Below are 911656 nucleotides of genomic sequence, written 5' to 3'. Positions count from 1 at the left end.
AGCCGGTGAGGCAAAAACAGCCGCCATTGTAGCGACCAGCCGCCCACTTATCCACATGTAGGTTGCTCACAGGGCACCCAAAATCAATGTGTTAACCGCAGAAAAGGCGACCAATGGTCTGTGCATAAGCTCTGTGGATAAGCCACCCTGAGCTCGTTGCACAAGTGGGGGCAAAAGTCTGTGGGTAACTGGCCTGTGGATAACAACCCATTCCACGCACAGCTTATCCGATAGCGCAGCACAGGCAGAGCACTGCTTCTCCCCGGTGTTGTCATTCTCTGTACAGCACGCAGAATAAGGGCTAAAGGCAGTTATCCACAGATGATCGCCTGGCTAGCTTTTATAAGCTTTACAGAAAAGCTTTAAATAACTTCCTTCTTTATTTTTATATCTATGGCATGGCGGATGAAAGCAGAACGGCTCGGAAGGCAACAAAGATCTAATTGAAGGAAAAGCTGGTTGGAAATTGACCTAGAGGCTTGCTTTCTCTAGAATCGCCGGTCTCTTAAAACGGGGGCCATTCCGGCCCGTTGTGGACGAACCAGGTAACAACGCCATGAAACGTACTTTCCAACCAAGCACCATCAAACGCGCCCGTACTCACGGCTTCCGTGCTCGCATGGCTACCAAGAACGGCCGTGCTGTCCTGTCGCGTCGCCGCGCCAAAGGTCGTGCGCGTCTGGCAGTTTGATAATCCGGTACTGGTGGTGAGTCAGGACTTCAGTCGGGAAAAGCGTCTGCTTACTCCCCGGCATTTCAAGGCAGTCTTTGACTCCCCCACCGGCAAGGTTCCGGGGAAAAATCTCCTGCTCCTAGCGCGTAACAACGATCTTGATCACCCCCGTCTCGGGCTGGTGATTGGCAAGAAGAGCGTCAAGCTCTCCGTTGAGCGCAATCGCCTCAAGCGTCTGATGCGCGAATCGTTTCGCCTCCACCAGGACACTCTGGTTGGTTGGGATATTGTTATCGTCGCGCGCAAAGGCTTGGGTGATGTAGAAAACCCCGAATTGATTCAGCATTTCGGCAAGCTCTGGAAACGTTTGGCTCGTACCCACAAGCCAGCACCAGCAGTCAGCACCGAAACTGTAGGGGTAGACAGCCTTGATGCGTAAACTGGCAATCGTTCCGATCCAGTTTTATCGCTATGCCATTAGTCCTCTGATGGCCAGCCACTGTCGTTTCTACCCCAGTTGTTCCTGCTACGCGTTAGAGGCCATAGAAAATCATGGTCTTCTGCGCGGTGGCTGGCTGACCTTTCGTCGTTTAGGTCGCTGTCATCCGTGGAATCCCGGTGGTTATGACCCGGTTCCACCTATCCCTACCTCCCGTTCTTCTTCGATGGCCGAGTAATCATGGATATTAAACGCACAATCCTGATCGTCGCCCTGGCAATCGTGTCCTATGTCATGGTCCTTAAATGGAACCAGGACTACGGCCAGGCTGCCCTGCCGACTCAGAATGTTGCTACCAATCAGGCTGCGCCGGCTATTCCGGACACCCCGCTGGGTAACAATGCGTCCGCGAGTGCCGATGTTCCCAGCGCGAATGGCGAGACAAGTGCCCCGTTAGAAACGCCAGTGGTCACCAACAAAGACCTCATCCACGTGAAAACGGATGTGCTCGACCTGGCTATCGACCCACAAGGTGGTGATATCGCACAGCTGAAGCTGCCGCTTTATCCACGTCGCCAGGATCATCCGGATGTTCCGTTCCAGCTGTTCGATAACGGCGGTGAACGTACTTATCTGGCGCAAAGCGGCCTGACCGGCACCAATGGTCCGGATGCACGTGCTACCGGTCGTCCGGTTTATTCGACCGAGCAAAAGACTTATCAACTGGCAGACGGCCAGAACCAGTTGAACGTCGACCTGAAATTCAGCCTCGACGGCGTCAACTACATCAAGCGTTTCAGCTTTACCCGTGGTTTGTACGATTTGAAGGTCACTTACCTGATCGACAACACCAGCGACAAAGCCTGGAGCGGCAACCTGTTTGCCCAGCTCAAGCGTGACGCCAGCTCCGATCCGTCTTCCAGCACCGCCACCGGCACCGCGACTTACCTGGGCGCCGCCCTGTGGACAAGTAACGAGCCGTACAAAAAAGTGTCGATGAAAGATATCGACAAGGGCACGCTGAAAGAAACCGTCCAGGGTGGCTGGGTAGCGTGGCTGCAGCACTACTTCGTAACCGCCTGGATTCCGAACAAGGGCGACGCGAACCTGGTTCAAACCCGCAAGGACAGCCAGGGCAACTACATCATTGGCTTCACTGGCCCGGCGTTGACCGTCGCTCCAGGTGCCAAGGCTGAAACCAGCGCTACGCTGTACGCCGGCCCTAAAAGCCAGGCCGTATTGAAAGAGTTGTCCCCAGGTCTGGAACTGACTGTGGATTACGGCTTCCTGTGGTTCATTGCCCAGCCGATCTTCTGGCTGTTGCAACATATCCACAGCATCGTCGGTAACTGGGGCTGGTCGATCATCTTCCTGACCATGCTGATCAAGGGGATCTTCTTCCCACTGTCGGCAGCCAGCTACAAGTCGATGGCGCGTATGCGTGCTGTTGCCCCGAAACTGGCGGCACTGAAAGAACAACATGGCGATGACCGGCAGAAAATGTCGCAGGCCATGATGGAGCTGTACAAGAAAGAGAAGATCAACCCGCTGGGTGGATGCTTGCCTATTCTGGTACAGATGCCGGTGTTCCTGTCGCTGTACTGGGTACTGCTGGAAAGCGTGGAAATGCGCCAAGCGCCGTTCATGCTGTGGATAACTGACCTGTCGATCAAGGACCCGTTCTTTATCCTGCCGATCATCATGGGCGCGACCATGTTTATCCAGCAGCGTCTGAACCCAACCCCGCCGGATCCGATGCAGGCCAAGGTAATGAAAATGATGCCAATCATCTTCACCTTCTTCTTCCTGTGGTTCCCTGCTGGCTTGGTACTGTACTGGGTGGTCAACAACGTGTTGTCGATCTCTCAACAGTGGTACATCACACGTAAGATCGAAGCGGCTACCAAAAAAGCCGAGGCGTAATTTACTCTGTGGATAACCACTCAAGACGCCCCCTAGTGGGGCGTTTTGCTTTCCGTCACTTTTGTTCTGGAACCTGCTGATGAGCGCTCCTCGTGAAACCATCGCTGCTGTCGCCACCGCTCAGGGCCGAGGCGGAGTCGGTATCGTTCGAATTTCCGGGCCCTTGGCGGGCGTTGCGGCCAAGGCAATCAGTGGCCGAGAGCTGAAACCCCGTTATGCCCATTACGGCCAGTTTCTGGATGCCGACCAAAGCGTATTGGACGAGGGTTTGGCGATCTATTTTCCGGGACCAAACTCTTTCACCGGTGAAGATGTCCTGGAATTACAGGGGCACGGTGGTCCTGTGGTCCTGGATATGCTCCTGCAGCGTTGTTTGCAACTGGGTTGCCGCCTGGCACGGCCAGGGGAATTCAGTGAACGGGCATTTCTGAACGACAAGCTAGATTTGGCTCAAGCCGAAGCGATTGCGGATTTGATCGAAGCCAGTTCTGCACAGGCTGCGCGTAACGCTTTGCGCTCATTGCAGGGGGCTTTTTCCCTGCGTGTGCATAACTTGACCGAGCAATTGATCAGCCTGCGTATCTACGTTGAAGCGGCGATCGATTTTCCCGAAGAAGAAATCGACTTCCTCGCGGATGGCCATGTGCTGGCGATGTTGGATAAGGTCCGTGAGGAATTATCCACAGTCCTGCGTGAAGCCGGGCAGGGCGCGTTGCTACGCGATGGCATGACCGTAGTGATTGCCGGCCGGCCCAATGCCGGAAAATCCAGCCTGCTCAACGCCCTGGCAGGGCGCGAGGCGGCGATCGTCACCGAGATTGCCGGCACTACCCGGGATATCTTGCGCGAACATATCCACATCGACGGCATGCCGCTTCACGTCGTCGACACCGCCGGGCTGCGCGACACCGACGACCAGGTGGAAAAAATTGGTGTGGAACGCGCGCTCAAGGCTATCGGGGAAGCCGATCGTGTGTTGTTGGTTGTCGATGCCACGGCACCGGAAGCTGTGGATCCTTTTGCGCTGTGGCCAGAATTCCTTGAGCAACGGCCTGACCCGGCCAAAGTCACCTTGATTCGTAACAAGGCCGACCTGACGGGTGAAGCGATTGCCCTGCAAACCAGTGAGGATGGCCATGTCACTATCAGCCTGAGCGCCAAAGCGGCAGGTGACGGCCTGGAATTGCTGCGTGAGCATCTCAAGGCCTGCATGGGCTATGAACAGACCTCGGAAAGCAGCTTCAGTGCACGTCGCAGGCATCTTGAGGCACTGCGCCATGCCAGTGCCGCCTTGGAGCACGGCCGGGCGCAGCTGACCTTGGCGGGTGCTGGGGAGCTGCTGGCTGAAGATTTACGTCAAGCACAGCAACTGCTGGGAGAAATTACCGGCGCGTTCAGCTCGGACGATTTGCTGGGCAGGATCTTCTCCAGCTTCTGCATCGGTAAATAGACCTTCGTTGTCCACAGACAGGCCATTCGCGCCTGTCTGTTCAGCCCGTTTCAGGGCAACCCAATCATTTTTTGACTGACTCGCCGAGCAATCGGTGTTTTTCCGTGCGCGCTATTCGCCTCGGCTGGTACTTTTCTGTGGATTAAACCCTGTGAGTAACCGCGCCTGTGCCCAGTTGATAACAGGGCTTGAAACCTGAGTAAAAACCCGTCTGTGGATAACCATCACTTTAATCCACAGGCTTAAAGCACTTATCCAAGGGCCTCATTGGCACATGACCACAGACTTTTGAATCGCTGTACACATTGAATATAAAGGGCTGTAGAGATATATCCACAGAAACGTTGCTCAGTAGAAATAAACATAAAAACAAAGATTTAATAAATTTCTCTCTTTTAATTTCTATTGTCTGTGATTCATCCACAGCTGGTTAAATTTTGTGCAAAGGGTTCTTTAGGAAGGGCGAAGTCCCTATACTTGCCGCCATAGCTCCAAAACTCTTTCAACAGACAATTCCTGATTACCTACATAAGCAGGCACGAGGTGCGTGGTGGATTTCCCTTCCCGTTTTGAAGTGATCGTCATCGGCGGCGGTCATGCCGGTACCGAGGCAGCACTGGCGTCAGCACGCATGGGCGTAAAAACCCTGTTGCTTACGCACAACGTGGAAACCCTCGGTGCCATGAGTTGCAACCCCGCTATTGGCGGGATTGGCAAAAGCCATCTGGTCAAGGAAATCGATGCCCTTGGCGGTGTAATGGCGATGGCCACCGACAAAGGTGGTATTCAATTTCGCGTGCTAAACAGCCGTAAAGGCCCGGCCGTAAGGGCTACCCGAGCCCAGGCCGACCGCATCCTGTACAAGGCAGCGGTGCGCGAAACCCTGGAAAACCAGCCGAACCTGTGGATATTTCAGCAGGCTGCCGATGACCTGATCGTCGAGCAAGACCAGGTACGCGGCGTCGTTACGCAAATGGGTCTGCGTTTTCACGCAGACTCGGTAGTACTGACCACAGGGACGTTCCTCGGCGGACTTATCCACATTGGTATGCAAAATTATTCCGGTGGTCGCGCCGGTGATCCGCCGTCGATTGCCCTGGCAAAACGTCTGCGTGAACTGCCGCTGCGCGTCGGCCGCTTGAAAACCGGTACCCCGCCACGCATTGACGGGCGCTCTGTGGATTTCTCGGTGATGACCGAGCAAGCCGGCGATACGCCGATCCCGGTGATGTCGTTCATGGGTTCCAAAGAGCAGCACCCCAAACAGGTCAGTTGCTGGATTACCCACACCAACGCCCGTACCCACGAAATCATTGCCGCGAACCTTGATCGTTCGCCGATGTATTCCGGGGTAATCGAAGGCATTGGCCCGCGGTATTGCCCGTCGATCGAAGACAAGATCCACCGCTTTGCCGACAAGGAAAGCCACCAGGTCTTTATCGAACCCGAAGGCTTGACCACTCACGAGCTGTATCCCAACGGGATTTCCACCTCGCTGCCGTTCGACGTGCAGATCCAGATCGTGCAATCGATTCGTGGTATGGAAAATGCGCACATCGTGCGTCCCGGCTACGCCATCGAGTACGACTACTTCGACCCGCGTGATCTGAAATACAGCCTGGAAACCAAGGTAATCGGCGGTTTGTTCTTTGCTGGCCAAATCAACGGGACCACCGGTTACGAAGAAGCCGGCGCCCAAGGTTTGCTGGCCGGAACCAACGCGGCATTGCGTGCACAAGGCAAAGACAGCTGGTGCCCGCGTCGTGATGAAGCGTACATCGGCGTATTGGTCGATGACCTGATCACCCTGGGCACCCAGGAACCGTACCGCATGTTCACTTCCCGCGCGGAATACCGTCTGATCCTGCGCGAAGACAACGCCGATCTACGCCTGACTGAAAAAGGTCGCGAGCTGGGCCTGGTCGATGACGCGCGCTGGGCTGCCTTCTGCAAAAAACGTGAAAGCATTGCGCTTGAAGAGCAACGCCTGAAAAGTACCTGGGTTCGCCCGGGCACCGAACAAGGCGACGCGATCGCGGAAAAATTCGGCACGCCGTTGACCCATGAGTACAACTTGCTCAACCTGCTTTCCCGTCCGGAAATCGACTACGCTGGTCTGGTTGAAGTGACCGGCCAGGGCGCAGAAGACCCACAAGTTGCCGAACAGGTGGAGATCAAGACCAAGTACGCCGGTTACATTGATCGCCAGCAGGATGAAATCGCTCGCCTGCGCGCCAGTGAAGATACCAAGTTGCCTGTGGATATCGACTACACCGGGATTTCCGGGCTGTCGAAAGAAATTCAAAGCAAACTGGGGATAACTCGACCTGAAACACTCGGGCAGGCTTCACGTATCCCTGGCGTCACTCCAGCAGCCATTTCGCTGTTGATGATTCATTTGAAAAAACGCGGCGCGGGCCGTCAGTTGGAGCAAAGCGCTTGAGTTCGTTGGTCACCTCGCAACACGCCGAAGAGTTATCCACAGGAGCGCGCCAGTTGGGTGTGGCCCTCACCGAAGCCCAGCAAGAGTTATTGCTGAGCTATCTGGCCCTGTTGATCAAATGGAACAAGGCTTACAACCTCACCGCTGTGCGTGATCCAGATGAGATGGTGTCACGGCATCTGCTCGACAGCCTCAGCGTGATGCCGTTCATCGAAAACGGCCGCTGGCTCGACGTCGGCAGTGGCGGCGGGATGCCTGGCATTCCATTGGCGATCCTGTTTCCCGAGTCTCAAGTGACCTGCCTGGACAGCAACGGCAAGAAAACCCGCTTCCTGACCCAGGTCAAACTCGAACTCAAGCTGGATAACCTGCAGGTTATCCACAGCCGCGTGGAGGCCTTCACGCCTGAACAGCCTTTCAACGGCATTGTGTCCCGGGCGTTCAGCAGCATGGAGAATTTCAGCAACTGGACCCGCCATCTCGGCGACCGTGACACCCGCTGGCTGGCAATGAAGGGCGTCCATCCAAGCGACGAGCTGTTAGCATTGCCGGCAGACTTCCACCTCGATAGCGAACACGCCTTGGCCGTACCCGGTTGCCAAGGCCAACGCCATCTGCTGATACTGCGCCGCACGGCATGATTGGGAACACAAGCAAGAATGGCTAAGGTATTCGCGATTGCGAACCAGAAAGGTGGCGTGGGTAAGACCACCACCTGTATCAACCTCGCAGCATCCCTGGTCGCCACCAAGCGTCGGGTGCTGTTGATCGATCTCGATCCACAGGGCAACGCCACCATGGGTAGCGGTGTGGATAAACACGGCCTGGAAAACTCGGTCTATGATTTGCTGATTGGCGAATGCGACCTGGCGCAGGCCATGCACTATTCCGAGCATGGTGGTTACCAACTGCTGCCAGCCAACCGCGATTTGACCGCGGCGGAAGTGGTGCTGCTGGAAATGCAGATGAAAGAAAGCCGTCTGCGTAGCGCCCTGGCGCCCATTCGAGAGAATTACGACTACATTCTGATCGACTGCCCACCGTCGCTGTCGATGCTCACGCTCAACGCCCTGGTGGCCGCTGATGGGGTGATTATCCCAATGCAGTGCGAGTACTTCGCCCTCGAAGGCTTGAGCGACCTTGTGGATAACATCAAGCGTATCGCCGAGTTGCTCAACCCGAACCTGAAAGTCGAAGGCCTGCTGCGGACCATGTACGATCCGCGTCTGAGCCTGATGAACGATGTGTCGGCGCAGCTCAAGGAACATTTTGGCGACCAGTTGTACGACACCGTCATCCCACGCAACATCCGCCTGGCTGAAGCGCCAAGCTATGGCATGCCTGCGCTGGCGTACGACAAGTCCTCGCGTGGTGCCATTGCCTACCTGGCGCTCGCCGGCGAGATGGTTCGCCGTCAACGCCGCAATTCACGCACCGCTGCCGCCCAGCCAACTTAAGGAATCCCCATGGCCGTCAAGAAACGAGGTCTCGGACGTGGACTGGATGCACTGCTGAGTGGTCCGACCGTCACATCGCTTGAAGAGCAAGCGGTGCAGGCCGACGAGCGCGAGCTGCAGCACCTGCCCCTGGACCTGATCCAACGCGGCAAATACCAGCCACGGCGGGACATGGATCCCCAGGCGCTGGAAGAACTGGCTAACTCGATCAAGGCCCAGGGCGTGATGCAACCGATTGTGGTGCGCCCGATTGGCGCTGGCCGCTTTGAGATCATCGCCGGTGAACGTCGCTGGCGCGCCAGCCAACAGGCCGGCAAGGACACCATCCCGGCGATGGTGCGCGATGTGCCGGATGAAACCGCCATCGCCATGGCCTTGATCGAAAACATTCAGCGCGAAGACCTCAACCCGATCGAAGAAGCGATCGCATTGCAGCGTTTGCAGCAGGAATTTCAGCTTACCCAGCAACAAGTGGCCGAGGCGGTGGGAAAATCCCGTGTCACGGTTTCCAACTTGCTGCGTCTGATCGCCTTGCCGGAAGTCATCAAGACCATGTTGTCCCATGGCGACCTGGAAATGGGCCACGCTCGTGCTTTGCTGGGTTTGCCGGAAAATCAACAGGTTGAAGGGGCGCGACACGTTGTCGCACGAGGGCTCACCGTTCGTCAGACCGAGGCCCTGGTTCGCCAGTGGCTCAGCGGTAAACCTGCACCGGTTGAAACCGCCAAACCTGATCCGGATATCGCGCGCCTCGAGCAGCGCCTGGCCGAGCGGCTAGGCTCTGCGGTGCAAATTCGCCACGGCAAGAAGGGCAAAGGGCAACTGGTCATCGGATATAACTCCCTCGATGAGCTTCAGGGCGTCCTTGCCCACATCCGCTGAAACATTTGCTTATGTAGCGCGTGATCGGAAATCACTACCCGACAGTTGAATAGGGGCAGAACCGCCCCTATACTCTGCGCGCATTTTGTCGGCACAAATTATGCCAAGTTATTGATTTCCGGCAGCCGACCATTGAGGAGCAAGAGTGATGGAAACCCGCACGCCAAACACGTTGCCGTTCCATCGCTTGGCTGTTTTTCCGGTTTTGTTGGCTCAATTTGTCATTTTGCTGATCGCCGCTTTGGCGCTTTGGTACTGGCATGGAGTCGTAGCCGGATATTCAGGACTCTGCGGAGGCCTGATAGCCTTGCTGCCCAATATGTATTTTGCTCACAGGGCTTTTCGGTTTTCCGGCGCCCGAGCAGCCCAGGCTATCGTGCGGTCTTTTTATGCCGGCGAAGCAGGGAAACTGATTTTGACGGCAGTGCTGTTTGCACTGACCTTTGCAGGTGTGAAGCCATTGGCGCCGCTGGCTGTATTCGGCGTCTTCGTGTTGACCCAACTGGTCAGCTGGTTCGCTCCCCTGCTAATGAAAACAAGACTTTCGAAACCTTAGGGCGTTTGAGGCAACCATGGCAGAAACAACCGCTTCGGGCTATATCCAGCACCACTTGCAGAACCTGACCTTCGGTCAGCTTCCTAATGGCGGCTGGGGCTTTGCCCACACCGCAGCAGAAGCCAAAGAAATGGGTTTCTGGGCTTTCCACCTGGATACTCTGGGTTGGTCGGTCGCATTGGGTCTGATCTTCGTCCTGATTTTCCGCATGGCGGCAAAGAAGGCGACTTCCGGTCAGCCAGGTGCTTTGCAGAACTTCGTTGAAGTATTGGTCGAATTCGTCGATGGCAGCGTGAAAGACAGCTTCCATGGCCGTAGCCCGGTGATTGCACCGTTGGCACTGACCATCTTCGTCTGGGTGTTCCTGATGAACGCCGTCGACCTGATCCCGGTGGACTGGATTCCTCAGTTGGCCATGGCGATCTCCGGCGATCCGCACATCCCATTCCGTGCCGTATCCACCACTGACCCGAACGCTACCCTGGGCATGGCCCTGTCGGTGTTCGCGTTGATCATTTTCTACAGCATCAAGGTCAAGGGCATCGGTGGCTTCATCGGCGAACTGACCCTGCACCCGTTCGGCAGCAAGAACATCTTCGTTCAAGCCCTGCTGATCCCGGTGAACTTCCTGCTGGAATTCGTGACCCTGATCGCCAAGCCGATTTCCCTGGCTCTGCGACTGTTCGGCAACATGTATGCCGGCGAGCTGGTGTTCATTCTGATCGCTGTGATGTTCGGCAGCGGTCTGCTCTGGCTTAGCGGCCTGGGCGTAGTACTGCAGTGGGCGTGGGCTGTGTTCCACATCCTGATCATTACCCTGCAGGCCTTCATCTTCATGATGCTGACCATCGTCTATCTGTCGATGGCGCACGAAGAGAACCATTAAGACCAGTCTCGACTAGTCTGATGTCCTTCCCGGTCAAACGGGAAGGTGGCCCAACAGGGCTATGAAACGATTTGTTTTACCGCTTTAAAATCTAAAAAACCTAAACCATACGACGTAAAAGTCGGGAGGAAAGATGGAAACTGTAGTTGGTCTAACCGCTATCGCTGTTGCACTGTTGATCGGCCTGGGCGCCCTGGGTACTGCCATTGGTTTCGGCCTGCTGGGCGGCAAATTCCTGGAAGGCGCAGCGCGTCAGCCAGAAATGGTCCCAATGCTGCAAGTTAAAATGTTCATCGTCGCCGGCCTGCTCGACGCCGTGACCATGATCGGCGTTGGTATCGCACTGTTCTTCACCTTCGCGAACCCCTTCGTTGGTCAACTCGCTGGCTAATCACTCGAATTTTCGAGTGATTGGGGTGATGGACAACGAATGAGCGAGGTGTTGGCGTGAACATTAATGCAACCCTGATTGGCCAATCCGTTGCGTTCTTCATTTTTGTAGTGTTTTGCATGAAGTTCGTGTGGCCTCCGGTCATCGCGGCTTTGCACGAACGTCAGAAGAAGATCGCGGATGGTTTGGACGCTGCCAGCCGTGCAGCTCGCGACCTGGAGTTGGCCCACGAGAAAGTGGGTCAGCAACTGCGCGAAGCTAAAGCAAAGGCAGCCGAGATCATTGAGCAAGCCAAGAAACGCGGTAACCAGATCGTCGAAGAGGCTGTTGAAAAAGCCCGCGTCGAAGCTGACCGTGTGAAGGCTTCGGCTCATGCCGAGATCGAACAGGAACTGAACGGCGTCAAAGACGCGCTGCGTGCCCAACTGGGTGCTCTGGCGGTCGGCGGTGCTGAGAAGATCCTCGGTGCCACAATCGATCAAAACGCGCACGCGGAGCTGGTTAACAAACTGGCTGCTGAAATTTAAGCGAGGGCGATCATGGCAGAACTGACCACGTTGGCCCGACCTTACGCTAAGGCAGCCTTCGAGCACGCCCAGGCCCACCAGCAGCTGGCCTCTTGGTCAGCCATGCTCGGCCTGGCTGCAGCAGTGTCGCAAGACGACACCATGCAGCGCGTGCTCAAGGCCCCGCGCCTGACGAGCGCAGACAAGGCCGCCACTTTTATTGAAGTGTGCGGCGACAAGTTTGATGTGAAGGTGCAGAACTTCATCCACGTCATTGCCGAAAACGACCGTCTCCCGCTATTGCCGGAGATCGCCGCTCTGTTCGACCTGTACAAGGCCGAAGCAGAGAAATCGGTAGACGTTGAAGTGACCAGTGCTTTCGCATTGAACCAAGAACAGCAAGACAAACTCGCCAAGGTTCTCAGTGCACGACTCAATCGGGAAGTGCGCCTGCAAGCTTCGGAGGACGCATCCCTGATTGGTGGTGTTGTTATCCGTGCCGGCGACCTGGTTATCGATGGCTCGATTCGCGGCAAAATCGCGAAACTTGCCGAAGCATTGAAATCTTGAGTTTGAAGGGGCAGCAGAGCAATGCAGCAACTCAATCCTTCCGAAATAAGTGAAATTATCAAGGGCCGCATCGACAAGCTCGATGTGACCTCCCAAGCCCGTAACGAAGGCACTGTCGTCAGCGTATCTGACGGCATCGTGCGGATTCACGGTCTGGCCGACGTAATGTACGGCGAGATGATCGAGTTTCCGGGCGGCGTCTACGGTATGGCCCTCAACCTGGAGCAAGACTCCGTAGGTGCCGTTGTATTGGGCGCGTACACCAGTCTGGCTGAAGGCATGAGCGCCAAGTGCACAGGCCGCATCCTGGAAGTTCCGGTTGGTAAGGAACTGCTGGGTCGCGTAGTCGACGCACTGGGTAACCCTGTTGACGGTAAAGGTCCACTGGGCAACACCGAGACCGACGCGGTCGAGAAAGTTGCTCCAGGCGTGATCTGGCGTAAGTCGGTAGACCAGCCTGTACAGACTGGCTACAAGGCTGTCGATGCCATGATCCCGGTCGGCCGTGGCCAGCGTGAGCTGATCATCGGTGACCGTCAGATCGGTAAAACCGCTCTGGCGATCGACGCGATCATCAACCAGAAAGACAGCGGCATTTTCTGCGTCTACGTAGCCATCGGTCAGAAGCAATCGACCATCGCCAACGTGGTTCGCAAGCTGGAAGAAAACGGCGCCCTGGCCAACACGATCATCGTGGCTGCCAGTGCTTCGGAATCTCCTGCGCTGCAATTCCTGGCACCGTACTCCGGTTGCACCATGGGTGAATTCTTCCGCGACCGCGGTGAAGACGCGCTGATCGTTTATGACGATCTGTCCAAGCAAGCAGTGGCTTACCGCCAGATTTCCCTGCTGCTGCGCCGTCCACCAGGCCGTGAAGCCTACCCAGGCGACGTGTTCTATCTCCACTCCCGTCTGCTGGAGCGCGCTTCCCGCGTTTCGGAAGAATACGTAGAGAAGTTCACCAACGGCGCAGTGACCGGCAAAACCGGTTCCCTGACCGCACTGCCGATCATCGAAACCCAGGCTGGCGACGTTTCCGCGTTCGTTCCGACCAACGTGATTTCCATCACTGACGGTCAGATCTTCCTGGAATCGGCCATGTTCAACTCCGGGATCCGTCCTGCTGTGAACGCCGGTGTTTCGGTATCCCGTGTGGGTGGTGCCGCTCAGACCAAGATCATCAAGAAGCTTTCCGGTGGTATCCGTACCGCTCTGGCTCAGTACCGTGAACTGGCGGCATTCGCCCAGTTCGCTTCTGACCTGGACGAAGCGACCCGTAAGCAACTTGAGCATGGTCAGCGCGTTACCGAGCTGATGAAGCAGAAGCAATACGCCCCAATGTCGATCGCTGACATGGCGTTGTCGCTGTATGCCGCTGAGCGTGGGTTCCTGACCGACGTTGAAATCGCCAAGGTCGGCAGCTTTGAACAAGCGCTGATTGCTTACTTCAACCGCGATCACGCCGAATTGATGGCGAAGATCAACGTGAAGGGTGACTTCAATGACGATATCGACGCTGGCATGAAAGCCGGTATCGAGAAGTTCAAGGCCACCCAAACCTGGTAAGCCGCAGCGGGAGCCGCAAGGCTCCCGCTTGCTAACCTGATAGGTGTTACATGGCAGGCGCAAAAGAGATTCGCAGTAAGATTGCGAGCATCAAAAGCACGCAAAAAATTACCAGCGCCATGGAAAAAGTGGCGGTCAGCAAAATGCGCAAGGCACAAATGCGCATGGCTGCTAGCCGTCCTTATGCGGAGCGTATCCGCCAGGTAATTGGGCATCTGGCCAACGCCAACCCGGAATACCGCCACCCGTTCATGATCGAGCGCGCCGTCAAGCGTGCAGGTTATGTGGTAGTGAGCAGTGACCGTGGTTTGTGCGGTGGTCTGAATACCAACCTGTTCAAGGCCCTGGTCAAGGACATGGCGGTAAACCGCGAAAACGGCGTCGAGATCGATCTGTGTGTGGTGGGTAGCAAGGGTGCGGCCTTTTTCCGCAACTTCGGCGGTAACGTCGTTGCAGCTATCAGCCATCTGGGTGAAGAGCCGTCGATCAATGATTTGATCGGCAGTGTGAAGGTGATGCTGGATGCGTACCTGGAAGGCCGTATTGACCGCCTTTCCGTGGTATCCAACAAGTTCATCAACACCATGACCCAGCAGCCAACCGTGGAGCAATTGATTCCACTGGTGGCGACTCCGGATCAGGAACTCAAGCACCACTGGGACTACCTCTACGAACCAGACGCCAAAGAGCTGCTTGACGGCTTGATGGTGCGCTACGTGGAGTCGCAGGTGTACCAGGCGGTGGTCGAGAACAACGCAGCTGAACAAGCGGCGCGGATGATCGCGATGAAAAACGCTACCGATAACGCCGGTGATCTGATCAGCGATTTGCAGCTGATCTACAACAAGGCGCGTCAGGCTGCGATCACCCAAGAGATCTCGGAAATCGTCGGCGGCGCTGCCGCGGTTTAACGGTTCAAATATTCAGAGGATCCAGCTATGAGTAGCGGACGTATCGTTCAAATCATCGGCGCCGTTATCGACGTGGAATTTCCACGCGACAGCGTACCGAGCATCTACAACGCGCTGAAAGTACAAGGCGCGGAAACTACCCTGGAAGTTCAGCAGCAGCTGGGCGACGGCGTAGTTCGTACCATTGCGATGGGTTCCACCGAAGGCTTGAAGCGCGGTCTGGACGTTGTCGACACTGGCGCTGCCATCTCCGTACCGGTCGGTAAAGCGACCCTGGGCCGGATCATGGACGTACTGGGCAACCCGATCGACGAAGCTGGCCCGATTGCCACCGAAGAGCGCTGGGGCATTCACCGCGCAGCACCTTCGTTCGCAGAACAAGCGGGCGGCAACGACCTGCTGGAAACCGGCATCAAGGTTATCGACCTGGTTTGCCCGTTCGCCAAAGGCGGTAAAGTCGGTCTGTTCGGTGGTGCCGGTGTAGGCAAGACCGTAAACATGATGGAACTGATCCGTAACATCGCCATCGAGCACAGCGGTTATTCCGTGTTCGCAGGTGTGGGTGAGCGTACTCGTGAGGGTAACGACTTCTACCACGAGATGAAGGACTCCAACGTTCTGGACAAAGTGGCACTGGTTTACGGTCAGATGAACGAGCCGCCGGGAAACCGTCTGCGCGTAGCACTGACTGGCCTGACCATGGCCGAGAAGTTCCGTGACGAAGGTAACGACGTTCTGTTGTTCGTCGACAACATCTACCGTTACACCCTGGCCGGTACTGAAGTATCCGCACTGCTGGGCCGTATGCCTTCTGCAGTAGGTTACCAGCCGACCCTGGCTGAAGAGATGGGCGTTCTGCAAGAACGTATCACTTCGACCAAGGAAGGTTCGATCACCTCGATCCAAGCGGTATACGTACCTGCGGATGACTTGACCGACCCGTCGCCAGCCACCACCTTCGCCCACTTGGACGCCACCGTCGTTCTGTCCCGTGACATCGCTTCCCTGGGTATCTACCCAGCGGTCGATCCACTCGACTCGACTTCGCGCCAGCTGGATCCGAACGTGATCGGCCAGGAGCACTACGACACCGCTCGCGGCGTTCAGTACGTGCTGCAGCGTTACAAAGAACTGAAGGACATCATTGCGATCCTGGGTATGGACGAGCTGTCGGAAGCCGACAAGCAGTTGGTAAACCGTGCTCGTAAGATCCAGCGTTTCTTGTCGCAGCCGTTCTTCGTGGCTGAAGTCTTCACCGGTGCCTCGGGTAAATACGTTTCCCTGAAAGACACCATTGCTGGCTTCAAAGGCATCCTCAACGGTGACTACGACCACCTGCCAGAACAAGCGTTCTACATGGTCGGCGGCATCGAAGAAGCGATCGAGAAAGCCAAGAAACTGTAATCCAGGCGCCCGGCAACGGGCGCTCATCAGGTTGAGGCAATCAGATGGCTATGACAGTCCATTGCGATATCGTCAGCGCGGAAGGGGAAATTTTCTCCGGTCTGGTCGAGTTTGTAACAGCGCACGGCGACTTGGGTGATCTTGGTATCGCCATGGGTCACGCTCCGCTGATCACAAGCTTGAAGCCAGGTCCGATCACTCTGACCAAGCAAGGCGGGGAAAAAGAGGTGTTCTACATCTCTGGTGGTTTCCTCGAGGTTCAGCCGAACATGGTCAAGGTACTTGCCGACACCGTGCAACGTGCTGGCGACCTGGATGAAGCCTCCGCTCAGGAAGCCGTCAAGGCTGCCGAGAAGGCCCTGAACGAAAAAGGCGCAGACTTCGACTACAGCGCTGCTGCAGTTCGTCTGGCCGAGGCTGCAGCTCAGCTGCGTACGCTCCAGCAGATCCGCAAGAAGTAAGCGGCCTTGCCGTTACACTTCATGCGTGATTGATTAAAAAGGGTGGCCTCGGCTACCCTTTTTCTTTTTTTGCAAAACACTTCTTTGGTCTGAACCCGGACCGCCCAGGATTGGTAGCCATTCATGTCTCTTGAAATCGTCATTCTCGCCGCAGGCCAGGGCACCCGTATGCGTTCAGCCCTGCCCAAGGTGCTGCACCCGGTCGCGGGTAACTCCATGCTGGGTCATGTTATCCACAGCGCCCGGCAATTGGACCCGCAGCGTATTCATGTGGTGATCGGCCACGGTGCCGATGTGGTCCGCGAGCGCTTGGCAGCGGACGACTTGAATTTCGTATTGCAAGACAAGCAACTGGGCACCGGCCACGCTACCGCGCAAGCCGTACCCTTCATTGCCGCCGACACGGTGCTGATCCTCTATGGCGATGTACCGCTGATTGAAGTAGAAACCCTGCAACGTCTGCTCAAGCACGTTGTGCCTGGCCAGATGGGCTTGCTGACTGTTGAGTTGGACGACCCTACCGGCTATGGCCGCATCGTGCGCAATGCCGACGGCAAGGTTGCCGCGATCGTCGAGCACAAGGACGCCAGCGAAGCCCAGCGCGCCATTACTGAAGGCAACACCGGCATTCTTGCCGTACCTGCCGATAAGCTGGGCGACTGGATGAGCCGTCTGTCCAACAACAATGCCCAGGGCGAGTACTACCTCACCGACGTCATTGAGATGGCCGTCAGTGATGGCCTGGTGGTCGCCACTGAGCAGCCCCACGACCCGATGGAAGTGCAGGGCGCCAACGACCGCAAGCAGCTTGCAGAGCTGGAGCGTCACTACCAGTTGCGTGAAGGCCTGCGTCTGATGGCCCAGGGCGTGACCCTGCGTGACCCGGCGCGTTTCGATGTGCGTGGCGACGTAACAGTAGGCCGCGACGTGCTGATCGATATCAACGTGATCCTCGAAGGCCGCGTGATCATTGAAGACAACGTGGTCATCGGCCCGAACTGCGTGATCAAGGACAGCACCTTGCGCAAAGGCGTGGTCGTCAAGGCCAACAGCCATGTCGACGGTGCCGTGATGGGCGAGGGCAGCGATGCGGGCCCGTTTGCACGGTTGCGTCCGGGGAGCGAGCTGGGGGCCAAGGCCCATGTGGGTAACTTTGTCGAACTGAAAAACGCTCACCTTGGCGAAGGTGCAAAAGTCGGTCACCTGACTTACCTGGGCGATGCCGTCATCGGCGCCCGCACCAATATTGGTGCCGGCACCATCACCTGCAACTACGACGGCGCCAACAAGTACCAGACGACGATTGGTGAAGATGTATTCATTGGCTCCAATAACTCGCTGATTGCACCCGTCACCATTGGCGATGGTTCAAATACAGCGGCAGGCTCGACCATCAACCAGGATGTGGATAAGTCCCAGCTGGCTGTAGCCCGCGCCCGTCAACGCAACATCGACGGTTGGAAACGCCCGGTCAAAATCAAGAAGACCTGAGTTATCCACACCGTTGGCAGTTTCAAAACTCCAATGTGGGAGGGTGCTTGCTCCCGATAGCGGTGGACCAGTCAACTCATCAGGTGACTGACACAGCGCCATCGGGGGAAAGCCCCCTCCCACATTTGTCGGTGTTGTTTAAAAAAATAGTTATCGCCCCGCTTGACGATCTTTCGCCAATAGGTTTTGATTGCCTTCGTTATCTTTCGAAACGAAACTTATCATCGCCATGTCGAAACGAAATACTCCCCAGCGGCGCCACAATATCCTGACCTTGCTCAATGAACAGGGCGAAGTCAGCGTGGACGAATTGGCCAAGCGTTTCGAAACTTCGGAAGTCACCATCCGCAAGGACTTGGCCGCCCTCGAAAGTAACGGCCTGCTCCTGCGTCGCTACGGTGGCGCAATCACCATGCCCCAAGAGCTGGTGGGTGACGCCGCCCAGCCCATCTCGGCCTACAAGCGCGCTATTGCCCGTGCCGCCGTGGTGCGCTTGCGTGAACATGCGCGCATCATCATCGACAGCGGCAGCACCACCGCCGCCATGATTCCGGAACTCGGTCATCAACCCGGGCTGGTGGTTATGACCAATTCCTTGAATGTGGCCCGCGCCCTGAGCGAACTGGAACATGAACCGGTGCTGTTAATGACCGGCGGTACCTGGGACCCGCATTCGGACTCGTTCCAGGGGCAGGTCGCCGAGCAGGTGCTGCGTTCCTACGATTTCGATCAGTTGTTCATCGGCGCCGACGGCATCGACTTGCAGCGCGGCACCACCACCTTCAACGAACTGCTGGGCCTGAGCCGTGTGATGGCTGAGGTCGCCCGTGAAGTGGTGGTGATGGTCGAGTCCGACAAGATTGGCCGCAAGATTCCCAACCTGGAACTGCCCTGGAGCAGCGTCCATACCCTTATTACCGATGATCGCCTGCCACTTGAGGCCCGCGACCAGATCCAAGCCCGCGGCATTACGCTGATATGCGCGGCAGTCATCTAGGAGAAACACCATGTGTGGAATTGTTGGCGCAGTCGCCGAACGTAACGTAACTGCCATCCTGATCGAAGGCCTCAAGCGCCTGGAATACCGCGGCTATGACAGCGCAGGCGTGGCCGTCTTCACCAACGCCGGCAAGCTGGAGCGTATGCGCCGCCCGGGCAAGGTCAGCGAGTTGGACCAGGCTCTGGCCGGCGAGCCTCTGGCGGGTCGCCTGGGTATCGCCCACACCCGTTGGGCCACCCACGGCGCGCCGTGCGAACGCAACGCCCACCCGCATTTTTCCGGTGACCTGGCGGTGGTGCACAACGGCATCATCGAAAACCACGAAGTGCTGCGTGAGCAACTCAAGGGCCTGGGCTACGTGTTCACCTCGGACACCGACACCGAAGTGATCGCCCACCTGCTCAACCACAAGCTCAAAGACCACAGTGACCTGACCACAGCCCTCAAGGCCACAGTCAAAGAGCTGCACGGCGCCTACGGCCTGGCCGTGATCAGTGCCAGCCAACCTGACCGCTTGGTTGCCGCGCGCAGTGGCAGCCCATTGGTAATCGGCCTGGGCCTGGGCGAGAACTTCCTTGCCTCCGACCAACTGGCCCTGCGCCAGGTGACCGACCGTTTCATGTACCTGGAAGAAGGCGATATTGCCGACATCCGCCGTGAAAGCGTACAGATCTGGGACGTTGACGGTCAGTCGGTCGAGCGTGAAGCCGTGCAATACCGCGACGGGGCCGAAGCCGCCGACAAAGGCGAGTTCCGCCACTTCATGCTCAAGGAAATCCACGAGCAGCCATCCGTGGTGCAACGCACCCTGGAAGGTCGGCTGAGCCAGAACCAGGTGCTGGTCAACGCCTTCGGCCCGCAAGCCGCCGAACTGTTCGCCAAAGTGCGCAATGTACAAATCGTCGCCTGCGGCACCAGCTACCACGCCGGTATGGTCGCGCGTTATTGGCTGGAAGAATTGGCCGGCATCCCGTGCCAAGTCGAAGTTGCCAGCGAGTTCCGCTATCGCAAAGTGGTAGTGCAGCCAGACACCCTGTTCGTGACCATCTCCCAGTCCGGCGAAACCGCCGACACCCTGGCGGCCCTGCGCAATGCCAAGGAGCTGGGCTTCCTCGGCAGCCTGGCCATCTGCAACGTCAGCATCAGCTCCCTGGTGCGTGAATCCGACCTGACCCTGCTGACCCAGGCTGGTCGCGAAATCGGCGTGGCCTCCACCAAGGCCTTCACTACCCAATTGGTAGGCCTGTTGTTGCTGACCCTGTCCCTGGGTCAAGTACGCGGCACCCTCGCCGAGGGCGTCGAAGCCACTCTGGTGGAAGAACTGCGTCGTCTGCCGACCCGCCTGGGTGAAGCCCTGGCCATGGACAGCACCGTGGAAAAAGTCGCCGAGCTGTTCGCCGACAAGAACCACACCCTGTTCCTCGGCCGTGGCGCGCAATACCCGGTGGCAATGGAAGGCTCGCTGAAACTCAAGGAAATCTCGTACATCCACGCCGAAGCCTACCCGGCCGGCGAGCTGAAGCACGGCCCACTGGCCTTGGTGGATGACGACATGCCGGTGGTCACCGTCGCGCCGAACAACGAACTGCTGGAGAAGCTCAAGTCCAACCTGCAGGAAGTACGCGCCCGTGGTGGCCAACTGATCGTCTTCGCAGACGAGAAGGCGGGCATGACCAATGGCGAAGGCACTCACGTGATCAACATGCCGCACATCCACGACACGCTGTCGCCGATCCTCTACACCATCCCGCTGCAATTGCTGTCGTACTACGTCGCCGTGCTCAAGGGCACCGACGTTGACCAGCCGCGTAACCTGGCGAAGTCGGTGACGGTGGAGTAAGGCTTACTGACGTACCCAAAAGGGGCTGTTTTCAACAGCCCCTTTTTTACGTTTTGGATTCGCTTAATTCAAGGATGCGTACTGATGCAAAACTCTCCTGCTACTGTCCACGCACGTTTGCACGATCGTCGGTTTGCGGTCGCGAACAACGTCCAAGGGGTGTCCGGCACCGGCACTGTGTTTCATTACCAAATCGAAGATGGCGTGATTTCGAGCACTTACCAGGGTGGCCGGATTCGCATGGGCACGCAGGTCGGGCGGGTGACCGGTGCAGAGACCATCGAGCTGCTATTTCAGTGCGTGACCCTGGAAGGTGAACTGCTCGCGGGGTGGTCACGTGGCACGGTAGGCGTGGATCACGCCGGGCGCACGACGCTGAGTTTTGTTTGGGGCTGGCTAATGGGTGCGACGGGAGGCGGGGGAGTCTCGCTACGTCGAGATTACTGCCTGATGGTCTTGAAAGCACACAGGAGCCAAGGTGGGAGGGGGCTTGCTCCCGATATAGGTGGACCAGTCAAGGTATCTGATGACTGTCACACCGCTATCGGGAGCAAGCCCCCTCCCACAGTTTGTTCTTTGTCAGTATCGAGGGCTGGTGCTCAGGTCCACCAGTAGCGCACGAGGTGAAAGAAGATCGGCGCCGCAAAGCACACCGAATCCAGCCGATCCAACATCCCGCCGTGCCCTTCGATCATGTGCCCCCAGTCTTTTACGCCGCGGTCACGCTTGATCGCTGACATCACAATCCCGCCGGCAAAGCCCAGCAAGTTGATCAGCAGCGCGATCAGGAACGACTGCCAAGGATTGAACGGCGTGGTCCACCACAGCGCTGCACCGATCAGTGAAGACAACAGGATCCCGCCGACAAAACCTTCCACGGTCTTGGACGGCGATAGATTGGGCGCGATCTTGTGTTTGCCGAACAGTTTGCCGCATACGTATTGCAGCACGTCCGAAAGCTGCACCACGATCACCAGGTAAGCGATCAACAACAGGTTGCGGCCTTCGTAGCCGGGGATGTCCAACGTCAGCAGGGCGGGGACGAAGGACACGCAGAACACTGCGATCATCAACCCCCACTGCACTTTCGAGGCGCGTTCCAGAAAGTGCGTACTGTCGCCGCCCAGGGAGGCGAGGATCGGCAGCAGCAAAAACACGTACACCGGGATGAAGATCGAGAATAGCCCGTACCAGTCGGCGTAGATCAGCACGTATTGCAGCGGCAGGGCCAGGTAGAACGCGGCCACCAGAGCGGGGTAATCGCTGCGGCGGGTCGGGGTGAGGGTGAGGAATTCGCGCAGGGCGTAGAACGATACCGCGTAGAACAGCAGGATCACCGCGCCGGTGCCGAGCCAGAAGGCGACGCCGATCACTACCACCATGACCCACCACGCGTTGATGCGGGCGTTGAGGTTGTCGATGACTGCGTTGGGGCTGCCACGGGTGCGCAGTTTGAGGATCAGGCCGATCAGCGAGGCGATGACCAGAATCGCGCCGATGCCGCCGAACAACATCAGGGTTTGGCTATCCATTTCAGGAGTGCTCCGGGGCGAGGGCGAGCAGGGCGTCGCGGGTGCGGGCGAGGAATGCGGCTTTGTCTTCGCCTTCTGCCAATTGCAGGGGGGCACCGAAGCTGGTTGTGCATAACAACGGCAGTGGCAGCACACGCCCTTTGGGCATGACCCGGTTGAGGTTGGCTATCCACACGGGAACCAACTCGGCCTGTGGGTAACTCTTTGCCAGGTGATACAAGCCGCTTTTGAACGGCAGCAAACCCTCCTCCAGATTGCGCGTGCCTTCTGGAAAGATGATCAGCGAGTCACCGCCTTCCAGGGCCGCGAGCATGGGCAGCAATGGGTTATCCACAGGCTCTTTGCGCTCGCGGTCGATCAGCACGCCATTGAACACCCGGTTGATGATGTAGCGGCGCAGCGCGCTCTTGTTCCAGTAATCGCTGCCGGCCACTGGGCGCGTGAACTTGCGCAGGTTCTGCGGCAGCGACGCCCACACCAGCACGAAGTCACCGTGGCTGCTGTGGTTGGCGAAATAGATGCGTTGCACCGGTACTGGCGCGCACCCCAGCCACAGGCTGCGAGCGCCGGTGACGGTGCGGGCCATGGAGGTAATCAGCGTGGCGACCACGGGTTCGAACATGGGAATTCCTTATCCGGCGAAAGGTAGCCAAGGGCTGGCGAGGATGACGCCCATGGTCAGCAGCGCTTGCGCGCCCAGCAACCAGGCTTGTTTACGCAACAGTTTGAGGGCACCACGGCGGCGTTCGGTCCACGGCCGGCCGGCTCGCTTGGACGATTGCAGGCCGAGGGTTTGCAGGGCCTGGTCAAGGTCTGGGGTGCGGGTAACGTCGCGGGCCAGCAAGGCGAACAGGTCGGCGTCGAAGGCCACTCGCAGCGCCCAGTACTTTTGCAGCAGGCCCAGCACGATCATCCACAGGGCCAGCAGCAGGCAGATCGTCGAGATACTGGCCAACAACAATTGGGCGAGGCCGAACAGTACGCCGAGCAACGTCAGGCCTGTGGATAACTGATCCAGGGAACGGCCACGGCGTAGCAGGCTGGCGACTACCTGGAGTTCCATATCAGCGGGCATGGTGCAAACCCTCCAACGCTTTACGGTGTGCGGGGTGCAGGACCACATTGGCCCGTGCTGTACGAATAATAGCCAGTGCTTCATCAACTGTGGCGGCTCGGCCAGTATTCAGCAGCCAGGCAGCGACAGCGGTGGCGCTACGGGAGTAACCGAGAGCACAGCACACCAGCAAGGGGCCGCTCGTTCGCAGGCGTTCAATGGCGTGTGCGGCTTCCAGGCATTCGTCGGGTGTCGGGGTGATGAGGTCCAGTACCGGCACGCAGGCATAAGCGCGGCCCAGTGGATTAATCGGCAGTTCGGCGCACAGATCGACAATGGCCTTGAATGAACCCTGCTCGCTGGCCGTAGGAATGCGCCCCAGCCAGACGTTATCCACAATCAGGTCCGGCTGTGGATGTTTGCGTGTCCACAGCCGCGAATTGACCCACGCACCCGCTAAATAAGGCGCATACAACCAGCGGGCTGCAGGCGTAAGGCGGCCATCCGCACGTTTTTGAAAGCCCGACGCGCCGATCACAAGGTAGTTGGCTGTGATCAAACCCAGGGAAACCGCTGGCCACAGCAGCCACAGCCAGCCGCCGCCCAGTACCAGGGCAAGTGCCAGCAGTAATAGCGTACCCAGCCCGTAGCGCACGGCCAAGCGCCAGCGTTGGGTATCCCGCGTCAACCGCGCACTCAACAATGGGCTCGGGTGCTCCACTGGCCATAACCACACGCACAGCCACCCCGCGAGGGCGCCTGTGGGTAAGTCGATAAAGTGATGTTGATAAGTGGTCAGCACCGAGATGCCGATCAGCGCAAACCAGCCATGCACCACCCAGCGCCAGACTCCCTGGGTGTGCCGCTGATACATGACCCACAGGATCACCAGCAGCGCGATATGCAGCGAAGGTGCCTGGTTGAACGGTTTGTCGAAACCGGCCAGCACCGCGAATAGCCAGCCAAACACCCCGTCCAGCTCTGGCCGCTCAAAGGTGAAGCGCAGCGGCCAGATCAGGAAGCAGCTGACGGCAATCACCTGCGCACTCAGCAGGCGCAGTGCATGTTGTTTCAGCTCATGCCGTGTATTGGGTAGCAGCAGAGAGAAGCCGTAGAGCAGGTCGATGGACCAATAGGGCACGATGGTCCAGGCCCAGAACGGCATATGGCTTTCCCAGCCGAACACCAGCGTGCCGACGTCGCTGCGCTGGCTGGTGACCCAGGTGGCGAAGCCGTAGGTGCTGAAAAACAGCGGCGCCAATAGCAGCAGCCAGAGCACCGCGGGTTTCAATAAACCGGGTTCGCGCATGTTCAGATCTTCTGTGCCAGGGACACAGTGAAAATGCCCCACTCATCCACGCGCTGGGTGATCTTGCGAAAGCCCGCGGCTTCAACCAACTGGTCCATTTCCGCCTGGCTGCGCCGACGCATCACCCAGGCCTGGCCCTGGCGGTGGCTGGTGAGCGCGCGGGCAATCAGCTCCAACTGCGGGTGCCACGGCTGCCCGGTGTAGACCAGGTAACCGCCAGGTTCCACAGCTTCGGCCAGCCCCGCCAGTGAACCACCGACCATGGCGTTATCGGCGAACAACTCATACAGGCCCGACACCACGGCCAGGGTCGGCCTGGGGTCCAGGGCGGCCAGGTCAGTGCGGTCGAACGCATCGCCTTTGACGAACTGGGCGATGTCCCCCAAGCCCTTCTCGCGAATCAGCGCGCCACCGTCGCGCACGTTGATGTCGCTGTAGTCGCGCAGCAGGATCGACTCCGGCAACGGCGATACGCCCTGCAAGGCTTCAAGGATGTAACGGCCGTGGCCGGCGGCGATATCGACGATACGGACCTCGCGGTGCTCGTCACGCAGCTTGGTCATGGCCAGGCGCAGCAGTTCCTCGACGTTCAGCTTGCGCTGGCGAATACCGCGCCAGCCAATGGAGTTGAGGTAGTTGGTGTCGATCATCCGCCCCAGCCCGCCCTTGCCGGTAGGCTTATTGCGATACACGTAGTCCAGCGTGCTGCCGGAGTCGAAACCGGTGTCGAAGCCCAGTTTCACGCCGTCCGACAGGTTCTTGCCCAGGCCCATGCTGGCGCGGGTCATGCGCCAGTAGAGGTCGCGCAGCGAATTGCGTGGCAGCGGCGCGGCAAGGGATTCGGATTCGGCGCAGGTGGCGCCAAGTTTGTCGGCGTCCAGTAGAGAGGCGCGGTCCAGCGGGTGTGCGAAGTTCTGCAAGATAAAGCGTTTGGCGCTGCTCACGGCCACGGCTCGATCACGTTCACCGAGGGTGTCGTGGAAAAACCCAGGGAGGATATGCAGCTCTTTTTTCAGGCTGCCGAGGCGGTCGAAAAATTGTTGCTGGGGTTTACGGTGCACCACAAAATCGGAGCCGGAGATAAGCAACTGGGTAGGCACCTGGATCGCCTGGGCGTCGGCTACAACCCGGTCGGCCGCTTCGTACAGGCCCAGCAGCACATTCACCGAGATGGCCTTGGTGATCAGCGGATCGCTGTCGTAGGACGCTACCCGTTCCGGGTCATGGCTGAGGAACTTGGCCTTGACGTAGCTGTTGACGAAAAAGTTGCCGCGAAACCTGCGCATCAAGGCCAGGCCCGGGCGGGCGAAGGGCACGTACAGCTTGACCTTGAAAGCGGGCGAGGCGAGCACCAGGGCGCGGATTTTTGGCGCGTAGTCGTGAACCCAGGTGGCCGCGATCACTGCGCCGACGCTTTGGGCGATCACGGCCAGGTTTTGCTCTTCGATGCCGTAGGTGGCGCCGATATGGTCGCAGAAGGTCTGCACATCACGGGCACTGGTGGCAAAGCTGGGGCTGTCGCCGCGCTCGCCGGGCGATTGGCCGTGGCCGCGGGCGTCCCAGGCGAAGAAATCAAACCCCGGCAAGTCCAGTTCATCCACCAGGTGGGCAATACGTCCGGAGTGCTCATGGCCACGATGGAACAACAGGATTGCCTTGCGCGGCCCGGCGTCTGCCGTGGCCGGCCAGTGCCGGTAGAAAAGCTCGACGCCATCATGGGTACTGAAGGTGTGCTCTTGCTGTTCGCGCATCGCAAAATCCTTATGCAGAAGGGGGAGTTTGTTGCTGTTCTTTGAGACCCTGACGCACCCGGTTGACCAAGGTATAGGCGAGCAGGGCGGCGATCAGCCACATCACTGCCTCGACCCAACCGGCGCCGAGCCAGCCCAGCGCCACGCCGGTGGCCAGTACACCCAGTACAAAAGCCCGATCACTCTTGCCCATCGGCCCGTCATAGCGACGCGATGCGCCCACCATCGGCCCCAACACACCGGCGTACTCGCTGAAGACCGCAAGCAGTGTCACCAGCACCACCGGCACCGGGCTCACGCCGGGGATCAGGGCAAAGGGCAGGATCAGCGCGCTGTCGGCGATCACATCGCACAGTTCATTGAGGTAAGCGCCGAGGCGTGACTGCTGGCCGAATTCTCGAGCGAGCATGCCGTCGATGGCGTTGAGGGCCATGCGCACGATCATCCATAAAGGGATCAACGCAAACAGCCAGAGGTGTTGGGCGAAGCCTGCGATCAACAACCCCACCAGCAGCGAAACAACTCCGGCCAGCACGGTGATCTGGTTGGCGGTGGTGCCGTTGTCGTAGAGGCGCTGCACAAGCGGGCGCAGCAGGTTTTGAAACCGCGGTTTGAGTTGGTAGATGGAAATCATGGGGTGGCGCTTCCTTGTCCGTGAACCCGCGAAAAGCTGTTTCGGAGTGTGCCGATTAATCGCAGCCGACACCAGTGATGGCTCGTGTTTATAGGGGGTTAGTCACAATCCAGAGAGCACAGCAAAACAAATGTGGGAGGGGGCTTGCCCCCGATTGCGGTGTACCAGTAACTAATCAGTCGACTGACACACTGCTATCGGGGGCAAGCCCCCTCCCACAAGGGATTCAGAGTGGATGCAAAAGCGAACAAAAATTTCACGCTTCGTGTTATATCGTAACGAATTGTGTACAGGTGGGCATTGAGCGGATGCAGGTGGATTTAGAAGCTGATGGCGCTTCGGTAGAAGGCCTGGCGCGTTTTCAGCAAGGGCTGTTCCATGCCCGTCGGTTACGCCAAGCGGGTATCAGCCTGACGACCCTGGCGATCAGCGGATGGGTGTTGGCGCTGTTCGTGGCGTTGTTTGCGCCACTGTCGATCTGGCCGGTGGTGTTGATCAACTGCGCTTCGGCCCTGCTGCTGTTGGTGGCCGGGTTGCAGTCGGCCTGGTGGGTGGCTGATTGGCGTGCCCAGGCGCTGGAGGTGCCGAGCGCTGAGTTGATTGAGCAACCCATTGAGCCCACTGCCTGGCACAAGGGGCTGATCAACCGTTTCGGCAACGGCCTGCTGGCGCAAGTTGGCGCACCGGTGCTGTGGTTGGCTGGCTGGTCGTTGCTGGCGTTGGTCAGCGTTATCCAGTTCTGGGACCTGGCCTTGCCTGCTGCGGCCATCGGTCAGTCCGCCAGCATCGGTGCGGCGCTGGCATTGGGGCTGGCTTTTGGCTTGCTGGTGTTCGAGCGTCGCCTGGCCCAGGAAACCGCCGCCCAGTGGCCGGAAGCTTCACAGCTGGCGCAGTTGAGTCGGGTGGCGATTATCTGCCTGGTGCTGAGTGCCATCTGCCTGTTGTTTGCCAATGCCGAGTCGGTGTGGCCGCTGCGTCTGGCGACACTCGTCGGCCTGTTGCCGGCGCTGGTGGCGCTGGAGTTCCTGCTGCGGGGCGTGCTGTCGCTGTTCAGCCCGCGCCAGCCGCGCCTTGAGCCGCGCTTGATGGCGCAGAGTTTTATCGCCGGCCTGCTGCGTTGGCCGCCACAACCGTTGCTGGCGTTGCAGCATGAATTGCACAACCGTTTTGGCATCGACCTGCGCCAGATCTGGGCCTTCACCTACATGCGCCGGGCTTTCCTGCCGGTGTTGCTGGTGGTGCTGGCGGTAGGCTGGGCGCTGACCGGCGTGCATGAAGTGCCCCTGCAAGGGCGTGGGATTTATGAGCGCTTCGGCAAACCGGTCGAGGTGTTCGGCCCCGGTCTGCATACGGGTTTGCCGTGGCCGCTGGGCCGCGTACTCAACGTGGAGAACGGCGTGGTGCATGAACTGGCGACCAGCGTCAGCGAAGCCGCCACACCGGAGTTGGCCGCTGCCGAAGGCCCGGCGCCGTTGATTGCCAACCGCCTGTGGGACGCCAGCCATGTGAATGACAAATCCCAGGTCATCGCCAGCAGCAGCGGCGATAAGCAGGGCTTCCAGATCGTCAACATGGACGTGCGATTTGTCTACCGCATCGGCCTCACCGACCAGGCTGCGCTTGCCGCCACATACAACAGCGCGGACATACCCACCCTGATCCGCAGCACCGCCAGCCGCATCCTGGTGCATGACTTTGCCTCGCGCACCCTCGACGCATTGCTCGGGGAACAACGCACCAGCCTCGCCGACGAGATTGGCCGCACGGTGCAAGCAGACCTGCACACCCTCGACAGCGGGGTGGAGATCCTCGCCACGGTGGTTGAAGCGATCCACCCACCGGCCGGCGCCGCCAATGCTTACCACGGTGTGCAAGCTGCCCAGATCGGCGCCCAGGCACTGATTGCCCGTGAACGTGGCGCGGCCAGCGAGCAGACCAACCAGGCGCTGCTGCAAGCCAGCACCGTCCGTGATCAGGCCCAGGCCAGCGCCCGCGAAGTGAATGCTGGCGCCCAAGCGGCGAACCTGCGCTTTGCCGCCGAACAAAAAGCCTATGCCGCGGCGGGCCAGGCTTTCGTACTGGAACAGTACCTGAGCCAACTGAGCCTGGGCCTGGCCCACGCCAAGCTGCTTATTCTGGATCATCGTTTGGGCGCCGACAGTGCGCCGACGATCGATCTGCGTTCTTTTACTTTGCCCGCCGATCCACTGGCGCCGCGCAAAGCCGTTCAATAAGGAGTCTGTCTGTTGAGCGCTCATTCCCACGATCACGGTCATCATCATCACGGCCACCACCATCACCACCATGGTGATGAGCAAGCGGCCGGGCCTTTCCCTTGGCGGCGCATGGCCTGGGCGGCGTTACTGGTGCTGTTTGCCGTGGCAGCGGCGAGCCTGGTGCAGGTGCGCTCCGGCGAGGCCACGGTGATTACCCGCTTCGGCAACCCCGCGCGAGTGTTGTTGGAACCGGGCCTGGGCTGGCGCTGGCCGGCGCCATTCGAAGCGGCAATCCCGGTGGACCTGCGCCTGCGCACCACGTCCAGTGGCTTGCAGGACGTGGGCACCCGCGATGGCCTGCGGATTATCGTGCAGGCCTATGTGGCGTGGCAGGTGCAGGGCGATGCCGACAATGTGCAGCGCTTCATGCGCGCAGTGCAGAACCAGCCGGACGAAGCGGCGCGGCAGATCCGCGCCTTCGTCGGCTCGGCGCTGGAAACCACGGCGGCCAGCTTTGACCTGTCCAGTTTGATCAACACCGACGCCAGCCAAGTGCGCATCGCCGATTTTGAAGCGCAGTTGCGCCAGCAGATTGATCAACAATTGCTCGCCACCTACGGCGTGCGCGTGGCGCAGGTCGGCATCGAGCGCCTGACATTGCCTTCGGTGACACTCACCGCCACGGTTGATCGTATGCGCGCCGAGCGGGAAACCATCGCCACTGAACGTACCGCCGTGGGCAAGCGCGAAGCGGCGCAAATCCGCTCCGCCGCCGAGCGTGATGCGCGCATCGTGCAGGCCGATGCCACGGTGAAAGCCGCCGATATCGAAGCGCAATCGCGGGTAGAAGCCGCGCAGATTTATGGCCGTGCCTACGCGGGTAATCCGCAGTTGTACAACCTGCTGCGCTCGCTGGATACCTTGGGCACGGTGGTCACGCCGGGTACCAAAATCATCCTGCGCACCGACGCCGCGCCGTTCCGCGCCCTGGTGGATGGGCCGAAGGACATCCAGCCATGAGCGAACGCGACAGTCCCGACAGCCCCTGGATTCAGGCCGGGCGCCTGACCTTCCTGGCGCTGTACGCGGTCACTGTGTTGGCGGCGTTGGCCTGGGCCTTTTCCAATGTGCGCCAGATCGACCCGCAGAATCGCGCGGTGGTCCTGCACTTCGGCGCCCTTGATCGCATTCAGAACGCCGGGCTGTTGCTGGCCTGGCCGCAGCCGTTCGAGCAGGTGGTGTTGTTGCCGGCGGCGGACCGGGTGATCGAGCGCCGAGTGGAGAACCTGCTGCGTTCCGATGCGGCGTTGCAGGCCGATCGCGTGGCCAGTTTCGCTACGCCGTTGAGCGATGCCCTGGCCGGTTCCGGCTACCTGCTGACCGGCGATGCCGGGGTGGTGCAGTTGGATGTGCGGGTGTTCTACAAGGTGACCGAGCCCTATGCCTTCGTGTTGCAGGGCGACCACGTGTTGCCTGCGCTGGATCGGTTGGTGACGCGCAGCGCCGTAGCCCTGACGGCAGCGCGGGATCTGGACACCATTCTGGTAGCACGCCCTGAACTGATCGGCAGCGACAATGGCGCCGCCGAACGCCGCGAGCGACTGCGCGGCGACTTGGTGCAAGGCATCAATAAACGCCTGGCCGAGTTGGCTGCCAGCGGCTTGGGCCTGGGCATCGAAGTCACCCGCGTCGATGTGCAATCGAGCCTGCCGGGCCCGGCGGTGAATGCCTTCAACGCAGTGCTGACCGCCAGCCAGCAAGCGGATAAAGCGGTGGCCAACGCCCGCACCGAAGCGGAAAAACTCACCCAGACCGCGAATCAGGAGGCTGACCGCCAGGTGCAAGTCGCCCACGCCCAGGCCAGCGAACGCTTGGCCAATGCCCAGGCGCAAACCGCTACCGTCGCCAGCCTCGCCCAGGTCAAAGACCCCGGCTTGCTGTTGCGCCTGTACCGCGAACGCCTGCCGAAGATTCTCGGCCAGGCGGGTTCCGTGACCACCGTCGATCCCAAAGACGACTCCCGCTTGATCATCCAGGGAGCCGAACAATGAGCGCACCCATGCTGACCTCGGCCGAACAGCGCAGCGCTGCCCGGCAATTGACCCTGGCCATGCTCGCCCTTGGGTTGCTCGTGCTGGGCCTGGTGTGGCGCTGGCTGGCGCCGGATCAGAACGGTGTGAGCCAATTGCTGCTGGGGGTGGCATCGCTGTTGGTGGCGGTGCCGGTGATGCGTTCGGCCTGGTACAGCCTGCGCTTTCCCAGCTTGCACGGCATCACCGACCAACTGATTGCCCTGGCCATGCTTGGCGCCTGGGCCACCGGCGATCTGCTCACCGCCGCGTTGTTGCCGATCATCATGATCTTCGGCCATGTGCTGGAAGAGCGCAGCGTGATCGGCTCCCAGGAGGCGATCCATGCCCTGGGCAAACTCACCCGCAGCCACGCGCGTTTGGTACAGGCTGACGGATCCATTACCGAAGTGGATAACGCCACGCTGAAGCCCGGCGATATCGTCGAAGTGCGCGCCGGCGACCGCGTGCCGGCCGATGGCGTGGTGCTGTCCGGCCAGGCGAGCCTGGACACGGCGCCGATCACCGGTGAGTCAGTGCCGCTGGAAGCCGGCGTTGGCGTGCAGGTGTTTGGTGGCGCGATCAACCTTGATGGTCTGTTGCGCCTTGAAGTGACGCGCACTGGCAACGAATCGACCTTGGGCAAAGTCATCGCACTGATGCAGAACGCCGAGCGCTCCAAGCCGCCGATCACTCGGCTGCTGGAGCGTTATGCCGGTAGCTATATGGTGTTGGTGCTGTTGCTGGCGGCGGTCACCTGGTTCGTCACCAACGATGCGCAGGCGATGCTGGCGGTGCTGGTGGCGGCGTGCCCGTGTGCCTTGGTGCTGTCGGCGCCGGCCACGGCGATTGCCGGGATCGCCGTGGCGGCGCGTCATGGGATTCTGATTCGCAGCTCGGCGTTTCTCGAAGAATTGGCTGACCTGACCTCGTTGGTGGTCGACAAGACCGGCACCCTGACCTTTGGCACCCTGCGTTTGCAGTCCATCGAGACCACCGCACCGGATCGCCAGGAGCTGCTGAACCTGGCGGCCAGCCTCGGCTCGGCGAGCAGTCACCCGGTCAGCCGAGCGTTGGCGGGGTTGGCGACTCAGGAGCAGTTACTGGCGCTCACCGACATTCGCGAGCGTCAGGGCCTGGGCGTGGTCGCACAGACCGAACAGGGCGAAGCGGCGCTGGGGCGGCCGGAGTTGTTCGAACAATTGGGCATCGTCACCAGCGGCGTTCCCAGCCATGACGGCCCAATTGCCGGGTTGGCGTTGAACGGCGATTTCCTGGCCTGGCTGTTGCTGGCCGACAGCGTCAAGCCGGAGGCGCGCCAGGCCCTGCAAGAGTTGCGTGATTTGGGCCTGGGCCGCCAGTTGCTGCTGACCGGCGACCGCCAAAGCGTGGCCGACAGCCTGGCGCTGGAGGTGGGCATCAGTGATGTCGAAGCCCAAGCCTTGCCGGAAGACAAGCTCAACCGCGTGCTGGGTGAAATCAGCAGCGGCTTCCGGCCGATGGTGGTGGGCGATGGCATCAATGATTCGTTGGCGCTCAAGGCCGGTGTGGTTGGTGTGGCGATGGGGGCGGGCGGTGCCGATATCGCCCTGGCATCGGCGGACGTGGTGTTGATCGGCAGCGACTTGCGCCGCCTGGGTACCTGCGTGCGCTTGAGCCGCCAGTGCCGGCAGACGTTGCAGGTGAACGTGATCATCGGCCTGGGCTGGACGTTGGCCATCGTGGTGTTCGCGGCCTTTGGCTGGTTGGGCGCGGCGGGTGCCATGATTGCGGCGGTGCTGCATAACCTCAGTACCTTGCTGGTGCTGGGTAACGCTGGGCGGTTATTACGCTTCCAGGAGCCTCTGTTGAAGCTTGATGAATAATTTCAGAAATATTTGCACACGGCTGTAACGCCGATGGGGGGCCTCACTCTAGTGGTGTGTCGAGACTGAACAATCCGTTCGGACCGGCTCCACTACTGATCATGAGGAATACAACAATGAGCATTAAATCCGCTGCTGCTGGTGCCGCCCTCGCGATGGCCGCTGCTTCTCTGTTCGCGGGTGTGGCCACTCAGGTACAAGCCGCAGACGCCACCGTTCACTGCTACGGCGTGACCTCCTGCAAAGGCATGAACGACTGCAAAACCAAGGACCACGCGTGCAAGGGCCAGGGCGAGTGCAAAGGGATGGGCTTCAAGGCCATGACTAAATCGGCCTGCGACGCCGCTGGCGGTAAAGTCGGCGAGTAACCGGCAAACGAGTGCAACCGCGGCGGCTGCCTGCCACCGCTGCGGACACTTTGCCCTGGAGTGAGTCATGTCCGCGTCCCTTCCAAGTCTGGGTTACGGCCTGGGTTTACGCAGTGAGTACTACCAGCAGATCCTCGAACAGTCGCCGGCCGTGGATTGGTTCGAAGTGATCTCCGAGAATTATCTGGTGCAGGGCGGCAAAGCCTTGTACTACCTGGATGCGATAGCCGAGCGTTACCCCGTGGTAATGCACGGTGTGTCCTTGTCCATCGGTGGGCCCCATGCCCTCGATACCGATTACCTTGCGCAAATCAAACAGCTCGCCGAGCGCATCCAGCCGGCGTGGATTTCCGATCACCTGTGCTGGAGCCGCGGCAGCGCGCACCAGTTGCATGACCTGCTGCCGCTGCCCTACACCGAAGAAAGCCTCTATCACGTGGCCGGTCGTGTGCGTCAGGTGCAGGACGTGTTGCAGCGCCCGCTGGTGCTGGAAAACGTCTCCAGCTATGTGCGCTCCAAGGCTGATGAGTTCACCGAGTGGGAGTTCCTCAACGCTTTGGCCCACCTGAGCGGGTGCCAGTTGCTGCTGGATGTGAACAATGTGTATGTGAGTGCGCGTAACCATGGCTTTGATGCCTGGACGTTTATCCGCAACCTGCCGCCCGAGAGCATCCGCCAACTGCACCTGGCCGGGCATATGGACTACGGCGACTATGTGGTCGACACCCACGACCATCCTGTGTGCGACCCGGTGTGGGCGCTTTACCAACAGACCCTAGAGCATTTGGGGCCGGTGTCGACGCTGTTGGAGCGCGATGATCATTTCCCGCCGTTCGAAGAGTTGCTCACTGAGTTGAGCAAGGCCCGCGAGCTGGCTGCCAGCGCCCTGGCCAGGAGATCGCTATGCGCCTGATCGACTGGCAATTGGCTTTTGAAGAGCACCTGTTATCTGAACCTTGCGCTGCCAACAGCAGCTTTGCCGCCACCTTGCTGGGGGGGCCGACCCTGGATGTGGACACCGGCCTGGCGATTTACCACAACGCCTATCTGTCGCGATTGAAGGAAGTGCTGTGCCATGACTTCAGCGCTATCCGATATTGGCTGGGTGATGATGAATTTGCCGCGCTGAGCGAAGCCTACGTTCGCCGTTACCCCTCGGCCCACTACAGCCTGCGTTGGCTCGGTGAGCGCTTTTCGATGTTTATCCTTGAGCACTTGGTCGCAGAACAAAGTGCACCGCTGGCTGAATTGGCGCGCCTGGAGTGGGCGTTTACCCTGGCGTTCGATGCACCCCAGGGTACGCCGCTGACCGTGAATGACATGGCGCAATTGGCACCCGGGGACTGGCCGACGCTGCAGGTAAGCCTGGCGCCTTCAGTGCAGCATTTGCTGTGCCGTTTCAACACGGTGGCGATCTGGCGAGCCAGCAAGGATGCATCGGGTTTTCCCGGCAGCCAGGCGCTGGACCCGATGCAAATCTGCCTGGTATGGCGTCATCAGAATGTGTGTCACTACCGCAGCCTGGGGCCTGACGAAGCCTGTGCACTGGCAGGGATGGTGACTACCGGCTGGAATTTTTCAGAACTGTGCGCAGAGTTGGCAGTCACTTATTCAGAGGGTGCGTCGCTGCAAGCGGCCACGTGGCTGAAACAGTGGATCCAGGACGGTTTGCTCGAATTCCGAGCCCCATAGAGACGTGCTATTAAATCGATAGCCTCCTACTTTGTCTTCGGATGGTCTACCCTCACTCCAGACGTCTGAAACAAGGGGGGATTACTCATGCTCGCGCAACTTCCACCGGCCTTACAGAATCTTCAGCTACCGTTGCGTCTTCGACTCTGGGACGGCCATGAATTCAACTTGGGACCTGAGCCCAGTGTGACGATTGTGGTCAAGGACCCCACGATGGTGTCCAAGCTGACCCACCCAACGCTCGATTCACTGGGCGAAGCCTTCGTCGAAGGCAAACTGGAGCTGGAAGGCTCCATCACCGAGGTGATCAGGGTATGTGACGAGTTGAGCCACGCCTTGATCGATGACGACGAAGGCAGCCGTCCGGTGCGCTCGATCCACGACAAGGCCACCGACGCGGCAGCCATTTCCTACCATTACGACCTGTCCAACGAGTTCTACCAGCTATGGCTGGATCAGGACATGGCGTACTCCTGCGGTTATTTTGAAACCGGCAGCGAATCCATCGACCAGGCCCAGCAAGACAAATTCCGTCACCTGTGCCGCAAACTGCGGCTGCAGCCGGGCGAGTACCTGCTCGACGTGGGGTGTGGTTGGGGCGGGCTTGCGCGGTTTGCGGCGCGGGAATTCGGAGTCAAGGTGTTTGGTATCACCTTGAGCAAGGAACAGCTGGCGCTGGCCAGGGAGCGTGTGAAAGCCGAGGGCCTGGAGGATCAGGTCGACCTGCAACTGCTCGACTACCGCGACCTGCCCCAGGATGGCCGCTTCGACAAAGTGGTGAGCGTGGGTATGTTCGAACACGTCGGCCACGCCAACCTGGCGCAGTACTGTCAGACGCTGTTCGGTGCCGTGCGTGAAGGCGGCCTGGTGATGAACCATGGCATTACCGCCAAACACACCGATGGTCGCCCAGTGGGCCGAGGCGCTGGGGAGTTTATCGAGCGCTACGTATTTCCCAACGGCGAACTGCCTCACCTGGCGATGATGACTGCCGAGATCAGCGAGGTCGGGTTGGAAGTGGTGGATGTCGAAAGTTTGCGCTTGCACTACGCCCGCACGTTGGACCATTGGAGCGAGCGCCTGGAAGACAATCTGGAAGCGGCGGCGAAGATGGTGCCGGAGCAGGCGCTGCGCATCTGGCGGCTTTACCTGGCCGGTTGCGCTTATGCGTTTGCTCGGGGCTGGATCAATTTGCATCAGATCCTGGCGGTGAAACCCCACGCCGATGGTGGTCATGAATTGCCGTGGACGCGGGAAGATCTCTACCGCTGAGCCGATTTTCCAGAACACTGAAGATCCAAATGTGGGAGGGGACTTGCCCCCTCCCACATTTTCCCTGCGTTGTCTGTTAGAGAATCGGTGAGATCAAGCGCGCCACCCGCATCCCCAACTGTTGCAGGCGTCGCGTCTCGCGGCTTTCTTCCTGACTGACTTCATGGGACAGGGCAAAATCGTCCAGGAGCATGTGTTCAACCTGGCTGGCGAAAGCCTCATCCACCGTCAGCAGCATCACTTCGAAATTCAGTCGGAACGAACGGTTGTCCATGTTGGCGCTGCCAATGGCGCTGATTTCGCTGTCTACCAACACCACCTTCTGATGCAGAAACCCGGGCTTGTAGCGGAACACCCGCACACCTGCGCGCACGGCTTCTATGGCGTACAGGCTGGACGCCGCATACACGATGCGGTGGTCGGGCCGTGACGGCAGCAGCAGACGCACATCCACCCCGCGCAATACCGCCAGGCGCAGTGCGGCGAATACGGCTTCGTCGGGGACGAAGTACGGGCTGGTAATCCATACCCGCTCCGTCGCGGCGTGGATGGCCTCGACGAAAAACAGCGAGCAGGTTTCATAGGGGTCTGCCGGGCCACTGGCGAGCAGTTGGCAAAGCACGCCGTCTTCGGGGTAGGCGTCCGGCAGGATCAGCGGCGGCAGTTGCCGTGCCGCCCAGAACCAGTCTTCGGCAAACGACTCCTGAAGGCAGGCCACCACCGGGCCTGTGACCTGTACATGGGTATCGCGCCATGGCGCCAGCGGCGGCTTTTTGCCCAAGTACTCATCGCCCACATTGTGCCCGCCGACAAAGCCGGTGATGCCGTCCACCACCACGATCTTGCGATGGTTACGGAAGTTGACCTGGAAACGATTGAGCCAGCCGCTGCGGGTGGCGAACGCCTTGACCTGCACCCCGGCGTCGCGTAGCGATTGTACGTAGCGATGGGGCAGGGCGTGGCTGCCGATGCGGTCGTACAGCACGTAAATGTCTACGCCCTGGGCGGCCTTTTCCTTCAATAGCACCTGCAATTGGCGGCCAAGCTCATCGTCATGGATGATGAAAAACTGGAACAGCACGGCGGTCCTGGCATTGCGAATCGCCTCGAAAATCGCGCCGAAAGTAGCCTCGCCATTGATCAACAGGCGCACTTCATTATTAGCCAGACACGGCATGCGCCCGAGCTTGGGCATGGCTCGCAGGGAGGCATAGGCACTGGAGTTGCGCGCCGCGAGCGCTTCCTCTACCCACGGGCGCCAATTCAGTTCGGCGATCGCCGTGTGCATTTCCTGGTTGGCCTGGCGACGGGCCTGGATGTACGCGTCGAAGGTGCTGCGGCCGAAGATCAGGTAAGGGATCAGCGTCAGGTAAGGCATGAACATCAGCGACAAGGCCCAGGCGATCGAGCCTTGGGCGGTGCGGACAGTCAGTACCGCGTGAATTGCGGCGAGGCTCCCGAGAACGTGCAGCGTGGCAATGAAGTAGGCGAGCAGGTGCGGGCCAAAGAAATCCATGAACGACATTACTCCAGGCAGTCCAGTGCGTAACAGACCATGAACCGCTGCGAATGTCGCTATTTTATTTGCCGTGCAACACTGGCCGCATTGCGACGTCTAACACGCACAATTACCCAGGAGTTACCCGATGAATGCTCGTCTGCTTGGTTTGGCCATGGTTGTTGGTTTGTCGCTGCCGGTGGCGGCGCAGGCGCAGATGCTGGCGCCGGGCTTGTGGGAGTTGACCACCAGCAATATGAAAGTCGATAACCAGGACCTGCCGGACCTGTCGCTGATCCTCGGTCAGCTCAAGCAACAAATGACTCCTGAACAGCGCGCCATGCTCGAAAAGCAAGGCATCAACATGGCCGGTAAGGGTGTGCAGGTGTGCCTGACCCCAGCCCAGGTTGCCACCGATTCCATCCCGCTGACCGACCCGCAATCGGGCTGCAAGCAGGAAGTGACTGACAAGACCGGCAACCAATGGAAGTTCCGTTTCAGCTGCCCCAAAGCCCAGGGCACGGGTGTAGCGACCTTCCAAAGCCAGAAGGAATTCACCACCACCGTCAATGGTACGTTCAATGCCACGGGCATCCAGCAGAAGGGCAGCCTGGACAGCCACGCTCAGTGGCTGGGCAACGATTGCGGTACGGTCAAACCCCGCGCTTAACGCAGAAAGTGCAGGGGCAAGCCCTGGCAACTGTCGACCACCTGGCCGTTGTGCCAGGCCAGGTGGCCGGACACCAGCGTGGTGCTCACGCTGTGACGAAAGCTGCGCTCTGCAAAGGGTGTCCAGCCGCAACGGGCGAGAATCGGTTGGCTGCTGACCGGTTTGCCCTGAGGCTCAGGTTTGATCAACACCAGATCGGCCCAATAGCCTTCACGCAGGTAACCGCGATCAGGAATGGCAAACAGGTCGGCCACCCGATGACTGGTTTTCGCCACCAGTGTGGTCAGAGGCAAATGCCCGTCGGCCACCAACTCCAATAGTGCCGGCAGGGCGTGCTGCACCAGGGGTAAACCCGAGGGTGCTTCACGATAGCCCAATTGTTTTTGCGCCCAGGTATGCGGCGCATGGTCAGTGCCAATCACATCCAGGCGATCACTTAATAACGCCAGGCGCAGCGCGTCGCGGTCGGCGCGTGTCTTGATGGCCGGGTTGCATTTGATCTGGTGGCCGAGGCGGTGATAGTCGCGGTCGTCGAACAGCAGATGATGCAGGCAGACCTCGGCGGTGATGTGTTTTTCGGCCAGGGGCTTGTCTTCGAACAGCGCGAGTTCGCGGGCGCTGGTCAGGTGCAGCACGTGCAGTCGCGTGCCGTGGCGCTGGGCCAGTTCCACGGCAAACGATGACGAGCGATAACATGCTTCGGCGTCGCGGATCAGTGGATGAGCGACAGCGGGAATGCGCTCGCCAAAACGCTCGCGCAAGCGTTGCTCGTTGGCCAGGATGCTCGGGGTGTGTTCGCAGTGCGCGAGCAGAATGGTCGACACTTCGGCAAACAAACGGTCCAGAATACGTGGGTCGTCCACCAGCATGTTGCCGGTGGAGGCGCCCATGAACACTTTGACTCCAGCCACTTCACAGGGGTCGAGGCCGGCGACGGTACAATGCTGGCGGCAATCTTCTCGATACGGCCATTGGCGACCAGCACGTCGGCGTCGAATACCTGGCCCTCGTTGACCAGGCGGGCGTTGCGTATCAGCAGGCGACTCATGGCTCAGAACTCGTTTTGCAAGGCTTTGTAGCCGCGCACCAGGTCGACGTTGGTGCGTGCCACGTCTTCGGAAAACTCCGAGGCGCTGACACTCACCGGCGGGAATTGCGACAGGTCGGTGTTAGGCCCGATGCGGGTGGTGGAGGGCACGTAGAAGGCCGCGGGCAGGTCGCGGCCATCGACCACCGAGTTGTGGCGCACCACGCAACCATCGCCGACGGCGCAATTGAACAGCACGCTGTTGAAGCCGATGAACACGCGGTCGCCGACTGTGCAGGGGCCATGGACGATGGAACGGTGGGCGATGGAGGTGAACTCGCCAATGGTCACCGCCGCGCCGGACTTGGAGTGGATCACCACGCCGTCCTGGATGTTGGAGTTCGCGCCGATCGTGATCGGGTCCATGGCGCCGCTGGCATCGACTTCGTCGGCGCGGATCACGGCGTAGGGGCCGACGAAGACGTTCTCGCCGATGATGACCTTGCCGCAGATGATCGCAGTCTTGTCGACGTAGGCTGATTCAGCAATTACCGGCAGGTCACCTGAAGGGTTTTTGCGGATCATGGTTTGCTCAACGCCGCGCACAGGGTGTTCAGGTTGTATTCGAACAGCCCGATAAAGGTGCTGGCCGGGCCTTGAGCGGCGAGGGCGTCGGAGTACAGCGTGCCGCCTATCTGCGCGCCGCTTTCATCGGCAATCTGCTTGAGCAGGCGCGAGTCCTTGATGTTTTCGATAAACACGGCTTTGACCTTGTCTTTACGGATCTGGGTGATCAGCGCGGCGACTTCGGCGGCCGACGGGTCACGCTCGGTAGACAAGCCCTGGGGCGCGAGGAATTGGATGCCATACGCCTGGCCCAAATAGCCGAAGGCGTCATGGGAGGTGACGATGCGGCGGTTGCCCGACGGCAGTGCAGCGAACTTGGCCTTGGCCTCGGCCAGCAGGCTGTGGATTTGTTTAAGGTAAGCCTGGCTGTTGCGCAGGTAGTCGCTTTTATTGGCAGGGTCGGCGGCCACCAATGCCTTGGTGATGTTGCTCACATAAATTTCGGCGTTGGCCAGGTTGTGCCAGGCGTGTGGGTCGGGAATGGTCTCGCCGTCTTCGTCCATGGTGTGCGAGATCACGCCTTTGCTGGCGGTGACGACCGTAGCGGTGGTTTCAGTGCTGGTGACCAGGCGATCCAGCCACGGCTCGAAACCTAGACCGTTCTTGATGATGACCTTGGCCTTGAGCAGCGCTTTGGCGTCATCCGGTGTGGGTTCATAAGTATGAGCATCGGCGTCCGGGCCGACCATGTTGCTGATCTGAATATGGTCGCCACCGATCTGATGGGTGATGTCATCGAGAATACTGAAGCTGGTGACTACCTGGAGTTTGTCTGCGGCGTGAGCCATCGACAGCGGCAGCAACAGGCTGAACAACACAAGAAGAGCGCGCATCGGGAAACACCTCATGAGGATGTAGGCAAAGGCGGGCGGCGCAATAAGCCATGCACCGGACCGAATACCACGGACAACACATATCCGGCGCCCGCCACTAGCACGATCGCCGGGCCGCTGGGCAGTGAGTAGTAGAACGAAAGCAGCAAACCCAGCCACACGGAGAGGCATCCCAGCACCGCCGATACTGCGATCAACACCGGCAGGCGCCGGCTCCAGAAGCGTGAAGCGATGGCCGGCAGCATCATCAAGCCCACCACCATCAGTGCGCCGATGGCTTGAAAACCGATCACCAGGTTCAGCACCACCAGGGTCAGGAACAGGCCGTGGGCCAGTGGGCCAAGGCGGCTGACGGTTTGCAGGAACAGCGGGTCAAGGGTGTCGAGCAGCAGGGGTTTGTAGATCAGTGCCATGGCGATCAGGCTGAAGCTGGACACCCAGAGCATTCCGGTCAGTGTGGTTTCGTCCACGGCCAGGGCGGAGCCGAATAACAGGTGCAGCAGGTCCAAGCGTTTGCCGGCAATGCCCAGGATCAATACACCGGCCGCGAGCGAAATGGGGTAGATGGCGGCGAGGCTGGCGTCTTCGCGCAGGCCGGTGCGGCGGGTGATCCACGCCGCCAGGCCGGCCATGCTCAGGCCGGCGCCGAGGCCGCCGAGGGTCAGCGCGGGCAGGCTTAGCCCTGCGAACCAGAAGCCCAGTGCGGCGCCCGGCAGAATGCCGTGAGCCACGGCGTCACCGATCAGGCTCATGCGTCGCAGGATCAGGAACACGCCCAAGGGGGCGGTGCTGCAAGCAAGCACCAACCCGCCGATCAGTGCGCGGCGCATAAACACGAAATCCTGGAATGGCATCCACAGGTGAGCGGTGAGGTGCATCAGGCCACCTGCATCTGTGGTTGCGGGCGGATCAGCTCTTTGCTGGGGCCGAACACGCAGCCGGTGTTTTTAAGCAGCAGCACGTGCTGGGTGTGGTGACGCACGGACGCCAAGTCATGACAGACGACCACCAGCGTGCGGCCTTGGTTGTGCCAGGTATGGATGTGTTTCCAGCACAGTGCCTGGCCGTCTTCGTCGAGGGCGGCGTGGGGTTCGTCGAGCAGCAGGATGGGGGAGTCGGCCAGGCTCATACGGGCGAGCAGGGCGCGTTGCAGTTCGCCACCGGATAACGCCATCAGCGGGCGCTGTTCCAAACCGCTGAGACACCAGTCGTCCAATACGGCGTGCAGGCGCTCGTTGCGTTCATGTGAATTCAGCTGGGTGCCCCAGAAGCCGGCAGCGACCAACTCTTGCAAACTGATCGGAAACTGACGATCCAGGTGCTGTTGCTGGGGCAAGAACGACAAGCCGCCGCGACGTGGAACATCGACATGCACCTTGCCCGTCAGCGGCTTTTGCACCCCGGCGATTACTTTGAGCAGGCTGCTCTTGCCGGTGCCATTGGCGCCGATAATCCCCGTGAGGCTACCTTTTTCCAGCGTCAGGTTCAGCGCCGGCGTCAGTGGTTGGCCGGGGGCGCCCCAGCGCAAAGCGTGGCAGGTAATCATGCAAAGTCTCTCGTCCAACGGCTTTCAGCCACCGCATCGTGGGCGTGCAGGCTTTCGGCGTGGATCACTTTGAGGTGGAAGGCTTTGACGGCATTCGAGCGCTTCAACGCGAGGTTCAAGCGGCGTGCGGCGTCTTCGCAGAACATGAGGTTCTGTCCGTTAACCAGGGCGAACGCTTGTTCATCCGCACGTTTCACCGCGGTTTGTACGGCAGTGCCCAAAGCTGCTTCGGCAGCGTTGATCAAGTCGACTATCGCCAGATCGTCACCCTGCAGCTGAACGTTTAACTGCGCGGTACTGCGTTGGCTATGGGGCGTGGCCACAATACCGTTGGCGCTGCCCAGCCAGCTCAACACGTCCTCATGCTGCAGAGGTGTGTGGGCAAAATCTTCGAGAAACTGCTGCTGAATCAGCTGTCTGGCCAGGGCAGCGGAGCAAGGGCACGTTGAGGAATAAGTAACGTCAATTTTTAGTTCCACGTGGAACATCTGATTTTCCAGGCGCGCTTCGATGCTGACCGGATAGCTTTTCCACCCCTCCAAAGGGCTGACCAACGCGGGGCGTTTTAACAACAGATTTGTGTGAATACGCAGGTAGGCGTTCTTAGATAAATCTTCATGTGTGTCGAGAAAACGCTGCAGTACATTACGCAAAAGTGCAGGTGTCAGGGGTTGCTGTTCGAGCATTTCCAACGCCAGGTAGAGGCGTGACATATGAATGCCACGGGCCGTGCCGTCGTTCAGGCTTACGCCCGCATCGGCGGTAGCGGCCAGGTGTTGGCCGTCGAGCAACACAGGCAGGGCAATGCCGCACATGCCCACCCAGTCAAGTGGCAAGGCTTGGCGTGAAGCCTGCGCGGCGATATCCGGCAGAGTCAGCGCATTCATGAGCAGGTCCATCGTTGGAAATGATTGGTCATGTTATAGTATAACAATAGTCGTCACGATGAAATTTCTGTCCCAGCCTTTGTTCAGTCCTGTCGAGTAGGGATGCTCCTTTATCTGCGGTATATGTCATGCACAGACGTCAGCTCCTTAACCTGCTGCTGGTCAGCCCCTTGTTCACGTTGCCTTTGGGGGCCTACGCCACGCAGATCCGCAATGCGCGGCTGTGGCGCTCTGACGATAAGCTGCGGCTGGTGTTCGACCTTAGCGGCCCGGTGCAATACAAAATGTTCTCCCTGACGTCGCCGGACCGCCTGATCATCGACTTGAGTGGCGCCGGCCTCAGCGGCGACTTTTCCCAACTGGCGCTGAAGAACAGTGGGATTACCTCGATCCGCTCCGGGCATTTCGGCAAGAGCGATACGCGTATCGTCCTGGATTTGGTCGCGCCGATGCAGCTCAACAGTTTTGTGCTGCCGCCCCAGGATGGCCAAGGCCATCGCCTGGTGCTGGACCTGACCAACGCCACGCACGCGCCCCGTCAAATCGCTGCTGAACCGGCGCCCTTGGTGGTGCCGGCGGACAAGGCGCATCCCAAACGCGACATCATTGTGGTGGTTGACCCCGGCCATGGCGGCAAAGACCCGGGCGCTGTCGGCTCCAAGGGCCAGCGCGAAAAAGATGTGGTGCTGTCGATCGCCCAGTTGCTGGCGAAACGTTTGAAACGTGAAAAAGGTTTTGCCGTAAAGCTGGTGCGCAACGACGACTTCTTCGTACCGCTGCGCAAGCGCGTGGACATCGCCCGCAAGCACAAGGCCGATATGTTCATCTCGGTGCACGCCGACGCCGCGCCACGGCTTACTGCATCGGGCGCTTCGGTGTATGCGTTGTCGGAAGGCGGTGCCACCTCTGCCACGGCGCGGTTCATGGCCCAGCGCGAGAACGGCGCAGACCTCTTGGGCGCCACGACGTTACTCAATCTGAAGGACAAGGATCCGATGCTGGCCGGGGTGATCCTCGACATGTCCATGAACGCCACCATCGCCTCCAGCCTGCAATTGGGCAGCGCGGTATTGGGCAGCTTGCAAAGCATCACCAGCCTGCATCAGAAGCGGGTGGAACAGGCAGGGTTCGCGGTGCTCAAGTCACCGGACGTGCCTTCGATTCTGGTGGAGACCGGGTTTATCTCCAACGCGCGAGACGCCCAGAGGCTGGTGACGGCGCGTCATCAACAAGCGGTGGCGGATCGGCTTTTTGAAGGTTTGAAACAGTACTTCCAGAAGAACCCGCCCATCAACAGCTACATGGCTTGGGTGCAGGAACAGCACAAAACCCAGGCTTAACAGCCGGTCATTCGGTTACAGGTGAACTTGGCGCTGGCGCCGCCTGAACTGGAAAACCGGTTGATGGTGGTCCAGCCCACGCGACGCGTGTAGCCAACCCACGCCTCGCCATCCGATGCCAACCCGGTGAAGAACGTCAGTTGCCCATAGCGGCTATTGGTCTGCGCCCAATAGCGTTTGCCGATCACTTCGAAACCGCGCAGGTAAGTGATGTTGCCCGCAGTCGCCACGCTGTAGGCATTGCCCAGCGGGTCCACGCAAGCCAGCAAGGTGGCGCTGCGGGTGCAGTTGGCCAACGGGCTTGGGACTTGGGCGCAGGCAGGTCCTGCGGTTGCCAATAGCAGGGCGCACAGCACGTATCTCATCGTGTTTCTCGGGGGGCGAAAGTGATCAAGCATTGCGCCCTTCGTCGTGAGGAGCAAGGGAGGTTGGCTTATTTGTATTGTTATACTATAACATAAAAGCACAGCCCCACCCGTGAACCGTTTCCCATGACCGAACAAGAACTGCTGGCCCAACCGGCTACTGACTACATGAATGAAGCCCAACAGCGCTTCTTCCGCGAACTGCTGCTGGCTCAGCGCGATGAACTGCAAGCGCGTATCGACGCTGAGTTCCAGGCGCTGCGCGAGCAGGAAACCAACAGCGACCTGGCGGATATCGGCAGCGCCGAAGAACAACGCCAATGGCAACTGCGCTTGCTCGAGCGGGAAAAAAAGCTGTTGGACAAGATCGACGACGCCATGGAGCTGCTGGCCCGCGGTGAATACGGCTGGTGCCGTGAAACCGGCGAGCCCATCGGCCTGCAACGCCTGCTGCTGCGCCCCACCGCAACCCTGTGTATCGAAGCCAAAGAACGTGAAGAGCTGCGCGAACGCCATAAACGGGCAGTTTGACCGGCCAACCCTGATGAGGAATACCTGATGCCCAATCGTCTCCCCGTGACCGTGTTGTCCGGCTTTCTCGGCGCCGGTAAAAGCACACTGCTCAACTATGTCCTGCGCAACCGCGACAACCTGCGGGTGGCGGTGATCGTCAACGACATGAGTGAAATCAACATCGACGGCAGCGAGGTGCAGCGCGACGTCACGCTCAATCGTGCCGAAGAAAAACTGGTGGAGATGAGCAACGGCTGCATCTGCTGCACCTTGCGTGAAGACTTGCTGGAAGAAGTCGCCAAGCTCGCCAAGGAAGGGCGTTTCGATTATCTGCTGATCGAATCAACCGGTATCTCCGAGCCGCTGCCCGTGGCCGAAACCTTCACCTTTCGCGATGAAAACGAGCAAAGCCTGGCCGACATTGCACGCCTGGACACCATGGTCACCGTGGTCGATGGTATGAACTTTCTGCTCGACTACCAGGCCGCCGAAAGCCTGGCTTCCCGCGGCGAAACCCTAGGTGAAGAAGATGAGCGCTCCATCACTGACCTGTTGATCGAACAGATCGAATTCGCCGACGTCATCTTGATCAGCAAAATCGACCTGATCAGCAGCCGCGAGCGTGAAGAATTGATGGCCATCCTTGAGCGCCTCAACGCCCAGGCGGAAATTATCCCGATGGTCATGGGCGAGGTGGCGCTGCACAAGATCCTCAACACCGGCCGTTTCGACTTCGAACGCGCTGCCCAGGCGCCGGGTTGGTTGCAGGAGCTGCGCGGTGAGCATGTGCCGGAAACCGAAGAATACGGTATTGCCTCCACCGCTTACCGTGCGCGCCGCCCCTTCCATCCACAGCGTTTTTTCGACTTTATCGATCGCCCTTGGGTGAACGGCAAACTGTTGCGCTCCAAGGGCTTCTTCTGGTTGGCCAGCAAACATCAGGACGCCGGCAGTTGGTCCCAGGCCGGTGGCTTGATGCGCCATGGCTTTGCCGGACGCTGGTGGCGCTTTGTGCCAAAAAGCCAATGGCCACAGGACGAGGAAAGCGTGGCCGCGATCATGGGCAACTGGCAACTGAGCACAGGGGACTGCCGCCAGGAGCTGGTGTTTATCGGGCAAAACATCGACTTCAACCTGATGCGTGCGGAGCTGGATGCCTGCCTGCTCAATGATGAAGAAATGGCCCTGGGTGTCGAAGGTTGGCGCCAGCTGCCTGATCCTTTCGGCCCTTGGTATGAGCAGGTCGCCTGATGCTGGCCCCGGTTATCCCCCTGCGCCCCGTGATCCGCCAGACGTGTGGGCAAACTCCGTTGGCACTGTCCGATATCCTCGAAGATGGCGTCAACCTGGCGCTGTGGCAACGTCAGCTGCCCCTGCATATCGCCGAGTTCGGCGCTTTGCTGGTGGCGCTCAATGAGCCGCTCGCCGAATCCCTGGTGATTGAGCTCGAAAACGAGGACGCCGTGCCGAACTTGCAGGGTCTGGCATCCAGTTGCCGCGATCTTGAGGGTTACGAAGGTTTTATCGCCGATGTGTCATGGCTGGTCAGTGCATTTGCCTGCCTGCTCGGCGCCAAGCGTATTGGCGTACGTTTGCGGCTGTTGGACAAGGCCATGTGCCCGCGTTTTCACGTTGATCATGTGCCGGTTCGGCTGATCACCACCTATGCCGGTATCGGCAGCCAATGGTTGCGCGAAGGTGTGATGGATCGCCGCAAACTGAGCCAGGCGGATGCTGAACCTACCGGGCGTATCGAGCAGATCCACTGCGGTGAGGTGGCGCTGCTCAAGGGCACCAAATGGCACGGCAACGAAGGGCATGGCCTGATCCATCGTTCGCCAGCGCTCAAGGCCGATGAGCGCCGGTTGATCCTGACGCTGGATTGGCTGGCATAACCGCGTAGGATCAAACGCTCTACACGGCCAGAATGATGTTTCCAATGTTGCAGAACATACCCACCCATGTGATTGCCGGCCCATTGGGCGCCGGCAAGACCAGCCTGATCAAGCACCTGCTCGCTCAGCGCCCGGCCAACGAGCGTTGGGCGGTGCTGATCAACGAATTTGGCCAGATCGGCCTGGACGCTGCCTTGCTGACTCAAGACGCTGACGGCGTCGCCTTGGGCGAGGTAGCGGGTGGCTGCCTGTGCTGTGTGAATGGTGCACCGTTCCAGGTAGGCCTGGGCCGTTTGCTGCGTAAGGCCAAACCGGATCGGCTGTTTATAGAACCTTCAGGTTTGGGTCATCCTGCGCAGTTGCTCAAACAACTGCGGGAAGCTCCATGGCAAGACGTGCTGGCCGTGCAGCCCAGCGTGCTGGTGCTGGATGCCCAGGCGTTGGCAGCAGGCAAGCCCTTGCCGCAGGCACAGCAAGCGGCGCTGGCAAGTGCTGGCCTGCTGGTGTTGAACAAGGATGAGGCCCTGAATGCCGCACAGCGTCAGGCGATTGAACGGCAGCTACCCGATTGCGCGCTTTACTGGACACGCCAGGCTCAGCTGCCAATCGACCAATTGCCGGGCTTGAATGCGCAGGCCCAAGCGGCTGTGGATAACTTCGCGGCGCCTGAAGGCCTTGCGCAAATGCCGGCCATCTGGAGCGATCCTGCCTTGCCCATCTGTTTGAGTCAGGGCCAGGAGGGGGGGTGGAGTATCGGCTGGCGATGGCACCCCAGCCAGCAATTCGATGTCAGCCGTCTGCATCGCTGGCTATCAGGCCTCGACTGGCATCGTGCCAAACTGGTTATCCACAGCGGCGAAGACTGGGTTTCGGCCAATGCTGTGGATAACAGCGTCCTAACCTGGCAACCCAGCGAATGGCGACGCGATTCGCGTATCGAATTGATCTTCAGCGAACCACGGGACGTGGCCGCATTGCAGGCTGCGCTGGCAGCCTGCCGCTACTGACGGTTCTTGGTGGCGTGGTCCTGGCGCCATTGGCTCAATTCGATCACTTCGGCGCTAGGCAGTGGTTCCTTGGCTTCGAACGGGTAGGGTGCCAGTTCGATCTGCGCACTGTGGGCGCCGAATTGGGTGATCGTCCCGGCATGGCGGGTTTCCCCGGTCACGGTGAATTCGAAATTATAGACGCGTGCCAGGCGCCGCCGGCCATTGGCATCCTTCACAAAACCGATGCGTTTCAACGCAACCGCACCATCGAGCAATTCGATATCAAGCTTGGCGCAATGCTGCTTGACCCGCTCCAGCGCCCGCTCACGCAGGCCGTGGTTGTGCCAAACCCAGGCGGCGCCAGTCGCCAGCAGCATCAGCACGAAGATGTTTCCCAGGGTCAGCATTCCATGAACTCCAACAAAGTGAGAGCAGCTTAACTGCGTCGCCGGTCTGTCGTACAGGCTGCGTTTAGTCGCATACTGCGCGGCCAGAATTTCAACGGCTTTACGGAAATCTCCCGCATGAAACGCACACCTCATCTGCTTGCGATCCAGTCTCATGTGGTCTTTGGCCACGCCGGAAACAGCGCCGCCGTGTTCCCCATGCAGCGTGTGGGAGTGAATGTCTGGCCGCTCAATACGGTGCAGTTCTCCAACCACACTCAGTATGGACAGTGGGCGGGCGAAGTGTTGGCGCCGCAGCAAATTCCGGCCTTGGTAGAAGGCATTGCCGCGATTGGTGAGCTGGGCAACTGTGACGCGGTGCTGTCCGGCTACCTGGGCAGCGCCGATCAGGGCCGTGCAATCCTTAGCGGCGTGGCCCGTATCAAAGCGATCAATCCGAAGGCGCTGTACCTGTGCGACCCGGTGATGGGCCACCCGGAAAAGGGTTGCATCGTGCCACAGGAGGTCAGCGATTTCCTGCTTGATGAGGCTGCGGCCATGGCAGATTTCCTGTGCCCCAACCAACTGGAACTGGACAGCTTTGCCGGGCGCAAGCCGCAATCGCTGTTTGATTGCCTGGTCATGGCCAAGGCGTTGCTGGCCCGCGGGCCCAAAGCGGTGCTGGTCAAGCACCTGGATTACCCAGGCAAACTGCCGGAAGGTTTTGAAATGCTGTTGGTGACGGCTGAGGGCAGTTGGCACTTGCGTCGGCCGCTGTTGGCGTTCCCGCGTCAGCCGGTGGGTGTGGGTGACCTGACGTCGGGCCTGTTCCTGGCGCGGGTGCTGTTGGGCGATAGCCTGGTGGCAGCCTTTGAATTCACCGCCGCAGCGGTGCATGAAGTGCTACTGGAGACCCAGGCCTGCGCCAGTTATGAACTGGAACTGGTGCGGGCTCAGGACCGTATTGCCCACCCTCGTGTGCGCTTCGAAGCCACACCGATCAGTTTGTAAGCACAGGGAGCCCGTGGGTTTACAAATTACGGCGCGTCGGCTTTGATCTCCCGGTAACGCTTTTCCAGCTCCTGACGAATCTGCCGACGCTGCTGGGCCTGCACAAAGCGGCGCTTGTCTTCGCTGTTCTGCGGCTGCAGCGGCGGCACGGCGGCAGGTTTGCGCTGGTCGTCCACGGCCACCATGGTAAAGAAACAGCTGTTGGTATGGCGCACCGAGCGTTCACGGATGTTCTCGGTCACCACCTTGATGCCCACTTCCATCGACGTATTGCCGGTGTAGTTGACCGACGCGAGGAAAGTCACCAGTTCACCGACATGGATCGGTTCGCGAAAAATCACCTGGTCCACCGACAGCGTGACCACATAACGACCGGCATAACGGCTGGCGCAGGCGTAGGCCACTTCGTCGAGGTACTTGAGCAGCGTGCCGCCGTGGACATTGCCTGAGAAGTTGGCCATGTCAGGGGTCATCAGTACCGTCATCGACAGCTGGGCGTTTCCGGGTTCCATAGCACACTCACGGGTTGTAGGCATTGGTTGGGGGGAGGGCACCTCTGCGGGTGCTGGAGTCTTTGCAGCGCCATCCCTAACGGGACGCTGGTGGGCAGCTTGCCGTCACGCGTGCATCGATCTGTTTCCATATATTGCACCGGCTTTTCAGCAGAAGTCGCGGTGTTAACCTTCAAAAGCCCATCTCAGGGCATTTCTTACGATCAAGGCAGACTTTTCCTTCCGCTCTTTGCGACCGTACAAAGGCGGCCGGAAGTGGGAAAAGCGCTGGTACCTCAAGGAGTCCCTCGCCATGCACGCCATCAGCTTTATCCAGGACCTGGCCGTGATCATGCTGGTGGCAGGGGTTGTGACCATCCTGTTTCACCGCCTCAAGCAGCCGGTGGTGCTGGGCTACATCGTCGCGGGTTTTATTATCGGGCCGCATACCCCGCCGTTTGGCCTGATCCATGATGAAGACACGATCAAGACCCTGGCTGAGCTTGGGGTGATTTTCCTGATGTTCTGCCTGGGCCTGGAGTTCAGCCTGCGCAAGCTGTTCAAGGTGGGCGCCACGGCGTTTATCGCGGCCTTCCTGGAAATCGTCCTGATGATCTGGATCGGCTATGAGATTGGCCGCTGGTTCGACTGGAGCACCATGGACTCGCTGTTCCTCGGCGCGATCCTGGCGATTTCCTCGACCACCATCATCGTCAAGGCCCTCAATGACCTGAAGATGAAAGACCAGCGTTTCGCCCAGCTGATTTTCGGGGTATTGATCGTCGAGGACATCCTGGGCATCGGCATCATTGCCCTGCTGTCTAGCATCGCCGTCAGTGGCACGGTCAGCTCAGGCGAAGTGTTCTCCACGGTCGGCAAACTCTCACTGTTCATGATCGTCGCGCTGGTGATCGGCATTTTGCTGGTGCCGCGCCTGCTGGCTTACGTGGCCAAGTTTGAAAGCAACGAAATGCTGCTGATCACCGTGTTGGGCCTGTGTTTCGGCTTCTGCCTGCTGGTGGTGAAGCTGGAGTACAGCATGGTGCTCGGCGCCTTCCTGATTGGCGCGATCATGGCTGAATCCCGTCAGTTGATTAAGATTGAGCGCTTGATCGAACCCGTTCGCGACATGTTCAGCGCGATCTTCTTTGTCGCGATTGGCTTGATGATCGACCCGCAGATCTTGCTGCAATACGCGTGGCCGATCGCCGTGATCACCGTGGCTGTGGTGCTGGGCAAAATGCTCTCCTGTGGCCTGGGCGCTTTTATCGCGGGCAATGATGGTCGTACTTCGTTGCGGGTCGGTATGGGGCTGTCACAGATTGGCGAATTTTCTTTCATCATCGCAGCGCTGGGGATGACTTTGCAGGTGACCAGCGACTTCCTGTACCCGGTGGCCGTGGCTGTTTCGGCGATTACGACCTTGCTCACCCCCTACCTGATTCGCGGGGCTGACCCGCTGTCGTTGAAGATCGCAGCGGTAATGCCCAAGCGCATGAGCCGGGTATTCGGACTGTATGGCGAATGGCTGCGCAGCATCCAGCCCCAGGGCGAGGGTGCAATGCTGGCCTCGATGATCCGCAAGATCATCCTGCAAGTCGGGGTGAATCTGGCACTGGTGATCGCGATCTTCTTCGCTGGCAGTTTTTTCGCGGCGCGCATCGGCGGGTATCTGGAAGGCTGGATCAGTGATCAGAGCTGGCAGAAGGCGTTGATCTGGGGCGGGGCGCTGCTGTTGTCGCTGCCGTTCCTGATTGCGGCGTATCGCAAGCTCAAGGCGCTGTCGATGTTGCTGGCCGAGATGAGTGTGAAGCCGGAGATGGCCGGGCGGCATACCCAGCGTGTGCGAAGGGTGATCGCGGAGCTGATTCCGCTGCTCTCACTGCTGGTGATCTTCCTGTTACTGGCAGCCTTGTCGGCCAGCATTCTGCCGACCAACAAGTTGCTGGTGCTGATCGCCGTGGTCACGGCTGCAGTGGCTGCGGTGCTCTGGCGCTGGTTTATCCGGGTGCATACGCGGATGCAGGTGGCCTTGTTGGAAACATTAGATAACCACAAGGATACGCCGGAGCACTAAAGGTTGGGTGTGGGACTCAGCTTTCCAGCCAGACGTCCCGCGCCCAGTGCCACACCGACTCCCAGGTTTCTTCGGTAACGAGTTCTTCTTCACCGGACCACAGCACCACGGTGCCGTCTTCTTCGACGCAGTAGTAGTCATCGCCGTCCTGGCAGATCGGGATCATGCTGCGGTCGACGCCGGCGTCCCAGGCGTTGGCGGCAACGTCCGGCAGGTAGGTATGGGATTGTGGGTCGGTGACGGTCACCGGCTCCAGGCTGCCGTACACCACGTCGCTGACAGTCAGCAGGAATTCGCGGAAGACAAAGGGGATGTCGATGAACAGTTGTTCCTCGATCTCCACCAGCAGGTCTTCGTCAGGCAGCTCCAAAGGAACCGGGACCGGTTCGTTGGCTTCACGCAATTGTTCGATGATTTCTTCCACGGCCGGGATCCTCTTGCTAGATGGCGCGGTTTATAGGGGCGTTTTATACAGTAGCTCGCTATAAGTGCAACCGTGAAATAGAAAACCCCGGACATGTCCGGGGTTTTTGTTACCGCTTGCTCAAACGCGTGAGTATCAGCCGTTCTGGCGGATACCGGCGACCAGCCATGGCTGGTTCTCGCCCTGGGCACGTTCCATGTTCCAGCTTTCGCTGAACACTTCGCCCTGGTCGAAACGCGACGACTTCGACACGCCGCTGAAGGTCAGGGTGGCGATAGTCTTGTCGGCACGATCATCCACACCTTCAAGCTGTACGCGCAGGTCGTCGATGTAGGTCGACTGGAACGCATCGCCGATCTCGGCGCGTTCGCGCTTGAGGAACTCCAGCAGTTGCGGGGTCACGAACTCGGCAATCTTGTCCATTTCGTTAGCGTCCCAGTGCTGTTGCAGGGACTGGAAGTGGCTGCGGGCCGCTTCTACGAAACGCTCTTCGTTGAACCAGGCCGGAGCATTGATCACCGGACGGGCGGCGGCAGGTGCTGCCGAACCACCGAAGATCGAACCCATGGCTGGCTTCTGCTCGAACACTTCACGCTGCATCGGCGCGCCGGCTGGAGCAAGGTGCTCCTGCTGCTTGCGGCGACGGGCAGCGATAAAGCGGAAGATCACGAAGGCGATGACGGCCAGGATCAGGATGTCGAAGATCTGCATGCCCTGGAAGCCGCCGCCCATGAACATGGACGCGAGCAGGCCACCGGCGGCGATACCGGCCAGAGGGCCCAACCAGCGCGAAGCACCGCCGGCCTTGGCAGCAGCGCCAGCCGCACCGGCTGCACCCGCAGTTGCGGCAGCACCGCCGGCACCGGCGGATGGAGCCATTTGACTGGTTTGGTGAGTCGGCGCTGCGCCAGAGCTTTTGCCGCCACCGAAGCGTTTGGCGTTGGCGTCCAGGCTCATCGTCAAGCCGATGCACAACGCCATGGCGATGCTAAGAAAACGTTTCATAAAGGGAATTCCCATTTGTGGATTGCACGCGCGCCATGTTGCACAGGTGTCGTGGCAGTGGCTAGCGGCATAATGTTTCGGGCTTTTGCGTAAGACCAAATCCGAAGGGTCTGTAGGACTAACTACAGATATTGGCCCGTGCTCTTCTAAAACAAGGGCGGGCCAATAATCTTCATGTTACGCAGTGTTTCTTGTGGCGAGGGAGCAAGCTGCCTCGCCACAAACAGCTCGCTTCAGACCGCTTCGAGCTTCGCGTAACCCATCATCAGCCACTTGCTGCCTTCGGCGAAGTTCACCTGCACCCGGGCCTGGGCACCGGCGCCTTCGAAATTGAGGATCACACCTTCGCCGAAGATCGCATGTTTGACCTGCTGGCCAAGGCTGAACGGGGTTTCAGGAATCTCGGAACCGGCAAACATAGTGCTGGAGTTCTGCTGCTGGCCGCCCCCGAACGGGCGACTGACGCTGTTGGACAGGCGCACTTCCTGGATCAAGCCCTTCGGCACTTCACGTACGAAACGCGACACCTTGTTGTAGGTCTCGCTGCCATACAGGCGTCGGGTCTCCGCGTAGGTCATCACCAGGTTCTGCATCGCCCGGGTAATGCCCACGTAGGCCAGGCGGCGTTCTTCTTCAAGGCGGCCGGGCTCTTCCAGGCTCATCTTGTGGGGGAACAGGCCTTCTTCCATGCCCACCAGGAACACATAGGGGAATTCCAGGCCCTTGGCGCTGTGCAACGTCATCAACTGGATGCTGTCTTCATGCTCATCGGCCTGGGTATCGCCGGCTTCCAGTGATGCATGACCCAGGAAGGCGGCGAGCGGCGTCAGCTCTTCATCTTCCTCGGTGTTTTCAAAGGCGCGGGCAGCGCTGACCAGTTCCTCAAGGTTTTCGACCCGGGCCTGGCCTTTCTCGCCTTTTTCCGCCTCGTGGTAGGCGATCAGGCCGGACTGCTCGATCACGGTCTGGGTCATCAAGTGCAGGGGCATTTCTGCGCACTTGGCGGCCAGGTTCTCGATCAGCTCGACAAACACCCCCAAGGCCCCGGCGGCGCGGCCGGTCAAGCCTTTGTTGGCGATCAGCAAACGCATGGCTTCCCACATCGACACATCGGCATGGCGCGCATGGTCGCGGATCGCTTCAACGGTTTTCTCGCCAATGCCGCGGGCCGGGATATTGATCACCCGCTCCAGCGCCGCATCGTTACCACGGCCTTCGAGCAAGCGCAGGTAGGCCATGGCGTTCTTGATTTCGGCACGCTCGAAGAAACGCTGGCCGCCGTAGATGCGGTACGGGATACGTTCGCGCAGCAAGGCTTCTTCCAGTACCCGCGATTGGGCGTTGGAGCGGTACAGAATCGCGATATCGCTACGGGCCAGCCCGGTTTTCAGCGCGCTTTCGATGGTTTCCACCACGTAGCGTGCTTCATCGTGTTCGTTGAACGCGGCATACAGGTTGATCGCTTCGCCTTCGCCGCCGTCGGTCCACAGCTCTTTGCCCAGGCGCCCGGTGTTGTTGGCGATCAAGGCGTTGGCGGCCTTGAGAATCCCGGCGGTGGAGCGGTAGTTCTGCTCCAGACGAATGGTCACCGCGTCCGGGAAGTCCTCGGAATACTGATAGATATTCTCGATTTTCGCGCCGCGCCAGCCGTAGATCGACTGGTCGTCATCACCCACCACCATGAGGCTGTCGCCGCCCTTGGCCAGCAGGCGCAACCAGGCGTACTGCACGGCGTTGGTGTCCTGGAACTCGTCGACCAGGATGTGGCGGAAGCGCTTCTGGTAATGGGCCAGCAAACCGGGGTTGTCACGCCACAGGTCCAGAGCGCGCAGCAACAGTTCGGAGAAGTCGATCACGCCGGCGCGTGCGCAGGCCGCCTCGTAGGCTTCATAAATGCTGCGCATGGTGGCCAGGAACAAGTCGCCGCTGGCCTGGATATGTTGCGGGCGCAGGCCCTCGTCTTTCTGGCCGTTGATAAACCACTGGGCCTGACGCGCCGGCCAGCGTTGTTCATCCAGGCCCAGTTCGCGGATCACCCGTTTGACCAGGCGTTGCTGGTCATCGCTGTCGAGGATCTGGAAGGTCTGGCTCAGCCCCGCTTCCTGCCAATGGGCCCGCAACAGGCGGTGCGCCAGGCCGTGGAAGGTACCCACCCACATGCCGGCCGGGCTGATGCCCATCAACTGCTCGATGCGATGGCGCATCTCGGCAGCGGCCTTGTTGGTGAAGGTCACCGACAGGATGGAATGCGGGGACGCGTTTTCGACCTGGATCAACCAGGCGATACGGTGCACCAGCACTCGGGTTTTACCGGAGCCAGCACCGGCCAGGACCAACTGACGGCCAACGGGGGCCGCTACGGCCTGGCGTTGGGCATCGTTGAGGGAGTTCAGCAAAAGAGAGAGATCATCGCGCATCGACGCATTCTATGGGCCTAAAGGGGCTCGGGCAAATCCCAATGCCCGGTGGTCGACGCAAAACACTTCGCACACCACCCAGCGGGCAAAGATTCTGTCGCGAGGGATGACCGGTCGGTCATGGGCCGCAGCCCGCGCCGCGTCTTGCTCAAGCTGTCTGGGCCAAAGGTTTGCGGCCCATTGCAGGCGGTTTTTTATGACGTGGGGCAGTTTGGCCCAGGCGCTTGCTTGTGTATGCTCCGTCGACGTTTCGGGTTCACCATTATAAGAACATCGCCTATGACCCTTAGCACTGACCTGTTTGGCCCCTCGGTGGCGCCCGCGCAGGTCATCCGCAAACACTATGCAACCCAAATGGCGGTCGAGCGCACACGCCTGCTGTATCAGGGCTCGTTGCTGCCGACGCTGCTGATGCTGGTCAATGGCCTGGTCTGCGCCTGGTTGCTGTGGAATCCCGAGCACTACCTGCTCGACAGTCTCTGGTTGCTCTGGTTACTCGCTCTGGTGGCGATGCGCGTGATCCAGGTGGCGGCTTTTGATTCGGCCATGCCCAGCCGCCAGGCCCAACCGGTGTGGCGGCGTATGTTCATGCTCGGCTCAGCGGTCAGCGGCCTGACCCTGTCCATTGCCGCCATTGCCCTGGTACCCACCGACAGTTTCATGCATCAGGCCTGGGTGTTCGGCCTGATCGGCGCCGCTACCTTGTCGGCCAGCGTGGCCTATGCCGTGAGCCTTTGGGCCTTCCTGTCATTTGCCTTGCCCTGCCTGTTGCCGGCCATTACTTATCTTTTCTGCAATGGTACCCCACAGCAGCAGGGCTGGGGCGTGCTTGGCCTGATCCTGCTGGCGTCCCTGAGCCTGGTGGCGTGGCAGGTCAACCGCTTGATCCAGCGCGGGCTGTTGCGTCGCTTCCAGAACCAGGCCCTGATCGAGCACCTGCAGCAGGCCCGGCAGCGCAGCGAGCAGCTGAACCTGGAGCTGGTGCGTGAAGTCGAGCAGCGCCGCCAGGTCGAGCAGGACCTGCGCGAAGCCCAAATCGGCCTGCAAGACCGCGTGGCGCAACGCAGCCAGGAACTGGATGCCGCCAGCCTCGCCCTCAATACCAGCGAAGCGCGCCTGGCCATGGCCCTGCAAGCCAGTGAACTGGGCCTGTGGGACTGGAACCTGCAAACCGACGAAGTCCATCACACTCAGCTCAAGGAGCTGTTCGGCCTGGAGCCTGAATACGTCAAGGCGATGCTCAGCCACCTCAAGCCGCGCCTGCACCCCGACGACCTGCCATTGCTCAAGCACGCGCTGGTGGAGCACTTGAAAGGTCGCAGTGAGGATTATCAGGTGGAATACCGGATACGTCATGGCGATGGGCATTGGATGTGGATCCAGGACCGTGGGCGCGCAGTAGAACGTGCGCCTAACGGCCGCGTCGTGCGGATGCTCGGCACGCGCCGCGACATCAGTGCCAGCAAGGCGCTGGAAGAACAGCAACGGCTCGCCTCGACGGTGTTCGAGGCGGCCAGCGAGGGGATCGTGATCCTTGATCCCGAGTACGCGCTGATTGCGGTGAACCAAGCGTTCAGCCGTGTCACCGGTTTTGACATCCACGACATGCTTGGTCGCAATGTCGTGGAGCTGCCCAGCAGTCGCGATGCGCGACGCCACTTCCCGATGATCCGCCAGGCCCTGCTCAGCCATGGCACCTGGCAGGGCGAGTTGATAGAAACGCGTAAAAACGGCGAGCTCTACCCGCAGTGGTTGCAACTGAATGTGGTGCGCGATGTTCGGGGAAACGTCAGCCATATTGTAGGCTTTTTCGCCGATCTTTCGGCACGGCGCGAATCCGAAGAACGTATGCGCTACCTTACTCACTATGACGAGCTGACCGGCCTGGCCAACCGTTCGCTGTTTCGCGAACGGCTGCACGAAGCCCATCAACGCGTGCGCCAGGGCGGGCGCAGCCTGGCGCTGCTGCATATCAACCTGGACCGCTTCAAGCTGCTCAATGACAGCCTGGGCCATGAAGTGGCCGACCAGTTGTTACAGAAAATGGCCCGGCGTTTGATCAATGCGCTGCCCGAAGCCGACACCATTGCGCGCTTGTCCGGCGATGAGTTCGCGGTGCTGTTCGATGCCTACGGCAATTTGTCGAGCCTGGCGCGCGTGGCGACGCGGCTGTTGGCGAAACTGCGGGTACCGGTAACGGTGGAGGGGCACGAACTGGTGGTCAGTGCTTCTATGGGTGTCAGCTTGCTGCCAGATAATGCGCGGGAAATCTCTGCGTTGGTCAGCCAATCGAATATGGCCATGCAGCACGCCAAGCATCTGGGCGGCAATAATTTCCAGTTTTACACCGACAGTTTGCAAGCCAGCACCCTGGAGCGTCTGCAGCTGGAAAACCACCTGCGCAAAGCGATCGAGGAGCGCCATCTGAGCGTGTTCTACCAGCCGAAGTTGTGCCTGGCGACCGGCAAGCTGAATGCCGCCGAGGCGCTGATTCGCTGGGAGCATCCGCAGTGGGGCATGGTGCCGCCGGGGGACTTTATCGGCCTGGCTGAAGAAACCGGCTTGATCGTGCCGTTGGGAGAGTTCGTGCTGCGCCAGGCGTGCTGGCAAGCTTGCGAGTGGCAGCGCCAGGGGCTGGCGCCGATTCGCGTGTCGGTGAACCTGTCGGTGCATCAGCTGCGTCAGGGCAAGCTGGTCAGCCTGGTACGCCAGGTCCTGGAAGAGACCGGACTGGACCCGCAATACCTTGAGTTGGAACTCACCGAAAGCCAGTTGCTCGATAGCGTTGAGCACATCATCGCCACTTTCCAGCAGTTGCGTGACCTGGGGGTGAAGCTGGCCATCGACGACTTTGGTACCGGTTATTCGTCCCTCAGTTACCTCAAGCGTATTCCTGTGGATTACGTGAAGATCGACCAGGCCTTTATCCGTGGTCTCGGTCAGGCGCGTGAGGATGCCGCTATCACGCGGGCTATCATTGCCATGGCCCATGGGCTGGCGCTCAAGGTGGTGGCCGAGGGCGTGGAGGATCAGCAGCAGCTGGATTTTCTGCGCGGTGAACAGTGCGATGAGGTGCAGGGTTATCTGATCAGCCCGCCAATGCACGCCGAAGGGCTGGCGGATTTGTTACGCAAAAATGCAGATTTTTCTTAACGCCGCGTTGGCTGCCTTTATGGCTACATGGCGTCTGCCCGCTGAAACCAGAGGGGAGCAGGGCGATTTAGTGATGCATCGAACGGGCAAAACGACAATTCTTGTAGTATAACTACAAGCTTGCTACATCCCTGGCACCTGCCAATAACAAGAGTCCTGCCCTTTGAACCTGTTGCAACATATCGCCCAGTCGCGCCACCTGTTACGCAAATCGGAACTCAAGGTTGCCGATCATGTGCTGCTTGACCCTGCGGCCGTGATGCACAGTTCCATGGCCGATCTGGCTCACAGCGTGGGTATCAGCGAGCCGACCATCGTGCGCTTCTGCCGCGCCATTGGTTGCTCCGGGTTTCAGGATTTGAAACTCAAGCTGGCGCAAAGCCTGGCGGCCGGCGCGAGCTTTGGCCAGTTTGCCATCCATGAAGACGACTCCGTCGCCGACTACAGCCTGAAAATCTTCGACACCACCCTGCACACCCTGATGGAAGTGCGCGAGAAGCTCGACCCGGTGGAGCTGCAAAAGGCTGTGACCGCGATGTCCCAGGCCCAGCGCGTCGAGTTCTATGGCTTTGGCGCTTCCGGCGCGGTGGCTGCTGATGCCCAGCACAAATTCTTCCGTCTGCTGCTGACGGCCGCGGCCTACAGCGACCCGCACATGCAGGCGATGTCGGCAGTGACGTTGAAGCCCACTGACGTGGCCATCTGTATTTCCCAGTCCGGTCGCTCCAAAGACCTGCTGATCACCGCCAACCTGGTGCGTGAAAGCGGCGCTTCGCTGATCACCCTGTGCCCGAGCCAGACGCCATTGGCGGAGCTGTCCACGGTTAACCTGGCGATCGACGTGCATGAAGACACCGAAATCTACACACCGCTGACCTCGCGTATTGCCCACCTGGTGGTGATCGACGTGTTGGCGATGGGCGTGGCCATGGCTCGCGGCCCGAGCCTGGTCAACCACCTCAAGAGCGTTAAACGCAGCTTGCGTAGCCTGCGTCTGTCACCCAAGTCCGTCAAAGCCCTCGACGACTAAATACCTGCACACAGAGCTCAATGTGGGAGGGGGCTTGCTCCCACATTAGATTCTCCATGCATCCAGAATCTTCATGAGGCTGTCATCCCCCCGTCATCCGTCGCGCCCATCCTGTACTCCCCCGTACTCGCATTGGGAGACTCCACATGACTCGGCACTACGAAGACAGCAACAGCACCGTCAAGACCCGTCGTCAGCAGGAAGACCAGCGCCGCATGGCGTTCCGTCGCGCCATCGAAGACCGTTGCGAAGAGCGCCAGTTGCTCCAGAGCATCAGTGACTACCCGGAACTCCATTGGCAGGCACCCGTGGCTGCCCAGCGAAACGCTCAGCCAGCGCGCTGATCTGCACCCGTTCGCTGCGGATAAAGCCCAGGAACGCATGGGCCACCGGTGACAGGCGTTTGGCCTTGGCCTGCACCAGGCACCAACTGCGGTACAGCGGCAGTTCTTCCACCGGCAGCTCTTTGAGCCCGCCGGTGGCCAGTTCCAGGTTCAAGGCGTGGCGCGTCAGCAGCGCCACACCCAAACCTGCGACCACGCACTCTCGTTGCGCCTCGGCCGAGGCCACTTCCACGGTCTGTGTGAAGTGCACGCGTTTTTCCTTGAAGTACTCTTCGCACGCCAGCCGCGTGCCGGAACCTGGTTCGCGGACAAGCAGCGTGTAAGGCTCCAGGTCTTGCAGGCGCAGCGGCCCTTGCAGGCTCAACGGATGATCCGGCAGCGCCACCGCGACAATCGGATTATTGAGAAACGGCAGGAATTCCAGGCCCATGTCCTGGGGCACCATGGACATGATCACCAGATCATCGCGGTTATCCGAAAGCCTGCGGATTACCTGGGCACGATTGACCACGGTCAGGTGCAGTTGCACTTCCGGGTGCTGGCGCTTGAAAGCTGCAAACAGGTGCGGCACGAAGTACTTGGCGCTCGATTCCACCGCCAGCTTCAGTTGGCCCTGCAGTGAGCCCTGCATGTCCGATAGCTGCATATCGAGGTTTTCCAGGCGTCCGAAAATATCGCGACTGGCCCGTTGCAGGGCTTCGGCGGCCTCGGTCATGTAGAGCTTCTTGCCGACGTAGTCGAACAACGGTTGGCCGATCAGTTCTTCCAGCTGGCGGATTTGCAGGCTGACGGCCGGTTGCGTGAGGGACATTTCCTCGGCGGCACGGCTGTAAGAGCGCAAATCGCACACCTCATGAAAGATCTGAAGTTGCCTTAATGTCAGCCTCATCAATGACTTACGCATTATTTATCCCCTCTCAGCCCCGGCCATACCGGCAACTATAAGTCTTTGCTTATGCATGACCCAATAATTATTGATTTTTGTTAATCCCTTGGCGGGCTTAGTGTGTGTCTCGCGACTGTCATGAAACATTTGGTCACGCGCCGACCCACCTCAAGCGGGTCGAAAAACGCAGCAATCGGCTCAAGGGAATTTCCAAGTGATAAAAAAGATCCTGATCGCCAACCGTGGTGAAATTGCCGTACGAATCGTGCGTGCCTGCGCCGAGATGGGCATTCGCTCGGTCGCGGTTTACTCGGACGCCGACCGCCACGCGTTGCACGTCAAACGTGCCGACGAAGCCCACAGCATCGGTGCCGAGCCCCTGGCCGGCTACCTCAACCCGCGCAAGCTGGTGAACCTGGCGGTGGAAACCGGTTGCGACGCGCTGCATCCCGGCTACGGCTTCTTGTCGGAAAATGCCGAACTGGCGGATATCTGTGCCGAGCGCGGCATCAAGTTCATTGGCCCTTCGGCCGAAGTGATTCGCCGCATGGGCGACAAGACCGAAGCGCGCCGCAGCATGATCAAGGCCGGTGTGCCGGTCACTCCCGGCACCGAGGGCAACGTCGCGGATATCCACGAAGCGCTGACCGAAGGCGACCGCATTGGTTACCCGGTGATGCTCAAGGCCACTTCCGGTGGTGGCGGGCGCGGTATCCGTCGTTGCAACAGTCGCGAAGAACTTGAACAAGCCTTCCCCCGCGTCATTTCCGAGGCCACCAAGGCGTTCGGCTCGGCGGAAGTGTTTCTGGAAAAATGCATCGTCAATCCCAAGCACATCGAAGCGCAGATCCTCGGTGACAGCTTTGGCAACGTGGTGCACCTGTTCGAACGCGATTGCTCGATCCAGCGTCGCAACCAGAAGCTGATCGAAATTGCCCCCAGCCCGCAATTGACGCCTGAACAGCGCGCCTACATCGGCGACCTGTCGGTGCGTGCGGCCAAGGCCGTGGGCTACGAGAACGCCGGTACCGTGGAGTTCCTGCTCGCCGAGGGCGAGGTGTACTTCATGGAGATGAACACCCGGGTGCAGGTGGAACACACCATCACCGAAGAAATCACCGGCATCGACATCGTCCGCGAACAGATCCGCATTGCCTCGGGCCTGCCGCTGTCGGTGAAGCAGGAAGACATTCAGCACCGTGGTTTCGCGTTGCAGTTTCGCATCAACGCCGAAGACCCGAAAAACAACTTCCTGCCCAGCTTCGGCAAGATCACCCGTTACTACGCCCCCGGCGGCCCCGGTGTGCGTACCGATACAGCGATCTACACCGGCTACACCATCCCACCGTTCTACGACTCCATGTGCTTGAAACTGGTGGTGTGGGCGTTGACCTGGGAAGAAGCCATGGACCGCGGCCTGCGTGCCCTGGACGATATGCGCCTGCAAGGCGTGAAGACCACCGCCGCCTACTACCAGGAAATCCTGCGCAACCCGGAATTCCGCAGCGGCCAGTTCAACACCAGTTTCGTGGAAAGCCACCCTGAGCTGACCAACTACTCGATCAAGCGCAAACCCGAAGAGCTGGCCCTGGCCATCGCCGCCGCCATCGCCGCCCACGCAGGCCTGTGAGGAATATAAGAATGAGCAAGAAGATTTTCGTAACCGACACTATCCTGCGCGACGCCCATCAATCGTTGCTGGCCACTCGTATGCGCACCGACGACATGCTGCCGATCTGCGACAAGCTCGACAAAGTCGGCTACTGGTCCCTGGAAGTCTGGGGTGGCGCAACGTTCGACGCCTGCGTGCGCTTTTTGAAAGAAGACCCGTGGGAGCGCCTGCGCAAACTGCGCGCTGCGTTGCCCAACACGCGCCTGCAAATGCTGCTGCGTGGCCAGAACCTGCTGGGCTACCGCCATTACAGCGACGATGTGGTCAAGGCCTTCGTGGCCAAGGCTGCCGTCAACGGTATCGATGTGTTCCGCATCTTTGACGCCATGAACGACGTGCGTAACCTGCGTGTGGCCATCGAAGCGGTCAAGGCTGCCGGCAAACATGCCCAGGGCACCATCGCCTACACCACCAGCCCGGTGCACACCGTCGATGCATTCGTGGCCCAGGCCAAACAATTGGAATCCATGGGTTGCGACTCTATCGCGATCAAGGACATGGCCGGCCTGCTGACTCCTTATGCCACTGGCGAACTGGTCAAGGCGCTCAAGGCCGAGCAGAACCTGCCGATCTTTATCCACTCCCACGACACCGCGGGCCTGGCTGCGATGTGCCAACTCAAGGCTATCGAAAACGGCGCCGACCATATCGACACCGCCATCTCCAGCTTCGCGTGGGGCACCAGCCACCCGGGCACCGAGTCGATGGTCGCCGCCCTTAAAGGCAGCGAGTTCGACACCGGCCTGGACCTGGAGCTGCTGCAGGAAATTGGCCTGTACTTCTACGCGGTACGTAAAAAGTACCACCAGTTTGAAAGCGAGTTCACGGCAGTCGACACCCGTGTGCAGGTCAACCAGGTACCGGGCGGGATGATTTCCAACCTGGCCAACCAGTTGAAAGAGCAGGGCGCCCTCAATCGCATGAGTGAAGTGCTGGCCGAAATCCCACGTGTACGTGAAGACCTCGGCTTCCCGCCGCTGGTCACTCCAACCTCGCAGATCGTCGGCACCCAGGCGTTCTTCAACGTGCTGGCCGGTGAGCGCTACAAGACCATCACCAACGAAGTGAAGCTCTACCTGCAAGGCGGCTACGGCAAGGCCCCGGGCACTGTGAACGAAAAGCTGCGCCGTCAGGCCATCGGCAGCGAAGAGGTCATCGACGTTCGTCCGGCTGATTTGCTCAAGCCGGAAATGACCAAGCTGCGCGGTGAAATCGGCACGTTGGCCAAGTCCGAAGAAGACGTGCTGACCTACGCCATGTTCCCGGATATCGGGCGCAAATTCCTTGAAGAACGCGACGCAGGCACTCTGGCCCCTGAAGTCCTGCTGCCGATTCCGGAGGCAGGCGGTGTGGCACGTGCCGGTGGCGAAGGCGTGCCGACTGAATTCGTCATCGACGTGCACGGTGAAAGCTACCGTGTGGACATCACCGGTGTCGGCGTGAAAGCTGAAGGCAAGCGCCACTTCTACCTGTCCATCGACGGTATGCCAGAAGAGGTGGTGTTCGAGCCGCTCAACGAGTTCGTCAGCAGTGGCGGCAGCAAGCGCAAGCACGCCACCGAACCCGGCCATGTCAGCACGGCGATGCCGGGCAATATCGTTGATGTGCTGGTCAAGGAAGGCGACGTGGTCAAGGCCGGCCAGGCTGTATTGATTACCGAAGCCATGAAGATGGAAACCGAAGTGCAGGCCGCGATTGCCGGCAAGGTGACCGCTGTTCATGTGGCCAAGGGCGACCGGGTCAACCCGGGTGAGATCCTGATTGAGATCGAAGGCTGATAACAGCCTTCGACACTACCGCTTAATCCTCGGGGGGGCAGGTGCCCTCCTTTTTTTTGCCTGGAATTCAGGCCTCTGTAGAGGGTTGGCGCCTGAAACTGACAAAGACCCCGCTGGGTGTGTAGATCAGCCTCGGCGTCAAGGTTTTAAGGTTGCTGGTGATCCTGTTGAAGCGTCCCTCAATCTGAGCAGCGTCGATAACACGTAACTGGCGGGTAAGCAGTTCGTCGTTTTCGTGTTCGACCTGGATATTCAGTGTTGTGCCCTTGAGGCGGGCGCTGTTGCCGACTTTCAAGGTGCTGTGCGCTTCTTCCATGCCGAGGATGAAGGCCAGGGTCGACCCGTTTGCCAGGTCAAGGTCGTGCTTGATTCGCGTCTGGCTTTTCAGCGCAGGGTCCAGCAGCAGCGTGCCGGCAACGTCAAGATTGGTTACCGTGCCTGCGGTGTAAGTTGCGCCTGCATCAATCGTCATTGAGCCACCGATGTGACTCTGGTTGATCAGCGTTGCCCCGCGAGAGACTCGGCCGTGCTGATTGGCGTCCAGCGCACCGTCGAGGGTCCAGGAACCGCTGCCTATCCACAGGTGCTGGATACGGCGGGCGCCGTTGAAAGTGCCACCTTGGACATCGTCCAGCACGACGTGATTGGTGCCACTGCCACCGTCTACTTTGCCGTTGAATTGAGCGTTACCGCGCACAGTCAACACATCATCGCCACCCCCCATATCCAGGGCGATGCCTTTGGTGCCGCTTATCAGCCCATCGTTGGTGACTTGGTCATTGTGTTCTCCGATCAGCCTGACGCCGTAGCCGTTGCGACCGGTGATGATGCCCTCGTTGATCAACGAGGTGCTCCCATAGGCCGGCCCCAAGTCCCCATTGTCTACCAGCACCCCATGATGTGCGCCGCGAATAACTCCACGGTTATAGATTTCGCCGCCGCCCATGGCGATGCCTTCGCTGGTGTTGGGGGCTCCGTTCTTGTCCGCGCCATTGGCCCCGGTGCCTTCAATGAGCCCGTAGTTGTGCACGCGTGCACGTTTGTCGATGTCCAGGCCATCACCGTCGCCATCATTCTCTTTGGATCGCTGGGCATCCGCGCCCCTGATGATGCGGTAGTTGACGACGTCTGCATTGCCCTTGGATTTCAGACCGGCCCCTTTATGGCCGATGATTACGCCGTGATTGATCAGCGTCACATCGTCGGTGGCTTTGATGCCGTTGCTGCCACCCGCTACCGCTCCGTGGTTGACGATTATGCTTTCTGCGCTGTTCGCGCTTATGCCGCTATACGACTCCTTGAAGCGCGTGGAAGGCCCGGTGGATATGTGCCCGTAGTTGGTAAAATGACCACCGGTGGCGAGTTCGATAGCGTTACTTTTTTCAGCATAAACAGGGGCTGTTGCCGGACAGCCAGGCAGGGGGATATAGGCCGCAAGCTGGTGGGGTACTCGTAACATTGGGTTTCGACCTCAAGTGTGCTTGAGGTCGAAAACTAACGCAGGTAACAGCCGACAGATGTCGGCTGGCAGAGCAGATGATTGTAAGAAGGCTCGCTGTCGGGATGTCGTCTGACGATGCTCGGTTAAAAGCTCATCGTCCATTGCCCCTTCAAACCCTGGTTGCGGCTATGGGTGCCAGCTTGGCCGCTGTAAGCCAGGCCCAGGGTGTGTTGCTTGGATAACGCAAGATCAAGGCCCAGGTTTACGTCGAGGCTATTGCGGTCCAGGGACGTGCCGGTAATGGTGAAGCCATCAAGCGCAACGGGTGCATTGCGATAGGTTTGGTGCACCTGGCTGTCAACCGCGCCGTAGAGGTGTTTCCAGCCGGCGCTGAGGTGAGGCGTGAGGCTGACCTGATCATCGAGCCTGTAAACCGTCGCCAGGCGCAGGCCAACGGTGCTGTTAAGGTTCTGCTGGGTCTGCGCGCCGACGTTCAGCGCGGTCAGGCCGCCACTTTCCTTGAAACCGTCGCGGTGATGACGCTGGTAGCCGAGGCCAGCGAAAGGCTCGATGTGGAGGTCCTGGCTGCCCAATTGATAGCCCAGCTCAGAGAACAGCGTTTGGCTTTGGGCATCGTAACGAGACTTGAGCGAGTCCTTGTAATCGAGCAGGTTGACGTCGCGCCGATTGGTCCCGGCATGGCTGCTGTAAATCGCCCCCAGGCGAAGGGCCAGCGGGCCGTCCTGACGCACCGCGTATGCGCCCAGGTGCAAGCTGTCCAGTTCGGTGGAGAAGCGGTGCGCCTTCAGGTCACTGGCGGATTTTGCCCCCATAACACCCACACGCCAGGCGTTATCCACTGCCCAGTCGGCGCCCAGCATCAGACCCTTGCTATCGTGCTTCAGTCCGGCGCTGCCGCTTCGTGGGTCGAGGTGGCCGCCGTTACTCAACCCTTGTACCCAGAAACGACCGTTGTCGTCGTCGGGCAGGTTGCGCAGGGACGAGAGCAATTGGCTGCTGATGTGGCTGGTGACGGCGTATGTGGCGCTGAGCAGGTTCGCGTTCTGGCTACCGGCCAATTGCTCCAGGGCTGCGCCGATCCCGCCGGGCTGTGCGGCGAGTGCGTCATTTACCTTTTGCAGCTCCTTGAGCTCCTCCGAGGTCAATTCGCCGGACTTGAGCAGTTCAAGCAGCGCCGGCTCCAGCACCTTGGCCACTTGCACGCCATTGTAGGTGGAGGCTTGGCCAATGAAGTAGCCGGGGTAGGGCCCAGGGATTGGCGGCGTACCGACTTCAGGTTCGAAGGCCCACTCAGTGTCGAGCGAATCATAGGGTTGGTAAGAAAATGATGTGTATTCGATGTCACCCCGCGCTTGTGCAGGTTGCACACTGACGGCAATAACAAGGCTGATGAACGCTGCGATTCTTTGGGATGTAAAGGGCATGAATTCCCGACCTCTGATGAATGAGGTCGGGAATGTAGCGGGAGCGTGGGGCGATAACTGTCAGGCCATTGACCGCTGGTTTGCGGGAGTTGTCTTTAGTCAGGTGCGATTAAAAACTTATCTGCCAGTGGCCAAACTGTGGTGCTTGTTTCGCTACCGCGCCTATTGGTTCTACGCATTTTAATGCAGATTAAAAGCTGGGTTTGCGCTAAAGTATGCACTATATTGCATATTTAACGTCTGATATGCGTAGATAAACGCATTAACTTGCAGGTGCGAACCATGCTCCGTCTGACCTTACAAACCTACGTCGAAGGCCATTGGCGGGATGCTATGTTTCTGACTTTTGATACACCGCAGCAAGGTTTTGAAAGCCGATGCAGTTTTGGCTATGACCAGCACTACTTGGTGGAACATCTTGAGGACATGAGCCGCCTCTTCGACAAGGCTGTTAGCGCCAGATTTCCTCTGGAATGGGGAGGTAATAGAGCCTCATGTGCTCCCGCTTTTGTGCATGACCTCGCCCCTGCGGGGGCGGCTAAGCGTTTTCTTATGGCGCGTGTGGGTCGGGAAAAAACGGATGACATAAGCGCAGATCTATTTCTGCTGATGCGCAGCACGCCCGCTCCCATCGGTCACATGCGCATCAAGGAGTCGATTGAAGCCTTGGACATGCGACCCCCCATGGGATTTGAGCGCCATGACGTGGTCCAGCGCGACAGCCGCTTTCTTGAATACGCCTATGAGCAAGGAGCGGCCATCGGTGGTGCGACAGGTGCGGGCGGTGAGGCGCCCAAACTGCTGCTGACAGAAAACCAACAAGGTTTGCTGTACCCGGATGCCGTGCTGGATGATCAACAGGTTAAACAACATTGGTTTGTGAAGTTTGCGCGCAATAAAGGCACGCAGACGGATCAGGATATCCTGCGTAGTGAATACCACTATTACAAAGCTCTGCAGACCTTGGGCATGGATACCGTAGCTGCCTCAGGGCTGGCTCTGGAAGAAGCGAGCAAGCCGAGTGTGTGGATGCACCGCTTTGATCGACAGGTCACTGCCCAAGGCGTTCAGCGTTACGCGGTGGAATCAATTTACTCATTGGCGGGTGTCACCGTTCCCGGCAGTGCCATGGCACATCGTGAAGTACTTGAGTTGTTGATTGGCTTGTGGCGAGAGGCGGGTCAGTCGCACGAGGTGCCAGCCCTGGTCGCTGAATACCTTAAGCGCGACCTGTTGAATAAAATCCTCGGTAACTCGGACAATCACGGCCGTAATACATCGATTATCCGCGAAGCGAACACCCTGCGCCTCGCACCTATATACGACATGGCACCCATGGTAATGGACGACGAAGGGGTTACGCGCAGTACCAAGTGGCCTAAAGAGCTGGAGCGAGCAGGGGAGGTGGATTGGCGAGGGGTTTGTGACAGTCTGGGTGACCTTGTCGACAGCCAGAAGCTATTCGAAGATCTCAGGGTGATAGCGCAACAGCTATCGGCGTTGCCGGACATTCTGAGCACCAGTGGCTTGCCGGCAGTCACCATGAATCACCCTGCGATCGCCTTGAAGAATTTGCCGCGACGTCTTAAAGAATGGGGGCTGACATGAGCCGCAGCGTTGAAGAGCGAACCCTGCTGATCGAAAGCATTCAGACCTCCCTCGCCGATGGGACATTGGAACTCGCCGAGGCTGTACGTCGCCTGCGCACCGAAGTTACGGGTTTGCACCAGAGTCAGTTTGCCAGAATGTGCAAAATCTCTGTGCGCACCCTCGTTCACATCGAACACGGCGAGGGCAATCAGACCGTGAAATCGCTTAACGCGGTCTTGCGACCTTTCGGTATGCAGATGGGCGTGGTCAAGTTGCGACGCAACAGATCTTGAGCTTCAGCCGCGCCGCACATACCCCTTGCCGAAATGCCGCTCCATGCGCGCCTGGATCAGCTCCAGTCCGAGTGAAAGCACCCAGTAAATGATTGCCGCCGTGGTGAGCATCTCGATGTAGCGGTAGCTGGAGCGGCCATAGGACTGTGCCAGGAACATCACTTCCCATACTCCCATCACCGAGACCAGCGACGAGTCCTTGAGCATCGAGATGAACTGGTTGGTGGCCGGGGGGATGATGGTGCGCATGGCCTGGGGCAGGGTGACGTGCCAGAAAATTTCCCGGTCACGCATACCCAGGGCCAGCGCGGCCTCGCGTTGACCATGGGGCACGCCGAGGATGCCGGCGCGGAAAATCTCGCTCAGGTAGGCACCATAGTTCAGCGACAACGCGATGATCCCGGCGACGATGGCGCCCGGCACCAGGCCCAGTTGCGGCAGGCCCAGGTAAATCAGCAGGATCTGGATCAGCAGCGGCGTGCCACGAAAGAACGAGGCGTAGAAACTGGCAATGCCAAACGCCACCGCGCTTTTCGACAGGCGCCCCAGCGCAGTGATAAAGCCCAGCACCGATGACGCAAGCATGGCGCACAGGCACAGGAACAGCGTCAGCGCCGCACCTTGCAGAAAACCGTTGGGCGCCAGGTGCAGGCCGACCAGGTTGGGCAGCTTGTCGAGAATGATCGAGAACTTCAGGTCAAAGCTCAGGAAGAAACTGGCAAACAGGGCGAACAGCGCCGCCCAGGTCAGGTAAAGCCGTATGCGAAAACTCATTGGCTGATGTCGGCGCCGATCCATTTTTGCGACAGCTTGCTCAAGGTGCCGTCCTGTTTGAGCTGGGCGAAGACCTCACGCACTTTGCTGTCCCACTGCGCGTCGCCTTTCTCGATGGCCACCGAGTTGGGCTCCGAATACAGCGGTGCGCCGGCCAGCTTGAAGCGCTTGTCCTGGGTCAAGCGCGGCTGCGCGGTAACCAGGTTGGTGAGGATTGCGTCCAGGCGCACGCCGGCGCCCAGGCCGAGGTCCTGGAAGGCCACGTTGTCGGTATCGTACGGGGCGATCTGCACGTCTTCGAACGGGTACTGCAGCTGCGTGTCTTCGGCGCCTTCGATGACCAGGCTCTTGTTCAGGTAACTCTCGTAGCTGGAGGCGCTGGTGAGCCCGACTTTCTTGCCGCTCAGGTCCTTGGCTTCGTGGATGCGATCATCCTTGGCGTTGACCACGATCACCGCGGGCGAGGCGTAATACTCAACCGGGAAGTCGAACACCTCGGCGCGTGCCTTACTCGGGGTCATGGAGCAGATGCAAATGTCATAGCGCCCGCTCCAGCGGCCAGCGGCAATGACGTCCCATGAAGGGGTTTCCAGGCGCAGCTTCACGCCAAGCTTTTGCGCCACGGCCTTGGCCACATCCACATCGAAACCGTCGAGCTGGTTCTGCTCGTTGAGAAATGAAAACGGCGGGTAGCTTTCCATCAGCACGCCGACCAGTTCCTTCTTCTGCTCGATACGATCCAGCGTGGCACCGCCAAAGGCTTGGGTGGAAGCAGCCAACATCGTCAGGCCCAGGGCCAACAGCGGTCTGAATTTCAAAATCGAACACCTGAATAAAAAAGAGGTTGTTATTAACCGAACGGTACGCATTAAATAGTTATAAGAACGACTCTCATAGTGAGTTATTTTCATAAGCATATGAGTAAAAAGCATATGGGCGCAGCACGCACAGTAATTCTCGATGGTGGCATGGGCCGTGAACTGCAACGCCGTGGCGCGCCGTTCCGCCAGCCGGAGTGGTCGGCATTGGCCTTGAGCGAAGCGCCGCAAGCGGTGGAGGCGGTACACGCGGCCTATATCGACAGCGGTGCCGACGTGATTACCAGCAACAGCTACGCGGTGGTGCCCTTTCATATTGGTGAGGCGCGCTTCGCCGCCGAAGGCCAGGCGCTGGCCGCATTGGCCGGTGAGTTGGCGCGACGGGCGGTGCAGGCGTCCGGCAAGGCGGTGCGTGTCGCTGGCTCCTTGCCGCCGCTGTTTGGCTCCTACCGGCCCGACTTGTTCCTGCCGGAGCGGGTCAGCGAGTTGCTGACACCGCTGGTGCAGGGCCTGGCACCTCACGTCGACCTGTGGCTGGCGGAAACCCAGAGCTCAATCGTTGAAGCGCGAGCGATTCATGCCGGGCTGCCGCAGGACGGTAAACCGTTCTGGCTGTCGTTCACCTTGAAAGACGAAGACACCGACGACGTACCGCGCCTGCGCTCCGGCGAACCGGTAGCGGAAGCGGCCGAGGCGGCGGCGCAGTTGGGTGTGCAGGTGTTGTTGTTCAACTGCAGCCAGCCGGAAGTGATCGGCGCGGCGATCGATGCCGCGCGGGAGACCTTCGAGCGATTGGGCGTAGCGATTCAGATCGGTGCCTACGCCAACGCCTTCCCGCCGCAACCCAAGGAAGCCACGGCCAACGATGGCCTGGACCCGTTGCGCGACGACCTCGACCCACCGGGTTACCTGCATTGGGCTGCTGATTGGCAGGCGCGTGGCGCCAACCATTTGGGTGGGTGCTGTGGCATCGGGCCGGAGCATATTGCGGTGCTGGCGCAGCGCCTGACCAACTGATCCACCGCAGATTAAAGTGTGGGAGGGGCGGTGCGAGTGAGATCTAGATCCGGCAGTCGGCCAGCGTTTTCAGCTGGCCCGAACCACTCTGGTTCGCCTCAGACAACCAGGCCTCAAATCCCGCGCCCACTTTGGGCCATTCCGAATCCAGGATCGAATACCACGCCGTATCCCGGTTCTGCCCCTTGACCACCATATGCTGGCGGAACACCCCCTCAAAACTGAACCCCAATCGCTCGGCCGCATACCTGGAGCGCGCATTGCTGTTGTTGCACTTCCACTCCAGGCGGCGGTAGCCCTGTTCGAACGCGTACTTGGCCAGCAGGTAAACCGCTTCGGTACTTTTTGGCGAGCGCTGCATCGGCGCGCCGAAGGTGACGTGGCCGATTTCAACGCGGCCTTGGGCTGGGACGATGGACATCAGGCTGAGGATGCCCTGGACCTGACCGCTCGCGCGGTCGATCACGCTGAAAAAATACGGGTCGCTATGGGCCGCATGGTTGTTCAGCCAGGTATCAAAGGCGCCGCGCTCGGGAAACGGGCCGTAGGGCAAATAGTCCCATAGCTTCGGGTCAGCACCGGGCCCTTGTAGGGCTTGCCACAGTTGATCGCCGTGGCGCGCCGGGTCGAGTTTTTCCAGGCGGATAAAGTGTCCTTCAAGCAGTTGAACCGTGGGTGACGGGACGCCTTTCCAGTCGGCGAGGGAAGTGGACATGCTGGGCTCCTTAAAGACCTTGGCGAAATTGGATGAAACCAGGGCGTTCGGCGATGCGTTCGTAGAGTTGGATCGCGGTGGCGTTGGTCTCGTGGGTCAACCAGTGCACTTTGCAGCAGCCATCGGCCTTGGCGGTGGCGTAGACGAACTCGATCAGCTTACGACCCACGCCGGTGCCGCGTTGGGATGGATCCACTAAAAGATCCTGCAGGTAGCACGAGTTCTCGATGCTCCAGTTGGAGCGATGATAGATGAAGTTAACCATGCCCACCGCCTTGCCGTCCTGCCAGGCGAGCGCCGAGTGGGTCGGCTCGCGAGCGTCTATCAGGCGTTGCCAGGTGCTTTGGCTGATGGCGTCCGGTAGTTCGGTGTTGTAGAACTTCAAGTAGGCCAGCCACAACGGTAGCCAGGCGGCGTGGTCCGCGGCGGTGACTTGGCGGATGTCGATCGGGGTCATTCTGCAACTCCTTGGGGAATGAAACGGGCGAGATTCTGGTCGCGCAGATCAGCGCTGCCGGCCAGGGCTTCACGTACGCCGGCCATATCGGCTGCGCTGCGGTTCTGGCTGAGCTTGCGTTTGCCGACCAGGCGGTCGATAGGCAGGGCAAAGCCAACGATGGCCTTGAGCATCGCGTCGATGTAGTCGTCCGGCGCGTCGCCGACGGCCCAAGGTTGGGCGCGGCCGCGTTCGTGGTGATCAGTGAGGGCGCCGACGACCTTGAGTAATCGCTCGCCGTCGCTGAACACCTCGGCCTTGCCGTAAGCGTGCACGGCGAGGTAATTCCAGGTGGGCACCACTTTGCCGTGCTCAGCCTTGGAGGGGTAAAACGCCGGGCTGACATACGCCTCGGCGCCAGCAAAGATGACCAGTGCTTCACTGCCGTTTTGCAGGTCGCGCCACTGCGGATTGGCTTTGGCCAGATGCCCATAAAGCGTACCGTTGGGTCCTTCGTCGGGATTGAGCAGCAACGGCAGGTGGCTGGCCTGCAGGCCGTTTTCACCCACGGTCACCAACTGCGCAAGGCGCGTGTGCTGGATCAGTTGCTGGATTTGGGGCAAATCATCGAGGGCGAAGGCGCGAGGTGTGTACATGGAAATTTTCCTTGGCGAATGCCTGCATCCTAGGCAGGCTAATGGCTCGTTGTAAGAGCCATCTAGCCCTCATTTCATAGGTCCAATATGCCGCCCCTCATCCCCTCGATGTCGTTCGACCCTGCTGGCATCGAGTTGGATCGCCGCCAGGGCCTGACACGCCAGCTGTACGATGCGCTGCGCCAGCGCGTGCTGGATGGGCGACTGGTCAGTGGCACGCGCTTGCCTGCCACCCGTGATATGGCGGCGGCGTTGTCGATCTCGCGCAACAGTGTGGTACGCGCCTACGATCAGTTGTATGCCGAGGGGTTTATTGAAAGCCGGGTGGGAGACGGCACCTACGTCTCGCAGCTGCCCACAGCAAAAAAACTATCCACAAAACTATCCACAGGGTTTTCAACAGGCTTACCCACAGCCTTATCCACAAATCGTCTGGATAATGCGCGCACTCAGGCCAGTGAAGTTATCCACAGTGTTGGCCTGGACAGGGTCAAACATAATCATTTGGTTCAGCCTCCTTGTGGTCCGCCGCGGGCTTTTCGGGTGGGGGTACCGGCCTTCGATCTATTCCCTTTTGAGGTGTGGGCCAAGCTCAACGGGGCGTTCTGGCGCAAGCCGGACCTGGCGCAGTTGTGCTACGGCGACCCGGCCGGTGACCAACGTCTACGTGGCTTGATCGCCGCTTACCTGCGCACTGCGCGAGGTCTGCAGTGCACGACTGAGCAAATAGTGATCACCAGTGGCGCACAACAGGCAATCAGCCTTTGTGCACAGTTGCTGGTGGAGCCTGGGGATGGCGTGGCAGTGGAAAATCCGGGTTATCGCGCGGCAGGCCATGCCTTTGCGTTGGCAGGTGGCCGATTGCATGGCGTGCCGGTGGATGGCGATGGTATTGACTGCGAGGTCTTGAACCGCCTGAAGGATTGCCGGGTGACCTATGTCACGCCGTCCCATCAGTACCCGTTGGGCGTGGTGATGAGCCTGGCGCGGCGCCTGGAGTTGCTGGCCTGGGCCGAGCGTACTGGCGGCTGGATCGTCGAGGATGATTATGACGGTGAGTACCGTTACACCGGTGCGCCCCTGTCGCCACTGGCAGCGCTGGATCGCAATGGTCGAGTGCTGTACGTCGGCACCTTCGGCAAGGTGGCATTCCCGGCTTTGCGCCTGGGTTACCTGGTATTGCCGCCGGGTCTGGTAGAGGCCTTTACTCGGCGCCGCGCCGTGGACATGCGTCATTCCGAAGTCAGCACTCAGGCCGTAATGGCCGAATTCATGGCGGCGGGGCATTTCCAGCGCCACGTCCGGCGTATGCGCCGTGCGGCCCTGAGCCGCCGCAACGCTTTGTTGGTCGGCTGGCCCAGCGAACTGCCAGGCGTCGGCGCCTTGCCTAGCGTTGCGGCAGGCTTACACCTGACGGTGCGCGTGGACAGTCTGGCCCGTGAGCAAGCGCTGCTTGCCCAAGCCCGCGCGGTGGATGTCGAGATCAACGGCTTGAGCGGCTACTGGCTGGCAGATACCGGCCCACCATCGGACCAGCGTGCCGGACTGGTGCTGGGGTTCGCTGCCGTGCCTGAGGCGGCCATCGCACAGGCGCTGGCCCGCTTGCGTCGGGTGTGGCTGGCTTGAATACGATCCGGCACTGAGGTTACTTCACTTTGAAAAACAACCGCTGGGCCTGGTCCCGGTTTATTTCGCTGAGGTAGAACGCGGTTTTTTGCTGTTCGTTGAGGCCGTCAAGACTGTCGGCATCTACTCCCCGGGCGTGCTCTTGCGGGGTTTTCAGGCGCCCCCTGAGAAAAGCCCTGGCGGGCACCCATTCGGCCGAATAATGGAAGTGTGCATACCACAGCACAGTTTTATCACTGCGGTTACTCAGGGTGTACTCATCCAGGTAGACCTTGACAGGCCCTTTGAGCCGGCGGCGCTTGACGGTTCTCTTGATTACGATCTCGTTGTTTTGCTTAAGCCATTCCACGCTACTGATGGTGGGTGGGCGTTTCTTGATCATTTGCAGTTTCTGGCGAGCCGCCTCTTGATAGAGTGCCTGCGCCGCTTCGCCCAGTTGTTTGTTGACCAGAGCCGCAGAGCCCCCGTTGCTCTCGGTGGAGTTGCTTTGGGTCAGGGCCTGCTCAATGTTTGCAGAGGCCTGTTCCAGTTTTAACGCGTGCTCGTGGTACAGCCATTCGATGCCAGTAGCGCTGCGCTCCGGTTTGATCGCCTGTTGGCCAGTGCGCTGCTTGAAGGCCCCCAACCCGTCCAGAAGCTTCTGGGCCAGGCTGATACTGGTGGCGACGTCCAGAATAGTGGTGGTAGTGGTGGTCTCGACGGGATTGACGTGCTGCACCCACACACCTGGGGTTTTTTCGTGGAAGGTCGCCATGATCTGCTGGTTGAGAGGAGAGATGACATCCACCATGCCGGTTTCATCACCGGCCTCTGTCAGTCGTGGTACTCCCACCAATACCCCGTTGTAGCGCGTGTGAATGATTTTTTGCTTTGCTCTTGGCGGTGTTAAAGGCGGCGTCGGGCGGCTTCTGAGCGTGTCCCTATCCGCGTGCAGCAGTTCCAGGCTACCTAGGGTTTCGCGGTAGAAATCGCGGATTTTTTCGCGCAGGGTCGTGATACGTGCAGGCAGCGCTGCGTCAGGAAACTCGTCGGGGAAATCCTGCAGGCGTTCGTCGATGATCTTGAACTGTTCGACCAGGCTGCCAAGGGTTTCGATGCGTTCATCCAAGCGCGCCTGGCTACGCTCCATCGACGTTTCATGCAAGGCCTGAATCGACAGGTTGGCGGTGTCGACGATGGTGTCAATGGCACTCCAGGCTGACGAGGCTGTGGCGATGCTGTCGCCGTCCAGGCATAAGTTGCGCGCCAAAGACACTTGCAAGGCCCTGAGGTCGCGGGCGGTGTAGCTTGGCAATTGACTCCGGTAGTTGCGAATTTGCTCGAATCCCAGCTCACCCAGCGCTTTGAGTTGGGTAAGCCGCGATTGGCTGTAGTTCAGGCGCTGGATCATGTCCTGGCTCAATTCGCTCATGATGCGGGCATCGTCGATATGACGTTCCTCTGGATGGCTGATTTGATGTTCGACCTGGTCCAGCACGGTTTTGAGTTTAGGTGTGAAGGCGACTTGCGCTTCGGTGATACCGGTCCGGGTCAGCTCCAGTTGGGCGTTCACGTAGCGGATTGCGTGTTGCTGATAGTCCGCGCTGGGCGAGAACGTATTCAATATCTTGAGCTGTTGCAGTGCCTTCTCGTAGTCGCTGCTCTGGCTCTTGAGTTTTTGCAGGTAGGTTTGGCGGCTGACTTCGGATGAAGTGGATGACGCGGTGTCCGACATCGCCAGATGGGCCTGCTGCAACTCCAATTGCGCAGTGGGTTTGTTTTGTTCAAATAGCGTCAGGCGTCTTTTGGCTTCTATCGCGTTGATCTCAGCTTTGGATTTTGACTGTTCCTGCAGCTGCTTGGAACCGGCGCCGCGCAGGCGCAGACGAGTGTCGATGAACCATTGGCCCTGAGCGTTGTGAATCAACGCAGGTCCTGTTCGACCGGGCTGCTTCGGGTCGATGATGACTACCGCTTCATCTTCACCGGCACTGACCTCAAACCAGCGTTCCCCCACAGGGGCGTAGTACTTTTGTGCCTGATGAAAGAGATGCTGGTACTGGTTTTTTGCGGTTTGCGCCGCGCCGAGGCCTTGCGGTTTGCTGACCTTGAAGCTGTCGAGCACGGTTGCGAGTTCGCTGGGTATGCGCTTGATTGCGCCGCTGGTGTGCAGGTGCGGTAAATGTGTGGCCGGCAACTCCTTGGTCAGGGTCACCTCTTGTTTGATCGTGACCTGCTTTGTGCTGGTCGCTTTGGTCAGCTTTGGCGTGGTCTTGCGTGGGTAGCCGGTACGGTGGCTGCGGCTGGCGGCGTGCAACGTGATCGCCATGCCGAGGTTCAACAGGACATCGGTGAGTGCCGACCACTCGGCTTGTTTTTCGTCGTGGTCATGCGCTTGCACAAAGGTTTGCAGCTGATCGACCACCTGCCAGATCCAGGCGCCCGTGCCGATGGTGCGCCCCAGAAACGGCAGCACCCCATTGAAGATCACCCAGCCTGCGTGTTTAAAGGTCGCCCAACGGCTTTCGGCGTTGGACACCGATTGGCGGTCGGCCAGTTCTATCAGGGCCTGGGCATTGGCCTTGAACATTGTGGTGAATCGATCACCATTGAGTACTTCGGTGCCCAGGGTCATTGGCCCGCTCATGGTCCATAGCTTGTCGGGCTCCACCAGGTACTCGGCGACCGCCCAAGGTGAAGGCAGCGAGCCGGGAAATACATAGTTGGTATAGTCGCTGCGGACCGCATCCGGCAGCCAGGCCAAGACCGACTCGCACAAGCTGCTCGATTGCGCGATCGTATAGATGAGGTTGGCCGGCGACGGGAACTGCATCAGGGCCGGCGTGAACAGCGGCCGGTACAAAAGGCATGGCCCGGCCGCCGGGTCTTCGGGGCCTATCACGTACATGTTGGCGACCGTGTCCACAGAGGTATCCGTGCGCCGGGTGGGCACGAAGGCCAAGGGCCTGAGTACGATGGTTTGCCCGTCCACTTTGCTGTCAGTGGCCTTTTCTTGCATCACGGCGGTCACATAACGGTAGCCACGCTCGTCAATGTTGTCTTCCTGGCGGATCTTGGCCTGCAAGGCCTGCATCGGCAGTTGGATACGCAGGTGTTGGCTATATAGCGTATTACGGCGTGCAGATTCCCGAGTGTCATCCAGCAGCTTTTCCTTGATCAGCGCAGGGTAGGTACGGCCAATATCGGCATCGGTGGCCAGCGATTCAAAATAGGCAGGGGTCATCCACTCAGGCAGGTTTGAACCATTGCTGGTCTTGACGACTTTGTTACCGACGGGCACTGCAATCAGGTTTTGCAGGGCCAGTTCAACCAGGCTGAACCTGTTGCTCTCAACCTGGCCCGGGACGACGAAAGTGCCCCACACGACCGGGCTCTCTATTTGCAGGAAGATCTTCTCCAAGGGCAGGTTAGTGCTATCCGGGTGGTCCTTGATCACCTTTGCCTTGATGACCTTCAACGCGTACGCCTCGATAGTAGGGACGTCGTCCAGGAACGACCGACCGGCATTCTGGTTATGCAGCGCGGCGAGGTCTTTGAGGTGCCGAGCATAGAAATTCGAGTCGCTGGGTGAAGCATTTGTCAGCCAGTCGGGCATCTGCTCGCGGTACCAGGCCAGATCCGGGCTGCTTTGCGCAGGCGGCGGGGCAGCAGCAGGTGGCGTGCCCAGTGCCATATCGACGTTGTTGGTTTTGCGCAGGTCGGAGAAGTCGATTTCAGCGATGGTATCGATCTGCAATGACACCAATGCACAGGCTTGGTGATCAAAGAAATTGCCATCCGGTTCAAACAGACGCCATTGGATTTGCGGGTCCGTGACAGAGCCCGACAGGTGCGCGGGCAAGGATTGGCCCAGGAGCTCCAGCGAAGGAAACTTTTCATAACCCTTGAGCAGCGAATGCGTGAGGACTGTGGTTTTGCCTTCGTGTTCGCCGATCAATACCGCGATGATCACATCATTGACGTGCTTGACCTGCCCTTCATCGTCGACTCGGTCGATATCAACCAGGCAAGCCCTGAGCTTGTAGAGGTCGTTGCCCTTTCTGTCGGCTTTGTCGGGGTGAGTGAACAGGGCGCGAGCCATGGCACACTCGGTGGCGGTCCAGTCATCGGCGGCCTCGACATTCCACACCGTGCGCAGCAGGTTCGACAGCTCGTGCCAATGTGGGCCGCTGCCGTTGGTTTGATTCCAATAGTTGATCGTTTGTTGCTGATAGGCCCGCAGCATCGAGGGCGCCAGTTGGTTGATGGTCTTGGCGATTTCATTCACGCGCACGGGCAGGTGTACTGCCGGCTCGATGATCGGTTGCTGCGTGAGAAAGTGCTCGCCCTGAAGGTACAAGATCGGCACCGCCAGCACTGCCTGCCTGGCAAGGATGTCACTCAGAGCCTGGTACTCGGTGGGGCCGGCGCTGACCCGGTCGTCATCCAGGTTCCAGGTGGGCGTTGCGAGCATGACGGTGTCCGGGTCGATATCCAGCGTCGGGTACTGCTCCTGTAGCGCCTCGCGCAGCAGCAGGGTTGCAGTCTCCCTGAACGAAGGACCTGTAGAGAATTGGGTGAGCAGCGCTATGCGTGCATCCTGACGTGATGTGTTCGAGGGCGTGGTCGTTGAAGCGGGGGCGTTCATGGTGAGGCTTCCCTGTCTGGCCGTTTGGTGGAACCAGCCCTGAGGTCAAGGCTAGAAATTTCCATGCTAGGGCGCGGCCACACAGAGAGGCGGTGCTTAGATAGGCCACCTTCACAAGCGCATTCGAAGGTACACGTCAAACCAAGGTGCTTCAGGTGCCGGATTTGATCCTGGTCCAAGCCCTTGTCCTGGCGCGTTCGGCTTTGCTGTCCAGGGGGATGAGGGTGTAGAGCGTGGCCATGGCGGTGTCGGTCGGGTACAGGTTGGGGTTGTGGCGAATGGCCGGGTCGACCCTCTCGGTAGCGTCCTTGTTTGGGTTGGGGTACCCGACGAAGTCACTGATGGGTGCGATCACTGTGGGTTGCAGCAGGTAGTTGATGAAGGTGTAGGCGTCGTCCGGGTTTTTGGCGCCTTTGGGAATGGCGAGCATGTCGAACCAGATCGGCGCGCCTTCCTTGGGCAGGCGCATGTCCACGGTCACGCCATTCTTGGCGTCTTTGGCACGGTTGGCGGCTTGGGAAAAACTGCCGGAATAGCCCACCGCCACGCAAATATCCCCGTTGGCGATGTCGGCCATGTATTTGGAGGAGTGAAAGTAAGTGATATACGGGCGGATCTTTATCATCAGCGCTTCGGCCTTGTCGTAGTCCTTGGGATTGTCGCTGTTGGGGTCCAGGCCAAGGTGTTGTAACGCCAGGGGCAGGATTTCCGAGGGCGAGTCCAGCAGTGCGACGCCGCATTGCTTGAGCTTGCTGAGGTTTTCCTCCTTGAAGATCAGGTCCCAGCTGTCCACGGCGGCGTTGTCGCCCAGGGCTGCCTTGACCTTGGCTGGGTTGAAGCCGATCAGGATGGTGCCGTACATGTAGGGCACGGCGTATTGATTGCCGGGGTCGTTGGCTTCGATCAGCTTCATCAGCTTGGGGTCCAGGTGTTTCCAGTTGGGCAACTGGCTTCGATCCAGGGGCTGGAACACACCGGCTTCGATCTGCTTGGCCAGGAACACATTGGACGGCACCACCACGTCATAGCCGGAGTTGCCGGTGAGCAACTTGGCTTCCAGGGCTTCGTTGGTGTCGAAGATGTCATACACCAACTTGATCGACGGGTGCTGGGCCTTGAAGTCTTCCAGCGCCTTGGGCGTGATGTAGTCGAACCAGTTGTAGACCTTCAGGGTTTTTTCTTCGGCCTGGGCTGCGCCACTGACAACCACGGCGCACAGGGCGAGCGACTTGAGTATGTTCATTGGGCTGCTTCCTCGAAACCTTCCAGCACGTTGACGGCGTTGATTCCGATTTCCTCCACTGCGTAGCCGCCTTCCATCACGAACAGCGTGGGCTTGCCCAGGCGGGCAATGCGCGCGCCCATGGCCAGGTAGTCCGGGCTGTCGAGCTTGAACTGCGAGATAGGGTCGTCCTTGAAGGTGTCCACGCCCAGGGACACCACGATGATGTCGGCGGCGTAGCGCTCGATCTCTGTGCAGGCTTGTTCAAGCGCTGCGCTCCAAGCCTCCCAGCCTGCACCTGCGGGTAGCGGGTAATTGAAGTTGAAACCTTCTCCGATGCCTTCTCCCTGCTCATCTGCATACCCGAGGAAGAACGGAAACTCTGCCTCCGGATGGCCGTGGATCGAGGTGAACAGCACGTCGTTGCGTGGGTAGAAAATCGACTGCGTGCCGTTGCCGTGGTGGTAATCCACGTCGAGGATCGCGACCTTTTTGCAGCCCTGATCAAGGAACGCCTGGGTCGCGATGGCTGCGTTGTTTAGGTAGCAATAACCGCCCATCAAATCGCTGGCGGCATGATGCCCGGGCGGGCGGCACAGCGCGAAGGCACTGTGGGCGCCCTGCGCGATGGCGGCCTGGGCTGTGAGGGCGACTTGCGCGGCGCTGTAGGCCGCTTGCCAGGTGCCGGCGGTGATCGGCGCGCCACCGTCGAAACTGTAATAACCCAATTGGCCGTGCAGGCTGGTGGGCATCACGCGGCGCAAGGTGCGGGCGGGCCAGGTGTAGGGCAACAGGTCACCGTCCTGGCCGTATTCGGTCCAGCGTTGCCAGGCGCCCTTGAAGAAGTCCAGATAGTCGCGGCTATGAACGCGTTGCAGCGGCGCCAAGCCGAAATCCTGCGGTGCCTGCACCGGTCCCAGTTCCCGCGCCTTGACCCGTTGCAGCACGTGGTCGGCACGCGAGGGCATTTCAAAGCAGGGCATCAGTTGCCCGTCCATCAGTTCACAACGGCCGTGGTGCAGGTGGTGATCGTCCGAGTAGATCGTCAGCATTTTTTGTTCTCCGCAGGCTGTATCGGTGCATGCAGTCTTGCGGCGAGCGCGGTTTATGAGAACGTCAGGAGAGGCCAAAAGGGGATCAATGTGGCCAATTTGTGTGTCCGTAATTCGCCCCGCATTGGGGCGTCATGCGCGAAATTGGCTCGGCGTCACGCCGCTCCAGCGCACGAAGGCATGCCTGAAACTCGCCGTTTCGCTGAACCCCAGCGTCTCGGCAATTCGGTGGATCGGCCACAGGTTCTCAGCCAACAACTGTTTGGCGCGTTCAAAGCGCAACTCATCGAGCAGTTCCTGATAGCTGCAGCCCAGGTCATGCAGGTGCCGGCGCAGGGTGCGCGCCGAACAGTTCATCTGCTGCGCCAGGCCATCGAGCCCAGGGGCGGCGTGCAGTTGTGCGGCCAGCAACTGGCGGATTCGCCCCAGCCAGGCCTCGCGCCCGGTGAATTCGGTATTTTGTTTGCGGCAACGTTCGACCATGGCCTGGTGGGTGACCGTGTCGGCCAGGGGCAACGGTTGGGCAAGCCAGCGTTTATCAAAGGCGAACGCGTTGGCGATAGCCTGAAACTGTAGCGGGCAGTCGAAGCTCTCGGCGTAGCGCGCCTGATAATCCGGCGCGTCGTGCTCAAAACGGGCGCCCAGCAAGGGCAGGGGATGGCCGAGCAGGTCGTCACAGATGACCTTCAGTGATCCCAGACACAACTCGACATTGAAGGCGGTCAGGGCCGGGTTTTCGCGGTAGTCGCCGGCCGTGAACCAGATACGTTCGCCGTCTTCCTCCAGGCTCAGTTCGAAGAGTGTTCCCAACAGCGCCGGATACCGCAGGGCCAGGTGCAAAGCGTCACCGAAAGTGGCACTGGTGAGCAGGGCATAGCCCAGTATGCCGTAGGAAGAAACATGCATACGCCGGCCAACGATCAGGCCGATATCGCGCTGACGGGCCACGGCATTGGCGCACACTTGCATCTCTTGGTGCGTAGCGATGCGCGTGTCGGCGCGGCTCAAGTCCGCCGCGCAGATGCCGCTGCCGGCCAGCAACGCTTCGTGGGGCAAGCCTTCGGCCTCGAAGGTACTGAGTACCAAGGACACGGCATTGAGGGTGGTGAGGTGGGAGTGCAGCATGGGAACTTCCAGCCAGGAGAGGCTGGAAGTAGAGCAAGTTACATGCCGGTCAGCTCAGTTCGCCGCACAGGTCCAATTCCACCAGGCGACGGATTTCGCTGGTCTCCAGCCCGGCACCGAGCAGGGCGTTGAGCTTGCCGAACGCTGCCTCGCGGGTCATGCCGCCACCGGACAGTACGCCCACATCGCGCAGGCGGCTGCCGGCCTCGTAGACGTCCAGCTCTACACCGCCTTCATGGCATTGGGTGATAGCAACCACCACCACATCCTGGTCCTGCGCACGTTGAAGGCTGGCCAGGAAGGCTGGGTTGTCACTTGGCCCGGTGCCGCTGCCGAAGCACTCCAGTACCAACGCCTGAATGCCGCTGCCGATTACGGCGTCCAGTTGCGCGGCATCAATACCCGGCACCAACGGCAGCACGGCGACATTCGCCAAGGCTTTGGGCTGACGGTAATCCAGCGCGGCCGGCAGGGACTCGGCGCGGGCAATGCCACCCTGGCGTTGCAAGGTCGCAAACGGATTGCGCCCGAAACTGCGAATTTTTGCGCAACGGGTCGGCGCCATCAGCGCGCCGTGGAAGTACAGGTGTACACCCGCTGCCAGGCCTTCGCCCAATGCGGCCAAAGCACCGCTGACATTTTCCCAGGCATCGCTGTCCGGCACGCCGGCCGGCAACATCGAGCCGGTGAACACCACCGGTGCGGGCAAGCCCAGCAATTGGAAACTCATGGCCGCCGCGCTGTACGCCAGGGTGTCGGTGCCGTGCAGGATCAGCACCGCGTCGCAGCCGTCGTCCACGGCTTCAACCACGGCGGTACGCAGGCGCTGCCAGTAGGCAGGGGTCATGTTGGCGCTGTCGATCAGTGGCGACATTTCCTGGAAGCGCCACGCGGGCACTGGCGCGTCGGCAAGCTGTTCGCGCATACGCGCCTCAAAACCTGAAGCGGGCGCCAGGCCATTGGCGCTGGCCTGCATGCCGATGGTGCCGCCGGTGTAGAGCACCATCACGTTGTTAGCTGGTTGCATGAGAAATCTCCTGAACGAAAAACGCCGCCGGGCCCAGAGCATGCCCAAGGCCGGGCGGCGTGTCATCTAGCGGTGATCAACGTTGCGCTTGAGCGCTCAGTTCAGCCGAGGGTGCTGCTTCAGGCTTCACCGGATTGGCCGGCCAGGCTTTGCGGTCCAGGTCCAGGTCAGGGAACTGGCTGGAGTCGAACACCGGGGTCTTGATGCCCGCTGCACGCTGGTTGTCGTAGTCGTTGAGGATGCGCATGGCGATCTTGAACAGGAACGCCAGGGCGAACAGGTTGACGAAGGCCAGCATGGTCATGGTGATGTCGGCGAAGGCGAACACGGTGCTCAGGTTCTCGATCGAACCCCAGAAAATCAGCACCAGCACCAATGCGCGATAGCCCATCAGCACCTTGCGGTTATTGCCGACCAGAAAGCGCAGGTTGCTCTCGCCCAGGTAGTAGTTGTACATGATCGAGGTGAACACGAACAACGCCAAGGCCACCGAGATGAACATGCGGCCCCAGTCACCGACCACCGCCGCCAGGGAGTTCTGGGTCAGGGCAATGCCGTCGCCTTCAAAGCCTGGGGTGTAGAAACCCGACAGCAGGATCAGCAATGCGGTGCAGGTGCAGATCACGAAGGTGTCGAGGAACACGCTGAACGCTTGCACCACGCCCTGGGCGATCGGATGCTCTACCGAAGCCACCGCGGCTACGTTAGGCGCACTGCCCAGACCTGCTTCGTTGGCGAACACGCCACGTTTGACACCCATGATGATCGCGCTGCCCACCAGGCCACCGAAGGCTTGGTCGAGGCCGAACGCGCTCTTGACGATGGTCGCGAGCATGGCCGGCACGTGGTCGAATTGCAGCACGATCACGTACAGGGTCACGGCGATGTACACCAGGGTTTTGACCGGTACCAGCAGGTCGGCAATCGACGCAATACGCTTGATCCCGCCAATGAACACCAGGCCCAGCAACACCGCCAGCGCGAGGCCGGTGTAGGTGGTGTCGAGGCCAAAGGCGTTATTGAGCGAGTGGGTCACGGCGTGGGCTTGCAGGCCGTTGAAGGCAAAACCGAAGGTCACCAGCAGCAGGAACGCCATGACCATCCCCAGCCAACGCTTCTGCAGGCCGTGCTGGATGTAATAGGCCGGGCCGCCGCGATAGGTGCCTTCAGCGTCGGTGCGCTTGTACAACTGGCCGAGGGAGCACTCGATAAAGCTCGAAGACATGCCCACCAGCGCGGTGACCCACATCCAGAACACCGCCCCCGGACCACCCAGGGTCACAGCAATACCGACACCCGCGATGTTACCGGCACCCACGCGGCCGGCCAGGCTGAGCATCAGCGCCTGGAACGAGCTGAGTTGACCGGCGCTGCTCTTGAGGCTGTCTTTAAACACCGAGAACATGTGGAAAAAGTGACGCAATTGAACGAAACGCGAGCGGATCGTGAAATAACCGCCGAGCCCGACTATGAGCACGATCAGTACTTTCCCTGAGAGGAAGTCGTTGATGACTTCGAGCATGGAGTGTTCCTCGCTGATTTTTCTGATGGCAAACGCAGGACGGTCCGACGCATCGCTCAGCACCAGGCAGTGCACGACGCTTCGATCCCCATCCTTTTGCGGGTGTTGTTATTCATGCGGTTTCGCGTGGTACCCGGGCCTCGTTACCGATGGCCGCAGACGCGAGAGGGGCGGCACTATACCTAGGCGAGACTGATCCGTCTGCACGGGCTGATTAAAGGTTTCAGCCACGCGGTGGCAAGCAAGGTGGGTTTGCAGGGCGATATTGGAGTTTTTATGGGCTTCATTTCACAACCTTGAGGCAAAAAAAAGGGCCTGAAGAACGAGCCTTCAGGCCCTCAAAAGGTGAGAGGTGTCTAGTCCCTCAGCCTGGTGAGCGGTGCAACAAACGCTTAGGCCTTCAGCGGGACCAAGCGTGGAGCGATCATGTTTTCCGGGCGCAGGATGTCGTCGAGCATGGCGTCGTCGAGCAAGCCTTCTTCACGCACCAGTTCCAGCACGCCGCGGCCGCTTTCAAGAGCGATACGCGCGATGCGGGTGGCGTTTTCATAGCCGATGTAGGGGTTCAGCGCGGTGACCAGGCCGATGGAGTGCTCCACCAGTTCGCGGCAGCGTGCTTCGTTGGCGGTGATGCCGACGATGCAATGCTCGCGCAGCATGTCCATGGCGCGTTGCAGCAGGCGGATCGAGTCGAAGATCTTGAAGGCGATCAGCGGCTCCATCACGTTCAGTTGCAGTTGGCCGCCTTCGGCTGCCATGGTCAGGGCCAGGTCGTTGCCGATGACCTGGAATGCCACCTGGTTGACCGCTTCCGGGATCACCGGGTTGACCTTGCCGGGCATGATCGAGCTGCCTGGCTGGCGCGCCGGCAGGTTGATCTCATTGATGCCGGTGCGTGGGCCGCTGGACAGCAAGCGCAAGTCGTTGCAGATCTTCGACAGCTTCACCGCGGTACGCTTGAGCATGCCGGAGAACAGCACGAAGGCGCCCATGTCGGAGGTGGCTTCGATCAGGTCAGCCGCCGGTACCAGCGGCTGGCCGCTGATGGTGGCCAGGCGTTGGACGGCCAGGGCCTGGTAGCGTGGGTCGGCGTTGATGCCGGTGCCGATGGCGGTGCCGCCCAGGTTCACTTCGGTGAGCAGCTCCGGCGCCAGGGTCTTCAGGCGCGCCAGGTCTTCACCCAAGGTGGTGGCGAAGGCGCGGAATTCCTGGCCGAGGGTCATCGGCACGGCGTCTTGCAATTGGGTGCGGCCCATTTTCAGTACATGGCTGAACTCGGCGCCTTTGGCGGCGAACGCCTGGATCAGGCTGTCGAGGCTGGCCAGCAGCGCGTCATGGCCCAGCAGCAGACCCAAGCGGATCGCGGTCGGGTAGGCGTCGTTGGTCGACTGCGCCATGTTCACGTCGTTGTTGGGGTGCAGGTATTGGTATTCGCCTTTCTGATGGCCCATGGCCTCCAGCGCGATGTTGGCGATGACTTCGTTGGCATTCATGTTGGTTGAAGTGCCAGCGCCGCCTTGAATCATGTCCACCACGAACTCTTCGTGGAAATCGCCGCGGATCAGGCGGGCACAGGCTTCGCTGATGGCAGCGTGCTTGGCTTCGCTGAGCTGGCCCAACTCGCGGTTGGCGTCAGCTGCTGCTTGCTTGACCATTGCCAGGCCGACCACCAATTTCGGGTAATGCGAAATCGGAACGCCCGAGAGGCGGAAGTTGTTCACCGCTCGCAGGGTCTGGATGCCGTAATACGCTTGAGCAGGTACTTCGAGTACGCCAAGCAGGTCTTTTTCTGTACGGAAAGATGCAGCAGAGGACATGACGGAAATCATCTCGATATGGACCCGGAACTGGCCGGAACGCTGCGAATGCTAGGCTTGTAGAAGTTTTTGGGCCAATGCTGTTAAACACTGGGCTATGCACAAACGGCATAATGTGGATGTGACCCAGCCATGATGGCGGGCGTGTGTGCCAAAATGGTGCATTCGGCGTGGGAGGCAATGATGAACCTTGAAAGCAAATGGCTGGAAGACTTCAGCGCCCTGGCGGCGACCCGCAGCTTTTCCCAGGCTGCGGAACGGCGCTTTGTGACCCAGCCGGCGTTCAGCCGGCGTATCCGCAGCCTGGAAGCCGCGTTGGGCCTGACCCTGGTCAACCGCTCGCGCACGCCCGTGGAGCTGACAGCGGCGGGGCAGTTGTTCCTGGTGACGGCGCGCACCGTGGTCGAACAGCTCGGTGAAGTACTGCGGCATTTGCATCACCTGGAAGGCGGGCAGGGTGAAGTCATGCAAGTGGCTGCCGCCCACTCCCTGGCACTGGGCTTCTTCCCGCGCTGGATCGCGCAACTGCGCAACGAGGGTTTGAACATCGCCACCCGACTGGTCGCCACCAACGTCGGCGATGCGGTGCACGCCCTGCGTGAAGGCGGCTGTGACCTGATGCTGGCGTTCTACGACCCGGACGCGGCGATGCAGATGGACGCGGAAATCTTCCCGTCGCTGCATCTGGGCAACACCGAGATGCTCCCGGTGTGCGCCGCCGATGCCGATGGCAAACCGCTGTTCGATCTGGAAGGTGAGGGCAGTGTGCCGTTGCTGGCCTACAGTGCTGGTGCGTTCCTGGGGCGTTCGGTGAACCTGTTGCTCCGCCAACGCGCCCTGCGTTTTACCACCGTGTACGAAACCGCCATGGCTGACAGCCTCAAAAGCATGGCGCTGGAAGGCTTGGGGATTGCCTGGGTGCCGCAGTTGAGTGTGCGTGCCGAACTGGCGCGTGGCGAACTGGTGGTGTGCGGCGGCCCGCAATGGCATGTGCCGCTGGAGATTCGTCTGTATCGCTGCGCGTTGGTGCGCAAGGCGAACGTGCGGTTGCTGTGGCGCAAGTTGGAGGGTGGGGCGGCGAGTCCTGGAGGTTGAAAAAGATGAAGGCCGCGGGGTTGGACCTTCACCTTTATTTGGATGGGCAGCGGCGATCAATCAATCGAACTGGCCAAGGTAGGTTTTGATGGTTTCTCTGTTTCTGTCGCTAAATCGATAGGCATTGAGGCGCAAAACTGAGAATTCGTCATTTACGTGCATGGTTGTTTCGTTCCACCAGCCATTGTAGATGATCTCTCCTGCGTCATGCTCCGCACCCAGCATGTGCCCTACTTCATGTGCGGCCGTTCGGTAGTTTTGGAGCGTCGCGATTGCAAATTGACCTCCAATTTCATTGACGAACCCCCGTGCCGCACTTGGGACCGGGATATGGCGAGTGAGCAGGATGAACTTGTCAAGGGGGGACGTGGTTTGCGATGTTTTATTTAAATATTCAGTCACCGCATTCACCCATCGGGTGCTGGCGTCGAGAGTGGTGTCCGAGTGGTATTTGAACTTATACAGTTCGGGTGCGGACTCTTTTTTTATTTCTATGAGTTCAACAGTGCGACCTGATAATTGTTCAATTTCATCAATCACCCAAGAAAAATAATATTCTTTTATTGAGGCAAAGGTGTATGTTTTGAGTGACCATTTAAAATAAAGGTCCGATAAAAATTGCCAGGTGTTAAATTCAAGATCTTGATGAAGAATGATGTGAAGTTTTATCGGTCGTAATGGCTTTTTCTCGTTTTCTGCGATTGCGCTAGGAGGCGTCTCCGGTACGTTAGCGGGTTGATTATTCTCTGGTGCTCCTGCGGTTATTTGGTTTTTTTTCCAGGCCTCCAATGCAGGAAGCGCATGGTTCTTCAGACACTCGCCGAAAAAATCGAAATCTCGGTGATTTATCCAATAACGACGAAGGGTGTTCTGCAAGTGTTCGGGCGGGATGGGCGGGTGATCCGCCACTGACCACATATGGATGAGATTCTGTTTTTGTTGGTCGATCAGCCCCTGGATGTAGTCACTGAAGAATAATTGATCCGTTGAAAAGCTGGCCAGGCGAATGTTCTGCTCATCCAATTTCCTTTGAGTGATCAAGCGATGAGTGGCAGCGCGTTGACTGAAGGCGATGCACGGGAATAGTGGGTTTTTTTCTATCTGCGGATTGATAAGATAAATAGCCAGATAGGCCTTTACCATGGCAACAGAATCAAATTGCTGTATTTTCATTCGGGGCATATACAGCACGCAGGGATTCTTGTCACCGATGTGGTTTTCAGGTTTCAGTGTGATCAAAAAGGCGCCGGTGAGCGGAATGTCAGGCTGGGATTCTGACGCTGGTAGTGTAAGCGATATCTTATAGAAGCACACCGCGGGTACGATGTTTAAATCTGCAAGGCGTAAAAGTAAAGAAGCACTTTCCAGGTTAAGAGAGCTATCCGCTGTTCTCACGCTTCTGGCGCACTGTAATTGGACGGCCATGGCGTTGGCGACATAGTCTTTGTTGGTGAGTGGCAATGCTTTATGAGGGGCGGTCCAGAAGTTATCGACCAGATCCAGGTAATAGTTGATGCCCTTGAGTTTAAACAGGACTGCGTGGATTACAGTTTGATAGTCGATTGATAGCAGATGTGGCCTGGGGCCTCCTGTGCTGAGAAAAACGCAGTCACTGTTGTAGCTTGTCGGTGCCGAATCGAAGAATAGTATTGAATGGATAATAGCGATCAGTTTATTTTCGCTCGGTATTGGCGCGTTGTCTGAGAGCGCTTGCGAGGTGAGGAAGACAATCTCATCGAGCGTGGCCTCATGCAAGAATGGTTCGAGGGCTTGGTTCAGTAATGCGAATGCACTCGTTATGAAGTCGGGGAAATCAGCCAGTGTGTGTCTTACGTGTTCGTTAAACCTGCGCAATATAAATGCCGGCAAGGGCATTTCCATCGTTATGATGCTTTCAGCCGATGGCTGGTCAGGGGTAGGGAGCGTCATACTTGTTATCCTTAACATTCTATTTAAAGGGTTTTATAAAACTGTTAATAGAATAAAGTTCTCGTTATAAGGTGTCTTGACGATTAAGCATCAGAGGTTGTCGTAACCGTCTACCGTTTACCGAATAAAAATCAAAAAGGAGGCGAAGATGTTTTGCTTGTAGAGGGGGCTCGGTTTGTTGACCCGCAAGACAAGACGGTGTGTTTTAACCGTGTAAGACAGATGGTCATCTCAGGGGCTGTTTATCTGGATTATTACGGTATACTGCGCGGCCTTCGGCCGGTCCAACCGGCCTTAATTCGTACACCAAGCCACGCCGGATTTCCCGCGTGGCTTGTTGTTTTTTGACGCGCCTGCGGGCGCCCAGAGAGAAGAGGCACGACGATGAGTGCATTGGTTGGCGTGATCATGGGCTCCAAGTCCGATTGGTCCACCCTTAGCCACACCGCCGATATGCTGGAAAAACTCGGCATTCCGTATGAAGTGAAGGTGGTCTCTGCCCACCGCACCCCGGATTTGCTGTTCCAGTATGCCGATGAAGCAGAATCCCGTGGCATCGAGGTGATCATCGCCGGTGCCGGCGGTGCGGCGCACCTGCCAGGCATGTGTGCGGCCAAGACCCACCTGCCTGTCCTGGGCGTGCCGGTGCAGTCGTCAATGCTCTCGGGCGTGGATTCGCTGTTGTCCATCGTGCAGATGCCGGCTGGCATTCCGGTGGCAACCCTGGCGATCGGCAAGGCCGGTGCGATCAACGCAGCCTTGCTGTCGGCCAGCATCCTGGGCGCCAAGCACCCGCAGTTTCATGCGGTGCTGAAAAAATTCCGTGCTGAGCAGACAGACAGCGTGCTGGACAATCCAGACCCACGCATCGCCTGAGGTTGTTATTGATGAAAATCGGAGTAATCGGTGGCGGCCAATTGGGCCGTATGCTGGCCCTGGCGGGTACGCCGCTGGGCATGAACTTCGCCTTCCTGGACCCTGCGCCGGACGCCTGCGCCGCAGCCCTGGGTGAACACCTGCGTGCTGACTACAGCGACCCGGACCACCTGCGCCAACTGGCCGATGAAGTCGACCTGGTGACCTTCGAATTCGAAAGCGTCCCGGCCGAAACCGTGGCCTTCCTGTCCCAGTTCGTGCCTGTGTACCCGAGCGCCGAAGCCCTGCGCATCGCTCGCGACCGCTGGTTCGAAAAAAGCATGTTCAAGGACCTGGGCATCCCGACGCCGGCCTTCGCCGATATCCAGTCCCAGGCAGATCTGGATGCGGCCGTCGCCAGCATCGGCCTGCCTGCGGTGTTGAAAACCCGCACCCTGGGTTACGACGGCAAGGGTCAGAAAGTCCTGCGCACCGCGGCCGATGTGGTCGGTACCTTTGCCGAGCTGGGAAGCGTTGCCTGTCTGCTGGAAGGCTTCGTGCCGTTCACCGGCGAAGTCTCGCTGATCGCCGTACGCGCCCGTGATGGCGAAACCCGCTTCTATCCGTTGGTGCACAACACCCACGTCAACGGCATCTTGAAAGTGTCGGTAGCCAGTACTGACCACCCGCTGCAGGTCCTGGCCGAAGATTATTCCAGCCGTGTGCTCAAGCAGTTGGATTACGTTGGCGTGATGGCGTTCGAGTTCTTTGAAGTCGACGGTGGCCTCAAGGCCAACGAAATCGCCCCGCGTGTGCACAACTCCGGGCACTGGACCACTGAAGGCGCCGAATGCAGCCAGTTCGAAAACCACCTGCGGGCCGTGGCGGGCTTGCCGTTGGGCTCCACGGCCAAGGTCGGCGAGAGCGCCATGCTCAACTTCATCGGCGTGGTACCGCCGGTTGAGCGGGTGATTGCCATCGATGATTGCCACCTGCATCACTACGGCAAGGCGTTCAAGGCCGGACGCAAAGTCGGCCACGCCAACCTGCGCTGCAAGGATCGTGCGACGCTGCGAGCGCAGATTCTCAAGGTTGAGGCGTTGATCGCCGAACAATAAGCCTGGCCACGGCGGGAACCATTGGGGCTCGCCGTCTCTCTGATTGCAGGATGCCAAAGCCTGACTAGGCTTTGGCATGACTCATACCAATCAGAGGGAAATTCCATGGGTATCATCGGAACCATTTTTATCGGCTTGATCGTCGGCCTGCTGGCGCGCTTCCTCAAGCCTGGCGACGACAGCATGGGCTGGATCATGACCATCCTGCTGGGTATCGCAGGTTCGCTGGCGGCCACCTACGGCGGTCAGGCCCTGGGGATCTACCAGGCAGGCCAGGGCGCGGGCTTCATCGGCGCGCTGGTAGGTGCCATCGTGTTGCTGGTGATCTACGGCCTGATCAAAAAGAAGTAATCAGCCGACAAAGTCCTCTGCGCTGCGCAGGCGCAGAGGGCTAGAATGCTCGGCACTTGTATTTGCAGAGCCTCTCCATGCGCCGTCTATTCTTGACTCTCCTCCTGCTGGGCTCTGGCCTGGCGCACGCTGGCGAACTGCCGGAAACCGACTGGCTCGACCTGATGCCGCTTTCGGACCAGAAAGCCCTCGAAGCCATGCCCGAGATCGACCATAACTCCCCCGAAGCCCAAGGCACGTTCACCGAAAAGGGTGGCTTGAAGCAGAGCAAGGGCCTGCCCGCGGTGATGTATTCCACCAAGACCGTGGCGGCCATGAACGGCAAGAATATCCGCATTGGTGGGTATCCGGTGCCATTGGAGACCGATGCCAAAGGCCGCAGCACGCTGTTCTTCCTGGTGCCGTATCCGGGCGCCTGCATCCATGTGCCGCCACCGCCGCCTAACCAACTGGTGCTGGTGCGGTATCCCAAGGGGTTGAAGCTGGATGATATCTACACGCCGCTATGGGTCACGGGCACGTTGAAGGTGGAGAAGGTCAATAACGACTTGGCGGATGCAGCGTATGCGCTGGAGGCGGGGAAGGTGCGGGTGGTGAAGGAGTCCGATCTCTAAAGCCCAACACATAACCAATGTGGGAGGGGGCTTGCTCCCTCCCACATTTGATTGGGTTTACAAGGTGATACTGGTGATGCTCACGCCCAGAGTGTGGCTTTCACCGGCCGCCAGGCTTACCACATCATCCAGCACATTCGCCGTCTCGATGCACAACATGCCCTGCCAGCCATCGTCAGCCATGTCATCAAGTGCCTTGGCCCGTTCGGTCCAGGGGTTCCAGATCACAGTGGACTTCGAGCCTTCGCTGGTGAGTTGGACGCGGCGCTGCCAGTCTTTATCGACAATGCTCAACTGCGCCGGTGTATCCAGGTAGATGCGATCGGTTTCGCCAGTGAAGTGCAGCAGCCCGGCTTGCTGCTTCTCGGTCCACCCATCAGCAGTATCGATATAGGCCAAGCCATCCACCCCCTCGACCTGCACGTTGCGCACGTCGCTCACAGCGAAGTAGGTGTGCAGTGCCTGGCTGAAGGTCACGGTGTCGGTGCCGCGGTTGTGGCTGGTGAGGCGGATATGCAGTTGGTCGTCCAGCAGCAGGCTCAACTTCAAGTCGACCTTATGGGGCCAGCCGGGGAAGCCGTTCGCAGGAGTCGGCAGCACCAGCTCGATACGCAGGGCTTCACCTTCGATTGCCGTCCCGGCCAACTCCCAGAGCGCGGTGCGCACAAAGCCGTGGGCGCCGGCAGGCTGATCGCTTTGGCGCATGGCTTTTACACTCTGCGGGTTACGGTCGAAAACACCAAACCACGGCCAGCACACCGGCACGCCGGTACGGATGCCTTTGCCCCGCTTGAACACCGCCGCAGGGTTCGGCCAGATCAGTGGCTGTTCGCCCTCGCGCTGGTAACTGAAGATATGCGCACCCTGTTGGGCCACCATCAGCTCGGCGCCGTTGTGGCGGATGCGCCAGCAGTCCAGCTCGTCGATTTTCATCGTCTCAACGTGGGGCGTAGGCATAACAAAGCTCTCTCAAGTGGCAGGCAATGGGGCAATTGACCGTTAAAACCCGGCGAGGTTTAACGCGCCCGTGACGGTACCGAACGGGTGCGACCGCTGCCGTCGATGGCGACGAACACAAATACCGCCTCGGTGACCTTGCGCCATTCGCTGGACAGCGGGTCATCGCTCCACACTTCGACCATCATCTGGATCGAGCTGCGACCAATTTCCAGAGCCTGGGTATAGAAGGAAAGCTGTGCACCCACGGCTACCGGTACCAGGAAGGCCATGCGATCAATGGCGACGGTGGCTACGCGCCCGCCGGCGACCTTGCTGGCCATTGCCGTGCCTGCCAGGTCCATCTGCGCGACCAGCCAGCCGCCGAAGATATCGCCAAAACCATTGGTTTCACGCGGCAGTGCAGTGATTTGCAGGGCGAGATCGCCTTGCGGGATAGGATCTTCTTGTTCGAGTTCGATCATGCCGAGGGTGCCTCTGACCCGTGACGCTTCATGGGTATTTGAAGTGGATAGCCGTCTTCTGGAAAAACGTTTCAGCACCAACATACACCGCTCGATGCGTTTCTCGTAAGGCGAACTAAAGGGAAACTCTGCCAAATCGGCTGGATGGTACCCAACAACGTTTTGGCACAGCAGCCCCTCAAGACAGCGGGTCTGGCGCTTGCACTGGCGAGTATATCGAGACCCTGGCGCCACGACGACCTCCGGACGCTCATTTGGTCGGTAAATAGACGCTGTATCGGGGCTTTTGCGCGCAACTGTGTTCCTGGCGCTGTGCTTTTTCAGGCGATTTGCTATCTTGCCAAACCCGCCGCAAGTCACGGGCGTGCAGTCCTTTACGATGATTACTATAAGAGAAGCCTTGCCATGTCCTCCGTGCCCGCAAGCAGTGCGCAGCCCTCGCGCCCGCTGACCCGCAACGACTACAAAACCCTGTCGCTGTCTGCCTTGGGCGGGGCGCTGGAGTTCTACGACTTCATCATCTTTGTGTTTTTCGCCACCGTGGTCGGGAAACTGTTCTTCCCCGTCGACATGCCCGAATGGCTGCGCATGATGCAGACCTTCGGCATCTTCGCCGCCGGCTACCTGGCCCGCCCCTTGGGCGGCATCATCATGGCGCACTTCGGCGACCTGCTGGGGCGCAAGAAGATGTTCACCCTGAGCATCTTCATGATGGCCGTGCCGACCCTGATCATGGGCTTGCTGCCGACTTACGCGCAGATTGGCCTGTGGGCGCCGCTCTTGCTGCTGCTGATGCGCGTCATCCAGGGGGCGGCGATTGGCGGCGAAGTACCGGGCGCCTGGGTGTTCGTCTCCGAGCACGTTCCGCCGCGCCACATCGGCTACGCCTGCGGCACCCTGACCAGCGGCCTCACCGCCGGTATTCTGCTCGGCTCGCTGGTAGCTACTGCGATCAATACGGCCTATACCCCGGAGCAGGTCTCCGATTACGCCTGGCGGATCCCATTCCTGCTTGGTGGTGTATTCGGTCTGTTGTCGGTGTATCTGCGCCGCTGGCTGCATGAAACACCGATCTTCGCTGAGATGCAGCAACGCAAGACCCTGGCTGCCGAGCTGCCGTTGCGCGCAGTGCTGCGTGACCACCGTGGCGCCATTGTGTTGTCGATGTTGCTCACCTGGCTGCTGTCCGCCGGCGTCGTGGTGGTTATCCTGATGACGCCGACCGTGCTGCAAACCGTCTACCACTTCAGCCCCACGGTGGCACTGCAAGCCAACAGCCTGGCCATCGTGACCCTGAGCCTGGGTTGCATCGCCTCGGGTGCCCTGGCCGACCGTTTTGGCGCCGGTCGCGTGCTGGTCACCGGTTGCGCACTGCTGCTGGCGACCTCCTGGACGCTGTATCACAGCCTGATGGCCCACCCGGACTGGCTGTTTCCGTTGTACGCATTGACCGGTTTGTTCGTGGGCACCATCGGTGTAGTGCCCTACGTGATGGTCAAGGCGTTCCCGCCGGTGGTGCGTTTCAGCGGCCTGTCGTTCTCCTACAACGTTGCTTATGCCGTGTTCGGCGGGTTGACGCCATTGGCGGTGTCGCTGCTGATGAAGGAGAGCCCGATGGGCCCGGCTTACTATGTGGCCGTCCTGTGTGTGATGGGGATGTTGGTGGGTGGGTATCTGTGGAAACGCGGCCGCTGACGCCAGCCTGATCTACTGTGGTGAGGGAGCAGGCTCCCTCGCCACAAGGAGAGTGTGTGTTCCGTTTTTGACTTCGCATACCTTTGCTTCCCGATAGTGGCCTTTCATCTAATTGTCACATTGCAGACATAGAGTGTTCACACGGCCTCTCGATACTTGGCCCCGATCCAATTATCCCTATCTGCTAGGAGCAAGGCATGAAACTGAAACGTTTGATGGCGGCAATGACTTTTGTCGCTGCTGGCGTTGCGACCGCCAACGCGGTGGCCGCTGGTGTTGATCCGGCAATCCCGGCGTACGTCAAGACCACTGGTGTGTCGGGCAACCTGTCCAGCGTCGGCTCCGACACCCTGGCTAACCTGATGACTTTGTGGGCTGAGGGTTACAAAAAGGAATACCCGAACGTCAACATCCAGATTCAAGCTGCCGGTTCCGCCACCGCGCCACCTGCGCTGACTGAAGGCACCTCCAACCTGGGCCCGATGAGCCGCAAGATGAAGGACACCGAACTGGCGGCCTTCGAGCAGAAGTACGGTTACAAGCCAACCGCTATCCCGGTTGCCGTGGACGCCCTGGCGGTGTTCGTGCACAAGGACAACCCGATCCAGCACCTGACCATGGAGCAAGTCGACGCGATCTTCTCCTCGACTCGCCTGTGCGGCGCCAAAGCTGACGTTAAAACCTGGGGCGACCTGGGTGTGACCGGCGACCTGGCCAACAAGCCAGTGCAATTGTTCGGGCGTAACTCGGTATCCGGCACCTACGGCTACTTCAAGGAAGAAGCCCTGTGCAAAGGCGACTACAAGCCAAACGTGAACGAACAACCTGGCTCGGCTTCGGTCGTGCAGTCGATCAGCTCCTCGCTGAACGGCATCGGTTACTCGGGCATCGGCTACAAGACCGCCAGCGTGAAGACCGTGGCCCTGGCCAAGAAAGGCAGCACTGACTTCATCGAAGACAGCGAAGAAAACGCCCTGAACGGCAAATACCCGCTGTCGCGCTTCCTCTACGTGTATGTCAACAAAGCCCCGAACAAGCCGCTGGCCCCGCTGGAAGCCGAGTTTGTGAAACTGGTGCTGTCCAAGCAGGGCCAGGAAGTTGTCGTCAAGGACGGCTACATCCCACTGCCTGCCAAAGTGGCCGCCAAGGCCTTGGCTGAGCTGGGTCTGAAAGAAGGCAACTAAGCCTGCGATACCCGGTGTAATACCGGGCCCGTGTGGGAGCCCGCTCCCACACAAAGCCCGGTTACATCCCTAATTTTAAGTCCGCTGCCAGCTTTGCTTCGCGGCGGATTTGTTGCGTCACTGCACTGTCATCTTTCTGTCATACAGGATCGCTAGGGTGTGCGCATGAATGATCTGGCCAATTCCACCATGACGACAACTTCTCCCCCCAAGCGCATTGATTTCAATACGCCTGAGCTGCAACGCAAGCGCCGCATTCGCGCGCTCAAGGATCGCCTGACTCGCTGGTACGTGCTGGTCGGTGGCCTCGCCGTCCTCGGCGCCATCACCCTGATCTTCTTCTTCCTCGCCTACGTCGTTGCACCTCTGTTCCAGGGCGCCTCGTTGACCAGGGAAGACGCGCTGACACCCGCCTGGATGCAGGACGCCGGCAAGCCGTTGATGATCTCCCTTGAAGAACAGAACCAGGTTGCCATGCGGGTTTCCGACAAGGGCCAGGCGCTGTTTTTTGAAGTGGACTCCGGCGCTGAGCTCAAGCGTGTCGACTTGCCGCTTCCGGCCGGTGCCAGCGTTGCTTCTATTGGTGAAGACCAGCCGGGAAGCCCGCTGGTTATCCTTGGTTTGTCCAATGGCCAGTCCCTGGTGTTCCGCCACACCTACAAGGTGTCGTACCCGGATGGCAAGAAGACCATCACCCCGGCGATCGAATACCCCTACGGCGAAACGCCGATTGTGTTGGATGACGCCGGACGACCACTGGAACACGTCGCCCTCAACGCCACCGACTCCACCCTGGTGGTGGCCGGCTCGGCCGGTTCGCACCTGAACGTGCTGTCGTTGAGCCGCGAGGAAAACATGATGACCGGTGAAGTCACCAGCGAGCAGAAGCGCATCGAGCTGCCGCAGATGACCGAGCCTGTGAAAGCCATCTTTGTCGACCCACGCCAGCAATGGCTTTACGTGATCAACGGTCGCGCCCTGGCCGACGTGTTCAGCCTGCGCGACAACAGCCTCAACGGTCGCTACAAACTCCTGGAAGACGGCGCAGCCGAAGTCACCGCCAGCACTCAGCTGGTGGGCGGTATCTCGCTGATCGTCGGCAACTCCAAGGGCGGCCTGGCCCAGTGGTTCATGGCCCGTGACCCGGATGGCGAGCAACGCCTGAAACAGATCCGCACCTTCCAGATGGGCACTGCGCCCATTGTCGAAATCAGTGCTGAAGAGCGCCGCAAAGGTTTCACCGCGCTCGACGCCTCGGGTAAGTTCGGCGTGTTCCACAGCACCGCCCACCGTACCCTGCTGGTGGACCCGGTGGTCGACGGCCAGGGCCTATTCGGCATGTCGCCACGGGCCAACCGTGTGATCGTCGAGGCCGGCGGCAAGCTGCAACCGTTGCTGCTCGACAACCCGCACCCGGAAGTCTCGTGGAGCGCGTTGTGGAGCAAGGTCTGGTACGAGAACTACGACGAGCCTAAATACGTCTGGCAGTCCACCGCCGCCAACACCGACTTCGAACCCAAGATGAGCCTGGCCCCGCTGACCTTCGGCACGTTGAAGGCTGCGTTCTACGCCATGCTGCTGGCCGCGCCACTGGCGGTTGCCGCCGCGATCTACACCGCGTACTTCATGGCCCCGAGCCTGCGCCGCAAGGTCAAGCCAGTGATCGAGCTGATGGAAGCCATGCCGACCGTGATCCTCGGCTTCTTCGCCGGCCTGTTCCTGGCGCCGTACGTGGAAGGGCATCTACCGGGGATTTTCAGCCTGCTGATGCTGTTGCCGATTGGCATCCTGGTCGCCGGTTTTGTGTTCAGCCGCTTGCCCGAATCGATTCGCCTGCGGGTGCCGGACGGCTGGGAAAGCGCGATCCTGATCCCGGTGATCCTGTTCGTGGGCTGGCTCTCGCTGTACATGAGCCCGTACCTGGAAACCTGGTTCTTTGGCGGCGACATGCGCATGTGGATCTCCCATGACCTGGGGATCACCTACGACCAGCGCAACGCCCTGGTGGTTGGCCTGGCCATGGGTTTTGCGGTGATCCCGAACATCTACTCGATCGCCGAAGACGCCGTGTTCAGCGTACCCCGCGGCCTGACCCTGGGCTCCCTGGCCCTGGGCGCCACGCCCTGGCAGACCATGACCCGTGTGGTGATCCTGACCGCCAGCCCGGGGATTTTCTCGGCGCTGATGATCGGCATGGGCCGTGCCGTGGGTGAAACCATGATCGTGCTGATGGCCACCGGTAACACCCCGGTGATGGAGATGAACCTGTTCGAGGGCCTGCGCACCCTGGCGGCCAACGTCGCGGTGGAAATGCCCGAGTCGGAAGTCGGTGGCAGCCACTACCGCGTGCTGTTCCTCTCGGCGCTGGTGCTGCTGTTGTTCACGTTCATCATGAACACCCTCGCCGAGCTGATTCGTCAGCGTCTGCGCAAGAAATACTCGTCGCTTTAAGAAAGGTAGAAGTCTGTGAAACAGAACTCCCTGAATGGATGGTTCAAGAGCGGCGCCCCAGGCGTCTGGATCAGCGGTGGCGCGGTGTCCATCGCGGTCATCATGACCATTGGTTTGCTGGCTGTGATTGCCGTGCGTGGTCTGGGCCACTTCTGGCCGGCCGACCTGATCCAGGCCAACTACAACGTGCCGGGCCAGGCCAACCATATCGTCATCGGCGAAGTGGTACAGAAAGAAGAAGTGCCGCGTGAGCGCCTCAAGAGCGCGGGCCTGCCGGTGCCGGACCAGGGCCCGGAATTCATGACCCGCGAGCTGATCAAGGTCGGCAACCGCGACTTGAACGGCAACGACTTCACCTGGATCGTCGGCGAATGGTTGAAGGACCAGACCAAGCCGGCCAACCTGATGACCATTGAGCGTCGTGAGTGGGGCAACTTCTACGGCACCCTGGTCAACGTCAAGCAGGACGGCAAGGTCATCGCTGAAGGCGAGGCCGCATGGCCAGAGCTGCAAGCTCGCGTGGACCGTGTCAACAAGCTCGCCGCCCAGCTCAAGACCCTGGAAAAAACCGATATCGGTGCGATCAACGCCGGCCTGGAACGCATCCGCCTGCACGGGCGCAAACTGGAACTGGAAGGTAAGCTCGATGCCGCCGCCCAGGCCGATATGGACGCCGACCGCGCCGAACTCAACGCCCGCTATCAAGATATCGAAGCGCGCCTGGCCGACCTGCACGCCCAGTTCAACCGCGATGCCCTGACCGCCCGCGACGGCAACGGCAAGGAAGTGGAAATCGGCATCGGCAAAGTGGTGCACGCCTACCAGCCGAACGCCATGGGCACCCTGACCAAGATCGGCTTCTACTTCAGCAAGGTCTGGGAGTTTCTCAGCGATGACCCACGGGAAGCCAACACCGAAGGCGGGATCTTCCCGGCCATCTTCGGCACCGTGATGATGACCCTGATCATGGCGATGATCGTCACCCCGTTTGGCGTGCTGGCGGCGGTGTACCTGCGTGAGTACGCCAAGCAGAACACCCTGACGCGGATCATCCGTATCGCCGTGAACAACCTGGCGGGCGTACCGGCCATCGTCTACGGCGTATTCGGCCTGGGCTTCTTCGTCTATGTACTGGGTGGTTCGGTTGACCGCCTGTTCTTCGCCGAAGCCTTGCCGGCGCCGACCTTCGGTACTCCGGGCCTGCTCTGGGCCTCTCTGACCCTGGCGCTACTGGCGGTGCCGGTGGTGATCGTGGCCACAGAAGAAGGCCTTGCGCGGATCCCTCGCACGGTGCGTGAAGGCTCCCTGGCACTGGGCGCGACCAAGGCGGAAACGCTATGGAAGATCGTGCTGCCGATGGCCAGCCCGGCCATGATGACCGGCATGATCCTCGCCGTGGCCCGCGCCGCCGGCGAAGTGGCGCCGCTGATGCTGGTGGGGGTAGTGAAGCTGGCGCCGTCGCTGCCGCTGGACGGCAACTATCCGTACCTGCACCTGGACCAGAAGATCATGCACCTGGGCTTCCATATTTATGACGTCGGCTTCCAGAGCCCCAACGTCGAAGCCGCACGGCCGCTGGTGTACGCCACCGCGTTGCTGCTGGTGCTGGTGATCGCCACGCTCAACCTGTCGGCGGTGTGGATTCGTAACCACCTGCGCGAAAAATACAAGGCGCTGGATAGCTGACACGGTCCAATGTGGGAGCTGGCTTGCCTGCGATGCAGACGACGCGGTGTATCAGTCAGACCGCAGTGATGCCATCGCAGGCAAGCCAGCTCCCACAGACACAGAATTTGAGTAAGCCGCCCCGGCGGTTCAACGAAACGAATTGGTAGCACAGGGAGCATCCCATGCAACACGAAAACCAACCTCACGGCATCAACATGTCTGCCCTGGGTCGCGACAAACAGAGCCTGAGCCTGGCCCAGGAAACCGTGGCCATCGAAGTCCCGGGCCTGAGCCTGTACTACGGCGAAAAACAAGCGCTGTTCGACGTCAGCATGAACATCCCCAAGCAGCGCGTGACCGCCTTTATCGGCCCGTCCGGCTGCGGCAAGTCGACATTGCTGCGCACCTTCAACCGTATGAATGACCTGGTGGACGGTTGCCGTGTGGAAGGCGCGATCAATCTCTACGGCACCAATATTTACCGCAAGGGTGAAGACGTGGCCGAGTTGCGACGCCGGGTGGGCATGGTGTTCCAGAAGCCCAACCCGTTCCCCAAGACCATTTATGAGAACGTGGTCTATGGCCTGCGCATCCAGGGCATCAACAAGAAGCGCGTTCTCGACGAAGCGGTTGAATGGGCTCTCAAGGGCGCCGCGTTGTGGGACGAGGTCAAGGACCGTCTGCACGAGTCGGCACTTGGCTTGTCCGGCGGCCAGCAGCAGCGTCTGGTGATCGCCCGTACCATCGCCGTAGAGCCGGAAGTGCTGCTGCTCGACGAACCGTGCTCGGCGCTCGACCCGATCTCGACCCTGAAAGTCGAAGAGCTGATCTACGAGCTCAAGTCCAAGTTCACCATCGTTATCGTGACCCACAACATGCAACAGGCGGCGCGGGTTTCGGACTACACCGCGTTCATGTACATGGGCAAGCTGGTGGAGTTCGGCGATACCGATACCCTGTTCACCAATCCGGCGAAGAAGCAGACCGAAGACTACATCACCGGTCGCTACGGCTAGGAAGCTGTGGTTCTGATTGCACTGACGCTGCGGTTCTCCGCACCTTACCGGACGCTCCAAGGACGCCAACATGATTAGCAAAGAAGGCCTTACCCATCACATCTCCGCGCAGTTCAACGCCGAGCTTGAGGAAGTGCGCAGCCACCTCCTGGCGATGGGCGGGTTGGTGGAGAAGCAAGTCAACGATGCCGTCACCGCGCTGATCGAGGCCGACTCGGGCCTGGCCCAGCAGGTGCGCGAGATCGATGACCAGATCAACCAGATGGAACGCAATATCGATGAAGAGTGCCTGCGCATTCTTGCCCGTCGCCAGCCGGCGGCCTCGGACTTGCGTTTGATCATCAGCATCTCCAAGTCGGTGATCGACCTGGAGCGCATTGGCGACGAAGCCACCAAGATCGCCCGCCGTGCCATCCAACTGTGCGAAGAAGGTGAAGCGCCACGCGGTTACGTGGAAGTGCGCCATATCGGCGACCAGGTGCGCAACATGGTGCGCGATGCCCTCGACGCGTTTGCGCGTTTCGATGCAGACCTGGCGTTGTCGGTGGCTCAGTACGACAAGGTCATCGACCGCGAGTACAAGACCGCCTTGCGTGAGCTGGCCACCTACATGATGGAAGATCCACGCTCTATCTCGCGGGTCTTGAGCATTATCTGGGTGCTGCGCTCCCTGGAGCGGATCGGCGATCACGCGCGTAATATCTCGGAACTGGTGATCTACCTGGTGCGCGGTACCGACGTTCGGCACATGGGCCTCAAGCGCATGAAGGCCGAAGTTGAGGGCTCCGCCGATCAAACGCCTAATGTTCCAGGCGAATCTGACGATAAGTAAGGTTGCCCGTGAAATTAACGCCCGGCCATTGGCCGGGCGTTTTCGTTTGTGGCAGCTGAATTTTTTGCGCGGGCGGCGAATAAAGTCCGAACGTGACTGCAAGGTTTTGGCAAAATGCCATCAGTCAGGCGTACTGCCAGCCGAGGTTTTTATAGGATGAAGGGTCGATGAGCAAAGTCAGTGTATTGGTGGTGGATGACGCCTCGTTTATTCGCGACCTGGTGAAGAAGTGCCTGCGCAATTACTTCCCCGGAATCAAGATCGAAGATGCGGTGAACGGCAAAAAGGCGCAATCCATCCTGATGCGCGAAACCTTCGACCTGGTGCTGTGTGACTGGGAAATGCCTGAGATGTCCGGTCTTGAGCTCTTGACCTGGTGCCGCGAGCAAGCGCATCTGAAGGCCATGCCGTTCGTGATGGTGACCAGCCGTGGCGATAAGGAAAACGTGGTTCAGGCGATCCAGGCCGGCGTTTCCGGCTATGTCAGCAAACCGTTCACCAACGAGCAACTGCTGAACAAGGTCAAGCAGGCCCTGCACAAGATCGGCCGCCTCGACGCACTGATCGCCAGCGCGCCGACCAAGATGAACTCGGCCTTCGGCAACGACTCCCTGAGCGCCCTGACCGGCGGCAGACCCGAAGCGGTCAAGCCGGCTCCGGTGGCGGCGCCCAGTAAAGGTCTGCTCAACACCCCACCCGTGAAGGCCCCGGCAGCAGCGGCGCCGGCTGGCAGTCGCGGTCAGGGCCAGTTGCGCCTCTCCAGTGGCACTCAGCAATGCGTGATCAAGGCCCTGAGCATCAAGGAAGCGTTGCTGGTGGTAAAGCGCGGCGACGTCCTGCCTCAGGTACTGGAAAGCGCCGTGCTCGACCTTGAGCAGGGCGACAATGCCGAAGTCGCACGCCTCAACGGCTACCTGCATGCCATCGTCGCCTACGAGCCCAGGCCCGACAGCGACTGGTTGCAACTGACCTTTCGCTTTATCGACCAGGATGCGCAGAAGCTGGACTACATCTCACGCCTGATCGCCCGCGGCACGGCGCAGAAGCATTTTGTGCCGGGTGCCTGATGGCCTGAATCAAGCAACCGACCGGTTGTCTGATTCCTGCTAGATGGCTTGATTTATATCTGTTCCGATATAGGCTCTCGATAACGCTTCAGTGTTGTCGAGCCTTTGCTATGCCTTGAAACAAAGCTGCACCGCCTTTGGTTGAGTCGTCGATTACGCTTTTTCTTTCCAGGAAAGGAGAAATCAATGCCAAGGCACAAGGATGTGGTGTTTCTAGGAAGCTCGCTCAAGGATCTCAAGGATTTTCCTCTCGACGCCCGAAGGGCAGCCGGTTTTCAGTTGGATCTGTTGCAACAGGGTGAGCAGCCCTTCGATTGCAAGCCGATGAAAACGATCGGAAGGGGCGTCAATGAGATTCGGATCACTGAAGAGTCGGGTGCGTTTCGAGTGTTCTACGTGGTCAATCGGCCGGAAGCTGTCTATGTGCTGCACGCGTTGCGCAAGACCACACGGAAAACCGAAGGGCGGGATATCGAATTGGCGCGTGCCAGATTGCAGGAATTAGGTTAAGCCCATGACAAATCAAAAGTTACATACCGAACGTTTCAACTCTGTGTGGGATGCTCTGGAGGACACGCCAGCGCAAGCCGCCAATATGCGCCTACGCTCAAAGTTGCTGTTGGAGTTGTGCAACACCATTCGTAGCTGGGAGCTGTCCCAGAAGGATGCGGCGCTAAGGCTGGGTATCAGCCAGCCTCGCCTGAACGACGTACTCAATGGCAAGATCGACAAGTGTTCTCTTGATGCGTTAGTCAATCTGTCGGCCGCGGCGCAGATGAATGTGGATATCTGTTTCAACGCGCTGCCTGCGTGACGATCGTTTAGGTCGTCACGACGCTTGGGATATTGCCCAATTTTGCATTGGGCAATCGAAGGTCAGTCCAGCAGCAAGACCTTGGCCAGTACTATCTTCGGCCCTTTCATCTTCTTGATGATGATCCGCAAGCCTTCCACTTCCAGCACTTCCTCTTCTTCCGGCACGCGCTTGAGGGTGTCGTAGATCAGGCCGGCCAGGGTTTCGGCTTCGATGTGGTCCAGGTCGACGCCCAACAGGCGTTCCACCTTGAACAACGGCGTGTCACCACGTACCAGCAATTTGCCGGGCTGGTAGGCGAGGATGCCGCGTTCGGCCTTGCGGTGTTCATCCTGGATATCGCCCACCAGTACTTCCAGCACGTCTTCCATGGTCAGGTAGCCGATGATCTTGCCGTCGGCTTCCTCCACCAGGGCGAAGTGCGCGCCGCCTTTGCGGAACTGCTCCAGCAGTTGCGACAACGGCATGTGCCGCGAGACGCGTTCAAGCGGGCGGGTCAGTTCGGCCAGGTTGAAGGATTCGGGAATATGGTCCAGGGCGGCCAGTTCCAGCAGCAGATCCTTGATGTGCAACAGGCCCACGAACTCATTGCGCACCGCGTCATACACCGGGTACCGGCTGAATTTGTGGCGACGGAACAGCGCAAGAATCTCTTTGAGCGGGGCGTTGAAGTCCAGGGTCACCAGGTCTTCGCGGGAGTTGGCCCAGTCCACCACTTCCAGCTCGCCCATTTCCACCGCAGAGGCCAGTACGCGCATACCTTGGTCGCTCGGGTCCTGGCCACGGCTGGAGTGCAGGATCAGTTTGAGTTCTTCGCGGCTGTAATGGTGCTCATGGTGCGGGCCAGGCTCGCCTTGGCCTGCGATGCGCAGGATGGCGTTGGCGCTGGCGTTGAGCAGGTAGATGGCCGGGTACATCGCCCAGTAGAACAGGTACAGCGGCACCGCGGTCCACAGCGACAGCAACTCGGGCTTGCGAATCGCCCAGGATTTGGGCGCCAGCTCGCCGACCACGATGTGCAGGTAGGAAATCACGAAGAAGGCGGCAAAGAACGACACGCCCTTGATCACTTCCGGCGACTGCACGCCGATCGCGCCCAGCATTGGCTCGAGGATGTGCGCAAAGGCCGGTTCACCGACCCAGCCCAGGCCCAGGGACGCCAGGGTGATACCCAGCTGACAGGCCGACAGGTAGGCGTCGAGCTGGCTGTGTACGGTGCGCAGGATCTGCCCGCGCCAGCCGTTCTTGTGGGCGATGGCCTCGACCCGCGTGGCGCGCAGTTTGACCATGGCAAATTCCGCCGCAACGAAGAAACCGTTGAGCAGTACCAGGATCAGTGCAAAAAGAATCATGCCGAAATCGGCGAAGAGTGTAGCGAGGGTAATGCCAGGGGAAGGGTCCATGATGGGGTTTTGCAGGTTCCGTGTGTTCAATAAGGGATGACAGGTGAGCCTGAAAGGCAGGCGCAAGTCGGCCAATGTAGCGGCTGACGGGGCGCTTGCCTAGTGCCCGCTGCCGGGCGGGGCAAGGAACCTGTTCTCCAAAAGCATACAAATCCAATGTGGGAGGGGGCTTGCCCCCTCCCACATTTAGATTTGTGCTGTATTTGAGTTATTCATCATTGTCGATCACTGGCGAACGCGTCACCTGCGTTGTTGGAAAATGGCAGGTAAACGTACTGCCATGCCCCAGCACGCTGCTGATTTCCAGGCGTGCCCGATGGCGCAACAACACATGCTTGACGATGGCCAGGCCGAGCCCCGTGCCGCCGGTGTTGGAGTTGCGGCTGGAGTCAACGCGGTAGAAGCGTTCGGTGAGGCGCGGCAGGTGCTTGGCGTCGATGCCGATACCCGAGTCCTGCACGCTCAGGTGCGCGCCCTGTTCGTCGGCCCACCAGCGAATACGAATATTGCCCTTGTCCTGGGTGTACTTCACCGCGTTGAACACCAAATTGGAGAACGCGCTGCGTAACTCGCCCTCACTGCCCTTGAGCAGCACCGTTGGGTCGGCTTCCAGGGTGATCTGCTGGCCGCGTTCACCGGAGAGCGCCTGGGCGTCATTCTTTATGGTGTGCAGCAGGCTTTGCACTGCCACCGGGTGGTTATCCGAGGGGTAATCGGTGGCTTCAAGCTTGGCCAAAAGCAGCAAGTCGTTGAGCAGGGTCTGCATGCGCGAGCCCTGCTGCTGCATCTGCTGCAGGGCGCGGCTCCAGCGCGGGTTGATCTCGTCGACGTTGTCCAGCAGCGTCTCCAGGTAGCCGCAGATCACCGTCAAGGGCGTGCGCAACTCGTGGGAGACGTTGGCGACGAAGTCCTTGCGCATCTGTTCCAGCTGGTGGATGCGGGTGACGTCGCGCACCAGCATCAGGTGCTCGTTGTTGCCGTAGCGCGTCAGGTACAGCTGGATGCGGACGCGGTCATTGGTGGGCGAGGGGATTTCCAGGGCCTCTTCGTAGTTGTCCTGCTCGAAGTATTCCTTGAAGCGCGGGTGGCGTACCAGGTTGGTCACCGGCTGGCCGCTGTCCTGGGGCGTCTTGAGGCCCAGCAGGGTCTCGGCCGCGCGGTTCCACCATTCAAGGTTGCCGTCGCTGTCGAGCATGATCACCGCGTCCTTGAGTGCGGCGGTGGATTCCTGCACCCGGTCGATCACCGCTTGCAGGCGCCCGCGTACCCGTTGGTCGCGGCGTTGCAGGTGGTAGATGCTGTCGAACACCTCGCCCCACAGGCCATAGCCATCGGGCGGCGCCTCGTCGGGTTTGTGCTGGCGCAGCCATTCATGCAGGCGCAGCAATTGTTTGAGGGTCCAGCCCAGGTACAACGCGATGCCGGCGGCCAGGCTCCAGCCGTAATAGCCACTGATCAGCCCGACCAGCAGGCAAGCAGTGACCAACAGAAGCATGTGGCGGATCAGGGTGCCATGCCAGTTCTGGTTCACTTAAACATGCGTCCTTGTCAGCTGTTAAGGGAGGAAGGGGCTGGCTCAGCTTTTGGTGGAAAACCGATAGCCGGTGCCGCGCACGGTTTGTACCAGATTCTCGTACGCGTCGCCCAAGGCTTTGCGCAAGCGGCGGATATGCACGTCCACGGTGCGCTCCTCCACATACACATTGCCGCCCCACACCTGGTCCAGCAATTGGCCGCGGGTGTAGGCGCGCTCCTGGTGGGTCATGAAGAATTGCAGCAATCGGTATTCGGTCGGGCCCATCTCGGCGGGTTTGCCGTCGATGGTCACGCGGTGGCTGATCGGGTCCAGAATCAGGCCGTCGACTTCGATCGGCGCTTCGCCATCGGTCGGGCCGGCACGGCGCAATACGGCTTTGAGGCGCGCCACCAGCTCCCGAGGGGAAAAAGGTTTGGTGATGTAGTCATCAGCGCCCACTTCCAGGCCCTGGATCTTGTTGTCCTCTTCACCCTTGGCGGTGAGCATGATGATCGGGATATCCCCGGTCAGTTCGTCACGCTTGAGGCGCCGGGCCAACTCGATGCCGGACGTGCCGGGCAGCATCCAGTCGAGCAGGATCAGGTCCGGCTTGCGGTCGACGATAATGGCGTGGGCCTGCTGGGAGTTTTCCGCCTCCAGGCAGTCATAGCCGGCCATTTCCAACGCAACGGCGATCATCTCGCGAATGGGCGCTTCGTCGTCAACAATCAGAATGCTCCTGCCAACCATGCTCAAAATCCTCTTGTCATTTAACTGTCTTGCGCCGCATTAGATAACGGAATTATTGCAGTCGTGTGACAGTAATTTAGTCGCTTGGGCAATTCAGGGCACTCTGGACTACCCTTTGGGTCCGAATCCTGACAACCACAAAAGGAAGGTTCCGATGACTTACAGCACTGTTTCCTGGAAAACCCTGCTGGTGACGGCCGCGTTGACGCTGCCGGGCCTGGCGTTCGCGGCAGAACCGGCGATGGTCCAAGGTGGCCTGCTGGTGGATCATAAGGGCATGACGCTCTACACCTTCGACAAGGACGCCGACGGCAAGTCAGCGTGCAAAGACCAGTGCGCGACCAACTGGCCACCGCTGAAGGCAGAGTCCACCGACACCAAGACCGGTGAGTGGACGGTGATCACCCGCGACGACCAGACCAGCCAGTGGGCCTACAAAGGCAAGCCTGTCTACACCTACAAGGACGACAAGAAAGCCGGTGACAAGACCGGGGATGGCAAGGGTGGCGCCTGGCACATCATCAAGCCATAAGCCTGCGGTGCTGCTGAATCCATCGGGGGCAAGCCCCCTCCCACACTTGATTTGTGAATGCTTTCAAAATGTGGGAGGGGGCTTGCCCCCGATGGCGTCAGTCCTGCACTACCGAACCGCGTAATCCAGAACAATCCCGACAAAAATCGCCAACCCCGCCCAATGGTTGTGCAAAAACGCCTTGAAGCACTTCATACGGTCCCGATCACGGGTGTACCAGAACTCCCAGGCAAAACAGCCCGCTGCCCCCAGCAGGCCGAGGTGGAACCAGCCGCCCAGCTCGAACCGCGCGCCGGCGAGCAACAGACACACCAGCGACAGCCCTTGCAGCGTGAGGATGATCACACGATCAGCATCGCCAAACAGAATGGCGGTGGATTTCACCCCGATTTTCAAGTCGTCGTCACGGTCGGTCATGGCGTAATAGGTGTCGTAGCCCACGGTCCACAACAGGTTGGCGATATACAGCAACCACGCGGTGGCGGGCAGATGGCCGGTCTCGGCGGTAAACGCCATCGGCATCCCCCAGGAAAACGCCGCGCCCAGCACCACCTGCGGGTAGTAGGTGTAGCGCTTCATGAACGGGTAGCTGGCCGCCAGCGCCAGGCCGCCCAGGGATAGCAGGATCGTGCTGGCGTTGGTCAGCAGCACCAGCAGGAAACTGACACCCATCAGCACGGCAAAAAACACCAATGCCTCTTTCGAGCTGATCTTGCCGCTCACCAGTGGGCGTTGCTCGGTGCGCTTCACATGGCCATCGACCTTGCGGTCAGCCCAATCATTGATCACGCAGCCACCGGCGCGGGTCAGCACCACGCCCAACACGAAAATCACGATATTAAGCAGCGACGGCGAACCCTTGCCGGCGATCCACAGTGCCCACAATGTCGGCCACAGCAACAGGTAGATGCCGATGGGCTTGTCCATGCGCGTCAACTGAATGAAATCCCAGGCCCTGGGGTTCAGGCGGTTCAAGGACTTGAGCAGACGTTGATACATCAGCAGTTCTCCGGATGGTCATGCAGCGCGTGCCAGAAACCCGGCAGGAAGACTTCTGCCACCAGCACGCTCAGCGCGCCGCGATCGAAGCGAGAGCGGCGCGCCCACAAACCGTCGGTCTGGTCCGCTGCCGGTAGCCATGGGCGAGGGTAATGGCACACTTCGATGGCCTGGCGGGTAAAGGCGCGGTCGCAGAACAACAGCTCCCCCAGCGAGCGACTGCCCAGCTCGTCCATGTGCAGCCCGTCGCCCTGCAAGGCACTGCGTGCCGCCACGCTGCGGGCAAACACCCACGGCTGGTCATGCCCACGCAGGTACACCTCGCGCACCCAGCCGATGCTGGCCGGGGCCAGGCCCAGGGCGGCACATTCATCGTCGCGCAATGGCTGCCAGCCTTCGAACAGCGGCGTCACGCTGAAACCCTCGTTGGACAGCCAAGTCAGCCGTCGCGTCAGCGAGCCTTCGTCAAACAGCCAGTTGAGGGTCAAGGGCGTGGGCAAGGGACTCAGAAGGCTCTGGGTCAGCCATTGGCAAGCATCGGAAGGGGCGATTGAGTGCGGCACGGTGAGTCAGTATTGGCAGCAAAAGAGGCGGCGAGCTTACCATGGCACCCTGAACTTTTGCCGCGCCAAACCGGCCGTTTGCGTCGATCGTGCTTGCATCTGCCGGCCCCGATCAGTACAAAACGCCCTGAGCTGTGCGGCAACGCTGGATCCATCGACCGCCGGCCAAAATGCCTGGACTTGAGGAAGCTCGTAATGAAGAAGTGGCAATGTATCGTCTGTGGCTTGATCTACAACGAAGAGGACGGCTGGCCGGATGACGGTATTGCACCAGGCACCCGGTGGGAAGATGTCCCCGCAGATTGGCTGTGCCCGGACTGCGGTGTGGGCAAAATGGATTTCGAAATGATCGAAATCATCTAATTAAGAAACGTACTACAAGGAGAAGGGAATGAACGCACCCGTCGTGATCATCGGCACAGGATTGGCCGGTTACAACGTAGCCCGGGAGTTTCGCAAGCTCGACAGCGAGACTCCATTGCTGCTGATCACCGCGGATGACGGGCGCTCCTACTCCAAGCCCATGCTCTCCACCGGCTTTGGCAAGAACAAGGAAGCCGATGGCCTGAGCATGGCCGAACCCGGCGCCATGGCTGAGCAACTCAAGGCCCAAGTGCGCACCCACACACGCATCAGCGGCATCGACCCGGGCCACAAGCGCCTGTGGATCGGCGAGGAAGCGGTGGCCTACCGCGACCTGGTCCTGGCCTGGGGCGCAGAAACCGTGCGTGTACCGGTCGAAGGCGATGGGGCTGAACTGATTTTTCCGATCAACGACCTGGAAGACTACGCGCGCTTTCGCGCCGCGGCTGCCGGCAAACGTCGCGTGTTGTTGCTTGGCGCCGGCCTGATCGGCTGCGAATTTGCCAACGACCTGATCCTCGGCGGCTATGAAGTCGATCTGGTTGCGCCGTGCGAGCAGGTCATGCCGACCCTGCTGCACCCGGCGGCTGCTGCAGCGGTGCAAGCCGGGCTGGAAGGCATCGGCGCGCGTTTCCACCTGGGCCCGGTGCTCAATCGCCTGCAACGCACGGCTGATGGCCTTGAGGCGCACCTGTCGGACGGTGATGTGATCCACTGTGACCTAGTGGTGTCCGCCATCGGCCTGCGTCCTCGTGTAGACCTGGCCGCCGCCGCCGGCCTGCAAATCAATCGCGGGATCATGGTGGACCGTCACCTCAAGACGTCCCACGCCAACATCTACGCCCTGGGCGACTGCGCCGAAGTCGACGGTTTGAACCTGCTGTACGTGATGCCACTGATGAGTTGCGCCCGTGCCCTGGCGCAAACCTTGGCCGGCAACGCCACGGCGGTGAGCTATGGGCCTATGCCGATCACCGTGAAAACCCCGGTCTGCCCGCTGGTGGTGTCACCTGCGCCACGGGGCACCGAAGGTGTGTGGAGCGTCGAAGGGCAGGGCGCCGACATCAAGGCCCTGTGTCGCGATGCCAGCGGCCGCCTGCTGGGTTACGCGCTGACCGGCAGCGCCGTTATGGAAAAACTGGCCCTGAACAAAGAACTTCCGCCATTGCTGGCGTAAATGCCAGCCGTTCTGTCGGAATCAGCATCGTTTCGCCTGTAGAAAGGTCGCCTGGAGACTGGCGGAGCGTGCGAGGGCGTGCCATCCTCACTCCCGTCTGCCGCAGAGTAGAGCCTGCGGCGCCTTGGGCGCTGCTCCACCAGAGAGCAGCACGGACATAACAACAAAAAACCGTCAAAGAGGCTTCATTTATGCGTAAACCAGATCTTGCAGCCGCCATCGCTGAAAAAGCAGACCTCACCAAAGAGCAGGCCAACCGCGTCCTTAACGCCGTACTCGAAGAAATCACCGGCGCCCTGCACCGCAAGGATAGCGTCACCCTGGTGGGTTTCGGCACCTTCCTGCAACGCCACCGCGGCGCCCGCACCGGCAAAAACCCGCAAACCGGTGAGCCTGTGAAGATCAAGGCAAGCAACACCGTAGCGTTCAAACCGGGCAAGTCGCTCAAAGACAGCGTCAACCCGTAAGTTAAGCGGTACCGTCTCGAAGGGAGACGGGGCGGTAAAGAAAATGGGCACGTCGACTGGGTCGGGTGCCCATTTTTATTGGGGGTGAAAAAAGGGCAGTGGGGAATATAAGCAGTTGTCTCCTGCAGAATTATTAATGGTCGAAGTGGAAGCTGAGTTGTAGCGAGTTTTTATTGAGTAATAATCGAATTATATAGTTGATATGGAACTACATCGGTACGGATTGACACATACGGCATGAGACAGCAGGGAGCGCGCTCTAAACTAATTTTTAGAGGTGTATATATGCAAATCTTCGATCAGCCCCGTGTTCCATTGCTCACGCCATTAACCCAGCAAAAAAAGACGGAGATCAAATCGCCGTCGACGTCGGGTAGTACGGGTACCGAGGCAAATAGTTCAAACGATAAACCGGATTACAGTCAGAACAAAGGGAGCGCTCAATACCCTCAAGCGACCCCTGAGGAACTCGTTAGTCGAAGCAAACGTGCTGCTGAAAGACTCGGCACGCCAAGGATCAGCTTCAAGCCCAAACCCAAGCCCAAACCTAAACCCGAGTCCAAGCCCAAGCCTAAGCCCGCGCCTCCCGCGCCCAAGCCGAAACCCACGCCCCCAAAGCCAGCGGGAGGATCGAACGGTCCCGGGGCGGCACGTAACACTGGAAATGACATTGTCGGCTTGCAACAGAACAACGCTTTCCCACCGGTTTCGCCGTCAGTCGCGATGACTATACGTAATGCGCTTCTAACGTCAGGGACCAGCAATTTGGTCAATAGCGGTTTTACCGTGGGGCAGCATTTCGTTTCCAAAGGCCTGGAAGAAAGGGTTGCAGCACAGGCAAAGATGCCTGGAGCAGAAGTAAAGAAACCAGACGGCACGACGGGTACCGTAGACCCTGCCGCGACGGAGGAGCAAAAAATGCAGGCGCGTCTTACAGGCGCAGAAATAAACACTGAGTCTCTGACCAACAGCATCATTTTCATCAACGAAGGCCCAGACGCGAAGGCTGTGGTAGCTAGCCCCGACGCGCCAACGGATACACAGGGGCGTTTAACCAACCTTGAGAAGCGGATGGACGCGATAGAAAGCCAAATGCCCGACATCGCTAAGCGTTACGGGCTTATCTATACCCCGTATGAGGCGTCTGAGTCATCGGAGGCGCCGACTGACAAGGCGCGTATGGAAAATGTTGAAAAGCGCTACGCGTTTATGAATAAGATGATTAAAACATTGGTCACACTTAAGCAGAACGAAGCTGACGCTGACTAGATTTGTAAATGCAATGAGGGCGGATTTAGCTGAATAAATCCGTCCCGTCCTCTTTTTAGATTTTTTATGTGAAATAAAACCTTGAGGTTACTTGAAGATTTCCCACGTTGTTTCCCCCTCGTAAGTTTGCACAGCCATCCGATAGATATCGGTCCATATATCCCCTGTCGGCCTTTTAACAAGGTGTTTTGCACCAAATACATAAACAGTCTCACCTAGCGATATCCTTTCTTTGATGTGCTGCGCTGTAGGGGGTACCAGGAATTGATGCAAAAAGACCATAGGGTGCCCCTGATGATACAGCCAGGCAGGTTCGCCTACCCATACGGGTTTATCCTTCATGCAAAGGTATTCGTTATCGAGTCGCTCCGTTAGCCATTTTTTTTTATTTTTCGGTGCGCCTTGCGCTACATATTCTTCGTAAAGCTTGCGAGCAAAATCCTCTGCGCTTTCATCTTCCATCGAGGCAGATTTTTTTTCCGCGACAGTCATTGCCGTGCCCCAGAAAACGTGAAAATCAGTCAACTCACTCATATCTGCTGCTCCTGAAAGGGTTCTCTAAAATTGCCCTGTGGTTTTTACAATTCTCACCAAATCCCAGCCGGTATGGCGATACTTGTCCATTGACTCATGCCCCCAAGGCGTCGCCTTGGTCAAGTTCCAATCTTCATGAGCCACTTTTGATCCGGCGCGTTGTGGAATGTATTGATGATTCAGCTCCATCGACACCGTGATTTCCTTGGTCCTGCCAACACGTCCCTTTAGTCGGCTTCTCAGAGTATTACGATAACGAACCTCTATTCTCATCTGCGGTGCCTTGCCTAGGGCCATTCGAGCCAGGTTTCTAGTTGAGTACTGGCCTGGCCGGGCATTGGCACCCGCGGCTTTCCAAACACCTTTCCTTGCTGTGCTCCAACATTTCCAGCCCCACGGGTCGATCCAGGCGATCGGATTCGGCCCATATTGATAGAGATTGATCCCTCCCGCCAACCCAAGAGGATCCGGTGTGGTAAACCGCCCGATATCCGGGTCGTAAAACCGGAATGTATTAAAATGCAGTCCCGTTTCTCGATCTAGATATTGCCCCTGAAACCGTAAGTTCTGCTCTTCGATGTAGGTAGGCTCGCGCACTTCCTCCACCGTACCGCCCCACATTCGGTAACTGGTCCGCCAGATGACTTCGCCGTCTTCTTCGGTTAGCTGCTCCGGCTGGCTATTGAGGTCGTTATGGTAGTGACGGATTTTTTGCACAGGCCCCGTGCCGTCGACCCGGGCTACGGGCTTGTAGCCTTCATCTTCATAGATATAAAGGCTGGACTGACTATGCCTGGATTCCTGCAAGAGACGCAGCTCGTCCCAGAGGAAGCGCGTCATCCCCAACTGATAGCCATCGCTGCCATACTCGGCTTTTTCAATGCGACGCCCCAGGGGGTCATAGGTCATCCTTATCCTGTTGCCGCTATCATTTCGTACTTCAATCAGACGACTTTCCGCATCGTAGACAAAGCGCTGTAAACCGCGAGAGGCACTGCGCTTTTCGACCAGGCGACCCAAGGCGTCGTACCGGTAACGCTTATCTTGATAGGTCAGCAGCCGGTTATGTTTTACCAAGCCACCTTGATGTGAACTATCGAGCAGGTTGGCTGCGGCATCATAGGCGCAGGTTTCGCTCCGTCCTGCCTGGTGGCTGACAAGAATCCGTTCGGTACTGTCGTAACCCAGATGCTCTTGATGATCGTGCACGCGATCGACACGATGACGTCCAATCACGTTGTCGCTGGGATCGTAGCTATAGTCGGTCTCTACCAGTGGTGGCAGCTGCCACGGCTGATCGATGCTGCGCCGCTGACGCGAGCGGACCCTTCCACTTCGATCATAGGCGGTACTTGTCTTGAGTTGACCCTGGGTACGCTGCACTTCGCGATGCAAGCGATCACGCTCGAAGTCGCTGATAACCTTTCCATCGAGATTCAACTGATGCAGGTGGCCACTGCCGTAATACAGGCGGTTCAGCCATCGACCATCAGGCAAGCCGGTTTGAATCAGATTTCCCAGTTCGTCGTAACGATGCTGCACAGACCCTGCCGAGCTTTTCTCCTCAAGGAGCTGCCCCATGGCGTCATAGCTGAAGCCAAGTAATTGCTCATTACCATCAGGCGCCGTGAAAGTAACACCGACCAGTTGGTCGTTGAGGTCGTGCGCGTAGCTGGTGGTACCGTCCGCAGTTATTTTGCTGACCAGGCGTCCCACGGGATCTCGCTGAAACTGATGTGACAGCGGCGCTACCGGCTCACCTTCCGTTCCCGGCAGGTAGTCAACGGCGACGACATCATCCAGCGGGTCATAGGTGTAGCAGCGCCGGCTTTTATCCAGGTCCTGCTGCTGCACCATGCGGTCGGCTGCATCCCACTCAAAGCGATAACTCTCACCGTTCTCGTTGGTCAGCTTGCTCAGACGTCCGTAGGCATCATGATCGAACATGACCGAACGGTTATGCGCGTCCCAGCGCTGTTTGACCAGACCGCGAATGTCATAGACATAGCGTGTGGTGCTGCCGGCAGGGTCTACGTGGGCAGTCAGATAACCACTTGCGCTGCGTTGGAATTGTTCGACGCGGCCGTCCGGAAGCTGACATTCCAGAAGCAGCGCCTGAGGGCCGTATCGGTAACGCACCGATTCACCTTCGGCATTGGTCTGCACCACCAGATTGCCAAACGCATCGTATTGATAACGCGTCGGATAACCCGAACAATCCACTTCTTCGACCAGTTGGCTCCACTCGTTCCAATGCAATGTTCTGGATTTTTCCGTCGCATCGATGATGCGCACCGGCTGTCCGAAACCGTCATAGACATAGCGCGTGCGGTTGCCCAGTGGATCGACTTCCTCAATGCAGTTGCCACGTTGGTCGTAGCGGTAATGCCAACTATTGCCCGCAGGGTCGGTTTCAACCTGAGGCAATGCCCAATGCGCAAGCCATTGTGTGCCACGGGTCCTGCCCAGCGGATCGGTCACTGTACTCAGGTTGCCGGAGTCGTCGTAACAGAAGCGCCATCTGCCGTTCTTTGGGTCAATCGCGCCTGCAAACTGGCGATCTTCGTTCCATTCGAATTCCCAGATACTGCCTGCGTTATCAACGTATCGGGTGATCTGATATTGCGGGTTCCAATGCCGAGTGCTGACGCGCATCAACCCATCGGTTACGCGTGTAATGCCCGCATCCAAGTCGTAGTCGAAGGTGTATTCATCGCCCGCATCTGTCCAGTGCCGACTGACGCGCCATTCCTGGCCGTCTGGTCCAGGTACTTGAGCCCATTGGTAGAAGCAACGCAGACCACTCGCCAATTGGTGCTCGACCATGCGTCTGCTGCTGTCGTAGGCAAAGCGTCGTAGGGTCGTGCCTTGTGCATCCAATACTTCGGCAAGATCGCCGTTGCTGTCATAGCGATAACTGACAAGTACGTCGCTGCGTGCATCGAAGTGGTCCTGGCGCAGGTATCGCCGCTCGATGTGGCTCACACGACGCGGATGCTGAGTTGTATAACTCAACTCGACGTGCATGAAATCATGGGTGTCACGCAAGCGGTGAAGCCTTCCCTGGGCATCGTAATCGAGAAAGATCCGCCCTTCATTGCGATCACCCAGCAGGTGCAAGCGCATCCGTGAGTTGTTCTGCGGGTCGATTTCGAACAGCCGATACAGACCGTCGATGCTCTCAATCAATACCGCGCCTTCACCGCTGCGTCTCACCGCAAGGCCTTCGCCCGGATCGAACGCTCCACCGGACAACGGGATATAACCGATCTCCAGGCGCCGTCCCTGCTCATCGATATAGAACAGGTTTTCGTCGGCATCTATTTCGACCGACACCTCATAGTCGACGCTCCAGCCTGCGCCGAAGAGGCCGTTGCGACGTGTATCGAGACTGTTGTAGAAACGTTGCCAATCGATAGGGAGCAGGCCGGGCAGAACAAAGTCCAACTCCTCCTCTTCGCCCAAGACCTTGGCCCCTGTCGCGCTGTGCACCGGATTGGGCGAGCCATTCATGGCGCCCTTGAGCGCAGAGGTGACCTTGGCGGTCCCATAAGAAATCGCGCCGCCCACCAACGCACTTCCGATCATGCACGGCAGTTTGGTCCAGAAACACTTCACATTGCCCCGCAATGCCATCACCACGGCAATCGCCAGCCCCACCCCCGGCGTTTTCCCGCTGCGAATCTCCTGCACCACGATGGTCTCGCCACCAATGCGCACATCCGGCGAAATCAGGCCCTCAGCCGTCCCAATCTTCGCATCGCAGGTACTGCGATCCCCGCTGCGTGCCGCCGGCTGACCATTGATGAATACCGAGCTGGAACCCTCGGCAATGAATTGCAGCGGCATCGGCGGGTGCTTGTTGCACCCCACGGTATCCAGCGGGCACGGCTCGGTGCCGGGCGCAGGCGAGGCGACGGTCGGGCGCCACATCTGCGAGAAAAACTCACCTGCCATATCCAGGAAGCTCGGCGCTGCCGGCTCGCTGGGCGCGACGGGCACAGCCGTCATCTTGCCGGCAGCGCGGGCAGCCTTTTTGCCATTGATGAACACGTTGTGCGAGCCGCTGGTGATGAACGCATCGATCACCGGCGGGAACACCCAGTTAGCGGCGGACTCGCACCAACTGGATATCTCCAGGTCCGCCCCCGTGAGGCCCGCGGTGATGCCGACGACCGCGCCCACTACCAACACCAATGCGACGCCACCAGTGGCAATGGTTGCACCGGTCGCGAGGAAAACCGCCCCGGCAACGGCCAGGCAGCCCACGGTAGTGATCGCCGCATAGGCGGCCACTTCCAGCACACCGCCGAGAATATCGGCCATCACCGAGGTGTGCAGCAGTGCGTCGCCTTCGCGGGCAGCCCAGAGATCGTCACTCATCGCTCAGGCTCGACTCAGGGCGTAGCAGTAAAATTGAGCGTGTTTTTCAGCGTTGCCCAATGAGCCGCCTCGACAGGGCCCAGGGGCTGGGTCTTGACGTAGCTCAGCGCAATCAGTTGGCGGGTGCCGGGTATCTGCATTGCCAGCTGATATTGGTAAATGTTGTCGCTGCCTTTGTTGAAACGGTTCTGTACTTCAAAGGCGTCAATGTCCTGCTTCGGCCCGACCTGGACCGCTTGTGCAGGGGAATAGCGCAGATCCTTGACCTGCTGCTCGAGTTTTTTCAGCTGGCCTTCGAAATTGCTTTGCAAGCTCTCGCCGTCCGCCAATGGGCTGCGGCTCACCACTAGGGTGGTGCCCAGCTTGGCGAACTTGAGGATATTGATCGAGGTGTCCTGTACCTCGGCATCGGGCAGGGTGAATTGGGCTTCGTTGATCAGGTAATTCATGGTGAAGAAATCTCGTTATTGACCAGCGCCGGGCTTGCCGGGGAATTTTGATTCGACGGCGGACTTGATCGTATTTTGCACGCCCTGGGCGCCGGGCGATGTGCCCTTGTCACTGCCCAGGTTGATGTCCAGTTTGCCCTTTGTCTGGATCTTGCTGCTGCCGGTGGAAAACAGGTTGAACGAGCCGCAGGTCAGGTTGATATCCCCGCCTGCCTTGAGCTCGATCACACTGTCGCCGCACACCAGGCGAAGATTCTCGCCGGCCTCGATGGTGTAGTGCGTGGCGGCACTGTCGGACTTGGCGCCACCGACGATCACGGTGTCGTTGTTGCGCACCACCCGCAGGCGGTTGCTGCCGATGGTCACCGTCTCGTTATGGCCAATACTCTTGTTGCGGTCATGCCCCACCGAGTGGCTTTCATCCACCTCCACCACGATGTCCTGATTGCGCTCGGCATGGATATACAGCTGTTCCAGACCCTTCTTGTCCTCCATGCGGATTTCATTGAAGTTGGCCGGCGTACCGCCCTTGCTCGATCGGCTTTTCATGCCGCTCTGTGTGGCGTTTTCCGGCAGATCGTAGGGCACGGTCTGCTCGGCGTTGTACACCCGCCCGGTGATGATCGGCCGGTCGGGGTCACCTTCGAGGAAGCTGACGATCACTTCCTGGCCAATCCGTGGAATCTGCATCGAACCCCAGTTCTTGCCGGCCCAGGATTGCGACACACGGATCCAGCACGAGCTGTTCTCGTTGGATTGGTCGTGGCGGTCCCAGTAGAAATGCACCTTCACGCGGCCGTACTGGTCGGTCCAGATTTCCTCGCCTTTGGGGCCCACCACCAATGCAGTCTGCGGGCCTTTGACGATAGGGCGATGGGTGTTGGCCAGTGGGCGGAAACTCTGTTGTGCATCGATGCAGGTCAGGCTGCTTTCGAATTGCGCCGAACCGGAGCCGCCTCCGCTCTCCAGGCTTTCCTGGACGATGTAGTAGCGACAGCCGACGATCAGGTATTCGCGGTTCTGATCCTGACGACTGAAGCCGGTGAGGCTGAACAGATGGCCCGACCCCAGGCCACGCGCATTGCCGGCGAACTCGATCTGCTCATGCAGGGTTTGCAGCGCTTCGATGCGGGTACGTGCGTAGTGTTCGCCATCGGCGCTTTGCACGTAGGTGCCGGGGTAGTCGTACAGCGGATAGTCGCCGCCGGTGTGCGGGCGCGGCATGGCCGAGCGCACGTCGATGCTCGCGCTGGGGCGCTGGAAGTCGTAGTCGTTGAGCTCCAGCGAACCCGGCTGCACCTCTTGCGCCAGGTGCCAGTTGTGCATATGGTCGCGTTCGCGTTGCTGCTCGTCCTTGGGGTAGTAGGGGATCGACCCGTAGCCCGGCACCGTGGTGTGGGCGCCATAGGCGTCGGCCAGCACCAGCACGTGGCGATCCTGTTCATGGCGAAAGAAATAATAGATGCCTTCTTGTTCCATCAGGCGGCTGACGAAATCGAAGCTGGTCTCGCGGTACTGCACGCAGTATTCCCACTCGCGATACGGTCGGCTCAGGGCGTCTTCGAAATCGGAAAAACCCAGGTCGCGGAACACCTGCTTGATGATCTGCGGGATGCTCAGGTTCTGGAAAATCCGGCAATCGGAGGTGCGGCTGAGCAACCACAGCCATGGGCGCAGGGTGACCTGGTAACTGGCGAACTGACCCTGGTCGATGTTCTGGCTGCAACGAGCGACGATGCCGTGAAAGTGCCGCTCGCCACCGTCGGCCAGTTGCAGGCCCACGCTCATGGGTTTGCCGAGCAACTGGTTGAGGTCGATGTTGGCGTCCAGGGACGTCAGTTGCAGCTCATAGTTGAACAGCCTTCCTAACTCTTCACCGCCGCCCATTTCGTTGAGCAACAGCACATCCGGCCCGAGAGGGCTGGTGATCTTGGCCAGGCGTGAGGCTTGGTTGAATAGCATTGGGCGTCCTGTAAAGGTCTTGATTACTGAAGGAACCGAATCCAATGTGGGAGCTGGCTTGCCTGCGATAGCAATTGAACATTCAACATTGATGTTGACTGATACACCGCTATCGCAGGCAAGCCAGCTCCCACATTTTGACCGTGTCCCGTCAGGTCAATCTGCGTCGCTGAAGTCGTAGTGCAATTCATTATCCCGACTGCTGATCCGCACCCCCGCCAGCGCCTTGCCTTCCAACATGCGCGTGAGGAACTCACGGCTCATGTCCGGCAGCAGGCTGTTGGTGAGGATAGTGTCGATCATGCGCCCGCCGCTTTCGGTTTCAGTGCAGCGCGAGACGATCAAATCGACCACCGCATCGTCGTAGTCAAAGGCGACTTTGTGGGTGTTCTCCACGCGCTTCTTGATGCGGTTCAGTTGCAGGCGCGTGATCGCCTTGAGCATCTCGTCGCTCAGCGGGTAGTAGGGAATGGTCACCAAACGCCCCAGCAGCGCCGGTGGGAAAATCTCCAGCAACGGCTGGCGCAGGGCCTTGGCGATTTCTTCCGGCTCGGGAATGTTCGCCGGGTCTTTGCAGACGTGGGAGATCAGCTCGGTACCGGCGTTGGTAGTCAGCAGGATCAGGGTGTTCTTGAAGTCGATCACTCGGCCTTCGCCGTCTTCCATCACGCCCTTGTCGAACACCTGGAAGAAGATCTCATGCACGTCCGGGTGAGCTTTCTCTACCTCATCCAGCAGCACCACGCTGTAGGGTTTTCGCCGCACCGCTTCGGTCAGCACGCCGCCTTCGCCGTAGCCGATATAGCCCGGTGGCGCGCCCTTGAGGGTGGACACGGTGTGGGCTTCCTGGAACTCGCTCATGTTGATGGTGATGACGTTCTGCTCGCCGCCGTACATGGCTTCGGCCAGTGCCAGGGCGGTTTCGGTCTTGCCCACACCCGAGGTGCCGGCCAGCATGAACACGCCAATCGGCTTGCTCGGGTTGTCGAGGCCGGCGCGGGAAGTCTGGATGCGCTTGGCGATCATCTGCAGGGCGTGGTCCTGGCCGATGATGCGTTTTTTCAGGTGCTGGTCGAGGTTGAGCACGGTCTCCAGTTCGTTGCGCGCCATGCGGCCCACCGGGATGCCGGTCCAGTCGGCGACCACCGAGGCCACGGCCTGGTAATCCACGGTCGGCAGGATCAGCGGGGTTTCGCCTTGCAGGGCGGTGAGGCGTTGTTGCAGGTCGATCAGTTGCGTGCGGAGTTCATCGCTGCCGCTGTCTACTACGCCGGCCTTTTCGCGCAAGGTGGCACGGGTGGCGAGCAGTTCATCCACCAGGGCTTTCTCTTCGGCCCAACGGTTTTCCAGGGTCGCCAGGCGCTCGCGCTCGGTGCTCAACAGGGCTTCGCTGTTGCTCTGGCGCGTACCAATGGCAATGCCGATGGCCTGTTCGCGGGCGATGATTTGCAGCTCGGTTTCCAGCGCTTCGATGCGGCGACGGCTGTCGTCCACTTCGGCGGGCACTGCGTGCAGGCTGATGGCGACACGGGCGCAGGCGGTGTCCAGCAGGCTCACGGACTTGTCCGGCAACTGGCGCGCCGGGATGTAGCGGTGCGACAGCTTGACCGAGGCTTCCAGGGCTTCATCGAGGATCTGCACCTGGTGGTGTTTTTCCATGGTCGAGGCCACGCCGCGCATCATCAGCAGCGCCTTGTCTTCCGACGGCTCGGCAACCTGTACCACCTGGAAACGGCGGGTCAGCGCCGGGTCTTTCTCGATGTGTTTCTTGTACTCGGCCCAGGTCGTCGCGGCCACGGTGCGCAAGGTGCCACGGGCGAGAGCGGGCTTGAGCAGGTTGGCCGCGTCACCCGTACCGGCGGCACCGCCGGCGCCCACCAGCGTATGGGCTTCGTCGATAAACAGGATGATCGGCTTGGGCGAAGACTGCACATCTTCAATGACCTGGCGCAGGCGCTGTTCGAACTCGCCCTTCATGCTGGCGCCGGCTTGCAGCAGGCCCACGTCGAGGCTGCGCAGTTCCACGTCTTTCAAGGCGGGCGGCACATCACCGGCGACGATGCGCAGGGCGAAACCTTCGACCACGGCGGTCTTGCCCACTCCGGCCTCACCGGTGAGGATCGGGTTGTTCTGGCGCCGACGCATGAGGATGTCTACCAGTTGGCGAATCTCTTCGTCACGGCCGACGATAGGGTCGAGCTTGCCGCTGCGGGCCTGTTCGGTCAGGTCAACGGTGAAGCGCTTGAGCGCTTCCTGCTTGCCCATCGCACTCGGCGCCATCGCACCGCTGGCTTCACCCGGCACTGCTCCAGCATTGAAACCATCGCTGGCGCTCAAGGCATTTTCCGGCGAGTCACCGACGTATTCGTCAAAGCGCTCGCTCAAGGCTTCGGCCTTGACTTTGTCGAATTCGGCGGACAAGCCCAGCAGCGCGTGGCGCAGGCTCGGCGTTTTCAGAATGCCCAGCACCAGGTAACCGGTGCGCACCTGGCTTTCGCCAAACATCAGGCTGCCGTACACCCAGCCACGTTCCACCGCTTCCTCCACGTGGGAGGACAGGTCGGTGATGGAGGTCGACCCGCGTGGCAGGCGGTCCAGGGCCTCGGTAAGGTCACGGGCCAGGCGCGCCGGTTCTAGGTTGAACTGGCGGATGATGCGGTGCAGGTCCGAGTCCTGCAATTGCAGCAACTGGTGAAACCAGTGGGCCAGCTCCACATACGGATTGCCCCGCAACTTGCAGAACACGGTGGCGGCTTCGATGGCCTTGTAGGCCACGCTGTTGAGTTTGCCGAACAGTGCGGCGCGACTGATTTCACCCATGCTCTGGATTCCTTGAGGTGGTGGCGTGGTCGGCGTAATGCCGGGCCAGGATTAGGTCGTTGGCGTCATGCGCAGGTTGGCCGAGCCAGGTATTGAAACCCAGGCGGAACTGGCCGTTGAGTTGCAGTGCCGGAACTTCGGGTTGTTGCAAAACCAGGTTCAGGTCCCAGTCCAGTTCATGGCCCAGGTACTCGGCCACCCAGGCCACCAGTTCGTTGAACGGTTGATGACCAGGCAGCATCCCCATGTAGTCGTCCAGCTTGAGTGGGCCCAGGCGAATGCGGAATTTATGCTGGCGGTCCCACACAAAGCGGCCCAGGCAAAAATCCACGCCCAACTGGTTGGCGCTCACACCGACGCGGCTGCGCTCGGGCAATTCCAGCCATTGGCCGACGTATTCCTCGATCGCTACCGGCAGGCCGAAATACTCGCCAAGGATCGCCTTCAAGCCATCCGGGTAGCGGGTTTGCGCCGACAGGTGGCCGCTGTAGTGCAGCTTGGCGGTATCCGGGATAAGGCCCTGATTCTGCAGGCTTGGCATACCGCGGCCACTGAGGGCGGCGAGGCGTGCGGACCAGTAGTCATCGTCCGGCCGGTCGTGGCTGACCGTCGGACGCGCCTCGGCCCAGGCTCGGTAGAACAGCGTCAGCAAGCGATGGTGGAACACATCCAGGAACTGCTTGCTGGTGCTGTCGGCGTTATTGCGCTGACGCTCGCGCACGTACTCGGTGATATGCAGCGGCAGTGGGCCGTTGGGGCCGCCGAGGCCGAAGAAGAACTGCTCCAGCCGCGCCGGCTTGCCGTCGCCGCCGGGGTCGACCGACGCCAGCGTGGCCGGCGCGAAGGTGCAATCGGCCTGTTGCCCGAGGCGCAACGGGTCATCCGACAGGCGCAGGGAATGGCCCAGGCGCGGCAGGTCCGGCGATTCGCACTCGATACGCCGCAGCGCCTGGAAGAAGTCATATTCCCAGGGCTCCTGATGCATCGCATCCAGGGTACTCACAGGGTCGGACGCCGTCCGGGCTTGGCTTTCCATCGCATGATCTCGCCGCGTTCGGTGGTACGGATCACCGTCTCGGTAAAACTGTTGATCGACACATAGCGTGCCAGGAAGCGCTCCAACACCGCACCGAGCAGGAACACACCGGTGCCGCGAAACGCGTTTTCATCGAATTGCAGGGTGATTTCCAGGCCCCGGCCAAACACGATCGGCCCGGGCATCGGCAGGCGCCGGGTCACCGCCTTGCTGCTGACTTCGCGCAAGCCTTCGATCTGCAATTGCAGAGCGGCGTCGTTACTGTCGCCGTACAGGCGCAATAACTCACGCAGGGCGCCGGCACCCTGGCCCTGTTCGCTCAAAGACAGGTAATTGAGCGACAGCTGGCTGATCAGGCGCCAGGCCTTGGCATCGTGGGCATGGCTGGCGCGTGGGCGGCTGGGACCTGCGACGCAACGCACTGAAAGCACCGGAGCGCTGTCGGCCAGGGTGAAATCGGTCTTGTCGTTGCCCACGCTCATGAACAGCGGCAAGTCACGGTTGGTGCACAGCGCCGTGACGCCCAACTGGCGCAAATCATGGCCGTAGGGCGCCTGGCGGCTGTCCACCAGGCTGACGAAGGTTTCGCTGCCCACGTAGGTGGAGCGCGGGCCGTTGCGGCGCTGGTCGCTGGACAGCACGCGTGGCTCGCGGCGCACCGTGTAGTAAGCCTGGTCACGGCCATAACGCGACGGATCACGCACCGCATAGAAGGGTAAAAACGGCTGCTCCGGCCCGGTGCCGTGGCCGGTGATGCCGCTCAACGAGTGAATCTCGAAATCCATCGGCCGCGTGCGGTCGGCGATCACGTGGTGTTCGTTGACCCGGTCAGACAAGTGGATGCGGTCCACGCGTTTTGGGAACAGGTTGATCGCGGGGGTGCAGAAGGGCAAAAACTGCGCTGCGCCAACGCTGCCTTCCAGGCTCGGTTCGTGGCGGTCGAACAGCACAATCAGTTCCAGCTCCTGGCCGTCGCAACGCTTGACCGCCCGGCCCAGTTCGGCAAACTCGACGAACAGGAAGCGGTGGGGCAGGGCGAAGTATTCCTGCAACAGCCGGTAGCCCTGGAACGCCCGCGCCACTACCGGCATCGCCGCGTCGGCATCGTCAAACCCGCGGGAGCGCAACGCGTCTTGGGGCAAACGCTCAACCCAATCGCCGCCGGGTTGGCGTGCAAACACCGCGCAGGCATTGCCCAGCAGTTGTTCGTAGAGGCGGAATGGTTGCTCATCGGCGCCGCTGAGGTACAGCGGCAGGTTATCCAGCTCAAGGCTGCTGAACGGCAATTCGGCACCGGTGCGCAGGGTCAGGCGCAAACCCGCCTTGGCTTTCGGCTCGCTGGCGGCCAGGCGACCGAGCACGGCGGCGGGGTTGCCGAAGTATTCGGCGGCGCTGACCTGCAACGGCCACAGCGTTACTGGATGTGCGGTGCGGTACTCACAGCAGGTCTGGGTTTCGCGGCCCAGGGCGGCGCGCAGTACCGTGTCGCGGGGCAGGGGGAAACCGCTGGCCAGAGAGCCTTCATCCGGGTCGGTCTGCAACTGCACCACGGTCATCGACGGGGTGGGCGCCAGGTAGTGCGGGTAGGCGATTTCCAGCAGGTTGTGGGTGAAGGTCGGGTACTCGGCGTCGAGCTTGAGCTGCACCCGGGCCGTGAGGTAGGCAAAGCCTTCAAGCAAGCGTTCGACGTAGGGGTCGGCGCAGTCCATGCCGGACAGGGTCAGCCGACTGGCGATCTTCGGGTATTCCTTGGCGAACTCGGCGGCGCTTTCGCGCACGTGGTGCAGTTCCTGGTTGTACAGCTCCAGCAGGCGCGGATTCATGGGCGTCTCCGCTGGTCGGCATTGACCACGCGTACATGGCCCGACTCCAGGTCGAGGTCGGTTTGCAGCAGCAGGCGCAACGGCACTGGCTGTGCCCACAGGTCGCCTTCGATCTCGAAACTCAGGGCGTTGTGGTTCATCTCGCCATGGCCGACACGGGCTTTGACCCGCAGGGTGTGGCGCAGGATGCGTGGCTCGAAGGTGGCGATGGCCTGGTAGATCAGGGCTTCCAGGGCCTTGATGTCGACACTGGAAACGCTGTTGCCCGCCAGTGCCGGCAGGCCGTAATTGACCACCGAGGTACCGGCCGGGGTGTGCAGCGTCGCATCGGCATCAAGCAACGAGGTGGTGTTGAGCAGCCACGCCAGGTCACGCAGTACCGAGGCTTTCAATTGGGTCAGGGATAGCACGCGTTTGTCGGCGCTTTCCTTGGGATTGGTCGGGTCGTCGTCGGTCAGCCGGTCCAGCAGGGACGGTTGCAGACGGTCGCGGGAAGCGATTTCAGTTACCACCAAAGCAGCTCCACGGACGGGTTGCGAGAGGGACAAGATGCCTGTGGCCGTGGCGCGGGGTCACGGCCACAGGGGCTATCAGCGCTTGGTGTTGGAACGGATGTTCCAGCCAAACTTGATCGCGCCGCCGTCTTTGGTGCCGTCGGCTTTCTGCGGCTGGTAGTCGACCATCACTTGGGCGAAGTTCAGGGTCACGTTCTCGGTCAGGCGATCATCGGTGCCCGAGCCGCCGGTGCTCAGGGACGTGACCAGCACTTCTTCCAGGTTGATCACCATGTACTCGACCTGGCTTTCGCCACCGGCCTTGCGCACGGTCAGCTTGACCTTGTCGATGTGCTTGCCGCTGGCGCAGTGCATCATCAGGTTGGGCGAAGCCTTGTCGACGTACTTGGTCAGCGACAGGTCCTGGATATTCACCTTGCCCGCGCCGCCGCCACCGCCAACATGCATGTTGCCGGACTGGGCCATGCCCCAGCTCCAGTTCAATACGTCGATTTCGTCCTTGTGGGCCTTGTCCATGGACTCGCCCTTGATGTCGCCGATCTTGATGAAAATATCAACAGCCATGTTTTCTCCCCGTGTGGACTCAGCCACTGTATTTGTTAACGCCGCCGACCCCTGTAGGAGCGAGCTTGCTCGCGAAGGTCGTCAACGGCGACGCGGGCATCCTGGATGAACGCAGCGCCTGCAAGTTTTTCGCGAGCAAGCTCGCTCCTACGGGGAGCGAGCCAGTCCCGATTTTTAAGCGCTTTTTGCCGAAGGCAGCTTCGATACCAAACGCAACGACACCGTCAGCCCTTCAAGCTGGTAGTGCGGGCGCAGGTAGAACTTGGAGTTGTAGTACCCCGGGTTGCCTTCGACTTCTTCCACGATCACTTCGGCAGCCGCCAACGGGTGCTGGGCCTTGGTGGTTTCGGTGGAGTGCGCAGGGTCGCCGTCGACGTAGTTGAGGATCCAGTCCTGCAACCAGCGCTGCATCTCGTCCTTCTCTTTGAAGGAGCCGACCTTGTCGCGCACGATGCACTTCAAGTAGTGGGCGAAACGGCAGGTGGCGAACAGGTACGGCAGACGTGCGGCCAGGTTGGCGTTGGCGGTGGCGTCCGGATCGTCGTATTCAGCCGGCTTCTGCAACGACTGGGCGCCGATGAACGCGGCGAAGTCGGTGTTTTTCTTGTGCAGCAGCGGCATGAAACCGTTCTTCGCCAGTTCCGCTTCACGGCGGTCGCTGATAGCGATTTCGGTCGGGCACTTCATGTCCACGCCACCGTCATCGGTAGGGAACGTGTGGGCCGGCAGGTTTTCCACTTCACCGCCAGACTCGATACCACGGATACGCGAGCACCAGCCGTAGTGCTTGAACGAGCGGTTGATGTTCACCGCCATCGCGTAGGCGGCGTTGGCCCAGGTGTACTTGGAGCTGTCGGCGCCGTCGGTGTTTTCTTCGAAGGCAAAGGCTTCCACCGGGTCGGTCTTGGCGCCATATGGCAGGCGCGCCAGGAAGCGCGGCATGGTCAGGCCGATGTAGCGCGAGTCTTCCGATTCACGCAGCGAACGCCAGCCGGCGTATTCCGGGGTGGTGAAAATCTTGGTCAGGTCGCGTGGGTTCGACAGTTCCTGCCAGGAGCCCATGCCCATTACGGTGGGCGATGCGGCCGCGATGAACGGCGAGTGCATGGCGGCGCAGACTTTCGACAGCTCGCCCAGCAGTTCCACGTCGGGTGGCGACTGGTCGAAGTAGTAATCGCCTACCAGGCAACCGTAAGGCTCGCCGCCGAACTGGCCGTATTCTTCTTCGTACATCTTCTTGAAGATCGGGCTCTGGTCCCACGCGGTGCCCTTGAATTTCTTCAAGGTCTTGTGCAGCTCCGGCTTGGAAATGTTGAGCACGCGAATCTTCAGTTGCTCGTCGCTCTCGGTGTTGTTGACCAGGTAGTGCAGGCCACGCCAGGCGCTTTCCAACTGTTGGAAATCCTGGTGGTGGATGATCTGGTTAACCTGGGCGGTGAGCTTGGCGTCGATGGCGGCGATGATCGATTCGATCGACTTGATCGCGTCGTTGGACACCAGGTCGGTTTGCGCCAGGGCTTGTTCGGCCAGGGTGCGCACCGCGGTTTCCACGGCTTCGCGGGCACGCTCGGTCTTGGGTTTGAATTCTTGCAGCAGCAGGTTGGCGAACTCGCTGGCTTCTTCGGTAGCACCCAGGATCTGGCTGCCTTCGCGGGCGGTATTGTCAGTCATGATTACTGCTCCCCTGCAGGCTTGGGCGCGCTGGCAAGTGCCTGAAGCAGTGCCGGGTCCTTGATCGCCTTCATGATGATTTCTTCAGCGCCGGTCTTGCCGTCCATGTAGGTCAGCAGGTTGGCCAACTGAGTGCGGGCTTCGAGCAACTGGTTCAGCGAGTCAACCTTGCGCGCTACGGCGGCCGGGCTGAAGTCGTCCATGCTTTCGAAGGTGATATCCAGGCTCAGGTTGCCTTCGCCGGTCAGCTCGTTGGGTACGTGGAACGCCACGCGTGGCTGCATGGCCTTGAGGCGTGAGTCGAAGTTGTCGACGTCCACTTCAAGGAACTTGCGGTCGGCCACGGGTGCCAGCGGCTCGGCGGGCTTGCCGGCGAGGTCGGCCATCACACCCATTACGAAGGGCAGCTGGACCTTTTTCTCGGCGCCGTAGAGCTCGACGTCGTACTCGATCTGCACTCGAGGCGCACGGTTGCGCGCGATGAATTTCTGAGAACTTTGCTTCGCCACGTTGCTGCTCCTGGTCGCTTGAGCGACGGTGTTGTTACTGCACGGTCCGGCGGCTTACTCGCTGTCCGGGCCGCGCAGGTTTTCAAATTGGGACATGCCGTCGGGAATCAGATTGCGCACAATGGCCGCGAAGTCGGCGTGCACCAGATTTTTCGCTCGGTTCAACAACACCGGCAGCGGGCTCGAAGGCTCGTGCCGAGTGTAGTACGCAAGGATTTTGTCGAGGCTGCGCAGCACATCATCGCGAGTAGCGATGTCGCCCGTCGGGCGAGGGGCTGCGGGCGCAGCGGCGAAATCGACCGAGGGGGCATTGTCTTCACTGACGGCCTCGGGTTCGCTGCTGCTGTCGGTGCCAGGCACCGCTTGATTGAGTATTTGCAGGGCCTGTTTGAGCGGTTGCTTCAAGGCGCTGAGGTCCACGCCCTGGGCGGAGCCGACCTGGTCATTGACCTGTTGCTCGATGGCTTCGCAGGCCGTACGCGCTGCGATCAACGCGTCGCGGGTGGCTTGCAGCAGCTCGGGGTCGCTGTCGAGGAATGCTGCGTTGAGCTGCTGGTTGCCCAGCTGCTCGTCGGCAAAATTCTGCAGGCCGCTGGCATTGAGCGCGGCGCGCAGGCTTACGGGCCCGAAGGTGCGTGAGCGTGTCAGGATGCTTTCGCGCAACAGGCGAATATTGGTGTCGCAGGTCAGGCCGGTCAGGGCGTTGATGCGCACGGTGGGGTCGTTGTCGTCGTCGGCATCCAGGCGTGGATGCACGTCGGCCCAGTATTCGCGCAGCAAGGCGTTGATCAGGCCAAGGACTTCAGCCAGCCCGGCCACGCCCTGCAAGGCGAGGGAGCTTTGCAGCAGGAAATGAGTGATGCGCAGGTCTTTGCTGCGCTGCAACAAGTCGAGGCTCTGCTGCTGGATGCTGCGCCACTCCGGCGGCTCGGCGGGCAGGATCGAGTCGCCCATGCTGCGTTCGGGCTGGCCCTTGGCATCACGTTCCAATTGCAGAAATTGCGCGTCATATTCCATGTCTTCGCCACAGGGCGAAGTTGCAGAAACGGCGGTGAGCAGCAACGGCACATCCACTGAATTCGATCTCCTTATCAGCCCGCTGGAAGGCGGGCAACGCATGCATTAGTTGCGCAATGAACTGTGCATGTTTTCTTGGTCATACAATCAGAGTGCCACTACTGCGCCATCACTGATGTTCAAGAAGTTGTGCATTTTTGGTGTAGTACTTATGCCTTGTCAAGGTAAGCTATTCGCCCTCTGTGACAGATGTGCGGTGTTTAACAACCTGCGCGACTGGCGGGTCGAAAGGCGTGCCCATGGAGGATTTTTGTCATGCAAGCCAGTTAAGATCAGCGATCATGCTGGTAAAAGCAGATTTTGGCGGTCGTTTTCGCGACCGCGGGCAAATCTTCAGGGAAGCGTGGCCCTTTGGGTAGACCGCGCGCGATGCATCAGCAAGGAGGCAAGATGTCGCTGTGTTTGACTATCACTAGTTATCACAAGATTACCCCAGGGCAATGCGCTGAAAAGTCCATGGATCAGGGCAGGATAGCTATTGGTCGCAGTTCGGATAATGACTGGGTATTGCCTGATCCTGAGCGTCTCGTCTCCTCCCAGCATTGCGTTATTCAATACAAAGATGGCCGTTATTACTTAACCGATAACAGCACCAATGGTGTGGAGTTGGTCAAGGCCGGTATTCGTATGCGCCGGGGTAACAGCGAGCCGCTGCAAGATGGCGAGTTGATCCGCATCGGCGATTACGAAATCCAGGCGCGCATCGACTTCAACGTGCAAGCCGTCGACAGCCAGCCGTTTGCCGGTGAGTCGCCAAACAGCTTCGAAGCGCTGATGGGCGCTGTGGTGAGTCCGCCTGCGCCTACGCCGATGATCGCGCCGCAATTCCACGGCGCCTCGTCGATGGAGACCCTGCCAGACCTGTTCGACTTCCTCAGCCCCACCGCCGTGCCGCCGCCCACCGTGGCGGACCATGTGCCATCCGAACAACACGATTTCCGCCCGCCGGCTCCGGTTGCTGTACCGCTAGTGGAGAAACCGGTGGTGCAAGGCGCTGTCATTCCTGAAGACTGGGACCTGTTTGGCGACGCGCCTGCGCCCGCGCCGGTCGCCAATGCCGCGCCTGCCCCGGCGCCGATTGCCCCAGCACCGATTGCTCCGCCGCCCGTGGTCGAGCCGGTTGCGCTCACCGTGGCCGACGCTGCGCAACCTACCGACCTGTTGCAAGCCTTCCTGCGTGGTGCCGGTCTCGACCAGTTGCGCCTGGACCAGGCCGACGCCAGCGCCCAGATGGAAAGCATCGGCCGCAGCTACCGGCTGATGGTCGAGGGCCTGATCGACGTATTGCGCGCCCGGGCTAGCCTCAAGGGCGAGTTCCGTATGCAGCAGACGATGATCCGCCCCGCCGAAAACAACCCGTTGAAATTCGCCCCGAATGCCGACGAAGCGTTACTGCTGCTGCTTCGTCATGGCAACCAGGCGTTTATGGCGCCGGACATCGCGGTACGGGACAGTTTCGACGATTTGCGCGCCCACCAGTTGGCCGTGATGGCCGGCGTGGAGGCGGCGATCAAACACCTGCTCACGCGCTTTGAACCGGCGCAGTTGGAGGAACGCATGGGCAAGCCCGGTGGCCTTTCGAGCATTTTCAACGGCTCGCGCCAGGCCCAGTACTGGCAGCAGTTTACCGAGCTCTACAGCAACATTTCGCGCGAGGCCCAGGAGGATTTCCAGGACCTGTTCGGTCGCGAATTCAGCCGGGCCTACGAAGAGCATAGCGCACGACAGCGAAGCTAAAGCGCGTCGCACTTATGGATAAAACGGATAGCTAAACACGTCATTGAGGACGCAGGATGATTCCCAGGTTTTTACTCGCAGCTGCTACCGCGCTGCTGCTGACCGCGTGTGCAAACGATGCGGCCAAACCCGAAGCGGCTGCCGACACGCAAGCCAACAGCGCCGCCGTCGAGTTGCATTTCCACGCGATCGCCGGGCTTAACCCCGGCGCCAATGGCCAGGCTGCGCCGGTGCGGGTGCGTATTTTCGAACTGAAAAACGCCGCGACCTTTTCCCGCTCCGATTACTTCGCCCTGGCTGACCGTGCGCAATCCACCCTCGGCCTCGACCTGCTGGACCAGGATGAAGTGGTGGTGCAACCCGGCCAGCAACTGAGCATTCAGCGTGACCTCAACCCGGCCACGCGCCAGATCGGCGTGCTGGTGGGCTATCGCGAATTGGACCGCGCGCAATGGCGCGCCGTGATCAACGTAGCGCCGCGCCAATCCAGCGAATACCAGATCAGCCTCGATGTGCGTGCCGTGCGCGCCGACGTCGTGGTTTCCCCCTCCAGCCCAGCCCAATAACAAGCAATCGGAGCCCCCATGTCCTGGAACAATCGCGTGGTCTGGTCGGAAGGCATGTTCATCGCAACGCAGCACTTCCAGCAGCATGACCGTTACCTGGAAAACCTGATCGACGCGCGCAGCCGTCCGTTGTCGGCAGGGGCCTGGGGTTTTTCCGAGTTGCTGATCGACCAGGGCCTGCTGGCCCAGGGCAAGCTGGCGATCGTATCGGCCCGCGGCCTGTTGCCCGATGGCACTCCCTTCAATATCCCCCAGGATGACCTGGCGCCGAGTCCGTTGAGTATCGACGACAACCTGCGCGACGGCTTGGTGTACCTGGCCCTGCCGCTCAAGCGTGCCGGTGCGCGTGACACGGTTGAGGAAGGCGAAGCCCTGGAAGCTGCGCGTTATGTCAGCCAGGTGCGTGAAGTGCGTGACGACAACGCGCCGTTCGAAAACCGCGCCCCGGTGGCCGTGGGATCGCGGGCATTGCGCCTGCTGACGGCGCAGGACGGCATCAGCGACTATGCCGCGATTGGCCTGGTACGCATCAAGGAAAAACGCGCCGACCGTGCGCTGGTGCTCGACGACACCTACATCCCGCCGGTGCTGAATGTGACCGCAAGCAAACCGCTGACTGCGTTTCGTAGTGAACTGCTCGGCCTGCTGCACCAGCGTGGCGAAGCCCTGGCGGGGCGCGTGGTGGCCTCCGGCGCTGGCGGCGCTTCGGAGATTGCCGACTTCATGCTGCTGCAGCTGGTCAATCGCGCCCAGCCGCTGATCCAGCATTTGAGCCAGTTGAGCCCGCTGCACCCGGAGCGCTTCTTCAGCGAACTGGTGAGCCTGGCCGGTGAGTTTTCGACCTTCTCCACTTCAGGTCGCCGCCCTCAGGAATACCCGCAATACCAGCACGATGACCTGGCGCTGAGCTTCACTCCGGTGATGGCGGCCCTGCGTGAAGCGCTGTCGATGCTGATCGACAGCAAGGCCACGCCGATCCCGATTGTGGAGAAGGCCTACGGTATCCACGTGGCGATGCTGGCCGACAAAACCCTGCTCGACAACGCCAGTTTCATCCTCGTGGTGCGTGCCGATGTGCCCGGCGAAACCCTGCGCGCACGCTTCGGCCAGCAGAGCAAAGTCGGTTCGGTGGAGCACATTCGCGACATGGTCAACCTGCAACTGCCAGGCATTGGCTTGCTGCCGTTACCGGTGGCGCCGCGCCAATTGCCGTACCACGCCGGTAGTACCTACTACGAGCTGGACCGAGGCAGCGAGCACTGGCAGCAGTTGAGCAATTCCGGCGGCTTTGCCTTCCACATCGCCGGGCAGTTCCCGGGCTTGAACCTGGCCTTCTGGGCGATCCGAGGATAATCCGCGATGCATCCCAATGACGATGACCGCACCCAGTTCATGCCGCGCCCGGGTGGCCGAGCGCCGGAGCCTGCACGCGCAGAACCGGCGCCGCTGTCGATGCCGGCTGCGCCGATCCTCACTGGCAAGAGCCACGGCCTGAACCCGCTGGAAAGCGCCGCCGGCCCTTTACTGGCGTTGCTGACGCGGCTGCGCAACACCATCGCCCACCCGGCGCCAGCCAGCCTGCGGGCGCAGTTGTTGGCCTATCTGCGCCAGTTCGAAGAACGCGCCGAAGCGGCTGGTGTGGCGCGCAACGAAGTGCTGCTGGCCCGTTACGCGCTGTGCACCGCCCTGGATGAAGCGGTGTTGAGCACGCCGTGGGGCAGCACCAGTGATTGGGGCAAGCAAAGCCTGCTGATCACCGTGCACAACGAAGCCTGGGGCGGTGAAAAGGTCTTCCAGTTGCTCGACCACTGCCTGCAAAGCCCACGGGAACGCCTGTACCTGTTGGAGCTGTTGTACCTGTGCATGTGCCTGGGTTTCGAAGGCCGCTACCGCGTGATGACCGACGGTCGCAGCCAATTGGAAGCCTTGCGCGAGCGCACCGCCGCAGCGATTCGCAGTGCCCGTGGCGAACACGAGCGTGAGCTGTCGCCGCACTGGCGCGGCGTGACCGTGGCCCGTGATCGCCTGGCGCAATTCATGCCGCCGTGGATCGCTGTGGCGATTGGTCTAGCGCTATTGCTGGCGTTGTTGTTTGGCCTGCGCATGAAACTGGCCTCGGACGCCGAGCCGGTGTTCAAGAATATCCATGCCCTGGGCGAGATCCCGGTGCAGGCCATCGACCGTCCGGTGGCGCAGCCAAAAGTGATCGAGCGGCCGCGCCTGGCCGGCTTCCTGGCCGAAGACATCAAGGCCGGTCGCGTGGCCGTGGAAGACAAGGTTGACCGTTCGGTGGTGACCATTCGTGGCGATGAGCTGTTCGCCTCCGCCAGCTCCAGCATTGTCGATGCTTACCAGCCGCTGATGCTGCGCATCGCTGATGCCATTCGCAAGGTCAAGGGCCAGGTGCGTGTCACCGGCCATAGCGACAACCGCCCGATCGCCACGCTGCGCTTCCCGTCGAACTGGGCGCTGTCCGAAGCCCGGGCCAAGTCGGTACTGGAGATCCTCGCGGCCAAGACCGGCCAGGCTGATCGCTTCAGCGCCGAAGGCCGTAGCGACACCGAGCCGCTGGCGAGCAACGGGACTGCCGAAGGCCGTGCCCGCAATCGTCGGGTTGAAATCACCGTACTGGCGGAGGGCGTCGAGTGAAGGCGTTTTTCAGTTTCATGATTCGCTGGGTAATCCCCGTTCTGGGCCTGATTGCCCTGAGCCTGATCATCTGGTTTGTCGGGCCGTTGCTCGACGTGTTGATGCCCGAGGGGCGACGTTGGGCGCTGATCATTCTGGTATTTGCGCTGTGGCTCGCCTACCGCGTGTTCCGTATCATCCAGGCCCGCCGCCAGGCCGCCGAGGTGATGCGCAGCCTGGCCGCCGAAACCCCTGCTGATCCCAACAGTGTTGCCACTGCCGAAGAGTTGTCGACCTTGCGCCAGCGCATGGATGAAGCCCTGACGCTGCTGAAAAAAGCCAAGCTCGGCGGTGACGAACGCCGCAACCTTTACGAGCTGCCGTGGTACGTGATCATTGGCCCGCCGGGTTCGGGCAAGACCACCGCACTGGTCAATTCCGGGCTGCATTTTCCGCTGGCGGCGCAGTTGGGCGCCGGTGCCGTGCGCGGCGTCGGTGGTACGCGTAACTGCGACTGGTGGTTTACCGATCAGGCCGTTTTGCTCGATACCGCGGGCCGCTACACCACCCAGGACAGCAACTCGACGGTGGATAAAGCCGCGTGGCTGGGCTTTCTTGACCTGCTGAAAAAGCAACGTTCGCGCCGACCCATCGATGGTGCGTTTATCGCCATCAGCCTGTCGGATTTGCTGCTGGGCACAGACGCCGAGCGCGCCGCCCATGCCGCCGCGATTCGTCTGCGTATCCAGGAGCTGTACACCCAGTTGGGCGTGCGTTTCCCCATCTACCTGATGCTCACCAAGCTCGACCTGGTGCCGGGCTTCATGGAGTTCTTCGACAACCTGAGCAAGGAAGAGCGCGCCCAGGTGTGGGGCATGACCTTCGCCCTGGACGACGGCAAGCACAGCGACAGCCCGTTGGCGCACCTGCAAAGCGAATTCGCCGGGCTGGAGCAGCGCCTCAACGAACGCCTGGTCGAGCGCCTGCAACAGGAACGCGACCCGGCGCGCCGCGACCTGATCTACGGTTTCCCGCAGCAGTTCGGCGCGTTGAAGGACTGTCTGCAAAGCTTCCTTGAAGGTGTGTTCAAGCCCAACGCCTTTGAAGAGCGCGTGTTGCTGCGTGGTGTGTATTTCACCAGCGGCACCCAGGAAGGCAGCCCGATTGACCGCCTGATCGGCGCCATGGCCCAGAGCATGAACCTGGACCGCCAGCACCTGGCGCGTCAGAGCGGCACCGGGCGCAGTTACTTCATCGAAAAACTCTTCACCGCTGTGGCCTTTGCCGAGCGTGGTTTGGTGGGTGTGAACCCAAAGGTCGAACGGCGCCGCAAGTGGATTGCACGTGGTGTGCTGGCGGCCACCGTTGCGCTGGTCGTGGTGGTCAGCAGCCTGTGGTGGGTGAGTTATCGCGCCAACCAGGCGTATATCGCCCAGGTCGATCAGAAAGTTGCGCCCCTGGGCCAGACCGTGCAGAACCTGAGCCCGGCACAACGCGAAGTGCTCGCGGTGCTACCACTGCTGAACGCGGTGAAGAACCTCGCGGGGGATTCGCCGAGCTGGTCCGAAGGGCTGGGGCTGTATCAGGGCGATATGCTTGAAGCCGAATCCGCCAGTGTCTACCGCAAGCTGTTGATCGCCGTGTTCGCGCCACGTTTGGTGACGCGCATTGAAGAGCAACTGCACGGCGGCGGTAACTCCGACTTCCTCTACGAGGGTCTCAAGGCCTACCTGATGCTCGCCGACAGCGAGCATTACGACCCGGACTTTATCAAGGCCTGGATCGCCCTGGACTGGGACCGCAACCTGCCCCGCGACCTGCCGGCCGATCAGCGTCAGGCGCTGGCCGGGCACTTGCAGGCGCTGTTCGAACGGCACCCGCCGAGCGCTCGCCTGGACCCACGCCTGATCGATGACCTGCGACGCCAGTTGCAGCAACTGCCGGTGGCCCAGCGCGTGTATGACCGGGTCAAGCGCCAGAAACTGCCCGAAGGCATCCCGGACTTTCGCCTCAACGAAGCCGCCGGGCGTGACGCCGCGCTGGTGTTCAGCCGCAAGAGCGGCAAGCCGTTGGGTGAGCCGTTGAGTGGCTTCTTCACTGCCAAGGGCTATCGTCAGGCGTTCTTGCTGAGCAGCCTGAACCAGACCGGCACCCTGGCCGAGGAACAATGGGTGCTGGGCCACGAACAGGCCGATCAGCAGAACGTGGTGAGCCTGGCCGCGGATGTGCGTCGCTTGTACTTCCAGGACTACCAGCGTCAGTGGGATGCACTGCTTGCCGACATCGACTTTGTGCCGATCACCAGCGTGGCCCAGGCCGCCGACGTGCTGCGGGTGATTTCCGGCCCGACCTCGCCGCTGAAAAAGCTGCTGGTGGCGGTCGCCAGGGAAACTGACCTGCAAGCCGAAGAGCGCCAGTTGGCGGCCAAGGGTGTACCGGTGGAAGGTGGCGTCGACAAGCTCAAGGAGCGCCTTGGCAGCTTGCTTGGCCAGGAGCAACCGACGGCGAATGCCCCGGCAGCGTCGGAGGATCCGGTGACCGCGCACTTTGCCGAACTCAACAGCATCGTCAGCAAAAACGAAGGCGAACCGGCGGCCATCGACGGCCTGCTGTCGGACATGAATGCGCTGTATGTGCAGGTCAGCGCCATGGTCGGCGCCAGCGGTGATGCACTGCTCGGCGAGGCCAAGAACCAGGCGGCGGCTGCGGCCACGCGGGTCAGCCTGAATGCCGAGCGGCAGCCGCCGCTGGTGCAGGGCATGGTCAAGTCGGTGGTCAATTCCACCACCAACAGCATGATGGGCGGGGTACGCAACCAACTGAACGCGGCCTGGGTCAGCGAAGTGGTCAACGTGTATCGCCAGTCGTTGGCCGGTCGCTACCCGATGTCGCCGGGCAGTGCGCGGGACGCCACCCTGGATGACTTCGGCCAGTTCTTCGGCGTGGGCGGGGTGATGGATAACTACTTCCGCAAATACTTGCAGCCCTATGTGGATACATCGGCACAGACCTGGCGCTGGCAACCGGGCGCGGCGCAGAAGCTGGGGATTGCCCCGGGCGTGCTGCAAACCTTCCAGCGGGCGGCGACAATTCGCGATGCGTTCTTCAGGTCCGGGGGCACCCAGCCTATCGTGCGTTTCGAGCTCAAGCCGGTGTCGATGGACCCGACCATCACCCAGTTTCTGCTTGATCTGGATGGCCAGCAGTTGAGCTACGACCACGGCCCGAGCCGCCCGGTGGCGATGCAATGGCCGAACCCTGGCAGCATCGGCGTGGTGCGTATTTCCATCATGCCGCCGTCGGCCAGTGGTCGCTCCGGTATCACGCTGGACGGCCCGTGGGCCTGGTTCCGTCTGCTGGAGCAATCGGATCTCACCGCGGGCAATTCGCCGGACCGCTTCAACCTGCGCCTGCGGGTCGATGGTGCGAGCATCGCCTACGAGCTGCGCGCCAACAGTGCCTTCAACCCGTTCAGAAGCCGCGTGCTCAGCGGTTTCAGCCTGCCGGAGCGGCTATGACGACTGTGGGTTTCTACGGCAAGTTGGCCAGTCGCGGGGATTTTGTCAGCCGCGCCTTGCCCCAGAGTTTTATCGGCCCGTGGGACAGCTGGCTGGCGGCGGGTTTGCTCGCCAGCCAGAACAGCCTGGGCGGTGACTGGCTCAACGTGTACCTGGTCAGCCCGTTGTGGCGCTTTGTACTGGCGCCGGGCGTATGCGGGCCCGATGCCGCGGCGGGCGTGGTGATGCCGAGCATTGATCGGGTCGGGCGGTATTTTCCGCTGGCCGTGGTCACCTTGCTGGATCACGACACCAACCCCGCCTCCCTGGTGGGCGGGCCGGACACCTGGTTCGAGCAGGCCGAAGAGCTGTTGCTCAGCACCCTGGACAGTGGCGCTACCTTCGAAAGCTTCAACGCGGGGATCGACGCCCTGGGCTTTCCGGCGAGTGAGCCGCGTGCGGTCGACAGCCGTTTCGCCGGCCTGCAGCGCGTGGCCGCTACGGTGCCCCATCAGCGCATGACCGCACTGGCCGAACAGGCGTGCGAGGGCGCGAGCCTGTGGTGGGGCCGTGGTTCGCAACGTATTTCACCTGGTTTATTACGGTGCCAGGGCTTGCCTGCCGCCGATGATTTTGCGCAGTTTTTGCTCGGACAAGAAGGTGTGGTGTAGATGGGCGCGACGTACAAATCCGCGAGCAAAAGCCATGTGGGCATGGTTCGCCAAGTCAACGAAGATGCCTTTCTGGACCTGCCGGAAAACCGCCTGTGGGTGGTGGCCGATGGCATGGGCGGGCACGCCGCGGGGGACTATGTCAGCAGCTTGATCGTCGACAGCCTGCGCCATGTGCCGCTGGGCCGCTCCCTCGACGAATACACCGCGGCGCTGCGCAATGACCTGCTGCGCATCAACACCGCTGTACGCGAAGAAACCGCCAACCGTGGCGTGACCATGATGGGCAGTACGGTGGTGGTATTCGCCGCCCGCGGCTTGCGCGGTGTGTGCCTGTGGGCCGGCGACAGTCGCTTGTATCGCCTGCGTGACGGCGTGCTGGAAAGCATCTCCCGCGACCACAGCTACGTGCAGGACCTGCAAGACAGCGGCTTGCTCAGCGAAGCTGACGCCCGCACTCATCCGCGCTCCAATATCGTCACCCGCGCTGTCGGCGTGGAAGCGCAACTGGACGTGGCGTCGGTCGAACTGTTGATTGCTCCCGGCGACAGCTACCTGTTGTGCAGCGACGGCCTGAACAAGACCGTCGAAGACCGCGAAATCCGCGACGTGCTCAGCCATGACGCACCGGATGAAATCGTGCGCAGCCTGGTGCACCTGGGGCTCAATCGCGGCGCACCGGACAACATCACCACCCTCGTCGTGAAGGTTTCGTCATGAACATTGTCATTCCAGGTTATGACATCGAAGGCGAGATCGGCGAAGGCGCCATGGCCAGCGTGTACCTGGCGACCCAGCGTTCGCTGGAGCGCAAGGTAGCGTTGAAGGTGATGGCCGCGGCGCTGGCGGCCGATCCGAGTTTCTGCGAGCGCTTCCTGCGTGAGGGCAAGACCCTGGCGCGCCTTTCGCACCCGCACACGGTGACTATCCATGACATCGGCAACGTCGGTGAGCTGTATTACATGGCCATGGAATACCTGCCCAACGGCACGCTCAAGGAGCGCATCGCTGCCGGCCTGACGCCGGAGCAGGGGGTGACGCTGATCCGTCAGATCGCCTCGGCGCTGGGTTATGCCCATGCCCAGGGCTTGGTGCACCGCGACGTCAAACCGGCGAATATTCTGTTCCGCGCCGATGGCACCGCAGTACTTTCCGACTTTGGTATCGCCAAGTCGCTGGACGACCGCACCCAATTCACCCAGGCCGGGTTTGCCGTGGGTACACCCAGCTACATGAGCCCCGAGCAGGCGCGGGGCCAGGAGATCGACGGGCGCGCCGATCTCTACGCACTCGGTGTGGTGCTGTATGAAATCCTCGTCGGCAAGCTGCCCTATAGCGGCACCGATGCGCTTTCCACTGCGCTGGCGCACCTGACTGAGCCGTTGCCGGAATTGCCTGTGCATCACGGGCGTTACCAGGGTGTGCTGCGCAAGTTGTTGGCCAAAGACCCGGCGCAGCGTTATCCGGATGCGGCAGCGTTGTTGTTGGCGCTGGATCAACTGCCGGCGGATGAATCGGACGCCACGCTGGTACGGCCGCTGCCGATTCCATTGAGCTTTGATCTGGCAGGCATGACCCCCGTCACCATCGACATTCCGACTGATAAACCGCAGCCGCAGCCAATAGTGCGCCAACCGGTGGTAACGCCGACCCAGCACAGTGCCCCCTCCGAGCAGCACCGTGGTCCGGTATTGGCCTTGGCCGCCGTGGCGGTCGCCGTCGCGTTGGCCATTGGTGGCGCCAGCTACTGGTGGTTGAGTGGCAGCGATGAACCGGCTCAGCCGCCAGCCGCCGTGGTGCCCACGGTGACGCCACCGGTGGCTGTCGCTGCAGTGGATGGCGGTCAACGCCCGTTGCTGATGGCGGGCAAGAAGACCCTGTTCCAGCGCGTACTCAGCAAGCCCGGCGCCCAGCTTTCAGCAGACGCGGGCAGCACGCCGGGTAAGGCGTTGCCGGCGTTTTCCGTGCTCTACGTGTACCAGCGCAAGGAAGTGGATGGCAGCCCGTGGGTACGCGTGGGCGCCGCCACCGATGGGCGCAGCGACGGTTGGTTGCCGGCCGCCCAGGTCAGCGACTGGAAACAAAGCCTGGTGCTCAAGTTCACCGAGCGCTCGGGGCGTGCGCCCGTGATGTTCCTGCGCCAATCCGGCGAGGTGGAGAAACTGTTGGCCGATCCTGCTGCCGCGAAAAGCGTGCTGACCAAGGCGCAGAACAACCCTGAGGACAACCAGCAAGTCCTGGCCCTTGAGCCGACAGCCAGCGCGGTGCCGCAAAACCAGTTCTACCTGTTGCCGATTTTCGACTCAAAAGAGAGCTTCGACGAAAACGGCCAGCCGGTGCAGTTGCTCAACGTGGCCTCCATCGACCCAGGCCGCAGCGCGGCTGCCACACCGGCAACCCCGACGCTCAGCGCCAATGCCGATGCATTCCGCACCGCCGTGGTGCTGGTGGTGGATACCACGGTGTCGATGCAGCCCTACATCGACCAGATCCGCGACGTGGTACACGAGCTGCAAACCCGTATCGCCGAGCGCGGCGAACTGGACAGCGTCAGCTTCGGCCTGGTCGGCTTTCGCAGCAGCATCAAGAAAACCCCTGGCCTTGAGTACGTCGCCAAGACCCTGATCAGCCTCGACCAGGGGCGCGATCCGCAGCGCTTCCTCGATATGGCGCGCCAGGTCAAAGCCTCAACCGTCTCCAGCCATTCCTTCAACGAAGATGCGTTTGCCGGGGTGATGCAGGCGGTGGATGGCATGGACTGGTCGGGCTATGGCGGGCGCATCATCCTGCTGGTCACCGACGCGGGTGCGCTGCGCAAGAACGACCCGTTCGCCGCTACCCAGATGAACGAAGCCGAAGTGCGACAGGCCGCACTCGGCAAGCAGATCAAGATCTACGCGCTGCACCTGCGCACCGATGTCGGCAAGAAAACCCACGCCGGTGCCGAGAGCCAGTACCGCATCCTCACCGCCGACGCCAACCCGCAGATCGGCGACCTGTACACGCCAGTGCCGGGAGGCGATGTGCGCAAGCTGGGTGAGCGCGTCGATGAGATCGGTACAGTGTTCGCCGACCTGGTGCATCAGGTGCGCAACAACACGCCGCAACCGGTGCCGCTGCTCGGTTCGGCGCCAAGTCTGGCGGACAAATCCACCGCGGTCGGTTATGCCATGCACATGGACTTCCTCGGGCGCAAAACCGCCAGCCAGGCGCCGCAACTGGTCAGCGCCTGGACCGCCGACCGCGACCTGACCAACCCGGCACTGCCAGCGTTCCAGGTGTGCGTGATGCTGACCAAGCTGCAACTCAATGACCTGCAACAGTCGCTGAAGTTGATCGTGGATGCGGCGCGCAAAACCCAAAGCTCGCCCAAGGATTTCTTCCAGGAAATCGCCAGCGCCTCGGCCTACATGAGCCGGGACCCCCAAGCCCTGCGCAAGGGCGGTAACCTGGCCGACGGTGGTCTGCTCGGTGAATACCTGGAGGGCCTGCCGTACCGCAGCAAGTCGCTGAACATGACCCAGGATTTGTGGTTGTCGTTGAGCGTGGCCGAGCAGGAAGACTTTATCGACGAGCTGGATTCGAAAATCCGCCTGTATGAAACCTTCCATAACGACGTGGCCAACTGGGTCCGTTTCGGCGACGCCGAACCGGGTGATGCGTTGTACCGCGTGCCGCTGTCGACGCTGCCGTAATGTTGAACCTGAGCGCAGTGCACAAGAGCCGGGGCGTTGGTAGCCAGCGCTACAGCCTGGTGATTCCGGCGTTGCACCTGCAAGCGGGCGAACAACTGGCGATTGTCGGCCCCAGTGGTTGCGGCAAAAGCACGTTGCTGGATCTGCTGGCGCTGGTGTTGGCGCCGGATCAGGTCGGGCAGTTTGCGTTCAACCAGCAGGACATCGGCGCGCTGTGGCGTGCCGACCGGCAATCCGCCTTGGCCGCGTTGCGCAGCCAGCACTTGGGCTATGTGCCGCAAACCGGTGGGCTGCTGGGATTTCTGGATGTGCGCGGAAATATCACGTTGTCCCGGCAATTGCTGGGCTTGAAGGACGACGGCAGCGTGGCGCGTCTGGCCGAGCAGTTGCAGGTCAGCGATCAGTTGGCCAAGCGCCCGGCGGCGTTGTCGGTGGGCCAGCGCCAGCGCGTGAGTTGTGCCCGCGCCCTGGCCCATGCGCCGCAACTGGTGCTGGCGGATGAGCCGACCGCTTCCCTCGACCCGTTCAACGCCGAGCGGGTGATGCAGGCGCTGCTGGCCCGGGCCCGTGAACAGCGGGCGGCCTGTGTGATCGCCACCCATGACGAACCCCTGGCCCGCGCCAGTGGCTTGCAGGTGCGGCGTATCGGTTGCCGTCGCGATGCTGACGGCGGCGTCACCGCAACCCTCGGGGAGGCGTGCTGATGCGCATCGGTCTGCTTGCCTCACTCGCCTGGCAGGACTATCGCAACGACGGTTGGCTGTCGGCCTGTTCGGTGCTGGCGCTGGTAGCGGTTATCGCGCCATTGCTGGTGTTATTCGGCCTGAAATTTGGACTGGTTAGCAGTTTGACCGAACGCTTGGAGACCGATCCGGCTACCCGTGAAATTATCCCGTTAGGCGGTGGCCGATTCAGCGCAGCGTTTATCGAGCAGTTGGGGCAGCGCAGCGATGTGGCGTTTGCTTTGCCGCGCACACGGCAGATTGCGGCAACGGCCCAAGTGGGCGCGCTGACCCTGGAAATGTTGCCAACCGCAGCGGGTGATCCGTTGTTGGCAGGCTTACCGATGCCTCACGGTTTGGATCAGATTGTGCTCAGCCATACCGCTGCCGAAAAGCTTGCAGCAAGGCCCGGAGACTGGCTGGAAACCAGCTTTGCGCGGCAAGTGGCGGGGCGCGTCGAGGCCCAGCGCACGCGGTTGCAAGTGCTGGCGGTGTTGCCGTTGGAAGCCTTTGCCCGTGATGGACTGTTGACTGATTTAGCGCTGCTGGAAGCGGCGGAAGATTATCGCGATGGCCGTGCGGTGCCGGCGTTGCATTGGGACGGCGAGGTGGCGGGCGTGAGCGAACAGCGTATCTATCCGGCGTTTCGCCTGTATGCGCGCAGCCTCAGTGATGTGGAACCGCTGCGGGTGTATTTCGCCGGGCAGAACCTGCTGGTGTCGACCCAGGCGCACACTATCGCCCAGGTGCAGTCGTTGAGCCGCAACCTGTCGATTGTGTTCTGGATCATCGCCGGGTTGGCCCTGGCCGGAGCCTTTGCGGCGATTTTTGCCGGCGCGTTGGCGGCGGTCGCGCGCAAGCGCCGGGAATTGTCAGTGTTGCGCCTGCTTGGGTTTTCCACCGGCGCGCTGTTGCTGTTTGTGCTGTTGCAGGCGCTGTACAGCGCCGGTTTTGCGGGCTTGCTCAGTGTCGGGCTTTATGGCCTGGCCGAAGCGGGTTTGAATCAACTCTTCGTGCAGGTGCCGGGCGAGTACGCCAGCCATCTGTTGGCGCGTCACTACGGCCTGGCCCTGGCTGCCGTGCTCGGCGTCAGCGCCGTGGCGGCGGCCTGTGGGGGGTGGCGGGTGGCGCGTATCCAGGCTTCTGAAGGAATCAGAGATGTATAAGTTACTGGGCGCCTGCGTGGCGCTGAGCCTGGCCTCGCTGGCCTGGGCGGATGAGGCAAGCGACAAGCTCGACAATCCCAAACCGTTGCCGGACGACGTGAGCCTGCCGCTGCCGTGCGAAGGCAACATGGTGTTCCGCTACGCCTACGTGCTGGCCCAGGGCACCCTGGATGACCGCGAAGTCAGCCTCGGCTACCCCTTTGCCGAAGGCGAGGCCGGTTACCAGCAGTCGTTTATTTCCGGTTACCGCCGCGACTTCATCAACGGCCAGTTCACCCTCAAGGACTTGCCCAAGGCCTGGAACAAGGTCATCGCGCCGCTGATGCCAAAGACCGACGCCAAGACCCCACTCAAGCCGATGCTGTACTTCATCGGCAAGTACGAAGTGACCGCACGCCAATACGCCCAGGTGATGGGCCAGGCGCAATCCCTGGCCAGCGGTGAACCGGCACCGGCGTGTGACGCGCCCACCGGCATGGCCGGGCGGTTGCCCAAGGTGAAGCTGTCGCGTTTTGAAGCCGAGCGTTTTTCGGCGGTGTACAGCGCCTGGCTGATGAAATACCACCGCGAGTTGTTGCCGGTGAGCGGGCGTGGTGCCTCGGCCGAAGACGGCGGCCTGGGCTTTGTGCGCCTGCCTACCGAGGTTGAGTGGGAGTACGCCGCACGCGGCGGCCAGGCGGTGAGTCGCCAGGACCTGGAAGGCCGCTTGTATCCACGGCGCGCCGAGGGCAGCGAAAGCGATGGCCCGCTGGCTGATTACGCGGTGTTCAACCAGGTCGCTGGCGGCACCGGTCAGGCGGCACGGCTGATGCCCATCGGCACCAAATTGCCCAACCCCATCGGCCTGTTCGACGTGATCGGCAACGCTGCGGAAATGGTCCAGGAATCGTTCCAGCTGGTACATGCCGGCCGACGCCAGGGCACCTATGGCGGCTTTGTGGTCAAGGGCGGCAATTACCTGGAAGGCGAGGGCACCTTGTTCACCGGTATGCGCCGCGAATACCCATTGTTTGCGGCCGATGGCACTGAGCAAAGCAACGAGACCACCGGCTTTCGCGTGGCGATTGGCGCACTGTCGGCACCGCGCTCGCGTTACAAGGAATTGTTTGCCCAATGGCAGAAGGAAGGGCGCCTGGCCTCATTGACTGACGCCATCGACGACGCCCAGGACCCGACCAAGCGCCTGGACAGCATCATCGCCGCCAGCGTCGACCCCAAGCTGCAAGCCGAGCTGGGCCTGGTCAACGAAGAGCTCAAGCGCAACGTTTCGCTGATCGCCCAGCAGCGCGAAGAGGCCGCGGGCAACCTGATCCAGTCGGCGGCGTTGGTGGCCGAGACCATCAGCAACTACAACATTCGCCTGGCCAACCTGCAGAAGAGTCGCCAGCAGGCCGTGGACAGCAAGGACGAAGCCAGCGCGCAGCTGTTCGCCACCGCCATTGCCAATGGACGCAGCGCTCTGGACGGCGCGGTGGCGATTTATATCGACAACCTGGCCACCGGCACGCGCTACACCGATGCGGTGATCCAGGCGCAGTTTCAACGGGTCAAGGAAGAGTTGGATCGCAAGCCAGTGCTCGGCAAGAGCCTGGTGACGCGCGCAACACTGTTCGTTCGCCATGTCGGCAACTACCGCAAGCAACAGCGGGCCGACCCGGCAACGATCTTGAAGGAATTGCTCGCAGCGAGCGGTCAGCGGTCTTGATCGTTGGCTGTCTAGCGAGCTTGGAAGGGACTCAGGCGGCGGTGGGCCGTGCTGGGCAAGTCAAACTTAACAGAGATCACATCTATGCTTTTTTCCCGTAAGTCGGTTTCCAAGCGTCACCTGCTGCTGATCGCGGCCGGTTTCAGCACCGTGTTGACCGGTTGCGCTACGTCGCCTGCGTCCAAGGTCGCGTCGAGCACCAAGGTCGAGTACTACCCCAACTGCTACGAGCCGGTGCAGCACCTGCGTGCCACCGATTCGAACATGACCAAGTCGGTGGTGACCGGTGCCGCCATCGGCGCGGCTGGCGGTGCGTTGTTGGGTGCCCTGACCGGCGACAAGGAAAAACGTGGCCGTAATGCCGCCATCGGTGCTGCCGGTGGCGCCCTGGCCGGCGGCGCGGCGGGTTACTACACCGAACGTCAGAAGCAGATCGCCGATGACAACCAGCGCATCGCCTCCTATGCCGCTGACGTGAATAAAAGCGTCTCCGACATCGACCGCAGCACCGCCTACGCCAAGGCGTCGCAGCAGTGCTACCAGAGTGCGTTCACCAAGCTTGTGGCCGACCGCAAGGCCAAGACCGTCAACGATACCGAAGGCCGCAAGCGCCTGGCGGAAATCGTTGCGGGCCTCAAGGAATCCAATGACCTGATCGTCGCAGTCAACGGCAAAGCCGGCGAAGACCTGAACAACTACACCCAGGCTTACGAAAAAGACCTGCAACAAGTCGGTGTGCAGCGTGCCGACGTAGTTACCGTGGCACAGGCCGAAGTGGCGCCTGTCGTGACGCCGACCAAGAAGAAAGGCGCGGGCACCAAGCCACCGAAAAAGCCGGTGCTGCCAACCGTGCCGAAAGAAGCGGTCACCACCGAGAAGACCTTGCAAACGGCCCAGGCCAAGCAAGCTGAAAGCAAGCAGGTAGCCAACGCAGGTGATTCGCAGCTCAAGCTCAACTGCACCAACCCGAACCTGGTTGACTGGGCGCCGGTACCTTGCCCTAACGTCTAAGTACTTGTTGCTATAAGCGTTAAACGCCAGCCGATCTGTGCCTAAAGCGCAAGATCGGTGGCGTTCTATTTGCAAATCGTTACACTGCTGCGGCCACTCCAATAAATACACCGAGGCCGTGTGCATGAAATTTCGTCTTCTCCTGTGGGTGCTTGGCCTGATGATGGGCAAAGCCAGCCGCACCAATCCCGCCTTCCAGCAGCAACTGGGTGACAAAGACCTGGCCTTCCAGCTGCAGACCCTCGACGGCAAGGTTGCCCGTCACTTCATTGTCAAAGACCAGCGCATCACCAGCCGTTCAGGTGTTCACCCTGAGCCTGCCTTTGCGATTGCCTTCAAAGATGCCGCCTACGGTTTTGCCACGATGCAGGCGAAGAACAAGCAACTGGCGTTCATGACGGGGATTCAGGACAAGTCGATCCAGATCAAGGGCAACCCGGCGTTGGTGATCTGGTTTCAGGGGTTGACCAAGTATTTGAAGCCGAAGAAAAAGAAGTAGGGTTTTCAGGTATACCGAGTTGGATTCATCGCAGGCAAGCCAGCTCCCACAGTCTGGCTGCGTTCCAACGCTGGAACTCGGTCAACTGTGGGAGCTGGCTTGCCTGCGATAGCGGTTTATCAGGTGAAAGATTTAGCCCTGGCTGAACTGCGATGCCAACTCGCGCAACAGCACCTCGGCATCCAACACCTTGGCGACCACTTCCTCAGCTTTTTCCCGGCTCAAGCCCAAACGCTCCAGCAACGCATCCGGAATCGCCTCATCTGGCCCCGATCCAATCCCCCGGCTACGCAACAATCGCACCGCCAGACACACCAAGTTCGGATACTCGGCATATTGACCGTCATAGGTCGGATCGTGCTGAAAGCGCAGGGCCGTGGACAGTTCATCCGGCATGTCCCAGTAGCGCATCAGCCACGCACCAATCTGCTCGCGGCTGATCCCCAGCAAATGTTGCTCGACATAGCTGTGGCACAGGTGCGGGTTGACCTCCAGGTGTCGGCAGATCAGCGAGAAATGCGGTGGGAACACATGGGCCAGCAGCAGGTAGCCGAAGTTGTGCAACAGCCCGGCCAGGTAGGTCAGGCCGGCTTCCGGGCGCTGGGCGCGGGGCATGGCGCGGGTCAGTCCCTCGATCACAGCAGCGGTGTAGATCGACTGATGCCAGTACGGAGTTGACTGATGCGGACGGTCTTTGGGCAGGCTCAGGGTTTTACCCAGTGCCAGGCCCAGCGCCAGGTTGATCACCAGATCGAAGCCCAGTACGCGCACGATGGCGTCTTCGACTGAACGGATCTTGCCCGGCGAGGCGTAGTAGGGCGACGCGGCCCAGCTCACCACTTGGGCGGCCAGCGCCGGGTCGGTTTCCACCACGCCGGTGATGTCATCGATGGTGGCGTTGGGATCGACGCGCAGCTTGATGATCTTCTGCGCCGTGTCGGCCAGCGGTGGAATCTCGATGGTCGCTTCCAGGCGTTGCTGAATGCGGCGGGCGGTGAACGCCTGCATCGCCTGGGTGATTTCCTCGCGGTCATCATTGGGGCGGTCCAGGTTCGGGCGAATGTTGCTCAATGGCTCGCCGAACTGGGCGGCACTGGCCTTGGTGAGCAGGCTCTTGAAGGCGTCACTGGGGATTTCCAGCAACAGCCCGGCTTCGCCCGAATGCACCAGCAGGCTCGGTTCGTTGAGCAGGCTGCCTTCATACAGGCACGGTGAACTGGTGAGCGGCGGCAGCCCGGGCAGCAGGCTCAGGTCATGCTTGCCAAGCATACGCTCGACGCGCTCCGGGGCTACGGCCGTAAGGCGGCGACCAGTGAGTTCGGTGAGGCGGTTGAGGTCAAGCAACTGGCTTTGTGGGAACAGCACCATGAGTGCGCCGACCGCATCCTCAAGCAGCACCGCCTGGACCTTTCGCGCAGGGTTCAGGCCCGCGTGTTCGGCGACTTCCGTGTAGGGGACGGCGAGCTTTGCGAGCAGCGCCCGAATGACCGGCGGGGCGGTCAGTGGGGCTGTGGCGAGGGCAACTTCTGACATGGCCTGATCCAATTTCTTACAGTCATTGGAGTATAACCAGCTTGATACGGGTGATGGTCGGATAAGTGCGTCGGGCGTCACACTTGGCCGTATTGCTGCCCGTGCCGCAGCCAGCGATCCAGCAGCGGGCTGACATGTTCGGGCCAGCGTTCCAACAAGGCTTGTGCGGCGTCGCGCACAGCAGGCAACAAGTCGGCGTCACGCATCAGGTCAGCGACCTTGAATTGCAGCAGACCGGTCTGGCGCGTGCCGAGCATTTCACCCGGGCCGCGCAGTTCGAGGTCTTTTTCGGCGATGACAAACCCGTCGTTGGTTTCGCGCATGATGCCCAGGCGCTGGCGGCCGATCTGCGACAGCGGCGGGTGATACAACAGCACGCAATGGCTGGCAGCGCTGCCCCGGCCGACGCGGCCGCGCAATTGGTGCAGTTGCGCCAGGCCAAGGCGCTCGGGGTTTTCAATGATCATCAGGCTGGCGTTGGGCACGTCTACGCCCACTTCGATCACCGTGGTAGCCACCAGCAATTGCAGGTTACCGGCCTTGAACTCGGCCATCACTGCGGCTTTCTCTGCCGGTTTCATGCGGCCATGGATCAGTCCGACCTTGAGTTCGCCCAGGGCGCTGGTGAGGTCTTCGTAAGTGGTTTCGGCGGCCTGGCAGGTCAGCTCTTCGGACTCTTCAATCAAGGTACAGACCCAGTACGCCTGGCGGCCTTCGGCGCAGGCGCCGCGTACGCGCTCGATCACTTCGACGCGCCGGGTGTCGGTGACCAGCACGGTGTTGACCGGCGTACGCCCGGGCGGCAGTTCATCGAGGATCGAGGTGTCGAGGTCGGCGTAGGCGCTCATGGCCAGGGTGCGCGGGATCGGGGTGGCGGTCATGATCAACTGGTGCGGATTCATGCGCCCGCCCACGCCTTTCTGGCGCAGGGCCAGACGCTGTTGCACGCCGAAGCGATGCTGCTCGTCGATGATCACCAGCGCGAGGTTCTTGAACTGCACTTCGTCCTGGAACAGCGCATGGGTGCCTACCACCATCGGCGCGCCGGCAGCGATTTGCTCCAGGGCGTTCGCACGGTTCTTGCCTTTGAGCTTGCCGGCCAGCCACGCCACTTCCAGGCCCAGCGGCTCGAGCCAGCGCTTGAAGGTGATGAAGTGTTGTTCGGCGAGAATTTCTGTCGGCGCCATCAGCGCGACTTGGTAACCCGCCTCTAGTGCTTGCAAGGCGGCGAGGGCGGCGACCACGGTTTTGCCTGCGCCCACGTCGCCCTGGATCAGGCGCAGCATGGGTTCTTGCTGGCTGAGGTCGTAGGCGATCTCATTGCCCACGCGCTGCTGTGCTCCGGTCGGCGCAAAGCCGAGGTTGGCCAGGTATTGCGCGGGCAGCCGCGTAGCCTTGGGCATCGCCGGCGCACGCAGGGAACGCATGCTTTCACGCAGGCGCTGCTGGGACAGTTGGTGGGTCAACAGCTCTTCGAAGGCCAGGCGATGCTGGGCCCAGTGATGGCCGAGGGCGAGTTCGTCCACGTCGGCATCTGCCGGCGGGTTATGAAGATAGCGAATCGCATCGGCCAGGGGCGCCAGTTGATAGTCACGCGCCAGCTCCAACGGCAGCCAGTCGGGCAAGCTTTGCGGGCCGAGCAGGGTCAGGGTCTGCATGCACAGTTGGCGCAGGCGTTGCTGGGTCAGGCCCTCGGTCAGCGGGTAGATTGGCGTGAGGGTGGTGTCCACCGGTGGCGGTTCGTCGCCGGTGATGGCGCGGTATTCCGGGTGATAGATCTCCAGGCCCGATGCACCGGGACGTGCCTCGCCGTAGCAGCGCACACGGGTGCCACGCTTGAGGCCTTCTTTCTGCGCGTTGCTGAAATGGTAGAAGCGCAGGCTCAAGCCGCCAGTACCATCCTGCAGGCGCACCACCAGGCTGCGGCGCTTGCCCATCACCACGTCAGCGCCGCTGACAGTGCCTTCGACCACCGCATCCTGGCCTGGGCGCAAATGGCCGATGGGCACGACGCGGGTGCGGTCCTGATAACGCAGGGGCAAGTGGAACAGCACGTCCTGGAGGTTTTCCAGGCCGACCTTGGCCAACTTCTCGGCCATGGCGTCACCGACACCCTTGAGTGCCGTCACCGACACCTGCGACAGCTCAGTCATACGGTTGCTTAGCTCGCAGCGGGCGGCTTGGCCACCGAACACAGGCGGATCGAGTCGGCGAGAATCTCAATTGCCTTGGGGCGTGGGAAGCTGGCGCGCCAGGCGATCGCCACGGTACGGAACGGCACCGGAGGCGTGAGTGGGCGAACTTCGATCACGCCTTGAGCGTAGTGATGGCTGTCTACCGCTGACAGCGGCAGGATCGAAATACCCAGGCCGGAAGCGACCATATGGCGAATGGTTTCCAGGGAGCTGGATTCCACCGTGGTGTGCTTGGCGCCTTCGTTGCCCTTGGTCAGGGTCGGGCAGGCTTCCAGTACCTGGTCGCGGAAGCAGTGGCCTTCGCCGAGCAGCAGCAGGCTCTTGTCGTTGAGCAGGCCGGCGTCGATGGTGTCCTTTTTGGTCCACGGGTGCGAGGCCGGCATCAGCACGTAGAACGGCTCGTCGTAGAGCGGCAGGGTCAGCACGTCCGCCTCGTTGAACGGCAGGGCGATGATGATCGCGTCCAACTCGCCGTTGCGCAGTTTGTCGCGCAGCACGTGGGTGAAGTTTTCTTCGATATACAGCGGCATCTGCGGCGCGACGCGGTGCAGTTGCGGGATCAGGTGCGGGAACAGGTAAGGGCCGACAGTGTAGATCGCGCCAACCTTGAGCGGTGCGGTCAGCTGGTTCTTGCCGGCCTGGGCCAGCTCGCGAATGCTTTGCGCTTGTTCCAGGACCTTCTGGGCCTGGGCAACGATGCCTTCGCCCACTGGGGTGAGGCGCACGGCGCTCTTGCTGCGCTCGAAAATCAGCACACCGAGTTCGTCTTCAAGCTTTTTCACGCCCACCGACAGCGTCGGCTGGCTGACGTGGCAACGCTCGGCGGCATGGCCGAAGTGCTGTTCTTGGGCGAGGGTCACGATGTAGCGTAATTCTGTAAGAGTCATAGCGGGCGTCCATGAAGTTGCGGGCCAAGCATACCGGCTGCAATCGATAGACGCACGTTATCAGAACTTTGCTGGGGATTGAGTGGGGAATGTCGGAAATTGTTGTCGCGGTGAAAGACGATGCGGGAGGGTGCGAGCCCCTCCCACATTGCTCTGCTAGCGGCGACGTTTATCGATGTTGTAAACGAAGGGCGCAACCAGTTCGACACTGCCGTTTTTCAACAAGTCGGCAGGCGGTTTGGGCAAGGGTTGAGCCTTGCGGATCATCTCCAGGGTCGCACGGTCCAGGTCGGCGTTGCCGGAGCGGCCTTCCAGTTCGTAGGACAGTACATTGCCTTCGCCATCGACCACGAAGCGCAAGCGGTTCATGCCTTCCTTGCCACGTTGCTGGGCGCCCGGCGGGTACTTCTTGTACTTCTGCAGGTGCGCCAGCAGGGTACTTTGCCAGGATGCCTGGGCGGCAAGCTGTTGTGCCGAAGGACCGGGAGCGGGCTGGGCGGATTTTTGCGCAGGCGCGTTGCTCGGCGGCGTTTCGCTCGGTGGCTCCTCGGACGGTTTCTCCTTGGGCGGATCGGGCTTTTTCTCCACGGGCTTGGGCGGTTGCGGCTTGGGTTTGGGCTTGACCGGCTTGGGCACCTGGATCGTCGGTTTGGGCGCCTCGGCCAATTTCGGCAGGGGCAGCTCTTCAACCGGTGGCGGCGGTGGCGCCACGACCTTGGGCGGTGCCGGCGGCGGCGGTGGCGCTGGCAGCGGCGCCAGGTCGATGACCATCGCGGCCGGCGGCAACTGGATCACCTGCGGCGCGGACCATTGGAGCGCGATGATGATCGCGACGGCATGCACGCCCAGCACGACGGCGAGGCTGGTGCCGTAACGCGTCAGTTTGTGGCGCGTCGTGATCATTTCTTGGCTGCCGTCTCAAGTCCGACCAGGCCTACCTTGAGGTAGCCGGCTGCCCGCAGGGCATCCATCACGCTCATCAGGTCACCGTAGTCCACGCCCTTGTCGGCCTGGAAGAAGATCGTCGTGTCTTTCTTGCCCTGAGTCTTGGCGTCGAGCACCGGCCCCAGGGTTTCAGCCTTGACCTCTTCTTCGCCCAGGAACAGGCGTTGATCCGCCTTGACGCTGAGGAAAATCGGCTTCTCCGGCCGCGGCGCCGGCTTGGCGCTGGAGGCGGGCAGGTCAACCTTGATGTCCACGGTGGCCAACGGTGCAGCCACCATGAAGATGATCAGCAGCACCAGCATCACGTCGATAAACGGCGTAACGTTGATTTCGTGGTTCTCGACGAGTTCGTCGTCGCCTTGATTCAAATGCAGGCCCATGGCCGATTACCCCACTTTCACCATGTGCGGTTGCGAGCTGCGCTCGGTAGGTAGGTGATCGAGGTCACGGCTGACCAGCAGCAGGACTTCTGCCGACGCATCCGATACCTGAGCCTTGTAGCCGGCGATCGAACGGGCGAAGACGTTGTAGATCACCACCGCTGGAATCGCGGCAACCAGGCCCAGGGCAGTGGCCAACAGGGCTTCAGCGATGCCGGGGGCAACGACGGCGAGGTTGGTGGTCTGGGTTTTGGCGATGCCGATGAAGCTGTTCATGATGCCCCATACGGTGCCGAACAGGCCGACAAACGGCGCGGTGGAACCGATGGTGGCGAGTACGCCGGTGCCGCTGCTCATGTTACGGCCGCAAGCGGCAACCAAGCGCTCCAGGCGGAACGCCACGCGTTCCTTGATGCCTTCTTTTTCGCGGGTGTTGGCCGACAGGCGCATTTCTTCCAGCGCGTCGTGCACCAGGGTGTTGGCCAGGGTGCCCTTTTTGGTTGCGGTTTCGCTCGCTTCCTTGAGGGTAGTGGCTTTTTTCAGGTGGACGATTTCAGCGCGCAGACGACGCTTGGCGCCCAGCAGCTCGAAGCCTTTGGCAATCCAGATGGTCCAGGTGATGATCGACGCGATGGCCAGGCCGATCATCACGGCCTTCACCACTACGTCGGCATTCTGGTACATGCCCCATGGCGACAGGTCGTGGGCCATGCCCAGGGTGTTGTCTTCTTCCAGCACAACGCCGGTTTCGTTGGCAGGTGCGGCGTCGCCCGTGGCCTGGGCCGGGTCGGTAGCCACTGGCGCAACGGCAGGCGCCGTCGGGGCAGCAGCATTCTGCTCGGTAGCTGCCGGAGTGGCGGGTGCGGTGGCATCAGCGAATGCGGCGGTCGGTGCCAGCAGGACGCTGAACAGCATCGCAGCAATCGCACGCCAGGCGCGGGATGGGCTGTGAGGCTTGGTTGGCGAAGCGGGGGTTGTATTACGTGTCATGCTGGCCGGACCTGAGAGAAAAAATGGGTGATCGTCCTTCCAGACCCTTTTGGGTCGAGGACAAATGGGCGGTTATTATTGCAAGTAATTCTTGTTAACTAAAGTGGCACTGTTACTTTATTTCGCTTTTTACTGGCCGTTGATCCACTCGCGCGGCTAATCTGCGCCTTTGAGAATGGAGTTTTATGATGTCTGCGCCTTCTGTTGTGATTGCCGGTTGCGGTGATGTGGGTAGTCGGCTGGCTAGCCAATTGCTGGCCTCGGAATGGGAGGTCCACGGCCTGCGCCGCGATATTTCACGCTTGCCCGACGGCGTGATCGGCATCGCTGGCGATCTGTTCAAAAAGGATTGCCCGGACACCTGGCCGATCGGCGGGGTGGATTATCTGGTGTACTGCGCCGCTGCCACCGACCACGACGAGGCCGGCTATCGCGCCGCCTACGTGCAAGGGTTGCAGCATGTATTGGAGTGGCTGGACGACTACGGCCAGACGCCCAAGCATTTGCTGTTTGTCTCCAGCAGCAGTGTGTATGGGCAGCAGAACGGCGAGTGGGTCGACGAAACGTCAGAGACGCAAGCGAAGGGTTATTCCGGGCAGGTGATGCTGGAAGCTGAGCAAGTGGCGCTCAATAGTGGTATTCCGGCCACCATCGTGCGGCTGACCGGGATTTACGGCCCGGGTCGTGAATGGCTGTTGACCCAGGTGCGTCAAGGCTACCGCGTAGCGGTTGACCCGCCTTTATATGGCAACCGGATTCACGCCGATGATGCGGCCGGGTTGTTGGCCTTTTTATTGCGGCACGTGGAGCAGGGCGGTGCATTGGACAAGGTGTACATCGGTGTCGATGATGCGCCTGCGCCACTGGCAGAGGTGGTGGGTTGGTTGCGCGAGTACCTGGGCGTAACCGAATGGGCTGAGGACGCCAGTGTGCGCCGTGCCGGCAGTAAGCAATGCAGCAATGCGCGCATCAAGGCGCTGGGTTGGGTGCCAACATACCCGACTTACCGGGAAGGCTATACCGCCATCCTGAAAGGCTGAAACCCGGTCAAACATGTGGGAGGGGGCAAGCCCCCTCCCACCTTTAGATCCAGATGACGCTGTTATTACTTTTCAAGCAGCCACTGGCGTGGGCCTGGGGTGAACTGAGGCACTTCATCCGCCTGCGCGGTGTTGATCGCCTGGAAGATTTCCAGCTGCTCACCCTTGCGTACGAAGATCCATGGATTGCCCTGGCCGTTCAGTTGCAGCCAGATGCTGTCGTAGCCGCCGCTCATGGAGGCGCAATCACCCGCCAGGCACAGTGAGTAACGGTCAACGCCAGGCAGACCGGCGATCTTGCCGTCAGCCTGGAACTGCACTGTGGCGCCGTTGCCGGTGCCGTCGGTTATCTTCCAGTCGCCGCCCATGTAGGCCGCATACAGTGCCCGTTCGAAGTTGGCACCCAGTGGTGCGCCTTCGGGGGCCGGGTCTTTGGCGCGGGCGAACAGCTGCTCTGGCTCATTGTCGTTGGCCACTTGCAGCAATTGTTTGCCTTTGCGCTTGAGTTCGGTGGCGGAGCTGCCGTAGAAGTCCACGCTCCACGCGCCGGGTTTTTCACCCGACAACTTGCCTTCCGCTACTTCAAAACCGTTGTAGTAGCGCGCCTGCAACGCCTTGGTATTGACCTCCCACTCAAGGTTGGGGCCATAGGATTGCAGGGCTTCACGCAAAGGGCCGCCCTTGGCTGCCGCGTCGATGGCGGCCTGGTTGATCCAGGTACCGCTTACGTCCAGGTCGGCCGGGTTGCTGGCACAGCCGCCCAGCAACAGTGCGAGCAACGAAGAGGCTACAAGCGCTTTGCGCATTACGAAATCCTTATGAAACGAAGCCGGCGCAGCCTTTTGGGGCTGCGCCGGGTGTTTTACTCGATGACCAGAATGGCGTCCATCTCAACCTGTGCGCCCTTTGGCAGGGCTGCAACGCCGATGGCGGCGCGGGCTGGGTAGGGTTGTTCGAAGTACTTGCCCATGATCTCGTTGACCTTGGCAAAATGGCTCAGGTCGGTGAGGAAGATGTTCAGCTTGACGATGTCCTTGAACGAACCACCGGCAGCTTCAGCCACGGACTTGAGGTTTTCGAAGACTTGTACGGTCTGGGCTTCGAAGCCTTCAACCAGCTCCATGGTCTTTGGGTCCAGCGGAATCTGGCCGGACATGTAGACGGTGTTGCCCGCCTTGATCGCCTGGGAGTAGGTGCCGATGGCGGCTGGGGCTTTATCGCTGGTGATAACTGTCTTGGTCATGAATGACTCCTTGTAATGGATCGGTTATGCACGCATACGGGTGATGCGGATCACACCGGTCAAGGCGCGCAGTTTCTTGATCACGCGGGCCAGGTGCACGCGGTCGTGCACACTGACCACCAGTTGGACCACGCTGATGCGACCATCACGTTCGTCCATGCTGATTTTCTCGATATTGCCGTCGGCCGCGTTGACGCTGCTGGCCAGCAGGGCGATCAGGCCGCGCTGGTGTTCCAGCTCCACCCGCAGCTCGACGTTGAACTCGCCGGTGACATCCTTGGCCCACGAGAGCTGGATGCATTTTTCCGGGTTGTGGCGGATTTCGGTGATATTGCGGCAGTTGTCCAGGTGCACCACCATGCCCTTGCCTGCGGACAGGTGGCCGACAATCGGGTCGCCCGGAATCGGTGTGCAACATTTTGCGTAACTGAGCACCAGACCCTCGGTGCCGCGAATCGCCAGCGGGCCTTCCGGGCTCGGCAGCTGTTCGCCTTCGCCCAGCAAGCGACGGGCGACCACGTAGGCCATGCGGTTGCCCAGGCCGATATCTTCGAGCAGGTCTTCGATGGTTTCCTGGCGATACTCGTGAAGCATCGCCTGCACGCGCTCTTGCGCAATCTTGTCCAGGGCACTGTCGAAGCCGTTGAGCACCTTGTTCAGCAGGCGCTCGCCCAGGCTGATGGACTCTGAGCGACGCTGCAGTTTCAGGGCGTGGCGAATATGCGTACGGGCCTTGCCGGTGACCACGAAGTTCAGCCATGCCGGGTTGGGGCGTGCGCCTGGAGCACTGACGATCTCGACCGTGGAGCCGCTTTGCAGGGGCTCGGACAGCGGCGCGAGACGACGATTGATCCGACAGGCAATGCAGCTGTTGCCCACGTCGGTGTGCACCGCGTAGGCAAAGTCGACCGCCGTGGAGCCCTTGGGCAGCTCCATGATCCGGCCCTTGGGCGTGAACACGTAGACCTCGTCCGGGAACAGGTCGATCTTCACGCTTTCGATGAATTCCAGGGAGTTGCCGGCACGTTGCTGCATTTCCAGCACGCCCTTGACCCACTGACGGGCGCGGGCATGGGTGCCTTTGGGCTGCTCGTCGCCGCTGGATTTGTACAGCCAATGGGCGGCGATGCCGTTGTTGGCCATCTCTTCCATTTCGCGGGTACGGATCTGAATCTCGATCGGCACGCCATGCATACCGAACAGCGTGGTATGCAGCGACTGATAGCCGTTGGCCTTGGGGATCGCGATGTAGTCCTTGAAGCGGCCCGGCAAGGGTTTGTACAAATTATGTACAGCGCCCAGCACGCGGTAGCAGGTATCGACCTTGTCGACGATGATCCGGAACGCGTACACATCCATGATCTCGTTGAAGGCCCGGCGCTTGCCGCGCATCTTCTTGTAGATGCCGTAGATGTGCTTCTGGCGGCCACTGACCTCGCCTTCGATTTCGTCGATCGCCAGGCAATGGCTCAGGGATTCTTCGATCTTGTTGACGATTTCCTTGCGATTGCCCCGGGCGCGTTTGACCGCCTGGTAGATGCGCGCCGAACGCATCGGGTGCATGGCTTTGAAACCAAGGTCTTCGAATTCGATACGAATGGCGTGCATGCCCAGCCGGTTGGCGATGGGCGCGTAGATTTCCAGGGTTTCCTTGGCGATGCGCCGACGCTTTTCGCCGGACAGCACTTCCAGCGTGCGCATGTTGTGCAGCCGGTCGGCCAGCTTTACCAGGATCACCCGAATGTCTCGGGCCATGGCCATGGCCATCTTCTGGAAGTTTTCCGCCTGGGCTTCGGCCTTGGTCTCGAAGTTCATCTGGGTCAGTTTGCTGACCCCGTCGACCAGTTCGGCCACGGTTTCGCCAAATTGCGCGCTGAGCGCTTCCTTGGCAATGCCGGTGTCTTCGATCACGTCATGCAGCATCGCGGCCATCAGGCTCTGATGGTCCATGTGCATGTCGGCCAGGATATTTGCCACCGCAAGGGGATGGGTGACATACGCTTCACCGCTACGTCGGCGTTGGCCGTCGTGGGCTTGTTCGGCGTAGAAATACGCTCGGCGGACCAGGTTGACCTGGTCGGGGCCGAGGTAGGCCGATAAGCGATCGGCGAGGGCGTCTATGCTCGGCAAAGTGTGAACTCCTGCCGATGACTGTGACCCTGCGCCGTGCTACGTCGACCTGGCATAGGCTTAGACGGCCTCGTTGGACTCGTCCTCGAACGCTGCAAACAGCGGTTCGTCTTCAACGATTTCGGCGTTGGCAATGAACTCGTAGCTCATCAGGCCTTCAGCGATTTCACGCAGGGCTACAACAGTAGGCTTGTCGTTTTCCCACTGGACCAGGGGCTCTTTGCCGCCAGTGGCCAGTTGACGGGCACGCTTGGTAGAGAGCATGACCAGCTCAAAGCGGTTATCCACGTGTTCTAGGCAGTCTTCAACGGTTACGCGGGCCATGGTATTCCTCGGAGCGAATGCAAGATGCGCGCTGCCCGGTTGGGCGAGCGGACTGAGCAGTTTAAAAAATCACCAGCGTTTAGGGAAGCGCTGATTTTTCGCAGGTTCTCGCAAAACCGCTACAAGTGCCAATGTAAGGCCCTTGCAGCGGTTTTGGGAAGCGCCAATCAGCCGAGCAGTTCGGCGAGTAATTTGCCGAAACGCTGCTGTTGACGCTTTTGCTGGAGCTGATTGGCACGGAAAATCGCCTTCAAATCATCCAGAGCGTGGGCAAAATCGTCATTGATGATCAGGTAGTCGTAGTCGACATAGTGGCTCATTTCGCTCACGGCTTCACGCATACGCCCTTCGATGATCTCGTCGCTGTCCTGGCCACGGTTGGTCAGGCGCTGGTGCAAGGCTTCAAGCGACGGCGGCAGGATAAAGATCGAGCGTGCCTTGGGCATCAATTGGCGCACTTGCTCGGCGCCCTGCCAATCGATTTCCAGGATCAGGTCGTGGCCTTCGTCCAGGGTCTGCTGCAGATGACTTTGGGAGGTGCCGTAGAGATTGCCGAAGACTTCGGCACGCTCCAGGAAGTCGCCGTGTTCGATCATCTTGACGAATTCGGTACGCTCGACGAAGTGATAGTGCACGCCGTTCACTTCGCCCGGGCGCATGGCGCGGGTGGTGTGCGACACCGAAATGCGGATCTGCTCGTCAGCGTCGGTCAAGGCTTTGACCAGGCTGCTTTTGCCCGCACCCGAAGGGGCGGAAATGATGTAAAGGGTGCCGGTGCTGTGGGTCATGGAGGTTGCCTTACTCAATATTCTGTACTTGTTCGCGCATTTGCTCGATCAACACTTTGAGGTTGACCGCCGCCGTGGTGCTGCGCGGATCGAACGCCTTGGAGCCCAGTGTATTGGCTTCGCGGTTGAGTTCCTGCATCAGAAAGTCCAGGCGCCGACCGGCGGCGCCGCCAGACTTGAGCACGCGGCGCACTTCAAGAATGTGGGTGCTCAGGCGGTCGAGCTCTTCAGCCACGTCGCTTTTCTGGGCAAGCAGGACCATTTCCTGTTCCAGGCGCGTCGGGTCAAGGTCGGCTTTCATGTCGGTGAAGCGGTCGAGGATCTTCTGGCGCTGGGTGGCAAGCATCTGCGGCACCAGTTCGCGCAGGGTGACCACATCGGCTTCGATCGATGTCAGACGCTCGTTGATCAGGCGCGCCAGTTCAGCGCCTTCGCGCTCACGGCCGGCCTTGAGTTCCTTCAGGCCCTGGTTGAACAGCGCGAGGGCTTCGGCGTTCAGGGCCTGCGGGTCGGTTGCGTCGCCCACCAGTACGCCGGGCCAGGCCAGCACTTCCAGAGGGTTCAGCGCGGCCGGTTGCTTGATCAGGCCGGCGATGGTTTCGGCGGCGGCCACCAGTTGTGCGGCGCGGTCGCGGTCCAGCTGCAGCGGTTTGCCGGTGGTTTCTTCGGTAAAACGCAGGGTGCATTCCAGCTTGCCACGGGAAATGCCCTGGCGCAGCGCTTCACGGACGGCGCCTTCGAGGTCGCGGAACGACTCGGGCAGGCGCAGGTGTGGCTCCAGGTAACGGCTGTTGACCGAGCGCAATTCCCAGCTGAGGGTGCCTTGAACCCCGGCTTTTTCGACACGGGCGAAGGCGGTCATGCTGTGCACCATGGAGGTACCTCGTGTTGGATAGATAGAGATTGGCCAGGCCGACCTGTAGGAGCGAGCAAGCTCGCTCCTACAGTCGAGAGGCGCAGGATTGTAGCGCAGTGCGCAGGAGGCGCCCAAACATGCGCATTCGTAACCGAATTTTTAGAAGTGCCCCGAATCGGCTCGCGGCTCTATAATGCTCGGCAGTTTTTCGTCCTCAGTACAGGTATCCCCTATGAAACGTCCAAGTGGTCGCGCTGCCGATCAGCTCCGCTCGATCCGCATCACCCGCAACTACACCAAACACGCCGAGGGATCCGTACTGGTCGAGTTTGGCGATACCAAGGTGATTTGCACCGTCAGCGTCGAAAACGGCGTGCCGCGCTTCCTCAAGGGCCAGGGCCAGGGCTGGTTGACCGCAGAGTACGGCATGTTGCCGCGCGCCACCGGTGAGCGTAACCAGCGTGAAGCCAGCCGTGGCAAGCAAGGCGGGCGTACCCTGGAAATCCAGCGCCTGATCGGCCGTTCCCTGCGCGCCGCGCTGGACATGTCCAAGTTGGGCGACGTGACCCTGTACGTCGACTGCGACGTGATCCAGGCTGATGGCGGTACCCGTACTGCATCCATCACCGGCGCCATGGTGGCCCTGGTCGACGCATTGAAAGTGATCAAGAAGCGTGGTGGCCTCAAAGCGGGTGACCCGCTCAAGCAGATGATCGCCGCTGTGTCGGTCGGCATGTACCAGGGCGAGCCTGTGCTGGACCTGGATTACCTGGAAGACTCGGCCGCCGAGACCGATCTGAACGTGGTCATGACCAGCACCGGTGGTTTCATCGAAGTGCAGGGCACCGCCGAAGGCGCGCCATTCCAGCCGGCTGAGCTGAACGCGATGCTGGCCCTTGCCCAGAAGGGCATGACCGAAATCTTTGCACTGCAAACCGCTGCACTCGCTGACTAAGCCTGCCCCAAGGAGAAGCGCCATGAATGACAGCCAATTGCCGGTTCCGGCACCGTCCAAGGAAGTACGCCAGTTGGCAATGCTGTGTCATTTCGCGGCGTTTGCAGGGTTGGTGTTCCCCTTCGGCAGCGTGTTGGGGCCGCTGATCCTGTGGCAGTTCAAGAAGGATGTGGACCCGCTTATCGATGATCAGGGCAAGGAAGCTCTGAACTTCCAGATCACCGTGGCCATCGCCTGGTTGGTGTGTCTGGTGTTGGGCTTCGTGGTGGTCGGCTTTTTGCTGATGACCGTACTGGTGATAGGGGCGTTGATACTGACGATCATTGCCGGGATCAAGGCCAACAAGGGCATTGCCTATCGCTATCCGTGGACTTGGCGTCTGGTCAAGTAACCGAGCGGCCACAAAAAAACCGACATTGCTGTCGGTTTTTTTTGTGCCTGGAAAAGGACCTCAGATGGTCAAGGTCCAGTCGTAGTCCACGATCAGCGGCGCGTGCTGCGAGAAGCGCGGCTGGCGTGGCAGGCGAGCGCTGCGTACGAACCGGCGCAGTCCCGGGGTCAGCAGCTGATAGTCGAAGCGCCAGCCCAGGTTGAGCATCTCGGCCTGTTCGTTATCCGGCCACCAGCTGTACTGGTCGCCTTCGCGGCTGACTTCGCGCAGGGCATCGACATAGCCCATGTTGCCGACAATCTCGTCCATCCAGGCCCGTTCCGGCGCCAGGAAGCCCGGTGATTGCTGGCTGTCGCGCCAGTTCTTGATATCCAGCTTCTGTTGCGCCACGTACAGCGAGCCACAATAAATGTACTCGCGACGTTTGCGTCGCTGTTTATCCAGGTAACGGGCGAAGTCGTCCATTAGCTTGAACTTCTGGTTCAAGTCTTCATCGCCGTTCTGCCCCGAAGGAAGCAGCAAGGTCGCGATGCTGACCTTGTCGAAATCGGCTTGCAGGTAGCGCCCGTAGCGGTCGGCTGTCTCGAAGCCGAGGCCGCTGATGACCGCCTTGGGTTGCAACCGCGAGTACAAAGCCACGCCACCTTGGGTGGGCACTTCGGCATCGCAGGCATAAAGGAAGTAGCCATCCAGTTGGAAGGCTGGGTCGTCCAGTTCAAAGGCGGAGGCGCGGGTGTCCTGCAGGCAGATGACGTCGGCATTCTGGGCTTGCAGCCAACTGAGCAAACCACGCTCGACTGCAGCCTGAATACCATTAACGTTCACACTGATGATCCGCATAAATGGCCCCAAAAATCGCGTGCGTGTATGATACACGCCGTCCACCTAATTAGCTAAATCCGTGGTATCTGAGGCTTTTTTCATGCAGGCGTATCAACGCGATTTCATTCGTTTTGCCATCGATCGCGGCGTTTTACGCTTCGGTGAGTTCACTCTCAAGTCCGGGCGCACCAGCCCGTACTTCTTCAATGCAGGCTTGTTCAACTCGGGTTCGGCCCTGGCTCAGCTGGGGCGTTTCTACGCGGCAGCCATCGTTGAAAGCGGTATTTCCTTTGATGTGCTTTTTGGTCCGGCCTACAAGGGTATTCCCCTGGCTGCGGCTACAGCGGTGGCCCTGGCGGAACATCATGGGCAGGATCTGCCGTGGTGCTTCAACCGTAAGGAAGCCAAGGCCCACGGTGAAGGCGGCAGCCTGGTAGGGGCTCCGTTGACCGGTGATGTGCTGATCATCGATGACGTGATCACCGCCGGCACCGCGATTCGTGAGGTGATGCAAATCATCGCTTCCCAGGACGGCGCCAAGGCCGCCGGCGTGCTGATCGCCTTGAACCGCCAGGAGCGTGGCAACGGTGAGTTGTCGGCGATCCAGGAGGTGGAGCGTGATTTCGGCATTCCCGTGGTAAGTATCGTGTCGTTGAACCAGGTGTTGCAGTTCCTGGAGGATGATCCGCAGCTCAAGCAGCATTTGCCGGCTGTGCGTGCATACCGCGAGCAGTTTGGCGTCTGATACTGAATTTTTGTTGAAAGGGGCTTGTGTAGGAGGGGGATCTCCATTGTCCTCTGGCTCTATACAAAAAGGCCCCGCTCAATCGGATTGAGCGGGGCCTTTTTATTTGCAGCGGTTAAGGACGCTTGCGGTTACTGATCAGCGTGCCCACACCGGTATCAGTGAAGATTTCCAACAGGATTGCATTCGGCACACGGCCATCCAGGATCAGCGAGCTGCCTACACCACCTTGGACTGCTTCCAGCGCGCAACGGATCTTCGGCAACATGCCGCCGTAGATGGTGCCGTCGGCGATCAGGTCGTCTACCTGCTGGGTGGTCAGGCCGGTCAGTACCTTGCCTTCCTTGTCCATCAAACCGGCGATATTGGTCAGTAGCATCAGCTTTTCAGCCTTCAGTGCTTCCGCCACCTTACCGGCTACCAGATCGGCGTTGATGTTATAGGACTCGCCATTGGCACCCACGCCGATCGGCGCAATCACCGGGATGAAGTCGCCCTTGACCAGCAGGTTGAGCAAATCGGTGTTGATGCCGATCACTTCGCCCACCTGGCCGATGTCGATGATTTCTGGAGTGGTCATCTCCGGCGTCATCCGCGTCACGGTGAGTTTCTTGGCCCTGATCAGTTCGGCATCTTTGCCGGTCAGGCCAATCGCGCTGCCACCATGGCTATTGATCAAGTTGACAATGCTTTTGTTGACTTGACCGCCCAAAACCATTTCGACCACGTCCATAGTTTGTGCATCGGTCACGCGCATGCCATCAATGAAGTGGCTCTCGATAGACAGACGCTTGAGCAGGTCGCCAATTTGCGGCCCGCCGCCATGTACGACTACTGGGTTGATGCCCACTGCTTTCATCAGCACGACATTGCGAGCGAAGCCATTTTTCAGCTCTTCGTTCTCCATGGCATTGCCGCCATACTTGATCACCAGCGTCTTGCCGACGTAGCGTCGAATATAAGGCAACGCTTCGGACAGGACCTTGGCGGTGTTGGCAGCGGCTTCGCGTTCGAGGGTCATTCAGGGCTCCGGGCAAAAAATCAGAACGGTAATTGGAGATCAGGGGCAACACGTTTCAACTGGGCGTGGAACACGTCCTTGATGCGCTGCAACTCGGCCTCGGTATCCGCCTCGAAACGCAGGACCAGCACCGGTGTGGTGTTGGACGCGCGAACCAGGCCCCAGCCTTTGGCGTAATCGACTCGCACACCATCAATGGAGGTCAGGTTGGCCCCTTCACCCCATTGCGCATCGTGCAATGCGTCAATGATGCTGAATTTGCTCTCCTCGGTCACATGGATATTGATCTCTGGCGTAGAAATATCATTCGGGAAGGTCTGAAACAGTTCTTCGGCGGTGGATTTTTCCTTGCTGAGGATCTCCAGCAGACGAGCGGCGCTGTAAATGCCGTCGTCAAACCCGAACCAGCGCTCCTTGAAGAAGACGTGGCCGCTCATTTCGCCGGCCAATAGTGCACCGGTTTCCTTCATTTTCTTTTTGATCAACGAATGACCGGTCTTCCACATTAGCGGGCGACCGCCGTACTCCTTGATCAGTGGCGTCAGGCGGCGGGTGCATTTCACGTCGAAGATGATCTCGGCGTTGGGGTTGCGCGCCACGACGTCACGGGCAAACAGCATCAGCAGGCGGTCGGGGAATACGATCTCGCCGGTTTCGGTCACCACGCCTACGCGGTCACCGTCGCCATCGAAGGCCAGGCCGACGTCGGCGCCCACTTCCTTGACCTTGGCGATCAGGTCCACCAGGTTTTCCGGCTTGCCCGGGTCCGGGTGGTGGTTGGGGAAGTTGCCGTCGACGTCGCAGAACAGCGGGATCACTTCGCAGTTCAGCGCTTCGAGCAATTGCGGGGCAATCACGCCAGCCGCGCCGTTTCCGCAATCCACCACCACTTTGAGGCGGCGCGCGAGCTTGACGTCGCGGGTGATTTCATCGGAGTAGCGCTGCAGGATGTCGACCTTGGTGATGGTGCCGGTGCCGCTGGTCAGGTCGTTGGTCTTCAGGCGGGTGTGCAGGGCCTGGATCTGTTCATTGGCCAGCGTATCGCCAGCGATGACGATCTTGAAGCCGTTGTAGTCCGAAGGGTTATGGCTACCGGTGAGCATCACCCCGGATTTACCGGCCAGTACGTTGGCCGCGTAGTACAACGCGGGTGTCGGCACCAGGCCGACGTCGCTGACATGGCAACCGCTGTCGGCCAGCCCCTGGATCAGTTGCTCGACCAGCTCGGGGCCGGACAAGCGGCCGTCACGACCCACCGAGACGTTGGGTTCGCCCTGGGCAAGGCTCTGCGAACCGATGGCGCGGCCGATCCAATAGGCGGTTTCGGCGGTCAGGGTCTTGGGTACCACGCCACGAATGTCATAGGCGCGAAAAATGCTGTCGGGAAAGGTCGGGGCTACGCGGGCTGCGGTACTCATCGCGGGGGAAACTCCATCTGAAAGGGGGCAAGGCGGGCCTGATGTGGCTGGCCGGCAGGCTCAAACTGAAGGGTATGACGGCGTTTTCGGCAGAGAGTTCGTGGTGTAAAAATGCCATCGGCGCATTGGCGCTAGCATTATTTTTACGTAGTCCTTTGATTTCATTGGAGAAATCTCGATGATTATTTCCGCGCATTCTTCATCCTGAAAAGCCGGGCGGTGGCGCGTGGCCGGACGATTGCATCCGGCCACGTTCAGCTTAGTCAGTGACTGCCGGAATGCCCAAAACCGCCTGCGCCGCGTTGGGTTTCGTCGAATTCCTGCACCAATTCAAAATGCGCCTGCACCACCGGCACCAGGACCAGTTGGGCGATGCGCTCGCCGACGGCGATGTTGAAAGCAGTCTGGCCACGGTTCCAGCACGAGACCATCAGCTCACCCTGGTAGTCGGAGTCGATCAGGCCGACCAGGTTGCCGAGCACGATGCCGTGTTTGTGGCCCAGGCCGGAGCGCGGCAGGATCAGCGCCGCCAGGCCCGGGTCGCCGACATAGATCGACAGGCCGGTCGGGATCAGGATGGTCTGGCCCGGCTCAAGGATGGTGTCCTCCTTGAGCATGGCGCGCAGGTCCAGGCCGGCGGAGCCTGGTGTGGCGTAGGCCGGCAGGGGGAATTCGTTGCCGATGCGGGGGTCGAGGATCTTGGCTTGCAAAGCGTGCATGAAAATTAAACCTGGTTCAGCCGTTGGGCGATAAAAGAGATCAGTTGGCGGGCAATCTTGCCCTTGCTGGTCTGGGCGAAAAGGGTGGCGTGCAGCTCGCGGTCGATCACGCTGCAGGCATTTTCCTCGCTGTTGAAGCCGATGCTCGGGTTGGCGACATCATTGGCAACGATCAAGTCGAGATTTTTGTCTTTCAGTTTGCGCGCGGCGTAGTCCAGAAGGTGCTCGGTCTCGGCAGCGAAACCGACACTGAACGGACGGTCCGGACGGGTGGCGATGGTGGCCAGAATGTCCGGGTTGCGCACCATTTGCAGGAGCAGGCCGTCGCCGCTTGTAGGGTCTTTCTTGAGCTTTTGCGGGGCTACGACTTCCGGGCGGTAATCCGCAACCGCTGCCGAGGCGATGAACAGGTCACAGGGAATGGCGGCTTCACAGGCCGCCAGCATGTCCCGGGCGCTGACTACGTCGATTCGCGTGACGCGATCAGGGGTCGGCAAATGCACGGGACCTGTGATCAGGGTCACCCGTGCGCCTGCCTCGACCGCAGCTTCTGCCAACGCAAAGCCCATTTTTCCTGAGCTATGGTTGGTGATGTAGCGCACCGGGTCGATGTTTTCCTGGGTTGGGCCTGCGGTGATCAGCACGTGCTTGCCGGTCAGGGCCAGATGCTGGAAGCAATCGGCGGCGCACAGCGCAAGGTCGGTGGCTTCGAGCATCCGGCCCATGCCGACGTCGCCACAGGCCTGGCTGCCGGATGCGGGGCCAAACACTTTGAGGCCACGGCTTTGCAGGAGTTGGGTATTGGCTTGGGTGGCTGGGTCGCGCCACATGGCCTGGTTCATGGCCGGGGCGATCGCCACGGTGGCGTCGGTGGCCAATACCAGGGTGGTCAGCAGGTCATCGGCGATGCCCTGGGCCAGGCGGGCGATCAGATCGGCGGTGGCCGGGGCGATCAGCACCAGGTCGGCCCATTTGGCCAGTTCGATATGGCCCATGGCGGCTTCGGCCGCCGGGTCCAGCAGGTCGAGGTGAACCGGGTGGCCGGACAGGGCCTGCATGGTCAACGGGGTGATGAACTCACTGCCACCACGGGTCATGACCACGCGCACTTCCGCGCCCTGGTCCAGGAGCCTGCGAACCAACTCTGCGCTCTTGTAAGCGGCAATGCCGCCGCCGACGCCGAGAACGATGCGTTTCCGATACAGACGCTGCATTGGTTTGCCTTTCCAGTTCAGTGATGCCAGTTCAGTGACGCCTGCGATGACCCCTCCCCAGGTGAAATCGCATGCAAAAAAGAGGGCCTACGATAACACAGCGTCCGCCGCGCAACAGCGCAGCAGATACAGACGGAGGTGGGATGAGTATTCGTGATTGGCCTGTGGCGGAGCGTCCACGGGAGAAGCTGTTGGAAGGCGGCGCGGCGAGCCTGTCCGACGCCGAATTGTTGGCGATCTTCCTGCGTACTGGAGTTTCCGGTCGAAGTGCGGTGGATCTGGCGCGTGATCTGCTGGTGCAGTTTGGCGGCCTGCGCCCGCTGTTGGAGGCCAGCCAGACGCTGTTCAGCCAGCATATGGGGTTGGGGCCGGCGAAGTTCGCCCAATTGCAGGCGGTGCTGGAAATGTCCCGGCGCCATCTGGCCGAACGCTTGCGCGCCGACTCGGTAGTGGAGAGCCCGCTGGCTGTGCGTCAATACCTCAAGGCGCTGTTGCGCCATGAGCCTCATGAGATATTCGGCTGTCTGTTCCTGGACTCAAAGCATCGTGTACTGGGGTTCGAGGCGTTGTTTCAGGGCACCATCGACACTGCGATTGTTTACCCGCGGCAGGTGGTCAAGCGTGCCTTGGCGCATAACGCGGCAGCGGTGATTTTGTGCCACAACCATCCCTCCGGGAATGCGGAGCCCAGTGCATCTGATCGCAGAATGACCAAAATGCTGCAAAAGGCGTTGGAAGTGGTGGATGTGCGGGTGCTGGATCACATCATTGTGGGAGATGGTGATCCGCTGTCGATGGCTGAATACGGATGGGTATAGCCACCTCTGTCCCTGTAGGAGCGAACAAGCTCGCTCCACAGGGAAGGGGGTTGCGCCCTAGGGCTTGAGGCTGATTTTCGAATAATCCTGGCGGCCGAACGGGCTTACCTGGTAACCCTCGACATTCTTGCGCGCCAATGCAAACGCCGTCGGGTGCGCCAGCGGCAGCCACAGCGCCTGCTGCTGGATCTGCGCCTGGGCCTGCTGGTACAGCTTGGTGCGTACGCCTTGCTCGCTGGTGGTCTTGCCGGCACTGATCAACTTATCCAGAGCGGGGTCGCAGTAGCGGGCGAAGTTGGTGCCGGATTTCAGCGCTGCGCAGGAAAACTGCGGGGTCAGGAAGTTGTCCGGGTCGCCGTTGTCGCCGGCCCAGCCCATGAACAGCAAGTCGTGCTCGCCGGCCTTGGCGCGGCGAATCAATTCGCCCCATTCGATCACACGAATTTCAGCCTGGATGCCAACCTTGGCCAGGTCGGCCTGTAGCAGTTGGGCGCCGAGGTTCGGGTTGGGGTTCAGCAGGCTGCCGGTAGGGCGCGTCCATATTGTGGTCTTGAAACCGTCCTTGAGCCCGGCACGTTCCAGCAGCGCCTTGGCCTTGGCCAGATCCTGTGGGTAGCCTGGCAAATCCTTGGCATAGCTCCAGGTATTGGGCGGGTACACACCGTTGGCTGCTTCGGCGGTGCCCTCGAAGACGGCCTTGAGGTAGCTGCCCTTGTCAAAGGCCAGGTTGATCGCCTGGCGTACTTCGGGTTTGTCCAGCGGTGGGTGCTGGCTGTTGATGGCGACGAAAGCGGTCATGAAGGCAGCGGTTTTTTCCACCTTCAGCGCCGGGTCTTTTTCGGCTTCGCCTACATCCAGGGGCTTGGGTGACAGGGCAATCTGACATTCGTTGCGATGCAGTTTCTGCAACCGTACGTTGGCGTCCGGGGTGATGGCAAAGATCAAGTTATCCACAGCCGGTTTGCCCGCGAAATAGTCCGGGTTGGCCTTGTAGCGCACCACGGCGTCTTTCTGGAAGCGCACGAACACGAACGGGCCGGTGCCGATGGGCTGACTGTTGAGTTTCTCAGGCGTGCCGGCCTTGAGCAGTTTGTCGGCATATTCAGCCGGGTAAATCGAGGCAAAGCCCATGCTCAACGCCGGGAGGAAGGTGGAGTCGGCGTGGTCGAGGGTGAAACGCACCGTCAGCGGATCGAGGGCATCGATCTTCTTGACCAGTGCCGGCAATTGCAGGGACTGGGCGTGGGGGAAGCCGCTCTGGGCGATCTTGTGCCACGGGTTGGCCGGATCGAGCATGCGCTCGAAGCTGAAGCGCACGTCTTCGGCGGTCAGCGTGCGACTTGGGCTGAAATAATCGGTACGGTGAAATTTCACGCCCGGGTGCAGCTTGAAGGTGTAGGTCAGACCATCGGGGGAAACTTCCCAGCTGTCTGCCAGGCTCGGTACCAGCTTGCCGCTGGCCGCATCAAAGTTCACCAGGCGGTTCATCAGCACGTCCGCCGAGGCGTTGGTGGTGGTCAGCGAGTTGTACTGCACCACATCGAACCCTTCGGGGCTGGCCTCGGTGCAGACGCTCAAGTTGGTGGCTGCAACGGCCATCGGTGCGATAAAGAAGGGGGCAAGCAGTAGTGGTAGGGCAGCGAGGCGCATATTCGGTTTCCTGTGCAGATCGAAGGCCCATCTGCGAGTGCAGTCTGGAAAAAGCCTACCGTAGAGGTCTGATTGATAAATGACTAGCCCATTTTTGCCTGTGCTTTTGGCCAAAATGCTGTTTTGATGGCGCCTCAGCGCGTTTCGCCGTGCACTTCCCTGTGCCTGCGGGCGCTGTAAATCATTCTGTGCGACGAGCGGTCAGCTGTTACAGCGGCCCCTACTGGCAGCGGTTCGGGCGTCCGGCACCAAGATTTACGCTGGTAAAAACACACGGGCTGTTGTTGCACTGGGGTCTTTCTGGTATAAAGCAGCGCTCTTTTCTAGGGGCCCGGTTCCTTCGCTTGTAGGTGTAGCCGGTAAGACCCTAAAGAAACGCGGCGCCTGGCGCCAAATGACTGAGAGATTAAGCGGCCAACCCATGCCGGGTTGGGCATGTGGTTTTAGAGGGCTGAGGCATGTCGAGAGTCTGTCAAGTTACCGGTAAGGGTCCGGTGACTGGGAATAACATTTCCCACGCAAATAACAAAACCCGTCGTCGTTTCCTGCCGAACCTGCAGCATCACCGCTTCTGGGTTGAAGAAGAGAAACGTTTTGTTCGCCTGCGTGTATCTGCCAAAGGCATGCGTATTATCGACAAGCGTGGCATCACTGTCGTGCTGGCCGAAATCCGCGCCGCCGGCAAGATCTAAGGAGCTCTATCATGCGTGAATTGATTCGAATGATCTCTAGCGCCGGTACTGGTCACTTCTACACTACCGACAAGAACAAGCGTACTACCCCGGACAAGCTCGAAAAGAAAATGTTCGACCCGCGCGTTCGCAAGCACGTGATCTACAAAGAAGGCAAAATCAAGTAATTGATTTTCTTCCTTGTGAAAAAAAGCCCGTATCTCACGATGCGGGCTTTTTTTTGCCTGGGATTTGCTGATCAGGCTTTCTGCTCGAACACCACGTAGATCTTGCGGCACGCTTCCAGCACTTCCCAGGTGCCCTTGAAGCCAGCGGGGATCACGAAGCGGTCGCCGGCGCGCAAGGTCTTGGCGTTTCCCTCGGCGTCACGCAGCACGGAAACCCCCTGCACAATTTCGCAGTATTCATGCTCGGTGTAGTTGACCTTCCACTGCCCGACTTCACCTTCCCATACCCCTGCATTCATCTGGCCACACGGGCTGTTGTAGTGGTTGTAGATCGTTTGCTCGGGATCGCCCTTGAGGATTTTTTCTGCAGCAGGGCGGTAGCGTTCGGGGGCTGTGCTGGCTTGGCTGAAGTCGACGATATCCTGGATGCTCATGTGCGTGTCCCGTCTGGCCTGCGGTTGGAGAGCCCAAAGTCTATGTTTATTAAAATGAACATCGCAAGGGCGTTTACCGCCGTTATGTCAAATATATTGAAACATCCCCAGCCGCTGGTTTAGGGTGGCAGCTGCCTTGCGCCGAACAGCTGGCTGGCGGGCAAGAATTCTTTGAGGCTGCCGGGGGGACACCCGCCTGGCCCTCTATTCAATAAGAGGAGGACACTCGCATGACCACCCTGACCCGTGCCGACTGGGAACAACGCGCCAAGGATCTGAAGATCGAAGGCCGCGCCTACATCAATGGCGAATACACCGCCGCCGTTTCCGGTGACACCTTCGAATGCATCAGCCCGGTAGACGGTCGTCTGCTGGCCACTGTCGCCAGCTGTGACGCGGCTGACGCCCAGGGCGCCGTGGAAAACGCCCGCGCCACCTTTAATTCCGGTGTCTGGTCGCGCCTGGCGCCGGCCAAGCGCAAAGCCACCATGATCCGTTTCGCCGCGCTGCTCAAGGCCAATGCCGAAGAGTTGGCACTGCTTGAAACCCTGGACATGGGCAAGCCGATCAGCGACTCCCTGAACATCGACGTTCCCGGTGCGGCAAATGCCCTGAGCTGGAGCGGTGAGGCAATCGACAAGATCTACGACGAAGTCGCGGCCACCCCTCATGATCAACTGGGCCTGGTGACCCGCGAGCCAGTCGGCGTGGTCGGCGCTATCGTGCCGTGGAACTTCCCATTGATGATGGCCTGCTGGAAACTCGGCCCGGCGTTGTCCACCGGTAACTCGGTGATCCTCAAACCGTCCGAAAAATCCCCGCTGACCGCCATCCGTATCGCCGCCCTGGCCGTCGAAGCCGGCATTCCAAAAGGCGTGTTCAACGTATTGCCAGGCTATGGCCACACGGTGGGTAACGCCCTGGCGGTGCATATGGACGTGGATACGTTGGTGTTCACTGGCTCCACCAAGATCGCCAAGCAACTGTTGATCCGCTCCGGCGAATCGAACATGAAGCGTGTGTGGCTGGAGGCGGGCGGCAAGAGCCCTAATATCGTGTTTGCCGATGCGCCGGATCTGCAAGCCGCCGCCGAATCTGCGGCCAGTGCCATCGCCTTCAACCAGGGTGAAGTCTGCACTGCCGGTTCGCGCCTGCTCGTGGAGCGTTCCATCAAGGACACCTTCCTGCCGCTGGTGATCGAGGCGCTCAAAGGCTGGAAGCCGGGCAACCCACTGGACCCAGCCACCAACGTGGGTGCGCTGGTGGATACGCAGCAGATGAATAACGTGCTGTCCTACATTGAGTCCGGTCATGCCGACGGTGCCAAACTGGTCGCTGGCGGTAAGCGCACACTGGAAGAAACCGGTGGCACCTACGTCGAGCCAACTATTTTCGATGGCGTGACCAATGCCATGAAGATCGCTCAGGAAGAGATCTTTGGCCCGGTCCTGTCGGTGCTCACTTTCGACAGCGCCGAAGAAGCCATCGCCATTGCCAACGACACCCAATACGGCCTGGCCGCAGCGGTATGGACGGCGGATATCTCCAAGGCGCACCTGACGGCCAAGGCCCTGCGTGCCGGCAGCGTCTGGGTTAACCAGTACGACGGCGGCGACATGACCGCACCGTTTGGTGGTTTCAAGCAGTCGGGTAATGGCCGCGACAAGTCGCTGCATGCGTTCGACAAGTACACCGAGCTGAAGGCGACCTGGATCAAACTCTAAGCAGCACTGCTGATCCTCCCGTAGGAGCGAGCTTGCTCGCGAAGAACTTGAAGGCGCCGCGTTTATCCAGCATGAACGCGTCATCGTTAACGTTTTTCGCGAGCAAGCTCGCTCCTACAGTTCGTTTTGCACAATCGAAAATTTATCCACAGGAGCGTGGCAATGCGTTGGGCGACTTATTTCGCCGTCCTGGCCTCGGTACTCAGCGTTGGCCTGGCCTTGGGCGTGAGCATGCCGTTGGTATCCCTGCGTCTTGAAGGCTGGGGCTACGGCAGCTTCGCCATTGGCGTGATGGCGGCGATGCCGGCGTTCGGCGTATTGCTGGGTGCCAAAGTCTCCAGCCGAATGGCGTCCTGGCTCGGCACTGCCAACTTGATGCGCCTGTGCCTGTGGGCCGGGGCGCTGTCTATCGGTTTGCTGGCGATCCTGCCCAGCTACCCGGTGTGGCTGGTGCTGCGGTTGATGATCGGGGTGATCCTGACCATCGTATTTATTCTGGGTGAAAGCTGGATCAACCAACTGGTGGTCGAGCAGTGGCGCGGCCGCTTGGTGGCGCTGTATGGCTGCACTTATGCCTTGAGCCAGCTGTCGGGACCCTTGCTGCTGGGCCTGATGGGCACCGATCATGATTACGGGTTCTGGGTGGGCGTCGGCCTTTTGGTAGTGGCGCCGCTGCTGTTGCTGGGGCGATCCGGGGCGCCGACGGCTGATGCGTTCAGCGTCACGTTCAGCGAGCTGTGGCGCTTTTGCCTGAGCTTGCCGGCGATTGCCTGGGCGGTGGCGTTATTCGCCGCATTCGAAGCGATGATTCTGACGCTGTTGCCGGTGTACTGCCTGCAACAGGGCTTCACTGCCGAGATTGCCTTGGCGATGGTCAGCACAGTGGTCGTGGGTGATGCGCTGCTGCAATTGCCCATCGGCGCCCTGGCCGACTATTTGCCGCGCCGCACGTTGTTCCTGGGGTGTGCGCTGCTGTTGCTGGCGTCGAGCCTGGCGGTGCCGTTGTTGATGCACACACTGCTGATCTGGCCGGTGTGGGTGCTGTTCGGCGCCAGCGCGGGTGGGTTGTTTACCCTGTCGCTGATTTTGATTGGCGAGCGCTACCGTGATGATGCGTTGGTGCGTGCCAACGCCCACGTGGCGCAGCTGTGGGGCATTGGTTGCCTGATCGGGCCGCTGGTGGCGGGTGCGGGCAGCCAATGGGTCAGCGGTCATGCACTGCCATTGCTGATGGCGGCGGGGGCGTTGGGGCTGGTGGTGCTGTTGCTGCGCCAAGGGGCGTTTGGAGCAGCGCAGCCTGCCTGAACTTCTTTGGTCTTAAAGCATGCGTTCCAGGCCAACTGACGTGGCGAACCAGGCATTGAAACGGCGCCACCAACTGCCGGGCTCGCGGGTCAGGGTGTGCAATTGCCCGTTGTCCTCGGTGACCCACACCACATTGCCATCCTGCAATTTCGCCTCGTAGCTCAGCGTCGGCGCCATACCTTCCAGCGCCAGGTTACGCACATGCTCCGCCAGTTCTGGGCTGTCCACCAGTACGCCGACTTCGGTGTTCCACAGCACCGAACGCGGGTCGAAATTGAACGAGCCGATAAATGACTTCTCGCGATCAAAGATCATTGCCTTGCTGTGCAGGCTCGAATCGGAGCCGTAGAGGCTGCCGCGACGAAACAGGTGCGGGCCACTGCTGGCACTGGGGTCGCCTGGTTGTCGGCGCAGCTCATAAAGTTTGACCCCATGCTCCAGCAATGCCTTGCGATAGGGCGCGTAACCGCCGTGCACGGCCGGTACGTCAGTGGCTTCAAGGGAGTTGGTCAGCAAGCTCACCGACACCCCTGCATCGGCCCGACCCGTCAGGTACACCAGCCCGGGCGACCCCGGAACGAAGTACGCCGAAATCATGATCAGTTCACGGCTGACCCCTTCCAGCTCCGGGGCCAATTGGGTGGTGAGCAGCAACTGCGGGTCCGGATCAGCCTTGGCCAGCACCTTGCTCGGTGCGTCCCACAGCGCCTGGTTCCAGGCCCAGATCAGCTCACGGCGCCAGATGTCCATACGGGGTTGGGTCTGATAGGTACGCAGGCGGTTATACAGCGCGTGGTTCTGCTGACGCGATTGCGCCAATGAAGCTTCCAGGCGCCCGCGGGCGACGGCCAGATCGATTTTGGAGGGCATCTTCGAGACAAACTCATCAATAGGTTTGCTCAGTGCGCTGTTCCAGTACTGATCGAAACTGTGACCCAGTTGCTCTGCCACCGGTCCGACGCTGAGCATGTCGATATCGGTGAAGTTCAGGTTGGGCTCGGCGTCGAAATATTCGTCCCCCAGATTGCGCCCGCCCACAATGGCCACGCTGTTATCCGCCAGCCACAGTTTGTTGTGCATGCGCCGATGTTGCAGCGACAGGTTGAATACACGGCCCATGGCGCGTGTAACGCCGGTGCTGCGGCCCAAATGCAGGGGGTTGAACAGGCGAATTTCGATTTTGGGGTGGGCGGCGAGGGTGGCGATGACCTGGTCGAGGCCGTCGCTGGTGGTGTCGTCCAGCAGGATGCGCACACGCACGCCGCGGTCGGCGGCCTTGAGCAGTTCGTCCACGAGCATACGCGTGCTGATGCCGTCGTGAACGATGTAGTACTGCAAATCGAGGCTGGATTGGGCGTTGCGGATCAGCTCGGCGCGAGCCATGAAGGCTTCACTGCTGTTGGGCAGCAAGCGAAAACCCGAGCGCCCCTGGTGCGGCGCCGCCTGGGCCTGGATCGAGCGCCCGAACGAGGAGCCGTTCGCCGGCAGGGCATCGCTGGGAATACGCGGTGAGTCGACCGTGGCGCAGCCGCCCAGGGCCAAGGTGCCCAACAGCAAAAACGGTAATAGCCGTCGAATTATCAAGGGAGCTGCTTCCAGGTCGGGGCGGTTATCGATATATGACGGCCTTTTCCGGCGAAAGGTCAGTGCAGCGTCTCTGCCAGCATTTTGAGCGCGGCGGCGCCGACCTTGCGCACCGCTTCTTCAATCTGCGGGGTTGGCTTGGCGGCGTAGTTCATTCGCAGGCAGTTACGGTACTTGCCGGAGGCAGAAAAGATGCTGCCTACGGCCACTTGTACGCCTTGCTCCACCAACACGCGATTGAGCTTCAAGGTGTCGAAGCCCTCCGGGAGTTCGATCCACAGCAGGAAGCTGCCTTGGGGCCGACTGGCGCGCGTGCCTGCCGGGAAGTAGCGGCTCACCCAGTCGAGCATCAAGTCGCGATTGCGCTGGTATTGCGTGCGCATCCGGCGCAAATGCGGTTCGAAATGGCCGTTTTTGAGAAATTCGGCAATCGCAATCTGCGGCTGGGTGGCGGTAGAGCCGGTGCTGATGTATTTCATGTGCAACACCCGGTCCAGGTAGCGCCCTGGCGCGACCCAGCCAATGCGTAACCCGGGTGCCAGGGTTTTCGAGAATGAGCTGCAGAGCAGCACGCGGCCATCGTCATCGAAGGATTTAATGGTGCGAGGGCGTGGGTAGCTGTAGGCCAGTTCGCCATACACATCGTCTTCGATGATTGCCACGTCATAGCGCTGCGCGAGTGTCAGCAGTGCGCGTTTGCGCGCCTCCGGCATGATGTAGCCCAACGGGTTGTTGCAGTTGGGCGTGAGCTGGATGACTTTGATCGGCCACTGTTCCAGCGCCAGTTCCAGCGCTTCCAGGCTAATGCCGGTGATCGGGTCGGTGGGGATTTCCAGGGCTTTCATGCCCAGGCCCTTGAGGGTCTGCATGGCGCCGTGGAAGCTGGGCGAGTCCACCGCAACAATATCGCCGGGCTCGCAGATCGCCCGGATGCTGGCCGACAGCGCCTCATGGCAGCCGGTGGTGATCACAATGTCTTCAGCGGTCAGTTGGCAGCCGGAGTCCAGCGACAGTCGAGCGATTTGCTCGCGCAATTCCATACAGCCAAGGATGTTGTCGTAATACAGGCCCGGCAGATCCTGGCGCCGACTCACCCGCGCCAGGCTGCGCAGCAAAGGTTTCAGGGTGGGTGACAATACATCTGGCATACCACGGCCCATCTGTATGACGTCTTTGCGGGGTACCGCGCGAATCAGCTCAAGCACCTGGTCCCACTGGGAGATCTCTACCGGTCGTTGGGCCGGGCGGCCTATCTCGGGCAGGGCCGGCAGCTCGCGACCGGCGGGTACAAAGTAACCGGACTTGGGCTTGGGCATCGCCAGGCCGTTGTCTTCCAGCAACCGATAGGCCTGCTGCACGGTGCTCAGGCTGACCCCGTGCTCCACGCTCAAGGCTCGCACCGAGGGCAAGCGATCGCCGGGGCGATAGAAGCCTTGTTCGATGCGAGTGCCGAGCAATTCAGCGAGGTTGACGTAAAGGGTCATGGCGGCCGCTCCTGATAGACCAGTACAGATAGAGGGAAAATACAGGATTCAGCCGTCCATAGGCAGTATCTGTATGGATTTAATAAAAACAGGCTGGATCTGTAATGGTTTTGCCCGTGCCCCCATCCTAGTCACTCAAGGCAACAAGCCAACGAGGGGCAGCAAAATGAACGGCATGAGCGATGTGCGGCTGGCGCTACACAGCCAAGAACTGGAAGCAGGGCAGGAGCGGGCAACGACTGCGCCTGTCGGCAGCCGCTGGAGCCTGTTCTGGCACCGTCGTCACACGCGCAAGGCGTTGCTTACGCTGACCCGCGAGCAGCTGCTGGACGTGGGTTTGACCGCTGAACAGGCGCGCCAGGAAGGCTTGAAGCCGTTCTGGCGCAGTTGATCAGACCAGTTCTTTGAGGCGGTGCCAGAGCATCCCTAGCGCCAGCAGCGGTGAACGCAAGTGTTTGCCACCGGGGAAGGTGATGTGCGGCACCTGAGCGAACAGGTCGAAACGCCCCTGTTGCTGGCCGCTGATGGCTTCGCCGAGCAACCTGCCCGCAAGGTGCGTGGCATTCAGGCCATGACCCGCGTAAGCCTGGGCGTAATACACATTGGGTTGATCCGCCAACCGGCCGATCTGCGGCAGGCGGTTGGCGCCGATGCCGATCATGCCGCCCCACTGGTAGTCGATCTTCACGTCGGCCAGTTGCGGGAATACCTGCAACATTTTCGGTCGCATATAGGCGCCGATATCCTTGGGGTCGCGTCCGGAATAGTGGCAGGCGCCGCCGAACAACAGGCGGCGGTCGGCGGACAGGCGGAAGTAGTCTACCGTCACGCGCTGGTCACACACGGCCATGTTCTGCGGCAGCAGGCGGGTCGCTTGCGCTTCACTCAAGGGCTCGGTGGCGATGATGTAGCTGCCGGCCGGTAGTACCTTGCCACTCAACTGCGGGTTGAGCCCATTCAGGTAGGCGTTGCAGCACAGCACCAGGGTCTTGGCACGTACGTGGCCCTGGGCGGTGTGCACCTTGACGTCGGGGCCGTAGTCGATGCGCGTCACTTCAGACTGCTCGAACAACTTCACGCCCAACTGCTGCGCGGCGGCCGCCTCGCCCAGCGCCAGGTTCAGTGGGTGCAGGTGACCAGAGCCCATGTCGATCATGCCGCCCACATAGCGCTCGGAGCCGATCACGCTGCTCATCTGGCTGGCTTGCAGCAGGCGAACCTCGTGGCGGTAGCCCAGGCTGCGCAGTTCTTCGGCATCTTGCGCCAGGCCCTGCAAATCACGGGGTTTGTTGGCCAGGTCGCAGTAGCCCCAGGTCAGGTCGCAGGGAATCTGGAAGCGTTCTACGCGTTCACGCACGATCTCCACGGCTTCCAGCCCCATCAGCTTCATCTGGCGCACGCCGTCACTGCCGATCACGGACGCGAACTGATCCAGCCCGTGGCCGACGCCGCGAATCAACTGGCCGCCATTACGCCCGCTGGCGCCCCAGCCGATTCTGCGTGCTTCCAGCACCACCACGCTGAAGCCGCGCTCGGCCAGCTCCAAAGCCGTGTTGAGCCCGGAATACCCTGCGCCAATCACGCATACATCGGCGCGCAGCTCGCCTGTCAACGCCGGGTATTCGGGGTGCGGCACGCTGCTGGCGGCGTAGTAGGACGCGGTATGCCGGGCGCTGGCGGTCATGGGGAGCCTCCCTGTTTGGAAAATTTGACGCAGGATACAGCGGTCCGATGAAGCTGTCTGCGCGCTGCGTTTTGCGTCAGAATCCACGCCTATTCGCCGTTGGGTATGTGTTTCGATGAGTTGCAACAGTCAGAAAGTCAGCGCGCTGCGCAGACAGATTCCTTCATTTGAATGTGTTCCGGGTTGCCATGACTGCTGTGGGCCGGTGACCACTTCGCCTGAGGAAATGTCGCGCCTGCCACGCAAGACGGCCGCCGAGCAGGAGGCCGCCATGGATGAGCTGAACTGCGTGCACCTGGGGCCCCATGGGTGCACGGTGTATGACGAGCGGCCACTGATCTGTCGCCTGTTTGGCACCACCAAGACCTTGCCATGCCCCAATGGGCGCCGACCGGTTGAGCTGATTCATCCGCGGGTCGAGAAGCAGATCCACGAGTACATGGCGAGTACCCGGCAAGTGCTGGTCTGACTGAGTCAATCGGGGATCGGCAGGTTCAGGCTCTCCTTCACCTCTTCCATCACGATATAGCTCTTGGATTCGCGCACATGGGGCAACTTGAGCAGGATATCGCCGAGCAACTTGCGGTACGAAGCCATCTCCGAAATGCGCGCTTTCACCAGGTAGTCGAAGTCCCCTGATACCAAGTGGCACTCCAGCACATGAGGCAGTTTCAGCACGGCGCGGCGAAACTCTTCAAAGGTGTCGCCAGACTTGTAATCCAGGCTGATCTCGACAAATACCAGCAGGCTGCCTTTCAAATGCTGCGGGTTGAGCCGCGCGTTGTAGCCCATGATGATCCCTTCGCGCTCCAGGCGCCGCACCCGCTCGGTACAGGGAGTGGTGGACAGCCCGACCTTTTCCCCCAGCTCCGTGAACGAAATGCGCCCGTCGGTTTGCAGGATGCGCAGGATATTGCGGTCGATCTTGTCCAGCTCCCGCTTGGTCTGGGTGTTGGTACGCATAGGGGATACGCCTCTGTGAAAAGGGTTTTTGCCAAGAATTGTCGCCAAATATAGGCATTTATATAGTGAAATGCACTGGTGATTGTTTTTTACACTGCGCCCATCATTGCTCGAATAACACACGTCAGCGGCTAAGCCCGTGATGAGGATATAAAAATGCGCGTTCTGGTCTTGGGTAGCGGTGTCATTGGGGTGACCAGTGCCTACTATTTGGCGCGGGCCGGCTTCGATGTCGTGGTGGTCGACCGTCAGCCTGCCGCTGCCATGGAAACCAGTTTCGCCAACGCCGGCCAGGTGTCCCCTGGCTACGCCTCGCCATGGGCCGCGCCGGGTGTGCCGCTCAAGGCGATCAAGTGGTTGCTGCAGCGCCACGCGCCGCTGGCGATCAAGGCAACCGCCGATATCGATCAATACCTGTGGATGGCGCAGATGCTGCGCAACTGCACGGCCAGCCGCTATGCGGTGAACAAGGAGCGCATGGTGCGCCTGTCCGAGTACAGCCGCGACTGCCTCGACGAATTGCGTGCCGAGACCGGCATTGCCTACGAAGGCCGCAGCCTCGGTACGACCCAGCTGTTCCGCACCCAGGCCCAACTTGACGGTGCCGCCAAGGATATCGCGGTGTTGAAAGAGTCCGGCGTGCCGTTCGAATTGCTTGATCGCGCCGGTATTGCCCGCGTTGAACCGGCCCTGGCCAGCGTCACGGATATCCTCGCCGGTGCTTTGCGGCTGCCGAACGACCAGACGGGCGACTGCCAGATGTTCACCACGCGCCTGGCCGAGATGTGCAGGCAGTTGGGCGTGGAGTTCCGTTTCGAGCAGGACATCCAGCGCCTCGATTACGCCGGTGATCGCATTAACGGTGTGTGGATCGACGGCAAGCTGGAAACCGCCGACCGCTATGTACTGGCCCTCGGCAGTTACTCGCCGAAGCTGCTCAAGCCACTGGGGATCAAGGCGCCGGTCTACCCGCTCAAGGGCTACTCGCTGACCGTACCGATCACCAACCCGGCAATGGCGCCCACCTCGACCATTCTCGATGAGACCTACAAGGTCGCGATCACCCGTTTCGACAACCGCATTCGTGTCGGCGGCATGGCTGAAATAGCCGGTTTTGACCTGTCGCTGAACCCACGCCGACGTGAAACCCTGGAGATGATCGTCAACGACCTTTATCCTCAGGGCGGCGATTTGGCCCAAGCCAGTTTCTGGACCGGCTTGCGCCCGACCACGCCCGACGGCACGCCGATTGTCGGTGCCACCCCATTCAAGAACCTGTTCCTGAATACCGGTCACGGCACGCTCGGCTGGACCATGGCCTGTGGTTCCGGTCGTTTGCTGGCCGACCTGATGGCAAAGAAAACGCCGCAGATCAGCGCCGCCGGCCTCGATATTTCCCGTTATGGCAATCACCAGGAGTCCGCACAACATGTCAATCCAGCGCCAGCTCACCAATGAGCGCATGAGCCAGATCGTGGTTCACAGCGGTACCGTGTATCTGGCCGGGCAAGTCGGCGACGACCTGAGTGCCGGGATTGAACAGCAGACCCGTGAAACCCTGGTCAATATCGAGCGTTTACTGGACCTGGCCGGTACCGACAAGTCCAGGTTGCTGTCGGTGACCATCTACCTGAAGGATATCGACGCCGACTTCGCCGGCATGAACGCGGTGTGGGACAAGTGGCTGCCCAAAGGCGTCGCCCCGGCCCGTGCCACGGTTGAAGCCAAATTGTGCGAGCCGCAAATCCTGGTAGAGCTGTCCGTCGTGGCGGCGCTGCCTTAGCAACGATCCCTCTCCCGGCGCCGACGTTGTTGGTCGGCACCGGTTTTTCTTCACCTTGCTGCCTAGAAGCCTGCCGCCATGCGTCCAGCCCGTGCCCTGATCGACCTTCAAGCCCTGCGCCACAACTACCAATTGGCCCGTGAAGTCACGGGGGCCAAGGCGCTCGCCGTGATCAAGGCGGATGCCTACGGCCATGGTGCCGTGCGCGTGGCCCAGGCACTGGAAACCGAAGCCGACGGGTTTGCCGTGGCATGCATCGAGGAAGCCCTGGAACTGCGTGCCGCCGGCATTCGCGCGCCGGTGCTGTTGCTGGAAGGCTTTTTTGAGGCGGACGAGTTGCCGCTGATCATCGAACAGGATTTGTGGTGTGTGGTGCATTCGTTGTGGCAGCTTGAGGCCATCGAACAGGCCAAACTGAGCAAACCACTGACCGTGTGGCTCAAGCTGGACTCGGGCATGCACCGTGTCGGCTTGCACCCCAAGGATTATCAAGAGGCTTACCAGCGCCTGCTGGCCAGCGGCAAAGTCGCGAAGATCGTGTTGATGAGCCATTTTGCCCGCGCCGATGAGCTCGATTGCGTCAGCAGCAACGAACAAGTCACGGTATTCGAAGCAGCTCGCCAAGGCTTGGCTGCCGAAGTCAGCCTGCGTAACTCCCCATCTGTATTAGGCTGGCCAGGCGTGGCCAGCGACTGGGTACGCCCTGGCATCATGCTCTACGGCGCAACGCCATTTGGCGAAGACCAGGCCTTTGCCGCACGGTTGCAGCCGGTGATGACCCTGGAGTCCAAAATCATTTGTGTACGCGAACTGCCGGCTGGCGAACCCGTGGGCTATGGCGCCAGGTTTGTCACGCCCAAGCCGATGCGCATCGGAGTGGTTGCCATGGGCTATGCCGACGGTTACCCCCGCCACGCGCCAACCGGTACGCCGGTGCTGGTGGCGGGCCAGCGCAGCCAACTGCTGGGGCGCGTGTCCATGGACATGCTGTGTGTCGACCTCACCGACTTACCCCAAGCGGGCCTTGGCTCAACCGTGGAGTTGTGGGGCAAGAACATCCTCGCCAGTGACGTCGCCACTGCTGCCGATACCATTCCGTACCAGATTTTCTGCAACCTGCGCCGGGTGCCAAGGCTCTATTGCGGCGCTTGATGGCCGGGTACGAATGCAGCTGCCCGGGATTTAGGCCCAAGTGTTGTAAATACTGAACGCTGTCGCCATGATAACGCTCAATTACAACAAAGCCTGAATCCTAGGAGGCTCCTGCATTGGACGTCGGCGAACGACTGCAATCCATCCGTAAACTCAAAGGTCTTTCCCAGCGCGAGCTTGCCAAGCGCGCGGGCGTCACCAACAGCACCATTTCGATGATCGAGAAAAACAGCGTCAGCCCCTCGATCAGCTCCCTGCGCAAGGTGCTGGGCGGTATCCCCATGTCCATGGTCGAGTTCTTTTCCGAGGAGATCCTCCAGGAAATACCGACGCAGATCGTCTATAAAGCCAATGAGCTGATCGACATCTCTGACGGTGCCGTCACCATGAAACTGGTGGGCCGGGCGCACCCGAGCCGGGCTATTGCCTTTCTCAACGAAATTTACCCGCCAGGCGCCGACACGGGCGAAGAAATGCTCACCCATGAGGGCGAGGAGACCGGGATCCTGTTGGAAGGTCGCCTGGAATTGGTGGTCGGTCTTGAAACTTTTGTGCTCGAAGCTGGCGATAGCTACTACTTTGAAAGCACCAAGCCCCATCGTTTTCGCAACCCGTTCGATGTGCCGGCGCGACTAATCAGCGCAGCCACGCCCGCGAACTTTTAACAAAAGAGGCGCCCTGCCAGCGTTGCAGAGGCTCCCATAGCTGTATCCGTGTGGCCGTATCTCCCTTTATTTAATAGGGTTGTTTCGGCAGCCCGGGCTAACCGTTATACTTTCGCCGCCTGCGAAACCGTGGCCGCAGGCGTGAATAGCCACCATTGAGGGTGAACGCGTGAACCTAATTATGAAAATGCTGGCTGCACCAGCAACCGTACTGGCCCTATGGGCTGTCAGCGCTCAAGCTGCGACCAATGATGACATTGCCAAGCGCCTGGAGCCTGTGGGCCAGGTTTGCGTCCAGGGCCAGGAGTGCAAGGGCATGGAGGTCGCTGTGGCAGCGGGTGGTGGCGGTGGTGCGAAAACGCCGGATGAGGTGATCGCCAAGCACTGCAATGCGTGCCATGGTACCGGTCTGCTGAACGCGCCGAAGATTGGCGATACGGCCGCGTGGAAAGAGCGCGCCGATCATCAGGGCGGCCTTGATGGCATCCTGGCCAAGGCCATCACCGGTATCAACGCCATGCCCCCTAAAGGCACGTGCAATGATTGCTCGGATGACGAGCTTAAGGGCGCTATCCAGAAGATGTCAGGTTTGAAATAAGCTTAAGTTCGCCAAAAAGCCGCTTGCGAGCGGCTTTTTTGTGCTCGCGATTTGTGTTTCGACGCTGTTCATTGCAGCAAAGACCCGGCAAGCTCGGTCCAACTCCAATTCATGGAATGTTCGGGAGCAGTCCGATGGTGCAGTTGTGTTCAATCGAGCAAGCAGTTGACGACGTACTGGCGCGGTTGCCGGCGCATATCCACATGGGCATGCCGCTGGGTCTTGGCAAGCCCAATCTGTTCGCCAACGCGCTGTACCGGCGTATTGCCAAACTGCCGGAGCGGGCGCTGACGATCTACACCGCGTTGAGCCTGGGCCGCCCGACGATGGGCGATGGCTTGCAGAAGCGCTTTCTCGAACCGTTCATCGAGCGGGTGTTCGGTGACTACCCCGAGCTGGATTTCCTCGCAGACCTGCACAAGGACAGCCTGCCGCAGAATATCCAGGTCAAGCAGTTTTTCATGCAGCCCGGCAGCCTGCTCCATAGCGCCTCGGCGCAGCAGGATTACGTCAGCAGCAACTACAGCCATGCCGCCCGCGACATCAACGCCGCCGGCCTGAACCTGGTGGCGCAACTGGTTGCCAGCAGCGCCGAGCATCCTGATCGCCTGAGCCTGAGCTGCAACCCGGATATCACCCTCGACCTGCTGCCGATGATCGCCAAGCGCCGCGAAGCCGGGGAAACCATCCTCGTTGTCGGCCAGGTCCATAGCGATTTGCCGTACATGCCCGGCGACGCCGAGTTGGGCATGGACGCGTTCGACTACCTGCTCGATGAAAAAGACAGCAGCACATTGTTTTCCACGCCGAACATGCCGGTGGGCTTCCAGGATCATTTTATAGGCCTGCACGCCAGCACCCTGGTACGTGACGGCGGCACCTTGCAGATTGGCATTGGCTCCATGGGCGATGCGCTGACTGCCGCCTTGCTGGCGCGCCAGGCCGATAACGAAGCCTATCGATTGCTGCTGACGGACCTGGATGTGTATCAGTGGGCGCCGTTGATCAGCCGTGAGGGCGGTGTCGAACCTTTCGCCCGTGGTCTTTACGGTTGCAGCGAGATGTTCGTCAACGGCCTGTTGGTGCTGGCGGATGCCGGGATTGTGCGGCGCAAGGTCTACCCGGATGTGGCGACCCAGATGCAGGCCAACGCAGGCACCCTGGACGATGCGGCGCAACCCGATGGCGTGTCGATCCATGGCGGCTTCTTTCTAGGGCCGCGCAGTTTTTACCAGCGCTTACAGGAAATGACCCACGCCAAGCGCCTCGAATTCAACATGACCGGCATCAGCTATATCAACGAGCTGTACGGCCAGGAAGAACTCAAGCGGCTGCAGCGCCTGGATGCGCGATTTATCAACAGCGCGATCATGGTCACATTGCTCGGTGCCGGCGTGGCCGACCAATTGGAAGACGGTCGCGTGCTCAGCGGTGTGGGCGGGCAATACAATTTCGTTGCCCAGGGGCATGCGCTGGACGGTGCGCGTTCAATCCTGATTTTGCGCAGCTGGCGGGAGTCGGCGGGCGAGGTCAGTTCCAATATTGTCTGGGAGTACGGCCACTGCACCATTCCCCGGCACCTGCGGGATATCGTCATTACCGAGTACGGCATTGCCGACTTGCGCGGGCAGACGGATGCCAAGGTGATCGAAGCGCTGCTCAATATCACAGACTCGCGTTTCCAGGGCGACTTGATTGAGCAGGCACAAAAGGCCGGCAAGCTGCCCAAGGACTTCCAGCTGGATCCGCGCTTTGCGGACAACACGCCGGAACGCCTCCAGGCGATTCAGGCCAAGCATCGACGGTTGTTCCCGGAATACCCGTTGGGCAGTGATTTCACGGATGAGGAGCGGGACTTGTTGCGAGCGTTGAACTGGCTCAAGAGCAAATTCAAGCTGACGGAGATTCTGGAGTTGGGCAAGGCGGCACTGGATGCACCGGAGCCGCAGGCGTATCCCGAGCATCTGGTACGGATGCGTCTGGATAAGCCGGAGGGGTTTAAAGAGGATTTGTATCAACGGTTATTGCTTGCTGGGCTACAGGCGACCGCCCGCTGACAGGCAACACAAATCAAATGTGGGAGCTGGCTTGCCTGCGATGAGGGCCTGACAGTCGACATCTCTGTCGTTTGACACTCCGCTATCGCAGGCAAGCCAGCTCCCACACGTTGATTTAGTCGATGAAGGTCACGATACCACCCGCCAAGGACTTCACCCGCGCCAGCGACTCAACCCGATAACCCTGCGCATCGAGCTCCGCACGCCCACCCTGGAACGACTTCTCGATCACGATCCCCAAGCCGGCCACGGTAGCGCCGGCCTGTTTGATGATCGAAATCAGCGCCTGGGACGCTTTGCCGTTGGCCAAAAAGTCATCGATCACCAGCACGCGGTCGCTGCTGGTCAGGTGGCGTGGGGAGATCGCCACGGTGCTTTCGGTTTTCTTGGTGAAGGAATACACCGTTGCCGACAGCAGGTTTTCCGTCAGGGTCAACGACTGCTGCTTACGCGCGAAGATCACCGGTACACCCAGGTTCAGCCCGGTCATGATCGCCGGTGCAATACCTGAGGCTTCGATGGTGACGATCTTGGTGATCCCCGAATCCTTGAACAGCGCGGCGAATTCGTCGCCGATCAGTTTCATCAGTGCCGGGTCGATCTGGTGGTTCAAAAAGGCGTCGACCTTGAGAACCTGATCGGAAAGCACGATGCCTTCTTCGCGAATTTTCTTGTGCAGTGCTTCCACGGAAAGCTTCCTCTGATGGCGCAGCAGGCGCCGAAAGTAGATTGAAAAGTAGTCGATTCTAGCGCTTTAGCATTGCGCGTATATCCGCCAGGGCGGTGTTGCCGCGAACGGCCTTCACCTCGGTGGGGGTGTCGTCATTGCCTTCCCAGGCCAGGTCATCGGGCGGCAGCTCGTCAAGGAACCGGCTGGGGGCACAATCGATGATTTCGCCGTATTGCTTGCGCTTGGCGGCAAAGGTGAAGGCCAGGGTCTGACGTGCGCGGGTGATGCCCACGTAGGCCAGGCGCCGTTCTTCCTCGATGGTGTCGGCTTCGATGCTGGAGCGGTGCGGGAGGATTTCCTCTTCCATGCCCATGATGAACACGTAAGGAAACTCCAGGCCCTTGGAGGCATGCAAGGTCATCATCTGCACGCCTTCGGCACCGTCTTCTTCTTCCTGCTGGCGTTCGAGCATGTCACGCAGCACCAGCTTGCCGATGGCGTCCTCGACGGTCATTTCGCCGTCTTCGTCTTTTTCCAGGGTGTTCTTCAGCGCCTCGATCAGGAACCAGACGTTGCCCATGCGGTAATCCGCGGCTTTGTCGCTGGAGCTGTTGGTGCGCAGCCAGTTTTCATAGTCGATGTCCATGACCATGCTGCGCAGGGCGCTGATCGGGTCTTCGCCGGCGCACTGTTCGCGCACCTTGTCCATGAAGCGCTTGAAGCGTGACAGGCGATCGGTGAAGCGCGTGTCCAGATGTTCGCCCAGGCCGATTTCGTCGGTGGCGGCATACATGGAAATCTTGCGTTCGGTGGCGTAGTTGCCGAGCTTTTCCAGGGTGGTGGAGCCGATTTCCCGGCGCGGTACGTTGATCACGCGCAGGAAGGCGTTGTCGTCGTCCGGGTTCACGATCAGCCGGAAGTAGGCCATCAGGTCTTTTACTTCCTGGCGTCCGAAAAAGCTGTTGCCGCCCGACAGGCGATACGGCACCTGGTGGTGCTGCAGTTTCAGCTCGATCAGCTTGGCCTGGTAGTTGCCGCGATACAGGATCGCAAAGTCGCTGTAGGGTCGGTCAGTGCGCAGGTGCAGGCTGAGGATTTCCACGGCCACGCGTTCGGCTTCGGCGTCTTCGTTGCGGCAGCGGATCACGCGGATCTCATCGCCATGGCCCATCTCGCTCCACAGTTGTTTTTCAAACTCGTGGGGGTTGTTGGAGATCAGCACGTTGGCGCAACGCAGGATGCGGCTGGTGGAGCGATAGTTCTGCTCCAGCATCACCACTTTCAGCGACGGGTAGTCCTCCTTGAGCAGCATCAGGTTTTCCGGGCGGGCGCCGCGCCAGGCGTAGATCGACTGGTCGTCGTCGCCCACCACGGTGAACTGGTTGCGCGTACCAATCAGCAACTTCACCAGCAGGTATTGGCTGGCGTTGGTGTCCTGGTATTCGTCCACCAGCAGGTAGCGCACCTTGTTTTGCCACTTCTCCAGGATGTCCTTGTGTTCCTGGAACAGCTTGACCGGCAGCAGGATCAGGTCGTCGAAGTCCACTGCGTTGAACGCCTTGAGCGTGCGCTGGTAGTGGGTGTAGACGATGGCGGCGGTCTGCTCCTTGGGGTTGCGTGCAGCTTCCAGGGCTTCGGCGGGCAGGATCAGGTCGTTTTTCCATGAGCCGATCATGTTCTTGATTTCGTCGACGCCGTCGTCGCCTGCGTATTCCTTCTGCATGATGTCGGTCATCAGGGCCTTGACGTCGGTCTCGTCAAAGATCGAGAAGCCGGGCTTGTAGCCCAGTCGCACATGCTCCTTGCGGATGATGTTCAGGCCCAGATTGTGGAAGGTACACACCGTCAGGCCGCGGCCTTCGCCGCCCTTGAGCAGGGTGCCGACCCGCTCTTTCATTTCCCGCGCCGCCTTGTTGGTAAAGGTCATGGCGACGATGTACTGGGCGCGGATGCCGCAGTTCTGGATCAGGTGCGCGATCTTGCGGGTGATCACGCTGGTCTTGCCGGAGCCGGCGCCGGCGAGCACCAATAGAGGGCCGCCGACGTAGTTCACGGCTTCTTGCTGCCGGGGATTGAGTCGGGACATACGGAGTTTTAGGAGTCGTTGTTCAAAAGGGCGGGCATTTTAACAGGCTGGCAAGATTCTGCTGCCTTAGAACGACGGTGTGACGTACCACTCGATCTAAATTTGCCGGTTTTGCTACTTTGCCGCAGGATGTGGGGAATACTCAGACTATTTTTCACAGTCTGCGTGTTTGATAACACCTATCATCTGTCATGCATTTGTCACGCATTTATCATTGCCAGGCCGCACGTCATAATGCCATCGCTCACGAAATTTAGCAGAGTCTAGGGAGTTAGCTTGTCTACGCCTGTCGAACCCTTGCGTTTGCTGCTGCTGGCCGAAGAGCCTGCATGGGCAGCGTTGTTGCGCGAGTGCCTGGTGCCGATGGGCGAAGGGGCTGTGCTGATCAGTGCACCCAACTGGGACTCGGTGAGTCGTCTGTTCGATGACGATCAGGGCGCCGTGTTATTGACCACGCCCAGCCTGCAGCCCGGTCCTGGCCGCTGCAGCTTGCCGTGTGTATTGCTGTTGGAGCAGGAGCCGCTGGTGTCGCCGCTCGGTGTCAGCGACTGGTTGATCCTGAATGGGCTGGACCCTGAAACATTGCGCCGCTGCTTGCGCCATGTGCGCGAGCGCGGCGTTCTGGAGAACACCTTGCAGCGCTTGGCCGAGCAGGACCCGCTCACCGGTATCGCCAACCGCCAGGGCTTCCAGACACTGCTGGCGGCTCGGCTGGCGGACAACGAAGGCCGCGGCCTGGCTCTGGGCCACCTGGACCTGGACAACTTCCGTCATGCCAACGACGCCCTCGGCCACCAGGCCGGCGATCGGTTGATCCTGCAAGTGGTGTCGCGGCTCAAGAGCCAGCTCGAAGCCGGGGACCAGCTGGCGCGGCTGGGCAGCGATGAATTTGCCTTGCTGATCGACACCCGTCGCGCGCCCCAGCGTGCCGAGTGGATGGCCGAGCGCATCACCGAAGTGATGGCCGAGCCTTACTGGGTCGATGGCGAAAGCCTGTTGATCGGCTGCAGCCTGGGCGTGGCACATGCCCGCGCCCGCGCCGGCGCTGACCCGTTGATGTGGCACGCCCATATCGCCATGCAGCAGGCCAAAAGCACCCAGGGCTGCACCTTTCACATCTTCAATGAACGCATCAACCGCAACGCTCGCAGCCTGGCCGACCTGGAAAGTGAACTGCGCCGGGCTTTGCGCCGCGATGAGCTGGAGCTGCATTACCAGCCGCGCCTGGACTTGGACGACGGTCATATCGTCGGCCTCGAAGCCCTGGTGCGCTGGCGCCACGGTGAGCGCGGCTTGTTGCCACCCAGCGAATTCGTGCCGCTGGCCGAGCAGAGTGGCCTGATCGTGCCTTTGGGCTACTGGGTGATCTCCCGGGCCCTGCGCGACATGCAAGACCTGCGCGAACGCGGCCTGCCGCCGCTGCACATGGCCGTCAACCTGTCGTTTCGCCAGTTCCAGGACAGCCAATTGCTCTCCACACTCAGTCGCCTGATTGCCGAGCGTGGCGTGGAAGCGCAATGGCTGGAGTTCGAATTGACTGAAACCGCGGTGATGCGCCGCAGCGATCTGGTCAAGCAGACCATGGACGCCCTGGGCCGCCTCGGCGTGCGGTTCTCCCTGGATGACTTCGGCACCGGGTTTTCGTCATTCGTACACCTCAACAGCCTGCCGATCGCTTTGTTGAAGATCGACAAAAGTTTTGTCGGCGGCATGGAAGAGCGCGAAGAAAACCGCAAATTGGTACACGCGATGATCAACCTGGCCCACAACCTCAACCTGGAAGTGGTGGCCGAAGGTGTGGAAACACCTGAGCAGCTTGAGCTGTTGCGGTTGTTCGGTTGTGACCAGGCCCAGGGGTACCTGATCAGCAAGCCGTTGCCGTTGGCGGAACTGGTGGAGTACCTGATGTTTGGGCAAAGCCAGCAGGCACTGTTGGGCTAAGCCTTCAAAGTGGTTCAAATGTGGGAGCTGGCTTGCCTGCGATAGCGGTCGTTCAGCTAATAATGATTAGCCTGACACACCGCTATCGCAGGCAAGCCAGCTCCCACATGGACCGCGTGCACTCGCTAGTCAGGCAGTGCCGCTTGGAACCCAACAGGAGCATCCGGCTCCCGCCGAATCATCCGCTTCATCTTCGCCTCAAACGCCCAGGTCAGACTTACCGCCGCGCACGCTAGTCCCAGCGCCAAGCCCCACCACACCCCGGTGGGCCCCCAGCCTAAAGTGAACGCCATCAGCCAGGCCGAGGGCGCACCGATCAGCCAGTAGCAGCCCAATCCCACCAGAAAGGTAGTCTTGGCGTCTTTCAAGCCGCGGATGCAGCCCATGGCAATGGTCTGCACGCCGTCGAACAATTCAAACCACGCGGCGACGGCCAGCAGGCTGACGGCCAGGACGATGACGTCATGGAACGCCGGGTCGTCATGGTCGAGGAACAGCCCGATCAACGGGTCGGAAAACAGCCACAACACTACGGCAAATCCCAGCATTACCATGGCACCAAAGCCTATGCCGACCCGACCGGCCATGCGTGCCTGCAACAACTGCCCGGCGCCGTAATGCTGGCCGATGCGCATGGTCACCGCGTAGGACATCCCCGCCGGTACCATGAACGCCACCGAGACAATTTGCAGGGCAATCTGATGCGCAGCCAACTGGGTGCTGCCCATGGTGCCCATGCACAACGCCGCAAAGGCAAACAGCCCGACCTCTACCGCATAGGTGCCGCCGATCGGCAGGCCCAGGCGCCACAGCTCGCGCAGGTAGTGGGTATTCAAGCGCAGCAGTCCAGTACCCAGCGGGTAGGCGGCATAGGCGCGGTTGCTGCGGATGTACCACATCAATGCCAGCGCCATGCCGTTGGCAACAATGGCGGTCACCAGGCCAATGCCCATCAGGCCCAGCTTCGGCAGACCGAACATGCCTTCGATCAACGCGTGATTGAGCAGATAGTTGACCACGGTGCCGCACAGGCTGATCACCATCACCGGCGTCGCCTTGCCGATCGCGCTGGTAAAGCCGCGCAGCGCCATGAAAGTCAGATAGCCGGGCAGGGCGAAAGGCAGGATGGTGAGGAATTGCCCCGCCGCTTGTACGTTGGTTTCGGTCTGGCCGAACATCAGCAGCACCGGCTTCAAGTTCCATAGCAGCAGCGCCGCTGCCAGGGCCATCAACCACGCCAGCCACAGCCCGGCCTGGGTGAGGCGCGTGGCGCCGTCGATATCGCCTGCGCCGTGACGAATGGCGACCAGGGTGCCCACCGCGGCAATCACGCCGATGCAGAAGATCGCCACGAACGAATAGCTCGCCGCGCCCAGGCCGCCGCCGGCCAGGGCTTCGGGGCTCAGGCGCGCCATCATCAGGGTGTCGGTCAGCACCATCAGCATGTGCGCCAACTGTGAGGCAATCAACGGCCCCGACAGCCGCAGAATGGCCCAGAGTTCGGTACGTGCCGGATGTTGCATGATCATCACACTCAAATAGTCAGGAAATGGGGGAGAGATTGATTCTCGGCGCTTTGGGCGCGTTGCACAAAAGGATAAATGCGATCGCTCACATGATTAAAACTCATGCCTGACTGATTCTGGTAGGGTGCCGATATTGCGCCGTTGGAGCTTTCCCTATGTCTCGTCGTCTTCCTCCCTTGTATGCCCTGCGTGCATTTGAGGCCGCCTCCCGGCACAACTCCTTCACCCGCGCGGCGCAGGAACTGTCCATCACCCAAAGTGCAGTCAGCCGGCATATCCGCACCCTCGAGGAGCATTTCGCCTGCCGCCTGTTCCAGCGCAGCGGTCGCAATCTGCAGCTCACCGAAGCCGCGCGCCTGTTGCTGCCCGGCGTGCGCGAAGGCTTCGCTGCGTTGGAGCGCGCCTGTCATACCTTGAATACTGAAGATGACATTCTGCGTATGAAGGCACCGTCCACCTTGACCATGCGCTGGCTATTGGCGCGCCTGAGTCGCTTCCGCGCCTTGCAGCCAGGCAATGAGGTGCAACTGACCAGTGCGTGGATGAGCGTGGATGAAGTGGACTTCAACCAGGAACCCTTCGACTGTGCGGTGTTGTTGAGCGATGGGCGTTTTCCGGCGGACTGGGAGGCCAGTTACCTGTTCCCCGAATTGCTGATCCCCGTGGGCGCGCCGAACCTGCTGGATGATGGACCTTGGGACGCTGCCCGCCTGGCGAGTGCCGAGTTGTTGCATCCCACGCCTGATCGTCGTGACTGGCGCAGCTGGCTGGAGCGCATGGGGTTGTCGTCCCGGGTGTCTCTCAAGGGCGGGCAGGTGTTCGATACCCTTGAGTTGGGCATGATCGCGGCGGCGCGTGGCTATGGCGTGTCCATGGGCGATTTGTTGATGGTGGCCGAAGATGTCGCCCAGGGACGCCTGAGCCTGCCGTGGCCCAGGGCAGTCGCCAGTGGGGAAAGTTACTACCTGGTGTGGCCGAAAACCCGCCCCGGGGGGGAACGCTTGCGACGGCTGGCGGAGTTTCTTCAAGGTGAAGTCAAAGCGATGGAGTTGCCCCAGGTTGAACGTCTCGATTGAGTAGGGGCCGGCGGTTGATGCAATCGTTTGCGGGATACCCCTGTGATTCGCTCAAGTATTACCAAGTGCCGCCGAAGAAGGTGTGTTGGAACCATCGTGCACCAACGTTTCCCACTTAGATAATTTGCCGAGCAGCGCTATGAGATCAGGATGATCCTGGCCTCGGCCAGGAGCTGTCATGTCTCAACCTCGTGCCCGGATTGCCTCCCAGTTAGGTCTCGCCCTTGCCGTGATTCTGGCTGTCGTTATCAGCGGCAGCACTGTGTTTGCCCTGCGTTCCCTCGACTCCGCCAACCTCGACACCCGTGAGGAGCACCTGGCCAGCGAGGCGCGTTTGCTCGCCGACCAACTCAATACCTTCCACAGCACCTTGCGCGAGAGTACCCAGCGTTTGAGCGGGCTGTTTGAAAAACGCTTCGGCGCCGGCCTGAGTGTGCGTGCCGACCAACCGGTGGCCGTGGCCGGTGTACAGACGCCGAGCCTGTACCTGGGTAATGAGGTGCTGAACAACAACTTCGAAGAAGTGGACGAGTTCAAGCAAATGTCCGGCGGTGTGGCTACCGTATTCGTGCGCAGCGGCGACGACTTTATCCGCGTGAGCACTTCCTTGACCAAGCAGGATGGCAATCGTGCCATCGGTACGGTGCTTGACCGCCAAGGCGCGGCATACCAGCGTGTTGCCGACGGGCAAACCTATATCGGCCGTGCGGTATTGTTCGACCGTTCCTACATGACCCAGTACAGCCCGGTACGTGACAGCAACGGCAAGGTCATCGCCGTGCTGTTTATCGGTTTCGATTACACCGACGCGCAGAACGCCCAGTTTGAAAACCTCAAGCGCTTCCGCCTCGGCCAGACCGGCTCCCTGGCGCTGCTGGATGAGCAGAAGCATTGGCTGGTGCCGCCAGCCGGCGTACAGGCGCCGGACCAGGCCATTACCGTGATGCTCGACCTGGCAAAGACGCCGGGGGCAGGGCGTTTCTGGAGCGACAAAAACGAAGATTTCTACAGCGTTTCGGTGCCGTTCGAAGGCGGCCCCTGGGCGGTGGTGGCAAGTATGCCCAAGGCGGAAATTCGCGCCGTGACGTGGGAAGTCGGGATCCGCCTGGTGATCGGCAGTGTGCTGGCGATGTTGCTGGCAGTGGGCGCCACGGTGTGGCTGTTGCGCAGCAAGCTGGCGCCACTGAGTGATTTGGTACGCCAGGCGCAAGCTCTGGGTGCGGGCGACTTGAGCGCACGCCTTAACGTGTCCAGCCATGACGAGATCGGGCAGTTGGCGCGCAGCTTCAATCAGATGGGTGAAGCGCTGTCGACCATGGTTTCGCATATCCGCAGTGCTGCCGAACAGGTCAACAGCCGCGCCCAGGCGCTGTCGGGGCTCTCCGGTGGTGCCTACGAAGGCATGGAGCAACAGTCTGGCGAGATCACCAGCATGGCCGGCGCGGTGGAAGAGTTCAGCGCTACCTCGTTGAACATCGCCGACAACATGGGCAATACCGAGCGCCTGGCGCAAGAGAATGCCCAGCAGACCCGGATCGGCCGCACCTCGATGCAAGAGGCGTCATCGTCGCTGGAGCATATTGCCACTGCCCTGAACAGCACAGCCGCAGTGATCAACACCCTGGGCCAGCGCTCCCAGGAAATCGGCGGGATCGTCGGTGTGATTACCTCCATCGCCGAACAGACCAACCTGCTGGCGCTCAACGCCGCCATCGAAGCCGCCCGCGCCGGTGAGCAAGGCCGCGGTTTTGCCGTGGTCGCCGACGAAGTGCGTAACCTGGCCTCGCGCACCCGCCAGGCCACCGATGAAATTTCGGCGATGATCCAGAGCATCCAGCAGGAAACCGGCAACGCCATCAGCACCATGGAACACGGCAAGGTATTGATGCAGGACGGCCTGTCGCGCAACGCCGACGTCGCCTCGGCCCTGGCGCGTATCGATGAGCAAAGCCGCTCGGCCGGCCAGCAATTCGCTGCGATCACCACCGCCACCCAGGAGCAGAGCAGCACCGCAACCCTGCTCAGCAGTAACTTGCAAAGCATTGCCCTGGCCAACAGCGAGCAGCGTGAAGTGGTGTCGAACCTGGCAGTCACCGCCAAGGAACTGGAAACCCTGGCGGCAGGCCTGCGTCAGGAGGTGGACCGGTTTCGTTGAGGCTTAGTGGTCGCCCAGCCCTGGGTCTACGCGCTTGCCGATGTCCTTGAGCCGCGCCAGTTGGTCGACCATGCCTGGCGCTTCATCCATGCTGGTCACGAAGGTCCACAGGTAAGTCATCACTGCGTAGATGTGGCCGGCCTTGACCGCTGGGGACAAGGCCAACTGGCTGATCGCGACCACAAACAGCAAAGCCGCGAGCGTACCGAGAAACAGGTACGCCGCAGCCTCGCGGTCTGAAAGCCAGATGCGCAGGCGTGACAGCACCTGGTAGTGACGTCGCAGGGTCGGCGCGCCGACTTTTTCGACCAGGCCGATTTCTTTCTCCAGGCGGTTATTCAGGCGCTCGTGTAGTTCCTGATTGCGCTGTGCAAAGCGTGGCAACAAGGTGATGCACAGCAGCAGCGCGGCCAGACAGGCCATGCCTACCCACGGCTCAATCACGATCAACATTACCGCAGCGCCCACGATCGATACCAACGCCGTGGCGATGATTGGCACGTGCTTTTCAAAGAAGTCGACAAACTCCCGTGCCAGCACCACCCGTGCCGCCGATTTCGAGGTGCTGTGGTTCTGTTGGCGCTGGTTGAGGATGACTGGCACCGCAAGGTCGGCGTAAATGCGCGTGAACGTGCGTGTATCCAGCGCTCGCCGTGCCGCCCCGACCACCCAGAACGCCATGACTACGGCGGCATAGAACAACGCACTGGTGGCATCGCCGCGGATAATCGAATCCACCGCGAACCCGGCAAACAGCGGGTAGGCCAACAACAGTGCGTTCTCCAGCGCCACCAGTGACAAAGTGCAAGACAGCTTGCCGGGATAAGCTTTGGCAATAGCCTTGAGTGTCTGGCTGGCGGACTGCTGGCCGATTTTCTGGCTTTGTTCGATCAGAATTTGTGGGGTGACGGATGTCATGGGTGCACCAAAGGAGTGATAGACGCTATTATTGAGCGACTGCTCAAGTATCCTTGAGCGATCGCTCAAAAAGCAAGCGCCGCTCATCTACCGGCGCCCGAAGGAATTGCCCATGTCGCGTATCGACCGTAAAGACCAGATCATCGCCGCCGCTCTTGAGCTGTTTCGCAGCAAGGGTTTCGCCGATGTGTCCACCCGTGACTTGGCCGAACATGCCGGGCTGTCGCGTAGTCACGTCTATCACTACTTCAGTGACTGGAATGAACTGCGTCGCGAAGCTTTTGTGCGCTTTGCCAATGAGCAATTGGATGAAGTGCGCGAGCCGTTGACCGATGCTCCACCGCTAGAAGCGCTTATGGGGTTCTTGCGCGACTGTCTGCCCAGCACCGCTGACGCCGCTTGGGCGCTGTGGCTCGACGCCTGGGACGAAGCCATGCACGACCCGCAAATGGCCCAGGCTTACCTGGTGATCAACGCCCAGTGGCAAGGCATGCTTGCCGAAGTGATCGAGCGGGGCGTTGCCGATGGCGTCTTTCGCTGCGAGTCGTGTCAGCGCGCTGCACGGCAGATCTTCGCCCTGGCGATGGGCTATGCCGATGACCTGATGCTCAAGCCTTCCGCAGAGTCGGCAGAAGCGGTGCTGGAAGAGGTGCTGGAAGTGGCGAGGCTGCTGCTGGATTTTGCCTGACAAGTGCTAGCCATGAGCGGCTGGTCGGTACTGCAGCGCCTCCGCCAAATGATGGCGGGCGATGCCTTCCACTTGCTCAAGGTCCGCCAGGGTGCGAGCCACCTTGAGCAACCGATGGGCTGCACGCAGCGATAATGTCAGTCGTTCGCACGCGCTTTCCAGCCAGCTTTCATCGGCTTTGGTCAACTGGCAGTGTTCGCGTAGCCGTGGCAGATCGAGGAATGCATTGGCACAACCCTGGCGCTGGTGCTGGCGTTCACGGGCTTGCGCCACCTGGGCGGACGCTTGCGCGGTGGTGTCACCGGCCTGTTGGGAGGGGCTCAGCGCAGTGACCTCCCGGGCGACTGTCAGGTGCAAATCAATCCGGTCCAGAAGCGGCCCGGATAGCTTGTTGCGATAGCGCTGTATCTGCTCCGGCGTGCACCGACAACGCCCGCTGGGTTCGCCCATGTAGCCGCACGGGCAGGGGTTCATGGCCGCGACCAACTGGAAGCGTGCCGGGAAACTCACCCGGTCCCTGGCTCGGGAGATCACGATATGCCCCGACTCCAATGGCTCGCGCAGCACCTCCAGTACCTTGCGATCAAATTCCGGCAGCTCATCCAGAAACAGCACGCCGTGATGGGCCAGGGTGATTTCCCCCGGCTGCGGCTTCGAGCCGCCACCCACCAGCGCCGGGCCGGATGCCGAGTGGTGCGGCTGGCGAAACGGGCGATTAGGCCAATGGCTAAGGGGGGCCAGGCTGACCACGGATTGGATCGCGGCCACTTCCAGCGCCTCCTGCTCGCTCAGCGGTGGCAGCAAGCCCGGCAGGCGGCTGGCCAACAGGGTCTTGCCGGTACCGGGTGGCCCGCTGAACAGCAGGTTATGTGCGCCGGCCGCCGCAATCAGCAAGGCACGCTTGGCTGCCAGTTGGCCCTGCACTTCACTCAGGTCCGGGTAAGGCTTGTTCAAGTACAGCAAGCCGTCGGACCTGTAGGGCTCAATCGGCACATGCCCATTAAGGTGCGCCACCACTTGCAGCAGGTGGTCCACCGCAATCACTTTGAGCCCCGACGCCAGGCAGGCTTCCTCGGCATTGGCCCTGGGCACTATCACGGTGCGCCCGGCCTTGCGCGCCGCAAGCGCGGCCGGCAACACACCCTTCACCGCCCGTACCTCGCCCGATAACGCCAACTCACCAAGGCACTCCACGTCATCAAGCATCAAGGCCGGCACTTGCACACTGGCCGCCAGGATCCCCAGGGCAATCGCCAGATCAAAGCGCCCGCCGTCCTTGGGTAGGTCGGCGGGCGCGAGATTGAGGGTGATGCGCCGGGCCGGGTATTGCAGCGCCGAGTTGAGAATGGCGCTGCGAACGCGGTCCTTGCTTTCCTTTACTGCAGTTTCCGGCAGGCCCACCAGCGTCAGCGATGGCAAGCCATTGGCCATATGCACTTCAACGGTGACGGCGGGGGCTTCGACGCCGACCTGGGCGCGGCTGTGCACGATAGCGAGGGACATGCTCGTTCCTTGAATGGGGGGCCGCTTCCTGCGGGTTTTTCAAGGGTAGACGAGGGGGGCGTCCAGCGAGGGAGGGAGGTTTTACAGAACGTATCCGGGCGGCAATGCAAAACAAATGTGGGAGCTGGCTTGCCTGCGATAGCGGTATGTCAGCAAAGAATCATCCGCTGATGCACCGCCATCGCAGCATAGATATCTACACAACTTTGTAGTCGCCAATGGTAACCACGATGCGAAGCGAGCCGCTCTTGATCTTGATCTTGATCTGCTTTTGATCTCAGGCGGCCCCCCAAATCACTGTCGGATTACGGGCACACCGAGCCTAAGCGAGGTGCCGAGTGGTGGGGCAAGAGCCTTTTGGTTACTTTTGGCTGGGCCGGCATTCCGGCTCTTTTCAAAAGTGACCCGCTGTAAAAGCGGAACCAACAGTGGCCGTTACCCAAAAAACGGATATGTACTCAGTCTGATCCAGCGTCTTGGTCGGCCCTGAGGCCGCCATCGGGGGCAAGTCGAATCGTCGCACCGCCCCTCCCACATTTGGATCGCGGTGCATCAGTTAGATAGCTATAAGCTGACAGGCAGCAAGCTCCCTTGCAGAGGAGCAGCAGCGTACCAAAGTTGTGTAGATACCCATGGCCATCGCAGGCAAGCCAGCTCCCACACTAACCGTGTTTATTCAGCAGAGGATGGCGCCAACCGCGCTTCAAGCTCAGCCACCTTCGCCTCCAGGCTCTCCAACCGCGCACGCGTGCGGGCCAGTACGACCATCTGGCTGTCAAACTCTTCCCGGCTGACCAGGTCGAGCTTGCTGAAGCCACTTTGCAGCAATGCCTTGAACTGGCTTTCGATTTCATTGCGGGGCAGCGGGGTGTCGCCGCTGAACAGGCGAGAGGCGTGGCCGCTCAGGGCGTCGAGGAGGTCTTTGGGCGCGAGCATGGGAAATATTCCGGAAAACAGTTGGCCGGCAGTGTATCACGCAGCGTCTATAGTCTTTTTCATGCTGCGTTGCGCACGGTTTTCGCGCATCAAAGCGGGCGGCTGCGCACCGTTTTGATGCGCATTGCGGCTGCACGTACGCCCCGTGGGTGGGCACGAGTGAGCAAGGGACTGATTTCAGTGATTTTTACGGAGCTGGCAAGGTTTCTGCTTAGACGATCATGACCCATGCACTGATGCAGTCGCTGTGACGAATGCAGTGCGCCGACGGATCAGGGGTACAGGTTTCGTCACCAGTGGATCGCTGGCGTCGCAACGGCAAATGCCGAGGCGACGATGCGTTACAAAGCCAGGCACTGCGCTTAGACTTGAGACGGGTTTGTTTTCCTGGGGCAAGTCCACCAATTCGGGAGAGAGTTTTCATGAAGCTAGTCACTGCCATCATCAAGCCGTTCAAGTTGGACGATGTACGCGAGTCACTGTCCGAGATCGGCGTGCAGGGCATTACCGTTACTGAGGTCAAGGGCTTCGGTCGGCAGAAGGGTCATACCGAGCTGTATCGTGGCGCGGAATACGTAGTCGATTTCCTGCCGAAGGTGAAGATTGATGTCGCCATTGACGACAAGGATCTTGAGCGGGTTATCGAGGCGATAACCAAGGCGGCCAACACCGGCAAGATCGGTGACGGCAAGATCTTCGTGGTCAATCTGGAACAGGCTATTCGCATCCGTACCGGCGAAACCGATACCGACGCAATCTAAGCCGCCAAACCCCAACGCCCCAGGAGAAAACACTATGACTCTGCGTAAATTCGCAGGGCTCGGAGCCCTGTTGTCCATCGTAATGCCAAGCCTGGCCATGGCGGCAGACGAAGTGGCTGCTCCAGTCCTCAACTCCGGCGACACCGCCTGGATGCTGACCGCCACCGCTTTGGTGCTGTTCATGACCATCCCTGGCCTGGCGCTGTTCTACGGCGGCATGGTCCGCTCCAAGAATATTCTGTCGGTGATGATGCAGTGCTTTGCCATCACCGGCCTGATCAGCATCCTGTGGGTCGTCTACGGCTACAGCATCGCGTTTGATACCACCGGTATGGAACAGGGTGTGGTCAACTTCAACTCCTTCTTCGGCGGCCTGGGCAAGGCGTTCCTGGCGGGTGTCACCCCGGCCAGCATCACCGGGCCTGCGGCGCTGTTTCCGGAAGCCGTGTTCATCACCTTCCAGATGACCTTCGCCATCATCACCCCGGCGCTGATCGTCGGTGCTTTCGCAGAGCGCATGAAGTTCTCCGCGATGCTGATCTTCATGGCTATCTGGTTCACCCTGGTCTACGCGCCGATCGCGCACATGGTCTGGAGCGGCAACGGTGGCCTGATGTGGGACTGGGGCGTGCTGGACTTCGCCGGCGGCACCGTCGTGCACATCAACGCGGGTGTGGCTGGCCTGGTGGCGTGCATCGTGCTCGGCAAGCGTAAAGGCTTCCCGACCACACCGATGGCTCCGCACAACCTGGGTTATACCTTGATCGGCGCGGCCATGCTGTGGATCGGCTGGTTTGGCTTCAACGCCGGCTCCGCTGCGGCGGCCAACGGCACGGCGGGCATGGCGATGCTGGTCACCCAGATTGCCACGGCTGCTGCGGCGCTGGGCTGGATGTTCGCCGAGTGGATCACTCACGGCAAGCCAAGTGCACTGGGCATTGCCTCAGGTGTGGTGGCCGGCCTGGTCGCCGTGACGCCAGCCGCTGGCACCGTGGGCCCGATGGGTGCCCTGGTGATCGGCCTGGTCGCCGGTGTGGTGTGCTTCTTCTGCGCCACCAGCCTCAAGCGCAAGCTGGGCTACGACGACTCCCTGGACGCCTTCGGCGTGCACGGTATCGGCGGTATCGTCGGTGCGATCCTCACCGGTGTGTTCGCTGCCCCGGCACTGGGTGGCTTCGGCACTGTGACCGATATCGCGGCCCAAGTCTGGATCCAGTGCAAAGGCGTAGGCTTCACCGTGATCTACACGGCGATCGTGACCTACGTCATCCTCAAGGTGCTGGACATGGTCATGGGCCTGCGTGTCACTGAGGAAGAAGAGGCGGTTGGCCTCGATCTGGCGCAACACAACGAACGCGGCTACAACTTGTAAGTACGCGAAAAAAACATGCCCGGCTTGCCGGGCATTTTTTTGTCTGGTGTTTGTCTTTGGCTAAAGGTGTATGGGTTTTTTATCAACTTTGTGATGGGATCCACACGGCACTTTTCAGAGTGCAAATGTCTTACAGGCATGAAGGCGTATTCGGCACTTTGTTTTTTCCCAGAGCGCGCTAGAATGCGCGCCGATGGGCGGAGAACTGTATGTGGCAACAGACCCTGATTACCCTGCGGGCCAAGCCCCGGGGCTTTCATCTGGTAACGGACGAGTTGCTTGCCGGCTTGCCTGAATTGAAGGCGTGCCGTGTGGGCCTGTTGCATCTGTGGCTGCAGCATACCTCGGCCTCGTTGACCGTCAACGAGAATGCCGACCCGGCGGTTCGCCGTGACTTCGAGCGTTTTTTCAACCTGCTGGTGCCACAGGGCCGCGCAGGTTTTGAACATAATGACGAAGGTCCGGATGATCTGCCGGCGCACTTCAAGGCCAGTCTGCTGGGCTGCCAGCTGAGTTTGCCGGTCAAGGCCGGCCGCTTGGCGATGGGGACCTGGCAAGGTGTTTATCTGGGCGAGCACCGTGATCATGGCGGTGCTCGTAAAGTCCTCGCCACCTTGCACGGTGAAGAGGCATAAGCCACTGGAAACCCGGTGGATGTTGATTTTTTTCCGGCGACCTCGACAGAGGGTGAAGCTGGGCTATAACTAATCTGCTTTTCGCAAGTCATGAGGTAGAACATGAGCGACGATGATCTGGAAAACGACGAACTCGAAGTAGGTGACGACGATGACACCGAAGAAAGTATTGACGTAGCGGCGGAAGACGTTGCTGACGATGCCGATGATGGCGGTGCCGATGATGCGGCTCCCAAAGCCAAAGGCAAAGCCAAGGCTGCGGTTTCGGTAGATGAGTTGCCGAGTGTTGAAGCCAAGAACAAAGAGCGCGATGCCCTGGCCCGAGCGATGGAAGAATTCCTCGCGAAGGGTGGCAAAGTGGTCGAGGTCGAGGCTAACGTGGTAGCTGACCCACCGAAGAAGCCGGATAACAAGTACGGCAGCCGACCTATCTGAAGTCCGCCTCTTGCTTGTAAGAAAAAGCCCGCCGTCGCTGCGGGCTTTTTCATGCCTGGAGCCATTACCAGTTCGCTGCAATACCTTGTGGGAGCAGGCAAGCCAGCTCCCACATTGGGGGGTAGTGTTAACCCCAGCGACTCAGCAGTGGCGGCAACTCCGTCAGGCTGCGAATCTGCGCATCCGGGTGCTTGTCACCCTCCCAGGCCTTGCCCGCGGGGTTAAACCACACCGCCCGCAACCCGGCCTGCTGTGCCCCGGCGATATCATCCCCAGGGTGATCGCCCACATGCACGGCCGCACTGGCGTCCACCCCTCCACGCTGCAACGCTTCGTCAAACAGCCGCGCATCCGGCTTGGCGATGCCGATATCTTCAGCGCGCAGGGCAAAGTGAAAGTAGTCCGCCAGGCCCACACGCTGCACATCGGCATTGCCATTGGTGATCACGCCGAGCAGGAAGTGCTGGCGCAGCGCCTTGAGCATCGGCTCGGCTTCCGGGAACACGGTGAGTTGGTGGCGTGCGTGGATGAACGCTTCGAAGCAGACATCCGCCATCTCTGTGGCCTCAGGCTGGGGATAACCGGCCTCCTCGAACGCATGCATCAACACGCGATGACGCAGCAGGCTGATACGGTGTTTGAGTTCGGGATGACGCTGCAGCACCTGCTGGCGCAGGCTGGCGAAATGTTCCAGGGGCAGATCGCCCACCTTGGCGGCGTTGGCTGCCAGCCATTCGCGCATCGACGCTTCGGCGCTGATGATGACGGGTACGTTGTCCCAGAGGGTGTCGTCCAAGTCGAAGGTGATCAGCTTGATACTCATGAGTCGCTGCCTTTGATGCGTTTGGCCCGTGGATGGGCGCTGTCGTACACCGTTGCCAGGTGCTGGAAGTCCAGGTGTGTATAGATCTGAGTGGTCTTGATGTCGGCGTGGCCGAGCAGTTCCTGTACGGCGCGCAGATCCTGGGAGGACTCCAGCAGGTGGCTGGCGAAGGAATGGCGCAGCATGTGCGGGTGCAGATTCTGCCCCAGCTCCCGCTCGCCGGCGGCCTTGACCCGAAGCTGGATCGCTCGGGGCCCCAGGCGTCGGCCTTGCTGGCTGACGAACACCGCATCGTCCGCCGGGTTGGTCAAAAGGCGCAATGGCAGCCATAGCTGCAAGGCTTCGCGGGCTTTTCTGCCCACCGGCAGCACGCGGGTCTTGCAGCCTTTGCCGAGCACTTGTATCAGGCCATCGGCGAGGTCCAACTGATCGAGGTTCAGGCTTGTCAGCTCCGACAGGCGCAGGCCCGAAGAATAGAACAGCTCAAGGATTGCCTGGTCGCGATGGGCCAGGAAGTCATCTTCTACCGCACCATCGAGCAGCTGCAAGGCACGATCGGTATCCAGGGTCTTGGGCAGGCGCCGCTCGCCTTTGGGCGGGGACAGGCCATTGGCCGGGTCGTGATCGCACAGGCCTTCGCGATTGAGGTAGTGATAGAGGCCGCGCACTGCCGACAGCAGGCGAGACAGGCTGCGCGAGGACTGGCCTTGCTGGTGCAACCGGGCGATCAGGCTGCGCAGGGCCTGGATATCCAGGGCCTTCCAGCTGCTGACGTGCTGTTTTTCGCAATAGGCCAGGACCTTGTTCAAGTCCCGCCGATAAGCTTCCAGCGTGTGGGGCGACACTTGGCGCTCATTGCGCAGGTGAGCGCAGTAGGCGTCCAGTTGCCGCTCCATGGTCAGCGCACCGCGCGCAGTGTGGTGGTGTGACGCGGCAGGACGCGGCCCAGCACTTCGGCGATGTAGGTCAGGAACAGCGTGCCCACCGAACTTTTGTAGTGCGCAGGGTCACGGCTGGCGATGGCCAGCACGCCGTGCAAGCCTTGATGGCTGACGGCGATGACGGCGGTAGAGCCGATCTGCTTGCGCTGCTCTGCACCAAACAGGAAGTCCAGTTCATGTTCACGCAAGGTGCCGCTGACAGTCTTGCCTTCGGACAGCAGGCCACCGATGGCTGTCTGTGCTTCGCCACCTGTGACCCAGCGACCCACGGGCATCGGGTTGTCGCTGAACAGGATCAGGCTGACAAAGGGCACCTGGAAGTCCTCGCGCAGGCTGTCTTCCACGGCAATCACCGTTTCTTCCAGGCTGGCGGCGTCCATCAGGGTCAGGATCAGGCGGCGGGTCTTGTCGAACAGGCGGTCGTTGTCGCGGGCCACGTCCATCAGGTGGGACAGCCGATGGCGCATTTCAATATTGCGCTCGCGCAGGATCTTCATCTGCCGCTCCACCAGCGACACGGTATCGCCGCGCTGGTGGGGAATGCGCAAGGCCGGCAGCAGTTCTTCATGCTCGACGAAGAAGTCCGGATTAGCCTCAAGGTACGCCGCGACAGCAGCGGCCTCCAGGCTTTCACTCGGGGTGGCGTGTGCGGGTACTTGAGGCTTATCGGTCATTGGCTTGGCTCACTCATAGACGGACCTGTCCTTCGTATACACGCGAGGCCGGCCCGGTCATCATCACCGGGTGGCCAGGGCCTGCCCATTCGATGGACAAGCGTCCACCGGGCAGGTCGATCAGCAGCGGCGAATCCATCCACCCCTGGCTGATCGCGGCTACGGCAGCGGCACAAGCGCCGGTACCGCAAGCCTGGGTTTCGCCGGCGCCGCGTTCCCAAACGCGCAATTGCGCGCGGGTACGGTCGATCACCTGCAGGAAGCCCACATTGACCCGCGCTGGAAAGCGCGGGTGATGTTCGATCTTCGGCCCCAGTTCGTGCACCGGGGCGTTATTGATGTCGTTGACCCGCAGTACCGCATGGGGGTTGCCCATGGACACGGCGGCGATATCCACGGTTCTGCCATCCACGTCCAGCGGGTAACTGAGGGCCTGCTCGGTGGCCTGGAACGGAATATCCGCCGGCACCAGGCGTGGCGCGCCCATGTTGACGCTGATCTGGCCGTCACTGCGAATATCCAGTTCGATCACGCCGCCCTTGGTTTCGACGCGAATCTGGCGCTTGGCGGTCAGGCGCTTGTCCAGCACAAAGCGTGCAAAGCAGCGCGCACCGTTGCCGCACTGTTCCACTTCGGAACCGTCGGAATTGAAGATCCGGTAGCGGAAGTCCACCTCCGGGTTGCTCGGCGCCTCCACCAGCAGCAATTGGTCGAAACCGATGCCGGTGTGACGGTCGCCCCACTGTTTGGCGTGTTTGGGCAGGATGTGCGCGTGCTGGCTGACCAGGTCGAGAACCATGAAATCATTGCCCAGCCCGTGCATCTTGGTAAAACGCAGCAGCATGGCTTACTCCGGCAGCAGGCTTTCGCCAGCATACAACTGGGCTACCGTCTCGCGGCGACGCACTTCAAACGCTTGATCACCGTCCACCAGCACCTCGGCGGCACGGCCGCGAGTGTTGTAGTTGGAACTCATGACAAACCCATAGGCACCCGCCGAATGCACGGCCAGCAGATCGCCTTCTTCCAGGGCCAGCTGACGGTCCTTGGCCAGGAAGTCGCCGGTCTCGCAGATCGGGCCGACGATGTCGTAGGCGCGGGCTTCGCTGGCGCGCGGCGTCACGGCGGTGACATTCATCCAGGCCTGGTAAAGCGCCGGGCGGATCAGGTCGTTCATCGCCGCATCGACGATGGCGAAATCCTTGTGTTCGGTGTGCTTGAGGTACTCGACCTGGGTCAACAGCACGCCGGCGTTGGCGACAATATAGCGGCCCGGCTCGAACATCAGCGTCAGGTCGCGGCCTTCGATGCGTTCGCGCACGGCCTGGATATAGTCGCTAATCAACGGTGGCTCTTCGTCTCGATAACGTACGCCGACGCCGCCGCCCAGGTCGATGTGTTGCAGGTAGATGCCGCACTCGCCCAAACGATCGATCAAGGCCAGCAGACGGTCAAGGGCATCCAGAAAGGGTGGCAGTGTGGTCAGTTGCGAGCCGATATGGCAGTCGACACCCAGTACTTCCAGGTTTGGCAGTTGCGCGGCGCGGATGTACACCTCTTCGGCGTCGGCGATGGCGATGCCGAACTTGTTCTCTTTGAGACCGGTGGAAATGTACGGGTGGGTGCCGGCGTCGACATCCGGGTTGACGCGCAGGGAGATCGGCGCACGAACGCCCATCTCGGCGGCAACGACTTGCAGGCGCTCCAGCTCGTCGGTGGATTCGACGTTGAAGCAATGTACGCCGACTTCCAGGGCGCGGCGCATGTCTTCGCGGGTCTTGCCGACGCCGGAGAACACGATTTTCTCAGCCTGGCCGCCGGCGGCCAATACGCGTTCGAGCTCGCCACGGGAGACGATGTCGAAACCGGCGCCCATGCGCGCCAGGACATTCAGCACACCCAGGTTGGAGTTGGCCTTGACCGCGTAGCACACCAGATGCGGCACGCCATCGAGGGCGTCAGTGAACGAGCGGTATTGGGCTTCGATATGCGCACGGGAGTACACATAGGTCGGGGTACCAAAGCGCTGGGCAATCGCGGACAGCGCCACGCCTTCCGCGAACAGCTCGCCGTCCCGGTAGTTAAAAGCGTCCATAAGTTTCCCTTAGTAGGTGTCGTGCTTATGCGCTTTTGACGGCTTTTGCGACGATTGCGCCTGTTCATTCGGATCTTTGCTGTCATCCGGCAGGTACAACGGGCCTTTCTGGCCACAGGCACTAACGAGGCAAGCGACCGCGACGAGCGCAGCAAGGGAAGAGATCAGGCGCTTCATGGCGAAATCCTTGAATATGCATTAATTGCGCCCGAGTATACCGACCACCCGGCAGCTTGCCTATGCGCCGCACTACCCGTCCGGCGGGGCTTTGCCGAGGAGCACAAGAAGCGGGCTACGCTGCTTGATGATATTTCGTACTGCCATCTGTAATGAAATCGGTATCCTTTGCAATCGGCGAAGCGCGTCCGTATTGTGCCCCGCTTGAGCAAAACCAGACACTTTTGAGGTTGCCACAATGAGTTTGACCGAAGCCCGTTTTCACGACCTGGTGGATGCCACCCAGGAGAAGCTGGAAGATATTTTCGACGACAGCGACCTGGATGTGGATCTGGAAAACTCGGCTGGTGTGCTGACCGTCAAGTTCGAGAACGGCACTCAGTTGATCTTCAGTCGCCAGGAGCCGTTGCGCCAACTGTGGCTCGCAGCGCGCACCGGTGGTTTTCACTTCGATTACGATGAAGAGGAAAACCGTTGGACGCACGACACCACTGAGGAGTTGCTGAGCGAAATGCTTGCTCGTCTCACGAAGGAACAGTCCGGTGCTGACCTGGACTTCGAAGAGATCTGACCGTGACCCAGCCTGTACCTGTACGCCCGCCCAAGCCGCTGTTCAGCAATGTCAGCCCGGCGGTGCCGTCACCTTGTATCAGTTTGTGTCGCCTGGACGAGCAGAAAGTCTGCCTCGGCTGCTTCCGCCACGTGGAAGACATCCGTGAATGGCGCTCCGCCGACGATGCGCGGCGCAGGGTAATCTGTGCCCAGGCAGAGCAGCGCAAGGCACACGCCTGATGCCATCTTGTTTATTTGTGTCGCTGTGGTAGTGTCCGGGTACACCTCAACTCATCGAGGTCCGTGAGAACCCCGCCTTTTTCTGGCGGGGTTTTGCTTTTTTGAGCAGAAAAAAGGAGTCTGCCTGAATCATGACCGCACCTTCCATCATTCTTACCCGTCTTGACGTGCAGCGTCTTGAGCAACTGATCGACCGCTTGGGCGACGAGTTTCCCGGCGTCGAAGCGTTGCAAGCCGAACTCGACCGCGCCGAAGACGTGGTCGGTCACGATGAAGTGACTGCGGGTGTCGTGACCATGAACTCCAGCGTGCATTGCCGTGAGCAAAGCAGCGGCAAGGACTATCACCTGACGCTGGTCTACCCCAAGGACGCGAACGCCGACGAAGGCAAGATCTCGATCCTGGCGCCGGTAGGCAGTGCTTTGCTGGGTCTGCAAGTGGGCCAGCATATCGACTGGCCTGCACCGGGTGGCAAGACGCTCAAGCTGGAATTGCTCAGTGTCGAAGGCCAGCCCAAGGATGGCGGGGCTTTCTCGCTCTAAATCTGGCCCAGTGCGGCATTGAGGGACTGTTCCAGTTCGGCTTTGTAGCGCAGGTACAAATTGCTCGGGCTTTGCACATCACCGAGCAGTCCTGACAAATCCAGATCAGTGATGTAGCAACGGTAACGCTCGGTTTCCCGGCGTTGCCCGACGATCTCCCGGGCGACCACGGCAAACAGTTGGTCGCCAAATTCCAGTTCGCAAAATTCCCGCTGATTGCAGTAAAGGGTGATCCCCACCTGGCCAGGCGCGCCTTTGCCGATAATTGCCTGCACGTCATAAAACGGTTTGTTGGCAGGGTTCTGCGGCGCCGGTCGTGGCTCCACGCCGCGCGCGCGGCTGCTGCCCGATGGCAATAACTGATAGTACAAGGTGTGCACTTCACCCAGGGGCTGTCGGGAATCCAGGGACGACAGCGCTTCGCGGCGATAGAGGATCGATCGCAGGAAGCGTTGCAGCGGTGCCAGCAGACTTTGTTCATCATGAAACGGCAAACGCTGCTGCCAAAGCGCGTTGAATTCGTCGAGTACGTACAACTGGGCGAAGCCTTCGTTGACTCGATAGAACACTTGCACGCAATCAGCCTGGCCCATGGGCAGGAGCAGCGCCAGGTCATGGTCTTCCAGGGCCATGGCGTCAAGGTGCCAAGGGCTGTAGCTGGCCAGTTCCTCACTGAGGTAGGCAATCAGCGCGTCCTGGGTTGGCAGTGACACATGATTGGCCTGGCCCGGTGTCAGTTCCATGACGTGATAGTGCTGTTGCACCTGCAACAGGTAACGATGATTGCCTTGGCCAAGCAACAGGTGTTGTGCGGTGTCGAACACCTCTTCTACACGCTGGGCAATGAACTGCGCACGGTTGTGACAGAAGCAGCGCACCCGCAGCCGTGGCAGATGACCCGGCGGTAGTTGGTTGAGGTAGTCGCGCAGGCAGTCGAGCAGGGCGTGGGGCCCGTCGTAGCGGCTGACCATCACCTCGTTCCAGCTGTTGAGCGTGACCTGGTCAAGGGTCAGCACCAGGTTTTCGCGTACACCGGCGTAGCTCAGGGAGTCGGTGCGCTCGGTGGTCATCAGGATATTCAGGTCGCGATGATGCTTGAGCGGGTCCACGCCGACGTTGATCAGCAACAGCACATCTTCGGGCACTGCCGGGCGCAGCAGACGTTCTTCCTCGACACTGGCCAGGGGCAGGGCGATGGTTTGTTGCAGGCTGCCCAGCAGGTTGAACAATTCGAACTCGGTCATGTCGCTGACACCGGGGTGCAGCGCCAGGCGGGTACTGCTGTCGATCACGCCGTTGCGATGGCACCAGGTGAGCATTTCCAGCAGGTCCCGGCTGCGTTTGATCGGCGCGAAGTGCTCCCATTCCAGGGCCGTCAGGTTGCCGTTATACAAACCCCAATGGTGCTGGCCCGGCTCCTTGCGGTTGGGCGACTGCACCAGGGTCAGAGTGTCTTCGGCCAGGTCCGGGGCGATGCCTGGGTTAATGAACTCAACCTTGCCGGCCTTGCGTTCGAACGCCGCATACAAGCGCCGGCCCAGTACATTGAGGTCGCGTTTGTTGATCAGGCTGGCAGTCTGTTCGCTGCGGGCGAACTGGGTGAGGAAACGGTAGCTGTAGTTCAGTTCATTGACCAGGGCGCGGCGCTCGGAAGCAACCTGGCGCACTTTCCACTGGCTGCGACTGTCCAGCAGGGCCAGTTGGCGCTGGTCCCAACCCCATTCCTGGGCCAGGCGTTCCAGTAGCAGTCGCTGCCAAGTGGCGGTGCGCTGGCCGGCGCTGAGCTTGCGGTTGATCTTCAGGTACAGGCTGCGTCGTACCAGTTCCAGGCGATCCGGCTCGTTGCGGGCCTTGAGGTATTCCTCGATGCGGCGATACACCACGATGTAAGGGTCCAGCTCATCCAGGTCCACTTGGTTGGCGAACACCGCTCGCTTGAAACGCAGGCTCAGGCAGTACACGTTCGGATGTTCGCTGGCGTAGACCTCGGTCAGCAGCAGCTTGAGCACCGATTTGTACGGTGACTCGATGCCCTTGAACAATTGCCACAGCCCGGCACCTATGAACTCGCCCGGCGGGATATGGGCCAGGTGACCCAGGTCGAGGGTTTCATCGGCGCGGATAAACCGCTTGGAAATCAGGGCGTGGGTAAATTCGGCGTAGCGCTTTTCTTCGTAGACCGGCACCAGCCACCAGATCGGCGTGCGCCCGGCCAGCCAGATGGCTGTGCGGTAGAACTCGTCCAGCAGCAGGTAGTGCTGGGTAGTACCGCAATCGTCGGAGCTTAGTTGCGTGTCGCGTTCACCCAGGACAAAGCGTGTAGGTTCGATCAGGAAAAAATGCGCCTCGGCGCCCATGCTCAAGGCCCAGGCTTCCAGCAGTTGGCACTTCTTGCGCAGCTCTGCCAGTTCGCTTTCGTCCAGGTCGGGGGCGTGGCACACCCACACGTCCATATCGCTTTGATCGGCCTGGGCCAGCGTGCCGAGGCTGCCCATCAGGAACAGGCCGTGGATGGGGCGGGGCGGGTTGCCATGGCGCGGTTTATAGGAGAACGAGCGGGTCAGGCGTTGGGCTTCGGCCAGAGCCTGGGCGTCAGGTTCGAAATTCGACAGCCCCGCCGGGGTGCTGCTGGAGACATAGCCCGGCAACAGCGGGTGATTGACGTGGAAAAACAGCGGCAACAAAGTCAGCACGCCTTGTTGGCGTGGTGTCAGCCCCTCGACAGCCCGGGCCATGCGGCCCTCATTGAGGGCCATGAAACGCGCACGCAACTGGGTCAGCACCTTGCGGTCGATGCCTTCGTCCAGATCGGGGCGGATTTCGTGGGTGCGGGTCATGTCGAACTCGGTGGCTCGCTGGGCCCGACGTGGGCAGCCATGCAGGAGTCTACAGACAGTAGCGTAGGAGTTTTAAAGGGAAGTGGCTTTTTGGCGTCAGAATTTTTGCGCCACACAACAGCGCCCTCGGAGTCCGCAACGGGCGGACCCCATGGGCGGGATCAGGTGTCAGGCAGCTTCTTTGGTGCTGGCAGTGGTCAGAATGGTCAGCAGGGTTTGAGCCTGTTCTGCAGCATCCCGGCCAAGGCTCGTCAGGTAGCCCCCGTCCGGCTGATCGATCAGTCCTTTCGCATGGAGGCGCTTGGCAGCGGCGATGGCGGTAGGAGCGGCGGTCTGATGGACTTTCAAGCCCTCCTTGGTGCTGTCCAAGGGGAAGAGTACAAGGATTTCCAGTTCGGCAACCAACTCAGGGGTATACGACATAAGGACTCCAGACTTTCTAAAATTTATTAGAGGCTAGCAGGCCATAAGGTGAACGCACTTTGCCGAACTGTCCAGCGTGTTGCTGCGTGCCGGGGTTATTCCTTTTCCGGCGGCAACTCGGGCAGTGCTCGCAGCGCCGTTTCATACCAATCGGTATTGAAGGCGCGGTCATCTTCGAGCATGGCGTCGATCTCGAAGGCCAGCACGTGAGCCATCAGATTCAGGATGTCGTCGCGCTCGTAGCCCACCAGGGTCAGTTTGTTGAACGTTGCCTTGGCCGCTGGCGGGTTGTCGCTTTCGATCTGGTTTTCGATGGCTTCGATCAGCGTGGTTTCGGTGAATTCTTCTTCGTCATTGTCGATATCGGTCGGCTCGCTCATGGCAGGCTCCTCAAGGAAAGGGTGCCAGTCTACCGCCATTCAGGCAGGTGATGCTGCTGGTCAGGCCGGGCGCCTGGAACTATAACTCTTGCAGCCAACCCCACACCCGGCCTGGAGGCATCTGCAATGCTCAAGCTCTACGGATTTTCAGTCAGTAACTACTACAACATGGTCAAGCTTGCACTTCTGGAGAAAGGGCTGGCTTTCGAGGAGGTGCCTTTTTATGCAGGCCAGACCCCCGAAGCCTTGGCGGTGAGCCCGCGAGGCAAAGTGCCGGTGCTGGGCGTCAAGCAAGGGTTTATCAATGAAACCAGCGTGATTCTGGAGTACATCGAACACACTCAGGAAGGCCCTTCATTGCTGCCGGCCGACCCTTTTCAACGGGCTCAGGTGCTGGCGCTGTGCCGTGAAATCGAGCTCTACATCGAACTGCCTGCGCGAGCGTGTTTCGCCGAGGCTTTTTTCGGCATGACGGTGCCGGAGGCGATCAAGGAGAAATCCAGGGCCGAGCTGCTGCTTGGGATCGGTACGTTAGGTCGGCACGGTAAGTTCGCGCCTTATGTGGCTGGGGAGAACTTCACCATTGCGGATTTGTATTTCATGTACAGCCTGAACCTGGCGTGCGGCGTGGGCGAGAAGCTGTTCGGGCTGGACCTGCTGGCGCAGTTGCCGCAGGCGAAGGCATTGCTGGGGCGCCTGAATGAAATGCCCAACGCGCAGAAGGTAGAGGCGGACAGGCAGGCGGCGATCCCGGCATTCATGGCGATGATTGCGGCCAAGAAATAAACCTTTGGCATCTGTAAGGGCGCCATCGCAGGCAAGCCCGCTCCCACATTTTGATGTGTGAACCCAATCAAGTGTGGGAGCTGGCTTGCCTGCGATGCTTTTAGCGGCTGGCGAGCAATTCTTTGCCGCGCACGACCGCTGCCTTGACCTGTGCCGGCGCAGTGCCGCCCACATGGTTGCGGGCATTTACCGAGCCTTCCAGGGTCAGCACGGCAAACACATCCTGTTCGATCTGGTCGCTGAACTGGCGCAGTTCTTCCAGGCTCATTTCCGCCAGGTCCTTGCCGGTGTCCACACCGTATTTCACCGCGTGGCCGACGATTTCGTGGCAGTCACGAAATGGCAGGCCACGGCGCACCAGGTAGTCCGCCAGGTCGGTTGCCGTGGAGAAACCACGCAGGGCTGCTTCACGCATGATCGCGTGTTTGGGCTTGATCGCGGGGATCATGTCGGCAAAGGCGCGCAGCGAATCACGCAGGGTGTCCGCGGCGTCGAACAGCGGTTCCTTGTCTTCCTGGTTGTCCTTGTTGTAGGCCAGGGGCTGGCCTTTCATCAGGGTCAACAGGCCCATCAGCGCGCCGAATACACGGCCGCTCTTGCCGCGCACCAACTCAGGCACGTCAGGGTTTTTCTTTTGCGGCATGATCGAGCTGCCGGTGCAGAAGCGGTCCGGCAGGTCGATGAACTGGAATTGGGCGCTGGTCCATAGCACCAGCTCTTCGGAGAAGCGCGACAGGTGCATCATCGCGATACTGGCGGCGGCACAGAATTCGATGGCGAAGTCGCGGTCCGACACGCCGTCCAGGGAGTTGCCGCCCACGGCGTCAAAACCCAGCAGCTGCGCGGTGTACTCGCGGTCGATCGGGTAGGTGGTGCCGGCCAGCGCAGCGCTGCCCAACGGCATACGGTTGGCGCGCTTGCGGCAATCGACCAGGCGCTCGTAATCGCGACTGAGCATTTCGAACCAGGCCAGCAGATGGTGACCGAAGGTCACTGGCTGGGCGGTCTGCAAGTGAGTGAAGCCGGGCATGATGGTGTCCGATTCACGCTCGGCCTGCTCCAGCAAACCTTTTTGCAGGCGGGTGATTTCGGCCAGGATCAGGTCGATTTCATCGCGCAGCCACAGGCGAATATCGGTGGCTACCTGATCGTTACGGCTGCGGCCGGTGTGCAGTTTCTTGCCGGTCACGCCGATGCGATCGGTCAGGCGTGCCTCGATGTTCATGTGCACGTCTTCCAGATCGACGCGCCAGTCGAACGTGCCTGCCTCGATTTCACCGCGGATGGTGGTCAGGCCGTCGATGATGCTGTCACGCTCGGCGTCGGTCAGCACGCCGACCTTGGCCAGCATCGTGGCATGGGCGATGGAGCCCATGATGTCGTGGCGGTACAGGCGCTGGTCGAAGGTGACGGAGGCGGTGAAGCGCGCGACGAAGGCGTCGACGGGTTCACTGAAGCGGCCGCCCCAGGACTGGTTGGTCTTGTCGGTGCTCATGGATTCGCTCGTGATCTGCTTGAAAGAGGCATGAAGGTGTACCGGCGATAATAACAGGGTTGCCCGTGAAGGCGGTGCCGCGGGTGATCGGCAATTTTATTTGTGTCGTAGATGGCTAAGTGCCTTGCCGCCGAACGCATCCGGGACGAGACTGGAGATACGTGCTTGTTGAAACGATATTTGACGATTGAGCAATATCGTCTCAGTGAGCGTCTACAGTTGGACTGCTAGTGTGTGAATGCACCAAAGTCTGGTGATGCGGTCATAACCAGACTATCCATTAAACAGGGGGGTATTCGGATTGTGTATCAGTGAACCCTACGACGATGCCCGAAGGCAGCAGGTCTTGGGCGCTATTGAACAGGTCCGGGTAAATTTGGGTGCCGCTCTCAGGGCACTTTTTGCCGCTCGCGCTAGTCTTAGCGTGGATCGCTGTGACGCAAGTCACCGCACCTGTCTACGCTATCCTTGTGCGAGACTCACGCAGGAATCCAGCGCAATATGAATGTCCTGATCGTTGATGACGAACCCCAAGCCCGCGAGCGACTGAGCCGTCTTGTCAGTGAACTCGAGGGTTATACAGTCCTTGAACCGAGTGCCACCAGCGGTGAGGAGGCGTTGACCCTGATCGACAGCCTCAAGCCGGATGTGGTGCTGCTCGATATCCGTATGCCGGGCTTTGATGGCCTGCAAGTCGCTGCCCGCCTGAGCGAGCGCGAATCGCCACCTGCCGTGGTGTTGTGCGCGGCCCAGGAAGAGTTCTCTGCACAGACGCTGGAAGACAGCGGTGTCAGTTTTCTCGTCAAGCCGGTCACCGCCGAGGCCTTGCTCAAAGCCTTGAAAAAAGCCGAGCGTCCCAGCCGTGCCCAACTTGCCGCACTGACCCAGCCTGCGGCCCAAAGTGGTAACGGGCCACGCAGCCACATCAGTGCGCGCACCCGCAAAGGCATCGAGCTGATCCCGCTCAACCAGGTGGTCTACTTTATTGCCGATCACAAGTACGTGACCCTGCGCCATGAAGCCGGCGAAGTGCTGCTGGATGAGCCGCTCAAGGCCCTTGAGGATGAATTCGGCGACCGTTTTGTGCGTATCCATCGCAACGCGCTGGTAGCCCGCGAACGTATCGAGCGCTTGCAGCGCACACCCCTGGGGCACTTTCAGCTCTTTCTGAAGGGGCTCAATGGCGATGCGTTGATCGTCAGCCGACGCCATGTCGCCGGCGTGCGCAAGATGATGCAGCAGCTTTAGCCCAAGGGCTGGGGCGCGGTCTGCCTTCCTTATCCCGGTGCGATGTGGCCAGGGAGGCCCCGCACTTGCTGATTCAAATCAAAGCGTATTTGCCTGAGCTGTTATTATCCGCCGTATCTATTCAGTACGGATTGATCCATGTCCTCTCGCGAAATCCGCATCGCCACCCGTAAAAGCGCCTTGGCCTTGTGGCAGGCCGAATACGTCAAAGCACGCCTTGAGCAGGCTCATCCGGGCCTCAAGGTATCCCTGGTGCCCATGGTCAGTCGCGGCGACAAGCTGCTGGACTCACCCCTGTCGAAAATCGGCGGCAAGGGTCTTTTCGTCAAGGAGCTGGAAACTGCGCTGCTGGAAAACGAAGCCGACATCGCTGTGCATTCGATGAAAGACGTGCCCATGGACTTCCCTGAAGGCCTGGGCCTTTTTTGCATCTGCGAGCGCGAAGATCCGCGTGATGCCTTTGTTTCCAATACCTACGCGTCCCTGGATGACTTGCCGCTGGGCAGCATCGTCGGCACCTCCAGCCTGCGTCGCCAGGCTCAGTTGCTGACACGTCGGCCCGACTTGCAGATTCGCTTTTTGCGCGGCAACGTCAACACGCGCCTGGCCAAGCTGGATGCCGGCGAATATGACGCGATCATTCTTGCCGCCGCCGGCTTGATCCGCTTGGGCTTCGAAGATCGCATCACATCGGCCATCAGCGTCGAAGACAGCCTGCCCGCCGGCGGGCAGGGCGCAGTCGGCATCGAATGTCGGACCGTCGACAGCGAAATCCACGCACTGCTCAAGCCCCTCGATCACGCCGATACCGAAGTTCGTGTGACCGCCGAGCGCGCCCTGAACAAACACCTCAATGGCGGCTGCCAAGTCCCCATCGCCTGTTATGCCGTACTCGAAGGTGAGAGCCTGTGGCTGCGCGGCCTGGTGGGGGATCCGGATGGCGGTACCCTGCTGACTGCCCAGGTGCGTGGGCCGCAACGAGACGCCACGGCCTTGGGGATTCAGGTTGCCGAGGAGTTGCTGGACAAAGGCGCCGGTGCCATTTTACAAAAAGTCTATGGCGAGGCCGGTCCGCAGTGACCGACTGGCGAGTGCTGCTGACGCGGCCTGCCGAGGAGTCGATAGCCCTGGCGGCGTTATTGTCCCAGGCCGGTATATACAGCAGCCGTCTGCCGTTGCTGGAGACGCAAGCGTTAGCGGTTACGGCTGAGCAACAAGCGGTGTTTGACGCGTTGCAGCGTTATTGCGCGGTCATTGTTGTGAGCAAGCCGGCCGCGCGCCTGGCGCTGCAACGGTTGGGGAATGCCGTGCCACCAATGCCGTGGTTCAGCGTCGGTGCGGCGACGGCGCAGATCCTGGCCGGTCATGGCCTCGACGTTCATTATCCCGCCACTGGCGATGACAGCGAGGCCTTGCTTCAATTGCCTGCATTGCGCGAGGCTATCGCACAGCCGGGCGCCAAGGTGCTGATCCTGCGTGGCGAGGGCGGCCGCGAGTTGCTGGCAGAGCGTTTGCGCGAGCAAGGTGCTAGTGTCGACTATCTGGAATTGTATCGGCGTTTTCTCCCGGTCTACGAGACGGGTGCGCTGATGCAACGCATCCGGTTGGAACGCTTGAACGGCCTGGTGGTCAGCAGTGGACAGGGTTTTTTACACCTGCAAGCCCTGGCCGGCCGTGATTGGCCCCTGGTGGCAAAGCTGCCGTTGTTCGTGCCCAGCCCGCGCGTCTATGAGATGGCGCGGGCCGCTGGCGCAAAAAAAGTTGTGGATTGTCGCGGCGCAAGTGCCGCGGCTTTGTTAGTGGCGTTGGGGAGCTATCCCGTTCCCACTCTCTGATACGCAAAGGACGGATACGTGAGCGAAACAGCCTTGCCTAAAGATGAAGCTCAGCCCGCGCTTGATGCGCCGGTCGAGACACCGGTCACCGCGCCGCGCCGCGGCAATGGCCTGGCGGTCGTCGCCTTGCTGCTAGGGGCTGCTGGCTTAGCTGCTGGCGGCTGGGGGATCTGGCAGGTCCGCGCCCTTCAAGCCAGCAACCAACATCAATTGAGCCAAGTGCAGACCCTGGATGACCAATCCCAGAGCCTCAAGCAAAGCCAGCAACAGTTGGCCGCCCGCCTGGCACAATTGCCGGGTGCGGACGAGCTGGAAGAGCGCCGCCGCCTGGTTGCCCAGTTGCAGGGCGATCAGCAACGCCTGAGCCAGCGCCTCGAAACGGTGTTGGGCGCCAGCCGCAAGGATTGGCGCCTGGCCGAGGCGGAGCATCTGATCCGTCTGGCCAGCTTGCGTTTGTCTGCCTTGCAAGACATCAACAGTGCGCAGTCGCTGGTCCAGGGCGCCGACGAGATTCTTCGCGAGCAGAGCGACCCAGGGGCTTTCACCGCCCGTGAGCAACTGGCCAAGAGCCTTGCCGCACTGCGCAGCACTGAGCAACCAGACCGCACCGGCCTGTACCTGCAACTGGCGGCCTTGCGTGACCAGGTCGTGCAACTGGCGGCGATTGCCCCGGAGTATCAGCTTACGGAGCCTGCTTCCCAAGGGCGCCCCACAAGCGATACGCAGAACCAGTTGAGCCAGTGGTGGGAACAGATTTCCCGCTATTTCCGCATCGACTTCAACCCGGATGACAATATCCGGCCATTGTTGGCAGGCCAGGGCTTGAACCAAGTGCGCCTGGCCCTGAGTCTGGCGCTGGAGCAGGCGCAGTGGGCCGCGCTCAACGGCGAGTCGGCGGTATACAGCCGCTCGCTGGGCGAAGCGCGCAGCGTATTGCAAGACAACTTCAATCAGGACAACCCGCAGAGCAAGGCGATGCTGGCGCGTATAGCTGAACTTGAGCCCAAGGCCGTGTCGGTGGTGACGCCGGACCTGGCTGCGAGCCTGGCCGCCGTGCAGGCTTACCTTGAACGTCGTCATCTGTCTGCCGACGAAGCCAAGGCCGCGGCCGGCAAACCGGCGACCCAGGAGTAGAGCTGATGAAGCGTTTCTATGTGATCCTGGTGCTGGCGATTGCAGTCGCCCTCGCACTGGCCGTGGGTATTTCGAAACACACCGGCTACGTGCTGATTACCTATCCGCATTTGCTGCATTACGAGTCAAGCCTGTGGGCTACCCTGGTGGCGGTGTTTGCCATCGGCCTGGCGATCTACCTGGTTCGTGTGTTGCTGAGCCTGATCACGACCTCCGGTGGCGTGGTCAATCCATGGTCGCGACGCAACCGCAGCCGCCGTGTGCAGATCGCGATCGAGCAAGGCCAGATGGACCTTGCCGAGGGCCGCTGGGCCAGTGCCGAACGCCACTTGCACCGCGCTGCCGAAGCAGAGCGTCAGCCGCTGCTCTATTACATCGGTGCTGCCCGTGCGGCCAATGAGCAGGGCCGCTATGAGGAATCCGACGGCTTGCTGGAGCGCGCCCTGGAGCGCCAGCCCCAGGCGGAATTGGCCGTAGCCCTGAGCCATGCGCAACTGCAGATGGACCGCGGCGATACGGAAGGCGCCCTGGTTACGCTTCAGGCGATGCACGAGCGTCACCCGCATAACGCGCAGGTACTCAGGCAGCTACAGCGCCTGCATCAGCAGCGTGGCGATTGGTCCTCGGTGATTCGCCTGCTGCCTGAACTGCGCAAGGACAAAGTCTTGCCCGCCAGTGAGCTGGCCGAGCTGGAACGTCGTGCCTGGGGCGAAAACCTGAGCCTGGCTGCCCAGCGTGAAGAGCAGGGCGAGGCGGGCTTGCAGTCTCTGGAACGGGCCTGGGAGCAACTGACCTCGGCCCAGCGCCAGCAGCCACAATTGGTGCTGGCTTATGCCGACCAACTGCGTCGGCTAGGCGCGGATGCAAAGGCCGAGGAAGTGCTGCGTGGTGCCCTCAAACGCGACTATGACAGCCATCTGATTCGGCTGTATGGCCTGTTGCGTGGCAGTGACCCGGCGCGCCAGTTGAAGTTTGCCGAAGGCTGGCTCAAGGACCATCCGGGCGATGCCAGCTTGCTGCTGACGCTTGGCCGTCTGTGCCTGCAAAACAGCCTGTGGGGCAAGGCGCGGGACTATCTGGAAAGCAGCCTGCAAGTTCAGCGCAACCCCGAAGCCTGTGCCGAATTGGCCCGCCTGCTGGCCCAACTGGGCGACACCGAGCGCAGCAACCAGCTGTTTCAGGAAGGTCTGGGGCTGCTCGACAATCGTCTGTTGTCCTCGCCTCTGCCAGTACCCGCGCGTATTTGAAGTAGGAAAGGGTGAATGGATTGGCTCGGATCTATCCGACACCCGATCCTTAAAACCCCAATAAACACTCGGTATAACTGACGTGATGACTAATTCCTACTTGTTGTAACTGGATTTCCGCCATGCCTTGGCGGAATGTCCTTGCTTCTTCGCGGAATTGTCTGCTCCGGGGCGTCTTGAAAGGGGTCGGGCCTTTCCTCTACCGTAGCGACCTATCTCTTGCAGTGCGGATAAACAATGTCTTTGGCCCCTTTACGCTCCTTGTTTTTGCTGGCGTTCATGGCGGGTGCGCTGACGTTGGGCGCGTCCTTCTATCTGGAATACGGCGCGTTGCTACGGCCTTGCTTTCTGTGCCAGGTACAACGTCTGTTTCTGGCCACTTTTGCGCTGATCAACCTGATGGCCGCCCTTCATAATCCCGGGCGCTCCGGCCTTTGTCTGTATGGGCTGGCGAGCACCGTGTGTGCATTATTGGGCGCCATCACTGCCGGGCGCCAAGTGCTATTGCAGAATATTCCGTCAGGTGCGGGCCGGGATTGCTGGCCCAGCTTGCACTACATGATCGAAAACCTGTCGTTCTGGCAGGCGGCGAGGTCAGTGTTCAACGGGACTGTCGATTGCGTTGAAATCAACTGGACGCTATTTGACCTGAGCCTGCCGGAGTGGAGCCTGTTGTTCTTTGTGGCGATGTTGATCCTGGGTGTCATGCAATGCTCGCGGCTGTTGTTCAGTAAGCATTTGCGCATCACAACGTCATGAAAACGGGACGCGCGTTGTAGGAGTGGATTAAACACTTGTATGAACATTCTCTCCTGCGTACCTTGAAGCCATAGTCATGCGGGCATAATCTGGCCCGCACGCGTATCCAAACCATTTGTCAGAAGCGGCTTTGTTCGACTGCTGCTTAATCCTTCAAGTGTTGCGCAGGTACAGAGCAGCAGCGCCCCTATAGGGAAGAGAGATCATCATGCTGGAAAGTTGTCAGAATGCTCAGGAACGTTGGGGTGGGGTGCACAAGCTGATCGATAGATGGCTGTTGGAGCGCCGCGAACTGATTCAGGCCTATGACACTCTTGGTGCCCATCCCGATGCATTGGCTGAGAAGCAAAAGCCTCTGCAAGAATTCTGCGGGTCTTTGGTGGATTACGTATCTGCGGGTCATTTTGAGGTTTATGAGCAGCTGACCGGCGAAGCGAAAGCCTTCAATGACAAACGCGGATTGGAATTGGCCGAAACCCTTTACCCGCGCATTGATGTGATCACCGAGAAGCTGCTGGCCTTCAATGATCTGTGTGATGAAGGCAAGTGTGTTGCTGAAAAATTCAAGGAGCTCGGCGGTCTGCTCCATGAGCGTTTCGAATTGGAAGATTGCCTGATCGAAGTGTTGCACACGGCCCACAAACAAAAGGCTGCTGTCCAGGCCTGATCCTTGGCGGCGAGATAAAAAACGGTGCGCATGTCGCACCGTTTTTTATGGGTCAGTGGCGAGTGCCGAGCAGTTCGACCTCGAACACCAGCGGCGTATAGGGGGGGATCAACTCACCTGCGCCGTCTGCGCCATAGGCCTGGGCTGAAGGAATCACCAGACGCCATTTCGCACCCACCGGCATCTGTTGCAATGCACTGCTCCAACCGCTGATCACGCTGTTCAGGCGAAACCATTGCGGTTGCGTACTTTTGTCGAAGACAGTTCCGTCAGGCAGTCGGCCCACGTATTTCACCTGCACTTCATCGCTGGCTAACGGCTTGTTGCCAGTGCCCGGTGCCAGCTCGGTAAACAGAATCCCATTTACCAATTCACGAACACCACTGGCGGCTTTTTCCCGAGTTAGAAATTGCTGTTCGGCGGCCAGTGCTTTTTCGCTTTGAGGTAGCTGGGCGTTGGCGGCGTTTTGCGCTTCGTGCGCGGTAAGAATCTGTTCGATGCGCGCGTTGTCGAGCGCCAGCGGCTTGCCTTGATAGGCTTGCTTGAGGCCGTCGATCAGGGCCTGGATCTGCAGGTCGGGGACTTCCTGGCGCAAGCGTTCGCCGAGGCTTGCGCCCAAGCTATAGGCTAGATCATGCGCCTCTGTGGCAGTGGTTTTTGACGGCGATTGCTCGCTCGCATCGGCCACGAAGATCGCCAAGCCAAGCACTAGAAAAAGATAACGCGACATGGACATTCTCCCGGCGAAAGTGCGACGGATTATGCCAGTGTGAGTGCGTAAAAACTGGTGAGCATTTGCGTTATATCGATAAGAATTTTCGTACCGTGCAACGCAAGCCCAACGATACTGTCAACATGCGCTAGCGGCGGTAAGAGCAGAGGGCTAGTATGAGCCGCACCCACGTCAGCCAGGAGGTAAACCATGTCGGCCAAACAGAAGCCTGTAAATACCCCGTTGCACTTGCTCCAACAACTTTCGGGCAGCCTGCTCGAACATCTGGAAAGCGCATGTTCCCAGGCGTTGGCCGATGCAGAAAAACTGCTCGCCAAACTGGAAAAACAACGCGGTAAAGCGCAAGAAAAGCTGCACAAGTCCCGTACCAAACTGCAAGACGCCGCTACTGCCGGCAAGTCCAAGGCGCAAGCCAAAGCCAAGGGCGCTGTCAAAGAACTTGAGGACCTGCTGGACGCCCTCAAGGATCGTCAAGCTGAAACCCGCAGCTACATTTCCCAACTCAAAAAAGACGCTCAAGAAAGCCTGAAGCTGGCCCAAGGCGTTGGTCGTGTGAAGGAAGCCGTAGCTAAAGCGCTGGGGGCTCGTACACCCGCAAAAGTTGCAGCCAAGCCCGCTGCCAAAACCGCTGCTGCCAAGCCAGTTGCTAAAACTGCAGCTGCCAAACCGGCAGCCAAGCCAGCCGCTAAAACTGCAGCTGCCAAACCGGCAGCCAAGCCAGCCGCTAAAACTGCAGCTGCCAAACCGGCAGCCAAGCCAGCCGCTAAAACTGCAGCCGCGAAACCAGCAGCCAAGCCAGCCGCTAAAACTGCAGCCGCGAAACCAGCAGCCAAGCCAGCCGCTAAAACTGCAGCCGCGAAACCAGCAGCCAAGCCAGCCGCTAAAACTGCAGCCGCGAAACCAGCAGCCAAGCCAGCCGCTAAAACTGCAGCCGCGAAACCAGCAGCCAAGCCAGCCGCTAAAACTGCAGCCGCGAAACCAGCAGCCAAGCCAGCCGCTAAAACTGCAGCCGCGAAACCAGCAGCCAAGCCAGCCGCTAAAACTGCAGCCGCGAAACCAGCAGCCAAGCCAGCCGCTAAAACTGCAGCCGCGAAACCAGCAGCCAAGCCAGCCGCTAAAACTGCAGCCGCGAAACCAGCAGCCAAGCCAACCGCCAAAACTGCAGCCGCGAAACCAGCAGCCAAGCCAGCCGCTAAACCTGCAGCCGCGAAACCAGCAGCCAAGCCAGCCGCCAAACCTGCTGCCGCGAAACCAGCAGCCAAGCCAGCCGCTAAACCTGCTGCTGCCAAACCAGCAGTCGCCAAGCCAGCCACTCCACCGGCACCGACAGCATCCACCGCTCCAACCGCATCGGCCAGCACCACGCCTGCACCGGTAGCGCCAAGCACCACCCCAACCAACGCTTCCTAAGCGTCGGTGGCCGCGACGCGCAGCGCCTGCAGCGCGTCGTGGTCAAGGTTGGCGGCTTCGGTCGCCACGCCTTCAAGCCATTCGTACTGACCCACCACCTCATTGATCGGCCATGCCTGCGCCAAGGTTTCCAGGCGCGCCAGCAGTGTTCGTTCAGCCTCCAGCTCCACGGCTTTCACCCGCTCGCGCAACGATGCCAGCTGCGTATCCTGCTGCGCCAGGGCTCGCCATTGCACGCGCAGGTATCGCAACGGTTCGACAACCTGCACCCGCCACGGACGGGCAAGCTGTTGCAGCGCCTGCACCCGCTCAGGTGTATGTGCCACACCGCGCCGCTCCAGCCACGCACCACACAGCAGCAGGCATACATCCGCGCCATGTTCCTGCAAACGCAGGCAAGCGGCCTCTACACCCGGGCGAGCGTAGGTAGAAAGGGCAAAGCTCCACAGGTCAGCGCACATATTCACACCCAAGCCAGCGGCCAACGAAGCTGGTAGACTCCGCCGCCATTATGATCCGACTTCAAAGCCTAACATTACAGCGTGGCCCGCAACGTCTTCTCGAAGACGCCGAGCTGACCCTGCACGCCGGTCACAAAGCCGGCCTGATCGGTGCCAATGGCGCCGGCAAATCCACGTTGTTCGCCTTGCTGCTCGGTGAGCTGACCCCGGATTCCGGGGACTGCCTGCTGCCGGCCGACTGGCGCATCGCCCATATGCGCCAGGAGATCGACACCCTGGACCGCATCGCGATCGACTACGTGCTCGATGGCGACCTGCGCCTGCGCCAGGTGCAACACGACCTCGCCGAAGCCGAAAAAGCCCAGGACGGTGCCGCCCAGGCCCGCCTGCACGCCGAGCTGGACAGTGCCGACGGCTACACCGCCGACGCCCGTGCCCGCAAAATGCTCGCTGGCCTTGGCTTTACCAACGAACAGATGGACCGCCCGGTCGCCGACTTCTCCGGCGGCTGGCGCATGCGCCTGAACCTGGCCCAGGCACTGATGTGCCCCTCGGACCTGTTGCTGCTCGACGAGCCGACCAACCACTTGGACCTCGATGCGATCCTGTGGCTGGAAGATTTCCTCAAGAGCTACCAGGGCACCTTGCTGCTGATTTCCCACGACCGGGATTTCCTCGACGCCGTGGTCGACAACATCGCCCACGTCGAGCAGAAGAAAATCACCCTCTACCGTGGCGGCTACACCGCGTTCGAACGCGCACGCGCCGAACGCCTGGCCCAGCAGCAACAGGCCTTTGAAAAGCAACAGGCGCAACGTGCGCACATGGAAAGCTACATTGCCCGCTTCAAGGCCCAGGCCACCAAGGCCCGTCAGGCCCAGAGCCGCATCAAGGCGCTGGAGCGCATGGAAGAACTGTCGGCGGCCCACGTCGATTCGCCGTTCGATTTCGTGTTCCGTGAGTCGGTGAAGATCTCAAGCCCTCTGCTCGATCTGTCGGACGCTCGCTTGGGCTACGGCGACAAGACCATCCTGGAGAAGGTCAAGCTGCAGCTCACGCCCGGCGCGCGCATCGGTTTGCTTGGCCCCAACGGAGCGGGCAAGTCGACGCTGATCAAGAACCTGTCGGGTGAGCTTGAGCCACTGGCTGGCCGCCTGACCCGTGGCGAGAACACGGTGGTGGGCTACTTCGCCCAGCACCAACTGGATTCGCTTGATGCCAAGGCCAGCCCGCTGTTGCACCTGCAGCGCCTGGCGCCCACCGAGCGCGAGCAAACCCTGCGCGACTTCCTCGGCGGTTTCGACTTCCGTGGCGCACGGATCGACGAGCCAGTGCTGAATTTCTCCGGTGGCGAAAAAGCCCGACTGGCCCTGGCCCTGATCGCCTGGGACCGTCCAAACCTGCTGCTGCTCGACGAACCGACCAACCACCTGGACCTGGAGATGCGCCTGGCACTGACCATGGCCCTGCAGGAGTTCAGCGGTGCGGTACTGGTGGTGTCTCACGATCGCCACCTGCTCAAGAGCACCACCGACAACTTCCTGCTGGTGGCCGACGGCAAGGTCGAAGAATTCGACGGCGACCTGGACGACTACGCACGTTGGCTGACCGATTACCGCCTGCGCAATGCGCCGGCCAGCAACACCCCGGTCAACCCGGACAAGACTGACAAGAAAGCCCAGCGCCAGGCCGCCGCCGCGCTGCGCCAGCAACTGGCGCCGCACAAGCGTGAGGCCGACAAGCTGGAAGCCGAGCTGGGCAAGGTGCACGAGCGCCTGGCCAAGATCGAAACCAGCCTGGGTGATAGCGCCGTGTACGAGGCGGCGCGCAAGGATGAGCTGCGTGACCTGCTGGCCGAACAGGCCAAGCTCAAGGTGCGCGAAGGGCAATTGGAGGAAACCTGGATGGAGGCCCTCGAACTGCTCGAAACCTTGCAAGCGGAGCTGGAGGCGCTGTCCTGATGGAAGCGTTGCAACTGCCGGTACCGGCGCAATGGGTCGAGCCCGTATGGATCGGCGTGCAAATCCTGCTGATCCTGCTGGCCGGCTACCTGGCCCAGCGCTTCGTCGCCAAGGGCCTGACGCGCCTGGGTGAGCGTTACCCGTTCCCGCCGCAACTGCTGATGCCCCTGCGCGGCGGCTTGCGCTGGCTGATCATGGGCAGTGCGCTGATCTTTGTGCTGGGGCGCCTGGGAGTGTCTGCCACGGTGCTGTGGACGGCGCTGTCAGGGTTTGTCGCGGTAGCGGCAGTGGCGTTCTTCGCCATGTGGTCGGTGCTGTCCAACCTGTTGTGCGCAATTCTGATCTTCACCGTCGGGCCGTTCCGCCTTGGGGATATTGTCGAGTTGGTGGACACCGTCGACAAACCCGGCGTGAAGGGCAGGGTCGTGGCGATCAACCTGCTTTACACCACATTGATCGAAGTAGAAGAAGCCGGGACCAGCAGCGCGATGGTGCAAGTGCCTAACAGCTTGTTCTTTCAGCGCTCGGTGCGCCGTTGGCCTGGCACCCATGTATTTCCGGGCGACCGCTAGCGTTTACATCTTGTAAAAATCTATAGCCAGCCTTCGGTCGGTAGAGTTAGCTTAAAGGCACAATCGCTGACTCCCTTCTGAGGTGCGCAATGGCTCTCGACACATGGCTGGCCTTTTTCCTGGCCAGTTGGATCATCTCCCTTTCTCCTGGCGCCGGTGCCATCGCCTCGATGTCCAGCGGCCTGCAATACGGTTTTGTCCGGGGCTACTGGAACGCCATTGGCCTGCAACTGGGCCTGGCGATGCAGATTGCCGTGGTCGCGGGTGGCCTGGGGGCCATTCTGGCGGCGTCGTCTACCGCATTCTATGCGATCAAATGGTTTGGCGTGGCCTACCTGGTGTACCTGGCCATCAAGCAATGGCGCGCCCTGCCCATGGACATGACCGATGACGCCGCCGTGCGCCCGATCGGCAAGCCGATGGCGATGATGTTCCGCGGCTTTTTGGTCAACGCCAGCAACCCCAAGGCCCTGGTGTTCATGTTGGCGGTGTTGCCGCAATTCGTGAACCCGCAGGCGCCGCTGTTGATTCAGTACCTGATCCTCGGTGCGACCATGATCAGCGTCGATATGATCGTGATGGCGGGTTACACGGGGTTGGCGTCGAAAGTCTTGCGTCTGTTGCGTACGCCTAAACAACAGAAGCGCGTAAACCGTACATTCGCCGGCTTGTTTGTCGGCGCTGCCGGATTTCTCGCCAGCCTGCATCGCGCTACGGCGTAATTGCCGAAACCGAATCGAAATGTGGGAGGGGCTCCCTCCCACATTGGATTTAGGGGTGATATGAAATAACACCTTGAGTCGAATTCATTAAAGCTCAACAATAGTGTTACTTCGTATTTCCACTTGAGATTCATTCATGACTGCCCCTTTCCGCTTTCTTGCGTGGCTGCTGTTGCCGGCGCTGATGTCGTGCAGCTTCAATCTCTTGGCCGCGACCGCCGAAGGCGCGCCACAGGCCCTGCATTTGCTGGATTACATCGGCGCCGACTACCCACCTACGGTAGAGGCAGGCAAGGTGGTGGACGACTCGGAATACCGCGAGCAGGTGGAGTTCCTCGGAGTGCTGCAGGGTTTGGTGGCTGATCTGCCCGACAAACCCGAGCGCGCTGAGTTGATAAGTGGCGTTAATGAATTGCTGGCGGCGGTCACCGCCCATCAGGACGGCGCGAGCGTGGCCCGCCAGGCTCGTCAGTTGGGCGCCAAGCTGGCCGTGGCGTATGAAGTCAGCCAAGCCCCGGCCATCACGCCGGACCCGACACGCGGCGCGCCGCTCTATGCCCAGCATTGTTCGGTGTGCCACGGCACTGCCGGCGCCGGTGATGGTCCGGCTGGCATGGGCATGACGCCGCCCCCCGCTAACCTGCGTGACGCCACGCGCCTGGATCGCTTGAGCCTGTATGCGATCTACAACACCCTCGGCCTGGGTGTCGAAGGCACTGATATGCCATCGTTCGCTGACCAACTGGACGATCGCCAGCGCTGGGACCTGGCGACCTATATCGCCGGTTTCACCGCCGACCCGGCTGCCGCCAAAGGTGAGCAGGCGTTCAACCTCGCCGACCTGGCGCGCCAGACCCCCAATGAAGTGCTCGCCGCTGACGGCCCTGGCGCTGCGGCGACGTTCCGCGCCCAGCGTGCACAGCCGCCACAGGTTCAACGTGGTCCCGCGCAGTTGCTCGACTACACGGCCGCCACGCTGGACAAGAGCCTCGCGGCCTTCCGCAACGGCGACCACGAGCAGGCCTATGATTTGTCCGTCGCTGCCTACCTGGAAGGCTTCGAGCTGGTGGAAAGCTCCCTGGATAACGTCGATGCCAATGTGCGCAAAGACACCGAGAAGGCCCTGATGGCCTATCGGCAATCGTTGCAGGATGGTTTGCCTGTCGAGCAGGTGCAGCAGCGTCTGGACGTTGCCAAAGGCAAACTCACTGAATCCGCCGGCTTGCTGGGCGGCGATGGCCTGAGCTGGTCATTGAGCTATATCTCTGGCCTGCTGATCCTGTTGCGCGAAGGCTTGGAAGCGATTCTGGTGCTGGCGGCGATCCTCGCCTTCCTGCGTAACACCGGCCAGCAGTCGGCGGTGCGCAGCGTCAACGTCGGCTGGGGCCTGGCGCTGTTGGCAGGCTTGGCTACGTGGGCCTTGGCGGCGTATGTGATTGACGTCAGCGGAGCCCAGCGAGAACTGCTCGAAGGCTGCACGGCGCTGTTCGCCAGCGTGATGGTGCTATGGCTCGGCGTGTGGATGCACGACCGGCGTCACGCAGCGGCCTGGCAGGATTACATCAAGAGCAGCCTGGTGGGCGGCGGCGGCCGTTTCGGTTTTGCCGTGCTGGCGTTCTTCTCGGTTTATCGCGAGCTGTTCGAAGTGATCCTGTTCTACGAAACCCTGTGGCTGCAGGCCGGCCCTGCCGGGCACAACGCGGTGCTGGCCGGTGGTGCCACTGCGCTGGTGCTGCTGGTGGGTCTGGCCTGGGTGATCCTGCGTGGCTCGGCGAAGTTGCCGTTGGCGCTGTTCTTCGGCATCAACGCTGCGTTGCTGTGCGCGCTGTCGGTGGTATTCGCCGGGCACGGTGTCAAGGCCTTGCAGGAGGCGGGCATCTTCGGCACGCGGCCGGTGGCGTTCTTTGACTTCGACTGGCTGGGCATTCATGCCGATGCGTATTCGTTGGGTGCGCAGGCTGTGGCGATCCTGGCGATTGTGGTGCTGTATGGCCGTAGCCGGCTGACCGAAAAGCACCGGGCGGCGGCGTAGCATGCGGGTATGGATCGACGCCGACGCCTGCCCTCGGGCGGCCAAGGACCAGGTAGTGAAGTTTGCCCTCAAGCGCCAGTTCGAGGTGGTGCTGGTGGCCGGGCAGAGCCAGAGCAAACCGAGCTTTTCCTGTGTGAAGCTGATCGTGGTGCCCAGTGGCCCCGACGCGGCCGATGACTACCTGGTTGAGCACGCCGTCCCCGGCGAACTGGTGATTTGCAGTGACGTGCCCTTGGCCGATCGACTGGTGAAGAAGGGCGTCACGGCCCTCGATCCGCGAGGCAAGGAGTTCAGCCCGGCGAACATGAGCGAACGCCTGGCGGTGCGTAACCTGTTCACCGATCTGCGTGAGCAAGGTCAGATGGGCGGCGGACCACCGCCCCATGGGGAAAAGGACAAGCAGGCATTTGCCAATGCCCTGGACCGAATTCTTACCCGCTTGATGAAGCCTCTGTAGGAGCGAGCTTGCTCGCGAAGAACGTCAACGATAACGCGGGGGCTCTGGATGAGCGCGGCGCTCTCAGGTTCTTCGCGAGCAAGCTCGCTCCTACAGTAAGAGGGTGTCAGTCATTTTCGTGGGTCAGTTCAAGCACCCGATCCACCAACTTGTTGATCCCTGACGCCACTTCACTGATGTTCTTGCCGAGCATATACGCCGGCGTACTGACCAGCTTGCGCGCTTTGTCCTCGACGATATCTTCCACCGTGCATTCGTGATGCGTGGCGCCCATCTTGTCCAGGGCAGCGGCTGTGTCGGCATCGTTACCGATGGTGCAGGTCACGCCAGGGCCGTAGATCTTCGCGGCCAGGGCCGGAGAGATGCAGATCAACCCCACCGGCTTGCCTGCTTCGGCAAACGCTTCAGCCAGCTCCAGCACCTGCGGGTTGACGCTGCAGCCGGCGCCCTCCACGGCGAAGTTCGACAGGTTCTTCGCTGCGCCAAACCCGCCGGGCACGATCAGGGCGTCGAAGTCGGCGGCGTTGGCTTGGCCAATATCCTTCACTGCGCCCCGGGCGATACGCGCAGACTCCACCAGCACATTGCGCGACTCGGGCATTTCTTCGCCGGTGAGGTGGTTGATCACGTGCAATTGCGCAATGTCGGGTGCAAAGCATTCCACTTGAGCGCCGCGCTGGTCCAGGCGCAGCAGGGTGATCACGCTCTCGTGGATCTCTGCGCCGTCGTATACGCCACAGCCGGAAAGGATCACTGCAATCTTTTTGCTCATGGGCATTTCTCCTGATTCATGGCGTTAAATGTCTACTAATTTGTAACCTGTTGCCAATGGGATCTCACGTCGCTGCACCTAATCTTGATGTAACAAAAATAGACCGGACTAGCCCATGGACTTTGTGCCTTACGCAGTACCGTTTTTTATCGCCCTGATCGTTGTGGAGCTGCTGGCCGACCGTTGGCGCGGTGCACGCAACTACCGAGTAGCGGACGCCATCAACAGCCTCAGCACCGGTGTGCTGTCCACCACGACCGGTTTGCTGACCAAGGGCGTGGGCCTGCTGACCTACGCGTTCGCCCTCAAACACCTGGCGCTCATCGAGTTGTCGGCCCAGAGTGCCTGGACCTGGGTGTTCGCCTTTGTGTTCTATGACTTCTGCTATTACTGGCTGCATCGCATGGGCCATGAGCGCAATATTCTCTGGGCCGCGCATTCGGTGCATCACCAGAGCGAGGACTACAACCTCACCACCGCCTTGCGCCAGACCAGCACCGGTTTTCTGCTGAGCTGGATCTTCTACCTGCCTCTGGCTGTGGTCGGCGTGCCGCTGGTGGTGTTTATCAGCGTGGCTTCGCTCAACCTGTTGTATCAATTCTGGGTCCATACCCGCCACGTTCCCAAGCTGGGCTGGTTTGAGTGGTGCTTCGTGACGCCGTCCAATCATCGGGCCCACCACGCACAGAATGCTCTCTACATGGATCGTAACTACGGCGGGGTGTTCATTATTTGGGACCGGCTGTTCGGTACTTTTCAAGAGGAAGACGACAACGAGCCGGTGATTTTTGGGGTAACCACACCTCTGGCCAGTTGGAACCCGCTGTGGGCCAACCTGCAGTTTTATGCGCAATTATGGAGTGACGCCCGGCGCGCCGAAAGCTGGTGGGACAAGTTGCGCATCTGGTTCATGCGCACCGGCTGGCGCCCGGCGGACGTCAAAGCCAAATACCCGATAGCCAAGCCGGACCTGAGCCAGTTTCGCAAATTCGAAGTGCCTTTGGATGCGCGGCAGCAGGTCTACATCGCCTTGCAATTTGCTGCTTATGTGGGCTTTGGCAGTTATCTGATGAATTTCGGTGAGGGCTTGCCTACGGCGGCGTTGGTGCTCGGCTGGGGCGCGATGGCGCTGGGCCTGTTTACGTTGGGGGTGGCGCTGGAGAATCGCCCATGGGCGTTGAAGGCCGAGCTGGCGCGCCTGGCGCTGAGCCTGCCGTTGGTATGGCTGGCGCCGCTGGTCGGCTTGTGGCCTGCCAGCCCTCTCGCCTGGCTGGGCCTGGCGAGCTACAGCCTGCTCAGCCTGATTGGTCTCTACTGTTGCAGAGGCCGTTTTACTCGGTTGGCGTCTTAGGCGTTTCGACCGGGGCTGGCTGGTTAGCCAGCCGAGCCTTGGCCTCGGCACACGCTTGGCGGGCGATGCGGGCATTCTTGAAGCGACGTCGCAGCCACAGGCCAAAGCCCAGCAACAGCAAGGCGCCCAGTACCCATAGCTCGTACTTCTTGACGCTGCCGAGCATACCTTCCAGCACCGCACCGAAATGATAGGCCGCAGCCCCCAGTGCAGCGGCCCAGATCGCCGCACCAATACCGTTGAGGATCAGGTAGCGCATCGGCGGGTAACCGGACAGGCCGATCGCCACGGGCATCACCGTGCGCAATCCGTAGACGAAGCGAAAGCTCAGTACCCAGATATCCGGGTGCTTGCGGATATGCTCCAGTGCCTTGTCGCCCATCAACTGCCAGCGCGGCTTGCGTGCCAGCAGCTTGCGGCCGTGCTTGCGCCCCATGTAGTACCAAAGCTGGTCGCCGGCATAGCTGCCAAAAAAGGCAACCACCACCACCAGGTTGATATCCATGTAGCCACGAAACGCCAGGAAGCCTGCGAGTACGAGGATGGTCTCGCCTTCGAAAAACGTGCCGAGGAAGAGGGCAAAGTAGCCGAAGTCATGCAGAAATTGTTGAAGCATGGTCTGGGGTGCTGGCGAAATGAACGCGCAGCCTACGCCTTCACGAAGATTCATGAAAGTATCGAGATGTGTCACGAAGTGAACAATTCCTACATAAATGACGAATGCGACTACAGGTCGCATCGATAAGCACAACTGTCATTCCTTCGTCATAATGGCCGCTTATAACTGCAACGCTCGCCCGTAAACGCGGGCTCAGGAGTCTGTCGTGAGCTTTACCCCTGCCAATCGCCTGTTCCCCGCCACTCGTCTGCGTCGCAATCGTCGTGATGATTTTTCTCGCCGCCTGGTACGTGAAAATGTACTGACGACGAACGATCTCATCCTGCCGGTCTTTGTGCTCGACGGTGAAAATCGTCGGGAAGCGGTAGCGTCGATGCCGGGTGTGGAGCGTTTGACCATTGATCAGTTGCTGATCGAGGCGGCCGGTTGGGTTGAACTGGGGATCCCGGCACTGGCGCTGTTTCCGGTGACCCCCCCGCAGCTCAAGTCTCTGGACGCCGCCGAAGCCTGGAACCCGCAAGGGATCGCCCAGCGCGCCACCCGTGCCCTGCGCGAGCGCTTCCCGGAGCTTGGGGTGATCACTGACGTGGCGTTGGACCCGTTCACCACACACGGCCAGGATGGCATTCTTGACGAAGAGGGTTATGTCCAGAACGACATCACCGTCGATGCACTGGTCAAGCAGGCTTTGTCGCACGCAGCGGCGGGCGCCCAGGTGGTTGCGCCGTCGGACATGATGGACGGGCGTATCCAGGCGATTCGCGAAGCCCTTGAACTGGCCGGTCACGTCAATGTACGGATCATGGCCTACTCGGCCAAATACGCCAGCGCCTATTACGGCCCCTTTCGCGATGCGGTGGGGTCGGCGCTGAACCTGGGCAAGGCCAACAAGGCTTCGTACCAGATGGACCCGGCCAATAGCCAGGAAGCGCTGCACGAAGTGGCGGCCGACCTGGCCGAAGGCGCCGATATGGTGATGGTCAAGCCCGGGATGCCGTACCTGGACATCCTTTATCGGGTCAAAGAGGAATTCAAAGTGCCGACCTTTGTCTATCAGGTCAGCGGTGAATACGCCATGCACATGGCGGCGATCCAGAATGGTTGGTTGAGTGAAGGGGTGATCCTCGAATCCCTGACTGCCTTTAAACGTGCCGGCGCTGATGGCATTCTGACCTACTTCGCCGCCCGCGCTGCCCAATTGCTTAGAGAGCAACAATAGCCCTCACAGGAACACTCGATGAATACCGAAGGACTCTCCGAAGTTGCCGTAAAAGACGCTCACCCGGTGGTTGAACAAGTTTCCCAGACCCCACCGGAGCTGGAGCCTGCCCCGCCAGCGGTGGTTGCCGAAGCACCTGCGCCGGCACCGGTGGCCGTGGTCACCAACCTGGATGACAGCAGCCTGTACATCCATCGCGAGTTGTCACAACTGCAATTCAACATCCGTGTGCTGGAACAGGCGCTGGATGAGTCCTACCCGTTGCTGGAGCGGCTGAAATTCCTGCTGATTTTCTCCAGCAACCTGGATGAGTTCTTCGAGATTCGCGTTGCCGGCCTCAAGAAGCAGATCACCTTCGCCCGCGAACAAGCCGGGGCCGACGGACTGCAACCGCACCAGGCGTTGGCGCGCATCAGTGAGCTGGTACATGGCCATGTGGACCGCCAGTACGCAATCCTCAACGACATCCTGCTGCCGGAACTGGAAAAGCATCAGGTCCGCTTCATTCGTCGTCGTCACTGGACCGCCAAGATCAAGACCTGGGTGCGCCGTTACTTCCGGGACGAGATTTCGCCGATCATCACCCCCATCGGCCTGGACCCTACGCACCCGTTCCCACTGCTGGTGAACAAGAGCCTGAACTTCATCGTCGAGCTTGAAGGTATCGATGCCTTCGGTCGCGATTCGGGCCTGGCGATCATCCCGGCCCCGCGCCTGTTGCCACGTATCATCAAGGTACCGGAAGAGGTAGGGGGCGCTGGCGACAATTATGTATTCCTGTCGTCGATGATCCATGCCCACGCCGATGACCTGTTCCAGGGCATGAAGGTCAAGGGCTGCTACCAGTTCCGCCTGACCCGTAACGCCGACCTGGCGCTGGATTCCGAAGACGTCGAAGACTTGGCTCGTGCCCTGCGTGGCGAGCTGTTCTCGCGGCGTTATGGCGATGCGGTGCGTCTGGAAGTGGCGGATACCTGCCCCAAACATCTGTCGGACTACCTGCTCAAGCAGTTCAACCTTGCCGAATCCGAGTTGTACCAGGTCAACGGCCCGGTGAACCTGACGCGCCTGTTCAGCATTACCGGCCTGGACAGCCATCCGGAGCTGCAATACAAGCCATTCACGCCACAGATCCCGAAACTGCTGCAAAACAGCGAGAACATCTTCAGCGTGGTGAGCAAGCAGGACATTCTGTTGCTGCACCCCTTCGAGTCGTTCACCCCGGTGGTCGATCTGCTGCGCCAGGCCGCCAAGGACCCGCATGTTCTGGCCGTGCGCCAGACCCTCTACCGCAGTGGCGCCAACTCGGAAATCGTCGATGCGTTGGTGGATGCTGCGCGTAACGGCAAGGAAGTCACCGCGGTGATCGAGTTGCGCGCGCGCTTTGACGAAGAGTCCAACCTGCAACTGGCCAGCCGTCTGCAAGCAGCCGGTGCGGTGGTGATCTACGGCGTGGTCGGCTTCAAGACCCACGCCAAGATGATGTTGATCCTGCGCCGCGAGGCCGGGGAGATCGTGCGCTACGCCCACCTGGGCACCGGGAACTACCACGCCGGCAACGCCAAGCTCTACACCGACTACAGCCTGCTGACATCCGACGACGCACTGTGCGAAGACGTCGGCAAGTTGTTCAGCCAGCTCATCGGCATGGGCAAGACCTTGCGCATGAAAAAGCTGCTGCACGCGCCGTTCACCCTCAAGAAGGGCATGCTCGACATGATTGCCCGCGAGACCCAGTTTGCCCTCGATGGCAAGCCGGCGCACATCATCGCCAAGTTCAACTCGCTGACCGATCCGAAGATCATCCGCGCGCTGTACAAGGCCAGCCAGTCGGGCGTGCGCATCGATCTGGTGGTGCGTGGCATGTGCTGCCTGCGCCCGGGTATTGTCGGCGTGTCGCATAACATCCACGTGCGCTCGATCATCGGCCGCTTCCTGGAGCACACCCGCGTGTTCTACTTCCTCAACGGCGGTGAAGAGCAGATGTTCCTCTCCAGCGCCGACTGGATGGAGCGCAACCTCGATAAGCGTGTGGAGACCTGCTTCCCGGTGGAAGGCAAGAAGCTGATCATGCGGGTCAAGAAGGAGCTGGAAAGCTACCTCACCGACAACACCCACAGCTGGAGCCTGCAATCGGACGGGCGTTATGTACGCAACACCCCGACCGGCAACCAGAACCCGCGCAGCGCGCAGGCGACGTTGCTGGAGAAGTTGGGTAGCCCGATTCTTGCGGTGAACTAAAACCCGGCAAAGTCTAAAAATGTGGGAGGGGCTTGCCCCCTCCCACATTTGTATTTCGGTGTTCTTTAGATCGGCTCAGCGCAGGTTCAGGCCGAATCCCATGCGCGTCAGCCCCTCGGCCCTTCGTGGTTAGTGAGACTTAGCAAGAAATCTTTGTGATGGGGTCATCAGGACGCGCGCGTGCCCATCGATATCCATATTGACAATCGGGGGTAGTTCCGTTGGCTTCTTTAACAGAAGTGGCATTCACAGGGGTTGGTTCTTTTTCTTTCGGTGCGAACCAATTTTCTATAAAGCGCGGGCCTGGGTCATCGCTCCAACTGCCGCCTGGGTAAAATGTGCCGCTGTGAAATCCTCTGGCCTGCGCAGCGTCTGGCATAACAGCCAGGAAAACAACCCAGCTGCATAGGAAACCGGTGATTACCATTGTGTGTTTCATCTGTGAACTCCTTTTAGTGCAACCAGCAGTGCAAAGATTTCGTTTACTCACCATCGTTGCTATCAGGGTAACGTCGTAGTAACAGCGATTGCAGTTTGCGTGGCGTTCAGGACCATGCCCGTCATGTAGGCACCGTTTTTGGAAACGGCTCTAATTTCGCTGTTTTTGCCTCCGCTAATCGGTAGCAAGCAGACGGTTCCTGCCGATTGCGTCCACGTGCAACCCTGTGAGTATTGGTCACTATTGAGAACATTCAGCCCGACGATTTCACCACTGGTAATCGCGCCTGCTTCTCCCCATGCGCTACCAGTTGGTAAAGGAATGATCGCGATGATCGGGATGGGTAACGGCGAAGGCAGCCACATCATGTACTGATTTCGGCCATCTACGGTGGATTGGGAGACCAACACTCGGCCGGCCTCGTTAATACCGAGGGCCATGTTTTTGGAACCAGAAGAGAGCGACAGGACTGCCGGCGCAGCAGTCTTGTTGCTCCAGAATGCACTTTTCGTCACGTTCACTGCCGAGTTGGGATAAATGCATGTTCCGACGAAGCTGGAGGCATTAATAGCACGGGTGACCGTGCAATAGCTGGCGCCGGTGGGCAGTGCCAGATCAGTCATGCTATAGGACGCCCCATTTTTTTCCGCGACCCGAGCAGTGGTGTTACCAGCATTGTTAGGGCAATTGAGAGCGAGCTGCGGGGTGCCAGTAGTGGGCAAGTTAACATCCGCAACGGCGCAATTGTCCCCCCAATTGGACACGCGTTCAGGGGTGCCGCTGCCATTGGCATAAAATACTGCGGTTCCCTGGTTGTCGGCATCCAGGCTTGAACCTGCCACGTCGCCTCGATCGTTGATCGCTACGGCATTGGTGGCGACATCTTTGGGGCGCAGCAGGGGTATTAACAGCGTTGCGGGTAGCGAATCCAGCTTTATGGGCGCGACGGCTGGGGATGTCGCAGTCCAGACCACTCCAAAATTAGAGTTGCTGGCGTCGTTACAGTTACCCATCACTTTTCCGTTATTGGACAATGCAGAAGCACTACAAGGTTGCCCGCTCGCCAATGAGGTCAGTGCGCTCTGAGCGCCGTGTGCGGCACCGTCGGCTACCCATGCGACATTGTTGGCGGTAGTGCTGGCCGGTCGGCAATTACCCGCTGTAATGCCGGTATTATTGATGTCGACCGGTGCGCATTGCGCACCTGCGGTTGCGGAAAACGGCACCCATGCAGCTGCATGAGCAACGCTCAAGCCAGTAGCGTAGAGGCCAAATCCTAGAATGATCATAACGGATGATTTCATCGTGAACCCTTCCCTGGAGCGGTACGGTATGTAGGTTCTCTGCGCTACTACCTGTTACGCATGAGGTCTAAGACGCAGTGGAACTTAATCCGCAGACGTGTACAACTGTCATAATTGACAGGTATGTACCACTGATTGGCACGCAGAGGACGGCAACATGAAGTGTTGGGCCTGGGTACGCAGTTCTACCAGCCGCTTAGGAATAGTACCTAGTGTTTCAGCGGGCAGATCCGTAGCGCGTTGGTCATCGCTTGAGCCACCAGAGGACGATTAGGCCTTGCGGCGCAACCCGTATGCCGTGCCACCTGATGGACAGGGTAACGTTTGGCGTCAATCAATGAGGTCTGACAGGTGTGGGGCTTGTCGTCTATCGAATACTCGATCAGGCATGCATACCAATGGGCGGGAAGATCCGGGCGCTGCTTGAGCGTAGTCCGGGAAACGGTCAGCCGTATAAGCCAGCCACCCGCACCCAACCATACGATACGCTTGGCCGGCAGGCGCCTGCGGCGAATAGAAACGGTGCCGGTCGGTACTAGCGCCTGTTGCGGTGTGCTTTAGATTCGATTCAGCGCAGGTTCAGGCTGAACCCCACCCGCGTCAGCCATTCCGCTTCCTGGGCGAAGTCCGCCTGGGTCAGCTGGTTTTCATCCAGCCAGCCCTTGGGGAAGATCACTTCCAGGCTGTCATCAGCAGCGCGCAGTTTTACCTGGGGCATTTCCTGGGTGCCACGAATGTGGTGGAACAGGATTGCAAAGCGCAACAGCGCGCACAGGCGAATCAGCTTGATGCCGTCTTTGCCGAATTCGGCAAATTTGTCCTTGGGAATATTGCGGCGATGGCCGCGCACCAGCAGCGCGAGCATCTGTTGGTCTTCGCGGGAGAACCCAGCCAGGTCCGAGTGCTCGATCAGGTAGGCGCCGTGCTTGTGGTAATGGTAGTGGGCGATGTCCAGGCCCACTTCATGCACCTTGGCAGCCCAGCCCAGCAGCTCGCGCCAGACGCCGTCTTCCAGGTCCCAATCGGCGGCCACCTGGTCGAAAGCGTGCAAGGCTTTACGCTCCACACGGGCGGCTTGTTCCAGGTCGACGTGGTAGCGCTCCATCAGCGAGCTGAGGGTGCGCTCGCGCACGTCTTCGTGGTGATGACGGCCCAGTAGGTCATAGAGCACGCCTTCGCGCAGGGCGCCGTCACAGTGGTCCATGCGTTGCAGTTCTAGGGCGTCGAAGATGGCTTCGAGAATCGCCAGGCCCGCAGGGAAAATGGCGCGGCGATCAGGTTTGATGCCGTCGAAGTCGATTTTCTCCGCATCCCCCAGCTTGAACAGCTTGCGCTTGAGCCACGCCAGACCTTCGGCATTCACCTCGCCAGTGCCATGGCCGCCAGCCTTCAAGGCCAGACCGATGGCGCGGATGGTGCCGGACGAGCCGATGGCTTCATCCCAGGTCAGGCGGTGCAGGGCATGTTCAATGCTCATGATCTCCAGCCGCGCCGCCGTGTAAGCCTGGGCATAGCGCGCCGGCGTGATCTTGCCGTCCTTGAAGTAACGTTGAGTGAAGCTCACGCATCCCATCTGCAGGCTTTCACGCAGCAGTGGCTCGAAACGCTGGCCGATGATGAACTCGGTACTGCCGCCACCAATGTCCGCCACCAGGCGTTTGCCGGGCGTGTCGGCCAGTGTGTGGGAAACGCCGAGGTAGATCAGGCGCGCCTCTTCACGGCCAGAGATAACTTCCACCGGGTGCCCGAGGATTTCCTCGGCACGATGGATAAACTCATTGCGGTTTCGGGCTTCGCGCAACGCGTTGGTGCCGACGATGCGCACGGCGCCAGGCGGCATGCCATTGATCAATTGCGCAAATCGCTTGAGGCAGTCGAGCCCGCGCTGCATGGATTCTTCATTGAGCTTGCGCTCGTCGTCGATCCCGGCGGCCAGTTGCACTTTTTCGCCGAGCCGCTCAAGGATGCGGATCTCACCGTTCTGGGCCTTGGCCACGACCATGTGAAAGCTGTTGGAGCCCAGGTCGATGGCGGCGATCAAGGACAGATTCTTGGCTTGGGATTGCGGCATGGTTTGGGGATCTCGGTCGATAACCTTGCCATCGTGCCACGATCGACCGCTGACGCCAACGCGTAGTGCTTCGGGAAGCTCTCTGAGGTTGTCTGTAAGCAATCCCTGACGGAAAGGTAGGTTGCCGTTCCGGGCTTCTGTTGGTGTATACGTGAGGGCTGTAGGAGTTTTTAACTTAGAGCTGTTTTATCGCCGATTATGATTTCGCCTACAAACTAAGCTTCGATATTCTATTTGTTTTTTTGTTTAAGACTACTGCTGGGAGAGGCTTGGCCCACAGTTTGTTTTTATCGATCCCACGATAATTGGAGTGTCGTCTTATTCTTCAGTGAAGTGCCAAAGCGACAGACTGTCACTCGGCAATTTTGCCGTGGTGTTATTTATTTATGACCTTGTATCTTCAAGGCCGAAATAAACATGCCTGATAAATTTCAGTGACAGGTTGAATATGAAAAAAATTGTTGGTTTGACTCTTGGTATTGCTTATCTCGCTGCAGCTCTCAACGCCCATGCATCCACCAGTGCCGAATTGATCGTCAGGGGTACCATCAAGCCCGCCGCGTGCAGCCTCAGTATGACCGGTGGCGGTATTATCAACTATGGCGACATTCCCTCTGGGCAGCTGTCTCCTACAGCGTTCACTCCGCTGGCGGAAAAGACCACGCCCCTGACCGTCAGTTGCGGAACCACGGCCGCTCGTTTCGGGCTGAAGTTTGTTGACCTGCAGTCCGGCAGTAAGGTGCCGGGCATTCTCAATGTGCTTGGAGGAGGCTACACCGAGGCACACAACTATGGCTTGGGCGCTGTATCCGGTCGTAAGACCGGTGGATTTGCGATCACTCTCAAAAACCTTCGGTCGCCGACCACAACCCTGTATCCCATCATGCGTGTCGGGTCAGGTGCCTGGCAGAGCGGTGACGGTAAAGTCGCCCAATCGCCTAGTCAGCATTCGTGGCGCAGCAGTACGGCCAACACTCCGGCCTCCATTACTCAACTGACCGGCACTATCGCGGTGAGGCCGGTTATTAACAAAAGCACGAAATTGGACTTGGGCCGTGAGATTACCCTTGATGGGCGCGCAACCCTTGAATTGAGCTACATCGAACTCTAAGAAATAAAATACAGCTGGTTAGAAAGTGTCCGTTTCTTATCGGCTGTTTTTTCTGGCTACAACAAGTAGTCAGTTTCAAGTTTGGGGGAAACTGAGTGAATGGCCTTTCAGTAAAAAATTGTGCTTTTGTATTTTGTGCAAGTGTGGGGTTGTGTTTTATCCCCATTGCGGCGGCGGATGGAATGTTGCCGGAAACAACAGTGGTCTTGCTCTACGAAGAACAAGGGGAGGCCACGATGAATATCAAAAATACTGATGCGGCGCCCGCGCTGCTTCATTCCGTCGTGCACAACATGCCCGAGGATGTGGAGCCGCTATTGATTGTGACACCTCCCATTACGCGAGTAGAGGCGGGTGAAACCCAGTTGGTCCGTTTCATCAGCACCTTGAAGGAACCATTGAAGATCCAGCGGTTGAAACGCGTGACTTTCGAGGGTATCCCCCAGGCGCGTGCGGCTGGCGCTGCGACCATTGGTATCACCCTTCGGCAGAGTTTGCCGCTGATCCTGCACCCACGCGGCCTGCCTGAGCATCATTCTCCATGGGAACTGCTGGAGTGGAGGCGTGTGGGAGAGCGTCTCATGGTTCACAACGACAGTGCATACGTAGTGCGCCTGGCGCCGCAGGTGCAGATACTTCCGCAAGGAACCCCAGCTACTTTGCCGCGTGCATACGTTTTGCCAGGTGAAACGTTGGCATTGACGGTTGAAGGGCTATTGGAGGGTATGACTGCAGTTGAGATGCAGCCAGCCACGGTCTACGGCTTTTCGGCGGGCAGCTATCGGGCCTCGATCAATACCGATAGGGGTTGATCGACCCATGACAAACCTGTCGCGTAAACCATTAATGACCTCGTTTTGGTCCCGTCGACCCTCGCTGCTCATGGGCGTTGCGACATTGTGGAGCTTGCCTGGCGCTGTTCCTGCGTTGGAGTTGGGCGAAGGCTTCGACCTTGCGGCATTGACCACGCACGGCATTGACCCGAAAGTCTCTGATTACTTCCGCACAGCCGCGCGTTTTCGCGAAGGTGTTCATGTGGTGGGGTTGCGGGTCAACGGAAACCCGCTCGGGCTTGTGGATGCGAGGTTCGACTCGCAAGGACAATTGTGTTTTACCCCTGGGCTGCTGGAAAAAGCCGGGTTGGTGAAACCCGCTGGCATCGTTGGCGAAGCAGCCACCAAGGATCAGGCCTGCCACGACTTCCTCGGGGTTTTCCCGACGACGATGGTGCGGCTGCGGCCCGGCAGCGATGAGGTAGCGCTGGTGGTGCCGACCGCGGCCCTGCGTGAGCCGCAATGGGAGGCCGGGGAGTTCGCCCGGGGTGGCGCGGCGGCGCTGTTCAACTATGACGTGCAGGGTTTTGACAGCCATTCGAGCAGTGGGCCCAGCCGGTTCGTTTCGGCCAATACCGAGGCGGGTTTCAACCTGGGTGATTGGATTGTTCGCAGTCGCCAATTCTATGTCTCTGACAATGGGACGGCCCGTACCGAGCACCTGTATGCCTATGCCCAGCGGGATATCGCCGCGTTGCAATCGACTTTTCAAGTGGGTCAGCTCTCCAGCAATAACCCGCTGTTCAGCGGCATCCAGCTGTCTGGAGTGCAGTTTTCCCCCGATGGCCAATCGCGTGCACCGGCGGGCAGCAACAATGCGGTGGTAGAGGGGTTGGCCCAGAGCCAGTCGCGGATTGAAGTGCGCCAGTCAGGCGTGTTGATCCACAGCACGCTGGTGCCCGAAGGACCCTTCCGGCTGACGGGCTTGTCGTTGCTCAACGGCACCAGCGACCTGGAGGTCAGCGTCATCGATGTGCGGGGCGCCAGGCGCAGTTTCGTGGTGCCGGCGGCCTCCTTCGCAGGGGCTGCGCCAGCGGTACCAGGCTATTATTTCTCCCTTGGCAAGGTGCGTGAGAACGAGCATGAGCAAGCCCCGTCGCCGGTAGTCGCCATGGCCAGCGGCACGTGGGGCCTGGGCCGTGACTCCTCGGCCGGCTTTGGCTTGTTGAACACCGATGAATACTGGTCGGCAGGCGGTACCCTGAGCAGCGTGTTTTTCCAGCGGGTTTCTGTAGGTGCACGCCATAACGTGTCTCGGGATAGTCGTAATGCCGTATCCGGGTCACGCAGCAGCGTGTCCGTCAGCAGTCCTGTGTACGCCGATATAGATCTTAACCTCAGCGCAACCACGCAGACCCGAGGGTATCGCGAGGTACTTGAAGCGGGCCGGCCGACCAAGGCCGACGTGCTGGACTCGCGCTTCAAGAATCAGTACACGGCGGGCGTTAGCTGGGTCGACACCACGCTGGGCGCATTTTCCCTGGGCTATACACGCAGTTCTCAAGTCGACGGGCAAACGGCTGAGCACGTGTTTGCGTCATGGAATAAATCGTTCAATCGTGTCGATGTCGCGTTGGTCGCCGACTCGCAGGTGGGCGGTACTCATTCGCGCCGCGACGCCAACGGTGTCGGCAGCCGGCGCGAAACGGCCCGGGACAATGAGTTGTCCGTGCGCCTGCAGGTCAGCGTGCCCCTGGGCGGTGATCGTCGCGTGAACAGCTATATCCGTCGTCGCGGGGATCAGTCTCGTGCCGGTACGGCGTTGAGTGAGCGGGTCAATGAGTATGTGAATTACGAGGTGGGTATCGAGCGCGATCTCAGTGCCCGCGAGCAATCGGTACGTGGCCAGGTGGATCTGATGCCTCGTTATACCCGGATCGGCCTGGGGATTAGTCGCGATCCGCTGAGCACCAACTACACGGGGCAGTTGCAAGGCGGCGTGGTGGCGCACGGAGGCGGAGTAACCTTTTCGCCGTATGCCGTGCAGGACACGTTTGGTATTGCCTCGGTAGGGGATATCGGCGCTGCAAGAATCGACACCCCGCAAGGCCCGGTGTGGACCGATTTCAGCGGGCAGGCCGTTATACCTGGCTTGCCCGCGTACACCAACAGTCGCATCGAAGTGCAGACCCAGTCGCTGCCAAAGCGTGTTGACCTGAAAAACGGTACCCATGTGCTCGCCGCCGGCCGGGGGTCTTTCAATACCGTGGCATTCGATGTGGTCAAAGTGCGCCGTGTGCTGCTCACCGTCCACGATCAGCAAGGGCGGCCGTTGCCTCAGGGCGCCTCGGTGTTCGGCAAGGACAATCGTTTCCTGACCAGTGTGGTGGGTGAGGGCATGATTTTCCTGAACGACCTCAACGACTCGCAAACCCTGCGTGTTTCATTGCCGGACTCTTCCTCCTGCCTGCTAAGCCTTACCGCCGAGACTCAACCCGACAATGACAAGTTCTATGAGACAACATCGGCGGTGTGCCATGATCGCTAAGCTGAAAAGCATGGGGTTCGTACTGCTCTGTGGCGTATTGCTGGCTGAGGGCGTGCGCGCTGAAAACTGCCGACTGTCTATAAGCCAGCCGCGTATCGACTATGGCGTTATTCGCCAGGAGGCATTGGACGAAAGCCCCTCAGTCGTGCTGGGTACGCGCACGGTGCACCTGAGCGTACTTTGCGCAGAGCCTTCGGCAATGGCATTACGATTTACCGGAGCAGCGGATGGCCAGGGCTTTCGTTTTGGGCGTGAGGGGCGTTTTCGCCTGACGCTCAAGCATGCCCAAGTGGACGGGCGTGCCGTTGGGTGGGCGCTGTCACACGTGCCCGGTGAGAGTGCCAGCGGGCAGTTGTTACCGGGCCAGGTCCTGGTGGCGCAAACGGCTGGAAAGCAATTGACTGCCCAGGTCGACATCGACACCGACCTTTCCCCAGCCGCCCTGCAGGTACGCAATCAGACGGTACTGGACGGACAGGGCAGCTTCGAGCTGGTCAGCCCGGCTGTTCAACCGAGCCGATGAAGTTGGCGAGCTCGGGGGTTTGCGGACTGGCGAACAGCACCTTCGGGTCGCCGACTTCATGCACCTTGCCCTGGTGCATGAACACCAGCTTGTCGCCAACTTCCCGGGCAAAGCGCATTTCGTGGGTGACCATGATCAGCGTCATGCCGTCCTTGGCCAGTTGACGCACCACGCTGAGCACCTCATTGACCAACTCCGGGTCCAGGGCCGAGGTGATCTCATCGCACAACAGCACCTTGGGTGACATGGCCAGCGCGCGGGCAATGGCGACTCGTTGCTGCTGACCACCGGACAGCCGATCGGGGAAGGCGTCGAACTTCTCGCCCAGCCCAACGCGTTCGAGCATTTGCCTGGCCAACTGTGCCGCTTTGGCCTTGGGCACTTTTTGCACCACTTGCGGTGCCAGCATCACGTTTTCGCCGACGCTCAGGTGCGGGAACAGGTTGAACTGCTGGAACACCATGCCGACTTTCTGCCTCAGGCTGCGCAGGTCGGCGCGGGCGGCATCAAGGTATTCGCCATCGACTTCGATCACACCGTCATTGATCGACTCCAGGCCATTGAGGGTACGCAGCAAGGTGGACTTGCCCGAGCCGCTACGGCCGATGATCGCCACAACCTGGCCCTCTTCCACCGTCAGGTCGATGCCCTTGAGGACGTGATGATCGCCGTAATACTTATGCAGGGCGGAAATTCTAAGCAGAGGCATGCAGTCTCCTTTCCAGGTAGCGCGCACTGAGGGATAAGGGGTAGCAGAGCAGGAAATAACCGAGGGCCACCAAGCCGTAGACCATAAACGGCTCGAAGGTGGCGTTGGCGAGCATGCCGCCGGTCTTGGTCAGTTCGGTGAAACCGATGATCGAGGTCACGGCGGTGCCTTTGACCACCTGCACCGAGAAACCCACCGTTGGCGCGACGGCAATGCGCAGCGCTTGGGGCAGGATCACAAAACGCAGTTGCTCAAAAGGGTTCAGGGCCAGACTGGCCGAGGCTTCCCATTGGCCATGGGCGATGGAGTCCACGCAACCGCGCCAGATTTCGGCCAGGTAAGCGCTGGTGAACAGGGTCAATGCGATTGCAGCGGCCAGCCAGGGCGATATGTCCACGCCAAGCAGGGCAACGCCGAAAAACACCAGGAACAACTGCATCAGCAAGGGCGTGCCCTGGAACAGTTCGATATAGGTGCGGGCAATATTGCGTGGGAAAGCTTTGCGGCTGATGCGCATCGTCATCACCAGCAGGCCGATCAGGCCACCGCCCACAAATGCTACCAGTGACAGCAGCAGGGTCCACTGCAGGCCAGTAAGCAAGTTGCGCACGATGTCCCAGAAGGTGAACTCACTCATCGACTGTTCCTCATCACAAACCGCCGGCCGATCCAGTTGAGCAGTTGGCGAATCATCAGCGCCATGCACAGGTACACCAGGGTGGTCAGGGCATAGGTTTCAAAGGCACGGAAATTACGCGACTGGATAAAGTTGGCGGCAAAGCTCAATTCTTCGGTGGCGATCTGCGAACACACCGCCGAACCGAGCATCACGATGATGATCTGGCTGCTCAGGGCCGGCCACACCTTGCCCAGCGCCGGTAGCAGTACCACGTGACGGAACGCTTCGAAGCGCGTCATCGCCAGCGCGGCGGCGGCTTCCAACTGACCGCGCGGGATGGCCTGGATCCCGGCGCGGATGATCTCGGTGGAGTACGCCCCCAGGTTGATCACCATTGCCAGCACAGCGGCTTGCCACTCAGTGATTTTCAACCCCAGGGACGGCAGGCCGAAGAAAATAAAGAACAACTGCACCAGAAACGGCGTGTTGCGGATCAATTCGACATACACACCAAAGATCCATGCAAACGGCTGAATCTTCCAGGCCCGCACCACGGCACCGACGGTGCCCAGTGCAACCCCAAGGAGGGCGCCGATGGCCGTCAGTTCAAGGGTAAACAACGCACCGCGCAGCAGCAGGTCGGTATTGGCCAGCACCGGCACAAAGTCGAATTGATAGGCCATCGTTCAACTCCGCTTCAGAGGTCAGCAGGCAGCGGTTCTTTGAGCCACTGCAGTGCGTTTTTTTCCAGGCTGCCGTCTGCCTTGGCCGCAACCAGGATCTGGTTGACCTTCTGCAGCAGCGCCGGCTCGTTCTTGTTTACGCCTACGTACACCGGCGAATCCTTGAGCTTGACCTTCAGCGCGGGGACGCGTTTGGGGTTGCGTTCGCTGATTGCGACCATGACCACGTTGCCGCTGGCGATCAGGTCGACCTGGCCGGCAAGGTAAGCGGCGATGGTTGAGTTGTTGTCCTCAAAGCGCTTGATCGTGGCTTCCTTGGGCGCCACGGCGGTCAGCTCGATATCCTCGATGGCGCCGCGGGTCACGCTGATAGTCTTGCCCTTGAGGTCGTCGGTGGTGCTGATTGCCGCCTCGGGTGGGCCGAACACCGCGAGGTAGAACGGCGCGTAAGCCTTGGAGAAATCAATGACCTTTTCGCGCTCGGGGTTTTTGCCCAGGCTGGAGATCACCAGGTCCACCTTGCCGGTGGTAAGGAACGGAATGCGGTTGGTGCTGTTGACCGGGGTCAGTTCCAGCTTGACCTTGAGCTGGTCGGCCAGCAGCTTGGCGGTGTCGATGTCCAGGCCACGTGGCTGCATGTTGGGGCCGACCGAACCAAACGGCGGGAAGTCCTGGGGCACGGCGACCTTGAGGGTGCCACGGGCGACGATATCGTCCAGACCATCAGCCTGGGCGGGTGCCTGGCTCAGCATCAGGCTGGCAAACAGGGCAGTTAGCAGGGCGCTGTAGCGCTTGGTCATGGCAACTCTCCGAAAAAGGCGAAGGAATTTTCTGAGTTTGCTCAGTGCACAGCCCATGCCAGCCCTCTCGTAATGGTCTGTAAGGCACGGATTCGTTGAAGTGCCATGGTCTTACTGGTCTGAACAGTTGCGGGATTTTTCGCACCCTTTTCGAGCACCGTAAAAAACGCACGAGCCCCTTTGGGGCGTGGCTTGCCGCCAGACTTCAATAGCTTTACAACTAGCGCTTCAGCTGACGGGAACCTTGAGTTTTTTATGAATTCCATCGCCCAAGCCGTACCGGAAGCGGCCTTGCAAGCCATCCGCAAACTGATCAAGGAACAAGGCTTTGGGCCGGGCGATGCATTGCCATCTCAGCGCGATTTGGCGATACGCTTGGGTGTGAGCCGGGCGTCGTTGCGCGAGGCCTTATCTTCCTTGAGCGCATTGGGTGTGGTCAGTGTGCAGGCGGGCAAGGGCGTTTTCGTGCTGGCGCCGGACCCGCCATCCGAGCTCGCCTGGCCGTTTGCGGCGCAGGCCACACCGCTGGACATCTTCCAGCTGCGTTACGCGCTTGAAGGGTTCGCTGCGGGTTTGGCGGCAGTCACATTGACCACGGACGAACTCGACAGCCTGGAAGACAATGTCGAGGCGATGCGCAAGGTCCTCAAAGTGGGTGACTTCGAAGCCGCCGCCCGGCTGGACTTCGAATTTCACCAGCGCATCCTGCTGGCCAGCGGCAACCAGGCCATGGTGAGTATTCTCAGTGCCAGCGCCGAGGTGTTTCTGGAGAGCCAGAAACTACCGTTCATCCGGCCGGACCGAGCCATGGAGACCTGGCAGGAACATCGCAAAATCCTGCGCTCCTTGGCCCGGCGCAGCAGTGCGGCAGCGCAGAAAACCATGCAGGAACACGTTCGCAATGCGGCGTTGCGAACAGGCATCGTGTTTGTGACTGCCGTGACGCCATGAGTAGCTATATCCCCACTCATGCAACGCCATAGCAAGACTCAATCAGAGGCGGCTTCCTGAACGAAGGAAGGGCGGCTATGATGGGCAACGTTTTTTTTGCTTACAACCTGGAGACTTCCATGAGCAGCGATCTTATCAAACACGTTAGCGACGCTAGCTTCGAAGCTGACGTACTCAAGGCCGACGGTGCTGTACTGGTCGACTACTGGGCTGAGTGGTGCGGCCCATGCAAGATGATCGCTCCGGTTCTGGACGAAATCGCCGAGACCTACAAAGGCAAACTGACCATTGCCAAACTGAACATCGACGAAAACCAGGAAACCCCGGCCAAGCACGGCGTGCGTGGTATTCCGACCCTGATGCTGTTCAAGAACGGCAACGTCGAGGCCACCAAGGTTGGCGCGCTGTCCAAGTCGCAACTGGCTGCATTCCTCGACGCGAACATCTAAGCGTCGTCAAAAAAGCCCCGAAAATCTCGGGGCTTTTTCGTAATACAGGGCTAGACGCTCCGAAATTCAGGTGGTACATTCGGCCCCGCACTGGTTTCTCCACTGCCCCCTGCAAGCCGTCGCCGACGCATTCCTTTTCGATTAGTACGCGATCCTGTCGCCTTCTCTGCGGCGCGGCCTCATTAAGCCAAAAGCTTAATTTCCCCCCTCCATAAATGATTACGTCATTCCTATATGAATCTGACTGAACTCAAGCAAAAGCCGATTACCGACCTGCTCCAACTGGCCGAAGAAATGGGCATAGAAAATATGGCCCGTTCGCGCAAGCAGGACGTGATTTTCTCCCTGCTCAAGAAGCACGCGAAAAGCGGCGAGGAAATCTCCGGTGATGGCGTGCTGGAGATTCTCCAGGACGGCTTCGGCTTCCTCCGCTCCGCAGACGCTTCCTATCTCGCCGGCCCAGACGATATCTATGTCTCGCCGAGCCAGATCCGTCGCTTCAACTTGCGCACCGGTGACACCATCGTTGGCAAGATCCGTCCTCCGAAGGAGGGCGAGCGGTATTTCGCCCTGCTCAAGGTCGACACGATCAACTTCGATCGCCCCGAGAACGCGAAAAACAAGATTCTCTTCGAGAACCTGACCCCGCTGTTCCCGACCGTGCGCATGAAGATGGAAGCCGGTAACGGTTCAACCGAAGACTTGACCGGTCGTGTGATCGACCTGTGCGCCCCGATCGGCAAAGGCCAGCGTGGCCTGATCGTCGCGCCGCCGAAAGCCGGTAAAACGATCATGCTGCAGAACATTGCAGCGAACATCGCGCGTAACAATCCTGAAGTTCACCTGATCGTACTGTTGATCGATGAGCGTCCGGAAGAAGTGACCGAGATGCAGCGCACCGTGCGCGGCGAAGTGGTTGCCTCGACGTTCGATGAGCCGCCAACCCGCCACGTGCAGGTTGCCGAAATGGTGATCGAAAAGGCCAAGCGCCTGGTCGAACACAAGAAGGACGTGGTGATCCTGCTCGACTCCATCACCCGTCTGGCCCGTGCCTACAACACTGTGATCCCGAGCTCCGGCAAGGTATTGACCGGTGGTGTCGATGCCCACGCCCTGGAGAAACCGAAACGTTTCTTCGGCGCCGCGCGCAACATCGAAGAAGGCGGCTCGCTGACCATTATCGCCACCGCGCTGGTTGAAACCGGCTCGAAGATGGACGAAGTGATCTACGAAGAGTTCAAGGGTACCGGCAACATGGAGCTGCCCCTGGACCGTCGCATTGCTGAAAAGCGTGTGTTCCCGGCGATCAACATCAACCGCTCCGGCACTCGCCGCGAAGAGTTGCTGACCGCTGACGACGAGCTGCAGCGTATGTGGATCCTGCGCAAGCTGCTGCACCCGATGGACGAAGTGGCTGCCATCGAGTTCCTGATCGACAAGCTGAAAACCACCAAGACCAACGACGAGTTTTTCCTGTCGATGAAACGCAAGTAATACAGCGTTTCAGGTCCAAAAAAATGGCGCCCTTAATGGGGCGCCATTTTTTTTGCGTCGAGATTCTGCGATTTTTGTGGCATAAGTATCCGTTAAGTAACAAAAATTGACGCGTGACTTCGCTCATCCCTTTCGTCGCAGACTGACCACATTCTTATGACCACCCTTGCTTACCGCAGAGACATCGATGGCCTGCGTGCCATCGCTGTCCTTGCAGTCGTGTTGTTCCACTTTGGTGTCCCTGGCATTACTGGCGGTTTTGTTGGCGTTGACGTCTTCTTCGTCATCTCGGGCTTCCTGATTACGTCAATCATCTGGCGTGAGCGTCAAGCTGGACGCTTCAGTTTCATCGACTTCTGGGCTCGCCGTGCCCGGCGCATCTTGCCTGCGCTGTTTGTGATGATCGCCGCGACACTGGCAGTGGGTTGGTTTCTGTTGGCGCCCAAGGACTATGAGGAGTTGGGGCGTTCGGCGCACTATCAGGTGACGTTTACCTCCAACCTGCTGTTCTCGCGTCAGCATGGCTATTTCGATGTCTCTTCAGACATCAAACCCTTGTTGCATACCTGGTCGCTGGCGGTAGAAGAGCAGTTCTACATTTTCTTCCCGCTGCTGCTGACATTACTCTCGAGCCGCTTGAAGCACTGGCGCTTGGCGCTGTTTGCGGTGTTGCTCGGGTCTTTTGGCATGAGCGTCTGGGCGGTTCAGCATGAACCGCAGAAAGCCTTCTTCCTCTTGCATCTGCGAGCCTGGGAGTTGCTGGCCGGTGCCATGCTGGCGGTGCTGCCCATGCGTGAATGGCGGGCCTCACCGGCCTTGGCGCAAGGTGTCAGTCTGGCCTCAATGGCGCTGATCCTGATTGCCGTATTGGGTTACGACGCGAAAACGCCCTTTCCGGGGGCCACCGCGCTGTTGCCCGTGTTGGGTGTGGTCGGTCTGATCTGGGCCAACGGGCAGCAACACACCTGGGTTGGGCGCCTGTTGAGCACCCGGCTGATGGTAGGGATTGGGCTGATTTCCTATTCCTGGTACCTCTGGCACTGGCCGGTGTTCGTGTATGCCAACTATGCCGCGGTGGATGGCTTGAGCCCCCTGGAGCTTGCCGGGCTGATGCTGCTTTCGTTGGTGCTGGGCTATCTGTCCTGGCGTTTTGTGGAAACGCCGTTCCGGGAAAAGCGCTTGCTGGCTCCGCGCAAGGCGATCCTGGCGGCAGCGGTCGTCGGCATCTTGGGCCTGGGTTTCACTGGCCTTGCGATACGCGAAGCTGACGGCGTGCCTTCGCGCTTGTCCGAGCAGGCGTTGCGCTTTGCCCAAGCCAAGAAGTGGAGCCCGGACCTGCTGGCGTGCATGGCCGACAAAGATACGCCCGATGAGCGCCTGTTCTGCCATTTCGGCCCGAAAGGCCAATCGGTTTCAGCGCTGGTATGGGGTGATAGTCACGCTACGGCGCTGATACCCGCGCTCAAAGAGGGTGCTGATCGCCACGATATCAGCCTGGTTGAGGCCAGTTTTGCCGGCTGTATACCGCTCGATGGCTTGGAGAATATTGCCCGGTGCGCACATTTCAACCATCGCGTCGAAAAGGCCATGGCCGAGCAGGCATTCAGCGATGTGGTGTTGGCCGCCCGCTGGAGCCTGTATGTGTACGGGCAAATGTCGGGTGACAAGGAACATGCGCTCAAGGACCCCGGCACTGGCCAGTACGTGCGTGCCGTCGCCGAGCAACGCTTCGCCCAAGGCTTGCGCGAACGCATCCAGGGTTTGCGTGCTGCCGGCCATAAGGTCTGGCTGGTCAAGGAAGTGCCGCTGCAGGAAATCATCGTGCCTTACCGTCTCAGCCGATTGGCGATGATGAACCGGCCCGTGAGTGGTGAAGGGCTGGCCGTGGCCGAGCATGTGAAGCGCCAGGCGTTCATCACGCAATTGTTTGACGAACTGGCGGCTGCCGACAGTGGTGTCGCGGTGCTGGACCCTGCGCCCCTGCTGTGCGGCGTCGATGGTTTGTGCCGGGTCGAACTCAATGGTCGCGCGCTGTATACCGACGATAACCATCTGTCAGACGTGGGGGCGCGACACATTGAAGCCTTCCTTGAGCCATTGTTCAGTTCGTTGCAATCACGCGGCGTGACGGCCAATTAAGCTGCCAGCCGCCCTCAGAGCAGGTAGGATGTACGCCTATTTTACGGGTGGCATGTTTAATGAAATTCAAGGATCTTCGGGATTTCGTGCAGCAACTTGAGCAGCGCGGAGAGTTGAAACGTATCCAGATGCCGATTTCTCCGGTACTGGAAATGACTGAGATTTGCGACCGCACCTTGCGCAACAAGGGCCCGGCGCTGCTGTTCGAAAACCCGACCGGCTTTGATATTCCGGTGCTGGGCAACCTGTTCGGTACGCCCGAGCGCGTAGCCTTCGGCATGGGTGCCGAGTCGGTCAGCGAGCTGCGTGAGATCGGCAAGTTGCTGGCGTTTCTCAAGGAGCCCGAGCCGCCCAAGGGCTTGAAGGACGCCTGGTCGAAGCTGCCGATCTTCCGCAAGATCATTGCCATGGCCCCCAAGGTGGTCAAGGACGCGGTGTGCCAGGAAGTGGTCATCGAAGGCGATGATGTCGACCTGGCCATGCTGCCGGTGCAGACCTGCTGGCCGGGCGATGTCGGCCCGCTGATCACGTGGGGCCTGACGGTCACCAAAGGCCCGAACAAGGATCGCCAGAACCTCGGCATCTACCGTCAGCAAGTCATTGGCCGCAACAAGGTGATCATGCGCTGGCTGAGCCACCGTGGCGGGGCACTCGACTTCAGAGAGTGGTGTGAAAAACACCCGGGCAAGCCGTTCCCGGTGTCCGTGGCCCTGGGGGCCGACCCGGCGACCATTCTCGGCGCCGTGACACCTGTGCCCGATAGCTTGTCCGAATACGCCTTCGCCGGCCTGTTGCGCGGTAATCGCACCGAATTGGTCAAGTGCCGCGGTAACGACTTGCAGGTGCCGGCTACCGCCGAAATTATCCTTGAGGGCGTGATTCACCCGGGTGAGATGGCCGATGAAGGCCCTTACGGCGACCACACCGGCTATTACAACGAAGTCGACAGCTTCCCGGTGTTCACCGTCGAGCGCATCACCCATCGGGTCAAACCGATCTACCACAGTACCTACACGGGTCGTCCACCCGATGAGCCGGCCATTCTCGGTGTGGCGCTCAACGAAGTGTTCGTACCGATCCTGCAGAAGCAATTTCCGGAAATCACCGACTTCTACCTGCCGCCCGAGGGCTGTTCGTACCGCATGGCCATCGTGACCATGAAGAAGTCGTATCCGGGCCATGCCAAGCGCGTCATGTTGGGTGTGTGGTCGTTTTTGCGACAGTTCATGTACACCAAGTTCGTTATCGTGACCGACGACGACATCAATGCGCGGGACTGGAACGACGTGATCTGGGCCATTACCACGCGCATGGACCCCAAGCGCGATACGGTGATGATCGATAACACGCCGATCGACTACCTCGACTTTGCCTCGCCGGTATCGGGCCTGGGTTCGAAAATGGGCTTGGATGCCACCCACAAATGGCCGGGTGAAACCACTCGCGAGTGGGGCCGGGTGATCGTCAAGGATGAAGCCGTCACCGCGCGTGTCGATGCGATCTGGAAAGAATTGGGAATAGATTGATGCGTGTAACCCTGCAACCTTCCGGCGCTGTACTGGAGCTGGTCCCTGGCGAACGAATCCTCGAAGGTGCACGCCGCCTGGGGTACGAATGCCCCCAGGCCTGCCGCAATGGCGTGTGCCATGTGTGTGCGGCGTTGCTGGTGGAGGGCCGGGTAAGCCAGGCCGGTGAAGTGCGCGACCATGGCGAGTTCTATACCTGCATCGCCGAGCCGCTGGAAGACTGCATTGTGTTGTGGGATGGCGTACTCGCGCCAGGAGAGTTGCCGTTGCGCAAATTGTCATGCCAATTGATCGAGTGCGTGGAAGTCGGCGGCGATGTCTGGCGTGTGCGCCTGCGCGCCCCGGCCGGTAAAGCGGTGCGTTACCACGCCGGGCAATACTTGATGCTCGAACGGGAGAACGGCGAGAAGTCGGCGTTTTCCCTGGCTTCTGCACCCCATGCCGGGCGTGAGTTGGAGCTGCATGTGCTGGTGCGCGAGGACAGTGCGCGCAACCTTATCGAACAATTGCAGCGCAACCAGATGGCCCGTGTGGAACTGCCGTTCGGTGACACCCACCTGGCCGAGTTGCCGGACGGGCCACTGGTGCTGATGGCCGCCGGTACCGGTATGGCGCAGATGCACAGTCTGATCGAGCACTGTCGCGCTTCGGGCTTCAAGCACCCGGTGCACCTGTACTGGGGCGTACGGCGCCCGGAAGATTTCTACCAGATCGAGCACTGGGATCAGTGGCTGCAACTGCCCAATCTGTTCCTGCACAAAGTGGTCAGCGACCTCTGTGGCTGGGAAGGGCGCTGCGGTTTGCTGCACGAGGTGGTGTGCGAGGACATTGCCGATCTCAACACGGTACATGTCTACGCCAGCGGCTCACCGGCGATGATTTATGGCACCCTGGATGCATTGGTCGACGCCGGTATGGATGCTCACCGGATGCGCGCTGACGTGTTTGCCTACGCCCCACGGCCCTGAAGTGTTGCGCTGAATAATGTGGGAGCAGGCAAGCCAGCTCCCACAGGGGACAGTGTCGTGTCAGAAGCGTAAGCCAGTCGTCACCATCGCTGCATTGAACCCCAGCAACACCAGCTCCGCCGCGACCGGTCCGTAGTGGGTACCCACAGACGGAATGATCACTGGCGCCACCCCGAATCGATTCAACGGAATCTTGTCGCGATACTCGCCGCGATAGCCCTGGATCAATCCACCAGTCAACTTCGCATACACCGGGTAGTCGGCCATGTCGTAGCGCTTGCCCGCATAGGCATAGTACGAGCGTTGGCGAAACGAGTTGCGAAAGGTCACCCCGCCATACACCAGGCCCGACGCCTCATTGCGCTCCAGGCCGATCAGGTCCTGTTTGTTGTTGTGTTGCGGGTCGGGTGCAAAGTGCCGGGTGTAGACGCTTGTCTGGGCGTACCAGAAGCCTTTGTCGTCAGTCGCCGTTGGCGTTTCGCTCGCCAGTGCAGTGGTGGCCTGGGCAAGCAATAACAGGCCAGGCAATCGGAATTTTTTCATGGCGACCTCGGTAGTCGATTTGATGAACGGCTAAGTGGGTCGTTACAGGCGCGCAGTTTGACGGCTTGGCACGCGCCCAGGCTGAACCGGGGCTGAAAGTACCGGGATTAGCCGTGTGGATCCTGACGAATGGGCGAGCGTGCTTATGCTTTTGCTTATTCTTTTAAGGTATTTATTCTGGTTGATGAATATCTTTAAGCTATATCGCAACGGACTACCGACTTCACCGACCATAACCAGATACTGACCGCCACCGCCCGCCAGCCGGATCGATCGTACGAACTTCGCGCATTGCAGTTCTATTTTTGATTCAAAGGGGAGCGGTATGGGGAGCTACAGGAAACACGCGCTATACACGGCGATTTTGTCGGCCAATTTGCTGACCGTTGTGGGATTCAATCCAGTTCTGGCAGACGAAACTTCTGCGGTTGATGCACCTAAACTCGACACTGTGATCGTCACCGGAACCCGCGCCCAAGAGCGCACCGCCAGTGCATCGCTGTCGCCAATCGACGTAATCTCCGGTGAAAACCTGCGCAGTACCGGCTCCGATGAGCTGGGTGCCGTATTGGCGCGGCTGATACCGTCGATCAACTTCCCCCGGCCAAGCCTGGTGGACGGCGCCGAACTGGTGCGTCCGGCGCAGTTGCGCGGCTTGTCGCCGGACCAGGTGTTGGTGCTGGTCAACGGCAAGCGTCGACATACCAGCGCCTTCGTCAACCTGGGCGGTGCGGTTGGGCGCGGTTCGGCCCCGGCAGACTTGAATGCCATTCCGCTGTCGGCGGTGGACCATATCGAAGTGCTGCGCGACGGTGCTTCTGCACGTTACGGCTCCGATGCGATCGCCGGGGTGATCAACGTGATCCTCAAAAACGCCGACCATGGCGGCTCGGTGTCCAGCAAGTTTGGCGAGTACAAAAAGGGTGATGGTATCCAGCGTAATGTCAGTGGTAATACGGGCCTGGCATTGGGCGACAATGGCTTTATCAACCTGTCTGCCGAAGGCGCCGACAACGACTACACCAACCGCGCCGGCAACGACTACCGCCCCGGCAGCATCGGCTCTACCACCTACGGCCAGCGTGTGTTCCGCCAAGGTGAGCCGGCCACCAATGAAGGCAAGTTCCAGTTCAACTCGGAATATTCCTTCAGCGATGCCGCCGAGTTCTACACCTTCGGTGGCTACAGCAAGCGCCGCGGTGAAACAGCGGCGTTCTACCGGGCCAGCAACGCCTCCAATAACATTGCCGCACTCAACCCCAACGGCTACCTACCGCTGATCAAGGGCAACCTGGAAGACACTTCTCTGGTGGTGGGCCTGCGCGGCCTGCTGGCCTACAACTGGCATTACGACTTGTCGGCCAACTACGGCAAGAACCAGTACGAACTGGGGACTGAAACCATCAACACCTCATTGGGCCTGGCAACGCCGCGTAAATTCAACAACGGCACCCTGAGCAACGATCAGAAGCAAGTCAGCCTGGATCTGTCCCGTGAGTTCGATGTGGGCTTTCTGCCGTATCCGGTCTCCGTGGCGTTCGGCGGTGAATACCTGCATCAGGGCTATGAAATCGAGGCGGGCGAGCCTGCGTCCTATTACCAGACCGGCAGCTCCGGCCTGGGCGGTTTCCGCGATGCCGATGCCGGCACCAGCACGCGGCATAACTGGGCACAGTACCTGGACCTGGAAACCAACTTCACCGAAAAACTCAGCGCCTCGGCCGCCGTGCGCCATGAGGATTACAGTGACTTTGGCTCCAACGTCAGCGGCTCGCTGTCGGCCCGCTACGACTTCACCCCCCAGGTGGCCTTGCGCGGCAGCATCTCCAACGGTTTCCGTGCGCCATCCCTGGCCCAGCAGAATTTTGCCTACACCTCATCGCAGTTGATCGGCAGCACCATCCAGGAAGCCGGCACCTTCCCGGCCAACAGTCAGGTGGCGCGCCTGCTCGGTGCCGAAGACCTCAAGGCGGAAAAGTCGCGCAACTACAGCCTCGGCCTGGTGCTGGAGCCGGCCGATGACCTGACCGTCACGCTCGATGTATACCGCATCGACATCCGCGACCGCATCAGCCTGTCGTCTAACCTCAATCTCAACCCGGCCACGGTGGCTTACCTGCAAGCCAATGGCGTCGGCAATATCAACTACACCACGGCCCGGTACTTCACCAACGCCACGGACACCAGCACCGATGGGGTCGACCTGGTGGCCAATTATCGCTACCAGTTCGATAACGGCATTCGCTGGAACAGTACCGTGGGCTACAACTACAACCACACCAAAGTCACCGACGTGAAAGCCAACCCCGCGATTCTCGACAGCCTGGGGGCCAACCTGGTGCGGGTGGACCGCCGCGAGCGTATCGGTTTGCTGGGCGATACCACGCCCCAGCACAAGCTGAGCCTGGGCAACGACTTCACCTTCGGTAATTGGGCGCTGCACACTAACCTGGTGCGCTATGGTGAGTTCACCAGTTATCAGGCGGACAAGGTCAACGACCAGACCTTCAAGGCCGCCTGGGTGCTGGACCTGTCAGCCGACTACAAGCTCAAGAACTGGACCTTCACTCTGGGTGGCGACAACGTTACCGACAAATACCCAGAGAAGGTTAATGCTTACGCCAGCAGCGGCGGCAATCTCGCCTACAGCACTTTTTCGCCGTACGGTTACAGCGGCGCGTTCTATTACGGTAAAGTCGCTTACAACTGGTAACACACAGGAGGCGCACCGCTTTTCGCCATGACCGCCATTGAAACCGATCTTCTGCAATTGGCTTACCCTCCGCGGCTCGATCTGGGGCCGCAACTCACTCACGAACAATTGATGAGCTCGATGCAAGCCACCATGGCTCGGCACAAGGGGGGGCCGGTGTGGCTGTTTGCGTATGGTTCGCTGATCTGGCGCCCTGAGTGCTCGTCGACCGAGCGGGTGCGGGCACGGGTTCACGGTTATCACCGTGGCCTGTATTTGTGGTCACACGAGCATCGCGGTACGCCGGAGCTGCCGGGGTTGGTGTTTGGGTTGGATCGCGGTGGTTCCTGCAGCGGGTTTGCCTACCGCTTGCCGGAAGACCAGTTGGAGGCCTCGCTTTACGCTTTATGGCAACGTGAGATGCCTTACCCCTCGTACCGGCCGCACTGGCTCAGTTGCCGATTGGAAGATGGCAGCACCGTGCAGGCGTTGGGGTTTGTTCTGGAGCGGCACTTGCCTAGCTATGCCGGCAACTTGCCCGACATTGTGCTTAATCATGTGCTGCAAAGCGCTTGCGGGCGTTACGGCACGACTCGCGATTATGCCGAGCAGACCGTGAACGCCCTGCGTAGCCACGCCATGCCAGATAAAAACCTGGAGGCGCGGCTCAAGCGTTGTGCCAAAGATTGCTCTGCCGATTAACGCGCCGAGCTGACGCTGTTGGTGTGCCACAGCGTGGGGATCAGGAACGCGATCGCCAGTACACAGGCACCAATCAGCAGTACGAACCCACCGTCCCAGCCGAAATGGTCAACCGTATAACCCATGGCCGCACTGGCTGCTACCGAACCTCCCAGGTAACCGAACAAGCCGGTGAAACCCGCGGCAGTGCCGGCGGCTTTTTTCGGTGCCAGCTCCAGCGCCTGCAGGCCGATCAGCATGACCGGGCCGTAGATCAGGAAGCCGATTGAGAACAGCGCAATCATGTCGACCATCGGGTTGCCCGGCGGGTTGAGCCAGTAAACCAGTGTTGCCACCGTCACCAGAGCCATGAACACGATGCCGGTCAGGCCGCGATTGCCACGGAAGATCTTGTCCGACATCCAGCCGCACAGCAGCGTGCCCGGGATGCCTGCCCACTCGTAGAAGAAATACGCCCAGGACGACTTGTCGACCGTGAAGTGTTTGGCTTCTTTCAAATAGGTCGGCGCCCAGTCCAGGACGCCGTAGCGCAGCAGATAGACAAATACGTTGGCGAAGGCGATGTACCAGAGCATCTTGTTGCGCAGCACGTACTTGACGAAGATTTCCTTGGCGCTGAATTCGTCTTCGTGGCTGGCGTCGTAGCCTTCCGGGTAATCGTTCTTGTACTTCTCGATAGGCGGCAAGCCCACCGATTGCGGGGTGTCGCGCATGGTGATGAAGGCGAACGCCGCGACCGCCAGGGCCACGGTGGCCGGCACGTAGAAGGCAGCATGCCAGTCGTTGAACCACGCCATGCCCAGCAGGAACAGCGGGCCGATCAGACCACCGCCGACGTTGTGCGCCACATTCCACACCGACACCACGCCGCCGCGCTCTTTCTGCGACCACCAGTGCACCATGGTCCGCCCACTCGGCGGCCACCCCATGCCCTGGGCCCAGCCGTTGATGAACAGCAGAATGAACATCATGGTCACGCTGGAGGTTGCCCAAGGTGCGAAACCGAAAATGAACATCACCCCCGCTGAAACCAGCAGGCCGAACGGCAGGAAGTAACGTGGATTGGAACGGTCGGACACCAGCCCCATGAGGAACTTGGACAAACCGTAGGCAATCGCAATCGCCGACATCGCCAGGCCCAGTTCACCACGGGTGTAACCCTCGTCGATCAAGTAGGGCATGGCCAGGGAGAAGTTTTTGCGCAGCAGGTAGTAGCCGGCGTAACCGAAGAAAATACCAGCGAAGATCTGCCAGCGCAGGCGTCGGTAGGTACTGTCTATTTTTTCTTCAGGCAGGGGCGCCTGGTGTGCGGCAGGTCGAAAGAAAGCAAACATTCAAGAGCTCCAAATTTCTTGTTTTGACTGCGGATGCGAATGTTACAGTTTCGTTACCGAAAATAGCATCGCCTCTTATCTGCAAACACAGGAAACGAGAGCAATTGCATGTTCTTTTACGAACATGTCGTAAATAGATAAGTTGTGGTCGTAACGAATTCCTCAGAGCCCGCAGAGATCAACTGTGGGAGCAGGCAAGCCAGCTCCCACAAGGATCGCATTTCACTTCGGTCAGCGGGGTTGTACGACGACCTTACCCACTGCCTTGCGCTGCCCCAGATCATTAATCGCCTGGGCAGCCTGCTCCAGCGGATACACCTGCGACACCAACGGCTTCAACTTGCCCTCGGCATACCACGTGAACAACTGCTGAAAATTCGCCGCGTTATCCTGCGGCTGGCGCTGGGCAAACGAGCCCCAGAACACCCCGACTACCGCCGCGCCCTTGAGCAACGCCAGGTTCACCGGCAATTCGGGAATGCGCCCGCTGGCAAACCCCACTACCAGCAGGCGGCCGTTCCAGGCGATGGCGCGCACGGCCTGGTCAAACAGGTCGCCACCCACCGGGTCGTAAATCACGTCAGCGCCGTTGCCATCGGTCAGGCGCTTGATCTCGTCCTTGAGGCTGGTTTCGCTGTAGTTGATCAACTCATCAGCCCCGGCCGCCTTGGCCACCGCGAGTTTGTCGGCGCTGCTGGCGGCGGCGATCACACGTGCGCCCATGGCCTTGCCGATTTCCACCGCGGCCAGGCCCACACCGCCGGAGGCGCCTAGCACCAGCAGGGTCTCACCGGGTTGTAGGTTGGCGCGCTGTTTAAGCGCGTGCATCGAGGTGCCGTAGGTCATGCTGAAGGCGGCGGCGATGTTGAAGTCCATGCTCGGCGGAATCGGCAGCACGTTATAGCCAGGCACCGCGACCTGCTCGGCAAAGCTGCCCCAGCCGGTCAACGCCATTACGCGGTCACCGACCTTCAAGTGGCTGACTTTCTCACCCACCTCGCTGACCACGCCTGCCGCTTCGCCACCGGGTGAGAATGGAAAGGGCGGCTTGAACTGGTACTTGCCCTCGATGATCAGGGTATCCGGGAAGTTCACCCCGGCCGCGTGCACGTCCAGCAGGATTTCGTTCTTCTTGATCGCAGGGCTGGCGATCTCTTCCAGCACCAGGGTTTCGGCGGGGCCGAAGGCTTTGCACAGCACAGCTTTCATCGGACTATTCCTTTTGGCATCGTGGCCGATAAGTGTAGGAGGGTGCGCCCGTGGGTCAACGAGCATACCCGCGCCTGATAAGCCCCCATAAGCTTGTGCTCAGCCTTGCTAGCGTTATGCTACCGGGCAAACGAATTCGAGGAATGAACTGTGAAAGCGTGGATCCTGTTGATGCTGGCCCTGACGTTGCCGATGGCCGTCCAGGCCGAAGAGGCCAAGGAAGGCGAGGCACCGAAAGTCAGCTATATCAGCCTGACCCCGCCGTTTGTGGGCAACTACGGCCTGGATGGCACGGCCAAGCTCAAGGTTTACAAGGCCGATATCGCCCTGCGCGTGACCGGCACCGAAGCAGCCGCGGCGGTCAAAGCCAACGATCCGTTGATCCGCAACCAGCTGGTGGCGCTGTTTACCCAGCAGACCAGCGAGGCCATGAGTACGGTCGAAGGCAAGGAAAAGCTGCGTCAGGAAGCCCTGAAACAAACCCAGCAAGTGATGAATGACGAGACCGGCAAGCCGATGGTGGAAGATTTGCTCTTCAACAATCTGATCATCCAGTGAAGCCGGCGCTTAGCGCCATTCGCGAGGTCCTGCCAGGCGCCTCAGGAAGCCAGGCTCTTGCGAAACCGCGCCAACGCCACCGCAAAAAATACCAAGCCAATTCCCGTCAGGGCCAGCAAGTCTGGCCACACCACGCTCAACCCCGCATCCCTGAATAGAATCGCGGCACTCAAGCTCACAAAATGCGTCGATGGCGAGCCCTGCATCACCCACTGCAACCATTCGGGCATGCTATCCAGCGGTGTACTGCCGCCAGAGAGCAACAGCATGGGAATGATCACCGGGATCGCCAGCAGGCCGAACTGCGGCGTCGAGCGGGCGAGAGTGGCGAGGAAGATCCCCAACGCAGTACTCGCAAATAAATACAGGGCCGTCACCAACAGGAACAGGCTCAACGACCCGGCCAATGGCACGCCGAGCAAGCCTTTGACCACCAGTTCCAGGGACAGCCACGTACACAACACCACCACCAGCATGTTGCTCCAGATTTTTGCCAGCATGATCTCCAGCGCGGTCAGGGGCAGCACCAGCAGATGGTCGAGGGTGCCGTGCTCGCGTTCACGCAGCAGGGCCGTACCGGTCAGCACGATGGCGAGGATGGTGATGTTGTTGACGATCTGGATCACCGCCAGGAACCAGCCACCTTCCAGGTTGGTATTGAACAACGCCCGAGTAGTCAGCAGGGCCGGAGCTTTGCCGGCAGCGTCGGCCTGGCCGCTGTAGGTCAGCAGTTCGCGTTGGAAAATCCGCCCGATGTAACCCGCGCCCATGAATGCCTGGCTCATCGCCGTGGCATCGATGTTCACCTGCACTCCCGGCTGGCGCCCCGCCAACAGGTCGGCCTGGAAATTCGCCGGTACATTGACGACGAAAGTGTATTGGCCGCTGTCCATGACCCTGTCCAGCTGGTCGTAGGCCAGTGGCGCCGGCGCCTGGAATTCCGGTGGTTGCAGGGCCTCGGCCATTTGCCGCGAGAGCGCGCTGTGATCTTCATCGACAAAGGCCACGCTGGCGTTGTGCACGCCAATCACCGAACCGGCAGCGGGCATGTAGATCGCCACGGTGAAGGCGTAGGCCAGAAACAGCAGCAACACGCTGTCGTGGCGCAGGCTGGTGAGTTCCTTGAGCCCCAGGCGCAGGATATGGGCGAGCTTGTGCATCAGGCCTCCTGCTTCTTGAGCATCACCAGGCTCAGCCCGGTAAAACCGACGAAAAATCCGAACAAGGCCAGGCATTGTGGCCACAACTGGCGCAGGTCCAGGGCCTTGGTGAAGGTGCCCACCGCGATATCCAGAAAGTGCCCGGCCGGAAACAGCATGCCCATCAGCGCTGCCGCACCTTCCAGGGACGAACGCGGCACGATCAGCCCGGAAAACTGGATGGTCGGCAGGCTGGTGATGATCATGGTGCCGAGGATCGCCGCGATCTGGGTGCGGGTGAACGCCGAGATCAGCAGGCCCATGCTCGTGGTCGCCAGCACGTACAACAGGCCACCGAAAGCCAGGGTCAGGCCGCTGCCTTTGAACGGTACACCGAACAACCAGCGGTTCATCGCCACCAACAGTGCCAGGTTGACCAGGCTGATGACCAGGTAGGGCGCCTGTTTGCCCAACAAAAACTCCAGGCGTGTCAGTGGTGTGGCATAGAAGTTGGTGATCGACCCCAGCTCCTTCTCGCGCACAATGCCGAGGGCGGTGAGCATGGCCGGAATGAACGCCAGGATCAGCGCCATCACGCCAGGGCCAATGGCATTCACGCTGACCACGTCCTGGTTGTAGCGAAAGCGTGTTTCAAGCTTGACGGCGGCCCGGTTGTTCAAGGGTAAGCTACTGAGTTCAGCCAGTTGCGCAAGGTTGCCCTGGTGCACGGCCTCCACGTAGTTGCGGCTGGTTTCAGCGCGAAACGGCATGCCGCCGTCGAGCCAGGCCGCGACGGTGGGCTGGCGGCCGGCGTAGAGGTCACGGCCAAAGCCGGGTGGGATCTCCAGGGCCAGCTTGATTTCCGAACGTTGCAGGCGCCGGTGCAATTCGTTGGCGTCGCGAATGGGTGCTTGCTCGGCGAAATAGCGCGAACTGCGAAATGCCTCTAGATAGGCGCGGCTTTGCGGGGTCTGGTCCTGGTCGTAGACGGCGAAGGCGAGGTTTTCCACGTCCAGGGAAATGCCGTAGCCGAAGATCACCATCATGAACATCGCCCCGAGCAGGGCGAAGGCCATGCGTACCTTGTCGCGCAGCAGCTCCTTGCCTTCGCGGCTGGCCACGGCTAACCACCGCGCCAGGCTGAAGCCGTGTGTGCTCGCGGGCGGCGCGTGGGCATCGTTGACCGTTGCACGGGGCGCGCTGGGTTCGGGTTCGCCCTGGGCCTGCTCCAGGCAGGTGACGAAAGCCGCCTCCAGGGTATCGCCGTGGAACTGCTGTTGCAGCGCCTCGGGCGTGTCGCAGGCCAGCACCTTGCCGGCATGCATCAAGGAGATGCGGTCGCAGCGCTGGGCTTCGTTCATAAAGTGGGTGGACAGGAAGATGGTCACGCCTTGTTGCCGCGACAACTCGATCAGCAACCGCCAGAAATCATCCCGCGCCGCCGGGTCGACGCCCGAGGTGGGCTCATCGAGGATCAGCACTTCCGGGCGATGCAGCACCGCAACCGCCAAGGACAAACGCTGGCGCAGGCCAAGGGGTAACTCGCCGGAGGGCTGTTCGGCCACTTCACCCAGGTCGAAACGTTGGATCAGTTCATCAATGCGCGGACCGCTGTCGGCCTTGGGCAAGTCGAACAGTTGCGCATGCAGCACCAGGTTCTGGCGCACGCTCAGCTCGCCATACAGCGAGAAGCTCTGCGACATGAAGCCCACGCGCTTGCGGGTCGCCAGGTCCTTGGCGTCTACCGGTTTGCCCAGCAGGATTGCACTGCCCTCGGTGGCCGGCATCAGCCCGGTCAGGACTTTCATGGTGGTGGTCTTGCCGCAGCCGTTGGAACCGAGGAAGCCGAAGATCTCGCCGCAGCCAATGGCAAAGCTGACGTTGTTCACCGCGGTGAAATCGCCAAAGCGCAGGGTCAGGTCGTGGGCTTGGATAGCGATATCGGCGTTGCCGCCTGTGCGCGGTGGAATTACCAGCGGCTGGCTGTCGTGGGCACTGTCGCCCTGGAAGTGCGTGAAGGCCTCATCCAGTTTGCCGCTGGGCGTTATCGCCGCCAGTTCGCGGCTCAGTCCATCGGCGATCAACCTGCCACGGTCGAGCATCAGGCAATGCTCGAATTGCTCGGCCTCTTCCATGTAGGCGGTGGCCACCAGCAGTGTCAGTTGCGGGCGCTCACTGCGTACGCTGTCTACCAGCTCCCAGAAACGCCGGCGTGACAGCGGGTCGACGCCGGTGGTGGGCTCGTCGAGGATCAACAGGTCCGGATCATGGATCAGTGCGCAGCACAAGCCGAGCTTCTGTTTCATCCCGCCAGAGAGCTTGCCTGCCGGGCGCTCGGCAAAGCGTGCGAGGTCGGTGGCGAGCAGCAGGTTGTGCATGCGCTGGTCGCAATCGGCTTTCGACAGGCCGAACAAGGTGGCGAAGAAACGGATGTTCTCGCTGATGGACAGCTCGGGGTACAGATTGCCGCCCAGGCCCTGGGGCATAAAGGCAATGCGCGGGTACAAGCTATTGCGGTGGCGACGGTCCTGGATGGAACCGCCGAGCACCTGCAACTGGCCCTTTTGCAGCTTTTTAACCCCGGCGATCAGACCCAGCAGGCTCGACTTGCCGGCGCCGTCCGGACCTATCAACCCGCAGCGGGTACCGGCTGGCAAGCTGAAGGCAATGTCGAGCAGTGCCTGTTGCTTGCCGTAGCGGTGGTTGATCCCCGTGGCGTGCAGCGCCAGGCCGCTCATTGCAGGTGGGCCGGCCAGTCGACATCGGCCGTGCGTACATAGCCCGCGCCGGGCATGCCCGGTTTGGCTTGTGGCACGGCGCTGGGCTGAGTCAGGCGCAATTTGACGCGGAACACCAGTTTCTGTCGCTCATCGCGGGTTTCGACTTCCTTGGGAGTGAACTGCGATTTGGCCGCGACAAAACTGATTTTGGCCGGTAGCGCTTGCTGGGGCAGGGCGTCGAGCAGGATGCGTGCTTCACTGCCGACGGTCAGGCGGCCGGTGACGGAGGCGGGCAGGTAGAGATTCATGTACTGGTCATTGGGGTCAATCAGCAGCAACACGCGCCCACCCGCGCCGAGCACTTCGCCCGGCTCGGCCAAGCGCAATTGGATGATGCCGTCGATGGGCGCACGCAGGCTGCTGTCGTCGATTTCGCTGGTGAGTTGGGCCACCTGGGCCTGGGCTGCGCCGATGGCGGCCTTCACCGCGTTGACCTGGGCTTGGGCGGCGATCACTGCCGCGTTGCCGGTGTTTTGGCGCGCTTGCTGCTGGTCGATCAATTGGCTGCTGGCAAAGCCGCGCCGGTACAGCTCTTGGGTGCGCTTGAGTTCCTGGCTGGCCAGCAGTTGCTCGCTTTGGCGCAACTGCACGTTGGCTTCAGCAGAGGCGAAGTTTTCCCTGGCACGTAACACCTCTGCTTCGGCCTGGGCACGCTGGGCTTGCAGGGTGCGGGTGTCCATGCGTGCCAGCAACTGGCCCTTGAGCACTTTGTCGCCTTCATCCACGTGCACTTCGGCCAGGCGCCCGGGGATCTTGGCGGCGATTTGTACTTCGGTGGACTCCAGGCGCCCGTTGCCCATGCTCAAGCCCTCGGGCAGGCGATCCTGGGTCGAACGCCAGTAGCCAAAGGCCCCCGCCCCCAGCAGGAGGACGATCAGGGCGATGGCGAACAGACGGGACGTATGGTGGTTCGTAGACATGGCTGCATCCTGCGGCGTTAGCGTCCAGTGTGATGGGTTTGGCCCGTGAGGGTCTTGATATCGGTCAGTTAAAGCAGCTGAAGGATGGCCGCCCATTGTTCAGGCGTGACCGCCATGACCGAAAGCCGGCTGCCTTTCTGCACCAGCGGCATTTCGGCAAGAGCGGTTTGCTGCTTTAGATAGCCCAGGCCCAGCACCTTGGGGAAGGTGTTGGCGTGGCCCACGGTGATGGCACTCCACGGATTTTTCTCCGCACTGGCCTTGGCGTCGAAGTAGTGGCTGTCCGGTTCCAGCGCTGTAGGATCCGGGTAGGCGGCCTCGACGATTTTGCCGATGCCGGCAATGCCAGGCTCCGGACAGCTGGAGTGATAGAAGAAAAACTCATCGCCCACCGCCATGGCGCGCAGAAAGTTGCGCGCCTGATAGTTGCGCACCCCATCCCAGCGGGCTTCGCCGAGCTTTTCCAGATCCTTGATGGACAATTCGTCAGGCTCGGATTTCATCAGCCAGTAGGCCATTTTTGGGCTCCTGAAAAAGGCATTGGGCAAGTTGTCGGGCAATTGCATGACAAACCGACAGTCGGTTGGCGTCAAGGTTTGCGTGTTGGTTCACGTTACCGCAGAATGCGCGCTTTTAGGCTTGGCGCAGCTGCAACGGACTACTTTGGAACGTTGTTGTCATCGTGTACGAGGTGCCTGAAGGGGGGCAATCGATGCAACGTAAACCGGATTTACTATGGATTTTGGTTATTTTGTTTGGTCTGGGCGTTGTGACCACCGGGTATGCCCAGAGCTTGTGGTCGAACAAGGCCGACGCACCGGTTGAACTCTCGCCAGTGCAGCAACAATTCAAGCGTTAATACGGCTTCAAGGCGTCGCTGGTTCCAGCGACGTTTCTGCAACATACCAGTGCTTATCGGTGACAGTGCCCGCCAGCGGCACGTCCCAACTTGCCTGCGCCAAGCGTTCTACCTGCTGACATTCATGGGCCAACCCCAGCAAGGTCGGCTTGCGCCAGCTTTTGCGCCTGGCCAGGTAAGCCAGGCTGCGGTCGTAGAATCCGCCACCCATGCCCAGGCGCCCGCCTTCGCGATCGAACCCCACCAACGGCAACAGCACCAGGTCGAGCGCCCAGACCTTGCGCTGCTGGTGGACATTGACCCGCGGCTCAAGAATGCCAAAGCGGTTGGGCGACAACTTATCCCCAGGCCGCACGCGCTGGAACACCATCTTGGTGCGCGGCCAGGCACTCAGTACCGGCAGATAGGTGGCCTTGCCACGGCGCTGCGCCGCGCGCAGCAGCAGGCGCGGATCGATTTCACCGTCCGTCGGCAGGTATAAGGAAATATGTTTGGACCGGCGAAACAGCGGGTGCTGTGCCAGTTGCCGGTACAGGCCAAGGGCGGCCTGGCGCTGCTCGCTCGGCGTGAGGGCACGGCGGGCCTTGCGCAACATGCGTCGAAGTTGCGGACGGGACAGCGGCGCAGGTTCGGTCATGGCTTATCGGCTCATAAAACAATGCCAGTCCTGGGACTGGCATTGAGTTTGGGAATTCAGGCTCCCCGACAGAGCCGCTGTCGACTTAGCCCTTGAACCCGAAAGTTCAAGGTGGAAGAAGCAGTAGGCTTTAAGGCTTTCCGTCTAGCGGACATGCACACCAGCCCAACGTGCAACTTCCAGGGTAGTGCGAATCGGCTCAGGGACATCGCCGACTGGCAAACACGCCAGGGAGTGGGGCGAGTATACCTTAAACAGACTCGGCAATCAGCCCTTGGGTGCGTCGGAATCGGTGGAAAGCACCAGATCCACGCGCTCGAGCAGGTCACGCACTTGCTCGCGGGTCGAGCCGCTGGCCTGCACGTCAGGGCGTTCCTGCTTGTGCAGCAGATCGTGGGTGATATTCAGCGCGGCCATCACGGCGATGCGGTCGGCGCCGATCACTTTGCCGCTGCTGCGGATTTCGCGCATCTTGCCGTCCAGGTAACGGGCAGCGCTCACCAGATTGCTGCGTTCTTCCTGGGGGCAGATGATCGAATATTCTTTGTCGAGGATCTGCACGGTAACGCTATTGCTTGAACTCATGAGTCTTGCTCCAGGGCCTTCAGGCGCGAAATCATCGATTCGACCTTACGCCGGGCGATTTCGTTTTTTTCAATGAGGTGAGCGCGTTCCTCGCGCCAGGTCTTTTCCTGAGCTAATAGGAGTCCGTTTTGACTCTTTAGTTGCTCGACCCGATCAATTAGCAGTTCGAGTCTGGCCATCAGCGCTTGCAGGTCGGTGTCTTCCATTGGGTTCCACTGGATTTGTCTGATGAATGGCAACTGCAGGATAAACGATCTGACGCCCTCGATAGTCTTGGTGCGTCTGCCGGTGCTAGGATACAGCGCTCCATTCTAGACATTGCGCCGTCTGGCGCCTAGCTCACCATGCCCATTCAGAATTCCCCGTACGACGCTTTTTCCAAACTGCTGAGCACCAGCGGTCACCCATGCTCGCCTGCCGAACTGCACGGCGTGCTGTTGGGCCGCAGTTGCACTGGTGTGGGCTTTGATGCCGACAACTGGTTGGCCGACGTGGCCGAGCTGCTCGAAACCGAACCGACCGAAAACGTGCGTAACGCGCTGATCGGCCTGCAAGAGATGGTCAAGGGCGAGCTGACCGGTGACGACGTCACCGTGGTTCTGCTGCTGCCGACCGACGACGCCCCGCTCACTGAGCGCGCTGCCGCGCTGGGTCAATGGTGCCAGGGTTTCCTCCACGGTTTCGGCGTGAACGCCGGTGGCCTGGAGCTTAGCAACGACGCCAAGGAAGTGCTGCAGGACCTGGCGGCCATCTCCCAGGTGCAAGATGCCCTGGAAGAGTCCGAAGACGGCGAAGGCGACTATATGGAAGTGATGGAATACCTGCGCGTCGCGCCGTTGCTGCTGTTCACCGAGACCAAAAAGTCTGCTGAACCTGCTGCACCCAAGCCTTCGCTGCATTAAGAAAGGAACCCCATCTGCCCATGATCCATATCCCCAAAGCGGAATACACCCGTCGCCGCAAGGCGCTCATGGCGCAGATGGAACCCAACAGCATCGCGATCCTGCCGGCCGCCGCCGTGGCGATCCGCAACCGCGATGTCGAGCATGTCTACCGCCAGGACAGCGACTTCCAGTACCTCAGCGGTTTCCCCGAGCCCGAAGCGGTGATCGTGCTGATGCCCGGTCGCCAGCATGGCGAATACGTGTTGTTCTGCCGTGAGCGCAACGCTGAGCGCGAGCTGTGGGACGGCCTGCGCGCCGGCACTGAAGGCGCGATCCGCGACTTTGGCGCCGACGACGCATTCCCTATCACTGATATCGACGACATCCTGCCCGGCCTGATCGAAGGCCGCGACCGGGTATATTCGGCCATGGGCAGCAACGCCGAATTCGACCGGCATGTGATGGAGTGGATCAACGTGATCCGTTCCAAAGCGCACTTGGGCGCCCAGCCGCCGAACGAATTCGTTGCCCTGGATCATCTGCTCCACGACATGCGCCTGTATAAATCGGCGGCAGAGGTGAGGGTGATGCGCGAAGCGGCGCGCATTTCCTGCGCGGCCCATGTGCGGGCGATGCAGGCCAGCCGTGCGGGTTTGCATGAGTTCAGCCTGGAGGCCGAGCTGGATTACGAGTTCCGTAAGGGCGGTGCGAAAATGCCAGCCTACGGTTCCATCGTCGCCGCCGGGCGCAACAGCTGCATCCTGCATTACCAGCAGAATGACGCGTTGCTCAAGGATGGCGACTTGGTGCTGATCGACGCCGGTTGTGAGATCGACTGCTACGCCAGCGACATCACCCGCACCTGGCCGGTCAACGGCAAGTTTTCGCCCGAACAAAAGGCGATCTACGAAATTGTGCTGGCCTCCCAGGAAGCCGCCTTTGCGCAGATCGCACCGAACAAGCATTGGAACCAGGCCCATGAAGCTACCGTGCAGGTCATCACCGCCGGGTTGGTGAAGTTGGGGTTGCTGCAAGGTGACGTTGACGAACTGATCGCCAGCGAAGCCTACCGCGCCTTCTACATGCACCGCGCCGGCCACTGGCTGGGCATGGATGTGCATGATGTGGGCGAGTACAAGGTCGGCGGTGAATGGCGTGTGCTGGAAGTCGGCATGGCCTTGACCGTGGAGCCGGGGATCTATATTTCACCGGACAACCAGAATGTGGCAAAGAAATGGCGTGGCATTGGCGTACGCATCGAGGATGACGTGATAGTGACCAAGCAAGGCTGTGAAATCCTGACCGGCGCGGTGCCCAAGACCGTTGCCGAGATCGAAGCACTGATGGCGGCTGCCCGATGAGCCGGGTCAACCTGGCGATTATTGGTGGTGGCCTGGTGGGTGCCAGCCTGGCCCTGGCGTTGCAGGCCGGGGCCAAGGCACGTGGCTGGAAGATCGTGCTGATCGAACCCTTTGCCCCGGGCGACAGCTACCAGCCCAGTTACGATGCGCGTTCTTCGGCGCTGTCCTTTGGTGCCCGGCAGATTTATCAGCGTCTGGGCCTGTGGCAGGACATTGCCCGCCGCGCCGAGCCGATCAAGCAGATCCACGTATCGGACCGCGGGCGTTTCTCTACCGCGCGCTTGTCCGCCATGGAAGAGGGCGTACCGGCCCTGGGCTATGTGGTGGAAAACGCCTGGCTGGGCCAATGCCTGTGGCAAGGCCTGGATAAAGACGTCGTCAGCTGGCGCTGCCCCGCGGAAGTCACGCGCATGGAGCCGCTGCCTGATGGCTATCGCCTGACCCTCAACGATGAAACCGTGCTGGAATGCGACCTCGCGGTGTTGGCCGACGGCGGCCGCTCCGGCCTGCGTGAGCAACTGGGCATTGGCGTGAAGACCCGGCCCTACAACCAGAGCGCACTGATCGCCAATATCACCCCGAGCGAAGCCCACAATGGCGAAGCGTTCGAGCGCTTTACCGATGAGGGGCCGATGGCCTTGTTGCCGCTGCCGGACAACCGCTGTGCGCTGGTCTGGACCCGCATCGGCATGGACGCCCAGCGCCTGGCCGATCTTGACGAGCGCAGCTTCCTGAGCGAGTTGCAGGGCGTATTCGGTTATCGCCTGGGCACCCTCAAGCAAGTGGGCGCCCGTCATCTGTACCCGCTGACCCTGGTGGAAGCCGAAGAGCAAGTGCGCTCGAATCTTGCGGTCCTCGGCAATGCCGCCCACAGCCTGCACCCGATTGCCGGGCAGGGGTTCAACCTGTCCCTGCGCGATGCCAATGCCTTGGCCGAAGCCTTGTTGGCCGGCCCGGCAGTGCCAGGTGACCTGGCGACGTTGCAAGGCTATCGGGATCGCCAGCGCCTGGACCAACAACTGACCGTAGGCTTCTCCGATCAGGTCACACGCTTGTTTGGCAGCGGCCAGCCGCTAATGGCGCTGGGCCGTAACCTGGGCCTGCTCGGCCTGGACCTGTTGCCGCCGGCCAAACGCTGGTTCGCCCGCCAGGCAATGGGGCTGGGGGTGCGCTCTGATGTTTGAGCCGGCCCATCACTTTATTGGCGGCCTGTGCCGCACACGAGACAAGGCTTAAAGCATGGACATGCGCGCAGATGTGCTGATTGTCGGGGCCGGAATGGTCGGAAGCGCCCTGGCGCTGGCATTGCAGGGCAGCGGCTTGCAGGTGCTGCTGCTCGACGGCAGCCCGCTAAGCGTCAAACCGTTTGAACCGCAGGCGGCGTTTGAGCCGCGGGTGAGCGCGTTGTCGGCGGCCAGCCAGCGCATCCTCGAACGCCTGGGCGTGTGGGACGGTATCGTCGCGCGTCGCGCCAGCCCTTACGGCGAGATGCAGGTGTGGGACGGCAGCGGTACCGGGCAGATTCACTTTTCGGCAGCCAGCGTGCATGCCGAGGTGCTCGGGCATATCGTCGAAAACCGTGTGGTGCAGGATGCCTTGCTGGAGCGCTTGCACGACTGCGACCTCGGCCTGCTGGCCAATGCGCGCCTTGAGCAGATGCGCCGCTCCGGCGATGACTGGCTGCTGACCCTGGCTGATGGGCGCAAATTGCGTGCGCCGCTGGTGGTGGCCGCCGATGGCGCCAACTCCGCAGTACGCCGCCTGACCGGCACCCCGACCCGCGAGTGGGATTACCTGCATAACGCGATCGTGACCAGCGTGCGCAGCAGCCAGCCGCACCAGCGCACGGCCTGGCAACGCTTTACCGATACCGGCCCGCTGGCGTTCCTGCCGCTGGTACGGGATGGGCAGGAAGATTGGTGTTCGATTGTCTGGTCGACCACGCCGGCTGAATCCGAGCGCCTGATGGCCCTGGATGATGAACGCTTCTGCCGGGAGCTGGAGTGCGCCTTCGAAGGGCGCCTGGGCACTGTGGTCAGTGCCGACCCGCGCGTTTGCGTGCCGTTACGCCAGCGCCATGCCAAACGCTACGTGGCCGAGGGCCTGGCACTGATCGGTGATGCTGCCCACGTGATTCACCCGTTGGCGGGGCAGGGCGTAAACCTGGGCTTTCTTGATGCGGCGGTACTGGCCGAGGTGTTGTTGGCGGCCACCGAGCGCGGCGAGCGCCTGGCGGATGTGAAGGTGCTGAGCCGTTACGAGCGGCGGCGCATGCCCCACAACCTGGCGCTGATGGCGGCGATGGAAGGCTTCGAGCGCTTGTTCCAGGCCGATCAACTGCCGCTGCGCTGGCTGCGTAATGCCGGCCTGAAAATCGTCGACCAGATGCCTGAAGCCAAGGCAGTGTTTGTGCGCCAGGCGCTAGGTTTGACTGGCGATCTACCAGAACTCGCTAAACCCTGAATTGAAATACAGTCCCCTGTGGGAGGGGGCTTGCCCCCGATGAGGCCCTCAACCCTCGCGCATATTCGGGCTGTGCAACATCTGGTAACGCCTCCGCCGAGCGTTACCAAATGTGAGTCCTTATCATTTGCCCTCAATTTGCAAATGAGAGACCGCACCCATGTTGGCACCCAAGCGCCTCCTGACTGCCCTGGCACTCACCCTGATCGGCAGCACCACTGTGCAGGCAGCCGACGAAGTCGTGGTCTACTCCTCGCGCATTGACGAGCTGATCAAGCCGGTATTCGATGCCTATACCCAGAAGACCGGGGTGCAGGTCAAGTTCATCACCGACAAGGAAGCGCCGCTGATGCAGCGCATCAAGGCCGAGGGCGAGAACGCCACCGCCGATCTGCTGCTCACCGTCGACGCCGGCAACCTCTGGCAGGCCGAGCAAATGGGCATCCTGCAACCGTTCACTTCCGCTGTGATCGACAAGAATATCCCGCTGCAATATCGCTCATCGGCCCACGCCTGGACCGGCTTGAGCCTGCGTGCGCGCACTATCGCCTATTCCACCGAGCGGGTGGAACCGGGCGAACTGACCACCTACGAAGCCCTGGCCGACAAGCAATGGGAAGGCCGCCTGTGCCTGCGTACCGCGAAAAAAGTCTACAACCAGTCACTGACCGCCACGTTGATCGAAACCCATGGCGCGGCCAAGACCGAAGAGATCGTCAAGGGCTGGGTCAACAACCTGTCCACCGACGTGTTCTCCGATGACATCGCCGTGCTGGAAGCCATCAATGCCGGACAGTGCGACGTGGGTATCGTCAACACCTACTACTACGGCCGCCTGCACAAGCAGAAGCCGGATCTGGCGGTGAAACTGTTCTGGCCGAACCAGGGCGACCGTGGCGTGCATGTGAACCTGTCGGGCATAGGCCTGACCAAGCACGCGCCGCACCCGCAAGCAGCCAAGGCGCTGGTGGAGTGGATGACCACGCCTGAGGCGCAGAAAATCTTTGCCGACGTGAACCAGGAGTTCCCGGCCAACCCGGCGGTACCGCCATCGGCGGAAGTGGCGAGCTGGGGCAAGTTCGTGGCCGATACCTTACCGGTAGAAGTGGCGGGCAAGCGCCAGGCTGAGGCAATCCGGCTGATGGATCGCGCTGGCTGGAACTGAATGTGTAAATTGCCACAGATCTAAATGTGGGAGGGGGCTTGCCCCCGATAGCGGGGTATCAGTCTAATCATCATTGACTGGCACTCCGCTATCGGGAGCAAGCCCCCTCCCACATTGTTTTGAGTTTGTCTTCAAATAGTCTGTTCTATAGAGAGCTTTTCCTTGGCCCACCCCGCCCAACGCCGCTGGTACCTGCCGGTCTTCACCGTCGCCGCCCTGGTGCTGCTGCCGCTGAGCGTGCTGCTGCTGTCCTGGCAGAGCATCGACCATCAGATCTGGTCCCATCTCTGGGATACCCAGATGCCTCGATTGCTGGGCAACACCTTGACCCTGGTGCTCGGCGTCGGTCTTGGCGTGACACTGTTGGGCGTCAGCCTGGCCTGGCTGACCAGCCTCTGCGAATTCCCCGGGCGACGTTGGCTCGATTGGGCGCTGATGCTGCCCTTTGCGATCCCGGCTTATGTGCTGGCCTTCGTGTTCGTCGGTCTGCTGGATTTTGCAGGGCCCGTGCAGACTCTGCTGCGCGAATGGTTCGGCAATGGGCTGCGTTTGCCGCGAGTGCGCTCCACCAGCGGCGTGATCATCGTGTTGGTGCTGGTGTTCTATCCTTACGTCTACCTGCTGGCGCGCACGGCGTTTCTGGCCCAGGGCAAAGGCTTGATGGAAGCGGCGCGGGTATTGGGACAATCGCCATGGCAAGCATTCTGGCGCGTGGCGTTGCCGATGGCGCGACCAGCGATTGGTGCCGGTGTGGCCCTGGCGTTGATGGAGACCCTGGCAGATTTCGGCGCCGTCTCGGTGTTCAATTTCGACACCTTCACCACGGCTATCTACAAAACCTGGTATGGCTTTTTCAGCCTTTCCAGCGCCGCGCAACTGGCCAGCCTGTTGCTGCTGGTTGTGATGTTGGTGCTGTATGGCGAACGGCGCGCGCGTGGAGCCAGCCGACCGAGCAATGAGCGGCCACGCGGCAAGGCGTTGTACCACCTGCACGGATTCAAGGCCGTGGCGGCCAGCGCCTGGTGCGGCCTGGTATTTGCCTGTGCGTTTGTGATCCCGATGCTGCAACTGGTGGCCTGGTTCTGGCAGCGCGGGCGCTTCGACCTGGATGAGCGCTATACGGGCCTGATCGTCCACACCCTCTACCTGGGCGGTATTGCCGCGCTGATTACGGTCAGCGTGGCGATGATCCTGGCCTTTGCCAACCGCCTGGCGCCGACCCGGGCGATTCGCTCCGGCATCAGCCTGGCCAATGTCGGTTATGCCTTGCCGGGCTCGGTGCTGGCGGTGTCGATCATGTTGGCGTTCAGTTACCTGGACCGCGAGCTGGTGGTGCCACTGTCCGGCTGGCTGGGCGGCGCGGGCAGGCCCGTGCTGTTGGGCAGCCTGTCGGCATTGGTGCTGGCTTACCTGGTACGGTTCCTGGCAGTGGCCTACGGGCCTTTGGAAAACAGCCTGGCGCGCATTCGCCCGTCATTGCCCGAAGCTGCACGCAGCCTTGGGGTGAGCGGTCCACGACTGTTTTGCAAAGTGTATCTGCCGTTGTTGTTGCCCGGCACCTTGAGCGCGGCGCTGCTGGTGTTCGTGGATGTACTCAAGGAAATGCCCGCGACATTGCTGATGCGCCCGTTTGGCTGGGACACGCTGGCGGTACGGATCTTCGAGATGACCAGTGAAGGTGAATGGGCGCGGGCTTCTTTGCCGGCGTTGACCCTGGTGCTGGTCGGGTTGTTGCCGGTCATCGGGCTGATCCGTCGCTCTGCTCGGCAAATCGGTTAGGTGCCAGTCCTACGGCTTGAGGCTACAATGCGCGGCATTCGGTGCGCTCCGTCTTTCGGATCGACCTGCTGTATGTGGCTGTGGGCCTTGTAAATCAAGGTGTTCGGCGCAAGTGGCAGCTCTGCGCACCTTCGCCAAGCCCGGAAGGAGAAACCCATGGGACAGCGTACGCCTTTGTATGACCTGCATCTCGCCCTCGGCGCGAAAATGGTCGATTTTGGCGGTTGGGATATGCCTTTGCATTACGGCTCGCAGGTTGAAGAACACCATCAGGTGCGGCGCGACTGTGGGGTGTTCGATGTATCTCATATGACCGTAATCGATGTCACCGGCCCTCAGGCCAAGGAATGGCTTCAGCACCTGCTGGCCAATGATGTCGATCGATTGCACGGCTGCGGCCGTGCGCTGTACAGCGCCATGCTCAACGAGCAAGGCGGAGTGGTGGACGACATGATCGTCTACCGCACCGAAACCGGTTACCGGTTGGTGGTCAATGCCGCCACCCGCGATCAGGATATGGCCTGGATGCAGGCGCAACTGGGCGATTACCAGGTGCAGCTGCATGAGCGGTCCGAATTGGCCATGCTTGCCATCCAAGGGCCCCACGCCCGGCATAAAATCGCCGAACTGGTCACTCAGTCCCGTGGCATCCTGATCCACCAGCTCAAGCCGTTCGAAGGCCACGCCGACGGCGACTGGTTTATCGCCCGTACCGGCTACACCGGCGAAGACGGTCTGGAAATTGTCCTGCCCGCCGACCAGGCACCGGGTTTTTTCAACGATCTGGTGGGCGCGGGCATTTCACCTATCGGCCTCGGTGCCCGCGATACCTTGCGCCTGGAGGCCGGCATGAACCTGTACGGCCAGGATATCCATCAGCAGGTATCGCCCCTGGCGGCCAATATGGCCTGGAGCATTGCCTGGGAACCTGCCGGGCGCAATTTTATCGGTCGTGCTGCGCTGGAAGCGGAAAAGGCAGCCGGTGTGCAGTTCAAATTGGTCGGGCTGGTGCTGGAAGAGCGTGGAGTTTTACGCGCTCACCAGGTGGTTCGTATCGCCAATGTTGGCGAAGGAGAGATCACCAGTGGTAGTTTCTCGCCTACGCTAAGCAAATCCATTGCCCTGGCGCGCGTACCGGCGGCGACTGCCGACCGGGCCGAAGTGGAAATCCGCGGCAAGTGGTACCCGGTTCGAGTGGTCAAGCCGACCTTCGTACGCCATGGCAAAACCTTGATCTAACTATTTTCCGGCAGGCCAATGGCCGCTGACATTTCTTCTTGAGGACACAGACTATGAGCAATATCCCTGCCGACCTGCGTTTTGCCGAAAGTCACGAATGGGCCCGTCTGGAAGCTGATGGCACCGTGACTGTCGGCATCTCCGACCATGCACAGGAAGCTTTGGGTGATGTGGTGTTTGTTGAGTTGGCAGAGGTGGGTGCCAATTTTGAAGCGCAAGGCCAGGCGGGTGTGGTTGAGTCGGTGAAAGCTGCTTCGGATATCTACTCGCCGATTGCCGGCGAAGTGATTGCTGTCAACGAAGAGCTGAGTGGCAGCCCTGAGCTGCTGAACTCTGACCCTTACGGCGCCTGGATCTTCAAGCTCAAGCCAAGCGACAAGGCTGAACTGGACAAGCTACTCGACGCTGCCGGCTACAAAGCCGCTATCGGCGACTAAACGCAATAGCTGCAACAGCACACATCAATGTGGGAGCTGGCTTGCCTGCGATTGGATCACCCGTGTATCAGCGATACACCGAGGTGCCCGCATCGCAGGCAAGCCAGCTCCCACAGTTGATTGGGGTGTGCCTGCTGGTTGTGTTCAGTCTTTTTTCAGTACCGCTTTAACCGCCGCTACAGCCCGCTCCACATCTGCCTCTGTCATCGCCGTAAACATCGGCAACGACACGATCAAACGCCCAACACGCTCCGCCACCGGGAACATGCCTTCCTTGAAACCCTGTGTCCGATACAGGCTCAGCAAGTGGATCGGCGGGTAGTGATAGCCAATGCCAACGCCGTGGGCCTGCATCTGCTCCATGAACGTTGCGCGAGCAGGCAAGCCGTCTTGGCGCTCCGGCAACACCAGTTGGAACAGGTGCCAGTTGCTGTTCTCGAAGTCCGCCGGCGGCAGTTGCGCGCCATATTTCTCTTCGAAGTCACTGCCAAAACACTGGAAGTAGTGGCGTGCCAGGTGCTGGCGGTGGGCCGTGATCTTCTCGATATGTGCAAACTGCCCCAGGCCAATGGCGGCGGCGATGTCGGTCATGTTGAACTTGCCACCCAGGACATCCACATCCAGGCCATCGAAACCGGTGCGGGTCACGCCCTGCAGGCGATACTTCTCTGCCAGGCGAGCCTCCTCGGCGTTGTTCAACACCAGGCAGCCACCCTCGGATGAGGTGATGTTCTTGTTCGCCTGAAAGCTGAACGACACGAAGTCACCGGTTGCACCGATGCGTTCCCCGTCCCAGCTGGAGCCCAAGGCTTGCGCGGCGTCTTCGACGATACGCAGGTTGTACTTGTTGGCCAGCGCGTAAAGCATCGGCATGTCCAGGGGCAAGCCCGCCAGGTAGACCGGGATGATCGCTTTGGTACGTGGTGTGATTGCCGCCTCAACCTGGGCCAGGTCAATGTTGCGGGTAATCGGGTCGATATCGGCGAACACTGGAGTAGCGCCGACTTCGAGGATGACGTTGGCGGTGGCCACCCAGGAAATCGGTGTCGTGATGACTTCATCCCCAGGCCCGATACCGGCGATGCGCAAGGCGATCTCCATGGTGCAGGTGCCCGAGTTGAAGGTGCGCACCGGCCGCCCGCCAAAGTATTCCGACAACTGCGCCTCGAACGCCTGCACTTTTGGCCCGCTGGTGATCCAGCCGGATCGCAGGACATCGCCGACTGCCGAAATGGTGGCTTCATCAATGGTCGGTTTGGAAAACGGCAGGAAAGGCTGTTGGCTCATGACGAAGAAGGCATCCGTTCAAGATAGGCGATGAATGTTAAACGTGTCAGTAACGCATGGTTGCACGGCAAGACTGAATATAGCCTGTCGCTTATGAACGATTCGTCATAGGGCAGGCAAAAAAATGCCGCTTGAAAAAGCGGCATTTTTTATCGGTGCGGCTGTTACTCGGTTACAGCATTCTTCGCCAGGATGGCGTTAGCCAGTTCCATGTCCGTGGCCTGAAGGCCAGGGTTGTCGGCGCGGACCTTCTGCATGGCCGCTTCCAGGTACGGGCCGCGGATGCCGCCGTCGCTGGCGACGAAGCTGCCGGCGTCGTCCTGGGCGGCGACTACCAGCTTGTGGTCCTTGAATGTCAGGTAAGTCGAGCCAGTGGTGGCGCCCGACGAGATGACATTACGCCAAAAGCTATCGGCCATGGCTGAGCCGACAGGTAGGGAAAGCACAGCGAGGGTTGCGACAGCATATTTAAGACGCATGATGGGTGACTCCGGTGGGTTATCTGTACGTTTTGATTGTAGTTAAGTCGATCCAGTTCCATCACTGACTAAACAGTTTCAACCTCTAAAATCACCCCATCCTGGCCAACCACGCGTACTTGAGCGCCTGCTGGAGCATCGGCACCGGTGACCATCCACACGCCATCGCCGACTTTAATCTTGCCCCGGCCATCCACAATCGCCTGATGCACCATGAAGGTGCGCCCGATCAATTCGGAGCCACGCTCGTTCAACCCCGGTTGATCGCTGACCTTGGCGCTGCTGCGTTGGCGCTTCCACCAATACACGGCCGTCAGGATCGACAGCATGGCGAACAGCAGCAGCTGCCACTCAAGCCCGAGCGGCGGGACCAGGAACTTGATCACCCCCACTGCGGCCGCGGCGATACCCATCCACAGCAGGTACCCACCGGCGCCGAACACCTCAAGAATCAACAGCACAGTGCCCAGCGCCAACCAGTCCCAGAACGACAAATGCAGCAAAAAGTCCCACATGGTGTTGGCCTCAGCCTTTCTGGTTGCCGAAAGTCGCCTTGACGATTTCGCCGATACCGCCCACGGCGCCAATCACCTGGCTGGCTTCCAGCGGCATCAGGATGACCTTGCTGTTGTTGGCCGACGCCAGCTTGCCCAAGGCATCGATGTATTTTTGCGCGACGAAGTAGTTGACCGCCTGCACATTGCCCGACGCGATGGCTTCGGACACCACTTGTGTCGCCCGAGCTTCGGCCTCGGCCTGACGCTCACGCGCTTCGGACTCCAGGAACGCGGCCTGACGGCTACCTTCGGCTTCGAGGATCTGCGCCTGCTTCTTGCCTTCGGCGGTCAGGATTGCCGACGCACGCAGGCCCTCGGCTTCAAGGATCTGTGCACGCTTGATTCGCTCGGCTTTCATCTGGCCGGACATGGCGGCCATCAGGTCGGCGGGTGGGCTGATGTCCTTGATCTCGATACGGGTGATCTTGATGCCCCACGGCGCAGTGGCTTCGTCCACGGTGCGCAGCAGCTTCTCATTGATGCCATCACGCTGGCTGAGCATGGCATCAAGCTCCATGGAGCCCAGGACGGTACGGATATTGGTTTGCAGCAGGTTGCGGATCGCGTGTTCGAGGTTGTTGACCTCGTAGGCCGCCTGGGCGGTGTTGACCACCTGGAAGAAGCACACGGCATCGATCTGCACGGTGGCGTTGTCGGCAGTGATGACTTCCTGGGGCGGAATGTCCAGCACGCTTTCCATCACGTTGATCTTGCGACCGATGCGGTCCATGACCGGGATGATGATGTTCAGGCCGGGCTTGAGGGTGTTGGTGTAGCGGCCGAAACGTTCGACGGTCCATTGGTAGCCCTGGGGCACCACTTTGAAACCCATGAACAGGATGGCGATGGCCAAGCCCACGAAAAGAAGCAGTACGGTTCCGATCTGCATAGCGATTCCTTATCTGAAGATTTCAGTGAACGACGTTGGGCCGATTGTAGCGGTCTGGTCACCGATAAGGACGGTTTCACGGCCCAACAAATAAAGGATTTGTTTCTGAATCCCCAGGCGTGACCCGTAATATTTCCGTCATTGTGGTCACGCCGGCGTTCACTTTATCGATGCCGGCCATGCGCAAGCTGTTCATGCCCTGCGCGAGCGCCTCACGGCGTAGCGCCTGTATGTCCGTACCGGGAGTCACCAGCGCCTTGAGCGCTGGGTCCAACGGCATGATTTCATACAGCCCGGCTCGGCCTCGATAACCGCTGTCACGGCATTCCACACAACCGACGGCCTTGTAGCAGCCTATGTTCTCCACACCCGTCGGACGCTTGCAGTGGGTGCACAAAACCCTCACCAGACGCTGCGCCATGACGCCTATGAGTGTGGCCTTGATCAAATAATGAGCAATGCCAAGCTCCTGCAGTCGGCTGATGGCGCTGGGCGCATCGTTGGTATGCAGGGTCGAGAACACCAAGTGCCCGGTCAGTGCGGCCTGTATGGCCATTTCGGCGGTTTCCCGGTCACGGATTTCACCGATCATGATGATGTCCGGGTCCTGGCGCAGCAGGGCGCGGACGCCGCTGGCAAAGCTGAGGTCGATATTGTGTTGGACCTGCATTTGATTGAACGCCGGCTCGACCATTTCAATCGGGTCTTCTACCGTGCACAGGTTGACCTCTCGGGTCGCCAGTTGCTTGAGGGTGGTGTAGAGGGTGCTGGTCTTGCCCGAGCCGGTCGGGCCTGTGACCAGGATGATGCCGTTGGCTTGCCCAGTCATGGCGTGCCAGCGCTGCTGATCGGCGCTCGACAAGCCCAACTGGTCGAAGTCCTTGAGCAGCACCTGAGGGTCAAAAATCCGCATCACCAGCTTTTCGCCAAACGCCGTCGGCAGGGTCGAAAGGCGCAATTCCACTTCGGCGCCTGCCGGGTTCCTGGTCTTGACGCGACCATCCTGGGGTTTGCGTTTCTCGGCCACATTCATTCGCCCAAGACTTTTCAAGCGGCTGACCACTGCGGTGGTGACCTGAGGCGGAAATTGATAGACGTCATGCAACAGCCCGTCGATGCGAAAACGCACCCGGCCCTGATCGCGACAGGGTTCGATATGAATATCGCTGGCCCGTTGGGCAAAGGCGTACTGCAACAGCCAGTCGACGATATTGACGATATGCGCGTCATTGGCATCGGGCTCCTTGTCGCTGGCGCCGAGGCTGAGCAGTTCGACGTTGCCGGGTATCGCCATTTTCTGATCGGCGCCGCTGACTGACTTGGCCAAGCGGTAAAACTCGTGGAGGCAACGCTGGATTTCGCGGGGGTTGGCCACCACGCGCTTGATGGTGCGTTTGAGCACTTGAGCGAGCCCGGCTTCCCAGGCGCTGATATACGGCTGGGCGCTGGCGATCGTGACGCTTTGGGCATCCACGGCGACCGCAAGAATGCCGTGGCGCTGGGCGAAGGCATGGGACATCAACGGCACCACGCTCGCCACGTCGATCTTCAACGGGTCGATGCGCAGGTAAGGCTGACCTGCATGTTGTGCCAGCCATTGGGTCAGGGTCTCAAGACAAGGGCCTTGGGCTGCGATGCATTCCAGGGGATGTTGAGTGCAAGATGCTGCCTGAATGCTATGTGCCGCCTGCGCGGTAATCAGCCCTTGCTCGATCAACGCCGGCAATAACTGGTGCAGTTCCAAGGGGTGGTCGAGGGAGGCAGCGGTCATGCAGGTTTCCTGGGCGGTTTGGGGTGTAATCCCAGACTAGTCAGCCGCTGGAAATCCTCGTTCCCAGGTGTATTGCAGGTTTTTACCGCGCGGTCGCCGCCAGTGCCTGAGGCCGCTCGGCATCAGCCGGCCACAACTCCAGGTCGCAGACACTGATCAGGTTTCGAATCTTTTCACCGATGACTTGGGCACGGTGCCAGCTAAGGCCGTCGATCACGATATCGATATTCAGCAGGTCGGCGTCCCGGCTCATATTGACGTGGGCTGGCGTCAGGAACTGCAGCGCAAAGTAGTTCAGCACCCGGCACAGCACGTCGGGCTCAGCCTCGGCGACGATCCGATAGTGCGCCTGACACTGGGCGCTGTTGACGGCCCACGCATCGACGCGGGTGACAGGGTGGGCGGTTTCGACGGCGTGCATACTGACTCTCCAAAATCGACTGGAGGAATTTTCACATTCGCCTACGGAGATTTCTTATCTAAGATGAGCCTTATTGGCGCATTATCGAATCAATCAATTCAAAAAATACACACCCACAGGTATTTCTATGCACAGCGAGTTGGACGTCTACGATCGCCGCATTCTGGCCCTGCTGCAAGAGGACGCCTCGCTCTCCAGCGCACAGATCGCCGAGCAGGTCGGCCTGTCGCAGTCTCCGTGCTGGCGACGCATTCAGCGGCTCAAGGAAGAGGGCGTGATCCGGGGCCAGGTCACCCTCTTGGACCGCAAGAAAATCGGGCTCAACACGCAGATTTTCGCCGAGATCAAACTCAACGCTCACGGCCGCTCCAACTTCACTGAGTTCACCGAAGCGATTCGCGGATTTGCGGAGGTGTTGGAGTGTTATGTGCTGATGGGGTCGGTGGATTTTCTGCTGCGCATCGTCACTTCGGACATCGAGGCGTATGAGCGGTTTTTCTTCGAGAAGTTATCGATGGTGCCGGGGATCCAGGAGGTCAACTCCATCGTGGCGTTGTCGGAGATCAAGTCCACCACTAGCTTGCCAGTATTGCGCTGACAGGGCGGGCCTCATCGGGAGCAAGCCCCCTCCCACACAATGTGGGAGGGGGCTTGCTCCCGATGGCGTTTTTACAGGCGCAGGAGGGTCTTCCAGGCCCGGTTCTGATACACCGCAATCGCCTGGTGCATACGCGCATCCAGCGATTCATCGGTGATCGGCTGGTTAGCCAACTGCGCCAGCTTGTTCAGCTCGCCGTACAAACGGTCCAGTTCCGCAATGTCTACCACATGGCGCGCATGGTGCAGCCAGGCCTGGATGCGTTCGATGCGCGGCAGTTGCTCGGCCAGGTCTTCGGGCTGTTGCTGGTAGCGCGGCAGTTGCAGGGCGACGGCGTCGTCGGCCAGCAGGCGTGGCAGCCAGTTGGTGATTTGCGCAGCGCCCTGGCGGTTGCCGCGCACGTTACGCTCGGCGGTCCAGGTGCGGGCCAGCAGCCAGCGCGAGGTGTTCAGTGAGAACAGGCCCCAGCGTACGTCTTGCAACTCTTCAATGAACTGCTCCGGCGCGGCTTTGCGAATGTCTTCATCGTCGTCACCGGCCTGGACCAGCGGACGCCAGTCTTCCAGCAGTGCATCCAGGGCGCTGCGCAGTTCGCTGGTGGATTGGCGCGGCGCGGCCTGGCCGAGGCTGCCGATCAGCGCGCGCAACTCACCCAGGTTCTCGACCCAGTCCTGCAGCAAGCGCCAGTGGCCGTTGAAACGGTATTGCTCGGCCAGGCGCTGGCTGCTGCCCAACAGGTGCCACATGATTGCGGCGAAAGCGTCATCCAAAGGCATTTCGGCGTGGATCTGCGGTGCCGGCAGGCTCAATGAGTAGCTGCTCGCGTCATACAGGCGGTAGCCGCGCTCGGCTTTGCTGATGTCACAGGGCATCAGCGCCAGGGTCGCAGCCAGTTCGGCGGCCAGCTCCAGCAGGGCGGCGGGTTCGCCTTCGCGCAATTCCAGTTCCAGCTCGCAGATTTCTTCCTTCTGCTTGCCGACCACCACATGGCCCAGGTCCAGGGCGGCTTCGATCACCACCTTGGCCTTGCCACGGCCCCAGGCGATTTCGGCGCGTTCACGCACGAAGTCGGTGGTGAAGATCGGCTTGAGGGTCTTTTTGTCCAACTCGGCCAGTTGCTCGGGCCAGCACTCGCCGTCGAGTTTCTTCACATCGAGCTTGGCTTTGGGCAGGTCCCAGTTGTACTCGTTGCGTTCCGACAAGCCGGCGACGCTTTGGCCGCGGGTCTTGAGGGTCTGAATGATGTCGTCACCGTCCTTGCGCAGGCGCAGGGCGACCTTGGCCTGCGCCAGGTCGCGCTCGGGGGTGTCGAAGTACTGATTCATCAACTCACGGCGTTCCCAGCCACTTTTGTTGCGTTTTTTCAGTAGCGGGTGCTCACGTAGCGCGGCGAGTGTTTCGCGGCTGACGCGGAGCTTGATTTCGGTTTCTTTCTGCATGGCCGGAAAATCCAGGATCGGGAGCGCAGCCGGGGAAAAGTGTGGCTGCCAAGGTCGTGCAGTGTACAGGACTGAGCCCGGCAACGTGCCGCAACGGTTTATTGTATTGGGCAGATGCCTCTATAGTGAGATTCATCCGGGAAGTTGGGAGACCGCGCATGCCGTTACCGTCCATGAAAGAGCAGTTCGCCGCCTTGATCGCCGCGCCGTCGGTGAGTTGCACCCAAGCGTCTCTCGACCAGACCAACCGCCCGGTGATCGATCTGCTCGCCGCGTGGCTGGGCGACCTGGGTTTCGCTATCGACATCCAGCAAGTCAGCCCTGGCAAGTTCAACCTGCTCGCCAGTTTCGGCAGCGGTCCCGGTGGCTTGGTGTTGGCGGGCCATAGCGATACGGTTCCTTATGATGCGGCACTGTGGAAGACCGATCCGCTCAAGCTGACGGAAGTCGATGGTCGTTGGGTGGGGCTGGGCAGTTGCGACATGAAAGGATTTTTTGCCCTGGCCATTGAAGCGGTGTTGCCGTTGCTCGACCAGCCGTTCAAGCAGCCGCTGCTGATCCTCGCCACCTGTGACGAGGAAAGCTCCATGTCCGGCGCGCGTGCCCTGGCCGAGGCGGGGAGGCCGTTGGGACGGGCGGCGGTGATTGGCGAGCCAACTGGGCTCAAGCCGATCCGCCTGCACAAAGGCGTGATGATGGAGCGCATCGACATCCTCGGCCGCAGCGGCCACTCGTCGGACCCAAGCCTGGGCCACAGCGCCCTCGAAGCCATGCACGATGCCATCGGCGAACTGCGCGGCCTGCGCCTGGCCTGGCAGCGCGAATACCGCAACGCGCAATTCAGCGTGCCGCAGCCGACCATGAACTTCGGCTGTATCCACGGCGGCGACAACCCTAATCGCATCTGCGGCCAGTGCTCCCTGGAGTTCGACCTGCGACCTTTGCCGGGCATGGACCCCGAGGTGCTGCGTGCGGCGATCCGGCAGAAGCTCGAACCCTTGGCCGAGCGTCATAAGGTCAAGATCGACTACGCGCCGCTATTCCCCGAAGTGCCGCCTTTCGAGCAGCCCGAAGACACCGAGTTGGTGCGGGTGGCGGAACGGTTGACCGGTCATCGTGCCGAAGCAGTAGCGTTCGGCACCGAAGCGCCTTATCTTCAGCGCCTTGGTTGTGAAACCCTGGTGCTTGGCCCCGGCGACATCGCCTGCGCCCACCAGCCGGGCGAGTACCTCGAAATGTCACGCTTGACGCCTACAGTGCGTCTATTGCGGGAACTGATCGAACATTACTGCCTGAAACCTGCATAAATTAACTTTTGCCCATTCGTACATAAGGAGAGCGAGCGTGTCGCCAAGCCTGTTCCGACGATAACCATCAGCCCGCTGTGCGTTTTTGCGACTCATCCTTTTTCGGCTGCTTTTTATTACAGGCCCAGGTGTTATGCCCGAATACGTTAATTGGCTTCGTCACGCTTCGCCCTATATCAACGCCCACCGCGACTGCACCTTTGTGGTCATGCTGCCTGGCGACGGTGTGGAACATCCCAACTTCGGCAATATCGTCCACGACCTGGTGCTGCTCCACAGCCTGGGTGTGCGGCTGGTGCTGGTGCACGGTTCGCGTCCGCAGATTGAAACCCGCCTTGAAGCACGCGGCCTGACCCCGGCTTACCACGAAGGCTTGCGGATCACCGATGCGGCGACGCTGGAGTGCGTGATCGACGCGGTCGGCCATCTGCGTATCGCCATCGAAGCGCGCCTGTCCATGGACATGGCCTCGTCGCCCATGCAGGGCTCGCGCCTGCGCGTGGCCAGCGGCAACCTGGTGACGGCGCGGCCGATTGGCGTGCTTGAGGGCGTTGACTATCACCACACCGGCGAAGTACGCCGGGTCGACCGCAAGGGCATCAACCGCCTGCTGGACGAGCGCTCTATCGTGTTGTTGTCGCCGTTGGGTTACTCGCCTACCGGTGAAATCTTCAACCTGGCCTGCGAAGACGTCGCCACCCGCGCCGCCATCGACCTGGGTGCCGACAAATTGCTGCTGTTCGGCGCCGATCCCGGCTTGATCGATGAGAACGGCCGTCTGGTACGTGAATTGCGCCCACAGCAAGTGCCTGCGCACCTGCAACGCCTGGGCAGCAACTATCAAGCCGAGCTGCTCGATGCCGCTGCCGAAGCCTGTCGGGGTGGAGTAGGGCGCAGCCATATCGTCAGCTACGCCGAAGATGGCGCCTTGCTCACCGAGCTGTTTACCCGTGACGGCGGCGGTACGCTGGTGGCCCAGGAGCAATTCGAACTGGTGCGTGAAGCGGCGATTGAAGACGTCGGCGGTTTGCTGGACCTGATCAGTCCGCTGGAAGAGCAGGGCATTCTGGTGCGTCGTTCGCGGGAAGTGCTGGAGCGGGAGATCGAACAGTTCAGCGTGGTCGAGCGCGAAGGCATGATCATCGCGTGCGCAGCGCTGTATCAGATTGCGGATTCGGATGCGGGCGAGCTGGCGTGCCTGGCGGTTAACCCGGAGTACCGCCACGGCGCGCGCGGCGATGTGTTGCTCGAACGCATCCAGACCCGTGCACGTGCGCAGGGGTTGAAGACCTTGTTCGTGCTCACCACGCGCACGGCCCACTGGTTCCGTGAGCGCGGTTTTGTGCCGAGCAGCGTGGACCGCCTGCCGTCGGCGCGTGCGTCGCTGTACAACTATCAGCGCAACTCCAAGATCTTTGAAAAGGCCCTGTAAAAGAGTACGGCTCTGTGTGGGAGCTGGCTTGCCTGCGATAGCAGCGCCTCGGTTTATCTGAACGACCGAGATGCTGGCATCGCAGGCAAGCCAGCTCCCACCGAAGACTGTATTTATTGTGTGATGAATTTGTCGGTCACATAGGCCGAATAATCCGGCAACACCGTCTCCACCTTGCCTTGCTCCTTCAAGAACTTCGCCGTCTCCCCAATCGCCTTCGCCGTGCCGCCCTTGAGCAGTGCTTCGGTCTGCTGCGCCTGTGCATCGGGGAACGTCGTGCCGGCCAGCAGCTCTGGAATGTCGACGGCGTTGGAGCCCGTCAATTTGGCGATCTTCTGCACCGGTTCCGAATCCACCGTCCAACTGTCTTTATGCGCGGCATAGTCGGCGAATGAATCGAGGGTGACCTTGGCGAACCTGGCCACTACCTCAGGATGTTTTTCCGCGAAATCCTTGCGCGCGACCCACACTTCAAACGTCGGTGCGCCCCACTGGCCCACCTGCGCCGCATCGGTCAGGGTCTTGCCGGTCTTGCGGATTTCGCCCAGGGCCGGTGACCACACGAATGCGCCGTCGATATCGCCGCGCTTCCAGGCGGCGGCGATTTCGGCCGGTTGCAGGTTCACCACTTTGACTTGCTTAGTGTCCAGCCCCCAATGCTTCAGGGCGCCGAGCAGGCTGTAGTGGGAGGTTGAGACGAAGGGTGTGGCGATGGTTTTGCCGATCAGGTCTTCGGGTTTGTCGATGCCACTGCCATTACGCACTACCAGGGCTTCAGAAGCGTTGATCTGTGCCGATACGATAAACGCGACGATGGGTAGATTGCGCGAAGCGGCTGCGGCGAGGGGGCTGGAACCGAGGTTGCCGATTTGTACATCACCCGATGCAATGGCCGTGACCACCTCCGGCCCACTGTTGAACCGGCGCCAGGCGATTTTCTCACCAATGGTTTTTTCGTAGAGGCCGTCGGCCTGGGGGACTTTGCTGGGATCGATGCCGGTCTGGTAGCCGACCGTCAAATCGGCTGCGCTGACACCAAAAGAAAGTAATACCGATACAAAAACTGTAACAAATTGACGGGAGGATGTGCGTTTGGCCATGATGGCGTCGCCTTTTTGATCGTGAGTGACGTATGCAACCGTACCGTCACACTAATCGATCTAAAAAAGCACTGGTAAATACCCTTTAGGAATTAGCTTATGGAGCGGTTCGTGTCACTCGACCCACCCGCTTCACGCATCCGCTTATTCCCGAATCGTATGAAAAAGAATGAAACAATTCTTTTTGGGTGTATGAAAAACTCATTACCCTGCAGGGACCAAATCAACTGCGATTAGACGAAGGTAGTAGACACACAAGGTTACGATTGACTTGCTAGTCACTATCTGGCGCTAATCGCGCATCTGTGGATCCAGGGCGTCAGACCCGGGGCCAAAGAAATACAAAAATTAGAAACGAGAGGAGCGGTACATGAAGAAGTCCACCTTGGCTGTGGCTGTAGCTTTGGGCGCAATCGCCCAGCAAGCAGGCGCCGCCGGTTTCATCGAAGACAGCAAGGCCACACTGGGCCTGCGTAACTTCTACATCAACACTGACAACCGCGAAGGCACGGCTAACCCGAGCAAGAACGAAGAGTGGGGCCAAGGCTTCGATCTGCGTTTCATCTCCGGTTACACCCAAGGCACCGTCGGCTTCGGTCTTGACGCTATCGGCCTGCTGGGTGTTCGCCTGGATTCCGGCGGCGGCACCAACGGCGCGACCGCCAGCTCGTATGGCGGCACCATCTTCCCGAGCAAGTCCAATGGCGAAGCCGTTGATAACTACTCCAGCCTGGGCCTGACCGCCAAAGCGAAGATCTCCCAGACCGAACTGAAGCTGGGTACCTTGCAGCCCAAGCTGCCGGTCATCGTGACCAACGATGGTCGTATGCTGCCGCAGACCTTCCAGGGTGGCCAGATCACCTCCAGCGACATCAAGGACCTGACCCTGGTTGCCGGCCAGATCGAAAAAGCCAAAGGCCGTAACTCCAGCAACAACGAAAGCCTGTCCATCTCCGGCGCCAACAGCCGCGGTGCGAACTGGCGTTCGAGCAACAAGTTCTACTACGCCGGTGGTGACTACAAGATCACCAAGGACCTGACCGCCCAGTACTACTACGGCAACCTGGAAGATTTCTACAAGCAACACTTCCTGGGCCTGACCCACAACTGGGCTATCGGCCCTGGCGTGCTGAAGTCTGATCTGCGTTACTTCAACAGCTCCGACGATGGTAACAACGGCAACCAGTCCGCCTACTTCTCCACAGGCAACTACGGTGGCGTCAACTCCGGTCGTGGCAAAGTCGACAACAACCTGTACAGCGGCCTGTTCCTGTACTCGGTTGCCGGTCACACCTTCGGTGGCGGTTACCAGGTCAGCAACGGCAGCAGCGACTTCCCTTGGCTGAACCAGGGTGACGGCTCGTCGGCCTACATCACTACCGACATGCAGATCCAGAAGTTCGCCCGTGCCGGCGAGCGTACCTGGCAAGCTCGCTACTCCTACGACTTCGCCAAGGTGGGCGTACCTGGCCTGACCGCTGGTGTGGTTTACCTGAAGGGTGATCATATCGACACCGTTGCCAGCAACCGTGCCGAGTTCACCGGCCAGTCCGAGTGGGAACGTGACATCACTGTTGCCTACGTCGTACCGGAAGGTCCGCTGAAAAACGTCGGCGTGGCGTGGAAAAACGCTATGTGGCGCAGCGACATCGCCAACGCACGTAACCAGGACGAAAACCGCCTGATCGTCAGCTACTCGATCCCGCTGTTGTAAGCCTGTAAAGCCTTGCCCGGCGCAATGCCGGGCAAGGTGTACTGCTTTCAAGTCGGGCTCAACCCCCGCAAGCCCTTCCTGAAACCCTCTTTACTACAGCGACTCAAGGCCTTCTCGAACCTTGAAAACCATGTTGATCTTCGCTTGTGCCCAAGTCCAATGAACACATTTTTAATATTCCTTTATCGTCTAGATAAATCGATATTTATTCTTTTTAAATAATTTCAAATCCATGCACAGTGGGCTCCATAAGCACTCATCAGGAGCCACACCATGAGCCTAAGACTGGGCGACATCGCCCCCGACTTCGAACAGGATTCCAGCGCCGGCAAGATTCGCTTCCACGAATGGCTGGGCGACAGCTGGGGTGTGTTGTTTTCCCACCCGGCAGACTTCACCCCGGTGTGCACCACCGAGCTGGGCTTCACCGCCAAGCTCAAGGACGAATTCGCAAAACGTGGCGTCAAGGCCATCGCCCTGTCGGTAGACCCGGTAGACTCGCATCACAAGTGGATCGAAGACATCAATGAGACCCAGAATACCGTGGTCAACTTCCCGATCCTGGCCGACGCCGACCGCAAGGTCTCGGACCTCTACGACCTGATCCATCCCAACGCCAGTGACACCCTCACCGTGCGTTCTTTGTTCGTGATCGATCCGAACAAGAAGATCCGCCTGACTATCACCTACCCGGCCAGTACCGGGCGCAACTTCCATGAAATCCTGCGGGTGATCGACTCGCTGCAACTGACCGACAACCACAAGGTCGCCACGCCGGCCAACTGGCAGGATGGGGATGAGGTGGTGATCGTGCCGTCGCTCAAGGACGAAGAAGAGATCAAGAAGCGCTTTCCAAAGGGCTACCGCGCCGTGAAGCCGTACCTGCGCCTTACCCCACAACCCAATCGTTAAGGCGGATATCGCCATCGCGGGCCCGGCTCCCACAGTTGACCGCATTCCCCTGTGGGAGCCGGGCTTGCCCGCGATGGCGGCCTCATGAACAGCAAAGGCATCAAGTTGCAAACCGTCTCACACAGCAGGGGTTTTCAGGCCGTTTTGACGGCCTTTTTTTTCGCCTGGCGATTGGTTGAACGCTTATGTATTTATGGAATAAACAAATGAATAAATAAGATTTATAGATATATAAATCTACTGATATGGTCTGTTCCATCTTGGCGCCATCGCCGTACAGCGAACCGCCGACACTTGCTCAAGGAATCTCCTGCATGCTGGTCGTAACACTTGGAGGCAGTCCCAGCCAGCGTTCGCGCTCCGGGGTGTTGCTGGATAAAACCCGTCAGTGGCTGCAACAGCAGGGCGTAGAGGTGGTGAGTTACCAGATACGCGACTTCCCGGCTGAAGACTTGCTGCACGCACGGTTCGACAGCCCCAAGGTCATCGACCTGCTGCAACAGGTAGCCAATGCCGACGGCCTGGTGATCGCCACACCGGTGTACAAGGCGTCGTTTTCCGGCGCGCTGAAAACCGTGTTGGACCTGCTGCCCGAACGCGCCCTGGCCCATAAGGTGGTATTACCGATGGCTACCGGCGGCAGCATCGCCCACATGCTGGCGGTGGACTACGCCCTGAAGCCGGTGCTGTCGGCCCTCAAAGCCCAGGAATTGCTCCACGGCATTTTCGCCGAAGACAGTCAGATCGCTTACGGCGAAGGCAGTGTTCAGGCGCAGTTGGTGCCGGTGCTTGAGAAACGTTTGCACGAAGCCCTGGAGCAGCTCTACAGCGCCATGGCGCGGCGCCCGAAGCCGCTGGATCCGGACGTGTTGAATGAACGTTTGTTGAGTGCTCGCTGGAGCATCTGAGCCTTACCCCCGAATCGAGAAACACTCACCTTACTCAGCCGCCAACGGCCAAGCAGGTGCAGCCAAAACCCTAATCGCAACTGTGGAGAGAGCGCCATGCGCACTGTCATCTTGCGTCGTGGTCTGGTCGCACTGTTTGCTGCGGCTGTGTCCTTCGGCGCCATCGTTCAAGCCCAAGCCGCCGAGACCCTGCGGATCGGTTATCAGAAGTACGGCACCCTGGTGCTGCTCAAGGCCAAGGGCACCCTGGAAAAACGCCTGGCCGCCCAAGGTGTGCAGGTGCAGTGGACCGAGTTCCCCGGTGGCCCGCAATTGCTTGAGGGCCTGAATGTCGGCTCCATCGACTTCGGCGTCACCGGTGAAACCCCGCCGGTGTTTGCCCAGGCAGCCGGCGCCGACTTGGTTTACGTCGCCTACGAACCGCCAGCGCCCACCAGTGAAGCGATCCTGGTGCCCAAAGACTCACCGATCAAATCGGTCGCCGAGCTCAAAGGCAAAAAGGTGGTGCTCAACAAAGGCTCCAACGTGCATTACCTGCTGGTGCGAGCCCTGGAAGATGCCGGCCTCAACTACACCGACGTGAAAACCGTATTCCTGCCACCTGCCGATGCCCGTGCCGCCTTCGAGCGCGGCAGTGTGGATGCCTGGGTGATCTGGGACCCGTACCAGGCCGCCGCCGAGAAACAACTGCAAGCCCGTACCCTGCGTGACGGCACCGGCATTGCCGACAACCATCAGTTCTACCTGGCCACCAAACCCTACGCCGAGCAACACCCGGAAGTGATCAGGGCGTTGGTGGAAGAAGTGCGCGCGGTGGGCGAGTGGTCCAAGGCCAACCCGCAGGAAGTCACGGAACAAGTCGCACCGCTGCTGGGCCTGCCCGCCGACATTACCCTGACCTCGGTGAAACGCCAGGGCTACGGTGCGTTGTTCCTGACCCCGGAAGTGGTCGCGGCCCAGCAGAAAATCGCCGACAGCTTCTACCAGCTCAAATTGATCCCCAAGCCCTTGAGCATCAAGGACGTGATCTGGACGCCACCCGCCGCGGTTGCCAAAGCGCCGTAATCCGATTCCTTCAGGAGACAACTCCATGAGCCTCAATATTTTCTGGTTCCTGCCTACCCACGGCGACGGCCATTACCTTGGCACTGCCGAAGGCGCTCGCGCCGTCGATCACGGTTATTTGCAACAAGTGGCCCAGGCCGCTGACCGCCTGGGTTTCGGCGGGGTGTTGATCCCTACCGGTCGCTCCTGCGAAGACTCTTGGCTGGTGGCTGCCTCGCTGATTCCAGTGACCCAGCGTTTGAAATTCCTGGTTGCTCTGCGCCCCGGGATCATTTCCCCGACGGTGGCCGCACGCCAGGCCGCCACCCTGGACCGGTTGTCCGGTGGTCGTGCGTTATTCAACCTGGTGACTGGCGGTGACCCGGAAGAGTTGGCTGGCGATGGCTTGTTCCTCAGCCACGAAGAACGCTATCAGGCATCGGTGGAGTTCACGCGCATCTGGCGCCGCGTGCTGGAAGGCGAAACCGTGGACTACGACGGCGAGCACATCAGCGTCAAAGGCGCCAAGCTGCTCTACCCACCGGTCCAGCAACCGCGCCCGCCGCTGTACTTCGGCGGTTCCTCCGAAGCGGCCCAGGACCTGGCAGCCGAGCAGGTGGAAATGGTCCTGACCTGGGGTGAGCCACCGGCTGCTGTCGCGGAAAAAATCGCCCAGGTTCGCGCCAAGGCCGAGAAACTCGGGCGTACCCTGCGCTTCGGCATTCGCCTGCATGTGATTGTGCGCGAGACCAACGAAGAGGCCTGGAAAGCCGCCGACAAACTCATCTCCCATCTGGACGACGACACCATTGCCCGCGCCCAGGCGTCCCTGGCGCGTTTCGATTCGGTCGGTCAGCAACGCATGGCCGCTTTGCATGGCGGCAGCCGTGACAACCTGGAGGTCAGCCCCAACCTGTGGGCCGGCGTTGGCCTGGTGCGTGGCGGAGCAGGCACGGCGCTGGTCGGCGATGGCCCGACGGTTGCAGCGCGGGTCAAGGAATACGCGGACCTGGGTATCGACACCTTTATCTTCTCCGGTTATCCACACCTGGAAGAGTCGTATCGGGTCGCCGAACTGTTGTTTCCGCATCTGGATATCGAACGTCCCGAGTTGCCCAAAAGCGCCGGTTACGTCAGCCCGTTTGGCGAGATGGTCGCCAACGACATCCTTCCCAAAGCTGCGTCACAGAGTTGAGGCGCCGTTATGGACTTTGAAAAAATCAGCCATCGCGTGGCGCCCTGGGTGCTGCCGATCTTGTTGCTGGCGGTGTGGCAGTTGTCGGTGTCGGCGGGGTGGTTGTCGACGCGCATTTTGCCGGCGCCAAGTGCTGTGATCGAAGCCGGGGTCAACCTGGTGGTCAGTGGCGAAATCTGGACGCACCTGGCCATCAGCGGCTGGCGTGCCGGCCTGGGCTTTGTGATTGGTGGCAGCATCGGCCTGGCCCTGGGCTTTATCACCGGGTTGTCGAAGTGGGGCGAGCGCCTGCTGGACAGCTCGGTGCAGATGATCCGCAACGTGCCGCACCTGGCGCTGATTCCGCTGGTGATCCTGTGGTTCGGCATTGACGAGACCGCGAAGATTTTCCTGGTGGCCCTGGGCACGTTGTTCCCGATCTACCTGAACACCTATCACGGTATCCGCAACGTCGACCCGGCGCTGGTGGAAATGTCGCGCAGCTATGGCCTGTCGGGGTTTAGCCTGTTCTGGCAAGTCATCCTGCCTGGCGCGCTGCCGTCGATCCTGGTGGGCGTGCGCTTTGCCCTGGGCTTTATGTGGCTGACGCTGATCGTGGCGGAAACCATCTCGGCCAGTTCCGGCATCGGTTACCTGGCGATGAATGCCCGTGAGTTCCTGCAAACCGATGTGGTGGTGCTGGCCATCGTGATGTACGCGATCCTCGGCAAACTTGCCGACCTGGCGGCGCGTGGCCTGGAACGGGTATGGCTGCGTTGGCACCCGGCGTATCAAGTCAAAGGAGGTGCGGCATGACAGCTCAACAACCCCCGCGCCTGCTCAAGGGCATTCCCCTGGCGGTGCGCAAGTTGCGCAAATCCTTCGGCACTCGCGAAGTGCTCAAGGACATCGACCTGCATATTCCGGCCGGTCAATTCGTGGCCGTGGTCGGTCGCAGCGGCTGCGGCAAGAGTACCTTGTTGCGCCTGCTGGCGGGGCTGGACAAGGCCAGTGGCGGCGAGCTGCTGGCCGGCTCCGCGCCGCTGCACGAGGCGATTGAAGACACACGATTGATGTTCCAGGAAGCGCGTTTGCTGCCGTGGAAAAAGATCATCGACAACGTCGGCCTTGGCCTTACGGGCAACTGGCGCCCCAGGGCGCTGGAGGCCCTCGAAGCGGTGGGCCTGGCCGAGCGCGCCAATGAATGGCCGGCGGCCTTGTCCGGTGGCCAGAAGCAGCGCGTGGCCCTGGCGCGCGCGTTGATTCACCAACCGCGCCTGTTGCTGCTCGATGAGCCGCTGGGCGCACTGGACGCCCTGACCCGCATCGAGATGCAGCAACTGATCGAGAACCTCTGGCGCAAGCACGGTTTCACTGTGTTGCTGGTGACCCACGATGTCAGCGAAGCCGTGGCGATTGCCGACCGTGTGATTCTGATCGAAGACGGCGAAATCGGCCTCGACCTCGCCGTCGACCTGCCGCGCCCACGGGCCCGTGGTTCACACCGCCTGGCCGCGTTGGAGGCCGAGGTGCTCAACCGCGTGCTGTCGCTGCCCGGCTCACCGCCGGAACCCGAACCTGTTTCACCGCTGCCGACGCAATTGCGTTGGGCTCAATAACCCACACAGGAAAAACATCATGACTATTAAAGCCATCAACGTGCGTAACCAGTTCAAAGGCACCATCAAGGAAATCGTGGTTGGCGACGTGCTGTCGGAGATCGATGTGCAGACGGCGTCGGGCATCGTTACTTCGGTGATTACCACTCGCTCGGTGAAAGAGCTGGAGCTGGTGATTGGCAGTGAAGTGATTGCCTTTGTGAAATCGACTGAGGTGTCGATTGCAAAATTGTGATTCGCGTCGCTCTTGAGCTCGCTATCGCAGGCAAGCCAGCTCCCACATTTGAATGTATTCACAGATCAAAAATGTGGGAGCTGGCTTGCCTGCGATGAGGCCCGTTTGGACAAATATGCGGGTAAGTAGAGCCCCACATAGGCATCAAACACCCGCATTCCTTCCTCAGCCATACGCGGCGTAATCAGCCCATGCTGATGCACCGAGCGCGCATACACGCGGTCGCTCAACTCCAGCGCCAGGGCAAATACATCTACGTCCTTGGGCAAGCTCGGCACTTCGAAATGGCGGTTGAAGACCTCCAGCATCAAGTCGCCCAATTCCAGATCATGCTGACGATCGGCCTGGGTCACCTCAGTCAACCCGTGCTGTGCCAGGATCAACTGACGTGCAGCCGCGTCCTGGTCGTAAACGTTGAGCATGCGTTGTTCAACGATGCAGGACAGGTCGCGCCAATGCCTGAGTGACTCATGCTCGATAGGCGCCTGGATGGCGGCGCGGAAGGCTGCGTGAACATCCGCCGTCAATGCTTCCAGCAATGCCGGCACGCTGGCGAAGAAGTGATACACCGACGACGGCGGAATGTGCGCACGTTCGGCCACGCTGTAGATCGACAAACCGGCCACGCCTTCGGCGGCCAGCAAGGCGCGGGCGGCGTCCAGGATCGCGTCGATCCGGGGCTGGCTGCGGGCGCGGGGTTTGCGAGCAGTGGCGGGGCGGGTGGGCATGGAAGTCTCCTACAAGGCAGCAGGCATTGTATGAGCAGGGAGGTGTGTTGTCTTTCAAATCGCCATCGGGAGCAAGTCGAATCGTCGCACCGCCCCTCCCACATTTTGAATGTATTCACAGATCTAAATGTGGGAGGGGGCTTGCTCCCGATGAGGCCAATTCGGTCTCCCGGAATAAGCCCATAAAAAAGCGCCACCGACCCTAAGCCTGTGGCGCTTCTTCAATGCCGCCACCGCTTAAACGGTATGCAGGTACCAGTTGTACTCAAGGTCGGAGATGGAGTGTTCAAACTCTTCCAGCTCACTTTCCTTACAGGCAACAAAGATATCGATGTATTTAGGATCGATGTACTTGGCCATCACCTCGCTGTCGTCCAACTCGCGCAGGGCATCGCGCAGGTTGTTCGGCAGGCTTTGCTCGTTCTGCTCGTAGCTGTTGCCTTCCACCGGAGCGCCCGGTTCGATCTTGTTGGTCAGACCGTGGTGTACACCCGCCAGGACCGAAGCCATCAGCAGATAAGGGTTGGCATCGGCACCGGCCACGCGGTGTTCGATACGCACGGCATCGGACGAGCCGGTGGGGACGCGAATGGCTACGGTGCGGTTGTCCAGGCCCCAGCACGGCGAGTTCGGCACATAGAACTGCGCGCCGAAACGACGGTAGGAGTTGACGTTGGGGCACAGGAACGCCATTTGGGCGGGCAGGGTCTCCAGCACACCGCCGATCGCGTGACGCAATGCGGCGTTCTGCTCGGGATCCTCGCTGGCAAAGATGTTCTTGCCGTCCTTGTCCAGAATGGAGATGTGTACGTGCAACCCATTGCCTGCCTGCCCTGGGTAAGGCTTGGCCATGAAGGTGGTGTCCATCTCATGGTCGTAGGCGATGTTCTTGATCAGGCGCTTGAGCAGTACTGCGTAGTCGCAGGCCTTGATCGGGTCGGCCACGTGGTGCAGGTTCACTTCGAACTGCGCCGGGGCACTTTCCTTGACGATGGCATCGGCCGGAATGCCTTGCTCCTTGGCACCTTCCAGAATGTCCTGGAGGCAGTCGACGTATTCGTCGAGGTCGTCGATCAGGTAGACCTGTGTCGAGTGCGGGCGTTTGCCGGAGATCGGCGAGCGGGGCGGTTGTGGGCGGCCGTTCACGTTCTCCTGGTCGATCAGGTAGAACTCAAGCTCGAAGGCGGCGCAGATGGTCAGACCGAGGTCGTCAAACTTGCTTACAACTTGGCGGAGCACTTCGCGCGGGTCGGCGAAGAAAGGTTCACCTTCAAGTTCGTGCATGGTCATCAGCAATTGCGCGGTAGGGCGCTTTTGCCAGGGTTCATTGCACAGGGTGTCGGGGATTGGATAACAGATTCGGTCAGCATCACCGATGTCCAGGCCCAGGCCGGTGCTTTCCACCGTCGAGCCATTGATATCCAGGGCAAATAAAGAGGCAGGCAGGTTAATGCCCTTCTCGTAAACCTTGTGGAGGCTGGTGCGTTCGATGCGCTTGCCGCGCACCACACCATTCATATCCGCAATTAGAAGGTCTACGTACAGAACCTCAGGATGATCCTTAAGGAACGCGTTCGCTTCGTTAAGCTGAACGGCACGCGGGGGTACCGACATGATGCAACACCTTTGTTGTTAAAAATATCAATCATTGATCTTTTCTGGTTTCAGTCAACCCGAACGGCTTGCCGAAGTCAAGCGAGGCATTTTTTGCCCTAAAAAAGCGCCATGAAGGCTTTTTTGGGGCTTTTTGGGGCGGTTTTTTGGGTTTAAAGGTCTTTGGACCTGCAGGCTTGAGCGGGCCGTGTTGTATTTTTTACGGGGGTGTTGTGTAAAAAAATGAACAAGGCTAAGCTCGATTCAAACCCATAACAGCAATAATACCGGGGTGCTTCATGTTTCACCTGCCGCCATTCGGCGTCTCTGCGTGCTTGCGCCACACATTGTGCGCAGTCCGTTCGTCCCGCGTGAATGCTCACGCACCGGCCAATATTCTTGACGGCCCGTCCGACCTCCTCTTTGCCAACGCCTGCGCCACCCACCCGCCCATATTCGCCGTGCCGATCATGATTCTGCACAACTTTGGCGTGAGGAATGCAACCCATGGGCAAATGGCAGGTAAGCTCCTACCCTGAATGAACAAACGACGCGGATGCTGCGTCAACCAACGCCTGGCTTTTAACGGATGCCAGGAAACCCAGCCCAGAGGCATTTATGAGTAACAACCTCGACCAGCTCACCGATTGGTTGAAAGACCACAAGATCACAGAAGTCGAATGCATGATTGGCGACCTCACCGGTATTACCCGGGGCAAGATCTCGCCGACCAACAAGTTCATCGCCGAAAAAGGCATGCGCCTGCCCGAAAGCGTTCTGTTGCAGACCGTGACCGGCGACTATGTCGAGGACGACATCTATTACGAATTGCTCGACCCGGCCGACATCGACATGATCTGCCGCCCCGACCAGAACGCGGTATTCCTGGTGCCCTGGGCCATCGAGCCGACTGCCCAGGTGATCCACGACACCTACGACAAGCAAGGCAACCCGATCGAGCTGTCGCCGCGCAACGTGCTCAAGAAAGTCCTCAAACTCTACTCCGACCGCGGCTGGCAGCCCATCGTGGCGCCGGAGATGGAGTTCTACCTGACCAAGCGTTGCGAAGACCCGGACTTTCCGCTGCAACCGCCGATTGGCCGTTCCGGGCGCCCGGAGACTGGCCGCCAGTCTTTCTCTATAGAAGCAGCCAACGAATTCGACCCGCTGTTCGAAGACGTCTACGACTGGTGCGAACTGCAGGAGCTGGACCTCGACACCCTGATCCACGAAGACGGTACCGCACAGATGGAAATCAACTTCCGTCACGGCGATGCCCTGTCCCTGGCCGACCAGATCCTGGTGTTCAAGCGCACCATGCGTGAAGCCGCGCTCAAGCACGACGTGGCTGCCACCTTCATGGCCAAGCCGATGACCGGCGAGCCCGGCAGCGCGATGCACCTGCACCAGAGCATCATCGACATCGCCACCGGCAAGAACGTCTTCTCCAATGAAGATGGGACCATGAGCCAGCTGTTTCTCAACCACATTGGTGGCCTGCAGAAGTTCATACCTGAATTGCTGCCGCTGTTCGCCCCGAACGTGAACTCGTTCCGCCGCTTCCTGCCCGACACCTCGGCGCCGGTGAACGTGGAGTGGGGCGAAGAGAACCGCACCGTCGGCCTGCGCGTACCGGATGCCGGCCCACAGAACCGCCGCGTGGAGAACCGCCTGCCGGGCGCCGATGCCAACCCCTACCTGGCGATTGCCGCCAGCCTGCTGTGCGGCTACATCGGCATGGTCGAAGGCCACAACCCGAGCGCGCCAGTAGTCGGCCGTGGTTACGAGCGCCGCAACCTGCGCTTGCCGTTGACCATCGAAGATGCCCTTGAGCGTATGGAAAACAGCAAGACCATCGAGAAATACCTGGGGCAAAAGTTCATCACAGGCTACGTCGCGGTCAAGCGGGCCGAGCATGAAAACTTCAAGCGCGTGATCAGTTCGTGGGAGCGGGAATTCCTGCTCTTCGCCGTCTGATGCGCCGGGCGCGTCCTTCAAACGGCGCGCCCTTCACTGAAAAGTCTAGGAGATTGGTATGTCCAGCAACAACCCGCAAACCCGTGAATGGCAAGCCTTGAGCAATGATCACCACCTGGCGCCGTTCAGCGATTTCAAGCAATTGAAAGAGAAAGGCCCAAGGATCATCACCAAAGCCCACGGTGTTTACCTGTGGGACAGCGAAGGCAACAAGATCCTCGACGGCATGGCCGGCCTGTGGTGCGTGGCGATCGGCTATGGTCGCGACGAACTGGCTGACGCCGCCGCCAAACAGATGAAAGAGCTGCCGTACTACAACCTGTTCTTCCAGACCGCTCACCCGCCGGTGCTTGAACTGGCCAAAGTCATTTCCGAAGTCGCGCCCGCCGGCATGAACCATGTGTTCTTCACCGGCTCCGGCTCCGAAGGCAACGACACCATGTTGCGCATGGTCCGCCACTACTGGGCGATCAAGGGCCAGCCGAACAAGAAAACCATCATTGCCCGCAAGAACGGCTACCACGGTTCTACCATGGCCGGCGCCAGCCTGGGTGGCATGACCTATATGCATGAGCAGGGCGACCTGCCTATCCCGGGCATCACCCACATCGCTCAACCCTACTGGTTTGGCGAAGGCGGCGACATGAGCCCTGAAGAGTTCGGGATCTGGGCCGCCAACCAGCTGGAAGAGAAGATTCTGGAGTTGGGCGTGGACAACGTCGGCGCCTTTATCGCCGAGCCGATCCAGGGAGCTGGTGGCGTGATCGTGCCACCCGCCACCTACTGGCCGCGCATCAAGGAAATTCTCGCCAAGTACGACATCCTGTTTGTCGCCGACGAAGTGATCTGCGGTTTCGGCCGTACCGGTGAGTGGTTCGGTAGCGATTTCTACGACCTCAAGCCACACATGATGACCATCGCCAAGGGGCTGACCTCAGGCTACGTGCCCATGGGCGGCCTGATCGTGCGCGACGAAGTGGTGGCGGTGCTCAACGAAGGGGGCGATTTCAACCACGGTTTTACCTACTCCGGCCACCCGGTCGCCGCGGCTGTGGCCCTGGAAAACATCCGTATCCTGCGCGATGAAAAAATCGTCAGCCGTGTACACGACGAAACGGCACCGTATTTGCAGAAACGTCTGAGGGAGCTGGCTGACCACCCGCTGGTGGGCGAAGTGCGCGGCGTGGGTATGCTCGGTGCGATCGAGCTGGTGCAGGACAAGGCCACGCGCAAGCGTCATGAAGGCAAGGGCGCCGGCATGATCTGCCGAACCTTCTGCTTCGAGAATGGCCTGATCATGCGCGCCGTGGGCGACACCATGATCATTTCGCCGCCGCTGGTGATCAGCCAGGCAGAAATCGACGAGCTGGTGACCAAGGCCCGTCATTGCCTGGACCTGACGTTGGCGGCATTGCAGGGCTGAGTAGATAAATGCGGGGGCCGGTTGAAAGCGGGCCCCTGAACTTGCCAGACTGTCGTCCTGTTTTGTTGCCCTTTGGCTGGGCCCGAAACATAAACAATGTGCGGCCCAAAAAAGAAAAATCGGAGCATCACCCAATGAAGGCATTAGGTTTGAAAAACGCTGGCAAGACCCTCCTCGCCTTGTCCCTGATGGGCGCAATGGCGGGCGCGGCCCAGGCAGACAATAAAGTGCTGCACGTGTACAACTGGTCTGACTACATTGCACCGGACACCATCGCCAACTTTGAAAAAGAGTCGGGTATCAAGGTGGTGTACGACGTGTTCGACAGCAACGAGACCCTGGAAGCCAAGTTGCTGGCAGGCAAGTCCGGCTACGACATCGTCGTGCCGTCGAACAACTTCCTGGCCAAGCAGATCAAGGCCGGCGTGTACCAGGAGCTGGACACGTCCAAGCTGCCTAACTACAGCAACCTGAACAAATCCCTGCTCAAGGCCGTGTCGGTCAGCGACCCGGACAACAAGCACGCGTTCCCCTACATGTGGGGTTCGATCGGCATCGGCTACAACCCGGAGAAGGTCAAGGCCGCGCTGGGCGTGGACAAGATCGATTCGTGGGATGTGCTGATGAAGCCGGAAAACATCGCCAAGCTGAAAAGCTGCGGCGTGAGCTTCCTCGACTCGCCAACCGAAATGCTGCCAATCGCGCTGCATTACCTGGGCCTGCCGACCGACAGCCAGAAGAAAGCCGATCTCAAGCAGGCTGAAGACCTGTTCTTGAAGATCCGTCCTTCAATCGGCTATTTCCACTCGTCCAAGTACATCTCCGACCTTGCCAACGGCAATATCTGCGTAGCCGTGGGTTACTCGGGTGACATTCAGCAAGCCAAGTCCCGTGCAGCTGAAGCCGGTGGCAAAGTCAAAGTGGCCTACGACATTCCGAAAGAAGGCGCCGGCAGCTTCTTCGACATGGTCGCTATCCCTAAGGATGCCGAAAACGTCGAGGCCGCCTACACCTTCATGAACTACCTGCTCAAGCCCGAAGTCATGGCGTCGATCACCAACAGCGTGCGTTTCCCGAACGGTAACGAGAAGGCCACCGCACTGGTCGATAAAGACATCACCAGCGACCCGGGCATCTACCCGTCGGCGGACGTGCAGGCCAAGCTCTACGCGATTGCCGACTTGCCGGCCGCGACCCAGCGTGAAATGACCCGTAGCTGGACCAAGATCAAGTCGGGCAAGTAAGCCCTGGCAGCTGTGGGAGGGGGGTAAGCCCCTCTCCCACAAATTAGATCAAAGAAAGTTTTGCCGGATCGGTTTATCGAGGGTAAGTTGCGCGCCGGTTTTGTTGCCGGGCAACAACTTTGGGCCCAACTATTTAAGAGGACCTCCACTTGCCAATTTCTTTATTTCGCAAAGCCTTGCTGGTGGGTGCAGGTATCACGCTGGCTGTCAGCGTGCAGGCCGCATCGACGGTGCATGTTTATAACTGGTCGGACTACATCGGCCCCGACACCCTGGCCAACTTTGAAAAGGCCACCGGCATCAAGCCCGTGTATGACGTGTTTGATTCCAACGAAACCCTGGAAGGCAAGTTGCTCGCCGGGCGTACCGGCTATGACGTGGTCGTGCCGTCCAACCATTTCCTCGGCAAGCAGATCAAGGCCGGGGCGTTCCAGAAGCTCGACAAGTCACTGCTGACAAACTACGCCAACCTCGACCCGGCCCTGCTCAAGCGCCTGGAAAAGAACGACCCGGGCAACCAGTACGCGGTGCCGTACCTGTGGGGCACCAACGGCATTGGCTACAACGTCGATAAGGTCAAGGAAGTGCTGGGCGTCGACCATATCGATTCCTGGGCGGTGTTGTTCGAACCGGAAAACATGAAGAAGCTCGCCACCTGCGGTGTGTCGTTCATGGATTCGGCCGATGAAATGCTGCCGGCAGTGCTCAACTACATGGGCCTGGACCCTAACAGCACCAACCCGGCCGACTACAAGAAGGCCGAAGAGAAGCTGCTCAAAGTGCGGCCCTACGTGACTTACTTCCACTCCTCCAAATACATCTCGGACCTGGCCAACGGCAACATCTGCGTGGCTGCCGGTTTCTCCGGTGATGTGTTCCAGGCCAAGGCCCGCGCGGCCGAGGCGGGCAAGGGCGTGAACATCGCCTACGCAATTCCCAAGGAAGGCGGCAACCTCTGGTTTGACGTACTGGCGATCCCCAAGGATGCGAGCAACGTTAAAGAGGCTCATGCCTTCATCAACTATTTGCTGCAACCTGAGGTGATCGCCCAGGTCAGTGATTACGTCGGTTACGCCAACCCTAACCCCGGGGCGGACAAGCTGATGGAACAATCGATACGCACCGACGCAGCGGTTTACCCACCGCAGGCGGTTCTCGAGCGGACATTCGTCAACTTCGAGCTACCCCCGAAAGTGCAGCGTTTAATGACCCGTAGCTGGACCAAGGTCAAGACGGGCAAGTAAGGCTCAAACTATCCAAGGCTGGCCCGTATTGGGCGAGCTGCACTCTTTTTTTGGGAGTTTCGTAAATGGCAGTTGCCTCCGGCGCCTATAAGAAAGCCCTCGAGGGCGACCAGACACCGAAAAAGGTGTTGGTCAAAATCGACCGGGTCACGAAGAAGTTCGACGAGACGATTGCGGTGGACGATGTGTCCCTGGAAATCAAGAAAGGCGAGATCTTCGCCTTGCTCGGCGGTTCGGGTTCAGGCAAGTCCACCTTGCTGCGTATGCTCGCAGGTTTCGAGCGCCCAACCGAAGGCCGCATCTATCTGGACGGCGTGGACATTACCGACATGCCGCCCTACGAGCGGCCGATCAACATGATGTTCCAGTCCTATGCGCTGTTCCCGCACATGACCGTGGCGCAGAACATCGCGTTCGGCCTGCAGCAGGACAAGATCCCCAAGACCGAAGTCGACGCCCGCGTGGCCGAGATGCTCAAGCTGGTGCAGATGAGCCAATACGCCAAGCGCAAGCCGCACCAGCTGTCCGGCGGCCAGCGCCAGCGTGTAGCCCTGGCCCGTTCCCTGGCCAAGCGCCCCAAACTCTTGCTGCTCGATGAGCCGATGGGCGCTCTGGACAAGAAGCTGCGCTCGCAGATGCAGCTGGAGCTTGTAGAGATCATCGAGCGCGTCGGCGTGACGTGCGTGATGGTGACCCACGACCAGGAAGAGGCCATGACCATGGCCGAGCGTATCGCGATCATGCACCTGGGCTGGATCGCCCAGATCGGCAGCCCGATCGACATCTACGAAACCCCTACCAGCCGCCTGGTGTGCGAGTTCATCGGCAACGTGAACATCTTCGACACCCAGGTGGTGGACGACGCCGAAGGCCATGCGGTGCTCAAGTGCCCGGACCTGGATCGCGACATCTACGTGGGCTACGGCATCGCTACTTCGGTGGAAGACAAGTCGGTGACCTACGCGATTCGCCCGGAAAAACTGCTGGTCACCACCGAAATGCCGACCTGCGAGCACAACTGGTCCAGCGGCAAGGTGCACGATATTGCCTACCTGGGCGGCCACTCGGTGTTCTACGTGGAGTTGCCGAGCGGCAAGCTGGTGCAGTCCTTCGTCGCCAACGCCGAACGCCGTGGCCAGCGCCCAACCTGGGGCGATCAGGTTTACGTGTGGTGGGAAGACGACAGCGGCGTGGTACTTCGCTCATGAACATGAAGAAATTCAAGCGGCGCTTGGATCGCATAATCCCCAATGGCAAGCAGGTGGTCATCGGGATTCCATTCCTCTGGCTGTTTCTGTTTTTCGCACTGCCGTTTTTCATCGTATTGAAAATCAGCTTTGCCGAAGCCGACGTGGCGATCCCGCCCTATACCGAGATCTACACCTACGTTGAGCAAAAGCTGCAAGTGGTGCTGAACCTGGCCAACTACAGCCTGTTGGCGGGCGACGAGTTGTACATCGCCGCCTACCTGGGCTCGTTGAAGATGGCGTTCTTCAGCACGCTGCTGTGCCTGCTGATCGGCTACCCGATGGCCTACGCCATCGCCACGGCGCGCAAAGAGATGCAGACCGTGCTGGTGCTGCTGATCATGATGCCGACCTGGACCGCGATCCTGATCCGCGTGTATGCGTGGATGGGCATCCTCAGCAACAACGGCTTGCTCAACGGCTTCCTGATGTCCATGGGGCTGATCAGCGAACCGTTGCAGATCCTCAACACCAACATCGCGGTGTATATCGGCGTGGTCTACTCGTACCTGCCGTTCATGATCCTGCCGCTTTACGCCAACCTGGTCAAACACGACCAAAGCCTGCTGGAAGCTGCCTCCGACCTCGGTTCGAGCACCTTCAACAGCTTCTGGAAAATCACCGTGCCGCTGTCCAAGAACGGCATCATCGCCGGCTGCATGTTGGTGTTCATCCCGGTGGTGGGCGAGTTCGTGATTCCTGAACTGCTCGGCGGCCCGGAAACCCTGATGATCGGTAAAGTGTTGTGGCAGGAATTCTTCAACAACCGTGACTGGCCGGTGGCTTCTGCCTTGGCCGTGGTGATGCTGGCGATCCTGATCGTGCCGATCATTCTGTTCAACCGCAGCCAGGCCAAAGAGCTGGAGGGCAAGATATGAAGCGCTTTCGTTTCTCCAGCTTCATGCTGGTCGCAGGCTTGTTGTTTATCTACCTGCCGATGTTGATCCTGGTGATCTACTCGTTCAACGAATCCAAGCTGGTGACGGTGTGGGGCGGTTGGTCGATCAAGTGGTACGTGGGCCTGCTGGACAACACCCAATTGATGGGCTCGGTGGCCCGTTCCCTGGAAATCGCCTGCTACACGGCGGTGGCCGCGGTGGCGCTGGGCACGTTGGCGGCCTTTGTGCTCACGCGTATCAGCCAGTTCAAGGGCCGTACGCTGTTCGGCGGCCTGGTGACGGCGCCGCTGGTGATGCCGGAAGTGATCACCGGCCTGTCGCTGTTGCTGCTGTTCGTGGCCATGGCGCAGATGATCGGCTGGCCCCAGGAGCGTGGCATCGTCACCATCTGGATCGCGCACACGACGTTCTGTGCGGCGTATGTGGCGGTGGTGGTGTCGGCGCGCTTGCGTGAGCTTGATTTGTCGATCGAAGAAGCCGCGATGGATTTGGGCGCGAGGCCGTGGAAGGTGTTCTTCCTGATCACCATCCCGATGATCGCGCCGTCGCTGGCGGCGGGCGGCATGATGTCCTTTGCGCTGTCCCTGGATGACCTGGTACTGGCCAGCTTTGTGTCGGGCCCGGGTTCCACCACCTTGCCGATGGAAGTGTTCTCGGCGGTGCGCCTTGGGGTTAAACCCGAGATCAACGCGGTGGCGAGCCTGATCCTGTTGGCGGTGTCGTTGGTGACCTTCCTGGTGTGGTTCTTCAGCCGCCGGGCCGAAGAGCATCGCAAGAAGGCCATCCAGCAAGCCATCGAAGAAGCTGCAGCGGATGGCTGGCAACAGCCGGACAAGCGCCGCGCGCCTGCACCGGTCTAACTGCCGGAATGCGCTAAAAAATGTGGGAGCTGGCTTGCCAGCTCCCACATTTGATTGCATTTCAAGTCAACTATGCAGCCCATGGCGACGTGCGAATCACCTGCACAAAATTCATCGGCCTGAACCCCGGCTCCTGGTCCACCAGCACATCGGTCTTCACGTTGCCAAACGTGGTCTGCGGGCGATGGCGCAAGCCGTCGGCGAAGGCGCAGATGATGCACTCCTTGAACCCTTCACCGCGTGGATGCGCATGCACCACCGCTTCGCGCTGCACCGTGGAAAATGCGGCGTAGTCCATGCCCAGCACGTCCATCTCCACCCCGGCGGTCACCAGCGCCACGGTGGGGCGCAGGTGTTGCGGCACACCCGGCGTGGTGTGCAGGGCGATGGACAGCCACACTTGTTCGATATCGTCATCGCTCAGCCCGTAAGGCTTGAGGAACGCGGCGGCGGCATTGGCACCGTCCACTTCGAAACGCTGGTCGTCACTGCGATGACCTTCCACCAGGCCCAGGTCGTGGAACATTGCGCCGACATACAGCAGCTCCGGGTTGTAGGCCAGTTGTTTGCGCTCTCCGCTCAAGGCGCCGAACAGGAATACCCGGCGCGAGTGGTGGTACAGCAGGTCGGATTCGATGTCGCGGATGTATTCAGTGGTGGCCCTGGCCAAGGCGCTGTCGGGGATTTTGATGCCGGCGATGGTGGTTTTCATGGTGGTGCTCCTCTGGAAAGCATCCAGTCTGTTCGCGCTTGGGCGACGCAGCTATCGAGACGAGGGCGCGTTTTCGGCCAATGTGCTGCCACATCGCGCCAAGGCTGCGCGCGATCTAATGTGTGTGTGGCTTGCCTGCGATAGCATCACCTCGGTATACCTGATGAGCCCAGTTGTCTGCATCGCAGGCAAGCCAGCTCCCACAGGGTTTTGCGTCAGCCCAGAGATAAAGGTCTCCCATGCACAAAACCGTCGCGATCCTGATCTTCCCCGGCGTCCAGTCACTGGACGTGACCGGGCCCATGGATGTGTTCTGCGAGGCCAACCGCTTCCTGGCGCCCGACGATCACTACCAACTGGAGGTTATCGGCTTCGGTCACGGTTCTATGGCTGCCTCCAACGGCCTGTCCTTGCAGGCGCACAAACACTACAGCGAAGCCCGGCAGCCCTACGACCTGTTGCTGGTAGCGGGCGGCCCGCAACTGCCTTTCGAAGATTTCGGCCCTCAGTTTGATGAGTGGCTGCGCGGTGCCGCTGCCAGGGCACAGCGCTTCGGCTCGATCTGCAACGGCGCCTTCATGCTGGCCCGCGCCGGTCTGCTGGACGGTAAAACCGTCACTACCCACTGGAATGACGCCGCCAGCCTGGCGCGCCTGTGCCCTTCTGCCCAGGTCGAGGCCGACCGTCTCTATGTGCAGGACGGCAACCTCTACACCTCGGCCGGGGTCACGGCGGGTATCGATCTTTCGCTGTACCTGCTGGCCCAGGATCACGGCCCGGAAGTGGCGCTGTGCGTGGCCAAGCGCCTGGTGGTGTTCACTCAACGCTCGGGCGGGCAATCGCAATTCAGCCCGTTTCTCACACCCCATGCCGAGGCCACTTCTGCGGTGGCGCTGGTGCAGTTGTACGTGCTGGCCAACCTGACCGGGGATTTAACCATTGCCGATTTGGCCAGGGCGGCCAATATGAGTGCGCGCAATTTCTCCCGGGTGTTCGCCCGTGAAGCGCGGATCACGCCGGCGGAATTTGTCGAGAGAGCGCGGGTGGATGCGGCGCGGGTGATGCTCGAAAGCAGCCAGGCGCCGCTCAAGACGGTGGCCTATCAATGCGGATTTCGCGACGCCCAGCACATGCGCAGCGTGTTCAATCGCCGCCTGGGCGTCACGCCGCAACAGTTCAGGCTTAACTTTGCGGCGCCGGTGTAGCGATAGACAGCTATCTGGCAGGCAACAATTTCAAGGTGCCTCGGGTATTGGCTGTCACTTCCTCATCACTGAAATGCGCCTGCTCATACCCGCCTTCGATATAGCTTTGCGCCTGATCACCATAGTGAGTATCAAACGGTACGCCGCTTTGCCCCACTGGGTTGATGGTCAGTGCGTGGGCAGGGTCGGCGAAGTCGATCAGGCGCCGTGTCGAAGGCCCATAGGTCACCGGCCATGGCGCCGGTCCGATCGCGGCGGTCTGGTTGTTCGGCACTTCGTGGCTGCCCGGTGCGGCGAACGGGCCGACGTTGAAGAGCTTATCCAGCGGTTTCTGCATGCCTAGCGGATGACCATGGGTCAAGGTGTGCGCCTTGCCCCACTGCCACTGCGCCGGGTCGTCGCCGAAGGTCGTCTTGAGGTGGGCCAGGCTGTTGTCCCAGGCGAGCTTGACGATATCCGCGCGCTTGCCCTCCCACCAGGGTGAGTCCGCCGAGGCTGCCAGGCGTGGCAACGCCGCGTCGATCACGCGGGTGGTGATCAGGGTCTTGAACAGTGCATCGCCCAGCTTCGGGTGGAAGGTCGCATCGGCAAGGTTGAACAGGAACTGGTTGAACAGCGTGGCGCTGGTGGAGTCCAGCGGGTAGTCGCCTTTCCAGCTTGCGAGCTGTTCCACCAGCTTGAGTTGAGCCGGGTCCTTGATCCCTTCGCGCAGCACCGGCAGCAGCGGTGCGAGCAGGCGTGGGCCGTAGGCGGTGGTGGTGCCCAGTTGCAAAGCCTGGCTGTTGCTTACATCCCACTTCACGCTGTTGTCGCTCAACTGCGCGTTCAACTGCTGGCCACGGTCCGCGAGGTTGTAATAGCCCGGGATCTCCATGCCGGTGGGCGAGACCGGTTGGGCGTTGGCGGAGACCACATAGCCACGTGCCGGGTTCTCTTCCTGGGGGTTGGCGCTGAACGGGTAGAAGCCCAACTTGTCGGCCTGGGTGGTGCTGCCATCGAGGATGAACGCCGGGTTGACGCCGGCCGGGCGGATCGGCAACTGCGCTGCCGCCCACCAGCCGATATCGCCCTTGGCATTGGCCCATATGATGTTCAGGCCCGGTGCCGACACCTTGGCGGCCGCGGCACGTGCCTTGGCCAGGGTATCGGCGCGGTTGAGTTGGTAGAAGCCTTCGAGGATCGGGTTTTCGGTGTCCAGGAACGCCCACCACATGGCAATTGGCGTGCTGCCCGCGTTCTCGCCGAGCACGTCATTGATGATCGGGCCGTGGGGCGAACGGCGCAGCGTGAGGGTCACCGGCGCCTGGCCCTTGACCTGGATCTGTTGCTCGCTGCTGGTCATGTCGACCCATTGGCCGTGATACCAGACCTGGTTGGGGTTGTCCGGGTTGACCTTCTCGGCGACCAGATCAAGGTCGTCGTTCTGGAACATGGTCAGGCTCCAGCCGAAGTCCAGGTTGTGCCCCAGGAACGCCACCGGCACCAGCGCGTTGTGATAGCCGTACAGCTCAAAGCCTGGCGCCGACAGCTGCGCCTCGTACCACACCGATGGCACCGAGAAGCGGATATGCGGGTCACCCGCCAGCAACGGCTTGCCGCTTTTGGTATGGCTGCCGCTGACGGCCCAGGCGTTGCTGCCCTCGAACTGCGGCAGGCCGTTGTCGGCCAGGGCCTGCTCACTCAGGGCGGCGATGGCGCCGAGGGTTTGCCAGTCACTGGCCGCCAGGTTGAGCGCACCCTTGGGTTGCCAGTCGAGATCGAACACTTTCAGGTAGTCGCTGCCCAGATGGTCGCGTACGTAAGTCAGCACCGGCTCGGTACGAAAGGCGGCGGCAAAGCTGTAAGCCATGTACCCGGCGACGCTGATGCTGTCCTCGACGGTAAAGCGGCGCTTGGGGATGCCCAGCACGTCGAACTCCATGGGGCTGGCGTGGCTGTCCTGATATTGGTTGATCCCGTCCAGATAGGCTTGCAGGGCTTTGGACGACGCTGAATCGGGGTCCATGTGCTCTGCGTAGCTCAAGGCGCGCTCACGAATGCGCAGGCTGCGAAACAGCTTGTCGGTTTCAAGCAGTTTGGGCCCCAGCACTTCGGCCAGTTCGCCACGGGCCAGGCGCCGCATGACCTCCATCTGGAACAGCCGGTCCTGGGCATGCACATAGCCCAGGGCGCGGTACAGGTCAGCCTCGTTCTCGGCACGGATATGCGGTACGCCACGGTCGTCGTAGCGCACCGTGACCGAGCTTTGCAGGTGGGCCAGCGGCACTGTGCCCTGACGCGTGGGCTGCTTGCTGTAGACATACCAACCGGCGCCGAGGGCGACCAGCGCAATCAGCACCGCGAAAATCTGCAAGACGCGCTTCATGAACATTCCTTACCAGAGTGGACGGGCTACAGATCCTTAGGCCACGAACAATAGCAGCCTACCGCGAGGGTGTGAGTGGCATTCACTTCGCGTCCGGTTCCAAGGGCCTTGAGAATGGGTTCGATAAAACTGTTGCTGGCATTGCACGTCAGCCCTTCGCTGTAGGGGCCGAAATAGGCCAGCTTGCCTGTGCGGTCCCAGATGCCTACGGCCGGGCTGGCGGGTATCCGATCGGCGCCAGGCAGGGCGTCGAGGATTTTCATGTGGCGCAGGTTGTCGGGCAGGGTGCCGTGGCTACCGGCTTTTTGCAGGGCGTAAAACTCGACCCCTTGGGGCTCGTACTGCTCGATCAGTTCACCCAGGTGTTGCTGGTTGCCGACATTGCACGGGCAGGCCGGGTCCCAGAAGTGCACCAGGCGAATCGGGCCAGGGCCGCTGAGGGCGGCGGGCAGTTGCAGCGCGTCGCCGGAAAATACCGCCGTGTGTTCGCTGAAGGCGCGCAGGTAGCGGCCCTGGAACCAGTCATACGCGGCCCACAGCACGCCGGCGCAGATAACCAGGATCAGGCTGGCGAACAGGGCGTTGCGGTAGGGCGGTCGCATTCAGAGGTATCCTCGCAGGTCGCGTAGCTTGCCATGCTTGTCCTGACAGATGAATATCGCAGCTCGATATTCATCTTCACCGCCAGTCTGGAAGCCTTTATGCCCGTCACCTTTGACCCTGATCATCTGCGCGAAAGCCTGCGGCCCCTGGTGGACGCGCAACCGCTTAGCGCCGAGGCAAGGGTCTATCAACGTTTCTATGGGCTTGACCTGGCCGCTCGCAAGGTGCCGGCGGTGAGCCGGTTGGGGCGCCTGGAGGTGGGCGAGTTTGAAGTGGTGGCCCAGGTGTGGTGGCCGCCTGCGCCGGTGGCAACGATGTTCATGTTCCACGGTTTCTACGACCACATGGGGTTGTACCGCCATGTGGTGGATTGGGCGCTGGACCAGGGCTTTGTGGTGATCGCCTGCGACTTGCCGGGCCACGGCTTGTCCAGCGGCCCGCGCGCCAGCATCGATGAGTTTGCGGTGTACCAGAGCGTGGTGCAGGCGTTGTTCGCTGAGGCCAAGGCGCTGCAATTGCCGCAACCCTGGCACCTGTTCGGGCAAAGCACCGGCGGCGCCATTGTGGTGGATCACTTGCTCAACCACGGCGCCGACAGCCCGGCCCAGGGCAAGACCTTCCTGCTCTCACCGCTGGTGCGGCCGCGTGCCTGGGGATGGTCGCAGGTCAGCTATTACCTGCTGCGCCCGTTCGTCAAAGGCATCGCCCGACGCTTCAGCGATAACTCCAACGACCCTGCGTTCAAACCGTTCCTTGAAGCCGACCCACTGCAGCCGCGCCAATTGCCCACCGCTTGGGTAGGGGCGCTGGCGCGCTGGATCAAACGCATCGAAGCCGCACCCCGCAGCCCACGGCGGCCGGTGATCGTGCAGGGTGAGGAAGATATGACGGTGGATTGGCAACACAATTTGCAGGTGCTACGCGGTAAGTTCGACCGGCCCGAGGTGTTGATGCTGCCGCGGGGCAGGCATCACCTGGCCAATGAGATTCCAGAGATTCGTAATGAGTACTTCAAGTACCTCACCGATCACCTGAACTAACGCATTTTAAATGTGGGAGGGGGCTTGCCCCCGATTGCGGTGTGTCAGTCATATATCTGGTGACTGACACTCTGCTATCGGGAGCAAGCCCCCTCCCACAATTACTGCGTCAGGCTTGAGGTGCTTTGGCCGACAGCCAGCCCTGCGCGAATGGCTGCCAGGGCCGCCTGGTAATACGCCTTACCTTCCGGCGATTCGGCAAACGTAGCGAACTCTTCCAGCTCCGGGTCGGACAAATCCCGGTAGACGTACAACAGCGTGTTGTTCAGGTCCTTGTCGATTTGTTGCATCAACCGTTCGCGCTGCCCATTCAACATGCCTTGGGCCTGACCGCCGCCAAGCAAGCCGGGGATCATCTGGCTCAAGCTGTCGGCCGCCACACCGGCAATCGCCAGGCTGACTTCTGCACCGGCCTCGCGGGCGGGCAGGGCTTGGGCCAGATGGCCGATGATCAGGCTGCGGGTGGCGTCGGCCTGGATTTTCGGCAAGCCCTGGGCGTTTTTCGCCAACTGGTCGCGGCGCGTGGCCAGCAATTCTGCAGCGACGATCTTGCGGCCCAGGGGCGATTGGAAGAACGCCAGGGCCGGTTTCGGGTTGGCCAGGTGCTTGCGCAGTTGCGCCTCGGCACGCTGATCCATGGCTTGGGCGCCAAAGCGCTTATTGCTGTTGTCCACCAGCGCCTGATACACCACCGGCGGCAGGCTATTGCGGTAGCGTTGCTGGGCGGCACTGAGGGCGTCATTGAAATGCGCACGTTGTTCGGCCCAGCCGGCAACCTTGTACAACTGGTCATGGCTGTCTGCCCAGGCGGGCAAAACGCAGAACATCAACACGGTAAAAAACAAACGACGCATATGGACTCCTGTCAGTCGGCCACTATTGTCCGTGTCGGGCGTAGGATTTGTCGAGAAGTCCTATCAGACAGCTGATTTAAAGTGCATTCGGGCGCTCGACGGCGCTGTCGGATTCTCAGGCGTATGGATACTATGCGCGCCATGCAAATATCCCTCGATGACCCGCTGCTGCAACGTATCGTTGACGACTTGGCCGAAAAAGGCTGGTCGCAGCAGAATGGCTTCCTGCCCCAGGCTCTGACCCTGGAACTGGCGGCTGAGTGCCATAAACGTGCGGCCGAAGGTGAGCTGGCACCGGCGGCAGTCGGGCGCGGGCCGGCCCAGGAGATTCGCGAGGGTATTCGCGGTGATCATATTCAGTGGCTGGAGGAGGGTGACGCGGCGGTTTGCGACACCTATATGGCCGTCATGGACAGCCTGCGCCTGGCAATGAACCGCAGCCTGTTCCTTGGGCTGGAAGATTTCGAAAGCCACTTCGCGATGTACCCGCCCGGTGCGTTTTACCTCAAGCATGTGGACCGCTTTCGTGACGACGACCGGCGCATGGTCTCGGCGGTGATCTACCTGAACGACGCCTGGCTGCCCGAGCATGGCGGCCAGTTGCGCATGTACCTCAAGGGCGGCGTCGAATATGACGTGGTGCCCACCGGCGGCTGTCTGGTGGTGTTTTTGTCGGGCGAGGTGCCCCACGAGGTACTGCCTGCCACGCGGGAGCGCCTGTCCCTGACCGGCTGGTTTCGCCGGCGGGGCAACGAGCCGTTCTGAGCAGGCGGCCCCTCCCACATTTGACCTACTGTGTCTTGACTATCGGTGTTCGGCTTTCAAACCACTTCTGCTCCAGCGCTTTCAAGCGGCCATCCGCTTTCACCCGCTCCAGCGCCTTGTCCAGGCTGCTCTTGAACGCGGGGTTGCCCTTCTGAAACGGGATCACCAGTTCAGGTTTGTCGTTATAAGCGGCGCTGACATCGAAACGATCCTTCAGCTCGGCAGTCATAGCGATATGGTTGATTGCCACATCGTACTTGCCGGTCGCCACGCCGTTCATCAGGTCGGCATCATCGGTGGTGATAAACGAGGAGCGTACGTCCATTTCTTTCGCCAGTTGCTCGCCCAGTTCCACTTCAAAGCCGGTGAGCTTGTCGCCTTCCTTGAAATTGAACGGCGGGGTGTTGGCTTCCAGGGCTATACGCAGTTCGCCGCGATCATTGACGTCATCGATCAGCTCGGCATGGGCCAATGGGCTCAGAAGGGCAAGCAACAGTAACAGGCCAGGCGAAAAGCGCATGATCACTCCTAGAGAATTCGAATGGACGAGGCGCTGTTCAGCATCGTTTTGCTATGGTGTCGGGTGCCTTGGACCGCAATTTATCGCGAAGTTGTCATAACCCTACAGATTTCACTGAAAAACTGGAGAAGCGAATGAAAGCCCTTTTGTCCCGTGCAACCCTGGCGTCCCTGCTGCTGGGTGCTTCGATGTTGGCCAGCGCTGCCGACCTGCCGCGCACACCGGCTCCTGCTGGTGCTGAAGTGTTCATTGTCTCGCCCAAAGACGGCGCTACTGTCGACAAAACCTTCACCGTCAAATTTGGCATCAAGGGCCTGGACCTGGAGCCGATCGACAAACAGGTACCGGGCGCCGGCCATCATCACCTGCTGGTAGATCAGGAAGTGGGGGCGCTCAACGCAAACGAAGCGATCCCGGCCACGCCTACATCGATTCACTTCGGCAAGGCGCAAACCGAGACCGAGCTGACCCTCACGCCAGGCAAGCACACCTTGCAACTGGTGGCTGGCGACAACGTGCATCGCCAGTTCGAGCCTACGGTAGCCTCGAAAGTCATCACGGTTAACGTCAAGTAAGATTTGTTCAGATGCAAAAAAGGGAGCCCCGAGGGGCTCCCTTTTTCGTGGTGCGGTTGAAACCTTAGAACAACACGCGGCTACGGATAGTGCCGTTGATGTGCTGCAGCTTCTCTTGCGCCAGGTCCGAGTACTCGGCGTCGACGTCGATGACCACGTAGCCGACCTTCTCGTTGGTCTGCAGGAACTGACCGGAGATGTTGATGCCGTTTTCCGCGAAGACCTTGTTGATCTCCATCATCACGCCCGGGATGTTCTGGTGGATGTGCAGCAGGCGGTGCTTGCCCGGGTGAGCCGGCAGGGCCACTTCCGGGAAGTTGACCGACGATACCGAGGTACCGTTGTCGCTGTACTTGACCAGTTTTTCCGAGACTTCCAGGCCGATGTTGGCTTGGGCTTCAGCGGTGGAGCCGCCGATGTGCGGGGTCAGGATCACGTTGTCCAGGCCACGCAGCGGGCTTTCGAAAATGTCATCGTTGGAGCGTGGCTCCACCGGGAACACGTCGATGGCGGCGCCGATCAGGTGCTTGTCCTTGATCGCGTCGGCCAGGGCATCGAGCTTGACCACAGTGCCGCGAGCGGCGTTGATCAGGATCCCGCCTTTCTTGATCGCGCGGATTTCCTTCTCGCCGATCATCCACTGGGTCTCGGCGGTTTCCGGGACGTGCAGGGTGACGATATCGGACATGCCCAGCAGTTCGGTCAGGCTGGCGACTTGAGTCGCGTTGCCCAATGGCAGCTTGGTCAGGGTGTCATAGAAGAACACCTGCATGCCCAGGCCTTCAGCCAACACCGACAGCTGCGTGCCGATCGAGCCGTAACCGACGATACCCAGCTTCTTGCCGCGGATCTCGAAGGAGTTGGCCGCGCTCTTGATCCAGCCGCCACGGTGGCAGGAGGCGTTCTTCTCTGGGATACCGCGCAGCAGCAGGATGGCCTCGGCCAATACCAGCTCCGCTACGGAACGGGTGTTGGAGTACGGTGCGTTGAACACCGCGATGCCGCGCTCGCGCGCTGCGTTGAGGTCAACCTGGTTGGTGCCGATGCAGAAACAACCGACCGCCACGAGTTTCTTGGCGTGGTCGAAGATCTCTTCGGTCAGCTGAGTGCGGGAGCGAATGCCGATAAAGTGCGCGTCGGCGATCTTTTCCTTGAGCTGGGCTTCCGGCAGAGAACTGGTGATGTACTCAATGCTGGTGTACCCGGCGGCTTTCAGAACGTCGACAGCCGATGGGTGGACGCCTTCCAGAAGAAGGAACTTGATCTTGCTCTTATCGAGAGAAGTCTTGCTCATCTGCGTAAACCTGTATCCCGGAGAAAATTGGCAGGGAGTCGAGCAGCGCAAGCTGACCCGGACGGCAGGAAAGCCGTCACCGCAGAAACGCCCTTTGGGTCTGTCCTGCGGGGGCGGTATGCTAGCATACGCACCCCGCTAAACACCTATTCCTGCGACGTGAAGCGTTCTCAGGATGACCATGAATTGTTCGAGAGTTCTGTCGATGACCCATCCTGCCCTGATTGATGAGCTAAAGACCCTGGTTGAGCCCGGCAAAGTGCTGACCGATGCCGACTCCCTGGAGGCTTACGGCAAGGATTGGACCAAGCACTTCGCCCCCGCGCCCAGCGCTATCGTGTTTCCCAAGACCACTGAGCAGGTGCAGGCCATCGTCCGTTGGGCCAACGAGCACAAGGTAGCACTGGTGCCGTCCGGTGGGCGCACCGGCCTGTCGGCCGCGGCAGTCGCGGCCAATGGCGAAGTGGTGGTGTCGTTCGACTATATGAACCAGATCCTCGACGTGAACCTCACCGACCGCACCGCCGTGTGCCAGCCGGGCGTGGTCACCAAGCAATTGCAGAACGTCGCTGAAGAAAACGGCCTGTACTATCCGGTGGATTTTGCCTCGTCCGGTTCCAGCCAGATTGGCGGCAATATCGGCACCAATGCCGGCGGGATCAAGGTGATTCGCTACGGCATGACCCGCAATTGGGTGGCCGGCATGAAAGTTGTTACCGGCAAGGGCGATGTGCTGGAACTGAACCGCGACCTGATCAAAAACGCCACCGGCTACGACATGCGCCAGCTGTTTATCGGCGCCGAGGGCACCCTGGGGTTTGTGGTCGAAGCCACCATGCGCCTGGACCGTGCCCCGAAAAACCTCACCGCCATGGTACTCGGCACCACCGACTTCGACTCGATCATGCCGGTGCTGCACGCGTTCCAGAGCAAGCTGGACCTGACCGCCTTCGAATTTTTCTCCGACAAGGCCCTGGCTAAAGTCCTCGGCCGTGGCGATGTGCCGGCGCCATTCGAAACCGAGTGCCCGTTCTACGCGCTGCTGGAATTCGAGGCCACCACTGAAGAAGTCGCCAACCATGCGTTGGAAACGTTCGAGCATTGCGTCGAGCAGGGCTGGGTACTGGACGGCGTGATGAGCCAGAGTGAAACCCAGTTGCACAACCTGTGGAAGCTGCGCGAGTACATCTCCGAGACCATCTCCCACTGGACACCGTACAAGAACGATATTTCGGTCACCGTCTCCAAAGTGCCGGCATTCTTGAGCGAAATTGATGCGATCGTCGGCGAACACTACCCGGATTTCGAAATCGTCTGGTTCGGTCATATCGGTGACGGTAACCTGCACTTGAACATCCTCAAGCCCGAAAACCTGAGCAAGGACGAGTTCTTCGCCAAGTGTGCCACCGTGAACAAGTGGGTGTTCGAAACCGTCGCCAAGTACAACGGCTCGATTTCCGCTGAACACGGCGTGGGCATGACCAAGCGTGATTACCTGACCTACAGCCGCTCGCCGGTTGAAATCGAGTACATGAAGGCTGTGAAGGCCGTGTTCGACCCGAACGGGATCATGAACCCTGGCAAAATCTTCGCGGTTTAACCGCACCTGAAGGAGTCGTTCCATGAGCTACCAGCACAAGTATGTCGACGGCACCAACATCCACTTCCCTGTGGGCAAACTGGTGTGCATCGGGCGTAACTACGTCGAACACGCCAAGGAACTGGATAACCCGGTGCCCACCGAGCCTTTGCTGTTCATCAAGCCCGGTAGCTGCGTAGTGCCGTTGGAAGGTGGTTTTGCGATTCCCACCGAACGCGGTTCGGTGCATTACGAGGTGGAAATCGCGGTGTTGATCGGCAAGCCGTTGTCGAACAAGCCAAACCGCGAAGAAGTCCTCGACGCCATCTCCGGCTTCGCCCCGGCGCTGGACCTGACCCTGCGCGACAAACAGGCCGAGCTGAAATCCAAGGGCCTGCCGTGGGAAATCGCCAAGTGCTTCGACGGCGCGGCGGTGCTTGCCCCCTTCGTGGTCAGCAGTACCTTTGCGGACGTGACCGACATCGGCATACGCCTGACCATCAACGGCGAAGTGCGCCAGGATGGCAACAGCGCGCAGATGCTCAACCCGATCGTGCCGATGATTCAGTACATGGCTGGTTGCTTCTCCCTGCAGGCGGGTGATGTGATTCTCACCGGCACCCCGGCAGGTGTTGGCCCATTGAATGTGGGGGATGAACTGGTGTTGGAGCTGGCGGGTGTGAACCGTTTCGAAAGTACTGTGCGCTGACTCACTGTAGAAATGCGGTAAAAAATGTGGGGGGAGCAAGTCGAATCGTCGCACCGCCCCTCCCACATTGGTTTTGTGTATATCCCAAGTATGGGCTTTTGCATTTTTTTCACACGCCATCCGGATAATCCCAGCCTCTTGCGCGCAGGCCGTTGAATCCTGTGCTATCCCATACAGCTGACTTTCCGGAAAAGCGCTCAATGGCCGTGCCTCTACCCACTTCGAAAACCTCGCTTCGCTCGCGCTTGTCCATGCGCTGGTATTCCTGGGTATTTTTGGCCGGTGCCATTCTGTATGGCGTGGCCTGGGCCATGCACTGGGATGATCGCGGTGTGCTGTGGGTGCTGGAGCGCTTCGAGAGCCCGGTTGAACGCCAGGAGAGTGTTTGGCTCCCGGACTATCAGGCGGTCATCGACGCCAAGCTGCTGCCCGGTATGGAGAAGGATGAGGCTTCCGACCTGTCCTACAACCCCCAGACCAAAACCCTGTTTTCCGTCATGGGCAAAAACCCGTTTCTGGTAGAGCTGAGCCTGCAAGGCGACGTATTGCGCAAGATGCCGCTCAATGGCTGGAACAATCCTGAGGGCGTGACGGTGATGGAAAACGGCTCGATGGCCGTGGTAGATGAACGCGACCACACTGTGACCGTGGTAAAGGTGGACGCCGGCACCACAGCGCTGAACAAAGCTGATTTCCCAAGCCATGACCTGGGCCCCTCCAAAGACCAGAACAAAGCCTTTGAAGCGATCGCGTGGGACAAGCGCAATCAGCAGCTTGTGCTGGGCGAAGAGCGGCCGCCGGCCTTGTTCACGTGGAAGAGCGATGGCAACACGCTGACCGGCGACAAGCAAAAGCTGGCCAGCACCGAACTGGATGTGCGCAACCTTTCGGCCTTGTCCATTGACCCGCGCACTGGGCACTTGCTGGTGCTGTCGGCCGATTCCCACCTGTTGCTGGAACTGGACGAAACAGGCGAGCAAGTCAGCTTCATGACCTTGCTCGGTGGCTTCAACGGCCTGAAAGACACCATCCCGCGCGCCGAAGGGGTGACCCTGGATGAGAGCGGCAACCTGTACATGGTCAGTGAACCCAACTTGTTCTATCGTTTTGAAAAGCAAAAATAACTGACGAATTACGTCAGACTTTTCTTTATAAACGGCATTCGCCAGACAGTTCGGCGCGTTTAAGTTTAAATTCAGGCGACCTTGATATCTATTCGCCAGTTTTTTCACTGAGCCCGCCCCGATGCGTCGACTTGCCCGCCCCAAACCTGCTGTTTTCATCTTGCTGTTGCTTGCCCTGGTTGCCGCCGGGGTCGTTGCGCAGCAGTTTCGTCTGTTCGAGCGTGCCTGGTTCAACTGGCAGGTGTGGCGCCAGCCTGCCGATGAGCGCGCCATTGGCCTGGCGGATTACCGCGTGACCCTGGAAGGCCAGGTGATCGAAGGGCTCGACGATGATGTCTCGGCCCTCACTTACGATCCGGTGCGCAAAAGCCTGTTTACCGTCACCAATAAAAACGCCGAGCTGGTGGAGCTGTCCCTGGAGGGCAAGATCCTGCGACGCATTCCACTGGTGGGGTTTGGCGATGCAGAGGCTGTGGAGTTTATCAGTGACAACATTTACGTCATCAGCGATGAGCGCCAGCAGCGCTTGATCAAGGTGCATGTGGACGATGACACCCAATTCCTCGACGCTGCCGATGCAGAGCAAATGACCTTGGGCGTGCACATCGGTGGCAACAAGGGTTTCGAAGGGTTGGCCTACGACTCAGTGGGCAAGCGCCTGTTCGTGGCCAAGGAGCGCGACCCGATGCTGATCTACGAGGTCCACGGCTTCCCGCATTTCAAACCGGAAAAAACCTACTCGGTACATGTGATCAACAACCCCAAGCGCGATGCAGGGCTGTTTGTACGCGACCTGTCGAGCCTGCAATACGACGAACGCAGCGGCCATCTGCTGGCGCTGTCGGATGAGTCGTTCCTGGTATTGGAGCTGGATATCGACGGTCGCCCCTTAAGCAGTTTGTCATTGCTTAAGGGGCGCCATGGCCTGAGCAAGCGCGTGCCCCAGGCCGAAGGAATCGCCATGGACGACGACGGTACCTTGTATTTGGTCAGCGAGCCGAACCTGTTCTACGTGTTCAAGAAGCCCTGATCAGAACATCCATTGCACGCCCAGTGAATAGCCGGTTTGGCTGCCTTCGGCATGCCCCAGGCGGCCATTGACCTCGGCGTATACACCCAGCTGTGGGGTGATCGCCAATTGGCTGCCGACTTGCGCGCGGCCAAAGCTCTTGTCCGGTGAGCCGAGCCGAGCGGTGCGCGCCTGGCCATCGGCGCGTGCCGTCAGTTGCAGGTCGTCCAGGCGGCCGTCGGCCAGTTCCTTGACCCAGGCGATGTCGCCATACGGCATCAGGCTCAGGCCATAGGGCAGGGCAACCGCGCCACGCACGCGCCAGCCGAGGCTGGCTTCCAGGGAATCGAAAGACTGTTCTTCATACTCCAGGGCTGTGCGCAGGTTCTGCTTTTCGTGGAACTTGTCGATGCGGTAGTGGCTGTAGTCCAGACCGGCGAAAGGCCCGCTCTTGAGGGCGCCGAAGTCAAAGTCATAGCCGCCCAAGACCCGTGCGCCCAACGCCAGGGCATCGGCCTCGCCGGTCAATTGCTGATTGAGCAGGATCGGCCCGCCATTGGCCTGGATGACCAGGTTGCGCTTGGAATCGAAGCGCGTGTGGCCGACGCTCAGGTCGCCGGCCAACCAGCTTGGCCCGCCATCATTGAGCAATGCATAGGCGGCTGCCTGCCAAGTGTCGCTGTCCAGTTTGCCGCGATGCTCGAGTTTGTCGCGCCCATTGAGGTAGCTCAGGCTGGCGCCGATATTCAGGCTCGAGGTCAGTTGATAGTCGCCAAGCGCATGCAGGCCCAGGCGCCGGGCTTCGGGGTTGGGAGCGCTGTCGAAGCCGCTGTCCGGGCTGTATTCGCCATCCACGCCGATCTCGCCATCAAAGCTGCCGACCTCACGGCTAGCGGCCTGCAGGCTCAGCCAGCGGCGATCATGCAGGCGCACCAGGGCCTGATGCTGGCGTTGCAGGTTGTCTTGCATGTTGCGTGCAACGGCACCGCCGGACGCCGTTGAGGCCATCAGGTCGGCGTTGGTCAGTTCCAGCACCAGGCGGCTGAGCAGGCGCGAGTAGTCACGCAGGCGCTGGTCGATGCGCGCCTGGCCGAAGGCATCGGTGAGCACGGCCTTGTTGTCTTCTTTAGGGTCGTGCCAGGTGGAGCCGCCGGGGATTTTCGGGTTGTCGGTCTGGGTGTAGCCGTCCAGGTCGCCCAGTTCCCAATTAGTGGCTTCTATATAAAGGATTGGGATGTTGAGCGGTTCAAAGGCCTCGCCATCACTGCAACAGCCCGTGCCCTTGGGGTATTTCGGGTCCAGGCCGGGGTTGGTGAACAGTGGGATGTTCAGCTCCTTGGCGATCTGCAACGTATGCTCGCGCAAGGACGCCAAGGCCGGGTTGGCGGTGCTGTTCTGGCCGGCGTGGGCGTACATCATGTCGCCGGTGATCAAGCTGTCGAGGTTGATCATCGCGAGTATATTGGCGCGCTGGCTGGCGCTGAGTGAGTCGACAAAGGCCCGGGAGCCGCGCAAGCCTTCTTCTTCCGCGCCGAAGCCGACTACTTGCAGGCCATTTTCCAATGACAGGCCGCTGAGGTTCTTCGCCACCTCGGTCAACACGCTGGCGCCGGAGCCATTGTCGTCCAGGCCTTGCAGGGCCGGGCGGCCGAAGTAGGTATCGAAATGCGCGCCAATCACCACGTACTGCGGCTGGGTGCCGGCAGCGTAGGTCACAACGTTTTGTGACGCACGGCTGCCGCTGTTCCAGGTGAAGTCCTGGCGGCTGGTGGCATAGGCCGTGCCCATCTGACTTTGCATCCAATCCGCAGCGCCGGCGAAATTAGCCGTGCCGCGATACCTGCCAGGGTAGTCGTTGATCAGTTTTTCCAGGGTGGTGTTGGCGTGCTGGCCGTAATCGTAGGCGTGGGCTTGCGTGGACAGCAGGGCACCGGCAACGCTGATGGCGAAGGCGAGGGGCTTGATCACAAGGGTCTTCCTTGAGGTGAGGGAGATGTTCAGGCCCAGACCCTTTGCACAATGCGCGCCTCATTCCGTGGGCGGCTGCAAATTGGCGCACTGTTAAACGCGTGGGTCGCGTGGCTGTAATTTGTAACGGATTGGATACCAGGTGGGGCGGTGCGTGCCGTGACCGAGCGCACGGTTTTGGAGAGGAGTGCTGCGAAAGGTAGCGTTTTTGTTACAGCGAGGGCTCTCAAATGTGGGAGGGGGCTTGCTCCCGATAGCGGAATGTCAGCTACAGATTAGCTGCCTGATACATTGCCATCGGGAGCAAGCCCCCTCCCACAGTTGTTAAGCCTTGAGGGTTTTCACGCCTTCGGAGGTACCCAGCAGCAACACATCCGCCGGGCGCGCAGCGAACAGGCCGTTGGTGACCACGCCCACTATGGCGTTGATCTGCGTCTCCAGCTCCACCGGGTTGGTGATCTGCATATTGAACACGTCAATGATGATGTTGCCGTTGTCGGTCAACACCCCTTCGCGGTATACCGGGTCGCCGCCCAGTTTTACCAGCTCGCGGGCCACGTGGCTGCGGGCCATGGGGATGACTTCCACCGGCAGCGGGAATGCACCGAGTACCGGCACCAGCTTGCTGGCATCGGCGATGCAGATGAAGGTCTTGGCCACGGCCGCTACGATTTTCTCGCGGGTCAGGGCTGCGCCGCCGCCTTTGATCAGGTTCAGGTGTTCGTCGCTTTCATCGGCGCCGTCCACGTAGAACTCCAGATCGCTCACGGTGTTGAGCTCGTACACCGGAATGCCATGGCCTTTAAGGCGTGCAGCGGTGGCTTCGGAACTCGCCACGGCGCCGTCGAATGCGCCCTTGTGCTGGGCCAGTGCGTCGATAAAGCAGTTGGCAGTGGAGCCGGTGCCGACACCGACGATGCTCTTGTCGTCGAGTTTGGGAAGGATTAAATCGACGGCGGCCTGGGCCACTGCCTGTTTGAGTTGATCCTGGGTCATGCGGGCTCCGGAACGGGCGGGGAGTTATCGAGGGGCGCGAGTATAACCCAACAAAACCTCCGGATTCGTGTGGTCGCCCGCCCAAACGCTGGGTTAGACTCCTTGGCCCTGCCCAACTCGTGAAGTAGATGCCTGCCGATGCTTGAACACTACGTCAAAAAGATCCTCACCTCGCGCGTGTATGACATCGCCGTGGAAACTCCCTTGCAGACTGCCCGCCAGCTCTCCGAGCGGTTGGGCAACAAGGTATGGCTCAAGCGCGAAGACTTGCAGCCGGTGTTCTCGTTCAAGATTCGCGGCGCCTACAACAAGCTGACCCAATTGAGCAGCGAGGAACGCGCCCGTGGCGTGGTCACGGCATCGGCGGGCAACCATGCCCAGGGCTTGGCCCTGGCGGCCAAGGTGCTGGGGGTCAAGGCCACCATCGTGATGCCCAAGACCACCCCGGAGATCAAGGTCGAAGGCGTGCGCTCGCGGGGCGGCAAAGTGGTGCTGCACGGTGATTCCTTCCCGGAAGCCCTGGCCTATTCGCTCAAGCTGGTCGAAGAAAAAGGCTACGTCTACATTCACCCCTACGATGATCCACACACGATTGCCGGGCAGGGCACCGTGGCGATGGAAATCCTGCGCCAGCACCCGGGGCCGCTGGACGTGATTTTCGTACCGGTGGGCGGCGGCGGGCTGATCGCCGGTATTGCGGCGTATGTGAAATACCTGCGTCCGGAAATCAAGATCATCGGCGTTGAGCCGGACGACTCCAACTGCCTGCAAGCCGCCATGGCGGCAGGCGAGCGCGTGGTGCTGCCGACCGTGGGAATCTTTGCTGATGGCGTGGCGGTGGCTCAGATCGGTCAGCACACCTTCGACATCTGCAAGGATCATGTGGATGAAGTTATCACCGTCAGCACCGATGAAATCTGCGCGGCGATCAAGGATATCTACGACGACACGCGCTCCATCACCGAGCCGGCAGGCGCGTTGGGCGTGGCCGGGATCAAGAAGTACGTCGAGACTCGCGGCGTCAGCGGCCAGACCTTTGTCGCCATCGACTCCGGCGCCAACGTCAACTTCGATCGCCTGCGCCATGTGGCCGAGCGCGCCGAGCTGGGTGAAGGCCGCGAAGCCATCATCGCGGTAACCATTCCCGAGCAGCCGGGCAGTTTCAAGGCGTTCTGCGAGGCCGTGGGCAAGCGCCAGATCACCGAATTCAATTACCGCTACCACTCTGGCAGCGAAGCGCACATCTTCGTCGGCGTGCAGACCCACCCGGAAAACGATCCGCGCAGCGCACTGATCGCCAGCCTGACCAGCCAGGGTTTCCCCGTGCTGGACCTGACCGAAAACGAACTGGCCAAGTTGCACATTCGCCATATGGTGGGCGGCCATGCGGCCAAAGTCAGCGATGAGGTGGTGTTTCGCTTCGAATTTCCGGAGCGTCCGGGCGCCTTGTTCAACTTCTTGCACAAGCTGGGCGGGCGCTGGAACATTTCGATGTTCCACTATCGCAACCACGGTGCAGCGGACGGCCGTGTGGTCGCCGGGCTGCAAGTGCCGGCGGACGAGCGCCACCTGGTGCCGGCAGCCCTGGCTGAAATCGGCTACCCGTACTGGGATGAAAGCGAAAACCCGGCCTACCAGTTGTTCCTCGGTTGAGCGACTACGCTGACTGAGCGGCCTTTAAGGAATCGAGACCATGGAAACACTGACCACCCTCAAGGTTATCCACATCACCGCCACCGTGTTGCTGCTGCTCAGCGGCCTCGGCCTGGCCGTACTGGCCTGGCGTAAACGCAGCGCCGGCCCGGCGGTTACCGTGCAACGCCCATGGGCGTTCGTGTGGCTGCTGATGGGCATTTGCCTGGTCAGTATGCCGTTCACCGGTTGGTGGCTGGTGCACCTGATCGGCTGGCCCCTGGGGCAAACCTGGATTTTAGGCTCCAGCATCCTCTACACCGTGGCGGCGCTGGCGTGGTTCTGGCTGGTGGCGCGCCTTAATCGCCTGCGCAAAGGTGAGGGCGGCAGCCTGAATTTTACCCTGGTGCTGGCGGTGGTCAGCCTGGTGGGGTTTGTGGCGATTGCAGGGCTGATGGGCGCCAAGCCGGTTTAAAGCGTTAGGCCGCGTCGCCTTCATCGCAGGCAAGCCAGCTCCCACAGGGGAATGCATTCCAAATGTGGGAGCTGGCTTGCCTGCGATAGCGTCATCAGCTGCGCAGAGTGATCACCGGCCAGCCCCGCTTCTGCGCTTCAGCGCGCAAATTCGGATCCGGGTCCACCGCCACCGGATGCGTCACCTGCTCCAGCAACGGCAAATCATTCATCGAGTCGCTATAGAAGTAGCTGTCTTCCAGGCTGTACCCAGTCTCTTCCAACCAACGGTTCAAGCGCGTCACTTTGCCTTCACGAAAGCACGGTATATCGGTGCTGCGCCCGGTATAGCGGCCGTCGAGCATTTCGCATTCGGTGGCGATCAGGGTCTCGACGCCCAGCAACTCGGCAATCGGCGCGGTGACGAAGCGGTTGGTCGCAGTGATGATCACCAGCTTGTCGCCGGCGGCGCGGTGTTTGGCCAGCAATTGCGCCGCCAGGGGCAGCATCAGCGGGGCGATGCAGTCGCGCATGAAGTCGCGGTGCCACTCGTCCAACTGGGCCATCTCGGTACGGCCGAGGATTTCCAGGCTGAAGTTCAGGTAGGCAGCATTGTCGAGCTTGCCGGCCAGGTAGTCCTGGTAGAACTCGTCGTTGCGGGCCTTGTAGGCCACCGGGTCGAGAATCCCACGCTCACACAGGTAATCGCCCCAGGCGTGATCGCTGTCACCGCCGAGAAGGGTGTTGTCCAAGTCGAATAAAGCCAGGCGCATTGCAGTTACTCGCTGAAAAGTCTGTAAAAAGGCGTCCAGAATACGGTCTTTTCACAAGAGTGCACATAAGGTAAGAAGCCTCGTTGCCGCTGGAACAATCTTTGTGGAACAATGCGGCGACATGCGTTTGCGAGGTTGTTGCCGTGATCGACCCCGATGGTTTCCGTCCTAATGTCGGGATTATTCTTACGAATGATGCCGGACAGGTGCTATGGGCTCGCCGAATCAACCAAGATGCCTGGCAGTTTCCTCAAGGTGGGATAAACCCCGACGAAACCCCTGAAGACGCCTTGTACCGTGAGTTGAACGAAGAAGTCGGCCTTGAGCGTGAAGATGTGCAGATTCTGGCCTGTACCCGTGGCTGGTTGCGCTATCGTTTGCCGCAACGCCTGGTGCGTACCCACAGCCAACCGCTGTGCATCGGCCAGAAGCAGAAATGGTTTCTTTTGCGCCTGATCTCCAACGAGCAGCGGGTGCGGATGGATTTGACCGGTAAACCGGAGTTCGATGGCTGGCGCTGGGTCAGCTATTGGTACCCGCTGGGCCAGGTGGTGACATTCAAGCGCGAGGTTTACCGCCGCGCTCTCAAAGAGCTTGCCCCGCGCCTTTTAGCGCGCGACTGACGACGGAGTTCGACCCCGAGCCATGCTCAATACGCTGCGCAAGATCGTCCAGGAAGTTAACTCCGCCAAGGATCTCAAGGCGGCGTTGGGGATTATTGTGTTGCGCGTCAAGGAAGCCATGGGCAGCCAGGTCTGCTCGGTTTACCTGCTGGACCCCGAGACCAACCGTTTTGTGCTGATGGCCACGGAGGGCTTGAACAAGCGCTCCATCGGCAAGGTCAGCATGGCGCCCAATGAAGGTCTGGTGGGCCTGGTGGGGACGCGTGAAGAACCCCTGAACCTCGAACATGCGGCCGACCACCCGCGTTATCGCTACTTCGCCGAAACCGGTGAAGAGCGCTACGCCTCGTTCCTGGGGGCGCCGATCATCCACCACCGCCGCGTTGTCGGCGTGTTGGTCATCCAGCAAAAAGAACGTCGCCAGTTCGATGAAGGTGAAGAAGCCTTCCTGGTGACCATGAGCGCGCAGTTGGCCGGGGTTATCGCCCACGCTGAAGCCACCGGCTCGATCCGCGGCCTGGGGCGCCAGGGCAAGGGCATCCAGGAAGCCAAGTTCGTCGGCGTGCCCGGCTCGCCGGGTGCTGCGGTGGGTACGGCGGTGGTCATGCTGCCGCCGGCCGACCTCGATGTGGTACCGGACAAGACCGTCCACGACATCGAAGCCGAAATCAAACTGTTCAAGACCGCCCTGGAAGGCGTGCGCGCCGACATGCGCAACCTGTCGAACAAGCTGGCCACCCAGCTGCGCCCCGAAGAGCGTGCGCTGTTCGACGTGTACCAGATGATGCTCGACGACGCGTCTCTGGGTAACGAAGTCAAAACCGTGATCAAGACCGGCCAGTGGGCCCAGGGCGCGTTGCGCCAGGTGGTCACCGATCACGTCAACCGTTTCGAAATGATGGACGACGCCTACCTGCGCGAGCGGGCTTCGGATGTGCGCGACCTGGGTCGCCGCCTGCTGGCGTACCTGCAGGAAGACCGCAGCACCAACATGGTCTTCCCCGATAACACCATCCTGGTCAGCGAAGAGCTGACGGCCACTCAGCTCGGCGAAGTGCCTGAGGGCAAGCTGGTGGGCCTGGTCTCGGTATTGGGCTCGGGTAACTCCCACGTCGCGATCCTGGCCCGGGCCATGGGCATCCCGACGGTGATGGGCCTGGTGGACCTGCCGTACTCCAAGGTCGACGGCATCGACATGATCGTCGATGGGCATCGCGGCGAGGTATTTACCAACCCCAGCGACGTGCTGCGCAAGCAATACGCCGAAGTGGTGGAAGAAGAGAAGCAACTGGCCCAGGGCCTCGATTCGTTGCGCGAGCTGCCGTGCGTCACCCTCGACGGTCACCGCGTACCGCTGCTGGTCAACACCGGCCTGCTGGCGGATGTAGCGCGTGCGCAGCAACGAGGCGCTGAGGGGGTGGGGCTGTACCGCACCGAAGTGCCGTTCATGATCAACCAGCGTTTTCCGAGCGAGAAGGAGCAGCTGGCGATTTATCGCGAGCAACTGCAGGCCTTCCACCCGCTACCAGTGACGATGCGCAGCCTGGACATTGGCGGCGACAAGTCACTGTCGTATTTCCCCATCAAGGAAGACAACCCCTTCCTTGGCTGGCGTGGCATTCGCGTTACCCTCGACCATCCTGAAATCTTCCTCGTCCAGACCCGCGCCATGCTCAAGGCCAGCGAGGGGTTGAACAACCTGCGTATCCTGCTGCCGATGATCTCCGGCACCCATGAGCTGGAAGAAGCCCTGCACCTGATCCACCGCGCCTGGGGCGAAGTACGCGACGAAGGCGCCGACGTACCGATGCCGCCGATTGGCGTGATGATCGAAATTCCCGCAGCGGTATACCAGGCCAAGGAGTTGGCGCGGCAGGTGGACTTCCTCTCGGTGGGCTCCAACGACCTGACTCAGTACCTGCTGGCGGTGGACCGTAACAACCCACGGGTGGCCGACCTCTACGACTACCTGCACCCGGCGGTGTTGCAAGCGTTGCAACACGTGGTGCGCGACGCCCATGCCGAGGGCAAGCCGGTGAGTATCTGCGGCGAGATGGCCGGCGACCCGGCGGCCGCGGTGTTGCTGATGGCGATGGGCTTTGACAGCCTGTCGATGAACGCCACCAACTTGCCGAAGGTGAAGTGGATGCTGCGCCAGGTTGACCTGGGCATGGCCAAGGATTTGCTCGCGCAGTTGATGACCATCGACAACCCGCAAGTTATCCACAGCTCGTTGCAGTTGGCGCTGAAGAACCTCGGGCTGACCCGGATGATCAACCCGGCCTCGGCGAAAACCCTCTAGACCGAGGCGCCTTCATCGCAGGCAAGCCAGCTCCCACAGGGAACTGCATTCCAAATGTGGGAGCTGGCTTGCCTGCGATGACGTCAGTCCAAGCGCCGTCAGATTTCCAGTTCGACCTCGCCCAGCCGCCCGCCGTGCGGGCCAAAGCTACGCTCCAGCATCCTGCGTGTCCCATCGGCATTCACAATCAGCGCCGTGCTCGCCCGTGTCCCATAACTGGGGCTGGCGATAAACACGCTCGATAGCAGGTTTTCGGTCGCCAGGCCTACGCCGGTGTCCGGCAGTTCAGCAAACGGGGCGGTCTGCGGGTCGCTGAGAATTCCCAGCAGTGCCTTAGGCTCGGGGTTCTCCAGCACTGCGCTGAACGCCGCCTTGGCCTTCACCAACTTAGGCCAGGGCGTATCCAGCCCGGCATTGGATAACCCGTAAACCCCAGCCTTCAGCAACGTCGGCTCGGCATCATTGGCGTTGTAATGCCACAGCTCATCCCGCGTACCCACCAGCAGGTTAAAGCCGGCATATTCAATCGAACGTCGATTAACATCGGCTAAATAGTCATCAATGGGCAGCGATCCACTGAGAAAGCGCGCCACCAGCTCGCCCCGCGACTTGCGTGCCGGTGGCTGGTGCGGGTCGCGGATATTGGTCAGCGCAGCAAAACGCCCATCCGCGTTGACACCCAACCAAGTGCCCCCGGCCTCCTGATCGCGGCCAGCGTAGACCTGCGGCGCATCCGGCCACTGGGCCAGCGGCAGGCTGGGGCGGGCATAGAACTCATCGCGGTTGGCCGCGACGATCAGCGGTTGGGCATGGCCCGGTCGCCAGGCGAAAACAATCAGGCACATCGGGTGACCCCTTTTGTGTTTTTGCCACTCTACCCACAGATGTGCAGGCGTTCCATCGTAACGAAGTTGGGCCGTTCACCTTCCATCCGTTAACATGCCGGGCTATTTGGCGTGTATGTGAACTTCTTAATTTGATCTCGCCGCTGTAACGCAGGCTTAATCGCACATCGGCATGGTCCGGTGCGTCATGACTAAATGTTTTAACGAGGAGTCGCAATGCTGCCTTACCCGCAGATCGACCCGGTGGCCCTGGCCATTGGTCCGCTGAAAATCCATTGGTACGGGTTGATGTACCTGATCGGCATCGGCGGTGCCTGGCTGCTGGCTTCCCGGCGCCTGAACCGTTTCGACCCGACCTGGACCAAGGAGAAGCTCTCCGACATGGTGTTCTGGATGTCGATGGGGGTGATCGTCGGCGGGCGCCTGGGGTATGTGCTGTTCTACGACCTGTCTGCGTATATCGCCAACCCGACGCTGATTTTCGAAGTGTGGAAGGGCGGCATGGCATTCCACGGCGGGTTTGTCGGCGTGATGATCGCCGCCTGGTGGTTCGGGCGCCGCAACGGCAAGTCGTTCTTCCAGTTGATGGATTTTGTGGCGCCGTTCGTGCCGATCGGCCTGGGTGCCGGGCGCATTGGCAACTTTATCAACGCCGAGTTGTGGGGCAAGCCGACCGACGTGCCGTGGGCCATGGTGTTCCCGCCGTTCAGCGACCCGGCGCAACTGCCGCGCCACCCGTCGCAGCTGTATCAGTTTGCGTTGGAAGGTGTGGCGCTGTTCCTTATTCTTTACCTCTTCTCGCGCAAGCCACGCCCTACCATGGCCGTGTCGGGTATGTTCGCGCTGTTCTACGGGATTTTCCGCTTTATCGTCGAGTTCGTTCGGGTGCCGGATGCGCAGTTGGGCTACCTGGCGTGGGGCTGGCTGACCATGGGTCAGGTGCTCAGCCTGCCGATGATCCTGGCGGGCCTGGGCATGTTGTGGTGGGCTTACAACCGCCCGCAGCCGCTGAAGAACGCCGCGCTTTAAATTCGAACGCCGAGGTTTGCCCGCCTCGGCTTCAACGATACAGGTACTCAAATGAAGCAATATCTCGAACTGCTGCACGACGTCGTGACCAATGGCCTGACCAAGGGCGACCGTACCGGCACCGGCACCAAGGCCGTGTTCGCCCGTCAGTATCGGCATAACCTGGCCGACGGCTTCCCGCTGCTGACCACCAAGAAGCTGCACTTCAAAAGCATCGCCAACGAACTGATCTGGATGTTGAGCGGCAACACCAACATCAAATGGCTCAACGAAAATGGCGTGAAGATCTGGGATGAATGGGCCACCGAAGACGGTGACCTGGGCCCGGTGTACGGCGAGCAATGGACCGCCTGGCCTACCAAAGATGGCGGCACGATCAACCAGATCGACTACATGGTGCACACGCTCAAGACCAACCCCAACAGCCGCCGCATCCTGTTCCACGGCTGGAACGTCGAGTACCTGCCGGACGAAACCCAGAGCCCGCAGGAAAACGCGCGCAACGGCAAGCAAGCCCTGCCGCCGTGCCACTTGCTGTATCAGGCGTTCGTGCATGACGGCCATCTGTCGATGCAGCTGTATATCCGCAGCTCTGACGTATTCCTGGGGCTGCCGTATAACACCGCCGCGCTGGCGTTGCTGACCCATATGCTGGCCCAGCAATGCGACCTGATCCCTCACGAGATCATTGTCACCACTGGCGACACCCACGCTTACAGCAACCACATGGAACAGATCCAGACCCAGTTGGCGCGCACGCCGAAAAAGCTGCCGGAGCTGGTGATCAAGCGCAAGCCTGCTTCGATCTACGACTACAAGTTCGAAGACTTCGAGATCGTGGGCTACGACGCTGACCCAAGCATCAAAGCCGACGTGGCTATCTAACGGCCCATCGCGGTAAAAAACTGTGGGAGCTGGCTTGCCTGCGATAGCGGAGTGTCAGGCGACATCAATGTCGCGGGCCCACCGCTATCGCAGGCAAGCCAGCTCCCACATGGGTTGCGTGTTCGCTTGAGTTTAGTGGCCGTGGCTTCGGCCTACATGCGAAGGCTCGGCCTCACTGGCCGCAATCCCGCCGCTGACTTCCAACTGCTGCAAGATCCCGCACTGGTTCCCACCGCCGCAACGTTGGCGCAGGTCCAGCAGTTGTTCCTGCAAGGCCAACAATCCATCAATCCGCGCTTTCACGTGGTGGATATGTTCGTCGATCAACGCATTCACGCTTTCGCACTGGTCCTGGGGGCTGTCGCGCAGCCCTAACAGGCTGCGGATTTCTTCGAGGGTCATGTCCAGGCTGCGGCAGTTGCGGATAAAGATCAGCCGCTCGGTGTGCGCCTGGGTATAGACCCGGTAGTTGCCCTCAGTGCGCGCAGGCGGTGGCAGCAGGCTTTCCTTCTCGTAATAACGGATGGTTTCCACCGGGCAGTCGGTGAGTTTGGCCAGTTCGCCGATCTTCATCGCAGCAATCTCCAAATGGGTGCTTGACCCTATAGTGGCTACAGGGTCTTTACTTGGCAACAGGCACCTTTACGGACGCGACCTGATGAGCCACTCCATTCACACCCCGCACAAGCACGACCACAAGCACGATCATGACCATGCTCATGACCACCCGCACGATCATGGTCACGATCACCCACATGATCACGCCCCGGCAAAACTCACGCCTGTGGATAGCCACGGCCACTCAGGCTCCTGCTGTTCCGGCGCTGCCGGGCCTGCCGTGGTGACCCTGAGCGAAGCGCCCACCGCTGGCTCGCGCTTGAGCACCTTCCGCATCGAAGCCATGGACTGCCCCACCGAGCAGACGCTGATCCAGAACAAGCTGGGCAAGCTCGCCGGCGTGCAGCAACTGGAATTCAACCTGATCAACCGCATCCTCGGTGTCACCCATGACCTGCCGAGCACGGCGCCGATCATTGCGGCGATCAAGTCCATCGGTATGCAGGCCGACCCTATCGAGGAAGGCAGCCCCACCGCCGCGCCGCCGGCCAAGAAGCATTGGTGGCCATTGGCAGTGTCGGGCGTGGGCGCCCTGGGTGCCGAAGTGCTGCACTTCACCGGTGTGGCACCGACCTGGGTGATCGCACTGGTGGCGCTGGTGTCGATCCTCAGCGGCGGCTTGACCACCTACAAAAAGGGCTGGATTGCCCTGAAAAACCTCAACCTGAACATCAACGCGCTGATGAGCATCGCGGTGACCGGCGCCATCCTGATTGGTCAGTGGCCGGAAGCGGCGATGGTGATGTTCCTGTTTACCGTGGCCGAGTTGATTGAGGCCAAGTCCCTGGACCGGGCGCGCAATGCCATCAGCGGCTTGATGCAGATGACCCCGGAGCAGGCCACCGTGCGCCAGGCTGACGGTTCATGGTTGGAACAGGAAGCCAAAAGCATAGAACTGGGCGCGATCGTGCGGGTAAGACCCGGCGAGCGTATCGGCCTGGACGGTGAAGTCACTGCCGGTCAATCCACCATCGATCAGGCACCGATCACAGGGGAAAGCCTGCCGATTGAAAAGACCATCGGCGATAAAGTCTTCGCCGGCACCATCAACCAGGCCGGTTCCCTGGAGTACAAAGTCACTGCGGCGGCCAACAACTCGACCCTGGCGCGAATCATCCACGCGGTGGAACAAGCCCAAGGCGCACGGGCGCCGACCCAGCGCTTTGTCGACAGTTTTTCCAAGGTCTACACCCCGGCGGTGTTCCTGTTTGCCCTGGGTGTGGCGGTGATTCCGCCGCTGTTAATGGCGGGCGTGTGGTTCGACTGGATCTATCGCGCCCTCGTGCTGCTGGTGGTTGCCTGCCCGTGTGCCTTGGTGATCTCCACACCGGTGACCATCGTCAGCGGCCTGGCCGCCGCAGCGCGCAAAGGCATCCTGATCAAGGGCGGCGTGTACCTGGAGGGCGGTTACAAGCTCGACTACCTGGCGCTCGACAAGACCGGCACCATCACCCACGGCAAACCGGTGCAAACCGATTACCTGCCGCTGTTCCCGAATCTTGAAGACAGCGCCCCGGCCCTGGCCGCCAGTTTGGCCGGGCGTTCCGACCACCCGGTGTCCCTGGCGATCGCTAACGCGGCTGTGGATAAAAACCTGCCAATTCATGCTGTGGATAACTTCGAGGCTCTGGCCGGGCGCGGTGTGCGCGGCGACATCAATGGCCAGACCTATCACTTGGGCAACCACCGCCTGGTGGAAGACCTCGGCCTGTGCTCAGAGGCGCTGGAAGAAAAACTCTTCGCCCTGGAAAAACAAGGCAAGTCCGTCGTGCTACTGCTGGACAAGTCCGGCCCCCTGGCGCTGTTTGCCGTGGCCGACACAGTCAAGGACAGCAGCCGAGAAGCCATCCAGCAACTTCACGACCTGGGCATCAAAACCCTGATGCTCACCGGCGACAACACCCACACCGCCCAGGCGATTGCCACCCAAGTCGGCATCGACCAGGCCCAGGGTGACCTGTTGCCCACCGACAAGCTGCAAGCCATCGAAACCCTCTACGGCCAAGGCCATCGGGTGGGCATGGTCGGCGATGGCATCAATGACGCCCCGGCTCTGGCCCGTGCCGAGATCGGCTTTGCCATGGCAGCGGCGGGCACTGACACGGCTATCGAGACCGCTGACGTGGCGCTGATGGATGATGATCTGCGCAAGATTCCGGCTTTCATTCGGCTGTCGCGGCAAACGTCGAGTATCCTCAAGCAGAACATCGCCCTGGCGCTGGTGATCAAGGCAATTTTCCTGGCCGTGACCTTCATGGGCATGGCGACCATGTGGATGGCGGTCTTCGCCGACATGGGCGTGAGTTTGCTGGTGGTGTTCAATGGCCTGCGCCTGTTGCGCAAATAGAGGATGAGAGGGTGGTGTGCTGAGTGCTGAGTTAAAGGCGTTTTTCATGGTCGCCCGCTTGGGCAGTATCACCCAGGCGGCGAAAAAACTCGGCCTGAGCCAGCCCACGGTGACCACCCAGATTCGCAACCTGGAAAGCCAATACGGCGTTGAGCTGTTCTATCGCGGCGGCCGTCGCCTGACGGTCAGCGACGAAGGTGCGCGGCTGTTGCCGATGGTCAAGACGCTGTTGCAGCAGGAAGCGGATATCGAGTTTTTCCTGCGCAACAATGGTCAGGTCCAGGGCGCGCTGCGGATTGCCGCGACGGCGCCGTATTACATTCTCGACCTGGTCAAAGCCTTTCGTGAACGCCTGCCGCACGTGGAAGTGTCGGTGGAAATCGGCAACTCCCAGCAGGTGCTCGAAGCGCTGGATGATTACCGCGTCGACGTTGCGGCCTCTTCGCAATTGCTGGACGACCCGCGCCTGATCCGCCGCGTGCTGGGCACCGACCCGCTGGTGCTGGCGGTACATCGCAATCACCCGTTGGCCAAGCTTGAGCATGTGTCGTTGAGCGCGCTGGCCGGGCATACGCTGTTGATGCGTGAAGCCGGCTCCACCACCCGCAGGCTGACCGAAGAACTGTTGAAAAGCGGCGGCGTGGGGTATGGGCCGTTGCTGGAGATTGGCAGCCGTGAGTCGATTCGCGAGGCGGTGCTGCGCAATATCGGCATCAGCATCATTGCTCGCCAGGAAGTGCCCCATGATCCGCAATTGCGTGTGCTGACCATCGAGAATGCGCCGCAGATTCCAGAGTATCTGTATTGCCTTAAAGAGCGTAAAGGTGCGCGGCTGCCGGCGGCATTCCTTGGCCTGGCTCAGGAAATGTCGCCAATTTAAGTTCTGTGGCTGGCTTGAGGGCCAATCGGGAGCAAGCCCCCTCCCACATTTTGACCGCATTCTCATGTTGGAACCCAGTCAACTGTGGGAGGGGGCTTGCTCCCGATAGCGGTAGGACAGGCAACTCATCTCCATGAGTCCTACACAAATCCACCAATACCACTATCACCTCCTTTTGCCTTTCTGCCACACCAACTACGCATTGCCTCCCTAGCATGGCCTTCATCCGTTCGATGAGGTGCCTTGCATGAACACAGCCCTGACCCAACCCGGCGCGCCCATGAAGGTGCGCGGGATCCAGAAACGCTTTGGCGCTTTCACCGCGCTGGACAGCGTGTCCCTGGACGTCGCCGCCGGCGAGCTGGTGTGCCTGCTGGGCCCGTCCGGCTGCGGCAAGACCACGTTGCTGCGCTGCATCGCCGGCCTGGAGCGCCAGGATAGCGGTGAGCTTTACCTGGGCGAGCGGGACGTTTCCCTGCTGCCGCCCCAGGCGCGAGACTACGGCATCCTGTTTCAGTCCTACGCGCTGTTCCCCAATCTCACGGTTGAAGCAAACATCGGCTACGGCCTCACAGGCAGCGGCCGCGATGAAGTGCGCAAGCGCGTCGGGCAGATGCTTGAACTGGTCGGTTTGGTCGGCAGCGAAAAGAAATACCCCGGCCAACTCTCCGGCGGCCAGCAGCAGCGCGTCGCTCTGGCCCGTGCATTGGCGCCGGCCCCTTCGTTATTGCTGCTGGATGAACCGATGTCGGCCCTCGACGCCCGTGTGCGCGAGCATTTGTGCACCGAGCTGCGCCAATTGCAGCGGCGCCTGGGAATTACCACCTTGATGGTGACCCACAACCAGGACGAAGCCATGTTGATGGCCGACCGCATTGCCGTGATGAACAACGGTAAGGTCGAGCAGTACGCCACGCCCCAGGAGATCTACGGCCGCCCGGCCACGCCGTTCGTGGCCGAGTTTGTCGGCCAGGGCAACTGGTTGCCGTTCAGCCGTAGCAGCGCCAGCCATGCCCAGGTCGGCGGAATGAATATGCGCCTGGCCGACGATGCGGGTGTGGCCAGGTCGGGCCGCCTGTTCTGTCGCCCGGAAGCGATCAGCGTCAACCCGACGGTGCATGAAGAAAACCTGTTCCCGGCCAAGGTTCGCGAAATTACCTTCCTCGGCAACCGCTGCCGCATGAGCTTTGAGCTGGAACAGTTGCCGGGCCATCCGTTGCTGGCCGAACTGGCACCCGAAGCCATGCCACGCCTGGGCGCCCAGGACATCTGGGTGGCCTTGCCGCCGCGCAGCCTGCAGGTGTTTGCCTGAGATGGCCGCCGTCATGACATTGCCGGTACCGCGTCAGGTGTCCCGCGCCGAGTGGGGCGACCGCCTCTTTGTAGTCGGCGGCAAATGGCTCTGGCTCGGCCTGTTGGTGGTGGCTGTCCTGCTGCCGTTGCTGGCGATCTTCTGGCGCGGCTTCAGCAGCGAAGCCGGGCAGGGCGGTGGCCTGGTGGCAGCGCGGGAACTGCTGACCAGCGCCAACTTCCACTGGTTGCTGGGCAATAGCCTGAAAGTTTCCCTCAGCGTGGCGGCCATCGTCGTACCGCTGGCCTACCTGTTTGCCTACGCCCTGCAACGTACGCTGATTCCCGGCAAGACCGTCTGGCGCGGTTTGTCATTGCTGCCCTTGATGGCGCCGTCGATGCTGCCGGGCATTGCCCTGGTCTATCTGTTCGGCAACCAGGGCATGTTGCGCGGCTTGCTCTCGGACAATATCTACGGCTTCTGGGGCATTGTGCTCGGTGAAGTGATCTACACCTTTCCCCATGCCTTGATGATCTTGCTCTCGGCGCTGTCCCTGGCGGATGCACGCTTGTTCGATGCCGCGTCGAGCATGGGCGCCAGCCCGGCCCGGGCGTTTCGCAGCATTACCTGGCCGGCCACGCGCCAGGCAGTGTTCGCCGCGTTCTGCCTGGTGTTTACCCTGACCATCACCGACTTCGGTGTGCCGGTGGTGGTGGGCGGTGATTACCAGGTGTTGGCGCTGGAAGCCTACAAGGCGGTGGTCGGTCAGCAACAGTTCGGGCGCGGCGCGTTGATCGGCATGGTGTTGCTGCTGCCGGCACTGTTCAGCTTCGGCGTGGATGCCTGGTTGCGCCGTCGGCATGGCGACTCGATGAGCGGTCGCGCCCAAGTGTTTCTGCCCGCGCCATCGCGGCTGCGCGACGCTTGCTACCTGGCCATCGTGTTGCTGATTTGCGCGGTGTTGCTGCTGGTGTTCGGGATGGCGGTGTATTCGTCGCTGGTGAAGTTCTGGCCGTACAACCTGTCGCTATCGCTCAACCACTACCAGTTCGAAGACACCGCCGGCGGCGGCTGGCTGGCCTACCGCAACAGCCTGACCATGGCGCTGTGCACGGCGTTGATCGGCAGTGTGCTGATCTTCACCGGCGCCTACCTGATGGAGAAGACCAAGGGCCAGAAGGGCCTGAACCTGGCGCTGCGCATGCTCAGCTTCGTACCGATGGCGGTGCCGGGGCTGGTGCTCGGCTTGGGCTACGTGTTCTTTTTCAACCTCAACGGCAACCCGCTGCACGTGTTCTACGGGAGCATGGCGTTGCTGGTGGTGTGCACCATTGCGCACTACCTGACCACCGCGCAGATGACCGCGACCACCGCCCTGCGCCAGCTGGACGCCGAGTTCGAGGCGGCGGCGTTGTCGCTCAAGGCGCCGTTGTACCGCCACTATTGGCGCGTCACGGTGCCGATCTGCCTGCCGGCGCTGCTGGATATCCTGCGCTACCTGTTTGTGTCGGCGATGACCACCGTGTCCGCCGCGATCTTTCTCTACAGCCCCGACACCATCCTCGCCGCCGTCGCCGTGCTGAACATGGACGACGCCGGCAACGTGGGCGGCGCGGCGGCCATGTCGACCCTGATCCTGTTCACCTCAGTCGGCGTCTCGCTGTTGCTGGCGTGGGCCTCACGTGGCGCGCTGCGTCGCTCCCAAGCCTGGCGCCAGACCGCGCCCGGCCAATAAAACATCCCTGAAGGAGGTGCTCCATGTTCAAGCCCCTGGCGCTGGTCGCTGCGGTACTCACGGCATTCAGCCTGAATGCCTTCGCCAAGACCGAATTGACCGTGTACACGGCCCTTGAAGCCGAACAGTTGAAGACCTACAAAAAAGCCTTCGAACAGGCCAACCCCGACATCGAGATCAAGTGGGTACGCGATTCCACCGGCATCATCACCGCCAAGCTGCTGGCTGAAAAAGACCGCCCGCAGGCTGACGTGGTGTGGGGCCTGGCCGCCTCAAGCCTGGCGATCCTCGACCAGCAAGGCATGCTCGACAACTACGCGCCCAAGGATTTGGACAAGATCGGCAAAAACTACCGAGACGCCGCCAACCCGCCGGCCTGGGTGGGCATGGACGTGTGGGCTGCGACCCTGTGCTTCAACACCATCGAAGCCGAAAAGCAGGGCCTGACCAAACCGGTGAGCTGGCAGGACCTGACCAAGCCTGAGTACAAGGGCAAGATCGTCATGCCTAACCCGGCATCGTCCGGCACGGGCTTTCTGGATGTCAGTGCCTGGTTGCAGACCTTCGGCGAGAAGCAAGGCTGGCAGTACATGGACGACCTGCACCAGAACATCGGCCAATACGTTCACTCCGGCTCCAAGCCGTGCAAGCTGGCGGCGTCCGGTGAGTTCCCGATCGGGATTTCCTTTGAATACCCGGCGATTCAACTCAAACGCCAGGGCGCCCCGTTGGACATCATTCTGCCCAAAGAGGGCCTGGGCTGGGAGATCGAAGCCACCGCCGTAGTCAAGGGCAGCGCACACGCCGATGCGGCAAAAAAACTCGCTGACTTTTCCGCCAGCCCAGCGGCGATGGAGCTGTACAAGGCTAACTTCGCCATCCTCGCCCAGCCGGGTATCGCCAAGCCGCAGACCGAATTGCCGGCCGACTACGAGCAGCGCCTGATCAAGAACGACTTTGCCTGGGCCTCGAAAAATCGCGACAGCATCCTGGCTGAATGGCGCAAGCGCTATGACGGTAAGTCGGAGAAGGTGGCGGGTCAGTAAGGTTTTCGTTAGGGCTTATGGCCCCTTCGCAAGCAAGCCAGCTCCCACATTTGAAGGTATTCACACATCAAAATGTGGGAGCTGGCTTGCCTGCGATAGCGGCTTCGAATTCAGGACATCACTCCATGACACACCACAGCGACCTGCTGATCATCGGCGCCGGCATCCTCGGCCTGTCCCACGCTTATGCCGCCGCCAAGCGCGGCCTCAAGGTCAAGGTGTTCGAGCGCAGCGCCACACCGCTGGGCGCCTCGGTACGCAACTTCGGCCAGGCCCTGGTCACCGGCCAGCCGCCGGGCCCGATGCTCGACCTGGCACGGGAAAGTCGCGACATCTGGGGCCAATGGGCGCTAGCAGCGGGCCTTGCACTCAAGCGCAATGGCTCCTACCTGTTCGCCCGCACCGAGGCCGAAGAACAGTTGCTCGAAGCCTTTTGCGCCGGGCGTGCCCGGGAGCACGGCTATAACGTGGAGCTGCTGCAAGGCGCTGCGATGAAGGATCTCTACGCCGGCCAGTTCCGCCATCACCGCGCCGCGTTGCATGGCAAGGACGATCAGCAACTGTATTCCCGCGAGGCGATCCCGGCGCTGATCCATTACCTGAGCCAGCACCTGAGTGTGGAATTTCACTTCTCCACGCTGGTACGCGACGTCGAACCGGGCCAATTGCACAGCACGGCCGGCAGCTTTCGCGGCGAGCAGATCATCGTCTGCTCCGGCCACGACTATCAGACCCTGTTGGCCGAATCCATCGCCCCGCTCAACCCGCAGACCTGCCGCCTGCAAATGCTGCGTGCGCGGCCGGTGCTGAACCTGAACCTGCAACACGCCCTGCTCACCGGCTTGAGTTGCGTGCATTACGGCGCTTTCGCCGACCTGCCGGAGGCCGCTGCAGTCCAGGCGCAGATCCTGCGTGAAACGCCGCATCTGCAGGAACACGGCATTCACCTGTTGATCAGCCCTACACCCCATGGCGAACTGATCATCGGTGACTCCCACCATTACGACAGCGACCCGTCGCCCTTCAATGCCGAGCAGGTAGATGACTGGATGATCGAGCTGGCCGAACAGACCCTGGGCTGCAAAATCCAGGTGGTCGAACGCTGGCAAGGCGTCTACGGCGCTCGCGGGCCCGGGCCGTTCTCGTTTGTGCAGGCGGCACCCGGTGTCAGCGCCGCGTTGATGCATACCGGCGTGGGCATGAGCGTTGGGCCGGCGATGGCCGAGCGAAATATCAGTACCTTGTGGGGAGAGACGTGATGAGCCCGGAACAGGCGATTGCCCAAGTGTTTGGCTTGTACGAACAACATGGCACGGCCGATTACATCGGCGAACCGGTGTCGCAGATCGAGCACATGTCCCAGGCCGCGCAGTTGGCCATGGCCGAAGGTTTTGATGATGAGGTGGTGCTGGCGGCGTTCTTCCACGACATCGGCCATCTCTGCGGCCAGGGCGCCGAGAACATGGGCGGTTATGGCGTGGTCAGCCATGAGCGGCTGGGCGCGGATTACTTGCGCCGTGCAGGCTTTAGCGAACGCATGGCCAAGTTGGTGGAATATCACGTACCGGCCAAGCGTTACCTGACCTTCAGCCAGCCGGGCTATTACGCGGGCTTGAGTGAGGCCAGCCGGCGTACCCTGGGATATCAGGGCGGCGTGATGACGGCCGAGGAGGCCCAGATATTTGAGCAGGATCCGCTGTGCCAGATCAGCCTGCGCATGCGCCACTGGGACGAGCAAGCCAAGGAAACGCAGGTGCCGGTGTTGGACTTGCAAATACTCAAGTCCAAGGCTGCGAGGCTACTGGCTACGTAGAGGGGTCTCACGCAATACGCAGATACGCCGCCTAGAGTACCTGTTGTCAGCTCATTAAGGTGCTTGCTTCTTCAATTAAAGGAAGCAGTACGGATGCATTACTTAAAAGCCATTGCCCAGGACCTCCACGGCAACGGTCATGCCGATACGGTCATTTTGCACTTTTATCAGCAGCGGCCCGGTCGCCCCGATGAGCTGATCTACGATATCGTCGGCCAGGAAATGACCCTGGGTGCGAAGTGGGGAGGACATAGCAAGGCCGGTGCGCTGGACCTGGATAAGCGACGGATCGCGACGTTCGCCGACAACTTCTTGAAGCTCAATTGGTTCAATACGGCAAGCTATTGGCAGCGCTCGCTCGTCCTGTACGTGGATGATTTTGGCGAGGCGGGGTGGCCAGCCTCGGTGACGCTGGAGTTCCGAGAGAGCAAGGCGTCTGGGGGGAAAGCTTTGCTGGTCTCCACCGCCATGGGTTATGACATCGACAGCGACGGAGTGCTGGAGACGTTTACCCATAGTGATATCGATCACAACGGGGTTGCCGACAAGGCTGACAAGGCCTTGCTCAGGACGTTGTGCAAAAGCTTCCTGGCGTTTGAGTGGTATGAAACGAAGGAGTGACCATGCGCTACTTAAAAGCCACCGCCCAAGACCGAAGCGGTAATGGAAAGGTCGACACCGTTATATTGCACTTTTTTGAGCGTCGAGATGGCGAGCCGGATGAATTGAGTCATGAGGCCCTGGCCGTAGATATGGACGGCGACTCTGTTATCGATGTGCAGTGCGCCGGCGATATCAATCGTGATGGGCAGCGCACTATTCGAGATAAACAATTGCTCAAGGCATTTGCGAATACGTTTATAAAGTTTGGCTGGTTTAATAAAGGGGATAGCGCTCAACGTACCTTGACCCTGTATGTGGATCATTATGATAAGCAAGGCAAACCTAATGCTATTAAGTTGCAGCTCAATGATATGTTGGGCGGTATTCGCAAGGAGAGCCTGACGTGCAATGCCGCTGCTTATGACGCTGACGGTAATGGTGTGCTTGAGACCTTTACTAACAGTGATATCGATAGGAACGGTATCGCCGACACAACCGATAAGGAATGGATCCGGGCGCTGGGCACATCTTTTCTGGCAATGCAGTGGTACAACAACAAGTCTAGTGTTTGAACCTGGCTAAGCATTGAGTTAAAGCGTTTGGAATTGTTGATGGTGCGACCTTAAGTAAGGCGCAACGCTAAATAAAAGGAGCAGTGCGAGTGCGTTATTTGAAAGTTGTTGTGAAGGACCAGAGTTCCAATGCCCAGACAGATACTGTGAGTCTATTTTTTATTCAGCGTAATCCAAAACTACCCGATGAAGTGATGCGTAAAGCTACAGCCGTTGATATCACGGCTGACGGTTTGGTTGACTATCAAGTCACTGGAGATATTGACGGTAATGGTATTGTCTCAGGCCAGCAGGACAGGGAGCTGCTTAAGGACTTTGCTAACAGTGTATTGAAACTGAGTTGGCTCAGCCGACCGGCAATGTCAAACCGATCGATAAATTTCTATGTGAGCCGCTTCGATAAGGCAACCAATCCTGTTGAAATTCGATTGGATTTCTATCAGAGTGAGAAACCAATGATTGGCAAAAATAAACTTGTAATGAGCGTCTCCGCTTGCGACTACACTGAACGTGGGGTGATGCGACTGGATGAAGAAGAGTTTCCCGACGGCCTGTTTGATACGGTAGATCGAGACGCTCTGCAGCACATGGTCAAGTTGTACACCAAGTTTAATTGGTGTTAGCCATCAGTGATTGTTGCTCTTTTTAACGTTTGGCGGTAGGCGTTGAGCACTGGATAGGGGGCGGATCTTTGAAACGGCTGACCCATACCGAGATCGACAAAAACGGTGTGGTCGATCAGGCCGACAAAGAACTGATCCGTTCCCTGCGCAGCAGTTTTCTTGCGTTCAAATGGTAAAAAATAACAGCGGTTGACCTGCGTCTACTGATAACAGCCAGTGCAAACTCATACGAAAAATAGGGAGTCGACGGCTAGAGGTGCGGACGTAAGTAGTATTACTCTCTGTGGTTCTTCAGCTATTAAAATGAGAGTACGTAATGCGTTATTTGAAAGCGACCGCCCAAGACCGTTGCGGCAATGGCGTGGCCGACACGGTCATTGTGCATTTTTATCAACGTCACTCCACAGGCATTGACGAGTTGCATCATGAGGCTGTCGCAACGGATATTGACGCCGATGAGATCGTGGATTTTCAGTGTTCCGGCGACATAAACTTTGACGGTAAAAGTGATGTCGTTGATTATTGGTTGCTCAAGGCATTTGCCAATACGTTCCTGAGACTGAACTGGTTTAACAAGGGTGAAAGTTGGCGACGTACGCTCATGGTGATGGCGATACAAGACGAAGCCAACGGTCTTCCCCACGGCGTGCAGTTAAACTTCCTGGATCGCCGCCACAGCCCTCTGCGTAAACCGGTACTTGTTTACCAGGCCGCCGGATACGATACCGACCATAACGGTGTCTTGGAGTCATTTACCGCTGGCGATGTGGACAGAAACGGCGTCGCTGACAAAGACGACACAGCGTTGATCCGATCCATGTGCATCAATTTCCTTGCGTTCAAATGGTATGACCACGCTCATCCGAGTTTGAATAAATTTGAACAAGGCGTCGATCAATGCGCTATTTAAAAGTTTTCGCACAGGACCATACAGGGGCTGGCCGGGCGGATACTGTAGTGCTTCAGTTCTACCAGAGCACGCAGGGTATTCAGGACAGCCTGGTCAAACAAGCCATTGCCTACGACTTCCCAACTGACGGAAAAATCGACTACAGCAGAGGGGACGTGACGAATGACGGTCGGGAAAGCCGGCTCGATAAACTGTTGTTGGACAGGTTTGCCTCTGCCTATTTGAAGCTCAACTGGTTTAATCCTGGGACGGCTTCCACGCGCTATCTGAAAATCTTCTCCGAAGATTTCTACAAGGACGGTACGCCCGACACTGTGCGTCTGCACGTGCAGGAGGAGGCCGGGATCAACGAACCTCATACGTTGGTCGCGTGGAATGCCGCTTATGACTTTGATAACGACCAAGTGCTCGAATGGAACATTCATTTCGATGTCAATCATGACGGTGTGATCGATGATCTTGATCGGGGTTTGGTCCACCAGTTGGCGGAGCTCTATTTGTTGTTCAGCTGGCACGAGCCTGAAGCCTTTGAGGTCAAGGTCTTGGATATCCCAGCCTCTTGAGCATTGAGTCAGGTGTCTCTCCACTCAATGGGCATTCACTATTATTGATCCTTGAGTGCCTGCGCCAATGCTTGAAGCTGCTCCTGACGTTCAGCCTGGTTTAACTTTGGCTGAGCGTTGAGGGATGACCATTGCGGATAGGCGCGGGCCTTGTGCAGTGCGTCGGGCAGCTTGCCCTCGCGCCAGGTTTTGTCCTGGGGCGTGTCGACCTTGATGCTATGCATCGCCGCATGCCCGCGCAGACTAAGGGCCTTGAGCAACTGACGTTGGCGCAAGGCGAGCAGGCGCAGCACGCTGTCGTCGACGGTCAGCTCGCGTTGGCCTTTGATCTTGCCCAGCAGGCGGCTGCCATAGCTGCGTGCGGTTTGCAGGGCGCCACCGGCGATAGCGCCGGCCAGGGCCGCGGCGCCGAGGGTCAGGCCGCCGACCAAGAGATCCACGCCAGCACCGGCAGCGGCACCGGCGGCGATTCCGCCACCGACCCGCACGCCAAGTTGCTTGAGGGTTTCGGGGTTGAACAAGTCATCGCCCCAGCGACCATCAAGCAACGGTAGATCACTGGCGGCGGCATCCTGTGGGCGAAAGCCGAACAGTTTGAGCAGGGCTTCAACACACTTTTGTTCTCGTTGGCGCACCGCTTTGCGCAGATCGCCGATGGCTTGCTGCTCATCTTCGGTGACGACGCTGCGACGGCAGGCCGCGCAGTCGATCAGCAGTTCGGCGATCAAGCGTGCGGCGCTTTGCTGGCGGGCCTGGCGTTGGGCCTCTTGATCGAGGATCAGGCGTTCCAACTGCGGGCGGGAGTTTTCCAGCAGCAGGGCCAGGCTTTCATACAGGCGACGTTCACCGTCTTCCGGCGGCGCCACGCTGTCGAAGCGCACCAGCGCGTGCAGGCCGAGGCGGGCCAGGGCTTCGCGCCAGTCCGGCTCGCGCTGGTCGCTGCTGGTGACGAAGTTGAGCACCGGCAACAAGGGTTTGCCGCAACTGGCCAGCACTTGCAGCTCATCGCGGTACTTGGCCAGTACTGGCTCGCGGGCGTCGATCACATACAGGCCGGCGTCCGAGGCGAGCAGTTGGCGCAACACCTTGGCTTCCTGTTCGAACCGCTGGCGTGCTTCGCTGCCCTCCAGAAAACGCGCCAGGCGAGCGGGACCGTCCAGGCGTTCACCGGGGCGATCCAGGCGCTCCAGATAGTCGAGCAGGGCGATGGCGTCTTCCAGGCCGGGCGTGTCGTACAGCTCCAGCAAGGCTTCGCCATCCACCGACAAGCGCGCGCCTTCGACATGCCGCGTGGTGCTGGGGCGATGGGAGACTTCGCCGAAGCCCACGTCACGGGTGAGGGTGCGCAGCAGTGAGGTCTTGCCGACATTGGTGTGGCCGACCACGGCGAGTTTCAGCGGTTTAGTCATGCCCGGTCTCCAGCCAGTTCAGTGGTGCGCAATCGGCAAAGGGCAGCTCAAGTTGTTGCAGTGCGGTGTGCCAGTCACCCAGGCGTTCGGCGTCCAGCCCCTGGCCGGGCGGCGCTTGCAGCAGCCATACACGGGTGGCGGTGGCGCTGCGCGCCAGTTCGGCGATCAACGCCAGGCTGCCACGGTCCGGCGAGCGGCGCGGGTCGCAGACGATGACCAGACGTGCGGGCGGGAAACGGCTGAGTTGTTCCAGCAGCTTGTTTCGCGATTCACGGCTGTCGAGGATGCCGGCGTTCTTAACGTTGCTGGGCAGCTTGGGTGGCCACGGGTGGTGATCGTCGAGTTCGATGGCCACCAGCAAGGCGCCGTCGCTGTCCATCTCGCTGACGCCGCCGCTGACGTGGTGCAGCTGTTCGGGCGCGGCATCGTTGACCCCAAGCCGTTCGCTGCTGGGCATCAGGCGTTCGCGCAGTTGGGTGTAGCCTTGCAGGTTGAGGTCCAGGCGCAACGCCGCACGCCCGATTTTCCAGCGCCACAGGCAGAACAGGGCGAGGATCAACCGGGGCAGCAGGCCGTAGACCAGCAATACGCCCACCAGCCAGGCGGCCCAGGCTTGGCGGGCGTTTTCGATATTCAGGGCTGAATCGCCGCTGGCACGGATCATGTCGACGGTTGGCACATTGAAACCCAGCAAAGCGGGCAGGCTGCCGAGGGCCTGGGTCACGGCGACAAACGTGTCGGCGCCGAGAATGGTGGTTTCCCACACAAAGCCGTAACGACGGGTGGCGAGCAGGGTCAGCAGGATCACCATGGCGCTGAGCAAGGCCAGCAGCCACAGGCTGTTGACCAGCACACCCACCGCCCAGCGATTGAGTTTTTGCCGTTGCAACAACAGCAGCAACGCTGGCGCCAATTGTGCGGCTTTGGCGTCACGCGCCAGTTTCTCGCTGAGCCATAACCACAGGCGCCCAAGGCTGGCGCTGTGTTCGCCAGCAAACAGCAGCCCCAGGGCCCAACTGACCAGCAGGATCAGGTTCAACCCGAGCAGGCTGCCCAGGGCCCAGAACACGTTCACCGGCGTCAGGCCATTGCCCAGCGCCGCGAACGCCAGACCGGCGCCACTGATCACGGCCACGACCGCCAGTAATACCAGCGCCAGGCGCGCGCCTTGCAGCCAGCGCGTGAGGGCACCGGTCAGGCCATCGCGCTCGGCCAGGTGCAAGGCGCGTTGGGTAATACGCGTCGACAGGTCGCCCCCGGCCGTGCGGGCCAGGCGGTTGGCTTCCAGGTCTTCCAGGGGGCCGGCGTGTTCTTCACGCAGGCGCACGGCTTCTGTCAGCCAGAGTGTGTGCAGAGGAGTCAGTGCAGTCACGCGCCATCCTGTTGTTTCAGTGAAGGTGGAGCATAACCGCTGACTCGCGGCTCTGGTATTCTCGTCGCCATGAAAAAAACTCTCCCTTTAAGCCTGATCGCAGCCCTCGGTGAAAACCGCGTGATCGGCGTCGACAACAGCATGCCCTGGCATTTGCCGGGGGATTTCAAGTATTTCAAGGCCACCACGCTCGGCAAGCCGATCATCATGGGGCGCAAGACCTGGGATTCCCTGGGTCGACCGCTGCCAGGGCGCTTGAACATAGTGGTCAGCCGTCAGACCGATCTGACGCTTGAAGGTGCGCAAGTTTTTCCGTCATTGGAAGCAGCGGTGGAGCGTGCCGAGGAGTGGGCCAAGGCCCAAGGCGTGGACGAGCTGATGTTGATCGGCGGCGCGCAGTTGTATGCGCAGGGACTGCAGCAGGCCGATCGCCTGTACCTGACGCGAGTGGCGCTGAGCCCGGAAGGGGATGCGTGGTTTCCAGAGTTTGATAGGAACCAGTGGAAGCTGGTGTCGAATGTCGAAAATCCGGCCGAAGGTGATAAACCGGCCTACAACTTCGAAGTGTGGGAAAAAGCCTAAAAGCATCGCAGGCAAGCCAGCTCCCACATTTTGATGTGTGAATACATTCAAATGTGGGAGCTGGCTTGCCTGCGATAGCGGTCTATCAGACCTGCGCTAACTCGGCATGCTCATCGGCATTCAACAGCTTTTTATCCGTCTGCCCCATGATCTGGCTGGTAATCGCCCCCGCCGTCATCGAACCATTGACGTTCAACGCCGTACGGCCCATGTCGATCAGTGGTTCCACCGAAATCAGCAACGCCACCAGCGATACTGGCAAGCCCATGGCCGGCAGTACGATCAGCGCGGCGAAGGTCGCACCGCCGCCTACGCCGGCAACGCCCGCCGAACTCAAGGTCACAATCGCCACCAGCGTCGCGATCCACAGCGGATCCAACGGGTTGATGCCTACGGTCGGTGCGACCATCACCGCCAACATCGCCGGGTAAAGACCAGCGCAACCGTTCTGGCCGATGGTCGCGCCAAACGAAGCGGCGAAACCGGCGATCGACTGGGGGATACCCAGGCGGCGGGTCTGCGCTTCAATACTCAAGGGGATCGAGGCGGCGCTGGAGCGGCTGGTGAAGGCAAAGGTCAGTACCGGCCACACCTTGCGGAAAAAGCGCAGCGGGTTGATCCCGGCCAACGATAGCAGCAGGCCGTGCACCACAAACATCAGGCCCAGGGCCAAGTACGACACCACCACGAAACTGCCCAGCTTGATGATGTCTTGCAGGTTGGAACCGGCAACCACCTTGGTCATCAGCGCCAACACGCCGTACGGGGTCAGCTTCATCACCAGGCGCACCAGGCGCATCACCCAGGCTTGCAGGGTGTCGATGGCGTTGATGACCTTCTGGCCCTTTTCCACATCATCCTTGAGCAGTTGCAGCGCGGCCACCCCGAGGAACGCGGCAAAAATCACCACGCTGATGATCGACGTCGGCTTGGCCCGGGCCAGGTCGGCGAATGGGTTGGCCGGCACGAACGACAGCAGCAACTGCGGGATATTCAGGTCGGCGACCTTGCCTGCGTAATCACTCTGGATCACTTGCAGGCGCGCCATTTCCTGGGTGCCGGCCACCAGGCCCTCGGCGGTGAGGCCGAACAGGTTGGTCAGGCCGATGCCGATCAGCGCCGCAATGGCCGTGGTAAACAACAGCGTGCCGATGGTCAGGAAGCTGATCTTGCCCAGGGATGAGGCGTTATGCAGGCGCGCCACGGCACTGAGGATCGAAGCGAACACCAGCGGGATCACGATCATTTGCAGCAACTGCACATAGCCATTGCCGACCAGATCAAACCAGCCGATGGAGGCTTTGAGCACTGGATTGCCGTCGCCATAGATGGTGTGCAAAGCCGCACCGAACAGCACGCCCAAGACCAGGGCGAACAGGACCTTCTTGGCCAGGCTCCAGTTAGTCCGACGGGTTTGTGCCAGGCCCAGCAAGAGGGCCACGAACACCAATAAATTGAGAATCAGGGGCAGATTCATTGAAGCTCCGTTGAGAAGGCAGCCAATCGCGTGAGCCTGCGATTGCGAACCGGGAAGCCTAACAGCTTGAAATATATTGATTTAATACCAATATGGAATGGTGACTGTCGTTTTTGGAATAAGCGTCTGACGCTAGTGCGCATGGCCGTGGCGGAATCAGAACCAAAGCCGTCGCGCTCGGGTGATAAGTGTCACAGGGATTTGTTAGCGTCGATGTCTTTCACTTGAGGGAGACAACGCCTATGAAGCTCGCGCCGAAACTACTCTTATCCGCAGCCTTTTGCCTCGGACTCGCCAGCCAGGCGTTTGCCGCCACCGAGTTGAAACACTGGCCGGCACCGGCCGCCAAGCAACTCAACGAAATGATCGCCGCCAACGCCAACAAGGGTAACTATGCGGTGTTCGACATGGACAACACCAGCTACCGCTACGACCTTGAAGAGTCGCTGCTGCCGTACATGGAAAACAAGGGTCTGATCACCCGCGAAACCATGGACCCATCGCTCAAGCTTATCCCCTTCAAAGACACCGCCGACCATAAGGAAAGTCTGTTCAGCTACTACTACCGCCTGTGCGAAGTCGACGACATGGTCTGCTACCCCTGGGTTGCGCAGATTTTTTCCGGCTTCACCCTCAAGGAACTCAAGGTGCAGGTCGACGAGCTGATGGCCTCCGGCAAGCCCGTACCCGTCAGCTATTTTGAAGGCGACGTGGTGAAAAAAACCGAGATACAGCCGCCGAAAGTCTTCACTGGCCAGGCCGAGCTCTACAACAAACTGATGGAAAACGGCATCGAGGTGTATGTGATGACCGCCGCGTCCGAGGAACTGGTGCGCATGGTCGCGGCCGATCCGAAGTACGGCTACAACGTAAAGCCCGAGAACGTCATCGGCGTGACCACGATGCTCAAGGACCGCAAGACCGGCGAGTTGACCACCGCACGCAAGCAGATCACCGCGGGTAAATATGACGAGAAGGCCAACCTCGGCCTGGAGCTGACGCCCTACCTGTGGACCCCGGCGACCTGGATGGCCGGCAAGCACGCGGCGATTCTCACCTATATCGACGAGTGGAAAAAACCGGTGATCGTCGGCGGTGATACACCCACCAGCGACGGTTACATGCTGTTCCACGATGTGGACGTGGCCAAGGGGGGCATCCATTTGTGGATCAACCGTAAAGACAAGTACATGACCCAGCTTAACGGCATGATCGCCAAGCACGCGGCGGCTCAAGCCAAGGAAGGGTTGCCGGTGACGGCGGACAAGAATTGGGTGATCGTCAAGCCGGAGGAGATTCAATAAGGGCAGTTGTTAGGTGCAAGCTGCAAGAAGAAGCGGATTTGCGTTTTCTTGTAGCTTGCAGCTTTTAGCTGGAAACCAATCGCTATTGCGATTAAATCTCATCCTCTGCTAGCGTGCACACCTCCTGAACCCCACGTTCTTCTCAAGGTAGTGCCGTGCTCTCCTGGAATTCGCAGATCGCGCGCCTGTTCGCGGAGCAGAAGAAAGCCCTCGAAGCCTTCGTCACTCGCCGCACCGGCAGTGCCCAAGTGGCCGCCGACCTGACTCAGGAGTCATTCCTGCGCCTGGCTCGCATGGACTGTGGCGATAAAATCGACAATCTCCCGGCGTTCCTCTTCACCATCGCCAGCAACCTGGTGCGCGATCACCAGCGCCAGGCCATTCGCCGCGAACGCCTGGATGCCGGCGAGCCCAGCGAAGAATTGCCGTGCAGCAACCCGGGTATCGATGAGCAATTGGCTGCCTATCAACAGCAACAGTTGATGCAGGACGCGATTTTGGCGTTGCCTGAAGCGACTCGACAGATCTTCCTGCTCTATCATGTCGACGAACTCTCCTATCGCGAGATCGGCGAACGCCTGTCGATCAGCCCGCGCAGTGTGGAATACCAATTGCGTCGCGCCTTGATTGAATGCCGTGGCTTTATCAAGAAGCGGCTTGCCTGCGATGAACAAGGACGTCGGTCATGACCGCTACCCCCACAGCCGACGAACTGTTCGGCGAAGCATCCGCCTGGTATTTCCGCCTGCAGGCCGAGGATGTCACGCCTGGCGAACTGCAGGCTTTTGCCATCTGGCTGGAGCAGGGTGATGCCCAGGATGCCGCCTGGCAGGAAGTGCAGGCGATGCTCGGTGGCTTGCATGAACCGGCGCGGGTCGTTCGTCGCGCCGAACAGGCTGCCTGGCGCAAGCCCGCACGGCGCTGGTCGCGCTGGGCCTGCGCCGCGGCCGTGCTGCTGGCGGTGGGCCTGACTGTGCAGAACACACCTTGGCTTGACCGCATGCGTGCGGACTATGCCACCGGCACCGGCGAGTCACGCAGCATCGAGCTGGCCGATGGCTCCCACCTGCAGCTCAATACCGACAGTGCCATACAGGTGCGCATGAGTGCGGGCGAGCGCCAGGTGCGGCTGTTGCGTGGCGAAGGTTTCTTCGAGGTGGCCAAGGACCCGGCGCGACCGTTCGTGGTGCAGTCCGGCGACGGCTGGGTGAAGGTGGTCGGCACCCGGTTCAGTGTGGCGCGACGCGATGCGCAAACCCTCGTGCAGGTGGCGCAGGGCAAGGTGCAGGTCAGTTCCGGCAGTGGCACACCGGTGTATCTGGAGCCGGGACGGGCGGTGGAGTACCAGGACCAACGCCTGGCTGAAGTCCACGGTTTCGACCCGGCCAGCGGGTTTGCCTGGCGCCAGCGACAGTTGGTGTTTCGTCAGCAACCGCTGTCGGACGTGGTCAGTGAGTTGAACCGTTACTGGCCAGGCAAAACCCTGGTACTTGGGGATGCGCTGCGCAATCGAGTGGTGTCGGGGGTGTTTGAAATCGACAAACCCGACGCGGTGATCAAGGCATTGGAATACACCCTCAACCTGCGCGCTGAGCACTACACCCCGTATTTACTGGTGTTGCGTGAAGGCAAGGCGTCGTAAGCACATTTTTTTGAAAAAACTTTCAGGGTTTCCCCGCAAGCGTTCGTCCTTGATCACTGAGGCGTAAATAGTAAGCACTCTCAAGTAGTGCGGCGCCGATCACAGACTTTTGCACCGGGGAGCACCATCCATGGCACACCGATTCGCCGCACGGCCCTTGCTGGCACTGGCCATTTCCATGGCTTGTGGCACTGCATCGCTGTATTTGCAGGCCGCCGAGACTACGCAAGCCCAGACGTACCGTTTTGATATTCCGGGGCAGAGCCTGGACGGCGCGTTGGCGGCGTTTTCGGCGGTGACGCGCGTTCAGGTGCTGGTGTCGGGTGAGTTGACCCAGAGGGTGATATCGCCAGGTGTGAAAGGCAATCTCGGTCAGCGCGAAGCGCTCGCGCAACTGCTTGGCGGCACGGGATTGAGCGCGGCGTTTATCAATGCCGATACGGTCACCCTGGAAAAGCGCGTGGCCAGCGGTTCGGCCATCGAAGTCGGCGCCACCACCATCAGCGCCGAACGCCTGGGCGCCACCACCGAGGGTAGCGGCTCTTACACCACGGGCGCGGTGACCCTTGGCAAAGGCGAACAGAAGCTCAAGGACATCCCGCAATCGGTCAGCGTCATGACACGCAAGCAGATGGATGACCAGAACACCACCAAGCTGTCCGAAGTGGTCAAGCGCACCCCCGGCCTGACAGCGACCAAATCCCCTGGGCCCGGTATGTTCATTTTCTCCCGTGGCTTTGAGGTCGGCACCCTGCAATACGATGGCGTGGGCATCCCGCGTAACACCTATGCGTTGGGCAGCTACCTCACTGAAAACATGGCCATCTATGACCGTGTAGAAACCCTGCGCGGCCCGGCCGCCTTGCTGCAAGGCGCCAACAGCCCGGGCGGCACCATGAACCTGGTGCGCAAGCGTGGCCAGCAGGACCCGACCGTGACGATCACCGCAAAAGCCGGCTCCTGGGACCACTACGGCACCCAGGTCGATGCCGGTGGCCCGCTCAATGCCGAAGGCACCCTGCGCGGCCGGTTTGTGGCGGATTACGACACGACGGACTCGTTCGTTGACTATGCCGGTGGCTGGAATCAGACGGTGTATGCCGCCGTGGACTACGACTTCACGCCAGACACCACCGTCGGTGTGGGGGTCAGCAACCAGAAAGGCCACTCGCGCCCCAACTTCATGTCACTGCCCCGTTACGCCAATGGCAGCGATATCGGCCTGCCGCGCTCGACTTTTGTCGGCGCCAGCTGGAACCGCAACGTCAATAACCAGACCCAGGTGTTTGCCGATATCGAGCATCGCTTCAACGATGACTGGAAGGTGAAAGCTGCCCTCGTGGCCATGGATGAACACAACGACGCGACCTACCAGGCGACCTGGGATGAGATTCCCAACCCCGGCACCGCCGGCAATGTGCGTTATGTGGACTGGGTCACCGACTTCAATACCAAGAGCCGTGGGGTGGATGTGTATGTGAACGGCAAGTTTGAAGGTTTGGGCTTGCAACAGGAGATGGTGCTGGGCGCCAACTATTCCAAACTCACCACCAACGACCAGTGGGCGCGAGCAGCGACGGCCGGCGCGGACATTTTCAACATCGATCACAACCGTCCACAGCGCGACAAAAACCAGCTTTTCCAGGCGGGAAATGCTACGAAAAGTTGGTATGACATTCGCCAGAAAGGGGTTTATGGCACTTGGCGCGTCAAGGTTGTGGACCCACTGACCTTGATTCTCGGTGCACGTACCAGTTGGTATGACTATGGCTACACCGACGAGAGCGGTTCCCGGGGTGTGTATGGCGACCCAACCCGCAGCACCACGCAGAGCAATGGTCACGTTACCCCGTACGCCGGCCTGGTCTACGCCCTCAATGACCAATGGTCGGCCTACGCCAGCTACGCTGACGCGTTCGAACCCCAGACCAACCTGACCACGTCTTTGACCGTGCTCAAGCCCATCGAAGGCCAGAACTACGAACTGGGCCTGAAGGGTGAACTGGCGGACGGTCGTCTGAATACCTCGTTCGCCATCTTCCGTTATGACCAGGAAAACCGTGCGGCACAAGACCTGCAAGGCGGCAAAGTCTGCGGCGGCTGGTACTGCTCGCTCGCCTCGGGCAAGGTTCGCAGCCAAGGCTTCGAAGCCACTTTGAGCGGCGAAGTGCTGCCGGGTTTGCAACTGGTCTCCAGCTACACCTACAACACCACCAAATTCCTCAAAGACGACACTTACGAAGGCAAGATCTTCAGCACCTGGACACCCAAGCACCTGCTCAAGGTCTGGGGTGACTACCAGTTGCCGGGCGATTGGCAGCAGTTCAGTGTCGGTGCCGGCGTAACCGCACAAAGCAGCACCGAAGCCTACGACCGCAACTTCAGCGTACCCGGCAATGCACTGTGGGATTCGCGGGTGGCCTACAAGATCAACCAGGAATTCACCGTGGCGGCGAACCTGAACAATATGTTCGACAAGAAGTACTACATCCCTGCGTATAACGCGACGTGGGGCAGTAACTACTATGGCGACCCGCGTAACGTGATGTTCAGCATGACCTACACCCCACAGTTCTAAAGCCTGACGCATCACTTCTGTGGGAGGGAGTAAGCCCCCTCCCACATTTTGATCATCATTGTGCTTGGGGCTATCTCCAGGCATCAAAATGCCCCGCACCTGGCGGGGCATTTTGATGCGCGGGGCTTACAGGCCGTCGAGCATTGCCTTGTTACGTACAGCACCTTTGTCGGCACTGGTGGCCAACAATGCGTAAGCCTTCAACGCGGTAGTGACTTTTCGCGGGCGTTTTTCTACCGGCTTCCAACCCTTTTTGTCTTGCTCAACCCGGCGTGCCGCCAGTTCTTCATCGCTGATCAACAGGTTGATCGAGCGGTTCGGAATGTCGATCAGCACCTTGTCGCCATCCTGCACCAGGCCAATCGCGCCACCGGCAGCGGCTTCCGGGGAAGCGTGGCCGATGGACAGGCCCGAAGTCCCGCCGGAGAAACGCCCGTCGGTCAGCAGCGCGCAGGCTTTGCCCAGACCTTTGGATTTCAGGTAGGACGTGGGGTAGAGCATCTCCTGCATACCCGGGCCGCCTTTGGGGCCTTCGTAGCGGATGATCACGATGTCGCCTTCCTTGACTTCGTCAGCGAGGATGCCGCGTACCGAGCTGTCCTGGCTTTCGTAGATCTTGGCGCGGCCTTCGAAGACGTGGATGGACTCATCCACTCCGGCGGTTTTCACCACGCAGCCATCGAGAGCGATGTTGCCGTACAGCACGGCCAGGCCACCTTCTTGCGAGTAGGCGTGCTCGACACTACGGATGCAGCCGTTTTCGCGGTCGGCGTCCAGGGTGTCCCAACGGGTCGACTGGCTGAACGCGGTCTGGGTCGGGATACCGGCCGGGCCAGCCTTGAAGAAGGTGTGCACGGCTTCGTCGTCAGTCTGGGTGATGTCCCATTTGGCGATGCCTTCGGCGATGGACTTGCTGTGCACGGTCGGCAGGTCGGTGTGCAGCAGGCCGCCCCGGGCCAGGGAGCCGAGGATCGAGAAGATCCCGCCGGCGCGGTGCACGTCTTCCATGTGGTACTTCTGGATGTTCGGCGCGACCTTGCACAGTTGCGGCACGTGGCGGGACAGGCGGTCGATATCGCGCAGGTCGAAGTCGATCTCGGCTTCCTGGGCGGCGGCCAGCAAATGCAGGATGGTATTGGTGGAACCGCCCATGGCGATGTCCAGGGTCATGGCGTTCTCGAACGCCTTGAAGTTGGCGATGTTGCGCGGCAGCACCGACTCATCGTTCTCGGTGTAATAGCGTTTGCACAGCTCGACGATGGTGCGGCCGGCCTGCAGGAACAGTTGCTCGCGGTCGCTGTGGGTGGCCAGTGTGGAACCGTTACCCGGCAAGGCGAGACCTAAGGCTTCGACCAGGCAGTTCATCGAGTTGGCGGTGAACATGCCGGAGCACGAACCGCAGGTCGGGCAAGCGCTGCGCTCGTATTCCGCGACCTTCTCGTCAGAAGCGCTGGAATCGGCGGCGATCACCATGGCGTCAACCAGGTCGAGGCCGTGGGAGGCGAGCTTGGTCTTGCCGGCTTCCATCGGGCCGCCGGAGACGAAGATCACCGGAATGTTCAGGCGCAAGGCAGCCATCAACATGCCGGGGGTGATCTTGTCGCAGTTGGAGATGCACACGATGGCGTCGGCGCAGTGGGCGTTGACCATGTACTCCACGGAGTCGGCGATGATCTCGCGGCTCGGCAGGGAATACAGCATGCCGTCATGGCCCATGGCGATGCCGTCGTCCACGGCGATGGTGTTGAATTCTTTCGCTACACCGCCGGCGCGTTCGATCTCGCGGGCGACCAGTTGGCCCAGGTCCTTGAGGTGGACGTGGCCCGGTACGAACTGGGTAAAGGAGTTGGCAATCGCGATGATCGGCTTCTTGAAGTCGTCATCCTTCATCCCCGTGGCACGCCACAGTGCGCGGGCGCCGGCCATGTTGCGGCCGTGGGTGGATGTTTTCGAGCGGTAATCTGGCATGGAGCACTCCGGGCGGCTAATCACTTATTAATCAGGTGCAAAGGGGAGTGAGCTTCTAATTGACGACTGGAACACCCGAAAAATGGCCGTGTGTCCGGAAGTTGCCACTCGCATCGCGGGATCGCCGCTTGCTTGGGCCTCGAGCTCATAAACCCGCCGGGGGATGACTGGCGATGAATAGGGCCGATTCTACACCGCTGGCGGCTGGAGGGAATGGCCGTAACCTTGAAGATAGCCGCTACAGGACATGTGGGCGCTGCTTGATCAGCGCATTCAGGGCGAGCCCGGCGGCACTCAGGATTAGAAAGCACAGGGCTAGCGCGGTGGTCAGGTTGGCGGTGGCCAGGTTGATCACCAGGCTGATCAGGCCGCCGCACATGAAAATCAGCAAGCTACCGGCAGAGGTCGCCGTGCCAGCCAGTTGCGGGTAGAGGCTCATGGCCTTGGAGTTGGCAATGGGTCGACAGATGGTGGTGCCGGCTGTGCAGATCAACATCGGGATCAGCACCGTGGCGGCCGACAGGCCGAACTGCCAGGCCAGCCAGAGCATGACCAGACCTGAAACAGTGATCAGCAACAGGCCAGTGTTGATTTGCCGGTCGGCGTCCATTTTGCGATGCAGGATACTGGCAATCACTCCGCCGCAGACGTAGGCCGCGCCATATAGCAGCAATGCCCAGGCGAATTGATACGTCGACAGGTTCAAGCGCTCCATGAAGATCAGGGGCGACATCACGATAAACGAGAAATGGCAGGCAAAGGCCAGGGCGGAAATCAACCAATAGCTGACGAAACGGAGGTCGGAAAACAGCAGCCAATAGCCGTTGAAGAACTGTAGCGGTGAAGGGCGATGGCTGCTGCGCGAGTCGTGCAGCAGGCGTGCGGACCAGAGCCACACCACTGTGGCTAACACGATAAACACGTAAAAACTCGCCTGCCATCCGCCATAAATTTGCAGCCAGGTGCCCATCAGTGGCGAGCTTGAGATGAACACTCCGCCGGCGGTGGTCATCCAGATTCGAATCCGTTGCAGCTCCCGTCCTGTAAACAAGTCCTGGATAAGCGCCTGCGACAGGGCAAACGCCCCGCACCCTACGGCCTGAACCACGCGAAAGCCGATAAACCAATTGAAATCCGGGGCCAGCAAACAACCGGCTGCACCCAGCGCCGATAAGGCAATACCTGCCAGCAGCAGTTTTTTGCGGCCGAACATGTCAGACAACGGGCCTATCAGCAGCAACGAGACGGCCAGGCCAATGGCAAAAATGCTGACGGACTGGGCGATTTCTGAAGGCGTGTGGCCAAAGTGATTGGAGAGGGCGGGAAAGGACGGCAGGACTACGTCGAGGGGGAAGACGGCGAGCAGGGTCATGGTCATCAACAGTACGATGAAATATGACTTGTTCGATGTGGCTGTACTAATAGGCATCAACCGGACCGCTCTATCCTTCCTTGCTGGGGGGAAGAGAGTCGGTTTGGCGGCAAGGGAAGTCAATGGAAGTGGCAGTGGGAAACATCTGAAAGGCCCGTAGGATCAGTCGTTGACTGTTCCTACGGGGAGCATCCCGCTGTCAGCTATTAGGCAGCAAGCGACAAGTAATGCTCTTGATATACCGAGTCTCGACAATCGCCGGATGCACCGGGTGGTCCGGGCCCTGGCCGCCGCGTTCGAGCATCTGGATATTGCGGTCCAGGTGACGGGCGCTGGTCAGCAGGATGTTTTGCAGATCGTCTTCCGGCAGGTGCATCGAGCACGAAGCGCTGACCAGGATTCCGTCCTTGCTGAGCAGGCGCATGGCTTGCTCGTTGAGGCGGCGGTAGGCGCCTTCGCCGTTTTTCATGTCTTTTTTGCGTTTGATGAAAGCCGGCGGGTCGGCGACGATCACGTCGAAGCGTTCTTCGCTGGCTTTCAGTTCCTTGAGGGCCTCGAACACGTCGCCTTCGATGCAGGTCATCTTCTCGGCAAAGCCGTTCAGCGCGGCGTTGCGCTCTACGCCGTCGAGGGCGAAGGCCGAAGCGTCGACGCAGAACACTTCACTGGCGCCAAAGGCTGCAGCTTGCACGCCCCAGCCGCCGATGTAGCTGTACAGGTCGAGCACGCGCTTGCCTTTGGCATACGGGGCCAGGCGGGCGCGGTTCATGCGGTGGTCGTAGAACCAGCCGGTTTTCTGGCCCTGGATCACCGGGGCTTCGAATTTCACGCCGTTCTCTTCCAGCGCCACCCACTCCGGCACCAGGCCGAAAACCGTTTCGACGTAGCGGTTGAGGCCCTCGGCGTCGCGTGCGGCGGAGTCGTTCTTGAACAGAATGCCGCTGGGCTTGAGCACCTGGGTGAGGGCCGCGATCACGTCTTCTTTATGCGCTTCCATGGTCGCCGAAGCGATCTGCACCACCAGGATGTCGCCGAAACGGTCGACCACCAGGCCCGGCAGCAGGTCGGAATCACCGTAGACCAGGCGGTAGAACGGCTTGTCGAACAGGCGATCACGCAGGGACAGCGCGACGTTGAGGCGGTGCACCAGCAGTGACTTGTCCAGCGGCAACTTGATGTCGCGCGACAGCAGGCGGGCGCAGATCAGGTTGTTCGGGCTCATGGCCACGATGCCCAGGGTCTTGCCGCCGGCTGCTTCCAGGATAGCCTGGTCGCCTGCCTGGAAGCCGTGAAGTGGGGTGGCGGCCACGTCGATTTCATTGCTGTAGACCCACAGGTGGCCGTTGCGCAAACGACGATCGGCGTTGGCTTTGAGACGCAGGCTTGGCAGGGACATGACGTCGCTCCGGAAAAAAGAGCGGGAGTATACCCTTTGCGCACTCTTTCATGTGGGAGCTGGCTCGCCTGCGATGCGGGCGGTGCGGTGTATCAGACGTACGGTGGTGATGCTATCGCAGGCAAGCCAGCTCCCACATTCGATCGGGTTTCACTTGGGTTTTTGGGTGTCGGTCACGGCTGCATAAGGGGTAGAATTCGCGCCTAGTCCAGAGTGTGTATTTATGTCCCAAGAGCTTTCCGCCGAGCAGATTCAACAGGCCCTGCAAGGCATCAGCGTGCCGCCCCAACCGCAAATCATGGTGGATTTGCAGATGGAGCAGTACATGCCCGACCCGGACCTGGAAGTGATCGCACGGTTGATCTCCCAGGACCCGGGCTTGTCTGGTGCGCTGCTGAAGATCGTCAATTCGCCGTATTACGGCCTGAGCAACAAAATTGCATCGATCCAGCGTGCGGTAAACCTGTTGGGCAGCCGCTCGATCATCAACTTGATCAACGCGCAGTCGATCAAGGGCGAGATGAGCGACGACACCATCGTTACCCTCAACCGTTTCTGGGACACCGCCCAGGATGTGGCGATGACCTGCCTCACGCTGGCCAAGCGCACCGGCTCGCAAACCGTCGACGAAGCCTATGCCTTGGGCCTGTTCCACGATTGCGGCGTACCGTTGATGCTCAAGCGTTTTCCCAACTACATGTCTGTGCTGGAACAGGCTTACGCCAACGCCGGCCCGGATTGCCGCGTGGTCGATACCGAAAACAACGCGTTCCACACCAACCACGCAGTGGTCGGCTACTACACCGCCAAGTCCTGGCGCCTGCCGGAGCATGTCACCGACGCCATCGCCAATCACCACAACGCCCTGGCGATTTTCAGCGATGAGTCGTCGCGCAACCCGCAGCTCAAGAACCTGCTGGCTATCTTGAAGATGGCCGAGCATATCTGTTCGTCGTTTCGCGTACTGGGGAACCAGGCGGTGGACCATGAGTGGAATGCAATCGGGCACCTGGTGCTGGATTACGTGGGCCTGTCGGATTACGACTTCGAAAGCCTGAAGTTGTCGATCCGCGAACTGGGCGCGCACTGAACCGTCATTCAAGAGGTACACATGCCCGAGTTACCTGAAGTCGAAACCACCCGACGCGGCATTGCCCCGCACCTGGAAGGCCAACGCGTCAGCCGCGTGGTGGTGCGTGAGCGGCGCCTGCGCTGGCCGATCCCGGAAGACCTGGATGTGCGCCTGTCTGGCCAGCGCATCGTGCTGGTGGAGCGGCGGGCCAAGTACCTGTTGATCAATGCTGAAGTGGGCACCTTGATCAGTCACTTGGGTATGTCGGGCAACCTGCGTCTGGTTGAGGTCGGTATGCCCGCGGCCAAGCATGAACATGTGGATATCGAGTTGGAGTCGGGGATGGCCCTGCGCTACACCGACCCTCGGCGTTTCGGCGCGATGCTCTGGAGCCAGGATCCGCACAACCACGAACTGCTGCTGCGTCTGGGCCCGGAGCCGTTGACCGAGCTGTTTGATGGCGAGCGTTTGTTCCAGCTGTCACGCGGCAAGTCCATGGCGGTGAAGCCGTTCATCATGGACAACGCGGTGGTGGTGGGCGTGGGCAATATCTATGCGACAGAGGCGTTGTTTGCGGCGGGGATTGATCCGCGTCGCGCCGCTGGTGGTATTTCACGCGGGCGCTATTTGAAATTGGCGATTGAGATCAAGCGGGTGCTGGCCGCCGCTATCGAGCGGGGCGGCACCACGCTGCGCGACTTTATCGGCGGTGATGGGCAGCCGGGGTATTTCCAGCAGGAACTGTTCGTGTATGGCCGTGGCGGCGAGGCGTGCAAGGTCTGCGGGAGCGAGTTGCGCAATGTGGTGCTGGGGCAGCGGGCGAGTGTGTTTTGCCCCAAGTGCCAGAGCTGATTGCTGGGTGAGGGCTGAGATCGCTATCGCAGGCAAGCCAGCTCCCACATTTGAATGTATTCACATATCCAAGTGTGGGAGCTGGCTTGCCTGCGATCAGGCCTTTACGGGCAATGAAAAGGCTTAGGCCTTACCGGTAATCTTGCGGTACTTCTCCATCAACTGCTCTTCAGTCTCTGGGTGCGCTTCATCCAGCGGAATGCAATCAACCGGGCAAACCTGCTGGCACTGCGGTTCGTCGTAGTGGCCGACGCACTGGGTGCACAGGTTGGGGTCGATCACGTAGATCTCTTCGCCTTGGGAAATGGCGGCGTTCGGGCACTCGGGTTCGCAGACGTCGCAGTTGATGCAATCGTCGGTGATGATCAGGGACATGGAAACTCCTGCCAGGGCACTCTGCCAAGGCATCTGAAAACTAATGCGCGCAATTGTGCCGCATTGGCGCCCGCAGTGCGAGCAGGCACCGATTGAGCGGTCTTACTTCTTGAAGCGCAATGTCAGTGCGTCAGCCACGGCAGGATGCACGAACTTGGTGATATCTCCGCCCAAAGCAGCAATTTCACGAACTAACGTCGAGGAAATGAACGAATAACGCTCCGACGGCGTGAGGAACAGGCTTTCCACGTCCGGCGCCAGTTGGCGGTTCATGTTGGCCAGCTGGAATTCGTATTCGAAATCCGACACCGCCCGCAAGCCACGCAAGAACACATTGGCGTTCTGCTCCTTGGCGAAATGTGCCAGCAGGGTGGAAAAACCCACCACTTCCACATTCGGCAGGTGCTTGGTGACCTCTTGCGCCAGCTCCACACGTTGTTCCAGGGGAAACAGCGGGTTTTTCTTGGGGCTGGCTGCGACCGCGATGATCACATGGTCGAACAGGCGAGAGGCGCGTTCGACCAGGTCGCCATGGCCTTTGGTAATCGGGTCGAAGGTACCTGGGTACAACACTCGGTTCATCGCGTCGTCCTGGCGGAGTCCGTTGGGGAACCGGATGGTATCGCAGCCATCCCGGTCGGCCAAGTCGACTTACGTAGATAAATGCCGTGAATCGAACGGTTTTTCACGCTGTTTTCAGACGTTCGGCCAAGGCTGACGCCAGTTGGGCGCTCAATCCATACACCGACAACTGGGGATTTGCGCCGATGCTGGTAGGAAACAGCGAGCCGTCATGAATCGAAAGGTTACGCAGTTGGTGGTGGCGACCGAGGCTGTCGGTTACCGCATGCTTCGGATCTTCGCCCATGGCACAGCCGCCCATCACATGGGCACTGCCAAGGGTTGTGCGGTGCAACTCCAGGTTCAAACCGTCAATCATGCTGCGCGCTTCGGCCAGGCTGTTCACGTACCGTGCGTCGTGATGCAACGGTTTGACCGATTTGGCCCCTGCCGCGAACTGAATCTCGGCCATGCTGTGGAAGGCCCGGCGCAGGCCGTCCCAGGCGTAGGGCGAAACCTGATAATCAAGCACGGGTGTGCCATCGCCGCGTAAATCCACGCTGCCGCCCGGGCTGTCGGGGTGAAAGCCGTCGCGCAGCAGGGCGAGCATGGCGTGGGTGTGAGGCAGTTGGCTCATGTCCAACGCGTTCTGTTTGCCGTAGCCGCCAAACAAGGTGCTGGCCAATCCTGGGTGTAAGGGTGGCGCTTCGAGCTTGTAGGACATTTTGCCGGTAGTGCCGTCCTGCCATTGGAAATGGTCGGAGTAAATCGACTGCGGCGCACCGTAGAACGGGTTGATCACTTCGTCGAACAGCCCCGCCGAGAAGTTGACCAGGTGCAAGAAGGTCCGCTTGCCCAGCCGCGAATGCGGGTCGGGCGCGTCCGAGCGCATCAGCAGGGCCGGGCTATTGATACCGCCGCCCGACAGCACGTAATGCCTGGCTTTTACGCTGATCTTGCGCCCGGTCGGCGCCACGCAGCGCTCGTCCATGGCCACGCATTCCAGGCTGCTGATGGTGTCGCCGCTGTATTTGAGCTGCTCGGCGCGGGCGAGGTACAGCAGTTCGCCGCCTTTCTCCAGGGTGGAGGGGATGGTCGTCACCAGCATCGATTGTTTGGCGTTCACCGGGCAACCCATGCCGCAATAACCCAGGTTGAAGCAGCCGCGCACATTGCGCGGGATCACATGCCAGCTGTAGCCAAGCTTTTCGCAGCCTTTGCGGATCACATCGTTGTTGGCATTCGGTGGAAGCGCCCAGGGTGCGATGCCCAGGCGTTGTTCCATTTTTTCGAACCAGGGCGCCATCTCGGCGCTGCTGTGGCCCTTCACCGCGTATTCGCTGGCCCAGTGGGCGAGGGTGGCGTCGGGTGTACGAAAGCTGGAGGTCCAGTTGATCAAGGTGGTGCCGCCCACCGCCCGACCTTGCAGGATGGTGATGGCGCCGTCCTTGCTCATGCGGCCGATGCCTTCCTGGTAGAGGCTGGCGTAGGCTTCGTCTTCGAGCAGCTTGAAGTCACTGCTGGTCTTGAGTGGGCCCTCTTCGATCAGCAACACCTTGTAGCCAGCGGCGCTGAGAATCTCGGCGGTGGTGCCACCACCGGCACCGCTGCCGATGATGGCCACATCGGCTTCCAGGGTCAGGTCGTTGTCGAGGGCGGCGCCATTGTGGGTTTTCCAGCCACGGGCCAGGCCATCGCGGAACAGATCGGGTACGGGCATCAGGGTCGTCTCTGGTTTTTATTGTGAGGGATGCGAATCAGATCTTCGGCGGGCCGGGATAACCGCAATGGGCCCAGGAGGCGGGCCGGAAATACCAGGCCATGATCACCAACTTGAGCAGCGAGCCCTGGCCCATGCGCAGCAGGTTCAGGTAGCTGTTTTCCCAGCGGTGCAGGAAGTTGCGGATCTGCTCGCTGCTGGCATTTTCCCAACTGCCCCAGATACCGGTCAGCGGGCCGCGGGTGATGCCCATGCCCAGCACGTCGAATAACTGCTGGGTGAGCTTGAACATCTCCGGCGACAAGTTTTGCAGGCTGTAGTCGAGTTTTTTCAGGGTGTCTTCAATGCCTGCGACCACTGTCTCGGCGCTGGCCGCACCCTCCAGCAGCACTGGGATCACTGCGCGCAAGAACGGCAAATCACTGGCGCGCAACATCGCGAAGCCGCTGGCCGGCGTACTGCTGGAGCAACCGCTGAGGCTGGCACCAAGCCCGGCCGTGGCGAGGAAAGCGCTGGCGCACAAGCCGATTTTCAAGACCCCGCGCCGAGACAGTGCGGGTGAATCGTTCAGGCTGGGGTTCATTGTTTTTATCGTCCTGAAGGGGGTGGTTATCAGCGGATAAACAACTTCTGGATCAATTTCTGAATCGATTTGCCGTAAGGGGGGTAGATCAACTTCGCCGCGTTCAGGCGCTGTTTAACCAGCACGCCCTTGGCCTTGCTGAATGTCAGGAAGCCTTCATGGCCGTGGTAATGGCCCATGCCCGACGGGCCGATGCCACCAAATGGCATGTCGTCCTGGGCTACGTGCAGCAAGGTGTCGTTCAGGCATACGCCGCCGGAATGGGTCTCATGGAGCACACGCTCCTGCTCGCTCTTGTTGTAGCCGAAGTAATACAGGGCCAGTGGGCGTGGGCGCTGGTTGATGTAGGCAAAGGCTTGGTCAAGGCCGCGATACGGCACGATGGGCAAGAGCGGGCCGAAAATCTCGTCCTGCATGACGGTCATGTCGTCGCTGACATTCAGCAGCAGGCTGTGGGCCATACGTCGAGCCTGGCCTTGCTCGTACAGTGGGACCAGGGTGGCGCCCTTGTCGGTGGCATCCTTGGCGTAGGCATTGAGCCGGGCCAGTTGCCGCTCGTTGATGATGGCGGTGTAGTCAGGGTTGTCGGCCAGGGTCGGATAAAACCCACGTACGGCCTTGGAATACGCCTCGACAAACCCTGCGACGCGGTCCTCCGGTACCAACACATAGTCTGGCGCCACACAGGTTTGCCCGGCATTCAGGGCTTTGCCGAAGGCGATGCGCTCGGCGGCGTCCTTGAGCGGTACATCGGCCGAGACGATGGCTGGTGACTTGCCGCCCAGTTCCAGGGTGACCGGCGTGAGGTTTTCGGCCGCCGCACGCATCACGTGTTTGCCAATGCTGGTGGCGCCGGTAAACAGCAGGTGATCGAAGCGCAATTTGGAAAACGCCATGCCCACTTCGGCTTCGCCCAGCACCACGCACACCAGGTCCTCGGGGAAGATCCTGGCCAGCAGCGCCTTGAGCAGTTCGCCGGTGGCCGGTGTGGACTCGCTGAGCTTGAGCATCACCCGGTTGCCGGCGGCCAAAGCCCCGACCAGCGGGCCGATAGCCAGATACAACGGGTAGTTCCACGGCACGATGACGCCGACGACGCCCAAGGGTTGATAAATGACTTTTGCCGAGGCGGGCTGGAAGGCAATGCCTACAGCGCGGCGGGAGGGTTTCATCCAGCCCTTGAGGTGTTTGCTGGCATAGTGAATGCCATGCAGGCTGGGCATCAATTCGGCGAACAGGGTTTCGTCTGCGCTGCGATGGCTGAAGTCCTGGCTGATCGCAGTGATCAGCGCCTGGCGTTCGTTGCTGAGCACATCGCGCAGGGCCTTGAGCCATTGTTGGCGTTGCGCAGCTGGTGGCATCGGGTTGGCGGCGTAGGCGCGACGCTGGGCTTCGAACAGCTTCTGGAGGTGGTCCAAGGCCTGGGCATCTTGCAGGTAGGCAACGTTGGCAGACATGGCGCAGTTCCCGATTGTTATAGGTCTGCCTGGATTTTTAGAGTCATTGCTCTAAATTGTCAAATAACATTGCAGTAACATCCAGATTTAACCTGGCCAGCATAGGCCGTAAGATGCCCCATCCCGTGTTTGGAAGCTGATCCCCCATGGCACCACGAGTAAAGACCAGCGAGCGCATTGTGCAAACCAGCCTGGAGCTTTTTAACCAGCAGGGCGAGCGCAGTGTCAGCACCAACCATATCGCCGCCCATATGGAGATTTCTCCGGGCAACCTGTACTACCACTTCCCCAACAAGCAGGCGATCATCGCCGTGCTGTTTCGCGAATATGAAGCCCTGGTGGACAGTTTCCTGCGCCCGCCCCAGGGGCGCACGATGGTGGTGGAGGACAAGCGCTTTTATCTGCAAGCCGTACTGGCGGGCATGTGGCGCTATCGTTTCCTGCACCGCGACCTCGAACATCTGCTGGAGAGCGATCCGGAACTGGCCACGGGCTATCGGCGGTTTTCCCAGCGTTGCCTGATCCAGGGCGGTGCCATTTACCAGGGGTTTGTCGATGCCGGCATTCTGAATATGGACCCGGTGCAAACCGAAGCCCTGACCCTGAATGCCTGGATCATCCTGACTTCCTGGGTGCGGTTCCTGTGCACCACCAACGAAAAGTCCACCCACCTGAGCGCCGAGGCGATCAAGCGCGGGGTGTACCAGGTGCTGGTGTTGGAGGCGGGGTTTGTCACGCCCCAGGCCAAAGAAGCGGTGGATGCGTTGTTCAAGGAATTTTACGTGCCCCTGAACCAGGCACTGGAAGAAGTGAAGTAAGACCTTTCCCCTTTGTATTCACAGGAGTCAGTCATGCCGCTTGCCCAACTGATCAGCCCCCAGCAATTGGCCGAGCGCCAGAAGTCGGCAGGGCTGGTGATCCTGGATTGCCGCTTTGCCCTGGAAGACCCGGATTACGGCCTGTGCAGCTACGCCGAAGGGCATATCGAGGGCGCGCAATACGCCGACCTGGAGCGCCATCTGAGTGGCCCGGTGACCAAGGGCTTGACCGGCCGCCATCCTTTGCCTGCGGCGGACACCTTCGCCAAACAGCTGCGAGCTTGGGGCATCAGCGCCGACACCGATGTGGTGCTGTATGACGACGGCCCCGGTGCCTATGCCGCCCGTGCCTGGTGGCTGCTGGCCTGGCTGGGTAAGCGTGATGGGGTGTTTATTCTCGATGGTGGCCTCAAGGCCTGGCACAGCGCCGGTTTCCCCTTGAGTCTGGATGCGCCGCTGACCGAGCCGGGCACCTTCACTGGTGCGCCGGATAATCGACTGGTGCTGGATGCCGAGCATTTGCAAAAACGTCTGGGTCAGCCCGGCCTGACCTTGATCGACGCCCGCGCCCAGGCGCGTTTTCGTGGCGAAGTAGAGCCCATCGATCCGATTGCCGGGCACATCCCTGGCGCGCAGTGCGCGGCATTCACTGAAAACCTGGGCAGTGATGGTCGTTTCTTGCCGGCCGAGCAACTCAAGCAACGCTATGCCGCGCAATTGCAGGGGCGCCCGCCGCAGGAGTTGGTGGCGTATTGCGGTTCGGGGGTGACGGCGTGCCATAACCTGTTTGCGCTGGCGTTGGCGGGGTATCCGTTGGGCAAGTTGTATGCGGGGTCGTGGAGTGAGTGGATTACGGATCCGGCGCGGGAAATTGCAACAGGCGACTGAGCAATTGGCCCTGTAAACCCTCCCACATTTTTAACTGCGTTGTGTCAGTAACCACTGTGGGATGCGGCGTTCCAAGTAATAGCCGGGACGTTTCAGTGAACCCTCCACAAAGCCCACATGCCCACCCTTTGTCAGCAATTCAAACTCGGTGCACTCCGACAGCTCACTCGCTTCCGGCAGGCTATGAGCAAACACAAACGGATCATCGGCGGCCTGGATGATCAGTGTTGGTGTGCGGATATCGCCCAGGTAGTAGCGGCTGGAGGCGCGGCGATAGTAATCCTCAGCACTCAAGAAGCCATGCAACGGCGCAGTCACTCGCCCATCGAAGTCCCAGAACGTGCGCATCTTCTCCAGGGAGCCCAGTGCCTCCAGGGTTTTCAGACCTTCCTCACGTCCATCTTGCAAAAACTGGCGTTGCTTTACGCGAATGTACGCCAGCATCTCGCGCATGAAGTGCTTCTGGTAGATCCGCGAAAACCCCAGCCCGATGCGATCAGCGCATTGGTCCAGGCGGAACGGCACCGAGACCGCCGCCGCGCCTTGCAGCCCCGAAGTCACGCCGGTTTCGCCCAAGTGCTTGAGCAACACATTGCCGCCCAGGGAATACCCCACGGCATACAGCGGTGCCAGTGGCCGTTTGGCGCGCAGATGGGCAATCGCCGCGGCCAGGTCTTCGCTGGCCCCGGAGTGATAACTGCGCGCCAGAAGGTTGGGCTCGCCCGAGCAGCCGCGCCAGTTCAGCGCAACGCTGGCCCAACCTTGGCCGGCGAGGGCTTGTTGCAGGCCGGCCACATAGGGCGAATTGGACGAACCGGTCAGCCCATGCAGCACCAGTACCAACGGTGCGTGCAGGTCATGGGGACCATGCCAGTCGAGGTCGAGGAAGTCGCCGTCTTCAAGCCATAGACGTTCGCGTTGGCGTTCGATATGGGTCGCCGGGCGCCACAGCGGCCCCCACAGTGTTTGCAGGTGCGGGTTGCCGAGGCCGAAGGCGGGTTTGAACAAATCGGAAGAGGGGGTCATGAAACTCTCGGTAGCCAGTGAGCTCGCCGTGGCAAGCTCCCCTGCCACAGGTTAAGCGGCGTTTTCGACCAAGCGGTGCCACAACGCGTAATACACCCGCCCGGACTTTTGCTCCCGATGCAGGCGCCAACTGCCCGGCAGGCCGAGCGTTGACGGCGCGGTCTCGCTTTCAGTGTAGATCCAGGCATCCGGTGCCAGCCACTGGCGCTCTTCGAGCAAAGCACACACAGTCGGCAGCAGGTTCTGGTTGAACGGCGGGTCGAGGAACACCACGTCGTATTCAGTCACCGCCTGGGTTTCCAGGTAGCGCAGCGCGTCAGCCGTCTGTACCTGGCCGGTGGTGCAACGCAGCGTGCCCAGGTGTTCCTTGAGGCTGGACACCGCCACATTGCTGGCATCCAACGCCTGGCCCTGGGCTGCGCCACGGGACAGCGCCTCCAGGAACAGCGCGCCACTGCCGGCGAACGGGTCCAGCACCTTGGCCCCGCCGATGTATGGCGCCAGCCAGTTGAACAGGGTTTCACGCACGCGATCCGGCGTCGGGCGCAGGCCTACGACGTCGGGGAAGCTCAGCTTGCGGCTGCCCCATTCACCGCCAATGATGCGCAGTTGGCCCACACCGTTATGCACGTTGTGGACAGGTTTTTTCGGGCGAGATGAACTGGCCATTAATGCTCCGGAACCCCGAGCGGCTGCTCGGCAGGTTTATCAGTGGGGGGCGGTAGTGGCTTTTGCGCAATCGTCGGGCCGGCGGTCACGATGACCATCTTGTCGGCGCTCAAGTGTTTGTTCATTGCAGCCTTGACCTGCTCTACGGTCAGGGCCTGGGATTGTTTCATGAAATCTTCCAGATAGCTCAGCGGCAGGTTGTAAAAACCCATGGCGCCCAGCTGCCCGACGATATCGGCGTTGCTGGCGGTGGACAGCGGGAAGCTGCCGGCCAGTTCGCGCTTGGCGTCGTCCAGTTCTTTTTGCGTGGGGCCGTTCTTGAGGTAGTCAGCCAGTACATCCTCAACCAGGCGCAGGGTGCCGCCGCTCATTTCGGCGCGGGTCTGCAGGTTGATCATGAACGGGCCGCGCACCTGCATCGGCGAGAAACCGGAGTACACGCCGTAGGTCAGGCCGCGTTTCTCGCGCACTTCGCTCATCAAGCGGGTACCGAAGCCACCGCCGCCGAGGATCTGGTTGCCCAGGGACAGAGCTGCGTAGTCCGGATCGGCGCGGTCGATGCCCAATTGCGCAAACAGCAGGTGGGTTTGCTTGGAGGGAAACTCGATACGGCTCAGGCCGGCTTTTGGCTCGGTCGGTTGAGCGATCTTGGCCATGGCCGGGCCCTTGGGCAGTGAGGCCGACACTTTGGCCGTCATGGCCTCGGCCTCGGCGCGAGTCAGGTCGCCGACCACCGCAATCACAGCATTACCCGCCGCGTAGGCTTTGGCGTGGAATGCCTTCAACTGCGCCAGGGTGATCTTCGGCACACTCTCGGGGGTGCCTTCGCTCGGGTGCGCGTAAGGGTGATCGCCGTACAGGCGCTTGAACAGTTCGATGCTCGCCAGCTTGGCGGGGTTCTGCTTCTGATACTCGAAGCCGGCCAGGATCTGGTTCTTGATCCGCGCCAGGGAGTCTGCCGGGAACGTCGGTTGGCCAATAACCTGGTCGAACAGTGCCAGGGCTGCGGTGCGTTTATCGCTGTCGCTCAGGCTGCGCAGGGTGACCAGCGCCATGTCGCGGTAGGCACCATTGCCGAAGTCGGCGCCGAGGCCCTCAAAGCCACTGGCGATCTGGCTGACATCCTTGCCCGGCACGCCTTCGTTGAGCATGGCGTTGGTCATCAGCGCCAGGCCCGGTGTGTCGCCATCCTGGCTGCTGCCGGCGGCGAACAGGATGCGCATGTCGAACATCGGCAGTTCATGGGCTTCGACAAACAGTACCTTGGCGCCTTCGGCGGTGGTCCAGGTTTGCACATCGAGCTTGCGGTTGGTTGGCGCCTTGCCGTCCAGTTCCGCCAGCGACTGCAGGGTGCTGGCCGATTGGGCCTTTTCCAGAGCCTGGCTGGCGACCGACTCGCTCGGGCGCAGGAAATACACGGCACTGGCCGCAATCAGGGTGACTGCGATCAGGCTGGGCAGGATCAGGCGGCTGCTTTTACGATCACTCATGAGCGGTCTCCTCAGGCAAAACATGGGCGACGCTCAGACGTTCGCGGGTGAAATAGGTGCGCGCAGCTTTCTGGATATCTTCTGGCGTCACGCTTTGCAGGTCGGCCAGTTCGGTGTCCATCAGCTTCCAGGACAGGCCGACGGTTTCCAGGGAGCCGATGGCAGTGGCCTGGCTGGTGATGGAGTCGCGCTGGTACACCAGGCCGGCGATGACCTGAGCACGGATGCGCTCCAGTTCTTCAGCGGTCGGCGGCTTGGCTTTCAACTCATCAAGCAGGCGCCACAGGCCGGCTTCGGCTTGGGCGACGGTCTTTTGTTTCTGCTGGTTGGGCGTGGCCGAGAGCATGAACAACGTATCGCCACGGGTATAGGCGTCGTAGTTGGTGGACGCGGCGGATACCAGCTCCTCACCACGTTCCAGTTGCTCGGAGATACGTGCACTGTAGCCGCCGTCCAACAGGGCCGAGATCAGGCGCAAGGCTTGCACCGAGCGTTTGTCTTCGGCGGTGGCCAGGCCCGGTACGTTGAAGCCCAGGAACACGCTTGGCAGTTGGGTCTGCACCCGCAGGGTCAGCAGGCGCTCGCCGGGTTCGGCCAGCTCCAGTGGGATCTTCGCCGGTGGCACATCACGCTTGGGGATCGGGCCGAAGTACCGCTGGGCCAGGCTTTTCACCTCGTCCGGGGTCACATCGCCGACCACTACCAGGGTAGCGTTGTTGGGCACATACCAGGATTGGTACCAGTGGCGCAGCTCCTCGACCTTCATGCGCTCAAGGTCAGCCATCCAGCCAATGGTCGGCGTGTGGTAGCCGCTGGCCGGGAAGGCCATGGCCTTGAAGCGCTCATAGGCCTTGGACATCGGGTTGTCGTCGGTGCGCAGGCGGCGTTCTTCCTTGATTACCTCGATTTCGCGGCTGAACTCGTCGGCCGGCAGGCGCAGGCTGGCCATGCGGTCGGCTTCCAGCTCAAAGGCCACGCCCAGGCGGTCGCGGGCCAGCACCTGGTAATACGCGGTGTAGTCATCGCTGGTGAACGCGTTTTCTTCGGCGCCCAGGTCACGCAGGATCAGCGAGGCTTCGCCGGGGCCGACCTTGGCGCTGCCTTTGAACATCATGTGTTCAAGGGCGTGGGACAAACCGGTCTGGCCTGGGGTTTCGTAGCTTGAACCAACCTTGTACCAGACCTGGGAAACCACCACTGGCGCGCGATGGTCTTCGCGCACGACCACTTTAAGGCCGTTATCCAGAGTAAATTCATGGGTGGGTTGTGGGTCGGCAGCGAAGGCTGAAAGGGGCAGACAAACTGTGCTGAGCAGCAGGCCTGCGGCGCGGCGGGCTAGAGCATTCATTCGTTTTTTAACCTGTTGGGCTGCCCGCTTGGTCTTAGCGTCGGCGGGCGAGGAGGTGCTAGGATACTGATCCGATTTAGGGACGGCCACTGCGGTCGTCATCTAGTCCTGGGTTCAGTCGTAGGAAAGTTGGAGTAGTTGGCGTTTTTCCCCGACAATCTTCCACGTTTCGCCGATTTTATCGCTTCAGTCCCATATTGAAACGATTTGCCAAGGCACTTATTTACGCCTTACAAAATGTTGCGCATGAACAAGCGGGCGTTAAAGCAGTCTGTTCTGCATCGAATTTATTTACCGAGGCGCCCTGGCGCATCGCTACTTTGAGATAGCCGTCCTCCATGTTTGGTTCCAACGACGACAAGAAGAGCCCAGCTGCGGCTGGCGAGAAAAAAGGCCTGTTCGGATGGCTGCGCAAAAAGCCGCAGGAAACCGTCGTCGAACAGCCACAGGTTCAAGCCGAGCCTATTCCAGAGCCTATAGTAGAAGCCGAGCCGGTTGCCGAGACGCCGGCGCCGGTGGTGTTGCCCATCGCGGAGCCGGTATTGCAGCCGGTGGTCGAGGCAGAACCCGAGCCGGAGCCCGAGCCCGAGCACAAACCGTGGCTTGCGCTACCGGTAGCCGAAGAGCCGGTGGCACTGGTTGAAGATGTGCAGGCTGAACACGTGACGCCGCCCATTCCGGTGGCGCCACCGGTAGAGGTAGTGGTCCAGACGCCGCCAGCGGTCGAAATCCCGGTTGAAGTGCCTGCTGTCGTTGCCGCGCCTGCTGTGATCGAAGAGCCTGTCGCGCCTGCCGAAACCAGCAAGAGCGGCTTTTTCGCCCGCCTCAAGCAGGGCCTGAGCAAGACCAGCGCCAGCATCGGCGAAGGTATGGCCAGCCTGTTTCTGGGCAAGAAGGTCATTGACGATGAACTGCTGGAAGACATCGAAACCCGCCTGCTCACCGCTGATGTGGGGGTCGAAGCCACCGCCGTAATCATCCAGAGCCTGACCCAGAAGGTCGCGCGCAAGCAACTGACCGACGCCGATGCGTTGTACAAATCCTTGCAGGCCGAACTGGCTGCAATGCTCAAGCCCGTGGAAGCGCCGCTGGTGATCACCCCGAACAAGCCGTTCGTGATCCTGGTGGTCGGCGTCAACGGCGCGGGCAAAACCACCACCATCGGCAAGCTGGCCAAGAAGCTGCAGGGCGAGGGCAAGAAAGTCATGCTCGCCGCCGGTGACACCTTCCGTGCCGCCGCCGTCGAGCAGTTGCAGGTATGGGGCGAACGCAACAAGATCCCGGTGATCGCCCAGCACACCGGTGCCGATTCCGCTTCGGTGATCTTCGATGCCGTGCAAGCTGCCAAGGCGCGTAATATCGACGTGTTGATCGCCGATACCGCCGGGCGCCTGCACACCAAAGACAACCTGATGGAAGAGCTGAAGAAAGTCCGCCGTGTGATCAGCAAGCTCGACGCCGATGCGCCGCATGAAGTCTTGCTGGTGCTCGACGCCGGTACTGGTCAGAACGCCATCAGCCAGGCCAAACAATTCAACCAGACGGTGCAGCTGACCGGCCTGGCATTGACTAAGCTCGACGGCACGGCCAAAGGCGGAGTGATTTTCGCCCTGGCCAAACAGTTCGGGTTGCCGATTCGTTATATCGGTGTCGGTGAAGGTATCGACGACCTGCGCACCTTTGAAGCCGAACCCTTTGTACAGGCACTGTTTGCCGAGCGGGAGCGTTCATGATTCGATTTGAACAGGTCGGTAAACGCTATGCCAACGGGCATGTGGGCTTGCATGAGCTGAGCTTTCGAGTGCGTCGCGGCGAGTTCTTGTTTGTCACCGGTCACTCGGGCGCTGGCAAAAGCACGCTGTTGCGCCTGTTACTCGCCATGGAGCGCCCGACCACCGGCAAGTTGCTGCTGGCGGGCCAGGACCTGGCTACCATCAGCAATGCGCAAATTCCGTTTCTACGCCGCCAGATCGGCGTGGTGTTCCAGAATCACCAGCTGCTGTTCGATCGCACGGTGTTCAACAACATCGCGCTGCCGCTGCAGATTCTCGGGCTGTCCAAAGCCGAAATCGTCAAGCGCGTGGATTCGGCGCTGGAGCGCGTGGCCTTGTCGGACAAGACCGACCTTTACCCGGGGGACCTGTCCACCGGCCAGCAACAGCGCGTCGGTATTGCCCGCGCCATCGTCCACCGCCCGGCCTTGCTGCTGGCGGACGAACCCACCGGTAACCTCGACCCGCGCCTGGCGGCCGAGATCATGGGGGTGTTCGAAGACATCAATCGGCTGGGCACCAGCGTATTGATCGCCAGCCACGACCTGGCCCTGATCGCCCGTATGCGCCATCGCATGTTGACCTTGCAACGCGGCCGCTTGATCGGTGATGGGGAGGCTGGCGTATGAGTGCTACCCGTAGCCCCAAAGTATCCGAACGCGTGGCACCCAAGCCTGCCGATCCGCAACCGCCGAAGAAAAAGCGTGACGAAGACGATGGCCCGGACTTCGGCACCTTGCTGCACGCCTGGATCGAAAGCCATCGCGCCAGCCTGCTTGACAGCCTGCGGCGCCTGGGCAAACAGCCGATCGGCAGCTTTTTCACCTGCCTGGTCATGGCCGTAGCCTTGAGCCTGCCGATGGGCTTGTCGCTGCTGCTTAATAATGTGGAACGCCTCGGCGGTTCCTGGCAGCGGGCGGCGCAGATATCGCTGTACCTGAACCTGGACACCAGCAGCAAGGACGGCGAAGCGCTGCGCGACGACATCAAGAACATTCCGGGCGTGGCGGATGCCGAATACATCAGCCGCGATCAAGCCCTTGAAGAGTTCCAGCAGCAATCCGGCCTGGGCGAGGCGCTCAAGGAACTGCCGCAGAACCCGCTGCCGGGCGTGGTGCTGGTGACGCCGAATGAGGTCGACAAGCCGGCGCTGGAGGCCCTGCGACAAAAACTCGCAGAGATGCCCAAGGTGCAACAGGCCCAACTTGATCTAGTCTGGGTAGAGCGCCTGGCCGCGATCCTCAAGCTGGGTGACCGCTTTGTGTTCGGCCTGACGGTGTTATTAGTGTCTGCATTACTTTTGGTGATAGGTAATACCATTCGTCTTCATATTGAAAACCGTCGCACCGAGATAGAAGTGATTAAACTGGTCGGCGGCACGGACAGCTATGTACGCCGTCCTTTCCTGTACATGGGCGCGCTTTATGGCCTGGGTGCCGGGGTGTTGTCCTGGGGCGTGCTGGCGTTTGGCCTGAATTGGTTGAACGACGCGGTTGTCGGGCTGGCCGGTTTGTATGGCAGTGATTTTGCCCTGGCCGGGGTGCCGGTAGCCGATGGTCTGAGTCTCTTGCTTGGCGCGGTGTTGTTGGGGTATATCGGTGCCTGGATTGCGGTAGCACGGCATTTACGTGAACTGGCGCCGAAGTAGTTAATGCCAGATTAATGTGGTTTCGTTTGTATTGACCGTATCAGTGGTTTAGGGAACTTGTCCTACGGTTCCCAGGTCAATTTTCGCAGTGCTGAACTGCACGAGTTATGTGAGTCGGAGGTTTTTTCGTATGACCACTTCTTTGCAACCTGCTTATGCCTTGGTCCCGGGTGCGAACCTGGAGGCCTATGTGCACACGGTCAACAGCATTCCATTGCTGACACCCGAGCAGGAGCGTGAACTGGCCGAGAGTCTCTACTATGAGCAGGATTTGGGGGCGGCTCGGCAGATGGTGCTCGCCCACCTGCGTTTTGTCGTACATATCGCCCGTAGCTATAGCGGCTACGGCCTGGCCCAGGCTGACCTGATTCAGGAAGGCAACGTTGGCCTGATGAAGGCTGTAAAGCGCTTCAACCCTGAAATGGGTGTGCGCCTGGTGTCGTTTGCCGTGCACTGGATCAAGGCGGAAATCCACGAGTTCATCCTGCGCAACTGGCGCATCGTGAAAGTGGCGACCACCAAGGCCCAGCGCAAGCTGTTCTTCAATCTGCGCAGCCAGAAAAAACGCCTGGCGTGGCTGAACAACGAAGAAGTCCACCGCGTGGCCGAAAGCCTCGGTGTGGAGCCTCGTGAAGTGCGCGAGATGGAAAGCCGCCTGACCGGCCATGACATGGCCTTCGACCCAGCCGCCGAAGCGGATGACGACAGCGCCTTCCAATCGCCTGCCAACTACCTGGAAGACCACCGGTACGACCCGGCGCGTCAACTGGAAGATGCCGACTGGAGCGACAATTCCAACCACAACCTGCACGAAGCGCTGGAAGTGCTGGACGAACGCAGCCGTGACATTCTCTACCAGCGCTGGCTGGCGGAAGAGAAAGCCACGCTGCATGACCTGGCGCAGAAGTACAACGTGTCGGCTGAGCGGATTCGTCAGCTTGAGAAAAGCGCGATGAACAAGTTGAAGTTGTCGATTGCTGCGTAAAGCGCTGTGAACAAAAAATGCCCCGATCGAAAGACCGGGGCATTTTTGTTTGTGTTCGAAAGTTTCAAATCCGGCACAGTCCACTGTGGGAGCTGGCTTGCCTGCGATAGCGGTGTGTCAGTTTGCAGATGAGTTGGCTGACCTGCCCTCATCGCAGGCAAGCCAGCTCCCACAGGTCCCGTATTGTGTCAGTCGGACCAAGGTGCTTTTCGGGAGTTGTTCAGCTCCGCCAAGTAACCACTGCCACCTAATTGACTCATCTGCTGGCGAATCCAGGCCGCTCGTCTGGCCACATACGCGGTCGGATGACTGGCACTCCACACCCTTGGATTAGGCAACACCGCCGCCAGGTAACTGGCTTGTTGCCGTGAAAGCCCCTTGGCGCTCACGCCAAAGTGATGTCGCGCCGCCGCCTCTGCACCAAACACGCCTTCATCCCATTCCACGCTGTTGAGGTACACCTCAAGAATCCGCTCCTTGGGCCACAGCACCTCGATCAACCCGGTAAACCATGCCTCCAGGCCCTTGCGCAAATAGCTGCGGCCGGCCCACAGGAACAGGTTTTTCGACACTTGCTGGCTCAGCGTACTGGCGCCGCGAATCGAACCGCCGCGCTCGTTGTGCAGGATCGCGGCCTGGATCGCGCCAAAATCAAAGCCCCAATGTTGCGGGAAGCGCTGGTCTTCACCGGCCATCACCGCCACTTTGAGGTCATCGCTGATTTCATCCCACGGCACCCAGTTGCGTTGCAGGTCAATGGGTTCGCCGTCGATCCAGGACTCGACCTTGCGCTCCACCATCAGCGCGGTGAACGGGGGCGGCACCACACGAAACAGCAGAACCAACAACACACTGCCGATGGCAAACCATTTCACGACGTTGAGAAAGCGTTTGAAGAGGACACGCAGCATAGAGATGGCTTGGCCGAACCCGTTGAGCGGGCCATTATACAGACCCTGCCCGATGAGTCTGACTGGAGTTCCCCATGCTGCGTAGCTTTCTGATGCTGGCTGCCTTTTTCGGTTTTACCGGTGTCGCCCTGGGGGCGTTCGCCGCCCACGGCCTGAAAAACCGCCTGAGCGCCGACTACCTGGCGATCTTCCATACCGGCGTGACCTACCAACTGGTGCACGCCCTGGCGTTGTTCGGCGTGGCGTTGCTGGCGGCGCATATTCCCGGTCGATTGGTCAGTTGGGCGGGTATCTCGTTTACCGTCGGTATCCTGCTGTTCTCGGGCAGCCTGTATGTGTTGACGATGACTGGCATCAGCAAACTCGGGATCATCACGCCGTTTGGCGGGCTGGCGTTCCTGCTTGGCTGGTTCTTCCTTGGCCTGGCAGCGTGGCGCTTGCAGCTTTGACCGCTTGACGCTTGGAGCTGACCGGCAGGTCCCAATCGCGCTAGAATGCTGGCCCCTAAAAACGATGGCGGCCCGTGGCATGCGCATTCAGTTGAACGGCGAACCCTTTGAACTGCCCGACGGTGAAACCGTCGCGGCCCTGCTGACCCGCCTGGACCTGACCGGGCGTCGCGTCGCAGTGGAGCTCAACCTGGATATCGTTCCGCGTAGCCAGCACGCCGAGATCTCGCTGAAGGAAAACGACCAGGTCGAAGTGGTCCACGCCATCGGTGGCGGCTAGTCCGCCACGGCGGTAACGCATTCTGCAGAACCTCATCCAAACAGAGGATTTCCCATGAGCATCGTTCGTAACGACAAGCCTTTCGTCCTGGCCGGTCGTACCTACCAGTCCCGCTTGCTGGTCGGCACCGGCAAATACCGCGACATGGAAGAGACCCGCCAGGCCATCGAAGCCTCGGGTGCCGAAATCGTGACGTTCGCCGTGCGCCGCACCAACCTGGGCCAGATCGAAGGCGAACCGAACCTGCTCGAAGTGCTGTCCCCAGACCGCTACACCTTCCTGCCGAACACCGCCGGTTGCTACGACGCCATCGAAGCCGTGCGCACCTGCCGCCTGGCCCGTGAGTTGCTGGACGGCCACAACCTGGTGAAGCTGGAAGTGCTGGCCGACCAGAAAACCCTGTTCCCCAACGTGATCGAAACCCTCAAGGCCGCCGAGACCCTGGTCAAGGAAGGCTTCGACGTGATGGTCTACACCAGCGATGACCCGATCATCGCCCGGCAGCTGGCAGAAATCGGCTGTATCGCCGTGATGCCACTGGCTGGCCTGATCGGTTCCGGCCTGGGCATCTGCAACCCGTACAACCTGCAGATCATCCTCGAAGAAGCCAAAATCCCGGTGCTGGTGGACGCGGGTGTGGGCACGGCCTCCGACGCGACCATCGCCATGGAGCTGGGTTGCGACGCGGTGCTGATGAACTCGGCCATCGCCCATGCCCAGCAGCCGGTCATGATGGCCCAAGCCATGAACCACGCCATCGTCGCGGGCCGCCTGGCCTACCTCGCCGGGCGGATGCCGAAAAAACTCTATGCCAGCGCCTCTTCGCCGCTGGATGGTCTGATCAAGTAAGAGCCATTGATGACTGAATCAAACGAAACGCCGAACACCGTGGAAGCGGGCGACGAGTCCAAGCACCGCCGCATCAAGAGTTTTGTGATGCGCGCCGGCCGTATGACCGAAGGCCAGCAAAAGGGCCTGGAGCAAGGCACGCCGCTGTACGTGTTGCCGCTGGCCGACGCGCCGGTGGATTACGACCAGGTGTTCGGTCGTTCGGCCCCGCGGTCCCTGGAAATCGGATTCGGTATGGGTCACTCCCTGCTGGAGATGGCCGCTGCCGCGCCGGAGCAGGATTTCATCGGTGTGGAAGTCCACCGTCCAGGTGTCGGCGCATTGCTCAATGGCGTGCTGACCCAGGGCCTGACCAACCTGCGAGTCTACGACTGCGACGCGATTGAAGTGCTCAACCGCTGCATCGCCGACAACAGCCTCGACCGCCTGATGCTGTTCTTCCCGGACCCATGGCACAAAGCCCGTCACCACAAGCGCCGTATCGTCCAGGCCTCCTTCGCGGAGCTGGTACGCAGCAAGCTCAAGGTGGGCGGCATCCTGCACATGGCCACCGACTGGGAACCGTACGCGGAATACATGCTGGAAGTGATGAACGTTGCCCCTGGCTACCGCAACCTGGCGGAAGACGGCAAATGCGTGCCACGCCCGGCCGAGCGGCCGATCACCAAGTTCGAACGCCGTGGTGAGCGGTTGGGGCATGGGGTGTGGGACTTGAAGTTCGAGAAGTTGGCTTAAACAGTCATCAGCTTGAAATGCAATCAAATGTGGGAGCTGGCTTGCCTGCGATACAGACACCTCGGTATATCAGTGATACAGAGGTGATGCTATCGCAGGCAAGCCAGCTCCCACATTTGTTTTGTAGTGCCTGCTGGATCAGCGGCGGTCTGCCACTACCCCAATCAACACCAGCACCACGATCAACACCGGCGCCAGGCTGTAGTTGTTGAACTGGCTCAGCCCCCGCACAATCCACGGCGTAGCGTAGATCAACGCCGCACCGCTGCCGATCAGGCACAGCAGGGCCATCAAGGGTACGCGCAAGGCGCCGGCAATGTTGCCCAGGCGTGCTTCGACCCAGCCCTTGATATCTGCGCCGAACAGCACCAGCAGACAACCCACCAGGGCCAGGGAGATTTCCGACAGGTTGCTACGGCTCCAGCGGGATACGGTGGCGAGCAGGTCGAGTACCAGATCCATTCGATTTCCTTAAGAGCGATCAGCTCAAAAACGTCTGCAACAGGTCATTGAGAAAGAGTTGCCCGCGGTCGGTTGCCGCCAGGCGTGACGGTTCGACCTGCATTAATCCACTTTGTTCTGCCTCGCGGCGGCCTTCATCGAGGCTGGCCAGATCAAGGCCGGTGCGTTCGGCGTAGAGCTTGGCATCGACCCCTTCGGTGAGGCGCAGAGCGTTCATCAGAAACTCGAACGGCAGTTCGTCGTTGGTCAGCTCTTTCGCTCCGGCCTGGAAGCTTTTGGCCGGGTTGAGGTAGTCCTTGGGTGCGCGGGTTTTCCAGGTGCGGACGATGCGCCCGTCCGGGTGGCTGAGCTTGCCGTGGGCGCCGGCGCCGATGCCGATAAAGTCGCCAAAGCTCCAGTAATTCAGGTTATGCCGTGCCGGCCGCCCCGGTTGGGCATAGGCCGACACCTCGTATTGCGCGTAACCGTGTTCGGCGAGCAGCGCCTGGCCGGCTTCCTGGATATCCCACAGCGTATCGTCTTCGGGCAGCGCGGGCGGCTGGTTCCAGAAGACGGTGTTGGGTTCCAGGGTCAGTTGATACCAGGACAGGTGGGTTGGCTTCAACGCAATGGCCTGGCGCAGGTCGCTCAGGGCATCGTCGAGGGATTGATTGGGCAGGCCGTGCATCAAGTCCAGATTGAAGTTATCGAACCCGGCCTGGCGCGCCATGCCAGCGGCGCGCACGGCTTCATCGCCATTATGGATGCGGCCCAGGGCTTCAAGCTTCTCTTGCTGGAAGCTCTGGATGCCGATGGACAGGCGATTGATCCCCAGTTTGCGGTACGCCACGAACTTCTCTTGCTCGAAGGTTCCGGGGTTGGCTTCCAGGGTGATCTCGATATCTGCGGCGAACCGAATACGGGCTTCAACGCCTTTGAGCAAGCGGCCCAAGGCGGCGGCGCTGAACAGGCTGGGCGTGCCGCCACCGAAGAAAATCGAGCTCAGTTCCCGGCCATAAACGGCGTGCAGGTCTTGATCCAGATCCGCCAGCAATGCATCTACATACTCTTCTTCCGGCAGCACCTTGCTGGCGGTGTGGGAGTTGAAGTCGCAATACGGGCATTTGCGCACGCACCACGGGATGTGGATGTATAGCGCCAGGGGCGGCAGATGGGGCAGGGCCGCCCGTGGTGTTTGCGCGCCACCGTGGATCAGCGGCTGCGCAGAGGTGTTCTGGGTCATTTCAAGCCCAGGCGCTGGCGCAGCAAGGCCATGGCGCGGGCGCGGTGGCTGATCTGGTTCTTGTCGGCCGGGCTCAGTTCGGCGCTGGAGACATTGCGCTCCGGCACCCAGAATAGCGGGTCATAACCGAAGCCATGCTCACCGCTGGCGGCGTGCAGGATGCGCCCGTGCCACAAGCCTTCGCACAGGATCGGTAGCGGGTCATCGGCATGTCGCACCAGGGCCAGCACGCAGACGAACTGTGCACCACGTTCGGCGTCGGGCACGTCCTTGAGCGCGTCGAGCAGCTTGGCGTTATTGGCTGCATCGCCCTTGCCGTCAGCGTAACGGGCCGAATAAATGCCGGGCGCGCCGCCGAGAAAGTCCACCGCCAGGCCCGAGTCATCCGCCAGGGCCGGCAGGCCGGAGATGCGTGCTGCGTTGCGGGCCTTGAGGATCGCGTTCTCAACGAACGACAAGCCGGTTTCTTCCGGTTCGACCTGGCTGAACTCGCCAATCGAACGCAGTTGCACGGATTCGCCGAGCATGGCCTGCAGTTCTTTGAGTTTGCCGGCGTTATGGCTGGCCAGTACGAGTTGGGTAAGGTTCATCATTCGGCCGGAAACAGTTCTTGGTTGAATTGGAAACCATGGGCTTTGCCGCCGGTTTCAACGTTGATGGTAAACGTCTTGTATTCGCGCTGGGTCACCGAGTAGGGCGCGAGGTAGCTGATGCCGCCTTTCTCTTCGATTTGCTTGAACGTCAGGATTTCGCTTTTGCCGCCCAGGTCTTTGATGGTACCCGTCACTTGCGCCGCGACCGGGGCCACGCCCTTGATCACGGTCACATTGATCAAGCCCTTCTCCTTGCTGCGCACCACGCCAACATTCTGCGCGGTCTCCGGTGGCAGGAAGCTGGAGGTGAAGGTGTTGTAGTGAACGGTGATATCGCCGAAGTCTTTTTTGCGATTAGCGTCGATAGTGTCGGCGGCCATGGCGCTGGCGCCCAGGCATGCGGTCAATAGAAAAATAGCCAAACGACTCATGAACGTCCCTCTTGAAGATGATTAGACGGCAACTTTGTGGTCGGTCAGGCCAGGACTGCTGACCCGGTAAATACCGATTTCGCCCAGTAGATTGGGCCATAGCTTACTCGCCCAGCCGTGGCGGTGCTGTTGATCGACGGCAAGGCGGTTGATGACCTTGGCTTCACGCTCGCCACACAGGGCTTCGAAGTCTTCGAAGGTGCAGAAGTGGATGTTCGGCGTGTTGTACCACGTGTACGGCAGGAAATCCGAGACCGGCATACGGCCCTTGGTGGCCAGGTACCAGCGGCAGCGCCAGTGGCCGAAGTTGGGGAAGGTGATGATGCATTGGCGCCCGACCCGCAGCATTTCGTCGAGGATGCGGTCCGGGTAGTGCACGGCTTGCAGGGCCTGGGTCATCACCACGATGTCGAAGCTGTTGCTGGCGAAGTTGCCCAGGCCCTTGTCCAGGTCCTGCTCGATTACGTTGATGCCCTTGGCCACGCATTGGGCGATGTTGTCCGGGTCGTTTTCCAGGCCGTAGCCGGTGACTTGCTTGTTGTCGCGCAGCCAGCTCAGCAGTTCGCCATCGCCGCAGCCCAGGTCGAGCACGCGGCTGCCGGCGGGGATCCAGTCTTGGATGATTTCCAGGTCGGCTCTCATGGCGTTCTCACAGTGCGATTCGATTCATGTAGTTGCTAAAGGCCTGCAGGTAACGCGGGATCGGAATCAGGAAGGCGTCGTGGCCTTGCGGTGCATCGATCTCCAGGTAGCAGACGTCCTTCTTGGCAGCCATAAGGGCATCCACCAGCTCACGGGAGCGGGCCGGCGAGAAGCGCCAGTCGGTAGTGAATGACATCACGCAGAACTTGGCCGTGGCGTGCTCGAAGGTTTTCGCCAGGTCGTCGTCGTGGTTGGCCGCCGGGTCGAAGTAGTCCAGGGCCTTGGTCATCAACAGGTAGGTGTTGGCATCAAAACGTCCGGAAAACTCTTCGCCCTGATAGCGCAGGTAGCTTTCCACCTGGAACTCGACGCTGTGGAAGTCGTAGTTGAGCTTCTCGCTCTTGAGGCCACGGCCGAATTTTTCGCCCATGGAGTCATCGGACAGGTAGGTGATATGCCCCACCATCCGCGCCAGCATCAGGCCGCGCTTGGGGATCACGCCGGCTTCCTGGAACGAACCGCCGTGGAACTCGGGGTCGGTGAGGATGGCCTGGCGCGCCACTTCGTTGAAGGCGATGTTCTGCGCCGACAGCTTGGGCGCCGAGGCGATGGCCAGGCAATGGCGCACACGGTCCGGGTAGCTGATGGTCCATTGCAGCGCCTGCATACCGCCCAGGCTGCCACCAATTACCGCGGCCCACTGGTGGATGCCCAGCAGGTCGGCCAGGCGTGCCTGGCTGTGTACCCAGTCTTCTACGGTCAACACCGGGAAGTCCGCGCCGAATGGCTTGCCGGTGTCCGGGTTGAGGCTGCTGGGGCCGGTGGAGCCATTGCAGCCGCCGAGGTTGTTCAGGCTGACCACGAAGAACTTGTTGGTGTCGATGGGCTTGCCGGGGCCGATGCAACTGTCCCACCAGCCGGGTTTGCGCTCGTCAACGCTGTGGAAACCGGCGGCGTGATGGTGGCCGGACAGGGCGTGGCAGATCAGAACGGCGTTGCTCGCCGTGGCGTTCAGTTGGCCGTAGGTTTCGTAGATCAGGTCGTAGGCAGGCAACGAACGGCCGCAGGCCAGGGCCAGCGGTTCGCTGAAGTGCGCCACTTGAGGCACGACCAGTCCAACAGAATCGGGGGGAAAGGCAGCTGGCATCGACCCTGCTCTCGTTTAAATGAGGCGTAAGTCTAAAGAGCGGGGACCCTAGCGGCAAGCAATGGTCTGTACCAGTACGCAGATACAAAATGTGGAAAGGGTTTATGTGGGAGCCGGGCTTGCCCGCGATGCAGGCACCGCGGTTTTCAGACACACCGAGGTGATGCTATCGCAGGCAAGCCAGCTCCCACACAAGCCAGCTCCCATAGGGGCTACGGCATTCAGATCAGGCCGAACAGCTCTTTGGGCATGTAGGCAAAGTACGCCAGGCGTGGAATCACCCAGCTCTGCAGCAACTGAATCACGATAAACGCAAAGATCGGCGAGATATCCAGACCACCCAGGTTCGGGATCAGGCGACGGAAGGGTGCCAGCACCGGTTCGGTGATCTGAGCCACCAGTTCGGCACCCGGGCTACGGCTGCCGGGTGCGACCCACGAGAGAATCACGCTGATGATCATCGACCAGAAAATGATCTTCAGGAACAGCGAGAAAATACCGATCAGGCCCCACGGCAACAGCAGCACGGTGAACGCCTGGTAGCCGTTGAGCATCAGGATCACCACGAACAGCAGGATCTGCAGCAGCAACGCCAGCACCAGCGACGACATGTCCAGGCCGAACAGGCTCGGGATCACCCGGCGCAGTGGCTTGAGCAGCGGTTGGGTAGCCTTGACCACGAACTGGCACAACGGGTTGTAGAAGTTCGCCCGCACCAGTTGCAGGATAAAGCGCATCAGCACGATCAGCAGGTACAGGCTGCCCAAGGTCTGAATGATGAAAATGGCAGCGTCATTGATTCCGAGCATGTTTGATTACCTTGGTAAGGGACGACTATTTGCCCAGTTGCTCAGCCATCTCGGCCGAACGATGTGCCGCGGCACCCAGTGCTTTTTCCACCAGGGCCTCAAAGCCCCCGGCCTGGAACGATTCAATGGCGGCTTGCGTGGTGCCGCCCGGCGACGTTACCCGCCGGCGCAGTTCGGCGGCATCGACATCGCTGCCGACAGCCATTTTCGCGGCGCCCAGGGCCGTTTGCTCAGCCAGTTGTTCGGCAACCTCGTGGGGCAGGCCCAACTTGACGCCAGCGGCGGTCATGGCCTCGATCAACAGGAAGAAGTAGGCCGGGCCGCTGCCGGAAACGGCGGTGACCGCATCCAGTTGCTGCTCCTGCTCCAGCCATACGGCAAGGCCCACCGCAGACAGCAACTCCTGAGCCTGGTCACGCTGCTGCGCGCTGACTTCAGCGGTGGCGTACAAACCGCTTACGCCCTGGCGCAGCAACGCTGGGGTATTGGGCATGCAACGTACGATCGGCTGGTCACCGAGCCAGGTTTTCATGCTGGCACAGGTGATGCCGGCGGCAATGGACACCACCAATTGATGCGGCTGCAGGCTTGGACGCAGGCTCTCGCACACGGCCTTCATGGCTTGTGGTTTGACCGCCAGCACGATCACGTCGACGCCGTGGATGGCTTCGGCGTTGTCGGCAAAGGTCTTGATGCCGTGTTCGGCGCTGACGCGCTCGCGGGTTTCGTCACCCGGGTCGCTGGCGCGGATCTGTTCGGCGTCCAGGCCCTTGGCCCGCAGGCCACCGATCAGGCTGGCCGCCATGTTACCGGCGCCGATAAAGGCAATACGCGTGTTGCTCATGACAGGTCCTTATTTTCGAGGGAAGTCAGCCGTTTTGCGGCTGGCTGTAGTCGCGGGCGCCAAACAGGGCGGTACCGATCCGCACCCAGGTGGCGCCTTGGGCGATGGCCGACTCAAGGTCATGGCTCATGCCCATGGAAAGTGTGTCCAGCGCCAGGTTCAAGCTGGCTTGCAGGTCGCGCACGCTGGCAAACGCCGCATCCTGTGCGGCCCGATCTTCAGTCGGCTCGGGGATCGCCATCAGGCCGCGCAGCTTCAAGCGCGGCAGGGCGCTGATCGCGTTGGCCAGGGCCGGCAGGTCGGCCGGCGTACAGCCGGATTTGCTGGCCTCGCCACTGACATTGACCTGGATGCAGATATTCAGCGGCGGCAGGTCGGCCGGGCGTTGTTCGGACAGGCGTTGTGCGATTTTCAGGCGGTCCACGGAATGCACCCAAGCGAAGTTCTCGGCGATCGCGCGAGTCTTGTTCGATTGAATGGGGCCGATGAAGTGCCAACTCAAGGGCAGGTCGGTTAAATCCGCCTGTTTGCCCAGGGCTTCTTGCAGGTAGTTCTCGCCAAAATCGCGCATCCCGGCGGCATAGGCGTCGCGCACGGCTTGTGCGGGTTTGGTCTTGCTCACGGCCAGCAGGTGGATGCTGCTTGCGTCACGTTGCACGGCGTCGGCTGCGGCGCGGATGCGCTGGCTAACCAGGCCAATGTTGTCTGCTATCGTCGACATTCAAGATGCGCCCGTGGATATGGAGTCCGCGGCATTCTACTGGAAATGGAAAGCCCTATGGATATCACGCAATTGCTGACGGCCAGCGTAAGCCGTGGCGCCTGTGACCTGCATTTGTCGGCCGGCCTGGCGCCGATGCTGCGAGTCGATGGCGAGGTCTGGCCGATGGATGAGCCGGTGCTGAACGCAGCGCAACTGGTCGATCTGGTGAGCCCTTTGTTGAATAAACACCAACAAAAGGATTTCGAAACATCTCTTGAAACGGATTTTGCCTTCGAATTGCCGGGAGTCGCACGCTTTCGGGCGAACGTGTTCCGCCAGAATCGCGGTATAGGCGCGGTGTTTCGCGCCATCCCGACCGAGGTCCAGAGCCTGGAAGACCTTGGGTTGGGCGAGGTCTTCCAGCGTATGGCTCAGTTCCCCCGTGGCCTGGTGCTGGTCACCGGGCCTACGGGTTCGGGCAAGTCCACGACGCTGGCGGCGATGATCGATTATCTGAACCGGCACCGGCGCCAGCACATCCTCACGCTTGAAGACCCCATCGAATTTATCCACAGGCCGAAACTGGCCCTGATCACCCAACGCCAGGTGCACCGCGACACCCACAGCTTCTGCGTGGCGCTGCGCTCGGCCCTGAGGGAAGACCCTGATGTGATCCTGGTAGGCGAATTGCGCGACCTGGAAACCATCCGCCTGGCCTTGACGGCAGCTGAGACCGGGCATCTGGTGTTTGGCACCCTGCACACTTCATCGGCTGCAAAGACTGTAGACAGGCTGGTGGACGTCTTCCCGGCCGGGGAAAAGGCCATGGTCCGCTCGATGTTGTCGGAATCGTTGCAGGCGGTGGTGTCTCAGGTACTGGTGAAGAAGGTCGGCGGCGGCCGTGTGGCCGCCCATGAAATCATGCTGGGCACGCCGGCGATTCGCAATCTGATCCGTGAGGACAAGGTGGCGCAGATGGTTTCGGCAATTCAGACCGGTGGCGCGTTGGGGATGAAGACGCTGGATATGAGTTTGAAGGCGTTGGTCGGCGCGGGGCTGGTCAGCCGGGAAGAGGCGCGGGAGAAGGCGAGGGTGCCTGCAGATATCTAAAACGCACAGATACTCAATGTGGGAGCTGGCTTGCCTGCGATAGCGGGCTGTCAGGCGCTCTCTCTGCCAACTGACACACCGTCATCGCAGGCAAGCCAGCTCCCACATTTGATTGCATTTCAAATGGGGAGCTTCAGTGGCGCCTGGCTTAGCGCTGCACGATCCGCAGGTTGCTGTTCTGCTCTTTAGGCAGCACACGCTTGGCAATCACGTAGTTCTTGTCCCAGAACGGCTTTTTCAGCGTGTCGATGCTCACCGACTTGCCACGACGCGGCGCGTGGATAAAACGGTCGTTGCCCAGGTAGATGGCAACGTGGTTGACCTGGCGGCTCTTGAGCTTGAAGAACAACAAGTCTCCGGGCTTCAGGTCTTTGCGATCAACCTTCAAGCCGTGGCCGGCAGCCATGGCGTTGGAGGTGCGTGGCAAATCCACCGCTTTTACATCGTTGAATGCATATTTAACCAGCCCGCTGCAGTCGAACCCTTTACTTGGGCTGCTGCCGCCCCAACGATAAGGAGTACCCAGCACGTTGACGGCACGGCTGAGGACGTTGCTGCTTTGCTTGGTGTTGACAGCCATCAGGCCGGGTGTTGCTTTACCGTGTGCCTTGCTCAGTTGAGTCGGGCGGTTGACGGTCAGCTTTACCGATTTGGCCTTGGTGGTTGTGCTGTGGACTTTAGGGGTGAAACCATTGACGTTCGGAAGTCGTTGCTCACGATTGGTGGCGTGGGCGGCCAGTGGCATTAATAGGCAGATGGTCAGCCATGTCTTGAAAAATGGTCGCATTAGGCGTGGCTCTTATGGGTTTGCGCGCAACTTTATAACAGCTTTTTGTGTCGTTCTCAGGCCGTTTGTCGACTGAACCTTGGGGTCAAATCCAGGAAAAACGCGACGAATTGCCGCAATTGTCCTACACAAGTCAGGTGGCATAAGGCTTTGAGGGCAGGAAGATACCATTTGCCGTACGTCGGGCGCTCGTAAAAAAGTCACAAAGAAAATGAAAAAATTTATCTATCGAAGCAAAAGAGGTACTCCATGAACACCTATCAACAGGTTGGTCAGCAGCAAGATACCCATAGCAAGGTGATCGGTTACCTGCTGTGGATTTTCGGTTTTACCGGGGCGCATCGCTTTTATTACGGCAAACCCGTGACCGGCACGATCTGGTTTTTTACCTTCGGCCTGCTGGGCATTGGTTGGTTGATCGACGTATTCCTCATCCCGGCCATGGACCGTGAAGCCGACCTGCGTTTTACCGCCGGGCCTATCGAATACAACGTCGCGTGGATCCTGTTGGCGTTCCTGGGCCTGTTCGGTGTGCACCGTATGTACCAGGGCAAATGGATCACCGGCCTGATCTACCTGCTGACCGGCGGTTTGTTCCTGATTGGGGTGCTGTATGACTTCTGGACGTTGAATACGCAGATCTCGATCCGCAATGCCGAGCGCAACAGCGGCCGCTGAATAACCTGTAGGAGCGAGCTTGCTCGCGAAGAACGTCAACGATGACGCAGTGCTGACAGGCTGCCCTCGTCGCCTATGCGTTTTTCGCGAGCAAGCTCGCTCCTACAGTTTTGCCAGCATCAGGCCTGGTAGCTGATCCGCCCATCCATCAAGGTGTAGCGCACCGTCGCCGGCAGGCTGTGGCCAATGAACGGGCAGTTTTCACCCTTGGACAACCAACGCTCCCCTGCCACCGTCGAGCTGCCCAGGTCAAACAGCACCAGGTCCGCTGGCGAACCGACTTCAAGCTTGCCCGCCGGCAAGCGCAGGGCGTCGGCCGGGCCGGCGCTCAGGCGGGCCAATAGCGTCGGCAGGTCGAGCAAGCCGTCTTCCACCAACGTCATCGCCAGCGGCAACAACAACTCCACGCTACTGATACCCGGCTCGGTTGCGCCAAATGGCGCCAACTTGGCGTCACGCTCGTGAGGCTGGTGATGGCTGGAAATCGCCGACACCACCCCCGACTTCACTGCCGCGCGCAAACCGTCACGGTCGGCCTTGGTACGCAGGGGAGGCTGCACGTGATACAGGCTGGAAAAGTCGATCAGCGCCTCATCCGTCAGGATCAATTGGTACAACGCCACATCCGCCGTCACTGGCAAGCCACGGGCCTGGGCCTGGGCGATCAGGGCAACGCCGCGGGCGCTGGTCAGCTGGCTGAAGTGTGCGCGTACGCCGCTTTGCTCCACCAGCAACAGGTCACGGGCCAGGGCCACGGTTTCGGCGGTTTCCGGGATGCCCGGCAGGCCGAGGAAGCTGGCGACTGCCCCTTCATGGGCCAGGCCGCCTTCGGCCAGGTCGCGGTCCTGGGAGTGGAAGATCACCGTCAGGTCGAAGGTGGCCGCGTATTCCAGGGCACGGCACAGCGTGCGGGTGCTGCGAAAACTTTCCAAGCCGTTGCTGAAGGCCACGCAACCGGCATCGCGCAGTGCGATCAGTTCGGCCAGTTGTTCGCCATCCAGGCCTTTGCTCAGGGCGCCGACGGGAAACACCTTGCAATTGCCGGCTTCACGGGCGCGGTCCAGGATCAGCTCGGTCACCGCCGAAGTGTCCAGCACCGGCTTGGTGTTCGGCGGGCAGCACAGGCTGGTCACGCCACCGGCCGCAGCGGCCTGGGTTTCGCTGTTGATGTTGCCTTTGCGGCTGTAGCCCGGTTCGCGCAGGGCGACATTCAGGTCCACCAGCCCGGGCGCGGCTACAAGGCCCTTGGCGTCGATGCTTTCGATGGCGTTGAAGCCGGCAGGTGCGGCGCCAATGGCGATGATCTTGCCGGCGTCCAGATAAAGATCGGTAACTTGGTCCAGGCCACTGGCTGGATCGATGACTCGGGCGCCGAGAATGCTGAGCTTCACTGGGCCTGCTCCTGCTCGAATTGACGTTGCGCGGTCTGCCCGCTCATGGCCATGGACAGCACGGCCATGCGTACCGCGATGCCGTAGGTCACTTGGTTCAAGATCACCGACTGCGGGCCATCGGCCACCGCCGACTCAATCTCCACCCCGCGGTTGATCGGCCCCGGGTGCATCACGATGGCATCCGGCTTGGCCCCGGCCAAACGGGCGGTGGTCAGGCCGAACAGGCGGTAGAACTCGCCTTCGCTGGGCAGCAAGCCACCGGCCATGCGCTCGCGTTGCAGACGCAGCATGATCACCACGTCCACATCCTTGAGGCCCTCGGCCATGTCGGTGTAGACCTTCACGCCATACTGTTCGATGCCGATGGGCAGCAGGGTTTTCGGCGCGATCACGCGGATATCCGGGCAGCCCAGGGCTTTGAGGGCCAGCATGTTCGAGCGTGCTACACGGGAGTGCAGGATGTCGCCGACGATGGCCACCGAGAGGTTTTCAAAGCCGCCCTTGTGCCGACGGATGGTGAGCATGTCGAGCATACCCTGGGTCGGGTGGGCGTGGCGGCCGTCGCCGCCGTTGATGACCGCGACCTGCGGGCACACATGCTCGGCGATGAAGTGCGCGGCGCCGGAGTCGCCGTGGCGGACCACGAACATGTCGGCGGCCATGGCTTCGAGGTTGCGCAGGGTGTCGAGCAGGGTCTCGCCCTTGCTCGCCGACGAGGTGGACACGTTCAGCGTGATCACGTCGGCCGACAGCCGTTGGGCTGCCAGTTCAAAGGTGGTGCGGGTACGGGTGGAGTTCTCGAAGAACACATTGCAGATGGTCTTGCCGCGCAACAGCGGCACCTTCTTCACCGCCCGGCCGCCGACTTCAAGGAACGAATCGGCGGTATCGAGGATTTCGGTGAGCAGTTCGCGGGGCAAACCGTCGAGGGACAAGAAATGTTGCAACTGGCCCTGAGCATTGAGCTGCAGCGGGCGCTTGGCATCTAGAGGCGTCATCGCGGGGACTCTGTACAAGGCGATTTAAAGGGCAAGGTCTTGCAGTTCGAGTTCGAGCGGCGTGGGACCGGACAATTTTACCCGCTGCCGGGCTTGCAAAGACAGTGTTGCGCCCACGACATCCGGGCTGATCGGCAATTCGCCAGCATCCAGGTCCAGCAGGCACACCAACGTAATGCTGGCCGGGCGCCCGTAATCGAACAGTTCGTTCATGGCGGCGCGTATGGTACGGCCGCTCATCAATACGTCATCGATCAGAATCAGGTGCTGGCCCTCAACCTCAAATGGCAGGGCCGAAGGTTGCACCTGTGGGTGCAGGCCGTTCTGGCTGAAGTCGTCGCGGTAGAAGGACACGTCCAGTGTACCCAGGGGCGAATCGCTGCCCAGTTCTTCCAGTAACGCCTGGGCTACCCAGACACCGCCGGTGCGGATGCCGATAAAGCGCGGTTCGCTGATGCCGCGGTGTTCCAGGTGCGCCTTGAGGCGTAATGCCATCTGGCTGATCAGTTCGGCGGGATTGGGCAGGCTCATGGGGGCTCCTTTTTAAGTGTGTAGGGGCAAGCTTGCTCGCGAAAAACTCATGGGTACCGCGTTCATCCAGCCTTCACGCGGTATCGTTAACGTTCTTCGCGGGCAAGCCCGCTCCCACAGGATCGCGGCGGGTCAGGATTCAAATAAAGCGGTGTTTTCATCCAGCCAACCCTGCAACAGCAAGGCGGCGGCGATGGCGTCCACGGGGTTGTCGCGGTAACTGCCCTTCTGCCCGCCGCGGTCACGGCGCTCACCCTTGGCTTCAAAGGTGGTCAGGCGCTCATCGTGGGTATAGAAGGGCAGGTTGTAGCGGCCATTGAGGCGGCGCGCGAATTTTTCGGCGCGCAGGCACATGTCGCTGGGGGTGCCATCCATGTTCAGGGGCAGGCCGACCACCACAGCGTCGGGCTTCCACTCTTTGATAAGGGCTTCAACCTGGTTCCAGTCCGGTATGCCGTTCTGGGCCTTCAAGGTGCACAGCTCCCGGGCCTGTCCGGTAATAACCTGGCCGACCGCTACGCCGATCTGTTTGGTGCCGTAGTCAAAACCCAGGATCAGACGCAAGGCCATCAGGCGTGCCCCGCCTGGCTGGTCAACAGGCTGAGGTTGACCCGCAGCTTGGCAGCGGCAGCATCAAGGCGCAGTTCGCTGGCGGTGTTGAACAGGATGTCGGCGTCGAACGGGCAGGTCAGCCAGGCATTGCTCGCCAGCTCGGCCTCCAGTTGCCCGGCTTCCCAACCGGCGTAGCCCAGGGTAATCAGGCTTTGCTCAGGGCCGACGCCATCGGCGATCGCGAACAGCACGTCCTGAGACGTGGACAGTGACACGCCCTCAAGATCCACCGTGGCCTGGTATTGTGGCCCGGTGGGGTGCAACACAAAGCCGCGATCGGTCTGCACCGGCCCGCCGATATAGATCGGCACATCCTGGCAGCGGGTTGGTGGGTCGAGTTCCGGGCGCAATTGCTCAAGGATATCGGCCAGGCTCAGCTCCTGTGGACGGTTGACCACCAGCCCCATGGCACCATTGGCCGTGTGCTCGACGATGTAGGTCAAGGTCTGCGCAAAGTTCGGGTCGGCCATATGGGGCATGGCGATCAGGAATTGGTGCTTGAGGTAGGTCGGGCTGACGTTTTTCATGTCCGCTAGTGTGGCGTTGGAGGGGCGAACTGACAAGTGTAGGAGCGGTGTCAGTTGCTGGACAGCCGGTCGCCCTTGGCAAACTTCCAGGTGCGGATGATTTCCAGGCGGTCCACGTCATTCAAGTCGCCGCTGAACGGCGCAAAAGGCGCGGCCAGGCGCACGATGCGCTGGGCGGCCTGGTCCAGCAGCGGTTGGCCGGAGGACTCCAGCACCTGCACTTCATAGAGCGAACCGTCACGGTTGATCGATACCAGCAAGCGCAAGTTGCCATAAATCTGCTGACGCCGGGCTTCGTCCGGGTAATTGAGGTTGCCGATGCGCTCGACCTTCTTGCGCCACTCGTCTTTATACCAGGCACCTTTGTCGCGCATGGTCGACGCGGCGTTCAGGCGGTAGATGCGCGGGCGCTTGGCATACAGCTGTTGTTCGTGAGCCAGTTCGGCTTCCAGGCTGGAAATTTCGTCGGACAGCGTCGAACTGTCGAAGGTTGGCGCGGGCTTCACCGGCTCGGGCTTGGGTTCAGTCCTGGTTTTTTCGCGCTGGGTCGGGGCCTTTTGCGGCTTGGGCGCAACGGTGGTCACGGCGGCCTTGGGCGTTGCCTGCTTGACCTCGGGCTTGGGCACCGGCGGCGGGGTGACCTTATTGACCTTGTTGTCCTGGAAGGGCGCTACTTCAGTGATCTTGGGCACGGCTTTCTTGTCGAGCGTACCGCTGCCCTGCTGGTTGTCCTGGGCAAGAAAGTCGGCCTTTTCGGGCTTCTTCTCACTTTTGAACGTAGCGAGGGTGATTTCCAGGGTCTTGGTGATCTGCTTGGGCTCGACCATGGTGAAGCCCACGCCCAGCAACAAGGCGAGGTGAATCAATGCGGCGAGAAACAGGGTAAATCCGAGCCGATCAGCCGGGCGCACGCCTTGATGGGTGAGTTCTGGGGGCAGTTCGGACGGGAGTGTCATGACAAGAAAACCAACATCGCGCGTTTCACAGGTGGCGCATGATAACGCAATGTTGGTGTGTGTCCGGCTGTTCTATGTCACTTGGCTTGTAGCTTGCGCTCAATGGCGGCCATCAGCATTTCGCCGATGTTCGTGCCAAATGCATTGTCGATCTCGCGAATACAGGTTGGACTGGTGACGTTGATTTCCGTGAGGTTCTCACCAATTACGTCGAGTCCGACAAACAGCAGACCTTTTTCCCGCAGGGTCGGGCCAACTTGAGCGGCGATCCAGCGGTCCTTGTCCGACAACGGCCGTGCTTCACCACGACCACCGGCCGCCAGGTTGCCACGGGTCTCGCCCGCTGCCGGGATGCGCGCCAGGCAGTAGTCCACCGGCTCGCCGTCGATCATCAGGATGCGCTTGTCGCCGTCCTTGATCGCCGGCAGGTAAGCCTGGCCCATGATCTGCTGGGTGCCCAGCGCAGTCAGGGTTTCGAGGATCACCGACAGGTTCGGGTCACCAGCGCGGTGGCGGAAGATCGAAGTGCCGCCCATGCCGTCCAGCGGTTTGAGGATCACATCGCCATGCTTGGCAGCGAATTCACGCAGTACATCGGCGCGGCGGCTGACCACGGTCGGCGGCGTGCACTGCGGGAACAGGGTGGCGAACAGCTTTTCATTGCAGTCGCGCAGGCTCTGCGGCTTGTTGACGATCAACACGCCGGCGCGTTCGGCCTGCTCCAGCAGGTAGGTGGAGTACACAAACTCCATGTCGAACGGCGGATCCTTGCGCATCAGGATCACATCGAGGTCGCTCAGGGGGCTGTCGATTTCATCCGAAAGCTCGAACCATTTCTCGGGGTTGGCGAATACCTGCAACGGACGCATCCGCGCCCGCGCCTCGCCGTCGCCCTGGTACAGGTCGCGCTGTTCCATATAGAACAACGTCCAGCCGCGGGCCTGGGCGGCCAGGAGCATGGCCAGCGAGCTGTCCTTTTTATAGGAAATGCTGGCGATAGGGTCCATGACAATGCCGACGCGAACGCTCATGGGGGATTTCCTCTAGCAAATTAGGGCGCATAAAAGTGGCGTCAGAGTGGCGCTGTGGTTGTTGTGGGTCAAGGAAAAACCACCGGGTGGGTGCCTCGATAGATTGCGCCCGGAGACTGTGCTAAAAAGACTGCCACGGCGTAGCAGCCCTTGAATTCCAAGGCTTGCGGCGCTCATCCTGTGCAACATCAGGCAGTACACACCGAAAACCGATTCGCTGTGGCGATGGTAGAGCAGATATGGAACAGCATTCCAACGCCTTGAGAGTGATGGTGATCGACGATTCGAAAACGATCCGCCGCACCGCCGAGACACTGTTGAAGAACATGGGGTGCGAGGTCATCACCGCCATCGACGGTTTCGATGCCCTGGCGCGGATTGTGGATCATCACCCGCACATTATCTTTGTCGACATCATGATGCCGCGCCTGGATGGCTACCAGACCTGCGCCCTGGTGAAGAACAACCCGGCGTTCAAGGCGATCCCGGTGATCATGTTGTCCTCCAGGGATGGCCTGTTCGACAAGGCCAAGGGGCGCATCGTGGGTGTCGATCAATTTTTGACCAAGCCTTTCAGCAAGGAAGAACTGCTGGGTGCGATCAAGGCCTATGTGCCTGCCTTCGCCGCAGTAGAACAAGCACACTGACGCCACCTCACAAGGGCCGGCGCCGACCAATGTAGTGGGGAAAACCATGGCACGTGTTCTGATCGTCGACGACTCGCCGACTGAAATGTACAAACTGACCGGCATGCTGGAAAAGCACGGCCATCAAGTCCTGAAAGCCGAAAACGGCGCGGACGGCGTAGCGCTGGCCCGTCAGGAAAAGCCCGACGCCGTGTTGATGGACATCGTGATGCCGGGCCTCAACGGCTTCCAGGCCACGCGCCAGTTGTCCAAGGAGCCGGAAACCAACGGTATTCCGATCATCATCATCACCACCAAGGATCAGGAAACCGACAAGATCTGGGGTGCACGCCAGGGCGCCAAGGATTACCTGACCAAGCCGGTGGACGAAGACACACTGATCGCCACCCTGAACAAGGTACTGGCCGGCTAAAGGCTCGCGATCATGACCGAGTCGCAAACCGCCTTCGAGCTGCTGCTGGACATCGACCGCCGTTGCCGCCTGCTGGCCGCCGACCTGCCGTCCCAGGAAACCCGCCTGCAGCGCTGGAGCGGTATCGGCTTTCGCCTGGGGCCACACTGGTACGTGGCGCCCATGGGCGAGGTCGCCGAGGTGTTGCATGAACCGCGTTGCACCTTGATGCCGGGGGTCAAGCCTTGGGTCAAGGGCGTGGCCAACCTGCGCGGGCGCTTGCTGCCGGTGCTGGACCTGGGCGGTTTCCTCGGCCTTGAGTTGTCCAAGGCGCGCAAGCAAAGGCGGGTGTTGGTCGTGGAGTTCAATGACGTGTTTGTCGGGCTGCTGGTAGACGAAGTGGTCGGTATGCAGCACTTCCCATTGGATGCCTGGATAGCCAGCACCGCGTCCGGCGCGCCGTTTATCCAGGGCCAGTTCGACGGCGACCCGCAGTGGCAAGTCTTCAGCCCCTTCGCTTTGGCCCAGGCCCCTGGCTTCATGGATGTCGCCGCATGAGCACCGTTACCACGCCCAAACCCCAGGCCGCTTCGCGCAGCCGTTCGCAGATCATCGTGCTGTTTATCGCCTTGATCGTGTTCATCATGTTGCTGTTCGCCAACTTTGCGTACCTCAACACCCAGTCCACCTACGACAAGCAGTACATCGGCCACGCCGGTGAGCTGCGCGTGCTGTCCCAGCGCATTGCCAAGAACGCCACCGAAGCCGCCGCCGGCAAGGCCGCCGCGTTCAAGCTGCTGGGCGAGGCGCGCAACGATTTTGCCCAGCGTTGGGGCTACCTGAAAAAGGGCGATCCGCAAACCGGCTTGCCCGCTGCACCCAGCGCGGTGCGCGCCGAAATGCGTGCCGTGCAGACCGACTGGGAAGCGCTGCTGAAAAACACCGATGCGATCCTCGCCAGCGAACAGACCGTTCTGTCCCTGCACCAGGTGGCTGCGACCCTGGCCGAAACCGTGCCGCAACTGCAGATGGAGTCGGAAAAGGTCGTCGATATCCTGCTGCAACGCGGCGCCCCGGCCAGCCAGGTGGCGTTGGCCCAGCGCCAGTCGCTGCTGGCCGAACGGATCCTGGGGGCGGTCAACACCGTGCTTGCGGGCGATGAAACCGCCGTGCAGGCCGCCGATGCCTTCGGTCGCGACGCCAACCGTTTTGGCGTAGTGCTCAACGGTATGCTCAACGGCAACCCCGGGCTGCGTATCACCCAGGTCGAAGACCCTGACGCCCGTACGCGGTTGGCGGAGATTGCCGAGCTGTTCGAGTTTGTCTCAGGCTCCGTGGATGAGATCCTCGAAACCTCGCCGCAGTTGTTCCAGGTGCGGGCCTCGGCGAGCCATATCTTCAACCTGTCGCAAACCCTGCTCGATGAAGCCTCGCACCTGGCCACCGGTTTTGAAAACCTCGCCGGCGGGCGCAGTTTCGACACCATCGGCGGCTATCTGCTGGGCCTGTTGGCGCTGGCCTCGATCATCCTGATCGGCCTGGTGATGGTGCGCGAAACCAACCGCCAACTGCGTGAAACCGCCGAGAAGAACGAGCGTAATCAGAACGCGATCATGCGCCTGCTGGATGAAATCGAAGACCTGGCCGACGGCGACCTCACCGTCACCGCCTCGGTCACCGAAGACTTCACCGGCACCATCGCCGATTCGATCAACTATTCCGTGGATCAATTGCGTGACCTGGTCGCCACCATCAACCTGACGGCCGGGCAAGTCGCCGGCGCGGTGCAGGACACTCAGGCCACCGCCATGCACCTGGCCCAGGCGTCGGAACATCAAGCGCAGCAGATTGCCGAAGCGTCTACCGCGATCAACCAGATGGCGCAGTCCATCGACCAGGTATCGGCCAACGCCGCCGAGTCCTCAGCGGTGGCAGAGCGCTCGGTTGAGATCGCCAACAAAGGCAACGAGGTGGTGCACAACACCATCCATGGCATGGACAACATTCGCGAACAGATCCAGGACACCGCCAAGCGCATCAAGCGCCTGGGCGAGTCGTCCCAGGAAATTGGCGACATCGTCAGCCTGATCGACGACATTGCCGACCAGACCAATATCCTCGCCCTCAACGCCGCGATCCAGGCCAGCATGGCAGGCGATGCCGGGCGCGGTTTTGCGGTGGTGGCCGATGAGGTGCAACGCCTGGCCGAGCGCTCGTCGGCGGCCACCCGGCAGATCGAAACTCTGGTGCGGGCGATCCAGGCCGACACCAACGAAGCAGTGATCTCCATGGAGCAGACCACCACCGAGGTGGTGCGCGGCGCACGCCTGGCCCAGGATGCCGGGGTCGCGCTGGAAGAGATCGAAGGCGTGTCGAAAACCCTGGCGGCGCTGATCCAGAGCATTTCCAATGCGGCGCAGCAGCAGACGTCTTCGGCTGGGCAGATTTCCCTGACCATGAATGTGATCCAGCAGATCACCACGCAGACGTCGTCGGGGTCGACCGCGACCGCCGAGAGCATTGGTAACCTGGCGAAGATGGCCAGTCAGTTGCGCAGGTCGGTGTCGGGTTTCACTTTGCCGCCACCCAAGCAGGTGGACGATTGAAATACGACCTGAAGAACGCCACAGTCCAATTGTGGGAGCTGGCTTGCCTGCGATAGCGGTCTGTCAAATACAGATGTATTGCTGACCCACCGCTATCGCAGGCAAGCCAGCTCCCACATTGGATCTCCATTGTTTGTGAGATACCAGCAACCCACGAATTCAAAGCGGAGCAGTTATGGTTGATCGGCACGACTACGTGGCCCTCGAATGGGTCAAGGGCGACATTGCCGAAACCCTGAAACAGGCCCGTTCGGCGCTGGACGCTTACGTTGAAACCGGCGACGGCGACACCCTCGACAATTGCCTGGCCGGGATCCACCAGGTGCATGGTGCGCTGCAAATGGTCGAGTTCTACGGCGCGGCGCTGTTGGCCGAAGAGATCGAGGAACTGGCCCTGGCGCTCCAGACCGATCGCGTCAGCCAGCGCGAAGAAAGCATCCGCCTGCTGCAACAAGCCCTCGGCCAGTTGCCGCTGTACCTGGACCGCGTACACAGCGCCCGCCGCGACCTGCCGCTGGTGGTACTGCCGCTGCTCAACGACCTGCGCACTGCGCGGGGTGAAAGCCTGTTGTCTGAAACCAGCCTGTTCAGCCCGCAACTGCTGTCGATCGCGCCGCTGCCTGATGAAACACTGGCCCAACGTGCAACGCCGCAGTTGCATGAGCAGTTGCGCCAATGGCACCCCCTGCTGCAACAAGCCCTCGCCGGGTTGCTGCGTGAAGACCATGGCCCGAGCAACCTGGAAGACATGGCACGGGTGTTCGCACGCCTTGAGGCGTTGTGCCAGGGCGCGCCGTTGTTACCGCTGTGGCAGGTGGCCTCGGCACTGGTCGAGGGCATGTTGACCGGCGTGGTCGCCAACAGCCCGGCGCTGCGCAGCCTGCTCAAGGCCAGCGGCAAGCAACTCAAGCGCCTGCTGGCCCAGGGCATTGGCGGCATCAATCAGCCTGCGCCGGATGAACTGCTCAAAAGCCTGTTGTTTTACGTGGCCAAAGTCACCCGACCGACGCCGCGCATGCAAAGCCTTAAAGAGCGCTACGGCCTGGATGAAGCTTTGCCCGACAGCGCCGTGGTCGACGCCGAGCGTGCGCGAATGGCCGGGCCGGACCGCAATGCCATGGGGTCGGTGCTCGGTGCCTTGTGTGAGGAGCTGGTGCGGGTCAAGGAGCGCCTCGATCTGTTCGTACGCAGCGACCGTCAGCACATCGACGAACTCGACGCGCTGCTGGCGCCCCTGCGGCAGATCGCCGACACCCTCGCCGTACTGGGTTTTGGCCAGCCGCGCAAAGTGATCATCGACCAGTTGGCTGTCGTGCTGAGCCTGGCCCAGGGGCAACGCGAACCCAATGACGCGGTGCTGATGGACGTGGCAGGCGCGTTGCTCTACGTCGAAGCCACGCTGGCGGGCATGATCGGCACGGTGGAGCCGCAAAGCCGCGAAGAAAGCCGGCTGCCCACCACCGACCTGACCCAGATCCATCAGTTGGTGATTGCTGAATCCTGCCAGTGCCTCAAACAAGCCAAGGAACTGGTGATCGACTGCATCGAAGCCCATTGGGACCGCCAGCGCCTGGAGTCCTTGCCGCAATTGCTGAGCCAGGTGCGTGGCGCGCTGGCGATGATCCCGTTGCCGCGTGCGGCGAGCCTGATGCGCGGCTGCACCGATTATGTCGACGAGCAGTTGATGATCAGCGACGTCGCGCCTTCGCCGGTGCAACTGGAGCAGTTCGCCGATGTGATCAGCAGCCTGGAGTATTACCTGGAACGCATGCTCCAGGACCCTGACGCCGCTGGCGAGCGTGTTCTGGAGCGGGCCACCCAAAGCCTGGCGGCGCTGGGTTATCTGCCGGCCGAAAAACCCTGGCGCCAGGCATTGGTCGCGCCCGATGGCGCACTGTCGACCGAACAGGCACCGAGCCAATCCCAATTTGACGCACTGGCAAGCCCCACGTCAGGCCTTAATCCTCCGGCTCTGCAACGCCCCGGCAGCCTGTTGCCACCGCCGGCGGGTGAAGAGCCGATTGACGATGAGCTGCGCGAAGTCTTCCTCGAAGAAACCGACGAAGTCCTCGACGTGCTGCACCGCAACCTGCCCAACAGTACGGACAAAACCGCCCAGGGCGAAATGCGCCGTGCCTTCCATACGTTGAAGGGCAGCGGTCGCATGGTCCGTGCCCTGGTGCTGGCCGAACTGGCCTGGGCCGTGGAAAACCTGCTCAACCGTGTGTTGGAACGCAGCGTCGCCCTTGGCGCCGAGGTGCAGCAGGTGCTGGATGAGGCCGTGGCCGTGCTGCCGGAATTGATCGCCGATTTTGCCATCGACGACCAACGCCAGCGCGACGAAGTCGACGCCCTGGCCGCCCGCGCCCATGCCTTGGCCAGTGGCGCGGCAACAACCGCTGGCGAGCCCCATGACCCGATGCTGATGGAGATCTTCCGCAACGAAGCCCAGAGCCATCTGGACAGCCTCAACCACTTCCTGCACCACGCCGCCGAACAGGTGCCGTTGCAGGTCAGTGATGAACTGCAACGCGCCCTGCATACGCTCAAGGGCAGTGCCTACATGGCCGGGGTGTTGCCCATCGCCGAACTGGCGCGCCCCCTCGACCACCTGACCCGCGAATACAAGGCCCATCGCTTACCCCTGGACCTGGACGAAGTGGAGTTGCTGCTGGAGGCCCAAGGGCTGTTCCAGGGTGGACTGCGCGACCTGGACAGCGATCCCCTGGCACCCATCCAGGGCGCGGCGGATCTGATCAGACGCACCCAAAGCCTGTTGGACCAGCAGCTTGCCGCGTTGCTCGAAGCCCCTGGCAGCGGCCTGCCGATCAAGCGCGATCGGCATCTGATCACCAACTTCCTGGCCCAGGGCATGGACATTCTGCTCGACGCCGACAACCTGTTGCGCCGCTGGCAGCAACATCCCGGCGAACGCCAGGAACTGACCGCCTTGCTGGATGAGCTGACCACCTTGGGGGAGGGCGCACACATCGCTGACCTGCACGCCATCGACGCGTTGTGCGAGGCCTTGCTCGACCTGTATGGCGCTGTGGAAGAAAGCAGCCTGGCGGTCAGCGAGCGGTTTTTCCATGAGGCGGAACAGGCTCATGAGGCGCTGATCAACATGCTCGACCAACTGGCTGCCGGCCAGGAAATCAGCCCGGCGCCTGCGCGGGTACAAGCCTTGCACGCGTTGCTGGATGACGCGCTGGACCCGTCCGCCACCGGCCTGATCAAAAGCGACGGCAGCCGCGCCCTGAGCATTTCGGAACTGGGCGCTGCCACTGCGCAGTTGGATCAGCAAACAGCCATGGATGATGAGATTGTCGACATCTTTCTTGAGGAGGCCGTCGATATCCTCGACAGTGCCGGGCAGTCCCTCAAGCGCTGGTTGCTGGAGCCCGAAAGCGCCGCGCCGTTGTCCTCACTGCAACGGGACCTGCACACCCTCAAGGGCGGTGCGCGCATGGCCGAAATCGACCCGGTGGGCGACTTGGCCCATGAGCTGGAGTGCCTGTACGAGGGCCTGGTGGACCGCCGCTACAGTTACACCCCCGAGCTGTCCCAGGTGCTGATGGCCAGCCACGAACGGTTGGCCTTGCAACTGGAAGAACTGCAACAGCAGCAGCCTTTGAGCGACGCTGCCGAGCTGATCGCCAAACTGCGTGAGCTGCGCCAGAACAGCGCGCCGGCGACTCCGGCTGCGGCGGCGCCGGCCTCGGGTGCAGACCCTGAATTGCTGGATATCTTCCTCGAAGAGGCCGCCGATATTCTCGACAGTTCAGGCAGCGCGTTGCTGCGCTGGCAGGCCGAGCCGGGCAACCGCCAGGAAGTCGAAACCCTGCTGCGTGACCTGCACACCCTCAAGGGCGGGGCGCGCATGGTGGAGATCGGGCCGATTGGCGATTTGGCCCATGAGCTGGAGTTTCTCTACGAGGGGCTATCCGCCGGGTTGCTGGCGCCGACCCCAGAGCTGTTTGCGCTGCTGCAAGGTTGCCATGATCGTTTGGCGCAGATGGTCGACGCCGTAGCGGATGGGCTGCCGGTGGGGGCGGTGGACAAACTTATCGAGCGCATCAAAAGCCTGGTGCACCCCAGTGTAGAGCCGGTGGTGCCCGTGGCGTTGCCTGCGGGCAAGGCTGAAGCCGTGGTCGACCCCGCTGCCGACATGGTGAAAATCTCCGCCGAACTGCTCGACGACCTGGTTAACCTCGCCGGTGAAACCTCGATTTTCCGTGGCCGTATTGAGCAGCAAGTCAACGATGCGCGCATTGCATTGAATGAAGTGCAAACCACCATCGAGCGGATGCGCGATCAATTGCGCCGGCTCGACAGCGAAACCCAGGGGCGCCTGCTCAGTCGTCAGCAGGCCGAGGCCGAACGCCTGGGCTACGAAGAGTTTGACCCACTGGAAATGGATCGCCATTCGCAGTTGCAGCAGCTGTCCCGCGCGCTGTCCGAATCGGCCTCCGACCTGCTCGACCTCAAGGACACCCTGGAGCAGCGCCATCAGGATGCCCACGATTTGCTCCAGCAACAGGCGCGCATCAACACCGAATTGCAGGAGGGCCTGATGCGCACGCGCATGGTGCCTTTCGAGCGGATGCTGCCACGCCTCAAGCGCATCGTGCGCCAAGTGGCGCAAGAGCTGGGCAAGGACGTGGAGTTCATCGTCGGCAATGCCGAAGGCGAGATGGACCGCAACGTGCTCGAACGCATGGCGGCGCCACTGGAACATATGCTGCGCAATGCCGTCGACCACGGCCTGGAATCGCGCGAGGTGCGGTTGCAGGCGGGCAAGCCGGAAAAGGGGCGCATTACCCTGGACCTGACCCACGAAGGCGGCGACATCGTCTTTGACATGCGTGACGACGGCGCCGGCGTGCCCCTTGAAGCGGTGCGACGCAAGGCGATCAAGCGCGGCCTGCTCGGCCCGGATCAAACCATCAGCGACCGCGACGTGCTGCAGTTCATCCTGCAGCCGGGCTTTTCCACGGCAGAAAAAATCACCCAGATCTCCGGGCGCGGCGTGGGTATGGACGTGGTACACGAAGAAGTGCGCCAACTCGGCGGTTCGATGGTGATCGATTCGACGCCGGGGGCGGGCGTGCATTTTCGCATTCGCTTGCCGTTTACGGTGTCGGTCAATCGGGCGCTGATGGTGCAATGCGCAGACGACCAATACGCGATTCCCCTCAACACCATCGAAGGTTTGGTGCGCGTGCTGCCCCATGAGCTGGCGGGGCACTACCAGCAAGACCCGCCGCACTATGAATATGCCGGCCAGCGCTACGAGTTGTTCTACCTGGGCGACCTGCTGCACACCGTCAGCCGCCCGAAACTGCTGGGCCAGTATCAGCCGGTGCCGGTGCTGCTGGTGCACTGCAATGAACGGCGCGTGGCGGTGCATGTGGACGCCATGGCCGGAACTCGGGAGATCGTGGTCAAGGGGCTGGGCCCGCAGTTTGCCGGGGTGCAGGGCTTGTCCGGGGCGACCATTCTCGGCGATGGCCGCGTGGTGTTGATCATCGACCTGTTGGCGCATATCCGCGCCCGCCAACCGGCCTTGCCGGCCCAGGCAGTGGATGTGCCACTGGTCCTCAACGACCCGCTGAAAAAACGCCCGCTGCTGGTGCTGGTGGTGGACGACTCGGTCACTGTGCGTAAAGTCACCAGCCGCCTGCTGGAGCGCAACGGCATGAACGTGCTCACCGCCAAGGACGGCATCGACGCCCTCGCCGTACTTGAAGAACACACCCCGGACCTGATGCTGCTCGACATCGAAATGCCGCGCATGGACGGCTTTGAAGTGGCCATCCAGATCCGCAACGACCCGCGCCTGATGCGCCTGCCGATCATCATGATCACCTCGCGCACCGGCCAGAAACACCGCGACCGCGCCATGGCCATTGGCGTCAACGACTACCTCGGCAAGCCGTACCAAGAGTCGGTGCTGCTGGAAAGCATCGCCTACTGGAGCAAGTCCCATGCTTGACCACCGCGCCAGCCAACTCACCGGCCTGCTGCTGCCCCTGGCCGACCGCCACCTGGTGCTGCCCAACGTGGCCATCGCCGAGCTGATCGACTTCCAGCGCGGCGAACCGGCCAGCGATGCACCGCCGTGGTACCTGCGGCAAGTGACCTGGCGTGATCGGCAAATCCCCTTGATCAGCTTTGAAGCCGTGTGCGGTGAAGCCAGCGTGACCGGCGAACGTTCGCGGATCGTAGTGTTGAATGCCTTGGGTGGCAGGCCCACGTTGAAATTCATTGCACTGGTGATCCAGGGCATTCCCCGCTCGTACAAACTCGACAGCGAGTTGAGCTATGTGGACGTGCCGCTGTGCCCGCTGGAACTGGCGGCGGTGCAGGTGGGCGAGCAGGTGGCGAAGGTGCCGGATTTGATGGGGTTGGAGGCGCTGCTGGTTGAGTCCGGCCTGGCCTGAACATAAGCCTTGTGAAATTCCAATGTGGGAGCTGGCTTGCCTGCGATAGCGGTGGGTCAGCAATACATCTGTATTTGACAGACCGCTATCGCAGGCAAGCCAGCTCCCACACTGAATTGTGCTTGGCCCAAGATCTCAATCAATCCGCGCAAACCGCTCAATTACCGGTTGCTCCCGATGCTCGGCCTGCCATAAGTCGTAGGCACTTTGCATCGACAACCATAATTGGGCTTTACTCACGCCAGCCCGTTCCAACCGAACGGCAAGGTCCGGGCTGACCGGGGCGTGGCCATGCAAGATCCTTGAAAAAGTCTCGCGGGCGAAGCCAAGACGTCGCGCCATCTCGGTAATGGTGATGCCCAAGGCTGGGATAACGTCCTCAAGTAAAATTTCACCTGGGTGAGGTGGGTTGTGCATCGGCATGTTGGTGCGTCCTTCGACTATGGGCATTCAACCGTGAAGGCTAGAAAGACTAGTTCCAAGCAACAACCCCAAAACGCTGTATGAAACTTCCTGCATGCTCTTCGACATAAAAGGCTTCGGATTTTTCCTGCAAGATTTTGGGCCGCGCATGAACTTGTGGTGAGAGGTCCGCACGCCTAGTCTTCGTCCCGTCATCGCAAAAAACGGTGACACGGACGTGCAAGTCCGGTTACATGTCGGCGCACCAACGCCCATAGCCATTCAACGGGCGTTTTTTATGCCTGCTGTACTCGTTATGGCGGCTGTGCGTGGGAGACTCTTCGGAGTCTGCCGGGGTCCGATATGCCCGGTCTTGCACACCTGCGCACAGCTGCCACCTTGATTCGCGTGCAAGCGGAAGAGGGCAGCTTCCATCACATATCGGAGCTGTAAATCATGATCAAACCTACCCCCAATCCACCCCTCTTCACCGTAAACCCCCACCAAAACACCGAAACCCTGCTGGTCAACGCCAGCGAAACCCTGTCCTCCCTCAACGCACTCACCTGCAACCTGGCTTTCGACCTGGACACTTCCCAGCGCGCCGTCATGCTTGGGATCCAGCAAATGGCAGAGTTCGGTCAGTTGTTGGTCGATAGGGCACTTGAGCAAATCAGCCCTTCGCCGGAATTTTCAAACGGTCCCAAATAGGGACTGATCGGTCCTTGTTTGGGACCGCTATCTAGCAGGCGCTACTAAGCAAGTGTGGGAGGGGGCTTGCCCCAATGTCAGTCAGTTAAGGACTTTTTGTAGGAGCGAGCTTGCTCGCGAAAAACTCACAGGCGCTGCGTTCATTCAGCAAGCCCCCGTTATCGTTGACGTTTTTCGCGAGCAAGCTCGCTCCCACCGTAGGCGATGACCGCTTAACTGACTGGCATTGGGGCAAGCCCCCTCCCACATTTTGAGCTTTGTTACTCCAGGCGTAACGGTCTGCCGCTGAGCTTGATTGATGGCCCCCGAATTCACTCCTAAGGTACAGCCCCACGACAGCAAACCCCGTGGAGCGACCATGACAACAACCATCACCCCCGACTCGCGCTGGACGCGGCGGCGCGACGAGAAGCAGCGGCGGCTCGGGCTGGTCAAACAGTATGCAGACGGGGCGGTGTTGCCCAGCGACAGGGTCGTCGAGGCCCTGGAAGCGCTGATCCTCCCAGGCGACCGCGTGGTGCTGGAGGGCAACAACCAGAAGCAGGCTGACTTCCTCTCGCGCTCCCTGGCCAAGGCTGACCCGGCCAAGCTCCACGATTTGCACATGATCATGCCCAGTGTCGGGCGCGCCGAGCACTTGGACTTGTTCGAGAAAGGCATCGCCCGCAAGCTCGACTTTTCCTTCGCCGGCACTCAATCCCTGCGCATCAGCCAGTTGCTGGAAGACGGCCTGCTGGAAATCGGCGCGATCCATACCTACATCGAACTCTATGCACGCCTGGTGGTGGACCTGATCCCCAACGTGGTGCTCTCGGCCGGCTTCATGGCCGACCGCGCCGGCAATATCTACACCGGCGCCAGCACCGAAGACACCCCGGCGCTGATCGAACCCGCGGCGTTCAGCGATGGCATTGTCATTGTGCAGGTCAACCAGTTGGTGGATGACGTCACCGACTTGCCCCGCGTGGACATCCCCGCAAGCTGGGTCGATTTCGTGGTGGTGGCCGACAAGCCGTTCTACATCGAACCGCTGTTCACTCGCGACCCGCGCCATATCAAACCGGTGCATGTGTTGATGGCGATGATGGCGATCCGTGGCATCTACGAAAAACACAATGTGCAGTCACTCAACCATGGCATCGGCTTCAACACCGCCGCCATCGAATTGATCCTGCCCACCTACGGCGAATCCCTGGGGCTCAAGGGCAAGATCTGCCGAAATTGGACCCTCAACCCACACCCCACGCTGATCCCGGCGATTGAAAGCGGTTGGGTCGAGAGCGTGCACTGCTTCGGCACCGAACTGGGTATGGAAAACTACATCGCCGCCCGCCCGGATGTGTTCTTCACCGGCCGCGACGGCTCGATGCGCTCCAACCGCATGTTCTGCCAACTGGCCGGCCAGTACGCGGTGGACCTGTTTATCGGCGCCACCCTGCAAGTCGACGGCGACGGGCATTCCAGCACCGTGACCCGTGGCCGCCTTGCCGGTTTCGGTGGTGCGCCGAATATGGGCCACGACCCACGTGGTCGTCGGCACGGCACACCGGCCTGGCTGGATATGCGCCATGACGATGCGCCCGAGGCCTTGCTTGAGCGCGGCAAAAAACTCGTGGTGCAGATGGTCGAGACCTTCCAGGAAGGCGGCAAACCGACCTTTGTCGACACCCTCGACGCGGTGGAAGTGGCACGCAAAAGCGGCATGCCGCTGGCGCCGATCATGATCTACGGCGACGACGTTACCCACTTGCTCACCGAAGAAGGCATCGCCTACCTCTACAAGGCGCGCTCCCTGGAAGAGCGCCAGGCAATGATCGCTGCCGTCGCCGGGGTGACGGCAATCGGTATGCGCCATAACCCCAAGGACACCGCCCGTATGCGTCGCGAAGGCTTGATCGCCTTGCCCGAAGACTTGGGTATCCGCCGCACCGATGCCACCCGCGAACTGTTGGCCGCCAAGAGCGTGGCCGACCTGGTGGAGTGGTCCGGTGGCTTGTACAACCCGCCCGCCAAATTCAGGAGCTGGTAAATGCGCGCTCTCAAACAGCATGAACTGAGCCTGGCCGATCGCCTGGCGGATATGGCCGTCGACGCGCTGATCGATGAAGCGGATTTGTCGCCTAAACCCGCCTTGGTAGACCGGCGCGGCAACGGCGCCCACAGCGATTTGCACCTGGGCCTGATGCACGCCTCGGCGCTGTCGTTGTGGCCGATGTTCAAGGAAATGGCCGAGGCCGCCCTTGAATTTGGTGAAGTCGGTGTACCCCTGCGTGAAGCGCTCGGCCGTATTGGCCGTGAAGGCGAGCAAGCGATGCTCATCACCACCCACGGCGTAAATACCCATCGCGGTGCGATCTGGGCCCTTGGTTTGCTCACTGCTGCAGCGGCCCTGCAACCACGTGCCGTTACGCTGAATGCAGCCAAACTGGCGCTGATTAACGATCGCTTTGCGCCGCAACCACTAAGCCATGGCGCACAGGTCGCGCAACGCTACGGCGCACGCGGTGCTCGCGAAGAGGCACAGCTGGGTTTCCCCTCGGTGATGCAACGCGGCCTGCCGCAATTGCATAAAAGCCGCGGGCAAAACGCCGGTGAGCAAAATGCCCGCCTGGATGCCTTGCTCGCGATCATGACCGAGCTGGCCGACACCTGCGTGCTCTACCGCGCTGGCTACGAAGGCTTGACCACCATGCAACAGGGCGCCCAGGCCGTGCTCGATGCCGGTGGCAGTGCAACCCTTGCGGGCCGCCGCCAACTGCACGCCCTGGACCAGCAACTGCTCGCCCTGAATGCCTCCCCTGGCGGCGCTGCTGACTTGCTGGCCGCTTGCCTGTTTATCGACCGCCTCGACGGAGCGTTGTGATGGAAACCTTATCCTTTGAATTCCCTGCCGGGCAGCCGCCAAAAGGCCGTGCGCTGGTGGGGTGTGTCGGTTCCGGCGACCTCGAAGTGCTGCTGGAACCAGGCACCGCCGGCACGCTGACTATCCAGGTGCAGACCTCGGTGAATGGCGCGCAGCAACGTTGGCAGCACCTGTTCGAGCGCATCTTCCAGGAGCAGACACCGCCTGCATTGAAGATTGATATCCACGATTTCGGTGCCACCCCCGGCGTGGTGCGTTTGCGCCTGGAGCAAGGTTTCGAGGAGGTCGGCCATGACTGAATTGCTCACCAAGCACAGCTTTGTCGAACTCGGTGCGCGGCAGCGCGCCAAGGCGCTGCTGGATGCTGGCACCTATCGCGAGTTGATCGACCCGTTCCAACGGGTCATGTCGCCGTGGCTCAGCCGTCAGGGCGTAGTGCCCCAGGCGGATGACGGCGTGGTCATCGCCAAAGGCAGCGTCGCTGGTCTACCGGTGGTGATTGCCGCGATCGAAGGTAACTTCCAGGGCGGCAGCCTTGGCGAAGTCGGCGGCGCGAAGATCGCAGGCGCTCTGGAACTGGCCGCCGAAGATAACCGCAACGGCATCCCGACCCGCGCCGTATTGCTGCTGGAAACCGGCGGCGTGCGCTTGCAGGAAGCCAACCTTGGCCTTGCGGCGATTGCCGATATTCACGCTGCGATTGTCGACCTGCGTCAGTACCAGCCGGTGGTCGGTGTGGTGGCGGGCAGTGTCGGTTGTTTCGGTGGTATGTCCATCGCGGCCGGGCTATGCAGTTACCTGGTGGTCACCCGTGAAGCGCGCCTGGGTTTGAATGGCCCGCAGGTCATCGAACAGGAGGCCGGCCTGCAAGAGTACGACTCCCGCGACCGGCCTTTCATCTGGAGCCTTACCGGCGGCGAGCAACGTTTCAACAGTGGCTTGGCCGACCGTTACGTGGCGGACGATGTGGTGCAGATCCAGCAGACCGTGAGCGCGCTGTTGCAACAAGGTGCGCCCGAACAACCCCGCAGCCGGCGCGCTGATTTCTACCTGTCGCGCCTGGCCGAACTCGACGCAACCGCGCAAATCGAACCCGCGACGGTTCGCGTTCTGTATCAGGGAGAACGCTCATGAGAGGGTTGCAGTGGTTCAACGCATTGAGCGTCGGCGCGACACTCGTAGAGGGCTTGCCGGACTCATTGAAAGTCGCAGACGGCGTATTGGGTGAACAGGCGGTGCGCTTTATCGCCGTGGTCCCCGACCCCAATAACCGCTTCCCGCGTGCACGCAATGGCGAAGTCGGGTTGCTGGAAGGTTGGGGGCTTGCCAAGGCCGTCGATGAAGCCATCGTGACGGGTGACAAACGCCCCATCATCGCCATCGTCGATGTGCCCAGCCAAGCCTATGGTCGCCGTGAAGAAGCCCTCGGCATTCACCAGGCCCTGGCCGCCGCTGCCGACAGCTACGCTCGCGCACGCCTGGCCGGCCACCCGGTGATTGCACTGCTGGTGGGCAAGGCCATGTCTGGCGCATTCCTGGCCCACGGTTACCAGGCCAATCGCTTGATTGCCCTGCGCGACCCTGGGGTGATGGTGCATGCCATGGGCAAGGCTTCGGCGGCGCGGGTGACGCTGCGCAGCGTCGAAGAATTGGAAGCCCTGGCCGCCAGCGTGCCGCCGATGGCCTATGACATCGACAGCTATGCCAGCCTGGGTTTGCTCTGGGAGACCTTGTCGGTGAGCCAGATTGAACAGCCGACGCCGGACGATGTGGTACGGGTCAGCGATTGCCTGGTGCATGCCATCAACGATGTCGCGCAGCCCGATTTAAAAGGACGTCTCGGTGCGACTAATCGCGCCGCCTCAAGCCACGTACGTCAACTGCTGCGGGAACAATGGTGAACGCCCACGATTTGCTCTGGGGCATGATGCCGGCGCATCTGCCCGCTGGCGCTCCGGCCTGGGCGCGGGACGCGCTGAGCGCCGGTCATCCAGTAGTGGTGCGGCGCGCCATTACCGAAGCGGGTCAAGTGGCGGTTGGCGTACGTGGGCGTCTACGTGAGCAGCGTTATGGGGCGGTGATGCCTGTTGCTGCGGTGCAACGGCGCGTGGCGCCCGAAGACTTGCGCCAGGTGATCTCGCCACGGGATTTACCGGCGCTGCGGGCGCTCCATCAACTGCGGCCAGTGTTGGCGCAGTATCACTGGGGCGTCAGCGGCAGCGCCGGATTTGAATTGGCGAGCGGCGTCGAAGCGTTGCATGCCATGAGTGACCTGGATTTGATCCTGCGCACGCCCGAGCCGCTTGATCGCAACTCGGCGCGTGCATTGCTGGCGAAACTCGACACCGCGCCATGCGCCGTTGACCTGCAATTGCAAACCCCGTTTGGTGCTGTTGCCTTGCGCGAATGGGCCGCAGGCTCACACCACGTACTGCTCAAAACCGTTGGCGGCGCACACCTTGTGCTCGACCCCTGGCAGGCCGTGGCATGAGCAGCCTGATGGTGTTTCCGGGGCAGGGCGCCCAGCGCGTGGGCATGCTCCAGGCGCTATCGGCCGAGGTTCTGGAAGAAGCCAGTGATGCCTTGGGTGAAGATGTTCGTCGGCTCGATTCGGCGCAAGCCTTGGCGAGCACGCGTGCGGTGCAACTGTGCCTGCTGATCGTCGGCGTTGCCCATGCACAGCAGTTGCGCCATACGCCTGACTACGTGGCGGGCCTGTCCATCGGCGCTTACCCGGCCGCCGTCATCGCCGGCGCCCTGGACTTCGCTGATGCGCTGAAACTGGTCAGCCTGCGTGGCGAGCTGATGCAACAGGCTTATCCACAGGGCTACGGCATGACCGCCCTGATCGGCCCCGATTTATCCACGGTTGAAGCCTTGCTGGCAGATATCCACAGCGCTGCAACTCCGGTGTATCTGGCCAATATAAACGCCGACAACCAGACCGTGATCGCCGGCAGCAATGAGGCGATGCAGCGTGTCGCCGAGCGCATCAAAGGCAACGGCATCGCCAAGCGTCTGGCAGTGAGCGTGCCGTCCCACTGTGCGCTGCTGGAAGCGCCGGCCAAGGTGCTTGCCCAAGCGTTCGTGCCACTCAAGGCGCCGCGTATCTCCTACCTGAGCAGCACGCGCGCGCGACCTATCCACAACCCCGAGCAACTGCGCGATGACCTGGCTTTCAATATGTGCCGCGTCGTCGACTGGCGCGGCACCGTGCAAAGCGCCTACGAGCGTGGCGTACGCCTGCAAATCGAACTGCCCCCGGGCGCGGTGCTCACTGGTCTGTCACGTCGCGTGTTCGAACAAGGCACGGTGATCGCCTGCGAAGGCGCACGCCTGGATACCTTGCAGGCCCTGCTGCAAGAGGAGGAACGCCGCCACCGATAAAGCAGCACCCAAGGCTTTCGAAGCACAAAAACAACAATTTCGAACGAGCACTTTGAGGACAACAATAATGATTATCTACGGTGTGGCATTGCTGGCAATCTGCACGCTTGCAGGCGTGATCATGGGCGACATGCTCGGCGTGTTGCTGGGCGTCAAATCCAACGTAGGCGGCGTGGGGATCGCGATGATCCTGCTGATCTGCGCGCGATTGTGGATGCAAAAGCGCGGCGGCATGACCAAGGACTGCGAGATGGGCGTGGGTTTCTGGGGCGCCATGTACATCCCGGTGGTGGTGGCGATGGCGGCCCAGCAAAACGTAGTAACGGCGCTGCATGGCGGCCCGGTTGCGGTGCTCGCGGCCATTGGTTCGGTCGTGGTGTGTGGTTGCACCATCGCCTTGATCAGCCGCACCCACAAGGGCGAGCCCTTGCCGCCCGAAGAACCGCTGACTCTCGTCGCGGGAGGTCGCTGATATGTGGGACCTCATTGAAAAAGGCTTGGAACATAACGGCCTGATTACCGCCTTTGGGTTCGTTGGCGTGGTGATGTGGATTTCCGTGGTGCTGTCCAAGCGCCTGACCTTCGGGCGCATTCATGGCTCGGCGATTGCCATTGTTATCGGCCTGGTCCTGGCCTGGGTCGGCGGCACGCTTACGGGTGGGCAAAAGGGCCTGGCGGACCTTGCGCTGTTTTCCGGGATCGGCCTGATGGGCGGTGCGATGTTGCGTGACTTCGCCATCGTCGCCACGGCGTTCGAAGTGCAAGCCACCGAGGCGCGCAAGGCCGGGATGATCGGTGTGATTGCACTGCTGCTGGGCACGATCCTGCCGTTTATTGTTGGCGCGAGCATGGCCTGGGCCTTTGGTTATCGCGATGCGATCAGCATGACCACTATCGGAGCTGGCGCTGTAACCTACATCGTCGGCCCGGTGACCGGCGCGGCGATTGGCGCGACCTCGGATGTGATGGCGCTGTCGATCGCAACGGGGTTGATCAAGGCGATACTGGTGATGGTTGGCACGCCGGTGGCGGCACGCTGGATGGGCCTGGATAACCCGCGTTCGGCGATGGTGTTCGGTGGGTTGGCCGGCACCGTGAGTGGTGTGACGGCGGGCCTGGCGGCGACGGATCGGCGGCTGGTACCGTATGGCGCGCTGACGGCGACGTTCCATACCGGGCTTGGGTGTTTGCTTGGCCCTTCGCTGCTGTACTTCATTGTGCGTGGGTTGGTGGGGTAGGTTTGCAGATTGTGGTGTTTGATCGGGCGCAATCGGGGGCAAGCCCCCTCCCACACTTGACCGAGTTTCAACCTGAGAATGCGGTCAAAATGTGAGAGGGGGCTTGCCCCCGATGGCATTTTCAAGCCTGGCGATTGGCATACATCCGACACTCCGCCAACAACGCCAGCAGGTTCGGGTCACGCTCCTTGGCCTTCAAGAACACCACGCCGATCTGCTGCTGCAACTGATACCGGGGTTGCAGCGGTATCAGCTTCACGCGGTTTTCATACACTGCTGCAATCCGCCCCGGCAGCAAGGCATAACCCACCCCTGAACTGACCATGCTCAGCAGGGTGAAGATGTCGTTCACCTGCATCGCCACCTTCGGCTCGAACCCCGCCTGCTTGAACACCCGATTGCCGTCCTGGTGCGTGGCAAAACCCTGGGTGAGGGTGATGAAGGTGGCGTCGCGCACGTCGGCCAGGTCGATTTCCAGATTGCGATCCAGAGGCGAATCGGCCGGGGTGGCGAGGAAGATGTCATCGCTGAACAGGGCGATCTGCTCACAGTCGGGGTCGTTGGCGTGTTCGTCGAGGGAGATGAGGATCGCGTCGACTCCCATGTTCTTGAGTTTGTAGAGCAGGTCGAAATTGGAGCCGAGGATCAGGTCGATGTTGAGTTCGCTGCGGCGGATCTTCAGGCCCATGATCAGTTGCGGTACGGTTTTTACCGTCAGCGAATACAGCGAGCCGAGCTTGAAACGCTCAGCGGAGAAGCCGGCGGCTTCGCGGGTCAGGCGTACGCTGTCGACCACATCGGCCACCAGTTTTTGTGCGCGTTCTTCAAGCACATAGGCGCTTTCCAGCGGGGTGAGGTTGCGACCTTCGTGTTTGAACAGCGGGCAGCGCAGGGCATTTTCCAGGGAGTGGATGGCGCGATGAACGCTGACATTGCTGGTTTGCAACTCGGCGGCGGCGCGGGCCAGGTTGCCGGTGCGCATGAACGCCAGGAAGATTTCCAGCTTCTTGAGGGTGAACTCTTCGTCGATCAGCATGGCCGTGGGCTCTTGTTCGATTGCGCTCGATTGTGCCTGCAAACGCAGCCCTCGTCGCTGGAACGTCACACGCTGCTTGCACTCTTATGCGCAAGGCTGGAGGCTTGCCGACAGTCGTCAACGATGAGGGGAGGTTAACGATAGATGTATCACGGGGAACGGTTCAACGCCTGGAGCCATTTGCTCGGTGCAGTCGCGGCGTGTATTGGCGCCGTGTGGATGTTGGTGGTGGCGAGCCTGGACGGCAGCCCCTGGAAGATCGTCAGCGTGGCGATTTATGGCTTTACCCTGATGGTGCTGTACAGCGCGTCGACCGTGTACCACAGCGTGCGGGGGCGGCGAAAAGAGATCATGCAAAAGGTCGATCACTTTTCGATCTACCTGTTGATCGCCGGCAGCTACACACCGTTCTGCCTGGTGACTCTGCGCGGGCCGTGGGGCTGGACGCTGTTCGGGATTGTGTGGGGGCTGGCGGTGATCGGCATCCTGCAGGAGATCAAGCCGCGCTCGGAGGCGCGGATTCTGTCCATCGTGATCTACGCGGTGATGGGCTGGATCGTACTCGTGGCAGTCAAGCCGCTGATAGCGGCGCTGGGCACGGCAGGGTTTATCTGGTTGGCGTCGGGCGGCGTGTTGTACACCGTGGGCATCATCTTTTTTGCCCTGGAAGATCGCCTGCGCCATTCCCATGGGATCTGGCATTTGTTTGTGATTGGCGGCAGCCTGCTGCATTTTGTGGCGATCATGCATTACGTGCTTTGAATGTGGGAGGGGGCTTCGGTGGTATTAGAGACGTGCCAGTAGCTCACAGGCGCGACTGCCGAAGATCTGCAGCAGCTTGGCCAGCATATGCGGCGGTGGTTCATCGCCACGGGTCAGGGCGTAGAGGGTGATCGGCAGGGGTGGCGTGAGGGTGCGGATGCAGGTGGTTGCCGTCGATGCGCCGAGGGCGGTAAAGGGGTCAATGACCGTCAAACCGGCGCCTGACTCCACCATCGCCCGGGCCAGGGAATAGGTTTGCACCGAGAGGGTCACGCGTGGCGGTGGATCGACGTTCTCCAGGTAGCTGTCCAGCTTGGTCGCCAGCGGATCAGCACTGGACAGCCCGATCAATGGCGCGCCCGCCAGTTCGCTCAGCGGCAATGGCTGGTTGATTTCAGCCGCCGACCAATAGCCCTTGGACGCCAATGCAACCAGCACGCCATTGGCCAGCACCTGGGTGGTCAACCCAGGATGGCCGGAAAAGTTGAGGGTCAGCGCCAGGTCGATTTCGCGCATCAACAACTTCTGGACCAGCTCACGGCTATGGTCGCTGGACAGCTCGCAAGCCATGTCGGGGTATTCGCGCTTCCATTCCAGAATCGCCGGAGGCAGCAGCGACAAGGCCAACGCCGGAATCGCACCAATGCGCACGCTTTGCCCTGGGGCGCGGCGCAGGCTCTTGGCTAGACGCCTTACACCTTGCAAGCTCTCGGTGACTTTCTCGACTTCGCTTTCCAGTGCCAAGGCTTCCGGCGTGGGCTGCAATTTGCCGCGCACCCGCGGAAACAGCGCAAAGCCCAGCTGCAATTCGGCGTGCTGCAACACTTTGGTCACCGCTGGTTGCGAGACGTGCAGCAACTGCGCGGCAGCACTGATCGAGCCAGTCTGGCGAATGGCCTGGAAGATTTCGATATGACGCAAGCGCATGGCAAGTCCATAACCTTTGTTTATAGGTGACCCATCTTTATTCATTGTCGGTGGCCTGTCACCTGCGCCTACGCTTGGTCTTCAGTTAATCAACGGTCGGGGGCTGGGATGGCCAGGCAGGTTTGCATCATCGGTGGTGGGGTTATCGGCTTGGCCAGTGCTTATGCTTTGGTACGGGCTGGCCATGAGGTAACGGTGATCGACGCCCGCGATACCTTGGGCAGCGAAACCAGTTTCGCCAACGGTGGGCAGCTGTCCTATCGCTATGTTGCGCCATTGGCCGACGCGGGCGTGCCGCTGCAGGCGATTGGGTGGCTGTTGCGCGGCGACTCGCCGCTGAAGCTGCGCCCACGGCTTGACCTCCAGCAATGGCGCTGGATGGCCGCGTTCATCGGTGCCTGCCGGGGCTCGGTGAACAAGCGCAACGCTGCCCACTTGCTGCGGCTGGCGAGCCTGAGTCAAGGCACCTTGCAGCAATGGCGTGTCGATGATCGCCTGGACGGCTTCGACTGGCGGCGCAACGGCAAGCTGGTGACCTTTCGCAATGCCGAGACGTTTGAGCGTGCACGCGCCAACGTCACTGACATCCTGCAGCAGCAGGTCCTGTCGATGGCCGATTGCCAACGCCTGGAACCTTCGTTGGCGGTGCAGGGTTTTGTCGGAGGCATCTATACGCCCAGTGAAGAAGTTGCAGACTGCCATTCCTTTTGCCAACGCCTGGCTGCAAGGTTGGAAGCGTCCGGGCGTTGCACATTTTTGCTGGGGCGCAAGGTTACCGGGATTCGTCACGCCGACGGTGCGGTGCAGGCCATCGAGTTGGGCCATGAAGTGATGCCGGTCGACCAACTGGTATTGGCTGCCGGGCATCGCAGCGCCGAGTTGGCATTGCCGCGCTTGTCCCTGCCGCTGTATCCGCTCAAGGGCTACAGCCTGAGCGTGCCGATCGGCGCGCAGCACAAGGCGCCGAACGTGAGCATCACCGACTATGACCGCAAGATCGTTTACGCGCGCATTGGTGAGCAACTGCGGATCGCGGCCATGGTGGATATTGTCGGCTTTGATGCGCGTCTTGAGCCCAAGCGCCTGGCGTTGATAAAGCGTCAGGCGCTGGAAACGTTTCCTTTGGCCGGTGACTACGCCCATGCGGTCGAGTGGGCCGGTATGCGCCCGGCAACACCGACGGGCGTGCCGTTGATCGGTGCCAGCGCCTACCGCAATTTGTGGTTGAACCTGGGGCATGGCGCACTGGGCTTCACCCTGGCCTGCGGTAGCGGCCAACTGCTGGCCGAGTTGATCGATCAGCGTTCCCCTTCCATTGATATGCAGGGCCTGACGCCCCGCGCCGCTTGAGGATACCCCTGTAACGCGGCGTGATTGCGGTACGTAAATAACCTCAAAAACCAACGGAGAATAACAATGAAAAAGATCCTGTTGACCGGCTGCACCCTGGGGCTTTTGTTGGGGGCAAACGTCCATGCGGCCGAAACGCCTCTGGAGGGCACCTTGAGCAAGATCGCCAGCGCCAAGGCCATCACCCTGGGGTATCGCGATGCGTCGGTGCCGTTTTCTTACATTGGGGATAACAGTGGCAAGCCGATGGGCTACTCGGTGGATCTGGCGAGCAAGATTGTCGAGCGCATCCAGCAGAAAATCGGGGTGAGTGAGCTCAAGGTGAAGTACAACCTGGTGACGTCCCAAACCCGTATCCCGCTGGTGCAGAACGGCACCGTCGATCTGGAATGTGGCTCCACCGGCGTGACCGCCGAGCGGCAGAAGCAGGTAGCATTTTCCTACGGGTTCATCTACGTGAAGGGGCAGTTGCTAACGGCCAAGGACAGCGGGATCAAAGGCTTTGTCGACCTCAAGGGCAAGAACGTGGTGACCACTGCCGGCACCACCAATGAACGCTTTCTCAAAAGTTACAACGCTGAACACAAAGCCAATATGTTCGTGATTAGCGCCAAGGACCATGGCGAGGCTTTCAAGATGCTCGAGACCGGCCGTGCGGTCGCGTTCTATATGGATGATGCGTTGCTTTACGGCGAGCGCGCCAAGGCCAAGGACCCGCACCACTGGGTGGTGGTGGGCGAGGAGCAGTCGCGGGAGATCTACAGCTGCATGGTGCGCAAGGACGACCCGCAGTTTCTCGCCGTGGTCAACGAGACTTTGGGTGATCTGTACCGTTCGGGAGAGATCAACGGGATTTACCAGCGCTGGTTTGAACAGCCGATCCCGCCGAAGGGTCTGAACCTGGAATTCCCGATGACCAGCGAGTTGAAGGCGATCATTGCCAAGCCGGTGAGTGATCCGGTGGAGTGATCGCTCCGTTTAGAAATCACCCCAGAGTTGCTGGGCGACCGACAGCGCCACCACGGGCGCGGTTTCGGTACGTAATACCCGTGGCCCCAACCGCGCAGCATGGAAGCCAGCGCCTTGGGCGGTGTCGACTTCGCCGTCGGTCAAGCCACCTTCCGGCCCGATCAGAAACGCCAGGCTCGAAGGCTTCGCGTGACTGATCATCGGCTCGGCGACTGGGTGCAGCACCAGTTTCAGGTCGGCTTCAGTTTGCTTCAGCCAGTCGGCCAGCAACACCGGTGCGTGAATCACCGGCACCGTTGAACGCCCACACTGCTCGCACGCGCTGATGGCAACCTGACGCCAGTGCAGCAGGCGTTTGTCGGCGCGCTCATCCTTGAGGCGCACTTCGCAGCGCTCGCTGAAGATCGGTGTGATCGCATTGACGCCCAGTTCAGTGGCTTTCTGGATCGCCCAATCCATGCGCTCACCCCGGGACAGGCCCTGGCCGAGGTGGATGTGCAGCGGCGATTCATCTTGGCCGGCAAAGCTTCGCGTCAGTTGCACGGTGACGCGTTTTTTACCGACTTCCAGCAGCGTGCCACTAAACTCCTGGCCAGAGCCGTCGAACAGCTGCACGGCATCGCCTTCACCCATGCGCAACACACGGCTGATGTAGTGCGCCTGGGCTTCGGGAAGTTCGTGATCGCCGAGGCTCAGCGGGGTGTCGGTGAAAAAGCGGGACAGTCTCATTTCTGTTCTCTGAAGAGGTGTATGCAGGAGCGAGCTTGCTGTGGCAAGTCGGTTCTTACAGGGGTTGGTATCAACCCGGGTCACGAAAGCCTGGGTGAAAATCTTTCGGCACCGCCACACTGACGTTGCTGTTAGTGGCGATATCAATCCCCTCGCTGGCCACTTCGGCCAGGAAGTCGATCTGCTCCGGTGTAATCACATAGGGCGGCAGGAAATACACCACGCTGCCCAGTGGCCGCAACAGCGCGCCGCGCTCCAGTGCGTGTTCGAATACCTTCAAGCCACGGCGTTCCTGCCACGGGTAGGCGGCCTTGGTGGCTTTGTCCTGCACCATCTCGATCGCCAGCACCATGCCCGTCTGGCGCACTTCCGCAACGTGAGGATGGTCCACCAGGTGCGCGGTGGCGGTCGCCATGCGCTGGGCCAGGGCCTTGTTGTTTTCGATCACGTTGTCTTCTTCAAAGATATCCAGCGTCGCCAAGGCTGCCGCGCACGCCAGCGGGTTGCCGGTGTAGCTGTGGGAGTGCAGGAAGGCGCGAAGGGTAGGGTAGTCGTCGTAGAAGGCACTGTAGACATCTTCGGTGGTGACCACGGCGGCCAGCGGCAAGTAGCCGCCGGTGAGGGCCTTGGACAGGCACAGGAAGTCCGGGCGGATGCCGGCCTGTTCACAGGCGAACATGCTGCCGGTGCGGCCGAAGCCCACGGCGATTTCGTCGTGGATCAAGTGCACGCTGTAGCGGTCGCAGGCCTCGCGCAGCAGCTTGAGGTACACCGGGTGGTACATCCTCATGCCGCCGGCGCCCTGGATCAGTGGCTCGACAATCACTGCGGCAACGGTATCGTGGTGGTCAGCCAGGGTCTGTTCCATGGCCAGGAACATGTTGCGCGAGTGTTCTTCCCAGCTCATGCCGTCGGGGCGCAGGTAGCAATCGGGGCTTGGCACTTTGATGGTGTCGAGCAGCAGCGCCTTGTAGGTCTCGGTAAACAACGGCACGTCGCCTACCGACATCGCGGCGATGGTTTCGCCGTGGTAGCTGTTGGTCAGGGTGACGAAGCGCTTCTTGTTCGGCAGGCCACGGTTGAGCCAGTAGTGAAAGCTCATCTTCAATGCGACTTCGATACAGGATGAACCGTTATCGGCGTAGAAGCAGCGCGTCAGGCCTTCAGGCGTCATCTGCACGAGGCGCTCGGACAACTCGATCACTGGCTGGTGGCTGAAACCGGCGAGGATCACATGCTCCAACTGATCGACCTGGTCCTTGATGCGCTGGTTGATGCGCGGGTTGGCGTGGCCGAACACGTTGACCCACCAGGAGCTGACGGCGTCGAGGTAGCGTTTGCCTTCGAAGTCTTCCAGCCATACGCCTTCACCGCGCTTGATCGGAATCAGCGGCAGTTGCTGGTGGTCTTTCATCTGGGTGCAGGGATGCCACAGCACCGCGAGGTCGCGTTGCATCCACTGGTTGTTCAAGCCCATCGGTGATCTCCTCGAAGCGGTCCTGCGGCGCGCGCAGGCGAAACAATCGCGCAAGCCTATGCAATGGTGGCGAGTGTCACAAGCCATTGTGGGGCAATTGGCGGTAAATGCAGGACGGTCTGTCGCGTTTCTTGGGAATAGTCTTAATCCCTTGTTAATTTATGATACCTAGCCTCTTCATCGTATTTCTCGATATTTCAAAGCGAAATTTTCCGCTTTAATTCGATAGGTAAAACGCTAGTCTTGGGCACAGTTCTTACGGGATTAAGTACATGCAGCTACGCAATTCGCCGGCCCGCTATGGTTGGGTCAGCATGGTTTTGCACTGGGGCGTAGCCCTGGTTGTGTTCGGTTTATTCGCCCTGGGCTTGTGGATGGTCGGCCTCGACTACTACAGCGCCTGGCGCAAAGATGCGCCGGACCTGCACAAGAGCATTGGCATCACGCTGTTCGCGATCATGCTGGTACGTATCGTCTGGCGCCTGGTCAGCCCGCCGCCGCCACCGCTGGCCAGCTATAGCCGCCTGACGCGGATCGGTGCTGCATTTGGCCATGCGTTCCTGTATCTGGGGCTGTTTGCCGTGATGATTGCCGGTTACCTGATTTCCACCGCAGACGGTGTCGGTATCCCGGTGTTTGGTCTGTTTGAAATTCCTGCCGTGGTTTCCGGTCTACCGGACCAGGCAGACACAGCCGGTTGGGTGCATCTTTACCTGGCCTGGGTGTTGGTGGTCTTCGCCGGTTTGCATGGCGTGGCTGCATTGAAACACCACTTTATCGATCGTGATGCGACCCTGACACGAATGCTGGGGCGCAAAGCCTGATGTTCAACCTCGACTCACAAGGAATAGAAAGCATGTTGAAAAAAACACTCGCTGCGCTGGCAGTCGGTTCTGCTCTGCTGTCCGCAGGTTCGGCGATGGCCGCTGACTACGTGATCGACAAGGAAGGCCAGCACGCCTTCGTCGATTTCAAGATCAGCCACCTGGGCTACAGCTACATTACCGGTACCTTCAAGGACCTGGACGGCAAGTTCAGCTTTGACGCCGCCAAGCCGGAAGACGCCAAGATTGAAGTTAACGTGCGTACTGCCAGCGTGTTCTCCAACCACGCCGAGCGCGACAAGCATGTCAACAGCAAGGACTTCCTGGAGTCGGGCAAATTCCCTGATGCCAAGTTCGTCTCCACCAGCGTCAAGCCAACTGGCAAAAATGCTGATGGCAAGCTGACTGCTGATGTGACCGGCGACCTGACCTTCCACGGTGTGACCAAGCCGATCCTGGTCAAAGCCACGTTCCTGGGCGAAGGCAAGGATCCATGGGGCGGCTACCGTGCCGGCTTTGAAGGCACCACTAACATCAGCCGCAAGGAATTCAACAAAGACGGTATGGACGTAGGTCCACAGTCTGACAACGTTCAGCTGTACATCACGTTTGAAGGTGTGAAAGCGAAGTAATTTTCGCCGCGCATAAAAAATGCCCTGCATCGAAAGATGCGGGGCATTTTTTTGGCTGACGATTCGTGTTGCCTAGCCGGGCCTCATCGCAGGCAAGCCAGCTCCCACAATAGAAATGCATTCCCTTGTGGGAGTGGGCTTGCCCGCGATGGCGTTGTAACAGTCAACGCCTATGGCTTTGGAACTCAGCGGTTGCGGGTCAGCAGCGCCGGTTTCTCACCACGAGGACGGCCTGGCAGTTGGTCCAACTGCTCAGGTGTCGGGAAGCGATCAGCTTTCGACTCCTTGTGGATAATCTTCGGCGCCGGGCCTCCACGCGGGTTTTGCACCGCTGGCTCGGACAGGCGTGGCTGGTCGTCACGGGCCGGGCGGCGGTTATTGCTGCGCGAGTCCTCGCGACGGGCCTGGCCGTCACGCGGTGCACCGTTGCGCGGGCCGCTGCGCTTGGCAGGCGGAGTACCGGTGGTGCCGCCGCTGCTGTTGCGCGGGCCGTTCTGACGGCCACCCTGTGGCTGGCCGCCACGGGGAGCACCCGCACCGGCGCCTTGTGCCGGAGCACCTGGACGACGGCCACGGCCCTGGGCCGGTTTGGCCTGGGGCACGTAGTCGACGCGGTTACCGAAGTTATCCACATCGTCGTCGAGGAACTCGTCCGGGGCACGGTCAGCGGCGGCGCGTGGCGGCTGGCTCGGCTGGCGCTGTTCGCGGGCCGGGGTGCCTTCACGTGGCTTTTGCTCACGGGCCGGGCGTTCACCTCGGCTGCTGGTGGCGGACTTTTCCTTGCCCTTGTCCTTGCCTTTGTCGCGACGACCACCGCCACCACCGCCGCCGTTCGGGCCATCGCCCTTCGGACCGCGTGGGTTGCGCGGGTTACGCACATCTGGACGCTCGCGGGCTTCAGGTTTCTCGGCCTCCACGGCGCTGGCATCGAAGCCCATCAGGTCGCCGTCGGCGATTTTCTGCTTGGTCATGCGTTCGATGCTTTTCAGCAGTTTTTCTTCGTCCGGTGCGACCAGGGAAATGGCCTCACCCGAACGACCGGCACGGCCAGTACGGCCGATACGGTGCACATAGTCTTCATCGACGTTCGGCAGTTCGAAGTTGACCACGTGTGGCAACTGGTCGATATCCAGGCCGCGGGCGGCGATATCGGTGGCGACCAGGATGCGCACAGTGCCGGCCTTGAAGTCGGCCAGGGCTTTGGTGCGCGCGTTCTGGCTCTTGTTACCGTGGATGGCGACAGCGGTGAGACCGTGCTTGTCCAGGTACTCGGCCAGGCGGTTGGCGCCGTGCTTGGTGCGGGTGAAGACCAGCACCTGTTCCCACGCGCCGTGGGTGATCAGGTGCGCCAGCAGCGAGCGCTTGTGGCTGGCGGCGAGGCGGAATACGCGTTGCTCGATACGCTCGACCGTGGTGTTCGGTGGCGTGACTTCGATGCGCTCCGGGTTGTGCAGCAGCTTGCCGGCCAGGGCCGTGATGTCCTGGGAGAACGTTGCCGAAAACAGCAGGTTCTGACGTTTGGCCGGCAGGCGTGCGAGGACCTTTTTCACGTCATGGACAAAGCCCATGTCGAGCATACGGTCGGCTTCGTCCAGCACGAGGATTTCCACGTGGGACAAGTCGACGCTGCCCTGGCCGCACAGGTCGAGCAAACGACCCGGGCAAGCGACCAGTACGTCAACGCCACGGGACATGGCCTGAACCTGTGGGTTCATGCCGACACCGCCGAAGATGCAGGCGCTGACGAACTTCAGGTCGCGGGCGTACAGCTTGAAGCTGTCATGGACCTGGGCTGCGAGTTCGCGGGTAGGGGTCAGGACCAGTACACGCGGTTGGCGCGGGCCGTGACGCTGGGATTTGTCCGGGTGACCGTTGGGGAACAACCGCTCCAGAATCGGGAGGGCGAAACCACCGGTTTTACCGGTACCTGTCTGAGCCGCGACCATCAGGTCGCGACCTTGCAACACGGCGGGAATGGCCCGCTGTTGCACCGGAGTAGGCTCGGTATAGCCCGCTGCCTCGATGGCGCGGACTAAAGCCTCGGAGAGACCGAGGGAAGCAAAGGACATGAGTAATCCTGTTTTAGTTAGGGCTTGGCCCAAAGGGATAATCTTGCCGGGCGTGAATGGCGCTTAGGGGAGCGCAATCCCGTCCGGTCCTGCTGTGTCTGGCGGGCACTCCACCGGCTCGCGCGGGCTGCAAAGCTGCGCAGTAGCTGGGTTGGGTGCCTTTTTCAAGACCCGAGCGGCCGGGCGTAAGCCTGGCGGAAAGGCCGGAGTATAACAGAGCAATCACGGCGCGCTGCTTTCCTGCTGCTCAACGGCGTGTTCGGAGGCTGATATCGGTGCGGTTTGCGCCTGCATCCCACCATATTTGGCGCTCAAGGCGGCATAGGCCGGCTCTTGCTTGAAACGCTTGAGCTCGGCGGCAAAGCGCTGTACCAACAGGTCCATGCCGGCTCCACGGCGCACCGCGAGAAATTGTTGTTGGCGGCTGACCACCACTGCCGCCTGGCTGACTTTGCCCTCAAGGCCCAGCGTCTTGATGATGTGCTGCCCCACTCGCCGGTCAGTCACGACCATATCGATGCGCCCGAGCATCAGCTTGCCGAAATTGGCTTCATGGCTGGGGGCAGGCTCGCGCTCGAATGCGCTGGACCCACTGAATGTCTCGCCATAGAGGTAGCCGGGCGAGATGCCGACAGTCAGGCCACGCAGCTCATCAAGGGTTGTGGCGGGGTGAGGGCGATCATTGGCGTAGAACAGGACGAATTCGACTTCCGACAAGGGTTCACTGGGGTAGAGCAACTGGGCGTCGCGTTCATGGCTGTGGAAAATATCCAGCGCGCCATCGGCGTGACCCTGCTCGAGCATCGCCAGGCAGCGCTTCCAGGGCAGGAATTGCCATTGCACTTCCACGCCCAGACGTTGGAACACGGCCACTGTGGTTTCGTAATCCAGGCCGGCCCTGGTGCCGTTATCGTCGTAGACATAGGGCGCCCAGGGCTCGGTGACAATGCGCAGTTTCTCGCCATGAGCGACCAGGCTCAGGCAAGAAAAAAGCACAGCGGTCAGTAGCTTGAAAATGGCGGGCATACCTTGAGGTTACGACGCTCCCGACAGAAAGAGAAGCTCTACCACGCGCATTGGCGGGCGGTGTTATTTCGCCGGAGCGTCCAGCAAGTGTTCGTGGATCGCGGCGCGGCGCTCGCCCAGTATCAGCCGCACCACGGGGTTGGCGAACCAGTGTTCCAGTTGGTGGGCATCCAGTGGACGCTTCTGGCGTTCTTCCTGGTTTTGTCGTGCCTTGTCCCACCAAACCGGACCGCAGGCCTGATCGAATTCGTTTTCGTGTTCGTAGCAGCCATAGAGGATTTCACGAATGAACTGCTGCTGGTGCTTGGGCAGCAGCAAGGTAATCAGCTTGTACATCATGCGCTGCACGCGCGGCGGGCGCGGCAGGTGCGAGGAGACCTGGCGGGTATCGGCCAGGGCCTGTGCACTGGTTGGGGCACTGGCGTGTTTGGCGATCCACGCCTTGACCTTGGCCCGGAACAGCTGTTTGCGGCTCCAGTAATGGTGGATCAGGTCCGGGCATTCGCGCACGTTGACGGTGCGGTAGGCGGCGATGGACATGCAGAACTCTTCCAGGGTGTAGGCGCCCTGGGCGTGGGGGAACAGTTCATCCATCAATTCGATGGAGCGGTCGAGGATGTGTGCATCCTGTTGGGTCAGGCCCATGACCCCGGAATTGAGGGTCATCATGTCATCGTCGGCCACGCCCATCTCCAGCAGGCGCTGATGCAGGGCGGTGTAGAGGATACTTTCGTGGTTGTCGCCGTACTTGGTGTAGAAGGCGTTGCACAGCAGGGTGCCGGGCTGCACGCGCTCGAACAGGGCGATGGGCGAATGGTGGAAGAACGTGTCGGTGTCGATCAGCAGCGCCACCTCGGACTCTTCCAGTACCTGGCGCAGTACCACGTGTTTGGTGCGGAAATGATAACCGTGGGGCTCGCTCCAGCGTTTGCGAGTGGCCTCGTCCAGTGGGCGCACGCGTACCGGCAGCAGGTGATAAGGCTCGGGATTGTCGGTGAACACCTGGATGTCCAAGTTCGCGTCCGGGGTGTCCTGCAGGAACGCCAGTGCGCTGGCGATGCTGAATACCGCTTCCTGGTGGTAGGTCTGGGCACCGAAGACCAGATAGACCAGTTGCGGGCGGGAAGTCGGGGACACTGTATTCATGGACTGCGGGGTTCCGTGGGTCACGTAAAACGACAAAGGCCCTCGTCTGAGGGCCTTGGTACAACCGAACAGACCTCAGCGTGGCAGCTTGAGGTTGTTCCAGACAGCAAGACTGGGTTCAGATTGGTTCAGGGTATAGAAATGCAACCCTGGCGCACCACCCTGCAACAATTGCTCACACATCTCGGTGATGACCTGTTCGCCGAAGGCCTGGATGCTTTTGACGTCGTCGCCATAGGCTTCCAGTTGCTTGCGCACCCAGCGGGGGATTTCGGCACCGCAGGCGTCGGAGAAACGTGCCAGCTTGCTGTAGTTGGTGATCGGCATGATGCCCGGCACGATCGGGATATTCACACCCATCGCTTGTACACGCTCGACGAAGTAGAAGTAACTGTCGGCGTTGAAGAAGTACTGGGTGATTGCACTGTTGGCGCCGGCATTCGCCTTGCGCACGAAGTTCTGCAAATCGTCTTCGAAATTGCGCGCCTGGGGGTGCATCTCCGGGTAAGCGGCCACTTCGATATGGAAGTGATCGCCGCTTTCTTCGCGGATGAAACTCACCAGGTCATTGGCGTAGCGCAGCTCACCGCTGGCCATGCCCATGCCGGACGGCAGGTCGCCACGCAAGGCGACGATACGCTTGATGCCGGCGGCTTTGTATTGGGTCAGCAGACCACGCAGGTCGGCCTTGCTGTCGCCCACGCACGACAAGTGCGGAGCGGCGGGAATTTTGACTTCGCTTTCCAGCTGCAACACGGTGTTGATCGTGCGGTCGCGGGTCGAACCGCCGGCGCCGTAGGTGCAGGAGAAGAAGTCGGGGTTGTAGCTGGCCAGCACCTTGGCAGTGGCCATCAGTTTTTCATGCCCAGCATCGGTCTTGGTCGGGAAAAACTCGAAGCTGTAGCGACGGTCTTGGGACATGGTAATACCCTTGGAAACTCGAAAGCCTGGAAGGCATACGCAATCGATGCGGGTGCCTGGCTTTCTGTGGGAGCTGGCTTGCCTGCGATAGCATCAGCTTGGTGTTACTGGAACACCGAGGCGTCTGCATCGCGGGCAAGCCCGGCTCCCACAGAAGAGCCGGCGCCAGCAAGGCCGATCAGTAGCGGTAAGCGTGCGGCTTGAACGGACCTTCAACCGTCACACCGATGTAGTCGGCCTGGGTCTTGGTCAGTTGAGTCACGACGCCGCCGAAGCCGCGGACCATTTCCAGGGCCACTTCTTCGTCGAGTTTCTTGGGCAGTACTTCAACGGTCAGGCGCTCGGCTTTCTGGGCTGGCGACAGGTCGGCGTACTTCTGTTCGAACAGGAAGATCTGCGCCAATACCTGGTTGGCAAACGAGCCATCCATGATGCGGCTTGGGTGACCAGTGGCGTTGCCCAGGTTCACCAGGCGGCCTTCGGCCAGCAGGATCAGGTAGTCATCGTTCTGCGGGTCGAAATTGCCGGCGCCGGTACGGTGAACCTTGTGCACCTGCGGCTTCACTTCTTCCCACGCCCAGTTCTTGCGCATGAATGCGGTGTCGATCTCGTTGTCGAAGTGGCCGATGTTGCAGACAACGGCGCGCTTCTTCAGGGCCTTGAGCATGTTCGCATCGCACACATTCACGTTACCGGTGGTGGTGACGATCAGGTCGATCTTGCCCAGCAGGGCCTTGTCGATGCTTGCTTCGGTGCCGTCGTTGATACCGTCGATGAACGGCGAAACCACTTCGAAACCATCCATGCAGGCTTGCATGGCGCAGATCGGGTCAACTTCGGAGACCTTGACGATCATGCCTTCCTGACGCAGGGACTGGGAGGAACCCTTGCCCACGTCACCGTAGCCGATCACCAGGGCTTGCTTGCCCGACAGCAGGTGGTCGGTGCCGCGCTTGATCGCATCGTTCAGGCTGTGACGGCAGCCGTACTTGTTGTCGTTCTTGCTCTTGGTCACCGAGTCGTTGACGTTGATGGCCGGGATCTTCAGCTCGCCCTTGGCCAGCATATCCAGCAGGCGGTGCACGCCCGTGGTGGTTTCTTCGGTCACGCCGTGGACGCGGTCGAGGATCTGCGGGTACTTCTTGTGCAGCAGTTCGGTCAGGTCGCCGCCATCGTCGAGGATCATGTTGGCATCCCATGGCGCGCCATCCTTGAGGATGGTTTGCTCCAGGCACCACTCGTACTCTTCTTCGGTCTCGCCCTTCCAGGCAAATACCGGGATACCGGCGGCAGCGATAGCGGCGGCGGCCTGGTCCTGAGTCGAGAAGATGTTGCACGAGGACCAACGCACTTCGGCACCCAGGGCAACCAGGGTTTCGATCAGTACGGCAGTCTGGATGGTCATGTGGATGCAGCCCAGAATCTTCGCGCCCTTGAGCGGCTGTTCAGCGGCGTACTTGCGACGCAGGCCCATCAGGGCCGGCATTTCGGATTCGGCGATAAAGGTTTCGCGACGGCCCCAGGCAGCGAGGGACATGTCGGCGACTTTGTAGTCGTTGAAATCTGCAGGCGTCATTACAGCGCTCATAGAGAGCCTCCATTCGTAGTGTGCGAATGGGCGCCGTTGTGCGTTTAGTATCAGGCCAGGGCAACCAGGCCGGACAACGCCCCATCCGAGCCTGACAGGTTGAACCTGCTGCAGCGCCCCTCGGACAGGTGGCGGGAGAACGGTATCAATCGAAGATGACCGTTTTGAAACGGAGGCGATTATAGCCGTGTATGTGGCACTTCCCAAGCCTTTCTGTCGGCGGCATGAAGATCGCGCATGGGGGCGATAGGCAATGGCTCATAGAGCTTGGGCCCTGGCTCTGCCATGATGTTGCCCATCATTTGGCAAGACGCTTTGGAGTGATCATGAACTTCCACACCCGCAAATGGGTAAAACCCGAAGACCTCAACCCCAACGGCACCCTGTTCGGCGGCAGCCTGCTGCGCTGGATCGATGAAGAAGCAGCCATCTACGCGATTGTCCAATTGGGCAACCAGCGCGTGGTGACCAAATACATCTCCGAAATCAACTTTGTCAGCGCCTCGCGCCAGGGCGACATCATTGAACTGGGTATCACCGCCACTGAGTTCGGCCGCACCTCCATCACTCTGACCTGTGAAGTGCGCAACAAGATCACCCGCAAAAGTATCCTGACGGTGGAAAAAATGGTCTTCGTCAACCTGGGCGAAGATGGTTTGCCGGCGCCCCATGGCCGTACCGAAATCAAGTATGTGAAGGACCAGTTCCAGGACGAAGGTCTTTCTGAGTAACACCTGCGCGACGTGATTTGCGTTACCGAATCATTCCGTGTGGATCCTTGCGAGGCTCTCTCATCACTCAGGCCTACACCCTGTAGAGAGAGCCTCATGTATGAAAGTCTCCAGTTCCGTTGTAGAAAATAAGCCTCTTTCGTCTCAAACCTTCAGCCAGGACGTGAAGACGCCTTTGGTCAAGGGCGTGGGCGAGCGCAACCTGAGTATTTATCGGCATAGCGATGGCCGCGTCGAGGTGGTGCTGTCCCCGCCGCCGCCTGCTCATTTGGTGCTCAGTGGCGGTGGTGCCAAGGGCATTGCCTTTCCCGGGATGGTGCAGGCGCTTGAAGACGCCGACAAACTCAAAGACGTCAAGGTGGTGTCGGGCTCGTCTGCCGGTGCGATTTCTGCAGCGTTACTCGCCAGTGGCATGGACGCGAAGGCGTTCACGCAGTTGTCGAACAGTCTCGACTTACCTAGCCTGCTCAACAGCAAGGATCCGATCCTGGCCTGGCTGCAGGATGCCAGTTCCAAACTTGGCAAGCTTGCCGGCAATCTACCTGGCCCGGGCGGCAATATTTCGCAACTGCTGCTGACCCTGCTGCCGCGCCTGCAAACCGAGGGGCAGCCCCTGGAAGAATTGATTCGCAACCAGTCACGTCAATCGATTCTTGCCCATGTCGAGCGCATGCCCATGGCGGACCGCCCGCCTGAAGTCACGCAAATCGCCGACCGGCTCAAAGCCGGAGCCGGGCCCACCTTTCGCGACCTGGAGGTGTTGAGCCGCCATATTCCGGCGATCAAGCAACTGAACATCACGGGCACAGGCATGTTCGACGGTCGTCCACAGTTGGTGGTGTTCAATGCCAGCCTGACGCCAGATATGGACATCGCCCGTGCTGCGCTTATTTCGGGGGCGTTGCCGGGCCTGTTCAAGAGCCCGTCCGAACAGGGCCATGGGTTTCAGGCGGATGCAGAGGTTACGGCGTTTCAAGACGGAGGGCTGCTCCTCAATACCCCTGCCCCCGGTGTCATTGAACGTTCGTTTGCGGAGAGCCCTTTGTGCAAGGACGAATCGCTGATCGTCAAGTTCGAATCCGAGCAGAGCTCACCACCGCGCCAGAGCGGTGACTTTTTCAGCCATTTGGCTGACACGTTCACAGGCACGCCGCATACCGCGGCTGAAACCTACCAAAATGACCGGCTCAAGGCGTTCTCGGATCAAACGGTGACATTGCCGTTGAACTCGAACAAAGGCGATTTTCGCGGCCTGCTCAACGGCACCGTCAACTTCACCATGACCCTTGAACAGAAACAGCATTTGCAGGCCCAGGCTCGCCAATCGGTGTCGAGCCACCTGCAAAAGCGTGAACTGACACGTGAGCGCCATGAGTTCGCCTCCCTGGACGATGCTGTGTTGGCGATGGATGATCAAATGCTTGCCAGCGTGCAGGGTGAATTGCGCAAGGACCCCGCCAGCGCAGACGCAGTGCGGTTTCGCGATGAGGCGAAACAGGCGTTGGAGGCGTTGAACAGTGCAATCACCGAAGCCAACCAATCCGACACGTCCCTGAAGATTACTCCGAAGATTGCTGCGGCCTTACGCAATCTGGACTCTCTCGCCAGCAGGCCCGAGCACATCGAGTGGTTGGGCAAACGTCTGAATACGCCGGGCCAGCGTAATTTCCAGCAGCTTTTACAGGTGGGCGCCAAGCAAAAATCGGGCAGTGTGCCAAGTATGTCCAAGGTATTGAGCAGTGCGGTCGCCGAGATGCAAAGTCGGGATATCGGGGTGAAAGCTGAACACTTTACGCGGGAGGTCATCTACCCATCGCTGTACCGTCCTGGCCAGCCGGCATCCAACGTTGAGCTGCTGCAGCGTGCGGTGCGTGACTTGAAAGAGGTGAAGACGCCGCAAGACTTCAATAGCGTGCTCGATGGCATCATCAAATACTATCAAGCGCGCAATAAACCCTGGAGCAAACCCTTGAGTTCCACCACCGTGGAACAGGCCAAGGCGTGGCGCATTCCGGTTTAATTGCCGGGTCATTGAACAGCCATCGTCGCGGCATGTCGTAGCTTCAGGCACCCCTCGGACTTTGGTACATCATGGCCACTCAAGCAGACGGCAAGACCCCCAACCTGTCGCAGGAAGAGCAGCAGGACGTCGACAAGAACCAGCCGCCCCGTGCGGCGGTTCTTCACGAAATCATCCGTACCCAGGGCGACCAGGAGCTGGAGCGCAGTGTCGCCGCCTTATGGTGGTCGGCACTGGCCGCCGGACTTACCATGGGCCTGTCGTTGATGGCGATGGGTTTGCTCAATTCACGCCTGCCGGACGCCGAGGGCTTCAAGGTGATAGCCAGTTTTGGCTATTGCGCGGGGTTTCTGGCGGTGATCCTCGCACGCCAGCAATTGTTCACCGAAAACACCCTGACCGCGGTGCTGCCGGTTATGAGCAAACCCACTCTGGGCAATGCTGCACGTCTGCTACGACTATGGACAGTCGTGCTGGTAGGCAATCTGTGCGGTACTTTGCTGGTGGCTTACGTGATGTTGCATTTACCTATTTTCGATACCAAGACCGACCTGGCCTTTCTTGAAATCGGACGCAAGATCATGGAGAACGACTCTGGCCAGATGTTTGCCAAGGGCATCGTTTCCGGCTGGATGATCGCCACCATGGTGTGGATGATCCCATCGATGGAAAGCGCAAAGATGTGGATCATTATCCTGATCACATACCTGATGGCCCTGGGTGACTTCACGCATATCGTCGTCGGTTCGGCGGAAGTGTCTTACCTGGTGTTTGCCGGCGAGCTGCCGTGGAAGGATTTCTGGCTGGTGTTTGCCGGACCGACCCTGGCGGGCAATATCATCGGCGGCAGTTTTATCTTCGCCCTGATCAGCCATGCGCAGATTCGCAGTGAGAGCAGCTTGCCAGGCAAAGCTGCTGCGGACCCGAGGCATCCGCAGCCGACTAGAAAAGATCAGTGATGTTCAGGCGTGGCCTGGGGTTCGCCCCGGGTCACGTGTTTGACCAGCTTGCCGATGCTCAACCCCTGCAACAGGATCGATGACAGCACCACGATGTAGGTGATGCTCAGCAACAAGTCGCGCTCCGGACCCAAGGGCAGCGCCAAGGCCAAGGCCACCGAGACACCGCCACGCAAACCACCCCAGGTCAGGATGCGGATAGTGCCGCGCGGTACCGTGCGCCAGCGCCGCAGCAGCAAGATCGCCGGGGCCACCGTCAACAGGCGCGAGAGCAGGATCGCCACGGCGAGCAAACTGGCCGCGAATACGTGCAGCCAGTTGAATGGCAACAGCAGCAACTCCATGCCGATCAACGCAAACAGCAAGGCGTTGAGCATGTCATCAAGCAGTTCCCAGAAACCATCCAGGTAGCGACGCGTCATGTCGTTCATCGCCAGCTTGCGCCCCAGGTTGCCGATGATCAGCCCCGCGACCACCATTGCAATCGGTGCGGACACGTGCAGTTCCGAAGCCATGGCCGAACCGCCGATCACCAGGGCAAGGGTCAGCATCACTTCGATCTGGTGCTGTTCGATACTCTTGATCATCAGGTACACGAGGTAGCCGATCAGCCCGCCGAATACCACGCCGCCTATGGCCTCGTGGGCAAACAGCAGGGCAGTGGCGCCCACGGTGGGCGTCTCGCCCAACTGCGCGATACCCAGCAGCACGGTAAACACCACCACGGCGGTGCCATCATTGAACAGCGACTCGCCGACAATGGTGGTCTTCAGTGGTTTCGACGCATTGGCGGTACGCAGCACGCCGAGCACCGCAATCGGGTCTGTAGGCGAAATCAGCGCGCCGAACAGCAGGCAGTAGAGGAAGCTCACGTGCCAGCCGAACAGGGCGAAGATGTAGTACGCCAGGCTGCCGATCACCACGGTGGCGATCAACACACCAAAGGTGGCCAGCAGGCCGATGGGCCAGCGGTAACTGCGCAAGTCGTTCAAGTTGACGTGCAAGGCGCCGGCGAACAACAGGAATGACAGCATCCAGTTCATCAGCAAATCGCCGAAGTCGATCTGGCCGATCAGTTGCTGGATGCGCTCCTCCAGGCCGGGATAGCCGATAAAGCTCAGGCCCTGCAGGATCAGGGAAAAAATCAGCGCAGTGACCATTACACCGATGGTCGGCGGCAGGCCAATAAAGCGGAAGTTCACATAGGTGAGCAGGGTGGTGAGGCAAATGAAGGCGGCGACAAGTTCGAGCATCCGGGGTCCTTGGAGCAGGGAAATGTAGGCGCATGGGGTGCGCCGAGGTGGCGTTTAGTATAAACAGGTGAAGTTACATCACGAATCAATTGAGGCGGTTCTGGTGGTAGCGACAGCCCTGGTGCTGGTGCGCAAGCGTGCGGCCTTCAGCCTGTTCTGGCGCACTCAATGGCGGTTGGGCCTGAGCGTGGGATTGTGCGTGTTGTTGAGCTACGCTTTGGTGCTTTGGGCCATGCAGTTGGGCTCGATTGCCGAGGCGGCGGCGTTGCGGGAAGTCAGCGTGATCCTGGTGGTGCTGTTCGGCATGCGTTACTTGAAAGAACCTTTTGGCCGGCCACGGCTCATAGCTTGTGGGTTGGTGCTGATCGGCATGTTCGTGATGAAACTCTAACCGTCGGATAAATCCAAAAAAGGAATGAGTGATGACAGTCGCTTTCTGGTGTGTGTTGATCGCAATTTTTCTGCCCTATCTATGCACGGGTGTCGCCAAGTTCAGCACGGGAAAGTTCGGAGCTCGGCACAACCACGACCCGCGTGCTTTCCTCGATACCGTTGAGGGTGTCGCCAAGCGCGCCAACAATGCGCAACTCAACAGCTTTGAAGTGACCCCGGCGTTTGCCGCGGCAGTGATCATTGCGCACATGGCCGGCAACGCCGAGCTGGTGACGATCAATGTGCTGGCGGTGCTGTTTATCACCAGCCGCCTGCTGTACATCATTTGCTACCTGGCCGATTGGGCGATTTTGCGTTCGCTGGTGTGGGCCGTGGGAATGGCGTTGATTGCGAGTTTCTTCTTTGTCTCGATCTAACGCCTGAGCAAATCCTTTGTGGGAGGGGGCAAGGGGAGTCGTCTCACCGCCCCTCCCACATTTCATTATCAGCGTCTGTCAGGTGCCGGCGGGGGCATCCGGTACTTGCGGCAGAGCCGCGCCTTTGGGCCACAGCATCCAGATTTGCCCTTGTTGTTTCATATTTCCTGCCAGCTCTCCCGCCGCATCACCTGTGCCCCAGAACAAGTCTGCCCGTACTTCGCCGGTGATTGCGCCGCCGGTGTCCTGGGCCGCGACAGGTCTGGTGATCGGTGAACCATCGGGTTTGGTGGTCGACAACCACAATAGGCTACCCAGCGGGATGACCTTGCGGTCCACTGCCACGCTGTAGCCGGCGGTCAATGGCACGTTCAGCGAACCGCGTGGGCCTTCGTTACTGTCGGGGCGTGCGCTGAAGAATACGTAGCTGGGGTTGCTCGCCAGCAGTTCGGGAATGCGCTGCGGATGTGCCTTGGCCCAGGCGCTGATGGCGCCCATGGTCACCTCTTCTTTTTTCAGCTCGCCTTGCTCTACCAGCCAACGGCCGATGGGGCGGTACGGGTAGCCGTTCTGGTCGCCGTAACCTACGCGCAGTTGGCGCCCACCCGCCAGTTGAATACGCCCTGAGCCCTGGATTTGCAGGAATTGCAGGTCCATTGGGTCGGTCAGCCAGGCGATCGGCTTGGCAGTGGAGCCCTGGCTGTTGACGGTGCTGGCGTCGTCATAAGGCTTGAGCACCCGACCTTCCAGGCGTCCACGCAGGCGCTTGCCTTTAAGCTCCGGGTAGATGCTTTCGAGGTTGACGATAATCAAGTCATCCGGCACGCCGTAGACCGGCACATGGGCGGTAGCAGTTTTGGTCAGGCTGCCGGGGTAGACCGGCTCGTAATAACCGGTGATCAAACCATTGGGTGTGTTGTTGGCCGAACGCAAGCCGAAGACATCGAGGTGTTCCTTGAGAAAGCCGCGAGCCGCCACGGCATCGCCCGGTACGCTGGCCGCTGCCGCGCAGGTGGTGCCCCATACCGGGTCGGCCTTGAGGCGCTGGCAGGCGCTGCGCCAGGATTCAAAACCGGCCAGCAAATCGCTGTCGGAAACCACCGGCAAGGCTTCCCAGGGTGCACTCACATAGGTGGCGACCGCATGGGGTTTGGCTTCTTCTTTGGCGACCTCTTTGCCGGCATCTTTACCTGCATCGCAGCCGGCCAGCAGTGCGATCATTGGCAGAGCCCACGCGAGTCGGCGGCTCCAGGGTTTCGCGGTGATATTCATGTAAGCACTTCCTGAAGCGATTACCCATGCTTCACTGCATTCGGGCAACCCTTATTATTAATAGGGCTATTGGTCTTTGCGGGCGGGGCGAGGATACTGGCCGCCGTTTCCCGTGACCTGAAGCCATCATGATTCTAAAAAAACTGACCGTTGTACTGCTGGCCTGCCTGGCCTTGTCCGCCTGTGGCGGTGTTGACCCCAATTCCCCACTGGGCCAACGCAAGGCGATCTTCAAGCAGATGCTCAAGACCGGCGAAGACCTGGGCGGGATGTTGCGCGGGCGTATCCCGTTCGACGGTGCCAGGTTTGCAGAAGGCGCGGTCAAGCTGGATGCGTTGTCCCATGAGCCGTGGAAGCACTTTCCAAGCGTTCGCGAAGAAGATCACACCAGCGCCAAGGACGACGTGTGGCAGAAACAGGCGCAGTTCCAGCAACTGGCCCGCGACCTTGAGGCGGCCACCGGTGAATTGGTGATCGCCAGCCAAGTGCAACCCTACAAGGCCAGCAACCTTCAGCCGGCGGTGCAAAAAGTCGAAGACGCCTGCAGCGCCTGTCATAAACAGTTCCGCGATCACTGATCGTTTTTACTGGTCGAGTTCTTCCACCGCGTCCTGTAGTTCTTTGCGCGACTCGGCCAGTTTGTCCTTACGCTTGTTGATCTTGTCCGGATCGCCTTTTTTCATGGCCTTGTCGAGGTCGGCCTGACGGCGGGAGACTTCGTGCTTGGCGTCGAGCACCTTGTTTTCACGTTCTTTTTTCAAGGAGGCGTCGGTGCAGTTGGCGGTGACTTCGCTCAGGGCTTTTTCCAGGCCGGCCTGTTGGGCGCTGTTACCGTGGGCCTTGGCTTGTTCGATCTGGGTGCTGATGGCCTGGCGCTTGGCGGCGCAGCCGGTGAGCGGTTGCGCTTCTTCGGCGGCCAGCAGTGGCATGGTTGTGATACTTGCGAGAGTCAGCAAGGCAAAGGGGGCGAGAAATTTCATCTATAAAGCTCCAAGGTCGCAATCAGGTGGCCGGGTGGCGTTCAAAACCCATCTATCCCGGCCTCGCGTAATGTTTCAGCCAAGGCTTGCACCTGCGGGTCGCGAAAAAACGCGCTCAGTTGCGCTGCACGACCCGGGCCGATGCCGTCTGAGGCCAGCCAGGCTTGGGTGTCTTTGGCGGCCAGCGTCTGCCAGTCGCCCTCCAGGTTGTTGCGCGCCGCTGGCGGTACGCCCAAGGCCTTGAGCCATTGTGAAAAAGGGCGTTGCCGGGCGTTGTTAAAACTGTCGAGCACTCGCTCACGAGTGCGATCACCGAAGCCCTCAATGGTAGCAAGCTGCGCCGCATCCAGGGTTAACCAATCGAGAAAGCCTTCGATTAGACCGGCCTGGATCAATATGTTCCAGGTTTCACGGCCCATATGTGGCAAGGCCAGGCCCTGTTTGCCGCTCAGCCAGGTGAGGCGGGCGAGTAATTGATCTTCGCAGCCGGGCTCCAGTTGCCAGCAACTCAGGGCGTGAAAATCGCGAGGGTTGGGTAGCTGCATGTCCACACGGGTTTCGTTGCGCAGGATCACCTCGTCCAGTCGGGGAATAACCTGGCCCGCCAGGCTGATCGACACATGGTCGCCGGGGCGGATATCCAGGGCTTGCCAGCGTTTCAGGGAGCCGGCGCTGACCCGGCTGATCTGCCGATCATCCAGCCACACGGGTTCCAGTTCGAGGATGGGGGTGATGCGCCCGGTGCGACCGATCCTGAATTGCACCTTGCGCACCAGTGCCAGGGCTTTGATGGCTGGGTACTTCCAGGCGACCATCCAATAAGACGCACTGGCTTGCCAACGCTCGGCGGGTGCCCGTGCAGCCTGGTGCAGCACCACGCCATCGCTGGCGAAGGGCAGCGGTGCGTTGTACCAATGCGTGCGCCAATGAGTGGCTTCGCTGATGTGCTCAATGGGGTGGCTATAACGCTGTGTATCGCTGAAGCCCCAACGCGTCAGGGTGGCCAGGCGCTCGGTGAAGTCCACCGGGCCGTCAGGCCAGGCCCAGACGAACAAGCCGATGCCTGCCGCTTCAGTGTCGCTCAATTGTCGCCGGTTCATCAGCCCGGCTACTTTGCTGCGCGCATTGAGCCCACCGTTTATCGCTTGCACATGGTGATCAAGGCGCCAGTAAAGTTCGCCTTGCAGCACCACATCAATCGCGTCTGGCAGCTGTTGGACGATACCGGGGATCCTGGCGGCCGAGGCCGACCAATCGTGGCCCAGCACGCCATCGCCTCGGCTGATGAGCTGCTGCAAGCGGCCCTCGCGATAGACGAGCGTCACCGCCACCCCATCCACCTTGGGTTGGATCCATACGTCCTCGCGGGTGCTGAGCCACTCCTTGACTGCCGGTTCGTCTGGCAGCTTTTCCAGGCCGGTGTGCGCGACTGGGTGGCGTAACGTGCCGCGTGAACTGGCCAGCGGGTTATTAACCTGCGGCGCAGGTTGGTGGGTGCATTCGCGCCAATGCGCCAGGCGCTGGCGGGCCTGGTCGTAGAGTTCGTCACTGATGGGGGATTGGCCCTGGCGGTGGTAACTGTCGTCCCACTGGCTGATCTGCCTGGCCAAGCTGTCGAGTTGCAGGTGAGCGTGATCGGCGCACGTTTCTGCCCACGTCCAGCTGGATAAAACACTGAGAAAAAAAGCCATGAACTTATGCATCATGAGCATCCGTGCTCGAAAAGGGAGCCCAGCCTAAGTCATCCAGGCGCCCACAAAAAAGCCCCGATTGCTCGGGGCTTTTTACCGGGTGTTTCTGTATACAGCGCGAACGCTTACAGGCCGGCGGCGATACGCAGGTCGTTGGCGCGGTCGGTTTTTTCCCAGGTGAAGGTGCTGAAGGTGTCTTCGCCAACAGTCTTCTGCGCAGGGGTACGGCCGAAGTGTCCGTAGGCTGCGGTTTCCTGATACATCGGGTGCAGCAGGTCGAGCATGGTGGTGATTGCGTAGGGGCGCAGGTCGAAGATTTCACGCACCAGCTTGACGATTTTCTCGTCGCTGATCTTGCCGGTGCCGAAGGTGTTCAGCGAGATCGACGTAGGCTGCGCCACGCCAATAGCGTAGGAAACCTGAATTTCGCAGCGCTCGGCCAGGCCGGCAGCCACGATGTTCTTGGCCACGTAACGACCGGCATAAGCGGCCGAACGGTCAACCTTGGACGGGTCTTTACCCGAGAACGCGCCACCGCCGTGACGGGCCATGCCGCCGTAGCTGTCGACGATGATCTTGCGACCGGTCAGGCCGCAGTCGCCCACTGGGCCGCCGATGATGAACTGTCCGGTCGGGTTGATGTGGAACTGGGTGTCCTTGGTCAGCAACTCGGCAGGCAGCACGTGCTTGACGATCAGCTCCATCACGCCTTCGCGCAGGTCGGCGTAGGACACGTCCGGGTTGTGCTGGGTCGACAGCACAACGGCGTCGATACCCACGACTTTGCCGCCTTCGTAACGGCAGGTCACCTGGGACTTGGCGTCCGGGCGCAGCCAAGGCAATACCCCGGATTTACGTGCTTCGGCCTGGCGTTGCACCAACTGGTGCGAGAAGGTGATCGGCGCCGGCATCAGCACGTCGGTTTCATTGCTGGCGTAGCCGAACATCAGGCCCTGGTCGCCGGCGCCCTGGTCTTCAGGCTTGGCACGGTCTACACCCTGGTTGATGTCAGGCGATTGCTTGCCGATGATGTTCATCACGCCGCAGGTCGCGCCGTCGAAGCCGACGTCGGAGCTGTTGTAGCCAATGTCGGTGATCACGTCACGAACGATCTGCTCCAGGTCGACCCAGGCTGTAGTGGTGACTTCGCCGGCGATGATCGCCACGCCCGTTTTCACCAGCGTCTCGCACGCCACACGGGCGAACTTGTCTTCAGCGATGATAGCGTCCAGCACCGCGTCAGAAATCTGGTCGGCGATTTTGTCCGGATGCCCTTCAGACACGGACTCGGAGGTGAAAAGGGAGTATTCGCTCATCTCGATGTTTTCCTGATATTTACCGATGGTGAGTGTCGCCAGCCGGTCGCTGAAAATGGCGGACCTGAATCTGGAAACCATTACGTAAACCTACATAGAGGCTTTCCCCGGGAACGAGTCCCGCAGCGGTGGCCCAACGGGCCAGATCGTCCTGTTCAAAACCCAGCCAGAGATCACCGCAGGCCTCCTTGGCCCAATTCTGGTTGTGGCTGCATAAATCCGTAACCAGCAGGCTACCGCCGGGGTGTAGTAACCCGGCCATTTGCTTGAGGGCGTCGGCGGGGGCGGCGAAATGGTGCAAGACCATGTTCAGCACCACGCAATCGGCCCGCAGGCTGGTGTCATTCAAGGCGTCGGCCAACTGCAGGCGCACATTGCCCAGGGCTTCGCGTTCACAGAGTTGGCGCGCCAGTTCAAGCATTGCCGGGCTGTTGTCCAGCGCCGTCACCTGCCCGAAACGTCGTGCCAGGTCGGGCAGAAAGCCGCCATCGCCAGGGCCGACTTCCACGGCCGTTGCTTCACTACTGAAGCTCAGCTTGTCCAACAGCGCCAGTACGCTTTCGCGGTACTGGGGCAAGCCGGCGATCAGGTCCTGCTGGGCGCGAAACTTGTCGGCAACCCGGGAGAAAAAGTCCTGGCTGGCGGCGGCGCGTTGCCCGTGGACCTGGCCGATGCGCGACTGTACGTCGCTCGGCAGGCCCAGGTTATCCACTTCCTCAAGCAAGGCGGCGTGCAGTTTGCCGCCCAGCTGTTCGGTATGGGGCAGGGCGCGGCGGTAAAAAATCGCATTACCTTCGCGGCGCGTGGCGACCAGGTCGGCCTGGGCCAGCACCTTCAAGTGGTGGCTCATGCCGGATTGGCCGATGGCGAAGATCTGCGCCAGTTCCAGCACCCCGAACGAATCGTTGGCCAGTGCGCGCAATACGTTCAGGCGCAACGGATCACCTGCAGCCTTGCAAAGGGCTGCCAGTTCATCGCCGTCGTCAGGACGCAGGGAGGGCACGGGTAGGTTCATAAGGCCAGCAGTCTAGTGACGGGTGTAAATCCCTGCAAGGCCAATATCAAAAAGTTTTGATATTGATCGATAAGTGGCGGTTATAAGCCGCCGCTATAACCTTTAGACGAACCAGTTAAAAGGTTTCTGCAACCTATTGCCGTCCAAACCACAGGAAAAACACCCTCAAGTGACTATCTGTCATTGCCCGCAGGCGGTGGCTGAGGGAAAATGCCGGTCCTTTTTTCCGTTTCTTTATAAGTAAACTCCAGGAGATCAGCGATGCCCAGCCGTCGTGAGCGTGCCAACGCCATTCGTGCCCTCAGCATGGATGCCGTGCAAAAAGCCAACAGCGGCCATCCCGGTGCCCCGATGGGCATGGCGGATATCGCCGAGGTACTTTGGCGTGACTACCTGAAACACAACCCGAGCAACCCGTCGTTCGCCGACCGTGACCGCTTCGTGCTGTCCAACGGCCACGGCTCGATGCTGATCTATTCGCTGCTGCACCTGACCGGCTACGACGTCACCATCGACGACCTCAAGAGCTTCCGTCAGCTGCACAGCCGCACCCCCGGTCACCCGGAATTCGGCTACACCCCAGGCGTGGAGACCACTACCGGTCCCCTGGGTCAGGGCCTGGCCAACGCTGTCGGCTTCGCGCTGGCTGAAAAAGTTCTGGGCGCGCAATTCAACCGCCCCGGCCACGACATCGTCGATCACCACACCTATGTGTTCCTGGGTGATGGCTGCATGATGGAAGGCATCTCCCACGAAGTCGCCTCCCTGGCCGGCACCCTTGGCCTGGGCAAGCTGATTGCCTTCTACGATGACAACGGCATTTCCATCGACGGCGAAGTCGAAGGCTGGTTCACCGATGACACCCCCAAGCGTTTCGAAGCCTACAACTGGCAGGTGATCCGCAACGTCGACGGCCACGATCCGGAAGAAATCAAGATCGCCATCGACACCGCTCGCAAGAGCGCGCAGCCAACCCTGATTTGCTGCAAGACCACCATCGGTTTCGGCTCGCCGAACAAGCAAGGTAAAGAAGACTGCCACGGCGCCCCACTGGGTGACGCGGAAATCGCCCTGACCCGTGAAGCGCTGAAGTGGAACCACGGCCCGTTTGAAATCCCGGCCGATATCTACGCCGAATGGGACGCCAAGGAAAAAGGCCTGGCCACCGAAGCCGAGTGGGACCAGCGTTTCGCGGCCTACTCCGCCGAATTCCCGGAGCTTGCCAACGAGCTGGTTCGTCGCCTGGCCGGTGACCTGCCTGCCGACTTCTCGGCAAAAGCCTCGGCCTACATCGCCGAAGTCGCGGCCAAGGGCGAGACCATCGCCAGCCGTAAAGCCAGCCAGAACACCCTGAACGCCTTTGGCCCGCTGCTGCCTGAGATCCTCGGCGGTTCGGCTGACCTGGCCGGTTCCAACCTGACCCTGTGGAAAGGCTGCAAAGGTGTCTCGGCCGAAGACGCCAGCGGCAACTACATGTACTACGGCGTGCGCGAGTTCGGCATGAGCGCCATCATGAACGGCGTGTCCCTGCACGGCGGCCTGGTGCCTTACGGCGCGACCTTCCTGATGTTCATGGAGTACGCACGTAACGCCGTGCGTATGGCTGCGCTGATGAAGAAGCGTGTGATCCATGTGTACACCCACGACTCCATCGGCCTGGGTGAAGACGGCCCGACGCACCAGCCGGTCGAGCAATTGACCAGCCTGCGCACCACGCCGAACCTGGACTGCTGGCGCCCAGCCGACGCGGTCGAATCCGCCGTGGCCTGGAAGCACGCCATCGAGCGCAAGGACGGCCCTTCGGCGCTGATCTTCTCGCGTCAGAACCTGCAACACCAGGTGCGTACCGATGCGCAGATCGCCGACATCAGCCGTGGTGGTTATGTGCTCAAGGACTGCATCGGCGAGCCGGAGCTGATCCTGATCTCCACCGGTTCCGAAGTGGGCCTGACCGTTCAGGCTTACGACAAGCTGACCGCGCAGGGCCGCAACGTTCGCGTTGTATCCATGCCGTGCACCAGCGTGTTCGAAGCCCAGGACGCCGGCTACAAGCAATCGGTGTTGCCGCTGCAGGTCAGCGCGCGTATCGCGATCGAAGCGGCTCACGCTGACTACTGGTACAAGTACGTGGGCCTGGAAGGCCGCGTGATCGGCATGACCACCTATGGTGAGTCGGCGCCGGCGCCAGCGTTGTTCGAAGAGTTCGGTTTCACCCTGGAAAACATCCTGGGTCAGGCTGAAGAGTTGCTGGAAGACTAAGTCAGTCTGCGTTGTCTGCACTGGCGCTATCGCGGGCAAGCCCGCTCCCACATTTGGATCGCGGTCCAATGTGGGAGTGGGCTTGCCCGCGATGGCGTCAGAACATTCAACACCGAACTAACCTTGATCGAGAACCCCATGCCCCAACCGCGTCCCTACAAAGTTGCACTCAACGGCTACGGCCGCATTGGTCGTTGCGTCTTGCGTGCTCTGTTCGAGCGAGGGGCGGCAGCCGGGTTTGAAATTGTTGCAATCAACGATCTGGCCGACATGGCCAGCATCGAATACCTGACACGCTTTGACTCCACTCACGGGCGCTTTCCCGGCGAAGTGCGGGTCGACGGCGATTGTCTGCATATCAATGGCAACTGCGTACAAGTGTTGCGCAGTGCCACCCCCGAAGGCATCGACTGGAAAGCACTGGGCGTCGACCTGGTGCTGGAATGCTCCGGTGTCTATCACACCCGTGCCGATGGCCAGCGTTTTCTCGACGCCGGTGCGCCGCGTGTGCTGTTTTCCCAACCGATGGCCAGCGAGGCGGATGTCGACGCCACCATTGTCTACGGCATCAACCAGGATTGCCTGACCGGTGATGAGCTGCTGGTGTCCAACGCTTCGTGTACCACCAACTGCAGCGTGCCGTTGTTGCGTCTGCTGGATCAGGCGATCGGCCTGGATTATGTGTCGATCACCACGATTCACTCGGCGATGAACGACCAACCGGTGATCGACGCCTATCACCACGAAGACCTGCGCCGCACGCGTTCGGCGTTCCAGTCGGTGATTCCGGTATCCACAGGCTTAGCTCGCGGCATCGAGCGGCTGTTGCCGGAACTTGCCGGGCGAATCCAGGCCAAAGCCGTACGTGTGCCGACGGTGAATGTGTCTTGCCTGGATATCACCATGCAAACCGTCAGCGACACTGATGCGACGGAGGTCAACCGGATACTGCGTGACGCCGCGACCAGCGGCCCGCTCAAAGGCTTGCTGGCCTACACCGAGTTGCCCCACGCCAGTTGTGATTTCAACCATGACCCGCATTCGGCGATTGTCGATGCCAGCCAGACTCGCGTTTCCGGCCCCAGGCTGGTGAACATCCTGGCCTGGTTCGACAACGAATGGGGCTTTGCCAACCGAATGCTGGATGTTGCGGAACATTATCTGCACATCGCCGCTAAACAACCTCAACAGTAATTCAGGAACTGCGACCCATGACCGTGTTGAAGATGACCGACCTCGATCTGCAAGGTAAGCGCGTACTGATCCGCGAAGACCTCAACGTCCCAGTCAAGGACGGTGTGGTCACCAGCGATGCGCGAATCCTGGCCTCGCTGCCGACCATCAAGCTGGCCCTGGAAAAAGGCGCGGCCGTGATGGTCTGCTCCCACCTGGGCCGCCCGACCGAAGGTGAGTTCTCCGCCGAAAACAGCCTCAAGCCTGTCGCCGAGTACCTGAGCAAGGCCCTGGGCCGTGACGTGCCACTGGTCACAGACTACCTGGGCGGCGTGGACGTGAAAGCCGGCGAGATCGTGCTGTTCGAAAACGTGCGCTTCAACAAGGGCGAGAAAAAGAACAGCGACGAACTGGCCCAGCAATATGCCGCTTTGTGCGATGTGTTCGTGATGGACGCTTTCGGCACTGCTCACCGCGCTGAAGGTTCGACCCACGGTGTGGCCAAGTTCGCCAAGGTTGCTGCTGCCGGCCCACTGCTGGCTGCTGAGCTGGATGCGTTGGGCAAGGCCCTGGGCGCTCCGGCCCAGCCAATGGCGGCCATCGTTGCCGGTTCCAAGGTTTCCACCAAGCTGGACGTGCTCAACAGTCTCAGCCAGATCTGCAACCAGTTGATCGTCGGCGGCGGCATCGCCAACACCTTCCTGGCCGCAGCCGGCCACCCGGTGGGCAAATCCCTGTACGAACCGGACCTGCTGGATACCGCCCGCGCCATCGCCGCCAAAGTCAGCGTGCCATTGCCGGTGGACGTGGTCGTTGCCAAAGAGTTCGCTGAAAGCGCCGAAGCCACCGTCAAGCTCATCGCTGACGTGGCCGCTGACGACATGATCCTGGACATCGGCCCGCAAACCGCGGCCAATTTCGCTGAACTGCTCAAGGCATCCCAGACTATCCTGTGGAATGGCCCGGTAGGCGTGTTCGAGTTCGACCAGTTCGGCAACGGCACCAAAGTGCTGGCCAAAGCCATTGCTGAAAGCTCGGCTTTCTCCATCGCCGGCGGCGGTGACACCTTGGCGGCCATCGATAAATATGGCGTTGCTGATCAGATCTCCTACATTTCTACCGGTGGCGGCGCCTTCCTCGAATTCGTCGAGGGCAAGGTTTTGCCGGCCGTGGAAGTGTTGGAAACCCGAGCCAAGGGCTAAGGCTCGCGTGATCAGGAAAAGGAGCGTTCCCATGATCAAGTCGTTGGCACTGGTGATCGCAGCGGGCCTGTTGGCCGGCTGCAGCGGCACACCCAGCGCGGCGCCGGAGGCGGACAACGCCAAGGCACCGTTGAACAAAAGCTGTTACCAGGCTGACTGGCAAGCCGAGACCATGCCGGTGATCAACAAGCGCATCGGCAACGAACGGCTGGAGAAATACGACTCCGCGCCCAACGGTCAGGAACAGGGTTGCCCTTGACGGGTCTGATCCACTAACCAACAGCAACGGCGGCCCCAGGTCGCCCTGCGAGGATTGGCAATGAAAGGCGTTTTCGCCCTGGCAGCCCTGGCCCTGTTGGCCGGTTGCAGCAGCATGAACATGTTCAGCAAGGCCGCAGAGCCTGCCGACAAGTGGACCACCTGGACCTGCGACAGCAAGGCCGAGCTCAACTGGCGCTTCGCCAACCAGGCCCGTTCCGAAGTGGATGTACGCCTCGGCGGTTCGGACCAGGTTTACCGTCTCAAGCAAGAGGTAGCCGCCTCGGGCGTGCTGTACAGCGACGGCCAATTGGCGTTTCACACCAAAGGTGAGGAAGGCCTGGTGTACTGGGTGGCCACCGATGATTTGATTGGGCGCGGCTGCAAAGCCAACTGAACCCATCAGCAATAACGATTCAGCAGCTCAAGCTCAACCCCTTGATCTGCAATAACTTGAATAGCAGCCGCCGCTACGGCAGGCTTGCACGATTAACGACCCTCGACCGGGAGAGACAACACAATGGCACTTATCAGCATGCGTCAAATGCTGGACCACGCAGCCGAGTTCGGCTACGGCGTCCCAGCCTTTAACGTCAACAACCTTGAGCAGATGCGCGCCATCATGGAAGCCGCTGACAAGACCGACTCCCCTGTGATCGTCCAGGCTTCGGCCGGTGCGCGCAAATACGCCGGTGCCCCGTTCCTGCGTCACCTGATCCTTGCGGCCATCGAAGAATTCCCACATATCCCGGTGTGCATGCACCAGGACCACGGCACCAGCCCTGACGTGTGCCAGCGCTCCATCCAACTGGGCTTCAGCTCGGTGATGATGGACGGCTCCCTCGGCGAAGACGGCAAGACCCCAACCGACTACGAGTACAACGTACGCGTCACCCAACAAACCGTGGCCATGGCTCACGCCTGCGGCGTTTCGGTCGAAGGCGAGCTGGGCTGCCTGGGTTCGCTTGAAACCGGCATGGCCGGCGAAGAAGACGGCATCGGCGCCGAAGGCGTGCTGGATCACAGCCAGATGCTGACCGACCCGGAAGAAGCGGCCGACTTCGTCAAGAAGACCCAGGTCGACGCCTTGGCCATCGCCATCGGCACCAGCCACGGCGCCTACAAGTTCACCAAGCCACCTACCGGCGACGTGCTGGCTATCGACCGCATCAAGGAAATCCACAAGCGCATCCCCAACACCCACCTGGTGATGCACGGTTCTTCCTCGGTACCGCAAGAATGGCTGGCGATCATCAACCAGTACGGCGGCGACATCAAAGAAACCTACGGCGTACCGGTTGAAGAAATCGTCGAAGGCATCAAGTACGGCGTGCGCAAGGTCAACATCGACACCGACCTGCGCCTGGCATCTACTGGCGCAATGCGTCGCCTGATGGCCACCAACCCGAGCGAATTTGACCCACGTAAATTCTTCGGTGCCACCGTGACCGCAATGCGCGACGTGTGTATTGCTCGCTACGAAGCGTTTGGTACTGCGGGTAATGCTTCGAAGATCAAACCGATCTCGCTGGAAGCAATGTACCAGCGTTACCTCAAAGGTGAGTTGAACGCTAAGGTGAATTAAGCCTTATGCGTTTGAAGAGAAGCCCGCAGTGATGCGGGCTTTTTTTTAGCTGCGATTCCATCATGCTCATCGCCTGCGCGCCCTCTTCAGTCAAATAAAGTTGTTTCCCAGGTTTGTCGGCCATGCCTATAATTTCGAAAAGGCATAACCATTATTTCTAATTTATTTAAATAACTGTCAAGAATTACAGTGTCGAGCCCTGTCATCTTCCTTCAGTATGAGCTTTCAAGGAATCTAAAGGAGTGGCTGATAGTGAAAGGTGTCAATGCCGCAAAAGCGGTATCAGCTCGATCAACTATCAATGTGTTATTGCGTGTGATGGCAGTGATGAGTATGGCCGCCTCGATCGGACATGCATACGCGGCCACTACCTGTCCCACCAGCGAACAAGTCACCTCCACGGACCAACATGAATGATTGCCTGACACTTCGCTAACATAACCTGTTTAAAATTTGGCAGTGCTCGACGTCACGGTATTGGCGAGCTTCTTTAAAAAAATAACGAAGCATGTATTTATGAGGACTGGAATGATGGGGTGCAAGGGTATGAAACTATTGTTTCCAGCCGCTTTGGTTGGGCTGGCAGCTTTGGCCGGATGTGCTCGGCAGCATCCTGCAGCGGTATCAATGTGCCCGGCCATCGGTGCCATTCAGCAAGAGAAACAGGAGCAGGGCTATCGTTACGTCTCTGTTGCGCCGGGCGCTGGTTGGAGTGGAGAAAATCCCTATGCACAGGAGCCCTATCTGGCTGGATTGAAGTTCATTTCCGCCGGGATCAGACCCGGGCAAAACGGACCTTTTGTTGCCTGTGATTATGAGGGCCCTGAACATTTTGCCTTTCTGCGTATGTCCCGGCGTTTCTTGACGCTGCCACAACCGGTACAACCGAACTGGGACGATAATGCCTTCTGCAAGCCAGGCTCTGGCAATGTAGCTGATTGCAGGTTTCTCGGCTATTGAGCTAAAAAAGCTTCCCGAGTGTAGGTATTTACCCTCTCATTGGTAACTAGTTTCTAATTTCAATGTGCGTCGTTGACAGTGCCTCGGTTATTGTTTTGGATAGGTTTTATGGCTGTTCGGCCATGCATTCAATTGACGAACTTGTGGGAATTAGAATATGAGGTTAGGGAAGTTGCTCGCACTCACCTCTGTTGCATTTGCAACCGCTGTTGCGGGGCGTTTTGCGCTGGCGGAGGTCATGACAGCGACGATAGATGCCAAAGGGGAAGTCGTGAAGCAATCCCCCATTTGGATAAAACAAGTAGAGCGCTCTGCACATCCTGACTACTTCTCCGACTACAAAGTCAGGTTCGTACCCGGCGTTTTCAAAGAGGTTCCGTCATTTTGCTCGGTGTCGGTAGTTGATGTCCGTTCCGACGATCATATTTATTACGCGCATGCAAAGTTGGGAAGCATTCCGGCTATCAACTATGTCAACGTGCTGACACTGAAAGTAGGTGATAACAAACCAGCTGGGGATTCCTCGATGAGCTTTATGTTGATGTGTATCAAGTAACCTGATGTGACCCAGAAAGAACCCGCGCTGTCGGCGGCGTACACGCTGAGCAACCCGGCTTTGTTGAGGTTGATCACATAGGTGAAGCTCTTCTCCAGTGGCACGTTGGAGGCGACGATGATGACCTGGCTCTCGGCCTCGTCCGGGCGCATGCGCACCTTGGCGACGATGTTGCCGGTCTGGGTTTTTTCCTTGAACTGGTACTCCAGCTTGATCAGTGGTTTCTGGCTGTCATAGGCGTGGATCTGGCCGGATGAGGGCACCTGATTGACCGCCAGGGTGGCGCGCAGGAAGTTGTCGGCCTCGGGTAGGTCCAGTTGCGCAGGCGCCCGTCGGCGTAGGTTTCGCGCAGTTCGCTGCGTGGGTAAATGGCGTTTTCGGTGCGGGTGCCGGTCACGGGGGTCCAGAACTGCACGTCGCTGCTTTTGGCCTGAATTGCATCAGACGTAAGGTAATTGAAATGTCCGTCATAAGGGACATAATCAGATTAATTTAGTTGAAAGTTCGATATAGGTGACATTTTGCTCATCACGACCCCTCCGCTATTTGAAAAGTGAGTTGAGCGCTAAGGTGAGCTGAGCCTTAGGCGCTTAAAAAGAAGCCCGCAATAATGCGGGCTTCTTTTTAAGACGTTTGCTCACCCGGGGGGCTGGCCAAATCTAACCTTGCTTGTCCTCCTTTTTCCGCATTAGCGAATTTATATGTTCCGCTGATTGAATTGGCCCTGGCTCCGTCATGGTAGAGTGCTTTTACGTCACCGGTATGGCTGTCGGCACTTGTGATTGTCAAGTAACGAGGCTGAGTGGGATTGGCAGTTGTTTCCGGCATACGTTCCCATTGGATTAGGCATTGTTCATGATAAATTTCCCTATAACGTTTGATAAAGGATTAGCTTAAAGCGGCGCATTTTTTGTTGTGCCGTTTTTGTAAGGCTATAGAGAGTTGGTCTGCATGGCGCCTGTGAAATATGACAGTGTCTTATACTGTTTTGGAATTGAAAGTAAATGGCGGCAGATATACAGATAGGCCTCGAAATCTTGCGATTGAGCGAGAACGACCTATTTGTTGTACCTCGCTGAACGATAGGGTATGGAAAATTGGGCAGTTCCATGCTTGGCAGCAGAAAACAGTGTTAATGCATTTGTCTTCATAAAGGAAGGGAGGCGCAATCGAGTTGAACGCAATTACATTTGCGTTGCTTATTTCTAAATTGTATTAAAACCTGTCAATGTTGACAGTATCGCTAGTTAACGCTCTTGCGCATGCTTGGCTCACTCATCCAGGAAGGGGAATATGCTATGTCACATTCAACTCTTAAGTGGCTTCAGTTTTTTGCGGCGACGGGTGCGTTGATGCTGATAGGTAATGCACAGGCGGCGCAGTTATCTTGCCCAGATTCTTCAACTATCAAGGTTGTGAGCATTCAGTTTTCAGCTGGAGAGCAAGAGCAGCAATGGAGTGGCGAACAGCTCGTTGACGATTATTCTGGGGCTGAGGGCGTCAAGTTTCTGGGCGCAGCGATCAAACAAGGTGCAGACAGCGAAACGAAATTGCCTTATCACTACGTAATCTGTAATTACAGCGGGAAAGGCAAGGACGATTATTTTAGGTTGTCTAAGCGGTTTGTCTTGCCTCCCGTGGCTAACGGTTCTGGTTGGAATGAGCATAAAGAGTGTACAAATAGTAAAGTCACGGACTGTGCTTTTGAGCTGATGAACTCAAAGGGGCCTGCCAAGTTCACATTGCCTGTTCAGAAGTAGGGGCGGGGGATTTTCCAATCTTTCGTCGCCTCAAGAAAACCCGCAGAAATGCGGGTTTTTTGTGTCCGGGTTTCGATCAGCTTGGCGGTGATGTATCGAATCCACGGTGTTCAATGACCCGAAACACATCACTCACGTCCTGCACCAGAATGCGTGCGGTGTTGGCCACGTTGTTCAGGTCGCGCTCGGCAAAGTCCGGCAGGCTGGAGCAGGCCATCAGGTTCAGGTGTTCCAAAGCAGCGTTGAGGCGTTCGCGCAGGCAGGCGTGAAGGTCGAGCAGTGGGGCGTCGCTGTCGATGAGAAGCACGGGGTAGTCGGTGGCGGTTTCGGTGCAGGGGGTGAAACGGCGGGGTGGAAGCTGTTGGGTCATGGCAAATATCCTCGTATCTGAAAAGGACTACCGCCATTCGCTGCGAAACGAAGTGGGTGGTAGCTGTGCGCGGGTTCGCAGACCGAGGATACGAGGAACCCGGCAGACCCGGAGGTCTCCCACACACAGCCACCATAAAACAGACGACGGGCGCCGAAGCGCTCATCGTTGTATTCATGATGCTTGGTTACACACGTATCGTTAGGGCTGCGAAACCCTATCGCTGATCAACGCCAGCGACGGGGCGAACTATAAGCGGCGAGCTGGCTGACCGCAACGGTCCTGTAGGACGAACACCAGGCCCTCAGGCCACACAGGCCAAATGTGGGAGGGGGCTTGCTCCCGATTGCGGTGGGTTAGTCACAGCTATTGGAGCTGACACACCGCAATCGGCAGCAAGCCCCCTCCCACAGGGGATTTAATCGTCTGGATTTATCGGGGAATGATCCTTGGGCTTATCGGACGTTGCCTACTCGAAATAGGCTAATCCATTTACTCGTGATCAATATCCAACTTCGCAAACGTCACCCGCGCGCCTTCCTTGCTGTCCCCACTGTTGTCCTGCACATACACCCCCGCCTTGAAGTACAACGGCTTGTCGCCCCAGGCAGCGCCAATGCGTTCATTCCACTCGCTGTCGGCGGCGTACACGCTGAGCAGCCCGGCTTTGTTGAGATTGATAACGTAGGTGAAGCTCTTCTCCAGCGGCACGTTGGAGGCGACGATGATGACCTGGCTCTCGGCCTCGTCCGGGCGCATGCGCACCTTGGCGACGATGTTGCCGGTCTGGGTTTTTTCCTTGAACTGGTACTCCAGCTTGATCAGTGGTTTCTGGCTGTCATAGGCGTGGATCTGGCCGATAACGACTTTGCCGGAGGTGGGTACCTGGTTGACCGTGAGGGTGGCGCGCAGGAAGTTATCGGCCTCGGGGTAGGTCCAGTTGCGCAGGCGCCCGTCGGCGTAGGTTTCGCGCAGTTCGCTGCGTGGGTAAATGGCGTTTTCGGTGCGGGTGCCGGTCACGGGGGTCCAGAACTGCACATCGCTGCCTTCGGCCTGGAAGTATTGATCGTTGAAGCCACTCAGCAGCCTTGGGGTGTCGATGGTCGTGGGCGGGGAGCCGACCGGAATGCTCAGGTTCCAGGTGGAGAGGTCGATCATGGTGTTGGCCTTTTACAGAGGGTGAAAACGTTGGCCCAGAGGCCTTACCGGTTCTTTATAGGCGGTGCTGGTGCAATTGTTAAACAATCGCTGGCAATTAATTGGCGTCAGAGGAATGCCAAAAAGCCATGTTGCCCATGAGCCGCGGGCTGCAGGGCCTTACCGTTAGTCGGCTTCCTGGCTTTTGTTTCAATGAGGGCATCCACGTCACTTCTGCTTTTTTGGAACCGAGGCTAGAGTGAGCCCTCAGTATTTATCCGGGTTTGGTAACAGAACTGACCGGTGCAGCTCCCCAAGGAAGAGACGTAGCATGGATTGCGCTCCACACCCAGGCGATGCCAGTTCGGTCCTTTTGGTGGTCGATGACTACCCGGAAAACCTCGTCAGCATGCGTGCGCTATTGCAGTGTGAAGACTGGCGGGTAATGACCGCCGCTTCCGGCCTGGAAGCCTTGGAATTGCTGCTGGCCCACGACGTCGACCTGGTGTTGCTGGACGTGCGCATGCCCGGTATGGATGGCTTTGAGGTGGCACGTCTGATGCGTGGCAGCCAACGCACGCGCATGACGCCGATTATCTTCCTGACAGCCACTGCCCATTCACCCGACGCGGTGCTTGAAGGGTATGCCAGCGGTGCGATCGACTACCTGTTCAAGCCGTTTGACCCACTTATCCTCAAGCCCAAGGTGCAGGCGTTGCTGGATCACCAGCGTAATCGCCGCGCTTTGCAGCGCCTGAGCCATGACCTGGAACTGGCCCGCGCCTTCAATGCCTCGGTGCTGGATAACGCCGCCGAGGGCATTCTGGTGGTGGGCGAAACCAGTGTGATCGAATACGCCAACCCGGCCATTTCGCGGCTGCTCAATGCCACGATGGCCGAGTTGCAGGGGGAGAGTTTCCTCAGTTTTCTGCAAAAACCTCATGTGCCCACTTGGCTGGGCTTCCCGATGTACGAGGCGTATCGCAAGGGCCAGACGTGGCGCCAGCACGATGCCATTTTGCGTACGGGTCGCGGCCAGCAGGTGCCGGTGGCGTTATCCTGCGCGCCCTTGCCTGCCGAGCAGCAGGCGATGGTGGTGACAGTGCTGGACATGTCTGAAGTGCGCCACCTGCACCAGCAGCTGGAGTTCCAGGCCGTGACCGACCCGTTGACCGGGCTGCTGAACCGGCGGGGTTTTCATCAGGCGGTGGAGAATACGTTGCTGCGCGGCGAACGCAGCGAGCAGGCGCTGGTATTGCTGTACCTGGACCTTGATGGCTTCAAGCGGGTCAACGATACGTTGGGCCACGACGCCGGTGATCGTGTGCTGCGTTGGGTTTCTGAACAAATGCAGGCATGTCTGCGTTCCTACGACATTCTCGGACGCATCGGCGGGGACGAGTTCACCGCCTTGCTGGAGCTGGAGTTCCCCGAGCAGGCTGCGAAGATCGCGGAGAAGCTGATCGAGCGAGTGTCTGTGTGCCAGCAGGTCGACGGTCTGGATGTGATGCTCGGCGTCAGTATTGGCATTGCGACGTTTCCGGATTGCGGCTCGGACCTGAGCGGTCTGTTACGGGCAGCAGATATCGCTATGTACGAAGCCAAGCGCGCCGGACGTCAGCAGTATCGTTACTACGACCAGGAAATGAACGGCCGCGCCCGTTCGCGGCTGATGCTCGAAGACAGCGTACGCACAGCCATTGCGAACAAGGATTTCACCTTGGTGTACCAACCCCAGGTGTGCCTGGAAGATGGGCGTCTGCGCGGTGTCGAAGCACTGTTGCGCTGGCAGCATCCGAGTGTCGGCGATGTGCCACCAGGTTTGTTTTTGCCGCTGTTGGAAGAGGCGCGCTTGATCAGCCAGTTGAGCACCTGGATCTACCAGCAAGTCGCTGCCCAGCGCCAGGCCTGGCAAGCTACCTTCGACCCTGAGCTGGTGCTGAGCGTGAGCCTGAGCAGCAGCCAGTTCAATATGCCCAACCTGGCCAACCAACTGCAGCAGGTACTGGAGCGACATGGGCTGCGTGGGCGGCAGTTGGAGGTGGAAATCAGTGAAGACTGCCTGATGAATAACCTTGAGGAGTCGGCCAAACAGCTGCAGTTACTGCGCCGCATTGGCGTGCGTATAGCCCTGGATGACTTTGGTGCTGGCCACTGCTCCCTGGCCCATTTGCGCGATCTTGCGTTCGACACGCTCAAGCTTGACCCGCAGTTGGTGGCGCGCCTGCCAGGCTCGTCGCGGGATGCCGCAATGGCCCGCAGCATCATCCAGTTGTGTGGGCATTTTGATGTGTTGGTGATCGCTGAAGGCGTAGAGACCCTTGAGCAAACAGAATGGCTCAAGGCCAATGGCTGCACGTGTATCCAGGGGCCGTGGGCGGCGTTGCCGTTGATGGCCGAGGACGTTGCCGGCTGGTCGTACCCTCGCGTGCGTTGAATTCGCTACACTGGCGACCGTCCCATTTGCGTTGCACACCCCATGACTGCGTTGAAATACCTTCAGGCCTATCCCGCTGCGCTTCAGGAGCAAGTGCGTCAACTGATCGCCAAGGACCAGTTGGGTGCCTATCTGGAGCAGCGTTACCCCGAACGCCACACCGTGCAGAGCGACAAGGCGCTGTACGCCTACGCGCTGGCCCTGAAGCAGGAACACTTGCGCAACGCACCGTCCATCGACAAGGTGCTGTTCGACAACCGCCTGGACCTGACCCATCGAGCCTTGGGTTTGCACACCACGATTTCCCGGGTACAGGGCGGCAATCTCAAGTCCAAGAAAGAGATTCGCATCGCTTCGCTGTTCAAGGAGGCCGCCCCGCAGTTTCTACGCATGATCGTGGTGCATGAACTGGCGCACTTCAAGGAATCGGACCACAACAAGGCGTTCTACAAACTCTGCCAATACATGATGCCGGACTACCATCAGGTGGAATTCGACCTGCGGGTGTACCTTACCTGGCGCGATTTGCAGGGCAAGCCCTAACCACAAGGCGACAGACCATGGATGTGAGCAAGACCAAAAGCAGCTTCTATCGCCGCCTGTATGTGGCGTATTTGATCGACAGCCAATTGGCCAGCAGCGTCCCGGCGCTGACCGAGGCCACTGGTATGCCACGGCGCACGGCCCAGGACACGATTGCGGCGTTGGCTGACTTGGATATCGTGTGCGAGTTTGAGCAGGAAGAGGGGGCGCGTAATCACGCTGGGCATTATCGGATTCGTGATTGGGGTGCGATTGACCGGGGGTGGATCGCGGCCAATCTTGCGATGATCAAGCAGGTGTTGGGTTACCCCTGACATAGGTGGTGGCTGGGCTTGCCCCCGATGAGCATGGGTATCTACACAACTTTGGTGCGAAGCCGGACCCTGTGGGAGGGGCGGTGCGACGATTCGACTTGCTCCCGATGGCGGCCTTAGGGCCGACCAGGATGCCGGATCAAACCGAGTACATATCCGTTATTTAGGTAACGGCCACTTAGGGTTCCGCTCTGACAGCGGGTCACTTTGGAAAAGCCCCAAAGTAACCAAAGGGCTCTTGCCCCACCACTCGGCACCTCGCCTGGGCTCGGTGTGCCCGTAATCCGCCAGTGATTTGGGGGGCCGCCGCCACGCGCCATCCATGGCGCGGGGCGGCTAAACCGGCATCCCTGCCGGTTTACCCCCCAAATCCCTGTCGAATTCCGGCCAGCGTGGTTTAACGGGGCGCCCAAGATCAAAAGCAGATCAAGATCAAGAGCGGCTCGCTTCGCATCGTGGTTACTGGTGGCTGCTACGAAGTTGTGTAGATACCCATGCCCCCGATGAGGCCATCAAGCCCGCCGCATACCAATATGTGGAATATCGTCTTCCAGGTATTCCTCACCCACCACCACAAACCCATACCGTCCGTAATACCCCTGCAAATGCGCCTGGGCCGAGAGAAAAATCGGCATTTCTGGCCAGATACTCTCAATGCGCTTGAGCGCTTCCTCCATCATTTGATGCCCCAGCCCGGTGCCCCGTGCCACCGGCGCGACGATGACGCGGCCGATCACTACGTCGTCGCCCTGGGATTCAGGGTCCAGTAACCGCAGGTAGGCCACCAGCTCATCATCTTGCCAGGCCATCAAGTGGTGGGTATCGCCCGCCAGATCCTGGCCGTCGATGTCCTGGTAAACGCATTGTTGCTCGACGACGAAGACCTCGCTTCGCAGGCGCAGGATGGCGTACAGCTGTTCCTTGCCCAAGTCGTCGTGATGTTTGCAGACCCAATCGACCGTCATGATGTGTGCTCGTATAAAGACGTGCCAAGAATAGTAAGCGCGGCGGGCGCTGGTGTCTAAAATGGTAATTTTGTGAATGGCGTCAATTTGCCATCATTCGGCGCGGGCGCAGCGGGCTTCTTTGTGTAATCTGCAGTGCACGCTCATTGATGAGCTACTGTTATCAGGCCACTGCCTGCCCGCCAAGGACTTTGAGCATGCCGCGATTGACTCGTGCCGTTGCTTTGATCGCCGTGTTGTTACTGGCCCAACCGGTGTTGGCACAACGCCTGCGCCTGGTGGCGGATAGCTGGCCGCCGTTTACCGATGCCACCCTGATCAATGGCGGCCTGGCCACGGATATCGTCAGCACGGCCCTGGCCCGTGCGGGGTATGCCAGTGATTTTGACCAGGTGCCTTGGGCTCGCGCCTTGAAGGGGGTGGGTGATGGGCGCTACGACGTGCTGATCAACGCCTGGTACGACGAGGCCCGTACGCAGTTGGGGCAGTTTTCCCGCGAGTATTTGCTTAACCGTGTGCGCTTTCTCAAGCGTAGCGACGATCCCATTGCTTATCGCAACCTGACAGAACTGCACGACGAGAAGATCGCCGTGGTGCGCGGCTACGCCTACTCGGCAGCGTTTGACCAAGACACACTGTTGCAGAAAGTGCCGGTGCACAACTTTGCCATGGCCGTGCGCATGTTGGCGGCCCAGCGCGTGCGGTTGACGTTGGAGGATGAATACGTAGCGCGTTACTACCTGGCGCGGGAATCGCCGCGGGTGCGCAATGCTGTGGCGTTTGTGGGCGAGCCCTTGAGCCAGAACAGCTTGCATATCCTGGTCAGCCTGAAGAACCCCGAACACGCGCAGATTGTTGCCGGTTTTGATCGGGAAATTGCACGGATGAAGGCGGATGGCAGTTATGCGCGGTTGATGAAGGCGCATGGGATGTAGCGTCTGTGCGGGCCTCATCGGGGGCAAGTCGAATCGTCGCATCGCCCCTCCCACAAGGGAGCGGCATACACCAATCGAATGTGGGAGGGGCGGTGCGACGATTCGACTTGCCCCCGATAGCGGCCTAAGCCGCGCTGGTGTCTTTGATCAAGTGCGCGGCCAACGTGCGCAACGGCCCCAACTGCCGACAAATCAACGCCAACTGCGTTTGCACCAGCCGCTGCGCCTCATCGATCTCATCCGGCATTTGCTCCAACTCTGCCGCCAACCCTTCCTCGGCATCACTCTGGATCGCAATCGGCTGTTTGTTGGCCAGGCCGCTTGCGATCTCATCAATGCTTGCCGCCAGGCTGTTGCCTGCGCCTTCGATCAAATGCTCACGCACGTCGGCCGGAAGCTGGGTTTCGCGGTGCGCACCCAAACCCGACAAATAGCTGAGCAAGGTGTGTGACAGCACCAGAAAGCGAAAGCCTACGTCGGCCTCCTTACGAAAGTGCCCAGGCTCCATCAGCATATTCGCCAGCGTAGTGGATAGCGCGGCATCGGCGTTATGCGCGTTGCGCCGGGCCAGGCGGTAGGCCAGGTCGTCGCTCTTGCCGGCGGCGTATTGCTGCATGATCTGGCGCAGGTAGATGCTGTTGCAGGTCAGGGTGTTGGCCAGCACTTTGTTCAGGCGTCGGCCTTGCCAGTCGGGCAGGAACAGGAACACCGCCAGGCCCGCGATCAGGCTGCCAAGCAGGGTATCGAACAGGCGAGGCAGAAACAGCCCGTAGCCATCGCCCACCTGGTTGAAGCAGAACAGCACCATCAGGGTGATCGCTGCAGTCGCCAGGGTATAGCGCGTGGTGCGGTTGATAAAGAACACCAGGCCCGCAGCGATGGCGAACATCGATTGCACGACCGGGTTGGGGAACAAATCGAACAGCGCCCAGGCCACGGTCAGGCCGATGGCGGTGCCGATGATCCGCTGGCCGAGTTTGCGGCGGGTGGCGCCGTAGCTCGGCTGGCAGACGAACAGGGTAGTGAGGATGATCCAGTAACCTTGGGACGCGTGGATGGCGTGCAGGGTGCCATAGCCGATGGTCAATGCCAGTGACAGGCGCAAGGCGTGGCGAAACAGCAATGACGTCGGCGTGAGTTGGGTGCGCAGGCGCGTCCACATTTCCTTGAAGTTACGCGGGGCGCGGTCCAACAGGTTGCTGTCGGTAGCGTCGGCCAGGGCATCGGGGTTGCTGGCGTCGCCCAGCAGGCGGTCAAGGGTGGACAGGTTGGCGGCCAAGGCGCGCAACGAGCGTAACAGGCCACGCCAGGCGGGGTTGCTCTGGATGCGCAGGTGCTCCAGGGAGGCGTTCAGGTCGCCCAGGGCCTCGGCGAAGCTGTCGTCATAGATGAACGGTTGGCGCAGTTGGATCGACTCGGCCAGGGTCTGGCAGGCTTTGCCTTGCTGGCGCAGCAGGCGCTGGCAGCGAAACAGCACATCGCTGTGGAAAAAGGCATCGGTCAGGGCGTTGTACGGGTAGTGAGACGAACTGGCGCGTTCGTGGATGTCCTGGGCCAGGAAATACAGCTTCAGGTAACGGCTGACCTTCGAGCCCGGTCGACCATTGCCGACACGGTGCAGAATGATTTCCTTGGCCGCATTCAGCGCGGCGACCACCCGGCCATTTTGCTGGGCCAGTTCCAGGCGTCGGGCTTCCACATCCAGTTGGCGGATCGGCTCGAACAAGGATGACTTGAGCTTGAGATAGCGCCCCAGCTCACGGAACAACCGCGCCAGGCTCTGCTGCACCGGCTGGTTGGAAAACAGCGCCTGCCACAGCACTGACAGCACGCCGTACCAGGCGGCGCCGGCCACCAGCAGCAGCGGCTCATGCCAGAAGTCGGTGACGGCGCCGCCGCGTTGGTCCACGCCGATCATGGTATAGACCGACAGAATCAGGGTGGCCGAGGCAATCGCGCCATAGCGTTCGCCCAGCGCACCGAGCATGGTCAGGGAGAAACTGGCCAAAGCCAGGGCGATGGCAAAGATCCAGGGGTAGGGGAACAGCAATTCCACCGACAGCGCGGCGATGCTGAAACACACCAGTGTCACCGCCAGGGCGTTGAGGCGGCCCTGCCAACTGTCATCAGTCTCGGCCAGGGCGCTGGCGATAATCCCCAGGAACAGCGGGATCAACAGCGTCATTTCATCCTGGTACCAACACAGCGCCATGCTGCCGGTGAGGGCGATGAACACCCGTACGCTGTAGCTGAATTTATCCAGCGCCCACAGGCGCCGCATGGACTGCTTGAACGAGGTCGATGACATGAAGTCTGGAGTCTTCCGGGACGTTGTCGCTAAATTGAGCTATCAAGGACGCCACGGCAAGTGTGCTGATCACATCCAACCGCAAATTATTCAAGATCACTACAAAACCAATGTGGGAGGGGGCTTGCTCCCACATTTTTACCGCTTTATGTCAGGCGTATTGCGCGGCTGCGTAGCCCGACGCCCACGCCCACTGGAAGTTGAACCCGCCCAAGTGACCGGTCACATCCAGCACTTCGCCGATGAAGTACAGGCCAGGGCTTTTCAGTGATTCCATGGTCTTGGAAGATACTTCCCGCGTGTCCACTCCACCTAAGGTTACCTCGGCAGTGCGATAGCCCTCGGTGCCGGCCGGTACGAGTTGCCAGCTCCCAAGCTTTTGCGCGATATCGGCAATTTCAGCATGGGTGTACTGCTTCATCGGTTTGGATTCGAACCAGCTCTGGGCCAGCAGGTTGGCCATCTTCTTGGTGAAAATCTCCCCCAGCAGGGTCTTTAGCTCGCTGTTGGGATGCTCGGCCTGTTGCTGTTGCAGCCAGTCATGGGCGTCATGATCGGGCAACAGGTTGATTTCCACCGTGTCGCCGGACTCCCAGTAAGACGAGATCTGCAAAATCGCCGGCCCGCTCAGGCCACGATGGGTGAATAGCATGTTCTCGCGAAAGCTCTGGCCGTTGCAGCTGACCAGGCAATCCACCGAGGTGCCGGACAACTCGCTGCACAACTCCTTGAGCTGGTCGGTGATGGTGAACGGCACCAGCCCGGCGCGGGTCGGCAACAGTTCATGGCCGAATTGCCTGGCCACTTGGTAACCGAAACCGGTGGCGCCCAGTGTGGGGATCGACAAGCCACCAGTGGCAATCACCAGCGACTCGCAGTGCAACTCGCCGAGCGTGGTCTGCAATTGGTAACCGTTATCGAGCCTGGCGATTTCCTCGATGGAGGTGTCCAGGTGCAGGCTCACGCCGGTCTGGATGCACTCATCGAGCAACATGCCGAGGATGTCGCTGGACTTGTTATCGCAGAACAGCTGGCCGAGTTTTTTCTCGTGGTACGGCACGCCGTGCTTGGCCACCAGCCCAATGAAATCCCACTGGGTGTAGCGCGCCAGGGCCGACTTGCAGAAGTGCGCGTTATGCGAGAGGAAGTTGGCCGGCTCGGTGTACATATTGGTGAAGTTACAGCGGCCACCACCGGACATCAGGATCTTCTTGCCGGCCTTGTTGGCGTGGTCGATCAGCATCACTTTGCGCCCACGCCCGGCGGCGGTCAGTGCGCACATCAAGCCTGCCGCGCCGGCGCCAATGATCACAACTTCGGTCGAGCGCAAAACGGTGTCCTCATACAAATTCTGAATTGAAATACAGTCAAATGTGGGAGGGGGCTTGCTCCCGATGGCGGTGGTTCAGTCACATCTATATTGACTGAGACTCCGCTATCGGGAGCAAGCCCCCTCCCACATTTGAATCTCCATTGGTGTGCGAGATATTTACAGGATCCGCACGCGCAACGAACGGCCTTTGATCTTGCCGTCATTCAAGCGCTGCAACGCCTGCTTGGCGATTCCGCGTTCTACGGCCACGAATGCCTGGAAGTCAAAGATCGCAATCTTGCCGACCTGGGCGCCCGGAATGCCGGCTTCACCGGTCAATGCACCCAGAATGTCGCCTGGGCGGACCTTGTCTTTACGCCCGGCGGCGATGCACAGGGTACTCATCTGCGGCAGCAACGGGCCACCGCTTTGCGGCTTGAGGTTGTCCAGTTGGTCCCAGTTCAGCGGCGACTTCTGCAGTTGCTCGATGGCCTGGGCGCGGTGCGCTTCGGACGGTGCCACCAGGCTGATGGCGATACCGGTCTCGCCGGCACGACCGGTACGGCCCACGCGGTGAATGTGGATCTCCGAGTCGCGGGCCAGTTCGACGTTGATCACCATGTCCAGCGAGTCGATGTCCAGGCCACGGGCAGCCACGTCGGTAGCCACCAGCACTGAGGTGCTGCGGTTGGCGAACATCGCCAGTACCTGGTCACGGTCGCGCTGTTCCAGGTCGCCGTGCAGGCCGACGGCGGAAATGCCTTTGGCCGTCAGGTGGTCGACAGTTTCCTGCACTTGCTGCTTGGTGAAGCAGAACGCCACGCAGGAGGCCGGGCGGAAATGCGCCAGCACCTTGGTCACCGCGTCCATGCGTTCTTCTGGGGAGATTTCGTAGAAGCGCTGTTCGATCTGGTCGTCGGAGTGGAACGCCTCGGCCTTCACCTGCTGCGGCGCACGCATGAACTTGGACGCCAGCTGCTTGATGCTCACCGGGTAGGTGGCCGAGAACAGCAGGGTCTGGCGGCGTGGCGGGGTCTTGCTGATGATGTCTTCGATGGCGTCGTAGAAGCCCATGTCGAGCATACGGTCAGCTTCGTCGAGGATCAGGGTGTTCAGGCCATCCAGTACCAGCGAGCCTTTGCGCAGGTGCTGCTGGATGCGGCCCGGAGTGCCGACGATGACGTGGGCGCCATGCTCCAGGGAGGCGATCTGCGGGCCGAGGGACACGCCGCCGCACAGGGTCAGCACCTTGATGTTGTCTTCGGCACGGGCCAGGCGACGGATTTCCTTGGCGACCTGGTCGGCCAGCTCACGGGTGGGGCACATCACCAGCGCCTGGCAACCGAAGTAACGTGGGTTGATCGGGTTCAACAAGCCGATGCCGAAGGCGGCGGTCTTGCCGCTGCCGGTCTTGGCCTGGGCAATCAGGTCCAGCCCCTTGAGGATCACCGGCAAGCTTTGCGCCTGGATCTGCGTCATCTCGACGTAACCCAGCGAGTCGAGGTTAGCCAGCATGGCGGCGGACAGGGGCAAAGTATTAAAAGCGGTGGCGATGGTAGTCACGGGACTGGCTCTGCAAAACAAAATGTCGCGCAGTGTACCAGCCCTGTGGGATTTTCCCCGCAAGTTCTCGACGAGAAGCCCGTCAATGCTCGATATCGTGCTCGCGGCTGACCACGCGTTTGCCGTCTTTTGGCGACAATTGCAGGAAGATCGCCGCCGCCAGCATCGCCATGATGCCCACGGTGAGGAAGGTCAGCTGGAACGCGCCGAGGACACTTTCCACACCGTCATTGCCGGCCTCGGCAGTAAACCCGCCAAGCAACGCGCCGGCACAGGCCACGCCGAGGCTGAGGGACAACTGCGCCACCACCGACAACAAACTGTTGCCGCTGCTGGCCTGGGCGTCGTCGAGGTCGATCAGGGTCACGGTGTTCATCGCCGTGAATTGCAGCGAGTTGATCGCCCCCAGCACCGCCAGCATGGCCAGCAGCAGCGGGTAGGGCGTGTGCTCGCTGACCAGGCCCATGCTCGCCAGCATGATGCCCAGAGCCAAGGTGTTGCCGGTCAGCACGATGCGATAACCGAGGCGCTCGATCAGCGGCCTTGCCACGGATTTGGCAAACATCGCCGCCGCCGCGAGTGGCAGCATGCTCATCCCGGCTTCTGATGGCGAGTAACCTAGTGCCACCTGCAACAAAAGCGGTACCAGGAAGGGCAGTGCGCCGCTGCCCAGCCGCGCAAACAGGTTGCCCAGAATGCCTACGGCAAAGGTGCGGGTCTTGAACAGCACCGGCGAGAACAACGGGTTATCAATATGCCCGGCGCGCAGCCAGTACGCCGCCAGGCAGGCGAACCCGCCGAACAGCAGCAATATGACCCGCAGGTGCGGCAGGTGCAGTTCGCCCAGACCCTCCATGGCGATGGTGATCAGCACCATCGCCGCGCCGAACAGCAGGAAACCCAGGCCGTCGAAGCGCGTGCGCTCGCTGCCGCGCAGGTCGGGGATGAACTTCCATACGGCATAGCAGCCGATCATGCCCACCGGCAGGTTGATCAGGAAGATCCAGTGCCAGGTCAGGTATTGCACCATCCAGCCGCCCATGGTCGGGCCCAGTAAGGGGCCGAGCAGGCCGGGGATAGTGATGAAACCCATGATGCGCACCAGCTCGGAACGCGGATAGGCGCGCAGCACCACCAGCCGCCCGACTGGCAGCATCAGCGCACCGCCCAAGCCCTGGATTATCCGGGCGCCCACCAGCATGGTCAAACTGCTGGACAGTGCGCACAGCAGCGAGCCGAGACTGAACAGCATGATCGCGCCAAAGAAAATCTTCTTGGTGCCAAAACGGTCGGCGATCCAACCGGATGCGGGGATCAGAAGGGCGACGGTGAGCATGTAGGCAATCACCACCCCCTGCATGCGCAGCGGGTTCTCCGCGAGGTCCCGGGCCATGGCCGGCAGAGCCGTGTTGAGGATCGTCCCATCCAGCGATTGCATGAAGAAGGCAATCGCTACCACCCAGGGGAGCCAGCGGGCGGTCTTGGCATCGAGAGGGGCACGATTCGGCATGGGGACCCTTTTATTAGCAGGCTATGTGTTGGCGATTATGCGCCATTCGTCGCTCATTTTCCCACTGGCGGTTCGTCTAAGTCCGACAACGTTGCGTGCTCTCCGACCAGGAAATCCAGCAATGCACGGTGAACTGCCAGCGCCGCTTCCCGAGACTCCAGGTCCAGCAGGTGGCCGGTATGCTCGGCCACCGCAAAGCTGCTGCGGCCTACATATTGTTTGAACAGCTGGGCCTCGGCGGCCGGGGTGTATTCGTCCAGGGCACCGTTGAGAAAGTGCACCGGCGTCTCGATCTGTCGCAGCGCCGGCAAATAGTTGCCATCGCCCAAGGCCAGGACCTGGTGAATGTGAAAGCGCGCCTGGCGGTACTCGGTAGTGGCCATGGTCGACAGGTGCCGATGGTTGTTGCGCTTGAGGCGCGGCGACAGGTATTTGCCGACCGTCTCGTTGAGCAGGTGGCCGACCGCGGACTTGTCATCGGCCTCGATCAACACGCGCACGCGCTCCACGTATTCAAGCATGGCCTGATTGAGGTTGGGGGCCAGGGCCATCACCACGGAGCTTTCGATGGAGGGTGGGTTGTGCGCCAGGGTCAGCAATGTGGAGATGCCGCCCCACGAGGCGGACACTAAATGGTTGACCTCAAAGCGCTCTACCAGGGCGCGCAGGATTTGCACCTCATCGTCCTTGGTAACCAAGTCGAGGTCGGTGTTGTGCTCGCGCGAGTAGCCGGAGAATGGCAAATCGAACAGCAGCACATTGAAATGCTCGGCCAGGCATTTGCTGGTGCGGGCAAAGGAACGCGTGGTGGACAGGGCGCCATTGACCATCAGCACGGTTTTTCTTTGCGGGTTATTACCGAGCTGCTCTACGTGAACGTTGTAGTGTTTGAACAGCCTTTCAATGACGAAACTTCCATGGTTCATATCAGCGCTCCAGCTTGCCGTTTACCGGGCAAGGTCATGCATCACGTGCGGGCACGTGGGTGGGGTGGCGGGATGCCACTAACCGTTATAACGAGGTTTTTTACAGGCGACAACCAACCGGGCGCTCAAGACGGTGAGTTGGGAATTTGCGGTAGGAAACGGCGAAAAGTCTGACTGAGAGGGTGCAATTCCCTCTGTAGGCGCGGGTGCGCTCGCGCCTACAGAGGGCCGGATTACCGGGGTTTACAATGTCAAGGTCAGGCGTTTGACCAAGGCACCTGGCAGCAGGTTGGAGGCGGTATTGCGCTGGCTGTAAGTGCTGGCCGACAGTAGCAGTTCCCGATCAGCGGTCAGGGCTTCGAGCTGAGAACCGAGCAAGTGATACACACTGTCATCAAAGCGCATGGTGCTGACCGGCGCCTTGATTTCGCCGTTTTCCACCCAGAACGTGGCAAAGCGCGTCATGCCGGTCAGGCGCGCCGCTGGCAGGTCGGAATAGTTCAGGTACCAGAGGTTGCTGATATATAACCCGGTGCCCAACTGCTTGAGGATATCGGCCTGGACCAGGCTGCCTGCCGCCATTTGCAAGGCGCTGGGAGACTCGTCGCTGCTGGCGCCGTTGGTGCTCAAACCGTATTCGGCGGCGCTGCGAGAGTTGATCAACTGGCCCTCGGCCTTGCCTGCCCGGATCAGGGGCACATCCGCGCGCGGGTAGCCTTCGGTGGAAAACGCCTGGCTCAGGGAACCGCTGATCTGTTCATTGATTGTCACCAGCGGGCTCAGTGATTGCTCACCGGCATACAGGCGCTGCAACGAACTGCCTTTGCTGGCGATGGCCTGGGCCGAAAAACCACCCCAGGTAATGATGCTGATGATTTCTTCCAGCGCTGGCGGTGCAAGGTAGGCACGGTATTGGCCGGGCGCCAGCTTGTGCAGCGGCCGCCCCAGGAACGCCAGTTGCTCGCGGGCCTGTTGAAAGCGTGCGGCAAATTCGGTGCTGTCCCAGGTGTGCCCGGCGTGGCTGGCCTTGACCGCTTCGCCATTGGCGTGGAACAGGCTGAAATCGAAGTTGAAGCTGTTGGCGCAATGCCAGCCGAACGCGCCCGAGGAACTGGCGAAACCACGGCTGATGGGGCCGGCGGCGTAGAAGCCGACCAGATCGACGCCGTCGGCAGCCTGGCTGATGTCGTCCAGCACCTGGGCCAGGGCCGGCAGCGGCCGTCGCTGTTCGTTGCTGCTTTGCCAGGCGTTGTGGTTGAGCAGCAGGTACGGATCACGTGGCAGCAGCGGCAGGGTTTCACGCAGCTGTTGCAGGGCATTGGCCAGACGCTGGCGATCCAGTGCCGCCTCGCCGGACAGGGTGATGCCCAGGTCGGCGTGGCGGCCATCGTTGATCAGCTTGAGGTTCAGGCTGGCCTGTTGCACCTGGCCGGCCTGGCGCACCTGTGCGTGGTTGAAACGCACGAACTCGGACGATTCATCCGCGTAACCCAGGTGGAACTGCTCCTTGTCGGTGACGGCCTGCTTGAGCCAGTCCACCAGTGCCTTGAAGTGGTTCATCAGGCATCGCCCCCAAATACGTCAATGTTACTGAATACACAGGCCGGCGACGCATGGCCGACGCGGATCACCTGGTTGGGCTCGCCCTTGCCGCAGTTGGGCGTACCCAATACCTTGAAGGTGCTGGCGTCGCCGACCGCGCTGAGGTTGCGCCAGAATTGCGCGGAAATTGCCCGATAGTTGGGGTTCTTCACCACGCCCTTGAGTTCGCCGTTTTCAATCAACTGGCCCCACTCGCAACCGAACTGGAACTTGTTGCGCGCATCGTCGATGGACCACGAACGGTTGGTCGACATCAGGATGCCGTTTTCAATACCGCCCACCAATTGCGCCATGCTTTTATCGCCGGCCTCGATATTCAAGTTGGCCATGCGATCGATGGGCGGGCGGTTCCAGCCGCAGGCGCGGCTGTTGGCGACGCCTGGCAGGTTGGCGCGAAATTGCGACAACGCACCGCCCAAGGGCTTGAGCAGCAGGCCATCGCGGATCAGAAATTGCTTGCTGGCGCGGGTGCCGTCGTCGTCATGGCCGTAGCTGGCCAGTTGCTCGGGGATATCGGGGTCGAAGGTCACGTTAAGCAACGGCGAGCCGTATTGCAGATGGCCGAAGTCGCTGGCCTTCACAAAGCTGGTGCCGGCGTAATTGCGCTCGTCACCGAGGATACGGTCCAGCTCCAGCGGGTGGCCGATGGATTCGTGGACCTGCAGGATCATCTGGTCGGGCATCAGCAGCAGGTCGCGTGGGCCATGGGGCGTATTCGGCGCGAGCAGCAATTGCAGGGCTTCGTCGGCCACCTTGCGGGCGGCGCCCACCAGGCCAAAGCGCTGGATCACACCGGCACTGCCTTGCTGGCCGAAGTTGGTACCGCCCAGGGTACGGGTCTGGCTGTCGTTGCCGTCGAAGGCGGTGACACTCAGGCCAGGGAAGACGAAGCGCTGGGCCTGGCGCAATTGCGCGCCGGCGCTGTTGAGATAGATCTGTTCAACCTGCGTAGTGCCAAGGCTCACTTCCCAGGTCACCAGGCGCTCATCCCTGGGCACGGCAGCAGATTCATCGCCGAGCAATTGGTAGCAGTCGCTCAGGGACGGGAAGGGCTGGTCGAGGTCAGGGGACAGGTAGTCGGCGACGTCGCTGGACACTGGCTGTTGGTGCAGGTCGAGCAGGGCGTGGGGCTGGATCAGCCGGGCTTGCTGTTCGGCGCGCTCAAGGGCCGCTTGCAGGCCGGCAAGGGAAATGTCGTTGGTCGCGGCATAGGCTTCTACGCCATTGAGACGCACGGTAAGCATGGCGCCTTCATCGTGGCTCAGGTGCGGTGGTTCGGCGACGTTCTTGCGTACCGACAGGTATTGGCCGGATTCGCGTACGTAGCGCAGGGAGAAGAATTCGGCACGGGTGCGCAGGGCACTGAAGTGCTGTTTGAGAGTGGCGTGGTGTTCGAACATGGGGCCTTCCTTGTGGGCGGCTCGGCGCGCGGCAGGCCAACAGAGTAGGCCGGGGCGCAGAGCTGATCAAGGAAAGTGTAGGGGGGGCTTGCGGTGTCGGGTCGGGCCTCATCGCGGGCAAGCCCGCTCCCACATTTTGATTTGTGAACACAGTCAAATGTGGGAGCTGGCTTGCCTGCGATATCAGGCACCGCGGTGTATCAGTTACTGCGCAGTAGGGCCTACTTCACGCATCGGCTTGCCACGCACCGGCGCATCGCCTGCCACGTAGTAGTCGGCGGTGCTGCGTGGCAGTGGCTTGCGGCCACGGATCTTGTCGGCGATTTTTTCGGCGATCATGATCGTCGGCGCGTTCAGGTTACCGGTGGTGATGATCGGCATGATCGACGCATCGACTACACGCAAGCCCTGCATACCATGCACGCGGCCTTCGCCATCCACTACGGCCATCTCGTCGGTGCCCATCTTGCACGAGCAGGACGGGTGGAACGCGGTTTCGGCGTGCTCGCGGATGAACTTGTCGAGTTGCTCATCGGTTTGCACTTCAATACCCGGGCTGATTTCGCGGCCACGGTATTGATCCAGTGCCGGCTGCTGCATGATTTCACGGGTCAGGCGGATGCCATCGCGAAATTCCTGCCAGTCCTGCTCGGTGGCCATGTAGTTGAAGAGGATGCTCGGGTAGTCCCGTGGGTTCTTCGACTTCAATTGCACGCGGCCACGGCTTGGCGAACGCATGGAGCCCATGTGCGCCTGGAAACCGTGCTCTTTCACACCGTTGCTGCCGTTGTAGTTAATCGCCACCGGCAGGAAGTGGTACTGGATGTTCGGCCACTCGAATTCCGGACGCGAACGGATAAAACCGCCGGCTTCGAACTGGTTGCTGGCGCCGATACCGGTGCCGTTGAACAGCCACTCGGCACCGATGGCCGGCTGGTTGTACCAGAGCAGCGATGGGTACAGCGACACCGGCTGGGTGCACGCATATTGCAGGTACAGCTCAAGGTGATCCTGCAGGTTTTCGCCGACGCCCGGCAGGTCGTGGACTACTGGGATGTCGAGGCTTTCCAGCAGCTTGGCCGGGCCGACGCCGGAGCGTTGCAGCAGTTGCGGCGAAGCGATCGCGCCGCTGCACACCAGCACTTCTTTACGCGCACGGGCTTCAACGCGCTCTTCGGCGGCGCCGATCAGGTAGCGCACGCCAACGGCACGCTTGCCTTCGAACAACACTTTGTCGGTAAGGGCGTGGGTGACGATGGTCAGGGTCGAACGCTTTTTAGCTGTGTCCAGGTAACCGCGTGCGGTGCTGGCGCGACGGCCGTTCGGCGTGACGGTACGGTCCATCGGGCCGAAGCCTTCTTGCTGGTAACCGTTCAAGTCTTCGGTACGCGGGTAACCGGCTTGTACGCCGGCTTCGACCATGGCGTGGAACAGCGGGTTGTTGCCCGCTTTCGGCGTGGTCACGCTGACCGGGCCTTCACCGCCGTGGTAATCGTTGGGGCCGATGTCGCGGGTTTCGGCCTTGCGGAAATAAGGCAGGCAGTCGAGGTAGGTCCAGTCTTCCAGACCGGGCAGCTTCGACCAGTTGTCATAGTCCATGGCATTGCCACGGATATAGCACATGCCGTTGATCAGCGAAGAACCACCCAGGCCCTTGCCGCGCCCGCATTCCATCCGGCGGCCGTCCATGTGTGGCTCTGGATCGGTTTCGTAGGCCCAGTTGTAACGGCGGCCTTGCAGCGGGAAGGCCAGGGCGGCTGGCATCTGGGTACGGAAGTCGAGGCGGTAGTCCGGGCCACCGGCTTCGAGCAGCAAAACAGTGACGCCTTCGTCTTCGGTCAGACGGGTCGCCAGGGTGTTACCGGCGGAGCCGGCACCCACAATGATGTAATCGTATTCTTGGGACATGAATGTACCCTCTTTGAAGTGTGGTCAGGTCTGGCGAGTGCTTCGCACTCGATCGCAGGCAAGCCAGCTCCCACATTTGATCGGGTTCACACAGCGCAAATGTAGGAGCCGGGCTTGCCCGCGATGGCCTCACGGGCAATACAAGACTCGCAGGTGTTAGAACACCGAGGCGTAATCGCCCAGCTCAACCTGTACCGATTTGATGCGGGTGAAGTTGTTCAGCGAGCTGATCCCGTTCTCACGGCCCACACCGGATTGCTTGTAACCACCGACCGGCATCTTGGCGTCGGACTCGCCCCAGGCGTTGATCCAGCAGATACCCGCTTCCAGTTGATGAATCACGCGGTGGGCGCGGTTCAGGTCGCGGGTCACCAGGCCGGCAGCCAGGCCGAAGTCGGTGTCGTTGGCGCGACGGATCACTTCTTCTTCGGTCTCGTAGGTGAGGATGCTCATCACTGGGCCGAAAATTTCTTCACGCACGATGGTCATCTCATCGGTGCAGTCGGTGAACACGGTCGGGGCCACGAAGGCGCCTTTGGCGAAGTCGCCGTCGGTCAGGCGATCGCCGCCGCACAGCAGGCGGGCGCCTTCTTCCTTACCTTTGGCGATGTAGCCCAGCACGCTTTCCATGTGGGCGAAGCTGACCAGCGGGCCGAAGTTGGTGTTGTCGTCCTGCGGGTCGCCGACACGGATGCGCGCAACGCGCTCGACAATCTTGGCTTCAAACGCAGCTTGCAGATGCTTGGGCACGAACACACGTGTGCCGTTGGTGCAGACCTGGCCGGAGCTGTAGAAGTTGGCCATCATCGCGATGTCGGCGGCGCGATCCAGGTCGGCGTCTTCGAACACGATCAGTGGCGACTTGCCGCCCAGTTCCATGGTCACTTCCTTGAGCGACGAACTCGAGGCGCTGGCCATGACTTTCTTGCCGGTGTCGGTGCCGCCGGTGAACGAGACTTTCTCGATGCGCGGGTGCTCGGTCAGCCAAGTGCCGACTTCACGGCCGCTGCCGGTCAGTACGTTGAACACGCCAGCCGGAACGCCGGCTTCGGTGTAGATCTCGGCCAGTTTCAGGGTGGTCAGCGAGGTGACTTCGCTTGGCTTGAAGATCATCGCGTTGCCGGCAGCCAGGGCCGGAGCGGATTTCCACAGGGCGATCTGGATCGGGTAGTTCCACGCGCCGATACCGGCGACTACACCCAGCGGCTCGCGGCGGGTGTAGACGAAGGAGGTGTCGCGCAGCGGGATCTGCTCGCCTTCGATGGCTGGCACCAGGCCTGCGTAGTATTCCAGCACGTCGGCGCCGGTGACGATGTCGACGTACTTGGTTTCGGAGAAGGCTTTACCGGTGTCCAGTGTTTCCAGGGCGGCCAGTTCATCGTTGCGCTCGCGCAGGATGTCGACAGCACGACGCAGGATGCGCGAACGCTCCATGGCGGTCATGGCAGCCCAGATTTTCTGGCCCTTTTCAGCGCTGACCACGGCACGCTCGACGTCTTCTTTCGTGGCGCGTTGCACTTGGGCGAGAACTTCACCGTTAGCCGGGTTGATGGCTTCGAAGGTGGCATCGCTGCCAGCGTCGCTGTAGCCGCCGTCAATGTAGAGTTTTTGCAGGTCGAAACGGGCCATAAAGTCCTCGCAAGTGCATAAGTGGTTGGCGTTACCCGCCGTACAGTGGGCCATGGAGTTGTGGCAACACTGAGCGGCGGACGTTCAGGGGTTGAGCGTTTATAAGTGCTCTAACTCACCTGCTTGGCCAATTGGAAATCCATGTATTCGTAAGCGATCCGTTGCGCTTGCTCCGTGTCGAAAGCGTCTCCCGACAGGGCGCCGCGCAACCACAAACCGTCGATCAAAGCCGCCAGGCCGCGGGCTGCGCTGCGTGCCTCGGGTAACGGCATCGCACGGCGGAACTGGCAACACAGGTTGGAATACAGACGGTGATCGTTGATCCGCTGCAACCTGTGCAATGACGGGTGGTGCATGCTGGTGGCCCAGAAGGCCAGCCAGGTTTTCATTGCCGGGCCGTTGACCTGGCTGGCGTCGAAGTTGCCTTCGATGATCACCTGAAGGTGTGCCCGTGGGCTGTCATCCTTCAAGGCACGCCTGCGTTCGTGGACGTTCTCGATCAACGCATTCATCAGGTAGCGCATGGTCGCTGCAATCAGGCCGTTCTTGTCCTGAAAGTAGTGACTGATGATGCCGTTCGAGACGCCGGCCAGCCGCGCAATCAGCGCAATGCTGGCATCTCCCATTCCGACCTGATCGATGGCCGTCAAAGTGGCTTCGATCAACTGCTGGCGGCGTATGGGTTGCATACCGACCTTGGGCATGTAGCACCTCTCCTTAGGCCTGCCGATGGGCGATCCACGTCCGTCGGCTTGAGGGCCAGTCTATTTTGTTTTGATTGAACGTTCAATCAACAAAGAATAAGATCTGCGACAAATGGTCGCTGCCTACAGATATTTCCTACCTGCGAGCTGCAACCTCTGACACCTGCAAAAACCCTTGAAACAGGCCACTTCAGCGCCTGATCACCGCTTCGGCGGGCTCAAGAATTTTCGGGGTGTCTTTATAACACCCGTCCGTCGACTGCCGAAAAATCGATGTCCCGGGATAACCGTTGCCTTGTGTTTCTCTCTCGCACTGCCTGGAGCATCTGCGCCATGAGTTCTGCCTCTCTTATAAAGACCCCGCCGGAAAAGGTCCGGGTCAACGGTTGGGTGTTCTACACCTCCACCGCGCTGATTCTGATATTGACCGCCATCCTGATCATCGCCCCGCAGGAGGCCGGGCGCATGCTCGGCGTAGCCCAGGCCTGGCTTTCCAAGAGCTTTGGCTGGTACTACATGGTGGTCATCGCCGCCTACCTGGTGTTTGTGGTCGGTCTGGCGTTTTCGTCCTACGGGAAATTGAAACTGGGTAGTAAGGACGACACCCCGGACTTCAGCTACGGCGCCTGGGCCGGCATGTTGTTCTCGTCGGGCATCGGCATTTCGCTGTTGTATTTCGGTGCGTCCGAGCCGCTGGACCACTACTTCAACCCGCCCGAAGGCGCAGCGGCCAGCAATGGCGCGGCCCGCCAGGCGCTGCAGCTGACCTTCCTGCATTGGGGCCTGCACGGTTGGGCGATCTATGCCCTGGTCGGCCTGGCTGTGGCGTATTTTGCGTACCGTCATAACCAGCCGCTGGCCTTGCGTTCGGCGCTTTACCCACTGGTGGGCGAGCGTTGGGTGAAGGGCGCGGCCGGCCATGCGGTAGACGGTTTCGGCATGTTCGTCACCTTGCTGGGGCTGGTGACCAACCTGGGTATCGGCTCGATGCAGGTGTCCTCGGGGCTGGAAAACCTGTTTGGCATGGAGCACAGCAACACCAACTTGCTGATCGTGATCATCGTGATGAGCACCGTGGCAACCATCGCCGCTGTATCGGGCGTGGAAAACGGTATTCGCCGCCTGTCCAACCTCAACATCGTGCTGTTCAGCGGCTTGCTGATTTTTGTGCTGCTGTTCGGCCCGACCCTGCACCTGCTCAACGGCCTGGTGCAGAACACCGGCGATTACCTCAACGGCATCATTCTGAAAACCTTCGACCTGTACGTGTACGAAGGCGACGCCGACAAGACCGAGCGCTGGATGGGCCTGTGGACCCTGTTCTACTGGGCCTGGTGGATTTCCTGGGCGCCATTTGTGGGTATGTTCATCGCACGTATTTCCCGCGGTCGTACCGTGCGTGAGCTGGTAGCTGGCGTGTTGCTGATCCCGCTGGGCTTTACCCTGGCGTGGCTGTCGATCTTCGGTAACTCGGCCCTGGACCTGGTGTTGAACCACGGGGCGGTGGAGTTGGGCAAGACGGCGCTGGAGCAACCGTCCATGGCCATCTACCAACTGCTTGAGCATTACCCGGCATCGAAAATTGTCATCGGCGTATCGATCTTCGTGGGCTTTGTGTTGTTCCTGACCCCGGCGGATTCCGGCGCGGTGATGATGGCCAACCTGTCCTGCAAAGGCGGCAATGTGGACGAAGATGCGCCGCACTGGTTGCGGATCTTCTGGTCGGCGGTCATTACGCTGGTGACGATCGGCCTGTTGTTTGCCGGCAACTTCGAAGCCATGCAAACCATGGTGGTGCTGGCAGGGCTGCCGTTCTCGGTGGTGCTGATCTTCTTTATGTTCGGTTTGCACAAGGCGATGCGCCAGGACGTGGCCATCGAACAGGAGCAGGCGCAACTGGCTGAACGCGGGCGTCGTGGGTTCAGCGAGCGCTTGACGGCGCTGGACCTGCAACCGAGCCAGGCCACCGTGCAACGCTTTATGGACAAGCACGTAACGCCGGCGCTGGAAGAAGCGGCGGTTGCGCTGCGTGAGCAAGGGCTGGAAGTGCAGACACTGCTGGGCAAGTCCAAGCGCTGCATCGGCGTGCGGATCGAGATGGAAGAGGGCAACCCGTTTGTCTACGAAGTGAGCCTGGATGCTTACTCGTCGGCGCCGGCTGACTTGCCTGAAGAAGAGCGCACCCGTTATTACCGCGCCGAGGTGTACCTGCACAACGGGCCTCAGGAATACGACCTGATGGGCTTCACCCAGGAACAGATCACCCGGGATGTGCTCGATCAGTTTGAAAGCCATCGGCAGCTCCTTGGCCGGGTCTATAGCTGATAGTTGAGCTGGCGGCGCCTTCACTGGCGCCGCTGTTGCAAGCATTGAATGCGGTCGAATGTGGGAGCTGGCTTGCCTGCGATAGCAAGGGTGAATCCAACATAGCTATCGCAGGCAAGCCAGCTCCCACATTGACCGCATTGCTTTAGTGAGCGTCAGCCCAGGTTCTTGCCCAGCAGGGCATGGTAGAGCTCACTGTCACCCAAGATCCCCACCACCTTGTTGTTGTCATGCAACACCAGCTTGTTCCCCGTCTGGTAGCGAATCTGCAACGCATCGCGCATACCGATGTTGGAGTCCACCAGCGTCGGCACCCGGCCCAGACCTTCCACCGCTTGCCCCGGCGCCCAATTCTGCAGGTTCATCGCCACGCCATTCTGGCGTGCGCCCTGGATGGTGTTGCCTTCGGCCAGGTCCAGCCACGAGTCACCACCCGGATCAAGGCACACCGAACCGTTCACGCGCTTGCAGTTGTCCAGCGTGCGCATCAGGCTGCGTCCGCACAGCACGTTCAGCGGGTTGGTGTGGGCGACGAAGGTGCGCACATAGTCGTCCGCCGGGTTCAGCACGATCTCTTCCGGCACGCTGTACTGGATGATTTTGCCGTCTTTCATGATCGCGATACGGCTGCCCAGTTTCAGCGCTTCATCCAGGTCGTGGCTGACGAACACGATGGTCTTGCTCAACTTGCGTTGCAGCTCCAGCAGCTCATCCTGCAAGCCTTGGCGAATCAGCGGGTCGAGGGCCGAGAAGGGTTCGTCCATCAGCAGGATATCGGCGTCCATCGCCAGGGCGCGGGCCAGGCCGACGCGTTGCTGCATACCGCCGGACAGCTCGTCGGGCTTCTTGTTGCGCCATTGGCTCAGGCCCACCAGTTCAAGCTTTTCATCCACCAGCGTGCGCCGTTCCTTCTCCGGACGGCCCTGCATTTCCAGGCCGAAGCTGATGTTCTCGCGCACCGTCAGCCAAGGCATCAGGGCGAACTTCTGGAACACCATGGCGATGCGTTTGGTGCGCATCATTTTCAACTCGGCGGGGGTGCAGGAGGCGATGTCGATCTGGCGACCTTCATGCTCTACAAACAGTTGGCCACGGCTGACGGTGTTGAGGCCGTTGATGCAGCGCAGCAGGCTCGACTTGCCGGAACCCGACAAGCCCATCAGCACACAGATCTCGCCTTTCTCGATATCCAGGCTGGCCTTTTCAACGCCGACAATCTGCCCGGTCTTCTTCAGAATTTCGTTACGGCTCATGCCCTGGTCCAGCAGCTTGAGCGCTTCGCGTGGGTCTTTGGAAAAGATCACGTCGACATTGTCGAATCGGATAATGCTCATGCATCACCCCCTACTTTAGCGTCGGGTTGTTTGCAGATACGGTCGAGCATGATGGCCAGCAAGACGATCGCCAGACCCGCTTCAAAGCCCAAGGCGATGTCAGCGGTGTTCAGTGCGTTGACCACCGGCTTGCCGAGGCCGTCGGCACCCACCAGGGCGGCGATCACCACCATCGACAACGACAGCATGATGCATTGGGTAATGCCGGCGGCGATGCTCGGCATGGCGTGGGGCAACTCGATGCGCGAGAGCAACTGGCGGCGCGAGCAGCCAAAGGCTTTACCGGCGTCCATCAACTCTTGCGGCACATCGCGGATACCCAGGTAGGTCAGGCGGATCGGCGCGGCAATCGCGAACACCACCGTGGAAATCAGCCCGGGCACCACCCCCAGCCCGAAGAGGGTCAGGGTAGGGATGAGGTAGACGAAGGTCGGTACGGTCTGCATCAGGTCGAGCACCGGCCGCATCATGGTGTAGAACATCGGCTTGTGCGCGGCAACAATGCCCAGCGGCACGCCGATGACCACGCAGACCAGGGTGGCGAACAACACCTGCGCCAGAGTCTCCATGGTTTCCTGCCAGTACCCCAGGTTGAGGATCAGCAGGAAGGAGGCGATGACAAAAACCGTCAGGCCCCACTTGCGTTGAATGAAGTGAGCCAGCAGCGCAATCAGACCGATCAATGCCAGCGGATTGAACCAGGTCAGCGCAAACGTCACGCCGTGGATCATCGTTTCCAGTGTCGATGCGATTGCGTCGAAATAGTTGGCACCGTGTTGGGTCAACCAGTCGACGAAGGCAGCGATGTACTGGCCTAGAGGGATTTTCTGTTCAGTCAGCATGGTAGTGAATGTCCACATGCGAAGGGGAAAACATCCCGGGCCAGCGCACCGGCCCGGGGTCAGCGGGTGCTATTTGGCGAGGTAAGCTTTAACGGCATCGATCCCTGGTTTGCCATCGACGGTGGTGACACCGGCGAGCCAGGTGTCGAGCACTTGCGGGTTCTTCTGCAGCCAGGCCTTGGCGGCGGCGTCGGCCTTCATCTTGTCGTCCAGGACGTTACCCATCAGGGTGCTTTCCATGTCCAGCGTGAACACCAGGTTTTTCAGCAACTGGCCGACGTTGCTGCATTCCTGGGTGTAGCCCTTGCGGGTGTTGGTGTAGATGGTGGCCTGGCCATAGTTGGGGCCGAACGAATCGTCGCCGCCGGTCAGGTACTTCATCTTGAAGCGGGTGTTCATCGGGTGCGGTTCCCAGCCGAGGAACACGATGGCCTGGTTGCGCTTGGAGGCGCGTTCAACCTGGGAGAGCATCCCGGCTTCGCTGGACTCGACCACCTTGAAGCCGGCGGTCTTGAGGCCGAAGGCGTCTTTGTCGATCAGTGTCTGGATGGTGCGGTTGCCGTCGTTGCCCGGCTCGATGCCGTAGATCTTGCCGCCCAGCTCATCCTTGAATTTGGCGATATCGGCGAAGTCTTTCAGGCCCTTGTCGTACAGCGCCTGTGGGACCGCCAGGGTGTACTTGGCGTTCTCCAGGTTGGCGCGCACGGTTTCCACGGTGCCGGCATCACGGTACTGCTTGATGTCGTTTTCCATGGTTGGCATCCAGTTGCCGAGGAAGATGTCCATGTTCTTGCCGTCGGCCAGGGACTTGTAGGTCACCGGTACCGAAATCATCGTGGTGCGCGGCTTGTAGCCCAGGCCCTTGAGGATTTCGCTGGTGGTCGCGGTGGTGACGGTGATGTCGGTCCAGCCGACATCGGAGAAGTTGACGGTCTTGCACTGTTCCGGTTCTGCGGCGTGTGCCATGAGGGGCAGACTCAGCATGGCGGCCAACAACAACGAGGGTGAACCTTTCATCGGGGTAGACTCCTGTGTCTTTTCTGGCGGCATTCGCCGCGCTTTATAAGTGTTGCGGTTGGAGCGTGCGAGAACAGCTCTGGCGCGGTGCCTTGCAAACGAGTCGAGACTGATCATGTACCAGTGAAAATCTGACGCCTACAGGGGGCGTCGTATCCAGTACAGGGAGGGTCGCATCCAGTACCGATGACGTCGCTTACAGCTTTTTCCCAAGGTAAAACTGCTGTTTTTACCCATCTGCACCGCAAAAAACGGCCAAAACAGGCGTTCGCACGCGAGCGACGCTGGTGAGCATGGATGCGTCGGTGTGAGACGCCGTGGCGAGCAACAAAAGCTTGATGATGCCGCCATCTGGGCGATCTGAGCGTAGCACCTCGTTCAAGCCCGGCCCGCGCTTATCGAGGAGTTACACGTTAATGGCTATCAGCGTTTTCGACCTGTTCAAGATCGGCATCGGGCCTTCGAGTTCTCACACCGTGGGCCCCATGCGCGCCGCGGCGTTGTTCGTGCAGGCGTTGCGTGAGCGTGAACTGTTGGAACGGGTTCGGCGTGTCGAAGTGCAACTGTACGGCTCGTTGTCTGCCACTGGCATCGGCCATGGCAGTGACACCGCAACCATCATGGGCCTGATGGGCGAGTGGCCGGACGCAATCGACCCCTCGCAAATCGGCGTACGCATTCAAACCTTGCGTGAAACCGACACCCTGTTGCTGGACAGCCGCTTGCCGGTGCCATTTGTGTGGGCGCGGGACATGCGCTTGCTCGACGAGAACCTGCCGTTCCACCCCAACGCCATGACCCTGGTGGTATGGGGCGATGACGGCGAACTGCATCGCGATACCTACTATTCGGTCGGCGGCGGCTTTGTGGTGGATGAGGCCCAGGCCCGAAGCGGCGTGGCCGATATGGACCGCACCGAATTGCCTTACGATTTTTCCAGTGCGGTTGAGCTGTTGCAGCTGTGCAAGACCCACAACCTGCGCGTCGCCGAACTGATGCTGGCGAACGAAAAGACCTGGCGCTCCGAAGAAGAAATCCGCAGTGGCCTGATGAAACTCTGGCGCGCCATGCAGGATTGCGTGGAGCAGGGTCTCAAGCACGAAGGCATCCTGCCCGGCGGCCTCAATGTGCGCCGCCGCGCCGCCAAGTTGCATCGCAGTTTGCAAGAGCTGGGCAAACCCAATGTGATCGGCTCGACCTTGAGCGCCATGGAGTGGGTCAACCTGTTCGCCCTGGCGGTCAACGAAGAAAACGCCGCCGGTGGGCGCATGGTGACGGCGCCGACCAATGGCGCGGCGGGGATCATCCCGGCAGTGCTGCACTACTTCATGAAGTTCAGTGAGGAGGTCACCGAAGCCAACGTGGTCGACTATATGCTCGGCGCGGCGGCGGTAGGTATCTTGTGCAAGAAGAACGCTTCGATCTCCGGTGCTGAAGTCGGCTGTCAGGGTGAAGTAGGCTCGGCTTGCGCGATGGCCGCAGCTGGCTTGGCGGAGATTCTAGGTGCCACGCCGGAGCAGGTGTGCAACGCCGCCGAAATCGGCCTGGAACATAACCTCGGCCTGACCTGCGACCCGGTCGGCGGCCTGGTACAGGTGCCGTGTATCGAGCGCAATGCGATTGCGGCGGTGAAGGCCATCAACGCGGCGCAAATGGCCCTGCGTGGCGACGGCCAGCACTTTATCTCCCTGGACCGGGTGATCCGCACCATGCGTGATACCGGGGCCGATATGCATGACAAGTACAAAGAGACATCACGCGGTGGGTTGGCGGTGAGTGCGGTTGAGTGCTGAGACCCAGTCGCCTGCATCGGGGGCAAGCCCCCTCCCACACTTGATTTGTGAACACCTTCAAAATGTGGGAGGGGGCTTGCCCCCGATAGCAATAGTGCAGACACAATTGCTCATAAAGTGAACACCAGATCAAAAAACGCCACCTTTTAGCGCGTCGCAAACAGATAAGTAGCTACCAAACGATTTCCCTCTCGTCACCTGCGCATTGTGCTTTGGGTGACAGACATGTCCTACGCCCGCAAAGCGCCTTCCCACAAGTGCTACCGATTTGCTCACACGCTTTGAGTAGCACCCTTCTCACGCCATATCCCGCACCCCACGCGCGGGCTTATATAGACGCATCAACAGGTCGTTTTCAGGAGTTATTGAATAGCCATTCAATTTTCGGCATGGCATTTGCTCTGTCAATTCAAAGCCTCTCTCCCCTCGCAGGGGATGAGCGCAATAACAAGAGCCTCGCCTGAGGCCATCACCTGCTTTGTGTGAGGAGATACCGCGATGACGTCGTTCAACTCCGGGGCCCAACCCCAGAACCGTGCGCCTCAATCCATCGGCTTTTTGCTGCTGGACAATTTCACGCTGATTTCACTGGCGTCGGCCGTGGAACCCCTGCGCATGGCCAACCAGTTGTCCGGCCGCGAGCTGTACCGCTGGACAACCCTGAGCGTGGACGGCAACCAGGTATGGGCCAGCGACGGCCTGCAAATCACCCCGGACGCCTCCATGCACAAAGCGCCGGCGCTGGACACGGTCATCGTCTGCGGGGGCGTGGGTATCCAGCGCACGGTCACCCGTGAGCATGTGTCGTGGCTGCAAAGCCAGGCGCGTCAATCCCGTCGCCTGGGTGCCGTGTGTACCGGCAGTTGGGCCCTGGCTTGCGCGGGTTTGCTCGACGGTTTTGATTGCAGCGTGCATTGGGAATGCCTGGCGTCGATGCAGGAAGCCTTCCCGCGCGTCGCGATGAGCACGCGTCTGTTCACGCTCGACCGCAACCGCTTCACCAGCTCCGGCGGCACTGCGCCGTTGGACATGATGCTGCACCTGATCAGCCGCGACCACGGCCGTGAATTGTCGGCTGCCATCTCCGAGATGTTCGTCTACGAACGCATCCGCAACGAACAGGATCACCAGCGCGTGCCGCTCAAGCACATGCTCGGCACCAACCAGCCGAAGCTGCAGGAAATCGTCGCGCTCATGGAAGCCAACCTGGAAGAGCCGATCGACCTGGATGAGCTGGCGGTGTATGTCGCCGTGTCGCGCCGCCAGTTGGAGCGGCTGTTCCAGAAATACCTGCACTGCTCGCCGTCGCGGTATTACCTCAAGCTGCGCCTGATCCGTGCACGGCAGTTGCTCAAGCAAACACCGATGTCGATCATCGAAGTGGCGTCGGTGTGCGGGTTCGTGTCCACGCCGCACTTCTCCAAGTGCTACCGCGAATACTTCGGCATACCGCCACGCGATGAACGTGTCGGCTCCAACACCACCCAGCAAGTGGCGATGATGCCGATTCCGCAGGCACTGGTGTTGTCACCGTTGTCGGGGCCGATGTCGGCGTTGAGCCAGGCCAGGAACGAGTCGACGTTTGCCAGTGTAAGGCTCTAAACCGAGTCGTCTGCATTGCAGGCAAGCCAGCTCCCACCTTGGAATGCGTTCTCCTGTGGGAGCTGGCTTGCCTGCGATAGCGGTATTTTCAGGCGCCGGAGTTCTGTTTGAATTGCATCAGCGCCGGCAACAGCTGCTTATCGATCGCCTGGCGTACCGCCGGCAAAATGGTCGCCTTGCCGGTATACATCTGCTCCACCATCCCCTTGAGCGCCTTGGCTCGCGCTTCGCTCAAACCGCGCACCGCACATTCACACGCCTGCTCGGCACTGGAGCCGCTGGATACTTCAAACCCCAGCGAGCGCAGTTGGCTCAGCAGGTCATCCTGGTCAATCAAATCCGCGTGCATCATGACGTTTATCCTGGTGTAGGGAACAGGGATTGACCTGGATTCTGGTAGGCCCCCGCCGGGTGGGCAAGCGCAGAATCGAGCAATGGCTTGGATGGCTATGAACAGGTCGTTTTCGGGTCACTTGGCAATACGGTTAATAGGCACACTGATCCCAGGCACGCAGCTTGACGGTTTGGTCACCCTCCAGATGCACAGCTCACACAAGGCCCCTCTGCCCCGATCCAGTCACGGCTGGCTCGGGGCTTTTTTTGCCGGTAAACCGATGACGCGGCCAAGCAGGGCGGGCCTTGGCAGCTCGGCCTGTGCAGCGCTGATCGCGGCGAGCCGTTGCAGCGTGGCCTCGGTGAACGGCGTAGCCTGCGGCCCGGCCAGATCGACGTGCAGCAGCATCTGTTCATTGCCGGCCAGTTCCTTGTCATCGCCCACCCGGTGCAGGCTGTGATAAAGGTGCAGGCGCTTGGCGTCATGGGCGATCAGTTGGGTGTGCACTTCAACCTCGGCGCCCAGTTTCACTTCGTGCAGGTAGTTCAGATGCAGCTCCAGGGTGAACAATGAGTGGCCGCTGGCTTCACGGTTGTCGCTGTCCAGGCCCAGGGTGTCCATCAGCGCATCGGTGGCGTAGCTGAAGATCAGCAGGTAGAACGCGTCGCGCAGGTGGCCGTTGTAGTCCACCCAGTCGGGAAGGACTCGGGTGGTATAGGTGGTCAATGCGGGCATTATCGGCTCCCTTTATTCGGCGAAGGTCATGCCGTGCCGGGCCTTGGTGGTTTTCACCGCCTCAAGCACTGCCAACAGGCAATCATCACGATAGCGCTCCAGCGCCGAAATGCTGTGTTGGCCCAACTGATCGCTAGTGCCATCGACCACGTCGTCAATCAGCTTGTCGGTCAGTTCCGGTGCTGGCAGGTAGGTCCATGGCAACTGCAACGCCGGGCCGAACTGCGCCATGAAGTGCCGCATACCGGCATCACCGCCTGCCAGGGTGTAGGTGAGGAAGGTACCCATGAACGACCAGCGCAGGCCGGCGCCAAAGCGAATCGCGTCATCGATTTCGCCGGTGGTGGCCACGCCGTCATTGACCAGGTGCAGCGCCTCGCGCCACAACGCTTCGAGCAGCCGGTCGGCAATAAAACCGGGCACTTCCTTGCGCACATGCAGCGGGCGCATACCGAGGGATTCATACACCTTGATGGCCGCCTGGATCGCTTCAGGCGCAGTGCGCTTGCCGCCCACCACCTCCACCAAGGGCAGCAGGTAAACCGGGTTGAACGGGTGGCCGACCACGCAGCGTTCCGGGTGGGTCGAACCTTCATAGAATTCGCTTGGCAACAGCCCGGACGTGCTCGAACCGATCAACGCATTCGGCTTGGCCGCCGCGCTGATCTGGCTGTGTAGCTGCAGCTTGAGCTCCAGGCGTTCCGGGGCGCTTTCCTGAATGAAGTCGGCGTCCTTGACGCATTCCTCGATGGTGCTGACAAAGCGCAGCCGATGCTGGGATGCACCCGGTGCCAGGCCTTGTTTTTCCAGCGCGCCCCAGGCATTGGCGACGCGTTTGCGCAAGGCTGCTTCGGCACCGGGGGCAGGGTCCCAGGCGACCACATCGAGGCCGTGGGCGAGGGCACGGGATACCCAGCCGCTGCCGATAACACCGCTGCCCAAGGCAGCGAAGGTTTTGATGTCAGTGATAAAGCTCATTGGCACATTCCTAGAGAGTTCGGGGATCCCCTGTGGGAGGGGCGGTGCGACGATTCCACATGTTTAACCGCGTTTGGTCATGCCCATCTTGATTCGCCCCTCGGCCGGGGTCATGACCCGCGCACCCAGCCGGCTGAGGATTTCAATGGCGCGTTCCACCAACTGGCCGTTGGTGGCGAGCACGCCTTTGTCCAGCCACAGGTTGTCTTCCAGGCCCACCCGTACATTGCCGCCCAGCAGCACCGCTTGCGCGGCCATCGGCATTTGCATGCGACCAATCCCGAACCCTGCCCACACCGCGTCGGCGGGCAGGTTGTCGACCATGGCTTTCATGGTGGTGGTATCGGCCGGCGCGCCCCAGGGAATGCCCAGGCACAGTTGGAACAGCGGGTTATCGAGCAGCCCTTCCTTGATCATCTGCTTGGCGAACCACAGGTGGCCAGTGTCGAAAATTTCCAGCTCGGCCTTTACGCCCAGGGCCTGGATACGCTTGGCGCCGGCCCGCAGTTGCGCCGGGGTGGACACATAAATGGTGTCGCCGTCGCCGAAGTTGAGGGTGCCGCAGTCCAGGGTGCAGATCTCCGGCAGCAGTTCCTCCACATGCGCCAGGCGGGTCAGTGGGCCGACCAGGTCAGTGTTGGGGCCGAAGTCCATCGGGTTCTCGCCGCCACCGATTTCCAGGTCGCCGCCCATGCCGGCGGTGAGGTTGACGATGATGTCGATGTCGGCCTCGCGGATGCGCTCCATCACCTCACGGTACAGGGCTACATCGCGGCTGAATTTGCCGGTGTGCGGGTCGCGTACATGGCAGTGCACCACGGTGGCGCCGGCCTTGGCGGCTTCTACTGCGGCGGCGGCAATTTGTTTGGGGGTGACCGGCACGTGCGGGCTTCTGGCGGTCGTGTCGCCAGCACCGGTGAGTGCGCAGGTGATGATGACGTCGTGGTTCATGAGGCGGTTCCTTACAGGCGTGGTGGTGCCGTTCGCGGCCGCAAGTGGCCGCGAAACGGTGGTTCGGAGAAGGTTATTTGCGGGTGAGTTTCAGGTTGGCGGCCGCGGGTTTGCCATCGAACGTGGTCACGCCCTCCAGCCAGCGCTGTTGGTCTTGAGGGTGATCCTTGAGCCACTGCCTGGCGGATTCCAGGGCATCCTTGTGATCGAGCAGCGGCTGCATCATGCGGCTCTCGTCGGCGGCGGTGAACGTCAGGTTGGTCAGCAGCGTGTGCACGTTGGGGCACTGCTCGGCGTAGGTTGGCGACGTGACGGTCCATACGCTGGCCCGGCCTTCGTTCGGCCCCAGGGCGTCTTCGCTGCCGGTGAGGTAGGTCATCGCCACATTCACGTTCATCGGGTGCGGCGCCCAACCAAAGAACACCACGGCTTCCTTGCGGCGCACGGCGCGGTCCACGGCGGCCAACATGCCGGCTTCGCTGGACTCCACCAGTTGGAACTTGCCCAGGCCAAACTGGTTCTTGGCAATCATCGCCTTGATCTGGGTATTGGCACCTGAGCCGGGCTCGATGCCGTAGATCTTGCCGCCCAGCTCTTTCTGGAACCTGGCGATGTCAGCGAAGGTCTTCAGGCCCTTGTCTGCCAGATAAGTCGGCACCGCCAGGGTGGCGCGTGCGTCTTCCAGGCTGGGTTTATCCAGGACCTTGACCTGCCCGGCCTCGACAAACGGCGTGATGGTCTGGGTCATCAGCGGGTTCCAGTAGCCCAGGAACAGGTCCAGGCGTTGGTCGCGGATACCGGCAAAGATGATTTGCTGGGAGGCGCTGGTTTGTTTGGTCTTGTAGCCGAGGCCGTCGAGCAGCACTTGAGTCATGGCGCTGGTGGCGATCACGTCGGTCCAGTTCACCACGCCCATGCGTACGTTCTGGCATGAAGCGGCATCCGCTGCCATGGCGTTAGTGCTCAAAACGGCGCTGGCGCTGAGTGCAAGTACGCAACGGCGGATCAGTCGGTTCATGGTGGGTCCCTCGGCAGGTCGTTATTGTGGGGGCCGGTGTCTTTGTGCACCGTGACGCCACGTTACGCAGCTTGGCGAGCCACAAAACGCACGACGGCGACCGGCTCTTGCACTGCAGCGACCTGTCCCCTTGAATCCGTGCATGAACGGGAGTATCACAGTGCCACGCTGCCCGCCCCACGAGAGCGCCACCATGTCCCAGGATTTCTACTTCTTGCTGATGCCGGGTTTTTCGGCCATCGGTTTTATCTCAGCCTTGGAACCGCTGCGGGTCGCCAACCGCTTTCGTGGCGAGTTGTACCGCTGGCACATATTGAGTGCAGATGGCGGCGCGGTGCTGGCGAGCAACGGTATGTCGGTCAACGCCGACGCCGCGCTGGAGCCGCTGGAAAAAGGCGCCACATTATTAGTGGTGGCCGGTTTCGAGCCTTTGCAATGCTCTACCCCGGCGCTGGAGCATTGGCTGCGTCGCCTCGATCACGACGGCGTGACCCTGGGCGCCATCGACACCGGCGCCTGTGTGCTGGCCGAAGCGGGGCTGCTCGATGGCCACCGCCTGACCCTGCACTGGGAAGCCATCGACGCCTTCAAGGAAGCCTATCCGCAGTTGAGCGTGACTCAGGAGCTGTTCGAGATTGACCGTCGCCGCATCACCTGCGCCGGCGGCACCGCGTCCATCGACTTGATGCTCGATCTGATCGCCCAGGCCCACGGCTCGGAACTGGCGGTCCAGGTCTCGGAGCAATTCGTGCTCGGCCGTATACGCCCACGCAAAGACCACCAGCGCATGCAGATCGCCACGCGCTACGGCATCAACAACAAGAAACTGGTGCACGTGATCGGCGAAATGGAACAACACACTGAGCCGCCCTTGAGCACCCTGGCCCTGGCCGACGCGATCAAGGTCACCCGGCGTCAACTGGAGCGCCTGTTTCGTCTGCACCTGAACGACACCCCGAGCAACTTCTATCTCGGCCTGCGCCTGGAGAAAGCCCGGAAACTGCTGCGCCAGAGCGACATGAGTGTGCTGGAAGTGAGCATTGCGTGTGGGTTTGAGTCGCCGTCCTATTTCACCCGCAGCTATCGCGCCAGGTTTGCCAAGTGTCCTAGGGAGGATCGGCGACGGGAGGTGGTTTGACGGACAATTATAGTCAATTATACTCTTCGCTATAATTTATAGTCCTTTCCATAATTGAGTATAAAACCATGTCCACGCACAGCGGCTTTGTGTTTCGCCGCCCCACCCTGGCAAGCAGTATTGCCGATGGCCTAGTGGGGGCCGGTATTCAGGATTTCACCTCCGGCCTGTTTCTTGCGGCGCCCCGACGCACGGGCAAAAGCACTTTTCTGCGCGAAGACCTGATTCCGGAATGTCAGCTCCGGGGCTGGCTGGCGGTGTATGTCGACCTGTGGGCCAACAAGGAAAAAGACCCCGCCGAGCTGATCGCGAGTGCCATTGCGGGGGCGTTGGTGCCGTTTGAAAAGGGCATTCGCAAACTGGCAAAGAACATTGGCATCGAGAAACTAAGCTTTCTGCGTACGCTTTCCTGGGACTTTACCAAGCCACAATTGCCTGTCGGTGCGACGCTGACCCAAGCGTTGGAATTGCTCCATCGGGCTGCAGGAAAACCCGTTGTGCTGGTGATTGACGAAGCACAGCACGCATTAACCACCGAATCAGGTATCAATGCGATGTTCGCGTTGAAGGCTGCGCGGGATCAGCTCAACCAAGGCCGTGACGAGGAGGGCAGCGGTTTGCGCCTGGTGTTTACCGGTTCCAATCGCGACAAACTCGCCCATTTGGTATTGGGTAAAAGCCAGCCATTCTTCGGTTCCAGCATCACACCGTTTCCGCTGCTGGGCAAAGCGTTCACCCAGGCCTACACCGTGCACCTCAACGCGCACCTGGCCAAGAACAACCAATTCAACGCGGCTGATATTGATGAGGCGTTTGAGCGGGTAGGTCGGCGTCCCGAGATGTTGCGCACGATCATCGGTGAAGTCGCATTGGAGCTGGGCGAGGCGAGCAATCTGGGTCAACTGCTGCACAGTCGTGCAGAACTGCTGCGCGCGGGTGTATGGACCGAGTTCGAAAGCGCCTGGAACGCCCTGACCATCCCTCAGCGCGCCGTGCTGGAGGTGATGGTGGAGCGTTCTCAAAACAACGAACCCTTTGCGCCATTCACCGATAGCACCCTCACGGCTGTCAGCAAGGCGCTGGAAAAGATGGGTAGCGACGTGGTGCCGGGTACCCAGACCATCCAGGCCTGCATCGATGCCCTGCGCGACAAGGAACTGGTGTGGAAGTCGAGCCGAGGCGGCTATGCCCTGGAGGACAAAACCTTCGGTGACTGGCTGCAACACAAGAGCCGTACACCGCGCTAAAAGGCCGGCTTTTAAAGAGAGCGGGTGTGGCTTATTTCTTCACCAGGGCCGAGCACGCTGCCTTATATTTCGAGGCCGCAGAGAATGACTAAGGGACAACTCAAATCAAATGTGGGAGCTGGCTTGCCTGCGATGGCGGTGGGTCAGCACGATAAATGTCGACTGATGTACCGCCATCGCAGGCAAGCCAGCTCCCACAGTGGAGAGGTGGCGTGGCTTATTTCTTTACCAGGGCCGAGCATGCAGCCTTGTAGGCTTCATGCTGGTACTTGTTCAGCGTCGCGGGCAGATCAAAGGTATGCTTCTTGTTCTGTGCATTGATGGTCTGCGGCGACAGCAGCGTCACTTCAACCCCCTCCAGTAATTGAAACACCCCTTCAATCTTGAACGTCGTCGGGCCACCGGCGAATTCACCTTTCTTGCTGCGTTTCTTGATGGCGATACGCTCGATGGCGTTTTCCTGTACGAACGCTTTCACTTGGGTGACGAAGGCTTTGACGTTGGCGGCCTCGTCGTCGTCTTCAAGGGCGATTTTCTTGGTCGACAGCGCGACGTGGGTCAGCGCCTGGTTCTGCAGGGAGGCGACGGCGATAATGGCTTCGCTGCCTTTGATTTCGATGCCGCAGATAGTCATGAATGGCCTTGGTCGGGAAAGATAGAGTGGAAAAAGGATTGTCCCCCTATCCACTCCCAGATGCACTACTGCTTCTACAGCGTAAGATCGTCCCGTCCTACAATTTTGAAGTCGCCGCCGTTAATTTCCAGGAGGTTCCCATCCGAGTTAGTGGACTCGAAGCTAAAGGTTCCTTCAACAGTTTCGAGCGCATCATCGAAGACCATGTCGATAAAACCGGAGTCCGCGTCATGGGTGTAGAAAACCGATTCGTCGTTTTCTGCCAATAGTTGCCAATAAACGGCACTCACCTTTTTCTCTTCAATCGTGTGTTTACCGTCGGTCAGCGTGCTGAGAAAGGTAATTTCAATGCCGTGAATCATGTCGGGCAGGCGTTGCAGCGCCGAGAGCGTCGTACGCATTTTTCGGTCGGTTGTGTAGTAGTCCCGCGCGAAACTGATGCCTTCAGCCGTCAATGTAAGGGAAGGGGAAGTTCCAATATTAGCGCTCAGGTTGCCCTGGGATGGGGTTGTGTAGTTTTGAGGAATGACGTGTCGAGTCAGCATGATCAGCTCCTTGGAGTAACTCCTTGATGATCGGTTAATGCGTATTCACCAACCGAACATAGGCACTGCACGGCACACCGTAAACTGTGAGAGCTGACAGTTGACAGGCGCCTGGCTACCCAGGGTGATGACGCTTATTCCTGCCCAATCGACTCCAAAAACTCCGACCGCTTATCACTCTTTCGCGCCAGGCAATCGTTCTGCAGCAGCCCTTGGTCGTTATCCTTGAGCAGTTGCTCGGCGGTGGCTTTGTTATAGGCGGCGCAAGCCAAGGGCTGTTTGTCGTTTTCGATGCCATCGCACGGCGTCACGTCGGTGTCTTCGGCCGCGTTCATGGCGTTGCCTTGAACTAGTGAAGATGGCGTGAATGGTAACAGGCTCGGTCCGGTCGAGAGGAGTTGACCATTTGTCGGAGACAGTGCTGAAACTGTCAGATCTGACAGTAGAACTTGGTGGGTCCTTCACCTAGATTCGCGACAGGAACCCTTACGCGGTTCCAAGCCTTTTCGACAAGGGAGTTGCGCAATGAATATTCGCAGGGAGATTCGAACACTGAGCGGGCCTGAACGACTAGCGTTTACCAATACTCTGTTGGCCCTCAAGCGCAATGGCGGATATGACAAGTATGTGCATTGGCACCACGCAGTGATGGTGCCTACGGTTCATCCCGATGAACCCCAAGACCCCGACTATCGTAACGGGGCTCACTTGGGTCCGGCCTTTTTGCCGTGGCACCGTGAGATGTTGTTGCAGTTGGAGGCCGACCTGCAATCGATTACGCCTGGCATCACGATACCTTACTGGGATTGGACGTTGGATGCGGCCGACCCGACGAACTCACCGGTGTGGGAGCAAAGCTTGATGGGTGGTGACGGTGACGCTACCGATGAGTCCAGGGTGCAAGATGGGCCCTTTGCACACCGTTACGGCAATTGGCCCGTGCCTGCGTACCCTGAAGACGACCTGCCGGGCCCGGGCCTGAAGCGACAATTCTCGCAATGGGTCACCTCGCTGCCTACGGCTGACGACGTGAAGATGGCAATGAATGAAGGTTTGTATGACGAGCCTAATTACAACGCCAGCCCGTTCAACCGAGGCTTCAGGAACCGACTTGAAGGATGGATCACCCAGAAGGGCGACCCGCAAGTCAGCACACCGGGCTCGCAGTTGCACAACCGAGTCCATCTGTGGATCGGTGGCAACATGTTGGCAATGACGTCCCCCGAGGATCCGGTGTTTTTTCTGCATCACTGCTTTATCGACAAGATCTGGGCCGACTGGCAGGCGCAAATGAAGCTGGATAAGCCTGATCTGGCGCCTCATTACTGCCCAATGCAAGGTGGTCCGGCCGGGCACAATTACGATGATGTGATCAAACCCTGGCAGCGTCGTATCCGCGACGTGATGGACATCACCACCCTGGGTTATGCCTACGAACCAGGCGTGCCGCTGACCAAGAGGCCGTTCAAGTCACCTTTCATGGCTTGAATGGGGCAAGGCCCTTCCCGCGTCTCAGCCGTGTGGAAGGGCGTTTACTCCTGCCCAATCGACTCCAAAAACTCCGACCGCTCATCACTCATCCGCGCCAGGCAATCATTCTGCGCAATCGCATACTCCTTGCTGCCATTGACCGCCGGGAAGGTGTCCACCGCGCAATCGGCATCGCGCAGTTTTTCCCATTTCTGCTGGGCGTCCTTCAGACGGGCGGTAATGTCGGCCAGTTTGGTCTTGTCGCTGCCGTAGGTTGAAGCCATGCGCTCCAGCAGGCCCTGATAGTTATCCTTGAGCAATTGCTCGGCGGTGGTTTTGTTGTAGGCGGCGCAGGCCAGGGTCTGTTTGTCGTTTTCGATGCCGTCGCACGGCGTGCTGTCGGTGTCTTCGGCTGCGTGAACGCCGGTTGCGATGAGTGCCAAAGCCAGGAAAATCGATTTCATTGCGCCGTCTCATATCACGTGATGCGCAATTCTGGCTCAAGCGTAAGACAAAGAACAGTCGCCCGTCAGGCATGTCTGCACAGCCTTTGTCGTGGATTGACGCTTTCGGCAATTCCCCTGTCGTTTTTGCACCCGGCTCGGGTTGTCCCTGGGCATATGCTGGCCCCAAAGCGCCGGCAGACGATTCGGCGCATGAATCGCCAATAAGGGGACGCCTGATGAGCCCAGCCGAGTTGCACGCCGACAGCATCGTTATCGACGGTCTGATTATTGCCAAGTGGAACCGCGACCTGTTCGAAGACATGCGCAAAGGTGGCCTCACCGCCGCCAACTGCACAGTGTCGGTGTGGGAAGGCTTCCAGGCCACGATCAATAACATTGTCGCCAGCCAGACCCTGATTCGCGAGAACAGTGACCTGGTGATCCCGGTGAAAACCACCGCCGACATCCGCCGCGCCAAGGAGCAGGGCAAGACCGGCATCATCTTCGGCTTCCAGAATGCCCATGCCTTTGAAGACCAGCTCGGCTATGTCGAGATCTTCAAACAGCTCGGCGTTGGCGTGGTGCAGATGTGCTACAACACCCAGAACCTGGTGGGCACCGGCTGCTATGAGCGCGACGGCGGGTTGTCGGGCTTCGGGCGCGAAATCGTCGCCGAGATGAACCGTGTCGGCATTATGTGCGACCTGTCTCACGTCGGTTCCAAGACCAGCGAAGAAGTCATCCTCGAATCGAAAAAGCCGGTGTGCTATTCCCACTGCCTGCCGTCCGGGCTCAAGGAACACCCGCGCAACAAGTCCGATGAAGAACTCAAGTTCATCGCCGACCACGGTGGGTTTGTCGGCGTGACCATGTTCGCGCCGTTCCTGGCCAAGGGCATCGATTCGACCATCGACGACTACGCCGAAGCCATCGAATACACCATGAATATCGTCGGCGAAGATGCCATCGGCATCGGCACCGACTTCACCCAGGGGCATGGCCAGGATTTCTTTGAAATGCTTACCCATGACAAGGGCTACGCCCGCCGGCTGACCAGCTTCGGCAAGATCATCAACCCGCTGGGCATTCGCACCGTGGGTGAATTCCCCAACCTCACCGAGACCCTGCTCAAGCGCGGCCACCCCGAGCGCGTGGTACGCAAGATCATGGGCGAGAACTGGGTCAACGTCTTGAAGGACGTCTGGGGCGAATAAGCCAGACACCTATCGGCAACACCACAACGAATTTTTCTGGAGTTAAGTTTCCATGGCCAAGATCGCCCCGCAATTGCCAATCGAAGTCGACAGCGAAACCGGTGTCTGGACCTCCGACGCCCTGCCCATGCTGTACGTGCCGCGCCATTTCTTCGTCAACAACCACATGGGTATCGAAGAAGTGCTGGGCGCTGATGCCTACGCCGAGATCCTCTACAAGGCCGGCTACAAATCCGCCTGGCACTGGTGTGAAAAGGAAGCCGAGTGCCACGGCCTGGAAGGCGTCGCGGTGTTCGAACACTACATGAAGCGTCTGTCGCAACGCGGATGGGGCCTGTTCAAGATCCAGGACATCGACCTGGATAAAGGCACCGCCAGCGTCAAGCTTGAGCACTCGGCGTTCGTCTACGTGTACGGCAAGGTCGGCCGCAAGGTCGACTACATGTTCACCGGCTGGTTTGCCGGTGCCATGGACCAGATTCTTGAGGCTCGTGGCAGCAAGATCCGCACTGTCGCCGAACAAGTCTACGGAGGCTCCGAAGAGGGCCACGACGATGGCCTGTTCACCGTCAAACCGTTGTAAGCCGAGGACCGTGCCATGGCTTTCGAAGCAATGTTTGCGCCGATCCAGATCGGCAAGCTGACCATCCGCAACCGCGTGCTTAGTACCGCCCACGCCGAGGTGTATGCCACCGACGGCGGCATGACTACCGACCGCTATGTGAAGTATTACGAAGAGAAAGCCAAGGGCGGTATCGGCCTGGCGATCTGCGGCGGCTCCTCGGTGGTAGCCATCGACAGTCCCCAGGAATGGTGGAGCTCGGTGAACCTGTCCACCGACCGCATCATCCCGCACTTTCAGAACCTGGCCGACGCCATGCACAAGCATGGCGCCAAGATCATGATCCAGATTACCCACATGGGCCGTCGCTCACGCTGGGACGGCTTCAATTGGCCGACCCTGATGTCGCCGTCCGGCGTGCGTGAGCCGGTGCACCGTGCTACCTGCAAGACCATCGAGCCGGAAGAAATCTGGCGCGTGATCGGCAACTACGCCCAGGCGGCGCGTCGTGCCAAGGCTGGTGGCTTGGATGGCGTCGAGCTGTCCGCCGTGCACCAGCACATGATCGATCAGTTCTGGAGCCCGCGGGTCAACAAGCGTACCGACGAATGGGGCGGCAGCTTTGAAGGCCGCATGAAGTTCGGCCTGGAAGTGCTCAAGGCCGTGCGTGCCGAAGTGGGCGAAGACTTCTGCGTGGGCATGCGCCTGTGCGGCGACGAGTTCCACCCGGACGGCTTGTCCCATGAGGACATGAAGCAGATCGCCAAGTATTACGACGACACCGGTATGCTCGATTTCATCGGCGTGGTGGGCTCGGGGTGCGACACCCACAACACCCTGGCCAACGTGATTCCGAACATGAGTTATCCACCGGAGCCGTTCCTGCACCTGGCAGCCGGGATCAAGGAAGTGGTCAAGGTTCCGGTGCTGCACGCGCAGAACATCAAGGACCCGAACCAGGCCACGCGCATCCTCGAAGGCGGCTATGTGGACATGGTCGGCATGACCCGTGCGCACATCGCCGACCCGCACCTGATCGCCAAGATCAAGATGGGCCAGATCGACCAGATCAAGCAATGCGTGGGCGCCAACTACTGCATCGACCGCCAGTATCAGGGCCTGGACGTGCTGTGCATCCAGAACGCCGCGACCTCCCGTGAATACATGGGCGTGCCGCACATCATCGAGAAAACCACCGGGGCCAAGCGCAAAGTGGTCGTGGTGGGCGCAGGCCCCGCTGGTATGGAGGCAGCACGTGTCGCCGCCGAACGCGGCCACGACGTAACCCTGTTGGAGAAAAAAGAGTTCATCGGCGGGCAGATCACCACCGCTTCCAAAGCGCCGCAGCGCGACCAGATCGCCGGTATCACTCGCTGGTACCAGCTGGAGTTGGCGCGCTTGAAAGTCGACCTGCGCCTCGGCGTGGCGGCGGATGCCGAGACCATCCTGGACCTGCGTCCGGACGTGGTGGTGCTGGCGGTGGGCGGGCATCCGTTCATCGAACAGAACGAATATTGGGGCGCCGCCGAAGGCTTGGTGGTGAGCAGTTGGGATGTGCTCGACGGCAAAGTCGCGCCGGGCAAGAACGTGCTGGTGTACGACACCATTTGCGAGTTCACCGGCATGTCGGTGGCGGACTTCCTGGCCGACAAAGGCTGCCAGGTGGAAATCGTCACCGACGACATCAAGCCCGGTGTGGCGATTGGCGGTACATCGTTCCCGACGTACTACCGCAGCATGTACCCCAAGGAAGTGATCATGACCGGCGACATGATGCTGGAAAAGGTCTATCGCGAGGGCGACAAGCTGGTGGCGGTACTGGAGAACGAATACACCGGCGCCAAAGAAGAACGGGTGGTGGACCAGGTGGTGGTGGAGAACGGCGTACGCCCGGACGAAGCCCTCTACTACGGCCTCAAGGAAGGCTCGCGCAACAAGGGCCAGATCGACGTTGAAGCCTTGTTTGCGATCAAACCACAGCCGTGCTTGAGCGAGCCGGGCGAGGGGTACTTGCTGTTCCGCATTGGTGACTGTGTGGCCCAGCGCAACACCCACGCTGCGATCTACGACGCCCTGCGCCTGTGCAAGGATTTCTAAGCAATGTCCCTGTAGGAGCGAGCTTGCTCGCGAAAAACTCCAATACAACGCGTTCATCCAGAATGGACGCGTAATCGTTGACGACCTTCGCGAGCAAGCTCGCTCCTACAGGAGCCTTGTGGGAGCTTCACCATGCTGAATACACTTCTTCCCATTCTGCTCTTTGCCGCCCTGGGGCTCGCCGTCCTCGGCGCCTTGCGCCGCATGAGCATGTGGCGCCGTGGGCGTGCATCCAAAGTCGACTTGCTTGGCGGTCTTTTGGCCATGCCCAAGCGCTACATGGTCGACTTGCACCACGTGGTCGCCCGCGACAAATACATCGCCAACACCCACGTCGCCACGGCTCTGGGCTTTGTGCTCTCGGCGTTGCTGGCGATTGTGGTGCATGGCTTTGGCCTGCATAACCGCATCCTCGGCTATGCGTTGCTGCTGACGTCGGTGCTGATGTTTGTCGGTGCCATCTTCATGTACCTGCGCCGCCGCAATCCGCCTGCGCGCCTGTCCAAGGGCCCATGGATGCGCCTGCCGAAAAGCCTGATGGCGTTCTCGGTGAGCTTTTTCCTGGTGACCTTGCCGGTGGCCGGGATTCTGCCCGCTGACTTTGGCGGCTGGCTGCTCGCTGCGCTGCTGAGCGTGGGCGTGCTGTGGGGTGTGTCGGAAATGTTCTTCGGCATGACCTGGGGCGGGCCGATGAAGCACGCCTTCGCGGGTGCCCTGCACCTGGCCTGGCACCGCCGCGCCGAACGCTTCGGCGGTGGCCGCTCCACCGGTCTGAAGCCGCTGGACCTCAGTGATAAAACCGCGCCGCTTGGCGTGGAGAAGCCCAAGGATTTCACCTGGAACCAGTTGCTCGGCTTTGACGCCTGCGTGCAGTGCGGCAAGTGCGAAGCGGCGTGCCCGGCATTCGCTGCCGGCCAGCCGCTGAACCCGAAAAAGCTGATTCAGGACATGGTCGTTGGCCTGGCCGGTGGCACCGATGCCAAGTTTGCCGGCAGCCCGTATCCGGGCAAACCGATAGGCGAACATGGCGGCAACCCTCATCAGCCAATCGTCAACGGGTTGGTGGATGCCGAGACGTTGTGGTCATGCACCACCTGCCGTGCCTGCGTCGAGGAGTGCCCGATGATGATCGAGCATGTCGACGCCATCGTCGACATGCGCCGCCACCTCACCCTGGAAAAAGGCGCCACGCCGAACAAGGGTGCCGAAGTCCTGGAAAACCTGATTGCCACCGACAACCCCGGCGGTTTCGCACCGGGCGGTCGCCTCAACTGGGCGGCGGACCTGAACCTGCCGTTGCTCAGTGACAAGGGCAGCTGCGAGGTGCTGTTCTGGGTCGGCGACGGTGCCTTCGACATGCGCAACCAACGCACCCTGCGTGCGTTTGTCAAAGTGCTCAAGGCGGCTGGAGTCGACTTTGCGGTACTTGGCCTGGAAGAACGCGACAGCGGTGACGTAGCGCGGCGTCTGGGCGATGAAGCAACTTTCCAATTGTTGGCCTCGCGCAATATCCAGACGTTGGGCAAATATAGCTTCAAGCGCATTGTTACCTGCGACCCGCACAGTTTCCATGTGCTGAAAAACGAGTACGGCGCCTTCAACGGCAATTACTTCGTACAGCATCACAGCACCTTCATGGCCGAGTTGATCGGCGACGGCGCGCTCAACCTGGGTCAGCACAAAGGCAGCAGCGTGACCTACCACGACCCTTGTTACCTGGGCCGCTACAACGGCGAATACGAGGCACCGCGCCAAGTGCTGCGGGCGTTGGGCATCGAGGTCAAGGAAATGCAACGCTCAGGCTTCCGTTCGCGCTGCTGCGGCGGTGGCGGCGGCGCGCCGATCACTGACATTCCCGGCAAGCAACGTATCCCCGACATGCGCATGGAAGACATCCGCGAAACCGGTGCCGAACTGGTGGCCGTGGGTTGCCCGCAGTGCACAGCGATGCTGGAAGGTGTGGTCGAGCCGCGACCATTGATCAAGGACATTGCCGAGTTGGTGGCCGACGCTTTGCTTGAAGACCCCGTGCCGGCAAAAGCGCCTAAACGTGAACCCGCGGAGGTGCATTGATGAGCGACATTATTCGCCGTGACCCTCGGGCCGAATGGATCGCCCGTAACCGTCTTCACCCCTTGCACGCGGCCATGCAGCCCGTGCAGCAGAGCTGGATGGGGCCCAACGGCATCATTCGTAAAAACGTGCACGGTGTCGGTTTTATCGGCCCCAACGGCATCAAGCGTATTGACCGCAGCGGCGCCCAGCAGGGCGGTGCGGCCAAGCGTACAGCGGCGGTGGAAGTGCAGTTGCCACTGCATCAGGTGCCAACGCCCGCGTTCTACATCAGTGTGGTGCCGGACATGGTCGGTGGCCGCTTGAGCAGCCACGACCGTGACTTGCTTGGCCTGGCCAGGCAACTGGCTGGCAGCGACGGCGCGGTGCTGGCCGTGGTGTTTGGTGAACACAAGGAAAACGCCTTTGCCACTGCCGGTGTCGATCGCCTGCTGGTACTGGATGGCCACGCGTTCGACGGTTATTCACCGGAACAACGCGTGCAAGGCCTGCGGGCTGTGGATAACCAGTTCAATCCACGCCACTGGCTACTACCGGACAGCCGCAGCGGCGGCGGCGAACTGGGTCGGCGCTTTGCCGCCAGCCTCAAGGAACGCCCGGCGACACGTGTTTGGCAAATCAAGGGCGATGAGTGCATCGGCCGTGCGGGGGCGGGCCAGCAAGATTTGGCCCGGCCGCTGCCGCGCCTGATCCTGGCGGCCGTTGAGTGTGCCGACCCGGTCAGCGAGACCCGGCATGAGGTACTGCCCGTAGAGTTATCCACAAGCCTGGCGCGCAGTTTGTCGCGTATCGAGGACCTGGGGGCGGTGGCGGTGGATCCGGCGGCGATTCCCATGGCCGAAGCGGAATTCATTTTCTCCGGTGGCAATGGCGTGAAGGACTGGGCGCTGTTCCACCAGACCGCCGCGGCCCTGGGCGCCACCGAAGGTGCGTCGCGGGTGGCGGTGGACGATGGCTTCATGGCGCGTGATCGTCAGGTCGGCGCCAGCGGCACCTGGGTCACGGCGCGGGTGTATGTGGCCGTGGGTATTTCCGGGGCGATCCAGCACCTGCAAGGCATCGGGGCCTGCGACAAGGTGGTGGCGATCAACTTCGACCCGACCTGCGACATGATCAAGCGTGCCGACCTGTCGGTGATCGGCGAAAGCGCCGCGATTCTGCAAGCCTTGATCGATGCGGTGCAGGCCTACCGCAACGGCGCCAAGCGCGATGCAGCTTAGGGACATGACCATGACAACCACTGTAATCAGCTTGGTATCCATCGGCGCCCACCCCACTTCCGGGCGCCCGCGCCGTGCGGAGCAGGACGCCCGCGCTGTCGAGCTGGGCCTGCAAATGGCTGGGGATAAGTTGCAGGTGCTGCACGCCGGCGATATCAACGAGCCGACCTTGCGCAGCTACCTGGGGATGGGGCTGGCGCAACTGCATGTACTGGAACAACCGCCCGGCGCCGATGCCTTGCCGGTACTCAGTGAATACCTGCATGACGCCGGCGCCCAGGTGGTACTCACCGGCAGTCAGGCGGAAACCGGTGAAGGCTCGGGCATGTTGCCGTTTCTGCTGGCAGAACAATTGGGCTGGCCCCTGGTTGTAGGGTTGGCCCAGGTGGAATCCATCGACGCCGGCGTGGCCCATGTACTGCAAGCCTTGCCTCGCGGCCAGCGGCGGCGCCTGAAAGTGCGCCTGCCGTTTCTGGCCACCGTGGATAACGCTGCGCCCAAACCGCGCCAGAGTGCATACGGCCCGGCGCAACGTGGCGAACTGGCGGCCCATGAGGTGGAGATCGAACAGGACGAGTTATTCACAGGCGCCCTGCTGCAACCGGCCAAGCCAAGGCCCAAGCGTCTCAAGGTGATCAAGGCCAAGAGCGGCGCCGACCGTATGAAGGCTGCCACAGCCAAGGCCAGTGGCGGTGGTGGGCAGGTGCTCAAGGGTGTGAGTGCTGAAGAGGGCGCTCAGGCGATTCTCAAGCTGTTGATTGAAGAGGGTGTCGTACGCTGATCCGCTGTGGGAGGGGGGGCGCTCCCTCCCACAAGAGTTCTGCGGTTTACCCACAATCGCTGTTGATCCGCTTGTGGATAACCTGTTCGCGGTTGTCCACACCCCCTGTGTATCAAGCCTTGCAGCCCTCTGTACGAAAAATAGCCAGCCTAAGCTGCGGTTTTTCCAGGAGTTTTCCCGGTTGGCAGTACTGACTTTCCCCCAAAGTCTGTTGGCGCATCTGTGGATAAGATGTTCGCTATCGTCTGTAAGCCACGTAAACAAAGGCCTTAAGAGGGCCGATCAAAAATTGATCAATTTCGGCTTTTTTCTGCATTGAAACCCCGGGAAGCCCGATTTATACAGGGTTTGTGCGCTTTTCCACAGGTTGGATAAAGTTGCCCCCAAAGTCTGTTGGTGCATCTGTGGATAAGGTGTTCGCTTAGTGCTGTAGGCCATATGAATCGAGGTCTGCACGGATATGATCAATAAATGATCAGGTAAGGATAGATACCTTGGTTTCAAATAAGTCACGGATTTTCTTGATTTAATTTAAGCCGCACACCGACTTGCCCACAATTGCTGTGGGTGGCTTTGTGGATAAGTTGTTGGGCAAAGGCTGGAGGGCAGGGTGTTAGCGGTCTGCACGAGAGTTGATCAAATAGTAGGCAGCGCCTGCTTGAAGTGTGGAGGGGGGCTTGCTCCCGATAGGGATGGCTCAGCTTGCACATGCATTGGCTGATACTCCGTTATCGGGAGCAAGCCCCCTCCCACCTTTTGATCCTTGGGGTGTCAGTTACTCGTGTGCAGCCACACCTTTGAGGTACGGCGCAGGCGCGGCCCCCAAGTTGTTCAACATGCGCTCGCTGTACCAATCCACAAAGTTCACCACGCCAAACTCATAAGTCTTGGAGTACGGGCCAGGTTGGTAGGCGGTTGAGTTGATGCCGCGCTGGTTCTCCTCGGCCAGGCGACGGTCCTGGTCGTTGGTGGCGTCCCACACCTGGCGCATGCGCTCCACATCGTAGTCCACGCCTTCCACGGCGTCCTTGTGCACGATCCACTTGGTGGTGACCATGGTTTCCTGGGCGCTGATCGGCCACACGGTGAACACGATGATGTGGTCGCCCATGCAGTGGTTCCACGAATGGGGCAGGTGCAGGATGCGCATCGAGCCCAGGTCCGGGTTCTTGATGCGACCCATCAGTTTGGCGCAGCCCTGCTTGCCGTCCAGGGTCATCGACACAGTGCCCTTGAGCAGCGGCATACGCACGATGCGGTTACGCAGGCCGAAGCTGGCGTGGGCGTAAGGGATCTTCTCGGCATCCCAGGCGGCGGCGGAGGCGGCTACGTGGTCCTTGAACGCCTGGTCGGCGCGCGGGTCGGTGACGTCGTCCCATTCCAGCAGGGTTTTGAGCAGTTCCGGGTGCGAGGCGTTGCAGTGGTAGCACTCGCGGTTGTTTTCCAGCACCAGCTTCCAGTTGGCTTTTTCGAACAAGGTGGTCTGGATCGCCACCTTGGTGTTTTCCATGTCGTAGGGTTCCATGTAATGGCTGAGCGTCGACAGGAAGTCATCGATGGCCGGCGGGGTCTCGGCCAGGCTGATGAAAATGTAGCCGCCGGCAGTCTTCACGTTTACCGGTTTCAAGCCGTACTGCTTCATGTCGAAGTCGGCGCCCATCTCGGTACCGGCGAACAGCAGGCGACCGTCCAGTTCGTAGGTCCACTGGTGGTAGTGGCAAACCAGTTTGGCGACCTTGCCCTTTTCGCTGGTGCACAAGCGCGAACCACGGTGGCGGCAGACGTTGTGGAATGCATGCACCACCCCGTCAGCGCCACGGATCACGATGATCGGGTTCTTGCCCACTTGCAGGGTCAGGTAGTTGCCCTTGGCGGGGATTTCGCAGGTCATGCCGGCGATCAACCACTCTTTCTGGAAGATCTCCTGCATGTCGATATCAAACAACCGCTCGTCAGAGTAAAACGGCTGCGGCAGCGAATAAGTGCGCTCGCGCTCTTGCAGCATGTGCGCGGTGGCCTTGCGTGCGGGTTCCAGCGGATCGCCCAAGCTTAAGGTTGCGGTGACGTCCATCGTGTGTGTCCTCATGGCCATTCTGTGTGGCCGGCGAATAGTGGCTGATCAGGTTTGCAGCAAGGCGTAAAGAACGCGTCTTTGTTGGGAGCGAGTGTGGGCCCGGCGTTGGGTCGAACCTTATCCATGGGCGACATGGCCCAATCTGATCCCGACGCGCAAGGCCCTGTCTTTGGGGGCTGGTCGCCGTAAGTATGTGAATGTCGCAGATAGGTAAATGGGTGGCCCCGGCGTTACGCAGAATCGCCACCATAAGGCCGACGTCGGCGGTGGAGAACAACATGTCTAGCAATTTCCTGAATCCGGTAACCACCCAGACCTGGGCCAATGGTCGGCACATCGTCCGTTGCGTCAAAGTCATCCAGGAAACCTGGGACGTGCGCACCTTCTGTTTTATGGCTGACCAGCCGATTCTGTTCTTCTTCAAGCCCGGGCAATTCGTCACCCTGGAGCTGGAAATCGAAGGCCAGCCGATCATGCGCTCCTACACGATCTCCAGTTCACCGTCGGTGCCTTACAGCTTTTCGGTAACCATCAAGCGTGTACCGGGCGGGCGTGTGTCCAACTGGCTGCATGACACGCTGCACGAGGGCCAGGAGCTGGCGGTGCACGGACCTGTCGGGCTGTTCAACGCGATCGACTTCCCCAGCCCGAAAGTGCTGTACCTGAGCGGCGGGGTGGGGATCACCCCAGTCATGTCCATGGCGCGCTGGTTCTACGACACCAACGCTAATGTGGACATGACGTTTGTTCACAGCGCGCGTTCACCCAAGGACATCATCTACCACCGCGAGCTGGAGCACATGGCGTCGCGGATCGACAACTTCAGCCTGCACCTGATTTGCGAAAAGCATGGCCTGGGTGAACCCTGGGCCGGCTACCGCGGTTATCTGAATCACAAGATGCTGGAACTGATGGTGCCGGACTTCCTGGAGCGCGAAGTATTCTGTTGCGGCCCGACGCCTTACATGAGCGCAGTGAAACGCCTGCTGGAAACCGCCGGTTTCGATATGGCGCGTTATCACGAAGAGTCTTTTGGTGCGACGCCGCCGGAAGCGCGGGCCGACGCCGTGGAGCAGGCCGAGCAAGCGGCGGATGCGCCGGAAGTCGACCTCGCGGATCTGCATCAGGTGGAGTTCATCGCATCGGGCAAAAGCATTCGGGTGGCACCCGGCGAGACTGTCCACGCGGCAGCTGCCAAGCTTGGCCTGTTGATCCCCAAAGCCTGTGGCATGGGTATCTGCGGCACGTGCAAGGTGATGAAGCTGGGCGGGGAGGTGGAGATGGAGCACAACGGCGGGATCACCGAGGAAGACGAAGCCGAAGGCTACATCCTGTCGTGCTGCAGTGTGCCCAAGGGCGATGTGCGCATCGAGTTCTAGTCAGTACAGAACGGGCCTTCGATCATGGTGAACATGGTTATGCTCGCTGATGAACTTGTCTCTGGCCTCGGCCAGAGGCAGTTGAGCGACTAGCCGCTGTTCCCGCTGATGGGAGACTGCGCCGGCCAACGGGTAACCGTCGGCATCGACAATGGTCGAGCCGCCTACCCAATTGATGCCTCGCTCCTCGCCGTAGCGGTCGCAGGCGGCAATGAACATGCGATTGACTGCCGCGCTGGCTTGGACGCGGACAATTTCCCCCGGCCGCTCGCCGGCCGGGCGTGGACCTTCCGGCCAGTTCACTGGAGCGCATAGCAGGTCGGCACCGGCCAACGCGGCCAGACGCACCCACTCAGGCAGTTCCAGGTCGTAGCAGATCATCGTGGCGATCCGGCCGACCTGGGTGTCGACGACCGGAGGTGGCTCGGCACCCGGCGTGAAGATCAGCTTTTCCCGGTTCCATAAGTGCACTTTGCGATACACCGTCAGCCGGCCTGCGGGTTGGATCAGTGCGACGCTATTGGCGACCCGTCCAGCACTCAGGCGCTCACAGAACCCGGCGACGATGATGAGATCCAGTTCACTGGCCAGGGCACACCACAGGCGCAAGGTTGGGCCGTCTTCTGTCTCGGAAGCCGCATAGGCTTCAGCGCGATTATTGAAGGCGTAACCGCTTTGCATCAGTTCGGGTAGAACGATGACCTGGGCGTCGCTTGCGCCACGGATCGCGCTTTCACTGAGCGTGCGGTTGTAATCAAGATCGCCAATACGGGGTGCCAGTTGATGGCAAACGACCGTTATCGATGTCATTGGCTATTCTCCTTCCAGAAGCCGGTCACTGGCCTCTACGGCGCGGGTCTCAAGAGCGTGATCGCGGTGACGGGCCATGATGCAGTAGGTGGCTGCCGAGACCGTCAGGCCGACCACGAATGCGATGTCAGCGCCGCCCAGCCACAGCGCAACAGGGCCTTGATAGAACCCCAGAGACATGAACGGCACCATCGCCGCGATGCCCAGAAAATAGGCAGTGAGCCCGGCGCTTGACCAGCGACCGTAGATGCCAGCAGGGTTGAACAGGTCGCTGATTGCGTAGCGCCCTTTACGTACTGCATAAAAGTCCGCGAGATTTACTGCCGTCCAAGGCACCAGAAAATACAGCATCAAGAGTACGAAGTTATTGAAGCTGTGCAGGTAACTCTCAGGGATGCTCAGGGCGATCACAAAAATCACTGCGGCTACCAGGCTGATGCCGATGATTCGACTCTTGAGGCGTGGTTTGATCGAGATGAAACCATCGATGGCACTGATTCCGGTGAGCATGGCGCCATAGCAGTTGACCGCCATGATGCCCACCAGTGCTGGTACCGCGATCAATACGGTGAAGGTACCAAAGCCGGGTATGACTTGGTTGCCCACGGCCTGAACGCTGGCGATAGCATCAGGGGAGGGCAGGGCTGATGCAAGGAAAGCCCCCAGTGACATCAGCCATAGCGCCGAGCCGGCGGCTCCCAGGTAGGTCCAGGTAACGACGCTGCGCGTGGGTGTGGTATGCGGCAGGTAGCGCGAGTAATCCGAAACGTACACGGAGTAGCTGATCTGGTACCCCGCAGCGGCTGACAGTTGAATCAAGAAGGCCGACCAGGAAAAGTGTGCGTCGACCACTGCCGAGTCGGCTTGCAGGCTCATTAATGCAGCCACCGTCAACACGGCAAAAACACTGATCATCACGTACGTCAGCCAGCGTTGTATGGTGTGCAGGAGGTCGTGGCCGACTACTGCAATGATCACTGCCAGGATGATCATCAAGGCGTACCAGGGCGCGCGCTCGCCGGGCAGCACGGTGTTGATCGCGTCGGTTGCGAGAATCACGTTGAAGACGTTGAAACCAATGTACACGAAGACCACCGCGATGAACGGTACTATCGCCCCCCGCAAGCCGAACTGCGCCCGCGACTGGACCATCTGCGGCAAGCCCATGCGTGGGCCTTGGTTGGCGTGGAAGGCCATGGCAAAGGTGCCCAGGCCTACACCGATGACAATCGCTAGAAGCGCATACACCAGGCTCAGGCCCAAGGCTGCACCGGTAAACCCGGTAACCATGGTCGTCAGTACGAAGTTGCCGGTGAACCAGAAAGGCGCCTGGTGCCAGACTTTGCCGTGGCGTTCATGACGCGGTACGTAGTCAATGGAACGGGTTTCGATCTTCAGTGTGGGGCTGGAGGCTGCCGCTCGGTCGCAGGATGTGCTCATAGGTTTCGCGGTCTGTTTTTATTGAGTGATCGGCGAAGAGTCTGTCAACCAAAAGTACAATTGAATCGGTATTTGTAAATAATCACTTCAGGAATTTCTGAACTGATTGCGCAAGACCTTGCAAAGGTGAGGTTTGCCTTGGGAGGCGTTTTTATCTCGAAGTGATATAGAGACAATTCCTACGATCTTCTACGCTAAGAGTTGAATTCGTCGTTGTCGCCCTTCGCAGTGAAGCAGTAGGTGGACGTCCTCTTCTTGCCAAGGATGCTCAACATGTCTGCTATTCCTTCCCGCACTAAAGGCGCGGTGCGCTTGCTGGCTAACGATGTCACCGCACTTGTTCCAGACTTCCCTTTTCATTACGCCCGGTTCCTTGATCAGGCTGCCAGCAACGGTACGCCGTTGGGGCAGGTTTCCAGTAGTGCCCTGGGCAGCAAGGTACTGATCGTCGGGGCGGGCGTTGCCGGCCTTGTCGCGGCTTATGAAGCCATGCGCATGGGCTTGCACCCTGTGGTAGTGGAGGCTGGCGACCGCATTGGCGGGCGACTCTATTCCTATGTGGCGGGCGATCCAAAAGACCCAGCCAACAGTGTCATCTGCGAGATGGGCGCCATGCGTTTTCCCGTTTCCGGCAAGGCGTTGATGCACTATTTCGACAAGGTCGACATGAGGGCCAATTCGGCGGATTTTCCTAATCCCGGTTCGCCCGCAACCCCCAGCACATTGGTCGATTATCAGCAGCGCCAGGTCTATTACGAAGGTGATAACTTGCCCGAGGAATATGCCGAAATTGAGCGTAAGTTGTTCGACGTTTTCCTGGAGCAGGACCCAATCAAGTTCAGTGAGATGGAAGCTGCAATGTCCGAGGGCAGCCTTGATCAGGCGAAAATCAAGACACTGTGGAACGCGATTATTGACGCAGGGTGGGACAATCTCAGTTTTTTTGCTGCCATGGTCGAGCAGGCTGGCTGGAGCCGCGAAGACATCGACCTGTTTGGCCAGATCGGTTTTGGTACGGGCGGGTGGAATACCGACTATCCGAACTGCTTTCTTGAGGTGCTGCGAGTGCTGTACACCGGCCTGGATACCAACCATAAATTGATGTACGACGGTTCCAGCGAGCTGCCTTGCCGGCTGTGGGGGCGTAGCCCTGATGCGATGGGCGACAGCATGGCCCACTGGTCTGCAGGTACCACCGTCGAGAGCCTGAGCACCCAGGTCATTCCCCAGATTTTCAAGCAGGAGGTGCGACAGATCATGCGGCGCTCGGACGGCCAGTTCGACGTGTGGATTTTTGATCACAACCTGGGAAGCAGCCACCAATACACTTTCCCTGCCGTGGTCTATACACCCCACAAACGGATTCTGGACAAGTTCCGCTATATGGACGGTGCCGAACGCTTCAATCTCATGAATGGCCTGCTGTCTGCTAAACAATGGGAAGCGGTGATGTACACCCATTACATGCAGTCGGCCAAAATCTTTGCCCAGACCAAGAAGCCCTTCTGGACCGATGTGGGTGTGGACCAACAATACCGGATGAGTGTGACGTTATCGGACCGTATTACCCGAGGCACCTACCTGCTGGACTACGCTGCGAGTCACGGTGCCTACAGGGGCAGCGGAATGTTTTTGTCTTACACCTGGAATGACGACAGTCTCAAGTTCCTGGGTGATCGCGTCGCGCCGTTGCCGTCCCATGTGGCGGTATGTTCGACCTTGCTGGATTCGGTGTATGCCCATCATCAGTTGGACCTTGCCGCAGAGTTCGGCATGACCGATCCATTTGTCGAAATCAACTGGGAAGAGCAGCCGTTTTTTCTATGTGCTTTCAAGATGAACCTGCCGGGGCAGTACGAATACCAGCGCCTGTTGTTTTCACAGTTCATGAACGGTGTGCATAGCGAGAATCCCGATGGGTTCATTCTTGCAGGGGATGATGTGTCCTTTACCGGCGGATGGGCGGAAGGCGCGGTGACCACTGCGCTGAACGCGGTTAACAAGCTGGCGGTGAAGTTCGGTGGAGGCACCTTTATCAATAACCGCGGCCCCATTGACGATTGGACGGCGCTCCAGCCGAAGGCATTGTAGGTAAGCGATGGTCAGTACCGCGTCGGAGGTCATGAGTCTTCGGCGCGGGCCCTGGGCGTTAACAGGATTATTGGGCGTAAATATGGACGACGAAGTGCTGGCCTTGTGCTGTCAATTCATAGACTTTTTCGTAAATCCTCAACGTCTTCGATGGCTCGCGGATGGTATCTCCGACTTTGGCGCACTTTCTGAATTCATCCCAGTCGATAACGGTGGTGCTGATGGTGCCGTCACTTTGCAGGGTATTGCCATTGCTTTGATATTCCATGATTAAGCTCTCCATTGGATTCACGTTTCCAGCCGGTTATTCGGCGGGCAGCGAGCCCGGAAGGCGGCAGATATCACTGCGTTTTCCTTCCGGGTTCCAAGAGGCTAGTCAACGAAGATCCAGCGTGCTGCTGTCAGAAATATCAAAAAACAGACTCGGCAATCGGCCATTACTCGCTGGCCGAACTCCCACGTTAAGCCCTCATGACTTCCCTGATATCGGCGGCTAATTCTCTTACGCGCTCTTCTTCTGTGTCCCACGCGCACATGAATCGCGCGCCACCTTTGCCGATAAAGGTGTAGAAGCGCCAACCCTTGGCTGTAAGCCCTGCAATGGCGGGTTCCGAGAGCTGCAGGAACACGCCGTTGGCTTGCACAGGGAACATCAATTCCACGCCGGGGATGTCCGCAACCAGGCTGCTGAGCAATTGCGCGCAGTGGTTGGCATGGCGTGCGTGCTTGAGCCAGGCATCGTTTTCCAGCAAGCCTACCCATGGGGCAGACAGGAAGCGCATCTTGGATGCCAACTGGCCGGCCTGTTTGCAGCGGTAATCGAAATCTTCGGCCAGTTTGTGGTTGAAGAACAGGATGGCCTCACCTACCGCCATGCCGTTCTTGGTGCCGCCAAAGCACAGCACGTCCACCCCGGCCTTCCAGGTCAGGTCGGCCGGTGAGCAGCCCAGGAACGCGCAGGCGTTGGAGAAGCGGGCACCGTCCATGTGCAGGTTCAGGCCCAGCTCTTTGCACGTGGCGCTGATGGCGCGGATTTCTTGCGGGGTGTACACGCTGCCCACTTCGGTGGCTTGGGTCAGGGTGACCACACGCGGTTTGGGGTAGTGGATGTCCTGGCGCTTGAGGGCGATCTCGCGGATCGATTCCGGGGTCAGCTTGCCGTTCTCGGTGCGTGCAGTGAGCAGCTTGGAGCCATTGGAGAAAAACTCCGGTGCGCCGCATTCGTCGGTTTCAACGTGGGCGGTTTCCGAGCAAATCACGCTATGGTAGCTCTGGCACAGCGAGGACAGTGCCAGGGAGTTGGCGGCGGTGCCGTTGAAGGCGAAGAACACTTCGCAGTCGGTTTCGAACAAATTGCGGAAACCGTCGGCGGCGCGGTGGGTCCACTCGTCATCACCGTAGGCGCGTTGATGTCCGTGGTTGGCTTGTTCCATGGCGGCCCAGGCTTCCGGACAGATGCCGGAATAGTTGTCGCTGGCGAATTGTTGGCTCTTGTCGGTCATGGCCCATTCCTGTGGTCGATGTTGGTGCGCACTGTAACCAAGATTGTCGCGGGTGCGCACGCACTGTAAATGCAAAGTCACTGGGGAATTATGCACGGTACACAAACGTTGGCTGTCGGACGCGTCCGCGATGGCGCACTGGATCTGCTCAAGTGGCTGGCGCTGCTGAGCATGGTACTGGACCATTTGCGCTATGTCGGTTTGAGCCTGGACGGCCTGTACGTGCCGGGGCGCCTGGCGTTCCCGTGGTTTTGCCTGGCGATTGCAGCCAATTTGCATCGGACCAGGAATCTGCCGGTGAGCGGCCAGTGGCGCTACTTGGGCTGGCTGTTGCTGTTCAGTGTGATCAGTGAAGTGCCCTATCGGATGTTTATCGAGGATGCCGATACGTTGAACGTGCTGCCCACCTTGGCATTGGGTCTGTTGGTTGCGCGAGGGTGGCAGCAGAAGACGTTTATTGATCGAGGATTGGCGCTGATCGCGCTGGTAATTGCTGAGGTGTTCAGTGCGCAGTTGATGTTCGGATTCTTTGGTGTATTGCTGCCGATGGCGACGTTATTGGTATTTCATCGGCCGTGGTATTTCAGCATGTTGCCGGGGTTGGTATGTGTCGCCGCCAATCAATGGCAGATCTTGCTCGGTAGCGGCACGCAGGTCGCGCTGGCGGGCTTGGCGACCTGCTTGATTGCTCCTCTGGCAGGTGTGCATCTGTTGCGTCAGGCCCGCCAGTTTTCACCGCCCCCGATGCGGCGTTGGGCATACGCGTTGTATCCGGTACACTTTCTATTGCTACTGGCGGTTCGTCTGGTTATTGAGTGACGATGTCTTGTTAGCCATGAAGGAGAGAAAGGATGCGTTTCATACAGTTCGCGCATCCTTGTTACGTCGCGGTATGCAGCGTCACTCAAGCATCAGATTCGTTTCCAGGGCTGTGCTGCCTGTTTTCGTAATATACATTGTGGCCATACGAGGAACGTCAGGGTGTCCATCACGGCTACGTCCACTTTGTCGAACGCGCTGGAGGGGGAAAGCTGACTGCGGGTCAGTTCAAATCGATATACGCTTGCGTTTGTAATATCGACGGGTTTTGCGTCGGCCTTAACCTGCTGAAGATCGTCGTTGGTTGCAACTCGAAATGACGTCACTCTCCACTTTTGATAAGCAGGGCCCATCGAGCGACGCACTTGCCATAATGCATAAACACGCTGTTGATATTCCTGGCTGTTAACTTTGCCAGTGAGCGCCAAGGTGAACTTTCCGTTCAGTGCGTTCTGTGTGTAGTCGCCATATAGATATGATGTATATGAGATGTAAGATTTTTCATTATTGATGTAATGCTTGGGGGGCGTGATACCGTCCCAGGATAATCCACCATTCAAGCCGATTTCGGTGTCCAGCATCGGCTTGATGGTTTGGCCATTGGAAGACTCAAATTCCTGTGCCGAGTCAGGCGCCACGGCAGGCCAGTATGAGCTACGCGCGGCGCAGAGCTTGGCATCTTCGGGAAACGGGCTGCCTAGTGTGTAGGCTGCCAAGTGCAGTAACTCATCTTCATTGGTATCCAGGCCGGTATCCCAGCCAGGGGCGAACGTTCCGGCGGCGGCATCTGGCAGGCATGACGCACGTTGTGCTGAAGCGACCTTCGGTCCGATTGGGAAGGAGGTATCTGCATATGAGTTTTGCGCAACAATCGCCGTGATCCCGACATCATCTTTGTCAAAGGAAGACGCAAATGATTGGATGTTGGCGGGCATGCGGTTGTCGGACAAGCACCTGGGAGGCACTGGAAAAATTTCCCTCGCATCCTCGATAGGCAAACTGTCTAACCAGTCACTCAGACGGCGTTGAGTACACAGCGGATAAAAGTCCGGCGCACACAATAGTGAATACGCGGCAATGCGTCTGGGAATGCTGTTATCCAGCGCAACGCACTGACTATTGATCGAACCGTCTGCCGTAAAGTCCAGATAGTGCTGCGCGTTGTAGCTGCCTTTGCGCAGTTCATCCATCATGTCGGCTTGTTGATTGAGGTCAACGACGTTACCGTCGGCGTCCACCTCATGGCGCAGATGCACAAATTGGGGGGCGCCAGGAAATAGCACCATGCTCGATTCCACCAGATCGGGGCGCGCGGGCACTCTGAACGTCAGCGGTTTATCCAGGTAATGTGCGGGCTCAACCAGGCGGTTATGAGCGAGGGCGCAGAGCAAGCCTGCTCCGTAACGGTCTTCTTCAAGCCATCGCGCAAGCCCTTCTGTCATTACGAATGGCGGATGACTGATATCGGGTTCGCCCCAGCCTGAGTCTGCCCCCAGATAGGTGTGAATACGACGCAATTTTTCATTCTTGTGACAGGCCTGAAGTTCAACGTCCAGGTGCATCCCTGCGATGCATTCGTCGCCATTGAACAGTTTATGCAGAGGCACCCAGAAGTCCCGCGTGTCGTCATCCTGGGTAAAGCGCATTGGGCCGAAGCTTGCAAGGTTCCCCTTGCGCTGGATCGCCACGTAGGCACTGTAGCGTGCGGGTAAAACACGGATGCCATGGTCATCACCCTCAATGAAAGGTAAAAAGCCTCGGCGCTGTGCGTCATAAAGAGCAGGGGCTGTGCCCACCCGTGATACGCCGGTTCGCGAAAAGCACAGGTCTGCATGGGTTTTGTGAACGGTATCGGGGGCGGGGCGATATTCGTAGGCAAACACGACAACCGCCAGCGGTGCACCTTGAGCGCGTTCTTTGAGTTGTTCGATGCTGGGCGGTTCTATGGCATAAACCCAGTTCAGCACGGTTTCCAATTCAGCGGGGGTGGGGTACGTCTGTAGTGGATTTCCCAGTGCATCTTGCGCCACGTTCGGGTTGGCCAGTGCGTGGTACAGCAGGCTCTGCGCAGGCACGCCAGGTTCGATACCGCGCGTGGCTGTCGCGCAGAAATCCTCGAACCCCGATTGGGACCTATCGATTCGCAGAGGTTTGCGAAGCTCATGTTCAAGCGAGGGGGCCAGTATGTCGAGGCCGTGGTGCAGCAGCAAGTTATGCCAGCCGCCTGAGGCCAGGCGATTACACAGAGCAGTTACTTCACTAATCAATGTCATGCGGTATCTCCTGATGGACGTCAGTATCATGAATGCAGTAATGGACGTTGCACGGTGAGTTATACGCCGAGAAATTATTGGTAACTCGAATAGTCAGTAAGTCCAATGGGGTTTGTGTAAGAACTTATTTGTTTAATTATTTTGATTTTATATTTTTAAATGAAATTTTATGTTTTTTATGAGTTGAGGGAACTCTGAAAAAGACTTCCAGGTTTGGTGAAGTGCATACCTCTAACGCGATTGAGCCTCGATGAAACAGATGTCCTTCGCCGATGCCGAGTACGCTGGCAAACGTAAACATCGCGTAACAGGCCACGCTATCTGCCTTGTCGAACCTTTGGATGGTGCGAAAACGGTTGTTGAGAATGGGGGAACTGCGTCCGTGATGTGAGTTAAGTGCCCCCAAGGTCTGATTATTCGACCGAGTTTGATTTTTTGAACCTTGGGCAACGAGGCCTGCAAAAATCGGTGAGTACTTCAGACCGTCCATTGCTGTTACTTATGCGTGACATCCTCGCAGCTTAATTGATGGCGTCAAATCCTTGGATTGGCTCATATCTTAAACGTCATGTTAATTGTTCCCAGCAGATATCTGCGCTGATGATCAAGCGCGTCGTCATTATCGCGATTGAGCGGTAGATGAACGTCCCCTCCTGAACACTGAGGACACTCAACATGACTGCTATTCCTTCGCGCACCCAAGGTGAGGTGCGGTTGCTGGCCAATGACGTCAGCGCACTTGTTCCGGACTTTCCCTTTCACTATGGCCGTTTCCTCGATCATGCGGCCAACAACGGTGCGCCGTTGTGGAACGTTTGCAGCGCACAGTTCGGTCGCCAGGTATTGATTGTGGGCGGTGGCGTCGCCGGTATGGTGGCGGCTTATGAGGCCATGCGATTGGGTTTGCATCCCGTGGTGGTGGAGGCCAGCGATCGCATTGGCGGGCGCTTCCATTCCCATGTAGCAGGCGACCCCCAAGACCCCAATAACAGTGTTATCTGCGAGTTGGGCGCTATGCGCTTTCCGGTGTCCGGTAAGGCATTGATGCACTATTTTGACAAAGTTGGCATGATGGCCAACTCGACGGATTTCCCCAGCGCAGGTACATCTGCAACGCCCAGTACTGTGGTGGACTACAAGGGCGACCAGGTCTATTTCGAAGGCAATAATCTGCCGCCCGAATATGCCAGTATCCAACAAAAGTTCGGCGCCTTTTTGTACCAGGATCCGATCAGATTCGCGGAAATGGAAGCGGCAATGTCAGAGGGGACCCTTGATCAGGCGAAGATCAAGACACTCTGGAATGCCCTTCTGGACGCGGATTGGGACAATCTCAGTTTTTTTACCGCCATTGTGGAAAAAGCTGGCTGGAGCCGTGAGGAGATTGACCGGTTCGGCCTGGTCGGCTTCGGTACGGGCGGTTTCAACGCTGGCTTCGGAGCCTGCTTTCTAGAGGTCTTGCGGGTTTTGTACACCGGCCTGGATGCCAACCATAAGTTGATGTATGACGGTTCCAGCGAGTTGCCTTGGCGGCTGTGGACGCGCAGCCCGACAACATTGGGCGATACGATGGCTCATTGGCCAGCAGGCACTACCGTGATGGACTTGAGCACCCGAGTTATTCCCCAGGTGTTCAAGCAGGAGGTGCGGCAAATCATACGGCGTCCTGATGGCCATTTCGATGTCGGGATTTTTGATCATAACCAGGGAGTCATCCAGCAATACACTTTTCCCGCAGTGGTTTATACACCCCATAAGCGGATACTGGACAAGTTCCGCTATATGAACGGTGCCACCTGCTTTAACCAAATGAGTGATCTTCTGTCTCCCCAAGAGTGGGAGGCGGTGATGTATACCCATTACATGCGGTCGGCGAAAGTGTTCGCGCAGACCAAACGGCCTTTCTGGACGGACCTTGGTGCCGATCAGCAATACCGAATGAGTGTGACGGTATCGGACCGTATCACTCGTAGTACCTACCTTTTGGACTACGGTCCCAGTCAAGGCGCGCACAGAGGAAGCGGGGTGTATCTGTCTTACACCTGGAATGAAGACAGCAGCAAGTTCCTGGGAGATCGCGATGCACCTTTGCCGTCTCATGTGCAGTTATGCACAAGCATGCTGGATTCGTTATATGCCCCCCATCAATTGAACCTGGCTGCTGAGTTCGGTATGACTGATCCCTTTTCCGAAATCAACTGGGAAGAGCAACCGTTTTACCTCGGCGCATTCAAAATCAACTTGCCGGGGCATTATGAGTACCAGCGTCTGTTATTTTCGCAATTCATGAACGGTGTGCATGAGGCGAATCCCGACGGGTTCATTCTTGCCGGGGATGATGCGTCCTTTACTGGCGGTTGGGCGGAAGGTGCGGTCACCACGGCCTTGAATGCTGTGAATAAATTAGCGGTGAAGTTCGGTGGAGGCACGTTTATCAATAACCGTGGCCCCATTGATGAATGGACTGCGCTCCAGCCGAAGGCTTTGTAAGGGGCGATCAGCCGCTCAGGCTTGGCGCTGCCCTTTATCCCGACTCAATCAGCGGGTGTTTTGCCAGTTCCAGCGCAAATATTCACCTGTGGGTGATGTTTAGGCGTACCTCGCCTAAACATGCGACCCACGCCACCAGCCTGACAAGCTCCCCAAACGGATCAACTTGTATACCGAAAAGCCCAGCAGCAACTGGGCGCTGAGCTTTTCGCGACCGATCAGCTTGGTCTTGCGCAGACCGCCCACGGTCTTTAACCAGCCAAATCCTTCCTCGATTCTTTTTCGTATTTTCATGCTGACGCCATACCCCGGATGACGTGTCGTGCGACCATCGATTGCGCTTTTGGCCATTACCCATGATCAGCTTCTTGAACGGTCGACAGGTTACACGGCGTTTACGGGTAGACGCTTGAGCTTCATGGGCCGAATAGCCAGCAACGATTCGGTTTCACGAAGTTCACGACTGATCGTGGACGGGCTACGCCCCAACATCCGGGCTATTTCACGCTGACTGAGTTTCTTGTATTGCCCGACTTGAATCGTCGCGCTCATCTTCAATGCTGAGTTCTGTATAGGACATGGCGGCACCCTTACCGGAGGGTGAGGTGTCGTACTCCGTTTTTGCGGCCGCCATGCTATTGGCGGTTCGGCAGACGCTTGCCTGACGGCCAATACTTATTCGGGCAAACGGTCGTCCAGCCAATGAGGAGCAAAAGGATGGGCGGCGTAGAACTCGTGCATTTTGCGCACATCCTTTTCGAACCAGTCCTGTATCCATTGGTGATATTGCATTGAAATAGCCTGTGCATTTGTTGGTGCGGCATATTCGTCGGTGATGCATTGTGCAGCCATCATTCCGGACATCAAGGCTTTGAGCACGCCATGGGAGGCGCCAGGATCCAGCACCGTAGCGGCATCTCCGATGATGAAATAGCCGTTGCCAGCCATTCGATTGCAGGCTCTCCAGGTGACGTCTGCCCCGTGTATTTTGCCCGCGCTGGCCAATTCTGCAACGGACTGCGGAGCCGCAGAAGCCTTGCACACCTGATCCAGTGCAAAGTACAGCCGCGTCCAGGTGTACAGCTGCGGGCCGATATGAGCTGTCCAGTACCAACCCGATCGATCCGCGAAGATTCCGAGGGCGCTCTGCTCGAGGCGTCCTCGCTTATAGCCGTAAAGCGCTGTCAGCGCAGGTGAGTAGCGGTGCGTTGTCAATTGAAGCTGGCGTGTCAGCCAGCCATGAGCCCCGCTTGCGTCAACCAGGTGCCTGCAAAACAGCGGTTCGGTTCGGGTCTGGATGCCAATGACACGACCTCTTTTCACAAATACTTTGTTTGCCTCGCAGGGTTGCAGGACGTGTACACCCGATGCAATTGCTCTTTCCAGTAAAAGCTCGTCAAGCGTTGCCCTCGGAATTTGAAACCCGCGCCAGGCTCCACTGGCATCGTTTCCGAAAGGAATGAACATTCGTTCTTTTTCCCACTTCACCCAATTTCCTGCAGGCCGGATAAATTTTTCACTTAGGACTCTTTCAATCACACCCAGTTCTTGAAGAAGAGGTTCTATGCCCGGATGTAATGTTTCACCCGGACGATGGCGTGGAAAGGCAAGGCGCTCAACAATGGCCACTTTCAGGCCACGTTGAGCGCACGAAATAGCTGCCGAACAACCCGCGGGGCCGGCACCTATTACGATAACGTCGTAGTTATTCATTGTGTATGATCAGAGACTTTTCTAGAGGCGCCGCCAAGGTTGAATGCCCTGTTGGTGCAAAATACCGGTTGGCCAAATGAGGTATGTAGAAGTTTCTATCAGTGTGATACGTACTTGGTCATGCATGGGTGATTCAACCGGCTCATAACGAAACATCTTCAATTGGTAACCCACTTCCTGTGGGGTCGCAGCTAAGTCGGTATTCTGCATAGATACTTTAAAGTCTTCGGGCGTTGCAATATTGAAACTGTCAATAAACCACTCTGCAGCCGAATCGCCTAATGACAGTTTGACGCGCCGAAAGGCATCGATACGACGCCGGTACTCCTGCGAGTCGACTTTACCCGTGAGCGCCAGCGAGAACTTTCCTTCCAGTGCGTTTTCCGTGTAGTCGGCGTAGAGGTAAGCTTGATAAGCCCTATGTGGCATACCATTAGTGTTATAGCTTTGCGGGGGCGGAGTGCCGTCCCACGGGAAGCCGGCACCTTTGCCAATTTCCTGATCCAGCATCGGTTTGATGGTCGGTCCGGCTCCCCCATCCGGCTCATAGGATTGGGCTGAATCTGGTGCAACTGCCGGCCAGAATGAACTCAGCGCAGCACAAAGCTTGGCGTCCTCAGGAAACGGGCTGCCCAGCCTGTAAGCCGCCAGGTGTGTGATGTCGTCCAGCTCGGTTTCGTGAGCAACGATACCAACGTCCCAGCCTGGCGCGAACACCCCGGCTCCAGCGTCAGGTAGGTACGAGGCGCGTCTGGCAGAAGCGGCCCTTGGCCTCTTCAGATCGGTAGCAAAGGCGGGCGCGGAATGAAGCTGGGCAACGATCGCCGTAATGCCGACATCTGTACCGCTGAAGGTCTCTGGAAAAGATTGGATGTTGGCAGGATAACGAGAATCCGACAGGCATTGCGGTGGGGTAGGAAATACGTCGTTGCGCACGTCTGGAGCCAGGTTGTCCAGCCATTCGATCAGGTGTCGCTGATTGCACAGAGGATAAAAGTCAGGTGCGCAGAGCAATGAATAAGCGGGTATGCGTTGTGTAATCGCGATGTCCAATGCGGCGCACTTGGCTTGAATCCACCCATCGGCGGTATAGTCCAGATAGTGCAGGGCTTTGAAATTGCCCTTCTCCAATACCTCGAGCATGTTCGGTAGTTGATTGAGGTTGATGACCTGTCCAGCGTCGTCGACTTTATGGCGAATGTGCGCGTATTCCGGGGCATTCTCGGGAATGCGCAAGCTGGAAACCAGCAATTGAGGCGCGTTCGGGACATTAAACGTCAGCGGTTGACCCTGGTACCGGGCCGCTTCAACCAGATGTTTTCGGGGGGTGGCGGCCATTAATCCGGGGCCGAACACGGGCTCGGGAAGCCAGTCACCGAGGCCTTCGGTCAGTACAAAGGGAGGTTGGCTGATATGGGGCTCCTCCCAGCCTGACTCTGCTCCTAATTGCAGGTGTATGCGGCGTAGTTTCTCGTTTTTGTGTTGGGCCTGGAGCTGTACGTCCAGGGTTATGTCGGCAATACACTCGTTACCGTTGAACAGTTTATGCAACGGCACCCAGAAGTCATGGCTGATGTCTTTTTCACCAAAACGCATAGGCCCGAAACTGGCACTGTCGCCTTTGAGCTGGACCGCGATGTAGGCGCTGTATCGCGCCGGCAGGACTCGAATTGCATGACTGTCCTCTTCGACAAAAGGTAGAAAACCTCTGCTTTGAGCATTGTATAAAGGTGCCATTGTTCCGACCCGAGATACACCGGTTCGTGAAAAGCACAGATCGGCCTGCACCTTATGTACGGTGTCCGGCGCTGGGCGGTATTCGACCGCAAAGACGACGACCGCCATCGGGTGTCCATTAGCACGCTCTTTGAGTTGCTCAAGGCTGGGTGGCTGGCAGCCATAAACATAGTTGATAACGGTTTCAAGTTCTGTGGCTGTGGGATAAGCCTGGAGGGGGTTGCCTTGGGCGTCCGTTGTAACGTTGGCATGGGCCATAGCGTGGTACAGCAAACTGTGTGCTGGCTTGCCTGGCTCAATGCCACGTGTGGCGGTCAAGGCGAAGTCTTCAAAGCCAGGAAGTGTGCGGTCCGCACTTAGCGGTTTACGAAGTTCCTGTTCAAGATTGGGCGCGAGAATATCGAGACCGTGGTGCAGCAGTAAGTTGTGCCACCCACAGGGGGCCAGCCGTTTGCATATATCGATAACTTGGTTAAGTAAGGTCATGCCTGTGCTCCTGACTTGGAGGTGGTTTTTAAGCTGGGTTTACAAGGTTTGGTGTGGGTGGTTACGTGCCGCATAGTTGATGTTGATGTGGTTTTTTTGCAAAAATAACTTTGTAAAGAGTTATTTGTTTTGGGTTTTTTAATTTTTAATTTCTATGTTTGTTTTTATGATTTTGTAGGCTGTAGCTGTCAGATGTCATGGTATTCAAATTTTTTGTTTAGTTGGAGGCGCACTTTAAATACGTGTTATCGGTTCTCTGTGGGACCAGGCCGTGCTCATTTTTATTTGCTTGCACGTGATGCCATGTCGTAAACGCACCTTTGCGTGGCGTGCGCAGGCATTTGACCTGTACGCGCCAGCCCTACCATCGCATCAAAGGGCCCTGCGAGGGCTTCAACAATACGAAAGGCTGGGAGAGACGCGATGTTCAGCAAACAAGACCAGATCCAGGGATATGACGACGCACTGCTGGCGGCCATGAATGCCGAGGAGCAGCGTCAGGAAGACCATATCGAGCTGATCGCGTCGGAGAACTACACCAGCAAGCGCGTCATGGAAGCCCAAGGCAGCGGCCTGACCAACAAATACGCCGAAGGCTACCCGGGCAAGCGCTACTACGGTGGCTGCGAGCATGTGGACAAGGTCGAGGCCCTGGCCATCGAGCGCGCCAAGCAGCTGTTCGGCGCCGATTACGCCAACGTGCAGCCGCACTCCGGTTCGTCCGCCAACAGCGCGGTGTACCTGGCGCTGATCAATGCCGGTGACACCATACTGGGCATGAGCCTGGCCCACGGCGGTCACCTGACTCACGGTGCCAAAGTGTCGTCCTCGGGCAAGCTGTACAACGCAGTGCAATACGGCATCAACACCGACACCGGCCTGATCGACTACGACGAAGTCGAGCGCCTGGCGGTCGAGCACCAGCCGAAGATGGTGGTGGCCGGTTTCTCTGCCTACTCCAAAACCCTGGATTTCCCACGCTTCCGTCAGATCGCCGACAAAGTGGGTGCGCTGCTGTTCGTCGACATGGCCCACGTCGCCGGCCTGGTGGCCGCCGGCCTGTACCCGAACCCGCTGCCCTACGCCGACGTGGTCACTACCACTACCCACAAGACCCTGCGCGGTCCTCGGGGCGGCCTGATTCTGGCCAAGGCCAACGAAGCGATTGAAAAGAAACTCAATGCTGCGGTGTTCCCCGGTGCCCAGGGCGGCCCGCTGATGCATGTGATCGCCGGCAAGGCGGTGTGTTTCAAGGAAGCGCTGGAGCCTGGCTTCAAGGCGTATCAGCAACAAGTGATCGACAACGCCCAGGCGATGGCCGAGGTGTTCATCAAGCGTGGCTACGATGTGGTCTCCGGCGGCACCGATAACCACTTGTTCCTGGTCAGCCTGATCCGTCAGGGCCTCACCGGCAAAGACGCAGACGCCGCCCTCGGTCGCGCCCACATCACCGTCAACAAGAACGCCGTGCCGAATGACCCGCAGTCGCCGTTCGTGACCTCGGGCCTGCGCATCGGCACTCCGGCGGTGACCACCCGCGGTTTCAAGGTGCCGCAGTGCATCGAGTTGGCAGGCTGGATCTGCGACATCCTCGACAACCTCGGCGACGCCGATGTCGAGGCCAACGTGGCCAAACACGTGTCTGCCCTGTGCGCTGATTTCCCGGTTTATCGCTGAGCGCGGTTTTGGAGTAATGACTATGCAACGCTACTCAGGCTTCGGCCTCTTCAAGCACTCCCTCAGCCATCACGAAAACTGGCAGAAAATGTGGCGCACGCCCACGCCGAAAAAAGTCTACGACGTGGTCATCGTCGGTGGCGGCGGGCATGGTCTGGCGACCGCCTACTACCTGGCCAAGGAACACGGAATCACCAACGTGGCCGTGGTCGAGAAAGGTTGGCTGGGCGGCGGTAACACCGCGCGCAACACCACCATCGTGCGTTCCAACTACCTGTGGGACGAGTCGGCGCACCTGTACGAACACGCGATGAAACTCTGGGAAGGTTTGTCCCAGGACCTGAACTACAACGTGATGTTCTCCCAGCGTGGCGTGTACAACCTGTGCCACACCCTGCAAGACATCCGCGACTCCGAACGCCGCGTGAGCGCCAACCGCCTCAACGGTGTGGACGGCGAACTGCTCAATGCCCAGCAAGTAGCTGACGAGATTCCATACCTGGACTGCTCGAAAAACACCCGCTACCCCGTGCTGGGCGCCACCGTGCAACGTCGCGGCGGCGTGGCCCGTCACGATGCCGTGGCCTGGGGCTTTGCCCGTGCCGCCGATGCCTTGGGCGTGGACTTGATCCAGCAAACCGAAGTGATCGGGTTCCGCAAGGAAAACGGCGTGTGCATCGGTGTGGAAACCAACAAGGGCTTTATCGGCGCCAAGCGCGTCGGCGTCGTCACTGCCGGTAACTCCGGGCACATGGCCTCGCTGGCCGGTTTCCGCCTGCCGATCGAATCTCACCCGTTGCAAGCGTTGGTGTCGGAGCCGATCAAGCCGATTATCGACAGCGTGATCATGTCCAACGCCGTGCACGGCTACATCAGCCAGTCCGACAAGGGCGACCTGGTGATCGGCGCCGGTATCGACGGCTACAACGGCTACGGCCAGCGTGGTTCGTACCCGGTCATTGAGCACACCATTCAGGCCATCGTCGAGATGTTCCCGGTGCTGTCGCGGGTGCGCATGAACCGCCAGTGGGGCGGCATCGTCGACACCACGCCGGATGCCTGCCCGATCATTTCCAAGACCCCGGTACCGAACATGTTCTTCAACTGCGGTTGGGGCACCGGTGGCTTCAAGGCCACACCGGGCTCAGGCAACGTGTTTGCTGCGAGCCTGGCCAAGGGTGAAATGCACCCGCTGGCCGCACCTTTCTCCATCGACCGTTTCCACAACGGTGCGTTGATCGACGAACACGGCGCTGCGGCCGTCGCCCACTAACAGGAGAAATTCCCTATGTTGCATATCTTCTGTCCTCACTGTGGCGAACTGCGCTCCGAAGAGGAATTCCACGCGTCCGGCCAAGCGCACATCCCGCGCCCGCTGGACCCGAATGCCTGCACCGACGAGCAGTGGGGCGATTACATGTTCTTCCGTGACAACCCGCGTGGGCTGCACCACGAACTGTGGATCCATGCCGCCGGTTGCCGCCAGTATTTCAACGCCACCCGCGACACCCTGACCTACGAAATTCTTGAAACCTACAAGATCGGCGAGAAGCCGCAATTCACCGCCAAGGCTGCTGGAGAGAAGGTATGAGCCAGATCAATCGCCTGTCCAACGGTGGCCGCATCGACCGCAACAAAGTCCTGACGTTTACGTTCAACGGCCAGAGCTACAAAGGCTTTGAAGGCGACACCCTGGCTGCCGCCTTGCTGGCCAACGGCGTCGACATCATCGGCCGCAGTTTCAAGTACTCGCGCCCTCGAGGTATCTTTGCCGCCGGCGCCGAAGAGCCGAACGCCGTGCTGCAGATCGGTGCTACCGAAGCCACGCAAATTCCTAACGTGCGCGCCACCCAGCAGGCGTTGTACCAGGGCCTGGTTGCCACCAGCACCAACGGCTGGCCGAACGTTAACAACGACGTGATGGGCATTCTCGGTAAGGTTGGCGGCAAGCTGATGCCGCCGGGTTTCTACTACAAAACGTTCATGTACCCGCAGTCGTTCTGGATGACCTACGAGAAGTACATCCGCAAGGCCGCAGGCTTAGGCCGCTCGCCGACCGAGAACGACCCGGACACCTACGACAACTTCAACCGTCATTGCGACGTGCTGGTCGTGGGCGCAGGCCCTGCCGGCCTCGCGGCTGCATTGGCCGCTGCGCGCAGCGGTGCGCGGGTGATCATCGCCGACGAGCAGGAAGAGTTCGGCGGCTCGCTGCTCGATTCCCGTGAAAGCCTCGACGGCAAGCCGGCCACTGAGTGGGTTGCCAGCGTCATTGCCGAATTGAAAGCCCTGCCGGACGTAGTACTGCTGCCCCGCGCCACCGTCAACGGCTACCACGACCATAACTTCCTGACCATTCACGAGCGCCTCACCGATCACCTCGGTGACCGTGCGCCGATTGGCGTGGTGCGTCAGCGTATCCACCGTGTGCGCGCCAAGCGCGTGGTGCTGGCCACCGGTGCGTGCGAGCGTCCGCTGGTGTACGGCAACAACGATGTGCCGGGCAATATGCTCGCGGGTGCGGTCTCCACCTATGTGCGCCGCTACGGTGTGGCGCCGGGCAAAAAACTGCTGCTGTCGACCAACAACGATCATGCCTATCGCGTCGCGTTGGACTGGTTTGATGCGGGCCTTTCGGTGGTGGCGGTGGCTGATGCCCGTCACAACCCACGTGGCGCGCTGGTGGAAGAAGCCCGCGCCAAAGGCATTCGCATTCTCACCGGCAGCGCTGTGATCGAAGCGCGTGGCAGCAAGCATGTGACCGCTGCCCGCGTGGCCGCGATCGATGTGAAAGCGCACAAAGTCACCAGCCCCGGCGAGTGGCTGGACTGCGACCTGGTCGCCAGTTCCGGTGGCTACAGCCCGGTGGTCCACTTGGCCTCGCACCTGGGCGGCAAGCCGACCTGGCGTGAAGATATCCTCGGTTTTGTGCCGGGCGAAGCGCCGCAGAAACGCGTGTGCGTCGGCGGTATCAACGGTGTCTACGGCCTTGGCGATTCCCTCGCCGATGGTTTTGAAGGCGGCGTGCGTGCGGCCAGTGAAGCTGGTTTTGCGCCGGTGGAAGGTGTGCTGCCTAAAGCCTTGAGCCGTCTGGAAGAGCCGACGCTGGCGCTGTTCCAGGTGCCTCACGAAAAAGCTACTGCCCGGGCGCCGAAGCAATTTGTCGACCTGCAAAATGACGTCACTGCAGCCGCCATCGAACTGGCCACACGTGAAGGTTTCGAATCGGTCGAGCACGTCAAACGCTACACCGCGCTGGGCTTCGGTACTGACCAGGGCAAGCTGGGTAACGTCAACGGCCTGGCCATCGCCGCCCGTTCGCTGAACGTGACCATCCCGCAGATGGGTACCACCATGTTCCGTCCCAACTACACGCCAGTGACCTTCGGCGCGGTGGCGGGCCGTCACTGTGGGCACATTTTCGAACCGGTGCGCTACACCGCGCTGCAAGCCTGGCACGTGAAGAACGGCGCCGAGTTTGAGGATGTCGGCCAGTGGAAACGCCCATGGTATTTCCCGCGTAACGGTGAAGATCTGCACGCTGCGGTGAAGCGCGAATGCCTGGCGGTGCGTGACAGCGTCGGCCTGCTGGATGCCTCCACCCTCGGCAAGATCGATATCCAGGGCCCGGATGCGCGTGAGTTCCTCAACCGCATCTACAGCAACGCCTGGACCAAGCTCGATGTGGGCAAGGCGCGCTACGGTCTGATGTGCAAGGAAGACGGCATGGTGTTCGACGACGGCGTCACTGCCTGTCTGGCCGACAACCACTTCCTGATGACCACCACCACGGGCGGCGCCGCCCGCGTTCTACAGTGGCTGGAAATCTACCAACAGACCGAATGGCCGGACCTCAAGGTGTACTTCACCTCGGTCACAGACCATTGGGCGACCATGACCCTGTCCGGCCCCAACAGCCGCAAGCTGCTGGCGGAAGTCACCGACATCGACCTGGACAAGGATGGCTTCCCGTTCATGACCTGGAAGGAAGGTTTGGTCGGCGGCGTACCGGCGCGGGTGTTCCGTATCTCGTTTACCGGTGAGCTGTCGTACGAAGTCAACGTGCAGGCCGACTACGCCATGGGCGTGCTGGAAAAGATCGTCGAGGCCGGGAAGAAGTACAACCTGACCCCGTACGGCACCGAGACCATGCACGTCCTGCGCGCCGAGAAGGGCTTCATTATCGTCGGGCAAGACACCGACGGCTCGATGACCCCGGACGACCTGAACATGGGCTGGTGCGTAGGCCGTACCAAACCGTTCTCGTGGATCGGCTGGCGCGGTATGAACCGTGAAGACTGCGTGCGTGAAGAGCGTAAGCAACTGGTGGGCTTGAAGCCGATTGATCCAAATGTATGGCTGCCGGAAGGCGCGCAGTTGGTGTTCGATCCAAAGCAGACGATTCCGATGAAGATGGTCGGTCACGTCACTTCAAGCTATGCGCACAACTCCCTGGGTTATTCGTTTGCCATGGGTGTGGTGAAGGGTGGCTTGAAGCGCATCGGTGAGCGGGTGTTCTCACCGCAGGCCGATGGCAGCGTGATCGAGGCGGAGATTGTGTCCTCGGTGTTCTTTGACCCGAAAGGTGATCGCCAGAACATCTGATAGACCGAGTCGCGGCCATCGCAGGCAAGCCAGCTCCCACAGGGGAATGCATTCCAAGTGTGGGAGGGGGCTTGCCCCTGATGAGGCCAGAACAGTCACCACAGAATTCAGGAAAGGTGCTTTATGACAGCAGCCAATGTTTACCAACAACGCCCCACCACCAGCGCCGAGGCCGAATCGTCGCTGCACCATGCCGACCTCGCCAGCCTGGTCGGCAAGGGCCGCAAGAACGCCGGCGTGACCGTGCGCGAAAAGAAACTCCTCGGCCACCTGACTATCCGTGGCGATGGCCATGATGCCGCCTTCGCCGCTGGCGTACTCCAGGCCGTCGGCATTGAACTGCCCGGCCCGCTAAGCGTGACCGTCAACGGCGAGACCAGCCTGCAATGGCTCGGCCCGGATGAGTGGCTGTTGATCGTGCCGAGCGGTGAAGAATTTGCCGCTGAACAAAACCTGCGTGCCGCCTTGGGGGATTTGCACATCCAGATCGTCAACGTCAGCGGCGGCCAGCAGATTCTCGAACTCAGCGGCCCTAATGTGCGCGATGTGTTGATGAAGTCCACCAGCTACGACGTACACCCCAATAACTTCCCGGTGGGCAAGGCGGTAGGCACGGTGTTCGCCAAGTCGCAATTGGTGATCCGCCATACCGCTGAAGACACCTGGGAATTGCTGATCCGTCGCAGCTTCTCCGATTACTGGTGGTTGTGGCTGCAGGATGCCTCGGCCGAATTCGGTCTGAGCGTTCAAGCCTGAGGAATCACCCATGAGCCGCGCACCCGATACATGGATTTTGACCGCCGACTGCCCCAGCGTGCTCGGCACGGTGGACGCGGTCACCCGCTACCTGTTCGAGCAGGGCTGCTACGTCACTGAACACCATTCGTTCGATGATCGCCTCTCGGGCCGGTTTTTCATTCGTGTGGAGTTTCGTCAGCCTGACGGTTTTGACGAGCAGGCGTTCCGCGATGGCCTGGCGACCCGTGGTGAAGCCTTCGGCATGATCTTCGAGCTGACGGCGCCGAACTATCGGCCGAAAGTGGTGATCATGGTCTCCAAGGCCGATCACTGCCTCAACGACCTGCTGTACCGCCAGCGCATCGGCCAACTGTCGATGGACGTGGTCGCGGTGGTGTCCAACCATCCGGATCTCAAGCCGTTGGCCGACTGGCACCAGATTCCCTACTACCATTTCCCGCTCGACCCCAACGACAAACCATCCCAGGAGCGGCAGGTGTGGCAAGTGGTGGAAGACACCGGCGCCGAACTGGTGATCCTTGCGCGCTACATGCAGGTGCTGTCGCCGGAGCTGTGCCGCAAGCTGGATGGCAAGGCCATCAACATTCATCACTCGTTGCTGCCGGGCTTCAAGGGCGCCAAGCCGTATCACCAGGCGTACAACAAGGGCGTAAAACTGGTGGGGGCCACGGCGCATTACATCAACAACGATTTGGATGAGGGGCCGATCATCGCCCAGGGTGTGGAGGTGGTTGATCACAGCCACTATCCCGAGGATTTGATCGCCAAGGGGCGCGATATCGAAGGGCTCACATTGGCGCGTGCGGTGGGGTATCACATCGAGCGGCGGGTGTTCTTGAACGCCAATCGCACCGTCGTTCTTTAGATCGCTATCGCAGGCAAGCCAGCTCCCACATTCCAGGATGTGTGAACCCGATCCACTGTGGGAGCTGGCTTGCCTGCGATGAGGCCCTTACAAGCAACACAAGAAACAGCATCTGTACCCGAGCACTAACGCGCTGCCCACCCAAGCGGCAACGCAGTTCCATAAAAACAACAGCGAGGTGAAAGCATGTCTGGTAATCGTGGTGTCGTGTATCTCGGCAATGGCAAGGTCGAAGTACAGAAAATCGACTATCCCAAAATGCAGGACCCCCGTGGCAGGAAGATCGAGCACGGCGTCATCCTGCGCGTGGTCTCCACCAACATCTGCGGCTCCGACCAACACATGGTGCGCGGCCGCACCACTGCCCAGACCGGCCTGGTGCTCGGTCACGAGATCACCGGCGAAGTGATCGAGAAGGGCAGCGACGTCGAAAACCTGAAAATCGGTGACCTGGTTTCCGTACCGTTCAACGTGGCGTGCGGCCGCTGCCGCTCGTGCAAGGAACAGCACACCGGCGTATGCCTGACTGTTAACCCGGCCCGTGCCGGTGGTGCCTACGGCTATGTAGACATGGGCGACTGGACCGGTGGTCAAGCGGAATACGTGCTGGTGCCGTATGCCGACTTCAACCTGCTCAAACTGCCCGACCGCGATAAGGCCATGGAGAAAATCCGCGACCTGACCTGCCTCTCCGACATCTTGCCCACCGGCTACCACGGCGCCGTCACTGCCGGCGTTGGCCCGGGCAGCACCGTTTACATTGCTGGTGCCGGTCCGGTCGGTCTGGCCGCTGCCGCCTCGGCACGGCTGTTGGGTGCAGCCGTTGTAATCATTGGCGACGTCAATTCCATCCGCCTGGCCCACGCCAAGGCCCAGGGTTTTGAAATCGTCGACCTGTCTACCGATACGCCGCTGCACGAACAGATTGCTGCGCTGCTGGGCGAACCTGAAGTGGATTGCGCCGTCGACTGCGTAGGCTTTGAAGCTCGCGGCCATGGCCACGACGGCGTCAAGGCCGAAGCCCCGGCCACCGTGCTCAACTCACTGATGGGCGTGGTGCGTGTGGCAGGCAAGATCGGTATCCCTGGCCTCTACGTCACCGAAGATCCGGGTGCTGTCGATGCCGCCGCGAAAATGGGCAGCCTGAGCATTCGCTTTGGTCTGGGCTGGGCCAAATCCCACAGCTTCCACACCGGGCAGACGCCGGTGATGAAGTACAACCGCCAGTTGATGCAGGCGATCATGTGGGATCGGATCAATATCGCCGAGATCGTCGGCGTGCAGGTGATCAGCCTGGATGATGCGCCACGCGGGTATGGCGAGTTCGACGCGGGTGTACCGAAGAAGTTTGTGATTGATCCGCATAAGTTGTTCAGTGCGGCGTAAAGCGTTGGGCAAATGACAAAGGGCGACCCTTGGGTCGCCCTTTTTTGCGTCTGCGCTTAAGCCTGCAAACGCCGGCTGATGAAGATCAAATGTGGGAGGGGGCTTGCTCCCGATAGCGGTAATTCAGTCAGTACCGCTGTGACTGACCTGCCGCTATCGGGAGCAAGCCCCCTCCCACAAGGGTTTTATGGTGTTTAGGGATCAGCGAGTAGCCAATGCACCCTGATAGACGGTCGGGCCTGTGGGTTGTTTGCTGATGGAGCCACCCTTGGTCTCCGAACTCACCATCAACTCCACCGGCTTGCTGATGGTTTCCTGCTGGCGCGGGTTCAGGCCGATGATGCCCTCGCCGTCTTCCGGCAACAGGCCCAGCGACACCGGTGTGCCATCTTTAGGGATTGCCCACAGCTCCAGGCTTTGGTCTGGCGCCGGCGCCGTGGAGGCAATCGGCTGCACTTCAAGATAATCCTTGTGGGCCATGATTTGCGCGGCCGGCTGCTGGGTCGTGTTCACCAACGTTGCGGCGGATTTGACGCTGTCCTGGGTGTAGAGCGCGCCGCCGATACCGGCAACCACCACCACACAGGCGCCGATGAACAGGCGTGGGCGGCTCCAGAATGGAGGCTTTTGCTCAATCACTTGGGGTTGGATCGCAGTCATAAGTCTCTTCTCGACAAATTTTGTAGTCAGTCCATGGACCCGATTATCCCGATTGGGTTCCGGGCAGGGCCTGGAACAACCGACGGGATACCTAGTCCAACGCTTGCTTTTGCATCCATCTCCTGAGGTTGTATTGATGAAGATTTCACGCGGTTTTGCCCTTTCCTGCCTGCTGTCCATGGCCGCCGGCCCGGTGTTCGCTGCAGGTTTCAGCCTTGGCGATGCAGCCAACGCCATTTCCGGTATGCAGGGTGGCAACAATAAAGCCGCTGCCGCCGCACCCTCGTCCGAGACGGCTGGCCTGCTGAGCGCTCTGACCTCGCAACTGAATATCACCCCCGAGCAAGCGGTGGGCGGCACGGGCGCCATGTTGGGGCTGGCCAAGAATAAACTGAGCGGCAACGACTATTCGCAACTGGGCAACAGCGTGCCGGGCCTCGATCAGTTGTCGGGCAACAACGCACTGGGCAGCCTCGGCGCGTTGAGCGGGATGCTCGGCCAGAGCGGCGGCAGCAAGACCAGCGGCCTGGACGGCCTGTTGGGTAATGTGAAGAGTACTAACGACTTGAACACCGCGTTCAGCGCCCTGGGCATGGACAGCGGTATGGTCGGCCAGTTTGCTCCGGTGATCCTGCAGTACCTGGGTGGTCAGGGTGCCAGCAGTTCAGTGTTGGGCAAGTTGGCTCAGGCGTGGGGGACGGGTAGCTAGTTACCTGCGTGCGCACGGAGTCATTTTTATTGATATGAGCGCTGAAAAATCCCACCTGTTAAAAATCATTCGGTGGTAGGGAACCGTAGGAAGAAATACGCCACATATCGTTACCTTTCAACGGTCGCTCACAACGACCTTGGAAGGTTTTCCCTAGTGATGTATGAGAGGTGGCGTTATGGATTTTAAGGGCCTGAGCATCCCAGACATAAAAAACTATATCAATGTGTCTGGGCTTCAGCGGGACGAGAGTCCAGAGAGCTCATATGAACAAGCGCTGCGTGAGCGCCTTGAAGAGCTGGGTATTAACTATGATGATTACAAGAAATCAACGGCTCGCTCCAAAAGGAATTCACAAGAACCACCCGCTGACCTTCGCCTTACTGTGCAAGACGCACTACACAACCTCGCAAAAGCAAGGGATCCTGAACAGCCCCTTAGCCAAATACTCGCTGGCGTGGCCGATTATTTTGCCCCTGGTGCAGAGAATCGTTTTGATTCAACGGCATTGCTTGACCACTTGCAGTCTGAGGCGATAGGGGTGGCAGACAGTTCGAAGAGTCATTTTGCCAAGTCTGAAACGCTGAACAATCCTGATCCAGAGATGTACGACAAAGTAGCAGGGGATTTGGCCGATAGTTTACTTAAATTCTCCGGCTCAAACTTCAATGGCAAGCATTTTGGCGAGTCGCTGAGAGCCGCGCTCAAAGAGGCAAACCAGGCCGGCCTGGATTCGGCACAGTTGGTCTCTAAAGTTATGGAGGTTTTAAAAGAAGCTGTTTGAGGGGATTTATACCCGTGGTGATCTTTCGCAGGTTCATTCAAGAACCTCGTCTATCCGCTGATCTTTCTCAAGCCAGAGCTGGTTAACCCAGTTCTGGACGGTCTGGCGAAACGCCGGATCATTCTCGTAATCCCCTTGCCACAACGTCGGATCCAGTTCGCGGGTGCGGATATCCACGATCACCTTCGGCACCGCACTGCTGATCAAGTCCCAAAACCCCGGAATCTTTTGCTGCGGATAAACCACCGTCACATCGAGCACTGCATCCAGTTGTTCAACTACCCGCTGCTGATCGGCGCCAAGGCCCTGCGTGAATTTGGCGCGGCGGTAAACCCGGCACGTCGCTACACTGCCGACAAACCGGACTGCTGATTGAACCCATGCCGAACATCCTGATTGTCGAAGACGAAGCGGCGATAGCCGACACGCTGATCTTTACCTTGCAAGGCGAGGGCTTCACCACCACCTGCGCCGGTTCAGCGAAGTGCCAGTGATGTTCCTCAGTGCCCAGGCTTGGGGGGGGCGGCGGCTAAGCTGCCTTTCTCCAAGGATCGCGTTTCCTATAATTATCAATGAGTCATATTTCATGATGAGTGGGATGTAGGCGAAATAAATTGTAGTGGATCAGTAGGAACGGTAGGAAAGTTGGGCGCCACATAGTAGTCACCTTCGTAACACCACAGCAGTACTGTTTGAAGGGTAATCGACCGAATAACTACATGGTGATCTGATGAATTCTATTAACCTGCAAACCACGCTCCAGAATCTATACAACCAGGTTGGCGCCCATGTGCCGACCAGCAAGGCTAGGCTGATCGACCCCAATGTGTTGCATAACCTGGGATTGAGCGCGAATTTGCTGCAGAACTTGCGCAACGATCTGAGTGGCGTCGCTAATGGGTCGAATCCTGAGCGGGCACTCAATAATTTGATGTCTGGGCTGAAACAAGTTTCGGGTTCTAGCAATGCTCTGGCCAAAGAGTGGCCGGCCGGCAAACCAGTGCCTGAAGGTGGCGTGCGTCTTGCGGACCTCGGTGCCCAAGAGTGGCCGGCAGACAAACCGTTGCCTGAAGGTGGCGTGCGTCTTGCGGACCTCGGTGCCAAAGATTGGCCGGCAGGCAAACCATTGCCTGAAGGCGCCGTGCGTCTTGCGGACCTCGGTGCCCAAGAGTGGCCGGCAGACAAACCGTTGCCTGAAGGTGGCGTGCGTCTTGCGGACCTCGGTGCCAAAGATTGGCCGGCAGGCAAACCATTGCCTGAAGGCGCCGTGCGTCTTGCGGACCTCGGTGCCCAAGATTGGCCGGCAGGCAAACCATTGCCTGAAGGCGCCGTGCGTCTTGCGGACCTCGGTGCCCAAGATTGGCCGGCAGACAAACCGTTGCCTGAAGGTGGCGTGCATATTGTGAAGGGCGCGGACGGCCAGCTACATGAGGTCGATGCATCCGGAGCGCCGCGCAGCGATTTGGCAAATGTGCCCTCGTCTGTGCAGACTTCCGCTGACGCAGTGATTTCCAATCTCCTTGGAGTGTTGGGCGCCCAGGCCGCTGGAGGCAATATCTCGCAAGCATCAGAAAAGATGCGTGCGGCTTTGGATTCCCTTTTTGACAGGACCAACCCTACGCAGGTACGAGATGCTCTGCGCAACAGCATAAATGAGCTGGCTTGAGCGGTAGCTTCGAAACAGTAGGGAACTGTAGGAAGCAAGACACCACTATGGATTACCTTTCAAGGTCTCGTTTATGACCTTGGAAGGTTCCATCATCGCTGGCTTTCGCATTGCATGCCTTCGTTTTCCAGCAGTTCATGAATTCGACGGTCCTTTTCCGTCCAGAGCTGGTTGACCCAGTTCTGGACGGTCTGGCGAAAGGCCGGATCGTTTTCGTAATCCCCTTGCCACAACGCCGGGTCCAGCTCGCGGGTGCGGATATCCACGATCACCTTCGGCACCGCGCCACTGATCAATTCCCAGAACCCCGGAATCTTTTGTTGCGGGTAGACCACGGTCACGTCGAGTACCGCGTCCAGCTGTTCACCCATTGCGGCCAGCACAAACGCGACGCCGCCTGCCTTGGGCTTGAGTAGCCGGGTAAAGGGTGAATCCTGTTGCGCGCGCTTGGCCTCGCTGAACCGCGTGCCTTCCAGGTAATTGACCACCGTCACCGGCTGGCGCTTGAATAGCTCGCAGGCCTTCTTGGTGATTTTCAGATCCTGCCCTGCCAGTTCAGGATGCTTGGCCAGAAATGCCTTGGTATAGCGCTTCATGAACGGGTAATCCAGCGCCCACCAGGCCAGGCCGAGGAAGGGCACCCAGATCAGCTCTTTTTTCAGGAAGAATTTGAAGAACGGTGTGCGCCGGTTCAGCGCCTGGATGAGTGCCGGAATATCTACCCAGGATTGGTGGTTGCTGATGACCAGATAGGAGGTGTCACTGCGCAGGTCCTCACCGCCGCGGATATCCCATTGGGTTGGAATGCACAGCGAGAAAATCAACTTGTCGATCTCGGCCCAGGTCTCGGCGATCCACATCACCGCCCAGGATGCATAGTCACGCGAGCGGCCCGGCGCCACCAGCTTGAGCAGGGCAAAGACCATCAAGGGGCCGATCAGGATCAGCGTGTTGAGTAACAGCAGCAGTGTGACCAAACAGCCGGTGAGCAGGCGGCGCATAAATAACTCTTGGGATCGTGTGGGCGGGTCATGATAAGCAAGGTGAGTCTAGAGGCCAAATCGCAAATCAGCGGACGAATGTTTCACAATGTGCCGTGTAGGGTGGCAGTCACTAACTAAGTGCCGCGTTTGCGGTCTAGAATCCGCCTACTTCTTTCCGAGGAACTCACTTCGTGAAACTGTTATTTGCCTCCCTCGCTCTGCTGGCCCTGCCTGTCATGGCTGCCGAACCGACCCTTTATGGTCGCTACGAATACATCCAGTTGCCGGAGATCGGCGAAACCTTCAAGGCCAAGATGGATACCGGCGCACTGACCGCCTCGCTGTCGGCCCGGGACATCGAGACCTTCACCCGCGACGGCGACGATTGGGTGCGTTTCCGCCTCGGCGGCAAGGACGCCGGCAACAAGGTCTACGAGCACAAGGTGTCGCGCATCAGCAAGATCAAGAGCCGCGCCGACGAAGATGACGACAAGGACGAAGCCAGCGTGGCCAAGCGTCCGGTGATCGATCTGGAGATGTGCCTGGGCGACGTCAAGCGCACCGTCGAGGTCAATCTCACCGACCGCAGCAGCTTCAACTACCCGCTGTTGATCGGCGCCAAGGCCCTGCGTGAATTTGGCGCGGCGGTGAACCCGGCACGTCGCTACACTGCCGACAAACCGGACTGCTGATTGAACCCATGCCGCACATCCTGATTGTCGAAGACGAAGCGGCGATAGCCGACACGCTGATCTTTGCCCTGCAAGGCGAGGGCTTCACCACCACCTGGCTGACGCTCGGCCAGGCGGCGCTGGAGCATCAGCGCCAGAGCCCGGCCGACCTGATCATCCTCGACATCGGCCTGCCGGACATCACTGGCTTTGAAACCTGCAAGCACCTGCGCCGGTTCAGCGAAGTGCCAGTGATGTTCCTCAGTGCCAGGGATGCCGAGATCGACCGGGTGGTGGGGTTGGAAATCGGTGCCGACGATTATGTAGTCAAGCCCTTCAGCCCTCGGGAAGTAGCGGCGCGGGTGAGGGCGATTCTCAAGCGTGTTGGTCCGGGTGCGGCCCCGATGCTGTTCCAGGTGGACCTGGAGCGCATGCAGATCCACTATCGCGGGCAACCCCTGAGCCTCACGCGCCATGAGTTCCGCCTGCTGCAAAGCCTGTTGGAACAACCCGAGCGCGTGTTCAGTCGCGAGCAACTGCTGGACGCCGTAGGTGTGCCCGCCGATGCCGGCTACGAGCGCAATATCGACAGCCACATCAAAAGCCTGCGCAGCAAATTGCGTGGCGTGGCGGCGCAGGCCGAGCCGATCCAGACCCATCGCGGCCTGGGCTACAGCTACAGCCCGAGCCACAGCTGATGCGCCTGGGGCTGCGGATTTTCCTGGTGTATGCGCTGTTTATCGGCCTGACTGGCTACTTCGTACTCAACACGGTGATGAAGGAAATCCGCCCCGGCGTTCGCCAGTCCACCGAAGAAACATTGGTGGACACCGCCAACCTGCTGGCTGAAATCCTGCGCGAAGATGTGAAGAACGGCACCCTGGGCCAGAGTCATTGGCCAGCGCTGCTCAAGGCTTACGGCAATCGCCAGCCGGGTGCGGTGATCTGGGGCCTGCCGAAAAACCAGGTCAACCATCGTATTTATGTGACCGACGCCAAGGGCAGGGTCCTGCTTGACTCCAGCGGTGAAGCGGTGGGCCAGGACTATTCGAAGTGGAACGATGTGTACCTGACCCTGCGCGGCGAATACGGTGCGCGCTCCACTCGCAGCGACGTGGACGATCCCACGTCATCCGTGATGCACGTGGGAGCGCCTATTCGCGATAACGGCCAGATCATTGGCGTGGTCACCGTGGCCAAGCCCAACAGCTCGTTGCAACCCTACGTGGATCGCACTGAGCGCCGCCTGCTGTGGTATGGCGCGGGGCTGGTGATTCTGGGCCTGTTGCTGGGGGCGCTATTGTCGTGGTGGTTGACCGTCGCCCTCCGACGCCTTACCGCCTATGCCGAAGCCGTGAGCGAGGGCCGCCGCGCCGAGTTGCCGCATTATCGCGGCGGCGAGCTCAAGCAGTTGTCCACCGCCGTGGAACACATGCGCACGCAGCTGGAAGGCAAGGCTTATGTAGAGCGCTACGTGCACACGCTGACCCATGAATTGAAAAGCCCGTTGGCGGCGATTCGCGGTGCGGCGGAGCTGTTGCAGGGCGATATGAGCCGTGAGCAGCAGCAGCGGTTTGTCGGCAATATCGACAGCGAAAGCGCGCGCCTGCAACAGTTGATCGAACGCCTGTTGAACCTGGCCCAGGTTGAGCAACGTCAGGGGCTGGAGGAGCAATCGTACATCCCGCTGGCGGTGTTGGTCGATGAGGTGCTCAAGGCCCAATGTGCGCGAATCGAAGGTGCCGGCTTGCAGGTGGAGCAGGTCATCGCTGCCGATGTGAAGGTATTTGGCGAACCCTTCCTGCTGCGTCAGGCCCTGGGCAACCTGCTCGACAATGCGCTGGATTTCACCCCACCCGGCGGCACGCTGAGGTTCAGTGCCCAGGTGCGGCATAACGATGTGCAGGTCAGTCTGTTCAACCAGGCCGCGGCGATTCCCGATTACGCGCTGCCGCGCCTGAGCGAGCGGTTCTACTCGCTGCCACGTCCGGCCAGCGGGCGTAAAAGCACGGGCCTGGGGCTCAACTTTGTCGAGGAGGTGATGAAGCTGCACGGCGGCTCGCTGCAGATCGGCAATGTGCCAGGCGGCGTGCAAGCGGTGCTGCATCTCCACACAGTCTCCACATTGCCCGCATAAATCCCCCATATCGGCTGGGCAGACTCTCCCCCATTCAAACAGGGAGAGACCCATGAACCGCAGCCTGCTTTTCAAACTTGGCGCGATTGCGCTGCTGATTCTGCTGTTGCTGATTCCGTTGCTGATGATCAACGGCATCATCACCGACCGCCAGCAACTGCGCGACGGCGTATTGATGGACATCGCCCGCAGTTCCAGTTACGCCCAGCGCCTCACCGGGCCGGTGATGGTGGTGCCGTTTCGCAAGACGGTGCGTGAATGGAAGCTCAATGAAAAGCTCAACAAACGCTACGAAGAAACCCGTGAAGAGCGTGGCCGGTTGTATTTCCTGCCGGAGCGTTTCGAGCTCGACGGCAAGGTGCAAACCGAACTGCGTGCGCGGGGTATCTACCAGGCGCGGCTGTTCCATGCTGACAACCGCATCAGCGGGCGTTTTGAATTGCCTGCGCAGTTGGGGATCACCGAAGACTTTGCTGATTACCGCTTTGAGCCTGCGTTTCTGGCGGTGGGCATCAGCGATATTCGCGGCATTGAAAACGCTTTGAAGCTGGAGCTGGGTGATCAGCGCCTGGAGTTCTCGCCGGGCTCGCAGGTGGACTGGCTGGGCGAGGGCGTGCATGTGGTGTTGCCAACGCAAGACGGCAAGAAACCTGCCGTGCTGGATTTCGCCTTCGACCTGCGTCTGCAAGGCACCGAACAACTGCAAGTGGTGCCGGTGGGCAAGACCAGCCAGGTGTCCCTGGCGTCCAACTGGCCGCACCCGAGTTTCATCGGCAACTTCCTGCCAGCTCAACGGGAAGTCAACGACCAGGGCTTCAGTGCCAGTTGGCAGACCTCATTCTTCTCCACCAACCTTGAACAAGCGCTGCAAAGCTGCCTGGACCGCCAGGGCTGCGAAGACTTCAACAACCGCAGCTTTGGCGTGAACTTCATCGACCCGGTGGACCAGTACCTCAAGAGCGACCGTGCGATCAAATACGCGCTGTTGTTTATCGCCCTGACCTTCGCTGGCTTCTTCCTGTTCGAAGTGCTCAAGAGCCTGGCGGTGCACCCGATTCAGTATGCATTGGTGGGCGTGGCGCTGGCGTTCTTCTACCTGTTGCTGTTGTCGCTGTCCGAGCATGTGGGCTTTGCCTTGGCGTACCTGATATCGGCCAGTGCCTGTGTGTTGTTGATCGGTTTTTACGTGTGCCATGTGCTGCGCAGCGTCGTCCATGGGCTGGGGTTCTCGGCAGGGTTGGCGGCGTTGTATGGCTTGTTGTTCGGGTTGCTCAGTGCCGAGGATTACGCGCTGCTGATGGGTTCGCTGTTGCTGTTTGGCCTGCTGGGCACGGTCATGGTGCTGACGCGCAAACTGGATTGGTATGGGGTGGGTAAGCGCAAGGTGGAGCAAGGGCAATGATTGGGTTGCGGGAGGATCAGCAAGCGGGGGCGCAGTTGGCCTTAAGGATCGCCACCTTCCTCAATACCACCACCGTCCCCTGTGGGAGCGGGCAAGCCCGCGATAGAGGGGGTTCAGAAGCAGATGTACTGAATGACACGCCGCAATCGCGGGCAAGCCCGCTCCCACAGGGGGTAGGTATACATGTCAGGCGGGCGGTTGGGTCTGCTGCATCGAAGGCCGCTGGCTGACCTCGGCGTACCAGGCGGCGAGCTTGGGGGTGTCCGAGCGCCACTGCATATCCGGATGGCGAAAGTCGAGGTAGCCCAGGGCGCAGGCGACGCTGATCGAAGCGATATCGAAATGGCTGGCCAGTTCGGCGATGGCGTCCTGCTCCAGCTCGGCGAGAGCGCGACGAATCTTGTTGCGCTGTTCGTCCAGCCATTGATCCCAGTGTTTTTCCAGCGGGCGCATGGCGGTCTCGTAACGCACCAGCACGGCGGCATCCATGATGCCGTCGGCCATCGAGGCCAACGTCAGGCGCCGCCAGCGCACCGAGCCATCACGGGGGATCAGCGGGTTGCCGACATGCTGGTGGTCGAAGTAATCGAGGATCACCCGGCTGTCGTGCAGGACCGAACCGTCGGCCAGGCGCAGCGCCGGGATCTTACCCACGGGGTTGCCTTGCAGCACTTGGGCATCCGGGTTGACCGGTGTCGGCAGGCAAGCGTGCAGGGCCACACGGTCCTGCTGGCCGGTCTCGATCAGCAGCACGCGCACTTTACGCACGAAGGGCGAGGCCGGGTTGTGGAACAAGGTCATGCTGGGGGCGGACATGGGCATTCCTCGAAATGGACTGGGGCTAGCGTAGATGCTTGCGCAGTGGCTGGCGAGGGGGATTTTTGTGATCCTGAGGGCCTCATCGGGGGCAAGCCCCCTCCCACAGTGGACGGCGTTCACAAATCAAATGTGGGAGGGGGCTTGCCCCCGATAGCGCCCTCAGCCGCGCCGCTTGCCCAACGCCCAAGCGCCAATGGCAGCAGGTACGCCCAACCCCACCCAGCTCAAAGAATCCCACACCCCATCCCCCAGCAACGCCGCAAACAACCCGGCGGCACTGAGCAGGCCAATTCCCAGCGGAATGCCAAACACCTTCCAGAAATTCGACTGCCGAGGCTTCATACCTTGGCCGCCTTGCGCCGCACGATCCACAAGTAAATGCCGCTGACCAGCACGACGATGGTCAGCACATCCAGCACTGCCCACAAGATCTTCATCGGCATCCCGCCGTAATCACCGAAGTGCAGCGGTTGGGACATGCCCATGGCGTCCATGTACCACGGGCGCTCGGCGATGGCGGTGACGGCCAGGGTGCTGGCGTCGATCAGCACCGGCGTGAGCAGATGGGAGGTGAGGTGCGTGCTGCCTTTCATGAACACCGCATAGTGATGCTCGCTGGAGAAGCGCGTGCCGGGGAAAGCGATAAAGTCCGGCTCCATGCCCGGCGCTGCCTGGGCGGCAATGCTCAGCAGCTCGGTGGCCGGTGCGCGGTGGGTCAGCGGCGGGGCGTTCTGGTAGGGTTCGATCATGGCGCTGAGGCTGTCCTGGCGCCAGGCGGCGATGATCAGGTCGGCGCAGGCGCTGATCACGCCGGTCACGCCCACCACCAGCGCCCACGTCAGGGTGACCACGCCGATCAGGTTGTGCAGGTCGAGCCAGCGCAGGCGGGTGGACTTGTCCTGACGCACGGTGGCGAACTTCAAGCGGCGCATGAACGGCAGGTACAACACCGTGCCCGAAACAATCGCCAGCACAAACAGAAGGCCCATGAACGCCAGCAGCAACTTGCCCGGCAGGCCGGCGAACATGTCCACATGCAGGCGCAGCAGGAACAGGGTCAGCCCACCATTGGCCGCCGGGGTTTCCACTGCTTCGCCAGTGCGGGCGTCGAGCATGAAGGTGTGCGACGAGTTCGGCTCGGTGCCGGCCGTGGCGGCCATGATCGCGATCACACCGTTCTTGTCGTCTTCGTCCCACGCCAGGTACTGCATGGCCTCGCCGGGTCGATGGGCCTGGGCTTTGGCCACAAGCTGCTCAAGGTTGAGCTGCGGCGTATCGGCCGGCATCTGTGCCAACTCGGGCTCGTTACCCAGCAGGTGGTCGATCTCGTGGTGGAACACCAACGGCAAGCCGGTGAGGGCGAGCAGTAGCAGGAATACGGTGCAGATCAGGCTGGTCCAGGTGTGGATGAAGGACCAGCGGCGGATGGTTTTGCTTTTCATCACGGCTCCAAGGCAAAAGGGCCGCAGTTTAGGCGGCCCTTCATAAGCGTTTTTTCACCGTCTTAGAATTTGTAGTTCACGCTGGCGACCACGTTGCGCTGGTCACCGTAGTAGCAATAGAAACCGTCGCAGGTGGAGAGGTAGTCCTTGTTGAAGATGTTCTTGGCGTCCACGGCCACTGTGACACCCTTCATGGCGCTGTTCACACGGCCTAGGTCGTAGTGCACCGAGGCGTCGTAGACAGTGTAGGAGCCTACATGGCCGAGTTCGGTGTTGGCGGCGTTGCCGTAGGTATCGCCAACGTAGCGCACGCCTGCACCCACACCGAAGCCGTCCAGTAACCCACTGCGCCACGTGTAATCGGCCCATCCTGTCGCCTGGTTGCGTGGTAGCTGGTTCATGCGATTGCCTTCTTCACCGGTCGCGCCTTTGGTGATCTCGCTATCGTTATAGGTGTAGGAGCCTACCAGTTTGAGGCTGTCGGTGACGTCGGCGCTGGCTTCCAACTCCAGACCGCGATTGCGCACTTCACCAATCTGGCGCGTGATGCTGCCCTCAGTCACCGTGGAGTTCTTTTGGGTCAGGTCAAATACCGCCGCTGTAAGCAAGGCCTTTGTGCCCGGTGGCTGGTACTTGATCCCTGCTTCGTACTGCTTGCCTTCAGTCGGCTTGAAAGCCCCGGTGCTGGCCACTTGTGTACCGGTACCAGCTTGGAACGATTCAGCATAGGACAGGTACGGCGTGATGCCGTTATCGAACACATAGCTCAGCGCAGCGTTTGCGCTGAAATGCTTGTCGCGTTGTGTGTTGGTGACGTCGTTCAGGTTATGGAAAGTAGTGCCGGTGTGTACCCAGTCTTCCCGCCCGCCTAACGTCAGTCGCCAATTGTCCAGTGCCATCTGGTCTTGGATATAAAGGCCGGTCTGTTGGGTCTTCTGGGTGTAGTCATACATGGTGAAGTACTGGACATTGGAGAAGTCCTGTCCATACACCGGGCGATTGAAATTGATGGTTGGCACGCCGGTCGAGCCCCAGTCCCAGCGCGCATTGCTGGTGGAGCGCTGATGGTCCAGACCTAGCAGCAGTGTGTGGTTCACGGCGCCAGTCTTGAAGTCGGCCTGCAAGTTGTTGTCGACCGCGAACTGACTGATGTCCTCATCGACCTTGCCGGCTGAACGACGCACGTTGCCGTCAGCGTCAACCGCGGTTTCCGGGCCATTCGGAAAGAACGCACCACCGGCGGTCAGGCCCTGGAACGACAAGTCGTTCTTGGTATAGCGCAGGTTCTGGTGGAACTGCCAAGTGTCGTTCAGGCGCGTTTCAAACGCGTAGCCCAGTGCGTAGTAAGTGCGGTCATAGAACTCCCAATCTGGATCGCCCAGGTTCTTATGATGGGAAATCTTGCCGGCTGGCGAGCTCAATTTGGTGCCTTGCAACGGCAGGAACTGGCCGGTAATGCCGGTATCGTCGCGAGTAAACTGGGTGAGCAACGTCAGCTTGGTGTCGTCGTTGATATTCCACGTGAGACTGGGCGCAACGTTGTATCGCTTGTCCGGAATATGGTCCACCGCCGTATTGCTGTCGCGCACGACACCACTGACTCGGTAAAGGAACTGGCCTTCGTCGTCGATTTTTCCGGTGCTATCGAAGTTGATCTGCTTGTGGTTATTGCTGCCGGCCTGTACTTCAATTTCGTTTGAGCTTTCGGCCTGGGGGCGACGGCTAACCATATCCAATAAGCCGCCGGGTGGGGTTTGCCCGTAGACCGACGAAGCGGGACCTCGCAGGACAGCAATACGCTCTAGATTCCAAGTGTCGATTTTCGGCGTTGCGTAGTTACCCTTGGGCAGTGGTAGGCCATCGAGGAATTGGGTGGGGACAAAGCCGCGAACCAGTAACCAATCACTACGCGAGTCGGAGCCATAGCCACTGCTCTGCACGCCGGCGGTGTAGCGCAAGGCGTCGTTGAGGTTGAGAACGGAGCGGTCTTCCATTTGCTGGCGAGTAATGACCGTGACGGAACGGGGCAGCTCGGCAATAGGTGTATCAGTCTTCGTGCCCGCTGCTGTGCGAGTAGCCACATACCCCTCCACCGGCCCCCAAGCGCTTTCATAGTTGCCCTGGCCGGTGATGTTGGTAGTCGGCAAGGCGACGACGCCCTCCGGAACCGGCACCAGGGTGTAAGTGCCCGTACTGCTTTGTTCCAACTGCAAGCCAGTACCGCGCAACGCCTCACGCAACGCGCTCTGTGCATCGAACTGGCCCTTGACCGGGGCCGATGTTTTACCGGCGGCGAGTGCCGGGTTGAGGGTCAGCGCCAGGCCAGCCTGGCTGGCGATCTGGTTCAGGGTGCTGGCCAATGGGGCGGCCGGCAGGTTATAGGCGCGCACGTTCAAGGCTTGTTCAGCAGCGATCAGCGAAGTGCTCGCCAGCGGGGCGCTGAGGGCGATGGCCAGGGCTAACAGACTGGGGCGCAACAAGGTGTCTAGCGTGCGGGACATAAGGGCGGCTCCTGAATGGAAATATTTCTCAATTGCCTAGGTGCCGAGCGAGAATCGGAAAGTGATAGGGCTGGGTGAAACTATTTTTTGGCGGTGTGTTTCAGGGCCTCATCGGGAGCAAGCCCCCTCTCACATTTTGATGCGTGAGTACCTTCCAATGTGGGAGGGGGCTTGCTCCCGATGGCGATTGCCCGGTCACCACAGAATCTAAGGCTTGGCAGCGACAGTCACCCACCACGGCGTGTGCTGCTCGATCTGCACCGGCAAGGTCGGCAACAGCGCATTCAACGCCAGCGTGGTGTCGTGCAGGGGGAAGCTGCCGGTGATGCGCAGGTCGGCCACGTTGTCATCCACGCCTAGATGCCCGGTGCGGTAGCGGCCCAGTTCTTCGATCACATCGCCCAGACGGGCGTTGTCGACCACCAACATGCCACGGGTCCAGGCGTCGGTGGCGTGGGTCACGGCCAGCAGCGGGCCAAGGCCATCGCTGCGCATCAACACTTGCTGGCCTGCTTTGAAAACGTGCTCCTGATGCAGCGCTTCAGGCTGGGCAGCCACGGCGGACTGCAACACGCTCAAGCGCGTAGCGTCGTCTTCGCGCTTGACGATAAACCGGGTACCCAGCGCTCGCAGGCTGCCGTCGCGGGTTTGCACATAGAACGGGCGTGAATCGTCGTGGCCGGTTTCGACGAGGATTTCGCCCTCCTGCAACACAATCAATCGGCGCTTTTCGTCGAAGCGCACATCTATGGCGCTATGGGTATTGAGGTTGATCGAGGTGCCATCGTCCAGTTTCAGCGTGCGTTGCTCGCCGGTGGCGGTGCGCTGGTCGGCCAGCCAGTAGTGGATCGGCACGTAACGCTCGCCGGCAAACAAGCCCAGGCCACACACCAGTACGATACTCGCCAGGCCACGGCCCAACTTGCGTACGCGCTGGCGAATGCCGTGGCGCGATTGCAGCAACGCCGCCCGGGCCGGGCCGGCGGCCACGCTGAAGCGCTGATCGAGCATGCCCAGTTGGCGCCAGGCGCGGGCATGTTCCTCATCGCTGGCCAGCCATTTGGCGAACTCTTGCTGTTCCACCGCGCTGCCGTCGCCCGAGTCCAGAGACAGTTGCCAGGCAATCGCGGCATCCAGCACCCGTGCCGAAACCGGTTTGGAGCCAATGGCTGTCACGAGGGCTCGCCATACAGCGCGATGTAGCACTGGCGTATACCCTGGGCCAGGTACTGGCGCACACGGGGCACCGACACACCGAGGCGCTGGGCGATTTCGGCGTGGCCCAGGCCGTCGAGGCGGTTGTAGAGGAACGCGGCGCGGGCCTTGCTCGACAGCTTGCCGAGCAGGCGGTCGATGGCCTTGAGGTCTTCAAGGATCAGTTGCTGTGCTTCCGGCGATGGGTGTTCGCTTTCGGGGATCAGCATCAATTCGGTGAGATACGCCTGTTCCAGAGCGGCTCGACGGAAGTAGTCGAACAGCAGGCCCTTGGCTATGGCCACCAGGAACGCCCGGGGTTCACGGGGCTCGCGCAAGCCGTCGCGGCCCAGCAGGCGCATGAAAGTGTCCTGGCTCAGGTCTTCGGCGCGGCTCGGGCAGGCCACATTGCGGCGTAGCCAGGCCAGCAGCCAGCCACGATGGTCGCGATACAACGCGCCAACAAGCTCACTGTGTGGGGTCTGGACCGACGACAAGGCATCACCGAATAAATAGTAGGTTTAAACTAACGAGAATTATTCGCGATTGTGTCAGAGGCGTGGGATGGGCGCAATTAGCGTCTGTCGGGAGGTGACATTAAAACGATGGCGCTTGTTGGCGCCGTTTCCACTGGGCCAAACGCTCTTGCAGCGCGTGGGGCGTGTCGATCTGCTGCTGCCGTGCACGGCTGAACAGGATCAGCATCAGCTCCGCCGTGACCAATGCATCGGCGCTGGCGTGATGACGCTCGCCGACCTGCAGTTGGAAATGCTTGACCCAGTCGTCCAGCCCGGCCTCGCGTAGCGTGGCGTCGGGGCACAAGAGCGGTGCCAGGTCGGCCACGTCGAGAAACGGGTGAGCCAGGCGATAACCCAGGCTGTCCTTGAGCGCGCGGCCCAGCATGTGTTGATCGAACGGTGCATGGAAGGCCAGCAACGGGCTGTCGCCCACGAATGCCATGAAATCCAGCAGCGCCTCGGCCGGGTCGCTGCCGGCGGCAATCGCACTGGGGCCGAGACCATGAATCAATACGCTGGGGCTGAGCTTGGTGTCGGTGCGTTGCAGGGTGCGTTCGAACAGTTGCGAAAAATCCACCGCACCGTCCTCGATCACCACGGCGCCGATGGACAGCACCTGGTCACGGTTCAGGTTCAGGCCGCTGGTTTCCAGATCCACCACGACCCAGCGTTGGTTGCGCAACGAACCATCGCCCAGTGCGCAAGGCTTGGGTAACTGTTCCAGGCGCTGTTGTTGCGCGGCATTCAGCCCGGGTTTTTGCTTATGAAACCAGCCGAACCAACTCACAGTTGATACCGCAAGGTCAGGCTGCTTTGCAGGCGCTGGGCCTGGCGCAGGGATTCACGCAGGATGCGTCGGTCGAGGTGGTTGAGGCTGTCGGGGTCGACGCGGTTGGAGTAGGGCTGGTTCTCGCGGGTCTGCAATTGGTGCTGCTGCATACGGGTTTGCTGAATGAAGTGGTAGGCCTCTTCGTAAGCCGCGCCATCCAGGGGCTCGATCACTTGCTTGTCGACCAACTGACGCAGGCGCTCCAGGGTGTTGTTGGCGTGGATACCATTGGCCAGGGCGAGCAGGCGTGCGCCATCGACAAAGGGAGTCAAGCCCTGCACCTTGAGATCCAGGGTGGCCTTTTCGCCGCCCTTGCGGGTCAGCACGAACTCGCGAAAGCGTCCCACCGGCGGGCGCTGGCGTAATGCGTTTTCGGCCAACATGCGCTGGAACAAACGGTTGTCCGCGACCTGATCGAGAATGCCCTGACGCAGTTGCTCGCAACCACGCTCGTCGCCCCACACTGCACGCAAATCAAAATAGATGCTCGAGCTAAGCAGGTTCTCCGGCGTCGCCTCGCGAATAAACGCGCCGAAGCGCCGCGCCCACTCCACTCGGGACAAGCACAGCTCGGGGTTGCCGGCCATGATATTGCCCTTGCACAGGCTGAAGCCGCACAGCGCCAGGCTTTGATTGATGTGCTGTGCCAGGGGAAGCAGCCGGTCACGGATCTGGGCAGCTTCGACGGCGTCCTTGGCCTCGAACAGAATGCCGTTGTCCTGGTCGGTGTACAGCGTTTGCTCGCGGCGGCCTTCGCTGCCGAAACACAGCCAACTGAATGGCACGCCGGGGTCGCCTTTTTCCGCCAGGGTCAGCTCGATCACCCGGCAGACGGTGTGGTCGTTGAGCAGCGTAATGATGTGGGTGATCTGGGTGGACGACGCGCCATGAGCAAGCATACGTTCCACCAATTGGCCGATTTCACCGCGGATTGCCACCAGGTTGTCGACCCGGGGCGCGTTGCGGATAGTGCGGGCCAGGTGCACCAGGTCCACGCGTTGCAACGAGAACAAGTCACGCTCGGACACCACGCCGCACAGGCGCTGGTCTTTGACCAGACACACATGGGCGATATGCCGTTCGGTCATGGCGATAGCGGCGTCGAAGGCACTGTGGTCCGGGCTCAGGAAGAACGGCGCCTGGGTCATATGGCCGTCAATGCCCTGGCTGAAATCGCTGGTGCCGTCGGCCACCACCTGGCGCAGGTCACGCAGGGTAAAAATGCCCAAGGGTGCCTTGTGTTCGTCCACGATCACAATGCTGCCGACCTGTTGCTCGTGCATCAACGTGACCGCTTCACGCAACGGCGTGTGCGGGCTGCACGTCACCGGGTGGCGCATGGCCAATTCGCCCAGGCGGGTATTCAGGGAGTATTGGGTGCCGAGGGTTTCCACGGCTTTTTGCTGCACTTGCTGGTTGACCTGGTCGAGCAGACTGCTGACGCCACGCAAGGCAAAATCACGAAACGGGCTGGAAAGGGCAAACAGCTTGATAAACGCCGGCTTGTTCAGTTGCAGGCAGAAGGTGTCTTGCGCGGCTTTATGTTCGGTGCGGGTCGCACGTTCACCCAGCAACGCAGCGAGGGGGAAGCACTCGCCGGTGGTGATTTCGAAGGTGGGATCTGGCGAGTCAGGCCGCTCGCCAACCACCCGACCCTGTTTGACGATATAGAAATGCTCGACCGGCCCGCCCGACGGTTTGAGGATGCTGTCGCCCTGGCCATAGAAGCGCAGTTGGCACTGTTCCACCAGGAAGGCCAGGTGCGCTGGCTCCATCTGGTTGAACGGCGGGAAGCGTTGCAGCAATTGCAAGGTGCCGTGGATGTTCTGCAACACAGCAGTTTTACCCGCCTGTGCGAATGCATCAGCTTTACTCATAACAGTGACCGCAGTTTTTTTGTCGTTATCGTACTGCATGGTCGACTCCTGCACCGCGGGTGCCCATTGGACGTAAGTCTAGGTCGGTGAAAACGCTACAAAACTAGGGAAAAACCTTACATGACTATCGTCCAAACCCCGTAGAACGCCCACTAGGCAAACTTTCCGACGAAGTGCACATTGTTCGACCTTGCACAGATGTCTGACGAGTGCTGGGAGATTGATTCAGAACTGCTGAGAAACGTATGTCCGACCACGATATTTTGAGTGATGCCGAGCGCGAGGCGTTGAGCGCCGTGATGCTCGAGCCTGATTTACCGCCCCAACGCGTATTGATCGTGGACGACGACAAGGATGCGCGTGAACTGTTGGCGGAAATCCTGGGGCTGGACGGTATTCGTTGCTTGACCGCCGACAGTGGTGAGGCGGCGTGGGATTTGTTGAAATCGAGCAGCTCTATCGGTTTGCTGATCACCGACCTGCGCATGCAGCCCAGTAACGGCCTGGAGTTGATCCGTCAGGTGCGTGAGTCGACCCGGGCGGCGCTGCCGATCATCATCATGTCGGGTGACGCCGAAGCGCCGGATGTGATCGACGCGATGCACTTGAGTGTGGTGGACTTTTTGCTCAAGCCCATTGATAGCGTGAAGTTGGCGAAGTTGGTGAAGCGGGAGTTGGGGATGGTGCAGTAAAACGGCCGTTGGTCTGGAGTCATGCAGAACTGTCAACTTTGACAGTAGCAAGGACGCTTGTACGAGCTGTTTACTGACTTGGAACGTGCTGATGGATGATCGGTACTTCATAAGCCTGCCTGTTAACAGGAGTTATCATGAGCACTGGTTTCTTTTCTGGAATAAAAAGTCTAAGCGTTGCTCAGGGAACTGCGTCCTTTGAAATATTAATAGATGGGCGACCCGCGCCAACCTTTACACCCAATGATTTCTTGGCTACCCCGGGCCTCACTCAATTTTATGGTGAGCAGCTAACGCAGTTCCATATTAGGTATCGCAAATCCTTAGGTCCCGGCGATTACAAACTCGATGCATCGGAGCTGGGGCTGGCTATTCTTTGTAGAGACCACAATTATCTTCCTTACGCGCGAGACGAGAGGGCCGAAGGCCAAGTCATAGTGTCCGTCGAGCGTACGGGTATAGATTGGCGTTTTAAAGGCAGCGTGGATATAACGTACCCTCGTCCTCTGCCAATCATTCGGGTAAAAGGCACCTATGATGTTTCGTTTTTATATGAATAGTCTGTGACCGACAAAAAAGCCCTGATCGCAAGATCAGGGCTTTTTCTTTTACAGGCCGTTTTTAGCCTTGAACTCCCGACGCCTGCGGTGCAACACCGGCTCGGTATACCCATTAGGCTGCTTGGTCCCTTCAATTACCAACTCCACCGCTGCCTGGAACGCGATATTGCTGTCGAAATCCGGCGCCAACGGACGATACAACGTGTCCCCGGCATTCTGACGGTCCACCACCGGCGCCATGCGCTTGAGGCTTTCCATCACCTGGTCTTGGTTGACGACGCCGTGGCGCAGCCAGTTGGCAATGTGCTGGCTGGAGATACGCAAGGTGGCGCGGTCTTCCATCAGGCCCACATCGTTGATGTCCGGTACTTTCGAACAGCCAACGCCCTGGTCAATCCAACGGACCACATAGCCAAGGATGCCCTGGGCGTTGTTGTCCAGTTCATTGCGGATCTCTTCGTCCGACCAATCGGTGTTGCTGGCCAGAGGAATGGTGAGGATATCGTCCACCGAGGCGCGTTCGCGCTTGGCCAGTTCGGCCTGGCGGGCAAATACGTCGACCTTGTGATAGTGCAACGCGTGTAGCGCCGCAGCGGTCGGCGACGGTACCCAGGCGGTGTTGGCACCGGCCAATGGATGGGCGATTTTCTGCTCAAGCATCGCCGCCATCAGGTCGGGCATGGCCCACATGCCTTTACCGATTTGTGCACGGCCTTGCAGGCCGGTGCTCAAGCCGATATCGACGTTCCAGTTTTCGTAGGCGCCGATCCATTTTTCCGCCTTCATGGCGGCCTTGCGCACCATCGCGCCGGCTTCCATGGAGGTGTGGATTTCGTCGCCGGTACGGTCGAGGAAGCCGGTGTTGATAAACACCACGCGCTCGCTGGCGGCCTTGATGCAGGCCTTGAGGTTGACCGTGGTACGGCGCTCCTCGTCCATGATCCCGACTTTGAGCGTGTTGCGCGCCAGGTTCAGCACCTCTTCGATGCGACCGAACAACTCGTTGGTGAACGCGGCTTCTTCCGGGCCGTGCATCTTCGGTTTGACGATGTACACCGAGCCTGTGCGGCTGTTCTTGCGCGTGTTGTTGCCATTGAGGCTGTGAATCGCCGCCAGGCTGGTGATCAGGCCGTCGAGGATGCCTTCGGGCACTTCGTTGCCGTCTTTGTCGAGGATCGCGTCGATGGTCATCAGGTGGCCAACGTTGCGCACGAACAGCAGCGAACGGCCGTGCAGGGTCACGTCGTTACCGTCGATGCCGGTGTAGACGCGATCAGGGTTCATGGTACGAGTAAAGGTCTTGCCGCCCTTGGCCACTTCTTCGGCCAGGTCGCCCTTCATCAGGCCGAGCCAGTTGCGGTAGATCACCACCTTATCATCGGCATCCACGGCGGCAACGGAGTCTTCGCAGTCCATGATGGTGGTCAGCGCGGCTTCCATCAGCACGTCTTTGACGCCGGCGGCATCGGTCTGGCCGACCGGAGTGCTGGCGTCGATCTGCAACTCGAAGTGCAGGCCGTTGTGTTTGAACAGGAGCGCAATCGGCTCGGCCGCGGGGCCCTGGAAACCTATCAACTGGGCATCGTCACGCAGGCCGCTGTTGCTGCCGCCTTTGAGGCTGACGATCAGCTTGCCGTCGACGATCTTGTAGCCGGTGGAATCGACGTGGCTGCCAGCGCTCAGCGGTGCGGCTTCGTCGAGGAAGGCGCGGGCGAAGGCGATGACCTTGTCGCCACGCACCTTGTTGTAGCCCTTGCCCTTTTCGGCGCCGTTGGCTTCGCTGATGGCGTCGGTGCCGTACAACGCGTCATACAGCGAGCCCCAGCGCGCATTCGAGGCGTTGAGGGCAAAGCGCGCATTCATCACCGGCACCACCAGTTGCGGGCCGGCCATGCGCGCGATTTCGTCGTCGACGTTTTGGGTCGAGGCCTGGAAGTCTGCTGCTTCTGGCAGCAGGTATCCGATGTCTTGCAGGAAGGCTTTGTAGGCCACCGGGTCGTGGGCCTGGCCGGCGTGAGTCTTGTGCCAGGTATCGATCCGCGCCTGGAAATCGTCGCGTTTGGCGAGTAGGGCTTTGTTCTTCGGTGCCAGGTCGTGGATGACCTTGTCGGCACCGGCCCAGAACTGGTCGGCAGTAATGCCGGTACCGGGAATGGCTTCGTTGTTCACGAAGTCGAACAGGACTTTGGCGACCTGCAGGCCACCGACTTGAACGTGTTCAGTCATTGCTTGCCTCACTCTGCGGAGCTTATGCGCTTTTTCAGATTTTCATTATGTAGTGCACGGTTGGGCATACTACATGATGACTTGCGGTTGTGAAAATTAGACTAAATACGTCGTTTAGCGACCCACTTTGGTCGTACGGTCACAGCGGAGAACCGGATGTTCTCAAAAAACTATTGGATTGTTCCAGATAAATATAAAAATGGTACACGATTTGTTTTCGAGGGCTCCCGGGTCCACCTTGTAGATTGAATTCCAGAGGGCTTCGCCATGGACCATCTTGTACTCACAATTATCGCCGCCGACAAACCCGGCCTGGTTGAACGCATCGCGCAGAACATTGCCGCCCACGGTGGTAACTGGCTGGAAAGCCGCATGGCCCACATGGCCGGGCAGTTTGCCGGGATCCTGCGGGTCAGCGTGCCGACGGAGCAACGTCAGGCACTGGTGGGCGCGCTAGAAGACTTATCCACACACGGCATACGCGTGCTGGTGGGCGAGGGCAGTACAGGGCAGGCGGCAGTGTCCAAATCGATTGTGATGACGCTGGTGGGCAATGACCGCTCGGGCATCGTGCGCGAGATTACTGCGCTGTTGAGCCAGCAGGGTGTCAACGTGGAGCGCTTGAGTACCGATGTACGCCCGGCGCCCATGAGCGGGGACCCCTTGTTCAACGCCGAGGCTTTGTTGCAGGTGCCGTCCACGTTGTCTCTGGAGCGCTTGCAGGAATCGCTCGAGACCTTGGCCGACGATTTGATGGTGGAACTGCGCAACGAGGAATAACCACCCACAGGGTTATGCATGGAAATCTTGCATGGGCCTGTGGATAACCTGTAGAGACCCGGCGCCAGGCCACGTCGGCCGGACTTCTCCGTCAGCTGAGCAAAAAACGAGCAGTTTCAAGGGCTTGTGCACAAATGGCGGGGATCAGGCTGTGGATAACCTTGGGGTGAAACGCTGCAAGCCACGGGCGCCGTGGCTTGCAAAGGTTTGTGCGTTATTTGATCAGCGTTTGCGCACCGTCAGCCATGCATCCACGCTGTAGATCACCAGCCCGGCCCAGATGAAGGCGAAGGCAATCAGCGTGGCTGGCGCCAGGTGTTCGCCGAACAGCAATACCGCTTCCAACAGCACCAGGGTCGGCGCCACGTACTGCAAGAAGCCCAGTGCGGTATAGGGCAAATGCCGTGCTGCGGCGTTGAAGCAGACCAATGGAATCAGGGTTACCGGGCCTGCGGCCACCAACCACCAGGCTTCGGAGGTGCTCCAGAATTCCAGTTGTGCACTGTGGGCCGATGGATTGAACAGCAACCAGGCGACGGCAATCGGCACCAGCATCCAGGTTTCCACCACCAGCCCCGGAAGTGCCTTGACCGGGGCCTGTTTACGGATCAAGCCGTAGAAACCGAACGTCAACGCCAGCGCCAGCGACACCCATGGCAAGCTACCCACCTGCCACACTTGTTGCGCCACACCGACCGCTGCCAACCCCACCGCCACCCATTGCAGGCGGCGCAGGCGTTCACCGAGGATCAACATACCCAACAGCACATTCACCAGCGGGTTGATGTAGTAACCCAGGCTGGCTTCAAGCATGCGCCCACTGTTCACCGACCACACATAGGTCAGCCAGTTGGCCGCGATCAGCGAACCGCTGAGTGCCAGGATCGCCAGGCGCTTGGGGTTGTCACGCAGTTCGCGAAACCAGCCAGGGTGCTTCCACACCATCAACAGCAAGCCGCCGAACAGCGCTGACCACAGCACGCGGTGCACGATGATCTCGGCGGCGGGCACGCTGGCGATGGCTTTGAAATAGAGCGGGAACAGACCCCAGATGACGTAGGCGCTCAGGCCCAGGATGTACCCCTTGCGAGGGTTGGCGGCTTGCATTGCAGAATCCTTGCTTAGGCAGCTAACAAAGCGCGATTGTAAGGATATTTGTCAGATAATGGGGACTTGCTTGGCAATGGGGGTTTTTATGTGGGAGGGGGGCTTGCTCCCACATAAAGCAAAGCAGTCAGAAGAGTTTTAGCGGTTCTTCATTGAGCGCCGACAGTTGCTCACGCAACGCCAGCACCTGGTCGCCCCAATACCGCTCGGTGCCAAACCAGGGGAAGCTGTGGGGAAACGCCGGATCGTCCCAGCGCCGTGCCAGCCAGGCGCTGTAGTGCATCAGGCGCAAGGCGCGCAACGGTTCGATCAGGGCCAGTTCGCGAGGGTCGAAGTCGTGGAACTCCTGGTAGCCGTCCATCAGTTCCGACAGCTGGCCCAGGCATTCCTGGCGGTCGCCAGCGAGCATCATCCACAGGTCTTGCACCGCCGGGCCCATGCGGCAGTCGTCGAGGTCGACGATATGGAACATCTCGTCGCGGCACATCATGTTGCCGGGGTGGCAATCGCCGTGCATGCGGATGTTCTTGTGCGGCGTGGCTTTATAAACCTCTTCCACACGCTTGAGCAGGTCGCGGGCCACGGATTCATAGGCCGGCAACAGGCTTTTGGGAATGAAGTTGCCTTCGAGCAAGGTGGTGAGGGAGTCGTGACCGAAGTTCTTCACGCCCAGGGCTTCGCGATGTTCGAACGGGCGGGTGGACCCCACGGCGTGCAAACGGCCGAGCAACTGCCCAAGGCGATAAAGCTGGTCGAGGTTGCCTGGCTCCGGCGCGCGGCCGCCACGGCGGGGAAACAGGGTGAAGCGGAAACCTGCGTGTTCGAACAGGCTCTCGCCGTTGTGAATCAGCGGGGCCACCACGGGTACTTCGCACTCGGCCAGTTCGAAGGTAAAGCGGTGCTCTTCGAGGATCGCCTCGTTGGTCCAGCGTTGGGGCCGGTAGAACTTGGCGATCAGCGGTTCGGCGTCTTCGATACCCACCTGGTACACGCGGTTTTCGTAGCTGTTGAGCGCCAACACGCGCGCATCGCTGAGAAAGCCGATGCTTTCGACGGCGTCCAGGACCAGATCAGGGGTGAGTGTTTCAAACGGGTGGGCCATGCGAACTCCTGCGCGCAGCAGGGCGCCGCGTCCGGCCGGGTATGGTAACGCACCGGGGCAGGGATAGGTGGTGGCTGTGCAACTGCTATCGGGAGCAAGCCCCCTCCCACAATTTTGATTTGCGAATACATTCAAGTGTGGGAGGGGGCTTGCCCCCGATGAGGCCCTGTCAGGCGCCGACAACCCCGCCATCATCCCGCCTAATCGCCATCACCGACGAACGTGGCTTGCCATTGGGCAGATGCTCAGGCCAGGTTGACCCCCCGGTTTCGCCTGGATGCTGAATGCCCACGAACAGCGTCTTCTGATCCGGCGCAAAACTGATCCCGGTGACCTCACACGCCACCGGCCCGACCATGAAACGGCGGATTTCCCCGGTGCTCGGGTCGGCACACAGCATCTGGTTGTTGCCCATGCCGGCAAAGTCGCCCGCGTTGCTGTAGTCGCCGTCGGTGAGGATCCACAGGCGCCCGGCCTTGTCGAAGCCCAGGCCATCGGGGCTGTTGAACATGTTCTGTGGGTTGATATTGGACGAGCCGCCCTTCGGTGTACCACCGTGCACACCCGGGTTACCGGCCACTACGAACAGGTCCCAGGTAAAGTCTGTGGCGCCGTGGTTATCGGCGTCGGCTTTCCAGCGCAGGATCTGGCCGTAGACGTTTTTCTCTCGCGGGTTGGGGCCGCCCACCGGCTGGCCGTCTTCGCCGCGCTTGGCGTTGTTGGTCAGGGTGCAATAGACCTGGCCGTCGGTGGGGCTGACGACGATCCATTCCGGGCGGTCCATGCGCGTGGCCTTCACTACGCTGGCGGCCAGGCGCGCATGGATCAGCACCTCGGCCTGGTTGGCGAAACCGCTGCCGGCGTCGATGCCGTTTTTGCCATGGCTGAGTTCAACCCATTGGCCCTTGCCCTTGGGATGGTCGGCGTTACCGTCGCCCGCATCGAAGATGGCCACGTACAAGGTGCCGTGGTCGAGCAGGTCTTTGTTGGCTTTCGGATTGCTGTGGTTGATCTGATCGCGGCTGACGAACTTGTAGATGAACTCGCCGCGTTCGTCGTCGCCCATGTACACCACAGCGCGGCCGTCGCGCGTTTCGGCCAGCGCCGCGTTTTCATGTTTGAAGCGGCCCAGGGCCGTGCGCTTGACCGGAGTGGATTGCGGATCGAACGGGTCGATTTCCACCACCCAGCCATGGCGGTTGAGTTCGTTGGGGTTCTTGGCCATGTCGAAGCGTGGGTCGTGCGGGTGCCAGTTGATGTCTTTGCTGGCGGCCACTACGCCGTAGCGTTTCTGCCCGGCGTCGAACGCTTGCTGCGGGTTGCTGCTGCCGAAGCAGTCGGTGAAGTTCTCTTCGCAGGTCAGGTAGGTGCCCCACGGTGTCTTGCCGTTGGCGCAGTTCTGAAAAGTACCAAGGACTTTCTTGCCGGTTTTGTCGGCAGCGGTTTTCAACCAGTCATGGCCGGCAGCGGGGCCGCTCACGCGGATCGGTGAATTGCCATGGATGCGCCGGTTGTAGCGTGAGTCCTGGACGAACTGCCAGGTGTCGCCCTTGCGCCGTACTTCGATCACCGAAACGCCCTCGCTGGCCAGGGCCTTGCGTACCTCCTCGGCCGATTGCGGCGCGCCGCCGTGGGCGTAGAGGTAGCGGTAGTTGGTGTATTCGTTGTTGATCGCCATCAAGGCACGGTTGTCGTCGCCCGGGAACGGAAACAGGCTCATGCCGTCGTTGTTGTCGCCAAATTGCTGTTCCTGGGCCTTGGCTGTGCCATTGCCCGACGGGTCGAAAGCCGGGGCGTTCTTGTGCAGCGGCTGGCCCCAACTGATCAGCACAGAAGCGCTGTAGCCAGGGGGCAGGGTGATGGTGTCGCTGGTGGCGGCGGCGATGCTGGTAAAACCCAGCAGCGGGCTGGCGGAGGCAGCATTCACCGCCAGGGCGCTGCGGCTCAGCAGGTTACCGCCGAGGAACATCGCGGCGCCGCACAGGGCGCCCGCGCCGATAAAGCGACGGCGGGTCAGGCCGACCATTTGTTCAAGGTCAGTGGCTTGGTTTTCTTCTAATAGGCTCATCTCAGGCTCCCGCGATTTTTGCAGATACCTTAAGGAGCGACTGTGACCAAATTGTTGCAGCCTGAAGACGTTATACCGGGGTCCCGAGCAGCACATTGCTGGGTGCGAATTGCACCTGGATCGGCTGGCCCTCGGCAGCGTTGAGTACCAGGAGTGCAGCGGGCGGTGCCAGCGCACATAACACCTGGCCGTTGGGCAAGGCGATACGCACCTCGCTGGGGCCGTCCTCGGCATCGAGAATCGCCTCGATCACACCACTCATGCAATTGTGTCCAGGTGTTTCTGGGTGCCCGATCGCCCGCAACTCCAGCCATCCCGCTTTGATCAGGGCGACCACCTCCACGCCGGCCTGCAGCTCCAGCCGTTGGGTGCTGTCGTGGGTAATCTGGGCGTCGAGGTACAGGTCGCCGGCCAGTTGCAGGCGAATCCTGTCGTTGCGGCCCTGGCTGTCGATGGCGACGACCTGGCCGTGCAATTGGTTGCGCGCACTGGTGCGCAGCATCAAGCGGCCGAGCAGGTTGAAGTCACTGGCCGCTTCGTCCGAACCGAGCAGCTCGGCCTGCAGCACTTGCAGGCGCTGATAAAGGCGCAGCACTCGTTCACCTTCTTGCGTCAGCTTGGCGCCGCCACCGCCTTTGCCCCCGACGCTGCGTTCCACCAGCGGTTTTTGCGCCAGGTTGTTCAGTTCATCGATGGCGTCCCAGGCGGCCTTGTAACTCAACCCCGCACTTTTGGCGGCGCGGGTGATGGAGCCCTGCTCGGCGATATGCCCCAGCAAGGCAATGCGTTGGGGGCGACGGATGATGTGCTGGCTGAGTGGGCTGGGCAGAGACATGGGCATACGCTTGGATGAGATAAGCCGACGTTGCCGCTCTGAAGCAGGGGAGTCAAGTCAGGGGCCGGGCTTGGGGGTGCGGGCCAGGCAATAGACATCGACCTGGCGTGCGCCGGCGCCCATCAATAACCGCGCCAGGCTGTGGGCGGTAGCGCCGGTGGTGAGTACATCGTCCACCAGCGCCAGGTGTTGCCCTGCGACTTGAGCGCCGGGCGCCAGGGCAAAGGCGTTGAGCAGGTTACGCTTACGCGTCTTGGCGTCGAGGTCTTGCTGCGCCACGGTTTCAAGCGGGCGCAGCAGCGCGTGCTCATTGAGGGGAATGTCGAGCGCGCTACTGAGCCAGCGAGCCACCATCTGCGCCTGGTTAAAGCCGCGTTGGCGCAGGCGTTTGCGGGCCATGGGGACCGGCAGTAGATAGTCGGGGCGGTTGAGTTCGGCGTTATCGAAGCGGTGTTGCAGGTGCTGCCCCAGCAGGCGCGCCAGCATGTGGCCCAGCGGCCAGCGCGCCTGATGCTTGAAGCGGCTGACCAGGGTGTCGATGGGGAAACTGTAGGTCCAGGGTGCGATCACCTGGTTAAAGGCCGGAGGGTGTTTTTGGCACTGGCCGCAGATCAACCCGTCCATCGGCAAAGGCAAGGCGCACTGCTCACAGTGCTCAAGCAGCCATGGCAGTTCTGTTTCGCAGATATTGCATACGTTATCGGCGGAGTCTGTGAATTCGTCACAGATCAGACAGGTTTGTTTGTTTTTTAACCAGATGTAAACTTCGTGTTTGTACTCAGGTTGACAGTGCATGAATCTTCCTTAAATATGCCGAGCATCCGTGTCGTGCCTGTGGGTATTGCCCTTCCCGCAGCGTTAGCCAAAGCATAATCAAGGAATCGCCCATGAGCGCCAGCACCTCTGCCACCCTGCGTCACGACTGGTCTTTGGCCGAAGTCAAAGCCCTGTTCGTGCAGCCGTTCAATGACCTGTTGTTCCAGGCGCAGACCGTGCACCGCGCGCATTTCGACGCCAACCGCGTGCAGGTATCGACCCTGCTGTCGATCAAGACCGGCGCCTGCCCGGAAGATTGCAAATATTGTCCGCAGTCGGGCCACTACAACACCGGCCTGGAAAAAGAGAAGCTGATGGAGGTGCAGAAGGTCCTCGAAGAGGCCGCCCGCGCCAAGGCCATCGGCTCGACGCGCTTTTGCATGGGCGCGGCGTGGAAACACCCGTCGGCCAAAGACATGCCCTACGTGCTGGAGATGGTCAAAGGCGTAAAGGCCATGGGCCTGGAAACCTGCATGACCCTGGGCCGTCTCGATCAGGACCAGACCGAAGCGCTGGCCCAGGCCGGCCTGGATTACTACAACCATAACCTCGACACATCGCCAGAGTTCTACGGCTCGATCATCACCACCCGTACCTACAGCGAGCGCTTGCAAACCCTGGCCTACGTGCGTGATTCGGGGATGAAGATCTGCTCGGGCGGCATCCTCGGCATGGGCGAGTCCCTCGACGACCGTGCCAACCTGCTGATCCAACTGGCCAACCTGCCAGAGCATCCGGAGTCGGTGCCGATCAACATGCTCGTGAAGGTGGCTGGTACGCCGTTGGAGAACGCCGAGGACATCGACCCCTTCGACTTCATCCGTATGCTGGCGGTGGCGCGCATCCTGATGCCGCAATCCCACGTGCGCCTGTCCGCTGGCCGCGAAGCCATGAACGAGCAGATGCAGGCCCTGGCGTTTTTTGCCGGCGCCAACTCGATCTTCTACGGCGATAAATTGCTGACCACCGCCAACCCTCAGGCTGACAAGGACATGCAGCTGTTCGCACGCCTGGGCATCCTGCCCGAAGCTCGTGAAGAGCACGCCGATGAAGTGCATCAGGCGGCGATCGAGCAGGCGCTGGTGGAGCAAAAGAGCAGCGAGCAGTTCTATAACGCCGCTGTTTGATCGAGGCCAGCATGTCTTTTGATCTCGCCGCGCGCCTCGCGGCCCGCCGTGCCGAACATCTTTACCGTCAACGCCCGTTGCTTCAGAGCCCCCAAGGCCCTGAAGTGGTGGTGGATGGCCAGCCATTGCTGGCGTTCTGCAATAACGATTACCTGGGTCTGGCCAATCACCCGCAGGTGATCGAAGCCTGGCGCGCCGGTGCGGCCCGTTGGGGCGTGGGTGGCGGCGCTTCGCATTTGGTGGTGGGCCACGTCACGCCGCACCATGAGTTGGAAGAAGCCCTGGCTGACTTGACCGGGCGCCCGCGTGCGTTGCTGTTTACCACCGGCTATATGGCCAACCTGGGCGCGGTCACGGCGCTGGTGGGGCAGGGCGATACGGTGCTGGAAGATCGCCTCAACCATGCTTCGTTGCTGGATGCCGGCTTATTGTCCGGGGCGCGATTCAACCGCTACCTGCATAACGACGCGGGCAGCCTGGCCAAGCGCCTGGAAAAGGCCACCGGCAGTACGCTGGTGGTCACCGATGGTGTGTTCAGCATGGACGGCGACCTGGCCGACCTGCCAGCGCTGGCCCGGGAAGCCAGGGCCAAAGGTGCCTGGCTGATGGTGGATGATGCCCATGGTTTTGGCCCGCTGGGCGCCCATGGCGGCGGCATCGTCGAACATTTTGGCTTGAGCCAGGACGATGTACCGGTGCTGGTTGGCACCTTGGGCAAAGCCTTCGGCACCGCCGGGGCATTTGTGGCAGGCAGTGAAGACTTGATCGAAAGCCTGATCCAGTTTGCCCGGCCGTATATCTACACCACCAGCCAGCCACCGGCACTGGCCTGCGCCACCCTCAAAAGCCTGGAGTTGCTGCGCAGCGAACACTGGCGGCGTGAGCACCTCAATGGGTTGATCCGCCAGTTCCGTCGCGGTGCCGAGCAGTTGGGCCTGGCATTGATGGACAGCTTTACGCCGATCCAGCCGATCCTGATCGGCGACAGCGCCCGGGCGTTGCAGCTGTCACAGATGCTGCGCGAGCGTGGGCTGATGGTGACTGCAATCCGCCCGCCGACTGTTCCGGCCGGCAGTGCAAGGTTGCGCGTGACATTGACGGCCGCGCACAGCGAAGCGCAGGTGCAGCTATTGTTAAACGGATTAGAGCAATGTTTCCGGTTGTTGAATGCAGCGGAGCCCGACCATGCGTGATCGCCTGATACTGCTGCCCGGTTGGGGGCTCGGTGTGTCGCCGCTGGAACCGTTGGCCGCGGCACTGCAGGGCCTCAACGAGCACCTGCGGGTACAGATCGAACCCTTGCCGGCGCTGGACTCCAGCGATCTGGATGAGTGGCTTGACGAGCTCGATGCGACGCTGCCGGACGATGTCTGGCTCGGGGGCTGGTCGCTGGGTGGGATGCTCGCTTCAGAGTTGGCGGCGCGCCGTGGTGAGCGTTGCTGCGGTTTGCTGACCCTGGCGAGCAACCCGTGTTTCGTCGCCCATGATGGTTGGCCCCACGGGATGCCCGCCGAGACCTTCGATGCGTTTCTGGCGGGCTGCCACGCCGACTCTCAGGTCACCCTCAAGCGCTTCGGCCTGTTGTGTGCCAAGGGCGCGCAGGAGCCTCGCGGGCTCTCGCGTTTGCTGGTCAGCGGTGCGCCGCATACCGCCCCCAGCGTATTGATGCCCGGCCTGGAGCTGCTGGCCCAACTGGATACCCGGGCGGCCTTGCAGGCATTTCGCGGGCCGCAGTTGCATCTGTTTGCCGGCCTGGATGGGCTGGTGCCTGCCGAAGCCGCCAGTGACCTGCTGGCGTTGCTCCCGGATGTAGAAGTCGGCCTGATTGAGCAGGCCGGTCACGCGTTTCTTCTGGAAGACCCCCACGGTGTAGCGGGGGCCATCCAGGCTTTTTTGCATGAGTGTGTTGATGACTGACTTATCCCACCCTTGTCTGCCGGGTGCCTTGCCGGACAAGCGCCAGGTTGCTGCCTCGTTCTCCCGTGCAGCGGCCAGCTACGACAGCGTGGCCGAGTTGCAGCGCGCGGTCGGGCATGAATTGCTCCGCCGTTTGCCCAGCGAGCTTTCGCCACACCGCTGGCTGGATATGGGTTGCGGCACAGGGTATTTCAGTCGAGTGCTGGGTGAGCGTTTGCCCGGGAGCGAGGGCGTGGCGCTGGATATCGCCGAAGGCATGCTCAACCACGCGCGTCCGTTGGGCGGCGCCGCGCATTTCATGGCTGGCGATGCTGAACGCTTGCCGCTGAAGGCTGACAGCTTCGAGCTGCTCTTCTCCAGCCTCGCTGTGCAATGGTGTGCCAACTTCGATGCAGTGCTCAGCGAAGCTCAGCGCGTATTGCAACCTGGCGGTGTGTTGGCGTTCGCAAGCCTGTGCGTGGGTACCCTGGATGAACTGCGCGAAAGCTGGCGAGCGGTAGACGGCCTGGTGCACGTCAATCGCTTTCGCACCTTCGAGGCTTATCAGCAGTTATGTGCGGCCAGCGGCTTGCGGGTGGTGAGCCTTGCGCGACAGCCCCATGTGCTGCATTACCCGGATGTGCGCAGCCTGACCCACGAGCTCAAAGCGTTGGGCGCCCATAACCTCAACCCCGGCCGCCCCGGCGGCTTGACGGGGCGCGCGCGGATTGTTGCACTGGTAGACGCATACGAGCAGTTCCGTCAGGCTCAGGGCCTGCCCGCCACGTATCAGGTGGTGTACGCCGTACTGGAGAAACCGCTATGAGCGTCGCTTACTTCATCACCGGCACCGACACCGATGTGGGCAAGACCACTATCGCGGCCGGCCTGTTGCATGCTGCCAGGCTCGCAGGCAAAAGCACGGCCGCCGGGAAGCCGGTGGCGTCGGGGTGCCGGTTGACTGCCCAGGGTTTGCGCAATGCCGATGCACTGGTGTTGCTGGCCGAGTGCTCATTGCCGCTCAGTTATGCCGAGGTCAACCCGGTGGCATTCGAGCCGGCTATCGCGCCGCATCTGGCTGCGCGCGAGGCGGGCGTGGGGCTGACGGTGCAATCGTTGCTCAAGCCGATGCAACAGATTCTGGCCCGTGGAGCCGACTTTACTTTGATCGAAGGGGCGGGCGGCTGGCGCGTGCCCTTGGCCGATCAGGCCAACCTGTCTGACCTGGCCATCGCGCTCAAACTGCCGGTGATCCTGGTGGTGGGTGTGCGCCTGGGCTGCATCAGCCACGCGTTGTTGACCGCCGAAGCGATCGCACGGGACGGCTTGCCGCTGGCCGGTTGGGTGGCGAATATCATCGATCCCAAGACCTCCCGTCTGGAAGAAAACCTCGCCACCCTGGCCGAGCGCTTGCCGGCGCCCTGCCTGGGGCGCGTGCCGAAGCTCAAGGATGCAGGTGCCGCCGCCGTGGCGGAGTACCTGGAGTTGGACCTGCTTGACTGATTTTGGCTATCGCAAGGCATTATGCCATTAGTGTTTTTGACGGGCCTTTTGCCGGGATGTCTGCTTCAATCCACCTTCACGATTCTCTCAAGGCAGGCTTAAGCCATGGAAATCTCTGGAAGCAGCGCGTTTTATTCGGGCCTGAGCAGTATTCAGACCGGGCAGAGCCGTGTCGACCAGGCGGCCGGCAAGATTGCCAGCGCCGCAACAGCCCAGCCATCGGCCGCGCAAAGCGATCGTCTGCAAGCCAATGACCGCGCCCAAGCATCAAGCTCGGCGAGCAATATGGTGGAAATGGCCCAGGGCAAGTTTCAAGTCGAGCTGGGGGCAAAAGTCGCCAAGGCTTCGGATGAAATGCTCGGTACGTTGATCGATACCTACGCCTGATCCCGTCCCACCCTGTAGGAGCGAGCTTGCTCGCGAAAAACGCCAACGATAACGCGTGCCGCCTGAACTGGCGCGGTGTGCTGATGTCCTTCGCGAGCAAGCTCGCTCCTACATAAAACTTCATCTTTCCTGAAAATTCTGTGTGGCATCCCGCCGCAGGCCTTGCCGTGCCTGGCGATGACCTGCGTCAAGACAAACGGCATCTGGCCGACGCTTGACAACCCTGGGTCGTAAACGTATGTTTCAAACACCTGTTTGACCGCCATAACAAATCCACGCGGTTGTTCATCCCAGATACATCAGCAGAGGTTTATCGCTATGCCTGACTACAAGGCCCCCTTGCGTGATATTCGCTTCGTTCGTGACGAACTGCTCGGTTATGAAGCGCACTATCAGAGCCTGCCGGCTTGCCAGGACGCTACCCCGGACATGGTCGACGCCATCCTCGAAGAAGGCGCCAAGTTCTGTGAGCAAGTGCTGGCACCGCTGAACCGCGTGGGCGACATCGAAGGGTGTACCTGGAGTGAGTCAGGCGTTAAGACCCCTACCGGTTTCAAAGAAGCCTACAAACAGTTCGTCGAAGGCGGCTGGCCGAGCCTGGCCCATGACGTGGAGCACGGTGGCCAAGGCCTGCCGGAGTCCCTGGGCCTGGCTGTGAGCGAAATGGTCGGCGAAGCCAACTGGTCGTGGGGCATGTACCCTGGCCTGTCCCATGGCGCGATGAACACCATTTCCGAGCACGGCACCCCCGAGCAGCAAGACGCTTACCTGACCAAACTGGTGTCGGGCGAATGGACCGGCACCATGTGCCTGACCGAGCCACACTGCGGTACCGACCTGGGCATGCTGCGCACCAAGGCCGAGCCTCAGGCTGACGGCTCCTACAAAGTCTCCGGCACCAAGATCTTCATCTCGGCCGGTGAACACGACATGGCCGACAACATCGTCCACATCGTACTGGCCCGCCTGCCCGACGCACCGGCCGGCACCAAAGGCATCTCGCTGTTTATCGTGCCCAAGTTCCTGCCTAACGCCGATGGTTCGGTGGGCGAGCGCAACGCGGTCACCTGTGGTTCCCTGGAACACAAGATGGGCATCCACGGCAACGCCACCTGCGTGATGAACTTCGACGCGGCCACCGGTTTCCTGATCGGCCCGGCGAACAAAGGCCTGAACTGCATGTTCACCTTTATGAACACCGCTCGCCTGGGCACCGCCCTGCAAGGCTTGGCCCACGCCGAAATCGGCTTCCAGGGCGGCCTGAAATATGCGCGTGATCGCCTGCAAATGCGCTCCCTGACCGGCCCTAAAGCACCGGAAAAAGCCGCTGACCCGATCATCGTGCACCCAGACGTACGCCGCATGCTGCTGACCATGAAAGCCTTCGCCGAAGGTAACCGCGCGATGGTGTACTTCACCGCCAAGCAAGTGGACATCGTCAAGTACGGCACCGACGACGAAGCCAAGAAACAGGCCGATGGCCTGCTGGCATTCATGACCCCGATCGCCAAGGCGTTCATGACCGAAGTCGGTTTTGAATCGGCCAACCACGGCGTGCAGATCTACGGTGGCCACGGCTTCATCGCCGAGTGGGGCATGGAACAGAACGTGCGCGACAGCCGTATTTCGATGCTGTACGAAGGCACCACTGGCATCCAGGCCCTGGACTTGCTCGGCCGCAAAGTGCTGATGACCCAAGGCGAAGCGCTCAAGGGCTTTACCAAGATTGTGCACAAGTTCTGCCAGGCCAACGAAGGTAACGAAGCGGTTAAAGAGTTCGTGGCACCGCTGGCGGCACTGAACAAGGAGTGGGGCGAGTTGACCATGAAGGTCGGCATGGCCGCGATGAAAGACCGCGAAGAAGTCGGTGCCGCTTCGGTGGATTACCTGATGTACTCCGGCTACGCGTGCCTGGCGTACTTCTGGGCCGACATGGCGCGCCTGGCCGCCGAGAAACTGGCTGCCGGCACCAGCGAAGAGGCGTTCTACACCGCCAAGTTGCAGACCGCGCGCTTCTACTTCCAGCGCATCCTGCCGCGTACCCGTACCCACGTGGCAACCATGCTGTCGGGCGCCAACAACCTGATGGACATGAAAGAAGAAGACTTCGGCCTGGCTTACTAAGCCTTACCGGTTCTTTCTGAAACCGCCGCCTCCCTCGGGACGCGGCGGTTTTTTTTGCCCTTCTACAGAGTGTGGGCATAAAAAACCGCAGTAATGCACTCAGGGATTACAACCCGCTGCCGTTACAGTAGTGGCAATGTGATACGTGTCAGCCCGGTTGTGCTTAACTGGCTGCATAAAGGCACAGTGCCACTATTTTTGCGGGTCGGAGTTTTACCCTTGTCACGCGTGTCTGCTGTACGTTTCAGTCATTTCCTACCTTCGCTGCTGCTGTTGCTGGCCGGGCTTTCGGCTGCGTACGTCAAGGACCTCAACGTCTTCTTCACCTCGCTCTTCAACGTGTTGCCGACCCTGGTCCTGCTGCTCGGCGGCGCCTACTGCGCGGTCTATCGGCGCCAGCGTGAACTGTTCCTGATGATCACGGTGTACGTCGCCTATTTCCTGCTGGATACCCAGACCGATTTCTACCGCGACAATGGTCGCGTGCGTGACGACGCCGCGGTGGTGTTCCACCTGTGTTGCCTGCTGTTGCCGCTGCTGTTCAGCATCTACGCGCTGTGGCAGGAAAAAACCCATCTGTTCCGTGATTTCGTCGCCCGCTGCGCGGTGTTGCTGGCGGTGGGCAGTGTGGCGCTGGCCCTGGAGCAAAGTTTCCCCCAGGCTTTGCTGGGCTGGTTGGCGGAGATTCGCTGGCCGATGCTGCATGGCGCGTGGATGAGCCTGATCCAGCTGTCCTATCCCATGTTCCTGATCGGCTTCCTTACCCTGGCCGCCCAGTATTGGTATCAGCCGCGCCCGCTACACGCTGCCCAATTGGTGGGGTTTTTGGGCCTGTTCTGGATGTTGCCGCAAACCTTCATCCTGCCGTTCACCCTCAACATCATGTGCAGCCAAGTGATGTTAATGATTGCTGCCGGTGTGGCCCACGAAGCCTATCAAATGGCGTTCCGCGACGAACTGACCGGCTTGCCGGGACGACGCGCCCTCAACGAACGCATGCAACGGCTGGGGCGCAACTATGTGCTGGCGATGAGTGACGTTGATCACTTCAAACGTTTCAACGACACCCATGGCCACGACGTGGGCGACCAGGTGCTGCGCCTGGTGGCGAGCAAGCTGTCCAAGGTCAACGGCGGCGGGCGCGCCTACCGGTATGGCGGTGAAGAATTTGCCGTGGTGTTTGCCGGCAAGACCTTGGATGAATGCATGCCGCACCTGGAGGAGATTCGCGAGATCATTGCCGGCTACGCCATCAAGTTGCGCAACCCGGATCGTCCTTATGACGACCATCAAGGCCGTCAACGGCGTGCGGGCAGCGGTGCCTCCAGCGTGTCGGTGACGGTCAGCATCGGCGTGGCCGAGCGTCAGGCCGAGCAGCGTAACCCTGAAGAGGTGCTCAAGTCCGCCGACCAGGCGCTGTACGCCGCCAAGGGCGCCGGGCGTAACTGCGTGATTGCGGCAGGGCAAAACCGCCGTGGTGCGGTGCGCACGCAAAGCGCTGTGGGTTGAGTCAGCGCGCTGTATTTACTGTGACTTAAAAATACCAGATAGTCACAAGCAGACCCTATGTGTCTGAAAAGTTGTTCGGGTACACTCGTGGTCTGTAAAACCGATCCTATCGAATCACTTTTCATGTTCCCACGAGGTTTGCCATGGCTGATTACAAAGCGCCGTTGCGTGATATGCGCTTCGTCCTCAACGAAGTTTTTGAAGTCGCCAAGACTTGGGCCCAACTGCCGGCATTGGCAGACACCGTTGATGCCGAAACCGTTGAGGCGATCCTCGAAGAGGCCGGCAAGGTTACCGCCAAATCCATCGCGCCCTTGAGCCGCGGCGGCGATGAGCAAGGCTGCCATTGGACCGACGGCGCGGTGCGTACCCCGGACGGTTTCCCCCAGGCTTATGCGACCTACGCCGAAGGCGGCTGGGTGGGTGTGGGCGGCGATCCGACCTATGGCGGCATGGGTATGCCCAAGGCGGTGTCGGCGCAGGTTGAAGAAATGATCAACTCGTCGAGCCTGGCATTCGGCCTGTACCCGATGTTGACCTCCGGCGCCTGTGTCTCGATCAACACCCACGCCAGCGAAGAGCTCAAGGCCGCGTACTTGCCGAAGATGTATTCCGGTGAGTGGGCCGGTTCCATGTGCTTGACCGAAGCCCATGCCGGCACCGACCTGGGCATGATTCGCACCAAGGCCGAGCCTCAGGCGGACGGTTCCTACACGGTCAGCGGCACCAAGATCTTCATCACCGGTGGCGAGCACGACCTGACCGAGAACATCATCCATCTGGTGCTGGCCAAACTGCCGGATGCTCCGGCGGGGCCCAAGGGCATCTCGCTGTTTCTGGTGCCCAAGTTCATGGTGAACGCCGACGGCAGCCTTGGCGCGCGCAACCCGGTGACCTGCGGTTCGATTGAACACAAGATGGGGATCCAGGCGTCCGCGACCTGCGTGATGAACTTCGACGAAGCCGTGGGTTATCTGGTCGGTGAGCCTAACCGTGGCTTGGCGGCGATGTTCACCATGATGAACTACGAGCGTCTGGGGGTGGGCATCCAGGGCCTGGCGTCCGGCGAGCGCTCCTATCAGAACGCGATTGAATACGCCCGCGACCGCCTGCAAAGCCGCTCCCCGCTGGGTGCACAGGCCAAGGATAAAGTGGCAGACCCGATCATCGTGCATCCGGACGTACGCCGTATGCTGCTGACCATGAAGGCGGCCAACGAAGGCGGTCGTGCGTTCTCCACCTACGTGGCGACGCAGTTGGACATCGCCAAGTTCAGCGACGATGCGCAGGCGCGCGAGCGCGCCGATAACCTGGTGGCGTTGTTGACACCCGTGGCCAAGGCGTTCCTCACCGACCTGGGCCTGGAAACCACTGTGCTCGGCCAGCAAGTGTTTGGTGGCCATGGCTACATTCGCGAATGGGGCCAGGAGCAGCTGGTGCGTGACGTGCGCATCACCCAGATCTACGAAGGCACCAACGGCATTCAGGCGCTGGATTTGATGGGACGTAAGATCGTCGGCAGCGGCGGTGCGTTCTACACGCTGTTCGCCGATGAGATTCGCCAGTTCATCGCTGAATCGGGGGCCGAGCTGGCCGAGTTCACCACGCCACTCAGCGCAGCGGTGGATAACCTGGATGAATTGACGGCCTGGGTACTGGACCGCGCCAAGAGCAACGCGAATGAAATCGGCGCAGCGTCGGTGGAGTACTTGCATGCATTCGGCTACATGGCCTACGCCTATATGTGGGCGCGCATGGCCAAGGCCGCGTTGGGCAAAGAGGCCGAGGAGGCTTTCTACGCCAGCAAATTGGGGACTGCACGTTTCTACTTTGCCCGTCTGCTGCCGCGTATCCATTCGTTGAGCGCGTCGGTAAAAGCCGGTAGCGAATCGCTGTTCCTGATGGATGAAGCACTGTTTTAAGGGCCTGTAGGGCGTGTAAGCAATCTCTTACATGACGTGCTGCTAATCGTCCTCTATCGCCAAATTGGATCCACGGATAATCTACTTCACATGGACGTCGCGCAGGAAGCGCAAAGCAACAACACGGACACGTAGGATTCTGCCAGGACGGCGGAGTGAAATGGATGTCAGGGAAACAGTCTGCAAAGCCCCGCTTCGGCGGGGTTTTCTTTTGCCCGCGAAAAAGTCAGGCGCTTGCCTGCGGGGCATTCATCACGTCTTCCAGCAGGGTGCGCAGCAATGCGACGGTGGCCTGTTGGCGTTGCACATCGCGGCAGACCAGCCCCACCTTCAATGGCACCCTCGGTTCGCTCAAGGGTTTCCACAAAAGCGCCTGGCTGTTGTGTTCGTCCTGGGAGCGCCCCGGTAGCACCGTCGCCAGCTTGGTGTGGGGCAGGCTGTCGAGTATTCCCACCATGGTGTTGAGCTCCGCTTGCACCTGCGGGCGCCGCCCCAGGTTGGCCAACTGGCCCTGCCAGATCTGCCTGACTTGAAACTCCTCCCCCAACAGCAGCATCGGTAACTCGGCAGCTTGTTTGAGCGAGACTTTCTTGAATTCGCGCAGCGGATGGTCGTCGGGAATCACCACCTTCAACTCATCTTCATACAGCAGCACACCGTGCAGGCCCGGCTGGCGTGGTGGCAGGTAGCTGATGCCAATGTCGAGGGAGCCGTTGAGCAACCGCCGTTCAATCTCAAGCCCCGTCAGTTCGTAAATCTGCACCACCAAATGAGGCTGGGCCTTGCGCACGCGCTCAAGCATTTGCGGCACCAGGCTGGTGTGCACGGTTTGCAGCACACCGATGGCCAGCGTCCGCATGGCCTGGCCCTTGAAGTTGCGTAGCGCTTCGACGGCTTGCTGCATGCCATCAATGAGTGGCAACGCGTGGTTGTATAAAGTGTGCGCCGCCAGGGTCGGCAGTAGCCGCTTGCTGCTGCGTTCGAACAGACTTACATCAAGGTTCTGCTCCAGCTGGCGAATCTGTTGTGACAAGGCCGGTTGCGAGATCGAAAGACGTTCCGCAGCACGCCCTACGTGGCCTTCCTCATACACCGCGACGAAATAACGCAGTTGCTTGAAATCCATAAGGCTTACTTATCGAAAAAGCTGGAAAATCGAAATGGCCGCTGGCCCGCGAGGGCCCTAGTCTAGCGCCTATTCGCAGGGCTTACAGGGCCGGATCGGACAATGAACAGCGTTTTTGTTGATAGCGTTTACATAGGTAAGGCAAAAAAACCTCAGGTGCAATGGTCCGGCCGTAACCACCAAGGTCAGGTTGCAAACGGGGGTAAGTTGTGAATCTGTTCAACATCCGCCGCCCCGCCCCGAGCCTGGATGACCTGATCCAGGATGCCCCACGCGACACGCATTCAACCGAGCATTTGATGCCCACTGTGGCGCGCCCACCTCAAGTGTTTGTGCGCGGCCAGGGCTCGTGGCTGTGGGACAGTGATGAGCGTGCCTATCTGGACTTCAGCCAAGGCAATGCCGCCAACAGCCTGGGCCATAGCCCACAGGTATTGATCAAGGCCCTGGCTGCGCAAACCCAGGCGCTGATCAATCCCGGCAATGGCCTGCACAACCGTGCCCAACTCAATCTCGTCGAGCGTCTTTGCCAGCATACCGGCAGCGACCAGGCTTACCTGCTCAATAGCGGCGCGGAGGCCTGCGAGGCGGCAATCAAACTGGCACGCAAGTGGGGGCAACTGCACCGTGGCGGCGCCTATCGCATTATCAGCGCCAGCAACGGTTGCCATGGACATGGCTTCGCTACGCTGGCGGCTTCGGCCGGTACCTTGGTAAACCGTTTCGAACCGCAATTGCCGGGCTTCAGTCACGTCCCCTTCAATGATCTTCCCGCCCTGCATGCTGCCGTGGATGCCCAGACGGTGGCCATTCTGCTGGAGCCGATCCAGTGCGAAGCTGGCGTGATCCCGGCGACCGAACACTATCTCAAAGGCGTCGAGCGGCTGTGCCGCGAACTGGGGATCCTGCTGATCCTCGACGAAGTGCAAACCGGCATGGGCCGCTGTGGCACCTTGCTTGCCGAGCAACAGTACTGCGTGCATGCCGACATCATCACCCTGGGCAAGGGCCTGGGCGGCGGTGTGCCGTTGGCGGCGCTGCTGGCACGGGGCAAGGCCTGTTGCTTTGAAGTGGGTGAGCTGGAAGGCACCCATCATGGCAATGCATTGATGGCCTCGGCTGGGTTGGCCGTCACCGATACCGTGCTTGAGCCCGGTTTTCTTGAGCATGTACGCGTGTCGGGCTGTCACCTGGGCGAAGGGCTTGCCCGCCTGGCCTATCGCTACGGCCATGGCCCATTGCGCGGGAATGGCCTGATGTGGGGGCTTACCTTATCGGATGATTCTGCAGATGCGGTGGTAAAAGCCGCGCTGCAAGAGGGACTGATCCTCAGCGCGCCGCAACCCGACTGCCTGCGCTTCACACCGGCGCTGACGGTGAGCAAAAGCAACATCGACGAAATGCTCCTGCGCCTGGCCCGCGCCTTCTCACGGGTGCGCACCGCGCAACTGCAATGCCGAAAGGGCATTGCTGTTTAACCGTCCAATTCCTGAACCGTCTCGCGGTATACGCGGCGCCCTCAGCCTGATTCTTTTGGCTGGGGGCGTTTTTTTGCTTGTCGATTAAAGGATGGCGCAGTGCCAGAATCCACTGAACCCTCACGAACCGCCAATGTCGACTAGCTACACGGCTCACACGAGCCGATTTTCTGGAGCTGACCCATGGACATTATTCGTATCATCATCGCCATTCTGCTGCCGCCACTGGGTGTGTTCCTGCAAGTAGGTTTCGGCGGTGCATTCTGGCTGAATATCCTGCTGACCCTGTGCGGTTACTTCCCTGGCATCATCCACGCGGTGTACATCATCGCCAAGCGTTGAAGCCCTCAGCCTTTTGCAATGAGCCGTGAGTTGCGCTCATTGCGAAAGGCCAGTTGCTCGATGGTCTGGGTGGCATGTTCGGCTTCTTCCCGTGCCTGAAGGATGATGCCGTGCTGCTCGGACTTACTGCATACAGGGTCGGCATTGCTGGCGTCACCGGTGAGCATGAACGCCTGGCAACGGCAGCCGCCGAAATCCTTTTCCTTTTCATCGCATGAGCGGCAGGGTTCGGGCATCCAGTCGTAGCCGCGAAAGCGATTGAAACCAAACGAGTCGTACCAGATGTGCTGCATGCTGTGGTCGCGCACATTGGGAAACTGCACCGGCATCTGCCGCGCGCCGTGACAGGGCAGGGCGGTGCCGTCCGGTGTCACCGTCAGAAAGATGCTGCCCCAGCCGTTCATGCAGGCTTTCGGACGCTCTTCATAATAATCCGGTGTCACGAAGATCAGCTTGCACGGATGACCTTCGGCTTCCAGTTTGGCGCGGTATTCATTGGTGATGCGTTCGGCGCGCACCAACTGGTCTCGGGTCGGCAATAAGCCCACGCGATTAAGCTGCGCCCAGCCGTAGAACTGGCAGGTGGCGAGTTCGACAAAATCCGCTTCCAGCGCGATACACAGCTCGATGATGCGGTCGATCTTGTCGATATTGTGCCGATGGGTGACGAAGTTCAGCACCATCGGGTAGCCGTGCGCCTTGACCGCACGGGCCATTTCCAGTTTTTGCGCGAAGGCTTTTTTCGAGCCTGCCAGCAGGTTGTTCACCTGTTCGTCGCTGGCCTGGAAACTGATCTGGATATGGTCCAGCCCGGCCTTTTTGAAGTCGCTGATTTTCTGCTCGGTCAGGCCGATACCGGAGGTGATCAGGTTGGTATAGAAGCCCAGCTTGCGGGCCTCGGCGATCAGTTCGGCCAAGTCCTGTCGCACCAGTGGTTCACCCCCGGAAAACCCCAGCTGTGCGGCACCCATCTCGCGGGCTTCGCGAAACACCTTGATCCATTGCTCGGTGCTCAGCTCTTTGCCCTGCTCGGCGAAATCCAGCGGGTTGGAGCAGTACGGGCACTGCAGCGGGCAGCGATAGGTCAACTCGGCCAGTAGCCACAGCGGCAGGCCGATGGCGGGTTTTTCAGGCAAGGGTGATCCAGTGCTCAGCACGAGCGACCTCCATGAATTGCTCGATGTCTTCACCGAGCTCCGGTACGTCGGGGAATTGTTGGTCCAGCTCGGCGATGATGGCTGCCACGTCGCGCTCGCCGTCGATCAAACCGCCGATCAACGCGGCGCTGTCGTTGAGCTTGATCATGCCTTCCGGATAGAGCAACACATGACCTTTTTGCGCAGGCTCATACTGGTAACGGTAGCCCTGGCGCCAGGTCGGTATTTTGCTGCGATCAAAGCTCATAGGGTGATCCCTTTATGCCACACCCGCTGCTCGGTCACGCTGTGATAGGGCGGGCGTTTGAGTTCGTAGGCCATGCTCATTGCATCGAGCATGCTCCATAGAATATCCAGTTTGAACTGGAGAATTTCCAGCATGCGCTCCTGACCCTCGCGGGTGGTGTAGTGCTGCAAGGTGATCGCCAAGCCATGTTCCACATCGCGACGAGCCTGGCCCAGGCGGGTGCGGAAGTATTCGTAGCCGGCCGGGTCGATCCACGGGTAGTGCTGCGGCCAGCTGTCGAGGCGCGATTGGTGGATCTGCGGCGCGAACAGCTCGGTCAGCGAGCTGCTGGCAGCTTCCTGCCAACTGGCGCGGCGGGCGAAGTTGACGTAGGCGTCCACCGCGAAGCGTACGCCGGGCAGCACCAGTTCCTGGGAGCGCAGCTGGTCCGGGTCGAGGCCAACGGCCTGGCCCAGGCGCAGCCAGGCCTCGATACCACCGTCTTCCCCCGGTGCGCCGTCGTGGTCGAGCAAACGCTGGATCCACTCGCGGCGGATCTCACGGTCCGGGCAGTTGGCCAGGATCGCGGCGTCTTTCAGGGGGATGTTCACCTGGTAATAGAAGCGATTGGCGACCCAGCCCTGGATCTGCTTGCGGGTAGCGCGGCCTTCATACATCGCCACATGGTAGGGGTGATGGATATGGTAGAAGGCGCCCTTGGCCCGCAAGGCTGCTTCGAACTCGGCGGTCGTCAGCGGTGTGTCAGTCATTTCAGTGGCTCCTACAATTCAATGCTCATGCCGTCGTACGCCACTTCGACATTGCGCCGCACCAACTCGGCTCGCTCGGGGGAATCTTCATCGAGGATCGGATTGGTGTTGTTGATGTGGATAAGCACCTTGCGCTGCTTGGGTAGTTGCTCCAGCACTTCGAGCATACCGCCAGGGCCGTTCTGCGCCAGGTGGCCCATCTCGCGACCGGTGCGGGTGCCGACGCCACGGCGTTGCATTTCATCGTCATCCCACATCGTGCCGTCTACCAAAAGGCAATCGCTACCGCCCATGATATCCAGCAGCGGCGCGTCGACCTTGCCCAGGCCCGGGGCGTAGAACAGTTTACCGCCGGTGCGCAGGTCTTCGACGATCAGGCCGATGTTGTCACCGGGGTGCGGGTCGAAGCGGTGCGGCGAGTAGGGCGGCGCGGCGCTGCGCAACGGCAGTGGGGTGAAACGCAGGTTGGGGCAGGCCGGGATGGTGAAGCTGGCGTCCAGTTCGATGCGGTTCCAGGCCAGGCCGCCGTTCCAGTGGGTCAGCATGGTGAACAGCGGGAACCCGGTGCTCAGGTCTTCATGGACCATGTCGGTGCACCACACCTGATGCGGGCAGCCTTCACGCAGGCTCAACAGGCCAGTGGTGTGGTCGATCTGGCTGTCCATCAGGATGATTGCGCTGATACCGGTATCGCGCAGGGCGCGCCCGGGTTGCATGGGCGCAAAGCCCTGGAGTTGCGCGCGGATATCCGGCGACGCATTGCACAGTACCCAATTCACACCGTCGTCGGAGATCGCGATGGACGACTGGGTGCGCGCCTGGGCCCGCAGGCTGCCATCGCGAAAGCCTGCGCAGTTCACGCAGTTGCAGTTCCACTGCGGGAAGCCACCGCCGGCGGCGGAACCTAGAATCTGGACAAACATGATCGCTCCATCAAGCACAGCTCAAAACAAAAACGCCCCGGGCGAACCGAGGCGTTGTATTACTCAGCCAATCAACGGCTGGCGAAGTACATGGTGACTTCGAAACCAATACGCAGATCAGTGTAAGCAGGTTTGGACCAGGTCATATTCTTACTCCTATCAAGGGATGGGACGTTCACTACCAAGTAATACATATAGTCCACCTCCCATTGGAGATGTTCAGATATTGCTGCGCAATGTTACGCAATTCTTTTCAAGTTAGCGCTGTCTCGATGGAAAAAGCCTGTTGCAGGGTTGGCAACGATCATTGTGCCGCTTGCCAGTCATCGCTGATACGCGGGCCGTTAGCCACGCAGCGCCAGCCGCCTGCTGCTTCAAGGAGTTGTTGGGCTGCGTGCTGCAAGTCCTCGCGTGTGCGGCTTTGGATCAGGTGTTGAAGTTGATCCAGGTAACTCGACGAATGACCCGCTAACTGCGCGTGCCAAAGCAAATCGGCGGCTTGGCTGACGGGGAGTGCCTGCGCCGTGAATTGCTGCGCAAGAGGCTGATTGCCGACGTCTGCGCTGCGTTTGATCAAAGACGGCAGTTGTTGCAGGAAGGTTTGCAGGTGTTCGGCGATCCTGCCCAGTGACAGGCTGGGCGATTGCACGCCAAACAACAGGCCGGTTTGCCCGTCGACTTGTCGGATGCCGCTGAACACGGCGTAGCCGATTTGCAGCTCAACTCTCAAACGTTGGTAGAACGGGCCCTGGAGCATATGCCCGAGCAGCCGCCAGTTGGCCTCATCGACGAGAGATTGGCTCGGCACTGGACAAAAAAGCAGCAGCGCAGCGTCGCTGGATGCAGTGTTCACTGGGTGCCAGATCCGCTGCCCTTCAAGAACTTCAGGTGTGCATTGAATATGGGCCGGCTGCCCTGGCAAGCGGGCGGCTGCGATTTTGATCGCCGCTTCACAGGCTGCCGGCAAACCCGCACCCAGCCCCTGCCAGTGAGCGGTGGACCACGACGCTGGTGTCTCCGAGGAGTCGGCTGAAACACCGACGCAGCAAGCCGGCAACGCCTTGAGAAGTTCGCGAATGGCGATCATCGGCGGGGGCGTCGGTGATGACAGATGTGCATCCGAGCTGCTCAGGCAGCGCGCCAACGCTTCGAGCACGGCCGGCATCGGTTCGTGAAGGCCGTGCATGTTCACCCGCCAATCGTTGCCAATGGTTTCGCAAGACAACTCGACACCCGCTTGACGGGCTTGCTCGCGCAACGGCTGCAACAAGCTTTCCAATCCGGCGGGTACGGCAGCGTCAAACCGCCAATGCAGGTACAGCGCGCCTTCGTCGGTGTCATCCGCCAGTGCGTTGCTGAAGGTCAGCGCCGATAGCTCCCTCCGGCCCCGTAAGCGATCCTGGGCAAAGGTACGCAAGCCCCGATGGGCGCTGGTTTGGCCGCGGATCAAACCGGCGCGTTCTTCCTTGGCCGGCGGACGAAGAAAGGGGTTGCCAGGTGGGAGTTGCCAACTGTGTTCAGACGCGGGCAGATGCAGCGATGCAAGCATGGCCTTGAGGGCTGCAATGCCTTGGTCCGACAGGTCTTCGCTGTTGTCGCGAGCCAATGTCAGGGCGCCTTGAACCTGCTGTTGACGCGCATTGAGCAAGGCAAGCTCTTCACGTAATGGATTCCAGTCGCTGTGTGCGAAAAAGCTCAGCCAGTCATACAACAAGGCTTCGATCTGCGTCGCCGGTTGGCGGTCGCTATCGAGGGTAACGTCGATATCCAGTACCGCCTGGTCCGCGTAGTGGTACAGCACAGACGCATGCAGCGCGCTGGCCAGTTGGCGAGCTTTCAATTCGGCCAACAACCCGCCCGACGCCGAAGCGTTGAGCCAGGTGCAGAGAAACTCCAGTGCTTGGCGAGGGGCGTTACAGGTGATGACCTGATGCAGGTGCCGGCTGGCGGTGTATTGATAGCTGCGTGCCTGGCCGTGCATCAGGGGTGGTGGTGCGGTTTGCGGGTGCAGGGGGCCGGCAATCAGTTCGTCACCGAACTGCTGGGCAAGGGCTTGCAAGTCTGCCAGCGATTGCGGACCGGCGAGGCTCAAGGTCATCTGCCCGCTTTGATAGAAGTGCCTATGGAATTCGCGCAAGGTTTGCTGAAAATCGTCGCTTTCCACCGTCAGGCTGTCGCGGTTACCGGCATGGAATCCTCGCAGCGGGTGATCGGCCGCTAAACCTTGCAACAACGCAACTTGGTGTTGTGCCCTGGCGTCCTCGGACCAGGCCACGAACTCCGCGTGCAGCACTTCGCGTTCACGTCGTTGATCGTCGAGCGTCAGGCGTGGATGAGTCACCATGTCTGCCAACCGCGCCAGCCCGTCAGCGAAGGCCGACCCCGGCAGCTCAAAGAAATACTCGGTGGTTCGCTCGCGGGTACTGGCATTGACCTGCCCACCGAGGCGCTGCACGTAGGCCATCAATCCTTCCCCGGCCGGAAAACGCTCGGTACCGAGAAACAGCAAATGCTCAAGAAAGTGTGCCAGCCCCGGCCAGGCCAATGGCACATCGTGACTGCCGGCAGCCACACGCAGAACGGCGGCGCAACGCTTCAAGCGCGGCGCATGGCGCAGGGATACTCGCAGGCCATTGGCCAGGGTCAGATGAACGGGGTGAGGGTGAACCGGCGCAGGCATGGGCACTTCCGAGGCGTGAGAAGTGCCTATGCTAGCAAACCCGTGGGGTCAGGGCTTGTGCAGCGCGCCGTAGAGTTCGGGGCGTCGGTCTTGCAGGTAGTGGTTGGCGGCGCGGGCGTTGAGGATTGACTGGCGGTCCAGGGTGCCGACGATCAAGGCTTCGTCCAGGCCGGCCTGGGCGATACGTTGGCCATCCGGTGCGGCAATGCTGCTTTGTCCACAGTAATGAATCTCGCCTTCGTGCCCGCAGTAATTGGCATAGGCCACAAAGCACTGGTTTTCAAACGCCCGCGAACGCACGGTGACGTCGGCGACAAAATCGAACGGCACCATGTTGGCGGTGGGCACCAGAATCAGTTCGGCGCCGGCCAGGGCCAGACGCCGGGTATTCTCCGGAAACTCCAGGTCGTAGCAAATCAGAAACCCCAGCTTCCAGCCGTTGAGTTCTACCACCGGAAAATCATCGTCGCCTGCGCTGAACATGGCGTGATCCAGATCGCCAAACAAGTGGGTCTTGCGATAGTTACACAGGCGTTGACCCTCGGCGTCGATCAACTGGACGGCGTTGTAGATCTGCCCATCGTCAGCCCGCTCCGGATAGCCGTAGAGAATGGCCAGCCCGGCGTTTTTCGCGATCTCGGCAATGGCTTGGGCAGACTCCGCATCCCGCGCCTCGGCCAACGCGCCAACGGCTTCGGCGCCGATGTTATAGCCCGAGAGAAACATCTCTGGCAGCACCAGCACATCGGCGTCGGATGCCTCTTGCGCCAGTTGGCGCAGGCGCTGGATATTACCGGCCACATCCAGCGGCAGCGGCGGGCATTGGTACAGGGCGACACGCATGTTCAGCTCCTTACTCGGCCAGGGCGATTGGCCCGATTTCATCGAACACATCGCCGGGGCCCGGGTTCTCTGGGTGGGTGCTGCCACCGAAGTGGGTCATGATGCCCCACACCGCGTTGAGCGAGGTTTGTACGGCGCCTTCGACCCACGCGGGCGTCCACGATACGTCGTCACCGGCGATGAAAATCCCGCGTTGTTCGGCGGGCATGTCTTTCTGCATGAAGTGCGCGTACATCCGCTGGTTGTAGCGATAGTGGCCGGGCAGTGCACCTTTGAAAGCCCCGAGGAAGTGCGGGTCGGCTTCCCAGGAAACCGTGATCGGGTCGCCGATGATGCGTGCCTTGATATCGACGTTGGGGTAGATCTTGTTCAACGCGTCCAGGGCCAGCTTCACCCGCTTGTCGATAGGCTGGGGTAGCATTTTCAGGGCGTCGCTCATCCACGAGTAGGAAAGGCAAATCACCCCCGGCTTGTCGTCGCCATTATCGAACAGATAGGTGCCGCGGGTCAGGCGGTCGGTGAGGGTCATGCTCATCAGGTCGCGGCCGGTTTGCGGGTCTTTGTCTTTCCAGAATGGGCGGTCAACCATCACGAAGGTTTTCGACGACTGCATGTAGCGCGTGCGGTCCAGGGCCATCCACATTTTTTGCGAGAACAAGGTTTCGTCGCATTCAATCTGGGTGGTCAGCAGCCAGCTTTGGCAGGTGGTCAGCACCGCGGCGTACTCGCGGGTATCACCGTAGTTGTCAGTGACGGCGAAACGGCCATCGGCCGCATGAGCAATGCGTTTGACCCCTGCCCGTGGTGCACCTCTATGCAGCGAGCTGAGGCTGGTGCCGGCCGGCCAATGGGCGCAGCGCTCCGGCACATGACGCCAGATGCCCATGGGCACTTGCGCTACGCCGCCGACGACCAGGTGTTGATGGTCGTCGCAGTTGGTCATCACCACGCGGAAGATTTCCAGCATGGAGTTGGGGAAGTCCGAGTCCCAGCCGCCGGTGCCGAAGCCGACCTGGCCAAACACCTCGCGGTGATGGAACGACAACTTGGCAAAGGCCTTGGAGGTTGCGACGAAGTCGTAGAAGGTACGGTCATCCCACAGCGGCACGAGCTTGTTCCACAGTTCTTTGAGCCGCGGTACATCACGGTCGCGGATCGCCTGCTGGATATCGCCGAACTGCGAGCCGGCTTCCAGTGCATCGGCCCAGGCATCGGCCACTTCCTGAAACAGCGCAGGCAAGTCGGAGAGTTTTTGTGCGTAGTGGGTCTGGCCTTCCAGATCAATCACAGTGCTGCCGGACGCCGGGGTCAGCGGGTTGGGAAAGGGTTTGGTTTCCAGGCCCAACTTGTCTACGTAATGGTAGAACGCCGTCGACGACACCGGGAAACGCATCCCGCCCAGCTCGGCGATGATGCCTTCGGCGCCTTCGAAGGCCTGGGAGCGCAAGCGGCCACCCATCTTCGAGGCTTCATACACCACTGGCTTGAGCCCCAGCTTCATCAGCTCGTAGGCCGCGACCAAACCAGCGATACCGGCGCCCACGATCGCCACTTCGGCCCCATGGTTGGCGGCGGGAATACTGCCCAGCCCGGCGGGGTGCTCGATCCAGTCATCAAATGCGAACGGGAAATCCGGGCCGAAAATGGTGATGGGTTTCTTGCCGTCTGCTGGGTGGCGATTGGTCTTGCTGATAGTGCTGGACGGAATGCTCATGGCTGACCTTACTGACGGCTCGGCGGGATATGGCCCGTTGAGTATAGGAAAAGATGGCAGCCAGTTTAGGGAGCGTAGCGCTCGTTAATAAGACGCAATGTGTCGTCGGATTGCACTGATTTTTGTCAATATGACGAAGTGATCGATCAGATTGGCTGTCCGCGATCCAATTTGTTGCTGAGGATGATCGAGGTGGTGGTTTTCTCCACACCGTCGACACTGCCGATCTGATCGAGCAGTTGATCCAGTTGTTCCGGCGAATCGGTGCGCAGCCATGCCACGTAATCGAACTCGCCGCTGACCGCACACAACTGCTGCACCTGCGCCATGGCACTCAGCCTGCGCAGCACCTCTTTGCCTGAGCGTGGTTGCACGGTAATCCCCACATAAGCCTGCAAACCCCCATCCGCTACGCGCTGGCCCAGGCGCACGCCGTAACCGGTGATCACCTGGGTTTTCTCCAGGCGTGCCAGGCGTGACGTGACTGTGGTGCGCGCAATCCCCAGTTGCCGGGCAAGCATGGCCACGCTTTCGCGGGCATTGAGCTGCAGGGCGGCGATCAGTTGGCGGTCGATTTCGTCTAAGGCGGGCAAGGGGGGACTCCGGTGCGGACGACAATGAGCACGCATGGTACAGGCTGGGTCCGGCCGAAAGAACCGTTACACCAGACACGCAAAAGCCGCGCAATGCGCGGCTTTCAAGTTGGTGGGCCCAGCAGGACTCGAACCTGCGACCAAGGGATTATGAGTCCCCTGCTCTAACCAACTGAGCTATAGGCCCTCAGTAGGTCGCGGATTATAACGATGGTTTGTTCACTGTGCCATCCGAAAAATCCTCCAGCTTCGTACGAAGGAAGCTCGCGGCAAAAAGCTCCGGCGGCAGGGGCAGGCTGACGATGTAGCCTTGCATCTGTTCACAGCCTTCGGCGGCGAGGAATGTTTGCTGTGCGGGGGTCTCCACGCCTTCGGCAATGATGGTGAATTGCATGCTGTGGCCCAGCGCGATGATGGCGCGCACGATGGCGACGTCGTGGGGATCGTCGGGCAGGCCTCGAACGAAGGATTGGTCGATCTTGAGGAAGTCCAGGGGCAGGCGCTTGAGGTAGCTGAGGGACGAGTAGCCAGTGCCGAAATCATCGATCGCCAGCTGGACGCCCAAGCGTTTGAGTTGATGCAGAACCCCCAGGGCTTCTTCGGCCTGGCTCATGATGAAGTTCTCGGTGATCTCCAATTGCAGGCAGCCAGGTTCAAGGCGGTAATCGCGCAGCAGTTGTTCGATGCGTGACAACAGGTTGGGGTGACGCAGTTGCGCGCCTGCGAGGTTGACCGACAGTGGCCCGAAATCGTCGAAAGCCTCTTGCCAGGCGTGCAACTGCCGACAGGCTTGTTCCAGCACCCAGTCGCCAATTTGCAGGATCGTGCCGTTCTCTTCGGCCAGGGCGATGAAGTGTTCGGGCGGGACGTCGCCCAAGGTGGGGTGACGCCAGCGGATCAGGGCTTCGGCGCCGATCAGCTCTTGGGTCAACAGGCTGCGCTTGGGTTGGTAATAGAGGCTCAGCTCTTCACGTTCGATGGCACGGCGCAGCTCGTGCTCCAGCGCTACGCGTTCATTGGCTTGGGCCGTCAGGTCGCGGGTATAGCTTTCCACACGGTTGCGGCCCTTGGCCTTGGAGCGATACATCGCAGCATCGGCGTTCTTGACCAGAGTAGCGACGTCGGTGCCATCCTGTGGGTAAAGGCTGGTGCCAATACTGGCGCTGATAAAAAACTCATGCTCACCGGCCTGGAATGGGGGGGTAAAGCAGTCGAGCAGCTTGTTCGCCAGATACTGGGCATCGCCGGCCTGCTGCAAGCCGGGCAGCAAGATGATGAATTCATCCCCGCCCAGGCGGGCGACGGTGTCGACGTCGCGCAGTTGCTGCTTGAGGCGTACGGCGATGTCTTTGAGCAGCAGGTCGCCGACCGGGTGGCCGAGGCTGTCGTTGATGTGTTTGAAACGGTCCAGGTCAAGAAACAACACCGCGCCTTGCCTGCCGCTTTCCTGCTGGCCGTTAAGGGCGGCCTGCAGTCGATTTTCAAACAGGGTGCGGTTGGGCAACCCGGTCAGCGGATCGTGGTGGGCCTGATAGTCCAGGCGTGCCTGGGCCAGCTTGAGGCTGGAGATGTCGGCAAACACGGCAACGAAGTGCGTGATCAATTGGTCGCGGTTACGCACGGCGCTGATGGTCAGCCAGCTTGGGTACACCTCGCCGTTCTTGCGGCGGTTGGAAATCTCTCCCTGCCAGTGTCCATGGGCCGTCAATTGGTGCCACATCGCCGCATAGAATGCGCTGTCATGCAGGCCCGAGGCGAGCAAGCGCGGGGTATGGCCGAGTGCTTCGATTTCGCTGTAGCCGGTGATCTCACTGAAGGCGCGATTGACGGCACTGATGTTCTGTCGTGTGTCGGTGATCAAGACGCCTTCAGCGGTGCTCTCGAATACCGTGGCGGCCTGTTGCAGTTTTTCCTGCATCTGCTGGCGTTCGGTGATGTCCCGAGCGATGGTCAGCATGCAGTCTTCGTCACCGATGGGCAGCGGGCGACTGGAGACTTCGCAGAGGCGAAGCTGGCCGTCGGCGCGACGGATATGGCAGATGAAATCACGCACGAAGCCGTCGCGCTGCATCAATTCCAGCATGTGCTTGCGTTCGTTGAGGTCGACCCAGATACCCAGGTCCAGGGTTGATTGGTCGAGCGAAGAGGCGCTGGTGAATCCGGTCAGATGGCTGAAACCTTCGTTCACCTCAATCAATAGGCCATCCCTTTGGCGACTCAGCAGCAAGCCGTCGGGGGACGCATGGAACGCCTTGGCGAATTTCTCTTCGGAGGTTTGCAGTTGCTGTTGGGTTTCCTTGAGCTGGGTGATATCGCGCACCACCACAACCAGGGCTTCGGTGGTGTCGAGTTGGAAGGGCTCAGCTGAGATCAGCCCCGTAAACGCTTCGCCGTTGCTGCGCAGAAAGGACATTTCCAGGTTGCGGATACTGGTGGTCTGTACCCGCTGCAGCAAATCCGGCCCGACGCCCTGAATACGCCATATATTCAGATCTGAGGCGGCTTTGCCTACCACCTCGTCGGCGGTCAGGCCAATCTGGTCCTCGAATGCCTTGTTGACCTCCAGCAGGCAGCCATCGGATAGCCTGGCGATCACCAGAATGTCGGGGCATTGCTGGAACACCGACGCAAACTTCTGCTCGGACAGTTGCAGGGCTTCCTCCGTGCGCTTGGCTTCGCTGATATCGATCATCAGGCCGCGCAGCACTGGCTCATGGCCGTGTTCAATCAGGCTGACAATATCGCGCACCCACAAGCAACGGCCGTCCGCCGTGATGACCCGGTAATCGACGCTGTGATCACGATTGGCACGGGTTTCCCGGTAGCAATACGCTTCGGTGCGCGTGAGGTCGGCCGGGTGAATGATGTTGCGCCAGAAGCCCGGAATCAGCCAGTGGGCGCGCGGATAGCCGAGCAAGTCTTCAGCATGGGGCGATACGTAGCTGTAGGTGAAGTCGCTGATGCTTGCTTCCCAGGCGATGGCGGACAAGCTCTCTACCAGGCCGCGATAGTGGTATTCGCTGCTGCGCAGTTCTTGTTCAAGGGCGACCCTGCGGGAGATTTCCGAACTGAGCCGGCGATTGATCCGAATGACCACCGCCAGCACGGTACTGAGCAACAATACGGCGGGCAGGCCGTACGTCAGCAGGTCGACCCAGAAGGTGCGGTGATCGGTGAAGCTGCCGACCCAATGTTGCTGGATCGCATCGGTTTCGGCTGAGCTAAGGTCGGCGAGGACTTTGTCCAGGATGCCCACCAGCATTTTCTGTTCCTGCGGCACGCCCATTGCCAATTGGTAGCGATAGGGCGTTTCGCCGCTGACGTACAAGCCATCGAGCTTGAGCTGGCGCAGGCTCCAGACGCTGGATGCCAAGTCGCCGACGACGGCGTCCACTTCATCGGTGGCCAGGGCTTGCAGCGTCGAACTGACGTTGGGCATCGCCACCAGATTCAGGTCCGGGTGGTGAGTGCGCAGCAATTCATGGGGCGCATAGTTTTCCACCACGGCAATTTTCAGCCCGTACAAACCCTTTAGGTTGCGTGGTTTCGCGCCGCCTTCATGGGCAAGGATGACGATGGGAAAGTCGAGGTAGGGGCGTGTAAAGGCCAGGTAGCTTTGGCGCTCCGGAGTGGACATGATGCCGGGTAGCAAGTCGAGCTGGTTGCTCCGGGCTTGTTCAAGTACAGCGGTCCAATTTGCCGGTTCGATCAGCTTGATCCTGACACCCAGTCGGTCCTGGATCAGGCGTACATAGTCGGCAGCCAGGCCCTGGTAACGACCATTCTCATCACGGTATTCAAAGGGGGGCCAGGACGCGTCCACCCCAAGGCGAAGCTCCTGATGGTCCGCCAACCAGCTACGCTCATCCTCCGTGAGAGTCAACGCGCCAGCCGTTGCGGTCCAGGTCAGCAGCGACAGTAGCAACACGGTCGGCAATCTGGGCATAACGGTCTCGTTATGGCACGGGGAATAGTTCGAGTGTAGACGGGCATTTCAGGGGAGGGGTGTTGCAGGGAATTTTATCTGTGCAAAACAAAACCCCCGGCCTGGGCCGGGGGTTCTGGTATCACTCGTCGAGGAAGGAGCGCAAATGCTCGCTTCGCGTCGGGTGGCGCAACTTGCGCAGTGCCTTGGCTTCGATCTGACGGATCCGCTCGCGGGTCACGTCAAACTGCTTACCGACTTCCTCAAGGGTGTGGTCGGTGTTCATGTCGATGCCGAAACGCATGCGCAGTACCTTGGCTTCACGGGCAGTGAGGCCGGACAGTACATCGCGAGTCGCTTCCTTCAGGCTCTCAACGGTGGCGACATCGATTGGCGACTGCATGGTCGAGTCTTCGATGAAGTCACCCAGATGGGAGTCTTCGTCATCACCAATCGGCGTTTCCATGGAGATCGGCTCTTTAGCGATCTTCAATACCTTGCGGATTTTATCCTCAGGCATTTCCATGCGTTCGCCCAGCTCTTCCGGGGTCGGTTCGCGACCCATTTCCTGCAACATCTGCCGGGAAATACGGTTGAGCTTGTTGATGGTCTCGATCATGTGCACCGGAATACGGATGGTGCGGGCCTGGTCGGCGATCGAGCGAGTGATCGCCTGACGGATCCACCAGGTGGCATAAGTCGAGAACTTGTAGCCGCGACGGTATTCGAACTTGTCTACCGCTTTCATCAAGCCGATGTTGCCTTCCTGGATCAGGTCCAGGAACTGCAGGCCACGGTTGGTGTACTTCTTGGCGATCGAGATCACCAGACGCAAGTTCGCTTCAACCATCTCTTTCTTCGCGCGGCGGGCCTTGGCCTCACCGATCGACATGCGACGGTTGATGTCCTTGATTTCAGCAATCGTCAGACCGGTTTCGGTCTCAAGCGCAGTCAGCTTCTGCTGGCAGCGGATGATATCGGGCTGCAGGCGGCCGATGGCTTCGGCGTATTTCGCCTTGCCCTTGGCCAGTGCGTCGGTCCAGCTTTCGTCAACTTCGTTGCCCGGGAACTGGCGCAGGAAGTCGGTACGCGGCATACGGGCATCACGCACGCACAGCTGCATGATCGCACGCTCTTGTGCACGCAGACGCTCAAGGGCGCTACGAACGCGCTCGACCAAACCTTCGAATTGCTTGGGCACCAGCTTGATCGGCATGAACAGCTCAGCCAGCGCCACCAGCTCGGCAATTGCCTGCTTGTTGGAGCGACCATGCTTCTTCAGGGCCTTGCGGGTGATTTCCATTTGATCGGAAACCGCACCGAAACGCTGGGCCGCGACGATTGGGTCCGGGCCGCTTTCGACTTCATCTTCGTCGTCGCTGCTGGCTTCGGCGTCGTCGTCTTCGGCGTCGTCATCCGCTTTCGCGGCTTTGGCGTCGACAGGCGGCGGTACTTCGGCGGCAGGCGGCGCAATGCCGTCGTCCGGGTCGATGTAACCGCTCAGGACGTCGGACAGGCGGCCACCTTCGGTGGTGACGCGGGTGTACTCGGAGAGAATGTGGTCAACCGTGCCTGGGAAGTGCGCAATAGCGCCCATCACTTCACGGATGCCCTCTTCGATACGCTTGGCGATTTCGATTTCGCCTTCGCGTGTCAGCAGCTCGACAGTACCCATTTCACGCATATACATGCGCACCGGGTCCGTCGTGCGGCCGATATCGGTCTCTACTGCAGCCAGCGCGGCAGCAGCTTCCTCAGCGGCGGCCTCGTCGGTATCAGCGTCGGCCAGCATAAGGGAATCCTTATCTGGCGCGACTTCGAATACGTTGATCCCCATGTCGTTAATCATGCGGATGATGTCTTCCACCTGCTCTGGATCTGAAATATCCTCAGGCAGGTGGTCGTTGACCTCCGCGTAAGTCAGGTAACCCTGCTCACGACCAAGTGTGATCAACTCTTTGATACGAGACTGCTGTTGCGCTTTTCCGGACATAACACCCTATCCACTGAAGGTCTTGGCGGGCAAAAAACAAGCCGAGGATTATACCCGAGCTATGACCTCACACGCCAGCTGAGGTCGGGTTTGATGCGTAAACATTCTGTTTTAAGAGGTCGCGCATCTGTTTTGCTATCTGAATCTGCTCTTCAGCCGACAATCCCGGCTGCCTTGCTCTCTTAATGAGCTCATCGAGGGTCTGAGTGTGTTGACCCGCAGATAACCTATTAATGGTGTCTAAAAACTGTTGTTCAAGGTTGTCGCCGTCAATTAGCCACTCCTTTTCCGCCAACGCTTTCAATAAACGGCCTTGTTCCGTGCCGTGCCAGCGAGCCATCAGCTGGATTGAGTTTAGCTTGGGATTTTTCTGCACCGCCTCGATCAGGGCAATCAGCACCTGGGCGTAGGTGTTGCTTTCGTTGGCAAAGTGGTCGGCGCTTTCAACCTTGCCGGCCAGTTGTGGGTGATGAATCAGCGTACGCAGCGCAATAAGCGTCGGGGCTTCCACTGCTACGGGTGTGCGTGGAGCGTAGGCTTCATCGCGATCACCGCGCTTGCCGTTTTTGCTCCAGGGTTTCTTGTCCCATTTTTTGCCGCCGGCCCCGGGCTTTTTCGGCGTCCACTCCTGTTGGGGGGCAAAGGCCTCCTGGGGTTGGTGAAAGTCGGCATAGTCCGGCATGGCGTCATAATCCATGCCTGGATCGTAGGCTGGCGGCGCATCTTGCGGTGCGCTATGCACCAGCTGGCTCACGGCTTCGCCACTCAAACCGGTAATTTCCAGCAGGCGCTGGCGCATCAGCGTGCGCAAATTGGCGCCTGGCACCTTGTCGATCAATGGCGCAGCGAGGGTGGCCATATGAGCCTTGCCTTCGAGCGAGCGCGGGTCGGCTTCTTCGGTCAATTGCTGGAAAAAATAATCCGCCAGCGGCTGCGCATGTTGATTGATGCGCGCACGGAACGCGTCGGTGCCCTCCGAACGGACCAGGGTGTCCGGGTCTTCGCCTTCGGGCAGGAACAGGAAACGTGCGCGGCGCCCGTCCTGCAGGCTTGACAGTGTGGCCTCAAGCGCACGCCAGGCGGCGTTGCGGCCGGCCTGGTCACCGTCAAAGCAGAACAGTACGCTGGGCACAACGCGGAACAGGCGCTTCAAATGCTCTTCGCTGGTGGCGGTGCCCAGGGTTGCCACGGCGTTGCGCAGACCTTGCTGGGCCAGGGCGATCACGTCCATATAGCCTTCAACCACGATGATTTCGTCGAGGTTGCGGTTGTTCTTGCGTGCTTCGAACAGTCCGTAGAGTTCCTGGCCCTTGTGGAACACCGGGGTTTCCGGGGAGTTCAGGTACTTGGGCTTGTCGTCCCCGAGTACGCGGCCACCGAAGGCGATGATGCGGCCACGGCTGTCGCGGATCGGAAACATCACGCGGTCGCGGAAACGGTCATAACGCTTGCCGGTCTCGGCGTTTTCTATCAACAGGCCGGCATCGATCATAGCCTTTTGCTGCAGGGTATCGCTGCTCAGGTGTTTGTACAGGTTGTCCCAGCCGGGCGGCGCGAAACCGAGGCCGAAGTCGCGGGCGATTTCACCGGTGAGGCCGCGGCCCTTGAGGTAGTCAACGGCGGCCTTGCGCTGCGGATGGCTTTTAAGCGCCTGGCGATAGAAGTCGGCGGCCGCGGTCAGCAGCGGATACAGCGGCGAATCGGTGGGTTGCCGAGGTTTGTGCGGGCGGCCACTTTCTTCCCGGGGGATTTCCATGCCCGCGGCTTTTGCCAGATCCTCGACGGCCTGGGGAAAGTCCAGGTTGTCGTGGTCCATCAGGAAGCCGAGGGCGTTGCCGCCAGCGCCGCAACCGAAGCAATAATAGAACTGCTTGTCGGGGCTGACACTGAATGACGGCGTTTTTTCTTTATGGAACGGGCAGCAGGCGGTGTAGTTTTTGCCGGCTTTTTTCAGCTGTACGCGTGAGCTGACAACATCGACGATGTCGGTGCGGTTCAGAAGGTCGTCAATAAAGCTCTGGGGAATCAGCCCGGCCATGGCGTTCTCGTCATCACTGCGTGTAAATGAGGGCCCGTGAAGTGTTCAAGCGCACGTATGGAGTGCTTGATCATCATCGTCTGCATGGGTCTTCAGGAAGTGTATCTGCCGAATATTCACTGAGGGTAGTTTCTGATCAGTGTTCGGCATGGAAATGTTGCCCGGGCGTCCGGTCTTGGCCAATGGTGGGCCTCGGAAACGCATCGATGGGCACAGCCGATACAGTTGATCGCCTGCTTGAAGAATAGGTGTGCTCGTCAGTAGCCTTGTTAGGCTCGTCAGAAGAGACGTGCACCGCTGGCAAAAGAGCCAGCCCTGACGTGTGAAGCAGTGTCTCGGTCGCATGTGCGGCGTCGACGGTGAAGCATCAAGCGATATCCGCAAATGCCAACAGCCCGGCTGAGGGCCGGGCTTGGCAGAAGCTTGCTACGAACGTCTGTGTATTAGTACAGACGAACGGCGCGGCGCTGTTCGCGCTGAACTTTCTTGGCGTGACGCTTAACAGCGGCTGCTGCTTTACGCTTACGCTCAGAAGTTGGCTTCTCATAAAATTCGCGGCTACGAACTTCAGCCAGAACACCGGCTTTTTCGCAGGAGCGCTTGAAACGACGCAGAGCTACGTCGAAGGGTTCGTTCTCTTTTACTTTGACGGCTGGCATCCAGAGCTACCTTCTTTCATTACCGGGAATCAACGTTCTCGTCGCAAAAAATTCGCGGCTGAGGTCGTCGGTTTTTAAGGGTTGCGGATGTTAACCCCTCATTGGCCGGAATGCAAAGCCTCTGATCGAAAACCGCTAGTCGGGAGGGGGAGTGGCGACTATTATGCGCGCCTTCGAATTCAGCCTCTACAAGGCGCAAACCCATGCTAGTACTGGGACTTGAAACCTCCTGCGACGAAACCGGAGTCGCACTATACGACAGTGAACGCGGGCTTTTGGCCGATGCACTGTTCAGTCAGATCGACCTGCACCGCGCCTATGGCGGCGTGGTTCCGGAGCTGGCCAGCCGTGATCACGTCAAACGCATGCTGCCGTTGATTCGCCAGGTGCTGGATGAGGCCGGCTGTGTACCGACCGAGATCGACGCCATCGCCTATACGGCAGGCCCCGGATTGGTCGGAGCCCTTCTGGTTGGGGCCTCTTGCGCCCAGGCGCTGGCCTTTGCCTGGGGTATTCCCGCCCTTGGCGTGCACCACATGGAAGGCCATTTGCTGGCGCCGATGTTGGAAAAAACACCTCCAGAGTTCCCGTTCGTCGCTTTGTTGGTGTCGGGTGGTCATACGCAGTTGGTTCAGGTCGATGGAATCGGCCAATACACGCTGTTGGGCGAGTCCCTGGATGATGCCGCCGGTGAAGCGTTCGACAAAACCGCGAAGATGATGGGGCTTAACTATCCCGGTGGGCCGGAAATCGCCCGTCTGGCCGAGAAAGGCGTCGCCGGGCGCTACGTTTTCCCGCGTCCGATGTGTGATCGGCCGGGGCTGATGTTCAGTTTCAGCGGTTTGAAAACGTCCGCGCTGAATACCTGGCAGCAGAGCGTCAGCGCCGGGGACGACGGTCAGCAAGCCCGTTGCGACATCGCACTGGCGTTCCAGCAGGCCGTGGTAGAGACTTTGACCATCAAGTGCAAGCGCGCCCTCAAGCAGGCAGGTATGAAGCGGCTGGTGATCGCAGGCGGCGTCAGCGCCAATAAGGCATTGCGCAGTTCGCTTGAAAAAATGCTCGGCGACATGCAAGGCCATGTGTTCTACGCCCGCCCGGAATTCTGCACTGACAACGGCGCGATGATTGCCTACGCCGGCTGCCAGCGCTTGCAGGCCGGGCAGCATGAAAGCCTGGCGATCAGCGTGCAGGCGCGCTGGCCGATGGAGCAGTTGCCGCCGCTGTAGGGCTTACGTGAACCGGTTTCGCCCGGCGTATTTAAAAATGCCGTTCGCGCCCGGCAAACAGGTCGCGTAGATTGCCGCGGTGGCGCCAGACGATCAGCAGCGTCAGCACGCTCATCGGCAGTAACGCCTGCGGTGCCTGCCAGGCCAACAGCGGCAGGGTAAGCGGCGTGGCAATCAGCGCGGCCAACGAGCTGGTACGGGTCAGGTAGAACGTCAGCAGCCAGGCGAGCATGGCCAGCAATGCTGCCGGTGGGTAAATGCCCAGCAGCATCCCGGCCGCGGTGGCGACACCCTTGCCACCGCGAAAGCGGAAGTACAATGGGAACAGGTGACCGAGGACGGCGCATATGCCCACCCAGGCCTGCTGTTGCAAGGTAAGGCCGGCGAGACTGGCGATCAGCACGGGCAGCAGGCCCTTGCAAACGTCGCCCAGCAGGGTCAGGACGGCAAGTTTCTTGCCGGCCAGACGCAACATATTGGTGGCGCCGGCATTGCCTGAGCCACTCATTCGCGGGTCGGGATTTCCCGTCAGGCGGCTGAGCAAAATGGCGAAGGACAGCGAGCCGAGCAGGTAGGCGAAAATCGCCAGTGACCAAAACATGCTAACTATTCCGGGCGAGGACGCCCTGATTCTAACGGGGCATCGCGCCCTTGTCGTGCTGCGGAGAAGAGTGCTTGGACAGAGTGTTTATCGAAGGCCTGGAAGTGGACACCGTGATCGGGGCCTACGACTGGGAGCGCGGCATCCGTCAATGCCTGCGCCTGGACCTGAGCTTTGCTTGGGATAATCGCCCGGCCGCCGCGGGTGATGACCTGACCCTGGCGCTCGACTACGCCAGTGTATCCGCGCGTATCCAGGCCTTTGCCGAGCAGTCCCGGTATCAGTTGGTGGAAACCTTTGCCGAGCGCCTGGCCGAAGTGCTGATGAGCGAATTCCAGATTCCCTGGTTGCACCTCAAGTTGACCAAGCCAGGCGCGGTGCCCGCTGCCAAGGGCGTGGGCGTGGAGATCGAGCGCGGATGTCGTTGACTCAGGTTTACCTCGGGCTTGGCAGCAACATCGAGCGCGAGAGCCGTCTATGTGCCGGCCTGGATGCGCTGGCAGGGTTCCTGACGCAGATGCGCTGCTCGGCGGTGTTCGAGAGCCAGCCGGTGGGTATCAAGAGCGGGCCGTTTTTCAACCTGGTGGTGTCGGCCTATACCGACCTGCCGTTGATGGAGCTGGACCGTCGACTCAAACTCATCGAGGCCGATAATGGCCGGTATGCACCTGGTCGCAAAGGGTTACCGCTGGATATCGATGTGCTGTTGTATGGCGACTTGGTGGGGGATTTTGATGGATTGATCCTGCCGCGAGCAGAAATTCTTAAAAACGCTTTTGTGTTGTGGCCGCTTTCGATGATGGCGCCGGACCGTGTTCACCCTGAGGTAGGCAAGACAATGGCCGAGCTGTGGCGCGATGCGCAGATCGACCAGGTGCTGGCGCCTGTCGGCTTTGAGTGGCAAGGCCAGCAACTTACACCGGACAATCTCCTGTAGGAGCCGAGCTTGCCACAAAGACCGTGACTACGGTGAAGGCTGTTCCTTGTAGGCTTTCAGCGCGTTCAGCCGTTCGCGCTTGAGCGCTTCTCCCAGCTCGGGGCCTTTGAAACCTTTTTCCAGCAGTGGTGCGACCGGTACTTCGCGTGCAGCCTTTGCCGCGCCGCGCAAATAATCCGCCTGTGGATAACTGCGCTGCTCAAGACCCTTGCGGCCCCGGGCATCCATTTCGCAGGCCATCACAAACTCTTCGAAGCGTTGCGGCCGGCGGTACACGTCAAAGCTTTGCAGCAACTCCAGCAAAGTCGAGGCTTTCAGCTCCAGCGCTCGATGCCCATGGGTATGATATTGCCCCACCAGCAAGGCCAATTCCTGGCAATCCCTAGGTACCTTGAAGCGTTCGTTCACCGCCTTGATCAGCTTCAAGCCACGGTGCTCATGGGCAATATGCTGCGGCAACTTATCCACAGGCGTCAGGCCCTTGCCCAAATCGTGCAGCAGGCAACCCCAGCGTACGGTCAGCGGCTGTTTGTGCAATGCAGCTTGTTCCAGCACGCTCAAGGTGTGTACGCCAGTATCTATTTCCGGGTGATGGGCTTCGGGTTGCGGTACGCCGAACAGGGCATCTACCTCCGGCATCAGGGTTTTCAGCGCATCGCAGTCGCGTAGCACCTGGATGAAAACCTGTGGCTGATCCTCCATCAGTGCGCGGGAGATTTCTTTCCAGCTGCGCTCGGGGGTAAGGGCCTCCAGTTCGCCGGACTCACTGAGCTGGCGCATCAATTCCAGCGTCTCGGGTGCGACCTTGAAACCCAGGTGTGCATAACGTGCGGCAAAGCGGGCGACGCGGAGTACTCGCAGGGGATCTTCGGCGAACGCGGGGGAAACATGACGCAAAATGCGCGCTTCAAGATCGCGTTGGCCGTGATAAGGGTCGGTCAGGGTGCCGTCATCGTCTTCTGCCATGGCATTGATGGTCAGGTCGCGACGAATCAGGTCTTCCTCCAGCGTGACATCGGGGCTCGCGTGAAACACAAAACCACCGTAGCCTCGGCCACTCTTGCGTTCGGTGCGGGCGAGGGCGTACTCATCGCCGTTTTTCGGGTCGAGAAATACCGGGAAATCGGCCCCTACGGGCTTATAGCCTTTGGCGAGCATCTCTTCGGTGGTTGCACCTACGACGACACGGTCGATATCGGTGACCTTGATGCCCAGCAGGCGATCACGCACCGCACCGCCGACTTTGTAGATTTTCATGAAAAAGCCTCCATTAGCGGCACAGGATAACGCCTGCGCCTGAGCAATGGAGGCTTTGCTGTTTCAGAGATGAACGACGGCCATGTCCAGGCGGCCGTAGTCGTTGTCGTTATGATCGCTGCGCGGTGGCACATGATGGGTTTTCATCACCTGATCGCCTTGCAGGGTCTCCAGGTGGATGTCAAACCCCCACAGTCGGTGCAGGTGCTTGAGTACTTCCTCGGTGGAATCGCCCAACGGCTTACGGTCGTGTTGCTGATGACGCAGGGTGAGCGAACGGTCGCCGCGCACATCGATGCTGTAGATCTGCACGTTGGGCTCGCGGTTGCCCAGGTTGTATTGGGCGGCCAGGGTTTCGCGAATGATGCGGTAGCCGGGTTCATCATGGATAGCCGGCACCACGAGGTCGTCTTTCAGGTCGTCATCCAGAATGCTGAACAGCTTGAGGTCACGAATCACCTGAGGTGACAGGTACTGCAGGATGAAACTCTCGTCCTTGAAGCTGCTCATGGCGAACTTGATGGTCGACAGCCAGTCGCTGCCAGCGATCTCCGGGAACCAGCGACGATCCTCCTCGGTGGGGTGTTCGCACATGCGACGGATATCGCGGTACATGGCAAAGCCCAGGGCATAGGGGTTGATGCCGTTGTAATACGGGCTGTCGAAGCCGGGTTGGAAGACTACGCTGGTGTGGGACGTGAGGAACTCCATCATGAAGCCGTCCGTGACCAGGCCCTCGTCGTACAGGTCGTTCATCAGCGTGTAGTGCCAGAATGTTGCCCAGCCTTCGTTCATCACCTGCGTTTGACGCTGGGGATAAAAATACTGGGCGATCTTGCGCACTATGCGCACAATCTCACGCTGCCAAGGCTCCAGCAGCGGGGCGTGTTTTTCCAGAAAATACAGGATGTTTTCCTGGGGTTCGGCGGGGAAGCGTGCATTGTCCTTGTCGTTGTTTTTGCCGGCGCGCTTGGGAATGGTGCGCCACAGGTCGTTGATCTGTTTCTGCAGGTGCTCCTCGCGTTCCTTCTGGCGCAGGCGCTCTTCCTCGGCTGAGATCGGATAGGGACGCTTGTAGCGGTCGACCCCGTAATTCATCAGTGCATGGCAGGAGTCCAACAGGTCTTCCACCGCATCAATGCCGTGTCGTTCTTCGCACTGCATGATGTACTGCTTGGCAAACACCAGGTAATCGATGATTGAGCTGGCGTCGGTCCAGGTTCGAAACAGGTAGTTGCCTTTGAAGAAACTGTTATGTCCATAGCAGGCATGAGCCACTACCAGCGCCTGCATGCAGATGGTGTTTTCTTCCATAAGATAGGCGATGCACGGGTCGGAGTTGATCACGATCTCATAGGCCAGGCCCATCTGGCCTCGCGTATAAGACTTCTCGGTGCTGAGGAAGTGTTTGCCATAGGACCAGTGGTGATAACCCAGCGGCATGCCCACCGAGGCATAGGCATCCATCATTTGCTCAGCGGTGATCACTTCAATCTGGTTGGGGTAAGTGTCCAGGGCATAACCTGCCGCGATACGGCTGATTTCCCGGTCATAGGCCTGGATCAGTTCAAAGGTCCACTCGGAGCCAGTGGATAGGGGTTGGCGCTTGTTCTCTTTTTTGGCGGTCATGTCACTAACCTGCGCTGGAAGAGTTCACGGAAGACCGGATAGATATCGCCGGCCGAGACCAGTTGCTGTTGGGCGAACGTGTCGGCAAAGGCTTCGCCGATGCGCTCGTATTCGAACCACAGGGCCTGATGCTCACGGGGGGTGATTTCAACATAGGTGTAGTACTGCACGAACGGCATGATCTGGTTGATCAGAATGTCGCGGCAGATCGGCGAATCGTCGTTCCAGTTGTCGCCATCCGAAGCTTGGGCGGCGTAGATGTTCCATTCGTTGGCAGGATAGCGCTCGGCCATGATTTCCTGCATGAGCTTCAGTGCACTGGAGACAATGGTGCCGCCGGTTTCCCGCGAATAAAAAAACTCTTCTTCATCCACTTCCCGTGCGCTGGTGTGATGGCGAATGAAAACTACGTCAATCTTGTCGTAGTTCCGTTTCAGGAACAGGTACAGCAGGATGAAGAAACGCTTGGCGATGTCCTTGGTGGCCTGGGTCATGGAGCCGGAGACATCCATCAGGCAGAACATTACGGCTTTGGAGCTGGGATTGGGTTGCTTGACCAGCAGGTTGTATTTCAAATCAAAGGTGTCGAGGAACGGCACGCGGTGAATGCGTGCGCTGAGTTTCTCGATTTCTACCTCGATTTCCTGGATATCGCCGAAGTTGTCTGGTTCTTCACGCTTCAAACGCGCCAGCTCTTCCTTGGCCGCCTTCAGTTTTGCGCGGCTGCTGCCCGAGAGGGCGATGCGTCGTGCATGGGCTGAACGCAAGGTGCGGATGATGTTGATGCGCGAGGGGTTGCCTTCGTTGCTGATCCCGGCGCGTACAGTCTTGAACGTGTCGGTGCCGGTCAGGTTGCGCTTGACCAGGTTGGGCAACTCCAGGTCTTCGAACATGAATTCGAGAAATTCCTCCTGGGTGATCTGGAACACGAATTCGTCCATGCCTTCGCCGGAATTACCGGCCTTGCCCGGACCTTTGCCGCCACCGCCGCCTTGTGGGCGCTGGATGTGTTCGCCGGTGGTGAATTCCTTGTTACCGGGGTGCACGACGGTCTGTTTGCCGCCGCGCCCGTGGTGAAGCACGGGCTCGTCGATGTCCCGGCCGGGAATGCTGATTTGCTCGCCATGCTCCATGTCGGTAATGGAGCGGCGGCTGACGGCTTCTTCTACGGCCTTTTTGATATGGTCACGGTAACGCCGCAGGAAACGCTGGCGGTTTACCGTGCTCTTGTTCTTGCCATTAAGGCGTCGGTCGATCACATAGCTCATGGGGAGCCCTCCGGGCAGCTTCACGTTACAAGCTTCAAGCCGCGAGCTGGAAGCTTAGAGACAAGCGGTCAGCCGCCAGGCCGGATGCCTGGCAGCGTTGGCTTGTCGCTGCCTTACTGCGATTTACGCACCCGCAAGTACCACTCGGAGAGCAGTCGTACCTGTTTGTCGGTGTAGCCGCGCTCGACCATTCGTGTGACGAAGTCGTTGTGTTTTTGCTGATCCTCCTTGCTGGCCTTGGCATTGAAGCTGATGACCGGCAGCAGATCCTCGGTGTTGGAGAACATTTTCTTTTCGATGACCACCCGCAGCTTCTCGTAGCTGAGCCAGGTGGGGTTCTTGCCATTGTTGTTGGCACGGGCGCGCAGTACGAAGTTGACGATTTCGTTGCGGAAATCCTTCGGATTGCTGATGCCGGCCGGTTTCTCGATTTTCTCAAGCTCTTCGTTGAGCGCCACGCGATTGAGGATTTCGCCGGTTTCCGGATCGCGGTACTCCTGGTCCTGAATCCAGAAGTCGGCGTACAGCACATAGCGGTCGAAGATGTTCTGACCGTACTCGCTGTAGGACTCCAGGTACGCGGTCTGGATTTCCTTGCCGATAAACTCGATGTAGCGCGGTGCCAGGTATTCCTTGAGGAAGCGCAGGTAGCGTTCGCGGGTTTCCGCCTGGAATTGCTCCTGTTCGATCTGCTGCTCCAGTACATACAGCAGATGCACCGGGTTGGCGGCGATCTCGTGGGGGTCGAAGTTGAAGACTTTGGACAGGATCTTGAACGCAAAGCGTGTCGACAGGCCATTCATGCCCTCATCGACGCCCGCTGTATCGCGATACTCCTGGATCGACTTGGCCTTGGGGTCGGTGTCCTTGAGGTTCTCGCCGTCATACACCCGCATTTTCGAATAGATATTCGAATTCTCCGGCTCCTTGAGGCGCGACAGTACGGTGAACTGGGCGAGCATCTTCAACGTGTCGGGTGCGCAGTGGGCCTTGGCCAGGGAGCTGTTGAAGAGCAGCTTGTCGTAAATCTTGATCTCATCGCTGACCCGCAGGCAGTACGGCACCTTGACGATATAGATCCGGTCGATGAAGGCTTCGTTGTTCTTGTTGTTGCGGAAGGTGTGCCATTCCGATTCGTTGGAGTGGGCCAGCAGGATCCCGGTGAACGGAATCGCGCCCAGGCCTTCGGTGCTGTTGTAGTTGCCTTCCTGGGTAGCGGTGAGCAGTGGGTGGAGCACCTTTATCGGCGCCTTGAACATCTCCACGAACTCCATCAAGCCCTGGTTGGCCCGGCACAGCGCGCCGGAGTAGCTGTAGGCGTCAGCGTCGTTCTGTGGGAATTCTTCGAGTTTGCGGATATCGACCTTGCCCACCAGTGCCGAAATATCCTGGTTGTTTTCGTCGCCCGGTTCGGTCTTGGCCACGCCGATCTGGTTGAGGATCGACGGGTAGAGTTTCACTACGCGGAATTGGCTGATATCACCGCCGAACTCGGCCAGGCGCTTGGTGGCCCAGGGCGACATGATGGTGTTGAGGTAGCGCCGCGGGATACCGAAGTCTTCTTCGAGAATCGCGCCATCTTCCGTGGCGTTGAACAGGCCCAGGGGCGACTCGAAGACCGGCGAGCCCTTGATCGCGTAGAAGGGCACCTTCTCGATCAACTGCTTGAGCTTTTCCGCCAGGGACGACTTGCCGCCGCCGACTGGCCCGAGCAGGTAAAGGATCTGTTTCTTCTCTTCCAGGCCTTGGGCGGCATGGCGGAAGTAGGAGACGATCTGGTCGATGCATTCTTCCATGCCATGGAAGTCTTCAAAGGCCGGATAGCGGCGGATCACCTTGTTGGAGAATATTCGCGACAGGCGCGAATTGTTGGCGGTTTCCACCAGCTCCGGCTCGCCGATCGCCAATAGCAGGCGTTCGGCGGCAGAGGCATATGTGCTGCGGTCCTGCTTGCACAGCTCGAGATACTCTTGAAGCGTGAGTTCTTCCTGCTGCGTGGACGCGAAGCGTTGTTGGAAGTGGCTAAAGATACTCATGACGTCGTCACCTCGCTCGATACGTGGAGCCGACGCCGGATCAATCAGCGGATGCTGGCAGTCATTGACGTACGCCAATGGCTGTTTTCCCCCCAGAACACCCTGAAACGCTACCGATGACCCGTACGCCGGTGTACCGGCTCTCCCCTGATTCGGATGGCCTGCGCTTAAGGATAGTTCGGAATCCGGGAGGTCAAGGCGCGATGCGCAATTAGTTTGGCTGCGCCGTTCGTCAGAAACGGCGCAAGCCCAAGCGTCACGCGGGGTAGCGGGGTGTGAAAAAAATTATTGCGAATCGCCTGAGGAAATTTCCGAGGGGTAAGTCGCACGCCACAGCTCAAAGCCGCCGTCCAGACTGTAGACATCGGAGAAGCCCTGGCTAATCAGGTAGGCGGCCGCGCTTTGGCTGGAGTTGCCGTGGTAGCACGCCACGATCAGCGGCGCATCGAGGTCGGCGGCGCGGATGAAGTCGGCGATGTTGACGTTGTCCAAATGCTTGGCACCACTGATGTGGGCCGCCGCGTAAGTAGGCTGGTCGCGGATATCGACAACCACTGCGCCTCGCTCGCGCAGCGCTTGGGCTTCTTGGGGAGGGATACGTTTGAATTCGGTCATGGCGGGCTCCTATGGTTTGGCGGCGGCCGGCTGGGTAATGGAAAGAGGGGATTCACACTGGCAGCCGAAGCGCTCGCCGGTGTCGATGTTCATCAGGGTCATGGCGCCGCCCCATACGCAGCCGGTGTCGAGGGCGAACACGCCGGGTTCGTCGCATTTGCCTTCCAGGGCGGCCCAGTGACCAAAGATGATCTTCGTATCACGGGTCTTGCGCTCCTTATGGGCGAACCATGGCTTGTAGCCGGGTAGCGCGGTGTCGGCGCCTTCCTTGCTCTTGAGGTCCAGCTTGCCTTCAGCGGTGCAGAAGCGCATCCGCGTAAAGTAGTTGGTGATCACGCGCAGGCGGGTTACGCCCGTGAGGTCGTTGTCCCACTTCACGGGTTCGTTGCCGTACATGCCGTCCAGGTAGGTGGTGTACAGGGTGTCATCGGCCAGTGCACTTTGGACTTCAGCGGCGCATTTGAGGGCTTTTTTCAGCGTCCACTGAGGTGGAATGCCTGCATGCACCAAGGCCATGTTGCGGCCCTCATCGTAGTGCATGAGTTTCTGCCGGCGCAGCCAGTCGAGCAACTCGGCGCGGTCCGGCGCTTCGAGGATTTCGCGCAGGGTGTCGCCCTTTTTCAGGCGCTCGATGTTATTGCCGGCCGCGAGCAGGTGCAGGTCGTGGTTGCCGAGTACGCATACCAGAGAGTCACGCAGGCTATAGAGATAGCGCAGGGTCTCCAGGGATTGCGGGCCTCGGTTGACGAGGTCGCCCACCAGCCAAAGGCGATCTTCTGTGGGGTTGAAGGCTACGCGCTCAAGCAGGCACTTGAGAGGTTCAAGGCAACCTTGCAGGTCGCCGACCGCGTACGTCGCCATCAGTGCAGGGCTCCAGGTACCGCGAGGCGGAAGGGCTCGATCGTTGCATCGAACAAGTGGCCGTCGGTAGCTTTCATCTGATACGAGCCCTGCATGGTGCCGACCTTCGAGGTCATCACCGTGCCGCTGCTGTAGGTGTGGCTGGCGCCGCTGTCGATCAGGGGTTGCTGGCCGACAACGCCAGCACCGCGCACTTCCTCGACCTGGCCGTCGCCATCGGTAATGACCCAGTGGCGCGATAGCAGCTTGGCCGGGACCAACCCGTTGTTTTTTACGGTGACGGTGTAGGCGAAGGCAAAGCGGTTCTGTTCGGGTTGCGATTGGTCCGCCAGGAAGCGGGTGACGACGCTGACGTCGATCTGATAGCGAGGATCGGACATGCAAGAGGCCTTAAAAGCAGAGGACAGCAGATGCGGGTCAGTCTAGGCCATGAGGTGGGCACTAGGCCAGATACGTGATCCAAATGTGGGAGGGGGCTTGCTCTCGATAGCGGTGTGTCAGTTGAAAATGTATCCACTGATACTCCCCTATCGGGAGCAAGCCCCCTCCCACGTTGGATTGCGTTGAGCCTTATCCTTCTGTCGGAGCAGGCTGGATCGCCAGTTGGTCAGCCAGGCGTACGAACGCGGCCAAGTCCAGCTGTTCGGGGCGCAGGCTGCCATCGACACCGGCGGCTTCGATTTCAGCGTTGCTCAGCAGGGCCTTGAGCGTGTTGCGCAGGGTCTTGCGGCGTTGGTTGAACGCTTCACGCACAACGCGCTCCAGCAGCTTGTGATCCTTGGCTGGGTGGGGCAGCACGGCATGCGGCACCAGGCGTACGATGGCTGAATCAACCTTCGGCGGCGGGTTGAACGCGCCCGGGCCGACGTTGAACAGGTGCTCCACGCGGCAATGATACTGGACCATGATCGACAAACGGCCCCAATCACCACCGCCAGGGCCTGCGGCCAGGCGCTCCACCACTTCCTTCTGCAGCATGAAGTGCATGTCGCGGATGATCCCGGCGTTGTTCAGCAGGTGAAAAATCAGCGGTGTGGAGATGTTGTACGGCAGGTTGCCCACCACCCGCAGGCTATTGGGGGCGGCATTCAGGCTATTGAAGTCGAACTTCAGCGCATCGCCCTGGTGCAGGTTGAAGTTGGGCTTGCCGGCGAACTGCTGGTTCAGGATCGGGATCAGGTCCTTGTCCAGTTCCACCACGTCCAGTTGCCCGCCGCTGGCCAGCAGGCCCTGGGTCAGCGCGCCCTGGCCCGGGCCGATTTCCAGCAGGCGGTCTTCTGGCTTGGCGTGGATGGAGCGCAGGATGCGATCGATGACACCCGCGTCGTGCAGGAAGTTTTGCCCGAAGCGCTTGCGCGCCCGGTGTTGGTAATGCTCAGTCATATACGGGTCTCGGCCATCTGATAGGCGGTTTCCAGGGCTACGTGCAGGCTGCCGGTATCGATCTTGCCGCTGCCCGCCAGGTCCAGGGCTGTGCCATGGTCGACGGAGGTGCGGATGATCGGCAGGCCCAGTGTCACGTTGACTGCAGCGCCGAAGCCTTTGTACTTCAGCACGGGCAGCCCCTGGTCGTGGTACATCGCCAGCACTGCGTCGCAGTGCTCCAGATATTTGGGGGTAAACAGAGTGTCTGCAGGCAATGGGCCACGCAGGTCCATGCCTTCTTGGCGCAGGCGCTCTAATGTCGGTTCAATGATGTCGATTTCTTCATGGCCCAAGTGGCCGCCTTCACCGGCATGGGGGTTTAGCCCGCAGACCAGGATACGCGGTCGGGCAATGCCGAATTTTTGTTGCAGGTCGTCATGCAGGATGCGCGTGACGCGCTCTATGCGCTCGGCGGTGATGGCGTCGGCAATATCGCGCAGTGGCAGATGTGTGGTCACCAGCGCAACACGCAGGCCACGGGTCGCCAGCATCATCACGACCTGTTCGGTATGGGTCAGCTCGGCGAGGAATTCGGTATGGCCGGAAAACGCGATGCCGGATTCGTTGATCACGCCTTTATGCACGGGCGCGGTGATCATGCCGGCAAAGTCGCCGTCGATGCAGCCTTGCCCGGCGCGTGTCAGGGTTTCCAGCACAAAGGCTGCATTGGCCTTGTTCAGTTGCCCGGCGACCACCTTTGCCTGTAAAGGGGTGTCCCATACATACAGGCTGCCGGCCGGGGCGGGCAGGTCCGGCCAATTGCCCGGTGCCACTTCCAGCAAGTTGACAGCCACGCCCAACTGCGCGGCCCGCTCAAGGAGCAGGTCGCGGCTGGTAATGGCAATCAGGGGGTGTGGCTGATGTTGCGAGGCGAGCAGCAGGCACAGGTCTGGACCAATGCCGGCCGGCTCGCCGGGTGTCACCGCGAAACGCTGGGGTTTCACTGGGCTGCCTGGTCGGTGCCTGTTTGCTCGGCGCCTGGCAGCTTGTTCTCTACGTAGGCTTCGTCGCGGATCTGACGCAACCAGGTTTGCAGCTCTTCGTCGTATTTGCGGTTACGCAGCACGGTGAGGGCTTGCTGCTCGCGGGCCTGGTTGGTGTTGTCGGTGGCGCGACGGCCAAGGACTTCCAGCACATGCCAGCCGTATTGAGTCTTGAACGGCTTGGACAATACGCCTTGCGGTGTGTCGGCCATGACCTGTTGGAACTCGGGCACCAGGGCTTTCGGGTCGATCCAGTTCAAGTCACCGCCGTTAAGGGCAGAACCCGGGTCTTCCGAGAAACTTTTGGCCAGGGTGGCGAAGTCTTCACCGCTTTCGATGCGGTCGTAGATCTTCTGCGCCAGTTCCTTGGTTTGTGCCTCGGTACGGATTTCGCTTGGTTTGACCAGGATGTGACGAACGTGCACTTCGTCTTTGAGCGAGGTCTCGCCGCCGCGCTTGCCCAGCAGCTTGAGGATGATGAAGCCACCTGGGGTACGTGCCGGTTTGGTGATGCCGCCGACTTCCATGGCGCTCAGCTCGCGATCGAACGGAGGCGGCAGCTGTGCGGCTTTACGCCAGCCCATGTCACCGCCGTCCAGTGCGTTATCGCTGCCGGAGACGGCAATGGCGGTCTGGGCAAAGTCAGCACCGGCTTTCAGGCGGTCATACACCGCTTGGGTCTTGGCTGCCGCGGCGTTCAGTTGCTCGGCGCTGGCGCTGTCTGGCGTCGGGATCAGGATATTGGCCAGGTGCAGCTCTTCGGAGAGCTGCATCTTGCCAAGGTCCGAAGCCAGGAAGTTCTTCACTTCCTGCTCCGATACCTGGACCCGCTCGGCCACACGGCGCTGGCGCACACGGCTGATGATCATCTCGCGCTTGATCTGGTCACGGGCGTCCTCATAGGACAAGCCGTCGTGGGCCAGCGCGGCGCGGAACTGGTCAATGCTCATGTTGTTGCGCTGAGCGATGGTGCCAACGGCCTGGTTCAGTTCTTCGTCCGAAATACGGATGCCGGAACGGTCGCCAATCTGCAGCTGCAGGTTTTCGACGATCAGACGCTCCAGTACCTGGGGTTCCAGGACGCTGGTCGGCGGCACACCACCGCCACGCTTGGCGATGGTTTGCTGAACTTCCTTGACCCGTTGGTCCAGCTGGCTTTGCATGATCACGTCGTTGTCGACAATGGCCGCTACTTTATCCAGCTGTTGAACCGCGGCGTGTGCCGAAACAGTACCCAGGAACAGCGCGCCCAGCACTAGCGGGCGCAAACACTCAGAAAGCTTTGTCTTCACGTTCACGATAACCTTCAATGCCTTTGTCGAGGAAGCTCTCTACCTTGGCGCCGGTCAGGCCGCCGAGTCCTTTGAGGACGATCTGGAAGAAGAGCCCGTGGTCACCCTTTTCGTTAAGAGGGGCGATCTGGCTGTATTCGTCGTTGGAAACCCAATAGCGGTTGATGACGCGCAGTTTCCAGCAGCAGTTGTCGTACTCGAAACCACCGAAGGCTTCCAGGGTGCGGTTGCGGGCATAGTCATACTGCCAGCGGGTGATCAGGTTCCACTGAGGAATGATCGGCCACATCATCGAGAAGTCGTGTTGCTGGATTTTGTAGTAATCCTTCACGTAGTTCGGATCACTTGGTTGGCCGTAATCACCACCAAACTGCCATTTGCCGGTCAGCTGGTTGTAGACCACCTGGTCGTTGCGATAGCGATAGCCGAGGTTGACGACCTTGTTCGGGTTGTCTTCCGGCTGGTAGTGGAACATCGCGCTGCCCGAACGAGGGGCGTGGCTTTCCGGGTCCCAGTTGTAATCGGCTGTTGCACGCCAATCGCGGTTGAAGCGGAACGCGTATTCCAGAGCGATAGGCGAGACGTTTGAGCGTGCATCGTCGCGATCAGCGGCCAATACACCCGGCAGTTGGACTTCGCGATCCTTGAAGTAGACAGCCTGACCGACGGAAACACGCTGGCGTTCAAAGCCGTTTTCTTCGATCCAGCGGCTGGTTACGCCCAGGGAAAGCTTATTCTCATCACCGATCCTGTCTGACCCGCTGAAACGATTATCGCGGAACAGGGAGGAGTAGCTGAACGAGTACTCACCTGTATCGAAGACCGGGATATCGCTTTGATCTTTGTTTGGTACGTAAAGATAGAAGGCGCGAGGCTCAAGGGTCTGGTTGTAGTCCTTGCCGAACCAATTGGTGGTGCGGTCAAAGTAGAGACCGCTGTCGATGCTGGCGATCGGGACTGCACGATCTTGTGAACTTTTGAACACGCCGCCGGCGTAAGGAGCTGCACCAGGCTGAGCAGCAGCCAGTTGCGCGGCGATAATGTCATTCTTGCCTTTGCTATCAAGATCAAGATCATATTTGGTGTAGACGTACTTGAGTTTCGGCGTAATGAAGCCATAGCTCCAGTTCATCGGGTACTCGACAGCGGGGGCCGCGTTCAGACGGGTACCGTTTGCACGGGTCAGGCCGCTTACGTAGTTATCCAGGCGTCGTTCACCGATAGTGCCATCTGAGTTGAACGGCCCGCCGTCTTCATTGACCACATTTCCGTTTCTGAGGTCCCGATCGAATCTTACGGCTTCAGTCTCGTAGGAGAAGTTGAGCCCACCCGGGTGATACGGCAGTTGACCATTGAAGGTGATCTGCGGCAAACGGTCATACGGAGTGATCTGCGAAATCGTCGCCAATTGATACGACTGCAGATTCACGCGAGCTTGATAGCTGTCACCACGGTAGGTCACCGAGCCTTGCTGATTCAGGTAGTCCTGGCTCTCAACGCCTTCCTGATACGACTTCAAGTCCTGGAAGTAGAAAGGATCACTGATCTTGGTGTAATCGACCTGAGTCGTCAGACGCGAATCCAACCCACCCTTATGCTGCCAATTGAGCATATAACGGGTTTTTTCGTAATCGGTCTGCTTCTTCCGCTCGTCGCTATCATCGTTGAGATACGCCCCACCAAACTGCCCTTCACTCGACTTGGTCAGGTAGCGGAATTCGCCCTCCATCAACAAACCGCGCTTGGTCATGTACTGCGGGTACAACGTGGCATCGTAGTTAGGTGCCAGGTTGAAGTAGTACGGCGTCACCAGCGTAAAGCCAGTCTCGCCACCGGTGCTGAAGCTTGGCGGCAGGAAGCCGGATTGACGACGGTCGTCGATCGGGAAGTAGATATACGGGGTATACAGGATCGGGATGTTCTTGACCCGCAACGTCGCGTTGGTAGCCGTACCGAAACCGGTGGCCGGGTTCAACGTGATGTTGTTGCCCTTGAGCTGCCAGGCGTTGCTGTCCGGCTCGCAGGTGGTGTACGTACCGTCCTTGAGACGGATGATCGCGTTCTCGGCACGCTTGGCGTACAGGGCGTTACCGCGAATGCGCGACTTGTGCATCACGTATTCGGCGTTGTCGATCTGGGCGGCGCCGGTGTCGAGCTGGACCTGGGCATGGTCGCCCACGATCAGCGCGCCGTTGTCGCGCAGTCGCACTTTGCCGTTCAGCTCGCCACGGTTCTCGGCCTGGTACAGGCTGGCTTCGTCCGCTTCAAGCTGCATGCTGCCCTGGCGCATGACCACGTCACCGGCCAGGGTGGCGACCTGCTGTTCCTGTTCGTAACGCGAGGCCTTGGCACCGATGAAGGTCGGCGCATCGCTCTTGTCCGTCTTGTCGTTCATGCCAGGACGAGTCGGCTCGATGTAGGCACCGCCGCAGTAAGGGCCGGTCTCGGCCAGCTGCGCTGCAGTCAGCTTGTCGCGAGGCACCCAGTCCAGGTGGCTGTAGTCGGCGCTGCGCGAGCGCAGGCCACGGCCCTTGGATTCGGTGACCAGCACAGTCTTGGGCTCGGCGTCGACGCTGCCGCCAGCCTTGCCTTGCGGCGTGCCGTTGGCCGAGCTGACGGCAGAACCGTCATGCACCGGGCGCGGTGGCAATGGGGCTGCGGCGGTCTTCGGCGCGCAATCCCAGGCACCCGAAGCAGAGACTGAGCAGTCATACTGTTCCGCGGCGACCACGAATGAGGTGGCGAAAGGTTGCAAGGCCAGCAGACTGCCGGTTACCAGCAACGGAAATTTTCTACGAAACGCGGGGGATTTCAATGCCATCTTATTAGTCCGGGCTTCCTGCGTGCCATCTGCCCGCGGTTTGGGCCGCACGCCTCTCGATGGTCTGAAAAAGATGCGTGATAATAAAGCATGCCCCGCTTGACGGCTAGCGCCGTCGGAGACCCTTGTAATGCCCGAGCAAGATCTACGTTTACAACAGCTGGAAGTCTGGCTGGATGAGCAGTTGCCGATCCTCTTCAACGCTCAGGACTGGGGCCCCGTACCCCCGGCCACATTGACCGCGGCCAGCAGCGACGCGAGTTTCAGGCGTTACTTCCGGTGGGAGGGCGGTGCCCATACGTTCGTCGTAATGGACGCGCCTCCCCCCCAGGAAAACTGCAAACCTTTCGTCGATATCGCGCATTTACTGGCGAAATCAGGAATAAATGTGCCAAAAATTTATGCAGAAGACTTGCCTCGTGGCTTTCTTTTGCTCAATGACCTGGGCAGAAAAACCTATCTGGACGTGATTGACGCTGAAAATGCCGATCAATTATTTGCCGACGCCATCGATGCGCTGCTGGCTTTCCAGCAATTGCCGATGGACGCACCATTGCCCAGCTACGACGCGGCCTTGTTGCGTCGCGAGCTGGAGTTGTTCCCGGAATGGTATGTGCGCCGTCACCTGGGGATCGACTTCGACGCTGAGCAACACGCCCTCTGGCAACGCGTCAGCGAAAAATTGATCGACAGTGCCCTGGCGCAGCCCAAGGTGCTGGTGCATCGCGACTATATGCCGCGCAACCTGATGATCAGTGAGCCGAACCCCGGCGTACTGGATTTTCAAGATGCAGTCTACGGCCCGGTGACTTATGACATTACCTGCCTGTTCAAAGACGCCTTCCTCAGTTGGCCCCAGTCGCGTGTGCGTGAATGGCAGCACGGCTACTGGCAGCGCACCGGGCAGTTGGGGATCCCGGTGCAGGACGACTTCGAAGACTTTCTGCGCGCCAGCGACCTGATGGGCGTGCAGCGTCATCTCAAGGTCATCGGTATTTTTTCGCGTATTTGCCACCGTGACGGCAAACCGCGCTACCTGGCCGACGTGCCGCGTTTCTTTGCTTATATAGACGCGGTGCTCGCCGACCGACCCGAGTTGAGCGAACTGAGCGAACTGCTCGCCAGCCTGCGCCAGCCCACCGAGGCCATTGTATGAAGGCAATGATCCTGGCAGCGGGAAAGGGCGAGCGCATGCGTCCGCTTACCCTGCATACGCCCAAGCCGCTGGTGCAAGCCGGCGGCAAACGTCTGATCGAGTATCACCTTGAAGCTTTGGCGAAAGCCGGTTTCACCGACATCGTGATCAACCATGCATGGCTTGGCCAGCAGATTGAAAACTACTTGGGTGACGGCGCCCAGTTCGGGCTGCGCATCCGCTACTCGCCGGAGGGTGAGCCGCTGGAAACGGGGGGCGGGATATTCCAGGCGTTGCCGCTGCTGGGGGATGACCCCTTCCTGGTGGTCAATGGCGATATCTGGACTGACTACGATTTCACCCGCCTCAGGCAGCCGATCCTGGGCCTGGCGCACTTGGTGATGGTCGACAACCCTGAGCACCACCCGTCGGGCGGGGATTTCTACCTGGATAAAGGTCTGCTTCATGATGCCGCGCCCGGTGCCGATAACCTGACCTTCAGTGGCATTTCAGTGCTCGACCCCAAATTGTTCGCGGGTTGCAGCGCCGGTGCCTTCAAGTTGGCCCCGCTGTTGCGTGCGGCCATGGCTAAAGGTCTGGTAACGGGGGAGCACATGACGGGACGCTGGGTGGATGTCGGGACGCTGGAGCGTCTGGCGCAAGTCGAAACCTTGCTGACAGCGGAGCAGTAGGATGTTGTGGCCAGGGACGCTGATCGGCGCCGGGGCTGGCTTTGCCATTGCCAGTATTCCGGGGGCCTTGTTGGGTGCATTGCTGGGGCAGGCGCTGGATCGTCGTCTGCAACTGCACAGTTGGGCGCAGTTGCGCGAACGCCTGGGCGGGCGCCCGGCGTTGCGCAACGACGAGCTGTTGTTTGTGCTGTTGGGGCGGTTGGCCAAGAGTAACGGCCGGGTTGTGGATGGGCATATCCAGCAGGCGCGTCAGGAGATGCATGCGTTGGATATGTCCGAGCCGGCCCAGCGTCGCGCTATCAGCGCCTTCAACCGAGGCAAGTCTGGCAGCGACCGTGTGCGCAGCTACCTGCGTGTACTCAAGGCGCAACCCCATGCGGCGGAAGGCGTGCTACGTGCCTGTTGGCGCATGGCCTGGGCGGACGGACGGGCGGATGACGCCGAGCGCGACCTGATCGACCTGTGGGGCAAATGGCTGGGCTGGACGCCGCAACAACTCCAGGCACTGGCAACCGATTACGCGCCGCAGCGCAAACCGCTGGCCAATCGTGGCGGAGCCTATCAGGAGGCGTTGCGGGTCCTGGGTGTGACGGCGACCACTGAGCCCTCGGTGATCAAGCGTGCCTACCGTCGCCTCCTCAGCCGCCACCACCCGGACAAGGTCGCCGGCACGGGCGCCAGCCCCGCACAAGTGCGTGAAGCCACCGAGCGTACCCGGGAGCTGCATAACGCTTATGCATTGATTCGCGAGCGTCGGGATTTTCGCTGAGGCTGTCGGCCTGAGAGTCCCCTCCCACATTGTTTCTGCAACAGGTTCGAAGACATGATCAGTCTGCGCCGCCCTGCGGGCTGAGCCACCCGCGAACCCGCCGATACAACTGTTCCTGCTCTGCTGCGCTATTGCCGGGCAACGCCGTGAGCGACACCTGCTTGTAACCGTCATTCTTCGAACGCTTGGCCGCCTGGATACGCTCCTGCGCGTTTTTGCGTTCCTGAGGGGCGTCTTGATAAAACACATCCGCCGTGGGCACCTTCAAGCTCGGCGCGAGTTGTTGCAGGTCCGGTTGGCGAGCTGCCGGCGTCTTCCCGGCCACCATGATCAGCTTCTGCACCTGGGATGGCTGTTTCTCGCTCAGGTAACGTGCAGCCCACCAGGCGCCGGTGCCGTGGCCGAGCAGCACCACGCTGCGGGCGCTTTGGGTTTGGGCGAAGGCGACGGCGGCGTCGATGCGGTCGAAGATGCGCTTGGCGTCGGTCTTGTCCTGTTCATCCGCATCCGGCACCACCGCCGGATCAGTGCCTTCGGCCTCGGCGCTGGCGGCCTGTTCGACAGGTTTGGCGGCCGTGCTGCCGTCCTTGCTGCTGGTGTCGACCGCAGCTTTTGGCGGTTCGATGACCCGTGGCGGCAAGGTGTCTACATTTACGTCCGGCAGTGACAGGCTCAAGGTGCCCCAGGCCGCATCCGGCAACTTGCGCCGCAAGGGGGCGATTGCTTGCGGCCAATCGGCGTTCTCCCCGGCGCCCGGTACGATAATCACCACACCTTCGGCCTCTGCGCCGTTGGCGGGTTTCCACAGGGCCAGGAACGAATCGCTACCGGCTTGCAGCTGTTGTTGTTCCGGTTGCGGAATCTGGCGCTCCAGAGCGCTGGCTTGCGACTGGCTGCGTTCGGGCAGGGGTTGGCGCTCAGCTGGTTTTTCGGCAGCGGGCGCGGGCGCGTCGGCGGCCTGAGCAGGCAGGGCGCTGGCGCATAGTAGCGACAGGCACAACGTTGGCAGTGCCGAACGGTGGAGAAAAAGCATCGTTAATTTCCGGCCATAAGTGATGTGAGCAGCCTAATGGGTTGGTCAGTATTTGTCAGTGATGTGGGGCGTGGTTTTCTGCCAGCAGGTTATCGGCGATGACCATTCAACCAGTGAATGGCAGACAACACGCGATGGGCAGCTATTCTTGTGCCAGCCCATCATTCATAAGAGGCCGCGCACATGAGTACTTCCTCATTCAAGATCGCCCATAAACTGCTGACCGGCGCGGGCGCCATCGAGCAATTGGCCGCGGAACTGACCCGGCTGGATGTGGATAACCCGCTGATCGTCACCGATGCGGCTCTGGTCAAGTCTGGCACCGTGGCCCTGGCCCTCGAACAGCTGGGCGATCGTGCTTACGAAATCTTCGATCGCGTACTGCCCGATCCGGAAATCGCCATCGTTGAAGACTGCATGCGTGCGTACCGCGAAGGCGGGCATGACGGCCTCATTGGTGTGGGCGGCGGCAGCGCTATTGACATCGCCAAGAGCGTGGCGGCGTATGCCGGTTATCACGGTGCGCTGGCGGATTTGTTCGGCGTAGATCAGGTGCCGCGCAAGGGCCCGCCGCTGATCGCCATTCCGACCACGGCGGGCACGGGTTCGGAGGTGACCAATGTGGCGATCCTCTCCGACAAGGCCGCACAGCTGAAAAAAGGCATCGTCAGCGACTACCTGCTGCCGGATGTCGCGCTGATCAGCCCGCAAATGACCCTGACCTGCCCGCGCAGTGTCACCGCCGCCAGTGGTGTGGACGCCTTGGTGCATGCCATCGAATCCTACCTGTCACTGAACGCCTCGCCGATCACCGACGCTCTGGCCATCGGCGCGATCAAGCTGATCGCCAACGCGCTGCCCAAGGCTTACGCCAACCCGGCCAACCTGCAGGCCCGTGATGACATGGCTACTGCCAGCCTCATGGCCGGCATGGCATTCGGGAATGCCGGAGTCGGTGCCGTGCATGCGCTGGCGTATCCGCTGGGCGGGCGTTTCAATATTGCCCATGGTGTGAGCAATGCGCTGTTGCTGCCGTACGTCATGCATTGGAACAAGCTGGCCTGCGTCGAACGTATGCAAGATATTGCCCAAGCCATGGGCGTGAACGTGACGGGCTTGAGTGTCAGCGAGGCTGCCGACCGCGCGGTGGAGGCGATGACGCGACTGTGCGCCGCCGTCGAGATTCCCGCAGGGCTGCGCAGTTTCGGGGTGCCCGAGGACGCCATTGCCTCCATGGCCACGGAAGCTGCGGGTATCGAGCGCCTGATGCGCAATAACCCGCGTCAGCTCAGTGCGGCCGATATCGAGAAAATCTACCGGGCGGCTTACTAACCGTTGAGTTAGGTCACGGTGCGCGCAGCAAAGCATGAGGTATACAATGCGCGCCATCGTGATTTAGCTCAAAAAAGGTGCGTCATGCAGCCCTTCGTCATTGCTCCATCGATTCTCTCCGCCGACTTCGCCCGCCTGGGTGAGGAAGTGGACAAGGTGTTGGCCGCGGGTGCCGACTTCGTGCACTTCGATGTCATGGACAACCACTACGTACCCAACCTGACCATAGGCCCGATGGTCTGCGCAGCGCTGCGCAAATACGGCATCACCGCGCCGATCGACGCCCACCTGATGGTCAGCCCCGTGGACCGCATCATCGGTGACTTCATCGAGGCCGGCGCGACCTACATTACCTTCCACCCGGAAGCCACGCTGCACGTCGACCGCACCCTGCAACTGATCCGCGAAGGCGGCTGCAAGGCGGGCCTGGTGTTCAACCCGGCCACTCCGCTGAACGTGCTTGAGTACGTGATGGACAAGGTCGACATGGTGCTGCTGATGAGCGTCAACCCAGGTTTCGGCGGGCAGAAGTTCATCCCGGGCACCCTGAACAAGCTGCGTGAAGCGCGAGCGCTGATCGACGCCTCAGGGCGCGATATCCGCCTAGAGATCGACGGCGGGGTCAACGTCAACAATATTCGTGAAATCGCTGCCGCCGGCGCCGATACCTTCGTGGCAGGCTCGGCGATCTTCAACGCACCGGACTACCAGGCCGTCATCGACACGATGCGTGCCGAACTGGCGCTGACGCGTCCATGAGCGGCTTCGAGCAGCTGTTCCCCGGCAAGCTGCCACGGCTGGTGATGTTCGATCTGGACGGTACGCTGATCGACTCGGTGCCTGACCTGGCAGCGGCGGTGGACCAGATGCTGCTCAAACTGGGGCGCAAGCCGGCGGGGATCGAGTCGGTGCGCGAGTGGGTCGGCAACGGCGCGCCGATGCTGGTGCGCCGGGCCCTGGCCAACAATATCGACGCTTCGGGTGTCGATGAGGTGGAAGCCGAGCACGCTCTGGAACTGTTCAATGTCGCGTACGAAAACGGCCACGAACTCACCGTGGTCTACCCCGGCGTGCGTGACACTCTCAAATGGCTGAGCAAGCAGGGCGTGGAAATGGCCTTGATCACCAACAAGCCGGAGCGCTTTGTCGCGCCGCTGTTGGACCAGATGAAAATCGGCCGTTATTTTCGCTGGATCATCGGTGGCGATACCTTGCCGCAGAAGAAGCCTGACCCGGCCGCACTGTTCTTTGTGATGAAAATGGCGAATATCCCGGCGTCCCAGTCGTTGTTTGTCGGCGATTCGCGCAGTGATGTACTGGCGGCAAAAGCTGCAGGCGTGCAGTGCGTAGCCTTGAGCTACGGCTACAACCACGGGCGCCCGATTGCCGAAGAGTCGCCGGCGCTGGTGATTGATGATCTGCGCCTGCTAATCCCCGGTTGCCTGGGAGCGGGCGCTGAGATAACGTTGCCCGACATTGATCCGTCCCCTTCTGGAAACGCCATCGTGGTGGTCACTCGCAAACTCTGGATGAAAGTCATCAAGGCCCTGGCCCGCTGGCGTTGGCGCGCCTGACTGATTCTCGCCGCGCTGCGGCACGTTTGCCTACCTGACCGTTTGACCCTCAAGCCACGAGGCTCCCCCATGATCCGTGAAGAATTCCTGCGTTTGGCCGCTGCCGGCTATAACCGTATTCCCCTGGCCTGCGAAACCCTGGCCGACTTCGACACGCCATTGTCGATTTATCTGAAGCTTGCCGATGCGCCCAACTCTTACCTGCTCGAATCGGTACAGGGCGGCGAGAAATGGGGCCGTTACTCGATCATCGGCCTGCCATGCCGCACGGTGCTGCGCGTGCACGACCATCATGTCAGCATCACCCACGATGGCGTAGAGATCGAAAGCCATGACGTTGAAGACCCGCTGGCCTTCGTCGAAGCGTTCAAGGCGCGCTATAACGTACCGACCATTGCCGGCCTGCCGCGTTTCAACGGTGGCCTGGTGGGGTATTTCGGCTATGACTGTGTGCGCTATGTGGAAAAGCGTCTTGGGAAATGCCCGAACCCAGACCCATTGGGTGTGCCGGACATTTTGCTGATGGTCTCCGACGCGGTCGTGGTGTTCGACAACCTTGCCGGCAAGATGCATGCGATTGTGCTTGCCGACCCTGCTCAAGCGGATGCCTTCGAGCAAGGCCAGGCCAGTCTGCAGGCGCTGCTGGAAAAACTCCGCCAGCCGATCACCCCGCGTCGCGGCCTCGACCTGAGCCGCCCACCCGCGGCCGACCCGGTGTTTCGCTCCAGCTTTACGCAGGATGACTACGAGCGCGCAGTCGATACCATCAAGCAATACATCCTCGCCGGTGACTGCATGCAAGTGGTGCCGTCGCAACGCATGTCCATCGACTTCAAGGCCGCGCCGATCGACCTGTACCGTGCGCTGCGGTGCTTCAACCCGACGCCGTATATGTACTTCTTCAACTTTGGCGACTTCCACGTGGTGGGCAGCTCGCCGGAAGTGCTGGTGCGTGTCGAAGATAACCTGATCACCGTACGCCCGATTGCCGGCACACGCCCACGTGGCGCGACCGAAGAGGCAGACTTGGCGCTGGAAGAAGACCTGCTCAGCGATGACAAGGAAATCGCCGAGCACCTGATGCTGATCGACCTGGGGCGCAATGACACCGGGCGTGTTTCAGAAATCGGTTCGGTGAAGTTGACCGAGAAGATGGTCATCGAGCGCTACTCCAACGTGATGCACATCGTGTCCAACGTGACTGGCGAACTGAAGGCCGGGCTGACGGCGATGGATGCACTGCGCGCGATTTTGCCGGCGGGCACCTTGTCGGGCGCACCGAAAATCCGTGCGATGGAAATCATCGACGAACTGGAGCCGGTCAAGCGTGGCGTGTATGGCGGTGCCGTCGGTTACTTCGCCTGGAACGGCAATATGGACACTGCGATCGCGATCCGCACCGCGGTGATCAAGGATGGCGAACTGCATGTACAGGCCGGTGGCGGGATTGTGGCGGACTCGGTGCCGGCCCTTGAGTGGGAAGAAACCTTGAACAAGCGCCGGGCGATGTTCCGTGCTGTGGCGCTGGCAGAGCAAACTCCACAAGACTAAAGCTGGAATAAAAAGTGTGGGAGCGGGCTTGCCCGCGATGGCGGTGTATCACTCGAGATATTCAGTGACTGATCCACCGCCATCGCAGGCAAGCCAGCTCCCACATTTGTTTTGCGTGGTATTTAGAAATCCAGACTCACCCCCACATTGACCCCTTGCTGGGTTAGGTTGTCATCCTTCCTCACGTTATATGCCGCCCGCAACGCCAGCTCCTGAGTCAGTTTGTGGCTGACCCCAAGGCTCAAACGGTCAGAGTTGCTGCGAGGCGTGTAGCCGTCCAGCTTGAAGTCGATCCCCTGAACACTGTTGAGCGAAATGTTCACCTTCTGGGTGTCATTTTCGAACTCATGCTCGTGGGCCACTTCGCCAAATACCTGGGTTTGCGGGGTGATGCGGTAGCTACCTTGCAGGCCGACGCCCAGGCGCCTGGAGTCGCGTTGTTGGTCATCAAAGGTCAGTGCGGTGGAGCGACTGTTTTTCTCCGAGTAGCCATTCACTTCGACGCGTGCGTAATCGGCGCTGACGAAGGGTGACAGGTGCCAATCGCTACCCGGTGCAGCAAGGTCGTAACCCAAGCGAGCGCTCAAGGCCCAGAGCCAGCCGTCGGTGTCGCCTTTCTCGGACGCTTCGTTGACGCCCAGGGCGAACTTGCGTTTGAGGCTGTCGAAGTCCAGCTTGCCACCCGTTAACGCGGCGTCGGCCCACCATTGATTGTGCTGATATTGCGCGAATGCCGTGCCCATGTAGCTGTTGAGCTTGTAGTCCGAGTCGCTGGCCCCGGCTTCGAGTGTCTGCCGGTACAGGCCGGCTGCAACGCCCACACGCCAATCGTCATCAAGCCGGTAGCTGCCACCGATATTCAGGTTATAGCCGCTGCCGTCACCACTGGCTGAACTGCTCTGATCATCGAAGTCCAGGCGCTGGCCGCCACCGGCCACGATTGCGCGCCATTGGCCGACGGCTTGCCAGTGGCCGTTGTCTGCTTGCCATTGGTTGCGTAGTTCGTCCTGATGGGCGCGCAACGTGCCTTGGGCCATTTCCGGCAGCAAGGTCAGCTCCCAGGGCGCTGCGAGCAGCGAATAGGCATAGTCGGCGATCAACTGTTGCCCGGCTACGGTGGGGTGGACCGAGTCGTTGTAGACCAGCTTGGTCGGGTCCGGGTTGGTGCCGCCGATGCCATAGACCGGGTTGGCGGTGCAGCTGTTGCCGCTGAAGCAGGTGCCGGTCAGGTTTTGCCCGGTTGCGAGGCCGAAGCGCGCAGGATCGGCGAAGGCTTCGTTCAATAGCAGCGGGATGTTCAGTGGAATAACCTGGGCATCGATTTGTGACAGACGCTGTACCAACGATTGGTTGAAAATATTGCTCAGGGCAGAGGTTGCGGCCTGCTGTGGGGTGCCGTTGATGGCTGGCGTCAGCCCCAGGTCGGGCAGCATCCACACCATGATGTAACGCGCACCGGCTTGCTGCAGCACTTGGGCACTGTCGGCCAGTCTCCCACCTGCGGCGACTGCTTGCGCGGGGCTGAGCACGCGGCCCTGAAGGAAGTCATTGCCACCACCGGAGAGGAAGTAGAGCGCGTTCGGGTCGGCTCGCCCGCCATTAGCCGGTAGATAGCCCTGGCGACGGCGCAATACTGTGCCACCGCCAGGATTTCCGGGTGGGATCGCGGCGTTGGAAACCGAGGTAATAGAGTCCAGGATGTTATCGGTGCGGTAGCCACCGACCGCCCAGTTGCTTCCGTCTGGCAAGCCTTGGGCCGCCCGAACCGGTGAGGTGGAGGCATTCAAGTCGTTGGGGGCCACACCCAGTTTGGTGCCCAACAGGGTTGATGAAACCAGGCCGTACTCACCCTGGAAGCTTGGACCTGTCCGGTTGGTAAAACGTAGTGTCGAGCCATTCGAACCGTCGGGGAACTGGCCTGCATCGGCCAGGCTATCGCCAAAAACCACCATGGTTGAATAAGGCGTCGGGGCGCCAAAGGCTTGGGTGCAGGCCAGTGCCAAGAGGCAGCCGGCAAGGGGTGTGAAAAACGCTGGTTTGAGCATGAGAATTCCATTTGGTTGTTTTTATGCAGGAAACAAAACACTAGCAAAACTTCCGGCATTTTCTGTAGGTATATGCGGAATGCGCCTACGCGGGGCCCCGTATTTGCTGCTCCATATTGCACCGCTGGCGAGGCTACGTTACTGTGCCTGAACGTATGAATGAGACCCTCCCCGTGTTGATCATCAGCAAACTCTTGATGCGAGTAGTCAAGGCACACGCCCGTTGGCGTTGGCGCGCCTGACATTTTTCTCTGCCGGCCCGGCCGGACCTGTACCGATCTGCCTTCTTCACCCTGTGTCTGACGCCCCTTGCCGGCCAACCCCGGCAACCGGAACGTGCGTTTGGCAGCGGGTTACTCTCCTGGAAGGCGGTCATTTGAAATCAGTGAATTCAAGAGGTTTGAACCCACATGTTGCTGATGATTGATAACTACGATTCCTTTACCTACAACGTTGTGCAGTACTTGGGCGAGCTGGGTGCGGACGTCAAGGTGGTGCGCAATGATGAACTCACCGTTGCGCAAATCGCCGCCCTGAACCCTGAGCGCATTGTGGTTTCGCCTGGCCCTTGCACGCCGACCGAGGCGGGTATCTCGCTGGAAGCCATCCAGTATTTCGCCGGCAAACTGCCGATCCTGGGCGTGTGCCTGGGTCACCAGTCCATTGGTCAGGCGTTTGGCGGCGATGTGGTGCGTGCGCGTCAGGTGATGCATGGCAAGACCAGCCCGGTGTTCCATAAGGACCTTGGTGTATTCCGAGGCCTGAACATGCCGGTGACGGTGACCCGTTACCACTCGCTGGTGGTCAAGCGTGACACCTTGCCTGAATGCCTGGAACTGACCGCCTGGACCCAGTTGGAAGACGGTTCGGTCGACGAGATCATGGGCCTGCGTCACAAGACACTGAACATCGAAGGGGTGCAGTTTCACCCTGAATCAATCCTGACCGAGCAGGGCTACGAGCTGTTCGCCAACTTTCTCAAGCAGAGCGGCGGCACGCGCTAAGGACTTTTCATGGATATCAAGACTGCCCTGAGCCGTATCGTCGGCCATCTGGACCTGAGCACCGCTGAAATGAGCGATGTGATGCGCGAAATCATGACCGGTCAATGCACCGACGCGCAGATCGGCGCCTTTATGATGGCAATGCGCATGAAGAGCGAGAGCATCGACGAAATCGTCGGCGCGGTCTCGGTGATGCGTGAGCTGGCGGACAAGGTTGAGCTCAAGACCCTCGACGGCGTCGTCGATGTGGTCGGCACCGGCGGTGACGGTGCGAATATTTTCAACGTCTCTACAGCTTCATCCTTCGTGGTGGCCGCCGCTGGTTGCACCGTTGCCAAGCACGGTAACCGCGCGGTGTCCGGCAAGAGCGGCAGTGCCGACTTGCTGGAAGCGGCCGGCATCTATCTGAACCTCACGCCTGTGCAAGTCGCGCGCTGTATCGACAGCGTTGGCATCGGCTTCATGTTTGCCCAATCCCATCACGGCGCCATGAAACACGCGGCCGGCCCGCGCAAAGACCTTGGCCTGCGTACCCTGTTCAACATGCTTGGCCCGCTTACGAATCCGGCCGGTGTGAAGCATCAGGTGGTGGGAGTGTTCAGCCAGGCATTGTGCCGGCCGCTGGCCGAAGTCTTGCAGCGTTTGGGCAGCAAGCATGTGCTGGTAGTGCATTCCAAAGACGGCCTGGACGAGTTCAGCCTGGCGGCGCCGACCTTTGTTGCAGAGCTGAAAAACGACGAGGTCACCGAATACTGGGTCGAGCCTGAAGACTTGGGCATGAAAAGCCAGAGTTTGCACGGCCTGGCAGTGGAAAGCCCGGCGGCTTCGCTGGAACTGATTCGCGATGCCCTGGGGCGTCGCAAAACCGAAAACGGCCAGAAAGCTGCGGAAATGATCGTTCTGAATGCTGGCGCGGCACTTTACGCAGCCGACCATGCCTATAGTCTTAAGGAAGGTGTCGCGTTGGCCCACGATGCGCTGCACACCGGTCTGGCTCGAGAGAAGCTCGAAGAGCTGGGTGCATTCACTGCCGTATTCAAGATGGAGAATGAGGGATGAGTGTGCCAACCGTTCTGGAAAAGATTCTGGCCCGCAAGGCCGAGGAAGTGGCCGAACGCCGCGCCCGTGTGAGCCTGGCTGAGCTTGAGGCGCAAGCTAAAACCGCGGATGCGCCGCGTGGCTTTGCCAATGCTCTGATCGCCCAGGCCAAGCTCAAGCAACCGGCAGTGATCGCCGAGGTCAAGAAAGCCTCGCCGAGCAAAGGCGTGATCCGCGAAAACTTCGTACCAGCTGAAATCGCCGTCAGCTATGAGAAGGGCGGGGCGACTTGTCTGTCTGTGTTGACCGATATCGACTACTTCCAGGGTTCGGACCTATTCCTGCAACAAGCTCGCGCTGCCTGCAAGTTGCCGGTGATCCGCAAGGATTTCATGGTTGACCCGTACCAGATCGTCGAAGCCCGTGCTCTGGGCGCCGACTGCGTATTGCTGATCGTCTCGGCGCTGGATGACGTGAAGATGGCGGAGTTGGCAGCCGTGGCCAAAAGCGTCGGCCTGGATGTGTTGGTTGAAGTGCATGACGGCGATGAGCTGGAGCGCGCATTGAAAACCCTCGACACCCCGCTGGTGGGGGTCAATAACCGTAACCTGCATACCTTTGAAGTCAGCCTGGAAAATACCCTGGATCTGTTGCCGCGTATTCCTCGCAACCGCCTGGTGATTACCGAGAGTGGCATCGTCAACCGTGCCGATGTGGAACTGATGGAAATCAGCGGCGTTTACTCATTCCTGGTGGGCGAGACATTTATGCGCGCCGAGAACCCGGGAGCGGAACTGCAGCGCCTGTTCTTTCCGGAGCGCGGTACGACGATCAGCAGTTCGACATTGGATTGATGTGAAATACGCTCGAAACTGTGGGAGCAGGCAAGCCAGCTCCCACATTGGGTTTTGTGTTTATTCAGATAGGTAGATGTTCGATGCTCCAGCCCGTGATCATGACTGTCGAAGCAGGCCTTGCCGCCGAGCAAGCCCTATTGGCAGCCGTTTGCGCGCAAGAGCAGGAATTCGGGCTGCTGTTCTGGCAGCCCAGCGACCAAGCGCTCGTCATGCCGCGCCGTTTGAGCCGGCTGCCTGCCTTCGCGGTGGCGAGCCAAGTCTCGGCCGATCCGGGTTGGCCGGTATTGCTGCGTGAAACCGGTGGTGAGCCTGTGCCGCAGTCCGGCGCCACGGTCAATATCGCCCTGGTCTATGCCCCGCCCCGTAGCGAAGGCGACCACGGGCGCATCGAGACGGGTTATCAGCGCTTGTGCCAACCGATCTGTGATCTATTGATTGAATTGGGCGGCGATGCATCCGTCGGCGAAATTGACGGTGCCTTTTGCGACGGTCGTTACAACGTCAATCTCAATGGCCGCAAAATGGTGGGCACGGCCCAGCGTTGGCGACAAAGCGGTGGCCGCCCGGTCGGGTTGGTGCATGGGGCGATGTTGCTGGAGAACGATCGTGAGGAGTTGATTGCGGCGGTCAACCGCTTCAATCAAGCCTGTGGCTTGGAGCAGCGGGTTCGCGCCGAGAGCCATATCGCGCTGCACGAAGCCTTTCCCGCACCGGATGCGATCAATCGGCTCGATACCTTGTACCGTCAGATGCTGGCCAGCTTCCTGCCGGTTTAACGGGTGCCGAATACCACCATCGTCTTGCCTTTGACGTGTACCAGGTTGCGCTCTTCCAAGTCCTTGAGCACGCGGCCGACCATTTCCCTCGAACAACCGACAATGCGCCCGATCTCCTGGCGGGTGACCTTGATTTGCATGCCGTCGGGATGGGTCATGGCATCGGGTTGCTTGCACAACTCCAACAGGCAACGCGCCACGCGACCGGTCACATCGAAGAACGCCAGGTCGCCGACTTTGCGCGTAGTGTCGCGCAGGCGCTGGGCGATCTGGCCGCTCAGGGCGTACAGGATATCCGGATCATGCTGGGCCAATTCGCGAAATTTCGCATAGCTGATCTCGGCCACTTCGCACTCGACTTTGGTTCGGACCCAGGCGCTACGCTCCTGTTCTTTGCCTGCTTGTTCAAACAACCCCAGCTCTCCGAAGAAATCGCCGGTGTTGAGGTAGGCAATGATCATTTCGCGACCGTCTTCATCTTCGATCAGGATGGTGACCGAGCCCTTGATAATGAAGAACAGGGTTTCCGAGCGCTCGCCGGCGCAGATGATGTTGTGCTTGGCCGGATGACGCCGACGCTGACAATGCATCAACAGCTTGTCGAGGTTCTTGATCTTGGGTGTGGGAGTAAGAGCAACCATGGTTGTATCCCGAAAAGACTGCACGGTGTAAGTGGCGTTGTTTTTATCCAGCGGCATCGGCATTGATGCAGGCTGTGAGAATCATGGCAATGCGCCATTGATTTGGCGCCAGCTTACCAGACACATTCTGCCTCGATTAGCCAATTTACCGGCAAACGCAGTCATTTATCGATTTTATCCGGGGCGCTGCTGTTTCAAGGGCCTGTGCTAAGCTGGCGACCCTTTTTTAGCAGTGGAGTCTGGGCGATGAAGGCACGCATCCAATGGGCGGGCGAAGCCATGTTCCTCGGTGAGTCGGGCAGTGGCCATGTGGTGGTCATGGACGGCCCGCCGGAAGCCGGTGGCCGTAACCTGGGTGTACGCCCGATGGAAATGTTGCTGCTGGGTGTGGGCGGTTGCAGCAATTTTGATGTGGTCAGCATCTTGAAGAAGTCCCGCCAGGCAGTGGAAAGCTGCGAAGCCTTCCTGGAAGCCGAGCGCGCCACTGAAGACCCCAAGGTATTTACCAAGATCCATATGCATTTCGTGGTCAAGGGCCGGGCGTTGAAGGAAGCCCAGGTCAAGCGTGCCATCGAGCTGTCGGCCGAGAAGTATTGCTCGGCGTCGATCATGCTGGGTGCCGCGGGTGTGGCCATCACTCACGATTATGAAATCATCGAGTTGGGCTGATTGCGGCAATTGGCAAAAGAAAGGGCGCTTCGAGCGCCCTTTTTTGGGTTTAGATCCTGTAGGTGCTTTTGGTCATGACCTTGGCTAAAACGCTCATGCCGAAGCGCACCGGCGCTGGAAAGCGGAAACCGCCTGCGTCCAGCGCGCTATCTGCATGGTGTTCTTCATCGATGCGCATCTGCTCAAGGATGGCGCGGGATTTTTCATCTTCGGCCGGCAGTTGCTCAAGATGCTCATCCAGATGCTTGCATACCTGATGTTCTGTCGCGGCGACAAATCCGAGGCTGACTTTGTCGCTGATCAAACCAGCGGCGGCACCGATACCAAATGATAAACCGTAAAACAGCGGGTTCAGCACGCTGGGGTGGCTGCCCAATTGGCGGATACGTTGTTCGCACCAGGCCAGGTGGTCGATCTCTTCCTCGGCCGCATGCTCCATCGCTGCACGTACCTGCGGCAATTTGGCGGTCAATGCCTGGCCTTGATACAGCGCCTGGGCACACACTTCGCCGGTGTGGTTGATGCGCATCAGGCCGGCGACATGGCGGGTGTCCGTTTCGCTCATCTGGGCATCGGGCTGTACGATGGCCGGTGACGGGCGGTACGGTTGGCCACTGAATGGCAACAGCGTGCGCATGGCCATATCGGCTTGCAGCAGCAGACGGTCAATCGGCGAGTAGTGACGTTGGGTAGTCATGCTGACCTCCGGGAAGAATCTCGGCGGCCAGTTTACCGCAAGAGAGGACGAAGCGTTTGCGCTGAGTCAATTTGACCCTGGGCACTCAACCCGGCGGCCAGTTCATCTGACGTTGACCCAGCACGTGCATATGGATGTGGTAGACAGTCTGCCCACCGTCTTCATTGCAGTTCATCACCACACGAAAGCCTTTTTCGCAGCCCTGTTCCACGGCCAGGCGCTGGGCGGTGAACAAAATATGGCCGGCCAGGGCTTTGTCTTCCTCGGTCAAGTCATTGAGGGTACGAATCGGCTTTTTCGGAATAACCAGAAAATGCACCGGCGCCTGTGGGGCGATATCGTGGAAGGCGAGGACTTGATCATCTTCATAGATAATCTTGGCGGGTATTTCTCGGTTGATGATCTTGGTGAACAGAGTATCCACAGCTGTTTCTCCAGGGTGAAAGTGTAGGTAAGTGTAATCAGGCGGTTAGCGTGGGCAATAGGCTTTGTTGATGGCGCCGGCAATCTTGCGGGTCAGCCAGCGTGGACTGAAACGTGGGCTGAATGCCAGCCAGCGGTTGCGGCGCCCGGGAATGATGATGGCTTTGTTCTTTTCCAGCGCGCGTACGGTGTAGAGCGCGACTTCCTCCGGGCTCATTAGCTGCTGGCTGCGGTCGAGTTTTGCGGTGTCCATCTGCGCAGTGCCGAAGAACGCGGTGCGCGTAGGGCCGGGGCACAGCACTGAAACCTTGATGCCGCAGGTCTTCAGTTCTTCGCGCAAGCCCTCGGAGAAGTGCAATACATAAGCTTTGCTGGCGTAGTAGCTGCTCATCCACGGGCCTGGCTGAAAGGCAGCGATCGAAGCGACATTGAGTATCTGCCCGCCGCCTTGCAGCGCCATGGAGTTGCCGAGGGCATGGCACATACGGGTTAGCGCCAGGATGTTGACTTCGATCAGGTCTTGCTCGGTCATCCAGTCCTGGGCCAAAAATGGCCCGCTGGTGCCGATGCCTGCGCAGTTGACCAGCAGGTCGATCTGCCGCTCGCCTTCTTCGAGTTCCAGCAAAAAACCGGACAAACGCAGCGGCTCGCCCAAGTCGCAGGCACGAAACAACACCTCGACGCCGAAGCGTTGGGTCAGTTCGGTGGCAATGCTTTCCAACTGATCACGTTGACGGGCCACGAGAATCAGGCTGCGGCCGCGTCGAGCCAGCGCTTCGGCCAAAGCCAGGCCGATGCCGCTGGAGGCGCCGGTGATCAGAGCGTAACGGGTCATGCCTTTCTCCATCGCAACGTCGCCTGCCTGTGACAGTGGCGTCACAGGCAGGCGGGCGTTTCTTCACTGTTGCGTAGAGTCTACAGGTTCGGCTGCGTCGTCAGCACTTTGCTCTGCGGCTTCATCAGTGATGACGCTTTGATCGGCGCCTTCATCGGAGGTGATTGAGCTGCTTTCGTAGCTGCTGTCCATGTTGGCTTCAAGTTGATCCAGGTAGCCGTTCATGCCCAGGGTCAGGCCGATGATGAGCATCAATGGAATAAACGCCAGCCACAGCGAGGCCAGGATTTTCACCGCAGTAGAGTTCGGTGGTGGCGGTGCGCCGTATTGGTTGGCACCCGCGTTCCCCGGCAATACCAGCAACAGGATAGGGAACACGCTATTGACCACTGGAACCAGGTTCAGCAAGTACAGCCAGCCAGACCAGCCCATATCGTGCAAGCGTTGCACACCGATTTGCACGCTCACGACTACCAGAGCAACAAACAGTGCGAAACCCAGTAGCGAGCCGAGGATGATGGCTATGGTTGGCGAGGCTGTCGCCACTGCGAAGCCGACGGTACTGATGATGCCTGCGGCTACCAGCAACGCGACGGTCAGCGCCAGTGTCCAGGCCAGATAACGCAGGCGCCCGATGCGCCCGTGGATGGTGAAGACCTTGAGTGTGGCGAACTCCGGCAAGTCATCGCCAACCGCTGCGCGTGGCGGGGCATAAGGCGAAGCTTCGGAGCGGGAAAAGTCGGAGCCAGGGGAGCTCGTCTCGTGGGTTTCAGCGAGGCTGAACGCCACGGGCTGTTCGGCTTCGATGCGTGCGTCGACCCCGGCGTTTTTCAATGCCGTCAGGTAGGTTTCGGCATCGGGGCGGGAAAGATCGCGTTTGAGCGCGACCGGGCGGCCGGTAAAGAGTTTTTCGATCGCCTCGACATCGCTCTTGAACAGCTCGGCGAGGTTCAGCTTGGCGGTGGTGCTTTCGACACCCGGAAGCAAGGCTCCGTCAAACACAATCTTGAAACGGCTGTCGCTCATGCGGGCATCCTTGTCACTTAATCAGGGAGGGTGTGCAGGCCCGTCCAATCGGCGGGCCGTGCAGTGGGTCAGCGTGGCCAGCGCAGTTGCGCGGCATGCTCGCGTGCTTTGCGGTATTCGGCATCCAGGCGGGCGACGAGTTCATCGACGCTGGGTAAATCATCGATTTCACCGACGCCCTGGCCCGCTGACCATACAGTTTTCCACGCTTTGGCCTCATCGCTCAATGGTTTGAGCTTGGAACCGAAATTGACTTCACCTTTGCCTTGCAGCGCGGCGAGGTCGAAACCGGCATTTTCCAGGCTCTGGCGCATAAAGCTCGCAGGTACGCCGGAGACTGCCGGAGTGTGCACGATGTCGGCGGCGCGCGACGTGAGCAGCATCTCTTTATAGGCATCTGGCGCGTGGCTTTCGGTAGTACCGATAAAGCGCGTGCCGAAATACGCCAAGTCGGCGCCCAGCAACTGGGCGGCGAGAATTTCGTGGCCGTGGTTGAGGCAACCGGCCAGCAGCAGGGTTTTATCAAAGAACTGGCGAATCTCGGCAATCAGAGCGAAGGGGCTCCAGGTGCCAGCGTGGCCACCGGCACCCGCGGCTACAGCAATCAGGCCATCGACGCCCGCCTCAGCGGCTTTCTCGGCATGTCGCCGGGTGGTGACGTCATGAAACACCAGGCCGCCGTAGCTGTGGACGGCATCGACCAGTTCCTTTACCGCGCCGAGGCTGGTGATGACGATGGGTACCTTGTGCTCTACGCAGATTGCCAGGTCTGCTTCCAACCGTGGGTTGCTGTTGTGCACGATCAGGTTCACAGCATAGGGAGCAGGGTTGTCCAACTGGGCCAAGCCCGCTTCGATTTCTTCCAGCCAGGCCCTGAAACCACTGCTTTCACGCTGGTTGAGCGCCGGGAAGCTGCCAACCACGCCATTACGACAGCAGGCCAGGACCAGTTGCGGATTGGAAATCAGAAACATCGGCGCCACCACGACGGGTAGGCGCAGATGTTGTTCCAGTAAAGCGGGCAGCGACATTGGAAGTTCCCCCGAGTAATTGAAACTAGAACGGTTTGACCACGACCAAAATTACGATAGCCAGCAATATCAGAACCGGTACTTCATTGAACCAGCGATAAAAGACATGGCTGCGGGTGTTTTCGCCACGGGCGAAGCGTTTTACCTGCGCTCCACACATATGGTGGTAGCCGATCAGCAGAACGACCAGGGTCAGTTTGGCGTGCATCCACGCGCCTGACTGGAAAATGCCGGGGTTGAGCGCCAGCATCCAGATACCGAAGACCAGTGTGGCAATCATCGCCGGTCCCATGATGCCGCGGTACAGTTTGCGCTCCATAACGCTGAAGCGCTCCTTGCTGACGCTGTCTTCGCTTTGGGCGTGGTAGACGAACAGGCGCGGCAGGTAGAACAGCCCGGCAAACCAGCAGACGATGCTGACGATGTGGAAGGCTTTGACCCATAGATAGAGCATTTTGGTTATTCCTAGGTTCACGGTAGCGAAGATAGTAGTGGCTCATGCGCCCGTACGTCACGTTGACGGTTGTCGCAGGACGATACGGCCCCTATTATCGACGGCTTTCCAGTGGGTTCGTTGAGGGCAGGTTTATGGTCAAGGTCGGTATCGTCGGCGGCACGGGTTACACCGGTGTCGAATTGCTGCGTCTGTTGGCTCAGCATCCGCAAGCTGAGGTGGTGGTCATCACTTCCCGATCCGAAGCTGGGCTGGCCCTGGCCGATATGTACCCGAACCTGCGAGGCCACTATGACGGCCTGGCGTTCAGCGTGCCGGACATCAAGACCCTGGGCGCGTGCGACGTGGTGTTCTTCGCCACGCCTCACGGTGTCGCCCATGCACTGGCCGGTGAGTTGCTGGCGGCCGGCACCAAGGTTATCGACTTGTCGGCCGACTTCCGCCTGCAGGACGCCGATGAGTGGGCCAAGTGGTACGGTCAGCCTCATGGAGCGCCGCAGTTGTTGGAGGAGGCGGTGTACGGCTTGCCGGAAGTCAATCGTGAGAAGATCAAGCAAGCACGCCTGATTGCGGTACCAGGTTGCTATCCGACGGCGACACAGTTGGGGTTCCTGCCATTGCTGGAAGCTGGCTTGGCGGATGCGTCGCGCCTGATTGCCGACTGCAAATCGGGCGTCAGCGGCGCTGGTCGTGGTGCTGCGGTGGGGTCTTTGTACTCCGAAACGTCGGAAAGCATGAAAGCCTATGCGGTAAAAGGCCATCGCCACTTGCCTGAAATCCGCCAGGGGTTGCGTCGCGCCGCGGGCAAGGATGTGGGGCTGACCTTTGTGCCGCACCTGACGCCAATGATCCGTGGGATTCACTCCACGCTTTATGCAACCGTCACTGATCGCTCGGTCGACTTGCAGGCGCTGTTTGAAAAGCGTTATGCCAATGAGCCGTTCGTCGACGTGATGCCGGCGGGCAGCCACCCGGAGACTCGTAGTGTGCGTGGTGCCAATGTGTGCCGTATCGCCGTGCATCGTCCGCAGGATGGCGACCTGGTTGTGGTGCTGTCGGTGATCGACAACCTGGTCAAAGGCGCGTCGGGCCAGGCGGTGCAGAACATGAACATCCTGTTCGGTCTGGATGAGAAGTTGGGCCTGGCCCATGCGGGGATGTTGCCTTAACGCAGTTTGGTGGTTACGCAAAAGGCCCGGTGATCGGGCCTTTCGTGTTTTTATGGCGGCTGCACGGATTGATATACCGTAACAATAGTTGACCGCTTTTCTAGGAGAAGCGGATAATGCCGGTCATTACGCATATGGCGGCGCTACGCCGGGAGATTATCAGCATGAGCGTTGAATCCTTCACCCCCACGGCTTTGCAATTCACCCACGGTGCTGCGCACAAGGTGAAGAGCCTGGTCGATGAAGAGGGTAATGATCGCTTGAAGCTGCGCGTATTTGTTACGGGCGGCGGTTGTTCAGGGTTTCAGTACGGTTTTACCTTCGATGAAGATGTGGCCGATGACGACACCATCGTCGAGCGCGAGGGCGTCAGCCTGGTCGTGGATCCGATGAGCTTCCAATACCTGGCTGGTGCCGAGGTGGATTATCAGGAAGGTCTGGAAGGTTCGCGTTTCGTGATCAAGAACCCTAATGCCACCACTACCTGTGGCTGCGGATCTTCGTTCTCGATCTGATCGCTAGCGGATACAGAAACGCCGCTTGGCTTTTATGGGTCAAGCGGCGTTTTGCTGTCTGAAGCTAGTTTAGGCCGGGTAGATGGCGCCGAGCACCCGTAACCCACGGGCGCCGGTTACGCTAGGGCGGTTGGCGGCGATGCCTTCCAGGCAGCAGTGCGCCAGCCAGGCGAAGGCCATGGCTTCGACCCAGTCCGGGTCTACCCCGTAAGTGGCTGTGCTACTGACGTGAGTAGAAGGCAATAGCGCGGTCAGCCGATTCATCAGCATCGTGTTGTGCGCGCCGCCGCCGCAGATGAGTAACGTCTCAGTGCTCGTCTGTGCGCTTTGCAGAGATTCGACGATGGTGAGGGCCGTCAGCTCCAGCAGAGTGGCCTGCACGTCTTCGGGCTCAAAGACGGGCAACGGGCTCAGGTGCTGTTGCAGCCAGGCCAGATTGAACACTTCGCGACCTGTGCTTTTGGGGCCTTTGGTCAAGAAGAACGGGTCGCTGAGCAATGCGTTGAGTAGTTGAGGCTGAACCTTGCCGCTGGCGGCCCATTGCCCGTCGCGGTCGAAGTGTTCACCGCGCTGGTGGTGAATCCACGCATCCAGAAGAACATTCCCGGGACCGCAGTCGAAACCCGCTACAGGCTTATTCGCCTCGATGAGGCTGAGGTTGCTGAACCCGCCGATATTCAGCACTGCGCGATTGCCAGTGTGCTCGCCAAACATAGCTTCATGAAACGCTGGAACCAGAGGGGCTCCCTGGCCTCCGGCGGCAACATCACGGCTGCGGAAGTCGCTGACTACGCTGATCCCTGTCAGCTCGGTGAGCAGGGCAGGGTTGCCGATCTGCGCGGTAAAGCTTCGAGCGGGTTCATGGCGGATCGTTTGCCCATGGCTGCCAATTGCGCGGATGTCCTGAGGCTTGAAGCGGTTTTGCTCCAGCAAGGCCCGGATGCCTTGTGCGGCGAGTGTTACCCACTGTTGCTGGGCGATTGCCGAGCGGGCGATTTCATCCGGGCCGCTGGCGCACAGGCTCAGCAGTTCAGCCCGCAAGGTGTCTGGCATCGGGATGTAGTGCGTGGCGATCAGCTTGATCGCCGCACCTTGTTCGATAAGGGCGATATCCAGTCCATCAAGGCTGGTTCCGGACATCACACCGATATAGAGCGGCATACCTTAACGCTTCGCCGAAGCCAGCAAGGTAGAGCGCTCTTGATCCATCCGTGCCATCAACGGCTGGCTCTGTTGCATGAAGCGTGCGCGTTCGGCCTTGGCGATCGGATCGGCCATTGGCAGTTTTTGACCCAGGGGGTCGACGTGTACGCCGTTGACCTGGAACTCATAATGCAAGTGCGGTCCGGTGGACAGGCCGGTGGTGCCGATGTAGCCGATCACTTGACCTTGCTTCACGTTGCCGCCGGTTTTGACGCCCTTGGCGAACCCTTGCATGTGGCCGTATAGCGTACGGTAAGTGTTGCCGTGCTGGATGATCACCGTATTGCCGTAACCACCCCGGCGCCCCGCCAGCAGTACCTTGCCGTCGCCCGCCGCCTTGATGGGCGTGCCACGCGGAGCGGCATAGTCCACACCCTTGTGTGCGCGAATTTTGTTCAGAATTGGATGCTTGCGGCCCATGGAGAAACGCGAGCTAATACGGGCGAAGTCCACGGGCGTACGGATGAAGGCCTTGCGCATGCTATTGCCGTCGGCCGTGTAATAGCTGCTATTGCCTTGTTTGTTTGTGTAGCGAACGGCTGTGTAGGTTTTGCCGCGGTTGGTGAAGCGCGCAGAAAGAATGTTGCCAGTGCCCACCACTTTGCCGTTGGCCACTTTCTGTTCGTAGATCACATCGAATTCGTCGCCCTGGCGGATGTCCTGAGCGAAGTCGATGTCATAGCCAAATACGCTGGCCATGTCCATGGTCATGCTGTGGGACAGGCCGGCGCGGGCAGCCGATTGTGACAAGGAGCTGTTGATCACCCCGTGTACGTAGGCGGAGCGCATAACCGGCTTGGTGGTGATGCGGTTGAAGGCGAAGCCTTTAGCACCTTTGCTCAGGCTGATGCTTTCCAGGTCGCTGAGGCTAGTGTGCAGGTTGTTCAACTGGCCGTCTGGCGTCAGTTCAAATTCAAGCTTCTGGCCGCGTTTGAGCTGGGTGAATTGCTTGGCTTGCTTATCACTGGCCAGCACTTCATTGACAGCGGTGGCAGGCAGCCCAACCTTTTCGAACAGGGTGGATAGCGTGTCGCCTTTGCCCACGATGACTTCGCGATGCTGGGGATTCTTTGCGGCAGCTGCCGCAGGTGCTTCCTGGGCGGCTTGCTGGGTGTCTTCGGGAGCGCTTTCGATCTGTGCGAAAGGTGATTCAGTTGCAGTGTTTGTGGCTTGTTGGGCGTCGGAAGCGTCTTGATCTTGTGTCAGTTGTTCAACTGGGCTTTCCAGATCAAGGCTCAGGGATGTTCGTTTGGCTTCTACGTCACTGGAAGGGAATACCAGCAGTGCCAGGCTGAGAAGGGCGGCGATACCACTTGCGGCGAGCAGGTGGGTCTTCGGGTAAAGCGGCGGCGCTTTAGACGGTTCAGTGGTCATAGGTAATTTGACTTTGAAGATGAAATGGAAAAGATGAATGACATGATGAAGATGAAATAACTGTATAAAATATAACCAAATCATCTGTGGCGCAAGCTCGCGAATGCTGGGCTCGCTGAATGGTGTCCGTGCGCAGGGCAAAACTTGTAATTAGTCCCTGATCTTGTATGGTTGGTTCCCTTTTGAATCTGAGCCTTGCGGGTCTGTTATGAAGTCGGTTGAAGAGCAGCTAGCGCTGATAAAACGTGGTGCGGAAGAACTGTTGGTTGAAGCTGAGCTGATCGAAAAGCTTAAGCGTGGCCAGCCCCTGCGTATCAAGGCTGGCTTTGATCCGACTGCGCCGGATCTGCACCTGGGTCATACCGTGCTTATTAATAAGCTGCGTCAGTTCCAGGAGTTGGGCCACCAAGTCATCTTTCTTATCGGTGACTTCACGGGAATGATCGGTGATCCCAGCGGCAAGAGTGCTACGCGCCCGCCGCTGACTCGTGAGCAGGTTCTCGATAATGCCGAGACCTACAAGACCCAAGTGTTCAAGATCCTTGATCCGGCCAAGACCGAGGTGGCATTCAACTCCACCTGGATGGACAAGATGGGGCCGGCAGACTTTATTCGCCTGACCTCCCAGTACACCGTGGCACGTATGCTCGAGCGCGATGACTTCGACAAGCGCTACTCCACCAATCAGCCGATCGCGATTCATGAGTTCCTCTACCCATTGGTCCAGGGGTATGACTCGGTGGCGCTGCGTGCGGATGTGGAGTTGGGCGGTACCGATCAGAAGTTCAACCTGCTGATGGGGCGTGAGTTGCAGCGCGCATACGGTCAGGAGGCTCAGTGCATTCTGACTATGCCGTTGCTGGAAGGGTTGGATGGTGTCAAGAAGATGTCCAAGTCCCTGGGTAACTATGTTGGTATCCAGGAGGCGCCGGGCGTAATGTACGGCAAGCTGGTTTCCATTCCTGATGCGTTGATGTGGCGTTACTTCGAGCTGTTGAGCTTCCGCTCGATGGACGAAATCAATGCGTTGCGTGCGGACGTAGAGGCAGGCGCCAATCCGCGTGATGTGAAGATCAAGCTGGCGGAGGAGATTGTCGCGCGCTTCCATGGCGAAGAGGCGGCTGCCAGTGCGCATCGTGCCGCTGGTAACCGTATGAAGGATGGTGAGCTGCCGGATGATCTGCCTGAGATTGAACTGACCGCTGCCGAGGCTATGCCGATCGCGGCTGTCCTTAATAAGGCGGGCTTGGTGAAGAACTCGGCGGTCGCTCGTGATCTCTTGGGGTCGGGTGGTGTACGTATAGATGGTGAAGTGGTTGATCGCACATTTATATATGAGCTGGGCGCCACGCACGTTTGTCAGGCGGGCAAGAAGGCGTTCGCGCGAATTACGCTCAAATCCGAATAAGTCTGAAAATAGATGTTGACGGCGAATTATATCTGTCTATAATTCGCCCCACTTCCGGCGCAGTCGAAACGGAAAACTCCTTGGTAAACAATGAGTTACGCAGTTTTCGACAGCAAGTTGCTTCAGTTCATCGAAGCCAAAAGGAAGTTGAAAAAGAGGTGTTGACAGCAGCGTGTAACGCTGTAGAATTCGCCTCCCGCTTCGGAGAGATCTTAAGCGCAAGTGGTTGAAGTTGTTGAAGAAATCTTCGAAAGCTTCTGAAAATAATCACTTGACAGCAAATGAGGCTGCTGTAGAATGCGCGCCTCGGTTGAGACGAAAGATCTTAACCAACCGCTCTTTAACAACTGAATCAAGCAATTCGTGTGGGTGCTTGTGGAGTCAGACTGATAGTCAACAAGATTATCAGCATCACAAGTTACTCCGCGAGAAATCAAAGATGTAACCAACGATTGCTGAGCCAAGTTTAGGGTTTCTTAAAAACCCAAAGATGTTTGAACTGAAGAGTTTGATCATGGCTCAGATTGAACGCTGGCGGCAGGCCTAACACATGCAAGTCGAGCGGTAGAGAGAAGCTTGCTTCTCTTGAGAGCGGCGGACGGGTGAGTAATGCCTAGGAATCTGCCTGGTAGTGGGGGATAACGTTCGGAAACGGACGCTAATACCGCATACGTCCTACGGGAGAAAGCAGGGGACCTTCGGGCCTTGCGCTATCAGATGAGCCTAGGTCGGATTAGCTAGTTGGTGGGGTAATGGCTCACCAAGGCGACGATCCGTAACTGGTCTGAGAGGATGATCAGTCACACTGGAACTGAGACACGGTCCAGACTCCTACGGGAGGCAGCAGTGGGGAATATTGGACAATGGGCGAAAGCCTGATCCAGCCATGCCGCGTGTGTGAAGAAGGTCTTCGGATTGTAAAGCACTTTAAGTTGGGAGGAAGGGTTGTAGATTAATACTCTGCAATTTTGACGTTACCGACAGAATAAGCACCGGCTAACTCTGTGCCAGCAGCCGCGGTAATACAGAGGGTGCAAGCGTTAATCGGAATTACTGGGCGTAAAGCGCGCGTAGGTGGTTTGTTAAGTTGGATGTGAAATCCCCGGGCTCAACCTGGGAACTGCATTCAAAACTGACTGACTAGAGTATGGTAGAGGGTGGTGGAATTTCCTGTGTAGCGGTGAAATGCGTAGATATAGGAAGGAACACCAGTGGCGAAGGCGACCACCTGGACTAATACTGACACTGAGGTGCGAAAGCGTGGGGAGCAAACAGGATTAGATACCCTGGTAGTCCACGCCGTAAACGATGTCAACTAGCCGTTGGAAGCCTTGAGCTTTTAGTGGCGCAGCTAACGCATTAAGTTGACCGCCTGGGGAGTACGGCCGCAAGGTTAAAACTCAAATGAATTGACGGGGGCCCGCACAAGCGGTGGAGCATGTGGTTTAATTCGAAGCAACGCGAAGAACCTTACCAGGCCTTGACATCCAATGAGCTTTCTAGAGATAGATTGGTGCCTTCGGGAACATTGAGACAGGTGCTGCATGGCTGTCGTCAGCTCGTGTCGTGAGATGTTGGGTTAAGTCCCGTAACGAGCGCAACCCTTGTCCTTAGTTACCAGCACGTCATGGTGGGCACTCTAAGGAGACTGCCGGTGACAAACCGGAGGAAGGTGGGGATGACGTCAAGTCATCATGGCCCTTACGGCCTGGGCTACACACGTGCTACAATGGTCGGTACAGAGGGTTGCCAAGCCGCGAGGTGGAGCTAATCCCATAAAACCGATCGTAGTCCGGATCGCAGTCTGCAACTCGACTGCGTGAAGTCGGAATCGCTAGTAATCGCGAATCAGAATGTCGCGGTGAATACGTTCCCGGGCCTTGTACACACCGCCCGTCACACCATGGGAGTGGGTTGCACCAGAAGTAGCTAGTCTAACCTTCGGGAGGACGGTTACCACGGTGTGATTCATGACTGGGGTGAAGTCGTAACAAGGTAGCCGTAGGGGAACCTGCGGCTGGATCACCTCCTTAATCGACGACATCAGCTGCTCCATAAGTTCCCACACGAATTGCTTGATTCATTGAAGAAGACGAAAGAAGCAGCCCGAAATTGGGTCTGTAGCTCAGTTGGTTAGAGCGCACCCCTGATAAGGGTGAGGTCGGCAGTTCGAATCTGCCCAGACCCACCAATTTTGTGTGGGAAACGCCTGTAGAAATACGGGGCCATAGCTCAGCTGGGAGAGCGCCTGCCTTGCACGCAGGAGGTCAACGGTTCGATCCCGTTTGGCTCCACCACTACTGCTTCTGTTTGTATAAAGCTTAGAAATGAGCATTCCATCGTTGTGATGGTGAATGTTGATTTCTAGTCTTTGACTAGTTCGTTCTTTAAAAATTTGGGTATGTGATAGAAAGATAGACTGAACGTTACTTTCACTGGTAACGGATCAGGCTAAGGTAAAATTTGTGAGTTCTCTTAATCGAGAAATTCGAATTTTCGGCGAATGTTGTCTTCACAGTATAACCAGATTGCTTGGGGTTATATGGTCAAGTGAAGAAGCGCATACGGTGGATGCCTTGGCAGTCAGAGGCGATGAAAGACGTGGTAGCCTGCGAAAAGCTTCGGGGAGTCGGCAAACAGACTTTGATCCGGAGATGTCTGAATGGGGGAACCCAGCCATCATAAGATGGTTATCTTGTACTGAATACATAGGTGCAAGAGGCGAACCAGGGGAACTGAAACATCTAAGTACCCTGAGGAAAAGAAATCAACCGAGATTCCCTTAGTAGTGGCGAGCGAACGGGGACTAGCCCTTAAGTGGCTTTGAGATTAGCGGAACGCTCTGGAAAGTGCGGCCATAGTGGGTGATAGCCCTGTACGCGAAAATCTCTTAGTCATGAAATCGAGTAGGACGGAGCACGAGAAACTTTGTCTGAATATGGGGGGACCATCCTCCAAGGCTAAATACTACTGACTGACCGATAGTGAACTAGTACCGTGAGGGAAAGGCGAAAAGAACCCCGGAGAGGGGAGTGAAATAGATCCTGAAACCGTATGCGTACAAGCAGTGGGAGCCCACTTTGTTGGGTGACTGCGTACCTTTTGTATAATGGGTCAGCGACTTATTTTCAGTGGCGAGCTTAACCGAATAGGGGAGGCGTAGCGAAAGCGAGTCTTAATAGGGCGTCTAGTCGCTGGGAATAGACCCGAAACCGGGCGATCTATCCATGGGCAGGTTGAAGGTTGGGTAACACTAACTGGAGGACCGAACCGACTACCGTTGAAAAGTTAGCGGATGACCTGTGGATCGGAGTGAAAGGCTAATCAAGCTCGGAGATAGCTGGTTCTCCTCGAAAGCTATTTAGGTAGCGCCTCATGTATCACTGTAGGGGGTAGAGCACTGTTTCGGCTAGGGGGTCATCCCGACTTACCAAACCGATGCAAACTCCGAATACCTACAAGTGCCGAGCATGGGAGACACACGGCGGGTGCTAACGTCCGTCGTGAAAAGGGAAACAACCCAGACCGTCAGCTAAGGTCCCAAAGTTATGGTTAAGTGGGAAACGATGTGGGAAGGCTTAGACAGCTAGGAGGTTGGCTTAGAAGCAGCCACCCTTTAAAGAAAGCGTAATAGCTCACTAGTCGAGTCGGCCTGCGCGGAAGATGTAACGGGGCTCAAACCATACACCGAAGCTACGGGTATCACGTAAGTGATGCGGTAGAGGAGCGTTCTGTAAGCCTGTGAAGGTGAGTTGAGAAGCTTGCTGGAGGTATCAGAAGTGCGAATGCTGACATGAGTAACGACAATGGGTGTGAAAAACACCCACGCCGAAAGACCAAGGTTTCCTGCGCAACGTTAATCGACGCAGGGTTAGTCGGTCCCTAAGGCGAGGCTGAAAAGCGTAGTCGATGGAAAACAGGTTAATATTCCTGTACTTCTGGTTATTGCGATGGAGGGACGGAGAAGGCTAGGCCAGCTTGGCGTTGGTTGTCCAAGTTTAAGGTGGTAGGCTGGAATCTTAGGTAAATCCGGGATTCTAAGGCCGAGAGCTGATGACGAGTTAACTTTTAGTTAACGAAGTGGTTGATGCCATGCTTCCAAGAAAAGCTTCTAAGCTTCAGGTAACCAGGAACCGTACCCCAAACCGACACAGGTGGTTGGGTAGAGAATACCAAGGCGCTTGAGAGAACTCGGGTGAAGGAACTAGGCAAAATGGCACCGTAACTTCGGGAGAAGGTGCGCCGGTGAGGGTGAAGGACTTGCTCCGTAAGCTCATGCCGGTCGAAGATACCAGGCCGCTGCGACTGTTTATTAAAAACACAGCACTCTGCAAACACGAAAGTGGACGTATAGGGTGTGACGCCTGCCCGGTGCCGGAAGGTTAATTGATGGGGTTAGCTAACGCGAAGCTCTTGATCGAAGCCCCGGTAAACGGCGGCCGTAACTATAACGGTCCTAAGGTAGCGAAATTCCTTGTCGGGTAAGTTCCGACCTGCACGAATGGCGTAACGATGGCGGCGCTGTCTCCACCCGAGACTCAGTGAAATTGAAATCGCTGTGAAGATGCAGTGTATCCGCGGCTAGACGGAAAGACCCCGTGAACCTTTACTATAGCTTTGCACTGGACTTTGAATTTGCTTGTGTAGGATAGGTGGGAGGCTTTGAAGCGTGGACGCCAGTCTGCGTGGAGCCAACCTTGAAATACCACCCTGGCAACTTTGAGGTTCTAACTCAGGTCCGTTATCCGGATCGAGGACAGTGTATGGTGGGTAGTTTGACTGGGGCGGTCTCCTCCTAAAGAGTAACGGAGGAGTACGAAGGTGCGCTCAGACCGGTCGGAAATCGGTCGTAGAGTATAAAGGCAAAAGCGCGCTTGACTGCGAGACAGACACGTCGAGCAGGTACGAAAGTAGGTCTTAGTGATCCGGTGGTTCTGTATGGAAGGGCCATCGCTCAACGGATAAAAGGTACTCCGGGGATAACAGGCTGATACCGCCCAAGAGTTCATATCGACGGCGGTGTTTGGCACCTCGATGTCGGCTCATCACATCCTGGGGCTGAAGCCGGTCCCAAGGGTATGGCTGTTCGCCATTTAAAGTGGTACGCGAGCTGGGTTTAGAACGTCGTGAGACAGTTCGGTCCCTATCTGCCGTGGACGTTTGAGATTTGAGAGGGGCTGCTCCTAGTACGAGAGGACCGGAGTGGACGAACCTCTGGTGTTCCGGTTGTCACGCCAGTGGCATTGCCGGGTAGCTATGTTCGGAATAGATAACCGCTGAAAGCATCTAAGCGGGAAACTAGCCTCAAGATGAGATCTCACTGGAACCTTGAGTTCCCTGAAGGGCCGTCGAAGACTACGACGTTGATAGGTTGGGTGTGTAAGCGCTGTGAGGCGTTGAGCTAACCAATACTAATTGCCCGTGAGGCTTGACCATATAACACCCAAGCAATTTGTTTCTCGAAAGAGCATCAGATTGCGGTGTGTGAAGACGCAATGAACCGAAAGTTCGACGCTCACAAAACACCGAAAGCTGTCACATACCCAATTTGCTGAAGCGAGACCAGCTGGTCACGACTCAGTACCCGAATTTCTTGACGACCATAGAGCATTGGAACCACCTGATCCCATCCCGAACTCAGCAGTGAAACGATGCATCGCCGATGGTAGTGTGGGGTTTCCCCATGTGAGAGTAGGTCATCGTCAAGATTAAATTCCGAAACCCCTGTTTGCTAACGCAAACAGGGGTTTTGTTTTGGGCGGTCGAAAAAACTAAAAAACCACCGCTCATGTCCTGGGTGCAAACGCCCGGCGTTTCTATGCAATGACCTTACGCATGGCTATTATGCGTGCCTCATTGTGAGGCGATATTTGCATGCTGATGTTGTTGAAACTACTGAAAGACGGTCGATTCCATTCTGGAGAAGCGCTTGGCGCCGCCCTGGGCGTCAGTCGCAGCGCTGTGTGGAAGCAGCTTCAGCATCTTGAGGCAGAGTTAGGGCTGCCCATTCATAAGGTCCGAGGTCGTGGGTATCAATTGGCTGCGCCGTTGGTGTTCTTGAGTGCAGAGCAAATTTCCCTGAATACGGCCTCTTTAACCTGGCCAGTTCATATTTTCGATTCCATCGACTCCACTAACGCCGAAGCTTTGCGTCTTGTTGACTCAGGGTGCGCAGCCCCCTTTGTCGTACTGGCGGAGCAGCAGACGGCTGGTAGGGGAAGGCGTGGTCGAAAATGGGTCAGTCCGTTTGCGCAAAATGTCTACTACAGCCTCGTGCTGCGCATTGAAGGTGGTCTGCGACAGTTGGAGGGGTTGAGTCTCGTAGTTGGCTTAGCCGTTATGCAGGCGTTGCGTGAGACCGGTGTACAGGGCGCGGCTTTGAAATGGCCAAACGACGTCTTGGTCGGGAGCAAGAAAATTTCTGGCATCTTGCTGGAGCTGGTGGGGGATCCTGCGGATATCTGTCACGTTGTCCTAGGGATAGGCATCAATGTGAATATGCAGAAAGCCGATGATGTGGATCAGCAATGGACTTCAATTCAGCTCGAGACCGGTTCTGCTATTGATCGCAACCAATTGGTGGCGCGTCTGGGGATGCAGTTGCAAGGCTATCTGGATCGACATAAGACTGCCGGTTTTGCCGGGCTGCAAGATGAGTGGGAGCGGCATCACTTGTGGCAGGGCAAGCCTGTGTCTCTCGTTGCGGGTGTTACCCAGATTGATGGGGTGGTGTTGGGCGTGGATCATCAGGGCGCGTTGCGCTTGAATGTCGATGGCGTCGAGAAAATATACAGCGGTGGTGAGTTAAGCCTGAGGTTGCGTGATGATTCTTGAGCTCGACTGTGGGAACAGCTTCATAAAGTGGCGCGTGCTTGAGGCGAGTGATGCAAGTGTCTCCGCCGAAGGCGTGGTGGGTTCGGATAATGCGTTGATTGAGAGCCTGATAGCGCTTCCTGGCCTTCTGCTCACGCGTTGTCGGTTAGTGAGTGTTCGAGCGCTTGAGGAAACCGACAAGCTGGTAGCGGCGTTGGTGAAGGCATTTGGCGTTACCGTTTCCTGTGCGGGTTCCGCGCGACAAATGGCCGGTGTGCGCAATGGCTACGAAGAGTTCGAGCGGCTTGGGCTGGATCGTTGGTTGGCGATGCTGGGGGCATATAAGTTAGCGTCCGGCGCATGCGTAGTGCTCGATTTTGGTACGGCGGCGACCGCAGACTTTATTGATGTGGATGGTGAGCACTTGGGTGGGTTTATTTGCCCGGGCTTGCCACTTATGCGCAATCAGTTGCGAACCCATACGCGCAAGATACGTTATGACGATGCCGCGGCTGAGAGAGCTCTTGAGCGTCTCTCTCCTGGGCGGACGACCGTAGAGGCTGTCGAGCGCGGTTGTACGCTTATGCTAAGAGGGTTCGTGTTGACCCAGCTTGAATTGGCGCGAGGCTATTGGGGCGAGGATTTCACTGTCTTCCTGACGGGTGGGGATGCCGACCTGGTGAGGGATGCTGCGCCTCAGGCTTGTTTGGTCCCGGACCTTGTGTTTGTTGGTTTGGCAATGGCGTGTCCTTTGTCTTGAGGTGATTATGCGCTGGCTGTTTTTGCTTTTACTTGTCCTCAATGTTTTCTACTACGTCTGGCATCAGCAAGAAGCGCCATTGCGTGCCAAGGACGTCACACCGTTGAGTCTCTATCGTGGAACGCAGCAAGATATTCGGCTCCTGAGTGAGTCTGCCGACACGGTGGCGCGGCGTGATCGAGCAAGGGGGGCTGATGCACAAAGCACCTGTCTGTACATTGGTGGTTTCTCGGATCGTCACCAGGCGCTCTCTCTCGAGCAGCGGCTGACAAGCTTGGACATAAGGGTCAGGCTTCAATTGTTGAGCGCGCCTGAAGCCTCGGGTTACTGGTTGCGAGTAGCCCCTGAGAGTAGGCGCTTGGCTGACGATCTGCCCTTTGAAAGCCTTGCTAATGAATTCAATGAGTTAAAACATAAAATAATGCTGTGCGAAGGCATTGCAACTCTCGAATAGTTTGCATAGAATGGCGCCCGCTTCGCAGTGAAGACCTTTAAGGGCTTCAGCGCGAATCGAAGGTCAACGCAGCTAACCTCATATTTTTAATGAGAAAATGCTTGACAGAAGGTCGGCGTGATGTAGAATGCCGGCTCGCTTAGGAGGGGTTCCCGAGCGGCCAAAGGGATCAGACTGTAAATCTGACGTCTACGACTTCGAAGGTTCGAATCCTTCCCCCTCCACCATTTTTAGCGTGAGCTGCAAGCTCCGCGGGTATAGTTTAGTGGTAGAACCTCAGCCTTCCAAGCTGATGATGCGGGTTCGATTCCCGCTACCCGCTCCAAGTTTGCAGGTTGTGCAAGGTGTTTTGCTCTTGTAGCTCAGTTGGTAGAGCACACCCTTGGTAAGGGTGAGGTCAGCGGTTCAAATCCGCTCAAGAGCTCCATATAACAAGGCAGATATGAAAATATCTGCCTTTGTTTTAACAGCTGCCTCGGCTTGTATCGTGTTATGTCTGGCTGAGATTGTCAGGTGATTTCAAGTCTGTTGGGGTTGGTTGTTGTAAAGTCTTTTTCAGGCCTGCATAATGGTCGGCCTGATTTTGTTTTAGGTCAGTAGCTCAATTGGCAGAGCGACGGTCTCCAAAACCGTAGGTTGGGGGTTCGATTCCCTCCTGACCTGCCAGATTCACGTGGTGTGTCTGGCTTTCTTTTCACAGGATCTTCATAGATGACTCCTAAGGCTGAAGCTCAAAGCTCTCGTTTCGATCTGTTCAAGTGGCTCGCTGTAGTCGCCTTGGTGGTCGTAGGCGTTGTTGGCAATCAGTACTATTCTGCTTCGCCGATCCTGTACCGTGTCCTCGCATTGCTCGCCCTCGCTGCTGTAGCTGCCTTTGTAGGCCTGCAGACTGCCAAAGGCAAGTCTTTCGCGGTCCTGGTGAAGGAAGCTCGCACCGAAATTCGTAAAGTCGTTTGGCCGACTCGCCAAGAAACCACGCAGACCACATTGATTGTTGTGGCTGTTGTTCTGGTTATGGCGTTGCTGTTGTGGGGGCTCGATTCCCTGCTCGGCTGGCTTGTTTCCTTGATTGTTGGCTAAGGGTGTCCCGTGGCTAAGCGTTGGTACGTTGTGCATGCTTACTCGGGTTACGAGAAGCATGTTATGCGCTCTTTGCTGGAGCGCGTAAAGCTGGCAGGCATGGAAGATGGCTTCGGCGAAATTCTGGTTCCCACTGAAGAAGTGGTTGAAATGCGGAATGGCCAGAAGCGCAAGAGTGAGCGCAAGTTCTTCCCTGGCTACGTGCTGGTACAGATGGACATGAATGAAGGTACTTGGCACTTGGTCAAGGACACTCCTCGTGTCATGGGTTTCATTGGCGGTACTGCTGATAAGCCTGCTCCGATCACTGACAAGGAGGCAGAAGCAATTCTGCGTCGTGTTGCTGACGGTAGCGACAAACCCAAGCCGAAGACATTGTTCGAGCCGGGTGAGGTTGTTCGTGTTACAGATGGTCCGTTCGCTGATTTCAATGGCACCGTCGAAGAAGTTAACTACGAAAAGAGCCGGATCCAAGTGGCAGTGCTCATTTTCGGTCGCTCTACTCCGGTAGAGTTGGAGTTCAGCCAGGTCGAGAAGGTCTAGCTGAAAAAGCATCCCAACCCCGCAGCCTTAGGCTGTGGGGTTTTGTCGTCACTGGGATAAACGCGCAAGTAACCGGGGAGCCTTTTTAGGCGTTTGAACCCGTAATTGGAGTGCCTCATGGCCAAGAAGATTACCGCTTACATCAAGCTGCAAGTGAAGGCCGCTCAGGCCAACCCTAGCCCACCCGTCGGTCCAGCTCTGGGTCAGCACGGCGTGAACATCATGGAATTCTGCAAGGCCTTCAACGCCCGTACTCAGGGTCTTGAGCCAGGTCTGCCGACTCCAGTGATCATCACTGTATATAGCGACCGTAGCTTTACTTTCGAAACCAAGTCGACCCCGGCTTCGGTTTTGTTGAAGAAAGCTGCTGGTCTGACTAGCGGTTCCGCTCGTCCGAACACCGTTAAGGTTGGCACTGTAACTCGTGCTCAGCTGGAAGAAATCGCGAAAACCAAAAACGCGGATCTGACTGCAGCTGATATGGATGCAGCCGTGCGTACCATCGCCGGTTCTGCTCGTAGCATGGGCCTTAACGTGGAGGGTGTGTAATGGCTAAGCTGACCAAGCGCCAAAAGGCTATCGCCGGCAAAATCGAAGCAGGCAAGTCCTACAACTTCGTAGACGCTGCTGCTCTGCTGACCGAGCTGTCGACTGTCAAGTTCAGCGAGTCTGTTGACGTTGCTGTGAACCTGGGTGTTGACCCGCGTAAATCCGACCAGGTCGTTCGTAGCGCTACTGTGCTGCCACACGGTACTGGCAAGACTGTACGTGTTGCTGTCTTCACTCAGGGCCCGGCGGCTGAAGCTGCTCTGGCTGCCGGCGCTGATCGCGTTGGTATGGACGACCTGGCTGCCGAAATGAAAGGCGGCGACCTGAACTATGACGTCGTTATTGCTTCCCCGGATGCAATGCGCGTTGTAGGTCAGTTGGGTCAGATCCTGGGTCCACGTGGCCTGATGCCTAACCCTAAAGTCGGCACCGTAACGCCAGACGTAGCTACCGCGGTTAAAAACGCCAAGGCTGGTCAGGTTCGTTATCGCACCGACAAAAACGGCATCATTCACACCTCCGTTGGCAAGGTCGGCTTCGACGCCGTCAAGCTGAAGGAAAACGTTGAAGCCCTGATCGCTGATCTGAAGCGTATCAAGCCAGCTTCCTCGAAAGGCATCTACGTCAAGCGCGTTACCCTGAGCACCACTATGGGCCCAGGTCTGGTCATCGACCAAGGCTCGCTGGACGTATAAGACACAAATTGGCGCAAGCGATTGCGCCAATTGAAAGATTGGGGTCCCTGCCTGGCGGGGGCTATCCAAGACCGTAGGCGACGCAAGTCTTAAACCAACAAGCCTACGCAGATGGTGCTCCCGGTTCCTTACCGAATCAGACACCAAAACGACATCCGGCCTCGGCCAGATGAAACGGTAACAAGCAGGAGTTAAACCCGTGGCAATTAATCTCGAAGACAAGAAGGCCATCGTCGCTGAAGTCAACGAGGCTGCCAAAGCTGCTCTGTCCGCTGTCGTGGCTGATGCCCGTGGTGTGACAGTAGGCGCTATGACCGGACTCCGTAAAGAGGCTCGTGAAGCTGGCGTATACGTACGTGTTGTACGTAACACCCTGCTCAAGCGCGCTGTTGCGGACACTGAATACAGTGTTCTCAACGACGTGTTCACTGGCCCGACTCTGATCGCGTTCTCCAAGGACCATCCAGGCGCTGCTGCCCGTTTGTTCAAAGAGTTCGCCAAGAGTCAGGATAAGTTCGAGATCAAGGCAGCTGCGTTCGAGGGCAAGTTCCTCGCAGCTAACCAAATCGACGTACTGGCAACACTGCCGACCCGCGACGAAGCCATTTCGCAGCTGATGAGCGTGATTCAAGGCGCTACCAGCAAGCTGGCTCGTACTCTGGCTGCAGTTCGCGAGCAAAAAGAAGCTGCCGCAGCCTAAAGCTGAGCAACTTCTCTCGCGTATTTTTGTTTATTTCGATGGCCGCGTAGGCCGTCCCCCAATTCAGGAAATACAGCAATGTCTATCTCCCAAGACGATATCCTCAACGCCGTAGCTGAAATGTCGGTTCTGCAGGTTGTTGAGCTGATCAAAGCTTTCGAAGAAAAATTCGGCGTTTCCGCTGCCGCTGCTTCCGCTGGCCCAGCTGCTGCTGCTGCCGTTGTTGAAGAGCAAACCGAATTCAACGTCATGCTGACCGAAGCTGGCGAGAAGAAAGTAAACGTGATCAAGGCAGTACGTGAACTGACCGGTCTGGGCCTGAAAGAAGCCAAGGCTGTAGTTGACGGCGCTCCTGCCATGGTTCTGGAAGCTGTTGCCAAAGACGCAGCTGACAAAGCCAAAGCTACTCTGGAAGAAGCAGGCGCTAAAGTCGAGCTGAAGTAAGCATCGACCTTGCGTCTCCAGCCCAAGCGTTAAGCTGAAGGCTGATGGCTGGTGGCTCTTGCCACCGGCCTTTTTCCGTTCTTGGCTGTCGACTCGGTCGCCGCCATTAACGCGCTGTAGCCACCCGAAGCGGTGGTGCAAACCATGGGGTTTGCAAGATTTTCTGGCTGCTCCCGTCGGAGGGGCCAAACAAGCAGGTGACCAAGCTGGGGAACGCTGATGGCTTACTCATATACTGAGAAAAAACGTATCCGCAAGGACTTTAGCAAGTTGCCGGACGTCATGGATGTCCCGTACCTTCTGGCTATCCAGCTGGATTCGTATCGTGAATTCTTGCAGGCGGGAGCGACCAAAGATCAGTTCCGCGACGTGGGCCTGCATGCGGCCTTCAAATCCGTTTTCCCGATCATCAGCTACTCCGGCAATGCTGCGCTGGAGTACGTCGGTTATCGCCTGGGCGAACCGGCATTTGATGTCAAAGAATGCGTGTTGCGTGGCGTTACGTACGCCGTACCGTTGCGGGTAAAAGTCCGTCTGATCATTTTCGACAAAGAATCGTCGAACAAAGCGATCAAGGACATCAAAGAGCAAGAAGTCTACATGGGCGAAATCCCATTGATGACTGAAAACGGTACCTTCGTTATCAACGGTACCGAGCGTGTAATCGTTTCCCAGCTGCACCGTTCCCCGGGCGTGTTCTTCGACCACGACCGCGGCAAGACGCACAGCTCCGGCAAACTCCTGTACTCCGCGCGGATCATTCCGTACCGCGGTTCGTGGTTGGACTTCGAGTTCGACCCGAAAGACTGCGTATTCGTGCGTATCGACCGTCGTCGCAAGCTGCCGGCCTCGGTACTGCTGCGCGCGCTCGGCTATACCACTGAGCAAGTGCTGGACGCGTTCTATACCACCAACGTATTCAGCCTGAAGGATGAAACCCTCAAGCTGGAGCTGATCGCTTCGCGTCTGCGTGGTGAAATTGCCGTCCTGGACATCCAGGATGAGAAGGGCAAGGTCATCGTTGAGGCTGGCCGTCGTATCACTGCGCGCCACATCAACCAGATCGAAAAGGCCGGTATCAAAGAGCTGGAAGTGCCTCTGGACTACGTTCTGGGTCGCACGACCGCCAAGGTCATCGTTCACCCGGCTACAGGCGAAATCCTGGCTGAGTGCAATACCGAGCTGAACACCGAGATCCTGGCGAAAATCGCCAAGGCCCAGGTTGTTCGCATCGAGACCCTGTACACCAACGATATCGACTGCGGTCCGTTCATCTCCGACACTCTGAAGATCGACTCCACCAGCAACCAATTGGAAGCGCTGGTCGAGATCTATCGCATGATGCGTCCTGGCGAGCCACCAACCAAAGACGCTGCCGAAACCCTGTTCAACAACCTGTTCTTCAGCCCTGAGCGCTATGACCTGTCTGCGGTCGGCCGGATGAAGTTCAACCGTCGTATCGGTCGTACCGAGATCGAAGGTTCGGGCGTGCTGTGCAAGGAAGACATCGTCGCGGTACTGAAGACGCTGGTCGACATCCGTAACGGCAAAGGCATCGTCGATGACATCGACCACCTGGGTAACCGTCGTGTTCGCTGCGTAGGCGAAATGGCCGAGAACCAGTTCCGCGTTGGCCTGGTGCGTGTTGAGCGCGCGGTCAAAGAGCGTCTGTCGATGGCTGAAAGCGAAGGCCTGATGCCGCAAGACCTGATCAACGCCAAGCCAGTGGCCGCGGCAGTGAAAGAGTTCTTCGGTTCCAGCCAGCTTTCCCAGTTCATGGACCAGAACAACCCGCTGTCCGAGATCACCCTCAAGCGCCGTGTATCCGCACTGGGCCCGGGCGGTCTGACCCGTGAGCGTGCTGGCTTCGAAGTTCGTGACGTACACCCGACGCACTACGGTCGTGTTTGCCCGATCGAAACGCCGGAAGGTCCGAACATCGGTCTGATCAACTCCCTGGCCGCTTATGCGCGTACCAACCAGTATGGCTTCCTCGAGAGCCCGTACCGTGTGGTGAAAGACGCTCTGGTCACCGACGAGATCGTGTTCCTGTCCGCCATCGAAGAAGCTGATCACGTGATCGCTCAGGCTTCGGCCACGATGAACGACAAGAAAGTCCTGATCGACGAGCTGGTAGCTGTTCGTCACTTGAACGAGTTCACCGTCAAGGCGCCGGAAGACGTCACCTTGATGGACGTTTCTCCGAAGCAGGTAGTTTCGGTTGCTGCGTCGCTGATCCCGTTCCTGGAGCACGATGACGCCAACCGTGCGTTGATGGGTTCCAACATGCAGCGTCAAGCTGTACCGACCCTGCGTGCTGACAAGCCGCTGGTAGGTACCGGCATGGAGCGGAACGTAGCCCGTGACTCCGGCGTTTGCGTCGTGGCTCGTCGTGGCGGCGTTATCGACTCCGTTGATGCCAGCCGTATCGTGGTTCGTGTTGCCGATGACGAAGTTGAAACTGGCGAAGCCGGTGTCGACATCTACAACCTGACCAAATACACCCGCTCGAACCAGAACACCTGCATCAACCAGCGTCCGCTGGTGAGCAAGGGTGATCGCGTTCAGCGTAGCGACATCATGGCCGATGGCCCGTCCACCGACATGGGTGAACTGGCTCTGGGTCAGAACATGCGCATCGCGTTCATGGCATGGAACGGCTTCAACTTCGAAGACTCCATCTGCCTGTCCGAGCGTGTGGTTCAAGAAGACCGCTTCACCACGATCCACATTCAGGAACTGACCTGTGTGGCACGTGACACCAAGCTTGGTCCTGAGGAAATCACTGCAGACATCCCGAACGTGGGTGAAGCTGCACTGAACAAGCTGGACGAAGCCGGTATCGTTTACGTAGGTGCTGAAGTTGGCGCAGGCGACATCCTGGTGGGTAAGGTCACTCCGAAAGGCGAGACCCAACTGACTCCGGAAGAGAAGCTGCTGCGTGCCATCTTCGGTGAAAAAGCCAGCGACGTTAAAGACACCTCCCTGCGTGTACCTACCGGTACCAAGGGTACTGTCATCGACGTACAAGTCTTCACCCGTGACGGCGTTGAGCGTGATGCTCGTGCACTGTCCATCGAGAAGACCCAGCTCGACGAGATCCGCAAGGATCTGAACGAAGAGTTCCGTATCGTTGAAGGCGCGACCTTCGAACGCCTGCGCTCCGCTCTGGTAGGCCACAAGGCCGAAGGCGGCGCAGGTCTGAAGAAAGGTCAGGACATCACCGACGAAGTTCTCGACGGTCTTGAGCACGGCCAGTGGTTCAAACTGCGCATGGCTGAAGACGCTCTGAACGAGCAGCTCGAGAAGGCCCAGGCCTACATCGTTGATCGCCGCCGTCTGCTGGACGACAAGTTCGAAGACAAGAAGCGCAAACTGCAGCAGGGCGATGACCTGGCTCCAGGCGTGCTGAAAATCGTCAAGGTTTACCTGGCAATCCGTCGCCGCATCCAGCCGGGCGACAAGATGGCCGGTCGTCACGGTAACAAAGGTGTGGTCTCCGTGATCATGCCGGTTGAAGACATGCCGCACGATGCCAATGGCACCCCGGTCGACGTCGTCCTCAACCCGTTGGGCGTACCTTCGCGTATGAACGTTGGTCAGATCCTTGAAACCCACCTGGGCCTCGCGGCCAAAGGTCTGGGCGAGAAGATCAACCGTATGATCGAAGAGCAGCGCAAGGTCGCAGACCTGCGCAAGTTCCTGCACGAGATCTACAACGAGATCGGCGGTCGCAACGAAGAGCTGGATACCTTCTCCGACCAGGAAATCCTGGATCTGGCGAAGAACCTGCGCGGCGGCGTTCCAATGGCTACCCCGGTGTTCGACGGTGCCAAGGAAAGCGAAATCAAGGCCATGCTGAAACTGGCAGACCTGCCGGAAAGCGGCCAGATGCAGCTGTTCGACGGTCGTACCGGCAACAAGTTCGAGCGCCCGGTTACTGTTGGCTACATGTACATGCTGAAGCTGAACCACTTGGTAGACGACAAGATGCACGCTCGTTCTACTGGTTCGTACAGCCTGGTTACCCAGCAGCCGCTGGGTGGTAAGGCTCAGTTCGGTGGTCAGCGTTTCGGGGAGATGGAGGTCTGGGCACTGGAAGCATACGGTGCTGCATACACTCTGCAAGAAATGCTCACAGTGAAGTCGGACGATGTGAACGGTCGTACCAAGATGTACAAAAACATCGTGGACGGCGATCACCGTATGGAGCCGGGCATGCCCGAGTCCTTCAACGTGTTGATCAAAGAAATTCGTTCCCTCGGCATCGATATCGATCTGGAAACCGAATAACACGTGACGCGAATCGAGAGCGTGGCCGTTTGGTCCGCTCTCTGCTCCGCCAGGAGGAAAGGCCTTGAAAGACCTACTGAATTTGCTGAAAAACCAGGGTCAAGTCGAAGAGTTCGACGCCATCCGTATTGGATTGGCATCGCCTGAGATGATCCGTTCGTGGTCGTTCGGTGAAGTTAAAAAGCCGGAAACCATCAACTACCGTACGTTCAAACCTGAGCGTGACGGCCTGTTCTGCGCCAAGATCTTTGGCCCGGTAAAGGATTACGAGTGCCTGTGCGGTAAGTACAAGCGCTTGAAGCACCGTGGTGTGATCTGCGAGAAGTGCGGCGTTGAAGTCGCACTGGCCAAGGTTCGTCGTGAGCGTATGGCGCACATCGAACTGGCTTCGCCAGTCGCCCACATCTGGTTCCTGAAATCCCTGCCGTCCCGTATCGGCTTGCTGATGGACATGACTCTGCGTGATATCGAACGCGTTCTCTACTTCGAGAGCTATGTCGTTATCGATCCAGGCATGACCACCCTTGAAAAAGGTCAGCTGCTGAACGACGAGCAGTACTTCGAAGCGCTGGAAGAATTCGGTGACGATTTCGATGCCCGCATGGGTGCCGAAGCTGTCCGCGAACTGCTGCACGCTATCGACCTGGAACACGAGATTGGCCGCCTGCGTGAAGAAATTCCGCAAACCAACTCCGAAACCAAGATCAAGAAACTGTCCAAGCGTCTGAAGTTGATGGAAGCCTTCCAGGGTTCCGGCAACTTGCCAGAGTGGATGGTGCTGACCGTTCTGCCGGTTCTGCCGCCAGACCTGCGTCCGCTGGTACCGTTGGACGGTGGTCGTTTCGCGACGTCCGACCTCAACGACCTGTATCGCCGCGTGATCAACCGTAACAACCGCTTGAAGCGCCTGCTTGACCTGTCCGCTCCGGACATCATCGTGCGCAACGAAAAGCGTATGTTGCAGGAAGCTGTCGATGCCTTGCTCGACAACGGTCGTCGTGGCCGCGCTATCACCGGTTCCAACAAGCGTCCTCTGAAATCCCTGGCTGACATGATCAAGGGTAAGCAAGGTCGTTTCCGTCAGAACTTGCTCGGTAAGCGTGTTGACTACTCCGGTCGTTCGGTAATTACCGTAGGCCCGACCCTGCGTCTGCACCAGTGCGGTCTGCCCAAGAAGATGGCACTCGAGCTGTTCAAGCCATTCATCTTCGGCAAGCTGGAAATGCGCGGTCTCGCGACCACCATCAAAGCGGCCAAGAAAATGGTCGAGCGCGAACTGCCAGAGGTTTGGGACGTTCTCGCCGAGGTGATCCGCGAACACCCGGTTCTCCTCAACCGTGCACCGACCCTTCACCGTCTGGGTATCCAGGCGTTTGAACCAGTACTGATCGAAGGTAAGGCTATTCAGCTGCACCCTCTGGTCTGTGCCGCGTACAACGCCGACTTCGACGGCGACCAAATGGCCGTGCACGTACCGCTGACACTGGAAGCCCAGTTGGAAGCGCGCGCGTTGATGATGTCGACCAACAACATTCTGTCGCCAGCCAACGGTGAGCCAATCATCGTTCCGTCGCAGGACGTTGTATTGGGTCTGTACTACATGACCCGTGAAGCGATCAATGCCAAGGGCGAAGGTCGTGTGTTCGCTGACCTGCAGGAAGTTGACCGTGTGTTCCGTGCCGGCGAAGCCGCACTGCACGCCAAGGTCAAAGTGCGGATCAACGAAACCGTCAATGATCGTGACGGCGGCAGCGTGAGCAACACCCGTATCGTCGACACCACTGTCGGCCGCGCGCTGTTGTACCAGGTTGTGCCAAAAGGTCTGTCGTACGATGTCGTCAACCTGCCGATGAAGAAGAAGGCGATCTCCAAGCTGATCAACCAGTGCTACCGCGTGGTTGGTTTGAAAGAGACCGTTATCTTCGCTGACCAGTTGATGTACACAGGTTTCGCTTACTCCACTATCTCCGGCGTTTCCATCGGTGTTAACGACTTCGTTATCCCGGATGAAAAAGCTCGCATCATCAGTGCCGCCACTGACGAAGTGAAAGAGATCGAGAGCCAGTACGCCTCCGGCCTGGTAACCCAGGGCGAGAAGTACAACAAGGTGATCGACCTTTGGTCCAAGGCGAACGACGAAGTTTCCAAGGCGATGATGGCCAACCTCTCGAAAGAGAAAGTCATCGACCGTCACGGCGACGAAGTTGACCAGGAATCCTTCAACTCGATGTACATGATGGCCGACTCGGGCGCACGGGGTTCTGCTGCGCAGATCCGTCAGCTCGCCGGTATGCGTGGCCTGATGGCCAAGCCGGATGGCTCCATCATCGAAACGCCGATCACTGCGAACTTCCGTGAAGGTTTGAGCGTACTTCAGTACTTCATCTCCACTCACGGTGCTCGTAAGGGTCTTGCGGATACCGCGTTGAAAACCGCTAACTCCGGTTACCTGACTCGCCGTCTGGTAGACGTTGCACAAGATCTGGTTGTAACCGAGATCGATTGCGGCACCGAGCACGGCCTGCTGATGACTCCGCACATTGAAGGCGGTGACGTTGTAGAGCCGCTGGGTGAGCGCGTATTGGGTCGTGTGATAGCCCGTGACGTGTTCAAGCCAGGTACCGAGGAAGTTATCGTTCCTGCTGGCACCCTGGTTGACGAAAAGTGGGTCGAGTTCATCGAACTCAACAGCATCGACGAAGTGATCGTTCGCTCGCCGATCAGCTGCGAAACCCGCTATGGCATTTGCGCCAAGTGCTACGGCCGTGACTTGGCTCGTGGTCACCAGGTAAACATCGGTGAAGCGGTCGGCGTTATCGCTGCCCAGTCCATCGGTGAGCCGGGTACCCAGCTGACCATGCGTACGTTCCACATCGGTGGTGCGGCAAGCCGGACCTCCGCAGCCGACAGTGTTCAGGTGAAGAATGGCGGTACCGTCCGCCTGCACAACCTCAAGCACGTTGAGCGAGTGGATGGCCACCTGGTTGCTGTGTCCCGTTCCGGTGAGCTGGCAATCGCTGATGACTACGGTCGTGAGCGCGAGCGTTACAAGCTGCCGTACGGTGCTGTGATTTCGGTTAAAGAAGGTGACAAGGTCGACGCTGGCGCAATCGTGGCCAAGTGGGATCCGCACACTCACCCAATCGTTACCGAAATGAAAGGTACCGTGACCTACGTGGGCATGGAAGAAGGCATCACGATCAAGCGTCAGACTGACGAATTGACCGGTATGACCAACATTGAAGTACTCGACGCCAAAGATCGTCCAGCTGCCGGTAAAGACATCCGTCCTGCCGTGAAGATGGTTGATGACAACGGCAAGGATCTGTTGCTGCCAGGCACTGACGTAATCGCTCAGTACTTCCTGCCAGCCAACGCCCTGGTCGGTGTAGCGGATGGTGCGAAGATCGCGATCGGTGATGTTATCGCGCGTATCCCGCAAGAAACTTCGAAGACCCGTGACATCACCGGTGGTCTGCCGCGTGTTGCCGACTTGTTCGAAGCTCGTCGTCCGAAAGAAGCGTCGATTCTGGCTGAAGTCAGCGGCACCATCGCGTTCGGTAAAGAAACCAAAGGCAAGCGCCGTCTGGTCATTACTCCGAACGACGGTAGCGATCCGTATGAAGAGCTGATTCCGAAGTGGCGTCACCTGAACGTGTTCGAAGGCGAACAGGTAAACCGCGGCGAAGTTATCTCCGACGGCCCGAGCGATCCACACGACATCCTGCGTCTGCTGGGTGTGAGTGCGCTGGCCAAGTACATCGTTAACGAGATCCAGGACGTTTACCGTCTGCAAGGCGTGAAGATCAACGACAAGCACATCGAGACCATCCTGCGTCAGATGCTGCGTAAAGTTGAAATCGCTGAATCCGGCGATTCCAGTTTCATCAAGGGCGACCAGATGGAACTGACTCACGTACTGGTAGAAAACGAGCGCCTGGCGAACGAAGAGAAATTCGTTTCCAAGTTCACTCGCGTGCTGCTGGGTATCACCAAGGCGTCGTTGTCCACTGAGTCGTTCATCTCGGCGGCCTCCTTCCAGGAGACCACTCGCGTACTGACCGAAGCAGCGGTAACTGGCAAGCGCGATTACCTGCGCGGCCTGAAAGAAAACGTGGTCGTGGGTCGTCTGATCCCGGCGGGTACCGGTTTGGCTTACCACAGCGAGCGTAAGCGTCGCCGTGATGCTGACAAGCCGCTGCGCGTGAGCGCCAGTGAAGTGGAAGCTGCACTGACCGAAGCACTGAACTCAAGCGGTAACTGAGTTCTGCGATAGATGAGTCTGGGCCCTGACACTCCCGTTCGTCGGATCGAGGCATTTTTGCCCCGGTTCGGCGCGAGGGGAGGTCGGGGCCTTGCCTTGACTGGGGACAAGATCCTCTTTAGACTCTTGTACCCCTAAATTTGGCGGGAATTCGTTCCTGCCATTTTGCTTTTCTTGCAAGACAATAGCGTCGCAAGACAACAGTGGAGCTAGTAGATGGCAACTATCAACCAGCTGGTACGTCAGCCGCGTAAGCGTATCGTCGAGAAATCCGACGTACCTGCGCTGCAGAACTGCCCGCAACGTCGTGGCGTATGCACCCGTGTGTATACCACCACGCCGAAAAAACCTAACTCGGCACTGCGTAAAGTATGCCGTGTGCGTCTGACCAACGGTTTCGAGGTTTCCTCGTACATCGGCGGTGAAGGCCACAACCTGCAAGAGCACAGCGTGGTACTGATCCGCGGCGGTCGTGTAAAAGACTTGCCAGGTGTTCGTTATCACACCGTACGCGGCTCCTTGGATACTTCCGGCGTTAAAGGTCGTAACCAGGGTCGTTCGAAGTACGGTACCAAGAAGCCTAAGTAGTAGCGGCTTTTTGTAAACCTGAATCATCTTATTTTCTGAGTCGATAAGAGTAAGGTCGGAGGCGTCCCGAAAGGGCACCGATTCCGAGCGAACCTGAAGACCGTTTGAGGGCTTATCCATGCCAAGAAGACGCGTAGCAGCCAAGCGCGAAGTGCTTGACGATCCAAAATACGGAAGCCAAATTCTGGCCAAGTTCATGAACCACGTGATGGAAAGCGGCAAAAAAGCCGTTGCCGAGCGTATCGTTTATGGCGCGCTGGAAAAGGTTAAAGAACGCAAGAACAGCGACCCCCTGGAAATCTTCGAGAAAGCTCTCGACGCCATCGCTCCGCTGGTCGAAGTGAAGTCGCGCCGTGTAGGCGGTGCTACTTACCAGGTTCCGGTTGAAGTTCGCCCGTCCCGTCGTAACGCTCTGGCAATGCGCTGGTTGGTAGACTTCGCCCGTAAGCGCGGCGAGAAGTCTATGGCTCTGCGTTTGGCCGGCGAACTGTTGGACGCTGCTGAAGGTAAAGGTGCTGCTGTTAAGAAGCGTGAAGACGTGCACCGTATGGCTGAAGCTAACAAAGCTTTCTCGCACTACCGCTTCTAATTTTAGCTTCACTAATTTTGCGAGGGCTTTATGGCTCGTACTACTCCGATTAGCCGCTACCGTAACATCGGTATCGTCGCTCACGTGGATGCTGGTAAAACCACCACCACCGAGCGCGTACTGTTTTACACCGGCAAAAGTCACAAAATGGGCGAGGTGCATGACGGCGCCGCGACCACAGACTGGATGGTTCAGGAGCAGGAGCGTGGTATTACCATTACTTCTGCTGCTATTACCGCCTTCTGGAAAGGTTCCGAGAAGCAGTACAAAGACGAGCATCGCTTCAACGTAATCGATACCCCGGGCCACGTAGACTTCACTATTGAAGTTGAGCGTTCCCTGCGTGTACTCGACGGCGCTGTCGTTGTGTTCTGCGGCACCTCGGGTGTTGAGCCTCAGTCGGAAACCGTATGGCGTCAAGCCAACAAGTACGGCGTTCCACGTCTTGTTTATGTAAACAAGATGGACCGTGCTGGCGCCAACTTCCTGCGCGTGATCGGTCAGATCAAGCAGCGTCTGGGTCACACTCCGGTGCCTATCCAGTTGGCTATCGGTTCCGAAGACAACTTCCAGGGTCAGATCGATCTGATCAACATGGAAGCTGTTTACTGGAATGATTCCGACAAAGGTATGGTTCCTGTTCGCAAGCCTATCCCTGAAGAGCTTCAGGAGCTGGCTGACGAGTGGCGCAACAACATGGTTGAGGCTGCTGCCGAAGCCAGCGAAGAACTGATGAACAAATACCTCGAAGGTGAAGAACTCACCAACGTGGAAATCAAGGCCGCTCTGCGTCAGCGTACTATCGCTGGTGAGATCGTCTTGGCTGTTTGCGGTTCTTCCTTCAAGAACAAGGGTGTTCCCCTGGTTCTCGATGCCGTTATCGACTACCTGCCTGCTCCAACCGACATTCCTGCTATCAAGGGTACCAACCCTGATAACGAGGAAGAAGAGATGGAGCGTCATGCTGACGACAACGAGCCGTTCTCGGCTCTGGCGTTCAAGATCGCTACAGACCCATTCGTGGGTACTTTGACCTTCGTTCGCGTTTACTCGGGCGTGTTGGCCTCCGGCGACGGCGTGATCAACTCGGTTAAAGGCAAGAAAGAGCGCGTGGGCCGTATGGTGCAAATGCACGCAAACGCTCGCGAAGAGATCAAGGAAGTACGCGCTGGTGACATCGCGGCCCTGATCGGCATGAAGGACGTCACCACTGGTGAGACTTTGTGCGACGCTGCCAAGCCAATCATCCTGGTTCGCATGGACTTCCCGGAGCCGGTTATCTCGGTTGCCGTAGAGCCTAAGACCAAGGATGACCAGGAAAAAATGGGTATCGCTCTGGGCAAGCTTGCTCAGGAAGATCCATCTTTCCGCGTCAAGACTGATGAAGAGACTGGTCAAACGATCATCTCTGGCATGGGCGAGCTGCACCTGGACATCCTGGTTGACCGGATGCGCCGTGAGTTCAACGTCGAAGCCAACATCGGTAAGCCTCAGGTTTCCTATCGTGAGCGCATCACGAAGAACTGTGAAATCGAAGGCAAGTTCGTTCGTCAATCCGGCGGTCGTGGTCAGTTCGGTCACTGCTGGATCCGTTTTGCTCCTGCTGACGAAGGTCAGGAAGGTCTGCAATTCGTGAACGAAGTAGTAGGTGGTGTGGTTCCTAAGGAATACATCCCTGCTATCCAGAAGGGTATCGAAGAGCAGATGAAGAACGGTGTTGTTGCCGGCTATCCGCTGATCGGCCTGAAAGCAACCGTTTTTGACGGTTCTTACCACGACGTCGACTCCAACGAGATGGCGTTTAAGGTGGCTGCTTCCATGGCAACCAAGCAACTGGCCCAGAAGGGCGGTGGTGAGTTGCTTGAGCCAATCATGGCGGTAGAAGTTGTTACACCTGAAGACTATATGGGTGATGTCATGGGCGACCTTAACCGTCGTCGCGGCATGATCTTGGGTATGGAAGACACGGTTTCCGGCAAAGTGATTCGCGCCGAGGTTCCGTTGGGTGAGATGTTCGGTTATGCGACCGACGTTCGCTCCATGTCCCAGGGTCGCGCAAGCTACTCTATGGAATTCAAAAAATACAACACAGCTCCGGCGCACATCGCTGAAACTGTATCCAAAAAACAAGGCTGATTCAGTCCTTTAGGCAAGGAGTTAATTGTCGTGGCTAAAGAAAAATTTGATCGTTCCCTACCGCACGTAAACGTTGGCACCATCGGCCACGTTGACCACGGTAAAACCACTCTGACCGCTGCTCTGACTCGCGTCTGCTCCGAAGTTTTCGGTTCGGCTCGTGTTGACTTCGACAAGATCGACAGCGCACCAGAAGAAAAAGCTCGTGGTATCACCATCAACACCGCGCACGTTGAGTACAACTCGACTATTCGTCACTACGCTCACGTTGACTGCCCAGGTCACGCTGACTATGTGAAGAACATGATCACTGGTGCTGCCCAGATGGACGGCGCGATCCTGGTTTGCTCGGCCGCTGATGGTCCGATGCCACAAACTCGTGAGCACATCCTGCTGTCCCGCCAGGTTGGCGTTCCGTACATCGTGGTTTTCCTGAACAAGGCTGACCTGGTAGACGACGCTGAGCTGCTGGAACTGGTTGAGATGGAAGTGCGCGACCTGCTGAGCACTTACGACTTCCCAGGTGACGACACTCCGATCATCATCGGTTCTGCTCGTATGGCTCTGGAAGGCAACGACGAAAACGAAATGGGCACCACTGCCGTTCGTAAACTGGTTGAAACTCTGGACAGCTACATCCCAGAACCAGTTCGTCTGACCGACAAGCCGTTCCTGATGCCAATCGAAGACGTATTCTCGATCTCCGGTCGCGGTACTGTTGTGACTGGTCGTATCGAGCGCGGTATCGTTCGCGTTCAGGATCCACTGGAAATCGTTGGTCTGCGTGACACTACCGTCACCACCTGCACCGGTGTTGAAATGTTCCGCAAGCTGCTCGACGAAGGTCGTGCTGGCGAGAACTGCGGCGTTCTGCTGCGTGGTACCAAGCGTGACGACGTTGAGCGTGGCCAGGTTCTGGTTAAGCCAGGTTCGGTCAAGCCGCACACCAAGTTCACCGCAGAAGTTTACGTTCTGAGCAAAGAAGAAGGCGGTCGTCATACTCCGTTCTTCAAAGGCTACCGTCCACAGTTCTACTTCCGTACTACTGACGTGACCGGTAACTGCGAATTGCCAGAAGGCGTTGAAATGGTAATGCCAGGTGATAACATTCAAATGACTGTTACCCTGATCAAAACCATCGCAATGGAAGACGGTCTGCGCTTCGCAATCCGTGAAGGCGGCCGTACCGTTGGTGCTGGCGTTGTAGCTAAAATCATCGAGTAATCTCTCTTTTGAGTGAGCTTTGATGTTTTGAGAAAGCCCCCGCTTAGCGGGGGCTTTTTTATTGGGTTGACACCTATCTAGGGCGTCTATAGAATTGCGCCTCCTTTTAACGGGCGTATTGCGCCCGGTGGGAATAGCAGCCGGAGTCTGAAATCCAATGCAAAATCAGCAAATCCGTATCAGGTTGAAGGCTTTTGACCATCGCCTGATCGACCAATCCACCCAGGAAATCGTGGAAACCGCGAAACGTACTGGTGCTCAAGTGCGTGGTCCAATTCCACTGCCTACCCGTAAAGAGCGGTTCACCGTTCTGGTCTCCCCGCACGTCAACAAAGACGCGCGTGACCAGTACGAGATCCGTACTCATAAGCGCGTACTGGACATCGTCCAGCCAACGGATAAAACCGTTGATGCACTTATGAAGCTCGATCTGGCGGCCGGTGTGGAAGTACAGATCAGCCTCGGCTAAGACTTGGGTCTTAGTCGTGTAACGCTCTGAAATGGGCGGCCATAGCGGGTGAAAGCCCCGTACACTCATGAGGTTTACAACATGACTATTGGTGTAGTCGGTCGTAAATGCGGTATGACCCGTATTTTCACCGAAGAAGGTGTCTCCATTCCGGTCACGGTCATTGAGATCGAACCGAATCGCGTCACCCAGTTCAAAACTGAAGAAACCGATGGCTATCGTGCAGTGCAAGTCACTGTCGGCGAGCGTCGTGCTTCGCGCGTGACTGCTGCTCAAGCAGGTCACTTCGCTAAAGCAAACGTTGCAGCTGGTCGTACTGTTATGGAGTTCCGTCTTGAAGACGGCGACTACCAGGCTGGCGATCTGATCAACGCTGAAATCTTCGCCGCTGGTCAACTGGTTGATGTAACCGGTCAGTCCAAAGGTAAAGGCTTCCAGGGTACGATCAAGCGTTGGAATTTCCGTGGTCAAGACAACACTCACGGTAACTCCGTTTCCCACCGCGTCCCGGGCTCTATTGGCCAGTGCCAGACTCCTGGTCGTGTATTCAAGGGCAAAAAAATGTCCGGTCATATGGGCGCTGAGCGCGTGACCGTGCAGTCCCTCGAAGTAGTGCGCGTCGACGCTGAACGCAATCTGTTGTTGGTCAAGGGTGCTGTTCCTGGCGCTACTGGCGGCAACCTGGTTGTACGTCCAGCGGCCAAGGCTCGCGGTTAAGGGGAAGCTGACATGCAATTAAATGTAAATGACGCTCAAGCGATCGAAGTTTCCGAACTGACATTTGGCGGCGAATTCAACGAGACGCTGGTTCACCAAGCAGTCGTGGCCTACATGGCCGGCGGCCGTCAAGGTAGCAAGCAGCAAAAGACCCGTTCCGACGTACGTGGTGGCGGTAAGCGCCCTTGGCGTCAGAAAGGCACTGGCCGTGCTCGTGCCGGTACTATCCGTAGCCCAATCTGGCGTGGCGGCGGTACCACTTTCGCAGCTCGTCCACAGGATCACTCTCAGAAGCTCAACAAGAAGATGTACCGCGCAGCTCTGCGCTCCATCCTTGCTGAACTCGTGCGTACTGATCGTCTGGTCGTGGTTCAGGACTTCGCTGTTGAAAGTCCAAAAACCAAAGATCTGCTGGGCAAACTGAACAACATGAGCCTGACCGACGTTTTGATCGTGTCTGAAGCTGTTGATCAGAACCTGTACCTGGCTGCTCGCAACCTGCCACACGTTGATGTACGTGACGTGCAAGGTTCCGATCCAGTTAGTCTGATCGCATACGACAAGGTGTTGATCACCGTGTCGGCCGTGAAGAAATTCGAGGAGCTGCTGGGATGAACCAGGAACGCGTATTTAAAGTTCTGCTTGGCCCGCACGTTTCCGAAAAGGCTACGGTTCTGGCTGACAAGAAAGGCCAGTTCGTTTTCAAGGTTGCAACTGACGCAACCAAGCTGGAAATCAAGAAGGCCGTCGAAAGCCTGTTCAGCGTGAAAGTAGAGCGTGTTACTACCCTGAATGTTCTGGGTAAGAGCAAGCGCACTGCTCGCGGTCTGGGCAAGCGTAATGACTGGAAGAAGGCAGTTATCTCCCTTCAGCCAGGCCAAGATCTCGATTTCAGCAGCAGTGCTGAGTAAGGAAGGGGTGCATCATGGCAATCGTTAAATGCAAACCGACTTCCCCTGGCCGCCGTTTTGTGGTCAAGGTGGTCAACCAGGAGCTGCATAAAGGCGCTCCTCACGCACCGCTGCTCGAGAAAAAATCGAAGTCTGGTGGTCGTAACAACAATGGTCGCATTACCACTCGTCACATCGGTGGTGGCCATAAGCAGCATTATCGTCTGGTCGATTTCCGTCGCAATGACAAAGATGGCATCGCTGCCACTGTCGAGCGTATTGAATACGATCCTAACCGTACTGCTCACATCGCTCTGCTGCTGTACGCAGATGGCGAGCGTCGCTACATCATCGCCCCTAAAGGCGTGAGTGCTGGTGACCAGCTGATCGCAGGTGCCCTGGCGCCGATCAAGCCGGGCAACGCTCTGCAACTGCGTAACATTCCAGTTGGTAGCACCGTACACGGCATCGAATTGAAGCCAGGTAAAGGCGCGCAAATCGCTCGTTCCGCTGGTGCTTCGGCTCAGCTGATCGCTCGTGAAGGTGTCTACGTGACCCTGCGTCTGCGTTCTGGTGAGATGCGTAAAGTGCTGGCTGAATGTCGTGCGACCCTGGGCGAAGTCTCGAACTCCGAGCACAGCCTGCGTTCGTTGGGTAAAGCTGGTGCCAAACGCTGGCGTGGCGTTCGCCCAACCGTTCGTGGTGTTGCCATGAACCCGGTTGACCACCCACACGGTGGTGGTGAAGGTCGTACCTCTGGTGGTCGTCATCCGGTATCGCCATGGGGCTTCCCGACTAAGGGCGCGAAGACTCGTGGTAATAAGCGTACCGACAAAATGATCGTCCGTCGTCGCAAGTAAATAGAGGGATACGACAGTGCCACGTTCTCTGAAAAAAGGTCCTTTTATTGATCTTCACCTACTGAAGAAGATCGAAGTGGCGGCGGAAAAGAACGATCGCAAACCAGTTAAGACCTGGTCGCGTCGTTCGATGATCCTGCCACAAATGGTCGGTCTGACCATCGCAGTACACAACGGTCGTCAACACGTCCCAGTTCTCGTTAACGAAGACATGGTCGGCCACAAACTGGGCGAGTTTGCCGGTACCCGCACTTATCGTGGGCACGTGGCAGACAAGAAAGCCAAGCGTTAAGGGGTTAGGAAATGGAAGTAGCCGCTAAGTTGTCGGGCGCTCGAATCTCCGCCCAGAAAGCCCGCTTGGTCGCCGACCAGATCCGCGGGAAGAAGGTGGGCGAAGCGCTCAACCTGTTGGCTTTCAGCAGTAAGAAAGCCGCCGAGATCATGAAGAAAGTGCTGGAGTCGGCCGTAGCCAACGCCGAGCATAACGAAGGCGCAGACGTTGATGACCTGAAGGTCAGCACCGTTTTCGTCAACGAAGGGCGTTCGCTGAAGCGCATCATGCCACGTGCCAAAGGCCGTGCTGATCGCATCGTCAAGCGGTCTTGCCATATCACTGTCAAGGTTGCTGACAAGTAACGGAGTCGAAGAGATGGGTCAGAAAGTACATCCCATTGGCATTCGCCTGGGAATCGTCAAGGAGCACACCTCCGTCTGGTACGCAGACGGTCGGACTTATGCGGACTATTTGTTCGCTGATCTGAAGGTGCGTGAGTATCTCCAAGACAAACTAAAAAGCGCGTCCGTAAGCCGTATCGATATCCATCGTCCGGCCCAAACTGCACGTATCACCATCCACACCGCTCGTCCAGGTATCGTTATCGGGAAGAAAGGTGAAGATGTTGAGAAACTGCGTCAGGACCTGACCAAGCAAATGGGTGTGCCTGTGCACATCAATATCGAAGAGATCCGCAAGCCGGAGCTCGACGGTATGCTGGTTGCGCAGAGCGTAGCTCAGCAGCTGGAGCGTCGCGTAATGTTCCGTCGCGCTATGAAGCGCGCCGTACAGAACGCCATGCGCATTGGTGCCAAAGGCATCAAAATCCAAGTGAGCGGTCGTCTCGGCGGTGCTGAAATCGCACGTACTGAATGGTATCGCGAAGGTCGTGTGCCACTGCACACCCTGCGTGCCGACATCGACTATGCCAACTACGAAGCTCACACCACTTACGGTGTGATCGGTGTAAAGGTTTGGATCTTCAAAGGCGAAGTAATTGGTGGTCGCCAAGAAGAACTGAAACCACAAGCACCAGCGCCTCGTAAAAAAGCTGCTAAGTAAGGGGTACGCCAAATGTTGCAACCTAAGCGTACGAAGTTCCGCAAGCAGATGACAGGCCACAACCGTGGTCTGGCTCAGCGCGGTAGCAAAGTCAGCTTCGGCGAGTTCGCGCTGAAGTCTGTAGCTCGTGGTCGTCTCACCGCTCGTCAGATCGAGTCAGCGCGTCGTGCTCTGACCCGTCACGTAAAACGTGGCGGCAAGATCTGGATCCGTGTATTCCCGGACAAGCCGATCTCCAAAAAACCTCTCGAGGTTCGGATGGGTAAAGGTAAGGGTAACGTGGAATACTGGGTTGCCCAGATTCAGCCAGGCAAAGTCCTGTATGAAATCGAGGGTGTTTCTGAAGAGCTGGCGCGTGAGGCTTTCGCCCTGGCTGCTGCAAAGCTGCCGCTCGCCACCTCCTTTGTTAAACGGACGGTGATGTGATGAAAGCGAATGAACTTCGTGAAAAATCCGCACAGCAGCTGAACGAGCAACTGCTCGGCCTGCTGCGCGACCAGTTCAATCTGCGTATGCAGAAAGCAACTGGCCAGTTGGGGCAGTCTCATCTGCTCTCGCAAGTTAAGCGTGACATCGCTCGCGTGAAGACTGTGCTCAACCAGCAGGCAGGTAAGTGATCATGGCTGAAGCCGAAAAGACTGTCCGTACGCTGACTGGCCGTGTTGTCAGCGACAAGATGGACAAAACCATCACCGTTTTGATCGAGCGTCGCGTTAAGCACCCGATCTACGGTAAATATGTTAAGCGTTCGACTAAGCTGCACGCGCACGACGAAACCAATCAGTGCCACATCGGCGACAAAGTCACTATTCGTGAAACTCGTCCGCTGGCCAAGACCAAGTCTTGGGCACTGGTTGATGTTCTCGAACGCGCTGTGGAAGTCTAAGGACTAGGGGTCGGAGAAATTATATGATTCAGACTCAATCCATGCTCGATGTGGCCGATAACAGCGGCGCTCGCCGTGTTATGTGCATCAAGGTGCTGGGTGGCTCCCATCGTCGTTACGCTGGTATCGGTGACATCATCAAGGTTACCGTGAAGGAAGCAATTCCTCGCGGTAAAGTGAAAAAAGGCCAAGTGATGACTGCTGTTGTAGTCCGCACTCGTCACGGCGTACGTCGTGCTGATGGCTCCATTATCCGCTTTGATGGCAACGCTGCTGTTCTTCTGAACAACAAGCAAGAGCCGATCGGCACCCGTATCTTTGGGCCAGTGACCCGTGAACTTCGTACTGAGAAGTTCATGAAGATCGTCTCGCTCGCCCCAGAAGTGCTGTAAGGAGATCCGACATGCAAAAGATTCGTCGTGACGACGAGATCATCGTGATCGCCGGCAAAGACAAAGGTAAGCGCGGTAAGGTGCTTAAGGTTCTCGCTAATAACCGTCTGGTTATCGGTGGTCTGAACCTGGTCAAGCGTCATACCAAGCCTAACCCGATGTCGGGCGTGCAGGGCGGTATCGTCGAGAAAGAAGCTCCGCTGGACGCTTCTAACGTCGCCATCTTCAATGGCGAAACCAACAAGGCTGACCGCGTTGGTTTCAAAGTAGAAGACGGTAAGAAAATTCGTGTCTTCAAGTCGACCCAAAAAGCGGTTGATGCTTGAACACTGCTAGGTAGATTAGACCATGGCACGACTACAAGAGATTTACCGGAAGGAAATCGCCCCTAAGCTTAAGGAAGAACTTAAGCTCGGGAACGTGATGGAAGTTCCGCGCGTCACCAAAATCACCCTGAACATGGGTCTGGGCGAAGCGATCGGCGACAAAAAAGTCATCGAGCACGCTGTTGCCGACCTGGAAAAGATCACCGGTCAAAAAGTCGTTGTGACTTACGCTCGGAAATCCATCGCTGGCTTTAAAGTCCGTGAAGGTTGGCCGATCGGCGTCAAAGTGACTCTGCGCCGTGAGCGTATGTACGAATTCCTGGATCGTCTGCTGTCGATCTCCCTGCCTCGGGTCCGCGACTTCCGCGGCCTGAATGCCAAGTCCTTCGATGGTCGTGGTAACTACAGCATGGGCGTGAAAGAGCAGATCATCTTCCCGGAAATCGACTACGACAAGATCGATGCTCTCCGCGGTCTGGACATCACCCTGACCACCACTGCCAAGAACGATGATGAAGGTCGCGCCCTGTTGCGTGCTTTCAAATTCCCGTTCCGCAACTGATTGGAGTAGGACCATGGCCAAGATGAGCATGAAAAACCGCGAGCTGAAGCGTCAGCTCACGGTTGCCAAGTACGCCAAGAAGCGTGCAGCACTGAAAGCAATCATCGTTGATCTGAACGCAAGTCCAGAAGCACGTTGGGAAGCTACAGTTGCTCTGCAGAAGCAGCCACGTGACGCAAGCGCTTCGCGCATGCGTAACCGCTGCCGCCTGACCGGTCGTCCACACGGCGTTTACCGCAAGTTCGGCCTCGGCCGTAACAAACTGCGTGAAGCGGCAATGCGTGGTGACGTACCAGGTCTGGTTAAAGCCAGCTGGTAAGTACTTTCAACGTCCAGGTGGTCTGAATCGCAAGATACTGACCGCCGGTGACCTTGAATCTGGATCAAGCCCCTTTTGGGGCTTGTTTCATTTCTGGAGTGTGTCTAAAATACGCGGCTCGCCTGAGCCCGTGTTTTTTGTGCTCGGAGATTCTCGGCGACATATGTAGCCGCAAGGCTAATTTTTTTGTATTAGGAGCGTCTAGCCCATGAGTATGCAGGACCCGTTAGCGGACATGCTAACTCGTATCCGTAATGCCCAGATGGCTGAAAAGTCCGTCGTAAGCATGCCATCTTCCAAGTTGAAGGTAGCTGTTGCCAAAGTCCTGAAAGACGAAGGCTACATTGCGGGTTATCAGATCAGCAGCGAAATCAAACCACTGCTGTCCATCGAGCTGAAGTACTTCGAAGGCCGTTCGGTCATCGAGGAAGTGAAGCGCGTTAGCCGTCCAGGCCTGCGTCAGTACAAGTCCGCTGAAGATCTGCCGAAAGTTCGTGGCGGTCTGGGCGTGTCTATCGTCTCCACCAACAAAGGTGTGATGACGGATCGTGCTGCGCGCGCTGCCGGTGTCGGCGGCGAAGTTCTTTGCACTGTGTTCTAAGGGGGGATAAGCATGTCTCGCGTCGCTAAGAACCCCGTTAAGCTGCCAGCCGGTGTCGAAGTCAAATTCGCAGGCCAACAGCTTTCGGTGAAGGGTGCCAAGGGTACTCTTGAACTGAACATCCATTCGTCCGTTGAGATCGTTGAAGAAGCTGGTGAGCTGCGTTTCGCTGCTCGCAATGGCGATCAACAAACTCGCGCAATGGCCGGTACCACGCGTGCGTTGGTAAACAACATGGTCCAAGGCGTAAGCCAAGGCTTCGAGCGCAAGCTCCAGCTGGTCGGTGTTGGTTACAAAGCGCAAGCAAAAGGCACGGTTTTGAACCTTGCCCTTGGCTTCTCGCACCCAGTGGATTACGAACTGCCAGCGGGCATCACTGCTGAGACTCCTAGCCAGACCGATATCCTGATCAAGGGCATCGACAAGCAGCTGGTAGGTCAAGTGGCCGCTGAGATCCGCGACTTCCGTCCACCAGAGCCGTACAAAGGCAAAGGTGTGCGCTACGCGGACGAAGTCGTCCGTCGTAAAGAAGCCAAGAAGAAGTAGGGCATAGCAAATGACCGACAAAAAAGTTACTCGACTGCGTCGCGCTCGCAAAGCACGCCTGAAAATGCACGAACTCGAAGTCGTGCGTCTCTGCGTGTTCCGCTCGTCGCAGCACATCTACGCCCAGGTCATCTCGGCCGACGGCAACAAAGTCCTGGCAAGCGCCTCGACTTTGGATAAAGAACTGCGTGATGGTGCCACTGGCAACATCGACGCGGCCACAAAGGTTGGCCAGCTGGTCGCTACGCGTGCTAAGGCCGCTGGCGTCTCGCAAGTGGCTTTCGACCGCTCTGGCTTCAAGTACCACGGTCGCGTGAAAGCGCTGGCTGATGCTGCTCGTGAAGCTGGGCTGGAGTTCTAAGTTATGTCAAATAACGACCAAAAGCGCGACGAAGGCTACATTGAGAAGCTGGTTCAAGTTAACCGCGTAGCCAAAACCGTTAAAGGCGGCCGTATCTTCACTTTCACCGCGTTGACCGTGGTGGGTGATGGTAAAGGGCGTGTTGGCTTCGGCCGTGGCAAGTCACGTGAAGTGCCTGCCGCGATCCAGAAGGCAATGGAAGCTGCTCGTCGCAACATGATCCAAGTTGATCTGAACGGCACCACTCTGCAGTACGCAATGAAGTCCGCTCACGGCGCTTCGAAGGTGTACATGCAGCCTGCTTCTGAAGGTACCGGTATCATCGCTGGCGGCGCTATGCGTGCTGTCCTCGAAGTTGCTGGCGTTCAGAACGTTCTGGCCAAGTGCTACGGCTCGACTAACCCGGTAAACGTGGTTCACGCCACTTTCAAGGGTCTGAAAGCTATGCAATCTCCTGAGTCCATCGCTGCCAAGCGTGGTCTGACTGTCAAGGAGATCTTCTGATCATGGCTACCGTTAAAGTAACGCTGATCAAAAGCATGACCGGCCGCATCCCTAACCACAAACTGTGTGTTAAAGGTTTGGGTCTGCGTCGCATCGGTCACACTGTAGAAGTCCAGGATACTCCCGAGAATCGCGGGATGATCAACAAGGCTTACTACATGCTGCGTGTAGAGGGTTAATCGATGAAACTCAATGATCTGAGTCCAGCGCCGGGTTCCCGTCGCGAAAAGCATCGTCCGGGCCGTGGTATCGGTAGCGGTTTGGGTAAGACTGGTGGCCGTGGCCACAAAGGTCAAACCTCCCGCTCCGGTGGCACCATCGCTCCAGGCTTTGAAGGCGGTCAACAGCCGCTGCATCGTCGCCTGCCTAAGTTCGGTTTCGTATCCCTGAAAGCCATGGACCGCGCAGAAGTGCGTCTGTCCGAGCTGGCTAAAGTGGAAGGCGACATCGTTACTGTGCAGACCCTGAAAGATGCCAACGTGATCAACGTCAACGTACAGCGTGTGAAAATCATGCTGTCCGGTGAAGTGACTCGCGCTGTCACTATCGGCAAGGGAATCGGCGCCACCAAAGGTGCGCGTTCGGCTATCGAAGCAGCTGGCGGCAAGTTCGAGGAATAAATGGCTAAGCAAGGTGCTCTCTCAGCGCTCGGCAAAGGCGGTATGTCTGAACTTTGGGCTCGTCTGCGTTTTCTGTTCCTGGCGATTATCGTCTACCGAATAGGCGCACACATCCCGGTTCCAGGTATCAACCCGGACCGACTCGCAGACCTGTTTCGACAGAATGAGGGGACCATTCTTAGCTTGTTCAACATGTTTTCCGGCGGTGCGCTGGAGCGGATGAGCATCTTTGCACTGGGGATCATGCCGTACATTTCGGCCTCGATCATCATGCAACTGATGACAGCCGTCAGCCCGCAGCTGGAGCAGTTGAAGAAGGAAGGTGAAGCTGGCCGTCGCAAGATTAGCCAGTACACCCGCTACGGCACTGTAGTCCTCGCCCTGGTTCAAGCTATCGGCATGTCCGTTGGCCTGGCAGGGCAGGGCGTTGCGTTCACTGGTGACTTTGGCTTCCATTTCGTCGCGGTATCCACGTTTGTGGCTGGTGCGATGTTCATGATGTGGCTGGGTGAGCAGATTACTGAGCGTGGTGTTGGTAACGGTATCTCGATGTTGATTTTCGCAGGTATCGTCGCCGGTCTTCCGAGAGCAATCGGGCAGTCTTTCGAGTCTGCGCGTCAGGGTGATATCAATATCTTCGCCCTGGTTGCTATCGGTTTGCTGGCAGTAGCGATTATCGGTTTTGTGGTGTTCATTGAGCGTGGCCAGCGTCGTATTGCTGTTCACTACGCCAAGCGTCAGCAGGGCCGTAAGGTTTTTGCTGCGCAGACCAGCCACTTGCCGCTGAAAGTGAATATGGCCGGTGTTATTCCGGCAATTTTCGCGAGCAGCATCTTGCTGTTTCCGGCTTCGTTGGGTACCTGGTTTGGTCAGTCTGAAAATATGGGCTGGCTGCAGGACCTCTCTCAGTCGATCGCTCCTGGTCAGCCGTTGAATATTCTGCTGTTTAGTGCAGGGATTATTTTCTTCTGCTTCTTCTATACGGCGTTGATGTTCAATCCGAAAGACGTAGCGGAAAACCTGAAGAAGTCCGGTGCCTTTATTCCGGGCATCCGTCCAGGTGAGCAGTCGGCGCGCTACATTGATGGCGTTCTGACTCGTTTGACCCTGTTCGGTGCTCTATATATGACGGCCGTGTGTCTGTTGCCCCAGTTCCTGGTGGTTGCAGCAAACGTTCCGTTCTACCTTGGCGGGACCTCGTTGCTGATCGTGGTCGTGGTTGTGATGGACTTCATGTCCCAAGTACAATCGCACCTCGTTTCGCACCAGTACGAATCCCTGATGAAGAAAGCCAACCTGAAGGGCTACGGCAGCGGCATGTTGCGCTGAGTACCCCATAAGGTTCGAGGAGTTGGTGATGAAAGTTCGTGCATCGGTGAAAAAGCTGTGCCGTAACTGCAAGATTATTCGCCGCGAAGGTGTTGTTCGAGTAATTTGCAGCGCGGAACCGCGTCACAAACAGCGCCAAGGCTGAGTGTGATCCGCTTGAAGCCCGGCAGCTAGTGCGCTGCCGGGTTGATTATTTGTTATTACAGCGATATTATCTCGCGCCCTATTTCTTGGCTTCCGGGGCGTAGGTAGCTGTCAATTGGAGTCCCACTGAATGGCCCGTATTGCAGGCGTTAACATTCCAGATAACAAGCACACTGTTATCTCGCTGACCTACATCTATGGTGTTGGTCGCACTACTGCGCAGAAAATTTGCGCAGTTGCTGGGGTAAACCCAGCCGCTAAGATCAAGGATCTGAGCGACGAGCAGATTGAACAGCTGCGTGGCGAAGTGGCGAAGTTCACCACTGAAGGTGACCTGCGTCGCGAAATCAACATGAAAATCAAGCGTTTGATGGACCTCGGTTGCTATCGCGGTCTGCGTCATCGTCGTGGTCTTCCAGTACGCGGTCAGCGTACCAAGACTAACGCGCGTACCCGTAAAGGTCCGCGTAAGCCGATCCGCAAGTAATCGCCCCAGCGAATCGACAGGAAAATTATCATGGCAAAACCTGCTGCTCGTCCTCGTAAAAAAGTTAAAAAGACAGTGGTTGATGGCATCGCCCACATCCATGCATCTTTTAACAACACAATCGTGACCATCACCGACCGTCAAGGTAACGCGCTTTCTTGGGCTACCTCTGGTGGTTCGGGTTTCCGCGGTTCCCGCAAGTCCACCCCGTTTGCCGCTCAAGTAGCTGCTGAACGTGCTGGTCAAGCTGCGCTGGAATACGGCCTGAAAAACCTCGACGTTAACGTCAAAGGTCCAGGTCCAGGTCGTGAGTCTGCTGTCCGTGCTTTGAACGGCTGTGGCTATAAGATCGCCAGCATCACCGACGTGACGCCAATCCCGCACAACGGGTGCCGTCCGCCGAAGAAGCGCCGCGTGTAATCCAGGAGATTGTAAAGAATGGCTCGTTACATTGGTCCAAAATGCAAACTCGCTCGTCGCGAAGGCACCGATCTCTTCCTGAAGAGCGGCGTGCGCGCGATCGAATCGAAGTGCAACATTGAAGCAGCACCTGGTATCCACGGCCAACGCCGCGGTCGCCAGTCCGATTACGGCACCCAACTGCGTGAAAAGCAGAAGGTCCGTCGTATTTACGGCGTTCTCGAGCGTCAGTTCAGCGGCTACTACAAAGAAGCTGCTGGCAAGAAAGGTGCAACCGGTGAAAACCTGCTGCAACTGCTCGAATGCCGTCTGGACAACGTTGTATACCGTATGGGCTTTGGTTCGACTCGTGCCGAATCCCGTCAGCTGGTATCGCACAAGTCGATCAGCGTTAACGGTCAGACCGTAAACGTTCCGTCTTACCAGGTTCGTGCTGGTGACGTGGTCGCAGTTCGCGAGAAAGCTAAAAACCAACTTCGCATTGTCCAAGCTCTCGATCTGTGTGCCCAACGTGGCCGCGTAGAATGGGTAGAAGTAGACACTGAGAAGAAGTCGGGCGTTTTCAAGAACGTTCCTGCTCGCAGTGATCTGTCCGCCGACATCAACGAAAGCCTGATTGTCGAGCTCTACTCCAAGTAAGGGCTAGAAAATAGGTGCATCCATGCAGATTTCGGTAAATGAGTTCCTGACACCCCGCCACATTGATGTGCAGGTTGTCAGTCCAACCCGCGCCAAAATTACTCTCGAGCCTCTCGAGCGTGGTTTTGGCCACACCCTGGGCAACGCGCTGCGCCGCATCCTGTTGTCCTCAATGCCCGGCTGTGCAGTAGTCGAGGCCGAGATTGACGGTGTGCTCCACGAGTACAGCGCCATCGAAGGTGTACAGGAAGACGTAATTGAAATCCTGTTGAACCTTAAAGGTCTGGCTATCAAGCTGCACGGCCGTGACGAAGTTACGCTGACCTTGTCGAAGAAGGGTTCGGGGGTGGTTACCGCTGCCGATATTCAGCTGGATCATGATGTCGAGATCGTTAACCCCGATCACGTAATCGCTAACCTGGCGTCTAACGGCGCCCTGAACATGAAGCTCACTGTAGCTCGTGGTCGTGGTTATGAACCGGCCGACTCGCGTCAGAGCGATGAAGACGAAAGCCGCAGCATTGGTCGCTTGCAGCTTGACTCTTCGTTCAGCCCGGTTCGCCGTATCGCATATGTGGTGGAAAACGCCCGTGTCGAGCAGCGTACTAACCTGGACAAGCTGGTTATTGATCTGGAAACCAACGGTACCCTGGATCCTGAAGAGGCTATCCGCCGCGCTGCAACCATTCTGCAACAGCAGTTGGCTGCGTTCGTCGACCTCAAAGGTGACAGCGAACCAGTGGTAATCGAGCAGGAAGACGAGATCGATCCGATCCTGCTTCGCCCGGTTGACGATCTGGAACTGACTGTACGTTCGGCTAACTGCCTTAAGGCGGAAAACATTTACTACATCGGCGACCTGATTCAGCGTACCGAAGTAGAACTGTTGAAGACTCCGAACCTTGGCAAGAAATCCTTGACTGAAATCAAGGACGTTCTGGCCTCCCGCGGTCTGTCCCTCGGCATGCGCCTCGACAACTGGCCGCCTGCAAGTCTTAAGAAGGACGACAAGGCGACTGCCTGATCGTCGTAATCACCGAACGTGAGTTTGGTAAGGAATGAACCATGCGTCATCGTAAAAGTGGTCGTCACCTGAGCCGTACCAGCTCGCACCGCAAGGCCATGTTCCAAAACATGGCGGTGTCGCTGTTCGAGCACGAGCTGATCAAAACTACACTGCCGAAAGCTAAAGAACTGCGTCGCGTTGCTGAGCCGCTGATCACTTTGGCCAAGACAGACAGCCTGGCTAACCGCCGTCTGGCTTTCGACCGTACTCGTTCGAAAGCTATCGTTGGTAAGCTCTTCAACGACCTGGGCAAGCGTTACGCTACCCGTGAGGGTGGCTACCTGCGCATCCTCAAGTGCGGCTTCCGCGCTGGCGACAACGCGCCTATGGCGTACGTCGAGTTGGTTGATCGTGCTACTGCCGGCGAAGCTGTAAGCGCCGAGTAAGACGACAAGCTGCAACAAAAAACCGGGCCTCGCGCCCGGTTTTTTGTGCGCGTAACAAAAGCGCAACTTATACAAGCTTCCATAGACGCTGCGCTGCACTATCGCGAGCGGAGTCTTGTTAGTTATTTTCTATCGAAGCCTGCAATTTAATGAATTTGTAGGTGTAGTGTTGATGATCAATACTCCCTCCAAGCCGATTAGCCGGCAGTTCCAAGTCCGACCTGAGGAAGATGCGCATGAGCCAGAATAAAGTCCTTACCACCGCCAGCGGCGCCCCCGTTGCGGATAACCAGAACTCCCGTTCCGCCGGCCCTCGTGGCCCGTTGTTGCTCGACGATTTCCATCTGATCGAGAAGCTCGCTCACTTCAACCGCGAAAACATCCCTGAGCGTCGCGTGCACGCCAAAGGATCGGGTGCCTACGGTACGTTCACTGTTACCCAGGACATCACCCAGTACACCAGTGCCAAGCTGTTCGAATCTGTTGGCAAGCAAACGCCTACATTCCTGCGATTCTCCACTGTAGGTGGCGAGCGCGGGTCTGCTGACACTGAACGTGATCCACGTGGTTTTGCCCTGAAGTTCTATACCGAAGAGGGCAACTGGGACATCGTGGGTAACAACACCCCTGTGTTCTTCATCCGGGATCCGCTGAAATTCCCGGACTTTATCCACACCCAGAAACGCCTGCCGCAGAGCAACCTGAAAAGCGCGCAGATGATGTGGGACTTCTGGTCGCACTCTCCAGAGGCGCTGCATCAGGTCACCATTCTGTTTTCGGACCGTGGCATTCCAGACGGCTATCGTCACATGCACGGCTTCGGTAGTCACACGTACAGCCTGATCAACGCCAAGGGCGAACGCCATTGGGTGAAGTGGCACTACAAGACCAAGCAAGGCATCAAGAACCTGGCCCCGGCCGAGGCTGCACGCCTGGCGGGTACCGACCCTGACTATGCTCAGCGTGATCTGTTTGGTGCGATCGAGCGCGGTGATTTTCCGAAATGGCGCGTCTGCATCCAGATCATGACTGAGGCTCAAGCAAACGCTCATTATGAGAACCCGTTTGACGTGACCAAGACCTGGTCGCAAAAAGAGTTCCCGCTGATCGAAGTGGGCGAGCTTGAGCTCAACCGTAATCCGCAGAACTACTTCGCTGAAGTGGAGCAGGCTGCATTTGGTCCGAGCAACATGGTTCCAGGCGTTGGCCTGTCACCCGATCGTATGTTGCAAGGTCGAGTGTTTGCCTACGCAGATGCCCACCGCTACCGTGTCGGCACTAACCACCAGCAACTGCCCGTAAACGCGCCGCGCAACCCGGTTAACAGTTACCAGCGTGACGGTTCTATGGCCTTCGGCAGCAATGGCGGTGCGGCTCCCAACTACGAGCCAAACAGCTATGCCGATGCGCCCAAGCAAGCCCCGCAGTACGCAGAGCCGGCACTGGCCCTGAGCGGCGCTGCTGATCGTTACGATCACCGCGAAGATACGGACTACTACAGCCATGCGGGCGCGCTGTTCCGCTTGATGAATGATGAGCAGAAAGCCCTGCTGACCAATAACATTGCCGGTGCGATGGCTGGCGTTTCCAGCGATGTGGTCCAGCGTCAATTGCAGCACTTCTACAAGGCCGACCCGGCTTATGGAGAAGCAATCGCAAAGGCACTGGGTGTATCGCTTAACTGACTCTAAACGATAAGCAGAACCGCCCTCATTTGGGCGGTTTTTGCGTTATTTCAGCTACTTTTCTACGGAAATCTTCACTTTTCTGCCGTTGATCCCGTGACCTTCAAGTCATCATGGTTCAAACTACAGTCTTTCAAGCAGGGAGATGTAGGGCGATGCAAGGTCACCCCGACGTAATCGATTACCTCAACACGTTGCTGACGGGCGAACTGGCAGCTCGTGACCAATATTTCATCCATTCGCGCATGTACGAAGACTGGGGCTTTACCGAGCTCTACGAGCGTATCAACCACGAGATGGAAGAAGAGGCACAGCACGCCGACGCACTGATGCGCCGTATTCTGATGCTCGAAGGCACGCCGCGTATGCGTCCTGATGATCTCGATGTGGGGACCACGGTACCGGACATGCTCGCTGCCGACCTTCGCCTCGAGTACAAAGTTCGCGCTGCGCTCTGCAAGGGCATCGAGCTTTGCGAGCAGCACAACGACTACGTCACCCGGGAAATATTGCGGGTGCAGTTGAATGACACCGAAGAAGATCACACCTACTGGTTGGAAAAACAGATGGGCCTGATCAAGTTGATTGGTCTGGAGAATTACCTGCAATCGCAGTTCTGATTCCCAGCTGTAAAAAAGCCCCTGTCACCGCAAAGTGACAGGGGCTTTTTATTGGGCCGGAAAAAGTCAGGCCCGGTCGCGCTCCAGCAACGGTTTCAAGTAGTAACCGGTGTGCGACTGTGGCATTTCGCAAACTTGCTCCGGCGTACCCACTGCGATGATCTGACCACCCTTGGAGCCACCTTCCGGCCCAAGGTCCACCAGCCAGTCAGCGGTCTTGATCACATCAAGATTGTGCTCGATCACCACCACGGTATTGCCGTGGTCTCGCAGCCGGTGCAGCACGTCCAGCAATTGCTGGATATCCGCGAAGTGCAGACCGGTGGTCGGTTCATCGAGGATGTACAAGGTTTTGCCGGTATCGCGCTTGGACAGCTCGCGAGACAGCTTGACCCGTTGTGCCTCGCCACCCGAAAGCGTGGTCGCCGATTGCCCCAGCTTGATGTACGACAAGCCCACATCCATCAGCGTTTGCAGCTTGCGCGCCAATGCCGGCACTGCGTCGAAGAACTCGCGAGCTTCCTCGATGGTCATTTCCAGGGTTTCATGGATGCTCTTGCCCTTGTACTTGATCTCAAGGGTTTCGCGGTTGTAGCGCTTGCTTTTGCACACGTCGCACGGCACGTAGATGTCCGGCAGAAAATGCATCTCCACCTTGATCAAGCCATCGCCCTGGCAGGCCTCACAGCGCCCGCCCTTGACGTTGAACGAGAACCGCCCTGGTCCATAGCCGCGCGAGCGGGACTCGGGTACACCCGCGAACAGCTCGCGGATCGGCGTAAACAGCCCGGTGTAGGTGGCCGGGTTGGAGCGTGGGGTACGCCCAATCGGGCTTTGGTCGATATCGACCACCTTGTCCAGGTGCTCCAGGCCCTTGATGCTGTCGTGTGCCGCCGCTTCCAGGGTGGTCGCGCCGTTCAGGGCGGTGGCACTCAATGGGAACAGCGTGTTGTTGATCAGCGTCGACTTGCCCGAACCGGAAACACCGGTCACACAGGTCAGTAGGCCCAGCGGAATCTCCAGGTCGACATTGCGCAGGTTGTTGCCGCGCGCGCCCTTGAGATGCAGTGCCATCTTTTTGTTACGCGGCGTACGCTTGGCGGGCACTTCGATCTTCACCCGGCCAGACAGGTACTTGCCGGTCAACGAATCAGGATGTGCCATCACTTCGGCAGGCGTGCCCTCGGCAACGATATGTCCGCCGTGCACCCCTGCGCCCGGGCCGATATCGACCACGTAGTCCGCCAGGCGGATGGCATCTTCATCGTGCTCGACCACAATCACGGTATTGCCGATGTCTCGCAGGTGTTTCAACGTGCCGAGCAGGCGATCGTTATCCCGTTGGTGCAAGCCAATCGACGGTTCGTCGAGGATATACAGCACGCCCACAAGGCCCGCACCGATCTGGCTGGCCAGCCGGATCCGCTGTGCTTCACCGCCCGACAAGGTATCGGCGCTGCGGTCCAGTGACAGATAGTCCAGGCCAACGTTGACCAGGAACTGCAGGCGCTCGCGAATTTCCTTGAGGATCTTGTCGGCAATTTCCCCACGACGCCCGGTGAGCTTGAGGACACCAAAATATTCACACGCATCGCCGATTGGCAGGTTAGTCACTGCCGGCAACGTTTTTTCGCCCACCCACACATGCCGCGCTTCACGGCGCAGGCGTGTGCCACGGCAATCCGGGCAAGGCTGTGTGCTGAGGAACTTTGCCAGTTCTTCACGCACACTTGCCGATTCGGTCTCGCGGTAGCGACGTTCCAGGTTCGGCACGATGCCTTCGAACGGGTGGGAGCGCTTGACGATGTCGCCACGGTCGTTCAGGTACTTGAAGTCGACATTCTGCGAGCCGCTGCCATGCAGAATGACCTTCTGCTGGTCTGCCGGCAGCTGGTTGAACGGCACTTCCAGGCTGAACTTGTAGTGTGAGGCCAATGACCCGAGCATCTGGAAATAGTAGACGTTACGCCTGTCCCAGCCGCGTATCGCCCCTTCGGCCAGGGTCAGGTCGCCATTGACCAGACGCTTGATATCGAAGAACTGCTTCACGCCCAGGCCATCGCACGTCGGGCAGGCGCCGGCTGGGTTGTTGAAGGAAAACAGCTTGGGTTCCAGTTCGCTGATGGCGTGCCCACAGATTGGGCAGGCGAAGCGCGCGGAGAAGATGATCTCTTCGCCCGGCTCGTCATCCATCGGCGCAACCAGGGCAATGCCGTCGGCCAGCTTCAGCGCGGTCTCGAACGATTCCGCCAAACGCTGCTGCAGGTCGGCGCGTACCTTGAAGCGGTCGACCACCACATCAATGGAATGCTTTTTCTGCTTGTCGAGCTTGGGCGCTTCATCCAGCTCATAGAGCTTGCCGTTGATGCGCGCACGTACAAAACCCTGGGCACGCAGCTCTTCGAAGACCGAAAGGTGTTCGCCCTTGCGCTCGCGGATGACGGGCGCCAGCAGCATCAGCTTGGCGCCTTCCGGCTGGGCCAGTACCAGGTCGACCATCTGGCTGACGGTCTGGGCTTCCAGGGGAATATCGTGGTCCGGGCAGCGCGGAATACCCACGCGCGCATACAGCAGGCGCAGGTAGTCGTAGATTTCGGTAATGGTGCCCACGGTGGAACGCGGGTTGTGGGAGGTCGACTTCTGCTCGATGGAAATGGCCGGCGACAAGCCTTCGATGGTGTCGACGTCGGGCTTTTCCATCATCGACAGGAATTGCCGGGCATAGGCCGACAGGGATTCCACATAGCGACGCTGACCTTCGGCATACAGCGTGTCGAACGCCAGGGACGACTTGCCGGAGCCGGACAAGCCGGTGATGACGATCAGTTTGTCCCGGGGCAGGGTCAGGTCGATGTTCTTCAGGTTGTGGGTTCTAGCCCCACGAATCAGGATCTTGTCCAAGATGGCCTCGCACGGCGGGCGTAAATAATGCCGGAGTATACGGCTAAAGACTGGATGAATATACACTGTCAAAAGGCCGCTTGCAGCCTTAGATGAAAGCTGCGCGGCAAAGCGCCGCATATACCCTCTCAATCGATGGGACTGGTAGAATCGCCGCCGGTTCACACGAGGTTTTTCCATGCACGATCCCCACAGCGAACGCATGAGTAGCGGCGAGACCCGAGCGGCAAGCGGTCTGGCCCTGGTGTTCGCTTTCCGTATGCTGGGCATGTTTATGGTGTTGCCGGTGCTGGCGACCTATGGAATGGATCTCGCAGGCGCGACCCCCGCGTTGATCGGCCTGGCGATTGGCGCCTATGGTCTGACCCAGGCGATTTTTCAGATCCCGTTCGGGATTATTTCCGACCGCATTGGCCGTCGCCCGGTGATTTATCTTGGCTTGATCGTGTTCGCCCTTGGCAGTGTGCTTGCGGCCCAGTCCGATTCGATCTGGGGCGTGATCGCCGGGCGCATCCTGCAAGGCGCCGGGGCGATTTCCGCCGCGGTCATGGCGTTGCTGTCGGACCTGACCCGCGAACAGCACCGCACCAAGGCCATGGCCATGATCGGCATGACCATCGGTCTGTCGTTCGCCGTGGCCATGGTGGTCGGCCCGTTGCTGACGAGCGCTTTTGGTCTGCACGGGTTGTTTCTGGCCACTGGCGGCCTGGCCCTGGTCGGGATTGTGATCGTAGCTTTTATGGTGCCACGCTCTACCGGCACGCTGCAGCACCGAGAATCGGGCGTCGCACGTCAGGCGCTGCTGCCGACGCTCAAGCACCCGGACCTGCTGCGCCTGGATTTAGGTATCTTCGTATTACACGCAATGCTGATGTGCAGCTTCGTCGCCTTGCCCCTGGCCCTGGTGGAAAAAGCCGGCCTGCCCAAGGAGCAGCATTGGTGGGTCTACCTCACCGCACTGCTGATTTCGTTCTTCGCCATGATCCCGTTCATCATCTATGGCGAGAAGAAACGCAAAATGAAACGAGTTTTACTCGGCGCCGTCGCGACATTGATGCTCACTGAACTATTCTTCTGGCAGTTCGGAGATAGCCTGCGAGCACTGGTCATTGGTACGGTGGTGTTTTTCACCGCGTTCAACCTGCTGGAAGCTTCGCTGCCGTCGCTGATCAGTAAAGTTTCACCGGCCGGCGGCAAGGGCACGGCGATGGGGGTGTACTCCACCAGCCAGTTCCTTGGCTCGGCGTTGGGCGGCATCATGGGTGGCTGGATGTTCCAGCATGGCGGTTTGTCGGTTGTCTTCCTCGGATGCGCCGGGCTGGCTGCACTTTGGCTGGTCTTTGCTGTTACCATGCGCGAACCTCCCTACGTCACAAGTCTGCGTTTGCCGCTATCGCCCGAGGCGATCCGCGAGGCTGGTCTGGTAGAGCGCCTGAAGGCCGTCGTAGGGGTAACGGATGCAGTCGTGGTCGCTGAAGAGGCGGCCATTTACATCAAATTGGACACCGAATTATTGGATCGCGCGACGCTCGAGCAACTGGTCAACCCAGTGCCGACAGCGCGCCCAGCCTAGGAGAACGTTATGGCCCGTGGGGTTAACAAAGTCATATTGGTCGGTACTTGCGGCCAGGATCCCGAAGTTCGCTACTTGCCTAACGGTAATGCCGTGACCAACCTGAGTCTGGCGACCAGCGAACAGTGGACCGACAAGCAGACCGGCCAGAAGGTCGAGAAAACCGAATGGCACCGTGTGTCGATGTTCGGCAAGGTCGCTGAGATTGCCGGCGAATATCTGCGCAAAGGTTCGCAGGTCTACATCGAAGGCAAACTGCAAACCCGCGAGTGGGAAAAAGACGGCATCAAGCGTTACACCACCGAAATCGTGGTCGACATGCAAGGCACCATGCAACTGCTGGGCGGCCGTCCACAGGGCGACCAACAGGGCCAGGGCGGCATGTCCAACTCGGCACCGCGTCCACAGCAGTCGCGTCCACAGCCAACCCAGCAGCCACAGCGTGAGTCGCGTCCAGCGCCACAACAGGCTGCGCCGCAACCGGCTCAGGATTTCGACAGCTTTGATGACGATATTCCGTTCTGATACTCAGCTTTTCAGAACGTAATCCAAAAAAGCGAAGCCATTGATTTGGCTTCGCTTTTTTATGAGCGCAGATCTTGGTGGTGCAAAAAATACAGAGCCGGAACTCAGCTCGTCTGCTGCAGCAACGGATACAGCGATATCACCAGCAACGCCGCCATGCCGAAGTTGAACACGCGTAACCAGCGCGGGTTGCGCAGCACGTTGCGCAACACACTGCCGAATCCTGCCCAAACCCCCACGCTCGGCGCATTGATCAGGGCGAACACCGTAGCGATGATCACCACGTTCATGGTGTAGCCCTGCAACGGTGTGTAGGTGCTGATTGCACCGATTGCCATCACCCACGCCTTGGGATTGACCCATTGAAACGCCGCCGCGCCCCAGAACCCCAGAGGCTTGCCTTTACCTTCATTGTCTTCGGATGCCGGGCCCGAACGGGCGATGTTCCACGCCAGGTACAGCAAGTAAGCCGCGCCCGCGTAGCGCAGGATGGTGTAGAGCACCGGATAGGCGGTAAACGCCGCGCCCAGCCCAAGCCCCACCGCCAATACAAGCACCAGAAATCCGGAGCTGATGCCCAGGATGTGCGGGATGGTACGCTGGAAGCCGAAATTAACCCCCGAGGCCAGCAGCATGGCGTTATTGGGGCCAGGGGTGACGGACGTGACAAACGCAAATAAAGCAAACGCCAGCATCAAATCAAACGACAAGGACATGGTTTTTTCCTGGAACGGGCCTTAGCAGGTCACCTGCCACCCGGGTTTCGCGGTTACAGGTGCACGGTGGCCACTTAAAGTTGGGGTCAGAGCAGCGAACTGAGAAAGCCGATGGCAACCATCGAGTAGAACGCTGCGCAAATCAGCCCGAATGACTTGCGGGTCCGGGCAAAAAAAGGTTCTGCCGAATGGGCGGAAAACGCCAGGGCGTAGGTGCAGAAAATCAGGAAACCCAACAACGCACAGGCCGCCACCAGCACAAAACTCGCCCATGCCGGTGCGTTGACGCTCAGCCCCACGGTGGTCACGGTGAACCAGGTCAAGGCCGCCTTGGGGTTGGTCAGGTGAATGCCCAACCCCTGTAGATAGAAGCCCAGGTTGCGCGTCTGTTTTGCTCGCGCTTTGGCCACCGTCGTGGCGTTATGCGCCAGCGCACTGCGCACCGACTTCCAGGCCAGGAAGAACAAATAGCAGGCGCCGAACACCTTCAGCCACAGGATGATCTGGGTGTTGGACATTAACAGCGCCGACACGCCGGCAGCGGTCATCGCGCCCCAGCACAACGACCCGGAAATAACCCCCGCCGCCAGCGCCAGGCCCGGTGTGCGCCCGTAGTTCAAGGAGGTATTGGCGATGGCCAGGTTGCCTGGGCCCGGGCTGGCGGTGCCGATCACGTAGACCCCCAGTGCCGCTGCAAAACTTGAAAACTCAAACATAGGTGCACTCATACCCGTGGCGCCAGCGCGCAGTGAGCACTCCAAGCCACCGCGGCTTGAAGTGATGGTCAAAAAAGCTACTTGAAGCAACGATGATCCGGCTCTTGGGCGCGAATCTTCTCCATCCAGGGCTTGAGTTCCGATTGCTTGTACAGGCGCTCGCCCCAATTTTCCGGCGAGACCGGCAATGGCCGCCCCTGCAGGATGTAGTCGGTGAGCAGGTGAATGAACTGCTGCAGGCAATAGGCGCCCACGTGCAGGCGCAGCGAGGAAGCCGTCTCGGCAGGCGCAACGTTGAAGCGCGCCACGTCGATGATCTGCCCGCTGTCCACCGAAGGGGCCAGGTGATGGCAGGTCGAACCGTAGGTTTCATCGTTGTAGTAGATCGCGTAATGCTGGCTGCCCAGGCCCCGATATTTGGGGGGCGCCGGGTGCAGGTTTATCGCGCCTTTGCGGGCATTCTTGTAGATGCTCTGCGGGAAGATGAAGTCGCCACGGTAGGAGATGATCCAGTCGCCTTCCCAATCATCCAGGTGATAAGGGTAGGGATCGCCCGGGTCCCAGCAAAACACCTCGAGGTTGGAGAACACGGTTTTGGCGAATTCCACGCCGTGATCACACCAGTCCATAGTGCACACCGACAGCAGGACTTTGTCCTTGCATGGTTCGATCGTCTGCATCTTCACTTCTCCCTTTCCAGCTAATGTGGGTGACAACGACCGTCCCCCGGTAAGCCCGCTCGATCGCTAGTAGGCGACAGCCCTGACCACTGCATTGAAGCGCTCGACCATTTGCCCCAGTTCCCCTTCGCTGGTGATAAACGGCGGTGCGAACAGCACATGATTGCCTTGTGTGCCTTGCACTGTGCCGCTGCCGGGATAAATCAGCAGGCCGCGTTGCAGCGCCTCTTGCTTGAGGGCCGCGGCATAGGCGCCGCCGCCTCTGAATGGCGCCTTGGTGGAACGGCTCTCGACAAACTCGACGCCCACGAACAATCCGCGCCCGCGCACATCGCCAACGATATCCAGGTCAGCCAGGCTTTCCCTGAGCCAGACGCGCAGTTGCTCACCCCGTTGGCGCACTTGCGTCAGCAGGTCTTCTTCGACGATGACTTGCTGTACCTCCAGGGCAATGGCGCAGGCCAGCGGGTGGTTGACATGGGTTTGGCCGTTGCCCAGTACACCCGAGCCACGGGCCATCACCGAATGCACCCGGTCACTGATCAACAGCGCCGAGATCGGCATGTAACCCGCCGCCAGGCCTTTGCCGACCGCGACCATGTCGGGCACGATGCCGTCGTCGGTATAGGCGAACAGCTGCCCGGTACGCCCCATGCCGGCCATCACCTCATCAAGGATCAGCAGCACATCGTGGCGCTCGCACACCGCCTTGATCTTGCGAAAATAACCGGGCACCGCAGGCACCGCGCCGTTGGTGGAGCCCACTACGGTCTCGGCAAAGAACGCCGCGACGTTTTCACTGCCCAGGCTACGAATCTTGGCGTCCAGTTCATCGGCCAGGCGCGTGGCGTACTGCTCCTGGCTTTCGTCGGGCCGTTGATCACGGTAGGCGTAGCAGGGGGAGACGAACTCGGCGGGTGCAAACAGTCGACCAAATACCGACTGGCGCTGCGGGTTGCCGGAGATGCTCAAGGTGCCCAGTGTGCTGCCGTGATAACTCTGTTGGCGGGAAATGAACACTGATTTGTCGGGCAAGCCGCGCTCGCACTGGTACTGGTAAGCGATTTTCATCGCCAGCTCCATCACCTCCGAGCCGCCGGACAAGAACTGCGCACGCGCCAGGCCGCCACTGGCTGCCACCAGGCGCTCAGCGAGCTCCTCGGCGGCAGCGGTGGTGAAGCTGCCCGCATGGGCCCAGGCCAGTTTCTTCGCTTCGCGCTCGAATGCCGCGGCGATCCGCGGGTGCCCATGGCCCAGGCTCGACACTGCGACACCGCCGCAGGTGTCGAGGTAGCGTTTGCCCGTTGCATCCTCAAGCCAAACCCCGCTCCCGCCGACCGCCAGGATCGGTGAGCTGTTGAGGTTTTTGTAGATCACTTTTGACATGGGCGCAGTTCCTCAGGCAATAGGCGTTACCGTTTACTCACCGCGTGATCCCAGGCTGTCGGCGCCTGGTGAAAGCGCCGGCCGAAACGGGAAGAGTGAAACACCGAACGCGTCAGCCCGATGGGCAGCAACACGACGATAAACATCAAAAACGCAAGAAATCTCAGCACGGTAAAAGCTCCATTGAGTTAAAGGTAAGGATCAATCCAGTGGGATCTCGCTGCGCCAGTCCACAGCCTCGACGAAGGCCGGTTGGCCGGGGCGTTCCAGCACGTAACGGCCCAGGACCAGTACGTCCATTTCGGTGCGCATGAAGCAGGCGTACGCTTCCTCGGGTTTGCACACGATGGGCTCACCGCGTACGTTGAACGAGGTATTGACCAGCACCGAGCACCCCGTGCGTTCCTTGAAACTGCGCAGCAGGTAGGTGAACGGTGCGTTGTTTTCCTCGGTCACCGTTTGCACCCGTGCCGACAGGTCGACGTGGGTCACCGCCGGCAATTGCGAGCGGATATTGTTGATACTGCCCAGCCCGCGCTCCGGGCCGCCTTCTTGCCGCGACTGCTGGGATTTGATCGAGTCGGTGACCGGCGCGACCATCAGCATGTAAGGGCTTTTTTCGCAGATATCGAAATAGTTGCCGGCGTCCTCGGCCAGCACGGCCGGGGCAAACGGGCGGAACGACTCGCGGTATTTGATCTTCAGGTTCATGGTGCGCTGCATCTCGGGGTTGCGTGCATCGCCGAGAATCGAACGCGCGCCCAAGGCTCGTGGGCCAAACTCCATGCGCCCCTGGAACCAGCCCACCACCGCGCCCTCGGCCAGGCGACTGGCAACCTGGTCATACAGCCCGGCGTCGTCATAGCGGGTGAAGGGGTAGTGGTTTTCCAGCAGGAAGCGGGCGATTTCTTCGTCGCCAAAGCCCGGCCCCAGCAGGCTGCCGCTCATGGCATCAGACTTGCCACCTTCCAGGTGCGGGCGACCGCTGTGCTTGACGGCAAAGTCCAACGCCGCCCCCAGGGCGCAACCGGCATCACCGGCCGCCGGCTGGATCCAGATCGAATCAAAGCGCCCCGAGCGGCTGAGCACGCCGTTGGCCACGCAGTTCAAGGCCACGCCACCGGCCAGGCACAGATTGCGCTCGCCGGTCTGCTTGACCGCGGCAGTGGCCAGGCCCAGCACCACTTCCTCGGTGACTTTTTGAATCGATGCGGCCAGGTCGCACTCGCGCTGTGAGATCGGGCTTTCGGGTTGACGGATCGGCCCACCGAACAACTCTTCAAACGCTTCGCCGACCATGCGCTCACCGCGCAGGTACTCGAAGTACTTCATGTTCAGGGTGAACGAGCCGTCCTCGCGGATATTGATCAGCTCGTCGCGAATCTTGTCGGCGTAGATCGGCTGGCCATAGGGCGCCAGGCCCATCAGCTTGTATTCCCCTGAGTCGACCTTGAACCCGCAATAGTAGGTCATGGCCGAATACAGCAAACCCACCGAATGTGGGTAGGAAATCGAGTTTTTCAGTTCAAGATTGGTGCCCTGGCCGTGCCAGATCGTGGTCGAATGCCATTCGCCGATGCCGTCGATGCACAACACCGCCGCGTTCTTGAACGGTGACGGGTAAAACGCCGCCGCCGCGTGGGAGCGGTGATGCTGGGAGGCCTGGGTGCGCGGCGCCTTGCCCCGGCCCAGGATTTCGAGTTGCTCGTCGACGAACTTGAGCACGTTCCACTTCCAGCGAATCCATTCCGGCATCGCATTGATGAACGTACGTGCGCCGCCGATGCCGCCGCTGGCAAACGACGAAATCACCCGGGAGAATTTTTCCTGGGGGTCTTCGTAATAAACCACCGCCTCCAGGTCATCCAGGCTGATGCCCTCGGCGTCCAGGCAATAGGCAATCGCCTGGGCCGGGAACGCCGGGTCATGGCGCACGCGAGTGAAGCGCTCTTCCTGGGCGGCAGCGACGGGCACGCCGTCCTTGACCAGGGCGGCAGCACTGTCGTGGTAGAAGGCAGAAATCCCTAAAACATAATTAGCCATTTAACTGTGCATCCTCATCACATTCCGCCAATCCATGGAGTCGCCTGCGCCAATCGAACTGCTGGCGTGTAGGCAACCTTCTCTGCGTATCAAGGCCACCATTGCGCGAATGGCAGGCTTCGTAGAACCGGGATCAAGGACACCACGAGCACCAGGCTCATGGTGATATTGAACGCCTTCAAACGTTGTGGCTGGGTCAGGAAGCGCCGCAGGTACTGCCCGAAAAACACCCAGACCATCGAACACGGTGAACCGAATAAAAAAAACAACAGCGCAATCAGAAACACCTGCACCGTGTACGAGCCCAAGGGCGAGGTGTAGGCCAGCACTGCGCCTACCGCCATCACCCAGGCTTTCGGGTTGACCCACTGGAACAGCGCCGCAGCGGTGAACCCCAAAGGCTTGCCTGATTGGTCACCCAGATCGGTGGTGGGGGCACTGGCAATCTGATACGCCAGGAACAACAGGTACAACGCGCCGACCACCTGCAAGCCGTCATGCAACCACGGGTACTGGCGGAACACCGCCCCGGCCCCCAACCCGACCGCCACCAGCATCAGCGGAAAGCCGATGTTGATACCGGCCACATGGCGCAAGGTACGGCCGATGCCGAAATTGGCCCCGGACGACATCAACATCACGTTGTTCGGGCCTGGCGTGACGCAGGTGGCAATCACGAACAGCACGATCGAGTAGTAATCCAGTGCCTGCATGGTCATGCCCTGCTCAACGGTAATCTTCCAGCGTGCCCTGTCGACGAATGTCCACGGACACACAATGGAAACCGCCGCTCAGACTGCGCGCGTGGCGCATCTTCAGCGGTGCCACATCGATGCCGTGTTTTTCCAGTGCGCGAATCAGCGGCACTTGCTGGTCATTGATCACCGCCAGCGACGGGTTGACCATGATGAAGTTCATGCCCTGCCAGATAGAGGCACGCGGGTACGACCAGCAGTAACCGGTGTCCACCATGTCGGGGGCCCAGATGATGTCCCAGTGCTTGAACACTTCGGGCACCTGATCCTTGCCGATGCGTTCGGGGTTCAACACCACCAGCCCTGGACGCACCAGGGTGATGGTGGTGTCCAGGTGCGTACCGTCGTAGAACCCGCTGAGGGCGTGCACGCGATATTGGTCGCCGAGCACGCGCTTGAGCCACTCGTAGCCCATGCGGTTACCGCTGCGCGACACCAGGTAAAGAATGTCGCGGCCCATGCGCAGCACGTTGGCGGCATCGAAAATCGGCTCATCGTTGGCGATGATCGAGCCCTCGCGCGGGTTGACCCGGTAGGTACTGTCGGGCAGTTCCGGCTTGGGCGCGGAAATCCAGTTGGCGCCGCTGGCGAAGTACGCCTGCAGGTGTTCGCGGTAGGCAAAAGGTTCGAAGTAACGGCTGCGCAAGGCCATCGGCGCTTCAATGATGGTTTTGCCGATCGGCAGCAGCACGTCCCTTGGGCAGTAGTTGTATTCGCCGTCGGTCTTCCAGTCGCCGGTGCCGAACAGTGCCGCGTGATAAGTCTCTTTGGGCCGGCGCACGGTCACCCCATGGCCGACCAGGAAGGCGGCAAAGGCGTCCAGGTCTTCCTGTGCTTCTTCAACCAGTTGTTCGGGGTAAGGCCCTGACGGAATCTCATTGGGCGAGTCGTGGTGCTCGCTGTAGTCGAGGGCGAACAGGCCCTTGTCCGGCCGCGGCACGCGTGCGCCATGGGCAATACCCACGATCATTTCCTCGAGGGGGTCCCATTCGTTATGCACTTCTACCAAAGACATAATTGCTCCTCGTGGCGTTATTGTTCGTGGGTTTGCAGCAATACCTGCCGCGTGATCGGCAAGTGATGCAGATAGCCTTTTGAAGCCGCTGTGCGGGTTGGGCGCGGGAGTACATGGTCGGCCGATGAGAGGCGCAAGCGACGCAACATCGAGGTCCATTTGCCGGGCATCGGCGCCAGGGACTCATAGCCCACGCGCACGCGCTGCCATTGCGCGGCGACCTGCTCGGCACTGGTCAACGCACGCATGTACGCATCGATCGCATCGGCAGCCCAGGCCGAATGCCCGGTGGACACGTTATCAATGGTGTTGTGCAGGTCGACGAACGCCGTGCTGAACCCGTAGTGCCGTAAAAAGCGCCGCGCCGAACGATAGCTGCCGCCCACGCCGGACAGCTCCATGGCCAGGTTCATGCCGAGCACTTCGGGCATGAACGTCACCGGCAGTTTGCCCAGGCACAGCCAATACACGGGCAGGCGGAAGGAGTCTTCGTCCAGGCGCGGGTCTTGGGCGAATTCACGGCTACCGGTGGGGGCCAGTTCGAAATCCATGTCACGCAGGCCATCGCGATAAATTTTCGGATGATTGAGCGCCTCGATGCCGTTGCCCAATTCATCCCAATAGGTCTGGAACAGGGTGTAGCCCACGTGGGAAGACGCCAGCCCCAGGTCGGTAAAGCCTTGCAGCCACGCACCGTCGATCAGCGTCAGCGGCGCCAGTTGCAGGGTCGACTCGATGATTTCTTCACGGCTGGGCATTTGCGCCGGGTCGCTGTCATCGAACTGTTGGCCGTTCTGGTCATGCTTGTCCAGCAACCAGGCGCGCAGCACATTGGGGCCCCACTGCTCGGGCAATTGGCGCTCGGACGTCTTCAGCGACTGGCGCGAACGCTCAAGCCAACGGCTCACATAGGCATGGGCAAACTGGCGGGTGGCCGGCTGCAGCGCACGCCCCTGCAAGACAAAATAGGCTTCGCGCAGGCTCTTGGGCCAGTGCCCGGTGTCGTCGGGGCTGGCTGAGTCAGGGCGGGGCACCGTGGCGGCGCTGTCGACTGGCTGGCGTGGCAGCTGCGGCGTGGCGCCAGCCTGGGGCAACCAGTCGATCCACTGGCGAATCACGCTCAAGTCTGCCTCGCTGAAGATGCGGAACATGCGCCCGGTCGGCGCCACCAGGCTGGTGACCAGCAGGCTTTTTTTCGAGTTGCCCGGCACGATCAAACGGCTGCGCGACAGCACATCCAGCAGGGGCAACGGGTCGCGCTGCGCTTCTTCGATCCACAGCGCCAGGCTGCGCCCTTCAATCAGGTAATTCTGGTGATACACCGCGCCCACCCGCGCCAGACGCTGCATCAAATGCGCCATGGCCTGTTGGGGCGAAGTGGCGGTCAGCGAGGCGTTATACAGCCGCGCATTCCAGCGTTGCAGCGCGCCGAACAGCCAGTTGGCGCCGCGTAGCAGACGGGCCTGGCGCTCTTCGCCCTGCTCGATGATGCGGTGCGCGACCCATTGGCTGATATGGCGCAACGAAGCCGGCTCCAGGCCGGGGAATGACGCGCTCAGATCCAGCCGGCCGAGTTCCAGCGCCAGCCCTTCAAGCTGGCCCATGGCTGCCCAGCCCGGGCAAAGCCCGACGGCGCGCAAGGCCCAATCGACACCGCAGAGTTCATCACCGTAGGCGTCGCTGCGCCGGCTGAGGGCAAGCAACAGCGCGGGCAGTTCGAACGCGTCGTCATGCAGGTCCGGCAGGGTCGCCAATTGCGCCGGCGCCAAGGCGTAGGTGGTCAGCTGTAGCTGGCCCAACAACGCGTTGAAGTGATGGCCGCGGGAGGCGTTCGGGTAGCCGACGCCGATGTCATGGGCAAACAGTTGCATCAGGCGCAGCTGCGCGGGGTCTTCAAATACCCCGGGTGCGCTCAGGCCCTGCAGCCAGCAGCCGAGCACCGAGGCCATCGGTGCCGAATAAACCGCCAATGCCTGGGCAAAAGCGCGGGCGTTGTGCTGCTCGACGGCGGCGGTGGCGGCGCCGGCATACGCCGACGCCTGTTCCGACTGCCACGCATCGATCCGCTGTGACAGCAGCGGCAACTGCACCGGCTCGACGTCTTTGCCCAGCAGGGTGTCGAGGTACTCCGTATCCAGGAAACATTCAGGCTCCAGCGCCAAACGATAGAGTTCGCGCCACCTGTCGTCTGCGGGGATGCGTGTTGGAATCGAGCCATCCATAGCCATTACCTTCCAGTGCCGCGTCAGAACATCGGATAAATGGAGGAGTCAGGTTTCTTCTTCTTTTTTCCAAACAGGCGCTGGAAAAACTTCTTGATGGATTTCATGTGCAAGTCCTTTTAGCGGGTGACATCGAGAATAAGTTTTGAAACCAGGTCGTTGCCGGCATCGGTGAAATGGATGCGGTCGACGAACTGCCAGTCTTGCGGGCCCAGTGCCTCGGCCAGCAATGGCGTGATGTCGACAAACTCCACCCCCATGGCCCGCGCCCCGTCGCGCAAGCGCTGGGCGTAGGCTTCGCGCACCGAGGTTTGCAGGATGTCGCCATACACCTCGGTGAAATTGCCGAGTTGGTCGAGTTCGGCAAACAGTTGCTCTTCCTCATGGCTGCCGGTCTCGCGGACCCAGCCGGCGAGCGGTTGCAGGATGAACGTCAGCTTCGCACCCATGTCGGTGGCCAAGGCGCGCCAGATATCCAGGTGCTGCAAGGTCAGGTTGGCGGCGTAGTCGATCTGTTCCTGCATCGACGGCGGCGTGGGTTGCTCGGGCTCCTGAGGCTTGCCGAACAGATTCGACAGGCTCCAGTTGCTGGCGGTCGGCTGCTGTGGCGTCAAGGCATCGAAAAACTGATGGCAGTTGAAAAACGCGCCGTGCTCGCCCCGATAGGCGTGAGGCTGACGTGCCAGGCCAAGGTTGTTGAAACCGGAGAACAGCACGATTTCATCCACCTTGGGCAGGTGGTGCCGGTTGAGGGTGAACAGCACCAGCTCTTGGGTAGAGTTGAAGCTGCGGCCGCCGAAGTTGACCCAGCGCTGGCCACGGGGATCGTTCTTCGTGAGGCGCGAAGCTAGGGTCCAGCTGTCGGCGCTGGCGCCAATGCCGAACACGGTGGAGCTGCCCGCCAACAGGCGTACCGGGCCATTACCCTTGATACCATCGACCACCGAATAGCGGGTGCCCAATGACTCGGAGTAGCGAAAGCCGGATGAATCGGTATTGACCACGGGGGAAGCATGGTCAGTGGGGTGGAAGTACATCAAATAGGGCAGCCATCGAACTTCACCGGCATCGGTGAATTTCTGTTCGTACTCGGCCATCTGCGGTGTGAGCGTCGTCCTTGTCGTCATAGCGCTTGATCCATTTGGTATTCGCTGGGCAGATTCAAACACCTGGTTGGTTTGTCAGGTGCTTGCTTTGTAGGGCATTTCTGAAAATTTGGTGCGTACAGTGCTGCTTTACTATTTTGTAACTACATTTGTACCCACCTTGTCCAAGGTCTCGTGCACTGTTATGGGACCTATCATCCCAAGGCGACGACGTGTATTGCAGATACAGCAGAACTCAATCTTTTGAATACAGATTGGGGTTTTATGCTGAAAATTTTTCAAAAAAAGGCCAATCTGTAACTTCTTAAGCGACAGATCAGAAGCTACAGTCGGGCCTATGACTCTATACCTGAACCTCGCCGAATTCATCAGCAGCCGCATCGAGCAGGGCCTGTACGGGCCCGGTGAGCGGTTGCCATCTGTACGCACCCTCAGCCATGAGCACGGCGTCAGCCTGACGACCGTGCAACAGGCCTACCGTGTATTGGAATGTTCGGGGTTGGCGGTATCGCGTCCCAAGTCGGGCTATTTCGTGCCGTCGGACCGGCGCGTGGCGCCTTTGCCGCAGATGGGCCGACCCATCCTGCGGCCGGTGGACATTTCCCAGTGGGACATGGTCCAGGAACTGATACGCCTCGATCAAGGCGCCGGTATCGTGCAACTGGGGTGCGGTATGCCGGACATCAGCGTGCCGACTCTCAAGCCGCTGCTGACCGCCATGGCCCGTATCAGCCGGCGCAGCGACAACACCAGCCTGCAATACAGCCACATCCAGGGTGTATTGGCCTTGCGTGAACAGATCGCCCGGCTGTCCATCGATGCGGGTGTTCGCCTGACCCCGGCCGACCTGATTGTCACCAGCGGCTGCCAGGAGGCCCTGTCCACCGCGATCCGCGCGATTTGCGCGCCCGGCGATATCGTGGCGATCGCCTCGCCGAGCTATTACGGGATGATGCAGATCCTCAAGGCGGCCGGTCTCAAGGCGCTGGAGATCCCCAGCGACCCGGTGACCGGCATCAACCTGGAAGCCCTTGAGATGGCCCTGGAGCAGTGGCCGATCAAGGTCATCCAATTGACCGCCAACTGTAACAACCCCATGGGCTACATCATGCCCGACGAGCGCAAGCTCAAGCTGATCCGCATGGCCCAACGCTTCGACGTGCCGATTATCGAAGACGATATCTACGGTGATCTGTCGCATCGCTATCCGCGGCCACGCTCGCTCAAGTCCTTCGATGAAGACAACCGCGTGGTGTTGTGCAGTTCGTTTTCCAAGACCGTGGCCCCTGGCCTGCGCGTCGGCTGGATCGCCCCGGGGCGTTACCTGCCCCAGGTGCTGCATATGAAGTTCATCGGCTCTGGCGCCACCGTCACCCAACCGCAATTGGCCGTGGCCGAATTTATCGCCAAGGGTAATTACCAGTTGCACCTGCGGCGTATGCGCAAGCAATACAAGCGCAACGGCGATCTGATGAGTGAATGGGTCAACCGCTATTTCCCGGCGGGGACCCGCGTCAGCCAGCCTCAGGGCGGCTTTACGCTGTGGGTCGAATTGCCCGGGGAGTTCGATACCTACGCCCTCAACCGACTGTTGGAAGCGCAGGATGTGCAGGTGGCCAACGGCAATATTTTCTCGGCAGCGGGAAAATACCGTAATTGCATCCGGCTGAACTTCGCCAACCCACCCACCCGCAAGGTCGAGATGGCCGTGCAAAAGGTCGGGCAAACCGTTGGCCAGTTGATACAGATGGAGTTGGAGAACCCCCTCACCGCGCAACAATGGCAGCCTCAGCCCTCTGCGTTTTGATCGGCTGTCTCCACGATTGAGCCGTGCGGTCCAGGTGGCCACCCATCACGCCAATAGAACGCTTGTTGTAACAGGGCGGTATTTGTTCTCATGGGTCATAAGATTTAGGCTGTAGCCCTCTCTAAAAAGAAGGACAGCAGCGATGACCTGGTCTGCCAAGCAGTACACCCTGTTCGAACAACAGCGCACTCGCCCGGTCCGTGACCTGGTGGCGGCGATTCCCGAAACCGACGTGCGCACTGCCGTCGACTTGGGCTGCGGGCCGGGCAACTCCACAGCGGTACTGGCCGAGCGCTTTCCCCAAGCGCGAGTCACCGGCATGGACAGCTCCGACGACATGCTGGCCGACGCCCGCGAGCGCTTGCCGGCGTTGAGCTTCGAGTTGGCAGATATCGGCGCCTGGAGTCCAGCACAAAAATTCGATGTGATCCTGGCCAATGCCTCACTGCAATGGCTGCCCGACCACGCCGGGCTATACCCGCACTTGGTCAATCAACTGAACCCCGGCGGTACGCTGGCGGTGCAAACCCCGGACAATCTCGACGAGCCCGCCCACCGGTTGGCCCGCGACGTTGCGGCCGACGGCCCATGGTCGGCGAAGATCGGCGCGGTCAAACACAATGAGCGGCATACCGCGAGTTACTACTACGAGTTGCTGAGCAAGCACTGCAGTACGGTGGATGTGTGGCGCACCACCTACCAGCACCCGTTGGCAGATCATGCGGCGGTGGTGGAGTGGTTCAAGGCGTCGGCATTGCGGCCCTTTCTTGCGCCGTTGACCGACGATGAAAAGGCCGCCTTCCTGCAGCAATACCAGGCGCGAATTGCCCAGGCTTATCCAGCCTTGGCCGATGGCACTGTGTTGCTGCCGTTTCCGCGCCTGTTCATCATCGCGACACGCTAACGTGATCGGCGTAAGTGGCGGTCACGCGGCCGCCGTTTGCGTCTGCAAGTATTCCTGCGCCGACATGACGCCCGCATAGCCAAATGCCAGGGATGCCATGTACGCCCCATGCACCTGCGCCGCTGGAATCACCTGGCCGTTGAATGCCTGATCGCGAGTAGCACAAGCGTCATGGATCACCGTGACCTTATAGCCCAGGTCCGCCGCCGCCCGCACCACGGCGTCCACACACATATGACTCATGCTGCCGACCACCACCAGATCGGTGATGCTGCGCTGCTCCAGCAACTCGCGCAGGTTGGTTTGGCGAAACGCATTCACAAAATGCTTGAGCACTACCGGTTCATCACCCTCGTTCAACACCTTGTCGTGCAAGCGGGCGCCGTCGGAGCCGGGCGTGAAGAAAGGCGCGTCGTCGCCTTCAAACTCATGGCGTACATGAATCACTGCATCGCCTGCCTGTCGAAATGCCTGTAGCACCTGCGCCGCCTTGTCCGCCGCGGCTTCTACGCCGTCAAGCGGCCACTTGCCCTGAGGGAAGTAGTCGTTCTGGATATCGATTAGGATGAGCGCTTGCTTGGCCATGTATGTTGCCTCCTGATGGGTTGATGGGCCCAGTATCTTAGCTGGCGCCGAGGTTGAGAATTGGCCGCACCGACAATAACAGGGGGAAAACTGACAATGGCCGTGGAACGCGCGACGCTCGAACTGGGTGTATTGATCTATCAGGGCGCGCAACTGGCCGCCGTGCATGGCCTGACCGACCTGTTTGGGGTCGCCAATCGCATCGCCGCCGAGTACCAATCTGCGCAACTGCCGCTGCTGCGGGTCAGCCACTGGCAGGTGGACGCCCACGGCACGCCTGCGCGCGTGTTCGACAGCGACCCAGCGCCGGCCCAACCGATGATGGCTCTGCTGGTACCGCCGTCGATTGGCGAGTTCACCGAAGACCAGGCGCCGCCGGCACTGCTGGAGTGGATCCGCCAGCAGCATGCCGCTGGCACGGTGCTTGGTGGTGTGTGCATTGGCTCGATCATGTTGGCGCGTAGCGGTCTGTTGGATGGGCGCAGCGCCACCGCTCACTGGTCGTCCTCGGAATCCTTCGCAGCCCGTTACCCGGCAGTGCGCCTGGAAGCGGATAAACCCATCGTCGATGACGGCGACCTGATCACCACCGCCGGGCTGATGGCTTGGTCCGAACTGGGCCTGCGCCTGGTCGACCGGCTGATGGGTCCCAGTGTCGCCGCCGACACTGCGCGTTTTCTGGTGATCGAACACAGCGACAGTGCCCGCCAGTGCGCAAGCAACTTTGCGCCGATCCTCAGGCATGGCGACAGTGCGATCCTGAAGGTCCAACATTGGCTGCAAGCCAGTGGCGCAGTGGATGTTTCGGTGGCGGCGATGGCGCAGGAGGCAAACCTGGAAGAGCGCACGTTTTTGCGCCGTTTTCGCAGTGCGACGGGGCTTAAACCCACCGAGTACTGCCAGCATCTGCGGGTCGGCAAGGCGCGGCAGATGCTGGAGTTCACCAACGGCACGATCGACCACATCGCCTGGACCGTGGGTTATCAGGACCCCAGCGCTTTTCGTGCAATTTTCAAGAAGATTACTGGCTTGACCCCCAGCGACTACCGCACCCGGTTTGGTGTTTGAATCGTGCAGAACGCAGGGGATTTGGGGCATCGTCGTGCAGAATAGAGCAGGCTAACTGCCATCGCTTTTAGTGCAACTCATTGATTTAAGAAACATCCCTCACAAAGCGGCGTTGGCCTGATCCCTGCAACTTTCCCACCACACACATGGCGGGATAGCCAAGGGGGACGCATGACCCCGACAAATCGCAACAAATTGGTGGTCGCACACTCGACGCGCGAAGGTGCGCCATTGCATGAGGTTGAAACCAACCGCGCATTGGCCCGCTGGCTGGCGCAGATATTGGGGCTCAAGTTTGGTGGCAGTTACGACCCCCAGATGCACGCCGGTCGCGAGCTGTACCTGCTACCCACGCAAACTCTGGTCGGTCCCGCCCTGGCGTTGAAGCTTGACGTCAGAGGGCCGGAAGATTTGTGGGGGGGCTATGTCGATCACGATTTCATTTGTACCAAAGCGATCAGCCACGGCCTGTTGAGCCCTGAAGCAAAGGCACCTGAAGGTTGGTCGCCGATCTTCTGCGAGCGCGTACGCGACGTTGTGTTGGATGGCTTGAGTGTGTTCGCCCTGGAAGACGCCAAGCCCGCCGCCGCGCGCTTGCTCTATAGTGGCCCGATCCGTATGAAACCGGTGCACGCCTGTGCTGGACGGGGCCAGGAAGTTATCCACAGTCTCGATGAGTTCGACGCGATAGTGGCGCGTCCTGACGCCGCAAAGTTGTTCAGCGCCGGCGTGGTGCTGGAACAAGACCTGCACGACGTGGTTACCCACAGCGTGGGCCAGAGCTTTATCGGTGAGCACGTATTCAGCTATTGCGGCGAGCAATACCTGACCCAGGACGGGCAGGGCGAGGAGGTCTACGGCGGATCCAACCTGCTGGTCGTGCCCGGCTACTATGAAGACTTGCTGCAATTGGCCCTGCCTGACGATGTGCGGCAAGCCATCGAGCAAGCCCGGGTTTTCGATAATGCTGCCGACGAAGCCTACCCGGGGTTCTACGCCTCGCGGCGCAATTACGACATCGCCCAGGGCCTGGACAGTAACGGCCAGCGCCGTAGCGGCGTGCTCGAACAGTCCTGGCGCATGGGCGGGGCCAGCAGCGCGGAAGTCGCGGCGCTGCAGAGTTTCATCAACAACCCGAGCCTCAAGGCCATCCGCGTGTCCTCGGTGGAAACCTACGTGGATCAAGCGCTGCCGGCGGATGCCATTGAGGTGTACCGAGGCCCCGCCGAAAACAGCGACTTTCTTCTCAAGTACGTGACGGTTCAATCTTATGACGGCTAGAAGCGAGAGCATCAGTATCGATGTAGATGACGAACAGATGAGTGGGACATTCCTCAGCCCCAAGTCCAAAGTGCCCGGCGTATTGTTTGTGCACGGTTGGGGCGGCAGCCAGGAGCGCGACCTGGACCGCGCCAAAGGTATAGCGGGGCTGGGTTGCGTATGCCTGACCTTCGACCTGCGGGGGCACGCCGGCACCGGCATTCCCTTATCGCGCGTCACCCGCGAAGACAACCTGCGCGACCTGCTGGCCGCCTACGACCGGCTGCTGTCCCACCCTGCCATCGACACCTCGGCAGTGGCGGTGGTGGGCACCAGCTACGGCGGATACCTGGCGGCGATTCTCACTTCGTTGCGCCCGGTGCGTTGGCTGGCGCTGCGGGTGCCCGCGCTGTACCGCGACCAGGAATGGCTCAAGCCCAAGCGCGAGCTGGATAAAGCCGACCTGATGGATTACCGCGGCACCTTGGTGCGTGCCGAAACCAACCGTGCCCTGCACGCCTGCGCGCAATTTACCGGTGATGTGCTGATTGTCGAATCGGAAACCGACGACCATGTGCCCCATGCCACCATCATGAGTTATCGCGCGGCGTGCCAGCAGACTCATTCCCTGACCCACCGCATCATCGACGGCGCGGACCATGCCTTGAGCGACCCGGTGTCGCAACAGGCCTATACCTCGATCCTGGTGGACTGGATTACCGAAATGGTAGTGGGTGAGCGGTTGAGCATTATCCAATCCCGATAGACGTTAAGCGGGTGTCTTCTTCACCCGCAACGCCTTGGCCTTGGCCTCCACCCCCAGGTACATCACCAACGCAATCAGCAATGGGCAAATAAAGTAGATTGCCCGATACGCGATCAACCCGGCCAGCAGACTCCCGCGCGACGCCTCATGCTGTAACAACCCGATAAACACTGCCTCCAACACCCCAAGCCCGGCGGGTATATGGGTGACCACACCGGCAATCGCGCTGATCAGCAACACGCCCAATACCAGCGGGTAATCGAGTTTGGCGGGCAGCAAGGTAAAAATAACCGCTGCCATGAGTGACCAGTTCAAGGCGCCCAGGGCCAGTTGCAGGCAGGCCATGCGCAGCGACGGCAAATTGATCTCGATGCCGCGGATCGACCACGCACGTTTTTTCGAAAACCGGCACGCCGCCAGGTAACCCAGGCTCGCGATCACCAGCAACACGCCCACACCTTGCAGGGCGCCGGTGCTGAGCTTCCAACCTGGTGGCAGGGTGACCAGCCCGCTGCTGAACACTACCCCGGCCAAGGCCATATAGCCGAACCAATTGGTGGCCAGGCTCAGGCCGAGGATCTTGGCGATATTGCTGGTGCTCACCCCCAATCGCGAATACAGCCGGTAACGCATGGCGATGCCGCCGACCCAGGCGCTCAGATTGAGGTTGAACGCATAACTGATAATGCCCACCGGCAGGATCTGCTTCCAGCGCAGGGGCTGGCGAATGTAGGTCCGGCCGATCAGATCGAAGCAGGCGTACACGATAAAACTGCACAGCGTCAGCGCGCCGGCGATCAGCAATGTGCTGACTTTGAAGTCGCTCAACGTCTGCAGCACTTCGCTCCAGTCGATGCGCCGGGCAAGCAGGGTGAAGAGCACGATCAGCAGCAGGAAGAACGCAATGGTCAGAGGCTTCTTCCAGCGCTGGAACCGTGAGCCGTTTTTCTCAGACGTCATGGGCCGGACTCTCAATGGGTTTCAAACGCGGCTTGTGTGCCGGCAACCAACTCGCCAGCGCGGGAAAGTGGCGCATGACATGGAACACCAGAAACCCCACGGTCAGGCGCCACAACCACAGGCGCGGCTTGCGCTTGGCCGGCATGGTTTGGCAATGGTCTCGTGCCAGGGCTTCCAGGCTCTGGTACAGCTGCTGGTTGAAGGCGCGGTCACGAATCAGCACGTTGGCTTCCAGGTTCAGCGCCAGGCTCAGCGGGTCGAGGTTGCTTGAGCCCACGGTGCTCCATTGGTCGTCCACCAGCGCCACTTTGCCGTGCAACGGGCGTTGGCAGTACTCGTGAATCACCACGCCGTCCTTGAGCAGATAGTCGTAGAGCATGCGCGCCGCCAGCTTGGCCAGCAGCACGTCGGGCTGGCCTTGCATGATCAACTGCACCTGCACGCCACGGCGCGCTGCGTTACGAATCTCGCGCAGCAAGCGATAGCCGGGGAAGAAATAGGCATTGGCAATTACCACCCGCTGCCGGGCCTGGCTCAAGGCGTGGATATAGGCTTCTTCGATGTCGTCGCGATGCTGGATATTGTCGCGATAAATCAGGCGCACCCGCCCGTCGCCGTGCTCGTCTGCCCATGGCGAAGGCCGTTGCTGGCGTCGGCGCCAACCTCTACGGGTGCGCACCTGACGGCCACTTTGGGCGAGGGCGAAGTGGTGCAAGTCGGCCACTGCCGGGCCGATGATCTGTACCGCGTAATCCTGCTTGGCTTCGGGGCCGAAGTCCCCCAGGTGATCAGCGGAAAAATTGATCCCGCCGATAAACGCCACGCTGGCGTCCACCACCACGATCTTGCGGTGCAGGCGACGAAACCAGTTGGTGCGAATGCCGAGGGTTTTGGATGCCGGGTCAAACATCTGCACGATCACGCCGGCTTCAGCCAGTTCGCGCAGAAAGGCCGGGCTCAGTTCGCCGCAGCCGAAACCGTCAAGGCTGACCACCACCTTGACCCCGCGTTGCGCCGCTTCGATGAGAATGCCTTGCAGCTCATGACCGACCTTGTCTTCAAAGAGGATGAAGGTCTCCAGCAGGATTTCCCGCTGGGCGTCGCGCATGGCCTCGAACACCGCGGGAAAATAGGCCTCGCCATTTTCCAGCAATTGCACGCGATTGCCGCTCTGCCAGCCGTAGTCTAGGTCGCGGGCCTTGCTGTCATCCGGCGGCTGGTCGGTGGCGATATGTTCTACCGCAATGTTCATAACTCAATCTCCACCGACAGGGGCACATGGTCTGACAGGTGCGACCACGGCCGCGTGGTGAGCACGCGCGGGTTGTGGATGGTCAGGTTGCGCACATAGATGCGATCCAGCGGCAGTAACGGCAGGCGCGCCGGGAACGTACGCGCAGGCTTGCCGTGGGCGTGGATGAACACCTCCTGCAGGCCGCTTTGACTCAGGTCGGCCTTTTGCCGCCAGTCATTGAAATCGCCGGCGACCACCAGGGGCGCATCCGCCGGGATCTGGCCAATACGCTGCTCAAGCAAGCGCAGTTGCTGTTGGCGATGTACCTCGCGCAAGCCCAGGTGGATGCAGATGGCATGCACCTCGCGTTCGCCGCCCGGCAGGCGCAGCACACAATGCAGCAGGCCGCGGTTCTCATGGCCGCTTTGGGAGATGTCGAGGTTGTCGTAACGGATTATCTGGAATTTTGACAGCAGCGCGTTGCCATGGTCGCCATGGGGGTAGACCGCATTGCGACCATAGGCAAACTGCGGCCAGATGCTGTCGGCGAGAAATTCGTACTGCGGCATCTTCGGCCAGTCGCTATAACGCTGGGGATGGCGCTCGTGGGTGCCGTGGATCTCTTGCAGGAACACCATATCGGCACCGACGCTGCGCACCGCTTCGCGCAGTTCGGGCAGGATGAAGCGTCGATTCAGGGCAGTGAAGCCTTTATGGATATTCACCGTCAGCACGGTAAAACGCGTGATGGCGGCGGTGGGGGGCACGGGGATCAGCTCGGGGTGAGTCATGGCAGCACTCCCGGTTCCGGCAACTGCCCGGGTGCTGTGAGCAGGTGCTTGTCCAGCCCGAAGCGCTGCAACAACTGGCGCGCATCGAAAGGCGCGCGCACCTTGATGTCATTGTCGAAAAAACAGAACACGTCACGCTGTTTGCGCACGCGGGGTTTGCGTTGCGGGGCGACAAGGTGCGCATCCGCCGGTTGTTTGCCGTGGGCCCAGCGCTCGATACGGTCACCCCAGCGTTTGAGCGCCTCACTGGTATAGCCACTGGCGTAAAGCTGTTTGTCGCCGTGTAACCGCAGGTACATGAAGTTGGCGGTGACGTCTTCGATATAGGGCCACTTGCCGGCGGTGTCAGCCACTACGAGGGCAACACCGTACTTGTCCAGCAGCTGCACAAACTCCGGTACCGCAAAGCTCATGTGGCGAATTTCCACGGCATGGCGCAAGGGTTTTTTGCCATAGGCTTTCATGCTTGCCTTGCCGTTCAGACGCGGCTCGTGCTGGCGGGCGAGGGCGGCGGCCTGTTGGGTGTTGGTGGGTAAATCGGCCAGGAAGGCTTCGAACAGCGCGGCGTCGAATTTGAAGCTGGGCGGGAACTGCCAAAGGATGGGACCGAGTTTTTCTTTGAGCTCCAGCACCCCGGAGGCGAAGAAATTGGCCATGGGCTTGTGCACCTCGCGCAAGCGCAGGATATGCGTGACATAGCGTGGCGCCTTGACGCTGAACATGAACCCCTCAGGCGTATCGGCGTACCACTGCGCATAGCGCTTGGGGGGTTGCAGCGCATAGAAAGAACCGTTGATTTCAATGCTGCTCACGGCGCGTGACGCAAACTGCAACTCGCGTTTCTGGGTCAGCCCGTCGGGGTAGAAGTCCCCGCGCCAGGGCGTGTAGCGCCAGCCGGAAATGCCGATATGAATCGCCGCCATGGTTGCTCCTGTGGAGGTGGGGTGCGTTATGGGATGACTGCGATATTTGGCTGAAAGTTTCCACGTTCCTACAGACGGTACGGGGTGCGAAATGTGGGAGGGGGCTTGCCCCCGATAGCCATGGGTATCTACACAACTCTGACGTAGCAACCATCAGTAATCACGATGCGAAGCGAGCCGCTCTTGATCTGCTTTTGATCTTGATCTTAGGCGCCCCGTTAAACCACGCTGGCCGGAATTCGACAGGGATTTGGGGGGTAAACCGGCAGGGATGCCGGTTTAGCCGCCCCGCGCCATGGATGGCGCGTGGCGGCGGCCCCCCAAATCCATGGCGGATTACGGGCACACCGAGCCTGAGCGAGGTGCCGAGTGGTGGGGCGAAGGCCTTTTGCTTACTTTTGGGCCTCTCCAAAAGTGAGTCGCTGTAAGAGCGAAACCATAAGCGGCCGTTACCGCAGCAACGGATATGTACTCGGTCTGATCCAACATCCTGGTCGGCTGTCAGGCCGCCTTCGCAGGCAAGCCAGCTCCCACATTTGGATCGCGTCGCATCATTTAGATAGTCGGTGGCTGTCAGGCCGCCACGGGAGCAAGCTCCCTCGCCACAGGTTCAGGGCCATGCCAAAGTTGTGTAGATACCCATGCCCCGATAGCGGTGCATCAGTCATGAAGTTGTTGACTGACAGCCTGCTATCGGGGGCAAGCCCCCTCCCACAATTTGAATCACATGCCCGTAAACGCAGGGAACGATCAAGGCTCAAACCCGTCAGTTCCTTACAGACCCTTCTGAAGGAGCCCGCTGTTTTGCTGAATTTAAAGACTGCATTACTGCTAGGGGCGCTGCTGTTCTGCGGCAGCGGCGCATTGCAAGCCGCGGCCACCGCGCCTGAGCCCGACGCGGCGGCCAAGCCCGAGTTGCTGGTGGAGGGCGGCCTGCTCGGGGCCATCAGTTCCAGCATTGATGATGTGCAGCAGAAGCTCGATCTGAACCAGAACTTTATCGACGAGTGGCGCCTGCGGGCCGACCGGGCCGCGAATGAAGTCGGGCGGCTGGTCGACCAGACCGCCGCACGCTCGCCATGGAGTGTGGCCGGGGATTTCCTGCTGTTATCCGCCGTTTGGGTGGGTGCTTTTGCGCTGCTGACGTTACTGGGGCGCTTTATCGTGCGGCGCTTGAGCCTGCGCGCCTTTTTCCGCCGTCGGGCCCGCTTGCTGGGCGTGCTGGGGTATGTAGTGCCTTACACCATCCCTGCGGTTATCTGCCTGCCATTGACGCTGTATGTCAGCCATTTTCTCGCCTCTTCCGTAGGACGGGCACTGGCGCTGTGTTTTGCCTACGCCACCAGTAGCGGCATTTTTTCCACCTCCATGCTGCTGTGCGTGATCGTCATGTTCAATGTCGGCCACAAGCGCCCGGCGGTGCAGATCATTCGCGACTATTGCCCCAAACCGCTGTTCCTGATCGGCTTCCTTGCCGCCCTCAGCGACGCGCTCACCAGCCCGCAGATCGCCCGGCAGCTGGGCGGCAACATCACCAGCAGTGTTGCGGTGTTTACCGGGCTGTTTGCGACGGTGATCTTCGGTGTGCTGGTGGTTCGCCTGCGTCGCCCGGTGGCGCATTTGATTCGTAACCGGCCGTTGGCGCAGCGCCTTAAGCATCCGGCGTTGCAGCAATCGCTGCGGGTATTTTCCGGGCTGTGGTACTGGCCGATCCTGTTGATGGTACTGGTCTCGGCGATCAACTTGATCGGTGCCGGCGACGATAATCAAAAGGCCCTGCGCTGTGCCTTGTTGACCACCATCCTGCTGATCGGCACGGTGTTTCTCAGCACGGTGCTGCAACACTTGTTCAAGTCGCGCAGCCAAGTGGCGATACAGCGCAGCAGTGCCTACAAGGAGCGCTTTCTCAGCCTGTTGCACGCGATATTGCGCATTGTGATGGCCATCGCTTTTATCGAGATACTGGGGCGTATCTGGGGCGTGTCGCTGTTCGAGTTTGCCCAGCGCAACTCAGTGGGCCGGGCGATCAGCGATTCGCTCAGCAGTATCGGCCTGATCCTGCTGATGACGTGGCTGTTCTGGGTGGTGCTCGATACGGCGATTCAGGAAGCGCTCAAGCCCCCGGTGAACAAACGCTCCAGCCGCCAGCCCAGTACGCGGGTCAAAACCATCCTGCCGCTGCTGCGTAATGCGGTGAAAATCATTCTGGTGGTTATCTGTGCGATCACCACCATGGCCAATCTGGGCATCAACGTCGCGCCGTTACTCGCGGGTGCGGGGGTGGTCGGCCTGGCGATTGGTTTTGGCTCCCAACAGCTGGTGCAGGACGTGATCACCGGCCTGTTTATCATCATCGAAGACACGCTCTCGATCGGCGACTGGGTGGTGCTCGATTCCGGCCACGCCGGTACCGTCGAGGGCCTGACCATCCGCACCCTGCGCCTGCGCGACGGCAAGGGCTTTGTGCATTCGGTACCGTTCGGGCAGATCAAGGCGGTCACCAACCAGTCGCGCCAATTCGCCTATGCGTTCTTCTCGGTGCAGTTCACCTACGACACCGACGTGGACAAGGCCGTGGAGCTGATCCGTGAAGCAGGCCAGTCGATTCGTGACGACGTGTTCCTCAAGTACAACCTGCAAGGGCCACTGGAAGTGTTCGGCGTGGACAAGATGGACCTCAATGGCGTGGTGCTCACGGCGCAATTCCGCACGGTATCGGGTGGGCAATATGCGGTGAGCCGGGCTTTCAATCAGCGCTTGAAAAAGCTTGTGGATAACTGTGACGAGGTGCATTTTGCGCAGACTTATCCACAGCAGGTGTTGTTGCCCAAGCGTGTGGCGCAGGAGGATGAGCCAGAGACCGAGCAAGCCAGGCCGCAATGATGAGAGTGGCTGTTCCGGCCCCATCGGGAGTAAACCCCTTCCCACATTTGAATGTGTTCACATATCAAAATGTGGGAGGGGGCTTGCTCCCGATGAGGCCCTAAAGGTCAGCGCCTGATCAACTTCTCCTGCACTGCCTGCTGATCCATCTCCAGCAACACCTGCTGCTTGCCGGCGACCATCACCGCCGCCGGCAGCCCGTCGCGATATACAATCCGATTACCGCTCACCGCCGGCACTTTGGCCCCCGGTAGCAGCGTGCCCACAAGGTTCAATGGATCCGCCCCGCACACCGCGATCAAGCTCCCGTCATGTGCCCGCCGCCGCACCTCGCGCAGCAAGGGTATCGCCTCCGGCAACGCAAACTGTTCGCCCGCCAACCCACTGACAAACCGCCCGCCACGAATCTCCCCGCGTGCCTCCAGCCGATGGAAGGTGCGCAGCAATTCACGCCAGCTCGGCAACCAATCCGCCTCGCGCTCCAGCAAGCGCCAGAACACCACGCCGTAACGGCGCAGCAGGGTCATCGCCACATGCTCCAGGGTCTCGGCCGAATGTGGGCCGGCGGCGCTGGCGGAACGGCGGACCAAGGCCCAGCGACCGGCATCATCCATGCCGCCGACAAACGCCCCGCGCCCACGTCGACTGCTGCGGGCCTGGCGTTTGCTGGCGGGCGTGGTCAGGGCGCGCAGCCCGGCGAAGCTGTCGGCATTCACCAGGCCGGCGCCTACCAGTTCCTGCAAGGCTGTCTCCAGCTCGCTGCGCAGCAGGTGGGCCTCGTGCACCAGTTCATCAAAAAACAAGGCGCCGTGTTCGCGCAGGGACGAGTGGACTTTCTGCGCCTTGGGCGACAGCGTGGTGCTGTCGGTGGGCTCGGTCAGCCCGCTCCACAACGCTACCTGGCTACGGGGGAGCAAAACCACCGGGGTGCTGCGCAACGCCATGGCGCCGGCCTTGTTGCTTAAGCGCGTCCATACCAGCTTGCCGCTGCGGCACAGGTCATCGAGCCAGGTCGATGAATAATCCTTGATGCGCGCGCTGAGCAGGTCAGTGTCCCAGGCCGACGTGGCGGCGGCATAGCCTTCGAGTTGGCTGACTATCTGCGGCAATACGGCGCTGCCCTGGCCGCGGGTGCTGTCGGACAGGTGCTGCCAATCGAACAGAAAGCGCATGAAATCCTGCAATGCCACCGGCTCGATCTCCCGTCGCAGGCGCTTGACCGTGTAGCGATGAATGCGCGCCAGCAAGTGACGTTCGCACCATTGTTCCTGCGTGGCCCCGGGGCTGAAGTGCCCGCGCAGCACGTAGCCCTCCTGCTCCAGGCGCGCCAGGGCCTGAGTGATTGCCGCCACGGGCAGCGCCAGGGGGGCAGCGATTTCGACCAGGTTCAACGGGCCAAAACCACTGAGGCGCGCACGCAGTACTTCTAACAGTGCTTCGTCAAACTCCCAGGGCTCGTCGAACCCGGGCAGCAGTGGCAAATCGTTAGGGTAGAGCGCCTGCAAGCAACTCAAGCGCTCAACGGCGACCCACATGCCGTTGTGCAACTGACAGGCTCGCCCGGCCTTGGCCAAGGCGTGCAGCCATGCGGCCCATTGCGGCGCAACTTCAGGGGCTGCGATGCACGCCAGGCTCATCAGCGCTTCATGCATTTCATCCACGCCATTGGGCGCGGGCCAGGCTTCTTCACGAACGCCGGCGATGGCGTCGGCATCCAGTGCGCCCAGGTCGTCGGTGCTCTGCGGGTCGCTCCAGCGTCGGTTGAGCACGGCCTGGGTGCGGCGCTCTTCCAGCGGGGCGTCGTCGAGAAAGGTGTAGGGCTTGGCGCTGAGAATTTCCGCGGCCATGGGCGAAGGGGCGGGCAGGTCGCGGCTGATCAATCGGACTTCACCGCGTTCCATGCGCCGCAGCAGTGCCAGCCAGGCTTCACTGTCCATGGCTTCATGCAAGCAATCGTCGAGGGTTTGTTCCACCAGTGGGTGATGGGGGATTTCGCGCTCGCCGGCGAGGTTTTCCAGGCAGGCGATCTGGTCCGGAAAGACGCTGGCGATCAGGTCTTCGCTCTTCATGCGCTGGATCTGCGGCGCCACCTTGCGCCCGCCGGTATAACGCGGCAACGCCAGGGCCACGGCGGCATTCCAGCGCCAGCGCACGCCGAACAGCGGCGCATCCAGCACGGCCTGGATCAGGAGGTGTTCAGCACTGTTGCTGTTGAGGTAACGCCACACCTCATCCAAGGCAAAACTGTGGCTGGTGGACAGCGACAGCACGATGGCGTTTTCGCTGGCCGCTGCTTGCAGCTCGAAGTTGAAGGTGCGGCAGAAACGCTTGCGCAACGCCAGGCCCCAGGCGCGGTTGATGCGGCTGCCAAACGGCGTGTGGATGATCAACTGGGTGCCGCCGGACGCGTCGAAAAACCGCTCCATGATCAACGTGTCCCGAGAGGGCAGGGCGCTCAGGGCCTGGCGCGACCGGGCGAGGTAATCCAGCAGTTGTTCGGCGCTGGCGCGATGCAGGCCCAAGGTGCCGGTAAGCCAGTCGAGGGCCGGTTGCAGGTCGCCGGGCGTGGCACCCAGCAAGCTGTCGATTTGCCCTTGCAAGCGCGCTACGGCCACCGACAACTCATTGCTGCGCCCGGGCGCTTCGCCCAGCCAGAACGGGATGGTCGGCGGTTGGCCATGGGCATCCTCGACGCGCACCTTGCCGGCTTCGACCCGCAGGATGCGGTAAGAGGTATTGCCGAGTTGGAAGATGTCGCCGGCGATGCTTTCCACCGCGAAGTCTTCGTTGACGCTGCCGATGTTCAGGCTCTGGGGCTCCAGCAACACGCTGTAGTCGGCGTTGTCCGGGATGGTGCCACCGCTGGTGACGGCGGTGAGCCTGGCACCGCGGCGGCCGCGCAGGGTGTGGGTCACGGCGTCACGGTGCAGGTAGGCGCTGCGGATACCCTGGCGGCCGTTATAGCCCTCGCTGAGCATCTGCAACAGGGCCTGGTAGTGGCGCTCATCCAGCTCGGCGTAGGGCGCAGCGCGGCGGACAAGCGCCAGCAGCGCCTGTTCCGGCCATTCACGGGCGCTGACTTCGGCAATGATCTGCTGGGCCAGCACGTCCAGCGGCGCCACTGGAATATGCAAGGTATCCAGCTCGCCACGGCGTACGCAGTCGAGCAACGCGGCGCATTCGATCAAGTCGTCACGGGTGGTGGCAAACAGGCGCCCTTTGGGCGTACCGCCGACCTGGTGCCCGGAGCGGCCGACGCGTTGCAAAAAGCCATTGATCGAGCCGGGTGAGCCGATCTGGCAGACCAGATCCACCTCGCCAATATCGATGCCCAGCTCCAGGGACGCGGTGGCGATCAGCACTTGCAGTTCGCCGGCCTTGAGCCGTTGCTCGGCGTCCAGGCGCAGTTCCTTGGCCAGGCTGCCATGGTGGGCGGCCACGGCGGTCTTGCCCAGCCGCTCGCTCAGATGCCGGGCCAGGCGTTCGGCCAGGCGCCGGGTGTTGACGAAAATCAGCGTGGTGCGGTGTTCGCGGGCCAATTGCGCGAGGCGGTCATAGACCAGGGCCCACACATCGTTGGCCATCACCGCCGAGAGCGGCACTGGCGGCACTTCGATATCCAGGTCCCGTGGGCGCGCATGGCCGATGTCGACGATGGCACACTTACGGTCGGTGCCGACTAAAAACCGCGAGACCGCTTCGATGGGTTTTTGCGTGGCTGACAGGCCGATACGGGTCAATGGCTCGGTGCACAGCGCTTGCAGACGCTCCAGGCTCAAGGCCAGGTGGCTGCCGCGCTTGCCGGCGGCGATGGCATGGATCTCATCGACGATCACCGTGCGCGTGCTGGCGAGCATGTGTCGGCCGGAATCCGAACCCAGCAGCACATACAGAGATTCGGGCGTGGTCACCAGAATATGCGGCGCGCGCTTGCGCATCTGTGCGCGGTCTTTTTGCGGGGTGTCGCCGGTGCGCACGGCGGTGCGGATCACCAGCGGCGGCAGGCCGAGCTTTTCAAGTTGCTCGGTAATGCCGGCCAGCGGGTTTTGCAGGTTGATCTGGATGTCGTTGGACAGCGCCTTGAGCGGCGACACATACACCACCAGGGTCTCGTCCGGCAGTTGCCCGCCGTTGGCCAGGCCCTGGTGGACCAAATCGTCGAGCACCGCCAAAAAGGCCGTCAAGGTCTTGCCCGAGCCGGTGGGCGCGGCGATCAGCGTTGACCGCCGCTGGCGGATCAGCGGCCACGCCTGGGCCTGGGCGCCGGTCACCGAGGGGAAGGTCCTGCAAAACCAGGCACTGACGGCGGGGTGAAAACCATCCAGTGCGCTGGCCGTTGATTCGGAAAGGTTCATGAAGTGATTGATGCCACCTGCTCCAACAAGTTGCAAACACGTACTTTATCCGTGACGGTTGCGCTACAAACCCGCAAAATGCAACGATTCTGGCAACTACCTGCGGCAAGGCGCACACGCCTGTCGATAATAACCATCGTTCCAAACAGACCGGGCCTGCTCAATCTATGCGAATGCGCCTTATGTTACTGGGCGGCGGGAATGCCCTCGGGCAGGCGCTGATTCGCCTCGGTGCAGAGGAAGACATCGGTTTCCTCGCCCCCAAACCGCCCCAAGACGGCTGGGATGCCGCGAGCCTTACCCAATTGCTCGACGACACCCGTCCCGATGCATTGATCAACCTCGCCTACTATTTCGACTGGTTCCAGGCCGAAACCGTGAGCGAAACCCGCTTGGCCGCCCAGGAGTTCGCCATCGAACGCCTGGCTGAATTGTGCCAGCACCACAGCATCACGCTGCTGCAACCGTCCAGCTACCGGGTGTTCGATGGTTCCCGCGCCACCGCCTACAGCGAAAAAGACGAGCCGGTGCCCCTGGGCCTGCGCGGCCAGGCGTTGTGGCGTATCGAGCAGAGCGTGCGCGCCACTTGCCCGCAACATGTGCTGCTGCGATTTGGCTGGTTGCTCGATGACAGTGTCGACGGCACGCTCGGGCGGTTCCTGGCCCGGGCCGAAAAGCCCGATGAACTACTGATGGCCGACGACCGTCGTGGCAACCCGACGCCGGTAGACGATGCCGCACGGGTGATTATCTCGGTGCTCAAGCAGCTTGATTGCGCGGCGCCGCTCTGGGGCACCTATCATTACGCCGGGCATGAGGCGACTACGCCGTTGGCGCTGGGCCAGGCGATTCTGACCGAAGCGCGCAACTTCCACCCGCTGGCGATCGAGTCGCCGACTGCCCAGGCCCATGCGGCCCGGCCGGATGCGGCAGAGGAACCGCAGCACGCGGTGCTGGCCTGCAAGAAAATCCTGCATACCTTCGGCATCAAGCCCAGGGCATGGCGGGCGGGACTTCCGGCGTTGCTGGACCGGTTCTACCGCCACAGCTGACACGCTACAAAACCAAATGTGGGAGGGGGCTTGCTCCCGATAGCGATGGGTCAGTCCATGAATCTGTTGACTGACACTCTGCTATCGGGAGCAAGCCCCCTCCCACATGGGTTATGCAGTGTTGCTTAGAACTTGTAACCAATACCCACCATGTAAACCATCGGATCCACGTCCACATTGACCTTGGCCCGAGTGCCCTGGCCCAGCGCATTGTTATCCACAGTCGCCTTGGTGCTGATGTCGATGTAGCGCGCCTGGGCGTTGATCATCCAGTTGTCGTTGATCATGTAGTCGGCGCCGATCTGTGCGGCCCAGCCCCAGGAGTTTTCGGCCTTGAAGTTGCTGAAGCCGGCTTGTTGAGCGCGACCGCCGACGTGTTCGTCGTAGATCCAGGTGTAGTTGATACCGGCGCCCACGTACGGCTGGAATGCCGACTTGTTGTCCAGCGGGTAGTACACGACGCTCAGGGTCGGCGGCAGGTGCTTGAGCGAGCCGAGCTTGCCGTTGGCGGCGCCCAGTGCGGTGTTCTTGAGTTTCACGTCATGCTCGAACGGTGTAGCGGCCAGCAATTCGATACCGACGTGGTCGGTGATCATGTAGGCGAAGTTCAAGCCCAGTTGGGTGTCGCTGCTCATGGTCGCCTTGCCGCCCAGGTTGGTGCCGGCCAGCGGGCCCTGGTCAACCTTGACCTTGCCGCTGTCGGCCTCCGGGTTGACGGTGATTGCACCGGCACGCACCAGAATATCGCCCGCCTGGTGAGCGTGTGCGACCGGGGCGACGAGGGCGAGCGCGAAGAGGGACGCGCCGAGCAGAGACTTGTTCATGGGAGCTCCAAAGGACGTTTAAAAGTTGTACGTCCAATGGTAAAGATCGTTCCGCTCGGTCTTTTGACTCAGCTCAATGAAAGGGTGATCAGCGCTACTCCTGCAGCTCGTACATGTAAATCTTCTCGGCATCCATCTGGTAACCGGCGTCGGCCAGTTCACTCGACGACGGCTTGACCTGCATCGCGCCTTCGATCCAGTACGGCTGGTACAGCTCATCGAGTTTCACCCCGACTTCACTTTTCACATGCACGATCTGGTTCGACGGCGGTGGCGGCACGTGGATGCACGCGCCGAAATACGGCACCAGCAGAAACTCGGTGGTGCGGCCTTCTTCGCTGACTTCCAGTGGCACGATATACCCCGGCAGGCGGATGTGCTGGCCGTCGAGGCTCTGCACCACCGGCGCGTTGGGCAGATCCTGCTTGGCCGCCGGCGCCGCCTCGACGGACAAGGCATCGGCCATGTTTGACAGGTCGTGCAGCGGCTTCATATTAGGCACTTCCGGTGGCGCATCCGGCGGGATCATTTCCTGCCAGGACAGGTCCTTGGGCTGTTCATCCGCCCACACGGGTACGGCCGTCAACAGCAACAGGGCAAACAGGGCACGACGCATCGAAGCCTTCCTCATAAACGGATGGACAGGCCATCGGCCAAAGATTGTCGATAGGCGCGCCACGCGGGCACGCTGCCCATCAACAGCGCTGCAGCGAGGATACCCGCCAGCAGGGTCCATTCATATTCGCTCGGCCAGGACATCGGCAGGTCCAGCCCGTAGTTGGCCTGCAAGTAACCACGGGAGGCGGCGATGCAGACATACAGCAGGCCCACGCCTGCTACCACACCGGACAAGGCCAGGGCGAAGGCTTCGAAGATCAGCAGGCTCGCGATATGCCAGGGGCGTGCACCCACCGAACGCAGAATCGCCATCTCGCGGCGGCGCTCGTTGAGGCTGGTGAGGATCGCCGTGAGCATGCCGATCAAGCCGGTCAGCACCACGAACAGCGAGATCACGAACAAGGCTTTCTCGGCGGTGCCCATCATGCTCCACAGTTCTTGCAGCGCCACGCCCGGCAGGATCGCCAGCATCGGCTCGCCACGGAATTCATTGATATCTCGTTGCAGGGCGAAGGTGGAAATCTTGTTGTTCAGGCCGAGCATGAACGCGGTGATGGCTTGCGGCGTCAGGTCCATATTGCGCGCCTGGTCGGCGCTGATGCGGCCTTTGCCCTGGGCCGGCACACCGTTGTGCCAGTCGACATGGATCGCCTCCATGCCACCCAGGCTGATGTGCAACGTGCGATCTACCGGCGTACCGGTACGCTTGAGGATGCCGACCACGGTGAAGGGTTTGTCGTCGTGCTTGACCAGGCTGACTACCGCCACGCCGTGGGCGAGTACCAACTTGTCGCCGAGCTTGTAATGCAGGGCGTCGGCGACTTCGGCGCCGAGCACCACTTCAAACGGGTCGGTGGCAAAGGCGCGGCCGCTGGCCAGTTCGAGGTTTTGCTTGCGCCCGTACTGGTAATGCTCGAAGTAGGATTCGTTGGTGCCCATCACGCGGTAACCGCGATGGGAGTCGCCGAGGGAAATCGGAATGGCCCATTTCACCTGGGGGCTGGCGGCGAAATGCTCAAAGCTGTCCCAGCGGATGTTGTTGGTGGCGTTGCCGATGCGAAACACCGAATACAGCAGCAGGTTGACCGAGCCCGAACGTGCCCCGACGATCAGGTCGGTACCGCTGATGGTGCTGGCAAAACTGTTGCGCGCCTCGACACGCACGCGCTCCACCGCCAGCAACAAGCACACGGAAAGCGCGATGGCGAAGGCAGTGAGGATCGCAGTAAAGCGGCGGTTAGCGAGGCTGGCCATAGCTAGACGAAACAGATACATCTCAAACCTCTGCGGGCGTGGCGGCGCGATTGAGTTCGGCCAGTGACAGGTTGCGGTCGAACAGTGACGCCAGGCTCTGGTCATGGCTGACAAACAACAGGCTGGCGCCAGCTTCACGGCATTCAGCGAACAGCAACTGGATGAACGCTTCGCGGGCGTCATAGTCCAGGGCCGAGGTGGGCTCGTCGGCGATCACCAGTTCCGGTTGGCCGATCAACGCACGGGCGGCAGCCACCCGTTGTTGCTGGCCGATAGACAGCGAGTCGGCGCGGCGCTCCAGCAAGTCCTTGTCCTTCAAGCCCAGGTGCGCGAGCAGGGTCGCGGCTGCCTGGTCGACACTGCCGTGGCGCTGCTTGGCCCGCTGCGCGCGCAGCTTGGAAAAGTGGCATGGCAACTCGACGTTTTCGCGCACCGATAGAAACGGCAGCAGGTTGAACTGCTGGAAGATGTAGCCGGTGTGGTCCACACGGAAACGATCACGGGCGCCGGCCGAGAGTTCGGTCAACTCCTGCCCCAGCAGGCGGATGCTGCCCTGGCAGGGTTTCTGCACGCCCCCCAACAGCCCCAGCAGCGTGGTCTTGCCACTGCCGCTCGGGCCCTTGAGGAACAGGGTTTCCCCGGGTTCCAGGCGGAACGCGGGGATGTCCAGCAACTGCGGGTGACCGGGCCAGTTGAAGCCCAGGTCGGACAGTTCGATTAACGCTTGAGTCATGGGAAGTCAGTGTCGCCTGGTAGTCGAAAATGGCGCCGATCCACTGTGGGAGCTGGCTTGCCTGCGATGGCATCGCTACGGTGTGCCTGCTGCACCGCGTTGCCAGTATCGCAGGCAAGCCAGCTCCCACATGGACTGTGCTTTCAAGTCAGAACTTCAGGGTGGCGGCGGTGGCCGTCGCGTCAACACCTTGCTGACCGCTTGGGCCGATCAGTTGTACCTGAATTTTCTGCGTCGCAGGGAAGGTCTTGAACACTTGGCTCAGATCGAGGTTGCTCAGCGCCGTCGGCGTAGCACAGGTGAATTGGTAATGGGCGTGGATTTCGCTGTGGTCGTGATGGTGCTCGTGGGCGGCGGCGCCTTTGCCGTCGGTGGCGTGGTCATCGTCGTCATGGTCGGCTTCTGGTTTGTCACCGAACAGCGGGCTATTGAGTTCCTGGCTGCTGACCACACACCCTGCGGCCTTGGGCAGGTTGAACAGGGCCAACGGGTTCTCCAGTTGTTTGCGTACACCGGCGACCTTGGCTTTATCGGCGGCGCTGGTCGCTACATGCTCGAAACCCACCAGGTTCATGGCCGGGCTGTCCAGTTCAAGCTCAAGGGCCTTGCCATCCAGCACGGCATTGAGACGGCCGACCCCGTGTTCATGGACGCCGAGGCTGCCGTGCTCGTGGTCATGCTCTTCATGAGCGTGGGCAACAGCCAGTGGCAGCAGGGCGAACGGCAAAGCAAGCAGCAAACGGCGCATGGGAGGGCTCCAGGATGAAAGTTTTGTTATGTGATCTTATAACAATAGAGCCGAGAGTTTGACCGCCTGCTTGGTGTTGCGCAAGCTGCATGGGAGCATGACGGTCAGAAAAATGCAGGAGTACAGCGATGTTGCGAATTCGTGGAACCATCGGCGACCTGCCGGTGGACTTGACCCTGGAACTGGACGACGGCGATTGGGCGCGCTTGGGCGCACAGCTTCAGGCCACCCCAACGCCCAGTGCGCCAACCGCGGCGCCGGTCAAACAGAACGACGACCTATGGCAGAGCGCCCAGGAGGTGCTGCGCAAGGCAGGGCAGCTCAACGGTCTGGAATTACTCGATCAACTGGAAGGGTTGGCAGGCGATGCGGGCGCGGGCAAGCGCCTGTTGGTACGCCTGCGTCATAGCGCCAAGGTCAAGGTGAGCAGCGGCGGGGATACGCCGCTGTACCGTTGGATCGGTGATTAGTACAACGCGGCAAACAATTTGCGGCGGTACACCGTGACCAGCGGGTGCTCATTGCCCAGTAATTCGAACACCTGCAGCAATGTCTTGTGCGGCAAGCCTTCGCTGTAGCTGCGGTTGCGGGTAAACAACTTGAGCAAACCTTCCAGTGCAGCATCGTACTGCTGGCGCGCCAGTTGCTGGATCGCCAACTGATAGGCCGCTTCGTCGTCCTGCGGGTTCTGTGCCAGGCGGCTCTTCAGATCGGCGGTGTCCGGCAAGTCTGCGGCCTGGCGCAGGAAGGTGATCTGCGCCTTGGCCCCGGCCAGGGCGGCCTTGTGGTCGTCGCTTTTGACAGCGTCAAGCACGGCCTGGGCTTCGCCCAATTCGCCGCGTTCGGCCAGGCAGCGTGCGTACAGGATCAACGCGGGGGCGTTAGTGTTGTCTTCGCCCAACAGCGCCACCAGCAGCCCTTCAGCTTCACTGATGCGCCCTTCGCTGAACAACGCCTGGGCCTGTTCCAGCGGATCCGCCGCAGCCGGTGGTGGCATCTGCACATGGGGTTCCAGCATCGCCCGCACTGCCGACTCCGGCTGCGCACCGGCAAACCCGTCCACCGGCTGGCCATCCTTGAACAGCACCACCGTCGGCAGGCTTTGAATGCCGAAACGCGCGACGATGTCCTGTTCGGCCTCGCAATCGACCTTGGCCAACAGCAACTCGCCGCGATAGCTCTCGGCAATCTGCGCCAGCATCGGCATCAGCGCCTTGCATGGCGCACACCATTCGGCCCAGAAGTCCACCAGCACAGGTTTTTCAAAAGAATTCTGAATCACCGCCTGGTCGAAGTTGGCGGTGGTGACGTCGAAGATGTACGGCGTGGGCTCACTCATGGGGCGTCTCGAATAAAGCGGGAATGGGGGCAACTATAAGGGCTGGCGCCGCGAATGGTACAGACTCACCTTGCGAAACTCCCAAGGCTCGGCCAGGTCTGGCAGGGTCAACGCGTCCAGAACCTCCAGCCGTTGATAACGCGGGTGTTGGAAGTCCCGCACCCGCGAATCCGCCACCAGCGCTTCGCGGCCACGGCTGAGGAATTGATCGAGCAACGGAAGGTTGGCGCGGTCGTAAAGCACGTCGGCCACCAGGATCAAGTCAAAACGGTCGGCTTCGGCGAAGAAGTCGGCGCAATAGCCCAGCTCCACCGCATTGAGTTCGGCGTTGGCGCGGCAAGACGCCAGGGCCAGCGGGTCCAGGTCACAAGCCACTACTTCCAGGGCCCCCGCCTTTACGGCGGCAATCCCGGCCACGCCGGAGCCGGCACCGAAATCCAGCACGCGTTTACCGGCGACCCACTCGGGATGCGCCGCCAGGTAGCGCGCCAACGCCAGGCCGCTGGCCCAGCAAAAGCTCCAGTAGGGCGGCTCATGCAGGATGCGCCGGGTTTCTTCCTGGCTGAAGGCGCGGTTCATATTGTCGGCATCGAGCAGCCATAGCGACAATTCGGTGCCCGGCAGAGGGCAGGGCACCAATTGCGCGTCGCCGATCAGCTCGCTCAAGGCGCGCTGCAGGTGCAGCGGTTGCGTCATGGCGCCTTGACGAGTTGCAGGGGGCCGGTGCTCTGGGTGATCGCCTGGGTGACGCGCACGGCGGGCAGGTGCAGGATCAACTGGCCGGACTGGCTGGCGCGGCCACGCAATTCAACGCGTGCACCGGCCGGGAAGGCTTCAGGGTTGAAGCGCAGGCGGAAGGCCAGCGGCTTGCCATTGCCGCTCAGCACGCTGCTGGCGAGCAGTTGCTGTGGGCGCGAACGGTCGTCGATCACCAGCAGCGCCATCTCGACTTCGGCGCCGGCGGGCACGTTGGTCAGGCTGCCGCTGATTTCCCGTTGATAGGCGGGCAGGGGGCCGAGGTCTTCAATACCCGGGACTTTTTTCTCTTGTGCCGGTGTCGGTTGAGGCGCGGCCGGTTTGGGGGCTTCGCTGCTGCAGGCGACCAGAAAACTGAACAGCGTGAGTAGAACGAGTGGTCGTAACTGCATGTACGGCTCCAGAAAGGACAAAATCCGTGGCTTAAAAAATATCAAACATATAAGCCTGCCTATATACCGTAAAGGCTATGGCTTGTCTTGCGACGGGGATGCGCTACCATGGCCCTCCCATTTTTTGTTGCCTGCCAACCATGCACTGTCCCTTCTGCGGTGCCAACGACACCAAGGTCATTGACTCGCGTCTGGTCGCCGAGGGCGATCAAGTGCGTCGCCGGCGCGAATGCCTGGCCTGTGGTGAACGTTTCACCACCTTCGAAACCGCCGAACTGGTATTGCCCCGTCTGATCAAGTCCGACGGCAGCCGCCAGCCTTTCGACGAAGAAAAACTGCGCGCCGGTATGCAGCGCGCCCTGGAAAAACGCCCGGTGAGTGTCGAGCGCCTGGAAGCGGCGCTGGTGCATATCAAGCACAAGTTGCGGGCGACCGGCGAGCGCGAGGTCAAGAGCCTGGTGGTCGGCGAGTTGGTGATGGGCGAACTGCAAAAGCTCGACGAAGTCGCCTATATCCGTTTTGCCTCGGTGTATCGACGCTTCCAGGACCTCAATGAGTTCCGCGAAGAAATCGACCGCCTGGCCCGTGAGCCCTCCAAACAATGACGTCTGAACAGGCAGTCCTCGACGCCCATTACATGGCGCGTGCCCTCGAATTGGCGCGCAAGGGCCTGTACACCACCCACCCCAATCCACGGGTGGGCTGCGTGATCGTGCGTGACGGGCAGATTGTCGGCGAAGGCTGGCATGAGCGCACCGGCGAGCCCCATGCCGAGCCGAATGCCCTGCGCGCCGCCGGTGAAAAGGCCCGTGGCGCGACGGTGTACGTGACGCTGGAGCCGTGCAGCCACCATGGCCGTACGCCGCCGTGCGCCGATGCACTGGTGAGCGCCGGTGTGGTGCGGGTGGTGGCAGGTATGCAGGACCCGAACCCGGAAGTGGCCGGGCGGGGCATGCAGCGCCTGGCCCAGGCGGGTATCGAGGTGCGCAGCGGCGTGCTGGAAGCTGAGGCGCGGGCGCTTAACCCGGGGTTCCTCAAGCGCATGGAGCACGGTTTGCCGTTCGTGCGGGTCAAGCTGGCCATGAGCCTGGACGGCCGCACGGCGATGGCCAGCGGCGAAAGCCAATGGATCACCGGCCCCGCTGCCCGCGCCGCCGTCCAACGTCTGCGTGCCGAGGCGAGTGTGGTGTTGACCGGTGCCGATACGGTGCTGGCCGACGGCGCCCGCTTGACTGTGCGCGCCGCTGAGTTGGGCCTGGATGAACAAACCACCGCCCTGGCCATGTCGCGCCCGCCGCTGCGCGTGTTGATCGACGGCCGCTTGCGCGTGCCGCTCAATGCACCCTTCTTCAAGGCAGGCCCGGCACTGGTCATCACCTGCGTAACCCCGGAGAACCAGTTCCCCCGTGGCCCAGAGTGCCTGGTGGTACCAGGCGTGGAGGGCCAGGTCGACCTGCGCTCGGCGCTGGTGGCATTGGCCGCCCGTGGCGTCAACGATGTGCTGGTGGAAGCGGGCCCGAGCCTGGCGGGCGCGTTTGCCCAGCAGGGTCTGGTGGATGAGTACGTCATATTCATCGCCGGCAAGTTCCTCGGCTCCGCTGCCCGGCCGTTACTGGACTGGCCGCTTGAGAAGCTGGTCGACGCGCCCCAACTCAAGATCACTGACATGCGCGCTGTAGGCGACGACTGGCGAGTCACTGCCATTCCCGTCCCGACAGCGAGCGTATAATTCCCGGCCTGCGCTTAAGCGTCAGCCCCTCGTTTTCAGGAGAGCGAAATGTTCACCGGCATTATCGAATCCATCGGCAGCATCCGTGCAATGACCCCCAAAGGCGGCGACGTGCGCCTGCTGGTTGAAACCGGCAAGCTGGACCTCGGCGACGTCAAGCTGGGTGACAGTATCGCCGTCAGCGGCGTGTGCCTGACCGTTATTGAGCTGCCGGGCAACGGCTTTGCCGCCGACGTCAGCCGGGAAACCCTGGACTGCACCGCGATGAACGACCTCAAGGCTGGCAGCCCGGTCAACTTGGAAAAAGCCCTGACGCCGACCACGCGCCTGGGCGGTCATCTGGTCAGCGGCCATGTCGACGGTGTCGGCGAAGTGGTGGCCCGCAGTGAAAACGCACGCGCCGTGGAATTTCGCATTCGTGCGCCCAAAGAGCTGGCCAAGTACATTGCCCACAAGGGTTCGATCACCGTCGATGGCACCAGCCTGACCGTGAATGCCGTCAATGGCGCCGAATTTGAACTGACCATCATTCCCCACACCCTCAGCGAAACCATCATGGCCTCCTACCAGCCGGGGCGCCGGGTGAACCTGGAAGTGGACTTGCTTGCCCGTTACCTGGAGCGCCTGTTGCTGGGCGAAAAGGCCGCAGAGCCTGCATCAGGCAACATCACCGAAAGTTTTCTGGCCGCTAACGGCTACCTGAAATCCTGACCAAGGGGGTGCCGCGTGGCGCTCAATAGCATCGAAGAACTGGTTGAAGACATCCGCCAAGGCAAGATGGTCATCCTTATGGATGACGAAGATCGCGAGAACGAAGGCGACATCATCATGGCCGCCGAGGCGTGCAAGCCCGAGCACATCAACTTCATGGCCAAGCACGCCCGTGGTCTGATCTGCATGCCCATGAGTCGCGAACGCTGCGAGTTGCTCAAGCTGCCGTTGATGGCGCCGCGCAATGGGTCGGGTTTCGGCACCAAGTTCACGGTATCGATTGAAGCCACCACTGGCGTCACCACCGGTATCTCCGCCGCTGACCGCGCCCGTACCGTGCAAGCCGCCGCCGCCAAAGATGCCAAGGCCGAAGACATCGTCAGCCCAGGGCACATTTTCCCGCTGATGGCTCAACCGGGTGGCACCCTGGCTCGCGCCGGTCACACCGAAGCCGCCTGCGACCTGGCGCGCATGGCCGGTTTCGAGCCGAGCGGGGTGATCTGCGAAGTGATGAACGATGACGGCACCATGGCCCGTCGCACTGAACTTGAAGCCTTTGCCGCCGAACACAACCTCAAGATCGGCACCATTGCCGACCTGATCCACTACCGCATGATCCACGAACGTACCGTTCAGCGGATTGCCGAGCAGCCGCTGGACAGCGAACTGGGCCAATTCAATTTGGTGACCTACCGTGATTCAGTGGAAGGCGACGTGCATATGGCCCTGACCCTGGGCAACATTTGCGCCGAAGAGCCGACCCTGGTGCGGGTGCACAACATGGACCCTCTGCGCGACCTGTTGATGGTCAAGCAACCCGGCCGCTGGAGCCTGCGCGCCGCCATGGCCGTGGTTTCCGAGGCTGGCAGCGGTGTGGTGCTGTTGCTCGGTCACCCGCTGGACGGCGACGTATTGCTGGCGCACATCCGCGAAACCGCCGACGCCGTGCCGGTGAAAAAACCGACCACCTACAGCATCGTCGGTGCCGGTTCGCAGATCCTGCGCGACCTGGGCGTGCGCAAAATGCGCCTGATGAGCGCACCGATGAAATTTAATGCGATATCCGGATTCGACCTGGAAGTTGTAGAATACGTGCCCTCCGAATAAAGGCCGGCGATTTCTGCCCCTTGTTCGCGGTTAAATCATCACTGAGGGACGCACTTTTCGCGTCCCGGCTCTTTAAGAGATTTGTCGAATGACCCTGAAGACCATCGAAGGTACCTTCATCGCCCCCAAAGGCCGCTATGCCCTGGTGGTTGGCCGCTTCAACAGCTTCGTGGTTGAAAGCCTGGTAAGCGGTGCGGTTGACGCCCTGGTTCGCCACGGTGTGAGCGAGAGCGATATCACCCTTATCCGCGCCCCTGGCGCCTTCGAAATTCCACTGGTTGCGCAAAAAGTTGCTCAGCAGGGTGAATACGCGGCGATCATCGCCCTGGGCGCGGTCATTCGTGGCGGTACCCCGCACTTCGAATACGTAGCCGGCGAATGCACCAAGGGCCTGGCCCAGGTGTCCATGGAGTTCGGCGTGCCAGTCGCTTTCGGCGTGCTGACCGTTGATTCCATCGAGCAAGCCATCGAGCGTTCCGGCACCAAGGCCGGTAACAAGGGCGCTGAAGCTGCCTTGTCCGCCCTGGAAATGGTCAGCCTGCTGTCGCAGTTGGAGGCCAAGTGATTTCCGACGAAAGCGATCGTTTCAACCCCCGTGACGAGCGTCCAGCCGATGCCGGCAAGCCTTCGAAAAGCGAAAAGCGCCGTGCGGCCCGTCAGCTCGCCACCCAGGCGCTGTACCAGCGTCATATGGCTGGCACTTCGCTGAACGAGATCGAAGCGCAATTTCGCGTCGATAACGACTTCACCTTTGCTGACCAGAGCTACTTCCACGACATCCTGCACGGTGTTCCGGCCAACATGACCGAAATCGATGCTGCGCTGTCGCCATGCCTGGACCTGACCCTCGAAGAGCTGGACCCGGTTGAGCTGGCGGTACTGCGCCTGTCCACCTGGGAGTTGCTCAAGCGCGTTGACGTACCGTACCGCGTGGTGATCAACGAAGGCATCGAACTGGCGAAAGTCTACGGTTCGACCGACGGCCACAAGTTCGTCAACGGCGTGCTCGACAAGCTGGCCCCGCGCCTGCGTGAAGCCGAAGTGAAGGAACACAAGCGCTAATCTGCGCTTGAGTCCCGCATGGGCGAGTTCGAGCTGATCCGCAAGTACTTCGCCGCCGCGCCTTGTGCGCAAGGCGGCGATGGCATTGCCCTGGGGATCGGCGACGACTGTGCCTTGCTGGCGCTGCCCGCCGGAGAGCAACTGGCGGTCTCTACCGATACGCTGGTGGCCGGCGTGCATTTTGCCGACCCCTGTGACCCGTACCTGCTCGGCCAGCGCTCGCTGGCCGTGGCGGTGAGCGACCTGGCCGCCATGGGCGCCAACCCCCTCGCGTTTACCCTTGCCCTGACCACGCCGACCGTTGATGCCGATTGGCTGCAATGCTATGCCCAAGGCCTGAACGCCATGGCGCAACGTTGCGGCGTGGGCTTGGTGGGCGGCGATACCACCCGAGGGCCACTGAGCCTGACCCTGACCGTATTTGGCCGCGTACCGGCCGGGCAGGCGTTGACGCGCAGTGGTGCGCAGCCGGGTGACCTGCTGTGTGTGGGCGGCGAACTGGGCAATGCCGCTGGCGCTTTGCCATTGGTCCTGGGCCAACGCACGGCGGATGCGGCAGTCGCCGAGCCGCTGCTGGCACATTACTGGTCGCCGCAACCGCAGTTGGCCCTGGGGCTGGCGTTGCGGGGCAAGGCGAGCGCGGCCATGGATATCTCCGACGGGCTGCTGGCCGATTGTGGGCATATCGCCAAGGCTTCGGCGGTCAGCCTGGTGATTGAACGTCACAGGTTGCCGTTATCTACCGCCTTGCTGACATTCGTCGGCGAGGATCAGGCCCGCGTCGCGGCGGTGAGCGGGGGCGATGACTATGTGCTGGCGTTTACCTTGCCGGTATCCGCGTTGGCGCCTTTGCGAGCGGGCGGCTGGCCGATTCACGTGATCGGTCGGGTTGAAGCGGGGCAGGGCGTGACTCTGCTCGATGCCCATGGTCAGGACATCACGCCAGCCGTGCGCGGCTATCAGCATTTTCGCGAGACGCCGTAGCCAGCGTCCTGCGCTACCCTTTATCTGATGATTACCACGTAGGAAGCCGTCACTATGGTCGTGCGCTGCTGGCTGCTGATCGCTCTGTGTGCCTTTACCTCTGTACTTCAGGCGGATGAGGCGTCGGTGCCCGGCAAGGTCATGCTGGCCAGCGAAGAGTGGAACGACTACACCAATAAAGATGGCAGCGGCCTGGCCTGGGACGTGGTGCGCCAGATCTTCGAGCCGGTAGGCATCACCCTGCAGACCCGCAGCGAGCCCTACACCCGCTCGGTCGGCCTGGCCCAGCGTGGCGAGGTGGATGGATGCGTCGGCACCTATCGCAATGAAGTCAGCGGAGTGTTGTACCCCCGCTGGAACTTCGACGCCGACCACGTTTATGCCCTTGGGCTCGCCACTGCGCCTACGCCGACACAGGCGACGCTGGGCGACTACCGCCTGGCCTGGGTGCGTGGCTACAAGTACGAGCAATACCTGCCCAATGTGCGCCGCTTCAACCAGATCGAACGGCGCGACGGTATCCTGCCGATGCTGCAATACGGTCGCGCCGATTTCTATATCGATGCCCTCACTGAAGCCAAGTATGTACTCAGCCAGGCGCAAGACCCGGCGCTGTTCAAACTTACGCATATCGCCGAGTTGCCGCTCTACATAGCCTTTGCCGATACCGAGCGCGGCAGGGCGTTGATGGCGGTGTATGACCAGCGTTTGGCCGCCCTGGTCAAGACCGGCGAGCTCAAAGCGACTTTTGCGCGCTGGAAACAGCCGTATCCGTTTCCGGGCCCATAGAACTGACGCGAAGGCCAATCGAACCTATTGATCTTTATCAGCGATAATTCAGCTTAAGCGTCTGTAGGAACCTGCTGTTACAATGGCCGCCTCTGTGAAATCTGAAATCAGGAGCACACGGTGCCCGTCGTTTTCGTCGCCGCTTCCAAGCTGCCTACCCCTTTTGCCACGTTCACCATGAACGGCTTTCTTGAAGAAGCCACCGGGCGCGAACACGTTGTGCTCAGCCTCGGCGACATCACGGATGGCGCGCCGGTGCTGGGGCGCGTGCATTCCGAGTGCCTGACCGGCGATGCGCTGTTCAGCCAGCGCTGTGACTGCGGCTCGCAACTGGAAGCCGCTTTGCAAGCCATCGCCCGTGAAGGCCGTGGCGTGCTGCTGTACTTGCGTCAGGAAGGCCGTGGCATTGGTTTGTTGAACAAGATCCGCGCCTACGAACTGCAAGATGGCGGCGCCGACACCGTGGAAGCCAACGAGCGCCTGGGCTTTGCCGCCGACCAGCGCGACTACGCCATCTGTCTGCCGATGCTTGAGCACCTGGGGGTCAAATCCCTGCGCCTGATGACCAACAACCCGCGCAAGGTCAAAGCCTTGACCGAGATGGGCATCACCGTGGCCGAGCGCGTGCCGCTGCACACCGGGCACAATCCGCACAACAAGCTCTACCTGGCGACCAAAGCCAGCAAGCTCGACCATATGATGGGCAACGAGCACCAGGGCGAGGTCGACCGCGCGTGACTCGCGGCCAGGTGAAACGGCGGTTGTCCTTCAACTGGTGGCAGTACCTGGCGTTGGCATTGCTGCCCCTGTTCGTGATCAATCTGCTGTTTGGCCGGGCTGAACCCCTGCTGCCCGTGCTGGCCATGCCGTTCTTTATTGCCGGGGTGGCCTCGATGTTTCTCAGCCTGCGTTATTTTCACGGCTATAAACATGCGCTGATCGCCACTTCCAAAGCCCTCGATACCCCTGAAGAACCCGCTGCCTGGATCACCCTCGCGGCTCGTCGCCGCACGGCCTTGCTGGTGGCTGCGTTACCGGCCTGGATCGGTGCGCTCGCGGTGTTCGTCGGCCTGGAAGCGGTGCCCCTGTTTCTCTTGGCCCTGTCGACGCTGGTGCTGTTTTACCTCTATCGCATCCCGCGTCAGTTGGGATGAAGCGCTACTGGCTGGCGCTGCTGCTGGTGGTCAGTACGCCGGTGTGGTCGGTCGAACGTGTCGTCAGCCTGGCGCCGTCGCTGTCTGAAATCGTCGTTGAACTGGGTGCTGCTGACCTATTGGCAGGCGTGCTTGATGGTGGTGAGCGGCCAACGGCACTGGCAACGGTTGCGTCGGTCGGGCATTACGGCCAACTGGATATGGAGCGTCTGCTCAGCCTGAAGCCCGACCTGATCCTGCTGTGGCCCGGCAGCGTCGGCCCGGCCCAGCGTGAGCAGCTTCAGCGGTTGAATATCCCGGTGTATGTCGCCGAGCCCCATAGCCTTGAGCAACTGACTACTCAGGTCCAGGCCATTGCCGAGCAATTGGGCCGAGCTGAGGCAGGGCGCCAGCTCGCTGCACAACTACGCCAGCGCTTGGCCGAGTTGCGCCAGCGCTACCAGCGAACCGAGCCGTTGCGGGTGTTTTACCAAGTGTGGAACCAACCGCTGTACACCGTGGGTGGTGGGCAGATCATCAGCGATGCGCTCAGTGTGTGTGGCGCGCGCAATGTGTTTGATGATCTGAAGTTGCCGGCGCCGCAGGTCAATATCGAGTCGGTGCTGGCGCGTGATCCCGAGGTGATCCTGGTGGGTGATCAAGCTCAGAGAGATGCGTGGAAGGCATGGCCGATGATGTCTTCGCGGGTGCGATTAGTGCCGGACAAGGGCCTGGAGCGGCCCAGCGGGCAGATGTTGGAGGCGGTGGGGCGGTTGTGTCAGGTTTTATCACCTAACCTGTGAAACCGCTATCGCAGGCAAGCCAGCTCCCACAGGGGAATGCATTTCAATTGTGGGAGCTGGCTTGCCTGCGATGACGTCGGTGCAGGCCCCTCAGAACTCAGGCGTCCATGTCAGCCCAACCATCCACACCCGACCTTCTTCACGATAATTCTGAGCCTCGCCGAGGTAGCTGTACTTCGCCCGTGCATAAGACTTGTCCAGCACGTTATCCACCTTCAGCGACAACGATACCTCCCGGTTCAGCGCCCAACTGCTGCGTAGCCCCAACAAGGCATACCCGCCCAAACGGTTGCGATTGGCTTCATCGTCGTAGCTGCTGCTGATCGCCTGCCAGCTCGCGCCAACGCCCAGCTTGTCGAACTGCCGATCCAGATCCAGGTTCAATGTACGCCGAGCGCGACGTGCCAGGGTGTGGCCGCTGTCACGGTCACGCGGGTCGATAAGCGACAGGCCAAGGTTGCCCTGCCAGCCAAACACTTCCTGCTTGAGCGCCGCTTCAAAGCCGTTGATCCGCGCCGATGCCACGTTTTGCGGCTTGCCGGCGTCAAGGATGATCGCGTCGCTCAGGTCGGTACGATACAGCGAGGCTTCCAGGCGTGTGCTGTCGGTCAGTTGGCTGCGCCATTGCAGCTCGTAGCTCTTTGATGTTTCGGGCTGCAGATTGGGGTTGCTGTACTGCGTGTCGGGGTAATAGAGGTCGTTGAAGGTCGGCGCGCGGAAGCCTTCGCTGTAGCTCAAGAGTAGGTCGTTGTCAGGGTTGACCGGTACGGTCAGGGTGCCGCTCCAGCTATTCTGGCCGCCGAACTGCTGGTTCTGGTCGCGACGCAGCCCAAGCTCGGTAGAAAACCACTCGCTGTGGAAGCGGTGCTGCACAAAAGCGGCGCGGTTCCAGCGGCTGTTTTCGGTAAAGGTGGTGGAGCCGTGGAAGCGGTCTTCATACCAGTCGCCACCGATGATCAGGTTGTTCTGCTCATTCAGGGTCAGGTCGTTCTGCCAGTTGACCGAGTCGCGGTAGGTATTGAACGCGCTGAAATCATCACTGAGCGTATCGCGCTTGGTGTCACGGTTTTCGCTGTGGCCCAACTCCAGGCGCGACTGCCAGGTCTCATTGAGCTTGGCATCGACATAACCGCTGGCGCTGCTGACGGTGTAGTCGGTGTAAGGTTTCTGACCAACGCTTTGCTCGGTGACGCTGTCGTAGCGGCCAAAGCTATTGTCATATTCCGACTTGCCCCGGTTATCCAGCAGATTGAAACCTACCTCCAGCTCATCGCTGAACGAATGGCGGAGGTTCAGGCTGATGGACTGGTTGCGGTAGGCGTCATGGTCGCCGTCACTGGGGAACGATGCGTGGCTCGCGTTGATACCTGCGGTTTCATCCAGGCTTGCGCCCAGGTTGAAGCGCGTATGTTCATCGCCGCCCGACAAGCCCAGGCTACGTTCCCAAGTCTGGTTACTGCCAAACCCGAGCTTCAAGCGCGGCTGCAAGCCTTGCTCGGCATTGCGCCGGGTAAATACCTGGATCACGCCGCCAATGGCATCGCTGCCGTAGATCACCGAACGGGAGCCGCGCAGCACTTCCACCCGTTCAATTTGGTCGACGTTGAGGTATTGCAAGCCGCTGTCGCCTGAGGTGGTATTGGCGATGCGCTGACCGTCAACCAGCACCAGGCTCTGGGCAGACTTTGTGCCTCGAATGAAGATCCCCGGCAAACTGCCACGCCCACCGGTCGGCGCAACCTGCACACCGGGCACGCGGCTGAGCAGGTCGGTGACGCTGGTGGGTTGCAGGCGGTCGATGTCGGCGCGGGTGAAGACGGTGTTGGCAGCGCTGCTGTCGTTACGCGCCTGCACTTGGCGGTTGGCGCTGATGATCACATCGGAGAGCTTCAAGGCCTGGTCGCGGGTGTCGGCGAGCAGATCGGCGGCGGGTAAAAGCAGCAGGGCGAGGCACAGGCGTTTCATGGGCTGTCCATAGCGATTTTGAAGGTGATACAAGTTAAATGTGGGAGGGGCGGTGCGACGATTCGACTTGCTCCCGATTACAGTGTGTCAGTCAGAACATCTGGTACTGATACACCGCTATCGGGAGCAAGCCGAATCGTCGCACCGCCCCTCCCACATTTAGTCCCGGTTTCTACAGGGCCAGAAGCGCCAAACGCTCGCGCACCGAAGCCTCGATGCCGGCCTCGTCCAAGCCACACTCAGCCAGCATCTGCGCCGGCTTGGCGTGCTCGACGTACACATCCGGCAAGCCCAGGTGCAGCACCGATTTGAGGATGTTCTCCCGCGCCAGGAACTCGCTGACTGCCGCACCGGCGCCGCCCATGATGGCGTTCTCTTCGACGGTCACCAACAACTCATGGCTGGCGGCGATTTCGCGTACCAGCGCTTCATCCAACGGTTTGACGAAACGCATGTCCACCACTGTGGCATCAAGCTTTTCAGCCACTTTCAGCGCTTCGGCCAGTTGTACGCCAAACACCAGGAATGCAGTTTTGCTGCCTTGGCGACGCACGACGCCTTTGCCGATCTCAATCGGCTCCAGGTCTTTCTCGATCACGGCATTCGGGCCATTGCCCCGGGGATACCGCACAGCGGCCGGGCCGTTGTACAGGTGGCCGGTGCTGAGCATCTTGCGCAGTTCGTTTTCGTCGCTGGGCGTCATCACCAGTATGCCGGGGATGCAGCGCAGGTAGGACAGGTCGAAGCTGCCAGCATGGGTCGGGCCGTCTTCGCCCACCAGGCCGGCGCGGTCGATGGCGAACAGCACGTCGAGGTTCTGCACCGCCACATCGTGAACCAACTGGTCATAACCGCGTTGCAGGAAGGTGGAGTAGATCGCCACCACCGGCTTGGCGCCTTCGCAGGCCATGCCGGCGGCGAAGGTGACAGCGTGCTGCTCGGCAATCGCCACGTCGAAGTAACGCAACGGGAAACGCTCGCTGAACGCCACCAGGTCGGAGCCTTCCTTCATCGCCGGGGTGATGCCTACCAAGCGTGGGTCGGCAGCCGCCATGTCGCACAGCCATTCGCCAAACACACCGGAATACTTCGGCCCGCTAGCCTTTTTCGGCGCGGCTGCGGGCGCGTCCAGGGGTTCGAGCTTGGTGATCGCGTGGTAACCAATCGGGTCGACTTCAGCCGGGGCAAAGCCTTTGCCCTTTTTGGTGACGATATGCAGGAACTGCGGGCCCTTGAGGTCGCGCATGTTGCGCAAGGTGGCGATCAGGGTCGGCAGGTCGTGGCCATCGATAGGGCCGATGTAGTTCCAGCCCAGCTCTTCGAACAGGGTGCCGGGCACCAGCATGCCCTTGGCGTATTCTTCGGTGCGACGGGCGATTTCCCACGCTCCAGGCAGACGCGACAGCACTTTCTTGCTGCCTTCGCGCATGCTGGCGTAGGTGCGGCTGGAGAGGATTTTCGCCAGGTAATTGGACAGGCCACCGACATTGCGCGAGATCGACATGTCGTTGTCGTTGAGGATCACCAACATGTTGGCATCCACTTCCGGCGCATGGTTGAGCGCTTCGAAGGCCATGCCGGCAGTCAGCGCGCCATCCCCGATCACGGCAATCGCCTTGCGATCGCTGTTTTGCAGACGGGCGGCAATCGCCATGCCCAACGCTGCACTGATGGACGTGCTGGAGTGGCCGACGCCAAAGGTGTCGTACTCGCTCTCGGAACGGCGCGGGAAGGCGGCCAGGCCGTCCTTCTGGCGCAGGCTGCCCATGCGCTCGCGACGGCCGGTGAGGATTTTATGCGGATATGCCTGATGGCCCACGTCCCACACCAGCCGGTCGTCCGGGGTGTCGAACACGTAATGCAGGGCGATGGTCAGCTCGATCACGCCCAGCCCGGCGCCGAAATGCCCACCGGTCTGGCCGACCGTATAGAGCAATTCCAGGCGCAATTCATCGGCCAGGGTTTCCAGCTCGGCTTCACCCAGTCGACGCAGGCCGTCCGGCGTGGCAGCGCGGTCGAGCAGGGGCGTGGACGGGCGTTTGCGGGGAATCTCTTGAAACGTCGTGGGCATCAGGCGAATCGTTATAGGTATAGAAGAGGCGGCAGTTTACCTCAAGCCGTGCAAACTGCCCACGCAGGGCGCCGAACTTGGCCGATATGCGGCGCAAATGGCCGCGGCTGTCAGTGGCGGCGCTCGACGATATACCGCGCCAGGTCACGCAATGGCTCGGCTGCCGCGTCGAAAGGTCGCAGGGCATCCAGGGCCTGGTCACGCAACTCAATGGCGTATGCCTTGGCGGCTTCCAGCCCCAGCAGAGCCGGATACGTCGGCTTGTCCCGTGCAATATCGGCGCCTTGGCGTTTGCCGAGGGTGGCGGTATCGCTTTCCACGTCGAGAATATCGTCCTGCACCTGGAAGGCCAGGCCGATCGCGCGGGAATAAGTCTGCAGGGCCGCCAGTTGCTCGGCGTCGGCGCGGCCGCTGGCCAGGGCGCCCAGGTGCACGGCGGCTTCGATCAACGCGCCGGTCTTGTGGCGATGCATGTATTCAAGGGCTTCTTGATCCAGCTTGAGGCTGACCGAACCCATGTCGATGGCTTGGCCGCCGACCATTCCGGCCGGGCCAGCAGCGTGGGCCAGGGCAGTAACCATGCGCAGGCGGATCTCGGCGTTGACGCTGCTTAGTGCCGGGTCCAGCAACGCGCTGAACGCCAGGCTCTGCAAGCCATCCCCGGACAGGATCGCGTAAGCCTCATCGAAGGCTTTGTGGGTCGTGGGCTGGCCGCGACGCAGATCGTCGTCATCCATCGCCGGCAGGTCGTCGTGTACCAGGGAGTAAGCGTGGATCAACTCCACCGCACACGCTGCGCCATTGGCCTCGGCCGCCGGCGCGCCCAGGGCTTCGCAGGCCGCATAGGCCAGCAACGGGCGCACCCGCTTGCCGCCATTCATCACGCTATAGCGCATGGCTTCATAGAGGCGCGTCAATTCCGGGCTTGGTGCAACAAACAAGGGCTCCAGCGCCGCATTCACCCGGGCTTGGCTACTGGCCTGATACGCGCTGATCATTCCGGCTGTTCCGCATCGAAAGGCTCTTGCGCCAACTCCCCGTCGCGCTCCAGCAGCACCTGGACCTTCTGCTCCGCCTGCGCCAACGCGCTCTGACAGTCGCGGGTCAGGCCAATGCCTTGCTCAAATGCCGTCAACGAGTCTTCCAGCGACAACTCGCCGTTCTCCAGACGCTCGACCAGGGTTTGCAGGTCGGCGAGGGATTGTTCGAAATCGAGTGCAACTTTTTTGCGGGCCATGGCGGCAATTCCGGTAGACGGTAAACCGGCGCGACACTAGCAGACATGGGGGATTGGGGCAAATGAGTGGGGCTGTTACTGCCGGGCGGAATTGATCTGATAACGCGTGCTGCGGCCGCCTCCGGGGAGGCGTGTCAGGCAGTTTTTTTCCAGTAGTCGGCCAGGTGGCGTGTTGTTGATTCATAAGGAGAAGCCTGGGGGCGTGTGAGCCGAATAGAGAGAGTATTCGGCTCATTTTGTGAGCTGATTGTGCTTTGTATTCGGCTCATCGTCGAGGCGCTACTGGGCCACAGAGTGCGTTCTCAGGGGCGCGTTTGATATTCAACGGAAGCTGACGTCGATTCTGTCGACTTTTAGTTTTATGAAGCGCTCGTTACATTCAGGATGGTCGTAGTGAATGTCCTCATCGTTTAATGAGACGAAGCTGTGAAATTGTGTGTTGCGTAGGTTTCCATAAAGTAGGTAAGCGTATCCGGAATTTGTCTTTTCAATCAGTGGTGTTCTCGGTTCAACCCTTTCAATCTCGTAATCGTCAGATAGATTCATTGTCAGCTCGACGTCATACGTCTTTCCGACTTCTATCTCATGTGGGGAATAGCTGACGAAGCAATTAATGATGACTCCCTCGATGAGCAGTATTACGTCCTCTTCTATATGGATGCTGGTTTCTATAACTCGTGCTTTCTTTAATTTCACGTCTAGTGCCTAGAAGTAGAAAAAACACCGGTTTTTCTATCGATAGCTAGCTGGGTTAAATGGATTATTTTTTCTAATAGTTCGGGGTTTTCAGGCAAGGAATTTTTTTTTAAAATTCTTAGCATTTCGGTGAGCTCTTCGGAAGTGTTAATGTGTTCGTCCTCATAGTCATCGATGATCTTTTTTAAAGAATCATTGATCTCCTCGTATATTCCCGATTTCAAGAGTTGTTGGTGCTCTATGCTTGTGAGGAGCACACGCTCCATCTGGTCGTTTGGGCACGCATTTAGGTCTAGCAAAAACATGGCTTCGCCAGTCAATGGCGTGCAAATCAATTTCATCGAGAATTTCCTTTTTTAAAATGTGTGACTTCATTGTATTCGCTTTGTGTTCTTCCCATCTGTTTGCCAGAAGAGGAGGTTTTGTTGTTGGGGATTGCTCCGGCTAAACTAAGATAACGCCTGGATCCCGGCAAGGACGGGTCGTGAATTCTAAAGTAATTACCATTAAGGTCCTCCACTATTTCAATCCCGCTCTGAGGGTTTTTGTATATTTTCTTTCCTTTATCTGTAGTTATTACTATCGGGTCAGGCCCAGCAAATTTAACGATATTTTCGTTCAGGTCAGCGGTCTGCCAATTGGCCGAGTACCGGGCTGCTCGCTGTGCTCCTCCTGCTTTTGGTAGCTCTGGTTGACCCTCATTAACTCGAACTGCCTGGGCTGATTCACGCGCTTCAATCTCGGGCTTACAGCCATCTTCACCGGGGCATGCATTTAGACCTAGTGGATCCACCCATCCCGTCGGATTGGGTACATACCGGTACCCATTGATCCCACCCGCCAACTTCACCGGATCCGGCGTGAGGTAACGACCAATGTCCGGATTGTAGTAGCGATGGCGGTTGTAGTGCAGCCCGCTTTCTTGGTCGAAATACTGTCCTTGGAAACGCAGCGGATTGTCGATTTTGCCCACGTCGAGGCGGGCGATCTGGCCGTAGGCGCGGCAATGGGCGGACCAGACGATTTCGCCCTCGGGGCTGGTCAGTTCCTGCGGTGTGCCGAGGTGGTCGAGTTGGTAGTGGTAGGGCTTGGTGTCCTTTGGACCATAGCCTTCCAGCAGCGCCAATGGGCGGAAGCTGTCCGGTTCGTAGATGTAGCTGCGATGACAGTCCGCATGGTGTTCGGCAATCAGCTTGTCGCCTTGCCAGAAAAACTCCGTGGTTTTGTCATCTACGGTTTTGCTGATGCGCCGCCCAAACGGGTCATAGCGATAACTGGCGGTTTCGCCGTTCGGTTTTGTGACGCCGATCAGTCGATGCAGGCAGTCGTAGCGGTATTCGGTGACGAGTTGATGACCCTTGCCTCGCCGTTCGCGGATCAGGTTGCCGAAGGCGTCGTAGTCATAGTGGCGGTCGCCCTGGATCACCAGGCGGTTGGCCGCGACAATGTCTGGGCCAGGGCGGTCTTGCATCAGCAAGTTTCCCGCCGGGTTATGGCCGAAGCGTTCCTGCACGTCCTGCGAATGATCGGCGCGGGTCAGGCGGTTAAGCGGGTCGTAGCGATAGTCGTGCTGGCCCTTGCGGGTGTCGAGCAGGCGGGTGAGGGTGCCGCTTTTGTCGTAGTCGTATTGGCGTTGGTAGAGGTAGTTTTGCTGCTGCGTAACGGCGTGGGCGTGCAGGCGGTTTTGGTCGTCGTAGTGGTAATGGCTGAGCAGTTGACCTTGTTGGCGTTGGTGTTCGCGGCCGCTCTTGAATAAGTGCGAGGTGAGCACCTCACCATTGAGCTCGACCGTAGCGAGATGGCCTCCCTTGTCATGGTTGAAGGTGAGGCGGTTGTTGTCGGGCAGGCGCAGTTTTTGTAGTTGGCCGCAGGCGTCGTAGCCGTAGCGCAAGGTGCCCCAGCCTTGGTGTTCGGCGGTGAGGCGGTTTTGTTTGTCGTACTCGTAGGCCAACGCCCAGTGACCGTCTTCGACGCTGAGGAGGTTGCCCTGGCGGTCGTAGGCATAGTCGACAACGCTGGCATCGGGCAGGGTTTTTCGGACGAGGCGACCGGCGTGGTCGCGCTCGTAGCGGGTCACTAGCTGACTGCCATCGTCGCCGTATTCGGTCTTTTCCTGCAGGTTGCCGTTGAGGTCGTAGACGTAGGCGGTGCGTTGGCCGTCGAAGCCGATTTCCCGCTGGATCAGGCCGTTGGGGTGGTAGTCGAGTTGGTAGGTTTCGCCGACTTCGTTTTCGATTTCGGTCAGCAGTAGCCTGGCGTTGTCGTAGCGGTACTTGACCTGGGTGCCGTCGGCGTTGATGCGGCGGCTGATCAGGTGCAGGCCATTGGCATATTCGTAGCGGGTGACGTGGCCGAGCTCATCGCGCTCGGCGATGATTTTCCCGTAGGGGTTGTAGCTGAACTCTCGTGTGGCGCCGCCTGGCAAGACGAGGCGAATCAACCTACCGACGCTGTCCCATTCATAAACGGTCTGGGCGCCGTGTTCATCCTCACGGGCAATCTGGCGCCCTAAATCGTCATAGCGATAACGCTTGATCCCGCCATTGGGCAATTGCTCTTCCAGCAACTGCCCACGCTCATTCCACACCAGCCGATGGCAACTGTGATCCGGGTACCAAACCCCAGTCAGTTGCCCGTGTTTGTTATAGCTGTAGTCAGTCGCGCTGCCATCCGGATCAATCTTGCGGATGACGTCACCCTGGTCATTGCGCTCATATTTCCAAACCGCCTCACCGCGCCTTACAACCCTTAAGAAGCCGTTGTCATGCTCGTAAGACGTCGGCTCATCATCCCCCGGAAACAACGCCACCAAGCGCCCAGCTTCGTCGTACTGATAAGCCGTCACCGCGCCCAGCGGGTCCTGCTCGACGGTCAGCCGGCCTTTGTCGTCATAGGATTTGAAATGCTCGGCGCCGTCCGGATCGATCCGCTGCACCAACCGCGCCCGGTCGTCGTGGACATAGACTTCCTGGCTGCCATCGGCGTTATGCACGGTGACACGGCCGTCATCCCCCCAGGCATAGCGCGTGTCCATCTGCGAAAAGCTCGCCCAGTGCCGGACGCAACGCGCCGCCTTGCCGGAGCCTTCCCACGCCCAAAAGAAACTCGCCCCACCGGCCAGCTGCCGCTCAAGAATGACGTGCTGATCGTCGTACCGATAACGCTCGCTTTCACCGACGGCATTGGTCGCGCAAACCAGTCGTCCCGCTTCGTCATAGGCGTAGGAAACAACGTTCTGCTCGGTTTCCCAGACGTAAGGTGCACGCCCTGTGGCGCGATGAACCTGGTAGTCCACCGCCACGATTCGATCCAGCTCATAACGCAGCAGCAGCGAGCGGCCAGCACCGTTATCCAGCCGCTCAATCCGCCCGGAACGATCACGGCAAATGCGTAGACGGTTGTCATACGCATCGCTGATCGAAACCAGTGCACCGTCGCGAAAGTGATAGAACCGCGACGCCTGGGCCAGTACCAGCTCATCAGGCGTCGAGCCCAAGTAGATCGCCGCTTCCGCCAGGCTGTTGGTAATCGCGGGTCGAGCAGAAGTCGGCAAGGGCAGGGTGGTCGAGCGGTTCTCATGGTCGGTCCACACCACCGAATCGCCCGACACACAAAGCCTGTGCGCCAGTGCATGACTCCAGCCAAACCCCAACCCGCAATCCACATCCACCGCACTGGTGCGATACAGCCGGGTCCACTCAAACGGCAAAACCCCGTCCAGCGCGCCGTCGGTGAGGGTGAGTAATTCTTCCCCGGTGACCATCGACACCGGGCAGCCGTTGGTGACCGTCTTGTCCGCTGGCGCCGCCGCATCTCCCTTCGGATTCGACGCCATGACCGGCACATCATCCACACGCTCTTTCTGCGTCAGCACCGCGTTCTGCCGCGCCCGCCAGCGCATCTGCATCGTGCCTTGTTTCACCCAGCCGACCACACCGCGAACCGCCACCGCTTTATAACGGTCGACCGCTTGCATGAACTTGGTGAGAATTGCCAGAACCCCCTTCACGAAGCCCACGGCAGCCTTAAGAATTTGTGCGCCATGCTTCACCAGGCGAACGCTCAAATACGCCACGCCCGCTGCCGGCAACGCTATGGTCAACACCGCGCCAATCACCAGGTCAATCAGCAACGACACCATAAAACCTGCGGCCGCTTGCGCGACTTCACGGGGCGGTAACGCGTCCAGCCAGATCATGGCGGTGCGCAGTAACAGGTACAGCGCCGCCTCGTCACTGGCGAGCAACATCGCCTGTTCCATGACCTTGGGCGCATCGGTGGCGATCTGCGCCAACTTGGCCGCCTCGCTACCCAGTTGCTCGACGTACTTCAGCGGATCTTCGAGAATCGCCTGCACCAGCTTGATGCTGTCCCACACATCCGTGATCGCCGCCCAACTGCCCGCCAGCACGCCGCTGCCAATCGCGCTGGCAGTAGAGCGTTCCCAGTGGGGTTTGAAGTCTTTCCACTGTGACCGAAGCCACTGTTCCAAGTCCGCCGTCAGCCCTGCATAGGAGGCAAACAAGGCCTCCACTTGCTGCGCTGAAACACCGCCCTGAACCCGTACCTGATAGCGCCCGCCAGCGGCGCAGTAGTGCGAGCCCTTGCCGTGCTCATCGAGCATCACCCGCGTGTAGCTGCCGTCATCCAGGCCGATCACCTCAACCGGGATGTCGCCAATCGGCACGTCATACGCTGATTCGAATTTGCTCTCGATCTCCAGCACGCCACCCACCGGGCAACGGGCCACGGTGGAGAAATCTGCATCGGTAATGCTCACCGAACGCTGCGAATCCCCAACCCGCAACACTCGGTCCATGCCCAGCAACGACGGCATATCCGCTGCATGGCTGACCGAATCCAGCGCGCGCGAATACCAGGCGTCCATTTGCTGGCGGTACTCCACCAGGCTCTGATGGAAGCCATCCAGCTCATGTTCGATAGCGGCAATGTGGGCAGCGTGGGTCATCCATGACGTCTCGACAGAAGGCAAGGCGTCGGAGTCTGCCGCAGCGAAAAGCGGCTGGATGAACGGTTTGGAAAATCAGATTGCCCTTACACGGGGCTCGCAAAAGTCAGCGGCAACTCATGCGTAAGGGCTACTTCAAATGGCGACACTACTGATTGACGAGCAGTGCCCTTGGGCGTCTTTCAGTTGGGTTTCAAACTCAATCAAGCCCGCCTGCATCCGTTGCAACACGGCGATTTGCGCGGCCAGCGCGTGCTTCTTGTTGGTGATGGCTTGGTCCGCCCTGTCCCAGGGAAAGGCGTCACCGTCGTACCCCAGCAAAATCTCCTGCAACTCCTTGAGTTTGAACCCGAGCTGCTGGGCGCATTTGATAAAGGTCAGTCGCTCTACGCTCTGCGCCGTATAAACGCGGTAGCCGCCAAGGCGTTGCGGCTCGGGCATCAATCCAATCGCCTCATAGTGACGAATCGCCTTGATGGTCGTGCCGGACAACTGCGCGGCTTTGCCTATGTACATGAAAATTCCCTTTCTCAAATAATGCGCCGGCCTGTTTCAGCCACCGGGACCGCTGCGTCAACGTAGAGCCCAGCACGGGGCCAAACAGCAGCGTCTTGCTCGGCGTGATGCCGCACAGCGCCAGCGTGGTGCGACGCATCTGGTGGATGGCCGGCATGCGGTAGACCCAGCGGTAATACCACGCCGGCGTGTCCAGGGTCACTAACAAGTGCGCGCTTCGGCCCTTGAGTAGCTTGTCAGGGAATGCCTTGCCTGCGCGGTATTTGAAGGCGAAGCCGGGTAGGAAAACTCGGTCGATAAAGCCTTTCATCAGTGCCGGGATACCACCCCACCAAACAGGGAAAACCCATGTGAGGTGCTCGGCCCAAAGGATGTCGGCTTGGGCGCTGAGCAAGTCGGGTTCCAGTGTTTGAGCCTGGGTATAACCGTGGTGAAGAGTCGGGTCGAATGTGAGGTTACCCAGGTGCAGGATGCGTACTTCGTGACCTGCCGTTTTCGCAGCGTGGATATAGGTCTGCGCCATGGCTGAACAAAAACTATCGGTGGACGGATGGCCGAGAATGACCAGGATGCGCTGACTCATGCTGAAGGCTCCTGAAATGGGCGTTCAGGGTAGGGGGTGCCGTATAGGGGAGAGTCAAGGGCCACAGCCAGTGCCAGCAGGACCTTTCTGCAAGGTACGCGAACTGGTGCTGCTCTACTGGCAGATCGGTCGCGATATTTTGACCCGTCAGAACGATCAAGGCTGGGGTAGCAAAGTGATCGATCGCCTTGCGCAGGATCTGCGGGCGGCCTTTCCAGACATCGAGGGTTTTTCGCCGCGCAATCTGAAGTACATGCGTGCTTTTGCCGAGGCGGGGCCAGAAGCGGAATTTGTGCAACAAGCTGCTGCACAATTGCCCTGGGGTCACAACCTAGTGTTGCTCGATAAGCTTCCGGGTCCAGAAACACGTCGTTGGTACATTCTCCAGGCCGTTAAACACAGCTGGTCGCGCAACACGCTGATGATGCACATTGAAAACCGCCTGCTGGAACGCAGTGGCAAGGCCGTCAGCAACTTTGAAAGCCATCTGCCCAAAGCCCAATCCGATCTGGCGCGTGAAACCCTCAAGGACCCTTACCGCTTTGACTTCCTCAGCCTGGGCCTGAACGCGCAAGAGCGTGATATTGAAAACGCCCTGATCAAGCATGTCACCGACTTCTTATTGGAATTGGGCGCAGGCTTTGCCTTCGTAGGCCGGCAAGTGCTGTTGAATGTGGGCGGTGACGAATTCTTCGTCGACCTGCTGTTCTATCACTTGAAGCTGCGTTGCTACGTGGTGATCGAACTCAAGGCTGGCAAGTTCAAGCCCAAACACTTGGGCAAACTGAGCTTCTACCTCGCAGCTGTGGATGCCGAGATAAAGCACCCACAGGATGGCCCGACGATTGGTCTGTTGTTGTGCAAAGGTAAAATGAGGTGGTGGCTGAATATGCACTGCGCGATAACAACCGACCTATCGGCGTGGCGGAATATCAATTGGTGGAATCTTTGCCCGCAGAATTGCAAACCAGTTTGCCGAGTATTGAGCAGATCGAACGGGAGTTGGCGGGCTAGGGGCGGGCAAGCAACGGAAAAAGCCTGCTTTTCAGGGCAGGCTTATCACGCTGGGTTTGCTTATTTCTGATGAGCTGTCAGCGCCGCGTAACCGTTCATCAAGTTGCGATAGTTGGGAATCCGCTGGGACAACAGGTTACCCAGGCCTTCGATATCGTTGCGCCAGTCGCGGTGCAGCTCACACGCCACCGAGAACCAGTTCATCAACTGCGCACCGGCCTGCGTCATCCGGCTCCACGCCGCCTGCTGCACCGTGGTGTTGAACGTGCCGGACGCATCCGTCACCACAAACACCTCAAAGCCTTCTGCCAGCGCCGACAAGGTCGGGAACGCCACGCACACATCCGTCACCACACCGGCAATGATGATCTGCTTGCGCCCGGTGGCCTTGATCGCCTTGACGAAGTCTTCGTTGTCCCAGGCGTTGATCTGGCCTGGGCGGGCGATGTACGGCGCATCCGGGAACATTTCCTTCAACTCTGGCACCAGCGGGCCATTGGGGCCTTGCTCGAAGCTGGTGGTGAGGATGGTCGGCAGGTTGAAGAACTTGGCCAGGTCAGCCAGGGCGAGCACGTTGTTCTTGAACTCGTTGGGGGAGAAGTCCTGCACTAGGGAGATCAGGCCGGTCTGGTGGTCTACCAGCAGAACAATGGCGTCGTCTTTGTTCAAGCGGTTGTAGGTGGGAGCGCTCATGGTTGAATCCTTTTTGTTTAGGTTGGTTGGGCGTTGCGTTCAACATGGGCACAGATTAATGGGTGGGTGGCGGGGGATAAATCGGGTGGGACGAGTCTTACTGTCAACTTAAAGGAGACAGCGAGCGAACGATTGGGGGCGCCGTACTAATGCGCATAACGCGAATGAATTGCCTGATTTTGAGTAGCCAGCAGGTACGATCCCTTTCATTTGCAGGACGTTTCCGAGAGAATCCCAACCGCTTGCGCCAGTGGAATTGGGTGACTAGGCTGCTGACCGTCACTGCTAATTCAGTGATCGGGTTTAGTCGCCCGGATTCGATTGGCGCATAAGCAACTCATGAGTCAGGCACTCTTTCGCCTGCATCTTATGGTGGCTGTGCGCAGGGCACCTTCGGGTGCGCCGGGTTCCAATCGACCGGTCGACTAACCTGCGTACAGCTGCCACCTTTCGTTTAGTCGCGTAAATGGCAGCTTCAAATTATCGATTGGAGTCTTGCTATGGATAACGTTGTTTCGGATTTGCCGTCGTCAGGCGCGACCAACCCATTCACGGTCAATGAAGAACTGAGCTTCGAGGATGCCTGGGTGCAGGTGGCTGAGTTGCTGCATTGTGCGCTGGCTACGTCGCAGGTGATCGGTGAGTCAGTGGCTGCGCCGCAGAGAGCGGTGATGCATTTGGTGGAGATGGCGAAGATGGTGGCGGATCGGGCTGTGGAGTGTTTGCAGCCTAGGTGATATGACGTCGCCTGTTCGTTTTTATCGTCCAGGCGACTTATTCACGATTTCCTTAATCTCGGCTCAGAAATACGGCTTGAATTCGTTGCCGTCGCGAATCAGCAACTGCATCAGCTTTGGATGAATGAACAGTTTTTCCTTTCCGACCTGAACCTCTTGCAGAACATCAATGGAGACCAGCTCTTTGAGGTAGCGAGAAGCAGCCTGGCGCTGGGCGATCTGCTTGTCGACGACGTTGCTAATACGGCAATAGGGCTGCTCAAAAATCACGTCCACCAATTCGCGTGAGTAGGTTTTCGGCAGACGCTCGCGAACAAATTGGCTGGTGTGTTCGGACAGGCTGCGAATGGCGGCAATTTTGGCACTGGTCCAGCGAGCGGTTTCTTCCACGGCAGTAAGCATGTACAGCAGCCAGGGCTCCCAGGCCTGTTCGCGTGTGACATCAAGCAGTAGTCGATAGTAATCGGCTCTATGCGCAATGATGAAATGGCTAAGGTAGAGAATCGGTAGATTCAACAGACCTTCCTGGATCAGATACAGGGTGTTTAGCACGCGCCCGGTACGACCATTGCCGTCTGTGAATGGATGAATAGCCTCGAACTGATAGTGCCCGACAGCCATGCGAACCAGCGGGTCGAGGTCTGTCTCGTTGTGTAGAAAACGTTCCCAGTTGGCGAGCAAGTCGCGTAAGCGATCTTCGCCCTCTGGTGGGGTATAGATGATTTCTCCGGTTCGATCATTGGCTAGCTGGACGCCTGGTACTCGACGGATGTCCATGTCTACACCCTTGAGCGTTCGACAGATCTCTACTGCTGTGCCGGTAGAGAGTGGACGTTCAGCCAGCGACTGGAAACCGTTATGTAGAGCCTTGCGGTACCGGAGGGCTTCTTTGGTCGCGGGATCTGCATGATTGGCGCCATCCTGGGCATGCTGAAAGAGTAAATCTGTAGTAGTGACAATACTTTCGATCTCGGAGCTGTCCTTGGCTTCCAGCAGCGGGATCGTATTGATCAGCATCGTTTGGTTAGGAATCAGCTCGGCTGCTTGTTTCAATTCGGCCAAGGCTGCTCGAGCTTCGATGCAGCGTTTGAGGACTGCTCGGGTTTCCAGTTCTGCCTTTGGCGGCAAGGGTGGAAGCTGGTTATAGGGTCTATCCGCCTGCCAAGGCCGCTGGGGGTTAGTCATGGGCGCACGCTCACTAGGACGTCCAATTAAAGGTGAGGCCGCTTTTATAAGCGCCCTTGTCATGTCGCTAGTGTAAGCCCGCGTGCATAACGTGTCGTTATTTTTGTATTTTTGCGACATGTTTCATCCTCGTGTCGCTGTTGGCGACATGTTGGATATCGATCAGGTTGCTGATTATTTGGGTGAAGCAATGAAGAAGGGGTAATACACCTAAATTGCGTCGAGTCATTTTGATATTGCTGGAGCCCACTGGCCTTTGAATGGCTGCCTATTGCACCAGAGACATGTTCAGGGAGCGCAGAGTGGATCTTTAAGGCTACGTGATTGATGTTTAAGGAGGGGCATTAAAAAGCCGGCTTGTGGCCGGCTTCTCGGGGACTGCCTCAGCTTGTTTTTGACAAACCTCACCAGCCTTCAAATCGCTCAGCCCACATGGCGTCGGGCTGAATAGTAGGGGCATCCGCGGGAACTCCTCCGCATCGCCTGACAGGGCAGATAGCTAAGCCATCCCCCTGCCAAATGTGCGGCGCATTCTACCCACATTCCCCTCAGTTGCCCACCTCCGGTTCCGATTTAGAGCCTTCCCAGCCCAGCAGGTGCTCATCCAGCGGCACGGGCGGGCGGCGGTTGTTAAGGGTGGACCACCAGAATACCCAGCCGACAACCTTGAAGCTTTGTTCGAAGCGTTCTTCGTGGTTGAGGTATTCGTCCGGGTGTTCGGCGGCGTTGTGGCTGCGCAGGCGCAAACCACCGCCAGGTCGGTTGTAGAGGTATTTGATGCGCAGCATCCCGTCGTGCTCTACCGCATAAATTTCGCCGTCGATGATTTGGGTGCGGCCTCGGTCGATGGCAAGGGTGGCGCCTTGTTGGATGATGTCGGTCATGCTGTTGTCGACCATGTAAGCGCCTACCGCGCGGTCGGGATGGACGTTGAGGGTTTGCAGGCTGTGCCGGGAGACGCGGATGCGTTCGCTTGAGGTGAATGTGGGGTGGAGGGGGATCTCCACGTCGGTTGTTTCCGGACGGCAGGCGGGGCCTGTGAGGTATTTGCCGGTGTCTTCGCGGGTGGGCAGTAGTTTCCTTGTGTCGGGGCCTTCCAGCAGGTAGTTGGCGGGCGGGTGTTTGGGGCCTCGGCCGTCGCTTAACCAGCGACTTGAGACGCACAGCAGTTCTGCTATCTCGTTGAGTCGGCCCATGGGAACGCCGCGTTTGAACCAGTTGTTCACGTGTTGAGGCGTGACGCCGCGGTTCTTGGCGAAGTCGGAGGCGGAAAGATTAACTTCCCGGAGTAGCGCTTTTAAACGATCACCTGATGTATTCATAAACGCAGAGTTTACTGGCGGGAAAAACTAATCAAATAAACCATGCGTTGAATTGCATATGTAGGATTTGGCTTAGTTGTGGCTCGATCTTTCAGGTGTGCAACTTAGATAAACAGCGCAAAATAAACATTGAACTTGATGTTTAATTTTGCCCATAAAAAAGCCCCGAACTAACGGGGCTTTTTTATTTGCCGAAGCAAAATCAGGCGCGGGTATCAGCCTTTGTAGGCGGCAACCGACTTCATGATCTCGGCGCGGGCGGCTTCTGCGTTGCCCCAACCGTCGATCTTCACCCATTTGCCTTTTTCGAGGTCTTTGTAGTTCTCGAAGAAGTGCTTGATCTGTTCCAGCAGCAGTGGCGGCAGGTCGGTGTATTCCTTCACGTCCACGTACAGCTGGGACAGCTTGTCGTGTGGCACTGCGATGACTTTGGCATCGCCGCCGCCGTCGTCGGTCATGTTCAGGATGCCGACTGGACGTGCGCGGATAACCGAGCCTGGGGTAACCGGGTAAGGGGTCACGACCAGCACGTCGAGGGGGTCGCCGTCGTCAGCCAGGGTGTTGGGGATGAAACCGTAGTTGGCCGGGTAGAACATCGGGGTGGCCATGAAACGGTCAACGAACAGGCAGTCGCTGTCTTTGTCGATTTCGTATTTGATCGGCGCGTGGTTGGCCGGAATTTCGATGGCGACGTAGATGTCGTTCGGCAGGTCTTTGCCAGCCGGAATCTTGCTGTAGCTCATTGGGCGTTGCCCCCGTTAGTTGGCCATATGACATGGCCGGATTGGCCTAAAAGTGGCGGCGATTATAGGCATATTCTGACGCCGATGCCATGCGCCAAGCGTCGTACGGTCATTCGCCTTGCGGCTGATAACGTGGGTCGCCGGCTTGCAGTTGGGTCAGGCGCGCCAGTGGGTCCTGGCGGTAGAAGCGGCTGAGTTGGGCGTACACCTGTGGATAACGGTTGACCAGTAAATCCGGTGCGCTGAAAAAGTACTCGCTGGTGACGGCAAAGAATTCAGCTGGGTTTTCCGCCGCGTAAGGGTCGATCTCGGTGTCGGCCTCCGGGTTGGCGTCCAGTTGGCGATTGAGGTCGTCGAAGGCGCTTTGCATCACGCTGGCCCATTCCTGCACGCGCATGTCGTGGTGCAGCGGTGGCAGGCCGTTGGCGTCGCCGTTGAGCATGTCGAGCTTGTGCGCCAATTCATGGATGACCAGGTTGTAGCCTTCCCATTGGCCACTGGCGAGCACCCCAGGCCAGGCGAGGATCACCGGGCCTTGTTGCCAGGCTTCGCCGCTGTGTTCGCCGTCCCACTCGTGCTCCACGCCGCTGGCATCGCGATGGCGCTGCGGGCTGAGGAAGTCGTCGGGGTACAGCACGATTTCATGAAAGCCCTGATACCAGTCGAGGTCGCCCAGGTTCATCAGCGGCAATTGCGCCTGCGCGGCGAGCAGCAGGCGTTGTTCCTGGTGCAGGTCGACGCCGGGCAGGGCGGTGAGGTGTTTTTCGGCGAGGAAGATCACGCAGGCTTCGCGCAGCCACTGGTCTTGCTCGGCGCTGATGCCGTCGAGGAAGGTCAGGTGGTGGCGCACCCGTTGCCAGGTGTCATCGGCAATCGGGTGCTTGGCCAGCAGGCGCCGGCGACGCCAGGCGCTTAGGGACCACATGGGCAATCAGTGTGGGTTGGCTTCGGAGGACGTGCGGCCAAAGCGGCTGCGCACCACGCCAATGATCATCGGCACCAGGGACAGCAGGATGATGAACACCACCAGCAGCGACAGGTTTTTCTTGATGAAGGGCACGTTGCCGAAGAAGTAGCCCAGGGTCACCAGGCCACCGACCCAGAGGATGGTGCCGAGTACGCTGAACCCGAAGAAGCGCGGGTAGGGCATTTTGGCCACGCCGGCGACGAACGGCGCGAAAGTACGCAGGATCGGCAGAAAGCGCGCCAGGGTCACGGTCTTGCCACCGTGCTTGTCGTAGAAGTCGTGGGTCTTTTGCAGGTAGTCGCGGCGGAAGATCTTCGAGTTGGGGTTGCTGAACAAGCGTTCGCCAGCGGTTCGTCCTATGACGTAGTTGGTGCTGTCGCCGAGGATCGCCGCCAGCATCAGCAGGCCGGCCAGCAGCACTGGGTCCATACCGCCGCCAGCCGCTACGGCGCCAGCGATAAACAGCAACGAATCACCCGGCAGGAATGGCATGACCACCAGGCCGGTCTCGCAAAAAATCACCAGGAACAGAATGGCGTAGATCCACGGACCGTAGTTGGTTACCAGCATGTCGAGGTAAACGTCGAGATGCAGGATAAGGTCAAGCGGGTTGAAATCCATGGATGGCACCTGTGTGAATGGCCCGGCTCAGCGGGCCAGTGCGGGGACGACGGGTAATAAGGCTACAAGTGTATGTCGTGGTTCTTACAACCTTGAGAGGTCCGCATTATACGGATTGAATGGTGAAAAGCGTGTGGCTTTTGTAGCGGGGAGTGTCGTGAAAGTGTGAAGCGGTTGGCTTGGTTTTTTGTGGGAGGGGGCTTGCTCCCGATTGCGGTGGGTCAGGGACAAATTCGTTAACTGACACCCCGCCATCGGGAGCAAGCCCCCTCCCACAAGAGATCTACAGTGTTTGGGGGATTGGGGGTCAGTCTTCGTTGATCGGTAGCACGTAGTTCTTGAACTCGGTGTCTTCACGAAAGCCTATGGACTCATAGGTCTTCTGCGCCACTTCATTGTCGCTGCTGGTGGATACCCGCAATCGTACGGCCTGGGTTTCCTTGGCCATCTTCTTGGCCGTGCGCATCAGGTTGTCGGCCACCAGTTGCCGGCGGGCATCCTCGGCTACATAGATGTCATTGAGGATCCACACCCGTTTCAGCGACAACGAGGAAAAGCTCGGATACAGCTGGCAAAAGCCCAGCAGTCGCTTGTCATCATCATCGGCCAGGGCCAGGTAGATCACCGATTCCTTGCGTCGCAGGCGCTTTTCGAGGAAGGCCCGGGATGAATCCGGGAATGGCAGGGCCCCGTAAAACTCGCGGTATTTGACGAACAACGGGGTCAACAGGTCCAGGTGTTCCAGGGTCGCTTGAGTAATCCGCATGCCAGGCCTCAACTTCCAAATGGGGTATGACCACGCGAGCGGCCGTGACTTGATGCTGCCTAATGCGGCAAAAAAGCGCAATCGTGCCGCTATCGGTCACTCGGTGGGCTGAGCAGGAAATTGCCCTTCATCAAGTCCGGGTCGTCGGATTCAAGCGTCTGAACCTGTGCCTCATCCTTGAGGTTGACCCCCGACAGTTGCCGGCGACACGCCTCACGCATCAAGTACAGCAGGCGATGGGCCGCCATGCCATAGCTCAAGCCTTCCAGCCGCACATTGGAGATGCAATTGCGATACGCATCGGTGAGGCCCACCTTGGGGTTGTAGGTGAAATACAGGCCCAGGCTGTCCGGTGAGCTGAGCCCCGGCCGTTCGCCGATCAGGATCACCACCATTTTGGCGCCGAGTAATTGTCCGATTTCATCGGCCACCGCCACGCGGCCTTGTTCCACCAGTATCACCGGTGACAAGGACCAGCCTTCGGCGTGGGTCTGTTCCTCCAGGCGCATCAGAAACGGCGCCGTATGTTTATGCACCGCCAATGCCGACAGGCCATCGGCCACCACTATGGCCAAATCCACGCCACCCGGATGCGCCGAAGCGTAGTCGCGCAAGGTTTGGGCCGACTCATCGCTCAAGCGTCGCCCAAGGTCCGGGCGTTGCAGGTACATATGCCGGTCCGTGGCGGCGCTGCGCAGCAACAGGCTGTCGCGGCCACGTTCGGCCAATTGGCCGCTGAGCGCGGCATGGTCGAAGGGCAGGTGCACCGCATCCCGCGCCTGGGCGTGGGCAAACTGGAAGTCCAGCTGGGCACTGGTAGGAATGCTGGTGCCGGTGCGGCCCAGGGCGATGCGCGCCGGGGTCAGGCGGCGCAATTCCAGCCACGGGTTGTCAGGCAACTCTGGTTGCACGGTCGGCTCCTTCATCCCAGTTGCGCCAGAGCGTGGCGAAACGCCGGTGGCAGGCTGTTGCCGAAGCGCACCTTGCCGCCTTCTTGCGTGAAGATGCCCATTTTCGCCAGCCACTGTTCAAACTCCGGCGCCGGTTTTAAACCCAATGTTTGCCGGGCGTACAAGGCGTCGTGGAACGAGGTGGTCTGGTAGTTGAGCATGATGTCGTCGGAGCCGGGGATGCCCATGATGAAGTTGATGCCGGCCACGCCGAGCAGGGTCAACAGGGTGTCCATGTCGTCCTGGTCGGCTTCGGCGTGGTTGGTGTAGCAGATATCACAACCCATGGGTACGCCGAGCAGCTTGCCGCAGAAGTGGTCTTCCAGGCCGGCGCGGATGATCTGCTTGCCGTTGTACAGGTACTCCGGGCCGATAAAACCGACCACGGTATTGACCAGGAACGGCTTGAAGTGCCGGGCCACGGCGTAGGCACGGGTTTCACAGGTTTGCTGGTCGACCCCAAAGTGCGCATTGGCCGACAGGGCACTGCCCTGGCCGGTTTCGAAATACATCAGGTTTTGCCCCAGAGTGCCGCGCTTGAGACTCAGGCCAGCCTCGTAACCTTCCTGCAGCACGCTCAGGCTGATGCCGAAACTGGCGTTGGCGGCCTCGGTGCCGGCGATCGACTGGAACACCAGGTCCAGCGGCACGCCACGGTTGATCGCCTCGATGGAGGTGGTGACGTGGGTGAGTACGCAGGCCTGGGTGGGGATTTCGTAGCGCTGGATGATCGCGTCGAGCATCTCCAGCATGGCGCAGATCGAGGCGATGCTGTCGGTGGCCGGGTTGATGCCGATCATGGCGTCGCCGTTGCCGTAGAGCAGGCCGTCGAGAATGCTCGCGGCAATGCCCGCCGGTTCGTCGGTGGGGTGATTGGGCTGCAAGCGCGTGGACAAGCGCCCGCGCAGGCCCATGGTGCCGCGAAACTGGGTGACCACGCGAATCTTCTGTGCCACCAGCACCAGGTCCTGTACGCGCATGATTTTGGACACGGCTGCCGCCATTTCCGGTGTCAGCCCCGGCGCCAGTGCGCGTAGGGATTGTTCATCAGCCGCGTCACTGAGCAGCCAGTCGCGCAGGCCACCGACGGTGAGGTGACTGACCGTGGCAAAAGCCTGTTTGTCGTGGGTGTCGATGATCAGCCGGGTGACTTCGTCGCTTTCATAGGGAATCAGCACTTCTTCGAGGAAGTGCTTCAGGGGTGTATTCGCCAGCGCCATCTGGGCGGCGACCCGTTCGCCATCATTTTGCGCAGCGACGCCGGCCAGGAAGTCGCCGGAGCGTGCCGGGCTGGCTTTGGCCATCAGGTCCTTGAGGCTGTCGAAGCGGTAGGTATGTGCACCCACCGCGTGGGAAAAACTTGCCATACAGTGTCTCCTTGACGACGCGAGCAGGCGCCCGCGTCGAGGTTTACGGCGCTTAGTGCAGGGCGGCCTCTGCGGCCTGGATCGCCGCGAATTCTTCTTCCGGCGTGCCTGCTACCAAGTGATGCCGGCTGTAGAAAGCAAAGTAAGCAATTAATACTCCATAGATGACCGCCGCGCCAATCACCACGCGTGGGTCGACCAAAAAGCCCGCCACCACGGCCACGCAGGCCAGTACCAGCGCCACGCCCGAGGTGAAGATGCCGCCCGGCGTGCGATACGGGCGCTCCATCTTAGGGCGGCGGATGCGCAGGGTGATGTGCGCGGCCATCATCAGCACATAGGAGATCGTCGCGCCAAACACGGCCACCAAAATTAGCAGGTCGCCCTGGCCGGTCAGCGACAGGCCGAAACCGATAATCCCGGGAATCACCAATGCCAGTACTGGCGCCTTGCTCTTGTTGGTCTGGGACAATTTGCGCGGCAGGTAGCCAGCGCGGGACAAGGCAAAGATCTGCCGCGAGTAGGCGTAGATAATCGAGAAAAAGCTTGCGATCAAACCGGCCAGGCCAATCAGGTTGACGAAGCTGCCCATCCAGGTCGAACCGCCATAGGACAGCGCCAGGGCTTCCACCAACGGGTTACCGGATTTGATCAGCGCATACGTGCCTGCTCCGCCCGGCGCGATCACCAGGATCAACAGGGCAAAACTGGTCAGCACCACAATCGCGCCGATCAGCCCACGGGGCAGGTCGCGCTTGGGGTTCTTGGTTTCTTCAGCGGCCAGGGGCACGCCTTCTACCGCGAGGAAAAACCAGATCGCATAAGGGATCGCCGCCCACACGCCCACATAGCCGAACGGCAGGAAGCTGCTGGCGCCCTTGGCCTCGGTCACCGGAATATCCAGCAGGTTGGCGACGTTGAAGTGCGGCACCATCGACACCAGGAATACGCCCAAAGCGATCGCGGCGACGGCGGTGATGACAAACATCAGCTTCAAGGCTTCGCCGACACCAAAAATATGGATGCCGATAAAGATGATGTAGAACGCTAGGTAGATCATCCAGCCGCCAATGCCGAACAGCGACTCGCAGTAAGCGCCGATAAACACCGCAATTGCGGCGGGGGCGATGGCGTACTCGATCAGGATCGCGGTGCCGGTGAGAAACCCGCCCCAAGGGCCAAAGGCGCTGCGGGCAAAACCGTAGCCACCGCCGGCGGTGGGGATCATCGAAGACAGTTCGGCCAGGGAGAAGCACATGCACAGGTACATGGTAGCCATGAGCAATGTGGCGAGGAACATGCCGCCCCAGCCACCCTGGGCCAGGCCGAAGTTCCAGCCGGCATAGTCGCCGGAGATGACGTAGGCGACGCCAAGGCCGACTAACAGCACCCAGCCGGCAGCGCCTTTTTTCAATTCTCGTTGTTGAAAGTAATCGGTGCCGACTTTTTCGAAGTCGACAGAAGAACCAGTGGGTTCGCTAGGCATGGGAAGTACCTTGGATTGTTATTGTTTTTAACTCGGCATCTGTGTGCCGAACGCGGTAGCAATTACTGGCGAAGTTCAAGTGTGGGAGCTGGCTTGCCTGCGATGGTGCCTTGTCAGCGACCTTTTACTTGGCTGACACACCGCTATCGCAGGCAAGCCAGCTCCCACACGTGATTGCATTTCAAGTTGGAGGCTGGTTGCTTGCTATAAGGCTGGGTTAGAAAAAGCCCAACGGATTAATGTCGTAGCTCACCAGCAGGTTCTTGGTCTGCTGGTAGTGATCCAACATCATCTTGTGGGTTTCGCGCCCTACGCCAGACTTCTTGTAACCGCCAAACGCGGCGTGCGCCGGGTACAGGTGGTAGCAGTTGGTCCACACGCGACCGGCCTTGATCGCGCGGCCCATGCGGTAGGCGCGGTTGATGTCGCGGGTCCACAGGCCGGCGCCCAGGCCGAACTCGGTGTCGTTGGCAATCGCCAGGGCTTCGGCTTCGTCCTTGAAAGTGGTGATGCTCACCACCGGGCCGAAGATTTCTTCCTGGAACACACGCATGTCGTTGGTGCCCTTGAGCAGGGTCGGCTGGATGTAATAGCCGGTGGCCAGATCGCCCGTGAGCTTTTCAACCTTGCCACCGGTCAGCAGTTGCGCACCTTCGCCCTTGGCGATTTCCAGGTAGGACAGGATCTTGTCAAATTGCTGCTCGGACGCCTGGGCGCCGACCATGGTGTCGGTGTCCAGCGGGTCGCCACGCTTGATCGACTCGACCTTCTTCATCACCACTTTCATGAAGTCGTCGTAGATCGACTCCTCCACCAGGGCGCGAGATGGGCAGGTGCACACTTCGCCTTGGTTGAAGAACGCCAGCACCAGGCCTTCGGCAGCTTTTTCGATGAATGCAGGTTCCGCTTTCATGATGTCGGCGAAGAAGATATTCGGCGACTTGCCGCCCAGCTCAACGGTAGACGGAATGATGTTCTCGGCCGCCGCGTGCATGATGTGCGAGCCCACCGGGGTAGAACCGGTGAAGGCGATCTTGGCGATACGCTTGCTGGTCGCCAGGGCTTCGCCGGCTTCCTTGCCGAAACCGTGCACAACGTTCAGTACGCCTGGCGGCAACAGGTCGCCGATCAGTTCCATCAGTACGCTGATGCCCAGCGGGGTTTGCTCGGCGGGCTTGAGTACCACGCAGTTGCCGGCGGCCAGGGCCGGGGCGAGTTTCCAGGCGGCCATCAGCAGCGGGAAGTTCCACGGGATGATCTGGCCGACCACGCCCAGTGGTTCATGGAAGTGATAGGCGGCAGTGAGTTCGTTGATTTCGGCGCTGCTGCCTTCCTGGGCGCGAATGCAGCCTGCGAAGTAGCGGAAGTGGTCGGCGGCCAGGGGGATGTCGGCGTTGAGGGTTTCACGCACGGCCTTGCCGTTGTCCCAGGTTTCGGTGATGGCCAGCAACTCGAGGTTCTGCTCGATACGGTCGGCGATTTTCAGCAGTACCAGCGAGCGGTCCTGGGCGCTGGTTTTGCCCCAGGCGTCAGCGGCGGCGTGGGCGGCGTCCAGTGCTTTGTCGATGTCTTTGGCGGTGGAGCGCGGGAAGTCGGCGATGGGCTTGCCATTGACCGGCGAGGTGTTGGAGAAGTAGTTGCCATCGACCGGCGCAACGAACTCGCCGCCGATGTAGTTGCCGTACTTGGCCTTGAACGAAACGATGGCGCCTTCGGTACCGGGGTGTGCATAACGCATGGTGGGCATCTCCTGCTTTTATGTTTATCGGAGTACAGCGCTGCAAGCGCGTTATAAAGCGTAGAGCAAAGGTCGGGCCAGTGCGTACGGGCCAGGTAAATCAAGGGTTTGGTTTTGTTTACAAGGCATGACTGTGGCTGGGGCGATACAGGCGGGGTGACAGTTTGTGCCACAAACGGTACAGCCTGTGACCGATGGGTCGGACCGGGATTGCAATGGCCCGGTGGCTGGTGGATGCTGGGCGCTCTCACGCAGGGAGAATAATAAGAACATGCACAACGATCATTTCAGTCGCCATGCCCAGCAGGTTCTCACTGTCACCCGGGGGCAAGAGCCGCTCCAAGGGCCGGGCAGCGATCCCTCCATCGCCCGTTCCTGGCTGCGTTGCGTTGAGGACTACCACCTCGACCCTGCGCAGACCGTCGCGCCCACCGTGCTTGAGCATGGCCGCCTGCTGGAAAGCCGCGAACGCCTGCGCCAGGTGCTGCACATCGCCGGCAACGAGATGAACAGTCTGCACCAGCAACTCTCGGGGGCTGGTCACGCGGTGCTGCTCACCGATGCCCGGGGGGTGATCCTCAACTGTGTCACCGCGCCGTCCGAGCGCAAGATTTTCGAGCGCGCCGGGCTGTGGCTGGGCGCCGACTGGAGTGAAGCCTGCGAAGGCACCAATGGCATCGGCACCTGCCTGGTCGAGCGTCAATCCCTGACCATCCACCGTGACGAGCATTTTCGCGGTCGCCATACCGGGCTGACGTGTTCGGCGAGCCCGGTGTTCGACCCTCACGGTGAATTGCTGGCGGTGCTGGATGTGTCCTCGGCCCGCGAAGCCGTGTCGCGCCAGAGCCAGTTCCACACCATGGCGCTGGTGAACCTGTCGGCCAAGATGATCGAAAGTTGCTACTTCCTGCGCCACTTCGAACATCATTGGCTGCTGCGTTTTCACCTGCAGGCCGAGTCGGTCGGGTTGTTCAGTGAAGGCTTGCTGGCGTTCGATGGCGAAGGGCGCATTTGTGCGGTGAACCAGAGCGCCCTGAACCTGTTGGGGCAGCTACGCGGCGGCTTGGTGGGCCAGCCGGTGGACGCGTTTTTCGACTGTTCCCTGGATCAGTTGCTAGGGCGGGCCAGCGCGAATGCCACTGCCAGTTGGCCGCTGCGTAGCCGCGATGGTCGGCCTTTATTTGCAGCGCTGCGAGGCCAGCCCCGCAGTACGCTGGCCCCGGTCGTCAAGCCGCAGGCGCCACGTCCACTGGGTATTTGCCTGGGCGATCCGGCGTTGCAAAATGAGCTGCGCAAGGCCTCGCGCGTATTCGAGCGCGACGTGCCCTTGCTGATCAACGGCGAAACCGGCTGCGGTAAAGAGGCTTTCGCCAAGGCCGTGCACCAGGCCAGCCAGCGAGGCGACAAGGCCTTTGTCGCGCTGAACTGTGCGGCCATTCCGGAAAACCTGATCGAGTGCGAACTGTTTGGCTATCGCGCCGGCAGTTTCACCGGCGCCCTTAAAGAAGGCATGCGCGGCAAGCTGCAACAGGCCGACGGCGGTACGCTGTTTCTCGACGAAATCGGCGACATGCCACTGGCGCTGCAAACCCGCTTGTTGAGGGTGCTGGAGGATCGCCTGGTGGTGCCTATCGGCGGCGAACCTCAAGCCGTGAACCTGCGCATCATCAGCGCGACGCACCGTAATTTGCTGGAGCGTGTGGCCGATGGCAGCTTTCGCGAAGACCTGTATTACCGCTTGAGCGGCTTGGAAGTCGCCCTGCCGCCGTTGCGCGAACGCACTGACAAGGCGCAATTGTTGGACTTCCTCCTGGCCCAAGAGGCCGGCACCGAACAGGTGATGCTAGACGAGTCAGCGCGCCAGGCCTTGTTGGCATTCCACTGGCCCGGCAACCTGCGGCAAATGCGTACCGTGTTGCGCACGGTGGTAGCGCTCTGTGAGGGCGGGCGAGTCGGTCTTGAGGACTTGCCGGCGCTGATTCGCCAGGCGCGGCCGCTGGGGGCGAGGGTGGATGCGCCGTACGCCTTGCCGCTGGAAAGCGCCGAGCGTCAGGCATTACTCGGTGCGTTGGTGCAGCAGCGCTGGCATATGAGCCATGTGGCTGAACAGTTGGGGGTCAGTCGCAATACGCTGTACCGCAAGTTACGCAAACATGGAATCTCCAGGGACTGCACTCATTAAGGGAGTGCGACACTTGTCGGAGTAACTCAGTTATTGCCGATGGCTCGTGTTTTGTCGCACAGGCTTTAAGGTTTTTTATCGCGCTACGTACTCACGTCGCCCCGGAACGCTGCACGTTGTTTTAAGCACTGATGGAATAAGGGCAGAGCATCACGTGCCCTTAATCACAGTTGTTTGAAACTTCTAGGGTGACAACACATGAATATTACAAGTCCAATAACGACTCCTGTGCCACAACTCCCTGTTCAACTTGACGTTACGCTCACGTCCCAACCGCAACCCTTTACGGCGGGCTGGGACGAACCGGTGGACCACACTCCGCCTGAGCCTGGCACGCAGTTGTCTGCGCAGGAGACTGATCAAACGCCGAAGGTGCGCATCAAGCGTGGAATCTTTGGACTGCGAGGGTGGGGAGGATCCCGCCCCACGCCTCACGTGCCGCCCACGCCATCGCCCAGATTGCCGCCTGCCTCGGTCAGTCCCACGCCCAGCCGGCCCCCAATCACGGCGGGTGGGAAAAAGCCGACGACAAGCCACGATACCCCTGGTGCAAGTGCAAGTGCGACTGCGGGCAGTTCAAGCCAGTCAACCGCAGGTAGGCTCAAGGACGTGCTGAGCAAGGGGCCTCAGACGCCCCCCCTCGGTGGGACCGCCCCTGTGAAACAGAACGATCCGCCCAAGGTCAGCGTGGTCGATGTCACCCAGCGACTGTTGGATGCCGACAGGCTGGTCAAAGCGGGCGTTATTTCTACATCACCCTCTACCAGCAAGACGGTCAAGGACGCGTTCATCAACGCAGGCGTCAATGGTATGGTCAGCGCGCCGATCAATGTGGGGGCGTATGCCGGATCCGTGGCTGCGGGGGAAGCGATCAAGGGCCAATACCTACCGGTGCCAGTGGCGCCACCGCCACCGCATTTGCCGGGCGTTGCACAGCCCGAACAGGACTCCATGCCGCCAACCGTTGCGCCATCCGCACCCGATGAGCCTGCGCTTGAAGCCATGCGCCATCTGGATCGGGTAGAGAAAGTGGTGCTGGAGTTTGCCAATGTCGTCATGATGCTGGCGTCGGGAAGCACCGCAGACCGGCTTGCCATGGACGACGCCTGGCCCAAGGAGCGTGGGGCACGCTTGACTAACCTAGAGCAGTTACTGAGCGTGTCAGAAACCCATATGAGGCAAGTGGCCGAGGACAACGGCGTTATTTTCAAACCTCACATTGAGTCGTCAACCTCTCCCGGCACCGGGGGACGCTTAGGCGTAATAGAGCGTCGGTATGACGCGATGGAAAAAGCGGCCGAACGAATCATGACCTTGAAAGACGCTGAGCTTAAAAAAGCTGGCACCATGGTTTAAGACATCCCTTTTGCCCGCCGGATCCTACCGGCGGGCGTTTCGCCCTCAGCTAAAGCGTGCGAACTTTCCCACCCTACGCTAACCTGCCTCGATGTTTACGAGGTCGACTATGCACATTCATATTCTGGGTATCTGCGGTACGTTCATGGGTTCAATGGCGGTTCTGGCCAAAGAGCTGGGCCATCACGTTACGGGCTCCGATGCCAACGTTTATCCGCCCATGAGCACGCAGCTGCAGGCGCAAGGTATCGAGCTGACCCAAGGTTACGATCCCTCGCAATTCGACCCGGTGCCGGATCTGGTAGTGATTGGCAACGCCATGTCCCGTGGCAACCCAGCGGTCGAGTACGTGCTCAATAAAGGTTTGCCTTACGTCTCAGGCCCTCAATGGCTGGCTGATCATGTGTTGCAAGGTCGTTGGGTATTGGCAGTGGCCGGCACTCACGGCAAGACCACCACCAGCAGTATGCTCGCCTGGGTACTGGAACATGCGGGCATGAGTCCGGGCTTCCTGATCGGCGGCGTGCCGCAGAATTTCTCGGTGTCGGCGCGCCTGGGCGATACGCCGTTTTTCGTGATCGAAGCCGATGAATACGACAGCGCGTTTTTCGACAAGCGCTCCAAGTTCGTCCACTACCGTCCGCGCACAGCGATCCTGAACAATCTTGAGTTTGATCACGCGGACATCTTTCCCGATCTGGCGGCTATTGAGCGGCAGTTCCATCACTTGGTGCGTACCATCCCGAGTGAAGGCCTGGTCATCCACCCGACCACTGAACCGGCGTTGCAGCGCGTGATCGACATGGGCTGCTGGACGCCGGTGCAGACCACCGGTGTGGGCGGGCAATGGCAGGTCAAGTTGCTCAGCGAAGACGGCTCCCGGTTTGAAGTGCTGTTCGAAGGCCAAGCCCAAGGCGTCGTGGAGTGGGATATGACCGGCCAGCACAATGTCGCCAACGCGCTGGTAACCCTGGCGGCTGCACGGCATGTCGGTGTGGTGCCGGCCATGGGCATCGCGGCCTTGAGCGCATTCAAAAGCGTCAAGCGGCGCATGGAAAAAGTCGCCGACGTGAATGGGATTACCATCTACGACGACTTTGCCCACCATCCAACAGCTATCGCCACTACGCTCGACGGCCTGCGCAAGCGCGTTGGCGATGCCCAAATCATTGCGATCGTCGAACCGCGCTCCAACTCCATGAAGCTGGGTGCGCACCGCGATGGCCTGCCGGAAAGCGTCAACGACGCCGACCAGGTGGTCTGGTACGCGCCTGCCAACCTTGGTTGGGACCTGCCGGGGATCGCTGCGCTGTGCACCGTGCCCTCGACGGTGTGTGATTCGCTGGAAGGCATCATTGAGCATGTGAAGCACTTGGCCAAGCCCGGCACCCATATGGTCGTCATGAGCAACGGCGGTTTTGGCGGCTTGCACGGCAAGCTGGCCGAGGCGTTGCAATGAGTGGCCCCGAACGTATCACCCTGGCAATGACCGGCGCATCCGGCGCGCCTTACGGCCTGCGCCTGCTGGATTGCCTGGTACGTGAAGACCGTGAAGTGCACTTCCTGATTTCCAAGGCCGCCCAATTGGTGCTGGCGACCGAGACGGATGTGCAATTGCCGGCCAAGGTGCAGATGATGCAAGCGTTCCTCACCGAATACACCGGTGCGGCAGCGGGGCAGATCAAGGTCTATGGCAAGGAAGACTGGATGTCGCCCGTGGCTTCGGGCTCCGGCGCGCCGGCGGCGATGGTGGTGGTGCCATGCTCCACCGGCACCCTGTCGGCGATTGCCACGGGCGCCTGCAATAACCTGATTGAAAGGGCGGCGGACGTGACCTTGAAGGAGCGTCGCCAATTGATCCTGGTACCGCGCGAAGCACCGTATTCGAGTATTCACCTGGAACACATGCTCAAGTTGTCGAACATGGGCGTGACCATCTTGCCGGCGTCGCCAGGTTTCTATCACCAGCCGCAGACCATCGATGACCTGGTGGACTTCGTGGTGGCGCGCATTCTCAACCTGCTGAACATTCCCCAGGACATGCTGCCGCGTTGGGGCGAGCACCATTTGGGCGGCGATGAATAAAGCGCTGCTGCTATTACTGGCGTTGCACCTCACGGGCTGCGCCACGGCGCGCACCCTGGACGCCGCGCAACCTGGCGCGCCTGTGGTGTATGCCGGTACGCGCCTGGATTTGTATGCGATCAATGGCGGCTGCTGTGCCAAGGACAGGTTTGGGGCCGAGGCGCCGGGCTATCCCCATCTCGACCTGCCGGCCAGCGCGCTGCTCGATACGCTGCTGTTGCCACTGTCGTTGTTGACCGTGCTGGGTGTGGGCTTCAACGCCACTGGCGGACTCTGAGAACTACACGAACCCAATGTGGGAGGGGGCTTGCTCCCGATGGCGCCGTGTCAGGCAACTACCTTGTTGCTGACCCACCGTCATCGGGAGCAAGCCCCCTCCCACATTTGGATTGGTGTTCTTACTTGCCGAGCTTGCGCAGCTCATCCGACTCCACCACCCGCACGCCATCCTGTTCTTCCAGCGCCAGGCGCCACATGGCGCGAGCCAGTTCGCAGACTTCGATGCCGTGGTACTTGCCCGGAATCAAGCGCGACAACGGCCCGGCAAGCTGTTCGGCCAGACGCGGTTCCAGCCGGTCCCCCAGCAGCAAGGAAGGTCGCACGATGGTCAGTTGCGGCCAGTCCTGGGCTTTGAGTGCCTGCTCCATTTCGCCCTTGACTCGGTTGTAGAACACTGAGGATTTCGGGTCGGCGCCGATCGCACTGATCACGATCAGATGCCGCGCACCCAGTTCCCGAGCGCGCTTGGCGAAGGCCACCACCATGTCCAGATCGACCGCACGGAACGCCGCTTCCGAGCCGGCTTTCTTGATCGTGGTGCCCAGGCAGCAAAAGGCAATGTCCACCCGGCCGCTCAGTTGCGGCAGGAACACCGCAGGGTCGCCCACCGGGTTTTCCAGGCGTGGGTGTTCAGCCAGCGGCTTGCGGCTCGGCGCCAGTACACGGGTCACGGTGGGTTCGTTGAGCAGACGATCAAGCAGGTGTTCGCCGGTGAGGCCGGAGGCCCCCGCCAGCAGGATATGCTGAGGTGTCAGGTACATGATGTTTCCCCCTTGTTACACGTTACAGCTTAGTTGCCTTTGGCTTCCTTGCTATTCATTGAGACGCTTTCGAGCGCCTTTCGTGCCTGCTGTTTGCGTAATAGTTGCCAATGGGCGATCACGCCTTTGGGCGCCCAGATCTGCGGTTCTGAGGCTTCGAAGTTGTCCGCCTGCTCGCGTTCGGCCACATGCAGTTGTGCCAGTTTGAACGCGTGTTGCAAATCGTCCGTTTGGTTGAAGGCTTGTGCGAAAAGGGCATCGCCAAAGTAGGTAAAGTCCGCCTCTTCTGAACAGCCAAAGGACACGCGATCTGCACGGGAAGCCGTCATGATCAGCGTGCGCTCATCTTTCAGGGCCGGAATGAAACCGCCGGAGTAGCAGGCGGAAATCACGATGATCTTGTCGCGGTTTTTCAACGGCGTCAGCACGGCGGCCAGTTCATCGGCGGGCAGGTCGGCCAGTTCCATGCGCGGCTGGTCGAGCACCAACTCATGTTCATGGGTGCCGTGGCTGGTCAAGTAGATAAATACCAGGTCTTCGGGCCCGGTACGTTCGGCCAGGGTTTGCACGGAACGCCGCAGGCTTTCACGGGTGGCCAGTGGACGGTCGGCGATGTGGTCACGATGGTTGACCAGGCGGACCTGCCCGCGTGCGCCGAAGCGTGTGGTGAGCAGGTTGCTGACGTAATCGGCTTCGCGCAGGAACACGCTTTGCTTGCCGTCACCTGCCAACGCCAACGTATAAAGCTCGACGGCAGGTGTCGAGGCCGGCACGGCGGCCAGGGCCTCGTCGAGCAAGCGGCCTTGGGCCAATAGGCCGGTTTCCAGTGGGTCGGGCAGTAACTTGCCATCGGCATCGCGCACGCGCAGGCCATTGACCCAGGTGCCGGCCTGCACGGTGCCGTCGGTGAGCACGAGGGTGCCACGCCCCTGATAGTTGTCGCTGTCGAAGCCACCGATATAGAAGCTGCCATCGGTGAGGTTCAGGCGCCCCTCACCGGTAAAGCGCCAGTCACTGAACTGACCGACGTAGTGGCTGCCATCGGCGCCAATCAACTCGCCTTTGCCACTGAGGGCGCCTTCCTTGAACTGGCCGATCCATACGTCGCCGTCGGCGTTTTCATAGCGGCCTTTGCCGTTGAGTTGGTTCTGCTTGAATTGGCCGATATAGATATCGCCCTCAGCGCTATTGAAGGTGCCATTGCCCTCCAGTTGGCCATCGACAAAGTGGCCGCTGAACTGATTGCCGCTGTCGTCATTGCGCTGGCCTTCGCCATTGGGCTTGCCGTGGGCAAATTGGCCCTGGTACTGGCTGCCATCGGCCAATTCCAGGCGACCGAGGCCTGCATACTGGTCGTCCTTGAACTCGCCGCGATAGGTCATCTGCCCTTCTTTGAGGGTGCCTTCGCCATTGCGTCGACCGTTCTTGAAGCTGCCGACATAGCTGCTGCCCGTGGTAGTCAAGCTGCCCTGGCCATCAAACAGGCCCTGCTGGAACTGGCCTTTATAGACTTCGCCATTGCTGCCATGCCATTCGCCCTGGCCGTGCCACTGGCCTTTATCGAACTGGCCGGCGTACCAACTGCCGTTGGGGTAGTCCACGCGGCCCTGGCCTTGCAGCAGGCCGTTGACCACATCGCCACGGTAGCGGCCGCCATCGGGCAGGCGCGCATCGGGCGGCAACAACGATTCGCCGTCTCCGCAAGCGGTCAGCAACAGGGCAAGGGCAAGGGGAGCGAGTGGGCGCATAGCGGGATCCGGATAATTGAGCGCCGAGTATGCCGCAGCCGCGAGATTCATACATAAATTTACATACACTGTGGCAAGGTTTATTGCCTCGCCACAGGGTCGGCCTTACACGAAGCAGAGTGACAGCGACTCGGCAATATAGGCAGGTTTCTCCTGGCCTTCGATTTCCAGGGTGGCGGTGGCCTTGAACAGCCATTGGCCGGGTTTTTTCTCGGTGACGTCGGTGAGCGTGACGTTCAGGCGTACCTTGGAGTCGACCTTCACCGGCTGGATGAAGCGCACACTGTCCAGGCCGTAGTTGACGGCCATTTTCAAGCCCTCGGGCATGATCAGGATGTCTTCCATCAGCTTGGGCATCAGTGACAGCGACAGGAAACCGTGGGCGATGGTGCTGCCGAACGGGGTTTGTGCGGCCTTGACCGGGTCGACGTGGATGAACTGATGATCGCCGGTGGCCTCTGCGAACAGGTTGATGCGCGCCTGGTCGATGGTGAGCCATTCGGAACGTCCCAGTTCCTTGCCGACATAATCTTTGAGCTGCGCTACGGGTACATAGGGCATTGCGTCTCTCCTGGGTTCATCATTTTTATCCCACGTTGATAAGGGGTTTTATATGGGATACAGAGAACCAATGTAGATCATCATGGGCAAATGGCCCGGTCAACCCAACATGCTTTTGGCGAATGCCTGGGCATAGGGCGGGCGTGCTTATAATGCGCATGGGCTTTGAGGGGGGAGAGAGCGGGATGCTGTTACGTGGCCTGACTTGGCTGGTGCTGTTTCAATTGATCGGTACGGCGATCAATCATTTGCTGTTGCCGGTACTGCCGGGGCCGATCATCGGGCTGCTGCTGATGCTGGGCTTTCTGGTCTGGCGCGGTGAAGTCGGCGAGCCGCTGAGCCTGGCGGCTGGCAGCCTGTTGCGTTATCTGCCGTTGCTGTTGGTGCCGCCTGCCGTGGGAGTGATGGTCTACGCCAAGGACATTGTCGCGGACTTCTGGGCTATCGTCGGGGCGCTGGTGTTGTCGCTGGTGATCGCCATGGGCTTTGTCGGTGTGCTGATGCAGCAGATGGTCAGGCGCAAGGAGAAGGACCAATGATGCTTGACTGGCAGGGCGCCTGGACGGCGGTCATTCATCACCCGTTGTTTGGCATCGGTATCACCCTGGGCGCCTATCAGTTGGTGCTGGCGGGGTACGAGAAAACCCGCTGGATCTTCCTGCAACCGGTGCTGGTGTCGATGTTGCTGGTGATCGGTGTGTTGCTCGCCTGTGGCCTGAGTTACGCCGAGTACCGCGAAAGCACCGAGATCATGGGGATCCTGCTGGGGCCTGCAACGGTGGCATTGGCGGTACCGCTTTATCTTAACCTGCGGCGGATTCGCCAATTGTTCTGGCCGATTTTTACTACGCTGGTGGTAGGCGGGGTGTTGGCTACCGGCTTGTGTGTGCTGTTGGGGTGGTGGTTTGGTGCCGAACACAGGGTGCTGATGACCATGGCACCCAAGTCGGTAACGTCGCCGATTGCCATGCTGGTCGCCGAACAGATTGGTGGCGTGGCGGCATTGGCGGCAGTGTTTGTACTGATCACCGGGGTGGTCGGCGCGATGATCGGCCCGGCGTATCTGTCGCGGCTGGGTGTGCACAGCCCTGAAGCGCGGGGCATGGCGCTGGGCATGACCGCTCATGCGGTCGGCACCTCGGTGGCCCTGCAGGAAAGCGAAGAGTGCGGCGCTTTTGCGGCGCTGGCCATGAGCCTGATGGGCGTGGCGACGGCGGTGTTTCTGCCGTTGGCCGTGTCGGTAATTGTTTAACCCGGGTTTTAAGGAAACCGTTATGAGTCTGGCGCTGTTCCCACTCAACACTGTGCTGTTCCCAGGCTGCACCCTCGACCTGCAGATATTCGAGGCGCGCTACCTAGACATGATCAGCCGCTGCATGAAAAAGGGCGAAAGCTTTGGTGTGGTGTGCATCTTCAATGGCCTGGAAGTGGGCATAGCCCCGGACGGCTACGCGCTGATCGGCTGCGAAGCGTTTATTCGCGACTTCAAACAGCAGGACAACGGCCTGCTGGGGATTCGTGTGGAAGGTGGCCGGCGTTTCCGCGTACTAGACGTCACGGTGCAGAAAGATCAATTGCTGGTGGCCGAGGTTAAATGGTTGGAGGAGGTGCCGGATCGGCCTCTGGAAGAAGAGGACGCCGACTTGCTGGCGCTGCTGGAGGCTCTGGCGGAGCACCCGATGGTAGCTTCGCTGGAGATGAACGCCCATGCCGAAGGCCAGCAGGCCCTCGGCAACCAACTGGCGTACCTGCTGCCGTTTACCGACGCCGATAAGGTCGACTTGCTGCAAATTGACGATCCGCAGCAGCGGCTGGATGCCATTCAGATGTTGCTGGATGAATTGCAGGGTGAGTTGTTCACCTGAGATACGGAATTTTCTGCGGTTGCTTTCGGATTTTGCTACGTCATTTCAGGCGCGACGCCTGCAATATTTTCCGATCACACCATAATGATCGGGGATGACCATGATTCGTCTGACACCATCGGAACAAGTCGCCTGGGACACGTATTTTGTCAGCGTGACCACGCAATTGCTCCAGCAGGACGCCACCCGGGGCGCGGAGTACATCGCCGAGCGCGCCGCCGAGATTGCCGACGAGATGCTGCTGGAGCGACGCGAACGTTGCGTGGAGCGTCGCTCTGCTTCAGTCGACTGGATTGGCCCGGCCAAGGGTCAGTAGGCGTACCTGAGCAATGCATGGGAGGTGCCGGTGAATGCAATGAAGCCGAGCACCGCCACCACCGCCGGCAATACCAGCCACCAGGCTTTTTGCGTCATTGCCGGCAGCGGGCTGCGGTACTGGATCACGGTCAGGCTGAATGCGCATACCGTCATGGCCAGTAGCGTGCCTGCGAGGATGTCGCTGGGCCAGTGAGCGCCCAGGTACACCCGCGACAGAGCAATGAATGCGGCGGGTATGCAGCCCAGCAGCATCCAGGTCAGGCGCAACCGCGTGGGTTGGCCGCGACCGGCCAATACCGCGAGCGCCAGGAAGAACGCAAAAGCGCCGGAGGCATGGCCGCTGGGCATGCTGAAACTGGTCAACGGGTCGGTCAGAATCTCCGGGCGGCCACGGGCAAAGAACAGCTTGGTGCCGGTGTTGATCACCGCCGCGCCTGCCAGGGTCGCTCCTACAAACAGCGCGTGTCGCCATTGCCGGGCCACAAACAACAGGGCGGTGAACACCGCGCTGGCGACGAACATTTTCTTGAACTCGCCCAATTGCGTGATCCGCACCATCACCTCATCCAGCCACGGGCTGCGATGCTCCTGCACCAGGGCGCTCAGGCCCTGATCGAAGTCATTGAGATGCGGGTAGCCGATAAACAGCGCGATCAGCAGGGTCAGGCTGGCACAACCGATCCACAACGTTGCGCGACGATGGGCGCGCAGGCTGCTGTTCAAACTTAATCCCAATAGCGCCGCCAGGCACGCCGCAACAATCGCCGCTTCCGGCCAGAAACCTTCCGGCAAGGGCAGGCGGAACGCGGCACCGGCTGCCCAGCCCGGCAGCAGATACGCCACTGACCAACCGGCGGCGGCGATCACGCTGACGATCGCAAAGCGCGGGAGCGGCATGTCGCACATACCGGCGACCATCGGCAGCATGGGCCGCAATGGCCCGATGAAGCGCCCGACCAGCAAGCTGGCGATTCCGTACTTGTGGAAGTAGGTTTCTGCGCCATTCATCCATTCCGGATGATGGCGCAGGCCCGGCAAGCGCCGGATGTTCTGATGGAAGTGTCGGCCCAGGTAGTAGGAAACCCCGTCGCCCAATAGTCCGCCGAGGAAGCCCAGCAGCAGGGTTTCACTCAGTGACAACGCACCGCTGCCGGCCAGTGCGGCAATCGCAAACAGCAATACCGTGCCCGGCACGATCAGCCCGGCAATGGCCAGGCACTCCACGCACGCGACAATAAACACCGCGGCTGCCAGCCATTGCGGGTTCAGGGTCAGCCAGCCGGTGATGCTATCGAGCCATTGGCCCATACAATCCACTCCATAATGAGACGGTGAATTTCCACTGTGGGAGCTGGCTTGCCTGCGATGGCTGCGGCATGGCCAGCATGGAAGTTGCCTGGCCCACCGCTATCGCAAGCAAGCCAGCTCCCACATGGGATGTGTCGCCCGTTAGATCAAAAAATAATCGCGGCCTTCGACCTGCCCGCGACGCAGCGGGTTCCGCGTGCAGTACGGCGCATAGCCGGCATCGACGAAGCGATACATCAAGTGTTCATCGCGCCCGCTGGGAATGCCCAGCCGGGTGGTCTGGATAATCTGCGTGGGCACCTGGCCCACATCTTCGACATACAGCAGTTCCTGATCGAAGCGCTTGGCGTCCCACATCGGCACTTTCAGGCCCAGCGCCTTGCACAGCAGGGTCTGCCCGGCGCACAGCTTCTGCGCCGGGCGCGGGCTGCCGTCGGGGTTGGGGTTGTTCAACAGCATTTGCGCCAGGCTTGCCGGCCCGCAGATTTCATCGACCCACGGGTAAGCCGACTTGATCAGCACGGCATTCCCCGGGCCGTGGGCGCTGAAGTTCAGGGAATCACCGCCCCTGGCGTAGTACATATAGATATGACCGCCATCCAGAAACAAAGCCTTACGCTTTTCTGTGTAACCCAGCGACGCATGGCTGCCTTTTTCGGCCACGTAATAGGCTTCGGTTTCAATAATTCGCGCCGAAAGCCAGAGATCACCAACACGGTGGCGAATGATTTTCCCCAACAGCTCTTGCGCGAGCAGTTGTGCATCGCGGTCGAAGAAGCCGTCGGGCAGGGCGCTTGCGGGGAGTGGGGCGGTAAGTCCGGGCATGGCGTTCAGGGTTATTACGGCTAAATGTGACGGAATAATAACAACTCTCACCTTAATTACCGCTGAACCCCGGGTTTTTACAGTTCATTTCGACCATCCGCCCCTCACCGCTGTCAGTCGAGCGGCGTCACAGCTATAATCTGCCGCTTTCCTCTTTGCCAAGACTCCCTGACCATGACTGAGTCCGTTCTTGACTACATGACCCGCCTGGGTCGCGCTGCCCGTCAGGCCTCGCGGTTGATCGCCCGTGCGAGCACTGCGCAGAAGAACCGTGCGCTGCTGGCGGCTGCCGATGCTCTGGATGCTTCGCGCTCCGAGTTGACCGCTGCCAATGAACTGGACTTGGCCAATGGTCGCGCCAATGGCCTGGAACCGGCCTTGCTGGATCGCCTGGCACTGACCCCGGCACGTATCGACGACATGATCGAAGGCCTGCGTCAGGTGGCCAAGCTGCCTGACCCCATCGGTGAAATCCGCGACATGCGTTACCTGCCGTCCGGTATCCAGGTAGGCAAGATGCGCGTGCCGCTGGGTGTGATCGGCATCATCTACGAGTCGCGTCCGAACGTGACCATCGACGCCGCGAGCCTGTGCCTGAAGTCGGGCAACGCCACCATCCTGCGAGGCGGCTCCGAGGCGATCAATTCCAACCGTGCTATCGCCGCCTGCATCCAGCAAGGCCTGGCCGTGGCCGAGTTGCCAGCCGAAGTGGTGCAAGTGGTGGAAACCACCGACCGCGCGGCTGTGGGCGCGTTGATCACCATGCCGGAATTCGTCGACGTGATTGTGCCCCGTGGCGGCAAGAGCCTGATCGAGCGCGTCAGCCGCGATGCCAAGGTGCCAGTCATCAAGCACCTGGACGGCGTGTGCCACGTCTTCATCGACATCGCCGCCGACCTCGACAAGGCGATTCGCATTGCCGACAACGCCAAGACCCACCGCTACGCGCCGTGCAACACCATGGAAACCCTGCTGGTGCACGCCGGCATTGCCGAGCGCGTGCTGCCGCCTCTGGCTGCCATCTACCGTGACAAGGGCGTGGAACTGCGTGGCTGCGAGCGTACCCGTGCACTGCTCGGCAGCGATGTGATCGAAGCGACTGAACAAGACTGGTACACCGAATACACCGCGCCGATCCTGTCGATTCGCATCGTCGACGACCTGGACCAGGCCATCGAGCACATCAATAAATACGGCTCCAAGCACACCGACGCCATTGTTTCCGAGCACTTCAGCGATGCCCGGCGTTTCCTCAATGAAGTGGACTCCGCTTCGGTGATGATCAACGCCTCGACACGTTTTGCCGACGGCTTCGAGTATGGCCTGGGGGCGGAGATCGGTATCTCCACCGACAAGCTCCATGCACGTGGCCCGGTTGGCCTTGAAGGGCTGACCAGCGAGAAGTACGTAGTGTTCGGCGACGGTCATGTGCGCACTTGATGGCTAAACGCATCGGGCTGCTCGGCGGTACTTTCGACCCCGTGCACATCGGCCATTTGCGCAGTGCCCTGGAAGTCGCCGATGCCCTGGCGCTGGACGAGGTGCGGCTGCTGCCCAATTTTCGGCCGCCGCATCGCGATACGCCGCAGGTGTCTGCGCAACAGCGCCTGGAAATGGTGCAGGTGGCCGTAGAGGGCATACAGCCGTTGATGGTGGACGACCGCGAGCTCAAGCGCGATAAACCGTCCTACACTGTCGACACCCTGGAATTGATGCGCGCCGAGATGGGCGCAGATGACCAGTTGTTTCTGCTTTTGGGCTGGGACGCATTTTGCGGCCTGCCCTCTTGGCACCGCTGGGAGGAGCTCCTCCAGCATTGCCACATCCTGGTTTTGCAACGCCCGGATGCCGACAGCGAACCGCCGGATGCCTTGCGCAACCTGCTGGCCGCGCGGTCGGTAAGTGACCCCTTGGCCCTGACCGGGCCGAACGGGAATATTGCATTCGTCTGGCAGACCCCGCTTGCGGTGTCCGCCACCCAGATCCGTCAACTGCTGGCCAGCGGTAAGTCGGTACGTTTCCTGGTGCCTGACGCGGTCCTGGCCTACATCGATGCGCACGGGCTTTACCGTGCGTCGAACTGAAAAGGCGCGCTTGAACGCACGAACCGTGCAGCAAGCGCCCGAACATACGAGCAAAACGAGTTTTATATGACGAACAAAGACGTAAGCAAAGTTAAGCGCAAAGGCACCTTCAAAAGCGCACCGCTGCCGGTTGAAGCCCACGTGGGCCCGGAATTGGCTGGCGAAGAGCTGGTGAAAGTGGCCGTGGCCGCCCTGGAAGACGTTAAGGCCCAGGACATCCAGGTGCTGGACGTACGCGACAAGCAAAGCATCACCGACTTCATGATCATCGCTACCGGTACTTCCAACCGTCAGATCGGCGCGATGCTCGACAAGGTTCGTGAAGCCGTCAAAGCCCAGGGCGTGAAGCCTCTGGGTGAAGAAGGCAAGGGCGACAGCGACTGGGTACTGCTGGACATGGACGATGTGATCGTTCACATGATGACCTCCAACGCCCGCCAGTTCTACGACCTGGAGCGTCTGTGGAAAGGCGCCGAGCAGAGCCGTGCCGCCGATGGCAAGCACCACAGCCCGGAAGTGGGCCACGCGCACTTCGACAAGCTCAACAAAGACCAGGAATAAGGAACGGCTGTGCGCCTGCGTCTGATCGCTGTCGGTTCACGCATGCCCAAGTGGGTGGAAGAAGGCTGGCACGAGTATGCCAAGCGTCTGCCCGCTGAGCTGTCGCTTGAACTGGTGGAAATACCGCTCAATACCCGGGGCAAGAACGCCGATGTGGCGCGCTTTATCCGCCAGGAAGGCGAAGCCATGCTGGCCAAGGTCGGCCCCAACGAGCGTATCGTCACTCTCGAAGTGCACGGCAAGCCCTGGAGCACCGAGCAGTTGGCGGTGGAACTGGATCGCTGGCGCCTGGATTCGCGTACGGTCAACTTCATGGTCGGTGGCCCCGAGGGGCTGGCGCCGGAAGTCTGTGCGCGAGCCGATCAGCGCTGGTCGTTGTCGGCGCTGACATTGCCGCACCCGTTGGTAAGGATTCTGATCGGTGAACAGCTGTATCGCGCCTGGACAGTCCTGTCCGGGCACCCTTACCACAAATAGTCTGCGCCGCCCCCGATGACCCAGCCGATCCGCATCAAGGACCACGAGAAAGACGCACGTCTGGTACGCGCGCGGGTGGTGTTCGGTGCGATTTTGGTGGTGGTGCTGATGTGTGTGCTGATTGCGCGTCTGTATTTCCTGCAGGTGATCCAGTACGACTATCACTCCACGCTGTCGGAAAACAACCGGGTGCATGTGCAGCCGATTCCGCCGACCCGTGGGCTGATCTTCGACCGCAATGGCGTGGTGGTCGCGGATAACCGCCCCAGCTTCAGCCTGAGCATGACCCGTGAGCGTTCCGGCGACTGGCAGCAGGTGCTCGATGTGATTGTCGAGGTGCTGCAACTGACGCCGGAAGACCGGGTGATCTTCGAGAAACGCATGAAGCAGGGGCGCCGGCCGTTTGAGCCGGTGCCGATCCTGTTCGAGCTGACCGAAGAGCAGATCGCCCGAATCGCCGTGAACCAGTTCCGTCTGCCGGGTGTGGAAGTGGTGGCGCAGTTGGTGCGCCACTATCCGCAAGGGGCGCACTTTGCCCACTCGGTCGGCTATATGGGGCGGATCAACGAGAAAGAGCTTAAAACCCTCGACCCGGTCAATTACAGCGGCACCCATCATATCGGCAAGACCGGCATCGAGCGGTTCTACGAGCCCGAGCTGCACGGCCAGGTGGGTTACGAAGAAGTCGAGACCAACGCCCGCGGCCGCGTCTTGCGCGTGCTCAAGCGTACCGACCCGATACCGGGCAAGGACATTGTGCTGAGCCTGGACATCAAGTTGCAGGAAGCTGCCGAGATGGCCCTGGGGGGCCGGCGTGGTGCCGTGGTGGCGCTGGACCCGAAGACCGGCGAAGTGCTGGCGATGGTCAGTCAGCCGAGTTTCGACCCTAACCTGTTCGTCACCGGCATCAGCTTCAAGGCCTACGCCGAGTTGCGCGACTCCATCGATCGACCGCTGTTCAACCGTGTATTGCGCGGCCTGTATCCACCGGGTTCGACCATCAAGCCGGCGGTGGCGATCGCCGGCCTGGACTCCGGTGTAGTCACGGCCTCCAGTCGGGTCTATGACCCCGGCTACTACATGCTGCCCAACTATGATCACAAATACCGCAACTGGAACCGCTCCGGTGACGGCTATGTCGACCTGGACACCGCGATCATGCGCTCCAACGACACCTATTTTTACGACCTGGCCCACAAGCTGGGGATCGATCGCCTGTCTGCCTACATGGGCAAGTTCGGCCTCGGTCAGAAAGTCTCTCTGGACATGTTCGAAGAGTCTCCCGGCCTGATGCCGTCGCGGGAATGGAAGCGTGCGACGCGCCGTCAGGCATGGTTCCCGGGTGAAACCCTGATCCTGGGGATCGGCCAGGGCTATATGCAGGCCACGCCGCTGCAACTGGCCCAGGCCACGGCGCTGGTGGCCAATAAAGGCATCTGGAACCGGCCGCACCTGGCCAGGACCATCGAAGGCGAAAAGCCGGTAGACGACAACCCGATTCCCGACATTGTGCTGCGCGACCCGTCCGACTGGGCCAAGGTCAACCACGGCATGCAGCAAGTCATGCACGGCGCACGGGGTACCGCACGCAAGGCGGCAGCCGGCGCGCAATACCGCATCGCCGGCAAGAGTGGTACGGCCCAGGTGGTCGCGATCAAGCAGGGCGAAAAATATGACCGTTCCAAGGTTCAGGAGCGTCACCGCGACCACGCCTTGTTTGTCGGCTTCGCCCCGGCTGACGACCCGAAAATCGTGGTCTCGGTGATGGTCGAGAACGGTGAGTCCGGCTCTGGCGTCGCGGCGCCCGTGGTGCGGCAGATCATGGATGCCTGGCTGTTGGCCGAGGATGGCAAGCTCAAGCCCGAGTATGGCGGCCCCCCATCAAGCCCCGAGGTTACGGCCCGTGAAGAGTAATTTTGACCGCATCCTCTCCAGCGAGGATGTGATGCGTCGCCGTGCGACGTTGCTGCAACGCATGCACATTGATGGGCCGCTGCTGATCCTGCTGCTGACCTTGGCGGCCGGCAGCCTGTTCGTGCTGTATTCGGCCAGCGGCAAGAACTGGGACCTGTTGATCAAGCAAGCGTCCTCGTTTGGCCTGGGCCTGTTGTCGATGGTGGTGATCGCCCAGCTTGAACCGCGCTTCATGGCGCGTTGGGTGCCGCTGGGGTATGTCGCCGGCGTGTTGCTGCTGGTGGTGGTGGATGTCATGGGCCATAACGCCATGGGGGCCACGCGCTGGATCAACATTCCCGGGGTGATTCGCTTCCAGCCGTCGGAATTCATGAAGATCCTGATGCCGGCTACCATCGCCTGGTACTTGTCCAAGCGCACCTTGCCGCCACAGCTCAAGCACGTGGTGATCAGCCTGCTTCTAATCGGCGTGCCGTTTATTCTGATCGTGCGCCAGCCTGACCTTGGCACCTCATTGCTGATTTTGGCCGGTGGCGCGTTCGTGCTGTTTATGGGCGGCTTGCGCTGGCGCTGGATCCTCAGCGTGCTGGCCGCTGCCGTCCCCGTGGCCGTGGCCATGTGGTTCTTCTTCATGCACGACTATCAGAAGCAACGGATCCTGACGTTCCTCGACCCGGAGAGCGACCCGCTGGGCACCGGCTGGAACATCATCCAGTCCAAGGCAGCCATCGGTTCCGGCGGCGTATTCGGCAAAGGCTGGTTGCTGGGCACCCAGTCCCATCTGGACTTCTTGCCCGAGAGTCATACCGACTTCATCATCGCGGTGATGGGCGAAGAGTTCGGCCTGGTGGGCATTTGCGCCTTGTTGTTGATCTATCTGCTGTTGATTGGTCGCGGCCTGGTGATTACCGCCCAGGCGCAGACGCTGTTCGGTAAATTGCTTGCCGGCAGCCTGACCATGACTTTTTTTGTTTACGTTTTCGTCAACATCGGTATGGTCAGTGGCCTGCTGCCGGTGGTTGGGGTGCCGTTGCCATTCATTAGCTACGGCGGAACTTCGCTGGTGACATTGCTGTCAGCGTTTGGGGTTTTGATGTCGATTCATACGCATCGCAAGTGGATCGCACAGGTTTGAATAAGGTGAAGATGTCAATGCAAGTAATGCGCGGCTGGGCGACTCGGCATGCGACCTGGATGGGCCTGATTGGGCTGCTGGGGGCAACGCAAGAGGCGCAGGCCGGTGACTACGATGGTTCACCCCAGGTCGCCGAATTTGTCGGTGAGATGACCCGCGACTACGGTTTTGCCGGCGAGCAACTGATGGGCGTGTTCCGCGAAGCCCAGAAAAAGCAGGCGATCCTCGACGCCATTTCCCGCCCCGCCGAACGCGTGAAGCAGTGGAAGGAATATCGCCCGATGTTCCTTACTGACGCACGTATTGCCCGCGGCGTGGACTTCTGGCGTCAGCATGAAGCCGTCCTGGCCCGCGCCGAGCAGGAATACGGCGTGCCGGCCCAGGTCATCGTCTCGATCATCGGCATTGAAACGTTCTACGGCCGCAATACCGGCAGCTACCGGGTGATCGACGCCTTGTCGACCCTGGGCTTCGATTACCCTCCGCGTGCCGAATTCTTCCGCAAGGAGCTGCGCGAATTCCTGCTGCTGGCCCGCGAAGAACAGGTCGACCCGATGACACTCAAGGGCTCGTACGCCGGTGCGATGGGCTTGCCGCAGTTCATGCCGAGCAGCTTTCGCGCCTATGCGGTGGACTTTGACGGCGACGGCCATATCAATATCTGGAGCAACCCCGACGATGCCATCGGCAGCGTGGCCAGCTACTTCAAGCGTCACGGCTGGGTTGGCGGCGAACCGGTGGTTATCCGCGCCGATGTCACAGGTGAGCGCGCCGATGAAGGCTTGACCCAGGGTATCGAGCCGGTCAAGACCGTCGGGGAGTTGCGAGCGCTGGGCTGGTCGAGTCAGAATGCGCCACGCGACGACATGCCGGTGACGGCATTCCGCCTGGAAGGTGCAAACGGCCCGGAATACTGGATGGGCCTGAAGAATTTCTACGCAATCACGCGTTATAACCGCAGTGTGATGTACGCCATGGCCGTGCATCAGCTGTCAGATGAGCTGGTTCAAGCACGGGGCAACAAGTAATGCGGGTATCGCCGTTCAAAAAACCGCTCAAGCTGGTGGCGTTCGCCGCGTTGTCCTTGCTGGTTGCCAGTTGCTCCACCACCCCTAACCGTGCGCCTGCCAAGAAGGCCGGCGGCGCGGTGGTGCGCGCCCAGCCGGGCCTGGACATCAACCGTGCGCACAAAGATGGCGCGCCGTGGTGGGATGTGGATGTCTCGAAAATCCCGGATGCCACGCCGACCCTGCATACCGGCCCCTACAAGGCCAACCCCTATACCGTGCTGGGCAAGAATTACTTCCCGCTGCAGGAATCCAAGACCTACGTGCAGTCCGGCACCGCGTCCTGGTACGGCACCAAGTTTCATGGCCAGAACACCGCCAACGGCGAAGTGTATGACCTGTACGGCATGAGCGCGGCCCACAAGACCCTGCCGTTGCCCAGCTATGTTCGCGTTACCAACCTCGACAACAACCGCACGGTGATCCTGCGGGTCAACGACCGCGGGCCGTTCTATTCGGACCGGATCATCGACTTGTCCTACGCTGCCGCCAAGAAGCTTGGCTACGCCGAAACCGGCACCGCACGGGTGAAAGTCGAAGGCATCGACCCGGCGCAGTACTGGGCCCAGCGCGGCAAGCCGGCGCCGTTGATGCTCAACGAACCGGCAACCCCGCAACCGCAAGTGACGGCCTCGACCGGCAAGATCGAGCAGTGGACGCCGCCGCCGGCGCAACATGCTCCGGATACCGTCGTCGTTCCTCATGCAGCACCGGGCGCCTCGATGGTGGGCGGGCAATACCTGCAGGTCGGCGCTTTCGCCAACCCGGATGCGGCAGAACTGTTAAGGTCCAAGCTCAGCGGTATGGTCAGCGCGCCGGTCTTCATCAGCTCCATCGTGCGTAACCAGCAAACGTTGCACCGTGTACGCATGGGCCCGATCGGTTCGCCAAGTGAAGTGGCGCAAGTGCAGAACAGCGTGCGCCTGGCCAACCTGGGGCAACCCAGTGTGGTCACCGCAGAATAAGTAACGGATTGATGGCTCAGGTGCGCCCGCGCGCTTGAGTCCAGGTTGTTGGCTCGTTGAACAATAAAAACCCAGGGGCAAGGGGTGAGCGGGCAACCGAACACGTGACAGTCTGGAAGCGGGCTGTCTGAATAGTTTTGCCCGCGAGGGCAAGTTTCCATAAGCAATTTCGAGAGACGGATGAACATCACCACCTTAGCCAAACGCACGTGCCTGCTTATCTCGCTGATCATCACCCCGGCCGCCTGGGCGGTTGAAATGGTGCCGGCCTCCCCGCAACTGGCCGCCAAGTCGTGGGTCCTCATGGACGCCGCCAGTGGCAACGTGCTGGTCGAAAACGGCGGTGATGTACGCCTGCCGCCAGCCAGCCTGACCAAGCTGATGACTGCCTATATCGCGACCCTGGAAATCCGTCGCGGCCAGATCGGCGAGAACGACCCGGTCACCGTCAGCGAAAACGCCTGGCGTACCGGTGGTTCGCGGATGTTCATCAAGGTCGGCTCGCAAGTCACCGTCAGTGACCTGTTGCACGGCATCATCATCCAGTCCGGCAACGACGCCAGCGTCGCCCTGGCCGAGCACATCGCCGGCAGCGAAGATGCGTTCGCCGACGTGATGAACAAGACTGCAGCCGACCTGGGCATGACCAACAGCCACTTCATGAACCCGACCGGCCTGCCGAACCCAGAGCATTATTCGTCGGCTCATGACATGGCAATCCTGGCGCGCGCGATCATCCGCGTTGACCCGGTGCACTACGCGATCTACTCCCAGAAGGAATTCTTCTGGAACAACATCAAGCAGCCTAACCGCAACCTGCTGCTGTGGCGCGACAAGACCGTCGACGGTCTGAAAACCGGCCACACCGACGAAGCCGGCTACTGCATGGTGTCGTCCGCTGTGCGTGATGGTCAGCGCCTGATCGCCGTGGTATTCGGCACCAACAGCGAGCAGGCCCGTGCGGCCGAGACGCAAAAACTTTTGACCTACGGTTTCCGCTTCTTCGAAACCCAGACCTTCTACCAGAAGGGTGCCGAGCTTGCGACCGCGCCGGTATGGAAAGGCGCCACCTCGCAAGTCAAGGCCGGCCTGGCCGACGACCTGACCCTGACCATGCCTAAAGGCCAGCTGAAAAAGCTCGCCGCCAGCATGACCCTGAACCCGCAATTGGTTGCCCCAATCGCCAAGGGCGACGTGATCGGTAAAGTCGAAGTCAAGCTGGACGACAAGGTGGTGCACAGCGCCGACCTGATCGCGCTGGACGCTGTCGAGGAAGGTGGTATCTTCCGCCGCGTATGGGATAGCATCCGTCTATTCTTCTACGGCTTGTTCAACTGATTGTGTGCACCTGCAAAGCCCCGCGTTGATCCAGCGCGGGGCTTTGCCCGTCGCCACGGCTTAGCGCTTACGAGGCTGTTCTGCCATGACCGATAAAGACGTAGAAGTAAAGGCGCCAAAGATCGAATTTCCAGTGACGGATTATCCCGTCAAGGTGATCAGCGATACCGGTGTCGGCCGCAAGGACAAGATTCTCGAAATCGTCAGGAAACACGCGACGATCAACGACAACCGCGTGGACGAGCGTCAAAGCTCCACCGGCAAGTACACCACGATTCAGTTGCACATCGTTGCGACCGATCAGGACCAGCTCTACAACATCAACAGCGAACTGCGGGCCACCGGCTTCGTGCACATGGTGCTGTGATGTCGCACGTTCTGGGCTTTCGCGAGCTCGGCCAGATGGCCTACGAGCCGGTCTGGCATGCCATGCAGCGCTTTACCAACGAGCGCGGCACCTCGGCCCCGGATGAAATCTGGCTGGTGGAACATCCGCCGGTATTCACCCAGGGGCAGGCCGGCAAGGCCGAGCATTTGTTGCTTCCGGGTGATATTCCGGTGGTGCAGGTCGACCGGGGTGGCCAAGTGACTTACCATGGCCCAGGGCAATTGGTGGCTTACCTGTTGCTGGATGTGCGCAAACTGGGTTTTGGCGTGCGCGATCTCGTCAGCCGCATGGAGGCTTGCCTGATCGAGCTGCTGGCCAGTTACGGCGTAACCGCCGCGGCCAAGCCCGATGCACCCGGTGTGTATGTAGACGGCGCGAAAATCGCCTCTCTGGGGCTGCGTATTCGCCACGGTTGTTCCTTTCACGGCCTGGCCTTGAACGTGGACATGGACCTGGCGCCGTTCCGACGGATCAACCCGTGCGGTTATGCCGGGCTGGCGATGACCCAACTGAGCGATCATGCCACACCGATTAAATTTGCCGAGGTTAGTGCCCGGCTGCGCGTGCAGCTCGTCAAACACCTCGACTATGCAGAGCAGACGACCCTGACGGGCGGAATCGATTGATATGACTACTGATGTTGTGCAAACCATGATCCCGACGCTGGACATCACTGAGCGTCCAGCCCCGGCCCCGCGTGCCAAGGTGGAAGCCGGCGTCAAGCTGCGCGGCGCCGAGAAGGTTGCACGCATCCCGGTCAAGATCATCCCGACCACCGAACTGCCGAAGAAACCCGACTGGATTCGCGTGCGCATCCCGGTTTCGCCGGAAGTCGACCGTATCAAGTCCCTGCTGCGCAAACACAAACTGCACAGCGTATGCGAAGAAGCGTCCTGCCCGAACCTGGGTGAATGCTTCTCCGGCGGCACCGCCACGTTCATGATCATGGGCGACATCTGCACCCGTCGTTGCCCGTTCTGCGACGTCGGCCACGGCCGTCCGAAACCTCTGGACGTCAACGAGCCGGAAAGCCTGGCCATCGCCATTGCCGACCTGAAACTCAAGTATGTGGTGATCACCTCGGTTGACCGTGACGACCTGCGTGACGGCGGTGCCCAGCACTTTGCCGACTGCATCCGCGAAATCCGCAAGCTGTCGCCGAACGTGATGCTCGAAACCCTGGTGCCGGACTACCGTGGCCGTATGGACGTGGCGCTGGAAATCACCGCCGCCGAGCCGCCGGATGTGTTCAACCACAACCTGGAAACCGTACCGCGCCTGTACAAGGCTGCGCGTCCGGGTTCGGACTACCAGTGGTCGCTGACCCTGCTGCAGAAATTCAAGCAGATGATGCCGCACATCCCGACCAAGTCCGGCTTGATGCTGGGCCTGGGCGAGACTGACGAAGAAGTCATCGAAGTCATGAAGCGTATGCGCGAACACGACATCGACATGCTGACCCTGGGCCAGTACCTGCAACCATCGCGCAGCCACTTGCCGGTGCAGCGTTTCGTGCACCCGGACACCTTCGCCTGGTTCGCCGAGGAAGGTTACAAGATGGGCTTCAAGAACGTGGCGTCGGGCCCGTTGGTGCGTTCTTCGTACCACGCCGATGAGCAGGCCAAGCTGGTCAAGGCAAGCCTGGTTTCCTAAGCCGCCCCCAGAATCAATGTGGAATGCTGGCTTGTGCGGGAGCTGGCTTGCCTGCGATAGCATCACCTCGGTGTCACTGATACACCGAGGCGCTTGCATCGCAGGCAAGCCAGCTCCCACATTTCGTTCTGCGTCATATAGGGAGAACCATGGATGACCGCCGCCGTACCTGCACTGCGCCCCGAAGGCACCATCGGCCTGATCGCCCCCGCCGGCCCCGCTGCGCTGGATGTTGAAAAAGCCGGGCAATGGATGCGTGCCCGTGGCTACCAATTGCACATTTTCCCTGGGGTGTACGAGCACGACGGCTACCTGGCCGGCAGCGATGAAGTGCGCCTGCGCGACCTGCACGCCGCCTTCGCCAACCCCGACGTCGATGCCATCTTCTGCCTGCGCGGCGGCTACGGTACGCCACGCTTGCTCGACGCGCTGGACTTTGACCTGCTGCGCGCCAACCCCAAACCATTCGTGGGTTACAGCGATATCACCGCCTTGCACCTGGCGATCAACCGTTACGCCGGCTTTGTGACATTCCACGGGCCGATGCTCAATGCCGACCTGCTGGGCGACAAGCAACAACCGACTGAATCCTCCCTGTTCAGCCTGCTGCGTGGCCAACTGGGCGCCGGCAGTGTGCTTGCGCACCCGGTGGCCTACCCGTTGACCACCATCGAGCCAGGCATCGCCTGCGGGCGCTTGCTGGGCGGCAACTTGTCGATGATTGCGGCGGTGATGGGCACTCCATACGAAATCGGCGCCGAAGGCATCATCCTGTTTATCGAGGACGTCAACGAGCCGCTTTATCGTATCGACCGCCTGCTGACTCACCTGCGCCTGGCCGGCACGCTGGCCCAGGTCGCGGGTGTGCTGGTAGGGGATGTGGCGGGTGTGGATAACGGGGCGCTGGAGCGGTTGCTGAAGCAGACTTTCGAGCCGCTGTGCGTTCCGGTGCTGGCCGGCTGGCGCAGTGGGCATTGCGACCCCAACCTGACGTTGCCAATGGGCGCTTTGGTGCGCTTGGATGCGGGGGAGCAACGGGTGGTGTTGGAGCAGGATGTAGTGTTCAACCCCTGAGTTTTTTACAGTCTGCTAAACCGCAATCGGGGGCTTGCCCCCGATGGCGGTAGTTGCCCTAAGCAGATCTATCGGTCCTGCAGTGATTCCAGCAACTTCACCGTCGGATACCCATCCGCCGGCCAGCCCAACGCCAGCTGCGCCGCGCGAATCGCCTTGCGCGTATTGGCGCCGATAATCCCGTCCGGGTTACCGGCGTCATAGCCCTTGGCGCTGAGCGCCGTTTGCAGGTCGATACGCTGTGAGCGGCTCAGCGGCAGTTCATCTTTGGGCCAACTGCCACGAATCACACCGCCGCCGCCAAATCGCTCCGATAGCAAGCCAACCGCCAATGCATAGGACGACGAATTGTTGTACTTGAGGATGGCGCGGAAGTTATCCAGTACCAGGAATGCCGGGCCACGGTAGCCAGCCGGTAACAGCAGGGCGGCGGACAACTGGTCGACATTGGCCGGCAGGCTCACGCCAGGGGGGAGTTGGATGCCCAGTTGCAGCCATTGCGCCACGGTCTTGCGCACGCCGCCATCGGCCAGGCTGTAGTCGAAGCCCGATGGCAGCGGCTGCACTTCAACGCCCCATGGCTGGCCTTTCTGCCACCCGGAGCTTTGCAGGTAATGCGCCGTGGAGGCGAGGGCGTCGGATGGGCTGTTCCAGATATCGCGACGACCATCACCGTCAAAGTCCACTGCATGGGTGTTATAGGTGGTCGGGATAAACTGCGTCTGGCCCATCGCACCAGCCCAGGAACCTTTCATCTGGTCGGCTTGAATATCACCATGCTGGATGATCTGCAGCGCTGCCAGCAGCTGCGCCTGGGCAAAGGCCGGGCGACGGCCTTCATAGGCCAGGGTGGCCAGGGAGCGGATCACCGAATTATTGCCCTGGAACGCGCCGAAGTTGCTCTCCATGCCCCACACCGAGACCAGTGCCTGGCGGTCGACGCCATAGCGCTGTTCGATGCTTTGCAGAATATCGGCGTACTTGACCAGCAGCGCCTGACCATTGCGCACACGCACCGGTGACAGGGCGCCGTCGAGGTATTCCCACACCGGGCGGGAAAATTCCGGTTGGCTGCGGTCGGCGCGAATCACCGCCATATCAGGGGTAACGCCGGCAAAAGCGTTATCGAACACAGCCGCAGTGATCCCGGCTTGCAGCGCTTGCGCACGGAAGCCAGCCTGCCATTCGGCAAAGGTCTGGGTCGGCTGGATATCAAGATTATCCACTGCCAAGGGGGCAACCACAGCCGGTGCGATAGCCGGTGCCGTCTGGAGCTTGGGCAGGGGCTGAGCGTCCGCGGCGGTAGGTTTTTCCGCGCAGGCGACAAGCAGAATGAGGCTGGAGGCAGCGATCAATTGGCGTAGGTGCCAACGACGAGAAAGACTAGAGGGCATGCACAGGTCCAGGGGGTTACAAATCAGGTACAGACCTTATCATGCCAGAGGGGCGCTTGCCTTCAGGCAGCCAGAAAGTAAGAAGCCTCCCAGCTATTAGACTGGAAGGCTTCGCGGCGGTAGCTGCCTTTGCCCTTGCCGGCGCGTTCCTGACGGCTGCGGAACAGTGGCTGGGCGATGATGGATTTGGCCTTGTTGGGGCCATGCTTGGATGGCTTTTTGCTCATGGTGTCTAGTCTCTGTGGGTGGTGGAGCGGGCAAATAATCTGCCTAAGTTGAGCGGCTGTAAAGCCCCGCGAAGTGTAGGAAAGGTACGCAGGTCAAATGTGGGAGGCGGCTTGCTCCCGATAGCGGTACATCAGTGAAACATAAATTCCTGACACACTGCCATCGGGAGCAAGCCCCCTCCCACATTGGATCTATGGTGTTTTCAAGAGAGGGTTATTCGGCTGGCAGGGTGAGGCGCTGGCCGGCCATCAATAGCGACAAACGGCTCAGGCTCATCCACGGCGAGCCGGCGGCCTGGCCCTTGATCTGCGCATCGATGCGTTGCGCTTCCAGCAACAGTTGCGCCCAGCGTTGCGCCGAGTGCCGTTGCAGGGCTTTGCTCATCAGCGGTTTGCGCTTGTCCCACACCGGTGGCCTGGCCTGGCTGAAGCATTTGTCCAGCGGTGTGCCCTGGCTGTATTGCAAGGCGATATTCGCCAGTACTCGCAGCTCCCGGGCCAGGGCCCAGAGGATCACCGGCGGTTCCACCCCTTCGCCACGCAAGCCTTCAAGCATACGCAGCGCGTGGGCAGGCTCACCGTTGAGGATCGCATCGACCAGGCCGAACACATCAAAGCGAGCGCTATCGGCCACTGCGCCTTGTACGGTTTCGACGGTGATCTGCCCATCCTCGGCCATCAGCTTGAGCTTTTCGATCTCCTGGGCGGCGGCAAGCAGGTTGCCCTCGACCCGGGCGGCGATCAGCTCCACGGCATCTTGTGTCGCCGCCAGCCCCGATTGTGACAGGCGCTGACGAATCCACTGCGGCAACTGGTTGCTGTCCACAGGCCAGATCTGGATGAACTGGGTTTGCGCACCTTCTACCAGTGCCTTGCCCCACTTGGTTTTCTGCGCGCTGCCGTCGAGCTTGGGCAGGCTGATCAGGAGCACGGTGTCTTCGGCAGGGCGCGAGCAGTATTCCATCAGCGCCGCCGCACCTTTGTCGCCCGGCTTGCCCGAGGGCAGGCGCAGCTCCAGCAAGCGCTTTTCGGCAAACAGCGACATGCTCGCGCCGGCTTGCAGCAGGGTGCCCCAGTCGAAACTGGCGTCAGCACTGAATACCTGGCGTTCATCGAAACCTTGCTGGCGCGCGGCAGTGCGGATAGCGTCGGCCGCTTCCTGGCACAGCAACGGGTCATCACCGCTGACGATATAGACAGGCGCGAGGCCACCTTGCAGGTGTTTGGCGAGTTGGGCGGGGGCGAGTTTCATAGGCAGGGCGAACGGGGCGCCAGGGGCGCCCCGTCTGGTTTACTCGACAGGAACTTCAACAGGCGATTGTTTCGGCGTGTTGTCTTCATACTCTTGCGCGGCTTTCAGGGCATCGGCGTCAGCCTTGGCCTTGTTGTCGGCGGTTTGCTGCAGAGCGGCGAGCTTTTCCGGGGTCAGCATTTGCAGGCGAGTCATCATGCGCTGGATCAGCTCACGACGCATTTCCTTGCGCACCTGGAGGGTCTCGGAGTCCGAACCCACCAGGTTATTGCCATCGTGGCTCACGACTTTCTGCACCTGGATCTTGTCACCCATCAGCGGCAACTGATCGCGACCCTGTACTTCGAAGTAGAGCGCAGTGTTCAACTCCACATCGGACGCACGGCCAGCACTGGCGTAGCTGATATTGCGCTGGGTTTCTCTCTCATCCGTCAGGATCAGTTTGTAGGTCGCACCGTTGTACACGTGCACGCCGCTGTTCTCCAGGGTCTGGCGCAGCTGGGTGACGGTTTCGCCGTAGGCGTTGCGGGCGCTGACGTCGAGTTCCTTGAGCGACAGCTCGTTGGTGCCGGTGCCGCGCAGCTGGAAGCCGCAAGCGCTCAGCAGCACGGCAAGGCCCATAACCAGCAGATTGCGTTTGATCATTTTGTTGCTCCCCTTGAAACCAGGTGGGCCTTATCCAGGCCCTAAAGGTTTAGTTCGGCGCAGGGCCCAAGCCCCGCGCCCGATCCGATTTAGCTGGCGACGATGTTGACCAGTTTGCCGGGCACCACGATCACTTTGCGGATCGTCAAGCCTTCGGTAAAGCGCAGCACGTTTTCGTTGATGCGCGCAGCCGCTTCGACCTCTTCACGGCTGGCACTGGCCGGCATGTCGATCTGGCCGCGCAGTTTACCGTTAACCTGGATGACCAGTTGCAGCGTGTCCTGAACCAGGGCGCTGTCATCCTGTACCGGCCAGGCGGCATCGATGACGGCGCCGCTGTGGCCCAGGCGGTTCCACAGGTCGTGGCTGATATGCGGCGTGATCGGTGCGAGCAGCAGGGTAACCGTTTCCAGGCCCTCGTGAATCAGCGCGCGATCAAGTTCGGTGGCCTGCGGGGCTTTTTCCAGCACGTTCATCAGTGTCATCACCTGGGCGATGGCGGTGTTGAACTTGTGGTTCTGCCCTACGTCCAGGCTCGCCTGGCGGATGGCCAGGTGAGTGCTGCGACGAATGGCTTTCTGCTCGTCGTTCAAGGCCGCGACGTCCAGCTTGCCCGGCAAGCCCTGGCTGACATGGGCATGGGCCAGGCGCCAGACGCGCTTGAGGAAGCGGTGCGAGCCTTCGACGCCGGAGTCGGACCATTCGGCGCTCATGTCGGGCGGCGAGGCGAACATCATGAACAGGCGGCAGGTATCGGCGCCGAACTGGTCGATCATCGACTGTGGGTCGACGCCGTTGTTCTTGGACTTGGCCATCTTCTCGGTGCCACCGATTTCCACCGGCAGGCCGTCGGCTTTCAGTTTGGCGCTGATCACCTTGGCTTTGCTGTCACGCTCAAGTTCGACGTCCGCCGGGTTGAACCAGGTGTAGGCGCCATTGGCTTCGCGACGATAGTAGGTGTCGGCGATCACCATGCCCTGGGTCAGCAGGTTCTTGAACGGCTCATCGGAGCTCACCAGGCCTTCGTCACGCATCAGCTTGTGGAAGAAGCGCGCGTACAGCAGATGGAGAATGGCGTGTTCGATACCGCCGATGTACTGATCAACCGGCAGCCAATGGTCGGCTGCGGATTTCTCCACCAGACCACCTTCATAGTGCGGCGAGGCGTAACGGGCGTAGTACCAGGAGGACTCCACGAAGGTGTCCATGGTGTCGGTTTCACGCTTGGCCGGTGCGCCGCATTTCGGGCAGTTGCACTCGTAGAACTCGGGCATGCGCGCCAATGGCGAGCCAGCGCCATCCGGCACTACATCTTCAGGCAGCACGACCGGCAGTTGGTCTTCCGGTACCGGTACATCGCCACAGGTTTGGCAGTGGATGATCGGGATCGGGCAGCCCCAGTAGCGCTGGCGGCTGATACCCCAGTCGCGCAGGCGGAACTGGGTGCGCGAGGCACCGAGGTTCTTCTTGATCAGCGCGACTTCGATGGCGTCGAAGGCGCCCTGGAAGTCCAGGCCGTCAAATTCGCCGGAGTTGATCAGGGTGCCGTGCTCGCCGTAGGCGTCTTGCCACGGGGCTGGGTTGGTGTCGCCCGAGCTGGTACGTACTACCGACTTGATCGGCAGGCTGTATTTGGTGGCGAATTCGAAATCGCGCTCGTCGTGGGCCGGCACGGCCATGACGGCGCCGTCGCCGTAGTGCATCAGCACATAGTTGGCGACCCATACCGGCAGTTTCTCGCCGGTCAGCGGGTGCTCGACGAACAGGCCGGTCGGCAGGCCTTTTTTCTCCTGGGTGGCGACGTCGGCTTCCGCCACGCTGCCGCCCTTGCATTCGGCGATGAACGCCTGCAGCTCGGGGTTGTTCTGTGCAGCCTGGGTGGCCAGCGGGTGTTCGGCGGCGACCGCGACGTAAGTCGCGCCCATCAGCGTATCCGGACGGGTGGTAAAGACTTTCAGGGCGCCCGCTTCGCCGATGGAATCGACGTTATACGGGAACTGCACTTCCATGCCCTTGGATTTGCCGATCCAGTTGCGCTGCATGGTCTTGACCTGTTCAGGCCAGCCCGGCAGGTCGTCGAGGCTCGACAACAGTTCATCCGCGTAGGCGGTGATCTTGAAGTAGTACATCGGGATTTCGCGCTTTTCGATCAGCGCGCCGGAGCGCCAGCCGCGACCGTCGATGACCTGCTCGTTGGCCAGTACGGTCTGGTCGATCGGGTCCCAGTTCACGGTGCCGCTCTTTTTGTAGATCACACCTTTTTCGAACAGGCGCGTGAACAGCCATTGTTCCCAACGGTAGTAGTCCGGCTTGCAGGTGGTGACCTCGCGGGACCAGTCCACCGCCAGGCCCAGGCTGCGCAGCTGGGTCTTCATGTAGGCGATGTTTTCGTAGGTCCACTTGGCGGGCGCCACGTTGTTTTTCATCGCGGCGTTTTCCGCCGGCATACCGAAGGCGTCCCAACCCATGGGTTGCAGGACGTTTTTGCCGAGCATGCGCTGGTAGCGGGAAATCACGTCGCCGATGGTGTAGTTACGCACGTGCCCCATGTGTAGCTTGCCGCTGGGGTAAGGGAACATCGATAGGCAGTAGTAAGTCTCCTTGCCTGGCTGTTCGCTGACTTCAAAGGACTTTTGCTCGTCCCAGAAGGTTTGTGCGGCATTTTCTATTTCACGGGGCTGATATTGTTCGTGCATGGCTACTTTTGAACTGAATAGGGGTGGCCTAATCCTCTTCGGTGCATAGTCCGGGTTGTTCGACACCAGAAAGTGGCGCGTCCGTGCCCAAACCCTGCGGGAAGTGGAGTTACAGGAAGCGCCGTAGCATACATGACCCCACTCTATCGAGGGAAACCCTGATTGCGCGGCAAGGGCCGTCTGTCGCGGCACCGGGCAGGTGCAGCAACGGGGGCTACGCTGTTTATTGGGGAGCAAGTATTTCTTCAATGAGGTGAGGGGATGGTTGAATCGCAGCGAACTCTAACGAAACCGCAATTGTATGAAGGACTGATCGACCGTTTGGGTCGGGCATTGGATGCTGCAAGAACCGCAGGCCGATTGCGTGATGAGCGGCCTCTGGAGCTGGAGTTGCGAGGCTTGAGCCAGGCAGAGCTTGAATTGATCAGGACTTACCTGGAGTTGAATCAACACCGCGCCTCTCATGGGCAGGCCTCCCCGCCAGCCCAGGAGCCTCCTCGTTCGGCCAAGGTCATTTGGCTCAAAGACTTGGCGGCCGGTCGCGGCCCGGAAAGGTCCCGGTCCGTACGGTGCAAGTGAAGCACAGTACTATCCATTAACGTTGTCGAAACAGGCTGGTAAAGATTGTCGCTTGATCGCGTTGCATTTAGGCTTCGGGCATCTTTGGAGATGCCCGATGCCTTTTCGTTATTTCATCAAACAATTGCTGTTGCCGCCCGGCATTTTTTTGTTGTTGTTGGCGTGTGCCTGGTGGTTTCGCCGTAGCCGCCCGCGCCTGGCCGGGGTGTGCTTTGCCCTGGGGCTGGGCGGGATGTGGTTGATCAGCCTGCCGGTGATGGTGCAATGGGGCGCCCGTGCGCTTGAGACAGCGCCGCCATTGGCTCGCGAAGACTGGGCCACGCTCGCCCAGCGCGCCGATGCGATTGTGGTGTTGGGCTCCGGGCGCGAGCGTGGGGACATCGCCTGGGGCAGCGACCAGCCCACCGGCGTTGGTCTTGAGCGTGAGCGTTATGCGGCGCGACTGGCCAAGGCGTCAGGGTTGCCGGTGCTGACCAGCGGCGGTTTGCATTACGGCACGCCGCCCAGTGAAGCCGAACTGATGGCCGTTTCGATGCAGGATGACTTTGGCGTCAGCGTGCGCTGGAAGGAAGAGCGCAGCCGTACCACCTGGGAAAACGCCCAGATGAGCGCCGAAATTCTGCTGCCCCAAGGCATCAAGCGTGTGGTGGTGGTGACGCAGGCCTGGCATATGCCGCGTTCGGTGTGGAGTTTTGAGAAAGCCGGTTTCACCGTGGTGCCTGGGCCGGTGGGCTTTCTGGGTGTAGACCATGGCCGGCCGCTGGGCGGGTGGATGCCGGAGGTCAAGGCGGTGTGGCAGAGCGGGCAGTTGATCAATGAAGCGGTGGGGCAGGTGGGGTATCGGTTGTTCTACCGGTAGGTGCAACACAGGAAATCAATTGTGGGAGCTGGCTCCCACAGGTCAGAGCGTTTTGGACATCCGCCCAGCCAGCAGCGCCCAGCCAAACAACCCCAGGCACACGATGATCAACGGCCACGAACGCCACTGCAGGTACGGCGTGAGGTTGTGCATCGGTACCACTTCGCCGTAAAGAATGCCGCGCTCGAACTGCGGGATCTGTGCGGTGATCTGCCCAAACGGGTTTATCAGCCCGGTCACGCCGTTATTGGTGGCGCGGATCATCCAGCGCCCGGCTTCCAGTGCACGCATCTGCGCCATTTGCAGGTGCTGCAATGGGCCGATGGAGCGACCGAACCAGGTGTCGTTGCTGATAGTCAGCAGCAGGTCGCTCTGGGCCGACAGGCCGGCAGCGAATTCCGGGTACACCACTTCATAGCAAATGAACGGCGCAATCTGATAGCCCTTGGCCTGAAGCATGGCCTGGTCTGAAGGGCCACGGGCGAAGTCCGACATCGGCAGGTCGAAGAACGCAATCAGCCCGCGCAGCATGTCCTGCAACGGCACGTATTCGCCAAACGGCACCAGCTTTTGCTTGAGATAGGTGCCGTCACCTTCGCCGACTACGGTAATGCCATTGAAGTAGCGCTTCTCATGGTGCACTTCCTGGCGAATCGGTACCCCGGTAATCAGTGCGGTGTTCCGGTCGGCGGCAAACTTGCCCATCATGCCCAGGTAGCCCTCGACCGACTCCTTGAGTACCGGCACGGCGGTTTCCGGCCATACCAGCAGGTCGACACGCTTGGAACTCAGGCTCATGTCGCGGTACAGCGCCAACTGTGCATTGAGCTGGTCGGGGTCCCACTTCATGCTTTGCTCGACGTTGCCCTGGATGGCGGCGACGCTTAGCGGTTCGCCGGAGGGCGAGGTCCAGGCGTGGTGCTTGAGCGCCAGGCCGATGGCCCAGGGGGCGACCAGCAACACCAGGCCCGCACCAATGAAGGCGTTGCGCTTGCTTGCCAGCAGGCGCGGCAGGTTGCACAGCAGGGCTGCCGTGAGTGCCAGCGCGAAGGAAATCAGCCACATTCCGCCCAGCGGCGCGAGGCCGGTCAGCGGGCCGTCGAGTTGGCTGTAACCGGAGTACAACCAGGGGAAACCGGTGAGGAACCAGCCACGAAATGCTTCCTGGCCAACCCATAACGCGGCGAAGGTCAGGGCATCCGCCAATGGTGCTTCATTGCGGCGCAGCCAGCGCGCCCACAACCAGGCGGGCAGGGCAAAGAACCAGGCGATGGCGGCGGTAAACAGCAGCATCAGGAACCCCGCCAGCAACACCGAAGCGCCGCCGAAGTGGTGAATGCTGTAGTAGATCCAGCTGGTGCCGGCGCCAAACAGGCCGAAACCGAAACACCAGCCGCGGCCCAGGGCCTGGCGGGGTGTCAGCTCCCGCAGGCCGATATAGAACAGGCCGACCGCTACCAGAGCCAACGGCCAGATATCGAACGGCGCCAGCGCCAGGGTAGTGATGGCGCCGGCCACCACGGCCAGCAAGTTACCGGGCCAGCCGGGGCGGTTCAGGCGCTGCATGTCATTCCTTAGCGGGCAATAGGTGTCAAACGGATCAGATGGATACGACGACTATCGGCATTCAAAATGCGGAAGCGATAGGCGCCAATCTCGGTGGTTTCGTTACGCTTGGGCAGATGCCCGAACGCACTCATCACCAGGCCGCCGACCGTGTCGAACTCATCGTCGGAGAATTCGCTGTCGAAGAACTCGTTGAAGTTCTCGATCGGCGTCAGCGCCTTGACCAGGAAGTCACCGCTGGGCAGCGGCTTGATGTAGCTGTCTTCTTCGACGTCGTGCTCGTCTTCGATATCGCCGACGATCTGTTCCAGCACGTCTTCGATGGTCACCAGGCCAGCCACGCCGCCGTATTCGTCGATCACAATGGCCATGTGATTGTGGTTGGCGCGAAATTCGCGCAGCAGCACATTCAGGCGCTTGGATTCAGGTACGAAGGTGGCCGGACGCAGCAGGTCCTTGATGTTGAAGCTGTCGCCATTCTCCTTGAGGATCAGCGGCAACAGGTCCTTGGCCAGCAAAACACCCATGACATCATCATGGCTTTCACCGATCACCGGGTAGCGCGAGTGCGCCGAGTCGATCACGGCCGGGAGGAATTCCCGTGGGGTCTGGGTCGCCTTGATGCTGATCATCTGCGAGCGCGGGACCATGATGTCCCGTACTTGCAGGTCAGCCACCTGGATGGCGCCTTCGACGATGGCCAGCGCTTCGCTGTCCAGCAACTTGTTCTGGTGGGCCTCGCGCAGCAGCTCCAGCAGCTCCTGGCGGTTTTTCGGCTCGTGGGCAAAAGCCTGGGTCAGTTTACCCAGCCATGACTTCTGCCCGTTGCTCGATCGGTCTTCGCTCATAGCGATTACTCTAAATCCTTTGATATGACAGTTGAGTGTTGATCAGCTTTCGTCGTCTGCGTACGGGTCGCGGTGACCCAGTTCGGCAAGCAACGTTCGTTCCAGTGCTTCCATTTCCTCGGCTTCATCATCGTCTATATGGTCGTAACCCAAGAGATGCAAGCAGCCGTGGATGACTAGATGGGCCCAATGGGCCTCAAGTTCCTTGCCTTGTTCCTTTGCCTCGCGCTCGACCACCTCGACGCAGATCACCAGATCGCCCAGCAGTGGGATATCCAGCAACTCGTCGGGTACGTCGGCGGGGAAGGACAGCACGTTGGTCGCGTAGTCTTTTTGACGCCAGGTGTGGTTCAGCTCGCGGCCTTCGGGCTCATCCACCAGACGAATGGTCAGTTCCGAATCTGCGGTGCGCTGGCGCAGGGCCAGGGTGCACCAGTGCCGGAACTGTGCTTCGCTGGGGGCGGGCGCTTCGGTGGCAAGCTGCAGGTCTAGCTCAAGCATCGCCGCGAACATCCCTGGCCGGTGCGTCATCCTTGTGGTCGAAACGCTCATAGGCTTCTACGATGCGCTGCACCAGCGGGTGACGCACCACGTCCTTGGGCATGAAATGCGTGAAGCTGATGCCCGGCACATCCTTGAGTACCTCGATCACCTGCGCCAGCCCCGACTTGGTGCCCTTGGGCAGGTCGACCTGGGTGACGTCACCGGTGATCACGGCGGTAGAGCCGAAACCGATGCGGGTGAGGAACATCTTCATCTGCTCGACGGTGGTGTTCTGGCTTTCGTCGAGGATGATGAAGCTGTTGTTCAAGGTGCGGCCACGCATGTAGGCCAGCGGGGCGATTTCGATCACCTGGCGCTCGATCAGCTTGGCCACGTATTCAAAGCCGAGCATCTCGTACAGCGCGTCGTAGAGCGGGCGCAGGTACGGGTCGATCTTCTGGGCCAGGTCGCCGGGCAGGAAGCCGAGCTTTTCACCCGCTTCGACCGCCGGGCGCACCAGCAGGATGCGCCGCACTTGCTCGCGCTCCAGGGCATCCACCGCACAGGCGACGGCCAGGTAAGTCTTGCCGGTACCGGCTGGGCCGATGCCGAAGTTGATGTCGTTGCCGAGGATTTCCTTGACGTACTTCTGCTGATTCAAGCCGCGTGGGCGAATCATGCCTTTTTTGGTACGCAGGGCCACGCTGGCTTCGGCCACCGGGTTGTTGGCCAGGTCCTCCACGGCTGATTCCTGCAGGTACAGGTGCACCGTCTCCGGCGACAGCTCACTACCCTTGGTTTCGCGGTAGAGGCGACGCAGCAGGTTTTCTGCAGACGTGGTGTGTTGGGGTTCACCAATGAGCTCGAACTGATTGCCGCGGTTGCGGATCTCGATGCTCAGGCGTTGTTCGATCAGGCGCAGGTGCTCGTCGAACTGTCCGCACAGGTTGGCGAAACGGCGAGCCTCAAACGGCTCGAGGAGAAAACGATGGGGTTCTGCTATGGGTGCGTTCAAGGTTGCTTTTAGCCGCCCTTTGGCTGATGAGGTGAGAGAGAGAATAACGCCAGGCGCCGGTGTGCGAAAGCACTTAAATAGCCTGGCCCCACTCTCGATAACCATGAAGAACTCCTGTGGGAGCTGGCTTGCCTGCGATAGCGGTGGGTCAGTTGGCACATAGGGCACTGATACATCGCTATCGCAGGCAAGCCTGCTCCCACATTTTGATCTTCATCCGGCCCGCGAGATCAGTTGATCAGCGAGCCGCGCAACGAGTGTGGCTGCGCCGCATCGATGTGCACATCGGCAAATTGGCCGATCAGGGTCGGGTTGTCGCAGCGGAAGTTGACGATGCGGTTGTTCTCGGTGCGCCCCTGCAACTCACCCGGGTCTTTCTTCGAGTAATCGGTGACCAGGATGCGCTGGGTCGAGCCGACCATTTGTCGGCTGATTTCGAAACCCTGTTGGTTGAGGCGATGTTGCAGTGCGTTCAACCGCTCCTTTTTCAACGCCTCCGGGGTTTCGTCCAGCAGGTCCGCCGCCGGGGTGCCCGGGCGCTGGCTGTACACAAACGAGTAGGAAAAGTCGAAACCGACGTCTTCAATCAGCTTCATGGTCTGCTGGAAATCTTTCTCGGTTTCGCCCGGGAAGCCGACGATAAAGTCCGAACTGATGCAGATGCCCGGTACGGCGGCGCGCAATTTGCGCAGCTTGGATTTGTATTCCAGCGCCGTGTGGTTGCGCTTCATCGCCGACAGGATGCGGTCCGAGCCCGATTGCACCGGCAAGTGCAGGTGCTTGACCAGCTCCGGCACTTCGGCGTGGGCCTGGATCAGGCTGTCGGAGAATTCCAGCGGGTGCGAAGTGGTATAGCGGATACGTTCGATGCCATCGACGGCGGCGACCACGCGGATCAGCTCCGCCAGGTCGGCCAGGCGCCCGTCGTGGGTCAGGCCGCGGTAGCCGTTGACGTTCTGACCAAGTAGGGTCACTTCGCGCACGCCGTTTTCAGCCAGGTGGATGATTTCTGCCAGTACATCGTCAAACGGCCGGCTGACTTCTTCACCGCGTGTGTAGGGCACCACGCAGAAAGTGCAGTACTTGCTGCAACCTTCCATCACCGACACGTAGGCGCTCGGGCCGTCGATGCGCGGCTCGGGCAAATGGTCGAATTTCTCGATTTCCGGGAACGATACGTCCACCTGCGGCAGCTTGGTGACGCGTGCGGCGTCGATCATTTCCGGCAGGCGGTGCAAGGTCTGCGGGCCGAACACCACGTCGACATACGGGGCGCGGTCGCGGATCGCAGCACCTTCCTGGCTGGCCACGCAACCGCCGACGGCGATCACCATGTCCGGGTTGGCCAGTTTCAATTCACGCCAGCGGCCCAGCTGGGAGTACACACGGTCCTGGGCCCGTTCGCGGATCGAGCAGGTATTGAGCAGGATCACGTCGGCATCTTCGGCGCGGGCGGTGACTTCCAGGGCCTGGTGTTCGCCCAGCAGGTCGACCATGCGCGAGCTGTCGTACTCGTTCATCTGGCAACCGTGGGTTTCGATATAAAGCTTCTTGGCCATGGGAATCGTCAACTGGTGGTAAAGAACCGCGCATTATAGGGGTCATGCCCATCGGTTCCTAGCGCTGTGCATCGGGTGCCATGCTATAGTTCGCGCCCTCTTTTATATCCCCATGTGTTCCCCGCCCACCATGACCAAACGTGAAGCTCCAATCTACAAGGTGATTTTCCTCAACCAGGGCCAGGTGTTCGAAATGTACGCCAAGCAGATCTATCAAAGTGATCTGTGGGGCTTCCTGGAAGTGGAAGAGTTCGTCTTTGGCGAGCGCACCCAGTTGGTCGTCGATCCGGGCGAAGAAAAGCTCAAGGCCCAGTTCGAAGGCGTGGTGCGCAGCTTTGTGCCGATGCATTCGATTGTGCGCATCGATGAGGTCGAACGCCTGGGTACGCCGAAGATCAGCGAAGCACGGGGCACGAGCAATGTGATGCCGTTTCCGATGCCGATGCCTGAGAAGTGATCTGCAATTAATTTGTAGGGCGTTTCCGAAACTGTCTCTCAGTGGATGGACATTTTGTTTGAAAGATAGCAAATTTTGTTTATTCAGAGAGGGCATCATGAATATACCAATAATAAGAAAACCTCGAAGTTTCCCCCGTTCAACTGCGTTTAATCACGCCACTCATTAGCGCCAAGTTCCATCACGCCGTCATTAACGAACTGACTTGTTCGGGAGTAGCCCTGTGCGCGATCCTCGCTATGACATTCTGTTTGAGCCGGTACAAATAGGCCCGGTCCGTACTCGCAATCGCTTTTATCAAGTTCCCCACTGTAATGGCATGGGCCATGTACATCCCTCGGCCATGGCCCGGATGCGCGCAGTGAAAGCCGAGGGCGGCTGGGGTGTGGTGTGCACTGAAGAGTGCGAAATCAGCCCGCTGAGCGAGTTCTCCCCTTATATAGAGGCGCGTTTGTGGGATGAGCGCGACATCCCTGCATTGGCCCGCATGTGTGAGGCGGTACACCAGCACGGGTCGTTAGCTGGGGTAGAGCTGGCATTCAACGGTTACTCGGCGCCCAACCGCTACAGTCGCGAAATTCCCTGGGCGCCTTCCAATACCCCGGTGCGCAGTTACGACCCGGTGCAGGCCCGGGCCATGAGCCATGCCGATATCCGGCAATTGCGCGCCCTGCATCGAGCCGCCGCATTGCGCGCCCGGGAGGCGGGTTTCGACATCATCTATGTGTACGCCGGCCACGACCTGAGCGTACCGTTCCATTTCCTCACGCCACGCAATAACCGGCGTACCGACGAATACGGCGGTACGCTGAAAAACCGTGTGCGCCTGTTGCGCGAGTTGATTGAAGACACTCGCGACGCAGTGGGCGATCGGTGTGCCGTAGCGGTCCGCCTGGCGGTGGACGAACAAATGGCCGACGGCCTGAGTCGCGAGGGCGAAGGTGCCGAAACCTTCTCGATGCTGGCGGACCTGCCGGACTTGTGGGACGTCAATGTCGCCGATTGGTCCAATGACAGCGTGACGGCGCGCTTTGCCGGGGAGGGTTACCAGGAGACATTCCTGCTGGGGCTCAAGGCGCTGACCAGCAAGCCCGTGGTGGGCGTCGGCCGCTTCACTTCGCCAGACACCATGGTGTCTTTGGTTCGTCGTGGCGTGCTGGACCTGATCGGCGCGGCCCGCCCTTCGATTGCCGATCCGTTCTTGCCCAAGAAGATTGAAGAGGGGCGCGCCGAGGAAATTCGCGAGTGTATCGGCTGCAATGTATGCGTCATTGGCGATCACACCAGCACGCCCCTGCGCTGTACACAGAACCCGACCATGGGTGAGGAATGGCGACGTGGCTGGCATCCCGAGTCGGTCAACCATACGCAGCAACCCGGCCGGGCGCTGGTGGTCGGCGCCGGGCCATCCGGGCTTGAGTGTTCACGGATCCTGGGTGCGCGAGGGATGGAAGTGGCCCTGGTCGATAGCCTGCGCACCCTGGGCGGACGTGTAGCGCTGGAAGCCCGGCTGCCGGGGCTGGCGAGTTGGGCGCGGGTGATTGACTATCGACTGGATGCGTTGAGCCGTATGCCGTCGGTGGAGATCTATCGGGAAAGCCACTTGCAGGCTCAGGACGTGCTGGATTTAGCCGCTGAACATGTGTTCATTGCTACGGGTTCCCACTGGCGACGTGATGGCTTGGGACGCGCCTTGCGCCGATCCTTATCGGGCCTGGACAGCCTGCCCGTGCTGACGCCTGATGACCTGATGGCAGGGGCGTTGCCCGCTTCGCCGGTGCTGCTGTTCGATGACGATCACTATTACATGGGCAGCGTGCTGGCCGAACATCTGGTGGCGCGTGGCGTGGAGGTGATATTCGTCACCCCCGCGGCGGACGTGGCGGCCTGGACCCATAACACCCTTGAGCAGCATCGCATTCAGCGTCGTCTGATGCAGTTGAATGTCACGATCGTGCCGTCCCATACGCTGGTCAGCGTTAAGCAAGAGGGCGTGGTAGCGGGCTGCATCTACACCGAACGTACGCGGTTGATCCCAGCTGCAGCCTTGCTGCTGGTCACTTCCCGGGAGCCTGAGCAGGCGCTGTATCAGGCCTTGAACCACTCACCCGAACAGTTACAGGCGGCAGGCATCCGAACGCTCACGCTGATCGGCGACTGTGTGGCGCCCGGCACCATTGCGGCGGCGGTGTATTCAGGGCATCGCATCGCGCGTGAGTTCGATGCGCCGGAGGGCTCGCTGGTAGTGCGCAGAGAAATTCCATTTATAGAGGTGTAGTCAGTCCAACTGTTCAATCAATAACGAGGAATACAATAATGAAAAAAATACTCCTGATGTTATTCACCGCGCTCCTGATTAATACATCGTTGTTTGCCAACGATTACAACGTGATCCGTTTCGCTGCCGATCCCAACTATGCGCCCTTTGCTTATAAAGACAGCACGGGGACTTTGACCGGTTTTGAAATAGATATCGGCAATGCAATTTGTGCACGTTTGAATGTTCGCTGCCAATGGATCGAGAGTGACTTTGACGGCATGATTCCCAGCCTCAACGCCGGCAAGATCGACGCCATCCTCGCTTCAATGACCATCACTGCCGCTCGGCAAAAGGTCATCGACTTTTCCTCGGAGGTGTTTTCCAGCCCCACCGCCATGGTGATGCGCCCAGGCACTGAGCTTTCCACAGGCATGGCCGTCGGCTATTTGCAGGGCAGTACTCAGGAAGTTTATGCCCGGCAAGTGCTCGCTGGGCAGGGTATGAAGGTGGTGGCTTATGCCGATCAGGAGCAAGTGTACGCGGACCTGCTGACAGGGCGTTTGCAGGCATCGCTGCAGGATGCTCAGCAAGCACAGAGCGGATTTTTGCGTTCACCCCAAGGCGTCGGGTTTGTACTGGGGCCGCTGATTGACAGCGAGTTGATGCCGTCCAAAAGCGGCATCGGCGTCGCCAAGGGCAACCACACGTTGAAAGCGCTGTTGGATAAGGGGCTGGCTGCCTTGCACGCCGATGGCACCTACGCTCGCCTGCAAGAGCAGTACTTCCCCGGTGTGAACATGTTCAGCGGCCAATAACCGCCCTCAACGGCCAGCGAGGACACGATCATGCTACCTGCCTTCACTCAATTCGCCGCGTCCCTGGGCGGTTTTTTGCCGATGTTACTGCACGGGGTCTGGGTCACCCTGCAACTGGCACTGTTGTCATTGCTGCTGGGGCTGATCCTGGGCCTGCTGGGGGCAGGTGCCAAGCTGTCCAGGGTGAGGGCATGGCGCCTGTGCGCGCAGGTGTATACCACCTTGATTCGCGGGGTACCGGACCTGCTGTTAATGCTGTTGATTTTCTACGGGTTGCAGACAGGCCTGAGTCGTCTGACCAGCGAGTTGGGCTGGGCCTACATCGATATCGACCCTTTCAGCGCCGGCGTGATCACTCTGGGGTTTATCTACGGCGCTTATTTCACCGAAACCTTTCGCGGTGCGTTGCTGGCTGTGCCCCGAGGGCAGTTCCAGGCTGCCAAGGCCCTTGGCCTGAGCTTCAGGCAGAGCTTTTTGCATGTGATATTCCCGCAGATGATGCGATTCGCCCTGCCGGGTCTGGGCAATAACTGGATGGTCTTGCTCAAGGCTACGGCGCTGGTGTCGATCATCGGCCTGGCAGACCTGGTGAAAGTGGCGCAGATGGCGGGCAAGAGCAGTCAGCAATTACTGGCTTTTCTGCTGCTGGCGGCGCTGGTCTACCTGTTGCTCAGCAGTGTTTCAAACGCAGCGTTGCGCTGGCTGGAGCGTCGGTATGGTGAAGGTGTGCAGGGATCATCATCATGATCGAGCTTATCCAGGAGTATTGGCGGCCGTTTATCTATTCCGACGGTCAACAAATCACCGGTCTGGCCATGACCTTGTGGCTGACCAGCGCCTCTTTGTGCCTGGGCCTGCTGTTGGCGTTGCCACTGTCCATCGCCAGGACGTCCGGCCGACGCTGGCTGCGCTGGCCGGTGCAAAGCTTTACCTACGTGTTTCGCGGCACACCGTTGTATATCCAGTTGCTGATCTTCTACACCGGCATCTACAGCATTGGCGCTGTTCGCGAGCAACCGTTGCTGGATGCCTTTTTTCGCGAAGCGCTCAATTGCACGCTTCTGGCGTTTGCCCTCAATACCGCGGCCTACACCACGGAAATACTGGCGGGCGCAATTCGGGCAATGCCACGCGGTGAAATCGAGGCTGCTCGTTCCCTGGGCTTCGACGGCTGGAAGTTGTACGTGCACTTGATCATGCCCTCGGCCCTGCGCCGGTCGTTGCCCTATTACAGCAATGAAGTGATCTTCATGTTGCATTCCACCACCCTGGCGTTCACGGCAACGGTGCCGGATATCCTGAAAGTCGCACGGGATGCCAACGCTGCAACCTTCCTCACCTTCCAATCCTTTGGCCTGGCCGCGGCGCTTTACTTATGCATTACGTTCACGTTGGTCGGCTTGTTCCATCTGGCTGAACGACGTTGGCTGAGCTTTCTTGATTCGAGTCGATAGGGGGCAATATGCAGGCTCACAGGCATGAACTGTTAACGGCTGTGCCAGGTACCACGCGGCATATTCATAGTTTTCATTACGGTCCGGCCAATGCGCCGAGCAAGGTTTACATCCAGGCGTCCCTGCACGCCGATGAGCTGCCGGGGATGCTGGTGTTGTGGCATCTGAAACAGCGGCTGGCGGAACTGGAGGCTGCAGGGGCGTTGCGTTGGCAGGTGGTGCTGGTGCCGGTGGCCAATCCGCTGGGGTTGGAGCAGGTGCTGATGGACGTACCGCAGGGGCGTTTCGATAACGACAGTCGAGAGAACTTCAACCGCTTCTTCGTTGACGTCAGCGAGCAGGTCGGCGACCAGGTACAGGATGTTCTGACCGATGATCCTGCGCATAACCTGCATCTGATCCGTGCGGCCCTGCGGCGAAGCCTTGTCGGGCAGATACCGGCGACCCAGCTGCACTCTCTGCGTTTGGTCCTGCAAACGCTGGCCTGTGACGCCGACAGGGTGCTGGACCTGCATTGTGATTTCGAGGCAGTGCAGCACCTGTACCTGGCGCCCGATGCCTGGCCCCAGGTTGAGCCGCTGGCGCGGTACCTGGGCGCTCGGGCCTGCTTTATGAGCCCGGACGCGGGCGGGCATTCGTTCGACGATTGCTACACCTTGTTCTGGGCACGGATGCAGGCGCGTTTTCCGGGGGCCTTTTCGGCGCCGGGTTTTGCCGTGACCGTGGAGTTGCGCGGCGTGGCCGATGTGGACCACGGGCTGGCGCGGCAGGATTGTCAGGCGTTGATCAACTATCTGACGTTGCAGGGAGGCATTGAGGGGCAAGCGCCGCCACTGCCGGCGTTATTGAGCCCGCCAACACCCTTGGCGGGGGTCGAGCCGGTGGTGAGCCCGGTGGGAGGCTTGATGGTCTTTTGCGCGCAGGTGGGGGACTACCTCGAAGCAGGACAGATCGTGGCGCAAGTCATCGACCCGATCACGGACCGAGTGATTGAGGTAGCGTGTGAGCATGAAGGGCTGTTGTATGTGCGATCAGTACGCCGAATGGCAAGCGCCGGTATGACGATTGCCCATGTAGCGGGGCCCACGGCGTATCGACAGGGCGACCTGTTATCGCCGTGATCAGGGCAGGGGGGAGAAGGGCGAGCGCCCATCGGCGCTCTGCAATTCCTGCAGGTAATTACGGAAAATCTGCCCCAGTACCTGGGTCGCCACTTCCAGTTCATCGCGCTGCATGTGCTCGGCGACCTCATCGGCGGTGTCCAGCGCGTCTTCAGCACCGTTGACCGCAGCCATTTTCAGCACGATGTAGGCCTGCACGTTATTGGCCGGTACGCCTTCGCCCTTGAAGAACATATTGCCGAGCTGGAATTGCGCCTGGGCATGGCCTTGCAGCGAAGCCTTTTCGAAGTAGCTCAACGCTTTGTTGAGGTCGACGGCCGGGTTCTTGCTGTCGTGGTAGAACTCGCCCAACTCGTATTGCGCTTGCGCATCCCCTTCATCAGCCTGTTTCTGGCACGCGCTCAGGGCTTCGGCCTGGCTGTCTGGCTGGGTATTGAGGGTGCAACGACCCATCGCTGGGATTAACAACGAGTTGCCGCCTGCCTGGGCATGTGCCAGCAGCGGCTGAAGGAGCAACAGGCAGCCCAGAACCAGGGTGCGGCCGGTGCGTTTCATGGGAATCGACTTACCTCTGACGGGGCGCGCGGACCCTCGGGGAGTCCAATAAGCGCGCATTATGAAATAAGCAGGCCTCTGCTTACAAAGTCTTTACTCGTTTTTCTGCTGCTTGGGCAAGTTATCTGCCGGATTGCAGGGCAATTCTCGAAAAAACCAGGAAATTTCTGTAAGCAAAGTAGCAAATCTGACGCTGCCTGGGGGGCAACGTCAGAACGAGGGTCACTTATTTCAGGGCGGCAAAGGCGCGTTCGGCAGCATCCAGGGTCAGTTTCAGCTCGGCTTCGCCATGGGCGATCGAGGTGAAGCCGGCTTCGAAGGCGCTCGGCGCCAGGTACACGCCGCCTTCAAGCATCAGGTGGAAGAAGCGCTTGAACAGGTCGGCATCGCTGCCCATCACGTCATCAAAGGTGACGATGTCGTCGGCGCCGCTGAAGTACAGGCCGAACATGCCACCGGCCTGGGTGGTGACAAACGGGATACCGGCGGCGTCGGCGCGCTGTTGCAGGCCATCAAGCAGGCGGGTGGTGTAGTCGGTCAGCTCGGCGTGGAAGCCCGGGCGGCTGATCAGGCGCAGGGTGGTCAGGCCAGCGGCCATTGCCAGCGGGTTACCCGACAGGGTGCCAGCCTGGTAGACCGGGCCCAGCGGGGCGATGTGCTGCATGATTTCGCGCTTGCCGCCGAAGCAGCCTACTGGCATACCGCCACCGATGATCTTGCCGAAGGTGCTCAGGTCCGGCGTGACGCCATAGTGTGCCTGGGCGCCGCCGAGGGCGACGCGGAAACCGGTCATCACTTCGTCAAAGATCAGCACCACGCCGTGCTTGTCGCACTGCTCGCGCAGGCCTTCGAGGAAACCCGGTGCTGGCGGTACGCAGTTCATGTTGCCGGCCACCGGTTCGACGATGATGCAGGCCACGTCCTGGCCGACTTCGCTGAGCATTTGCTCGACGGCGGCGATGTCGTTGAACGGCAGGGTCAGGGTGTGTTTGGCGAATGCCGCCGGTACACCGGCAGAGTTGGGTACGCCCTGGGTCAGCGCGCCGGAGCCGGCCTTGACCAACAGGCTGTCGGAGTGGCCGTGGTAGCAACCCTCGAACTTGATGATGTTGTCGCGGCCGGTGAAACCACGGGCCAGGCGGATCGCGCTCATGGTGGCTTCGGTACCGGAGCTGACCATGCGCACCATTTCCATCGACGGAACGATAGAGCAAACCAGGTCGGCCATCTCGGTTTCCATGGCGGTCGGCGCGCCATAGGACAAGCCGTGTTGCAGCTGCTGGCGCACCGCGTCGAGTACGTCCGGGTGGCTGTGGCCGAGAATCATCGGGCCCCAGGAGCCTACGTAGTCGACGTAGCGCTTGTCATCTTCGTCGGTGACGTAGGCGCCTTCGGCATGTTTGAAGAACAACGGCGTGCCGCCCACGCTCTTGAACGCACGCACGGGGGAGTTCACACCGCCGGGGATGTGTTTCTGGGCATTGGCAAACAGGGTTTCGGAACGGGACATGATGGACGTCTCTCTGAAATCAGATTTTAAGAAGGGCATTGAAAGCACGGGCGCGTCGCGTGACTTCCTGAGTACTGTCGGCGCCGAACAAACCGTGCACCACGGCCAGCAGGTCGGCACCGTGGGTCACCAGCGGTTCGGCGTTGTCCAGGGTCACGCCGCCGATCACGCAGATCGGCAGCTGCACGCGCGTGCGGGCCTCGGCCAGCATTTCAACGGTGGCGGCAGGTGCGCCGGGCTTGGTGGTGGAATTGAAGAAGCGGCCGAAGGCGACATAGCTGGCGCCTTCCTTGGCGGCCTGTTCGGCCAGTTCGATCTGGCTGTGGCAGGTAGCACCGATGATCGCCTTGGAACCGAGCAGCGCACGGGCCGGGGTCAGCGGACCATCGGTCTGCCCCAGATGCACGCCCACGCCCAGGCGCGCGGCGAGTTCGGCATCATCGTTGATGATCAATTGAGTCTTGTAGCGCGAGCACAGTTCATGCAGCTTTTCGGCTTCACGCAGGCGCCGTGCCTCGTCGCTGCTTTTGTCGCGGTACTGCAACAGTGTCACGCCGCCGTCCAGCGCCGCTTGGACGTAGGCGAGGAACTTGCCGGCCAGGAGCTGGCTGTCGGTAATGGCATAAAGGCCACGTAGTTTCATCGGGCAAGCCCCTTGCTGTGACAAGCGATAAGTTACGAGCAGAAATCCAGCGGCAGCCGGCGCGGCACGAACTGGCCCTGGCCCAGTTGCTCGGCGTCACGCAGGGTGCGCCAGGTGTAGTTGAGGGCCGATTGCACCGCGTTGGCCAAACCTTCGCCCTGGGCGATGCGCCCGGCCAGGGTGCTGGCCAAGGTGCAGCCCGAACCGTGATAGCTGCCAGGCAAGCGCTGGCAGGTAAAGGTATGGCGCGTGCCGTCGCGGCTGTACAGGCGGTTGTGCACTTCGTGTTCGTCGCCATGGCCGCCGGTGATCAGCAGGTGCTTGATGTACGGCAACAGTTTCTCGGCGCATTCATCGGCAGTGCCGTCTGGCAGTTCGGCCAGGATGCGCGCTTCCGGCAGGTTGGGCGTGGCGATCAGCGACAGGGGCAACAGCCGCTCGCGCATCGCATAGCCGACTTCGTCCTTGCCCAGGCTACCGCCGCCACCGGCGCGCAGCACCGGGTCGCAGACCACCGGCAGATGCGGGTGCGCCTGCAGCAGTTCGACCACCGTATCGACCATGGCGGTGGAACCGAGCATGCCCAGTTTGACGGCCGCGACTTCGCAGTCGCCGAGCACGGCATTGGCCTGGGCCATCACCCACTCACGGTCGAGCACGCGGAAGTCGCTGACATTGACGGTGTTCTGCACGGTCAACGCTGTGACGGCCGGGGCCGCGTGGCAGCCCTGGGCGAGCAGGGCTTCGATATCTGCCTGCAAGCCGGCGCCACCACTGGGATCGTGGCCGGAGAGACAGAGGACAACAGGGCGAGAGCTGTAGATATTCATGGTGCGCGAGCTTACCACCAAACGCTTTTTGCGTGGCCGTCTGACGATGGTTGAAGTGTGAGCGCTGAAGCAGCGCTTTTCTGGCGATTGAAACAGCATGAAAATCCTCTGAAGGCCGCGATGTAGAGCCTTTCAAAAAAATAGTTCAATGGTGTCCAATGGCCTCTAATGGCTATGCTAAAGTGCATTCAAACAACTTACTGTATCGCCGGTGTACGTCTTCTCAAAAGGATGGGGGGCTTTTGACATAACCGGACAGGCCACGCTGGGGCTCTATGCGCTATTTGCTGATCTTTATATTGTGCGGGCTACCCTTGCTCGCCGGCGCCGTCGAGTTCAACCAGGACACGCGAAGCCTGCCGCTGGGCCAGGTCATGCAAGTGCTCGAAGACCCAACCGATGCCCTCACCATCGCCGATGTCAGTTCCCCCGCCTACGCCGCCCAGTTCAAGACCCATGACAAAGCCACCCTCAACGCCGGCTATTCGCGCTCGGTGTTCTGGCTCAAGGTCAACCTGCATTACAGCGCAACAGATCCCCGTGCACCGCGCACCTGGTTTCTGGAGTTGGCTTATCCGCCGCTCAATCGCCTGGACCTGTATCAGAGCGACGGCACCGGTCACTACCGCCTGACCGCCCGCACCGGCAGTGCATTACCGTTTTCCAGCCGTGAGGTGAGCCAGAGCAATTACCTGTTCAAGCTCAACTTTGCGCCCGATCAGCAGCAGACCCTGTACCTGCGCTTGCAAAGCCAGGGCTCGATCCAGGCGCCACTGACCCTGTGGGCGGGCACGGCGTACCTGGAAGAACAACCGCTGCGCTTGTATGTGCTCGGGGCTATTTATGGTGTGTTGCTGGGCATGCTGATCTACAACCTGTTCATTTACCTCAGCGTGCGCGACACCAGCTACCTCTATTACATCCTCTATATTGCATCGTTCGGCTTGTACCAGCTGTCGGTCAATGGCGTCGCGGTGCAGTACTTCTGGCCGAACAACCCGTGGTGGGCGAATGCGGCGGTGCCGTTCCTGATCGGATCGGCGGCATTGTTCGGCAGCCTGTTTGCTCGCAGCTTCCTGCACACCGTGCAGCACAGCCGCTGGATCGACCGGATCCTGCTGGCGCTGGCAGCCTGCGGCGGCGTGGTAATGGCGCTGGCGCTGTTGACCAGCTACGCCGTGGCCCTGCGCCTGGCCACCGGCCTGGCGCTGGTGTTCACCGTGACCATCTTTGTCGCCGCGATCAAGGCCTGGTATTGCGGGCAGCGCATGGCGCGCTACTTCATCATCGCCTGGTCGGCGTTCCTGCTGGGCGGAGTGGTCAATACGCTGATGGTGCTGGGCTACCTGCCCAACGTGTTCCTGACCATGTACGCCAGCCAGCTCGGCTCGGCCATTGAAGTGGCACTGCTGTCCCTGGCCCTGGCCGACCGCATCAACGGTATGCGCGAACAGCAGGCGCAAATCCTCCTCGACGCCAGTCAGAAGCTCGAAGCGCTCAACCAGCAACTGGCCCGCAGTAATCGCCTCAAAGACGAGTTCCTCGCCACCCTGACCCACGAACTGCGCACGCCGATGAACGGGGTGATTGGTTCCCTGGAATTGATGCAGACCGTGCCGTTGGGCGAGGACCTGGCGCAGTACCAGCAAACCGCCGCGGGCTCGGCGCGGGACATGATGCGCATGGTCAACGGTATCCTCACCCTGACCGAGTTGCAGGCCGGTCGGATGGTGGCCCAGCCGCAAGCGTTCAGCCTGCGCGGTGTGCTCGACACCTTGCGCCAGCAGTTCACCCCCAGCGCGCAGAGCAAGGGCCTGGCGTTTTCCATTGATGTTGCCGATGAGTTGCCGGACCGGGTGATCGGCGATGCCGACAAACTGCTCCAATGCCTGGATTGCCTGCTGGACAACGCATTCAAATTTACCCAACTCGGCGCTGTGCGCTTGCGCGTGGTCGGGGTGCCCGAAGGGGAGGGTGCATTGCACCTGAGCTTTATTGTGACCGACACCGGTATCGGCTTCGCCTTTCTCGATGAAGCCACGCTGTACCAGCGCTTCTTCCAGCTTGATGGCTCGATGACTCGCGAATACGGCGGCCTGGGCATTGGTTTGGCGATTTGCCGGCAGTTGATCGAGCTGTTGGGTGGGCGCCTGACCCATCATTCGGAGCCGCGCAAGGGCAGCCGTTTTCAGTTGGAGGTGGACGTCAGCGTGGTGCCTGCGCAACCCAAGCCGAGCGGGCAAGCGCAGCCCAGGCAGCGTGCGCCCCAGGATTGCACTGTGTTGCTGGTGGACGACAACAGCGTCGGCCAGTTGGCGGTGCGTGGCATGTTGCTCAAACTCGGCTACCGGGTGAAAACCGTAGATAACGGCCCGGCGGCACTCGCGGCATTACAAGGCAATCGCTTCGATGCGGTGCTGCTCGATGTACCTGAGGGCGGCTTCTCATTGTGCTGTCAGATTCGTGCACTGCCCGACTGTGGTGAGTTGCCGGTGATCGCCTTGAGTAGCTCAAGTGATGGACCAGAGCGTGAACGCTGCCATGGCATCGGCATGACTGATCGCCTGGCTAAACCGGTGCGGTTCGAAGCCCTGCAAGGGGTGCTGGAGCGTCGCGTGTTGCGCTTGAGTGAGGGCGAAAGCGCCGGGCATTCGGCGGGTATGCCACTGTTTTAAGCGTGAGGTCGGTGCTTAACTGAATTCAAGGCCCCTCTTTCACGTGGCCTTTTTCCAGGAGGCCCGTCATGAACCTGCATCAGTTTGCCGAAACCCACGACGTCACCAATCAGCCACCGTCCCTGGACGGCACCAACCTGTATCGCATCGACTTGCCCCTGCAGCAATGGTCGCGTCGCTTTGGCGCCGGCTGGGCCGAATCGCGTATCGATGCTTACGGCGCGCTGGCCGGAGGGCCGTTGATGGCAGCCGGGTTCCTGGCCAACCAGAACAAACCGGTGTTCAGCAGCCATGACCGTTATGGTCATCGCATTGACCTGGTGGAGTTTCATCCGGCTTATCACGAACTGATGCGCACTGCCGTTGAGCATGGCCTGCCGTCGCTGCCCTGGGCTCACCCGCAGGCCGGCGCCCATGTGGCCCGTGCGGCAATGACCTACCTGCACAGCCAGGCCGAGGCCGGCACCGGTTGCCCGCTGACCATGACCTTCGCCTGCGTTCCGGCCTTGCGCCTGCAACCGGACCTGGCAGATCACTGGTTGCCGAAAATCCTTTCGACCCAATATGACCCACGCAACGTCGGCATTGCCCACAAGGCTGGTGCCACCATCGGCATGGCCATGACCGAGAAGCAGGGCGGCACCGACGTGCGGGCCAACACCACACGCGCTTATCCGGTGGGCGCGGGTGGGCCCGGCCAGGCCTATGAACTGGTGGGCCACAAGTGGTTCTGCTCGGCACCGATGTGCGATGGCTTCCTGACCCTGGCCCAGACCGACAAGGGCCTGACCTGTTTCCTGCTGCCCCGGCACCGCCCGGATGACACGCGCAACGAGTTCTATATCCAGCGCTTGAAGAACAAACTCGGCAACTGCTCCAACGCGTCCAGCGAAGTGGAGTTTCGCGGCGCCCTGGCCTGGATGGTCGGTGAAGAAGGCCGGGGTGTGCCGACCATCATCGAAATGGTCGCCATGACCCGCTTCGACTGCATGGTCGGCTCCAGCGCCTTGATGCGCCAGGCGCTGACCCAGGCCAGCCATCACTGCGCGCACCGCCTGGTCGGTGGCCGCGTGCTCAACCAGCAGCCGCTGATGCAGAACGTCCTGGCCGACCTGGCATTGGAGAGCGAAGCGGCCCTGGCCTTGAGCCTGCGCATGGGGCGCGCCCTGGATCATCTTGATGATGCGCAGGAAGCCAAGTTCGCTCGGCTGGTCACGGCGGTGGGCAAGTATTGGATCTGCAAGCGAGCGCCCGCGATGATCAACGAAGCCGCCGAATGCATGGGCGGCGCCGGGTATGTGGAAGACAGCATCTTGCCGCGTCTTTACCGTGAGGCGCCGGTAAACTCGACATGGGAAGGCTCCGGCAATGTGCAATGCCTGGACGTACTCCGCGCGTTGTCCAAAGAGCCGGGCGTGCTGGAGGTGCTGTTTGTTGAGTTGGGAGATGGCCATGGTGACAAGCAACTGGCGCGGCATATCGAGCAGTTGAAGTCGGCGTTTATGGACACCCAGGACATTCAGTACCGTGCGCGGCAGTTGACCGAGGATATTGCCGTGGCGTTGCAGGCCAAGTTATTGCTGGAGGCAGGAAATGCGGCGGTCAGCGACGGGTTTATCGCCAGCCGGTTGGGCGAATCGTCGGGGCGGGTATATGGCACCTTGCCGCGTGGGGTGGATGTAGAAGCCATAGTCGCGCGCTCAACCCCGGCATCTCCCATATTTTAAGGTGCATTCCAATCCGGTTGTTTCGGTCAGGCCGGGATACAGGCAAGATAAAGGCCTGCAAGTCCAGAACACAGGATGCTTACCGTGACCGAAGCTTTTGTTGTCGTTAAAACCGCCGAAGAAGCCGTGGACCGGCTGGCGGCTCTGCATGAGCAAGCCACCGGCGCGCTCAATCAAGCCCTCAAGCAATACCTCAAGGACCGCGTCGAGCCCGACGCCGCACAACGCGCACTGTTTCGCTACCCGGAACTGCGCCTGACCTACCACTGCCATGGCGAAGTCCCACAGACCACCCGTGCATATGCCAAGGTGCAACTGCCGGGTACCTACAGCGTCACCGTGACCCACCCCGCCGCGTTTCGTAAGTATCTGCTGGAGCAATTGGTGCCGCTGATGCACGACTTCACCGTCACGGTGGAAGTGGGCGTCAGCCAGCAGAACATTCCGTACCCGTACGTGGTGGAGCAGGGCGACGAACTGGCTGGCTCCGGCGTGACCGCCGCGACCCTGGCCCGCGTATTCCCCAGTACCGACTTGTCCGCCGCCACCGACGGCATTGCCGATGGCCTCTACGACTGGGAAAACACCGACCCGCTGCCCCTGGCATTGTTCGACGCGGCGCGCGTGGACTTTTCCCTGCGCCGCCTGGTGCATTACACCGGCAGCGATTGGCGCCATGTACAGCCGTGGATCCTGCTGACCAACTACCACCGCTACGTTGACCAGTTCATCCTGCACGGCCTGGAACAACTGCGCAGCGACCCGCGTTTTATCCGCATGGTGCTGCCGGGCAACGTGGTCATCGACAAGAGCATGGACCACGGCGAAGCCTCGGCGATTGCCGCCGGCGTGGTCTGGCATCGCTACCAGATGCCGGCGTATCACCTGCAAGCCAGTGACGGCCACGGCGTGACCCTGGTGAACATCGGCGTGGGCCCGTCCAACGCCAAGAACATCACCGACCACCTGGCCGTGTTGCGCCCGCACTGCTGGCTGATGATCGGCCACTGCGGCGGCTTGCGCCAATCCCAGACCATCGGCGACTACGTACTGGCCCACGCCTATATGCGCCGTGACGGGATTCTTGACCGCGTGGTACCGCCGAACATCCCGATCCCGGCCCTGGCCGAGGTGCAGTTGGCGCTCCAGCAAGCGGCGGCCCACGTCACTGGCGAAAAAGGCGAAGAGCTGAAAAAACGCCTGCGCACCGGTACCGTGCTGACCTATGACGACCGTAACTGGGAATTGCGCTGGGCTCAGGAACGGCCGCTGATCAACCTGTCCCGCGCCGTGGCCGTGGACATGGAAAGCGGCACCATCGCCGCCCAGGGTTACCGTTTGCGCGTGCCTTACGGCACCTTGTTATGCGTATCCGACAAACCCTTGCACAGCGAGATCAAGCTGCCGGGTTCGGCCAACGCGTTCTACGAGCGTGCGGTCAGCCAGCACTTGAAGATCGGCATAGAGGCGGTCGACCTGTTGCGCACCGAACTCAACTCGTTGCACTCGCGCAAACTGCGCAGCTTCGACGAGCCGCCGTTCCGCTAAGCGGTTGGGATGGTCATTTGGCGGTCAGGCCACTAGCATTGTCGGTCCTGACCGTTAGATGTTCCTTTGCCATGTCCCGTCCTACCCGTCCCGATTCGCGCCGCCCAGGCGTGAAACCTTCGCAGCCTGTTCGGCGTGTCGCCAAGGCGCCACCGGCCGAGCCGAAGCTGATCCTGTTCAATAAGCCGTTCGATGTGCTGACCCAGTTCAGCGACGAAGGCGGTCGCGCGACCCTCAAGGATTTTATCGACATTCCCGGTATTTACCCGGCCGGGCGCCTGGACCGTGACAGCGAAGGCTTGCTGCTGTTGACCAACGATGGCCAGCTTCAGGCGCGCATCGCCGACCCCAAGCACAAGCTGGCGAAAACCTACTGGGTGCAGGTGGAAGGCGAGCCGACCGAAGAACAGCTGCAACGCCTGCGCGATGGTGTCGAACTGAACGACGGCATGACCTTGCCTGCCGAGGCCCGTCAGTTGGATGAGCCGGCATTATGGCCGCGCAACCCGCCGGTACGTTTTCGTAAAAGCGTGCCCACCCATTGGCTGGAATTGGTGATTCGAGAAGGGCGCAACCGTCAGGTACGGCGCATGACCGCCGCGGTGGGCCTGCCGACGCTGCGCCTGGTGCGTGTGCGCATTGGTGACTGGTCTATCGACGGCCTGGATCAAGGCCAATGGAAAGCAGTACCGGCGCGCCTATAAAGCGCCGGACTCGATCAAGCCGATCACCACGCTCTTGATGATGAACGCGGCCACGCCCAGGCCCAGCACGAAAAACAGAATGAATGAGCCAAAGCGCCCGGCCTTGGATTTCTTCGCCAGGTCCCAGACGATGAAGCCCATGAAAATGATGAGGATAGTGACCAGGCCGGTCATCATCCATTCTTCAAACAGGGCGGGGTCGATGTTGTTCATGGGGCTCTTCCAGCAAGACAAGCGAGCAGTATACGGCAGCGTTACAGACGCAACATTGACCTGAGTCGAAGCACAATCCAAATGTGGGAGGGGGCTTGCTCCCGATAGCGGTGGGTCAGTTGATAAATAACTGACTGACACTCAGTCATCGGGAGCAAGCCCCCTCCCACATTTGAATCTCTGTGTTCTCAGGTGCGCAGGTGAGTCAGGGGCAGTTCGGTGCTGTTGAGTACCTGGTTGAGCACAAAGCTGGAACGCACGCTGGTCACGCCTTCGATGCGGGTCAGATGGCCCAGCAGCAGTTTCTGATAGTGATCCATATCCGGTACCACGACCTTTAGCTGATAGTCCGCATCCATCCCGGTCACCAAACTGCACTCCAGCACTTGCGGCAGGGTGCGGATGGCGGCTTCAAAATTCTCGAAACGCTCCGGCGTGTGCCGGTCCATGCCGATCAATACGTAGGCCGTAAGGCTCAGGCCAAGCATCTTGCGATCCAGCAGGGCGACCTGGCGGGCGATATAGCCGTCGTCTTCCAATTGCTTGACCCGGCGCGAGCAGGGCGAAGGCGACAGGCCGATGCGTTCGGCCAGCTCCTGGTTGGAGATCCTCGCGTCGCGCTGCAATTCCGCCAAAATACTCAGGTCGTATCGGTCAAGCTTGCTCATTGGGTTAGCCTTTGTAGTAACTATTGCGGTGAATTATCCATGAAGGGTTAAAAATTGCGCAAGCACTGTTTATTGACGCAATCTTCGCAATCATCTGTCCGCCCGGCACGCCTATGATTACCAACAGAATCACCGCCTGGACAACAGTCCACAGCAGCGCGCCCAATCAGGCCCGCTGCGGCCGCCGCCCCAGCAGGGTTGAGCCGGCCTCCAGGCTGCACACTGTCCACAAGACGGCGTGAGGTGAGCCAACGTCAAAAGCGTTGAGCACGGACGAAATTCTCAAGGGGTGGCCGACGGGTCACCCCTTTTCTTTTGCCTTGAGAAAATAGTGCCCACGACTGATAACCTGCGTGAGAACCGGGTGAGGCTTTTCCAGTCTCATGTGTAGGCCCTAATCCGCAGTGAGGAAAAGCATGAAGCGCATCTGGCGTATGGCAGGTGTTGGTTTGCTGGTGGCAAGCGTCGGCACGCAGGTAATGGCCGACGAGCGCGATAACTCACCGGGCCCGGGTCAACGGCCTGAGCACAATCAGCCACGTCCACAAAACCCGCAGGATGATCGCGGCGGCCAGCACGAGGGTGGCCAATGGCAAGGTCGCCCGCAAGGTCATGAGCCAGGGCGACCTGCACCGCAACCTTCCAATAACCTGCCGATCCAGGGCCGGCCCGATACGGTGCGCCAGACCCAGGAACCGCGCCAGGGTTATTACCGTGATATCCCCAGGCGCCCCGATGACAATCGGCATTGGGAGGCTGGCGGCCCCGGTTCGCGTCCGCGTAACGATCGCCCCGGTGATAACCGCTGGCCAGGCCGCCCCGACGGGCATGGCAACGGCTGGGGCCCGGGCCCGCAATATCGCCCTGGTTATGTCATCGACCGTTTTCCCGACCGCAATTACCGCGTGCCTTACCGTGGCCAGGACTACTTTTTCTCCGGCGGCTACTGGTATCGCCCCCAAGGCCCACGCTACGTGGTGGTGACGCCACCCTATGGCATCCGCGTGCATTACCTGCCGGACTATGCGCGTGAAGTATGGGTAGGGGGCTCGCTGTTGTTCCTCGCCGCTGGCGCGTACTACGCCTATGAGCAAAGCACCCAGCAATACGTGGTGGTGCAGCCTCCTGCGCAAGTGCCATCGCCCCAGCCGGCGCCGCAAGGCAACGGCTATGACGTAGTGGCCTACCCTGCCAACGGCCAATCGCCGGCGCAGGTGCAGCAGGACGGCTACGACTGTTATCGCTGGGCGGCGCAGCAAAGCGGCTTCGACCCGCGCACCGTCACCTACGCCCCGGACCCGGCGGTGGTGCAAACCTACCGCCAGGCCCAGGGCAACTGCCTGGGCAGTCGTGGGTATCAGGTGCAGTACTAGGTTTTGTTGCCGGTGACCACTTCCAGCGGGTCGGCGTGCACCAATACTTCGGCTTTCGGGTATTCCCGGTGAATGGCGTCGGCGGCCTGGTCGCTGATGCCGTGAGCTACCGACAGCGTCAATTCCCCCGGCAACTCCAGGTGCAGCTGCACAAACCAGTGGTTGCCGGAAACCCGCGTACGCAAGTCGTGGGCACCCAGCACGCCGGGTACGCCACGAGCCAGTTCCAGCATGTGCTGGCTGACATCTGGCGGTAACTCTTCGTCCATCAACACCGCAAAGCTTTCCCGGGCGATCTGGATCGCGCTCCACAGAATGTAGGCGGCGATACCCAGGCCAAACCAGGCGTCGACCTGATGAAAGCCAAAACCGGCCAACACCAGCGCAATCAGGATGCTGCCATTGAGCAGCAAGTCCGAGCGGTAGTGCAGCGAGTCGGCGCGCACCGCGTTGGAGCCGGTCTCGCGCACCACGCGGTGTTGCAGCATCAGCAGGGCCACGGTCAGCGCCAGCGACAGGATAATCACGCCAATGCTCAGCCACGGTGCGCCGACCGGCTCCGGATGCTTGAGCCGTTCAAAGGCCTGGAGTGCAATCAGCACCGCACTGCCGGCGATAAACAAGGCTTGCGCCATGCCCGCCAGCGACTCCGCCTTGCCATGCCCATAACGGTGATCGTCATCGGCCGGGCGCAAAGCGTAATGCACGGCCAGCAGATTCAACAGCGAGGTCACGCCGTCGAGCAGCGAGTCGGTCAGCCCGGCGAGCATACTCACCGAGCCGCTGAGCCACCAGGCGATGGCCTTGGTGATAATCAGCACACAGGCCACGCCCACCGAGGCGCGGGTGGCCAGGCGCAAAAGCCTGGCGTGTTCGGGGCTGCTGGTCATGGGCTGTCCTTACGCGGCGGGCTGCAGGCCCAGGGACGCGAGTTGTTGCACACTGCCCTTGAACTGGATCAGGCGCGGATCGTCCAGCGGCAAGCTGCGGCCGGTTTCCTTCTCAATGATGCTTTGCAGCTTGGCATTGTCGACCTTGCCGTCGGCGCCGATGGCTTCGTGCAATTTCTCGGGCGCGACCTGGGCGGTCTTGCCGGGTTCGTAGTAGATCGCGCCCGTGGCGAAGTCGACGCCAAACGCGATCAGGCCCGGGATCACGTAGAACAGCAGGCCGACGGCGTCGAGCACGGCAATGGCTGGGTCGATCTTGCCGTCGATCTGGCCACGGCGGTCGGGGTAGAAAATCGAGCCGCAGGCGGTGAGTTGGCTCAGCAGGGTGACGGCGAGGACACCGCCGATGACGCGGGAAGCGATACGCATGAAAAAGTCTCCTGAACACGATTTAAGGGTGACTATAAGCCAGCTCCCACCTTTGACTGCATTCCCAGTCCAAAGAGTGGGTATTTTTGAGACCTGCATCGGCATCCGGCAGTTCGCCGTTATACTCGCCGTCCTGTCTGGACGCCAATGGTGTTCAAGCTTTTCTGTTTGCAGACGAAACACTGTGCAGTTTACAAAAATCAAGGAAGGATGATGACTGAAGAGCAGCAGGCAAACACACTTTATAACCGGACTTTTTGTGAAGATCTGAAAGCTTTTTTCGTCGAATACTCCAGTTTGTTCCTGGTGTATTTGTTGTTTTCCATGGCGTTGATTTACTGGGGCACTTGTCTGAAACCCGAAGTTGGCGAGCTCTTGAACAAAGCTTACGGTGAAGGACTGGCACCTATTTCTATCGCAGTACTAATGGTCATAACCTGTCTGATCATCGGTATCACCCGTCTTATTGCACCCGTTTCATATGCAGCAAAGGAGCATTGGCTGGTGATCATGGCCTTGGCCCTGACGAAATTCATGATCAGCTTGATGGTTACTTATTACGCTTACCTGTTGGGGTTTCTTGCTGCCTGCAGGTTGCTTGAATTTCCCGTCGACATTGTGCTGTGGAAAGGGGCTTTTATTTTTCCGCTCTTTATCTTTTTCATCCACTGGGCTGCGCCGCGAGTGTTCTTTGACTCGTTTCATTCAAATGTCGATTTGGATATTGTTTTAAGTCTTGGGACCCTTGGCGTCGGGGCCATCGTGGTTTTTGTGTGTCTCTATCAAAAACCTGAAGAGAGCTCCGACGAAAAGCAGGACGTCAACTCGATGGTCATGTGTTGGTATGGACGACCCCTACATTAGGCAGTCGCCGGATCGGTTACGCCTCTTAACTGCGCGGATTGCCAGAGAACCCTTATGAATTCGTTGCCGATCGATGATGTTTTACCCGCCCTGCGTGACGCCTTGGCGCATCGCCATGAAGCCGTGCTGGAAGCGCCGCCCGGTGCCGGTAAAACCACCCGCGTGCCGTTGGCCTTGTTGCATGAGCCGTGGCTCGCCGGGCAAACCATCCTGATGCTCGAACCCCGGCGCCTGGCCGCACGGGCCGCCGCCGAAAGACTGGCCAGCGAACTGGGCGAAAAGGTCGGAGAGACCGTGGGCTACCGCATTCGTCTGGACAGCAAAGTCGGCCCCAACACGCGTATCGAGGTGGTGACCGAAGGCATCCTCACTCGCCGCCTGCAGGACGACCCGGCATTGGATGGCGTGGGCCTGTTGATCTTCGACGAATTCCACGAGCGCAGCCTCGACGCCGACCTGGCGCTGGCCCTGAGCCTTAACGGGCGCGAGCTGTTTCGCGACGACCAGCCGCTGAAAATCCTGCTGATGTCCGCCACCCTCGAAGGCGAGCGCCTGGCGGGCTTGCTGGATGACGCGCCGATTCTGCGCAGTGAAGGGAGCATGTTCCCGGTGCAGATGCGCTGGGGCCGGCCGTACCAGGCCGGTGAGTTTATCGAGCCGCGCGTGGTGCAAACCGTCCTCGAAGCCCTGCATGACGAGACCGGCAGCGTGCTCGTATTTTTGCCGGGGCAAGCGGAGATTCGCCGGGTCAACCAGCAACTGGCCGAGGCCCTGGGTGATCGCCCGGATGTGCTGTTATGCCCCCTGCACGGTGAGCTGGACCTCAACGCCCAGCGCGCCGCCATCGACCCGGCGCCGGCCGGCAAGCGCAAAGTAGTGCTGGCCACCAACATCGCCGAGACCAGCCTGACCATCAACGGCGTGCGCGTGGTGATCGACGCCGGGCTGGCGCGGGTGCCACGTTTTGACCCGGGCAGCGGCATGACGCGCCTCGACACCCAGCGCATCTCCCGTGCCAGCGCCACCCAGCGCGCCGGTCGGGCAGGGCGGTTGGAACCGGGGGTGTGTTATCGGTTGTGGTCCGAAGACCAGCATGACGGTTTGGCCGCCTATGGCAGTGCGGAAATTCTCGCCGCCGACCTGGCCGGGCTGGCCTTGCAACTGGCGCGCTGGGGCGTGACACCCAGCCAGTTGGTTTGGCTGGACATCCCACCGACTGCCGCCTATGCCCAGGCTCAGGAGCTGTTGCAACGCCTGGGTGCATTGAACGAAGCAACCCTCACCGCCCATGGCCAGAAGATGGCCGAGCTGCCGGCCCACCCGCGTATTGCCCATCTGTTATTGCGTGGCCAGGACCTGGGGCTGGCTGCCATGGCCTGTGACGTGGCAGCCCTGTTGGGCGAGCGCGATATCCTGCGCGGCGGCGGTGCCGACTTGCACAGCCGCCTGGCGTTGATGGCCGGTGAAGAACGCGCACGCGGCACTCAGGGTGGCGTGCAGCGCGCCAAGCAGTTGGCACGGCAATACCGTGGATACCTGCGCGGCAAGGCGACCCAGCCGGTAGACAATCCCGACCACCCGCGCTGGCTCGGCGCCTTGCTGGCACTGGCCTACCCGGATCGCGTCGCCCAGCAACGTCGCCCCGGTGGTGCTGAATATCGCCTGGCCAATGGCCGCGCGGCGCTGTTCGCCGAAGCCGACAGCCTGATGAAACAACCCTGGCTGGTGATCGCCGACCTGGGCAGCCGCCAGGGCCAGCGTGAAGAACGCATCTACCTGGCGGCAGATTTTGACCCGGCGTTGTTCGACACGGTGCTGGCCGAGCAAGTGTGCAATGTCGACCAACTCGACTGGGACGAACGCGAAGGCGTCTTGCGTGCCGAGCGCCAACGCAAAGTCGGTGAACTGGTACTCAGCCGCGAACCGTTGACCGGCCTCGACGAATCCGCCCGCAGCCAGGCGCTGGTCAACCTGGTACGCCGCAAAGGCCTGGAACTGCTGCCCTGGACTCCGGAACTGCGTCAGTGGCAAGCCCGTGTGATGCTGCTGCGCCAACTCGATGCGGGCAACACCAGCGAGTGGCCCGACATCAGCGACAAGGCGCTACTGGCCAGCCTCGAACACTGGTTGATGCCTTACCTGGGCAAGGTCTCGCGCCTCAGCCATTTCGCCAACCTGGATATTTCCAGCTACCTGCACAACCTGCTGCCCTGGCCATTGCCCCAACGCCTGGAAGAGTTGGCGCCGCAGCATGTGAAAGTGCCGTCGGGGTCATCGGTACGCCTGGACTACAGCGAGCAGCCGCCGATCCTCGCGGTGCGCTTGCAGGAATTGTTCGGGCTGGCAGACACCCCGCGCATCGCCGGCGGGCGCCTGGCCGTGAAGTTGCACCTGCTGTCCCCGGCGCGGCGGCCGGTGCAGGTCACGCAGGATCTGGCGAACTTCTGGCGCAGTACCTACGCCGAGGTGAAGAAGGATTTGAAAGGGCGCTACCCCAAGCATTACTGGCCGGATGATCCGTTGGTGGCCGAAGCCACAGCACGGGCAAAACCTCGAGGCACCTGAGCAGTAATGGCAGCGCGCCATTAGCCCATCCGCCCTAATTGTGCCTGTCCGAGCCGCCTCCTAAAGTGGCGGCCCGAACAATAACAAGTTGCTGCCTGGCAACGTGTACCCAAGGAACGGAACTGCCCATGTCATTTCTCTTCAAGTTCAAGAAGTTGATCTTCTTGTCGGCTGCGCTGCTGTTTGCCTCCAATTCGGCAAATGCCGAAGAGCCCAATCCGATTGGTGACTGGTGGATTATCTACGGCAACGGCGTGGCCCAAAAAAACATCATGTACGTCGCCGATGCCACGTCGGTAGTGCCTTCTGAAAAAACTAAAGGCGCGACCATGGTCGCGGTGACCCTGGTTTATGAAGAGCCCGGCAAACCAATGATCGACGTGTACAACCTCGAAGCCCAGTGCTCTACGGGCAAAGTGCGTTTTATCAATGGCCAATCCGTCGAGCGTCTGGCTTACACCCTGCGCCATCTGAAAGTTGCCAATCAATGGCAAACCCCGAAAGAGTTCTGGGTACAGCAAGCGCTGAAGTTTGCCTGTGCGCCGGGCAGTCGAGCTAAAAACGACATGGCCGCCGTGGGCAAGATGGAATACCTGCAGATGATCGAGATGCTGCAGCAGATGTTCTTCAAACTCGCACCGATTCAGGAAAAGAGCCAGATGATGGACAACATCGACAGCCTGCTCGAACTGAATAAATAAGCCTGGACAGCCAATGACTTACATACGCTTATTGTTAACCACTCTGTTGGCCGTCTTGCTCTTGACTGGCTGTTCCACTATTGCGCAAAGCCGCTGGGAAGGGCGTGATATGCAGGAAGCGCTGGACTTGTTCGGCAAACCCGATTCGATGAAAAAGGAACTCGGTTCGAACGGCGAACCCTTGGCGGTGCTGACCTGGTACAAGTCCGCGAGCTGGACCACCACCGAAGCGGCCGGGACATCAATGACCCATACCGGTAATGGCATGGTGTACACCGAACACTATCAACAAGTCGGGCACAGTTCCGATTGCAAATTGCAGGCGAAGATCAATCAACAAAAGAAGATTGCGCAGTTCCTGATCGAAGATGGACGAATTCTTCATGGCAAGTGCACCAATGTCAGGTATGTCCCCGGTTATATTCCCCCAGGAATGTGAGCGGTCTTCGCGGTCAGGGGCCTTGTGCCGTCATGGTGTATTGGGGCCAGAGGGGCGTGGTTGGCTTTTGAATGTCAATGTTTTCCCGTCTGAGCTCCCTTCGCTATGCGCCGTGGTGTGTCAACCCTCTATAAAATCCCCTTTCCAAATGTCAATCCGTCATAGCGTGATTGACAGTCAACGGTGTTTCTCACGCAAACCTCATAAGCCCGGTAAGTCAGGGGCTACAACGCTGTCAATGTCGAAGGTGCTAGGTGGTACGAAGCATTACTGGCCGGATGACCCGTTGGTGGCCGAAGCGACGGCCCGGATCAAACCCAGAAAGCCTTGAGTGTAAGTAACTCCCCAGTCGTTTTGATGACTGGGGGGGTTACCTGAAAGCGTTGAATCACAGCAAGGAGGTTGTCTTGAAGGGCTTAAAGCGCTTCAAGTGCACTGTCAAATTGCTTATGCGCGTCTGGCAGCGATTTGCTCGCTTGGGCGTGGATGCCGCAGGTGTACTCGATAAACGAATGCCCGGCGGTTTCAGACTGGGCAATATTGTAGTTCTGAAAGGGCAGCATGGCCCTGCGCACCGGCGACTGATCCAGGATGTTCTTGAATGTGGTGCTCGCGTCATCAGCGATCCACAGCCTTCTTACTTTTCTCTGCTGGTTGCCATCGATGAATTTATGCCGGGCATGCAGGACCCGCAGGTTATCCATCACCAGAATGTCCCCTGGCTCAAGGCTGATGGGGGTAATGTAACGCTCGTTGGTGGAGTAGTGGGTCTGGATGTATTTAAACGCCGCGTTGGCCCATTCGGGGATAAACGCAGTGCTGTCATACCGGTAGCGAATTCTTAACGTTTCGTCATCGATTTTTTCAAAGACGGCGCAATCGATGGACAACAAGTCGTCGCGGCAGTAAGTGACACTGCCGCTGGTCATCAATATTTTTAATGTCTCGGCGTTATTGGCAAGCAGGTCATTGTAGATTTTCTGCCCATCCACCAGGAAGTTGTCGCCGCCAAATTCAGGTTTTGAAACGCACTGGAGAATGACGAATTTGGGTGGCGTGATTTTTTTCGCAGTGCCCTCTACGTAGGCGATGCCATTCAAGAACGACCCATCGGTATGCGGGAAAAAATCGCTCGACAGTTCGCCATGATAATCATCCTTGAAACGTTGCCAGTCCTTGTTGATCGGTTCGCCACCGCCCACCACGCCATGTTCATCGGACTTGGTATGAAACTGAATCAGCCCGAACTTGCCGGCGGTCTCTCTAAAGGCTTCCAGAGAGTGGTCTTGGGGCTTGATAACGCAATATCCATGCTCTTTCAGAAACGTTGAGATTTCTTTGGTTTCAAAAAAATCAAACTTACGTATGCTCATTTCACGCTCCTTGTTTTATTGGAAGAACTTTTTACAGGCCGTTGAAAAAATGATCGAAGATCATCTTCAAACCAAAAAACGTCACCCCTGCCTTTAACAGCATTGCGCCGACACGCTGCGATATACGGTCTCTGAGAAAGCCGCCCAGGTACGAACCCAATGTAGAGGCGGTAATCATGATGATGATCAGGTTGGCGTAATCCATGAACGCGAAACCTGCAATAACAAAGGCGGCGACCTTGAGCCCGTGCAGTACGCTCATTTGCATGGCGTGGGTGACAATTACTTCGTTTTTATTAATATTCATCTTCATCAGGATGGGCTGCGATATCAAACCGGTTACGGCCACGAACAGTGAAAGAAAGGTTTGAAAAAAGCCCACCAGGGCAAAGTTTTTAAATATAAAACCCAGGCGTGCGACGATCTTGGTCCAGGTGATGGCCAGGATGAAGAAGCCGAGAATCAGTGATAAATACTGCTCGGGAAATTTGCCGATGAAGAAGTAACCGATGAACGCGCCGACCAGGCAGCCGATAACGTATTTAGGCAGGATTTCCACTTTTGCACTTTTGAAATCAAACGCGAATCGACTGGCGTTGCTGACCATTTGAATCAAGCCGTGAACCGGTACAACCGCAGAAATGGGGATGAATTGAGGCATAACCGCAAGCAGTCCAATTCCGCCGCCCACGCCAATGGCAGCCGTCATGAATGACGTAATAAAACTGACGCCCACCAATAGATACAAACCATCAGAAAGTTCGAGCATTGTTAATTCCTATCCAATTTTATAAAGCGTAAAGCGTATATATCGATGCGCAGGCTTCTCATCGAGTGAGTAAACCGGGCGCAATCGCCTGCGAGCGCGCTGAGAGAGTCAGGCGCTTTGAATCTGGCGTAGAAGTGGGTATTGCTACGTGAATAAAGGGCAGCAGTGATCGCCGCTACTTATAAACTTCCTGCGATAAGTCATTAGCCTGTCATCACTCTGAAGTGATGCGATACGTGCCAGAAACTACGCCATGACTGAGGGGGGTAGAACATGTATATGTTTTACCCACCGATACGCTCATGGCGAGCCTCTCTTACAGCACTCGATTTACTGCTCAGGCAGGGCCCAGGCGATGATGCTGTCACCTAACTTGGTTGGGATTCGGTCATGACCGCCAACCACCGCCACCACGTACTGTCGACCCTGGCTCATGTAGGTCAAGGGCGAAGCCTGATTGCCTGCCGGGAGGCGTTCTTCCCAGAGCAGTTCGCCGCTTTCGCTGTTGTAAGCCCGCATGAACCGGTCAATAGCGGCGCCGATGAACGTCACGCCGCCAGCGGTTGTCACGCCGGTTGCATCACTCGGCGTACCGATTTCGAAGCGCATCTTGGAGGCGATCCCCCAAGGTCCACTGTCATAGCCTGTGCCGAACGGGCGGCTCCACACGACATCGCGAGTGCGCAGGTCGATACCGGAGATAAAGCCCCAGGGTGGCGCAATGCAAGGCTGGTCCAGGGATGACATCCACGGATCTTTAATCGCGCCGTAAGGCAGGCCGGCCTGGACGCGGAAGCCTTGGGCATTGCCCGGCGACTCCTGGAACGACTTGGCATTGATGGCGTCGAGCTGTTCGCGCGGTACCAGCCCCTGCATATAAGGAAGGCGCTGGTTGTTGATGATCAGCAGCCCTCGCTTGAGGTCGACCATCACACCGCCCCAGTTCAAGCCGCCATGATGGCCGGGGAAGATCAGGCTTTGCTGGCCCACGACCGGCGGGGTGAAGATCCCTTCGTAGCGTGCCTGGCGAAATTCGAGGCGACATTGCATCTGATCGAAAGGCGTCAGGCCCCAGGCATTGGCTTCGGTCAGCACTTCCGGTGTTTTCGATGGACGCCCCATGGTGCTCGGCATATCCGGGGACAGTGGCTGGGTGGCTGCGGTGTAGTCTCCCGGGGCGGTGCCCTGTGGGACAGGAGCTTGCACGACATCCACCAGTGGTTCGCCGGTGGCGCGGTCAAGCACGAACAACTGGCCGGATTTGGTCGCCTGGATCACGGCCGGACGTGGCCCGGCAGCCGTCGGAAAATCAATCAGGCTGGGTTGCGGGCTCAGGTCGTAGTCCCATAGATCATGGTGGACTGTCTGGAAGTGCCAGCGGACTTTACCGGTGGTGGCGTCCAGTGCGACCAGGGACGAGCTGAACGTGTCTTCTTGTGCTGTGCGGGTGCCGCCATAGAAGTCGCCCGCTGCGTTGCCGGTGGTGACATACACCAGGCCCAGTTCATCGTCGGCCGACAGCGGTGCCCACGAGTTGGGGGTGCTGAGGGTGTAGGTCTCGTTGTTACCCGCGGGGGCGTTGGTGTCTGGCCGGCCCAAATCCCAGGCCCACTTCTGTTTGCCAGTTACTGCATCGTAGGCGCGCACCACGCCCGAGGGGGCAGGGCGCACATCCGAGTCGAGTACTCGGCCACCGGTGATCACCACCCCGCGAATGACCAGAGGGGCAGACGTGATACCCGTCGAGCCTTTTCTGAAAGTGCCCAGCCCGTCTTTCAAATCCGCAAAGCCTGCGTTGCCGAAGTCGGGGCACGCCTGGCCGGTCAGGGCGTCTACCGCGCCGAGGCGAATATCATTGGTGCCCCAAATGATGCGCGAGGCGCACAAGCCACTGGCATTGGGGACTTCGAAATAAGAGACACCACGGCAATAGGCGCCGCCATTGGCGAAGTAGTCCGGGTCGACTTTGGAGTCGAATCGCCAGTTCTCCTTTCCAGTGGTGGCATCCAGGGAAATGATGATTTGCTTGGGGGTGCAGGTGTAGAGCGAGTTACCCACCTTGATCGGCGTGGCTTCGTTCAAGTACTTGGTTTTCTCACCGGGTTGCTTCACGTCGCCGTGGTGGTATTCCCAGGCTTTGACCAGGCCCGACACATTCGAAGGCGTGATTTGCGACGCGGCTGAATAGTGGTTGCCCAGGTTGGAGCCTGCATAGGCGGTCCAGTTGGTCTCGGTGTGTGAGGCGGCAATATTGCCGTCTGGAGAGGCGACGGTACTGCGGCTGAAGGCGGCGGCGGGGCGTGTGGTGGCCAGCGTCGAGTCGGCAAGGTGAACGCTTTTCGGGAAGAACAGCGGCACCAGGATGGTAGCCCCCATCACCAGCGGCAGCACACCCATAATGGTGAAGTAATGACTTTTTCTGACCTTGGCAAAATCACGCCGTACTACGGGCCAGAACGCCAGGAACGGCACGCTGAGAACCGCCAGCCAGGCCAGGCGTGGAATATAGGCCCAGCCATCGTAACCAGACTCCCACACCGCCCAGGCATAGGTGGCCACGGAGGCTGCGCCATAAAGGTAGAGGCCCAGGGACTTTTTCAGGCCCAAGAGGATGGCCGATAACAACAGCGCGGTGCCCATCATCGCGTAATAGGGTGACCCGCCCGCGGCCATCAGCACGCCGCCTTTATAGGCCAGCATCACGCCAAGCAGGGCAACCACTGTGTTGTACACCCCGAACAAGAGGTTTGAGACTCCCGCTGCACTACCCAACGTCCTTTCGTTCATGGCCACCATCCCTGTGCGATTCGATACGGATCCGAGTCCGAGCGGCGCGCATGATTGCCTATTGTTGTAACGAAATACAATATGTAGTGAAAAAATTAACTGTTTGGTGATTTTTTTGTATTCTGTTTTGATTAGAAACAATTGTGCTAGGCTGCTTGGCCCGTTATTGGGCGCGGTGATGGCGAAGCTGCGGCACTGACGGGGAGTCAGTGACGTGCTCTAGATTTGGCTTTCTTCTGGCACTGCGCGTTGATCAGTCTTGAGTCGGCCGACTTGATCCAGGTGGCGCCAGAGAAACTGTGCGGCTTCTTCACGCCGATCAGACTCGATGAGGTCGAGCAAATGGATGTGTTCCTGGCATTGCGCCTTAAGACGCGTGCGATCAATGTTGGCCTTGTAGCCCATAAAGCGCCTGAGCTGATTCTGGTGGCGTATGGCGTCGATGAAAAAAACATTGCCGGAGCACTGCACGATCATTTCGTGAAACTGGGCCCCCAGCTGGAACAGTTGCGCGCGGGACAAGGTCTGGATCTCACCGTCGATCAGCGCCTGTTGCTGTTGCCTGGCCTGGGCAAACGCGGCGTGATTGACCTGATAACCGGGCTCAAGCAGCGCCGCCGGTTCGATGGCCATCCGGAAACGGTAGCTATGAATATGCGCCTGCGTGTTATGCACGAAGTCCTTCAGACCCCACCCTTGGCCCGGTTTACGCTCCACCATGGCTTCGCCGGCCAGCCGGTTCAGCACCTTGAGCAACTGCCCCCGGGGCACCTCATAGCGTCGCAACAACTGCGCTTCGAAAAAGTGCGCCGGTATTTCTCCGCTCAGAATGTCGTCGACCACACGCAGGTAAAAGTCCTCGAACGGATCGCTGGCGCAAGGGACTGCGGCTTCCTGAATCTGCCCGGCACCTTGTTTGAGGAAGTAGCCACGGTTGGGCTCCTGAATGGCAAGGTCCCACTCGGCGAGCAAGGCAAAAACCCGCCGGATCGGCGAGCGCGACACCCCGAGCGCTTGCGCAAATGTCTGCTCGCGCAAGGGCTCACCGGCTTTCATCGAACGGGCGCGAACCATGTCGATGACGCGTGGGGCCAACTGCAGGGCGAGGTCTTTCTTGATCACAGGTTTTATTCCGAATGGTTAGCTTCAGTCCGTTCCCGTCGGGGCAGATGCCCCCACCGCACTGGAGTGGGAAAATACCATACGAAGAGCATGAGTATTTGTACTGACCACTTTCAATAGCGTGGCGCTGGAGCCGCGAATGAGGCTCCAGGCTGATGATTTGTTTATTCCCAGGATGGATATTTACCATGCTCAAATTCAATGCTCACCTCGGTTTCCAATTCAACGAATTGCCTTTTCTGCAACGCATCGAAGCCGCCGCCGCTGCCGGTTTCAGGGCGGTGGAGTTCCCATCGCCCTATGAATTTGACGCCAGCCTGCTCGCCGATCACCTGGCTCAATACAACCTGCCGTTGATTCAGTTCGCAGCGCCGGCGGGCGTTACCAAAGGCATCGCTGCCTTGCAGGGCAAGGAGCAGGAATTTCGCGATGGGCTGCGCGAGGCGGCCCGCTATGCGAAGGCGCTGAACTGCTCGGATGTGCACATAATGTCTGGCGTGACCACGCCCCAGGATGAGAGCGCGCCTGCCTACGCCAGTAACCTGGAATACGCGGTCAAGTACCTCGAAGATCAGGGTTTGCGCGCGCTTATTGAAGTGATCTGCCCGCAGGCGATGCCCGGCTATTACATGTCTGACTTCAGCAAGGCGCAACAGGTGCTGGAAACCTTTACCAGTGTCGGGCTGATTCTGGATCTTTACCATGCCCAGCTTTTGACCGGCGACGCAGCCGAGGTGCTGGCGCGGTTTTACGACAGGACCGTCCATGTACAAATCGCCGACAACCCGGGGCGTCATGAGCCGGGCACCGGGACCATGGACTTTGCCGCCTTGTTCGCGGCGCTGGAGCAGCGTGGCTACCGAGGATGGATCGGCTGTGAGTACCGCCCATCCGGCACCACGGTTGAAAGCCTTGAGTGGCTTGAGCCGCTGCGGGCCCAGGCGTTGAAACCCTAGGGGTTATTGTGCGGCAGGCAGCAGGAAGCGGGCGATCACCGGCAGGTGGTTGGAAATACGCAACGTATCTTCCTGCCGCACCTTCGCTTCCACGCGTTTGATCCGCGAGCTGTAGAACAGGTAATCCAGGGTGCGATCCGGGCCATCAAGGCTTGGGTCGTTGGGGAAGTGCGTCAGCCATTTCTCACGGTCGATACCACTGGATTGGCTGTTGCTGGGGATCATCGGGTATTTGTCCCACAGCAGATGCAACTCACTGTCCGGCGAATACTGGCCACGCTTGCCCGCGTCCAGGCGCAGGAACTGGCCCAGTGGCAGCAGGTTGAAATCCCCGCCAATCAACCAGGGTGTGCCGCGACCTTCGAGTTTATCCAGCAGTTTTACCGTGCTTGCCACTTGCTCCTGCACCGCGCTGCGCCCAGGCGCACCGCCGTCCAGGCGGGTGTTGAGCACCGCCAGTTGGCCGCCATCGCTCAAGGGCAGATATGTCAGCAGCAGGGCCGGCTTGGGTTGGAACTGGCGGCTGATGACGTTGGCATCGGCGGTCGGCAGTTGCAGGCGCTCGGCGTGCTCGATCTGGTAGCGGCTGAGTGTCGCCAGCTTGCGCCCGACGCTGCCGAAGATATGCAGGCTGGGCACAAAGTCGGCCTTCCAGTCGAAGGCCTGGGCGCTGCAGGGGTAGAGGTCGACCAGACGCTCCTGCAACAGCGCAAGCTGGTCCTGATAGTGGGACGGTTTGGCGCCTTCGTCGAGCTCCTGCAACAGCAGGATGTCGGGTTGTTCGTCGCGGATCACTCGGGCCACTTCGTCGAGGCTGAAGGCCATGTCTTCGACGGTCGGGCGATCGTCCGGGCCGCTGCCGTCCGGGGTGTCGTACCAGAACACGTAGTTCTTGCCGGCCAGGTATTGCACATTCCAGGTCATGACCTTGAGCGCCTGGCCCGGCAGCAGCGTCGGCGCACGGGGTGCCACGCAGCTGACGGGCAGGGTTTCTTTGTCGGCAGGGCGCCAGGTCAGGCTGTAGATCAGCGCGGCCAGCAGGCCGGCGATGATCAACAGGCTCAACAGGGTGATGCGCAATAAACGGGTCATCGGCTCGGCTTATATGCGTGTCAGAAGAGGCACGGAGCATATCACCGCGCGTCGGCGTCGCCACCGATCAACATGAATAAACGGAACAGCACCACGCTGGTAAACAACTGCAGGAAGCTGTGCGCACTGTCCATCAACAGCCCCAGCAGCGGCGCGGGCTCGGGATACGCCGCCACGCTGGCACCCTTGAGCAGCCACAACGGCGTCATCACGCACAGCAGGCACACCAGGATTCGCCAGAAATGCCCGCGGGTCAGGCGAAAGCTTTCCTTCATCGCCTCCAGGGCCGGCATGCCGCGCAGCACCAGCAGGTATTCGGCAAACGCCAACACCACCATCAGCCACAAGCCCGGCAGGAAATACAGCGACAGGCCGAGCAATATCAACAACGTGCTCATGGCCGTCAGCAAGGCGAAGCGCGGCCACAGGCTCAGCGCCATGGCCCATACATCCTTGGTGCGTGGCGACTCGCCACGGGTGCGGGCGTCGAGAAACAGGATCAAGGCGCCGGTGTACAGCGGGTACACCAATAAACCCACGACCACGCTGTAGCCGGGAAACGCATCCGGGCCCAGCGTGTGGTCCAGTATTTGTTGCAGCAGGGCTTCGAGGATCACCAACGGCAGGCACAACTGCACGATGGCGCCCAGGTTGCGCTGGGTAAAACGCAAGGAGTCGCGCAAAACGTCTAACGGATTCATCAGGGTCATCACAGGCCTGGAAGCAGAGGGCCACACTTTAACCGATCAGGGTCCAAAGGGGCGCAAACGTAAACCTTGAGTAAAGACCATTGAAACAACTCGTAACATCCCCATAACTGGAAGGCACCCGGCCTGATCACAGGCGGGACCGGAATTTTTTATCGGCAATCTAACGAGGTCGCCATGAACAGCGAAGAGCAAACCCTGATCGATGGACTGTTTTCACGGTTGCAGCAAGCCGAAACGGACTCAGCCCCCCGCGACGCCCAGGCCGAAGCGCGGATCAAGGAGCACATGACTCGCCAACCCGCCGCCGGCTACTACATGACCCAGTCATTGCTGGTGCAGGAGCATGCGCTCCAGGCTCTGGATGCACAAAACAAGCAACAGGCGCAACAGATCCAGCAATTGCAGGATGAACTGCAGCGGGCCAAGTCTGCGCAAGCGGCGCCGGCCAGTGGTGGTGGGTTTCTGTCGAGCATCTTTGGCGGTAGCTCCCGCGAGCCACAGCCTGCGCCGAACAACTCCGGTGGGGGCTGGCGTGAGCCGGCACGGCCGTCTTTCAACCAGCCAGCACCGCAGCAAAACTATCAGCCGCCGCAAGCACCGGCTGGCGCACCCGTGGGCAGCGGTTTCCTCGGCGGCGCCATGAAGACCGCTGCCGGTGTGGCCGGTGGTGTGTTGCTCGCCGAAGGCATCAGCAGCCTGTTCCACCATAATCAGCAGCCACAGGTGGTGGAAGAAATCATCGAACAACCGGCACCGGCCAGTGACCAGGGTGACTGGGGCAACGATGACCAGAAGTTTGCCGGCAATGACAGTTGGGGCGGCAACAATGCCGACGGCTTCGCTGACAGCGATTATTCCGACGATTCCTCTTCCTTTGGCGACGACGATTCTTTCGTCTGACACCTCTTGGCCCGGGGCGCCACGGCGCTCCGGTCTGATTTTTTCCCGGAAACGCTCCCTTGGCTGGCATACTGGCGCCCTTTCCGGGCGCTGGCGCCTGGCTGTCCATGAGGAAGTGCGGTGAAGAAAATTGCAGTGTTCGCCGATGTACAAAACCTCTACTACACCGTGCGCCAAGCCTATGGCTGCCACTTCAACTACGCCGCCCTGTGGGCTGACATCAGCGCTCGCGGGCAGATTGTCGAGGCGTACGCGTATGCCATCGACCGTGGCGACAGCAAGCAGCAGCAATTTCAGCAGATCCTGCGCAACCTGGGCTTTACGGTAAAACTCAAGCCGTATATCCAGCGCAGCGATGGCTCGGCCAAGGGCGACTGGGACGTGGGTATCACCCTCGACATCATGGACGCCGCCGACCATGTCGACGAAATCGTACTGGCCTCCGGTGACGGCGATTTCGACATGCTGCTCGAACGCATCATCCAAAAGCATGGCGTGCGGGCCGTGGCCTACGGCGTGCCGGGGCTGACGGCCAACTCATTGATACGCGCCGCCAGCCACTACGTGCCGATCGAAGGCGCGTTGTTGCTCAAATAGAAATAGATTGTTGAATGGAGTTGGAGCAGGTTTGGAACGTATAGCGGTCATCGACTTTGAAACCACCGGCATCACCCCCAGCAGCCAATGCCGGGCCACGGAGATTGGCGTGGTCATCCTCGAGCGCGGTCAAATCGTGGACCGCTACCAGAGCCTGATGAACGCCGGTGTGCGCATACCGGCCTTTATCGAACAGCTCACTGGCATCAGCAACGCCATGCTGCGCAGTGCGCCACCGGCTGAACGGGTGATGAACGAAGTCAATGAGTTCGTCGGCACCACGCCCTTGATGGCGCACAACGCCGCCTTCGACCAGAAGTTCTGGGACTATGAGCTCGGCCTGATCCGCCGCACCCGTCTGCAGAAATTCGCCTGCTCCCTGCTGCTGGCCCGCCGCCTGATGCCGGCTGCGCCCAACCACAAACTCGGCACCCTCAACGCCTACGCCAAACTGCCCCACACCGGCCAGGCTCACCGGGCGCTGGCGGATGCGGAAATGGCCGCCAACCTCACGGCCCACCTGGCCCAGCAACTGCGCCAGACCCACGGCCTGCGCGAACTGTCCCATGACCTGTTATGCACCTTGCAGAAAGTGCCTGCCGCCAAAATCAATGAGCACCTGAAAAAGCATCGCGGGTTCTGATCCGGCCACCCCCTCCAGAACACTGGAGTTCCAATGTGGGAGCTGGCTTGCCTGCGATAGCGGTGTATCAGCCAGCCATTTATTGCCTGACCCTCCGCTATCGCGGCATGGGTATCTACACAACTCTGACGTAGCAACCATCAGTAACCACGATGCGAAGCGAGCCGCTCTTGATCTTGATCTGCTCTTGATCTGCTTTTGATCTTAGGCGCCCCGTTAAACCACGCTGGCAGGAATTCGACAGGGATTTGGGGGGTAAACCGGCAGGGATGCCGGTTTAGCCGCCCCGCGCCATGGATGGCGCGTGGCGGCGGCCCCCTAAATCCATGGCGGATTACGGGCACACCGAGCCTAAGCGAGGTGCCGAGTGGTGGGGCAAGAGCCTTTTGGTTACTTTTGGGCTCTTTTCAAAAGTGACCCGCTGTAAAAGCGGAACCAACAGTGGCCGTTACCCAAAAAACGGATATGTACTCAGTCTGATCCAGCGTCCTGGTCGGCCCTGAGGCCGCCATCGGGAGCAAGCCCCCTCCCACATTTGGATCGCGGTGCGTCAGTTAGAAGCTATAAGCTGACAGGCAGCAAGCTCCCTTGCAGAGGAGCAGCAGCGTACCAAAGTTGTGTAGATACCCATGGCTATCGCGGGCAAGCCCGCTCCCACAGGGGTTATGCGTCGTTTATCGAGACTGTGCGCACACCAACGCCTGGTCCACCACTCCCTTCGCCATCTCCACCAAATGCATCACCGCCCGCTGCGGCGCCGTCATTACCTCACCCGACCCATGGGCCGTCTCCACCGCGCAATGCAACAAATCCGCCGCATGGGCCAGGGCGTCTTCGAAGCTCAGGTTGTCATTCAGGATAAAGATCGGCGCATCCGGGGCGGATGCCTTGAGGTAGTAGTCGATGGCGCGACGGTGGAGCAGGGCGTCTTCGCTGAGGAAGTCGGTTTTGGATTTGGGTGGATCGGGGGTGACTTTTTTGGCCATGGTGAAACTCCTTGCTGGAAGAAGTCGACACCGTTCGCTTGCACGCGAATTAGGGTGGCAACTGTGCGTAGGTGTGCAAGACCGGGGCAAGGATCCAAACCCAGCAGGCCCGAAGGCCTCCCACGCACAGCCGCCATAACAGGCATATCGGCTGAAGGTTTATTTATGATCTTGCTTGCCATCGGACTTGCACGTCCGGTCACCGAACATTCGATGACAGGGCGAGACTAGCTACCGAATCCGACGGAAACAAGGCCGTGGGATTCTCTCGGAAACGTCCCGCAAATGAAAGGGATCGATCTTGCTGGCCACTGAAACACCGCGCGGTTGATGGCGTTTTTATGTGTCGTCGGAACAGTCAGTAGGTTAAGTCCTGCGTTGCTGTCGGAGCGTTCCGGTTTTCCTTTTGCTCAAGAGGATTTCTCAACAGACCTTTAATCTCCGGCTCTCGTGACCATAAGGAAAATGAGTTTGATGCGAGTCGAAATCAGCGAAAAAGTCATCCAGCTATTCGTCGATATCATCGGTTTTATCGACCGAAGCGAAGTGACGGAGCAAACCGATTTCATCCATGACTACGACATCATTGATGACGACCTGACCTGCTTTGTCATGCAGATCAAGTGGCAGTTCAAGCTGCAAGCGACTCAGGAGGATTGGAATCACATCACGACCATCAAGCAGATCGTTGATTTGATCGTCCAGCGCAGATCAAGCCCACTGTATTTTCCCATTGCTTTTCGGTGAGGCCTCTGACGCCATCGCAGGCAAGCCAGCTCCCACAGTTGACCGCGTCGCTCGGGCAGTACGCGATCCCTGTGGGAGCCGGGCTTGCCCGCGATGGCGATCGCTCAGCCACCATTTTTCCCATTGGCTTCCAACTGCCCCAACGGCACCCGTCGCTCTATGGCGCTGGACAAAATAATCGAGGTCTTGCTGAACCCGAACTTCGCCACCCGATTAATCAGGTCTTCCAGCTGCGGCATGGTGCCTACCGCCGCTTGCATGATCACGCACGGGTCGCCCGTGACCCGGTGGCATTCGGTCAGTTCGGGAATTTGCGCCAGGGCGTCGTATACCTTCTGGCTGCCGTGATTGGTCAGCCGCAGTTCGATCACGCATTGAATCGGCAAACCCACTTTGGATAAGTCGACTTTGGCCTGGTACCCGGTGATCACTCCGCTGGCCTCAAGCTTGGCCACGCGTTCGGCCACGGCGGGGGCGGAGAGGTTTACGGTGCGCGCCAGTTGCGCGTAGGAAGCACGGCCATCTTCAAGCAGGGCGCTGAGGAGCATGCGGTCGTATTTGTCCATGGTAAGGCTCCGGTTGCGCGTGGCTTTCGAAAGCACGGGTTATAGACCTCATAACCGTGGTTTGAAAAGTGTATGGGCAGTTTAAACAGGTTTTGTAACTTAAGTTTATCCACCTTCGTTTCTAGAATAAGTCTCCCTTTTCCTGCCATTAGAGCCGCCCAATGCCTGGCCCACGTCGCTTTCCCTTACCGTTGATCGCCGCCTTTTTCGCGTTGTATGTGATCTGGGGTTCCACTTACCTGGTGATCCGCATCGGTGTGGAGTACTGGCCGCCGCTGTTGCTGGCGGGGATTCGGTTTTGCACGGCGGGTGTGTTGATGTATGGCTTCCTCAGGTGGCGCGGGGTGCCGGCGCCAACCTGGCCGCAGTGGAAGGCCGCCGGGATGATCGGCATTTTGTTGCTCACCGTGGGCAATGGTGGTGTCAGCGTGGCCGAACACATGGGTGTGTCGTCCGGTGTGGCGGCATTGGCCGTGGCGACCGTGCCGTTGTTTACCCTGCTGTGTGGGTTTTTCTGGGGCGCGCGTAATACGCGGCTGGAATGGGCCGGGGTGATTCTGGGGATCATTGGCATCGCCATGCTCAATATGGGCAGTACCTTGCAATCAAGCCCATCGGGTGCAGTTTTGCTGTTGGTTGCGGCGGCCTCCTGGGCTTTCGGCTCGGTGTGGAGCCGCCACCTGCCACTGCCCCAGGGCGCCATGGCCAGTGCCGCAGAAATGCTCGTGGCCGGCGTGGCGCTGCTGATTGTCAGCGCGCTGTCGGGCGAGCACCTGCAGGCCATGCCGCCACTGGAAGGCTGGCTGGCTCTGGCCTACCTGACGGTATTCGGCTCGATCATCGCCTTCAACGCCTATATGTACCTGCTCAAGCATGTGCGTCCGGCAGCGGCGACCAGCTATGCCTACGTGAACCCGGCTGTGGCGGTGTTGCTGGGGATTGTATTCGTCGGTGAGACCATCGGCCTGGAAGAAGCCTTGGCGATGTTGGTGATCATCAGCGCCGTGTTGCTGATCAGCCTGCCCCAGTGGCGCAAGCCCAAGCCGGAAATAAGGTAAACTGCCGCGCATTACGCCCTTGCGCTGAATTTTTCCTACGGTAACTACATGACTTTCGCCACCCTTGGCCTGATCGAACCCTTGCTGCGCGCCCTTGAGACGCTTGGCTACCAGACCCCGACGCCGGTGCAGGCGCAAGCCATTCCGGCGGTGCTGGCCGGTCGCGACCTGATGGCCGCGGCCCAGACCGGCACCGGCAAGACCGCAGGTTTCGCCTTGCCGCTGCTGCAACTGCTGACCATGGAAGGGCCGAAAGTCGCCGCCAACTCGGCGCGTGCGCTGATCCTGTGCCCGACTCGCGAACTGGCCGAGCAGGTTCACGCCAGCGTCGCTGAATATGCCCAGCACCTGCCGCTGACCACCTACGCGGTGTACGGCGGGGTAAGCATTAACCCGCAGATGATGAAGCTGCGCAAAGGCGTCGACATTCTGGTCGCCACCCCTGGCCGCCTGATCGACCTGTTCCGCCAGAACGCGCTGAAGCTCAACCAGCTGCAAACCCTGGTGCTGGATGAAGCCGACCGTATGCTCGACCTGGGCTTCTCCGAAGAGCTTGCCAACATTTATCGCATGTTGCCGAAAAAGCGCCAGACCCTGTTGTTCTCTGCGACCTTCTCCGATGACATCCGCCTGTTGGCTGGGCAGATGCTCAACGACCCGCTGAGCATCGAAGTCAGCCCGCGCAACGTCGCTGCCAACACCGTCAAGCAGTGGGTGGTGCCGGTGGACAAGAAGCGCAAGCCGGAACTGTTTGTGCACCTGATGCGCAAGGGCCGTTGGAAGCAGGTATTGGTATTCGCCAAGACCCGCAACGGCGTGGACGCCCTGGTGGACAAGTTGCAGGGCCTGGGCATCAACGCCGACGGCATCCATGGCGACAAGCCCCAGGCTACCCGCCAACGCGCACTGGACCGCTTCAAGACCAGCGAGGTGCAAATCCTGGTGGCCACTGATGTGGCGGCCCGTGGCCTGGATATCGAAGACCTGCCGCTGGTGGTCAACTTTGACCTGCCGATCGTGGCCGAGGACTACATCCACCGTATCGGCCGTACCGGGCGTGCGGGCAACACTGGGGAGGCGATTTCCCTGGTGTGCGCTGATGAGGTGAACATGCTCTCGGCGATCGAGATGCTGACCCGCCAGACCCTTACCCGCAAAATGGAAGCGGATTTCGAGCCGGAGCATCGTGTACCGGATACCGATGCCAGCGGGCAGGTGGTGAAGAAGCCGAAAAAACTGAAGAAACCTAAAACGTCCGGTGGTGGCGGTAAGCGCAACCTGGGCAAGTGGGTGGACAGTGGTGACGTGGCGCCGGCTGAGCCGTCGATTAAGCCAGTGCGCAAGGTGCCGGTTTTCAATACCGGGCCGCGTAAGAAGAAGTGATTTTGCGCTGTGGCTGATGGCCTCATCGCAGGCAAGCCAGCTCCCACCTTTAAATTGTGAATACAGTCAAAGGTGGGAGCTGGCTTGCCTGCGATGAGGCCTTGAATCCAGCGCGGCTCTCAGCGTTTAAGCCACTCCAACATCCCCAGCCCAGCCGCTCTGCCACTGGCAAAACACCCCGTCAGCAAATACCCACCAGTGGGCGCCTCCCAGTCCAGCATTTCCCCCGCACAAAACACCCCAGGCAATGGCTTGAGCATCAACCGCTCATCCAGCGCTTCAAACGGTACACCCCCCGCCGTGCTGATCGCCTCATCCATCGGCCGCGTTTTCACCAATGTCAGCGGCAACGCCTTGATATCCACTGCCAACTGCGCCGGATCAGTGAAGTGTTCAGCGGGCGTCAGCTCGCGCAGCAGGGCCGCTTTCACGCCATCCAACCCCAACTGGCTGTGCAAATGCTTGCTCATCGACCGCGAACCCCGGGGCTTGGCCAATGCGGCCTGCACCTTGTCCAACGGCTTGCTCGGCAGCAAATCGATATGCACCGTGGCCGCACCGCTGCGGTTGATCGCTTCGCGAATCGGCGCCGACAAGGCGTAAATCAAACTGCCTTCAATGCCGGTGGCGGTGATCACGCATTCGCCCAGCCGAGGTTTGTCGTCTCCCAGGCCAATGGCGACGTTTTTCAACGGTGCGCCAGCGAATTTGCTGACCATCAACTCGCTCCACGCCGACACTTCAAACCCGCAGTTGCTCGGTTGCAAGCGCGCATAGGGCAGGCCTTTGCCTTCAAACAGGTTCAGCCACGCACCGTCAGAGCCCAGGCGCGACCAACTGCCGCCGCCCAGGGCCAGCAACACCGCGTCGCTGTGGACAACTTTGTCGCCGTCCGGGCTGTGGATAAGTAAATCGCCCTCGGCATTCCAACCGGTCCAACGATGTCGGGTGTGGATAACCACACCTTGATCCCGCAGGCGCTTGAGCCAGGCGCGTAACAGCGGCGCGGCTTTCATGTCGGTAGGAAATACGCGGCCGGAGGTGCCGACAAAGGTCTGGATACCCAGGCCATGGATCCATTCGCACAACGCCTCGGCGCCAAAGCTGCGCAGCAGCGGCGCCATGTGCGGGGCGCGTTCGGCGTAGCGCGACAGAAACGCGGGGTAGGCTTCGGAGTGGGTGATGTTCATGCCGCCCACACCGGCCAGCAGGAACTTGCGCCCCACTGAAGGCATGCCGTCGTACAGGTCCACCTGCACGCCCGCTTGGCTCAAGACTTCGGCAGCCATCAGCCCGGCAGGGCCACCGCCGATAATGGAGACGTGGTGGGCAGAAGTCTGAGGCATGGGCAGGGCTACGGTGATGTGAATAGGCCGAGCATTCTACCCGACCACGACGCCGCTGCCTGATCAAAAAACGTACACTTTCCTACAGGCCATGCGGCCACTCGCTTGCAGCCGCTTACGCTCAAGTTATCCACAGGCCGTTCCACAGGCATTGTGAGTAACACCCAGAATTCAATGACAGCCTGATGACGTCCACACCCGCTGCGCGCTGTGATGCAGGATGCCGTGACGACGGGCGAGGGCGGGGCGGTCTTTGCTGTAACCGCCGCCTATCACGCCCATCACCGGTATGTCGCGGCCCAGGCAGTGGCGCATCACGCTTTCATCGCGGGCGGCGACGCCTGCGTCTGTCAGCTTGAGGTAACCGAGGGCGTCGTCCTTGTGTACATCCACGCCAGCGTCGTACAACACCAGGTCGGGCTGGTAGAGCGGCAGCAAGTAGTTGAGCGCGTCATCCACTACCTTGAGGTAGTCGGCATCGCCCATGCCCATGGGCAGCGGGATGTCCCAGTCGCTTTGGGCCTTGCGTGCCGGGAAGTTCTTTTCGCAGTGCAGCGACACGGTGATGGCCTCCGGTGTGTCGTGGAGGATGCGGGCAGTGCCATCGCCCTGGTGTACGTCGCAATCGAAGATCAACACGCGATTGACCCGGCCGCTGGCCAGCAGGTAGCGGCTGATCACTGCCAGGTCGTTGAAAATGCAGAAGCCCGCCGGATAATCGTAATGGGCATGGTGGGTACCACCGGCCAAATGGCAGGCAAGGCCATGTTCGAGGGCCTGTTCAGCCGCCAGTATCGAGCCACCCACCGCGCGCACGGTACGTCGAGCCAGGGCTTCGCTCCAGGGCAGGCCGAGGCGGCGCTGGTCTTCGCGAGACAGTTCGCCGCCCATGTAGCGTTCGATATACCCAGGTTCATGGGCCAGGGCCAGGATGTCTGCCGGGCACAGTTGCGGGCGCAGCAATTGGCTGTCCTGGGTCAAGCCACTGTCCACCAGGTGGTCACGCAACAGGCGAAACTTGTCCATGGGGAAGCGGTGGTCCGCCGGGAACTCAGGGCTGTAGTCTTCGTGGTAGATCAATGGCAAGGGCATGGGATTTTCTGACGGGAACCTGCGAAGGATCTTAACAGCGCTGTACACTCACGCACATGGCAAGGCAGGGGGACCCATGGAGCCGATACTGGAATTGGAAAGTGCACGCTTGGTGCTGCGCCAATGGCGCGACAGCGACCTGCCGGAATTTGCGCGCATGTGCGCTGACCCGCAGGTGATGCGCTACTTTCCGGCTAAATTGAGCCACTTGGAAAGCGCCGCGCTGATCGGTCGGATTCGCGGGCATTTTGCTGAATATGGCTTTGGTTTCTGGGCGCTGCAGCGCAAGGACACCGGCGAATTTATCGGCGTGACGGGGCTTGCGAATGTCAGCTTCGAAGCGGGCTTCACCCCGGCGGTGGAGATTGGTTGGCGCCTGGCCCGTGAGCATTGGGGCCTGGGCTATGCCAGTGAGGCGGCCTGGACCGCACTGCGCTGCGGCTTTGATCGCTTGCAGCTGGACGAAGTCGTCGCCTTTACCACCGAAGCCAATCTGCCGTCACAAAAAGTCATGCAGGCCATCGGTATGCATTACGATCCGCAGGCAGATTTCGAACACCCCAAAGTCGCAGCCGGTGACCCGCTGCGCCCGCATGTTTTGTACCGCATCACCCGCGCCCAATGGTTGGACACGCTGCACGGATAAGCAGCCCGGAATGCCCTATTGATTGTAGGAGTTGCTCTATGAGCCAAGTATTGGAAGATCTGGTGGACTTGCTGACCCTGGAGCCGATCGAGGAGAACCTCTTTCGCGGCCGTAGCCAGGACCTGGGCTTTCGCCAGTTGTTCGGCGGCCAGGTGCTGGGGCAGTCGTTGTCGGCGGCCAGCCAGACCGTAGAAGAAGCGCGGCATGTGCATTCCCTGCACGGTTATTTCCTGCGCCCTGGCGATGCCGCGTTGCCGGTGGTGTATTCGGTGGACCGCGTGCGCGATGGCGGCAGCTTCAGCACGCGCCGTGTCACCGCGATTCAAAAGGGCCATCCGATCTTTACCTGTACCACCTCGTTCCAGTACGACGAAGCTGGCTTCGAGCACCAGACCACCATGCCGGTGGTGGTGGGCCCGGAGAATCTGCCGTCGGAGCTGGAGCTGACCCAACAGCGTGCGCATCTGATCCCCGAGCACATGCGCGACAAGCTGCTGTGCCCCAAGCCCATCGAAGTGCGCCCGGTCACCGAAAAAGACCCGTTCAACCCGCAGCCGTCCGACCCGGTCAAGTACGTGTGGTTTCGTGCCGACGGCGCCCTGGCGGACTCGCCGGCGCTGCATAAGTACTTGCTGGCCTACGCCTCGGACTTCGGCCTGTTGACCACCTCGTTGCTGCCCCACGGCAAGACCGTGTGGCAGAAAGACATGCAGGTGGCCAGCCTCGATCACGCGCTGTGGTTCCACGCCGACCTGCGTGCCGATGACTGGTTGCTGTACGCCATGGATAGCCCATGGGCCGGCAACTCCCGGGGTTTCTCCCGCGGCAGCGTGTACAACCGCGCCGGGCAACTGGTGGCATCGGTGACCCAGGAAGGCTTGATCCGCCATCGCAAGGACTGGGCATGAGCCTGTCAGACGTTAAACATTGGGTGTTCGACATGGACGGCACGCTGACGGTGGCAGTGCATGACTTTGCCGCCATTCGCGTGGCGTTGGAGATTGCGCCTGAGGACGACATCCTCACGCACCTGGCTGCATTGCCGGCGGATGTCGCGGCAGCCAAACATGCCTGGCTGCTGGAGCATGAGCGCGAGTTGGCGCTGGGTTCGGTCGCGGCCGAAGGTGCCGTTGAGTTGGTAAGGGAATTGGCCGGGCGTGGTTATCGCCTGGGGATCCTGACCCGCAATGCGCGGGAGCTGGCCCATATCACCCTGCAAGCGATTGGCCTGGCGGACTGCTTTGCCATTGAGGATGTGCTGGGGCGTGATGACGCGCCGCACAAGCCTGATCCGGGTGGCCTGTTGAAACTGGCGGCGGCCTGGGGGGTAGCGCCGAGCGAGATGGTGATGGTGGGGGATTATCGCTTTGACCTGGACTGTGGCCGGGCGGCGGGGGCCAGGACGGTGTTGGTGAACTTGCCGGATAACCCGTGGCCGGAGTTGGCGGATTGGTATGCAGAGGATTGTGCGGCGCTGCGCCGAATGATCTAACCCAGGCAAGCCAGCTCCCACATTTTCATTGGGTTTCGTCAGTGACTACTGCGTGAACAGCACCTTTTCTCCCTCTGGCGAGGTAAACATCTTATCCCCGTCATGCCCCACCCCCGGCACTTCCACCAGCTTGTGACTCAACTGCGGATGGCGCAGCTTGAGGTAATCAAAGTAGTTGTGCCCACGAATCAGCCTATACGCACCCTGGGCTTCGGCTTCGCAGCCTTTATCCAATGCCGGGTGGTTGGGGTCGGTGTCCCGCTGGCCCAACAGGTAGGTGATGTCGCGTGAGACGTAGGCTTTTTCCAGTTGCTGGGCGCCTCGGTCACCCACGTAATCGGGCAGCTTTTGCATGCCGTATTTCCAGTCGTTGAAGCTTGGGCAACTGGTCGTATCGAACGGCACCGGCCGCTGCGGGCTGAAGTAGGCGTAGGACGATGGGTTGGCAACCACGTACCGCAGGCTGATGCCTTCTGTTTGCAGCAACGGGTGGTCATGGCCGGTGAGGGCGAAGCGTTGGACGACCTGGCCGCCACCGGAATGCCCGGCGATCACGATTTCCTTTAGTGCCGGGAACAGCTTGCGGTTGCCCAGGTGCTTGATGATCTGGTCCAGAGCGCCATAAGAACTGACCTGCTCAGGCGCGGTGGAAGCTTCGCCAGCCATCCAGTCGTTGCCCTTCCAACGCAATACCTGATTGCCCAGATGGTTACGCTTCACGTCCGATTGATTCAGAAACTGCGGCGCGATCACCAGCGTAGTGCCGCCGACCCCGGCATGGGTGGCGGCGTGTATACCGCTTTGCAAGTAGGTCTGCGCATTGCGCAGGCGGCCGTGCACGATGATCAGCGCGCGTGTGACTTTGGGCAGCGGCTGGCGCCAGTCCTGGCTCACGCCGAGGCTGAGGTCGCCGGCCTCCAGATGAAAGCGATCGGGGCTGACCACCTTGACGCCGTGTTCGGCCGCCAGGGTGCAGCAGGACACGAACATACCCAGCATAAACCCCAATCGTTTGATCATTTAGAGACTCTTGGCCGCGAAGGTATCGCATTGAGTGATCTGGCCCTGGGCGAAGCCGGTCTTGAACCAGCGTACCCGTTGCGCCGAGGTACCGTGGGTAAACGAGTCCGGCACCACGCGTCCTTGCCCCTGTTGCTGCAAGCGGTCATCGCCAATGGCGTTGGCTGCATTCAGGGCTTCTTCGATATCGCCGGGCTCCAGCCAGTTCAGGCGTTTTTGCGCCCGGTTGGCCCACACCCCGGCAAAGCAGTCGGCTTGCAGTTCCTGGCGTACGAGCAGGCCGCCATCCCCTTCCATCTGCCGACCCTGTTGGCGCGCCGCCTGGATCTTGGACGAGATGCCGAGCAGGGTTTGCACGTGGTGCCCGACTTCGTGGGCAATCACGTAGGCCTGGGCGAAATCGCCGGCGGCCTGGAAGCGTTGCGACATTTCGCGGAAGAAATCCAGGTCCAGGTAGACCTGCTGGTCAGCCGGGCAATAGAACGGGCCGCTGGCCGAGGTGGCGCCACCGCAGGCGGAGTTCACCTGGCCACGGAACAGCACCAGTTTGGGGTTCTTGTAGGCCAGGCCGTTTTCCTGGAACACCTGGCCCCAGGTGTCTTCGGTATCACCCAACACCGCGCGCACAAAATCGGCGTGCTCATCATTGGCCGGTGGCGCCTGGCGCGATTGCGAACTCACCGACGGCGCCTGCTCCACCTGCCCCGTCAACTGGCCGAGGATCTGCATCGGGTCCTGGCCGGTCAGCCAGCCAATGCCGACGATCAGCACAATGGCCGTCAGGCTCAGGCCCTTGCCGCCGCCAAAGCGCATACCACCACCGCCGCCGCCACTGTCATCGCGGGCATCCACCACGTTGTCGCTGCGTCGGCCTTTTTTCCATAGCATGGGAGCATTCCTCTGTGTGCTAACCGTGATTGATTATGGTCGGTATTAACGGCAATAGCCTTCGCCGGTGGTCACGATCAGGCAGTCTTTTTTATCCGCCAGCCATTTCAGGCCGGTGGCGGCACCGTCTCCGGCGCGCAACAGCTGCGGGCCGTCGGGGCGGGTGAAGGCGATGCCATCTTCGTTCGCTTCACCTTTGAAGGTGCCGGCATCGTCGGCGTCGAGGCCGTATTGCATGGTCAGAAGGTAGTGGCCGCGGCCGATGCTGTCGTCCTTGGCGATGGTCAGGTGCAAGCCTTCGACGCCGATCCATTTGCCGACCCATTGATCGGTGGGGGGCGTCTGCGGCACCAGGGTCGCCTGTACAGACGGCGGCGCGGGCTTGGGGGCTTCCTTGGCTTTATCGCAGGCGGTAAGCAGGGCGAGGGCAGACAGAACAAACAGGATTTTTTTCATAGCGGCAAGGCCTTGATTAAAAAGTGTGCAACGCCTGGGCGAGCGTGCAGGGTTGGACTCGATTCCAGTGATTTAGTGCGCTGTTCGCCCGCTGTTTGGTTATGCTCTTGGAGCAGGCGCTGGCCCGGCTGCTAGATTACCGGGTTGAGTACCATCGCGTTCAGCCCGCCAGCAAGAGAATTCCATGACTGTCAGTACCCCCCTCTCAGGCGTCAACCATCCTTTCAAAGGCATCCTGCTGATTGTGGTGGCGACGTTCCTGTTCTCCAGCCACGACGCCTTGTCCAAATACCTGGCCGGGTTCTACCCCATTGTGATGGTGGTATGGGCGCGCTACCTGGTGCACACCCTGCTGATGGCCGGGATCTTCCTGCCGCAATCAGGCTTGCGCGTGCTGCGCAGCAAGCGCCCGGGTATGCAGGTGGTACGTGCCTTGTGCCTGTTGGGCACCAGCCTGTTTTTCACTGCGGCATTGCACTACATCCCATTGGCCGAAGCCACGGCGGTGAACTTCCTCGCGCCGATCCTGGTGACGGCGCTGTCGGTGCCGCTGTTGGGCGAACACGTGACACGCGGCCAGTGGCTGGCGGTGATCTGCGGCTTTATCGGGGTGTTGGTAATCATCCATCCCGGCGGCGAACTGTTCACGCCGGCAGTGCTGTTGCCGTTGTGTTCGGCGACGTTCTTCTGCTTTTACCAACTGTTGACGCGCATCCTCAGTAAGTTCGATACGCCGACCACCAGCAACTTCTTCGCCGGGCTGTGCAATACCCTGGTCATGAGCGCCATGGTGCCGTTCTTCTGGCAGGTGCCGAGCCTGTGGCATGGCGTGCTGATGCTGGCACTGGGCACCTGCGGGATGACCGCGCACCTGATGCTCACCCAGGCGTTCCGCTTTGCGGCGCCGGCCTTGCTGGCGCCGTTTGGCTATTGCCAGATTGTGTTTGCAGGGTTGTTGGGCTGGCTGGTGTTCAGCCATACCCCCGATACAACCACGGTGGTCGGTATCGGGGTGATCTGCATGAGCGGGTTGGCCGCTGCCTGGCAGCAGCGGCGCAGGTAGGTCAAAGGTCGACGGTAGGAATCTTGCGCGGTGCCATGAAGTACATCCAGGTCAGCGCAATGAAGTACATCGCCGGGATCAGGGTGAATAACACTGTGTAGTTGTTGTTGGTCACCGTGAGGATATGGCCGACGATCTGGGTCATGAACATGCCGCCGATGGCCGCGCACATGCCGCCGAAGCCGAACACCGTGCTCATCATGTGCTTGGGCGTGTAGTCCATCACCAGGCTCCAGATGTTGGCGGTCCAGGCCTGGTGGGCGCCGATGGCCAGGGAGATGGCGAACACCGCGACCCACAGCTGGCTGGAGCCGGCCGCCATGATCACACCGACGATGCAGCAGGCGAACAGCAGCATCGACAAGAGCCGCGCCTTGATCGAGTTCATCCCGCGGCCGATCAGGAATGACGACAGAATCCCGCCCCCCACGCTGCCGAAGTCGGCGGTCAGGTAAATGATGATCAGCGGAATGCCCATCTGCGTCACGTTGATGCCCAGGTTGTATTGCTGGTTCAAGAACGGCGGCAGCCAGTACAGGTAGAACCAGAACACCGGCGCAGTCAGCGCGTAGGCGATGGCGAAGGCCCAGGTGCCACGCATACGCAGGATGCGGCTGAACGGCACGCGGGGCTGTTCGGGCTCGACTTCCTGTTGCACGTAGTCCAGCTCCGATTGTTTAACGCTTGGGTGGTCTTCCGGGTTGTAGTACTTCAGCCCCCAGAACAGCAGCCAGATACCGCCCAGCGATGCCATGCACAGGAACGCCGCCTGCCAGCCCCACACGTGCAGGATCAAGGGCAGCAGCATCGGCGTCATCATCGCGCCGACGTTGGTGCCGGCGTTGAAGATGCCGGTGGCCACCGCACGTTCACCCGCCGGGAACCACAAACGTGTGGTCTTGACGCAGGCGGGGTAGTTGGCGGCTTCGGTCAGGCCGAGGATAAATCGGCAAACCATAAAGCCCACCGCCGAAGTGGCCAGACCGTGGGCGCCGGTGGCCAGGCTCCACAGCAGCACGGCGCAAAAGAACACGCGCTTGACGCCTACGCGGTCGATCAGGCGGCCTTGCAGCACAAAGCCGATGGCGTAGCCGACCTGGAACCAGAAGTTGATGTTGGCGTAGTCCATCGCCGTCCAGCTCATTTCTTTGGCCAGGATCGGTTGCATCACGCCCAGGGCGGCGCGGTCGATGTAGTTCAGGGTGGTGGCAAAAAACACCAGGGCCAGCATGCCCCAGCGCGTTTTACCCACGGCCAGGGCGCCGCGGATCTTGTCGCCGATGCCGGCGTGCGGGTTGCCCGGGCGCGTGGCCAGGGCTGGATTTTGCAGAGGCATGAGGTCGTACCCGTTTTTTTGAAATTCTTATGGTGTGTTCTGGGTCTTTGTTACGTGAACGAATTGCCAGGTCGATGGTGCGCAGTGGTTAAAAAGTCGTCAATTCGCTAAACGGGCATAGTGTTCGATAATCGCACCAAAAACTAACCGGTTCGTACATTTTAATTGCTGCCTGTAGGCTGGGGGCGAATAATTTGCCACAAACAACAATTGCCGGGAGTCTTCCATGCAACGTTCTATTGCCACTGTGTCCTTGAGCGGCACCCTGCCGGAAAAGCTTGAGGCTATTGCCGCCGCCGGGTTTGATGGGGTGGAAATCTTCGAGAACGATTTGTTGTATTACGACGGCAGCCCCCGGGAAGTCAGGCAGATGTGCGCCGACCTGGGCATTGCCATTACCTTGTTCCAACCGTTTCGCGATTTCGAAGGATGCCGCCGCGACCGCCTGGCGCGCAACCTGGAGCGCGCCGAGCGCAAGTTTGACTTGATGCAGGAGCTGGGCACCGACCTGGTATTGGTGTGCAGCAATGCCTCGGCCGACAGCGTGGGCGACGAACGTATTCTGCTCGATGACTTGAGCCTGCTGGCCGAACACGCGGGCAAGCGTGGCCTGCGCATCGGCTATGAAGCATTGGCCTGGGGCAAGCATGTGAACACGTGGCAGCAGGTGTGGAACCTGGTGCGCCAGGTCGATCACCCAAGCCTGGGCGTGTTGCTCGACAGCTTCCACACCTTGTCGCTCAAGGGCGACCCCAGCGCCATTGCGCAGATCCCCGGCGACAAGATCTTCTTCGTGCAAATGGCCGACGCGCCGATCCTGGCCATGGATGTGCTGGAGTGGAGCCGGCATTTCCGCTGCTTCCCGGGGCAGGGCGAGTTCGACCTGGCTGGCTTTCTCGCACCGATCATCCAGAGTGGCTACACCGGGCCGTTGTCCCTGGAAATTTTCAACGACGGTTTCCGCGCCGCGCCGACTCGGGCGAATGCGGCGGATGGCTTGCGGTCACTGTTATACCTGGAAGAAAAAACCCGCCAACGCCTGGCTGAACAAGCCCCCGCTGCGCCCGTGGACATCCTGTTTGAAACCCCGGCGGCCAGCGAATACGACGGTATCGAGTTTCTTGAATTTGCCGTGGATGAAAGCCTCGGCGCCAAACTGACCCACTGGCTGGAGCGCCTGGGTTTCGCCAAGGCCGGTCAGCATCGCTCGAAGAACGTGAGCCTGTTGCGCCAGGGTGACATCAACCTGATCCTCAACTGCGAACCCTATTCCTTCGCCCACAACTTTTTCGAGGCCCATGGCCCATCGCTGTGCGCCACCGCGATTCGGGTCAAGGACAGCGCCAAGGCCCTGGAGCGGGCGGTGGCCTACAAGGGCCAGCCTTATCGCGGCCTGGTCGGCCCCAACGAGCTGGAATTGGCCGCGGTGCGTGCGCCGGACGGCAGCCTGATCTACCTGGTGGACCCCAGCGAAGGCGGGCTGTACGACACCGATTTCAACCTGCAAGCGGCCACACCCGCCAGCGGTGGCTTGTTGCGCATCGACCATATGGCCATGGCGCTGCCGGCGGACAGCCTCGACAGTTGGGTGCTGTTCTACAAAAGCCTGCTGGATTTCGAAGCCGATGACGAGGTGGTGCTGCCCGACCCCTACGGCTTGGTGAAGAGCCGTGCGTTGCGCAGCCGTTGCAGTTCGATTCGCCTGCCGCTGAACATCTCCGAAAACCGCAATACGGCGATTTCCCACGCGCTTTCCAGCTATCGCGGTTCGGGCGTGCACCATATTGCCTTCGATTGCGCGGATATTTTCGCCGAGGTGCGCCGGGCCAAAGAGGCCGGCGTACCGTTGTTGGATATTCCACTCAACTATTACGACGACCTGGCGGCGCGCTTCGATTTCGACGATGAGTTCCTCAGTGAGCTGGCGTATTACAACGTGCTGTACGACCGCGACGCCCAGGGCGGTGAGTTGTTTCATGTGTACACCGAGGCGTTCGAAGGGCGGTTTTTCTTCGAGATTATCCAGCGCAAGAACGGCTATGCCGGCTACGGCGCGGCCAACGTAGCGGTGCGTCTGGCGGCGATGGCCAAGTCGCGCAGTGGGGCGGTACGCCAGGCCCGGCTATAACCGCAGGCAGGTGCTTCCTTCGGGGAGCGCCGCGGCCCATAATCAGCGCCTGCAAACAATGGCCGTGAGCGCACCATGACCTCGAGTCCCGATCTCCCCGCGGTAGCCGACGCACCGCGCAAGAGTCGCAAGAATAATCCGGAAAAGACCCGCGAGAATATTCTCCAGGAAGCCATTGTCGAGTTTGTTCAACAGGGCCTGGCCGGCGCTCGCGTGGACGCCATCGCCGAGCGCATCCACACCTCCAAGCGCATGATCTATTACTACTTCGGCAGTAAGGAGCAGTTATACGTCGAGGTATTGGAGAAGCTCTACGGCGATATCCGCAACACCGAAACCCGCATGAACCTCACGGCCCTGGAGCCGCGTGAGGCGATTCGCCGGCTGGTGGAATTCACTTTCGATCACCATGACCAGAACGTGGATTTCGTGCGTATCGTCAGCATCGAAAATATCCACAACGCCGAGTACGTCAAACGCACCGAGACCATCAAGGCGATGAACAGCAAGATCCTCGAAGGGCTGGGCGAGACCTTGCGCCGTGGCGCCGAACTGGGGTTGTTTCGCGAAGGGCTGGAGCCGTTGGACGTGCACTTGTTGATCAACTCGTTCAGTTTTTACCGGGTCTCCAACCGGCATACCTTCAGCGAGATATTCCAGATCGAACTGTCGGACGAGGCGATCAAGCACCGGCACCGGGAGATGATCTGCGAGTCGGTGCTGCGCTACCTGCAAGCCTGAGAACACCCAACTCTCAAGGTAGAAATGCAGTCAAAATGTGGGAGGGGGCTTGCTCCCACATTTGAACTCTGTTTCGGCAGTCAGCCATTCATGCTCTGGAAGTGCGCCAGCATCCTGTCTGCATCCGCCACTTCACCGCTGAACAACTCAAACGCCTTCACCGCCTGAAATACCGCCATGTTGCCGCCATCCAGGGTGCGGCAACCCAATGCGCGGGCGTCGCGCAGCAGTTCGGTTTCCAGCGGGAAATACACGATTTCCGCGACCCACAACCTTGCCCGCAACAACGCAGCGGGGACCGGTGTGCCGGGCAATTTGGTCATGCCCATCGGCGTGGTATTGACTAAACCATCGGCCTCGGCCATCGCATTTTCCAGATCAGTGCCGACTTGGGCACGACCAGGGCCGAAGCGCTGCGCGAGGTTATCCACAAGGTCGCGGGCGCGGGAGGCGTCCACGTCGAAAATGCTCAAGTACTCAACCCCCTCTGCCAGCAGTGCATGGGCTACCGCTGCGCCCGCGCCACCGGCGCCCATCTGCACCACGTGTCGGCGGGCAACGTCCTGCAAGTTGCGGCGAAACCCTTCGGCGAAGCCCAGGCAATCGGTGTTGTGGCCGATCCGTTTACCGTCCTTGAACACCACGGTGTTGACTGCACCAATGCCCCGGGCCTCGTCGGACAAGTCATCAAGCAGGGGCAGGATCGCCTGCTTGCACGGGTAGGTAATGTTCAACCCGTTGAAGTGCATCAGCTCGGCGGCCCGCAGTAATTCCGGCAGGGCGGTGAGGTCCAGGTGCAGCGGCTCAAGGTCGATCAGGCGATACAGGTAGTGCAGGCCCTGGGCGTCACCCTCGTGTTCATGCAGGGCAGGGGTGCGGGAAGCCTGGATACCGGCGCCGATCAGGCCGGCGAGAATGCGCGGTTTCATCAGGCGCGTCCCTTGAGTGTCTGGCTGAAGTGCTCCAGCGCCAGGTGGTAGCCGTGGCTGCCAAACCCGGCCAGCACGGCCTTGGCGATGGGCGATACAAATGAATGCTGACGAAACGCTTCGCGCGCGTGCACGTTGGATAAATGCACTTCGATCACCGGCACTTCACTGGCCACCAGCGCATCGCGGATCGCGACCGAGGTGTGGGTCCAGGCTGCCGGGTTGATCACGATACCCGCACAACGGTTACGGGCGCCGTGGATCCAGTCGAGCAGTTCGCCTTCGTGGTTGGTCTGGCGAAACTCGATTTTCAGCCCGAGTTCAGTGGCGCTGCGACCACACAGGGCGGCGATGTCAGCCAGGGTTTCATGGCCATAAGTGGCCGGCTCGCGGGTGCCGAGCAGGTTGAGGTTGGGGCCGTTGAGCACCAGCACGATGGGCGGCATAGCGGGATCTCCACAGTTCTTATTGGTTATGTGGGTAAAATGTACTGGTTGGTTAGTTTGGTCAATTGATCGCAGCGGATCTGTGCGGTTATCGAACTGTTATCAACAACCTCTTGCAGCCCGATCAGATTAGATATCAATTGAAAATCATTCTCGACAACGCTTAAGATGCCCGCCTGTTTCCTATACATTCCAGGGAGTCGGTTTGTCGGACGTGGATCTCAAGGGCCTGTTTCTCAAGCACGCCGATACCCTGCGCGGGTATCTGGCCCGCAAGGTACGGGACCCGCAATTGGCCGCAGACCTGGTGCAGGAGAGCTTCCTGCGGCTGGCGGAAAAACCGGCCGGTGAGCGCATCGACAACTCCCAGGGCTATCTCTATCGAACGGCAAGCAATCTGCTGATCGACCATATTCGTCAGGAAGCACGGCGCAAGACCGACACCGTGCCCCATGAGGCGCTGGCCGAGATCGAAGATGACGTGGCCGGGTTGGAGGCTCAGGCAATGGCGCAGCAACAGCGACAGGCATTGAAGCAGGCACTGGCGGAATTGCCGGAGCGCACCCAGCAGATTTTTCGCTTGAACCGTATCGAAGGCATGACCCACGCCCAGGTCGCCCGGCACCTGGCTATCTCCGACAGCTCGGTGCAAAAGCATTTGGCCAAGGCGTTGACCTATGTGATGCAGCGCTTGCAGGAAGGCGAGGTGGCACCATCCGACGAATGAATTACCGAAAAATGCCAGGCCAGACGTCAGAGCGTCTATATAACGAAAATTCGAGATTCACACGTGAATAGCCAGGGCCCGCAACAGCACAGCATTACCGAGGCGGCTGCCGAATGGGCAGTGCGCCTGCACGCCGGTGCCCTGAGCGAACAGGAACAGGCCGAGTTGCGCCAGTGGATCGCCCGCGACAGCCGTCACGAAGCGGCGCTGCGTTTTGCCGAGCAGACCTGGGCGGCATTGGGTGAAGTACATAAGGACGAGCCCGTACACCGACAACGGCCAGCCGCGTCGACCCCGCCCGTGCGCCGCACCAAACGCAGAAGGCCGTGGCAACGTGCAGCCGCTGTGGCGCTGGTCGTGGTGGTGGCCGGCGTCGGCTGGCTACGCGGGCCCGACGTGTTGCTGCACATGCAGGCCGACTACGTCACGCAAAAGGGAGAGATGCGCACGGTGCACCTGGCGGACGGCAGTAGGGTGGAGCTCGATTCCGCCAGCGCCATTCGCCTGGATTACGATGGCGTGCAGCGGAGTATCAGCCTGCTCCAGGGCTCGGCGGTTTTTGATGTGGCGCCGATGAAAGGCGAAGAAACCCGGCCGTTCGTAGTGCACAGCGCCGGGGGCCAGACCCGGGCGCTGGGCACGCGGTTTGTGGTCGAGCGTGAGGGCCCGAGCCAGGCCTGGGTCGGTGTGCTGCAGCACAGCGTCGAGGTGTCTATGCAGGTATCACCGACCACCGGCCCGGCCGAGCGCGTTGTGCAGCAAGGCCAGGCTGCGCGTTACAGCCCCGTTGAAGGTGTGGTCAGCCTTGATCAGTTTGATGTGGATCGCGCCACCAGTTGGCGGCGCGGTGTGTTGATCTTCGACCGCCAGCCGTTGGCCAAGGTTATCGAGCAACTCAACCGTTACCGCCCCGGGCGGGTGGTGTTGACCGACGCGGCCTTGGGCGAACGCGAAGTCAGCGGTGTCTTCCGCCTGGACATGCTCGACAGCGCACTCGCCACCCTGACCCAGGAACTTCAAGTGCAACGCTTGGACCTGGCCGGCCTCAGCCTGATCTATTGATCCTCTCCCGTCAGAAACCTTCTGCCCTTGCTCCTACAAAAAAATATTACTGACTTCCCGTGTCTCGCGCGTCTTGCTAGGTGAGAAGCATTCGCATAAACAAAAAACGCTTAGCGCAGGGATAACCACACATGTCAGCACTCACCAAGGGGCGTATCACCGGCAGCCGGTTGGCCCTGGCCATTCACTTGGGATTGTTTGCCGTCGCCGCGCCGGTGCATGCCGTGCAGCCTGCGGCTGGCGCAGCCCAATCTGCTGTGTTGAGGTTCGACATTCCTGCGCAATCCCTGGGCAGTGCAGTACTGGCGTTCGCGGATCAGGCGGGCCTGCAAGTGTTGTTCGACAGCCAGCGCCTGCAAGGGTTGAGCAGCTCCGCGCTCAAGGGCAGCTTCGACGTGCAGGAAGGTCTTGGTCGCCTGCTGGGTGCCGCACCGGTTGAATATCGTTTCACCGGCGAGCGCCAGGTCACCTTGACCCGCGTCGAGCAACAGGCCGGAGCGCTGGCCTTGGGGACCACCACCATCACCGGCCTGCACAAGCAGGACTGGGTGTATTCAACACCACGTTCGGTCAGCGTGGTCGATCGCGAGCAACTGGACCGTAACCCGCCACGCCATGCTGCCGAGATGCTTGAAGAGGCGCCTGGCGTCTACTCCGCCGTCAGCCAGCAAGACCCTGGCCTGTCCGTGAATATCCGCGGTATCCAGGACTATGGCCGGGTCAATATGTCGGTCGATGGCATGCGCCAGAATTACCAGCAGAGCGGCCACCAGCAACGCAATGGCACGCTGTATGTCGACCCCGAGTTGTTGTCCGAAGTGGTGATCGAAAAGGGCGCGACCTCAACCCAGGGCGGGGCAGGCGTGATTGGCGGGGTGGCCAATTTCCGTACCGTGGAGGCCGCCGACCTGCTCAAGGACGGCAAGCAAATCGGCGGGCGCATTCGCCTCACCACCGGGTTGGGCGGGCGCAGCAACGGCACGCACTTTATCGGCAGTTCGGCGTTTGCCGTGGGGACCGACGTGTGGGACATGTTGGTGGCCGCCAGTGAGCGTCACCTGGGCGATTACAACCCCGGCACCAAGGGCAGCATCGGCGAGCTGCGTACCGGTGCGGCTTACATGCCGGCCAGTGAAGAGCGCATCAAGCACAGCACGGTCGCCTATTCAGGCTCGGTGATGCGCTCGCGCCTGCTCAAGCTGGGGCTCAACCTGCCAGTTGATCAGCGCCTGCAACTGAGCTACCTGGTTACCGAGGTCGACTACGACGACGTCAACATGATGACCGCCGAAAAGCCCCAGTTGTGGGAAAAGCTCGGCAGCAGCAACGTCAAGGCGCAGAACTTCGCGCTGGATTACAGCTACGCACCGGACAACCCGCTGATCGACTTCAAGGCCAAGCTTTATCATGTGGATACCCGCAATGACCAATCCACGCTGGCCCGGGGGATCAGCAAGGGTTACGACGTTACCTATCAAACCAATACCTATGGCGTGCAGGCGCAGAACATCTCGACCTTTGCCCTGACCGAGCTGGCCGCACTCAAGGCCAACTACGGGCTGGAGTTTTTCTACGATAAGGTTCGGCCCGATTCCAACCAGGCCGTAGAAGCCGGCTCGGCGCTGACCGCGTCGGCGGCGGAAAGCATTACGCCCAAAGGCGACCGCGCGATGGGCAGCCTGTTCGGGCGCCTGGATCTGGACTACGACGGTTGGCTGAACCTTAACGCCGGTTTGCGTTATGACCGCTATCGGCTGCGCGGCGAAACCGGCTTGAACACCCGCACGTTCATCCTCGGCACCACCCGCCAGATTGGGGTGCCGGTCAATTACGACGTGGATCGCGAGGAGGGCCGTTTCTCCCCGACCTTCGGCCTGTCGATCAAGCCCGGCGTCGATTGGTTGCAGCTCTTCGCCACCTACGGCAAGGGTTGGCGTCCGCCGGCGGTGACCGAAGCCCTGGTCAGCGGCCGGCCCCATGGCGGTGGGTCGGAGTCGATTCTCCCCAACCCCTACCTCAAGCCGGAGCGATCCACTGCGTGGGAAGTCGGGTTCAATGTGCTCAAGCAAGACCTGCTGTTCGCCGATGATCGCGCGGGTATGAAAGTGTCGTACTTCAACACCCGGGTCGATGACTTTTCCTATATGGCCCTGGGCGTGCAGCCACCCGGTTATGGCAACGTCAATATCGGCAGTGCGGCCTACGTCAACAACCTGGAAACCACGCGTTTTCGTGGCCTTGAGTACCAGCTCGATTACGACGCCGGCTTTGCCTACGGCCAGTTCAACTACACGCGGATGCTCGGCAGCAACAAGTTCTGCAGCAAAACCGCCTGGCTCGGCGGTGTGACCAAGACCCAGAAGCGGCCCGGCAACCGGGCGCCGGTGGATGCGATGGTACCGGACGATGCGGCCAATGCTGGCGTGGGTTGCAGCGCGATCCTGGGCTCTTCCGAACACATGCCCATGGACCGTGGCACCGCCACCCTGGGCGCACGGTTCCTTGAACGCAAGCTGGATGTGGGCGTGCGCGCTCGCTACAGCGCGGGCTACTACGTCAAAGGCGCCGCCGGGGTGACCACCGCGCAAACCGGCGTCTACCCCGCCGACTGGAAGCCCTACACCGTCTATGACCTTTATGGCAGTTACCGCGCCACCGACCAACTGACCCTGCGCCTGGCCATGGAAAACGTCACCGATCGCGCCTACCTGGTGCCGTTGGGCGACGTGCTGGCCTTCACCCTGGGCCGTGGGCGCACGTTGCAGGGCACCGTTGAATATCAGTTCTGACCGCTTTTGCCCAGTAACGGGCAAAACCACAGCAGGCACTGGCTTGCTGCGGAGTGACCACCCAATGACTTGGAGTTTTGCATGAGCATTTCTATTTCATACAGCACGACCTACGCCGCCAACACCGTCGCCCAGTACCTGAGCGATTGGTCGGCCTACTTCGGTGATCTCAACCACCGTGAAGGTTCGGTCAAAGAGGGTGTGAACACCGGTGGTTTCAATCCTGGGCCGTTCGACGGCACCCAATATGGCGTATCGAGCAGCGTCAGCGACGCGGCGGTGGTTGCCGAAGGCAGCCTGCATTACACCTTGTTCAATCCGCCGACCCACACCCTGTGGGGTTCGCTCGATGGCCTGACCCTGGGCGATACCCTCGCCGGTGGCGCAACCAGCGGTGGCTACAGCATCGCCAACCAGGAAGTCAGCTTCACCAACCTGGGCCTGTCGAGTCTGCAGTCCGAAGGCCGTGACGGCCAGGTGCACAAAATCGTGTACGGCCTGATGAGCGGTGACAGTTCGGCGCTGGCCTCGGCAATCGACACCTTGCTCAAGGGCATCGACCCAAGCCTGTCGGTCAACTCCACCTTCGACCAACTGGCCGCCGCCGGTGTGGCGCATCAGGATTCGGCTGCGTTCGCCGCTGCCGATGTGGGCCTGGTCGGGATTCAGGATGCGCCGCAAGACTTCGCCCTGGCCGCCTGATGCAAAAAAGCCGATGAAAGCTCACGCCTTCACCGGCTTGGTTGAAACCCCGTCGCCGCCCGAGTTTTCGAAGGCCAGGGCGGCGGCGGGGGCAAATTCTGTGGGTGCGCCGCAGGTGCTGTCAACGCACCGGGCGAGCCCTTGCTTGACTCTTCAATGGGACAACCTCCATGACTCGGCCCGGTGCCAAGCGCGCGAATGAGATGCTGGCTGCACTCACGGCCTATAGAAGCGCCTTTTTCAACATCGGCCTGTTCTCGGCGGTGATCAACCTGCTGATGCTGGCCCCGGCGCTGTACATGTTGCAGGTGTACGACCGGGTATTGGCTTCCGGCAACCAGATGACCCTGCTGATGCTGACGCTGATGATCCTCGGCCTGTTCGCCTTGATGGGGGCGTTGGAGTGGGTGCGCAGCCAAGTGGTGATTCGCCTCGGTACGCAGATGGACATGCGTTTGAACCAGCGGGTATTCGACGCCGCTTATGAAGCGCAACTCAAGGGCGGCAGCCAGGCCGCGGGCCAGGCCCTGCACGACCTGACCACCTTGCGCCAGTTCGCCACCGGCCAGGCGCTGTTCGCCTTTTTCGATGCGCCGTGGTTTCCGGTGTACCTGCTGGTGATCTTCCTGTTCCACCCCTGGCTGGGCCTGCTGGCGCTGGGTGGTGCGCTGCTGCTGATCGCGCTGGCGTGGGCCAACCACCATGTCAGCCAGGCGCCGATGGCCCTGGCCAGCCAACTGTCGATCAGTGCCAGTCAGCAGGCCACGGCCAACCTGCGCAATGCCGACACCATCGAGGCCATGGGGATGCTCGCCACACTGCGCGGGCGCTGGTTCAGCCAACACCAGGCGTTTCTGGTGCAGCAGAACCTGGCCAGTGAAAAGACCGCGGTGGTCACAGCCTGGTCCAAGGGCGTACGCCTGGCCCTGCAATCGCTGGTGCTGGGTTTGGGCGCCTGGTTGGCGGTCAACGGCGACATTACGCCGGGGATGATGATTGCCGGGTCGATCCTGATGGGGCGCGTGCTCAGCCCCATCGACCAGTTGATCGGCGTATGGAAGCAGTGGGGTTCGGCGCGCCTGGCCTATGAGCGTTTGTCGTTGATGCTGCAGGATAACCCGGCGCGACCGGCACGCATGAGCCTGCCCGTGCCCAAGGGCCAGGTAAGCCTGGAGCAGATCAGCGCCTGCGCCCCCGGCAGCCGTCGGCCCGCGCTGGCCAACCTGGGCTTCAGCCTGCCGGCGGGTGACGTGCTCGGTGTGATCGGCCCCTCGGGCTGCGGCAAGTCCACCCTGGCGCGGGTACTGGTGGGGGCCTGGGCACCGCTGGTCGGCAAGGTGCGCCTGGATGGCGCCGACCTGGCCGTGTGGGACAAACAGCAACTGGGCCCGCATATCGGTTACTTGCCCCAGGACATCCAGCTGTTCGCGGGCAGCATTGCGCAAAACATCGCGCGTTTTGAAACGGTGGAGGCAGATAAAGTCCTCGCTGCGGCGCAAATGGCCGGCGTGCACGAGCTGATCCTGCAACTGCCGCAAGGCTACGACACGCAACTGGGCGAGGGCGGCGCAGGCTTGTCCGGCGGGCAAAAACAACGGGTGGCCCTGGCGCGTGCGCTGTACGGCCTGCCGGCGCTGATTGTGCTGGATGAGCCCAATGCCAACCTCGACGAAGTGGGCGAGCAGGCGCTGCTGCAAGCCATCACCCAGCTCAAGCAACAGCGCCGCACCCTGATTCTGATCACCCACAAACCCAACGTGCTGAGCGTGACCGACCAGTTGCTGATCCTCAAGGACGGCCAGATGCAGGCGTTCGGCCCGACGGCGCGGGTGTTGGAGGCGCGGCAAAAGCCTGTGGTCAGCAAGCCGGTGTCGAGCATGAGCATGAGCTACCGCTTCGGTGAAGGAAAACCCGCATGAGCCAGAGCAAAGCAGCATGGGTCAGTGAGCCGCCGCACAACGTGCTGGCGCTGGATGACAAAAAATACTCGCGCCTGGGTTGGTGGCTGGTGCTGGGAGGCTTTGCCGGCTTTCTTGGCTGGGCGGCGCTGGCACCGTTGGACAAGGGCGTGGCGGTGGCGGGCAAGGTCATGGTGTCGGGGCATCGCAAGACGGTGCAACACCCGGCGGGCGGGATCGTCGAGCGTATCGACGTGCGTGACGGTGATCGGGTACGCGCAGGCCAGGTGTTGTTGCGCTTGAAAGAAACACCGTTGCGCGGGCAGATGCAGTCACTGCGCAGCCAATACCTGGCGTCGCTGGCCAGCGAAGCGCGCTTGAATGCAGAGAGTGAAGGCTTGCCGGCCATTGCATTTGGCCCCGAGCTGTTGGCCGATCCCGACGCCGCGAACACCCTGAGCCTGCAACGCCAGTTATTCCAGAGCCGTGCCCAGGCCCTGGCCACCGAACAGGCGGGCCTGCGCGAAACCATCGCCGGCTTTGAGGCGCAGTTGCGAGGCACGCGGGCCTCCCAGGCGAGCAAAGTGCAACAGCGGGCGGCGTTGAGTGAACAGCTTCAGGGCCTGCGCGAACTGGCACGCGACGGCTACATCCCTCGTAATCGCCTGCTCGACAGCGAGCGGCTGTATGCGCAGATCGACGGCGCCATCGCCGAGGATTTCGGGCGTATCGGCCAGTTGCAGCGCCAGGTGCTGGAGTTGCGTTTGCGCATCCGCCAGTTGGGCGAAGACTTTCAGAAAGACCTGCGCACTCAGTTGGCCGAGACCCGCACCCGCAGCGAGGACTTGCGCAATCGCCTGGCCTCCGCCGAGTTCGAACTGGCCAACAGCCTGGTGCGCGCCCCGGCATCCGGTGTGGTGGTGGGGTTGCAGGTGTATACCGAAGGCGGCGTGATCAAGCCCGGTGAGGCCCTGATGGACATCGTGCCCCAGGACGAGCCGTTGTGGGTGGAGGCGCGGGTGCCGGTACAGATGATCGACAAGGTGCACCCGGGCTTGCCGGTCGAGTTGATGTTTTCGGCATTCAACCAATCCACCACGCCACGGGTGGCGGGCGAGGTCACGTTGGTCTCGGCCGACCGCCAGGTCGATGAGCGCACCGATGAGCCGTATTACACGCTACGGGCCCAGGTCAGCGCAGCGGGTATGCAGCAACTGGACGGCGTGCAGATCCGTCCGGGGATGCCGGTGGAAACCTTCGTCAAGACCGGCGAGCGCTCGATGCTCAACTACCTGTTCAAACCCTTGCTGGACCGTACCCATATGGCCCTGGTGGAAGAATGAAGGCGTTGTTGTTTACCCTCTGTTTAAGTTGCACGCCCGCGGCAAACGCTCTGGGTCTGTTGGATGTGTATGATTTGGCGCTACGCAACGACCCGACCTTTCAGGCGGCGATCCAGGAGCGTGAGGCCGGTGAAGAAAGCCGCGTGATTGGTCGGGCCGCACTGTTGCCGAACCTGTCATGGAGCTACAACAACTCGCGCAATGAGTCCGAAGTCACCCAGAGTACGGCGGTGGGTAATGTCACCAGCGACCGCAATTACCGCAGCTACGCCTCGGCCCTGACCTTGCAGCAACCGCTGCTCGATTACGAAGCCTATGCGCGTTTTCGCCAAGGCACCGCCCAGGCGTTGATGGCCGACGAGCGCTTTCGCGGCAAGAGCCAGGAGCTGGCCGTGCGGGTACTGGGCGCCTACAGCCAGGCATTGCTGGCACAAGAGCGCATCGAGTTGAGCCGTGCCCAGAAGCGTACGTTTGCCGAGCGCCTGCAACTCAACGACCGCCTGCTCAAAGGCGGTGAGGGTACCCGTACCGATGTGCTTGAAACCCAGGCGCGCCTGAGCCTGGCCCAGGCCGAAGAGATCGAAGCCGTGGATGCCCAGGACAGCGCTTTACGTGAGTTGGAAGCCATTGTCGGCCAGCCGCTGCATATCGAAGAACTGGCACCCCTGGCCCGCGCATTCGAGATCGCGCCGCTTGAGCCCAACCGTTTCGAAACCTGGCGTGAACTGGCCATGGCCAACAACCCCGAACTCAAGTCCCAGCATCACGCGCTCGACGTGGCCTCTTATGAAGTGGAGCGCAAGCGCGCCGGGCACTTGCCCAAGGTCAGCCTGTACGCGACCAGTCGCAAAACCAGTTCCGACTCAGAAAGCAGTTACAACCAGAAGTACGACACCAACAGCGTCGGCATCCAGATCAGCCTGCCGCTGTTTGCCGGTGGCTCGGTCTCGGCCTCTACCCGTCAGGCGGCCAACCAATTGTCCCAGGCTCAATACGAGCTGGACGCGCAAACCGCCGCAACCTTGGTGGAGTTGCGCAAGCAATTCAACCTCAACACCAGCGGCGCGGCCAAGGTGCGGGCCTATGAAATGGCAGTGAGTTCCGCCACGGCACTGGTCACCGCCACCCAGAAAAGCGTCAGTGGCGGCGAGCGGGTCAACCTTGATGTACTCGACGCCGAGCAGCAACTGTTCACTGCCCGCCGCGACCTGGCCAATGCCCGCCACGCGTACCTGCTGGCGCGCATTCAGTTGAAGTATTACGCGGGGTTGCTGAGCGAGCAGGACTTGCGGGCGTTGGCCGGGTATTTCCGGCCCTCGGCATGAGTGATAACTCGGCTCATAAACACCCATCTTTTGTAGGAGCGAGCTTGCTCGCGAAAACCTCACAGGCAACGCATTTCCCCAGGCAACCCGCGTTATCAATGACGTTATTCGCGAGCAAGCTCGCTCCTACATGTGGGTCGGTATATGCCGCGGATTTATCGGCGGGTCAGCAACACACCCGATTCCATATGGTGCGTCCACGGGAACTGGTCGAACATCGCACATTGGGTAATCCGGTGCGTGTCATGCAGTTGCGCGATGTTGGCGGCCAACGTCTCCGGGTTGCAGGAGATGTACAGGATATTGTCGAAACGCCGGGTCAGTTCGCAGGTGTCCGGGTCCATGCCGGCGCGGGGCGGGTCGACGAATACGCTGCCAAACTCGTAGCTTTTCAGGTCGATGCCGTGCAAGCGGCGGAATGGGCGCACTTCATTGAGCGCCTCGGTGAGTTCCTCGGCGGAGAGGCGCACCAACTTGACGTTACCGATCGCGTTTTCATCGAGGTTGCTCAAGGCCGCGTTCACCGAGGTCTTGCTGATCTCGGTGGCCAGCACGTTACGCACGCGAGTGGCCAGCGGCAGGGTGAAGTTGCCGTTGCCGCAGTAGAGTTCCAGCAAATCGTCGGGGCGATCGCCCAAGGCTTCGTATGCCCAGTTGAGCATCTTCTGGTTCACCGTACCGTTGGGTTGGGTGAAGGCGCCTTCGGGCTGGCGGTAGCTGAAGGTGCGGCCACCGACCTCGAGTTTCTCCACCACATAGTCCTGGCCGATCACATCGCGCTTGCCCTTGGAGCGGCCGATGATGCTCACATTCAGCTCAGCCGCCAGCTTGTTCGCGGCGGTGTGCCAATGCTCGTCCAGCGGGCGGTGATAGCACAGGGTGATCATCGCGTCGCCGGCCAGGGTGGTGAGGAACTCCACCTGAAACAGCTTGTGGCTCAGGGCGGCGCTGGCTTGCCAGGCGGCCTTGAGTTGCGGCATCAACTGGTTGATGCGCTGGCTGGCAATCGGAAACGCTTCGATCAGGATCGGCGTGCGCTTGTCGTCCTGGGAAAACATTGCGTAATGGCGATCACCGCCTTCGCGCCACAGGCGGAACTCCGCGCGCAGGCGGAAGTTCTGCAAGGGCGAATCGAAGACCTGCGGCTCGGGCGCGTCGAAGGGTGCCAGCAGGTCACGCAAGCGCGTGACCTTGTCTTGCAGTTGAGCGGTGTAGCTTGCGGCGTCAAAAGTCATGCGTTGAACCAGCCCAGCTTGATCACAAACAGAATCGACAGGATTACCAGTGCCGGGTTCAGCTCACGGTAGCGGCCCGAAAGCAGCTTGATGGCGGTCCAGGCGATGAAACCGAAGGCGATGCCGTTGGCGATGGAGTAAGTGAAGGGCATCGCCAGGGCAGTGATCACCACCGGCGCTGCAACCGTAATGTCATCCCAGTCGATTTCGGCCAGGCCCTGGCTCATCAGCACCGCTACAAACAGCAGGGCTGGCGCGGTGGCATACGCGGGCACGCTGGCGGCCAGCGGCGAGAAGAACAGCGCCAGCAGGAACAGGATCGCGACCACGATGGCGGTCAAGCCGGTGCGGCCACCGGCGCTCACGCCTGCGGCCGATTCGATGTAGCTGGTGGTGGTGGAAGTACCCAGCAGCGAGCCGGCCATGGCGGCGGTGCTGTCGGCGATCAGCGCACGGCCCATTTTCGGCATATGACCGTCCTTGCCCATCAGGCCGGCACGCTTGGCGACGCCGATCAGGGTGCCGGAGTTATCGAACAGGTCGACGAACAGGAAGGCGAATATCACGCTGACCAGGCCGATATCCAGCGCGCCCTTGATATCCAGCTGCAGGAACGTCGGAGCCAGCGAAGGTGGCACCGAGGTCACACCGATGAAGGGTGTGAAGCCCAATACGATGGAGGCGATGGTCACCGCCAGGATACCGATCAGCACCGCACCGCGTACGGCCAGGGCTTCGAGTGCGACGATCAGGACGAAACCCAGCGTCGCCAGGATTGGCGCCGGTTGTTTCAAGTCGCCCAGGCCTACCAGGGTGGCCGGGTTGGCGACCACGATCCCGGCGTTATGCAGGGCAATCAGCGCCAGGAACAGGCCGATACCGGCAGCAATTGCCGAGCGCAGAGGCAGTGGGATGGCGTTGATGATCCACTCGCGGATGCGGAAGATCGACAGCAGGAAGAACAGCACCGCCGAAATGAACACCGCGCCCAGCGCCACCTGCCAGGTGTGGCCCATGTGCAAGACCACGGTGTAGGTGAAGAACGCGTTGAGGCCCATGCCCGGCGCCAGCGCAATCGGGTAGTTGGCGATCAGGCCCATCACGGTGGAACCGATGGCCGCCGCCAGGCAGGTCGCGACAAATACCGCACCTTTGTCCATGCCGGTTTCGCCGAGGATGCTCGGGTTCACGAACAGGATGTAGGCCATGGCCAGGAAGGTGGTGATCCCCGCAAGAATCTCGGTGCGCACATTGGTGTTGTGGGCTTTGAGTTGAAACAGCTTTTCCAGCATGCCGGCTCCCTGTGACGCTATTGTGCGTCGTTATTTGTTGACCTCTAAGTCAAAGCACAAATTGCGCCAAGCGCCTGTGGTTTCAGAGAGGATCGGAAAAAGCGGCGCATCATACCAGCAGCCGAGGCTGTGTGGCGCATGGCCTTGAGGCATACTGCGCCGACGTTCAATACCGGGTCATTGCCAGCATGAAAAAAGCCAACGCGTGGAGTCTAGCTCTGATCGCCAGTATCAGCCTGTGGCTGGGCGCAGCACCGGCGTGGGGCGCGGCTGCACCGGCGTTGAGCGAGGTGCGGGTGTTCAAGGTGGAATCGGCAAAATGCAGCGAAACCATCCCCGAACGGGTGAACACCACCCAGATGTGCGAACACCGTGGGCCCACCCAGGTGTCGGTCATGGAAGTCGGCCTGGGCAACAGCCCGATGGGCCGCTTCAATGGCGCAGAGTTGAACGGGCAACGCACGGCGGTGTGCCAGGTGGGCAACATCAGTGAGGCGTGCAATGGCGTGGGCACCTTGATGGGCTACATCTATGTGTTCGATCTGAATGTCCAGGCCCAGGGCTGGTTCGAATTCACCAATACCTCGATCAACCCCCCGCAAAACACCTTGAAAGCCCAGCTCAATATCCGCTGATCAATCATCTTGAACGCTCAAAATCCCGGGAAGTCGTACCCCTTAAGACGGCGACTTTCCTGAACGCCGCGGATGTACTTCAACCCGTGAGGTGTTTATGAGCGCAAACCCCAATGGCGCGGCGGCCCAGCCGTTTGCCCGCCACCCGATACGCATGACACTCAACGGCCAGCCGCGCCAACTGGATGTGCTGCCCTGGACCACCTTGCTCGACCTGCTGCGCGAACAGCTGGACCTGGTCGGCAGCAAAAAGGGCTGCGACCACGGCCAGTGCGGTGCCTGCACCGTATTGCGTGACGGCAAGCGCGTAAATGCCTGCCTGACCCTGGCCGTGATGTGCGACGGCGCCGAGTTGACCACCATCGAAGGGCTGGCCGAAGGCGACCAGTTGCACCCCATGCAGCAAGCCTTCATCAAACACGACGCCTTCCAGTGCGGCTATTGCACCCCCGGCCAGATCTGTTCCGCCGTGGGCCTGGCCAATGAAGGTCGCGCCCACGACCGTGCGCAGATCCAGGAACTGATGAGCGGCAACCTGTGCCGCTGCGGTGCCTACAGCAATATCCGCGACGCCATTGAAGAGGCGCTGCCGGCGTGCCACCGCTCGGGAGGTGAACAATGAACCCCTTCCACTACAGCAAGCCTGCCGGTGTTCAAGAGGCGGTGCACCTAAGCAACGCGGCCTCGCGCTTCATTGCCGGGGGCACCAACCTGCTCGACTTGATGAAAGAAAACATCAGCCGCCCGGAACACTTGATCGATATCACCGGTTTGCCCTTGCACGAGGTTGAAGAAACCGCCGACGGCGGCGTGCGAATTGGCGCGCTGGTGAGCAATGCCGACCTGGCCTGGCACCCGCTGATCGAACAGCGTTACCCATTGTTGTCCCAAGCGATCCTGGCGGGGGCCTCGCCGCAATTGCGCAACATGGCCAGTACCGGTGGCAACCTGTTGCAGCGCACCCGCTGCTACTACTTCTATGACGCTACGGTGCCGTGCAACAAGCGCGAGCCCGGTAGCGGCTGCCCGGCGCGTACGGGGTTGAATCGCATCCATGCGATCCTTGGCGCCAGTGAGCAGTGCGTGGCCACGCATCCCTCGGACATGTGCGTGGCCCTGGCGGCGCTCCAGGCACGGGTGCATGTAGAAGGGCGTGGGGGTGCACGCGTCATCGAGTTCGCCGACTTCCACCGTCTGCCCGGCGATGCGCCGCAGCGCGACAACCAATTGGCCGATGACGAGCTGATCACCGCAATCGAACTGCCTGCCGACCATCTGGCCCGGCATAGCCACTACTTGAAAATCCGCGACCGCGCGTCCTATGCCTTTGCTTTGGTGTCGGTGGCTGCGGCGCTGGAACTGGACGGCGACACCATCATCGATGCGCGCCTGGCCCTCGGCGGCGTGGCGCACAAACCCTGGCGCGACCGCGCAGTGGAAGCGGCATTGATCGGTCAGACCGTCAGCCGCGAAACCTTCAGCAACGCTGCCGATGCCCTATTGCAAGACGCCGAGCCGCTGGAGCACAACGGCTTCAAGATCAAACTGGCACGACGCGCAATCATCCGTGCCCTGAGCGACGCCGCTGTCGCAGGAGAACAGCCATGAGTGCCATCGGCAAACCCCTGGACCGTGTCGACGGTCTGCTCAAGGTCACAGGCCAGGCGCGCTATGCCGGTGAGTTCCCTGAGGATGGCCTGCTGCATGGCAGTGTCGTCTCCAGCACCATCGCCAAAGGCCGCGTTATCAAGATCGATGCTTCCAAGGCCCTGGCCTTGCCCGGCGTGGTCGAGGTCATTGATCACCTCAATCGCCCCAGAATCGCCAGTTACGACGACGCCTTCCAGGATGATGATGCCGCCGACGGCTCACCCTTTCGCCCGCTGTACAACGACCGCGTGCTTTACAGCGGCCAGCCCCTGGCCCTGGTGATCGCCGATAACCTGGAACTGGCCCGGCACGCCGGTTCACTGGTGCACATCGAATACGCGCCTGAAGCGTTCGAAACCGACCTGCTCACCCAGCAGGAAGGGGCCTACCCTTCACCGCAGACACCGCCCAAACCACGCGGCAACTTTCAGGCCGAGTGGGCCGGTGCGGCGATCAGCCTCGATCTGCATTACAGCACCCCCATCGAACACCACAACCCCATGGAGCCCCATGCCAGCACCGTGCTGTATCAGGCGGACGGCACGTTGCATATCCACGACAAAACCCAGGGGCCGCAGAACTGCCAAGCCTACGTGCAAAAAGTGTTCGGCCTGGATAAAAGCCAGGTGCGCATCTTTGCTGCCTTTGTCGGTGGCGCCTTCGGTTCGGGCCTGCGCCCGCAGTACCAACTGCCACTGGCAGTGATGGCGTCCCTGGTGCTCAAGCGGTCGGTGCGCGTGACCCTGACTCGCCAGCAGATGTTCACCTTCGGCTATCGCCCACGCACTTTGCAGCGTTTGCAGATGGGTGCCGCCGCCAATGGGCGCTTGCTGGCCCTGGGGCATACCGCGATTGGCCAGACCTCGCGCTTCGAGGATTTCAGCGAGCACGTGGTGGAGTGGAGCGGCATGCTCTATCACTGCGACAACGTGCAACTGACCTACAAGCTGGTGCCGCTGGATGTATTCACTCCGTTGGACATGCGCGCCCCCGGTGCTGCGCTGGGCGTGATCGGCCTGGAATGTGCCATGGATGAACTGGCCTGCGCCTTGGCCATCGACCCGGTGCAACTGCGGCTGATCAACTACGCCGAGCGCAACCAGAACGAAGACAAACCCTGGTCGAGCAAAGCCCTGCGCGAATGCTACAGCGAAGGCGCCGAACGCTTCGGCTGGAGCCAGCGCAACCCGGAACCGCGCAGTATGCGCGACGGTCGCCAATTGATCGGCTGGGGCATGGCCGGTGGGGTGTGGGAAGCCATGCAGATGAAGGCCAGCGCCAAGGCACGCATCGATAGCAGCGGCAAACTCACCGTCAGCAGTGCCACCACCGACATTGGCACGGGCACCTACACGGTGATGACCCAGATTGCCTCTCAGGCCAGTGGCGTGGCGATGGCCGATATCAGTTTTCTGTTGGGTGATTCGTCATTGCCCACGGCGCCGTTGCAGGGCGGTTCGTTTACCGTGTCTTCCGTCGGCACCGCTGTACAGCAAGCGTGCGAAGCGCTGAATGCCAAATTGCTGGAGATCGCCCGGCAGACTTACCCGGTATTCAAGGATGCCGATTCGGTTCGGTTTGAAGACGGCCAGCTACACAGCGGTGACGTGAGCGTGTCGTTGGCGCAACTGGTCAAGGACAGCGGTGAAGACGCCTTGCAGGTACAGGTCGACAGCGAGCCCGACAAGAAGCGCGAGGGTTATGCCAGCGCTACGCACTCGGCGGTGTTCGTCGAAGTGCGGGTGGATGAAGACCTGGGCACCATCAAGGTCAGCCGTGTGGTCAGCGCGATTGCTGCCGGGCGCGTGGTCAACCCGAAGATGGCCCGCAGCCAGATCCTTGGCGGCGTGGTGTGGGGCATTGGCATGGCGCTGCATGAAGAGACCCAGGTCGACCACTCATTGGGGCGCTACATGAACCACAGCCTGGCCGAGTACCACATCCCGGTGAACGCCGATATTGGCGAGATTGACGTGCTGTTTGTCGAAGAACACGACGATGTGGTCAATGCACTAGGGTCCAAGGGCGTGGGGGAGATCGGCATTGTCGGCGTGGCGGCGGCGGTGGCGAATGCGATTTACCATGCCACCGGCAAGCGGGTGCGGGAGTTTCCGATCACCTTGGATAAAGTGCTCTAGCACCGGCCTTCCAAACACCGAAGCTCCAACTGTGGGAGCTGGCTTGCCTGCGATAGCGGTGCCTCGGCCACCAGAGAGTTGCCTGATACACCGTTATCGCGGGCAAGCCCGGCTCCCACAGGGTACAACGCTTAAGCTTATGGCTTGGTTTCTTCCACCGGCACATGCATACGATCGCGATTGGCGAGGGTCGGGAACAACTTGATCCATACCCCGGTCACCACCAGCGTGCCGATCCCGCCCATTACCACCGCCGGCACGGTGCCGAACCAATGAGCGGTTATCCCGGATTCGAACTCGCCCAGTTGATTGGATGCACCGATAAACAGGCCATTGACCGCGCTGACTCGCCCACGCATCTCATCCGGTGTTTCCAGTTGCACGAACGACGCGCGGATCACCATGCTGATCATGTCCGCCGCGCCGAGCACTACCAGCACCGCCAGGGAGAACCAGAACGAGGTCGAAAGGCCGAAGGCAATGGTCGCCACGCCGAATACGCCAACGGCGGTAAACATCACGCGTCCTACCTTGCGGTCTACCGAGAACCGCGCCAGCCACAGTGACATCAGCAAGGCGCCCACCGCCGGTGCCGAACGCAGCAGGCCCAGGCCCCAGGCGCCGGTCAGCAGGATGTCCTTGGCGAACACCGGCAGCAACGCGGTGGCGCCGCCCAGCAGTACGGCAAACAGGTCCAGGGAGATGGCGCCGAGGATGTCCGGGCGGCTGCGGATAAAGCGGATGCCGGCCAGCAGCGAGTCCATCGTGGCCTTGGCTTTGTTGAGCGGCGTCTGGCGGGCGGGCAGGTTCAAGGTCAGCACGCAGGCAATCAGGTACAGCGCCACGGTCGGGCCGTACACCCACACGCTACCAAACGCGTAGAGCAAACCGCCAACGGCGGGTGCGACGATGGTCGCCAGTTGCTGGGCCGATTGCGATGCCGCCACGGCCCGTGGGAACAACGCGCTGGGCACGATGCTTGGCAACAGTGCCTGGGTGGTGGGCATTTCAAATGAGCGCGCGGCGCCCAACAGGAAGGCGAGGATAAAGATCATCTCGCGGGTCACGTTGCCGGTCAGGCCGCCGATGGCCAGGGACAAGGCAATCAGCGCCTGTAACGTCTGGCAAATGGCGGCGACCCTGCGTCGCTCATAGCGATCGGCCACATGCCCGGTGTGCAGCATGAACAGCACGCGCGGTACGAATTCCACCAGGCCAACCAGCCCCAGGTCCAGCACGTTGCCGGTTAGTTGGTAGAGGTTCCAGCCGATCGCCACGGTGAGCATCTGGAAGCCGCTGGCGGTAAAGATCCGCGCCAGCCAGAACGCGATGAAAGGGCGGTGGTGACGTAACAGCAACGCGGGTTCACTGGGCATCGGGAATCAGGTCGGCAGCGGGGGAATGGCGAGATTAGCATCAAGCTGTAACAAATAGTTGCAAGAACAGGACTGAGGCAAGCTGTCACGCGGCAAAAGACCACACAGTCGTACAGCAAAAATGGGACTACTCTTTCAACGATGCTTGATCCAGATCAAAACCTGCCCCGGAATTGCTCTGGCGGCCGCAAGGCCAGAATCCCCACGAGATGGGTAAAAAAAGAAACGAATTGAAATTCGCCACACTCCATATCCGTGGGGGCAGTGGGTGCAGGCTCCCAGCCAGCAGCCGGTATTACCTGACAGAGGAAGACTTATGTTCGGTTTGGAGGCGCTAGATCTCGCCCGAATTCAATTCGCGTTCACCATCTCGTTTCACATCCTGTTCCCGGCGATCACCATCGGCCTGGCCAGTTACCTTGCGGTGCTGGAGGGCTTGTGGCTCAAGACTCATAACGATACCTACCGTGACCTCTACCATTTCTGGTCGAAGATCTTTGCCGTCAACTTCGGCATGGGTGTGGTCTCCGGCTTGGTCATGGCCTATCAGTTTGGCACCAACTGGAGCCGTTTCTCGGACTTCGCCGGTGCTGTCACCGGGCCATTGCTGACGTACGAAGTGCTCACGGCCTTCTTCCTTGAGGCCGGTTTCCTTGGTGTGATGCTGTTCGGCTGGAACAAGGTGGGGCGCAAGCTGCACTTTTTCTCCACGGTGATGGTGGCCGTGGGGACGTTGATCTCCACGTTCTGGATTCTCGCCTCCAACAGCTGGATGCAAACGCCACAGGGCTTTGAAATCATTGATGGCCGGGTGATTCCCACCGATTGGCTGGCGGTGATCTTCAACCCTTCGTTCCCCTATCGCCTGATGCATATGGCCACGGCTGCATTTGTTGCCACGGCATTCTTCGTCGGCTCGTCGGCGGCCTGGCATTTGCTGCGCGGCAAGGACAACCCGGCGATCCGCAAAATGCTCTCCATGGCGATGTGGATGGCGCTGATCGTTGCGCCCATCCAGGCGGTGATCGGTGACTTCCATGGCCTTAATACCCTCAAGCATCAACCGGCAAAAATCGCCGCGATTGAAGGCCACTGGGAAAACATCGGCAACGAGCCGACGCCGCTGATTCTGTTTGGCTGGCCGGACATGAAAGCCGAGAAGACCAAATACGCGGTCGAGATTCCGTACCTGGGCAGCCTGATCCTGACCCACTCCCTGGACAAGCAGGTGCCGGCCCTCAAGGAGTTCCCCCCTGAGGACCGCCCCAACTCGACCATCGTGTTCTGGTCGTTCCGGGTCATGGTTGGCCTGGGTTTCCTGATGATCTTCACCGGTCTGTTCAGCCTGTGGCTGCGCCGTGGCGACAAGATGTACACCTCCAAACCGTTCCTGTACCTGGCGCTGTGGATGGGCCCGTCCGGGCTGATTGCGATTCTTGCTGGCTGGTTCACCACTGAAATCGGCCGCCAGCCTTGGGTGGTCTACGGGCTGATGCGCACCGCAGATGCCTCGTCCGGGCATAGCCTGGCGCAGATGACCATTACCTTGGTGTTGTTCGTGGTGGTGTACTTCGCGCTGTTCGGCGCAGGCCTGGGTTACATGATGCGCCTGGTGCGCAAGGGCCCTGTGACTCACGACAGTACCGAACCGGCCCATGGTGGCCCTGGTCAGAAACGCACCCCGGCGCGTCCGTTGTCTGCCGCCGACGATGGCAGCGATAACGACCACGACCACATCCAGCACAAGGGGAATTGAGATGGGTATTGATCTTCCGCTGATCTGGGCCGTGATCATCATCTTCGGCATCATGATGTATGTGGTCATGGACGGCTTCGACCTGGGTATCGGCATCCTCTTTCCGTTTATTCCCGGCAAAGTCGACCGTGACGTGATGATGAACACCGTGGCCCCTGTATGGGACGGCAACGAAACCTGGCTGGTACTCGGCGGCGCGGCGTTGTTTGGCGCCTTCCCGCTGGCGTATTCGGTGGTGTTGTCGGCGTTGTATCTGCCGCTGATCCTGATGCTGATCGGGCTGATCTTTCGCGGCGTGGCCTTTGAGTTCCGCTTCAAGGCCAAGGACCACAAGCGTCACCTGTGGGACAAGGCGTTTATCGGTGGCTCGCTGGCAGCGACCTTCTTCCAGGGCGTGGCGTTGGGCGCCTTTATCGACGGCATCCCGGTGGTGGACCGCCAGTTTGCCGGTGGCTCACTGGACTGGCTCACACCGTTCACGATGTTCTGCGGCGTGGCGCTGATCGTGGCCTATGCCTTGCTCGGCTGCACCTGGCTGATCATGAAGACCGAGGGCAAGTTGCAGGAGCAGATGCATAACCTGGCGCGGCCGTTGGCTTTCGTGGTGTTGGCGGTGATCGGTATCGTCAGTATCTGGACGCCTCTGACCCACCCGGAAATCGCTTCGCGCTGGTTCACCTTGCCGAACCTGTTCTGGTTCCTGCCGGTGCCGGTTCTGGTATTGGTCACGATGTACGGACTGTTCCGCGCCGTGGCTCGTCATGCGCACTACACGCCGTTCCTGCTGACGCTGGTGCTGATCTTCCTGGGCTACAGCGGCCTGGGCATCAGCTTGTGGCCTAATATCATCCCGCCATCCGTGTCGATCTGGGACGCTGCGGCACCGCCGCAAAGCCAGGGCTTCATGCTGGTGGGCACGTTGTTCATCATCCCGTTCATCCTGGGTTATACCTTCTGGAGCTACTACGTGTTCCGCGGCAAGGTCACCCACGAAGACGGCTACCACTAGGAGGGTTGAAACATGTCCGGTAAACCTTCACTGCACGAGATTGAACAGGCCGAGAAGCAGCCATTGTGGCGGCGCCTGGGATGGCTGGCGATGATCTGGGTCGGCAGCGTGCTGGCCCTGTTCGTGGTGGCCAGCCTGATGCGCATGTTCATGAATGCGGCGGGCCTGACCACGCACTGACATACCGAACCGGCCTGCCAGCGTGAGAGGCAAGCCCTGCTCTTCTATTGGAAGGGCAGGGCTTTTTTATTTGCGCGCTTTGAGGATGACGAACTTTGGTGTGGCCGCCACTTGTTCGACGCCACGGAACAATCGCGCCAACTTGCTGTGGTAGCCCAGGTGGCGATTACCCACGATATACAACGCGCCGCCCACTACCAGGGCTTCGCGTGCCTGCTGGAACATGCGCCAGGCGAGGAAGTCACCCACCACTTGTTGTTGATGAAACGGTGGGTTGCACAGCACCACGTCCAACGATTGCGCCTCCTGACCGGCCAGGCCGTCATCGGCGCGTACAATCACGTCGCGATCGCCCAGGGCGGCTTGCCAGTTTTCAGCCGCCGATTGCACGGCCATATAGGACTCATCCACCAACGTGTACTGCGTGTCGGGGTTTTGCAGAGCGCTGGCAATCGCCAATACGCCATTGCCGCAGCCCAGGTCTGCCACGCGGGCGCTGCCAAGGTTTTTCGGCAGGTGCGGCAGGAAGGCACGGGTGCCGATGTCCAGGCCTTCGCGGCAGAAAACGTTGGCGTGGTTGAGCAACTCGATCGCTGGGGCGTCCAGGGTGTAGCGGGTGGGGTAGGGCGAGACTGCGACAGGGCGATCTGCCACGGTGGCGATCAGCAATCGCGCCTTTTTGACCGCAAGCGTCGCGTGCATCGGCCCGATGTAACGCTCCAGCAGTTCACCGGCGGCGCGGGGCAAGTGCTTGACCATCGCCCCGGCGATCACCTCGGCGCCCGGCGCCAATTGCCCTTGCAGGCGGATCAACTGTTCTTCCAGCAGCGCCAGGGTTTTTGGCACACGGATCAGCACCCGATCGAAGGGCCCCACCGGCGCGATGCTGGCGGGTACGAATGGCACGGCATCAAACGCCTTGCCGTTACGCACCAGGTTTTTCTCCAGGGCGTGGGCGGCGAGGAACGAGTCGCCGCTGGAGGTCACCGGCATCTGGCCCGCTAGGCTGGCCGCGAGGGCACCAAAGCTGTCATTGAGTACCAGCACGCGGGTCAGCGCATTGGGTTGCTGTGCGCCAAGGTGGTTGAGCAGGTACTCGTCGGCGGCATCGAATGCTTGCAGCGGATCATTGTGTTGCTCTGGCTGACGAATCAGATCGAGCTGGGCGAAAGGGCTGTCAAGCAGGGGCATGGGGGAAGAATGCTCTGGGTAATCGACGGAACCGTCTGAGTGAAAGGCGACGCGACCCGCTGAAGGGGGCGGCATCAACACTCAGAATTGGCCGTAAATGTTACGTTTTTTTTTACGCAATGACATGGGGTGTTTAATTGACGATTAGAGCATCCCCGCTTTGGCGAGGCAGAGCACAGCCTGGATCTTACTGGTGACCTTCAATTTGCTGAGTACTCTGCCGACATGAAAACCCACCGTGCGCTCGGACAGGCACAGAATGCGAGCGATCTCCGCGGCGGTCTTGCCCATCGCGCACCATCTGAGAATCTCCGTTTCGCGGGCCGTTAACTTGAACGGCGCCTCGTCGATGGGTTCGCAGGTGTATTGAAGCGCGACTACGGCATGCATCGCATGGCAGAGCCACAAGACTTGACCGGCTTTTTCGTAAAGCTCTTCAGGGCTGACCTCACCCTTGTCACGCACCAGGGTCAGCATACTGAATACACCCTTGAAATCATGCACCGCCTGGGACCAGCCCCTATGCACCCCAAATGACTCAGCCAAGTCCCACAGTTCAGGGGTGTTACCGAAGGCTTGCTTCTCCCAGAGGATGGGCAGTACAGAGTGCTTGCAGTGAACTACAGCCGGATCTTTGTCGAAGAAACCTGCTTGTTGATAGATTCTGTTCCATTCATTTGGGTAGTTGTTGCAGTTGAAAGGCTTTGCTTGGGTATTTTCGGATTGAGTACTCATCGTGAACGAGCAATATTTGAACCCCATTTCCTGAGTGCGGTTGATCACCATTTCATACACGGTGGTGATTTCGCTCTCGCCTTCCAGCTTGGGCAGCCGTGAATTGCGCCAATTGACCATCGGTAACTCTCCATGGGTTTCTTTGTGACTTGGGTACTTCCTGATCCCCAATCCAGCACGAAAACAAGTGTAGGACACGTCGTACAAGCTAGTCTGAAAAAAAATTCATCAGGTGGTTGGTCTACAGGTTTCAGATATGTACAAGCGTTGTTGGTTTGTATGAAAAAACCGATGGGACATTTTTTTTGCACTGGTTTTAATGACTTGCAGGTGATATCAAAATGACGTCTTCGGACGGCGTAGTTTCATCTTGTGGCGTATTCCGGTTGGGTTAATAGCCAAATGATTAGTATGAGTGTGCGGCTCTTTGTTTCCTTCGGATTGCTGGTGAGCCGCTGGCCCACTTGCGTCACTGACAGGCCGTGCATCATGGGTAAATGCAATGCCAGTACAAATCAACGGTGTTTGCGTCATCTGCTTTGAGAGACACTAGCAGCCTGTGCAAAACGGAGCCTCCCATGACGGCCAGTGCTGAGAAATTTACCCGCCAGACCTTGCTCGACGTGCAATCGCTGACCCCCAGCCTCTTCACCCTGCGCACCACTCGCGACCCAGGCTTTCGCTTTACCGCCGGCCAGTTCGTGCGCCTGGGTGTAACCAAGGCCGATGGCAGCACCGTGTGGCGTGCCTACTCTGTGGTGTCATCGCCTTTTGATGAGCATCTCGACTTTTTTTCCATCGTTGTTCCCGGCGGGGAGTTCACCAGCGAACTCAGCCGGCTGCGGGTCGGCGATACCCTGCTGGTAGAGCGCCAGGCCACCGGCTTCCTGACCCTTAATCGCTTCGTTGACGGGCGCGACCTGTGGCTGTTGGGGACAGGGACTGGCGTTGCGCCGTTCCTGTCGATCCTGCAGGACTTTGAGGTATGGGAAAAATTCGAACACGTCATCCTGGTATACAGCGCCCGGGAAGCGAAAGAGCTGGCCTACCAGGCGCTGATCAAAGAACTGGGGGAGCGCGAACACCTGGCCGAGTACGCGCATAAACTCACCTACATCCCCATCGTCACCCGCGAGCAACATCCGGGTGCGCTCAACGGGCGCATTACCACGTTGATCAAGAATGGCAAACTGGAGCGCACGGCCGGCCTTAAGTTAACACCCGAACATTCCCGCGTACTGATTTGCGGCAACCCGCAGATGGTCGATGACACTCGTCAGCTACTCAAGCAACGGGACATGCAACTGAGCCTGAGTCGACGCCCTGGTCAGGTTGCAGTAGAAAATTACTGGTAGAAAAAAGGCGCCTCACGAGGCGCCTTTTTGCAATCGCTGATTAAAGCGGTTTGTTGTTATTTTGAGCCTTGAGCAGATCGCGGATCTCGCCCAGCAGCACTTCTTCCTTGGTCGGCGTCGGTGGCAAGCTAGGGGCTACGGCTTCTTCTCGCTTCAGGCGGTTGATGGCCTTCACACCCATGAAGATCGCAAAAGCGACGATCACGAAGTCGATGATGCTCTGGATAAACTTGCCATAAGCCAACACCACCGCCGGTACGTCACCCTGCGCGGCCTTGAGTGTTATCGCCAGGTCGGCAAAGTCCACCCCCCCGATCAGCAGACCAATAGGCGGCATTATCACGTCGCCTACAAACGAGGAAACAATCTTGCCGAAGGCGGCGCCGATGATGATACCGACGGCCATGTCGACCACATTACCTTTGACCGCGAAGGCCTTGAACTCACTGATCACGCCCATAGGTTATTCCTTGTTACAGTTGAGAAGGGTGGAGGTCAGTGTAATTCAGTCGTACAAGGCTTGCTCGACACAACTGTTAACACTGTCGATTTTTATCGACACATTAAAACGCAAATAGTTTGCAAAGTGCCACCAATCGCGCGCGAATTACCCGTCATTTCGGCCAGTTACCAGATTATTTTCTTAATCGGGCCTGTGGTGTTTTTCTATTTATCTTCTGAGTCGCAGGTCACTAGCCTCTGACAAGCACAACAGAATGTGCGCTAAAAAAACCAGAGGAAACCTCGATGAACACTCCAATCCGCCGCAGGCCCGTGTCCGCGCGTCACGCGCTGGCACTGGTGACCGCAAGCCTGCTGTCCCTCTCCGTGCAAGCCGCCAACCTGACCCGCGATAACGGGGCCAACGTCGGTGATAACCAGAACTCGCAAACGGCCGGAGCGAACGGCCCGGTATTGTTGCAGGACGTTCAGCTGATCCAGAAGTTGCAGCGCTTTGACCGCGAACGCATCCCCGAGCGTGTGGTACATGCCCGCGGTACGGGCGCCCATGGCACCTTCACGGTGACCGACAACCTCAGCGACCTGACCAAGGCCAAGGTGTTCGCCGCCGGTGAAACCACGCCAGTGTTCGTACGCTTTTCGGCGGTCGTCCACGGCAACCATTCCCCTGAAACCCTGCGTGACCCACGGGGCTTTGCTACCAAGTTCTACACCGCCGAAGGTAACTGGGACCTGGTCGGCAATAACTTTCCGACCTTCTTTATCCGCGATGCCATCAAGTTCCCGGATATGGTCCATGCCTTCAAACCCGACCCACGCACCAACCTGGATGACGACTCGCGCCGTTTCGACTTCTTCTCCCATGTTCCCGAAGCCACGCGTACTTTGACCGAGTTGTACTCGGACTCCGGTACACCGGCCAGTTACCGCGAGATGGACGGTAATGGCGTACATGCCTACAAGTTGATCAACGCCAAGGGCGAAGTGCACTACGTCAAGTTCCACTGGAAGAGCCTGCAAGGCATCAAGAACCTGGATCCCAAGCAAGTCACCGAAGTACAGGGTCGTGACTACAGTCATATGACCAACGATTTGGTCACCCATATCAACAAGGGCGACTTCCCCAAGTGGGACTTGTATGTGCAAGTGCTCAAGCCCGAGGACTTGGCCAAGTTTGATTTCGACCCCCTGGATGCCACCAAGATCTGGCCGGATGTACCTGAGCGTAAAGTCGGGCAGATGGTGCTCAATCGCAACCCGGCCAATGTCTTCCAGGAAACCGAGCAAGTCGCGATGGCGCCTGCCAACCTGGTGCCGGGCATCGAGCCGTCGGAAGACCGCCTGCTGCAAGGCCGGGTGTTCTCCTATGCCGATACGCAAATGTACCGCTTGGGTGCGAACGCCCTGCAACTGCCGATCAACGCTCCACGGGTCACCGTCAACAACGGTAACCAGGACGGTGCGATGAACTTCGGCAAAACCACCACCGGCGTGAACTACCAGCCAAGCCGGCTGTTGCCACGCGAAGAGCCGCAAACCGCGCGCTACAGCCAGTCGCCGCTGTCGGGCAGCACCCAGCAGGCGAAGATCCAGCGCGAGCAGAACTTCAAACAGGCCGGTGACCTGTACCGCTCCTACACCAAGAAAGAGCGTCAGGACTTGATCGACAATTTCGGCGGCTCGCTGGCCACCACCGATGACGAGAGCAAGCACATCATCCTGTCGTTCCTTTACAAGGCTGATCCGGAATACGGCACCGGCGTGACCAAGGTGGCCAAAGGTGATCTGGCTCGCGTGAAGGCGCTGGCGGAAAAACTGACTGACTGATTCGTTGGTTGCGGTCGGCGCCTCTACGGGCGTCGACCTTTGGCAGGAGAAGCCCCTATGCGTATCTCTATCGGTTTACTGATGGCCATGCTGGCCTTTGTCGCCCATGCGGAGTCTCCCGACCCGGTGGCGCTCAAAGCCCAGTTGCAGGATTACTACTTCGACGCCGCTCGCCGTGGCGACCTCGACATGCTCAACACCTTTATCGACTCCGGCTACAGCCTCAACACCCAGGATGACAAAGGCTACACCGCACTGATTCTCGCCGCTTATCACGGCCAGGGCTCGTACGTGGAGCGTCTGCTCGACGCGGGTGCCAACGCCTGCGTACAGGACAAACGCGGCAACACGGCGCTGATGGGCGCAATCTTCAAGGGTGAGCTGAAAATCGCCCAGCGCCTGCTGGCCACCGACTGCAACCCGGACCAACGCAATGGCGCGGGACAGACTGCCGCCATGTACGCCGGGCTGTTCAAACGCGTCGAGTTGCTGGGTGAACTGCAAGCCAAAGGCGCAGACCTGAACGCCGAGGATCCCGTCGGTAACAGTGCTTCACGTTTGGCCAGTGGCGAAATCCGGACCCCGGCGTCGCGCTGAGCTATCATCGCGGTTTTTCGGTTGGAGGTTCTCACATGGCAAAGGCCAAGCGCATGTACGGCTGCACGGAGTGCGGCGCGACCTTTCCCAAATGGGCGGGCCAGTGCTCCGAATGCGGTGCGTGGAACACCCTGACTGAAACCATGATTGAAAGCGGTGGTGCCGCAGCTCCTACCGGCCGCGCCGGCTGGACCGGGCAACAGGCACAGATCAAGACCCTGGCCGAGGTCAGCGTCGAAGAGATCCCGCGTTTCTCCACCGCGTCCGGCGAACTGGACCGCGTACTTGGCGGTGGCCTGGTCGATGGTTCGGTGGTGCTGATCGGCGGTGACCCGGGCATCGGCAAGTCGACCATCCTCTTGCAAACCCTGTGCAGCATCGCCAGCCGTATGCCGGCGCTGTACGTCACCGGCGAAGAATCCCAACAGCAAGTGGCCATGCGCGCCCGCCGTTTGGGCCTGCCCCAGGACCAGTTGCGGGTCATGACCGAAACCTGCATCGAAAGCATCATCGCCACGGCGCGGATCGAAAAGCCCAAGGTCATGGTAATTGACTCGATCCAGACGATTTTCACCGAGCAACTGCAATCGGCACCGGGCGGCGTGTCCCAGGTGCGCGAGAGTGCGGCGCTGTTGGTGCGCTACGCCAAGCAGAGCGGCACGGCGATCTTCCTGGTCGGCCATGTGACCAAGGAAGGCGCGCTGGCCGGGCCACGGGTGTTGGAGCACATGGTGGATACCGTGCTGTATTTCGAAGGTGAGTCCGATGGCCGCCTGCGTTTGCTGCGGGCGGTAAAAAACCGCTTTGGCGCCGTGAACGAGCTGGGTGTGTTCGCCATGACTGACCGTGGACTGAAAGAAGTCTCCAACCCCTCGGCGATTTTTCTCACTCGGGCCCAGGAAGAAGTCCCGGGCAGTGTGGTGATGGCGACGTGGGAGGGTACCCGGCCCATGCTGGTGGAAGTCCAGGCGCTGGTGGATGACAGCCATTTGGCCAACCCGCGGCGGGTCACGCTGGGCCTGGACCAGAACCGTCTGGCGATGTTGCTGGCGGTATTGCACCGTCACGGCGGCATTCCGACCCATGACCAGGATGTTTTCCTTAACGTAGTGGGCGGGGTCAAGGTGCTGGAGACCGCCTCCGACCTGGCGCTGATGGCGGCGGTGATGTCCAGCCTGCGCAATCGGCCGCTGCCCCATGATCTGCTGGTGTTTGGTGAGGTCGGCCTGTCGGGCGAAGTCCGCCCGGTGCCCAGTGGGCAGGAGCGGTTGAAGGAGGCGGCCAAGCATGGGTTCAAGCGGGCGATCGTGCCCAAGGGCAATGCGCCGAAGGAAATGCCGGCAGGTTTGCAGGTGATTGGGGTGACGCGCCTGGAGCAGGCGTTGGATGCACTGTTCGAGTAGCCAGCGACACCGCGAAACCAATGTGGGAGGGAGCAAGCCCCCTCCCACATTTGAGTTGTGTTGGCTTCTAGATTTCCAGCAATGCCGCCAGCTCTCTGTGTAGCTCTTCCTCATCCCCCAGGTTCAACTCAATCAGTCGCCGCAAATGGCTGATCGAATCCAGATCGATATGTTGGCACACGAAGCCCAACTGCCCCTTATCCTCGTGGCTCAGCTTCACTTGCATCTTTATATGCGCTTTCGGATCCAGGCGTATGTCTACGTCGAACGGCAGCGCCTTGTTCCCCTTCCAATCTTCGGGGCGCTCGACCAGTAGACCCTTTAGCGAGAGATCCACCAGTTTCACCGGAAAATCCCATCCGTTTTGCCGAATTTCGGTTTTGGCATCAAAAGCAATCCGGCGAAAACGGCGGCGATCAGACGGTTGCTCAGTCATGGTGAAGTCCTCGGTGGATAGGAGGATTGTAGCCTTGCGCCATCATTTGGCATTTATTTCGTTTTTTTGCCGCATAGAAGGCTCTAGACCAACGTAGGGGGCTGGTCTTTGAGGCCAACAGCGCTAAACTCGGGCTGGCTGTCCTTTCTGTCCACCCTGGCTGGAATACAAAAATGAAAAATAATAATAGCCTGCTACGCCACCTACCCTGGCTGGTGCTGGCAATCGTAGGAGCGTGCGCCCTTGGCGTAGTGGCCTTGCGCCGCGGCGAGGCGATCAACGCCTTGTGGATTGTGGTCGCTGCTGTGGCCATCTATCTGGTTGCGTACCGTTACTACAGTCTGTTCATCGCCAATAACGTGATGCAACTCGACCCTCGGCGGGCCACCCCCGCAGTGGTCAATAACGACGGTTTGGACTATGTGCCGACCAACAAACATATCCTTTTCGGTCACCACTTTGCGGCGATTGCCGGTGCAGGCCCGTTGGTCGGTCCGGTGCTGGCGGCGCAGATGGGTTACCTGCCCGGCACTCTGTGGCTGATTGCCGGTGTGGTGCTGGCGGGTGCGGTGCAGGACTTCATGATCCTGTTCCTGTCCACTCGTCGCAACGGGCGTTCCCTGGGTGACATGGTTCGCGAAGAGATGGGCCGCATTCCCGGGACCATCGCCCTGTTTGGCTGCTTCCTGATCATGATCATCATCCTCGCGGTGCTGGCGCTGATCGTGGTCAAGGCCCTGGCCGAGAGCCCATGGGGCATCTTTACGGTGATGGCGACCATCCCGATTGCGATGTTCATGGGCATCTACATGCGCTACATCCGCCCGGGCCGCATCGGTGAAATTTCGATCATCGGCGTGCTGTTGCTGCTGGGTTCGATCTGGCTGGGCGGGCAGATTGCCGCTGACCCGGTCTGGGCCAAAGCCTTCACCTTCACCGGGATCCAGATCACCTGGATGCTGATCGGCTACGGCTTCGTTGCCGCTGTTCTGCCGGTTTGGCTGATCCTGGCGCCGCGTGACTACCTGTCGACGTTCCTGAAAATCGGCACCATCATCGCTCTGGCGATCGGCATCCTGGTCACCATGCCTGACCTGAAAATGCCAGCACTGACCCAGTTCATCGACGGCACTGGCCCGGTGTGGAAGGGCGGCCTGTTCCCGTTCCTGTTCATCACCATTGCCTGTGGCGCGGTCTCGGGCTTCCACGCGCTGATCTCTTCGGGTACCACGCCCAAGTTGCTCGCCAGTGAAAGCCACGCCCGTTACATCGGATACGGCGGCATGTTGATGGAGTCGTTCGTGGCCATCATGGCGATGGTTGCCGCTTCGGTGATCGAGCCTGGCGTGTACTTCGCCATGAACAGCCCGGCGGCGATTGTCGGTACTGACGTGGTCACCGTGGCGCAAACCGTCAGCAGTTGGGGCTTTGCAATTACCCCTGAAGCGCTGTCGGCCGTTGCCCACGATATCGGTGAAACCACCATTCTGGCGCGTGCCGGCGGTGCGCCGACGCTGGCGGTCGGTATCGCACAGATCCTGCACAGTGTGCTGCCGGGTGAAAACACCATGGCGTTCTGGTACCACTTTGCGATCCTGTTCGAAGCGCTGTTCATCCTCACCGCAGTGGATGCCGGTACCCGTGCCGGTCGTTTCATGCTGCAAGACCTGCTCGGTTCGTTCGTGCCTGCGCTCAAACGCACCGAGTCCTGGACCGCCAACCTGATCGCGACGGCCGGTTGCGTGGCCATGTGGGGTTACCTGCTGTACCAGGGCGTGATCGACCCACTGGGTGGCATCAACACCTTGTGGCCGCTGTTCGGTATCTCCAACCAGATGCTGGCGGGTATCGCGCTGATGCTGGCGACCGTTGTGCTGATCAAAATGAAGCGCCAGCGCTACATCTGGGTGACCATGTTGCCGGCCGTCTGGCTGCTGATCTGCACCACCACCGCAGGCTTCATCAAGCTGTTCGACGCCAACCCGGCGATCGGCTTCCTGTCGCTGGCCAAGAAATACAGCGATGCCCTGGCCAACGGTCAGATCCTCGCCCCGGCCAAGAGCATCGACCAGATGCAGCATGTGATCTGGAACGCCTACACCAACGCAACGCTGACGGCGCTGTTCCTGTTCGTGGTATTCAGCATCCTGTTCTATGCGCTCAAAGTCGGCGTAGCCGCCTGGGGCAACAAAGAGCGTACGGATAAAGAAGCGCCATTCCAGGCCGTACCGGACGCATAAGCGAGGATTGCCACTATGTTCAATGACATCAGTCGCCTCGGTAAATACCTCGGTCAGGCTGCGCGCCTGATGGTCGGCATGCCCGACTACGACACCTACGTCGAGCATATGCAAACCAAACACCCGGACAAGCCGGTGATGGACTACAAGGCGTTCTTCCGCGAACGCCAGGAGGCCCGTTACGGCGGCAAGGGTGGGCCCAAGTGCTGTTGACCCGGTAACGCGGGCCAATGCGATACCCCTGTGGGAGCAGGGCTTTCTGTGGGAGCTGGCTTGCCTGCGATAGCATCACCTCGGTCTGACTGAAGCACCGAGTTGTCTGCATCGCAGGCAAGCCAGCTCCCACAGGGGCCTTTGCTCCCACTTTTGTTTTGTGTTTATTCAGTTATCAGGAGAATAGTTTTGTCCTCTCCCATCCCCGTCACCATCCTCAGCGGCTTCCTCGGTGCCGGCAAGACCACCTTGCTGCGCCATCTGCTCAAGGCCGAGCACGGCTTGAAAATCGCCGTGATCGAAAACGAATTCAGTGACGCCGGCATCGACACCCAGCTCTTGGGCGACGAGCCGGTGCAAGTCATGACCCTGTCCAACGGCTGCGTGTGCTGCACCATCCACACCGACCTGACCAAGGCGCTTTACCTGCTGCTTGAGCGCCTGGACAGCAGCGAGATCGCCTTTGACCGGCTGGTGATCGAATGCACCGGCCTGGCGGATCCTGCGCCGGTGGCCCAGACTTTTTTCATCGACGAAGAACTGCGCGAGCGCTACATCCTCGACGGCATCATTACCCTGGTGGACGCCGCCCACGCCGAGCATCACCTGACCCAGACCATCGCCCAGGCCCAGATCGGCTTTGCCGACCGCCTGCTGGTGAGCAAGCGCGACCTGGTGGACGACGCCACCTTCGACGCCCTCAGCCAGCGCCTGACCCGTATCAACCGGCGTGCGCCGATCCGTGTGGTGGATCACGGCAAGATCGACTTGGCTGAGTTGCTGGATGTGCGCGGCTTCAACCTCAATGCCGGCATGAGCCTGCGACCGGTCAGCGCTGCGCCATCGGTCGACCGTATTTCCAGCCTGGTGCTGCGCACCGACCAGCCGCTGGATATCGACCGCCTCAGTGAGTTCATGAACGAACTGCTGGAAGACCACGGCAAGCAGCTGCTGCGCTACAAGGGCGTGCTGAATATTGCCGGGGAGGATCGACGCATGGTGTTCCAGGGCGTGCTGAAACTCTATGGTTTTGACTGGGACACCGAATGGGCCGAGGGTGAAGCGCGGGAGAGTGTGATTGTGTTTATTGCCGATGAGTTGCCGGAGGACAAGATCCGTGAAGGCTTCCAGCGCGTCTACCAATCCTGACTTGAAATGCGATCAACTGTGGGAGGGGGCTTGCTCCCGATTGCGGTGGGTCAGTAAACATATAAGTGACTGACACACTGCTATCGGGAGCAAGCCCCCTCCCACAATTGAATGCATTTCAAATTGAAATAAAAAAGCCCGGCTCAAGAGCCGGGCTTTTCATTCAAGCAACTGCAATCAAGCGCCGTATACCGGCAGCTTCTTGCAGATGGCCTTGACCTTCTCACGTACCGCGTCGATCACGGCTTCGTTGTTCAGGTCAGCCAGGATGTCGCAGATCCAGCCGGCCAGTTCCTTGCACTCTGCTTCCTTGAAGCCACGGGTGGTCACAGCCGGGGTGCCGAAGCGCAGGCCGGAGGTGACGAACGGCGAACGTGGGTCGTTCGGCACGGAGTTCTTGTTTACGGTGATGAAGGCTTTGCCCAGGGCAGCGTCAGCATCTTTACCGGAAATGTCCTGCTTGATCAGCGACAGCAGGAACAGGTGGTTTTCAGTACCGCCGGACACCACGTCAAAACCGCGCTCGATGAACACAGCTGCCATGGCCTGGGCGTTCTTCACCACTTGTTGCTGGTAGGTCTTGAACTCAGGCTGCAGTGCTTCCTTGAAGCAGATCGCCTTGGCGGCAATCACGTGCTCCAGCGGGCCACCCTGGGCGCCCGGGAATACCGCGGAGTTGAGCTTCTTCTCGATCTCGGCGTTGGCGCGAGCCAGGATCAGGCCGCCGCGTGGACCGCGCAGGGTCTTGTGGGTAGTGGTGGTCACCACGTCAGCGTAAGGCACTGGGTTCGGGTACACGCCCGCTGCCACCAGACCGGCCACGTGGGCCATGTCGACGAACAGGTAGGCACCGACCTTGTCGGCGATTTCACGGAAGCGTGGGAAATCCAGGATCTGCGAGTAGGCAGAGAACCCAGCCACGATCATTTTTGGCTTGTGCTCGACCGCCAGGCGCTCGACTTCGTCGTAGTCGATCAGGCCGTTGGCATCGATACCGTACTGGACGGCGTTGTACAGCTTGCCGGAGGAAGAAACGCTGGCGCCGTGGGTCAGGTGACCGCCGTGGGCCAGGCTCATGCCCAGGATAGTGTCGCCGCCTTGCAGCAGGGCCAGGTACACGGCGCTGTTGGCCTGGGAACCGGCGTGTGGCTGGACGTTGGCGTAATCGGCGCCGAACAGCTCCTTGGCACGGTCGATGGCCAACTGCTCAACCACGTCGACGTACTCGCAACCACCGTAGTAGCGCTTGCCCGGGTAGCCTTCGGCGTACTTGTTGGTCAAAACCGAACCTTGAGCCTCCATCACCGCAGGGCTGGTGTAGTTTTCCGAAGCGATCAGCTCAATGTGCTCTTCCTGGCGCACGGCTTCTTGCTCCATGGCGGCGAAGAGATCGGCGTCGTACTTGGCAATAGTCAAATCACGGCTGAACATGGCGGTCCTCAAGGATCGGGGGCAGAAAAGGAGGGCATTCTAACCCAATGGGTTTTGGATGGCATATGAAAGGACATCATGTCGCGGACAAGTGGGGCTCATCTGGAGATGAGTGGTGTCAGTACTGGCCCCCATCGCAGGCAAGCCAGCTCCCACATTTGACTGTGTGGACCCGATCAAATGTGGGGGCTGGCTTGCCTGCGATGAGGCCATAAGCTCCACTGCAGCACTTCAGTCGAACATGAAGAGAGCATCATTACTGAACTGCGCCTCGAACCGATTCGCCGGCATCGGCCGCCCGAACAGGTAACCCTGTACCTCATCACAGCCATGCTCGCGCAAAAAGTCCAATTGCTCGTGGGTTTCCACACCTTCGGCGATCACCGCCAGGTTCAGGCTGTGGGCCATGGCAATGATCGCCCGGGCGATCTGTGCGTCCTGCTCACCGGAGGGCAGGCCATCGACGAAGGTGCGGTCGATCTTCAGCACGTCGATGGGGAATTGCTTGAGGTAGTTGAGCGATGAATAGCCAGTGCCAAAGTCGTCTACCGCGATGCTCAGGCCCAGGTTCTTCAAGCTGGCGAGGATTTGCAGCGCTTCGTTGACTTCGCGCATCAGGATACTTTCGGTCAGTTCCAGCTCCAGGCACGCTGGCGGCAGGCCAGTGTCCTTGAGGATGGTGGCGATGCGCGTGCCCAGCTGGCCGTCGGAAAACTGCCGCGCCGAGATGTTCACCGAGACTTTGGGCACCCGCACCTTGTTCTGGTGCCAGGTCTTGAGTTGGCGACAGGCTTCGCTGATCACCCAATCGCCCACGTCCACCACCAGCCCGAGTTCTTCCAATACCGGAATGAAATCCCCCGGTGGCACCAGCCCGCGACGCGGGTGGCGCCAGCGCAGCAGGGCCTCGGCACCGGTCAGGCGTTTGCCGTCGCCGCTGAATTGCGGTTGGTAATACAGCACGAATTCGTTCTGGTCCAGGGCGTGGCGCAGGTCGCTCTCCAGTTCCAGACGCTCCAGGGCGCTGGCGTTCATGTCGGCCTGGTAGAACTGGAAGTTGTTCTTGCCGCGCTCTTTGGCGTGATACATCGCCGTATCCGCGTTTTTCATCAGTTGGCTCAGCTCGTTGCCGTCTTGGGGGCTGAGGGCGATGCCGATACTGGCGGTCACGAAAAACTCGCGGCCTTCGAGCACGAATGGCTTCACCAGGCTGGCCAGGATCTGTTCGGCCACATGAATCGCGCGGTTCAGCGCCATTTCGCGGCTGACCCGTGGTTGCAACAGCAGGGTGAACTCGTCGCCGCCCATGCGCGCCACGGTGTCGTCTTCGGCCACGCAACCGAGCAGGCGCGTCGCCATTTCCTTGAGCATACGGTCGCCGGCAGCGTGGCCGAGGGAGTCATTGATCGGCTTGAAGCGGTCGAGGTCGAGGAACATCAACACCACCCACGACTTCTGCCGTTCTGCCGATTGCAACGCCGTGTGCAGACGGTCCTGGAACAGCGTGCGGTTGGGCAGGTGGGTCAGGGCGTCGTAGTAGGCCAGGCGGTGGATGCGCTGTTCGCTGGCCTTGCGCTCGCTGATATCGCTGAAGAAGCAGACGTAGCTGGCCAGGTCGCCTTCGTCGTCGAACACCGCCGTAATGCCGACCCAGGCCGGGTAATGCTCGCCGTTGCGGCGCTTGAGCCACACTTCGCCTTCCCAGGTACTGTGCTGGTGCAGTTGCTTGAGCACATAACGCAGGTGGGCTTCCTGCTGCTCGTCGACGGTGAGCATGTTCGGCAATTGGTCGAGCACGTCCGCCACTTCATACCCGCTGACCCGGCTGAACGCCTCGTTGGCTTGCACGATATAACCGGCCGGATCGGTGATCAGGATCGCCGAGGTGGAGTGCTCGAAGACCGTGGCCGCCATGCGCAGGTCTTTTTCGGCGCGGCGTTGCTGGCTGATATCGCGGCCCACGCCGAGGATGCCCTCAAACGCGCCATGTTCATCCCACACCAGCACCAGGCGCAGTTCGATCGGTACTTTGCGCCCGTCGGCGCGCAGGCAGTCGAACAGGAACAGTTGGGTCTGGACGTCATCGCGCAAGGTGTTCAACGCCTCGGGGTTGCCGAGGGCGCGACTGACCTGTTCCATCAGGCTATAAATGCCGGTCAACTGTTGCGGGTTGGCAACGATTGACTGCCAGCCATGCTTGAACACCCAATCCACGTCATAGCCCAGTACGGTGTTGACCGATGGGCTGATGTAATTCAGAGCCAGTTGGCTGTCGGTAGAGCAGATCACATCGCTGATGCTTTCAGCCAACATCCGGTAGCGCTGTTCGCTGTCGCGCAGGGATTCGCTGGCTTCGATCTGGTCGGTAATGTCCTTGGCCACACCGATGATCCGAGTGACCACCGTGGACGTGTCCCGGGCCAGGGCCTGTTCGCGAATATCGAAGCGGCGCCACTGGTTATTGCGGTGGCGAAAGCGCAGTTGGCAGTGCAACTGGGTCGTATAGCCGACCTGGCGTTGCTGTTCACGCGAGTCATGGTAGTGCTCGGCGTCTTCGGGGTGCAGCAGGATTTCCCAGAAGTACTCACCCATTTGCTGCAGTTCGGCTTTGTTGTAGCCCAGGGTGTGGCCCAGATGATGGTTGCTGAAAATCATGCGCTGGCTGATCACGTCCTGCACATACAGGTGATCGGGCACCGTGCGCACCACATCCGACCAGAAGCTCTCGCGCTCCACCAGCGACAACTCGATCAGCTTGCGGCTGGTGATGTCGCTGATGCTGAGGATCACGGCCTTGACGTCATCCTGCTGCTCCGGCAAACGCATCACCAGCCACAGGTACTGTTCGTTGCCGGCCACGTCGTTGAGCTGGATTTCCAGTTCCAGCTGTTTTTGCCGGGTCAGTACGGCTTCCAGCACCTGATAGCCGATGGACGTGGCATTGCTCGGGCAATCATCGATCAGGCGTTCCCATGCCTGCTCGCAGGACGCAACGTTGAGCAGGCGCACGGCCATCTGGTTGACCTCGGTAACGCGCAACTCCTTGAGCAGTTGCTTGCGCTCGGCAGGGTTGGCCTGCAACCAGGCGTGCAACTGTTCGCGGCTTTGTACCTGGGTCTTGTTGCAAAACGCCTTGAGCCCCGCCAGGTCAAGCACGCACAAGGCCACGCCTGTGCCTTCGAAGATGTCCTGATAGCGTCGCCGGCCTTCATTCACCTGGCGTTGGCGGCGGCGCATGTTGAGCAGCACGATCACCGGGACCAGCGAAAACGCCAGACCCAGCAGGCACTTGCCGATAAAGGCCGGCAGCAGTTGTTCCAGCACCGCGCTGCGGTCAAACAGGCCGCGCAGTTGCCAGTCGCTTTTGCTCAAGGGCGTGACCAGCACACTGCGGTTCAATTCTTCCGGCGTCAGGGCGCTGGACCACTGCGCCGGCATCCCGCTGTCACGGCTGACCACACGATGGTTGAGGCTGTTCTCGATCGCCCACATCGGGCGCTGGCCCTGAATGTCCTGCCGTGTCAGGTTGGCCAGGTAGTTGGGGGCCAGGCGCAAGGCCCAGTACACCTTGGAGCCACCGCTGGGTTGGTGCAGCAACAGATAGATGACCGTGCCGTCATTGTCGTTGCTCAGGTAATAAGACTGGGCGTGACTGCGCTTGACCAGGTCTTCGAGCAGGGCACTGTCTTGGCTGCCTTCGGCAGTGTCGCTGATCAGCGCGCCGCTGGGGGCGAGCAGGGCGAAGCTGCGCAGGTCCGGCAACGAGCGCTGCAATGTGCGCATCAAGGCCTGCTGCTGCTCGGCATTGCGCGGCGGCTCGACAATGGGCAGCAGGTTCAGGGCGATCTGCGCGCTCAGGGCCATGCTCTGGCTGATCTGCTCGGCGAGGTCTGCACTGTAGTCGATGGTGTATTGCTGCTGGTTTTTCTGGTTTTGCTGCAACTGGTCAAGCAGTTGCCAGAACAATAACGCGAGCAACATCAGCACAAGCGTCGCCAATGCGCCCTTCAAGGTACCGTGCAGGGGCGCTCCCGGCGCAATATGAGCGGCGCGCAAGGGAGTGGGCGGCGTGACTTTGGACAAGCTGTGATCCTGCGGTTGGCTGGACTGGCGCGCGACGTGCACTATAAGCCGGACGCCCGGAGGGCGGCTAGCATGCCTTGAGTTGTGGCAAAGTGCCAGTCTTCCCTGGCTGGACTGCCCCAGCGCATTCAGGTAGCTTTGCCGGTTACGCGGGGGCGTTCCAGCCCCAGACATTCAGGCTTTTTCCCCACGCAGGCATTGATGATAGTCAAAGGCCCGCGCGGCGCATGGCCTGGCACGGGCTTCGTCCGCTTAATTCATCAGTCACTGACGCTAGGTTCACCATGGCTCAATACGTCTTCACCATGCATCGGCTGGGAAAAGTTGTTCCGCCGAAGCGGGAAATCCTGAAAAACATTTCGTTGTCCTTCTTCCCAGGCGCCAAGATCGGCGTGCTCGGCCTCAACGGCTCGGGTAAGTCCACGCTGCTGAAAATCATGGCCGGCGTCGACACCGAGTTCGAAGGCGAAGCCCGCCCGATGCCGGACCTGAACATCGGTTACCTGCCGCAAGAGCCGATCCTGGATCCGACCAAGACCGTGCGCGAAGTGGTTGAAGAGGCCGTCAGCGTGATCAAGGACGCCCAGGCGCGCCTCGACGAGGTCTATGCCGCCTACGCCGAACCGGATGCCGACTTCGACAAGCTGGCCGCCGAACAGGCCAAGCTCGAAGCCATCCTGCAGGCCGGCGACGGTCACAACCTGGAGCGCCAACTGGAAGTCGCCGCCGATGCGCTGCGCCTGCCGGCGTGGGACGCCAAGGTCGAGCACCTGTCTGGTGGTGAAAAACGTCGTGTGGCCCTGTGCCGCCTGCTGCTGTCGGCTCCCGACATGCTGCTGCTCGACGAACCGACCAACCACCTGGACGCCGATTCCGTCGCCTGGCTGGAGCACTTCCTGCACGACTTCCCGGGCACCGTGGTTGCGATCACGCACGACCGGTATTTCCTGGACAACGTTGCCGGCTGGATCCTCGAGCTCGACCGCGGCGCCGGTATCCCTTACGAGGGCAACTATTCTGGTTGGCTGGAAGCCAAGTCCGACCGTCTGGCCGCCGAATCCAAGCAGCAATCGGCTCACGAAAAAGCCATGAAGGAAGAGCTGGAGTGGGTGCGCAAAGGCGCCAAGGCCCGCCAGTCCAAATCCAAGGCCCGTCTGCAACGCTTTGAAGAAATGCAGTCGCAGGAATTCCAGAAGCGCAGCGAAACCAACGAGATCTACATCCCGGCCGGTCCGCGCCTGGGTGACAAGGTCATCGAGTTCAAGAACGTATCCAAGGGCTATGGCGACCGCGTGCTGATCGACAACCTGTCGTTCTCCATGCCAAAAGGCGCGATCGTTGGCGTCATTGGTGGTAACGGTGCGGGTAAGTCCACGCTGTTCCGCATGTTGATGGGCAAGGAAACTCCGGACTCCGGCAGCATCGAGATCGGCGACACCGTGCAACTGGCCTGTGTGGACCAGAGCCGCGACGACCTCGACGGCAGCAAGACCGTATTCCAGCAGATCTCCGACGGCTCCGACCAGATCCGCATCGGCAACTATGAAATCCCGTCGCGCACCTATGTCGGCCGTTTCAACTTCAAGGGCGGCGATCAGCAGAAGTTCGTCAAGGACCTGTCCGGTGGTGAGCGTGGTCGCTTGCACTTGGCCCTGACCTTGAAAGAGGGCGGCAACGTGTTGCTGCTCGACGAACCGTCCAACGACCTCGACGTTGAAACCCTGCGTTCCCTGGAAGAAGCCCTGCTGGACTTCCCGGGCGCCGCCATTGTGATCTCTCACGATCGGTGGTTCCTTGACCGCGTCGCGACCCACATCCTGGCGTACGAAGATGACTCCCAGGCGGTGTTCTTCGAAGGTAACTACACCGAGTACGAAGCAGACCGTAAAAAGCGCTTGGGCGAAGCAGCTGCCCAGCCGCACCGTGTGCGTCACAAAAAACTGGCCTGATTCGGGCTGGTTTGAAAAAAGCGAAGCCTTCGGACTTCGCTTTTTTTTGGGCGCTGTTCAGGTGGACCGAGGCGACTTCATCGCAGGCAAGCCAGCTCCCACATTAGATCGAGTACCTCTGCTACGACACGGTCCAATGTGGGAGCTGGCTTGCCTGCGATAGCGGTTTAACTATTGGTGCATATCTCGCGTTGAAATCCCTGTTAGAGGGCAAAAACCCTGATTATTTATATCCAATGCACCATTTAAATTCACAAAAGCGACATTTTGCCCTGTCACGGTGCGAAATGAATTGATAAAGTCCGGCTCATTCTCTGTTTAACAACAATCAATTTGCCGAGACTTTTCATGATCGAATCCGTCGAATCCTTCCTGGCCCGCCTCAAGAAACGCGACCCCGACCAGCCGGAATTCCACCAGGCTGTAGAAGAAGTCCTGCGCAGCCTGTGGCCCTTTCTTGAAGCCAACTCCCACTACCTGACCTCGGGCATTCTGGAACGCATTTGCGAACCGGAACGCACCATCACCTTCCGGGTGTCGTGGGTGGATGATCACGGCAAGGTTCAGGTCAATCGCGGTTTCCGTATCCAGATGAACAGCGCCATCGGCCCGTACAAAGGTGGCTTGCGCTTTCACCCTTCGGTCAACCTGGGCGTGCTGAAATTCCTCGCCTTCGAGCAGACCTTCAAAAACTCCCTGACCTCGCTGCCCATGGGCGGCGGCAAAGGCGGCTCGGACTTCGACCCCAAGGGCAAGAGCGATGCCGAAGTGATGCGCTTCTGCCAGGCGTTCATGAGCGAGCTGTACCGCCACATCGGTGCGGACGTCGACGTACCGGCCGGCGATATCGGTGTGGGCGCACGGGAAATCGGCTTTCTGTTCGGCCAGTACAAGCGCCTGAGCAATCAATTCACTTCAGTGCTGACCGGCAAAGGCATGACCTATGGCGGCAGCCTGATTCGTCCGGAAGCCACCGGTTTCGGCTGTGTGTATTTCGCCGAGGAAATGCTCAAGCGCCAAGGTCAGCGGGTCGAAGGCAAGCGGGTGGCGCTGTCCGGCTCCGGCAACGTGGCGCAATACGCGGCGCGCAAGGTCATGGACCTGGGCGGCAAGGTGGTTTCCCTGTCGGACTCCGAAGGCACCCTGTACGCCGAAAGTGGTTTGACCGAAGAACAATGGTCGGCCCTGCTGGAGCTGAAAAACGTACAACGTGGGCGCATCAGTGAATTGGCTGAACGTTTCGGCCTGGAATTCCGCAAAGGCCAAACCCCCTGGGAGCTGGCGTGCGATATCGCGCTGCCATGCGCCACCCAGAACGAACTCGACGCCCAAGCCGCACGCACGCTGTTGCGCAACGGCTGCATCTGCGTGGCCGAAGGCGCCAACATGCCGACCACCCTGGAGGCTGTGGATATCTTCATCGACGCGGGCATCCTGTTTGCGCCCGGCAAGGCGTCCAACGCCGGCGGTGTGGCGGTGAGCGGCCTGGAAATGTCGCAGAACGCCATGCGCCTGCTGTGGACCGCCGGGGAAGTGGACAGCAAACTGCACAACATCATGCAGTCGATCCACCATGCCTGCGTGCATTACGGTGAGGAAAACGGCCGGGTCAACTACGTCAAGGGCGCCAACATCGCAGGCTTCGTGAAAGTGGCTGACGCGATGCTGGCCCAGGGTATCGTCTAAACCTCGGGCTCGATGCTCAGCACTTCGATCAACTGATCGCCGACGGGGCGCTTCCACAGCACCTCGTCGCCCACCTGGGCCCCCAACAAGGCGCGGCCCAGAGGCGAGCCCCAGTTGATCAAACCGGCGTTGGCGTCGGCTTGATCCTCACCTACCAATTGAATGCGCTGCTGCTCGTCCTGCTCATTGGCGAACGTGACCCAGCTGCCGATCTGCACCTTGTCGGTGGCTCTCGCCGGCGCGACCACCTGAGCGCTCTGCACCCGCTGGTTGAAGTAACGCAGGTCCCGCTCAAGATCCGCCTGGCGCTGCTTATCGGCATGCTCACCCTTGGCGGACTCGGCGCTGTACTCAAGCTGCAATTGCGCCACCTTGGCTTGCAACTGCGCCAACCCTTGCGCGGTCAGGCGGTTAGGTTGCGCGCTGACCTGACGCTCCACCGGCTGATCGGCCTGGGCGGCGGCGTTGTCTTCATTTACAAAAGCTCGGCTCATGGTGTTCTCCCTCTATGGCATTTGGGCCATGTTCGCCGTGCTTTAGTTTCGATGGATGTCTGCAAACGACCTATTGCGAGCGATACGCCTTGGCCGCATCGCGGTCTTTTTCCTGCTGCCACTCGTGCTCGCGGTCGTTGTTGCGGTTGTCCTGGTAGTCGCGCAGCTCTTCGCTCTCGCGCATGGCCTTGCATTGGCGGAAACCATCCTCCCAGCCTTCGGCATAGTGCTTTTCTTTCAGATAGCGCGGCACGTTCTTGCGAAACTCTCCGGTGATTACCCCCGCAGCCTGGCGACCGCTGCTGCAACCGTCGTCAAAGCCATCGGCAAACGCGGGTGGGTAACCCTTGGCCAGTAAATCCTGATGGGTTGTTTGGCACCCCGCCAGCCACACCACTGCACACAGCATTAGCGCATACCGCCACATGGCGTACTCCCTGGCCGATTCACGGCTGATATGGAGAGTCTAGAAGGGGATTTGTCAGCTGTATGTGAAAGAGGTGTCAGAGGGATGTGCAGGACTTTTGGCCAAGCACAAAATCAAATGTGGGAGGGGCGGTGCGACGATTCGACTTGCTCCCGATGACAGAGTGTCAGTCACTGAATGCTGGACCTGACACACCGCAATCGGGAGCAAGTCGAATCGTCGCACCGCCCCTCCCACAGTTTTATCCATAACTCCGGTCTCCCGGTGCAGCCTTTATTCGTAGTAACCCACTGTCTTTTTTAGCTGATCGGCGTATTCGTAAATTTCATCAATGGATGAAATAGCGTGTCGGGTCTCATTCTTTTCCTCGTCGAATACCCCGAGGTACTTTTGGCTACGATTGAAGTGGAGTCGGCAGATGGGCTTACGATTGTTGTCATCCAGTAATATCCCAAAATAGCTTTGGGTATCACGTTGAACGATTCGTTTGGCATCGACAACAGACCGGACGACAGCGCGGACGATGTGGTAACCCTCCATTTCCTCAAGGGTTGTCAGGATTTTATCTTCTGCCTCGTCTCGATCCTGCATGTCTACATTTGTACTGTTCGCGACAGTCAATGACGTTATCGCCGGCTGAATTGCACCACTCATGGCAGACTTCAGTCGCTCATTAATTTGGTCATTCAAAAATTGAGCTAACGCTTTGCGTGTTAGTTCGAAAAATTGCTCCCGCACTTTCTGCGTGATCACTCCTTCGTAAACTCGGGATGCGAAAAATTTCACGAAGTCGTCTTCTGGTTTACTGACTTGTGCGCCAATGAGCTTCTTGAGTTGGCTGACGTATTTCAGCTCTCCCGCTGCGCTTATGATCGAGTCCACATCGAAGGCTGATTTGGTAAGTTTTATCAGCTCTGGTACGGAGTATTCATCAATGTCCAGCAGATCCAGCTCTAAAAATGGCTTTTCGTCCATTTTGTTAGGGGCGTCCAGATCGGTAAAAAATCTGTAGACCTGGCCGTTGGTAAGAATTGAGATTCTTGCGCTTGTAACGTGAAAGTACCGAAAGAGCTGCGACGCGTGGTTAATGCTCAATGACTCGCCAATCTTTTTGCATTCAATGAGTATCTGAACCTCGCCATCTTTCATGATTGCGTAGTCGATTTTTTCACCTTTTTTCGTTCCGACGTCGCAGATAAATTCGGGCGTCACCTCTTGCGGGTCAAACACGTCATAACCCAACACGGTGTTGATAAAAGGCATTACAAAAGCATTTTTTGTAGCTTCTTCTGTTTGGATGGCGGGGCCTTGCAGACGGACTTTTGCTGCCAGGCTGGTGAGTTTTTCAAGAAATTCCATATAAGCCTCTTACCCTATTCGGATCCGTGTATAGAAGTGGTGGCAAATTGATTGCCACTCGATACTAGACACAAAACCTCACAAAGAGAATGAGGTAAGAGGCGGTTTGTTTCGACTGAAAAAAGCTAAAAAGACGTCCGAAATTTCCTGCCTATTTTTCAATGGGTTGCAAGAGCGCCAATAATTTGTGCCTGGCGGCGAAAGACTGGTAATCCTGAGCAGATAATATGGATGGATCAGGCTTGTGGCTTGCCGACTTTGTCTAGCACAGCATATTCAACCAATTCCTGTCGGATAAACGCCGCAATCATCGCGCGATATACCTGCTCAGTGACCTCAGGATTAGCCCCCGCCGCCAGGGATAGATCCCGCACTTTCGCAATCACCTGTTCAACCCGTTGCGGCGCCTTGACGCCATCGGTGTCTTTTTTGAAGCGTGCGGCTTGGGATACGTAGTGCCCGCGTTCGGCGATCAGAGTGACGATTTTCTGGTCAAGGAGGTCGATGTTAGTGCGGACTTCTTCAAGGGTATTGCAGTAAACGGCCATATTAAGTGGGCTCCTGATTAGGCGAGAAATGCTAACAAAGTGTGGGAGGGTCTTGCCCCCGATGACTATGGGTACCTACACAATTTTGTAGGTTTTAGCAGCCGACGGTAACTACGATGCGGAGCGAGTCGCTTTGGATCTGCTTTTGATCTTAGGCGCCCCGTTAAACCACGCTGGCCGGAATTCGACAGGGATTTGGGGGGTAAACCGGCAGGGATGCCGGTTTAGCCGCCCCGCGCCATGGATGGCGCGTGGCGGCGGCCCCCCAAATCCATGGCGGATTACGGGCACACCGAGCCTAAGCGAGGTGCCGAGTGGTGGGGCAAGAGCGTTTTGCCTACTTTGCCGCTTTTGCAAAGTGAGCCGCCGTCAGGGCGGAACCTTAAGTAGCCGTTACCGCAAGAATGGATATGTACTCGGTATAACGGTGTCGGCTGTCAGGCCGCCATCGCAGCGATGCGGCGACCCGACAAGCCAGCCACAGTTTGATCGTGGGGTGTCAGGTAGATAAGCGTCGGCTGTCCGTCGTCACGGGAGCAAGCTCCCTCGCCACAGGTTTAGCGTCGTACCGAAGGTGTGTAGATACCTATGCCCCGATGACAAACTGGCAGTCACTGAATACTGGACTGACACACCGCAATCGGGAGCAAGTCGAATCGTCGCACCGCCCCTCCCACATTTTGATTTTCATCAGGCTTGAGTCAGTAGTGATACCACTTCAATTCAAGCATCACTTCATTCACCGGCGTGGACAGGTGGCTGAACTCACGCTGGGCGCTCAAGCGCAGGCCCAGGTTGCGTGACAGTTCCCATTGCTGGTTGAGGCTGATGCTGCGCCGCACTTCGCCGTTGGTGAAGAAATCGCCCTTGGCTTCCAGGCTCAGGTTGCCCAGTGGGTTCTTCCACAGTACGCCAGTGTTGAAGCCGGCGGCGGGGGAGATGGCTTCGCTGAAGTCATTGTTGTGCTCCACACGCACGGTGCCGAGGGCGAAGCCGAGCATGTCGTCGGAGAGCTGCCAGGTGCCGCCGGCACCGCCGTTGACGTGGGCCACCAGGGTTTCGTCGTCGTGCTTGCCCGGTACCCGCTCCAGGCCGCCGGTGACTTGCCATGACCAGGGTTGCAGCAGCGCGTTACGCGGCGTCAGCGAGCGGATGGTGGCCAGGTCCAGTTGCTGCAGTTGCCAGTGATTGCCTTCGTACTGGCGCAGTTTCATTTGCAGGATTTCGATCTGGGCGCCGAGGGGGAAGCCTTCGGCGTTGTCGTTAAGGTCGTGATAGGCCATGCGCAGGCCATATTCACCAAAGGCTTTGTCGCCACGGGTACCGATGCCGGCTTGCCAGGTGCGTGACTGGTGGCCGTTTTCCGGCAAACCAGGCGGCGTGATCTTGAGGTCTGGCGCAGGGTTCTGGTTGATCGCCCGCAGCAGTTCGAAGCTGCGTTGGGAGCGTTCGGTGTCGCGTTCCAGCCCATTGGCGCGGTAGCGGCCCAGGCGGTAGGCGGCGTCGATGATCAGCGCCTGGCGCTCGCGAGGCAGGGCCTTGAATGCGGGCTCTTGCAGTTGCTTCTGGTCATCGCTGACTTTCAACACCCACTGTTGCTCATCGCTATCCAGCGGCTTGGCGCGTTCGAGCAGTTCGCGTTCACGCGAGGGGCGATAGTCGATCTTTTCCACCAGGCCTGCGTCCTTTACCGCCTTGACGGTATCGGTCGGGATCGCGGTGAGCGGGAATTGCTCGGTCAGGCGCAGGCCGGGGCGGGCCACTTGCAGCAGTTCCAGCAGGCGATAGGAGCAGTTTTCGTCGAAAAAGAAATAGTCGAACTGGATCTGCTTGAGCTCCCACACGTGCTCGACCATGCGCTTGGTCTCGACCTCGGTGAGGTTCAGGCGGTATTCCCACAGGTCGCGGTTTTCCAGGCTGCGGTATTCGGAGAGTTTCTCCTGATAGGGCACCAGGGCGAACAGGCCGGGGTAGCCGCCCATCAGGCCCTTCCAGGCATACAGGATGCTGTTGTCGGAGCCTTCGATATAGGCGCCGAAGTTGATCGCATAGCTGAGCAGAGCGGTGTTGTTGCTTTGCACGTCGGCCTGGTCGATGCGCAGCAAAGTGTGACCGAACATCGACGACGGGCTGTTGAGATAGGCAGCGGGGAAGATCATCACCGCGCTATGGGGCGCGACGTCCTTGAACCATTGGGTGAATTCTTTGCAGTCCAGGGCAGGCAGGTCAGTCAGCTGCAACTGATCCTTGAGCCAGCGGGTACGTGCGGGGTACACACACTGGGCGTGCTTCTCACCCAGGCTGGCCGGTGCATACAGCGCTTGCACGGTGGCCTTGAGTTCGGCGTCCGGGTGATGGGCGCCGTCGGCGGCGAGGAAGAATTTCTTGTCGCTGACATAGCTGCGCCAGCCACTGATCTTGCCGGCTTCGTAATGCCCCAGCGAAAGCCAGAACGGGTCATTGGCCAGTTGCTGCAAACGTTGATCGTCGAGGTGCGGTGCCGCATGCAGCGGGGCGCAGGCGAAGAGAGCCAGGCAAGCGAGGCGTTTGAGCATGGGGGCTACTTAAGTCGGACTGAAAAAAAGACCCAAGGGGGGCAGGTCGAAAAAATAAAACCCGCGCCTCGAAAGACGCGGGCGGGTCGAGCTTAAGCCTGGGTAGCGTATTTCGCCAGACGGGCATCGCTTTTCAGTACAGCAATGGTGTTGTTGTGCACGTCGTCAGCGGTCACGTCAGCCTTGCTGAAGATCTGCTGGAAGTGCTCGTGGGTCACGGCCGCGAAGTGATCGCGATCTTCCGGGGCAACACCCAGTACCACGGCATAGGTGGTCAGTGCTTCGCCGTTGCCTTTGGCCATGTCTTCGGACAGCTCGTTCATCATGCCATTCATGGCAATCCAGGACTTGCCGCCGTAGGTCAGGGCGCTGTTGGTGCTGCAACCGTTGGTGCCCGAGGTCATGCCGAAGGTGGCATTACCCGAGGTGCCGTTGGTGGTGGAAGCGAGGAAGTGAGCCGGAGTACCGCGCTGGCCTTCGAACAACATGTTGCCCCAACCGCAGTTCGGGCCACCTGGTGCTTCTGCCATTGCATTGAGGGAGACGACGGTGAAGAGAGTACCAAGAAGGATCCGTTTCATAGCTTTGTTCTCTTTGTGTGCAAACCAATGGACAAGGGTTCAGGTGCTTCTCAGCACCCTAGGGGCCAGTTATTAGTCCAACCCGCGCAGTTTGGAGTTTAGGCACGTTCCTAGGGTTCCGTGTTTTTTTATAAACATTCAATCGCTGGCGATTTTTTTGTAGGGCGCGTGCGGTGGCTATGCTTTCCCGAAAGCGCGCCTTGCCAGAGCGCTCAACCCGGAGCCAGAATGCCCCCATCTGCCCCGCCTGATGTAAGGAAGCCCGATGCCTGATCCTGTTGCTGCCAGCTTGCGTCTAGCGCCCGAAGCGCTGACTCGCCCTTTCTCCGCTGAACAGTTCAGCTTCTCGACCACCAATGATTTGGAGCCCTTTCGCGGTGTGCTTGGCCAGGAACGTGCGGTTGAAGCCTTGCAGTTCGGCGTGGCCATGCCACGCCCCGGTTACAACGTGTTTGTGATGGGCGAGCCCGGCACCGGCCGCTTTTCGTTCGTCAAACGCTACCTCAAAGCCGAAGGCAAACGCCTGCAGACCCCGGCGGACTGGGTCTATGTGAATAATTTCGATGAGCCACGCGAGCCCCGCGCCCTGGAATTGCCAGGGGGCGGCGCCGCGGCGTTTATCGCCGATATCAACGGGTTGGTCGACAACCTCGTAGCCACCTTTCCGGCAGTGTTTGAACACCCCACTTATCAACAGCGCAAAAGCGCCATCGACCGGGCCTTCAACCAGCGCTACGACAAGGCGCTGGATGTGATCGAACGACTGGCCCTGGAAAAAGACGTGGCGCTGTACCGCGACAGCTCCAACATCGCCTTTACGCCGATGCTCGACGGCAAGGCGCTGGACGAAGCCGAGTTTTCGCAACTGCCGGAAGCCGATCGCGAGCGTTTCCACAACGATATTTCCGCGCTGGAAGAGCGCCTCAACGAAGAGTTGGCCAGCCTGCCGCAGTGGAAGCGCGAGTCCAACAACCAGCTGCGCCAGTTCAACGAAGAAACCATCACCCTGGCCCTGCAGCCGTTGCTGGCACCGTTGTCGGAAAAGTATGCAGAAAACGCCGGCGTGTGCGGCTACCTGCAAGCGATGCAGGTGTACCTGCTTAAAACCGTGGTCGAGCAACTGGTGGACGACGCCAAGACTGACGCCCAGGCGCGCAAGCTGCTTGAAGAGCAGTACTGCCCGAGCCTGGTGGTGGGTCACCCGGTCAACGGTGGTGCGCCAGTGGTGTTTGAACCGCACCCGACCTACGACAACCTGTTCGGCCGTATCGAATACAGCACCGACCAGGGCGCGCTTTACACCACCTATCGCCAGCTGCGTCCGGGCGCCTTGCACCGCGCCAATGGCGGCTTTCTGATTCTGGAAGCCGAAAAAATGCTCAGCGAGCCGTTTGTATGGGATGCACTCAAGCGTTCCCTGCAATCGCGCAAGCTGAAGATGGAGTCGCCCTTGGGCGAACTGGGCCGCCTGGCCACCGTGACCCTCAACCCGCAGATGATCCCCTTGCAGGTGAAGGTGATCATCATCGGCTCGCGCCAGTTGTATTACGCGCTGCAAGACGCCGATCCGGACTTCCAGGAAATGTTCCGGGTGCTGGTGGACTTCGACGAAGACATCCCGATGGTCGACGAGAGCCTGGAGCAGTTCGCCCAGTTGCTCAAAACCCGCACGTCGGAAGAAGGCATGGCGCCGCTGACCTCGGATGCGGTCGCGCGCCTGGCGACTTACAGCGCACGCCTGGCGGAACATCAGGGCCGCTTGTCGGCGCGTATTGGCGACCTGTTCCAGTTGGTCAGCGAGGCGGACTTCATTCGCCACCTGGCCGGCGACGAAATGACCGATGCCGGGCATATCGAGCGCGCCCTCAAGGCCAAGGCCACGCGTACAGGCCGCGTGTCGGCGCGGATTCTCGACGACATGCTCGCCGGAGTCATCCTGATCGACACCGCGGGTGCGGCCGTGGGCAAGTGCAACGGCCTGACGGTGCTGGAGGTCGGCGACTCGGCATTCGGCGTACCGGCGCGGATTTCCGCCACGGTGTACCCGGGCGGCAGCGGCATTGTCGACATCGAGCGTGAAGTCAACCTCGGCCAGCCGATTCACTCCAAGGGCGTGATGATCCTCACTGGTTACCTGGGCAGCCGTTATGCCCAGGAATTCCCGCTGGCGATCTCCGCGAGTATCGCCCTGGAGCAGTCCTACGGTTATGTGGACGGCGACAGTGCGTCCCTGGGCGAGGCGTGCACCTTGATTTCGGCCTTGTCGAAGACGCCACTCAAGCAGTGCTTTGCCATCACCGGCTCGATCAACCAGTTTGGTGAAGTGCAGGCGGTGGGCGGGGTCAACGAGAAGATCGAAGGCTTCTTCCGCCTCTGCGAAGCACGCGGGCTGACCGGTGAGCAAGGGGCGATCATCCCTCAGGCCAACGTTGCCACGTTGATGCTCGACGAGAAGGTGCTGCAGGCCGTGCGCGCCGAGCAATTCCACATCTATGCGGTACGCCAGGCCGATGAGGCGTTGAGCCTGTTGGTGGGCGAGGATGCCGGTGAGCCGGACGCCGAGGGGCAATTTCCGGAAGGCACCGTGAATGCGCGGGTGGTGGAGCGTTTGCGCGCGATTGCCGAGATGATCAGCGAGGAAGATCTGAAGGAGGCGGAGAAAGAGCTGGCGCAGCAGGCGTTGGCAGAAGCCAAGCCAAGCTGATTGCTGTCATCACTCGGTTAAGGTGGGAGCTGGCTTGCCTGCGATAGCGGTGTATCAGCCAACTGGGAGGTTGGCTATGAGTCCGTCATCGCAGGCAAGCCAGCTCCCACAGTGGTCCGTGATGTCTTTAGGGACGTTTAGCGTGCCACAAAATTGACTCCATTCTCGGGGACCAACGCCCGTTGGTCCCTACAACCTTGGTTTGTGGTGTTTTTCTTCTATTCTCAGAGTCAGGGATATCCACAGGAGTCGCAGGATAGAAACAGCCTCGCCTTGCGCTGGGGCTGAACACCGATCTACCGAGGGGCGCCGCCATGTCGCGCAACCTTTGCCTTACCCGCCAGTGCCTGGGCCTGGTCACCCGTATCGAATGCTCCATTCGCCCCCTCGCCGGGGATAACGGCATGTGGACGCTATTGTTTGCCGCCGGAATGTCGGGCGAGCAGCCTTCCACCATCAAATCCCAGGGCCCGTTCCATGGGCCCTTCGTGGCCGAAAGAATGCTGGGCACCATCGTTGATAGCCTGACCTTGCATGGCTACGAGCAAATGGACGAGCCGCAGATCTGGTGCCTGCACCTGCAAGCCCATCTGCGCCAACTCAATGGCGGCCAGGAGCAGTTGGCCCTTTAGCGCCGGCTATTTGCTCTCTGGTTTGTCCAGCTTGACCTCGAAGCCGTACTGCACGGTGCTCAGGTCGGTGCGCTGGTAACTCTCCAGCGTAGTCGGCCGGCCGTAGAAGTAATGCACGTCGAACAGCGCGGTGCCGTACTCCTCGGCGCGGTGGCTGACATTGAGGATTTCCTTGAGGTAATTGCCGCTGGCGTCCTTGGCGTAGAAGCGCCAGCTGTCGGAGGGGAAGTCCTTTTGATCGACGATCAGCGCGTTGTCCTTGAGCGACAGGCCCTTGGGCAGCTTGGCGACATCAATCACGGCTTTCTCGATAGTCGCCAGGAACAGCGGCACCGAGCCCACCACAAACGCCGGGGTTTCCGGGAACAGGTTGAGGTCGTAAGTCAGTGTGCCGTTTACTGCGTTCAGCTCGAAAGCCTCGGTTGGCAGCTCGATGGGCTCGCCGCGCTCGCCCTTGTCGTCGGCGGTGAAGAAGGTGATAGGCGCATCACTGTTGTTGCGCTCGGCGCCGACCAGGTCGTCGTTGAAGGTGAAAGGGTGGTCAAACATGATTTTCGCGGCGCTGGCGTCTTCGGTCGATTGGCTGATGGTCACGCTGCTTTTGAGTTGGTCCTCGGTCATCGAGGCATCTTTGAGCCAGCTGGCGGCGCCGTCGTCATACACCGTGACCGGCATCGGCAGGGCCTGCACCGTGGTTTGCAGGCTGTTCCTGTCGAAGCGTAATACCGGCAGATCCAGGTCTTTGTGGGTAACCGTGGCCTGGGAGAAATCCAGCACATTGACCTGCAGGTTGTCGATCAGCCCGTTGAAATACACCTTGGCGTAATGGCTGGTTTGCTTGTGTTCGAAGGCTTTTTGCTCATCGGTGAGCTGTTTCTCGAAGGCGTCTGACCAGGCGTTCTGCTTGTGCATTTCAGCCAGTTGCTTCTCGTAGAACGCCACTTGCGCGGCACCTTCGTTGATCGAGCCCGAACGGGTCAGAAATTGCCCGGTAGTGTCCCGCGCCTGCACCAGCAAAGGGTTCGGTGATTCGTCGCCCACGTCTGCGGCCAGGGGGGCGCTGTTGGTCAGTTCGATCTCGGCGTAGTTCTTTTCCAGCAACAGCAGATTGAGGGTGATGTTGCCCTCGGTGCGTTTATGGCCCACATCCTTTTTGCTCAGGTCGAAGGTCAGCACTTTGCCCGGCGTGATCACTTCAACCGCGCCCTTGAGGCTGACGGGCTGCGGCTGGCTTTTGTTTTCCGTCTCGATGCCTTCGATAAACGGGTAGGTCACCGTCAGGTCATCGGGGTTGGTGAGGTTGGAGCTGCTGGGGCTCAGTTGGATGCCCGGGTCGGTTTCCGACCATTCCGGCTGAAAGGGAATGACTTTGTTGTTGCTCAGGGTTACCGACTGCCATTCCAGGCCATGGGGGAAGGGGAACTGGTCAGGGGCGTTGAAATTGAACGGGAAGACCGGCTGCAAATCCGTCAGATAGTCCGAATGAGAGCTTTTGCGCAGCACGAACAGGCCGTTGATATAGGTATCCACCAGGGCCTGGGGCGTGGGGTAGTGCTTGAGCAAGGCCAGGGTGTCTTCGCCGTACTCGGCCTCGATGGGCTTGGTGGCGAGCTTGAGGCGCGCCCGTTCCAGCAACAGCAGCGAGCCGCCCAGATCCGCGATGGCATCGCGCAGCTTGGGGTCCTGGATGGTGTCCAGGGACTGTTCGAACTTCGCGGTTTTCTCTTCGAGGGTCGCCTGCTTCTGCTCTTCTTTGGGGGAGCAGCCGCTGGCCATCAGCAACGCCGCACACAGGCCGAGAGTGGCCAAAGGGGATCGCACATCCATCATCTGAGTTTTCCTGTCCGACATCATCGAGCCGAGTTAATGGCCTCGACACTAGCAGAAAAATTCTCTTACAGATGCCACTTGGGTCAGTTTTCTCGCGGTGACAGGGGCCGGGTGGCGGCTGGTATACTCGGCGCCATTTTTAGCCAAGCTGTGTGAGATTCAATGGAACGCTTTATCGAAAACACGATGTACGCCTCGCGTTGGCTGCTGGCGCCGATCTACCTAGGGCTGTCCCTGGGCTTGCTGATCCTGGCGCTGAAGTTCTTCCAGGAAATCATTCACGTGATTCCCAACATCTTCACCATGTTGGAAGCGGAAGTGATCCTGTTGCTGCTGTCGTTGATCGACATGGCCCTGGTTGGCGGCTTGCTGGTGATGGTGATGATTTCCGGCTACGAGAACTTCGTCTCGCAGCTGGATATCGATGAAAACAAGGAAAAGCTCAACTGGCTGGGCACCATGGACTCTTCGTCGCTGAAGATGAAAGTGGCGGCCTCCATCGTGGCGATTTCCTCCATCCACCTGCTGCGCATCTTCATGGACGCCAAGAACGTCGATCCGCAGCACCTGATGTGGTACGTGATCATCCACATGACGTTCGTGGTCTCGGCGTTCGCCATGGGCTACCTGGACAAGCTCACCAAGCACTGATGCCGCGCGCCGGCCTTACTGCTCGACGAAGTAGTAAGGCTGGCGGTTGATCGCCATTTGTTTGATCACCGTGACCTTCTCGTTGAGCCGGTCGGTGTGGTCCGTCAACGCAACGTTGCCGGGCTTGGCGCTGAGGAAGGCGCGCAGTTCGGCTTCGGTCTGCAGGATCGGCAAGTAGGCCTGCAGATAGAACACGCTGGCGCCGGCGATTCGTTCGTTGGGCTGAAACATCGCCACCGTTCGGCCTTCGTCTTGCAGGGTCTGGACCTGGCTGATCACCGGCACGAAGGAGTGGCGCACATCGGCTTTTGGTGCAAACCAGAACGCTGCGCTCAGGTAGCAGGCGATGGCCAGGGTGAAAACCCCGCCGATGATCTGGCGGTGGTAGCGGTACAGCGCCGGCTTGCGGTCTTTGGCCCACTCCAACAGCACCCGCGCATATTCGGCGGCCAGTACCGCCGCGGCTGGCGTCAGCGCCATCAAATACACCGTGCGTTTGCTGGAAGCCAGGGTCAGCAGGGTGAACTGCGCCACCAGCCACACGCTGAAAAACAGGCGATAACGGTTGCGCACCAGGCTTTTGCGGAAATGCCACAGGCCCAGGTACACCAGGATATTCCAGGGCAGGAAGGCCTCGGGCAGTTTCGCGAGGTAATAGTAGAAAGGTTCGTAATGCCCTGCTTCGACAAACGATCCGCTGAAGCGCCCGACGCTATTGGTCCACAACACCTCGCCCACCGCCTGCATCCCGCCGCGCTGAAACAGAAACCCCAGCCAGATCAGCAACGGCACCAAGGCCAGCAGCGTGAACAGCGCCGGCTTGAGCCAGTCGCCGATGCGCAGGCGTTTATCCATCAGACTGGTACTGAGCAGGTACACAAAGATCACGATCCCCGGCAGCGCCAGGCCCAACACACCCTTGCTCAGCGTGGCGATGACCATGCCCGCGGTAAACAACGCCCACGCCCACACACTGGAGCCATCGCGCTCGGGCCGCACAGCCTGGTAAAACGCCAGTAAGGCCGTGGTTACGCCGAGGCTGAGCAACGAATCCTCACCCACCCCGCGCACATTGCCCCAGTAACTGGCCATGGTCGCCAGGATCAGCGCAGCGCTGAACGCCAGTGTCTGCGGCCGCCCGAAGCGACGCAGCATCCCGTACAGCAGCATCACGCTGAACAACCCGGCAAACGCCGACGCCAGGCGCACCGCCCCGGTGCTGGCGCCGAACAAGCGAATCGCCCCGGCGTCCAGCCACAGGCTCAGGGGCGGTTTTTCCAGGAAGGGTTCACGAAACAGGCGCGGCACCACCCAGTCATTGTCCAGATGCATCGCCATGGCGATCCCGGACACCCGAGCCTCGGTGGAGCCTTGCAGCTCGTGGTTGCCAAGGGCGAAGAAGAACAACAGACCAGCAAGCAGGAGCAGCAGGGGAGCGGGGCGCGTCATGGAATCTGGCTACCGGGGCATGAGACCGATCGGGCGACCGGTCATGGGTAGTCAGGGAGTATACGAGCGCGATTCTTAACCTTTGGTGAACGGCCGTGGGGTTTTTCTCGGGCGCGTCAGGGCATTTTCAAGCTGGGCACTGCTGCTTTGCCTTGTGCGGTCAGCACCGGCTCCAACTGCTCCCAGGTAAAGCTCAAGTTGTTGTCGCAACCGTCACCATTGGCCGGTGTCGAGAGTTGCAGGCCCTGGGTGTTGAAGCTGAGGTGAAAGTTGGAGTAATCGGTGATCGCGGGGCAGCCCTCGTCGGTGGTGGTTTGCTTGGCCAGCCAAGTGCTGAAGGCGGCCGGCAGCTTCAAGTGGCCGGAATAGGCGTCATACCATTGCTGATGGCCGCCGAGCCAGGTCCATGGGTCAACCGATTCACCGGTTTGCAGGTTCCAGGAGTGCAGGCCCCAACTGATGCCCATGGCGCCTTGGCCTGCGGCCCAGCGGTAGAACCGCACGGTGAGAAATTGCGATGACCAATAGGCGGGCTCAACCTCGATCTCACTGGTATAGGCTGAGCCGTTTCGACCCAGGTATTCACGCCGCTCATAAAAATAGTCGGTTAGATCTTCGTCATTGACGGCCAGAGCGGCGAGTTGCTGGTTGATCTTCTGCACCGCCGGGCTGTCACCCTCCAGCTTGAGCGTGACGCGGGGGCCTTGGGTCTTGAGCTGGTAGAGATGGTTGTGGAAAGTCTTCTTCTCGGTCTTGATCGGCAGCGGCGCGGCTTCCATGGGCGCGTTATAGGCATCGCTGCCGCAGCCGTCCGCGCCGATGCGGCGCAGGGCCAGTGGCAGCGGCATACCGCCATCGGTTTTGCTCCAGGCACCCGAAAGGGTATCGCCCTGAGGTTTTTGCAGGGCCCAGAAACCGGTGTTGCCTTCCTCCACCCAAGGGGCGTTGTCGTTGGCCTGGGTCAGTTGAATCGGTGTACGGATGCGCTGGTAGTAATAACTGCCATGCTCCCCGTCGGCGCCGTTGAAACAGACGGTGATAGCGGACTTGCCCAAAGTACCCTGCCAAACCCCGGCCAGCTCGGCAGCGGTGGCGAATGAAGGGATGAAGGCGAGGGCGATAACGGCGAAGGGCTTGAACACGGGTATCTGACTTCCGGTTGTCTGATAAAGGCCGTCAGGGTAATGGGAAGTGTGAGGGGATGCCAGTGGGCGAGATGCGGTGAGGCAGCTCGCCCGTTTTCGTGTTTTAGGGTTGTGGCGGATGGGTAGTGAATGGCTGGGTGTTCAAGACCCGTTCTACTAGTAGCTCACCTAGAACGATCAATTGTTGAGCGGCCAGCAACTTGTGGCGGTGTGCGCCTTCAAGTTCGAAGGCCAGGTCGGTGGTCATGGCGTTGAGAGAGGCGAGGGTTTCGCTGGCTTGGATTAGCAGGGTTTCGGGGTGGATGTTTTCGGCGAGGATGAAGAGGGTGGTTGGGGGATTGGGGGTGATTTTTTTCATGGCTGAAACTCCTTGATTGATGGAGTCGCCAGACATCGCTGCTAAACGAAAAGGGTGGCGACCGTACGCGGGTTAGCAGACCAGGAATCAAGGAACCCGGCGCACCCGAAAGTGCCCCACGCACAGCCGCCATGATACGAACCAGCGGATGCTGAAAGCATCGCTCGAACGGATGGTGGCTTTGCAGGCCTTGATATTAACCGAGCTGCTAAACCCGGTCGCTGATTTTGCAGCGACAGGGGAAGGCTAGGCTTGTTGGTTGGAGGGCGCTAGTTCATCAACAGCGCGGTATCTTGCGGGAAAATTCCGAAGCCCGGCCCTGTTGACCTCCCCGTCGTCAGGCTCTGTTAAAAGCTCCAGTCATCAGCCTGAACCAACTGGCAGAACGGCCCATTGAGCGTGGCATTATGATGAGCCACGATGGCCTCGGCTTTCATCAAGGGCGTGTCAGAGCAGGTATGACCGTCGGCGATAAGCACCGTATCGAAGCCGAGGTCACGTGCGGCACGGCAGGTGCTGTCGACGCAGTATTGCGTTTTCATCCCAGTCACTACCACGCCAGTGGCGCCGCTAGAGCGCAGATTGTCAGCCAGGTCAGTCATTGCAAAAGCGTTAGGCCGGCGCTTTTCGAACACCACTTCTTCACCCTGCAACTTCAGTTCCTCTGCAATCAGCGTAAGCGGGCTGCCTGGTTCGATTGGCGAGCCAACGGGGCCGATGTGGCGAGCGAGAAAAATCGGCGCGCCTGCGCTGCGAGCCTTGTCCATCAGGGTATTCAGCGTCTCCAACAGTTCGTCGCAGCGCCAGGGTTTTTCCGGGCCGTGGATGAGTCCGACTTGGATATCCAGTATCAACAGGGCGTACATGGGTGCATCTCCTTGCGTGTGAACCAGCGACACAAGGCATAAAAAAGGCCCTGTCCATCGCTGGCGGGCCTTTGAAGTTCGTTGGTTATTGGCTCACGACACCTCGCACGCTCCGCTTGATGCGGTCGTGGTGGTGGTTGTCGAGGTGAGGCAATGGGCAGTCATGGGCTGACACTAGCATTGTGATTGATGGGATGCCAAGTACAAAAAAGACGTCGTTGGGCGTCTTTTTTGTTGATGCTGGGGGAAGCTGAAAAGCTTTCTCAGCTTATTAATTTATATGAAGAATAAGAATCTTAAAAAGTTGGGCTGGAATATTTTGTAAGAAGTTTCCTCATTTTTGGTAGGCTTTTGCCATCAGCCGAGAGGAAATGGAATGCCCGCAGTCATCGTTGAAAACGACACATCGCAATGGCAAGACGAGACCGGTGCTGTCTATCACTTCCCCAAGCGGTACCAAGCCTGGCTTGCTGAAGGAACCGAAGTGATCTATTACAAAGGACGCATCAAGGACAAAACCTTTGCTTCTGTCCGCCTCAGCGCCGATCCGCATTATTTTGGTATGGCACGCATCGGTAAGGTCTACGCAGACCGGAAGAGTGATAAGGGCGACCTTTTTGCTTTGATCGAAAACTTCACTCGGTTTGAAGGCGCTATCCTCTCGAAAATCAACGGAGCGTACCTGGAGACGATCCCCGCCGCTCGCGTGAACAACTATTGGCGTGACGGGGTGCGGTCCATTTCCCAACTGGATTACGATGCAATCCTAAGTCATGCGAAGCTCCTATCTTCCCAGGCTGACCAGGGCACACCAAATATCCAAGGCGATCCATTGACCTTTGAGTCGGCCAATGAAGGCAGCAAATCAAGTTACTTTGGAACCCGTTACGAACGCCGGAAAGATCTGAGGGTGAAGGCCATTGCTATCCACGGGCTTGACTGCAAGGCATGTGGCTTTAATTTCGAAAAGGCGTACGGCGAGCACGCGAAGGGCTTCATTCACGTTCACCATATAGTGCCGATTTCGGACTTTGGTGGTGAGAAAACCGTGAATCCTGAGACTGACCTCGTTACGTTGTGCGCTAACTGTCACGCCGTGGTCCATCGCAAGCGGGATATGACGCTGAGCGTTGATGAGCTGAAAGGCATGTTGCGTGGGCGATGGGTAATCGAGCGTTAGTTTTCTACTGTGTTCAGCCTACGGTTTTTTTGTGAGGCTGAACCCTGGATAGTGACATCCTACCGGTGGGCCCATTAGCCGTTACTTTACCGGGCAAGTTGGCTCTCAAGGTATTGCGCGGTCTCCTGATCGGTACAGTATAGGTAGCCGCTTTTTATTCCATTGAAAATGGGGCTGGAGGAAGGAGACGGATTTATTTTTCTCCGTGTTTACCGGACTTCAGGCACAAAAAAAGACGTCAATAGACGTCTTTTTTCGTTTGTTTGGCCAGAGTGATTTTAAACAAATCGGTATCTATCTGTTTTTCTGGTTAATAATTTATTGGTCAACTTGCTTGGAATACCTGTTGGAACGCAGTGTGGTCTGGATTTCGATGGACGGTGCTTTTTGAGCTCCGCCCCATAAACGAATCGGGATCGAATCTATCAAGCAAATGGTCGCGCTGTTGATTGATGTCCCTGCGCGTACGATGTCCCCACTCGCCGCACGTACAGGGGCTCCTAGAAAACGATAGCGTCAATGATTGCTGTGCTGGTTAAGCCGACTCTCGAAGTATTGCGCGGTCTCTTTGTCGGTGCAGTACAGGTAGCAACCCTTCATCCCGCGTGTCATCAGGGTTCGGTATGTATTTTTGATGATCACGTCTGTTTCATTTTTCGCGAGGGTAGGTTGCTCTTTCATCATTTTTTTCCAGCCGCGAATCGATTTATCGTGCTTGTCGCGCTCATCCGGGGATGTCACTACCTTACCGTCACGTACGACTAGGTCTGGTCCGATGATCACCCCGATGTAGTCGACTTCCAAACCCTGGCAGGTATGAATGCAGCCAACCTGCTCGATGGAGTTCTCAGCGATGATCCATAGGCTGCCATCCTGATCCAGGTTCCATTGGCGTTTGTAGTCACCAATGACGATATCAGTTGCGGTGGGGGCTTTCTTGCTCAACCAAGGCCAGCAATAGCCAGCGACCACACGAGCCTTGTTTCCATGGTTTTTCTCGTCAATGGCGTCATGCAGCGCCCGAGGTGAGTCGAATACCTTGAACTCGTACTCCGAGGTGTTGAGCGTCGGATTTGCTGTCGAGCGAATGCCAAGCACGTCATCCAGCCATGCCATGTAACCGTCAGAACCACTGCAGCGAAACTGTGAAGACAGCACATATTCCTCGACCACAGCACCCTTGGCTTTGGCAAAGGCGCGTATTGCCTGCTTGCTGCCTATGTCGCTCAGGGTCACACGCTGGTCTTCATCGATGAAGAAAATTGAGCATTTCGCTGATTCAATCAGCTCCTTGATCTGGTTTTCGCCAAGGTTCCCATAAAGCCCGCTCTTCTCATTCAGCCGGTGAGCTTCGTCCACGATAAGCGCATCGAATGTGTTGGGCTCAGTGTCGATGAACGCCCCAGAGCCTGAAAAGAAATTCGAGAAATGGCTGCGTTTTATGGTGCCAACCAGTTTGCTTTCGTAGACCTTGCGTGGGGCGGCATTTTTCGAGACATATTTGCTTAACAGCCTCAATTCTGTGAGCCTCACCAGTAAATTGATAGCCAGAACAGTTTTCCCGGTGCCCGGCCCCCCCTCAATGATCAGCACCTTTGGTGCCTGGTCCGAGGCTTCGCTTGCTGCCGCAAGCGCTGATTCAAAAATTGCTTTTTGATCGTCAATCAATACGAACTCTGGCTTGCCTGTCATCAGCCCTTCGAGGGCTTCGGCTAGCGCTTTGGACGGACGGATTTTCCCATCGGACAGTTCGTAGAGAACCTCTTTGTTATCGCCGTGAGCAATATGCTTTTTCAGGAAGTTTCTGAGTTTGGTGAGCTCATCCGGCCCTTTCAGGAACAGTGGGGCTTTGCTGATGTGGGGCTCGTAGTGAGCTGAGTCGATGATGCCGTCGCTGACGTAGTTATGAAGGTAGGCACACGGACGGATCTCGATGCTTTTGTCATACACTGCCTCGTTGAAGCCCTCCAGCAGCGCGGCGTATGACCATACTTGATAGGAAGGGTGAATGGTCTCAACGAGGCCGCCACCCAATGCCGTTTTGACGATGGCATCCTTGGTAGTGGCGCTGGCCTTGCTCCATTGCTTCAATTCGATCAAGACGGCTTTTTTTGCCTGATTTTCGTCGCGACCGGTGAGCAGAAAATCGATTCGCTTCGACGACTGCGGAATGTGCAGCTCAATGGCCAGACCCGCATCGCTCGGCAGGCCTTCATCGCGAAGGACCTTGGCCATGTACGTTAGCGATCCTTGCCACGACCTGATTTCCGACCTGCCAACGGTCTTGCCCGTGGCGTCCTTGTAATGCCTGAGGATCACGTCCTCGATGTCATCGTTATCGTTGTCTTTTAGAAATTGCTGTTTGGTCGCAGCGTAAACGATCACGGCTTGTCCTTAGATTCGGGTTGATCAGAGTCGGTCGTATTTTTTGCTGCTGCTTTTGGCTTTATCCGCGGGGTACTTCTGGCCGTTCGAGGCGAGTTTCCGTGTCACCGCTTCGTTGAGGTCGATGCCGAGCACGCTGCTCAGGCGAACCAGATACATCAGTACGTCCGCCAGTTCATCCTTTACGGCTTGGCCGATTTCGGGATCTGTTGCGGCGGAGATTGAGTCGGCATCGCTCATCCATTGGAAAATCTCGCACAACTCACCTACCTCTCCCGTGAGGGCTAGGATGAGATTCTTGGGGGAGTGGAATTGCTGCCAGTCGCGATCATCTGTGAAACGTTGAAGGGCGGCGGCTAGCTGCGTTGTGTCGACCAGCGGCGCGACTGGGCAATCTGGGTCACTCACGGGGTTATCTCTTGGTTATCAGTGAAGGACACATGGCCCCTAGGAATTCGCACCTTGGATTGTAAGACTTTTCATGGCTGAGCGGGCTTCGTTTTACAAAATACCATTTGCTGATCGAATTTCTGGTCTGCACTAAGTTTTTTATCAGCTTATATTCTGGGCTCATGCACGCGGGCGCGTTATCGCAGATAAGGGATGTTAGTTATTGGTATGAAAAACTAGAATTACTTGTGTTTTTCATGGTCTTTAGCCGGTGAATGTGAGGTCGGGCCATCAATTTGACTTTTAGCGTATGGGCTTCGTTTGCTAACTTGCTGGGGTGGTTTTCATGTTTTTAAAATGTATGCGTGTCCTTGGGTAGATGAGTAATTTCGTAAAATCTTGTCTGTCGTAAATTTTGATTTTTCTATTTTATGTATACCTTTTCTATAGTGCTATATGGACTTCATAAAGCGGGTTTGAAGTTTTTTCATTCAGTTGGTTGTGGTTTTGGGGGGGGATTTAAATGCTTGAGATTTTCTTAGGTGTGATATAAAATATTTTGCGGTTTTAAAATTGTTTAATGCAGAGACTTTACTGTTTTTTTGGGGGTATTGGTGGGGGAGAAGGAAATAAAATCGCTGGTACTTAGTCATTTGATTTCTAGCGGAAGTTTAACCAGGGATGGGCTAGTTTTTAGTGAGATGGGTCTGGCGAAAAAGGTTAGACGACTAGATCTTGGATATGTATGCAAAGGGAAAATGATTGCAGTAGAAATCAAAAGCGAAAAGGATACTTTGGCTCGTTTGATTGGTCAGGTTGATGAGTACTGTAAATATTTTGACAAGGTTGTCGTTGCGGTCGCTCCGAAGTTTGTAAAGAAAGTGGAGGAGCTGTTGGTGGATAAAAGCGTAGGGGTGTGGGAGGTTTCGAAGGATAGTTTGAGGGTGGTGAGAAAGGGAAAGACAATAAAAGGAGCCTGTAAAGAAAACTATCTTGATCTCATGACGCGGCGTGAACTTTCAATATTAGCTAAGAAGGTTGGTGTCGTACCAGATGAATTAGGGATCTACGACCTGAAAGTTACTGTTAGGGGGCATATTTCACGGCTGTCGAAGTCGGATATCAAGTCTGTTTTAGCTGACGGGCTACATAAGAGGTTTATGATGGCGTCCGAGCGTTTTATGAAGAAAACCTTCTTGGAAGGAAGAGTGTCCCCGTCAGACGTAGACCTGTTAAGTCCTTACAAAGTAATTGTCTAGTTGGGGACTTAGGATCTCAATCTGTCCATTCTTCGTCAGTATCAATCTCTGAAGTTTCAGTATCGTAGTGAAGTTGGTTGAATAGGTGGATGTTTATTCTGACAGCAGTTGAACGCATTGGGCTACTTATTCCAAATTCACTTCCTTCCGCAGTTATTTCGATCTGTTGAGTTCCCCATAGTCTGAGCTCAGGAATCCAGTAAGTATTGGTGGTTATTTCCTTGGCTATCTCTATATAAGCTGCGCGACGTCTCTCTTGGGCATTCGGTGCGTCATCATCTACCTCTCGCCGAACAAATTTCCAGTCCTTTTTTAACGGGTAATCAATTCTTGGAGGTGGGGTTCCTGCACCACCATCTTGTTTGTCGGCTCTAGCGCTTCCTCTGTCCGAATATATAATTGGCTTTAAGTCGGCGCGCTCGGATATTTGGTTATAAAGCATTCGTTCATATATTGAGTTTTCTCCTTGTTTTTGCCCCGCAAAACCATAAGGAAAAGATGATGCGCTTACAGCTATTTCTAGGCTGCTGGCATGAGCCCGAGCTGAAGTTATGAACGAAACTAACGTATTGATTCTTTCGCCAAATTTTGCATCTATTTGTCCCAGGTCATATATCATAAGAGTTTTTTCTAGAACTTCTGCGCCCAGTGCTCTAAGTATTAGCTCTTGCCTTTCGTAGTTTTCGGACGTTGGATTTATTCTAATGACCAGTCCGCGGGCTAATGCACATAACTTGATTGCCTGCTCGCGTAGCTCCTCTAGATTTTCTAAGTTTTCGAGTCGGAGACAGGGAATAGCTTCTTCATGGCCTTTAATGAATTCATACCAATTATTAAAAGCGTCGTGAGGATCGAGAAGCTTCTGTAGCTCATGGAAAACCGGACGCTCAGGAAAAGAGCCAGTAAATAAGAAGGTTTTATTGGAAGAAAGAAATTTAGTGTCGATGTCAGCAATCCAAGGCCTGGAGCCAGTAGCTTCCCTGATTTTTTTGATAGAGCTCGAAAGTTTGTGGGCGCTTGCCCATCCTTTAAGGGGGAAAAGTGGAAGTATCATATCTCTGTCTTTATCTGGAAGCTGTTCCATCGCAGTTATTTCCGCAATGCTAATGGCCAGTAAAGGGATGTATTTCCGATCGGCAAAGTTTTTATGCATGACAGTTACTTCCCAAGCCTGATTCTAACCGCTGCCAAGGAGACTTGCGCAAGTTCTGATATGTTTTTGAGTTTCTCTTCTGCTTTTAAGGAGCTTAAATTCGCTAGTGCGATTTGTATGAGGTTGTACGGCATTATTATGTCTGCAGCTAATCGATTAGCTTGTCTTTCCAGATCATCTGTTAATCCCGAACGATAAAGGACGTCGTCGGTAATTCCGTTAGCTAATCGGTCACGATGCAATAAAAAGTGAGCAATTTCATGAGCGATTGTGAAACGCTGCCGCTCCTTCACATCATGCCTATTGACTTTTATTGTTACTTTCCCTTCTGCCTCTCTTATCTCACCCGAAATTGAGCCGGGCATTGTTGACTTCATTACAGTTATTCCGAAGTCTTTCGCAATTGCACCTACTGCCACAGGGAAGGAGGCTTGGTGCTGGAGAATGATCTGACGTTGAAAATCGTTCAGAGAGTTCCATTCAAAAGAATATTTCAATTGGTGTCTCCATTTTCTGAGGCTTCATCTGCAATGGAAATGCCCCTATATATAACATTTTCAACGGCATCTTGAATGATTTTATCAAAGCGCTTATTTTCCATCAGCGCTATGATGTTTTTTTCTGTTTCAGCGGGCAGCTCTTCTTTTGTTATTTTCTCGACAGTGTCTTTTGCAGCTATCTTTGCGCTTCTGGCAGCTTCTTCGCGTATATTTGTATATCCAAAAATAGATAGTATCGCGAATACCACTCCAAGTATGGTTATTAATACAGATACGCATGTGAGCACAATAGTTATAGTGTTAATATCGCTAGGCTTTTCGAAATCTTCTATCTGTTTGCGAAGCGCTTTTATTTCTTCTTGTTGAGTGCTGATTTTTACAGCCAACTTGCTAATTTCTTTTGTCGTCATTAACGCATTTTCTGCGACTGCAGTTCGTACTATCATTCCTGTTTCTGAATCGCTAGCTGTTGTCGTGCTTGATATCTTTTTAACTACGTATTTGCTTGAGGTTTCAGGGGTTGAAGCACTGGCTGGACGAACAAAAACAAATATGGTGAGTAATATGAGAGCGGCAGCTAATAGAATCGATCTTGGAGCGTATCTTCGGGTGTTGGGGATGTATTTTTTTGAAAATTTCCCTATTGTCATGTCCTAATCCAAATCTCACAGCCGCTAGCTTTAAGAAATTATGGAAATACATCGCTATTTAGCCGAATCGGTACAGCTGATAGCGAGTCCATAGTGCTCTGTCAGTGTGCCATCATCAGGTGAGGATTTTCAATGCCTAAACCGCGAGTGCTTGTGCAAGCAGCCTATCTGCAAGCTCACATTCTCGCGTGAGAGCTAGGGCGTCCACAAAACGTAAAGCGCTGCCCATAGTGCTGGATCACCGTTATCCGTGTAAAATGATCGCAGCCAGTGTCAGTGGTCGACGTGTCAACGGAAAAAGACGCGGTTCAGTCCTCGAAAACCTAGCCTTTGCCCAACCTCACGGTTAAGAGCTGAACCGTCAGGCGGTAGTAATAGCGAGTTGCATGACTATGGTGATTGAGGCGATGGCGTAGAAACCAGGACAAATACTTCCTCTGCCATTTCCAGGGGGTATCCCGCCCCCACCGATCTTCGATGGCGAATTGAATAAACTTAGCCTGACGTACATGGCGTTGCCGCGTTGCATACGATCCACTCAACACGCCAGCTATGAAAAGCTCCATATTGAATGATTTACTCATCCCTGGCCCCCGATATACGCAGAGATAATATTAATTCGACCATGTCCCAGCTCATGGGCGATTTGTATTCTGGCTTTAGCGTCTGAATAACGAGCTGGCCGATGAAAAGTTCCACCGTTAATTGGTGCCATATTTCGAGTGATTTGCTTGTAGCGTTCACACGCGTACGCCGCACGCAGTTCATGGAACCCTTTGATGCGATGAGCGTGCAAGCTCTTCCGAGCGGGTCGCGCAGTTTTTTGCAGGACACTCTTATAGTTTTGTTTCGGCGCAATCATGTTGCAACTATCTGCCGGCGATGCTTGCGTTGCGAACGCCAATGCATCCAGGACCTGCTCATCCACTCCAATCCAAAGTGGCGCCGCCCCCCAGCCCGGCCGCCCTTGGTGCTGTCCTGAATATTGATCCTGCCGAGCTTGCTCGCCTCACGGCATAACCTTGGCAGATCAGCCAAAATCGCCTCACGCAATCTCATGCCCGTAGTCCGCGCCAACAGAACTATAGCTGCCGCCCGAAACTGGCCACTACTACAAAGCGCATCAATGATCTGCTTCACCTGCTCGCGATCTTGCCCCTGCGGCACCGATTGGCGAACTAGGCTGCGCTGCATACCCAACGCCTTGCTCGGACTGGGCAATTCACGCACTGATCACCGCGAAGCGCTGCCATGGTCCTGTTAACGCTGGATAGCCGGTTTTGTGCGGTGCTAACAGCAAGCTCACCGCGCCTAACCAC

832 protein-coding genes, 7 tRNA genes, 3 rRNA genes, 1 other RNA gene, 16 pseudogenes and 1 riboswitch (1 of these 860 running past the window's edge) are annotated in these 911656 nt (G+C 59.8%); of the genes and pseudogenes, 472 read left to right on the top strand and 387 right to left on the bottom strand.

The annotated features are described in order from the left end of the window. Window positions 1-556: 556 nt before the first annotated feature. The 22 genes and pseudogenes from rpmH (at window position 557) to PSEBG33_RS29870 (ending at window position 21300) form a co-directional block, all read left to right on the top strand. The gene (rpmH, locus tag PSEBG33_RS29225; RefSeq protein WP_003213577.1) at window positions 557-691 is read left to right on the top strand and encodes a 50S ribosomal protein L34; all 135 of its coding nucleotides are present in this window, start codon (window positions 557-559) and stop codon (window positions 689-691) included. Between the two features lie 13 nt (window positions 692-704). Next, window positions 705-1112, top strand: a complete 408-nt coding sequence (gene rnpA, locus PSEBG33_RS00005; RefSeq protein ID WP_020302575.1) for a ribonuclease P protein component — start codon at window positions 705-707, stop codon at window positions 1110-1112. Then, window positions 1105-1350 carry a membrane protein insertion efficiency factor YidD gene (yidD, locus tag PSEBG33_RS29220; protein ID WP_019816912.1) on the top strand — a complete coding sequence of 82 codons (246 nt, stop codon included), beginning with the start codon at window positions 1105-1107 and terminating at the stop codon, window positions 1348-1350. Before rnpA ends, yidD begins: the two co-directional genes overlap by 8 nt. A 2-nt stretch (window positions 1351-1352) precedes the next feature. Beyond that, on the top strand, window positions 1353-3035 hold the full coding sequence (gene yidC, locus PSEBG33_RS00010; RefSeq protein ID WP_005792609.1) for a membrane protein insertase YidC: 1683 nt from the start codon (window positions 1353-1355) through the stop codon (window positions 3033-3035). Between the two features lie 79 nt (window positions 3036-3114). After that, window positions 3115-4485, top strand: coding sequence for a tRNA uridine-5-carboxymethylaminomethyl(34) synthesis GTPase MnmE (mnmE, locus tag PSEBG33_RS00015; RefSeq protein WP_005792608.1), 1371 nt, complete (start codon window positions 3115-3117; stop codon window positions 4483-4485). A gap of 550 nt (window positions 4486-5035) precedes the next feature. Further along, window positions 5036-6928 (top strand): tRNA uridine-5-carboxymethylaminomethyl(34) synthesis enzyme MnmG, encoded by a 1893-nt coding sequence (mnmG, locus tag PSEBG33_RS00020; protein WP_005792607.1) that lies wholly within the window; start codon window positions 5036-5038, stop codon window positions 6926-6928. Beyond that, window positions 6925-7569: a 16S rRNA (guanine(527)-N(7))-methyltransferase RsmG gene (gene rsmG / locus PSEBG33_RS00025; protein ID WP_005792606.1), complete on the top strand. Its 645-nt coding sequence runs from the start codon at window positions 6925-6927 to the stop codon at window positions 7567-7569. The genes mnmG and rsmG overlap by 4 nt, the downstream gene beginning before the upstream one ends. Before the next feature lie 18 nt (window positions 7570-7587). Then, the gene (locus tag PSEBG33_RS00030; protein WP_005792605.1) at window positions 7588-8385 is read left to right on the top strand and encodes a ParA family protein; all 798 of its coding nucleotides are present in this window, start codon (window positions 7588-7590) and stop codon (window positions 8383-8385) included. Window positions 8386-8394: 9 nt separating this feature from the next. Then, the gene (locus tag PSEBG33_RS00035) at window positions 8395-9267 is read left to right on the top strand and encodes a ParB/RepB/Spo0J family partition protein (RefSeq protein WP_005792604.1); all 873 of its coding nucleotides are present in this window, start codon (window positions 8395-8397) and stop codon (window positions 9265-9267) included. A 148-nt stretch (window positions 9268-9415) separates the two neighbouring features. Then, window positions 9416-9823, top strand: coding sequence for a F0F1 ATP synthase subunit I (locus PSEBG33_RS27885; protein ID WP_010565865.1), 408 nt, complete (start codon window positions 9416-9418; stop codon window positions 9821-9823). A gap of 16 nt (window positions 9824-9839) precedes the next feature. Continuing rightward, window positions 9840-10709 (top strand): F0F1 ATP synthase subunit A, encoded by an 870-nt coding sequence (gene atpB / locus PSEBG33_RS00040; RefSeq protein ID WP_003195886.1) that lies wholly within the window; start codon window positions 9840-9842, stop codon window positions 10707-10709. A 133-nt stretch (window positions 10710-10842) separates the two neighbouring features. Next, a complete protein-coding gene (gene atpE / locus PSEBG33_RS00045) occupies window positions 10843-11100 on the top strand; it encodes a F0F1 ATP synthase subunit C (protein ID WP_002555987.1) in 258 nt (85 codons plus the stop codon). A 56-nt stretch (window positions 11101-11156) separates the two neighbouring features. After that, window positions 11157-11627, top strand: a complete 471-nt coding sequence (locus PSEBG33_RS00050) for a F0F1 ATP synthase subunit B (RefSeq protein WP_005792603.1) — start codon at window positions 11157-11159, stop codon at window positions 11625-11627. 12 nt (window positions 11628-11639) lie between these two features. Beyond that, a complete protein-coding gene (locus PSEBG33_RS00055) occupies window positions 11640-12176 on the top strand; it encodes a F0F1 ATP synthase subunit delta (RefSeq protein WP_003195833.1) in 537 nt (178 codons plus the stop codon). 21 nt (window positions 12177-12197) lie between these two features. Then, window positions 12198-13742: a F0F1 ATP synthase subunit alpha gene (gene atpA, locus PSEBG33_RS00060; RefSeq protein ID WP_003195831.1), complete on the top strand. Its 1545-nt coding sequence runs from the start codon at window positions 12198-12200 to the stop codon at window positions 13740-13742. Between the two features lie 50 nt (window positions 13743-13792). Next, complete coding sequence (gene atpG / locus PSEBG33_RS00065; protein ID WP_005792602.1) at window positions 13793-14653, top strand: F0F1 ATP synthase subunit gamma; 861 nt, start codon at window positions 13793-13795, stop codon at window positions 14651-14653. A gap of 27 nt (window positions 14654-14680) precedes the next feature. After that, the gene (gene atpD, locus PSEBG33_RS00070) at window positions 14681-16057 is read left to right on the top strand and encodes a F0F1 ATP synthase subunit beta (RefSeq protein ID WP_003195827.1); all 1377 of its coding nucleotides are present in this window, start codon (window positions 14681-14683) and stop codon (window positions 16055-16057) included. Window positions 16058-16101: 44 nt separating this feature from the next. Then, window positions 16102-16518, top strand: coding sequence for a F0F1 ATP synthase subunit epsilon (locus PSEBG33_RS00075; protein WP_005792601.1), 417 nt, complete (start codon window positions 16102-16104; stop codon window positions 16516-16518). 123 nt (window positions 16519-16641) lie between these two features. Continuing rightward, a complete protein-coding gene (glmU, locus tag PSEBG33_RS00080; protein WP_005792600.1) occupies window positions 16642-18009 on the top strand; it encodes a bifunctional UDP-N-acetylglucosamine diphosphorylase/glucosamine-1-phosphate N-acetyltransferase GlmU in 1368 nt (455 codons plus the stop codon). Window positions 18010-18238: 229 nt separating this feature from the next. Beyond that, complete coding sequence (locus PSEBG33_RS00085) at window positions 18239-19006, top strand: DeoR/GlpR family DNA-binding transcription regulator (RefSeq protein ID WP_005792599.1); 768 nt, start codon at window positions 18239-18241, stop codon at window positions 19004-19006. Between the two features lie 10 nt (window positions 19007-19016). Then, complete coding sequence (gene glmS, locus PSEBG33_RS00090; RefSeq protein WP_005792598.1) at window positions 19017-20849, top strand: glutamine--fructose-6-phosphate transaminase (isomerizing); 1833 nt, start codon at window positions 19017-19019, stop codon at window positions 20847-20849. Between the two features lie 84 nt (window positions 20850-20933). After that, window positions 20934-21300 (top strand): annotated as a pseudogene (locus PSEBG33_RS29870) (hypothetical protein). A gap of 148 nt (window positions 21301-21448) precedes the next feature. Here PSEBG33_RS29870 and PSEBG33_RS00095 read toward each other — a convergent pair. From PSEBG33_RS00095 to PSEBG33_RS00120, 6 genes are read right to left on the bottom strand one after another with little or no spacing between them, the layout of a single operon-like run. Beyond that, window positions 21449-22381 carry a phosphatidate cytidylyltransferase gene (locus PSEBG33_RS00095; protein ID WP_005792597.1) on the bottom strand — a complete coding sequence of 311 codons (933 nt, stop codon included), beginning with the start codon at window positions 22379-22381 and terminating at the stop codon, window positions 21449-21451. A gap of 1 nt (window position 22382) precedes the next feature. Continuing rightward, entirely contained in the window at window positions 22383-23003 is a 621-nt protein-coding gene (locus PSEBG33_RS00100; RefSeq protein WP_005792596.1) for a lysophospholipid acyltransferase family protein, read from the bottom strand. A gap of 9 nt (window positions 23004-23012) precedes the next feature. Beyond that, window positions 23013-23456 carry a hypothetical protein gene (locus PSEBG33_RS00105; protein WP_005792595.1) on the bottom strand — a complete coding sequence of 148 codons (444 nt, stop codon included), beginning with the start codon at window positions 23454-23456 and terminating at the stop codon, window positions 23013-23015. After that, the gene (locus tag PSEBG33_RS00110) at window positions 23446-24744 is read right to left on the bottom strand and encodes a phosphatase PAP2/dual specificity phosphatase family protein (protein WP_005792594.1); all 1299 of its coding nucleotides are present in this window, start codon (window positions 24742-24744) and stop codon (window positions 23446-23448) included. The genes PSEBG33_RS00105 and PSEBG33_RS00110 overlap by 11 nt, the downstream gene beginning before the upstream one ends. 2 nt (window positions 24745-24746) lie before the next feature. Further along, window positions 24747-26495: a bifunctional alpha/beta hydrolase/class I SAM-dependent methyltransferase gene (locus tag PSEBG33_RS00115; protein WP_005792593.1), complete on the bottom strand. Its 1749-nt coding sequence runs from the start codon at window positions 26493-26495 to the stop codon at window positions 24747-24749. A gap of 10 nt (window positions 26496-26505) precedes the next feature. After that, the gene (locus tag PSEBG33_RS00120) at window positions 26506-27129 is read right to left on the bottom strand and encodes a CDP-alcohol phosphatidyltransferase family protein (protein WP_005792592.1); all 624 of its coding nucleotides are present in this window, start codon (window positions 27127-27129) and stop codon (window positions 26506-26508) included. Between the two features lie 308 nt (window positions 27130-27437). Here PSEBG33_RS00120 and hflK (PSEBG33_RS00125) point away from each other — a divergent pair, with 308 nt between their 5' ends. From hflK (PSEBG33_RS00125) to cfaB, 8 genes are all read left to right on the top strand, one after another. Continuing rightward, window positions 27438-29363: a protease modulator HflK gene (hflK, locus tag PSEBG33_RS00125; RefSeq protein WP_005792591.1), complete on the top strand. Its 1926-nt coding sequence runs from the start codon at window positions 27438-27440 to the stop codon at window positions 29361-29363. 12 nt (window positions 29364-29375) lie between these two features. Beyond that, window positions 29376-30365, top strand: coding sequence for a protease modulator HflC (hflC, locus tag PSEBG33_RS00130; RefSeq protein WP_005792590.1), 990 nt, complete (start codon window positions 29376-29378; stop codon window positions 30363-30365). After that, complete coding sequence (gene hflK / locus PSEBG33_RS00135) at window positions 30362-31396, top strand: protease modulator HflK (RefSeq protein WP_005792589.1); 1035 nt, start codon at window positions 30362-30364, stop codon at window positions 31394-31396. Before hflC ends, hflK (PSEBG33_RS00135) begins: the two co-directional genes overlap by 4 nt. Next, window positions 31393-33279 carry a cation-translocating P-type ATPase gene (locus PSEBG33_RS00140; protein WP_005792588.1) on the top strand — a complete coding sequence of 629 codons (1887 nt, stop codon included), beginning with the start codon at window positions 31393-31395 and terminating at the stop codon, window positions 33277-33279. Before hflK (PSEBG33_RS00135) ends, PSEBG33_RS00140 begins: the two co-directional genes overlap by 4 nt. A 116-nt stretch (window positions 33280-33395) precedes the next feature. Further along, window positions 33396-33647 carry a membrane protein gene (locus PSEBG33_RS00145; RefSeq protein ID WP_003195792.1) on the top strand — a complete coding sequence of 84 codons (252 nt, stop codon included), beginning with the start codon at window positions 33396-33398 and terminating at the stop codon, window positions 33645-33647. A 67-nt stretch (window positions 33648-33714) separates the two neighbouring features. Continuing rightward, entirely contained in the window at window positions 33715-34560 is an 846-nt protein-coding gene (locus PSEBG33_RS00150; protein ID WP_005792587.1) for a DUF692 domain-containing protein, read from the top strand. Continuing rightward, window positions 34551-35339, top strand: a complete 789-nt coding sequence (locus PSEBG33_RS00155) for a DNA-binding domain-containing protein (RefSeq protein ID WP_005792586.1) — start codon at window positions 34551-34553, stop codon at window positions 35337-35339. The genes PSEBG33_RS00150 and PSEBG33_RS00155 overlap by 10 nt, the downstream gene beginning before the upstream one ends. An 87-nt stretch (window positions 35340-35426) precedes the next feature. Further along, the gene (gene cfaB, locus PSEBG33_RS00160; protein WP_005792585.1) at window positions 35427-36611 is read left to right on the top strand and encodes a C17 cyclopropane fatty acid synthase CfaB; all 1185 of its coding nucleotides are present in this window, start codon (window positions 35427-35429) and stop codon (window positions 36609-36611) included. A 76-nt stretch (window positions 36612-36687) separates the two neighbouring features. Here the strand turns inward: cfaB and cls are convergent, their stop codons facing one another. Then, window positions 36688-38127, bottom strand: a complete 1440-nt coding sequence (gene cls / locus PSEBG33_RS00165) for a cardiolipin synthase (RefSeq protein ID WP_005792584.1) — start codon at window positions 38125-38127, stop codon at window positions 36688-36690. A 130-nt stretch (window positions 38128-38257) separates the two neighbouring features. Here cls and PSEBG33_RS00170 point away from each other — a divergent pair, with 130 nt between their 5' ends. Continuing rightward, entirely contained in the window at window positions 38258-38779 is a 522-nt protein-coding gene (locus tag PSEBG33_RS00170; protein ID WP_005792583.1) for a DUF3617 domain-containing protein, read from the top strand. Here the strand turns inward: PSEBG33_RS00170 and PSEBG33_RS28105 are convergent. The 6 genes and pseudogenes from PSEBG33_RS28105 to folE2 form a co-directional block, all read right to left on the bottom strand. Continuing rightward, window positions 38776-39827 (bottom strand): annotated as a pseudogene (locus PSEBG33_RS28105) (amidohydrolase family protein). The gene PSEBG33_RS00170 and the pseudogene PSEBG33_RS28105 overlap by 4 nt on opposite strands. A 3-nt stretch (window positions 39828-39830) precedes the next feature. Then, complete coding sequence (locus PSEBG33_RS00180; protein ID WP_005792581.1) at window positions 39831-40391, bottom strand: DapH/DapD/GlmU-related protein; 561 nt, start codon at window positions 40389-40391, stop codon at window positions 39831-39833. Beyond that, a complete protein-coding gene (locus PSEBG33_RS00185; RefSeq protein WP_005792580.1) occupies window positions 40388-41266 on the bottom strand; it encodes a metal ABC transporter substrate-binding protein in 879 nt (292 codons plus the stop codon). Before PSEBG33_RS00185 ends, PSEBG33_RS00180 begins: the two co-directional genes overlap by 4 nt. Before the next feature lie 11 nt (window positions 41267-41277). After that, window positions 41278-42144, bottom strand: a complete 867-nt coding sequence (locus PSEBG33_RS00190; RefSeq protein WP_005792579.1) for a metal ABC transporter permease — start codon at window positions 42142-42144, stop codon at window positions 41278-41280. After that, the gene (locus PSEBG33_RS00195) at window positions 42144-42812 is read right to left on the bottom strand and encodes a metal ABC transporter ATP-binding protein (protein WP_005792578.1); all 669 of its coding nucleotides are present in this window, start codon (window positions 42810-42812) and stop codon (window positions 42144-42146) included. The genes PSEBG33_RS00190 and PSEBG33_RS00195 overlap by 1 nt, the downstream gene beginning before the upstream one ends. Further along, entirely contained in the window at window positions 42809-43699 is an 891-nt protein-coding gene (gene folE2 / locus PSEBG33_RS00200) for a GTP cyclohydrolase FolE2 (RefSeq protein ID WP_005792577.1), read from the bottom strand. Before folE2 ends, PSEBG33_RS00195 begins: the two co-directional genes overlap by 4 nt. Before the next feature lie 128 nt (window positions 43700-43827). Between folE2 and PSEBG33_RS00205 the strand changes: the two genes are divergently transcribed. Beyond that, window positions 43828-45039 carry an N-acetylmuramoyl-L-alanine amidase gene (locus PSEBG33_RS00205; RefSeq protein WP_005792576.1) on the top strand — a complete coding sequence of 404 codons (1212 nt, stop codon included), beginning with the start codon at window positions 43828-43830 and terminating at the stop codon, window positions 45037-45039. Here PSEBG33_RS00205 and PSEBG33_RS00210 read toward each other — a convergent pair. After that, window positions 45036-45404 carry a hypothetical protein gene (locus PSEBG33_RS00210; protein WP_032803757.1) on the bottom strand — a complete coding sequence of 123 codons (369 nt, stop codon included), beginning with the start codon at window positions 45402-45404 and terminating at the stop codon, window positions 45036-45038. The genes PSEBG33_RS00205 and PSEBG33_RS00210 overlap by 4 nt on opposite strands. Window positions 45405-45530: 126 nt before the next feature. On the opposite strand from PSEBG33_RS00210, the gene dksA reads away from it, so the two are divergent. The 4 genes from dksA to PSEBG33_RS00230 are packed head-to-tail and all read left to right on the top strand — an operon-like array spanning window position 45531 to window position 48819. Further along, window positions 45531-45935, top strand: coding sequence for an RNA polymerase-binding protein DksA (dksA, locus tag PSEBG33_RS00215; protein ID WP_005792574.1), 405 nt, complete (start codon window positions 45531-45533; stop codon window positions 45933-45935). Between the two features lie 27 nt (window positions 45936-45962). Next, window positions 45963-47168, top strand: coding sequence for a zinc metallochaperone GTPase ZigA (gene zigA, locus PSEBG33_RS00220; protein ID WP_005792573.1), 1206 nt, complete (start codon window positions 45963-45965; stop codon window positions 47166-47168). Continuing rightward, window positions 47168-47812, top strand: coding sequence for a DUF1826 domain-containing protein (locus tag PSEBG33_RS00225; RefSeq protein WP_005792572.1), 645 nt, complete (start codon window positions 47168-47170; stop codon window positions 47810-47812). Before zigA ends, PSEBG33_RS00225 begins: the two co-directional genes overlap by 1 nt. A 44-nt stretch (window positions 47813-47856) precedes the next feature. Continuing rightward, the gene (locus PSEBG33_RS00230; protein WP_005792571.1) at window positions 47857-48819 is read left to right on the top strand and encodes a CobW family GTP-binding protein; all 963 of its coding nucleotides are present in this window, start codon (window positions 47857-47859) and stop codon (window positions 48817-48819) included. Here PSEBG33_RS00230 and PSEBG33_RS00235 read toward each other — a convergent pair. Next, window positions 48813-49208 carry a DUF3301 domain-containing protein gene (locus PSEBG33_RS00235; RefSeq protein ID WP_005792570.1) on the bottom strand — a complete coding sequence of 132 codons (396 nt, stop codon included), beginning with the start codon at window positions 49206-49208 and terminating at the stop codon, window positions 48813-48815. The two genes, PSEBG33_RS00230 and PSEBG33_RS00235, sit on opposite strands and share 7 nt — an antisense overlap. Window positions 49209-49325: 117 nt before the next feature. Here PSEBG33_RS00235 and pdxY point away from each other — a divergent pair, with 117 nt between their 5' ends. Next, on the top strand, window positions 49326-50198 hold the full coding sequence (pdxY, locus tag PSEBG33_RS00240; protein ID WP_005792569.1) for a pyridoxal kinase PdxY: 873 nt from the start codon (window positions 49326-49328) through the stop codon (window positions 50196-50198). Between the two features lie 26 nt (window positions 50199-50224). Here pdxY and PSEBG33_RS00245 read toward each other — a convergent pair whose 3' ends face one another. Beyond that, window positions 50225-50710, bottom strand: coding sequence for an acyl-CoA thioesterase (locus PSEBG33_RS00245; protein WP_003195747.1), 486 nt, complete (start codon window positions 50708-50710; stop codon window positions 50225-50227). Between the two features lie 292 nt (window positions 50711-51002). Here PSEBG33_RS00245 and PSEBG33_RS00250 point away from each other — a divergent pair, with 292 nt between their 5' ends. Further along, window positions 51003-52766, top strand: coding sequence for a cation:proton antiporter (locus PSEBG33_RS00250; RefSeq protein WP_005792568.1), 1764 nt, complete (start codon window positions 51003-51005; stop codon window positions 52764-52766). Between the two features lie 16 nt (window positions 52767-52782). Here PSEBG33_RS00250 and PSEBG33_RS00255 read toward each other — a convergent pair whose 3' ends face one another. From PSEBG33_RS00255 to uvrD, 3 genes are all read right to left on the bottom strand, one after another. After that, entirely contained in the window at window positions 52783-53190 is a 408-nt protein-coding gene (locus tag PSEBG33_RS00255; RefSeq protein WP_005792567.1) for an SMI1/KNR4 family protein, read from the bottom strand. Window positions 53191-53325: 135 nt separating this feature from the next. Continuing rightward, window positions 53326-54195, bottom strand: coding sequence for a Tim44 domain-containing protein (locus PSEBG33_RS00260; RefSeq protein WP_005792566.1), 870 nt, complete (start codon window positions 54193-54195; stop codon window positions 53326-53328). Window positions 54196-54428: 233 nt separating this feature from the next. Next, window positions 54429-56612: a DNA helicase II gene (gene uvrD, locus PSEBG33_RS00265; RefSeq protein ID WP_005792565.1), complete on the bottom strand. Its 2184-nt coding sequence runs from the start codon at window positions 56610-56612 to the stop codon at window positions 54429-54431. A 279-nt stretch (window positions 56613-56891) separates the two neighbouring features. Between uvrD and PSEBG33_RS00270 the strand changes: the two genes are divergently transcribed. The 3 genes from PSEBG33_RS00270 (at window position 56892) to PSEBG33_RS29215 (ending at window position 61139) form a co-directional block, all read left to right on the top strand. Then, window positions 56892-59765 (top strand): EAL domain-containing protein, encoded by a 2874-nt coding sequence (locus PSEBG33_RS00270; RefSeq protein WP_005792564.1) that lies wholly within the window; start codon window positions 56892-56894, stop codon window positions 59763-59765. A gap of 163 nt (window positions 59766-59928) precedes the next feature. After that, complete coding sequence (gene hexR, locus PSEBG33_RS00275; RefSeq protein ID WP_003177007.1) at window positions 59929-60795, top strand: transcriptional regulator HexR; 867 nt, start codon at window positions 59929-59931, stop codon at window positions 60793-60795. A 146-nt stretch (window positions 60796-60941) separates the two neighbouring features. Then, window positions 60942-61139, top strand: a complete 198-nt coding sequence (locus tag PSEBG33_RS29215) for a PA3496 family putative envelope integrity protein (protein WP_087945270.1) — start codon at window positions 60942-60944, stop codon at window positions 61137-61139. Here PSEBG33_RS29215 and PSEBG33_RS00280 read toward each other — a convergent pair. Then, window positions 61069-62043: a LysR family transcriptional regulator gene (locus PSEBG33_RS00280; RefSeq protein ID WP_005792563.1), complete on the bottom strand. Its 975-nt coding sequence runs from the start codon at window positions 62041-62043 to the stop codon at window positions 61069-61071. The two genes, PSEBG33_RS29215 and PSEBG33_RS00280, sit on opposite strands and share 71 nt — an antisense overlap. Window positions 62044-62239: 196 nt before the next feature. On the opposite strand from PSEBG33_RS00280, the gene PSEBG33_RS00285 reads away from it, so the two are divergent. Both PSEBG33_RS00285 and oadA read left to right on the top strand, forming a co-directional pair. Beyond that, on the top strand, window positions 62240-63655 hold the full coding sequence (locus tag PSEBG33_RS00285) for an acetyl-CoA carboxylase biotin carboxylase subunit (RefSeq protein WP_003195732.1): 1416 nt from the start codon (window positions 62240-62242) through the stop codon (window positions 63653-63655). Between the two features lie 11 nt (window positions 63656-63666). After that, window positions 63667-65475 (top strand): sodium-extruding oxaloacetate decarboxylase subunit alpha, encoded by a 1809-nt coding sequence (gene oadA, locus PSEBG33_RS00290; RefSeq protein WP_005792562.1) that lies wholly within the window; start codon window positions 63667-63669, stop codon window positions 65473-65475. Between the two features lie 67 nt (window positions 65476-65542). Here oadA and PSEBG33_RS00295 read toward each other — a convergent pair whose 3' ends face one another. Beyond that, window positions 65543-66934, bottom strand: a complete 1392-nt coding sequence (locus PSEBG33_RS00295; protein WP_005792561.1) for a hypothetical protein — start codon at window positions 66932-66934, stop codon at window positions 65543-65545. Window positions 66935-67059: 125 nt separating this feature from the next. Next, complete coding sequence (locus PSEBG33_RS00300; protein WP_005792560.1) at window positions 67060-68361, bottom strand: autotransporter outer membrane beta-barrel domain-containing protein; 1302 nt, start codon at window positions 68359-68361, stop codon at window positions 67060-67062. Between the two features lie 282 nt (window positions 68362-68643). On the opposite strand from PSEBG33_RS00300, the gene PSEBG33_RS00305 reads away from it, so the two are divergent. Next, on the top strand, window positions 68644-69969 hold the full coding sequence (locus PSEBG33_RS00305) for a type II toxin-antitoxin system HipA family toxin (RefSeq protein ID WP_032803756.1): 1326 nt from the start codon (window positions 68644-68646) through the stop codon (window positions 69967-69969). Beyond that, complete coding sequence (locus PSEBG33_RS00310; RefSeq protein WP_005792558.1) at window positions 69966-70244, top strand: helix-turn-helix domain-containing protein; 279 nt, start codon at window positions 69966-69968, stop codon at window positions 70242-70244. The genes PSEBG33_RS00305 and PSEBG33_RS00310 overlap by 4 nt, the downstream gene beginning before the upstream one ends. Window positions 70245-70247: 3 nt before the next feature. On the opposite strand, the gene PSEBG33_RS00315 is transcribed toward PSEBG33_RS00310, so the two are convergent. Together PSEBG33_RS00315 and PSEBG33_RS00320 are read right to left on the bottom strand one after the other, a co-directional pair. Continuing rightward, window positions 70248-71018, bottom strand: a complete 771-nt coding sequence (locus tag PSEBG33_RS00315) for an amino acid ABC transporter permease (RefSeq protein WP_005792557.1) — start codon at window positions 71016-71018, stop codon at window positions 70248-70250. After that, the gene (locus PSEBG33_RS00320; RefSeq protein WP_005792556.1) at window positions 71015-71836 is read right to left on the bottom strand and encodes an ABC transporter substrate-binding protein; all 822 of its coding nucleotides are present in this window, start codon (window positions 71834-71836) and stop codon (window positions 71015-71017) included. Before PSEBG33_RS00320 ends, PSEBG33_RS00315 begins: the two co-directional genes overlap by 4 nt. 114 nt (window positions 71837-71950) lie before the next feature. Here PSEBG33_RS00320 and PSEBG33_RS00325 point away from each other — a divergent pair, with 114 nt between their 5' ends. After that, window positions 71951-72853, top strand: coding sequence for a homocysteine S-methyltransferase family protein (locus PSEBG33_RS00325; RefSeq protein ID WP_005792555.1), 903 nt, complete (start codon window positions 71951-71953; stop codon window positions 72851-72853). Window positions 72854-72896: 43 nt separating this feature from the next. On the opposite strand, the gene PSEBG33_RS00330 is transcribed toward PSEBG33_RS00325, so the two are convergent. Genes PSEBG33_RS00330 through PSEBG33_RS00340 form a run of 3 tightly spaced genes read right to left on the bottom strand, consistent with a single transcriptional unit; the run spans window position 72897 to window position 74660 of the window. Then, on the bottom strand, window positions 72897-73568 hold the full coding sequence (locus PSEBG33_RS00330; RefSeq protein WP_005792554.1) for a GNAT family N-acetyltransferase: 672 nt from the start codon (window positions 73566-73568) through the stop codon (window positions 72897-72899). Window positions 73569-73578: 10 nt separating this feature from the next. Beyond that, window positions 73579-74025, bottom strand: a complete 447-nt coding sequence (locus tag PSEBG33_RS00335; protein WP_005792553.1) for a GNAT family N-acetyltransferase — start codon at window positions 74023-74025, stop codon at window positions 73579-73581. Further along, entirely contained in the window at window positions 74022-74660 is a 639-nt protein-coding gene (locus PSEBG33_RS00340; protein WP_005792552.1) for an FMN-binding negative transcriptional regulator, read from the bottom strand. Before PSEBG33_RS00340 ends, PSEBG33_RS00335 begins: the two co-directional genes overlap by 4 nt. Before the next feature lie 87 nt (window positions 74661-74747). Here PSEBG33_RS00340 and PSEBG33_RS00345 point away from each other — a divergent pair, with 87 nt between their 5' ends. Then, window positions 74748-76286, top strand: coding sequence for a PLP-dependent aminotransferase family protein (locus PSEBG33_RS00345; RefSeq protein ID WP_005792551.1), 1539 nt, complete (start codon window positions 74748-74750; stop codon window positions 76284-76286). A gap of 19 nt (window positions 76287-76305) precedes the next feature. Here the strand turns inward: PSEBG33_RS00345 and PSEBG33_RS00350 are convergent, their stop codons facing one another. From PSEBG33_RS00350 to aspA, 7 genes are all read right to left on the bottom strand, one after another. After that, complete coding sequence (locus PSEBG33_RS00350; RefSeq protein ID WP_005792550.1) at window positions 76306-80913, bottom strand: dermonecrotic toxin domain-containing protein; 4608 nt, start codon at window positions 80911-80913, stop codon at window positions 76306-76308. A gap of 151 nt (window positions 80914-81064) precedes the next feature. Further along, window positions 81065-82156, bottom strand: a complete 1092-nt coding sequence (locus PSEBG33_RS00355) for a polyamine ABC transporter substrate-binding protein (RefSeq protein ID WP_005792549.1) — start codon at window positions 82154-82156, stop codon at window positions 81065-81067. Beyond that, window positions 82153-83187, bottom strand: a complete 1035-nt coding sequence (locus PSEBG33_RS00360) for a histone deacetylase family protein (RefSeq protein WP_005792548.1) — start codon at window positions 83185-83187, stop codon at window positions 82153-82155. The genes PSEBG33_RS00355 and PSEBG33_RS00360 overlap by 4 nt, the downstream gene beginning before the upstream one ends. Before the next feature lie 132 nt (window positions 83188-83319). Further along, window positions 83320-84312: an AraC family transcriptional regulator gene (locus PSEBG33_RS00365; RefSeq protein ID WP_005792547.1), complete on the bottom strand. Its 993-nt coding sequence runs from the start codon at window positions 84310-84312 to the stop codon at window positions 83320-83322. 49 nt (window positions 84313-84361) lie between these two features. Continuing rightward, window positions 84362-85339 (bottom strand): asparaginase, encoded by a 978-nt coding sequence (locus PSEBG33_RS00370; RefSeq protein ID WP_005792546.1) that lies wholly within the window; start codon window positions 85337-85339, stop codon window positions 84362-84364. A gap of 76 nt (window positions 85340-85415) precedes the next feature. Then, window positions 85416-86861: an alanine/glycine:cation symporter family protein gene (locus PSEBG33_RS00375; RefSeq protein WP_005792545.1), complete on the bottom strand. Its 1446-nt coding sequence runs from the start codon at window positions 86859-86861 to the stop codon at window positions 85416-85418. A gap of 392 nt (window positions 86862-87253) precedes the next feature. Continuing rightward, window positions 87254-88678 carry an aspartate ammonia-lyase gene (aspA, locus tag PSEBG33_RS00380; protein WP_003195657.1) on the bottom strand — a complete coding sequence of 475 codons (1425 nt, stop codon included), beginning with the start codon at window positions 88676-88678 and terminating at the stop codon, window positions 87254-87256. Window positions 88679-88861: 183 nt separating this feature from the next. Here aspA and PSEBG33_RS00385 point away from each other — a divergent pair, with 183 nt between their 5' ends. Beyond that, a complete protein-coding gene (locus tag PSEBG33_RS00385) occupies window positions 88862-89773 on the top strand; it encodes a LysR substrate-binding domain-containing protein (RefSeq protein ID WP_005792544.1) in 912 nt (303 codons plus the stop codon). Window positions 89774-89833: 60 nt separating this feature from the next. Here PSEBG33_RS00385 and PSEBG33_RS28260 read toward each other — a convergent pair whose 3' ends face one another. Next, a complete protein-coding gene (locus PSEBG33_RS28260) occupies window positions 89834-91702 on the bottom strand; it encodes a hypothetical protein (RefSeq protein WP_005792543.1) in 1869 nt (622 codons plus the stop codon). A 384-nt stretch (window positions 91703-92086) separates the two neighbouring features. On the opposite strand from PSEBG33_RS28260, the gene purE reads away from it, so the two are divergent. The 4 genes from purE to PSEBG33_RS00405 all read left to right on the top strand — a co-directional run bounded on the left by purE (window position 92087) and on the right by PSEBG33_RS00405 (window position 94640). Next, window positions 92087-92578, top strand: coding sequence for a 5-(carboxyamino)imidazole ribonucleotide mutase (gene purE, locus PSEBG33_RS00390; protein WP_003195648.1), 492 nt, complete (start codon window positions 92087-92089; stop codon window positions 92576-92578). Window positions 92579-92589: 11 nt separating this feature from the next. Beyond that, entirely contained in the window at window positions 92590-93675 is a 1086-nt protein-coding gene (locus PSEBG33_RS00395; RefSeq protein WP_005792541.1) for a 5-(carboxyamino)imidazole ribonucleotide synthase, read from the top strand. 105 nt (window positions 93676-93780) lie between these two features. After that, complete coding sequence (locus PSEBG33_RS00400; RefSeq protein WP_005792540.1) at window positions 93781-94026, top strand: GlsB/YeaQ/YmgE family stress response membrane protein; 246 nt, start codon at window positions 93781-93783, stop codon at window positions 94024-94026. A gap of 77 nt (window positions 94027-94103) precedes the next feature. Beyond that, window positions 94104-94640 carry a DUF3299 domain-containing protein gene (locus PSEBG33_RS00405; RefSeq protein WP_032803754.1) on the top strand — a complete coding sequence of 179 codons (537 nt, stop codon included), beginning with the start codon at window positions 94104-94106 and terminating at the stop codon, window positions 94638-94640. Window positions 94641-94697: 57 nt separating this feature from the next. Here PSEBG33_RS00405 and PSEBG33_RS00410 read toward each other — a convergent pair whose 3' ends face one another. Then, on the bottom strand, window positions 94698-95597 hold the full coding sequence (locus tag PSEBG33_RS00410; protein WP_005792538.1) for a D-hexose-6-phosphate mutarotase: 900 nt from the start codon (window positions 95595-95597) through the stop codon (window positions 94698-94700). 59 nt (window positions 95598-95656) lie between these two features. Further along, entirely contained in the window at window positions 95657-96061 is a 405-nt protein-coding gene (locus PSEBG33_RS00415) for an acyl-CoA thioesterase (RefSeq protein WP_003176975.1), read from the bottom strand. 405 nt (window positions 96062-96466) lie between these two features. Here PSEBG33_RS00415 and PSEBG33_RS00420 point away from each other — a divergent pair, with 405 nt between their 5' ends. The 9 genes from PSEBG33_RS00420 (at window position 96467) to PSEBG33_RS00460 (ending at window position 106788) form a co-directional block, all read left to right on the top strand. Further along, complete coding sequence (locus PSEBG33_RS00420; protein WP_005792537.1) at window positions 96467-97756, top strand: MFS transporter; 1290 nt, start codon at window positions 96467-96469, stop codon at window positions 97754-97756. A gap of 197 nt (window positions 97757-97953) precedes the next feature. Further along, window positions 97954-98940 (top strand): phosphate ABC transporter substrate-binding protein PstS, encoded by a 987-nt coding sequence (locus PSEBG33_RS00425; RefSeq protein ID WP_005792536.1) that lies wholly within the window; start codon window positions 97954-97956, stop codon window positions 98938-98940. A gap of 417 nt (window positions 98941-99357) precedes the next feature. Further along, window positions 99358-101391: an ABC transporter permease subunit gene (locus PSEBG33_RS00430; RefSeq protein ID WP_198287296.1), complete on the top strand. Its 2034-nt coding sequence runs from the start codon at window positions 99358-99360 to the stop codon at window positions 101389-101391. A gap of 15 nt (window positions 101392-101406) precedes the next feature. Next, window positions 101407-103077 carry a phosphate ABC transporter permease PstA gene (gene pstA, locus PSEBG33_RS00435; RefSeq protein WP_005792534.1) on the top strand — a complete coding sequence of 557 codons (1671 nt, stop codon included), beginning with the start codon at window positions 101407-101409 and terminating at the stop codon, window positions 103075-103077. Between the two features lie 164 nt (window positions 103078-103241). Further along, a complete protein-coding gene (pstB, locus tag PSEBG33_RS00440; protein WP_005792533.1) occupies window positions 103242-104075 on the top strand; it encodes a phosphate ABC transporter ATP-binding protein PstB in 834 nt (277 codons plus the stop codon). A 70-nt stretch (window positions 104076-104145) separates the two neighbouring features. Next, complete coding sequence (phoU, locus tag PSEBG33_RS00445; RefSeq protein ID WP_005792532.1) at window positions 104146-104907, top strand: phosphate signaling complex protein PhoU; 762 nt, start codon at window positions 104146-104148, stop codon at window positions 104905-104907. Window positions 104908-105074: 167 nt separating this feature from the next. Continuing rightward, window positions 105075-105974, top strand: a complete 900-nt coding sequence (locus PSEBG33_RS00450) for a response regulator (RefSeq protein ID WP_005792531.1) — start codon at window positions 105075-105077, stop codon at window positions 105972-105974. A 186-nt stretch (window positions 105975-106160) separates the two neighbouring features. Next, complete coding sequence (locus tag PSEBG33_RS00455; protein ID WP_005792530.1) at window positions 106161-106484, top strand: type II toxin-antitoxin system RelE/ParE family toxin; 324 nt, start codon at window positions 106161-106163, stop codon at window positions 106482-106484. A gap of 4 nt (window positions 106485-106488) precedes the next feature. Further along, window positions 106489-106788 carry a helix-turn-helix domain-containing protein gene (locus PSEBG33_RS00460; protein WP_005792529.1) on the top strand — a complete coding sequence of 100 codons (300 nt, stop codon included), beginning with the start codon at window positions 106489-106491 and terminating at the stop codon, window positions 106786-106788. Window positions 106789-106850: 62 nt separating this feature from the next. Here PSEBG33_RS00460 and PSEBG33_RS00465 read toward each other — a convergent pair whose 3' ends face one another. The 3 genes from PSEBG33_RS00465 to phoB all read right to left on the bottom strand — a co-directional run bounded on the left by PSEBG33_RS00465 (window position 106851) and on the right by phoB (window position 110457). Beyond that, window positions 106851-108191 carry a hemolysin family protein gene (locus PSEBG33_RS00465; protein WP_005792528.1) on the bottom strand — a complete coding sequence of 447 codons (1341 nt, stop codon included), beginning with the start codon at window positions 108189-108191 and terminating at the stop codon, window positions 106851-106853. A 208-nt stretch (window positions 108192-108399) separates the two neighbouring features. Then, the gene (gene phoR / locus PSEBG33_RS00470) at window positions 108400-109686 is read right to left on the bottom strand and encodes a phosphate regulon sensor histidine kinase PhoR (RefSeq protein WP_232289441.1); all 1287 of its coding nucleotides are present in this window, start codon (window positions 109684-109686) and stop codon (window positions 108400-108402) included. 81 nt (window positions 109687-109767) lie between these two features. After that, window positions 109768-110457, bottom strand: coding sequence for a phosphate regulon transcriptional regulator PhoB (gene phoB, locus PSEBG33_RS00475; protein WP_005792526.1), 690 nt, complete (start codon window positions 110455-110457; stop codon window positions 109768-109770). A 154-nt stretch (window positions 110458-110611) separates the two neighbouring features. Here phoB and PSEBG33_RS00480 point away from each other — a divergent pair, with 154 nt between their 5' ends. Next, the gene (locus tag PSEBG33_RS00480; RefSeq protein ID WP_005792525.1) at window positions 110612-110989 is read left to right on the top strand and encodes a hypothetical protein; all 378 of its coding nucleotides are present in this window, start codon (window positions 110612-110614) and stop codon (window positions 110987-110989) included. A 108-nt stretch (window positions 110990-111097) separates the two neighbouring features. Here the strand turns inward: PSEBG33_RS00480 and ubiA are convergent, their stop codons facing one another. Continuing rightward, window positions 111098-111988 carry a 4-hydroxybenzoate octaprenyltransferase gene (ubiA, locus tag PSEBG33_RS00485; RefSeq protein ID WP_005792524.1) on the bottom strand — a complete coding sequence of 297 codons (891 nt, stop codon included), beginning with the start codon at window positions 111986-111988 and terminating at the stop codon, window positions 111098-111100. After that, window positions 111988-112551, bottom strand: a complete 564-nt coding sequence (locus tag PSEBG33_RS00490) for a chorismate--pyruvate lyase family protein (RefSeq protein WP_005792523.1) — start codon at window positions 112549-112551, stop codon at window positions 111988-111990. Before PSEBG33_RS00490 ends, ubiA begins: the two co-directional genes overlap by 1 nt. A 195-nt stretch (window positions 112552-112746) precedes the next feature. On the opposite strand from PSEBG33_RS00490, the gene PSEBG33_RS00495 reads away from it, so the two are divergent. The 4 genes from PSEBG33_RS00495 to PSEBG33_RS29865 all read left to right on the top strand — a co-directional run bounded on the left by PSEBG33_RS00495 (window position 112747) and on the right by PSEBG33_RS29865 (window position 115827). Beyond that, entirely contained in the window at window positions 112747-112914 is a 168-nt protein-coding gene (locus PSEBG33_RS00495) for a rubredoxin (RefSeq protein ID WP_005792522.1), read from the top strand. A gap of 28 nt (window positions 112915-112942) precedes the next feature. Beyond that, the gene (locus PSEBG33_RS00500; RefSeq protein ID WP_005792521.1) at window positions 112943-114091 is read left to right on the top strand and encodes an NAD(P)/FAD-dependent oxidoreductase; all 1149 of its coding nucleotides are present in this window, start codon (window positions 112943-112945) and stop codon (window positions 114089-114091) included. Window positions 114092-114282: 191 nt separating this feature from the next. Further along, on the top strand, window positions 114283-114558 hold the full coding sequence (locus PSEBG33_RS00505; protein WP_003195589.1) for an HU family DNA-binding protein: 276 nt from the start codon (window positions 114283-114285) through the stop codon (window positions 114556-114558). A gap of 285 nt (window positions 114559-114843) precedes the next feature. Beyond that, window positions 114844-115827 (top strand): hypothetical protein, encoded by a 984-nt coding sequence (locus PSEBG33_RS29865; protein WP_005792520.1) that lies wholly within the window; start codon window positions 114844-114846, stop codon window positions 115825-115827. 87 nt (window positions 115828-115914) lie between these two features. Here the strand turns inward: PSEBG33_RS29865 and PSEBG33_RS27860 are convergent, their stop codons facing one another. From PSEBG33_RS27860 to tssA, 12 genes are all read right to left on the bottom strand, one after another. Next, window positions 115915-116361, bottom strand: a complete 447-nt coding sequence (locus PSEBG33_RS27860; protein ID WP_032803752.1) for a hypothetical protein — start codon at window positions 116359-116361, stop codon at window positions 115915-115917. Window positions 116362-116385: 24 nt separating this feature from the next. Then, window positions 116386-120744 (bottom strand): RHS repeat-associated core domain-containing protein, encoded by a 4359-nt coding sequence (locus tag PSEBG33_RS00510; protein ID WP_005792519.1) that lies wholly within the window; start codon window positions 120742-120744, stop codon window positions 116386-116388. Between the two features lie 14 nt (window positions 120745-120758). Beyond that, on the bottom strand, window positions 120759-121193 hold the full coding sequence (locus PSEBG33_RS00515; protein ID WP_005792518.1) for a DcrB-related protein: 435 nt from the start codon (window positions 121191-121193) through the stop codon (window positions 120759-120761). A 15-nt stretch (window positions 121194-121208) separates the two neighbouring features. Beyond that, window positions 121209-123155 carry a type VI secretion system Vgr family protein gene (locus PSEBG33_RS00520; protein WP_005792517.1) on the bottom strand — a complete coding sequence of 649 codons (1947 nt, stop codon included), beginning with the start codon at window positions 123153-123155 and terminating at the stop codon, window positions 121209-121211. A gap of 156 nt (window positions 123156-123311) precedes the next feature. Then, the gene (gene tssH / locus PSEBG33_RS00525) at window positions 123312-125975 is read right to left on the bottom strand and encodes a type VI secretion system ATPase TssH (RefSeq protein ID WP_005792516.1); all 2664 of its coding nucleotides are present in this window, start codon (window positions 125973-125975) and stop codon (window positions 123312-123314) included. Then, window positions 125968-127011 carry a type VI secretion system baseplate subunit TssG gene (gene tssG / locus PSEBG33_RS00530; RefSeq protein ID WP_005792515.1) on the bottom strand — a complete coding sequence of 348 codons (1044 nt, stop codon included), beginning with the start codon at window positions 127009-127011 and terminating at the stop codon, window positions 125968-125970. Before tssG ends, tssH begins: the two co-directional genes overlap by 8 nt. Further along, complete coding sequence (gene tssF / locus PSEBG33_RS00535; protein ID WP_005792514.1) at window positions 126975-128834, bottom strand: type VI secretion system baseplate subunit TssF; 1860 nt, start codon at window positions 128832-128834, stop codon at window positions 126975-126977. The genes tssG and tssF overlap by 37 nt, the downstream gene beginning before the upstream one ends. Beyond that, window positions 128831-129346: a type VI secretion system baseplate subunit TssE gene (tssE, locus tag PSEBG33_RS00540; RefSeq protein WP_005792513.1), complete on the bottom strand. Its 516-nt coding sequence runs from the start codon at window positions 129344-129346 to the stop codon at window positions 128831-128833. The genes tssF and tssE overlap by 4 nt, the downstream gene beginning before the upstream one ends. 78 nt (window positions 129347-129424) lie before the next feature. Next, the gene (locus PSEBG33_RS00545; protein WP_005792512.1) at window positions 129425-129913 is read right to left on the bottom strand and encodes an Hcp family type VI secretion system effector; all 489 of its coding nucleotides are present in this window, start codon (window positions 129911-129913) and stop codon (window positions 129425-129427) included. A 174-nt stretch (window positions 129914-130087) separates the two neighbouring features. Continuing rightward, window positions 130088-131584, bottom strand: coding sequence for a type VI secretion system contractile sheath large subunit (tssC, locus tag PSEBG33_RS00550; RefSeq protein ID WP_005792511.1), 1497 nt, complete (start codon window positions 131582-131584; stop codon window positions 130088-130090). 2 nt (window positions 131585-131586) lie between these two features. Continuing rightward, window positions 131587-132093: a type VI secretion system contractile sheath small subunit gene (tssB, locus tag PSEBG33_RS00555; protein ID WP_003195557.1), complete on the bottom strand. Its 507-nt coding sequence runs from the start codon at window positions 132091-132093 to the stop codon at window positions 131587-131589. Window positions 132094-132147: 54 nt separating this feature from the next. Then, a complete protein-coding gene (tssA, locus tag PSEBG33_RS00560) occupies window positions 132148-133167 on the bottom strand; it encodes a type VI secretion system protein TssA (RefSeq protein WP_005792510.1) in 1020 nt (339 codons plus the stop codon). 393 nt (window positions 133168-133560) lie between these two features. On the opposite strand from tssA, the gene tagH reads away from it, so the two are divergent. The 13 genes from tagH to PSEBG33_RS00625 all read left to right on the top strand — a co-directional run bounded on the left by tagH (window position 133561) and on the right by PSEBG33_RS00625 (window position 151067). Continuing rightward, window positions 133561-134907: a type VI secretion system-associated FHA domain protein TagH gene (tagH, locus tag PSEBG33_RS00565; RefSeq protein ID WP_005792509.1), complete on the top strand. Its 1347-nt coding sequence runs from the start codon at window positions 133561-133563 to the stop codon at window positions 134905-134907. 56 nt (window positions 134908-134963) lie between these two features. Next, a complete protein-coding gene (gene tssJ, locus PSEBG33_RS00570; protein WP_005792508.1) occupies window positions 134964-135473 on the top strand; it encodes a type VI secretion system lipoprotein TssJ in 510 nt (169 codons plus the stop codon). Window positions 135474-135491: 18 nt separating this feature from the next. Next, complete coding sequence (gene tssK, locus PSEBG33_RS00575) at window positions 135492-136826, top strand: type VI secretion system baseplate subunit TssK (protein WP_005792507.1); 1335 nt, start codon at window positions 135492-135494, stop codon at window positions 136824-136826. A gap of 6 nt (window positions 136827-136832) precedes the next feature. Further along, window positions 136833-138122, top strand: coding sequence for a DotU family type VI secretion system protein (locus tag PSEBG33_RS00580; protein ID WP_005792506.1), 1290 nt, complete (start codon window positions 136833-136835; stop codon window positions 138120-138122). Continuing rightward, window positions 138119-141619, top strand: coding sequence for a type VI secretion system membrane subunit TssM (gene tssM / locus PSEBG33_RS00585; RefSeq protein ID WP_005792505.1), 3501 nt, complete (start codon window positions 138119-138121; stop codon window positions 141617-141619). The genes PSEBG33_RS00580 and tssM overlap by 4 nt, the downstream gene beginning before the upstream one ends. Then, complete coding sequence (gene tagF, locus PSEBG33_RS00590; protein ID WP_005792504.1) at window positions 141616-142269, top strand: type VI secretion system-associated protein TagF; 654 nt, start codon at window positions 141616-141618, stop codon at window positions 142267-142269. The genes tssM and tagF overlap by 4 nt, the downstream gene beginning before the upstream one ends. After that, complete coding sequence (locus tag PSEBG33_RS00595; protein WP_005792503.1) at window positions 142270-142989, top strand: PP2C family protein-serine/threonine phosphatase; 720 nt, start codon at window positions 142270-142272, stop codon at window positions 142987-142989. Beyond that, complete coding sequence (locus tag PSEBG33_RS00600; RefSeq protein ID WP_005792502.1) at window positions 142986-145964, top strand: serine/threonine-protein kinase; 2979 nt, start codon at window positions 142986-142988, stop codon at window positions 145962-145964. Before PSEBG33_RS00595 ends, PSEBG33_RS00600 begins: the two co-directional genes overlap by 4 nt. Further along, entirely contained in the window at window positions 145964-146668 is a 705-nt protein-coding gene (locus tag PSEBG33_RS00605) for an ABC transporter ATP-binding protein (protein WP_005792501.1), read from the top strand. The genes PSEBG33_RS00600 and PSEBG33_RS00605 overlap by 1 nt, the downstream gene beginning before the upstream one ends. Continuing rightward, the gene (locus PSEBG33_RS00610) at window positions 146668-147852 is read left to right on the top strand and encodes a hypothetical protein (protein WP_005792500.1); all 1185 of its coding nucleotides are present in this window, start codon (window positions 146668-146670) and stop codon (window positions 147850-147852) included. The genes PSEBG33_RS00605 and PSEBG33_RS00610 overlap by 1 nt, the downstream gene beginning before the upstream one ends. Further along, window positions 147845-149557 carry a formylglycine-generating enzyme family protein gene (locus PSEBG33_RS00615; RefSeq protein WP_005792499.1) on the top strand — a complete coding sequence of 571 codons (1713 nt, stop codon included), beginning with the start codon at window positions 147845-147847 and terminating at the stop codon, window positions 149555-149557. The genes PSEBG33_RS00610 and PSEBG33_RS00615 overlap by 8 nt, the downstream gene beginning before the upstream one ends. Window positions 149558-149641: 84 nt before the next feature. Beyond that, window positions 149642-150568 (top strand): type VI secretion system-associated lipoprotein TagQ, encoded by a 927-nt coding sequence (gene tagQ / locus PSEBG33_RS00620; RefSeq protein ID WP_005792498.1) that lies wholly within the window; start codon window positions 149642-149644, stop codon window positions 150566-150568. 124 nt (window positions 150569-150692) lie between these two features. Then, window positions 150693-151067, top strand: coding sequence for a hypothetical protein (locus PSEBG33_RS00625; protein ID WP_032803751.1), 375 nt, complete (start codon window positions 150693-150695; stop codon window positions 151065-151067). Window positions 151068-151199: 132 nt separating this feature from the next. Here the strand turns inward: PSEBG33_RS00625 and PSEBG33_RS00630 are convergent, their stop codons facing one another. The 6 genes from PSEBG33_RS00630 to exbB all read right to left on the bottom strand — a co-directional run bounded on the left by PSEBG33_RS00630 (window position 151200) and on the right by exbB (window position 157997). After that, window positions 151200-152600 (bottom strand): aminoacyl-tRNA deacylase and HDOD domain-containing protein, encoded by a 1401-nt coding sequence (locus tag PSEBG33_RS00630; protein WP_005792496.1) that lies wholly within the window; start codon window positions 152598-152600, stop codon window positions 151200-151202. A 77-nt stretch (window positions 152601-152677) separates the two neighbouring features. Next, entirely contained in the window at window positions 152678-154753 is a 2076-nt protein-coding gene (gene recG, locus PSEBG33_RS00635; RefSeq protein ID WP_005792495.1) for an ATP-dependent DNA helicase RecG, read from the bottom strand. 8 nt (window positions 154754-154761) lie between these two features. After that, entirely contained in the window at window positions 154762-155682 is a 921-nt protein-coding gene (locus tag PSEBG33_RS00640; RefSeq protein ID WP_005792494.1) for a hydrogen peroxide-inducible genes activator, read from the bottom strand. A 156-nt stretch (window positions 155683-155838) separates the two neighbouring features. Next, window positions 155839-156585 (bottom strand): energy transducer TonB family protein, encoded by a 747-nt coding sequence (locus PSEBG33_RS00645; protein ID WP_005792493.1) that lies wholly within the window; start codon window positions 156583-156585, stop codon window positions 155839-155841. Continuing rightward, window positions 156582-157007: a TonB system transport protein ExbD gene (exbD, locus tag PSEBG33_RS00650; protein WP_003195519.1), complete on the bottom strand. Its 426-nt coding sequence runs from the start codon at window positions 157005-157007 to the stop codon at window positions 156582-156584. Before exbD ends, PSEBG33_RS00645 begins: the two co-directional genes overlap by 4 nt. Window positions 157008-157013: 6 nt before the next feature. Then, window positions 157014-157997 carry a tonB-system energizer ExbB gene (exbB, locus tag PSEBG33_RS00655; RefSeq protein ID WP_005792492.1) on the bottom strand — a complete coding sequence of 328 codons (984 nt, stop codon included), beginning with the start codon at window positions 157995-157997 and terminating at the stop codon, window positions 157014-157016. A gap of 188 nt (window positions 157998-158185) precedes the next feature. On the opposite strand from exbB, the gene PSEBG33_RS00660 reads away from it, so the two are divergent. Beyond that, window positions 158186-159037, top strand: coding sequence for an SDR family oxidoreductase (locus PSEBG33_RS00660; RefSeq protein WP_005792491.1), 852 nt, complete (start codon window positions 158186-158188; stop codon window positions 159035-159037). A gap of 65 nt (window positions 159038-159102) precedes the next feature. Here PSEBG33_RS00660 and PSEBG33_RS00665 read toward each other — a convergent pair whose 3' ends face one another. The 6 genes from PSEBG33_RS00665 to PSEBG33_RS00690 all read right to left on the bottom strand — a co-directional run bounded on the left by PSEBG33_RS00665 (window position 159103) and on the right by PSEBG33_RS00690 (window position 164396). Beyond that, on the bottom strand, window positions 159103-159843 hold the full coding sequence (locus tag PSEBG33_RS00665; protein ID WP_005792490.1) for a hypothetical protein: 741 nt from the start codon (window positions 159841-159843) through the stop codon (window positions 159103-159105). Window positions 159844-159899: 56 nt separating this feature from the next. Continuing rightward, entirely contained in the window at window positions 159900-160280 is a 381-nt protein-coding gene (locus tag PSEBG33_RS00670; RefSeq protein ID WP_003176922.1) for a RidA family protein, read from the bottom strand. A gap of 24 nt (window positions 160281-160304) precedes the next feature. After that, window positions 160305-162410, bottom strand: a complete 2106-nt coding sequence (gene spoT / locus PSEBG33_RS00675) for a bifunctional GTP diphosphokinase/guanosine-3',5'-bis pyrophosphate 3'-pyrophosphohydrolase (protein WP_005792489.1) — start codon at window positions 162408-162410, stop codon at window positions 160305-160307. A 60-nt stretch (window positions 162411-162470) separates the two neighbouring features. Then, window positions 162471-162734 carry a DNA-directed RNA polymerase subunit omega gene (gene rpoZ / locus PSEBG33_RS00680; protein ID WP_003176920.1) on the bottom strand — a complete coding sequence of 88 codons (264 nt, stop codon included), beginning with the start codon at window positions 162732-162734 and terminating at the stop codon, window positions 162471-162473. Between the two features lie 167 nt (window positions 162735-162901). Next, complete coding sequence (gene gmk, locus PSEBG33_RS00685) at window positions 162902-163522, bottom strand: guanylate kinase (protein WP_003213284.1); 621 nt, start codon at window positions 163520-163522, stop codon at window positions 162902-162904. Between the two features lie 10 nt (window positions 163523-163532). After that, window positions 163533-164396 (bottom strand): YicC/YloC family endoribonuclease, encoded by an 864-nt coding sequence (locus tag PSEBG33_RS00690; protein WP_005792488.1) that lies wholly within the window; start codon window positions 164394-164396, stop codon window positions 163533-163535. Window positions 164397-164610: 214 nt separating this feature from the next. Between PSEBG33_RS00690 and rph the strand changes: the two genes are divergently transcribed. Both rph and PSEBG33_RS00700 read left to right on the top strand, forming a co-directional pair. After that, on the top strand, window positions 164611-165333 hold the full coding sequence (gene rph / locus PSEBG33_RS00695; RefSeq protein WP_005792487.1) for a ribonuclease PH: 723 nt from the start codon (window positions 164611-164613) through the stop codon (window positions 165331-165333). Between the two features lie 22 nt (window positions 165334-165355). Further along, window positions 165356-165724 carry a DUF4870 domain-containing protein gene (locus tag PSEBG33_RS00700; RefSeq protein WP_005792486.1) on the top strand — a complete coding sequence of 123 codons (369 nt, stop codon included), beginning with the start codon at window positions 165356-165358 and terminating at the stop codon, window positions 165722-165724. Window positions 165725-165784: 60 nt separating this feature from the next. Here PSEBG33_RS00700 and PSEBG33_RS00705 read toward each other — a convergent pair whose 3' ends face one another. Further along, window positions 165785-166564: an exodeoxyribonuclease III gene (locus tag PSEBG33_RS00705; protein ID WP_003195493.1), complete on the bottom strand. Its 780-nt coding sequence runs from the start codon at window positions 166562-166564 to the stop codon at window positions 165785-165787. A gap of 82 nt (window positions 166565-166646) precedes the next feature. Here PSEBG33_RS00705 and pyrE point away from each other — a divergent pair, with 82 nt between their 5' ends. After that, window positions 166647-167291: an orotate phosphoribosyltransferase gene (gene pyrE, locus PSEBG33_RS00710; RefSeq protein ID WP_003195489.1), complete on the top strand. Its 645-nt coding sequence runs from the start codon at window positions 166647-166649 to the stop codon at window positions 167289-167291. 115 nt (window positions 167292-167406) lie between these two features. Here pyrE and argB read toward each other — a convergent pair whose 3' ends face one another. The 4 genes and pseudogenes from argB to coaBC all read right to left on the bottom strand — a co-directional run bounded on the left by argB (window position 167407) and on the right by coaBC (window position 171663). After that, the gene (gene argB, locus PSEBG33_RS00715; RefSeq protein WP_005792485.1) at window positions 167407-168312 is read right to left on the bottom strand and encodes an acetylglutamate kinase; all 906 of its coding nucleotides are present in this window, start codon (window positions 168310-168312) and stop codon (window positions 167407-167409) included. A 20-nt stretch (window positions 168313-168332) separates the two neighbouring features. Beyond that, a pseudogene (locus PSEBG33_RS00720) lies at window positions 168333-169739 on the bottom strand (phosphomannomutase/phosphoglucomutase); the annotation flags it as partial. Between the two features lie 254 nt (window positions 169740-169993). Then, a complete protein-coding gene (dut, locus tag PSEBG33_RS00725; protein ID WP_005792483.1) occupies window positions 169994-170449 on the bottom strand; it encodes a dUTP diphosphatase in 456 nt (151 codons plus the stop codon). Between the two features lie 5 nt (window positions 170450-170454). Then, on the bottom strand, window positions 170455-171663 hold the full coding sequence (coaBC, locus tag PSEBG33_RS00730) for a bifunctional phosphopantothenoylcysteine decarboxylase/phosphopantothenate--cysteine ligase CoaBC (RefSeq protein ID WP_005792482.1): 1209 nt from the start codon (window positions 171661-171663) through the stop codon (window positions 170455-170457). Between the two features lie 143 nt (window positions 171664-171806). Here coaBC and radC point away from each other — a divergent pair, with 143 nt between their 5' ends. Next, window positions 171807-172481, top strand: a complete 675-nt coding sequence (gene radC / locus PSEBG33_RS00735) for a RadC family protein (protein WP_005792481.1) — start codon at window positions 171807-171809, stop codon at window positions 172479-172481. Between the two features lie 57 nt (window positions 172482-172538). Here the strand turns inward: radC and PSEBG33_RS00740 are convergent, their stop codons facing one another. Beyond that, window positions 172539-174131, bottom strand: a complete 1593-nt coding sequence (locus tag PSEBG33_RS00740; protein ID WP_005792480.1) for an ABC transporter substrate-binding protein — start codon at window positions 174129-174131, stop codon at window positions 172539-172541. A gap of 458 nt (window positions 174132-174589) precedes the next feature. On the opposite strand from PSEBG33_RS00740, the gene rpmB reads away from it, so the two are divergent. Then, window positions 174590-174823, top strand: a complete 234-nt coding sequence (gene rpmB / locus PSEBG33_RS00745; protein WP_003176907.1) for a 50S ribosomal protein L28 — start codon at window positions 174590-174592, stop codon at window positions 174821-174823. An 11-nt stretch (window positions 174824-174834) separates the two neighbouring features. After that, window positions 174835-174990, top strand: a complete 156-nt coding sequence (gene rpmG / locus PSEBG33_RS00750; RefSeq protein ID WP_003176906.1) for a 50S ribosomal protein L33 — start codon at window positions 174835-174837, stop codon at window positions 174988-174990. A 71-nt stretch (window positions 174991-175061) separates the two neighbouring features. On the opposite strand, the gene PSEBG33_RS00755 is transcribed toward rpmG, so the two are convergent. Beyond that, window positions 175062-175424 carry a cupin domain-containing protein gene (locus PSEBG33_RS00755; protein WP_005792479.1) on the bottom strand — a complete coding sequence of 121 codons (363 nt, stop codon included), beginning with the start codon at window positions 175422-175424 and terminating at the stop codon, window positions 175062-175064. Between the two features lie 230 nt (window positions 175425-175654). Between PSEBG33_RS00755 and PSEBG33_RS00760 the strand changes: the two genes are divergently transcribed. Both PSEBG33_RS00760 and PSEBG33_RS00765 read left to right on the top strand, forming a co-directional pair. Next, the gene (locus PSEBG33_RS00760) at window positions 175655-177148 is read left to right on the top strand and encodes an aldehyde dehydrogenase (protein ID WP_005792478.1); all 1494 of its coding nucleotides are present in this window, start codon (window positions 175655-175657) and stop codon (window positions 177146-177148) included. Window positions 177149-177310: 162 nt separating this feature from the next. Beyond that, window positions 177311-178453, top strand: a complete 1143-nt coding sequence (locus PSEBG33_RS00765; RefSeq protein WP_005792477.1) for an MFS transporter — start codon at window positions 177311-177313, stop codon at window positions 178451-178453. Window positions 178454-178465: 12 nt separating this feature from the next. On the opposite strand, the gene PSEBG33_RS00770 is transcribed toward PSEBG33_RS00765, so the two are convergent. Beyond that, window positions 178466-180034, bottom strand: coding sequence for a phospholipase D family protein (locus tag PSEBG33_RS00770; protein WP_087945296.1), 1569 nt, complete (start codon window positions 180032-180034; stop codon window positions 178466-178468). Between the two features lie 62 nt (window positions 180035-180096). After that, window positions 180097-181521, bottom strand: coding sequence for a PLP-dependent aminotransferase family protein (locus PSEBG33_RS00775; protein ID WP_005792475.1), 1425 nt, complete (start codon window positions 181519-181521; stop codon window positions 180097-180099). 166 nt (window positions 181522-181687) lie between these two features. On the opposite strand from PSEBG33_RS00775, the gene PSEBG33_RS00780 reads away from it, so the two are divergent. After that, window positions 181688-181912, top strand: a complete 225-nt coding sequence (locus PSEBG33_RS00780; protein WP_005792474.1) for a DUF1127 domain-containing protein — start codon at window positions 181688-181690, stop codon at window positions 181910-181912. Here the strand turns inward: PSEBG33_RS00780 and PSEBG33_RS00785 are convergent, their stop codons facing one another. After that, on the bottom strand, window positions 181913-183205 hold the full coding sequence (locus tag PSEBG33_RS00785; protein ID WP_005792473.1) for an NAD(P)/FAD-dependent oxidoreductase: 1293 nt from the start codon (window positions 183203-183205) through the stop codon (window positions 181913-181915). It lies immediately after the preceding gene. A gap of 115 nt (window positions 183206-183320) precedes the next feature. On the opposite strand from PSEBG33_RS00785, the gene PSEBG33_RS00790 reads away from it, so the two are divergent. After that, a complete protein-coding gene (locus PSEBG33_RS00790) occupies window positions 183321-183674 on the top strand; it encodes a YkgJ family cysteine cluster protein (protein WP_005792472.1) in 354 nt (117 codons plus the stop codon). 5 nt (window positions 183675-183679) lie between these two features. Here PSEBG33_RS00790 and PSEBG33_RS00795 read toward each other — a convergent pair whose 3' ends face one another. Further along, complete coding sequence (locus PSEBG33_RS00795; RefSeq protein ID WP_003176896.1) at window positions 183680-184168, bottom strand: Lrp/AsnC ligand binding domain-containing protein; 489 nt, start codon at window positions 184166-184168, stop codon at window positions 183680-183682. Window positions 184169-184324: 156 nt separating this feature from the next. Here PSEBG33_RS00795 and dadA point away from each other — a divergent pair, with 156 nt between their 5' ends. The 6 genes from dadA to PSEBG33_RS00825 all read left to right on the top strand — a co-directional run bounded on the left by dadA (window position 184325) and on the right by PSEBG33_RS00825 (window position 190423). Beyond that, window positions 184325-185626: a D-amino acid dehydrogenase gene (gene dadA, locus PSEBG33_RS00800; RefSeq protein ID WP_005792471.1), complete on the top strand. Its 1302-nt coding sequence runs from the start codon at window positions 184325-184327 to the stop codon at window positions 185624-185626. Further along, on the top strand, window positions 185598-185951 hold the full coding sequence (locus PSEBG33_RS00805) for a RidA family protein (protein WP_005792470.1): 354 nt from the start codon (window positions 185598-185600) through the stop codon (window positions 185949-185951). Before dadA ends, PSEBG33_RS00805 begins: the two co-directional genes overlap by 29 nt. A 78-nt stretch (window positions 185952-186029) precedes the next feature. Beyond that, entirely contained in the window at window positions 186030-187103 is a 1074-nt protein-coding gene (alr, locus tag PSEBG33_RS00810; protein ID WP_005792469.1) for an alanine racemase, read from the top strand. Window positions 187104-187219: 116 nt separating this feature from the next. Next, a complete protein-coding gene (locus PSEBG33_RS00815; RefSeq protein WP_005792468.1) occupies window positions 187220-187768 on the top strand; it encodes a cupin domain-containing protein in 549 nt (182 codons plus the stop codon). A 181-nt stretch (window positions 187769-187949) separates the two neighbouring features. Then, window positions 187950-188366: a c-type cytochrome gene (locus tag PSEBG33_RS00820; protein WP_005792467.1), complete on the top strand. Its 417-nt coding sequence runs from the start codon at window positions 187950-187952 to the stop codon at window positions 188364-188366. A gap of 134 nt (window positions 188367-188500) precedes the next feature. Then, complete coding sequence (locus tag PSEBG33_RS00825; RefSeq protein WP_005792466.1) at window positions 188501-190423, top strand: acetyl-CoA hydrolase/transferase C-terminal domain-containing protein; 1923 nt, start codon at window positions 188501-188503, stop codon at window positions 190421-190423. 115 nt (window positions 190424-190538) lie between these two features. On the opposite strand, the gene PSEBG33_RS00830 is transcribed toward PSEBG33_RS00825, so the two are convergent. Both PSEBG33_RS00830 and rep read right to left on the bottom strand, forming a co-directional pair. Then, window positions 190539-191111, bottom strand: a complete 573-nt coding sequence (locus tag PSEBG33_RS00830) for a xanthine phosphoribosyltransferase (RefSeq protein ID WP_005792465.1) — start codon at window positions 191109-191111, stop codon at window positions 190539-190541. A gap of 58 nt (window positions 191112-191169) precedes the next feature. Continuing rightward, window positions 191170-193179: a DNA helicase Rep gene (gene rep, locus PSEBG33_RS00835; RefSeq protein ID WP_005792464.1), complete on the bottom strand. Its 2010-nt coding sequence runs from the start codon at window positions 193177-193179 to the stop codon at window positions 191170-191172. Between the two features lie 276 nt (window positions 193180-193455). Between rep and PSEBG33_RS00840 the strand changes: the two genes are divergently transcribed. After that, entirely contained in the window at window positions 193456-195120 is a 1665-nt protein-coding gene (locus PSEBG33_RS00840; protein ID WP_005792463.1) for a putative bifunctional diguanylate cyclase/phosphodiesterase, read from the top strand. A 125-nt stretch (window positions 195121-195245) separates the two neighbouring features. Here PSEBG33_RS00840 and PSEBG33_RS00845 read toward each other — a convergent pair whose 3' ends face one another. Beyond that, entirely contained in the window at window positions 195246-196649 is a 1404-nt protein-coding gene (locus PSEBG33_RS00845) for a NorM family multidrug efflux MATE transporter (RefSeq protein WP_005792462.1), read from the bottom strand. A gap of 152 nt (window positions 196650-196801) precedes the next feature. On the opposite strand from PSEBG33_RS00845, the gene PSEBG33_RS00850 reads away from it, so the two are divergent. The 3 genes and pseudogenes from PSEBG33_RS00850 (at window position 196802) to PSEBG33_RS30230 (ending at window position 199877) form a co-directional block, all read left to right on the top strand. Beyond that, the gene (locus PSEBG33_RS00850; protein ID WP_005792461.1) at window positions 196802-197722 is read left to right on the top strand and encodes a LysR substrate-binding domain-containing protein; all 921 of its coding nucleotides are present in this window, start codon (window positions 196802-196804) and stop codon (window positions 197720-197722) included. Window positions 197723-197900: 178 nt separating this feature from the next. Continuing rightward, a pseudogene (locus PSEBG33_RS30235) lies at window positions 197901-198974 on the top strand (Cache 3/Cache 2 fusion domain-containing protein); the annotation flags it as partial. A gap of 42 nt (window positions 198975-199016) precedes the next feature. Beyond that, entirely contained in the window at window positions 199017-199877 is an 861-nt protein-coding gene (locus tag PSEBG33_RS30230; protein ID WP_372804228.1) for a methyl-accepting chemotaxis protein, read from the top strand. Window positions 199878-199880: 3 nt separating this feature from the next. On the opposite strand, the gene PSEBG33_RS00860 is transcribed toward PSEBG33_RS30230, so the two are convergent. Continuing rightward, the gene (locus PSEBG33_RS00860) at window positions 199881-200795 is read right to left on the bottom strand and encodes an ABC transporter six-transmembrane domain-containing protein (protein ID WP_194439574.1); all 915 of its coding nucleotides are present in this window, start codon (window positions 200793-200795) and stop codon (window positions 199881-199883) included. A 112-nt stretch (window positions 200796-200907) separates the two neighbouring features. Here PSEBG33_RS00860 and PSEBG33_RS00865 point away from each other — a divergent pair, with 112 nt between their 5' ends. Beyond that, window positions 200908-201483, top strand: coding sequence for a TetR/AcrR family transcriptional regulator (locus tag PSEBG33_RS00865; RefSeq protein WP_005792458.1), 576 nt, complete (start codon window positions 200908-200910; stop codon window positions 201481-201483). Window positions 201484-201489: 6 nt separating this feature from the next. On the opposite strand, the gene PSEBG33_RS00870 is transcribed toward PSEBG33_RS00865, so the two are convergent. Together PSEBG33_RS00870 and PSEBG33_RS00875 are read right to left on the bottom strand one after the other, a co-directional pair. Continuing rightward, window positions 201490-202986, bottom strand: a complete 1497-nt coding sequence (locus PSEBG33_RS00870) for a YifB family Mg chelatase-like AAA ATPase (RefSeq protein ID WP_005792457.1) — start codon at window positions 202984-202986, stop codon at window positions 201490-201492. A gap of 672 nt (window positions 202987-203658) precedes the next feature. Beyond that, window positions 203659-203922, bottom strand: a complete 264-nt coding sequence (locus PSEBG33_RS00875; RefSeq protein WP_005792456.1) for an accessory factor UbiK family protein — start codon at window positions 203920-203922, stop codon at window positions 203659-203661. A gap of 422 nt (window positions 203923-204344) precedes the next feature. Between PSEBG33_RS00875 and glnK the strand changes: the two genes are divergently transcribed. The 4 genes from glnK (at window position 204345) to sutA (ending at window position 207125) form a co-directional block, all read left to right on the top strand. Then, window positions 204345-204683: a P-II family nitrogen regulator gene (gene glnK / locus PSEBG33_RS00880; RefSeq protein WP_005792455.1), complete on the top strand. Its 339-nt coding sequence runs from the start codon at window positions 204345-204347 to the stop codon at window positions 204681-204683. A gap of 34 nt (window positions 204684-204717) precedes the next feature. Beyond that, entirely contained in the window at window positions 204718-206055 is a 1338-nt protein-coding gene (locus PSEBG33_RS00885) for an ammonium transporter (RefSeq protein WP_005792454.1), read from the top strand. A 209-nt stretch (window positions 206056-206264) separates the two neighbouring features. After that, window positions 206265-206690 (top strand): secondary thiamine-phosphate synthase enzyme YjbQ, encoded by a 426-nt coding sequence (locus PSEBG33_RS00890; RefSeq protein WP_005792453.1) that lies wholly within the window; start codon window positions 206265-206267, stop codon window positions 206688-206690. A 102-nt stretch (window positions 206691-206792) separates the two neighbouring features. Then, the gene (gene sutA / locus PSEBG33_RS00895; protein ID WP_005792452.1) at window positions 206793-207125 is read left to right on the top strand and encodes a transcriptional regulator SutA; all 333 of its coding nucleotides are present in this window, start codon (window positions 206793-206795) and stop codon (window positions 207123-207125) included. Between the two features lie 127 nt (window positions 207126-207252). Here the strand turns inward: sutA and PSEBG33_RS00900 are convergent, their stop codons facing one another. The 6 genes from PSEBG33_RS00900 to lptM are packed head-to-tail and all read right to left on the bottom strand — an operon-like array spanning window position 207253 to window position 211835. Further along, window positions 207253-207948 (bottom strand): HAD family hydrolase, encoded by a 696-nt coding sequence (locus tag PSEBG33_RS00900; protein ID WP_005792450.1) that lies wholly within the window; start codon window positions 207946-207948, stop codon window positions 207253-207255. Further along, entirely contained in the window at window positions 207945-208844 is a 900-nt protein-coding gene (gene xerC / locus PSEBG33_RS00905) for a tyrosine recombinase XerC (protein ID WP_005792449.1), read from the bottom strand. Before xerC ends, PSEBG33_RS00900 begins: the two co-directional genes overlap by 4 nt. A gap of 2 nt (window positions 208845-208846) precedes the next feature. Then, the gene (locus PSEBG33_RS00910; RefSeq protein ID WP_005792447.1) at window positions 208847-209563 is read right to left on the bottom strand and encodes a DUF484 family protein; all 717 of its coding nucleotides are present in this window, start codon (window positions 209561-209563) and stop codon (window positions 208847-208849) included. A gap of 13 nt (window positions 209564-209576) precedes the next feature. Continuing rightward, window positions 209577-210407, bottom strand: coding sequence for a diaminopimelate epimerase (gene dapF, locus PSEBG33_RS00915; protein WP_005792446.1), 831 nt, complete (start codon window positions 210405-210407; stop codon window positions 209577-209579). 3 nt (window positions 210408-210410) lie between these two features. Further along, window positions 210411-211658, bottom strand: a complete 1248-nt coding sequence (gene lysA, locus PSEBG33_RS00920; RefSeq protein ID WP_005792445.1) for a diaminopimelate decarboxylase — start codon at window positions 211656-211658, stop codon at window positions 210411-210413. Window positions 211659-211667: 9 nt separating this feature from the next. Further along, on the bottom strand, window positions 211668-211835 hold the full coding sequence (gene lptM, locus PSEBG33_RS29200; RefSeq protein ID WP_003195417.1) for an LPS translocon maturation chaperone LptM: 168 nt from the start codon (window positions 211833-211835) through the stop codon (window positions 211668-211670). 238 nt (window positions 211836-212073) lie between these two features. Between lptM and cyaY the strand changes: the two genes are divergently transcribed. The 3 genes from cyaY to rnk all read left to right on the top strand — a co-directional run bounded on the left by cyaY (window position 212074) and on the right by rnk (window position 213169). Next, the gene (gene cyaY / locus PSEBG33_RS00930; protein WP_005792444.1) at window positions 212074-212406 is read left to right on the top strand and encodes an iron donor protein CyaY; all 333 of its coding nucleotides are present in this window, start codon (window positions 212074-212076) and stop codon (window positions 212404-212406) included. A gap of 2 nt (window positions 212407-212408) precedes the next feature. Continuing rightward, window positions 212409-212627: a DUF1289 domain-containing protein gene (locus tag PSEBG33_RS00935; RefSeq protein WP_005792443.1), complete on the top strand. Its 219-nt coding sequence runs from the start codon at window positions 212409-212411 to the stop codon at window positions 212625-212627. Between the two features lie 131 nt (window positions 212628-212758). Further along, the gene (rnk, locus tag PSEBG33_RS00940) at window positions 212759-213169 is read left to right on the top strand and encodes a nucleoside diphosphate kinase regulator (protein ID WP_005792442.1); all 411 of its coding nucleotides are present in this window, start codon (window positions 212759-212761) and stop codon (window positions 213167-213169) included. Here the strand turns inward: rnk and PSEBG33_RS00945 are convergent. The 3 genes from PSEBG33_RS00945 to PSEBG33_RS00955 all read right to left on the bottom strand — a co-directional run bounded on the left by PSEBG33_RS00945 (window position 213166) and on the right by PSEBG33_RS00955 (window position 216809). After that, entirely contained in the window at window positions 213166-216006 is a 2841-nt protein-coding gene (locus PSEBG33_RS00945; protein ID WP_005792441.1) for a class I adenylate cyclase, read from the bottom strand. The genes rnk and PSEBG33_RS00945 overlap by 4 nt on opposite strands. 168 nt (window positions 216007-216174) lie before the next feature. Next, entirely contained in the window at window positions 216175-216429 is a 255-nt protein-coding gene (locus PSEBG33_RS00950) for a TIGR02647 family protein (protein ID WP_003195403.1), read from the bottom strand. 95 nt (window positions 216430-216524) lie between these two features. Continuing rightward, window positions 216525-216809 carry a hypothetical protein gene (locus PSEBG33_RS00955; RefSeq protein WP_005792440.1) on the bottom strand — a complete coding sequence of 95 codons (285 nt, stop codon included), beginning with the start codon at window positions 216807-216809 and terminating at the stop codon, window positions 216525-216527. A 126-nt stretch (window positions 216810-216935) separates the two neighbouring features. On the opposite strand from PSEBG33_RS00955, the gene PSEBG33_RS00960 reads away from it, so the two are divergent. Next, a complete protein-coding gene (locus tag PSEBG33_RS00960; protein WP_005792439.1) occupies window positions 216936-217595 on the top strand; it encodes a glutathione S-transferase family protein in 660 nt (219 codons plus the stop codon). A gap of 100 nt (window positions 217596-217695) precedes the next feature. On the opposite strand, the gene argH is transcribed toward PSEBG33_RS00960, so the two are convergent. Further along, window positions 217696-219090, bottom strand: a complete 1395-nt coding sequence (gene argH, locus PSEBG33_RS00965; protein ID WP_005792438.1) for an argininosuccinate lyase — start codon at window positions 219088-219090, stop codon at window positions 217696-217698. Between the two features lie 501 nt (window positions 219091-219591). On the opposite strand from argH, the gene PSEBG33_RS00970 reads away from it, so the two are divergent. The 7 genes from PSEBG33_RS00970 to PSEBG33_RS01000 all read left to right on the top strand — a co-directional run bounded on the left by PSEBG33_RS00970 (window position 219592) and on the right by PSEBG33_RS01000 (window position 225980). After that, complete coding sequence (locus tag PSEBG33_RS00970; protein WP_005792437.1) at window positions 219592-220338, top strand: LytR/AlgR family response regulator transcription factor; 747 nt, start codon at window positions 219592-219594, stop codon at window positions 220336-220338. Window positions 220339-220476: 138 nt separating this feature from the next. Next, window positions 220477-221418, top strand: a complete 942-nt coding sequence (gene hemC, locus PSEBG33_RS00975; RefSeq protein WP_005792436.1) for a hydroxymethylbilane synthase — start codon at window positions 220477-220479, stop codon at window positions 221416-221418. Continuing rightward, window positions 221415-222173, top strand: a complete 759-nt coding sequence (locus PSEBG33_RS29855) for a uroporphyrinogen-III synthase (RefSeq protein ID WP_005792435.1) — start codon at window positions 221415-221417, stop codon at window positions 222171-222173. Before hemC ends, PSEBG33_RS29855 begins: the two co-directional genes overlap by 4 nt. An 18-nt stretch (window positions 222174-222191) precedes the next feature. After that, window positions 222192-223307 (top strand): uroporphyrinogen-III C-methyltransferase, encoded by a 1116-nt coding sequence (locus PSEBG33_RS29850; protein ID WP_005792434.1) that lies wholly within the window; start codon window positions 222192-222194, stop codon window positions 223305-223307. 5 nt (window positions 223308-223312) lie between these two features. Continuing rightward, window positions 223313-224554 (top strand): heme biosynthesis protein HemY, encoded by a 1242-nt coding sequence (locus tag PSEBG33_RS00990; RefSeq protein ID WP_005792433.1) that lies wholly within the window; start codon window positions 223313-223315, stop codon window positions 224552-224554. Window positions 224555-224791: 237 nt separating this feature from the next. Further along, entirely contained in the window at window positions 224792-225313 is a 522-nt protein-coding gene (locus PSEBG33_RS00995) for a disulfide bond formation protein B (RefSeq protein WP_005792432.1), read from the top strand. 208 nt (window positions 225314-225521) lie between these two features. Continuing rightward, window positions 225522-225980 carry an Rsd/AlgQ family anti-sigma factor gene (locus tag PSEBG33_RS01000; protein WP_005792431.1) on the top strand — a complete coding sequence of 153 codons (459 nt, stop codon included), beginning with the start codon at window positions 225522-225524 and terminating at the stop codon, window positions 225978-225980. A 52-nt stretch (window positions 225981-226032) separates the two neighbouring features. On the opposite strand, the gene PSEBG33_RS01005 is transcribed toward PSEBG33_RS01000, so the two are convergent. Then, entirely contained in the window at window positions 226033-226710 is a 678-nt protein-coding gene (locus PSEBG33_RS01005; protein WP_005792430.1) for an FKBP-type peptidyl-prolyl cis-trans isomerase, read from the bottom strand. Between the two features lie 192 nt (window positions 226711-226902). Between PSEBG33_RS01005 and PSEBG33_RS01010 the strand changes: the two genes are divergently transcribed. Beyond that, window positions 226903-228123 carry an AlgP family protein gene (locus PSEBG33_RS01010; RefSeq protein ID WP_005792429.1) on the top strand — a complete coding sequence of 407 codons (1221 nt, stop codon included), beginning with the start codon at window positions 226903-226905 and terminating at the stop codon, window positions 228121-228123. Here the strand turns inward: PSEBG33_RS01010 and PSEBG33_RS01015 are convergent. Then, entirely contained in the window at window positions 228120-228584 is a 465-nt protein-coding gene (locus tag PSEBG33_RS01015) for a TIGR02444 family protein (RefSeq protein ID WP_032803750.1), read from the bottom strand. The two genes, PSEBG33_RS01010 and PSEBG33_RS01015, sit on opposite strands and share 4 nt — an antisense overlap. A gap of 50 nt (window positions 228585-228634) precedes the next feature. On the opposite strand from PSEBG33_RS01015, the gene abc-f reads away from it, so the two are divergent. The 6 genes and pseudogenes from abc-f to PSEBG33_RS29845 all read left to right on the top strand — a co-directional run. Beyond that, entirely contained in the window at window positions 228635-230545 is a 1911-nt protein-coding gene (gene abc-f / locus PSEBG33_RS01020; RefSeq protein WP_005792427.1) for a ribosomal protection-like ABC-F family protein, read from the top strand. Further along, window positions 230545-231117, top strand: coding sequence for a mechanosensitive ion channel family protein (locus PSEBG33_RS01025; protein WP_005792426.1), 573 nt, complete (start codon window positions 230545-230547; stop codon window positions 231115-231117). The genes abc-f and PSEBG33_RS01025 overlap by 1 nt, the downstream gene beginning before the upstream one ends. A gap of 89 nt (window positions 231118-231206) precedes the next feature. Continuing rightward, on the top strand, window positions 231207-231839 hold the full coding sequence (locus tag PSEBG33_RS01030; protein ID WP_005792425.1) for a LysE family transporter: 633 nt from the start codon (window positions 231207-231209) through the stop codon (window positions 231837-231839). A gap of 136 nt (window positions 231840-231975) precedes the next feature. Further along, window positions 231976-233871 carry an FTR1 family protein gene (locus PSEBG33_RS01035; RefSeq protein ID WP_005792424.1) on the top strand — a complete coding sequence of 632 codons (1896 nt, stop codon included), beginning with the start codon at window positions 231976-231978 and terminating at the stop codon, window positions 233869-233871. Between the two features lies 1 nt (window position 233872). Then, window positions 233873-234328, top strand: coding sequence for a YaiI/YqxD family protein (locus tag PSEBG33_RS01040; RefSeq protein WP_005792423.1), 456 nt, complete (start codon window positions 233873-233875; stop codon window positions 234326-234328). An 8-nt stretch (window positions 234329-234336) separates the two neighbouring features. Then, window positions 234337-234426: pseudogene (locus PSEBG33_RS29845) on the top strand (outer membrane lipoprotein carrier protein LolA); the annotation flags it as partial. Window positions 234427-234434: 8 nt separating this feature from the next. Here the strand turns inward: PSEBG33_RS29845 and elbB are convergent. Continuing rightward, on the bottom strand, window positions 234435-235100 hold the full coding sequence (gene elbB, locus PSEBG33_RS01045; protein WP_005792422.1) for an isoprenoid biosynthesis glyoxalase ElbB: 666 nt from the start codon (window positions 235098-235100) through the stop codon (window positions 234435-234437). Window positions 235101-235215: 115 nt separating this feature from the next. Between elbB and PSEBG33_RS01050 the strand changes: the two genes are divergently transcribed. Next, window positions 235216-236451: a sterol desaturase family protein gene (locus PSEBG33_RS01050; protein WP_005792421.1), complete on the top strand. Its 1236-nt coding sequence runs from the start codon at window positions 235216-235218 to the stop codon at window positions 236449-236451. Here PSEBG33_RS01050 and PSEBG33_RS01055 read toward each other — a convergent pair. Then, on the bottom strand, window positions 236432-237067 hold the full coding sequence (locus tag PSEBG33_RS01055) for a DedA family protein (protein ID WP_005792420.1): 636 nt from the start codon (window positions 237065-237067) through the stop codon (window positions 236432-236434). The genes PSEBG33_RS01050 and PSEBG33_RS01055 overlap by 20 nt on opposite strands. A gap of 208 nt (window positions 237068-237275) precedes the next feature. Between PSEBG33_RS01055 and hemB the strand changes: the two genes are divergently transcribed. Then, entirely contained in the window at window positions 237276-238289 is a 1014-nt protein-coding gene (hemB, locus tag PSEBG33_RS01060) for a porphobilinogen synthase (protein WP_005792419.1), read from the top strand. Window positions 238290-238307: 18 nt separating this feature from the next. Beyond that, window positions 238308-240530 carry a polyphosphate kinase 1 gene (ppk1, locus tag PSEBG33_RS01065; protein WP_005792418.1) on the top strand — a complete coding sequence of 741 codons (2223 nt, stop codon included), beginning with the start codon at window positions 238308-238310 and terminating at the stop codon, window positions 240528-240530. Between the two features lie 139 nt (window positions 240531-240669). Here ppk1 and PSEBG33_RS29455 read toward each other — a convergent pair whose 3' ends face one another. The 3 genes from PSEBG33_RS29455 to ppx form a co-directional block, all read right to left on the bottom strand. Then, window positions 240670-240969, bottom strand: a complete 300-nt coding sequence (locus PSEBG33_RS29455; protein WP_157264195.1) for a hypothetical protein — start codon at window positions 240967-240969, stop codon at window positions 240670-240672. A gap of 62 nt (window positions 240970-241031) precedes the next feature. After that, window positions 241032-242273 (bottom strand): hypothetical protein, encoded by a 1242-nt coding sequence (locus PSEBG33_RS01070; RefSeq protein WP_005792417.1) that lies wholly within the window; start codon window positions 242271-242273, stop codon window positions 241032-241034. 568 nt (window positions 242274-242841) lie between these two features. Further along, on the bottom strand, window positions 242842-244344 hold the full coding sequence (gene ppx, locus PSEBG33_RS01075; protein WP_005792416.1) for an exopolyphosphatase: 1503 nt from the start codon (window positions 244342-244344) through the stop codon (window positions 242842-242844). A 448-nt stretch (window positions 244345-244792) separates the two neighbouring features. Between ppx and PSEBG33_RS01080 the strand changes: the two genes are divergently transcribed. From PSEBG33_RS01080 to PSEBG33_RS01095, 4 genes are all read left to right on the top strand, one after another. Next, a complete protein-coding gene (locus PSEBG33_RS01080) occupies window positions 244793-245455 on the top strand; it encodes a DUF1120 domain-containing protein (RefSeq protein ID WP_005792415.1) in 663 nt (220 codons plus the stop codon). Window positions 245456-245550: 95 nt separating this feature from the next. Continuing rightward, entirely contained in the window at window positions 245551-246267 is a 717-nt protein-coding gene (locus PSEBG33_RS01085) for a fimbria/pilus chaperone family protein (RefSeq protein ID WP_087945269.1), read from the top strand. 70 nt (window positions 246268-246337) lie between these two features. Beyond that, window positions 246338-248776: a fimbria/pilus outer membrane usher protein gene (locus PSEBG33_RS01090; RefSeq protein ID WP_050989054.1), complete on the top strand. Its 2439-nt coding sequence runs from the start codon at window positions 246338-246340 to the stop codon at window positions 248774-248776. Beyond that, window positions 248766-249299, top strand: coding sequence for a hypothetical protein (locus PSEBG33_RS01095; RefSeq protein ID WP_005792412.1), 534 nt, complete (start codon window positions 248766-248768; stop codon window positions 249297-249299). The genes PSEBG33_RS01090 and PSEBG33_RS01095 overlap by 11 nt, the downstream gene beginning before the upstream one ends. On the opposite strand, the gene PSEBG33_RS01100 is transcribed toward PSEBG33_RS01095, so the two are convergent. The 4 genes from PSEBG33_RS01100 to PSEBG33_RS01115 are packed head-to-tail and all read right to left on the bottom strand — an operon-like array spanning window position 249271 to window position 252110. Beyond that, window positions 249271-250008, bottom strand: coding sequence for an amino acid ABC transporter ATP-binding protein (locus tag PSEBG33_RS01100; protein ID WP_005792411.1), 738 nt, complete (start codon window positions 250006-250008; stop codon window positions 249271-249273). The genes PSEBG33_RS01095 and PSEBG33_RS01100 overlap by 29 nt on opposite strands. Continuing rightward, window positions 249995-250645, bottom strand: coding sequence for an amino acid ABC transporter permease (locus tag PSEBG33_RS01105; protein ID WP_005792410.1), 651 nt, complete (start codon window positions 250643-250645; stop codon window positions 249995-249997). Before PSEBG33_RS01105 ends, PSEBG33_RS01100 begins: the two co-directional genes overlap by 14 nt. Then, window positions 250642-251310, bottom strand: coding sequence for an amino acid ABC transporter permease (locus PSEBG33_RS01110; RefSeq protein ID WP_005792409.1), 669 nt, complete (start codon window positions 251308-251310; stop codon window positions 250642-250644). Before PSEBG33_RS01110 ends, PSEBG33_RS01105 begins: the two co-directional genes overlap by 4 nt. Before the next feature lie 14 nt (window positions 251311-251324). Continuing rightward, window positions 251325-252110, bottom strand: a complete 786-nt coding sequence (locus tag PSEBG33_RS01115) for a transporter substrate-binding domain-containing protein (protein ID WP_005792408.1) — start codon at window positions 252108-252110, stop codon at window positions 251325-251327. A gap of 255 nt (window positions 252111-252365) precedes the next feature. Here PSEBG33_RS01115 and PSEBG33_RS01120 point away from each other — a divergent pair, with 255 nt between their 5' ends. The 6 genes from PSEBG33_RS01120 to PSEBG33_RS01145 all read left to right on the top strand — a co-directional run bounded on the left by PSEBG33_RS01120 (window position 252366) and on the right by PSEBG33_RS01145 (window position 259637). Then, window positions 252366-253061 (top strand): FadR/GntR family transcriptional regulator, encoded by a 696-nt coding sequence (locus PSEBG33_RS01120; RefSeq protein WP_005792407.1) that lies wholly within the window; start codon window positions 252366-252368, stop codon window positions 253059-253061. A gap of 119 nt (window positions 253062-253180) precedes the next feature. Beyond that, window positions 253181-253510 carry a thioredoxin TrxA gene (gene trxA / locus PSEBG33_RS01125; protein WP_005792406.1) on the top strand — a complete coding sequence of 110 codons (330 nt, stop codon included), beginning with the start codon at window positions 253181-253183 and terminating at the stop codon, window positions 253508-253510. A gap of 234 nt (window positions 253511-253744) precedes the next feature. Continuing rightward, entirely contained in the window at window positions 253745-255004 is a 1260-nt protein-coding gene (gene rho, locus PSEBG33_RS01130; protein WP_003176825.1) for a transcription termination factor Rho, read from the top strand. Window positions 255005-255160: 156 nt separating this feature from the next. Then, window positions 255161-257143 carry an acyltransferase family protein gene (locus PSEBG33_RS01135; protein ID WP_005792405.1) on the top strand — a complete coding sequence of 661 codons (1983 nt, stop codon included), beginning with the start codon at window positions 255161-255163 and terminating at the stop codon, window positions 257141-257143. A gap of 59 nt (window positions 257144-257202) precedes the next feature. After that, a complete protein-coding gene (ubiD, locus tag PSEBG33_RS01140) occupies window positions 257203-258669 on the top strand; it encodes a 4-hydroxy-3-polyprenylbenzoate decarboxylase (protein WP_003195329.1) in 1467 nt (488 codons plus the stop codon). Further along, window positions 258669-259637, top strand: coding sequence for a CDP-6-deoxy-delta-3,4-glucoseen reductase (locus PSEBG33_RS01145; RefSeq protein ID WP_005792404.1), 969 nt, complete (start codon window positions 258669-258671; stop codon window positions 259635-259637). The genes ubiD and PSEBG33_RS01145 overlap by 1 nt, the downstream gene beginning before the upstream one ends. 60 nt (window positions 259638-259697) lie before the next feature. Here the strand turns inward: PSEBG33_RS01145 and PSEBG33_RS01150 are convergent, their stop codons facing one another. Then, window positions 259698-260180, bottom strand: coding sequence for a hypothetical protein (locus PSEBG33_RS01150; RefSeq protein WP_005792403.1), 483 nt, complete (start codon window positions 260178-260180; stop codon window positions 259698-259700). A gap of 325 nt (window positions 260181-260505) precedes the next feature. Here PSEBG33_RS01150 and PSEBG33_RS01155 point away from each other — a divergent pair, with 325 nt between their 5' ends. Then, window positions 260506-262893, top strand: a complete 2388-nt coding sequence (locus tag PSEBG33_RS01155) for a TonB-dependent receptor plug domain-containing protein (RefSeq protein WP_005792402.1) — start codon at window positions 260506-260508, stop codon at window positions 262891-262893. Window positions 262894-262920: 27 nt separating this feature from the next. Next, a complete protein-coding gene (locus PSEBG33_RS01160; RefSeq protein WP_005792401.1) occupies window positions 262921-263574 on the top strand; it encodes a gamma-glutamylcyclotransferase in 654 nt (217 codons plus the stop codon). Here PSEBG33_RS01160 and glpT read toward each other — a convergent pair. Further along, entirely contained in the window at window positions 263571-264908 is a 1338-nt protein-coding gene (gene glpT, locus PSEBG33_RS01165) for a glycerol-3-phosphate transporter (protein WP_005792400.1), read from the bottom strand. The two genes, PSEBG33_RS01160 and glpT, sit on opposite strands and share 4 nt — an antisense overlap. Window positions 264909-265139: 231 nt before the next feature. Further along, the gene (locus PSEBG33_RS01170; protein WP_005792399.1) at window positions 265140-266117 is read right to left on the bottom strand and encodes an NADPH:quinone oxidoreductase family protein; all 978 of its coding nucleotides are present in this window, start codon (window positions 266115-266117) and stop codon (window positions 265140-265142) included. Window positions 266118-266267: 150 nt separating this feature from the next. Between PSEBG33_RS01170 and PSEBG33_RS01175 the strand changes: the two genes are divergently transcribed. Further along, window positions 266268-266675: a flagellar basal body-associated protein FliL gene (locus tag PSEBG33_RS01175; protein WP_005792398.1), complete on the top strand. Its 408-nt coding sequence runs from the start codon at window positions 266268-266270 to the stop codon at window positions 266673-266675. Between the two features lie 41 nt (window positions 266676-266716). Here the strand turns inward: PSEBG33_RS01175 and PSEBG33_RS01180 are convergent, their stop codons facing one another. The 4 genes from PSEBG33_RS01180 to PSEBG33_RS01195 all read right to left on the bottom strand — a co-directional run bounded on the left by PSEBG33_RS01180 (window position 266717) and on the right by PSEBG33_RS01195 (window position 272032). Beyond that, window positions 266717-267835, bottom strand: a complete 1119-nt coding sequence (locus PSEBG33_RS01180) for an ABC transporter permease (protein WP_005792397.1) — start codon at window positions 267833-267835, stop codon at window positions 266717-266719. After that, window positions 267835-270552: a ribosome-associated ATPase/putative transporter RbbA gene (gene rbbA, locus PSEBG33_RS01185; RefSeq protein WP_005792396.1), complete on the bottom strand. Its 2718-nt coding sequence runs from the start codon at window positions 270550-270552 to the stop codon at window positions 267835-267837. Before rbbA ends, PSEBG33_RS01180 begins: the two co-directional genes overlap by 1 nt. Beyond that, entirely contained in the window at window positions 270549-271514 is a 966-nt protein-coding gene (locus PSEBG33_RS01190) for an HlyD family secretion protein (protein WP_005792395.1), read from the bottom strand. Before PSEBG33_RS01190 ends, rbbA begins: the two co-directional genes overlap by 4 nt. Before the next feature lie 68 nt (window positions 271515-271582). Beyond that, a complete protein-coding gene (locus PSEBG33_RS01195; RefSeq protein ID WP_005792394.1) occupies window positions 271583-272032 on the bottom strand; it encodes an EVE domain-containing protein in 450 nt (149 codons plus the stop codon). Between the two features lie 194 nt (window positions 272033-272226). Between PSEBG33_RS01195 and PSEBG33_RS29640 the strand changes: the two genes are divergently transcribed. Next, window positions 272227-272373 (top strand): hypothetical protein, encoded by a 147-nt coding sequence (locus tag PSEBG33_RS29640; RefSeq protein ID WP_005792392.1) that lies wholly within the window; start codon window positions 272227-272229, stop codon window positions 272371-272373. A gap of 7 nt (window positions 272374-272380) precedes the next feature. Here the strand turns inward: PSEBG33_RS29640 and PSEBG33_RS01200 are convergent, their stop codons facing one another. The 4 genes from PSEBG33_RS01200 to PSEBG33_RS01210 all read right to left on the bottom strand — a co-directional run bounded on the left by PSEBG33_RS01200 (window position 272381) and on the right by PSEBG33_RS01210 (window position 273801). Further along, window positions 272381-273010, bottom strand: a complete 630-nt coding sequence (locus tag PSEBG33_RS01200) for a 5-formyltetrahydrofolate cyclo-ligase (protein ID WP_005792391.1) — start codon at window positions 273008-273010, stop codon at window positions 272381-272383. Between the two features lie 58 nt (window positions 273011-273068). Next, a non-coding RNA gene (gene ssrS / locus PSEBG33_RS29185) (6S RNA) lies at window positions 273069-273247 on the bottom strand. A gap of 30 nt (window positions 273248-273277) precedes the next feature. Beyond that, window positions 273278-273595, bottom strand: coding sequence for a cell division protein ZapA (locus PSEBG33_RS01205; RefSeq protein WP_005792389.1), 318 nt, complete (start codon window positions 273593-273595; stop codon window positions 273278-273280). After that, on the bottom strand, window positions 273592-273801 hold the full coding sequence (locus PSEBG33_RS01210; protein WP_003177365.1) for a TIGR02449 family protein: 210 nt from the start codon (window positions 273799-273801) through the stop codon (window positions 273592-273594). Before PSEBG33_RS01210 ends, PSEBG33_RS01205 begins: the two co-directional genes overlap by 4 nt. A gap of 138 nt (window positions 273802-273939) precedes the next feature. Between PSEBG33_RS01210 and PSEBG33_RS01215 the strand changes: the two genes are divergently transcribed. The 8 genes from PSEBG33_RS01215 to gcvH all read left to right on the top strand — a co-directional run bounded on the left by PSEBG33_RS01215 (window position 273940) and on the right by gcvH (window position 282923). Then, window positions 273940-274497, top strand: coding sequence for a YecA family protein (locus PSEBG33_RS01215; RefSeq protein ID WP_005792388.1), 558 nt, complete (start codon window positions 273940-273942; stop codon window positions 274495-274497). A gap of 20 nt (window positions 274498-274517) precedes the next feature. Beyond that, complete coding sequence (gene pepP, locus PSEBG33_RS01220) at window positions 274518-275840, top strand: Xaa-Pro aminopeptidase (RefSeq protein ID WP_005792387.1); 1323 nt, start codon at window positions 274518-274520, stop codon at window positions 275838-275840. Beyond that, window positions 275837-277024, top strand: a complete 1188-nt coding sequence (gene ubiH / locus PSEBG33_RS01225) for a 2-octaprenyl-6-methoxyphenyl hydroxylase (protein WP_005792386.1) — start codon at window positions 275837-275839, stop codon at window positions 277022-277024. Before pepP ends, ubiH begins: the two co-directional genes overlap by 4 nt. 61 nt (window positions 277025-277085) lie before the next feature. Then, window positions 277086-278303, top strand: coding sequence for a 2-octaprenyl-3-methyl-6-methoxy-1,4-benzoquinol hydroxylase (locus PSEBG33_RS01230; protein ID WP_194440717.1), 1218 nt, complete (start codon window positions 277086-277088; stop codon window positions 278301-278303). Window positions 278304-278463: 160 nt separating this feature from the next. Beyond that, window positions 278464-279468 carry an extracellular solute-binding protein gene (locus tag PSEBG33_RS01235; protein WP_005792384.1) on the top strand — a complete coding sequence of 335 codons (1005 nt, stop codon included), beginning with the start codon at window positions 278464-278466 and terminating at the stop codon, window positions 279466-279468. A gap of 162 nt (window positions 279469-279630) precedes the next feature. Further along, window positions 279631-281247 (top strand): ABC transporter permease, encoded by a 1617-nt coding sequence (locus PSEBG33_RS01240; protein WP_005792383.1) that lies wholly within the window; start codon window positions 279631-279633, stop codon window positions 281245-281247. A 156-nt stretch (window positions 281248-281403) separates the two neighbouring features. After that, a complete protein-coding gene (gene gcvT / locus PSEBG33_RS01245; protein WP_005792381.1) occupies window positions 281404-282486 on the top strand; it encodes a glycine cleavage system aminomethyltransferase GcvT in 1083 nt (360 codons plus the stop codon). A gap of 53 nt (window positions 282487-282539) precedes the next feature. Further along, window positions 282540-282923, top strand: a complete 384-nt coding sequence (gene gcvH, locus PSEBG33_RS01250; protein ID WP_005792380.1) for a glycine cleavage system protein GcvH — start codon at window positions 282540-282542, stop codon at window positions 282921-282923. Between the two features lie 144 nt (window positions 282924-283067). Here gcvH and PSEBG33_RS01255 read toward each other — a convergent pair whose 3' ends face one another. The 6 genes from PSEBG33_RS01255 to PSEBG33_RS01280 all read right to left on the bottom strand — a co-directional run bounded on the left by PSEBG33_RS01255 (window position 283068) and on the right by PSEBG33_RS01280 (window position 288327). Beyond that, entirely contained in the window at window positions 283068-284210 is a 1143-nt protein-coding gene (locus PSEBG33_RS01255; protein WP_005792378.1) for a DegT/DnrJ/EryC1/StrS family aminotransferase, read from the bottom strand. 164 nt (window positions 284211-284374) lie between these two features. Further along, the gene (locus PSEBG33_RS01260; protein ID WP_003176799.1) at window positions 284375-284689 is read right to left on the bottom strand and encodes a DUF2388 domain-containing protein; all 315 of its coding nucleotides are present in this window, start codon (window positions 284687-284689) and stop codon (window positions 284375-284377) included. A gap of 68 nt (window positions 284690-284757) precedes the next feature. Continuing rightward, window positions 284758-285204, bottom strand: a complete 447-nt coding sequence (locus tag PSEBG33_RS01265) for an NfeD family protein (protein WP_005792377.1) — start codon at window positions 285202-285204, stop codon at window positions 284758-284760. Window positions 285205-285214: 10 nt separating this feature from the next. Further along, window positions 285215-286135, bottom strand: coding sequence for an SPFH domain-containing protein (locus PSEBG33_RS01270; protein WP_003195285.1), 921 nt, complete (start codon window positions 286133-286135; stop codon window positions 285215-285217). A 76-nt stretch (window positions 286136-286211) separates the two neighbouring features. Next, entirely contained in the window at window positions 286212-287906 is a 1695-nt protein-coding gene (locus PSEBG33_RS01275; protein ID WP_005792376.1) for a GspE/PulE family protein, read from the bottom strand. An 82-nt stretch (window positions 287907-287988) separates the two neighbouring features. Further along, window positions 287989-288327, bottom strand: coding sequence for a hypothetical protein (locus PSEBG33_RS01280; RefSeq protein WP_005792374.1), 339 nt, complete (start codon window positions 288325-288327; stop codon window positions 287989-287991). Window positions 288328-288454: 127 nt separating this feature from the next. On the opposite strand from PSEBG33_RS01280, the gene PSEBG33_RS01285 reads away from it, so the two are divergent. Then, on the top strand, window positions 288455-288925 hold the full coding sequence (locus PSEBG33_RS01285) for an Lrp/AsnC family transcriptional regulator (RefSeq protein ID WP_005792372.1): 471 nt from the start codon (window positions 288455-288457) through the stop codon (window positions 288923-288925). A 71-nt stretch (window positions 288926-288996) separates the two neighbouring features. Here the strand turns inward: PSEBG33_RS01285 and PSEBG33_RS01290 are convergent, their stop codons facing one another. Next, a complete protein-coding gene (locus PSEBG33_RS01290) occupies window positions 288997-290364 on the bottom strand; it encodes an inorganic triphosphatase (RefSeq protein ID WP_005792371.1) in 1368 nt (455 codons plus the stop codon). Window positions 290365-290522: 158 nt separating this feature from the next. On the opposite strand from PSEBG33_RS01290, the gene argE reads away from it, so the two are divergent. Then, the gene (gene argE, locus PSEBG33_RS01295; RefSeq protein WP_005792369.1) at window positions 290523-291671 is read left to right on the top strand and encodes an acetylornithine deacetylase; all 1149 of its coding nucleotides are present in this window, start codon (window positions 290523-290525) and stop codon (window positions 291669-291671) included. Window positions 291672-291804: 133 nt separating this feature from the next. After that, window positions 291805-293103: an amino-acid N-acetyltransferase gene (gene argA / locus PSEBG33_RS01300; RefSeq protein ID WP_005792368.1), complete on the top strand. Its 1299-nt coding sequence runs from the start codon at window positions 291805-291807 to the stop codon at window positions 293101-293103. A 113-nt stretch (window positions 293104-293216) separates the two neighbouring features. Here argA and tauA read toward each other — a convergent pair whose 3' ends face one another. Continuing rightward, the gene (gene tauA / locus PSEBG33_RS01305; RefSeq protein WP_005792367.1) at window positions 293217-294203 is read right to left on the bottom strand and encodes a taurine ABC transporter substrate-binding protein; all 987 of its coding nucleotides are present in this window, start codon (window positions 294201-294203) and stop codon (window positions 293217-293219) included. Window positions 294204-294573: 370 nt separating this feature from the next. On the opposite strand from tauA, the gene PSEBG33_RS01310 reads away from it, so the two are divergent. The 8 genes from PSEBG33_RS01310 (at window position 294574) to PSEBG33_RS01345 (ending at window position 301809) form a co-directional block, all read left to right on the top strand. Further along, window positions 294574-295917, top strand: a complete 1344-nt coding sequence (locus PSEBG33_RS01310) for an OprD family porin (protein WP_005792366.1) — start codon at window positions 294574-294576, stop codon at window positions 295915-295917. Window positions 295918-296190: 273 nt separating this feature from the next. Continuing rightward, a complete protein-coding gene (locus tag PSEBG33_RS01315; RefSeq protein ID WP_003195267.1) occupies window positions 296191-296829 on the top strand; it encodes a peroxiredoxin in 639 nt (212 codons plus the stop codon). A 314-nt stretch (window positions 296830-297143) separates the two neighbouring features. Continuing rightward, the gene (gene ssuE / locus PSEBG33_RS01320; RefSeq protein WP_005792364.1) at window positions 297144-297737 is read left to right on the top strand and encodes an NADPH-dependent FMN reductase; all 594 of its coding nucleotides are present in this window, start codon (window positions 297144-297146) and stop codon (window positions 297735-297737) included. A gap of 96 nt (window positions 297738-297833) precedes the next feature. Next, window positions 297834-298802: a sulfonate ABC transporter substrate-binding protein gene (locus tag PSEBG33_RS01325; protein ID WP_005792363.1), complete on the top strand. Its 969-nt coding sequence runs from the start codon at window positions 297834-297836 to the stop codon at window positions 298800-298802. Between the two features lie 25 nt (window positions 298803-298827). After that, a complete protein-coding gene (ssuD, locus tag PSEBG33_RS01330; RefSeq protein WP_005792361.1) occupies window positions 298828-299976 on the top strand; it encodes an FMNH2-dependent alkanesulfonate monooxygenase in 1149 nt (382 codons plus the stop codon). 9 nt (window positions 299977-299985) lie between these two features. Beyond that, entirely contained in the window at window positions 299986-300771 is a 786-nt protein-coding gene (ssuC, locus tag PSEBG33_RS01335; protein WP_005792360.1) for an aliphatic sulfonate ABC transporter permease SsuC, read from the top strand. After that, complete coding sequence (ssuB, locus tag PSEBG33_RS01340; RefSeq protein ID WP_005792359.1) at window positions 300768-301574, top strand: aliphatic sulfonates ABC transporter ATP-binding protein; 807 nt, start codon at window positions 300768-300770, stop codon at window positions 301572-301574. The genes ssuC and ssuB overlap by 4 nt, the downstream gene beginning before the upstream one ends. 19 nt (window positions 301575-301593) lie before the next feature. Next, window positions 301594-301809, top strand: a complete 216-nt coding sequence (locus PSEBG33_RS01345; RefSeq protein WP_003176783.1) for a TOBE domain-containing protein — start codon at window positions 301594-301596, stop codon at window positions 301807-301809. Between the two features lie 65 nt (window positions 301810-301874). Here the strand turns inward: PSEBG33_RS01345 and PSEBG33_RS01350 are convergent, their stop codons facing one another. Both PSEBG33_RS01350 and PSEBG33_RS01355 read right to left on the bottom strand, forming a co-directional pair. Continuing rightward, window positions 301875-302537, bottom strand: coding sequence for a TetR/AcrR family transcriptional regulator (locus tag PSEBG33_RS01350; protein WP_005792358.1), 663 nt, complete (start codon window positions 302535-302537; stop codon window positions 301875-301877). Between the two features lie 237 nt (window positions 302538-302774). Then, complete coding sequence (locus PSEBG33_RS01355) at window positions 302775-304151, bottom strand: glutamine synthetase family protein (protein WP_003213894.1); 1377 nt, start codon at window positions 304149-304151, stop codon at window positions 302775-302777. A 597-nt stretch (window positions 304152-304748) separates the two neighbouring features. On the opposite strand from PSEBG33_RS01355, the gene PSEBG33_RS01360 reads away from it, so the two are divergent. The 7 genes from PSEBG33_RS01360 (at window position 304749) to PSEBG33_RS01390 (ending at window position 313024) form a co-directional block, all read left to right on the top strand. Further along, window positions 304749-306107 carry a glutamine synthetase family protein gene (locus PSEBG33_RS01360; RefSeq protein WP_003195249.1) on the top strand — a complete coding sequence of 453 codons (1359 nt, stop codon included), beginning with the start codon at window positions 304749-304751 and terminating at the stop codon, window positions 306105-306107. A 58-nt stretch (window positions 306108-306165) separates the two neighbouring features. Continuing rightward, window positions 306166-307530 (top strand): aspartate aminotransferase family protein, encoded by a 1365-nt coding sequence (locus tag PSEBG33_RS01365; RefSeq protein ID WP_005792357.1) that lies wholly within the window; start codon window positions 306166-306168, stop codon window positions 307528-307530. Between the two features lie 149 nt (window positions 307531-307679). Further along, window positions 307680-308774 carry a polyamine ABC transporter substrate-binding protein gene (locus PSEBG33_RS01370; protein WP_032803992.1) on the top strand — a complete coding sequence of 365 codons (1095 nt, stop codon included), beginning with the start codon at window positions 307680-307682 and terminating at the stop codon, window positions 308772-308774. A gap of 149 nt (window positions 308775-308923) precedes the next feature. Further along, window positions 308924-310018 (top strand): polyamine ABC transporter substrate-binding protein, encoded by a 1095-nt coding sequence (locus PSEBG33_RS01375; protein WP_005792355.1) that lies wholly within the window; start codon window positions 308924-308926, stop codon window positions 310016-310018. A gap of 65 nt (window positions 310019-310083) precedes the next feature. Next, window positions 310084-311226 carry an ABC transporter ATP-binding protein gene (locus tag PSEBG33_RS01380; RefSeq protein ID WP_005792354.1) on the top strand — a complete coding sequence of 381 codons (1143 nt, stop codon included), beginning with the start codon at window positions 310084-310086 and terminating at the stop codon, window positions 311224-311226. Then, a complete protein-coding gene (locus tag PSEBG33_RS01385) occupies window positions 311223-312143 on the top strand; it encodes an ABC transporter permease subunit (RefSeq protein WP_005792353.1) in 921 nt (306 codons plus the stop codon). Before PSEBG33_RS01380 ends, PSEBG33_RS01385 begins: the two co-directional genes overlap by 4 nt. After that, window positions 312140-313024, top strand: a complete 885-nt coding sequence (locus tag PSEBG33_RS01390) for an ABC transporter permease subunit (protein ID WP_003195236.1) — start codon at window positions 312140-312142, stop codon at window positions 313022-313024. Before PSEBG33_RS01385 ends, PSEBG33_RS01390 begins: the two co-directional genes overlap by 4 nt. Before the next feature lie 70 nt (window positions 313025-313094). Here the strand turns inward: PSEBG33_RS01390 and PSEBG33_RS01395 are convergent, their stop codons facing one another. Continuing rightward, window positions 313095-313736, bottom strand: a complete 642-nt coding sequence (locus PSEBG33_RS01395; RefSeq protein ID WP_005792351.1) for an HD domain-containing protein — start codon at window positions 313734-313736, stop codon at window positions 313095-313097. 239 nt (window positions 313737-313975) lie between these two features. Here PSEBG33_RS01395 and PSEBG33_RS01400 point away from each other — a divergent pair, with 239 nt between their 5' ends. Next, window positions 313976-314941, top strand: a complete 966-nt coding sequence (locus tag PSEBG33_RS01400; RefSeq protein ID WP_005792350.1) for a GlxA family transcriptional regulator — start codon at window positions 313976-313978, stop codon at window positions 314939-314941. 10 nt (window positions 314942-314951) lie between these two features. Here the strand turns inward: PSEBG33_RS01400 and PSEBG33_RS01405 are convergent, their stop codons facing one another. Together PSEBG33_RS01405 and PSEBG33_RS01410 are read right to left on the bottom strand one after the other, a co-directional pair. Beyond that, on the bottom strand, window positions 314952-317306 hold the full coding sequence (locus tag PSEBG33_RS01405; RefSeq protein ID WP_005792349.1) for a penicillin acylase family protein: 2355 nt from the start codon (window positions 317304-317306) through the stop codon (window positions 314952-314954). A 26-nt stretch (window positions 317307-317332) separates the two neighbouring features. Next, window positions 317333-317908: a DUF6436 domain-containing protein gene (locus PSEBG33_RS01410; RefSeq protein WP_005792348.1), complete on the bottom strand. Its 576-nt coding sequence runs from the start codon at window positions 317906-317908 to the stop codon at window positions 317333-317335. Window positions 317909-318007: 99 nt separating this feature from the next. Here PSEBG33_RS01410 and PSEBG33_RS01415 point away from each other — a divergent pair, with 99 nt between their 5' ends. Beyond that, a complete protein-coding gene (locus PSEBG33_RS01415) occupies window positions 318008-318949 on the top strand; it encodes an alpha/beta hydrolase (protein WP_005792347.1) in 942 nt (313 codons plus the stop codon). A gap of 101 nt (window positions 318950-319050) precedes the next feature. On the opposite strand, the gene PSEBG33_RS01420 is transcribed toward PSEBG33_RS01415, so the two are convergent. Then, window positions 319051-319803, bottom strand: coding sequence for a DUF2059 domain-containing protein (locus tag PSEBG33_RS01420; protein ID WP_005792346.1), 753 nt, complete (start codon window positions 319801-319803; stop codon window positions 319051-319053). A 132-nt stretch (window positions 319804-319935) separates the two neighbouring features. Here PSEBG33_RS01420 and PSEBG33_RS01425 point away from each other — a divergent pair, with 132 nt between their 5' ends. Then, on the top strand, window positions 319936-320568 hold the full coding sequence (locus PSEBG33_RS01425) for a 2OG-Fe(II) oxygenase (protein ID WP_005792345.1): 633 nt from the start codon (window positions 319936-319938) through the stop codon (window positions 320566-320568). A 25-nt stretch (window positions 320569-320593) separates the two neighbouring features. Here PSEBG33_RS01425 and PSEBG33_RS01430 read toward each other — a convergent pair whose 3' ends face one another. Next, window positions 320594-321088: a transporter substrate-binding domain-containing protein gene (locus PSEBG33_RS01430; protein ID WP_005792344.1), complete on the bottom strand. Its 495-nt coding sequence runs from the start codon at window positions 321086-321088 to the stop codon at window positions 320594-320596. Window positions 321089-321222: 134 nt separating this feature from the next. Between PSEBG33_RS01430 and PSEBG33_RS01435 the strand changes: the two genes are divergently transcribed. Beyond that, on the top strand, window positions 321223-321663 hold the full coding sequence (locus tag PSEBG33_RS01435) for a DUF4399 domain-containing protein (protein ID WP_005792343.1): 441 nt from the start codon (window positions 321223-321225) through the stop codon (window positions 321661-321663). Between the two features lie 64 nt (window positions 321664-321727). On the opposite strand, the gene serA is transcribed toward PSEBG33_RS01435, so the two are convergent. Continuing rightward, entirely contained in the window at window positions 321728-322957 is a 1230-nt protein-coding gene (serA, locus tag PSEBG33_RS01440) for a phosphoglycerate dehydrogenase (protein ID WP_005792342.1), read from the bottom strand. A 205-nt stretch (window positions 322958-323162) separates the two neighbouring features. On the opposite strand from serA, the gene PSEBG33_RS01445 reads away from it, so the two are divergent. The 4 genes from PSEBG33_RS01445 to PSEBG33_RS01460 all read left to right on the top strand — a co-directional run bounded on the left by PSEBG33_RS01445 (window position 323163) and on the right by PSEBG33_RS01460 (window position 327399). Continuing rightward, window positions 323163-324557, top strand: a complete 1395-nt coding sequence (locus PSEBG33_RS01445) for an FAD-binding oxidoreductase (protein ID WP_005792341.1) — start codon at window positions 323163-323165, stop codon at window positions 324555-324557. Between the two features lie 22 nt (window positions 324558-324579). Continuing rightward, entirely contained in the window at window positions 324580-325245 is a 666-nt protein-coding gene (locus PSEBG33_RS01450) for a fumarylacetoacetate hydrolase family protein (protein ID WP_005792340.1), read from the top strand. Between the two features lie 200 nt (window positions 325246-325445). Continuing rightward, window positions 325446-326369, top strand: coding sequence for an SdiA-regulated domain-containing protein (locus PSEBG33_RS01455; RefSeq protein WP_005792339.1), 924 nt, complete (start codon window positions 325446-325448; stop codon window positions 326367-326369). 121 nt (window positions 326370-326490) lie between these two features. Then, window positions 326491-327399, top strand: a complete 909-nt coding sequence (locus PSEBG33_RS01460; RefSeq protein WP_005792338.1) for an SdiA-regulated domain-containing protein — start codon at window positions 326491-326493, stop codon at window positions 327397-327399. On the opposite strand, the gene PSEBG33_RS01465 is transcribed toward PSEBG33_RS01460, so the two are convergent. Together PSEBG33_RS01465 and rpiA are read right to left on the bottom strand one after the other, a co-directional pair. Continuing rightward, window positions 327400-329346 (bottom strand): autotransporter domain-containing protein, encoded by a 1947-nt coding sequence (locus PSEBG33_RS01465; protein WP_005792337.1) that lies wholly within the window; start codon window positions 329344-329346, stop codon window positions 327400-327402. 324 nt (window positions 329347-329670) lie between these two features. Next, a complete protein-coding gene (rpiA, locus tag PSEBG33_RS01470) occupies window positions 329671-330342 on the bottom strand; it encodes a ribose-5-phosphate isomerase RpiA (protein WP_005792336.1) in 672 nt (223 codons plus the stop codon). A gap of 138 nt (window positions 330343-330480) precedes the next feature. On the opposite strand from rpiA, the gene ilvA reads away from it, so the two are divergent. Continuing rightward, window positions 330481-331995: a threonine ammonia-lyase, biosynthetic gene (ilvA, locus tag PSEBG33_RS01475; RefSeq protein ID WP_005792335.1), complete on the top strand. Its 1515-nt coding sequence runs from the start codon at window positions 330481-330483 to the stop codon at window positions 331993-331995. Window positions 331996-332035: 40 nt separating this feature from the next. Further along, window positions 332036-332449 carry a DUF2269 family protein gene (locus PSEBG33_RS01480; RefSeq protein WP_005792333.1) on the top strand — a complete coding sequence of 138 codons (414 nt, stop codon included), beginning with the start codon at window positions 332036-332038 and terminating at the stop codon, window positions 332447-332449. 94 nt (window positions 332450-332543) lie between these two features. Here PSEBG33_RS01480 and PSEBG33_RS01485 read toward each other — a convergent pair whose 3' ends face one another. Further along, the gene (locus tag PSEBG33_RS01485; protein ID WP_005792332.1) at window positions 332544-333200 is read right to left on the bottom strand and encodes an HAD family hydrolase; all 657 of its coding nucleotides are present in this window, start codon (window positions 333198-333200) and stop codon (window positions 332544-332546) included. Between the two features lie 143 nt (window positions 333201-333343). Between PSEBG33_RS01485 and PSEBG33_RS01490 the strand changes: the two genes are divergently transcribed. Beyond that, a complete protein-coding gene (locus PSEBG33_RS01490; RefSeq protein WP_003176750.1) occupies window positions 333344-333823 on the top strand; it encodes an RNA pyrophosphohydrolase in 480 nt (159 codons plus the stop codon). Window positions 333824-333845: 22 nt separating this feature from the next. Then, the gene (ptsP, locus tag PSEBG33_RS01495; protein ID WP_005792331.1) at window positions 333846-336125 is read left to right on the top strand and encodes a phosphoenolpyruvate--protein phosphotransferase; all 2280 of its coding nucleotides are present in this window, start codon (window positions 333846-333848) and stop codon (window positions 336123-336125) included. 98 nt (window positions 336126-336223) lie between these two features. On the opposite strand, the gene PSEBG33_RS01500 is transcribed toward ptsP, so the two are convergent. Then, entirely contained in the window at window positions 336224-336970 is a 747-nt protein-coding gene (locus PSEBG33_RS01500) for an NRDE family protein (protein ID WP_005792330.1), read from the bottom strand. A 216-nt stretch (window positions 336971-337186) separates the two neighbouring features. Here PSEBG33_RS01500 and lgt point away from each other — a divergent pair, with 216 nt between their 5' ends. Then, window positions 337187-337999, top strand: a complete 813-nt coding sequence (gene lgt / locus PSEBG33_RS01505) for a prolipoprotein diacylglyceryl transferase (RefSeq protein ID WP_005792329.1) — start codon at window positions 337187-337189, stop codon at window positions 337997-337999. 51 nt (window positions 338000-338050) lie between these two features. Then, window positions 338051-338884: a thymidylate synthase gene (locus PSEBG33_RS01510; RefSeq protein WP_005792328.1), complete on the top strand. Its 834-nt coding sequence runs from the start codon at window positions 338051-338053 to the stop codon at window positions 338882-338884. Window positions 338885-339016: 132 nt separating this feature from the next. Here PSEBG33_RS01510 and cadR read toward each other — a convergent pair whose 3' ends face one another. Further along, window positions 339017-339457 (bottom strand): Cd(II)/Pb(II)-responsive transcriptional regulator, encoded by a 441-nt coding sequence (gene cadR, locus PSEBG33_RS01515; protein WP_005792326.1) that lies wholly within the window; start codon window positions 339455-339457, stop codon window positions 339017-339019. Window positions 339458-339542: 85 nt separating this feature from the next. Here cadR and PSEBG33_RS01520 point away from each other — a divergent pair, with 85 nt between their 5' ends. The 12 genes from PSEBG33_RS01520 to PSEBG33_RS01575 all read left to right on the top strand — a co-directional run bounded on the left by PSEBG33_RS01520 (window position 339543) and on the right by PSEBG33_RS01575 (window position 351885). Next, the gene (locus PSEBG33_RS01520; RefSeq protein ID WP_005792325.1) at window positions 339543-341849 is read left to right on the top strand and encodes a heavy metal translocating P-type ATPase; all 2307 of its coding nucleotides are present in this window, start codon (window positions 339543-339545) and stop codon (window positions 341847-341849) included. Window positions 341850-341865: 16 nt separating this feature from the next. After that, window positions 341866-342729: a LysR family transcriptional regulator gene (locus PSEBG33_RS01525; RefSeq protein WP_005792324.1), complete on the top strand. Its 864-nt coding sequence runs from the start codon at window positions 341866-341868 to the stop codon at window positions 342727-342729. Between the two features lie 247 nt (window positions 342730-342976). Beyond that, window positions 342977-344041: a putative 2-aminoethylphosphonate ABC transporter ATP-binding protein gene (locus PSEBG33_RS01530; RefSeq protein WP_005792323.1), complete on the top strand. Its 1065-nt coding sequence runs from the start codon at window positions 342977-342979 to the stop codon at window positions 344039-344041. 1 nt (window position 344042) lies between these two features. Continuing rightward, window positions 344043-345755 carry a putative 2-aminoethylphosphonate ABC transporter permease subunit gene (locus tag PSEBG33_RS01535; protein ID WP_005792322.1) on the top strand — a complete coding sequence of 571 codons (1713 nt, stop codon included), beginning with the start codon at window positions 344043-344045 and terminating at the stop codon, window positions 345753-345755. Window positions 345756-345778: 23 nt separating this feature from the next. After that, on the top strand, window positions 345779-346801 hold the full coding sequence (locus tag PSEBG33_RS01540) for a putative 2-aminoethylphosphonate ABC transporter substrate-binding protein (RefSeq protein ID WP_005792321.1): 1023 nt from the start codon (window positions 345779-345781) through the stop codon (window positions 346799-346801). Window positions 346802-346926: 125 nt separating this feature from the next. Further along, window positions 346927-348060, top strand: a complete 1134-nt coding sequence (locus tag PSEBG33_RS01545) for a TIGR03364 family FAD-dependent oxidoreductase (RefSeq protein WP_005792320.1) — start codon at window positions 346927-346929, stop codon at window positions 348058-348060. Beyond that, the gene (locus PSEBG33_RS01550) at window positions 348060-348614 is read left to right on the top strand and encodes a phosphonate degradation HD-domain oxygenase (RefSeq protein WP_005792319.1); all 555 of its coding nucleotides are present in this window, start codon (window positions 348060-348062) and stop codon (window positions 348612-348614) included. The genes PSEBG33_RS01545 and PSEBG33_RS01550 overlap by 1 nt, the downstream gene beginning before the upstream one ends. A 93-nt stretch (window positions 348615-348707) precedes the next feature. Next, window positions 348708-349235: a hypothetical protein gene (locus PSEBG33_RS01555; RefSeq protein ID WP_005792318.1), complete on the top strand. Its 528-nt coding sequence runs from the start codon at window positions 348708-348710 to the stop codon at window positions 349233-349235. Between the two features lie 2 nt (window positions 349236-349237). After that, entirely contained in the window at window positions 349238-349789 is a 552-nt protein-coding gene (locus PSEBG33_RS01560) for a hypothetical protein (protein ID WP_005792317.1), read from the top strand. A gap of 89 nt (window positions 349790-349878) precedes the next feature. Next, a complete protein-coding gene (locus PSEBG33_RS01565) occupies window positions 349879-350412 on the top strand; it encodes a hypothetical protein (RefSeq protein ID WP_157264193.1) in 534 nt (177 codons plus the stop codon). Between the two features lie 316 nt (window positions 350413-350728). After that, on the top strand, window positions 350729-351322 hold the full coding sequence (locus PSEBG33_RS01570; protein WP_005792314.1) for a hypothetical protein: 594 nt from the start codon (window positions 350729-350731) through the stop codon (window positions 351320-351322). Then, complete coding sequence (locus PSEBG33_RS01575) at window positions 351310-351885, top strand: hypothetical protein (protein WP_032803745.1); 576 nt, start codon at window positions 351310-351312, stop codon at window positions 351883-351885. The genes PSEBG33_RS01570 and PSEBG33_RS01575 overlap by 13 nt, the downstream gene beginning before the upstream one ends. 41 nt (window positions 351886-351926) lie before the next feature. Here PSEBG33_RS01575 and PSEBG33_RS01580 read toward each other — a convergent pair whose 3' ends face one another. Both PSEBG33_RS01580 and PSEBG33_RS01585 read right to left on the bottom strand, forming a co-directional pair. Continuing rightward, on the bottom strand, window positions 351927-353294 hold the full coding sequence (locus tag PSEBG33_RS01580) for a DUF3482 domain-containing protein (protein WP_005792312.1): 1368 nt from the start codon (window positions 353292-353294) through the stop codon (window positions 351927-351929). After that, window positions 353287-354666: a DUF2868 domain-containing protein gene (locus tag PSEBG33_RS01585; RefSeq protein WP_005792311.1), complete on the bottom strand. Its 1380-nt coding sequence runs from the start codon at window positions 354664-354666 to the stop codon at window positions 353287-353289. Before PSEBG33_RS01585 ends, PSEBG33_RS01580 begins: the two co-directional genes overlap by 8 nt. Before the next feature lie 69 nt (window positions 354667-354735). Here PSEBG33_RS01585 and PSEBG33_RS01590 point away from each other — a divergent pair, with 69 nt between their 5' ends. After that, on the top strand, window positions 354736-355248 hold the full coding sequence (locus PSEBG33_RS01590; RefSeq protein WP_005792310.1) for a dihydrofolate reductase: 513 nt from the start codon (window positions 354736-354738) through the stop codon (window positions 355246-355248). Between the two features lie 85 nt (window positions 355249-355333). On the opposite strand, the gene PSEBG33_RS01595 is transcribed toward PSEBG33_RS01590, so the two are convergent. Then, window positions 355334-356725, bottom strand: coding sequence for an L-cystine transporter (locus tag PSEBG33_RS01595; protein WP_005792309.1), 1392 nt, complete (start codon window positions 356723-356725; stop codon window positions 355334-355336). Between the two features lie 242 nt (window positions 356726-356967). Between PSEBG33_RS01595 and PSEBG33_RS01600 the strand changes: the two genes are divergently transcribed. The 4 genes from PSEBG33_RS01600 to PSEBG33_RS01615 all read left to right on the top strand — a co-directional run bounded on the left by PSEBG33_RS01600 (window position 356968) and on the right by PSEBG33_RS01615 (window position 362249). Further along, complete coding sequence (locus tag PSEBG33_RS01600) at window positions 356968-358029, top strand: hypothetical protein (protein WP_005792308.1); 1062 nt, start codon at window positions 356968-356970, stop codon at window positions 358027-358029. Window positions 358030-358184: 155 nt separating this feature from the next. Continuing rightward, window positions 358185-358718, top strand: coding sequence for an RNA polymerase sigma factor (locus tag PSEBG33_RS01605; protein ID WP_005792307.1), 534 nt, complete (start codon window positions 358185-358187; stop codon window positions 358716-358718). Continuing rightward, on the top strand, window positions 358715-359671 hold the full coding sequence (locus tag PSEBG33_RS01610; RefSeq protein WP_005792306.1) for a FecR family protein: 957 nt from the start codon (window positions 358715-358717) through the stop codon (window positions 359669-359671). The genes PSEBG33_RS01605 and PSEBG33_RS01610 overlap by 4 nt, the downstream gene beginning before the upstream one ends. 130 nt (window positions 359672-359801) lie before the next feature. Continuing rightward, window positions 359802-362249, top strand: a complete 2448-nt coding sequence (locus PSEBG33_RS01615; protein ID WP_005792305.1) for a TonB-dependent siderophore receptor — start codon at window positions 359802-359804, stop codon at window positions 362247-362249. Window positions 362250-362375: 126 nt separating this feature from the next. On the opposite strand, the gene ilvD is transcribed toward PSEBG33_RS01615, so the two are convergent. The 3 genes from ilvD to PSEBG33_RS01630 form a co-directional block, all read right to left on the bottom strand. Continuing rightward, complete coding sequence (gene ilvD / locus PSEBG33_RS01620) at window positions 362376-364217, bottom strand: dihydroxy-acid dehydratase (protein ID WP_005792304.1); 1842 nt, start codon at window positions 364215-364217, stop codon at window positions 362376-362378. A gap of 238 nt (window positions 364218-364455) precedes the next feature. Then, window positions 364456-365646, bottom strand: coding sequence for an MFS transporter (locus PSEBG33_RS01625; RefSeq protein WP_005792303.1), 1191 nt, complete (start codon window positions 365644-365646; stop codon window positions 364456-364458). Between the two features lie 142 nt (window positions 365647-365788). After that, window positions 365789-366985 carry a class I SAM-dependent rRNA methyltransferase gene (locus PSEBG33_RS01630; protein ID WP_005792302.1) on the bottom strand — a complete coding sequence of 399 codons (1197 nt, stop codon included), beginning with the start codon at window positions 366983-366985 and terminating at the stop codon, window positions 365789-365791. 277 nt (window positions 366986-367262) lie between these two features. On the opposite strand from PSEBG33_RS01630, the gene PSEBG33_RS01635 reads away from it, so the two are divergent. Next, window positions 367263-368075 carry an HDOD domain-containing protein gene (locus PSEBG33_RS01635; protein WP_194440714.1) on the top strand — a complete coding sequence of 271 codons (813 nt, stop codon included), beginning with the start codon at window positions 367263-367265 and terminating at the stop codon, window positions 368073-368075. Between the two features lie 21 nt (window positions 368076-368096). Continuing rightward, window positions 368097-368909, top strand: a complete 813-nt coding sequence (gene mutM / locus PSEBG33_RS01640; RefSeq protein WP_005792299.1) for a bifunctional DNA-formamidopyrimidine glycosylase/DNA-(apurinic or apyrimidinic site) lyase — start codon at window positions 368097-368099, stop codon at window positions 368907-368909. 123 nt (window positions 368910-369032) lie between these two features. Here the strand turns inward: mutM and PSEBG33_RS01645 are convergent, their stop codons facing one another. The 5 genes from PSEBG33_RS01645 to PSEBG33_RS01665 all read right to left on the bottom strand — a co-directional run bounded on the left by PSEBG33_RS01645 (window position 369033) and on the right by PSEBG33_RS01665 (window position 373605). After that, a complete protein-coding gene (locus PSEBG33_RS01645) occupies window positions 369033-369284 on the bottom strand; it encodes a YfhL family 4Fe-4S dicluster ferredoxin (RefSeq protein WP_003195146.1) in 252 nt (83 codons plus the stop codon). Between the two features lie 102 nt (window positions 369285-369386). Next, a complete protein-coding gene (gene coaD / locus PSEBG33_RS01650) occupies window positions 369387-369866 on the bottom strand; it encodes a pantetheine-phosphate adenylyltransferase (protein ID WP_003195136.1) in 480 nt (159 codons plus the stop codon). Window positions 369867-369969: 103 nt separating this feature from the next. Next, window positions 369970-371565 carry a GMC family oxidoreductase gene (locus tag PSEBG33_RS01655; protein WP_005792297.1) on the bottom strand — a complete coding sequence of 532 codons (1596 nt, stop codon included), beginning with the start codon at window positions 371563-371565 and terminating at the stop codon, window positions 369970-369972. 37 nt (window positions 371566-371602) lie between these two features. Next, a complete protein-coding gene (locus PSEBG33_RS01660) occupies window positions 371603-372148 on the bottom strand; it encodes a hypothetical protein (RefSeq protein WP_005792296.1) in 546 nt (181 codons plus the stop codon). A gap of 29 nt (window positions 372149-372177) precedes the next feature. Continuing rightward, entirely contained in the window at window positions 372178-373605 is a 1428-nt protein-coding gene (locus PSEBG33_RS01665) for a coniferyl aldehyde dehydrogenase (RefSeq protein ID WP_005792295.1), read from the bottom strand. 146 nt (window positions 373606-373751) lie between these two features. Here PSEBG33_RS01665 and PSEBG33_RS01670 point away from each other — a divergent pair, with 146 nt between their 5' ends. Next, window positions 373752-374423: a TetR/AcrR family transcriptional regulator gene (locus tag PSEBG33_RS01670; RefSeq protein WP_005792294.1), complete on the top strand. Its 672-nt coding sequence runs from the start codon at window positions 373752-373754 to the stop codon at window positions 374421-374423. Between the two features lie 33 nt (window positions 374424-374456). Then, window positions 374457-375311 carry a sulfurtransferase gene (locus PSEBG33_RS01675; RefSeq protein ID WP_005792293.1) on the top strand — a complete coding sequence of 285 codons (855 nt, stop codon included), beginning with the start codon at window positions 374457-374459 and terminating at the stop codon, window positions 375309-375311. Window positions 375312-375341: 30 nt separating this feature from the next. Here PSEBG33_RS01675 and PSEBG33_RS01680 read toward each other — a convergent pair whose 3' ends face one another. The 4 genes from PSEBG33_RS01680 to PSEBG33_RS01695 are packed head-to-tail and all read right to left on the bottom strand — an operon-like array spanning window position 375342 to window position 379844. Beyond that, window positions 375342-376337 carry a hydrolase gene (locus PSEBG33_RS01680; RefSeq protein ID WP_005792292.1) on the bottom strand — a complete coding sequence of 332 codons (996 nt, stop codon included), beginning with the start codon at window positions 376335-376337 and terminating at the stop codon, window positions 375342-375344. Window positions 376338-376388: 51 nt separating this feature from the next. Beyond that, window positions 376389-377006: a 16S rRNA (guanine(966)-N(2))-methyltransferase RsmD gene (rsmD, locus tag PSEBG33_RS01685; protein ID WP_005792291.1), complete on the bottom strand. Its 618-nt coding sequence runs from the start codon at window positions 377004-377006 to the stop codon at window positions 376389-376391. Beyond that, window positions 377006-378496 carry a M16 family metallopeptidase gene (locus PSEBG33_RS01690; RefSeq protein WP_005792290.1) on the bottom strand — a complete coding sequence of 497 codons (1491 nt, stop codon included), beginning with the start codon at window positions 378494-378496 and terminating at the stop codon, window positions 377006-377008. Before PSEBG33_RS01690 ends, rsmD begins: the two co-directional genes overlap by 1 nt. Beyond that, the gene (locus tag PSEBG33_RS01695) at window positions 378489-379844 is read right to left on the bottom strand and encodes a M16 family metallopeptidase (RefSeq protein ID WP_005792289.1); all 1356 of its coding nucleotides are present in this window, start codon (window positions 379842-379844) and stop codon (window positions 378489-378491) included. Before PSEBG33_RS01695 ends, PSEBG33_RS01690 begins: the two co-directional genes overlap by 8 nt. Window positions 379845-380182: 338 nt before the next feature. Here PSEBG33_RS01695 and ftsY point away from each other — a divergent pair, with 338 nt between their 5' ends. The 4 genes from ftsY (at window position 380183) to rpoH (ending at window position 384249) form a co-directional block, all read left to right on the top strand. Then, complete coding sequence (gene ftsY / locus PSEBG33_RS01700; RefSeq protein WP_005792288.1) at window positions 380183-381577, top strand: signal recognition particle-docking protein FtsY; 1395 nt, start codon at window positions 380183-380185, stop codon at window positions 381575-381577. Next, window positions 381574-382245: a cell division ATP-binding protein FtsE gene (gene ftsE / locus PSEBG33_RS01705; protein ID WP_003213784.1), complete on the top strand. Its 672-nt coding sequence runs from the start codon at window positions 381574-381576 to the stop codon at window positions 382243-382245. The genes ftsY and ftsE overlap by 4 nt, the downstream gene beginning before the upstream one ends. Continuing rightward, a complete protein-coding gene (gene ftsX / locus PSEBG33_RS01710; protein WP_005792287.1) occupies window positions 382242-383264 on the top strand; it encodes a permease-like cell division protein FtsX in 1023 nt (340 codons plus the stop codon). Before ftsE ends, ftsX begins: the two co-directional genes overlap by 4 nt. Window positions 383265-383394: 130 nt before the next feature. Beyond that, window positions 383395-384249, top strand: coding sequence for an RNA polymerase sigma factor RpoH (gene rpoH, locus PSEBG33_RS01715; RefSeq protein WP_005792286.1), 855 nt, complete (start codon window positions 383395-383397; stop codon window positions 384247-384249). Window positions 384250-384437: 188 nt separating this feature from the next. On the opposite strand, the gene mtgA is transcribed toward rpoH, so the two are convergent. Beyond that, the gene (gene mtgA, locus PSEBG33_RS01720; RefSeq protein ID WP_005792285.1) at window positions 384438-385160 is read right to left on the bottom strand and encodes a monofunctional biosynthetic peptidoglycan transglycosylase; all 723 of its coding nucleotides are present in this window, start codon (window positions 385158-385160) and stop codon (window positions 384438-384440) included. Window positions 385161-385234: 74 nt separating this feature from the next. Here mtgA and PSEBG33_RS01725 point away from each other — a divergent pair, with 74 nt between their 5' ends. The 4 genes from PSEBG33_RS01725 to trmB all read left to right on the top strand — a co-directional run bounded on the left by PSEBG33_RS01725 (window position 385235) and on the right by trmB (window position 387473). Next, a complete protein-coding gene (locus tag PSEBG33_RS01725; RefSeq protein WP_005792284.1) occupies window positions 385235-385609 on the top strand; it encodes a DUF423 domain-containing protein in 375 nt (124 codons plus the stop codon). Between the two features lie 79 nt (window positions 385610-385688). After that, window positions 385689-385889, top strand: a complete 201-nt coding sequence (thiS, locus tag PSEBG33_RS01730; RefSeq protein WP_032803743.1) for a sulfur carrier protein ThiS — start codon at window positions 385689-385691, stop codon at window positions 385887-385889. A gap of 54 nt (window positions 385890-385943) precedes the next feature. After that, window positions 385944-386738, top strand: a complete 795-nt coding sequence (locus tag PSEBG33_RS01735; RefSeq protein WP_005792282.1) for a thiazole synthase — start codon at window positions 385944-385946, stop codon at window positions 386736-386738. 9 nt (window positions 386739-386747) lie between these two features. Beyond that, complete coding sequence (trmB, locus tag PSEBG33_RS01740) at window positions 386748-387473, top strand: tRNA (guanosine(46)-N7)-methyltransferase TrmB (protein WP_005792280.1); 726 nt, start codon at window positions 386748-386750, stop codon at window positions 387471-387473. Window positions 387474-387611: 138 nt separating this feature from the next. Here the strand turns inward: trmB and PSEBG33_RS01745 are convergent, their stop codons facing one another. The 9 genes from PSEBG33_RS01745 to PSEBG33_RS01785 all read right to left on the bottom strand — a co-directional run bounded on the left by PSEBG33_RS01745 (window position 387612) and on the right by PSEBG33_RS01785 (window position 394344). Beyond that, complete coding sequence (locus PSEBG33_RS01745) at window positions 387612-387935, bottom strand: DUF3392 domain-containing protein (RefSeq protein ID WP_005792278.1); 324 nt, start codon at window positions 387933-387935, stop codon at window positions 387612-387614. 19 nt (window positions 387936-387954) lie between these two features. After that, window positions 387955-389157: a radical SAM family heme chaperone HemW gene (gene hemW, locus PSEBG33_RS01750; RefSeq protein WP_005792277.1), complete on the bottom strand. Its 1203-nt coding sequence runs from the start codon at window positions 389155-389157 to the stop codon at window positions 387955-387957. Next, the gene (gene rdgB, locus PSEBG33_RS01755) at window positions 389154-389750 is read right to left on the bottom strand and encodes an RdgB/HAM1 family non-canonical purine NTP pyrophosphatase (RefSeq protein ID WP_005792276.1); all 597 of its coding nucleotides are present in this window, start codon (window positions 389748-389750) and stop codon (window positions 389154-389156) included. Before rdgB ends, hemW begins: the two co-directional genes overlap by 4 nt. Beyond that, window positions 389747-390181, bottom strand: a complete 435-nt coding sequence (locus PSEBG33_RS01760) for a DUF4426 domain-containing protein (RefSeq protein ID WP_005792275.1) — start codon at window positions 390179-390181, stop codon at window positions 389747-389749. Before PSEBG33_RS01760 ends, rdgB begins: the two co-directional genes overlap by 4 nt. A gap of 21 nt (window positions 390182-390202) precedes the next feature. Continuing rightward, on the bottom strand, window positions 390203-390823 hold the full coding sequence (gene metW, locus PSEBG33_RS01765) for a methionine biosynthesis protein MetW (RefSeq protein WP_005792273.1): 621 nt from the start codon (window positions 390821-390823) through the stop codon (window positions 390203-390205). A gap of 7 nt (window positions 390824-390830) precedes the next feature. Further along, window positions 390831-391970, bottom strand: coding sequence for a homoserine O-succinyltransferase MetX (gene metX, locus PSEBG33_RS01770; protein ID WP_005792271.1), 1140 nt, complete (start codon window positions 391968-391970; stop codon window positions 390831-390833). A gap of 221 nt (window positions 391971-392191) precedes the next feature. Then, the gene (locus tag PSEBG33_RS01775; protein WP_003195087.1) at window positions 392192-392779 is read right to left on the bottom strand and encodes a YggT family protein; all 588 of its coding nucleotides are present in this window, start codon (window positions 392777-392779) and stop codon (window positions 392192-392194) included. Between the two features lie 25 nt (window positions 392780-392804). Then, window positions 392805-393623, bottom strand: coding sequence for a pyrroline-5-carboxylate reductase (gene proC, locus PSEBG33_RS01780; protein WP_005792268.1), 819 nt, complete (start codon window positions 393621-393623; stop codon window positions 392805-392807). Window positions 393624-393648: 25 nt separating this feature from the next. After that, a complete protein-coding gene (locus PSEBG33_RS01785; RefSeq protein ID WP_005792267.1) occupies window positions 393649-394344 on the bottom strand; it encodes a YggS family pyridoxal phosphate-dependent enzyme in 696 nt (231 codons plus the stop codon). A gap of 57 nt (window positions 394345-394401) precedes the next feature. Between PSEBG33_RS01785 and PSEBG33_RS01790 the strand changes: the two genes are divergently transcribed. Continuing rightward, window positions 394402-395436: a type IV pilus twitching motility protein PilT gene (locus PSEBG33_RS01790; protein WP_005792266.1), complete on the top strand. Its 1035-nt coding sequence runs from the start codon at window positions 394402-394404 to the stop codon at window positions 395434-395436. Between the two features lie 148 nt (window positions 395437-395584). On the opposite strand, the gene PSEBG33_RS01795 is transcribed toward PSEBG33_RS01790, so the two are convergent. Continuing rightward, window positions 395585-396223, bottom strand: coding sequence for a C40 family peptidase (locus PSEBG33_RS01795; protein ID WP_005792265.1), 639 nt, complete (start codon window positions 396221-396223; stop codon window positions 395585-395587). A gap of 249 nt (window positions 396224-396472) precedes the next feature. Between PSEBG33_RS01795 and PSEBG33_RS01800 the strand changes: the two genes are divergently transcribed. Then, complete coding sequence (locus PSEBG33_RS01800; RefSeq protein ID WP_005792264.1) at window positions 396473-396901, top strand: NINE protein; 429 nt, start codon at window positions 396473-396475, stop codon at window positions 396899-396901. 119 nt (window positions 396902-397020) lie between these two features. Here PSEBG33_RS01800 and PSEBG33_RS01805 read toward each other — a convergent pair whose 3' ends face one another. From PSEBG33_RS01805 to gshB, 7 genes are all read right to left on the bottom strand, one after another. Next, the gene (locus tag PSEBG33_RS01805) at window positions 397021-398292 is read right to left on the bottom strand and encodes a dihydroorotase (RefSeq protein WP_005792263.1); all 1272 of its coding nucleotides are present in this window, start codon (window positions 398290-398292) and stop codon (window positions 397021-397023) included. Further along, on the bottom strand, window positions 398289-399293 hold the full coding sequence (locus tag PSEBG33_RS01810; RefSeq protein ID WP_005792261.1) for an aspartate carbamoyltransferase catalytic subunit: 1005 nt from the start codon (window positions 399291-399293) through the stop codon (window positions 398289-398291). Before PSEBG33_RS01810 ends, PSEBG33_RS01805 begins: the two co-directional genes overlap by 4 nt. A 24-nt stretch (window positions 399294-399317) precedes the next feature. Next, entirely contained in the window at window positions 399318-399824 is a 507-nt protein-coding gene (pyrR, locus tag PSEBG33_RS01815) for a bifunctional pyr operon transcriptional regulator/uracil phosphoribosyltransferase PyrR (protein WP_005792260.1), read from the bottom strand. A 132-nt stretch (window positions 399825-399956) separates the two neighbouring features. Continuing rightward, entirely contained in the window at window positions 399957-400394 is a 438-nt protein-coding gene (gene ruvX, locus PSEBG33_RS01820) for a Holliday junction resolvase RuvX (RefSeq protein WP_005792259.1), read from the bottom strand. Further along, window positions 400394-400963 (bottom strand): YqgE/AlgH family protein, encoded by a 570-nt coding sequence (locus tag PSEBG33_RS01825; RefSeq protein WP_005792257.1) that lies wholly within the window; start codon window positions 400961-400963, stop codon window positions 400394-400396. Before PSEBG33_RS01825 ends, ruvX begins: the two co-directional genes overlap by 1 nt. A 50-nt stretch (window positions 400964-401013) precedes the next feature. Further along, window positions 401014-401919, bottom strand: coding sequence for an energy transducer TonB (locus PSEBG33_RS01830; RefSeq protein ID WP_005792256.1), 906 nt, complete (start codon window positions 401917-401919; stop codon window positions 401014-401016). A gap of 77 nt (window positions 401920-401996) precedes the next feature. Next, the gene (gene gshB / locus PSEBG33_RS01835) at window positions 401997-402950 is read right to left on the bottom strand and encodes a glutathione synthase (protein ID WP_005792255.1); all 954 of its coding nucleotides are present in this window, start codon (window positions 402948-402950) and stop codon (window positions 401997-401999) included. 239 nt (window positions 402951-403189) lie between these two features. Here gshB and pilG point away from each other — a divergent pair, with 239 nt between their 5' ends. The 6 genes from pilG (at window position 403190) to PSEBG33_RS01865 (ending at window position 413037) form a co-directional block, all read left to right on the top strand. Continuing rightward, window positions 403190-403597, top strand: a complete 408-nt coding sequence (gene pilG / locus PSEBG33_RS01840) for a twitching motility response regulator PilG (protein WP_005792254.1) — start codon at window positions 403190-403192, stop codon at window positions 403595-403597. Window positions 403598-403643: 46 nt separating this feature from the next. Next, the gene (gene pilH / locus PSEBG33_RS01845; RefSeq protein ID WP_003234583.1) at window positions 403644-404009 is read left to right on the top strand and encodes a twitching motility response regulator PilH; all 366 of its coding nucleotides are present in this window, start codon (window positions 403644-403646) and stop codon (window positions 404007-404009) included. A gap of 12 nt (window positions 404010-404021) precedes the next feature. Beyond that, window positions 404022-404546 (top strand): chemotaxis protein CheW, encoded by a 525-nt coding sequence (locus tag PSEBG33_RS01850; protein ID WP_005792252.1) that lies wholly within the window; start codon window positions 404022-404024, stop codon window positions 404544-404546. Beyond that, the gene (locus PSEBG33_RS01855; RefSeq protein ID WP_005792250.1) at window positions 404543-406594 is read left to right on the top strand and encodes a methyl-accepting chemotaxis protein; all 2052 of its coding nucleotides are present in this window, start codon (window positions 404543-404545) and stop codon (window positions 406592-406594) included. Before PSEBG33_RS01850 ends, PSEBG33_RS01855 begins: the two co-directional genes overlap by 4 nt. Before the next feature lie 175 nt (window positions 406595-406769). After that, a complete protein-coding gene (locus PSEBG33_RS01860) occupies window positions 406770-412589 on the top strand; it encodes an Hpt domain-containing protein (protein ID WP_005792249.1) in 5820 nt (1939 codons plus the stop codon). Further along, a complete protein-coding gene (locus PSEBG33_RS01865; RefSeq protein ID WP_005792246.1) occupies window positions 412582-413037 on the top strand; it encodes a chemotaxis protein CheW in 456 nt (151 codons plus the stop codon). Before PSEBG33_RS01860 ends, PSEBG33_RS01865 begins: the two co-directional genes overlap by 8 nt. Window positions 413038-413172: 135 nt before the next feature. Here PSEBG33_RS01865 and PSEBG33_RS01870 read toward each other — a convergent pair whose 3' ends face one another. Continuing rightward, window positions 413173-413460, bottom strand: a complete 288-nt coding sequence (locus PSEBG33_RS01870) for a HigA family addiction module antitoxin (protein ID WP_005792245.1) — start codon at window positions 413458-413460, stop codon at window positions 413173-413175. A gap of 435 nt (window positions 413461-413895) precedes the next feature. Between PSEBG33_RS01870 and PSEBG33_RS01875 the strand changes: the two genes are divergently transcribed. The 10 genes from PSEBG33_RS01875 (at window position 413896) to madM (ending at window position 421638) form a co-directional block, all read left to right on the top strand. Next, window positions 413896-414150 carry a DUF6124 family protein gene (locus PSEBG33_RS01875; protein ID WP_005792244.1) on the top strand — a complete coding sequence of 85 codons (255 nt, stop codon included), beginning with the start codon at window positions 413896-413898 and terminating at the stop codon, window positions 414148-414150. Window positions 414151-414508: 358 nt separating this feature from the next. Continuing rightward, on the top strand, window positions 414509-416179 hold the full coding sequence (gene mdcA, locus PSEBG33_RS01880) for a malonate decarboxylase subunit alpha (protein ID WP_005792243.1): 1671 nt from the start codon (window positions 414509-414511) through the stop codon (window positions 416177-416179). After that, on the top strand, window positions 416180-417013 hold the full coding sequence (locus PSEBG33_RS01885; RefSeq protein WP_005792242.1) for a triphosphoribosyl-dephospho-CoA synthase: 834 nt from the start codon (window positions 416180-416182) through the stop codon (window positions 417011-417013). Continuing rightward, the gene (locus PSEBG33_RS01890; RefSeq protein WP_005792241.1) at window positions 417013-417312 is read left to right on the top strand and encodes a malonate decarboxylase subunit delta; all 300 of its coding nucleotides are present in this window, start codon (window positions 417013-417015) and stop codon (window positions 417310-417312) included. The genes PSEBG33_RS01885 and PSEBG33_RS01890 overlap by 1 nt, the downstream gene beginning before the upstream one ends. After that, window positions 417305-418147 carry a biotin-independent malonate decarboxylase subunit beta gene (locus tag PSEBG33_RS01895; RefSeq protein ID WP_005792240.1) on the top strand — a complete coding sequence of 281 codons (843 nt, stop codon included), beginning with the start codon at window positions 417305-417307 and terminating at the stop codon, window positions 418145-418147. The genes PSEBG33_RS01890 and PSEBG33_RS01895 overlap by 8 nt, the downstream gene beginning before the upstream one ends. Further along, a complete protein-coding gene (gene mdcE, locus PSEBG33_RS01900; RefSeq protein WP_005792239.1) occupies window positions 418144-418914 on the top strand; it encodes a biotin-independent malonate decarboxylase subunit gamma in 771 nt (256 codons plus the stop codon). Before PSEBG33_RS01895 ends, mdcE begins: the two co-directional genes overlap by 4 nt. Further along, window positions 418908-419504, top strand: a complete 597-nt coding sequence (locus PSEBG33_RS01905) for a malonate decarboxylase holo-ACP synthase (protein WP_032803742.1) — start codon at window positions 418908-418910, stop codon at window positions 419502-419504. Before mdcE ends, PSEBG33_RS01905 begins: the two co-directional genes overlap by 7 nt. After that, window positions 419501-420400, top strand: a complete 900-nt coding sequence (gene mdcH, locus PSEBG33_RS01910) for a malonate decarboxylase subunit epsilon (RefSeq protein ID WP_005792237.1) — start codon at window positions 419501-419503, stop codon at window positions 420398-420400. The genes PSEBG33_RS01905 and mdcH overlap by 4 nt, the downstream gene beginning before the upstream one ends. A 67-nt stretch (window positions 420401-420467) precedes the next feature. Beyond that, window positions 420468-420872 (top strand): malonate transporter subunit MadL, encoded by a 405-nt coding sequence (gene madL / locus PSEBG33_RS01915; RefSeq protein WP_032803741.1) that lies wholly within the window; start codon window positions 420468-420470, stop codon window positions 420870-420872. A 1-nt stretch (window position 420873) separates the two neighbouring features. Beyond that, on the top strand, window positions 420874-421638 hold the full coding sequence (madM, locus tag PSEBG33_RS01920; RefSeq protein WP_005792235.1) for a malonate transporter subunit MadM: 765 nt from the start codon (window positions 420874-420876) through the stop codon (window positions 421636-421638). A 121-nt stretch (window positions 421639-421759) separates the two neighbouring features. Here the strand turns inward: madM and PSEBG33_RS01925 are convergent, their stop codons facing one another. Next, window positions 421760-422674, bottom strand: a complete 915-nt coding sequence (locus PSEBG33_RS01925) for a LysR substrate-binding domain-containing protein (RefSeq protein ID WP_005792234.1) — start codon at window positions 422672-422674, stop codon at window positions 421760-421762. Window positions 422675-422818: 144 nt separating this feature from the next. On the opposite strand from PSEBG33_RS01925, the gene trhA reads away from it, so the two are divergent. Next, entirely contained in the window at window positions 422819-423436 is a 618-nt protein-coding gene (gene trhA, locus PSEBG33_RS01930) for a PAQR family membrane homeostasis protein TrhA (protein ID WP_005792233.1), read from the top strand. A 24-nt stretch (window positions 423437-423460) separates the two neighbouring features. Here trhA and PSEBG33_RS01935 read toward each other — a convergent pair whose 3' ends face one another. Next, a complete protein-coding gene (locus PSEBG33_RS01935) occupies window positions 423461-424363 on the bottom strand; it encodes a LysR family transcriptional regulator (protein WP_005792231.1) in 903 nt (300 codons plus the stop codon). 108 nt (window positions 424364-424471) lie between these two features. Here PSEBG33_RS01935 and PSEBG33_RS01940 point away from each other — a divergent pair, with 108 nt between their 5' ends. Continuing rightward, window positions 424472-425713, top strand: coding sequence for a D-amino acid dehydrogenase (locus PSEBG33_RS01940; RefSeq protein ID WP_005792230.1), 1242 nt, complete (start codon window positions 424472-424474; stop codon window positions 425711-425713). 66 nt (window positions 425714-425779) lie between these two features. After that, a complete protein-coding gene (locus tag PSEBG33_RS01945) occupies window positions 425780-426682 on the top strand; it encodes a transporter substrate-binding domain-containing protein (protein WP_005792229.1) in 903 nt (300 codons plus the stop codon). A 9-nt stretch (window positions 426683-426691) separates the two neighbouring features. Here PSEBG33_RS01945 and PSEBG33_RS01950 read toward each other — a convergent pair whose 3' ends face one another. Both PSEBG33_RS01950 and PSEBG33_RS01955 read right to left on the bottom strand, forming a co-directional pair. Beyond that, window positions 426692-427411 (bottom strand): 16S rRNA (uracil(1498)-N(3))-methyltransferase, encoded by a 720-nt coding sequence (locus tag PSEBG33_RS01950; RefSeq protein WP_005792227.1) that lies wholly within the window; start codon window positions 427409-427411, stop codon window positions 426692-426694. A 70-nt stretch (window positions 427412-427481) separates the two neighbouring features. After that, a complete protein-coding gene (locus PSEBG33_RS01955) occupies window positions 427482-428888 on the bottom strand; it encodes an adenosylmethionine--8-amino-7-oxononanoate transaminase (protein WP_005792226.1) in 1407 nt (468 codons plus the stop codon). A gap of 272 nt (window positions 428889-429160) precedes the next feature. On the opposite strand from PSEBG33_RS01955, the gene PSEBG33_RS01960 reads away from it, so the two are divergent. Together PSEBG33_RS01960 and PSEBG33_RS01965 are read left to right on the top strand one after the other, a co-directional pair. Continuing rightward, window positions 429161-429712 carry a cytochrome b gene (locus PSEBG33_RS01960; RefSeq protein WP_005792225.1) on the top strand — a complete coding sequence of 184 codons (552 nt, stop codon included), beginning with the start codon at window positions 429161-429163 and terminating at the stop codon, window positions 429710-429712. Between the two features lie 32 nt (window positions 429713-429744). Next, window positions 429745-430344, top strand: coding sequence for a YceI family protein (locus PSEBG33_RS01965; protein ID WP_005792224.1), 600 nt, complete (start codon window positions 429745-429747; stop codon window positions 430342-430344). Between the two features lie 185 nt (window positions 430345-430529). Here the strand turns inward: PSEBG33_RS01965 and PSEBG33_RS01970 are convergent, their stop codons facing one another. The 5 genes from PSEBG33_RS01970 to ahcY all read right to left on the bottom strand — a co-directional run bounded on the left by PSEBG33_RS01970 (window position 430530) and on the right by ahcY (window position 437094). Continuing rightward, window positions 430530-432413, bottom strand: coding sequence for a DEAD/DEAH box helicase (locus PSEBG33_RS01970; RefSeq protein ID WP_005792223.1), 1884 nt, complete (start codon window positions 432411-432413; stop codon window positions 430530-430532). A 222-nt stretch (window positions 432414-432635) separates the two neighbouring features. Further along, entirely contained in the window at window positions 432636-433439 is an 804-nt protein-coding gene (locus PSEBG33_RS01975) for a substrate-binding periplasmic protein (protein ID WP_005792222.1), read from the bottom strand. A 63-nt stretch (window positions 433440-433502) separates the two neighbouring features. Next, window positions 433503-434585, bottom strand: a complete 1083-nt coding sequence (locus PSEBG33_RS01980) for a hypothetical protein (RefSeq protein WP_005792221.1) — start codon at window positions 434583-434585, stop codon at window positions 433503-433505. A gap of 75 nt (window positions 434586-434660) precedes the next feature. Then, window positions 434661-435506 carry a methylenetetrahydrofolate reductase [NAD(P)H] gene (gene metF, locus PSEBG33_RS01985; RefSeq protein ID WP_005792219.1) on the bottom strand — a complete coding sequence of 282 codons (846 nt, stop codon included), beginning with the start codon at window positions 435504-435506 and terminating at the stop codon, window positions 434661-434663. A 178-nt stretch (window positions 435507-435684) separates the two neighbouring features. After that, the gene (gene ahcY / locus PSEBG33_RS01990; RefSeq protein ID WP_005792218.1) at window positions 435685-437094 is read right to left on the bottom strand and encodes an adenosylhomocysteinase; all 1410 of its coding nucleotides are present in this window, start codon (window positions 437092-437094) and stop codon (window positions 435685-435687) included. Window positions 437095-437115: 21 nt separating this feature from the next. Beyond that, window positions 437116-437222, bottom strand: a riboswitch (S-adenosyl-L-homocysteine riboswitch). Window positions 437223-437420: 198 nt separating this feature from the next. Here ahcY and PSEBG33_RS01995 point away from each other — a divergent pair. From PSEBG33_RS01995 to PSEBG33_RS02005, 3 genes are all read left to right on the top strand, one after another. Continuing rightward, window positions 437421-437825, top strand: a complete 405-nt coding sequence (locus PSEBG33_RS01995) for an acyl-CoA thioesterase (RefSeq protein WP_005792217.1) — start codon at window positions 437421-437423, stop codon at window positions 437823-437825. A gap of 100 nt (window positions 437826-437925) precedes the next feature. Continuing rightward, the gene (locus PSEBG33_RS02000; protein ID WP_005792216.1) at window positions 437926-439845 is read left to right on the top strand and encodes a patatin-like phospholipase family protein; all 1920 of its coding nucleotides are present in this window, start codon (window positions 437926-437928) and stop codon (window positions 439843-439845) included. A 71-nt stretch (window positions 439846-439916) separates the two neighbouring features. Further along, window positions 439917-440804, top strand: coding sequence for a formate/nitrite transporter family protein (locus tag PSEBG33_RS02005; protein ID WP_005792214.1), 888 nt, complete (start codon window positions 439917-439919; stop codon window positions 440802-440804). Here the strand turns inward: PSEBG33_RS02005 and PSEBG33_RS02010 are convergent. After that, complete coding sequence (locus PSEBG33_RS02010; RefSeq protein WP_005792213.1) at window positions 440798-442057, bottom strand: cation:proton antiporter; 1260 nt, start codon at window positions 442055-442057, stop codon at window positions 440798-440800. The genes PSEBG33_RS02005 and PSEBG33_RS02010 overlap by 7 nt on opposite strands. A 118-nt stretch (window positions 442058-442175) precedes the next feature. On the opposite strand from PSEBG33_RS02010, the pseudogene PSEBG33_RS02015 reads away from it, so the two are divergent. Both PSEBG33_RS02015 and PSEBG33_RS02020 read left to right on the top strand, forming a co-directional pair. After that, window positions 442176-442448, top strand: a pseudogene (locus PSEBG33_RS02015) (EamA family transporter); the annotation flags it as partial. A gap of 31 nt (window positions 442449-442479) precedes the next feature. After that, complete coding sequence (locus PSEBG33_RS02020; protein WP_005792210.1) at window positions 442480-442866, top strand: MAPEG family protein; 387 nt, start codon at window positions 442480-442482, stop codon at window positions 442864-442866. 78 nt (window positions 442867-442944) lie between these two features. Here PSEBG33_RS02020 and PSEBG33_RS02025 read toward each other — a convergent pair whose 3' ends face one another. Next, window positions 442945-444138 carry a murein transglycosylase A gene (locus PSEBG33_RS02025; protein WP_005792208.1) on the bottom strand — a complete coding sequence of 398 codons (1194 nt, stop codon included), beginning with the start codon at window positions 444136-444138 and terminating at the stop codon, window positions 442945-442947. A 128-nt stretch (window positions 444139-444266) separates the two neighbouring features. On the opposite strand from PSEBG33_RS02025, the gene PSEBG33_RS02030 reads away from it, so the two are divergent. After that, complete coding sequence (locus PSEBG33_RS02030) at window positions 444267-444716, top strand: c-type cytochrome (RefSeq protein WP_005792207.1); 450 nt, start codon at window positions 444267-444269, stop codon at window positions 444714-444716. A 6-nt stretch (window positions 444717-444722) separates the two neighbouring features. Here PSEBG33_RS02030 and PSEBG33_RS02035 read toward each other — a convergent pair whose 3' ends face one another. The 4 genes from PSEBG33_RS02035 to PSEBG33_RS02050 form a co-directional block, all read right to left on the bottom strand. Further along, window positions 444723-445118, bottom strand: coding sequence for a DUF1090 domain-containing protein (locus PSEBG33_RS02035; protein ID WP_005792206.1), 396 nt, complete (start codon window positions 445116-445118; stop codon window positions 444723-444725). A gap of 41 nt (window positions 445119-445159) precedes the next feature. Beyond that, window positions 445160-446824: an NAD-dependent DNA ligase LigB gene (gene ligB / locus PSEBG33_RS02040; protein WP_005792205.1), complete on the bottom strand. Its 1665-nt coding sequence runs from the start codon at window positions 446822-446824 to the stop codon at window positions 445160-445162. 110 nt (window positions 446825-446934) lie between these two features. Beyond that, window positions 446935-448125 carry a methionine adenosyltransferase gene (gene metK / locus PSEBG33_RS02045; protein WP_005792204.1) on the bottom strand — a complete coding sequence of 397 codons (1191 nt, stop codon included), beginning with the start codon at window positions 448123-448125 and terminating at the stop codon, window positions 446935-446937. Between the two features lie 19 nt (window positions 448126-448144). After that, window positions 448145-449140, bottom strand: a complete 996-nt coding sequence (locus tag PSEBG33_RS02050) for an ArsR/SmtB family transcription factor (protein ID WP_005792202.1) — start codon at window positions 449138-449140, stop codon at window positions 448145-448147. A gap of 261 nt (window positions 449141-449401) precedes the next feature. Here PSEBG33_RS02050 and tkt point away from each other — a divergent pair, with 261 nt between their 5' ends. From tkt to PSEBG33_RS29450, 7 genes are all read left to right on the top strand, one after another. Further along, window positions 449402-451399 (top strand): transketolase, encoded by a 1998-nt coding sequence (tkt, locus tag PSEBG33_RS02055; RefSeq protein ID WP_005792201.1) that lies wholly within the window; start codon window positions 449402-449404, stop codon window positions 451397-451399. Window positions 451400-451537: 138 nt separating this feature from the next. Then, window positions 451538-452593 carry an erythrose-4-phosphate dehydrogenase gene (gene epd / locus PSEBG33_RS02060; RefSeq protein WP_005792200.1) on the top strand — a complete coding sequence of 352 codons (1056 nt, stop codon included), beginning with the start codon at window positions 451538-451540 and terminating at the stop codon, window positions 452591-452593. Window positions 452594-452610: 17 nt separating this feature from the next. Beyond that, entirely contained in the window at window positions 452611-453774 is a 1164-nt protein-coding gene (locus tag PSEBG33_RS02065) for a phosphoglycerate kinase (protein ID WP_005792198.1), read from the top strand. Between the two features lie 31 nt (window positions 453775-453805). After that, window positions 453806-454033, top strand: coding sequence for a hypothetical protein (locus PSEBG33_RS02070; protein ID WP_005792197.1), 228 nt, complete (start codon window positions 453806-453808; stop codon window positions 454031-454033). Between the two features lie 60 nt (window positions 454034-454093). Further along, the gene (locus PSEBG33_RS02075) at window positions 454094-454429 is read left to right on the top strand and encodes an MliC family protein (RefSeq protein ID WP_005792196.1); all 336 of its coding nucleotides are present in this window, start codon (window positions 454094-454096) and stop codon (window positions 454427-454429) included. Between the two features lie 123 nt (window positions 454430-454552). After that, entirely contained in the window at window positions 454553-455617 is a 1065-nt protein-coding gene (gene fba, locus PSEBG33_RS02080) for a class II fructose-bisphosphate aldolase (RefSeq protein WP_003177554.1), read from the top strand. A 546-nt stretch (window positions 455618-456163) separates the two neighbouring features. Beyond that, a complete protein-coding gene (locus tag PSEBG33_RS29450; protein WP_157264191.1) occupies window positions 456164-456577 on the top strand; it encodes a DUF3757 domain-containing protein in 414 nt (137 codons plus the stop codon). 582 nt (window positions 456578-457159) lie between these two features. Here the strand turns inward: PSEBG33_RS29450 and PSEBG33_RS28095 are convergent. Next, window positions 457160-457566, bottom strand: a pseudogene (locus tag PSEBG33_RS28095) (polysaccharide lyase family 7 protein); the annotation flags it as partial. Window positions 457567-458431: 865 nt separating this feature from the next. Between PSEBG33_RS28095 and PSEBG33_RS02085 the strand changes: the two are divergent. Beyond that, complete coding sequence (locus PSEBG33_RS02085; RefSeq protein WP_005792190.1) at window positions 458432-458893, top strand: DUF3757 domain-containing protein; 462 nt, start codon at window positions 458432-458434, stop codon at window positions 458891-458893. A gap of 76 nt (window positions 458894-458969) precedes the next feature. Here the strand turns inward: PSEBG33_RS02085 and PSEBG33_RS02090 are convergent, their stop codons facing one another. Then, window positions 458970-459263 carry a hypothetical protein gene (locus PSEBG33_RS02090; RefSeq protein WP_005792189.1) on the bottom strand — a complete coding sequence of 98 codons (294 nt, stop codon included), beginning with the start codon at window positions 459261-459263 and terminating at the stop codon, window positions 458970-458972. 492 nt (window positions 459264-459755) lie between these two features. After that, window positions 459756-460421, bottom strand: coding sequence for a polysaccharide lyase family 7 protein (locus tag PSEBG33_RS02095; protein ID WP_005792188.1), 666 nt, complete (start codon window positions 460419-460421; stop codon window positions 459756-459758). A 310-nt stretch (window positions 460422-460731) separates the two neighbouring features. Between PSEBG33_RS02095 and PSEBG33_RS02100 the strand changes: the two genes are divergently transcribed. From PSEBG33_RS02100 to PSEBG33_RS02110, 3 genes are read left to right on the top strand one after another with little or no spacing between them, the layout of a single operon-like run. Next, complete coding sequence (locus PSEBG33_RS02100) at window positions 460732-462837, top strand: putative bifunctional diguanylate cyclase/phosphodiesterase (RefSeq protein ID WP_005792186.1); 2106 nt, start codon at window positions 460732-460734, stop codon at window positions 462835-462837. A 42-nt stretch (window positions 462838-462879) separates the two neighbouring features. Next, on the top strand, window positions 462880-463380 hold the full coding sequence (locus PSEBG33_RS02105; protein ID WP_005792185.1) for a M48 family metallopeptidase: 501 nt from the start codon (window positions 462880-462882) through the stop codon (window positions 463378-463380). A gap of 17 nt (window positions 463381-463397) precedes the next feature. Continuing rightward, entirely contained in the window at window positions 463398-463694 is a 297-nt protein-coding gene (locus PSEBG33_RS02110; RefSeq protein WP_005792184.1) for a winged helix-turn-helix domain-containing protein, read from the top strand. A gap of 512 nt (window positions 463695-464206) precedes the next feature. Here the strand turns inward: PSEBG33_RS02110 and PSEBG33_RS02115 are convergent. Continuing rightward, window positions 464207-464659, bottom strand: a complete 453-nt coding sequence (locus tag PSEBG33_RS02115; protein ID WP_005792183.1) for a GNAT family N-acetyltransferase — start codon at window positions 464657-464659, stop codon at window positions 464207-464209. Between the two features lie 197 nt (window positions 464660-464856). On the opposite strand from PSEBG33_RS02115, the gene PSEBG33_RS02120 reads away from it, so the two are divergent. Further along, on the top strand, window positions 464857-465594 hold the full coding sequence (locus PSEBG33_RS02120; protein ID WP_005792182.1) for a substrate-binding periplasmic protein: 738 nt from the start codon (window positions 464857-464859) through the stop codon (window positions 465592-465594). 124 nt (window positions 465595-465718) lie between these two features. Here the strand turns inward: PSEBG33_RS02120 and yccS are convergent, their stop codons facing one another. From yccS to betI, 10 genes are all read right to left on the bottom strand, one after another. Continuing rightward, window positions 465719-467902, bottom strand: a complete 2184-nt coding sequence (gene yccS / locus PSEBG33_RS02125) for a YccS family putative transporter (protein ID WP_005792181.1) — start codon at window positions 467900-467902, stop codon at window positions 465719-465721. 151 nt (window positions 467903-468053) lie between these two features. After that, complete coding sequence (locus PSEBG33_RS02130) at window positions 468054-469232, bottom strand: NAD(P)/FAD-dependent oxidoreductase (protein ID WP_005792180.1); 1179 nt, start codon at window positions 469230-469232, stop codon at window positions 468054-468056. 159 nt (window positions 469233-469391) lie between these two features. Then, on the bottom strand, window positions 469392-470729 hold the full coding sequence (gene dbpA, locus PSEBG33_RS02135; RefSeq protein WP_232289440.1) for an ATP-dependent RNA helicase DbpA: 1338 nt from the start codon (window positions 470727-470729) through the stop codon (window positions 469392-469394). A gap of 130 nt (window positions 470730-470859) precedes the next feature. Continuing rightward, complete coding sequence (gene mdtD / locus PSEBG33_RS02140; RefSeq protein WP_005792178.1) at window positions 470860-472287, bottom strand: multidrug transporter subunit MdtD; 1428 nt, start codon at window positions 472285-472287, stop codon at window positions 470860-470862. 53 nt (window positions 472288-472340) lie between these two features. Then, a complete protein-coding gene (locus PSEBG33_RS02145; RefSeq protein ID WP_005792177.1) occupies window positions 472341-473213 on the bottom strand; it encodes an alpha/beta fold hydrolase in 873 nt (290 codons plus the stop codon). A 243-nt stretch (window positions 473214-473456) separates the two neighbouring features. Further along, a complete protein-coding gene (locus PSEBG33_RS02150) occupies window positions 473457-474773 on the bottom strand; it encodes a TldD/PmbA family protein (protein ID WP_005792176.1) in 1317 nt (438 codons plus the stop codon). Continuing rightward, on the bottom strand, window positions 474773-476215 hold the full coding sequence (locus PSEBG33_RS02155) for a TldD/PmbA family protein (RefSeq protein WP_005792175.1): 1443 nt from the start codon (window positions 476213-476215) through the stop codon (window positions 474773-474775). Before PSEBG33_RS02155 ends, PSEBG33_RS02150 begins: the two co-directional genes overlap by 1 nt. 204 nt (window positions 476216-476419) lie before the next feature. Then, window positions 476420-478123, bottom strand: coding sequence for a choline dehydrogenase (betA, locus tag PSEBG33_RS02160; RefSeq protein ID WP_005792174.1), 1704 nt, complete (start codon window positions 478121-478123; stop codon window positions 476420-476422). Between the two features lie 156 nt (window positions 478124-478279). Beyond that, window positions 478280-479752, bottom strand: a complete 1473-nt coding sequence (betB, locus tag PSEBG33_RS02165) for a betaine-aldehyde dehydrogenase (RefSeq protein WP_005792173.1) — start codon at window positions 479750-479752, stop codon at window positions 478280-478282. A gap of 110 nt (window positions 479753-479862) precedes the next feature. Beyond that, the gene (gene betI / locus PSEBG33_RS02170) at window positions 479863-480456 is read right to left on the bottom strand and encodes a transcriptional regulator BetI (RefSeq protein ID WP_005792172.1); all 594 of its coding nucleotides are present in this window, start codon (window positions 480454-480456) and stop codon (window positions 479863-479865) included. Window positions 480457-480846: 390 nt separating this feature from the next. Here betI and PSEBG33_RS02175 point away from each other — a divergent pair, with 390 nt between their 5' ends. Beyond that, window positions 480847-482781: a BCCT family transporter gene (locus PSEBG33_RS02175; protein ID WP_232289439.1), complete on the top strand. Its 1935-nt coding sequence runs from the start codon at window positions 480847-480849 to the stop codon at window positions 482779-482781. A gap of 155 nt (window positions 482782-482936) precedes the next feature. Here PSEBG33_RS02175 and choV read toward each other — a convergent pair whose 3' ends face one another. From choV to PSEBG33_RS02190, 3 genes are all read right to left on the bottom strand, one after another. After that, complete coding sequence (choV, locus tag PSEBG33_RS02180) at window positions 482937-484115, bottom strand: choline ABC transporter ATP-binding protein (protein ID WP_005792170.1); 1179 nt, start codon at window positions 484113-484115, stop codon at window positions 482937-482939. Further along, window positions 484112-484957, bottom strand: coding sequence for a choline ABC transporter permease subunit (gene choW, locus PSEBG33_RS02185; RefSeq protein ID WP_003194913.1), 846 nt, complete (start codon window positions 484955-484957; stop codon window positions 484112-484114). Before choW ends, choV begins: the two co-directional genes overlap by 4 nt. A gap of 69 nt (window positions 484958-485026) precedes the next feature. Beyond that, window positions 485027-485974: a choline ABC transporter substrate-binding protein gene (locus PSEBG33_RS02190; RefSeq protein WP_005792169.1), complete on the bottom strand. Its 948-nt coding sequence runs from the start codon at window positions 485972-485974 to the stop codon at window positions 485027-485029. Window positions 485975-486390: 416 nt separating this feature from the next. Here PSEBG33_RS02190 and PSEBG33_RS02195 point away from each other — a divergent pair, with 416 nt between their 5' ends. Continuing rightward, window positions 486391-487767: an L-serine ammonia-lyase gene (locus tag PSEBG33_RS02195; RefSeq protein ID WP_005792168.1), complete on the top strand. Its 1377-nt coding sequence runs from the start codon at window positions 486391-486393 to the stop codon at window positions 487765-487767. 498 nt (window positions 487768-488265) lie between these two features. After that, a complete protein-coding gene (locus PSEBG33_RS02200; protein ID WP_005792167.1) occupies window positions 488266-489369 on the top strand; it encodes a GlxA family transcriptional regulator in 1104 nt (367 codons plus the stop codon). 88 nt (window positions 489370-489457) lie between these two features. Here the strand turns inward: PSEBG33_RS02200 and PSEBG33_RS02205 are convergent, their stop codons facing one another. The 5 genes from PSEBG33_RS02205 to PSEBG33_RS02225 form a co-directional block, all read right to left on the bottom strand. Continuing rightward, entirely contained in the window at window positions 489458-489721 is a 264-nt protein-coding gene (locus PSEBG33_RS02205) for a hypothetical protein (protein WP_005792166.1), read from the bottom strand. A 225-nt stretch (window positions 489722-489946) separates the two neighbouring features. Then, window positions 489947-490438 (bottom strand): thioesterase family protein, encoded by a 492-nt coding sequence (locus PSEBG33_RS02210; RefSeq protein ID WP_005792165.1) that lies wholly within the window; start codon window positions 490436-490438, stop codon window positions 489947-489949. 12 nt (window positions 490439-490450) lie between these two features. Then, window positions 490451-491416, bottom strand: a complete 966-nt coding sequence (locus PSEBG33_RS02215; RefSeq protein WP_005792164.1) for an L-carnitine dehydrogenase — start codon at window positions 491414-491416, stop codon at window positions 490451-490453. A gap of 63 nt (window positions 491417-491479) precedes the next feature. Then, window positions 491480-492367: a 3-keto-5-aminohexanoate cleavage protein gene (locus PSEBG33_RS02220; RefSeq protein WP_005792163.1), complete on the bottom strand. Its 888-nt coding sequence runs from the start codon at window positions 492365-492367 to the stop codon at window positions 491480-491482. Between the two features lie 73 nt (window positions 492368-492440). Continuing rightward, window positions 492441-493385, bottom strand: coding sequence for a choline ABC transporter substrate-binding protein (locus PSEBG33_RS02225; RefSeq protein ID WP_005792162.1), 945 nt, complete (start codon window positions 493383-493385; stop codon window positions 492441-492443). Between the two features lie 193 nt (window positions 493386-493578). On the opposite strand from PSEBG33_RS02225, the gene PSEBG33_RS02230 reads away from it, so the two are divergent. Together PSEBG33_RS02230 and PSEBG33_RS02235 are read left to right on the top strand one after the other, a co-directional pair. Continuing rightward, window positions 493579-494523 (top strand): GlxA family transcriptional regulator, encoded by a 945-nt coding sequence (locus PSEBG33_RS02230; protein ID WP_005792161.1) that lies wholly within the window; start codon window positions 493579-493581, stop codon window positions 494521-494523. A gap of 68 nt (window positions 494524-494591) precedes the next feature. Further along, window positions 494592-495770 (top strand): AAA family ATPase, encoded by a 1179-nt coding sequence (locus PSEBG33_RS02235; RefSeq protein WP_005792160.1) that lies wholly within the window; start codon window positions 494592-494594, stop codon window positions 495768-495770. Between the two features lie 217 nt (window positions 495771-495987). On the opposite strand, the gene PSEBG33_RS02240 is transcribed toward PSEBG33_RS02235, so the two are convergent. The 3 genes from PSEBG33_RS02240 to PSEBG33_RS02250 form a co-directional block, all read right to left on the bottom strand. After that, entirely contained in the window at window positions 495988-496404 is a 417-nt protein-coding gene (locus PSEBG33_RS02240; protein WP_005792159.1) for a DUF3010 family protein, read from the bottom strand. A 74-nt stretch (window positions 496405-496478) separates the two neighbouring features. Beyond that, on the bottom strand, window positions 496479-496949 hold the full coding sequence (locus PSEBG33_RS02245) for a hypothetical protein (RefSeq protein WP_005792158.1): 471 nt from the start codon (window positions 496947-496949) through the stop codon (window positions 496479-496481). 134 nt (window positions 496950-497083) lie between these two features. After that, window positions 497084-497284: a hypothetical protein gene (locus PSEBG33_RS02250; protein WP_005792157.1), complete on the bottom strand. Its 201-nt coding sequence runs from the start codon at window positions 497282-497284 to the stop codon at window positions 497084-497086. 190 nt (window positions 497285-497474) lie between these two features. Here PSEBG33_RS02250 and PSEBG33_RS02255 point away from each other — a divergent pair, with 190 nt between their 5' ends. Beyond that, the gene (locus tag PSEBG33_RS02255; RefSeq protein ID WP_005792156.1) at window positions 497475-498437 is read left to right on the top strand and encodes a tyrosinase family protein; all 963 of its coding nucleotides are present in this window, start codon (window positions 497475-497477) and stop codon (window positions 498435-498437) included. Between the two features lie 44 nt (window positions 498438-498481). On the opposite strand, the gene PSEBG33_RS02260 is transcribed toward PSEBG33_RS02255, so the two are convergent. Next, the gene (locus PSEBG33_RS02260) at window positions 498482-498883 is read right to left on the bottom strand and encodes a lysozyme inhibitor LprI family protein (RefSeq protein WP_005792155.1); all 402 of its coding nucleotides are present in this window, start codon (window positions 498881-498883) and stop codon (window positions 498482-498484) included. Between the two features lie 218 nt (window positions 498884-499101). On the opposite strand from PSEBG33_RS02260, the gene PSEBG33_RS02265 reads away from it, so the two are divergent. The 6 genes from PSEBG33_RS02265 (at window position 499102) to PSEBG33_RS02290 (ending at window position 506812) form a co-directional block, all read left to right on the top strand. Continuing rightward, on the top strand, window positions 499102-500079 hold the full coding sequence (locus PSEBG33_RS02265) for a dipeptidase (protein ID WP_005792153.1): 978 nt from the start codon (window positions 499102-499104) through the stop codon (window positions 500077-500079). 52 nt (window positions 500080-500131) lie between these two features. Beyond that, complete coding sequence (locus tag PSEBG33_RS02270; RefSeq protein ID WP_005792152.1) at window positions 500132-500662, top strand: DUF5943 domain-containing protein; 531 nt, start codon at window positions 500132-500134, stop codon at window positions 500660-500662. Window positions 500663-500677: 15 nt separating this feature from the next. Then, the gene (gene dgcA, locus PSEBG33_RS02275; RefSeq protein ID WP_005792151.1) at window positions 500678-502738 is read left to right on the top strand and encodes a dimethylglycine demethylation protein DgcA; all 2061 of its coding nucleotides are present in this window, start codon (window positions 500678-500680) and stop codon (window positions 502736-502738) included. 132 nt (window positions 502739-502870) lie between these two features. Beyond that, on the top strand, window positions 502871-504811 hold the full coding sequence (dgcB, locus tag PSEBG33_RS02280; RefSeq protein ID WP_005792149.1) for a dimethylglycine demethylation protein DgcB: 1941 nt from the start codon (window positions 502871-502873) through the stop codon (window positions 504809-504811). Continuing rightward, on the top strand, window positions 504811-506031 hold the full coding sequence (locus tag PSEBG33_RS02285) for an electron transfer flavoprotein subunit alpha/FixB family protein (RefSeq protein WP_005792148.1): 1221 nt from the start codon (window positions 504811-504813) through the stop codon (window positions 506029-506031). The genes dgcB and PSEBG33_RS02285 overlap by 1 nt, the downstream gene beginning before the upstream one ends. Window positions 506032-506041: 10 nt before the next feature. Further along, entirely contained in the window at window positions 506042-506812 is a 771-nt protein-coding gene (locus PSEBG33_RS02290; RefSeq protein WP_005792147.1) for an electron transfer flavoprotein subunit beta, read from the top strand. Between the two features lie 775 nt (window positions 506813-507587). Here the strand turns inward: PSEBG33_RS02290 and gbcA are convergent. Beyond that, window positions 507588-508883 carry a glycine-betaine demethylase subunit GbcA gene (gbcA, locus tag PSEBG33_RS02295; protein WP_005792145.1) on the bottom strand — a complete coding sequence of 432 codons (1296 nt, stop codon included), beginning with the start codon at window positions 508881-508883 and terminating at the stop codon, window positions 507588-507590. A gap of 281 nt (window positions 508884-509164) precedes the next feature. Here gbcA and gbcB point away from each other — a divergent pair, with 281 nt between their 5' ends. Continuing rightward, window positions 509165-510265 carry a glycine-betaine demethylase subunit GbcB gene (gbcB, locus tag PSEBG33_RS02300; protein WP_005792144.1) on the top strand — a complete coding sequence of 367 codons (1101 nt, stop codon included), beginning with the start codon at window positions 509165-509167 and terminating at the stop codon, window positions 510263-510265. Here the strand turns inward: gbcB and PSEBG33_RS02305 are convergent, their stop codons facing one another. Continuing rightward, a complete protein-coding gene (locus PSEBG33_RS02305) occupies window positions 510266-511075 on the bottom strand; it encodes a nitrilase-related carbon-nitrogen hydrolase (protein WP_005792143.1) in 810 nt (269 codons plus the stop codon). It lies immediately after the preceding gene. A gap of 3 nt (window positions 511076-511078) precedes the next feature. Further along, window positions 511079-512515, bottom strand: coding sequence for a purine-cytosine permease family protein (locus PSEBG33_RS02310; protein WP_005792142.1), 1437 nt, complete (start codon window positions 512513-512515; stop codon window positions 511079-511081). A gap of 273 nt (window positions 512516-512788) precedes the next feature. On the opposite strand from PSEBG33_RS02310, the gene PSEBG33_RS02315 reads away from it, so the two are divergent. Then, window positions 512789-514606: a flavin monoamine oxidase family protein gene (locus PSEBG33_RS02315; RefSeq protein WP_005792141.1), complete on the top strand. Its 1818-nt coding sequence runs from the start codon at window positions 512789-512791 to the stop codon at window positions 514604-514606. Window positions 514607-514673: 67 nt separating this feature from the next. Here PSEBG33_RS02315 and PSEBG33_RS02320 read toward each other — a convergent pair whose 3' ends face one another. Together PSEBG33_RS02320 and PSEBG33_RS02325 are read right to left on the bottom strand one after the other, a co-directional pair. Continuing rightward, window positions 514674-514874, bottom strand: coding sequence for a hypothetical protein (locus PSEBG33_RS02320; RefSeq protein WP_005792140.1), 201 nt, complete (start codon window positions 514872-514874; stop codon window positions 514674-514676). A gap of 193 nt (window positions 514875-515067) precedes the next feature. Then, entirely contained in the window at window positions 515068-516108 is a 1041-nt protein-coding gene (locus tag PSEBG33_RS02325) for a threonine aldolase family protein (protein ID WP_005792139.1), read from the bottom strand. 90 nt (window positions 516109-516198) lie between these two features. On the opposite strand from PSEBG33_RS02325, the gene PSEBG33_RS02330 reads away from it, so the two are divergent. Beyond that, window positions 516199-516927, top strand: coding sequence for a TraX family protein (locus PSEBG33_RS02330; RefSeq protein ID WP_005792138.1), 729 nt, complete (start codon window positions 516199-516201; stop codon window positions 516925-516927). Between the two features lie 92 nt (window positions 516928-517019). Here PSEBG33_RS02330 and PSEBG33_RS02335 read toward each other — a convergent pair whose 3' ends face one another. Next, window positions 517020-519200 (bottom strand): hypothetical protein, encoded by a 2181-nt coding sequence (locus tag PSEBG33_RS02335; protein ID WP_005792137.1) that lies wholly within the window; start codon window positions 519198-519200, stop codon window positions 517020-517022. A 136-nt stretch (window positions 519201-519336) separates the two neighbouring features. Next, complete coding sequence (locus PSEBG33_RS29635; RefSeq protein WP_194439434.1) at window positions 519337-519690, bottom strand: hypothetical protein; 354 nt, start codon at window positions 519688-519690, stop codon at window positions 519337-519339. A gap of 185 nt (window positions 519691-519875) precedes the next feature. Here PSEBG33_RS29635 and PSEBG33_RS02340 point away from each other — a divergent pair, with 185 nt between their 5' ends. Next, window positions 519876-521690 (top strand): flavin monoamine oxidase family protein, encoded by a 1815-nt coding sequence (locus PSEBG33_RS02340; RefSeq protein WP_005792136.1) that lies wholly within the window; start codon window positions 519876-519878, stop codon window positions 521688-521690. Between the two features lie 114 nt (window positions 521691-521804). On the opposite strand, the pseudogene PSEBG33_RS29150 reads toward PSEBG33_RS02340, so the two are convergent. From PSEBG33_RS29150 to PSEBG33_RS02350, 4 genes and pseudogenes are all read right to left on the bottom strand, one after another. Continuing rightward, window positions 521805-522032: pseudogene (locus tag PSEBG33_RS29150) on the bottom strand (transposase); the annotation flags it as partial. Window positions 522033-522039: 7 nt separating this feature from the next. Then, window positions 522040-522270, bottom strand: a pseudogene (locus PSEBG33_RS29145) (helix-turn-helix domain-containing protein); the annotation flags it as partial. Window positions 522271-522365: 95 nt separating this feature from the next. Then, on the bottom strand, window positions 522366-523403 hold the full coding sequence (locus PSEBG33_RS02345) for an NAD(P)/FAD-dependent oxidoreductase (RefSeq protein ID WP_005792132.1): 1038 nt from the start codon (window positions 523401-523403) through the stop codon (window positions 522366-522368). A gap of 21 nt (window positions 523404-523424) precedes the next feature. Continuing rightward, complete coding sequence (locus PSEBG33_RS02350) at window positions 523425-525626, bottom strand: hypothetical protein (protein ID WP_005792131.1); 2202 nt, start codon at window positions 525624-525626, stop codon at window positions 523425-523427. A gap of 423 nt (window positions 525627-526049) precedes the next feature. Here PSEBG33_RS02350 and glyA (PSEBG33_RS02355) point away from each other — a divergent pair, with 423 nt between their 5' ends. From glyA (PSEBG33_RS02355) to fdhA, 7 genes are all read left to right on the top strand, one after another. After that, the gene (gene glyA / locus PSEBG33_RS02355; RefSeq protein WP_005792130.1) at window positions 526050-527303 is read left to right on the top strand and encodes a serine hydroxymethyltransferase; all 1254 of its coding nucleotides are present in this window, start codon (window positions 526050-526052) and stop codon (window positions 527301-527303) included. Between the two features lie 22 nt (window positions 527304-527325). After that, window positions 527326-528576 carry a sarcosine oxidase subunit beta gene (locus PSEBG33_RS02360; protein WP_003176546.1) on the top strand — a complete coding sequence of 417 codons (1251 nt, stop codon included), beginning with the start codon at window positions 527326-527328 and terminating at the stop codon, window positions 528574-528576. A 15-nt stretch (window positions 528577-528591) separates the two neighbouring features. Next, the gene (locus PSEBG33_RS02365; protein ID WP_005792128.1) at window positions 528592-528894 is read left to right on the top strand and encodes a sarcosine oxidase subunit delta; all 303 of its coding nucleotides are present in this window, start codon (window positions 528592-528594) and stop codon (window positions 528892-528894) included. Continuing rightward, window positions 528891-531908: a sarcosine oxidase subunit alpha gene (locus tag PSEBG33_RS02370; RefSeq protein ID WP_005792127.1), complete on the top strand. Its 3018-nt coding sequence runs from the start codon at window positions 528891-528893 to the stop codon at window positions 531906-531908. The genes PSEBG33_RS02365 and PSEBG33_RS02370 overlap by 4 nt, the downstream gene beginning before the upstream one ends. A 123-nt stretch (window positions 531909-532031) precedes the next feature. After that, the gene (locus PSEBG33_RS02375; RefSeq protein ID WP_005792126.1) at window positions 532032-532664 is read left to right on the top strand and encodes a sarcosine oxidase subunit gamma; all 633 of its coding nucleotides are present in this window, start codon (window positions 532032-532034) and stop codon (window positions 532662-532664) included. Between the two features lie 10 nt (window positions 532665-532674). Next, window positions 532675-533532, top strand: a complete 858-nt coding sequence (gene purU / locus PSEBG33_RS02380; protein ID WP_005792124.1) for a formyltetrahydrofolate deformylase — start codon at window positions 532675-532677, stop codon at window positions 533530-533532. A gap of 186 nt (window positions 533533-533718) precedes the next feature. Beyond that, window positions 533719-534918, top strand: coding sequence for a formaldehyde dehydrogenase, glutathione-independent (gene fdhA, locus PSEBG33_RS02385; protein ID WP_005792122.1), 1200 nt, complete (start codon window positions 533719-533721; stop codon window positions 534916-534918). A gap of 201 nt (window positions 534919-535119) precedes the next feature. Here fdhA and PSEBG33_RS02390 read toward each other — a convergent pair whose 3' ends face one another. After that, window positions 535120-535578, bottom strand: a complete 459-nt coding sequence (locus tag PSEBG33_RS02390) for an anti-sigma factor domain-containing protein (RefSeq protein WP_005792120.1) — start codon at window positions 535576-535578, stop codon at window positions 535120-535122. Between the two features lie 136 nt (window positions 535579-535714). On the opposite strand from PSEBG33_RS02390, the gene PSEBG33_RS02395 reads away from it, so the two are divergent. Both PSEBG33_RS02395 and PSEBG33_RS02400 read left to right on the top strand, forming a co-directional pair. Continuing rightward, window positions 535715-536287 (top strand): DUF2780 domain-containing protein, encoded by a 573-nt coding sequence (locus tag PSEBG33_RS02395; RefSeq protein ID WP_005792119.1) that lies wholly within the window; start codon window positions 535715-535717, stop codon window positions 536285-536287. Between the two features lie 178 nt (window positions 536288-536465). After that, window positions 536466-537071 (top strand): hypothetical protein, encoded by a 606-nt coding sequence (locus tag PSEBG33_RS02400; RefSeq protein WP_005792118.1) that lies wholly within the window; start codon window positions 536466-536468, stop codon window positions 537069-537071. 33 nt (window positions 537072-537104) lie between these two features. On the opposite strand, the pseudogene PSEBG33_RS02405 reads toward PSEBG33_RS02400, so the two are convergent. Then, window positions 537105-537347: pseudogene (locus PSEBG33_RS02405) on the bottom strand (acyltransferase); the annotation flags it as partial. Here PSEBG33_RS02405 and PSEBG33_RS29140 point away from each other — a divergent pair. The 3 genes and pseudogenes from PSEBG33_RS29140 to PSEBG33_RS27850 all read left to right on the top strand — a co-directional run. Continuing rightward, window positions 537345-537443: pseudogene (locus PSEBG33_RS29140) on the top strand (ATP-dependent zinc protease); the annotation flags it as partial. The pseudogenes PSEBG33_RS02405 and PSEBG33_RS29140 sit on opposite strands and share 3 nt — an antisense overlap. A gap of 8 nt (window positions 537444-537451) precedes the next feature. Further along, a pseudogene (locus tag PSEBG33_RS29445) lies at window positions 537452-537538 on the top strand (two-component system response regulator CreB); the annotation flags it as partial. A gap of 263 nt (window positions 537539-537801) precedes the next feature. Next, complete coding sequence (locus tag PSEBG33_RS27850) at window positions 537802-538737, top strand: hypothetical protein (protein WP_032803739.1); 936 nt, start codon at window positions 537802-537804, stop codon at window positions 538735-538737. Window positions 538738-538829: 92 nt separating this feature from the next. Here PSEBG33_RS27850 and PSEBG33_RS02410 read toward each other — a convergent pair whose 3' ends face one another. Then, window positions 538830-539738, bottom strand: a complete 909-nt coding sequence (locus PSEBG33_RS02410) for an acyltransferase (RefSeq protein WP_005792113.1) — start codon at window positions 539736-539738, stop codon at window positions 538830-538832. 173 nt (window positions 539739-539911) lie between these two features. Between PSEBG33_RS02410 and PSEBG33_RS02415 the strand changes: the two genes are divergently transcribed. Genes PSEBG33_RS02415 through creD form a run of 4 tightly spaced genes read left to right on the top strand, consistent with a single transcriptional unit; the run spans window position 539912 to window position 543930 of the window. Next, the gene (locus PSEBG33_RS02415; RefSeq protein ID WP_005792112.1) at window positions 539912-540412 is read left to right on the top strand and encodes an ATP-dependent zinc protease; all 501 of its coding nucleotides are present in this window, start codon (window positions 539912-539914) and stop codon (window positions 540410-540412) included. 8 nt (window positions 540413-540420) lie between these two features. Further along, complete coding sequence (gene creB, locus PSEBG33_RS02420; RefSeq protein ID WP_005792111.1) at window positions 540421-541089, top strand: two-component system response regulator CreB; 669 nt, start codon at window positions 540421-540423, stop codon at window positions 541087-541089. Further along, on the top strand, window positions 541089-542528 hold the full coding sequence (gene creC, locus PSEBG33_RS02425; protein WP_005792110.1) for a two-component system sensor histidine kinase CreC: 1440 nt from the start codon (window positions 541089-541091) through the stop codon (window positions 542526-542528). The genes creB and creC overlap by 1 nt, the downstream gene beginning before the upstream one ends. Window positions 542529-542580: 52 nt before the next feature. Further along, a complete protein-coding gene (creD, locus tag PSEBG33_RS02430; RefSeq protein WP_005792109.1) occupies window positions 542581-543930 on the top strand; it encodes a cell envelope integrity protein CreD in 1350 nt (449 codons plus the stop codon). Window positions 543931-544116: 186 nt separating this feature from the next. Here creD and PSEBG33_RS02435 read toward each other — a convergent pair whose 3' ends face one another. From PSEBG33_RS02435 to PSEBG33_RS02470, 8 genes are all read right to left on the bottom strand, one after another. After that, entirely contained in the window at window positions 544117-544746 is a 630-nt protein-coding gene (locus PSEBG33_RS02435; protein ID WP_005792108.1) for a glutathione S-transferase, read from the bottom strand. Between the two features lie 162 nt (window positions 544747-544908). Then, complete coding sequence (locus PSEBG33_RS02440; protein WP_005792107.1) at window positions 544909-545091, bottom strand: hypothetical protein; 183 nt, start codon at window positions 545089-545091, stop codon at window positions 544909-544911. Then, window positions 545088-546191, bottom strand: coding sequence for a PepSY-associated TM helix domain-containing protein (locus PSEBG33_RS02445; protein ID WP_005792106.1), 1104 nt, complete (start codon window positions 546189-546191; stop codon window positions 545088-545090). The genes PSEBG33_RS02440 and PSEBG33_RS02445 overlap by 4 nt, the downstream gene beginning before the upstream one ends. A 62-nt stretch (window positions 546192-546253) precedes the next feature. Then, on the bottom strand, window positions 546254-548692 hold the full coding sequence (locus PSEBG33_RS02450) for a TonB-dependent siderophore receptor (RefSeq protein WP_005792105.1): 2439 nt from the start codon (window positions 548690-548692) through the stop codon (window positions 546254-546256). Window positions 548693-548899: 207 nt separating this feature from the next. After that, on the bottom strand, window positions 548900-549868 hold the full coding sequence (locus tag PSEBG33_RS02455) for a FecR domain-containing protein (RefSeq protein ID WP_005792104.1): 969 nt from the start codon (window positions 549866-549868) through the stop codon (window positions 548900-548902). Then, window positions 549865-550383, bottom strand: a complete 519-nt coding sequence (locus tag PSEBG33_RS02460; RefSeq protein WP_005792103.1) for an RNA polymerase sigma factor — start codon at window positions 550381-550383, stop codon at window positions 549865-549867. Before PSEBG33_RS02460 ends, PSEBG33_RS02455 begins: the two co-directional genes overlap by 4 nt. Window positions 550384-550483: 100 nt before the next feature. Further along, a complete protein-coding gene (locus tag PSEBG33_RS02465) occupies window positions 550484-551191 on the bottom strand; it encodes a PolC-type DNA polymerase III (protein ID WP_005792102.1) in 708 nt (235 codons plus the stop codon). Then, the gene (locus tag PSEBG33_RS02470; protein ID WP_005792101.1) at window positions 551188-553110 is read right to left on the bottom strand and encodes a putative nucleotidyltransferase substrate binding domain-containing protein; all 1923 of its coding nucleotides are present in this window, start codon (window positions 553108-553110) and stop codon (window positions 551188-551190) included. The genes PSEBG33_RS02465 and PSEBG33_RS02470 overlap by 4 nt, the downstream gene beginning before the upstream one ends. 245 nt (window positions 553111-553355) lie before the next feature. Between PSEBG33_RS02470 and PSEBG33_RS02475 the strand changes: the two genes are divergently transcribed. Then, window positions 553356-553802 carry a response regulator gene (locus PSEBG33_RS02475; RefSeq protein WP_005792100.1) on the top strand — a complete coding sequence of 149 codons (447 nt, stop codon included), beginning with the start codon at window positions 553356-553358 and terminating at the stop codon, window positions 553800-553802. Window positions 553803-553939: 137 nt separating this feature from the next. After that, window positions 553940-554362, top strand: a complete 423-nt coding sequence (locus tag PSEBG33_RS27845) for a hypothetical protein (RefSeq protein WP_032803738.1) — start codon at window positions 553940-553942, stop codon at window positions 554360-554362. 48 nt (window positions 554363-554410) lie between these two features. Here the strand turns inward: PSEBG33_RS27845 and PSEBG33_RS02480 are convergent, their stop codons facing one another. Beyond that, on the bottom strand, window positions 554411-556588 hold the full coding sequence (locus PSEBG33_RS02480) for a malate synthase G (protein WP_005792099.1): 2178 nt from the start codon (window positions 556586-556588) through the stop codon (window positions 554411-554413). A gap of 267 nt (window positions 556589-556855) precedes the next feature. On the opposite strand from PSEBG33_RS02480, the gene PSEBG33_RS02485 reads away from it, so the two are divergent. Next, window positions 556856-557368, top strand: coding sequence for a glycine cleavage system protein R (locus tag PSEBG33_RS02485; protein WP_005792098.1), 513 nt, complete (start codon window positions 556856-556858; stop codon window positions 557366-557368). 222 nt (window positions 557369-557590) lie between these two features. On the opposite strand, the gene rarD is transcribed toward PSEBG33_RS02485, so the two are convergent. From rarD to PSEBG33_RS02510, 5 genes are all read right to left on the bottom strand, one after another. Then, entirely contained in the window at window positions 557591-558475 is an 885-nt protein-coding gene (gene rarD, locus PSEBG33_RS02490; protein WP_005792097.1) for an EamA family transporter RarD, read from the bottom strand. A gap of 127 nt (window positions 558476-558602) precedes the next feature. Next, window positions 558603-559577 carry a serine/threonine protein kinase gene (locus PSEBG33_RS02495; protein ID WP_005792096.1) on the bottom strand — a complete coding sequence of 325 codons (975 nt, stop codon included), beginning with the start codon at window positions 559575-559577 and terminating at the stop codon, window positions 558603-558605. A gap of 169 nt (window positions 559578-559746) precedes the next feature. Beyond that, complete coding sequence (locus PSEBG33_RS02500) at window positions 559747-561645, bottom strand: PhoX family protein (RefSeq protein ID WP_005792095.1); 1899 nt, start codon at window positions 561643-561645, stop codon at window positions 559747-559749. A gap of 70 nt (window positions 561646-561715) precedes the next feature. After that, the gene (locus PSEBG33_RS02505; protein WP_005792094.1) at window positions 561716-562480 is read right to left on the bottom strand and encodes a TOBE domain-containing protein; all 765 of its coding nucleotides are present in this window, start codon (window positions 562478-562480) and stop codon (window positions 561716-561718) included. 57 nt (window positions 562481-562537) lie between these two features. Beyond that, the gene (locus PSEBG33_RS02510; RefSeq protein WP_005792093.1) at window positions 562538-563275 is read right to left on the bottom strand and encodes a ComF family protein; all 738 of its coding nucleotides are present in this window, start codon (window positions 563273-563275) and stop codon (window positions 562538-562540) included. 92 nt (window positions 563276-563367) lie between these two features. Between PSEBG33_RS02510 and bioB the strand changes: the two genes are divergently transcribed. From bioB to PSEBG33_RS02555, 9 genes are all read left to right on the top strand, one after another. Then, on the top strand, window positions 563368-564423 hold the full coding sequence (gene bioB / locus PSEBG33_RS02515; protein ID WP_005792092.1) for a biotin synthase BioB: 1056 nt from the start codon (window positions 563368-563370) through the stop codon (window positions 564421-564423). A gap of 11 nt (window positions 564424-564434) precedes the next feature. Continuing rightward, a complete protein-coding gene (bioF, locus tag PSEBG33_RS02520; protein ID WP_005792091.1) occupies window positions 564435-565616 on the top strand; it encodes an 8-amino-7-oxononanoate synthase in 1182 nt (393 codons plus the stop codon). Further along, window positions 565609-566340, top strand: coding sequence for an alpha/beta fold hydrolase (locus PSEBG33_RS02525; RefSeq protein ID WP_005792090.1), 732 nt, complete (start codon window positions 565609-565611; stop codon window positions 566338-566340). Before bioF ends, PSEBG33_RS02525 begins: the two co-directional genes overlap by 8 nt. Further along, window positions 566333-567145 (top strand): malonyl-ACP O-methyltransferase BioC, encoded by an 813-nt coding sequence (gene bioC / locus PSEBG33_RS02530; protein WP_005792089.1) that lies wholly within the window; start codon window positions 566333-566335, stop codon window positions 567143-567145. Before PSEBG33_RS02525 ends, bioC begins: the two co-directional genes overlap by 8 nt. Next, window positions 567142-567822 (top strand): dethiobiotin synthase, encoded by a 681-nt coding sequence (bioD, locus tag PSEBG33_RS02535; RefSeq protein ID WP_005792088.1) that lies wholly within the window; start codon window positions 567142-567144, stop codon window positions 567820-567822. The genes bioC and bioD overlap by 4 nt, the downstream gene beginning before the upstream one ends. Before the next feature lie 105 nt (window positions 567823-567927). Beyond that, the gene (locus tag PSEBG33_RS02540) at window positions 567928-568209 is read left to right on the top strand and encodes a hypothetical protein (RefSeq protein WP_005792087.1); all 282 of its coding nucleotides are present in this window, start codon (window positions 567928-567930) and stop codon (window positions 568207-568209) included. A 318-nt stretch (window positions 568210-568527) separates the two neighbouring features. Next, window positions 568528-570333 (top strand): phenylacyl-CoA dehydrogenase, encoded by a 1806-nt coding sequence (locus tag PSEBG33_RS02545; RefSeq protein WP_005792086.1) that lies wholly within the window; start codon window positions 568528-568530, stop codon window positions 570331-570333. A gap of 219 nt (window positions 570334-570552) precedes the next feature. Then, complete coding sequence (locus tag PSEBG33_RS02550; protein WP_005792085.1) at window positions 570553-571842, top strand: sensor domain-containing diguanylate cyclase; 1290 nt, start codon at window positions 570553-570555, stop codon at window positions 571840-571842. Between the two features lie 143 nt (window positions 571843-571985). Continuing rightward, window positions 571986-573764, top strand: a complete 1779-nt coding sequence (locus PSEBG33_RS02555; protein ID WP_005792084.1) for an acyl-CoA dehydrogenase C-terminal domain-containing protein — start codon at window positions 571986-571988, stop codon at window positions 573762-573764. A 226-nt stretch (window positions 573765-573990) separates the two neighbouring features. Here the strand turns inward: PSEBG33_RS02555 and PSEBG33_RS02560 are convergent, their stop codons facing one another. Further along, entirely contained in the window at window positions 573991-574890 is a 900-nt protein-coding gene (locus tag PSEBG33_RS02560; RefSeq protein WP_005792083.1) for a LysR family transcriptional regulator, read from the bottom strand. Window positions 574891-575099: 209 nt separating this feature from the next. Here PSEBG33_RS02560 and PSEBG33_RS02565 point away from each other — a divergent pair, with 209 nt between their 5' ends. After that, window positions 575100-576368 carry an aspartate aminotransferase family protein gene (locus tag PSEBG33_RS02565; RefSeq protein ID WP_005792082.1) on the top strand — a complete coding sequence of 423 codons (1269 nt, stop codon included), beginning with the start codon at window positions 575100-575102 and terminating at the stop codon, window positions 576366-576368. A 183-nt stretch (window positions 576369-576551) separates the two neighbouring features. Continuing rightward, window positions 576552-576710: a YqaE/Pmp3 family membrane protein gene (locus tag PSEBG33_RS29135; protein ID WP_003194776.1), complete on the top strand. Its 159-nt coding sequence runs from the start codon at window positions 576552-576554 to the stop codon at window positions 576708-576710. A 5-nt stretch (window positions 576711-576715) separates the two neighbouring features. Here the strand turns inward: PSEBG33_RS29135 and pqqE are convergent, their stop codons facing one another. From pqqE to rpsU, 14 genes are all read right to left on the bottom strand, one after another. Further along, window positions 576716-577846 (bottom strand): pyrroloquinoline quinone biosynthesis protein PqqE, encoded by a 1131-nt coding sequence (gene pqqE, locus PSEBG33_RS02575; RefSeq protein ID WP_050549385.1) that lies wholly within the window; start codon window positions 577844-577846, stop codon window positions 576716-576718. After that, entirely contained in the window at window positions 577839-578114 is a 276-nt protein-coding gene (gene pqqD / locus PSEBG33_RS02580) for a pyrroloquinoline quinone biosynthesis peptide chaperone PqqD (RefSeq protein WP_005792077.1), read from the bottom strand. Before pqqD ends, pqqE begins: the two co-directional genes overlap by 8 nt. After that, window positions 578111-578863 (bottom strand): pyrroloquinoline-quinone synthase PqqC, encoded by a 753-nt coding sequence (gene pqqC / locus PSEBG33_RS02585; RefSeq protein WP_005792075.1) that lies wholly within the window; start codon window positions 578861-578863, stop codon window positions 578111-578113. The genes pqqD and pqqC overlap by 4 nt, the downstream gene beginning before the upstream one ends. 11 nt (window positions 578864-578874) lie before the next feature. Further along, entirely contained in the window at window positions 578875-579786 is a 912-nt protein-coding gene (pqqB, locus tag PSEBG33_RS02590; RefSeq protein WP_005792074.1) for a pyrroloquinoline quinone biosynthesis protein PqqB, read from the bottom strand. A 71-nt stretch (window positions 579787-579857) separates the two neighbouring features. Beyond that, window positions 579858-579932: a pyrroloquinoline quinone precursor peptide PqqA gene (pqqA, locus tag PSEBG33_RS29130; RefSeq protein ID WP_003194766.1), complete on the bottom strand. Its 75-nt coding sequence runs from the start codon at window positions 579930-579932 to the stop codon at window positions 579858-579860. Window positions 579933-580090: 158 nt separating this feature from the next. After that, window positions 580091-582466: a pyrroloquinoline quinone biosynthesis protein PqqF gene (gene pqqF / locus PSEBG33_RS02595; RefSeq protein ID WP_005792073.1), complete on the bottom strand. Its 2376-nt coding sequence runs from the start codon at window positions 582464-582466 to the stop codon at window positions 580091-580093. A gap of 48 nt (window positions 582467-582514) precedes the next feature. Continuing rightward, window positions 582515-583309: a carbon-nitrogen hydrolase family protein gene (locus tag PSEBG33_RS02600; protein WP_005792072.1), complete on the bottom strand. Its 795-nt coding sequence runs from the start codon at window positions 583307-583309 to the stop codon at window positions 582515-582517. 10 nt (window positions 583310-583319) lie between these two features. Continuing rightward, window positions 583320-585002, bottom strand: coding sequence for a flavin monoamine oxidase family protein (locus PSEBG33_RS02605; RefSeq protein WP_032803990.1), 1683 nt, complete (start codon window positions 585000-585002; stop codon window positions 583320-583322). A gap of 167 nt (window positions 585003-585169) precedes the next feature. Continuing rightward, window positions 585170-585616: an Lrp/AsnC family transcriptional regulator gene (locus PSEBG33_RS02610; RefSeq protein WP_003194755.1), complete on the bottom strand. Its 447-nt coding sequence runs from the start codon at window positions 585614-585616 to the stop codon at window positions 585170-585172. 110 nt (window positions 585617-585726) lie between these two features. Next, window positions 585727-585803, bottom strand: a tRNA-Ile gene (locus tag PSEBG33_RS02615). A gap of 15 nt (window positions 585804-585818) precedes the next feature. Further along, entirely contained in the window at window positions 585819-589562 is a 3744-nt protein-coding gene (locus PSEBG33_RS02620; RefSeq protein ID WP_005792070.1) for a bifunctional diguanylate cyclase/phosphodiesterase, read from the bottom strand. Between the two features lie 121 nt (window positions 589563-589683). Continuing rightward, window positions 589684-591534 carry an RNA polymerase sigma factor RpoD gene (rpoD, locus tag PSEBG33_RS02625; protein ID WP_005792068.1) on the bottom strand — a complete coding sequence of 617 codons (1851 nt, stop codon included), beginning with the start codon at window positions 591532-591534 and terminating at the stop codon, window positions 589684-589686. Between the two features lie 67 nt (window positions 591535-591601). Then, complete coding sequence (gene dnaG, locus PSEBG33_RS02630; protein ID WP_005792066.1) at window positions 591602-593572, bottom strand: DNA primase; 1971 nt, start codon at window positions 593570-593572, stop codon at window positions 591602-591604. A 443-nt stretch (window positions 593573-594015) separates the two neighbouring features. Then, complete coding sequence (gene rpsU, locus PSEBG33_RS29125; protein WP_002551877.1) at window positions 594016-594231, bottom strand: 30S ribosomal protein S21; 216 nt, start codon at window positions 594229-594231, stop codon at window positions 594016-594018. Window positions 594232-594434: 203 nt separating this feature from the next. Between rpsU and tsaD the strand changes: the two genes are divergently transcribed. Further along, window positions 594435-595460: a tRNA (adenosine(37)-N6)-threonylcarbamoyltransferase complex transferase subunit TsaD gene (gene tsaD / locus PSEBG33_RS02635; RefSeq protein WP_005792063.1), complete on the top strand. Its 1026-nt coding sequence runs from the start codon at window positions 594435-594437 to the stop codon at window positions 595458-595460. Between the two features lie 31 nt (window positions 595461-595491). Here the strand turns inward: tsaD and plsY are convergent, their stop codons facing one another. Continuing rightward, window positions 595492-596061 (bottom strand): glycerol-3-phosphate 1-O-acyltransferase PlsY, encoded by a 570-nt coding sequence (gene plsY / locus PSEBG33_RS02640; protein WP_005792062.1) that lies wholly within the window; start codon window positions 596059-596061, stop codon window positions 595492-595494. A gap of 74 nt (window positions 596062-596135) precedes the next feature. Here plsY and folB point away from each other — a divergent pair, with 74 nt between their 5' ends. Then, entirely contained in the window at window positions 596136-596489 is a 354-nt protein-coding gene (gene folB / locus PSEBG33_RS02645) for a dihydroneopterin aldolase (protein WP_032803736.1), read from the top strand. After that, window positions 596480-596998, top strand: a complete 519-nt coding sequence (folK, locus tag PSEBG33_RS02650; protein WP_005792059.1) for a 2-amino-4-hydroxy-6-hydroxymethyldihydropteridine diphosphokinase — start codon at window positions 596480-596482, stop codon at window positions 596996-596998. The genes folB and folK overlap by 10 nt, the downstream gene beginning before the upstream one ends. 27 nt (window positions 596999-597025) lie before the next feature. Here the strand turns inward: folK and PSEBG33_RS02655 are convergent, their stop codons facing one another. The 11 genes from PSEBG33_RS02655 to PSEBG33_RS02705 all read right to left on the bottom strand — a co-directional run bounded on the left by PSEBG33_RS02655 (window position 597026) and on the right by PSEBG33_RS02705 (window position 611185). Continuing rightward, window positions 597026-598255 carry a multifunctional CCA addition/repair protein gene (locus PSEBG33_RS02655; protein WP_005792057.1) on the bottom strand — a complete coding sequence of 410 codons (1230 nt, stop codon included), beginning with the start codon at window positions 598253-598255 and terminating at the stop codon, window positions 597026-597028. A gap of 63 nt (window positions 598256-598318) precedes the next feature. Next, a complete protein-coding gene (locus PSEBG33_RS02660; protein ID WP_005792056.1) occupies window positions 598319-599884 on the bottom strand; it encodes a SpoVR family protein in 1566 nt (521 codons plus the stop codon). Further along, window positions 599881-601152: a YeaH/YhbH family protein gene (locus tag PSEBG33_RS02665; protein WP_005792055.1), complete on the bottom strand. Its 1272-nt coding sequence runs from the start codon at window positions 601150-601152 to the stop codon at window positions 599881-599883. The genes PSEBG33_RS02660 and PSEBG33_RS02665 overlap by 4 nt, the downstream gene beginning before the upstream one ends. Window positions 601153-601265: 113 nt before the next feature. Next, window positions 601266-603188: a PrkA family serine protein kinase gene (locus PSEBG33_RS02670; protein WP_003194732.1), complete on the bottom strand. Its 1923-nt coding sequence runs from the start codon at window positions 603186-603188 to the stop codon at window positions 601266-601268. Between the two features lie 285 nt (window positions 603189-603473). After that, window positions 603474-603803 (bottom strand): thiosulfate sulfurtransferase GlpE, encoded by a 330-nt coding sequence (gene glpE, locus PSEBG33_RS02675; RefSeq protein WP_005792053.1) that lies wholly within the window; start codon window positions 603801-603803, stop codon window positions 603474-603476. A 9-nt stretch (window positions 603804-603812) separates the two neighbouring features. Beyond that, window positions 603813-604664 carry a symmetrical bis(5'-nucleosyl)-tetraphosphatase gene (locus PSEBG33_RS02680; protein WP_005792051.1) on the bottom strand — a complete coding sequence of 284 codons (852 nt, stop codon included), beginning with the start codon at window positions 604662-604664 and terminating at the stop codon, window positions 603813-603815. After that, window positions 604664-605044 carry a Co2+/Mg2+ efflux protein ApaG gene (apaG, locus tag PSEBG33_RS02685; RefSeq protein WP_005792049.1) on the bottom strand — a complete coding sequence of 127 codons (381 nt, stop codon included), beginning with the start codon at window positions 605042-605044 and terminating at the stop codon, window positions 604664-604666. The genes PSEBG33_RS02680 and apaG overlap by 1 nt, the downstream gene beginning before the upstream one ends. A gap of 190 nt (window positions 605045-605234) precedes the next feature. After that, window positions 605235-606047 carry a 16S rRNA (adenine(1518)-N(6)/adenine(1519)-N(6))-dimethyltransferase RsmA gene (gene rsmA / locus PSEBG33_RS02690; protein WP_005792048.1) on the bottom strand — a complete coding sequence of 271 codons (813 nt, stop codon included), beginning with the start codon at window positions 606045-606047 and terminating at the stop codon, window positions 605235-605237. Beyond that, a complete protein-coding gene (gene pdxA / locus PSEBG33_RS02695; RefSeq protein ID WP_005792047.1) occupies window positions 606044-607033 on the bottom strand; it encodes a 4-hydroxythreonine-4-phosphate dehydrogenase PdxA in 990 nt (329 codons plus the stop codon). Before pdxA ends, rsmA begins: the two co-directional genes overlap by 4 nt. Beyond that, a complete protein-coding gene (locus PSEBG33_RS02700) occupies window positions 607030-608364 on the bottom strand; it encodes a peptidylprolyl isomerase (protein ID WP_157264239.1) in 1335 nt (444 codons plus the stop codon). The genes pdxA and PSEBG33_RS02700 overlap by 4 nt, the downstream gene beginning before the upstream one ends. Beyond that, on the bottom strand, window positions 608345-611185 hold the full coding sequence (locus PSEBG33_RS02705; RefSeq protein ID WP_005792045.1) for an LPS-assembly protein LptD: 2841 nt from the start codon (window positions 611183-611185) through the stop codon (window positions 608345-608347). Before PSEBG33_RS02705 ends, PSEBG33_RS02700 begins: the two co-directional genes overlap by 20 nt. Before the next feature lie 130 nt (window positions 611186-611315). Here PSEBG33_RS02705 and PSEBG33_RS02710 point away from each other — a divergent pair, with 130 nt between their 5' ends. Genes PSEBG33_RS02710 through PSEBG33_RS02720 form a run of 3 tightly spaced genes read left to right on the top strand, consistent with a single transcriptional unit; the run spans window position 611316 to window position 613781 of the window. Further along, window positions 611316-612341 carry an aminoglycoside phosphotransferase family protein gene (locus tag PSEBG33_RS02710; RefSeq protein ID WP_005792043.1) on the top strand — a complete coding sequence of 342 codons (1026 nt, stop codon included), beginning with the start codon at window positions 611316-611318 and terminating at the stop codon, window positions 612339-612341. After that, window positions 612338-613012 carry an N-acetylmuramate alpha-1-phosphate uridylyltransferase MurU gene (murU, locus tag PSEBG33_RS02715; protein WP_005792041.1) on the top strand — a complete coding sequence of 225 codons (675 nt, stop codon included), beginning with the start codon at window positions 612338-612340 and terminating at the stop codon, window positions 613010-613012. Before PSEBG33_RS02710 ends, murU begins: the two co-directional genes overlap by 4 nt. A gap of 1 nt (window position 613013) precedes the next feature. Beyond that, entirely contained in the window at window positions 613014-613781 is a 768-nt protein-coding gene (locus tag PSEBG33_RS02720; RefSeq protein WP_005792040.1) for a TerB family tellurite resistance protein, read from the top strand. A 58-nt stretch (window positions 613782-613839) separates the two neighbouring features. On the opposite strand, the gene PSEBG33_RS02725 is transcribed toward PSEBG33_RS02720, so the two are convergent. Next, window positions 613840-614814: an alpha/beta hydrolase family protein gene (locus PSEBG33_RS02725; RefSeq protein WP_005792035.1), complete on the bottom strand. Its 975-nt coding sequence runs from the start codon at window positions 614812-614814 to the stop codon at window positions 613840-613842. A 183-nt stretch (window positions 614815-614997) separates the two neighbouring features. Here PSEBG33_RS02725 and PSEBG33_RS02730 point away from each other — a divergent pair, with 183 nt between their 5' ends. The 4 genes from PSEBG33_RS02730 (at window position 614998) to trpE (ending at window position 619271) form a co-directional block, all read left to right on the top strand. Further along, the gene (locus tag PSEBG33_RS02730) at window positions 614998-616146 is read left to right on the top strand and encodes an iron-containing alcohol dehydrogenase (RefSeq protein WP_005792033.1); all 1149 of its coding nucleotides are present in this window, start codon (window positions 614998-615000) and stop codon (window positions 616144-616146) included. 84 nt (window positions 616147-616230) lie between these two features. Further along, window positions 616231-616905: a ribulose-phosphate 3-epimerase gene (rpe, locus tag PSEBG33_RS02735; protein WP_005792031.1), complete on the top strand. Its 675-nt coding sequence runs from the start codon at window positions 616231-616233 to the stop codon at window positions 616903-616905. Next, entirely contained in the window at window positions 616902-617720 is an 819-nt protein-coding gene (locus PSEBG33_RS02740) for a phosphoglycolate phosphatase (protein ID WP_005792030.1), read from the top strand. The genes rpe and PSEBG33_RS02740 overlap by 4 nt, the downstream gene beginning before the upstream one ends. 69 nt (window positions 617721-617789) lie before the next feature. Then, window positions 617790-619271, top strand: a complete 1482-nt coding sequence (gene trpE / locus PSEBG33_RS02745; protein ID WP_005792028.1) for an anthranilate synthase component I — start codon at window positions 617790-617792, stop codon at window positions 619269-619271. Between the two features lie 122 nt (window positions 619272-619393). On the opposite strand, the gene estP is transcribed toward trpE, so the two are convergent. Continuing rightward, a complete protein-coding gene (gene estP / locus PSEBG33_RS02750; protein ID WP_005792027.1) occupies window positions 619394-621316 on the bottom strand; it encodes an esterase EstP in 1923 nt (640 codons plus the stop codon). 410 nt (window positions 621317-621726) lie between these two features. Here estP and PSEBG33_RS02755 point away from each other — a divergent pair, with 410 nt between their 5' ends. The 4 genes from PSEBG33_RS02755 (at window position 621727) to PSEBG33_RS02770 (ending at window position 624991) form a co-directional block, all read left to right on the top strand. Further along, complete coding sequence (locus tag PSEBG33_RS02755; RefSeq protein WP_005792025.1) at window positions 621727-622320, top strand: aminodeoxychorismate/anthranilate synthase component II; 594 nt, start codon at window positions 621727-621729, stop codon at window positions 622318-622320. A 9-nt stretch (window positions 622321-622329) separates the two neighbouring features. Further along, window positions 622330-623379 carry an anthranilate phosphoribosyltransferase gene (gene trpD / locus PSEBG33_RS02760; protein WP_003194694.1) on the top strand — a complete coding sequence of 350 codons (1050 nt, stop codon included), beginning with the start codon at window positions 622330-622332 and terminating at the stop codon, window positions 623377-623379. Beyond that, complete coding sequence (gene trpC / locus PSEBG33_RS02765; RefSeq protein ID WP_005792024.1) at window positions 623376-624212, top strand: indole-3-glycerol phosphate synthase TrpC; 837 nt, start codon at window positions 623376-623378, stop codon at window positions 624210-624212. Before trpD ends, trpC begins: the two co-directional genes overlap by 4 nt. Before the next feature lie 83 nt (window positions 624213-624295). Then, complete coding sequence (locus PSEBG33_RS02770; RefSeq protein WP_005792022.1) at window positions 624296-624991, top strand: lipoyl protein ligase domain-containing protein; 696 nt, start codon at window positions 624296-624298, stop codon at window positions 624989-624991. Here the strand turns inward: PSEBG33_RS02770 and crp are convergent. Beyond that, a complete protein-coding gene (crp, locus tag PSEBG33_RS02775; protein WP_005792020.1) occupies window positions 624988-625632 on the bottom strand; it encodes a cAMP-activated global transcriptional regulator CRP in 645 nt (214 codons plus the stop codon). The genes PSEBG33_RS02770 and crp overlap by 4 nt on opposite strands. A gap of 246 nt (window positions 625633-625878) precedes the next feature. Between crp and PSEBG33_RS02780 the strand changes: the two genes are divergently transcribed. After that, window positions 625879-626301: an OsmC family protein gene (locus tag PSEBG33_RS02780; RefSeq protein ID WP_005792019.1), complete on the top strand. Its 423-nt coding sequence runs from the start codon at window positions 625879-625881 to the stop codon at window positions 626299-626301. A 49-nt stretch (window positions 626302-626350) separates the two neighbouring features. Here PSEBG33_RS02780 and coq7 read toward each other — a convergent pair whose 3' ends face one another. The 6 genes from coq7 to hemJ all read right to left on the bottom strand — a co-directional run bounded on the left by coq7 (window position 626351) and on the right by hemJ (window position 630767). Further along, window positions 626351-626998 (bottom strand): 2-polyprenyl-3-methyl-6-methoxy-1,4-benzoquinone monooxygenase, encoded by a 648-nt coding sequence (gene coq7, locus PSEBG33_RS02785; protein WP_005792017.1) that lies wholly within the window; start codon window positions 626996-626998, stop codon window positions 626351-626353. Window positions 626999-627083: 85 nt separating this feature from the next. After that, a complete protein-coding gene (locus tag PSEBG33_RS02790; RefSeq protein ID WP_005792015.1) occupies window positions 627084-627422 on the bottom strand; it encodes a histidine triad nucleotide-binding protein in 339 nt (112 codons plus the stop codon). A 45-nt stretch (window positions 627423-627467) separates the two neighbouring features. Next, window positions 627468-628256, bottom strand: a complete 789-nt coding sequence (locus PSEBG33_RS02795) for an SDR family NAD(P)-dependent oxidoreductase (RefSeq protein ID WP_005792013.1) — start codon at window positions 628254-628256, stop codon at window positions 627468-627470. A gap of 63 nt (window positions 628257-628319) precedes the next feature. Next, window positions 628320-629282 (bottom strand): DUF805 domain-containing protein, encoded by a 963-nt coding sequence (locus PSEBG33_RS02800; RefSeq protein WP_005792011.1) that lies wholly within the window; start codon window positions 629280-629282, stop codon window positions 628320-628322. Between the two features lie 68 nt (window positions 629283-629350). After that, a complete protein-coding gene (locus PSEBG33_RS02805; protein WP_005792009.1) occupies window positions 629351-630313 on the bottom strand; it encodes an NAD(P)H-dependent flavin oxidoreductase in 963 nt (320 codons plus the stop codon). Window positions 630314-630338: 25 nt separating this feature from the next. Next, window positions 630339-630767 carry a protoporphyrinogen oxidase HemJ gene (gene hemJ, locus PSEBG33_RS02810; RefSeq protein WP_005792007.1) on the bottom strand — a complete coding sequence of 143 codons (429 nt, stop codon included), beginning with the start codon at window positions 630765-630767 and terminating at the stop codon, window positions 630339-630341. 134 nt (window positions 630768-630901) lie between these two features. On the opposite strand from hemJ, the gene argC reads away from it, so the two are divergent. Beyond that, window positions 630902-631936 carry an N-acetyl-gamma-glutamyl-phosphate reductase gene (argC, locus tag PSEBG33_RS02815; RefSeq protein WP_005792005.1) on the top strand — a complete coding sequence of 345 codons (1035 nt, stop codon included), beginning with the start codon at window positions 630902-630904 and terminating at the stop codon, window positions 631934-631936. Between the two features lie 164 nt (window positions 631937-632100). Next, window positions 632101-632451, top strand: coding sequence for an iron-sulfur cluster insertion protein ErpA (gene erpA, locus PSEBG33_RS02820; protein WP_003176443.1), 351 nt, complete (start codon window positions 632101-632103; stop codon window positions 632449-632451). 69 nt (window positions 632452-632520) lie between these two features. On the opposite strand, the gene PSEBG33_RS02825 is transcribed toward erpA, so the two are convergent. Together PSEBG33_RS02825 and PSEBG33_RS02830 are read right to left on the bottom strand one after the other, a co-directional pair. Beyond that, window positions 632521-633612: an anhydro-N-acetylmuramic acid kinase gene (locus tag PSEBG33_RS02825; protein ID WP_005792002.1), complete on the bottom strand. Its 1092-nt coding sequence runs from the start codon at window positions 633610-633612 to the stop codon at window positions 632521-632523. Window positions 633613-633615: 3 nt separating this feature from the next. Next, the gene (locus PSEBG33_RS02830) at window positions 633616-635028 is read right to left on the bottom strand and encodes a peptidoglycan DD-metalloendopeptidase family protein (protein ID WP_005792000.1); all 1413 of its coding nucleotides are present in this window, start codon (window positions 635026-635028) and stop codon (window positions 633616-633618) included. Between the two features lie 208 nt (window positions 635029-635236). Here PSEBG33_RS02830 and tyrS point away from each other — a divergent pair, with 208 nt between their 5' ends. From tyrS to bfr, 55 genes are all read left to right on the top strand, one after another. Then, entirely contained in the window at window positions 635237-636436 is a 1200-nt protein-coding gene (tyrS, locus tag PSEBG33_RS02835; RefSeq protein WP_005791998.1) for a tyrosine--tRNA ligase, read from the top strand. A 496-nt stretch (window positions 636437-636932) separates the two neighbouring features. Then, window positions 636933-638469 (top strand): 16S ribosomal RNA (locus PSEBG33_RS02840). Between the two features lie 81 nt (window positions 638470-638550). Beyond that, window positions 638551-638627 (top strand) — tRNA-Ile (locus tag PSEBG33_RS02845). A 30-nt stretch (window positions 638628-638657) separates the two neighbouring features. Continuing rightward, window positions 638658-638733, top strand: a tRNA-Ala gene (locus PSEBG33_RS02850). A gap of 247 nt (window positions 638734-638980) precedes the next feature. Then, window positions 638981-641872 (top strand): 23S ribosomal RNA (locus PSEBG33_RS02855). A 156-nt stretch (window positions 641873-642028) separates the two neighbouring features. Then, a 5S ribosomal RNA gene (gene rrf, locus PSEBG33_RS02860) occupies window positions 642029-642144 on the top strand. Together the 16S, 23S and 5S rRNA genes with 2 tRNA genes alongside form the textbook arrangement of a ribosomal RNA operon. Window positions 642145-642310: 166 nt before the next feature. Continuing rightward, complete coding sequence (gene birA / locus PSEBG33_RS02865; RefSeq protein ID WP_005791996.1) at window positions 642311-643270, top strand: bifunctional biotin--[acetyl-CoA-carboxylase] ligase/biotin operon repressor BirA; 960 nt, start codon at window positions 642311-642313, stop codon at window positions 643268-643270. Beyond that, window positions 643260-644009 (top strand): pantothenate kinase, encoded by a 750-nt coding sequence (locus PSEBG33_RS02870; RefSeq protein ID WP_005791994.1) that lies wholly within the window; start codon window positions 643260-643262, stop codon window positions 644007-644009. The genes birA and PSEBG33_RS02870 overlap by 11 nt, the downstream gene beginning before the upstream one ends. A 7-nt stretch (window positions 644010-644016) precedes the next feature. Beyond that, on the top strand, window positions 644017-644463 hold the full coding sequence (locus PSEBG33_RS02875) for a hypothetical protein (protein ID WP_005791992.1): 447 nt from the start codon (window positions 644017-644019) through the stop codon (window positions 644461-644463). Between the two features lie 142 nt (window positions 644464-644605). Then, window positions 644606-644690, top strand: a tRNA-Tyr gene (locus tag PSEBG33_RS02880). A 24-nt stretch (window positions 644691-644714) separates the two neighbouring features. Beyond that, window positions 644715-644788: transfer RNA gene (locus PSEBG33_RS02885), tRNA-Gly, on the top strand. 26 nt (window positions 644789-644814) lie between these two features. Then, window positions 644815-644890, top strand: a tRNA-Thr gene (locus tag PSEBG33_RS02890). A gap of 163 nt (window positions 644891-645053) precedes the next feature. Beyond that, a tRNA-Trp gene (locus tag PSEBG33_RS02895) sits at window positions 645054-645129 on the top strand. Between the two features lie 45 nt (window positions 645130-645174). After that, window positions 645175-645543, top strand: a complete 369-nt coding sequence (gene secE, locus PSEBG33_RS02900; RefSeq protein ID WP_005791990.1) for a preprotein translocase subunit SecE — start codon at window positions 645175-645177, stop codon at window positions 645541-645543. A gap of 9 nt (window positions 645544-645552) precedes the next feature. Beyond that, a complete protein-coding gene (nusG, locus tag PSEBG33_RS02905; RefSeq protein WP_003176436.1) occupies window positions 645553-646086 on the top strand; it encodes a transcription termination/antitermination protein NusG in 534 nt (177 codons plus the stop codon). A gap of 117 nt (window positions 646087-646203) precedes the next feature. After that, the gene (gene rplK / locus PSEBG33_RS02910; protein ID WP_003176435.1) at window positions 646204-646635 is read left to right on the top strand and encodes a 50S ribosomal protein L11; all 432 of its coding nucleotides are present in this window, start codon (window positions 646204-646206) and stop codon (window positions 646633-646635) included. Further along, window positions 646635-647330: a 50S ribosomal protein L1 gene (rplA, locus tag PSEBG33_RS02915; RefSeq protein ID WP_003176434.1), complete on the top strand. Its 696-nt coding sequence runs from the start codon at window positions 646635-646637 to the stop codon at window positions 647328-647330. The genes rplK and rplA overlap by 1 nt, the downstream gene beginning before the upstream one ends. Before the next feature lie 199 nt (window positions 647331-647529). After that, on the top strand, window positions 647530-648030 hold the full coding sequence (gene rplJ / locus PSEBG33_RS02920; protein ID WP_003232405.1) for a 50S ribosomal protein L10: 501 nt from the start codon (window positions 647530-647532) through the stop codon (window positions 648028-648030). A gap of 78 nt (window positions 648031-648108) precedes the next feature. Continuing rightward, window positions 648109-648474, top strand: a complete 366-nt coding sequence (gene rplL / locus PSEBG33_RS02925) for a 50S ribosomal protein L7/L12 (protein WP_005791984.1) — start codon at window positions 648109-648111, stop codon at window positions 648472-648474. 219 nt (window positions 648475-648693) lie between these two features. Then, window positions 648694-652767, top strand: a complete 4074-nt coding sequence (gene rpoB, locus PSEBG33_RS02930) for a DNA-directed RNA polymerase subunit beta (protein WP_005791983.1) — start codon at window positions 648694-648696, stop codon at window positions 652765-652767. 64 nt (window positions 652768-652831) lie between these two features. Then, complete coding sequence (gene rpoC, locus PSEBG33_RS02935; RefSeq protein WP_005791982.1) at window positions 652832-657031, top strand: DNA-directed RNA polymerase subunit beta'; 4200 nt, start codon at window positions 652832-652834, stop codon at window positions 657029-657031. A 216-nt stretch (window positions 657032-657247) separates the two neighbouring features. Next, complete coding sequence (gene rpsL / locus PSEBG33_RS02940) at window positions 657248-657619, top strand: 30S ribosomal protein S12 (RefSeq protein ID WP_002555494.1); 372 nt, start codon at window positions 657248-657250, stop codon at window positions 657617-657619. 118 nt (window positions 657620-657737) lie between these two features. Further along, entirely contained in the window at window positions 657738-658208 is a 471-nt protein-coding gene (gene rpsG, locus PSEBG33_RS02945) for a 30S ribosomal protein S7 (RefSeq protein WP_002555493.1), read from the top strand. A 30-nt stretch (window positions 658209-658238) separates the two neighbouring features. Next, on the top strand, window positions 658239-660344 hold the full coding sequence (fusA, locus tag PSEBG33_RS02950) for an elongation factor G (protein WP_005791981.1): 2106 nt from the start codon (window positions 658239-658241) through the stop codon (window positions 660342-660344). A gap of 30 nt (window positions 660345-660374) precedes the next feature. Next, the gene (gene tuf / locus PSEBG33_RS02955) at window positions 660375-661568 is read left to right on the top strand and encodes an elongation factor Tu (RefSeq protein WP_005791980.1); all 1194 of its coding nucleotides are present in this window, start codon (window positions 660375-660377) and stop codon (window positions 661566-661568) included. A 157-nt stretch (window positions 661569-661725) separates the two neighbouring features. After that, window positions 661726-662037: a 30S ribosomal protein S10 gene (rpsJ, locus tag PSEBG33_RS02960; RefSeq protein WP_003186070.1), complete on the top strand. Its 312-nt coding sequence runs from the start codon at window positions 661726-661728 to the stop codon at window positions 662035-662037. An 81-nt stretch (window positions 662038-662118) separates the two neighbouring features. Then, the gene (rplC, locus tag PSEBG33_RS02965) at window positions 662119-662754 is read left to right on the top strand and encodes a 50S ribosomal protein L3 (protein ID WP_003194649.1); all 636 of its coding nucleotides are present in this window, start codon (window positions 662119-662121) and stop codon (window positions 662752-662754) included. A gap of 12 nt (window positions 662755-662766) precedes the next feature. Continuing rightward, window positions 662767-663369 (top strand): 50S ribosomal protein L4, encoded by a 603-nt coding sequence (gene rplD, locus PSEBG33_RS02970; RefSeq protein WP_003176424.1) that lies wholly within the window; start codon window positions 662767-662769, stop codon window positions 663367-663369. After that, the gene (rplW, locus tag PSEBG33_RS02975) at window positions 663366-663665 is read left to right on the top strand and encodes a 50S ribosomal protein L23 (RefSeq protein WP_002555488.1); all 300 of its coding nucleotides are present in this window, start codon (window positions 663366-663368) and stop codon (window positions 663663-663665) included. Before rplD ends, rplW begins: the two co-directional genes overlap by 4 nt. A gap of 14 nt (window positions 663666-663679) precedes the next feature. Then, a complete protein-coding gene (gene rplB, locus PSEBG33_RS02980) occupies window positions 663680-664504 on the top strand; it encodes a 50S ribosomal protein L2 (protein ID WP_003186055.1) in 825 nt (274 codons plus the stop codon). 16 nt (window positions 664505-664520) lie between these two features. Then, complete coding sequence (rpsS, locus tag PSEBG33_RS02985; RefSeq protein ID WP_002555486.1) at window positions 664521-664796, top strand: 30S ribosomal protein S19; 276 nt, start codon at window positions 664521-664523, stop codon at window positions 664794-664796. Between the two features lie 11 nt (window positions 664797-664807). Then, a complete protein-coding gene (gene rplV, locus PSEBG33_RS02990; RefSeq protein ID WP_003103908.1) occupies window positions 664808-665140 on the top strand; it encodes a 50S ribosomal protein L22 in 333 nt (110 codons plus the stop codon). 13 nt (window positions 665141-665153) lie between these two features. Then, on the top strand, window positions 665154-665840 hold the full coding sequence (gene rpsC, locus PSEBG33_RS02995) for a 30S ribosomal protein S3 (RefSeq protein WP_003176422.1): 687 nt from the start codon (window positions 665154-665156) through the stop codon (window positions 665838-665840). A gap of 12 nt (window positions 665841-665852) precedes the next feature. Continuing rightward, on the top strand, window positions 665853-666266 hold the full coding sequence (gene rplP, locus PSEBG33_RS03000) for a 50S ribosomal protein L16 (protein ID WP_003176421.1): 414 nt from the start codon (window positions 665853-665855) through the stop codon (window positions 666264-666266). Next, window positions 666266-666457: a 50S ribosomal protein L29 gene (gene rpmC / locus PSEBG33_RS03005; protein WP_002555481.1), complete on the top strand. Its 192-nt coding sequence runs from the start codon at window positions 666266-666268 to the stop codon at window positions 666455-666457. The genes rplP and rpmC overlap by 1 nt, the downstream gene beginning before the upstream one ends. Window positions 666458-666459: 2 nt before the next feature. After that, window positions 666460-666726 (top strand): 30S ribosomal protein S17, encoded by a 267-nt coding sequence (rpsQ, locus tag PSEBG33_RS03010; protein ID WP_003176419.1) that lies wholly within the window; start codon window positions 666460-666462, stop codon window positions 666724-666726. Between the two features lie 23 nt (window positions 666727-666749). Then, complete coding sequence (gene rplN, locus PSEBG33_RS03015) at window positions 666750-667118, top strand: 50S ribosomal protein L14 (protein WP_002555479.1); 369 nt, start codon at window positions 666750-666752, stop codon at window positions 667116-667118. Window positions 667119-667129: 11 nt separating this feature from the next. After that, window positions 667130-667444 carry a 50S ribosomal protein L24 gene (gene rplX / locus PSEBG33_RS03020; protein WP_003176416.1) on the top strand — a complete coding sequence of 105 codons (315 nt, stop codon included), beginning with the start codon at window positions 667130-667132 and terminating at the stop codon, window positions 667442-667444. 22 nt (window positions 667445-667466) lie between these two features. Further along, window positions 667467-668006 (top strand): 50S ribosomal protein L5, encoded by a 540-nt coding sequence (gene rplE, locus PSEBG33_RS03025; RefSeq protein WP_003194642.1) that lies wholly within the window; start codon window positions 667467-667469, stop codon window positions 668004-668006. Between the two features lie 13 nt (window positions 668007-668019). Beyond that, the gene (rpsN, locus tag PSEBG33_RS03030) at window positions 668020-668325 is read left to right on the top strand and encodes a 30S ribosomal protein S14 (RefSeq protein ID WP_003176414.1); all 306 of its coding nucleotides are present in this window, start codon (window positions 668020-668022) and stop codon (window positions 668323-668325) included. A gap of 208 nt (window positions 668326-668533) precedes the next feature. Beyond that, window positions 668534-668926, top strand: coding sequence for a 30S ribosomal protein S8 (gene rpsH, locus PSEBG33_RS03035; RefSeq protein ID WP_003176413.1), 393 nt, complete (start codon window positions 668534-668536; stop codon window positions 668924-668926). A 12-nt stretch (window positions 668927-668938) separates the two neighbouring features. Continuing rightward, window positions 668939-669472 carry a 50S ribosomal protein L6 gene (rplF, locus tag PSEBG33_RS03040; RefSeq protein WP_003194640.1) on the top strand — a complete coding sequence of 178 codons (534 nt, stop codon included), beginning with the start codon at window positions 668939-668941 and terminating at the stop codon, window positions 669470-669472. Between the two features lie 10 nt (window positions 669473-669482). Next, on the top strand, window positions 669483-669833 hold the full coding sequence (gene rplR, locus PSEBG33_RS03045) for a 50S ribosomal protein L18 (RefSeq protein ID WP_003186037.1): 351 nt from the start codon (window positions 669483-669485) through the stop codon (window positions 669831-669833). Window positions 669834-669836: 3 nt separating this feature from the next. After that, a complete protein-coding gene (gene rpsE / locus PSEBG33_RS03050; RefSeq protein WP_003176409.1) occupies window positions 669837-670337 on the top strand; it encodes a 30S ribosomal protein S5 in 501 nt (166 codons plus the stop codon). Window positions 670338-670339: 2 nt separating this feature from the next. Continuing rightward, the gene (gene rpmD, locus PSEBG33_RS03055) at window positions 670340-670516 is read left to right on the top strand and encodes a 50S ribosomal protein L30 (RefSeq protein ID WP_003176408.1); all 177 of its coding nucleotides are present in this window, start codon (window positions 670340-670342) and stop codon (window positions 670514-670516) included. 3 nt (window positions 670517-670519) lie between these two features. After that, window positions 670520-670957: a 50S ribosomal protein L15 gene (gene rplO / locus PSEBG33_RS03060; protein WP_003176407.1), complete on the top strand. Its 438-nt coding sequence runs from the start codon at window positions 670520-670522 to the stop codon at window positions 670955-670957. After that, on the top strand, window positions 670958-672286 hold the full coding sequence (secY, locus tag PSEBG33_RS03065) for a preprotein translocase subunit SecY (protein ID WP_003194637.1): 1329 nt from the start codon (window positions 670958-670960) through the stop codon (window positions 672284-672286). It abuts the gene before it with no gap. Window positions 672287-672314: 28 nt separating this feature from the next. After that, window positions 672315-672431, top strand: coding sequence for a 50S ribosomal protein L36 (gene rpmJ, locus PSEBG33_RS29115; protein ID WP_002555468.1), 117 nt, complete (start codon window positions 672315-672317; stop codon window positions 672429-672431). 129 nt (window positions 672432-672560) lie between these two features. Further along, a complete protein-coding gene (rpsM, locus tag PSEBG33_RS03070; protein ID WP_003194635.1) occupies window positions 672561-672917 on the top strand; it encodes a 30S ribosomal protein S13 in 357 nt (118 codons plus the stop codon). 30 nt (window positions 672918-672947) lie between these two features. Further along, entirely contained in the window at window positions 672948-673337 is a 390-nt protein-coding gene (gene rpsK / locus PSEBG33_RS03075) for a 30S ribosomal protein S11 (RefSeq protein ID WP_002555466.1), read from the top strand. A gap of 18 nt (window positions 673338-673355) precedes the next feature. Beyond that, window positions 673356-673976 (top strand): 30S ribosomal protein S4, encoded by a 621-nt coding sequence (gene rpsD, locus PSEBG33_RS03080; RefSeq protein ID WP_003176404.1) that lies wholly within the window; start codon window positions 673356-673358, stop codon window positions 673974-673976. A 22-nt stretch (window positions 673977-673998) separates the two neighbouring features. Next, window positions 673999-675000 carry a DNA-directed RNA polymerase subunit alpha gene (locus tag PSEBG33_RS03085; RefSeq protein ID WP_003176403.1) on the top strand — a complete coding sequence of 334 codons (1002 nt, stop codon included), beginning with the start codon at window positions 673999-674001 and terminating at the stop codon, window positions 674998-675000. A gap of 41 nt (window positions 675001-675041) precedes the next feature. Then, a complete protein-coding gene (gene rplQ / locus PSEBG33_RS03090) occupies window positions 675042-675428 on the top strand; it encodes a 50S ribosomal protein L17 (RefSeq protein ID WP_003176402.1) in 387 nt (128 codons plus the stop codon). 236 nt (window positions 675429-675664) lie between these two features. Continuing rightward, window positions 675665-677113 (top strand): catalase, encoded by a 1449-nt coding sequence (locus PSEBG33_RS03095; RefSeq protein WP_005791910.1) that lies wholly within the window; start codon window positions 675665-675667, stop codon window positions 677111-677113. 155 nt (window positions 677114-677268) lie between these two features. Continuing rightward, window positions 677269-677733: a bacterioferritin gene (gene bfr / locus PSEBG33_RS03100; RefSeq protein WP_005791908.1), complete on the top strand. Its 465-nt coding sequence runs from the start codon at window positions 677269-677271 to the stop codon at window positions 677731-677733. Window positions 677734-677799: 66 nt separating this feature from the next. Here the strand turns inward: bfr and uvrA are convergent, their stop codons facing one another. After that, on the bottom strand, window positions 677800-680634 hold the full coding sequence (gene uvrA, locus PSEBG33_RS03105) for an excinuclease ABC subunit UvrA (protein ID WP_005791907.1): 2835 nt from the start codon (window positions 680632-680634) through the stop codon (window positions 677800-677802). A gap of 178 nt (window positions 680635-680812) precedes the next feature. On the opposite strand from uvrA, the gene PSEBG33_RS03110 reads away from it, so the two are divergent. Together PSEBG33_RS03110 and PSEBG33_RS03115 are read left to right on the top strand one after the other, a co-directional pair. Then, entirely contained in the window at window positions 680813-682207 is a 1395-nt protein-coding gene (locus tag PSEBG33_RS03110; protein WP_005791905.1) for an MFS transporter, read from the top strand. 9 nt (window positions 682208-682216) lie between these two features. After that, window positions 682217-682732, top strand: a complete 516-nt coding sequence (locus PSEBG33_RS03115) for a single-stranded DNA-binding protein (RefSeq protein ID WP_005791904.1) — start codon at window positions 682217-682219, stop codon at window positions 682730-682732. A gap of 104 nt (window positions 682733-682836) precedes the next feature. On the opposite strand, the gene PSEBG33_RS03120 is transcribed toward PSEBG33_RS03115, so the two are convergent. The 10 genes from PSEBG33_RS03120 to PSEBG33_RS03160 form a co-directional block, all read right to left on the bottom strand. Further along, on the bottom strand, window positions 682837-683448 hold the full coding sequence (locus tag PSEBG33_RS03120) for a LysE family translocator (RefSeq protein ID WP_005791902.1): 612 nt from the start codon (window positions 683446-683448) through the stop codon (window positions 682837-682839). 86 nt (window positions 683449-683534) lie between these two features. Then, window positions 683535-684164 (bottom strand): LysE family translocator, encoded by a 630-nt coding sequence (locus PSEBG33_RS03125; protein ID WP_005791901.1) that lies wholly within the window; start codon window positions 684162-684164, stop codon window positions 683535-683537. A 77-nt stretch (window positions 684165-684241) separates the two neighbouring features. Next, window positions 684242-684844 (bottom strand): formyltransferase family protein, encoded by a 603-nt coding sequence (locus PSEBG33_RS03130; RefSeq protein ID WP_005791900.1) that lies wholly within the window; start codon window positions 684842-684844, stop codon window positions 684242-684244. A 66-nt stretch (window positions 684845-684910) separates the two neighbouring features. Continuing rightward, the gene (locus tag PSEBG33_RS03135) at window positions 684911-686230 is read right to left on the bottom strand and encodes an aspartate aminotransferase family protein (RefSeq protein WP_005791898.1); all 1320 of its coding nucleotides are present in this window, start codon (window positions 686228-686230) and stop codon (window positions 684911-684913) included. 26 nt (window positions 686231-686256) lie between these two features. Beyond that, window positions 686257-686400: a hypothetical protein gene (locus tag PSEBG33_RS29630; RefSeq protein ID WP_005791897.1), complete on the bottom strand. Its 144-nt coding sequence runs from the start codon at window positions 686398-686400 to the stop codon at window positions 686257-686259. A gap of 31 nt (window positions 686401-686431) precedes the next feature. Continuing rightward, window positions 686432-688273, bottom strand: a complete 1842-nt coding sequence (locus tag PSEBG33_RS03140; RefSeq protein WP_005791895.1) for a carbamoyltransferase — start codon at window positions 688271-688273, stop codon at window positions 686432-686434. Window positions 688274-688362: 89 nt separating this feature from the next. Continuing rightward, complete coding sequence (locus PSEBG33_RS03145) at window positions 688363-688986, bottom strand: LysE family translocator (protein WP_005791894.1); 624 nt, start codon at window positions 688984-688986, stop codon at window positions 688363-688365. Between the two features lie 13 nt (window positions 688987-688999). After that, on the bottom strand, window positions 689000-690043 hold the full coding sequence (locus PSEBG33_RS03150; RefSeq protein ID WP_005791891.1) for a hypothetical protein: 1044 nt from the start codon (window positions 690041-690043) through the stop codon (window positions 689000-689002). Between the two features lie 17 nt (window positions 690044-690060). Then, the gene (locus PSEBG33_RS03155; RefSeq protein WP_005791890.1) at window positions 690061-692265 is read right to left on the bottom strand and encodes an iron-containing redox enzyme family protein; all 2205 of its coding nucleotides are present in this window, start codon (window positions 692263-692265) and stop codon (window positions 690061-690063) included. A 119-nt stretch (window positions 692266-692384) separates the two neighbouring features. Continuing rightward, window positions 692385-693392: an SGNH/GDSL hydrolase family protein gene (locus PSEBG33_RS03160; RefSeq protein ID WP_005791889.1), complete on the bottom strand. Its 1008-nt coding sequence runs from the start codon at window positions 693390-693392 to the stop codon at window positions 692385-692387. Between the two features lie 316 nt (window positions 693393-693708). On the opposite strand from PSEBG33_RS03160, the gene PSEBG33_RS03165 reads away from it, so the two are divergent. Beyond that, window positions 693709-695178 carry a PLP-dependent aminotransferase family protein gene (locus PSEBG33_RS03165; RefSeq protein WP_005791888.1) on the top strand — a complete coding sequence of 490 codons (1470 nt, stop codon included), beginning with the start codon at window positions 693709-693711 and terminating at the stop codon, window positions 695176-695178. A 142-nt stretch (window positions 695179-695320) separates the two neighbouring features. After that, entirely contained in the window at window positions 695321-696082 is a 762-nt protein-coding gene (gene tam / locus PSEBG33_RS03170; protein WP_005791887.1) for a trans-aconitate 2-methyltransferase, read from the top strand. 21 nt (window positions 696083-696103) lie between these two features. On the opposite strand, the gene PSEBG33_RS03175 is transcribed toward tam, so the two are convergent. Beyond that, window positions 696104-696667: a cysteine hydrolase family protein gene (locus PSEBG33_RS03175; RefSeq protein ID WP_005791886.1), complete on the bottom strand. Its 564-nt coding sequence runs from the start codon at window positions 696665-696667 to the stop codon at window positions 696104-696106. A gap of 96 nt (window positions 696668-696763) precedes the next feature. Here PSEBG33_RS03175 and PSEBG33_RS03180 point away from each other — a divergent pair, with 96 nt between their 5' ends. The 3 genes from PSEBG33_RS03180 to PSEBG33_RS03190 all read left to right on the top strand — a co-directional run bounded on the left by PSEBG33_RS03180 (window position 696764) and on the right by PSEBG33_RS03190 (window position 699761). Further along, window positions 696764-697735, top strand: coding sequence for a GlxA family transcriptional regulator (locus PSEBG33_RS03180; protein ID WP_005791885.1), 972 nt, complete (start codon window positions 696764-696766; stop codon window positions 697733-697735). Between the two features lie 171 nt (window positions 697736-697906). After that, window positions 697907-699016 (top strand): DUF3182 family protein, encoded by a 1110-nt coding sequence (locus PSEBG33_RS03185; protein WP_005791884.1) that lies wholly within the window; start codon window positions 697907-697909, stop codon window positions 699014-699016. Further along, a complete protein-coding gene (locus tag PSEBG33_RS03190; protein WP_005791883.1) occupies window positions 699006-699761 on the top strand; it encodes an alpha/beta hydrolase family protein in 756 nt (251 codons plus the stop codon). Before PSEBG33_RS03185 ends, PSEBG33_RS03190 begins: the two co-directional genes overlap by 11 nt. 3 nt (window positions 699762-699764) lie before the next feature. Here PSEBG33_RS03190 and PSEBG33_RS03195 read toward each other — a convergent pair whose 3' ends face one another. The 4 genes from PSEBG33_RS03195 to PSEBG33_RS03210 are packed head-to-tail and all read right to left on the bottom strand — an operon-like array spanning window position 699765 to window position 703669. Then, window positions 699765-700721: a lysylphosphatidylglycerol synthase domain-containing protein gene (locus tag PSEBG33_RS03195; protein WP_005791882.1), complete on the bottom strand. Its 957-nt coding sequence runs from the start codon at window positions 700719-700721 to the stop codon at window positions 699765-699767. Beyond that, on the bottom strand, window positions 700711-701973 hold the full coding sequence (gene clsB, locus PSEBG33_RS03200; RefSeq protein WP_005791881.1) for a cardiolipin synthase ClsB: 1263 nt from the start codon (window positions 701971-701973) through the stop codon (window positions 700711-700713). Before clsB ends, PSEBG33_RS03195 begins: the two co-directional genes overlap by 11 nt. After that, on the bottom strand, window positions 701970-702746 hold the full coding sequence (locus tag PSEBG33_RS03205; RefSeq protein WP_005791879.1) for an endonuclease/exonuclease/phosphatase family protein: 777 nt from the start codon (window positions 702744-702746) through the stop codon (window positions 701970-701972). Before PSEBG33_RS03205 ends, clsB begins: the two co-directional genes overlap by 4 nt. After that, complete coding sequence (locus PSEBG33_RS03210) at window positions 702743-703669, bottom strand: DUF72 domain-containing protein (protein ID WP_005791877.1); 927 nt, start codon at window positions 703667-703669, stop codon at window positions 702743-702745. The genes PSEBG33_RS03205 and PSEBG33_RS03210 overlap by 4 nt, the downstream gene beginning before the upstream one ends. A gap of 804 nt (window positions 703670-704473) precedes the next feature. On the opposite strand from PSEBG33_RS03210, the gene PSEBG33_RS03215 reads away from it, so the two are divergent. Continuing rightward, the gene (locus tag PSEBG33_RS03215; protein WP_005791875.1) at window positions 704474-706552 is read left to right on the top strand and encodes a mechanosensitive ion channel family protein; all 2079 of its coding nucleotides are present in this window, start codon (window positions 704474-704476) and stop codon (window positions 706550-706552) included. Between the two features lie 107 nt (window positions 706553-706659). On the opposite strand, the gene PSEBG33_RS03220 is transcribed toward PSEBG33_RS03215, so the two are convergent. Continuing rightward, entirely contained in the window at window positions 706660-710907 is a 4248-nt protein-coding gene (locus PSEBG33_RS03220; protein ID WP_005791873.1) for a DEAD/DEAH box helicase, read from the bottom strand. Between the two features lie 167 nt (window positions 710908-711074). Here PSEBG33_RS03220 and PSEBG33_RS03225 point away from each other — a divergent pair, with 167 nt between their 5' ends. Next, complete coding sequence (locus PSEBG33_RS03225; protein WP_005791871.1) at window positions 711075-711959, top strand: sugar nucleotide-binding protein; 885 nt, start codon at window positions 711075-711077, stop codon at window positions 711957-711959. A 125-nt stretch (window positions 711960-712084) separates the two neighbouring features. Here PSEBG33_RS03225 and PSEBG33_RS03230 read toward each other — a convergent pair whose 3' ends face one another. The 5 genes from PSEBG33_RS03230 to PSEBG33_RS03250 all read right to left on the bottom strand — a co-directional run bounded on the left by PSEBG33_RS03230 (window position 712085) and on the right by PSEBG33_RS03250 (window position 716136). Beyond that, entirely contained in the window at window positions 712085-712783 is a 699-nt protein-coding gene (locus PSEBG33_RS03230; protein ID WP_005791869.1) for an OmpW/AlkL family protein, read from the bottom strand. 94 nt (window positions 712784-712877) lie between these two features. Beyond that, window positions 712878-713399, bottom strand: coding sequence for a DUF3299 domain-containing protein (locus PSEBG33_RS03235; RefSeq protein WP_032803732.1), 522 nt, complete (start codon window positions 713397-713399; stop codon window positions 712878-712880). Window positions 713400-713410: 11 nt separating this feature from the next. Further along, window positions 713411-714676 carry an ABC transporter permease gene (locus tag PSEBG33_RS03240; RefSeq protein ID WP_005791865.1) on the bottom strand — a complete coding sequence of 422 codons (1266 nt, stop codon included), beginning with the start codon at window positions 714674-714676 and terminating at the stop codon, window positions 713411-713413. A gap of 1 nt (window position 714677) precedes the next feature. Further along, window positions 714678-715388, bottom strand: a complete 711-nt coding sequence (locus tag PSEBG33_RS03245; protein ID WP_005791863.1) for an ABC transporter ATP-binding protein — start codon at window positions 715386-715388, stop codon at window positions 714678-714680. A 148-nt stretch (window positions 715389-715536) separates the two neighbouring features. Next, window positions 715537-716136 carry a DUF2796 domain-containing protein gene (locus PSEBG33_RS03250; protein ID WP_005791862.1) on the bottom strand — a complete coding sequence of 200 codons (600 nt, stop codon included), beginning with the start codon at window positions 716134-716136 and terminating at the stop codon, window positions 715537-715539. 128 nt (window positions 716137-716264) lie between these two features. Between PSEBG33_RS03250 and PSEBG33_RS03255 the strand changes: the two genes are divergently transcribed. Further along, complete coding sequence (locus tag PSEBG33_RS03255; protein ID WP_005791860.1) at window positions 716265-716606, top strand: hypothetical protein; 342 nt, start codon at window positions 716265-716267, stop codon at window positions 716604-716606. Here PSEBG33_RS03255 and trxA (PSEBG33_RS03260) read toward each other — a convergent pair. From trxA (PSEBG33_RS03260) to PSEBG33_RS03270, 3 genes are read right to left on the bottom strand one after another with little or no spacing between them, the layout of a single operon-like run. Further along, window positions 716603-717475 carry a thioredoxin gene (trxA, locus tag PSEBG33_RS03260; RefSeq protein ID WP_005791858.1) on the bottom strand — a complete coding sequence of 291 codons (873 nt, stop codon included), beginning with the start codon at window positions 717473-717475 and terminating at the stop codon, window positions 716603-716605. The two genes, PSEBG33_RS03255 and trxA (PSEBG33_RS03260), sit on opposite strands and share 4 nt — an antisense overlap. A 33-nt stretch (window positions 717476-717508) precedes the next feature. Then, window positions 717509-718171, bottom strand: a complete 663-nt coding sequence (locus tag PSEBG33_RS03265; protein WP_005791857.1) for a class I SAM-dependent methyltransferase — start codon at window positions 718169-718171, stop codon at window positions 717509-717511. Then, complete coding sequence (locus PSEBG33_RS03270; protein ID WP_005791855.1) at window positions 718168-718623, bottom strand: YbaY family lipoprotein; 456 nt, start codon at window positions 718621-718623, stop codon at window positions 718168-718170. The genes PSEBG33_RS03265 and PSEBG33_RS03270 overlap by 4 nt, the downstream gene beginning before the upstream one ends. Before the next feature lie 140 nt (window positions 718624-718763). Here PSEBG33_RS03270 and nrdR point away from each other — a divergent pair, with 140 nt between their 5' ends. From nrdR to PSEBG33_RS03325, 11 genes are all read left to right on the top strand, one after another. After that, the gene (nrdR, locus tag PSEBG33_RS03275; RefSeq protein WP_019818855.1) at window positions 718764-719228 is read left to right on the top strand and encodes a transcriptional regulator NrdR; all 465 of its coding nucleotides are present in this window, start codon (window positions 718764-718766) and stop codon (window positions 719226-719228) included. Further along, the gene (gene ribD / locus PSEBG33_RS03280; RefSeq protein ID WP_005791852.1) at window positions 719225-720352 is read left to right on the top strand and encodes a bifunctional diaminohydroxyphosphoribosylaminopyrimidine deaminase/5-amino-6-(5-phosphoribosylamino)uracil reductase RibD; all 1128 of its coding nucleotides are present in this window, start codon (window positions 719225-719227) and stop codon (window positions 720350-720352) included. The genes nrdR and ribD overlap by 4 nt, the downstream gene beginning before the upstream one ends. 48 nt (window positions 720353-720400) lie before the next feature. Next, window positions 720401-721063, top strand: coding sequence for a riboflavin synthase (locus tag PSEBG33_RS03285; protein WP_005791849.1), 663 nt, complete (start codon window positions 720401-720403; stop codon window positions 721061-721063). A gap of 15 nt (window positions 721064-721078) precedes the next feature. Next, the gene (gene ribBA / locus PSEBG33_RS03290; protein WP_005791848.1) at window positions 721079-722170 is read left to right on the top strand and encodes a bifunctional 3,4-dihydroxy-2-butanone-4-phosphate synthase/GTP cyclohydrolase II; all 1092 of its coding nucleotides are present in this window, start codon (window positions 721079-721081) and stop codon (window positions 722168-722170) included. Window positions 722171-722258: 88 nt separating this feature from the next. After that, a complete protein-coding gene (ribE, locus tag PSEBG33_RS03295; protein WP_003194576.1) occupies window positions 722259-722735 on the top strand; it encodes a 6,7-dimethyl-8-ribityllumazine synthase in 477 nt (158 codons plus the stop codon). Beyond that, on the top strand, window positions 722732-723232 hold the full coding sequence (nusB, locus tag PSEBG33_RS03300) for a transcription antitermination factor NusB (RefSeq protein WP_005791846.1): 501 nt from the start codon (window positions 722732-722734) through the stop codon (window positions 723230-723232). The genes ribE and nusB overlap by 4 nt, the downstream gene beginning before the upstream one ends. An 18-nt stretch (window positions 723233-723250) precedes the next feature. Then, window positions 723251-724216, top strand: a complete 966-nt coding sequence (thiL, locus tag PSEBG33_RS03305; protein ID WP_005791844.1) for a thiamine-phosphate kinase — start codon at window positions 723251-723253, stop codon at window positions 724214-724216. Between the two features lie 54 nt (window positions 724217-724270). Then, window positions 724271-725005, top strand: coding sequence for a substrate-binding periplasmic protein (locus tag PSEBG33_RS03310; protein WP_005791842.1), 735 nt, complete (start codon window positions 724271-724273; stop codon window positions 725003-725005). 120 nt (window positions 725006-725125) lie between these two features. Beyond that, window positions 725126-725743 carry a GTP cyclohydrolase II gene (gene ribA / locus PSEBG33_RS03315; protein WP_005791841.1) on the top strand — a complete coding sequence of 206 codons (618 nt, stop codon included), beginning with the start codon at window positions 725126-725128 and terminating at the stop codon, window positions 725741-725743. Next, on the top strand, window positions 725740-726159 hold the full coding sequence (locus PSEBG33_RS03320) for a nuclear FMR1 interacting 1 family protein (RefSeq protein WP_032803731.1): 420 nt from the start codon (window positions 725740-725742) through the stop codon (window positions 726157-726159). The genes ribA and PSEBG33_RS03320 overlap by 4 nt, the downstream gene beginning before the upstream one ends. Next, entirely contained in the window at window positions 726156-726941 is a 786-nt protein-coding gene (locus tag PSEBG33_RS03325; protein WP_005791837.1) for a cobalamin-binding protein, read from the top strand. The genes PSEBG33_RS03320 and PSEBG33_RS03325 overlap by 4 nt, the downstream gene beginning before the upstream one ends. A 90-nt stretch (window positions 726942-727031) precedes the next feature. Here PSEBG33_RS03325 and PSEBG33_RS03330 read toward each other — a convergent pair whose 3' ends face one another. The 9 genes and pseudogenes from PSEBG33_RS03330 to PSEBG33_RS03365 form a co-directional block, all read right to left on the bottom strand. After that, on the bottom strand, window positions 727032-728906 hold the full coding sequence (locus PSEBG33_RS03330; RefSeq protein ID WP_005791835.1) for a TonB-dependent receptor domain-containing protein: 1875 nt from the start codon (window positions 728904-728906) through the stop codon (window positions 727032-727034). Between the two features lie 172 nt (window positions 728907-729078). Continuing rightward, window positions 729079-730977: a 1-deoxy-D-xylulose-5-phosphate synthase gene (gene dxs, locus PSEBG33_RS03335; RefSeq protein WP_005791833.1), complete on the bottom strand. Its 1899-nt coding sequence runs from the start codon at window positions 730975-730977 to the stop codon at window positions 729079-729081. Between the two features lie 110 nt (window positions 730978-731087). Continuing rightward, complete coding sequence (ispA, locus tag PSEBG33_RS03340; protein ID WP_005791831.1) at window positions 731088-731975, bottom strand: (2E,6E)-farnesyl diphosphate synthase; 888 nt, start codon at window positions 731973-731975, stop codon at window positions 731088-731090. After that, window positions 731972-732214: an exodeoxyribonuclease VII small subunit gene (locus PSEBG33_RS03345; protein ID WP_005791829.1), complete on the bottom strand. Its 243-nt coding sequence runs from the start codon at window positions 732212-732214 to the stop codon at window positions 731972-731974. Before PSEBG33_RS03345 ends, ispA begins: the two co-directional genes overlap by 4 nt. A gap of 75 nt (window positions 732215-732289) precedes the next feature. Further along, window positions 732290-732393: pseudogene (locus PSEBG33_RS30225) on the bottom strand (hypothetical protein); the annotation flags it as partial. A 519-nt stretch (window positions 732394-732912) separates the two neighbouring features. Then, entirely contained in the window at window positions 732913-733251 is a 339-nt protein-coding gene (locus PSEBG33_RS03350; protein WP_005791827.1) for a hypothetical protein, read from the bottom strand. Then, complete coding sequence (locus tag PSEBG33_RS03355) at window positions 733248-737879, bottom strand: RHS repeat-associated core domain-containing protein (protein ID WP_005791825.1); 4632 nt, start codon at window positions 737877-737879, stop codon at window positions 733248-733250. The genes PSEBG33_RS03350 and PSEBG33_RS03355 overlap by 4 nt, the downstream gene beginning before the upstream one ends. A 135-nt stretch (window positions 737880-738014) precedes the next feature. Next, window positions 738015-738395 (bottom strand): MerR family transcriptional regulator, encoded by a 381-nt coding sequence (locus PSEBG33_RS03360; RefSeq protein ID WP_087945265.1) that lies wholly within the window; start codon window positions 738393-738395, stop codon window positions 738015-738017. Then, complete coding sequence (locus PSEBG33_RS03365; RefSeq protein WP_005791820.1) at window positions 738334-738978, bottom strand: NAD(P)H-dependent oxidoreductase; 645 nt, start codon at window positions 738976-738978, stop codon at window positions 738334-738336. Before PSEBG33_RS03365 ends, PSEBG33_RS03360 begins: the two co-directional genes overlap by 62 nt. Window positions 738979-739075: 97 nt before the next feature. On the opposite strand from PSEBG33_RS03365, the pseudogene PSEBG33_RS28090 reads away from it, so the two are divergent. Then, window positions 739076-739992: pseudogene (locus PSEBG33_RS28090) on the top strand (PDDEXK nuclease domain-containing protein); the annotation flags it as partial. A gap of 60 nt (window positions 739993-740052) precedes the next feature. On the opposite strand, the gene ycaC reads toward PSEBG33_RS28090, so the two are convergent. Further along, complete coding sequence (ycaC, locus tag PSEBG33_RS03375; RefSeq protein WP_003194533.1) at window positions 740053-740685, bottom strand: isochorismate family cysteine hydrolase YcaC; 633 nt, start codon at window positions 740683-740685, stop codon at window positions 740053-740055. Window positions 740686-741185: 500 nt separating this feature from the next. On the opposite strand from ycaC, the gene PSEBG33_RS03380 reads away from it, so the two are divergent. After that, window positions 741186-741422, top strand: a complete 237-nt coding sequence (locus PSEBG33_RS03380; RefSeq protein WP_005791816.1) for a hypothetical protein — start codon at window positions 741186-741188, stop codon at window positions 741420-741422. A gap of 63 nt (window positions 741423-741485) precedes the next feature. On the opposite strand, the gene fic is transcribed toward PSEBG33_RS03380, so the two are convergent. From fic to PSEBG33_RS03430, 10 genes are all read right to left on the bottom strand, one after another. Next, window positions 741486-742607 carry a protein adenylyltransferase Fic gene (gene fic / locus PSEBG33_RS03385; RefSeq protein WP_005791814.1) on the bottom strand — a complete coding sequence of 374 codons (1122 nt, stop codon included), beginning with the start codon at window positions 742605-742607 and terminating at the stop codon, window positions 741486-741488. Window positions 742608-743155: 548 nt separating this feature from the next. Then, window positions 743156-743929, bottom strand: a complete 774-nt coding sequence (locus tag PSEBG33_RS03390; RefSeq protein WP_005791812.1) for a LexA family transcriptional regulator — start codon at window positions 743927-743929, stop codon at window positions 743156-743158. A 215-nt stretch (window positions 743930-744144) separates the two neighbouring features. Next, window positions 744145-744672 (bottom strand): inorganic diphosphatase, encoded by a 528-nt coding sequence (ppa, locus tag PSEBG33_RS03395; RefSeq protein ID WP_005791810.1) that lies wholly within the window; start codon window positions 744670-744672, stop codon window positions 744145-744147. A 109-nt stretch (window positions 744673-744781) separates the two neighbouring features. Then, entirely contained in the window at window positions 744782-745597 is an 816-nt protein-coding gene (locus tag PSEBG33_RS03400; RefSeq protein WP_005791808.1) for a zinc-dependent peptidase, read from the bottom strand. A 6-nt stretch (window positions 745598-745603) separates the two neighbouring features. Beyond that, window positions 745604-746260 (bottom strand): DedA family protein, encoded by a 657-nt coding sequence (locus PSEBG33_RS03405; protein WP_003194521.1) that lies wholly within the window; start codon window positions 746258-746260, stop codon window positions 745604-745606. Between the two features lie 307 nt (window positions 746261-746567). Continuing rightward, window positions 746568-747026 (bottom strand): GNAT family N-acetyltransferase, encoded by a 459-nt coding sequence (locus PSEBG33_RS03410; protein WP_005791806.1) that lies wholly within the window; start codon window positions 747024-747026, stop codon window positions 746568-746570. 89 nt (window positions 747027-747115) lie between these two features. Continuing rightward, window positions 747116-747952: an ethanolamine ammonia-lyase subunit EutC gene (gene eutC / locus PSEBG33_RS03415; RefSeq protein WP_032803728.1), complete on the bottom strand. Its 837-nt coding sequence runs from the start codon at window positions 747950-747952 to the stop codon at window positions 747116-747118. Continuing rightward, a complete protein-coding gene (locus PSEBG33_RS03420) occupies window positions 747949-749343 on the bottom strand; it encodes an ethanolamine ammonia-lyase subunit EutB (RefSeq protein WP_005791801.1) in 1395 nt (464 codons plus the stop codon). The genes eutC and PSEBG33_RS03420 overlap by 4 nt, the downstream gene beginning before the upstream one ends. Before the next feature lie 52 nt (window positions 749344-749395). After that, window positions 749396-750829: an ethanolamine permease gene (gene eat, locus PSEBG33_RS03425; RefSeq protein WP_005791799.1), complete on the bottom strand. Its 1434-nt coding sequence runs from the start codon at window positions 750827-750829 to the stop codon at window positions 749396-749398. Window positions 750830-751046: 217 nt separating this feature from the next. Then, window positions 751047-752567: an aldehyde dehydrogenase family protein gene (locus PSEBG33_RS03430; RefSeq protein WP_005791797.1), complete on the bottom strand. Its 1521-nt coding sequence runs from the start codon at window positions 752565-752567 to the stop codon at window positions 751047-751049. A 271-nt stretch (window positions 752568-752838) separates the two neighbouring features. Between PSEBG33_RS03430 and PSEBG33_RS03435 the strand changes: the two genes are divergently transcribed. The 5 genes from PSEBG33_RS03435 (at window position 752839) to PSEBG33_RS03450 (ending at window position 758467) form a co-directional block, all read left to right on the top strand. Further along, the gene (locus PSEBG33_RS03435) at window positions 752839-754749 is read left to right on the top strand and encodes a sigma-54-dependent Fis family transcriptional regulator (protein ID WP_005791795.1); all 1911 of its coding nucleotides are present in this window, start codon (window positions 752839-752841) and stop codon (window positions 754747-754749) included. Between the two features lie 657 nt (window positions 754750-755406). Continuing rightward, window positions 755407-756105, top strand: coding sequence for a hypothetical protein (locus PSEBG33_RS29840; RefSeq protein WP_032803986.1), 699 nt, complete (start codon window positions 755407-755409; stop codon window positions 756103-756105). Window positions 756106-756214: 109 nt separating this feature from the next. After that, window positions 756215-757564: a UDP-N-acetylmuramate:L-alanyl-gamma-D-glutamyl-meso-diaminopimelate ligase gene (gene mpl, locus PSEBG33_RS03440; protein ID WP_005791791.1), complete on the top strand. Its 1350-nt coding sequence runs from the start codon at window positions 756215-756217 to the stop codon at window positions 757562-757564. Next, the gene (gene ubiX, locus PSEBG33_RS03445; RefSeq protein ID WP_005791790.1) at window positions 757561-758190 is read left to right on the top strand and encodes a flavin prenyltransferase UbiX; all 630 of its coding nucleotides are present in this window, start codon (window positions 757561-757563) and stop codon (window positions 758188-758190) included. Before mpl ends, ubiX begins: the two co-directional genes overlap by 4 nt. Further along, a complete protein-coding gene (locus tag PSEBG33_RS03450) occupies window positions 758183-758467 on the top strand; it encodes a YceK/YidQ family lipoprotein (RefSeq protein WP_005791789.1) in 285 nt (94 codons plus the stop codon). Before ubiX ends, PSEBG33_RS03450 begins: the two co-directional genes overlap by 8 nt. A gap of 121 nt (window positions 758468-758588) precedes the next feature. On the opposite strand, the gene PSEBG33_RS03455 is transcribed toward PSEBG33_RS03450, so the two are convergent. The 3 genes from PSEBG33_RS03455 to PSEBG33_RS03465 form a co-directional block, all read right to left on the bottom strand. Beyond that, a complete protein-coding gene (locus PSEBG33_RS03455; RefSeq protein WP_005791787.1) occupies window positions 758589-759230 on the bottom strand; it encodes an oxidoreductase in 642 nt (213 codons plus the stop codon). 29 nt (window positions 759231-759259) lie between these two features. After that, entirely contained in the window at window positions 759260-760978 is a 1719-nt protein-coding gene (locus tag PSEBG33_RS03460) for a C13 family peptidase (protein WP_005791785.1), read from the bottom strand. Between the two features lie 105 nt (window positions 760979-761083). Continuing rightward, on the bottom strand, window positions 761084-761539 hold the full coding sequence (locus tag PSEBG33_RS03465; RefSeq protein ID WP_005791783.1) for a MaoC family dehydratase: 456 nt from the start codon (window positions 761537-761539) through the stop codon (window positions 761084-761086). A 185-nt stretch (window positions 761540-761724) separates the two neighbouring features. On the opposite strand from PSEBG33_RS03465, the gene PSEBG33_RS03470 reads away from it, so the two are divergent. From PSEBG33_RS03470 to PSEBG33_RS03485, 4 genes are all read left to right on the top strand, one after another. Then, window positions 761725-762078 (top strand): CidA/LrgA family protein, encoded by a 354-nt coding sequence (locus PSEBG33_RS03470; RefSeq protein WP_005791782.1) that lies wholly within the window; start codon window positions 761725-761727, stop codon window positions 762076-762078. Further along, window positions 762075-762791 (top strand): LrgB family protein, encoded by a 717-nt coding sequence (locus PSEBG33_RS03475; protein WP_005791780.1) that lies wholly within the window; start codon window positions 762075-762077, stop codon window positions 762789-762791. Before PSEBG33_RS03470 ends, PSEBG33_RS03475 begins: the two co-directional genes overlap by 4 nt. A 22-nt stretch (window positions 762792-762813) precedes the next feature. Continuing rightward, window positions 762814-763404, top strand: coding sequence for an LON peptidase substrate-binding domain-containing protein (locus tag PSEBG33_RS03480; RefSeq protein ID WP_005791777.1), 591 nt, complete (start codon window positions 762814-762816; stop codon window positions 763402-763404). A 100-nt stretch (window positions 763405-763504) separates the two neighbouring features. Then, window positions 763505-763720 carry a hypothetical protein gene (locus PSEBG33_RS03485; RefSeq protein WP_032803985.1) on the top strand — a complete coding sequence of 72 codons (216 nt, stop codon included), beginning with the start codon at window positions 763505-763507 and terminating at the stop codon, window positions 763718-763720. Here PSEBG33_RS03485 and PSEBG33_RS03490 read toward each other — a convergent pair. Continuing rightward, window positions 763714-765030, bottom strand: a complete 1317-nt coding sequence (locus tag PSEBG33_RS03490) for a bifunctional DedA family/phosphatase PAP2 family protein (RefSeq protein ID WP_005791773.1) — start codon at window positions 765028-765030, stop codon at window positions 763714-763716. The two genes, PSEBG33_RS03485 and PSEBG33_RS03490, sit on opposite strands and share 7 nt — an antisense overlap. Window positions 765031-765171: 141 nt before the next feature. Beyond that, window positions 765172-765855, bottom strand: a complete 684-nt coding sequence (locus PSEBG33_RS03495) for a DNA-3-methyladenine glycosylase (RefSeq protein WP_005791771.1) — start codon at window positions 765853-765855, stop codon at window positions 765172-765174. A gap of 174 nt (window positions 765856-766029) precedes the next feature. On the opposite strand from PSEBG33_RS03495, the gene PSEBG33_RS03500 reads away from it, so the two are divergent. The 13 genes from PSEBG33_RS03500 (at window position 766030) to PSEBG33_RS03560 (ending at window position 778511) form a co-directional block, all read left to right on the top strand. Further along, window positions 766030-767295, top strand: a complete 1266-nt coding sequence (locus tag PSEBG33_RS03500) for a glutamate-5-semialdehyde dehydrogenase (RefSeq protein WP_005791769.1) — start codon at window positions 766030-766032, stop codon at window positions 767293-767295. Then, the gene (gene nadD / locus PSEBG33_RS03505) at window positions 767295-767939 is read left to right on the top strand and encodes a nicotinate-nucleotide adenylyltransferase (RefSeq protein WP_005791767.1); all 645 of its coding nucleotides are present in this window, start codon (window positions 767295-767297) and stop codon (window positions 767937-767939) included. Before PSEBG33_RS03500 ends, nadD begins: the two co-directional genes overlap by 1 nt. Before the next feature lie 66 nt (window positions 767940-768005). Next, on the top strand, window positions 768006-768500 hold the full coding sequence (gene rsfS, locus PSEBG33_RS03510; RefSeq protein ID WP_003176298.1) for a ribosome silencing factor: 495 nt from the start codon (window positions 768006-768008) through the stop codon (window positions 768498-768500). Window positions 768501-768509: 9 nt separating this feature from the next. Next, window positions 768510-768977, top strand: a complete 468-nt coding sequence (rlmH, locus tag PSEBG33_RS03515) for a 23S rRNA (pseudouridine(1915)-N(3))-methyltransferase RlmH (protein WP_003176297.1) — start codon at window positions 768510-768512, stop codon at window positions 768975-768977. A 15-nt stretch (window positions 768978-768992) separates the two neighbouring features. Continuing rightward, entirely contained in the window at window positions 768993-770891 is a 1899-nt protein-coding gene (mrdA, locus tag PSEBG33_RS03520; protein ID WP_005791763.1) for a penicillin-binding protein 2, read from the top strand. 31 nt (window positions 770892-770922) lie between these two features. Beyond that, window positions 770923-772026, top strand: a complete 1104-nt coding sequence (gene rodA, locus PSEBG33_RS03525) for a rod shape-determining protein RodA (protein WP_050549432.1) — start codon at window positions 770923-770925, stop codon at window positions 772024-772026. Between the two features lie 17 nt (window positions 772027-772043). Further along, window positions 772044-773054 carry a lytic murein transglycosylase B gene (gene mltB, locus PSEBG33_RS03530; RefSeq protein WP_005791758.1) on the top strand — a complete coding sequence of 337 codons (1011 nt, stop codon included), beginning with the start codon at window positions 772044-772046 and terminating at the stop codon, window positions 773052-773054. After that, window positions 773054-774058: a septal ring lytic transglycosylase RlpA family protein gene (locus PSEBG33_RS03535; RefSeq protein ID WP_005791756.1), complete on the top strand. Its 1005-nt coding sequence runs from the start codon at window positions 773054-773056 to the stop codon at window positions 774056-774058. The genes mltB and PSEBG33_RS03535 overlap by 1 nt, the downstream gene beginning before the upstream one ends. A 180-nt stretch (window positions 774059-774238) precedes the next feature. Next, window positions 774239-775396, top strand: a complete 1158-nt coding sequence (locus PSEBG33_RS03540) for a D-alanyl-D-alanine carboxypeptidase family protein (protein ID WP_005791754.1) — start codon at window positions 774239-774241, stop codon at window positions 775394-775396. Between the two features lie 85 nt (window positions 775397-775481). Continuing rightward, window positions 775482-775763: a DUF493 domain-containing protein gene (locus PSEBG33_RS03545; protein WP_005791752.1), complete on the top strand. Its 282-nt coding sequence runs from the start codon at window positions 775482-775484 to the stop codon at window positions 775761-775763. Next, window positions 775763-776410 carry a lipoyl(octanoyl) transferase LipB gene (lipB, locus tag PSEBG33_RS03550; protein WP_005791750.1) on the top strand — a complete coding sequence of 216 codons (648 nt, stop codon included), beginning with the start codon at window positions 775763-775765 and terminating at the stop codon, window positions 776408-776410. The genes PSEBG33_RS03545 and lipB overlap by 1 nt, the downstream gene beginning before the upstream one ends. Window positions 776411-776435: 25 nt before the next feature. Then, window positions 776436-777437: a lipoyl synthase gene (lipA, locus tag PSEBG33_RS03555; RefSeq protein WP_161794304.1), complete on the top strand. Its 1002-nt coding sequence runs from the start codon at window positions 776436-776438 to the stop codon at window positions 777435-777437. A 153-nt stretch (window positions 777438-777590) separates the two neighbouring features. Next, entirely contained in the window at window positions 777591-778511 is a 921-nt protein-coding gene (locus PSEBG33_RS03560) for a S66 peptidase family protein (protein WP_005791747.1), read from the top strand. Between the two features lie 68 nt (window positions 778512-778579). On the opposite strand, the gene PSEBG33_RS03565 is transcribed toward PSEBG33_RS03560, so the two are convergent. The 5 genes from PSEBG33_RS03565 to leuS all read right to left on the bottom strand — a co-directional run bounded on the left by PSEBG33_RS03565 (window position 778580) and on the right by leuS (window position 784725). Next, window positions 778580-779905 (bottom strand): lytic murein transglycosylase, encoded by a 1326-nt coding sequence (locus PSEBG33_RS03565; RefSeq protein ID WP_005791745.1) that lies wholly within the window; start codon window positions 779903-779905, stop codon window positions 778580-778582. Between the two features lie 62 nt (window positions 779906-779967). Beyond that, window positions 779968-780132 (bottom strand): alternative ribosome rescue factor ArfA, encoded by a 165-nt coding sequence (arfA, locus tag PSEBG33_RS03570; protein ID WP_003176285.1) that lies wholly within the window; start codon window positions 780130-780132, stop codon window positions 779968-779970. A 214-nt stretch (window positions 780133-780346) separates the two neighbouring features. Then, on the bottom strand, window positions 780347-781384 hold the full coding sequence (holA, locus tag PSEBG33_RS03575) for a DNA polymerase III subunit delta (RefSeq protein ID WP_005791737.1): 1038 nt from the start codon (window positions 781382-781384) through the stop codon (window positions 780347-780349). A 39-nt stretch (window positions 781385-781423) separates the two neighbouring features. Continuing rightward, the gene (gene lptE / locus PSEBG33_RS03580; protein WP_005791734.1) at window positions 781424-782029 is read right to left on the bottom strand and encodes an LPS assembly lipoprotein LptE; all 606 of its coding nucleotides are present in this window, start codon (window positions 782027-782029) and stop codon (window positions 781424-781426) included. Between the two features lie 89 nt (window positions 782030-782118). Further along, the gene (gene leuS, locus PSEBG33_RS03585) at window positions 782119-784725 is read right to left on the bottom strand and encodes a leucine--tRNA ligase (protein ID WP_005791732.1); all 2607 of its coding nucleotides are present in this window, start codon (window positions 784723-784725) and stop codon (window positions 782119-782121) included. A 261-nt stretch (window positions 784726-784986) separates the two neighbouring features. Here leuS and PSEBG33_RS29835 point away from each other — a divergent pair, with 261 nt between their 5' ends. Together PSEBG33_RS29835 and PSEBG33_RS03595 are read left to right on the top strand one after the other, a co-directional pair. Continuing rightward, on the top strand, window positions 784987-785304 hold the full coding sequence (locus PSEBG33_RS29835) for a hypothetical protein (RefSeq protein ID WP_005791730.1): 318 nt from the start codon (window positions 784987-784989) through the stop codon (window positions 785302-785304). Window positions 785305-785401: 97 nt separating this feature from the next. Then, window positions 785402-786163 carry a YdcF family protein gene (locus PSEBG33_RS03595; protein ID WP_005791728.1) on the top strand — a complete coding sequence of 254 codons (762 nt, stop codon included), beginning with the start codon at window positions 785402-785404 and terminating at the stop codon, window positions 786161-786163. 42 nt (window positions 786164-786205) lie between these two features. Here the strand turns inward: PSEBG33_RS03595 and lnt are convergent, their stop codons facing one another. From lnt to miaB, 5 genes are all read right to left on the bottom strand, one after another. Further along, window positions 786206-787729 carry an apolipoprotein N-acyltransferase gene (gene lnt / locus PSEBG33_RS03600; protein WP_005791726.1) on the bottom strand — a complete coding sequence of 508 codons (1524 nt, stop codon included), beginning with the start codon at window positions 787727-787729 and terminating at the stop codon, window positions 786206-786208. An 8-nt stretch (window positions 787730-787737) separates the two neighbouring features. Further along, window positions 787738-788577: an HlyC/CorC family transporter gene (locus PSEBG33_RS03605; RefSeq protein WP_005791724.1), complete on the bottom strand. Its 840-nt coding sequence runs from the start codon at window positions 788575-788577 to the stop codon at window positions 787738-787740. A gap of 42 nt (window positions 788578-788619) precedes the next feature. Next, window positions 788620-789078, bottom strand: coding sequence for an rRNA maturation RNase YbeY (gene ybeY / locus PSEBG33_RS03610; protein ID WP_005791722.1), 459 nt, complete (start codon window positions 789076-789078; stop codon window positions 788620-788622). After that, window positions 789071-790075 (bottom strand): PhoH family protein, encoded by a 1005-nt coding sequence (locus PSEBG33_RS03615; protein WP_005791720.1) that lies wholly within the window; start codon window positions 790073-790075, stop codon window positions 789071-789073. The genes ybeY and PSEBG33_RS03615 overlap by 8 nt, the downstream gene beginning before the upstream one ends. A gap of 230 nt (window positions 790076-790305) precedes the next feature. Next, window positions 790306-791634, bottom strand: coding sequence for a tRNA (N6-isopentenyl adenosine(37)-C2)-methylthiotransferase MiaB (miaB, locus tag PSEBG33_RS03620; protein WP_005791718.1), 1329 nt, complete (start codon window positions 791632-791634; stop codon window positions 790306-790308). A gap of 130 nt (window positions 791635-791764) precedes the next feature. Between miaB and PSEBG33_RS03625 the strand changes: the two genes are divergently transcribed. The 6 genes from PSEBG33_RS03625 (at window position 791765) to PSEBG33_RS03650 (ending at window position 797741) form a co-directional block, all read left to right on the top strand. Further along, window positions 791765-792091 (top strand): DUF1820 family protein, encoded by a 327-nt coding sequence (locus tag PSEBG33_RS03625; protein ID WP_003194436.1) that lies wholly within the window; start codon window positions 791765-791767, stop codon window positions 792089-792091. Between the two features lie 223 nt (window positions 792092-792314). Beyond that, the gene (locus tag PSEBG33_RS03630) at window positions 792315-794369 is read left to right on the top strand and encodes an NAD(P)-binding protein (RefSeq protein WP_005791716.1); all 2055 of its coding nucleotides are present in this window, start codon (window positions 792315-792317) and stop codon (window positions 794367-794369) included. 38 nt (window positions 794370-794407) lie between these two features. Continuing rightward, window positions 794408-795166, top strand: coding sequence for a transporter substrate-binding domain-containing protein (locus tag PSEBG33_RS03635; protein WP_032803725.1), 759 nt, complete (start codon window positions 794408-794410; stop codon window positions 795164-795166). Between the two features lie 30 nt (window positions 795167-795196). Then, the gene (locus PSEBG33_RS03640) at window positions 795197-795913 is read left to right on the top strand and encodes an ABC transporter permease (RefSeq protein WP_005791712.1); all 717 of its coding nucleotides are present in this window, start codon (window positions 795197-795199) and stop codon (window positions 795911-795913) included. Beyond that, window positions 795910-796620, top strand: coding sequence for an ABC transporter permease (locus PSEBG33_RS03645; RefSeq protein WP_005791709.1), 711 nt, complete (start codon window positions 795910-795912; stop codon window positions 796618-796620). Before PSEBG33_RS03640 ends, PSEBG33_RS03645 begins: the two co-directional genes overlap by 4 nt. A gap of 8 nt (window positions 796621-796628) precedes the next feature. Next, window positions 796629-797741 carry a succinylglutamate desuccinylase/aspartoacylase family protein gene (locus PSEBG33_RS03650; protein WP_005791707.1) on the top strand — a complete coding sequence of 371 codons (1113 nt, stop codon included), beginning with the start codon at window positions 796629-796631 and terminating at the stop codon, window positions 797739-797741. On the opposite strand, the gene PSEBG33_RS03655 is transcribed toward PSEBG33_RS03650, so the two are convergent. The 4 genes from PSEBG33_RS03655 to PSEBG33_RS03670 form a co-directional block, all read right to left on the bottom strand. Next, window positions 797742-798296, bottom strand: coding sequence for a tetratricopeptide repeat protein (locus PSEBG33_RS03655; protein WP_005791705.1), 555 nt, complete (start codon window positions 798294-798296; stop codon window positions 797742-797744). It lies immediately after the preceding gene. 226 nt (window positions 798297-798522) lie between these two features. Then, window positions 798523-799806 (bottom strand): glutamate-1-semialdehyde 2,1-aminomutase, encoded by a 1284-nt coding sequence (hemL, locus tag PSEBG33_RS03660; protein ID WP_005791703.1) that lies wholly within the window; start codon window positions 799804-799806, stop codon window positions 798523-798525. 19 nt (window positions 799807-799825) lie between these two features. Continuing rightward, window positions 799826-800449 (bottom strand): thiamine phosphate synthase, encoded by a 624-nt coding sequence (gene thiE / locus PSEBG33_RS03665; protein WP_005791702.1) that lies wholly within the window; start codon window positions 800447-800449, stop codon window positions 799826-799828. Between the two features lie 32 nt (window positions 800450-800481). Next, entirely contained in the window at window positions 800482-801279 is a 798-nt protein-coding gene (locus PSEBG33_RS03670; RefSeq protein ID WP_005791700.1) for a hydroxymethylpyrimidine/phosphomethylpyrimidine kinase, read from the bottom strand. 275 nt (window positions 801280-801554) lie between these two features. Here PSEBG33_RS03670 and PSEBG33_RS03675 point away from each other — a divergent pair, with 275 nt between their 5' ends. The 4 genes from PSEBG33_RS03675 to PSEBG33_RS03690 all read left to right on the top strand — a co-directional run bounded on the left by PSEBG33_RS03675 (window position 801555) and on the right by PSEBG33_RS03690 (window position 807933). Continuing rightward, window positions 801555-803954 carry a hybrid sensor histidine kinase/response regulator gene (locus tag PSEBG33_RS03675; RefSeq protein WP_005791698.1) on the top strand — a complete coding sequence of 800 codons (2400 nt, stop codon included), beginning with the start codon at window positions 801555-801557 and terminating at the stop codon, window positions 803952-803954. Between the two features lie 68 nt (window positions 803955-804022). Next, entirely contained in the window at window positions 804023-805681 is a 1659-nt protein-coding gene (locus PSEBG33_RS03680; protein ID WP_005791696.1) for an acyl-CoA dehydrogenase family protein, read from the top strand. Between the two features lie 75 nt (window positions 805682-805756). Then, entirely contained in the window at window positions 805757-807229 is a 1473-nt protein-coding gene (gene amn / locus PSEBG33_RS03685) for an AMP nucleosidase (RefSeq protein WP_164699529.1), read from the top strand. A 71-nt stretch (window positions 807230-807300) separates the two neighbouring features. Then, the gene (locus tag PSEBG33_RS03690) at window positions 807301-807933 is read left to right on the top strand and encodes a pseudouridine synthase (RefSeq protein ID WP_005791693.1); all 633 of its coding nucleotides are present in this window, start codon (window positions 807301-807303) and stop codon (window positions 807931-807933) included. Here the strand turns inward: PSEBG33_RS03690 and PSEBG33_RS03695 are convergent. Beyond that, on the bottom strand, window positions 807928-808137 hold the full coding sequence (locus tag PSEBG33_RS03695; protein ID WP_025999909.1) for a DUF2788 domain-containing protein: 210 nt from the start codon (window positions 808135-808137) through the stop codon (window positions 807928-807930). The genes PSEBG33_RS03690 and PSEBG33_RS03695 overlap by 6 nt on opposite strands. Before the next feature lie 197 nt (window positions 808138-808334). Continuing rightward, the gene (locus PSEBG33_RS03700; RefSeq protein WP_003194418.1) at window positions 808335-808814 is read right to left on the bottom strand and encodes an Lrp/AsnC family transcriptional regulator; all 480 of its coding nucleotides are present in this window, start codon (window positions 808812-808814) and stop codon (window positions 808335-808337) included. 416 nt (window positions 808815-809230) lie between these two features. Here PSEBG33_RS03700 and PSEBG33_RS03705 point away from each other — a divergent pair, with 416 nt between their 5' ends. Continuing rightward, the gene (locus PSEBG33_RS03705) at window positions 809231-810187 is read left to right on the top strand and encodes a DUF6515 family protein (protein WP_005791689.1); all 957 of its coding nucleotides are present in this window, start codon (window positions 809231-809233) and stop codon (window positions 810185-810187) included. On the opposite strand, the gene PSEBG33_RS03710 is transcribed toward PSEBG33_RS03705, so the two are convergent. Continuing rightward, window positions 810184-811077 carry a cation diffusion facilitator family transporter gene (locus tag PSEBG33_RS03710; protein ID WP_005791687.1) on the bottom strand — a complete coding sequence of 298 codons (894 nt, stop codon included), beginning with the start codon at window positions 811075-811077 and terminating at the stop codon, window positions 810184-810186. The two genes, PSEBG33_RS03705 and PSEBG33_RS03710, sit on opposite strands and share 4 nt — an antisense overlap. A 9-nt stretch (window positions 811078-811086) precedes the next feature. Then, complete coding sequence (locus PSEBG33_RS03715) at window positions 811087-811506, bottom strand: hypothetical protein (protein WP_005791686.1); 420 nt, start codon at window positions 811504-811506, stop codon at window positions 811087-811089. Between the two features lie 213 nt (window positions 811507-811719). On the opposite strand from PSEBG33_RS03715, the gene PSEBG33_RS03720 reads away from it, so the two are divergent. The 5 genes and pseudogenes from PSEBG33_RS03720 to PSEBG33_RS30220 all read left to right on the top strand — a co-directional run. After that, the gene (locus PSEBG33_RS03720; protein WP_005791684.1) at window positions 811720-812370 is read left to right on the top strand and encodes a hypothetical protein; all 651 of its coding nucleotides are present in this window, start codon (window positions 811720-811722) and stop codon (window positions 812368-812370) included. A gap of 54 nt (window positions 812371-812424) precedes the next feature. Further along, window positions 812425-814935: an ATP-dependent helicase HrpB gene (hrpB, locus tag PSEBG33_RS03725; RefSeq protein WP_005791683.1), complete on the top strand. Its 2511-nt coding sequence runs from the start codon at window positions 812425-812427 to the stop codon at window positions 814933-814935. A 128-nt stretch (window positions 814936-815063) separates the two neighbouring features. Beyond that, on the top strand, window positions 815064-815636 hold the full coding sequence (locus PSEBG33_RS03730) for a hypothetical protein (RefSeq protein ID WP_005791681.1): 573 nt from the start codon (window positions 815064-815066) through the stop codon (window positions 815634-815636). 13 nt (window positions 815637-815649) lie between these two features. Then, the gene (locus tag PSEBG33_RS03735; RefSeq protein ID WP_005791680.1) at window positions 815650-816075 is read left to right on the top strand and encodes a hypothetical protein; all 426 of its coding nucleotides are present in this window, start codon (window positions 815650-815652) and stop codon (window positions 816073-816075) included. Window positions 816076-816337: 262 nt separating this feature from the next. Next, window positions 816338-816406 (top strand): annotated as a pseudogene (locus tag PSEBG33_RS30220) (hypothetical protein); the annotation flags it as partial. 85 nt (window positions 816407-816491) lie between these two features. Here PSEBG33_RS30220 and PSEBG33_RS03740 read toward each other — a convergent pair. From PSEBG33_RS03740 to PSEBG33_RS03755, 4 genes are all read right to left on the bottom strand, one after another. Beyond that, the gene (locus PSEBG33_RS03740; RefSeq protein ID WP_005791679.1) at window positions 816492-817448 is read right to left on the bottom strand and encodes a TauD/TfdA family dioxygenase; all 957 of its coding nucleotides are present in this window, start codon (window positions 817446-817448) and stop codon (window positions 816492-816494) included. Between the two features lie 31 nt (window positions 817449-817479). Beyond that, window positions 817480-818217 (bottom strand): TSUP family transporter, encoded by a 738-nt coding sequence (locus PSEBG33_RS03745; protein ID WP_005791677.1) that lies wholly within the window; start codon window positions 818215-818217, stop codon window positions 817480-817482. Window positions 818218-818547: 330 nt separating this feature from the next. Further along, a complete protein-coding gene (locus PSEBG33_RS03750) occupies window positions 818548-821004 on the bottom strand; it encodes a membrane-bound PQQ-dependent dehydrogenase, glucose/quinate/shikimate family (protein ID WP_005791676.1) in 2457 nt (818 codons plus the stop codon). A gap of 219 nt (window positions 821005-821223) precedes the next feature. Then, window positions 821224-822126, bottom strand: coding sequence for a GntR family transcriptional regulator (locus PSEBG33_RS03755; protein ID WP_005791674.1), 903 nt, complete (start codon window positions 822124-822126; stop codon window positions 821224-821226). Window positions 822127-822314: 188 nt separating this feature from the next. Here PSEBG33_RS03755 and PSEBG33_RS03760 point away from each other — a divergent pair, with 188 nt between their 5' ends. Next, complete coding sequence (locus PSEBG33_RS03760; protein ID WP_005791672.1) at window positions 822315-823082, top strand: hydroxypyruvate isomerase family protein; 768 nt, start codon at window positions 822315-822317, stop codon at window positions 823080-823082. Window positions 823083-823085: 3 nt separating this feature from the next. Here PSEBG33_RS03760 and PSEBG33_RS03765 read toward each other — a convergent pair whose 3' ends face one another. Together PSEBG33_RS03765 and PSEBG33_RS03770 are read right to left on the bottom strand one after the other, a co-directional pair. Next, window positions 823086-824174, bottom strand: a complete 1089-nt coding sequence (locus PSEBG33_RS03765) for an endonuclease/exonuclease/phosphatase family protein (RefSeq protein ID WP_005791671.1) — start codon at window positions 824172-824174, stop codon at window positions 823086-823088. 41 nt (window positions 824175-824215) lie between these two features. Then, a complete protein-coding gene (locus PSEBG33_RS03770; RefSeq protein ID WP_005791669.1) occupies window positions 824216-824875 on the bottom strand; it encodes a YciC family protein in 660 nt (219 codons plus the stop codon). 183 nt (window positions 824876-825058) lie between these two features. Between PSEBG33_RS03770 and PSEBG33_RS03775 the strand changes: the two genes are divergently transcribed. The 3 genes from PSEBG33_RS03775 to PSEBG33_RS03785 all read left to right on the top strand — a co-directional run bounded on the left by PSEBG33_RS03775 (window position 825059) and on the right by PSEBG33_RS03785 (window position 827024). Continuing rightward, complete coding sequence (locus PSEBG33_RS03775; protein WP_005791668.1) at window positions 825059-825784, top strand: DUF2076 domain-containing protein; 726 nt, start codon at window positions 825059-825061, stop codon at window positions 825782-825784. 120 nt (window positions 825785-825904) lie between these two features. Beyond that, window positions 825905-826381, top strand: coding sequence for an NYN domain-containing protein (locus PSEBG33_RS03780; RefSeq protein ID WP_005791666.1), 477 nt, complete (start codon window positions 825905-825907; stop codon window positions 826379-826381). Window positions 826382-826412: 31 nt separating this feature from the next. Beyond that, window positions 826413-827024: a PolC-type DNA polymerase III gene (locus PSEBG33_RS03785; protein ID WP_005791664.1), complete on the top strand. Its 612-nt coding sequence runs from the start codon at window positions 826413-826415 to the stop codon at window positions 827022-827024. A gap of 674 nt (window positions 827025-827698) precedes the next feature. On the opposite strand, the gene PSEBG33_RS03790 is transcribed toward PSEBG33_RS03785, so the two are convergent. Further along, window positions 827699-828010: a DUF3077 domain-containing protein gene (locus PSEBG33_RS03790; RefSeq protein ID WP_005791663.1), complete on the bottom strand. Its 312-nt coding sequence runs from the start codon at window positions 828008-828010 to the stop codon at window positions 827699-827701. A gap of 474 nt (window positions 828011-828484) precedes the next feature. Between PSEBG33_RS03790 and PSEBG33_RS03795 the strand changes: the two genes are divergently transcribed. Continuing rightward, window positions 828485-828757, top strand: a complete 273-nt coding sequence (locus PSEBG33_RS03795) for a hypothetical protein (protein WP_005791662.1) — start codon at window positions 828485-828487, stop codon at window positions 828755-828757. A 104-nt stretch (window positions 828758-828861) separates the two neighbouring features. Here PSEBG33_RS03795 and PSEBG33_RS03800 read toward each other — a convergent pair whose 3' ends face one another. Continuing rightward, window positions 828862-829323 carry an Lrp/AsnC family transcriptional regulator gene (locus PSEBG33_RS03800; RefSeq protein WP_005791661.1) on the bottom strand — a complete coding sequence of 154 codons (462 nt, stop codon included), beginning with the start codon at window positions 829321-829323 and terminating at the stop codon, window positions 828862-828864. Window positions 829324-829484: 161 nt separating this feature from the next. Between PSEBG33_RS03800 and yedA the strand changes: the two genes are divergently transcribed. Beyond that, on the top strand, window positions 829485-830381 hold the full coding sequence (yedA, locus tag PSEBG33_RS03805; protein WP_005791660.1) for a drug/metabolite exporter YedA: 897 nt from the start codon (window positions 829485-829487) through the stop codon (window positions 830379-830381). Window positions 830382-830429: 48 nt separating this feature from the next. Next, entirely contained in the window at window positions 830430-831764 is a 1335-nt protein-coding gene (locus PSEBG33_RS03810; RefSeq protein ID WP_005791659.1) for a DEAD/DEAH box helicase, read from the top strand. 119 nt (window positions 831765-831883) lie between these two features. On the opposite strand, the gene PSEBG33_RS03815 is transcribed toward PSEBG33_RS03810, so the two are convergent. Together PSEBG33_RS03815 and PSEBG33_RS03820 are read right to left on the bottom strand one after the other, a co-directional pair. After that, window positions 831884-833110, bottom strand: a complete 1227-nt coding sequence (locus tag PSEBG33_RS03815) for a TIGR03862 family flavoprotein (protein WP_005791658.1) — start codon at window positions 833108-833110, stop codon at window positions 831884-831886. Between the two features lie 171 nt (window positions 833111-833281). Then, a complete protein-coding gene (locus tag PSEBG33_RS03820; protein ID WP_005791657.1) occupies window positions 833282-834202 on the bottom strand; it encodes a histone deacetylase in 921 nt (306 codons plus the stop codon). A gap of 76 nt (window positions 834203-834278) precedes the next feature. Here PSEBG33_RS03820 and PSEBG33_RS03825 point away from each other — a divergent pair, with 76 nt between their 5' ends. From PSEBG33_RS03825 to PSEBG33_RS03835, 3 genes are read left to right on the top strand one after another with little or no spacing between them, the layout of a single operon-like run. Then, entirely contained in the window at window positions 834279-834848 is a 570-nt protein-coding gene (locus PSEBG33_RS03825) for a GNAT family N-acetyltransferase (RefSeq protein ID WP_005791656.1), read from the top strand. Window positions 834849-834886: 38 nt separating this feature from the next. Further along, entirely contained in the window at window positions 834887-835756 is an 870-nt protein-coding gene (gene tesB / locus PSEBG33_RS03830) for an acyl-CoA thioesterase II (protein ID WP_005791655.1), read from the top strand. Further along, window positions 835753-836340, top strand: a complete 588-nt coding sequence (locus tag PSEBG33_RS03835; RefSeq protein ID WP_005791654.1) for an HAD family hydrolase — start codon at window positions 835753-835755, stop codon at window positions 836338-836340. Before tesB ends, PSEBG33_RS03835 begins: the two co-directional genes overlap by 4 nt. A 45-nt stretch (window positions 836341-836385) precedes the next feature. Here PSEBG33_RS03835 and PSEBG33_RS03840 read toward each other — a convergent pair whose 3' ends face one another. Genes PSEBG33_RS03840 through PSEBG33_RS03850 form a run of 3 tightly spaced genes read right to left on the bottom strand, consistent with a single transcriptional unit; the run spans window position 836386 to window position 838704 of the window. After that, complete coding sequence (locus tag PSEBG33_RS03840) at window positions 836386-837360, bottom strand: alpha/beta hydrolase (RefSeq protein ID WP_005791653.1); 975 nt, start codon at window positions 837358-837360, stop codon at window positions 836386-836388. After that, the gene (locus tag PSEBG33_RS03845) at window positions 837361-838248 is read right to left on the bottom strand and encodes a neutral zinc metallopeptidase (protein WP_005791652.1); all 888 of its coding nucleotides are present in this window, start codon (window positions 838246-838248) and stop codon (window positions 837361-837363) included. Window positions 838249-838293: 45 nt separating this feature from the next. Next, a complete protein-coding gene (locus PSEBG33_RS03850; protein WP_005791651.1) occupies window positions 838294-838704 on the bottom strand; it encodes a membrane lipoprotein lipid attachment site-containing protein in 411 nt (136 codons plus the stop codon). A 184-nt stretch (window positions 838705-838888) separates the two neighbouring features. On the opposite strand from PSEBG33_RS03850, the gene PSEBG33_RS03855 reads away from it, so the two are divergent. Then, the gene (locus PSEBG33_RS03855) at window positions 838889-839767 is read left to right on the top strand and encodes a DMT family transporter (protein ID WP_005791650.1); all 879 of its coding nucleotides are present in this window, start codon (window positions 838889-838891) and stop codon (window positions 839765-839767) included. A gap of 1 nt (window position 839768) precedes the next feature. Here PSEBG33_RS03855 and PSEBG33_RS03860 read toward each other — a convergent pair whose 3' ends face one another. Next, entirely contained in the window at window positions 839769-841103 is a 1335-nt protein-coding gene (locus tag PSEBG33_RS03860; RefSeq protein ID WP_005791649.1) for an MFS transporter, read from the bottom strand. 226 nt (window positions 841104-841329) lie between these two features. On the opposite strand from PSEBG33_RS03860, the gene quiC reads away from it, so the two are divergent. Together quiC and PSEBG33_RS03870 are read left to right on the top strand one after the other, a co-directional pair. Beyond that, a complete protein-coding gene (gene quiC / locus PSEBG33_RS03865; RefSeq protein WP_005791648.1) occupies window positions 841330-843231 on the top strand; it encodes a 3-dehydroshikimate dehydratase QuiC in 1902 nt (633 codons plus the stop codon). Window positions 843232-843306: 75 nt separating this feature from the next. After that, window positions 843307-843972, top strand: coding sequence for a TetR/AcrR family transcriptional regulator (locus PSEBG33_RS03870; protein WP_005791647.1), 666 nt, complete (start codon window positions 843307-843309; stop codon window positions 843970-843972). Window positions 843973-844052: 80 nt separating this feature from the next. On the opposite strand, the gene PSEBG33_RS03875 is transcribed toward PSEBG33_RS03870, so the two are convergent. Then, the gene (locus PSEBG33_RS03875; protein ID WP_005791646.1) at window positions 844053-844901 is read right to left on the bottom strand and encodes a shikimate dehydrogenase; all 849 of its coding nucleotides are present in this window, start codon (window positions 844899-844901) and stop codon (window positions 844053-844055) included. Beyond that, the gene (gene aroQ, locus PSEBG33_RS03880) at window positions 844901-845347 is read right to left on the bottom strand and encodes a type II 3-dehydroquinate dehydratase (protein WP_005791645.1); all 447 of its coding nucleotides are present in this window, start codon (window positions 845345-845347) and stop codon (window positions 844901-844903) included. Before aroQ ends, PSEBG33_RS03875 begins: the two co-directional genes overlap by 1 nt. A gap of 205 nt (window positions 845348-845552) precedes the next feature. Here aroQ and PSEBG33_RS03885 point away from each other — a divergent pair, with 205 nt between their 5' ends. From PSEBG33_RS03885 to PSEBG33_RS03915, 7 genes are all read left to right on the top strand, one after another. Continuing rightward, window positions 845553-846074 (top strand): RNA polymerase sigma factor, encoded by a 522-nt coding sequence (locus tag PSEBG33_RS03885; protein WP_005791644.1) that lies wholly within the window; start codon window positions 845553-845555, stop codon window positions 846072-846074. A 63-nt stretch (window positions 846075-846137) separates the two neighbouring features. Continuing rightward, the gene (locus PSEBG33_RS03890; RefSeq protein ID WP_005791643.1) at window positions 846138-847136 is read left to right on the top strand and encodes a FecR family protein; all 999 of its coding nucleotides are present in this window, start codon (window positions 846138-846140) and stop codon (window positions 847134-847136) included. A gap of 131 nt (window positions 847137-847267) precedes the next feature. After that, window positions 847268-849925: a TonB-dependent receptor gene (locus tag PSEBG33_RS03895; protein WP_005791642.1), complete on the top strand. Its 2658-nt coding sequence runs from the start codon at window positions 847268-847270 to the stop codon at window positions 849923-849925. An 81-nt stretch (window positions 849926-850006) separates the two neighbouring features. Beyond that, window positions 850007-850627, top strand: coding sequence for a heme acquisition protein HasA (locus tag PSEBG33_RS03900; protein ID WP_005791641.1), 621 nt, complete (start codon window positions 850007-850009; stop codon window positions 850625-850627). Between the two features lie 170 nt (window positions 850628-850797). Beyond that, entirely contained in the window at window positions 850798-852546 is a 1749-nt protein-coding gene (locus PSEBG33_RS03905; RefSeq protein WP_005791640.1) for a type I secretion system permease/ATPase, read from the top strand. After that, window positions 852543-853868 carry an HlyD family type I secretion periplasmic adaptor subunit gene (locus tag PSEBG33_RS03910; RefSeq protein WP_005791639.1) on the top strand — a complete coding sequence of 442 codons (1326 nt, stop codon included), beginning with the start codon at window positions 852543-852545 and terminating at the stop codon, window positions 853866-853868. Before PSEBG33_RS03905 ends, PSEBG33_RS03910 begins: the two co-directional genes overlap by 4 nt. After that, complete coding sequence (locus PSEBG33_RS03915; RefSeq protein WP_005791638.1) at window positions 853865-855193, top strand: TolC family outer membrane protein; 1329 nt, start codon at window positions 853865-853867, stop codon at window positions 855191-855193. The genes PSEBG33_RS03910 and PSEBG33_RS03915 overlap by 4 nt, the downstream gene beginning before the upstream one ends. 155 nt (window positions 855194-855348) lie before the next feature. On the opposite strand, the gene trmA is transcribed toward PSEBG33_RS03915, so the two are convergent. Continuing rightward, window positions 855349-856428 carry a tRNA (uridine(54)-C5)-methyltransferase TrmA gene (trmA, locus tag PSEBG33_RS03920; protein ID WP_005791637.1) on the bottom strand — a complete coding sequence of 360 codons (1080 nt, stop codon included), beginning with the start codon at window positions 856426-856428 and terminating at the stop codon, window positions 855349-855351. After that, window positions 856425-857720 (bottom strand): NCS2 family permease, encoded by a 1296-nt coding sequence (locus tag PSEBG33_RS03925; RefSeq protein WP_005791636.1) that lies wholly within the window; start codon window positions 857718-857720, stop codon window positions 856425-856427. Before PSEBG33_RS03925 ends, trmA begins: the two co-directional genes overlap by 4 nt. A gap of 188 nt (window positions 857721-857908) precedes the next feature. Here PSEBG33_RS03925 and PSEBG33_RS03930 point away from each other — a divergent pair, with 188 nt between their 5' ends. The 4 genes from PSEBG33_RS03930 (at window position 857909) to PSEBG33_RS03945 (ending at window position 862143) form a co-directional block, all read left to right on the top strand. After that, window positions 857909-858355, top strand: coding sequence for a DUF4879 domain-containing protein (locus tag PSEBG33_RS03930; RefSeq protein ID WP_005791635.1), 447 nt, complete (start codon window positions 857909-857911; stop codon window positions 858353-858355). A 97-nt stretch (window positions 858356-858452) separates the two neighbouring features. Further along, window positions 858453-858977, top strand: coding sequence for a (2Fe-2S)-binding protein (locus PSEBG33_RS03935; RefSeq protein WP_005791634.1), 525 nt, complete (start codon window positions 858453-858455; stop codon window positions 858975-858977). After that, window positions 858974-859963 carry an FAD binding domain-containing protein gene (locus PSEBG33_RS03940; protein WP_005791633.1) on the top strand — a complete coding sequence of 330 codons (990 nt, stop codon included), beginning with the start codon at window positions 858974-858976 and terminating at the stop codon, window positions 859961-859963. The genes PSEBG33_RS03935 and PSEBG33_RS03940 overlap by 4 nt, the downstream gene beginning before the upstream one ends. Further along, entirely contained in the window at window positions 859960-862143 is a 2184-nt protein-coding gene (locus PSEBG33_RS03945) for a xanthine dehydrogenase family protein molybdopterin-binding subunit (protein ID WP_005791632.1), read from the top strand. Before PSEBG33_RS03940 ends, PSEBG33_RS03945 begins: the two co-directional genes overlap by 4 nt. Before the next feature lie 137 nt (window positions 862144-862280). Here PSEBG33_RS03945 and PSEBG33_RS03950 read toward each other — a convergent pair whose 3' ends face one another. After that, window positions 862281-863519 carry an MFS transporter gene (locus PSEBG33_RS03950; RefSeq protein WP_005791631.1) on the bottom strand — a complete coding sequence of 413 codons (1239 nt, stop codon included), beginning with the start codon at window positions 863517-863519 and terminating at the stop codon, window positions 862281-862283. 316 nt (window positions 863520-863835) lie between these two features. Here PSEBG33_RS03950 and PSEBG33_RS03955 point away from each other — a divergent pair, with 316 nt between their 5' ends. From PSEBG33_RS03955 to PSEBG33_RS29095, 3 genes are read left to right on the top strand one after another with little or no spacing between them, the layout of a single operon-like run. Further along, entirely contained in the window at window positions 863836-865275 is a 1440-nt protein-coding gene (locus PSEBG33_RS03955) for a cytochrome ubiquinol oxidase subunit I (protein WP_005791629.1), read from the top strand. 1 nt (window position 865276) lies between these two features. Next, the gene (gene cydB / locus PSEBG33_RS03960) at window positions 865277-866284 is read left to right on the top strand and encodes a cytochrome d ubiquinol oxidase subunit II (protein WP_005791627.1); all 1008 of its coding nucleotides are present in this window, start codon (window positions 865277-865279) and stop codon (window positions 866282-866284) included. Between the two features lie 12 nt (window positions 866285-866296). Next, on the top strand, window positions 866297-866464 hold the full coding sequence (locus tag PSEBG33_RS29095; RefSeq protein ID WP_005791626.1) for a DUF2474 domain-containing protein: 168 nt from the start codon (window positions 866297-866299) through the stop codon (window positions 866462-866464). A 66-nt stretch (window positions 866465-866530) separates the two neighbouring features. On the opposite strand, the gene PSEBG33_RS03965 is transcribed toward PSEBG33_RS29095, so the two are convergent. Together PSEBG33_RS03965 and PSEBG33_RS03970 are read right to left on the bottom strand one after the other, a co-directional pair. Beyond that, the gene (locus PSEBG33_RS03965; protein WP_005791624.1) at window positions 866531-867655 is read right to left on the bottom strand and encodes a methyltransferase; all 1125 of its coding nucleotides are present in this window, start codon (window positions 867653-867655) and stop codon (window positions 866531-866533) included. A 144-nt stretch (window positions 867656-867799) separates the two neighbouring features. Beyond that, window positions 867800-868510 carry a helix-turn-helix transcriptional regulator gene (locus PSEBG33_RS03970; RefSeq protein ID WP_005791622.1) on the bottom strand — a complete coding sequence of 237 codons (711 nt, stop codon included), beginning with the start codon at window positions 868508-868510 and terminating at the stop codon, window positions 867800-867802. A 458-nt stretch (window positions 868511-868968) separates the two neighbouring features. Between PSEBG33_RS03970 and PSEBG33_RS03975 the strand changes: the two genes are divergently transcribed. After that, entirely contained in the window at window positions 868969-869745 is a 777-nt protein-coding gene (locus PSEBG33_RS03975) for a ferredoxin--NADP reductase (protein ID WP_005791620.1), read from the top strand. A 40-nt stretch (window positions 869746-869785) separates the two neighbouring features. Here PSEBG33_RS03975 and mscL read toward each other — a convergent pair whose 3' ends face one another. Then, window positions 869786-870205, bottom strand: a complete 420-nt coding sequence (gene mscL, locus PSEBG33_RS03980) for a large-conductance mechanosensitive channel protein MscL (RefSeq protein WP_005791618.1) — start codon at window positions 870203-870205, stop codon at window positions 869786-869788. A gap of 287 nt (window positions 870206-870492) precedes the next feature. Here mscL and katB point away from each other — a divergent pair, with 287 nt between their 5' ends. Genes katB through radA form a run of 3 tightly spaced genes read left to right on the top strand, consistent with a single transcriptional unit; the run spans window position 870493 to window position 874034 of the window. Continuing rightward, complete coding sequence (gene katB / locus PSEBG33_RS03985; protein ID WP_005791616.1) at window positions 870493-872034, top strand: catalase KatB; 1542 nt, start codon at window positions 870493-870495, stop codon at window positions 872032-872034. A gap of 57 nt (window positions 872035-872091) precedes the next feature. Beyond that, window positions 872092-872631, top strand: a complete 540-nt coding sequence (locus tag PSEBG33_RS03990) for an ankyrin repeat domain-containing protein (protein ID WP_005791615.1) — start codon at window positions 872092-872094, stop codon at window positions 872629-872631. A gap of 35 nt (window positions 872632-872666) precedes the next feature. After that, window positions 872667-874034, top strand: coding sequence for a DNA repair protein RadA (radA, locus tag PSEBG33_RS03995; protein WP_005791613.1), 1368 nt, complete (start codon window positions 872667-872669; stop codon window positions 874032-874034). A 67-nt stretch (window positions 874035-874101) separates the two neighbouring features. On the opposite strand, the gene PSEBG33_RS04000 is transcribed toward radA, so the two are convergent. Beyond that, on the bottom strand, window positions 874102-874470 hold the full coding sequence (locus PSEBG33_RS04000) for a PilZ domain-containing protein (protein ID WP_005791611.1): 369 nt from the start codon (window positions 874468-874470) through the stop codon (window positions 874102-874104). Between the two features lie 173 nt (window positions 874471-874643). On the opposite strand from PSEBG33_RS04000, the gene PSEBG33_RS04005 reads away from it, so the two are divergent. The 3 genes from PSEBG33_RS04005 to yjiA all read left to right on the top strand — a co-directional run bounded on the left by PSEBG33_RS04005 (window position 874644) and on the right by yjiA (window position 878072). Then, on the top strand, window positions 874644-876710 hold the full coding sequence (locus PSEBG33_RS04005) for a carbon starvation CstA family protein (protein ID WP_005791609.1): 2067 nt from the start codon (window positions 874644-874646) through the stop codon (window positions 876708-876710). 15 nt (window positions 876711-876725) lie between these two features. Continuing rightward, window positions 876726-876923 (top strand): YbdD/YjiX family protein, encoded by a 198-nt coding sequence (locus tag PSEBG33_RS04010; RefSeq protein ID WP_003194308.1) that lies wholly within the window; start codon window positions 876726-876728, stop codon window positions 876921-876923. Window positions 876924-877112: 189 nt separating this feature from the next. Then, a complete protein-coding gene (gene yjiA, locus PSEBG33_RS04015; protein ID WP_005791606.1) occupies window positions 877113-878072 on the top strand; it encodes a GTPase in 960 nt (319 codons plus the stop codon). A 177-nt stretch (window positions 878073-878249) separates the two neighbouring features. On the opposite strand, the gene glyA (PSEBG33_RS04020) is transcribed toward yjiA, so the two are convergent. Both glyA (PSEBG33_RS04020) and PSEBG33_RS04025 read right to left on the bottom strand, forming a co-directional pair. Further along, window positions 878250-879503 carry a serine hydroxymethyltransferase gene (gene glyA / locus PSEBG33_RS04020; protein WP_005791605.1) on the bottom strand — a complete coding sequence of 418 codons (1254 nt, stop codon included), beginning with the start codon at window positions 879501-879503 and terminating at the stop codon, window positions 878250-878252. Window positions 879504-879734: 231 nt separating this feature from the next. Next, window positions 879735-883586, bottom strand: coding sequence for an EAL and GGDEF domain-containing protein (locus PSEBG33_RS04025; RefSeq protein ID WP_005791603.1), 3852 nt, complete (start codon window positions 883584-883586; stop codon window positions 879735-879737). A gap of 284 nt (window positions 883587-883870) precedes the next feature. Between PSEBG33_RS04025 and ettA the strand changes: the two genes are divergently transcribed. Then, window positions 883871-885535 carry an energy-dependent translational throttle protein EttA gene (gene ettA, locus PSEBG33_RS04030; protein WP_005791601.1) on the top strand — a complete coding sequence of 555 codons (1665 nt, stop codon included), beginning with the start codon at window positions 883871-883873 and terminating at the stop codon, window positions 885533-885535. A gap of 348 nt (window positions 885536-885883) precedes the next feature. Beyond that, window positions 885884-887221, top strand: a complete 1338-nt coding sequence (gene gdhA / locus PSEBG33_RS04035; protein WP_005791599.1) for an NADP-specific glutamate dehydrogenase — start codon at window positions 885884-885886, stop codon at window positions 887219-887221. Here gdhA and PSEBG33_RS04040 read toward each other — a convergent pair. The 6 genes from PSEBG33_RS04040 to PSEBG33_RS04065 form a co-directional block, all read right to left on the bottom strand. Then, window positions 887218-887715 (bottom strand): GreA/GreB family elongation factor, encoded by a 498-nt coding sequence (locus PSEBG33_RS04040; RefSeq protein ID WP_005791597.1) that lies wholly within the window; start codon window positions 887713-887715, stop codon window positions 887218-887220. The two genes, gdhA and PSEBG33_RS04040, sit on opposite strands and share 4 nt — an antisense overlap. Before the next feature lie 70 nt (window positions 887716-887785). Further along, the gene (locus PSEBG33_RS04045) at window positions 887786-888142 is read right to left on the bottom strand and encodes a hypothetical protein (RefSeq protein WP_005791596.1); all 357 of its coding nucleotides are present in this window, start codon (window positions 888140-888142) and stop codon (window positions 887786-887788) included. A gap of 273 nt (window positions 888143-888415) precedes the next feature. Beyond that, complete coding sequence (locus tag PSEBG33_RS04050; protein ID WP_005791593.1) at window positions 888416-889501, bottom strand: type I restriction endonuclease; 1086 nt, start codon at window positions 889499-889501, stop codon at window positions 888416-888418. Between the two features lie 236 nt (window positions 889502-889737). Then, entirely contained in the window at window positions 889738-890049 is a 312-nt protein-coding gene (locus PSEBG33_RS04055) for a chorismate mutase (protein ID WP_005791592.1), read from the bottom strand. A gap of 701 nt (window positions 890050-890750) precedes the next feature. Beyond that, window positions 890751-892604: a DUF4105 domain-containing protein gene (locus PSEBG33_RS04060; RefSeq protein WP_032803724.1), complete on the bottom strand. Its 1854-nt coding sequence runs from the start codon at window positions 892602-892604 to the stop codon at window positions 890751-890753. A 92-nt stretch (window positions 892605-892696) separates the two neighbouring features. Beyond that, a complete protein-coding gene (locus tag PSEBG33_RS04065; protein WP_003194274.1) occupies window positions 892697-893185 on the bottom strand; it encodes a DUF3015 domain-containing protein in 489 nt (162 codons plus the stop codon). Between the two features lie 265 nt (window positions 893186-893450). Between PSEBG33_RS04065 and PSEBG33_RS04070 the strand changes: the two genes are divergently transcribed. Further along, a complete protein-coding gene (locus PSEBG33_RS04070; RefSeq protein WP_005791588.1) occupies window positions 893451-895889 on the top strand; it encodes a Lon protease family protein in 2439 nt (812 codons plus the stop codon). Between the two features lie 314 nt (window positions 895890-896203). After that, on the top strand, window positions 896204-896521 hold the full coding sequence (locus tag PSEBG33_RS04075; RefSeq protein ID WP_005791586.1) for a hypothetical protein: 318 nt from the start codon (window positions 896204-896206) through the stop codon (window positions 896519-896521). Window positions 896522-896527: 6 nt separating this feature from the next. Here PSEBG33_RS04075 and PSEBG33_RS04080 read toward each other — a convergent pair whose 3' ends face one another. Continuing rightward, complete coding sequence (locus PSEBG33_RS04080) at window positions 896528-898351, bottom strand: hypothetical protein (RefSeq protein ID WP_087945264.1); 1824 nt, start codon at window positions 898349-898351, stop codon at window positions 896528-896530. A gap of 162 nt (window positions 898352-898513) precedes the next feature. Here PSEBG33_RS04080 and PSEBG33_RS04085 point away from each other — a divergent pair, with 162 nt between their 5' ends. Next, the gene (locus tag PSEBG33_RS04085) at window positions 898514-899002 is read left to right on the top strand and encodes a TIGR00645 family protein (RefSeq protein ID WP_005791582.1); all 489 of its coding nucleotides are present in this window, start codon (window positions 898514-898516) and stop codon (window positions 899000-899002) included. A gap of 15 nt (window positions 899003-899017) precedes the next feature. On the opposite strand, the gene PSEBG33_RS04090 is transcribed toward PSEBG33_RS04085, so the two are convergent. The 4 genes from PSEBG33_RS04090 to PSEBG33_RS04105 form a co-directional block, all read right to left on the bottom strand. Beyond that, window positions 899018-900451: an ArnT family glycosyltransferase gene (locus PSEBG33_RS04090; RefSeq protein WP_005791580.1), complete on the bottom strand. Its 1434-nt coding sequence runs from the start codon at window positions 900449-900451 to the stop codon at window positions 899018-899020. A 116-nt stretch (window positions 900452-900567) separates the two neighbouring features. Continuing rightward, window positions 900568-901593 (bottom strand): hypothetical protein, encoded by a 1026-nt coding sequence (locus tag PSEBG33_RS04095; protein ID WP_005791578.1) that lies wholly within the window; start codon window positions 901591-901593, stop codon window positions 900568-900570. 106 nt (window positions 901594-901699) lie between these two features. Continuing rightward, a complete protein-coding gene (locus PSEBG33_RS04100; protein WP_003194262.1) occupies window positions 901700-901954 on the bottom strand; it encodes a DUF6124 family protein in 255 nt (84 codons plus the stop codon). A 347-nt stretch (window positions 901955-902301) separates the two neighbouring features. Beyond that, window positions 902302-902820 carry a cysteine hydrolase family protein gene (locus PSEBG33_RS04105; protein ID WP_005791576.1) on the bottom strand — a complete coding sequence of 173 codons (519 nt, stop codon included), beginning with the start codon at window positions 902818-902820 and terminating at the stop codon, window positions 902302-902304. A gap of 376 nt (window positions 902821-903196) precedes the next feature. On the opposite strand from PSEBG33_RS04105, the gene PSEBG33_RS04110 reads away from it, so the two are divergent. Beyond that, window positions 903197-904000, top strand: a complete 804-nt coding sequence (locus PSEBG33_RS04110) for an HNH endonuclease (RefSeq protein ID WP_005791574.1) — start codon at window positions 903197-903199, stop codon at window positions 903998-904000. A 516-nt stretch (window positions 904001-904516) separates the two neighbouring features. Here PSEBG33_RS04110 and PSEBG33_RS04115 read toward each other — a convergent pair. Beyond that, window positions 904517-906385: a DUF2075 domain-containing protein gene (locus PSEBG33_RS04115; protein WP_005791571.1), complete on the bottom strand. Its 1869-nt coding sequence runs from the start codon at window positions 906383-906385 to the stop codon at window positions 904517-904519. A 24-nt stretch (window positions 906386-906409) separates the two neighbouring features. Then, window positions 906410-906793 carry a nucleotide pyrophosphohydrolase gene (locus tag PSEBG33_RS04120; protein WP_005791570.1) on the bottom strand — a complete coding sequence of 128 codons (384 nt, stop codon included), beginning with the start codon at window positions 906791-906793 and terminating at the stop codon, window positions 906410-906412. 596 nt (window positions 906794-907389) lie between these two features. On the opposite strand from PSEBG33_RS04120, the gene PSEBG33_RS04125 reads away from it, so the two are divergent. Next, complete coding sequence (locus PSEBG33_RS04125; protein ID WP_157264189.1) at window positions 907390-908034, top strand: sce7726 family protein; 645 nt, start codon at window positions 907390-907392, stop codon at window positions 908032-908034. A 16-nt stretch (window positions 908035-908050) separates the two neighbouring features. Here the strand turns inward: PSEBG33_RS04125 and PSEBG33_RS04130 are convergent, their stop codons facing one another. The 4 genes and pseudogenes from PSEBG33_RS04130 to PSEBG33_RS29825 all read right to left on the bottom strand — a co-directional run. Then, complete coding sequence (locus PSEBG33_RS04130; protein ID WP_005791567.1) at window positions 908051-909187, bottom strand: beta family protein; 1137 nt, start codon at window positions 909185-909187, stop codon at window positions 908051-908053. A gap of 5 nt (window positions 909188-909192) precedes the next feature. After that, on the bottom strand, window positions 909193-909684 hold the full coding sequence (locus PSEBG33_RS04135) for an ImmA/IrrE family metallo-endopeptidase (protein ID WP_005791565.1): 492 nt from the start codon (window positions 909682-909684) through the stop codon (window positions 909193-909195). Beyond that, window positions 909681-910337 (bottom strand): hypothetical protein, encoded by a 657-nt coding sequence (locus tag PSEBG33_RS29435; RefSeq protein WP_157264187.1) that lies wholly within the window; start codon window positions 910335-910337, stop codon window positions 909681-909683. Before PSEBG33_RS29435 ends, PSEBG33_RS04135 begins: the two co-directional genes overlap by 4 nt. A 580-nt stretch (window positions 910338-910917) precedes the next feature. Then, a pseudogene (locus PSEBG33_RS29825) lies at window positions 910918-911656 on the bottom strand (integrase domain-containing protein); its annotated part runs 9 nt beyond the window's last position; the annotation flags it as partial.

The organism is Pseudomonas synxantha BG33R, assembly GCF_000263715.2.
Classification (GTDB): domain Bacteria; phylum Pseudomonadota; class Gammaproteobacteria; order Pseudomonadales; family Pseudomonadaceae; genus Aquipseudomonas; species Aquipseudomonas synxantha_A.
Note: the sequence above shows the minus strand (reverse complement) of the source record. Positions and strands in the feature narration are given on the sequence as shown.

Coding starts and splice junctions, on each gene's coding strand:
- PSEBG33_RS02830 (WP_005792000.1), bottom strand. CDS start 635,028: ATGACCACTGAACCGTCTAAAGCGCCGCCGCTTTACCCGAAGACCCAC.
- PSEBG33_RS02085 (WP_005792190.1), top strand. CDS start 458,432: ATGTCACATTCAACTCTTAAGTGGCTTCAGTTTTTTGCGGCGACGGGT.
- PSEBG33_RS01795 (WP_005792265.1), bottom strand. CDS start 396,223: ATGCGACCATTTTTCAAGACATGGCTGACCATCTGCCTATTAATGCCA.
- PSEBG33_RS03795 (WP_005791662.1), top strand. CDS start 828,485: ATGCGAGTCGAAATCAGCGAAAAAGTCATCCAGCTATTCGTCGATATC.
- PSEBG33_RS01260 (WP_003176799.1), bottom strand. CDS start 284,689: ATGCGTCTTAAATATGCTGTCGCAACCCTCGCTGTGCTTTCCCTACCT.
- PSEBG33_RS01170 (WP_005792399.1), bottom strand. CDS start 266,117: ATGAAAGCTGTGCTGTGCAAAGCCTTCGGCCCCGCCGAAACCCTGGTG.
- rplX (WP_003176416.1), top strand. CDS start 667,130: ATGCAAAAGATTCGTCGTGACGACGAGATCATCGTGATCGCCGGCAAA.
- thiL (WP_005791844.1), top strand. CDS start 723,251: ATGGGCGAGTTCGAGCTGATCCGCAAGTACTTCGCCGCCGCGCCTTGT.
- PSEBG33_RS03285 (WP_005791849.1), top strand. CDS start 720,401: ATGTTCACCGGCATTATCGAATCCATCGGCAGCATCCGTGCAATGACC.
- PSEBG33_RS00455 (WP_005792530.1), top strand. CDS start 106,161: ATGCCAAGGCACAAGGATGTGGTGTTTCTAGGAAGCTCGCTCAAGGAT.
- hemW (WP_005792277.1), bottom strand. CDS start 389,157: ATGACCCAGAACACCTCTGCGCAGCCGCTGATCCACGGTGGCGCGCAA.
- PSEBG33_RS02870 (WP_005791994.1), top strand. CDS start 643,260: ATGATTCTTGAGCTCGACTGTGGGAACAGCTTCATAAAGTGGCGCGTG.
- PSEBG33_RS01180 (WP_005792397.1), bottom strand. CDS start 267,835: ATGCACAAGCTCGCCCATATCCTGCGCCTGGGGCTCAAGGAACTCACC.
- PSEBG33_RS02725 (WP_005792035.1), bottom strand. CDS start 614,814: ATGCTTTTTCTCCACCGTTCGGCACTGCCAACGTTGTGCCTGTCGCTA.
- phoU (WP_005792532.1), top strand. CDS start 104,146: ATGATTAGCAAAGAAGGCCTTACCCATCACATCTCCGCGCAGTTCAAC.
- dgcA (WP_005792151.1), top strand. CDS start 500,678: ATGGCTTTCGAAGCAATGTTTGCGCCGATCCAGATCGGCAAGCTGACC.
- PSEBG33_RS03650 (WP_005791707.1), top strand. CDS start 796,629: ATGCAGGCTCACAGGCATGAACTGTTAACGGCTGTGCCAGGTACCACG.
- PSEBG33_RS00180 (WP_005792581.1), bottom strand. CDS start 40,391: ATGATCCGCAAAAACCCTTCAGGTGACCTGCCGGTAATTGCTGAATCA.
- PSEBG33_RS03390 (WP_005791812.1), bottom strand. CDS start 743,929: ATGAATACATCAGGTGATCGTTTAAAAGCGCTACTCCGGGAAGTTAAT.
- PSEBG33_RS02800 (WP_005792011.1), bottom strand. CDS start 629,282: ATGAGCGACAGCCGTTTCAAGATTGTGTTTGACGGAGCCTTGCTTCCG.
- PSEBG33_RS03825 (WP_005791656.1), top strand. CDS start 834,279: ATGGAGCCGATACTGGAATTGGAAAGTGCACGCTTGGTGCTGCGCCAA.
- PSEBG33_RS02780 (WP_005792019.1), top strand. CDS start 625,879: ATGAAGGCACGCATCCAATGGGCGGGCGAAGCCATGTTCCTCGGTGAG.
- rpsQ (WP_003176419.1), top strand. CDS start 666,460: ATGGCTGAAGCCGAAAAGACTGTCCGTACGCTGACTGGCCGTGTTGTC.
- PSEBG33_RS02215 (WP_005792164.1), bottom strand. CDS start 491,416: ATGAGCTTTATCACTGACATCAAAACCTTCGCTGCCTTGGGCAGCGGT.
- PSEBG33_RS00425 (WP_005792536.1), top strand. CDS start 97,954: ATGAAACTGAAACGTTTGATGGCGGCAATGACTTTTGTCGCTGCTGGC.
- PSEBG33_RS03850 (WP_005791651.1), bottom strand. CDS start 838,704: ATGAAAAAAATCCTGTTTGTTCTGTCTGCCCTCGCCCTGCTTACCGCC.
- PSEBG33_RS01435 (WP_005792343.1), top strand. CDS start 321,223: ATGAAAGCCCTTTTGTCCCGTGCAACCCTGGCGTCCCTGCTGCTGGGT.
- rodA (WP_050549432.1), top strand. CDS start 770,923: ATGCGTCGCCGTGCGACGTTGCTGCAACGCATGCACATTGATGGGCCG.
- pilH (WP_003234583.1), top strand. CDS start 403,644: ATGGCACGTGTTCTGATCGTCGACGACTCGCCGACTGAAATGTACAAA.
- creD (WP_005792109.1), top strand. CDS start 542,581: ATGAACCGCAGCCTGCTTTTCAAACTTGGCGCGATTGCGCTGCTGATT.
- PSEBG33_RS01935 (WP_005792231.1), bottom strand. CDS start 424,363: ATGCGCTTGCGTCATATCGAAATCTTCCAGGCCATTCGCCAGACTGGC.
- PSEBG33_RS03895 (WP_005791642.1), top strand. CDS start 847,268: ATGTCAGCACTCACCAAGGGGCGTATCACCGGCAGCCGGTTGGCCCTG.
- PSEBG33_RS01540 (WP_005792321.1), top strand. CDS start 345,779: ATGTTCAAGCCCCTGGCGCTGGTCGCTGCGGTACTCACGGCATTCAGC.
- PSEBG33_RS03540 (WP_005791754.1), top strand. CDS start 774,239: ATGAACATCACCACCTTAGCCAAACGCACGTGCCTGCTTATCTCGCTG.
- argC (WP_005792005.1), top strand. CDS start 630,902: ATGGTCAAGGTCGGTATCGTCGGCGGCACGGGTTACACCGGTGTCGAA.
- PSEBG33_RS27850 (WP_032803739.1), top strand. CDS start 537,802: ATGAATTCTATTAACCTGCAAACCACGCTCCAGAATCTATACAACCAG.
- yidC (WP_005792609.1), top strand. CDS start 1,353: ATGGATATTAAACGCACAATCCTGATCGTCGCCCTGGCAATCGTGTCC.
- PSEBG33_RS01365 (WP_005792357.1), top strand. CDS start 306,166: ATGTCCAGCAACAACCCGCAAACCCGTGAATGGCAAGCCTTGAGCAAT.
- PSEBG33_RS02120 (WP_005792182.1), top strand. CDS start 464,857: ATGCCGCGATTGACTCGTGCCGTTGCTTTGATCGCCGTGTTGTTACTG.
- argH (WP_005792438.1), bottom strand. CDS start 219,090: ATGAGCACCGACAAGACCAACCAGTCCTGGGGCGGCCGCTTCAGTGAA.
- ftsE (WP_003213784.1), top strand. CDS start 381,574: ATGATTCGATTTGAACAGGTCGGTAAACGCTATGCCAACGGGCATGTG.
- rpsN (WP_003176414.1), top strand. CDS start 668,020: ATGGCCAAGATGAGCATGAAAAACCGCGAGCTGAAGCGTCAGCTCACG.
- PSEBG33_RS02025 (WP_005792208.1), bottom strand. CDS start 444,138: ATGAATATCACCGCGAAACCCTGGAGCCGCCGACTCGCGTGGGCTCTG.
- metX (WP_005792271.1), bottom strand. CDS start 391,970: ATGCCAGCTGCCTTTCCCCCCGATTCTGTTGGACTGGTCGTGCCTCAA.
- PSEBG33_RS03480 (WP_005791777.1), top strand. CDS start 762,814: ATGAGTCTGGCGCTGTTCCCACTCAACACTGTGCTGTTCCCAGGCTGC.
- PSEBG33_RS02435 (WP_005792108.1), bottom strand. CDS start 544,746: ATGTCCGCCCCCAGCATGACCTTGTTCCACAACCCGGCCTCGCCCTTC.
- PSEBG33_RS00335 (WP_005792553.1), bottom strand. CDS start 74,025: ATGACCCCGATCGACATCCGCCAAGTCACCGCCGCGGACCACGCCGCC.
- PSEBG33_RS00245 (WP_003195747.1), bottom strand. CDS start 50,710: ATGGAACCCGGAAACGCCCAGCTGTCGATGACGGTACTGATGACCCCT.
- ssuB (WP_005792359.1), top strand. CDS start 300,768: ATGACAGCTCAACAACCCCCGCGCCTGCTCAAGGGCATTCCCCTGGCG.
- rpe (WP_005792031.1), top strand. CDS start 616,231: ATGCAGCCCTTCGTCATTGCTCCATCGATTCTCTCCGCCGACTTCGCC.
- gshB (WP_005792255.1), bottom strand. CDS start 402,950: ATGAGCGTTCGCGTCGGCATTGTCATGGACCCTATCGCCAGCATTTCC.
- PSEBG33_RS01645 (WP_003195146.1), bottom strand. CDS start 369,284: ATGTCCCTGATCATCACCGACGATTGCATCAACTGCGACGTCTGCGAA.
- PSEBG33_RS01925 (WP_005792234.1), bottom strand. CDS start 422,674: ATGCTGATCGACGAAGAGTTCACCCTCAAGAAGCTGGAAATCTTCCTG.
- birA (WP_005791996.1), top strand. CDS start 642,311: ATGCTGATGTTGTTGAAACTACTGAAAGACGGTCGATTCCATTCTGGA.
- PSEBG33_RS00845 (WP_005792462.1), bottom strand. CDS start 196,649: ATGATCATGCAACATCCGGCACGTACCGAACTCTGGGCCATTCTGCGG.
- PSEBG33_RS03810 (WP_005791659.1), top strand. CDS start 830,430: ATGACTTTCGCCACCCTTGGCCTGATCGAACCCTTGCTGCGCGCCCTT.
- PSEBG33_RS03125 (WP_005791901.1), bottom strand. CDS start 684,164: ATGTTTGAGTTTTCAAGTTTTGCAGCGGCACTGGGGGTCTACGTGATC.
- PSEBG33_RS00820 (WP_005792467.1), top strand. CDS start 187,950: ATGAAAATGCTGGCTGCACCAGCAACCGTACTGGCCCTATGGGCTGTC.
- PSEBG33_RS02095 (WP_005792188.1), bottom strand. CDS start 460,421: ATGATCGACCTCTCCACCTGGAACCTGAGCATTCCGGTCGGCTCCCCG.
- miaB (WP_005791718.1), bottom strand. CDS start 791,634: ATGGCCAAGAAGCTTTATATCGAAACCCACGGTTGCCAGATGAACGAG.
- hrpB (WP_005791683.1), top strand. CDS start 812,425: ATGAATTCGTTGCCGATCGATGATGTTTTACCCGCCCTGCGTGACGCC.
- ligB (WP_005792205.1), bottom strand. CDS start 446,824: ATGATGCATAAGTTCATGGCTTTTTTTCTCAGTGTTTTATCCAGCTGG.
- PSEBG33_RS03565 (WP_005791745.1), bottom strand. CDS start 779,905: ATGCCCTCTAGTCTTTCTCGTCGTTGGCACCTACGCCAATTGATCGCT.
- rplF (WP_003194640.1), top strand. CDS start 668,939: ATGTCTCGCGTCGCTAAGAACCCCGTTAAGCTGCCAGCCGGTGTCGAA.
- ftsY (WP_005792288.1), top strand. CDS start 380,183: ATGTTTGGTTCCAACGACGACAAGAAGAGCCCAGCTGCGGCTGGCGAG.
- PSEBG33_RS00270 (WP_005792564.1), top strand. CDS start 56,892: ATGACCCTTAGCACTGACCTGTTTGGCCCCTCGGTGGCGCCCGCGCAG.
- PSEBG33_RS01035 (WP_005792424.1), top strand. CDS start 231,976: ATGACTGCCCCTTTCCGCTTTCTTGCGTGGCTGCTGTTGCCGGCGCTG.
- rpoZ (WP_003176920.1), bottom strand. CDS start 162,734: ATGGCCCGCGTAACCGTTGAAGACTGCCTAGAACACGTGGATAACCGC.
- PSEBG33_RS03150 (WP_005791891.1), bottom strand. CDS start 690,043: ATGTCTTTGGTAGAAGTGCATAACGAATGGGACCCCCTCGAGGAAATG.
- PSEBG33_RS01870 (WP_005792245.1), bottom strand. CDS start 413,460: ATGCCGATGCACAACCCACCTCACCCAGGTGAAATTTTACTTGAGGAC.
- PSEBG33_RS03360 (WP_087945265.1), bottom strand. CDS start 738,395: ATGTACATAGGCAAAGCCGCGCAGTTGTCCGGCACGACCATCAAGGCG.
- PSEBG33_RS00355 (WP_005792549.1), bottom strand. CDS start 82,156: ATGAACATACTCAAGTCGCTCGCCCTGTGCGCCGTGGTTGTCAGTGGC.
- PSEBG33_RS02475 (WP_005792100.1), top strand. CDS start 553,356: ATGTCCGACCACGATATTTTGAGTGATGCCGAGCGCGAGGCGTTGAGC.
- PSEBG33_RS02030 (WP_005792207.1), top strand. CDS start 444,267: ATGATTCTAAAAAAACTGACCGTTGTACTGCTGGCCTGCCTGGCCTTG.
- PSEBG33_RS00900 (WP_005792450.1), bottom strand. CDS start 207,948: ATGAGTATCAAGCTGATCACCTTCGACTTGGACGACACCCTCTGGGAC.
- PSEBG33_RS03185 (WP_005791884.1), top strand. CDS start 697,907: ATGACCCCGACAAATCGCAACAAATTGGTGGTCGCACACTCGACGCGC.
- mltB (WP_005791758.1), top strand. CDS start 772,044: ATGCAAGTAATGCGCGGCTGGGCGACTCGGCATGCGACCTGGATGGGC.
- PSEBG33_RS02795 (WP_005792013.1), bottom strand. CDS start 628,256: ATGACCCGTTACGCTCTGATCACCGGCGCCTCCAGCGGCATCGGCCTG.
- rplK (WP_003176435.1), top strand. CDS start 646,204: ATGGCCAAGAAGATTACCGCTTACATCAAGCTGCAAGTGAAGGCCGCT.
- PSEBG33_RS03750 (WP_005791676.1), bottom strand. CDS start 821,004: ATGAACGAAAGGACGTTGGGTAGTGCAGCGGGAGTCTCAAACCTCTTG.
- mdcE (WP_005792239.1), top strand. CDS start 418,144: ATGAGAGGGTTGCAGTGGTTCAACGCATTGAGCGTCGGCGCGACACTC.
- argE (WP_005792369.1), top strand. CDS start 290,523: ATGCCGTTACCGTCCATGAAAGAGCAGTTCGCCGCCTTGATCGCCGCG.
- PSEBG33_RS02005 (WP_005792214.1), top strand. CDS start 439,917: ATGGCCACTCAAGCAGACGGCAAGACCCCCAACCTGTCGCAGGAAGAG.
- PSEBG33_RS03560 (WP_005791747.1), top strand. CDS start 777,591: ATGACCGCCGCCGTACCTGCACTGCGCCCCGAAGGCACCATCGGCCTG.
- aroQ (WP_005791645.1), bottom strand. CDS start 845,347: ATGCCGCCCATCGTGCTGGTGCTCAACGGCCCCAACCTCAACCTGCTC.
- PSEBG33_RS00295 (WP_005792561.1), bottom strand. CDS start 66,934: ATGTTACGAGTACCCCACCAGCTTGCGGCCTATATCCCCCTGCCTGGC.
- glyA (WP_005792130.1), top strand. CDS start 526,050: ATGTTCAGCAAACAAGACCAGATCCAGGGATATGACGACGCACTGCTG.
- PSEBG33_RS04110 (WP_005791574.1), top strand. CDS start 903,197: ATGCCCGCAGTCATCGTTGAAAACGACACATCGCAATGGCAAGACGAG.
- PSEBG33_RS01950 (WP_005792227.1), bottom strand. CDS start 427,411: ATGAGACTGTCCCGCTTTTTCACCGACACCCCGCTGAGCCTCGGCGAT.
- ppk1 (WP_005792418.1), top strand. CDS start 238,308: ATGAATACCGAAGGACTCTCCGAAGTTGCCGTAAAAGACGCTCACCCG.
- metF (WP_005792219.1), bottom strand. CDS start 435,506: ATGTCCCAAGACCGTCGCTACAGCTTCGAGTTTTTCCCGACCAAGACC.
- PSEBG33_RS03940 (WP_005791633.1), top strand. CDS start 858,974: ATGAACCCCTTCCACTACAGCAAGCCTGCCGGTGTTCAAGAGGCGGTG.
- murU (WP_005792041.1), top strand. CDS start 612,338: ATGAAGGCAATGATCCTGGCAGCGGGAAAGGGCGAGCGCATGCGTCCG.
- PSEBG33_RS02105 (WP_005792185.1), top strand. CDS start 462,880: ATGACTGCGTTGAAATACCTTCAGGCCTATCCCGCTGCGCTTCAGGAG.
- PSEBG33_RS01670 (WP_005792294.1), top strand. CDS start 373,752: ATGGCACCACGAGTAAAGACCAGCGAGCGCATTGTGCAAACCAGCCTG.
- pyrR (WP_005792260.1), bottom strand. CDS start 399,824: ATGAGCCTGCCCAATCCCGCCGAACTGATCAGCCAGATGGCATTACGC.
- gbcB (WP_005792144.1), top strand. CDS start 509,165: ATGTCTAGCAATTTCCTGAATCCGGTAACCACCCAGACCTGGGCCAAT.
- PSEBG33_RS02100 (WP_005792186.1), top strand. CDS start 460,732: ATGGATTGCGCTCCACACCCAGGCGATGCCAGTTCGGTCCTTTTGGTG.
- PSEBG33_RS00700 (WP_005792486.1), top strand. CDS start 165,356: ATGAATGACAGCCAATTGCCGGTTCCGGCACCGTCCAAGGAAGTACGC.
- PSEBG33_RS03245 (WP_005791863.1), bottom strand. CDS start 715,388: ATGACTCAAGCGTTAATCGAACTGTCCGACCTGGGCTTCAACTGGCCC.
- PSEBG33_RS01965 (WP_005792224.1), top strand. CDS start 429,745: ATGTTGAAAAAAACACTCGCTGCGCTGGCAGTCGGTTCTGCTCTGCTG.
- PSEBG33_RS03875 (WP_005791646.1), bottom strand. CDS start 844,901: ATGAAACCGCGCATTCTCGCCGGCCTGATCGGCGCCGGTATCCAGGCT.
- PSEBG33_RS01010 (WP_005792429.1), top strand. CDS start 226,903: ATGTCGGCCAAACAGAAGCCTGTAAATACCCCGTTGCACTTGCTCCAA.
- PSEBG33_RS01810 (WP_005792261.1), bottom strand. CDS start 399,293: ATGACGCCTCTAGATGCCAAGCGCCCGCTGCAGCTCAATGCTCAGGGC.
- PSEBG33_RS01235 (WP_005792384.1), top strand. CDS start 278,464: ATGTTGGCACCCAAGCGCCTCCTGACTGCCCTGGCACTCACCCTGATC.
- tauA (WP_005792367.1), bottom strand. CDS start 294,203: ATGGCCAAACGCACATCCTCCCGTCAATTTGTTACAGTTTTTGTATCG.
- betI (WP_005792172.1), bottom strand. CDS start 480,456: ATGCCCAAGGTCGGTATGCAACCCATACGCCGCCAGCAGTTGATCGAA.
- atpA (WP_003195831.1), top strand. CDS start 12,198: ATGCAGCAACTCAATCCTTCCGAAATAAGTGAAATTATCAAGGGCCGC.
- PSEBG33_RS00690 (WP_005792488.1), bottom strand. CDS start 164,396: ATGGTGCACAGCATGACCGCCTTCGCCCGTGTCGAAAAAGCCGGGGTT.
- rplW (WP_002555488.1), top strand. CDS start 663,366: ATGAACCAGGAACGCGTATTTAAAGTTCTGCTTGGCCCGCACGTTTCC.
- PSEBG33_RS00185 (WP_005792580.1), bottom strand. CDS start 41,266: ATGCGCGCTCTTCTTGTGTTGTTCAGCCTGTTGCTGCCGCTGTCGATG.
- pyrE (WP_003195489.1), top strand. CDS start 166,647: ATGCAGGCGTATCAACGCGATTTCATTCGTTTTGCCATCGATCGCGGC.
- PSEBG33_RS00350 (WP_005792550.1), bottom strand. CDS start 80,913: ATGAACGCCCCCGCTTCAACGACCACGCCCTCGAACACATCACGTCAG.
- PSEBG33_RS03645 (WP_005791709.1), top strand. CDS start 795,910: ATGATCGAGCTTATCCAGGAGTATTGGCGGCCGTTTATCTATTCCGAC.
- PSEBG33_RS02665 (WP_005792055.1), bottom strand. CDS start 601,152: ATGAGCTATGTGATCGACCGACGCCTTAATGGCAAGAACAAGAGCACG.
- PSEBG33_RS30230 (WP_372804228.1), top strand. CDS start 199,017: ATGGGTGAAGCGCTGTCGACCATGGTTTCGCATATCCGCAGTGCTGCC.
- PSEBG33_RS02730 (WP_005792033.1), top strand. CDS start 614,998: ATGAGTACTTCCTCATTCAAGATCGCCCATAAACTGCTGACCGGCGCG.
- PSEBG33_RS04005 (WP_005791609.1), top strand. CDS start 874,644: ATGAAAAATAATAATAGCCTGCTACGCCACCTACCCTGGCTGGTGCTG.
- PSEBG33_RS01500 (WP_005792330.1), bottom strand. CDS start 336,970: ATGTGCCTGATTGTTTTCGCCTGGCGACCGGGCCATGCCCAACCGCTG.
- PSEBG33_RS00785 (WP_005792473.1), bottom strand. CDS start 183,205: ATGACCGCCAGCGCCCGGCATACCGCGTCCTACTACGCCGCCAGCAGC.
- PSEBG33_RS00300 (WP_005792560.1), bottom strand. CDS start 68,361: ATGCCCTTTACATCCCAAAGAATCGCAGCGTTCATCAGCCTTGTTATT.
- PSEBG33_RS00055 (WP_003195833.1), top strand. CDS start 11,640: ATGGCAGAACTGACCACGTTGGCCCGACCTTACGCTAAGGCAGCCTTC.
- rpiA (WP_005792336.1), bottom strand. CDS start 330,342: ATGACCCAGGATCAACTCAAACAGGCAGTGGCCCAGGCCGCCGTCGAT.
- PSEBG33_RS02525 (WP_005792090.1), top strand. CDS start 565,609: ATGCGTGATCGCCTGATACTGCTGCCCGGTTGGGGGCTCGGTGTGTCG.
- PSEBG33_RS03255 (WP_005791860.1), top strand. CDS start 716,265: ATGTTGCGAATTCGTGGAACCATCGGCGACCTGCCGGTGGACTTGACC.
- PSEBG33_RS00305 (WP_032803756.1), top strand. CDS start 68,644: ATGCTCCGTCTGACCTTACAAACCTACGTCGAAGGCCATTGGCGGGAT.
- PSEBG33_RS03910 (WP_005791639.1), top strand. CDS start 852,543: ATGAGCCAGAGCAAAGCAGCATGGGTCAGTGAGCCGCCGCACAACGTG.
- PSEBG33_RS02110 (WP_005792184.1), top strand. CDS start 463,398: ATGGATGTGAGCAAGACCAAAAGCAGCTTCTATCGCCGCCTGTATGTG.
- PSEBG33_RS01580 (WP_005792312.1), bottom strand. CDS start 353,294: ATGACTAAACCGCTGAAACTCGCCGTGGTCGGCCACACCAATGTCGGC.
- phoB (WP_005792526.1), bottom strand. CDS start 110,457: ATGGTTGGCAGGAGCATTCTGATTGTTGACGACGAAGCGCCCATTCGC.
- glpE (WP_005792053.1), bottom strand. CDS start 603,803: ATGACCGAATTCAAACGTATCCCTCCCCAAGAAGCCCAAGCGCTGCGC.
- PSEBG33_RS00865 (WP_005792458.1), top strand. CDS start 200,908: ATGTCGCGTATCGACCGTAAAGACCAGATCATCGCCGCCGCTCTTGAG.
- PSEBG33_RS03735 (WP_005791680.1), top strand. CDS start 815,650: ATGACTTACATACGCTTATTGTTAACCACTCTGTTGGCCGTCTTGCTC.
- coaD (WP_003195136.1), bottom strand. CDS start 369,866: ATGAACCGAGTGTTGTACCCAGGTACCTTCGACCCGATTACCAAAGGC.
- purU (WP_005792124.1), top strand. CDS start 532,675: ATGAGCCGCGCACCCGATACATGGATTTTGACCGCCGACTGCCCCAGC.
- PSEBG33_RS01445 (WP_005792341.1), top strand. CDS start 323,163: ATGACCCATCCTGCCCTGATTGATGAGCTAAAGACCCTGGTTGAGCCC.
- rpsD (WP_003176404.1), top strand. CDS start 673,356: ATGGCTCGTTACATTGGTCCAAAATGCAAACTCGCTCGTCGCGAAGGC.
- aspA (WP_003195657.1), bottom strand. CDS start 88,678: ATGTCCTCTGCTGCATCTTTCCGTACAGAAAAAGACCTGCTTGGCGTA.
- rdgB (WP_005792276.1), bottom strand. CDS start 389,750: ATGATGAACCTTACCCAACTCGTACTGGCCAGCCATAACGCCGGCAAA.
- thiE (WP_005791702.1), bottom strand. CDS start 800,449: ATGAAACTACGTGGCCTTTATGCCATTACCGACAGCCAGCTCCTGGCC.
- ssuC (WP_005792360.1), top strand. CDS start 299,986: ATGGACTTTGAAAAAATCAGCCATCGCGTGGCGCCCTGGGTGCTGCCG.
- PSEBG33_RS02320 (WP_005792140.1), bottom strand. CDS start 514,874: ATGGAATATCAAAGCAATGGCAATACCCTGCAAAGTGACGGCACCATC.
- PSEBG33_RS03545 (WP_005791752.1), top strand. CDS start 775,482: ATGACCGATAAAGACGTAGAAGTAAAGGCGCCAAAGATCGAATTTCCA.
- PSEBG33_RS02235 (WP_005792160.1), top strand. CDS start 494,592: ATGTCCACGCACAGCGGCTTTGTGTTTCGCCGCCCCACCCTGGCAAGC.
- PSEBG33_RS02150 (WP_005792176.1), bottom strand. CDS start 474,773: ATGAACCACTTCAAGGCACTGGTGGACTGGCTCAAGCAGGCCGTCACC.
- PSEBG33_RS01655 (WP_005792297.1), bottom strand. CDS start 371,565: ATGCCCGTACCCGATCTGTTCCGCGATGGCCTGGCCCGTGGCTGGAAA.
- metK (WP_005792204.1), bottom strand. CDS start 448,125: ATGAGCGAATACTCCCTTTTCACCTCCGAGTCCGTGTCTGAAGGGCAT.
- trhA (WP_005792233.1), top strand. CDS start 422,819: ATGTATCACGGGGAACGGTTCAACGCCTGGAGCCATTTGCTCGGTGCA.
- quiC (WP_005791648.1), top strand. CDS start 841,330: ATGCAACGTTCTATTGCCACTGTGTCCTTGAGCGGCACCCTGCCGGAA.
- sutA (WP_005792452.1), top strand. CDS start 206,793: ATGAGCGACGATGATCTGGAAAACGACGAACTCGAAGTAGGTGACGAC.
- PSEBG33_RS02285 (WP_005792148.1), top strand. CDS start 504,811: ATGAGCGACATTATTCGCCGTGACCCTCGGGCCGAATGGATCGCCCGT.
- PSEBG33_RS00250 (WP_005792568.1), top strand. CDS start 51,003: ATGCACGCCATCAGCTTTATCCAGGACCTGGCCGTGATCATGCTGGTG.
- PSEBG33_RS03925 (WP_005791636.1), bottom strand. CDS start 857,720: ATGCTGGAAAAGCTGTTTCAACTCAAAGCCCACAACACCAATGTGCGC.
- PSEBG33_RS01100 (WP_005792411.1), bottom strand. CDS start 250,008: ATGCCTCTGCTTAGAATTTCCGCCCTGCATAAGTATTACGGCGATCAT.
- ubiX (WP_005791790.1), top strand. CDS start 757,561: ATGAGTGGCCCCGAACGTATCACCCTGGCAATGACCGGCGCATCCGGC.
- PSEBG33_RS04105 (WP_005791576.1), bottom strand. CDS start 902,820: ATGTACGCCCTGTTGATACTGGATATCCAAGTCGGACTCATCCACGGC.
- folE2 (WP_005792577.1), bottom strand. CDS start 43,699: ATGAATGCGCTGACTCTGCCGGATATCGCCGCGCAGGCTTCACGCCAA.
- PSEBG33_RS01675 (WP_005792293.1), top strand. CDS start 374,457: ATGCCGCTTGCCCAACTGATCAGCCCCCAGCAATTGGCCGAGCGCCAG.
- PSEBG33_RS01145 (WP_005792404.1), top strand. CDS start 258,669: ATGCGTGTAACCCTGCAACCTTCCGGCGCTGTACTGGAGCTGGTCCCT.
- rep (WP_005792464.1), bottom strand. CDS start 193,179: ATGTCCCGACTCAATCCCCGGCAGCAAGAAGCCGTGAACTACGTCGGC.
- PSEBG33_RS03770 (WP_005791669.1), bottom strand. CDS start 824,875: ATGAATCCGTTAGACGTTTTGCGCGACTCCTTGCGTTTTACCCAGCGC.
- PSEBG33_RS00405 (WP_032803754.1), top strand. CDS start 94,104: ATGCGCCGTCTATTCTTGACTCTCCTCCTGCTGGGCTCTGGCCTGGCG.
- PSEBG33_RS00795 (WP_003176896.1), bottom strand. CDS start 184,168: ATGCGTACCAACACCCAGACCAAGCGGGAGCTGGACAAGATCGACCGC.
- PSEBG33_RS01895 (WP_005792240.1), top strand. CDS start 417,305: ATGACTGAATTGCTCACCAAGCACAGCTTTGTCGAACTCGGTGCGCGG.
- PSEBG33_RS03710 (WP_005791687.1), bottom strand. CDS start 811,077: ATGACCAGCAGCCCCGAACACGCCAGGCTTTTGCGCCTGGCCACCCGC.
- PSEBG33_RS00660 (WP_005792491.1), top strand. CDS start 158,186: ATGTCTGCGCCTTCTGTTGTGATTGCCGGTTGCGGTGATGTGGGTAGT.
- pqqF (WP_005792073.1), bottom strand. CDS start 582,466: ATGCCTGCGCCGGTTCACCCTCACCCCGTTCATCTGACCCTGGCCAAT.
- PSEBG33_RS03965 (WP_005791624.1), bottom strand. CDS start 867,655: ATGCCCCTGCTTGACAGCCCTTTCGCCCAGCTCGATCTGATTCGTCAG.
- madM (WP_005792235.1), top strand. CDS start 420,874: ATGTGGGACCTCATTGAAAAAGGCTTGGAACATAACGGCCTGATTACC.
- bioB (WP_005792092.1), top strand. CDS start 563,368: ATGAGCGCCAGCACCTCTGCCACCCTGCGTCACGACTGGTCTTTGGCC.
- PSEBG33_RS02090 (WP_005792189.1), bottom strand. CDS start 459,263: ATGACCCAACAGCTTCCACCCCGCCGTTTCACCCCCTGCACCGAAACC.
- PSEBG33_RS00450 (WP_005792531.1), top strand. CDS start 105,075: ATGAGCAAAGTCAGTGTATTGGTGGTGGATGACGCCTCGTTTATTCGC.
- pepP (WP_005792387.1), top strand. CDS start 274,518: ATGATCCATATCCCCAAAGCGGAATACACCCGTCGCCGCAAGGCGCTC.
- PSEBG33_RS03140 (WP_005791895.1), bottom strand. CDS start 688,273: ATGGCTAATTATGTTTTAGGGATTTCTGCCTTCTACCACGACAGTGCT.
- PSEBG33_RS00430 (WP_198287296.1), top strand. CDS start 99,358: ATGCAGGACGCCGGCAAGCCGTTGATGATCTCCCTTGAAGAACAGAAC.
- PSEBG33_RS29135 (WP_003194776.1), top strand. CDS start 576,552: ATGGACATTATTCGTATCATCATCGCCATTCTGCTGCCGCCACTGGGT.
- lgt (WP_005792329.1), top strand. CDS start 337,187: ATGCTGCCTTACCCGCAGATCGACCCGGTGGCCCTGGCCATTGGTCCG.
- PSEBG33_RS02410 (WP_005792113.1), bottom strand. CDS start 539,738: ATGCGCCGCCTGCTCACCGGCTGTTTGGTCACACTGCTGCTGTTACTC.
- holA (WP_005791737.1), bottom strand. CDS start 781,384: ATGAAACTCGCCCCCGCCCAACTCGCCAAACACCTGCAAGGTGGCCTC.
- rplR (WP_003186037.1), top strand. CDS start 669,483: ATGACCGACAAAAAAGTTACTCGACTGCGTCGCGCTCGCAAAGCACGC.
- PSEBG33_RS02270 (WP_005792152.1), top strand. CDS start 500,132: ATGGCCAAGATCGCCCCGCAATTGCCAATCGAAGTCGACAGCGAAACC.
- PSEBG33_RS01455 (WP_005792339.1), top strand. CDS start 325,446: ATGGCCGTGCCTCTACCCACTTCGAAAACCTCGCTTCGCTCGCGCTTG.
- PSEBG33_RS03640 (WP_005791712.1), top strand. CDS start 795,197: ATGCTACCTGCCTTCACTCAATTCGCCGCGTCCCTGGGCGGTTTTTTG.
- PSEBG33_RS29450 (WP_157264191.1), top strand. CDS start 456,164: ATGAAACTATTGTTTCCAGCCGCTTTGGTTGGGCTGGCAGCTTTGGCC.
- PSEBG33_RS03915 (WP_005791638.1), top strand. CDS start 853,865: ATGAAGGCGTTGTTGTTTACCCTCTGTTTAAGTTGCACGCCCGCGGCA.
- PSEBG33_RS02010 (WP_005792213.1), bottom strand. CDS start 442,057: ATGCTCGAACTTGTCGCCGCCTTCATTTGCCTCACCACCCTGCTCACC.
- epd (WP_005792200.1), top strand. CDS start 451,538: ATGCCCCAACCGCGTCCCTACAAAGTTGCACTCAACGGCTACGGCCGC.
- yedA (WP_005791660.1), top strand. CDS start 829,485: ATGCCTGGCCCACGTCGCTTTCCCTTACCGTTGATCGCCGCCTTTTTC.
- PSEBG33_RS02290 (WP_005792147.1), top strand. CDS start 506,042: ATGACAACCACTGTAATCAGCTTGGTATCCATCGGCGCCCACCCCACT.
- PSEBG33_RS01865 (WP_005792246.1), top strand. CDS start 412,582: ATGCTTGACCACCGCGCCAGCCAACTCACCGGCCTGCTGCTGCCCCTG.
- rpsG (WP_002555493.1), top strand. CDS start 657,738: ATGCCAAGAAGACGCGTAGCAGCCAAGCGCGAAGTGCTTGACGATCCA.
- PSEBG33_RS00515 (WP_005792518.1), bottom strand. CDS start 121,193: ATGAATTACCTGATCAACGAAGCCCAATTCACCCTGCCCGATGCCGAG.
- PSEBG33_RS03085 (WP_003176403.1), top strand. CDS start 673,999: ATGCAGATTTCGGTAAATGAGTTCCTGACACCCCGCCACATTGATGTG.
- PSEBG33_RS28260 (WP_005792543.1), bottom strand. CDS start 91,702: ATGACGCTCCCTACCCCTGACCAGCCATCGGCTGAAAGCATCATAACG.
- PSEBG33_RS01380 (WP_005792354.1), top strand. CDS start 310,084: ATGGCAGTTGCCTCCGGCGCCTATAAGAAAGCCCTCGAGGGCGACCAG.
- cfaB (WP_005792585.1), top strand. CDS start 35,427: ATGCTCGCGCAACTTCCACCGGCCTTACAGAATCTTCAGCTACCGTTG.
- argA (WP_005792368.1), top strand. CDS start 291,805: ATGCCCGAATACGTTAATTGGCTTCGTCACGCTTCGCCCTATATCAAC.
- PSEBG33_RS00460 (WP_005792529.1), top strand. CDS start 106,489: ATGACAAATCAAAAGTTACATACCGAACGTTTCAACTCTGTGTGGGAT.
- PSEBG33_RS03250 (WP_005791862.1), bottom strand. CDS start 716,136: ATGCGCCGTTTGCTGCTTGCTTTGCCGTTCGCCCTGCTGCCACTGGCT.
- PSEBG33_RS00230 (WP_005792571.1), top strand. CDS start 47,857: ATGTTGCAGAACATACCCACCCATGTGATTGCCGGCCCATTGGGCGCC.
- trpD (WP_003194694.1), top strand. CDS start 622,330: ATGGATATCAAGACTGCCCTGAGCCGTATCGTCGGCCATCTGGACCTG.
- tssJ (WP_005792508.1), top strand. CDS start 134,964: ATGATTCCCAGGTTTTTACTCGCAGCTGCTACCGCGCTGCTGCTGACC.
- PSEBG33_RS02340 (WP_005792136.1), top strand. CDS start 519,876: ATGACTGCTATTCCTTCGCGCACCCAAGGTGAGGTGCGGTTGCTGGCC.
- PSEBG33_RS01890 (WP_005792241.1), top strand. CDS start 417,013: ATGGAAACCTTATCCTTTGAATTCCCTGCCGGGCAGCCGCCAAAAGGC.
- PSEBG33_RS03485 (WP_032803985.1), top strand. CDS start 763,505: ATGATTCGTCTGACACCATCGGAACAAGTCGCCTGGGACACGTATTTT.
- PSEBG33_RS02670 (WP_003194732.1), bottom strand. CDS start 603,188: ATGAGTATCTTTAGCCACTTCCAACAACGCTTCGCGTCCACGCAGCAG.
- abc-f (WP_005792427.1), top strand. CDS start 228,635: ATGATCCGACTTCAAAGCCTAACATTACAGCGTGGCCCGCAACGTCTT.
- PSEBG33_RS01680 (WP_005792292.1), bottom strand. CDS start 376,337: ATGACCCCCTCTTCCGATTTGTTCAAACCCGCCTTCGGCCTCGGCAAC.
- PSEBG33_RS00645 (WP_005792493.1), bottom strand. CDS start 156,585: ATGATCACGACGCGCCACAAACTGACGCGTTACGGCACCAGCCTCGCC.
- PSEBG33_RS03605 (WP_005791724.1), bottom strand. CDS start 788,577: ATGAGCGAAGACCGATCGAGCAACGGGCAGAAGTCATGGCTGGGTAAA.
- PSEBG33_RS03720 (WP_005791684.1), top strand. CDS start 811,720: ATGACTGAAGAGCAGCAGGCAAACACACTTTATAACCGGACTTTTTGT.
- pstB (WP_005792533.1), top strand. CDS start 103,242: ATGCAACACGAAAACCAACCTCACGGCATCAACATGTCTGCCCTGGGT.
- PSEBG33_RS29865 (WP_005792520.1), top strand. CDS start 114,844: ATGCAAATCTTCGATCAGCCCCGTGTTCCATTGCTCACGCCATTAACC.
- PSEBG33_RS00385 (WP_005792544.1), top strand. CDS start 88,862: ATGAACCTTGAAAGCAAATGGCTGGAAGACTTCAGCGCCCTGGCGGCG.
- PSEBG33_RS01405 (WP_005792349.1), bottom strand. CDS start 317,306: ATGAAGCGCGTCTTGCAGATTTTCGCGGTGCTGATTGCGCTGGTCGCC.
- PSEBG33_RS00805 (WP_005792470.1), top strand. CDS start 185,598: ATGTCAATCCAGCGCCAGCTCACCAATGAGCGCATGAGCCAGATCGTG.
- PSEBG33_RS02540 (WP_005792087.1), top strand. CDS start 567,928: ATGGAAATCTCTGGAAGCAGCGCGTTTTATTCGGGCCTGAGCAGTATT.
- choW (WP_003194913.1), bottom strand. CDS start 484,957: ATGCTGACTGAACAGAAAATCCCTCTAGGCCAGTACATCGCTGCCTTC.
- PSEBG33_RS01940 (WP_005792230.1), top strand. CDS start 424,472: ATGGCCAGGCAGGTTTGCATCATCGGTGGTGGGGTTATCGGCTTGGCC.
- trpC (WP_005792024.1), top strand. CDS start 623,376: ATGAGTGTGCCAACCGTTCTGGAAAAGATTCTGGCCCGCAAGGCCGAG.
- PSEBG33_RS00520 (WP_005792517.1), bottom strand. CDS start 123,155: ATGCTATTCAACCAAGCCTCACGCCTGGCCAAGATCACCAGCCCTCTC.
- PSEBG33_RS02445 (WP_005792106.1), bottom strand. CDS start 546,191: ATGAAAAGCAAAACCATCCGCCGCTGGTCCTTCATCCACACCTGGACC.
- tagH (WP_005792509.1), top strand. CDS start 133,561: ATGTCGCTGTGTTTGACTATCACTAGTTATCACAAGATTACCCCAGGG.
- PSEBG33_RS01080 (WP_005792415.1), top strand. CDS start 244,793: ATGAAAAAAATTGTTGGTTTGACTCTTGGTATTGCTTATCTCGCTGCA.
- PSEBG33_RS02265 (WP_005792153.1), top strand. CDS start 499,102: ATGAGCCCAGCCGAGTTGCACGCCGACAGCATCGTTATCGACGGTCTG.
- tssK (WP_005792507.1), top strand. CDS start 135,492: ATGTCCTGGAACAATCGCGTGGTCTGGTCGGAAGGCATGTTCATCGCA.
- tssG (WP_005792515.1), bottom strand. CDS start 127,011: ATGGAAAGCCAAGCCCGGACGGCGTCCGACCCTGTGAGTACCCTGGAT.
- PSEBG33_RS01385 (WP_005792353.1), top strand. CDS start 311,223: ATGAACATGAAGAAATTCAAGCGGCGCTTGGATCGCATAATCCCCAAT.
- PSEBG33_RS01150 (WP_005792403.1), bottom strand. CDS start 260,180: ATGAAAAAATTCCGATTGCCTGGCCTGTTATTGCTTGCCCAGGCCACC.
- PSEBG33_RS00665 (WP_005792490.1), bottom strand. CDS start 159,843: ATGCGCAAAGCGCTTGTAGCCTCTTCGTTGCTCGCACTGTTGCTGGGC.
- PSEBG33_RS02545 (WP_005792086.1), top strand. CDS start 568,528: ATGCCTGACTACAAGGCCCCCTTGCGTGATATTCGCTTCGTTCGTGAC.
- proC (WP_005792268.1), bottom strand. CDS start 393,623: ATGAGCAACACGCGTATTGCCTTTATCGGCGCCGGTAACATGGCGGCC.
- PSEBG33_RS02720 (WP_005792040.1), top strand. CDS start 613,014: ATGTTGTGGCCAGGGACGCTGATCGGCGCCGGGGCTGGCTTTGCCATT.
- PSEBG33_RS01480 (WP_005792333.1), top strand. CDS start 332,036: ATGGAAACACTGACCACCCTCAAGGTTATCCACATCACCGCCACCGTG.
- PSEBG33_RS01905 (WP_032803742.1), top strand. CDS start 418,908: ATGGTGAACGCCCACGATTTGCTCTGGGGCATGATGCCGGCGCATCTG.
- PSEBG33_RS01275 (WP_005792376.1), bottom strand. CDS start 287,906: ATGACCGCTGCCTCCCTCGACCACCCCTTGGAACTGCACCAGTTATTG.
- PSEBG33_RS01425 (WP_005792345.1), top strand. CDS start 319,936: ATGCGCGCCATGCAAATATCCCTCGATGACCCGCTGCTGCAACGTATC.
- eutC (WP_032803728.1), bottom strand. CDS start 747,952: ATGAAGGAGCCGACCGTGCAACCAGAGTTGCCTGACAACCCGTGGCTG.
- PSEBG33_RS03635 (WP_032803725.1), top strand. CDS start 794,408: ATGAAAAAAATACTCCTGATGTTATTCACCGCGCTCCTGATTAATACA.
- tyrS (WP_005791998.1), top strand. CDS start 635,237: ATGAAGTCGGTTGAAGAGCAGCTAGCGCTGATAAAACGTGGTGCGGAA.
- PSEBG33_RS03400 (WP_005791808.1), bottom strand. CDS start 745,597: ATGTGGTCCCTAAGCGCCTGGCGTCGCCGGCGCCTGCTGGCCAAGCAC.
- eat (WP_005791799.1), bottom strand. CDS start 750,829: ATGCCTAGCGAACCCACTGGTTCTTCTGTCGACTTCGAAAAAGTCGGC.
- secY (WP_003194637.1), top strand. CDS start 670,958: ATGGCTAAGCAAGGTGCTCTCTCAGCGCTCGGCAAAGGCGGTATGTCT.
- lnt (WP_005791726.1), bottom strand. CDS start 787,729: ATGCAGCGCCTGAACCGCCCCGGCTGGCCCGGTAACTTGCTGGCCGTG.
- tam (WP_005791887.1), top strand. CDS start 695,321: ATGACCTGGTCTGCCAAGCAGTACACCCTGTTCGAACAACAGCGCACT.
- PSEBG33_RS03945 (WP_005791632.1), top strand. CDS start 859,960: ATGAGTGCCATCGGCAAACCCCTGGACCGTGTCGACGGTCTGCTCAAG.
- dut (WP_005792483.1), bottom strand. CDS start 170,449: ATGCACGCTTTGCAAGCCAAGATCCTCGACCCCCGCATCGGCAACGAA.
- PSEBG33_RS02000 (WP_005792216.1), top strand. CDS start 437,926: ATGAAAGTCTCCAGTTCCGTTGTAGAAAATAAGCCTCTTTCGTCTCAA.
- PSEBG33_RS01875 (WP_005792244.1), top strand. CDS start 413,896: ATGATCAAACCTACCCCCAATCCACCCCTCTTCACCGTAAACCCCCAC.
- PSEBG33_RS01255 (WP_005792378.1), bottom strand. CDS start 284,210: ATGAGCCAACAGCCTTTCCTGCCGTTTTCCAAACCGACCATTGATGAA.
- PSEBG33_RS04090 (WP_005791580.1), bottom strand. CDS start 900,451: ATGACGCGCCCCGCTCCCCTGCTGCTCCTGCTTGCTGGTCTGTTGTTC.
- mdtD (WP_005792178.1), bottom strand. CDS start 472,287: ATGCCGAATCGTGCCCCTCTCGATGCCAAGACCGCCCGCTGGCTCCCC.
- PSEBG33_RS03430 (WP_005791797.1), bottom strand. CDS start 752,567: ATGCGTTATGCACACCCCGGTACCGAAGGCGCCATCGTTTCGTTCAAG.
- tkt (WP_005792201.1), top strand. CDS start 449,402: ATGCCCAGCCGTCGTGAGCGTGCCAACGCCATTCGTGCCCTCAGCATG.
- PSEBG33_RS01265 (WP_005792377.1), bottom strand. CDS start 285,204: ATGTGGGACTTTTTGCTGCATTTGTCGTTCTGGGACTGGTTGGCGCTG.
- gcvH (WP_005792380.1), top strand. CDS start 282,540: ATGAGCAATATCCCTGCCGACCTGCGTTTTGCCGAAAGTCACGAATGG.
- rpmG (WP_003176906.1), top strand. CDS start 174,835: ATGCGTGAATTGATTCGAATGATCTCTAGCGCCGGTACTGGTCACTTC.
- PSEBG33_RS01205 (WP_005792389.1), bottom strand. CDS start 273,595: ATGAGTTCAAGCAATAGCGTTACCGTGCAGATCCTCGACAAAGAATAT.
- bioC (WP_005792089.1), top strand. CDS start 566,333: ATGACTGACTTATCCCACCCTTGTCTGCCGGGTGCCTTGCCGGACAAG.
- PSEBG33_RS01110 (WP_005792409.1), bottom strand. CDS start 251,310: ATGGCCTATCAATTCGACTTTGTGCCGGTGCTGGCCAATACCGACCTG.
- rpmH (WP_003213577.1), top strand. CDS start 557: ATGAAACGTACTTTCCAACCAAGCACCATCAAACGCGCCCGTACTCAC.
- PSEBG33_RS01790 (WP_005792266.1), top strand. CDS start 394,402: ATGGATATCACGCAATTGCTGACGGCCAGCGTAAGCCGTGGCGCCTGT.
- PSEBG33_RS00790 (WP_005792472.1), top strand. CDS start 183,321: ATGAGTTGCAACAGTCAGAAAGTCAGCGCGCTGCGCAGACAGATTCCT.
- PSEBG33_RS00670 (WP_003176922.1), bottom strand. CDS start 160,280: ATGACCAAGACAGTTATCACCAGCGATAAAGCCCCAGCCGCCATCGGC.
- PSEBG33_RS02360 (WP_003176546.1), top strand. CDS start 527,326: ATGCAACGCTACTCAGGCTTCGGCCTCTTCAAGCACTCCCTCAGCCAT.
- gcvT (WP_005792381.1), top strand. CDS start 281,404: ATGGGACAGCGTACGCCTTTGTATGACCTGCATCTCGCCCTCGGCGCG.
- tssF (WP_005792514.1), bottom strand. CDS start 128,834: ATGAATCCGCGCCTGCTGGAGCTGTACAACCAGGAACTGCACCACGTG.
- PSEBG33_RS03420 (WP_005791801.1), bottom strand. CDS start 749,343: ATGGCAAGTTTTTCCCACGCGGTGGGTGCACATACCTACCGCTTCGAC.
- hflK (WP_005792591.1), top strand. CDS start 27,438: ATGCAGGTGGATTTAGAAGCTGATGGCGCTTCGGTAGAAGGCCTGGCG.
- PSEBG33_RS03210 (WP_005791877.1), bottom strand. CDS start 703,669: ATGGCGGCGATTCATATCGGCATTTCCGGCTGGCGCTACACGCCCTGG.
- PSEBG33_RS03835 (WP_005791654.1), top strand. CDS start 835,753: ATGAGCCTGTCAGACGTTAAACATTGGGTGTTCGACATGGACGGCACG.
- uvrD (WP_005792565.1), bottom strand. CDS start 56,612: ATGCGCGATGATCTCTCTCTTTTGCTGAACTCCCTCAACGATGCCCAA.
- PSEBG33_RS01955 (WP_005792226.1), bottom strand. CDS start 428,888: ATGGGCTTGAACAACCAGTGGATGCAACGCGACCTCGCGGTGCTGTGG.
- PSEBG33_RS01395 (WP_005792351.1), bottom strand. CDS start 313,736: ATGAAAACCACCATCGCCGGCATCAAAATCCCCGACAGCGCCTTGGCC.
- radA (WP_005791613.1), top strand. CDS start 872,667: ATGGCAAAGGCCAAGCGCATGTACGGCTGCACGGAGTGCGGCGCGACC.
- PSEBG33_RS00415 (WP_003176975.1), bottom strand. CDS start 96,061: ATGATCGAACTCGAACAAGAAGATCCTATCCCGCAAGGCGATCTCGCC.
- PSEBG33_RS00995 (WP_005792432.1), top strand. CDS start 224,792: ATGTCTTTGGCCCCTTTACGCTCCTTGTTTTTGCTGGCGTTCATGGCG.
- rpmB (WP_003176907.1), top strand. CDS start 174,590: ATGTCGAGAGTCTGTCAAGTTACCGGTAAGGGTCCGGTGACTGGGAAT.
- PSEBG33_RS03225 (WP_005791871.1), top strand. CDS start 711,075: ATGCGAATGCGCCTTATGTTACTGGGCGGCGGGAATGCCCTCGGGCAG.
- atpE (WP_002555987.1), top strand. CDS start 10,843: ATGGAAACTGTAGTTGGTCTAACCGCTATCGCTGTTGCACTGTTGATC.
- PSEBG33_RS03165 (WP_005791888.1), top strand. CDS start 693,709: ATGACTCTATACCTGAACCTCGCCGAATTCATCAGCAGCCGCATCGAG.
- yidD (WP_019816912.1), top strand. CDS start 1,105: ATGCGTAAACTGGCAATCGTTCCGATCCAGTTTTATCGCTATGCCATT.
- PSEBG33_RS04010 (WP_003194308.1), top strand. CDS start 876,726: ATGTTCAATGACATCAGTCGCCTCGGTAAATACCTCGGTCAGGCTGCG.
- arfA (WP_003176285.1), bottom strand. CDS start 780,132: ATGAGCAAAAAGCCATCCAAGCATGGCCCCAACAAGGCCAAATCCATC.
- PSEBG33_RS03740 (WP_005791679.1), bottom strand. CDS start 817,448: ATGAGCATACGTAAGTTTGATTTTTTTGAAACCAAAGAAATCTCAACG.
- PSEBG33_RS29640 (WP_005792392.1), top strand. CDS start 272,227: ATGCAACGTAAACCGGATTTACTATGGATTTTGGTTATTTTGTTTGGT.
- fba (WP_003177554.1), top strand. CDS start 454,553: ATGGCACTTATCAGCATGCGTCAAATGCTGGACCACGCAGCCGAGTTC.
- PSEBG33_RS02315 (WP_005792141.1), top strand. CDS start 512,789: ATGTCTGCTATTCCTTCCCGCACTAAAGGCGCGGTGCGCTTGCTGGCT.
- PSEBG33_RS03490 (WP_005791773.1), bottom strand. CDS start 765,030: ATGGGCCAATGGCTCGATAGCATCACCGGCTGGCTGACCCTGAACCCG.
- PSEBG33_RS00780 (WP_005792474.1), top strand. CDS start 181,688: ATGAACGGCATGAGCGATGTGCGGCTGGCGCTACACAGCCAAGAACTG.
- ubiH (WP_005792386.1), top strand. CDS start 275,837: ATGAGCCGGGTCAACCTGGCGATTATTGGTGGTGGCCTGGTGGGTGCC.
- PSEBG33_RS01695 (WP_005792289.1), bottom strand. CDS start 379,844: ATGAATGCTCTAGCCCGCCGCGCCGCAGGCCTGCTGCTCAGCACAGTT.
- hemJ (WP_005792007.1), bottom strand. CDS start 630,767: ATGCTCTATCTATGGGTCAAAGCCTTCCACATCGTCAGCATCGTCTGC.
- PSEBG33_RS00910 (WP_005792447.1), bottom strand. CDS start 209,563: ATGACCGATAAGCCTCAAGTACCCGCACACGCCACCCCGAGTGAAAGC.
- PSEBG33_RS01530 (WP_005792323.1), top strand. CDS start 342,977: ATGAACACAGCCCTGACCCAACCCGGCGCGCCCATGAAGGTGCGCGGG.
- PSEBG33_RS01115 (WP_005792408.1), bottom strand. CDS start 252,110: ATGACCAAGCGCTACAGCGCCCTGCTAACTGCCCTGTTTGCCAGCCTG.
- PSEBG33_RS00085 (WP_005792599.1), top strand. CDS start 18,239: ATGTCGAAACGAAATACTCCCCAGCGGCGCCACAATATCCTGACCTTG.
- PSEBG33_RS01000 (WP_005792431.1), top strand. CDS start 225,522: ATGCTGGAAAGTTGTCAGAATGCTCAGGAACGTTGGGGTGGGGTGCAC.
- PSEBG33_RS01200 (WP_005792391.1), bottom strand. CDS start 273,010: ATGACCGAACCTGCGCCGCTGTCCCGTCCGCAACTTCGACGCATGTTG.
- PSEBG33_RS02250 (WP_005792157.1), bottom strand. CDS start 497,284: ATGAACGCGGCCGAAGACACCGACGTGACGCCGTGCGATGGCATCGAA.
- PSEBG33_RS02620 (WP_005792070.1), bottom strand. CDS start 589,562: ATGCCCAGATTGCCGACCGTGTTGCTACTGTCGCTGCTGACCTGGACC.
- PSEBG33_RS03190 (WP_005791883.1), top strand. CDS start 699,006: ATGACGGCTAGAAGCGAGAGCATCAGTATCGATGTAGATGACGAACAG.
- PSEBG33_RS01230 (WP_194440717.1), top strand. CDS start 277,086: ATGCGCGCAGATGTGCTGATTGTCGGGGCCGGAATGGTCGGAAGCGCC.
- PSEBG33_RS01360 (WP_003195249.1), top strand. CDS start 304,749: ATGAGTAACAACCTCGACCAGCTCACCGATTGGTTGAAAGACCACAAG.
- katB (WP_005791616.1), top strand. CDS start 870,493: ATGAACACTCCAATCCGCCGCAGGCCCGTGTCCGCGCGTCACGCGCTG.
- PSEBG33_RS00860 (WP_194439574.1), bottom strand. CDS start 200,795: ATGACATCCGTCACCCCACAAATTCTGATCGAACAAAGCCAGAAAATC.
- yccS (WP_005792181.1), bottom strand. CDS start 467,902: ATGTCATCGACCTCGTTCAAGCAGTCCATGCGGCGCCTGTGGGCGCTG.
- PSEBG33_RS01160 (WP_005792401.1), top strand. CDS start 262,921: ATGACCGCCATTGAAACCGATCTTCTGCAATTGGCTTACCCTCCGCGG.
- PSEBG33_RS00195 (WP_005792578.1), bottom strand. CDS start 42,812: ATGATTACCTGCCACGCTTTGCGCTGGGGCGCCCCCGGCCAACCACTG.
- dapF (WP_005792446.1), bottom strand. CDS start 210,407: ATGCTGCTGCGTTTTACCAAGATGCACGGGCTGGGCAATGATTTCATG.
- rpoH (WP_005792286.1), top strand. CDS start 383,395: ATGACCACTTCTTTGCAACCTGCTTATGCCTTGGTCCCGGGTGCGAAC.
- PSEBG33_RS01560 (WP_005792317.1), top strand. CDS start 349,238: ATGCGCTACTTAAAAGCCACCGCCCAAGACCGAAGCGGTAATGGAAAG.
- trmA (WP_005791637.1), bottom strand. CDS start 856,428: ATGACTTTTGACGCCGCAAGCTACACCGCTCAACTGCAAGACAAGGTC.
- PSEBG33_RS01280 (WP_005792374.1), bottom strand. CDS start 288,327: ATGCACGCCGTCGAAACCGCCCACCCTGTCACCCGCGTCGATGCGTGG.
- ppx (WP_005792416.1), bottom strand. CDS start 244,344: ATGCCGCAATCCCAAGCCAAGAATCTGTCCTTGATCGCCGCCATCGAC.
- PSEBG33_RS27885 (WP_010565865.1), top strand. CDS start 9,416: ATGGAAACCCGCACGCCAAACACGTTGCCGTTCCATCGCTTGGCTGTT.
- dadA (WP_005792471.1), top strand. CDS start 184,325: ATGCGCGTTCTGGTCTTGGGTAGCGGTGTCATTGGGGTGACCAGTGCC.
- rpmJ (WP_002555468.1), top strand. CDS start 672,315: ATGAAAGTTCGTGCATCGGTGAAAAAGCTGTGCCGTAACTGCAAGATT.
- PSEBG33_RS03855 (WP_005791650.1), top strand. CDS start 838,889: ATGACTGTCAGTACCCCCCTCTCAGGCGTCAACCATCCTTTCAAAGGC.
- PSEBG33_RS00870 (WP_005792457.1), bottom strand. CDS start 202,986: ATGTCCCTCGCTATCGTGCACAGCCGCGCCCAGGTCGGCGTCGAAGCC.
- rph (WP_005792487.1), top strand. CDS start 164,611: ATGAAACGTCCAAGTGGTCGCGCTGCCGATCAGCTCCGCTCGATCCGC.
- glnK (WP_005792455.1), top strand. CDS start 204,345: ATGAAGCTAGTCACTGCCATCATCAAGCCGTTCAAGTTGGACGATGTA.
- PSEBG33_RS02245 (WP_005792158.1), bottom strand. CDS start 496,949: ATGCTGACTCGACACGTCATTCCTCAAAACTACACAACCCCATCCCAG.
- PSEBG33_RS03730 (WP_005791681.1), top strand. CDS start 815,064: ATGTCATTTCTCTTCAAGTTCAAGAAGTTGATCTTCTTGTCGGCTGCG.
- ppa (WP_005791810.1), bottom strand. CDS start 744,672: ATGAGCTACAGCAAGATTCCGGCTGGCAAAGACCTGCCGAACGACATC.
- PSEBG33_RS03680 (WP_005791696.1), top strand. CDS start 804,023: ATGAACCTGCATCAGTTTGCCGAAACCCACGACGTCACCAATCAGCCA.
- PSEBG33_RS01535 (WP_005792322.1), top strand. CDS start 344,043: ATGGCCGCCGTCATGACATTGCCGGTACCGCGTCAGGTGTCCCGCGCC.
- PSEBG33_RS02470 (WP_005792101.1), bottom strand. CDS start 553,110: ATGAGTAAAGCTGATGCATTCGCACAGGCGGGTAAAACTGCTGTGTTG.
- PSEBG33_RS02740 (WP_005792030.1), top strand. CDS start 616,902: ATGAGCGGCTTCGAGCAGCTGTTCCCCGGCAAGCTGCCACGGCTGGTG.
- PSEBG33_RS01270 (WP_003195285.1), bottom strand. CDS start 286,135: ATGCAGATCGGAACCGTACTGCTTCTTTTCGTGGGCTTGGCCATCGCC.
- PSEBG33_RS01450 (WP_005792340.1), top strand. CDS start 324,580: ATGAGCTACCAGCACAAGTATGTCGACGGCACCAACATCCACTTCCCT.
- PSEBG33_RS02210 (WP_005792165.1), bottom strand. CDS start 490,438: ATGCCCGCATTGACCACCTATACCACCCGAGTCCTTCCCGACTGGGTG.
- PSEBG33_RS27860 (WP_032803752.1), bottom strand. CDS start 116,361: ATGAGTGAGTTGACTGATTTTCACGTTTTCTGGGGCACGGCAATGACT.
- trpE (WP_005792028.1), top strand. CDS start 617,790: ATGATCCGTGAAGAATTCCTGCGTTTGGCCGCTGCCGGCTATAACCGT.
- pdxY (WP_005792569.1), top strand. CDS start 49,326: ATGAAACGCACACCTCATCTGCTTGCGATCCAGTCTCATGTGGTCTTT.
- PSEBG33_RS00395 (WP_005792541.1), top strand. CDS start 92,590: ATGAAAATCGGAGTAATCGGTGGCGGCCAATTGGGCCGTATGCTGGCC.
- PSEBG33_RS00205 (WP_005792576.1), top strand. CDS start 43,828: ATGCACAGACGTCAGCTCCTTAACCTGCTGCTGGTCAGCCCCTTGTTC.
- glyA (WP_005791605.1), bottom strand. CDS start 879,503: ATGTTCAGCCGTGATTTGACTATTGCCAAGTACGACGCCGATCTCTTC.
- PSEBG33_RS00420 (WP_005792537.1), top strand. CDS start 96,467: ATGTCCTCCGTGCCCGCAAGCAGTGCGCAGCCCTCGCGCCCGCTGACC.
- PSEBG33_RS00495 (WP_005792522.1), top strand. CDS start 112,747: ATGAAGAAGTGGCAATGTATCGTCTGTGGCTTGATCTACAACGAAGAG.
- PSEBG33_RS03975 (WP_005791620.1), top strand. CDS start 868,969: ATGACGGCCAGTGCTGAGAAATTTACCCGCCAGACCTTGCTCGACGTG.
- PSEBG33_RS00890 (WP_005792453.1), top strand. CDS start 206,265: ATGTGGCAACAGACCCTGATTACCCTGCGGGCCAAGCCCCGGGGCTTT.
- PSEBG33_RS01285 (WP_005792372.1), top strand. CDS start 288,455: ATGCACAGCGAGTTGGACGTCTACGATCGCCGCATTCTGGCCCTGCTG.
- elbB (WP_005792422.1), bottom strand. CDS start 235,100: ATGAGCAAAAAGATTGCAGTGATCCTTTCCGGCTGTGGCGTATACGAC.
- alr (WP_005792469.1), top strand. CDS start 186,030: ATGCGTCCAGCCCGTGCCCTGATCGACCTTCAAGCCCTGCGCCACAAC.
- rpsM (WP_003194635.1), top strand. CDS start 672,561: ATGGCCCGTATTGCAGGCGTTAACATTCCAGATAACAAGCACACTGTT.
- PSEBG33_RS01155 (WP_005792402.1), top strand. CDS start 260,506: ATGGGGAGCTACAGGAAACACGCGCTATACACGGCGATTTTGTCGGCC.
- hemL (WP_005791703.1), bottom strand. CDS start 799,806: ATGTCCCGTTCCGAAACCCTGTTTGCCAATGCCCAGAAACACATCCCC.
- exbB (WP_005792492.1), bottom strand. CDS start 157,997: ATGACACGTAATACAACCCCCGCTTCGCCAACCAAGCCTCACAGCCCA.
- dnaG (WP_005792066.1), bottom strand. CDS start 593,572: ATGGCCGGGCTGATTCCCCAGAGCTTTATTGACGACCTTCTGAACCGC.
- lptM (WP_003195417.1), bottom strand. CDS start 211,835: ATGAAGCGCCTGATCTCTTCCCTTGCTGCGCTCGTCGCGGTCGCTTGC.
- rplA (WP_003176434.1), top strand. CDS start 646,635: ATGGCTAAGCTGACCAAGCGCCAAAAGGCTATCGCCGGCAAAATCGAA.
- PSEBG33_RS00210 (WP_032803757.1), bottom strand. CDS start 45,404: ATGAGATACGTGCTGTGCGCCCTGCTATTGGCAACCGCAGGACCTGCC.
- PSEBG33_RS00235 (WP_005792570.1), bottom strand. CDS start 49,208: ATGCTGACCCTGGGAAACATCTTCGTGCTGATGCTGCTGGCGACTGGC.
- oadA (WP_005792562.1), top strand. CDS start 63,667: ATGAGCAAGAAGATTTTCGTAACCGACACTATCCTGCGCGACGCCCAT.
- PSEBG33_RS03145 (WP_005791894.1), bottom strand. CDS start 688,986: ATGCAGGCACTGGATTACTACTCGATCGTGCTGTTCGTGATTGCCACC.
- PSEBG33_RS00145 (WP_003195792.1), top strand. CDS start 33,396: ATGAGCATTAAATCCGCTGCTGCTGGTGCCGCCCTCGCGATGGCCGCT.
- ispA (WP_005791831.1), bottom strand. CDS start 731,975: ATGATCAGCGCGTATCAGGCCAGTAGCCAAGCCCGGGTGAATGCGGCG.
- PSEBG33_RS04070 (WP_005791588.1), top strand. CDS start 893,451: ATGCCTGATCCTGTTGCTGCCAGCTTGCGTCTAGCGCCCGAAGCGCTG.
- rpmD (WP_003176408.1), top strand. CDS start 670,340: ATGGCTACCGTTAAAGTAACGCTGATCAAAAGCATGACCGGCCGCATC.
- PSEBG33_RS03655 (WP_005791705.1), bottom strand. CDS start 798,296: ATGAAACGCACCGGCCGCACCCTGGTTCTGGGCTGCCTGTTGCTCCTT.
- pqqB (WP_005792074.1), bottom strand. CDS start 579,786: ATGTTTGTCCAGATTCTAGGTTCCGCCGCCGGCGGTGGCTTCCCGCAG.
- PSEBG33_RS00105 (WP_005792595.1), bottom strand. CDS start 23,456: ATGCCCGCTGATATGGAACTCCAGGTAGTCGCCAGCCTGCTACGCCGT.
- PSEBG33_RS03230 (WP_005791869.1), bottom strand. CDS start 712,783: ATGAACAAGTCTCTGCTCGGCGCGTCCCTCTTCGCGCTCGCCCTCGTC.
- trmB (WP_005792280.1), top strand. CDS start 386,748: ATGACTGAATCAAACGAAACGCCGAACACCGTGGAAGCGGGCGACGAG.
- PSEBG33_RS04040 (WP_005791597.1), bottom strand. CDS start 887,715: ATGAGCCGAGCTTTTGTAAATGAAGACAACGCCGCCGCCCAGGCCGAT.
- PSEBG33_RS00075 (WP_005792601.1), top strand. CDS start 16,102: ATGGCTATGACAGTCCATTGCGATATCGTCAGCGCGGAAGGGGAAATT.
- recG (WP_005792495.1), bottom strand. CDS start 154,753: ATGACTGAGCTGTCGCAGGTGTCGGTGACGGCACTCAAGGGTGTCGGT.
- PSEBG33_RS02345 (WP_005792132.1), bottom strand. CDS start 523,403: ATGAATAACTACGACGTTATCGTAATAGGTGCCGGCCCCGCGGGTTGT.
- PSEBG33_RS03775 (WP_005791668.1), top strand. CDS start 825,059: ATGAACAGCGAAGAGCAAACCCTGATCGATGGACTGTTTTCACGGTTG.
- PSEBG33_RS02145 (WP_005792177.1), bottom strand. CDS start 473,213: ATGAACCATGGAAGTTTCGTCATTGAAAGGCTGTTCAAACACTACAAC.
- PSEBG33_RS00325 (WP_005792555.1), top strand. CDS start 71,951: ATGGGCGCAGCACGCACAGTAATTCTCGATGGTGGCATGGGCCGTGAA.
- PSEBG33_RS01550 (WP_005792319.1), top strand. CDS start 348,060: ATGAGCCCGGAACAGGCGATTGCCCAAGTGTTTGGCTTGTACGAACAA.
- PSEBG33_RS01025 (WP_005792426.1), top strand. CDS start 230,545: ATGGAAGCGTTGCAACTGCCGGTACCGGCGCAATGGGTCGAGCCCGTA.
- ubiA (WP_005792524.1), bottom strand. CDS start 111,988: ATGTATCAACGTCTGCTCAAGTCCTTGAACCGCCTGAACCCCAGGGCC.
- PSEBG33_RS01665 (WP_005792295.1), bottom strand. CDS start 373,605: ATGTCTGCCAACGTTGCCTACCTGCAAGATGCCCAGGCCTTGGACCAC.
- PSEBG33_RS01520 (WP_005792325.1), top strand. CDS start 339,543: ATGAGCCACTCCATTCACACCCCGCACAAGCACGACCACAAGCACGAT.
- PSEBG33_RS03450 (WP_005791789.1), top strand. CDS start 758,183: ATGAATAAAGCGCTGCTGCTATTACTGGCGTTGCACCTCACGGGCTGC.
- PSEBG33_RS03935 (WP_005791634.1), top strand. CDS start 858,453: ATGAGCGCAAACCCCAATGGCGCGGCGGCCCAGCCGTTTGCCCGCCAC.
- PSEBG33_RS02660 (WP_005792056.1), bottom strand. CDS start 599,884: ATGACCGCCAAAAAAGAGAACAAGCGCCAACCCCTATCCACTGGCTCC.
- ruvX (WP_005792259.1), bottom strand. CDS start 400,394: ATGGCCTTGCGTCTGATCCTGGGTTTTGACTACGGCACCAAACAGATC.
- PSEBG33_RS02510 (WP_005792093.1), bottom strand. CDS start 563,275: ATGCACTGTCAACCTGAGTACAAACACGAAGTTTACATCTGGTTAAAA.
- plsY (WP_005792062.1), bottom strand. CDS start 596,061: ATGTTTTGGTCACTGGCGATTTTCGCCTACCTGCTCGGCTCGCTGTCC.
- PSEBG33_RS29835 (WP_005791730.1), top strand. CDS start 784,987: ATGGTTGAATCGCAGCGAACTCTAACGAAACCGCAATTGTATGAAGGA.
- PSEBG33_RS00705 (WP_003195493.1), bottom strand. CDS start 166,564: ATGCGGATCATCAGTGTGAACGTTAATGGTATTCAGGCTGCAGTCGAG.
- PSEBG33_RS00765 (WP_005792477.1), top strand. CDS start 177,311: ATGCGTTGGGCGACTTATTTCGCCGTCCTGGCCTCGGTACTCAGCGTT.
- atpB (WP_003195886.1), top strand. CDS start 9,840: ATGGCAGAAACAACCGCTTCGGGCTATATCCAGCACCACTTGCAGAAC.
- dxs (WP_005791833.1), bottom strand. CDS start 730,977: ATGCCCACGACGTTTCAAGAGATTCCCCGCAAACGCCCGTCCACGCCC.
- betB (WP_005792173.1), bottom strand. CDS start 479,752: ATGGCCCGTTTCGACCTGCAAAAACTCTACATTGACGGCGGCTACAGC.
- PSEBG33_RS00640 (WP_005792494.1), bottom strand. CDS start 155,682: ATGACTCTTACAGAATTACGCTACATCGTGACCCTCGCCCAAGAACAG.
- PSEBG33_RS02365 (WP_005792128.1), top strand. CDS start 528,592: ATGTTGCATATCTTCTGTCCTCACTGTGGCGAACTGCGCTCCGAAGAG.
- rpsC (WP_003176422.1), top strand. CDS start 665,154: ATGGGTCAGAAAGTACATCCCATTGGCATTCGCCTGGGAATCGTCAAG.
- PSEBG33_RS01860 (WP_005792249.1), top strand. CDS start 406,770: ATGGTTGATCGGCACGACTACGTGGCCCTCGAATGGGTCAAGGGCGAC.
- rplQ (WP_003176402.1), top strand. CDS start 675,042: ATGCGTCATCGTAAAAGTGGTCGTCACCTGAGCCGTACCAGCTCGCAC.
- PSEBG33_RS01855 (WP_005792250.1), top strand. CDS start 404,543: ATGAGCACCGTTACCACGCCCAAACCCCAGGCCGCTTCGCGCAGCCGT.
- atpG (WP_005792602.1), top strand. CDS start 13,793: ATGGCAGGCGCAAAAGAGATTCGCAGTAAGATTGCGAGCATCAAAAGC.
- mrdA (WP_005791763.1), top strand. CDS start 768,993: ATGACCCAGCCGATCCGCATCAAGGACCACGAGAAAGACGCACGTCTG.
- PSEBG33_RS01005 (WP_005792430.1), bottom strand. CDS start 226,710: ATGTCGCGTTATCTTTTTCTAGTGCTTGGCTTGGCGATCTTCGTGGCC.
- PSEBG33_RS03470 (WP_005791782.1), top strand. CDS start 761,725: ATGCTGTTACGTGGCCTGACTTGGCTGGTGCTGTTTCAATTGATCGGT.
- PSEBG33_RS03800 (WP_005791661.1), bottom strand. CDS start 829,323: ATGGACAAATACGACCGCATGCTCCTCAGCGCCCTGCTTGAAGATGGC.
- pqqC (WP_005792075.1), bottom strand. CDS start 578,863: ATGACTGACACACCGCTGACGACCGCCGAGTTCGAAGCAGCCTTGCGG.
- PSEBG33_RS01660 (WP_005792296.1), bottom strand. CDS start 372,148: ATGAACCCCAGCCTGAACGATTCACCCGCACTGTCTCGGCGCGGGGTC.
- glmS (WP_005792598.1), top strand. CDS start 19,017: ATGTGTGGAATTGTTGGCGCAGTCGCCGAACGTAACGTAACTGCCATC.
- PSEBG33_RS03950 (WP_005791631.1), bottom strand. CDS start 863,519: ATGCCCAGTGAACCCGCGTTGCTGTTACGTCACCACCGCCCTTTCATC.
- PSEBG33_RS00600 (WP_005792502.1), top strand. CDS start 142,986: ATGAACATTGTCATTCCAGGTTATGACATCGAAGGCGAGATCGGCGAA.
- PSEBG33_RS03840 (WP_005791653.1), bottom strand. CDS start 837,360: ATGATCAAACGATTGGGGTTTATGCTGGGTATGTTCGTGTCCTGCTGC.
- tsaD (WP_005792063.1), top strand. CDS start 594,435: ATGCTAGTACTGGGACTTGAAACCTCCTGCGACGAAACCGGAGTCGCA.
- PSEBG33_RS01215 (WP_005792388.1), top strand. CDS start 273,940: ATGCCCATTCAGAATTCCCCGTACGACGCTTTTTCCAAACTGCTGAGC.
- PSEBG33_RS02485 (WP_005792098.1), top strand. CDS start 556,856: ATGGACCATCTTGTACTCACAATTATCGCCGCCGACAAACCCGGCCTG.
- PSEBG33_RS02065 (WP_005792198.1), top strand. CDS start 452,611: ATGACCGTGTTGAAGATGACCGACCTCGATCTGCAAGGTAAGCGCGTA.
- rplL (WP_005791984.1), top strand. CDS start 648,109: ATGTCTATCTCCCAAGACGATATCCTCAACGCCGTAGCTGAAATGTCG.
- PSEBG33_RS00970 (WP_005792437.1), top strand. CDS start 219,592: ATGAATGTCCTGATCGTTGATGACGAACCCCAAGCCCGCGAGCGACTG.
- PSEBG33_RS01485 (WP_005792332.1), bottom strand. CDS start 333,200: ATGCGCCTGGCTTTATTCGACTTGGACAACACCCTTCTCGGCGGTGAC.
- PSEBG33_RS01945 (WP_005792229.1), top strand. CDS start 425,780: ATGAAAAAGATCCTGTTGACCGGCTGCACCCTGGGGCTTTTGTTGGGG.
- rplN (WP_002555479.1), top strand. CDS start 666,750: ATGATTCAGACTCAATCCATGCTCGATGTGGCCGATAACAGCGGCGCT.
- PSEBG33_RS00885 (WP_005792454.1), top strand. CDS start 204,718: ATGACTCTGCGTAAATTCGCAGGGCTCGGAGCCCTGTTGTCCATCGTA.
- trxA (WP_005792406.1), top strand. CDS start 253,181: ATGAGCAGCGATCTTATCAAACACGTTAGCGACGCTAGCTTCGAAGCT.
- PSEBG33_RS02220 (WP_005792163.1), bottom strand. CDS start 492,367: ATGAACCACGACGTCATCATCACCTGCGCACTCACCGGTGCTGGCGAC.
- PSEBG33_RS00950 (WP_003195403.1), bottom strand. CDS start 216,429: ATGTCGTATACCCCTGAGTTGGTTGCCGAACTGGAAATCCTTGTACTC.
- ribD (WP_005791852.1), top strand. CDS start 719,225: ATGACGTCTGAACAGGCAGTCCTCGACGCCCATTACATGGCGCGTGCC.
- lipA (WP_161794304.1), top strand. CDS start 776,436: ATGATCCCGACGCTGGACATCACTGAGCGTCCAGCCCCGGCCCCGCGT.
- cydB (WP_005791627.1), top strand. CDS start 865,277: ATGGGTATTGATCTTCCGCTGATCTGGGCCGTGATCATCATCTTCGGC.
- xerC (WP_005792449.1), bottom strand. CDS start 208,844: ATGGAGCGGCAACTGGACGCCTACTGCGCTCACCTGCGCAATGAGCGC.
- PSEBG33_RS00260 (WP_005792566.1), bottom strand. CDS start 54,195: ATGAAACGTTTTCTTAGCATCGCCATGGCGTTGTGCATCGGCTTGACG.
- PSEBG33_RS01070 (WP_005792417.1), bottom strand. CDS start 242,273: ATGAAATCATCCGTTATGATCATTCTAGGATTTGGCCTCTACGCTACT.
- PSEBG33_RS04100 (WP_003194262.1), bottom strand. CDS start 901,954: ATGAAAAAAATCACCCCCAATCCCCCAACCACCCTCTTCATCCTCGCC.
- PSEBG33_RS03790 (WP_005791663.1), bottom strand. CDS start 828,010: ATGGCCAAAAAAGTCACCCCCGATCCACCCAAATCCAAAACCGACTTC.
- nadD (WP_005791767.1), top strand. CDS start 767,295: ATGGCTAAACGCATCGGGCTGCTCGGCGGTACTTTCGACCCCGTGCAC.
- PSEBG33_RS02500 (WP_005792095.1), bottom strand. CDS start 561,645: ATGAGCCTATTAGAAGAAAACCAAGCCACTGACCTTGAACAAATGGTC.
- PSEBG33_RS01595 (WP_005792309.1), bottom strand. CDS start 356,725: ATGAATCTGCCCCTGATTCTCAATTTATTGGTGTTCGTGGCCCTCTTG.
- gmk (WP_003213284.1), bottom strand. CDS start 163,522: ATGACCCACAGCACCGGCACCCTTTACATCATTTCCGCCCCTTCGGGT.
- PSEBG33_RS00410 (WP_005792538.1), bottom strand. CDS start 95,597: ATGCCTACGCCCCACGTTGAGACGATGAAAATCGACGAGCTGGACTGC.
- madL (WP_032803741.1), top strand. CDS start 420,468: ATGATTATCTACGGTGTGGCATTGCTGGCAATCTGCACGCTTGCAGGC.
- tagF (WP_005792504.1), top strand. CDS start 141,616: ATGACGACTGTGGGTTTCTACGGCAAGTTGGCCAGTCGCGGGGATTTT.
- PSEBG33_RS02115 (WP_005792183.1), bottom strand. CDS start 464,659: ATGACGGTCGATTGGGTCTGCAAACATCACGACGACTTGGGCAAGGAA.
- PSEBG33_RS02770 (WP_005792022.1), top strand. CDS start 624,296: ATGCTCCAGCCCGTGATCATGACTGTCGAAGCAGGCCTTGCCGCCGAG.
- PSEBG33_RS00615 (WP_005792499.1), top strand. CDS start 147,845: ATGTATAAGTTACTGGGCGCCTGCGTGGCGCTGAGCCTGGCCTCGCTG.
- rplE (WP_003194642.1), top strand. CDS start 667,467: ATGGCACGACTACAAGAGATTTACCGGAAGGAAATCGCCCCTAAGCTT.
- rpsH (WP_003176413.1), top strand. CDS start 668,534: ATGAGTATGCAGGACCCGTTAGCGGACATGCTAACTCGTATCCGTAAT.
- PSEBG33_RS01290 (WP_005792371.1), bottom strand. CDS start 290,364: ATGCAGAAAGAAACCGAAATCAAGCTCCGCGTCAGCCGCGAAACACTC.
- PSEBG33_RS00280 (WP_005792563.1), bottom strand. CDS start 62,043: ATGCGTAAGTCATTGATGAGGCTGACATTAAGGCAACTTCAGATCTTT.
- PSEBG33_RS02350 (WP_005792131.1), bottom strand. CDS start 525,626: ATGACCTTACTTAACCAAGTTATCGATATATGCAAACGGCTGGCCCCC.
- PSEBG33_RS00155 (WP_005792586.1), top strand. CDS start 34,551: ATGCGCCTGATCGACTGGCAATTGGCTTTTGAAGAGCACCTGTTATCT.
- PSEBG33_RS01600 (WP_005792308.1), top strand. CDS start 356,968: ATGAAGCTCGCGCCGAAACTACTCTTATCCGCAGCCTTTTGCCTCGGA.
- cyaY (WP_005792444.1), top strand. CDS start 212,074: ATGAGTTTGACCGAAGCCCGTTTTCACGACCTGGTGGATGCCACCCAG.
- PSEBG33_RS02225 (WP_005792162.1), bottom strand. CDS start 493,385: ATGAACCGACTGATCCGCCGTTGCGTACTTGCACTCAGCGCCAGCGCC.
- PSEBG33_RS02450 (WP_005792105.1), bottom strand. CDS start 548,692: ATGTCCCGCACGCTAGACACCTTGTTGCGCCCCAGTCTGTTAGCCCTG.
- PSEBG33_RS01120 (WP_005792407.1), top strand. CDS start 252,366: ATGAATTCCATCGCCCAAGCCGTACCGGAAGCGGCCTTGCAAGCCATC.
- PSEBG33_RS00740 (WP_005792480.1), bottom strand. CDS start 174,131: ATGCGCCTCGCTGCCCTACCACTACTGCTTGCCCCCTTCTTTATCGCA.
- PSEBG33_RS03900 (WP_005791641.1), top strand. CDS start 850,007: ATGAGCATTTCTATTTCATACAGCACGACCTACGCCGCCAACACCGTC.
- PSEBG33_RS00605 (WP_005792501.1), top strand. CDS start 145,964: ATGTTGAACCTGAGCGCAGTGCACAAGAGCCGGGGCGTTGGTAGCCAG.
- PSEBG33_RS01415 (WP_005792347.1), top strand. CDS start 318,008: ATGCCCGTCACCTTTGACCCTGATCATCTGCGCGAAAGCCTGCGGCCC.
- PSEBG33_RS02480 (WP_005792099.1), bottom strand. CDS start 556,588: ATGACTGAACACGTTCAAGTCGGTGGCCTGCAGGTCGCCAAAGTCCTG.
- PSEBG33_RS00115 (WP_005792593.1), bottom strand. CDS start 26,495: ATGCGCGAACAGCAAGAGCACACCTTCAGTACCCATGATGGCGTCGAG.
- PSEBG33_RS02375 (WP_005792126.1), top strand. CDS start 532,032: ATGACAGCAGCCAATGTTTACCAACAACGCCCCACCACCAGCGCCGAG.
- PSEBG33_RS03625 (WP_003194436.1), top strand. CDS start 791,765: ATGACCAAACGTGAAGCTCCAATCTACAAGGTGATTTTCCTCAACCAG.
- tagQ (WP_005792498.1), top strand. CDS start 149,642: ATGCTTTTTTCCCGTAAGTCGGTTTCCAAGCGTCACCTGCTGCTGATC.
- PSEBG33_RS01095 (WP_005792412.1), top strand. CDS start 248,766: ATGATCGCTAAGCTGAAAAGCATGGGGTTCGTACTGCTCTGTGGCGTA.
- PSEBG33_RS02805 (WP_005792009.1), bottom strand. CDS start 630,313: ATGTCGCTGCCCGCTTTACTGGAACAACATCTGCGCCTACCCGTCGTG.
- ilvA (WP_005792335.1), top strand. CDS start 330,481: ATGCTTGAACACTACGTCAAAAAGATCCTCACCTCGCGCGTGTATGAC.
- PSEBG33_RS00330 (WP_005792554.1), bottom strand. CDS start 73,568: ATGTCCACTTCCCTCGCCGACTGGAAAGGCGTCCCGTCACCCACGGTT.
- PSEBG33_RS01725 (WP_005792284.1), top strand. CDS start 385,235: ATGCTGCGTAGCTTTCTGATGCTGGCTGCCTTTTTCGGTTTTACCGGT.
- PSEBG33_RS00170 (WP_005792583.1), top strand. CDS start 38,258: ATGAATGCTCGTCTGCTTGGTTTGGCCATGGTTGTTGGTTTGTCGCTG.
- mtgA (WP_005792285.1), bottom strand. CDS start 385,160: ATGCTGCGTGTCCTCTTCAAACGCTTTCTCAACGTCGTGAAATGGTTT.
- ybeY (WP_005791722.1), bottom strand. CDS start 789,078: ATGCTTGAGCTAGACCTGCAGCTTGCCACCGAAGCGCCCGCCCCCAGC.
- dksA (WP_005792574.1), top strand. CDS start 45,531: ATGACCGAACAAGAACTGCTGGCCCAACCGGCTACTGACTACATGAAT.
- PSEBG33_RS03990 (WP_005791615.1), top strand. CDS start 872,092: ATGCGTATCTCTATCGGTTTACTGATGGCCATGCTGGCCTTTGTCGCC.
- PSEBG33_RS03380 (WP_005791816.1), top strand. CDS start 741,186: ATGGATAACGTTGTTTCGGATTTGCCGTCGTCAGGCGCGACCAACCCA.
- PSEBG33_RS01775 (WP_003195087.1), bottom strand. CDS start 392,779: ATGCTCGGAATCAATGACGCTGCCATTTTCATCATTCAGACCTTGGGC.
- PSEBG33_RS00140 (WP_005792588.1), top strand. CDS start 31,393: ATGAGCGCACCCATGCTGACCTCGGCCGAACAGCGCAGCGCTGCCCGG.
- PSEBG33_RS00775 (WP_005792475.1), bottom strand. CDS start 181,521: ATGACCCTTTACGTCAACCTCGCTGAATTGCTCGGCACTCGCATCGAA.
- cadR (WP_005792326.1), bottom strand. CDS start 339,457: ATGAAGATCGGCGAACTGGCCAAACTCACCGACTGCCCGGTGGAAACC.
- PSEBG33_RS00110 (WP_005792594.1), bottom strand. CDS start 24,744: ATGCGCGAACCCGGTTTATTGAAACCCGCGGTGCTCTGGCTGCTGCTA.
- PSEBG33_RS03475 (WP_005791780.1), top strand. CDS start 762,075: ATGATGCTTGACTGGCAGGGCGCCTGGACGGCGGTCATTCATCACCCG.
- PSEBG33_RS02395 (WP_005792119.1), top strand. CDS start 535,715: ATGAAGATTTCACGCGGTTTTGCCCTTTCCTGCCTGCTGTCCATGGCC.
- PSEBG33_RS03765 (WP_005791671.1), bottom strand. CDS start 824,174: ATGACCCGTTTATTGCGCATCACCCTGTTGAGCCTGTTGATCATCGCC.
- dgcB (WP_005792149.1), top strand. CDS start 502,871: ATGCTGAATACACTTCTTCCCATTCTGCTCTTTGCCGCCCTGGGGCTC.
- PSEBG33_RS03365 (WP_005791820.1), bottom strand. CDS start 738,978: ATGAGTCAGCGCATCCTGGTCATTCTCGGCCATCCGTCCACCGATAGT.
- PSEBG33_RS01195 (WP_005792394.1), bottom strand. CDS start 272,032: ATGGCCTACTGGCTGATGAAATCCGAGCCTGACGAATTGTCCATCAAG.
- PSEBG33_RS01135 (WP_005792405.1), top strand. CDS start 255,161: ATGACCACCCTTGCTTACCGCAGAGACATCGATGGCCTGCGTGCCATC.
- PSEBG33_RS03325 (WP_005791837.1), top strand. CDS start 726,156: ATGAAGCGCTACTGGCTGGCGCTGCTGCTGGTGGTCAGTACGCCGGTG.
- tssC (WP_005792511.1), bottom strand. CDS start 131,584: ATGACTGACAATACCGCCCGCGAAGGCAGCCAGATCCTGGGTGCTACC.
- PSEBG33_RS02075 (WP_005792196.1), top strand. CDS start 454,094: ATGAAAGGCGTTTTCGCCCTGGCAGCCCTGGCCCTGTTGGCCGGTTGC.
- ssuD (WP_005792361.1), top strand. CDS start 298,828: ATGAGCCTCAATATTTTCTGGTTCCTGCCTACCCACGGCGACGGCCAT.
- clsB (WP_005791881.1), bottom strand. CDS start 701,973: ATGAACATTGCGGTAGAACATATCGCCACCGACCAGCCGCCGGATGAC.
- PSEBG33_RS03310 (WP_005791842.1), top strand. CDS start 724,271: ATGGTCGTGCGCTGCTGGCTGCTGATCGCTCTGTGTGCCTTTACCTCT.
- PSEBG33_RS01105 (WP_005792410.1), bottom strand. CDS start 250,645: ATGAGTGAGTTCACCTTCTGGGACATCGTGCGCAACTTGCTTACTGGC.
- PSEBG33_RS00850 (WP_005792461.1), top strand. CDS start 196,802: ATGTCTCGTCGTCTTCCTCCCTTGTATGCCCTGCGTGCATTTGAGGCC.
- PSEBG33_RS00345 (WP_005792551.1), top strand. CDS start 74,748: ATGCCGCCCCTCATCCCCTCGATGTCGTTCGACCCTGCTGGCATCGAG.
- PSEBG33_RS01760 (WP_005792275.1), bottom strand. CDS start 390,181: ATGAGTCGTTTGGCTATTTTTCTATTGACCGCATGCCTGGGCGCCAGC.
- rsmD (WP_005792291.1), bottom strand. CDS start 377,006: ATGGCCAGTTCATCTCGCCCGAAAAAACCTGTCCACAACGTGCATAAC.
- PSEBG33_RS03195 (WP_005791882.1), bottom strand. CDS start 700,721: ATGACGTCTGAGAAAAACGGCTCACGGTTCCAGCGCTGGAAGAAGCCT.
- PSEBG33_RS00100 (WP_005792596.1), bottom strand. CDS start 23,003: ATGTTCGAACCCGTGGTCGCCACGCTGATTACCTCCATGGCCCGCACC.
- PSEBG33_RS01420 (WP_005792346.1), bottom strand. CDS start 319,803: ATGCGTCGTTTGTTTTTTACCGTGTTGATGTTCTGCGTTTTGCCCGCC.
- PSEBG33_RS03355 (WP_005791825.1), bottom strand. CDS start 737,879: ATGACCCACGCTGCCCACATTGCCGCTATCGAACATGAGCTGGATGGC.
- rpoB (WP_005791983.1), top strand. CDS start 648,694: ATGGCTTACTCATATACTGAGAAAAAACGTATCCGCAAGGACTTTAGC.
- PSEBG33_RS00625 (WP_032803751.1), top strand. CDS start 150,693: ATGAAATTTCGTCTTCTCCTGTGGGTGCTTGGCCTGATGATGGGCAAA.
- PSEBG33_RS02600 (WP_005792072.1), bottom strand. CDS start 583,309: ATGCGTGTCGCCCTGTACCAATGCCCGCCGCTGCCGCTGGATGTGGCC.
- creC (WP_005792110.1), top strand. CDS start 541,089: ATGCGCCTGGGGCTGCGGATTTTCCTGGTGTATGCGCTGTTTATCGGC.
- tssH (WP_005792516.1), bottom strand. CDS start 125,975: ATGGGTGAAATCAGTCGCGCCGCACTGTTCGGCAAACTCAACAGCGTG.
- PSEBG33_RS01040 (WP_005792423.1), top strand. CDS start 233,873: ATGCGGGTATGGATCGACGCCGACGCCTGCCCTCGGGCGGCCAAGGAC.
- bioD (WP_005792088.1), top strand. CDS start 567,142: ATGAGCGTCGCTTACTTCATCACCGGCACCGACACCGATGTGGGCAAG.
- PSEBG33_RS03410 (WP_005791806.1), bottom strand. CDS start 747,026: ATGCGGATTACTCAAGCGACCCTGGAACACCTGGACCTGTTGACCCCG.
- PSEBG33_RS04130 (WP_005791567.1), bottom strand. CDS start 909,187: ATGCATAAAAACTTTGCCGATCGGAAATACATCCCTTTACTGGCCATT.
- PSEBG33_RS01975 (WP_005792222.1), bottom strand. CDS start 433,439: ATGCCCGCCATTTTCAAGCTACTGACCGCTGTGCTTTTTTCTTGCCTG.
- PSEBG33_RS02240 (WP_005792159.1), bottom strand. CDS start 496,404: ATGACTATCTGCGGCATCGAAATCAAAGGCAGCGAAGCCATTATCGCC.
- PSEBG33_RS02325 (WP_005792139.1), bottom strand. CDS start 516,108: ATGACCGACAAGAGCCAACAATTCGCCAGCGACAACTATTCCGGCATC.
- PSEBG33_RS00610 (WP_005792500.1), top strand. CDS start 146,668: ATGCGCATCGGTCTGCTTGCCTCACTCGCCTGGCAGGACTATCGCAAC.
- PSEBG33_RS01410 (WP_005792348.1), bottom strand. CDS start 317,908: ATGCGACCGCCCTACCGCAACGCCCTGTTCGCCAGCCTGATCCTGGTT.
- PSEBG33_RS00375 (WP_005792545.1), bottom strand. CDS start 86,861: ATGCTCGAAGTCATCAACGACTTCCTCTCAGGGAAAGTACTGATCGTG.
- rnk (WP_005792442.1), top strand. CDS start 212,759: ATGACCGCACCTTCCATCATTCTTACCCGTCTTGACGTGCAGCGTCTT.
- PSEBG33_RS02310 (WP_005792142.1), bottom strand. CDS start 512,515: ATGAGCACATCCTGCGACCGAGCGGCAGCCTCCAGCCCCACACTGAAG.
- PSEBG33_RS01545 (WP_005792320.1), top strand. CDS start 346,927: ATGACACACCACAGCGACCTGCTGATCATCGGCGCCGGCATCCTCGGC.
- PSEBG33_RS01315 (WP_003195267.1), top strand. CDS start 296,191: ATGAGCCTAAGACTGGGCGACATCGCCCCCGACTTCGAACAGGATTCC.
- purE (WP_003195648.1), top strand. CDS start 92,087: ATGAGTGCATTGGTTGGCGTGATCATGGGCTCCAAGTCCGATTGGTCC.
- crp (WP_005792020.1), bottom strand. CDS start 625,632: ATGGTTGCTCTTACTCCCACACCCAAGATCAAGAACCTCGACAAGCTG.
- PSEBG33_RS02335 (WP_005792137.1), bottom strand. CDS start 519,200: ATGACATTGATTAGTGAAGTAACTGCTCTGTGTAATCGCCTGGCCTCA.
- rpsU (WP_002551877.1), bottom strand. CDS start 594,231: ATGCCAGCCGTCAAAGTAAAAGAGAACGAACCCTTCGACGTAGCTCTG.
- PSEBG33_RS01610 (WP_005792306.1), top strand. CDS start 358,715: ATGACCGCTACCCCCACAGCCGACGAACTGTTCGGCGAAGCATCCGCC.
- zigA (WP_005792573.1), top strand. CDS start 45,963: ATGCCCAATCGTCTCCCCGTGACCGTGTTGTCCGGCTTTCTCGGCGCC.
- PSEBG33_RS03860 (WP_005791649.1), bottom strand. CDS start 841,103: ATGCCTCTGCAAAATCCAGCCCTGGCCACGCGCCCGGGCAACCCGCAC.
- dbpA (WP_232289440.1), bottom strand. CDS start 470,729: ATGCTGGCTAACCTCGACTCGCTGGGTTACGTCGAGATGACGCAGATC.
- PSEBG33_RS00875 (WP_005792456.1), bottom strand. CDS start 203,922: ATGCTCGCGCCCAAAGACCTCCTCGACGCCCTGAGCGGCCACGCCTCT.
- PSEBG33_RS29435 (WP_157264187.1), bottom strand. CDS start 910,337: ATGACAATAGGGAAATTTTCAAAAAAATACATCCCCAACACCCGAAGA.
- PSEBG33_RS00990 (WP_005792433.1), top strand. CDS start 223,313: ATGAAGCGTTTCTATGTGATCCTGGTGCTGGCGATTGCAGTCGCCCTC.
- PSEBG33_RS02555 (WP_005792084.1), top strand. CDS start 571,986: ATGGCTGATTACAAAGCGCCGTTGCGTGATATGCGCTTCGTCCTCAAC.
- atpD (WP_003195827.1), top strand. CDS start 14,681: ATGAGTAGCGGACGTATCGTTCAAATCATCGGCGCCGTTATCGACGTG.
- leuS (WP_005791732.1), bottom strand. CDS start 784,725: ATGCACGAACAATATCAGCCCCGTGAAATAGAAAATGCCGCACAAACC.
- fusA (WP_005791981.1), top strand. CDS start 658,239: ATGGCTCGTACTACTCCGATTAGCCGCTACCGTAACATCGGTATCGTC.
- PSEBG33_RS00315 (WP_005792557.1), bottom strand. CDS start 71,018: ATGAGTTTTCGCATACGGCTTTACCTGACCTGGGCGGCGCTGTTCGCC.
- PSEBG33_RS00825 (WP_005792466.1), top strand. CDS start 188,501: ATGGTGCAGTTGTGTTCAATCGAGCAAGCAGTTGACGACGTACTGGCG.
- PSEBG33_RS00595 (WP_005792503.1), top strand. CDS start 142,270: ATGGGCGCGACGTACAAATCCGCGAGCAAAAGCCATGTGGGCATGGTT.
- PSEBG33_RS01345 (WP_003176783.1), top strand. CDS start 301,594: ATGACTATTAAAGCCATCAACGTGCGTAACCAGTTCAAAGGCACCATC.
- PSEBG33_RS01050 (WP_005792421.1), top strand. CDS start 235,216: ATGGACTTTGTGCCTTACGCAGTACCGTTTTTTATCGCCCTGATCGTT.
- PSEBG33_RS03845 (WP_005791652.1), bottom strand. CDS start 838,248: ATGCTATGGAAAAAAGGCCGACGCAGCGACAACGTGGTGGATGCCCGC.
- PSEBG33_RS03175 (WP_005791886.1), bottom strand. CDS start 696,667: ATGGCCAAGCAAGCGCTCATCCTAATCGATATCCAGAACGACTACTTC.
- lptE (WP_005791734.1), bottom strand. CDS start 782,029: ATGATCAAACGCAATCTGCTGGTTATGGGCCTTGCCGTGCTGCTGAGC.
- pqqD (WP_005792077.1), bottom strand. CDS start 578,114: ATGAGCTTTGATCGCAGCAAAATACCGACCTGGCGCCAGGGCTACCGT.
- argB (WP_005792485.1), bottom strand. CDS start 168,312: ATGACCCTCGAACGCGAAGCCGCTGCCAACACCGCCAAGGTCCTGTCC.
- PSEBG33_RS29635 (WP_194439434.1), bottom strand. CDS start 519,690: ATGGACGGTCTGAAGTACTCACCGATTTTTGCAGGCCTCGTTGCCCAA.
- PSEBG33_RS01400 (WP_005792350.1), top strand. CDS start 313,976: ATGCACAAAACCGTCGCGATCCTGATCTTCCCCGGCGTCCAGTCACTG.
- nrdR (WP_019818855.1), top strand. CDS start 718,764: ATGCACTGTCCCTTCTGCGGTGCCAACGACACCAAGGTCATTGACTCG.
- PSEBG33_RS01510 (WP_005792328.1), top strand. CDS start 338,051: ATGAAGCAATATCTCGAACTGCTGCACGACGTCGTGACCAATGGCCTG.
- ycaC (WP_003194533.1), bottom strand. CDS start 740,685: ATGAGCGCTCCCACCTACAACCGCTTGAACAAAGACGACGCCATTGTT.
- phoR (WP_232289441.1), bottom strand. CDS start 109,686: ATGCTTCTGTTGGTCACTGCTTGCCTGCTGGTCGGGCTGATCAGTGGC.
- radC (WP_005792481.1), top strand. CDS start 171,807: ATGAGTATTCGTGATTGGCCTGTGGCGGAGCGTCCACGGGAGAAGCTG.
- tesB (WP_005791655.1), top strand. CDS start 834,887: ATGAGCCAAGTATTGGAAGATCTGGTGGACTTGCTGACCCTGGAGCCG.
- rplB (WP_003186055.1), top strand. CDS start 663,680: ATGGCAATCGTTAAATGCAAACCGACTTCCCCTGGCCGCCGTTTTGTG.
- PSEBG33_RS04065 (WP_003194274.1), bottom strand. CDS start 893,185: ATGAAACGGATCCTTCTTGGTACTCTCTTCACCGTCGTCTCCCTCAAT.
- glmU (WP_005792600.1), top strand. CDS start 16,642: ATGTCTCTTGAAATCGTCATTCTCGCCGCAGGCCAGGGCACCCGTATG.
- mdcA (WP_005792243.1), top strand. CDS start 414,509: ATGACAACAACCATCACCCCCGACTCGCGCTGGACGCGGCGGCGCGAC.
- PSEBG33_RS03870 (WP_005791647.1), top strand. CDS start 843,307: ATGACCTCGAGTCCCGATCTCCCCGCGGTAGCCGACGCACCGCGCAAG.
- PSEBG33_RS01575 (WP_032803745.1), top strand. CDS start 351,310: ATGCGCTATTTAAAAGTTTTCGCACAGGACCATACAGGGGCTGGCCGG.
- PSEBG33_RS02205 (WP_005792166.1), bottom strand. CDS start 489,721: ATGATGCACGCGGATTTGATTGACCAGGATGACCTGCTGAGCCAACTG.
- PSEBG33_RS02705 (WP_005792045.1), bottom strand. CDS start 611,185: ATGGCATTGAAATCCCCCGCGTTTCGTAGAAAATTTCCGTTGCTGGTA.
- PSEBG33_RS03110 (WP_005791905.1), top strand. CDS start 680,813: ATGCACGATCCCCACAGCGAACGCATGAGTAGCGGCGAGACCCGAGCG.
- rpsK (WP_002555466.1), top strand. CDS start 672,948: ATGGCAAAACCTGCTGCTCGTCCTCGTAAAAAAGTTAAAAAGACAGTG.
- PSEBG33_RS01885 (WP_005792242.1), top strand. CDS start 416,180: ATGCGCGCTCTCAAACAGCATGAACTGAGCCTGGCCGATCGCCTGGCG.
- PSEBG33_RS04080 (WP_087945264.1), bottom strand. CDS start 898,351: ATGATGGATGTGCGATCCCCTTTGGCCACTCTCGGCCTGTGTGCGGCG.
- PSEBG33_RS02155 (WP_005792175.1), bottom strand. CDS start 476,215: ATGTTCGAACACCACGCCACTCTCAAACAGCACTTCAGTGCCCTGCGC.
- PSEBG33_RS02035 (WP_005792206.1), bottom strand. CDS start 445,118: ATGAAATTTCTCGCCCCCTTTGCCTTGCTGACTCTCGCAAGTATCACA.
- PSEBG33_RS03330 (WP_005791835.1), bottom strand. CDS start 728,906: ATGAAACGCCTGTGCCTCGCCCTGCTGCTTTTACCCGCCGCCGATCTG.
- PSEBG33_RS00960 (WP_005792439.1), top strand. CDS start 216,936: ATGCTCAAGCTCTACGGATTTTCAGTCAGTAACTACTACAACATGGTC.
- PSEBG33_RS02875 (WP_005791992.1), top strand. CDS start 644,017: ATGCGCTGGCTGTTTTTGCTTTTACTTGTCCTCAATGTTTTCTACTAC.
- rsmA (WP_005792048.1), bottom strand. CDS start 606,047: ATGACTGAGCATTACCAACACCGGGCGCGCAAGCGCTTCGGGCAAAAC.
- PSEBG33_RS01800 (WP_005792264.1), top strand. CDS start 396,473: ATGAACACCTATCAACAGGTTGGTCAGCAGCAAGATACCCATAGCAAG.
- PSEBG33_RS03130 (WP_005791900.1), bottom strand. CDS start 684,844: ATGCAGACGATCGAACCATGCAAGGACAAAGTCCTGCTGTCGGTGTGC.
- betA (WP_005792174.1), bottom strand. CDS start 478,123: ATGTCCCAAGAATACGATTACATCATTGTGGGTGCCGGCTCCGCCGGT.
- PSEBG33_RS00030 (WP_005792605.1), top strand. CDS start 7,588: ATGGCTAAGGTATTCGCGATTGCGAACCAGAAAGGTGGCGTGGGTAAG.
- PSEBG33_RS02305 (WP_005792143.1), bottom strand. CDS start 511,075: ATGACATCGATAACGGTCGTTTGCCATCAACTGGCACCCCGTATTGGC.
- PSEBG33_RS00580 (WP_005792506.1), top strand. CDS start 136,833: ATGCATCCCAATGACGATGACCGCACCCAGTTCATGCCGCGCCCGGGT.
- PSEBG33_RS02710 (WP_005792043.1), top strand. CDS start 611,316: ATGCCCGAGCAAGATCTACGTTTACAACAGCTGGAAGTCTGGCTGGAT.
- PSEBG33_RS01015 (WP_032803750.1), bottom strand. CDS start 228,584: ATGTGCGCTGACCTGTGGAGCTTTGCCCTTTCTACCTACGCTCGCCCG.
- PSEBG33_RS03495 (WP_005791771.1), bottom strand. CDS start 765,855: ATGCCCGGACTTACCGCCCCACTCCCCGCAAGCGCCCTGCCCGACGGC.
- lipB (WP_005791750.1), top strand. CDS start 775,763: ATGTCGCACGTTCTGGGCTTTCGCGAGCTCGGCCAGATGGCCTACGAG.
- PSEBG33_RS01390 (WP_003195236.1), top strand. CDS start 312,140: ATGAAGCGCTTTCGTTTCTCCAGCTTCATGCTGGTCGCAGGCTTGTTG.
- rplO (WP_003176407.1), top strand. CDS start 670,520: ATGAAACTCAATGATCTGAGTCCAGCGCCGGGTTCCCGTCGCGAAAAG.
- PSEBG33_RS04075 (WP_005791586.1), top strand. CDS start 896,204: ATGTCGCGCAACCTTTGCCTTACCCGCCAGTGCCTGGGCCTGGTCACC.
- rho (WP_003176825.1), top strand. CDS start 253,745: ATGAATCTGACTGAACTCAAGCAAAAGCCGATTACCGACCTGCTCCAA.
- PSEBG33_RS03240 (WP_005791865.1), bottom strand. CDS start 714,676: ATGTATCTGTTTCGTCTAGCTATGGCCAGCCTCGCTAACCGCCGCTTT.
- bfr (WP_005791908.1), top strand. CDS start 677,269: ATGCAAGGTCACCCCGACGTAATCGATTACCTCAACACGTTGCTGACG.
- PSEBG33_RS29455 (WP_157264195.1), bottom strand. CDS start 240,969: ATGAAACACACAATGGTAATCACCGGTTTCCTATGCAGCTGGGTTGTT.
- PSEBG33_RS00755 (WP_005792479.1), bottom strand. CDS start 175,424: ATGAGCATCCAGGATATCGTCGACTTCAGCCAAGCCAGCACAGCCCCC.
- PSEBG33_RS04060 (WP_032803724.1), bottom strand. CDS start 892,604: ATGCTCAAACGCCTCGCTTGCCTGGCTCTCTTCGCCTGCGCCCCGCTG.
- PSEBG33_RS02495 (WP_005792096.1), bottom strand. CDS start 559,577: ATGGCCCACCCGTTTGAAACACTCACCCCTGATCTGGTCCTGGACGCC.
- mnmE (WP_005792608.1), top strand. CDS start 3,115: ATGAGCGCTCCTCGTGAAACCATCGCTGCTGTCGCCACCGCTCAGGGC.
- PSEBG33_RS03350 (WP_005791827.1), bottom strand. CDS start 733,251: ATGAAATTGATTTGCACGCCATTGACTGGCGAAGCCATGTTTTTGCTA.
- ahcY (WP_005792218.1), bottom strand. CDS start 437,094: ATGAGCGCTGTAATGACGCCTGCAGATTTCAACGACTACAAAGTCGCC.
- PSEBG33_RS00630 (WP_005792496.1), bottom strand. CDS start 152,600: ATGTCAGAAGTTGCCCTCGCCACAGCCCCACTGACCGCCCCGCCGGTC.
- PSEBG33_RS01325 (WP_005792363.1), top strand. CDS start 297,834: ATGCGCACTGTCATCTTGCGTCGTGGTCTGGTCGCACTGTTTGCTGCG.
- rpsE (WP_003176409.1), top strand. CDS start 669,837: ATGTCAAATAACGACCAAAAGCGCGACGAAGGCTACATTGAGAAGCTG.
- PSEBG33_RS03205 (WP_005791879.1), bottom strand. CDS start 702,746: ATGACTCACCCCGAGCTGATCCCCGTGCCCCCCACCGCCGCCATCACG.
- rarD (WP_005792097.1), bottom strand. CDS start 558,475: ATGCAAGCCGCCAACCCTCGCAAGGGGTACATCCTGGGCCTGAGCGCC.
- PSEBG33_RS03970 (WP_005791622.1), bottom strand. CDS start 868,510: ATGGTCAATTGGCGCAATTCACGGCTGCCCAAGCTGGAAGGCGAGAGC.
- PSEBG33_RS04050 (WP_005791593.1), bottom strand. CDS start 889,501: ATGGAATTTCTTGAAAAACTCACCAGCCTGGCAGCAAAAGTCCGTCTG.
- PSEBG33_RS01310 (WP_005792366.1), top strand. CDS start 294,574: ATGAAGAAGTCCACCTTGGCTGTGGCTGTAGCTTTGGGCGCAATCGCC.
- PSEBG33_RS00120 (WP_005792592.1), bottom strand. CDS start 27,129: ATGATTTCCATCTACCAACTCAAACCGCGGTTTCAAAACCTGCTGCGC.
- rpmC (WP_002555481.1), top strand. CDS start 666,266: ATGAAAGCGAATGAACTTCGTGAAAAATCCGCACAGCAGCTGAACGAG.
- PSEBG33_RS03820 (WP_005791657.1), bottom strand. CDS start 834,202: ATGCCCTTGCCATTGATCTACCACGAAGACTACAGCCCTGAGTTCCCG.
- thiS (WP_032803743.1), top strand. CDS start 385,689: ATGCGCATTCAGTTGAACGGCGAACCCTTTGAACTGCCCGACGGTGAA.
- rplV (WP_003103908.1), top strand. CDS start 664,808: ATGGAAGTAGCCGCTAAGTTGTCGGGCGCTCGAATCTCCGCCCAGAAA.
- PSEBG33_RS03270 (WP_005791855.1), bottom strand. CDS start 718,623: ATGCAGTTACGACCACTCGTTCTACTCACGCTGTTCAGTTTTCTGGTC.
- PSEBG33_RS03760 (WP_005791672.1), top strand. CDS start 822,315: ATGCTCAAATTCAATGCTCACCTCGGTTTCCAATTCAACGAATTGCCT.
- PSEBG33_RS03700 (WP_003194418.1), bottom strand. CDS start 808,814: ATGAGCAAGCTTGACCGATACGACCTGAGTATTTTGGCGGAATTGCAG.
- PSEBG33_RS03690 (WP_005791693.1), top strand. CDS start 807,301: ATGTCCCGTCCTACCCGTCCCGATTCGCGCCGCCCAGGCGTGAAACCT.
- mscL (WP_005791618.1), bottom strand. CDS start 870,205: ATGGGCGTGATCAGTGAGTTCAAGGCCTTCGCGGTCAAAGGTAATGTG.
- PSEBG33_RS00095 (WP_005792597.1), bottom strand. CDS start 22,381: ATGGATAGCCAAACCCTGATGTTGTTCGGCGGCATCGGCGCGATTCTG.
- PSEBG33_RS00365 (WP_005792547.1), bottom strand. CDS start 84,312: ATGCTGCACTCCCACCTCACCACCCTCAATGCCGTGTCCTTGGTACTC.
- PSEBG33_RS02260 (WP_005792155.1), bottom strand. CDS start 498,883: ATGAAATCGATTTTCCTGGCTTTGGCACTCATCGCAACCGGCGTTCAC.
- trxA (WP_005791858.1), bottom strand. CDS start 717,475: ATGAGTGAGCCCACGCCGTACATCTTCGACGTCACCACCGCCAACTTC.
- PSEBG33_RS00400 (WP_005792540.1), top strand. CDS start 93,781: ATGGGTATCATCGGAACCATTTTTATCGGCTTGATCGTCGGCCTGCTG.
- rbbA (WP_005792396.1), bottom strand. CDS start 270,552: ATGAGCGGCCTGGCGCTGCACGCCACGGGGATCAACCACCGCTACGGC.
- PSEBG33_RS02070 (WP_005792197.1), top strand. CDS start 453,806: ATGATCAAGTCGTTGGCACTGGTGATCGCAGCGGGCCTGTTGGCCGGC.
- coaBC (WP_005792482.1), bottom strand. CDS start 171,663: ATGCAGCGTCTGTATCGGAAACGCATCGTTCTCGGCGTCGGCGGCGGC.
- PSEBG33_RS01625 (WP_005792303.1), bottom strand. CDS start 365,646: ATGCCTATTAGTACAGCCACATCGAACAAGTCATATTTCATCGTACTG.
- PSEBG33_RS02200 (WP_005792167.1), top strand. CDS start 488,266: ATGACGTCGTTCAACTCCGGGGCCCAACCCCAGAACCGTGCGCCTCAA.
- ettA (WP_005791601.1), top strand. CDS start 883,871: ATGGCTCAATACGTCTTCACCATGCATCGGCTGGGAAAAGTTGTTCCG.
- PSEBG33_RS00545 (WP_005792512.1), bottom strand. CDS start 129,913: ATGGCTGTTGATATTTTCATCAAGATCGGCGACATCAAGGGCGAGTCC.
- PSEBG33_RS01735 (WP_005792282.1), top strand. CDS start 385,944: ATGAGCATCGTTCGTAACGACAAGCCTTTCGTCCTGGCCGGTCGTACC.
- PSEBG33_RS03745 (WP_005791677.1), bottom strand. CDS start 818,217: ATGCTCGAACTTTCTGATGGTTTGTATCTATTGGTGGGCGTCAGTTTT.
- PSEBG33_RS03220 (WP_005791873.1), bottom strand. CDS start 710,907: ATGAACCTTTCCGAATCAACGGCCAGCGCACTGGATGGTTTTCACCCC.
- PSEBG33_RS02505 (WP_005792094.1), bottom strand. CDS start 562,480: ATGTCTCTGCCCAGCCCACTCAGCCAGCACATCATCCGTCGCCCCCAA.
- ptsP (WP_005792331.1), top strand. CDS start 333,846: ATGCTCAATACGCTGCGCAAGATCGTCCAGGAAGTTAACTCCGCCAAG.
- PSEBG33_RS03455 (WP_005791787.1), bottom strand. CDS start 759,230: ATGTACCTGACACCTCAGCATATCCTGCTGGCGGGGGCCTCCGGCCTC.
- PSEBG33_RS01555 (WP_005792318.1), top strand. CDS start 348,708: ATGCATTACTTAAAAGCCATTGCCCAGGACCTCCACGGCAACGGTCAT.
- PSEBG33_RS02230 (WP_005792161.1), top strand. CDS start 493,579: ATGTCCCAGGATTTCTACTTCTTGCTGATGCCGGGTTTTTCGGCCATC.
- PSEBG33_RS01460 (WP_005792338.1), top strand. CDS start 326,491: ATGCGTCGACTTGCCCGCCCCAAACCTGCTGTTTTCATCTTGCTGTTG.
- serA (WP_005792342.1), bottom strand. CDS start 322,957: ATGAGCAAGACTTCTCTCGATAAGAGCAAGATCAAGTTCCTTCTTCTG.
- PSEBG33_RS01630 (WP_005792302.1), bottom strand. CDS start 366,985: ATGTCCCTGCCAAGCCTGCGTCTCAAAGCCAACGCCGATCGTCGTTTG.
- PSEBG33_RS01615 (WP_005792305.1), top strand. CDS start 359,802: ATGGCACACCGATTCGCCGCACGGCCCTTGCTGGCACTGGCCATTTCC.
- glpT (WP_005792400.1), bottom strand. CDS start 264,908: ATGTTTGCTTTCTTTCGACCTGCCGCACACCAGGCGCCCCTGCCTGAA.
- hflK (WP_005792589.1), top strand. CDS start 30,362: ATGAGCGAACGCGACAGTCCCGACAGCCCCTGGATTCAGGCCGGGCGC.
- PSEBG33_RS02825 (WP_005792002.1), bottom strand. CDS start 633,612: ATGCCGCTCTATATCGGTGTGATGTCCGGAACCAGCCTTGATGGACTG.
- PSEBG33_RS03120 (WP_005791902.1), bottom strand. CDS start 683,448: ATGTCCTTGTCGTTTGATTTGATGCTGGCGTTTGCTTTATTTGCGTTT.
- lysA (WP_005792445.1), bottom strand. CDS start 211,658: ATGGACGCTTTTAACTACCGGGACGGCGAGCTGTTCGCGGAAGGCGTG.
- PSEBG33_RS01745 (WP_005792278.1), bottom strand. CDS start 387,935: ATGGATCTGGTACTCGACCTGCTCGCCACCGTATCCCGCTGGAGCCGT.
- PSEBG33_RS01355 (WP_003213894.1), bottom strand. CDS start 304,151: ATGTCGGTACCCCCGCGTGCCGTTCAGCTTAACGAAGCGAACGCGTTC.
- PSEBG33_RS02020 (WP_005792210.1), top strand. CDS start 442,480: ATGACAGTCGCTTTCTGGTGTGTGTTGATCGCAATTTTTCTGCCCTAT.
- ilvD (WP_005792304.1), bottom strand. CDS start 364,217: ATGCCAGATTACCGCTCGAAAACATCCACCCACGGCCGCAACATGGCC.
- PSEBG33_RS00370 (WP_005792546.1), bottom strand. CDS start 85,339: ATGCAACCAGCTAACAACGTGATGGTGCTCTACACCGGCGGCACCATC.
- PSEBG33_RS03345 (WP_005791829.1), bottom strand. CDS start 732,214: ATGGCCCGCAAAAAAGTTGCACTCGATTTCGAACAATCCCTCGCCGAC.
- rpsJ (WP_003186070.1), top strand. CDS start 661,726: ATGCAAAATCAGCAAATCCGTATCAGGTTGAAGGCTTTTGACCATCGC.
- PSEBG33_RS03405 (WP_003194521.1), bottom strand. CDS start 746,260: ATGGATTTCAACCCGCTTGACCTTATCCTGCATCTCGACGTTTACCTC.
- PSEBG33_RS00955 (WP_005792440.1), bottom strand. CDS start 216,809: ATGAGCGAGCCGACCGATATCGACAATGACGAAGAAGAATTCACCGAA.
- PSEBG33_RS01785 (WP_005792267.1), bottom strand. CDS start 394,344: ATGTCGACGATAGCAGACAACATTGGCCTGGTTAGCCAGCGCATCCGC.
- PSEBG33_RS27845 (WP_032803738.1), top strand. CDS start 553,940: ATGAGCACTGGTTTCTTTTCTGGAATAAAAAGTCTAAGCGTTGCTCAG.
- PSEBG33_RS03460 (WP_005791785.1), bottom strand. CDS start 760,978: ATGCGCCCACTCGCTCCCCTTGCCCTTGCCCTGTTGCTGACCGCTTGC.
- PSEBG33_RS01825 (WP_005792257.1), bottom strand. CDS start 400,963: ATGAAAAACGTCAGCCCGACCTACCTCAAGCACCAATTCCTGATCGCC.
- PSEBG33_RS03705 (WP_005791689.1), top strand. CDS start 809,231: ATGAAGCGCATCTGGCGTATGGCAGGTGTTGGTTTGCTGGTGGCAAGC.
- ubiD (WP_003195329.1), top strand. CDS start 257,203: ATGAAATTCAAGGATCTTCGGGATTTCGTGCAGCAACTTGAGCAGCGC.
- PSEBG33_RS03135 (WP_005791898.1), bottom strand. CDS start 686,230: ATGTCAAAAGTGATCTACAAAAACCTCAACAGCTCACCGATCCTGGCG.
- hemC (WP_005792436.1), top strand. CDS start 220,477: ATGTCCTCTCGCGAAATCCGCATCGCCACCCGTAAAAGCGCCTTGGCC.
- PSEBG33_RS02190 (WP_005792169.1), bottom strand. CDS start 485,974: ATGAAAGGTTCACCCTCGTTGTTGTTGGCCGCCATGCTGAGTCTGCCC.
- PSEBG33_RS01350 (WP_005792358.1), bottom strand. CDS start 302,537: ATGCCCACCCGCCCCGCCACTGCTCGCAAACCCCGCGCCCGCAGCCAG.
- PSEBG33_RS03265 (WP_005791857.1), bottom strand. CDS start 718,171: ATGACGCAACCGCTGCACCTGCAGCGCGCCTTGAGCGAGCTGATCGGC.
- PSEBG33_RS01980 (WP_005792221.1), bottom strand. CDS start 434,585: ATGAATACAGTGTCCCCGACTTCCCGCCCGCAACTGGTCTATCTGGTC.
- PSEBG33_RS04000 (WP_005791611.1), bottom strand. CDS start 874,470: ATGACTGAGCAACCGTCTGATCGCCGCCGTTTTCGCCGGATTGCTTTT.
- secE (WP_005791990.1), top strand. CDS start 645,175: ATGACTCCTAAGGCTGAAGCTCAAAGCTCTCGTTTCGATCTGTTCAAG.
- PSEBG33_RS02330 (WP_005792138.1), top strand. CDS start 516,199: ATGCACGGTACACAAACGTTGGCTGTCGGACGCGTCCGCGATGGCGCA.
- PSEBG33_RS02680 (WP_005792051.1), bottom strand. CDS start 604,664: ATGGCGACGTACGCGGTCGGCGACCTGCAAGGTTGCCTTGAACCTCTC.
- PSEBG33_RS03535 (WP_005791756.1), top strand. CDS start 773,054: ATGCGGGTATCGCCGTTCAAAAAACCGCTCAAGCTGGTGGCGTTCGCC.
- PSEBG33_RS01970 (WP_005792223.1), bottom strand. CDS start 432,413: ATGTCCTTTGCTTCCCTCGGTCTCTCCGAGGCTTTAGTCCGCGCCATC.
- mutM (WP_005792299.1), top strand. CDS start 368,097: ATGCCCGAGTTACCTGAAGTCGAAACCACCCGACGCGGCATTGCCCCG.
- PSEBG33_RS03715 (WP_005791686.1), bottom strand. CDS start 811,506: ATGCGTATCGCTTCCCGCGTCATCGGCGGTGTCCTCGCCGTCACCCTG.
- creB (WP_005792111.1), top strand. CDS start 540,421: ATGCCGCACATCCTGATTGTCGAAGACGAAGCGGCGATAGCCGACACG.
- amn (WP_164699529.1), top strand. CDS start 805,757: ATGCTTACCGTGACCGAAGCTTTTGTTGTCGTTAAAACCGCCGAAGAA.
- PSEBG33_RS02390 (WP_005792120.1), bottom strand. CDS start 535,578: ATGACTGCGATCCAACCCCAAGTGATTGAGCAAAAGCCTCCATTCTGG.
- erpA (WP_003176443.1), top strand. CDS start 632,101: ATGAGCGTTGAATCCTTCACCCCCACGGCTTTGCAATTCACCCACGGT.
- PSEBG33_RS02655 (WP_005792057.1), bottom strand. CDS start 598,255: ATGAAAATCTACAAAGTCGGCGGTGCGGTGCGTGATCGCCTGCTGGGC.
- PSEBG33_RS01210 (WP_003177365.1), bottom strand. CDS start 273,801: ATGGAAGACACCGACCTGCAAGCGCTGATGGCCAGACTCGAACTGCTA.
- gdhA (WP_005791599.1), top strand. CDS start 885,884: ATGATCGAATCCGTCGAATCCTTCCTGGCCCGCCTCAAGAAACGCGAC.
- PSEBG33_RS01190 (WP_005792395.1), bottom strand. CDS start 271,514: ATGTCTACGAACCACCATACGTCCCGTCTGTTCGCCATCGCCCTGATC.
- PSEBG33_RS03595 (WP_005791728.1), top strand. CDS start 785,402: ATGCCTTTTCGTTATTTCATCAAACAATTGCTGTTGCCGCCCGGCATT.
- PSEBG33_RS01090 (WP_050989054.1), top strand. CDS start 246,338: ATGGGCGTTGCGACATTGTGGAGCTTGCCTGGCGCTGTTCCTGCGTTG.
- metW (WP_005792273.1), bottom strand. CDS start 390,823: ATGAGAGCCGACCTGGAAATCATCCAAGACTGGATCCCCGCCGGCAGC.
- PSEBG33_RS00360 (WP_005792548.1), bottom strand. CDS start 83,187: ATGCTGACGATCTACTCGGACGATCACCACCTGCACCACGGCCGTTGT.
- bioF (WP_005792091.1), top strand. CDS start 564,435: ATGTCTTTTGATCTCGCCGCGCGCCTCGCGGCCCGCCGTGCCGAACAT.
- PSEBG33_RS02255 (WP_005792156.1), top strand. CDS start 497,475: ATGAATATTCGCAGGGAGATTCGAACACTGAGCGGGCCTGAACGACTA.
- mpl (WP_005791791.1), top strand. CDS start 756,215: ATGCACATTCATATTCTGGGTATCTGCGGTACGTTCATGGGTTCAATG.
- PSEBG33_RS03465 (WP_005791783.1), bottom strand. CDS start 761,539: ATGCCCTATGTACCCGTAGCGCAGCTCAAAGATTATGTCGGCAAGGAA.
- PSEBG33_RS03815 (WP_005791658.1), bottom strand. CDS start 833,110: ATGCCTCAGACTTCTGCCCACCACGTCTCCATTATCGGCGGTGGCCCT.
- pilG (WP_005792254.1), top strand. CDS start 403,190: ATGGAACAGCATTCCAACGCCTTGAGAGTGATGGTGATCGACGATTCG.
- cls (WP_005792584.1), bottom strand. CDS start 38,127: ATGGATTTCTTTGGCCCGCACCTGCTCGCCTACTTCATTGCCACGCTG.
- PSEBG33_RS01850 (WP_005792252.1), top strand. CDS start 404,022: ATGACCGAGTCGCAAACCGCCTTCGAGCTGCTGCTGGACATCGACCGC.
- PSEBG33_RS01830 (WP_005792256.1), bottom strand. CDS start 401,919: ATGACACTCCCGTCCGAACTGCCCCCAGAACTCACCCATCAAGGCGTG.
- PSEBG33_RS00505 (WP_003195589.1), top strand. CDS start 114,283: ATGCGTAAACCAGATCTTGCAGCCGCCATCGCTGAAAAAGCAGACCTC.
- PSEBG33_RS00480 (WP_005792525.1), top strand. CDS start 110,612: ATGACTTACAGCACTGTTTCCTGGAAAACCCTGCTGGTGACGGCCGCG.
- PSEBG33_RS01055 (WP_005792420.1), bottom strand. CDS start 237,067: ATGCTTCAACAATTTCTGCATGACTTCGGCTACTTTGCCCTCTTCCTC.
- PSEBG33_RS03675 (WP_005791698.1), top strand. CDS start 801,555: ATGCGCTATTTGCTGATCTTTATATTGTGCGGGCTACCCTTGCTCGCC.
- PSEBG33_RS01030 (WP_005792425.1), top strand. CDS start 231,207: ATGGCTCTCGACACATGGCTGGCCTTTTTCCTGGCCAGTTGGATCATC.
- choV (WP_005792170.1), bottom strand. CDS start 484,115: ATGAGCATTATCCGATTCGACAATGTCGACGTGATCTTTTCCAAAGAC.
- PSEBG33_RS01570 (WP_005792314.1), top strand. CDS start 350,729: ATGCGTTATTTGAAAGCGACCGCCCAAGACCGTTGCGGCAATGGCGTG.
- fic (WP_005791814.1), bottom strand. CDS start 742,607: ATGACTAACCCCCAGCGGCCTTGGCAGGCGGATAGACCCTATAACCAG.
- PSEBG33_RS00945 (WP_005792441.1), bottom strand. CDS start 216,006: ATGACCCGCACCCACGAAATCCGCCCCGATCTGGACGAAGGCATCGAC.
- ssuE (WP_005792364.1), top strand. CDS start 297,144: ATGCTGGTCGTAACACTTGGAGGCAGTCCCAGCCAGCGTTCGCGCTCC.
- PSEBG33_RS02440 (WP_005792107.1), bottom strand. CDS start 545,091: ATGAAGCCTCGGCAGTCGAATTTCTGGAAGGTGTTTGGCATTCCGCTG.
- PSEBG33_RS01430 (WP_005792344.1), bottom strand. CDS start 321,088: ATGCGCTTTTCGCCTGGCCTGTTACTGTTGCTTGCCCTTCTGAGCCCA.
- PSEBG33_RS29215 (WP_087945270.1), top strand. CDS start 60,942: ATGACTCGGCACTACGAAGACAGCAACAGCACCGTCAAGACCCGTCGT.
- estP (WP_005792027.1), bottom strand. CDS start 621,316: ATGCTCAAACCAGCGTTTTTCACACCCCTTGCCGGCTGCCTCTTGGCA.
- PSEBG33_RS03435 (WP_005791795.1), top strand. CDS start 752,839: ATGCACAACGATCATTTCAGTCGCCATGCCCAGCAGGTTCTCACTGTC.
- PSEBG33_RS03905 (WP_005791640.1), top strand. CDS start 850,798: ATGACTCGGCCCGGTGCCAAGCGCGCGAATGAGATGCTGGCTGCACTC.
- PSEBG33_RS01590 (WP_005792310.1), top strand. CDS start 354,736: ATGAAAAAAACTCTCCCTTTAAGCCTGATCGCAGCCCTCGGTGAAAAC.
- folK (WP_005792059.1), top strand. CDS start 596,480: ATGTCGTTGACTCAGGTTTACCTCGGGCTTGGCAGCAACATCGAGCGC.
- PSEBG33_RS03235 (WP_032803732.1), bottom strand. CDS start 713,399: ATGCGTCGTGCCCTGTTTGCCCTGTTGCTGTTGACGGCCGTACCCGTG.
- rpsL (WP_002555494.1), top strand. CDS start 657,248: ATGGCAACTATCAACCAGCTGGTACGTCAGCCGCGTAAGCGTATCGTC.
- PSEBG33_RS02195 (WP_005792168.1), top strand. CDS start 486,391: ATGGCTATCAGCGTTTTCGACCTGTTCAAGATCGGCATCGGGCCTTCG.
- rplC (WP_003194649.1), top strand. CDS start 662,119: ATGACTATTGGTGTAGTCGGTCGTAAATGCGGTATGACCCGTATTTTC.
- PSEBG33_RS02560 (WP_005792083.1), bottom strand. CDS start 574,890: ATGGATTTCAAGCAACTGCGTTATTTCGTCGCGGTGTATGAGGAAGGC.
- PSEBG33_RS01690 (WP_005792290.1), bottom strand. CDS start 378,496: ATGAGTGATCGTAAAAGCAGCCGCCTGATCCTGCCCAGCCTGATCGCA.
- PSEBG33_RS03930 (WP_005791635.1), top strand. CDS start 857,909: ATGAAAAAAGCCAACGCGTGGAGTCTAGCTCTGATCGCCAGTATCAGC.
- PSEBG33_RS04055 (WP_005791592.1), bottom strand. CDS start 890,049: ATGGCCGTTTACTGCAATACCCTTGAAGAAGTCCGCACTAACATCGAC.
- mdcH (WP_005792237.1), top strand. CDS start 419,501: ATGAGCAGCCTGATGGTGTTTCCGGGGCAGGGCGCCCAGCGCGTGGGC.
- coq7 (WP_005792017.1), bottom strand. CDS start 626,998: ATGACTACCCAACGTCACTACTCGCCGATTGACCGTCTGCTGCTGCAA.
- ribE (WP_003194576.1), top strand. CDS start 722,259: ATGACCCTGAAGACCATCGAAGGTACCTTCATCGCCCCCAAAGGCCGC.
- PSEBG33_RS01960 (WP_005792225.1), top strand. CDS start 429,161: ATGCAGCTACGCAATTCGCCGGCCCGCTATGGTTGGGTCAGCATGGTT.
- PSEBG33_RS03500 (WP_005791769.1), top strand. CDS start 766,030: ATGACTGAGTCCGTTCTTGACTACATGACCCGCCTGGGTCGCGCTGCC.
- rpoD (WP_005792068.1), bottom strand. CDS start 591,534: ATGTCCGGAAAAGCGCAACAGCAGTCTCGTATCAAAGAGTTGATCACA.
- PSEBG33_RS00225 (WP_005792572.1), top strand. CDS start 47,168: ATGCTGGCCCCGGTTATCCCCCTGCGCCCCGTGATCCGCCAGACGTGT.
- PSEBG33_RS00035 (WP_005792604.1), top strand. CDS start 8,395: ATGGCCGTCAAGAAACGAGGTCTCGGACGTGGACTGGATGCACTGCTG.
- PSEBG33_RS04085 (WP_005791582.1), top strand. CDS start 898,514: ATGGAACGCTTTATCGAAAACACGATGTACGCCTCGCGTTGGCTGCTG.
- PSEBG33_RS02755 (WP_005792025.1), top strand. CDS start 621,727: ATGTTGCTGATGATTGATAACTACGATTCCTTTACCTACAACGTTGTG.
- PSEBG33_RS03155 (WP_005791890.1), bottom strand. CDS start 692,265: ATGGATGGCTCGATTCCAACACGCATCCCCGCAGACGACAGGTGGCGC.
- PSEBG33_RS00465 (WP_005792528.1), bottom strand. CDS start 108,191: ATGGACCCTTCCCCTGGCATTACCCTCGCTACACTCTTCGCCGATTTC.
- fdhA (WP_005792122.1), top strand. CDS start 533,719: ATGTCTGGTAATCGTGGTGTCGTGTATCTCGGCAATGGCAAGGTCGAA.
- PSEBG33_RS03670 (WP_005791700.1), bottom strand. CDS start 801,279: ATGAATATCTACAGCTCTCGCCCTGTTGTCCTCTGTCTCTCCGGCCAC.
- PSEBG33_RS00340 (WP_005792552.1), bottom strand. CDS start 74,660: ATGTACACACCTCGCGCCTTCGCCCTCGATGATTTGCCCCAAATCCAG.
- ftsX (WP_005792287.1), top strand. CDS start 382,242: ATGAGTGCTACCCGTAGCCCCAAAGTATCCGAACGCGTGGCACCCAAG.
- PSEBG33_RS04045 (WP_005791596.1), bottom strand. CDS start 888,142: ATGTGGCGGTATGCGCTAATGCTGTGTGCAGTGGTGTGGCTGGCGGGG.
- PSEBG33_RS03160 (WP_005791889.1), bottom strand. CDS start 693,392: ATGACGACAAGGACGACGCTCACACCGCAGATGGCCGAGTACGAACAG.
- PSEBG33_RS00510 (WP_005792519.1), bottom strand. CDS start 120,744: ATGAGTGACGATCTCTGGGCTGCCCGCGAAGGCGACGCACTGCTGCAC.
- PSEBG33_RS03180 (WP_005791885.1), top strand. CDS start 696,764: ATGGCCGTGGAACGCGCGACGCTCGAACTGGGTGTATTGATCTATCAG.
- PSEBG33_RS02370 (WP_005792127.1), top strand. CDS start 528,891: ATGAGCCAGATCAATCGCCTGTCCAACGGTGGCCGCATCGACCGCAAC.
- PSEBG33_RS01995 (WP_005792217.1), top strand. CDS start 437,421: ATGAACTTCCACACCCGCAAATGGGTAAAACCCGAAGACCTCAACCCC.
- PSEBG33_RS03955 (WP_005791629.1), top strand. CDS start 863,836: ATGTTCGGTTTGGAGGCGCTAGATCTCGCCCGAATTCAATTCGCGTTC.
- apaG (WP_005792049.1), bottom strand. CDS start 605,044: ATGTCCGATCCTCGCTATCAGATCGACGTCAGCGTCGTCACCCGCTTC.
- PSEBG33_RS00760 (WP_005792478.1), top strand. CDS start 175,655: ATGACCACCCTGACCCGTGCCGACTGGGAACAACGCGCCAAGGATCTG.
- PSEBG33_RS03095 (WP_005791910.1), top strand. CDS start 675,665: ATGAGCCAGAATAAAGTCCTTACCACCGCCAGCGGCGCCCCCGTTGCG.
- PSEBG33_RS00310 (WP_005792558.1), top strand. CDS start 69,966: ATGAGCCGCAGCGTTGAAGAGCGAACCCTGCTGATCGAAAGCATTCAG.
- PSEBG33_RS00500 (WP_005792521.1), top strand. CDS start 112,943: ATGAACGCACCCGTCGTGATCATCGGCACAGGATTGGCCGGTTACAAC.
- exbD (WP_003195519.1), bottom strand. CDS start 157,007: ATGGGCCTGCATTTGAATCAAGGCGACGACGAACTCGTCGAGAACCAC.
- rsfS (WP_003176298.1), top strand. CDS start 768,006: ATGACGAACAAAGACGTAAGCAAAGTTAAGCGCAAAGGCACCTTCAAA.
- PSEBG33_RS03115 (WP_005791904.1), top strand. CDS start 682,217: ATGGCCCGTGGGGTTAACAAAGTCATATTGGTCGGTACTTGCGGCCAG.
- gbcA (WP_005792145.1), bottom strand. CDS start 508,883: ATGGACGTCACCGCAACCTTAAGCTTGGGCGATCCGCTGGAACCCGCA.
- PSEBG33_RS29095 (WP_005791626.1), top strand. CDS start 866,297: ATGTCCGGTAAACCTTCACTGCACGAGATTGAACAGGCCGAGAAGCAG.
- rplD (WP_003176424.1), top strand. CDS start 662,767: ATGCAATTAAATGTAAATGACGCTCAAGCGATCGAAGTTTCCGAACTG.
- rplP (WP_003176421.1), top strand. CDS start 665,853: ATGTTGCAACCTAAGCGTACGAAGTTCCGCAAGCAGATGACAGGCCAC.
- PSEBG33_RS02050 (WP_005792202.1), bottom strand. CDS start 449,140: ATGAACCTACCCGTGCCCTCCCTGCGTCCTGACGACGGCGATGAACTG.
- PSEBG33_RS02400 (WP_005792118.1), top strand. CDS start 536,466: ATGGATTTTAAGGGCCTGAGCATCCCAGACATAAAAAACTATATCAAT.
- PSEBG33_RS00190 (WP_005792579.1), bottom strand. CDS start 42,144: ATGCACCTCACCGCTCACCTGTGGATGCCATTCCAGGATTTCGTGTTT.
- PSEBG33_RS00150 (WP_005792587.1), top strand. CDS start 33,715: ATGTCCGCGTCCCTTCCAAGTCTGGGTTACGGCCTGGGTTTACGCAGT.